A 902,191-nucleotide genomic window follows, 5' to 3' on the forward strand; every position below is an offset into this window, starting at 1 on the left:
AGCTGCTCTCCGGACCCGAAAGCAGGTCCAGGCAGCGGCCATCGATCTTGGTCGCATCGACCGGCAGGCCGATCAGCGACGCCAGCGTCGGCATGATGTCGACCGTCATCACCGCATTGGGCTGTTCGAAACCCGCCAGCCCCTTGCGCCAGAAGAGGATCGGCACGCGCCGGTCATAATCCCACACCGACCCGTGCGTCGCGACATAACCCATGTCGGGTTCGGGGATCGGCGTCACGCGCGGTTTCAGCGCGATGATGAAATCGCCCGATCGCTGCGGATTGTACGACGCGCGAAGCTTGTCCATCAGCGTCCACACGTCGGGCGAGCGCTTCGATACCGGATGCGCCGCCAGCTCCTCGGCGGTGACCACCGCCTCGATCTGCGGATGCGCGCGCAGCCGCGGCAGGATCTCGGCGAGCGCGGCCTTGCGCTGCGCCGGGGTCAGCGCCTTGGACAGATAATAGTCGCCGCCGTCGCCGAGCAGCAGCGGCTGCGGCAGCCCCAGCTTGACCGCGACCTCCTTGCCCAGTTCGGCGGGGTCGAGCTTCGGGTCGACGCGCTGCGCGTCGGGCCAGGCGTTCTGGCGGTTGCGCTCGGGCAGGTCGTGGCCGCCATGGTCGGCGGTCAGCGCGACGGCATAGTCGATCCCCGCCGCGTCGAGCCGCGCGAAGAAATCGCCGAGCTCGCGGTCGAGCCCCATCATCTGCAGGCACATCTCGCTACCCTCGGTGCCGGTGCTGTGGCCGACATAGTCGGTCGCGGCGAGGCCGAGGATGAGCAGGTCGGTGCCGCTGCCCTCGCCCATCTTGCGCACCTGGCGCAGCGCCGCCGCGGTCGCCAGCACCGCGCCATCGGCCTCGGGCGAGGCCATGAAACGGCGGAAGTCGCCGGCATCGCGCGCCATCCGGCCGGTGCCGACGGTCGCGCCCTTGGCGCCGAAGGGGATGGCGATGTCATGCGCGGCGCAATCGGCGGGCAGCGTCAGCGCCGGGCGTGGCTGCGCGATTGCGGCGGCGATGGCGGCGCCAGCCTGCGTTGCGGTCGGCGACAGCGTCGTGCCGCGGTACGAGGTGAGGCCTTTGGGGTCGAGCCACATCAGTTCGTCAGCCTGGTGCCCGCCCATCATGATCGCCGAGCGGTCCTTGCCGGACACCGACACGACCTGCGCCCTGGGATCGCGCGCCTTCATCAGGTCGCCGAGCGTCGGGACGAGCAGATGCTTCACCGACGCCGCATATTTGCCATTGCCCGAGCTGGTGCCCGCGACGCTCTCGTCCTCGGCGCAATAGATGCGCTTGTCCTCGCGGCCGGCCGACAGGTCGAAATAATGATTGGCGACGATGCCCGTGCGCGCGGGGTGGCTGCCGGTCAGGATCGTCGAATGGCCGGGGCAGGTCTCGGTCGCGCCGTGCGACTGATAGCCCGACGGGAAGACCGCGCCCGAGGAAAGCCGCGCGAGCCCGCCGGTAAAATGCTCGCGATATTCGGCGAACAGGTCGGCCGAAAACTGGTCGACCGCGATCATCACGATCAGCTTGGGCGCCGGGGTCTGCGCCGTGACCTTCGGCGCGGGCGCGGCCGCCGGCTGCGCCAGCGCGGCGCCGGTAGCGGTCAGCGACAGGGTGGCGGCGAGGGCAAGAGTGAGGCGTTTGATCGTCACGGGCGTCGTCTCCGATGCAGGGCGCGTCAGCGCGGGCTGTCCTCTCGACGAAAGCCGCCTATATGGCAAGCCTTGAACGATGGATGGACATGGCTCGGGCATGGATCGCGGTAGGGACGCTTTTGTGACAGGCCTTTGGCGCGGCCTGCTGGCGATATTGGCACTGATGGCCTTGTCGTTCGCCCCCGCGCGCGCGCAGTCCGTGAACATCACGCCGCAGCTGGTCGCCGAATCGGCGGCGCCCGCGCCCGGCCAGACCTCCACGCTCGCACTCGCCATGACCCCGGCCAAGGGCTGGCACGGCTATTGGATCAACGGCGGCGACGCCGGGTTCGGGATGAGCGTCGAATGGAACGCGCCCGAGGGCGTCACCGTCGCGCCCTTCCGCTATCCGGTGCCCGAGGCGCTGACGCTCTTCGGCATGATGAACCATGTCTATGAGCATCCCTATGCGCTGCTCGCCGATGTCAGCGTCGACAAGAGCGTAGCGCCGGGGACCGACCTGACGCTCTCGGGGGTCGCCGAGTGGCTCGCCTGTACCGACAAGATCTGCGTGCCCGAAAAGGCGGTGATCTCGGTCAAGCTGACCGCCGGCGACGGCGCGGTCGCCCCGGCGACGCGCGCACAGTTCGACGGCTGGCGCGCACGCCTGCCGCAGCCGCTCGACCGCACAGGCGCGTGGCAGCGGCGCGGCGACACCGTGCGCTTCGAAATCCCGCTGCCCCGCGGCGTCGCGATCGAGGCGCCGCACCTGTTCCTCGAAACCCCCGAGTTGATCGACTATGCCGCGCCGCAGGCGATCAGCCGCAACGGCGACTGGGTGGTCGTCGAGACGCGCGCGAACGGCGAGGCCGCGGGTCCGGTGGCCGCGCTGCTCAAGCTGGCCGACGGCCGCGGTCTCGCGGTCAAGTTCGAGCCCGGCGCGGTGCGCGCAGCAGGCGAACCGCTGACCCCGCCCGCCAAGGGCGTCGACCTCGCGCTCTTCTGGACCGCGCTCGGCGGCGCGATCCTCGGCGGGCTGATCCTCAACCTGATGCCGTGCGTTTTCCCGATCCTGAGCCTCAAGGCGCTCAGCCTCGCGCGTTCGGGCGGCAATGCCCGCGAAGCGAAGGTCGAAGCGCTCGCTTTTACCGCAGGCGCGGTGCTCGTCAGCCTCGCGCTCGGCGGCGGGCTGCTGGCGCTACGCGCGGCGGGCGAGCAGGTCGGCTGGGCGTTTCAGTTGCAGCATCCGCTGAGCGTCCTCATCCTGCTGCTGCTCGCGGTCGCGATCACCCTCAACCTGCTCGGCACTTATGAACTGCCGTCCTTTGGCGGCGGACAGAAGCTCGCCGGTCAGGGCGGCGCGGCAGGCGGCTTCTGGACTGGGGCGCTCGCCGCTTTCGTCGCGACCCCGTGCAGCGGCCCTTTGCTCGGCGCTGCGCTCGGCGCGACGCTGGTGCTGCCGGCCTGGGCCGCACTACCGATCTTCGGCGGCCTGGGGCTGGGGCTCGCCCTGCCCTTCCTCGCCGTCGGCTTCATCCCCGCGCTCCGCAACCGCCTGCCCAAGCCCGGTGCTTGGATGGCGACCTTCCGCAAATGGATGGCACTGCCGATGGGGCTCACGGCGACGGCACTGGTCTGGTTGCTTTGGCGTCAGGCAGGTTTCTGGGGGCTGACCTATGCTTTGATCCTGACGCTATCCATGATTGTCCTCGCCCTGCTCTATGGCCGGTTGCAGGCGGGCAAGGCGCGGTCATGGGGAGTTATCGCGGCGATTATCGTGATCGCACTCGTCGCCGTGCGCGCCAACGCCGACCTGGCTGCAGCGCATCGATACGACACCGGGGCGCCGGACGCGTCGTCGCCGCCCTATTCCGACGCCGCACTGGCGCGTGCGCGCGCCACCGGCAAGCCCGTCTTCGTCTATTTCACCGCCGACTGGTGCCTGTCGTGCAAGGCCAACGAGGCCGGTGCGATCAACCGCGAAGCCGTTCAGCAGGCGTTCGAGAAAAAGGGCGTCGTCACCCTCGTCGGCGACTGGACCAATGGCGATCCGATGATCACCCGCACCCTCGCCGAGCATGGCCGCAACAGCGTGCCGCTCTACCTCTGGTACGCGCCCGGCGCCGCCAGCCCCGAAATCCTGCCGCAGATCCTGACCCCCTCGATGCTCACCGAGCTGGCCGCGCGCTGATGGCGAAGCTCCGCGCCGACCAGCTGCTCGTCGACCGCGGCCTCGCCGAGAGCCGGACGCGCGCGCAGGCGCTGATCCTTGCCGGGCTCGCCTTCACGGGCGACCGCAAGATCGACAAGGCGGGGCAGCAGCTTCCCGAGGACGCCGACATCAGCGTCAAGGGCCGCGACCATCCCTGGGTCTCGCGCGGCGGGATTAAGCTCGACCATGCGCTCATACGTCTCGGCTGGGACGTCACCGGCGCGGTCGCGATCGATGTCGGGTCTTCGACGGGCGGTTTTACCGACGTGCTGCTGAGCCGCGGCGTGCGCTGCGTCTACGCGGTAGATTCGGGCACCAACCAGCTCGCGTGGAAGCTGCGGCAGGATGCGCGCGTGATCGTCCACGAACAGACGAGCGCGCGCATCCTGACGCCCGCGCATATTCCCGAACCGATCGACCTGATCGTCTGCGACGCGAGCTTCATCGCGCTGTCGAAGGTGCTGCCGGTCCCGATGTCCTTCGCGAAACCCGGCGCACGCATGGTCGCGCTGATCAAGCCGCAGTTCGAGGCCGAACGCGGCGAGGTCGGGAAGAAGGGCGTAGTGCGCGACCCCGCAGTGCACGAACGCGTCTGCGGCACGGTGCGCATATGGCTGGAGGGCGAAGGCTGGGCAGTCGCCGACCTGGTCGAAAGTCCGATCACCGGGCCCGAGGGCAATGTCGAATTCCTGATCGCGGCGACCAAAGCAGCCGCTTGACGCTGCGCCGCACAATCGCGACACGAATGCAACGGATTCGCAGGTGGGGAATATTGCGGACATGACCGAGATCGCTACGCCGGGCCAGCTACGCATGTCCTATCTCCGCTGGGCGCTGTTCACCGTCCCCGCGATCGTCCTGCTCGGCAGCCTGTCGGGCTTGCTCTCCAACAGCGGTTACAACAATCGCTGGTTCGCGTCGCTCGACCTGCCCGCGATCACGCCGCCGGGATGGGTGTTCGGCACTGTGTGGCCAATCCTCTACGTTCTGCTCGGCCTGTCGCTTGCGATGGTGCTCCACGCGCGCGGCGCGAAGGGGCGCGGGATGGCCTTGACGCTCTTCTTCGTCCAGCTGATTGCCAATTTCGGCTGGTCCCCGCTCTTCTTTGGTGCGCACCAAGTCACCACCGCCTTCTACCTGATCGTCTTCATCCTGCTGATGACGATCGCCACCGCCTTCGCCTTCGCGCCGATCCGCAGGGCCGCGGCGTGGCTGCTCGTGCCCTATATGGTCTGGCTCAGCTTCGCCGCGATCCTCAATTTCCAGATCGACCAGCGCAATCCCGATGCCGAAACCCTTGCCCCCGCCGCGGCGAGCACCCAGATAAGGTGACGGCAAGGGTTTTTGGGGCTCGCCCCACAAAGGAAGTGACGAACATGCAGAGCGAAAACCGCTTTTTCGACGATCTGGCCAAGATGATCAACGGCGTCGCGGGCACCGTCGCCGGCGCCGGCCGCGAGGCCGAGGCCGCGATGCGCGAGCGCGCGAAGGAATTCGTCGGCCGTATGGATTTCGTCAGCCGCGAGGAATTCGAGGCGGTGAAGCAAATGGCCGCGACCGCGCGTGCCGAGGCCGAAGCGCTCAAGGCCCGCCTCGACAAGCTGGAGGGCGCCGCGGCACCGAAGGCCGCGGCGGTCAAGACTCCCGCCGGCAAGCCCGCGGCGAGGCCTGCATCGCTGCGCAAGCCCAAGGCCTGACGCAGCGACTCGCCACCTTGCGCGTTTCCCGCTAAAGGCGCGCGCATGAGCGACGATATCTACGACGACGAAGACGGCCAGGACGCCGCGCCGATGGAAATGCTGGCGTCCTATTTCGCCGCGCACGACTGGCCGCACGAGATGGTCGGCGAGGACGAGATCGTCGCGACCGCGCAGGGCAGCTGGACGACCTATGAGCTGCGCGCCGTGTGGCGCGCCGACGACGGCGTCATCCAGCTGCTCGCCTTTCCCGACATCCGCGTCGTCGAGGACAAGCGCGCCGTCGCGCACGAGGCGCTGGCGCTGATCAACGAACAGCTCTGGCTCGGCCATTTCGAACTCTGGTCGAACAGCGGCACGATATTGTTCCGCCACGGCATGCTGCTCGGCAGCGACGCCGCGCTGCCGCTCGACCTCACCGAGACGCTGATCGAGAGCGCGATCGACGAATGCGAGCGCTTCTACCCGGTGTTCCAGTTCGTGCTTTGGGGCGGCAAATCGCCCGCCGAAGCGCTGGCTGCCTCGCTTATCGAAACGCGCGGCGAAGCCTAGACCTTCCCCTATTCCGTTCGTGTCGAGCGAAGTCGAGACACGTGAAGGCGCGCACGATGTCAGCGTGGCCCGACTTCGCTCGACACCAAAGGGTGGAGAGGGCGTTTTAGTTGGAGCGCTTCTCGAAGCGCGTCAGCCCCGCGCCCAGCTCGTTCGCGCCGATCGCCAGCGCTTCGCCGCTCCAGTCCGCGACAAACACCGACTTGCGGTCCATGCCCGCAGGCAGGCTCGCGCGATTGCCTTGGATTACCAGTCCGCGCGAAGGATTCTTGCGCTCCTCGGCAGCCACTGCGATCAACGCCGAATAATTTTCCTTGTCGCGGCCCTGCACAAACATATTGCCCGCGATCTGCCCTACCGAGCCCGAGGGCAGATCGATCATATAATTGGTGCCGGTGCCCTGCGTGTCGTCGAAGCTGTTGTCGCGCACATCGACCATAATCCCGCGCGACTTCAGATAATGGCCGCCGCTGCCCTTTTCGAACCGGGTGCGGGTGACGATCACGCGGCCGTAGATTCCGGTGTAGACGCTGTGCGCGCAACTCAGCCCGCGGTCGCAGCGGCCGAGGCGCGAGAAGGTCGAGCGGTCGATCGTCAGCGTCGCCTCGGGATCGTCGGCCGTCAGAATGCCTTCCTCGCTGTTGCGGAACATGCTGTTCGCGACCTCAAGGTCGCTCGTCTCGAGCCGGATGCCCGCGCCATTGCCGTCGGGGACGCGCATATTCTGGAAAACGATGCCGTCGACCTTCGCGCCCGCGCCGCGCAGCACCAGCGCCGCCTTGCCCTCGCAGGTCACGCCGTCGAAGATCGCCTGCCCCGGCGCCGCAGCGACAAAGGCAATGCGCCCCGCGGTCTGCACCGCGCAGTCGCGGTGATAGCCCGGCGCGATGGTGATCGTCCCCTGGCCTTCCCCTATGAAGTCCACTGCATCCTGCAGGCGCGAGAAGCCGCGGCCGTCGATGCTGTAGGGGGCGCCGCCGGTCTGGGCGGGTGCGGGGGCGGCAATGACCGCGGCGGCGATGAGCAGCGCGGCGACGAGGCTGGGGCGGATACGGACCATGCGGGACTTATAGGGCAGCGCGGCGCGCCAGTCGTTTGCAAGGCTGGTTAATTTGCGCCTCGTCCCGAAAGCGGACGGGTGCGGCGGCGCGGGTTAACGCGCGCCTATTCCTCGGTGCGTATGAGGATCATCTCGCCGATCAGCGCGAAGAGGATGAAGGGCCCCCACGCCGCGAGGAAAGGCGAGTAGGCGCCGAGATCGCCCATCGCGAGCGCAAAATTGTCGGCGACGAAATAGGCGAAGCCCAGCGCCATGCCCAGAATGGCGCGCACGAAGAGCTTGCCCGACCGCGCGAGGCCGAACGCCGCGACCGCGCCGAGCAGCGGCATCAGGATCGCCGACAGCGGCCCTGAAATCTTGTGCCAGAGCACGCCCTTGAGCGCGCTGACCGGGCGGCCCGCGGCTTCGAGTTCGTCGATCGCGCTCTTGAGTTGGAGGAAGGGCAGTTGGTCGCCCTTGACCTGCGCCAGGGTGAACTGGTCGGGGGCAACGCCCTTGGCCGCGACGATCGTGCCCAGCGGCTGGGTCGTGCCCGAGCGGCGGATGAAGCGCCGCGCATTGGTGAGTTCCCAGCCGCCGTCGACCGCGCGCGCGCTGTCGGCCGACAGGATCGACGACAGCACTCCGCCGGTGCGTTCGTAGATCTTGACCCCGGTCAGCCGCACCACCGGCCCACCGGTCTCGACCGTCGTCGCGTTGATCAGGTCGTCGCCCGCGCGCACCCAGATGTTGCTGCGCACGCCGTTATCGGGCGGCACCTGCGCATATTGCACCTTCTGCCACGCCGCGAGCGAGGCGGTAGCGCGCGCGACGATGCGTTCGTTGAAGGCAAAGCTGATCCCTGCCACCAGGAACGCCGCCAGGAACAAGGGCGCCAGCACCTGGTGCGCCGACATGCCCGCGCCCTTCATTGCGATGACCTCGCTGTTCTGGTTCAAGGTCGCGAGCGTCAGGATGGTGCCCAGCAGCACCGAAAAGGGCAGGAAGGTCTCGATGATCTGCGGGATGCGGAGCCCCACATAGCGCCACACCTCGGCATCGCCATTGCCCGCCACCGCCAGGATCTTGCCGCTCTCGCCGAGCAGGTCGAGCGTCTGGAGGATCAGCACCAGCGCGAACAGGATCGCGAAGGTGCGGACGAGGAACAGCCGCCCGACATAGAGAGCCATCGTGCGCGAGGGGAAAAAAGCGAGCGCGTGCATCATTCGGCCGCCTGCAGCGCCGCCAACGGCTTGCGCTGGAACATCTTGGCGAATCCGCGGATCTTCTGCCCGGCCTTGGCCGCGACGCGTTCGAGCGCGCCGATCGGCTGCCCGCCCGGCACATGCGCGGTCTGGTAATACATCCACACCGCCAGCGCCGCGAACAGCAGGAAGGGCACCCACAGGGCGATCAGCGGATCGACGGTGCCGCGCGCGCCCATATCCTCGGCATATTCGTTGATCTTGTGCTGGGTCACCAGCAGCACGATCGACAGGAAGATGCCGAGCGACGAGGTGGACCTCTTGGGCGGGATGGCGAGCGCGATCGCGATCAGCGGAATCAGGAACATCGAGGCGACCTCGACGATCCGGAAATGGAAATTCGCCCGCGATTCGAGGCGGGTCTTCAACGGTTCGCTGCTGTCCTTGCCCGCCACGAACAGTTCGGGAATCGTCTTTTCGCGGTCGGCGCCGCCGCGGGTGCGAAAGGCATCGATCTTGGGCAGCGGGATCGGCAGGTCGTGATTGTCGAAGGTCAGGACGCGCGGCACCGCGAATTTGGGCGATTCGTGGATCAGCACGCCCTTGGTCAGTCGCAGGATGATCGTGTCGGGGTCGTCGGTGGCGAGGAACTGGCCCCCGGCCGCGGTCGCCGACACTGCCTGCCCGTCCTTCTGCTCGCCGCGCACGAAGATGCCGCGCAGCGTGCGCCCCTCGTTCGCGCTTTCCTCGATGCGCAGCGTCATCCGCTCGCCGAGGTTGGTGAATTCGCCGACCTTGATCGACGCCCCGAGCGCGCCCGAGCGCAGTTCGAACTGCAGCCCTTCATAGGCGTAGCGCGCATAGGGCTGGATGAAGCCGACGATCGCAAGGTTGAGCAGCGCAAGCGCGATCGCATAGGCATAGGGCACGCGCAGCAGTCGCCCGAAGCTCATGCCGACGCCCTTCAGGACGTCGAGTTCGCTCGACGTCGCGAGGCGGCGAAAGGCCAGCAAGATGCCCAGCATCAGCCCGATCGGGATGCCGAGCGAGAGATATTCGGGGATCAAATTCGCCAGCATGCGCCACACGACGCTGACCGGGCCGCCCTCGGTCGCGACGAAATCGAACAAGCGGAGCATCTTCTCGAGCACGAGCAGCATCGCCGACAAAACCAGCGTGCCGAGCATGGGGAAGAAGATGAGCCGCGATATGTAGCGGTCGATGGCGGGCAATCTATTCAAGCTTTCGTCGCCCTATTACCATGATTTGGCCGCAAATGATTCCGATATGCCGAAGCAAGGGCGACAGGGACCCATGCCGGCTTGGCTGGCATGGCTATAGCCACTGGGAGCTAATGCGTCATGTCGAAATTTGTGTCGACTTCACTCTGTTTCATTCTGCTGGCGGCCTCCGTGCCTGCCAATGCGGAAGGACAGGTCTTGTCGAACGATCTGTCGAAATGCCGGAGCGGCCCGTCGACGCTGGTCCAGATCAACGGCCTGAAGGCCGGGTCGGGCAAGGTGCGCGTGCAGAGTTATCGCGCGAATGCCTCGGATTGGCTGGCGAAGGGCCGCTGGATCAATCGTATCGAAGTGCCGGCGCGCGCCGGGTCGATCACCGTCTGCGTGCCGCTGCCCGCTTCGGGCAGCTATGGCATCGCGGTGCGCCACGACGTCAACGGGAACGGCAAGACCGACCTGTCCTCGGACGGCGGCGGCATGTCGAACAACCCCAGCATCAACATCTTCAACCTCGGCAAGCCGAGCTACAAGAAGACCGCCTTTGCGGTCGGCGATGCGCCGAAAACGATCTCGATCACCATGAAATATATGTAAGGGTATATGGCCAGCGTCGCGCTCCTTTCCAATCCGCGCTCGACGGGCAACCGTGCCCTGTTGCCGCGCGTCCGGGAATATTGCGCCGCGCATCCCGATATCTTTCATTACGAGGTCGAGGACGTCGCCCAGATCGGCGAGGCGATCCGCACCATCGCGATGGTCAGCCCGCGCATCGTCGTGATCAACGGCGGCGACGGCACCGTCCAGGCGGCGCTGACCGAGCTTTATTCGGGCGGCCATTTCGACGGCACGCCGCCGCCGGTCGCGGTGCTGCCCAACGGCAAGACCAATTTGATCGCGCTCGATCTCGGCGCCGAGGGCGACCCGCTGAAGGCGCTCGAACGCGTGATCGAACTGGTCGAAGCCGGCCGGCTCGAGGATCATGTGATCCAGCGCCAGCTGATCTCGCTCGACAGCGGCGGCGAAGCACGGCCGGTGCTCGGCATGTTCCTCGGCGGCGCCTATCTCGCCGACGTGATGCTCTATTGCCGCAACCGCATCTATCCGCTCGGCTTGCCCAACGGCGTATCGCATTTCCTCGCGGCGATGCTCGGCCTCTTCGCGATGGTGCTCGGCCTCGGCGGCGGGCGGCTGCCGCCCAAGCCCGAGGCGATGACCGTGTCGCTGATCCGCCAGGGCGAGTTCAAGGGCAAATTCTCGCTGCTGATCGTCACCACGCTCGAGAAACTGCTGCTCAGCATCCGCACCAGCGAAGCGCATGGCACCAACGGCCATATGAAATTGCTCGCGACCGACACCAGCGTCGGCGCGCTGTTCCGCATGCTCGGCGGCGCGTGGCGCGGTACGCTCGGCCAGCGCCCGCTCGACGGCGTGCATTTCGAGCAGGGCGACGAGATCCGCATCGAGGGCCGGCGCTCGAACGTCATCCTCGACGGCGAGATTTTCGAGTCGATCGGCGGCAAGCCGATCGTGCTCACCTCGACCCAGCCGGTGCCCTTCCTGCGCCTTGCCGCCTGAAGGCACCACCATGTCCGACAGCCTGGCCGATCTGGTCCGCGCCGAACTTTCCACCCCGGTCGATCCGCGCGCCAAGGCGATGGCCGCGGCGATCGCGGCGCAATATCCCGGCTCGGCGCGCGCGGTCCTTTTCTACGGCAGCTGCCTGCGCGAAAGCGAACTCGACGGGCTGATGCTCGATTTCTACCTGATCGTCTCGGACTATGGCGACGCCTATGACCGGCGCTGGATGGCGGCGGCGAACCGGCTGATCCCGCCCAATGTCTTCCCCTTCCAGCACGAGGGGCTTATCGCCAAATATGCCGTGCTGAGCGAGGCCGACTTCGACCGGCTCAACGGCCCCGAGACCCGCAACGTGTCGGTCTGGGCGCGCTTTGCCCAGCCCTCGCGGCTGGTGTGGAGCGTCGACGACACCGCCACCGACCGCGCCATCGCCGCGGTTGCGCGCGCCACGCCAACGCTCCTCGCGGCCGCTGGCCGCGTCGAGGGCGAGGATGTCCTCGACTGGTGGCGCCGCGCCTTTTCGCTGACTTACTCGGCCGAGCTCCGCGCCGAGCGCAGTGGCCGCGCGCAGTCGGTTGTCGACGCCGATCCCGATCGCTACCGCCGCTTCGGCCCGCCCGCGATCGCCGCGATCCCGGCCAATGCCAGCAGCGGCGGCTGGCCGCGCCGCCGCCTCGAGGGCAAGGCGCTCAGCATCGTCCGCCTCGCCAAGGCCAGCCTGACCTATGCCGGCGGGATCGATTATCTCGCGTGGAAGATCAATCGCCACGCGGGCACGAAGATCGAGATCAAGCCCTGGCAGCGAAAATGGCCGCTGGTCGCGGCGCTAACGCTCGTGCCGCGGCTGATGAAGAGCGGGGCTATCAAATAGGGCGGGTATCGGGCGGGAACTGCCGCAGGCTATATAATATTCGCGCAGAGACGCAGAGACCGCGGAGAGGATGGCCTTTCCTCTCTGCGGTCTCTGCGTCTCTGCGCGCATTGATATAGCAGATGCGGTTCGGCCGTTTTCGGGCGTCAATGGACAAGCCGCCCTATAAAACCCGTTCGTGTCGAGCGAAGTCGAGACACGCTTGGAAAGCGCCGGCCTTCACGTGTCTCGACTTCGCTCGACACAAACGGAAATAAGGGGGCAGTCTGGAGCACCCCCAAAACGCCGCCCTAACCGAACGCCGCGATCTTCTCCGCCGTCCGCGGTTCGGTGCTGCGCCTTATCGCCTGCTCGAGCTGGGTCAGCGTGAAGGGCTTCCGCAGCACGTCATGGTCGCCGAAGCTCGCGATCTCGCTCGCGTCGCCCGCGAAGCCGGTGACGAACAGCACTGCAATGTCGGGCCAGCGCGCCTTCAGCCCCGCGACCATCTCGGGCCCGGTGAGCTCGGGCATCAGCACGTCGGAGAGGATCAGGTCGAATTCCTGCGTCTCGACCAGCGCCGCGGCGGCGCGCGGATCGCTGCACGCGATGGTGCGGTGGCCGAGTTCCTCGACCGCATCGACCGTCGCCGCGAGCACGCGCAGATCGTCCTCGACGACCAGGATGTGCAGCGCCTGGCTCGCCGCCTCGGGCTCGGCGACCGGGGCGACGAGTTCGGGCTCTGCCGCCTCGACCGGGCGCGCGACGGGCAGCAGCATCGCGACGCGCGTCCCCTCGCCCTCGGTCGACGCGATCTGTACCTCGCCCCCCGACTGGCGGCAGAAGGCGAAGACCTGGCTCATGCCGAGCCCGGTGCCCTGCCCCGCGGGCTTGGTCGTGTAGAAGGGGTCGAAGACGCGCTCGAGCACCTCGGGCGCCATGCCGCAGCCGGTGTCGATCACCTGCACCGCGAGTGCGCCGGCCTCCGTCTGCTCGTCGCGCAGCGTGCGGATCGTCAGCGCGCCATGGCCGTCCATCGCGTCGCGCGCGTTGACCGCGAGGTTGAGCAGCGCATTTTCGAACTGCTGGCGGTCGAGCCACGCGGCGAGTCCCGCGGCGCGCAGGTCGAGCGTCAGCGCGATGCGGTCGCCAATCGTGCGCTCGATCAGCTCGGCGAAGGAGGCGATGCTCTCGTCGACGACGATCATTTCGGGCCGCGCGGGTTCGGAGCGCGCGAAGGCGAGCAGGCGCCGCGTCAGGTCGGCGGCGCGGTTAGCGCCGTCCATCGCATTGCTCAAATGCCGCTGCGCCTTTTCGGGGGCATCGACTACCAGCCGCTGCGCCAGTTCGAGCCCGCCGACGACGACCGCGAGCATATTGTTGAAGTCGTGTGCGATGCCGCCGGTCAGCTGGCCGACCGCCTCCATCTTCTGTGCCTGGCGCAGCTGCGCCTCGGCGGCCGCGCGGTCGGCCATCTCGCCGCGCAGCGCGACGTTGGCGCGCGCCAGTTCGGCGGTGCGCTCGGCGACCGCCGCTTCGAGCAGCGACGCTCGGTCGCTTTCGGCAAGCTGCTCGCGGCGCGCGAGGCGGCGCTCGCCCTCGGCGCGGACGAGCGAGAAGGTCGCGATAATCGCGATCAGCGCCGCGACCGCGCCGAGCAGCGAGAAGAGCAATATCGCCTGATTGAGGCTGTCGCGGTCCGACGCCGCGATCTGGTTGCGTTGGGTCAGGATCGCGCGTTCGTTGCGGATCAGGTCGCTCAGGATCCGGTCGATGCGGATCAGCGCCTCGTCGTGCCCCGCGGCATTATATTTCGAGATCGCCGCGACGGTCTGTCGGTAATTGGCGCTGAGCGCGGCATCGCCGAGCTGCGCGCCGCGGCGGTCGAATTCGGTGGTCAGTCTAGCAACCAGTTCAGCCTGCTCGGGATTGTCGCGCACTTTGCGTGTCAGCAACGTCAGATATTGGCGCGCGACGCCCCATTGCTGCTGATAGACGCGGCCGTCCTCCTTCTGCAATCCGACGGCGAAACGCCCGAGCGCCGCCTCGGCCCGCGCAAGCGAGGCGTCGAGCGAGCGCGTTTGCGAAATGACGTCCAGGCTGTGCGCCTGCCAGCCCAGAGAGCGGTCGTAATTGTCGTTGGCGCGCATGAGCAGCAGCACCAGCGCCGCGACGACGCCGGTCAGGATCGCGCCGACGCCGACCGTCAGCCAGAAGCGCAGCCGCTCCCGCCGATTGTCGTTTTCGCTATCATAATCCGCCTCGAACACGCGGCCGTTGTACCGGAATCGCGCCGCGCGGGAAAGCGGCGAACGAATCGCGGCGCGTCCGCCAAATCGGCTCGCCCCGAAAAGGAGTCCGTCCGTCGGCGGCTACGCTCGCTTCAGCCGATAATGCCGACGCGCTTGCCCGCGCGCTCGAAGCGGCCCAGGATTTCGCCGACCTGCTCGCTCGAATGCTCGGCGCAGAGCGAGCAGCGCAGCAACGTCATGCCGGCGGGGGTCGCCGGCGGGCGCGCGAGATTGACGTAAAGCCCTTCCTCAAGCAGCGCTTCCCACATCATCGCGCCGCGTTCGAGGTCGGGCATGATGACCGCGATGATCGCCGATTGCGGCTCATCGGTGCCGAGCGTGAAGCCCAGGTCGCGGAGGCCCTTGTGCAGGTCCTTCGAATTTTCCCACAGATGCGCGCGCTTGTTCGAACCGTGCATCAGCTTGCGGATGCTCGTCGCCGCGGTCGCGACGACGCTCGGCGGCAGCGAAGCGGTGAAGACGTACGGACGGCAGACGAGGCGCAAAATCTCGAACTTCGGATGGTTCGAAACGCAGAAGCCGCCGACGGTGCCGACGCTCTTCGAAAAGGTTCCTATGATGAAGTCGACATCGTCGATGACGCCCTGCGCCTCGGCGACGCCGCGGCCGTGCTCGCCGATGAAGCCCATCGAATGCGCCTCGTCGACCAGCACCATCGCGCCATTCTCCTTGGAGACGCGGATCATCTCCTTGAGCGGCGCGATGTCGCCGAGCATCGAATAGACGCCCTCGAGCACAACGAGCTTGCCCGCTTCGGGGGGCAGGCGCTTCAGCCTTTTCTCCAGCGCCTCGACGTCGTTGTGGCGGAAGGCGACGATTTCGGCGTTGCCCATCGCGCAGCCGTCATAGATCGAGGCATGGCTGTCGATGTCGAGGATGACATAGTCGCCCTTGCCCGCGATCGTGCTGATGATGCCGAGGTTCGCCTGATATCCGGTCGAGAACACCATGGCATGGTCCATGGCGTAGAATTCCTTGAGCGCGTCCTCGCACTCCTTGTGCCCCTGATAGGTGCCGTTGAGGACGCGGCTGCCGGTGGTGCCGCTGCCGAATTTGTCGAGCGCATCTTTGCCCGCGGCAATGACATCCGCGTCGAAGGTCATGCCCATATAATTATAGGTGCCGAGCAGGATCGTCTCGCGCCCGTTGCAGATCGCGACGGTCGGCGAGACCACGCGCTCCATCACCAGGCTGAACGGGTCGGTCACCCCGGTCGCGAGCAGATCCTCGCGCTGCTGGATCAGCGGGTCGAACTTGCTGAAAAGATCGGTCATGCGTGGCTCAGCCCTGCAGCTTTTCGACCGCGGCGATCAGCTGGCCGACGGTCTCGATCTCGGCCTGCATGTTCATGCTGATGATGATGTCGAAGGTGTCCTCGACCTCGGCGACGAAATCCATCACCGTCAGGCTGTCCCATTCGAGGTCGCCGGCAAAGGTCGTGGCGTCGGTCAGTTCGACGCCCTTCTTGTTGAACGGCGCAATCAGGCCGTGAATCTGGTCCGTGAGGCTGCTCATTGGCTGCGTCCCTTGAAGATAGAAAGTTGCGCGCGGGAATGCCGCTATGATCTCCGCTTGGCAAGCGAATGCGGCGGGATTCGGGCAGCATCTTGCCGCCCGCGGGACTTCATGTCATTCCCGTTACAGGGTCGCCCGTCGCCGTGTCGGCAGGGAAGGGGTACTATGGACAGCGAAAAACCGGCACCGCCGCCGATCAGCTTCCCGCCGAACGCGGTCCATCTGGTGCGCACCAACCAGCAATTGACGATGAACCTGTCGCAAATGGCCGACCAGAAAGCGTCCATCCTGATGGGCGCGACCTTCGTCGTCTTCACCCTCGCGATCGGCCAGGCGCGCGCCGGGGCGGGCGCGCTAGCGATCCCGCTCGCGATCCTCGCCACCTTTTCCTTCCTGTCGGCGCTGCTCGCGATCTCGGCGGTGCTGCCCCGCGTCGGAAAAGCGCCGCCGATCGTCTACAAGGACGGCAAGGACCACAGCAACATCCTCTTCTTCGGCCGCTTTGCGCAGATGGAGGAGGATGAGTTCATCGATGCGGTCAAGGCGCGGCTGCGCACCGAGGAAGATTTGTACGAAACGATGCTGCGCGACACCTATCAGAACGGGATCGTGCTCGCGCGGCGCAAATATCGCTATCTTGCTTATGCTTATCGCTTGTTCGTCGTCGGCCTGACGCTGACCTTTGTCGCCTTCGCGGTCGAAATGGCGCTATTGTGGAGCAAATGACGCGCTGGGGCGTGGCGCGTCCGCCGACCGTCGGCGTCACGAAACTTCCTTTGCAGGGCGGGAACTACCCGCCTGAGGCCCGACACCACGGCCGCCCTGTTGCCATTATGCCACCCCCTGCGAACGAAACGTTGCGCAACCCAATCCCCCGATTGAACCCATAACCGTACGCGCCTATCCGGGCCGGCTGTGTTGCAGACGACCACCCCCCTGACCGCGGATGTGCCGCAGGGTCTCGGCGCCGAGTTTCGCGCGACGCTGGCGCTCGCCTGGCCGCTGGCGGCGGCGAACCTGCTCCAGATGCTGGTCCATGCGATCGACGTGATTTTCGTGGCGCGGCTCGGCGATGCGGCGCTCGCCGCCTCGTCACTCGGCGTCTCGATCTTCGGGCTGCTGCTGTGGACCGGCACCGGGCTGGTCGGCGCGGTCGCGCCGCTCGTCGCCGCCGAACTGGGGCGCCGCAAGCATGCAGTGCGCGAGGTGCGGCGGTCGGTGCGCATGGCGCTGTGGCTGAGCGCGCTCGTCTCGCTGGTCTTCATGGGCGTCTGCGCGCTGGGCGGGCCGATCATGCTCGCGACCGGTCAGCCGCCCGAAACCTCGGCGCGCGCCGCCGATTTCCTCCTGATCCTCTTGTGGGGCATGTTCCCGATGATCGCCGCCGCGGTGCTGCGCATCTTCGTCTCGGCGCTCGGCCGGCCCAAGATCGCGACCGCGATCACCTTCTGCGCGCTCGGGGTCAACGCGCTCGGCAATTGGGCGCTCGTGTTCGGCAACCTCGGCATGCCTGCATTGGGCCTCGAGGGATCGGCGCTGTCGAGCGTCATGACCAGCACGCTGATGCTGCTCGCCTATGTCGTGATCATCCAGACCGACCGGCGGCTGCGGCGCTACCATCTGTTCGGCAAATGGTGGCGCGCCGAATGGACGCGTTTTTTCGAGATGCTGCGCATCGGCACCCCGATCGCGCTGACCATCCTGGCCGAGGCAGGGCTGTTCACCGGCGCCGCCTTCCTGATGGGGCGCATCGGCGAGGCCGAACTCGCGGGGCACACCATCGCGCTGCAGGTCGCGGCGCTCGCCTTCCAGATTCCTTTCGGGGTCGCGCAGGCGGCGACGATCCGAGTCGGGCTTGCCTATGGCGCGCGCGACCATCGCGGCATCGCGCACGCGGGGACCGCGGCGATGGTGCTCGGCATCGGCTTCATGGCCTTTACCGCGCTCACCATTTGGCTGTTCCCGTCGCTCGTCCTGTCGATCTATGTCGACGTCGACGCCGCGAAGAACGCCGCGCTCGTCGGTTTCGCGATGCAGTTCCTCGTCGTCGCCGCCGCCTTCCAGCTGTTCGACGGTGCACAGGCCGTCGCCGCGGGCGCGCTGCGCGGGCTTCAGGACACGCGCACCCCGATGATCATCGCCATCTGCGGCTACTGGATCGGCGGGTACGGTACCGCCATCTACTTGGGCTTCTGGACGCCTTGGGCCGGGGTCGGGGTGTGGATCGGCCTCGCCGTGGGCCTTGTCCTGGTGGCGGGTCTTCTCATGTTGCGCTGGCGGATGCGCAGCCGTCTCGGGCTCTTACCGGCCTGACGCAAAAAACTTGCAGCGGCGTGCTTGACGGCCTCTGGACTCCCACCCATATGGCCGTCTGTTAGCACTCTCGCTCAGCGAGTGCTAAGAACGACATCATTTGCATCTCTGGAGGGATAACCCATGCAATTTCGTCCGCTGCACGACCGCGTGCTCGTCCGCCGTATCGAAGCCGAAGAAAAGACGGCCGGCGGGATCATCATCCCCGACACCGCCAAGGAAAAGCCGCAGGAAGGCGAAGTCGTCTCCGTCGGCACCGGCACCCGCGCCGACGACGGCAAGGTCACCCCGCTCGACGTCAAGGCCGGCGACCGCATCCTGTTCGGCAAATGGTCGGGCACCGAGGTCAAGGTCGACGGCGAAGAGCTGCTGATCATGAAGGAATCGGACATCCTCGGCGTCATCGCCTGAGCGTTTCCATCGAATTCAGTGTGAAGTTGCGCAGTTTTCTGCGCCTTTAAAAGGAACAAGCACATGGCTGCTAAAGACGTCAAATTCTCGCGCGACGCGCGCGAACGCATTCTTCGCGGTGTCGACACCCTCGCCGACGCGGTGAAGGTCACCCTCGGCCCCAAGGGCCGCAACGTCGTGATCGACAAGAGCTTCGGCGCCCCCCGCATCACCAAGGACGGCGTCACCGTCGCCAAGGAAATCGAACTCAAGGACAAGTTCGAGAATATGGGCGCCCAGATGCTGCGCGAAGTCGCATCGAAGGCGAACGACAAGGCCGGCGACGGCACCACCACCGCGACCGTTCTCGCCCAGGCGATCGTGCGCGAAGGCATGAAGTCGGTTGCTGCCGGCATGAACCCGATGGACTTGAAGCGCGGCATCGACCTCGCGGTCAGCAAGGTCGTCGAAACGATCAAGGCGCAGTCGAAGCCGGTTTCGGGCACGTCTGAAATCGCTCAGGTCGGCATCATCTCGGCCAACGGCGACAAGGAAGTCGGCGAAAAGATCGCCGAAGCCATGGACAAGGTCGGCAAGGAAGGCGTGATCACGGTCGAGGAAGCCAAGGGCCTCGATTTCGAACTCGATGTCGTCGAAGGCATGCAGTTCGACCGCGGTTACCTGAGCCCCTATTTCATCACCAACCCCGAAAAGATGCTCGTAGAGCTGTCGGATCCCTATATCCTGATCTTCGAGAAGAAGCTGTCGAACCTCCAGTCGATGCTGCCGATCCTCGAAGCCGTGGTGCAGTCGGGCCGTCCGCTCCTGATCATCGCCGAGGACATCGAAGGCGAAGCGCTCGCGACGCTGGTGGTCAACCGTCTGCGCGGCGGCCTGAAGGTCGCGGCCGTCAAGGCGCCGGGCTTCGGCGATCGCCGCAAGGCGATGCTGCAGGACATCGCGATCCTCACCGCCGGTGAAATGATCAGCGAAGACCTGGGCATCAAGCTCGAGTCGGTCACGCTGAACATGCTCGGCCAGGCCAAGCGCGTCACGATCGACAAGGACAACACCACCATCGTCGATGGTGCTGGCGACCATGATGCGATCAAGGGCCGCGTCGAACAGATTCGTGCCCAGATCGAAACGACCACGTCGGATTACGACAAGGAAAAGCTGCAGGAACGTCTGGCGAAGCTCGCCGGCGGTGTTGCCGTGATCAAGGTCGGCGGCGCTTCGGAAGTCGAAGTGAAGGAACGCAAGGATCGCGTCGACGACGCCCTCCACGCGACCCGCGCTGCGGTCGAAGAAGGCATCGTCCCCGGCGGCGGTACCGCGCTGCTGTACGCGACGAAGGCGCTCGAAGGCCTGTCGGGCATCAACGAAGACCAGACCCGCGGCATCGACATCATCCGTCGCGCGCTGCAGGCTCCGGTTCGCCAGATCGCGGAGAACGCAGGCTTCGACGGCGGTGTCGTCGCGGGCAAGCTGTTCGACCAGAACGACAGCAACTTCGGCTTCAACGCCTCGACCGACGTCTATGAAGACCTGGTCAAGGCCGGTGTCATCGACCCGACCAAGGTCGTGCGCATCGCGCTGCAGGACGCCGCCTCGGTTGCCGGTCTGCTGATCACCACCGAAGCCGGCATCGCCGAAACGCCCGAAGACAAGCCCGCCATGCCCATGGGCGGCGGCGGCATGGGCGGCATGGGCGGCATGGACTTCTAAAGTCCACGCCGGCTTGCCGAACGGCCAAGTCACAGGAAGGGCCGGGAGAGCGATCTCCCGGCCCTTTTTCTGTTTCCCCGCAGCCGAATGGCGGGCATGAAGCGGCCAATGACGCCCGCTTCGCCGATCGACCGCCTCCGCGCCGCGCTGCTCGCCGACGAGGCGGCGCAGCTTCGCCTCGCCCCGATCGTCGAGGTCGAAACCTTCCTCGACGCGATCACTGCCTATGCCGACGGGCTGGGCCTGGCGATACCGTGCCAGACCTTCGCCGCCGGGCTGGCGCGCGCCGCGACGCCGCAGATGGAGCAGGATTTGCCCGCGCTGCGGCTCGCCGAGGCGCCGCCGCGCCACTGGCTGCCCGTCGAGCTCAAGGGCTATCAGGGCGCGGTCGTCGTCGAATGGCTGCATTTCGCAGGCCTGCCGCTGACCGATCCCTTTTTCGAGGAAACATGGCGCAAGGTGCGCGTGCTGCCGTTCAACCGGCTGATGCGCTGCGCGACGCCGCTCGCCGCGATCGAGGCCTTCGCCGACGCGCCGCCGCCGGACGGCCTCGTCTTCCATATGTCGCGCTGCGGCTCGACGCTCGTCGGGCAGATGCTGGGCACGGTGCCGCAGCATATCGTCGTGTCCGAGCCGCCGGTGCTCGACACCATGATCCAGCTCGCCGGGCACGGGCAGGTGCCGCCCGCGATGATCCGCGCGCTGGCAGGCGCGCTGACCCGCGACCGCGGCGAGGGCGTGCGCCACCGCTTCCTTAAGCTCGACGCGTGGCACAGCTTCGTGCTGCCGCTGCTCCGCACCCTATGGCCCGACGTGCCGTGGGTTTTCCTCTACCGCGACCCGATCGAGGTGCTCGTCTCGCAGCAGCGCCGGCCGGGCATGCACGTCCGCCCCGGGGTGCTGCCGCTCGAAACCTATGGCATCGACCCCGCCGAGGGCGCAGCGGCGGGCGATTATGCCGCCTGGATCCTCGACCGCATCTGCCGCGCCGCCGCCGACGCGGTCGACGCGCAGTGCCTGCTCCTCAATTATCGCGAGCTGCCGGGGGCGCTGGCCGATGCGATCCTGCCGCACTTCGGGGTCGCGCCCGATCCCGCGGCGCTCGACCGGATCGTCGCGGCGGGCGGCCGCTATTCGAAGGCGCCTGGCCAGGCCTTCACCGGCGACAGCGAAGCGAAGCAGCGCGCGGCCTCCGACGCCCTGCGCGGCGCCGCGGCGCCGCTGCTCGCAACCTATGCGCGGCTCGAGGCGATGCGCAGCGCGCTTCCGGCCATGGGCAGTTCATCGGCGCCCATGCAGGGGGAAAAGGTATGAGCTTCGCCCTCGCCTTCGCCGCCCTGCTCGCCGCGCCCGCCGCCGAGCCCGCGCCCCCGGCACCCGTCCCACGCTGCGGTTATCGCGTCGTCCAGAGCTATCCGCACGACACGAACAGCTTCACCCAGGGGCTCTTCTGGCACGGCGGGCATCTCTATGAGACCACGGGCCAATATGGCAGCTCGCGCATTGCACGGCTCGACCTCGCGACGGGAAAGGCGCTCGCCGAGACGAAATTGCCCGCCGACCAGTTCGGCGAGGGCAGCACGCGCTGGAAGGATCAGATCATCGGGGTCACCTGGCAGCGCGGCATCGGCCACCGCTGGCGGATCAAGGACCTGAAGCCGGTCGGCGATTTCCGTTACGCCGGCGAAGGCTGGGGCGTGACGATGGTCGGCGACAGCCTGGTGCTCAGCGACGGCACGCCCGAGCTGCGCTTCTTCGACCCCGCGACGATGACCGAGCAAAAGAAGCTGACGGTCCGCCTGTCGAACACCCCACTGCCGATGCTCAACGAGCTCGAGACGATCGACGGCGAAATCTGGGCCAATGTCTGGATGACTGAGGCGATCGTGCGCATCGATCCCGACAGCGGCGCGGTCAAATATATCGTCGATCTGGACGGCCTGCGCGACCAGGCTGGCGGCAACGACCGCGACGCGGTGCTCAACGGCATCGCCTGGGACGCGAAGGCCAAGCGCCTGTTCGTCACGGGCAAATATTGGTCGAAACTGTTCGAGATCGCGCTGACCGACTGCGGCTAGGGCGCGGTCAGCGCCGCCGCCATCCGCGCCGCCGCCCCGTCATAGACGCGCGCCTTCAGCCCTTCGGTCACCGCCGCAGGGGCATGGTCGGGATGGCCGCCGACGAAAGGCGGCGCGGGGTCATATTCGATCGCGAGCTGAATCGCCTGCGCCGCCGCGTCGCCGCGGATGCTCGCGATCAGCGTCAGCGCGAAATCGAGCCCCGAGGTCACCCCACCGCTGGTCACGATCGTCCCGTCCTCGACGATCCGCGCATGCTCGTAGGTCGCGCCGACCAGCGGCAGCAGATGCGTATAGCCCCAATGCGTCGTCGCGCGCTTGCCCGTCAACAGCCCGGCGCGGCCAAGCAGGAAGGCGCCGGTGCACACGCTCGTCACCCACGTCGCGCCCGCCGCCTGCCGCGCGATAAAATCGATCGTGGCGGCATCGTGCAGCGCTTCGGCGACACCATGGCCGCCGGGGATGCACAATATGTCGGCCTGCGGAGACGACGCAAAATCATGCGTCGGCAGGATCGAAAAGCCGCTGTCGGTGGCGATCGGATCGAGTGACTTCGCGGCGCCCGCGAGCAACGCGCCGGGCATCCGGCACAGCGCCTGCGCGGGCGCGGTGAAGTCGAGCTGGGTGATGCCCGGGAACAGCAGGAAGACGATCTGGGTTGCGGCGGGGTCGGTCATGGCGCACTCCTGTCGGCAGGAAGGGACGTCCAGGCGCGCGGCTCGTTCGCCGGTCGGCGAAATCCCGCTCCCTGATGGGTCTCCATCGTCAGCGCCAGTTGCGGGACGGCAGCGGTCTACGCCTTCGCCTGGCGCAGGGGAAGCGCTATTCGCCGGTGCTTTCCTTTGCCGCCGCTTCGGCCTCGGCGGGCGGCACGGCGTCGCGGCTTTCGAGCATTTCGGCGGCATCGTCGAGCGCCTTGGCCTCGGCGACGGTCACTCCACCGGGGCCCGGCTCGTTGTCGGTGCGGCTGCACGCCCCCAGCATGAGCGCGGCGACGGCGGGGAGGAGCAAAAGGGTCCGGTTCATGCGCGGTCTCCCGACGAAAAAGGGCTCCATTCTTTCGGAATGGAGCCCCTGTTCAGTGCACCCAAGGTGCGCCGACGACTTACTTCTTCTCGTCGTTGGCTTCGGCCTTGGCGGTTTCGGCTTCGATCTTGTCGCCCGCGGCAGCGGCGGCGTCGCCGGCGGCGTTCACGGTGCCTTCGACGGCGTTGCCGGCGTCCTTGGCGGCTTCGGCGGTGGCGTCGGCGGCTTCGGCGGTCGCTTCGGCAGCGGCATCGCCCGCAGCGGCGGCGTCGTCAGCGGCCGAGTCCGCGGTCGCTTCCGCAGCGTCCTGGGTCTTTTCCGAGCAGGCGGTCAGGCTGAAAGCAGCCGCGGCGACCGAAGCGATGATGAATTTGCGCATGAATTATCCTTTCGAATGCCAAAGGTGACCGGCATCCGGCCCCTGCGGCAGAGGACTAACCCCCGTCGGCGCGATTGGCAACCGTCAACGGCCCCGCCCCCGCGCCGAGTTGTTCCAGAACGAAAAAGGGGCCGTCGGCTGAAACCGGCGACCCCCTTTTTCCTCCGGCCGAAAACCGGGAAGAAGCTTACTTCTTGGCTTCTTCGACGGCGGTCTTGGCTTCGCCGGCAGCAGCCTTGGCGGCGTCGGCAGCTTCGGTGGCCTTGTCGGTCGCGGCGGCGGTGTCGCCAGCGGCAGCCGCGTCGGCGGCACCGGCAGCAGCATCGGTCGCGGTCGCAGCAGCGTCGGCGGCGCCGGCAGCGGCGTCCATCGCGCCGTCGGCAGCGGCTTCGGGCTCGGCGGTCGCTTCGGTGGTCGCGGCTTCGTCAGCCTTCTTTTCGCCGCAAGCGGCGAGGCCCAGCGAGGCGGCGAGGACGAGCGACAGAGTGATGGTCTTTTTCATATGGGAATACCCCTCTCGATTGAACTGATCGGTAGCATTCCGGATAATCCGGCGAATTGCCAACCGCCCTCACCGCTACAGTTTCGCAAAAAACCGCGCAACGGGGTTTTTGCGCCGCCCAGCGCAATTGCGACGCTGCGCCCGTTCATCTGGGCGAAAGCTGTGGAAAAGCAGCGTGCGGTCCGGTTGACTGGATATAAAGAAATCTTTATATGTCCCATCATGACCGAGTTGCTCGACATTTTCCGTGCGCTGGCCGACCCGACCCGCTTGCGAGTCGTCGCCCTGCTGCGCGAAATGGAGCTGGCGATCGGCGAGCTCGCGGTCGTGCTCGAGCAAAGCCAGCCGCGCGTGTCGCGCCACGTCCGCATCCTCGCCGACGCCGGGATCATCGAACGCCGCCGCGAGGGCAGCTGGGTGTTCCTGCGCATTGCCGAGGACGGCCCGGTCGGCCAAATCCTGGCCCGCGCCGAATTATGGCCGTTCTCGCCGCGCGAAGCCTTGATCATCGGCTACGACGCCCAGCGGCTCGCCGCGATCCGCACCGAACGCGCGGCGGTCGCTGAACGCTATTTCGCCGACCACGCCGCCGAATGGGACAAGATCCGCTCGCGCCACGTCGCCGAGAGCGAGGTCGAGGCGGCGATGCTGGCGATGGTGGCGGGCCGCCGGCTCGGCCATCTGCTCGACATCGGCACGGGCACCGGCCGCATGGCCGAAATCTTCGCGCCGACGGTGCGCCGCATCACCGCGCTCGACCGCAGCCCCGAAATGCTGCGCATCGCGCGCGCCAAGCTCGCCGACCAGCCGGTGCCGATCGACCTGGTGCAGGGCGATTTCCTCAATCTGCCGCTGGCCGATGCCAGCATCGACAGCATCGTCATCCATCAGGCCTTGCACTTTGCGCACGAACCCGACCGGGTGATTGCCGAGGCGAGCCGCGTGCTGCGCGGCGGCGGGCATCTGCTGATCGTCGATTTTGCGCCGCACGAGGACGAGGAAATGCGCACGGTTGCGGCGCACGCGCGCCTCGGTTTCTCCGACGCGCAGATCCGCGGCTGGTTCGCCTCGGCGGGCATGGTGCTCGAAACGGCGCAAACGCTCGAAGGCGGCGACCTCGCGGTCAAGCTCTGGCTCGGCCGCCGCCGCAGCGACGAAGATCAATCCCCCGTCCGCGAGGACGGGCAACGCAAAAGGCTTGCGGCATGACGACGACTTCCCTTCCCTCGCAGTCGGAGGCGCGCCGCGCCGCCGCCTCGCCGCTGTTCGCGGGGCTCGCCGGTGACATCGGCATCAGCTTCGAATTCTTCCCGCCCAAGACCGAGAAGATGGGCGAGACCTTGTGGGAATCGATCCGCACGCTCGAACCGCTCGGCCCGAACTTCGTGTCGGTGACCTATGGCGCGGGCGGTTCGACGCGCGAGCGCACCCACGCGACGGTCGCGCGCATCGTCCAGGAAACGAGCATCCCCGCCGCCGCGCACCTGACCTGCGTCGATGCGAGCCGCGACGAGATCGCCGAGGTCGCGCAGGCTTATTGGGATGCGGGGGTGCGCCACATCGTCGCGCTGCGCGGCGATCCGCCGGTGCAGGGCGAGAAGTTCCAGGCGCGGCCCGACGGCTATAGCTGCGCCGCCGAACTGGTGTCGGGGCTGCTGGAGATCGCGCCGTTCGAAATCTCGGTCGCCGCCAATCCGGAGACGCATCCCGAGGCGCTGAGCGCAGCGGCGGACATCGACAATCTCAAGCGCAAGCTCGACGCCGGGGCGACGCGCGCGGTGTCGCAATTCTTCTTCGAACCTGACACCTTCTTCCGCTTCCGCGATGCGGCGGCGGCGGCGGGGATCACCGCGCCGATCCTGCCCGGGATCATGCCGGTCAGCAATTTCGGCGCGATCATCCGCATGTCGGCGATGTGCGGCACCGACGTGCCGCGCTGGCTGGCGCAACTCTTCGACGGGCTCGACGACCTGCCCGCCGCGCGCCAGCTCGTCGCCGCGACAACCGCCGCCGAGCTTTGCCGCCGGCTCTATGCCGGCGGTGTCCGCGACTTCCATTTCTACACGCTCAACCGCGCCGAACTCAGCTATGCGATCTGCCATATGCTGGGGGTTCGCCCGGCGGCACCCGCGACGGAGAAAGCCGCGTGACCGCCAGTTCGACGATGAGCGCCCGCGAAGCCCTGCTCGCCGCTGCGAAGGAGCGCATCCTGATCACCGACGGCGCCTTCGGGACCGAGATCCAGAACTGGAAATTGTCGGAAGGCGACTATGCCGGCACGCTGGGGCTGTCGCACGACCAGAAGGGCAACAACGACATCCTCGCGCTGACCCGGCCCGACGTGCCCGAGAGCATCCACCGCGCCTATTTCGCGGCGGGCGCCGACATTGCCGAGACCAACACCTTCAGCGCCAACCGCATCAGCCAGGCCGATTATGGTGCCGAACATCTGGTGCGCGACATCAATGTCGAAAGCGCGAAGCTGGCGCGGCGCATCGCCGACGAGTTCCAGGCCAAGGATGGCCGCCCGCGCTTCGTCGCCGGCGCGATCGGGCCGACCAACAAGACGCTGTCGCTGTCGCCCGACGTCAACGACCCCGGCTTTCGCGAGATCGACTTCGACTATCTGAAAGAGGTGTACCGCGAACAGATCGACGCGCTGGTCGAGGGCGGGGTGGACTTCATCCTGATCGAGACGATCTTCGATACGCTCAACGCCAAGGCGGGGATCATGGCGGCAATCGAGGCGGGCGACGCGCTGGGCCGCGACCTGCCGATCATGTTGTCGATGACGCTGACCGACCTGTCGGGCCGCAACCTGTCGGGGCATACGGTCGAGGCCTTCTGGCACGCGGTGCGCCATGCGCGACCGCTGACGATCGGGCTCAACTGCTCCTTCGGCGCGACGCAGCTGCGCCCGCACGTCAAGACGCTCAGCGAGATCGCCGACACGCTGATCATGGTCTATCCCAATGCGGGGCTGCCCAACGAGCTCGGCGAATATGACGAGCTACCCGATACCACCGCCGGGCTGGTCGGCGAATGGGCGGGTCATGGCCAGGTCAACATCCTCGGTGGCTGCTGCGGCTCGACCCCGGCGCATATCGCCGCGATCGCCAAGGCGGTCGAAGGCCTGCCTGCGCGCGCGCTGCCCGAGGTACCGGTGCGGACGCGGCTCGCGGGGCTGGAACCCTTTACGATGGCGGCATAATCAAATTCGCCCCTCCCCTTCAGGGGAGGGGCAGCGAGACTTGGCAGCTTACTGCCTAGTCTCAGCGGGGTGGGCATCGAAGTCTGCGCAACCTCGCGACCCCCACCCCAACCCCTCCCCTGAAGGGGAGGGGCTTGAAAGAGCCCGATGACCGAGAATAGTTCCGCCTCCTCCACCTTCGTCAACATCGGCGAGCGCACCAACGTCACCGGCTCGGCGGCGTTCAAGAAGCTGATCCTCGCCGACGACTATACCGCGGCGGTCGAGGTCGCGCGGCAGCAGGTCGAGAACGGCGCGCAGATCGTCGACGTCAACATGGACGAGGGCCTGCTCGACGCCGAATATGCGATGACGACCTTCCTGAAGCTGATCGCGGCCGAGCCCGATATCGCGCGCGTGCCCGTGATGATCGACAGCTCGAAATGGAGCGTGATCGAAGCGGGCCTCAAATGCGTCCCCGGCAAGCCGATCGTCAATTCGATCAGCATGAAGGAAGGCGAGGCGCAATTCCTCGCCCATGCGAAGAAATGCATGGATTATGGCGCCGCGGTCGTCGTCATGGCGTTCGACGAGGTCGGGCAGGCCGACACCCGCGATCGGAAAATCGAGATCTGCGAACGCGCCTACAAATTGCTCATGACCATCGGCTTCCCCCCCGAGGACATCATCTTCGACCCCAATATCTTCGCGGTCGCCACCGGCCTCGAAGAGCATGACAATTATGCGGTCGACTTCATCGAGGCGGTGAAGGAAATCCGCCGCCGCTGCCCGCATGTCCATTTCTCGGGCGGCCTGTCGAACCTGTCGTTCGGCTTCCGCGGCAACGAGGTCGTGCGCCGCGCGATGCACAGCGTCTTCCTCTATTATGCGATCCCCGCCGGACTCGACATGGCGATCGTCAACGCGGGGCAGCTCGACGTTTACGACACGATCGACCCTGAGCTCAGGCAGGCGGTCGAGGATGTCGTGCTCAACCGCAAGGTCGAGGGCGAGGCCGAGAGCCCGACCGAACGGCTGATCGCGCTTGCCGAACGCTATAAGGGCAGCAATCCCGCGCAGGAAAAGGCGGCCGAGGAATGGCGCGGCTGGCCGGTCGAAAAGCGGCTGGAACATGCGCTGGTCAAGGGCATCGACGCGTTCGTCGTCGAGGATACCGAGGAAATGCGCCTGCTGCTGCCACGCCCGATCGAGGTCATCGAAGGCCCGCTGATGGACGGGATGAACGTCGTCGGCGACCTGTTCGGGTCGGGCAAGATGTTCCTGCCGCAGGTCGTCAAATCGGCGCGCGTGATGAAGAAGGCGGTCGCGCATCTGCTGCCCTTCATCGAGGCCGCGAAGGAGCCGGGTGCCAAGGGCAAGGGCAAGGTCGTGATGGCGACGGTCAAGGGCGACGTCCACGATATCGGCAAGAATATCGTCGGCGTCGTGCTCCAGTGCAACGGCTTCGAGATCGTCGATCTGGGCGTGATGGTGCCGTGGAGCAAGATCCTCGAGGCCGCGAACGAGAATGACGCCGACATCATCGGCCTCTCGGGCCTGATCACGCCCTCGCTCGACGAGATGGTGACCGTGGCCGAGGAAATGCAGCGCGCGGGGATGACAATGCCGCTGCTCATCGGCGGCGCGACGACGTCGAAGGTCCACACCGCGCTGCGCATCGATCCCGCCTATGCCGGGCCGGTGCTGCATGTGCTCGATGCGAGTCGCGCGGTCGGCGTCGCGACCGCGCTGGTCAGCGACACCGGGCGCGAAGCCTATGTCCAGGGCTACAAGGACGACTATGCCCATGTCCGCGACGTGCGCGCGGGCAAGGGGCAGAGCGTGCTGCACACGCTCGAAGAGGCGCGTGCGAACTATTACGACGCCTATTTGAGCGACAAGCCCGCGCCGCCGCTGCAGCCCGGGCTGCACCGCTTCGACGATTGGAGCCTTGAGGACCTGCGCGAGTGCATCGACTGGACGCCCTTCTTCCGCGCGTGGGAATTGCACGGCACCTGGCCGTCGATCCTCGAGGACGAGGTGGTCGGCGAGACGGCGGTGGCGCTGAAGGCCGACGCCGACGCGATGCTCGACAAGCTGATCGCCGAGAAATGGCTGACCGCGCGCGGCGTCTGCGCGCTCTGGCCCTGCGCGCGCGACGGCGACAGCGTGACGATCCATTTGGCCGAAGAAGAGCGCCATGTGACGCTTCCCTTCCTGCGCCAGCAGATCAAGAAGAGCCGCGACCGCGCGAACATGTGCCTCGCCGACTTCATCGACCCGGCGGGCGACTGGATGGGCGGCTTTGCGGTCGGCATCCACGGCATCGAACCGCACTCCGAGCGCTTCCGCGCCGACAAGGACGATTATTCGGACATTTTGCTGAAAGCGCTCGCCGACCGCTTTGCCGAGGCCTTTGCCGAGCGGCTGCACCAGCATGTCCGCACGACGCTCTGGGGTTATGCCCCCGGCGAACAGCTGACTAACGAGGCGCTGATCAAGGAAGAATATCGCGGTATCCGTCCGGCGCCGGGCTATCCCGCCTGCCCCGACCACAGCCTGAAACCGATCCTGTTCGACCTGCTTCAGGCGGGCGACAATGCCGGGCTGGTGCTCACCGAAAGCTTTGCGATGCTGCCCACCGCAGCGGTCAGCGGTTTCTATTTCGGGCACCCGGAGAGCCAATATTTCGGGGTGGCGCGGATCGGCAGCGACCAGCTTGAGGACTATGCACGACGGCGCGGGGTCGATATCGAGACCGCAACGCGCTGGCTGCGCCCCAATCTCGACTGACGAAGGCCCTTATGTCCGAACCGCTCGAAATCGCCTGTCTCGAGGAATTCTGGGCGTCGCATACGGGGAACGGTCCGCCGCTCGACGAGATGGTCGGCAAGCTGCTGCTCGACACGCTCGGCCTCGGCAACCAGCAGGTCTTCGAACAGCTGTATCTGGTGAAGCCCGACTATGCGGGCTTCGTGCAATGGATAATCGAAACCGCGGGCCAGCCCGACCCGCGCCTCGTCGACCGCTATCACGCCTGGCTCTACGACATGCCGCCGGGCGAGGAGGCAAAGGCGCAGCTCGATGCGGTCGCGGCGATGCCCGATGTGCTCGATGCCGCGGCGCTCGCGTATTGGGACGAGCATGGTTATGTCGTCCTGCCCGACGCGATTTCGGCGGACGAGATAGACGCCGTCAAGGCGCTGCTGTGGCAGACCATCGGGGCCTCGCCCGACGATCCCGAGAGCTGGTATCGCGCCAGGACAAACGGCATCATGGTCCCGCATTTCCAAGGACCCGCGCTCGAAGCCGCGCGCCGCTCGCCCCGGGTGCATAAGGCGTTCGCGCAACTATGGGGCAGCGAGAATCTGTGGGTGCTGATCGATCGCATGGGTTTCAACCCGCCCGAGCGGCTGGGGCATTCGTTCAGCGGATCGGATATCCACTGGGACGCGAGCCTGGTCCAGCCGATCCCGTTCCATACGCAGGCGGTGCTTTATCTCAGCGATACCGCCGAGGATCAGGGCGCGTTCCGCTGCGTGCCCGGATTCCACAAGCGCATCGACGACTGGCTCGCGAGCCTCGATGGCGCGAACCCGCGCGAGGCCGATCTGTCGGCCGGGGTGAAGCATGTCGCGGGCCGCGCGGGCGACCTGATCATCTGGCGGCAGGACCTGCCGCACGCGGCGAGCCCGAACCGCTCGGACAAACCGCGGCTCGCGCAATATCTGACCTATTACTCGCCCGATATGGTTATCCGCCCTTGGCGGTGATTAGTTGATTTCGGGCGGTTGCGGACGTTCTAAATCCTCCCCGCTTGCGGGGAGGGGGACCGCCGCCGCAGGCGGTGGTGGAGGGGGCTCTCGGCCTAAGACGCCGCTTCAGGCCGAGAGCCCCCTCCGTCAGCGCTCCCCGCTGCCACCTCTCCACCAGTGGCGAGGATCGTCTTGTTTCCACCCAAAACGGTCATCCGCAAATACAGCTGAAGTCAGGCCGCGGCCCCGCCGCGCGCCGAGCCCTGGACCAGCCGCACGACCAGCCCCGGCAGCCCATCGTAATTCGCGCCATGATATTGCGAATCGACCGGCAGCGCGTCCTTCAGGCGGCGGTGAGCCTCGGCGAGCGCATGATAGGGCACGCCCGGCAGCAGATGGTGCAGCGCGTGATAGCGCAGCCCGACCGGCGCCCAGATTTCGGGCAGCAGCCCCGGCGGCGGCACGTTGACGCTGTCGAGGAACTGCGCGGTGACGGTCAGCTCGCCGCCGTCATTTTCCCACAGATGCGCGACGAGCGTGCGGATCTGGTTGAACACGAGCGTCGTCGAGGCGATCGCGCCGAAGATCAGCAGCGCGCGCAGCGGCACCCAGCCGAACACGCCCGCGGCGATCAGCAACGTCGACCACGCCCAGGCGCCGCCCTCCTGCCACGCCCATATGCGGCGGAACTCGCCCTCGGGCGGGCGGCGGCGGAACAGCGGGTTGATGATCAGCCCCGAATAGCGCTCCATCACCAGCTTGCGCAGCGGCGGGATCAGGAAAGACAAAGGCGTCAACACCGCGAAACGGAACAGCAAGGCGACCGGCGCGATCGCCGCGACGACCACGAACAGCGGCACCGTCCACGGCTTCATCAGCGCGAGCGGCAGATATTCGGGGTCCTCGACCGTGCCATATTTGGTGCGGTTGTGGTGCAGGCTGTGGATGCCTTCGTAGAGAAAGGACGGGATCAGCATCGGCACGCCGATCAGCACGTTCCACGCGAGGCGGAAGCCCGGCAGCGCATTTTTGCGGATATGCGTGAGTTCGTGGATGAAGCTGCCCGCGCGGTAGAGCGCGAGTACCGCGACCAGCGCCGCAGCGAGCATCAATGGCAGCGTCGGCGCGAGGATCGCACCCGCGACGCCGGCATAGCCGAGGAAAGCCGACGCGAGGAAATCGGTCCAATAGATGCGCGCGCTGGGATTGACGAGGTCGCGCGTCAGCTCCGACGCCGCGCGCAACATCGCCTTGTCGTCCGCAATGGCCGATTTGGGCGCCTTGGCCGCGGCCGGTGCAAAGGGGGTCGCGAGCCGATCGGCGGGGGGATTGATCGTCGTCATATCCATGCCTTCACCATGATTTCATGGCAGCAAAATGGCTAAATGCGGGTCGCCAGCGCCACAGCTATGCCCTAATGCCTCGCCCAATATATAGGCATCATCAACCGGGAAACCAGCCATGGCCGCACATCAACAGGGCCCCGTCACCATTCATCCGGTCAAGACCAAGGCCGACAAGCGCGAATTCGTCGAGCTTTCCTATCGCCTCAACCGCGGCGATCCCGCGTGGGTGCCGCCGCTCCGGAACGAAGTCTATGCCCTGCTGACCCCGGGCAAGAATCCCTGGTACGAGCATGGCAAGGCGCAGTTGTTCACCGCGCGCCGTGACGGCCGGACGGTCGGGCGCATCTCCGCCCATATCGACACGCTCGCGCTCGAACAGCCCGCGCAGCAGGGCATGGGGCCAGGCACCGGCAATTGGGGAATGCTCGAGGCCGAGGATGGCGAAGTCGCGCGGGCTTTGCTCGTCACCGCCGAGGACTGGCTGCGCGGCCAGGGCATGACGCGCGCGCTCGGCCCGCTGTCGATTTCGGTCTGGGACGAACCCGGGCTGCTGATCGAGGGCTTCGACGATGTCCCGACGATCATGATGGGGCATAACAGCCCGCTCTATCGCGGCTGGATCGAGGATGCGGGTTACAACCCGGTCAAGAAATTGCTCAATTATGGCGTGCGCGTCGACGACGGCTTTCCGCCGCTGGTCAACCGCATCGTCGCGGCGGGCGAGAAGAACGAGCGCATCCGCATCCGCAAGGTGAACAAGAAGAGGTTCGACGCCGAAGCAAAGCTGATCATGGGCCTGCTCAACGACGCCTGGTCAGACAATTGGGGCTTCGTCCCGCTCAGCGACACCGAGATCGACTTCATCGGCAAGAAATTGAAGGACATCGTCTTCGAGGATCTGATCCGCGTCGCCGAGCTTGATGGCGAGCCCGTCGCCTTCATGATCGTGCTGCCCAATATCAACGAGTTGCTGATCGACATGGACGGCTCGCTCTGGCCCTTCAACTGGGCGCGGCTGCTCTGGTGGCTGCGCAAGCCCAAGAGCGTCACCCTGCGCGTACCCTTGATGGGCGTCGCCAAGAAGCTGCAGAACAGCCGCATGGCGAGCACCCTCGCCTTCATGATGATCGAGTTCATCCGCCGCGACGCGGTGCGCGATTATGGCACCGTTTACGGTGACATCGGCTGGGTGCTCGACGACAATCAGGGGATGAACGCGGTCGCCGCGGCGATCGAGGCCAAGGTCAACCGCGTCTACCAGATCTACGACCAGGTGCTCGGCTGAGGCGAAGCGTTCGGGCTGGGAAGGTTTTGCGACAAAAGGGGTCGATAATGCGTTTCCGTCAGGAAAGGCAAAATCATGGCGATCCAATATCTTGCCGCCAACCGCTTCGGGCTCGGGCGCCGCTGGGACGATCCCGCGATCGATGACCCCAAGGCATGGCTGCTGCGCCAGCTCGCCGAGTTCGATCCCGCGCCGCCGGCGATCGCGGCGCTCGAAGGGCGCGCGGCGATCGCAAGTGCCTATATCGATTATCGCCAGGACCGGCAGGCGATGCGGCGCGAGGCCGCCGATGCGGCAGAGATGAGCGAGGAGGAGAAGGGCATGGACCCTGAACTCCGCCGCCTGTCCCGCTCGGCGATCCGCCGCCATTATGTCGACGGCGCAGCGGCGCGGCTGACGACCGCGGTCGCCTCGCCCACCCCCTTTGCCGAGCGGCTCACCCATTTCTGGGCCAATCATTTTGCGGTGTCGGCCGACAAGATCGCGGTGATCGGCTTCACCGGCAATTACGAGTTCGAGGCGATCCGCCCCAATATCATGGGCAAGTTTTCGGACCTGCTGATCGCCGCGGTGCGCCACCCGGCGATGCTGCTCTACCTCGACCAGGCGCAGAGCTTCGGCCCCGACAGCCCCGTCGCGGCGCGGCGCCAGCGACGCGGCGCCCAAGGGCCCGGGCTCAACGAGAATCTGGCGCGCGAGATTTTGGAACTGCACACGCTCGGCGTACGCACCGGCTACACCCAGGCCGACGTCACCGACTTCGCCAAGGCGCTCACCGGCCTCACCGTCGCGGGGCTCGGGCGCGGCGCGGGGCAGCGGCTGATGCCCGCGGGCGCACAGCCCGGCGAGACGGTGTTCATCGCGCAGCTCCACCAACCCGGCGAGCAGACCATCCTCGGCAAGCGCTACGCCGACGGCGGCGCGAAACAGGCTGAGGCGGTGCTGCGCGACCTCGCGATCCATCCCGCGACCGCGAAACATGTCGCGACCAAGCTCGCGCGTCACTTCACCGCCGACGATCCCCCGCCCGCGCTGGTCGCGCGGCTGTCGGCCGATTTCCAGAAGACCGGCGGCGACCTCCCGTCGCTCTACCGCACGCTCATTACCTCGCCGGAGCCGTGGCAGGCGGGGCCGGCGATGTTCAAATCGCCGTGGGACTGGACGGTGTCGCTGATGCGCGGGCTCAAGCTCCCCGCGCTCGGCGAGCGGCAGAATATTCCGGCGCTCTTCACCCAATTAGGCCAGCCGGTTTGGCGCCCGGGATCGCCCGCGGGTTACGACGACAAGGTCGCGACCTGGGCAGGATCGGCGGCGCTGATGCAGCGCGTCGAGCTCGCGAGCCGCATCGCGGGGCGGATCGGCGACCGCACCGACGCGCGCCGCCTGGCTCCCCTGCTCCTATCCGACGCGCTCGACCCCGCCACCGGCGAAGCGATTGCGCGCGCCGACAGTCCGGGCCAGGGCCTGGCGATGCTCTTCGCCAGCCCGGCCTTCCTGCGGAGATAGACGATGACCCTCACCCGCCGCACCGCCCTCATCGCCGGACTCGGCACGCTGGCCGTGGGCGCGCTGCCAGGCATGGCCTTTGCCGCCGCACCGACGAACCGCCGCCTGCTCTTCGTGATCCAGCGCGGCGCCGCCGACGGGCTCGCGATCGCCGCGCCGATCGGCGATCCCGCCTTCGCCGCCGCCCGCCGCACGCTTGCTGACGAGGCGGCGACGGGCGCGAAGCTCGACGGCATGTTCACACTGCATCCGGCGCTGAGCGGCGCCGCGGGGCTGTTCGTGGCGCGTGAGGCGCATGTAGCGCATGCGGTCGCGACGGCGTATCGCGACCGCTCGCATTTCGACGGGCAGAATATGCTCGAGGCGGGCGGCACGCGCCCCTATGGCCGCGACGACGGCTGGCTCAACCGGCTGCTCGCCCTGCTTCCCGCGAGCGAGCGCGACGCGCTGGCGATCGCCCCCGCGGTGCCGCTCGCGCTGCGCGGCGCGCTTCCCGTCGGCACCTATGCGCCGAGCCGGCTGCCGCAGGCCGACGCCGACCTGATCGCGCGATTGTCGTCGCTCTATGCCAAGGACGAACTGCTCCATCCCTTGTGGGACAGCGCGATCAAGACGCAGGAACTGGCGGGCGACATCGGCGGCAACAACGGCCGCAACGGCGCCGAGCTCGGCGCGCTCGCCGCCTCGCTGATGGCACCCGCCGACGGCGCGCGCGTGATGATGGTCGAAACCGGCGGCTGGGACACGCACAGCGGCCAGCGCGGCCGCCTCGCGGCACAGCTGCGCGGGCTCGACCAGCTCGTCGGCGCGGTCAAGACGGGGCTGGGCGCAGAGTGGAGCAGCACCCTCGTCATCGTCGCGACCGAATTCGGGCGGACGGTCGCGGTCAACGGCACCGGCGGCACCGACCATGGCACCGGTTCGGCCGCGCTGCTGTTCGGTGGCGCGCTCGCGGCAGGCGGCAAGGTGTCGGCCGACTGGCCCGGGCTGAGCGCGGGTTCTTTGCTCGACGGCCGCGACCTCAAGCCCACGCGCAGCCTCGAGGGCGTAATCGCTGAGGCGGTCGCGCATCATTATGGACTCGACCCGGCGCGCGCGAAGAAGGCGCTCTACCCGGAGGTGCTGGCCTAAGCCCCGCCCCTCGTGTAGCCTCGCGGCGTGGGGCAAGACGGGGACAGCCTATGTGCCGGGCGATGATGTATCTGGGCGAGCGCGTGACGCTCGACGAACTGTTGTTCAAGCCCGATAGCAGCCTGGTCAACCAGGCCTATATGCCCAAGATGCTGCACATGCTGAACCTAGCGGGGTTCGGAATGATGGCGTGGGATTCGGCCTCGCACGAGGCGCACGAGCCGCACCGCTACCGCTCGCCCTCGCTTCCGATCTTCGACGGGAACCTCAAGTCGCTCGCGACCAAGACACGCGCCGAATGCGTGATCGCGCACGTCCGCGGGGTCGCCTATTCGACGACGGTCAAGGTCAGCGAGCAGAACACCCACCCCTTTCATTTCCCCGGCGCCGCGGTCGCGATGGCGCATAATGGCGACATTTATCGCATCGGCGAGATGAAGGGCACGCTGATGCCCGACATGACCCCCGAACTGCTCGCGCAGATATCGGGGTCGACCGATAGCGAATGGGTCTATGCGCTGCTGCTGTCGCAGCTTCCCGACTGGCGCGTCGAGCCCGAAGGTAGCGAACTGATCGCGGCGGTGCAGGCGACGGTCGATATCCTCGAGCGCGCGCGGCGCCACCACGGCATCGCCATCTCGTCGAGCTGCAACCTGTTCCTGACCACCGGCCGGCAGATATTGGGGCTGCGCCACTGCTTCGACTTCGGCCATTACCGCACCGGATCGCCTGACCAGGTGCATGAGGCGAACATGAATTTCCTGTCGATGTGGTTCACCACCGGCCGCGACTACGGCCTGCACGACGGCGAGTGGCAAATGGTCGGCGGCGAAGAGGAACCCCGCGCAATCATCGTGGCGTCCGAGCCGCTGTCGTCGAACAGCGCGACGTGGATGCCGGTCCCCGAATATGCGATGGTGCATGCCGAGATGACGGGCGACCGACCGAAGTTCCGCGTGGTGCCGCTGGCGCGGTAGGCCGCGGGTTGGCGTCGAATGTCCGCATTGGGGTGGAAACAAGACGATCCTCCCCACTTGTGGGGAGGTGGCAGCGCGAAGCGCTGACGGAGGGGGCTTTCGTCCTCAAGCGGCGCGTCAGGCCGGTAGCCCCCTCCCCCACGCCCTTCGGGCGCGGTCCCCCCCCCCACAGGGCGGGGAGGATTACGATGACCGCTACCGCCCAATACCGGACAACCCGCCCGCTCCGCGCCTAAAAATGAAAGTCCGGCAGTTCCGCCAGCGCGATGCCCAGCGCCTCGGCCCAGCCGTCGGCGACGCTCTGGAAATAGGGGTCGCCGCGCTCGAAGCGGCGTTCGCGGACCGTGCTGTAATCGTCGCGCTCGTGAATCTTGAGGTCGATCGGCAGGTCGACACCGGCGTTGGCGCGGATCGTCGAATCGAACGAGACGCAGAGCAATTTCACCGCATCCTCGAACGACATGGCGGGGTCGTAGGAGCGCACGATGATCGGACGGCCGTATTTGGTCTCGCCGATCTGGAAGAAGGGATTGTCCTCGCCTGCCTCGATGAAATTGCCCTCGGGATAGATCATGAACAGCCGGGGTTCGGAGCCCTTGATCTGCCCGCCGACGATCAGCGAGGCGCGAAAGGCCGAGGCCGCTGCGGGCCCCTCGGCATTGAAGCGCATGACGATCTGGCGCAGCGTCTCGCCCACCGTCGTTGCGACCTGGAACATCGACGGTGCGGCCAGGATCGACGGATGGCGGTCTTGCGGCGCCTTGGTGCGTTCGTCGAGCAGGCTGACCACTGCCTGTGTCGTCGCGAGATTGCCCGCCGACATCAGCGTGATCACGCGCTCGCCGGGGACGTGCCAGCTGCGCATCTTGCGCACCTGCGCGATGTCGTCGACCCCAGCATTGGTGCGGGTGTCCGACATGAACACCAGCCCCTTGTTCAAACGCATGCCGACGCAATAGGTCATTAGCTACTTTCGGCCCCCCAGCCGTGCCCCGATTATCTTCCGTCCCGCTTATAGCTTATTGCTGGACCTGCAACTCGACAATCAGATTTTCTTGCGCTGCACCATAGCGCATGCCGCGCACCGGCGCCGCGTCGTGATAGTCGAGCCCGGTCGCGACGCGGATATAGCGCTGGTCGGGCGAATAGCCGTTCGACACGTCGAAGCCGACCCAGCCGATCGCATCGAAATGCGCCTCGGCCCAGCCGTGCGTCGCATCCTGCTGCGTCCGGTCGTTCATCTTGAGATAGCCCGACACATAGCGCGCCGGATGCCCCAAGTGGCGCATCGCCGAGATGAAGATATGCGCATGGTCCTGGCACACCCCGCCGGCGCCGCCGAGCGCCTGTTCGGCGGTCGTCTCGGCGCCAGTGACCCCGATGCTGTACGGCAGCCTCCGGAGGATCAGCGCCGACAGCGCGTGCGCGCGCTCGATATCCGATCCGAAATCGCGGCCCAGTTCGCCGATCAGGGTGCGCACATGGCGCCCCGCGCGGGTCAGCGGGGTCGGACGCAGGAAAGTCCAGAGCGGCATCGCCCCGCGATGCACCCCGATCACCCCGTCCCAGCTGATCAGCTCCACCTCGCCGCTGCAATGGATGACCAGTTCCTGCGCGCCGGGATCGACCGCGATCAGATCGACGCCATTGCCATGATGGTCGGTGTAGTGGAGTTGGTTGGTGCCGCCCGTAATCTCGATGGTCCAGCCGTGAATCAGCTGTTGCCCCGGTCGCTCCTTGGGCGTCAGCTTCACCTGCTGCAGCGCATAGGCGACGGGGGCGTCGTACTGATAGCGGGTGGTATGGTCTACACGAAGGCGCATGGTCATTCCACGAATCGGTAATCGCGCTCGATCTGCCGCGCGAGCGCGGCGTTGGCGCGAAGGAAATCGGTGATATATTCGTGCAGCCCGCCGTCGAAGATCGACTGGATCGGGCGCGACAGCCGGTCGCGACAAATCGCCGCCGCCAACCGCCCCGCCTCGGTCTCCTGTCCGTAGGAGCGTTGGAGCCAGTCGAGATTTTCGAGCATCTTGTCGCAGCAAAAGGCCAGACTGCGCGGCATCTGTTTGTAGAGGATCAGGAATTCGGCAATCTTCAAGGCGCTGATCTCAGTCCCGTAGAGCCAGCGATAGGCGCGGTGCGCCGACACCGAGCGCAGGATCGTCTCCCACTGCACATTGTCGATCGACGTCCCGATATGCGCGACCGAGGGCAGCAGCAGGAAATATTTGACGTCGAGGATGCGCGCGGTGTTGTCGGCGCGTTCGAGGAAGGTGCCGAGCCGCGCGAAATTATAGCCGTCGTTGCGCAGCATCGTGCCCGTCCACGCGCCGCGCACCTGCGCGCTCTGTTGGCGGATCGCGGCGAGCACGTCGGGCAGGTCGTCCTCGCGCACCTGGCGCCGCAGCAGGCCGCCCAGGGTCATCCAGCTGGTGTTGACGGCCTCCCAGACCTCGCGGGTCAGGTAGGTGCGCGCGGTGCGCGCATTGTCGCGCGCCTGCTTGACCACCGAGATGATGCTCGACGGGTTGGCCGGATCGCGCAGCAGGAAATCGACGACGCGCGACGAGTTGTAATCGCCATGCGCTTCCTTGAAGCGCCGGTCGGACCCCGCGGTCACCAGCACCGATCGCCATTCGGCCTGCGCGGTGTTCGACCGCGTCAGCGCAATGCGAAACCCCGCCTCGATCAGCCGCGCATTATTCTCGCTGCGCTCGAGGTAGCGCGCCATCCAGTAAAGCGAGCCTGCGGTCTTGCCGAGCATCAATCCTCCAGCACCCAGGTATCCTTGGTGCCGCCTCCCTGGCTCGAATTGACCACCAGCGACCCCTTGGTCATCGCGACGCGCGTCAGCCCGCCCGGAGTGATCGTAATCCCCGCGGGCGACATCAGCACGAAGGGGCGGAGGTCGACGTGCCGCGGCGCGAGCCCGCTGCGCGTGAAGATCGGCACGGTCGAGAGCGACAGCGTCGGCTGCGCGATATAGCCGCGCGGGTTGGCCTCCAGCTTCTTGCGGAAAGCCGCGATCTCCTTCTTGGTCGCCGCGGGACCCACGAGCATACCGTAACCGCCCGACCCGTGGACCTCCTTGACCACCAGTTCGGGCAGGCGGTCGAGCACCTCCTTCAGATGCTCGGGCTCGCTGCAGCGCCACGTCGGCACATTGGGCAGCAGCGCCTTTTCGCCGGTGTAGAATTCGATGATGTCGGGCATGTACGAGTATAACGCCTTATCATCGGCGATCCCGGTCCCCGGCGCGTTGGCGATGGTGATGCCGCCGGCGCGATAGACGTCCCAGATGCCCGGCACGCCGAGCACCGAGTCGGGCCGGAAATTGAGCGGATCGAGAAAATCATCGTCGACGCGGCGATAGAGCACGTCGATCGGCTTGTAGCCCTGCGTCGTGCGCATCGCGACGCGGCCGTTCACGACGCGCAAATCATGCCCCTCGACCAGTTCGGCGCCCATCTGGTCGGCGAGGAAGCTGTGCTCGAAATAGGCGCTGTTGTGGATGCCGGGGGTCAGCACCGCGACCGTCGGCGTGCCGCCGCACATCGGCGGCGCGCAGGCGGCGAGCGAGCGCAGCAGGTTGATCGGATAGTCGCTGACCTCGCGCACCGGCACCTTCGCGAACAGCTCGGGGAACATCTGGAGCATCGTCTCGCGATTCTCGAGCATGTAGGACACGCCCGACGGCGTCCGCGCATTATCCTCGAGCACGTAGAATTCGTTGGCGCCGGTGCGCACGATGTCGATGCCGCTGATATGCGTATAGACCCCGCCCGGCGGGTCCATGCCCATCATCATCGGCAGGAACGCCTCGTTGCGCGAGATGAGCTCGGTCGGCACACGCCCGGCGCGCAATATTTCCTGGCGATGGTAGATGTCGTGAAGGAAGGCGTTGAGCGCCCGCACGCGCTGCTCGATGCCGCGCGACAGCCGCCGCCACTCGCTCGCCGAAATGATTCGCGGCACGACGTCGAAGGGGATCAACCGCTCGTCGGCCTCGTCCTGGCCATAGACGGCGAAGGTGATGCCGGTGGTGCGAAAGAAAGCCTCGGCCTGCTGCGCCTTGCGGTGGATGCGCGACGGCTCCTCGGCGTCGAACCACTCGCAAAATTCGCGATAGGGCGCCCGCGTTTCGCCCCCCTGGCCCTGCATCTCGTCGAAGAACTGAATAGAGTCGGCCCTTTCCACGCAACATGCCTTACACCGCCGCGGGGGTCGCGGCGTCCACTGGTTCCGGCTGCTGCGCGCCTGCCGGCTACGCGGCCGTCAGACTTGTGGGAGCGATGCTAGCACTCCGGCGCGGGAAGGCAAGATGCGTAAAAAGGCGTCAGAAACCAAAGAGCAGGCGCACCGCCACAAACCCCACCAGCAGCGCGGTCAGCCGCCGGATCAGCACCGCGGGCCCGGTCTTCACCGCGATCTGGGTGCCGATCGCACCGCCGATCAGCACCGCGACCAGCAAGGGCCAGTGATCGATCACGGCATGCGCCATCTCCAGCCCCTTGCCCTTGATCAGCTGGCCCGTGAGTCCGAACAGGCTGTTGACAAGGATGAACAGGCTGGCGGTCGCCGCGACCGCGCGCGCCTCGGCCCAGCGGATGAGGTGGAGGATCGGCGCGAGGAAGATGCCGCCGCCGACGCCGACGACGCCCGCGAGATAGCCGAGCCCCGCGGCGATTGGCAGCAACAGCTTCGGCGACAGCGCGACGGGTTTGGCGGTCTGCGGCTGGACCAGCAGCGCGATCGCCGAAGCGAGCAGCGAGACGCCGAGCAGCACGACGAGCACGCCCTGCTTGACCGGGGTCAGCCCGCCGAGGAAAGCGAGCGGCGCCGCCACGACTATTAGGGGAAGCGCCTTGGCCCAGGGCATCACCCCCGCGCGCGCGAAGCGGATCGTGCCGCCGGTGACGACGATGACATTGCACGCGAGGCTGATCGCCGGGACCAGCCCGACCGCGACCCCGCCGAGGATCAGCAGCGCGGTATAGGTCGACCCGCCGCCGAAGCCGACCGCGGCATAGAGCAAGGCGGTGAACCCGAACCCGATCGCGAGCCCGGCCATGCTTCCCATTTTTCGATCTCCCCTTGCTCCGCCCGCATGGCCATATACAGAAGGATATAGCTTTGCCAGTTCGAAGGACATGCCCGCCATGATCGCCCGCCTTGCCGCCGCTCTGATGCTGTCCATCGCGCTGCCCGCTTTGGCCGCCGAGCCGACAACCTGCGCCGCGCCCGCCGACCTTTCGGCGACGCCCTATGCGGCGTGGACCGCATCCGACGGCGACGCCGCGGCGCCGGGCGTGGGCACGCCCGCGACGCTGGTCATGACCGACGGTACCGCCTCGCTGAGCCTCCGCATCGCGCAGGCGGGGAAATATGGCGTCGCCGCGGACGGCAAGGTGTGGATCGACCTCGTTGCGGACGGCAAGCCGCTGACTTCGGTCGACCATGGTCATGGGCCCGACTGTTCGGGGATCCGCAAGGTGGTGTGGTTCGACCTCGCGGCGGGCGACTATGAGCTGGCGCTGACCAAGGCGGAGACGGTGCGGCTGCTGGTGGTGAAGGCGCCGTAGGGAGCGTCGGCTTTGGGGTGGTGAGCGGACGTTAAGCCTCTCCCCTTGAGGGGAGAGGCTAGCGCAGCTTGCTCCGTCAGGAGCTAGCGAAGCTTGGAGAGGGGTGCTTGGACGCCGGCGTGCGGAAACCCCTCTCAACTCCGGCTAGGCAGCAAGCTGCCGAGCCTGCGTATCTCTCCCCTCAAGGGGAGAGAGCATAACCCTGCCAACGGCAGCTAACGCCCGACCCCACGAGGCTTCAACCCCGCCACCACCGGGCCCAACACCCGCACCGCCGCTTCCTCCGCCGCAACTTCCGCCGCGCGATACGCCGCCAGCACCGTCCGCGCCGCATCGCTCAGCATCGCGCCCGCGCCCGGCCGCGTCTCGACGAGCGATGCAGCGAAGCAGCTATTCATCTCCTCGACCAGCAGCCACGCGCGGCGGTAGCTCATGCCGATCGACCGCGCCGCGGCCGAGATCGAGCCGTGCGCGTCGATCGCTTCGAGCAGCGCCGCCTTGCCCGGCCCCATTGCGATGGCGTCGCCGCGCCGGATTCGCAGCCTGAGCGCGATCCGGCCGGCGTCCGCCATCACAGCGCGCCGTGGCAGTGCTTGTACTTGCGCCCCGACCCGCACGGGCACGGCGCGTTGCGGCTGATCTCCAGCTCGGCATAGGGATTTTCGCCCTGCGGCAGGTCGGGCCGCGGGATCTGCATCGGCGGCAGCGTGTTGGCGATCACCCCCAGCGACCCGCCGTCGATGTCGGCGCTGTTGTCGTCGCCGGTGAACGGGTCGATGTGCGTCGTCAGAAAGTCGGGTAGGTCGGGGAGCGGCATCGGCTCGGGTTCTTCGAAGCGCAGGTCGAGCCGTGCTACGGTGCGCGTCACGTCCTCGCGGATGTTCGACAGCATGCGCTCGAACAGGCCGAACGCCTCCTGCTTATATTCGTTGATCGGCTGCTTTTGCGCATAGGCGCGCAGGAACACGACCTGGCGCAGCGCGTCGAGGGTCGAGAGATGCTCCTTCCAATGATGGTCGAGCGTCTGGAGCAGCACCGATTTCTCGATGCTCTTCCACGTGTCGCCGTCGACCTGCGCCGCCTTTTCGGCAGCGACCGCATCGGCGCGTTCCTGGATGCGCTCCTCGAACACTTCGGGGTCGACCGCGTCCTCCTGCATCCAGTCGTCGATCGGCAGGTCGAGGTCGAGAATGTTCGCGACGCGCGCCTTCATCCCCTCGACGTCCCACTGTTCGGGATAGCTGCCCGGCGGGCAGGCGTCGGCGACGATCGCGTTCACCGTCTCGGCGCGCATCGCATACATCACCTCGTCGACGGTCTCGCTGTCGATGATCTCGCCGCGCTGCTCGTAGATCACCTTGCGCTGGTCGTTCATGACGTTGTCATACTCGACGACCTGCTTGCGGATGTCGTAGTTGCGCGCCTCGACCTTTTTCTGCGCGGTCTCGATCGCCTTCGACAGCCATTTCGACCCGATCGCCTCGCCGTCCTCCAGATTCTTGTTCATCATCTTGGAGAAGAGCGTGTCGGGGCCGAAGATGCGCAGCAGGTCGTCGTCGAGGCAAAGGTAGAATTTCGACAGGCCGGGGTCGCCCTGGCGCCCCGAGCGGCCGCGCAGCTGATTGTCGATGCGGCGGCTTTCGTGGCGCTCGGTCGCGAGAACGAACAGCCCGCCCGCGGCCTTGACCGCCTCGCGCTCGGCGGCGACTTCGGCCTTGATCCGTTCGACCGCGGCTTCGCGCTCGGGCCCTTCGGGAAGATCCTTGAGCTCGTCCTCGATGCGAAACTCCTCGTTGCCGCCGAGTTTGATGTCGGTGCCGCGGCCCGCCATATTGGTTGCGATGGTGACCGCGCCGGTGCGCCCCGCCTGCGCGACGATATGCGCCTCGCTCTCGTGGAAGCGCGCGTTCAGGACGCTGTGCGGCACGCCTTCCTTTTCGAGGAAGGACGACAGCAATTCCGACTTTTCGATCGACACGGTGCCGACCAGCACCGGCTGGCCGCGCTCATTGGCTTCGCGGATCGTCTTGGCGATCGCGCCGAACTTGTCGGTGATATTCTTGTAGAATTCGTCCTCCTCGTCCAGCCTCGCGATCGGGCGGTTGGTCGGGATGGTGACGCAGTTCATCTTGTAGATGTCGAAGAATTCGGCCGCCTCGGTCGACGCGGTGCCGGTCATGCCCGAAAGCTTCGGGTACATGCGGAAATAATTCTGGAAGGTGATCGACGCCAGCGTCTGGTTCTCGGGCTCGATCTGCACGCCTTCCTTGGCCTCGACCGCCTGGTGCAGGCCGTCGGACCAGCGGCGCCCGTCCATCATGCGGCCGGTGAACTCGTCGATGATCACGACCTTGCCGTCCTTGACGATATAGTCGGTGTCGAGCTTGAACATGATGATGGCTTTGAGCGCCTGATTGACGTGATGCACGACCTGCGTGTTCTCGATGTCGTAGAGGTTGCTGCCCTGGAGCAGGCCCGCGGCCTCGAGCAGCCGCTCGACATGCTCGGTGCCGTCCTCGGTCAGGCTGATCGACTTTGACTTCTCGTCCTTCTCATAATCGTCCTCGACCAGCTGGTGCACGACCTCGTTGACGCGGATATACATGTCCGACTTGTCGTCGGTCGGGCCCGAGATGATCAGCGGGGTGCGCGCTTCGTCGATCAGGATCGAATCGACCTCGTCGACGATGCCGAAGTTGAACGCCCGGTGGACCATCTGCTGGCGGTCGAACTTCATATTGTCGCGGAGGTAATCGAAGCCGAGCTCGTTGTTCGTCGCATAGGTGATGTCGGCGTTATAGGCGTCGCGGCGCTGCATCTCGTTGAGGTTCGGGACGATCACCCCGGTGGTCAAACCGAGGTAGTTATAGATGGTGCCCATCCACTCGGCGTCACGCTTGGCGAGATAGTCGTTGACCGTCACGACGTGCACGCCCTTGCCCTCGAGCGCGTTGAGGTAGCAGGGCAGCGTCGCCATCAGCGTCTTGCCCTCGCCCGTCGCCATTTCGGCGATCTCGCCGCGGTGGAGCACGACGCCGCCGATCAGCTGGACGTCGAAATGGCGCATGCCGAGCGTGCGGACCGCCGCCTCGCGCACCGTCGCAAACGCCTCGGGCAGGATATCGTCGAGCGTCTCGCCGGCTTCTAGGCGGGCGCGCAGCTTGGGCGTCTGCGCCTGCAACCCCGCTTTGTCGAGCGCCTGCATCGTGGGTTCGAAGGCGTTGATCTTGTCGACGATCTTGCGGATCGACTGGACGTAACGGTCGTTGGACGAGCCGAACAGGCTCTTGGCAATGCTGCCGAACATAGAGATTTCCTTGGGATATGAAGCGGGAGAGACCCATTTGGGCCAAACGGCGGCGCACGAAGCGTCGCCGCGAATTCAGGGATTCAGGCGCGGGGCGCCCGGAAATCCGGCGCTATTCGAGCGCGCGGTCGCTGCCGATGAGCAGACCGGGCAGGTGCGGCGGCGCGGTCTTGCGCGGCTTGCGGCCCGTCGTGGCCGTGCGGCGCGTCGGCGCGGTGGCGACGGGGCGGCGTTCGGCGTCGGTCGTCTCGGCCTGCCCGCTCGTCTCGGCGAGCAGCATCAGCGACCCCATGGCGGCCGGCGTCGCGGGCGCCGCCATCGCGCGATCCGCGCTGGCGAGTCCGGTGAGCAAAGCCAACAGGGTCAGCAACAAACGCAAAGAAAAAGGCCCCTTTTTCGTTCAACATGCGATCTATAGCACGTTGGATGCTGAACATAGGGTGAAAGCGGCGCCACGTCCAGAGCCGAGGTGCGCGTATTGGCGGGAAGGCAAGAGCGGGCACGGGCGGTTCCGTTCGTTCCTAATCCTCCCTGCGGCGAAGCCGTGGGGAGGGGGACCGCCCGCAGGGTGGTGGAGGGGCGGATGCCTGAAACGTCGGCCTAATTCGCCGCCCCTCCACCATGCTTCGCATGGTCCCACTCCCCATCGCTTCGCGACAGGGAGGATCATTATGGTGCCCCCCAAACCGCCATCGCCGCCTTTCGGCTTGACCTCTCCACCCGCTTCGCATCATCTGTCACTGACACAAATGTAAGGAGAGGGCCGGATGAGCAGGAAGGCGATTTTCATCACCGGCGGCGGATCGGGCATCGGCCGCGCGACCGCGCGCCATTTCGCAGGCCAGGGCTGGTTCGTCGGTATCGCCGACGTCAACGCGCAGGGGATCGACGAAACCTCGGCGCTGCTGCCCGAGGGCGCCTCGTCGCGCCATGTCATGGACGTCCGCGACCGCGACCAATGGCAGGCCGCGCTCGCGGACTTTGCCAAAGCCAGCGGCGGGCGACTCGACGTGCTGTTCAACAACGCCGGCATCGGGTCTGGCGGACAATATATGGACATGGCCCCGGAGGAGGCCGACCGGCTGATCGCGATCAACTTCGGCGGCGTCGTCAACGGCATCTATATGGCGCTGCCCCTGCTCAAGGCCACGCCGGGAGCGACGATACTCAACACCGGATCGGCGTCGGGCTTCTACGGCGTCGCCGGGCTCGCGGTCTATTCGGCGACGAAGTTCGCGGTGCGCGGGCTGACCGAGGCGCTCGAGATCGAATTCGCCAAACATGGCATCAAAGTGCGCTCGCTGATGCCCGGCTTCATCGACACCCCCCTGCTCGACCAAGTCAGCGCCGACAGCAACGAACCCGCGCGCAACCGCCTGTCGGCGAGCGGGTTCGAGATCGTGCCGGTCGAGCGCGTCGGCGAAGCGGCGTGGGACGCGGTGCACGGCGCGAGCGTCCATGTCACCGTCGGCAAAATGGCCAAGCGCCTGTCGCGCCTCGCGCGCTGGTTCCCGGGGCTGATCGTGCGGCAGTCGAAAAAGATCGATGCGCTGGGGGCCGCCGGGGGAATTGATCGGGCTGGCGACGGCGGCGTTGGGGTGGGGGCGGACGTTTAGCCCTCTCCCCTCGATGGGAGAGGATAGCGCAGCTTGCTCCGTCAGGAGCTAGCGAAGCTTGGAGAGGGGTGCTTGGACGCCTCTGGCGGTCGGAAACTCCTCTCAACTCTGGCTAGGCAGCAGGCTGCCAAGCCTGCGTATCTCTCCCCTCAAGGGGAGAGAGCATAACCCTGCAAACGCCAGCTCCCGCCCGAAACCCGTCGCCTGCTACTTCCCCGGCCCGCACTGTACCGAACCGCTGCCGCCATTGCGCACGGTGCACACCGGCTTGCCCAGCACCACCACCTTGCCCAGCCCGCGCGTCGTCACCGCGGCGCTCCTCACCGCGCGGAAGAGATGGTCGCCCGCGCCTTCGCTGTCGCTGACCAGCGCATCGACCGCCAGCGCGCCCGCGTCGACCGCGCCCGCGCCTGACAGCGTCATCTGCGCGTCCTTGGCGGTGCCGCCGAGCGTCATCGTGCCGTTGCCGATCATCACGACCCCCAGCCGGTCGGTCGTCACCGCGCCGACCACCAGTCGGCCCGGCCCACGCAGCCCGATCGACACGCGCGTGCCCTTGAGCTGGTCGATCTGCAGCGACCCGGCCCCGACCAGCGTCGCCGACCGCAAATTCGCGGCGTTGATCCGCACGGTCACGCTGCCCAGCGGGGTGCGGCGCTTGTCGTCGCCCGCGAACTGGCGCTGGCCGATCACCAGTCTGCCGTTCTGCGCCTCGACGGTCAGCCGGTCGAGCGCGTCGGCGGGGCCGGTCGCGACCGCGCTGACCGGGCTTTTGGCGACGATTTCGACGATCACGTCGGCGGTCACCTCGACCGCCTCGAAGCTGGTCAGGCCATAGCGTTTCTCGGCCGCCGCAGCGGGTGCGGCGGCGGCGAGCATCGCGGCGCCCAGCACCGCGCATCGGATAATCGACGTCATGGCGCCACCCTAGCCCGCGCGGTCGGGCGGCGCCAGCGCCGCGTCATTTGCAGGTCGCGGTGCCCGATCCCATCGTCTTGGTCGAGCAGGTACCGCCGCCGCCGATGTCGACGTCGCCCGATCCCAAAATGCCGATATCGGCCTTGCCCGTCGCCTGCGCCGCGACATTGCCCGAGCCGGTCACAGACACGTCGAGCGTCGTCGCGACCAGCCCGCCGGCGTCGATATCGCCCGATCCGGTGACGTTGAGGTCGCCCGAGCCGATCGTGCCGCCGACGACTTCGATATCGCCCGAGCCCGAGACGGTGAGCTTGGCGCTCCTGCCCGTCATCTTCGCGACCTTGAGGTCGCCCGAGCCGGTCAGCACCGCCTCGACCGCGTCGCCGTCGACGGTGTCGGCGTCGACCGAGCCCGATCCGGTCAGGCGCACGCCGGTGAGTTTGGGCATGGTGATCGCGATCTCGACCCCATCATGGTCGCGGCTCGAGAAGCTGAAACCCTCGCGCTTGCGCCCGATCGACAGCGTCGTGCCGTCGAGCTTGATCTCGAGGTCGTCGATCTCGGCCTTCGGGCCCTTGGCGGTGATCGAGAATTTTTCGCCCTGGCGGATGGTGACGTCGTCGGGGCCCGCGACCTCGACCGCGGAGAAGCCGGTGAGCGCGAAATCCTGCGTCGTCGGCGGACCCGCGTCGGCGCGCGTCTCGCCCTTGGCGTCCTTGTCGCCGACGGTGACCTTGCCGTCGCACGCCGTCACCGTCATCGCGAGAGCCAGCGGCAGCGCCGCGATCGTCCATTTCCGCATAATCCATCTCCTTCGTGTATTGCTTGCATAACACACGGCGAGCGCGTCTGTCCACCCCGGCCTGCCATCTTGTCGCCACCTTCGCGCGCCACAGACGCCCTTCCCCCTCACCGAAAGCAGAGACGATGAGCGTAGCCTTTCGCCGCGAAAGCGACGACGAGCATATGGAACCCGCGTTCGAATGGCCGATCCCGATCGGCCCGAACCTGGTCACCCCGCGCGGGCTGCGGCTGCTCGGTGAAGAGGGTGCGCGGATGGCCGAGGCGATCGCGAACGCGACCGACGAGGAGGCGCGCAAGAAGCTCCAACGCCGCCAGCGCTATATCCACACGCGCCAGTCGACCGCCGAGGTGCAGGCCGCGCCCGGCGCCGATACTGTCGGCATCGGCAGCCGCGTGACCTTCACGTTGAACGGCGCCGAACGCGCGCTGACGATCGTCGGCCACGACGAGGCCGACCCGGCGCAGGGGACGATCGCCTTCTCCGCGCCGCTCGCCCGCGCGCTGATGGGCGCCGAGGTGGGCGAAGCAGTGGAATATCAGGGCCGCGAGGATGCGATTACCATCCTCGCCGCCGCGACCGACCCGGAGACGCAGGCATGAAGGACAAGTTCGAGCGCCACAAACAGCCGTGGACCGCGGCAGAGATCGACAAGCTGCACACGCTGGCCAAGAAGGGCATAGCGCTGAAAGCCATCGCCAAGGCGCTGACGCGCAGCGAAGAATCGGTGAAGACCCGCGCCAAGGCCGATGGCCTCTCGATCGCCAAGCTGCACTGACGAAAAGTGCGTTCTCCTCGTTCCCTCATTTCCTCCCCCCTCGATGGGGGAGGCAGCGAGACTTGGCGACATAGTCGTCCAGTCGCAGCGGTGGGGGTGCGCTCGCGGCCTGCTGACATGGCAGCGCAAGGGCGCGCCATCACCCCCATCCAACTTCGCCTAGCCGCTCCGCGGCAAGGCTTCGTATCCTTCCCCCATCAAGGGGGAAGGGGTTCATGAATTACGATGCCATCGTGCTGGGCGCGGGCGCGGCCGGGCTGATGTGCGCCGCGGTCGCGGGGCAGCGCGGCCGGCGCGTGCTGCTGCTCGACCATGCCGATCAGGTGGGCAAGAAGATCCTCATCTCGGGCGGCGGCCGGTGCAATTTCACCAACATCCACACACGCCCCGACGCCTATATCTCTGCGAACCCGCATTTCGCGAAGTCGGCGCTCGCGCGCTATACGCCCGCCGATTTCATCGCGCTCGTCGCCGCTTATGGCATCGCCTATCATGAAAAGACGCTGGGCCAGCTGTTCTGCGACGGTTCGGCAAAGCAGATCGTCGCGCTGCTGCTCGAAGAATGCGCCAAGGGCCAGGTCGATGTCCGCGTCGGCCAGCCGGTCGGCGCGGTGTCGCACGCCGACGGGCGCTTCACCGTCCGCTTCGGCGATCAGGATTTTACCGCTCCCGCCCTTGTCATCGCGACCGGCGGTCCCTCGATCCCCAAGATGGGCGCCACCGGCTTCGCCTACGACCTCGCGCGCCAGTTCGGGCTGAAGGTCGTCGAGCCGCGCCCCGCGCTCGTCCCGCTGACGCTTGGCGGCGACGATGTGCTGTTCCGCGACCTCTCCGGCATCGCTGCCCCGGTCGAGGCGCGCGCGGGCAAGGCCGCTTTCCGCGAGGCCGCGCTTTTCACGCACAAGGGGCTTTCGGGTCCCGCGATCCTGCAGGTCAGCAGTTACTGGCGCCATGGCGAGCCGGTGACGATCGACTTCCTGCCAGATGCCGCGCCAGGCTGGCTGACCGAGGCCAAGCGCAGCCGTCCGCGCGCAACACTCGCCTCGGTGCTGGCCCTCCCCGACCGCCTCGCCCAGACCCTCGCCGATCGGCTCGCGCTGCCGGGCGAACTGGCGGCGCAGACCGACCGCAAACTCGCCGACGCCGAAGCGCGCCTCAAGCGCTGGACCTTCCGCCCCAACGGCACCGAAGGCTTTGCCAAGGCCGAGGTCACCATCGGCGGAATCGCGACCGCAGGACTGTCCTCGCAAACAATGATGGCCAAAAGCGTCGCAAACCTCTATGCGGTCGGCGAGGCCGTAGATGTCACAGGGTGGTTAGGCGGCTATAATTTTCAATGGGCCTGGGCGAGCGGGAACGCTGCCGGACAGGTGATTTAAGCCCATTGAGCCCCTTTCTGTCGGCCCGCCACCGCACCGGTGGCCGCCTATATTATTGAGATCATAATGACTTTCGAAAATCTGTCCCCCGTCCTTTCGGACGCCCTTACCGCGCGCGGCTATGAAGCGTTCACCCCCGTCCAGACGCATGTGACCGAAGATGAGGCCAAGGGCCGCGACCTGCTCGTCTCTGCCCAGACCGGCTCGGGCAAGACCGTCGCCTTCGGCCTCGCCATGGCCGACCAACTGATCGAGGGCGATCGCCTGCCCTTCGCCACCTCACCGCTCGCGCTCATCATCGCGCCGACGCGCGAGCTAGCGCTGCAGGTCAGCCGCGAACTGAGCTGGCTCTATGCCAAGGCCGGCGCACGCATCGCGACCTGCGTCGGCGGCATGGACGCCAGCAAGGAACGCCGCGCGCTGAGCCAAGGCGTGCAGATCGTCGTCGGCACCCCCGGCCGCCTGCGCGATCACCTCGAACGCGGCGCGCTCGACCTTGCCGCTTTGCGCGTCGCGGTGCTGGACGAGGCCGACGAAATGCTCGACATGGGCTTTCGCGAAGACCTCGAGGAAATCCTCGACGCGACCCCCGAGACGCGCCGCACTTTGATGTTTTCGGCGACGATCCCCAAGCCGATCGCCCAGCTCGCCAAGCGTTACCAGCGCGATGCGCTGCGCATCTCGACCGTCGGCGAGGATCGCGGCCATGGCGATATCAGCTATCAGGCGGTGACCGTCGCCCCCGCCGACATCGAGGGCGCGGTGATCAACCTGCTGCGCCTCCACGACGCCGAGACCGCGATGCTATTCTGCGCGACACGCGACAATGTCCGCCGCCTGCACGCCAGCCTGACCGACCGCGGTTTCGCCGCCGTCGCTTTGTCGGGCGAGCATAGCCAGAACGAACGCAATTCGGCGCTGCAGGCGCTGCGCGATCGCCGCGCCAAGGTTTGCGTCGCGACCGACGTCGCCGCGCGCGGCATCGACCTGCCCAGCCTCAGCCTGGTGATCCATGTCGAAATCCCGCGCGACGCCGAAACGCTCCAGCACCGCTCGGGGCGCACCGGCCGCGCGGGCAAGAAGGGCACCGCGGTCCTCATCGTCCCCTATCCGCGCCACCGCCGCGTCGACGGCATGCTGCGCGGCGCGCGGATCAACGCCGAATGGATGGACGCGCCGACCGCCGCCGACGTCCGCCTGAAGGATCAGGAACGGCTGATCGAGAAACTGCTTGCGCCCGTCGAGCATGAGCCCGAGGATATCGAACTCGCGCAGCGGCTGATGGCCGAACGCACGCCCGAAGATATCGCCGCTTCGCTCGTCCGCGCGCACCGCGCATCGATGCCCGTGCCCGAGGATCTGATCGACAACAGCGCGCGCGGCCGCGACAGCGCCGGTCGTCCCGAGCGCGGCGAACGGTTCGAGCGCCCCGAACGCAGCGGCGAACGCCGCGAAGGCTTCGACGACAGCGTCTGGTTCAAGCTCAATATCGGCCGCCGCCAGAACGCCGACCCGCGCTGGATCCTGCCGCTGCTCTGCCGCCGCGGCCATGTGACCAAACAGGAAATCGGCGCGATCCGCATCGGACCGAGCGAGACGATGTTCAACATCCCGCGCGCAATCGCAGACCGCTTCGCCGAAGCCGTGGTGCGCAGCGCCAACGAGGATGGCGAGGACGACGCCGGCGTCGCGATCACGCCGGCGCCCGACGGTCCGACCTATCCGCCGCGCCGCGAAAAGGGATCGGGCGACCGCCCGCCGCGTGCGACGCTGGGCCGCGGTCCGGGCGGCGACCGCGACCGCGCCCCTGGCCCGCGCGGACCGCGGGGCCCGAGCACGCCGGGCGGCCCCACCGAACGCTACAAGCCCAAGCCCTTTGGCCAGCGCGGGCCGCGCAAGACCGGGAAATATTGACGCCATTCCGCCTCTCCCCTGACGGGGAGGGGCTTTTGCCGCATCGACCCTTGCGCACCTCCTGCCGACGCCCCAAATCCGGGCGAACAGCAGGAGCAGGGTCATGCAAGCAGTCCAGGCCTTCATCGAAACCCAGGGCGGGCCCGAGGTCATCGACTGGCGCGAGGTGACGCTCGGCGCACCCGGCCCCGGCGAGGTGCTGCTGCGTCACACCGCGATCGGGCTCAACTATCTCGACACCTATCACCGCGACGGCACCTATCCCGTGCCGCTGCCGAGCGGCCTCGGCGTCGAATCGGCGGGCGAGGTCGTCGCGGTCGGCGAGCATGTCCATGGCCTCCAGCCGGGCGACCGCGTCGCGACCTTCGGCCCCGACCGCAACGCCTATTCGAGCGCCCGCATCCTCCCCGCCGCCTCGCTGTTCAAGCTGCCCGCGGGCATCGATGACGAAACCGCCGCCGCGGCGCTGCTCAAGGCGTGCACCGTCGAGATGCTCGTCGAGCGCTGCGCCAAGGTCGAGGCGGGCTGGCCCGTGCTCGTCCACGCCGCCGCGGGCGGGGTCGGACTGATCCTGGTGCAGTGGCTGAAGGCCGTGGGCGCGACCGTGATCGGCACCGTCAGCACCGAGGCCAAGGCCGAGGCGGCGCGCGAAGCGGGCGCCGACCATGTGCTGCTCTACAAGAGCGACGATGTCGCGGCGCATGTCCGCAGCCTCACCGAGGGCCAGGGCGTGCCGGTGACCTTCGACGGCATCGGCATGGCGACTTGGGAGGTTTCGCTCAAAGCCACGGCGCGGCGCGGGCTGATCGTCAGCTACGGCAATGCCGGCGGGCCGGTGACCGGGGTGAATCTCGGCATCCTCGCGCAGCACGGCTCGCAATTCGTGACGCGCCCGACCTTGTTCGATTATTACCTGCACCCCGGCGAACGCGCCGCGGGCGCGGCGCGGGTGTTCGAGATGATCGAGAGCGGCGCGGTGAAGGTCAGCATCGGGCAGCGTTACGGGTTGCAGGATGCCGCGCGCGCGCATGCGGACCTGCAGGCGGGGCGCACGACCGGATCGACGGTGCTGATTCCCTAGTCCCTCCCCCTCCCGCAGGCGGGAGGGGGAGCGAGACTTACGAGCTTGCTCGTTAGTCGCAGCGGGGTGGGCCACTGCAGCGTCGCTGCCCACCCCCAACCCCTCCCGCCTGCGGGAGGGGTGCAATTACGCCTTCAACCTCTCCGCATGCCACGCGACATGCTCGGCCATGAAGCTCGAAATGAAATAATAGCTGTGGTCGTAACCCGGCTGCATCCGGATTTCGGCTTTCTGCCCATTGCGCTCGCACGCGGCGACCAGCAGGTCGGTCTTCAATTGCTCGGCCAGGAAATTATCGGCTTCGCCCTGGTCGACGAGCAGGTCGGGCACGCGGAGCCCCTGTTCGAGCAGCATGCACGCGTCATAGGCGTACCAGTCCTCGCGGTTGTCGCCGAGATAGCCCCCGAACGCCTTTTCGCCCCATGGGCATTGCGACGGCGCGACAATCGGCGAGAAGGCCGACACCGAGCGGAAGCGGTCCTGATTGCGCAGGCCAATGGTAAGCGCACCATGGCCGCCCATCGAATGGCCGGTGATCGCCTGCCGCGACAGGTCGGCCGCGGGGAAGTTGCGCAGCACCAGCGACGGCAATTCGTCCTCGATGTACGAGCGCATGCGGTAATGTTTCGCCCAGGGTTCCTCGGTCGCATCGACATAGAAGCCGGCGCCGAGCCCGAAGTCCCACGCGCCCTCGGGATCGTCGGGCACGCCTTCGCCGCGCGGCGAGGTGTCGGGCGCGATGAAGATGATGCCGTGTTCGGCGCAGGCGGCGCGATACTCACCTTTTTCCATCACATTGGCGTGGGTGCAGGTCAGCCCCGACAGATACCAGAGCACGGGCAGCCGCGCGCCCTTTTCATGATCGGGCACGAAGACCGCAAAGGTCATGTCGGTGCCGGTCGTGGTGCTGGCGTGCTTGTACACGCCCTGCGTGCCGCCGTGGCTGCGGGCGGTGGAGAGGGTTTCGATGGGCATGGTCTCGTCCTGCTTGTGTTTTCGCAAGCCTAGTCCATGCTCGCACAGAATCCAAAGGGGAGGGCGGCTTGTTCGGCAATAATATCCACGGGACCTGTCAGGACCGCTTCGCCGCCGTCCGCCTCGGCATGGCCGCCAGCCTCGCCAGCGGCGCCGACGTCGGCCTGTCCTTCTGCGCGACGATCGATGGCGAGACGGTGGTGGACCTGTGGGGCGGCCATGCCGACGAAGCGAAGACGCGGCCGTGGCAGGCCGATACGATCGTCAACGTCTATTCGACGACCAAGACGATGACCGCGCTCACCGCGCTGCTGGTGGCCGACCGCGGTGACCTCGATTTCGCGGCGCCCGTCGCGCGATACTGGCCCGAGTTCGCCGCCAACGGCAAAGCCGAGGTCACGGTGGCGCAATTGATGAGCCACAGCGCCGGCCTGTCGGGCTGGGATGCGCCGATCGCGCATGGCGACCTCTACGACTGGGACAAGGTCACCGCGCTGCTCGCGGCGCAGGCGCCCTGGTGGCCGCCGGGCAGCGCGCCGGGCTATCATGCGATCACCCAGGGCTATCTGGTGGGCGAGGTGGTGCGGCGGATTACCGGCAAGTCGCTCGGCACCGTGTTCCGCGAGGAGATCGCCCAGCCGCTCGGCGCCGACTTTCACATCGGCCTGCCTGCGTCGGAGGATCACCGCGTCGCAGACCTGATCCCGCCGCCCGAGACGATCAGCGACTTCGCGACCGACGTCCAGCGAAAGACCTTCACCAACCCCGGCGTCGATGTCGCGGCGACGCGCACCCGCGCCTGGCGCGGCGCCGAAATCCCCGCGGCGGGCGGCACCGGCAACGCGCGCAGCGTCGCCGAAATCCACGCGCTGCTGGCGAACGGCGGCGTCGCCAAGGGCAAGCGGCTGCTCTCGGAAGCCGGGTGCCGCAAGGCGCTCGAGCTGCAGAGCGCGGGCACCGACCTGATCCTCGGCATCCCGATCCGCTACGGCATGGGCTTCGGCCTGCCGGGCGAACTCGTGCCTTTGCCCAACCCCAACACCATCTATTGGGGCGGCTATGGCGGCTCGCTGATCATCATCGACATGGATGCCCGCGCGACCTTCAGCTATGTGATGAACAAGATGAACAGCGGGCTGACCGGCGACCCGCGTTCGTTCACGCTGATCGGCGCGATGTGGATGGCGATGGCGGCGGGCTAGGCTTGCACGGGGATCGCCGCCACCAGCGGCGCATGCCCCCAGTGGCGCAGCAGGTCGAGGATCGCGGCGCCGGCGAGGCCCAGCGTGCCGGTGTTGCGCAGCGGATGAACGTTGACCGTCTCCGTCGCTGCCAACCCCGCGTCGATCACCACCGTGATGCTCCCCGGCGGCGCGTTGATCGCCGCGAGCGGGGTCACCGAGCCCGGCGCGATGCCGAGCAGCCGCTCCAAATCCTCGGCCTTGCCGAAGCTGACGCGCTTGCTGCCGATCGCGGCGGGCAGCGCTTTCAGATCGACGCGCGCCTCGCCCGGGACGGTGACGAGCCAATAGGCGCCGCCATTGTCCTTGAGGAACAAGTTCTTGTTGTGCGCGCCCGGTATCGCGGCGTTCACCTGATCGCTCTCGGCGACGGTGAACACCGCGACATGCTCATAAGAGGCGAAGGGGATGGCGAGCGCGTCCAGATCCGCCAGCAATCCCGCTTCGCCCCGCATCATTTTTCCTCACACAACGCGATGGAGCGCGCAGAGCTTGTTGCCCGACGGATCGCGCAGATAGGCGAGATAGAGCTGGCCAAAACCGCCTTCGCGCACGCCCGGCGGGTCTTCGATCGAGGTGCCGCCATTGGCGACGCCGGCGTCGTGCCACGCCTTCGCCTGCTCGGGCCCCTCCATCGCGAAACCGATGGTGCAGCCGTTGCCGACCGTCGCGGCTTCGCCGTCGATCGGCTTGCCGACGAGGAACAGCCCGCCGTTGTGCATGTAAATCAGCCGGCCCTTATCGTCGACGATCGCGGGCTTGCCGCCGAGCGCCGCGAAGGTCGCGTCGTAGAATTTCTTGGACGCCTCGATGTCGTTCGATCCGACCATATTGTGACTGTACATATCCTCTGCTCCTCCGGTTTTTGGTTGCGATTCGATACCTACCCTGCCCGTCCGCCCGGGACCAGCCACGATGATGGTGGCGGTTCACCGAAAATGACGAATTAGCGGAAGACCACGGTCTTGTGCCCGTCGATGAGCACGCGCTGCTCGGCGACCCAGCGCACCGCGCGCGCGAGCACCTGTGCCTCGACGTCCCGGCCGATGCGGATCAGGTCGTCCACGCCGTCGCGGTGGTCGACGCGCTCGACCGCCTGCTCAATGATCGGCCCCTCGTCGAGGTCGCCGGTGACGAAATGCGCGGTCGCGCCGATCAGCTTGACCCCGCGCTCGTGCGCGCGGTGATAGGGTTTGGCGCCCTTGAAGCCCGGCAGGAAGCTGTGGTGGATGTTGATGCAGCGCCCCGCGAGCTGTCCGGACAGGTCGCTCGACAATATCTGCATATAGCGCGCGAGCACCAGATATTCGGCGCCGCCGCGCGCCATGACGTCGAGGATCGCCTGTTCCTGTTCGGCGCGGTTCGCGTCGCCTACCGGCAGGTAATGGAAAGGCACGCCGTGCCATTCGCTGAGCCGCCGCTGCGCCTCGTGGTTCGACACCACGCCGACGATGTCGATCGCGAGATTGCCGGTCGACCAGCGGTGGAGCAGGTCGTTGAGGCAATGGCTGCCCTGCGACACCGCAATGACGAAGCGCGGCTTCGCGGCGCGGTCGCTGATCCGCGCGTCCATTGCGAAGCGGGTGACGATCGGCGCGAAGGCCGCTTGCACGCCCGCCAGTCCCTCGGGAAAGCGCGGGCCTTCGCCGCGAAACTCGACGCGCATGAAGAACCGCCCGGTGTCGAGGTCGGCATATTGCTGGCTGTCGAGGATGAAGCCGTCGTGGTCGGCGAGCAGCCCCGTCACCGCCGCGACGATGCCCACCGCGTCGCCGCAGCTGAAGGTCAGGACATAGGGGCCGCTCACGTCCGCGTCAGAACACGACCACGCTGCGGATGCTCTCGCCCGCGTGCATCAGGTCGAAGCCCTTGTTGATCTCTTCCAGCCCCATGACGTGGGTGATCATGGGGTCGATCTCGATCTTGCCGGTCATATACATGTCGACGATCTTCGGCACGTCGGTGCGGCCCTTGGCGCCGCCGAAGGCGGTGCCGCGCCAGTTGCGCCCGGTGACCAGCTGGAACGGCCGCGTCGCGATCTCCTTGCCCGCCTCGGCGACGCCGATGATGATCGAAGTGCCCCAGCCGCGATGGCAGGCTTCGAGCGCGGTGCGCATCACTTCGGTATTGCCCGTGGCGTCGAAGGTATAATCGGCGCCGCCGTCGGTCAGCTGCACGATCGCGGCGACCGTGTCTTCGCGGCTCATGCCCCGGGTATTGAGGAAGTCGGTCATGCCGAACTTGCGGCCCCATTCCTCTCGGGTTGGGTTGATGTCGACGCCGATGATCTTGTTGGCGCCTGCGAGCCGCGCGCCCTGGAGCACGTTGAGCCCGATCCCGCCCAAACCGAACACCACCACATTGTCGCCGACCTGGACCTTGGCCGTGTTGGTCACCGCGCCGACGCCGGTGGTCACCCCGCAACCGATATAGCACGCGCTCTGGAACGGCGCGTCCTCGCGGATCTTCGCGACCGCAATCTCCGGCAGCACGGTGAAGTTCGAGAAGGTCGAGCAGCCCATATAGTGGAAGATCGGCTGGCCCTTGTACGAAAAGCGCGTCGTGCCGTCGGGCATCAGCCCCTTGCCTTGGGTGGCGCGGATCGCGGTGCAGAGGTTGGTCTTGCCCGAAAGGCAGCTTTTGCACTGGCGGCATTCGGGGGTGTAGAGCGGGATGACGTGGTCGCCGGGTTTGACGCTCGTGACGCCCGCGCCGACCTCGCGCACCACCCCCGCGCCCTCATGGCCGAGCACGCTCGGAAAGATACCCTCGCTGTCGAAGCCGTCGAGCGTGTACGCATCGGTGTGGCAGATGCCCGTCGCCATGATCTCGACCAGCACCTCGCCCGCTTTCGGGCCCTCGAGGTCGAGTTCGACGAGTTCGAGCGGCTTTTTCGCCTCGAACGCAACGGCGGCACGGGTCTTCATGGGCGGGTCTCCTTTTCGGCGCTCCCAATCAGGCAAAGCGCGCGGCAATGCAAGATGCGAGAGCTTGTTTCAGCATCCATGGCCCAGGCTGTCCGGCCAGGCGGCGCCAGTTGTTTTTCGCGCAAAGACGCAAAGATGTCGCGCCGGCCGCGAAGCGGGTTTTCATTTTAACCGCGCGACCAGCCGCGCCGTTGACGTGGAAACGGATCCGTCGGCCCAGACCTTCCTCTTCGTGTCTTTGCGCCTTTGCGCCTTTGCGCGAAACAAAAAAAGCTGCGCCTAAGGACAGGTCCGGCCATGGACCCTGAAACAAGTTCAGGGTGACGAAGATAAGGGCGCTCCGGCGTGCCGGTTCCGCGTGATGCCGCACCTGCAAAGCGGCGCGCTCGACTCGCTCCTCGACCCGCTCCGCCAGCAGGTGAAAGTGATCCGGAGCGGCCTATCCGCAGCGCCGCCATTTGCTGCCGAAGGTGCGGTGCTGATCGACAAACTGCGCGAGGAATTGCCAAGGGCGTTGCGACGGATTGAGGGGCGTAGCGTACGTCGGCGCCTATTCTGGCAGGGGCATGACCGAGACCATGACCACACGATCTTTCGTCTCACTATACTCAAAATGGATTTTTACGCCATCATGCGCAAACCAATCCCAAGGCAAGATTGGTGGAGGGAAATCAAACCGAGCGTCTTCCAGCCAATACACTGGCACCCCCATCGCGCTTCGAACGTCGGTGCGACTGCTATCGAAAGTGAGGCCGTAGGGAAACGTTCCCGCATATTGTTCGTAATCCGGCTCTTTTCGACCATCGAAAAACTGGACACAACTACAAACGTCAGCGGAATTGACCAAGATCGTGAAGCCTCTGTCAGGATACTCGATATATCGATCCATGCCATATTCGGGATCGCCTTCAGGAAAACGATCCGGCACGACGACGGTAAACCCTAGCACGTCCGCAAACGAAGAAATGTGACGGCCAACGAGGCGTGCTTCGATCATGCTGCTATCCATATCGATGAGCCAAGTTGCTCAACACTCCACCACACTGACCGCCAGCCCGCCTTTCGACGTTTCCTTATATTTGTCGCGCATGTCCCGGCCGGTTTGCAGCATCGTCGCGATCACCGTGTCGAGGCTGACGACATGCGTGCCGTCGCCGATCATCGCGATGCGGCTGGCGTCGATCGCCTTGATCGCGCCCATCGCGTTGCGCTCGATGCACGGGATCTGGACCAAGCCTCCGATGGGATCACAAGTGAGGCCGAGGTTATGCTCCATGCCGATCTCGGCGGCATTCTCGACCTGCGCGTTGGTGCCGCCGAGCGCCGCGGTCAGCCCCGCCGCCGCCATCGAGCAGGCGACGCCGACTTCGCCCTGGCAGCCGACCTCGGCGCCCGAGATGCTGGCGTTGCGTTTATAGAGCGCGCCGACCGCGCCCGCGGCGAGCAGGAAGGTGCGCACCCCGGCATCATCGCCGCGATAACCGCGGCGGTAGAAGCGGATCACTGCGGGGATGATCCCCGCCGCGCCGTTGGTGGGCGCGGTGACGACCTTGCCGCCCGCGGCATTTTCCTCGTTCACCGCCATCGCCCACAGGTTGATCCAATCCATCATCGCGAGCGGATCGGTCAGATTTGCTTCGTGGCGGTTGCGGATGTCGGTCGCGATCTGCGGTGCGCGGCGCTTGACCTTGAGCCCGCCGGGGAGAATGCCGGTGCTGCAGCAGCCCGCATCGATCGAGGCGTCCATCGCCCCGGCGATCGCATCGAGCCCGGCGTTCACTTCGTCGAGGCTGCGGTGGACCAGCTCATTCTCGAGCATCATCTCGGCGAAGGTCTTGCCCGACGCCGCGCCCATGCTCAGCAGGTCGGCCCCCGAGGTGAAGGCGAACGGCAGTTCCACCTCATCCTCCGCCCCGCGGCTGTTGCGCCCCGCCTCGTCCTCGTCGACGACGAAGCCGCCGCCGATCGAGAAATACATGCGTTTCGCCAGAATTTCGCCCGCGGCATCGCGCGCGGTGAAGCTCAGTGCATTGCTGTGAAACGGCTGGCGCTGGCGCATCTGGAAATGCAGGTCGCGTGCGGGCTGGAATCGCACGCGCTGGCGGCCGAGCAGGTAGAGAAATCCCTCGCCCTCCGCCCGGTCCCAATGCGCTTTGATCGCGGCAAGGCTGGTGCTGGCGGGGATTTCCCCCGCGAGCCCCGCGACGATCGCGGTGTCGGCGGCGTGGCCCTTCCCCGTCAGCGCGAGCGAGCCATAAAGGTCGGCCTCGACATGCGCGGTCTTCGCCAGCAGCCCCTGATCGCCCAGCCACACGGTAAAGCGCCGCGCCGCGACCATCGGGCCGACGGTGTGCGAACTCGACGGGCCGACGCCGATCTTGAACAATTCGAACAGGCTGATGGTCATGGTTGGGGCATGCCGGCAAGCGGTGCGCCGATCGCGTCGAGGGGTATCCGGACCGCCAGGTCGCGCGCCGCCCCCAAAGTATAATGGCCATAGTCGAAATGAAAGGGCGAGCCGTCCGACGCGAAGAGCGGGCAGACCCCCTGCGGGCACTCGATATCCTGCATCGAGACATAGGTCGCGCCCGCCGCGGTCACGCCCGTGCGCATCGCGCGATCGGTGACGAGCAGGTCCAGCCGCCGGCTGCCGCGCGCCACATCGGCATCGCCGCGCGCGGTGAGGCGCGCAAGCAGCCGCGGCAGCGGCTCGTCATATTCGACTGCGGGACCGAGGACGGTCACCGCGATGCCCTGGGCCCGGAAATGTTCGATGGCGCGGACCAGCCCCGGAAGCCGGTCGGGGCGCCAGCGCGAGGACAGGATCACGCGCGCGATCGGCCCCTCGCCTAGGGTGCGGCCCTCGAACCCGATCGCCATGACGTCGGTGCAACGCCGATCGCCCGCGACCGGCCACACCGGATCGCATCCCGATGCGGTCAGCCGCAGGACGTTCATGTCGGGCATCCGCTCGGCCAGCGCCTGGACGATGTGACCCGCATGGCTGTCGCCCATGACCATGATGTTCGGCCGGTCGGTCCGCCGCGTCGCACAGACCGCAGGGTCGAAGGTCGGCCGCGCGCTGTCGGCCATGCACACCCCGCGCCGGAACTGGAAATTCGCTTCCTTGCTGTCGTCATAGTCGAGATAGGTGAGCAGCTTCGCCACCCGCGGATCGGCGATCCGCGTCGCGGTTGCCTGCATCGCGAGCAACGCGGCTGCGCCCGCCACGGCCACCATCGCCGTCACCGCCCCGCACAGCACGCGCGGGGTCGCCCACGCCTTGCCGCGCTGGAGGAAGGGCTGCTCGATCAGCCGGTAGCTGAGCACCGCCAGCACGAAGGAGATCGCGATCGTCGCCGCCATCTCGCCGGCATCGAGCGTCAGCCCGCGCTCGAAGCGCCAGAAGGCCATCACCGGCCAGTGCCAGAGGTAGAGCGAATAGCTGATGTCGCCGACGAAGCGCATCGGCGGAAGCGACAGCAGCCGCGCGGTGCCGCCGCTCTCGCCATAAGCGATCAGCAGCGCGGTGCCGATGCACGGCAGCAGCGCCCATGGCGCGGGAAAGGCGCTTTCCTCGGTGATGACGAACAGTCCGGCGATCACCAGCGCGAGGCCGAGCCACGCCGCCACGGGCTTCGTGCGCTCGCCGAGCTTCGGGAAACCGCCGGTCGCGACGAGCGCGCCCAGCCCCAGCTCCCATGCGCGCGCAGGGAGCAGGTAGAAGGCGGCGGCGGCCTTGTTCACCGCGATCAGCGCGAAACCCGCGGCAAGCGATGCGGCGACGATGACCCACAGCACCGGCACGATGCGCCGAGGCAGCCAGCGGTGCAATGCGATCAGCAGCAGCGGATAGAAGATGTAGAATTGCTCCTCGACCCCCAACGACCAGGTGTGGAGCAACGGCGTGAGCTCGGCATCGCCGAAATAATTGACCGTGCGCCAGAACCAGATGTTCGACCCCGACAGCGCCGTCGCCGCGGTGCTCCACGACAGGTCGCGCATGTCCTGCGGGAAGAGGCGCCACCAGCCGACGGCGAGCACCACCACGAGCATCACGAGCAGCGCGGGCAGGATGCGCAGCGCGCGGCGGCGATAGAAACCCGCCAGCGTGAAGCGACCGCCCTCCATCTCCTTCAGGATGATGCGGCTGATCAGATAGCCCGAGATGACGAAGAAGATATCGACGCCGACGAAGCCGCCGGGGATGGCGGTCAGCCCGGCGTGGACGAGCAGAATCGGCAGGACGGCAAGCGCGCGCAGTCCGGCGATGTCGTTGCGATACTGCATGGTCCCCCGAAAAGCTGGCCGGCGGATGCCCTCTAGCCCTTTGGGGTCCTTTGGGAAAGGGGGCGCATAGTCTTCCCCCTCGATGGTGGAAGGATATACGGAGCCTTATCGCGAAGCGATTAGGCGAAGTTGGATGGGGGTGCGGGTGCGTCCTTGTGCCGTCGTTTCAGGCCGAGAGCCCACCCCCACCGCTGCGACTAGGAAGCAAGCTTCCAAGTCTCGCTACCTCCCCCATCGAGGAGGAGGAGCAACCGAAAGATCAGCCCGGATAAGTCCAGGTGCCTTCGCGCGCGAAATTCTCGGCGGCGAAATCCCAGTTCAGCAGGTTGTCGACCGTGGCGTTGACATAGTCGGGGCGCACATTCTTGCGGTCGATATAATAGGCATGTTCCCACACATCGACGACGAGCAAAGGCTTGATCCCCGCGACCAGCTCGGTGCCCGCGTCGTGCGTGTCGGTGACCGACAGCGTGCCGTCGCGCGAGACGAGCCACGCCCAGCCCGACGCGAAATGGTTGATCGCGGTTTCCTTCAATTTCTTCTTTAGTTCGTCGAGCGAGCCGAAGTCGCGGTCGATCGCGGCGGCAAGGTCGCCCTCGGGCGCGGTCTTGTCGGGGCTCAGGCTGTTCCAGTAAAAGCCGTGGTTCCACGCCTGAGCCGCGTTGTTGAACATGCCCTTGTTGCCCGAACCCTCGGCGTGGTGGATGATTTCCTCGAGCGGCTTGTCGGCGAGCTCGGTGCCATCGATCGCGGCGTTGAGCTTGTCGACATAGGTCTTGTGGTGCTTGCCATGGTGCGTCTGCAGCGTTTCGGCCGAGATATGCGGTTCGAGCGCGTCCTCGGCATAGGGCAGGACGGTGAGAGCGATCGTCATGGCAGTCTCCATATTATTTGGGGAGGTTTTGGATTTCCTAACTCGGGATCGAGCCACGCGGTTGCAAGGTTATGGCGGCAAATTATTCCCCTCCCTGGAAGGGAGGGGTTAGGGGTGGGTCGCAAGCGCAGCGAGCACGAGAAGCGTCCCGTAAATCCGAGAGGTTCGACCCACCCCCGACCCCTCCCTTCCAGGGAGGGGAGACATCACGTCGCCATGCCCAGCAGCGTCGCGATGCGGTCGGCTTCCTCGGCGGGCTTGTCGCAGCGGATGCGCGAAATGCGCGGGAAGCGCATCGCGAGGCCCGACTTGTGGCGCTTCGACGCATGGATTGAATCGAAGGCGACCTCGAGCACCAGCGACTTCTCGACCTCGCGCACCGGCCCGAAGCGATTGAGCGTGTTGTCGCGGACGAACTTGTCGAGCCACTTCAGCTCCTCGTCGGTGAAGCCCGAATAGGCCTTGCCCACGGGTAGCAATTCGCCCTGCTCGCTCCAGCAGCCGAAGGTATAGTCCGAATAGAAGCTCGCGCGCCGCCCGTTGCCGCGCTGCGCATACATCATCACGCAATCGGCGATGAGCGGATCGCGCTTCCACTTATACCATAGCCCCGCGCGGCGACCCGCGACATAGGGCGCATCGCGGCGCTTGAGCATCACCCCCTCGATCGCCACATCGCGCGCGCCCGCGCGGCGCTCGGCGAGGTCGTCGAAGTCGTCCGCATCGATGATTTGCGACAGGTCGAAATGGCTGGCAGCGAGGCGGGGCATGAAAGCCTCCAGCTTGGCGCGCCGCTTGCTCCACGGCAGGCCGCGCAGATCCTCGCCATCGACGCCGAGCAGGTCATATACGCGCACGAACGCCGGATAATCCGCGAGCATCTTCTTCGACACGACCTTGCGCCCGAGCCTTTGCTGGAGCGCGTTGAAACTCGCCGCCTCGCCGCCCTGCGCGTCGCCGCGCACAAGCAGTTCGCCGTCGATCACCGCATCCTTGTCGAAGGCGGTCACCAGTTCGGGAAAGGCAGCGCTGATCTCCTCGCCGCCGCGGCTGTAGATGCGCGTCTCGCCGCCGCCATGGACGATCTGGACGCGGATGCCGTCCCATTTCCACTCGGCGGCATAGTCCGCGAGGTCGACGGTGCCATCCTCCAGCGGGTGCGCGAGCATGAAGGGGCGGAAGAAACCGACATCGGCGAGGTCGGGCCGCTCCGCCCGCCCTTCGCCCCAGGCAAAGAGCGGCGCATAGGGCGGGGGGATCGCGTGCCACAGCTCCTCGACATCGTCGACAGGGACATCGAACGCCAAGGCAAAGGCCTGTTTCGCGAGCCGCGCCGACACCCCGACGCGCATGCCGCCGAGCGCGAGCTTGAGCAAGGCGTAGCGCCCGTCGGCGTCGAGCCGGTCGAGCAGCGAGGCGACGATGGCGGGGGCATCACTGCGGGTGGCGGCGGCGAGGGTGTCGACAGCTTGGCTGACGCTGAGGTCGTCCTTCGCCCCGGGCGCGTCGGGCCATAACAGCGCCGCTGTCTCCGCGGTATCGCCGACGAAATGCCGCGACAGCCGGAACAAGTCCTCGTCCACCCGCGTCGCGAGCAGCGCCCGTACCGTCCCCGCCTTCACCGCGGGAAAGTCGAGGCTTTCGGTCAGCGCCGCGATCGCCCAGCCGCGGTCGGGATCGGGCGTGTGCTTGAGATAGTCGACGATCAGCGCGAGCTTCGAGTTGCGCGAGCGCGTGTAGATCAGCCGGTCGATCAGGGCCGCGAACCGCTTCACGCTTCCTCCTCCAGATCGCGGCCGACGAGGTGCAGCGCGCGCGCCTTGCGCTGATGCAATTCGCACCAGCGCAGAAGCCCATCCTCGCTACCATGCGTAATCCACGTCTCCTTCGGGTTTACCTCGGCGATCGTGGTCGTGAGTTCGTCCCAGTCGGCATGGTCCGAAATGACGAGCGGCAGCTCGACCATCCGCTGCCGCGCGCGCTGGCGCACGCGCATCCAGCCCGATGCCATCGCGGTCACCGGATCGGGCAGCCGCCGCGACCAGCGGTCGTTCAGCGCCGAGGGCGGCGCAAGCACGATCTGCCCCGCCATTTCGGCCTTTTCGGTCTCGCTCACCAGCCGCAATTCGCCGAGGTCGACGCCGTGGATCGCATAGAGGTGACACATCTTCTCGAGCGCGCCGTGGATATAGATCGGCGCGTTCCAGCCGGCGCCGCGCAGCTCGGCGATCACGCGCTGCGCCTTACCGAGCGCATAGGCGCCGACTAGCACCGAGCGCTCGGGCTCGGCGCGCACCGCGCCGATCAGCTTGGCGATCTCGTCCGACGTGGGCGGATGGCGGAACACGGGCAGGCCGAAGGTCGCCTCGGTGACGAAGATGTCGCATGGCACCACCTCGAAGCGTGCGCAGGTCGGGTCGGCGCGGCGCTTGTAATCGCCGGTGACGACGATCCGTTCGCCGGCATATTCCATCAGGATTTGCGCGCTGCCCAGCACATGGCCGGCGGGGTGGAAACTGAACTTCACCCCGCCACGTTCGAAGGCTTCGCCATAGGGAAAGGCGGCATTGTGGCTCGCCTCGACGTCGACGCCGTAGCGCAGCGCCATGATCGCCAGCGTCTCGGGGGTCGCATACACCGACCCATGCCCGCTGCGCGCATGGTCGGCATGACCGTGCGTCACCGCCGCGCGTTCGACCGGCCGCGACGGGTCGATCCACACATCGGCGGGCTTCACATGGATGCCGTGCGGATGCGGCTCGATCCAGGTCCTGACCTTGGCCATCAGGCGGCGAGCTTCCGCGCGCAGGCGAGATCGGCCACGAACGCCGCGCGCTCTTCGTCCGCCCGCTCGCGGTCGGGCAGGCGCAGCAGGAAGGAGGGATGGATCGTCGCGACCAGTTTTGTGCCCCCTGCCAGCTCGTGCACCGCGCCGCGCATCGACTTGATGCTCGCGCTCTTGCCCGTCACCCCGCGCAGCGCGCTCGCGCCCAGCGTGACGATCAGGTCGGGCTGCACCAGCGCGCGCTCCTTGTCGAGCCACCAGCGACAGATGTCGATCTCGCCCGCGGTGGGATTCTGGTGCAAACGGCGCTTGCCGCGCGGCTCAAACTTGAAATGCTTGACCGCGTTGGTGAGGAACAGCCGTCGCCGGTCGAGCCTGGCTTCGCCCAGCGCCTCATTCAAGACTTGCCCGGCCGGCCCGACAAAAGGCCGCCCTTGCAGATCCTCCTGATCGCCCGGCTGTTCACCGATGACCATGATCCGCGCCGCAGCGGGCCCTTCGCCCGCCACCGCCTGCGTCGCATTGCAGTGGAGCGGGCAGCGCGTGCACTGGCCAACCGCGCGCGCGACCGCATCGAGCGAGGTCAGATCGTCGTCGAGAAGCAGGTCGTCGGCCACGCGCGTGCGCCATTTCTCCGTTCGGGGGTTCGCAGCCGAAACGGCCATTTCGCGCATCCGTTCCACCCGCGCCCCGGCGCCCGCGAGCAGGGGTGCGATATCCTGCGCCTCGGGCAGATTCTTCCAATATTTCTTCGGCATCTCGGCGCGCATCGCGTCGATCTTGACTCGCGCGGGGTTGAAGATCGCGCCGTAATAAGTGCGCCACTGATCCTCGACGACATCGCTGTCGGGCACCTCGTCGCGCGTGCCACCGGGACCATAGCTCAGTTCCTCGTCTTCCCAGATCGCCCGCGCGTCGGGCGTGACGATCGCCCAGTCCATCCCGTAAAAGCGCCGCTGAAAGAAGGGCGCAGTCAGCCGCAATATGCGATGATCGGGCTCGAACCATGCCGCGAAGCTTTCGCGACCTTCCTCTTCGCCCAGACGGCGAAAACGGACGAAGGCGTGCATCTTGTGGACATCGCGGCGGATCGCCTTGTCGGTCTTGCGCAGCCAGTCGACATCGGCATCGGTCGTCCGCGCCAGCAGCTGCCGCTCGCGCGCGGCGCGCCAGACGAGGCGATAGAGCCGCGCCGGGACTTGCGGGTCGCGGTGGCAGATCACGCGATCGGCCATCGTCAGCAATTCGCGGGGCAGCGATACTGCCGCTCCCGACGACACCGGCGCTTGGTCGCCAAACAGCGATGCACCTTCCTCGGCGCCGCGCCAACTCACATCCTCGGGCGCCACCCCGCCCGCCAGCAACGCACGCGCCACCCCGCGCCACTCGGCGAAATCGCCGGGCGTGGAGAGCACCACCTCTCTCACAGGGCGAGCGCCAGCTGCTCCGCCGGCGGCGCAAAGCGCGCGCGTAGGTCGGCGCTGTCGGTGAGCTTTCCCGGTCGCCAGTCGAGCGTCACGATGAAGGGCAAGACCTTCTTCACCGACGCGGTGAGTTTGGCGAGATCGCCGAGCCGCAGCTTGCCGGTGCGGCGCACAGCGACGATCCGGTCGACCGCGCGCGTGCCCAGCCCCGGCACGCGCAGCAGCAATTCGCGCGGCGCGCGGTTGATATCGACCGGAAAGATGTCCCGCTTCATCAGCGCCCAGGCGAGCTTTGGGTCGATGCTCAGGTCGAGCATGCCGCCGCTCGCCCCTTCCATGATCTCGCTTCTCGCAAAGCCATAGAAGCGGAGCAGCCAGTCGGCCTGGTACAGCCGATGTTCGCGCATCAGCGGCGGGCGCACCGGCGGCAAGGCGCTGCTCGCGTCGGGGATCGGGCTGTACGCCGAATAATAGACGCGGCGCAGGTGATAGCCCGAATAGAGATTGTCCGCGGTCGCGAGGATATCGTCGTCGCGCGCCGCGTCGGCGCCGACGATCATCTGCGTCGACTGCCCCGCGGGCGCGAAGCGCGGCGGCTTCGCCTTGCCGATGAGCCGGCCCTTCGCGGCTTCCATCGCATCCTCGGCGCCGACGCGCACCGATGCCATCGTCTTGCGGATCGTCGCGGGTTTCTTTTCGGGCGCGAAGCTTTCGAGCCCCGCCTCGGTCGGGAGTTCGACATTGGTCGACAGCCGATCGGCATAAAGCCCCGCGAGCGCGACCAACGCGGGGTCGGCGCCTGCGATCGTCTTCAAATGGATATAGCCCTGGAAACGATGCTCCTCGCGCAGGATGCGCGCGACCTCGACCAGCTGCTCCATCGTATAATCCTCGGACCGGATGATGCCCGAGGAAAGGAACAGCCCCTCGATGTAGTTGCGCTTGTAGAAATCGAGCGTGAGCGTGACGACTTCCTGCGGCGAAAAGCGCGCGCGCTCGACATTGCTCGACGCGCGGTTGATGCAGAAACGGCAGTCGTAGACGCAGAAATTGGTGAGCAATATCTTGAGCAGCGAGATGCAGCGGCCGTCGGGGGCATAGCTGTGGCAGATGCCCATGCCCTCGGTCGAGCCGATGCCCTTCGAGCCCACCGAGTCGCGCTTCACTGTCCCCGAAGAGGCGCAGGAGGCATCATATTTGGCGGCATGCGCCAGCACCGCGAGCTTCTGGAGAATCGTCTTGCTGCTCATGCCCATGGGCATAGCAGACGGAACAAAAAAAGAACAAACTTAGGTTAGGCCGTTGACCCTCCCTGTGGCGAAGCCATGGAGAGTTGTCAGCGCGAAGCGCTGACGGAGGGGCGATTGCGCAAACGTCGCCAGGCCCCTCCACCACTTGCTTCGCAAGCGGTCCCCCTCCCCATCGCTGCGCGACAGGGAGTATCTATGAACCCCGCCCCAACCGCATCCGGAACGCGTCGAGGTGAAAATAGGCGGGGTCGAAATCGCACATCGCCGCCAAGGCATCGGCGTCGAGGAAGCGGATCCACTGGCGGTCGGTCTCGATATAGCCCTCGCGCACCAGCCGGCGCAGGACGCGGTTGGTGTGGATCGGCGTCAGCCCCAGCGTGTCGGCGATCTGCGTCTGCGTCATCGGCAGGCGCAGCGTGTCGGCGCCCGCGAGGTTGACGATCTGCGCGCGGCGGTGGAGTTCGAGCAGCAGGTGGCCGATCCGCTCCTGCGCGCTCTGCCGCCCGTTGCGCACGATCTGTTCGCGCAGGAACGCCTCCTCCTGCACCTGCGTCCACCAGAAGGCCATGGTCAGCGCCCCCGACCCCGCGAGCAGGTCGCGAACCGCGGCGGGCGCGATGGCATAGGCCGAGCCCGTCGTCAGCGCGACGACGCCGTGGTCGGCCTCGGCCGCGACGAGCACCTGCAGGTCGAAGATGTCGCCGGGCAGCAGGATGTTGAGGATCTGGCGGCGCCCGTCCTCGAGCTCCTTGAAGCGTGCCGCCCAGCCCTCGCGCATGACGAGGACCGCGTCCATCGGTTCGCCGGCGCTGACGATTTCCTGCCCCGCGGTAAAGTTGCGCGTCTTGCTGCCGAGCGTCAGCAGTTCCGCCCGCTCGGGGTCGCCGATTTCGCTGTAGAAAGACAAGCGCGCGACCAGCGCTTCCAATGCCATGTTCAAGGCCCCCGCCCCTCCGATATGTCGTGAGCTAATGTTTCGCTAGGCTTCGCGCCACTTGGCCGGAAGCGTGATGATGCAGATCAAGCCGCCCGGCTCCCAGCGCCGCTCGATCGTCCCGCCCAGATTATTACGCACGCTGCGCTCCATCAGCAAGGTGCCAAAACTGGTTCGTTCGGGCGCCACGACCAGGGCATCGCCGCCGCTCTCGGTCCAAGTCAGGCGGAAGCGGCGATCGTCGCCCTCGCTGTCTTGCGTCCACTCGATGTCGACGCGGCCATCGCGGCCGCCCAGCGCGCCATGCTTGACCGCATTGGTCGCGAGTTCGTTGAACAGCAGCGCCATCGCAACCAGCGCATTTTCGGGAAGTTCGAGGTCGGGCCCCGACCAGCGGATGCGCGGAAAGGCCGCCTCGACCTCGCGCATCAGCGCGTGCATCGACCCGGTCAGGAAATTGGCGCCGAGCAGCACATTCTGGGCGCGGTTGAGCGCGTCGAGCCGGCTGCTGATCCGCTCGACATAATCGTCGACGTCGGTCGCGGCGTGACGGGTGAGCGAGATGATCGCGCCGACCGTCGCGAACAGGTTGCGCATGCGGTGATGCAGTTCGCGCATCAACACCGCGTCATTTTCCTGCCGGCTCTTCTGCTCGGTGATGTCGACGCTGATCCCGGTGAGCACCGCGTCGTTGCTGCGCACATCCCAGTCGGCGCGCGCCGCCATCCAGCGCACCCCCTTTTCGGGATGCTCGATGCGATATTCGGTCGCATAGGGGCTACCGGTTTCGACCGCCTCGCCCAGCACGGTGCGCACCGCGTCGCGGTCGGCCGGATACAGCCGCTCGAAAAAGCCTTCGCCGGTCGAGAGCGCGGTTTCATAATCCTCGCCCCACAGCTCGGCGACCGCGCCGCGCCAGTTGAGCGCATCGGTCTGGGCATCGAACTGCCAGGTTGCGATTCGCGAAAAATCGAGCGCGCGTTCGAGCATGTGGCGCGCGTCGTCGCGCTCGATCACCGTGCGGCGCAGGTCCGCTTCGGCCATGATGATCGCCGCGAAATCTTCGAGCCGCTCGATTTCGCGCGCACCGAATGACAGCCGCGGCTCGCGGTCGATGATGCACAGGGTGCCGAGCACGGCGCCGTTATAGGCGCGCAGCGGCACCCCGGCATAAAAGCGGATCAGCGGATCGCCGGTGACCAGCGGATTCTCGGCAAAGCGCGCGTCCTCGCGCGCATCGGGCACAACAACGGGCCGCTCGTCGTTCACCGCATATTGGCAGAAGCTGATGTCGCGGTGCGTCTCGGCGACGTCGAGGCCATAGGAGGATTTGAACCATTGGCGGCAATCGTCGACGAGCGAGACCAGGGCGATCGGCGCGTCGAACAAATCGGCGACCAGCTTGGTCACGCGGTCGAACGCCGGTTCGGGCGCGGTGTCCATGATCCGATATTCGCGCAGCGTGCGCAGCCGGCGCGCCTCGTCCTGCGCGCGGTCGCGGTCTCCACCGTCGGCCAATGTCTGCCCCCTGTCCTCCAGCGTCATCCCGCCGCCGTCCTGCTTCCGGGTCGCTCTGCCATGATATGGTCCTCAAAACAAATGGCGAGCCGCCGGCAAGCCGTCCAATCGCGGTAATTTCGTTATAACCCGTTCGCGTCCCGGCATTTTCTACGCACGCCACGCCGACAAGTTGCGCAAAATCGGACTCCCTGCGGGAACCGCATCGCGCGCGGGCGCGTATGACAGCGATCAAGAGGGAGGAATCCGAATGAGTCTGGGTGAAGAAATCCGCGGTCACCTGCCGTTTTTGCGCCGCTATGCCCGCGCGCTGACGGGCAGCCAGCAGCATGGCGATAATTTTGTGCACACGATGCTGGAAGTGATCGTCGCGGCCCCCGACGAGTTTCGCTCGGACGACGGCATCCGCATCGATCTCTACCGCACCTTCCACCGCATCTGGGAAAGCGCCTTCATCGACGACGGCGAAGGCAGCGACGAGGACGCATTCGTCCGCGCCGCGACGCGCCGCCTGTCGCGCCTCACCCCGCTCGGCCGTCAGATATTGCTGCTCACCGCGCTCGAAGGCTTTTCCACCGAGGAAGCCGCGCTGATCACCGGCACCGACACCCCGACGGTCGAGATATTGCTGGCCGAAGCGGTCGACGATTTGGACCGCGAGGCGCGCACGTCGGTGCTGATCATCGAGGACGAGCCGCTGATCGCGATGGAGCTCGAGGCGATCGTGCGCGACCTCGGCCATGAGGTCGCGGGGATCGCGGCGACGCACGAGGATGCGGTCGCCGCATTCGAAAACAGCGACGCGGGGCTCGTCCTTGCCGACATCCAGCTGGCCGACGGATCGTCGGGGATCGACGCGGTGCAGGACATCCTCGCGATCGCCCCGGTGCCCGCGATCTTCATCACCGCCTTCCCCGAAAAGCTCCTCACCGGCCACCGCGTCGAGCCGACCTTCCTGATCTCGAAGCCGTTCCGCGAAAACACCGTGCGCGCGGCGATCAGCCAGAGCCTGCTGTTCACGCCGCAGCTGGCGGCGTAGGCCAAGCTACACCGAGAGGCGCTGACCGCTTTGGATGTTGGATCGGCCCTTCTAATTCTCCCTGTCGCGAAGCGATGGGGAGAGGGACCATGCGAAACATGGTGGAGGGGCGGTGACCTTGAGCAGGCGCTTACGGCATCGACCTCTCCACCACCCTGCGGGTGGTCCCCCTCCCCACGGCTACGCCGCAGAGAGGATTAGAAGGGCCGCCCCCAAACTCACTCATAGCTCTCCTCACCCCGCAAATCCCCTTGCCCGCGGCATGCCGATGCTTACATATCGGCGAAAGAATATTTCCCCCCGCGCATGAGGATCGCCTTGCCATGTCCCGTAAAGCCCTGTCGGCGCCGCTCGCGCTGGTCGCCCTGTTCATGACCCCCGCCGCCGCGCAGGCCGCGGGCGATGCCGCGAGCGCGACCACGCCCGATGCGCTGGCCTATCCCGCGACCGAGCGCGGTACCACGGTCGATCCGCAGTTCGGCGTCGACGTCGCCGACCCCTATCGCTGGCTTGAAGACGATGTCCGCGTCAATCCGAAGGTCGCAGCGTGGGTGGCCGACCAGAACAAGGTTACCGACGCCTATCTCGACACGCTGCCCGGCCGCGACGCGTTCAAGAGCCGCATGACCGAGCTCTACAATTACGAACGGTTCGGCCTCCCCCGCAAGGCGGGCACCCGCTATTTCTACACCCGCAACGACGGGCTCCAGCCGCAGTCGGTGCTCTATGTCCGCGAGGGGCTGAAGGGCGAAGGCCGCGTGCTGATCGACCCGAATGGCTGGGCCAAGGACGGCGCCACCGCGCTCGCGGAATGGACCCCGTCGGAAGACGGCAGGCACCTTCTCTATTCGGTGCAGGACGGCGGCACCGACTGGCGCATCGTGCGCGTCATGGACGTCGCGACGGGCAAGGATTTGTCGGACGAAGTGCGCTGGGTCAAATTCTCGGCGCTCGACTGGGCGAAGGACGGCAGCGGCTTCTATTATTCGCGCTTCCCGCAGCCCGCCGAGGGTGCGGCCTTCCAGTCGCTGAACGAGAATCACACCGTCTATTTCCACAAGCTCGGCACGCCGCAGAGCGACGACGTCCTGATCCACGCCACCCCCGACAAGCCCAAGCTCAACAACAGCGCGGTCGTCAGCGACGATGGCAAATATCTGATCGTCGTCGGCTCCGAAGGCACCGACGAGCGCTATGGCCTCACCCTCTATCCGATCGGCCCCAAGGGCGCGGGCAAGCCGGTGACGCTGGTGGGCGACTTCGCGAACAATTGGGAATATGTGACCAACGCGGGTACCCGCTTCACCTTCCTCACCAACAAGGACGCGCCGCGCCAGCGGCTGGTGTCGATGGACATCAAGAAGCCCGAAGCGCTGACCCAGCTCGTCGGCGAGCAGGAGGCGACGCTGGTCGGCGCGTCGCGCGTCGGCAATCGCATCATCCTGTCCTATTTGGGCGACGCCAAGTCGGAAGCGCGCATGGTCGCGCTCGACGGCAAGCCGGTGGCGAACATCAAGCTTGCCGATATCGGCTCGGCCTCGGGCTTCGGCGGCAAGTCGGCCGATCCCGAAACCTTCTACAGCTTCTCCAGCTACGCCCGCCCGACGACGATCTACCGGCTCGACACCGCGACCGGAAAGAGCGAGATTTTCGCCGAGCCGAAGCTGACCTTCGATCCGCAGGACTTCGCCGTCGAGCAGCGCTTCTACACCTCGAAGGATGGCACCAGAGTGCCGATGTTCCTGGTGATGAAAAAGGGCCTCGACCGCAGCAAGGGCTCGCCGACATTGCTTTACGGCTATGGCGGATTCAACGTCTCGATGACCCCCGGCTTCTCGCCCACCCGCCTCGCCTGGGTCGACAAGGGCGGCGTGCTCGCGATCGCGAACCTGCGCGGCGGCGGCGAATATGGCAAGGCGTGGCACGATGCCGGCCGCCTCGACAAGAAGCAGAATGTCTTCGACGATTTCATCGGCGCGGGCGAATATCTGATCGCGCAAGGGATCACCGGCAAGGGCCAACTCGCGATCGAGGGCGGCTCGAACGGCGGACTGCTCGTCGGCGCGGTGACCAACCAGCGCCCCGACCTGATCGCCGCGGCGCTGCCCGCGGTCGGCGTGATGGACATGCTGCGTTTCGACCGCTTCACCGCCGGCCGCTACTGGGTCGACGATTATGGCTATCCGTCGAAGGAAGGCGATTTCCGCAACCTGCTCGGCTATTCGCCCTATCATAATATCAAGGACGGCGTTTCCTATCCGGCGGTGCTGGTGACGACCGCCGACACCGACGACCGCGTCGTGCCCGGGCACAGCTTCAAATATACCGCCGCGCTCCAGCATGCGCAGGCCGGCGACAAGCCGCACCTGATCCGCATCGAAACGCGCGCCGGGCACGGGTCGGGCAAGCCGACCGACAAGATCATCGCCGAAGCCGCCGACAAATATGCCTTTGCGGCCAAATGGACCGGCCTCAGCGTCGAATAGGCCGCCGGCTCGCGATCGCCGCCGTCGTCCTCTGCGGACTGGCGGCGGCGGTCTGGGCCATCCTGCCCAACGGCAAGCTCGCGCGCATCGAGCGCCATGCCCGATGCTATGACCCGGCGGCGCTGCCGCAGGTCGAGACGCTCGCGGATGGGCGCAAGGCGATGCGGCTGCGCGTCCTGCTGTGGAATGTCGAGGGCCTGCCCTGGCCGATCCGCAGCGGGCGCGCGCCGAAGCTCGCCGCGATCGCCGGCTGGATCGCCAAGCGGCGCAAGGCGGGGCTCGGCCCCGACATATTGATCCTGCACAAGGCGTTCACCCCCGAAGCCTCGCGCATCGCCACCGCAGCCGGCTACGCCAATATCCTTCCCGGCCCCGCCGTCGACCGCCCGCGGCATATGCCCGTGCCGATCCCGCTGGCGGGCCATGCCGAGGCCGGCCGCTGGTGGAAAGGCGAAGGGATCGGCAAATGGCTCGACAGCGGCCTCTATGTCGCGACCGACCTGCCCTTGCCCAAGGCAATCGGCGATCCGCCCCTGCCCGCTTATGCGAGCGACGCCTTCTATGCGGGCAGCTGCGCGGGCTATGACTGCCTGTCGAACAAGGGCGGCATGATCGTCCATGCCGCGCTGCCCGGCGCGCCCGAACCGCTCGCGATCTTCAACACGCACCGCAATTCGCGCGAGCCGTCGGGCGTGAGCATCGCGCGCGCCGAAGCCGCGCATGTCATGCAGACGCTCGAAAACGACGCGCTGCTGCATGGCTTCGGCGGCAATGGCGCGATGATTGCCGCGGGCGATTTCAACAACTACCGCGCCGGCGACAAGACGGGCCGTTTCGCCACCGACCCCGCCTTCCGCCTCGCCGCCAAGGGCGCCGGCTTCGCCGCCCGCGCCGCGCCGATGACCGACGCCAAGGCGTGGACCGACGCCTACGACCTGCTCGGCTTCCGCAGCTCGAGCGCGATGCGGGTCGAGCCCCTCGCGGTCGCGACGCTCTTCGACGGCAAAAATGGCCCTGTTCTTTCGGACCATGCCGCCCAATATGTTATCTTCCGGCTGAGCTGGCGCGCCGACGCCCCCGCCGCGCCGGTCTTGATGCCGACCTGCACGCTCTGATTTCGAAAGAAACCCATGTCCTTTGCCTTTGCCCCGACCGCCACCACGACCGCCGACCTTTGGACCGAGACCGCCGCCGCCGCCGAAGCGCTCGTCGCGGGCGAGCCCGACGGCATCGCCAATATGGCCAATGTCGCGGCGCTGATCTGGCAGGCGATTCCCGATCTCAACTGGGCGGGCTTCTACCGCTTCGACGGCAGCGAACTCGTGCTCGGCCCCTTTCAGGGCAAGGCCGCGTGCATCCGCATCCCGCTGGACAAGGGCGTCTGCGGTGCCGCGGCGCGCACCCGCGAGACCCAGCGCGTCGAGGATGTCCACGCCTTTCCCGGCCATATCGCCTGCGACGCGGACAGCCGTAGCGAGCTGGTCGTGCCGATCGTCGCGGCGGGGCGCCTGATCGGCGTGCTCGACCTCGACAGCCCATTGCCGTCGCGCTTCACGGCCGACGACCAGATCGGCGCCGAGGCGCTGGTCGCGCGGATCGCAGGGGCGCTCGCGGGCTAAACCTCCCCCTTGATGGGGGAGGCAGCGAGACTTGGCAGCTTGCTGCCTAGTCGCAGCGGTGGGGGTGCGGTCTAGGCCCGACACGAACGGCGCCATGACGCACCATCACCCTCATCCAACTCCGCCTAGGCCGCTTCGCGGCCAAGGCTGCATATCCTTCTCCCATCAAGGGAGAAGGATGATCGGCCATTCCCGGCCTCTAAATCTGCCCCAAATCGAGACAATCCAGTCAAGGTAAACGGATTCGCCGTCAAGCTGTGCATTTGCTAAACACTTTGTTAACCAATGGCCCTCGCCGCCCCCGGCGACGCCCACGGAAACAGGGAGTTACGCCATGCGACGCACCGCACTTCTTCTGGGAATCGCCGCCGGATCGCTGCTGCTGGCCGGCCAGGCGCACGGCGGCGACAAGAAAGGCCGCCTCGATTACGGCGCGCCGACCGCGTCGGACACGCGCGTCTATACGGGCTATCCCGACCGCGTGCCGAGCGAGGTCGACTATCGCCAGGTGAACGGCACCTACGACGCCGAGGGGCGCTGGACGGGCACCTGGAACGGCACCTACGAGGCGCCCGACGGCCGGCGCTACGACGGCGAATATGAAGGCACGGTCGAAGGCGCGGGCACCAGCTATGCCCCGCCGCCGCCGGCCTATGATCCCTATTATGACGGCGACGACGGTTATCGCGGCGGATACGACGCGAACTACGACGCCGACATGGAGCGCCGCTGTGGCCGGGGGGGCACAGTTGGCGGGGCGGTTGTCGGCGGACTGGTGGGGGGCATCGCCGGCAACCGCATCGCCGGCAAGGGCAACCGCACCGAAGGCACGATCATCGGCGGCGCGCTGGGCGCGGTCGCGGGCGGCGCGATCGGCAGCGCGGCGGACAAGAAGCGCTGCGACGATTGGTGGGCCAGCCGCGGCGGCCATTACCAGCAGGGCGGCAGCTATTACCGGCAGGAAAGCTATTCGCACGGCGGCGGCTATCCGCCCCCGCCGGCATATTACGGCAATGGTTCGACCACCGTCTATCAGCAGGGCGGTTACGGCCATTACGGCTATGGCGCCCCCTATGGCTATTACACCCCGGGCGTCGTGGTCACGACGGTGATCACCACCGGCGCGCCCGTGGTGACCGAGACGATCGAGACCTCGACCCGCACCTATTATGAAAATGTGCCGGTGAAGAAGAAGCGCTACGTGGCCAAGAAGAAGTGGAAGCCCCGGCCCAAGCCGCGCTGCGTCTGCTGAGCCACGGACCAGCCAGACCAGAGGGCCCGCCTCGCAGCAGCGACGGCGGGCCTTTTGCTGCAGGTCATCGGCTCGCCGCGCGCGCGCAACGGTTCAGCGGCGCGAAAGCATCGCGTCCCTATTGGCAAAGCATGGCGGCCGGGGCGTTCCCGTGCCCGCAGCTTGGGGACCATTCTCTATGCGCCGTTTCACTACTTTTGCCGCTGCCACCGCGGTCCTGATGACCAGCTTCGCCGCGACCCCGGCCGAGGCGCGCAAGCGCTACGGCGGCTGGCACCACCGCGACCGCGACCATATCAGCACCGGCGAAGTGCTCGGCGGGCTGTTCGTGATCGGCGCGATCGCGGCGATCGCCAGCGCGGCGAGCAAGGACAAGCAGGAGCGCCGCGAACAGCGCTACGACCCGCCGTACCAGAACGACGACTATCGCGAAGTCCCGCGCTACGAGCCGCAGGTCGATGACGACGCCGCAGCGCCCGCTGGCGCCTATGGCGGCGGGGAGGCCGAAGCGCGCGCCGCCGATGCGTGCAGCTGGGCGGTCGAGGGCGAGATGGGCGACGACGCGCGCGTCGACAGCGTCACCGGCACCGAGCCCAACAACGGCGGCTGGTACGTCACCGGCACCGCCTCGCGCCTCGGCGGCGAGACGCGGAGCTTCGGCTGCAGCTACCGCGGCGGCCGTGTGGTGGATGTGACGTTCAACAGCTGACAATCCAGATCCTCCCCATCGCGAAGCGTTGGGGAGGGGGACCGCTCGCGAAGCGAGTGGTGGAGGGGTTTCGACCTCAGCGCCATTACCCCTCCGTCAGCGCTTCGCGCTGCCACCTCCCCATCGCTACGCGTGGGGAGGATCTTTTTTTGTCTGAACCCCCGCTAAACCAAGTCTGAACCGCAGATAAGCAGGGGGTTCAGACCTGCGACACCCCCCTCCTTCTATACCCGGATCAACAGGCGGCGAATCGCCCCCTGCGTTGAAGGAGACCGAACCCATGGCTATGACCAAGATGACCAAGGCCGCAGTTGGTGCGGCCACCGCCGGCGCATTGATGCTCGGCAGCACCCCCGCAATGGCCCGCGACCGCGACGGCGACGGGATCAGCGCGGGCGAAGTGATCGCCGGCGCCGTCGTCCTCGGCGGCCTCGCCGCGATCCTGTCGAGCAGCTACAACGACCGTTACGACTCGCGCTACGACGGCCGCTATCGCGACGATTATCGCGGCCGCTACGACAACGACCCGCGCTACGGCTATGGGTACGACTATGGCCGCTACGGCAACAGCCGCAGCGCGGTGAACCAGTGCGTCAATGCCGTCGAACGCGGCAGCCGTCGCTACGGCAACACCGACGTCACCCAGGTGACGAGCATCGACCGCAAGCGCGACGGTTACAAGATCAAGGGCCAGGTCGTCGTGCGCGACGGCTACGGCGGCCGCTGGGGCCGCGGCGGTTATTACGACCGCGGTCGCTTCAGCTGCGACATCCGCTACGGCCGCGTGCAGGACATCAAATTCTCGGGCCTGCGCTAAACACCGGAAAGCCCCTCCCCTCATCGGGAGGGGCTTTTCTTTGTCGGCGGCGCGCCGCATGAAGCGGCATGATCAAACAGAGCCTGCTCGCCGCATTGCTGCTCACCGCAGCCGTCCCCGCCCTCGCCAAGGACGACGCCCCTGCCGCCGACCCCGCGCGGCTGAAGGCCGACGTCGAGAAGCTCGTCTCCTTCGGCACGCGCCATACCTTGTCGTCGGCGACCGACCCGAGGCGCGGCATCGGGGCCGCGCGCAATTGGGGTGCCGCGGAATTCGCGCGCATTTCCAAGGCCTGCGGCGGCTGTCTCACCGTCAGCCGCATCGCCGACCGCTTCGAAGGACCGCGCGCGCCTGCGGGCGTGATCGTCGAAAATGTCCTCGCGATCCAGAAGGGCACGGGCGATCCCGCGCATGTCATCATGATCGCGGGGCATATCGACAGCCGCGTCAGCGACCCGATGAACTTCACCGACGATGCGCCGGGCGCCAACGACGATGCCTCGGGCACCGCGCTGGTGATCGAGGCGGCGCGGCTGCTGTCGAAACAGAAGCATCGCGCGACGATCGTCTATGCCTTGCTCTCGGGCGAGGAACAGGGCCTCTGGGGCGGCAGGCTGCTCGCGCGCCACGCGCAGACCGAGGGCTGGGCGGTCGCGGCGCTGCTCAACAACGACATCGTCGGCGGCACCCACGGCACCGACGGCACGATCGTCGACAACCGGGTGCGCGTGTTCAGCGAGGGCATCCGCGCTTCGGAGGATTTCGCGGCGCAGCTCGCGCGGCGCGGCATCGGCGGCGAGGACGACGGCCCGTCGCGCGCGCTCGCCAAGGCGGCGATCCGTGCGGGCGAGGCCAATCCTGCGATCGGGCTGGAAGTGCTCGCGGTGCGCCGCCCCGACCGTTTCCGCCGCGGCGGCGACCATCTGCCCTCGCTCGAGCTCGGCTATCCCGCGATCCGCTTCACCGTCGGGGTCGAGGATTACGACCACCAGCACCAGGATCTGCGCAGCGAGAACGGCCGCAAATTTGGCGACACCGTCGATGAAATGGATTTTCCCTATCTCGCGCGCGTGACCGCGCTCAACGTCGCGCTCGCGCGCGAACTGGCCGCCGCGCCGCCCGCGCCCGCGAACGTCAGCATCGACGGCGCGGTGAGTTCGGACACCAAGGTGGCCTGGACGCCGGTGAAGGACGCGGCGTCCTATCGCATCCGCTGGCGCCGCGCCGACAAGAGCGACTGGACCGACGGCCGCATCGTTCCGGGCGATGCGACCGAATTTCTGCTGAAGGGCGTGCAGATCGACGACCATTTCTTCGGGGTCTCGGCGGTCGCGGCGGCCGGCGCCGAAAGCATCGTCACCTTCGGCGGTCTGCCGCCCCAAAAATAGGCCGAAAACACCGACAGCCGACACGGGCCGCTAGCCGAATATTTACCATCTGCCGCTATAGCGGGCGATGGGACCAATATCGTCGCCCGGAGTGGGAACCGGGCGGCCTGTATTGAGTCGCGCATGTCATATCCCGCAGACAATTCTGCTTCCGAACAGCGCCAGCCGCGCCAGTCACGGCTCGTCAAGGCGTCGCTCGAAAGCGACCGCCTCGGCCGTTTCGACGTCACGGTGCGCAACGTCTCGCAAACCGGTATCGGTGGCCAGGGGCCGCACCCGCTGCAGAATGGCGAGCGGCTGACCGTCCACCTGCCCGGCCATCCGCCGATGGCGGGCACGGTGCGCTGGGTCTGCGACCAGCGCTTCGGGATCGAGACCGACGGCGAAATCCACCTCGACAAATTGCGCACCGCCCACGGCGGCAGCGTCCCGTCGGCCGACCAGAGCGTCGAATTCCGCATCGTCCCCCCGCCCAAGATCGTCGCGCGCCGCCCCGGCCTGTCGCTCGGCGCGGCGTCGCCGATCGACCCGCGCAAGAGCGACTGGCGGATGCGCTGAGGTGGGGCTGGTTTCAGGCGGTTGCGGTCAAGGCCGCCCTACAAACCCGCTCGTGTCGAGCGAAGTCTAGACACGCGAATGCTGGCGCTTCCCCAGCGTGTCTCGACTTCGCTCGACACGAACGGAAATAGAGGAATGGTCTGGAATCCACCCCACAGCGGACTCCAGGAGATAAAACGGAAAACCGGCGCGGATCGCTCCGCGCCGGGTCCCCCGTGTGTAACTTGATGTGAAAAGCGCGCCGGGCGTCAGGCGACGCGGCGCACTTCATTGCCTTCTTCGTCGATGTCGCGCAGCACATAGCCGCGGCCCCAGACGGTCTCGATGTAATTTTCGCCGCCGCACGCGAGCGCGAGTTTCTTGCGCAGCTTGCAGATGAAGACGTCGATGATCTTGAGTTCGGGTTCGTCCATGCCGCCATAAAGATGGTTCAGGAACATTTCCTTGGTCAGCGTCGTCCCCTTGCGGAGCGAAAGCAGCTCGAGCATCTGATATTCCTTGCCGGTCAGATGCACGCGGGTCGAATCGACCTCGACCGTCTTGGTGTCGAGATTGACCGCCAGCTTGCCCGTCTTGATCACGCTCTGGCTGTGGCCCTTCGAGCGGCGGACGACCGCATGGATGCGGGCGACCAGCTCGTCGCGGTGGAAGGGCTTGGTGACATAGTCGTCGGCGCCGAAGCCGAACGAGCGCACCTTCGAATCCATTTCGGAAATGCCCGACAGGATCAGCACCGGCGTCTGCACCTTGGCCGTGCGCAGCTTCTTCAGCACGTCGTAACCGTGCATGTCGGGCAGGTTCAGGTCGAGCAGGATGATGTCGTAATCATAGAGCTTGCCGAGATCCAAGCCCTCTTCCCCCAGATCGGTGGTGTAGACGTTGAAGCCTTCGGTCGTGAGCATCGTGTCGATCGCCTTGGCGGTCGTCGGCTCGTCCTCGATCAGCAATACGCGCATTGGGCACCCCTTGATTGTTTCCCACGATGACCCCGCGACCCGTCCGCTTGATCACCTGCGTGATGCGCCGACGGGACCCCTGTTGCGGGACTGCCGGAACATTAACCATGAAAGCAATGAAGGGAAAAGGTTAATTTTGATTTAACCCGCAGGAATCCGCGAGTCGCGGGGATTCCATCCCACAGTCTTAACCGTCTAGACGCCCGCCCCAAGCGCCAGATGCTGCGCGTGCGCGCCGTTGCACGAGCGCTTGAGCGTGTCGACCAGATGGTCCGACAGCGCCTTCACCCGCGCCGGGCGCAGCCGCGATGGTGGCGAAAGAAGGTGAAGATAGGGTTGCGGCAGCGACCAGTCGGTGAGGATGCGGACGACCTCGCCCTTCACCAGCGCTTCTTCGGATATGAAGTCGGGCAGCACCGCGATCCCGCCGCCCGCGATCAGCAGCGGGATCATGACGTCGCCATTGTTGGTGAACAAAGGCCCGGTCGGGATCACCGTCGCCTCCTCGCCGTCGCGGTGGAAGCGCAGCGGCATCGCGCGTTCGCGGTGGCCGTAGCCGATCAGCCGATGGCGGCCGAGGTCGAGCGGGTGGCGCGGGGTGCCGTGCTTCTCCAGATAAGCGGGGCTCGCGATCACCGAACCCGCGACCGGCGCGATGGTGCGGGCGAGCAGGCTCGAATCCTCCATGCTCGCGATACGCAGCGCAAGATCGATGCCCTCGGCGATGACGTCGTGGCGCGCGTCGCTCAGCATCACCTCGATCTCGACCGCGGGGTGCATCTCGAGAAAAGAGGCGAGCGGGTGGCCGAGCACCTTGATCCCGAAGCTCATCGGCGCGGCGAGGCGAATCGGGCCGGCGAGATCGACGCGGTCGCCGCGTGCTGCTTCGGTGGCCGCTGTCGCCGCGGCGACCATCGCATGCGCCTCGCCGAGCAGACCGGCCCCCGCAGTCGACACGGTAACCGTGCGCGAGCTGCGGTGGAGCAAAGTGATACCCAGCGACGCCTCGAGCCGCGTCACCGCCTTCGACACGCTCGCCTTCGACAGGCCGAGGCTCGCCGCCGCGGCGGTGAAGCTGCCGCTGTCGGCGACGGCGGCGAAACAGGCCCAGCCTTCATAATCGGGAAGCGCCATATACACTCCAAATGGAAACGATCAATTTCCATCTACGCTATTTTAGAAACGATCTCCATCGCTATCTTGCCTTCAACAGCTTCACTCCCGCCCCGGCGATGTGGTGAAGATCGACAAGACAGAAAGGACGACGCGATGATCGACATCCGCAAATTCGACAGCCTCGGCCACGCCAATCACGGCTGGCTCGACGCCCGCCACCATTTCTCCTTCGCCAGCTACCATGACCCGAAGCGCATGGGCTGGGGCGCGCTGCGCGTGTGGAACGACGATGCCATCGCGGCGCAGGCGGGCTTCCCCCCGCACCCGCACCGCGACATGGAAATCATCACCTATGTCCGCACCGGCGCGATCACCCACCGCGATTCGATGGGCAACAGCGGCCGCACCGCGGCGGGCGACGTCCAAGTGATGAGCGCAGGCACCGGCGTGACGCACAGCGAGTTCAACCTCGAGGACGAGGAAACGACGCTGTTCCAGATCTGGATCATGCCCGACCGCGACGGCGGCAATCCGGGCTGGGGGGCGCGCCAATTTCCCCAGGCCGACCGCTCGGGCCAGTTCGTGACGCTGGCGAGCGGGATCGAAGGCGACGACGCCTTGCCGATCCGCGCCGACGCCCGTGTGGCGGCGGCGACGGTGAACGCCGGCGAAAAGGTCGCCTATGATCTCGGCGCCGGGCGCCACGTCTATCTGGTCGCCGCCAAGGGCCGTATCCGCGTCAATGGCGAGGACGCCGACCCGCGCGACGGCATCGCGATCCGCGATGTCGGCACGATCGAGGTCGAGGCGGTCGACGACGCCGAACTGGTGCTGGTCGATAGCCTGTAACGAAGCCCCCCGGGGCCGCCGCCCCTTCTCCTCCCTGACGGCGGCGGCCCACCCTCGTGCCGCGAGTTCATCCCCCATCCCCCGGTAAGGCGAACTCGCGGCACCCCCTTCCCTTTTTTCATTCCAGTCAAAGGAGCAATCTCATGTCCCATATTCTTCGCATCGACGCCTCGGCCCGCAACGCCGGTTCGACCACCCGCCAGCTGACCGACCAGCTCGTCGCCCGCCTCGTCGAACAGGGCTATGGCGCCGCGGTCACGAGCCGTGACCTCGCGCTCACCCCGCCCGCGCTGCTGACCGAAGCCTGGGTCGGCGCCAATTTCACCGACGATGCCGAGCGCAGCGACGACCAGCGCGCCGCGCTTGCCGCCTCGGACGAGCTGATCGCCGAGCTCGAAGCCGCCGACACGATCGTCATCGGCGTGCCCGTCTATAATTTCGCGATCCCCGCCGCGCTCAAGGCCTGGGTCGACCTGATCGCCCGCGCCCGCCGCACCTCCCGCTACACCGAGACCGGTCCCGAAGGCCTGCTCAAGGGCAAGAAGGCCTATCTGGTCGTCGCCTCGGGCGGCGTGCCGGTGGGCAGCGACTATGATTTCGCCACCGGCTATCTGCGCCACGTCCTCGGCTTCGTCGGCATCACCGACGTCGCGATCATCGCCGCCGACCAGCAGATGATCGACGGCGAAGCGATCGCCAAGGCCACCGCGTCGATCGACGCGCTGCAGCAGGCCGCCTGATCCGATGCGCCGTCTGCCGAGCCTTTTCGTTTCGCACGGCTCGCCGATGATGGCGCTCGAGCCCAGCCCGGCGCGGGACTTCCTCGCTGGGCTGGGTGCCCGTCTCCCGCGCCCGCGCGCAATCCTGATGGTGTCGGCGCATCATGATGCGGCGTATCAGGGTGGCCGCGCGACGGTCACCGCCTCGCCCGCGCCGCCGACGATCCACGACTTCGGCGGCTTTCCCGACGAGCTCTTCGCGATGCGCTATCCCGCTCCCGGCGATCCGGCGTTGGCCGCGCAGATCGTCGCGCTGCTCGGGGTGCACGGCCTGACGGTCACAGCCGACCCCAAACGCGGCCTCGACCATGGCGCATGGGTGCCGCTGTCGCTCATCTACCCGCAGGCCGACATCCCCGTCGTCCAGCTCTCGATCGCGTCGAACGCCGCGCCCGAATGGCATTATGCCCTCGGCCAGGCGCTCGCCCCGCTGCGTGACGAAGGCGTGCTGATCGTGGGATCGGGCAGCATCACGCACAATCTCCGCGCGCTCTTTTCCTCGCGTCTGCCGATCGACGCCCCCGCCCCGGCGTGGGTCACCGACTTCACCGACTGGGTCGCCGGGCGCATGGCGGCGGGCGCCGTCGACGACGTCTTGCACGCGGTCGAACGCGCACCGCACGGCGCGGACAATCATCCGACGCCAGATCATATCCTGCCGCTGTTCGTCGCCATGGGCGCGGGCGGCTCCCCCTTCGCCGCCGAACGCCTCCACGCCAGCACGACCTATGGCCTGCTCGCGATGGACGTTTACGCCTTCGGCGCCGAATGATTTCACGCGAAGACGCGAAGGCGCGAAGATGTTGGCCTTTGCCGCGAAGCGGCGCTCCATCCCGTCGCTTCGGTAACCTGCAACGTCGCTGAATATGGGGCCTTTCGGCCCAAGCCATCTTCTTCGCGTCTTCGCGTCTTCGCGTGAACCAAAATAGAACGGCGCCATTGGCGCAAAGCTCCGCATCGCCTATAGGCCGCCGATGTTGCTCACCGACCATATCCTGTTCCTCGACGGCGAAGCGATCGTCGTCGACAAGCCAGCGGGCCTGCCCGTCGATGCGCCGCGCGACGGCGGCATCAGCCTGATCAACCATCTCGACACGCTGAAATTCGGCTTCAAGCGCTGGCCGCTCGCGGTCCACCGGCTCGACCGCGACACGTCGGGATGCCTGTTGCTCGCGCGCAACCCCAAGGCGCATGGCCGCTTCACCCAGGCGTTCGAGGCGCGCGCGGTCGAGAAGGCCTATCTGGCGATCGTCGATGGCGTGGTCGCGGACGACCGCGGGACGATCGACCTGCCGCTGGCCAAAGTGTCGACCGCCGAGGACGGCTGGCGCATGGTCGGCGATGCGAAAGGTAAGCCGTCGATCTCGCATTGGGAAAAGCTGGCCGAGGCGGGCGGGCGCAGCCTGCTGCGCTTTCGCCCCGAAACGGGGCGCACGCATCAACTGCGCGTCCATGCGCTCGAAGGGCTCGGTTTCCCTATCGTCGGCGATCCCGTTTACGGCACGGGCGGCAAGCGCGACCGCACGATGCTCCACGCCGAACGCCTGGTTGTCCAGCGCGGCGCGAAACCGCCCATCGTCGCCGAAGCCCCCTTCCCCGACCGCTTCGTCGCGCTGAGTTTCGCGGCGCCGGAGGGTGCGGAGCCGACGCGTGGCTGAGATTCCCGAGAGCGCGCTTTCGGAGAAGTTCCTCGCCGGAACCGGGCCCGGCGGGCAGAATGTCAACAAGGTCGCGACCGCGTGCCAGCTGCGCGTCGACGTCTTCGCGCTGGGGCTCGACCCCGAAGCCTATAAGCGGCTCAAGCTCCTCGCGGGCAGCAAGATGACGACCGACGGCGAGCTGATCATCCTCGCGCGCCAGTATCGCACGCAGGAAGCGAACCGCGCCGACGCCCGCGCGCGGCTGAGCGCCCTCATCGACCAGGCGATGATCCGCCCCGAAAAGCGCATCAAGACCAAGCCGAGCAAGGCCGCCAAGGCGCGGCGCGTCGACGGCAAGAAGGCGCGCAGCGCGGTGAAGGCGGGGCGCGGCCGCGTTCGCTCATCAGAGTAAACCCCAAATTTACCTTGGCGCGGTAATCCCGCCCCCACGTTCAGCATGGGGCATCCGCGATGACCGATATCGTCCGTTCGATCCTGATGGGGCTCGGCTGTCTCAGCATTCTCGGCCTCGTCGGCTGCGGCATCATGGGCGCGGGGGTGATCGTCGCGGCCGACCGCGCCGCCGATCGCGCCTATGAACAATCGGAGGGCGGCGGCAGCCGCGACGCCAAAAAATCGCCCTGGGACAAATAAGCGTCCCGCCGCGGGACGAATAACCCCCTCCTTAAAGAAATTTACGACGTCCGTTTACGCTGCGGAAAGCATCGGCGCCTAGGGTGACCGCTCCACTTTCTATGGGACGCAGCGGACCGTGACGTACCAGCCCAATTTCACCATCAAGGATGGCGGCAATGCCCGCCGCGACTCCCGCACCCAGGTCGGCGGGATGGCGCGGATGCGCGAGGCGGGGTGCAACCCCTTCGACGTCGAGCTGTTCGACCTGTCGGCGACGGGCTTTCGCGTCGTCACCTTCGCACGGCTGCGCATCGGCATGCACGTGTGGGTGAACCTGCCCGGCCTGCAGGCGATCGAGGCGGTGGTGCGCCGCAACGAGGGCATCGGTTTCGGCTGCGAATTCGTCTCGCCGCTCCACCCGTCGGTCGCGCAGCATATGCAGGCGACGCTGAGCCGCCTGAAAGGCTGACGCTCAGCCCTCGGGCTTTTCCGACTTCTTCAGGATATGCTTCCACTCGGCGGGCGTGACGCGCCCGACCGACAGCCGCGACTGGCGAATGAGGTCCATGTCGGCGAGCTTGGGGTCGGCCTTGATCGCCGCGAGCGTCACCGGATGTTTCAGCGCGCGCACCGGCGCGACGCGCACGATAACCCACGGCGATCCTTCGTCGGCGGTCGGATCGGGCGAATGTTCCTCGACGATCTCCATGATCCCGACGCATTCCTTGCCGATATTGCTGTGGTAAAACAGCGCCTCGTCACCGACCTTCATCGCCATCATGTTGAGCTTGGCGGTGTGGTTGCGCACCCCGTCCCACATGCCCTTGCCGTCCTTGACCAGCGTTTCCCACGCATAGGCGTCGGGTTCGGATTTCATCAGCCAATATTGTTTTGCCATGGCCGCGGGTCTAGCCGAGCCGCACGCGCGACGGAACCGCCTTTTTCCCTTTAACGCGCGCGCCGCAGCGCCTAAATCGCATCGCATGACGCGCGCCACCGGCGCCGCCCCCAGACAGATGGAAAACAAGATGACCGCCGCCGTACCCGTGATTTCCATGGCGCTTCCCGCCGACCGCTTCGCGCAAGAATTTGGTGCGTCCTTCGAGCGCTTCGGCTTCGCGATGATCACCGATCATGGCATCGACCCCGAGCTGATCGACGAAGCGTGGGACAAGGCCAAGGCCTTCTTCGCGCTCCCCGAGGAAACCAAGCGCGCCTATCATATCCCCGGCGGCGGCGGCGCGCGCGGCTACACGCCTTTCGGGACCGAGATCGCCAAGGGCGCGAAGGAGGTCGACCTCAAGGAATTCTGGCACGTCGGCCGCGACCTGCCCGCGGGTCATCGTCTGGCCGCGCAGCAGCCGAACAATGTCTGGCCCGCCGAGGTCGCGGGCTTCCGCACCGCCTACGACAAGCTCTTCGCCGAATTCGACCGCGTCGGCGGGCGGCTCCTCTCGGGCATCGCGCGCTACCTCAAGCTCGACCCCGATTTCTTCGACGAAACGGTGAAGGACGGCAACAGCGTGATGCGCCTGCTTCACTACCCGCCGGTCGAGGCCCCCGCAAAGGGCATCCGCGCCGAGGCGCATGAGGATATCAACACGATCACCTTGCTGCTGGGCGCCGAGGAAGCCGGGCTCGAAATCCTCGACAAGGACGGCAGCTGGCTCCCCGTGTCGCCGCCGCCTGGCGCGATGGCGGTCAATGTCGGCGACATGCTCCAGCGGCTGACCAACAACCGCCTGCCCTCGACCACCCACCGCGTGCGCAACCCCGACGAAGGCCGCGCCAGCGTCGCGCGCTACTCGATGCCCTTCTTCCTCCACTTCCGCTCGGACTATCCGATCGAGACGCTGGAAAATTGCATCGATGCGGCGCACCCGAACCTCTATCCGACGCCGATCACGGCGGATGAGTATCTGCAGCAACGGCTGCGGGAGATCGGGCTGAAGAAGTAGGGCCTATCGCCGCTTTGGCGTGCGAGCGAACCGGTTTCGTCCGCGCCAGAGTTCGAGCAGCTTCGCGCCATCGCTGCCGCGATAGGGCAGCAAATTCCCGAGCGAAGAGATGAAGGCGACGACCATCAGCATCGGGGCTAGTGCTTCCAGATCCTTGAATGGCGCCCATTTTCTGCGGGCCCGCTCTTCTGCGATGTTGCGCGCATGCTCTTCGTTCGAAGGCAGATTGCTACGCATTGTTGTCGGAATCGACGGTGCATCGTCATAAGCGACGACTGCGATAGGCGCTCGTATCGACGGATCAGGCGCCGCCAGCCACATCGACATCGAGAGCGCCAGAAGCGCAAGCAATGCGTCGGCAAGCGGTCCGGCTGCGGTGACGATGCCATATTGCCGCCTTGTCCAATCCGCCTCGGGCGGCAGGAAATGGACATAGCCGGCGAGGTCGCCTCCCGGTGGAAGCGGTTTCAAGGAAAAACCACGGTCCGCCGGGGCATAGGCCAGGCCGAACACAGAAATTTCGATAACGGTACCGCGCTGCAGCCAGACGGCCAGCGCGTGCCCCAATTCGTGGATCAGCGTAACGACGAGGGAGAGGCCGAAGAAGGCGACGAGTATGCCAGCGCCCCACGACGGCGGCGCATATTCGTGGAGCCCGCCGAGCAACATCAGCGCAAGGATGGTCCGCACGATCGACACACCGAGTTCGCGCACCCTTACTGCTCCGCCCAAAAATCGAACACCGCCTGCTGCTGCTCCCTGATAAACCGCGCCGCCGCCGCGCCTTCCCACGGGCCGTCGTAACCCAGCAGCAGCGCCGTGCCGCCGACCCACCAGCCCTGCCCCGGCAAGCGGTCGCTTTCGCGCACCACCAGCACCGCGAGGTCGGGTTCGCCGTCCAGCGCGGCGAGCCGGTCGACCTCTTCGAGCGTCTTGCACACCGCGCGCATCTTGGGACGGGTGAAGCGGAAGCCGAGATCGCCGAGCAGCTCGGAGTAGCTGACGCTGCGCCCTTCGCGCGCCGCTTCGGTCAGAATCGCGCGGATGCGCGGGGCGTCGCCGAGCGCGCCGGCGTCGGCCGGGACCGGCGCCGCGCCTTCGAGGCCAGGGTCAAGCGCCACGCTTTTTGGGCGGCCACGGAATGAAGCCCGAGGTACGCGCGATATAATCGTCATAGCCCGGGCGCGTGTGCTTCATGCCGCGTTCGAGCAGCGCCTTGCCCGACCATCTGGTGAGCGTGAAGGTCAGGAACAAAGGCCCGATGACGCTTGCCGCCGCAACCCAGAAGGCGGCGTCGGCGGCGACGAGGAAGATGCCCCACCAGGTCAGCGCGTCGCCGAAATAATTGGGATGGCGCGTGTAGCGCCACAGCCCGGTGTCGAGGATCTTGCCATGATTGTCAGGGTTGCCGCGGAAGCGGTGCAGCTGCCAGTCGCCGATCGTCTCGAACGCGATGCCGGTCAGCGCCGCGCCGACGCCGATCCACCCCAGCAGGCCGATCGCCGATGCCGGCGCCGCGGCGCTCGCCCAAATGCCGATCTGCGCGGGCAGGCTGGTGATGAAAAGGAGCGGCGCCTGCGTCAGGAAGACGCTGACCAGTGCGGTCATTTCCCAGCCCCAATGGCGCTTCTTCATGATGCTCGCGATGATCTTCTGATAGCGCGGATCCTCGCCCGTCGCGCGCCAGCGCAGCAGCAGGTGGATCGACAGCCGCAGCCCCCACAGGGTGGTGAGCCCGAGCAGCAGATGCGCGCGGAGCCCTTCGCCGCCGACCTGCACCGCGGTGCCCCACGCCAGCAGCACCATGCCGAAGGCCCAGAAGGCGTCGATGAAGGACACGTCGCGGATCGCGAGCGCGATCAGCCAGAGCAGCCCGATGACCAGGATCAGCCCGAAAAAATTGGTCGCCAGCACGATCGCCACACCCGTCATCGCCACGCTCCTTGACCGATCCCTCTACCACCTTCCCCCTTGATGGGGGAAGGATACGAAGCCTTGCGCCTTCGGCGCTAGGCGAAGTTGGATGGGGGTGATGCTGCGTCCTCGCGACGTCGCTCCCGACCGAAACCGCACCCCCACCGCTGCGACTAGGCAGCAAGCTGCCAAGTCTCGCTGCCTCCCCCATCGAGGGGGAGGAACCTCAACCCCTAATCCACGCCCACAATATCATCGATCGACGTCACCGCCCGCTCGGGAAATTTGGGGATACAGCTTTTGTATATTTCAAGCACCTTCAGCATGTCGGCGCGAAAATCGCCGGTCGGCCAGATGAGGGGGCCGAGGCCGCCGGTCTTTGTCCCATAGTCCATCATTCCGACCACCATCGGCACCTTCGCCGCGAGCGCGATCTGATAGAAGCCGGTGCGCCATTTCTTCGCCTTGCCGCGCGTTCCTTCGGGCGCGACGGTGAGCATGAATTCGGCGCGGCGCGCGAATTGCTCGACCATCTGTTGCACCGCGTTCGAGGCGTTGTGGCGATCGACCGGAATGCCGCCCATCTGTTTCATGAAGCCACCGATCGGCCATTTGAACAGCGACAGCTTGGCCATGAAATGCGGACGCACCTTGAGGTCGGCGGTCAGGCCGAGGAAGTTCACGAAATCCCAATTGCTGGTGTGCGGCGCGGCAATGATGATAAAGCGCCGCGGCTCGGGCACCTCGCCCTCGGCCTTCCAGCCGCGCAGCCGGTACATCGCCAGCAACAGCCGCCGCACGGCGCGCGCCACCAGTCCCGGCGGATGATCGTCATAAGCTGTCACGGTCGGTCCTCTCCCGCGGCCGGGATGCGCGAAAGGCGAGGGGCGCGCAAGAAAAACAAAGCGCCTTGCGGGGGTTGGCGCTTTCTGCTCCCTTCACCTGCAAAGGGGATCTCCATGATCAAGAAAATCTGGTTGTCGATGCTTTCCGCGCTGGCGCTTTCGGCGCCCGCCGCCGCGCAGGAGGCGCCGCGCCCCGACCAGCTCGCCTTTCGCGAGATTTTCAAGGAACTCATCGAAACCAACACGACGCTGTCGTCGGGCAGCTGCACGCTCGCGGCCGAGCGCATGGCGGCGCGGATGAAGGCGGCGGGCTTTCCCGACAGCCAACTCCATCTCTTCGCGACGCCGGAAAACCCCAAGGAGGGCGGTCTTGTCGCCATCTATCCGGGTACCTCGAAAACTGCGAAGCCGATCCTGGTGATGGCGCATATCGACGTCGTCGAGGCGAAGCGCGCCGACTGGGAGCGCGATCCCTTCACTTTGTTCGAGGAAAATGGCTATTTTTATGGCCGCGGCACGCTCGACGTGAAGTCGCAGGCCGCGGTGTGGGTCGACATGCTGATCCGCTTCCGGCAGGCGGGTTACAAGCCGAAGCGCACGATCAAGATGGCGCTGACCTGCGGCGAGGAGACCAACGGCGCGTTCAACGGCGTCGAATGGCTCGCCGCCAACAAGCGCGAGCTGATCGACGCCGAATTCGCGCTCAACGAAGGCGGCGGCGGCGACAGCGACGGCAAGGGCAAGGTCATCGGCCAGTCGGTGCAGGTCGGCGAAAAGACCTTCGCCAATTTCCGCCTCGAAACGCGCAACCCCGGCGGGCACAGCTCGGCGCCGATGCCCGACAATGCGATCTACGAACTCGCGCGCGCGCTGGGCCGGATCGAGGCGCATGAATTTCCGGTCGAGATGACCGACGTGACGCGGCGCTATTTCGCCGAGGCCGGCGCGATCCGCGGCGACGACATCGGCAAGGCGATGGTCGCGCTCGCCAAGAACCCGGCCGACACGGCGGCCGAGGCGATCGTCAACAAGGATCCCTTCCTGCACAGCAATCTGCGCACCACCTGCGTCGCGACCCTGCTCGACGGCGGCCACGCCGCCAACGCGCTGCCCCAGCGCGCGGGCGCGAACATCAATTGCCGCATCTTTCCGGGGCACAGCATCGAATCGATCAAGGACGAGCTGGCGAAGGTCATCGACGATCCCAAAGTGACGATCACCCAGCTGCCGCCAAAGCGCCCCGCCCCGCCCGCGCCGCCGCTCGACCCGAAGATCATCGGGCCGATGGAGAAGCTCGTCGCCAAATATTGGCCTGGGCTGAAGGTCTTCCCGTCGATGGCGAACGGCTATACCGACGCGACCTTCCTCGGCGCGGTGGGCATCCCGACCTATGGTATCCCGGGCATGTGGGGCGATCCCGACGGCAATGGTGTGCACGGCCTCAACGAGCGCATCGCGGTGCAATCGCTCTATGTGGGCCGCGACTATATGGTCGATCTGGTGAAGGCCTATGCCGACAAGCCCTGACACCAGCGCCCTATATTATCCGCAACTTTGCAGTGATCGTCCGCGAAGGCCGCTTTTCACTTTTGGAGCATGTGATACTTCTTGGCCAGTTCGATGACGTGGGGGTGATTCGGATGATCAAGGGAATTTTGTTCGGCGCCGCGGCGCTGGCGGCATTTATGTATAGCGGCGACGCGCAGGCGATGCAGGCCGGGCAGGAGTGCCGCGTGTCGAGCGTCGTCGAGGGCGGAAAGGCCAAAAAGACCACCTTGTGCAAGGATGCGTCGGGCCAATGGGTCGCGCGCGCGCCGGCGAACGGCGGATCGATCGACCCCAATTTCCGCGGCAAGGTCGTCTATGAAGGCCAGCTGGAAGGCGTCGAATATCCGAAAACCGGCGGCAACCGCCGGGGCGACACGCTGGGCGGGTTGATCGGCAGCGCGCTCAAGCTCGACGGCAAGCCGTATCACGGGACGATCCGTTACGAGCTGGAGTTCGACAGCAATCTGGTCAGCGGCACCTGGCAGATGAGCGACGGGCGGCGCTCGGCGAAGGGCACGGTGTCGGGCACGCGCACCGGCGATCGGTGCGAGTTGGTCAACGAGGTCAACGGCACCGTCGTCGGTATCTGCAATGCCGCTTCGCTCGATTTTGTCGGCAAGAGCGCGCCGGGCGCGTCGCCGCGGTGGGAATCGAAGACCGTCGGGAACGCGACCGAGGTCGTCGACTATGTCGTGCGCGACCGCGAACTCGCGGTCCAGCGCGCCGAGCAGGCGGCGCAGGCCGAACAGGCGCGGCTGGCGGCAATCGCCGAATGCAAGGCGCTGAAGGCCGCGCTGCCGAAGGGCGCCGAGGCGCGTTATCGCCCCCTGCTCGAAAGCGCGGTGCTCGAGGATTCGCGCTATTGGGCGGTCAACAAATATCGCGCCGGGTCGGTCGATCTGGTCGATACCGAGCTCGACAAGCCGAGCGGCAAGACCTTCCTCAAGGCCTATTTCACCTATGCCAACGGGCAGGAAAGCATGGTCGGCGCGATCATGAGCGGCAACAAGGTCGAATGCCTGCAATTCGCCGACGAAGGGCGCTGCCGCGGTGTCGGTCAGGGCAGCGGCCCGGCGCTGATGGGCGCGCTGATCCAGGGGCTGATGACCCCGCCGGGCGGCGGCGGCGGCGGCACCGGCTATGGCTCCGACGCCGATTACCAGCGCTACGAGCAGAATTGCCGGTCGGAGGGCAAGACGCCGGGCAATTGCTGACGCCGGGCGCCCCGTCCACGCAAGCGCGTCCGATCGCGAAGATCAATTTCCACTGACCCGTATCGCCCTTTGCCATGCGGCGCGGGGCTTGCTATCCGCGCCGGACAATGGCGACCAACGACGACGACCTTCCTCCTTCCGACCCCGTACCCGGCATGAGCGACACCCCCTTCGACAGCGCGCTGTCGGAGCGCTACCTCGTCTATGCGCTGTCGACGATCACCGCGCGCTCGTTGCCCGATCTGCGCGACGGGTTGAAGCCGGTGCACCGCCGCCTGCTGTGGGCGATGCGCGCGATGCGGCTCGACCCGAGCCAGGGCTACAAGAAGTCGGCGCGCGTCGTCGGCGACGTCATCGGCAAGTTCCACCCGCACGGCGACACCGCGGTCTATGACGCGATGGTCCGCCTCGCGCAGGATTTCTCGCTCCGCTACCCGCTCGTCGACGGCCAGGGCAATTTCGGCAATATCGACGGCGATAATGCCGCGGCCTATCGCTACACCGAGGCGCGGCTAACGCGCGTCGCGGTCGATCTGATGCAGGGGCTCGACGAGGGCACCGTCGATTTCAAGCCGACCTATAATGGCGAGGACGAAGAGCCCGAGATCATGCCGGGCCTCTTCCCGAACCTGCTCGCCAATGGCGCGAGCGGGATCGCGGTCGGCATGGCGACGAACATACCGCCGCACAACGCCGCCGAGGTGATCGATGCGGCGCTGGTGTTGATCGAGAACCCGCGCGCCGAACTTGCCGAATTGCTCGAGCATGTGAAGGGCCCCGATTTCCCGACCGGCGGCATCGTCGTCGACAGCCCCGAGGCGATCGCTCTGGCCTATGAGACCGGGCGCGGCGGCTTCCGCGTCCGCGCGCGCTTTTCGACCGGCAAGGCGGACGGCGCCTGGGAAGAGAGCGGCATCGAGCGGCAGGCGGGCGGCATCTGGCAGCTCGTCATCAGCGAAATTCCTTATGGCGTCGCCAAGGGCAAGCTGATCGAACAGATCGCGCAGCTGATCGCCGACAAGAAGCTGCCGATCCTGGAAGATGTGCGCGACGAGAGCGCCGAGGATCTGCGCATCGTCATCGTACCCAAGAGCCGCAACGTCGATCCCGACATTTTGAAGGAAAGCCTCTATCGGCTGACCGATCTCGAAAGCCGCTTCGCGCTCAATCTGAACGTGCTCGACGCGACGCGCACGCCGAAGGTGATGGGGCTGAAACAGCTGCTCACCGAATGGCTGCAGCACCAGATCGTCGTGCTCGTCCGCCGCGCACAGCACCGCATCGCGAAGATCGACGACCGGCTGGAACTCGTTGCGGGCTATATCATTGCGTTTCTCAACCTCGACCGGATTATCGAGATCATCCGCACCGAGGACGAGCCCAAGCCAGTGATGATCGAAGAATTCGTCCTGACCGACCGCCAGGCCGAGGCGATCCTGAACATGCGGCTGCGGTCGTTGCGCAAGCTCGAGGAAATGGAACTCAAGCGCGAGCAGGCCGACCTGACCGCCGAACGCGAGGAACTGGCGAAGCTGGTCGACAGCCCGGCGCGGCAGAAAACGCGGCTGCGCAAGGACCTCGAGAAACTGCGCGCCGTCTATGGCCTCGACACGCTGCTGGGCGCGCGGCGGACGACGATCGCCGAGGCCGCCCCGGCGCGCGACATCCCGCTCGACGCGATGATCGAGAAGGAGCCGGTGACGGTGATCCTGTCGAAGCGCGGCTGGATTCGCGCGCAGCGCGGCCATGTCGCGCCCGAACAGTGGGGCGAGTTCAAGTTCAAGGAAGGCGACGAGCTGCTGTTCGCGGTGCGCGCGCAGACCACCGACAAATTGCTGATCGCGGCGAGCGACGGGCGTTTCTACACCGTCGGCGCCGACAAATTGCCCGGCGGGCGCGGCTTCGGCGAGCCGCTACGGCTGATGGTCGATATCGATCCCGAGGCGCGCATCGTCGCGCTGCTGCCCGCGAGCGCCGACGGCCGCCTGCTGCTCGCCTCGACCAGCGGGCACGGCTTTATCGCGCAGATGGCCGAGCTGATCGCCGAGACGCGCAAGGGCCGCAACGTCGTCAATCTGAAGCCCAAGGCACAGCTGGCCGTCGTCCGCCCGGTCGGCGCCGGCGACGACAGCGTCGCGGCGATCGGCGAGAACCGCAAGCTGGTGGTCTTTCCCTTGAGCGAAGTGCCGGTGATGGCGCGCGGCCAGGGCGTCGCGCTCCAGCGTTTTCGCGACGGCGGCCTGTCCGACGCGACGACCATCGTGCTGGCCGAAGGGCTCAGCTGGAAAATGGGCGGCGAAAGCGGGCGGATGCGCAGCAATGTCGACGTTTCTCTATGGCGCGTCGCGCGCGGCGCCGCGGGCCGCAATCCCCCCGAGGGCTTTCCGAGGAGCAACCGGTTCGACTGATCGCTTTTCCACGTTGACGTAAATAGCTTTTTTACCCCCCGCCCCTACGCCCAAGAGCCATGGGGAAAGGTCGCACAAAACCCTCTTTTATGCCCATCGATCGCACCGGCGAGGACCGGCCGCTTCTGTTCGTCGGCTGGATCGACGCCCTTCCGGTACCCGCCGCGCTGATCCGGCCGCTGCCGCGCGGCAATTTCCGCCTGCACGCGAGCAACGCCGCCTTCGACCGGCTGAACCTGTCGCCCGCGGGCGCGAACGCCCCGATCGAGCTGCGCCGCGCGATCGAACGCACCGCGCAGAACCCCGACGACAGCCAGGAATTCTCGTGCCAGCTGGGCGACGGTCCCGCCGCGCGCGACCTGCGCGCATCGATCGGCCCGCTGCCCGGCGAATATGGCGATGAAGATCTGTTCCTGCTGACGCTGATCGACCGCACGCAGGAAATGATGACCGAGCGCAATTTGCGCCGCGAGCTGGTGTCGGACAGCCTGACCGGCCTACCCAACCGCGCCGGGTTCGAGGAGCTGGTCGAACAACGCATCGCCGCCGACGCCGAATCGGACCATGCGATCCTGCTGCTCGACCTCGCGCGCTTCAGCCGCATCAACGAACATATCGGGCCGCTCGCGGGTGACGAGCTGATCATCACCGTCGCGCGGCGGCTGAAGTCGAGCCTGCGCAGCGGCGATATATTGGCCCGCACCGGCGGCGACGAATTCGCCATCTCGTCGCGCATCGCCGGCGGGCGCGCCGATGTGCGCGAGATCGCGCGGCGCATCCGCGGCTGTTTCGACCATCCCTTCCGCATCGGCGAGCTCAAGGTCAGCGTCGATTGCGCGCTGGGCTGCACGATCCAGCCCGGCGGCGACACCGATGTCGCGGACCAGATCCGCCACGCGCAGATCGCGCTGAAGCGGGCGAAGCAGACCGACCGCATCGAAATCTACGAACCCGAAGCCGCAATGCTCTCGGACAATCGTTTCGGGCTGGAAACCGCGTTGCGCAACGCGATCGAGGAGGACCGGCTCCACCTCGCCTTCCAGCCCTTGGTCGAGCTGTCGACGGGCAAGGTGGCGGGCTTCGAGGCGCTCGCTCGCTGGGAAGACGACGGCGACCGCTCGATATCGCCGACCGAATTCATCCCCGTCGCCGAGGATTCGGGGCTGATCGTGCCGCTCGGCCAATGGGCGATCGCCAAGGCCGCGAGCACCCTCGCCGCCTGGGATTCGCAGAACGGCGGCACGCCGGTCGATTGCTATTTCTCGGTCAACGTGTCGGCGATCCAGCTGGTGCGCGACGATGTCGCCGCGGTGGTGCGCCAGGCGCTCGCCGCGAACCAGATCGGCGGCGAGCGGCTGATGATCGAGCTCACCGAAAGCGCGATCATCGGCGACCCCGACCTCGCGCTGTCGGTGCTCAACGAGCTGAAGGCGCTGTCTACCCGCGTCGCGATGGACGATTTCGGCACCGGCTATTCGAACCTCGCCTATCTCCAGCGGCTGCCGCTCGACGTGCTCAAGATCGACCGCAGCTTCGTCGAGCATATGGTCGACGACCGCGACAAGGTCGCGATCGTGCGCACGATCCAGAGCCTGGCCGAAGCTCTGGGCATGAAAACCACCGCCGAGGGGGTCGAGACCGCCGACCAGGCGCGGCTGCTGTCGGCGCTCGGTTGCGACTTCGGGCAGGGCTACCTCTTCGCGCGGCCGATGGCCGAGGGCGAAGCCTTCGACTATTGGCGTCAGTCGCTGAGCCGCCCGATTTTCTGATCGAGCAATTCGGCGACGCGCGGCGCGCCAGGAAAATCCTCTGCCACCCACGCGGCTTCGACCGCCTTGAGCAGCCGCGCGACCTCGGGACCCGCGGTCACGCCGCGCGCGATGATGTCGCCGCCCTTGAGCGGCAGGTCGGGAACCGACCATTGCGACAAGGACCGCAGCGCTTCGGATGCGGCCGCGGGGTCGGCGGCGAGCAGATAGACGTCCGCCGCCGCCTCGACGCCGATCGCATGCGCGAGACGGCGCGGCGGCGGCAGCGCCGTAGTGCGATGCCCGGCGATGGCGGCGAGATGCTTGCGCTGGCGGGTCGAGAAACGCAGCCGGCTGGCGACCTGCTCGGCGGTCGGCGCGTCGGGGGGCAGCAGCGCGGCGAGACGGCGCAGCGCTGAGGGTTCGGCTGCGGCGAGCCCCTCATTGGCGAGCAGCCGGTCGAGCGTTTCCGCAAAGTCGGGCGCCAGTTCGGGCAGGATCACCTCGAACATCCCGTCGGTCGCCATCTGCCCGACGATCGCGCGCGGGTCGGGGAGCGCCAATATCTTGGTGAGTTCGTCGGCGACGCGTTCGCGCGACAGGCTTTTCAGCGACTGGCGCGCGGCGATCACCGCGGCGTGGCTGGCGGCATCGAGTTCGCCATGCCCGAAGCGTGCGACGAAGCGATAGAAGCGCAGGATGCGGAGGTGATCCTCGGCGATGCGCGTCGCGGCGTCGCCGATGAAGCGGATGCGCCCGCTTTCAAGGTCGGCAAGCCCGCCGAAATAATCGTCGATCGCACCCGTCTTCGGGTCGGCATAGAGTGCGTTGATCGTGAAATCGCGCCGCGCCGCATCCTCCCGCCAGTCGTCGGCGAAGGCGATGGTCGCGCGGCGACCGTCGGTCTCGACGTCGCGGCGCAAGGTCGTGATCTCGTGCCGGTCGTGGCTGGCGATCGCGGTGACGGTGCCGTGCGCGATGCCGGTGGGCACGACCTTGATCCCGACCGCCTCGAGCTTCTCGGTCACCTTGTCGGGGGTGAGCGGGGTCGCGAGGTCGATGTCGGCGACCGGCAGGCCCAGCAGCGTGTCGCGCACCGCGCCGCCGACCAGTTTCACCGCGCCGCCGCGCGCGGTGAGCGCCGCGACGATGCGCTTCAGCCCGTCGCGATGGCGCCATTCGGCGTCGGGCAGAACGGTCATCGGTGCCAGCCCGCGGGCAGGCGCCGCGCCAGATTGACGATGATGCCCGCCGTCACGCCCCAGATCCGCCGCCCCTGCCACATCATGTCATAATAATGCCGGTCATGGCCCTGCCAATGCGCTTGCTGGCGGTCGTAATTGCCGGGGTCGAACAGCGTATCGAGCGGGACTTCGAACCAGTCCTCGACCTCGTCGGGGTTGGGATCGAGCGGCAGGTCGGGCGGGATCACCCCGAGCACGGGGGTGATGTGATAGCCGCTGCCCGAGCGATAGGCTTCGGTCGTCCCCGCGATCATCACGTCGCGGCGATTGAGCCCGATCTCCTCCTCGGCCTCGCGCAGCGCAGCGTCGACCGCGTCGCGGTCGCCCGGATCGATCTTGCCGCCGGGAAAGGCCACCTGTCCTGCATGGCTGCGCAGCCATTGCGGGCGCTGGGTCAGGATGACGCCGGGGTCGGGACGGTCGGTGAAGGCGATCAGCACCGCGGCGTCGCGCAGCGTCGGGGTGCCGAGATATGTCTCGTCCTCATCCTCGCCGGGAAGCAGGTTTTCGAGCGCGGCGCGCAATTTTTCGGAGAGCATCAGGCGGCGCTCAACAAAGGAAAGCGCGCGCCGTTCGACCATATCGCGGGCGGGTCGCCCCCCTCGGCCAATGCCAACTCGGCAATCTCGTAATAGAGCGCACGGTCGATACGCGCCTCGAGGCCATTGCCGATGGCACCGCGGACGTGGAGGCGCGGGTCGGGATCGTCTGGGTCGTTGCCGAAGCTCAAGGGATGGTCCGCCCCCGCCATCACGAGGTCGTCGGTGTCGAGGCGAAAGACCAGCTTGCGGTTCTCCCTCTCGCCTTCGCTCTTCATCTCTACGGCACGGAAAGGTGTGTCCTCGACCGCGATGGCGAGCTTCTCGGCGGGGGTGACGAGGACGTGGCTGCCGTCGGGTTCGCGGCGCAGGATCGTCGAGAAGAGCTTGACCATCGCGGGGCGGTTGATGCGCCCGCCCTCATGATACCAGCTGCCGTCGGCGCGGATTTCCATGAAGCTGTCGCCGCTGCGTTCAGGGTGCCAGCTTTCGACCGGCGGCAGCTTGCGCGCTGCAAGAAGCTCGGCGGCCTCGGTCAGCGAGAGCTGCGAGAAGTTCTTTGGGAGCGATGGCGCGGGGGTGACCATCCATCCGACATAGGCGGACGGGCGGATGGTGCAAGTCGGCTTCGCGCGACAGCCCTTCTCCCTTGATGGGAGAAGGATACGAAGCCTTGGCCGCGCCGCGGCTTAGGCGAAGTTGGATGAGGGTGATGGTGCCTGCGTGCACCCGGACGTTTCAGACCGGAACCGCACCCCCACCGCTGCGACTACGCAGCAAGCTGCCAAGTCTCGCTGCCTCCCCCATCAAGGGGGAGGGCAAGTGGATCAGCGCGGCCCGATCATCCCCGCGCCCGTCGGCAGGCCATGCCCATTCACCGCGCGCGCGAGCAGGCGGTGCTTCTCATAGGGCCCGGGCAGGTTCCACGCCCCCGTTGCATCGGCGGCGAAACCGAAGAAGCGGCCATAATATTCGGGGTCGCCGATCATCATCAGCGCGCCATCGGCCGCGGTCTCGGCCGCTTCAAGCATATGCGCCATCAGCAAACGGCCGTGCCCGCCGCGCTGGACGTCGGGGCGCACCGCCACCGGGCCGACCATGACCAGCGGGGTCGCGCTGCCGTCTGGCGCATGATGCGCGACCGGCCAGCACTGGATCGTGCCCACCAGCTCGCCATCCTCTACGGCCGCGAAGCTCAGCGCCGGGATCGCGTCCATGCCTTGGCGCAAACGATAGGCGGTTCGTCCAAAGCGGTCCGCCCCGAACGCGGCGTCGAGAATATCCTCGACCGCCAACGGCGTGATATCCGACAATGGAAGTAACTCGACCAACACGTGCCCTTTCGCTAATGCGGCGGCGCTTTAGGGGTGCGGCGCGGCGAAGCAAAGCCGAATGTCGTTCCCGCCGAACAGGAATTTCTTGTGACCGATACATTGTGGCTGGAGGTGAACGGGCTGACCGTCGACGTCCTCACCGGCATCTATTCCGAAGAAACGCATCTGCCGCAGCCGCTGCGCATTTCGGTGCGCGCCAAGCTCGCCATGGCCGATCATTATGAGCCGACCACGCCGCTCAGCCGCTCGAAAAATTACATGCATCTCAAATTCGCGGCGACCGAAGGCCTGCCCAAGGATGTGCATTTCGTGCTGATCGAAAGCGTCGCCGACCATATCATCGACACTTTGTTCCTGCAGGACGACAAGGTCGACGAGGTCGAGGTCAAGATCGTCAAGCTCGCCATCGCCGAGGAGGGCGAAGAGATCGGGATTACGATGCGCCGAAGCCGGCCGGACTCGCGCAAGTGACGGCGAAGCTGGCGCTGGTGACGGGTGGGCTCCACCGTGTCGGCGCCGCGATTTCGGCGCGGCTGGCGCGCGAGGGCTATGCGCTGGCGCTGCACAAAAGGAGCGCCGCCGAGGCCGACCCGGTGCTCGCCGAGGCGCTGGCGGAAACGGGGGCGGTCGGCCATCGTTTTGCCGCCGACCTCAGCGACCCCGCCGCGGTCGATGCGCTGATCCCCGCGGTGATCGAGAAATTCGGGCGCACGCCCGACTTGCTCGTCAACAATGCCGCGCATTTCGCCGAGGGCGAGTGGGGCGACCTGTCGGCGGCGGCGCTCGCGGAGATGATGCAGGTCAATCTGTCGGCGCCGGTGATGCTCGCCAAGGCGCTCGTCGCGGCGAGCGAAGGTAAACGCCCGGCGATCGTCAATATCGTCGACCAGCGTGTTGTGCATCCGGTGCCCGACCAGGTCGCGTACAGCCTATCCAAATCGGCGCTGTGGCAGGCGACGGCGACGCTGGCAGTGGCGTTCGGGGGCCGCGCGCGGGTCAATGCGGTCGCGCCGGGGCTGACGATGGCGACCGGGGACTATACCGCGCCGCAGGTCGAACGCCTGGCGCAGCGCATGCCGCTGGGCGCGCTGCCGACGCCGGGGCAGGTCGCCGATGCCGTCGTCTATCTCGCGCGGGCCGAGGCGGTGACGGGGCAGACGATCTTTGTCGATGGCGGCGCCCATCTGACGCCAATGGCGCGCGATTTTGTGGCGTTGGAGCGCGATTGACCCGGGTTCAGCGCGTCAGCGGAACCTGAAGCGCGGTATAGGGCGGCTGGAAATAATCGAGCACCTCGCCCGCCGCGCGACCGGCGCGCGACGAGGGATCGGGGAACAACAGCTCGCGCAGGTTGATCCCGAAGCCGACGAACACGCGGCGTTGCGGCCGTATGCCCGCGGCGCGGTCCTCGTTCGAAAAATCCTTGCCGAAATAGCCGAGGTGCAGTTCGAGATAGCGTAGCGGACTGTGCTCGAACGCGTCGAAGCCGCTCAGCTTGAGCGCGAAGAAATAGCGCTGCTGTTCAAAATGCGCCTTGCCCTCGATCGAGAAGATATTGTCATTGGGCACCACCATCAGCCGATAGTCGAGTTTCCGGTCGAGACCGGGCACCGAATTGCGCAGGATCGAAAAGCCCGCGCCGGCCGAGTTCATCGCGACATCCTCCCACGACCAGCCGCCGCTGCGTTCGACGCTGTCCCATAATTCGGTGTAGAGCGTCGTCGCGAAGCCCAGCGCCCCGGCGGTATATTCGATGCCCGGCGCTCCATCGGTCTTGTGCTTGAGCCGCGCATGGAAAAGTTCGGACACGACATAGGCGCTATAGGCGTGCGCGAGCTTGTCGACGCCGACGTTGCGCGTCGAGCGGCCGAAGAAACCCTCTTTCTGCGTATGCGGCGCGATCGGGTTCTCGAACAATTTGCGGCTGTTGGCGATGGTATAATAAGCCGCGACCGCGCCGATTTCCCATTTGATCGCGCCCAATTGACGTCCGAACCCGCGATAGGGCCGTGCGGGCGCGGCGTCGTCCGCGCCGATGCTCTCATCCGGGCCATATCCGGGCAGATCGGGCGGGCCGACGAGCAGCGCCGCGATGGCGGGCGCGCTCGCGGGGTCGAAAGGCAAGGTTACGCGCGGCAGAGCGTCAAACGGATCCCCACCGAACGGGTCGTGGCCCAACGGATCGCCGCCGGGGGCATAGCCGCCCAGCGTCCGGTCATCGGCTGCGACATCGACCGCGACATCGGCCAGCGCGAATGAAAAATCATCGGGCGGCAGCGATAAGATCGCCGGCGCGGCAAGCGTCGCCGGTTCGGCCGCGCGCGCCGATTCCACAGCAACTACCATCGATCCCGTGAGGGCCGATAGAGTGAGCGCGGCGATTGCCCCTCGCCTGATGGCCGTCCTCCCCCGTGATTCACCGGCGATTGCCTCGCGAATCAATATGTTGGGAGCATAGGATCAAGCCCGGCGGGGGGCAATCGCCGTGCGGCGGCCGGCATCCGGCGACGATTTCAGTAAATATGCACCGCCTTGGTCACCAGATAGCCGTCGAGCCCCTCGGGCCCGCTCTCGCTGCCGAAGCCCGATTCCTTGATGCCGCCGAAGGGCATGTCGAGCGTCGAGATGACGAAGCTGTTCACCCCGACCATCCCGCTCTCGATCGAATCGACGATGCGGTTGATGCGGCGGCCATTCTCGGTGAAAGCAAAGGCAGCCAGCCCATAGGGTAGCCGGTTCGCCTGTTCGAGCGCTTCTTCCTCGGTCCCGAACGGCCGGATCAGCGCCATCGGTCCGAAGGGTTCGTGGTTCATCGCATCGGCCTCGATCGGCACGTCGGCGATCGCGGTCGGCTGGAAGAAATAGCCATTACCCGTCGCCTCGCCGCCCGCAATGACGCGCGCCCCCTTCGCCTTGGCGTCGGCGACGAGCGCCTCCAGCGCGGGGATGCGGCGCGCGTTGGCGAGCGGCCCCATCTGCGTGTCGGCGTCGAGGCCGCTGCCGATCTTCACTTTTGCCGTGCGTTCGGCAAATCCTTTGACGAACGTGTCATAGATGCCCTGCTGGACATAGAAGCGCGTCGGCGAGATGCACACCTGGCCCGCGTTGCGAAACTTCTGCCACACCACCTTGTCGAGCGTGCTCTCGAGATCGCAGTCGTCGAAGATCAGCACCGGGGCGTGCCCGCCCAGTTCCATGGTGATGCGCTGGGCGCGGTCGGCGGCGAGCCGCATCAGATGCTTGCCGACCGCGGTCGAGCCGGTGAAGCTGACCTTGCGGATCACCGGACTCGCCAGCAGGTGGCGGCTGATCATATCGGGGTCGCCATAGACGAGCTGCGCTGCATCGCCGGGGATGCCGGCGTCGATCAGGCAGCGCATGATCGCGCTGGTACAGCCGGGCGTCTCCTCGGGCGCCTTGGCGATCACGACGCAGCCCGCGGCGAGCGCGGGGGCGATCTTCTTGACCATCAGGTTGACCGGGAAGTTCCAGGGCGAGAAGCCCGCCACCGGGCCGACCGGATGCTTGGTGACCATCGCGCGCTGGCCGAGCGGGCGCTGGAGCACGCGCCCTTCGATGCGCTTGCCCTGTTCGGCGAAATAGGCGAGCAGCCCGGCCGCCGACAGCACTTCGCCGCGCGCCTCGCCGATCGGCTTGCCCTGCTCGAGCGTCATCAGAGTCGCGATATGCTCGACGCGCTCGCGGATCAGCCCTGCGGCCTTGTGCATCAGCGCGGCGCGCTCGTCGGGGGTTTTCGCACGCCAGCTCGGCCAGCCGCGCTCGGCTGCCGCGAGCGCCTCATCGAGGTCCGCGGCGGTCGCCACCGGCAGCTCGGCGATCGTGCGCGCGGTCGCCGGGTTGAAAACCGGCCGCGCGTCGCGGCCCTCGCCGCTCCGCCAGGCGCCGGCGATGAAGAGCTGGAGGTCGGCGTCGTAGGTCGCGGTGTCGGTCATGGGGGGCTTTCTAACTTTTCCGTTCGCATCGAGCGAAGTCGAGAGGCCTCTCGCGCTGCGCTGGCGTGTCTCGACTTCTCGACACGAACGGGATGGGGTTGGTCAGATGCGCCCCATATAGGCCCGCTCAGCGATAGTTAAAGCTGATGCTGATCCGCTCGCCCTTGCCCGAATGCGGCATAACCTCGTGCCGCAGCCAGCTTTCCCACAGGAAGACGCGGCCCGCCGCGGGCTGCGCATAGACGAAGGGCAGAAGATGCTCGGGCGCGTCGTCGGTACGCCCCGGCGCCGCCATCAGCATCGCGAGGCGCGGGTCTTCGAGCTTGAGCGCGCCCGATCCCGGCGGGACCGCGACGTAGAAGGTTCCCGACACGATGCTGTGCGGGTGGATATGGCCGCTGTGGGTGCCGCCGGGCTTGAGGATATTGACCCACAGGCTGTCGAGCTTCAGCGGTTTCGCGAGGTCGAAATGCGCCGCGCTGGCGAAGGCTTTGACCTCCTTGTCGAGCAGGCGCTTGAGGTCATGGAACGCCGGGTCGCGCTCGGGCAGGTCGCCGAGGCTCGCGTAGCTGGTGTAACCCTTATAGCCATGCTCGCGGCTCCAGCGCCGGCCGGCGAGGTCATCCTCGGCAAGTTGGCGGCAGCTATGCTCCAACTCTTCCAACAGGTCCGCCGACCCGGCGTCGGCTTCGTAGAAAAGGCTGGCGAAGAGCGAACGAACGGGCATGATGGCCGCAAAGCACAGCAGCAAAGCACAAGCAAGGGAGACGAGGATGGCCGAGTTTGAACTGATCGCCGACGGACTGCGCTTTCCCGAGGCGCCGGTGGTGATGGACGACGGCAGCGTCATCGTCGTCGAGATCGAGGCGGGGCGGATCACGCGCTGCTGGCCCGGCGGGCGCAAGGAGGTCGTCGCGACCCCCGGCGGCGGTCCCAACGGCCTCGCGATCGGCCCCGACGGCAAGCTTTATTGCTGCAACAACGGCGGCTTCAACTATGTCGAATCGAACGGCTATCTCGCGCCGCACGGCATCGCCGACGATTATTCGGGCGGGCGGATCGAGCGCATCGACATCGACACGGGCGAAGTCGAAATCCTCTACAAGACCGGCGACCAGGGCATCGTGCTGCGCGGACCCAACGACATCATGTTCGACGATCACGGCGGCTTCTGGTTCACCGACCATGGCAAGGTCGATTATGAAAAACGCTGCCACGACATCGTCGGCATCTTCTATGGCAAGGCCGACGGCTGCTTCGTCGAAGAGGTGATCTTCCCGAGCTACAACCCCAATGGCATCGGCCTGTCGCCCGACGGGACCAAGCTCTACGCCGCCGAAACCTACACCTGCCGCCTGACCCAGTTCAACATCATCGCCCCCGGCAAGGTCGCCCCCGACGCGGGGCCCGGCGGCCCGGGCATCCCGCTCTACCGCCCCGCAGGCTATAAATTCTTCGACAGCCTGGCGATGGAGGCGAACGGCAATATCTGCGTCGCGACGATCGGCGAGAGCGGGATCAGCGTCGTGTCGCCCGCGGGCGAGCTGGTCGAATTCGTCACCACCGACGATATCTTCACCACCAACATCGCCTTTGGCGGCGACGATATGCAGGACGCCTATCTGACGCTGTCGGGCACCGGACGGCTGGTGAAGACGCGTTGGGCGCGGCCGGGATTGAAGCTGCCGCATTGACTTAGTCAAGTGACTTAGCTAAGTGGATGGCATGACGATCGTGACCATCCACGAAGCCAAGACACACCTGTCGCGCCTGATCGCCCGCGTGCTCGCGGGCGAAGAGGTGACGATCGCGCGCGGCAAGGAACCGGTGGTCAAGCTGATGCCGGTGAAGGACGTGGTGAAGCCGAAGCGGCAACTCGGCCGACTCGCGCACCTGATCCCGCCGGGCAAGGACCCCTTGGAAGACGGCTTCTGGGATCCTTTGCCTGAAGAAGACCTCGCGTTGTGGAATTGCGACGCCGATGATCCCAACGACAAGCTGTGAGCGAAGGCTATCTGCTCGACACCCACAGCTTGTTGTGGGCCACCTATTCGCCGGACATGCTGCCATCCCGGGTAAGGGACCTGCTGCAACGACGGGACGCACCGATCTATGCGTCGGCGATTTCGGCGTTTGAGATCGCGCAGAAGCACCGCGTCGGAAAGCTCGATTTCGCACGAGCCCATGCGCTCGAATTCTCCGACGAAATCGCCAAAGACAATCTCGAGACATTGGCTCTGACCGCGGACCACGCCCGGCTCGCCGGCGCGCTGCCGATCCCGCACCGCGATCCGTTCGACCGCATGCTGATCGCGCAGGCGCAGATCGAAGAACTGACGCTGATTTCGAAAGAAGCCTTGTTCGACCAGTTCGGCATCATTCGCTTCTGGTAAGTGGAGCCCGCGCATGCACGAGGAAACCCACGCCGTCACGCGCATCGGCTGGCTGCGCGCCGCGATCCTGGGCGCCAATGACGGGATCGTGTCGACCGCCAGCCTGATCGCGGGAGTTGCGGCAGCGGGCGCCGCGCCGCATGCGATAATGCTGACCGGGGTCGCCGGGCTCGTCGCGGGTGCGATGTCGATGGCGGCGGGTGAATATGTGTCGGTAAGCTCGCAGGGCGACGCCGAAAGAGCCGATGTCGAGCTGGAAAAGCGCCACCTCGCCGCCGATCCCGAATTCGAACTCGAGGAGCTGACGCAGATTTACGAGCAGCGCGGGCTGAGCCGCGCGCTCGCCGAACAGGTCGCGGCGGAGCTGACCGCGCATAACGCGCTCGATACGCATCTGCGCGACGAACTCGGCATGACCGAGGCGACGGCGTCGCGGCCGATCCAGGCGGCCGCGGCGTCGGCCGCCAGTTTCACGGTCGGCGCGGCGCTGCCCCTGCTCGTCGTGCTGCTCGACTCAGGGCCTTCGCTGCCATGGACGGTTTCAGGCGCGTCGCTCATCTTCCTCGCGCTGCTCGGCGCGCTCGGGGCGCGGGTGGGCAAGGCGCCGATGCTGCGCCCCGTGGTGCGCGTCACCTTCTGGGGCGCGATGGCGATGGCGGCGACGATCGCGATCGGATCGCTGTTCGGGACCGTCGCGGGTTAGCGGCCCGCCAGCCAGTCGCGCAGCGCGACGGCATTGTTCCGCTCGGGGTCCTTCGCGGCATAAAGCAAGGTTACCGGCCCCGCGCTCAGCGCTGCGTCGAGGGTGAAGAGCGCTGTCTCGACCTCCCCGCCGCCCGCGTCGAGTTCGGCGAAATAATCGGTGCGGAAGGCGTGCCACGCCTCGTCCGAATCGACGGTCGCGCCGTGATAGGTCCTGCGCAGCGCATCGCTCGGCGACAGCGGCTTGAGCCACGCCGCCAGCGCCGCCTTCTCCTTCGATACCCCGCGCGGCCACAGTCGGTCGACGAGGAAGCGCGCGCCGTCGCCGGGATCGGCCGGTTCGTGGATGCGTTTGACCGCGATTGTCAGGGGCGCTGCCATCTGTATGACTATCGCCGAACCCGCGTCCGCGGGCAAGCAGCCGGAGGGGTCCGCAGATGAGTGAAACCGGATGGGCGATCGACATCGATCGCGACGATATTGCGCGCGCCGAACTGGTCGGTGATCCCGCCGCGCCGCTGGTGCCAGGACAGGTCCGCGTAGCCGTCGACAGCTATGCGATGACCGCGAACAACATCACCTATGCGGTGTTCGGCAAGCCCGCGGGGTTGTTCGGCAACGACCAGGGCTATTGGGATTTCTTCGCCGAGCGCGGAACGCCCGGGCGCCTGCCCGTCTGGGGGTTCGCGACGGTGACCGAGAGCGCGGCCGAGGGAATCGCGGTCGGCGATACCTTCTACGGCTATTATCCGATGGCGAGCCATGCGGTGCTGAACACCGGCAATGTCGGCCCCGGCGGCTTTACCGACGTAACGCCGCGCCGCACCACGCTGCCGCCCATATACAACAATTATCAGCGCATCGGCGCGCTCCACGATTATCGCGCGACCGACCATGATTATTGGCCGGTGTTCCGTCCGCTGTTCCTCACGGGCTGGCTGATCGCCGGCCAGTTCGAGGACGAGGGCGATTATGGCGCGGCGCAAATCCTGATCGCCAGCGCGTCGAGCAAGACCGCGATCGGCCTCGGCTTTTCGCTCGCGCAGCGCAGCGGACATCGCCCCGAAACGATCGGCCTGACCAGTGCCGCCAATGTCGAGGCGCTCGCAGCGCAGGGCATTTACGACCGCGTGATCAGCTATGATCAGATCATGACGCTCAATCCCGCTGCCCCCTCGGCGCTGGTCGACATGGCGGGGAATGGCGCGGTGACGCGCGTCGTGCACAGCCATTTCGGCAATCAGCTCAAGGCTTCGATCATCGTCGGCAAGTCGCATTGGGACGCGCAGGCCGATGTCGAGGGCCTGCCCGGCCCCGAGCGCCAGGGCTTCTTCGCCCCCGGCCGCAGCCAGAAGCGGATCGCCGACTGGGGCGGCGCGGCCTTTGGACAGAAGATCGCCGAGGCCTGGCTGGCCTTCATGACCGTCGCGCCGCGGCTCGCGGCGATCGACAAGCGGCATGGCGGCGAGGCGGCGCTGGCCGCTTACCAGGAAATGCTGTCGGGCCGCGCCGACCCCAAGGCGGGGATCGTCGTGTTGCCATGACCATCACCACCGTCATCTTCGACTTCGGCGGCGTCATCACCGCCTCGCCCTTCGAGGCGTTCAACCGGCTGGAGGAGGAACGCGGGCTGCCGCGCGATTTCGTGCGGCGGGTCAATGCTGCCAACCCCGACGACAATGCCTGGGCGAAGTTCGAGCGCGCCGAGATCGACGCCGCGGCGTTCGACAGCCTGTTTGCGAGCGAGGCGCGCGCGCTGGGTCATGAACTGGAAGGCGAAGCGGTCCTCGCCGTCATCGCGGGTGCGGTGCGCCCCGATATGGTAAAAGCGCTCGACACGTTGAAGGCCAAGGGCCTGCGCATCGCCTGCATCACTAACAATGTTCCCGGCGGCAAAGGCGTTAAGGGCGCCGGCATGACGCGCAGCAACGAGGCCGCGACCGTGGTGGCGCGCATCATGGCGCGTTTCGAGCATGTCATCGAATCTAGCAAGGCCGGGGTGCGCAAGCCCGATCCGCGCATCTATCTGATGATGTGCGAAAAGCTCGGCGTCGAACCGAGCGAATGCGTCTATCTCGACGATCTGGGCATAAACTGCAAACCCGCCGCGGCGCTCGGCATGCACGCGATCAAGGTGACGAGCGGCGAACAGGCGCTGGCCGACCTGTCGGCGGCGCTGGGGGTCGGACTGCCCTGACGAGCCGTTTCTGTCAGAAGCGGCTGGCGGCTTCGCGGCGGGAAGCGGCCTTCATCCTATTCCAAAGTTCAGGAAAGTTCAGCCCTGCGCGCTTCCCAAGAGGACCTCGGCAACCGCTTCTGTCGACCGCGTGACAGAGCCAAGATCGACGCTTGCACAGCCGGATTTATTAGGAAAGGCCTTTTTTGAGGGCGGCGGTTTTGGGGTGGGGAACGGACCTAAAGATCCTCCCCACGATTTGGATGGCAGCTCCAGCCCGATACCGGTCGTTCAACCCTGCACATCCGCCAGATCGAGCTCGGCCGCGCGGCCGAATATCTGCGCGAGCAGCGGCTCGCTGTCGGCGACGCGCATCGCGACGTGGAATTCGACCGGCGCCAGCGCGGGCATACCGGCGATCTCGATCAGCGCGCCGCTCGCCAGCGCGCCGCGTACCATCGGTTCGGGGAAGATGCCGATGCCGCCGCCGGTGCGCGCGATGTCGATCATCGTGCGGGCATTGTTGCAGAGGTTGAGCGATTTCTGTGCGATGCGCGACGCGGTGATCGCATCGCGCATCCGGCCGTGAATCGGCGACGGGCTGGCGAGCGACCAGACGGGCACGCTCGCGCCCTCGCCGAAAGCCGCCGCGACCGCGGGGCTCGCGAGCCAGACGAGCGGAACCTGACCGATCGGGCTGGTCTTGAGCGCGGGGTGCGCGACGGGCCCCGCGGCAAAGACCATGTCGGTGCGCCCGGTGAGCAATTGCTGGATCAGGTTGGCGGTGAGGTCGATCTCGATCTCGAGGCCGACGTTGGGCATATCGGCCTTGAGCGCCGCGACGAAACCGGGCAGGCAGCTCGCCGCCGCGATCTCGCCCGCGCCGATGCGCACCACCCCGCTCGCCTCGCCATAACCGCCGCTGCCGAGCAGCGCTAGCTGCATGTCGCGCAGCAACGGATCGCAGTCGCGCACCAGCTTGCGCCCCGCCGCGGTCAGCGACATCGTCCGCCCGTCGCGGCGGAACAGCGTCGAGCCGAGGCGCTGCTCCAATTCGCGCATGCGCGCCGACACCGCGGGCTGTGTCGTGTTCAGCCGCTCGGCCGCGGCCGAAAACGTGCCGAGCCGGTCGATCCACAGCAGGGTTTCGAGATGATAGAGCGAGACGCGACTGATTGACATTGCTTATGCATAATCGAAAAATAGAATAATTAGAATTGATGGATTTTGTCGGCCACAGTCGCCGCGCCGCAACCACGAGGAGTCCGTTCATGGGTAACAAGCGCTATGCCGACGCAGCCGCCGCACTCGAAGGGCTGCTCTTCGACGGCATGCAGATCTGCGCGGGCGGTTTCGGCCTCTGCGGCATTCCCGAGCGGCTGATCGACGCGATCCGCGACGCCGGAACCAAGGATTTGACGATCGCGAGCAACAATGCGGGGATCGACGGCGAAGGTCTCGGCAAGCTGCTCCGCACGCGCCAGATCAGGAAGATGATCTCGTCCTACGTCGGCGAGAACAAGGAGTTCGAGCGGCAATATCTGGCGGGCGAGCTCGAGGTCGAATTCTGCCCGCAGGGCACGCTCGCCGAACGCTGCCGCGCGGGCGGTGCGGGCATCCCCGGCTTCTATACCAAGACCGGCGTCGGCACGCTCGTCGCCGAGGGCAAGGAAGTGAAGAATTTCGACGGGCAGGATTATATCCTCGAGCGCGGCATCTTCGCCGACCTCGCGATCATCAAGGGGTGGAAGGCCGACGAGAGCGGCAACCTCATTTTTCGCAAGACCGCGCGCAACTTCAACCAGCCGATGGCGACCGCGGCGAAGATCTGCGTCGCCGAGGTCGAGGAAATCGTGCCGACCGGCAGCCTCGACCCCGACGCCATCCACCTGCCCGGCATCTATGTGAAGCGCATGATCGTCGGCGCGCCCTATGACAAGAAGATCGAATTCCGCACGACGCGCCCGCGCGAGACCGCGTGATGCGTAGCCTCACCCTTACCGCCGCGCTGCTCCTTGCCGGGTGCGCGAGCGCGCCGGCAGAGGTGGCGACGGCCCCGGCTCCGCCGCCCGACGCCGCCCTGCCGGCACCCACGCCCGCCGAAGCCGCCAAGCCGCCGGTGGCGCTGCAATATCTGTACGGCTCGCCCGAAGCCGCGGTGGCGGTGCGCGCGACCAATAAGCGGATCGCCGATTATGGCGTGTGGCGGATCAAGGAGCGGCCGAAGGACAGCGTCGTGCTCGCCCCCGACGCCACCGTGGAGGCCCCGGCGTTCGAGCCGTGCGGGGACAAGCCGTTCGGCGCGGTGTTCGACGCCGACGAGACGTTGATCTGGAATCTGGGGCCGATGCGCCATTTCGCGCGATCCGCCTATGATCCGAAAATCTGGGACCAGTGGGAAAAGACCGGTGCGGGCAAGGCGGTCGCGATGCCCGGGACGGTTGAGATGGTGACCAGGCTCCGCGCCGCGGGAATCACCGTCATCGCCAACACCAACCGCAGCGCCGCCAATGCCAAGGGCAGCGAGGACACGCTGCGCGCCGCCGGGCTCGGCGAGTTCAAGCATGGCGAGACCTTGTTCCTGATGGGCGACGACGCCGGCGGGTCGAGCAAGGATGGTCGCCGCGCAACCATCGCGTCGCGTTATTGCGTGATCATCCTCGGCGGCGACCAGCTCGGCGACTTCAGCCAGCAGTTCAACGACAAGGACCTGCTCGCCGCGCAGCGCATGGCGCTCGCGACCAGCGCGGGCGCCACCGCCCTCTGGGACAAGGGCTGGTTCCTGTTCCCCAACCCCGTCTATGGCCCGTGGGAAAAACTGGGCTGGGACGACGCCTTTCCCTCCGACAAACATTGGGAGCCGAAATAATGCCCTGGACGCGCGACGATATGGCGGCACGCGCCGCGAAGGAACTGCAGGACGGCTATTACGTCAACCTGGGCATCGGTATCCCGACGCTGGTCGCGAACCATATCCCCGCGGGGATGACGGTGACGCTCCAGTCGGAAAACGGCATGCTCGGCATCGGCCCCTTCCCCTATGAGGGCGAAGAGGATGCCGACCTGATCAACGCCGGCAAGCAGACGATCAGCGAAGTGCCGCAGTCGGCCTATTTCAGCTCTTCGGACAGCTTCGCGATGATCCGCGGCGGGCATATCGACCTGACCGTGCTGGGCGCGATGGAGATCGCCGAAAATGGCGACATCGCCAACTGGATGATCCCGGGCAAGATGATCAAGGGCATGGGCGGCGCGATGGACCTCGTCGCCGGGGTCAAGAAGATCATCGTCGTCATGGAGCACAACGCCAAGGACGGCAGCCCGAAGTTCATCCCCGAATGCACGCTGCCGCTGACCGGCCAGAATGTCGTCGACATGATCATCACCGACCTCGCGGTGTTCAAGCGCGACGATCATAGGAGCCCGTTCCGGTTGATCGAACTCGCGCCCGGCGTCACCGCCGAGGAAGTCGCCGACAAGACCACGGCGCATTATATTGCCTGACGTCGCGGCGAACCCGGGCTCCAGCTGGCTGATCGTCGGGGGATGGCTGTCGGTTCTCGCCGCGCTGCTTCATCTTGCCTGCATCTTCGGCGGGCCCGAATGGTACCGCTTCTTCGGCGCCGGCGAGGGCATCGCACGGGCGGCGGCGCGCGGTGACTTGCAGCCGACGCTGATCACGCTGGGCATTACGGCCGTGCTGCTGATCTGGGCCGCCTATGCCTTTTCGGGCGGGGGGTCGCTTCCGCGCCTGCCCCTGCTTCGCACGGGGCTGGTCGTGATCACCGCCATTTACCTGCTGCGCGCGCTGATGTTCGTGCCGCTCCACCTCTGGAGACCGCAGCATAGCGATGCTTTCGCGATCTGGTCGTCGCTGATCGTGCTCGTCTATGGCGTGGTCTATGCCGTCGGAACCTTCAAGGCGTGGCACTTTCTGGGGCGTTGATCGCAGCGGGGGTGACGGCGGCGTTCGTCGCGGCTAAGACCACGCCAAAATATGAAGTCGCAGCAGTCCAAACACAAATCCACAAAGCGCTTCCTCGCCGCGCTGGTCGCAGTCGCCGTGCTGGGATCGGCGGGCTGGTTCGGCCTGCGCCTGGCGGGGGGCAACGACCATGCGCTCGCCAGCGTCGCGATCCCGATCAAACCGCCCACCGACCTGCCCGACACCCCCGCCGAATGGCGCGGGCGGATCGACTATCGCGCACTCGACGAGCAACTCGGCGCGCTGGCGCAGCGCCCCGAAATGGCGGGGCTGGCGGTCGCGGTCGTCGAAGACGGCAAGCTCAGCTTCGTGCGCGGCTATGGCGTCGCCGACGCCGCGACCGGCGCGCCGGTCACGCCGCACACTTTGTTCCGCTGGGCGTCGGTCTCGAAGACCGCGACCGGCGTGCTCGCCGCGAAGCTGGCGAAGGACGGCACGGTCGACCTCGACCGTCCGGTCGCGGGATGGCGCAGTTCGTCGCTGCGCCTGCCGGGCGGGGCCGAGACGCAGCTCCGCCTCGTCGACCTGCTCGCGCAGCGCACCGGCCTCACCAAAAACGCCTATGACGAGAAACTGGAGGAAGGGCAGAATCCCCAGTTCCTGCGCGCCGGTCTCGCCACCGCGCCGCTGCAGTGCCAGCCCGGGACCTGCTACACCTATCAGAATATCGCCTTCGACACTGCGAGCGAGATATTGGCTGAAGCGGCGAACGAGCCCTTCGCCGACGCGGTCGAGCAGCGTTTCTTCCGCCCGCTCGGCATGGTCAGCGCGGGCTATGGCATGGCGCGGCTGACCGGCGCCAAGGACTGGGCGCGGCCGCATCGCAACGGCCAGCATGTCCGCGAGGTCAAAGAAGCCTATTGGCGCGTCCCCGCCGCCGCGGGGGTCGAGAGCGACATCGTCGATTTCGCGACCTGGATGCAGGCGATGATGGGCGCGCGCCCCGACGTGCTGCCGGGCAAGGTGCTCGAAATCGCGCACAGTCCGCGCGTCGGCACCGGGCGCCTCTATGGCGGCACTTTGCGCCAGGCGACGAGCAATGCGTCCTACGGCCTCGGCTGGCGGCGCTTCGCCTATGGCGATCGCCAGCTCGAGGGGCATTCGGGCGCGGTCGCGGGGTACCGCGCGACGATGATCTTCGAGCCCGCGACGCGGACCGGCGTCGTGGTGCTGTGGAACAGCGACTGGGGCTTTCCCTTCCGCGTGCCCTTTGCGGTGATCGACAGCTATCACCACCGCGAGGGCACCAACTGGCTCGACATGACCGAGCTGCCGCATCGCGGCGCGGCGCCGGTGGCGGCGCCCGCGGCGAGCGAGCACAGCAACGGCTAGCGCCGGTCGGGGCACGGGAAATCGGGGGCTGGCGGCCTCCCCTGCCGCGCGCTAGGACTATGGTCTTGGCCGACGAATCATCCCTGCCCGCGCAACGCCACACCGCTTCCGACGGGGGCGCTTTCCACATCTGGCTGGTCAAGCCGACGCGCTACGACGACGACGGCTATCCGCTGCAATGGTGGCGCTCGATCATTCCGTCGAACTCGCTCGCCTGCCTGACCGGGATCATCGAGGATGCCTTGGCGCGCGGCGTGCTCGCGGGCCGCGAGGTGCGCATCGAGGTGATCGACGAAATCCACAGCAAGGTCGACGCCGCGAAGATCGCGCGCTCGATCCGCCGCGCCGGCGCGGGTTTCGTCGGGCTGGTCGGCGTACAGTCGAACCAGTTCCCGCGCGCTCTCGACCTCGCACGCATATTCCGCGCCGGCGGCGTGCAGGTGGCGATCGGCGGCTTCCACGTCTCGGGCTGCCTGTCGATGCTCAAGACCATGCCCGCCGAACTGGTCGAGGCGCAGGCGATGGGCGTCTCCTTCTTCGCCGGCGAGGCCGAGGAAGGCCGGATCGACGAGGTGCTGGTCGACGCCGCGAACGGCGCGATGAAGCCCGTTTACAACTGGCTGGGCAAGACCCCGCACCTCGAAGGCGCGCCGCTGCCGCTGCTGCCCAAGGCGCAGGTCGATCGCAACATCAACCGCTACGCGAGCTTCGACCTGGGGCGCGGCTGTCCGTTCGAATGCAGCTTCTGCACGATCATCAACGTCCAGGGGCGCAAGAGCCGCTTTCGTACCCCCGACGACCTCGAGGCGATCGTCCGCGCCAATGCGGCGCAGGGCGTGTCGCGCTTTTTCCTGACCGACGATAATTTTGCCCGCAACCGCCATTGGGAGCCGCTGCTCGACCGGCTCATCGCGCTGCAGGCCGAGGGGCTGGGCGTGCGTATGGCGATCCAGGTCGACACGCTCGCGCATCGCATCGACGGCTTCATCGACAAATGCGTCGCGGCGGGCGCCGACCAGATCTTCATCGGGCTGGAAAATATCAATCCCGACAATCTGGAGGCCGCGAAAAAGCGCCAGAACCGCGTCGAGGAGTATCGCGAGATGTTCCTCGCGTGGAAGCGCCATCCGGTGGTGATCACCTGCGGCTATATCATCGGCTTTCCGAACGACAGCTATGCCTCGGTGATGCGCGACATCGCGATGCTGAAGGAAGAGCTGCCGGTCGACACGCTCTATCTCAACTATCTGACCCCGCTGCCCGGCAGCGAGGACCATCGCCGCCTGCTCGACGGCGGGGTGTGGATGGACCCCGACCTCAACAAATATGACCTCAACCACCGCGTCACCCATCACCCGACGATGAGCGACGAGGAATGGGAGCGCGCCTATCGCGACGCGCACCGCAGCTTCTACAGCTGGGATCATATGGAGCGCATCCTGCGCCGCATGGCCGCACTGGGGTCGAACAAGAAGCGCACGACGGTCAACCGCCTGCTCGCCTATCGCGAGGCGGTGCGGCTGGAGGGCGTCGCCAAGCTCGAATCGGGCTATGTCCGCATCAAGCGGCGAACGCAGCGCCGGCCGGGCCTGCCGCGCGAGAACCTCTTCTCCTTCTGGACGGGCTATGCCGCGCATACGTTCCGTGCGCTCGGTGGCAGCCTGGTGACCTATGTGCGGCTCTATAGGATGATGCGGCGGATCGTGACCGACCCGAGCCGCTTCGCCTATCGCGACCGAGCGATCAGTGCCGATGCCGGCGACAGTGCCTCGCCGCTGGTCGCCGAAACGCGCGCCACCGACCATTCGCAGCGCCGCGCGGCGCGCGCCAAGGCCGCCTGACGAGCGATCGGGCGCCGGCCTTGCATCGCCCTCGCTCGCGGCGATAAGAGGCGCTCCACTTTCTGACGGAGAATCATCGATGCGCGTGCTGCTCACCGGGTCGACGGGCTGGCTCGGCCGCTTCCTTGCGCCCATGCTGCGGGGGGCGGGACACCGGGTCACCGGCCTCGACGTCGTGCCGGGTCCTGACACCGACATCGTCGGCACCGTCGCCGACCGCGCGCTGGTCGAGCGCGTGATGGGCAAGCATGGCATCGAAGCGGTCATCCATGGCGGCGCGCTGCACAAGCCCGACATCGTGCGCTATCCGCGCCAGGCCTTTATCGACGTCAATGTCAGCGGCACGCTGAACCTGATCGAGGCCGCGGTCGCGGCGGGCAACGACCGCTTCCTCTTCACCTCGACCACCTCGCTGATGGTGCGCGCCGATGTGCGCGAGGGCGCGGGCGCCGAGGGCGCTTGGTGGATGGACGAGGATTTCGGTCCGATCGAACCGCGCAACATCTATGGCATCACCAAGCTCGCCGCCGAGCAGGCGTGCCGGCTGATCCACCGCGAGCATGGCATCAACGTCGCGATCCTGCGCACCGGGCGCTTCTTTCCCGAGGACGACGACACGCACGCGGTGCCGAGCGGGCCGAACCTGAAAGCGAACGAGCTGCTCAACCGCCGCCTGACGGTCGAAGATGCCGCCGCGGCGCATCTCGCCGCGCTCGAAGCCGCGCCGCAGATCGGCTGCGACACCTTCATCCTCTCGGCTCCGCCGCCCTTCGTCCGCGAGGAAGCCGAGGAGCTCGCCCGCGACGCGCGCGCGGTGATCGCGCGGCACCATCCCGATGCCGCCGAGCTTTACGCCGCGGCGGGCTGGGTGCTGCCCGAGACGATCGACCGCGTCTACGACCCGTCGCGCGCCGAGCGCCGCTTCGGCTGGCGCGCCCAGACCGACTTTGGCAGCGTGCTCGCCGCGCTGCGCGATGGCACCGCGCTGCCCTTCGCGCACGACCCGGCCTACACCTCTCCGATCGTCGCCCAGGAGCGCGAAGCATGTATGTGCTGATCACCGCCAACCGCAATTATTCGAGCTGGTCGCTGCGCCCGTGGATGCTGATGCAGGGGCTCGGCATCGCGTTCGAGGATCGCATCGAGCCTTTTGCACAACCGGTGAATTACGAAGCCTTCCGCAGTTTCTCGCCGACGGGGCAAGTGCCCGCGCTGCTGCACGAGGGGCGCACCATTTACGACTCGCTCGGCATCGCGCTCTATCTTGCCGACCGGCACGACGGGGTGTGGCCGCCCGATCCTGACGCGCGCGCCTGGGCGCAGTGCGCGACCGCCGAGATGCACAGCGGCTTTGCGGCCTTGCGCAACGATTGCACGATGAATGTCGGGGTGCGCGTGACGCCCAAGCCGATGTCCGACGCGCTCACCGCCAATCTGAGGCGAATCCGGGAATTATTCGAGGAAGGGCTGGCGCGCTTCGGCGGGCCATGGCTCGCGGGCCCCGATTTCTCGGCGGTCGATGCCTTCTTCGCGCCGGTGGCTTTCCGCATCCGCACCTATGGCCTCGACGTCGGCGCCGGGCAGGCGTGGGTCGACCATATGCTCGCGCACCCCGCGATGCTGGAATGGGAGCGGCAGGCACTCGCCGAGAGCTGGCGCGAGGAGAGCCACGAGCAAGAGCTTGCCGCGGCGGGCGCGATCACGGCAGACTATCGCCATGGCTGATACCAAGATGGACATCGCCGAAGCGACGCGGCTGGCGCAGCAGGGCGGCGCGGCGCTGCAGAAGGGCGATCTGACCGAAGCGCGCGACACGCTGCAGCGCGTCGTCGATGCGGGGCACGCCAATCCGCAGATCCTGCTGATGCTGGGCGAGGCATACCGGCTGGCGGGCGACCGCGCGGGGCAGGAAAAAATGGCCGAGGCGCTGCTCGAACAGGATGGCGGGGCGATCCGCGCGCTCGTCTGGAAGGGCGACTGCCGCCGCGCCGGGGGCGAACGGCGCGTCGCCGCGAGCTGGTACAAGACCGCGCTGCGCCGCGCCGAGATGGTCGCGCTGCCCGCCTCGCTGGTCCCGCTGGTCGACGAGGCGCGCGCCGCCGCGGCCGAGCTGGAGGTCGAATTCAGCGTCGGCGTCGAGGAAGGGCTCGCCGCGCGCGGCCTGCCGCCCGCGGCGCGCAGCCCCGGCTTCGCGCGCGCACTCGCGGTGATGCGCGGCGAGGAGCATGTCGACTATGTGCTGCAGCGTCCGTCGAGCTTCCTCTTTCCCGGCCTGCCCCAGCGGCGCTTCTACGAGCGCGAGGAGTTCGATTGGGCGCCGGCGTTCGAGGCGGCGACCGATGCGATCCGCGCCGAGCTGCGCACCGCGCTCGCCGATCCCGACCTGTTCAAACCCTATCTGACCCACGCCCCCGACCGGCCGCGCGTCGAGTTCAACGGCATGCACGACAATGCGTCATGGTCGGCGCTGCACCTCGTCCACAATGGCACGGTGATTCCCGAGCTGGTGGCGCGGTTCCCGGCGACCTTCGCGGCGCTCGATGCGGTGCCGCAATGCCGCATCTCGGTGCGCTCGCCGTCGATCCTCTTTTCGCTGCTCCAGGCGGGCGCGCATATCGCGCCGCACTACGGCATGATCAACGCGCGGCTGATCTGCCACCTGCCGCTGATCGTCCCCGGCGACGGCGCGCTCACCGTCGGCGGCGAGGCGCGGCAGTGGGAGGAAGGCAAGCTCATCATCTTCGACGATACGATCGAGCATGAGGCGATCAACCACGCCGACAGCGACCGCGTCGTGCTGATCTTCGACATCTGGCGCCCCGAACTCAGCGAGGCCGACCGCAAGGGCGTCGCGGCGCTGTTCGAAACGGTCGATGCCTACCGCTAGTCGGTCAGCGCCTCGCGCACGACCGCGATCCCCGCTTCGCGCTGCGCTTTCAATTCGGCCTTCAGCTTTGTCGGGTCGCGCGCGAAGACGAAGCCGAAGCTGACCCCGCCCTCCTTGCCGATCGTCGCATGGTGGAGCTTGTGCGCCTGCACCAGCCGCTTCGCATAGCCGCGCCGCGGCACCCAGCGGAAATAGCGCTGGTGGACGAGGCCGTCATGCACGAGCGTGTAGATGATGCCGTAAAAGAGCACGCCGAGCCCGATCCACGTCCCCGGCTCCCACGCCGCCGCGCCCATGATCATCGGGCTGCCGAGGGCGAACATCGAAATGCTGAGCGCCGCGCCGAAGATCGCGAACAGGTCGTTCTTTTCGAGCAATTTATCGTGCGGCTCATGATGATCGCGGTGCCAGGCCCAGCCGAAACCGTGCATGATATATTTGTGGCTGCCCCAGGCGACGAATTCCATGGCCACGACGGTAGCAAGGACGAGCAGGATGATGGCGAGCAGCGACATGCTCCGCTTATACTCCAAGGCGCGCGACCGAAAATTGCGTTTTTGCGTCCCACTCGCTTGCAAAGTTATCCGGCAGGCGTAAGTGAACCCGCATGACTCGGCCCCGCACCCTCTACGAGAAAATCTGGGACGCGCATGTCGTCGAACAGCGCCCCGACGGTACATGCCTGATCTTCATCGACCGTCATCTCGTCCATGAAGTCACCAGCCCGCAGGCCTTTGCCGGGCTTCGCGCCAGCGGGCGCACCGTGCGCCGTCCCGATCTGACACTCGCGGTGCCCGACCATAATCTGCCGACCACCGCGCGGCTCGACGCGAACGGCAACAAGCTGCCGATCGCCGACCCTGAGAGCGCGGCGCAATTGGCGGCGCTTGAGAAGAATGCGCCCGAATATGGCATCCGCTACATCGACGCGGTCGCGCCCGAGCAGGGCATCGTCCATGTCGTCGGCCCCGAACAGGGTTTTTCGCTGCCCGGCACGACGATCGTCTGCGGCGACAGCCACACCGCGTGCCACGGCGGCATCGGCGCGCTTGCCTTCGGCATCGGAACGAGCGAGGTCGAGCATGTGCTCGCGACGCAGACGCTGCTGCTCCAGCCGTCGAAGACGATGGAAGTGCGCGTCGAGGGCGCGGTCGGCCCGGGCGTTTCGGCGAAGGACATCATCCTCCACATCACCGGCACGATCGGCGCCGCGGGCGGCACCGGCCATGTCATCGAATATACCGGCAGCGCGATCCGCGCGCTGAGCATCGAGGGCCGGTTGACGATCAGCAATATGGCGATCGAGGGCGGCGCGCGCGCCGGGCTGATCGCGCCCGACGAGACGACCTTCGAATATCTCAAGGGCCGTCCCTATGCGCCCAAGGGCGCCGACTGGGACGCCGCGGTCGCTTGGTGGAAGAGTCTCGCGACCGATCCAGGTGCGACCTACGACAAGGTCGTGATCATCGACGCCGCCGACATCGCGCCGAGCGTGACTTGGGGCACCAGCCCCGAGGATGTCGTGCCGATTACCGGTGTCGTTCCCGATCCCGCGAGCTTCGCCGATCCCTCGAAGCAGGCCGCGGCCGCGAAATCGCTCGCTTACATGGGCCTCGAACCCGGCACGCGGATGCAGGATGTCCCGGTCGAGAATATCTTCATCGGCAGTTGCACCAACAGCCGGATCGAGGACATGCGCGCCGCCGCCGCGGTCATCAAGGGCCGCAAGAAAGCCGCCAATGTCAAATGGGCGATCGTGGTGCCCGGTTCGGGCCTGGTGAAAGCGCAGGCCGAGGCCGAGGGGCTCGACCGCATCTTCACCGACGCGGGCCTCGAGTGGCGCGAGCCGGGCTGCTCGGCATGCCTCGCGATGAACCCGGACAAAGTCCCCGCCGGCGAACGCTGCGCCTCGACGAGCAACCGCAATTTCGTCGGCCGCCAAGGGCCCGGCAGCCGCACGCATCTGGTCAGCCCCGCGATGGCGGCGGCGGCGGCGGTGACAGGCAGGCTTACCGACGTGCGGGAGTTGATGGCATGACCCCGCTGAGCGAAGTCGATGGCCGCGCAATTCCGTTCGGCCTCAAGAATGTCGACACCGACGTGATCATCCCTGCGCACTGGCTGAAGGGCACGACGCGCGAGGGTATGGGCCGCGGCGCGTTCGAGGCGATCCGCAAGGACCCCGACAATATCTTCGACAGCGCCGAGTTCAAAGGCGCGCCGATCCTGATCGCGGGCGACAATTTCGGCTGCGGGTCGAGCCGCGAACATGCCGCCTGGGCGCTCGGCGACCTCGGCATCCGCGTCGTCATCGCGCCCTCCTACTCCGACATCTTCTCGGGCAATGCGGTCAAGAACGGCATCTTGCCCGTAGTCCTACCGCAGGCGGCAATCGACCGCCTGATGGAGGTGGCACAAACCGACCCGGTGCATGTCGACCTCGAAAACCAGACGGTCACGACGCAGTTCCAGGACCGTTTCACTTTCGAGATCGATCCGTTCCGCAAGATGTGCCTGCTTGAGGGGCTCGACGAGATTTCGATCACAGAAAAAAGCGCCGCCGCGATCGGCGATTATGAAAAGAAGCTCGACGCCGAGCGTCCGTGGATGCGACCCGCGGCATGAAAGCAACAGAGGAGAAGATGATGAAGGCTCTCTTGTCGACCGCCACCGGCGGCCCCGAAACGCTGAAGCTGGGCGAACTGCCGCGCCCGACCGCGGGGGCCGGGCAGATCGTGATCGATGTGAAGGCCTGCGCGGTCAACTTCCCCGACGTGCTGATCATCGAGGATAAATATCAGTTCAAGCCCGAACGCCCCTTCGCCCCCGGCGGCGAGGTCGCCGGGCTGGTCGCCGAAGTCGGCGAGGGCGTGACCGACTTCAAGGTCGGCGACCGCGTGATCGCGGGCTGCGGCAACGGCGGCATGTCGGAAGCCATCGCCGTGTCGGTGCACAATGTCTATCATTTGCCCGAAGCCCATGATTTCGCCGCGGGTGCGTCGCTGCTAATGACCTATGGCACCAGCATCCATGCGCTCGTCGATCGCGGCCACATCAAGGAGGGCGACACTTTGCTGGTCCTCGGCGCGTCGGGCGGGGTCGGCATCGCCGCGGTCGAGCTGGGCAAGGCGTTCGGCGCACGCGTCGTCGCTGGCGTATCGAGCGAAGAGAAGGCCGGGATCGCGCGCGAGGCCGGAGCCGACGCGGTCGTCGTCTATGGCCGCGAGCCGTTCGACAAGGACCAGTCGAAGGAACTGGCGAACAAGTTCAAGGAAGCCGTCGGCCCGGGCGGCGCGAACGTCATCTACGACGCGGTCGGCGGCGATTATGCCGAGCCCGCGCTGCGCTCGATCGCATGGGAAGGCCGCTATCTGGTCGTCGGTTTCCCCGCGGGTATCCCGCGGCTGCCGCTGAACCTGACTTTGCTCAAGAGCTGCGACGTCGCCGGCGTCTTCTGGGGCGCCTTCGTCGCGCGCGAGCCCAAGCGCAACCGCGCCAATATCGCGCGGCTGTTCCAGCTGTGGGAGCAGGGCAAGATCAGCCCGCGTGTTACCGAAAGCTTCGCGCTCGCCGACGGCGGCAAGGCGATCGCCAAGCTGGGCGACCGCAGCGCGGTGGGCAAGCTGGTGGTCACCATCTGACACGGCGTTTTGCGATGAACCGAGTGCGGCCCCGGCACGCGGGTTAACCCTTTGTCAGGGGCTCGTCCCTATCGTGAAAGGCCTGACATTAGCGTTTTGCGCAGGGTAGGGACATGGCAACTCGCCGACCGACGGGTGACGAACAAAGCGCGAGCCTCGCGAATATTTCGCGCACCCGCCGCGCGCAGCTGGTGGCCGAATTCGAAGGCGACCTCGGCATAGACTATAAGGCGCGCGCGCGCGCAGCCTATGAGGCGAAGCGCTGGCAGGTGATCAAGACGATCATCGTCTGGACGATTGCGCTGCTCTTCTTCACCATCGCGTGCCAGAAATTGTGGATCCTCGGCCAAAGTGTCGACGAGCCCTTCTCGGACCTCAATCCGATCAGCGGGTGGTTCGAGTAAGCCCGCTCAGCCGTACATCGGCGGATCGGCGCGCGAGCGCAGATATTTCCCGAACAGATAGCCGGCAAAGAAGGCGGCGGTGTAAACGGCCGCCGTCATCGCCGCGAGCAGCAGGATCTCGGGCCAGCTGGTGGGCAGGAATAAGGGAATCTGCGTCAGCATCGCCCAGCCGACGAGCCAACCTCCGACACGCAGCCCGGTAAGCAGCTGAATCGGCCCGATCTGCACCCCCAGCGCGATCACCGCCATTGCCAAAAACGCGCGGACGTCGATCCGTTCGCTCATTCGGCCCACCGCAAAAAATGCGATGATCGGGGCGACCATCAGGATCGACGCCGTCGCGTCAACCGGCTGCATCAGTAAACGCGCGCCTTCGGCTTGATATATTCGGCGTCGTCCGACAGCGTATATTCGTGGACCGGGCGGTAATCGAGGCGGACGCCGCCGCCCTTGCCGCCCCAGCCGTCGAACCAGCTGATCGAGTGCTTCATCCAGTTCGCGTCGTCGCGATTGGGGAAATCCTCGTGCGCGTGGGCGCCGCGGCTTTCCTTGCGGTTGAAGGCCGAATGCATCGTCACCGTCGCTTGGCTGATCAGATTGTCGAGCTCGAGCGTTTCGATAAGGTCGGTGTTCCAGATCAGGCTGCGGTCGGTGACGCCGATGTCGTTCATCCGCTGATAGGTCTTGGTCAGCTTTTCCTTGCCCTCGGCCATCAGCTCGTCGGTGCGGAACACCGCGGCGTGCGCCGACATGGCGCGCTGCATCTCGAGGCGGATTTCGGCGGTCGGCGACGCGCCATTGGCATGGCGGAAATGGTCGAGACGGCCCAGCGCGAGGTCGGCGCTGTCGGCCGGCAACGCCGCCTGCGCCGCCCCTGGCTTGATGATGTCGCGGAGGCGATGTCCCGTCGCGCGGCCAAAGACCACAAGGTCGATCAGGCTGTTCGAGCCGAGGCGGTTCGCGCCATGGACCGACACGCACGCCGCTTCGCCGACCGCGAACAAGCCGGGGACGACGGTGTCGGGATTGCCGTCCTTCAGCGTCACGACCTCGCCATGATAGTTACAGGGGATGCCGCCCATATTATAATGGACCGTCGGCACGACCGGCAGCGGCTGGCGCGTCAGGTCTACCCCTGCGAACACCTTGCCGCTCTCGGTGATGCCGGGCAGCCGTTCGTGCAGCACCGCGGGATCGATATGGTCGAGGTGCAGGTAGATGTGGTCCTTGTGCGGGCCGACGCCGCGGCCTTCGCGGATTTCGAGCGCCATCGAGCGCGACACGACGTCGCGCGACGCCAGATCCTTTGCCGAGGGGGCATAGCGTTCCATGAAACGCTCGCCTTCGCTGTTGGTGAGGTAGCCGCCCTCGCCGCGCGCACCTTCGGTGATCAGCACGCCCGCACCATAGATGCCGGTCGGGTGGAACTGGACGAATTCCATGTCCTGCAGCGGCAGGCCCGCGCGCAGCACCATGCCACCGCCGTCGCCGGTGCAGGTGTGCGCCGAGGTCGCGGTGAAATAGGCGCGGCCGTAGCCGCCGGTCGCAAGCACGACGGCCTGCGAGCGGAAGCGGTGGATGCTGCCATCCTCCATGCAGAGCGCGATCACGCCGCGGCACGCGCCATTTTCCATGATCAGGTCGAGCGCGAAATATTCGATGAAGAAGTCCGCGTCATATTTCAGCGACTGCTGGTAGAGCGCGTGGAGCATCGCGTGGCCAGTGCGGTCGGCCGCGGCGCAGGTGCGCTGCACCGGCGGGCCCTCGCCCATATTCTGCATATGGCCGCCAAAGGGGCGCTGGTAGATGGTGCCGTCCTGGTTGCGCGAAAAGGGCACGCCGGCGTGCTCGAGCTCGTAGACCGCGGCGGGCGCCTCGCGCACCATATATTCGATCGCGTCCTGGTCGCCGAGCCAGTCGGAGCCCTTGACGGTGTCGTACATGTGCCACTGCCAATGGTCGGGAGAATTGTTGCCGAGGCTGGCGGCGATGCCGCCCTGCGCCGCGACGGTATGGCTGCGCGTCGGGAACACCTTGGTGATGCAGGCGGTCTTGAGCCCCGCCTCGGCGCTGCCCATCGTGGCGCGCAGGCCCGATCCGCCGGCGCCGACGACGACGGTGTCATAGACATGGTCGATGATCTTATACGCGTCGGTCATCTCACATCCCCCCCGGAGCGGCCACCACGGGTGCCAATGCGATGCGGGCGATCGTGAAGATGCCGAAGGCGCCGCCCCCGATCGCGTAGAAATTCAACAAGACGAGCGCGAGCAGGCGCGTCGCCTCGCCATGGACATAGTCCTCGATCAGCACCTGGAGCCCGAGGCGCAGGTGCCAGAAGACGCTGACGACGAGCAGGATCAGCGCGAAGGCGACCATCGGGTTCGCGGCCCAGCGCGACACCGCGCCATGGTCTCCGAGCGGCAGGCGAAGCAGCGAAGCGATAAGGAAGCCGACGAGCAGCAGATTGCCGAGCGCCGAGAGCCGCTGTTGCAGCCAGTGGTGCGAACCATGCTGCGCCGAGCCGAGCCCGCGGACCTTGCCGAGGTGGGTGCCATTACCCATTGAGGTTCCCCCACAGGATGAAGAGCCAGGTCGCGGCGGTCGCGAACAGCCCCGCGGCGATCACCACGGCCGACCAGAGCTTGTTGGCCTTGAGCTCATAGCCCGCGCCGGTGTCGAGCACGAAATGGCGGAGGCCCGAGAAGAGATGCTGGAAAAAGGCCCAGGTCAACCCGACCAGCACGACCTTGCCGAGGATATTGGTGATCTGGTGGAAGAGCGTGATTTCGGGGCTGGGATCCTTCCACACGATCGCCACGAACGCCGCATAGGCCTCGGGGCCCGCGGCGATGGCATAGAGCCACCAGAGGAACAGGCTGGCGCCGACGATCGCAAGACCGTCGCCGCTGACGCGGTGAAGGATCGAGACCGTCATCGCCGGTCCCCATTTATACACCTGTAAATGCGGCGAGCGCGGTCGCCCGCTCGTTTCCTTGCCAGCCATATCAGCCCCGCTTTTCTGACTCTAATGGTCGATGGGGCCGGTTAAGCCTTCCGCGCGGGATATGCAAATGCTTAGGACGGTCAGGGAGTAATTTTGGGGGAGCCGGCAAGCCACCCGGTAAATTCCGTTTGTGTCGAGCGAAGTCGAGACACGCTAGGGGCGCGCTCGCCTTCGGGGTGTCTCGACTTCGCTCGACACGAACGGAAATAGTGGGCGCTCTGCAAATCAGCGCAGGAGCGCCGCCAGAAGCGTCTACTTGATCTTCCCGCGGTTCGCGTAAAGCAGCGCCGCCAGCACCGCGGCCGAGCCGATGCCGATGCCCGCGGCCGCCGCGGCGGTTTTCCAGCCGATCTTCTTGCCGCCCTCCGCGCCCTTGTCGGCGGCTTCGGTCGCTTCGGCAGCTTCCTTCTGCGCTTGGAGTTCGCGCGCGGCGCGCAGCACTTCGTTTTCGGTCTCTTCGCCGGTGCCGGTGTCGGGGAGGTCTTCCTGGGGGGTCATGTCCGTGTCAAATCCTTGTTTTTACAGCAGCGCCTGCTCGACAGGCACATAGTCCGTCCCGACCGCTTCGGCGACGGCCTCGAACGTCACCTTACCATTCCAGACGTTAAGTCCCTGCGCAAGATGCGCATCGCGTTTCAGCGCTTCCTTCCACCCCAGGTCGGCGATGCGCAGCGCGTGCGGTAGCGTGACGTTGTTGAGCGCATAGGTGCTGGTGCGCGCCACGCCGCCGGGCATGTTCGCCACCGCATAATGGACGATGCCGTCGACCACGTAGGTCGGCTCGGCATGGGTGGTCGCGTGGCTGGTCTCGAAGCAGCCGCCCTGATCGATCGCGACATCTACGAGCACCGAGCCCGGCTGCATCGTCTTCAGCATGTCGCGGCTGACGAGCTTCGGCGCCTCGGCGCCGGGGATCAGCACCGCGCCGATGACGAGGTCGGCCTCGGCGACGCATTGGGCGAGGTTGGCGCGGTTCGAGAAGCGCGTCTTGGCGCGCGCTTCGAAGAAGGTGCCGACGCGTTCGAGCACTTCGGGGTCGCGGTCGAGGATGGTGACGTCGGCGCCGAGGCCGGCCGCCATCTGCGCCGCGTTGAATCCGACGACGCCGCCGCCGATCACGCAGACCTTGCCCGGCGCAACGCCGGGGACGCCGCCGAGCAGCACGCCGCGGCCGCCATGCGCCTTTTCGAGCGCGGTCGCGCCGGCCTGGATCGACATGCGGCCCGCGACCTGGCTCATGGGTTTCAGGAGCGGCAGGCCGCCATGGGGGGAGGTCACGGTTTCATAGGCGATGCACACCGCGCCCGACGCCATCAGGTCGCGCGTCTGGTCGGGATCGGGCGCGAGGTGGAGATAGGTGTAGAGGATCTGGCCCTCGCGCAGCATCGCGCGCTCGCCGGGCTGGGGTTCCTTGACCTTCACCACCATCTCGCAGGTTGCGAAGATTTCTTCGGCGGTCGCGACGATCTCGGCGCCGGCTTCCTCGTAGAAGCGGTCGTGCGCGCCGATGCCCGCGCCCGCGCCGGTCTGTACGAGCACGCGGTGGCCGTGCGCATGCAGTTCGCGCGCGCTTTCGGGGGTCAGGCCGACGCGATATTCGTGATTCTTGATTTCCTTGGGGGTGCCGATGATCATGGTCGCTCTCCATCCGCGGGGGCCGCGGACCCGGTCCATCGGCGCCTCTTTGTGATGACGCGCTAATAGCAAAATTGTTGCGCGAGGTGCTTGCATATCATGGGCGGATTTCGGAGAAGGGCGCACAATTTTTGCGTCATTCCCGGGAAACACGCATAATCATGGACCGGATCGACATAAGGCTGCTCGACTTGCTGCAACGCGAGGGGCCGCGCCCCGCGGCCGAGCTGGGCGAAAAGGTCGGGCTGTCGGCCTCGGCATGTCACCGCCGCATCCGCGCGCTCGAGGCGGAGGGAATCATCACCGGCTATGCCGCGCGCCTCGCTCCCGAGCGGATCGGGCTGGGGCTCGATGTCTTCGTCGACATCAGCCTGCATTCGCAAAGCGAGGAGGCGCTCACCGCATTCGAGGCGGCGGTGAAGAGTTTCGACGAAATCCTCGAATGCCAGCTCTTGTCGGGCGCGTCGGATTATCGCCTACGCGTCGCAGCGCGCAACGTCGCCGACTTCGACCGGCTGCACCGCCACTGCCTGTCGCGCCTGCCCGGGGTCGCGGCGATGCACAGCGCCTTTGCGCTGCGCACAATCAAGGCGTTCGAGGGCTATCCGGTGCGCGGCGAGGCTTGAGGCAAAATTCGCAGAGCTAGTTAACGCCGAATTTACCCCTTCCCCACATAGATCGGTCATGATTTTCGCCGGTGACAGCGGACGGCAGCGCCGCGCGCCACGAACATGGTGAGGGAAGCAGGATCATGGTGAAGGAAAATCCGATTCATAAGCAGCAGATCGATCCGATTTCGATGTCGGAGCGCTTTCCCTTCTATGACCTCGACGGCCGGCTCGCCGCCGACGGCGCCGAAATCTATCAGATCATCGCGGGGCGCGAGGAAGCGATCGCGCGCGCCTATTGGGACGTGTTCAACGAATTGCCCTCGGTCGATCGCCGCGTCGAGGGCGACCTCTACGACAGCTATGTCCGCGGCAGCGCGCACCACAGCGCGGTCAAATATCGCGACGCCGCCGGCCAGGAGGTCGCCACCATCGCGTGCCAGAACACACATATGGCGCGGCGCGTGAACCTGCCGCTCGCGTCGGTGCTGTCGTGCATGGCCGAAAGCCAGCGGCTGACCTTCGAATATATCGCCGAGGCGTGCCGCGGCGACGAGGCGCGGCTGGTCCGGCTGCAAAGTGCGCTGAACCGGCTCGGTTTGCTCGAATATGACATCATGCAGCGTTATGCCGAAAAGCTCGACCGTGCAGTCGTCTCTTCCGAGCGCCAGGCGCTCGCGGGCGATTTCGACCAATCGATCGCCTCGCTCGTGCAAGACACCGACGGCGTGCGCCGCGAGCTCGCCAAGCAGGCCGCCTCGGCCGACCAGGCCGCAAAGGGCATGATCGCCAAGACGAGCGAGGTCGCCGCGGCGTCCGAACAGTCGGCGATCGCGATGCGCGAAGCCGCCTCGACCGCCGCCGGGCTGATCCGCGCGATCGAGGATGCGCGGAGCGAAGTCGAGGCCTCGGCCAGCGTCGCGACGCGCGCTTCCGAACAGGCGGGCGAGGCGGTTGCCATGTCCGAAGCGCTGTCGCACCACGCCGAATCGATCGAGTCCATTTTGGGCCTGATCCGCGAGATCGCGGGGCAGACCAACCTGCTCGCGCTCAACGCGACGATCGAGGCCGCCCGCGCGGGCGAATCGGGCCGCGGCTTTGCCGTCGTCGCGCAGGAGGTGAAGAGCCTCGCCAACGAGACCGCGCGCGCGACCGACGACATCGCGGGCAAGATCACCGCGATCCAGCAGGCGACGCGCGGATCGGTCAGCGCCAACCAGTCGATCCAGGCGACGATCGTCGAGGTCCAGCATTCGGCGCAGCGCATCCGCGACGCGATGGACGCGCAGGCGCAGACGGTCACCTCGATCACCGCGGCGGTCGACGAAACCGCGCTCGCCGCCGACTCGATGTCGTCCACGATCGCCAGCATCCGAAACGATTCGGGCATGGTCGCGGGCGAGATCAGCGTGCTGAGCGAAGAATTCTCGCGCATGGGCGAGCGGCTGCAGTCGCTCGAAAAGGCCGCGAGCGAGTTCAGCCGCCGGGTCGCCTGAGCGCGTCGTCCACAGCTTTCCACCGGACCCCGGCCTCTGCCGGGGTTGCGCTCTAGCGCGGCATCGCCGAGGCCTCTAAGGCGAGGCCATGCAGACCCATATCCTGATCAGCGGCGCGAGCCGCGGCATCGGCGCGGCGATCGCCGAGGCGCTGGTTTCCGACACGACCAAGGTCGTCGCGCTGTCGAGCGTCGACGGCGACCTCGCCGATCCCGCGGTCCCCGACCGCATCTGGAACCGCGCGCTCGCGCATCTCGACGGGCGCATCGACGTGCTGGTGAACAACGCCGGGGTGTTCGAGGCGAACCCGGTCGATGCCGACGACGCCGAGTGGCTCGCGAACTGGAACCGCACGCAACAGATCAACCTGACCGCGAGCGCGCTCTTCTGCCGCCGCGCGGTGCTGCACTGGCAGGAGCGCGGCGAGGCAAAAGAAAAAAGGGGCGGCCGGATCGTCAATATCGCGAGCCGCGCCGCGCATCGCGGCGACAGCCCCGCGCACTGGCATTATGCCGCGTCGAAGGCGGGCATGGTGGCGATGACCAAGACGATCGCGCGCGCCTATGCGAAGGAGAATATCCTCGCCTATGCGATCTGCCCCGGCTTCACGATGACGGGCATGGCCGAAGAATATCTCAGCAGCCGAGGAGGTGACAAATTGCTCGCCGACATTCCGCTGGGGCGCGTCGCAATGCCCGAGGAAGTCGCCGAAATGGCGCGCTGGTGCGCACTGGACGCGCCCGCGTCGATGACCGGCGCGGTGCTCGACGTGAACGGGGCGAGCTATGTCCGCTAGGCTGGCGATCCTCGCCGCGCTGGCGCTCACGGGCTGCGCGCCGCAATCGGCGCCCATTGCCGCGGCGCCCGGCCCCACGGGCAAGGCGCTCGCGGCTGCCTGCGAGGGCAGCGACGGGTGGAGCGACCCCGCGCCGCCGGCGAAGATCCACGGCAACACTTATTATGTCGGCACCTGCGGCATCACCGCGCTGCTGATCGCGAGCCCCGACGGGCTGGTGCTGATCGACGGCGCGACCGAAGAGGCCGCGCTGGCCATTCTCGCCAATATCCGCGCGCTCGGTTTCGACCCCGCGAACGTCCGTTACCTGCTCGCCAGCCACGAGCATCTCGACCATGTCGGCGGGCTGAAGGCGCTGCAGGATGCGACCGGCGCTGCGGTGCTCGCCCGGAAGGAAGCCGTCGCGACGCTGACCAGCGGCGAGCCCGAGGCGATCGATCCGCAGCGCGGTGCGATCCCGCCCTTCCGCGGCGTCAAGGTCGCGCGCGAAGTGAAGGACGGCGAGGCCTTGCCGATCCGCGATATCCGCCTGACCCTTCACGCGACCCCCGGCCATACGCCGGGGAGCACGAGCTGGACCTGGCGGTCGTGCGAGGGCGGCGATTGCCGCACCATCGCCTATGTCGACAGCCTATCGGCAGTGTCCGCCGACGATTACCGGTTCAGCGACCATCCCGACTATGTCGCGATGATGCGCGCGACCTTCGCCAAAGTGCCAACGCTGCCCTGCGACTTGCTGATCACCCCGCACCCGTCGGCGAGCAATCTCTTCGCGCGGCTTTCCGGCGACGCCCCGCTTATCGATGCGAACGGCTGCAAGACCTATGCCGCCGCCGCGGCGAAACGCCTCGACGAGCGACTGGCGAAGGAAGCCGCCGCAAAATGAGCTGGATCGTCTCGCTCCCCTGCACGCGCGCCGAGGCCGAGGCGCTATCGGGGGAAATTCCCGCGCTCGACGCCGCGCCCGAGGCGCCCGTCGTGGTGACGCGCGAGATCGACGAGGAGGCCGGGCAATGGCAGCTCGACGCCTATATGGACGACCAGCCCGGCGCCGCGCTGTTGAAGCTGCTCCAGTCGCTTGTCCCGAGCGCGAAGGGCGCCAAACCCGTCGTCGCCGAACTGCCCGAGGAGGATTGGGTCACGCTGTCGCAGCAGGGGCTGGAGCCGGTGCAGGCGGGGCGCTTCTTCGTCCACACCAGCAGTCACGCCGACCGCGTACCCGCGGGCGCGACGCCCTTCCTGATCGACGCGAGCCAGGCCTTCGGCACCGGCGGGCACGACACCACCGCGGGCTGCCTGGCGATGCTCGACCGGCTGGCGCGGCAGGGCGTAAGCCCGCGCAACATCGCCGATATCGGCACCGGCACCGGGCTGCTCGCCTTTGCGGCGATGGCGCTGTGGCCGCGCGCGCGAACGATCGCGTCGGACATCGACCCCGCAAGCATCTTCGTGACCAGGGACAATGCCGCGATCAACGGCGTGCCGCTGGGGCGCGGCGGCGGGCGGCTGGCGGTCGCGGTCGCGCCGGGGACCGACCATGCGTCGATCCGCCACCGCGCGCCCTATGATCTCGTCATCGCGAACATCCTCGCCGGGCCGCTGATCACCCTTGCCCCCGATATCGCGAGCGTCACCGCGCGCGGCGGCCGCGCGATCCTCGCAGGGCTGATCGCGCGCCAGATGGAGCCGGTGCTGGCGGCCTATCGCGCGCAGGGCTTCCGCCTCGTCGCGCGCGGCGGCAGCGCCGACTGGCCGTGCCTGTTGCTGGAGAAGCGGCGGCGCCATGGATACCGCCGCAAGGAACGCGCCTTCCACCGCACCGACCCGGCCGACGCGAGCTTCGGTAGCTGGTGAGGCCAGTTCCCCTCCCGCAGGTGGGAGGGGTTTATTAAGCGGTGAGCTTCGCCAGCGCATAATCCTGCGTGCCGCGCGTAATCACTTCGTCGCCGGGCAATATGTCGGCGATGGCGATCGGCGGCAGTGCGTCATTCGCGGCATAGAGCGGCGCGAAGTCGGTATTCACCGTGGTGCCCAGCAGCTGATCGAGGCTCTCGATCACGAAATAATTCTGCTGGAAATCGTCGATCCGGTAGTCGGTGCGCATCACCCGCGCGAGATCGAAGCCGATGCGGTTCGGGCTGTCGCTGTCGAGCGCGAAAACGCTCTCGGCGTAGCTCGACACGATGCCCGCGCCGTAGATGCGCAGGCCGCCCGCCTCGCGGATCAGCCCGAATTCGACCGTGTACCAGTACAGCCGCGCGAGCTGTTTCAGCGCGTCGAATTTCAGGCTGCGCAGCCCGCCCTCGCCATACGCCACCATATAGTCGGCGAACACCGGGTCGGCGAGCATCGGGACATGGCCGAAGACGTCGTGGAAGACGTCGGGCTCTTTCAGATAGTCCAGCTGTTCGGGGGTGCGGATGAAATTGCCCGCGGGAAAGCGGCGGTTCGCGAGATGGTCGAAAAACACCGCGTCGGGGACGAGCCCCGGCACCGCGACGACCCGCCACCCCGTCGCCGCCGTCAACCGCGCGTTGAGCTCGCGATAGTCCGGAATGCCCGGTTTTTCGAGCCGCAGCACGTCGATGCCGCGGAGGAAGGCTTCGGCAGCGCGGCCCGGCAGCATCGCCGACTGGCGCGCGAACAGCCGGTCCCACATCTTATGCTCGTCGGCGGTGAAGGCGTCCCAATCCTGCGAAATCGTCCAGTCGGCCGCGGCGCCGGGCGGCGGGCTTTCGTGGACGTGGGTAAAGCCGTCTTTCATGGGCGAGGGCCTAGCATGAAATAGTTGCAAATGAAACCTTTACGCGCGCGCGACTCCGAGCCAGCGCCCCGCGCGCGGGAGATGCGGCAGGATGAGCCTTTCGGCGATCCACAGCAAGAGCAGCGATGCCGCGAGCAAGGGCAGCAGGGCGGCGAGGAGCAGCAGGATCGCCGCGGCGCCCTTCAGCCGCGCCGGGTCGCGCAGGGTTGGCGGCGCACCGAGCGCATCCCCAGGCTTGCGGCGGCGCCACATCAGGAAACCCGAGATCGCGAGGGTGAAGAGCGCGAGCGCGGTCGCCACGCCGATGACTTGATTGACCCAGCCGAACAGCTGCCCCTCGTGCCAGGCGATGCCGTAACCGACCGCGCGGTCGATGGCGTGCTTGTCGGCGAAACCGCTGCGCGACACTTCGGCGCCGGTCACGGGGTCGTAGCCGACCTTGCGCACCAGCGGGCGGTTCTGCGTCTGCGTCGTCAGCGTCCAGACATTGCCGTTGGGCGGCCCGAACAGGTTGGGCGCGCCGGGCGGCTGGACGATCGCGGGGGCGGGCATCTGCTCGGCTTTGGCCAGCGCGACGATGCGGGCGAGCGGGACAGCGGGCGCCGCATGCCCGCCATGATCGGCCATCGCCATCGCATCATGGTCGTGCGCGGCGTGGTGGTCGGCGCCGCCGCTCTTCCAGTCCTGCGCGCCCGATACCCAACCCATCTCGGCGCGCAGCGCGCGGAAGCTGCTGGCCCAGACGTCGGTCCAGGGCAGCGCGGTGAGCAGCAGCACGAGCGCGAGGCCCGATACCCAGAAGCCGGTCACCGCGTGCAGGTCGCGCAGCGCCGCCCTGCCGCCGAGCGACAGCCGCGGCCAGACCACCCCCGCCGGCCCGCGCCCGCGCGGCCACCATAGATAGAGGCCGGTCAGGATCATCACGATCGCCCAGCTGGCGGCGAGTTCGACGATCAGGCCGCCCGTACGCCCGATCAACAGGCTGCCGTGGATTTTCGCGAGCCACGCCGAGAGGCGCCGCTCGGAATCGGCCGAGCCGATTACTTGCCCCTGCGGCGACACCGCAACGTCGCGCATCGTGCCGTTGGAGAGACCGAGATGGACGACCGCGGCGTCGCCGGGCGCCTCGGGAATCCGATAATAATGAAAACTGGCGCCCGGAAAATCGCCGAGCGCGGCGGCGACCTGCGCATCGGCATCGACCGCGCTCGCGGTCGGCAGGCCGCGCCAGCCGCGCTCCTCCCACCGGTCGAGCTGCGGCTTGAACAGATAGGCCGCGCCCGTCACCGACAAGATGAGGATGAAGGGGATGACGAACAGCCCGGCATAGAAATGCCAGCGCCAGATCGTGCGATAGAGCGGAATGCGGTTGCTGTCGGTCATCCCCCGTCCCCTTTAGAAGCGCGCGCGGAGGCCGGCGGAGATCGCGCGGCCCTCGACGGGGTAATAGATCGCCGAGGTCGGCGTTACTGTTATAGCCGCGCTGATATCGCCGATCGCTTTCTTGCCGGTGATATTGCGGATATCGACGAAGGCATCGATGCCCTCAGCGATCCGCGCGCCGCCGGTGACACCGATCAGCGCGTAGCCGGGGGTGGAGACGAGATTGCGATAGTCGGCGAAAGGACCGTCGGGCACCCATTCGAGGTTCGGCGCGACGTGAAGCGCGTCGGTGCCGATGCGCAATTCGGCGCGGTAGACATGCCTCGGCACCACCGGCAGGCGATTGTCGCCATAGTCGGCGTCGCCCCGGAAGCGGAAGTTGCTCCAGTTATAGACCTGCCGCAGCCGCAGCCAGTCCGTCAGGTCGAGCTGCACCGCAGCCTCGACGCCTTCATGGCGCGTGCGCCCGGCGTTGAAGGTCGAGGCCGGGATCGCCGGGCCGACATTGAATTGCAGAAGCTCACCCTTGATATCGCTGCGATAATAGGTGAGGTCCCAGCCGAGCGGTCCGGTTTTCCCGCGCGTACCGACCTCGGCGGTCCAGGCCCGCTGCGGGTCGAGCGCGACGAAGCTCGCGATCTGCGCCAGTTCGTTGAAGCCTGGGAATTCGACCGAGCGGCTGTAATTGGCGTAAAGCTGGACGTCCGCGGCGGGTTCGAACAGCAAGCCGAACTTGGGCGAGAAAGCAACGAAGTCGGCGCGCCCGACCGTGCCGTTCTGCGCCGGCGCGGCAGCGTTGAAATTGATCACCTGCTTGCGCTCGCCGTCGGCGTAAATGCCGCCCGCAATCAGCGACAGCCTCTCCACCGGCTTCACGCGCAGTTCGCCATAAAGCGTCGCGGCGCGCGCGTCCTGATCCGCGTTGAAGCGCACCGCGCCGCGCTTGCCCGCGAGATTGACGAAGCGTTTCGACCCGATGTCCCCGACGCGCAGTTCGCCGCCGATGGTCGCCTCGACGATATCGCCCGCATAGTCGAAGCGGAAGTAGCCGCCGCGGTCGAGGCTTTCCTGGTCGATCACTTCGAAGATCGGATGGTAGAGCGACTTGGCGTTGATGAACGCGCCGACGTCGAGCGTCAGCGCACCCCAGTCGAAGCGCGTGCGGTTCTGGAAGCGCAGCGAATCGATGTCGCGAGCCTGATCGAGCGCGACCGCACCGGCGTTCGCCATACGCGGCGTCGTCAACGCCTGCGCGCGCGTCAGTGCGCCCGGAATCTCCTGATCGATGTTGTTGAAACTGACATAGAGCCGGTTCGATACGACATCGCTGAATTGCATCCCGACATTGCCGTGAAAGCGGAAGCTGCGACGCTTCACATGAGCGCGGTCGCCGTCCGAGGTGTCGGCGCTGATCGCGCCCCAGGCATCGACGCGGTCGCCGGCGATGCCCGCCGAGACGAGACCGCGGTAGCTGTCGAAACTGCCGACGTCGCCGCGCAGGTAAAAGCCCTCGGCGGTACGCCCGGTCGGGGTCACGCCGTTGACCGCCCCGCCCAAGGTGCCCGAGCCGAAGCGCAGCGCATTGGCGCCGCGCCAGACCTCAAGATGGTCGAAGAAGATCGGTTCCAGCTCCTGGAAATCGCCATTGTCGTCGGCGAGGTTGATCGGCACCCCGTCCTGCAGCAGCGTCAGCCCGCGCATATGGAAACCGCGCGACAGACCCGACCCGCGGATCGAGATCCGCACCTCCTGCCCGTAGCGCGGCTGGAGATAGACGCCGGGCGAGAAGGCGAGCGTGTCGCGCAGGGACATGATCGACTTGTCGGCATAATCCTCATGACCGACGACGTCGGCGCCGCCGGGGGTCTTCGCGATCTGGGCCTCGGCGGCGTCGGTGAGCTGCGGTGCGGTGACGATGATGGTGGCGTCGGTGGCCTCTTCGGCATGGGCGGCGAACGGAACGAAGGCGAGCGCGAGCAAGGGCGCCGCGCGGGTAGCGTGATTCTTCATAGATAATCTTCCCTGGATACAGGCATGGGGCCGCACCGCGCGAGAGACGCGGACGGCGGTTCAGGCTGGATCAAGCGAAGAGGGGCGGTCCGGTACTCGGCGGCAGCGGCGAGGCAATGCCGGGGGCAAAACCGAGCGAGGGTATCGCGACCGGTGCGGGTTCGACCGCCAGCGGCGCGGCGGGCAGCACGGGTTCGGCGGGCACGATCGGCGCGACCGCGAGCGCGCCCCACGGGCAATGCTGCTGCGCCTCGCCATCGTGGCCCGCGGCCTTTTCGATCGGGATCGTCATCGTGCCGCCAGGATTGCTCGGGTCCGAGCAGATACGCACGGTGATCGACCCCGACGCGTCGGTCTCGATCATCCAGCCCGGCGCGACGAGGATGCGCGCGGCGAGCGCGAGCAGCAACGGCAGCAACAGGAGGATGCCCGGACGGCGAAAGGCGGCGAGGAGGCCCACGCGGGCGCTCCTATGCGCCGTCCCCGTCGCCGGCAAGTGGCTATTCCGCCGGCGTCTCGTCGGTCTTCTTGCCGGTGCGCGTCCAGGGATAGAGGAGTTGCCCCCAATAGCTCCGCGGCACATCCTCGGGGATGCCGTAATTTTCGGGCCAGCGGTCCTTGGGCAAATGGAAGGTGCCGAAGAGCTTGTCGATCCACGGGAAGTGGATCGCAAAATTGACGTCGAACGCCTCGCGCTCGAGCCCGTGGTGCCAGTGGTGGAAGCGCGGCGTCGCGATCCAGTGGCCGAGGCGATTGAAATTGCCCCCGACATTGGCGTGGAGCAGTGACGACCAGACATAGACGAAGCCGATATAGGCCTGCATCACCGAGGGGCTGAAACCGAGCGTGAAGAGCGGCAGCGAGGTGATCGCGCGCAGCAGGATGATCTCGATAAAATGCATCCGCGATCCCGCGAGCCAGTCCATCGACTTGGCGCTGTGGTGCACCGCGTGGAAACCCCACAGGAACGGCCAGCGGTGGAAGCTGCGGTGGAAGAAATATTGCGCCAAGTCCGACGCGACGAGCACGATGACGAACTGGACCACCCACGGCAGCGAGGCGACGGTCGCGCGGAACGCCTCCCAATTGCTCGTATTCTCGTTGATGATCGTCGAGGGCGCGAGCGCGAGGAAGCCCAGCACCTGCACGAACATCGTGCTGACCAGATAATAAAAGAGATCCTCGCGCCATTCGGTGCGGAACAACCGCTGCGTCCGGCGATGCGGGAAAGCGCGCTCGAGCGGCGCGAACATGAAACCGGTGATCAGCAGGTTCACGACGAAGAAGTCGAGCCCGAAGAAAATGCCCCAGTCGCGCGTCTCCGCGGGCTGGACGTTCGCCCCGCCGATCAGGGTCGCGGTGAGCGCTACGATCAGCGCGGTCGCGCCGAGCACCTTGCGCGGGCGCAGCAGCAGGCTGAGCAATGCGAGGCCGTAACTGGCGAGCAGGATCAGATGGACGACGCCGCGGAAGCCGCCCCAGTCCTTGACGATGGCGAGTTCGGGGGTTGCGAACCAGTCGGGGAAGCGCAGCGCGATGACCAGGCCGAAACCGACGACCGCAAAGAGCAGCGCGAAAAAGCCCGACAGCCAGCCGCTGCCGAAGCGCCGCACCTCGGTGTGCGATTCGAGATCGCGCATCAGATTCTGAAGATAATCACGCTGTGCCATGTGTCCCCCTCACGGCATTTCGGCCGCGCCGTCTGTGATGACGCGCACCGGTTGAAATCGCCCTAACCCGCCGCGGCCACGATCGCCGCCCAGTCGGCCTCGTCGATCACGCGGATGCCGAGCGCCGAGGCTTGTTTGAGTTTCGACCCCGCGCCCGGACCCGCGACCACCAGGTCGGTCTTGGCGCTGACGCTGCCCGCGGCCTTGGCGCCGAGCGCCTCGGCCTGCGCCTTGGCCTCGTCGCGGCTCATCGTTTCGAGCTTGCCGGTGAAGACCACGGTCATGCCCGACACTTTGCTCTCGCGCGTCTCGACGACATAGGGCGGCGGCGAGACTTCGCTCAACAGATCGTCCCATAATTCGCGGTTGTGCGGTTCGTGGAAGAAATCGCCGAGCGCCTCGGCGACCGCGGGGCCGATGCCGTCGGCGCGCACCTCGAGGATCGCCTTGATCGCCTCCATCCGGCGCGCGAGATATTTGCCGTCCGATTCGCCCTCGCCCTGCGGATTGGCGGCGAGCCAGCCCTGGATGCCTGCCGCCGCTTCGGGAAGCCGCGCGATGTCGCCGAGGCCCTTGAGCAGGTCGCGCGCGGTCACCGCGCCGATATGGCGGATGCCGAGCCCGAAGAGCAGCCGCGCGGCATCGGGCTGCCGCTTCGCCTCGATCGCGGCGAAGAGATTGTCGACCGACTTCTCCTTCCACCCCTCGCGGGTAAGGAGTTCGTCGCGATGCCCCTTCAGGCGGAAGATGTCGGCAGGCCCCTTGTCGAGCCAGCCCAAGTCGAGGAATTCCTGGATGCTCTTTTCGCCCAGCCCCTCGATATCGAGCGCGCCGCGGCTGACGAAGTGGCGCAGGCGCTCGAACTTCTGCGCGTTGCAGATGAGGCCGCCGGTGCAGCGGACATCGACCTCGCCCTCCTCGGCGACCGCCTCGCTGTTGCAGACGGGGCAATGGTCGGGGAACAGGTAAGCGGCGCGCGCTTCGTCGCGAGTGAGGTTCTCGACGACCTGCGGGATCACGTCGCCCGCGCGCTGGATGACGACGCGGTCGCCGGGGCGGACGCCCAACCTGCCGATCTCGTCGCGGTTGTGGAGGGTGACGTTCGAGACGACGACGCCGCCGACCGTGACGGGGGTGAGGCGCCCGACGGGGGTGAGCTTGCCGGTGCGGCCGACCTGGATGTCGATGGCCTCCAGCGTGGTCTGCGCGCGCTCGGCGGGGAATTTATGCGCGATCGCCCAGCGCGGCGCCTTCGCCACGAAACCCAGCCGCGCCTGCCAGTCGAGCCGGTCGACCTTGTAGACGACGCCGTCGATATCATAGGGCAGTTCGGCGCGCTCGGCTTCGATCATCCGGTAATGTGCGAGGACGTCCCCGACGCTTTCGAAACGCTTCAGCAGCGGCGACACGGGGATGCCCCATGCCGCGATCCGCTTCATCATGTCATACTGCGTGTCGGCGGGCAGGTCGCTGACCTCGCCCCAGCCGTGCGCGAGGAAGCGCAGCGGGCGCGACGCGGTGACGCTCGCATCCTTCTGGCGCAGCGAGCCCGCGGCGGCGTTGCGCGGATTGGCGAACTGGCGGACGGTCGCCGGGTCGAATTCGGCCTCGCGTTGCGCCGCGAGCGCCTGACCCTCCTCCATCAGCCGCGCGTTGAGCGCGGTGAAGTCGGCCTTGGCCATATAGACCTCGCCGCGGATCTCGAAGACGTCGGGGACCTCGCCCTTCAGTTCCTGCGGGATGTCCTTGATCGTCGCGACGTTGGGGGTGACGTCCTCGCCGACGCTGCCGTCGCCGCGCGTCGCGGCCTGGACGAGCCGACCCTTTTCGTAGCGCAGCGAGCAGGAGAGGCCGTCGATCTTGTCCTCGGCGGTCAGCGCGACGATTTCATCCTCGGGCAGGTTGAGGAAGCGCCGGACGCGCGCGATGAACTCGGCGACATCGTCGTCGCCGAACGCATTGTCGAGGCTCATCATCCGCTGGCGGTGCGTAACCTTGGCGAGCGGCGACGCCTCGACCGCGGCGCCGACCGCATTGTTCGGGCTGTCGGCGCGGATCAGCTGCGGGAAAGCGGCTTCGAGTTCGTTGTTGCGGCGGACCAGCGCGTCATAATCGGCGTCCGAAATCTCGGGCGCGTCCTCGGCATGATAGCGCTTGCTGTGATAGGCGATCTGTTTAGCCAGCCGCATCAATTCGTTGGCGGCATCGGCTTCGGACAGCGATTCAATCTCGGTCATGCACCGGTCTTTGCCACCGGCTTGAACTCGGCGCGAGTACCAAATCCTGCGATCAGCGGGCGACCTTTCCGGATCGCCGCCTGCACCGCGGGCAGCGCCAGCGAGGCGGCGTGCGATTCCTTGCTGTCCCACAGCTCGACGATCCAGATCGCGTCGGGGTTCGCGCTGTCCTCGCCGATCAGATAGGCGATGTTGCCGGGCATCGCGCCGGTGCCTTCGGTCAGCGCCGCGACCAGTTCGGCACGCTTGCCGGGCTGTGCGAGCATCTGGCCGATGAGGCCATAGTGCGGGTCGGCTTCTTCCATGATGTCCTCCAGGGCGCGCAGCTTCGTCGCTGGCAGCAGCGCCGCTGCCATCGCGAGCAGGGCGAGATGCTCGCGGCGGTTCATCGCGCGATCGCCAGCACATGCACTTCGCGCCGGATACGGAAGCCGAGCGATTCGTAGAGGCCGATCGCGCCGGCATTGTCGGCATAGCTGTGCAGGAACGGCGTTTCGCCGCGCGCCACCATTTCGCGCATGACATGCCCGATCAGCGCACGCGCGAGCCCGCGCCCGCGGCAATCCTCCCAGGTCGCGACCCCGCTGACCTCGGCCATGCCCGGCATCAGCATGCGTTGTCCCGCCATCGCGAGCAGGCGGCCCTCTTCGCGAATGCCGAAGAAGGGGCCGTAAAGATGCGTCTTTGGACCCCAAGGCCCCGGCTTGGCATGGTCGGCGAGCGCGGCCATTTCGGCGGCGTCGGCGTCGCCGAGCGCGATCATGCCGGGCTCGCCTTCGCGCGGGGCGGGCGGCGGGCCCTCGGCGACCATCTGAGCGAGTATCGCACGTTTTATTTCGCGAGCGCCGGGCGGGATCGGCCAGGGCTCGCCCTCGACGATCCACAGTTCGCCGTCGGCGGGGATCAGCGCGGCAAGCGCCGCCTGTGCCTCGGCGCCGGTGTCGGCCGCGACCCCGAACACGCCATAGCCGCGGTCGACGCGGAACGCCGGTAAGCCGCCCTCGGCGAGATGCGCCTGCCGGCCGGTGAGCATCGACCAGACCGGGCGGTCGAGGGGGTGGTCGGTCATTCAGGCGATTCCATATTCTTCTTTGAAATCAATCAGGAAGTGACCGAAAATGGTGGCTTGGGCGACATCGACCATCAGTACGAGGTGGCGTTCATCCTGACCGGTTTCCAAAAGCACCTGATCAACGCGGCCCAAGGCGTCGCGATAGATTGAGTAAATGTCGCCGACCTGTTGCAGTGATGGCTCGCCAGCAACGACTTCGTCGATGTAGGGCCCGATGTCCGCAAAATGCATCGCGTCATCAAGTCGTTGCATCGGCGCTTTGAAACAGGCGTCGAACTGTTCGCGTGTGAGGAGCCGGACCGTCACCCGACGGTCTCCAGTAACCTTTCGGCCTGCGCCCGTGCTTCGTCGGTCACTTCCGCGCCTGACAGCATCCGCGCGATTTCTTCGCGGCGTTCGGCTTCGTCGAGCGCGCGGACGCCGGTGCGGGTCACCGTGCCCTGGCTCGACTTGGCGATCAGGAAATGCGCGGCGCCTTTCGCCGCGACCTGCGGGCTGTGGGTGACCGCGAGCAATTGCTTGGCGCCGCTCGCCAGCTTGGCCAGCCGCTCGCCGATCGCGCTCGCGACCGCGCCGCCGACGCCGCGATCGATTTCGTCGAAAATGATCGTGTCGGCGCCGCCCTCCTCGGCGAGCGCCACTTTCAATGCGAGGATGAAGCGCGACAATTCGCCGCCCGATGCGATCTTGATCAGCGGCGCGAAGGGCGCCCCCGGATTGGTCGAGATAAGGAATTCGACGCGGTCCATGCCCTCGGCGCCCCAGCGCTCGGCGGGCAGGCGCTCGACGAGCGTCTGGAAGCGCGCGGCGTCGAGCTTGAGCGGGACGAGTTCGCCCGCCACCGCCTTGTCGAGCCGCGCCGCCGCCTTGCGCCGCGCATCGGAGAGCGCGGTCGCGGAGTGGGTATAGGCGGCGGCCTTCGCCGCGACCTCGGCTTCCAGCTTCGCGAGCCCTTCGCTGCCGCCCTCGATCGCGTCGAGCCGCGCCGCGAGGTCGCCCGCGAGCGTCGCGAGTTCGTCGGGCTGGACATGATGTTTGCGCGCCATGGCGCGGAGATCGAACAACCGCGTCTCGGTCTCATCGAGCCGCGCGGGATCATATTCGAGCGCGCGTGCGGCCTCGTTCAGCTTCGTCTCGGCCTCGTCGGCCTCGATGATCGCGCGGTCGAGCCCCGCCAGCGCCTCGGCGAGCAGCGGGTGATCGCCCGCGAGCCGGTCGAGCCGCCGCGCCGCGGCGCGCAGCTGCGCGGGGCCGCTGTCGCTGCCCTCGAACGCCGCCATGATCGCGCCCATGTCGGCGGCGATACGCTCGCCCTTCTGCATCGCGCTGCGCGCTTCGGCGAGCTCGGCTTCCTCGCCCGGCTGGGGGGCGAGCGCGGTGAGTTCGGCGACGCAATGGGTGAGCCATTCGCGGTCGCGTGTCGCCTCGTCGAGCGCCGCGCGCGCCGCCGCGAGCCGCACCTCCGCGCTGCGCCATTCGCCATGCGCCGCGGCGACCGCGGCCGTGTCACAGCGGCCAAAAGTATCGAGCAACGCGCGATGCCCCACGGGCGCGAGCAGGCCGCGGTCGTCGTGCTGGCCATGGATCTCGACCAGATGCCCGCCGACCTCGCGCAGCAGCGCCGCCGAACAGGGCTGGTCGTTCAGAAACGCGCGGCTGCCGCCGTCGGCCTTCAAGGTACGGCGTATCAGCAAGGGCTCGCCCGCCTCGATCTCGATGTCGTTCGCGGCGAGCAGCCGGCCGAGCGGCGTCCCCGCGGCGGGCGGCGCGAAGCTCGCGGTCACCTGCGCCTTGTCGCTGCCCTGGCGCACCAGCGCGCTGTCGGCGCGCGCGCCGAGCGCGAGCCCCAGCGCGTCGAGCAGGATCGACTTGCCCGCCCCCGTCTCGCCGGTGAGCACGCCGAGACCGGCCGCGAAATCGAGGTCGAGCCGTTCGATCAGGACGATATTGGCGATGGACAGCGCCGTCAGCATGGCCTGCCCTTACCCCAGAACAAAATGCGAATCTATGCCCCGCGCGTCACGTCACGCCGTGGGCGCATTCTTCTGCATCAGCTTGTACGCGCGGTCGTACCATTCGCTGCCCGGATAGTTGGCGCCGAGCACCGCCGCCGACTTCTTCGCCTCGGCGGGCACACCCAGCGCCAGATAGCATTCGGTCAGGCGATACAGCGCCTCGGGCGTGTGGCTGGTCGTCTGGAACTTCTCGGTCACTTCGCGGAAGCGGATCGACGCGGCGAGCCAGTTCGAGCTGCGCTGATAGAAACGCCCGATCTCCATCTCCTTGCCCGCGAGATGGTCCTGCACCAGGTCGACCTTGAGGCGAGCGTCGGCGGCATAGCGGCTGTCGGGATAGCGGCGGATCACCTCGCCCAGCGCGGCGAGCGCCTGCTGGGTGATCTTCTGGTCGCGGGTGACGTCGCTGATCTGCTCATAATAGCTGAGCCCGATCAGATAATAGGCATAGGGCGCGTCCTTGTTGCCCGGATGGATCGCCAGGAAGCGCTGCGCCGCCTCGATCGCCGGGGTATATTCGCGGTCCATATAGTAGCTGAAGCTGCTCATCAGCTGCGCGCGGCGCGCCCAGGGCGAATAGGGGTGCTGGCGCTCGACCTCGTCGAACAGCGCAGCGGCTAGGCCATATTGCTGGCGGTCGAGCCGGTCCTGCGCCGCGCGGTACAGCGTGCTCACGTCGCGCGCGACATAACGCGTGTCCTTTTTGACGCCGCTGCCCCCGCCGCAGGCGGCGAGCAGGGGGGTGATCACAAGGGCGGCGGCGAGCAGGCGCATCGAGGCGCGCAGGGTGGGACGCTGAGTCATGCGCGCGGTATAGCCACAGCGCGCATGAACGCAAAATAAATGATCGGGACTTTTCATGGGCGGCACGATCCGCCCCAACCTCGCTAGCTGTGGCGCCCTGTCCCGTTTATGTCAGGGTATACGAACATCTCCTTAGCCATACCGTCCCAAGGCTGCTTAATCCCCCTGGCTTTGCATAGCTCCTCATGCTTTGTGGGATCTTTGACTGGTATGACTTCGATAGAGCCCGCCGTCTCCCACCGATCGCCGAAGATGTCGCGATAGGCGATCCAGACGTTCAGTATCAGCCGCTTTTGCCTGTTTCCTACGAGATCCATTCCCGACCGCGAGAGGAACTGAGGATCGAGAAACGTTTGACTCCCTGGCCCAAGATGACGGTTGAGAATTGTGATTTCGGGCCAATCGGTTCTGATGGGAGGGATGGGATCATCCGGTCCGATCAGATGGGCATCAACCATGGGATACTCGATTATCGCAGGGCTTTGCCCTCTGTTTTGAATCAGAACAGCTAACTTGACGTGTTCTAAGGTGTAATCATCGTGCGTGTAGACTGTAGCCCAAACCTGCTCCTTGCAGATATAAGCTCGCAACTGCCTCTTCGACATTTCTTCGGCAAGCTGGTTTGCTTGTCGCATCGCTACTGTAGCCGCGCCCGTTTCTGCCACCGCCTTGGCAGTCTCGTCCAATGTCCCTTTAATGTAATATAGGCCGATAATCGAAGCGAGGAGTTGTATGCCCGCTACGATTCCTCCCAGCATTACCCAATCAGCCGCCTTCCACTGGGCCGCTAGGTCGCTCTCGCCGCGCTCATTTTCGCGCTGGGCGTCCACAATCTGCGCGACACATTCTCTGGCGGCTTTGCCCGTGAACCCTGCGCATTCCCGTTCAATTCGATTAGGGGCATCGCTTGCATAATGCGTGGCTTCTATTTGAGCCTTTCTATCATTCCACCCCGACTGATAGCCTGCACTGTAGGACATCCCCGAGTAAAGAATGACTGTTATGATCGCGATCGAGATGGCGCCGATTAGTGTCGGATTGAGCCTGTGCTTATCGCTTCCTGACATTGAGTTATAAACACCGCCTCGATTTTAACAGAATTCGGTCTATTCCCTTAAATTGACGTCAAAGTCTACGCTGATTGCGGCATCGGCTCGCGACTACGATCCTTTCTTGACGACGCAGCCTTTCGGCGCATCCGTCGGCGCCGCGACGCGGCGCGCCGACTTGATCGTCACCATCGGGTCGAGGATCTGCCCGACCATCACCCCCTCGCCTTTCGTCGGCGAGATCGGCGCGTTGAAGATCTTCTCGGCCACGTCGGCGCCGCCGACCAGTTCGCCGAATACCGCAAAGCCCGCATTGTCGCCGCTCTGGCTCGGATCGGCGTCGAAACCGGGGATGTCCGATAGGAGCAGGAAGAAATCGGTCGTCGCGTCGCCCGGCGAAAGCCGCGCCATCACCAGCGCGCCCTTGCAGTTGGACAGGCCGGTCACGTTGGTCGGCTCGTGCGCGATCTGCGGATAATTTTTGCGCGCATCGCCGCGGTTGCCCGCCTGGATCAGCTGGCTCGCCGGGCCCCAGCTCTTCGTCGTCCGATAGAAGCTGAACCCGTCCATCCGCTTCGAATCGACATAGCGCAGGAAATTCTTGGTGCTGACCGGCGCGCGCTTGTCCTCCAGCCGCACGGTGATCGTGCCGAGGTCGGTGACCAGCGCCACATAAGGGCGCGTGTCGACCTCGACCACTGGGGTGATCGGCGCCGGGATGGGGGCGGGCGACGGCGGCAGCTGCGTCGCCTGCGGCGGGACGGTCGGGGACTGGGCGGCGGCGGCGAGCGCGAACAGAAGGCTGATCATGCCGCCTTTATGCCGCGGCCGCGGCGCGCCCGAAAGCCCTTTGTCGCGCCCGTCTTTCTGCAGCGCGCCCATATTCAACCCATCGGTTGACAATAGCCGCGAATCGCTCATATTAAACCACATGGTTGAACATGATTCGCACACCCTCGATACGATTTTCCACGCGCTCGGCGACGCGACGCGGCGCGCGATGCTCGGCGAACTCGCCACCGGGCAGCGCAGCGTCGGCGAGCTCGCCGAGCCCTTCGCCATGTCGCTCGCGGCGGCGTCGAAGCATATCAATGTGCTCGAACGCGCGGGGCTGGTGCGCCGCGAGGTGCGCGGGCGCACGCATGTCTGCAGCCTCGACCCCGCGCCCCTGATGAGCGCCGACCAGTGGCTCGGCATCTATCGTCGCTTCTGGACCAGCCAGCTCGATAACCTGGAGGCGCTGCTGCGCGCCGCCGATGCCGCGCCGCCCCCGCCGAAAAAACCCCTCCCCGGGAAAGAAGGAGAATGATGATGACTGCCATGATTGCCGAAGACCATTATGGCCTGCTCACCGAGCCGGCGACCCTGACGATCGTGCGCGTGCTGCCCGGCCCGATCGAGCGCGTCTGGTCCTATCTGACCGACGGCGACCTGCGCCGGAAATGGCTCGCGGCGGGCGCGATGGAGGAAAAGGTCGGCGCGCCGGTTACCCTGACCTGGCGCAACGACGAGCTGACCGACCCGCCCGGCAAGCGCCCCGAGGGCATGGGGGCGGAGCACAGCATGACGTGCGAAATCGTCGAGATCGACGCCCCGCGCAAGCTGGTCATCAGCTGGGGCAGCACCGGCGGCGTGACCTTCACCCTGTCCGAAAAGGGCGAGGAAGTCCTGCTGACCCTCGTCCACAAGCGCGTCGAGGATCCGGCGGTGCTGCTGAACGTCAGCGCGGGCTGGCACGCGCATATCGATGTGCTCGAAGCGAAGCTGCGCGGCATGACCCCGAAGCCGCATTGGGACAATTGGGCGCAGCTCCGCGCCGAATATGCCGAACGCTTCGCGCGTTGATCCAGAGATCGTCGATTGCCGGAAGGGGCCGCCCCGCGCGGCCCCTGAAGGCCAAGCTGGCACCGGCAGCCGAACCTACCGCGCAGCGACAGGTCATTGGATTGGCCGGACTGCGGCGCTAGCATGGCGCGATGACTGAAACGCCCCCGCCCGCTCCGCCGCCATCGCCGGAGTTTCCGCTCCGCCTGCTGCGCTATCTCCCCTTCATCACCGTCGCGCATTTCCTGATCGGCTTGCCCGCGCTGATCGCCTCGCTCGCGCTCGCCTATTTCGCCTTCGTCCAGGCCGATGCGACGCAGAAGATGCAGACTGGCGGGGTAATGCCCTTCGTCACGCTGGGGACCAGCAATGTCGACGACGAGGGCAAGGCCGATATCTCGCTGTCGATGACCAACAACGGCGTCGGCCCGGCGATCATGGGGCCGGTCGAGATCCGCTATCGCGGCAAGGCGATCGCGAGCCCCAGCGAATTGCTGCAGAGCTGCTGCAGCGGCGACGCCAAGCGTCTGTCCTTCGCGACCTCGCCCGCGACCGGCGTCGCGATACGACCGGGCGAGCAATTACGCTTCATCGGCCTGCCGCGCACCACCGAGAATGAGGCGGCCTGGGCCGCGTTCAACCGCGAGCGCTGGAAGCTGAAGATACGCGCCTGTTATTGCTCGATCTACGGCGACTGCTGGGTGACCGAGGGCATGCAGGCGGTGCCCAGGACGGTGAAGGCGTGTCCGACCGACTGGACGCCGTATCGCGAGGATGCGGCGCGGCGGCTGGGTGGGTAGGCGCCGGGCCGGACCTCGTAATCCTCCCTGTCGCGCAGCGATGGGGAGGGGGACCTCCCCACGGCTTCGCCGCAGGAAGGATTAAGAACGGCGGCTCACCAACCCCCATGCCGACGCCAAAAAGGGGCCGCCTCTCGGCAGCCCCTTTCCTGTTCCGATAGCGGAAGCGCTTAGTCCTTCAGGAAGTCGGGCACATGGCCCTGGTCTTCCGGACCGTCGTTGCGTTCGCGGCGCGGGCCGCGGTCGCTACGGCCTTCGCCGCCACCGTCGCGGCGGGGGCCACGATCGCCGCGGCCGCCGTCGCGGCGGGGGCCGCGGTCGCGGTCGCCGTCACGGCGCGGGCCGCGGTCGCCACGATCACCGCGGGGTTCGCGCGGCGGGCGGGTGTCTTCCAGCTCGGCGCCGGTTTCCTGGTCGACGACGCGCATCGACAGGCGAACCTTGCCGCGCTGGTCGATCTCGAGGACCTTGACCTTGACTTCCTGGCCTTCGCTGAGGACGTCCGAGACCTTCTCGACGCGCTCGTTGGCGATTTCGCTGACGTGGACGAGACCGTCCTTGCCGCCCATGAAATTCACGAACGCACCGAAATCGACGAGGTTAACGACCTTGCCGTCATAGATCTTTCCGACTTCGGCTTCCTCGACGATGCCGCTGATCCACTTGCGTGCGGCTTCGATCTGCGACGGATCGCTCGACGAAATCTTGATCAGGCCTTCGTCGTCGATGTCGACCTTGGCGCCGGTGGTCGCGACGATCTCGCGGATCACCTTGCCGCCGGTGCCGATGATGTCGCGGATCTTCGACTTGTCGATCTGCATCGTTTCGATGCGCGGCGCATAATCGGACAGCTCGGTGCGGGCTTCGCCCAGCGCCTTGGCCATTTCGCCCAGGATATGCGCACGGCCTTCCTTGGCCTGGTTCAATGCGGCTTCGAAAATCTCGCGCGTGATGCCCGCGATCTTGATGTCCATCTGCATCGTGGTGATGCCTTCGGACGTGCCCGCGACCTTGAAATCCATGTCGCCGAGGTGATCCTCGTCGCCCAGGATGTCCGACAGGATCGCATAATCCTTGCCTTCGAGGATCAGGCCCATCGCGATGCCCGAGACGGGGCGCTTGATCGGCACGCCGGCGTCCATCATGGCCAGCGAACCGCCGCAGACCGACGCCATCGACGACGAGCCGTTCGACTCGGTGATGTCGCTGGTGATGCGGATCGTATAGGGGAACTCGTCCTTCGTCGGCAGCACCGCGTGCAGCGCACGCCATGCCAGCTTGCCATGGCCGATGTCGCGGCGGCTGGGCGCCCCGAAGCGGCCGACTTCGCCGACCGAATAGGGCGGGAAGTTGTAGTGCAGCATGAAATTCGAGTACGACAGGCCATTCAGGCCGTCGATCATCTGCTCGCTGTCCTTGGTGCCCAGGGTGCAGGTCGCGATCGTCTGCGTCTCGCCGCGGGTGAACAGCGCCGACCCGTGCGCGCGGGGCAGGAAGTGCGTTTCGGCAACGATCGGACGAATCTGGGTCGTCGTGCGGCCGTCGATGCGCTTGCCGTCCTTCAGGATGGCGCCGCGCACGATCTCGGCTTCGAGCTTCTTCATCAGCTTGCCCGCGGCCATCTGGTCCTGCGGCGCAGCGTCGGCGAACGCGGCCTTGGCGGCGGCGCGGGCTTCGTTCAGCGCGTTCGAGCGGGCCGACTTGTCGGTTAACTTGTACGCGGCGGCGATGTCCTTGCCGATCAGCTTCTTGAGCTTGTCCTTGGCGGCGGTCAGGTCGGCCTGTTCGGCCATGTCCCAGGGATCCTTGGCAGCCTGTTCAGCCAGCTTGACGATCGCCTTGACGACTTCCTTGCACGCGTCGTGCGCGAACAGCACGGCGCCGAGCATGATCTCTTCCGACAGCTCATTGGCTTCCGATTCGACCATCATCACCGCGTCGTAAGTCGCGGCGACGACAAGGTCGAGGTCGCCTTCGGCAACCTGCGCGTCGGTCGGGTTCAGGATATATTCGCCGTCGACATAACCGACGCGCGCGGCGCCGATCGGGCCCATGAAGGGCACGCCCGAGATGGTGAGCGCAGCCGAAGCGGCGACCATCGCCAAAATGTCGGGCTCGTTATGGCCGTCATAGCTCAGAACTTGGGCAATGACGTTGATTTCGTTGTAGAAACCCTCGGGGAACAGCGGACGGATCGGGCGATCGGTCAAACGACTGACCAGCGTTTCCTTTTCGGTCGCGCCGCGCTCGCGCTTGAAGAAGCCGCCGGGAATGCGGCCTGCGCCAGAATATTTTTCCTGATAATGGACGGTGAGCGGGAAGAAATCCTGCCCTTCCTTAACCGTCTTGGCGGCGGTGACCGCGGCCAGGACCATCGTTTCGCCGAGCGTCGCGACAACCGCGCCATCGGCCTGGCGGGCAACCTTGCCCGTTTCGAGGGTCAGCGTTTCACCGCCCCACTCGATCGATACTTTTTTCACGTCAAACATGTGGTTTCCTTCGCCCGCCGGGCCCTATGCCGGGCGGGGCCTCTGTGTCCGGGCAATCCGGCCCGGGGCGGTACGGGGCGCTTTGATGCCCCTGTGGCGGTCCCGCCGGATGCGGGAGCGGCCCTGCGGTCGCGCACATATGCGAGCGACCAATATGAAAGCGGCCCCGGTGATCCGGAGCCGCCCTCTCATTCTTATTTGCGAAGACCCAGCTTCGCGATCAGGTCGGCGTAGCGGCCCTCATCCTTCTTCTTCAGATAGGCGAGGAGGGTACGGCGCTTGTTGACCATCATCAGCAGCCCGCGGCGGCTGTGATTGTCCTTGTGGTTCGCCTTGAAGTGGCCGGTCAGGTTGTTGATGCGGTCGGTCAGGATCGCGACCTGGACCTCGGGCGAACCCGTGTCACCGGCTTCGCGGGCATGTTCCTTGATGACTTCGGCCTTGCGTTCGGCGGTAATCGACATTGTATTTTTTCCTTCGAACATCGTGCTTTAGAGGTTGAAGCCGCGCACGACCTTCAGCGTTCCCGCCAAAGCCTCGATCAGGGCAACGGGACGCATTTCGCTGTCCCTTCCCCAATAGAGCCCGTCGTCCGTGCACCCCCCGGTCCAGACGCGACCCTGACGGATCGCCCCTGCCGCTTCCGGGGAAAGGTTCAGAGCCGGGATGTCGACCAGCCCTGCCTCGAGCGGCAGAATGATTTCTGATTGGGCGGCCCCTTGACCGAAAGCATTCAATTTGTCCAGTGAAATCGCCTGATCTGCGGTGAACGGCCCCGCGCGCGTGCGGCGCAGCATGGTGACATGGCCGACGGTGCCGAGCGCCAGCGCGATGTCGCGCGCGAGGCTGCGGATATAGGTGCCTTTGGAGACGTGGGCGGTGAGGGTGATTTCCTGCAAATCCTCCCCGGCACGGGGAGGGGGGCCGCCCGAAGGGTGGTGGAGTGGGCCTTCCATTTCAGCCGAGGTTTCAGGCCGCGAACCTCCTCCGTCAGCGCTCCGCGCTGCCACCTCCCCACAAGTGGGGAGGATCGAGAGAGCATAGACCGTCACCGCGCGCGGCTTCATCTCGAACGCCTCCCCCTTGCGCGCCAAGTCATAGGCGCGTTCGCCGTCGATCTTGATCGCCGAGTAAGCGGGGGGCACCTGCTCGATCGGCCCGGTGAAGCGCGGCAGCACCGCCTCCACCTCGGCCAAGGTCGGCCGCACATCGCTCGTCGCGACCACCGCGCCCTCGGCATCGAGCCCGTCGGTCTGCACCCCGAAGCGGATCGTGAAGTCGTAGACCTTGCTCGCGTCGAGCATCCGGCCGCAGAGCTTGGTCGCTTCGCCGAGTGCGATCGGCAGCACGCCGGTCGCGAGCGGGTCGAGCGTGCCGCCATGGCCGACCTTGACCTTGCCCAGCCCCGCCTCGCGGCACACGCGCTTGACCGCGCCGACCGCCTGCGTCGAGCCGAGCCCCAGGGGCTTGTCGAGGATGATCCAGCCGTTCATCGCCGCGCCCTATGGCGCCGCAGCCGACGCGTCAATTTGACTCCGCGGCTTTCGCGGCGTCCTTGGCCGCCCTCTCTGCCGCCAACCGCTCCTTGCGCGGCAGCGGCTTTTCGGCGGTGACGAAGGAGGTGAAGGCACAGCGCTGGCCGTTCACAATAATGGCGCCGAACTTGTCGAGCCGCGAGGTGCCGCGCGTGTCGATGCCGATCGCCTGGACGAAGTCGAGGTCGGGGCAATAGCCGGTGAGCGTGGCATAATACCAGTCGCGGCGCTGGTCCTCGATCCAGATGCCGTCGTCGCCGTCGGCCTCGAAATTGCGGACGGTGCCGTAAGCGGGAAAGGCAATGCTCGCCTCGACGCCGATCTGACGCGCGGGTTTGTCGGGCTCGTCGGCCGCCGCTGCAGAAAGGGGAAGCAGCAAGGCGGCCAGGGAGAGTGCGAGTTTCTGTTTCATGATGGCGCGCTCCTAGCGGGTCGAGTCTGAACTAGGGCTGACCTTGCTTACGATCCTCCCCATCGACTTGCGATGGGGAGGTGGCAGCCCGAAGGGCTGACGGAGGAGCAGTAGCGCTACGTCGTCGCCCCTCCACCACTCGCTTCGCGAGCGGTCCCCCTCCCCATCGCAAGTCGATGGGGAGGATTCTATTTGCAGTGCTCCGCCCACTCCCCCGCCAGCAGCGACCAGAGCGCGGTGTCGCGAACATGGCCGGTCCAGGTGATGCGTTCGGAGCGCAAGGTCGCTTCCTTTGTACAGCCGAGCTTGGCGACCGCGGCCTGGCTGCGCCTGTTGCGCTCGTCGATGCGGAATTCGATGCGGCGGATGCCGACCGCGAAAGCATGATCGATCATCAGCTTCTTGAGCCGCCCGTTGAAGCCCGTGCCGCGCGCGTCGGGGTGGATATAGCTGTTGCCGATCTCGACCGTCTGCGCCGAGAAGTCGGGACGCAGCCAGGCGGTCATGCCGATCAGCCGCTCGCCGTCGAACACCGCATAGGGCATGCGCCCGGCGCCCGAGACCAAGATATCGAAGCTCTTTTCGAAATGGCCGGGGCCGAAGCTCGACGAATAGATCGGCCAGATATCGGCGTCGGCAGCACAGACGGCGCGGAGCGCCTCGCGGTGTTCATCGGCAAGCTTGACGAGGCGAAGGTCGCCGTCGGCCAGTTCGACATAGAGCGCGTCCTGCATCATTGCACCCCGGCGGTCGCGAGCAGGATGCCGAGGCCGACCTTGGCGCCGCTCAGGCTTTTGGTCTTTTCGACATCGATCCATTCATCGAGCGCGTGCGCGCGCCCACCATCGCCGCCCGATCCGATCGTCACCGCCGGGATACCGAGGCTCATCGGCAGGTTGGAGTCGGTCGAGGAGAAGGAGGATTTCGGATCGAGCCCGTTCGCGCGGATGATCGCCTCGGATATGCGAACGATCGGCTGGGTAGCAGCGGTCTCGCCCGCGGGCCGGTCGCCGATCATCTTGATGTCGGCGGCGATCGGCCCTTCCTTGACCGAGCGCGCGGCATTTTCGCCCTCGACGCTCTTCCGGACCACGCCGAGAAACGCCTGTTCGAGCTTGGCGAGTTCGGCCGGGCTTTCGGAGCGCGTGTCGAATTCGACGAACACCTCGTTCGGGATCGAATTGACCGAGGTGCCGCCGCCGGTGACGCTGGCGGAGTAAGTCGTCTTGGGCCGCGCGGGGACCGCGATCTTGTAGAAATCGACGACCGCCTGGCTCATCGCCGCCATCGGATTGACCAGCCCGAAGGCGCTGAAGCTGTGGCCGCCCGGCCCCTTCCAGGTGATGCGATAGCGTTTCGACCCGACCCCGCCGTTGACGATGCGCGACGCATCGGTCCCGTCCATCGAGAAAAAGGCCTTCACCCGGTCCTTATATTTGCCCTTGGTGAGCAGGTAGCGGACGCCGCGGAGGTCGCCGGGGCCTTCCTCGCCGACATTGCCGACGAAGACGATGTCCTGCTTCACCTTGACGCCGCTTTCCTTCATCGCGCGGGCATAGGCGAGCAGCACCGCGAGCCCGCGCGTGTCGTCGCCGATGCCCGGGGCGTGGAGCCGCGTGCCTTCGCGGCGGACCTTGACCGGCGTGCCTTCGGGAAAGACGGTGTCGAGATGCGCCGCGATCATCACCGCGGGGCCGCCGGCGGGGCCGGTGCCGCGATAGACGCCCATCGCATTGCCCTCTTCGTCGATCTCGACATCCGCGAGCCCCGCGTCTGTCAGCATGTCGCGATAGGCGGCGGCGCGCGCCGCTTCCTTGAACGGCGGCGCGGGGATTTCGGTCAGCTTGACGATTTCCTCGACCATCCGGTCGTGATCGCGGTCGAGGATCTTGACCGCGGCCTGATAACCCTTGCTCTTGAGCACCGCCTCGGGCTTCGGCGCCGGCTTCGCCGCCACGGGCGAGACGGCGAGCAGCGCGGCAACAACGCCAAGCGACACGATTTTACGCATGATCATCCTTTCGCGAAATCAGGATCAGGCCGGCACCGGCGCCGCCGCGGCCTCGCGCCGCTTCTGCATGAAATGGCGGCGGCACATCGCGACATAGCGGTCGTTGCCGCCGATCTCGGTCTGCGCACCCTCGACCACCGCGCGGCCCGCCTCGTCGACGCGCAGGTTCATCGTCGCCTTGCGCCCGCATTCGCATACCGCCTTCAGCTCGACGAGCGCGTCGGCGATGCCGAGCAACGCCGCCGACCCGGGGAACAGCTCGGCCGAAAAATCGGTGCGCAGGCCGTAGCAGAGCACCGGGATATTCGCTTCGTCGGCGAGCGCCGCAAGCTGGAACACTTGGGCCTTCGACAGGAATTGCGCCTCATCGACGAGAACGCAGGCGAGCGGGCGCTGGCGGTTCTCGGCGAGCACCGCGGCGGCGATGTCGCTGTCGGGATCGAACTTGTGCGCCTCGGCCATCAGCCCGATGCGGCTCGTCACCTGCCCCGCGCCGTAACGGTCATCGAGCGCCGCGGTCCACAGCATCGTTTCCATGCCGCGCTCGCGATAGTTGAAATCCGCCTGCAGCAGTGTCGTCGATTTGCCCGCGTTCATGCTGGCATAATAGAAATAGAGCTTGGCCATCCAGTGCTGCTAGCTCCTCCCCATCCGCGACGCAACGATCCCAGATCCGTCATCCCGGCGAAGGCCGGGATCTCGCCGGTGCGTCAGGCTTTCAGGTTGAGATCCCGGCCTTCGCCGGGATGACGATTGGGGGGCGCTTGACTCCCCCCGCCCCCCTGTCATGCTGCGCACAATAAACGCAGCACAATCAGTGGGGGAGAGCTGCCGATGCGCCTGATGCCGATCAGCGATGCGATGTTCCTGGTGGGCGAAAGCCGCGAGATGCCGATGCATATCGGCGGCATCAACCTCTACACGCTGCCCGACGATGTCGACGAGACCGACTGGCTGAACGAACAGCTCGCGCTGCTCCGCCAGTCCGAGGGGCTGCGGCGGCCGTTCAGCGAGGTGCTGAAGCTCACCGCGCTCGGCCAATATGGCCCGATCCGGCTCGAGCCTGACCGCGACATCGACATGCATTACCATGTCCGCGCCTCGGCGCTGCCCAAGCCCGGACGCTACCGCGAGATGTTCGAGCTCGCCTCGCGGCTCCATTCGGGGCTGCTCGACCGCACCCGGCCCTTGTGGGAGATCACGCTGATCTCGGGGCTGCCCAACCGGCAGATCGCGACCTTCAAGAAGATCCACCACGCGCTGATGGACGGCGCGGCGAGCATTCATTTCTACAATTCGATGCTGTCGCCCGACCCCAAGGAGCGGCGCACCGCCTCGCCGCTCTCGGTCGAGGCCTATGAAGCCTATAAGCGCAAATTCCCGCCGCCCAAGAAAGCGCCACGCCCTAGCCTGACCGACATCGCCGCGATCGGCGATTTCCTGAAGGAGCAATGGGGCAACAGCGTCGGGGTGACCAAGGCATTGAACCAATATGTCGCGGCGATGGTCGGGCTCGGCGGCGACGGACTCGTCACGCCCTTTGCCGGGGTGCCGCGCACCAGCTTCAACCGCAACATCACCGGCGCGCGCCGCTTCGTCGCGCAAAGCTGGTCGCTCGAACGCGTCCGCCGCGTCGGCAAGGCCTATGACGGCACGATCAACGACGCGGTGCTCGGCATGTGCGCGGGGGCGATGCGCAAATATCTGCAGTCGCTGAACGAGCTGCCCGACAAGCCGCTGAAAGCGATGGCGCCGGTATCGATCCGGCCCAAGGACGACATCGATTCGGGCAATTCGGTCGCCTCGGTGACCGCGAACCTCGCGACGCATATCGACGATCCCGCGACGCGCATGGCGGCGATCCAGGAATCGATGAATTCGGCGAAGGCGCAGCTCCGCGCGATGACCGCGTCGCAGATCCAGCTCTACACCGCGATCACCAGCTTCCCGATGATGCTCACCGCGCTGACGCGCACCGCCGACAAATTCCCCGCTTACTCGGTGACGATCTCGAACGTCCCCGGGCCGCGCGAGCAGATGTACTGGAACGGCGCGCGCCTCGACGGCATGTACCCCGCGAGCATCCCCGTCGACGGCATGGCGATGAACATCACCCAGGTGTCGAATTTCGAGAATATCGATTTCGGCATTACCGCGTGCAGGCGGAGCGTCCCGCATGCGCAAAGGATGATCGACTATCTGGAGGAAGCGCTGGTCGAGTTGGAAGCGGCGGCAGGGATCAAGACGCCCAAAGCCAAAACCTAGACCGTTCGCATCGAGCGAAGTCGAGATGCCCCTCGGCTTGGCGCCGTCCTTCGGCGTGTCTCGACTTCGCTCGACACGAACGGAGATTAGGCGTCGCTTTGATCCTCGGGCGCGGCCAGATCGCGCGCCACCTTCGGATCGCGCAGCAATTTTTCGATATGGCTCGCCTCGTCGAAGCTTTCGTCGGCGAGGAACTTGAGCTTTGCGGCATATTTCATCCGCACCTTCGACGCGACGGTCTTCTGGAGATAGGCGGTGTTGGTGCGCAGCGCCTTGAGCACCGCTTCCTCGTCCTTGCCGAGCAAGGGCTTCACGAACACCGTCGCGTGGCGCAGGTCGGGGGACATGCGCACTTCGGTGATGCTGACGGGTTGCTTTGCGAGCACATCGTCGTGCACGTCGCCGCGCGCGAGGATTTCGGACAAGAGGTGACGCACCTGCTCGCCGACGCGCAGCACGCGGACCGAGGGTCCCTTGTCCTTTTCGGGCTTCTTCACTTGGCCTTCTTCTCTTCGTCCAGTTTCGCCACGATGCGCGCGACCGACCGCATGTTACGCGCGGTGCCCTTGCAGCCCAAGCGCCTTTCGATGAAGGGACCGGTCAGCTTGCTGTCGGCGACGCCGTCGCCATAGTCGAGGAACAGCATGCGCTTGCCGAGCGCCAGCTTCTCGCCACCGCGCCCCAGATGGTCGCCCACCAATTGATCGAACTGCGCCTTGGTCGGCTGGTCGGTTAGGAACATGGTGTGGACGAACCTGTCCTCGTTCGTCCCCGCGAAGGGGTTGTCCGAGACGCCTGCCGCGAGTTCGTCGCGGTCGCGCACCACCACCGCGCTCGTCATGTCGAAACGTTCGTCGACCATCAACGACAGCTTTTCCTCGAGCCCGCGCGTCGGCCGCGCGTCATGGTCGAACAGCACATTGCCGCTCGCCACGACGGTTTCGACGTTGCTGAACCCCTCCGCCTCGAACGCCGAACGCAGATCGACCATCTTCAGCCGGTTGCCGCCGACGTTGATGCTGCCGAACAGGGCGACGTAGCGCGCCATCTTGCCGCCTCCCCGTTATGCGGAGCGGACGCCCGTCAGAGCGTCCGGTCGCGCAGTTCGACTTCAAAGACTTCGAGGTTGTCGCCCGCCTTGATGTCGTTGGTATCCGACAAAACGACACCACATTCCAGACCGGCGCGCACTTCGGCGACGTCGTCCTTGAAGCGGCGCAGCGACGCGATGGTCGTCGCCGAGACGATGACGTCGTCGCGCGTGAGGCGCGCGTGGAGCCCCTTGCGGATGACGCCCTCGAGCACGAGCAGGCCCGCGGCCTTGTCGCGCTTGCCGGCCGGGAAGACTTCCTTGACCTCGGCGCGTCCGACGACGGTTTCGATCCGCTCGGGACCCAGCTCGCCCGCCATCTCCTTCCGGACCTCGTCGGTCAGGTGATAGATGACGTCGTGATACATGAAGCGCACTTTTTCGCGCTTCGCGATATCGCGCGCCTTGGCGTTCGGGCGGACGTTGAAGCCGATGATCGGTGCACCAGTTGCCGCCGCCAGCGTCACATCGCTCTCGGTGATCGCGCCGGCGCCCGAATGGAGCACGCGGACCTTGATCTCGTCGGTCGATATCTTGTTCAGCGCGTTGACGATCGCCTCGACGCTGCCCTGCACATCGCCTTTGATGACCACGGGGAACTGGATGACATTGGCCTTGTCGGCCAGCGCCTCGAACATGCCCTCCAGGCTGACGGGCGCCTGCACGGTGCGCTTGCGCGTCGCCTGTTCCTGGCGATAGCTGGCGACTTCGCGGGCGCGCGCCTCATTCTCGACGACGGTCAGCGTGTCGCCGGCCATCGGCACGCCGCCGAGACCGAGGACCTCGACCGGCATCGACGGCGTCGCCGCCTTGATCTGCTGGCCCTTGTCGTCGATCAGCGCGCGGACGCGGCCGCTTTCGGCACCGCAGACGAAGATGTCGCCGACCTTCAGCGTGCCGCGGCGGACCAGGATCGTCGCCACGGGGCCGCGGCCCTTGTCGAGCTTCGCCTCGATCACCGTGCCTTCGGCGGCGCGGTCGGGGTTGGCCTTCAGCTCCATGATCTCGGCCTGCACCGCGATCGCGTCGAGCAATGCGTCGAGCCCGGTCTTCTTGAGCGCCGACACTTCGACATTCTGGACGTCGCCGCCCATTTCCTCGACCACCAGCTCGTGTTCGAGCAGGCGTTCGCGGACGCGCTGCGGATTGGCGCCTTCCTTGTCGACCTTGTTGATCGCGACGATGATCGGCACGCCCGCGGCCTTTGCGTGGGCAATGGCCTCGATCGACTGCGGCTTCAGCCCGTCGTCGGCGGCGACCACCAGGATCACGATGTCGGTGACGTTCGCGCCGCGCTGACGCATCTCGGTAAAGGCCTCATGGCCCGGCGTATCGAGGAAGGTGATGACGCTGCCGTCCTTCGCCTTCACCTGATAGGCCCCGATATGCTGGGTGATGCCGCCGGCCTCGCCCGCGACGACATTGGCGCCGCGCAGCGCATCGAGCAGGCTAGTCTTGCCGTGATCGACATGGCCCATGATCGTGACGACCGGCGCGCGCGGCTTCAGATGCTCGGCATCGTCCACATCCTCGTCGTGACGGATGTCGATATCGCCTTCGCTGACGCGCGTGATCTCGTGCCCGAATTCGGTGACGAGCAGTTCGGCGGTATCCTGGTCGATCGTGTCGCCGGCGGCCGACGGGCTGCCCATCTTGAACAGTGCCTTGATCAGGTCGTTGGTCTTTTCGGCCATGCGGTTCGCGAGTTCGGCGACCGTGATGCTTTCGGGCACGACGACTTCGCGGACCTGCTTCTCGCGCGGACCCGAGAAGCTGGTGTGCGAACGCTTTTCCTTTTCGCGGGCGCGCTTCAGCGCGGCGAGGCTGCGCGCACGCGCGCCTTCATCCTCGTTGAGCGCGCGGGTTACGGTCAGCTTGCCCGACTGGCGGCGGTTGTCGGCACCGCGGGTCGCCTTGGGTTCGGGGCGCTTGGGTTCGGGGCGCTTCGGCGCCTCGACCGGGGTGAAGCGGCGCGGCGCGGGGGCTGCGCTGGCCGTGCTGCGCGGTGCAGCGGCTTCGGCTTCGCCGGTCTTGGCAGCCGGTGCCTCGGCGGCGGCGGCGGGCCCCACTTCGGCGGTCGGCGCGGGCGTAGCAGCGGGCGTGGGCTCGGGCGCCGGCGCGGCCGGCTGCTCCTGACGCGCCTCGGCACGGGCCTTTTCTTCCTCGGCGGCGCGGGCGCGCGCGGCTTCCTCGCGGCGGCGCGTTTCCTCCTGCGCGTTCATGCGCGCTTCTTCGGCCTCGCGCAGCAACTGCGCCTGGCGTTCCTGACGCGACATCAGGCTGTCGTTTTCGCTGGCGCGCGGCGCAGGCCTGGGCGCAGGGGCGGGCGCCGGGGCGGGTGCAGGCGCCGGAGCGGCCTCGACCTCTTCGACCACGGGCTCGGGTGCGGCCTCGCCGGGACGGCCGAGCACGCGGCGGCGCTTTACCTCGACCACCACCGTGTTGCGGCGGCCGTGGCTGAATTGCTGCTGCACCTGTCCGGCCTCGACCGTCCGCTTCAGCCCGAGGGGCTTGCGGGTAAGGGTCGGCTTGTCCTGTTCGTCACTCATCGAAAACCATCATTCCTTCAAAACGCGTCCGAAGCGGCGGTGCCATCAGGCTCCGCCCCAATTTCTGCTCCATCGCCAGGCGACGGGTTTTGCGGATCGGAATCGCGATTGGCCGCGTCCCTACTCCATCCTGTGAAAAACTGCCAGCGGCTCAAATGCGCGAGCACCCGGGCGGCAGCGCGGGCGTCGGTCAAGGCCAGATGCACCGCATTCTCGCGACCCAATGCCATAGATAAGGTCGCGCGGTCCACCGGCAAGACCCGGCCTTCGCGGCCCGAGCCTTCGTCGTCCTCGCCGACGCGCCACGCCTGCGCCAGTTTCTTGCGCCCGTCCTCGCCCGCGTCGCTCGCATGCAGCAGCAGGCGGACCTGGCCCTTGCGCGCCGCGGTTTCGATCTTTTCATTGCCGCTGATCAGCGTGCCCGAGCGCGATTCGAGCCCGAGCCGGTCGAGCGTCGCGCGCTGGAGCTGCGCCTCGATCCGCGCGCCGAGGTCGTCGGGAATGACGAACTGGCCCTCGTGCAAGGCACGCGCGAGCCCGCCCTTCAGCTTGCCCTTCGCCTGCGCGGTTTCGAGATCGGCGCGGTTGACACCGATCCACGCGCCGCGCCCCGGCGCCTTGCCGAGCACGTCGGGCGCGATGCCGCCGTCGGGGCCGAGCGCCAGGCGGACGAGCCGCTCCGCCGGCGAAACCTCGCCGGTGATGACGCAGCGCCTTTCGGGCACATGCTGGCCGCGCCGTCCAGCGCGGTCTGGTTCGCTCAGCTGATCATTGTGCGGGGTCCGCATCGGCGGCCTCCCCGTTTTGCGGCTCCGCCGCGGGCCCGCCTTGCGGCGCGTCTGCGGCCGGTTCGTCGTCGAACCAGTGCGCGCGCGCCGCCATGATGATCTCGTTGCCCTGCTCTTCGCTCAGGCCATATTCGCCGAGCACGCCGCCCTTGTCCTCGGTGCGTTCGCGCGACGGACCGCGGCGATTATCCTGGCGCTTCTTGGCGATCAATTCGTCGGTCGCGAGGTCGGCGAGGTCGTCGAGCGTTTTGATCCCGGCCTTGCCGAGCACGACGAGCATCGCCTCGGTCAGGTGCGGCATCGTCGCCAGATCGTCCTCGACGCCCAGCGCACGGCGTTCCTGCCGGGCGGCTTCTTCGCGGCGCTCGAGCGCTTCGGTCGCGCGGCTCTGCAGTTCCTCGGCGAGTTCCTCGTCGAAGCCTTCGATGCCGGCCAGCTCCTCGGCGGGCACATAGGCGACTTCCTCGAGCTCGCTGAAGCCCTCGGCGACGAGCAGCTGCGCGAGCGTTTCGTCCACGTCGAGTTCTTCCTGGAACATCGTCGAGCGTTCGACGAATTCGCGCTGGCGCTTTTCGCTGGCGTCGGCCTCGGTCATGATGTCGATCTGGCTGCCGGTCAGCTGGCTGGCGAGACGGACGTTCTGGCCGCGGCGGCCGATGGCGAGGCTCAGCTGGTCGTCGGGAACGACGACTTCGATGCGGCCGTCATCCTCGTCGATCACGACGCGCTGCACCGTCGCGGGCTGGAGCGCGTTGACGACGAAGGTCGCGGTGTCATCGGACCAGGGGATGATGTCGATCTTTTCGCCCTGCATTTCCTGGACCACCGCCTGGACGCGGCTGCCCTTCATGCCGACGCAGGCGCCGACGGGGTCGATCGAGCCGTCGTAGCTGATCACGCCGATCTTGGCGCGCGAACCCGGGTCGCGCGCGGCGGCCTTGATCTCGATGACGCCGTCGTAGATTTCGGGCACTTCCTGCGCGAACAGCTTCTTCATGAAGTCGGGGTGTGCGCGGCTGAGGAAAATCTGCGGGCCGCGGTTCTCGCGGCGCACCGACAGGATGATCGCGCGGACGCGGTCGCCGACGCGCATCAGTTCGCGCGGTATCTGCTGGTCGCGGCGGATAACACCCTCGGCGCGGCCCAGGTTGACGACGATATGGCCGAATTCGACCGACTTGACGACGCCGGTGATGATCTCGCCGCCGCGGTCCTTGAATTCCTCGAACTGGCGCTCGCGGTCGGCTTCGCGGACCTTCTGGAAGATCACCTGCTTCGCCGACTGCGCGTCGATGCGGCCAAGGTCGACCGCGGGCAGCGGGTCGACGATGAAGTCGCCGATCTTGGCGTCCTTCTGCAGCTTCTGGCCGGCCGCCAGGTCGACCTGCTTGAAATAATCCTCGACCTGTTCGACGACCTCGACGACGCGCCACAGGCGAAGATCGCCAGTCTGGACGTCGAGCTTGGCGCGAATGTCGTTTTCTGCGCCGTAGCGGGCGCGCGCGGCGCGCTGGATCGCTTCCTCGATCGCCTCGATGACGATACCCTTGTCGATCATCTTTTCGCTGGCGACGCTGTTGGCAATCGCCAGCAGCTCGGCACGGTTGGCGGAAATGGCAGTGGCCATCAGTCCTGTCCTTCTTCTTCCATTTCGTCGGCGCCCTCGATCGAGAGCGGGACGGTTGCGGCAATCAATTTGTCGGTGAGAACCAGCTTCGCCGTGTCGATCGCATCGAACGGCAGCTTGTGCTCGACTTCTTCCTTGTCGACGACGGTCACGACACCGTCGGCATCGATGCCGACCAGGGTGCCGTTGAAACGCTGGCGCCCGTTCAATTTCTCTTTCAGCGCGATCTTCGCCTCATGCCCCGCCCAGTCGGCGAAATCGGCGCGGCGCGTCAGCGGCCGGTCGATGCCGGGCGACGAGACTTCGAGACGGTAGGCGGCGTCGATCGGGTCCTTGCCCGCCTCTTCCAAGGCATCGAGCTGGGCCGAGATGCGGCGCGACAGGTCGGCGCAATCCTCGATCGTCAGCTGGCGCGTCTCGGGCCGCTCGGCCATCACCTGCAGCGTCGGGTCGCTGTCGCCGCCGAAAAAGGCGACGCGCACGAGCGCAAGGCCCATCGCCTCGGCTTCGCGCGCGATGATCGCGTTCAGGGTGTCGAAATCGACCAAATCCATATCCCAATCGGATGACCGGAAAGCATGTGGGTATAGCCGCCGCGGCCCGCGGCCCCGACGTCCCAACTGGCTAACCATGTCAAGAAGTAGGGCGCATATAGGCTGGCCGCACCGAGTCGGCAAGGGGAAAGGAAAGCCGCGCGCCGCCCGCAACCTCTGCCGCCGCGGGCTGTTATTCCCTCGATATGCACAGCGATATTCTGACCAAGCCCGAAGCGAGGCCCTTTGCCGACATCGTCGAAGCGCACGATTTCGGCCCCGTTCCGCCGCGGCCCGACCGGATGGCGGGGGTCTATATGGGCGGCGACGTGGTGATGACGCGGCTGTGGTCCGACCACAGCTTCCTCGCCTCGACGCGCGACATGATCGTGACGCCCAATCTGATCAACATCGGCATGGTCGAACCGCACAACAGCCGATTGGTGGCCTCGCTCGTCGCGCCGGGCGATGTCGTCGTCGATGTCGGCGCGAACACCGGCTATTATTCGGTGCTCGGCGCATGGCGCGCCTTTCCGGGGGGGCAGATCTGGTCGTTCGAACCGAACCCCGCTGCCTATGCGCTGATGTCGGACAATCTGCACAACAATGGCTTCGGCGGCATCGCGCGCCGCCACCCGATCGCGCTGTCGGACCGCCGCGGCGAGGCGATGCTGCGCGTGTTCCCCGGCTATGAGGCGACCTCGACGATCCGCGACGTGTCCGACGCCTTCGTGACGCATACCGAGCGCGAGACCGGGCGCGCATCGCACGAGGTGCCGGTGCCCACCGACACACTCGACGCGGTGATGCACGACTGCCCGGCGATCGACTTCATCAAGATCGACGCCGAGGGCCACGAGCCCGAGATTATCGCCGGCGCGCGCGAGATATTGGCCCGCTCGCCGCGGCTGAAGATGCTGATGGAATTCGTGCCGCCTATCCTCGACCCCGGCAAGGCGCGGACGATGCTGGGCGCGCTGCGGTCGATGGGGCTGCTCATCTATCGTTACGATCCCGACGCGCAGGCGACGCGCTACGACGATGACGACGCGTTGATGGGCTTCGATTTTTCGGACCTGCTGATCGTCAGGCCCTGAAGGCTTATTCCTCGATCTCGACCGCGATATGTGGCCATTCCGCTGCGAGCTTGTCGGCCCAGCGGTCGTAGGGCCAGGGGATCACCTCTTCGTTGAACCAGGCGAGGCGCTCGCCGTGAAGGTCATAGAGCGATACGCTGTCGTCGCTCTCGTCCTGCCGGATGATCCGCACCTTGCCGATGCGCGAGGGGTGGATGCGGCCCTCGTCGCCGCCGCCCGCGCCGACGCGCCCCTGCCACCAGATAAGGTCGCCCGTCGCAGGATCGATCAGGCTGCCGCGGTTCGGATTGGCGAACATGTTGAGCGCGGCGCCGAGCCCGACCAGCGCGCCCAGGCCCTGCGCCAGCGGCACGAGCCAGGGCGCGCATCCGCGCCCGTCCTCGCTGCAATTGTCGCGCGGGTCGATTGCCGATCCCGCCCAGAAGAAGAAGATGCCGAAGCCCAGCAACAGCCACATCCGGAAATCGGTGCGCGCGCTGCGGCTATAGGCGGGGATGGCGGGCGCGGTCATGGAACGACCTTAGGCTGCCGCTCCCAATATTTGCCTAACAAGAACGTTCCGGCACAGCCTCCGCCGCGCTATGCTGCGCGGCATGACCCACGCCGTCCTGCCCTGCCGCGACCATCTAGGCGCCTCGCTGCGGCGCTGGCGCGCGCTCAATCGCGTCAAGCAGGCCGCGCTCGCCGAGGAACTCGGCGTGTCGCAGACGACGGTATCGCGCTGGGAGGCGGGGACACTGCCGCTCGGCCCGCGCGAGGAGGACCGGGTGACGCAGCTGCTCGCGGCGCGGCCGGGCTCGGCCGCCGATCGCGCGCTGCTCGACCTCGTCCGCCAGTCGCCGCGCCCGGTGCACCTGATCTGCGACCTGACGCACCGGCTGTTCGCGGCGTCGCCGGCGCGGATCGCCGGGTGGCGGGTCGGGATCGACGACCTCGTCGGCCGCTCGCTATGGCGCTTTGCCTCGCCGGGCATCGCCGCGGGCGAAGCGGCGCTCGATACGCTCGGCTGGTACGCGCCGGTCGCGCCCGCGGTCACGATCGACACCGAGGAGGCCGATTTCGGCGAACTCAGCATCGCCGCGGGCCGCCTGCGATACACGCGCATGCCGCTGTCGGACGGCAGCTTCGCGCGCCTCGTCGAGGATGGCGCGCGCCGGGCCCGCGCATAAAATATTCCCGATGTTGAGCGGGCGCCGCCGCCCGCTACCCTCGCCGCATGACGAACGATCAGCCCATCGACCCGTCGCGGCTCGCCGCGATTCTCGCCTTCGTGCAGGCCGCGGAGAAGCTCAAAGACACGCTGCGCAGCGGCATCACGGCGAGCGGCCGCGCCGAAAGCACCGCCGAGCATAGCTGGCGGCTTTGCCTGATGGCGATGCTCTTCGACCGCGAACTCGCCGGATACGACCGGCTGAAATTGCTCAGGCTGTGCATCGTCCACGATCTGGGCGAAGCGATTTCGGGCGACGTCCCCGCGACGTGCCAGCGGCCGGGCGACGACCGCGCCGCGCGCGAACGCGCCGACCTTCAATCCCTGTGCGCCCCGCTGCCCGGCGATCTCGCACGCGAAATCCTGGATTTGTGGGACGAATATGGCGCCGCCGCGACGCCCGAGGCGCAGATGGTCAAGGGCTTGGACAAGCTTGAGACGATGCTCCAGCACCTGATCGGCCGCAACGCGCCCGGCTTCGATTACCGGTTCAATCTGAGCTACGGCGCTCAGCATACGGGCAGGCATCCGCTGCTCGCGCAGATGCGCGGGCTGGTCGATGCCGCGACGCGCGAGCGCATCGCCGAGCTGGAGTGATCGGCCGCCTGACCGCGGCCGCCACCCTTAACCCCTGCCTTCGGCAACGTCCCTTCGCGGGACACCCCGACCGCGGCGCAACATTTTATTCGCACCTCGCGGCATAAGACAGGCTGCCTGTCCCCGCGCGAATCACTCGCGCGGGCGCCGCACGAGACGCCGAACACCGCATGAAGCCCGAACTCAACCTCAGCGCGCAATCGCCCTGGCTCGACCCGGCGGCCGAATATGCGCCCGTCGGTCCCGACCGGCGCTGGTGGATGGGGCTCGCGCTCGCCAGCCTGTTCGCGTGCCTCGCGCTCGTCGCGACCACCGGGCAGCTCCGCGCCTTCACACCCGGGCCTTATGCCGTCAGCGTGCCCGTCGACTTCAAGCCCTATGACCCGACGCGCTGGGCGATCATGAACGCCGAGGATTATGAGGACGCGCTGAAGCTCGACCCGACGCTGCCCGATCCCGACAGCGTCGGCTTCGGCGATGCCGCGGCGCTGCCGCCGGTCGATCCGTCGAAGCTGCAGCAGGAGGCCTTCGTCGGCCCGCCCGCCAAATCCTATGTGTTTCGCGGCGTCACCGCGCTCGACCGCGAGCGCGCGCATTATTGCCTGACCGCCGCCATCTATTACGAGGCGGCGTCGGAAAGCGACGACGGCATGCGCGGGGTCGCGCAGGTGATCGTCAACCGCGCCCGCCACCCGAGCTTTCCCAACACCATCTGCGGCGTCGTCTTCCAGGGATCGCAGCGCGTCGGCGTGTGCCAGTTCACCTTCAGCTGCGACGGCGCGATGGCGCGGAGCCCAAGCAAGCCGAACTGGCTGCGCGCGAGCCGCGTCGCCTCGGCGGCACTGAACGGCTACGTCTTTCCGGGGGTCGGCCTCGCCACCCATTATCATACGCAGGCGATCTGGCCGCGCTGGGGCAAGAGCCTGGTGATGACCAACATCGTCGGCGCGCATATCTTCCACCGCTGGCGCGGCCGCTGGGGCATGCCCGACGCCTTCCGCGCGCCCTATATGGGCCGCGAGCCGGTGCCGGGGCCTTACACGCCGGTGGCGCAGCAGCTGGCGGTGCTATCGGGCAAGGGCGGCGCGGTGACGGCCGCGACCGGGCTGCTCCCCGAAGGCAGCGGTTCGCTCGCCCCGCTCCCTGCCAGCGCGCCCGCGCCGACGCCGCAGGCGATGGCCCAAGCCGAACGCCCGATCGGGACGCCCGCCCCCGCGGCAGCCGCGCCCGCGCCGACCTACGCCGACCCGCGGCTCAACCGCTCGGGCCAGATCCGCGAGGAGTTCAACAAGAGCGGCGAATGGCGGAAATAGGGACGCGCCCTTAATGGCTCCGGCATTGCGAGCGTAGCGAAGCAATCCAGAGCGGCCCACCCGACCCTGGATTGCTTCGCTACGCTCGCAATGACGAAAGATATGACGAGGCGTTACCGCCCCTGGCTACGCCAGCGCTTGACCACGCGGTCGAGGATCTCGGCCTCGCCGCCGGTTTCGCGCCACAGTTTCGAGAAGAGCGGGTCGCTCGATGCCGGGCGTTTTTCCTCGGCCAGCGTGTCGAGATAGACGCGGATCGGGATCGACACGCCCTCGCCGCAGATGATGCATTCGCGGTTGCGCAGCGCCGGAATCGAATCGATGAAGCCACGGGCGCCTTCGGGCATCGCCGCCTTCACGAACTGCTGGTCGCGCTCGTTGTTGAGGCGCATCGAGATGATCGTGCCGCACTGCGACAGCACCCCTTCGGCGAGGTCCGACGGACGCTGGGTGATCAGGCCCAGCGACACACCATATTTACGGCCTTCCTTGGCGATCCGCTCGAGGATCTTGCGCACCGCCTGGCCCTGCCCCGTGTCCTTCGACGGGATGTAGCGATGCGCTTCCTCGCACACGAGCAGAACCGGGCGCTGCGGTTCGCCGCGCGACCAGATCGCATAGTCGAAGGTCAGGCGGGACAGCACCGCGACGACCACGCCGGTGATGTCCGACGGGACACCCGACACGTCGATGATCGAAATCGGCCGTCCGTCCGACGGCAGGCGGAAGATCTTGCCGAGGAAGCCCGCCATCGTGTCGGCGACGAGCATGCCCGAGAACATAAAATTATAGCGCGGGTCGGCGCGCATTTCCTCGATCTTGCCCTTGATCCGCATGAAGGGCGCGCTTGACGTGGCCTTGTCGAGCTTGCCCATCTCGTTCTGCAGGATGTTGAGCAAGTCGGAGAGCAGATAGGGGATCGGCGAGTCGACAGTGAGCTTGGTCATACCCTCCGCGAGCCGGTTCTTCTGCCGCGCCTGGAGCAGGCATTTGGCAAGCACGTCGCAGTCGCCCTGGCGGTCGCGTCCCTCGCTGGTCACGAAGACCTCGCAATGCTCCTCGAAGTTCATCAGCCAATAGGGCATTGCGAGATTGTCGACGTCGAACAGCGCGCCGGTGCCCTTGAACGCCGCCGAATATTCGCCGTGCGGATCGACCATCACGATATGGCCCTGCGGCGCGAGCTCGCAGATCTTGTGCAGGATCAGCGCGGCGCTGGTCGACTTACCCGTACCGGTCGAGCCGAGCAGCGCAAAATGCTTGCCGAGCATCGCGTCGACGTAGAGCGAGCCGCGGATATCCTTGGTCGGATAGATGGTCCCGATTTCGACATGCGCGCGGTCGTCGGCGGCGTAAATCTGCTTCAAATCGGCGCTGGTCGCGGCATAGGCCGGGCTGCCGGGCACCGGGTAGCGCGTCACGCCGCGGCGGAAATTGTGGATGCGGCCGGTGATCTTTTCCTCGTCGCCTTCGCCGAGGAAGTCGATCGTGGCAACGATCAGCCCCTCGCCGCGCTCGTGCAATTGCTGGTCGCGGATGCTGGCGAGCAGCCAGACATTGCCGACGCGGACCTTGATCTGCGCGCCGACCTGCCCCGCCATCGCGACCGCGGGGTCGCCCGAGTCGGACAGGCGCCGCAGCGCCGCGGCGTCGAGCAGGATGCGCGACGAGGAACCCGAAATGTCGATGACTTCGCCGACGAGCAAATCGTCGCGGTGGTGCACCGCCGCCGGGTTGAGGGGCGCCGCGGTCCCGCCGCCGCCGGCCAGCCGGACGTGCTGCACCGGCGCAGCCTCCCCGGGCTTGTACCCACCGCCTTGCATATCCATTACCGGCCCCGCCTGTTGATTGTCCCGAACGTCCCGGACACCGGTATCGCATGCGATGGTAAAGTTAGCGTTATCGGCGCTTGAACGCCGCCGATGCCGCATAGCCGAGCAGCAGCGACATCGCGACCGCCGCAAGTCCATACAGAAAGCCATGCCGCTGCGCCGCCAGCGCCACAAAACGCTCGAAACCCGCCTTGCGGATCTCGACGTTGCGCGAGGCGACCGCGAGCACGCGGCCCTTGCTGATCAGGAAGGTTTCGGCGCGGTAGGTGCCGACAGGCACGCGCGCGGGCACGGGAATGCGCGCGCGATAGAGCACGCCTTCGGTAATCTCGACCGCTGCGGGATTTTCGTAGAACAGCCCCATGCGGCGATAGAGGTCGACGAGCCCCTTTTCGAAGCGTTCGAGCGTGCTGCTTTCCGAAAACCCCGCCGGCGACATCGAGAGATTGTCGAGCCCGAGCTCGAAGATCGCGGCGGTGCGCTCGTCGACCAGCTTGTCGATCGGCTGCGACGATCCGATCGCATAGAAGCCCGGCGAACTGCGCAGGCGGATGCTGTTCGCATTGACCCAGATGCCCGCGACGCGGCGCTTTTCGCGCAGGATGATGGGGCGCACCGGCCCCTTCAGCACCACGACGATGTCGGCGCGGTCGTCGGGCAGCCGCTGGCCGGGATAGAGGATCGCGCCGAACAGCAGCAATTCCTCGCCGGTGAAACTATACTGGATGTCGATCGCGCGGCTCGACACGTCGGGCACCAGCCGCGGGTCGGCGGCGCGCGCGGGAGAAGCGACGGCGAGCGAGCCGAGCAGCAGCGCGAGCAGCAAGGCGCCGAGCCACCTCATTGCACGGTGTAGATTTCTTCGGGACGGATGAAGAGGTCGACCGCCATGCGCAGCGCGACGAGCAGCACGATCGCGGCGAGCGCCATGCGCAGATATTCGGGCTTCACCTTCTGCGCGAAGCGCGCCCCGATCTGCGCCCCAGTGACGCTCCCCAAGAGCAGCAGTCCCGCGAGCACGATGTCGACCGCCCCGGTGGTCAGCGCATGGACCATCGTCGTCGCGATCGTCACGAAGAGGATCTGGAACAGCGAGGTGCCGACGACGACCTGCGTCCCCATGCCGAGCAGGTAGAGCATCGCGGGGACCATGATGAAGCCGCCGCCGACCCCGAGCAGCATCGTCAGCACGCCGACCGCCATGCCGAGCAGCAGCGGCGCGAGCGGCGAGATATAGAGGCCCGAGCGATAGAAGCGCCAGCGCAGCGGCAGGTTGGCGACCATCGGGTGGTGGCGCCGCTTGCGCGCGGGCGCGGGCAGCCCGGCGCGGGCGGCCTGCAACGTCCCCCATGCCTCGCGCGCCATGAAGCTGCCGACCGTGCCGAGCAGCGCCACATAGAGAATGTTGATCGTCGTATCGATCTGGCCCCAGGCGGTGAGCAGTTCGAACAAACCGGCGCCGATCAGCGAGCCGACGAGCCCGCCCGCGACGAGCACCGCGCCCATGCGCAAATCGACCCCGTCGCGCTCGAGATGCGCGAGCGCGCCCGACACGCTGGCCCCCGTCACCTGCGTCGCCGCCGAAGCGGCCGCGACCGTCGGCGGAATGCCGTAGAAGATCAGCAAGGGCGTGGTCAGGAAGCCGCCGCCGACGCCGAACATGCCCGACAGGAAACCCACCCCGCCACCGAGCAGGATGATCACCAGCGCATTGACCGATAGATTGGCGACGGGAAGGTAAAGATCCATGGGCCCCGGAACGTGATGCTTGCCCCCATATGGAGCGCTGCCGCCGACCCTAGACCAGTTCGCGTCCGCGGGGAATCGCCGAGGAGCCGAAAATCGGCAAAAATCAGAAGTCGGCGGCGAGGGTCAACGCAACGCCGCTGTCGGGCCTGGCATCGCCCGCGACGCGCTGCCGCCAGTCGAGCGCGACGCGGCTCCCCTCGCCCACTTTGGGCAGGCGCAAGGTGACGCGCGGGCCGACGTCGACGCGCGCGGCGCCGGGCTGGACCGACCCCACGGCGAGTCCGCCAAGGTGCAGGCTGCTCCCCGGCGTCCGCGCGACTTCGCGGTCGATCACCACCGCGGCATCGGCAAAGCCGTCGCGGCGCCGCGCACCGACGATGCCCGCCTGCCCATAGGCATCGAGCCGGAAACGCGCGGGCAGCGCGACATCGCCGACCCCGCCAACGACCATCGCCGCGAGCGCGGTGCGCCCCTCGCTGCCCGCCGCCACGCGCTGCTCGACCGCGATATCGACGGGGACGTGCGCGAGCGGGGCGAAGGCGAGCCCCAAGGCCAGTTCGCGCTGCGGAACCTCGGCGAGTGCGAGCGTCACCCGGCCATATGCGCGCAGCCGCCCGCTCTCGCCGAAGCCATAGGCCAGCCGCGCGCTCGCCTGACTGCCGCCGAGCTGGCTTGCGGCCGCGATGCCGCCATCCGGCACGCGGCCCGACCCCGAGCGCAGATAGGCCCAGCTGCCGAGCGACCAGCCCGCGAGCTGGCGCTTCATCCAATAGGGCCGCCCGGCGCCCGGCGGACCGGGATAGGGCAATGTCTCGGTCTTCACCCACGCCGGGCCGGCGACCGCCGCGCGACTTGTGCCGCCCGGCAGCGGCGGCAGCAGCCGCACGAGCATCGCCGAGCGCATGGCGTTGAGGCCGTCGCCCCAAGACGCAGCATCGGCTTGGCTGGGTGCCGCCGGTTGCACGAGCCGCACGATCCCGGCCTGACGCCGCCGACGCTCGGTCGGTCCGGCCGACAAAAACTCGGGCATGGCCCGATCATCGATCCGGGCAATGGGTGCCCAGCGCGGTTCGCCGGGCTCTGACGCAAAGCCCACCGCCGCAGGATGCGGGGGCAGGGGAACTGCGGGGTTCCAGTGCGCCGCCACGCGCGCAATCGTCCAGCAGCCGAACAGCAGCAGCAGGAAGCGCAGCGCGCGCGCGTCATGGCGCGACGCCGGACCGGCCGCCACGCCCGTCATCGCGTGCGCACCGGCGGTGGGGCCGCGATGAGCAACGCGTCGCCTTCGTCGTGGCGCGTCTTGTCCCACACAACGCGGCCCGAACGCAGCATCTTCCAATAATCGGCGACCGCCTTGCGCGCCGCGAACATCGCCACGAGATTGGCGATGAAGGCGCGCGGGATCGAAAGCAGCCCCTGGCGCAGGCCATAGGCGCGCGTCGCAAAATGCCCGCGCATGCCGAGCCGCCACAGTAGCAGCGCTCCCGACAGGCCCATCAGCAGCTGCAGCAGCGGCGAGGGCGGCCGCGCTTGCCAGCCGAGCAGCGCATGACCGGCAAGGCTGAGCGTCCCCGCAACCAGCGCGGCATAGGCGGCGAGGATTACCGCTGCCGCGAGCGGCGCGCGGCGGTCGCGCCACAGCATCCAGCGCGCGACCCAACCGCCTTCCTTTGGCCCGTCCCAGCCGAGATGGTCCCATCCCGCGAGCGCGATCCCCGCGATCCAGCGCGATTTTTGGCGCACCGCCCCCCACAAGGTCGCGGGAAAGGGGCCGCGCGAGACGATCCACTCGCCCTCCTCGTCGATCGCGGCGACGAAGGCCGTGCGCATCCCGTGGGTGCCGATAAGGATCCCCATCTCATAATCCTCGGTCAGGCTGTCGGGACGGAAAGGCGCGCCGCCGCGCCGCAGCGACAGAAAGGTCAGAGCGTTGCGGGTCAGCGCGCAACCGACCCCCGCCGAGGGCAAAGGCGCCCCCAGCCGCCCACGCAGCACCATGTCCTTGCCATGCGCCTCGGCGAATTCGTCGGCATAATGGCCCGCGACCCATTGCCGGTCGATCCCGAGCAGCGGCAGCACCGGGATCTGGACCATCGCGTAATGCACGAGCCCCGCGCGGTAGAGCGCGAGTTCGGCGCGGTGTACGACATCCTCGCAATCGTGGAGCACGACCCCCGCGAAGCGGATGCCCTCGGCGCGTTCGTCTACACCCATCGCGGCCCATAGCCGGTTGAGATTGTCGCCCTTGGTCGTCGGTCCGTCACCGTGACCGATGACCAGGCGCAGCCGCGGGTCGGCGGCGACGAGCGGCGACACCGCGAACAAAGTCAACGCGTCGTTGGGATAACAACCCAGATAGACGCGAAAATCCTCGCCCTGCCACGCCGACAGGGTGCGGGCGATCATCGTCGGCAGGACGTCCGACTCGTCCCAGGCGGGAACGAAGACCGCGAGCGGCCCCTCGACCTGTTCGTCCATGCGCATATCGTGCAGATAGGCCGGCCCGGCGCGGCCCTTGCGCGTCGCGATCCAGAGAATATCGAACAGAAGATCGTCGAAGCCGATCAATAATATGCCGACCGATGCAAAAAGCATCAGCTCGTGACTGGCCAAATCGACCAGAATTTCCAGTCCCGCGCTCGACATTGCCATGTAGCGCTCTGCCCCCGCCGCCGTCATGTCGTCACATGGGTCCAGAATTAGTCCAAAACACTCTGGAAGCAAAGAGAAACTGCACCAATATGGCAGTGACGACGGCCAAAGGGTGACGCACGCGGATTGCCGGGCTAGGAGGCTTAGCTATGGCCCGACGTAACACCGCTCCATCCGCGCTACGCAATTTTCTCGAAAGCGAGAGTGCCGGCGGCATGCTGCTGATCGCAGCGGCCGCGCTCGCAATGATCATCGCCAATTCTGCGCTCGGCGAAAGCTATGCCCACGCCATCCACGCGGTGACCGGGCCGGTGCTCAGCGACAAGCTGGGGCCGATGACCGTGCATCTGTGGATCAACGACGGGCTGATGGCGATTTTCTTCCTGCTCGTGGGGCTCGAGATCAAGCGCGAGTTCGTCGACGGACGGCTCGCGAGCTGGGACCGGCGGCGCCTGCCCTTCATCGCCGCGGCGGCGGGCATGGCGGTGCCGGCAGCGCTTTACATGGTCTTCGCGGGAAGCACGCCTGGGCTTGCCCAAGGCTGGGCGATCCCCGCCGCGACCGACATCGCCTTTGCAATCGGCGTGCTCGCGCTGCTCGGCAAGCGTGCCCCGACCTCGCTGAAGCTCTTCCTCGTCACCGTCGCGATCGTCGACGACATGGGCGCCGTCGCGATCATCGCGCTTTTCTACACCGCCAAGATAAACCTCTTCGCGCTCGCCGCGGCGGGGGCCGTGCTCGGCCTGATGTTCGCCTGCAATCGCTTCGGAGTGAAGCGCCTCGCTGTCTATCTGCTGCTGTTCGCGATCCTCTGGTACGCGATGCTGCTGTCGGGGGTGCACGCGACGATCGCCGGGGTGCTCGCGGCGATGGCGATTCCGTTCGAGGCGACGCCTGGCACGCCCGACAGCGCGACCTCGCCGCTCCATCGGCTCGAACATGGGCTGCATCCCTGGGTCGCCTTCGGCATCGTGCCGCTGTTCGGCTTCGCCAACGCGGGGGTCGATATCTCGGGCCTCACCGCCGAGCAGCTGTTCGCGCCCTTACCGCTCGGCATCGCGGCGGGGCTGTTCCTCGGCAAGCAGATCGGCATTTTCGGCAGCGTGTGGCTGGCCGTGAAGCTGGGCATCGCGGGCCGGCTGCGCGGCGCGACCTGGCTGCAGGTCTATGGCGTGTCCCTGCTCTGCGGCATCGGCTTCACGATGAGCTTGTTCATCGGCGGCCTCGCCTTCCCTGGCGATCCCCTGCTCATCGAAGAAGCGAAGATCGGGATATTGATGGGATCGCTGGTTGCCGCGCTCGCGGGTTATGCGGTACTGCGCCTCGCGCCGCTGCACCCGCAGCATGGCGAGGTCGAAGCCCGGTCCGACGAGGAGATCGTCGGCGACGGCGATGTCCGCGACACTTCGGAGCCGCTTCCCGCATGATGCACCGCCTGCGCTTTTCTCTCATAACCCTGCTCGCCGCGGCGACGCTGTCGGGCTGCTATGCGCTCGATCCCGAAATGAAGCGGCAGGTCGAAGCGCGCAAGGCGCAGACCGGCGGCGCACCCGCACCGGCATCCCCCACCCCGGAGAAAACTGCCGCGGCGGACCCGGCGCTGACCGAAGTCGATGTGCGCCGCATCGAGGTGGTGAAGGGCATGACCGCGCTGCCGCCGCCCTCGGGCGCGCCCGCAACGCCGCCTTCGGCGCCCGGCGCGCCGCGCGCGACGATCGTCCCCGGCCTCACCGCCCTGCCGCCGCCGTCGGGCGCCCCTTCCGACCTGCTGCCGCCGCCCGCGCCCGCCGCGACCGACTGGCCGGTGCGCGCCGCGGCGCCGGCCGATCCCGCCGCCGCGACGCTCGCGGGGCAGACGGTCGATGCCGTCGCGACCGCCTATGTCTCGCTGAGCCTCGAGATCGGCACGCACGAAAAGGGTTATATCGACGCCTATTACGGCCCCCAAGGCCTGCTCGACGCGTCGATCGCCGCGCCGCGCGACCAGAAGGCGCTGCTGGTGTCGGCGCGCCAGCTGATGGCGAAGCTCGACGAGGTCTCCGCCGACCTCACCGACCCGATCGAACGCCAGCGCGGCGCCTTCCTATCGGCGCAGCTCCGCGCCGCTGAGACGCGGCTGATGATGATGGGCGGCGCGCGCTTCTCCTTCGCCGAGGAGGCCGAGCGGTTGTTCGGCGTGCGCCCGGTGCTGCGCCCGCTCAAAAGCTACGACGCCGCGCTCGCCACCATCGACGCGCTGGTCCCCGGCGAAGGCCCGCTCGCGACGCGCGTCGAGGCCTATCTCGACCGCTTCACCATCCCCAAGGACAAGCTCCAGGGCGTGTTCGAGGCCGCGATCTCGCGCTGCCGCGGGCGCACCGTCGCGCATGTCGCGCTCGCGCCCGGCGACAGTTTCGAGCTGCAATTCGTTACCGGCAAGAGCTGGAGCGGCTATAATTATTACCAGGGCGGCTATCACAGCATCATCCAGGTCAACACCGACCTGCCGATCCGCCTGTCGCGCGCGCTCGACCTCGGCTGCCACGAAGGTTATCCCGGCCACCACCTCCTCAACATGAAGCTCGAGGAGCAGATGGTGAAGGGCCGCGGCTGGATCGAGTATAGCGTCTATCCGCTCTACAGCCCGCAGAGCCTGATCGCCGAGGGCACCGCCAATTACGGCATCGACCTCGCATTCCCCGGCCAGACGCGCCCCGACACCGAGCGCGACATATTGATGCCGCTCGCCGGGATCGATCCGCCCGCCGACGACAAATATTGGCAGCTGCTGGATGCAATGAAGGCGCTGACCGGCGCGCGGCTGACGATCGCGCAGCAATATCTCGACGGCGCGATCGACCGCGCCACCGCGGTCGCGCTGACCGAAAAATACCAGCTCGTCTCGCCCGCGCGCGCCGAGCAGTCGGTGAGCTTCACCGACCAGTATCGCAGCTATGTGATCAACTACGGTCTCGGCGAGGAAATCGTGCGCGCCTATATCGAGCGCGGCGACCCCGAGCGCGACGAGATCTGGCGCCGCTTCGCGCTGATCATCGGCGAGCCGACCCTGCCGTCGGACCTGCTCGCGCGGTGAGCCGGGCGGCGCCCCTGCTGTGGCTCGGCCAGTCGGGCTCGCCGCGGCGCCCGCCGGCGGGGGTCGCGCCGCGCGGTTGAACGACCCGGCGTGCCCACGCGCGCCGTCCGTTCCTCCGTGCCATTTTGCAAGGGACTCAGCCCATGCTCGACAAGACCGAAACCCATCGCCGCATCGAAACCCCCGACATGAAGGATTATGGGGTCTATCTCGCGGTCGACCGCCTGCTCCTCTGCCAGAAACCGCTCGCCGAACTCTGCACCCCCGACGAACTCCAGTTCCAGATCGTCCACCAGGTCGAGGAACTGTGGATGAAGCTGATCGCCTTCACCCTTACCGAAATCGACGGCCATATGGCCGCGGGCCAGACGATGCGCGTCATCACCCTGTTCGACCGCGTCAACCGCATCATGCGGCTGATGACCGACCAATTGTCGCTGCTCGAGACGATGAGCCCCTTCGACTATCAGTCGATCCGCCTCCAGCTCGGCAATGGGTCGGGGCAGGAAAGCCCGGGTTTTCAGCTGCTGCTGACGCTGCCGCAGCCGCTCTGGGCGCGCTATAAGGCGTGTTATCTGGAGCCCGCGGGCCGCAGCGTCGCCGACGTCTACGACACCGGCTACAGCCACGACGACGCCTATATGGTCGCCGAGGCGCTGGTCGAGTTCGACGAACTGTTCCAGATTTTCCGCGCGCACCATATCTACCTCATCCACCGCTCGATCGGCATGGGGTCGAAGTCGCTCAAGGGGCGCCCGGTCGAGCTGCTCAACGCGGGCACGCGGCACCGCTTCTTCCCCGAACTCTGGGATATCCGCGCCGAGATGACCGACCGCTGGGGCGCCGAATATGGCGTCAAGCGCGACAGCATCAGCGACGTCCATTCCGCTCCCGGACACGGCAGCGGGCTGTGAGCCGCGCGCTGCTGCCGGAGGCGATCGCCGAGCGTTTCCACCTGCCGCCGGGCGCGACCTATCTCAAGAGCCACAGCGTCGGCTGTCAGCCGCGCGCCGCCGAAACCTTGCTCCGCGACCGGCTGCTGACGCCCTGGCGCGAGACCGGCGAAGCCTGGCCGCACTGGCTGGAGGCCATCGACCAATGGCGCGCCGCACTCGCGGGGCTGATCGGGGCCGAGGCGCAGGACCTCTGCCCGGCGACCAACGTCAGCGCGGGCCTGTCGCGCTATATCTCGGCGCTCGGCACGGCGACGACGCGCCGCACGATCCTGCTCGCGCCGAGCGCCTTTCCGACCATCGGCTATGTCGCGAGCGGGCTCGCGGCGGCAGGATGGAAGACGGGCTACCTGCCCGCCGACGCCGACGTCCGCGACCCCGCCAGCTGGGCCGCGGCGCTCGATGACGATGTCGCGCTGGTCGTCGCGATGCACGTCAGCTCGGTCAGCGGCGCGCTCACCGACGTCGCGGCGGTCGCGGCGGCGGCGAAGACGGCGGGCGCGCGCTGCATCGCCGACTGCGCGCAGTCGGTCGGCGTGGTGCCGGTCACCCCCGCCCTATGGGGCGTCGACGCGGTGCTCGGCACCAGCGTCAAATGGCTCTGCGGCGGCCCCGGCGCGGCGTGGCTCTGGGTCGCGCCGCACGACCGCAGCACCCTCGATCCGATGGAGCGCGGCTGGTGGAGCCACGAAAACCCGTTCGAGATGGACATCGCCGACTTCCGCTACGCCCCCGACGCCCGCCGCTGGTGGGGCGGCACCCCCGACGTCGCACCGTTCATCCTGTCGACCGCGGGGATCGGCGAGATCGCAGCGATCGGCGTGCCCGCGATCCGCGGGCACAATGCGGCGTTACAAGCGATGCTGCGCGATGCTCTGGAGGCAAGGACGCCGCAATGGCGCTGGCCGAGCGGGGCCATCGGCGGGACGCTGTGCATCGACACCGGCACCGACCAGCCGCGGGTCGCGGCTGCCCTCGAACGCCATAATCTCCGCGCCGATTTTCGCGGGTCGATCCTGCGCGTCTCGTTTCATGCCTATAACGATGCGGCGGACGCGCATGCGGCGGCCGAGGCGCTGTCCTGAATGCGCCGGCATTCCAAAGTTCAGTAAAGTTCAGCCCAATGGCGATCCCATGTCGAACCGACTTTCCGGGTAGCACGGCGGGTGCGTCGCGAGTCGAAACGGGAAGGATGTCGCTCATCGACAAGCTTGAAGCATAGCGATGTTTTTGGGGCCTATATACCTGCTTGACCCAACCCGGAATCGAACCATGATGCCCGATCATGAGCGGGGACGAATCGGACAAGGATAATGAGCCAGAAAAGGTGCATCCTATCTTTGCGCCGCGAGCGCCCCTGTCGCCGTTAGAGGAAGCGTTTCTCTCCACTTATCCGTCACCGGGAGTGCCGGAAGAGACGCATCGAGCTATCCCTGAAAACCCGTTCGATGCCACAACGGAAGAGAACTTCCGGGCTTGCATCACGCCTCGCGAAGCGCTCGCTCGATACGGACTGTCACAGACGACCGCGATATTGCAGCTAAACAGGGAGCTTTCGCATGGGCGCGTTGAAGCTGTCGCGGAAGAAGTCCGCTGGGGTCCGATCAATGGGAAGTTGCTGGCGTACCCTCTTATCCCGACGTGGGTGTGGCTGCGTCACGATCTGAAGCCCGAAGATGATTTTTGGGACACGGGGTATCTCTATTCTCACTTTCCGAGCCAAGGTTATTCCGTCGTTCGCGATGGGGGTATCTCATTTTTCTATGTCCGTTTTTGGCCACACGGGCTTCCCAACGCGATTGAACCGCCGTCGGAAGCGGCTCCGGCATCAATGCCCACCGCAGCCGGAAAAGGCGGGCGGCCTCGCAAGGGATGGTGGGACGATCTTTGGATAGAGATGATACGGCGGATCGAAGCGGGCAATCTCCACCCGACCTCAGCCGCGCAACTTCAAAAGAAGATGGAAGACTGGCTTGGGGAAAACCAGATTTACCCCGGCGATTCCACTTTGAAGCCGATGGCAAATAAGTTGTTCAAATACCTGCAAGAAAGGCAGGGGGAAACCTGAGTTTTCCCCCATTTCTCCCCGCTATTTTGAATATGTGTCAGACGGTCGATTACAGCGTCTCCATAATCGCCCTATCAACCCGGAAAGCCGGGCAACCGATGGAGCATGAAGATGGGACCGTGAGATACCAGAAACGAAAAAGGCCACCCTCGCGGGTGACCTTTCGTGCCGGTGCCGAAGCGACCGATCTAAGCAATCAAACAGTCGCACAAATCGGACCCGGATGCAACCCACATCATGCGATGGAGGGACCGATGGTCTATATCCAAGCATATTTCCGTATCAGGTTCGGGCGTGTTGAATACGTCCGCGCCCACTTCCGCACCCAGTAGCTAAGGCTGCTCGGCTTCGGTTTCGTCACCTGGCCCCCGCTTCGGCGGGGGCTTTTTTCGTGTCAGCTTCACCTTGTCGGGCAGTTCCTTAGGGTCAGTCCCAATGAACCGCTCCAGCGCCTCACCAAATGGCATATCCAGCCCGAGGGGCCGCTCGCGCTGCCCGGTCATGCGATCAGCGCTTTGTAGGTCAAGCGGCCATGTGTCTGCGACAGGAGCGCGTTCACACGGTCGCCCTCGTCCATTGAGCGGAGATTGAAGCGCCACGTCATTTCGCCAAGGTACGCGCTAATGTGCTTCGGTGAAAGCCAATGGTGGGTGCCAATGATCTGACGCTTGAACAGCGCCCACACGCTTTCGATACCGTTGGTATGGAGGCAGTAGTTGCGGACATATTCGCCCGCCGAATGATTGACGCGGTGATGGCTGTAGTCGCGACCGAGGCCGACGAACGAACCATGCTCGTCGGTCATCAGTGCCGATCCCGGCTCTACATGATCGCGGATGGCGCTCTGGACGTTGCGGGCCGACAGCGACGGCGTGATGCCGGTGCGAAGTTCGCCTTCGCGCTCTAGGATGCCCAGCACCGCAATCTTGCCCTTGCCGCCCTGCTTGCCCCCGGTGCGCTGCCAAGCGTGCTTGTTCTTTTCCTTGCCGCCGATGAATGTCTCGTCGGCCTCGACCTCGCCAGACAGCGGGCGATTGAACGACTGGGTACGGACGGCATGGCGAAGGCGATGGGTGACGAACCACGCGCTCTTTTGCGTGATGCCCAAATCCTTTGCCAACTGCGTGCTGGCGATGCCCTTCTTGTGCGACGTGATAAGCCAGATCGCCAGCATCCATGTGCGGAGCGGCAATTTGCTGTCTTCAAAGATGGTGCCGACACGGATCGAGAACCGCTTGCGGCAATCGCCGCACTTGTGGGTTTTACCATCCGAGAAGTGATAGACCTTGGTCGACTGGCAATGGGGGCAGAACGCGCCGTTCTTCCACCGGATAGCCCTGAAATGGTCGATTGCGGCTTGCTCGTCGGGGATGGCTTGCATCATCTGGAGCAGGCTATTGAAAGTCGTGGACACCGCGGTTCTCCGTGTTGGTGGAACCGCTTATAGGTGTTTATGTGACCCGCGTCAATGGGTCACACAAGTATATAGGCTCAATGTTTTTTAGGAAAGAAGTTTTTCGGGGACAGCGAAATTAGGGGTGGTTGCACGCGTGACCGTAAGGGCGCGCCGTAACGGCGTCGATCAACATGATATTATTGCTTCAACTTTAGCTCTATCAAGACCTCATTATGCTCGGCATAATACTATATATATCAACAATTTAACTTAAAATTTGATAATTCCTCCGCATGTGATAATCAGAATATCTGCATGGGGGGGCAATCATGCTGTGGGATTTCATTCACTTATCTGCTAACAATGTGCCGGGGCCGTTGGTTACCGCTTCGGGAGTTGCGTCCTCGGCCGGTCGCGTGACCTTAATGAGCGACCGAGAGCTTTGGCTCACAATCGCCGTACTAACTTTCGGAATTTTCGTAGTTCTTACGCAAGCCTATTTGATTAAGGGAGTTATACACCGGCAAACAGACTCTGTTCTCCGAATATCTCTGGTAACTTTGATAATAGTCGGAACCCTGGCTCTAATTACGGCAGGGTTTAGCAATGATCAGATTGCACCGGCTCTTGGATTGTTTGGCACAATCGCTGGATATCTTATTGGCCGGCAAGAGAGAGGGATCTCGACTGACCAGGAAGTCGAAAAATGAGTTACGCAAGATGGCTAGCCTTGCCCCTTTCCGCACTCTCGGCGATCGCCGCAGCGCAAAGCGGCATGTGGGAAGAGCCTTCTGTTGCTCCATCACATGTTGTCATTGCAAATCTCGTGCGACAGGATTTGAATTTTTCGCTTCGTCCAAGAGACGGGGAATGGTCAAACTACACTATTCCAGCACTTGAAACATATAACTACAGCTGCAACAACTGCAGGACAGATGCATTCGAATTCATCATAACTACTAATAATAATACAAAGAGATATTTCTTGCTTGAGAAGCACAGGTACGCAATCGACTTTAATAGGGTAGAAAATGCGTTTGATATCTACAAGGCTAGCTAGAATATATATTCATATCATAGGCGAAAAATTCATAAACACCTAACGCCCGATCTGCAACCTTCGTTAGCCCCAATCGCAACCACCCTCAAATTCTAAATATCCACCACAATTTTCCCGAAATGCGCGTTCGCGATCTGGTGCCGGAAGGCGTCGCCCAGCTTTTCCAGCGGGAAATGATCGCTGATCACCGGCCGGATGCCGTTTGCCTCGACCCCGGCAATCATCGCGAGCTGCTGCGCGCGGCTGCCCACCGTCAGGCCCTGCACGCGCAGATTCTTGCTCATCAGCATCGCGGTCTGGACCGGGCCGGCGATGCCCGTCAGCACGCCGATCAGCGACACATGGCCGCCGACGCGCGTCGCGACCATCGACTGGTCGAGCGTGCCGGCGCCGCCGATCTCGACCACCGTGTCGACCCCGCGCCCGCCCGTCAGTTCGAGCGCCTTGGCGCCCCAATTGGGCTCTTCCTTGTAGTTGATCAGGTCGTCGGCGCCGAGCGCCTTCAGCTTTTCGAGCTTCGCGTCGGACGAGCTGGTCGCGATCACGCGCGCGCCCGCCGCCTTGGCGAATTGCAGCGCGAACACCGACACGCCGCCGCTGCCCTGGATCAGCACGGTCGATCCGGGCTGGGTCGTGCCATCGACGAACAAGGCGCGCCAGGCGGTGAGGCCCGCGCAGGTCAGCGTCGCCGCCTCGGCCACCGACCAGCCCGCGGGCGCGCGGGTGAACCAATGCTGGGGTGCCACCACCGCCTCGCGGGCGTAACCGTCGATGCCGTCGCCCGGCACGCCCTTCGCCGCCGCGGCGCTCGGCGCGGGGCCGTCGTCCCAGTCGGTGAAAAAGGTCGATACCACCAGGTCGCCGACCTTGAACTGGACCACCCCCTCACCCACCGCCTCGACCAGGCCGGCGCCGTCGGACATCGGGATCCGGCCGTCGACAGTCGGGATCATGCCCGCGACGACCGCGAAGTCATGGAAGTTCAGCGACGACGCGCCGAGCCGCACCCGAATCTCGCCCGGCCCCGGATCGCCGGGGTCGGGCAGCTCGGTAAGCGTGAGATTGTCGAGGGAGGCCGGTGCGGCAAGGCGAATGGCTTTCATGGCATTTTCCTTTGAGTGGATGGCGCGCGCCGGATGCCCCGCACAAATCTCGTCACCCTGAACTAGTTTCAGGGTCCATGGCCTGCCCTCGAATCAGGCGCAGCGATGGCTGAGAGCCCCGGCCATGGATGCTGAAACAAGTTCAGCATGACGAAGTGGCAATGTAGGTTCGGGTGCGACCCGCCTATTCCGCCGCCATCGCCATTTCGACGCGCTGCGGCCCGCGGATGACGCCGCCCGGCGTCGGCCCCTGCATTTCGCCGTCGCGGAAGGTGACTTCGCCCGACTTGATCGTCGCGACATAGCCGTCGGCTTTCTGCAACAGTCGCTTGCCGCCCGCGGGCAGGTCGAAGGCGAGCCAGGGTTTGCCGAGCTTGATTTCGTCCATGTCGATGACATTGAGGTCGGCGAGATAGCCGGGCGCGAGCAACCCGCGATCCTCAAGCCCATAGAGCATCGCGGTGTCGCGGCACTGGCGTTTGATCGCATGTTCGAGCCCGATGCGGTTGCCGTTGCGGTCGCGCACCCAATGCTGGAGCATGAAGGTCGGCGATGCCGCGTCGCAGATCGTCCCGCAATGCGCGCCGCCGTCGGACAGGCTGTTCACCGTGTCGTCCGAATGCTGCAGATCCTCGAGGAAATCGAGGTTGCCGTCCTGGTAGTTGAGGATCGGGAAATAGATGAAGCCCTTGCCGTCGTCCTTCATCAGCAGGTCATAGGCATATTCGGACGGCGAGACCCCCGCGGCGGCGGCGCGCGCCATGATGCTCTCGTCCATCCGCGGCTCATAGTTGAAGTCGGGGTCCATCTCGAAATGCACCGGCCAGCCCTCGGCCACGATCTTCAGGAAATCGAGGATGTCGCTTTCGGGCCAGACATTCTCCTCGGCGATCATGCGCGCCTTGAACGCGGGGTCCTTGAGATGCGCGAGCTGCTGCGCCCACGGCAGGTCGATGATCTCGTTCCACGCCGGCTTGAAGCGGAAGGGGTGTACCGTGCCCTGCCACGCCATGATGATGCCGTTCCCGCGCAGCGCGATCTGCGCGACGATGTTGGCGCCGCTGGCATTCTGACGCCGCATCTCCTTGATCTGTTCGTCGAGCGGCAATTCCTTGGCGATCGATTGCAGCGCGGCGAAGGTCACCGGGAGCCCGGTCTCGCGGCTGAGATCGCCCATCCACTCGAACTCGTTCCATTCGCGGCGCAGGTCGCTCGCCATTTCGAACACGCCATAACCGACGCGCCCCATCGCGCGGCCGATCGCGATCAGTTCCTCGGCGGTCGCGGTGGTGCCGGGGACGAGTTCGCCGTCGATCGACTTGTGCAGCACGGTGCGGCTGGTCGAGAAGCCGAGCGCGCCGGCGCGGATGCCCTCCTCGACGATGCGCGACATCTCCGCGATGTCGTCGTCGGTCGGGATCGCGCCGGGCTTTTCGCGGTCGCCGAGCACGTAAGCGCGCACCGCGCCGTGCGGCACGTGGCACGCGACATCGACGGTGCGCGGCAGCTTCTCCAGCGCGTCCATATATTCGGGGAAGGTCTCCCAGTCCCACGACATGCCCTCGGCGAGCGCGGTGCCGGGGATGTCCTCGACGCCCTCCATCAGGCTGATCAGCCATTCGTGGCGGTCGGGCTTGGCGGGGGCGAAGCCGACGCCGCAATTGCCCATCACCACGGTGGTGACGCCGTGCCAGCTCGACGGCGCCATTTCCTGGTCCCAGGTCGCCTGGCCGTCATAATGGGTGTGGACGTCGACGAAGCCCGGGGTGACGATCTTGCCCGCGGCGTCGATCTCCTCGCGCCCCGCGCCCAGGCTCTGCCCGATGGCGGCGATCCGGTCCCCGTCGATCGCGATGTCCGCGACAAAGGCATCGCCGCCCGTTCCATCGACGACGGTGCCGCCGCGAATCACCAGATCGTACATCTCCGCTCTCCCGATTATTTGGTTTCAGGGAGAAACCTATCACGGATATCGGATATGCCAAGACCTATGGGTCGCGCATGAAGGGCGACAGCAGCTGCCGATGCCAGCGGTCGGCGTCGCGGTCGTGGGCGTCGCCCAGCCCGATCCGTTCGACCGGCTCGGTCGCGGGGTCGCGCCAGGTTCCGAACAGCCGGTCCCAGACGCTGAACAGCGATCCGTAATTGCTGTCGGTCTGCGCCTGCCGGCTGCTGTGATGGACCAAGTGCACCGCCGGGGTTGCGAACAGCCAGGTGGCGGCGCGCCAGCCGCGGCCGTCGGCGCGAATATTCGCATGCTCGGCGATCCCGGCGGCGATTAGGACAAGTTCGGCGATCGCGACCGCGGCGGGCGGCAGCGCGAACAGCCAGATCGCGGGCAGCGCGAACAGCAACGACACGAACTGCTCGGCCGGATGGTGGCGAAACCCGGTCGTCGCGTCGATCGCGGTGTCGGCATGGTGAACCCGGTGCAGCCGCCACAGCCAGCCGATCCGATGCGACGCGCGGTGCGCCCAATAGGCGGCAAAGCTGCGCAGCAGCAACGCGGCCAGCGCGGCCAATACCAGCGGCATCGGGGGCAGCGGAAAGGGCGCCCCGCCCTTCGCCGCGCTCCATACGGCAAAGCCGACCAGGCTGGTGGGCACCAGCGCGGCCAGCAGCAGCGCCAGGATGCCCAGCAGTAAATTGGTCGCCGGGCGCCGCAACCCCGGCGCCGTCTCCGCGCGTGCGGCGAACAGGCCTTCGGCGAGTGCGGCAATGACGAAGGTCGCGGCCATCGCCCAAGGCGCCCACGCCATCAGTTCGTCCGCAAAGGCCCGCTCCATGCCGCCAAGGCGTAAAGCGGCTTGCGGTGAAGGCAAGGGCTCTCTACCGTGGCCGCGGGTCATCGGAAAATGCCTTTTCTTTTCGGGAGTTCGATCATGCGCGCATTGGCAGCAACCTTCCTCCTCGCCATGCCCACCGCCGCGCTGGCGGGCGTACCCGCCACGCCCGGCCCCGAGGCCGGGGTCGGCGCCGCGGCCATGGTCGCCGTCGCGGCGGGCTATTTGTTCCTGAAGCGTCGCCGCAGCCGCTGAGTCCGCGATGACCGAAGCGGCGACTGTGGCGCCGCATCGCGTCGATCGTGGAGCCGCTTTTGCCGCCGCCTTGCTGCTCGCGATCGCGGGGGCGTTGACGACGCGCATCGGTGCCGCCGTCGCGCATCGCGGCCTCGCCACCGCTTTCACCGACCTGTTCGGGATCAGCGCGATCGTCTGGTTCGCGGCCTTTGCGATCGGCGCGATCGCGCGCGAAGACGGCGCCCGGTCGCGCTGGCAACGCGGCGACGTCCCGATGCTCGCCGCGATTGTCGGCCCCGCGGTCCTGCCCGTCCCCGCCCTTGGTGCGGCGGCAGTCTTCGGCGCGGGGCTGTGGCTGGCGTTCGGCTCCGAGGCGAAATCGGCCGGCCGACGAATCGGCCTCGTGGCGCTCGCACTCAGCGCGCATCTTTTGTGGGGTCCGCTGATCCTGAAGCTGCTCGGCAGCGAATTGCTCGCGCTCGACGCCTGGATCGCGGCGCTTTTCGCAGGCGGGAGCGCGGAGGGGAATATCTTCGGCCAGGCGGGGTCGCAGGCCTTCACCGTCGGCCAGAATTGCTCGTCGCTGACCAACCTCTCGCTCGCCGGGGTGCTCGCGGTCGCGCTGGCGCAATTGTTCGCGCTGCGCTTCGACCGGCGCCTGATTGCCGCGACCTTGCTCGCGATGCTCGGTACCGTCGTGGTCAACGGCATCCGCCTCGCGATGATCGCGCGGCGTCCCGAACTTTACGACTATCTGCACAGCGGCGCCGGGATGATGCTGTTCGGCTGGGCGTCGTTGCTGGTCACCGCCGCAATCGTCGGCACCGCCGTCGCGCGCCACCCCGATTTTGCGCCGCGCTGACTGGATATTGAGCGGCGCCGTGCTGATCGCGGCAGCGCTTGTCGCGACGAAATTGCTGTGGCTACCGCGCAACGTCTATCCCGATCGCGAACGGCTGGCTGCGGCGATCGAGGCTCGGCTCGCGACGGCGGGCCTGACGAGCAGCCGACCTTGGAAAGCGGCGCCCTTTCGGATCCGCGCCGCCGGTGGCGCCTGCACGATGATCGTCCAGCAACTCGACGTCGAGGCGGCCGAGAAGAGCATCTTCGTCGAACGCGCGCGCGACATCGGCCCGGTGCGCTATCTGTATCACGACGCCATGCGCACCGACTTTCCGCGCGCCGGTACCGTGCTGCGCGACCAGCTGCAGCGACAGGCGGCGCGGGTGGGCCTGATGGTCACGGTCGATCCGATCATCGGCGTTGCGGCGTCACCCGCCTGCCCCGATCCGGCCCCGCTTCTCGCGGGCCTCAAGCTTTTCCCGCGCGCGGGGCCGCCCGCGCTCCGCTGACTGATTTCGCGGGCGAACGGCGCGCCAAGCCGTTATGGTGCGGCGATACACCAAGGGAGTCGCTGCCATGATCCGTTCTTTCACCCTTGCCGCCGCGCTCGCGCTACTGAGCGCCAGCCCGCTCGCTGCCGAGACGCCCGCGCCCATCGACTATAGCGCCGCGCTCGCCGATCCCGCGCGCCCGGCGACCGACCGCGAGCGCGACGCGGCGCGCAAACCCGCCGAACTGCTCGAATTCGCGCAGATCGCGCCGGGCGAAAAGGTCGGCGATTATGTGATGGGCGGCGGTTATGTCACCCGGCTGCTCGCCGCTGCGGTCGGCGACAAGGGCAAGGTCTATGCCTTCCAGCCCGCCGAGTTCATCGCGTTCAAGGCGCAATATGGCACCGATCAGGCGGCGGTCGACGCGGCCTATGCCAATGTCGATGCGGTGAGCGGGCCGTTCGCGGCGCCCGCTTTCCCGGTGCCGCTCGACACGATCATCACGGTGCAGAATTTCCACGACCTGTATCTGAAGCCCTTTTCCGAAGAGACGGGCGCCAGGGGCAGCGCAGCCCTGTTCGCGGCACTGAAGCCCGGCGCCACACTCGTCATCGTGGATCACAGCGCCGCCGACGGGACCGGCACGACGCTGTCCGACAGCCTCCACCGCATCGACAAGGCGGCGGTGATCGACGCGCTGGCCAATGCGGGGTTCGTGCTGGAAGCCGAGAGCGACCTCTACAAACAGGCCGACGACCCGCGCACAGCGAATGTGTTCGACAAGGAAATCCGCGGCAAGACCGACCAGTTCGCGCTGCGCTTCAGGAAGCCGGGCTGACGTCCGGCTTACAATCGTCGTCGAGTTGCCACATCACCCAATATTCCGTCGTCAGCGGGGTAATGTGCATCGAGCTCTTGTGGCGCAGCCTGACCGTCGTTTGCGCCGGGGCTGCGCCCGGAACGGTCAGCGCGAAGCGGCATGTCGCCCGGTTGCGGGCGGTGCCGTCGAAGGCGCAGGCAAGGTCGGTCACCCGGTAATCGGGAAGCGGCGTCGGGTTCCGCACCACGCCCATTTCATCCTCTTCGTCCGGGCGGTAGCCGGGCGCGCGGATCATGTCATGGATGGCGCAGCGCTGCGCGAGGGTCTTCGCATCGGGCAGGGCGCAGGCGGGCGGGCGGGCGGGCTCTCGCGCTCTTCCCTCGACCGCCGCAAGTCCTTGCTCGCATGGAAGCCGCAATCGAGATCGGGCGGCAGCGGGAGGACGGCCAGCGGGCCGTCGGGCTTCGCGGGCGCACACGCCGCCGCCGCCATCCCGAGAAACAGGGCGACGGCGGCGCGGGCGATCATCCCAGCATACCTTTGCGCGGCCCCAGATAGCCGAACAGATAGGCGCCCACCTTGCGCATCTGGATCTCCTCCGCGCCCTCGGTGATCCGGTAGCGGCGGTGGTGGCGATAGATATGCTCGAAGGGCTTGTGGCGCGAATAGCCGATGCCGCCATGCACCTGCATCGCGCGGTCGGCGGCTTCGCAGCAGAGGCGGTTCGCCCAATAATTGCACATGCTGACCTTGTCGCTGAGGCGGTGCTCGACCTCCTTGTGCGGCATATTGTCCATTTCCCACGCGGTCTTGCGGATCAGGAGGCGCAGCATCTCGGCCTGGGTCGCGAGTTCGACGAGCGGGAACTGGATCGCCTGGTTGCGCGCCAGCGCCTCGCCGAAGGGCTTGCGCTCGCGGGCGTAGCGCACGCTTTCCTCGATGCAGAAGACCGCGGCGCCGAGCGAACTCGCCGCTTGCCGGATGCGGTTCTGATGGACGAAGCTCTGTGCGATCGACAGCCCGCCGCCCTCGGGTCCGAGGCGCGCGCTGTCGGGCACCCACACGTCGGTGAAGGTCATGCGCGGGTGGTCGGTCGGCATGTTGAAGGTCCACATATATTCGTCGACCGTCATCCCCGGCGTTCCCGTCGGCACCAGCAGGCAGGTGATCCCCTTCGCATCGCCATCCTTGCCGTCGGTGCGGCAGAAGGTCGCGCAGTGCGTCGCGACATGCATGCCGGTGATCCACATCTTGCGCCCGTTGATCAGCCAGCCCTCGACCCCGTCGCGGGTCTCGCGCACCGCGCGGGTTTCCATATGCGTCGCGTCGCTGCCATGGTCGGGTTCGGTGAGGCCGAAGGCGGTGCGGCGCTTGCCCTCGAAGCCGCCGAGGATAAATTCCGCCTTCTGCTCGTCGCTCGTCGCGAACTGCTCGAACATTTCGACGAACGGGAAATTGCCGACGATGCTGTGCTCGTTCTGCAGGTCGTTGTGGAGCCCCAGCCCCTTGGCGGCGAAATGTTCGCGGATCACCGCCATCCACAGGTTCGACCCGTCCTTGCCACCATATTTTTTGGGTGCCGAAAAGCGCCAATGCCCTGCCGCGTCGGCCTTGCGCGTCGCCTGCTTTAATAGCTGCTCCCACTCATGCCGCGGCAGCCCCTGATTGTCCCAGTCGGTGCGGCTGTGCTCGCGGCGATGGTCGAAGAAACGGATATTGTCGTCGGCAAGCTCGAGCGGCTTGATCTCGGCCTCGATGAAGGCGTCGAGCTCGTCCAGATAGGCCTGCAAATCGGCCGGTACGGCAAAATCCATCGTCTCTCTCCCATGGCTGTCGCACCTGCCTTGCCAGCGTTCGGCGGAGGGCAAAAGAGGAATATACTTCGTAAACTAATCTTTTCCTGCAAGCGGTATCAATCCCCACCGCCCCCGCACCCGCTGCTGCATCCGCTGTCCCCGCCGCAGCTGCTGCCGCAACCGCCGCTCGAATTGGAGCCCTCGGGCGAATTATGCGGGTTGCGGAGCTGATAGAAGGCGGCGAGCGCCGACCCGGCCAAGACGGTCGTACCGAACAGCGCGACGGCGAGGTCGCTTTCGCGGATCGTCGGCGCGCGCCGGATTCGCTGATTTTCGCGCCGCGCCTCCTTGAGCGCGGCACGCGCGGCGCGCGTCTCGTCGCTGACGAAGCGCCAGCGGATCGCCATCGGGATGAGCGTCAATATCATCAACAGCGACAGCATGAAGAGCGGGCCGCCCTGCACGATGTCGGCGAACAGCCGGATCGCGCCGAACAGCAGCAGCGCCGCATAGGGGGCGATCGCCAGCAGCCGCAGACCGCGAAACTCCTCGCCGTCGAGCAGCAGGCCCGCCGATTCGAGCCGACGGCGCAGCGCCGCGGCTTCGGGACGAAGCGCGAAGACCATCGCATCCCAGCGAAACGGCGCGCGAAGTGCCAGCACCGCGCGGTCGGCGCCCGACACAGCGGTGCCGCCTGCCTGGCGAAAAGCCTTACCCTCCACTGCGATCGCGCCCGACGCGAGCAGCCGCGTGGTCACGGTGTCGGCGAAGCGCGTCTCGCGGCCGGCGAGATAGGCAAGGCTGTCGGCGTCGCGCAGCCGCTGCGTCCGGCCCGCGGGACGGAGCAACCGCGGTAGCAGCCAGGCGACCGGCCCGACGATCATCAACAGCATAAAATAGGTGCCGATAAAGGCCAGCGGGTCCCAATCGAGCGGGTTCATCTCCGGCGCATCCTCATCCCCACAGCGCGACCGCCGCCAGCGCTATCACAGCCACGGCGGCGGCGCCAAGCCGAACGATGCGCTTGGGCACGACCCAGGCGTCGGCGAGCGAAACGCGCCGCGCGCGCGGATCGACATGGAAGCGCTGCCAGGCGGAGGGCCAGATGGTCTCGGGCGGAATTTCGCCGAACAGCCGCTCATAGCTCGCGAGCGTTTCGGCGTAGAAGGTGAAATAGCGCTGGTCCTCCTCGGCGCCCCCCGCGGTCGGTCCGTGGTGAAGCGGTGCCTTCAGCACATCGCCGCACAGCCGGTCCCAATAATCGCGTGTATAAGCGAGGTGCAGGTGCCACGCCTGGTCGACCGCTTCGGACGGCACGACCATATGGCCCGCGGTCATCGCGAGGAACAGGAAGCGGCGGTATTCGGCCATCACCGCATCGGCATGGGCGGCCGTCCAACCATTTTCGCGCGCCAGCCGCGCCTCGAAGCTGAGCGCCGCGTCGGGGGGACCGACGCGATAGTCGCGCAGCGCCATCCAGAGCGGGTGCGCTTCGGCGGTCATCCGCCCCAGAGGCTGCGCGCCGCGGCGAGCGCGGCATATTTGGGGCTGTCGACCGCGCATTTGTCGAGCACCGCGCGGCGCAATCGGGCGAGCAGCCCGGGTTCAGCGAGCGTCCTGGTGCCCGCCATCAGCGCGTGCGAAAGCGCCGCATCCTCGGCGCGCGTCCGGGCGTCGAGGTCGCGCATCACGATGCCGAGCGCATTCATCGCGACAACTGCCTCGAACTTCGCATGCCCCTCGGCATGCGGCTTGATTGCGCCTTCGATCCAGTCGCGCACCGCCTGCACGATTTCGCGGTTGATGGGCTCGCCGACGGGCGCCGGCCCGGCCCCCGGCGACGGCGGCAGCGCGCGAGCGCGCTCGGCTTCGGGCGCTTCCGCTTCAAGCAGCGTGATCAGGTCGAGCTCCTGTTCGGCGGTGCGCCGCCCGACGACAACGCGCTCGACCGTGGTGTCGGCGCCGCTGCGCCACGCCTGCCCCATCTGAAGACAGCCGAGCGCCCACCACAGGGTGCGATAGACGAGCCAGAAGCGGAACCGGTCGCGGTCGACCGGCGCCCCGCCCGCGGCCTCATAAGCGGCGAAATAGTCTTCGAGGCCGCCGACCCCGAACGCCGGTTTGTCGAGCTGGCCGAAGCGCCACACGGTCATGCAGCCGAAGGCGAGATCCTCATGCGCGTCGCCGCGATGCGCGAGTTCCCAGTCGAGCACCACGGCCAGGCCGTCGCCATCGACCATGATGTTGCCCATGCGATAATCGCCGTGGACGAGCACCGGCGCCGCCGGGTCGGGCAGATGATCCTCGCACCATTTGATCGCTAGCGCGATCGCCGGCCGGTCGCCGCCATAGGTCAGGAAGCGCGCCTTGAGTTCGGCGAGCGCTGCGGCGGTGTCCATATGCGGGATCGCGTCGGGGATGGTCTCCGCCGGAATCGCATGGATGCGCGCGAGCTCGCGGCCGAGATCGGCGACCAGCGACGGCGGCGGGGCGGGCAGGATCTTCGCTGGACTGACCTCGGCGATCACGCGGCGCATGACATAACCGGTGCCCATGCCGTCGCCGTCGGTCAGCACGCCGACGACTTCGGGCGCCTTCACCCCGGCGGCATGCGCCGCTTGCACCAGCGCCGCCTCGGTCGGATGGCCATAGGGGCGGTCCGCCATATATTCCGCCGACGGGGCGCGGCGCAGCACATACCCCTCACCGCCCCAGTCGAACGCCCAGCTTTCCATATTCGCCCCGCCCGACAGGCGGCCGAGATCCGCGATTGCGCCCGGTCCGAGCGCGCGGGTCATGAAAGCGGACAGCAGCGGGGCAAGGTCGGTCATACGCTTTCCCTGCTAAGGATTGCGTCCCGCCGCAAGGTCCAATCGCTTTCAGCGCCGCAAGCGATCCTTGGCGCGCCGGTCGTGCCATTTGGCGGCGAAGTGCAGCCCCCAGGCGAGCGGCACCGCGGCGAGGAACCAGCCCCACTGGATGCGCTCGATCATCGTTTCGCCGCCGACATGGCCGAAGACCGCGATCAGGATCAGCGACGCGACGACGCCATAGAGCACGATCTGAAACCAATTGTGCCCGCTGCCGATATGGCGCGGGTCGACCGGCAGCGGCGCGCGCGGCGCGACCGTGGACTCGATCGCGTCGCGGCGGTCGCGCCAGCCGCCGACATAATCCCACGCCTCGATCCCGACCGTCCCCGCCTCGACCAGGAAGACCGCGAGCCCGATCGCCGGCGCATGCAGCCGCGGCGCGATCGCCAGCGTATCGAGCAGCCAGCCGCCGAGGAACACCACCGCGAGCAGCCCGCCGATCGCCCACATCGCATGCACCGGCAGGCCCGCGATCATCGCATCGATATGGACCTCCAGGTCGCTGCGCCAGCGCGCGACCTCCTCGGCCTTTACCCCGCGCAGCCGCCCGTCGCGCCCGCGATAGGCGGGGCCCATCGCGGTCTCGACGAACCAACGCTCGAACCGCCGGATCTCGCCGTCGCGGATCTGCCGCTGCTGATAGTCGCTCATGAACGCCATGGATCGCCCCCGCTGCGGTCCGGATAAGCGACGGAGATTAGAATATCGATAATGCAGCGTTCTCACCGGCTTGGCGCTGAGCCTTCGGGCGTCTAGATGGGAAGCTGCCACCGCACGCGGTTAGAATAAAATAGCTTTCCACCGGCTTTCCCGCCGCATCCTCGGCCGGACGGAAGGTTGCGCGTTGCAACAGCAGCTGACAGGTTTGCTTGTCGAGGCTTTCGAAGCCGCTGCTTTTTGTCGTCCGGCAAGCCGTAATTTTGCCCTCGGCCGATATGTTGAGCAGGAAGGTGGTCGTGCCTTCATTCCTCTTCTGCCGGTCATCCGACGGGTAATCATCGTTCGTCGCCCAGCGCCCCGGATTGCCCGTCGCTTCGGGCGGCTTCGCAATCTTCGCCACCAAAGCGGCCGACAGGCCCCAGCTCTCCATCAAATCGGTCTGGCAGGCATCGAGCGCCTTGAGCGCGGCTTTAACGTTGGCCAGATGGAGCGGAAGGTCGAGTTTCCGGGGCCCGCGAATGACGAGCTGCTGGTTGTCGGCAAAATTTCGCGCCATTGCGCCATCACGGTCCAGCCACTGGATCATCGCCTCGGTCGCGCCTGGCTTTACATAAGGCTGCGCGTCGAATTCCCAGACGGGGGCGCCCGAAGCCGGCACGATGGTGATTTTCGCGCGGGAAGAATAAGCGGGAATCTCCGATCCCACCACCGACCAGCTATAGCTGCCCGGGGCTATTTCGCGTTCGATCCGCAGGAAAACAGGCCGAGCCTTGTCGCCAAAGCGGCGGAACAGCCGGCAGCTGGTTTCGGCGAAATCCACCTGCCATTTGTCGAGGGGTTCGAGGAACGCCGGTTCTTCCGGGTCCGCCAATTGCGCACGGGCGGGTGCGGCGATGGCGAGCGCGAGCACAGCAACGACGGACATACCAAGGCTTTTCATGGACACCACCGTATAAACGGGTTTGTACCGTCGCAATCGCTATTGTTCCCGCCCGCGTTCCATCACCCGCGAGGCGCCGCGCCTCGACCTCGTCGGCGCTCACGCTGCGGTTCGCGGCCGAGGAGCGTTCCTGCTCCAGCGCCATCGCCGCGCCGAAGGGTAAGGCATAGCCGTCGTCGATCAGCGCCTTATAGGCACACACCATGGCGGGATCGGCGCTCGCGATATCGCGCGCCAGCGCCTGTGCCGCGGGGAGCAACTCCTCGGGCGCGACGACGCGGCCCACGAGGCCCCAGGCGCAGGCGGTCTCGGCATCGAGGAAATTGCCGGTCAGCGACAATTCCTTGGCGCGGCTGATGCCGATCAGCCGCGACAATTTCTGCGACAGCCCCCAGCCGGGCATCACGCCGACGCGCGCATGGGTGTCGGCGAAGCGCGCATTGGTCGAGGCGATAAGGATGTCGCACGCCAGCGCGACCTCGAACCCGCCGGTGATCGCGACGCCGTTGATCGCGCCGATCACCGGCTGCGGGCAGAGCTCGATCGCGCGCACCGGATTTTCGTCGGCGCTCGTTGCGTTGGCGGCGCCGAGGTTGCTGGTGTCGGCGCCGAGCTCCTTGAGGTCGAGCCCCGCCGTGAACGCCCGCTCCCCCGCCCCGGTCAATATGATCGCGCGAATGCTGGCGTCCGCCGCGACCTCCCGCATCGCGGCGGCGAGGTCGGCGCGCAGCGCTTTCGACAGCGCGTTCATCGCTTCGGGTCGATTGAGGGTGACGGTGGCGACGGCATCGTCGCGGGTGATGAGGACGAGGGACATCAGGCGATTTCTCCATAAGAGGCATAATCCTCTACATGAATGTTGGGCCTGCGAAAGCTGGTGAAGCTCATGCTCGCCGACAGGTCGAGCGCCTCGACCTGGTGCCACCAGCCGACGGGCAGGAAGACGCCCTCGCCGGGGCCGATGACTGTTTCCAGCACCGGTGGCATTTGTGCATCACCCTCGCCCGCGGGCAAAGCTTCATTGCCCCAGTCGGAGAAGCAGTGGCGGCTGTTCTTCATCCGCGCGAGGGCCCAGGGCGGCGCCAAACGCACGCGCTTGCGGCCCATCACCTGCACCAGCAGATTGTTGGTGAGGTCGTGGTGCCAGGGAGTCAGCGTGCCCTTGGGCCCGAGCCAGAAAAAGCCGTCGCGCGGGCGCTGGTCGAGCAAAGTGATCGGCGCCATATCGTCCCACAGGGGCGCCAGCGCCGTAGCGTTTGTGCCGCTGTTGTAAGCCGTGAGATAGATGTCGTTGCTCGCCTCGTCCTTGCGGAGCCAGTCAACCAGCTCGCCGAACCGAACGAGCCGGCGATGGTCGTCCTTGGCGATTTCGTAATCGGCGCTGCGCTCGCGCTCGACCTGCGCCTCGACGACGGCATCGCCCGCGACGCTCGCGAAATGGTCGAGCGACCAGTTGGCGAGCGCGGGCCAATGATCGATCAACCCGGTCAGCTTCGCGGGACGCCCCGCCTCATAATGGTGCCGATAGAAGAAATCGGGGTCGGGCCTGTCCAGCGTATCGAGCGCGAAGCCGCCGTCGGCCTCGAAGGCGAGCCGCCGCTGGTTGGCGAACAGCCAGTTCTGCTTGGCCATAAGCGCCGCCTGCCGCCGCAGCATCGCCGCCATCGGGTCCTTGCCCAAGCGATCGATCTCATATTTCGCCGATGCCGCCGATACGCCTGCGCCGACGAGCCGCTCAAGCAGCGCGGCGGCGTCGTCGCCGGCGGCCAGCCCTTCGGCCAGCAGCGCGCGTTTGTCGGTTTGGGGCATGGCCGAATCTCCTCGTCGCCATCGATGATTAACCGAGGCGTGATGAGCCGCTCAAGCCCAAGTCGATGACAGAAAAATGACGCCGCCCAGATCCTCCCCATCGCGAAGCGTTGGGGAGGGGGACCGCTCGCGAAGCGAGTGGTGGAGGGGTCAGCAACGTTTGCGCCATTACCCCTCCGGCAGCGCTTCGCGCTGCCACCTCCCCATCGCTTCGCGTGGGGAGGAGCCTTATCAGTCGCCCGGCGGCCCCTTATAGCCCGGCCCATATACCGCCGCGCGGAAGTCGCGGTGGAGCGTGCCGTCGTAGGGCAGCGTCTGGACGAAGAGGACCGCGGTCAGCTCGTTCGCGGGATCGACCCAGAACAAGGTCGAGGCCATGCCGTCCCAGAAAAATTCGCCCGTCGCGCCGCGGCTTTCCTCGGCGGTCAGCGGTTGCCCCTTGCGCACTGCAAAGTCGAAACCGAAACCGACATGACCTTTGCTGGGGAGCCACGAACGCTCCTTGACGGCGGGATCGAGCTGGTCGCTCGCCATCAGCTTCACCGTCGAGGATTTGAGGATGCGCGCGCCCTCCAGTTCGCCGCCGTTCAGCAGCATGCGCGCGAAGCGCTGATAATCGTCGAGCGTCGAGGCGAGGCCGAAGCCGCCCGGCGTGAGTTTGTGATCCTGAAAGTTCAGGACGCGCGAGGCGACGGCATCCTGCTGGACCATCCTGCCCTCGCGCTTCTCATACATGGCGGCAAAACGCGGCAGCCGCGTATCGGGCTGGCGCCAAGCGGTTTCGCGCATCTTCAGCGGTTCGAAGATGTGCGCGCGAACATAGTCGGCGAAGGGCTGACCCGAGAGTTTCTCGACCAGCGCCGCCTGAACATCGACCGCGATGCTATATTCCCATTGCTTCCCCGGCTGGTAGAGCAAGGGCACGGTCGCAAGTCGGCGGCTCGCTTCGGCGAGGTCGATGTCGAGCGCGAGCGGCGCCGCGGCGACATAGGCATCGTGCGCCGGGGTCGGCCCGGCGCCATAAGCGAAGCCCGCGGTGTGACGCATGATGTCGCGCACCGTGATCGGGCGTTCGGCGGCGACATAGCGCGGCTGCCCCGCCGCATCCTTGCCCGCATAGACGCGCATGCTCGCATATTCGGGCAGATAGTTCGCCAGCGGATCGTCGAGGCGGACCTTGCCCGCTTCCCACAATTGCATCAGCGCGACCCCGGTCACCGGCTTGGTCATCGAATAGATTTGCGCGATCGTATCGCGCGCCATCGGGCGGTTGGCGGCGCGGTCGGCGAAACCGGCGCTGCCGAAATAGACCTCGCGCCCGTCCTTCCACACCAAGGCCGACACGCCTGCCGCCCGGTCGCTGGCGATCATCTGCTGGAGCGCGGCGTCGATGCGTGCGTTGTCGATGGTGACGGCTTCGGTCTGCGCCGTCTGCGCGGAGACGGGCGCGGCGAAAGCGGCGGGCGTAGCCGCCAGCAGGCAAAGGGCGATCAGCGAAGCGCGCATGGTCAGTCTCCCGTTGGCCGCGTGCCGCGGCTCTTTCGCGAAGAGAGCGCAGCGCAGCGCGCGCGTCAATGCAGGCCGCGGCTGAATAGCTTTGCGAAGCCTAGGGCGCCGCCGTGTCCTCGGCCGCCGCATCGCTCAACGCGCCGTTCTGGATAAGCCACTGCGGATGCGCGGCCTGCGCACTCGCCATCACCCGGTCGACCGCCGCAGCGACCTGTTCGCCCTCGGCCTCGCGGTCGCGCTGGACGACGACGCGACGCGCCTGCGCGTCGATGAGCACCCGGTCGCGCGGCACCAGTCCGCCGACGGTCAGCGCGGTCAGGATCGACGCACTGTCGGCATCGCGCGTCTCGAGCGTCGCGATGCGGCTGCTCAATTGCTCCTCGACCTGCGCGGCGGCGTTGCTCTGCTTGCGCAGTTGCGCCAGGTTGATGCTGACCTCGCGGTCGAGCCGCGCACGCATCCGTGCCGCGAGCGTGTCGTTGAGCCCCGAGGCGAAGCGGTCGACGAGCACGACGCCGTCGACCGTGATCGCGTCGCCCTCCATGCGGACGGTCAGGCTGTCGACGCGGTCGCCGCGCGCGAGCAGCCGGTCGAGTTCGGACTGCACCGCCGTGCGGGCGCGGATTTCGCGGACGATATTGTTGAAGGAGAGAGCGAGCGGGATCGACAATATGCCCAGCGTCGCGACGATCCCGACGACCTGCATCACGGTGTGCTGCGGGGTGAGCGACGGCCCGAATTTGTTGAGCCGCGCGACGATCGTCACCGAAAAGGCGATCGCGAGCGTGTTGGTCAGGAAGAGCAGCCCGCCGCCCATCGCGAAATCGGGGCGCCCGGTGACGATGCCGAAAGCGACGGTCGACAGCGGCGGCAGCAGCGCGGTGGCGATCGCCACGCCGACCATCACGCCCGACAATTTGCGCATGATCGCATAGACGCCCGCGATGCCGCCGACGACCGCGACACCGAGGTCGATGAGCGTCGGCTGGGTCCGCGCGCGGATTTCGGGCGTGACGTCCTGGATCGGCGACAGCCAGATGATCAGCGCCGCAACGACGATAGCGACGAGCGTTCCCGCCGCCAGCGTGACGAGCGAACGCTTGATCAGATTGCTCTCGATCGTCGCGAGGCCGAAGCCGATCCCCATGATCGGCCCGAGCAGCGGCGACACGAGCATCGCGCCGATCACCACCGGTGCCGAACTTTGCAGCAGGCCCAATGTGGCGATCGCCGTGGCCAGGACCACGAGCAGCAGGAATTTGGTGTCGAGCCGCGCGTCGCGCGCGACGCTCGCCAGAATCAACGAGCGGCCGTGGGCGTCGCCCCCGGCCGCTGCGTTATTATCTTCGGGCTCGCCGCGCGTCGCGCGGCGCCCCCCGGCACTGAAGGAGCTACCCTCGATACCGGGCACGCCGGGATGATCGCCGGTCACGATCAGATCTTGCCGGTCAGCTCCGGAACGGCGCTGAACAGATCGGCAACGAGGCCGAAGTCGGCAACCTGGAAGATCGGCGCGTCTTCGTCCTTGTTGATCGCGACGATGGTCTTCGAATCCTTCATGCCGGCGAGATGCTGGATCGCGCCCGAGATGCCGATTGCGAAATAGACCTGCGGCGCGACGATCTTGCCGGTCTGGCCGACCTGATAGTCGTTGGGGACATAGCCCGCATCGACCGCGGCGCGGCTGGCACCGAGCGCGGCGCCGAGCTTGTCGGCGAGCGGGACGATGACTTCTTCGTACTTCTCGCTCGAACCCAGCGCACGGCCGCCCGACACGATGATCTTGGCCGAGGTGAGTTCGGGGCGATCCTGCTTGGCGATTTCGGCGCCGACGAAGCTCGACGTGCCGGCATCGCCGCCCGCTGTGACCGCTTCGATCGTGCCCGAGCCGCCCGAGGTCGCGGCCTTGTCGAACGCGGTGCCGCGCACGGTGAGGACCAGCTTGGCATCGCTCGACTCGACGGTCGCGATCGCGTTGCCGGCATAGATCGGGCGCGTGAAGCTCTTCTCGCCCTCGACCGACAGGATTTCCGAAATCTGCATGACGTCGAGCAGCGCGGCGACGCGCGGCGCGATATTCTTGCCGGTGGTCGTCGCGGGCGCGAGGAACGCGTCGTGGCTGCCCATCAGGTCGGCGATCAGCGGCGCGACATTCTCGGGCAAATTGTGACCGAAAGCGGCGTTGTCCGCGACATGGACCTTGCCGACGCCCGCGATCTGCGCGGCTTCCTTGGCAACCGCATCGACGCCTTCGCCGGCGACGAGCAGATGGACTTCGCCAAGCTTCGACGCGGCGGTGACCACCGCGAGCGTGGCGTCCTTGACGGCGCTGCCGTCATGTTCGACCCAAACCAGAGTTTTCATGAGTGCACTCCCAGCGCTTTCAGCTTGGCAACCAGTTCATCGACATCGGCGACCTTGACGCCGGCCGAGCGGACCGGCGGTTCCGACACCTTGACGACCTTGACGCGCGGCGCGGTGTCGACGCCGTAATCGGCGGGGGTCTTGGTATCGAGCGGCTTCGACTTCGCCTTCATGATGTTCGGCAGCGAGGCATAGCGCGGCTCGTTCAGGCGAAGGTCGGTGGTGACGATCGCGGGAAGCTTGAGCTTCACGGTCTCGAGGCCGCCGTCGACTTCGCGGGTGACGTTGACGCTGTCGCCGTCGACAGCGACCGCGCTGGCGAAGGTGCCCTGCGCCCATCCGGTGAGCGCAGCGAGCATCTGGCCGGTCTGGTTGTTGTCGTCGTCGATCGCCTGCTTGCCGAGGATGACCAGGCCGGGCTGCTCGGCGTCGGCAATCGCTTTCAGGATCTTGGCGATCGCGAGCGGCTCGACCGCATCGTCGGTCTGCACCAGGATCGCACGGTCGGCGCCCATCGCGAGCGCGGTGCGCAGCGTTTCCTGCGCCTTGGCCGGACCGACGCTGACGGCAACGATCTCGGTCGCGACGCCCTTTTCCTTGAGGCGGATCGCTTCTTCGACCCCGATCTCGTCGAACGGGTTCATCGACATCTTCACATTGGCGAGATCGACGCCCGTACCGTCGGACTTGACCCGCGGCTTGACGTTGTAATCGAGCACCCGCTTCACGGGGACGAGGATTTTCATGGCTCTTTCAGCTCCTCTCGAAAAATTGTGCACTGCGCCATAATTGGCGTTTACGTAAACGTCAACCAGCAGTCCCCAAACCCCTTCTCCCTCGAGGGGAGAAGGATAGGGAGCCTTATCGCCGCAGGCGATTAGGCGGACTTGGATGAGGGTGAGCGGAGCTTTGGCTCCGCGCGAGCCTTTGGCTCGCAACCCCTCACCGAGCTTCGACTAAGCGGCAAGCCGCCAAGTCTTCGCAACCCTCTCCCACAAGGGGAGAGGGGTAAACCTATCACGCGACCTTGCGAACCTCGGCGACGATCTTCTGTGCCGCGTCGCCCAGATCGTTGGCCGCGACGATCGGAAGGCCGCTGTTGGCCAGGATATCCTTGCCCTGCTGGACGTTGGTGCCCTCGAGGCGGACGACCAAAGGCACGCCCAGATTCACTTCCTTCGCCGCCGCGACGATGCCCTCGGCGATGATGTCGCACTTCATGATGCCGCCGAAGATGTTGACGAGGATGCCCTTCACCGCGGGGTCCTTCAGGATGATCTTGAACGCCGCGGTGACCTTTTCCTTGCTGGCGCCACCGCCGACGTCGAGGAAGTTGGCCGGGAATTCGCCGTTGAGCTTGATGATGTCCATCGTCGACATCGCAAGCCCGGCACCATTGACCATGCAGCCGATGTTACCGTCGAGCTTGATATAGGCGAGGTCATATTCCGACGCCTCGACCTCGGCCGGGTCTTCCTCGGTCAGGTCGCGCAGGTCGGCGAGGTCCTTGTGGCGGAACATCGCATTGCCGTCGAACGCCACCTTGGCGTCGAGCACCAACAGTTCGTCGCCGTTGGCGCCTTCGCACACCGCGAGCGGGTTGATCTCGATCTGCTCGGCATCGGTCGCGAGGAACGCGTCATAGAGGCCGCCGAGGACCCTGGCCGCCTGCTTGGCGAGATCGCCCGACAGGCCCAGCGCCGCGGCGACGCTGCGGCCATGGTGCGGCTGGATGCCGGTCGCGGGGTCGATGGTGATCGTGTGGATCTTTTCCGGCGTGTCGTGCGCGACGGTTTCGATGTCCATGCCGCCCTCGGTCGATGCGACCACTGCGATGCGGCTGGTGGCGCGGTCGACGAGCAGGGCGAGGTAGAATTCCTGCTTAATGTCGGCGCCGTCGGTGATGTACAGGCGATTGACCTGCTTGCCGGCTTCGCCGGTCTGGATCGTCACCAGCGTGTTGCCCAGCATGTCCTTGGCGTGCGCTTCGACCTCTTCGATCGTCTTGGCGAGGCGGACGCCGCCCTTGGCATCGGGGCCGAGTTCCTTGAACTTGCCCTTGCCGCGGCCACCCGCGTGGATCTGCGACTTCACGACATAGAGCGGCCCGGGGAGCTGCTTCGCGGCGGCGACGGCTTCCTCGACGCTCATCGCAGCGATGCCCTTGGGGATCGCAACGCCAAATTTCGCGAGCAGTTCTTTCGCCTGATATTCGTGGATGTTCATGGGGTCTGCCGGGCCTTTCGACTCTGGAAGGGGAGATGATCGGCGCCGCCTAAGCACAAGTCAGGCGGCGTGGCTACCCCTAGGCGCCCCGAGCGCAGCGACAGATTTTCTACCCTAGCGAAAAGCGCAGACCGCCGCCGAGCTGGTCGTCACCGCCAATATCTCGGCATCTTTCAGCGCGCGGACCTTGTGGAGGAACTGGTCGAGCGACAGGTCGGCGAGGCGCCGTTCCTTGAGGCTGCCGAGCGCCGACAGGCGGCGCAGCTGGAGCAGCGACAGCCGGTCGACCATGCGTTCGGCCATGCACGCCGACATCGGCGCCGACAGGCCGGCGTCGTTGAGGCCGTTGCGCAGCCGCGTCTCGGGCGTCGCGCAGCCCGCGAGCGTCAGCGCGGCAAGCATCGGCATCAGCGCCAGTTTTTTCATCGCATTATCTTCCATGAAATTCGGCGACCGCGCGCGACACCGACTGCATCGTCGCCATGCGCGCGGGCACCGGCGAACTCGCCTCGCCCATCAGCACGACGATCGCATAGCGCGTGCCGTCGGGCGCGGTGGCGATGCCGATGTCGTTGTACCCGACGGTCATGCCCCGATAATCCTGCCCCGTACCCGTCTTGTGCAGGAAGGTCCAGCCGGCGGGCAGCCCGGCCTTCAGCCGCTGCGGCCCGCTCTTGGTGCGCGTCATCACGCCGAGCAGATATTGGGTCGATTCGGGCGACAACAAGTTGCCGCGCGCCAGCTTGGTCAGCGCATTGGCGATCGCCGCGGGGCTCGCGCCGTCGGGCGGGTCGGCGCGATAGGCGTCCATCGCCGCCTTACGCGTCGCCTCGGGCAGCGCGGCGCGCGCCGCCTGGAAACTGCGGCCGACCGAATAGCTCTGCTGCCATTTGAGCCCCGCCGCGCCCGCCTGGAGCAACCGCTCGCCGGGGCCGAAGCGAATGGCGCCCAGATCCTTCTTGTCGATGAAGCGCCGCACCGCGTCGGGGCCGCCGACGGTGCGCAGCAGGCTGTCGTTCGCGGTATTGTCGCTCTGGGTGATCGCGGTCTCGATCAGCTCGCGCACCGTCATCGTCACCGACCCCTGTGACTGAACGCGCGCGGCGATCGGCTGGTGGAACAGGGTCAGATCCTCGGGCCCGATGCGCACATTCTGGTCGAGCCGCAGCCGGCCGTTGTCGACCGCGTCGAGCACCGCGAGCGTGACCCACAGCTTCGACACGCTCTGCTGCGGGAAGAGTTCGTTCCCGCGCTGGGTCAGCGTCCATTCGCCGTCGATGCGCTGCACCGCGATGCCGGTCTTTCCGGGAAAAGCCTTCCATATCTCGAACAGCCGATCGTCGAGCCCGGCGGGAGCACGGCGGAAACCGGGGTCGGCGGGCAGCTGCGGCGCGGGGGTCGAACTGCGCACCGGCGGGCCGATCGGCACGGTGACCGCGCCCGAACCGGTGCGAACCGGCTGTGCCTGCTGCTCGCGCGACGCGGGCACGATCGCCGCGCTGCTGACGCATCCGGCGAGCACGATGGCGCTCGCTCCAATGGCGAGCAGGTGCCTGCCCGAAACCTTCACTCTCATTCCAACCCCGCGACTGCGACTTTCCATTCGTCCCCCGGCCCTTTTGGCCGATGGAGAACGTCCCGCACGCGGGATGCGGCGACCAGTGCTTTGCGACGAACGATTCCATGCGCGCGATGAGCGGCGGAACCGTTGGGGGGATCAGGGCGCCGGCTTGGCCCGGACGAGTTGGGGGAAGAGCCGCTTGAGCGCTGCGAGCTTCGGCGCGTCCCAGGTCAGGATGTAGCCGTTTTTGGGATTCTTGCGCATGAAGTCCTGGTGCAACGGCTCGGCGCGGTAAAAGGCCTTATAGCTTTCGATCGGTACGACGATCGGCTTGGCGAAATATTTGCCCTTGCCGATCTGCGCCAGATAGGCGGTCGCGACCTTGCGCTGCGTGGCGTCGAGCGGGACGATCGCGGCGCGATATTGCGGGCCGCGGTCGGGGCCCTGGCGTTCCTTGAGCGTCGGGTCGGCGACCACCGAGAACAGCACGCGGAGCAAGGTGCCGTAACTGACCTGGCTGGGGTCGTAGACGATGCGCACCGCCTCGGCATGTCCCGACGTGCCGTCGTGGGTGAGCTCATATTTTGCGGTCGCTTTGCTGCCGCCATGATAACCCGATTCGACCGAGATCACGCCCTTCACATTCGCGAAGACGCCCTCGACGCCCCAGAAACAGCCGCCTGCGAGGACGGCGGTCGCCTTCTTGCCGGGGACCGCGGGGTCGACCGCGGCGGCGGGCAGCTTGACGACGCTTTCGGCGCTCGCGGCGGGCGGCGCGCATTGCGCGACCAGTATCGCGGCGAGCGCCGCGCCCAGCGACCGCCGCGCCGGGGTCACAGCGCCATCGCGAGCGCGGGTTGCTGCGTCATGACAAAGACGGCGCCGATCGCGAAGCCGGCGAGCATGGTCGGAAACCAGTCGGAGCGAAGCATGGAGAGCATGGGTTGTTCCTGTCATCTCTAGTCGTTTCGCGGCCAAGGCCGCTTTGGTTACCCCGACTCTATGGCGCGCCCCGAACCATGCGTCAGTGATGGCGATCACTTTTAGGCAGCAGGCCTTACTTTACGGTGAACCGGCCTGTTGTGCGGCGTTCAGCTTTTAAACCCCTCCCGCAAGCGGGAGGGGCAGCGAGACTTACGAGCTTGCTCGTTAGTCGCAGCGGGGTGGGCAGGCCGCAACGTTGCTGGCCCACCCAGCATCAGGTCGGATGTGCCCCCGGCACATCCTTGATCAGTCCGGGGACTGATCAACCTGATACTCCCCTCCCGCCTGCGGGAGGGGAGATGCTTACGTCAGCGCCGCGCAGGCCTGCTGAATCCGCACACACGCTTCCTTGAGCACCGCCTCCGACGTCGCATAGGAGACGCGGAACGCCGGCGACAGGCCGAACGCCCCGCCGTGCACCGCGGCGACGCGCGCCGAGTCGAGGAAATAGTCGATCAGCGCCTCGTCGCTGTCGATCAACTTGCCGTCGGGGGTCGTCTTGCCCATGCAGCCGCTGGCGTCGGGATAGACGTAGAAGGCGCCGTCGGGGACTGGGCAGCTGAGGCCCGGCGCGTCGTTGAGCATCGCGACGACCATGTCGCGGCGCTTCTTGAACGCGGCGTTGCGGTCGTCGAGGAACTGCTGCGGCCCACCGAGCGCCGCCGCGGCGGCCGCCTGCGCGATCGAACAGGGGTTCGAGGTCGACTGCGACTGCAATTTGCCCATCGCCTTGATCAGCCACGCCGGGCCGCCGGCGTAACCGATACGCCAGCCAGTCATCGCATAGGCCTTCGAACAGCCGTTCACCGTCAGGATGCGGTCGATCAGATCGGGGCAGCGCTGCGCAAAGGTCGTGAAGGCGAAATCGGCGTACCAGACATGCTCGTACATATCGTCGGTCATCACCATGACGTGCGGATGGCGCCGGATCACTTCGCCGAGCGCGTCGAGTTCCTCGCCCGAATAGGCGGCGCCCGACGGGTTCGACGGCGAGTTGAACATCACCCAGCGCGTCTTTTTGGTGATCGCCTTGTCGAGCTGTCCGGGAGTGATCTTGTAATTCTGCGCGGCGGTGCCCTCGACGATTACCGGGGTGCCGCCGCAGAAGGCGACGATGTCGGGATAGCTCACCCAATAGGGCGCAGGGATGATCACCTCGTCGCCCGGGTCGACGCTGGCGACCAGGGCGTTGAACAGGGTGTGCTTGCCGCCGACGTTGACCGAAATCTGGTCGAGCCCGAAGTCGAGCCCGTTGTCGCGGCGAAACTTGCCGCGGATCGCTTCCTTCAGCGCGACGGTGCCGTCGACGAGCGTATATTTGGTCTGGCCGTTCCGGATCGCCTCGATCGCGGCTTCCTTGACGAAATCGGGGGTGTCGAAATCGGGCTCGCCCGCCGACAGGCCGATGACGTCGATTCCGTCCGCTTTCAGCTTGGTCACGCGCGCGGTCATCGCGAGCGTCGCCGAGGGCTGGATGCGGCCGAGCGCGGCCGAGACATGGGGCGGGAAGGTCGACATGGCGGAAGTCCCCCTGGACTGTGCAAAGCGGCAGAAAATTGCGCGGGGCCGCGCCTAGAGCCTCTGTCCGCAATGCGCAAGGCGACGTAGGGATAATTTACCTATGCAGGCTGAAACGCGTCCGCCAGTCGCGCCGGCACCAGCCCGCGCAGCGAATTGCCGATGAAGAAACCGCCCGCCAGGTCGGCGAGGCGGAGGTGCGATTCGACCGCGCGGCCCTTTTCGATCAGCTCGGCGCGCAGCACCCCGGGCAGCAGGCCGAGCGACAGCGGCGGGGTGAGCAACACGCCCTCGCGCTCGACGAAGATATTGCTCCAGCTCCCCTCGGTGACGAAGCCCGGTTCGTCGACGAAGACGACCTCGGCGGTGCCGGCCTCGGAGCGCGCCTCGTCATAGAGCGCGCGCAGGCTGGTCTTGTGCGTCAGGCGAAAGTCGTCGGCGCCCATCGGCGCGGGGCGCACCGCGACGGGCACGGGCAGTTCGGCGAGGCGCGGCAGCGGCGACACCTCGACCGCGAGCGCGCCCGAGGGTGCGAGCCGCATCCGCACCCGCGCCGCGCTGCGCAGACGAAAGGTCGCCGACTGCAGGCTGTTGCGCGCGCCGTGCCGGTCGAAGGCGAAGCCCAGCGCCGCCGCGCTCGCCTTCATCCGCGCGAGGTGCCCCTCGAGCCGCTGGACCCCGTCGATGGGGTCGAAATGCATCGTCTCGATCAGATCGAAACTCTCGCGCGCTGCCCCCACAAATTCCCCCTTGGCCAGACATTCCTGCCATTCCTCCGATGGCAGACTGTCGGCGACGATTCCCGATCCCAATCCCAGCCTGGCGCGAATCGGCTTTTCCTGCAAGCCGGTTAGCGGCGGAAAGAGGAGCGTGCGGATCGCGACATTGAACGCCGCGTCGCCATCCGGCTCGATGAAGCCGATCGACCCGGTGTAGAGCCCGCGCGGGCCGACCTCGAGCTCGTCGATGATCTCCATCGCGCGCACCTTGGGCGCCCCGGTGATCGACCCGCAGGGAAAGGCCGCGCGCAGCACGTCGACCGCGCCCCTGTCCGCGGGCAGGGTCGCGGTCACGTCGGACACCAGTTGATGGATCGTCGGAAAGCTCTCCACGCGAAACAGGTCGGGCACCGCCACCGACCCCGGTTCGGCGACGCGCGACAGGTCGTTGCGGATCAGGTCGACGATCATCAGATTTTCGGCGCGCTGCTTGGGATCGGTCGCCAGTTGCCGCGCCGCCGCAACATCGGCTTCGGCATCGGCCAGCCGGGCGGCGGTCCCCTTCATCGGCCGCGCGATCGCCTCTCGCCCGCGCAGCGCGAAGAAGAGCTCGGGCGACAGCGATGCGATCGCTTGGCACCCCGTCCAGATAAAGCCGCCATAACCCGCCCGCGCCGTCCGCCGCAGCCGGGCGTAGACCGCGAGCGGATTGCCGAGCACGGGCACCGCCGCACGAAAGGTCAGGTTCGCCTGATAGATGTCGCCGTCGCGGATATAGCCGAGCACCGCTTCGACCGCGGCCTCGTAATCGCCGCGCGCGATCCCCGGCTCGACCGCGCCGATCCAGGAGCTCGCGGGATCGGGGAGCAGGTCCGGCACCGCATCGGCATCGATCCGCTCGACATCCGCGAACAATCCGAACCAGCCGAGCGGCGCCTCGCCCTCGCCCGCCGGCGACGCCCCGCGCCACGCCGGGGCCAGCCCCTTGCCGCCCTCATAAGCAAGATAGCCCGCCGCATGCAGCCCGCGCCGCCCCGCCGCCTCGAGCGCGTCGAGCAGCGCCGGCACCTCGGCGGCGCTGTCGGCGCGCAGAATCTCGACCGGATCGCGCAGCAGCCGCGCCGGCACCGCGCCCGCGGCACGCGCGTCGTCGAGCAGCACGAAGGGCGGGGCCCCGCTACCCGGCAGGCTGATCCGATGCTCTGTCATCGTCGATTGCTGCGTTCCGCGACCCGGCGGCGGCGTCAGCGCTCGCGGCGGACGCGGATGCGCTTCAGGCTGCCGATCTCGGCGAAATAGCTGCCGACCGCGCCCGGATAGATCACCACCTTCTCGCCCGGCTTGGGGTCGCGCGGCAGGTCGGTCTGGTCGGTCTGAATCCACACGGCGCCATCCTCGATCTCGAAGCGCATCTTGTTATAGCCTTCGCGGCGCGCCCATTTGATCGTCGTTTCGAAGCGGGTGATCTTTTCCTCGTCATCGTCGCCGCCGCCGAAAAAGGGCAGGTCGCGCAGCGTGAAGCCGAACAGTCCGCGCCGCGCCTTTTGCGCCGACGCGCGGTCGAAGATGGTGACGTCGTTCGCCGCCTGCGCCTGCGCGAGCGCCGCGACCTCAGCATCGAAGCAGGCGAGCCGCGCCGCCGCATCGGCGATCGCGCGGCAGTCGTAAACCTTCTGGACCTGCGCCGGGGTTGCGGGCGGTTCCTTGTCCTTCGCCAGCGCCGCCGGGGCCCATGCCGCCGTCACGGCCACCCCCGCTGCCGCGGCCCAAAGTCTCCGCCGTATCGCACCCATGGCCGTTCCTCCCTGCATTCGCCCCTGCCTAGCCGCGACGCCGCATCGCTGCAAGCGCGGCACCCCCCGATTGCGATGCGCGCGCGTCGTGCCTAGGTATGACCGACACCCCCACCCGCTCCTCTCGCAGAAGGATGACGCGCCGCGATGACAAGCCCCTATGACTGGTCGACGAATTACAACCATCCGACCGCTTGGGATCAGGATTTCGCGCCGCTGTCGCTTCCCGCCATGCTCGCCGCCAGCGTCGCGCGAAAAGGCGACGCGCCGATGCTCGACTTCATGGGTCGCCATTTCGGGTACAACGAGGTCGCGCGCGGCGTCGCTCGCGTCGCGAAGGGCCTGCAGCAACGCGGCATCGGCAAGGGCACGCGCGTCGGGCTGTTCCTGCCCAACGTCCCGCATTATGTCGCGGCCTATTATGGCGCGCTCGCCGCGGGGGCGACGGTGGTCAATTTCTCGCCGCTCTATACCGCGGCCGAGCTCGAGGCGCAGGTCGAGGATTCGGGCACCGACATCCTGTTCACGATGAGCGCCACCGCGTTGCTGCCGACCGCGCTCGAGGTCCTCGACGGGTCGAGCCTCAAGCAGCTCGTCGTCGGCTCGGTCGCGGGCGGCCTCCCCGGCGCCAAGTCCCTCCTCTACCGCATGCTCCGCCGCAAGGAGGTGTCGGCGCTGCCCGACGACAGCCGCGTCACGCGCTTCTCTGCGCTCGTCGACAACGACGGCAAATATGAACCCGCCGCCATCGATCCCGAAACCGATATCGCGCTGATCCAGTATACCGGCGGCACCACCGGCACACCCAAGGGCGCGATGCTGACGCACCAGAATCTCACCGCCAACGCGCGGCAGGTCAACAGCATCGACCCCGACCATGACGCCGAGGACCGTATCCTCGGCGTGCTTCCCTTCTTTCACGTCTTCGCCAACACCTGCGTGCTCAACCGCACCGTGCTCAACGGCGGCATGATCGCGATGCTGCCGCGCTTCGACGCCAAGCAGGCGCTGGAGGCGATCTCGCGAACGAAAGCCACCGCGCTCCCCGGCGTGCCCACGATGTATCAGGCGCTGCTCGACCACCCGGAGCTCGGCAAGACCGATTTCTCTTCGCTGCGCGTCTGCATCTCGGGCGGTGCGCCGATGCCCGCCGAGCTGCGCGAGAAATTCACCGCCGCAACCGGCGCCGCGCTGGTCGAGGGCTATGGCCTTACCGAAAGCGCGGGCGTGGTCTCGACCAATCCTTATGACGGCCCCGTCAAGGCGGGCACGATCGGCCAGCCGCTGCCCGCGACGCACATCCGCCTCGTCGATAAGGAAGACCCGATGCGCGACGCCCCCGCGGGCGAACCAGGCGAGCTGGTCGTAAAAGGACCGCAGATCATGCGCGGCTACTGGAACCGGGCGGATGCGGACAAGGACAGCTTTACCGACGACGGCTGGCTGCGCACCGGCGACGTCGCGGTCATCGACGCGGACGGCTACGTCCGCATCGTCGATCGCCTCAAGGACATGATCGCGGTCGGCGGCTTCAAGGTCTATCCGAGCGTGATCGAGGCGCATCTCTACGAACATCCCGCGGTCAAGGAAGCAATCGTCCTCGGCGTCCCCGACGCCTATCGCGGCGAGGTGCCGAAGGCGTTCGCGACGCTGGAGGAGGGGTTCACCATCTCGGGCGAAGCGCTCGCCGCCTGGCTCAACCCCCAGCTCGGCAAGCACGAACGGGTGAGCGCAGTTGAGGTAAGACTGAACCTCCCGAAGACGATGATCGGCAAGCTCGACCGCAAGGCGCTGCGGGCCGAGGAGGGGGCGTAGGCCTGGACGACGCGGTTTTGGGGTGGAAAGCTGCCGTTAGCCCTCTCCCCTTGAGGGGAGAGGATAGCGCAGCTTGCTCCGTCAGGAGCTAGCGAAGCTTGGAGAGGGGTGCTTGGACGCCTCTGGCGGTCGGAAACCCCTCTCAACTCCGGCTAGGCAGCAGGCTGCCAAGCCTGCGTATCTCTCCCCTCAAGGGGAGAGAGCATAACCCTGCGAACGGCAACTAACGCCCGAAACCGGACAGCCCACCCCGAAAGAATCTGCCAATGAGACATTGTAACCTTTGTCATGTTATGCCATATCCGGGATCGCAATTGCACCAACGGAGAATCGGGTGACCCAAGTCGCCAGCCCTGCCCCTGCCCTGACGCGCCTCGGCGCGCTGGTTCGGGCTGCGCGCGATTCGCGGCCGCTGACCTCGCTGTCGGGCGACCAGCTGGCGATGGGGCTGTCGGGGCTGTGCCTCGTCCATTGTCTCGCGACGACGGTGTTCTTCGCTTCGCTCGCCTCGGTAGGCGGGGTGTTCCTCGACAATCACCTGTTCCACGAGATCGGGCTGGTCATCGCAATCGGCTTCGCGCTGGTGACGCTCGTCTCGGGCGTGCTCAGCCACGGCTATATCATGCCTTTCGCGGTCGGCAGCTTCGGGCTGGGCATGATGGCGGGCGCGCTGTCGCGGCCGCACGACGGCAGCGAAGTGCTCGCGACGATGATCGGCGTCGCAGTCGTCGCGCTGGGCCACGACCTCAACCGCCGCGCGCGGAACTGACGGCATCATAGGCGCGGGGCCGGAACGGACCCGCCCGCGGCTTGCGGGCGCCCCCCAAACATCCTACATTGCGCGTTAGTTAGCGCCGGATTATCCGCGCAGAGGAAACGCCAATGGGCAAGCATGATCATCCGCACGTCGAGGCCAGCGGCGCCTCGCTCGCCGACGCGGCGCAGACCGCGCTCGAGAGCGCGGGCGAAGCTTGGACCGACATGCGCGCGCAGATTTTCGACGCGGTCGCCAAGATCGGCAAGCCCGCGAGCGCCTATGAAATCGCCGACATCGTGTCGAAGAACCGCGGCAAGCGCGTCGCGCCGAACAGCGTCTATCGCATCCTCGACTTGTTCGTGGCGAACAACCTCGTCCGCCGCGTCGAAAGCGCCAACGCCTTCGTCGCGAACAGCCACCCGGGCTGCCTGCACGACTGCATCTTCCTGATCTGCGACAATTGCGGCAGCGCCGTGCATATCGACAACGACAAGCTCTCCGACGGCGTGCGCGCCGCCGCCGACGCGACGGGCTTCGCTGCCGAGCGGCCGGTGATCGAAGTGCGCGGCAAATGCGCCGAGTGCCAATAATTTGATCCTTGGCGGGCGCGGCGCATGAGCGGGGGGCTCCAGCGCTGGGTCGAGGCCCAGCGCCTGCGAGCGCCCGCGCCGACCGGCTGGTGGTACGCCACGTTCGCCCTCGGCATCGGCACCCTGCTGTTCAGCCTGTCGCTGGCGCAGGTCTTTCCGCAGGCCGGTTACGCCCACGCCCCGGGCTATGGCGCCCCTGTCATCGCCTTCGAATTCGCGCGGAGCCAGGCCGATCTGCTCGCGGTGTTCGGCCCCGAAAGCGACCCCGGCCAGATCGCGCGGCTCGCGGCGATGCGCGCGGGGAACGAGCAGGATTATCTGTTCATGCTGCTCTATGCGTCCTTCGTGACCAGCGGGCTGATCGCGCTGTGGCGCGAGCTTCGCCTGCGTTGGTTACTCGCGGCGGCGCTGCTGCCGGTCGCGGCGGCGCTGTGCGACGCCTATGAGAATTGGTTGCTCTTCGACATCCAGGCGGCCTACACCGTCGGCGAATATTCGCCGTCGATGGCCAGCTTGCCCTGGCACGTCGCGGCGAAGTTCCTGTTGCTCGCGCTCGCCAATGCCGCGATCGGCGCCGCGCTGACCCAGATGTCGCGGCGCTGGCAGCTCGCGGGCACGCTCGTCCTCGTCCCCCTGCTCACCGTCCCGATGGCGCTCGTCTCGCCGCCCGCTTTCGGCTGGACGCTGACCGCGGCGATCGGCGCGGGATGGATCGGGCTGCTCGGCACCGCGGCGATCGGCAGCGGCTATGCGCTCTTCAAAAAGGCGCCGCTGGTCGATTTCGAACCCGAGGCGCCGCAGCGCCGCGCGACCGATCGCGGCGGACCCGAGGAACCGCCGCCGCCGCCAGGCACCGCGCCGCGCAGCTTCGGGCGTCGCAAGAGCGACCTCTAACCCCTTTCCGTCGGTCGCGTGCGGGTCTAGGGACTCGGGCGAATCCTGAAACAGGGCAAAGGGGGCTGCACCCATGAACACAGTGATCATCCGCGAAGACGACCTGGTCGAAACCATCGCCGACGCACTCCAGTACATCAGCTATTTCCACCCGATGGATTATATCCGCGCGCTCGCCGCGGCCTATGAGCGCGAGGTGTCGCCCGCCGCGAAGGACGCGATGGCGCAGATCCTGTCGAACAGCCGCATGTGCGCCGAGGGGCATCGCCCGATCTGCCAGGACACCGGCATCGTCACCGTGTTCATCAAATGGGGCATGGACTGCCGCCTCGACTCACCCCGCAGCCTGCAGCAGGTCGTCGACGAAGGCGTGCGCCGGGCGTACCTCCACCCCGACAACAAGCTCCGCGCCTCGATCCTCGCCGATCCCGCGTTCAGCCGCGTCAACACCAAGGACAACACGCCCTCGGTGCTCAACGTCGAGATGGTCCCCGGCACCAAGGTCGTGATCGACGTCGCCGCGAAGGGCGGCGGCAGCGAGAACAAGTCGAAGTTCAAGATGATGAACCCGTCGGACTCGATCGTCGACTGGGTGCTCGAAATGGTGCCGCAGATGGGCGCCGGCTGGTGCCCGCCCGGCATGCTCGGGATCGGCATCGGCGGCACCGCGGAGAAGGCGATGCTGCTCGCGAAGCAGTCGCTGATGGACCCGATCGACATGACCGAGCTGCTCGCGCGCGGGCCTTCGTCGCCAACCGAGGAACTGCGCATCGAGCTGTATGAAAAGGTCAATGCGCTCGGCATCGGCGCGCAGGGGCTCGGCGGCCTCGCGACCGTGCTCGACGTCAAGATCGCCGACTGGCCGACCCACGCCGCGTCGAAGCCCGTCGCGATGATCCCGAACTGCGCCGCGACCCGCCACGCCCATGTCACGCTCGACGGCAGCGGCCCCGCCTATCTCGAAAAGCCGGTGCTCGCCGATTATCCGCAGATCGACTGGAAACCCGATCAGGCGGCGATCCGCGTCGATCTCGACAATCTGACCCCCGAAGTCGTCGCGAGCTGGAAACAGGGCGATCGCCTGCTCCTCAACGGCAAGATGCTCACCGGCCGCGACGCCGCGCACAAGCGCATCGCCGACATGCTCGCCAAGGGCGAGAAGCTGCCGGTCGAGTTTAAGGGCCGCGTCATCTATTATGTCGGCCCGGTCGATCCGGTCGGCGAGGAAATCGTCGGCCCCGCGGGCCCCACCACCGCGACGCGCATGGACAAGTTCATGGACATGATGCTCGAGCAGGGCCTGCTCGCCTGTGTCGGCAAGGCCGAACGCGGCCCCGCCGCGACGCAGGCGATCGCGAAACACAAAAGCGCCTACCTCATGGCGGTCGGCGGCGCAGCGTATCTCGTCGCGCGCGCGATCAAGGGCAGCAAGGTCGTCGGCTTCGCCGACCTCGGCATGGAGGCGATCTACGAGTTCGAGGTGCAGGACTTCCCGGTCACCGTCGCGGTCGACAGCGAAGGCCAGAACGTCCACGTCAACGCGCCGATGCTGTGGCAGAAGCGCATCAAGGACGAAGGGTTGCTGGAGAAGGCGTGAGCGCGTCCTTAACCGTCACCCCGGCGAAGGCCGGGGTCTCGCCTCCCGCCCGCAAACACCTCCGATAAGACGAGATCCCGGCCTTCGCCGGGATGACGACATTGGTCGTGTATTGGCTTGCGTTGTAAACCCGCGACTTACAACGCGACCATTTGGAGCAGGAGCCACCTATGTTGCTATTGAGACGATCCCGCAACGAATCAGGGATCGCTCAATGGACACCGATTGGCTGGATTTGGAACCTGCAGAAGGCGACGAGGCCGAATGGCTGAAACGCCGCTCACAACGAAACCGAAAACGACGCTCAAAACAGTCCGTCACCCCGGCGCAGGCCGGGGTCTCACCCTCGCGGCCAATCACATCCGATACGGCGAGATCCCGGCCTTCGCCGGGATGACGATGATGGGAACGATGTGTATCGATCGGCGCATGCGCCAGCCCTGCGTCTACATCCTGACCAACCGCAGTAATCACCTCTTTTACGTCGGCGTCACCAGCGACATTGCGGCGCGTATGATGCAGCATCGCGCGGGCAAGGGCGCCACGCATTGCCGACGCTATAATATCCGCAAGCTCGTTTACGCCGAGTTCCACGCCACGATGCCCGAAGCCATCGCACGCGAAAAGGCGCTGAAGGAATGGCATCGGAACTGGAAGCGGCGACTGATCACCGAAGCCAATCCCGATTGGAACGACCTGTTCGATAGCCTTCTGGCCTAACCCATCCTAAGACTGGAACGGCTAGATCGTGTTCAGAGTCGCGTGCCTCTGGACACTCTTCGCCGGGATAACGGGAGGGGTGCCATGTTGCCGAAACAGCGGATGTTCTTTCTCGCCACCGGCATCGTCACGGCGCTCTGCTTTTTCTTCTTCGTCCCCTTCTCAGCCGACACCGGGACGGGCGCGAAACTCTTCTTCTCGGCGATCATGGGCGCTTTCGCAGCGTATGGGCTGTGGTCGCTGTGGGGCATCCCTGCGCTCGTCGCCGATCTCTGGAACCTCGCACGGCGCCCGAAACGCGGGCCACCCTCAAGCGCCCCCATCCACCATAAAGGCCCGCTCCCCGAACTTTCGCCATCGCGCCAAGCCGATGTGCGCCGCGTCGTCCGCGTCATGGCCGAGCATGGCGTCTTCGCGCCCGAAACCCCCGACCCCGCGCTGCTCTACGCCGGGGTCGCCGACATGGACGAGAGCGTCAAGCCCGACACGATCCTCTCCATCCTCGAAGAGGTTTCCTACTACCACCCCGACGCCGATCCCGCAGCGTGGACGGCCAATCTGGCGATGCACGACAGCAAGGCCGAACAGGATGAGGCGGCGCAGATCGCCGACCTCGTCCGCCTCGCGGGCGGCGGCCTCGCCGTCAGCGACATCCGCATCGAGCATGGCGCCGAGGTCGCGCGCCGGATTCCGGTTACAATCGCGATGACCGTCAACGGCGAGGCGGTGACCCTCGCCTATGCCGGCAACGTCAAATATCTCTCGACGCATATCCACCACGCGCTCGCCACGCGGCTCGACGCCGCGAACTCCGGCCGCCGCTTCGCCTGGCTGTGGACCGATCAGGGCGCATGGATCAGCGCACTACCCGCGGGCTCCGTCGAGGCAATGAACGCGGCGCTCAAGCTCAAACCGCAGAGCCGATGCTGCTGGGAATGGGTGAGCGACGCCGCACCGATGGCGGCGGGCGAGACGATCTGAACCACCGTCATCCCGGCGAAGGCCGGGATCCCAGCCTATGCTGTGGATGCACCGGCGAGATCCCGGCCTTCGCCGGGATGACGGTGGCCTATGCTAATCGCGCCGTTTGATCGCCACCTGCGATTCGATCACCTTCTGCACGTCCCACGCTTCGTCGCCCGGCGTGCGCGGCGCATATTTCGCGTAGGCCGCATAGGCCTCGCCCCAGCGCTCCTCCATGCGCACGACATTATAGGGGTGGCTGACGAGATAGAATTCGCCCGCCTCCATCTGCGGCACGATCCGGTCTGCAAAGGCGTCGGCGTCCATCGCGGGTTCGACGTGGCGCGTCATGTCGGACTTGACCCAGCCGGGGATGATCACGCCGACGTCGATCGCGGGTGCGACCTCGCCCCGCAGCATGTCCATCAGGCCGAGCACCGCATGCTTGCTCGCCACATAGGCGCCGCCATTGACGCGCAGCGCGTTGAAGAAAGCATTCTCCGACGCGGTCGCATAGAGGCCCGCGGGCAAGCCATCGGCCTGGAAGCGGCGGCCGAAGGCGGCGAGCACGGTCCACACACCCCAGAAATTGACCTCGAACAAGGCGCGCGCTTCGGCGGGGTCGCAGTCGATCACCGACGCGCGCGGACCGCCGATGCCGGCATTGGCGATCACCGCGTCGGCGCGGCCGTGCCGCTCCCATGCAAAATCGGCGAGCGCCTCGACCGACGCGGCGTCGGTGACGTCGGCAGCGAAGGCCAGCGCCTCGACGCCGAGTGCCTCCAAAGCCGCCACCGCCTCGGCCAGCTTCTCCGCTCGCGGCTCGCTGAGGATCACCCGCGCGCCCGCGGCACCGAGCCGTTTCGCCAGCGCAAAACCGATCCCCGTCGCGCCGCCGGTGATCGCAACGCTCTTGCCCGTAAAATCCATCGCTCGCCTCCGTCGATGAAGACGTTAGGCGGGGCGCGGCGACGCCGTCAACGCGCGGCTTGCGTTCCGCGCCCGAGGCGCCAAACTGCTTCGCATACGAACAACTCAAGGGGACGCCGAATGGATTTCCGTAACGTCAATGCCTGGAATCGCCGCGACCTGATTCGCGGCGGCGCGATGCTTTCCGCCGGGGCGATGCTGATGCGCCCGCTGCCGGGGCTCGCCGCGAACGGGCCGATGGCGGATATCCGCAAGGCTGCCGAGGCGGGCAAGGACGCCTCGCTCAAACGCATCCGCGACTGGATCGCGCTCCCCTCGATCGCCGCCGAGAACCGCAGCATGGCCGAGGGTGCGGCCTATATGGCCGAGCTCGCGAAGGACGCGGGCTTCACCAATGTCGAGATCGTGCCCACCGACGGTCATCCAGGCGTCTTCGGCACCATCGACGTCGGCGCGCCGCGCACGCTCGGCATCTATTTCATGTACGACGTCAAGCAGTTCGATCCCGCCGAATGGTCGTCGCCGCCGCTCGAGGGCAAGATGGTCGACCGGCCCGGCTTCGGCCTGTCGATCATGGGCCGCGGCGCGGTGAACCAGAAGGGCCCGGAGGCGAGCTTCCTCGCCGCACTCCACGCGATCCGCGCCGCCAAGGCCAAGCTGCCGGTGAACATCGTCCTCGTCTGCGAGGGCGAGGAAGAGATCGGTTCGCCGCATTTCCGCCAGATCGCGACCAAGCCCAATATCCTCGCGGCGCTCAAGAAGTGCGAGGGCATCTTCATCCCCTTCGCCTCGCAGGGCAAGTCGGGCAATGTCACGGTCAACCTGGGATCGAAGGGGATCATCGAACTCGAACTGGTCGCCAGCGGCGAGAAATGGGGCCGCGGCCCCAAGGGTGACGTGCACTCCAGCCTGAAGGCGATGGTCGATTCACCCGCCTGGCGGCTGGTGCAGGCGCTGCAGACGTTGGTCACCGACGGCGGCAACACGCCCGCGATCGAGGGCTGGTTCGACAATGTCCGCCCGCTCACGGCGCGCGAAAAGGAACTCATCCGCGCCGCGGCAAAGGCGGGCGACGAGGAACAGCAAAAGGCGGCGCTCGGCATCACCCACTGGATCGACAACCTCGCCTATGACGACGCGCTGATCCGCCTCGCGCAGCAGCCGACGGTCAATATCGAGGGGCTCGTCGCGGGCTATACCGGGCCCGGCGGCAAGACCGTGCTCCCCGGCCGCGCGGTCGCCAAGCTCGACCTCCGCCTCGTCCCCAACCAGACGCGCGCCGAGGCCGAGAAGAAGCTCCGCGCGCATCTCGACAAGCATGGCTTCACCGACGTCGAGGTCAATGTCTCGGGCGGCTACGACCCGACCGAGGTCGCCGAGGACAGCCGCCTCGTCCGCTCGGAACTCGCGACCTACAAGAAGCTCGGCGTCGCGACGAGCCTCAACCCGCGCATGGCGGGCAGTTGGCCGGGATCGACCTTCACCGCGGCGCCCGTGTCGATCCCCGCGGCGCATTTCGGCATCGGCCACGGCTCGGGCGCGCACGCCCCCGACGAATATTTCCTGATCGATTCGACCAATCCCAAGGTCGCGGGGCTGGTCGACGCGACGATGGGCTTCGCCGAATTCCTCTATGTGCTGGCGGCGATAAAATAGGGGCGGCGGCGGGGCGCTGGACTAGCAGCGCCCGCCGCCCCATATCGCGGATCATGTGGATCGCGATCATCGCCATTTTCGCCGCGGGCATCGGCAATTTCGCGATGCACCGCGCCTTCATGGAAAGCGACGATCCGCTGATCCGGCAGATGGTCAAGCCGCTGGCCGACAAGGTCGGGCCGAATGTCACCTATGTCTTCGAATTTTTGTTGCTGGTCGGCGCGATGGCGATCGCGACGCGCAACTGGTTCACCGGGCTGCTGCTCTACGGGCTCTACACGATCTTTAACGCGATGGCGTTCAGCTGGGTGATGAACCGGCCGAAGTGACTGCTTGGGCAGGAGCCGCGCAAGACAGAGGCGGACCGCCGTGTCGCGGATGTCGGTCCTATTGGTTTCGCGCAAAGACGCAAAGACACGAAGATGTCGCGCCGGCCGCGAAGCAGTTTTTTTCCTCCAATGCTGAGTCATGATGCAACGTTGATGAGGAGGCGACCTAACGGTCGCGCGCCAGCCTCTTCGCGCGTTTGCATTTTTGCGCGAAACAAAAAAGGACGCACCTGTGGGCACTGCTCTGACGGAGAGACAGCAAACGACCGATTGCGGGCATGCAGATTCCGTTACCCTATGCAGATGACCGAATATCCAGATACCGGCGCAATCGCGGAAGCGTGGATAGCCGAGAGACTTGCAAACCTCACTGTCGCCCAAGGAGAGCCCATTGAGGTGGAGTATACGGATTTGCTCGATGGACTAATATTCGCGCAACCCTCTGTGGCATGGGAAGCCCTCAAAAACATCTCACGCGATCAGCGGGTAGACCCGGTCGACGATGTTTTCGGAATGGGGCCGCTCAGCTCGTTCATTTTTCGGTGCGGCGTCGACTTCCGCAAAGAGATTCATGATTTCTGGAAGCTAAATTCCAGATTCCGAGGGCAGTATAAGATGGTGGTGCTTAGGGATATTGCTGAGGCAATCGTTGCGCCCGACAGCATTGTGGATGCTGCCTAAACCGCGCATATATTGACGTCCGCTTCCCACCCCATTTCAGTCGTTCGCCGCCGATGCGGACGCGGTGACCGCTAACGGGCGGTAGCTGCCGTTCGCAGGGTTATGCTCTCTCCCCTTGAGGGGAGAGATACGCAGGCTTGGCAGCCTGCTGCCTAGCCGGAGTTGAGAGGGGTTTCCGACCGCCAGAGGCGTCCAAGCACCCCTCTCCAAGCTTCGCTAGCTCCTGACGGAGCAAGCTGCGCTATCCTCTCCCCTCAAGGGGAGAGGGCTTTACGGCAGCTTCCCACCCCAAAGCGGACAGCGTCTGCAAATAAGGCTTTCCTACATTATTCGGCTGTGCCAGCCTTCATTCGACTCGTTCATTCGGTGGACAAAAGCGGTCGCCCCCGCCGCGCGGATGCGACCCACCGTACCGGGCGCGTCCAGCACGTCGCAAGTGCCGAAAGGGGATGCCCAAAGGGCTGAACTTTACTGAACTTTGAAGACGCCGCGCGGCCGTCACGCGGCCCCGTGGTACCACCACACGCCGTCGCGATCCTCGCGCTTCACCCGCCCCTCGACCTCGAGCCGCCGCAGATGCGCGAGCGCCTCGCCGGTCGCCATGCCAAGCTGCTCGCCGCCGATCGGCCGGTTGAACAGCAAGGGGAAGCTGTCGACCGCACGCATCGGCGCCCTGGCGATCGACTCGGACAGATTATAGAGCCGCATGCGATGCTCGTCGCGGAGCGCCATCAGCCGGACGTGCAGCCCCTTGAACGGCTGGCCGTGCGCGGGGCAGGTGATCACGTCTGCGGGCACCGTCGCGATCAGCTTGTCGATCGACGCCAGCCATTCGCCCAGCGGATCGGCATCGGGCTCGGTGATGTTGACCGACACGTTCGAGCTGATCCGCGGCAGCACCTGGTCGCCCGACACCAGCACGCCCTCGCGCTCGTTCCACAGGCACGCATGTTCGGGGCTGTGTCCCGACCCGACGACGACGCGCCACCGATGCGCGCCCATGTCGAGCACATCGCCGTCCTTGATCCGCGTGTAGCTGCGCGGCAGCGGGTACATCACCATCGCAAAGCGACCCCAGCCGCCATTGCGCTGCGCGTCTATCTGCTCGTCGTCCCAGCCCGCGGCGCGCGATTGCGCCAGCGCCTCTTCGGGCACCGTCTCGCCGGTGTCGCCGACGATCATCCGGGCGGTCAGCATCTCGCCGCGCGTCATCCACAGCTGGACGCCCTTCTTCTTCGCGATCCAGCCCGCGAGCCCGATATGGTCGGGGTGGAGGTGCGTGCCGATGACGCGGGTGACCGGCACATCCTTGAGCGCCCCCGCGTAAAGCGCCTTCCACGCGTCCGAGCAGATGGTGAGGCACACGCCGGTGTCGACGACCGCGACGCCGTCATGGTCGTCGAGCAGCCAGCTGTTGATATGGCCGAGCGACCCCGGCATCGGGATGCGCGCCCAGCTGATCCCCGGCGCGATGCGGATCGTCTCGCCCGCCCCCGGCGCGGCATCGCCCCAGGGATAGGTCAGCCCGGCGTGGCTGGTCGCGGTGAAGCTGTCGTCCTGCGTCAGCGAGGCGTCCGGCGAGCCGCTGGCCGCCGGGATGCCCTCGTCGTCGCCGACCGACGCCACGCCTTATGCGGCCGTTTCGTCGTTCGCCGCTTCGGCGGCTTCCTCCGCGGCGCGCGCTTCGGCGGCGGCGGTGCGTTCGGCGCGCAGTTCCTCGAGCAGCGCCTCGCGGTCGCCCTCGAAACGGCTGTCCTCGGGCGCCTTGATCCCCGCCTTCTTCGCGGCCTTGGCGACGAGCGCGTCGAGTTCGCGCTGCGAGCAGAGGCCGAGCGTCACCGGATCCTTGGGGACGATGTTCGCGCTGTTCCAGTGGCTGCGGTCGCGGATCGCGCCGATGGTGTTGCGCGTGGTGCCGATCAGCTTGCCGATCGCGCCGTCCGACACTTCGGGGTGGTTCTTCAGGATCCAGGCGATGCCGTCGGGCTTGTCCTGGCGCTTGCTCACGGGCGTGTAGCGCGGACCGCGGGTGCGGCGGATCGTGTCCTGCGCCTGCTTGCTCATCTTGAGCTTGTAATTGGGGTCGTTCTGACCCTTTTCGATCTCGTCCATCGACAGCTCGTGCGCGCGCACGGGGTCGCGACCGGTATATTTGGTCGCGGCGGTTTCGTCGGCGATCGCCTGGACCTCGAGGATGTGGATGCCGCAATATTCGGCGATCTGGACGAAGGTGAGGCCGGTGTTGTCGACCAGCCAGGCGGCGGTCGCGTGCGGCATCAACGGGGTGGCATCGGCATTGGCCATGACTGCTCTCCAAAAGCGCAAATGAAAGCCCCGCCCCTCGCGGGGCGGAAATAATAAGGGCCGCCCCTCGCGGGGCGGCCGGACATTGGGTGGGGCTATATGCCGGTTTCGAAAAAGGGGCAAGTGCGGGGATTCAGCGAGGGCTGCGTCGGCTTTTGGGGTGGAGAGCGGCCGTCCGCCCTACCCCGTTCCCCGGCGAAAGCCGGGGCCCAGGATGCGAGGGCTGCGCTTGCCATCTGGACCCCGGCTTTCGCCGGGGAACGGCAAGGTTCGTCCGAAACCGGACTCGCTGTTACGCCCTGATCACAATGGCCTCGGCCACTCTCGCCCCGCAAATGTTCGCGAACGTCAGCCCCGCCCCGATCGAAGCGCCGCGCGAACGATGCTGAGCGTGCCGGTGGCGGATATGACGATCGCAATTCCCATGAACAGCGCGATGGGCCCCCACGGATAATAGCCGAAATCCGGCTGCGGCTGCGCTGGCCGGTTCAGCCATTCGATGGAAACCACGGCCAGCGGAGCGGCGCACAGAAATGTCCACAGCAGAAGCCGCTCCTTGTAGACGGCGACGACGCAGCAGGCGGCCCAGATCAGGAAGAAGATCATTCCGGGATGATAGGCTCGACGAAGCGCGGGAGCAATATCCCGCCGGGCTATGCCCCCATCGCCACGAACCCCGGCTCGGCCTCGACCCGCGCGATCCAGGCCTGCACCGCGGGATAGTCCGCCAGCGCGAACAGCCCGCTGTCCTCGGCGACATGCGTATAGGCATAGAGCGCGATGTCGGCGAGCGACAGATCCGCCCCGACCAGCCACTCGCGCCCCGCGAGATGCGCGTCCATCAGCTTCAGCGCCGCGGCGCCCGCCTGCTGCTTCACCGGCACCTGGGCGCGCTGGATGTCGGTGAAATTGGCCTCGCCGACCCATTTCATCCAGAAGCGCAAGGTCGCCACATTGGGTTCGTGATTATATTGTTCCCAGAACATCCAGTGCAGCATGTCCGCGCGTTCGAACCGGTCATAAGGGACGAGATGCGTGCCGTCGGCGAGCCAGAAGCAAGCGGCATTGCTCTCGGGCAGAAATTGGTCACCGACCTGCAGCACGGGAATACGCCCGTTCGGATTGACCTCGGCGAGGAAGGTCGGCGTCCGCGTCTCGCCCTGCATGATGTCATATTCTCGCCGCTCGATCGGATAGTCGAGCAAAGCCGCGGTCATGCGGATTTTGTAGCAATTTCCGCTTGGCGCATATTCGTGAAGGATCGGCCAGTCGCTCATCGCTTCCCCCCGGAGGCGCTTGCGGCACCCCCCGGCGCCACCCGCGCCTCTATGCGGGGATCGCGTCCGGCCCGCAAGCGGCGCTTACGGACCGCAGCGCCACTCGCCCGCGAACACCCGCACCGCGCCGTCGGCGCGGTCGCCTGTCAGCGTCGCGGGGCTCGGCGGCGATTCGCCGCCGCCCGTCGCGGGGCCGGTGAGCGCGAGGCGCAGTTGCAGCCCCTTGCCCGTGAAGCGCGCGCCCTTGGTCATGCCGTCGAAGCCGCCGGGCGACGCGACGCGCTCGATCGTCGTTCCGACCTTGACGATCCCACGCGCCGGATCGCTCGACGCGACATCGCCCATCGCGACCAGAATCGGCGGCGTGGCAGCGTCGGCGGCAAAGCTGCAGCCAAGTTCGCCGGGCAGTTTGGCCGCCGAAACATCGGCCGGGGTCAGGCCGGCAAGGTCGATCGGCGAGCCGTCGCCGCCCTTGGTCGGGATATCGACGGGCTTGATCGGCGGCGGCAGGCCGTCGCTCGCCGCCGCGCTCTTCTCGGGCTGCGCCGCGGGCTGGTCGGCCGCCGGCTGCGAACAGGCGGCAAGGCCGAGCGCAAGGACCGCGACCGAGGCATAAGAAAAGCGCATGGAAAATCTCCTGGTGGTATTCAGAACGGCCCCCGCCGCCTCTGAACAACCGCCGAAAGGCGATGCGCGTTCCTCCATTCACCCCACGCTGAGCACGATTTTCCCGACATGTTCGCCCGCCTGCATGCGCGCGTGCGCCGCGGCCGCCTCGGCGAGCGGGAAGGCGCGGTCCATCGCGGGCTTCCACGCGCCTTCGCTCAAACGCGGCCAGACGGTGCGCGCGATTTCGTCCGCCAGCGCCGCCTTGAAGTCGGCGCTGCGCGCGCGGAGCGTCGATCCGGTCATCGTCAGCCGGCGGCGCATGACCTGCGAAATGTCGATCTCGACCTTCGCGCCGCGCTGGAAGGCGATGGTGACGTGGCGTCCGTCGTCGGCGAGGCATTCGAGGTTGCGCGGCACATAATCGCCGCCGACCATGTCGAGCACGGCGTTCACGCCCGCGCCGCCGGTGAAGGCCTTCACCGCCTCGACATAGTCTTCGCGCGAATAGTCGATGGCGAGATCGGCGCCGAGCGCGGTCGCGGCGGCGCATTTGCCGGCGCTGCCGCAGGTCACGATGACCCTGATCCCGAAGAGTTTGCACAGCCCGATCGCGGTCGTGCCGATGCCGCTGGTGCCGCCGTGGACGAGCACGGTCTCGCCCTCCATCACCCACGCGCGCTCGAACAGATTGTGCCACACGGTGAAGACCGTTTCGGGCAGCGCTGCGGCTTCGGCCATCGAAAAGCCCCGCGGCACCGGCAGGCAGCTTCCCGCCGGCGCGAGGCAATATTCGGCATAGCCGCCGCCCGCGACGAGCGCGCACACCGCCTGCCCCAGCATCTCGGGATCGCCCCCCGGCCCCACCGCAACGACGGTCCCCGCGATCTCGAGCCCCGGCAGGTCCGACGCGCCCGGCGGCGGCGGATAGAAGCCCATGCGCTGCAGCACGTCGGGGCGGTTGACCCCCGCCGCGGCGACGCGGACGAGCAGTTCGCCCGGTCCCGGTCGCGGCACGGGACGCGTTTCGGGGACAAGAACCTCGGGCCCGCCCGGCGCGCTGATGGCGATGGCGGTCATGCTGTCCGGCACGCTGGTCACGTTCGAAATCCCCCTGCTTCCCACAGGGGCGCCTTATTGACAGCCCGGGGCGGCGGGTCAACAAGTTCGGCCTGCGAAAAGAGGAGGATGCCCGCCATGGACGACGACGACCTTCCCCGCCGCCGCGACGATGTGCTCGCGGCGCTGACCAAACAGCCGCTCGATCCGCTGTCGCTCGACGAACTCGACGAACGCGTCGCGGTGCTCGAGGGCGAGATCGCGCGCGTCAAGGCGCACAAGGCGACCGCCGCGGGGCACAAGGCGATCGCGGAGTCGCTGTTCAAGAAGGGGTGACGGGTATCGGGCGGTTGCGGACGGAAAAATCCTCCCTGTGGCCGAAGGCCATGGGGAGAGGGACCGCCGCCGCAGGCGGTGGTGGAGGGGCTGAAAGGTCGCGCGACGCCTGACGGCGTCGGCCCCTCCGTCAGCGGCTTCGCCGCTGCCACCTCCCCATCGCTTCGCGACAGGGAGGATTATGACGTCCGCTCCCCACCCCACCCGACCCCCCCACCCGAATTCTCAACGCCCCGTTAACCATAACGAAAGCCTGTCATCGTAATTTCACATGGACGTCTCCGCTTTTCCCTTGCGGTGGGGCGGCGGCATCGCCACCTTGTGTTCCTAAGGGGGCCGCCATCTCCCCGGCCTGGTCCCCGCAAGGAGATGAAGACCATGCCGTCCTTTTCGGAGAGCCTCGAAAAGACCCTGCACAACGCTTTGAAGGCCGCTTCGGAGCGTCACCACGAATATGCGACGCTCGAGCATCTGCTCTACGCGCTGATCGACGACGATCATGCCGCCGAAGTGATGCGCGCCTGCGGCGTCGCGCTCGACGACCTGCAATCGGCGGTCGTCCATTATCTCGACACCGAGCTCGACAGCCTGAAGGTCGAAGGGCACAGCGACCCGTCGCCGACGTCGGGCTTCCAGCGCGTCGTCCAGCGCGCTATCCTGCACGTCCAGTCGTCGGGCAAGGACGAGGTGACCGGCGCCAACGTCCTCGTCGCGCTCTTCTCCGAACGCGAAAGCTACGCGGTCTATTTCCTCCAGCAGCAGGACCTGACGCGCCTCGACGCGGTCTCGTACCTCAGCCACGGCGTCGGCAAGGGCGGCAAGCCCTCGCCGCAGGCCGAGCCCGAGGAGAAGGAAGAGGCGAAGGACAAGTCGGACGCGAAGAACAAGAAAGAGACCGCGCTCGACCAGTTCACCGTCAACCTCAACGAGAAGGCCAAGGTCGGCAAGGTCGACCCGCTGATCGGCCGCAGCGCCGAGGTCGACCGTACGATCCAGATCCTCTGCCGCCGCAGCAAGAACAACCCGCTGTACGTGGGCGATCCCGGCGTCGGCAAGACCGCGATCGCCGAGGGCCTCGCGCGCAAGATCATCGAGGGCGACGTGCCCGAGGTGCTGCTGCCCGCGGTCATCTATTCGCTCGATATGGGCGCGCTGCTCGCGGGCACGCGCTACCGCGGCGATTTCGAGGAGCGGCTGAAACAGGTCGTCACCGAACTCGAAGGCCTGCCGCACGCGATCCTGTTCATCGACGAGATCCACACGGTGATCGGCGCCGGCGCGACGAGCGGCGGCGCGATGGACGCGTCGAACCTGCTCAAGCCTGCGCTGTCAGGCGGCGTCATCCGCTGCATCGGCTCGACGACCTACAAGGAGTTCCGCAATCACTTCGAAAAGGACCGCGCGCTGCTCCGCCGCTTCCAGAAGATCGACGTGATCGAGCCCACGCTCGAGGACACCAAGAAGATCCTCGCAGGCCTGCGCAGCGCGTTCGAGAGCCACCATCAGGTGCGCTACACCCCCGACGCGATCAACGCCGCGGTCGAGCTCAGCGCGCGCTACATCAACGACCGCAAATTGCCCGACAAGGCGATCGACGTGATCGACGAGGTCGGCGCGATGCAGATGCTCGTCGCCCCGTCGAAGCGCAAGAAGACGATCACCGCCAAGGAGATCGAGGCGGTCATCGCGACGATGGCGCGCATCCCGCCCAAATCGGTGTCGAGCGACGACAAGAAGGTCCTCGAAACGCTCGAGACCGACCTGAAGCGCGTCGTCTTCGGCCAGAACACCGCAATCGAGGTGCTCTCGTCGGCGATCAAGCTGTCGCGCGCGGGTCTGCGCGATCCCGAGAAGCCGATCGGCAACTATCTCTTCTCGGGCCCCACCGGCGTCGGCAAGACCGAGGTCGCCAAGCAGCTCGCGTCGATCATGGGCATCCCGCTCCAGCGCTTCGACATGAGCGAATATATGGAGCGCCACAGCGTGTCGCGCCTGATCGGTGCGCCTCCGGGCTATGTCGGTTACGACCAAGGCGGGCTGCTCACCGATGCGATCGACCAGAACCCGCATTGCGTGCTGCTGCTCGACGAGATCGAGAAGGCGCACCCCGACCTGTTCAACATCCTCTTGCAGGTGATGGACAATGGCCGGCTGACCGACCACCATGGCAAGACCGTCGACTTCCGCAACGTCGTGCTGATCATGACGACCAATGCGGGCGCCAGCGACATGGCGCGCGAGTCGATCGGCTTCGGCGCATCGACGCGCGAGGATGTCCAGGAAGAGGCGGTGAAGCGCATGTTCACCCCCGAATTCCGCAACCGCCTCGATGCGATCGTGCCCTTCGGCTATCTGCCGCCCGAGGTCGTCGCGCGCGTGGTCGACAAGTTCATCCTCCAGCTCGAACTCCAGCTGGCTGATCGCAACGTCCATATCCAGCTCGACGACGGCGCCCGCGAATGGCTGACCGCCAAGGGCTACGACAAGCTCTATGGCGCGCGTCCGATGGGCCGCCTGATCCAGGAAAAGATCAAGCAGCCGCTGGCCGAGGAACTGCTCTTCGGCAAGCTGGTCCATGGCGGCGAGGTCAAGGTGAAGATGAAGACCGGCGACGACGCCAAGGTCGGGAACCCGCTCACCTTCGAAATCACCCCCGCCCCGCCCAAGGCGAGCAAGGGCAAGGCGAAGACCAAGCTCGACAAGGCGGCGGAATAAAGGCGACGGGGCGGCCATGGTGCCGCCCCTCGCTTTTTGACCCCCCATCGCCTATACCGCCCCCATGTACGACTATGTCACCGTAAGCGCCGCCGACACGGCCGCGCCCGCCCGCGTTCGCGACGGCACGATCAAGCTGCACGACGCGGCGGGCTTTGCCGGGATGCGCAAGGCGGGGCGGCTGTCGGCCGAAATCCTCGACGCGCTCGTCCCCTTCGTCCAGCCGGGCGTCACCACGGCGGAGATCGACGACCTCGTCCGCACGATGATGTTAGAGGGCGGCGGCATTCCTGCGACGCTCGGCTATCGCGGTTTTACGCACAGCTGCTGTACCAGCATCAACCATGTCGTGTGCCACGGCATCCCCGACGACAAACCGGTGCGCGAGGGCGATATCGTCAACATCGACGTGACGACGATCATCGACGGCTGGCACGGCGACACCAGCCGCATGTATCTGGTCGGCGATGTGCCGATCAAGGCGAAGCGGCTGGTCGAGGTGACCTACGAGTGCCTGATGCTCGGCATCGAGCAGGCCAAGCCCGGCAACCGCATGGGCGACGTCGCGCATGCGATCCAGACGCATGCCGAAAAGCACCGCTATTCGGTGGTGCGCGACTTCTGCGGCCACGGGCTCGGCCAGATGTTCCACGACGCGCCCGAGGTGGTCCACGCCGGCCGCCCCGGCACCGGCCCGGAACTGCGCCCCGGCATGTTCTTCACGATCGAGCCGATGATCAACACCGGCAAATATGCGGTGAAGATGCTCGCCGACGGCTGGACCGCGGTGACCCGCGACCGCAGCCTCTCGGCGCAGTTCGAGCACAGCATCGGCATCACCGAAACCGGCTGCGAAATCTTCACCGCCAGCTCCAAAGGCCTGAACGCGCCGCCCTGGGCCTGATTCCTTCTCCCTCGATGGGAGAAGGATATGAAACCTTTCCGCGGAGCGACTAGGCGAAGTTGGATGAGGGTGATGGTGCGTCACCGAACCCCCGCATCAGGCCGGCACCGCACCCCCACCGCTACGACTGGCGAACAAGCTCGCAAGTCCGGCTGCCCCCCCCATCGAGCGGGAGGGTAAGACAAGCCCACCCCCACCACCCCCCATTTTCCCGCTTGCGCCCGCCCCCCTTCGCGCGCAGACTTGACGTTAACGTCAAGCATAGGCGTCGAACGGGAGAGCATGAGATGGCGAAACGGGTCTTTTCGGCCGCGCTGCTGGGCTGCGCGGTTTTGGCACTGGCGGCGTGCAACGCCTCGAAGAACGACAGCATCTCGGGCGGTGCCTCGCTCGACGATGCCGAAAAGGCCAGCGAGACCCTGCTCAAGACCGGCGGCAATGGCGACGACTGGGGCGCGATCGGCTTCAGCTACGACGAACAGCGCTTCAGCCCGCTCAAGGATATTGACGCGTCGAACGTCGGCCAGCTCGGCATCGCCTGGACCGCCGACCTCGACGATGCGCGCGGGCAGGAAGCGACCCCGGTGGTGGTCGACGGCGTGATGTATGTGAGCCACGCCTGGTCGAAGGTCAGCGCCTGGGACGCCGCGACGGGCAAATTGCTGTGGAAATTCGACCCCAAGGTCCCCGGGGAACGCGCGGTCCACGCCTGCTGCGACGTCGTCAACCGCGGCGTCGCGGTTTGGGGCGACAAATTGTTCGTCGGCGCGCTCGACGGCCGGCTGATCGCGCTCGACAGGAAGACCGGTACCGAGGTCTGGTCGACCCAGACCTTCGACGCCGAACGGCCCTACACCATCACCGGCGCCCCGCGCGTCGTGAAGGACATGGTGCTGATCGGCAATGGGGGTGCCGAATTCGGCGTCCGCGGCTATGTCACCGCCTATGATGCCGACACCGGCAAGGAACGCTGGCGCTTCTACACCGCGCCCAACCCCAACAAGGAAAAGGACGGCGCCGCCTCCGACGACATTTTTGCGAGCAAGGCCAATGCGACCTGGTCCGACAAGGGCGAGTGGCAGACCTCGGGCGGCGGCGGCACCGTGTGGGACGCGATCGTCTACGACAAGGATCTCGACCAGGTCTATCTCGGGGTCGGCAACGGCAACCCGTGGAACCACGGGACGCGCTCCAATGGTCAGGGCGACAACTGGTTCCTCTCGTCGGTGGTCGCGCTCGACGCCTCGACCGGCGCCTACAAATGGCATTATCAGGAAACCCCGGCCGAGACTTGGGACTATACCGCGACCCAGCCGATCATCCTCGCCGAGCAGCAGGTCGACGGCAAACCCGTCAAGGTGCTGTACCATGCACCCAAGAACGGCTTTTTCTTCACCATCGACCGCACGACCGGCAAGCTGATCGACGCCAAGCCCTTCGTCGACGGCATCAACTGGGCCACCGGCTACGACCTCAAGACCGGGCGCCCGATCGAAAATCCCGAGGCGCGCTTCTACAAGACCGGCAAGCCCTTCATCGCGATCCCCGGCGCGCTCGGTGCGCACAACTGGCACCCGATGAGCTACAACCCCGCGACGGGCCTCGTCTATATCCCCGCGCAGCAGATCCCGCAGGGCTATCTCGCCGACATGAACGAGCTCGACAAGCGCAAGGTCGTCGGCTTCAACATCGGCACGTCGCTCACCGGCACACTGCTCCCCGACGACAAGGCCGCGTTCCGCGCCGCGGTCGCCGCGACCACCGGGCGGCTCGTCGCCTTCGACCCGCGCAGCGGCAAGGTCGCGTGGAGCGTCGCGCACCCCGCGGCATGGAACGGCGGCACGATGACCACCGCGGGCAATCTCGTCTTCCAGGGCACCAGCACCGGCCGCTTCCGCGCCTATACCGCCGACACCGGCAAGCAACTCCTCGACCTCGACATGCAGTCGGGGATCGTCAGCGCGCCTTCAACCTTCCGCGTCGGCGGCGTGCAATATGTGGCGTTCATGACCAGCAAGGGCGGCGCCTTCCCGCTCGTCGCCGGGGTCGCCGGCGGCGTGACGCGCAAGGTGCCCAACATCCCGCGCCTCGTCGTGCTCAAGGTCGGCGGGACCGCCAAGCTGCCCGCGCCGCCCGCCTCGACGACGCTCGCGTGGAACCCGCCGCCGCAGTTCGGCACCGCCGCACAGGTCGCCGCGGGCAAGGCGCATTTCGGGCGCTATTGCATCGTCTGCCACGGCGACAGCGCGATCGGCAACGGCTTCACCCCCGACCTCCGCGTCTCGGGCACGCTCGCCAACGCCGATGCGTGGAAGGGTGTCGTCGTGGACGGCATGCTCAAGGACCGCGGCATGGTGAGCTTCGCCAACGTGCTCACGCCTGCCGACGCCGAGGCGCTGCGCGCCTATGTCATCGACCGCTCGAACTGGACCAAGGCGAACTTGGCGGACTCGTCCGCCCCGATGGGACGCTGATATGCCGCTTTTTTAGGCAATGCGGTTGCGCCGTTGCCCACGCCTTGGGCAGCGGCGCAATTTGCTTTCAAAATTCTTACCGGAAGCTTGCGATTCGGCAATTGGCACGGCTTTTGATTGGTGCAACATGACGGGGCCTCGCAGCGACTCAAGGTGAGTGCGAACCGGACAGGCAGGCCTGGTCCGGCTCTGGCTGCAGGCATCGATAAAGCCCAAGTGGGGGACATGACGCGTGAAGAAGATTGAGGCGATCATCAAGCCGTTCAAGCTCGACGAAGTGAAGGAAGCGCTGCACGAGGTCGGCGTCAGCGGCATCACCGTGACCGAAGCGAAGGGCTTCGGCCGCCAGAAGGGCCACACCGAACTCTATCGCGGCGCCGAATATGTCGTCGATTTCCTGCCCAAGGTGAAGCTCGAGGTCATCGTCGAAGATTCGATGGCCGAGCGCGTGGTCGAGGCGATCGCCGCCGCCGCGCAGACCGGCCGCATCGGCGACGGCAAGATTTTCGTCATCCCGGTCGAGACCGCGCTGCGCATCCGCACCGGCGAGCGCAACGAGGACGCGCTCTGACCAGCATAAGCTCTCCAATCCTGTTCAACTAAACCGGCCCGGCCGGTCATCATCGCAAGAAGGAAGTTCAGACCATGGCCACCAAGCCCAAGGACATCATCGCCCGCATCAAGGACAACGACATCGAGTGGGTCGATCTGCGTTTCACCGATCCCAAGGGCAAGTGGCAGCACCTCACCATGTGCGCCGGCGTGATCGACGAGGATGCGCTCGAGGACGGCCTGATGTTCGACGGTTCGTCGATCGAGGGCTGGAAGGCGATCAACGAGAGCGACATGATCCTGAAGCCCGACCTCGACGCCGTTTACGACGATCCCTTCTCGGCCACCCCGATGATGGTGATCTTCTGCGACATCGTCGAGCCGTCGACCGGCGAAGGCTACGCCCGCGACCCGCGCACGACGGCGAAGCGCGCCGAGGCCTATGTCGCCTCGACCGGCGTCGGCGACACCGTCTATGTCGGCCCCGAGGCCGAATTCTTCATGTTCGACGACGTGCGTTTCGAAACCGGCTACAACAAGTCGGGCTTCGAGATCGACGATATCGAGCTGCCGACCAACACCGGCCGCAGCTACGAAGGCGGCAACCTCGGCCACCGTCCGCGCGCCAAGGGCGGCTATTTCCCCGTCGCGCCGGTCGATAGCGCCGTCGACATCCGCGCCGAGATGGTCTCGACGATGCTCGAAATGGGCCTGCCTTGCGACAAGCACCACCATGAGGTCGCCGCGGCGCAGCACGAGCTGGGCCTGACCTTCGGCACGCTCACCGAAACCGCCGACCGCATGCAGATCTACAAATATGTCGTGCACCAGGTCGCGCATGCCTATGGCAAGACCGCGACCTTCATGCCCAAGCCGATCAAGGACGACAACGGCAGCGGCATGCACACCCACATCTCGATCTGGGAAAAGGGCAAGCCGCTCTTCGCCGGCAACGGCTATGCGGGCCTCAGCGACATGTGCCTCTATTTCATCGGCGGCGTCGTCAAGCACGCCAAGGCCTTGAACGCCTTCACCAACCCGACGACGAACAGCTACAAGCGCCTCGTTCCCGGCTTCGAAGCGCCGGTGCTGCTCGCCTATTCGAGCCGCAACCGCTCGGCCTCGTGCCGCATCCCCTATGGCGCGGGCGCCAAGGCGAAGCGCGTCGAATTCCGCTTCCCCGATGCAATGGCCAACCCCTATCTCTGCTATTCGGCGCTGCTGATGGCGGGGCTCGACGGCATCGCGAACAAGATCCACCCGGGCGACCCGATGGACAAGAATCTCTATGACCTGCCGCCCGAGGAACTGGCCGAAGTCCCGACCGTCTGCGGCTCGCTGCGCGAAGCGCTCGACAGCCTGCTCGCCGACCACGACTTCCTGCTGAAGGGCGACGTGTTCACCAAGGACCAGATCGAGGCCTATGTCGAACTGAAGTGGGACGAAGTCTATCGTTTCGAACAGACGCCGAGCCCGGTCGAGTTCGACATGTATTACAGCGCCTGATCCTTCGGGTCAGCGACGCGTAAGAAGGGCATCCGGTCTGGGGGGACCGGGCGCCCTTTTTTCTGGAGCGACGCCGGGGGTCGGCTTTGGGGTGGGGAGCGGACGTTCCTAATCCTCCCTGCGGCGTAGCCGTGGGGAGGGGGACCGCCGCGAAGCGGTGGTGGAGGGGCGATGCCATAAGCGTCGGTCTGAGGCCGCCGCCCCTCCACCACCGCCTGCGGCGGCGGTCCCCCTCCCCATCGCTTCGCGACAGGGAGGATTATGATGACCGCTTCCGCCCGAAACCCGCCATCCCGTCCCCAAATCCAATTTCGTCACCCGCCCCAATAAATCGCTTTCCTAAAATATTCCGCTATGGTCCATACTGTCGGATGACCGACCCGACTCGCCCGCCTGGCGCTCCCGCCCGCCTCCTCGAAGGCACCATTCTCGCCTTTACGCCCGTCGCGCAGCAGCGCTGCCGCGCCGACGGCTGGACGCCGCTCACGCAGGAACGTTTCATCCGCGCGCTCGAGGCGATGGGCTCGGTCGGCGCCGCGGCGAAGACGGTCGGCATGAGCCGCCGCTCGGCGTACAAGCTGCGCGACCACGACGATGCCGGCAGCTTCGCCCGCGCCTGGGATCAGGCGCTCGATCTCGGCCGCGGGCGGATGTTCGACTATGCGATGGAGCGCGCGCTGAACGGCGTCACCACCGTGCGCATCTTTCGCGGCGGCGCGGTCGACATCAGTTGCGGCCCCAACATGGACCTCGTCAACGCCGCGATCCGCGAACCGTCGGCGCCCGCTAAGGGCACAAAGGTAACAAAATAGTCGCTACCGACCGGAGAACTTTGTGAACTTAAGCCGCAAAAGGCCGCGATCGCCTCTTATTCTTTTTTTGCCGCAAACCCGGCGCAAAGACATTGGTAACGCGCATGATCCAAGCTAGATCAGTGACATCAGGGGGAGTTTCATTCGTGCGCAAGTTTGCCATTCTTCTGGCCGCCTCGGCCTTGGCGCTCGCCGCGCCCGCCCTTGCCGCCGACACGCCGGCCTATGGCGCGCCGGCGGCATGGGTGGTGCCGCACGCCGGGCCGCTGCCCGTGGGCGATGCCGCGACGCCGTGGCTGCTCAGCGACGAACAGATATTGATCGAGGCCGACAAGCGCTCGACTTTCACCGACCACGCCTTTCGCATCGCCTCGGCCGACGCGCTGCGCAACTGGGACGACCTGCAATTCGTGTGGCAGCCCGACCGCGACGACCTGATCGTCCACAAGCTCGAGATCGTCCGCGGCGGCGCCACCATCGATCTGCTCGCGCAGGGGCTCAAGCTCACCGTGCTCCGCCGCGAAACCGCGTTCGAGCAGAAGATGATCGACGGGCTGCTCACCGCGACCGCGGCGATCGAGGATCTGCGCGTCGGCGACACGGTGCGTTTCTCGGTAACCGTCGTCGAACGCAGCGACGTGCTCGCGGGCAATGGCGAGGCCTTTGCCAATGTCCAGGCGAAACCCGCCGCGATGGCGCAGGGCTCGCTCCGCGTGCTGTGGCCCAGGGCGCTGCCGGTGAAGTGGAAAGCCTTCGGCAAGGGCATCGCGCCGGTCGAGGCCGATCAGGGCGCGTACCACATCCTCACCCAGTCCCAGCCGGTGATCAAGCAGGACGAGATGCCGCAGGACGCGCCGCTGCGCTATCGCCGCCCGCCGGGGCTCGAATTTTCGACCTTCGCCAGCTGGACCGACCTGTCGCGCACCGTCGCGCCGCTTTACGCGACCACCGGCACGGTCAAGGAGAGCGGCACGCTCGCCGCCGCGATCGACAAGATCGCCGCCTCGACCAAGGACCCCAAGGCGCGCGCCGCCGCCGCGCTCGCCTTTGTCCAGAACGAGATCCGCTATCTCTACAACGGCCTCGCCAACGGCAATTATGTGCCGCAAAAGCCCGAGGAAACGTGGACGCTGCGCTATGGCGACTGCAAGGCAAAGACCTTGCTGCTGCTCGCGGTTCTGGACCGCCTCGGCATCGCGGCGCAGCCTACGCTCGTCCATTCGACGCTCGGCGATGCGCTGCCCGACCGGCTGCCGACGCTCGGCGCCTTCGACCATGTCATCGTCCAGGCGGCGATCGACGGCACCGATTACTGGCTCGACGGCACCACCGCGGGCACGCATGTCGCGGATCTCGCCGACGTCCCGCCCTTCCGCCACGCGCTGCCGCTGACCAACGCGGGCCATGACCTCGCGCCGCTGCCCGTGCGGCGCCCGGCGCGGCCCGACATGACCGTCAGCATCGCTTACGACCAGTCGGCGGGCACCGCTTTTCCGCCGCTCTTCGACATGCGCTTCACCATGCGCGGCGAGCTTGCGACGCGCATGAGGGGCATGGCGGCGCAGGCGACCCCCGAACAATTGCGCGACCTCGCGCAGGGCGCGCTCGGCGACTTCGTCAACAACGGCCAGATCCACACGCGCGCGATCGAGATCGACGAGGCGGCGGGCACCGCGACGATCCGCGCCGCGGGTGTCGGCAATCTGCCATGGGTCCGCGACGAGCAGCGCCCCTATGTGAAGCTCGACGGGCTGATCGGCGATTTCGAGGTCAGCGCCGACCGCAGCCGCGCCGCGTGGCGGAGCATTCCGGTCGCGGGCGGCCAGCCCAGCCTGATCGTGCGCGAAATCAGCCTCAAGCTGCCGCGCGCCGATGGTTTTGCGATGGAGGGCGACACCGCCGCCGACCTGATGATCGCGGGCATCGGCATGCAGCGTGAGGCGAAGCTCGCCGGCGACCGCCTCGAACAGCGCGAGACGATCTGGACCACCGGGCGCGAGGTCGCGGTCGATCAGCTGCCCGCCGCGCGCGCGGCGACCGCCGCCGCCAAGCAGCGCGAATTCCGTTTGCGCGCCCCCGCGGGCTTCCCTTCGCGCACCGAGGAGATTGCCGAAGCCAAGAAGGCGAAGCGCCTCGGCCCGCTGCTGGCCGCCTATCAAAAGGCCATCGACGACGATCCCGAAGTCGCAAACGGCTATCTCAACCGCGCCGTCTTCCACGCCGGCATCTTCGAACCCAAGGCTGCGATTGCGGATATGGGCGAGGCGCTGAAGCGCGAGGCCGATGCGGCGACCTATCTGCGCCGCGCGGGCCTTTATTTCGACACCGGCGATTTCAAGGCGGCCCTCGCCGACACCGACGAGGTGCTGGCGCTCGATCCGGGGTCTGAAACCGCGCTCGACTACAAGATCCGCCTGTTCGCCGAACTCAAGCAGTTCGACGATTCGCTCGCGCTCAACGACGAGCAGATCGCCGCAGCGAAGGACAAGCGCGGCTGGGTCGCGCTCAAGGCCGAGACGCTCGGCAAGGCTGGGCGCGCCGAAGAGGGCGCCGCGCTGCTCGCCGAAGCGCTGACTGAGCGGCCGGGCGACCCGGGCCTGCTCAACGGCCTCTGCTGGCTCAAGGGCACACGCTCGTTCGAACTCGAATCGGCGCTCAAGGATTGCACCCGCGCGATCGAGCTCACCGACGATCCGGCGGCGGTGCTCGACAGCCGCGCGATGGTCTTTTTCCGCCTCGGCCGGATGGAGGAGGCGCGCGCCGACCTCGACGCCGCGCTCAAGATCAGCCCGAACATGCCGGGGTCGCTCTACATGCGCGGCATTGTCAAGCTGCGCGGCGACGACCGCGCCGGCGGTCAGGCCGACCTCGCGCTCGCGCGGTTGCAACGGGGCCGCATCGACACCGAATATTCGGGCTTCGGGATCACGCCCTGAGAGGGTGATGAATGGCGGCTTTGGGGTGGAGAGCGGACCTCCTAATCCTCCCTGTCGCGAAGCGATGGGGAGGGGGACAGTTTGGGGTCGTCCGGTCCCCCGGACCGGACTCGGATTGCCGGGGGCAATTCAAGTCCAAACTCGAAGCATGGTGGAGGGGTGCGTGCAGCCGAAGTCGGCCTATGGCCTCCCGCTCCCCTCCACCACCCTGCGGGTGGTCCCCTCCCCACGGCTACGCCGCAGGGAGGATTAAGATGACGGAAAGCGCCCGAAAGCGGGCGTGTTCCACATAGCTAACGCACCATCATCCCACGCTTGGCGACCGCGACGAAGCTGCCCGCGATCAGCGAAATCGCGAGCACCGCGATCACGTCGAGCGGGCCGAGCGGCGCGTTCCAGCCGAGCGCGTCGAGCGCGGCCCAGGGCAACAGCACCGCACCCGCGATCAAAAACGCCCAGGACGCGCCCTCCAGCCCCAGCTGGCGGTCGAACTCGTCATAGGAGCGCATCCAGAAATAGGAAAGCAGGCTGACGGCCATCAGCACCGCGAGCGCCGCCAGCGCCACCCCCGGCGCAACGATCCCGGCGGCAAAGTCGGGCGTTCGCGCCAGCGCGAGCGACACCAAAGTCACCCCGATCCAGCCCATATAGAGCGCCGAGCTCAGCAGCTTCGGCCGGTCCTCGACCAGTTCCTCGGCATCGCCGACGTTGAGTAGCTTCGCCCCGGCGCGCGGCGCCGCGAGCCCGAAACCGACCATCGCGCCGACCAGCAGGAACACCAGCCCGATGCCGCCCAGCGCGATCCGCGACGGCCCCATCGCCGCCAGCAATCCCTCGCCGGCCGCCCAAAGCGCCAGCGATACCGTGCCCGCGCCCACCACGGCACCGATCAGCGAACTGACCCCGGCCTTCTTCCACTTGCGCTTGCGTTCGTCGGTCATGGCGGCACTCATCTTTCGTCCTCCGGCTTCCAGTCGTCGATAAACAGCTCGCGCACCTCGAGCCCGAACAGGCCGGCCATGCGCAGCGCGAGCGGCAGGCTGGGGTCATATTTGTCGGTCTCGACCGCGTTGATCGTCTGCCGCGAGACGCGCAGCCGGCGGGCCAATTCCCCCTGGCTCCACCCCGCCGCTTCGCGATATTCGCGCACCCGGTTCTCCAACCTTCGCTCCCTTGCCTGTCAAGAGCTCTTTACAGGCCGGTGACGGGACTGTCAAACACTCTTTACACCTCGCGCTTACCCTTTCGTAAGCCCCCGCCGCTATGACGACCGCGATCAACTCGGGGGATATGGGCGATGATCGGGAAATTGATGACGATCGCGGCGGCGCTGCTGCTCGCGGGCTGCGGTTCGGGCGTGAGCGAGCTGGTCAGCCAGACCAAGACCGTCGCGGCGCCGCGCGAAGAAGTGTTCGCAAAGATGTTTGGCGACGATCAGCAGACCGACCTGCCGCTCGTCACCAACGGCGGCTCGACGCGGCTCTATGAACTGGTGATCGAAAAGGACGATCCCGAATGGCCAGCCGCGGCGCCCAAGGAGCGCCCCGAGGCCTATAAGGTCAAATTCGCCGTCGCGATGGAAATCCCGCGCGAGACGCACATCATCTATAGCGTCGACGACGGCGCGCTGTCGACCGGGCTCAAATTCACCTTCGAGGAACTCGCGCCGGACAAGACGCGCGTCGCCTTCACCGTCGACGAGACGAGCGGTCACGACACCCAGGGGCTGACCGTCAACGAGCTCAAGATGCACGCGATCGCGCGCCAGGCGCTGGGCAAGCTCGACGATTTCGACGAGGTGAAGGAACCCGCCTGACGCGGGCTTGCGGCGCGCGGCATCGCGCGCCACTATGCGGGCTCCCCCTCAGGAGCCTATTTTCATGAAATCGTTGCCGCTTGCCGCCGCTCTTGCCGCCACGCTGATGCTCGCCCCCGCGGCGGAGGCCAAGCTATCGAAAGCCGAGGCGGCGATGGCGAAGACGGTGACCGCCGAACAGGAGCGCTCGATCGCGCTCCTTGAAAAGCTCGTCAACCAGAACAGCGGCTCGCTCAATCTCGCGGGTGTCGAAAAGGTCGGCGCGATGATGCGCGCCGAACTCGAGCCGCTCGGTTTCGAGGTGACATGGAAGCCGATGCCCGAGACGGGGCGCGCGGGTCACCTGATCGCGGTGCACAAGGGCAAGCCCGATACCAAGCGCCTCCTGCTCATCGCGCATCTCGACACGGTGTTCGAACCCGATTCGCCGTTCCAGACCTTCGTCCGCAAGGGCGATAAAGGCGAAGGCCCGGGCGCGGGCGACGACAAGGGCGGCATGGTCGTCATCGTCGCCGCGCTGCGCGCGATGCAGGCGGCGGGCACGCTGAAGGATGCGAATATCGAAATTCACATGACCGGCGACGAGGAAGATGCCGGCAATCCGATCGAGAAGGCGCGCGCCGACCTGATCGACGCGGGCAAGCGCAGCGACGTCGCGCTCGATTTCGAGGGGCTCGTCCGTGACAATGGCGCCGACATGGGATCGGTCGCGCGCCGCTCGTCGGACAGCTGGACCGTGACCGCGACGGGCAAGTCGGCGCACAGCTCGGGGATTTTCAGCGCCGCGGCGGGCGACGGCGCGATCTATGAATTGACGCGCATCATCCACCGCTTCCGCACCGAGCTGCCCGAACCGAACCTGACCTTCAACGTCGGGCTGATCGCGGGCGGGCAGCAGGCCGAGCTCGATGCGGGCGGCATTCGCGCCACCGCCAGCGGCAAGACCAATATCATCGCCCCCATCGCGATCGCGCGCGGCGACCTGCGCGCGCTGTCCCCCGAGCAGATCGAGCGGGTGAAGGCGAAGATGGCGGCGATCGTCGCCGAGCACGCCCCGCTGACCGACGCCAAACTGAGCTTCGACCCCGGCGGCTATCCCTCGATGGCGCCGACCGACGGCAACCGTGCGCTGCTCGCCAAGCTCAACGGCGTGAACCGCGACCTCGGGCTCGCCGAAATGGCGCCGCTCGATCCGCTGAAACGCGGGGCGGGCGACATCAGCTTCGTCGCCGCCGACGTCGACGGGCTCGCGGGGCTCGGACCCTATTCGACCGGCGATCATGCGCCGGGCGAGGCGGTCGACCTGCCGAGCATCGAACGGCAGGCGACGCGCGCCGCCATATTGATGTCACGTCTCGCGGCTGAAAAGCGCTGAGGCCGGCGAATATAACGCCCGGCCGCGCTTGATTCATTCGCCGCCATGATTAGGTAGCAATACGATACGTATCCGGAACCGCCGATGGGAGAGAGAAAATGAGCAGCTTCGAAACGCACCTGAAACAAAATTACATCGGCGGCCAGTGGGTCGACAGCCAGGGCGGCAAGGAACATCAGGTCATAAGCCCCTCGACCGAGGAAGCCGCGAGCACCATCGTGCTCGGCACCGCCGCCGATGTCGATGCTGCGGTCGCGGCGGCGAAAGAAGCGTTCAAGAGCTTCTCGCAGACCACGCGCGAAGAGCGGCTCGAGCTGCTCGGCCGCATCGTCGAGGAATATAAGAAGCGCATCCCCGACCTCGCCAAGTCGATGGCCGCCGAAATGGGCGCCCCGGTCAGCTTCGCCGCCGCCGCGCAGGCGCCCGCCGGGCTCGGCGGCTTCTTCGGCACGATCGCGGCGCTCAAGGACTTCCAGTTCACCGAACAGCATGGCGCGAACACCATCGTCTACGAACCGATCGGCGTGGTCGGCATGATCACCCCGTGGAACTGGCCGCTCAACCAAATCGCATTGAAGGTCGCCCCCGCGCTCGCCGGCGGCAATACGATGGTGCTGAAGCCCAGCGAAGAATGCCCCGGCAATGCGACGATCTTCGCCGAAATCCTCGACGCCGCGGGCGTGCCGCCGGGCGTGTTCAACCTGGTGCAGGGTGACGGCCCGACCGTCGGCAATGCGATCTCGTCGCACCCCGGCATCGAAATGGTGAGCTTCACCGGCTCGACCCGCGCGGGCATCCTCGTCGCCAAGGCCGCCGCCGATACCGTCAAGCGCGTCCATCAGGAACTCGGCGGCAAGTCGCCGAATATCGTGCTGCCCGGCGCCGACCTCGCGGCGGTGCTGCCCCCGACGGTGTCGGGCGTTCTCGTCAACACCGGCCAGAGCTGCATCGCCCCGACGCGCATCCTGGTCCAGAAGGACGAGGCGCAGGCCGCCGTTGGGGTCATCAAGGCGATGTTCGATGGCACGAGCGTCGGCGACCCGCTGAGCGAAGGCGCGCATATCGGCCCGGTGGTCAACAAGGCGCAGTTCGACAAGATCCAGGGCCTGATCCAGTCGGCGATCGACGAGGGCGCGACGCTGGAGACCGGCGGCACCGGCCTGCCCGCCAACGTCAACCGCGGCTATTATATCAGGCCGACCGTCTTCTCGGGCGTGACCCCCGACATGCGCATCGCCAAGGAAGAGGTGTTCGGCCCCGTCGCGACCGTGATGAGCTACGACACGCTCGACGAGGCGATCACCGTCGCCAACGACACCGAATATGGCCTGTCGGCGGTGATCTCGGGCGATCCCGCCGAGGCGGCGAAAGTGGCGCCGAAACTGCGCGCGGGCATGGTCGCGGTCAACAATTGGGGTCCCGCCCCCGGCGCGCCCTTCGGCGGTTACAAGGCGTCGGGCAATGGCCGCGAAGGCGGGCTGTTCGGGCTCAAGGACTTCATGGAGGTCAAAGCCATCAGCGGCATTCCGGCGTAAGCTGAAGATCCTCCCTGCGGCGAAGCCGTGGGGAGGGGGACCGCTCGCGAAGCGAGTGGTGGAGGGGCTGGCGACGCTGCGCAATAGCCCCTCCGTCAGACGCTACGCGACTGCCACCTCCCCATCGCTTCGCGACAGGGAGGATCGACGACCCCTCCCGTTTACGGGAGGGGTTTTGCTATCGGCCCATTGGGATTATGCGCACCCCCATCATGACCACCCGCTCCCCGCTCGCTCCCGACAGTTTCCCCGCGCTCCCCGCGATTCCCGGCGTCACGCTCCGCGTCGCGCGCGCGCGGTACAAGGAATGGGACCGCTGCGACCTGACCTATGTCGAGCTGACCCCCGGCACCGCGGTCGCGGGGGTGTTCACGCGCAACATCTGTTGCTCCTCGGAGGTCGAGCTCGGCCGCGAGCAGGTCAAGGACGGGTCGGCGCGTGCATTGATCGTCAACGCGGGCAACAGCAACGCCTTCACCGGCTATCGCGGCCGCGAGGCGGTCGAGCAGATCATGGATCAGGTCGCGGGCCACCTCGGCTGCGCCCCGACCGACGTCTTCGTCAGCTCGACCGGGGTCATCGGCGTACCCTTGCCCAAGGACAAGGCGCGCGCCGGGGTCGCGGCCGCGCTCACCGCCGCGCCCTGTTCATGGGAAGCGGCCGCCGAAACCACCGGCACCACCGACACCTTTGCCAAGGGATCGGCCGCGAGCGCGGTGATCGGCGATCGCACGGTGCAGATCGCGGGCATCGTCAAGGGATCGGGCATGATCGCCCCTGACATGGCGACGATGCTCGGCTATATCTTCACCGACGCCGCGGTCGCGCCCGCGCTGCTGCAGGAGATGCTCTCCGAAGCGACGGGCACCAGCTTCAACAGCATCACCGTCGACAGCGACACGTCCACAAGCGACACCGTGCTGCTCTTCGCCACCGGCCAGGCGGGCAATCCCGTGCTCGAATCATGGGACGACGCCGGCGCCGACGCGCTCTATGCGGCGATCCGTCAGGTCGCGCTCGACCTCGCGCAGCAGGTCGTGCGCGATGGCGAGGGCGCGTCGAAATTTATCGAGATTCAGATCAGCGGCGCGGTCGACGACCATAGCGCGAAACGCGTCGCGCTCGCGATCGCCAATTCGCCTTTGGTCAAGACCGCGATCGCGGGCGAGGATGCGAACTGGGGCCGCGTCGTGATGGCGGTGGGCAAGGCGGGCGAACCCGCCGACCGCGACCGCCTCGCGATCCGCTTCGGCGACCATTGGGTCGCCAAGCAGGGCCTGCCCGTCGACGGCTATGACGAAGCGCCCGTCGCGGCGCATCTCAAGGGGATGGAGGTGCGCATCGGCGCCGACCTCGGCCTCGGCGACGGCCGCGCGACCGTGTGGACCTGCGACCTGACGCACGGCTATATCAGCATCAACGCCGATTACCGGAGCTGAGGCGACCCACAACCGTCGCCCCCGCGAAGGCGGAGGCCGCTAGCGATTTACGCCGCAAGGCGGGATAAAGCCGAGAGCGGCCCCCGCCCTCGCGGGGGCGACCATACAGATCAGAGCGCGTTTTCCAGCCAGCCCTTGAGCGCGCTCTTGGGCGCGGCGCCGACCTTGGTCTCGGCGATCTCGCCATTCTTGAACAGGATCATCGTCGGGATGCCGCGCACGCCATATTTGCCCGGCGCGTCGGGGTTTTCGTCGATGTTGATCTTGGCGATCACCACCTTGCCAGCGAGCTCGTCCGAAATCTCCTCGAGCGCGGGGCCGATCATCTTGCACGGACCGCACCATTCGGCCCAGAAATCGACCAACACAGGTGTGTCGCTGTCGAGGACGTCGGCCTGGAAGCTCGCGTCGGTAATCGCTTTGGTACCCATGGAAGGTCTCCTAAAATTCTGCTTGGCTCCAAGCTAGGCAGTCGGCGCGTCCGGCTCAAGTCCTCAACCCGGCAAATTCGCCTTGGTTGCCAGCAAGCCCGGCTTGTGCGGCGCGAGCGCGGAATCGTCCAGCGCGACCCATTTCGGCCCCGCAGTATAGAGCAAAGCCGCATCGATCCGCCGCCCCGGAAAAATTACCGCCAGTGCGTCGCGATAGGCCGCCATCTGCCGCAGATAGGCCGGTGCGACATCGGCTGCGGTGTCGGGGACATGCCGCCCGGTCTTGTAATCGACCACCGTCACGGCATCATCCGTGACCAGCAGCCGATCGACGATCCCCGCCACCACCGCGCCTTCGACCACCGCCGACAACGGCACCTCGGCGAGCGACCCCGGTCCGAAGATCGCGGCATGCGCCGGGTCCTCGATCACCGCGAGCACCTCGTCGACCAGCGCGCCATGCGCCGCCGCGCCCAAGTCGGGCGCCTGCACCCCCAGCCAGTGCAGCGCCGCCGCGCGCCGCCGCGCAGGCGCCACCGGCGGCAGCCGCTCGAACAGCGCATGGAGCAGCAATCCGCGCGATACCGCGTCGGCGCGCGCGGTCCCCTGCGGCGGCACCGCGACATCGTCCGCGCCCAATGCCGACGGCGCGAGCGGGCGCGGCGGGCGCGCCTCCTCGGGAGCGGGCCGATGCGCCCAGTCGGGAACCGCAACCGGCGCCGCAACCGGCCCCTTCGCCTTCGCCGGGCGCGCCCATTTCTTCGGATGCGCCGCGTGGACGCGCTTCTGCCCCCAGCGCGGCCCGGCATCCTCCCAGCCGAGCCCCATATTCTCCATCACCGCATCGACCGCGCTATGCCAATTGTCGGCGGGCAGCTCGTCCGATTTTCGCGTGCCCGTGACGACCAGCAGTTCCTCGGCGCGCGTCATCGCGACATACAGCAGCCGCCAATGCTCCTGCAGTTCGGCGCGTGCCTTGGCATCATGCGCATCGGCGACCTTGCCGTGACGTTCCTCCTTGCCGAGCGCGAAGGCGGGCAATTTGTCCCAGCCGCTGAGCGACAGGTCGAAGCTCAGCCGCTTCGATGCCGGATCGTCGGTCGCATCGGCGAGGATGACGATCGGCGCCTGCAACCCCTTCGATCCGTGCACCGTCATCACGCGCACGACGTCGCTGCGCGCCTCGGTCTGGCGCTTGATGTCGGCGGTGCTCGCGTCGATCCGGGTCAGGAAACCGAGCAAGGACGGCACCTCCAATTGCTCGAAGGCCAGCGCCTGCGCGAGCAGTTCGTCGATCGGATCGCGCGCCTCGCGCCCCAGCCGCGCATAGAGTCTCCGCCGCCCGTCGATCGGCCCCGACAATATCCTGTCCAGAAAGCGGAAGGGCGTCGTGAAATCGGCCATGCCGAGCAGGTCGCGCAGCGCCGCCATGGTCTCAGCCGGCACCTCCTCCTCACGGTCGCGCAGCGCGCCCCACAGCGACGACGTCCGCGCATGGGCAAAGCCGAACAAGGCTTCCTGTGACCAGCCGAACAAGGGCGAGACGAGCAAAGCCGACAGGTTGAGGTCGTCGAGCGGCTGCACCGCAAAGCGCATCGCCGCGAGCAGATCCTGCACCGCGAGCGGCTGGGTCAGCGCGAAGCGGTCGACGCCCGCGACCGGCACATGGCGCGACTGCAATCGCGCAACGATCCGCGCCGCAAGATCGCGGCGCCGCCGCACGAGGATCAGCACGTCGCCCGGCGCGACGGGGCGCCCGTCCTTGCCGTTGGCGATCCAGTCCTGCACCTCGTCGGCGATCGCGCGCGACAGCCGCAGGCTCGCGGGATCGCTCGCGGCGGCGAGGCTGTCGGCGGCCGGCGCACCCTCGCCGTCCTCGCCCTCGGCCTCGACCGCATCCTCTTCCTCGACACCGTCGAGCGCCTTGCCCACCGGCAGCGGCTGCCACAATTCGACCCGCCCCGGATGCGTGCTCTTGAAAGGCAGCGGCTGTTGTTCACCGCTGTCGAGCCCCATCAATTCGGTTGCGCCTCCCGCGATCCATTGGTCCACCACGTCGAGTACGGCCGGGCTCGACCGGTAATTGGTCACCAGATCAACGCCCTTGAAAGGCCGTCCGCCCTCCGCCGCGCGCTCGCCGAAACGGATTCGCGCCGCCTCGAACGCCGCGGGCTCGGTGCCCTGGAAGCCGAAGATCGCCTGCTTGCGGTCGCCGACGGTGAACATCGTGCGGACGCGCTCGTCCTTCGCGCCCTGCCCGGCGAAAAATTCCTCGGCGAGCGAAAGCACGATCGCCCATTGCCGCGCATTGGTGTCCTGCGCCTCGTCGACCAAAATATGGTCGGTGCGCTGGTCGAGCTTGAAACGCACCCAGTCGCCAAAATCGCCGCGCCCAAGCAGGTGCAGCGCGATGCCGATCAGATCGTCGAAATCGGCGAGCCCGGCTGCGCGCTTGGCGAGCGCATAGGCCTCGGCAAAGTGGCTGCCCAGATCCCACGCGGCGGCAAGGTCGTCGGCGACCGCCATCGCCGCCGCGGTCGCGACCAGCGCATCGACCGCGCCGACGATGCGCGTCGCGGCGCCCAGGCAATCGTGCATCTTGCCCGTTTCCTTGACGAAATCGGCGCGCAACTCGCCGGTGCCGGTGACGAAGCAACTGCGCAGCGCCGCCAGCATCGCCCCGCGCCCGGCGGGGTCGGCGTGCAGCCACTCGCCCATCAGTTCGGCACGCGCATCGCCGGTCTTCGTCCCCCAGGCGCGCCCGCTCGAGGCGACCGCAGCGATATCGGTATCGGCGACCAGCCCGCGTTCGAGCGCCGCGATCTGGAAAGTCGCCGGATCGCCCTGCGGCAGACCGAGCGCGTCGCGCACGTCGCCCGCCTTGGGCGCGATGCGCGGCTGGTCGGCGCCGCCGAAACGCGCGGCGCAGCGCACGAGAAAGGCGATCGCCGCATCCTGCCCCATCCGCCGCGACAGCATCGCGGCGACGCTGCGCATGGCCTCGCCGTCGGCATCCTTCTGCCCGAGCAATTTGCCGAGCACCTCGCGCTGCAACGCGCTCGCCTCGCTGTCCTCCAGCGGACGGAAGCCCGGCAGGATTTTCGCTTCCAATGGAAAGCTCGCGAGCAGCGTCTGGCAAAAGCTGTGGATCGTCTGGACGCGGATCGCGCCGCCCGGGCTGTCGATCACGGTCGCGAACAGTGATCGCGCGCGGTCGATGATCCCCGGCAGCTCCCAGTCGGCGCCCAGCGCGCGCAGGTCGAGCCGCAGGTCGCCATCGTCCATCCGCACCCACAGCGCCAGCCGCTCGTGGATGCGGTGCGCCATTTCGGCCGCCCCCGCCTTGGTGAAGGTGATGCACAGGATCGCCTCGGGCGACACGCCGCCGAGCATCAGCCGCAACACGCGCGCCGACAGCACCTGCGTCTTGCCCGTGCCCGCCGACGCGCCGAGCCAGACATGGTCGTCGGGGTTCGCCGCGGCGCTCTGGCCGGGGTCGAGATCGAAGAGCCGCGTCATGCCGCGCCGCCGTCGTCGAGCGTGCCGCCGTCGCCGCGCCCGAACCATTCGTCGCGTCGCATCAGCTGGTCGAAGTCGGTATAACGCCGCCCGGCATCGCCCGGCACGAAGGGTTCCTGCCCGAGCAGGAAGCGCGCGCTGAGATCGGCAAGCGCCTTGGCGGCGCGCTCGACGGCTTCGTCGGCCGTCTTCAGCGCGCGCCGCCCGCCGTGCGTCGGCGACACCTTGCCCTCCTCGCCCTTCGCCCGGTCGCGCTTCAGGCTCCAATATTCGAGGGCTCCGACCGGTGCCGCGTCGAGCCCGTCGGCCTGTCCCGCTTCGGCGATCAGCCCGAGCAGCCCGAGCTGGTTGTCGAGCCCCGCCGCTGCCGCGGTGCCGGACGGCGCCGCGCCGCTCTTGTAATCGACGATCGCGAGGCTGCCGTCGGCGAGTTGGTCGATGCGGTCGGCCTTGCCGTGCAGCCGGATGCCATCGACGACCATCGCGCCCTTGACCTCGCTCGCCACCGGCCAGCGGGTCTTGCGCTCGGCCCAGACGCGCTCCGCCGCCCAGCGCAGCGAGGGAACGATGCGCGGCAGCCAGAAGGCGCGCGCCAGCGCGTCGAGCGCGGGATCCGCGGCGAGCGCCGTCAGCTCCTTCTCAAGCGCCGCCTCGGTCATCCCGGCGCGCTGCCAATCCTCAAGCAGCTTGTGAACGCGCGTGCCGAACCATTTGGCGTCGGGCCCCTGGCTCAGCGGGTCGAGCGCGCTCAGCCGCAGGATCTTCGTCGCGTAAAAGGCAAAGGGATCGCGCGCGAGCTGGTCGACCCCGGTGACGCTGATCGCATCGGGGCGGGCCTCCGGCGGCGGCACGACAGCAGGTCGCGGCGCGGGCGCCGGATCGCCCGGCGCCACATCGAGCAGCGCAGCCAGCGCCGTCACCACTTGCCCGCCGATTTGCGCCGCGGGCAATTCGCCCGCGAGCGCGCTCAGCCGCAACCAGAAGCGCGACGCGACCGCCGGGTCGCCGCCGCTGCGCAAAGCGCGCGTCACCACCACCTTGCTTGCCGCGAGCGCGCCGGCGAAATCATGCGCCGCCATGCCCTGCTGGCGTTCGGGCGCTGCGAGACCGAGCAGGCGGCGGATTCCCGGCGCGAGCCAGGGGTCGGGGCTCAGTGCCTGCGGCCAGCGCCCTTCGTCGAGCCCGCCGAGGATCATCACATCGGCGCGCTGCAACCGCGCCTCGAGCAGCCCCCAGATGAACAGCCGCGGATGCCCGCCATAGGGCGGCCGCACGCTCTCGCCGCCGAGCAGGTCGGCGAGCATCGCGGGGAAATCGTTCGGCGCGACGAGCGCCGGCCCGGCGCCCTTGGCCAGCGCCCAGCGGTCGAACAGGTCCGCGAGCTGCCGCCCCGCCGGCCCCGCCCACACCGCATCGCCGGTGAGCCAGCCGAGCGCCGCCTGCAGTGCTGCTAGCAGGCTCGTCGGCGGCACCGCCGCACCGGCGCTCAGCGGCGCAAGATGCGCGCCCAGACCCGCGACCAGCTCGCCCCACCAGTCGTGCAGCCCCGCCGCCGCGCCATGACCCGGCGCCTTGCTGTCGGTGGCGAATGTCGCGAGACGCACCGACACCCCGTCCCAGCCCGGCGTTAGCCCCGGCTCGCGCAGCAACAGGTCGAGCCGCCGGACCTGATCGAGCCAGGGCAGCCGCGCCTCGCCCTTGCGCACGAGCGGGTGGCTCAGCACGGTCAGCAGCCGCACCGGATCGAAACGCGCCGCCAATTCGGCGAGCCCCAGCAGCAAGGTGCCCGGCGGCAATTTCGCGAGCGGCCGCCCCGCACTGTCATCGACCGTTATGTCCCAGCGCGCCAGCGCGCTCGCGACACGCTCGGCCAGCGCGCGGTCGGGGGTGACCAGCGCTGCGGTACGTCCTGGGGTCTCGATCGCCGCGCGCATCATCAGCGCGATCCCCTGCGCCTCCTGCCCGTCGTCGGCGAAGACGGCGCCCGACAGCCCGGCGATCTCTGCCGAGAGGTCGGTCTTCTCCTGCCAGCGCGCAGTGTACGCAGCCGGCGCGAAGAGCAAGGACACGAAATCGGCGCGCGCGTCGGGGCCGTCGAAATCCGACACGCCCTCCCACATCTGCACCTCGCCGCGCGCAACGCCCATGCGGCCGAGCAGCAGCTTCAGATGATATTGCGGATGCGTTTCGAGTGGCCGCGCCACATTGTCGGGGTCGGCGGCGACCGGCCCCAGCGCCTCCCACTCTTCTTCCGCCATGCCGAGGTCGAGCCCCGGCAGCACGACCATGCCGCGCTCCATGTCGGCGACGGTGCGCAGCAGCCGCGTGATCGCGGGCGCCGCAGTGGTGATCCCCGCCGCGACCACGAAGCGCGCTGGCGGCGCGACACGCCAGCCCTGGCTCACCCGGTCGAGCAGGCGATTGCGCCGCTCGGCGCGGTCGATCATCCCCACGCGTTCGAGCTCGGCTGGCCAATGCTCGACGAGCAAACGCAGCCGCTCCCACGACGCCTGCCAATGCTGCGCGAGGTCGCCCAGCACCGCTTCGATCTCACCGAGCCGCGCGGGCGCGACCTCCTCATAATGGAGCTGGTCGATCACGCGCGCCAGCCCTTCGGCGAGCTGGAAGGCGGCCGCACCGGTGATCGCTTCCTCGCCGACGGGCTTGTGCTGCTCGATCAGCGCCGCGAGCATCAGCCGCCGCCGCAGCGGGTCGATCGCGGGCGGCAGGATTCCGCTCTCGTCGATCGGGTCGAGCGCCAGCGCGACCTCCTCGTCGAGGTCGGCGTCGCCGATCACCGCGAGCCGCGGCATCAGCAGGCCGTTCCCGCCCGCGCGCACGAACGCCGCCTGCACCGCGCTACGCGCCCGGTTGCTCGGCAGCAGGATCAGCCCTTCGGCGAGCCCCAGCCCCCCGTCGGCGAAGCGGGCGATCAGCCCGGCGGCGAGCGCGTCGGCAAAGGCCCGCTGGACCGGGATCGAGAAAATCGTGGGCTTGGCGTCAGCCATCCGTCAGCGCGGCTTCGGTCGGTGCGATGCTCGCCGGGGTGCCGACGTCGAACCACTGCCCCATGTGCGACAGGCCATAGAGCCGCCCCGCGGCGATCGCGCGGTCCCAGAAGATGTTCGTCGAAAAGGGCCCCTCGGGCGCGTCGACGAGCAGCCGCCGCGACACGAGCTGGACCCCGGTGTAGACGAAGGGCGCGATCCGCCCGGGCTTGCGGCGCGACAGGCGGCCGACCGGGTCCATGTGGAAATCGCCGCGCCCGCCGTGCCCCGTCGCGCTCGCCTGGCGGATCACCAGCAGCAGCGCGTCCATCCGCTCGCCGTCCCAGTGGCGCGCAAGCTGCTCGATGCTGTCCTGCGGCCCGTCGGTCCAGATATTGTCGCTGTTGACGATCAGGATCGGGTCGCCGGTGAGCTGCGGCAGTGCCTTCATCATGCCGCCGCCGGTTTCGAGCAGCAGGTCGCGCTCGTCCGAAATCGCGATGGTGAAGCTGCGCTTCTGCGCCGCGAGATGCGCCTCCAACGCGTCGGCGAGATAATGGACGTTGACCACGACATGGCCGACCCCCGCCGCCTCGATCCGGTCGAGGCTATGGTCGATCAGCGCCTTGCCCGCGACGCGCACCAGCGGCTTGGGGCGGGTGGCGGTGAGCGGGCGCATGCGTTTGCCGAGCCCGGCCGCCATGACCATCGCGCTTTCGATCTTCGCGGTCATGCTTTATATTCTTCCCACGCCGCCGCGCGCTTGTCGGCGGGCACATTCTCGTCGAACCACGCCTTCACCGCCGCGAGCGCGGGATGCGCGAGGTCGCGTTCGAGCAGCCCCCACATGCGCGGCTGGAACTGGCGGTATCCGGGCTTGCCGTCGCGCTTCCACAGCCGGACGAACACCCCCAGGATGCGCGTGTTGCGCTGCGCCGCGAGCGCCCAGTATGCGTCCTCGATATTACGGCCGGTCGCCCCCTGGTAGCGCGCAAGCATCGCCGCCTCGACCGCCGGGGTGACGTCGCGCCGCGCATCCTCGAGCACCGAGGCGAGGTCATAGGCGGGATGACCGACCAGCGCGTCCTGGAAATCGAGCAGGCCGTAGTGCTGGGCGCCCTCCTGGCCCTCGACCAGCATGATATTCTCGGCATGGAAATCGCGCAGCACGGTGACGCGCGGCAGCCCGTCGGTCTCGACCGGCAGCAGCGCCGCCTGCCACGCCGCGCGGAAGGCGTCGCGGTCGACCTCCAGTCCCAGCGCCGGGCAATACCAGTCGCTGAACAGCATCAGCTCGTCCAGCCACTGGTCGAGCCCGTGCACCGGCAGCCCGCCCATCGGCGGCCGGGCGTGGAGGTGGACCAGCAGGTCGGTGAGACCCGCGTAATATTCCCCTTCGCGGTGCAGCGCGGCGTCGACCGTCTCGCGCAACCGCACGTCGCCGAAATCCTCGATCAGCAGCATCCCGCGCTTGAGGTCGCGCGCGAAGATCGTCGGCGCGTTGAGCCCCTGGTCGCAGAGGAATTCGGCGACCGCGATGAAGGGCCGCGGATCTTCCTCGGGCGGCGGCGCGTCCATCAGCACCGCACGGCGATCGCCATCAACGACACGGAAATAGCGGCGGAAGGAGGCATCGCCCGCGAGCGGCAATATCTCGGCGCCGCCCCAGCCATGCGCGGCAAGGAAGGCGGGCGCATAAGCGGGCGGAATCATCGGAGCGGCCATCGGCTCCCCCAAGACGTCGGCACCGCGGCTGTCAAGACGCGCGCGTTGCCGCTCCCCGAAATCCGGATCGACAGCGCGCCGGGCCAACCATCGGCGCCCAGCCGCTCGGGCCATTCGATGAGCAACGCGCCGTCATAGAGATAGTCGTCGAGCCCCAGCTCGATCAGCTCCGCCTCGTCCTCGATCCGGTAGAGATCGACATGCGCGATGGGCAGGTCGACCTCGGGCGGCGCATAGGGCTGGACGATCGCAAAGGTCGGGCTCGGCGCCTCGCCGGCCAGCCCGCGCGCCTTCAGCATCGCGCGCGCCAGCGTCGTCTTGCCCGCGCCGAGATCGCCCGACAGCAGCACGACATCACCCGGCGCCAGCGCGGCGCCGATGGCCGCGCCAATGCGCTCGGCCTCGGCCAGCGTATAATCGCAGCGGTATTCGGTCATGCGCCGCGCGGCAGGCTCACGCGCACCAGCGTCCCCTGCCCCTTCTCGCTCATCACCTCCATCGTGCCGCGGTGCGCCGCGACCAGCTGGCGCGTAAGCGCGAGGCCGATGCCGCCGCTCTGCGTGCCCGCCTGCCGCCCCTTGGTCAGCGCGACGACCGCCTCGGGCAGGCCCGGACCGTTGTCCGACACGATGATGTCGATCCCCTTGGCATCGCCCTCCGCGTGGAGCAGCACGCGGCCGCCCTTCTTGCGGTTCGGCGCGGTGTAGCGCACCGCATTGTCGAGCAGCCCCGCGACGAGCCGCGACAGCCGCGCGGCGTCGCCCTGGATCGACCCCAGTCCCGCCGCAATATTGCCGACCAGCTCGACGCCCTGGCTCGCCGCAAAGGGCCCCGCCTCGTCGAGCGCGCGCTGAAGCAGGGTCGCAACGTCGACCGGCGCCAGCTCGACCGCGAGCATGCCCGCCTCGCCCTGTGCGAGGTCGAGGACATTGTCGATCTGGCGCGAGAGCACCGCGACCGAATCCATGATCGCGTCGACATAGACGCGCTGCTGATCGCCGAGCTTGCCGGCATAACCCGCCTGCAGCATCTCGCCGAAGCCGCCGATCGAGGTGAGCGGCGTGCGCAGCTCGTAACTCATCCGCGACAGGAAGGCGGTTTTCACCTTATCGGCCGCCTCCAGCGCTTCGTTGCGGTCGCGGAGCGCCGCCTCCATCTTCCGGTTGTCGCTGACGTCGAGCATGATCAGCAGCGCATTGCCGTCGGGCAGCGGGATCGCCGCGAAATCGAAATGGCGCCCGTCGCGGAAGAGGATTTCGCCCGCGCGCTGGGTGCGCTCCATCGTCGCAGCGCGGATCACCTCCTGCACGATGCTGATCTGGTTGGGCTTGGCGAGCCGGTCGGCGAGCCCGCCCATCAGCGCATCGACGCGCGGATGCGCCGCGAGCGTCGGCTCGTCGACGCCCCACAGGCGGCGGAAGCGCTGGTTCCACAGGTGCAGCTTGCCGTCGGGGGCGAACACCGCGATCGCCTCGAACAGATTGTCGAAGGTCGCGGTGCGTACGCGCAGCAGGGTATCGCGCGCGCCCGCCAGCTGGACCTGCTCGGTGCGGTCCTCGGCGATCAGCAGCAGCCCGCCGTCGGGGGTCGGCTGCGCCACGACGCGCAGATGCGTGCCGTCGCGCAGCAGCCAGTCTTCCTCATTGGCCTCGGCACTGGCGAACCAGTCGACATGCGCCTGCCGCCATTCGGGATAGTCGCGCACCTCGGGGATCCGTCCGGTCTCGCGCCACGCGTCGAGCAGCCGCGCGAGCGGCGGCGCCTCGGCCACCGCGTCATTGTCGAGCTCGAACATCCGGCGGAACGGCTGGTTGGCGAAGACAAGCGCCTGTTCGCCATCGAACTGCGCCACCGCCGCCGACAGCCGGTCGAGCAATTCGCGCTGGGTGTCGGCGAAGCGGCGGTGCGCGCCGCGCTCGCTCTCTAGTTCCTGCACGTCGATCGCATAGCCCGCGATGCCGATCGGCGGCCCGCCCGCGGGCGCCAGCGGGACGTCGACGACCCGCATGATGCGCCGCTCGCCGGCGATGGTGACGGGCACCGTGCGGAGCTGCGCGGCGCCCGCGACACGCGCCGCCTGTGCGGCCTCGGCGGCGCTGACCCCGGCGACGGGTTCGAGCAATTCGATCCCCTGCTCGATCACCGCCGCGGCGTTGGGCGCCTCGACCGCCTTGACATAAGCGAGGTTGACGAGCGCGAGGTCGAGCCGCGGATCGCGGAACCACATCGGGAAGGGCGCGACCTCGATCAGCCCCGACAAAGCGTCGAACGCGGCCATCGCTTCGTCGCGCTCGCGCTTCAGCGCGAATTGCGAGGCGAGGCTGTCGGTCGCATCGTCGAGCCACAGGAGGACGCTGCCCGCGCTGCCGATGGCAGTCGGCGCGGGGCCGCCATGGACGAGGATGGTGCGCGACCCGCCCTGCGGGCGCAGCGTCATGGTGAAGGGCTTGGCGCCGCGCTGCGCGCCGAGGATCGCCTGGCGCAAAGCCTCATGCTCGCTCGCCTCGATCCCTGCGCCGAGCCCGCGCAATTCGTCGAAGTTGCGCGGACCGCGTTCGAGCCCCAGCCAGCGGCCGAGCCGCTCGCTCGCCTCGATGCGCCAGTCGCCGCGCACGACGACGGGCAGATAGGGCGAGGCCTCGACCAGGCTCGCGAGCCGCTCGGTCTGCGCCGCGGCAAAGGCCGAGCGCCGCTGCATCGCCAGCCCGCGCCCCGCGGCCCAGATGCCGAGCATCAGCCACAGCGCCGCAAAGCCGCCGAGCGCGAAGGTCAGGGTCGGGGACAGCGTGCCGCTCATCCTCCGTCACGCTCCCGCATTTCCGCCGCCGACGCCCTTGCCATGCCCGCCAGCCGTAAAGACGATGGAGTCATGTTTCAATCGCATGTCATCGCCAACCGCCGCGTACGGCCTTCTGACTGGCGCGCGGCTGTGGAAAAGGATTCGCGCAGAGACGCGGAGACCGCCGAGAAGCTCATGATTTTGCGGTCAGCCTGCGGCGAAAGAATAAAAGAGGGCGGCAAAAGCCGCCCTCCCTCTTTTCTCTGCGCTCTCGGCGCCTCTGCGCGAATATTTTTTCGCGCCAAGGCCGGACAGATCAATAGCGATAATGGTCGGGCTTGAACGGACCCTCGACCGGCACGCCGATGTAATCGGCCTGCTTCTGGCTCAGCTTCGACAGGTGCACGCCCAGCTTTTCGAGGTGCAGCGCCGCGACCTTTTCGTCGAGATGCTTGGGCAGGACGTAGACGTCGTTCTTATACTGCTCGCTGCGGGTCCAGAGCTCGATCTGCGCGAGCGTCTGGTTGGTGAAGCTCGCCGACATCACGAACGACGGGTGGCCGGTCGCGTTGCCGAGGTTCACCAGACGGCCCTTCGACAGGATGATGATCTGCTTGCCGTCGGGGAATTCGACGAGGTCGACCTGCGGCTTGACCTCGGTCCACTTGTAGTTGGCGAGCGCCGCGATCTGGATCTCGCTGTCGAAGTGGCCGATGTTGCAGACGATCGCCATATTCTTCATCGCCGCCATATGCTCGGCGGTGATGACGTCGGCGTTGCCCGTCGCGGTGACGAAGATGTCCGAGCGCTGGACGGCCTCGTCCATCGACACGACCTCGAACCCTTCCATCGCTGCCTGCAGCGCGCAGATCGGATCGATTTCGGTGACGAGCACGCGCGCGCCGCCGTTGCGAAGCGACTGGGCCGAGCCCTTGCCGACGTCGCCGAAGCCGGCGACGGTCGCGACCTTGCCCGCCAGCATCACGTCGGTGCCGCGGCGGATCGCATCGACGAGCGATTCCTTGCAGCCGTAGAGGTTGTCGAACTTCGACTTGGTGACGCTGTCGTTGACGTTGATCGCGGGGAAGGGCAGCTCGCCCTTCTTCGCGATGTGGTAGAGGCGGTGGACGCCGGTCGTCGTTTCTTCCGACACGCCCTTGATCGCCTTGACGGTCTTGGTGAGGTAGCCCGGATTCGCCGCGACGAACGCCTTCAGCGCGCGCTGCATCTCGATCTCTTCCTCATTCTCGGGCGCCGGCATGGTTTCGCCTGCCTCGAGCTTTGCGCCCCACAGCGCGAACATGGTGGCGTCGCCGCCGTCGTCGAGGATCAGGTTGCAGGTGGTGCCGTCCTCGACGCCCCAGTCGAAGATGCGGCCGACATAGTCCCAATAATCGGCGAGGCTCTCGCCCTTTACCGCGAACACCGGCACGCCCGACGCGGCGATCGCGGCGGCGGCATGGTCTTGCGTCGAGAAGATATTGCACGTCGCCCACCGGACTTCTGCGCCGAGCGCAGTCAGCGTCTCGATCAGCACCGCGGTCTGGATCGTCATGTGCAGCGAGCCGACGATTTTCGCGCCCTTCAGCGGCTGCGCCGCACCGAACTCGCTGCGCAGCGCCATCAGGCCCGGCATTTCGGTTTCGGCGATGTTGATTTCCTTGCGCCCGAAATCGGCAAGACCGATGTCGGCAACGACATAGTCACGGGTGTCGGCGGCGAGAGTGGCCACGGGGATTCTCCATAGTTGGCAAAAACGACCGCAGGCGAGCGGCCACGAAATTATCGTGCGCGCCCTAGCCGAAACCCCGTCGCCGATCAAATATAAACTTTTCTTTATATCGTATGTCCAGCGCGGTTCGCCGAGGCGTCAGGCGTACGACCGGGCCGCCGCGAATCCCGCAGCGCGGGCACGGCTCAGGCGCCGCAAAACCGCGCGGCAGCGAAAATAAACTTTCGGCGGGCGCAATTGTGACAGTTCGCCGATCACGAATGTGACAGCGAGTCGCCGCGGCCAAGATTCTGAAAATCCTGACTTATAATGCGCCTTAGCGAATAGCTTATTCCAGCTTTGTGACAGCAGTGTTACAAATGGCTCGAAATATTGACTTTTCTTCAAGGTAGGCAGAAAATCCACCTAAGTTTTCGGGGAGATACCACAAATGAAAAAAATCCTGCTGCCGCTCGTCGCCCTTGCTCTCGCGACCCCGGCCGGCGCGCAATCGATCATCGTCGTGACGGGTCCGCAGGCCGATTCGGAAGCGCTGCCCGTCGCCTATGCCGAACTCAAGGCCGGCGACAATCGCGCCGCCGTCGCCAAGCTGACAGGCGAAACCAAGCTCGACGCACGCGACCCGTCGCGGCTGATCAACCTCGGCACCGCTTATGCGCGTCTGGGTCGCACCGACGATGCCGCCGCCGCCTATACCGCGGCGCTCGGCAGCCCGATCCGCTACGATCTCGAACTGGCGAACGGCCGCTACGTCGACTCGCGCTGGGCCGCGCGCACCGCACTCGCGAACCTCAACGAGGGCCGCCCGCTGCTCGCGCTGGCGCAATAATCTTCCGGCGATAAAAGAATATCGTCATCCCGGCGAAGGCCGGGATCTCGACCTGTATCTTGGCGCACCGGCGGGATCCCGGCCTTCGCCGGGATGACGAAGTTGATTACGCCTCGCCGCCTTCGGTCGTCAGCAACCGGGCATCGATCCCGGCCTCGGCAAAGGCCGCCTGCCAGCGCTCTTCGGGGGGCGTATCGAACAGCAAGGCATCGCTCCCCGGCGTCACATGCCAGCCGTGGCGCACCATTTCGTCCTCGAGCTGCCCGCCGGCCCATCCGGCATAGCCCAGCGCGACCAGCCAGCGCGACGGGCCGCGCCCTTCGCCGATCGCGCGCAGGATGTCGTGCGAGCTCGACACGGTCCAGCGCCCCGCCACCTCGATCGCGCCCTCGCCGCCCCAGTCGCTGCTGTGCAGCACGAAACCGCGCGACTGTTCGACCGGACCGCCGAGAAACACGGGCATATCGAGCATCACGCCGTCGTGCGCGATTTCCAGCTGGTCGAGCACCGCCCCGACGGTCATCCCATCGATCGGGTCGGAAATGCCGATCCCCATCGCGCCGTCCTCGTCGTGGCTGATCATCGCGATCACCGAATGTTCGAAGCGCGGGTCGCCGATTCCGGGCAATGCCAGCAGCAGCTGGCCGGTGAACCAGGGAGGCGCGTTATCCATGCCCCCGTCTTGCCCCGCGGGGCGTTCGGGGTCCAGTCCTTTGCCTGCTTTCTCCACCGCCCGATTTCCTCCGTGGCGCTTGACTCCGGCCCGCCGCCAACCAATGTCTGCGCCGATCCAAATCCCCTCAAACGAAAAAGGATGCCGACGATGACGATCCAGACCGGAGACAAGCTGCCCGAAACGACGCTGGTCAAGGTGACCGAAAACGGCCCCGAACAGGTCAGCACCGCCGATTATTTCAAGGGCCGCAAGGTCGCGCTCTTCTCGGTCCCCGGCGCCTTCACCCCGACCTGCTCGGCCAAACATCTGCCGGGCTTCGTCGACAAGGCCGACGAGCTCAAGGCCAAGGGCATCGACGAGATCGTCTGCACTGCGGTCAACGACGCCTTCGTGATGGGCGCGTGGGGCAAGAACGGCGATGCCGGCGGCGCGGTGACGATGCTCGCCGACGGCAATGGCGATTTCGCCGAAGCCGTGGGCCTGACCATGGACGGCAAGGCGTTCGGCATGGGCAAGCGCGGCCAGCGCTTCTCGATGATCGTCAACGACGGTGTCGTCGAACAGCTCAACGTCGAGGCGCCGGGTGAATTCAAGGTGTCGAGCGCCGACCATATGCTGGAACAGCTCTGAGCTAATGCCCTCCCCCTCCCTGCAAGGGAGGGGCTAGGGTTGGGTAAAAGGCGGCGAGGCTCGATGCCTCGCCGCCTTTGCTCTTTCTCGGCGGGCCAGAGCCTCGACCGGGCATCGAGCCCGGACGAGCCTACCCACCCCCGCCCCCTCCCTCGCAGGGAGGGGAGACCCACCCCTTCCCTTTTGTCACAATTTCGTGCAACAGCGACGCGATGACATCCTCATCGCAAAACCAGAACATCGCCGATCCCGCCGCCCTCGTCGAAGGGATCATCGCCGAGCTGCAGACCCGCTTCCGCGCGTCGGTCTCCAACCTCAAATCCGCGATCGCCGCCTATGTCCACGACGGCACGCTGCCGCCCGCCGACGCCGCGGCGACGGGCCTTTTCGACTATCCCGCGATCCGTCTCACCACCACCGGCGAGCAGCGCGAGGGGCAGAAGGGGCATAATCTTTCCTTCGGACGCTTCGAGCGCGCGGGGGTGTTCGAAACCACCGTCACCCGCCCCGACCTCTTCGCCGATTATCTGCGCGACCAGCTCACCCTGCTCGCGCGGCATTACGACATCGAGATCGAGGTCACGCGCACCGGGCAGCAGATCCCCTTTCCTTACGTGCTCGACGCCAGCGACGGATCGGACATGGGCCGCGTCACCCCGCTCGAGCTCGCACGCCACTTCCCTACCACGGAATTGGCCGACATCGGCGACGAGCTCGCCGACGGCCTGTTCGGCGCCGATCCCGCCGCGTCGCAGCCGCTCGCCTTGTTCGATGCGCTGCGCACCGACTTCAGCCTCGCACGCCTCCGCCATTACACCGGCACTGCGCCCGAGCATTTCCAGCGCTACATCCTCTTCACCAACTACCACCGCTATGTCGACGAATTCGTCGCCTGGGCGGGCGCGCAGGTCGGGCAAGGCCGCTACACCGCGCTCGCGGGCGCCGCGGGCCTCTATGTCGATCAGCCCGGCACCAACGCCAGCGCGCTCGTCGCCGACAGCGCGTGGCGGCGGCACCAGATGCCCGCCTATCACCTGATCGCCCCCGACGGCGGCGGCATCACGCTCGTCAACATCGGCGTCGGCCCGTCGAACGCCAAGACGATCTGCGACCATCTCGCGGTGCTGCGTCCAGAGGCCTGGCTGATGATCGGTCACTGCGGCGGCCTCCGCCCGAGCCAGCGCATCGGCGACTATGTCCTCGCCCACGCCTATCTTCGCGACGATCACATCCTCGACGCGGTGCTGCCCGTCGAAATCCCGATCCCGCCGATCGCCGAAGTGCAGGTCGCGCTGGCGAGCGCCGCCGAAGCGGTGTCGGGCGCCACCGGCGCCGACCTCAAGAAGCGTATGCGCACCGGCACCGTCGTCACCACCGACGACCGCAACTGGGAGCTGCGCTACACCGACAGCGCGCTGCGTTTCTCGCAGTCGCGCGCGATCGGCATCGACATGGAGTCCGCCACCATCGCCGCGCAGGGTTATCGCTTTCGCGTCCCCTATGGCACTTTGCTCTGCGTCAGCGACAAGCCGCTCCACGGCGAGCTCAAGCTGCCCGGACAGGCGAACCGATTTTACGAGGAAGCGATCGCCGCGCATCTCCAGATCGGCATTCGCGCGTGCGAGACGATGCGCGACGAGGGCGCCAAGCTCCACAGCCGGAAATTGCGCGCCTTCAACGAGCCGCCGTTTCGGTGAGTATGCCGGCACGCCTCTCTATTCTTCGTCACCCTGAACTTGTTTCAGGGTCCATGGCCGGGCATTGCCGCCTGCGCCGCGTCTGAGGCGAGGGCCGGCCATGGATGCTGAAACAAGTTCAGCTTGACGAGAAGGGAGTGAATCGAGCCATGCACAACTTCGCCACTCTCTCCCGCTCCATCGCCGGCCGCGTCGCGATCGTCACCGGCGCCGCGAGCGGCATGGGCCGCGCGACCGCGCTGCTGCTCGCCAGCGAAGGCGCGAAGGTCGCGGTCACAGATCTCGATCTCGCCGCCTGCGAAGCCGTGGCGACCGAGGCCGGGCCGAACGCCAAGGCCTTCGCGCTCGACGTCGCCGACGGCGAGGCGATCAAGCGCACCGTTGCCGAGATCGCCGAAACCTTCGGCGGCATCGACATCCTCATCAACAACGCCGGCGTCTCCAGCTTCGCCCCGCTCGACGCCGAAGATGACTATGAAGCGATCTGGCACCGCGCGCTCGCGGTGATGCTGACCGCGCATCAGCGCATGGTCCGCGCCGCGCTGCCGTGGCTCCGCGAAAGCGACGCCGCGCGCATCGTCAACATCGCCTCGACCGAGGGCCTCGGCGCGACGCCGGGCGACACGCCCTATGTCGCGGCAAAGTCGGGCGTCGTGGGCCTCACCCGCGGCCTTGCGGTCGATCTCGGCAAAGAGGGCATCACGGTCAACTGCATCTGCCCCGGCCCGATCCGCACCGGCATGACCGACAAGGTGCCCGAAGAGGATAAGGCCGTCTTCGCCAAGCGCCGCACCGCGCTTCGCCGCTATGGCGAGCCCGAGGAAGTCGCGCATGTGACGCTCAGCCTCGTGCTGCCGGCCGCCAGCTACATCACCGGCGCGGTCATCCCGGTCGACGGCGGGCTGATGGCACGCAACGCCTGACCACGACAAAAACCGCGCAAAACCGGGTTTTTGCGCGGTATCGACGATATCAACCATAGGAATCCGTGAAACGGCCAGATGTTGCACGGTTCGCCGCGCGGCGGGCTCACGTTACCCCGCTCCTCTACCCCCTCGCTGAACTTTTGCCCCGCCGCAACGGTTGACGCGAGGATCATGGGCAAGGGCCAGTCCGGCCCGTTTTTCGAAGGAGCAATATATGAAGGTCATTTCCCGCAGTCCGAGGCTGATGCTGGCGGTCGCCATGCTGGCCAGCACCGCATCGATCGGCGTCGCAGCCCAGGACAGCTATCCCGATCAGGCGATCACCGTGAACGGCGAACTGCCCTCGCCCGACCAGATGACCAAGGGTCCCAAGGTCGAAGGCCTGATCTCGGCACGCACCGACGGCCGGATGCAGGTCACCACCGCCGACGGCAGCAACCAGACCATCGCGATCGCCGACTATACCAAGATCAAGGGCAGCGGCGGCTTCCTCGGCCTCAGCAGCAACAAGCTTGCCGCCGATGCGCTGCTCAACGGCCTGCCGGTGACGATCGACACCTATCAGTGGGACGGCGGCCTCGTCGCCAACCAGATCGCGCTCAAGACCAAGGATCTCAAGACTGCGTCGATGATCCGCACCGGCACGGCGCAGGGCTTCGCCGAACAGACCGCCGCGACCGAGGCGCTGCGCGGCCGCGTCGGCGACATCGACCAGTATAACGTCAAGGCCACGACCAACGTCAATTTCGACACCGGCAAGGCCGTGCTGACCGAACAGGCGAAGGCCGACCTCTGCGCCGCGGCGAACCAGGCAAACAGCACCGAAAATGCGCTGCTGCTCGTCGTCGGCTACACCGACTCGACCGGCAGCGAGGAGCTGAACCAGGAGCTTAGCGAAAAGCGCGCGAGCCGCGTGGTCAACTACCTACAGCAGGCGTGCGGCTGGAAGCCCTATCGCATGCTGACCCCGACCGGCATGGCCGAAGCCGACCCGGCGGCGGACAATTCCACCCCCGAAGGCAAGGCGCAGAACCGCCGCGTCGCGGTGAACATCCTCGTCAGCAAGGCTGTCGACGGAATCTGACAGATGCGGGGTGGGTGAAAGCCCACCCCGTTTCGATTCAAAGCCGCCTTATTTTTCGTTCGTGTCGAGCGTGATCTATATGACGGCTTGTTCGCCCTCCCCGCACCACCGGCACGGGGAGGATCGCCGGTCAAACCCCTTCGCTGACCCGGTAACGCTCGCCGACCTCGCGCCGCGACAGCCCCGGCCCCATCGCCAGCCGCGCGGCATGATAGGCGTCCCACTGGCTTTCATCGGCGAGCGGCGGGATCGTGACTTCCTCGCCGCGATCGAGGCCCAGCAGCGCCGCGTCGACCAGATCGTCGGCGTCCATCACCATCTCGGCCGGAAAGGCGTCGATATCCTTGCCCGAACGTTCCCAGATTTCGGTGCGCGTCGCGCCGGGCAGCACCGCTTGAACCAGCACGCCCTGTTCGCGCACGCTGTTCGCCAGCGACAGGCTGAGGTTGAGCAGAAAGGCCTTCGATCCGCTGTACACGCCCTCGAAGGTCTCGGGCGCGAGCGCCAGGACCGAGGCGATATTGACGATCGCGCCCGTGCCGCGCGCGGCAAAGCCCTTGCCCGCCGCGATCGCCAGCCGCGCCGCGGCGGTGATGTTCAGCGCGATGATCGTCTGGATCTCGGCCGCGCTATTTTCCAGCGTGCCGCCGTTCAGGGACATGCCGGCATTGTTCACGAACAAAGTGATCGCCGCATCGTCGATCAGCCGTTGCTCGATCCGCGTCACGTCGTCGCTGTTGGTGAGGTCGGCGGCAATTACATCGACCGCGATGTCATGCTCGGCGCGCAGCTTCGTCGCCAGCGCCTCCATCTGCGCAGCATTGCGCGCGACGAGGATCAGGTCTTGCCCGCGCTTGGCGAGGCGGTCGGCATAGACGGCGCCGAGGCCGGTCGAAGCGCCCGTGATCAGGGCGGTTCCGTTGGGGATGGTCATAATTTTGCTCCTTCAAAGACGGCCCCCGGAGTATCCCGGCAAGAGTCGCTTGCAAAATGATAGTGACTGCCCCATATGGCTTCAATGGGTACGCAAGAAAATAATTCGGGCATCTGCCCCGTCGACCGCGGGCTGATGCGCGTCGGCGACCGCTGGAGCATATTGATCCTGCGCGACATCGACCGCGGGCTGACGCGCTACGACCAGATCCGTACCAGCCTCGGCATCGCGCCGAACATATTGGCGCGGCGGCTGGCCGCGCTCACCGAGGCCGGGCTGATCGAAAAGCGCCGCTACAGCGCGCGGCCCCCGCGCGACGAATATCTGCTGACCGAAGCCGGGCGCGACTTCCTGCCGATCCTCGCGGCAATCGGCGCCTGGGGGCGCAAACATAATGGCAGCGGCGCGTTGACGCGCCAGATCGACGCCGAGACGGGAGAGCCGGTCCGGCCGGTCGTTATCGACGCGAACACCGGCGCGCCACTGGGATCGCGCCCGCTCCGCATCGAATATCCGGACTAAATCCCTCTCCGCTTGGGGAGGGCCGCGGGCTAACTATTTGTACATGCCCTCGCGCAGGTTGATGCCGTGCTCGATCCAGACCTTGAGCGCACACAGCATCTGCGACCAGCCCTGGCAATTGCCGTAGGAAGCGCCGAGTGCCCCCTGGTTCTCGCGCCAGCCTTCCTCGGCGATCTCGACGAGCGTGCGACCGTCGTCGAGCGCCTTGAAGCTCATCGTCACCCGCGTGCGGTAATCGGCATCCTTGAGTTCGGCGCCATCCACGTTTGGCGCCTCGCCCTCGTTCGCCTGCCATTCGAGGACGATCTTCTCGTCCTCGACGACTTCGATGACATAAACGGGGAAAGCGCCCGGAAAATCGTGGAAGTCCCACTCCACCGTCGCGCCGGTCTCGAGCCGGCCTTTCGCGCCGCCGGTGGTGAAATAGTTCGACAGTTTCGCGGGGTCCGCGACCGCCTCGAACACCTCGTGCACCGGCTTCGCGATCCGCGCCGCCACCCGGAATTTCAGTTCCATATCCAGTCTCCGCTTGAGTCGCTGCCTTTTATGTTATATTTATATAACATGTCAATTCACGACCAGTTCGACGCGACCTTCAAGGCGCTCGCCTCGCCGATCCGGCGGCAGATACTCGACGACCTGAAGGACCAGCCGCTGACCACCGGGGCCTTGTGCGGCCATTTCGCCGACATCGACCGCTGCACGGTGATGCAGCATCTCAAGGTGCTGGAGGATGCCGGGCTGGTGATCGCCGAGCGCCGCGGCCGCGAGCGCTGGAACCATCTCAACGCGATGCCGATCCAGGACATCCACGACCGCTGGATCGGCCCCCACGCCGCCGCCGCGAGCGCGCGGCTCGCGCGCTTCAAGCAGGCAGTCGAAACGGCAGCGACATGATGCGCTAGGGAGCCGCCTTTTCCGCGAGCTTCTCCGCGCAGTCGTCCACCGCCGCATAGAGCGGGCTCAGCATGTCATACATGCTGCGCTGCTTCCCAATGACCCTGACAAGGCCTTTAGCCGTCCGGATGTGCAGCGAATCCTCGCGCATGATCGAATGGGGCGCGGGCGCCTCCACCGGGCCATCCTCGCCCACCCCGCTCATATCGACCGCATAAGCCATGCCCTTGCCCTCGAGGCGGGACAGTTCGGCACGCATTTGCGGGCATTGGACCGAATCGACCAACTCGGTCCTTATGTTGGCCCGAAGCACGGTCGCTGGCGACGGAAGTTCGGAAAAGATCCGCGCAGCATCGAGCAACCACACATCCGAATCCGGTTCGACACCTTCGCGCTTTAGCGCGGCGACGAGCGTCGCAGGATCGAAGGATTGCCGGAAGAATTCGCCGAGCGGGCTATGCTCGTCGAGTGCCGCTACCGGTATATTGACCTTGCGCAAGACGAACAGGCAGTCGTTGCGATCGACGTCCCATTGCCCCACCGCCCGGCAATAGCCGCGAATCTCGCCCGATTGATAATGGCCATAGTCGCTGAATTTCTTGTAGGTGACGATTTCGGCCTGGGGGCGATATCCCGGTCTGTCGGGGATATCCTTCATCGCATCGTCGATGATCGGCCCCTTGTGCTGCTCCAGCCAGTCGGCGTAGCGCCCATAAAGGCCGACCATATCATATCCGTCGAGCGTCATCGGCAGATCGTCGCGCGGCGGCGGTGGCGGCGGCGGCGCAGCCGCCGCCGCCACCGCCGCGCCGCACGCCAGCATCGCCAGGGCGAGACGCCTCACCACCCGGTCGGCTTGCCCTTGTTCTGCTCGTCGAGCCATGCCTTCAGCGGCGCGAAATATTCGGCCATCGCCTTGCCCGACATCTCGCGGCTGCCGGTGAAGGCCTCCAAAGCGTCGGGCCAGGGCTTCGACGCGCCCATTTCGAGCATCGCGTTCAATTTCGCGCCAACCTCCTTGTTGCCGTAGAAGGAGCAGCGGTGGAGCGGTCCCTTCCACCCCGCCTGGTCGCATGCGGCTTTGTAGAACTGGAACTGCAGGATGCGCGCGAGGAAATAGCGCGTGTAGGGCGTGTTGCCCGGGATATGGAACTTCGCCCCCGCGTCGAAGGCCTCGGCCGGGCGCTGGCCCGGCGGGACGATGCCCTGATATTGGGTGCGCAGCTGGGTCCAGGCCTTGTTGTAATCGGCGGGCTTGATCGTGCCGTCGAACACGCCCCAGCGCCAGCGGTCGACGAGCAGGCCGAAGGGCAGGAAGGCGACCTTGTCCATCGCCTGGCGCAGCAAGAGGCCGGTGTCCTTGTCGGCGCTCGGCACTTTGGCCTCGTCGAGCAGGCCGATGTCCACCAGATATTGCGGCGTGATCGACAGCGCGACGAAATCGCCGATCGCCTCGTGGAAGCCGTCGTTGGCACCGTTGAGGTAGAGGAACGGCTGCTCCTTATAGGCGCGCTGGTAGTAGTTGTGGCCGAGTTCGTGGTGGATGGTGACGAAATCGTCGGCATTCACCTTGATGCACATCTTGATGCGGATATCGTCCTTGTTGTCGATATCCCACGCCGAGGCGTGGCACACGACCTCGCGGTCGGCGGGCTTGGTGAACATGCTGCGCTTCCAGAAAGTCTCGGGCAGCGCTTCCATGCCGAGCGACGAATAGAAATTCTCGCCCGCCTTGACCATGTCGAGCGGGCCCTTGCCCTTTTCGGTCAGGAGGTCGCCGATGTCGTAGCCGAGTTCGCCCGAACCCGCGGGCGCTACCAGCGGGTAGATATTGCCCCATTCCTGCGCCCACATATTGCCGAGCAGGTCGGCACGGATCGGACCGGTCTTGGGCTGCACCGCGTCGCCATATTTCTCGTTGAGCTTCGAGCGGACATAGGTGTGGAGCGCCATGTAGAGCGGCTTCACTTCCTGCCAAAGCCGCTCGGTGGTCTTGGCGAATTCCTCCGGCGGCATGTCGTAACCCGAGCGCCACATCGCGCCGGTGTTCGCGAAGCCCAGCTCCTTCGCGCCCTCATTGGCGATGCCGACCAGCTTGGCGTAATCCTGCTTCATCGGCGCGCCGACATTGTCGTGCCAGCTGGTCCACATTTCGGCGAATTCGGCGGGAGTGTGCTGGAGATTGCCCATCTCGGCCTCGATATCCGAGCCCGAGATTTCCTTGCCCTTCAGCGTGCCGCGCCCCTTGCCGTACTGCGACTGGAGGTCGGTCGCGATGCGGTTGAGCTCGGTCGCGGCGCCCGGCTTGGTCGGCGCGGGGAGGACGAGGCCGTTGCGCAAGATGTCGAGCTTGCGCTTGGTATCGTCGCTGAGCCCCGGCACGCTCGCATATTTCGCGGCCTCGAGCGCATATTTGACCGCCTTTTCGGTGCCGACGGCGTTGATCCGCGAGGCCATCGCGTCGGTGTCCTCGGTGAGGTAGGTCGCGTTGACCCAGTTCACCTGACTCGCCTCGACCGTATAGTCGAACAGATCCTTTTCGGCGGCGGCGATAAAGGCGTCGGCGTCCGCCGCGGTGGGTTGCGCCGACTTGCCGGCCGCGGGCTTGTCCTTCGCCTTTTCGGCCGCCAGCGCGGGGCCGGCGAGCGCGAGCGACAAGGCGAGCGACATCGTCGAGATCATGGCTTTCATGGGGGTGCGATCCTCATCTGGTGGTGCGCTCTGTGGCGCCGTGAAGGCTGTTTGGACCCGCCCGCCGACAGGGTCAAGCCGCGAGGAAGGCCGCCATCGCGTCGCCCATTTCGGGCTGGGTGACGCTCGACATATGCGTGCCGGGGACGGTCACCAGCCGCGCGTCGGCAAGCGCCGCAGCCAGCTCGGGGGCCGAACCATTGTCCTGGTCCGCCTCGCCGCAGACGAGCAGGGTCGGCATGGTGATCGCCGCGAGCATGTCGGGCGAGGTATCGGTGAAGCTGTCGAGCAAATGCCCCGCAGCGATGCGGTCGACCCTCATCGTCTTCATGAACTGGATCGACAGCCACGTGTCGTCGCCGCGCTTCGCGCTTTCATATTCGGCGATGACGCGCTTGAAGAAGGCGCCGCGCCGCTGCCAGCCCGCGAGCCCCGCAAGCCCCATGCCGCCGAGGATCAGGCGGCGCGGCTTCATACCCGCAACGACCGCGCGCACGCTGGTCCGCGCGCCGAGCGAGAAGCCGCCGAGATCGAAATCGCCGAGGCTGAAATGCGCGACCAGATCTTCGAGGTCGTGGACCAGCACATCGGGCGGATAAAGCCCCTCTTCGTGCGGCGCCTCGCTCGACCCGTGGATGCGGAGGTCGGGCATGATCACGCGAAAGCCGGCACCGGCGATCTTCGCCGCGGTGCCGAATTTGATCCAGTTGACCTCGGCGCTCGAAAAGAGCCCGTGGAGGAGCACGACGGGACGGCCTTCACCGATCTCGCGCACGGCGAGGCGCACGCCGTCGCGGGCTTCGAAAAACGCCGGGTCGGTCATCGCGGCAACAGGCCCTTCTGTTCCATGCGCCAGCGCGCCATGTCGATGCGGTCCTGCCCGAAGAAGGGCTCGCCGTCGAAGACCAAGGTCGGTACGCCCCAATGGCCGGCGATCTCGAGCGCGACCTGGTTGGCGGCGATCTCGGTATCGAGCGTATCGGCGTCGCGCTCCGCCTCGGCATCCAGCTCGGCTAGGTCGAGCCCGGCACGCTTGGCGGCGCCCGCGAGATGGTCGCCGAGGTGCCAGTCGACCGCGCCGCCCCAGATGAGCTGCGCCGCCTCATGCGCGAAGGCGAGGCTCTTGCCGCGGCGCGACGCGGCCTGGCCGAGGCGCGTGAGGCGGTAGATGTACGGCTGCTCGGCGGCGATCTCGCGCGTCATGATGTCCTGCACGATCGGGTCGGGGCGCGGCGGGCCGAAGGGGATGCCGTGGAACTGCGCGACGCGGATCATGTCGCGCATCGTGTAGCTCAGCCAGTTGGGGTGGTTGCGCTCGAAGAAATCGGGCTGGCGGATCGCGAGCGGATAGACCGGGCGCAGGTTGATCGCGAGGTCGTGGCTCGCCGCGAGCGCGCGGTAGCGGGCGATGCAGAGGTAGCTGTACGGCGAGCGGAAGGACCAGAAAAGGTCGGCGGTCAGGGTCATGCACGCAGCATAGCGGCGGCGGGCGATTTGTCGATGTTGCGGCGGTAGCGAAACCGCCGCGCAGCACGACTTGCATTTAGTAGCAATTGCTATTATATCGCATGCCATGAGTGAGACCATCGGCTTCCTGCTGAACGACACCGCGCGGATGTTTCGCCGCGATTTCAACGCGCGCACGAAGGAGAGCGGAATCACCGCGCTGCAGTCGCGCGTGCTCACTTATCTGGCGCGCTACCCCGGAATCCGGCAGGGCCCGCTCGCCGAACTGATCGAGGTCGAGCCGATCACGCTGTCGCGGATGATCGACCGGCTGGAGGAAGGCGCGCTGGTCGAGCGCCGCGCCGACCCCACCGACCGCCGCGCGTGGCAGCTTTACCTGACGGCGCAGGCCGAACCCTTGCTCGATCACCTCCGCCAGACCGCGAAGGCGGTGGTCGCCGAAGCCACCGAAGGGATGAGCGAGGCCGAGCGCGAGATGCTCGCGGCGCTGGTCGAGCGCGTCCGCGCCAATCTGTCGCGCCGCATATGCCAAAAAGAAAAAGAGACGATCTGATGGCCCAGCTCTCCACCACCCCGCCGAAGGCCGAAGAAGCCAAGCCCCCCAAGGCAGCACCCAAGGCAGACCCCGTGCCCGTGCCGCAGCCAGCGACCGCGTCCGATACTGCGGCGAAACCGACTTTGCGCACCCGCCTCCTGATGTTCGGCCTGCCCGCCCTGCTGATTGCGGGCGGCGCCGGCTGGTGGCTGACCAGCGGCGGGTCGGTGTCGACCGACAATGCCTATGTCCAGATGGACAAGGTCTCGATCGCCGCCGAGGTCGGCGGGCGGATCACCGAGGTCGCGGTGAAAGACGGGCAGAACGTGACCGCAGGCCAACTCCTCTTCCGCATCGACGGCGAGCCCTATCGGCTGAATGTCGCACAGGCGACCGCGGCGATCGACGCCGCCGAGGTCGAGGTCGGCAATTTGTCGGCGAGCGCGAACACGTCGAGCGTCGACATCGCCGCGGCGCGCGAGGATGTGAAATTCGCCGAAGTGACCTTCGGGCGCCAGGCGGCGCTGATGGAAAAGGGCTTCACCACCAGGGCGGCCTACGACGCCGCGCGCCACGCGGTGAGCCAGGCGCGCGAGCGCGTCCGCCAGGCCGAGGCCGCCGCCGCCGAGGCGCGCGTCAAGCTCGCCGCGGGCCCGTCCAGCGGGATCAACCCGCAGGTCGAGGCGGCGCGCGTCCAGCGCGCGCAGGCGCAGGTCAATCTCGGCCGCACCGAGGTGCGCGCGCCGAGCGCGGGACGCGTCGCGCAGTCGGACCGGCTGCAGATCGGCCCGATGATGGTCGCGGGGCTGCCCGCGGTGACCTTGGTCGACACGGCGCATCCGTGGGTCGAGGCCAATTTCAAGGAAACCGACCTCGCCGACATGCGCGTCGGCCAGCGCGCCGAGATCAGCTTCGACGCCTATCCGGGGCTGAAGATCCGCGGCCATGTGCTGACGATCGGCGCGGGCACGGGCAGCGAATTTTCGGTGCTGCCGGCGCAGAACGCCACCGGCAACTGGGTCAAGGTGACGCAGCGCGTGCCGGTGAAGATCGCCTTCGACGAAAAACCGTCGCGCGAGATGATCGCGGGGCTGTCGGCCGATGTGCGGGTGTTCACCGGCAACGGGGCGGTGGCGGGGAAATAGGGCGTGGGTGGCGTGGCCAATGCCTTCGACATCCGATCCTCCCTGTCGCGAAGCGATGGGGAGGTGGCAGCGCGGAGCGCTGACGGAGGGGCCTTGGCGCGACCGCCCCTCCACCACCCGCATCGCGGGCGGTCCCCCTCCCCACGCCTTCGGCGCAGGGAGGATCTTTTCTAGCCATGGCCAGCCGGTCCCTCCCCCGCCGCTCGCCCGCCGCGGCGCTACCCGCCGACGACCGCATCCCCCTCCACGAGCGCGTCCGTTACCGCGGCCTCCTCATGGTCGCCGTCATGGGCGCGTCGATCATGCAGATCCTCGACACGACCATCGCCAATGTCGCGATCCCGCATATGCAATCGGCGCTGGGCGCGACGAGCGAGACGGTGACCTGGGTGCTCACCAGCTATATCCTGGCCAGCGCCATCGCGATGCCGATCACCGGCTGGCTCGCCGACCGCATCGGGCGGCGCGAATTGTTCCTCGCCGCGATCGTGGGGTTCATCATCACCTCGATGGCGTGCGGCGCGGCGCAGTCGCTCGAACAGATGGTCGCCTTTCGCTTCCTGCAGGGGATCAGCGCCGCCTTCATCGGGCCGCTGTCGCAGTCGGTGATGCTCGACATCAACCCGCCCGACAAACAGGCGCGCGCGATGTCGATCTGGGGCATGGGGATCATGATCGGGCCGATCCTGGGCCCGGTGCTCGGCGGCTGGCTGACCGAGAGCGTCAACTGGCGCTGGGTGTTCTACGTCAACCTGCCCGTCGGGCTGTTGACGCTGGCGATGATGTGGGCGCTGCTGCCCGCGACGCGCACCAGCGACCGCCGGTTCGACCTGTTCGGTTTCTCGATGCTCGCGCTGGGGCTCGCGTCGCTGCAGCTGATGCTCGACCGCGGCGCGCACCAGGACTGGTTCGACAGCGTCGAAATCTGGATCGAATGCGGCGTCGCCATCGCCTGCCTGTGGATGTTCGCGGTGCATCTGTTCACCTCGCGGCGCGATACCTTGTTCAACCGCGCCATGCTCGCCGACCGCAACCTCGTCACCGCGATGGGCTTCATGATCGTGATCGGCGTCGTGATGTTCGCGTCGATGGCGCTGCTGCCGCCGATGCTGCAGAATCTGTTCGGCTGGCCGGTGATCGATACCGGCGTCGTGCTCGCGGTACGCGGCATCGGCATCCTCGCGAGCATGTGGTTCGCGGGCCAGATGCTGGGCAGGATCGACGCGCGCTGGATGGTGGGTTCGGGATTGCTGATCGCGGCGCTGTCCTTGTGGCAGATGAGCCACTGGTCGCTGGAAATGGGGATGCAGCCGGTGATCGTCAGCGGCGTCGTCCAGGGGCTGGGCATGGGGCTGATCTTCATCCCGCTCAACACCATGGCCTTTGCGACGATCGCGCCGCAGTATCGCACCGACGGGTCGAGCCTGCTCAACCTGCTACGCAGTATCGGCGCGTCGGTGGGGATTTCGACCGTCACCACCCTGCTAGGCGCGAATATCCAGACGAGCCACGAGGATCTGGTCGCGCATGTCACCAATAGCTCGACGAGCCTGCTCGACCCGTCGACCGCCGACCGCTTCGGCATCGCCGGCGACGCCGCGATGGCGATGGTCAATGCCGAGATCAACCGCCAGGCGGCGATGGTCGCCTATATCGACGATTTCTGGCTGATGATGTGGGTGACGCTGGCGTCGATCCCGCTGGTGCTGCTGCTGCGCCCGCCCAAGCCGGGGGCCGATAAGGCGTCGGTGGCGGATATGGGGCATTAGCGATGGCGCGCGCGGAGCAGCAGGAGATCGCGATGCGGATCGTCATCGAGCAGCCGGTGGTCGGCGTACCGCACAGCCTGCAGGACAAGGACGGCGGGCCGCTCGATGCCAAAGCGTCGGTGGCGGGTGAGCCGCTGGTCTTCGATTTTGCGATCCGCGCCGGGCCGGGGCCGAAATTCTTCGGCGATCAGGTGCGGCGCGAGGGCCCGGTGCAGCGCTTCGTCTATATCCGCATCGGCGACCTCGCCGGCGATCATGCCTCGCCGTGGAGCCGGCGGATGAAGATCGACATCCACGATATCGGGCGGAATCTGCTTGATGCCGCCGCAAAGGACGGTCGGCAGATTGTGCTATCGGTCAACGGGACGGGCAAGGACGGCAAGCCGGCCTGCGCGACGGTGGCGGTGACGGGGCGGCGGCTGGTTTAGCTCGCTACTGATCCTCCCCATTCCGGAGAGGATCGGCTTTGTCGACCAACGCCCGAAACGGATCGCCGATAAGCCCACCTTTCATCGCCGCGCTAACCAACTATTAACCGGCCGACTCCATCAAACCGGCATGGCCATTTCCGGATATTTTCTGCCCGCGGCGCCCGGCGCCGACCGGCGTCAGGGCGGACGACGCAAGCTCAGCTTGCTCGCGAAAGGCGCGCGGCACGACGGCAAGGGCATCGACGTCCAGATCCACAATATCTCGGGCACCGGCCTGCTTTTCGAAAGCGACATCAAGCTGGCGGCGGGCGACCGGATCGAGATCGAGCTGCCGCACGCCGGGGACATCACCGCGGTGGTGATCTGGGCGAGCGGGCGGCATTTCGGATGCCAGTTCGAGGGCCCGGTGTCGCGCGCGACGCTCAGCGCGGTCGAGCTCAAGAGCGCGACCGAGGCGCTCGCTGCCCCCGAAGCGACCGAAGAAACGGCCACGGGCCCCGCGGCCGACGAGCCCTTCGGTGACCGACTGCTGCGGCTGCGCACCAAGGCCGGGATAGACCGCGCCGACGTCGCGAAGCGCATGAACGTCAGTGCGGCATCGGTGCTCGGCTGGGAAAAGGGCCGCGTCCGCCCCAAACGCAGCCGGATGGCGGCGCTCGCGAAGATTTTGGGCGTGCCCCCCGCCGAACTGCTGGGCGAGGCGGCTTTTGACAAGGTGGCGGAGGCAATCGATCGCAGCCGCAAGGAGATCGCGCGCGCGGTCGGCGTGAGCGCCGACAAGGTGCGGATCATCGTCGAATATTAGGGGTTGGGGGTTAGGGTCCGGTTCCGGACGGCCCTCCATCTCGCTTGGTTTGTTCCCGCCCCCTCAGCGGAAGAAACAATTCACCCCCGCGAACAACGCGTCGATCTTCGCGTCGTCGCCGGGCGCCGCGAACATGCCGCCGATGGCCTTCTCGCCCTCGCCCAAGCTAAACTCCTCGCCCAGCGTGCTGTCCTCGATCGCGATGAGCTTGACCGATGCCGCCGCCTTGGCGCGCGGGGTGCCGACCGCGATGCCGCTCATCGTCGAATAATTCTCCGCGCCGGGCTCGTTGCCGAGGAACCAGCCGGCGAATTTGCCGTCCTGGAAATTGAGCGTCATCGCGTCGTAGCGGGTGAAGTCCATCGGCCCCGCGCCGCATTCCGCGTTGCTGCTGCGGTCGCTCTCCTTGCCCATCACGCGGCCCAGCGCTTCCTCGGCCTGGACCCGCGGGACGCCGAAAGCGAGCAGGCTGGTCTTGCCGTTCGCCTTGTCGACGAAACGCAGGCCCTCGCCGTCGAGGCTGATCGCGGTGGTCGCGGCGGCGGGACCGTCGGCCCTGGCCTCGGGGACCGGGAGCGCGGCGGGCTCCTTCTCCGCGGGCGCGCTATCCGCGGCGGGTTTGCAGGCGGCGAGCAGGCCGATCAGAACGAGGGTGGTGAGATTGCGCATCATCGGCTCCTGCGAAGAACGGGGAGCAGCAATATCGCACCCAGGGCGGCGAGCGCCATATCCTTTTGCGCGTCCCAGATGTCGCCCTGCTGCCCGTTGTAGCGGTCGGCGGTCTCGCCCACCGCGACGATCGTGAGCAGCCATTCGAACATCTCGTAGAGGCACGAGATGGCGAGCACCCAGGCGAGGACGGTCAGCGCGGCGCCGCGCGTCGTCAGCCCGCCCCAGCGGCGGGCGATCTCGGCGACGGGGACGACCGACAGCGCGCCGAAGGCGAAATGGACGAGGCGGTCGTAGTGGTTGCGGGTCCAGCCCGTCGCGTCGGAGAGGCTGATGCCGGTCAGCGCGCGCGCCCAGTCGTCGTAGGGGACATTGCTGTAGGCGTAGCGGCCGCCGAGCGTGTGGAGCGCCAGGAAGAGCGCGATGCAGGCGAGCGACGCGGTCGAGAGCGGCCAGCGCCGCAGCAGCCAGGGCGAGGCGAGCAGGAAGGCGAGTGTCGGGATATGCTGGAGCAGCGCGATCTCGGGATAGGGCTGCGCGATCTGGGCGAGCAGGAGCAGCGCCGCAAGGAGGCCGAGGAGGATTTTCTGCGCGCGCGGAAGGGCGGTGATCACCAGCGCAGCGACATGCAGCTGAGCCCCGCGTCGATGCGCGCGATCTGACGCGTCGCGAGCGGGCGGATCGCGAAGCCGCGCGAGGCGAGCAGCGCGTGGGTTGCGGTCCAGCGGTCGCCGACGAGGATGGTATCGTTGATACGCAGCAGGTTCGCCGCTTCTTCCTCGCCGGGGGGCGTCACGACGACCTCGAGCCCGGCGAATTGCGGGCAGCCGGCGAGCGCGGGGACGGCGAAGATCGTCTCGGCGTCGATCAGGCCGCAGCCGGTCTTGAAATGAAGCACGCCGGGTGGCGTGTCGGCGATCTCGGCTTGGTAGCCGAGGTCGGCGAGCAGGCTGGCGAGCGCTTCGGCGCCGGCGCGGTCGGTGCGCGCCGACAGGCCGATGACGACGCGGTCGGCGAGACGCAGCACGTCGCCGCCGTCGACATGACCTGCGGTGAGTTCGAGCAGTCGGTCGTGGTGCGCGGCGAGCGCTTCGCGGATATGGTCGACCTCGCCCGCGCGGGTGGCGGCCCCGGGGCGGAGCAGGATCGCGCCGTTAGCGAAAGTCAGCGCGACGTCCTCGACGAACAGCGCGTCGGGGAAGGCGTCGAGCGGCGGGAGGATGGTGAGGTCGAGGTCGAGGTCGCGGAGCGCCGAAACATAGGCATCATGCTCGGCGGCGAGGCCGGCGAAATCGGGGTCGGGGCCGCCGTCGGCGCGGATGCCGTGGATGGCGGACGGAGCAGGGGTGCGGAGGAGGGCGTGGGTGAAGAGATGGGGGGCGGTCATATCGTCGGCATAGCCCGAAGACTTCGCCATCGGCAATCCGATCCTCCCCAGGCGAAGCCATGGGGAGGTGGCAGCCCGAAGGGCTGACGGAGGGGTTTGGGCGCTACCGTCGAAACCCCTCCACCACGCCCTACGGGCGCGGTCCCCCTCCCCAACGCTTCGCGATGGGGAGGATCTTGATGCCTCAGCCCTTCTTCAGATGTCGACGCCCCAGCAGCTCCGCAATCTGCACCGCGTTCAAAGCCGCACCCTTGCGAAGGTTGTCGCTGACGCACCACAGGTTCAGGCCGTTATCGACCGTCGGATCATCCCGAACCCGCGACACGAAGGTCGCGAAGTCGCCGACGCATTCGACGGGGGTGATGTAACCACCGTCCTCGCGCTTGTCGTGGAGCACGACGCCCGGGGCCTCGCGCAGGATGCGCTGCGCATCCTCGGCCGACAGCTCCTCCTCCATCTCGATGTTGATCGCTTCCGAATGGCCGACGAAGACGGGGACACGGACGCAGGTCGCGGTGACCTTGATCTTGGGATCGAGGATCTTCTTCGTCTCGACGACCATCTTCCACTCTTCCTTGGTCGAGCCGTCGTCGAGGAACTTGTCGATGTGCGGGATGACGTTGAAGGCGATCTGCTTGGTGAACTTCTGCACGTCCTTTTCGTCGCCGACGAAGATCTGGCGCGTCTGGTTCCACAGCTCGTCCATACCCGCCTTGCCGGCGCCCGACACCGACTGATAGGTCGAGACGACGACGCGCTTGATCGTCGCGGCATCATGCAGCGGCTTCAATGCGACGACCATCTGCGCGGTCGAGCAATTGGGGTTGGCGATGATATTGCGCTTTTTATAGCCGTCGATCGCGTCGGGGTTCACCTCGGGCACAATCAGCGGCACGTCGGGGTCCATCCGGTAGAGCGAGCTGTTGTCGATCACCACGCAGCCGGCCGCGGCGGCCTTGGGCGCATGGATCGCGGTTGCGTCGCTGCCGATCGCGAAGATCGCCATGTCCCAGCCGGTCCAGTCGAAATTGTCGATATTCTGGCATTTGGCGGTGCGGCCGGTGTCGCCGAGTTCGATATCGAGGCCCTGGCTGCGCGACGAGGCGACCAGCGCGAGTTCGTCGATCGGGAATTCGCGTTCGAACAGGATGGCGAGCACTTCGCGCCCGACATTGCCCGTCGCGCCGGCGACAACGATACGATAACCCATGAAAACACTCCTCAGCGTGAAACTTGAAATCTGGTCAGACCTTCCAGCGGAAATGGCCGGTCAGCGGGTGGTCGAACAAGGCGTCCTCTTCGCGGGCGCCGCGGCCGATATTGTGGATGATCAGCGGGCGGCCCGCGGTGGTGGTTCGGTCGGAGACGATGCCGGTGTGCGGAAAGCGCCCGCCGGTCATCGCGGTGAAGATATCGCCCGGTCGCCAGTCGGCGGGATCGCTGGAGACGGGGAGCCGCGCGCGCTGGCGCGTCCAATAGGTGGCAAGGTTGGGCACGCGGCGATGGTCGATGTTGCGGTCGGGCCGGCGCAAGCCCCAGTTTTTCGGATAGGCCCCAAAGTCGCCCTTCATGTCGGCGTTTACAAGGGCCTGGAGATCGACGCCGAACGCGTCGCGATAGGCGCGGATGAGGACGTCGGTGCACACGCCCTTGGCGCGGTCGACGTCGCCGTTCGGGAAGGCGAGCATGGTGTAGGCCGGGTCATAGGCCAAGGTGACACCGACCTGCTTGCGGGCGGCCGCAACCAGCCGCTCGGCGGTGGTCGCCGCCGCCGCCCGGCCCGCCGGCCCCAGCGCCGCAAAGCACAGCCCCGCGCCGAGGACGGCGCGCCGGGAAAGCTGGAAGGACGCGGACTGATGCATGGATTTGCGTTGCCCAAATGAAAAACGACCGGTTTCGCGCTTTGGCGGAACCGGTCGTTTTGGAAAGCTGTTTTCGCTTGGGGTTGGGAAAGTGTCCCTTAGCCCTCGCTGGCTTCCGGCCGGTAATCGCGGCGCTCCGCAATACGCGCCGATTTACCGGTGCGGCCACGAAGATAATAAAGCTTCGCACGACGCACGGCACCCTTGCGGACGACGGTAATGCTGTCGATGTTGGGCGAATAGAGCGGGAAAACGCGCTCGACGCCTTCGCCGAACGACATTTTGCGCACGGTGAAGTTCGAGCCCATGCCCTTGTTCGAGCGCGCGATGCACACGCCTTCGAAATTCTGCACGCGGGTGCGTTCGCCTTCGACGACCTTCACACCGACCTTCAGCGTGTCGCCGGGGCGGAATTCGGGGATCGTCTTGCCGGCCTTGGCAATTTCTTCGGCTTCGATCGTCTGGATGAGGTTCATGTCCTCTAGTCCTTTTCTTTTCGCCGCGCGCCAGAGGCAGGTCGGGCCCGAGCATCGATATGACGCTCCCAAAGGTCCGGCCTGCGTAACCGTGTCTGATCCTCCGCCTGTTGTTTCCGCCAGGCGGCGATCTTCGCATGATCCCCCGATCGCAGCACTTCGGGGATCGTGCGCCCTTCCCATGTCACAGGTCGGGTATAGTGCGGATATTCGAGCAAACCGTTCTCGAACGATTCGTCGTCACCGCTTGAAGTCGCGCCCATTACGCCGGGAATCAGCCGAATGCAAGCGTCGAGCAGCATCAGCGCCCCCATCTCGCCCCCCGACAGGATGATGTCGCCCATCGAGACCTGTTCGATCGGGCGCGCGTCGAAGATACGCTCGTCGAAGCCCTCGAACCGCCCACAGAGGATGATCGCGCCCGGCCCTGCGGCAAGGGTGCGCACCCGCGCCTGCGTAACCGGCGCCCCGCGCGGGGTCATGGCCAGGATCGGGAGGCCGGGATTCGCCGCCACGGCACGGTCGAGCGCCGCGGCGAGAATGTCGGCCTTCAGCACCATGCCCGCACCGCCACCCGCGGGCGTATCATCGACGGTGCGGTGCTTGTCGGTCGCGAAATCGCGGATCTGCACCGGCGCGCACGACCAGACGCCCGCCTCCAGCGCGCGCCCCGCCATGCTGTGTCCCAGCGGGCCGGGGAACATGTCGGGATAGAGGGTCAGCGGGACGGCGGCGAAGCTCATGGCAGCGTCCAATTCTCGACCTTCAAGCCCGGAACGTCGGCGAAGTCGGCTTCGTTTGCTGTGACTAGGGCGATGCCTTGGGATAATGCGTGAGCAGCGATCAATCGGTCGTAGCTTCCCCGCTTGAACGGCAGCGCCGCGTAAGCCTGCGCGGCTTTATAATCGAAATCGAGCACCCGGACCTCTTCGACAAAAGCTTGCAGCTCGTCGAAGGCAGGGGACTTGCCACGTGTCGAACCATGCGCAACCTCGGCATAGGCGATGGCCGAGGTGACCAGGTCGCCCTCGTCGCACTCCCCCGCTCGCGACACCAGTCGGGCGTCGAGATTCATGACAAGCGCGATGATGGCATCGCTATCAAGCAGATATTTCACGCGCCATCATCCCCGTCGGCCTTGCCCACCAGCAGGGTTCGGTCCTCGAACAACCTGTCCTCAGGCGCGATCAGTTGCAGCCCCGTGGCCGATCCCGCGACCTTCGCGATATTGAATTTGCGTTTGGGCCGGTTGGCGGGCTCGTAGGAGAGAAATTGCCCGTCTTCGATAATCAGCTCCATTTCGGTTCCCGCCACCAATTTGGTGCCCGCCGGAATTCGCACCGCCAGCGAATTTCCCGATTTGAAGACTTTGACCTTGTGCCGCTTCTTTTCCGAAGACTTCAGCCATGGAGCGGAACCAAACACTCGATTCAAGGCGAACAGGCGCATGTCTTCATTCACTTCATTGCGCTTCGTCATGACACACTCCCGTATATACGATATGTATATACATGATCGACCCCGGTCAAGCCGGCGGCTGCCATAGCGCCTCGGGCAGGATGTGGCGATCCTTGCCGATCTCGGCGTGCAGCCATTCGCGGAAACGTTCGATCTTGCGCACCCCGACGCGGTTGTCGCGGTGGACGAGCCACATGCCCGACGAGGCCGAGACATAGAGCGTGTCGAAAGGCTGGACCATGCGGCCGCTCGCGAGTTCGGCCTGCCAGTAGAGCGGAGTCATCATCGCGACGCCGAAACCCGCCTGTACCGCGCTCGCCTCTTGCAGCTGGCTGTCGAGCTCGATGCCGCGGCGCGACGGTGCGGGCGGCGTGTCGACGCCCGCGGCGGCGAACCAGTCGGCCCACCAGCTGTCGTTGGGCGCGAGCCGCTGGACGCGCAGCAGGTCAGCGGGCTCGCGGATATCATGTTCGGCGATGAAGGCGGGCGAGGCAATCGGCGCGAGATATTGGCGCATCAGGAAATCGGCGCGCAGACCCGGCCACGTCCCCCTGCCGATGCGGATCGCGACGTCGACGTTCGACGTGTCGAAATCGACGAGCGCGTTGTTCATCGCCATGCGCACCGCGAGATCGGGATAGGCGAGCTGGAACCCGCCGATGCGCGCGCTGAGCCAGGTGCCGCCGAAGCTGGTCGCGGCGTCGATCGTCAGCACCTCGGCCTCGTCGCTGCCCAGCGAGGCGAAGGCATCGCCCATCGCGGCGAAGGCCTGGCTGATCGCGGGGAGCAGCCGCCGCCCCGTTTCGGACAGATGCACCCGCCCCTTTTCGCGCACGAACAGCGCGCGGCCGAGCCGCTCCTCCAATTGGCGTACCTGATAGCTGACCGCGGCCTGCGTCATCCCCAATTCCTCGGCAGCGCGCGAGAAATTCTGCAGACGACCAGCGGCTTCGAAGGTCCGGACGGCGGCGAGGGGCGGAAGCTTGGGCACTCGTCATATAAGGCTGACTTATGGGATCATGCAAAGCTTTTGTTGGCGCCGGCCAGCGCGAACGGGCATTTGTCGAGCATCGAAGAAACGAGGAGACGATCGATGATGGAAGAACATTTCATGCGCAGCTGGAACCAGGGCCACGACCGTTTCAGCGCCGATCTTCATCGCGGGCTGACCCGCCTGCTGGCGCCGCTACGGCGCTTCGGCGAATGGATCGCGCTGCCCAGCGTCCCCGGCGAAGACCGCGTCTTCGTCAAGGCGGCGGGCCGGCTGGCGACGACGCTGCGCCGCAAGCCCCGCGCGGCCGCTCGCAGCCGCCGCGCGCGTGCAGCATCTGCCGCGGCACCGGGCACCGTCGAGGTGGACCGCCGCGCCAAGGCCTGACGGGTAATTCCCGAGCATCACGAAACCGGGCGGCCGAACGCCCCGATCGCCCGGTGGTCCCTCGCCGGGCGATCCCTTTTTCGGGCATTTTGATCAACGGCGCATTAACCAAAAATCAGCGGGTTCACGCCTAATCACCCTCCCCTGGACCAGGGGGCAAGATGACGCGATGGGCGCGAATATCGGGAACAGGAGCGGCGCTGCTGGGCGCTGCGGTCCCCGCGCACGCCCAATCCTCGTTCGCCGACGCGACCAGCATGACCTGGGACGGCGTGCTCACCGGCATCTTCCTGGGGCTGTTGATCTTCTCGCTCGCCTATAATGCCGCTTTCTATGCGCTGCTGCGCGAGCGTTTCCTGATCTGGCAGAGCGTGCGCGCCGCCGCCTATCTGGCGCTGGCCATCGGGCTTTCGCCGCTGGCGATGGGGGGAGCGCTGTCCCCCGACAGTTTTGCGCGGCAGCTGTGGATCACCGTCTTTTTCGACCTGGGGGTCGCCGTGTCGGGGCCGTTCCTGCGCGCCTATCTGGAACCCGGCACGATCCCCAGGCGGCTGTATCCGCTGCTCGGCTGGCCGCCGTTCCTGATCCTGCTGACGACGCCGGTGACGGTGATGGCCGATCCGCCCGCGCTCTATTTCGCCCTGCGCAACCTGCTGCTCGTCGCGATGCTCGCGACCGGCGTGGCGACGGTGGCGATCGCGCTGACGCGCGGCAGCCGCACCGCGCGCTACCAGGCCGCGGCGTGGAGCGGCATCGGCGCGGTCTATGGTCTCAGCCTGTTCCACGATATCGTGCTGCAAGCGCCGTTCGAGGCGTTCCTGTTCCTGCTCTTCCCCGCGCTCGGGCTCGAAGTCATGCTCACCGCGCTCGGCATCCTCGACCGGCTGGTGCGCCTCCGCCGCGAGCGGACCGAGGCGCAAGCGCAAGCGGAAGCGATGCGCGTCATCGCGCACACCGATCCGCTGACCGGCCTGCCCAACCGCCGTGCGATCGAGGAAAGCTACAAGGCCGAAACCCCGGTCGCAATCGCGATCGTCGACCTCGACCATTTCAAGACGATCAACGACCGCCACGGCCACGACGTCGGCGACCGCGTGATCTTCGCCGCGGGGGTGGCGCTGGGATCGGGCAGCGCGATGGCGGCGCGGATCGGCGGCGAGGAATTCGCGCTCCTGTTCCGCTGCGAGGCGAGCGCGGTCGCGAACGAGGCCGAACGGCTGCGCCAGCGCGTCGGCGCCTATATCGCGCAGATGGTGCCGTCGCTGCAGCGCCCGGTGACCGCGAGCATGGGCCTCGTCCACATCGCGCGCGAGACGAGCTTCGGCGCCGCAATGAAATCAGCCGACATCAACCTCTATGCCGCAAAGGAAAGCGTGCGCGACCGGGTGGTGTTCATCGCGGCGGCTTAGTTCGCCGCGGCGCGGAAACGAAGCGCCTGGATCGTCACCGGCGTCGTCGGCGCAAGCAGCAACTGGCCGTCGAGCTTGCCCTTCTCGCAGTTGAGGCGGAAGGCGGTCGACATCGCGCCCATCGGCGCGAGCGGCTCGGCGGTCGGGCACGCGCCGAGCTGGTCCTTGAGCTTCGCAAGCTCCGCCGCCCAGTTTTCGGCCGAGCGGTCGAGGAGGAAGTTCATCGCCAGCTTGCCGTCAAGGGGCCCCAGATTGCCCGCGGCATAAGCAGCCTGCGCCGCGGCGAACATCTCGGCGACCGCGGGCGAGACCGGGGTGTCGCGTCCTTGGAGCAGCCCCGCCTTGTCCATCGCGACCGCGCTGTCCCACGCGGGCCCCGACGGGCCGGCATAGGTGCGGTTGGCGAGCGCGAAGACACCGGTGCCGGTCTCGGGCATCAGCATCACATGGCTGCCGTAGCCGGGGTAGCCGCCGCCATGCGCCATGGTGAGGCCGAGCTCGCAATCCTGCGCGACGCGCCAGCCCATGCCGTAAGCGAGGCTCTGCTTGCACGCGTCGGCGCCGCTGGCACCGATGCGGTTGGCGACCGAAGTGAAGTTCAGCCCCTGCGCCATTTCGCGCACCGTTGCGCGGCGGACCGGCCCCGTGTCGGGGTCGTCGCGCGCGGGCCAGGCCGAGAGCAGGAAGGCGACCCATTTGGCATAGTCGTTCGCACTGACCTGCAGCCCGCCCATGGCGTTGAACGCGCCGTCGGCCATCTCGGGCTCGGGGGCCCAGGCGTCATTCTCCCAGCGATAGCCGCGGGCATAAAGGTCCTTCGGCGTCCTGGTCACGTCGAAGCCGCTCGCGCTCATGCCGAGCGGGGTCAGGATCGTCTGTTGGACATAGTCGGTGTACGCCATGCCCGAGGCGTTCGCCACGATCCGGCCGAGCAAAGCGTAGCCGAAGTTCGAATATTCATGTTGGCTTTGCGGGACGCGGCTGAAGGGCACGCCCGCGGCGATCATCTTCGTGAACTCGGCCTGCGGCAGCACCTGCTGGCGGTCGCCCCACGGGTCGTCGGTGACGAAGCCGCCGACATGCTGGAGCAGGTCGCGGATCCGGATCCGCGGGCTGTCCTTGGTCGGATAGGCCCAGGACTTCATCTCGGGAATATGCTGCTCGGCGAGGTCGTCGAGGCGGAGCTTGCCGTCGTCGCGGAGCTTCAGGATTGCGAGGGCGGTGAAGGCCTTGGTCATCGAGGCGATGCGAAAGCGGCTGTCAGCGGTGACCGGGCGCTTGCTCTCGAGGTCCTGCACCCCGACGCCCTTCACATAGGCGAGCTTGCCGTCCTGCACGATGCCGTAGACGAGACCGGGAACATGCGCGTCGGCCTTATATTTCGCGAAGAGCGCGTCGATCTCGGGCGCGAGCTGGTCCAGGGTTTTCGGGGCGGGGTCTTGCGCGGCGGCGGGGAGTGGCGTCGCGAGCGCCAGAGCCACACCCGAAACCCATGTCCACCGCATCGCGCTCTCCCCTGGCATTGGCCGCGACGCTAGCAGAGCGACGAGCGATGGCAACAGGCGGGCGCAGCACGGGTTCGCGCTTGCTTTTCGGCGCAACTACAGCAGGATGGCAGAGTGGGCGGAGACAGGGGACGATAGATGCGCGCGATGATGGGAATGCTGGCGATCGCCGGCGCGTTCGGAATGGCGGTGCCGGCGATGGCGCAAGACTGGACATTCGTGACCGAAAGCGACGCCGGATCGGTCCATTATTACGACTCCGCCAGCCTGAAGCGCAGCGGTGGCAAGGTCACCTTCTGGTCGCGCGAGGATGCTCGCAACGCCGATGTCGAGGACGATTATCCCCTCGTCAGCGACGCGCTCGAGGAGATCGATTGTGCCGCGGACAAGCTGCGACTGATCGAGATCGTCGATCGCGACGATCAGTATCAGGAAGTCGAGCGCTTCGATTTCCGGAGCGAGGTGGTGTGGAACGCCATCGCGCCCAACACCGTCGCTGCCTCGAAGCGTAGCGCCGTCTGCAAATAGCGCGGGTCAGCCCGCGTCGGCGAAGGCGCGGGTGACGACCAGCCGTTCGCCGTCCCATTCGGGCACCGCCTGGGGCCGCATCGGAACCATGAAGCGCTTGCCGTTCGGGCGCTCGATCTCGACGACATCGCCGGCGCCGAAATTCTCGATAGCCGCGACATGGCCGAGCGCCTCGCCATCGTCGGCGACGCACGGCAGGCCGAGCAGGTCGTGGTGATAATATTCACCCTCGGCGAGCGGCGGCAGCGCCGAGCGCGGGACGGTGAGCAGGGTGCCGCGCAGCGCCTCGGCGGCGCTGCGGTCGGTCACCTCGGCGAAGGTCGCGACCGCGCCCTGATTGGCGGGGCGCACCGATTTGAGCGTCAGCTTACGATCGCCCGCGTTCAAAACGGAAAAGGCGCGGAGAGCCTCCGCGCCTTCGCCGAACAATTTGAGGCGCACCTCGCCCCGCACCCCATGCGCGCCGGCGATGGCGGCGAGGGTGACGGGGCGGTTTGCGTCGGCCAAGGCTTAGGCCTTGGCTTCTTCTTCGCCTTCGGCAGCCGCCGGGGCTTCCTCGGCAGCAGCAGCTTCGGCGACCGGAGCAGCCGGAGCTTCTTCGGCCGGGCCGCCTTCGGCAGCCTGTTCGGCCATCGCGGTCGCGTCGTCGGCGGTCGCATCGGCCGGGGTTTCGTCGGCGACGGCCTCGGCGACGGCTTCGGCAGTCGCTTCGCTCTTCACCGAACCGGTCGCATCCGACTCGGCGGCCTCGGGAGCGGCGGCTTCTTCAGCAGCGGGCGCTTCTTCAGCGGCCACTTCCGGAGCGGCTTCTTCGGCGGCTTCGGGCTCGGGGGCGGGAGCGGCGGCCGCGGCGGCCTTGGCTTCCTCGGCGTCAGCCAGCTTCTGGGCCTTTTCCTCGGCGCGTTCCTTGGCCTTTTCGCCCGGGACCGCCTTGTTCGGGTTGTTGCGCGCGGCGCGTTCCTGGACACCCGCGGCGTCGAGGAAGCGGGCGACGCGGTCGCTCGGTTGGGCGCCGACGCTCAGCCAGTGCTTCGCGCGCTCGGCGTCGAGCTTGACGCGCTCCGGATTGTCCTTGGCGAGCAGCGGGTTGTAGCTGCCGATACGCTCGATGAAGCGGCCGTCGCGCGGGCTGCGCGAATCGGCGACGACGATCTTGTAATAGGGGCGCTTCTTGGAGCCGCCGCGCGACAGGCGAATGGAGGTAGCCATGATGTAAGTCCTTCTTTCTAATTCAAATTCAGGTTGTCGGTTAAATCACTTTTTCTTGTTCATCAGATTGGCGAGTTCGGGCGGGATCGCCCCGCCGCCGAGGCCGGGCAGCCCGCCGAGGCCACCGCCTCCGCCACCGCCCATGCCGCCGCCGCCCCCAAGGCCCGGCATGTCGGGAATGCCGCCGCCCTTGCCGAACAGCGCACCGAGCCCCTTGAGCCCGCCCATCTTGCGGATCTTCTTCATCGCGGTCGACATTTCCTGGTGCATCTTGAGCACCTTGTTGACCATCTGGACGTTGGTGCCCGAGCCGTTGGCGATGCGGATCTTGCGCTTCGCGGTCAGGATTTCGGGCTTGGCGCGTTCCTTGGGGGTCATCGACCCCATGATCGCGTCGAAGTGGAGCAAGGTCTTGTCGTCGGCGCCGGCCTGCGCCGCGGCGACCTGCGCCTTCTTGAGGCCGGGGATCATGCCCGCGAGCGCGCCGAGGCCGCCCATGCGGCGCATCTGGTTCAATTGGGTGCGCAGGTCGTTGAGGTCGAACTGGCCCTTGGCCATCTTCGCCGCCATCGCCTCGGCCTCTTCGGCCTGGATCGTTTCGGCGGCGCGCTCGACGAGGCTGACGACGTCGCCCATGCCGAGGATGCGGCCCGCGATGCGCGACGGCTGGAAGAGTTCGAGCCCGTCGAGCTTTTCGCCCGTGCCCGCGAACTTGATCGGCTTGCCGGTGACGGCGCGCATCGAGAGCGCTGCGCCGCCGCGCGCGTCGCCGTCCATGCGGGTGAGCACGACGCCGGTCAGCGGCACCTGATCGGTGAAGCGCTGCGCGACCTGCACTGCGTCCTGGCCGGTGAGGCTGTCGACGACCAGCAGGGTTTCGGCGGGGTTCGCCGTGCGCGACACCGCCTGCATCTCGTCCATCAACTGCTGGTCGACGTGGAGGCGGCCTGCGGTGTCGAGCATCAGCACGTCATAGCCCTGGAGCTTCGCGGCCTGCAGCGCGCGCTGCGCGATTTCGGTCGGCTGCTGGCCCGCGACGATCGGCAAGGTCGCGACGTCGATCTGGCTGCCGAGCACCGCGAGCTGTTCCTGAGCGGCAGGGCGATTGACGTCGAGCGACGCCATCAGCACCTTCTTGCGCTCTTTTTCCTTGAGCCGCTTCGCGATCTTTGCGGTGGTGGTGGTCTTACCCGAGCCCTGCAGGCCGACCATCATGATAACCGCGGGCGGGGTGACCGCAAGGTTCAGCTCGGCGGTTTCGGACCCGAGCATCTCGGTCAGCGCGTCGCTGACGATCTTGACCACCTGCTGGCCGGGAGTCACGGAGCGCAGGACATTCTGGCCGATCGCGAGTTCGGTGACCTGGTCGACGAAGCTGCGCACGACGGGCAGCGCGACGTCGGCCTCGAGCAGCGCGATTCGCACCTCGCGCATCGCGGCGCGCACGTCGGCCTCGGTCAGCGCGCCGCGGCCGCGGAGCTTTCCGAAAACATCGCCAAGCCGGTTGCTCAGACTATCGAACACAGCCAAAATCCTTGCTTTCGACGCCCGCAACGCAAAACACGCCGGTGAGCGAAACCTCGCCAACCAGCGGTATCCGTGGACAGGTTTTTCCGTCGCGGATGTCGATATGCCCGACCGCGAGATGCCGCCAGACGGGGCGCCATTACGGGAAATGGCGGCGAAAGGCAAGCGAGGGCGCGGTGTTCCCAGATCCTCCCCACGCGAAGCGATGGGGAGGTGACAGCGCGAAGCGCTAACGGAGGGGTTGACGCCGTCAGGCGTCGGTGCAAGGCCAGACCCCTCCACCACTCGCGGCGCGAGCGGTCCCCCTCCCCAACGCTTCGCGACAGGGAGGATCGGGATAGCCCAAACTTAACGCAAATTTCACCGCTTGGGGCGCAAAAGGGCCGCTTCTTGTGGGGGACATGCGAAATATGGCGACCGCCGCTCCGCCGAAAGGACCCGACCGCGCCGAAGGGGCGAAACGCGATATCGTCGCGGGCGGCATCGTCGTCGCCGCAATTATCCTGTTCGTCGGCACCGGCAGCAACGTCATGCAAGCGGTCGTCCGTGCCCTGTCGGGGATCGGCGGCGGCAGCGACCAGGTGCTCGCCGCAACGCTGATCCTGAACATCGCGCTGATCCTGTTCGGTTGGCGCCGATACGAGGATTTGCACCGCGAAATCCGCGCGCGCACCGAGGCCGAGCAACAGGCACGCTACCTGGCCGATCGTGACCCGCTCACCGACTTCCTCAACCGCCGCGCGATGCTCGACCAGGGACAGACGCTGATCGAGAGCGCCGCCGCCGAGCGGCGTCATGTCGCCTTGTTCCTGCTCGACCTCGACCATTTCAAGACGGTCAACGACATCCACGGCCACGCCGCGGGCGACCGCATGCTCAAGGTCGCCGCCGAGCGCATCGCGGGCGTGCTGCCGCCGAGCGCGCTGATGGCGCGGCTGGGCGGCGACGAGTTCGTCGCGATGCTGGTGTTCGAACCGGCGGGCAAGCCGCATATCGAGGCGCTGGCGGCGGAGATCGTCGCGACGCTCGAGGAACCGGTGACGCACGAGGGCCAGCTGATCCGCATCGGCGCGTCGATCGGCCTGTCGCTGGCAACCGCTGCCGACACGACGATGGACACGCTGGTGCGCCAAGCCGACATCGCCATGTATCATTGCAAGGACGAGGGCCGGAACCGCTTCTGCTGGTTCGAGGTCGGCATGGAAATGGCGGTGCAGGTCCGCAACCAGATCGAGACCGGCATCCGCAGCGGCATGCCCAAGGACGAGTTCGTGCCTTTCTTCGAGCCGCAGGTCGACATCGCGACCGGCCGGCTGGTCGGTTTCGAGATGCTGATGCGCTGGAATTCGCCCGAGCATGGCATGGTCGAGCCCGACCGCTTCATTCCGGTGGCCGAGGAAAGCGGGCTGATCGGCGAACTGTCGCTGCGCGTCGTGCGCCACGCGATGGAGATCGCCAAGACCTGGGACCCGTCGATCACGCTGGCGGTCAATATCTCGCCGCAGCAATTGAAGGATCCCTGGTTCAGCCAGAAGCTCACCAAGCTGCTGGTCGAGACGGGTTTCCCGGCGAGCCAGCTCGAGGTCGAGATCACGGAAAGCTCGCTGTTCGAGAATCTGCCGCTGGTGCGCTCGATCGTCACCAGTTTGAAGAACCAGGGCGTGTCGCTGAGCCTCGACGATTTCGGGACCGGCTACAGCTCGCTGTCGCATCTGCGCGCGCTGCCCTTCGACCGGATCAAGATCGACAAGAGCTTCGTCGCGGCGATGCAGGGCAGCCCCGACGCGCAGGCGATCGTCGTCGCGATCGTGCGGCTGGGCGAGAGCCTGGCGATGCCGATCACCGCCGAGGGCGTCGAGGACGAAGCGACCGCGATCGAACTGACCCGCCTCGGCTGCGCCAAGGCGCAAGGCTGGCACTATGGCAAGCCCGCGTCGGCGGCGACGACCGCGAAGCTGCTCGCCGACCGCGGGCTGCTGCGCACGCCGGCGGCGCCCGATGCGGGTGCAGCCGAGGACGAGCGGCGCAAGACGGCGTAAGCCCGCCTCGCTAGACTTCCCCCGTCCCTGCCCTTACATGCGCGGGATATGGCGGATCGCTTCACCAAGATGCATGGCCTCGGCAACGACTTTGTCGTGATCGACGCGCGCACGGCGCCGGTCGAGATGACCCCGGCGCGCGCGCATGCGATCGCCGACCGGCGGCACGGCATCGGCTGCGACCAGCTGATCCTGCTCGAACCCTCGAGCCATGCCGATGTGAGGATGCGCATCTTCAACGCCGACGGCGGCGAGGTCGAGGCGTGCGGCAATGCGACGCGCTGCGTCGCGACGCTGCTGGGCCAGCCGTCGGTGATCGAGACGCTGGGCGGCATGCTGCGCGTCACGCCGGCCGACGGCGGCGCGGAGGTGGTGCTGGGCGAGCCCGTGTTCGACTGGGAGCATATCCCGCTGGCGATGCCGATGGACACGCGCGACATGCCCGTCGCTTGGGACGAGCTCGAGCATGGCGCCGCGGTCAATGTCGGCAATCCGCACATCGTCTTTTTCGTGCCCGAGGCCGATGCGGTGGCCCTCGGCGAGCTCGGCCCGCGGATCGAGACCGACCCGCTGTTCCCCGAACGCGTCAACGTCAATGTCGCGAGCCTCGACGGCCCCGATTGCCTGCAGCTGCGCGTGTGGGAACGCGGCGTCGGGCTGACGCAGGCGTGCGGCACCGGCGCGTGCGCGACTGCGGTCGCGGCGATCCGCGCGGGCAAGGTCAAGTCGCCGGTGACGGTGTCGCTGCCCGGCGGCGACCTGGTGATCCGCTGGGCGCCCGGCGAGCCGATCGTGATGAGCGGCGCGGCGACGCGCGTGTTCGAGGGCGAGACCGACTGGGCGCAGTTCGGATGAGCATCGAGGTTTTGGACGGCGGGCTCGACGTCGTCAATTTCGGATGCCGGCTCAACATCGCCGAGGGCGAAGCGGTGCGCGCCGCGGCGAAGGCGGCGGGCGCACGCGATACGATCATTTTCAACAGCTGCGCGGTGACCGACGAGGCGGTGCGGCAGGCGCGGCAGGCGGTGCGGCGCGCCTTGCGCGAGCAGCCGGAGGCTCAAGTCGTGGTGACCGGCTGCGCGGCGGAGCTGGAGGCCGAACGTTTCGCCGAGATGGGCGCGCGGGTGGTGCGCAACGATGCAAAGGGGCTGCCGGAGAGCTATGGCGCCGGGGCGCCGGCGGTGCGCAGCAAGACCTATTCCCCTGCCCTCTCGGGCGCCGACCATGCACGCGCCTTCCTCGGCGTGCAGACGGGTTGCTCGCACAGCTGCACCTTTTGCGCGACGGTGATCGCGCGTGGGACCGCGCGGTCGGCGACGGTGGCGGACGTCCTGGCATCGGCGCGCGTCGCGCTGAATCGCGGGCAGCGCGAGATCGTGCTGACCGGGGTCGACCTCGCGAGCTACGGCGACGACAGCGGCACCACACTCGCGGCGCTGGTCGAGGCGTTGCTGGCGCTGCCCATCGAAAGGCTTCGGCTGTCCTCGCTCGACCCGAACCGGATCGACACGGCACTGTTCGCACTGCTGACCGAAGAGCCGCGCGTGATGCCGCACGTCCATCTGTCGCTGCAGGCGGGTGACGACATGATATTGACGCGGATGAAGCGCCGCCACCGCCGCGCCCAGGTCGTCGATCTTGTCGCCCGGTTGAAGGCGGCGCGGCCCGAGATCGCGATCGGCGCCGACCTGATTGCGGGCTTTCCGACCGAGGACGACGCCATGTTCGCGAACAGCCTGGCGCTGATCGACGATTGCGACATCGTCTTCGGTCATATCTTTCCCTATAGCGCGCGCGCCGGGACGCCCGCCGCGCGCATGCCGCAGGTCGGGCGGACGGTGGCGCGCGAACGGGCGGCGACGCTGCGCGAGGCCAATGCGCGGCGGCGGCACCTCTGGATGGACGAACAAGTGGGTAAATTGACGAACATGCTGGTCGAACGCGACGGACGCAGCGGTCATGGCGAGAATTTCGCGAGCCTGATGCTGGGCGCGCCCGCCACCCCCGGCAGCATCGTGCCGGTGCGGATCGGCGCGCGCGACGGCGACCGCCTCGCTGCGGAGACGCTTGAGGATTTTGGGGCATGAGCGGCGCGAGCTGGAGCGAGCGGCTGTTCGGCGGGCTCAAGCGCACGTCCGAACGGCTCGGCGAAAATCTGTCGGGGCTGACCGGCAAGGCGCGGCTCGACGAGGACGATCTCGACCGCATCGAGGAGGCGCTGATCACCGCCGACCTCGGCCCCGCGATGGCCGCGCGCATCCGCGACCGGCTCGCCGCGCGGCGCGACGCGGTGGCGAGCGGCGTCGAGGAACTCAGGAAGATCGTCGCCGACGAGATCGGCGCGGTGCTGCGCCCGGTCGCCGAACCGCTCGAGATCGACGCCTTCCCGCGCCCGCAGGTCATCCTGGTGATCGGGGTCAACGGATCGGGGAAGACCACGACCATCGCCAAGCTCGCGCATCTGTTCCAGGAACAGGATTATGGCGTGATGCTGGTCGCGGGCGACACCTTCCGCGCCGCCGCGATCGGCCAGCTCAAGGTCTGGGCCGAACGGCTGGGCGTGCCGATCATGGCAGGACCCGAGGGCGGCGACGCCGCGGGCATCGTCTTCGACGCGGTCAAGCAGGCGACCGCGACGGGCATCGACGTGCTGATCGTCGACACCGCAGGGCGCCTCCAGAACAAGCGTGAGCTGATGGACGAGCTCGAGAAGATCAAGCGCGTGCTCGGCCGGCTGAACCCCGCGGCGCCGCATGACGTCGTGCTCGTGCTCGACGCGACGACGGGGCAGAATGCGCTGTCGCAGATCGACGTGTTCCGCGAGGTCGCCGGGGTCACCGGGCTCGTCATGACCAAGCTCGACGGCACCGCGCGCGGCGGCGTGCTCGTCGCCGCGGCCGAGCGCCACGGCCTCCCCATCCACGCGATCGGTATCGGCGAAACCATCGACGACCTTCGCCCGTTCGATGCCGACGAGATCGCGGGCATCATTGCAGGAAATATCAGATGAGCGACACGCTCGACCAATTGCCGACAGGCCCCGAGGCCGTTCCCGCGCCGCCGCCCGCCAAGCATGGCGCGCTGAACTTTGCGATCGATTTCGGGCCGTTGCTGGTCTTCTTCCTCGCGTACAAGTTCAGCTCGGGCGGCACCGGCGCCTTCGCCGCGACGACCGCGGCGATCAAGGGCACTATCGCTTTCATGGTGGCCATCGTCATCGCGATGATCGTGTCGAAGTGGAAGCTCGGCAAGATTTCGCCGATGCTTTGGCTGTCGAGCATCCTCGTCATCGGTTTCGGCGCGCTCACCGTCTATTTCCACGACGAGAGTTTCATCGTGCTCAAGCCGACGATCATCTATGGCGCGTTCGCCGTGTTGCTGCTCGGCGGCTATTTCGCGGGCAAGCCGATGCTCAAATATCTGCTCCAGTCGGCGCTCGACGGGATCACCGAGCGCGGCTGGATGCTGCTGTCGCGCAACTGGGGACTGTTCTTCGCCGCGCTCGGCATCGCCAACCATGTCATGTACGAGCTCATTCAGGCGAAGCAGATGAGCTTCGATTTGTGGCTGACGATCAAGGTCTGGGGCATCACCGCGCTCTCCTTCCTCTTCACGCTGACCCAATTGCCGGTGATGCTGAAGAACGGGCTGGCACTGCCCGAGGAACCCGCGACCGACAAAAGTTGAACCCTCCCCCCGTCGCTGGCATAGCGTGGCCCGGGGACCGGGTCGCACCGCGCCCCGCACAACAAGCGAGGGGGACTTTCATGGACAAATTTTTCGGTAATCTGCACGCCGTGCTGGGCGCGGGGCTGGTGCTCGCGATCGCTCTGATGCTCGGCCTCAACGGCCAGAATTTCGAGGATGGCGGCGCGGCCGCCATGGCGGTCATGCGCTGGCTGCACACCTTCTTCGGCGTGCTGTGGATCGGGCTGCTCTATTATTTCAACTTCGTCCAGATTCCGACGATGCCCAAGATTCCGGCTGAGCTGAAGCCCGGCGTGTCGAAACATATCGCGCCGGCCGCGCTCTTCTGGTTCCGCTGGGCGGCGCTGGCCACCGTGCTGCTGGGCCTCGGCATCGCCGGCCATGCCAAATATCTGGCGCCCGCGCTGACGCTGCAGGACCCGTACAAGCTGATCGGCGTCGGCATGTGGTTGGGGCTGATCATGGCGTTCAACGTGTGGTTCGTGATCTGGCCGAACCAGAAGAAGGCGCTGGGCCTGGTCGAAGCCGACGATGCGACCAAGGCCAAGGCCGCGAAGACCGCGATGATCTTTTCGCGGACCAACACCCTGCTGTCGATCCCGATGCTCTACGCGATGGTGAGCTTCAGCTGACGTGCGCCTCCTTCCCCCTTGATGGGGGAAGGATACGCAGCCTTATCGCGAAGCGATTAGGCGAAGTTGGATGGGGGTGACGGCGCGTCCTTGCACCGTCGCCGCAGGCCGAGAGCGCACCCCCTCCGCTGCGACTAACGAACAAAGTTCGCCAGTCTCGCTGCCTCCCCCATCGAGGGGGAGGGGGTTGGGCTATTCGCCCTCCACCGCCGCCTTGTGCATGCGCCCGTTGAGCACATAATGCGCGACGCCGGCCTGCATGCCCGCGGCCTGTTCGTCGCCGATCTCACGCACGCGGCGCGCGGGCGATCCCGCCCACAGTTCGCGGTCGGGGATTTCCTTGTTCTCGGTGAGCAGCGCGCCCGCGGCGAGCATCGCATCGCTGCCGATGCGGCAGCCGTTCATCACCACCGCCTTGAGGCCCACGAACGCCCGGTCGGCGAGCGTGCAGCCGTGCACCATCGCGAGGTGGCCGATCAGCACATCCTCGCCGATGATCGTCGGAAAGCCCTCGGGGCGGTGCGGCATCGGGCCATCGCAATGGACGATACTGCCGTCCTGGATGTTCGAGCGCGCGCCGACCTCGATATGGCTGACGTCGGCGCGCAGCACGCAATTATACCAGACGCTGACGTCGGGGCCGATGCGTACGTCGCCGATGATGCGGCATCCGGGCGCGATGAAGGCGCTGGGGTCGATCTGCGGCGTCTTGCCGTTCACGGTGATGATGCTGATGTCGCTCATTCCTCGCGACCTCCGATGATATTTTTCCAGATCAGGATCGGCAGCGTCGAGGCATAGTCGTCGGTCCAGCGCGAAAATCCGTCGCGGCCGGCGAGCGGCACCCAGACGCCGTCGTCATACGCCTTTTCGCGCGGCTGGACGCCCCCGGTCAACCGCTGCATGCGCTGCGGCGTCGCGGTGAGCGCGACCCAGTTCGAGCCGGCGAGCCCGCCCGCGTCGCCGCCGGTCGCGGGGTCCATGCGGATCGCCGACTGCCAGCCGCGCGCTTTCGCCTCGGCCGCGAGCACGGGTTCGAGCGCGAAGAAGCGGTTCGAGATATGGACGAGCAGGATGCCGTCGGGCTTAAGCGCACGGGTATAGACCCCGAACGCCTCGGCGGTGAGCAGGTGCAGCGGGATCGCGTCCGACGAGAAGGCATCGATGACGAGGATGTCGAAACGCGCCGGCGGCTGTTCGGCAAGCTGGAGCCGCGCGTCGCCGATGACGATCGGCACGTCGGGCGCACAGTCGGGGATGAACGAGAATTTTGTGGGATCGCGCGCGATTCCCACCATCGCCGGGTCGATCTCGAAGATCGTCCATGCCTGGCCGGGCTTGCGGTAGCAGGCGAGCGTGCCGGTGCCGAGCCCGACGATGCCGATCGACGCGTTGGGGCCCGCGAGCAGGTCGGCCTTGTCGAGCGTCAGTCCGACCCCCGACTGGAAGCCATAATAGGTCGTCGGGCGCCGCTGATGGCCGGGCGACGTCAGCTGCAGCCCGTGCAGTGTCGTGCCGTGCGCGAGGCGGCGTTCCTGGCGGGCGGCGTCGTCGGTGATCGTGTAGACGCCGAAATAGCTGCGTACGCGCATGCCGTCGGTGCCCTTTTGCAGCGTCTCGATCCCGCCGACGCCGAGCATCAGCAGCGCCAGCGCGGCGATATAGGCCCAGCGCCAGCCGACGACGAGCAGCCCGACGAGCAGGATCAGCCCCGCCCACAGGCCGTTCATGCCCTGAAAGGTGCCGTCCCACCCGCCGACGAGCTTCCAGCAGGCGAAACCCGCCACGGCCAGCATCGCGAGCACATAGGGAATGGGGTTCTTGACCTTCAGCCATATATTCCACGGCAGGAAGGGCGGCAGCGGCAGCAACGCCGCGGCGGCGAGCACGAGGATAGGATGCTCATAGACCCAGTCGAACAGCAGCGGCGCGAACAGCGCCGCGAACAGCCCGCCGACGACGCCGCCCGCCGACATCACGAGATAGAAGAGCGTCAGATGCTGCGGCGCGGGGCGCAGGTGGTGGAGATAGTCGTGCAGCGCGGTGGCGACGATGAACAGCATGACGAGGCTCATCAGCGCGACGAGCATCGAACCGCCGCCGGTGCTGAGCAGCGACTGCCCCCCCGCGATCAGCAGCACCGCGGGGGCGAGCACGCGGAAGGTCTGCTTGATCGCTTCGGCATTCGAAAAGGCGACCACGAAGCTCAGCAGATAGAGGCCGAGCGGCAGCACCCAGAGCAAGGGCATGGCGACGATATCGGTGGTGAGGTGCGTCGTCGTCGACAGCATCAGCCCTGACGGCACCGCGGCGATCAGCAGCCAGTGGAGCTGGCGCCGCCAGGTCGGGCGCGGTTCGTCGGCGACCGGCGCGCTGTCGGCCGGCGCGGCGTGGCTGCGCCAGCGCGCCGCCGCGGCGGCGGCGACCAGCGCGACGAGCACCGCATAACCCGCCGCCCAGCCCCAGCTTTGCGCGGCGAGCGGCAGATTGGGCTCGACCAGCGCGGGATAGCTGATCAGCCCCGCAAAGCTGCCGAGGTTCGAGGCGGCGTAGAGATAATAGGGATCGCCCGCGCGGCTGTCGGCGGCGAACCAGCGCTGCATCAGCGGCGCCTGCGCCGAGACGACGAAGAAGACGGGGCCGATCGACGCGAGCAACAGCAGCGGCACCCACAAAGCCTCCTGCCCCGGTCCCGGCGGCGCGATCTGCGCAATGCCGATCGGCAGCCACAGCGCGGCGACCAGAAAGAGCGCGAGATGGATGACCGCCTGGCGCCGGACCTGGAAGCGGCCGAGCCAATGCGCATAGGCGTAGCCGCCGAGCAGCAGCGCCTGATAGACGAGCATCGCGCTGTTCCACACCGCGGGCGCACCGCCCAATTTGGGCAGCACCATGCGCGCGACCATCGGCTGCACCTGGAAGAGAAGGAAGCTGCCGACCAGGATGGTCAGCACGAAGAGCCAGCGGCGCGGGCTTGCGGTTGCGGTCATAGCTTGTTCCATGCTTCGCGCGGTAGCGCATAAGTGACGTGCGGACGCAGCGGGTTATCCGCGGCCAATTTAGGATGATCGAAATCCAGGTCGGCGCGGTGGGTCATGCCGAGCCGCTCCATCACCGCGCGACTGCGGACATTGCCGCGCCAGGTGATCGACCAGATCGCGTCGTCGGGCAGGTTCGCGAAACCCCAGGCGGTCGCGCCGCGCGCCGCCTCGCTCGCATAACCCGCGCCCCAGCAGTCGCTCGCGAGGCGCCAGCCGATCTCGGCCTTGCCTTCGACGGGTCCGGCGTGGCCGCGGATCAGCCCGCACCAGCCGATCAGCCGCGCGTCCTCCCGGCGTTCGAGCGCCCAGAAACAATGGCCGTGCTCGGCCTGGATTCGGCGCATCCGCTCGACGAGCGCTTCGGTCGCGGCGAGGTCGAGCGGGGGGCCGAGCGTCTCCATCACGCGCGGATCGCTGCATATCGCCTGGAACGGCGCGACGTCGGCGTCGCGCCAGACGCGCATCGTCAAGCGTTCGGTTTCGATCACGCGCCGAGCAGGCGCGCCGCGTGCAGCGCATGATAAGTGAGGATGCCCGAGGCGCCGGCGCGGCGGAAGGCCAACAAAGTTTCGAGGACGAGCGCATCGCGGTCGCCCGCGCCGGCGGCCGCCGCGGCCTCGATCATCGCATATTCGCCCGACACCTGATAGGCGAAGACGGGGACCTCGAATGCCGCCTTCACGCGCGTCACGATGTCCAGATAGGGCAGGCCGGGCTTGACCATCACGCTGTCGGCGCCCTCGGCGAGGTCCTGCGCCACCTCGCGCAGCGCCTCCTCGGCGTTGGCGGGGTCCATCTGATAGCCCTTCTTGTCGCCCTTGAGCAGCCCCCGAGAGCCCACCGCGTCGCGGAAGGGGCCGTAGAAGGCCGAGGCATATTTGGCGGCGTAGCTCATGATCTGGACATGTCCGAAGCCTTCGCCCTCGAGCGCGGCGCGGATCGCCCCGATGCGGCCGTCCATCATGTCGCTGGGCGCGATGATGTCGGCCCCCGCGCGCGCCTGGTTGAGCGCCTGGCCGACAAGCACGTCGACGGTTTCGTCGTTGAGGACGTGGCCGTCCCCATCGACCAGCCCGTCCTGCCCGTGGCTGGTATAGGGGTCGAGCGCGACGTCGGTGAGCACGCCGATCGCATCGCCATGCGCCGCCTTGATCGCGCGCACCGCGCGGCACATGAGGTTATCGGGATTGAGCGCCTCGGCGCCGTCCTCGCTGCGCCGATCGGCCTCGGTATAGGGGAAGAGCGCGACGCAGGGGATGCCCGCGGCGATCGCTTCCTTTGCGCGTTCGACGATCAGGTCGACCGACCAGCGCGACACGCCGGGCAGGCTGGCGATCGGTTCCTCCACCCCCTCGCCCGCGCAGACGAAAAGCGGCCAGATCAGGTTCGCAGGCGTGAGCCGGGTCTCGCGCACCATCGCGCGGCTCCACGCGGTGCGGCGGGTGCGGCGAAGGCGCAGCTCGGGAAAGGCGGCGTGGGTCATGGCGCGTGCATAGCGGGGTCGCGCCGCGGGGCAAATGGATATTGGGCGCATCCGCCCCTTCCCCCTTGATGGGGGAAGGATACGAAGCCTTGGCGGCGAAGCGGCCTAGGCGTAGTTGGATGGGGGTGAGGGCGCGTCCTTGCACCGTTCGCTTCGGGCCGAAACCGCCCCCCCGCCGCTGCGACTAGGCAGCAAGCTGCCCAGTCTCGTTGCCTCCCCCATCGAGGGGGAGGGGGTTATAATGTCAAATCCCGCCGCCCACGCGCTTCGAGGCGACGTCGGCGAGGCTGCCGAGCTTCGGCCCTTCGGCCGCCTTCGCCGCCACCGGGGTCAGCGCCGCGCCCGGCGATACCGTCGTCAGCTGGCGGATCCGCGCACGGAAATCGGCGAGCGCCTTGCCCTCGAGCCGCGCACGGGTGACGAAGCTGACCGAGGCGGGGTTCACCGCCTGGCCGTTGCGATAGACCTCGAAATGCAGATGCGGCCCGGTCGACAGCCCGGTCGAGCCGATATAGCCGATCAGCTGGCCGCGATTGACGCGCTGGCCGGGGCGCACCGCGATGCGGCTCATATGACCATAGCCGGTGCCCATGCCGCCGCCGTGGCTCAATTTGACGAAATTGCCGTAGCCGCCGTGGCGCCCGGCGATCGTCACCGTGCCGTCGGTGACCGCATAGATCGGCGCGCCGTAACCGCCGCCGTAATCGATGCCGCTGTGCATGCGCTTGTAGCCGAGGATCGGGTGGCGGCGCATGCCGAAGCCCGAGGTCTGGCGGCCGTTGGTGGGGCGCACCATGCCGCCGCTGGTTTCGCCCGCGCCCGACGCCTCGAACCACTGCAGCCGCCCGTCGACGGTCCATTCGATCATCGACAGCCTTTGCTTGCCGTTCCGCACGAGCCCCGCGTAGAGCAGCTTCCCGACCTCGGTCTCGCCCGTCTCGGCGCGGCGATAGTCGACGATGATGTCATATTCGTCGCCGGCGCGGATCTCGCTGCCGACCGAAATCTGCTTGCCGATGACCCGCAGATACGCCTGCACCGCCTCGGCGGGGGCGCCCGCGGCGCGCGCCGAGCGGTAGAGGCTGTCGCCGACCCGGCCGCGGATGCGCAGCGGGGTCGCGTCGACCGCGATCGGGATGCGGCGCATGACGAGCTGGCCGTTCATCCGCTCCATCTCGATGCGCAAGTCGAAGCGCGCGCGCATCGCGAGCGCGTCGACCGGGCGCGGCATGGTGCGCGCGGCGCGGCGACCGAGGATCAGGTCGATGCGCGTGCCCGGCGCGATGTCCGCGAGCGGCACGGCGGACGACACCTGCCGCGCGAGCGCCTGCGCATCGGCCCTGCCGACGCCCGAGCGTTCGAGCAGGCGCGCGAAGCTGTCGCCGCTGCCCAAGGTGGCGGTGAGTTCGATCTGCGGGCGTTCGGGGGTCTGCGTCAGCGGGCGCACCGCGTCGGTCGCCGCCATGTGGCGGCCGGTGTCGCCGCCCAAGGCCAGCGGCACGATCATCTGCGCGCGCGCTTCGTTGAAGTCGGCGGTATCGAGCGCCGGGGCGCCGCCCGCGACGAAGGGCTGGACCCCGGGGAAGGTCGCGATCGCGCCGCTGCAGAGCAGGGTCAGCGTAGCGAGCCCGCGCCACCAATGGGCCGAACCGATATTGTCGCCGAGGTCGGGCACGAGGTCGAGCGCCCCGAGCCGGTCGCGCAGCGCCTCATGCCATTTGAGGTCGGGAAGCGGATCGGCGGCGCCATAACGCCCGAAGGAAATCGCCTGCGTCATCGACAGCGCGGCCGCGTTGCCGGTCATGCCCGCAATGGGTTCGTGACGCTGGAACAAAGACTGCAACCCCCGCCCGGTCGCCCGCGCACCTCCCGTGCCCGGCCGCCGAAGATGTTTCCGACCGCCCGTCTGTAAAGAAAGGTCGTTAAAGTCAATTTAATGGCGGGAGCGCCGCCGGGCCTTGCGGCGAGCCGTGGCGGAGGCGGGACATGGCGTGCCCCGCCCTCCTTCTCCCTCGATGGGAGAAGGATAGGCCGCGTCATAGCGTGGCGACTACGCTGAGTTGGATGTGGGTGAAGGCGCAGCTTTTCACCATCGTGTCACGCCGCGAGCGCACCCCCACCGCTGCGACTAGGCAGCAAGCTGCCAAGTCTCGCTGCCTCCCCCATCGAGGGGGAGGGAAAAGTGTCGCCGTCCGTCGATCCCCTGTTGCACCGCAGCGCGGCGCATGCCAGCTTGGACCTCAAGAAAATGTCGTCTCCCGATTCCTGCCCGGTCAAGGCCGTCCTTGGCCCCACCAACACCGGCAAAACCCATTTGGCGGTCGAGCGGCTGACCGCCCGGTCGAGCGGCATGATCGGCTTCCCGCTCCGTCTCTTGGCGCGCGAGGTCTACGACCGCGTCGCCCAAATCAAGGGCGAGAAACAGGTCGCATTGGTCACGGGCGAGGAGCGGATCATGCCGCCCGACGCGCGCTATCTGCTCGGCACCATGGAGGCATTGCCGCTGGAGCGCGACGTCGCCTTCGTCGGCATCGACGAGGCGCAGCTGGGTGCCGATCCCGAGCGCGGCCATGTCTTCACCGACCGCATGCTGCGCGCGCGCGGCCGCGAGGAGACGATGATCCTCGGCTCCGCGAGCATCCACGGCCTGGTCCGCGACCTCGTCCCCGAGGCCGAGATCATCACGCGACCGCGCTTTTCAACGCTGAGCTATGCCGGTTCGTGCAAGCTGTCGCGCCTGCCCAAGCGCTCGGCGGTCGTCGCCTTCTCGGCCGAGGAGGTCTATGCCATCGCCGAGATGCTGCGCCGCTTCGCGGGCGGCGCCGCGGTGGTGATGGGCGCGCTGAGCCCGCGCACGCGCAACGCGCAGGTCGAGATGTTCCAGGCGGGCGAGGTCGATTATCTCGTCGCGACCGACGCGATCGGCATGGGGCTGAACCTCGATGTCCAGCATGTCGCCTTTGCGAGCCTGCAGAAATTCGACGGGCGGCGACTCCGCCGGCTGACCATTTCGGAAATGGCGCAGATCGCGGGGCGCGCCGGGCGGCACCAGCAGGACGGCAGCTTCGGCACCGTCGGCCTGCCGCAGGGCGGCTTCACGCCCGAGGAAATCCACGCGATCGAGGGGCACCATTTCCCGCCGCTGCAAAGCGTCTACTGGCGCAATCCGACCCCCGGCTATGCGACGCTCGATCAATTGCTCTCCGACCTCGCCCAGCCGCCCGCGCATCCGCGGCTGCGCGCCGCGCCCGAGGCGGTCGATCTCGCGGTATTGAAGCATCTCGCGGGCGACATGGAAGTGCGCATGCGCGGCAGCGATTTCGACGCGGTCCAGCGCCTGTGGGACGCCTGCGGCCTGCCCGATTTCGAACAGCTCGGCGCCGAGCACCACAGCCGCACCGTGTTCAAGCTGTGGCAGTGGCGGACGAGCGGCGACGGGATGATCGACCCCGACTGGTTCGCCAAAAGGCTGGCGCGGCTCGACAGCACCGAGGGCGACATCGACCAGCTCGCGAGCCGCATCGCGGCGGTCCGCACGCTCTGCTTCATCGCGCAGCGCGGCGATTGGATCGCCGACGCCGCGGGCTGGACGGCGCAGACGCAGGCGCTCGAGACGCGCCTCTCCGACGCGCTGCACGCCGCGCTCGCGCAGCGCTTCGTCGACCGCCGCCTCGCGCTGCTCATCCGCGACGCGGGACAGCGTCACGCCGCGCTGCCCGTCGCGGTGGGCGCCGACGGCACCGTCGCGGTCGACGGCGAGGCGATCGGGACGCTCAAAGGCTTCCAGTTCAAGGTCGATGCCAAGGCGCGCGCGAGCGATCACCGCCTGCTGCTCGCGGCCGCCGAAAAACATCTGCGCGCCGAACTCGCGCGCCGCGCGGGCGCGCTTGCCGAGGGCGACGACGGCGCGCTGGCGCTGATCAGCACCCCCGGCGAGACCCCGCGCATCGCCTGGCACGGCGACGTGATCGCGACGCTCGCCAAGGGACCGACGCTCGTCCAGCCCGCGATCCTCGTCGAACCCGCGCTGCGCCGGCTGGAGGTGCCGCAGGTGCAGGCGATCGTCGAGCGGCTGCAGCGTTTCGTCGCCGCGCAGCTCGCGCGGCACGCCGGGCCGCTCGCCGCGATGGGCGAGGCCGCGGGCGACCTGTTCACCCCGCCGCGCGTCCGCGCCCTGCTCGCCGCGCTGGTCGACGGCGGCGGGTTCGTCGCGCGCGACCGCGTTGACGATCAGCTCACGGCGATGAGCGCCGAAGAACGGCCTTTGCTGCGCAAGATCGGGCTCACCATCGGCTCGCTCGACCTGTTCCATCCGCAACTCCTGAAGCCCGAGGCGGTGCGCTGGCGCGCGGCGCTGCTCGCGGCGCAGCAGGGCGGGCGCCTCCCCTTGCTGCCGCCGCACGGCGCGGTGTGGCAGAAGGACGGGCCGCCCGTTGGTCTCGGCATCGCGGGTTTCCGCCGCTGCGGCGAGGGCTGGCTGCGCATCGACATGGCCGAGCGCCTCGCGCGCCAGGCGCATGCCGCGCGGATCCAGGCCGACGCCAAGCCCGCCGCGCCGATCGCCGGCGGCGACGAGCATGACGAGGATCACGGCGGCCATGACGCGCAATCGGCGGCGCCGCCGCCGGCGGGTTTCCTGATCGACGCGGCGCTCGCCACTTCACTGGGGCTCGACACTCCGGCGCGGCGCGGGCTGCTCCAGGCCTTCGGTTTCCGCAGCGTCGGCGAGCCCGAACTCGACCGCTGGCGCTGGTCGGGGCACCGCGGCCGCGACAAGAAACCGCGCCACAAACATGGTCAAAAGCCCTCCCACAAGGCGGGTCAGCGCTCGCCGCAGCCGGGCCGCCCCGACGCGGCGCGCGGCGAGCGCCCGGTCGCCGCACCGGGTCAGCCGCGCAAGGATAACAAGGACCGGCGTCGCAAAGCCGGTAAGCCCGGCGCGCCGCCGCCGCGGCAGGATCGCCCCGAGCGGCCCGACCGCGCTCCGCGCCGCGGCCCCTCGCCGCACAGCCCCTTCGCGGGCCTCGCCGCGCTGCTCGCCGACGCGCGGAAAGACTGATGGCGAGCCCGGGCGCCGCGGGGAGCATAAGGCTCGACAAATTATTGTGGTATCTGCGCTTCGCCCGCTCGCGCAGCATCGCGCAGGCGATGGTCGCGGCGGGGCATATCCGGCTCGACGGGCGGCGCATCACCCGCGCCTCCGCCGCGGTGCACGCGGGCGAGACTCTGGTGCTGCCGGTCGGCGAACGGATCGAAGTGATCCGCCTCCTCTCGCTGCCGCTGCGCCGCGGGCCCGCACCCGAAGCGCAGGCCTGCTACGAGCGACTGGGCGGCGAGGCCGCCGCAGTTTCCCTCCCCCTCTGATGGGGGAGGCAGCGAGACTTACGAACTTGTTCGTTAGTCGCAGCGGTGGGGGTGCGGGTTCGGCCTGACACGGCGGTTCATGGGAGCACCCTCACCCCCATCCAACTCCGCCTAACCGCTTCGCGGCAAGCCTCCGTATCCTTCCCCCATCAAAGGCGGAAGGAGCAAAGGCCGCTACCGGCAGTCCATCTATCGGCACACCCAGAAAAGCTGTGCCGCCAACGCGGCGAAAAGCCGCTAGCCGGTGAGAGTGATTCGCAACAGTAGCTTAGCGTTGACGGGCCCGCGCCGCGCGGCTTAGAGGCGCTGGAAACGCATCTGACGGACGGCGATGACGCCGCCTTCAAAGGGAGCCTAACCCATGACCTATGTCGTCACCGACGCCTGCATCCGGTGCAAATATATGGACTGCGTCGAGGTGTGCCCCGTCGACTGTTTCTACGAGGGCGAGAATATGCTCGTCATCAACCCCAACGAGTGCATCGACTGCGGCGTGTGCGAACCCGAATGCCCCGCCGAGGCGATCCTGCCCGATACCGAGAGCGGCCTCGAAAAATGGCTCGAAATCAACACCAAGTTCAGCGCCGAATGGCCGAACATCACGGTGAAGAAAGAAACCCCCGCCGACGCCGACGAATATAAGGGCGTCGAGGGCAAGTATGAGACGCATTTCTCGGCCGAGCCGGGCGAAGGCGACTGAGGCCGGAGCACAGGATTTCGGAGGGGCGGGACTTTCCCGCCCTTCTTTTTGCCCCCTTGAAACCGCGCGGCGACCCGCCGATGTAGGATGGCGAGGGGCAGGCCCACCGGATTCTCCGGCGCGGCACCCCGCACAACGAAGGACGAATTTACAATGATCGACCCGCTCGCCGCCCTTGTTCCCGTCGTCGTCGAACAGACGAGCCGCGGCGAACGCAGCTTCGACATCTTCTCCCGCCTGCTGCGCGAACGGATCATCTTCGTCACCGGCGAGGTCGAGGACCAGATGGCCTCGCTGATTACCGCCCAGCTGTTGTTCCTCGAATCGGAAAATCCGAAGAAGGACATCTTCATGTACATCAATTCGCCGGGCGGCGTCGTCACGGCGGGCATGGCGATCCACGACACGATGCAATATATCCGCCCGCGCGTCGGCACGGTATGCATCGGCCAGGCAGCGTCGATGGGCAGCTTCCTGCTCGCCGCGGGCGAACCCGGCATGCGCGTCGCGCTGACCAATGCGCGCGTCATGGTCCACCAGCCGTCGGGCGGCGCGCGCGGCATGGCGTCGGACATCGAGATCCAGGCGAAGGAAATCCTGCGCATCCGCAAGCGGATGAACGACCTCTATGTCAAATATACCGGCAAGTCGCTGAAAGAGATAGAAAAAGCGATGGACCGCGACACCTTCCTCGAAGCCGACGAAGCCAAGGCCTTCGGCATCGTCGACCATGTCTACGACCGCCGCCCCGGCCTGCCCGGCGACGACGCGCCCAAGGATGTCAGCGAAGGCCCGACGCCTTAATTCTGCTTAGCGGCACCGGCCCGCTCCCCCACCCGGCCTCCCCAACATAGTACCCTATGGGAGGCCGGGTGGGGGAGCGGGCCGGTGCCGGAACCCAGTGAAAGCAACACTTAACCGCGTTTCTTGACGCCCCGTTCGCCCCCCGTTGCTAGCCGGGACATTGTATCCATGTCACCCAATTGCCATATTGTAATCGGGGTGACGGGGGCTAGGATGAACGGCGGCGTCTCCAGCGGGGGCGGCGCCAGCATGGGCCCGGCGGCGATTCGCCCGGCCCCAAAAGGAATTTTATGACCAAGCTCTCTGGCTCCGACAGCAAGAGCACCCTCTATTGCTCCTTCTGCGGCAAGTCGCAGCACGAAGTGCGCAAGCTGATCGCCGGGCCGACCGTCTTCATCTGCGACGAATGCGTCGAACTTTGCAACGACATCATCCGCGAGGAGATCAAGGGCGGGGTCGCCGCGCGCAAGGACGGCGCGGTGCCGACGCCGCTCGAAATCTGCCAGCATCTCGACAATTATGTCATCGGCCAGAACACCGCCAAGCGCGTGCTGTCGGTCGCGGTGCACAATCATTACAAGCGCCTCGCCAACTCGGGCCGCGGCGACGACGTCGAACTGGCGAAGTCGAACATCCTGCTCGTCGGCCCGACCGGCAGCGGCAAGACCCTGCTCGCGCAGACGCTCGCGCGCTTCCTCGACGTGCCCTTCACCATGGCCGATGCGACGACGCTGACCGAGGCCGGCTACGTCGGCGAGGATGTCGAGAACATCATCCTCAAGCTGCTCCAGTCGTCGGACTATAATGTCGAAAAGGCGCAGCGCGGCATCGTCTATATCGACGAGATCGACAAGATCAGCCGCAAGGCCGAAAACCCCTCGATCACGCGCGACGTGTCGGGCGAAGGCGTGCAGCAGGCGCTGCTCAAGCTGATGGAAGGCACGACCGCGAGCGTTCCGCCGCAGGGCGGGCGCAAGCATCCGCAGCAGGAATTCCTGCAGGTCGACACGACCAACATCCTGTTCATCGCCGGCGGCGCGTTCAGCGGCCTCGAAAAGATCATCGGCGACCGCCTGCAGGGCAAGTCGATCGGCTTCGGCGCGCATGTCGCCGGCCCCGACGAACGCCGCCAGGGCGAGGTGCTGAAGAGCATCGAGCCCGAGGATCTGCTGAAATTCGGCCTGATCCCGGAATTCGTCGGCCGCCTGCCCGTCATCGCGACGCTCGAGGACCTCGACATCGAGGCGCTGGTCAAGATCCTGGGCGAGCCCAAGAACGCGCTGATCAAGCAGTATCGCAAGCTGTTCGACCTCGAGGAGGTGACGCTCACCTTCACCGACGATGCGCTGGTCGCGGTCGCCAAGAAGGCGATCGAACGCAAGACCGGTGCGCGCGGGCTGCGCTCTATCGTCGAGGCGATCCTGCTCGACACGATGTTCGACCTGCCCGACCTGACCGACGTGGTCGAGATCGTCGTCGACAAGGATGTCGTCGAGGGGCGCAAGGACCCCGTGCGCGTCTATGCCGACAAGGCAAAGGAAGCGGCGGGCGACGCCGCCTGAGTCGCGGCGCGCGCCGGTGGCGCGCGCCCGCGATGTTGCATTGCAGCAACACCCCTTAAGAAAAGCGCAGCCGCGCCTGTGGATAACTCGCGTGGCGCGACGCAAAACGGGGCTTTTTTCGTTTCGGTAGCAACGATCCGCCGCGCGCGGCTTGCACTGTCACAATTGCTGTCACAATCGTGCCACATGCGGGCTTCAGGGGCGCTCGCAGGTCAGGCGCGCCCCACGACGTGCGCCTGCCAGATGCACCAAAGGGGACATTCATGAAACTTCGTTATTCGATCGCCGCGAGCCTGATGGCTATCAGCGTCGCGACCGTCGTTGCGGCGCCGGCGGCGGCGCAGCAGATCACCACCGGCATCCAGGGCCAGGTCAACGACGACAACGGCGCGCCGATCGGCGGCGCGACGGTCGTGATCACCGACACTCGCACCGGCGCCGAGCGCACGATCACCACGGGCGCCGACGGCCGTTTCGCCGCTTCTGGCCTGGTCACCGGCGGTCCCTACACCGTCTCGGCCAATGCCGGCGCCTATGAAGGCCAGTCGCTGAGCGACGTTTACACCACGCTGCAGGGCAACACGGCCCTGACCTTCTCGCTCTCGTCGGGCGGCGGCGAAATCGTCGTCACCGGCAGCCGCGTCCGCGTGACCCAACTCGCGGTCGGCCCGGGCACCAGCTTCACCGCCGAAGTCCTGGCGAACGCCCCCAGCTTCAACCGCGACGTGCGCGACATCATTCGCCTCGACCCGCGCGTCAGCCTCGACCGCGACGACGGCGGCTCGGGCGTGGACCGCATCTCGTGCCTCGGCGGCAACGACCGCGGCAACGCCTTCACCGTCGACGGCATCAGCCAGGGCGACGTCTATGGCCTCAACGACACCGGCTTCTCGTCGCGCAGCTCGACCCCGCTGCCCTATGACGCGGTTCGCGAAACGCAGGTGCAGTTCGCACCGTTCGACGTCGATTATGGCCAGTTCACCGGCTGCGCCGTCAATGTCGTCACCAAGTCGGGGACCAACGACTATCGCTTCGGCGGATTCTTCGAATATTCGGACAACGGCATGCGCGGCGACAAACTGCCGGGCATCCCCAACGTCCCCCCGATCGAGCCCGACAAGCGCTGGGGCGTGTGGGCCGGCGGTCCGCTGATCAAGGACAAGCTGTTCATCTTCGGTGCCTATGAGCATCAGGAAGCCGGCCAGTCGCAGGACAACAATCCGACGGGTCTTGGCACCGGCCAGACCGGGATCAGCGTCGAGCAGTTCAATGCCATCTCCGACGTGCTGAGCAGCGTCTATGGCGTCGAAACCGGCCCGCTGGTCACCAACCGTCCGTTCAAGAACGACCGCTATTTCGTCCGCGCCGACTGGCAGATCAACGACCAGCACCGCCTGGAAGCGACCTATCAGCGGCTCGAGGAATCGGTGATTCGTCCCGACGACCTGTTCACGGGCAACTCGCCGCAGGCGATCGGTCTCAACACCTATTATCTGAGCGGCACCAAATCGAACTATTATTCGGGTCGTCTCTATTCGCAGTGGAACGACGACTTCTCGACCGAAATCCGCTATTCGCGCTCGGAAGTGCAGGATCTGCAGGATCCGGTCGGCGGCGGCGAAGCGCAGTCGGCGAACCCGATCCCGCGCATCATCGTCGGTATCGACAACCCGACCGGTATCGATGGCACCGTGCTGGCAGGGCCCGGCACATCGCGCTCGGCCAACGACCTGAAAACCAAGATCGACCAGTATCGCGCTGTCGCCAAGCTGGAAGTCGGCGATCACACGCTGAAGGTTGGCGCCGAGCTGAACCGCGCCGACCTGTTCAACCTGTTCGTGCAGAATGCGACCGGTACCCTGGTGTTCCGCAACATCGATGATCTGCGCGCCGGCCTGCTGTCGCCGGGCGTACGGCCCGCCGGTACGAGCCCGCTGTGCACCACCCCGACGACCACGACCACGCCGGTCAATGTCGTCAACGGCTGCACCTTCGGCGCCTTCGGCAACGTCACCGCGACGGGCGACATCAATAGCGCCGCCGCCGCCTTCACGCGCAGCCTTTATTCGATCTTCGCGCAGGACGAATGGCAGGTCACTGACGCGCTCAGCGCCGTCGCCGGTGTCCGCGTCGATTGGTACGACGGCGGGCGTCCGGACTATAATCCGGTGTTCCAGCAGCGGTACGGCATCCCGAACAACACCGGGTTCAGCAATCTCGACCCGATCGTTCTGCCGCGCCTCGCGCTGACCTATGATATGGACGATTTTGCGGTGTTCAGCCGGGCACAGCTGCGCGCCGGTGTCGGCATCTTCTCGGGCGGCGATCCGCTGGTTTGGTTCGGCAATGCCTTCCAGAACGACGGCAGCGCCTTTGCGCAGGGAACGACCGGCGCCGCCGGCTGCCCGACCGGCCAGATCGACGTCGTCGTCAATGGCCAGTTCACCGGCGTTCCGTCCTGCTTCGTGCAGGCGGCATCGACTTCGGCCGCGCGCGGCCAGGGCTTCACCCAGTCGATCGATCCCGACATCAAGCTGCCGTCGGTGCTGCGCGCCAACATCGGCTTCTCGTCGGAACTGAACTTCGCCCCCTCGGGCTTCTTCAGCGGCTGGAACCTGAACGCCGACTATATCTACAGCAAATATCGCGATGCCTACACCATCGTCGACCTCAGCCAGGTCCCCGATCCGCGTACCGGCCGCGCGTCGTTCACTGTCGATGGACGTCCGATCTATGTCACGATCGATCCGCTCAACACCGGTTGTACCGCGCAGCTGGTCGATATCACGCCGACCCCGATCTACACCGGCGTCAACAATGCGTGCTTCACCACGGCCCGCGAGGACGAGCTGATGCTGACCAATGGCGGCAGCTTCCGCAGCCATTCGGCGTCGTTCCTGCTGTCGAAGAATTTCGACGGCGGCCTCTTCACCGACGGCGGTTCCGCCTATTTCAGCTTCGGCTATGCTTTCTCGGACTCGCAGGATCGCCGGAACATGTATAATTCGACCGCGGGGTCGAACTACGACCAGACCGCCGCGTTCGACCGCCAGAACCCCGCGGCTTCGCGTGGTTTCTTCAACAGCCGTCACAACATCACGCTGTCGACGTCGTTCGAGGAAACCTTCTTCGGCGATCTGGGCACCCGCTTCGGCTTTACCGCCGTTGCCCGGTCGGGCCGTCCGTACAGCCTGACCTTCACCGGCGGTTCGGTGTTCAACGATAATGCGTCGGGCACCGACAATGCGTTGGTCTATCTGCCCACCGGGATTAACGACCCCAACATCGCGCCGCAGGTAAGCGACGCGCTGGGCAATTACGTCAGCGGATCGCGCAATGCAGAAGTCCAGAAGCTTGTCGATTTTGCGAGCGGTCTCGGCTGCGCCAAGAAATATCTGGGTCAGACGATCGCGCGCAACACTTGCTCGAACGACTGGTACTTCGACGTCGATCTGTCCTTCTCGCAGGAACTGCCCGGCCCGGGCCACCTGTTCGGCAAGAAGGACAAGATCAAGCTCTATGCCACGATGGACAATTTCCTGAACTTCCTCGACAAGGACTGGAACGTTCAGCGCCGCCGCGATTTTGCGGGTCGTCAGGATATCGCCACCGTCAGCGGCGTCGATGCACAAGGCCGGTACATCATCACCAGCGCCGCTGGCACCGATACGTTCAACGCCGACAATCTGGTCAACATCAGTTCGTCGGTGTGGCGTCTGAAGGTCGGCGTGTCGTACGAATTCTGATCGCAGGACCAACAAAAGAATATGGGCGCGGGAGGCAACTTCCGCGCCCTTTTCTTTGCGGGACGGTCGATGGAGCACGTCCCGCGGCGACCGCGAACGCGGCGTCAGCCGGCGGCGAGACGCCGCGCGGTGTCCTGGACAAGCGCGATCATGTTGGGGACGCCCTGGGTGCGGTTCGACGACAGCTGGCGCGTGAGGTCGAAGGGGGCGAGCGCGGCGGCGACGTCCATCGCCGCGACCTCGGCAGCGGGCCGGTCCTGCACCGCGGCGAGGACGAGCGCGACGATGCCCTTGGTGATCGCGGCATTGCTGTCGGCGAGGAAGTGGAGGCGGCCGTCGGCTTGCGGCACCGGATAGACCCAGACGCTGGCGCTGCAGCCGCGGACCAGCGTGGCGTCGGTCTTCAGCGCGTCGGGCATAGGGTCGAGGCTGCGCCCGAGGTCGATCAGCAGGCGATAGCGATCGTCGCCGTCCAGAAAGTCATATTCTTCGAAGATATCGTCGAGGCTGCGCATGGGCGCGCCAGTGACAGATTTGGGGAGGTCTGGAAAGGGCCCTTACCCTCTGCCTCCCGTCTTCCCCGCAAAAGCGGGGATCCGCCTTTTCCTGTCGGGCGATGTGGCCCCGGAGAAGGAAGGCGGGCCCCGGGTCGAGCCCGGGGTGACGCAGGTTTTAGAGATCCACCCCCGCCGCGATCGCTTCGAGTTTGCGCAGCCGTTCCTTGAGGTCGGCGATCTCGATGCGCGAGCCGGCGTGCGGGACGGTGGCGTCGTGCGCGACGGTGGCGACATGGCCGGCGGCGAGTTCGTCGCGCTTGAGCTGGATCCAGTCGCGCCAGCCGCGGAGCGCGACGAGGCTGACGATCGCCAGCGCGCTGAGCGCGACCGCGGCGGCGGTGAGGTCGGGAGTGATGAAAGCCATGAGCGTTGCTCCTTTGTCGGCGTTCGGGTCTTACGGGCGGTCGCGCAGCCGCTCGATCTGTTCGTCGAGGGTCGCGGCGCGGTTGCCGTCGGTGGCGATGCGTTCGAGCACCTGGATACGCTCCTTGAGCGCGCGGATTTCGGCGAGCAGGGCCTTGGTCTCTTCCTTGTCGGCGGCATTGCCGACGAAATATTCATTGCCCTTGTTGTCGCGGCGGATGCCATGCTTGGCCTTGATGATCCCGCCGATCGTCACGATGAGGACGATACCGATGACCATTTCAAACGGACCCATGGGGGAGGCTCCTTTTCTTCGTTTCAGTTGAGCGGCGCGTCGCGCAGCTTTTCGATCTCGTCGGCGACATCAATTCCCTTGTCGGTAACGATGCGCTCGAGGACACGGACGCGTTGCTCCAGCCGTTCGGTCTGCGCCGCATATTGCGCTGCTTTCTCGGCCGTCTCGCTCGTGATGGCCTTGAACTGCCGCTCCTTGAACTTGAGGTGGCGCTCATAGGCCGCGTAACCGATGCCGAGCGTGACGGGCAGCCCGACGACGATGAAGAGGATGAGAATCGTTTCCATGTCCGGTCCCTCAGTTCGCGGGGCGCCGCAGCGCCTCGATCTCGTGGCTCAGCCGGTTGCCTTCGTCGGTGACAATGCGTTCGATCACCGCGAGCCGGTCCTTGACCGAGCCCAGTTCGGCGCGGAGCTGGGCGTTTTCCTGGCTGATCAGCTTGACGCGTTCCATCGCCTCGTCGCTGGTCTTTGGATAGACCGCCTTGCCCCAGCTGTTCTCGAGCGGGTAGCCGTTCTTAACGCGGAGCCAGGTGGTGAAGACCCAGCCACCGACCCCGGCCAGGCCGACGATCGCGGCGACGGGGGCAAAGGCATTGAAGAAATCGAGATCCATGATGTGTCCCCTCAGCGCAGGCGGTCGATCTGGTCGGCGAGCTGCGCGGCCTGGCCGTTGGTTTCGGTCGCGATGCGTTCGAGCACCGAAATCCGTTCCTCGAGCCGGCCGATCTGGCTGGCGAGCTTGGCATTGTCGTCGGTCAAGAGCTTGATTTTTCGATCAGCGTCGGGGTCGGTTCGATGAACCGTGCCGCCCCATTCATTCTCGACCGGATAGCCATGCTTGGCGCGGATCCAGGTGGTGAACATCCAGCCGCCGATCGACAATGCGATGATGGCGAGGACGAAACCGGTTCCACCGAAATTCATGTGTCTTCTCCCTGTTGCCCGTCAGCCGCGCTCAGCGCAGGCTGTCGATCTCGTCGGCGAGGCGACGGTTGTGGCTGGTGTAGTACATCTCGATGTCGGCGAGCCGGCGGTCGATGTCGCGGAAGCGCGAGCGGATATCGCGGGTCGAAGCGGCGGGGTTCGAGCGCACGCCCTGCCAGAACTTCGCTTCCTCCCTCGAGCCGTAGAGCGCGAAAGGCTTGGGCGTCCCCATCCAGGCGACCATCCAGTAAGCGATCAGCGTCCAGGGGAAGCCGCCCATCAGCGTGAGCAGGACGGCGCCGACGCGGACCCAGAGCACATCGACCCCGCTATAGTCGGCGATCCCCGCGCACACGCCGCTCCATTTGGCGTTCTGCTTGTCGAGGTAGAATTTGGTGCGGCTGGCAGACATCTCAGTTCCTCCTGGTCATTTCGAGCTGCGCCAGATCTTCATCGCTGCGAACCGCGGGGCGGAAATCGGGATGGTCGGCGCTGATGATGCGTTCGACGGTGTGGAGCCGGTTCTCGAGCCGGCGGGCGGTGTCGTAGAGTTCGTCGAGCAGCTGCTCATCTTCTCCGGTCAGCGTCTTGGCCTGCTTCCACTTGGTGACATAGTGGAGGATCAGCCAGGGCAGACCGAGGAAGAGCGTGCCGATAACGATCGGGACAATGATCACTTCTTCCATCGGTCCGACTCCTTAGTTCTTGCCCTGCGCGGCCTTCAGCGCGGCGAGTTCGTCGGCGACCTTGTCGGCGGCCTGCAGCTCGGCGATCTCCTCGTCGAGCGACTTCTTGTAGCCCAGGCCGAGCGCATCGGCACGGCCTTCGGCCTCGTCGACGCGGCGCTCGAGTATCTCGAAACGCGAGAAGGCATCTTCGACGCGGTCGCCGTTGGTCATCTCGCGCAGCTTGTAGCGATTCTCGGCGCTTTCGAGGCGGTTGACGACGCTCGACTGGCGCGCGCGCGCTTCGCTGAGCTTCTTCTGCAGCTTGGCGATATCGGCTTCATAACCCGCGAGCGCCTCGTCGAGGACCGCGATCTCGCTCTTCAGCCGTTCGGCCATGTCGCCGGCCTTCTGCTTTTCGACGAGCGCGGCGGTGGCGAGGTCTTCGCGGTCCTTCGACAGCGCGAGTTCGGCCTTTTCCTTCCAGCTGTCCTGCAGGCTTTCGAGCTTGGCGATGTGGCGGCGCATTTCCTTCTGGTCCGCGATGGTGCGGGCGGCGGAAGCGCGAACTTCGACCAGCGTCTCGTTCATCTCGAAGATGATCTGGCGGATCATCTTTTCGGGATCCTCGGCGCGGTCGAGCAGGTCGGTGACGTTGGCGGCGATGATGTCGCGGGTGCGTGAAAAAATACCCATTTGACTAAACTCCTGTCGAAATATTCGAGACCTTGTTTGTTAAAAAATGCTGGTGCCGGGGCGGGGCAAGGGGGGAGAGTGCCCCGGCACCAGTGCCGGTCAAGCCATCGGGCTGACCGCCGGGGTTGCTGCAGCGGCCGCCAGCGCCATCCCGCCCGGGGAAGCGGCGATGTCGAAGGCGACTTTGGGCTGGTCGATCACGCCGACGAGGATCGCCAGAGCGCCGGTCGCGCTGAGCGCGAAGGTGGTGGCCTGGGCAAATATCGTCTTCATGTCGGTCGTCCCTTTTTCGCTGCACCGGTGCGAGTTGCGCCGGTTCGCAAGACACTATGCAGGGGGCGTGCCAATTGTCCGAACCCACGCGAAACTGCGCAACTTCACGCTGAAATCGCATCGACGGACAATTTCTCTTGCCAATCAGCGGGAAAATTTGCCAATCATTGGGAATGGAGCGCGAAACGCAATTTATCGGCCAGTCGGCGGCCTTCCAGGATGCGGTCGAACGCGCCAGCCTCGCGGCGTCGCTCGACCGGCCGGTCCTGATCATCGGAGAGCGCGGCACGGGCAAGGAGCTGATCGCCGAGCGCCTGCACCGGCTGTCGACGCGCTGGGACCGCCCCTATGTGATCATGAACTGCGCCGCGATGCCCGAGACGCTGATCGAGAGCGAGCTGTTCGGGCACGAGGCGGGCGCCTTCACCGGCGCGACGCGGACGCGTGCGGGACGCTTCGAAGAGGCCGACGGCGGCACGCTCTTCCTCGACGAGCTGGCGACGATGTCGATGGGCGCGCAGGAGCGGCTGCTGCGCGCGGTCGAATATGGCGAGGTCACCCGCGTCGGCTCGTCGCGCCCGATCCGCGTCGACGTGCGCATCGTCGCGGCGACCAACGAACATCTGCCCGCGCTGGTCGACGACAATCGGTTCCGCGCCGACTTGCTCGACCGGCTGTCGTTCGAGGTCATCACCCTGCCCCCGCTGCGCGCGCGCGAGGGCGATATCGAGGTGCTGGCCGAATATTTCGGGACGCGCATGGCGGCGGTGCTCGGCTGGGACGAATGGCCGGGCTTCGGCCCGCGCGCGCTTGCGGCGATGGAGGGGCACGACTGGCCCGGCAATGTCCGCGAGCTCCGCAATGTGATCGAGCGCGGCATCTATCGCTGGGCCGACCCGTCGAAGCCCGTCGATGCGCTGAGCTTCGATCCCTTCGCGAGTCCCTGGCAGCCGGCGGTGCGCAAGCCCACCGCCATGACCGAAGCGGCCAAACTGCCCGCGGGCACGCCTGCCGAAGCGCCCACGCCCGCCGCGCCGCCGTCGGGGGCGGTGACCGACCTCCGCGCGACGGTCGATGCCTATGAAAAGCAGATCTTGGCCGACACCATGGCGCGCTGCCGCTTCAACCAGAAGATCGCCGCCGAAGCGCTGGGACTGAGCTACGACCAGATCCGCCATGCGCTCAAGAAGCATGGGCTGAATTGAACCAGATCCTCCCCACGCGAAGCGATGGGGAGGTGGCAGCGGCGCAGCCGCTGACGGAGGGGTCGACGCCGTCAGGCGTCGGTGCAAGGCCAGACCCCTCCACCACGCCCTACGGGCGCGGTCCCCCTCCCCAACGCTTCGCGATGGGGAGGATCTTTACTCCCCCGGCAGCTGCTTGCTCAGCGCCTCGATCACCGCATCCTGCGCCGCGACCGTTTCGGCCAGGCGCTCGCGCAGTGCGTAGATGTCGGGGAGGCCGTCGATCGCTTCCGCGGTGGTGCGCTCGACATAAAGCCGGTCGATGTCCCCGAGCGCGGCGGTGATCGGCGCGCGCGCGGCGACGAGGCGCGAGATCGCCTGCTGCGCGACGACCCAGGATTCGCTCGCGACGGGCGCGCCCGCAGCAGCGGTGACCAGCGCCACCGTCGAGCCGCGCTCCGCGGCAAAGGCTTGCTGCGCGGCGCTGCCGTCGGCGTCCCAGCGCGCGAGGCGTCCGGCGAGGTCGGCGGGCAGCGGCCCCGGCGGCGGCACCACGACCGCGGGCGGCGCGACGTTGAGCCGCCCCTCGATCGGGCGCTTTGCGAGCGAGGGCGCACCGCTGCTCTGCGCGGCGGCGCACGCCGAAAGCCCCAGCGACGCGACAAGGGCGGGAATGAGAAAGGCGATGCGCTGCATAATATCCCCTGATATGGACCCCGCACCCAAGCGGCAAGCGCCGAATCGGCAACGCGCGAGCGAATCGGGCGCAAGCCGCAAAAAGCCGCAAAAGCACGGGAATATGCGGTTGACAGCGCGGCCCGCGCTCGTTAGTGGGCCTGACTTTCCCGCATGCCGGAAAAATCGCCTGCTTCGGCGGGTGACTGGCAGCGCGGGTGTTTTAGTTTCTGATTGGATGGAAGACCATGTTCGCAATCGTGCGCACGGGCGGCAAGCAGTATCGCGTCGCCGCTGGAGACAAGATCGCCGTCGAGAAGATCGCCGGTGAAGCTGGCGACACCGTGTCGCTGGGCGACATCCTGCTGGCCGGTGACGGCGGCGAAGTGAAGAGCGCCGAAGGCCTCGTCGTTTCGGCCGAGATCATCGCCCAGACGCGCGGCGAAAAGGTCATCGTCTTCAAGAAGCGCCGCCGGCACAACTACCGTCGCCGCAACGGTCACCGCCAGTCGCTGACGCTGCTGCGCATCCTCGCCGTCGGCGAAGCCAAGAAGGCCGCGCCGAAGAAGGAAGCCGCGCCGAAGGAAGAGGCTGCTCCGGCAACCGAAGCCAAGGCCGCTCCCGCCGCGGAAGCTCCCAAGAAGGAAGCCGCGCCCAAGAAGGCTGCTGCTCCCAAGAAGGAAGCCGCTCCCAAGGCCGAAGCCGCCGAAAAGAAGCCCGCTGCCAAGAAGGCAGCCCCCAAGAAGGAAGCCTGAGCGCGAACCCGCGGCTCGGCCCAAGATTTAAGGAGCATCAGTCATGGCACATAAGAAAGCAGGCGGTTCTTCGCGCAACGGTCGCGACTCAGCCGGCCGCCGCCTTGGCGTGAAGAAGTTCGGCGGTCAGGAAGTGATCGGCGGCAACATCATCGTGCGCCAGCGCGGGACCAAGGTGTACCCGGGCGTCAACGTCGGCATCGGCAAGGATCACACCCTGTTCGCCACCGCCGACGGCCGCGTGCGATTCCACGACGGCAAGCTCGGCCGTAAATATGTCTCGGTCGACATGATGGCCGAAGCCGCCGAATAAGGACGATCGCTAAAGGGTCGTCCCCAGGGATGACCCGGAGCTGTCCTTTCCGCCCCAAGCGGAAACCAGGTTCGAAAGAGGGAGACGGGTCACCCCCGGTCTCCCTTTTTTCTTGCCCGTTATCCATCACTTGGCAAACGGGCGCGAAAATCGGGCCGATCATCTCCCTCTCTATCGATTGTCGTCAAAGCGTCACCATCTGGCGCCACGGCGACAGGCAATTGGGAGTGACAAAATATGTTCGCGCGTACCGAAAGACTGTTGCTGCGGCCCGGCTGGATCGAGGACGCCCCCGCGCTGGCGCAGGCGATCGGCGAGGAAAGCGTGGTGCGCAACCTCGCGACCGCGCCCTGGCCCTATCATGAGGCGCAGGCGATGGAGTTTCTCGCCAAGCCGATCAACCCCGCCGAGCCGCGCTTCCTGATCTTCAGCCGCACCGGCGGCGCGCCGCGCCTCGTCGGCGGTTGCGGCATTTCGCCCGCCCCCGAAGGCGGCCTCGAAATGGGTTACTGGATCGCGCGTCCCTATTGGGGGCTGGGCTTCGCGACGGAGGCCGGGCGCCAGCTGGTGCGCATCGCACGCGCGATGCAACTGCCCCGGCTCGCCGCGGGCCATTTCCTCGACAACCCCGCCTCGGGCGCGGTGCTGCGCAAGCTCGGCTTCAAGCCCACCGGGGCGGTCGCAAAGCGCTATAGTCTGGCGCGCGGCGGCGAAGCCGATTGTGCGCTGTTCGAGGAAGGTGACGCCGACGACGGCGCCGTCACCCCGATGCGTGATCGCATCGGGGTGGACGAGGATTTTCGTCAGGAGCTGCGGCTGCTGGCGGCGTAACGCTCCCCTCCCGCTTGCGGGAGGGGATTGCTTCACCCTCGCAATTTCCCAGCCATGCCGATGATGTCGTCGAGCGGGTTGCCGTCGCCGTCGAGGTCGAGGAGGCTGCCGAGCCCGCCCAGCGCCCCGCTGCCGCTGCCCGCCGCCGGCGCCGCGCCGCCGCCCATCGCACCGCCGAGCACATTGCCCAGCATGCCGCCGAAACCGCCGCCGCTATTCGTCCCGTCGCCCTGCTTCGCCATATAGCCCGCGACGAGCATCGCGAGGATCGGCAGCATCTTCTTGAGCGTGCCCGCATCGATCCCGGTCTTCGCCGCGGCATCGCCCGCGACGCTGCGGCTGACCTCCTTGGTCCCGAAGATCTGGCCGAGCACATCGTTGCCCGCCTCGACCGGCGTCGGTTCGGGGCTGAGCACCGCGTCGAGCAGCCCGCCGCCGCCGAGCTGGCCGAGCAGGCCGCCGAGTCCCCCCAGGGCATCGCCGCCGCCGCTGCCGGCACCCTGCGCCTGCTTCTTGAAGCCGCCGAGGATCGCGGGGAGCAGCGCCTCGGCGCCCTGTTTCGCCATCGCGGGCGGGATGCCGAGGTCCTTGGCCATCGATTCGATGCCGCCGGTCTGGCTCAGGATTTCGGTCAGATTCATGATCTTATGCTCCCACTGCGGCGCGCGGATCGAAAGGCGGCACCGGGCGTTATCATAGCAGCGTGCGGGCGGGGGACGAGCCGTTCATTGGGCTGTCATCTCCCCATGCGCAAGCCTAGGCTGCGGCCGCGCGACTCCGCCCCCGGAGCCTGCGCCGCCGCATCAATGTGGGAGCATCACCATGGGTATTTTCAGCAAGATCAAGGACGCGATTTTCGGCAAGAAGGCGGAGGCCGCGACGCCTGCTCCCGCCGCCCCCGCGACGACCGCCGCGCCCGCCGCGCCGCAGCCCGTCCCCGCCGCGCCCGTCGCGATCGGCGAGGTCGATGTGGAGGCGATCCTGTCGGCACAGGCCGCGAACGCCGGGCAGGATCTCAACTGGCGCACCTCGATCGTCGATCTGATGAAATTGCTCGACATCGACCCGAGCCTCGCCAACCGCAAGGAGCTCGCGACCGAGCTCGGCTACACCGGCGCACTCGACGGCAGCGCCGAGATGAACATCTGGCTGCACAAGGCGGTGATGCGCGAGTTGGCGGCGAACGGCGGCACGGTGCCCGCCGACCTCACGGACTGACCAACGCGCGATAATTTTCGACTGGGGCCGGGCAAGCTTGAGCTTCCCCGGCCCCTTTTCGTTGACCGCCGCGCGCGCGCGCCTAGACAGGTTTCAACCGAAACAAGTCGCGCAAGGGAGCCGCCCGTGTCCAATCCGCTTTCCGCCCCGATCAGCCGCCGCCAGACGCTCGCCGCGCTCGGCGCGGGGACCGTGAGCTTCGCCGTCGCCGGCCCGGCCGCTGCCGAGACGATCGTGACCGGTCCGCGCACCAGCCCCGCCGACGCGCTGCTCCAGTCGATCGCCGACAATCTGCTGGCGCAGTCGCCCGAGGGCGCGACCTCGCTCGGCATCGATACCGGCGACCGCGCCGCCGCGCGCGCCAAGCTCGGCGACCGCTCGGCCGCAGGGATGCGGGCGCTCGCCGACACGCTGAAGGCCGATGTCGCGCGCGTGCGCGCCTTCGACAAGAGCGGGCTCGACCACAAGACGCGCACCAGCCTGGCGGTGGTCGACAGCGCGTACAGCGTGGCGCTCGACGGCTTTGCCCTGCCCTATGGCGACGTCGCGGTCGGCGGCTGGCGCAACACGCCCTATGTCGTGATCCAGAATGTCGGGGCCTATCTCGACATCCCGAAATTCCTCGACAGCGATCATCCGGTGAAGAATGCCGCCGACGCCGAGGCCTATCTCTCGCGCCTCAATGCCTTCCCCGGCGTGCTCGACGGCGAGACCGAGCGCCTCAAGGCCGCGGGCGGCATGGGGCTGATCGCCCCTGCCTTCCTGATCGACAAGGCGGTCAAGCAGATGGAGGCGAGCCTGGCCGACGCCAAGGCCGGCGGATCGATGGTCGAAAGCCTCGTCCGCCGCACCGGCGAGGCGAAGATCGCCGGCGACTGGAATGCGCGTTCGGCGAAGATCGTCCAGGGCCCCGTCGCCGCGGCGCTCGAACGCCAGCTCGCCGAACTCAAGGCCCAGCGCCCCAAGGCGACGATGGACGCTGGAATGTGGGCAAGACCGGGCGGCGACGAATGGTACGCCTGGGGCCTCCGCGCGAGCACGACGACGCGCATGACCCCCGACGAGGTCCATGCGATGGGGCGCGAGGAACTCGCCGCGCTGCACGGCCAGATGGACCCGATCCTCCGCAAGATCGGCTATACCGAGGGCTCGGTCGGCGACCGGATGGTCGCGCTCGCCAAGGACCCGAAGTATAAGTTCCCCGACAATGACGCCGGCCGCGCCGAGATCGTCGCCTATATCCAGACCTGGCTCGGCAAGATCCGCGCCGAGCTGCCGCGCGCCTTCCGCACGCTCGTGAAGGGCAATGTCGAGGTAAAGCGGCTGCCGCTGGCCGAGGAACCCGGCGCGCCCGCGGCCTATGGCGGCGCGGGATCGATCGACGGCAGCATCCCGGGACGCTTCTGGATCAATCTCCGCACCACCGAACTGCACAGCAAATATTCGCTGCCCGACCTGACGATGCACGAGGCGATCCCTGGTCACGCCTGGCAGGGCGAATATGCGCATGCGATGCCGCTGATCCGCACGATGCTGGCGTTCAACGCCTATTCGGAAGGATGGGCGCTCTACGCCGAACAGCTTGCGGACGAACTCGGCCTCTACGACGATTTCGAGGTCGGGCGGCTGGGCTATCTGCAATCGCTGGCGTTCCGCGCCTGCCGCCTGGTCGTCGACACCGGCCTCCACGCCAAGCGCTGGACGCGCGAGCAGGGCGTCGAGTTTTTCGTCAAGGAAAATGGCTCGAACCCGCTCGAGGTCGCAAGCGAGGTCGACCGCTATTGCAGCTGGGCCGGGCAGGCCTGCGGCTACAAGGTCGGGCATAGCGAGATCGTGCGGCAGCGCGGCCTTGCGCAAAAGGCGCTGGGCGCGAAATACGACCTCCGCGATTTCGACGATGTCGTGGTCAAGGGCGGCAATGTGCCACTCGACGTGCTGGCGCAGAATGTCGAAGAATATGTGAAGGGCGCGAAGGGCTGATGCGTTTCCTCGCAACCGCGCTGGGCGCGCTCTTGATGGCCGCGCCCGGCACGGCGGAAAATTCCCCGCCGCGCGTCCAAATCGTGACGAGCGACGTCGAGCGATTCTATGCGCTGTACGACGACCCCGCGCTCACCGCCGATCCAGATGCGCTCGCGACGCGCTATCTCGCCGATGCCTCGCCGGGGCTCGAGGAGTTCATGGTCATGCGCCGGATCACGCCCGAACGCGTTGCGAAGGCGCTGCGCGAAAAACCGGAGCTCTTTGCCGACGCGCGCGGCTGTGCCGCCACGCTCGGCAACGTCCGCGGCCGGTTGACCGCGGCCGCCGATCGGTTGGCGGAGCTTTATCCGCCGGCGATCTTCCCGCCGATCACCATCGCGATCAGCCGCGGCACGCCTGTCGCCGCAGCGAACGGCAAGGGGCTGTACGTCTCGCTCGAAGCGCTTTGCGCGGCGAAATTCTTCGAGGCCGACGACGAGGATCGTTTCGTCCATGTGAGCGCACGAATATGTCCATGCCCAGCAACCGCTGGCGCAGGTCGAAAGCGAGAATGACACGGTGCTCCACGCCGCGCTCGTCGAGGGGGCTGCGGAGTTTGTCGCCGAACAGATCAGCGGATCGGTCGCTGCCACCCATTTGCACCGCTGGGCGGCTGGACGCGAAAAGGAAGTGGAGACCGCCTTCCTCGCCGAAAAGGACGGCAAGGCGAATGATTCGCGCTGGGTCTACAACCAGCTCGGCACCGAAGACTGGCCCGGCGACCTCGGTTACTGGGTCGGGTATCGCGTCGCGAAGGCCTATTATCAGCGCAGCCCCGACAAGCAGGCGGCGATAAAGGCCATCATCGAGATGAAGGACCCGGCCGCCTTTCTCGTCGAAAGCGGCTGGACGCCGGGGATGACACTCTAGGCCGGCAGTGGCGCCAGATCGGGCGCGACGAACCCGCGCCGCGCCGGCACCGAGAAGAGCAGCTCGCGGCTGTAGAAGCGCAAGGGCCAGTCGCGGCGGCCGACGTCGGAACGCAGCATCGCGTTGACGCGCGCCGCCAGCCCCGTCTCTTCGGTCTCGGACAGGAACAGCCGCACCCCCGCAACATAAGCTCGCGTAATGCTGTCGTGATAGCCGCCATGGTCGTCGTTCACGCCGCCGACGCTTTCGTTGAAGCGGCTGATGATCGCCGCGATGTCGGCGTCGATGTCGATATCGGGGCGCTCGCTGAGCAGCCACAGGCACGCGCCGAGATGCGCCTCGTGCGTCCAGGCTTCGCGCGGCAGGGTGCGTGCGAGCAGGCCCTCGCCGATCGCGCGGATGTCGGAATCGCGCTCGATCAGGCGCGGCGAAAAATCGGTAGTCATCGGTCCGGTCCTTCCGGGTGAATGCCACCCGGAAGTTTCCGGGTCAATTATGCTGCGACGGCGGCCTGCGGGGCGGCCTGGCGGACGCCTTCGTCGACATGCTCCGCAAATTGCGCGAAGTTGTCGATGAATTGCTCGACCAGCGATTGTGCCGTGCGATCATAGGCCGCCTTGTCGGCCCAGGCTTCGCGCGGGTCGAGCAGCGCCGAATCGACGCCCGGCACCGCGACGGGCACCTGGAAGCCGAAATTCGGATCCTTGCGGAATTCGGCGTCGTTCAGGCTGCCGTCGAGCGCGGCGTTGAGCAGCGCGCGGGTCGCCTTGATCGGCATACGCTTGATGCCGTCCATCGTCGCCATGCCGCCGGTCCAGCCGGTGTTGACCAGCCAGCACTGGACGCCGCCCTTGGCGATGCGCTCCTTGAGGAGGTTGCCATAGACCGACGGGTGGCGCGGCATGAAGGGCGCGCCGAAGCAGGTCGAGAAGGTCGCCTCGGGCTCGGTCACGCCGATTTCGGTGCCGGCGACACGCGCGGTATAGCCCGAAAGGAAATGGTACATCGCCTGGTCGGGGGTCAGCTTCGCGATCGGGGGCAGCACGCCATAGGCGTCGGCGGTGAGCATGATGATGTTGTGCGGCACCGGACCCATATTCTTTTCCGAGGTGTTCGGAATGAAATCGATCGGATAGCTGCCGCGGCTGTTCTCGGCGAGGCTCGCGTCGTCGAAGTCGAGTTCGCGCGTCTCGGCGTCCATCACGACATTTTCGAGCACGGTGCCGAAGCGCTTGGTGGTCGCGTAGATTTCGGGCTCGGCCTCGGGCGAGAGGCGGATCATCTTGGCGTAGCAGCCGCCCTCGAAATTGAAGACCGCGGTGTCCGACCAGCCATGCTCGTCGTCGCCGATCAATGTGCGCGAGGCGTCGGCCGACAGCGTCGTTTTGCCGGTGCCGCTGAGGCCGAAGAAGACCGCGGTGTCGCCGTTCGGACCGATGTTGGCCGAGCAGTGCATCGGCATCACGCCCTTCACGGGGAGCAGATAGTTGAGGATGCCGAACACCGACTTCTTCATCTCGCCGGCGTACTGCGTGCCGCCGATCAGGATCAGTTTCTCGCTGAAATTGACCGCGATCACCGTTTCGGTGCGCGAGCCATGCTTCGCCGGGTCGGCGCGGAAGCTCGGCAGGTCGATGATCGTATATTCGGCCGCGAACGACGCCAGCTCGTCGGCCGTCGGGCGGCAGAGCAGCGTACGAATGAACTGGCTGTGCCAGGCGAATTCAGTGACGACCTGCACCGCGACGCGGTGCTCGGGCTGCGAGCCGCCGAACAGCTGCTGGCGATAGAGGCGCGGGCGCTCGGCGAGGTGCGCGAGGAAATCGGCCTTGAGCGCCGCGAAATGATCCGGCGTCATCGGGACGTTGGTCTTGCCCCACCAGATGGTGTCGCGGGTCTCGTCGTCCTGGACGATGAATTTGTCCTTCGCCGAACGACCGGTGTGCTTGCCCGTCGCGACGACGAGCGGGCCGTCCTTGGCGAGTCGGCCTTCGCCCTGGCGCACGGCCTCCTCGATCAGCTGCGCCGTGCCCCAGTTTTCGGCCACTTCCGCCGCCGTTTTCACGGTCGTCGAACCGATCACCACATCCGTCATGACTCAAGCCTTTCCCAAACTTTCGTCCGCCTTTGCATACCTATGCAGCGCGTGCCAAGCGAAAGCGCTGGGCCCGCATGAACATGGGTGCCGACGGGACGTCGAATTCCGAAATTGCGGCCGCGTTAGCGAGGTTGGAGGATGAGGTCAAAAGATTAAAACCCGGTTCGGCGCCCGCGCCCTAAGGGAACCGGTGGCAAGCACACTCGCCCCTTCCCCCTCGATGGGGAAGGATACGGAGCCTTGGCCGCAGAGCGGCCTAGGCGGAGTTGGATGGGGGTGAAGGTGCGTCCTTCGGCCTTCGTGTCAGGCCGAGAGCGCACCCCCTCCGCTGCGACTAACGAACAAGTTCGTAAGTCTCGCTGCCTCCCCCATCGAGGGGGAGGAACTGTGGGGAACCCCATGGGACCGCGCGATGTTGTGACCGGGCGGCACATCGGCTAGTTGCCTGGACGTCCGCCCAACTGGAAAGAGCATGACGGCAACCATCGCGCTGGTCGACGACGACCGCAACATCCTGCAATCCTTGTCGATCGCGCTCCAGGCCGAGGGCTTCGTCACGCGCGTCTATTCAGACGGCGAGGCAGCGCTGAAGCCGCTGATCGACAATCCGCCCGACCTGGCGGTGTTCGATGTCAAGATGCCGCGCATGGACGGGCTCGAACTGCTGCGCCGTCTGCGCGAAAAGAGCCAGCTGCCGGTGATCTTCCTGACCAGCAAGGACGACGAGATCGACGAGGCGCTGGGGCTCGCGATGGGCGCCGACGATTATATCGCCAAGCCCTTCTCACAGCGACTGGTGATCGCGCGCATTCGCGCGATCCTCCGCCGCGTCGAGCTCAACAAAAATGCGCCGGGCGACGAGGACGAGCCCGTCGCCGACCCGATCACCCGCGGGCGCCTCAGCATGGACCCCGCAAGGCACAAGGTCGAATGGGACGGCAAGGACGTGACGCTGACCGTCACCGAATTCCTGATCCTCGAAACGCTGGCGAGCCGCCCGGGCATCGTGCGCAGCCGCAACCAGCTGATGGACGCGGCCTATCAGGACGACGTCTATATCGACGACCGCACGATCGACAGCCACATCAAGCGCCTGCGCCGCAAGTTCCGCGAGGTCGACCCCGAATTCGACGCGATCGCGACGCTCTATGGGGCGGGCTACCGTTTTGCCGACGAAGGCTGATCTGGCGCGCGACGCCGAGGACCAGCCTTTGGTCTGGTCGGCGCGCTGGTCGCTGACGACGCGCATCCTGGCGGTCAATATCGTCGCGATCGCGCTGCTTGCGGGCGGCTTTTTTTACCTCGACACCTATCGCAGCCGGCTGGTCGATACGCGCGTCGGGGTGATGGAGGATCAGCTCGCGCAGCTCGACGACGCGCTCGAGGCGGCGCGCCCCGACCAGCGCCAGCGACTGATCGACGCTTTCACCCGCGCGACCGCGTCGCGGCTGCGCTTCTACGCCGCCGACGGCACGCGCCGCTACGACAGCTTCGACCATGGGCCGCCGACCTATACTTTGCGCGATCCCAATATCCAGCCGTGGAAGCGCGACGCCGCGCGCGCGATGGACCGCGGCATCGACTGGATCGTCGGCGCCCCCAATTATCCCGATTTCGAGGAGCCCGAAGTCGATCGCGGCGCCGCCTGGCCCGAGGTCGTGCAGACGCTGAAGAGCGGCGCCGGCACGACGCGCTTCCGCTACGCGCCAGAACGCACGCCTTTGCTGACCGCGACGCGGATCGTCGACCTCGACACGCCGCAGGTGATGCTGATGACGCTGAACGCGCGCGACATCACGCGCACCGTGCGCGCCGAGCGCTTCCGCCTCGCGGTGGTCGTCGCGATCGTGCTGCTGACCTCGGTGCTGCTCTCGCTCTTTCTCGCGCGCACGATCGTGCGGCCGCTGCGCAAGCTCGCGCGCGCCGCGGTGCGCGTGCGGCTGGGGCGCGCGCGCGAGGTCGTCGTGCCGCGCCTGCCGAGCCGCCGCGACGAGATCGGGACGCTCGCGCGTGCGCTCAGCGACATGACGCAGGCGCTGCGCGAACGCATCGACGCGGGCGAGCATTTCGCCGCCGACGTGACGCACGAGCTCAAGAACCCGATCGCTTCGGTGCGCTCGGCGATCGAGGGGCTGGGCCGCGTCAAGACCGACGAACAACGCGCGCAATTGCTGGCCATTGCGGACGAGGATGTAAGGCGGCTCGACCGGCTGGTCACCGACATCAGCGACGCGAGCCGCATCGACGCGCAATTGTCGCGCACCAGTTTCGAGCCGATCGACGTCGGGCTGATGATCGAATCGATGCTCGCCTCGCGCGCGGCGCGGGCCGAGAGCAAGGACGTGCCGCAACCGCGCATCGCCTTCGCGCGCCCGCGCAAGGGCACGACGATGGTGATGGGTGATGGCCATCGGCTCGAACGCGTGATCGACAATGTCATCGACAATGCGATCAGCTTCTCGCCCCCCGGCGGGCTGGTCTGCGTGCGCGCGACGCGGCTGGGCAGCGACGTCCATATCGGGGTCGACGACGATGGCCCCGGCATCGAGCCCGCGCAGCGCGACGCCATTTTCCGCCGTTTCCACAGCGAGCGCCCCGACGGCGCCTTCGGCCGCCACAGCGGGCTCGGCCTCGCGATCGCGCGGACGATCGTCGAGGGGCACAGCGGCCATATCGCCGCGCGCGACCGTGACGACGGCCAGCCGGGCGCGAGCCTGCTGATCACCCTGCCCGCGGCGGAAGCGGCGAGTGGAGAGAATTGATCGTCGGCTTGCAGCCGTGCTGACACGCCGGTAAGCCTCTCCGCCATGCTGCCGCGCCGGACCGCACTCGATATCGTCAATATCCACGCCAGCTGCGTCGCAGCGGGCAGCCGCGGCATCTTGATCCTCGGCGCGTCGGGACAGGGCAAGTCCGACCTCGCGCTGCGGCTGATCGACCGCGGCGCGCGGCTGGTCGCCGACGACCGCTGCGACATCTGGTTCGACCGCGGCCGCCTGTGGTGCCGCCCGCCCGCGAAGCTCGCGGGCAAGATGGAGGTGCGCGGGATCGGCATCGTCGACCAGCCCTTCGTCGCGCCGGTCCCGCTCGCGCTCGCGGTGCGCCTCAGCGAGCGCCCCGAGCGCATGCCGCCTGCGAACCAGAGCGAGACGGTCGCGGGGCATGCCCTGCCCGCGCTGCTGCTCGCGGGATTCGAGGCGTCGGCGCCGATCAAGGTGCTGATGGCGCTCGACCGACTGGGTATGGCATCATGAGCGACGACGGCCAGCGCCTGCTGCTCGTCACCGGCCTCTCGGGCGCGGGCAAGTCGACGGTGCTGAAAGTACTCGAGGATCTGGGCTGGGAGGTCGTCGACAATCTGCCGCCCGCGCTGCTCGACGCCTTGCTCGCAGCGCCCGCGGGAAAGGGGCGCGAGGGCCGCCCGCTCGCGATCGGCATCGACAGCCGGAGCCGCGGCTTCAAGCCCGCGCCGCTGGTCAAGCGGATGAAGGAATTGCGCGAGGCGGGCGGGCGCGACATCGACACGCTCTTCCTCGACTGCGCGGGCGCCGAGCTCGAACGCCGCTTCTCCGAGACGCGGCGGCGCCATCCGATGGCCGAGGACCGTCCCGCCGCCGACGGCATCGCGCGCGAGCGCGAGACGATGGAGCCGCTCCGCCGCTGGGCGCAGCACGTCATCGACACCACCAATTACTCGAGCAACGATTTGCAGCAGGAAGTGCGGCAGCGCTTCGGCGAGGCAGGGACCGACGAGCCCGTGCTGAGCGTGCTGAGCTTCGGCTTCGCGCGCGGGTTGCCGCGCAACGCCGACCTGGTGTTCGACATGCGGTACCTGCGCAACCCGCATTGGGACCCGGCGCTCAAACCCGGCACCGGGCTCGACCCTGCGGTCGCCGCCTATGTGATGGCCGACCCCGCCTATGCGGCGACCATCGCGCAGATCGAGTCGCTGCTGCTCGCGCTCCTCCCGCGCTACCGCGCCGAGGGGAAGAGCTATGTCACCATCGCCTTCGGGTGCACCGGCGGGCGCCACCGCTCGGTCCATGTCGCCGAACGTGTGGCCGCTACGCTACGCGCAGCGGGTCATGCGCCGACGGTGACCCACCGCAACCTTGACTCCGCCCCGCAAGATGGGCTTGAGGGCAAGCCCCCGTCCGCGTCTCCCGCATCCGGCGGCAAACAGATATAAGGGTCTCGACTGCATGGGCACCGACAAGGCATTGCCGCTTCTTGGAATGGTATTGGTGACCCATGGCCGCCTCGCCGAGGAAATGGTGACCGCGATGGAGCATGTCGTCGGGCCGCAGCGCGCGATCGCGACGGTGTGCATCGGCCCCAACGACAATATGGAGATGCGGCGCAAGGAAATCGCCGACGCGATCCATAAGGTCGACGAGGGCCGCGGCGTCATCATGCTGACCGACCTGTTCGGCGGCACGCCGTCGAACCTCGCGATCAGCCTGCTCGACGCCGGGCGCACCGAGGTGATCGCGGGCGTGAACCTGCCGATGCTGATCCGCCTCGAAAGCGCGCGCAAGACCATGGAACTCCGCCCGGCGGTGATCGCCGCGAAAGAGGCGGGGCAGAAATATATCTCCGTCGCATCCGAAATGCTGGGGGTGGGCCCATGAATGAAACGAGCGAGACGGTCGAGATCACCAACCAGCGCGGCCTCCACGCGCGCGCGAGCGCCAAGTTCGTGACCTTCGTCAGCCGCCTGCCCGAGACCGTGTCGGTCGAGGTCGAAAAGGGCGGGTCGCGGGTCAACGGCACCTCGATCATGGGGCTGATGATGCTGGGCGCCGCGAAGGGCGATTCGATCACCATCCACACGAAGGGCGACGGCGCCGACGCGGCGCTGCTCAAGCTGGTCGGGCTGGTCAAGGACAGCTTCGGCGAGGATTGACGGCATGACCCAGACGGGCCGCCGCTCCCGCATCGAGAGTTTTTCCAACCCGCTGGTCAAGCGGATGCGGCTGCTGCGCGAAAAGCGGCATCGCCGCGCCGAGGGGCTGTTCCTCGCCGAGGGGCTGCGCATCGCGACCGAGGCGCGCGACGCGGGGGTGCTGCCGAAGTGGCTGTTCCTTGCCGAAGAGGGCGCTGCGCATCCGCTGGCGCAGGCGCTGGTGAGCGCGACGCTGGCGAGCGGCGGCGAGGTGATCGACACCACGCCCGCGATCCTGTCGAAGCTGTCGGGCAAGGAAAACGCGCAGGCGATCGTCGCGATCTACGCCGAGCCGAAGACCTTGCTGACCGACCTCGACCGCAATACCGCGCCGATCTGGCTGGTCGCCGAGCGGCTGCGCGATCCGGGCAATCTCGGCACGATGCTGCGCACCGGCGACGCGGTCGGCGCGGGCGGGCTGATCCTGCTAGGCGAATCTACCGACCCCTATGGCGTCGAGGCGGTGCGCGCCAGCATGGGGGCAATCTTCACTCAGCGGCTGGTGCAGGCCGAGTGGGACGATTTCCTCCCCTGGCTGCGCGGCGGACCGGGACAGCTCGTCGCGACCTGGCTGGGCGAGGATACGGTCGACTATCAGGCGGTGCGCTACGCGGCGCCGACCTTCGTCCTCGTCGGCAACGAATCGCAGGGCATGCCCGAGGCCTATGCCGCGGCCGCCGATATGCGCGTGAAGATGCCGATGATGGGCAAGGCCGACAGCCTAAACGCCGCAGTCGCGGCGGCGGTGATGGCCTATGAGGTGCTGAACCAGCGGCGGAACTGAACGGCAGCCACGGGGCGCATTCAGCATAGCGCCAGCAGCGCGCAACTACACCGTCCCCTCTTCCGTTCGTGGCGAGCGAAGTCGAGACACGCGAGCACCGCGCCAGACGCATCTCGACTGCGCTCGATGCAAAGGGGTTTTGGAGAGACGACCATGTTCAAACCGCTCGCCGCACTGATGCTGAGCCTCGCCCTCGCCGCCTGCGTCCCGACCGCCGACGCGCCGCAGACCCCCGGCACCCCGCCCGCCGCGAGCTATTTCGCGCTCGGCACCGAGCCCGGCTGGACGCTCGAGATCACGCAAGGCCTGCTTAATTACGACGGCGACTATGGCGATACCAAGATTCTGGTCCCAAACCCGGGCGCGCGGCCGAGCTTCAACGGCGAGCGTTACGTCACCCAGCGGCTGACCGTCGACATCACGCACGGCGAATGCAGCGACGGGATGAGCGACCGGCGCTATCGCGACAAGGTGACGCTAACCGCCGACGGCAAGACGGTGACGGGCTGCGGCGGCGGCATATTGCCGCCCACCGAGCTTGCGGGCACCAACTGGAGTTTCGTGTCGATCGGCGGCGTCGCGGTGGCGAAGGACCGGCCGACGTCGTTGGTGTTCGAGGCTGGACGGCTGAGCGGCAGCGCGGGGTGCAACCGCTTTTCGGGCAGCTACGAGCGCGCGGATGGCATGCTGACCGCCGGACCGCTGATGGCGACCAAGATGGCGTGCCCGGGCGCGGGCATGACGCAGGAGAACGCCTTCTTCGAACTGATGCGCGGGCCGGTGAGCCTCGACTTCCCGAGCGACGGCACACTGATCCTGACCGGCGCCGAGGGACGCACGGCGGTGCTGAAGCGAGTGATCTAGAAAGCGGCGATCTAGATCGTCGCATTTATCACAATGCCGTCATTCCCGCGAAGGCGGGAATCCAGCTTTCTCCTTCTTTGTGTTCTTTGCGCCTTTGCGTGAGATTATTTTGAGTCACGCAAAGGCGCAAAGAACGCAAAGGGTGTTGGGGTCAGCCGTCGGTGCCAAGCGGTCGACGAAACGAAGAAAGCTGGATTCCCGCCTTCGCGGGAATGACGAAGCGGGGCTACTCCCCGTCGTTGACCGCCGCCGGGGCGCTGGCCAGCTTGGCAAGCGGACGCGACGTCTGTTCGGCCACCGGCAGCACCGCGATCTCCTTGTCGCCGGTCTCGATATCGAGGGCCTCAAAGCGCCGCGCCTGCGTCAGCACTTGGCTTTCGAAGCTGCCGACGAAGGCGTTATACGCGCCCGTCGCCTGGTCGAGATTTTTGCCGACGCGGGCGATATGCGACCCCATCACCGACATGCGCGCATAAAGCTCTTTCCCAAGCGCGGCGATCTCGCGCGCCTGTCCGGCGAGCTTTTCCTGCCGCCACACCGCGGCGACGGTGCGCGCGATCGCGATGAGGTTGGTCGGGGTCGCGAGCAGTACCTTGCGGTCGAAGGCATAGTCCCAGAGGCCGGCGTCGTGGTCGAGCGCCGCGGCGAGGAAATGTTCGCCGGGCACGAACATCACGACATAATCGGGGGTGTCGTCGAACTGGTTCCAATAGCTTTTGGCGCCGAGCGTGTTGACATGCGCCTTCATCGCCGCGGCGTGCGCGGCGAGATGCGCCGCCTTTTCGCTCTCATCGACCGCGCCGAACGCATCTTGGTACGCGTTGAGCGACACCTTTGCGTCGATCACCAGATTTTGCCCGCCGGGGACGCGCACGACGACGTCGGGGCGGAGACGCCCGCCGTCGCCGTCCACGACGCTGACCTCGGTCTGGAAATCGGCATGTTCGGAAAGCCCGCAGCTTTCGAGCACGTTGCGGAGCTGCTGCTCACCCCAGCGCCCGCGTGCCTTGGGGGCGTTGCGCAGCGCATTGACCAGCTTCGCCGCCTCGCTCGACACGCGTTCGGTGCCCGCGCGCATCGATTCGATCTGGCCATGGAGGAGGCCGAAGGCGTCGCGCCGCTCGGCCTCGACCTTGCCGACCGCTTCCTCATATTTCTGGAGCCGCTCGTGCACGGGGTTCAGCAGCGCCTTCAAATTCTGCCCCGCGCTCTCCTCGCTCTGGCGGAAGCGCGCGTCGGCGCGTTCGAGAAAGGCCTTTTGCGCCTCGCCGAGCATCGTCTGGCCGACCTCGCGGAACTGCGCGGTGAGCGCGGCCTGCGCGTCCTTCAATTGTGCGATCTGCGCCGCATGCGCTTCATCGCGGGCGCGCTGTTCGCTGACCAGCCCCGCGAGCTGGAGATCGGCCGCCTTGCGCGCCTCGGCCTCGGCGGCGAGGTCGGTCACCGCACTCTTGAACCGCTCGGTCAGGCTGTCGCGCTCGGCCTTGAGCGCCCCCGCCTGCCGCCCCGCAAAAAGCCAGCCGATCAGCCCCCCGATTGCGAGGGCGGCAAGGGCGAGCAGAAGCGAGAGCGGGTCCATGCGCGGAACATAGGACGAACGCCGGGCGCTTGACCAGCGGATTATTTCTTGGCGAAGGGGTCGTCGCGGTCGGCCGTGAGAATGCCGTCGATCATCTTCGTCAGCGCGGCGACCTTCTTTTCGGGATGCGCCGGAGTCTCGCATGTGTTCGAAAGCCGCGTCTCGCTGCCGTCGGCGTTCGCCGCCTCGATCACCGTGTGGCAGAGATAGCCCGTGCCGCTGCCGTCATGGATGAACCACTGGACATGGTCGTCGTCCATCTCGCGCGCCTCGACCGTGCGGTCCTCGGCACCCTCGAGGCTGCCCGCCGGATAGCCGCGGTTGACGAGATGGCTGCGCACCTCGCCCGCGGTGAGCTTGTAGGTTGCCGGACTGCTCCCGGCTTCGCTGCTGCATGCGGTTAGCGTGGCAAGCGCAAACATCGCCAGCAAATGCGTTTTCATTTTCCCGTCCCCCATGAAAATGACGGGGACGGCCCTAGCGCATCGCGGTTAGCGCCGCGTTAAGCGTCAGGCGAAGTCGCTCGCGACGTCGAGCTCGCGCACGCGGCGCTTCTGCCGCGCGGCATCGACGAGGCGGCGCAGTTCCTCGCGCCGTTCGACCGCGCGCTCGATATAAGGCATGACGAGCGCGCCCTCGCGCGTCGTTTCGTCGGACGAATCCACGCTGATCGTGCCCATCCCCGCCCATTGATTGACGAGCGTGAAGTCGAGTCGGATGTCCTTGACGCGGTAGAGTTCGATCTCGTCGATGCTCTTAACGAAAATGCCCTTGCGCAGGATCAGCCGGTCCTCGGTCACCTCATAGGTGACCATCAGATTGTGCACCCAGATCGCGGCGATGATGATGAGGCCGACCCCGACGAGGCAGAGCAGCAGGGTCAGCCAGCCGAGCAGGGTGCCGCGCAGCCAGCCCCAGGTCGAGGAACGGAAGCGGTCGAGGATTTCGGGCACGGCACTCTCCTTCGATCGAAAACCTATAGCAGGTAAATCACCACATAGCGCGCGACGAGCGCGGCGAGCAGCAGCGCGCTCCACCGCGGGCTCTTGACCCACATCGCCGCGACCATCAGCGCGACGAGGATCAGCGTCATGATCCACGCGAGCGGACGCGCGAGGTTCGCGGCGAGATCGGGCTGCGCGAGATAATAGCCGAGTTGCGCCGCGAGCAGGATCAGCAGCAGCCCGAGGACGATCCGCCGCACGCGGAAATAATGGACGTCGAGGTCGGCGAACCCCTCGGGGTGCGAGGGGAAGACCAGCCGAGCCGCGAGGAAATAGAGGCTGGCGAAACCCGCGACCGCCATCAGCGTCGTGTTCGACACTGCGATGTCGCCCCGCGCCGCCCACGCCGCGCTCCAGAAGGAGAGAAGGTCGAGCATCACGAACACCGCGAGCAGCGGGGTCAGCCAGCCGATCGCGAACCGTTCGCGCTCGGCCTCGGCGGCGAAGCGCGCCTCGATCGCGCGCCCGAGCCCGCCGAGCAGTTCGACCATCGAAAGGCCGAGCAGCAAGCTGTAGAGCGCAAAGACGAACTCGAAATCGCTCATGCCGACCTCTAACATCCTAATCCTTGACGGGGCGACGGTGGCCCGCCTGCTTCATTATGGGCCGCAGTTCTTCCAGCACCTGCGAAGTATCGAAATTGCGGCACGCATCGAGATCCAAGCCCTCGCAATTCAGCGGCGAATCTTTTTCCATTTTTCCGACGGCCACAAGATAGGCCTTTTGGCCCTTGCTCGTCATATAGCCAACCGATGTTGAGGTTGCGATGGCGTGGGTACTGAAGAAGACGCTACCACTGACGACCTGAAAATAGGGATATCCATCGGCTTTCGCGAGTTCGGCAGCGCGATAGAGCGCCGCCTGTTCCGCAAAACCCACACTCGAAGCTACGTTGGAGATAAATCTGATCTCCCACCGGCCCGGCGCCTTGGTCTTATCCGAGTAGCCGCCGCCTACGCCCAGCTTTTGATATGGCGTGCCGGCGCACCCCGACAAAACGCTCGTGACTGCGACGAGCCCTATCCATATCTTCATAATCCCCCCTGAAAATTAAATAGGAAAACAAGGCGACGCGAACAAACGCGTCGAATCAAGTTTTACGGTGCTGGCGCGATGGCGTCGCCGGTGAATGGCAAAATAGCGCGATAAGCCTCGAGGCCGGGCGCGCCGCCTATCGTCATGCCTTCCTTGAGCATCCAGTAATGGCGCACAATCTCGGCCTGCTGTTCGAGGCCGTAGCGGTGGAGCGGCCAGCCGGGTTTGAGGCTGTAGTCATAGGTCGCGAAGGGGTGGCGCATCAGGACGAGGTACCAGCGGCCGCGCTGCTGCGCCTGCCAGACATGCGTCATCTCGTGGATGAACAGCCCCTTGGCGCCGAGTTCGTCCTTCGCCGGGCAGGAGAAGTCGTCGCAATAGACGTCGCCCCGAGGGTGGAAATGAAGATGCCCCATCGGCGCCATCACGATCTGGCGCGGCTGGAAGAAGATCCATTTGCGGTGGCGGACGCGCACCGCATCATAGTCGATCGCGTCGCCGAAGACGCTGCGCGCCAGCGCGATTTCGCCGTCGGTCAGCCGACGTCCGTCGCGGTCTCCGCCCCCCGTCATGTCCGGCTTATTTCTTCGCCGCGTCCGCCGGTTCGCCATGCCCCATCGCGCTATGGTCCATCGCGGCGGGCGCGGTCGCGGCGCTGCCGTCGGCGCCCGCGGCCGATGCTTGCTTGATCGGCATGTCGAACAGGATGCGCTCGTTGTTGTTGTTGGTGAAGACGAAGGCCATCGGCAGCTTGCCCGCGCGCACCGCGGCGGGGTTGATGTTCCAGATCATCAGATGCTTGCCGCCCTGCTTGAATATCAGTTCGCCCTTGGCGGGCACGTCGGCACGGAACAGCGGCTTCATCGTCACCACGCCGTTTTCCTTGACGCTTTCGTGCATCTCGACGCGCTGCGCGAGGTCGGCGGTCACCGCGACGAGTTCGACCGGCACCGGGCCGCCTTCGACGCGGAAATAGCCGACCGCGGGACGGTCGGGCGTCGCGCCCATCACGATATGCCCGCTGACGACGTTGAGCGGCTGGCCCTTGCCGAGGTTTTCTTCGCATGCGGTCAGTGACAGTGCGGTCGCAGCGAGGGCGGCGATCAGGAACGGCTTCATGGCATCGGTCTCCGTAAACAGGCGTAATTTTCCTGTTCCCGATAAGCCCATTGAGTCCTTGTGCCAAGGATTAGCGCACCTATATCGCGGCCTGAAACCCATAAGCGGCGTGCCTTTTCAGGGCGCCCAACAGGCAACAAGGACGAGTAGAATATGGCCAAAGTGATCGGGATCGACCTCGGCACCACGAACAGCTGCGTCGCGGTGATGGAAGGCGGCAAGCCCAAGGTTATCGAAAATGTCGAAGGCACGCGCACCACGCCCTCGATCGTCGCCTTCGCCAAGGACGGCGAGCGCCTGATCGGCCAGCCGGCGAAGCGCCAGGCGGTCACCAATCCCGAAAACACCATCTTTGCGGTGAAGCGCCTGATCGGTCGCCGCTTCGACGATCCCATGACCAAGAAGGACATGGAACTCGTCCCCTATACCATCGCCAAGGGCGCCAACGGCGACGCGTGGGTCAAGGCGGGCGGCGAGGATTATTCGCCGTCGCAGATCTCGGCCTATATCCTCCAGAAGATGAAGGAAACCGCCGAGGCCTATCTGGGCGAGAAGGTCGAGCAGGCGGTGATCACCGTTCCCGCCTACTTCAACGACGCCCAGCGCCAGGCGACAAAGGATGCCGGCAAGATCGCGGGCCTCGAAGTGCTGCGCATCATCAACGAGCCGACCGCGGCCGCGCTGGCCTATGGCCTCGACAAGACCGAGAACAAGACGATCGCGGTCTATGACCTTGGCGGCGGCACGTTCGACATCTCGATCCTCGAAGTCGGCGATGGCGTGTTCGAAGTGAAGTCGACCAACGGCGACACCTTCCTCGGCGGCGAGGATTTCGACTCGAAGCTCGTCGAATATCTCGCCGACGGCTTCAAGAAGGACGAAGGCATCGACCTGCGCGGCGACAAGCTGGCGCTCCAGCGCCTGAAGGAAGCCGCCGAAAAGGCGAAGATCGAACTGTCGTCGGCCGCGACGACCGAGGTCAACCTGCCCTTCATCACCGCCGACGCCAACGGGCCGAAGCATCTGGTCAAGACGATCACGCGCTCGGACCTCGAGAAGCTGGTCGAGGACCTCGTCAAGCGCACGCTCGAGCCGTGCAAGAAGGCAATCAAGGACGCCGGCGTCAGCGCCAGCGAGATCGACGAAGTCGTGCTGGTCGGCGGCATGACGCGCATGCCGCGCGTGCGCGAAGTCGTGAAGGATTTCTTCGGCAAGGAACCGCACACCGGCGTGAACCCCGACGAAGTCGTCGCGATCGGCGCCGCGATCCAGGCGGGCGTGCTGCAGGGCGACGTCAAGGACGTGCTGCTGCTCGACGTGACCCCGCTGAGCCTCGGCATCGAGACGCTGGGCGGCGTGTTCACGCGCATGATCGACCGTAACACTACCATCCCGACCAAGAAGTCGCAGGTCTACTCGACCGCCGACGACAACCAGTCGGCGGTGACCATCCGCGTGTTCCAGGGCGAGCGCGAAATGGCCGCCGACAACAAGGCGCTCGGCCAGTTCGACTTGGTCGGCATTCCGCCGGCGCCGCGCGGCGTGCCGCAGATCGAGGTGACCTTCGACATCGACGCCAACGGCATCGTGTCGGTCCACGCCAAGGACAAGGGCACCGGCAAGGAACAGCAGATCAAGATCCAGGCCTCGGGCGGCCTCAGCGACGCGGACATCGACCAGATGGTCAAGGACGCCGAGCAGTTCGCCGAAGAGGACAAGAAGCGCCGCGAGGCGGCCGAGGCGAAGAACAACGCCGAAAGCCTGATCCACTCGACCGAAAGCCAGCTCCGCGAGCATGGCGACAAGGTCGACGAGGCGCTGAAGTCCGAGATCGAGGCCGCGGTCGCCGAAGCCAAGACCGCGGTCGAGGGCGGCGATCCCGCCGCCATGACCGAAAAGGCACAGGCGCTCGCGCAGGTCGCGATGAAGCTCGGCCAGGCGATCTACGAGAAGGAACAGCAGGCCGCGGCGTCCCCCAGCGCCGATGAAGCCGGCGAAGCCAAGGCCGACGAAGACGTCGTCGATGCCGAATTCTCGGAAGTCGAAGACGACAAGAAGTAAGACATGCGCGCACCGCCGCGGTCATAAATAGGGAGGCGGTAGCCCCCTATTTATCGGGCGCGGCGGCAGCGGCGAATTTTGGAACAGGGGATAAATAGGGGGCTACCGCCTCCCTATTTATGGATGAAACGCCATGTCGCTCGACATCGATTATTACCAACTGCTCGAAGTCGAGCGCAGCGCCGACGATGCGACGCTGAAGGCGAGCTATCGCAAGCTCGCGATGAAATACCACCCCGACAAGAATCCGGGATGCGGCGACAGCGAGGCGCGCTTCAAGGCGATCAGCGAAGCCTATGACTGCCTGAAGGACCCGCAGAAGCGCGCGGCCTATGACCGCTTCGGCAAGGAAGGCGTGCGCGGCGCGGGCGGCTTCGGCGGCGGCAATGGCGATTTCGGCGACATCGGCGACATCTTCGAGTCGATCTTCGGCTCGGCTTTCGGCGGACGGCAGCAGCAGCGCGGCCCCGCACGCGGCGCCGACCTCCGCTACGACATGGAGATCAGGCTCGAGGACGCCTTCACCGGCATCAGCCGCGAGATCCAGGTCGACGTCGCCGCGCGCTGCGAGACGTGCGACGGATCGGGCGCAAAGCCCGGCACCTCGACCCACCGCTGCACCACCTGCGCCGGCCACGGCAAGGTGCGCGCGCAGCAGGGCTTCTTCATGGTCGAGCGCACCTGCCCGCAGTGCCAGGGTTCGGGCGAGGTCATCGCCGACCCGTGCAATACATGCCATGGCGAGGGCCGCGTCGACCGGCGCAAGACGCTGACCGTCAACATCCCTGCGGGGGTCGACGAAGGTACGCGCATCCGCCTGTCGGGCGAAGGCGAGAGCGGCGCGCGCGGCGCGGCACCGGGCGACCTCTATATCTTCCTGCACATGGCGCGGCACAAATTGTTCGAGCGCGAGGGCACGACGCTGTTCACCCGCGCGCCGATCAGCTTCACCACCGCGGCGCTCGGCGGCTGCATCACCATCCCCGGGCTCGACGGCGAGAAGCACGAGATCAGCATCCCCGCGGGGCTCCAGTCGGGCAAGCAGCTCCGCCAGCGCGGCGCGGGCATGCCGGTGCTCAACGGTCGCGGCCACGGCGACCTCGTGATCCAGGTCGATGTCGAGACGCCGACCAAGCTCAGCGCACGCCAGAAGGAATTGCTCGCCGAGTTCCGCGAGACCGAGACCGGCGACGAATGCCCCGCGAGCCAGGGCTTCTTCTCGAAGATCAAGGATATGTGGGACGATCTGACCGAGTAACCAGCTCCCCTCTCCCCTTGTGGGAGAGGGTTGCGAAGACTTGGCGGCTTTGCCGCCTAGTCGAAGCTGGGTGAGGGGTAGCGGTCCAAAGGACCGCGCGAGCCCGAGACCCGCAGACCCCTCATCCAAGTCCGCCTAGCCAGCAAGCTGGCAAGGCTTCCTATCCTTCTCCCACAGGGGGAGAAGGACATTGCATCCCGCGGCGCCTCCGGTAACCTTCGCGCGATCCTCCGCGAAAGGCCTTTCATGATCCGCGCCGCCCTGTTCGCCTCGGCCCTGCTCGCCGCCCCGCTGCCCGCGCTCGCGCAGACCGACTGGTCGAAGGTCGAGATCAAGACCGAAAGCGTCGCCCCCGGCCTAGCGGTGCTCTTCGGCGCCGGCGGCAACATCGCGGTCAGCCACGGCGCCGACGGGACGATACTGGTCGACGACCAATATGCCCCGCTCACCCCCAAGATCGAGGCGGCGATCAAGGCGCTCGGCGCGCCGCCCGCCAAATGGCTGATCAACACCCACTGGCACGGCGACCATAGCGGCGGGAACGAGAATTTCGGCAAGGCGGGCGCGATGATCATGGCGCACGACCATGTCCGCGAACGCATGGCCAGCGACCAGGTCGTGCGTGGCAAGCCCGTGCCACCGAGCCCGAAGCAGGCGCTCCCCGTCCTCACCTATCATGACGGAATCACGCTTCACCTCAACGGCGACACGATCAAGGTCATGCACGCGCCGCACGCGCACACCGACGGCGATTCGATCCTGCACTGGCAAAAGGCGAATGTCTTTCACATGGGCGACCTCTTCTTCCACAAGGTCAGCCTGCCTTTCATCGATCTCGACAGCGGCGGGTCGGCCTATGGCGTGCTCGCCGCCGCCGACAAAGTGCTCGCGCTCGCCGACGAGAAGAGCGTGATCGTCCCCGGCCACGGCCCGCTCGCGACCAAGGCCGACCTCGCCGCCTATCGCGCGATGCTCGCCGACGTGATCGCCGCGGTCGAAAGCGCCAAGGCCGCGGGCAAGACGCAGGACGAGGTCACCGCGATGAACCTCGCGGCGAAATATGAGATCAAGGGCGGCTTCATGCCGACCGACGGCTTCGTCGCGTCGATCTTCAACAGCGAGAAGGGTCACCCGCGCGGGCACCGGCCGGACCGGTCGCTCGACGTGATGGGCGAGCACGACCATGGCGACGGGCCGCATTCGCACTGACCCCGGTCAAGCCGGACCGATCTCGCCCCGAAGCTCGGCGATCAGCGCCGCGATCTTGGGCAGCCGCCCTTCCTCCTCGTCCAATATCGCATGGAAGGCGCGGCGCTTGATCGCGGCCAGTTCCTCGCCCGCCAGCGCGCCCTCGGCGGTGACGCTCGACGCGACGATGTCGATCAGCCGGTCGGCGCCGTGGAGGCGGCCCCAGAGATAGTCGTTTTCGCGGTAGGCGCGGCTGAAGAAGGCGCCGAAAGCGTTGAACTCGATCCCCTTGAGCATCGCCGCTGCGCCGCCGGTGCGGATCGCGGTCGCGTCGGAGGGTGAGATGCGGTCGATCTTGATCGGGTCGAACTCGTCGAACCCCTCGCCCTGCAGCAGCGGCAGCGTCGCGATATCGTAAAAGGGATAGCCGAGATAGGCGAGCAGCAGCGCGCGCCGGTCGTCCTTGGGCAAGGCGCCCAGTCCCTCGGCGATCAGCGCGTCGGCCGCGGCATCGGCGCCGATCAGGTCGCGCCGCGCACCGATCGCCTCGATCCATTGCCCGGCATCGGCGTCGGCCGGCACGTCGAGATCGGCGAACCAGCGGTCGCCCTCGCGCTCGAGATAGAGGCCGAGCGCGGCGTAGATGGTGTCGCGCATCGCGTCGCAGGCAGGGTCGCGGGCATCGCGCTTGGCCTCGACCACGCGGTCGAGTTCGCGCGCGAGAAAGCGCAGGCGGCGGACGCGAAAGCCAAGGTCGTGGGTGCGGAAGAAGGTAGCCGCGTCGCCGCTCGCCCCCGCGCCGCGCTTGCCCGAGATACGGTCGAGCCCGCGCGCGCGCACTTCGTCCCAGAATTGCTGGCGGCGGATGGTGCGGTGGATGTCGCCCTCGGGCGGCGCGAGCCGATCGACGATGCCGACGAGTTCCTCGACCATCGCCGACAGCTTGAGATGGCCATAAGGCGAGAAGGCGAAACCGGCGCGTTCGGCGGCCTGCTCCTGCGCCCTGGCGCGCCATTTGGCGAGGCGGGCGGTGGTCGGCGTGTCGAGGAAGAAGGTGTTGCCGAACAGTGCCGCCACCTGCTCTTCGACCTCGACCTTCATCGCGTCGACGATATGCTGCATGCGGCGGATGCGCCGCGACATGCCCTCGATCGCCTCGACATTGTCGCGGATCGGCTGTTCGCGCGGGATTTCGGACATCGCGCCGAGGATCGTCGGCAGGAAGCCGGGGAGGCGCGCCGCCTCACTCTCGGCGACCTCGCCCGACTTGCCGATGCTGATCGCGCGGTAATCGGGCTTGGGGTCGATATAGATGAAGCGGCGGTCGATCTCGCGCCGCGCCGGGCGCTGCTTGAGCGCCGAGATCGCCGGGCGGAAGGGCGCGTTGGCGAGCACCGAACCGTCGATCAGCACGCGGTCGGCGGGATCGCCCTCGCCGCCCGCTGGAAGCTGCGTGCGGATGAAGGCATCGCGCCCAGGCCAGGCGACCCCACGCTTTTCGAGCACGGCGTCGAGCTCGCGCAGCGTGAAGGGCGGGAAGGCGCCCGGAAAGCTCGCCGTGGCGCGCGCCGCCGCGGCAAGGCTTGGGACATCGTCGAGCGGCTTGGCCGAGCGGCCGTCGGCGCGGAAATGGAGGACGAGGCGGTGCTCGTCCTCGGTCACCCGCGGCGGGCTGTTGAGCGACAGCGTCACGCGGTGCCCGGCAAAGTCGGTGACCGATACGAACAGGTCGACCGGCTGGCCCGCGGGGACCAGCGGCGGCCCCTGCGGCCCCGCCTCCATCGCGTCGAAGGCATCGAGCAGCAGGTGAGAGAAGGTCGCGCCGCCGAAGGGCGGTTCGAACCAGCGCGCGCGCACGAAGCGCGACAGCTTCGCGCGTACCTCGTCCTGCGCGCCCTCGCCGACGGTGCGGTCGATGACGTTGCCGCGCTTCTTCATCATCCAGCCGGCGATCGGCACCGCCCAGAATTTGGTCGCCGCCGACAAGGGGCGCGCATCGGGGTCGAGCAGGCTGTCGACGTCGGCGTCCTTCAGCCACAGCTCGGTCAACGGGTCGAGCGACTGCCCCGTCGCGAGTGCGCGCGCGAGGAAGACGCCGTTGATCCCGCCCGCGCTCGCCCCCGCGACGATGTCGGGCAAGACGCGCAGCCGCGTGCCGCCGCGCTCGGCGATCGCGATGAGCAAGTCGCGATAGACCGCGCCCGATCCATGCTGCCCGCCGCCGTCGTGGAAGGCGCGCGACGCGGCGGCGAGGCGCCAGATCTCCTTGGTGACGCCGTGCATATAGACCGCCAGGCTGATGCCGCCGTAGCAAATCAGGGCGAAGCGCAGTTCCTTTTCCCGCATGGATGGGGTGATAGCGCGCTTTGCCGGGCGTGGCGACGTCCTTGCCCGCAAGCGCTTTCCTATTTACCCCGCCGCCCTATATCCTGCGCAGTCCCATGACCCGCGCCCGCGTCCTCCTCCTGACCGCCGCCCTCGGCCCGCTCGACTATCGCGTGCCCTATGGCAGCGAGGCGCCGCTCGGCAGCGTCGTCGTCGCGCCCTTGGGGCCGCGCAAGATGGGCGGCGTGGTGTGGGAGGACAGCGCCTTCGGCGCGCCCGAAGCGGTCGGCGACAATCGCCTGCGCAACCTTTACGAGGTCGTGCCGGTGCCGCCGGTCCCCGCGCCGCTCCGCCGCCTCGTCGAATGGACGAGCGATTATTATCTTGCCCCGCCCGGCGCGGTGCTGCGAATGGTGCTGCCCGGCGCCGCCTTTTCCGACGCGCGGCGCCCGATCGTCGAATATCGCGCCACCGGCGAGCTGCCCGCACGCATGACACCCCAGCGCATCGTCGCGCTCGAAAAGATCGGCGAGCGGCAGGGCATGGTGCGCGAACTCGCGGCGCTCGCCGAGGTCAGCGACGCGGTGATCCGCGGGCTGGTCCAGACGGGCGCACTCGAGGCGGTGAGCGTGTCCGCCGACGCGCCTTATCCCGAACCCGACCCGGCCTTCGCGCCGCCCGAGCTTTCCGATGAGCAGACCGCGGCGGCGGCGGAGCTCCGCGACGCCGTCACGGCGGCGAAATTCGAGACGCTGCTGCTCGACGGCGTCACTGGGTCGGGCAAGACCGAAGTCTATATGGAGGCGATCGCCGCCGCGGTCGACGCGGGGCGGCAGACGCTCGTGCTGCTCCCCGAGATCGCGCTCACCGAGCCGATGCTGACGCGCTTTGCGGCGCGCTTCGGATGCGAGCCGGTGCCCTGGCATTCGGGCCTCCGCGCGACCGAGCGGCGCCGCGCCTGGCATGCTATCGCCAATGGGGAAGCAAAGATCGTCGTCGGCGCGCGCTCGGCCTTGTTCCTGCCCTATGCCAATCTCGGCCTGATCGTCGTCGACGAGGCGCATGAGACCAGCTTCAAGCAGGAAGACGGCGTCCATTATCATGCGCGCGACGTCGCGGTGATGCGCGGACATTTCGAGGGGCTGCCGGTAGTGCTCGCAAGTGCGACCCCAGCGCTCGAAAGCCTCGCGATGGTCGAGGCGGGGCGCTATCGCCATATCAAGCTGCCCGCGCGCTTCGGCGGCGCGACCCTGCCCGATCTCGCGGCGATCGACATGCGTCACGACCCGCCCGACCGCGGCACCTGGCTCGCGCCGCCGCTGGTCGATGCACTCGCCGACCGCCTCGCCAAGGGCGAGCAGAGCCTGCTGTTCCTCAACCGCCGCGGTTTTGCGCCGCTGACGCTCTGTCGCACCTGCGGCCATCGCATCCAGTGCCCCAATTGCACCGCATGGATGGTCGAGCACCGGCTGGTCCACCGCCTCGCCTGCCACCATTGCGGGCACGTCATGCCGCCGCCGCGGCTGTGCCCCGAATGCGAGGACGAGGACAGCCTGGTCGCCTGCGGCCCCGGGGTCGAGCGCGTCGCCGACGAGGTGGCGCTGCGTTTTCCCGAGGCGCGCGTCGCGATCGTCACCTCGGACACGCTCTGGTCGCCCGCGAAAGCGGCGGAGTTCGTCGACAATGTCGAGGGCGGGCTGGTCGACATCATCATCGGGACGCAGCTCGTCACCAAGGGCTATCATTTCCCGAACCTCACGCTCGTCGGCGTGGTCGATGCCGACCTCGGCCTCGACGGCGGCGACCTCCGTGCCTCGGAGCGCACCTTCCAGCAGATCGCGCAGGTCGCGGGGCGCGCGGGGCGCGGGGTCAAGCCCGGGGAGGTGCTGATCCAGACGCGTGTTCCCGACGCTCCAGTCATGGCGGCGCTGGTCGCGAACGACCGCGACGGTTTTTACGCCGCCGAGGCCGCGGCGCGGAAGTTCGCCGGCGCCCCGCCCTATGGCCGCTTCGCCGCGCTGGTCATCTCGTCCGAAGATATCGAGGTCGCGCGCGGCGTCGCCAAGAGGCTCGGCGACAAGGCGCCCGTCGCCGAGGGCCTCGCCGTATACGGCCCTGCGCCAGCCCCGCTCGCGATGTTGCGCGGCCGCCATCGCTTCCGGCTCTTGCTCCACGCGCCGCGCAGTTTCGACCTGCAGGGCACGATCCGCGAATGGGTCGGGCGGATCGACTGGCCGAGCAAGGCCCGCCTCGCGATCGACATCGACCCCTATAGCTTCGTCTGATCGCGCGAGCCCAGTCGGCCGCCTTCGACCGCCAAATGACGCTCAATAGTCGGGTTCGGCGCCGCCCAGAACCTGCGCCGCCTGCTGCTGCAGCCACGCCATCGCGGCGGCCCAAGGCTGGTGCCCGTGGCTGATCCGCGCGACGCCGAGTTCGGCGAGTTCCTGGTGCGTCGGGCCGCCCTTGCCGCGCAGGATGTTCACCGGCAGCGGCGAGCCCTCGCAGATCGCGCCGATGCATTTGGGGTCGAGCAGAAAAGGCACGAACAGCGACCCCGCCCCCGCATCGGCATAGGCACGCGCGCGTTCGAGCGTGTCCGCGACGAGCGCGTCGCCGTCCTTCGCGATATCAGCGCCGCGGAAGGTGTCGCAGCGCGCGTTGACGAAGATGCCGGTGTCGGCGGCGGTCCGGTAACGCGCGACCGCCTCTGCGACCGGCAGCAGCGCGCTCTCACCCGGCAGCCGGTCCTCCATGTTGATCCCCGCCGCGCCGGCTTCGCGGGCCCGGCCGATCGACACCGCGACTGCGGCCGGATCGGCGCCATAGCCCGATTCCATGTCGATCGTGACCGGCAGGTCGGTGACCGCCAGGATGCGCGCCAGATTTTCGAACACATCCTCGAGCGGGAAATCCTCGCCGTCATTCCGCCCCTGCGCCCCCGCGACGCCATAGCTGCCGGTCGCGATCGCCCTGGCGCCTGCCGCGGCGACCGCCTTGGCGCTCCCGGCATCCCAGATGTTGACGAGAATCAGCGGGTCGCCGGGGACGTGCAGCGCGCGAAAGGCGGCGATCTTGTCGGTCATGGTCTTGTCTCCTCCTGGGGTACCCCGGCTGGGGCGGTCGATGAATCGGCCGTTGTCAGCCAGTTGATGCATTTGTTTCGGTTGATATAGTCGCCCAGCGAAAATTTACCGGGGAAAACAAATGATCGCATATCTGAGAACCGCGTTGCGCGGCGGCCTTGTCGCTGCGCTCCTTGCCTCGAGCAGCGCCGCCCACGCCGAATGGTGGGAAGCCGAGACAAATCATTTCATCATCATCGCCGAAAGCGACAAGGCCGATGCCGAGCGCTTTGCGTCGCGGCTCGAACGCTTCGACAATGCGCTGCGCTTCCTGCAGCGGCTTCCCATTCCCGGCCCCGACGTCGGCCCGACGAACAAGGTGCGCGTCTACCGGTTCGGTGACCCTTTCGAGATCGGCGAGCTGGCGACCAACGGCGGCGGCCGGGCGGGGATCAACGGCTTTTATGTCGGGCGTGCCGGCGCCTCGGTCGCCTTCGCGCCGACCGAGGCCGACGACAGCATGCGGTTCGACCGCAACCTCGACCGGCGGCAGCTGATCCAGCGCACCGCACTGACGCCCGAAGGCACATTGTTTCACGAATATGTGCATCATTTCATGCTGCAGCGTTTCAACACCACCTATCCGCACTGGTATGTCGAGGGGTTCGCCGAACTTTATGGAACGATCCAGTTGCTCGACGGCGGCGCCTTCAAGGTCGGCGACGTGCCGCAGCATCGCGGCCCCGACTTGGCGCGGTTCGGCGACGTCAAGCTGACCAAATTGTTCGATCACAGCAAGAAGCTGAGCGTTCAGGAAAGATATCAGTCCTATTCCTTCGGCTGGCTGCTCGCGCACTATCTGAATTTCAGGAAGGAACGGCAGGGCCAGCTTCGCGACTATCTGAAGGCGCTCAACACCGGCGAAGACAGTTTGGCTGCGGCGACGCGCGTTTTCGGCGATCTCGACATATTGCAGAAGGAGCTGCAGAAATACAGAAACGGCCCCTTCCCCGGCTATGAGGTGATCCCGGCCGATTATGTCGAGCCGGTCGTCAAAATGCGCCGCCTGACGCCCGGCGAGGAGGCGGTGATCGAGGGGCAAATCCGCAGCGAACGCGGGGTCGATCGAAGCGGCGCGCGCCGCGTGGTCCACAGCATCGGCGGCAAGGAAACCGTCTATCCCGACAATCTCGCCGTGCAATTGGCCGTCGCCGAAGCCTATTCCGACGCGCGCGAATTCGACAAGGGCGAAGCGGTGCTCAAGCGCGCGCTGGCGATCGATCCGGATTCGCAGAAGGCGCATGTCCTGATGGGATCGCTGATTTCCGCGCGCGCCCAGGCGCAAAAGGAGCCCGCGCTCTATGCCAAGGCGCGCACCTGGTTCGCGGATGCCGTCCGGCTCGACCCGAAGGATCCGCGCGCGGCGATGGGTCTCTACATGAGCTATTACGAGGCGCGCGAACCGATCCCCGAATCGGCGCTGCTGACGCTGGAGGCGGTTTTCGATCATTCCTCGCACGACCCGAATTACCGGTTGATCCTGGCGCGGCAATTGCTCGACGAAAACCGCGGCAAGGCCGCGCGCTCGGTGCTCGCTCCGCTAGCATTCTCCGCGCACAAGCAGGAGGAGGCGAACAAGATCGCTACCATCGTCGAAGAGATCGACGCCGGAAAGATCCAGGAAGCGCGCACAACGATGGCGGCGATCTTCGCCGAAGCCAAAAAGGAGGCGGGCGACTGACCGCCTAACCGCGCCGGGCTCCGTCGGGAGTCCGGCGACGGCTGCGGTCAGCATCCCTCGCGCTTCAGCAATTCTTCCTTGATCGGCAGGCCATAGGCATAGCCGCCCAATGACCCGTCGCTGCGCACCACACGGTGGCACGGAATCAGCACCGCCACGTTATTGGCGCCATTGGCGCTGCCCGCGGCGCGCACCGCCGTGGGCTTGCCGACCGCCGCGGCGATGTCGGTGTAGCTGCGCGTCTCGCCCGCGGGAATTTTCCTGAGTTCGCGCCACACCGCTTCCTGGAAGGCGGTGCCCTTCACGTCGATCGGGATATGGTCGAAGCCATGAACCGGTGCCTCGACTGCGGCGACGACTTCTTTCAGCAGCGCTTCGAAATCCTCGCCGCCCTCGACCAGCTCGGCCGCGGGAAAGCGCTCCTCGAGCGCCTCGCGCCCCTCGGCGAAGCTCAGGCGGCACACGCCCTTGGCGGTCGCCGCTACGAGCATGTCGCCGAGGCTGGTCGGCACCACCGCCCAGTGGATCGTCGCACCCTTGCCGCCGCTCACCCATGCCGAAGCCGTCATGCCCATGCGTCCCTCCATATTCTCATAAAAGCGCGACGGCCCCGAAAAGCCCGCATCGTAAATGGCGTCGGTCACCCGGCGGCCGCCGCTCAGCGCAGCCCGTGCGCGCTCCTCGCGCAAGGCGCGGGCATAAGCGGCGGGCGACAGCCCGGTGTGGCGGGTGAAGACGCGCTGGAAATGCGTCGGCGAATAGCCCGTGCGCGCGGCGAGATCGGCGAGCGCGAGCGGCTCTTCGCTCGCCTTGATCGCGGCGATCGCCTTGATCACCGCGCTTTCGTCGCGCGCGACATCGTCGGGCAGGCAGCGCTTGCACGGGCGCAGCCCCGTCGCGCGCGCCGCGGCGCCGTCGGGAAAGAAGCGGACGTTCGACCGCAACGGATGGCGCGCGGCGCAGCTTGGGCGGCAATAGATGCCGGTGGTGAGTACTCCGGTGACGAAGCGGCCGTCCTGCGCCTTGTCGCGCGCCTGCACCGCTTCCCAGCGCTCGTCGTCGGTCATGGTCTCGAACGCCATGGTCAATTCCTCTCGATCCGCGCGGCGAAGCAGCCGTTCGTCGCATATTGCGCATGGATATAGGCAACCGCCGGGTCGGCGAACAGGTCGCGGATCGCGCCGTCGCCGTCCTCGCCCGGCACGAGACGCGCTGCCGCGAGCATGCCCGCGCCGTCGAAGCCGCGAAACGCCATCATCCGTCCGGCAAAGGCCGGCGGCAGGCTGTCGTCGCAGGTCAGCGGGTGGACCCCTTCGCGCACATAGATCGCGTAAGCGCTGCGAAACGGGGTATCGACGTCGTGGCTGACATGGTGGAGCAGGATGAGTTCCTCGCCCTGCCGCGCATCTTCCAGACTGATGCGGCACGGGAAGCCGCGGTCGGCGGTGGCGGTGACGCGGCGCGCGCCATGCGCCGCGAGGCCGGCTTCGTCCATCGCGAAATAGGGGGCGAAGGGGTCGGGATCGAGCCCGGTGATCCGGTAGGTCATAAGGGTCCTTTCATTGCGTTGGAGCCCTTATGGCCGCGTGGGGCGAAGCCTGCGTCCCGATGCTTGCGTTCAAAGTTTGGGGAGTGGCGGATGGGTGATTTGGGGTGGGAAGCTGCCGTAAAGCCCTCTCCCCTTGAGGGGAGAGGATAGCGCAGCTTGCTCCGTCAGGAGCTAGCGAAGCTTGGAGAGGGGTGCTTGGACGCCTCTGGCGGTCGGAAACCCCTCTCAACTCCGGCTAGGCAGCAGGCTGCCAAGCCTGCGTATCTCTCCCCTCAAGGGGAGAGAGCATAACCCTGCGAACGGCAACTAACGCCCGAAAGCCGCCTTTCACGCCCCACAACCGTATCACTGTATTATAACATTGACACACCAATATCGATCCGCCACCCTCCCCACCTAACCAGGGGAGTCGGCAGCATGGCGACCATCGACGCATCTTTCGCGACCACCAGACCCGCGCGCGGTGCCGACTGGCTCGGACGCGCGGCGACCTTCTGCTACCTCGCCATCGCGGCGGGGCAATTGCTGTTCACCGCCTTCATCCTGCTCTTCTATTATCCCTCGTCGCTGTCGGGCGATTTTGCGGCGTGGAACGCCAAGCCGCTGATCAAGGGCTTCGTTCCCGGCGACACCGCAGGCAATCTCTTCTTCGCCGTGCATGTGCTGATGGCGGCGGTGATCACGCTGGGCGGCCTCGTCCAGCTGATCCCAGCGATCCGCGGCCGCTGGCCGGCGGTGCACCGCTGGAACGGGCGACTCTATCTTATAAGCGCGCTGGCGCTCGCGCTTGGCGGGCTGTGGCTCACCTGGGGACGGGGCACCTGGCTCAACCTGACCGGCGCGGTCGGCATCACGCTCGATGCGCTGCTGATCCTGACCTTCGCCGCCCTCGCGTGGCGCGCCGCCCGCGCGCGCCGCTTCGCCGAGCATCGCCGCTGGGCGATCCGGCTGTTCGTTGTCGCGAGCGCGGTATGGTTCATGCGCGTCGGTTATATGGTGTGGGGGCTCGCGACCGGCGGCGCGGGGATCGGCAAGGCGATGGACGGCCCCTTCGACCTGTTCCTTGCCTTCGCCAATTCGCTGCTGCCGCTCGCGGTCGCCGAGCTCTATCTGCGCGCCGGGGCGCATGGCACGCCGCTCGCCAGAAGGAGCACCGCGGCGCTGCTCGGCCTGTCGGGCCTCATCATCCTCGCGGGCAGCGCGGGGGCGTGGATGATGATGTGGAGCCCCTATATTTAGGGCAGACTCCCGCTTGTCTTCGCGTCGCCAGCGGCTAGGTTCGCCGCCATGACCCGCCTCCTCGCGCTGCTGCTCGCCTTCTTCGCCCTCACCATGCCCGCGCGCGCCGACGATATCAGCGCCGCGTCGCGCAGCGTCGTGCGCGTCGTCACCGTCGCGATGGTCGACGGCGAGGTCGTCGGCTTCGGCCATGGCAGCGGCATCGCCATCTCGCCGACGCGCATCGTCACCAACGCGCATGTCGTCGAATCGGCGGCGCGCTATCCCGACAATGTCGCGCTGGGCGTCGTGCCGTCGGAGGGGCAGAAGAGTTATGCCGCCAAGCTGATCGCGATCGACACCAAGCGCGACTTGGCGCTGCTCGAGATCACCGAGGGGCGCGTGCCCGCCGCCGCGATCTATTCGGGGCCGTTCGAATCGGGCGCCGACGTCGTCGCGCTGGGCTATCCGGGCAATGTCGATGCCGCGACCGCGCGCGGCGCCGCCGACTATATCACCCCGCGGACCCCGGTGCGCAGCGAGGGGAACCTCTCGAACACGCAGGGCGTCGACGGCGTCGCGATGCTGGTCCACACCGCGCAGATCGCGCGCGGCAATTCGGGCGGGCCGCTGGTCGACCAGTGCGGGCGCATCGTCGGCATCAACAATGCGATGACGCGCGCCGACGACGGCGATTCGCCCTTTTCCTTCGCGATCGCCAATCGCGAGCTGACGCGCTTCCTGACCGATGCGGGGCAGAGCTTCGGCAGCATCGGCACGCCGTGCCTGACGCTGGCCGAGGCCGACGCGCGCGACCGCGCCGCGCTCGACGCCGACGCGCGCGCCAAGGCCGCGGCGAACGCCGACAAGGACGCCGCCGCCGCGCTCGACCGCGAACTGCGCGAAACGCGCGCCGACGAGGCGGCGCAGGCCGCGCGCGAGAATCGCATGGCGCTGGCGGGGGTGCTCTTCGTGATCGGTGCGCTCGCCGCGGGGGCGGGGCTGATGTTCTATAATCAGAAGAATCTGAAGAACGCCAAGATCGCGGGCGGCGCGGGCGCGGCGCTGATGCTGGTCGCCGCGATCCTGTTCGTCACCCGGCCCAGTGGCCATGGCGATCTGCCCGCCGAGACCAAGGCCGGAACCGGCGGCGCCGACCTGCCCCCCGCGCTGGCCGAGGGCAATCTGCTCTGCACGATCCGCCCCGAGCGCAGCCGCATCACCGTGTCCGAAACCCCCGATGTGCCGGTCGCGATCGGCAAGGACGGCTGCATCAACGGCCGCACCCAATATGCGCAAGGGTCCGACGGCCGCTGGCAGCGCATCCTGGTCCCCAATGAGGAAGCGACGGTGACGATCGCGTCGATCGACGGCGCGGGGACCGACTACCGCGTCGACCGCTATCTGCTTGACGCCGAGACGATGGCGAAGGCGCGCGAGGTGCGCGCCGGCGTCGAGGTCAAGGGCTGCAGCGTCGCGCCCGACCAACTCGCCGCCCTTGCGACACAGCAGGACGCGATCCGCGCGGTGCTGCCGCCCAGCCCCAACGAGCGGCTGGTCTATTCTTGCCAGAAGCTGGCGAAGGGCGCCGCGGTCACCCCTGCGGCGGCGCCTTGAGGCCAGACGGGCGAGCCAAGCTCTCGACCCAGCGCGTCAATACCGCCTGCGCCGGTGCGGTGTAAGCGAGCTCGTGCCCCGTACCCGCGACCAAGGCGACGGTCGCATCGGGCCGCGCCGCCTTGAGCCTGTCGAGATTGTCGGGCTTGACCAGCGTGTCGGCGTCGCCGTGGAGCAGGAAGACCGGCGCCGCGACCCGGCCGAGCTTCGCCGCATTGTCGAAGCGGTCGCGCACCAGCCAGCGCGGGATGAGCGGCACCTGGCTCTGCACCACCGCGGGCAGGTCGGAGAAGCCCGAGACGAGGATCAGCGCGGCGACCTTATGGCGCCGCGCCATCTCGGTCGCGGGCCCCGAGCCGATCGAGTTGCCAACGACGACGATATCGTGCGGCGCCACCCCCGCGTCGGCCAGCCAGCGCATCGCGGCTTCGCCGTCGCGATAGAAGCCCGCCTCGCCCGGCGATCCCGGATTGCCGCCATAGCCGCGATATTCGGCGAGCAGCAGGCCATGGCCAGCTCCCGCGGGTCCGCGGGTCGCTTCGATCGCGCCGAGCATATTGTCGCCATTGCCGTGAAAGAAGAGCAGGGTCTTTTTGCCCGGCGCCGCGGGCCGGTAGAAGGCCGACAGACGCAGCCCGTCGTCGGTCGCCGTATGGACGAGTGCGAAACCCGGCGGCGGTTCGGCTGGATATTGGCCGGGGGCCGGAAAGAGCAGGCGGCGCTGCTGCGTATAGAGGATCGCGGTCGCCGCGAGCGCGAAGACCAGCAGGAACAGCAGCCCATTCGCCGCGATTTTCACCCCCCGCACGCCTTGAACAGCATCAGCGTGCGTTCGCGCGCCAGCTCGCTCGACGGCTCGTGATAATCCTTGCGACGGTCGCTGTTGAAGCCGTGGTTGGCGTCATAGACGAAGATCTGCGCGGTCGGATGGTCCTTCGCGATCAGCGCCTCGACCCCTTCCATTGGGATGCCCGCGTCGAAGCGGCCGAAATGGGCGATGGTCGCGCAAGCGGGCGCCTGGTCGGCGAACTGCGTGGGGACGAGGCTGCCGTAATAAGAGGATGCCGCGGCGAGGTCGGGGCTGATCTGCGCCATCCGCCACGCGACCGATCCGCCATAACAATAGCCGGTGATGAAGACGTGGCCGCGGCCCTTGAGCGCGTCGATGCAGGTTTGCGCATCCTTCAGGCTTTGCTCGAAGGGATGGAGTTCGCGCGCCAGCTGGACCGCGCGTTCGAACTGCGGCCCCGAATAGTCGCTCTCGAACCCCGGATGCTCGCGGTCGAAGATCGCGGGGGCGAGCACCTCATAACCGTCGGCGGCATATTCGTCGCACAGGTCGCGGATATGGTCGGTGACCCCGAAGATTTCCTGGATCAGCACGAGCCCGCCGCGGCGTTCGCCTTCGGGCTCGGCATGATAGACCGCGATCTCGGCGCCGTCGTCCATCGTCATCCGGATCATCTCGCCCATATGCGTACCCCTCATCCGTTTGGACTGAGCTTGTCGAAGTTCCGTCCTTCTGTCTCTCGATCTTTGAAGAAAGAACGGCCCTTCGACAAGCTCAGGGCGAACGGGTTTTGGAGGGCAGTGGGATTCACCCCACCCTCGCCTTGCATTGCAGCACAATCGTTGCTACGCGCGCCGCGACTGTGCAGCGGGGGTGTTTTCGGACGCCATGAAATCCGCGCAGCCATCCCCCAAGGGATCGTAGAAAAGGACTTTCGCGCGTGGAGAATTCCGGCGGCATTCAGGGCAACATCACGGCGGGCCTCGCGGGCCGCTATGCGGTCGCTTTGTTCGATCTGGCCCGCGAATCGAATGCGATCGACGCGGTCGCGGGGAGCCTCGCCGACCTCAGCGCAGGCCTCGCCGAATCGGCCGACCTGTCGGCGCTGATCGCGAGCCCCGTCGTCGGCCGCACCGACGCCGCGAACGCGATCGAGGCGGTCGCCAAGGCGATGAAGCTCGATTCGCTGACGACCAAGTTCCTCGGCGTGCTCGCCGACAACCGCCGCCTGGCCGATCTGCCCAGGATGATCGACGCCTATGGCGCGATCGTCGCCGATCACCGCGGCGAAGTGACCGCCAAGGTCACCAGCGCGCACCCGCTGACCGCCGAACAGCTGAAAGCGCTGACGGCGAACCTCAAAACCCGTGTCGGCCGCGATGTCGCGGTTGCCACCACCGTCGATCCCGCCATCCTCGGCGGCCTCGTCGTCCAGCTGGGCAGCCAGCTGATCGACGGGAGCATCCGTACCCGTCTCAATAGCTTCGCGACTGCGATGAAAGGCTGAATAATGGAAATCCGCGCCGCTGAAATCAGCAAGGTCATCAAGGACCAGATCGCCAATTTCGGGACCGAAGCCACGGTCAGCGAAATCGGTTCGGTGCTCTCGGTCGGCGACGGCATCGCCCGCGTCCACGGCCTCGACAATGTCCAGGCCGGCGAGATGGTCGAATTCGCCAATGGCGTGAAGGGCATGGCGCTCAACCTCGAAGCCGACAATGTCGGCATCGTGATCTTCGGGTCGGACTCGGAGATCAAGGAAGGCGACGTCGTCAAGCGCACCGGCACCATCGTCGACGTCCCCGTCGGCAAGGGCCTGCTCGGCCGCGTGGTCGACGGCCTCGGCAACCCGATCGACGGCAAGGGGCCGATTCTGGCCGACAAGCGCATGCGCGTCGAAGTGAAGGCCCCCGGCATCATCCCGCGCACCTCGGTTCACGAACCCGTCCAGACGGGCCTCAAGGCGCTCGACGCGCTCGTCCCCGTCGGCCGCGGCCAGCGCGAACTGATCATCGGCGATCGCCAGACCGGCAAGACCGCCGTCGCGATCGACACCTTCATCAACCAGAAGCAGGCGAACGCCGGCACCGACGAATCGAAGAAGCTGTACTGCATCTACGTCGCGGTCGGCCAGAAGCGCTCGACCGTCGCGCAGATCGTACGCCAGCTCGAAGAAAATGGCGCGATGGAATATTCGATCGTCGTCGCCGCGACCGCGTCGGAGCCCGCGCCGCTGCAGTATCTCGCGCCCTACACCGGCGTGACGATGGGCGAATTCTTCCGCGACAACGGCATGCACGCCGTGATCGTCTATGACGATCTCTCGAAGCAGGCCGTCGCCTATCGCCAGATGTCGCTGCTGCTCCGCCGCCCGCCGGGCCGCGAAGCCTATCCGGGCGACGTTTTCTATCTGCACTCGCGTTTGCTCGAGCGCGCCGCGAAGATGAACAGCGACAATGGCTCGGGCTCGCTCACCGCGCTGCCGATCATCGAAACGCAGGCGGGCGACGTGTCGGCGTACATCCCGACCAACGTGATTTCGATCACCGACGGCCAGATCTTCCTCGAAACCAACCTGTTCAACGCCGGTATCCGTCCCGCGATCAACGTCGGCCTGTCGGTGTCGCGCGTCGGCTCGGCCGCGCAGACCAAGGCGATGAAGAAGGTGTCGGGCTCGATCAAGCTCGAGCTCGCGCAGTACCGCGAAATGGAAGCCTTCGCGCAGTTCGGTTCGGACCTCGACGCCTCGACGCAGAAGCTGCTCAACCGCGGCGCGCGCCTGACGCAGCTGCTCAAGCAGCCGCAGTTCCAGCCGATGCCGTTCGAAGAGCAGACCGCGTCGATCTTCGCCGGCACCAACGGCTATCTCGACAATGTCGCGACGACCGACGTGTCGCGCTACGAAGCGGCGATGATCGCCTATCTGCGCAGCGACCATGCCGATGTGCTCAAGACGATCCGCGAGACCAAGGATCTGGGCGACGACGCCAAGAAGGGCCTGGTCGCGGCGCTCGACGCGTTCGGCAAGATTTTCGCGTAACCCACCCACCTCGTCACCCCGGCGAAGGCCGGGGTCTCGAAGGTGAGATCCCGGCCTTCGCCGGGATGACGACAAAAAGGTAAAAGACGGGACTTATGGCCAGTCTGAAGGAACTCAAAGGGCGGATCGTCTCGGTCAAATCGACCCAGAAGATCACCAAGGCCAAGAAGATGGTCGCCGCCGCCAAGCTGCGCAAGGCGCAGGCGGCCGCCGAGGCCGCGCGCCCCTATGCCGAGCGTCTCGAGCGCGTCGTCGCCAGCCTCGCGTCGAAGGTCGGCGCGTCGGATTCGGCGCCGAAGCTGCTGTCGGGCACCGGGAAGAGCGACACGCACCTGCTCGTGGTGCTCAACAGCGACCGCGGCCTGGCCGGCGCGTTCAATTCGAACATCGTCAAGGCCGCGCGCGACAAGGCGCTGGAGCTGCAGGCGCAGGGCAAAAAGGTCGTCTTCTTCCTGATCGGCCGTAAGGGCCGCCCGGTGATCAGCCGGCTCTTTCCCGGCCAGATCATCGAGCAGTATGAGACGACCGGCATCCGCGACATCGGCTTCGACCAGGCGAGCGACATCTCGGCAAAGGTCATGGAGCTGTACGAAGCCGGCGCGTTCGACGTCGCGCATCTCTTCTATTCGAAGTTCCGCTCGGCGCTGCTCCAGATCGCGACCGGCCAGCAGATGATCCCGGTTCCGCCGCCCGCCGACGTCCCCGCCTCGAGCGGCGCCGCGGTCGAGTACGAGCCCGACGAGGAAGCGATCCTCGCCGACCTGCTCCCGCGCAACGTCACCATCCAGATCTTCAAGGGCCTCCTTGAAAACGCCGCGTCCGAACAGGGCGCGTCGATGACCGCGATGGACAATGCGACGCGCAACGCGGGCGACCTGATCAACAAGCTGACCATCGTGTACAACCGTACGCGCCAGGCGGCGATCACCACCGAACTTATCGAGATTATCGCCGGCGCCGAAGCGCTGTAAGCTATCCCAGCAAGGAAGAATGTAATGGCAACCGCTCCCGCCCCCGAGAAGAAGGCTCCCGCCAAGAAGGCCGCCGCGCCCAAAGCTGCTGCGCCGAAGAAGGCCGCCGCTCCGAAGGCCGCCGCGACCGCCGGCACCGCCACGGGCCGCATCGCGCAGGTCATCGGCGCCGTCGTCGACGTCCAGTTCACCGGCACCCTGCCCGCGATTCTGAACGCGCTGGAAACCGAGAACAACGGCAATCGCCTCGTCCTCGAAGTTGCGCAGCACCTTGGCGAAAACACCGTCCGCACCATCGCGATGGACGCGACCGACGGCTTGACCCGCGGCCAGCCGGTGCGCGACACCGGCGCGCAGATCACCGTGCCCGTCGGCCCGCAGACGCTCGGCCGCATCCTCAACGTCATCGGCGAGCCGATCGACGAGCGCGGCCCGGTCAACAGCGACCTGTCGGCCCCGATCCACGCCAAGGCTCCCGAATTCGTCGACCAGTCGACCGAAGCCGCGATCCTGGTCACCGGCATCAAGGTCATCGACCTGATCGCGCCCTATGCCAAGGGCGGCAAGATCGGCCTGTTCGGCGGCGCGGGCGTCGGCAAGACCGTGCTCATCCAGGAACTGATCAACAACATCGCCAAGGGTCACGGCGGCGTGTCGGTGTTCGCGGGCGTCGGTGAACGCACCCGCGAAGGCAACGACCTCTATCACGAATTCCTCGACGCCGGCGTCATCGCCAAGGACGCCGACGGCAACCCGACCCCCGAGGGGTCGAAGGTGGCGCTGGTGTTCGGCCAGATGAACGAACCCCCGGGCGCCCGCGCCCGCGTCGCGCTCTCGGGCCTGACCATGGCCGAATATTTCCGCGACCAGGAGGGCCAGGACGTGCTCTTCTTCGTCGACAACATCTTCCGCTTCACCCAGGCGGGTTCGGAAGTGTCGGCGCTGCTCGGCCGTATTCCGTCGGCGGTGGGTTACCAGCCGACGCTGTCGACCGACATGGGCGCGCTGCAGGAACGCATCACCTCGACCACCAAGGGCTCGATCACCTCGGTGCAGGCGATTTACGTCCCCGCGGACGACTTGACCGACCCTGCTCCCGCAACCTCGTTCGCGCACTTGGACGCGACGACGACGCTGAACCGCGCGATTTCGGAGCTGGGCATCTACCCGGCAGTCGATCCGCTCGACTCGACCTCGCGCGTGCTGACCGCCGCGACCGTCGGCCAGGAGCATTACGAGACCGCCCGCCGCGTCCAGGAAACGCTACAGAAGTACAAGTCGCTGCAGGACATCATCGCGATCCTGGGCATGGACGAGTTGTCGGAAGAAGATAAGCTGGTCGTCGCCCGCGCGCGCAAGATCCAGCGCTTCCTGTCGCAGCCCTTCCACGTCGCCGAAGTCTTCACCGGCATCCCCGGCAAGTTCGTCGCGATCGAGGACACGGTGAAGTCGTTCAAGGCCGTCGTCGACGGCGAGTATGACCATCTGCCCGAAGCGGCCTTCTACATGGTCGGCGGCATCGACGAAGCGATCGCCAAGGCCGCGAAGCTCGCCGAAGACGCGTAATGAACCTGTGCACCTCCCCCGCGGGAGGGGCTCCAAGGAAGTGAAATGGCTCTGAAATTCGAACTCGTCACCCCCGCCCGCCTCGAGCGGACCGCGGACGTCTATATGGTCACCGTACCGGGCAGCGAGGGCGACTTCTCGGTGCTCGAGGGCCATGCGCCCTTCATGGCGACGCTGCGAAACGGCCCGCTGACCATCTATGCCAAGCAGGGCGCCGAGCCCGAGACGATCGAGGTCGAAGGCGGCTTCGCCGAGGTCAACGAAGCGGGCCTGACCGTCCTCGCCGAGCATATCGCCGGCTGATGCCTTAACCGCCCGATCCGGCAGAAAAACGCCCGCATCCCCTCGATGCGGGCGTTTTTGCGTCTGCCGCCCGGGCCCGCGCCACCCGGTCATTAGGACAATGTCAAAGTTTCCGCGCTATTCACCCTGTCGATTGGGGGTTCGTCCGCCTTGGCGGCGACACATCCATGGATATGATTCGGAAGCAGGACAGCATCATGAGCGCATTCGGACGCCGCCCCGGTACCGCAGGACGCCCCGCCTTTGGCGTGGCGAAGCCGATGCAGGGCGGCGCGGGTAGTGGCGGCGGCCAGTTTCCGGCGCTGGACATGGCGCCGATGGCCGATCCGGGCGTAACGGCGCCCGTCCCCGAAATGGAGGCGATGGAGCGGCTCAACCAGCGCTCGACGGCCGAGGCGATGGAGCCCGAAAAGGCGCAGGGCTTCGAAGCCAGCGTCCACAAGATCAAGGAACAGGTGTTGCCGCGCCTGCTCGAACGCGTCGACCCCGAGGCGGCGGCGACGCTCAGCAAGGACGAGCTGACCGAAGAATTCCGCCCGATCATCCTCGAAGTGCTCGCCGAGCTGCGCATCACGCTCAACCGCCGCGAGCAGTTCGCGCTCGAAAAAGTGCTGGTCGACGAGCTGCTGGGTTTCGGACCGCTCGAAGAGCTGCTCGCCGATCCCGACATTTCCGACATCATGGTCAACGGGCCGTACCAGACCTATATCGAACGCAAGGGTCAGCTGGTCATCGCGCCGATCCAGTTCCGCGACGAACAGCATCTGTTCCAGATCGCGCAGCGCATCTGCAACCAGGTCGGCCGCCGCGTCGACCAGACCACACCGCTCGCCGACGCCCGCCTCAAGGACGGCAGCCGCGTCAACGTGATCGTCCCGCCGCTGAGCCTGCGCGGGACCGCGATCTCGATCCGTAAATTCTCGGCCAAGCCGATCACGCTCGACATGCTGTGCCAGTGGGGCGCGATGAGCCAGAAGATGTGCACCGCGCTGAAGATCGCGGGCGCCAGCCGCTTCAACATCGTCATCTCGGGCGGTACCGGCTCGGGCAAGACGACGATGCTCAACGCGCTGTCGAAAATGATCGACCCCGGCGAACGCGTGCTGACGATCGAGGACGCCGCCGAACTCCGGCTGCAGCAGCCGCACTGGCTGCCGCTCGAAACGCGCCCCGCGAACCTCGAGGGCAATGGCGCGATCCACATGGGCGACCTCGTCAAGAACGCGCTGCGTATGCGCCCCGACCGCATCATCATGGGCGAGGTTCGCGGCGCCGAATGTTTCGACCTGCTCGCCGCGATGAACACCGGTCACGACGGGTCGATGTGCACGCTGCACAGCAACAGCCCGCGCGAATGCCTCGGCCGTATGGAAAATATGGTGCTGATGGGCGACGTGAAGATTCCGAAGGAAGCGATTTCGAAGCAGATCGCCGACTCGGTCGACCTGGTCATCCAGATCAAGCGCCTGCGCGACGGCTCGCGCCGCGTCACCAACGTCACCGAGGTGATCGGCATGGAAGGCGACGTCATCGTCACCCAGGAATTGTTCAAATTCGAATATATGGACGAGGACAAGGACGGAAAGATCATGGGCGAATATCGCTCAATGGGCCTGCGCCCCTACACGCTGGAAAAGGCGCGCCAGTTCGGCTTCGACCAGCCCTATCTCGAGGCCTGCCTCTAAGGCAGATAGCGGAGCTGTTTCCCGGCGAGTTCGGGAAACACCTTGCCCACCTTGGCGATCAGATAGTCGCCGTAAGTGCCGCCCGCATCATGGACGTCGAGGCCGTCCCAGCGCGGCAGCAGCCGCGCCGTCGCCGGAATCGGCAACGGATCGACCGACGCCGCAAAATCGGGATCGTAGAACAAGGGCCACGACAGCCGCTCCTGCCCCGATTCGTTGATCACGCGGTGCGGCGCCGAACGGAAGCGCCCGCGCGTCAGCCGCTCGAACATGTCGCCGATATTGATCACCAGGCTGCGCCCGCGCGGCGGCACCGCGATCCAGCTGCCGTCGGCCGCGCGCACCTCGAGCCCGCCGTGCCTGTCCTGCCCGAGCAGGGTGAGCAGGCCGTAATCGCTATGCTCGCCGACGCCCAAGTCGTCGGCCGCGCCGCCCGGCGGATAATGGAAGATACGGAACAGCAGGGTCGGACGCCGCGTAATCCCCGTCGCGAAATGATCGGCGGCGAGGCCCAGCGCGAGCGCCATCCCGCGCATCAGCGCCCCGGCCGCCGCGACCGCCGCCGCCAGATAATCCTCGACCGCACCACGCAGTTCGGGAAGCGCCGCGGGCCACAGATTGGCCCCGTGCAGCGGCCAGCCCGCTGCGACGCGCGCATCGCCCGGTCCCAGCTCCTCGCCCAGATACAGCCCCTCCTTGCGGTCGGGCCGCCCCGAGGTCAGTTCGCCGCCCAGCGGAAACCAGCCGCGCCAGGCGGTGCCGCCATAGGCCATCGCGATCGCCGCCTTCTCGGCTTCGGGCAGCGCGAAGAAGGCGTGGCTCGCCGCCTCGAGCCGCTCGGACAGGCCGTCGGCGATGCCGTGACCCTCGGCATAGAAAAATCCGAACTCGGCGCTCGCCGCGCCGATCGCTTCGGTGGTGCGCCGGACCGCGGCGACATCGTCCATCGCCCGCAGCGGCGCGATATCGATGACGGGCAGCGTGGTCATGCGCGCCCCTGATGCACCCAGAAGGCGAGCGCGAAGATCGTCACGCACGCCGACGCCAGCGCGATCCCGCGCCAGGGCATGAAGCCGACCTTGTCGACGTCGCGCCGATTGTTGCGGCGCCAGTTCGCCCATTCGGAGACGGCGCACAATATCGCGGCGCCGATGCTCACCGACAGCATGGACACTTGCATCTACGCCCTTCCCTTCGCACTATGGCCGTCCCCCAACCGGGCCGGCACCGACCGGCCCGTTCCCCAAGAGAGGTGCCCGATATGCGTCATTTCCATGCCGTTGCAAGTGCAGCGCTGATCGCCGTTGCCGCGTGCAGCGCGCCCACATCGAACGCCACCGCCAGCGAAGCCGCCAAGCCCGGCGACGCGATCGCGGCCGCGGTCGCCGCGCCGACGCGCACCCCGGCGAATGTCGCGCGCGACCAATATCGCCACCCCGCCGAAACGCTCGCCTTTTTCGGGGTGAAGCCCGGCGACACCGTGGTCGAGCTGTGGCCCGGCGGCGGCTGGTACACCGAAATCCTCGCGCCTTTGGCCAAGAGCGGCGGCGGCATGCTCTATGTCGCGGCGCCGTGGGAGAAGGGACTCAACCGCTTCAAGGCCAAGCAGACCGCCGATGCCGCGACCTATGGCGCGGCCAAGCTCGCCGAATTCCCGCAGACGGGCGCGAATCCCAAGGTTCCCGACGGCAGCGCCGATGTCGTGCTGACCTTTCGTAACGTCCACAACTGGCGCTTCGACGGCACCGACAACACCGCCAATGCCTTCAGGCAGATCTTCGCAATGCTCAAACCCGGCGGCGTGCTCGGCGTCGTCGACCACCGGCTGAACGAGAGCGACGATGCGGCGAAGGAGGAAAAGTCGGGCTATATGAAGGAAAGCTCGATCATCGCCTTTGCCGAGGCCGCGGGCTTCAAGCTCGCCGCAAAGAGCGAGATCAACGCCAATCCGAAAGACACCAAGGATTATGAGAAGGGTGTCTGGACGCTGCCGCCGGTGCTGACCGAGGGCGAGAAGGACCGCGACAAATATGTCGCGATCGGCGAATCGGACCGCATGACGCTCAAATTCGTGAAGCCCGCGAGCTGAAGCCGTTTGAGACCATAGACCCCGCGCTGCTGCTCAGCGCCTATGCGCAGGGGCTGTTCCCGATGGCCGACGCGGCGGACGACCCGTCGGTCCATTGGGTCGAGCCGCGGCTGCGCGCGATCCTGCCCTTGGACGGCTTCCGCCTGTCGCGCCGGCTGAAAAGGACCATCGTCGGCGAGCATTTCCACGTCACCACCGACCGCGCCTTCGCCGACATGATGGCGCTGTGCGCCGAGCCCGCCGCCGACCGCCCGACGACGTGGATCAACCCGGTGATCAAGGCAAGCTACGAGCGGCTCTTCCGCCTCGGCCACGCGCATAGCGTCGAATGCTGGCAGCAGGGCGCGCTGGTCGGCGGCCTCTATGGCGTGACGCTGGGCCGCGCCTTTTTCGGCGAATCGATGGTCAGCCGGGCGCGCGACGCGTCGAAGGTCGCGCTCGCGCATCTCGTCGCGCGGCTGATCGCGGGCGGCTGGCAATTGCTCGACTGCCAGTTCATCACCCCGCATCTCGAATCGCTCGGCGCGATCGAGATCAGCCAGGCCGATTATCTGGCGCGACTTTATTCGGTGTTGGCGGGGGCCGGCACGGTCGGCGCGGGCGCCGGCGCCGCGGCGGGCGCTGCTGGCGGAGTGCCTTCGCCACCGTTCGCGGCGGGCGACTGGGGGGCGCTGGACGCCTTGGGCGTAGCGGCACCTGACTCGGACTTGGGCACCGCGCGCGCGACGGGTTCGCCGCCCGGATATGTCATCGCGCAGCTTTTGACGAACACGTCGTAGATCGGGTGCTGGATCACGTTGCGCTCGGGGCGCTCGCGAAAGATCCAGCCCGAAAAGACGCGGTACCACTGGTCGTCGCGCTGGTCCTGCACCGTCAGCTGGACGAAGGCGCCGGTCTCGGGCGGATCTTCCCACGGCGCGGTCGTCTCGCAGGCGCGCAGGCGAACGATCGCGCGGCCGACGCGCGCGCTGTCGCCGGGCTTCATCTCGAGATCGCGGACGAGGCCGTTGCGCTTGTTGAGCAGGCCGACCACCGCGACACGCTCGGCCATCGGGGTGGCGCCCTCGATGCCGCCCACTTCGGCAGGCACGCGCTCGGACTTGGCGATCGTCTGGACGGTCGCGCTGCCCTTGCCCTTGGGCGCGCTGCGGTCGCAGCCGGCGAGCGCCGTCGCGGCGAGCAGCGCGACCAGCGCGGTCGGGATCGGGCGCACGCGCATGCGGTTCACTCGGCGCCGGGGCGCCACGCCTCGTAATCGCCGGTCGCGGCGGCGCGGCGGCCGCCGCGTTCGAGCGCGCCCGCGGGGCGATAGGCGCCCGTGCTGCCGGTCAGGTTCGCGGTCGGATCCTTCTCCCACGCGCGCGGCGCGGGCAGGACGTCGGCGGGAAGCTCGTCGAAGGTGCCGTGCAGCCAGCCGTGCCATTCGGGCGGCACGCGGCTCGCGTCATTGGGTCCGTTGTAGATCACCCAGCGGCGATTGCCCTTTTTCGCGCGGTGATAGGTGTTGCCGAGGCTGTCCTCGCCGACCTTCTCGCCGCTCGCCCAGCTGTTCAGCAGCGTGCCGACGGTCGCGCCGTCCCACCAGGTGAAAATCTTGCCTAAAATGCCCATGGCCGCGCGTTTACAGGCAAGCGGAGCGGTCGCGCAAGCGCCAAACCGCCTCGCCGCGCCCGATCATTTGTCTTTCCAGGTCACCGTCGCGCTTTCGTCGATGCCGAGCCGCGCCGCGGTGCCGCCCGCGAGCTCGAGCACCGCGCTCACCTCGCCGCCGCTGACCACGGGTTCCAGATTCTCGGGAATGGTGTTTTCGGCGATGCGGTCGATGCTGCCGTCGCTGCGGACGAAGATCATGTCGAGCGGGATCAGGGTGTTCTTCATCCAGAAACTGGCGAATTTAGGCTTCTCGAACGGAAAGAGCATGCCGCCGTCTTCGGGCAGGCTGGTGCGGAACATCAGCCCCTTTTCCTGTTCTTCGGGCGTCCGCGCGACCTCGACGTTGAAGACATGCGCCTTGTCGGCCATCTTCACCGTCACCGCGGTCGACGAACTTTCGGCCGCCGCCTCGCCGCCGGAACAGCCGGCGAGCGGCGCGGCCATGATCAGCGCTAGGGCGGGAAAAAGCGCACGCATCGGCATTCCTTTCGCCGGTTGGGACGTCCCAGCCCTAATCGCGCGCCGCTTCTTCGTCCAGCGCCGCCAGCGCCTCGTCGTCGCCGGGGCGAATCGCGAGGATGCGCCGCGCGAGGCCGAGCGAATGGCCCGCGCGCGCAAAGGCCGCGACCTGCCGCTCGCGCTTCGCCGGGTCGTCGACCGCCATAGTAGCAAAGGGCCCGAAACGACGCCGCCGCGCAAAGCCCAGCGCCGAAGACAGTGCCGCGCTCTCAGCGCTCTCGACCGCTTCGCCCGCATCATCGGGCGCGATGCCGTCAACGAAAAGCTGGGCCTTCACGCGCCGTACCCCCAGCCCACGCCGGGTCATCGCGGCGCCGCGCATCGCGGCATATTGCCGGTCGTCGACGAAGCCCAGCCGCTCGACCTTCGCAACCAGCGCCTCACACACCGCGACCGGATCGGCGTCGTCGCTCCATTCGGATTCGCGTATCTTTCTCGACAGATAGCGCATCAATTTGGCACGGCTGGTGGCGAATCGCGCCACATAGGCCAGCGCCAGCTCGCCGAGCCGCGCTGCGTCCAGGGGTTTTCTGGCCCGGTCGGATCGCGCGCGGGAGTTGACCATGCCATGTTTATGCCACAGTCGGGCCCGATTGAGAACGACCAGCGCCGCCATATCGGGCACCAATGCCTGAAAATAGGCGATTTGTTCCAACGATAAGGGATCGCGCAGCACGTATGGCCCAGAAAGATGACATGCTTGTTGCCGCGCGCCCCGCATCGCGGGATGCCGGAGCTCCTATGAACGATACAAAGATTGACGCGGCGGACGCGCTCGTGCCGACGCCGACCGAATGCGCACAGCCGCGCCGTTTTTCGGACTTCGCCACCGTCGGCGAAGCGCTCGACTATGCCGCCAGCGGCACCCGCGGGCTCAATTTCCACGATCCGCGTGGGCGTCTGGTGCGGCCCTATCCGTACAGCGAGCTCAAGACCGATTCGCTCGCCACCGCCTGGCGCCTGATCGCGGCGGGGGTGAAGCCCGGCGACCGCATCGCGCTGATCGCCGAGACCGGCGCCGAATTCGCCGCGCTCTTCTTCGGCACGATCTACGCGGGCGCCTGGCCGGTGCCGCTGCCGCTGCCGACCAGCTTCGGCGGGCGCGACAGCTATGTCGGCCAGCTCGTCGTCCAGCTGACCAGCTGCGATCCGACGATGCTGTTCTTCCCGCCCGAAATCGCCGCGATGGCGATCGAGGCGGCCGAGAAGCAGAATGTCGCGCCGATGGACTGGAACGAATTTGCCGCGCGCCCCGCGACCGAGGTGGCGTTGCCCGAACAGAAGTCGGACGAGACCTGCTACCTCCAGTACAGCAGCGGCTCGACGCGCTTCCCGCACGGCGTCGCGGTGACCCATGCCGCACTGCTCAACAATCTCGCCGCGCATTCGCACGGCATGAACGTCCAGGACAGCGACCGCTGCATCAGCTGGCTGCCCTGGTATCATGACATGGGCCTCGTCGGCTGCCTGCTCTCGCCGGTCGCGAACCAGGTGTCGGTCGATTACCTCAAGACCGAGGATTTTGCCCGCCGCCCGCTCGCCTGGCTCGACCTGATCAGCCGCAACGCGGGCACGACGCTCAGCTATTCGCCGACCTTCGGCTACGATATCTGTTCGCGCCGCGTGTCGAGCCAGACGCATGTCGCCGACCGTTTCGACCTGTCGCGCTGGCGCGTCGCGGGCAATGGCGCCGACATGATCCGCCCCGACGTGATGCAGCATTTCGTCGATGCCTTCGCCGACGCGGGTTTCAAGGCGAGCGCCTTCCTGCCGAGCTACGGCCTCGCCGAGGCGACGCTCGCCGTCAGCATCATGCCGCCGGGCGAGGGCATCGTCGTCGAACTGGTCGAGGAAACCGAGCTGTCGGGCGCCGCCAACGACAGCGGCCGCCCCACCCGGTATCGCGCGATCGTCAACTGCGGCAAAGCCGCGCGGGACATGCTGATCGAGGTCCGCGACGAGGCCGGCAACAGCCTGCCCGACCAGACCGTCGGCAAGGTGTGGTGCAGCGGCCCGTCGCTGATGACCGGCTATTACCGCGACCCCGAAGCGACCGCCGCCTGCCTCGTCGACGGCTGGCTCGACACGGGCGATATGGGTTATTTGTCAGATGGTTACATCTATATCGTCGGCCGCGCCAAGGACATGATCATCATCAACGGCAAGAACCACTGGCCGCAGGATATCGAGTGGGCGGTGGAGCAGCTGCCCGGCTTCAAGTCGGGCGACATCGCCGCTTTCGCGATCACCGCGCCGGGCGGCGAGGAGACCCCCGCGGTGCTCGTCCAGTGCCGCACCAGCGACGACGCCGAGCGCGCCGCGCTGCGCGAGACGATCCGCGACCGCGTCCGCGCGATCACCGGTATGAACTGCCTGATCGAGCTGATCCCGCCGCGCACCCTGCCGCGCACCAGTTCGGGCAAGTTGAGCCGGTCGAAGGCGCGCGCACAATATCTCGCCGGGGAAATCCAACCCTTTGCAATTGCAGCCTGATTCCGTTCCCATCGCGGGACGGAAAAAGCGATTTGCGGTGGGTGCATAGTTACTTTCGGGTAACCTCATTTCGCTAAACCGGGTCGGTGACCAGGGTGGCGAACGATCCGATTCCGACCGACGATATTCCCGTGCTTGCGCTACTCGGGCTGAACCCGCGCGACCAGGACATCGGCGACCTCAGGCAACTCCAGCTCGCGCCGCTCAAAGGGCGCGGCAAGCTGCGCCTGCTGATGGGGCTCGGCATGACGATCGTCGCGGTGCTGGCGATGCTCAGTACGGTACCCGGCGCGATCGTCGGCGGCTGGGCCGCCGCCGCTATCCTCTTCACCCTGTGGTCTTGGCATATGGTCTCGCGCCTACCGCTCGGCGAACTTCATCACTCGGCTGCCGCGGAATTCGCGCTCTGCCAACGCCACGCCGCCTATTCGGCGATCGTTTGGGCGGCGCCCTTCTGGCTGCAGGGCCTGTCGCCCTCACCCGACCATATCCTGTCAATGTGGAGCGTCGCGCTGCTGATGATGCTGACACTGGCGATCGTCGCGCACACGCTGCCGATGGCGTGCCTGCTGTTCATCATCCCCGTCAGCCTGTCCGCGGCGGCGGCACTGGTCGTCGCCGGCGCCCCGGCGCAGGCGGGGATCGCGGTGGCCGCGGGCGCCTTGCTCTCGGGCTTCTGCATCCGCTTCGCGCAGAGCCACGTCCGCTTCCGCCGCGCCGAGGAAGTGCTGCACGAAAAGACCGAGACGGTCAGCCTGCTGCTGCGCGAGTTCGAGGAAACCTCGGCCGACTGGCTGTGGCAGACCGACAACGCCCGCCGCCTTATCCATGTGACGCCACGACTCGCCTTCGCGGTCGGCTCGCCTGCGGACCAGCTCGAGGGGACCCCTCTGCTCCAGGCCTTGTCGGGCGATGCGTGGGAGACGGGCAATTTCCCCAAGAGCCTGCACGACATGGCCGAACGGATGAAGCGGCGCGAGAGCTTCTCGAACCTCATCGTTCCGGTGACAATCGACGGCTCCCCGCGCTGGTGGGAACTGTCGGCCTCGCCGCGTCTCGACGAGGCGGGCAAGTTCCTCGGCTTCCGCGGCGTCGGATCCGACGTCACCGAACAGCGCGCCTCGGCCGAGCAGATCGCCAAGATGGCGCGCTTCGACAATCTCACCGGCCTGCCCAACCGCCTCAGCCTGAACGAGGATCTCGAACGCGCGCTGACCCATGCGATCGAGGCCAAGACGCGCTGCGCGCTGCTGATGATCGACCTCGACCGCTTCAAGGCAGTGAACGACACGCTCGGCCACCCGGTCGGCGACAAATTGCTCGCGCAGGTCGCCGCGCGGCTGCGCAGCATGATGGAGCACAGCATGACCTGCGGGCGGCTCGGCGGCGACGAGTTCGGCGTCGTGCTCCACAATTTGCCGTCGGCGCAAGAGGCGGAGGGGCTGGCGCGCCGCATCATCGCGACCCTCAGCCGGCCCTATGTCGTCGATAATCATCAATTGTTCGTAGGCGCCAGCATCGGTTATGCGATGGGCCCGCAGGACGGCGCGACGGTCGAGACGCTGACGCGCAACGCCGACCTCGCGCTCTACAAGTCGAAGGACAAGGGCGGCAACGTCGTCGCCGGCTATGTCGCATCCTTGCATGCCCAGGCCGAAGAACGGCGCGTGATGGAACAGGAGCTGCGCGGCGCGCTCGATCGCCGCGAGTTCGAACTCTATTACCAGCCCGTCGTCACCGCCGCGGACGGCACGCTCAACGGGTTCGAGGCGCTGATCCGCTGGAACAACCAGACGCTCGGCAACGTCTCGCCGGGCCGCTTCATTCCGCTCGCCGAGGACAGCCGCCTCATCTCGCCGATCGGCGAATGGGTGCTGCGCACCGCGTGCCACGAGGCGATGAAATGGCCCTCGAACCTCAAGGTGGCGGTCAATGTCTCGGCCGAACAGCTCACCGATCCGGCCTTTGCCTCGGTCGTCGTCTCGGCGCTCGCGCAGAGCGGGCTGCCGCCGCAGCGGCTGGAGATCGAGGTCACCGAAAGCGTGTTCCTGCGCGACGGCGGCGGCGCGGCGCAACTGCTCGACCAGCTGATCAGCCTCGGCATCCGACTCAGCCTCGACGATTTCGGCACCGGCTATTCTTCGCTCGGCTATCTTAGGAAAACGCAATTCTCGACGATCAAGGTCGACCGCAGCTTCGTCGTCGGCGCCGCGAAGGGGGTCACCGAATCGATCGCGATCATCCGCGCCGTGGTGGCACTCGCCGACAGCCTCGGCATGTCGACGACCGCCGAAGGCGCCGAGAGCGAAGTCGAGGTCGAGACGATTCGCAGCCTCGGCTGCAGCAATATCCAGGGCTATTATTACGGTCGCCCGATGCCCGCGGCCGACGTGCTCACGCTCTTCCGCCCACCCGCGGGACAGGCCGTCGCCGCCGCCTGATCTATTCCTTCTCCCTTCTTGGGAGAAGGATACGCAGCCTTGTCGCGAAGCGATTAGGCGAAGTTGGATGAGGGTGATGGCGCGTCCTTGCACCGCTCGTTTCCGGCCGAGACCACACCCTCCACCGCTGCGACTAGCGAGCAAGCTCGCAAGTCTCGCTGCCTCTCCATCAAGAGGGAGGAATCGCCGGTTCGCGGCGGGTTGAGCCATCCCATCGACGAATCGAGCGGCCTTTCAAAAGGTTCCCCGGCTCACCCCGCCAAAGATGCGCTTCGTCGCGCGGCGGGTGGTTTGTTCCGCCCGCCGTGGCAGAGACACTCCAACGCTTGAAGACAAGCCAAACGGGGGTCGCTTTCCATGTCAGCCAGCCGCTTTTCAGCAGCCATCGTCGCATGCGTCATGCTGCTTGCCACGATGCTGACCGCCACCCCCGCCGCCGCCGCTTCCTACCTCCAGTGCGTTCCCTTCGCGCGCGCCGAATCGGGCGTCGAGATCCGCGGCAACGCCGGGACCTGGTGGGCGCAGGCCGCGGGCCAATATGAGCGCGGCGACGAACCGCGCGAGGGCGCGGTCATGGCCTTCGCCGGCACCCGCGCCATGCCGATCGGCCATGTCGCGGTGGTCAAGAAGATCGTCGGCGACCGTGAAATCCTGATCGACCATGCCAACTGGTCGCCGATCAACGGCCGCCGCGGCCAGATCGAGCGCAACGTCCGCGTCGTCGACGTCAGCGCCGCCGGCGACTGGAGCTCGGTCCGCGTCTGGTACGCCCCGATCGGCGACCTCGGCCTTCGCCCCAATCCGGTGCAGGGCTTCATCTATGCGAGCGGCACGCCGCGCAAGGCGCCGAGCTTCGAAGCGCCGGTGTGGGCCAAGAGCGACTGGCAGCCCGGCAACGGCCTCGAACTGATCGCCGCGTCGCTCGGCCAGTAAATTGCCTGGCGCCGCAGGCGCTATTCCATACGTCCGACAATTCGGCAAAGCCGACGGTCGGCTCTCGGGCGAAATGCGACATCTATAGCATCGTCATCCTGAACTTGTTTCAGGATCCATTGCCTGCCGTTTCCTTTGGCGCTGCGCCGGACGAGAGCTTCGGCCATGGATGCTGAAACGAGTTCAGCATGACGAGATTAGAGGGCAACTATGCACACCGCCATCGCGGCGCAGGCCCGCAGCCTACCCGGCCGCCTCAGTCTTCCGACGCCTCGCCGGCGTCCTCGCCGCCATCACCCTCGGCCACGTCCTCGAACCAGGCCTCGACTTCGCCCGACAGCTTGATCGTCATCGGCTGGCCGAAGCGGTCCTTCGACTTGCCCGCGGCGACGCGGATCCAGCCTTCGGAGATCGAATATTCCTCGACGTCGGTGCGCTCCTTGCCCTTGAAGCGGATGCCGATGCCGCGCTGGAGCACGTCCATGTCGAAATGCGGCGAGCGCGGGTTGGTCGACAGATGGTCGGGGGGCGTGTCGGTCATGATGGCAATTCCCATAAAAAGATGGCGCGGCCCTAGGGAGCCGCGCCATGCTCGTCAATCGCGAAGCGGGTTCGCGCCGCGTCAGAAGTCGCCCTTCAGCGTCACGAAGAACTGCTGCGGCGCCCCGGCGAGCAAGGTCTGGCTGTCGCCGCGGTTGGAGAAGCCGTTGGTGCCGATCGTCGAGATATATTCCTTGTCGAACAGGTTCGTCGCATTCGCCTGGATCGTCAGGCCGTTGAGCGCGCCTTCGGTGAAGCGATAGCCGATGCTGGCGTCGACGATCGCAAAACCGCCGACCTCGGCGTCGTTCTCGAACGAATAATAGCGCTTCGAGGTATAGTTCACGCCGCCGCGCAGGAAGAGATTGCCATTGTCCCAGGTCACCTCGCCCTTGGCGAGATGCTTGGGCGTGTTGACCACCGTCTTGCCCGCGGTCGCCGCGATCACGACATTCGCGGCGTTGACGACATCGTCCTGATATTCGGCGTCGTTATAGGCGTAGGAACCGAACAGCGAGAGTTCGGGGGTGACGCGGAAGGTGCCCGCGGCCTCGATGCCCCACGAGCGCACGTCGCCGACATTCTGCAGGATCGCGGGATTGCCCTGGATGCCCGAACCATTGGCGAAGGCGATGATGCGGTCCTTGAAGTCGACATAATAGCCCGCGACCACGCCCTGGAAGACGGGCGACTTGGTGCGGAAGCCGAGTTCGTAGGTGGTCGAGGTCTCGGGCTTCAGGTCGAGCGCGTCGAAGCCCGCCTGCGTCGTCGCGAAAGGCCCGCCGGTCGCCGAGCTTTCGAACGCGCGCATATTCTGGGTGAAGCTCGCGAAGACCTCATTGTCGTCGTTCAGGCGATAGAGCAGCCCCGCCTGCGGCAGGAACCAGTCCTTCGCCACCGTGCGGCCCGACGCGAGCCCCCCGGCGATCACCGGGGTCGCTTCGTTGGTGACCTTCAGCCCCTTCCAGCCCGCATTGATGCGGAACACACCGAGGTCGAGCGTGTCCTGCACATGATATTGCAGCGTCTCGGTCTTGAAATCGAACTCCCACTGGGTCGCGAGCGGATCCTTGGGGAATTTCAGGCTGCCGCGGCTCGGCGCGCCCGCGGTGTTGGCGAGGCCATAGAAGCGCCGCGCCTGGTTGAAATCATTGTCCTCGTACCACAGGCCGAAATCGACGGTGTTCGCGCCGATCTTCACTTCGCTCGACGCGACGACGCCGAAGCGCTCGATGGCATATTCGGTGGTGCGGATCGTGATCGGCGCGCCGCCCGGGGTGACCACGTAAGGCGTGAACCACAGGCCGCGGCCCTTGTTGTTGTGGTAATAGCCGGTCGCCTTCAGCGTCCAGTTCTCGCTGACCGGCACTTCGCCGCCGACGCCCGCGAGCCAGTCCTTGCGCAGCCCCGACGCGTCATAATAGGCGTCGTCGACCGTCAGGATCGGCGCGGGGAAGGTCTCGCCCACCCCGGCATAGGGCGCGGTGAAGGTCGAGCCCAGCGGCAGGCTGCCGTTGGCGACGCCGGCGTTGAACGCCGCGCGCGCCACCTGGTTCTGGTAGATTTGCGCGACGCGGACCGCGAGGTCCCAGTCCTTGGCGAAATTGTCCCAGTCGTAACCGAGGCGGTTCACCATCTCGGCGCTGAGATCCTGATAGTCGTTCTCGGCGCGGTCCGAATAGTTGACGAAGCCGAAGAGCTTGCCGTCGCCCACCGGCTGGACGATGCGGGCGTTGACCTGATGCTGGCGCTGGACGCCATCGCCCTTCCACTTGTCGGCGTCCTGCCACGCATAGCTGGCGGTCAGCATCGGCCCGCCGGGCGTGATCTCGCCGCTGTCGAGGCGGACATAGGCGCGCTTGGTCTCTTCGCTGCCATAGGTGCCCGAAAATTCGACCCCCATGTCGGGCTTCGGATCTCGCGAGAAAAATTCGATCGTGCCGCCGAGGTTGCTCGACGAGGCGGCGCCGAGCGCGCCCGCGCCCTGCGCGACTTCGACGCGGCCGACATTCTCGCTGATGATCGCGCGGCTGATGTGCAGGCCGTTGTGGTTGCCATAGCTCATGTCGCCCAGGGGGATACCGTCGAGCGTGAAGCCGAGCTGGTTCTGGCTGAAACCGCGGATCGAGATGCGCGACGACCATTCATAGGCGCCGAACGGGTCCGCCGACTGGAAATTGACCCCGGGCAGCTTGTCGATGGCCTTGAGCGGGCTGATCCCCGCGACCTCGAGCGCGATGTCGGCAGCGCCCAGTTCCTGGACCTGGCGCGCCTCGCCGATGCCGAGCACGACGATCTCGTCGCCGGCATCCGCCGCGGCGGCGCTTCCGGCGGCTTCCTCAGCGAAGGCCGGCGTTGCGGCCAGCAATGCGACCAGCGCGGCACCCGCGCGCAGGCGGTGGCTCTTATGTTGTGTCATCTGGAGAGTCCCCTTTGCCCGCGCCGAAATGACGTCGGGACGCGCCGGGGCTTTAGGCAGGCGATATTGCTGCGCCGCGGCACAGGCGTGACCCGATGATGACAGGATGGCGAAAGCGACTGTCACGAACGCCGCGCCCTTGCGGGGCCCGGCAAAGCTTGGCAAAAGCGGCGCAGGGTCGCGTATCGGAAAGTCCAGTCATGACGATACGCCGGGCGAGCCTCGCCCTTTCCGCCGCGCTGCTGGCCTCGGCCGCCCTGCCCGCTTTCGCTGCCGAACCACCGCCGGCCGTCTGCGCCGGGGACAAGAACCCGCTCTGTGACGATGCCGCGAACAAGATCGTCGGCGAGGCCGTCGATCGTTTCCAGGCGCTGGATGGCGCGGAACAGGTCGAGGCCGCCCTCCTCCTCGTCGATCTTGCGGCCAAATATCGCGGCCAGATGTCCAAAGACAATCTGTTCAGCCTCGACACCGGCCTGTGGATCTATTTTCGCAGCGACCGCGAACCCGGCGACGCCGAATATCGTCGGGTCACCGACCGGATGCGCGACTATGCGGCGCGCGCCGCGGCGGCCAAGGACGTCGAGGGCGAACTCTTCTTCCTCGACTGGATGAGCCTGGGCATCCCCTATGAGGATCGCCTGCCGCACGCCCGCCTGATCCACCGCCGCGCCGCCGAACATGGCCTGCTCGCCGCGGGTCCGGCGTTCGGCGCGCGCGTTCACCTCGAAATGTACGGCCGCTCGCTGCTCGAGGAGGGTCGCTATGCCGAGGTCGCGCGCGCGCTCGACGATACGTTCGCCGAACTGGCGGCGGCGGGGATGGCGACCGCCGACAATTGGGAATTGCAGCTGCGCTATGCCGAGGCGCTGACTTTGGTGCGCCGCGACGAGGAATCGGACCGCGCCTTCGACGCGCTGATGACGATGATGCAGGACCCCGCCTACAACGAGCATCAGCGCCAGTTCGCGAACAACCAGATCAGCTATTACCGCAATATTTCGGGCCGCTTTGCGGCGGCCGAGGGACCGGGCCGCATCGCCGCGACCGAGGGCGAGCGGCTCAACGGCCGCGAGGATATCGGCACCCAGAAGTCGCGCTATAATTTTGCGCTCGCGCTGCTCGGCCAGGGCAAGGCCGAAGAGTCGTTGCCCTATTTCGAAGAAGCGCTGCCGCTGCAGCTCGAGGCCGAAAAGGGCGAGTGGCGCGACACCAAGACCGACACGATCATCCTGCTCACCACGCTCGCGCGCGCCCGCGCGCAGGTGAAGGGGCGCGAGGCCGACGGGCTGGCCGCGGCGGTCGATGCCGCCGACCGACTCCGCCAGCGGCGCGATGCCGGGTTCAAGGGCAACGACGCCAATCCCGCTGTCGCGGCGCTCGCCAAGGCGGTCGCGCGCGGCACCCGCCGCAACCCGCAATCGGGCGCGTTCGACATGGTGCTCTTCGCCGGCTGGGCGGCGCGGGGTGGCGAGGCCGACGCGCTGAACCCCGCCTTCCTCGCGGCGCAGGACCTGACGCTGACGGACGCGGGCGATGCGATCAACGAGGCCGCGGCGCGCGACCTCGCCGGCACCGGCCCGCTCGGCGAGCTGGTGCGCCAGCGCCAGGACACCGCGCAGGCGGTGGTGTCGCTGAACCAGCGCTACCGCGAGCAATCGCTCGGCAAAGACGAGGCGAAGGCCGCCGCACTGCGCGCCGAACTCGACGCCGCGGCCGACCGGCTCGCCCCGCTCGACGCGCGCATCGCCGCCGAATTCCCCGACTATGCGACGCTCGTCACCCCCAAGGCGATCGACGTTGCCGCGGTGCAGGCCTTGCTCCAGCCCGACGAGGCGGTGCTGATGCTGCTCCCCTCGGAGGGCCATCATTATGCCTTCGCCATCTCGAAGACCGCCGCGCGCTGGCACCGCATCGACGAGGGCGCGGCGCTTGTCGCCGCCGACGTCGCGCGGCTCAAATGCCGGATCGACGAGAACACCTGTTCGCTTCCCGACTATAATGCACTGCTCGAAGCGCAGGAGCGCGGGGCGCCGAGCCCGGTCGACGAGCGCTATCCGCGCTACGACCGCGCCGCCGCGTACCGCCTTTACCGGCAGCTGGTCGCGCCTATCGCCGACGCGCTGCCCGAGGGCGGGCGCATCTATACCGTCGCGAGCGGACCGATCGCCGGGCTGCCGCTTGCCGCGCTCGTCGCGAGTCCGCCCGCGGGCGACGCCGAAAGCGGCGCGGTCGCCGATCTCGCCGCGACCGACTGGCTCGCGCGCCATTATCGCTTCGTCACCTTGCCCTCGGTCAGCGCGCTCGCGCTCGCGCAGCGCGCCGACCCGCCCGCCGCGGCGTCGCGCCGCCCCGAACTCGTCGCCTATGGTGCGCCGACGCTCGCCGGCAGCGGCAAGGGCGCCGCGCGCGGCGAAGGCGCCCCGCTGCGCAAGCGCGGCGGTGTGGGCGTGCGCGCCGCCGGGCTGACGCTCGCCGACGGCGACAAGACGATGGCGTCGGTCGACCGGCTGCGCCGGCTCGACCCGCTGCCCGGCACCGTCGTCGAGCTCACCAAATTGTCGGCGGCGATCTCGCGCGGCGGCGGCGTCCGCCTCGGTCCGAAAGCCACCGAGAGCGCGGTCAAGGCCGACCGCGAGCTGCCGCGCGCGATTTCGGTGGTGTTCGCCACCCACGGCTTGCTGCCCGGCGAGATGGGCACCGGCTCCGAACCGGGCCTCGTGCTGACCCCGCCGGGCAAGGCGAGCCTGACCGACGACGGGCTGCTCACCGCGAGCGAGGCGGCGGCGCTATCGCTGTCGGCGCGCTGGGTCGTGCTGTCGGCGTGCAACACCGCGACCCCGGGGGTCGAGGCGGGGGCGAGCGGCGAATCGCTGTCGAGCCTCGCGCGCAGTTTCCTCTACGCGGGCGCCGACAATCTTCTCGCGAGCCACTGGCGCGTGGCCGACGATGCGACCGCGGCGCTCACCGTCGAGGCGCTCGCGAACCGCAGCGCCTCGCCCGCCACGGCGCTCGCCGCGGCGATGGAGGCGGTGCGCACCGGCAAGCGCACCGACGGCACCGCGGTCGAGGGCTGGGCGCCGCACTGGGCACATCCCGCAAGCTGGGCGCCCTTCACGCTGGTGACCAACCGCGACCGCTGATCGGTCGATTCCGTGCCGCCTTGGGACAGGCGGCACGGCACACCCCGAGCCTGCACCGGTCCACCAAGAAAAAGAGCGTTAATCGCGGCGATATTTATAGCGTACGCAAAGCCGCGCGGCGCGTGCGAATCGATGGCTATCGTCCGTGGTAAACTACATTTAACCATATGAAAAACAGGAACTAATTCTTCAGGTCAAGCCTTTCGGCGAAAGGGGGGCGAAACGCTCGAAGGAGAAGTTCGATGCCTGCATCTCGCCCTGTTTTCCGTGCGTCCCATCTCATCCTCATCCCCGCGGTCTTCGCGCTCGCGGCCTGCGAGTCCTCGGGTAATTACCGCGTCGGCGGCGTCGGCCCCGGCGGCGCCACCGGCGTCGCCGGGCCAGCGGGCCCTGCCGGCCCGACCGGTGCGACGGGTCCCGCTGGTCCGCAAGGTCCCGCAGGTCCGGCAGGCGCCAATGGCCTCAGCCTCGGCAATGCCGGCGCGCTCGCGGTCGGCGGCCTCGTCGGGCCCGGCGGCCTCGCGGGCACCGGGCTGCTCGCCAACACCGGCGACCCCAAGGCCACCAACCCGGTCATCTCGGGCGTGCTCATCAAGTCGGGCAGTCTGGTCAATGTCGTCGCCGACAAGGGCCTGCTCCTCGCGAGCGCGGTCGACGGCAAGCTGCCCGGCAGCACCCCGCTGGTTGGCACCGTCATCGGCGTCGTCAAGGCGACCGGGGTCAGCCTGGTCCAGACCGGCGAGGGCAAGCAATATCTGGTCGACGGCCTCGCCGCCGCGCCGGGGCAGCTGGTTACCGCGACGATCGGCAAGGCGACCGTCGTCGGTTCGCCCGGCGCGTCGCCACTGATCGGCGCGAGCATCCTCTCGCCCGGCCAGAAGACCGGTTCGCTGCTCACCGTCGGGGTCGGCAGCAACGGTCAGCTTGTCACGCTCGGCCAAGGCAATGGCTCGCTGCTCGGCGGGCTCGGCAGCCACGGCACCGGCAACAGCGCGGGCCAGCCGACCGCGCTCGTCGGCAATCTCGTCACCGGGGTCACCGGCAAACTCGGCGAGATCAAGGGCACGCCCGCGGGCGGCAGCAACGCCGGCGGCGCCAATGTCGTTACCGGACTCACCGGCACGGTCACCGGGGCGCTCGGCGGCCTCGGCAAGCCCAAGGGCAATTGAGCCCGCGCGATGCTGTATTCGCATCGCTTCTGTGCGGCGGTCGCGGGGGCACTGGCCCTCGCCACCGCCACGCAGGCGGCCCAGCCCGCCGCCAACCCGCTCGGCGACCGTGCGCCGCTGTCGCCGACCAGCGACCGCCGCGCCCCGCTCCCCGATCCCAAGGCGCCGCCGCTCGCTACCGGCAAGGTCGAGCTCGGCGCGCGGCCCGACGTGACGATCCGCGAGATCCGCTTCGTCGGCGCGGGCGTGCCCGCCAATGTCGCCAAGGCGGCGCAGAAATTCATCGGCAAGCCGGCGTCGGCCGACAATCTGGCGAAGCTCGCCGCCGCGATGACCAGAGCCTATAACCGCTCGAGCGTCGCGCTCTTCACCCTCGCCATCCCCGAACAGAATCTCGCGGGCGGCATCGTCACCATCGCCTCGGCCGAGGGCTATATCGCCGGCGTAACGCTGAGCGGCGAGAACAAGGGCGGCCCCGCACCGCTGATCGCCAAAATGGCCGCGCCGCTGCCCGGCGCCGGGGCGCTGCCGCGGCGCCGCTTCGAGCGCGCGCTCGGCAATATCGGCGATATCCCCGGGGTCACCGTCACTCCCAGCCTGTCGCTCGGCGCCGATCCCGGCGCGGTAGCGCTCGACCTCAAGGTCGACGCGAAACGCCCGACGATCGGCTTCGGCGTCACCACGCGCACCAGCCCCTTCGTCGACGACGGCATCGTCGAGGCCAATGCCAAGGGGTACAGCCTGCTGCGCAGCGGCGACGAGACGCGCATCAACGGCGCCGCGGCGGTGAACCTCAAATCCTTTCTCTACGCCTCGCTCGCGCATTCGACCCCGCTCGGCGCCGGCGGCACGCGCGCCGAAGTCTCGCTCGCCGCGCTGCGCACGCGGCCCAAGGGGCTCGCGGTCGACGGCGATGCGTGGAGCGCGGGCGCCGCAGTCAGCCACCCGGTGGTGCGCGGCAAGCGGCGCAACCTCACCGCGACGGTGCGGCTCGACTGGCTCGATTCGAAGAATGCGCTCTTCGGCTCGACCCTCGCCGCCGAAAAGACCTGGACCGCGAACGCCGCGCTCGCCTTTCGCCTGACCGAGGAGCGCACCAGCCTCGGCGCGCGGCTCGCGCTCGCCAAGGGGCTCGACTTCGCCGGCGCGCGCGTCGATCCCGCGGTCGGCGAGGAGGGCTTCACCGCGCTCGACGCGGGGGTCGAGGCCAATCAGGCGCTCGGCAAGGCGGCGGTGCTCCGCCTCGCCTCGACCGGGCGCTGGACCGGCGACCGCGTCCCCGCGGCGCAGCGTTTCAGCGTCGGCGGCGCGAGCTTCGGCCGCGCCTTCGACGACGGGCTGGTCAACGGCGACCGCGGCGTCGCGAGCTTCGCCGAACTCGCCTGGCGCCCGCTCAAACAAGGCCGCTTCGCGAAGAGCGAAGTCTATGGCTTCGCCGATTATGCCGACGTCACCCTGCTCGCGCGGCCGCTGCAACCGCGCACCGATTTCAGCCTCGGCAGCTGGGGCGGCGGGGTTCGCCTGTCCTACGCCGAGCGCGCGAGCATCGGGGTCGAGGTCGCCGACGCGTGGGACCAGCCGGTGCCCGGCTTCGACCAGGGCTGGCGCGTCGCCCTCAGCTGGACGCTGTCGCTCCGCCCCTGAGGATCAGTGCCGCGCGGCGCGACGGCGCGCGGGCTCGTCGTAAAGTTCGGCCACCGGATATAGCTCGCGTTCCTCGCGCTCGATGCGCATCGCGATCGCGTCGAGCACCGCTTCGGTCTCGGCGCAGAAGCTCGCCCAGTCGTCCGCGACACGCTCGGCCGGCCAGCGCGCGTCATAGGCAATGAACTCGTCGGCGATATGCCCCATCTCGAAGATGAAATCCTGCGCCAGCCGCGCGAGTTCGGTATCGCCGCTGGCTTTCAGCCTGGGATATAGTGCCCAATCCTCGCATTTCAGGTGCCGCACCAGCGTGTCGCGGAACATGCCGCGCACCGAGGCGAGTTCGGTCGCGCGCGGGGGATCGGGCTCGGCGACGAGCGCCATCAGGAAGCGCGACAGCGTGTCGAGCGCCGCATGTTCGGCGCGCAATCGCTGCATTTCCTGCGCCATATGCATAGAGACCGCCGATCGTCGACTGGTCCCTCCTCTCCCCTCCTAAGCCCGCGTCATGAAAAGAGGGTTAATCGGTCCTTGTGGCGGCCCGTCGCCGCCGTCCATCGCCCGATAACGCGAAAGTCGGGTGCGACACGCGAAAATACTTGCGGATATTCTCATCCGGCCATAGGGCGCGCTATTGATAATCCTTCGCAATAATCGCAGGCGAGCGCTTTCCCATGCAACGATCGACCATCCGAACGTGGTTCCTGATCCACAAATGGACGAGCATCGTCTGCACCGCCTTCCTGCTGATGCTGTGCCTTACCGGCCTGCCTCTGATCTTCCACGACGAGATCGACGCGCTGACCGAGGAGACGCCCGCCTATGGCATGCCCGGCGTCGGATCGTCGGGCGAGGCGCCGGGGCTTCGCCCGCTTGACGAGATGCTCGCGAAGGCACTCGCGGCGCGCCCTGGCGAGGTGCCGGTGTTCATGGCGTTCGACAACGACCAGCCGTCGATGACGATCACCACCGCACCGCGGCCGGATTCGCCCGCCAGCGACATGACGATCCAGCTTCTCGACCGCTCGACCGGCGAAAAGACCGGCGCGGTCGACGAGGATGGCGTGATGCACTTCATCCTCCAGCTCCACACCGACATGTTCCTCGGTCTGCCCGGCATGCTCTTCCTGGGGCTGATGGGGCTGTTCTTCGTGATCGCGATCGTCTCGGGCGTCGTGCTCTACGCGCCCTTTATGCGGAAGCTCGATTTCGGCACGCTGCGCACCTCGCGCAGTACGCGCCTCAAATGGCTCGACTATCACAACCTGCTCGGCATCGTTGCGCTCGCGTGGATGACCGTCGTTGGCGCGACCGGGGTGATCAACGCGCTCGCGACCCCGATCTTCCAATATTGGCAGCGTACCGAGCTCGCTGAAATGACCAAGGCCTATGCCGGCGACGACGCAGTCACCCCCGACCGCTACGGCTCGATCGACGCGGCGATGGCCGCCGCCCGCGAATCGATGACCGGCTATAATCCGCAATTCATCGCTTTCCCTGGCGGCGGTTTCAGCAGCCAGCATCATTATGCCATCTTCTTCCAAGGCGGCACGCCGCTCACCGAACGGCTGCTTACTTCGGCGCTTGTCGACGCCGAAACGGGCACCTTCACCGACGCGCGACCGATGCCCTGGTATACGAAGATGCTCGCGCTGTCGCAGCCGCTGCATTTCGGCGATTACGGCGGCCTGCCACTGAAAATCCTGTGGGCAATCCTCACCCTCTTTACGACGATCATACTCGGCTCCGGGCTCTATCTGTGGCTCGGCAAGCGCCGCAGCGGCACCGACGCGCTCGTCCGCGAGGTCGAGAGCGGCGGCACGATCGTGCCCGCCGAATGAATACGCGACGCGGCCTCCGTTCGATCTTCGCGATGCCCTTGCTGCTCGCGCTCGTCAGCATCGCCGGGCTCGTCGTCGCCTTGACCGGCGACGACTGGCGCGACGGCGCGGCCTGGGCCGCGCTCGCCATTCCCATTCTCGCCGTCGGCTGGGCGATGAAGGCCCGCCGCACCTGATCTGTTGAAAGGACCGTCCATGACCAAGTTCCGAACCCGCACCGCTATCGGCCTCGCCGCCGGCACCGCGATGCTCGCGATCGCCGCCCCCGCCATGGCGCAGGACGATTCCGGCAACAGCGACATCCTCGTCACCGCACAGCGCAACAACCAGACCAAGGTCACCGGCGGCGGTAACGTCGGCATCTTCGGCACCAAGCTCGCCGAGGACATCCCGTTCAACATCCGCAGCTATAATGAGGCGCTGATCCTCAACCAGCAGCCCGACTCGCTCGGCGAGGTGCTCGAGAACGACCCGACGATCCGCACCGCGCTGGGCTTCGGCATCGCGGGCGAGGTCTTCGTCATTCGCGGCTTCGACCTCTCGTCGGACGACGTCGGGTTCGACGGCCTCTACGGCATCACCCCGCGCCAGATCGTCGCGCCCGAACTCGTCTCGTCGGTGCAGGTGATCAACGGCGCCAGCGCCTTCCTCAACGGCGCCGCGCCGGGCGGCAGCGGCATCGGCGGCAGCGTCAACATCCTCCCCAAAAAGGCCGAGCGCAACATGGTCCGCGCGACGCTCGGCTATACCTCGGCGTCGCATTTCTCGGGCGCGGTCGACGTCGCGCGCCGCTTCGGCGCCGACAGGCAGTGGGGCCTCCGCCTCAATGCCTCGGCGCGCCGCGGCGACATCGCGATCGACGACGAATTCCACGCGAGCTACGTGCTCGGCGCGGTGCTCGATTACGACAATGGCCCGCTGCGCGCCGCGCTCAGCCTCAACTACCAGCGCTTCAACCAGCGCTATTGGCGCGGTCAGGTCGGCATCGGCGCGGTCGTCCCGCGCGTGCCCGAAGCCGACACCAATTATTCGCAGCCGTGGAGCCAAATCCTGACCAAGGATTATTTCGGCACCTTCAGCCTCGAATATGACCTCTCCGACGCCGCGATGCTCTATGCGAAGGTCGGCGCGCGCGACGGGCGGGAGGATCAGACCACCGCGAGCATCACGGTCAGCAACGCGGTGACCGGCGCCGCCACCGGCGCGGGCTCCTACGTCCCGCGCGAGGACAACAACGAATCCGCCACCTCGGGCATCCGCATCAAGCTCGAAGGCGGCGGGGTCAGCCACGAGATCAACGCCGGCGTCGCGGTCAACTGGCAGCTCAACCGCAACGCCTTCGACTTCGGGGCCGGCTACGCGACCAACCTCTATGATCCGGTCGTCGTGCCCGCGCCGGCGCCCGGCGGCTTCGTGGGCGGCGACCTCGACGATGTCTTCCCCATTGGTCGCAGCCGCCTGTCGAGCGTCTTCGTCTCGAACACGCTCGGCTTCTGGGACGACCGCATCCTGCTCACCGGCGGCCTCCGCCTGCAGGAGATCAAGACGACCTCGTACAGCTATGCCGATGGCTCGCGCACCGGCGGCTACAAGGAATCGGCAGCCACCCCGGTCTTCGGCCTCGTCGTCAAGCCGGTCGAGGGCGTGTCGCTGTACGCCAACCGCATCGAGGGCCTGGTCGCGGGCGCAACCGCGCCGGCCGGCTACGACCATGACAATGATCCGGACACCCTGCCGCTGCCCGTCGTCAACGCCGGCGCGGCGCTGCCACCGGTCAAGTCGAAGCAGTACGAGGTCGGCGGCAAACTGAACTTCGGCGGTTTCAACGCCGGCATCGCGCTGTTCCGCATCGACAAGCCGAACAGCTTCGTCGACCCGGTCACCATCGTCTTCGGCAATTACGGCACCCAGCGGAACAAGGGCGTCGAGGTCACGCTCGACGGCGAACCCGTCGATGGCCTGCGCATCATCAGCGGCCTCACCATCCTCGACGCCAAGCTGCGCCGTACCGCGGGCGGGGTGGACGAAGGCAATGACGTCGTCGGCGTCCCCGAACTGCTCGCCAACGCCAATGTCGAATGGGACCTTCCCTTCCTGCCCCAACTCACGCTCGTCGGCCGCGTCGTCCACACCGGCAAGCAGGCGGTGAACTCCGCGAACACGCTCGAACTGGACAGCTGGACGCGCTTCGACCTCGGCGCGCGTTACGTCGCGCTCCTCGGCGAGACCCCGCTGACGCTGCGCTTCAACGTCGATAATGTCGCCGACAAGCGTTACTGGGCGAGCGCGTACAACGCGTTCAGCGCGTTCGGCGCACGCCTGCTCCAGGGCGGCCCGCGCACCTTCAAGGCCTCGGCGTCGATCGAATTCTGATCAGCGGCGGCTTTTCATCAGGGGCTGGATGCGCGTGCCGAACGCCTCCACCCCCTCGATGAAATCGTCGAAGGTGAGGAGCACGCCGCCGGTGTTCGGCACCTCGGCCATTTCGTCGAGCATCCGCGCAACGCTTTCGTAGCTGCCGATCAGCGTCCCCATATTGATGTTCACCGCCCCCTCGGGCGCGGCGAGCTGGCGGACGTTGGTCGTCGTGTTGTGCTTGTCGGCGGCGCCCTGGTCGATCAGCCACGAGATCGCGGCGACGTCGACCCCGTCGTTATAGCTCTTCCACTTCGCCATCGCCTCTTCGTCGGTCTCGGCGGCGATGATCATCACCAGCACGAACACCGACACGTCGCGCCCGGTCTTCGCGGTCGCTGCGGCGAGCCGTTCGTTGTTGAAGGCGAAGGCGGTCGGGGTGTTGACCCCCTTGCCGAGGCAGAAGGCATAGTCGGCCCACTGCGCCGAGAAGGCGAGCCCCTCGTCCGACGAACCCGCGCAGATGATCTTCATATCGCCCTCGGGCTTGGGCCGGACGAGGCAGTCATCCATCTGATAGTAGGTGCCCTTGAAATCGCTCCGCCCCGTCTCCCACAATTCGCGCAGGATGCGGGCATATTCACCCAGCATCTGGTAGCGGTCGCGGAAATGCTCGTCGCCCGGCCACAACCCCATCTGGCTGTACTCGGGGCGCTGCCAGCCGGTGATCAGATTGAGCCCGAACCGCCCGTGGCTGATGCTGTCGATCGTGTTGCACATGCGCGCGGCAAAGGCCGGGGGGATCACCAGCGTCGGGCAGGTCGCGTAGATCTTGATCTTCTCGGTCACCGCGGCGAGCCCGGCCATCAAGGTAAAGCTTTCCAGCCCATATTCCCAGAATTCGGTCTTCCCCCCGAACCCGCGCAGCTTGATCATCGACAGCAGGAAATCGAGCCCATGCTTCTCGGCGCTCTGCGCGATCGTTTTGTTGAGATCGAAGCTCGGCATATACTGGGGCGCGTTTTCGCTGATCAGCCAGCCATTGTTGTTGATGGGAACGAATACGCCGACTTGCATGGCTTATCTCCTGAGGAAATCGAGGACGACGCGGTTGAAGGTTTCGGGGTCGGTGACGTTGCAGGCATGGCCGCCCCACGGCATCATGGCGAGCTTGGCATTGGGAAGACGCTCGGCCAGCCGCTGCGAACAGAGCGGCGGCACGAGCATGTCGTCGGCGGCTGCGAGAACCAAGGTCGGCGCCTCGATATGCTGGCAGCGATCATCGATGTCCCATCGGCGAAGCGCGCCAATGCGCCGTTCCATCACGTCGACGGCCGGAAAATGATCGACCATATGGACCGCCTCTTCGTTGAGGCGAGCATTGTGACGCGAGCTCCAGTCGGCTGGATAGAGGAAGATCGGCTGTGCGCTGATATAAGCGCCCGGCCCCTCGCTCCGCAACAGCGCCAGCCGGGCATCGAAGCAGCGCGAAAAATGGGGATCGGGCCTCGCCCATCCGTTGATCGCCACCAGCTTCCGCACGCGTTCGGGCCATTCGAGCGCCAGCGACAGTCCGATCATGGCCCCCGCGGCGTGGCCCATGAAATGGGCGCTGACGATACCCAGGCCGTCCATCAGTTCTTTGACGTCGAAGGTCATCCCCTCGTCGCGAGCATGCGTTTGCTGGAGCGCGCGATCGCTCCGTCCGGTACCGCGATGATCGTACAGCAGGATCCGGAAATGTTCGGCCAGCGCGTCGAGGTTCGGCTGCCAGTAGGAGCCCGATCCACCGAGACCGGCGGACAGGATCAGCGGCGGCGCCTTCGCATCGCCATGCCACTCGTAATAAAGGCCCCCCGCTTCCGGCATCAGCCGATATGCGCGACCGAAGCGATCTCGACCAGGCAGTCCGCCTTCACCAGCTCGGCCTTGATGCAATAGCGCGCCGGCTTCGCGCCCGGGAAATATTCGGCATAGACGGCATTAAACGCCGCATAATCGGCGAAATCCTTGAGAAAGATATGGTTCATCGCAACGTCCTCGAGCGTCGCCCCCGCCGCCTCGAGCGTGATCTTGATGACGTCGAGGATATGCCGCGTCTGCGCCGCCGCGTCGCCGACGTGCAGCACCACCCCGCCCTCCCCGAGCGCCAGCACCCCCGAAACATAGACCATATCTCCGGCCTTCGCCCCCGCCGAATAGGGCGCGATCGGGGTCGGGAATTGGGGCGGATTGATCGGTTCGAAGGCCATAGTCAATCCTCTTGCGGCCGCTGGCCGATGCTGCCGCAGAAATCGGCGACATTGCTCACCCAGCCAAAGAATTTCTCGACGTTGTAGACCGTCGCATCGCGCACATAATCGGGGCCGAGGTGGTGCGTCGCATCCTCGATCATCACCGAAAAATATTCGAGGTGGAAGGCATCGCGCAGCGTCGATTCGACGCAGACATTGCTCGCGATGCCGACGAAGACGATCGTGCGGATGCCGCGCGAACGGAGCGTGCTGTCGAGCTGCGAGTTGAAGAAAGCCGAATAGCGCGTCTTGTGTAGACTTATGTCGCCCGGCTGCGGCGCCAGTTCCTCGACCAGCGCATAATCCCAGCCGCCGCGCGCCAGCAATTGCCCCGAAAGTTCGGGCCGCGCGCGCATCGTCTTGAGCGCGTTCGACTTGTGCCAATTGGGTGAGCCCGGCCCACCCGCCTCGACATAATCGGCGTCCCAGCCGTTCTGCAGATAGATCACCGGCATGCCCGCGCCGCGCGCGACCTCCAGCACCTGCGCGATCCGCCCGATGACGCCCGCGGCGCCCGAAATGTCGAAGCCGGCGAGGTCGACGTAACCGCCCTTCGACGCATAGGCATTCTGCATGTCGATCACCACGACCGCGGTGCTCGCCGGATCGACGATTAGCGGCTCGGGGCGCGCGGGCAAGGTCACACCGGGGCGTCCCTTGGGTGCGGTGTCGACCGCCGTCGTCATGCCTGCCTCCCTCGCATCGAGTCCGGCAGCTTCGTCCAAAGCCCGCCCCGATGCAAGCCGTCGTGCTGCGCCGCAGCACGGGAACCGCAGGCGCGCCCGATCATTTGGACTCGCATAACCGCGAAAGGGAAAGCCATGGCCGCACGAGCCTATTGGAAGGGACAGATCCGCCTCGCGCTCGTGTCGATCCCTGTCGAAATCTATCCGGCGACCAAGTCGGGCGCCGCGATCAGCTTCCGCCAGATCCACGAACCGAGCGGCAAGCCGGTCAAATATGAAAAGACCGTGCCCGGCATCGGTGCGATCGACACCGACGATATCGTGAAAGGCTATGAGACCTCGAAGGGCAATTATGTCCTGCTCGACGAAGAGGAGATCGAAGCGGTCAAATTGGAGAGCAAGCGCACGCTCGAACTCGTCCAGTTCGTCGACGCGGGCGAGATCGACATCCTCTATTATGCCAAGCCCTATTATGTCGTCCCCGCCGACGAGCTTGCCGAAGAGGCCTATATCGTGTTGCGCGAGGCCCTCAGCAAATCGAAGAAGGTCGGGCTCGGCCAGCTGTCGGTGCGCGGGCAGGAGCAGCTCGTCGGACTCCGCCCCTGCGGCCGCGGGCTGGTGCTCGAAGTGCTGCGCTACGCCGACGAAGTGAACAAGGCGGCGAACTATTTCCGCGACGTCGGCAACGCAAAACCCGACGCCGACCTTCTCGACCTCGCCGCGACCTTGATCGACAAGAAGTCGGGCAAGTTCGATGCGTCGGAATATCACAACCACTATGTCGATGCGCTCAAGCGCGTGATCGCCAAGAAGGCGAAAGCCAAGGGCAAGCGCGTGCTCGAGGATGTCGAGGAACCCGCGCCCGTGTCGCGCGGCTCGAACGTCATCGACCTGATGGCGGCGCTCAAGGCCTCGGTCGACGGCAAGAAAAAGGCCCCCGCTGCCGAGGAGAAGAAGCCGCCCGCCAAAAAGGCAGCCCCGGCGAAGAAAGCCCCGGCGCGCAAAAGGGCGTGACATGGCGCGCGCCGATCCCCTCGCCCAATATAATGCCAAGCGCGATTTCAAGCTGACCCCCGAGCCCGCGGGCAAGGTCGCGAAGGGAGTCGGCAACCGCTTCATCGTCCAGAAGCACGACGCGACGCGGCTCCACTATGATTTCCGGCTCGAGGTCGACGGGGTGCTCAAGAGCTGGGCGGTGACCAAGGGTCCGAGCGCCGACCCCGCCGACAAGCGCCTCGCGGTGCGCACCGAAGACCATCCGATGAGCTACGCCGATTTCGAAGGCGTGATCCCCAAGGGCGAATATGGCGGCGGCAGCGTAATGCTGTGGGACTGCGGCACATGGGCCCCGATCGAGGGCAAGAGCGCGAAGGACATCGAAAAGGGCCACCTCCACTTCACCTTGGACGGCGAACGCATGAAGGGCGAATGGCTGCTCGTCCGTATGAAGCCGCGCCCCGGCGAGAAGCGCGAGAACTGGCTGCTGCGCAAGGTGAACGACGCTTATGCGGGCGGCAGCGACGATCTCGTCGGGCGCCAGCTCACCAGCGTCCTCACCGGCCGCACCATGGCCGAGATCGCGGGCGACGAGGGCGGCGAACAGTCGCTGAAGGGTGCCAAGGGCCAAGCCTTCGCCAAAAAGATGCAGGCCGCCGCCGCGCACAACCGCAAGGTCGCGAAGGCCAAACCCAAAGGCAAACCCCCGAAGTTCCGCCCGCTCCAGCTCGCAACGCTCGTTGACGCCGTACCCACCGGCAACGGCTGGTTCCACGAGATCAAGTACGACGGCTATCGCGCCGAAATCGCCGCAGCGGGCGACGAGGTGCGCGTCTACACGAGGAACGGCCTCGACTGGACCGACAAATTCTTGCCCCTCGTCCGCCATATCGCCGCACTGGGCCTGCCGCCCTGCCTGATCGACGGCGAGATCGTCGCCTATGGCAAGGACGGCAATCCCGACTTCTCCTCGCTGCAAGCCGTGCTCAAGCGCGGCCACGGCGCGCAGGACGAGGGCACCGCCCTCCACTTCTTCGCCTTCGACCTCCTCGAAGAAAGCGGCAAGAGCCTTGCCAAACTCGGCAATCTCGAGCGCAAGGAACGCCTCGAAGCGCTGCTCCGCGACGCTCAGCCCCCCGTCGCGGTCGCCGACCATGTCATCGGCGCGGGCGAGAAACTCTACGCCGCGATGTGCGGCGCCGCGCAGGAGGGCATCATCTCGAAACGCGCTGACGCGCCTTACCTTGGCCGCCGCAGCAAGAGCTGGGTCAAGGTCAAATGCACCCGCCGTCAGGAGTTTGTGATCGTCGGCTGGAACCCCTCCGCAGCGAAGGCGCGCCCTTTCGCCTCGCTCCTCCTCGCCCAGCATGAGGGCGGCACCCTCGTCTACAAAGGCAATGTCGGCACCGGCTTCGACGCCGCGACCATGGCCGAGCTCGCGAAAAAATTCGCACGGCTCGAACGCAAGACCGCGCCGTTGGAGGTCGACGCCGCGACCGCGCGCAAGGTCCATTGGCTCAAACCCGATCTCGTCGCCGAAATCGCCTTCGCCGAATTCACCGCGAGCGGATCGGTGCGCCACGCGAGTTTCCTCGGCTTGCGCAGCGACAAGGAGGCCAAGGACGTGACCCCCGAAAAGCGGCAACCCGCCCCCGCACCCGAAAGCGACGTGACGATCAGCAGCCGCGACCGCATCATCTTCCCCGAAGCCAAGGCGACCAAGGGCGACCTCGCCGATTATTATGAAGCCGTCGCCCCGCTGATGCTCCCCCACGCCGCGCGCCGCCCGATCAGCCTCGTCCGCTGCCCGCAGGGCCGCGGCAAGAAATGCTTCTTCCAGAAGCACGACAGCGGCTCGTTCGGCGACCATGTTCACCATGTCCCGATCCGCGAGAAGGACGGCGGGCACGAGGATTATCTCTATGTCGACGACGCCGACGGCCTGCTCGCCTGCGTCCAGATGGGGACGATCGAATTCCACGGCTGGGGCAGCCACGTCGGCGCGCTTGAAAAGCCCGACCGCATGGTCTTCGACCTCGATCCCGACGAGGGCCTCCCCTTTGCCGACGTGAAGAAGGCCGCGACCGACATCCGCCGCCAGCTCGCCGACATCGGCCTCACCAGCTTCGCGATGCTATCGGGCGGCAAGGGCGTGCATGTCGTCGTCCCGCTCGATCCGGGACACAGCTGGGACGCGCACAAGGATTTCTCGAAGCGTTTCGCCGAGGCGCTCAGCATGGCCGAACCCGACCGCTTCATCGCGACGATGAGCAAGGCCAAGCGCAAGGGCAAGATCTTCATCGATTATCTGCGCAACCAGCGCGGCAGCACCGCGATCCTCCCCTATTCGGCCCGCGCCCGCGAAGGCGCGCCCGTCGCGGTCCCGATCGGCTGGGACGCCCTCGCCGAGGTCGACAAGGCGGGGGCGTGGACGATCAGGGACGCGGACGAACTGCTCGAGCGCGCCGCGGGAGCGGACCTAAAAGGCTGGGGCTTCGTCAGCCAGAGACTTCCCGATTTCTGATCCGGGTCGCCGCTTAGGCGTCGCGCCACGCCCCCAGCCCCAAATCGCCGATCTCCCACCGCCCTATGCGCCAGCGCACCAGCCGCAGCGTCGGAAACCCGACCGCGGCGGTCATGCGGCGGACCTGGCGGTTGCGGCCTTCGGTGATGGTGAGTTCGAGCCAGTTGTCGGGGACGCTCTTGCGGGTGCGCACCGGGGGGTCGCGCTCCCAGAGTGTTGGCGGGTCGATACGGCGGACCGCCGCGGGGCGGGTTGGGCCGTCGTTCAGGGTGACGCCGCGGCGCAGCGCTTCGAGCGCGGCTTCATCGGGTTCGCCCTCGACCTGCGCGAGATAGGTCTTGGGCGTCTTGTGCCTGGGCGACGAAATGCGCGCCTGCAACGCGCCGTCGTCGGTCAGGATCAGTAGCCCTTCGCTGTCGCGGTCCAGCCGGCCGGCGGGGTAGACGCCGGGCACGTCGATATAGTCGGATAGCGTCGCGCGCGCGCCGCCGCTACCCGCGGGCGTGCCGCGGTCGGTGAATTGCGACAGCACGCCCCAAGGCTTGTTGAACAGGATCAAGCGGGCCAACGCGTCCTCCTCCGCGACCGAAAACCTACCCTAACCGCTTGCGTCGAGCGAAGTCGAGACACGCACGGGAGCGCACGCCTTCGCGTGTCTCGACTTCGCTCGACACGAACGAAAAAAAGAGGCGCGAACGGGAAGAGGCGTGCCCAAAGCAAAACCGGCGGCCGTTGTCGGGCCGCCGGTTGCGTAGCTTACGCCATTTCCTTCTTGCGCGACGCCTTCTTGCGCTCGTGCGGGTCGAGCAGCGCCTTGCGGATGCGGATGTTCTTCGGGGTCACCTCGACCATCTCGTCATCGTCGATATAGGCGATCGCCTGTTCGAGCGTCATGCGCTTCGGCGGGGTCAGGCGGATCGCGTCGTCCTTGCCGGTCGAACGGAAGTTCGTGAGCTGCTTCGACTTCATCGGGTTGACCTCGAGGTCGTCGGGCTTGGCATTCTCGCCGATGATCATGCCCTCGTAGAGCGCCTCGCCCGGCGAGACGAAGAGGATGCCGCGGTCTTCCAAGGGGCCGAGCGCATAGGCGACGGCTTCGCCATTGCCGTTCGAGATGAGGACGCCGTTCTGGCGGCCCGCGATCACGCCCTTGTACGGGCCGTATTTCTCGAACAACCGGTTCATGATGCCGGTGCCGCGCGTGTCCGACAGGAATTCGCCATGATAGCCGATCAGGCCGCGCGAGGGACCCGAGAAAGTGATGCGCGTCTTGCCGCCGCCCGACGGGCGCATGTCGGTGAGGTCGGCTTTGCGGACCTGCATCTTCTCGACGACCGTGCCGCTATGCTCGTCGTCGACGTCGATGACGACGGTTTCATAAGGTTCGGTGCGCTTGCCGGCCTCGTCCTCACCATAGAGCACGCGCGGGCGGCTGATGCCGAGTTCGAAGCCTTCGCGGCGCATCGTCTCGATCAACACACCGAGCTGGAGCTCGCCGCGGCCGGCGACTTCGAAGCTGTCCTTGTCGGCGCTTTCGGTGATGCGGATCGCGACATTGGTCTCGGCTTCGCGCAGCAGGCGGTCGCGGATCATGCGGCTCGTGACCTTGCTGCCCTCGCGGCCCGCCATCGGGCTGTCGTTCACGGCAAAGCGCATCGACAGCGTCGGCGGATCGATCGGCTGCGCGGCGATCGGCTCGCTCACGCTGGTGTCGGCGATGGTGTTCGCGACGGTCGCGTTGGTCAGGCCCGCGATTGCGACGATGTCGCCCGCCTTGGCCTCTTCGACGGGGACGCGGTCGAGCCCGCGAAAGGCGAGCAGCTTCGACGCGCGGCCGGTCTCGATCACCTTGCCGTCCATGTCGATCGCGTGGATCGGCTGGTTGACCTTGACCGTGCCCGACTGGACGCGGCCGGTCAGGATGCGGCCGATGAAATTGTCGCGGTCGAGCAGCGTGGCCAGGAAGGTAAAGGGCGCGTCCTCGGGCAGGCCCGGCTCGGGGACGTGCGACACGATCGTCTTGAACAGCGGTTCGAGCGTGCCTTCACGCGCGTCGGGGCTTTCCGAGGCGTAGCCGCCGCGGCCCGAGGCGTAGAGGATCGGGAAGTCGAGCTGCTCGTCATTGGCCTCGAGCGTCAGGAAGAGTTCGAATACCTCGTCAAGCACTTCGGCGGCGCGCGCGTCGCTTCGGTCGATCTTGTTGACGACGACGATCGGCTTGAGCCCGAGCGCGAGCGCCTTGCCGGTGACGAACTTGGTCTGCGGCATCGGGCCTTCGGCGGCGTCGACGAGCAGGATGACGCCGTCGACCATGCTGAGGATGCGCTCGACCTCGCCGCCGAAGTCGGCGTGGCCCGGCGTGTCGACGATGTTGATGCGCGTCAGGTCGGCGCCTTCGCCCCATTCAACCGAGGTGCACTTCGCGAGGATGGTGATCCCGCGTTCTTTCTCGAGGTCGTTCGAATCCATCGCGCGTTCTTCGACGCGCTGGTTGTCGCGGAAGGTGCCCGACTGGCGGAAAAGCTGGTCGACGAGGGTGGTCTTGCCATGATCGACGTGCGCGATGATGGCGATGTTGCGCAGAGACATGCGAAAAAGGGCCTTGATGGGAGGGGGCGGCACATTGCGCCGCAATCGGGCGCGCCCGTAGCAGAAGGGGTGTTGCGGCGCAACAAGATAGCCGGGTTGAAGGCGTCGGGCGATTCTCCCCGGCCGCCGCGGGATGGGTCGGAAGCCGGATTTGTTTCGCGCGAAGACGCGAAGGCGCGAAGGTGGAGGCGCGTGATCGCGATGGCGGTTTGGGGTGGATTCGAGACCATCCTCACTTTCTGCTCGTGTCGAGCGAAGTCGAGACACCCTGAGGGAGCGCGTGCCTTCGCATGTCTCGACTTCGCTCGACACGAACGGGATTTATGGAGCGGTTCGCCCATAAATGCCGCCGCTCCGGGAAGGATCGGTGAGGGCCGCTTCCTACCCCAAGGCCGACGGCCACGCGATGAAGTTTCAATAATTATTGAAACTTCAGAAACTCTCCGCTATACGAGTCGGCGTGGAACCATCCCCCACCCCCGACTCTCCATCGCCGCCGTTCCGGCTCTCCCCGCTCGCGCAGGCGTTTGTCCTGCATTTCGGCGAGATGGGGAGTCGCTGGGGGATCAACCGCACCGTCGGGCAGATCTATGCGATGCTGTTCCTCGCCGACGCACCGCGCCACGCCGAACAGATCGCCGAGGCGCTGAGCCTGTCGCGCGGCAGCGTGTCGATGGGGCTGAAGGAACTCGCGAGCTGGAACCTCGTCCAGCTGAAGCATCTGCCCGGCGACCGGCGCGACTATTATGCGACCCCGCGCGACGTGTGGGCGATCTTCCGCACGCTCGTCGAAGAACGCAAGAAGCGCGAGATCGACCCGACGTTGACGACGCTCCGCACTTTGCTGATGGAGCCCGCGACCGACCCCGGCGACCGCTTCGCGCAGGAGCGCATCGCGGCGATGCACGAGCAGATCGAGCTGCTCACCGACTGGTATGCCGAGATGGAGCGGCTCGACACCGAACGGCTGCTCCAGCTTTTGCGGCTGGGCGAACGGGTGGTAAAAGCCCTCGAGTTCAAGGACCGCATGCTCGGCCGCGGGAAAGGCCGGACGGAGGAACCGGACGATGGACAATCTTGATCCGCTGATCCTCGCGCGCATCCAGTTCGCCGCGAACATCAGCTTCCACATCCTCTTTCCGACGGTCACGATCGCCTTGGGCTGGGCGCTGCTCGGCTTCAAGCTCGCGTATAACCGGACGAAAGACGCAGCCTGGATGGACGCCTATCGCCTGTGGGTGAAGGTCTTCGCGCTGAGCTTCGCGATGGGCGTGGTGTCAGGGATCACGATGAGCTTCCAGTTCGGCACCAACTGGCCGGGCTATATGGAAAAGGTCGGCAATGTCGCGGGGCCCTTGCTCGCTTACGAGGTGCTCACCGCCTTCTTCCTCGAGGCGGTGTTCCTGGGGATCATGCTCTTCGGGTTCAGCCGAGTGCCTAACTGGGTGCACACGCTCGCGACCTGCCTGGTCGCGGGGGGGACGACCTTGTCGGCCTTCTGGATCATCGTGCTCAACAGCTGGATGCAGACCCCGACGGGGTACGAGATTCGCGACGGCGTGGTGCATGCGACCGACTGGTGGGCGATCGTCTTCAACCCGTCGATGCCGTATCGCCTCACGCATATGCTGCTCGCTTCGGCGCTGACCGTCGCCTTCCTGATCGCGGGCATGTCGGCTTATCGCTGGCTGAAGGATGGCGGCGGCGAGGGCGTAAGGCGCACGCTGAAAGCCGCGGTGTACGCGGCCGCGCTGCTGATCCCGGTGCAGATTTTCGTCGGCGACCAGCATGGGCTCAACACGCTCGAGCACCAGCCGGCCAAAATCGCGGCGATGGAGGCCAATTGGGAGACGCGCGCGAACGTCCCGCTGGTGCTGTTCGCGATCCCCGACAGCGCGGCGCGGACCAACCATGCCGAAATCGCGATCCCTTCGGGCGCCAGCCTGATCCTGAAACATCGTGCCGACGGCGTGGTGCCGGGGCTCGACGATTATGAGGGCAATCACCCGCCGGTCGGGCCGCTGTTCTGGGGATTCCGGATCATGGTCGGCATCGGGGTGCTGATGCTCGCGGTGTCCTGGTATTCGGCATGGCACATCCGCCGCCGCGGGGTCGATGCGCTGCCGCGCTGGCTGGCGCGGGTGCTCGTCGCGATGACCTTCGCGGGCTGGCTCGCGACGCTCGCGGGCTGGTATGTGACCGAGATCGGGCGCCAGCCTTGGCTCGTCACCGGCGTGCTCAAGACCGCCGACGCGGTCGGGCCGGTCGGATCGACGATGGTCGCGGGGTCGCTGACGCTCTATCTCGCGGTCTATGTCGTACTGCTGACCGCCTATATCGCGGTGCTCTACCGGCTCGCGCGGCTGGGCAAGGCGGCGCCCGACGACAAGGCGATGTTCCCGATCCCCGGCGCCGCGCCCGGCCCCGCCGCGCCGCTCGAAGAGGGGGTGAAGCCGTGACCCCCTTCATCGATCCCTGGTGGCTGCCCGTGATCTTCGCGGGGCTGATGGGGCTGTCGATCCTGCTCTATGTCATCCTCGACGGCTACGACCTCGGCGTCGGCATGCTGACGCGGTTCGAAAAGGACGAGAACCGCGACCTGATGGTCGCTTCGATCGGGCCCTTCTGGGACGCCAACGAGACCTGGCTGGTGCTCGGCATCGGGCTGTTGCTCGTCGCCTTCCCGGTCGCGCACGGGCTGATCCTGACCCAGCTCTATCTGCCCGTCGCGCTGATGCTGGTAGCGCTGATCCTGCGCGGGGTGAGCTTCGAATTCCGCGCCAAGGCGCCGCCCGAGCAGAAGCATCGCTGGGACGCCGCCTTTTTCTATGGTTCGCTGATCACCGCGCTCTGCCAGGGCTATATGCTCGGCGCCTATGTGCTGGGGTTCGACCAGAGCCTTACCTCGGTGCTGTTCTGCCTGCTCGCGGCGCTCGGCCTCGTCGCGGGCTATCTGTTCGTCGGCGCCTGCTGGCTGGTCTACAAGGTCGAGGGCGAATTGCAGAAGCGCGCGGTGCGCTGGGCCGAATGGACCTTGTGGGCGACCGCACTGGCGATGGCGATCATCTCGGTCGCGACGCCCTTGCTGTCGGAGCGCATCTTCGCGCGCTGGTTCCGCCTGCCCGAGATCATCGCGCTGCTGCCGATCCCGATCGCCTCGGCGACGCTCTTCGTCGGGCTCGCCATCTTCCTGCGCCGGCCGCTGCGCGAGAAAGACGCGCTGTCGTGGGTGCCGCTGGCGACCGCGGGCATATTGTTCGCGCTGGGGTTCGTGGGGATCGCGTACAGCTTCTACCCCTATCTGATCGCCGACCGGCTCGACATCTGGCAGGCGGCGGCCAGTCCCGAATCGCTGAGCATCATCCTGATCGGCGCGCTGTTCGTGCTGCCGGTGATCCTGGGCTACTCGGTGTTGGCGCACTGGATTTTCCGCGGGAAAGCGACGCACCTCAGCTACGAGTGAGGCGCATTCGGGCTTCGGCTTTGGCGGCGGTTTCCGGGCCGTCCTCTATTTCCGTTCGTGTCGAGCGAAGTCGAGACACGTGAAGGCGTGCACGAACTCGACGTGTCTCGACTTCGCTCGACACAAGCGGCATTTATAGGTCGGCTTGACCACCACTGCCCGGCACCCGCATCCGCCGCCCGCCGGTCAAGCTTCTTCCGCCAGCAGCGGATCCAGCGCCGCCTTGAACTCGCGCTCGGTATAGGCGCCCTTCTTCGCGTGGCGGACGATGCCCTTGCGGTCGATGATGTAGGTCGAGGGCACCGCATTGTCGATCGAGCCATAGCCGCGGCTCATCCGGTTCGAGAGCGGATAGGAAAGCAGGTCGCTGACCTTCTTGAGCTGCGACTTGGACACGCTGTCCTCGGTCGTCACGCCGAACATTTCGAGCCCGCGCGCCTGATTGACTTTGAAATAGCGGTGCATCATCGGCATTTCGGCCTTGCACGGCGCGCACCAGGTCGCCCAATAGTTGATCACGACGACCTTGCCCTTCATCTGGGCGAGCGTGACCTTGCGCTTGTCGAAGGTGGTGAGGGTGAAGGCGGGCGCCGGATAGCCCGGCGTCGGGGTCTTGCCCGGCGCGGCGGCGAGCAGCAGCAGCGCGGCGACCGGAACGAGCAGCAGGCGGGCGGACGAGGCGATGATCATGCGGCGAATAGACGCAAAAACATGAAGCCAGGCAAGCCGGAAAGCCGCGTGCGGACGATGCTGCGCTGGCTGCTCGCGATCGCTTATGCCTATGCGGGATACCGCCATCTCGCGACCCCCGCACCCTTCCTCGCGATCACGCCGCCGTGGGTTCCCTTTCCCGCCGGGGTCGTCGCCTTCACCGGGGTCGCCGAGCTCGCCGGGGCGGCCGGGCTGCTGATCCCGCAGACGCGCAAGGCCGCCGGCTGGGGCCTCGCGCTCTATGCGCTGTGCGTCTGGCCGGCGAACTTCCACCACGCGCTCGCCGACATCGCGATCGGCGGCGAGAGCTTGAGCTGGTGGTACCATGGCCTGCGGCTTGCGCTGCAGCCGGTCATCATCTGGTGGGCGCTGTGGGTGGGCGGCGTGACCGACTGGCCCTTCCGTCGCCGCTGATCGCTATTTCGCCACCGGCGTCTCGATCGGCGGCTGGCCCTTCTGGCTCGCGGCATAGGCTTCGACCGCCTTCAGCACGCGTAGCATGTTGCCGCTCGAAATCTTCTGGAGCTCGGCCTGCGTATAGCCGCGCCGCGCGAGTTCGGCGAAGAGGCGCGGGTAGCCGGTGACGTCCTCGAGCCCCACCGGGGTCGCGTCCATCCCGTCATAGTCGCCGCCGATGCCGATATGGTCGACGCCGATCGTCTTCTTCAGATGATCGATGTGGTCGGCGGCGATGCCGATCGGGGTCTGCGGTGCGGGATTGGCGGCCTCCCACGCCTTCAGCGCCGCCGCGGCGGCGGCGGGGTCGCCGATATAACGCGCGTCGAGCCGCGCCTTTTCGGCGGTCCTCGCCAGCCCATGCTCGCGCAGCTTGGGGTCGAGGAAGGCAGCGTAGAGCACGACCATCACCACCCCGCCATTGGCCTTGACCGCGGGCAGCACGCTGTCGGGGACGTTGCGCGGATGGTCGTTGACCGCGCGCACGCCCGAGTGGCTGAACATCACCGGCGCGTGCGAGACTTCGAGCGCGTCCTTCATCGTCGCTTCGCTGACGTGGCTCAAATCGACGATCATCCCGAGGCGGTTCATCTCCTGCACCACCTGGCGCCCGAAATCGGTCAGCCCGTCATATTTGGGCGCATCGGTCGCGCTGTCGGCCCAGGGCGTGGTCTTGCTGTGCGTCAGCGTCATATAACGCACGCCCATGCCGTACATTTCGCGCAGCACCGCGAGGCTCGACCCGATCGACTGGCCGCCCTCGATGCCGAGCATGCCGGCGACCTTGCCTGCCTTCATCTGGCTCTCGAGTTCGGCCGCGGTGAGCGCGAAGCCGAGGTCGTTCGGGTAGCGCGCGATCAGCCGTTTCGCGACGTCGATCTGCTCGATCGTCTGCTGCACCGCCTGCTGCTCGTTCGCGTTGCTGGGCACATAGACCGACCAGAATTGCGCCCCGACATGGCCCTTGCGCAGCCGCTGGATATCCGTGTGCATCACCGTCCCGTCGGGCTTGGGCTTGGTGGTGTCGTTGAAGTCGAAATTATTGATGACGTTGCCGACGCTGCCGCGCAGCTCCCACGGCACGTCGTTGTGCCCGTCGAACACCGGCGCCTTCTTGAGCGCCGCCTCGGCGACCGCCTCGGGGGTCTTCTGCGCCATGGCAGGGGTGGAGATAAGGGTGAGAGCGGCGAGGCCGGCGAGCAGGGAGGGCTTTGTCATGGGGCCGACCCTAATAGGTTGATCGGGCGGTGCAAGCCGCGAGGCGGGCGCTTATGAAGGAAAGGCATAGGCTATGCCGTTTCGGGTCAGGGAAACGCTGCTTGACGTTTACGTAAACCCCGCGCAGCATCGCATGCATGACAGCTTTCGACGACTGGCGCGCGCGTTCGCCTCATTATGACGAAACCCATGAGGCGCTGGCGCAGAGCGTCCGGCGCTTCGTCGAGCGCGAAGTCGCGCCGCATATCGACCGCTGGGAGGCCGAGGGCGAATTGCCGCGCGAGCTGCACAAGAGGGCGGCGGAGGCGGGCATATTGGGGCTGCGCTATCCCGAAAAATATGGCGGGCACAGCGAGGGTTTCGACAATTTCCACGGGCTGGTGCTGACCGAAGAGCTTGCCGCGGTCGGCGCGGGCGGTCTCGGCGCGTCGCTGATGACGCACGGCATCGGGCTGCCGCCGATCCTCGCGCTCGGGTCGGAGGAATTGAAGCAGCGCGTCGCGCCGCCGGTGCTCGCGGGCGACAGGATCATCGCGCTCGGCATCACCGAGGCGGGGGGCGGCAGCGATGTCGCGAACCTGAAGACGACGGCCGTGCGCGACGGCGATCATTATGTCGTCAACGGCGGCAAGATGTTCATCACGTCGGGCATGCGCGCCGACTGGCTGACCTGCGCGGTGCGCACCGGTGGGCCGGGCGCGGCGGGCATCTCGCTGCTGCTGATCGAGATGGATGCGCCCGGGGTCGAGCGCGCCAGGCTCGACAAGATGGGCTGGCGCTGCAGCGACACCGCCGCGATCCATTTCGAGGGCGTCCGCGTCCCCGCGGCGAATCTGATCGGGCAGGAGAATGGCGGCTTCATCGGCATCATGCGCAATTTCAACAGCGAGCGGCTCGGCATGGCGATGGGCTGCTGCGCCTACGCCCGCGTCGCGCTCGCCGAGGCGGCCGAGTGGGCGCAAAATCGCGAAACCTTCGGCAAGCCGCTCGTCGGCCACCAGTCGATCCGCATCAAGCTCGCCGACATGGAGCGCCAGATCGAGGCGACGCAGGCGTGGGTCGACCTCGCCGCCTGGCAGGTGAAGGAGGGCAAGGACCGCCCCGCCGACTTCGCGATGCTCAAGGTGCAGGCGACGCGCATGCTGGAAAGCGTCGCGCGCGAGGCAGCGCAGATACTCGGCGGCGCCTCCTATATCACCGGCAGCAAGGTCGAGCGCATCTACCGCGAGGTGCGCGTCAACGCGATCGGCGGCGGTAGCGAGGAAATCATGCTCGATTTGGCCGGGCGGCAGTTGTTCGGGGGTAAGCGCTAGGTTGAATCGACATTCAGCACCAGAAGGGAATGAAGCGAGATAGAGGGAGGCGAGGTAGTTTTGGGGGATACGGTCGTATCGGGTTGCGATGCGGCGTATTTGCTTGAGCCTTCCGATCGTTCGCTCGATGCGGTTGCGCAGTTTGTAGATGGCGGGATCGAAAGCCCTTTTGCGAGGCATGCATGAGCGCTGAGGGATGATGGGTTTTGCGCCACTTTTCTCGATATGATCGAGGATGGCATGGCTGTCATAGGCCTTGTCGGCAAGGACGTGCCGGGCGTCGAGGCCGGTGAGGAGCGGGATGGCGGAGCGGTCGTCGCTGGCGTTGCCGCCGGTCAGGATGAAGCGCACCGGGCGTCCGAAGCTGTCGACCGCGATGTGCCATTTGCTGGTCAGTCCGCCTCGGGAGCGCCCCAGAGCCTGGTCGCAGGCCCCCCTTTTTGCCCCGTCGCGGCTTGGGCGTGGGCTCGAACGATCGAACTGTCGATCATCAGATAGTGGTTGTCGCGGTCGCGCGCGAGCAGATGAAACACTCGCTCCCACACCCCGGCGCGTGCCCAACGGGTGAAGCGCTTGTGCACCGTCTTGTACCGGCCATAGCGCTCCGGCAAATCCGACCAGCGTGCACCGGACCGCAAAACCCACAAAACACCGTTGACGAACAATCGGTTATCAAGCGCCGTTCGTCCCGGATCGCTCACCTTGCCAGGCAACAGCGGCGCAATCCGGTCCCACTGACCCTCGCTCAACTCGTAACGCTTGATCCCCATCCTCGCCTCCGAAAATCACAGAGACAACTCAATCACGCTTCAAACCTCTTGGGAATCCTGAATGTCGATACAGCCTAGCCTGCGAGGATACGGCGTCGAAGGCGGTTTCGGGGTGGGAAGCTGCCGTAAAGCCCTCTCCCCTTGAGGGGAGAGGATAGCGCAGCTTGCTCCGTCAGGAGCTAGCGAAGCTTGGAGAGGGGTGCTTGGACGCTGGCGGTCGGAAACCCCTCTCAACTCCGGCTAGGCAGCAAGCTGCCAAGCCTGCGTATCTCTCCCCTCAAGCGGAGAGAGCATAACCCTGCGAACGGCAACTAACGCCCGAAACCGGACGGCAGTCACCGGTCGCGCCACCTCAATCGGGCGAAGCCGCCTTCGCCTTTTCCGCCAGCACGCGCGATTCGGCTTTGAGCGGGCGCGATACCGGGCACACCTCCTGCACATAGCCGTTGAGCACATTGGTCAGCGCGTCGGGGATCAGGCGGTAGAAGACGAACTGGCCGCGCTTCTCGCTGGTGATCAGCCCGGCATTTTCGAGCACCGACAGATGCTGCGACACCGCGGGCTTGCTCATCTCGAAGCGCGCGGCGATGTCGCCCGCGCTGAGTTCGGCATGCGCGAGATAGGCGAGAATCTTGCGCCGCGGCGTCGACGCCAGTGCCTGAAAAACCCGTTCCATTGCCCCAAAATGGGCATTTCGTCCGGCCTTGACAAGCAATAATTTATTTAAGTAATTACTTATATTCTTTGCGAGTGAGGAGTCGGGCGATGCGGAGCGGTCATGATCCCCATGCGGTGAATTTCCTGATCGATGCGCCCGCGCCCGGCTACCGCCCCGATCCCGTGGCGGGGACCGTCCGCGCCGATATCCCGAGCATCGTCTGGAACGGCGGCATGGCGCTGGTCGCGATCATTGCCGGGCCGTTCTTCGTCACGCCGGGGACGGTCGCGCTCTTCTTCCTCACCACCGGCGCCGCGCTGCTGCTCGGGCACAGCGTCGGTTATCACCGGATGATGATCCACGGCAGCTTCGCCGCGCGGCGCTGGTTGGCGCGCACGCTGATCTGGTTCGGCGCCTTCACCGGCATGGCAGGGCCCTATGGCATCGTCCGCGCGCACGACACGCGCGACTGGGCGCAAAGGCAGGCGGGCTGCCATCCCTTCCTGCGTCACGGCACGCACATCGTCCGCGATGCCTGGTGGCAGATATATTGCCGGCTCGACCTCGACCGGCCGCCGCGCTTCGACTTCGCCGCGCTCGACCGCGATCCGTTCATCGGCTGGCTCGAAAGGACATGGCGCTGGCAGCAGGCGCCCGTCGCCCTGCTCTTCTTCGCGATCGGCGGCTGGGGCTGGGTCGTGTGGGGCGTCGCGGCGCGGGTCGCGGTCGCGAACCACGGCCATTGGCTCGTCGGCCATCTCGCACATAATCGCGGACCGCAGCACTGGACCGTCGATACCCACGGCGTGCAGGCCTATGACGTGCCCTGGGCGGCGATCCCGACGATGGGCGAGGCGTGGCACAACAACCATCATGCCTATCCGGGTTCGGCGCGCATCGGGCTGCACCCGGGGCAGAGCGACTGGGGTTTTGTTTTCATCCGGCTGTGCGAGCGCCTGGGGCTGATGTGGGACGTGCAGACCCCCGAAACGCTCGGCGCGCGGCGCGGGCTGAGCCTTGTGACGCAGGAAGAGACGGCGCCTGGGGCGGTCGCGGGAGCGGCGCGATGAACTATCTGCGCACCGAGCTGCCCGCCGCCTTGCTCTACGCGCTCGGCGCGGCGGCGTTGATCCTGTCGCAGCATGCGATGGTCTTCCTCGCCTTTCATGCGCTCGGCATGCCGCTCGCGCTCGACGACGCTTTCTGGCTCTTCCCGATCCGCCAGCTCGCGATGCTGCCCGATATGTCGCCCTTCGTCGCGATCGGCGCTTTCGCCTTCTGCCTCGGCATCTCGGGCGCGCTTGCGCTGTTGTCGCTGCGCCGGGCGGAGCGGCTCGGGCGCGGGGGCGGGCTGGCGCTGGGCGCGATGATCCCGACGCTGCAGATCTTCGCCGTTCTCTTGCTGGCGCTGCTCTGGCCGCGCCGCGAAGCGACCGAAACCCGGCGCGCCGATGACCCTGCCCCGCCCTACCGGCTTGCGATGGGGATATTTGCAGGCACGACGCTGATCGTCGTTGCGGTCGCAGTGTCGGCGGTGACAACGGGCGCCTATGGCTGGGGCCTGTTCGTCGCGACGCCCTTCCTCGTCGGGCTGATCACCGGCTTTCTCGTCAATCGTGGCCGTGTGCGCAGCGTCAACGAGACGGCCGGCGCGGTCGCGGCGGCGGGCGTGCTCGGCACGTTCGCGCTGCTGATGCTCGCGCTCGAAGGACTGATGTGCATCGTCCTGATCGTGCCGCTCGCTGGCGGGCTGGCGATGATCGGCGGCGTCATCGGCCGCGCCGCGGCGAAGCGGCTCATCGATCCGCGCCAGCCCTTCTACAGCGTGGTGCTGCTGCCTGTGATCTTCCTGCTCGACGCGGCGATGCCGCCCGAGCTGCCCATCGCGACGCGCGCCGCGATCACCATCGACGCGCCGCCCGAGGCCGTCTGGGCCAGCCTGACCGCCGACCGGCCGGTGCGCGATAAGCCCGGGCTCGTCGGCCTTGCGGGGCTCGCCTATCCCGTCGCAGCGCACATCGCGGGTGAGGGTGTGGGCGCGCACCGCCACGGCAAATTTTCTACGGGCACCGCCGACGAGCGTGTGACGGTGTGGCAGCCCGGCCGCGCGCTGGCGTTCCGCGTCGTCCGCCAGCCGCCCGCGATGGAGGAGATGAGCCCCTATCGCAAACTCCAGACGCCCCACCTCGTCGGCTATTTCGACACCGGCGAGACGCGCTTCGACCTTCAGCCTTTGCCCGGCGGACGGACCCGGCTGAGCGTACGCGCGGGCCATGTACTGCGCATCGATCCGGCGCTCTATTGGGGGCCGATCGCGCGCTGGGCGATCGGGAAGAATGTCGGGCGCGTGCTGCGCGACATAAGGCATGACGCCGAGGGTCGACAGCGCGCAGGCTTGGCGGCACATTCGCGGCATGGAAAATCTTACGCACAGCTGGCCGATTGAGGCCGACACCATCCTGCCCGACCTCGTCGATCTGCGCCGCGCGATCCATCGCGAACCCGAGCTCGGGCTGCAGAACCCCAAGACGCTCGCGAAGATCAAGGACGCGCTCGCCGGGCTGCCGCTCGAATTTCGCGAGGGGCCTTCGACGACGGGGCTCGTCGCGACCTTGCGCGGCCCCGCCAACGGGCGCACCGTGCTGCTGCGCGGCGACATGGATGCGCTGCCGCTGGTCGAGGACACCGGCCTCGACTTCACCTCGGAGACCAGCGGCGCGATGCACGCCTGCGGGCATGACACGCATGTCGCGATGCTCGTCGGCGCGGCGAAGCTGCTGTGCGCGGCGCGCGACCGGCTGCCCGGCACGGTGATGTTCATGTTCCAGCCCGGCGAGGAGGGCCATCACGGCGCGCGCTTCATGCTTGAGGACGGACTGATCGATCCGCTGCCCGACGCGGCCTTTGCGCTCCACATCATGCCCAATGCGCCGCACGGGGTGTTCGCGGGCAAGCCCGGGCCGCTGCTCGCCTCGTCCGATGTCCTCTCGATCACCGTCAAGGGCGCGGGCGGGCATGCTTCGATGCCGCACGACGCCATTGATCCCATTCCCGTCGCCTGCGCGATCGTCACCGCGATCCAGACGATGGTGACGCGCCGCGTCTCGGTCTTCGACCCCGCAGTGATCACCATCGCGAAGATCGCGGCGGGCACGACGAACAACATCATCCCCGAGACCGCCGAGCTGCTCGGCACGATCCGCACCCTGTCGCCGCACCGCCGCACCGCGGTCGCCGCCGAGCTGAAGCGCCTCGCCCCCGCGATCGCCGAGGCGCACGGCTGCACCGCCGAAGTGCAGATCGACGAGGGTTTCCCCGTCACAGTCTGCGACAGCCGCGCCGCCGCCTTCGGCCAGCGCGTCGTCGAAGAGACCTTCGGCGAGGCCGCGTGGCTGACGATGGACAACCCCGTGATGGGCGCCGAGGATTTCGCCTATGTGCTGGAGAAGGTCCCCGGCGCGATGTTCTGGCTCGGCGCGAGCCACGAAGGCAGCGACTGGCGCAGCTGCTGCGGCCTGCACTCGAACCGCATGGTGCTCGACGAAAAGGTCATGGCCAGGGGCGCGGCGCTGCACGCGGCGCTGGCGGAACGGTTCTTGAACGAGGGGTTCAACGCATGATCAACATCCTCAGCGCCATCGTCTCGGGCCTCATTATCGGGGCACTCGCGCGCTTCTTTTATCCCGGCGCGGTCGCGATGGGGTGGGTCGCGACGATATTGCTGGGGATCGGCGGGTCGCTGCTCGCGGGGCTCGTGACCTCGCGCGGGCAGCGCGAATTCCACGGCGCGGGTTGCTTCGCCTCGGTCGTCGGGGCGATCGTGCTGATCTTCGTCGGGCGGCTGCTCGGTATCGGCGGCTGATCTTTCGCCGCTTTTGACATCGGTCAAAGCGGAGGCATCGCAGCAGGCGCATAGCGTGGCTCGTCACCAAGGAGCCCCGCCATGAGCCAGCATATTCCCGCCAGCGCCTTCCGCACCCATCGCGCCCCCGCCCCCGTCGCGGCGATCGCCGACCACCAGGTCGCCGTCGTCCGCAGCTTCGACCTGCCGACCGGATTGTTCGCGGCAACCGTCGCGCTCTATTTTGCCTTCCTGGGCGTGATGGCCGCGACCTTTGCCGACAGGGGGCTCGCGATCCCGATGGCGATCTTTGCCATCACCATCGCCATGGCCTTCGGCACCCCCGCGATGTGGGTGCGGATGCGGCCCGGCCATGCGGCGAAGCCGACAAGCTGGAACGCCTTCATGCGCGACGGCATCGAGACGCTGACCGGGCGCCTCGACGGCGCGGGGGCCGCCGCGCAAGTTCTTGTCCTGCCCGTGCTGATTTTGGGGTGGGGCCTCATCGTCGCGACGATCGTCGCGACACTCTAATCGGCCAAGAGCGCGGACAAGGCCGGGGCGTCGCGGACTTCGAGCCCGCGCGCGCCGTGCCGCGTTATGAGGCCGGCATCTTCGAGTGCACCCAATTGCCGGCTCACCGTCTCGATGCTGATGCCGAGCAGCGCCGCCATCTCGCCGCGCGTCAGCGGCAGGTCGAAGGTGGCCGCGGGCGAGCAAGGTGCGGCCCCCGCCGCATCGGCGAGCGCGAGGATCAGCCCCGCGACCTTCGCCTCGGCCTTCCGCCGTCCGACAAGGTCGAGCAAGGCGCGCGTCTCCGACGCCGCCTTCATCGCGCGGCGCGCCACCCCGGCGGCGAGGCGCGGATTCTCCGCCACCATCCGTGCATAATCGCTGCGCGGGAAGATGCAGACGCGCGCAGCCCCCGCCGCGGCGACCTCGCAATCGTCGGGCGCGGCGAAAATCTCGCCCGCGAAGCCCGCCGGGTGGATCAAGGCGACGATACGCTCGACCCCGTCCGTATCGGTGCGCACGACCTTGAGCACACCCGAGAGCAAAGTCGCGCAGGCGCTGTCGTCGCCCGGCGCGAACAGCATCTCGCCGCGCCCGAGATCGCGGTGCCGCCCGAGCCGCGCGAGCTCGGCGCGCTCGCCGTCGGGCAGCGCGGCGCAAGCGGCGCGATCGCGCACCGGGCAGCCGGCGCAGTCGAGGGCGTCGCTGGTCATTCGATCATCGCCTCGACCGTGTCGTGCGGATAGAGGATGAATTCGCGGTAAAGCCGGTAATGCGCGGTGTCCTCGAGCGTCACCGGCTGGATCGCATAGGGATCGATCTGCCACAGATCGGCGTCGGGCAGCGCCATCAGGATGGGCGAGTGCGTCGCCATGATGACCTGGCAATTCTCCGCACGCTGCATACGGCGCAGGATCTTGAGGAAATCGAACTGGCGTTGCGGCGACAGCGCGGCTTCGGGCTCGTCGAGGATATAGAGGCCCTGCTCGCTCAGCCGTTCCTCGAAAAAGTCGATGAACCCCTCGCCATGCGACGCCGACAGATAATTGGCGCGCGGCGACCCCGCTTCATCGAGGTAGCGCGCGACCGAAAAGAAGGTTTCGGCACGGAAGAACCAGCCGCGCTTGACCTGCGGCAACCACGCGCCGCGCAGGACCTGCCCGAGGCCGCCGCCGTCGGCGCCCGATGCATGTCCCTGGCCGACCACGGCCATGCGTTGTCCGCCGCCGCCTTCGTTGAAACCCGCCGTCGTCGCGATCGCTTCGAGCAGGGTCGATTTGCCCGAGCCATTTTCGCCAACGATGATCGTCACCGGGCTTTCGAAGCGGATATCGAGGCCGTCCCGCAGCAGCGGCATGTTAAATGGATAATCGTCGGGTTCGGCCCAGTCGGGCCAAGCGACCGCGCCCGTCTCGTCCTCGGGCAGCCATACGCGTTTGAGGAAAGGGGGCGGCAGGCGGGTATCGCGCGACCGCCGCGCCATCAGGGCACCAGCACCGTGTCGCGCGCCTCGGGCAGCATCGCCGGATAGTCGAGCGTATAATGCAGCCCGCGGCTTTCCTTGCGGTGGAGCGCGCTCTTCACGATCAGTTCGGCGCATTGCAGCAGGTTGCGCAGCTCGATCAGGTCGGTGGTGACGCGGAAATGGCCGTAATAATCCTCGACCTCGTGCGTCATCATGTCGATGCGGTGCCGCGCGCGTTCGAGGCGCTTCGTCGTGCGCACGATGCCGACATAATTCCACATGAAGCGGCGGATCTCGGTCCAGTTCTGCTTGATGATCACCTCTTCGTCCGAATCGGTGACGCGGCTTTCGTCCCACGCGCGGATCGGCGGCGGGACTTCGAGTTGGTCCCAGCGCGCGACGATGTCCTTCGCCGCCGCCTCGCCGAAGACGAAACATTCGAGCAGGCTGTTCGACGCAAGGCGGTTCGCCCCGTGGAGCCCGCTCTCGGTGCATTCGCCCGCCGCATAGAGCCCGGGCAGGTCGGTGCGGCCGTCCAAATCGATGAGGATGCCGCCGCAGGTATAATGCTGCGCGGGCACCACCGGGATCGGCTGCTTCGTCATGTCGATGCCGAGCGTCAGCAGCTTTTCATAGATGTTCGGAAAATGCCCCGCGACGAAATCGGGGTCGAGGTGGCTGATGTCGAGATGGACATAGTCGAGGCCGTAGCGCTTGATCTGGTCGTCGTTGGCGCGCGCGACGATATCGCGCGGCGCGAGTTCGGCGCGCGCGTCGTAATCGGGCATATAGCGGTGCCCGGTGACGGGGTGCTTCAGGATCCCGCCCTCGCCGCGCACCGCCTCGGTGATCAGGAAATTCTTGACGTCGAGATTGTAGAGGCAGGTCGGGTGGAACTGCATCATCTCCATGTTCGAGACGCGGCAGCCCGCGCGCCACGCCATCGCGATGCCGTCGCCAGTCGCGCCGCGTGGCGCCGTCGAGAATTGATACACGCGCCCCGCACCGCCGCTGGCGAGGATCGTCGCGCGGCCGACATGCGAGCGGACCTTGCCGCTCTTCTCGTCGAGCGCATAGACGCCCCACACGCGCCCCGAGCCCGAATAGCGCTCCTCGTGGCGGCCGGTGATCAGGTCGATGCACGCCTGCCCGGGCAGCAGGGTGATGTTCGGATGCGCCTCGGCGGTCTTCAATAATGCCGCCTGCACCGCCCAGCCGGTCGCGTCGTCGACATGGACGATGCGGCGGTGCGAATGCCCGCCCTCGCGCGTCAGGTGCAGCGCGTCGCTGTCCTTATTGAACGGCACCCCCATTTGGGCCAGCCGCTCGATCGACGCGGGGGCGTTCTCGACGACGAACTCGACCGTCTCGCGCCGGTTGAGCCCCGCGCCCGCGACCATAGTGTCCTCGATATGATTCTCGAAGGTGTCGCCCGCATCGAGCACCGCGGCGATCCCGCCCTGCGCCCAGGCGGTCGACCCGCCGGTGAGCTCGCCTTTCGCGAGCACGAGCACGCGGCAATGATCGGCGAGCGCGATCGCGGCGGTTAGCCCGGCGGCGCCGGAGCCGACGATGATGACGTCGTGGGGGGTGGTGTCGTTCATATTGTCAAACCCTAACCCCGTTTGCATCGAGCGAAGTCGAGATGCGTCTGGCGCGGCGTCGACGTGTCTCGACTTCGCTCGACACGAACGGAAAGTGGGCGCCTAGCCATTCGCCGCGCGCGTCAGGTTGAGGAACACATCCTCCAGATCGGCTTCGCGGGTCGAGACGTCGACGATGCCGTGGCCCATCGCATTGACCGCGGCGAGCACTTCGCCGGCGTTCATGCGGTCCTTGTTGTAACTGATCGCCAGCCCGCGCTCGCCTTCGCGCTCGATCTTTTCGAATGCCGGGTGGGTCGGCAGCGTCGTCACATCGGCGTCCAGCGTCACGACGACGATCTTCTCGCGCGCCATGTCGACCAGTTCGCGCGTCGGCTTGTTCGCGATGAGCCTGCCATGGTTGATGATCGCGATGCGGTCGCAGAGCTGTTCGGCTTCCTCGAGATAATGCGTCGTGAGCACCACGGTCACGCCGCGGTCGTTCAAGGATTGCACATATTCCCAGAGCTGCTGGCGCAGCTCGATGTCGACCCCCGCGGTCGGTTCGTCGAGCACGATGATCGGCGGCGAATGGACCATCGCCTTGGCGACGAGCAGGCGGCGCTTCATGCCCCCCGACAGGGTGCGGGCATAGGCGTCGCGCTTGTCGCTCAAATGCACCGCGGCGAGCAGCGCGTCCGAAATGCGCTTCGCCTTGGGCACGCCGTAGAGCCCCGCCTGATTCTCGAGCGTCTCGAACGGCGTGAAAAAGGGATCGAAGACGATTTCCTGCGGCACGATACCGATCGAATATTTGGCGTTGCGCGGATCGGCGTCGATGTCGAAGCCCCAGATGCTCGCCGACCCCGCGGTCTTGTTGACCAGCCCGGCGAGGATGTTGATCAAGGTCGACTTGCCGGCGCCGTTCGGCCCGAGCAGGCCGAAGATCTGGCCGCGGGGTACGTCGAAGCTGACATTGTCGAGCGCCTGCTTGCCGCGGGCATAGGTTTTGGAGACGGCGTCGATGCGGATGGCGGCTTCGGTCATGGCCGCCTCCATAGCCGCGCCGCTGCCCGCGCGAAAGCCCGTGTTCCGGCAAGGAAATCTTTACCATGGCGAGTAAGCATATTTTGTCACCTTGGCGCTATGCGGGGAGATGTGAGAACCAGACACACATTATGCCCGCCGCTTCCGCGGCGCGGCCTCGCCGCCATCGCGCTCGCTTTTGCGCCGTTCGCCGCCCCGTCGGCGCACGCGCAAAATACAGCGCAGGGCGAAGCCGAAGCCATCGTGCTGCGGCCCCTTTCCTTCTTCAAGGTTAACGACCTCGATTTCGGCGACATCATCGCGTCGACGAGCGCGGGCACCGTGCGCCTCTATCCCGACGGATCGCGCACGCGCACCGGCGGGGTGACGCTGGCGGGGTCGGACGGCGAGCCCGCGCGCTTCGCGGGACTCGGCACCTATAACCGCGAGGTGTCGATCTCGCTCGGCGCGAACCAGATCTGGATCACCGGGCCGGGGGCACAGATGCGCGTGCGCAATTTCGAGATCGGATCGACCCCGACCGCGATCCTGTCAACGACACCGACGCGCTTCCGCATCGCTTCGACGCTCGGCAATTATAATTTCCCGGTCGGCGCGACGCTCGAGGTAAATGCCAACCAGACGCCCGGCGACTATGCCGGCAGCTTCACGATCACGCTCAATTATCTCTGACCGCGTGGGGAGACGGCACCGGGGGACCACTTGCGCGTTTCGGGGGAGATGCGCTCGCCGGTGCCGTCATGGCGGCGTTTTGATCCTCCCTGTCGCGAAGCGATGGGGAGGGGGACCGCGCCCGAAGGGCGTGGTGGAGGGGCGAAGGCTCGGCACCAAAGCCCCTCCGTCAGCCCTGCGGGCTGCCACCTCCCCATGGCCTGCGGCCACAGGGAGGATCGTGATGCACCCGATTGCGGCGCCGCCGCGCGCTTGCTATGGGCGCGGTCGATGACCCAGAGCGCCCCCGAAACGATCCGCACGCCCAAGACCCGCATCGCCTGCGACGGCACCGGCGACGGCCTCGCCGACGCCGCGCTCGGCCACCCGCGCGTCTGGCTCGAGATCGACACCGACGAAGGTTTCGTCGATTGCGGCTATTGCGACCGGCGCTTCGTACTGATCGGCGGGATCGCCGACAAAGGTTAAGTGCCGGCGGCGTCGCCGATAATGGCTAAGCCCTGGCCCAAGGCGTAAACGCCGTCTTTACCAAGCCCGCGCATCATCGATTCATGTCCGGCTGGCATAGTCTGTGCCAGACAGGAGCAGAATCGTGGGGATTCGAGGGACCAGCACCAGTCGGGCCGCGGCGCGCGGCCTGACCATCGCCGCAGCGCTGACCGCGCTGGGCGCACCCGCGCAGGCGGCCGATACCAACGGCACCGTCACCGCGACCGTCGTCCGGCCTAACACGCTGGTGAAGACCGACGACCTCGATTTCGGGACGCTCGTCAGCGGCACCACCGGCGGCACCGTGTCGATCAACGCCGTCACCGGCGCGCGCACCACCGGCGGCGGCACCACCCCGGTCGGCGCGGGGTTCCAGCGCGCGCAGTTCCAGGGCACCGGCGGCATATTGCTGATCACCGTGTCGGGCAGCAATTCGGTCACGCTCACCCGCGCCGGCGGCGGCGCGGCGCCGATGACCGCGACGCTCGTCCGCGCCGCGAGCACCAGCGGCGGCGGCATCGCGCTGCTCGGCTCGACCCTGCTGCCGAGCGGGGTGCAGACCTATTATATCGGCGGCACGCTCACCGTTCCCGCGAACCAGCCCGACGGCGACTACAGCGGGACCTTCACGCTGACGGTGAATTATCTCTAGGATAGCGCGGCGCTTCAAGCGCTCGCGAACCTGAAGATCCTCCCCACGCGCAGCGATGGGGAGGTGGCAGCCCGTAGGGCTGACGGAGAGGTCGACGCCGTCAGGCGTCGGTGCAAGGCCAGACCCCTCCACCACGCCCTGCGGGCGCGGTCCCCCTCCCCAACGCTTCGCGATGGGGAGGATCTTCACGCCATCCCCGAAACAACGGCCCTTCCCGCCACCCGCCCCCGCGCCTATATCGGAGGCATGACAAGCCCCACCGATCCCCGCCGCTTCCTCTATCGCGCCGATGCGCTCGACCCCGATCTGGCGCAGGCGCTCGCGCGCGAGGCGCTGGCGCAGGCCGACGACGGCGAGCTCTACCTGCAATATCGCGCGACCGAGAGCTTCGGTTTCGACGACGGGCGATTGAAAACGGCGGACTATTCGACCGACGCGGGTTTCGGCCTGCGCGCGGTGTCGGGCGAGATGACGGGCTTTGCGCATGCCAGCGAGATCAGCGCCGGGGCGATCCGCCGCGCCGCCGGGACGCTCGCGCTGCTCGATCCCGCGGCGCAGGCGCCCGCCGGGCCGCCGACGCGGACCAACCGCCACCTCTACGACGAAGCCAACCCGCTCGACCTCATCCCCTTCGCGAAGAAGGTCGCGCTGTGCCAGGAGGTCGACGCCGCCGCGCGCGCGCGCGATCCGCGCGTCGTCCAGGTGTCGGTCGCACTCGCGGGCAGCTGGTCGGTGGTCGAGATCGTCCGCGCCGACGGCTTCCTCGCGACCGACATCCGCCCGCTCGTTCGCCTCAACGTCTCGATCGTCGTCGAAGAGAATGGGCGCCGCGAGAGCGGCTATTTCGGGCTCGGCGGCCGCTACATGTACGACCATCTGTTCGAGCCCGAGCAGTGGAACCGCGCGATCGACGAGGCGCTGAGCCAGGCGCTGGTCAACCTCCGCGCGGTCGACGCTCCCGCGGGCGAGTTCACCGTATTGCTCGGCCCCGGCTGGCCCGGCGTGCTGCTCCACGAAGCCGTGGGCCACGGGCTCGAGGGGGATTTTAACCGCAAGGGCACCAGCGCCTTTTCGGGCCGCATCGGCCAGCGCGTCGCCGCGCCCGGCGTGACCGTGGTCGACGACGGCAGCATCGCGCAGCGCCGCGGCTCGCTCAGCATCGACGACGAGGGCACCCCGACGCAGGAAAATATCCTGATCGAGGACGGCATTTTGAAGGCCTATATGCAGGACCGGCTCAACGCGCGCCTGATGGGCGTCGCGCCGACCGGCAACGGCCGCCGCGAAAGTTTCGCGCACGCGCCGATGCCGCGGATGACCAATACCTTCATGCGCGGCGGCGATGACGATCCCGCCGAGCTGCTGAGCCGGGTCAAGAACGGCATCTTCGCCAAAAGCTTCGGCGGCGGACAGGTCGACATCGTATCGGGCAAGTTCGTCTTCAGCTGCACCGAGGCGTACAAGATCGAGAACGGCAAGCTCGGCGATTCGATCAAGGGCGCGACCTTGATCGGCGACGGGCCGAGCGTGCTCACCAAGGTGCTCGGCATCGGGGGTGACATGGCGCTCGACGAAGGCATCGGCGTCTGCGGCAAGGGCGGCCAGAGCGTCCCCGCGGGCGTCGGCCAGCCGACCTTGCTGGTCGGCGGGCTGACCGTGGGCGGGACGGCTTAGAACTCCTTCCCCCTCGATGGGGGAAGGATACGGAGCCTTGCGCCTTTGGCGTTAGGCGAAGTTGGATGAGGGTGATGGTGCGTCATGGCACCGTCGCTTCGGGCCGAGAGCGCACCCCCACCGCTGCGACTAACGAACAAGTTCGTAAGTCTCGCTGCCTCCCCCATCGAGGGGGAGGATTGACGCTGTGATCCCGCTCACTTGGCGCGCCGCATCGCTGCGCCTATACCCGCCTCAAACATAAAGCAGAATCGGGTCGAATGAGTTTTTCCGCCGGAGCGTTTCGGCTCCAGTCGCAGGGAGGAATTATGCGTACGACTTTTCGATTCACTTCGGTCGCGGTGATCGCCGCGATGCTGAGCGCGCCGGTGGCGGCGCAAAAGAGCACGGGCCCCAAGGAACGCTACGAGATGGACGCCGCGACGATGTCGGGCTTCGCCGCGATGGGCGGCGGAAAAGGCGGCATGGGCGGCGCGATGAGCATGATGTTCGGCGGCGGGCCCGACAGCGCGCTGGCGCGCCAGCTGCTGCTGCGCCTCGGCTCGAACGAGCTGCCGACCGCGCCGCCGCCCAAGGGCGACCATTTTTTCCTGCCGCAGGCCAAGCTCGGCACATCGGTGCCGCTGATCGGGCGCGAGCGCAAGGAGGGCGATTATCCGACCGAGTTCGAACGCCCCAAGGGCCGGCTTTTGCTCTATTGGGGCTGCGGCGCCAAGGCGGGGCCGGGGCAGCCGGTGGTGATCGATTTCGCCAAGGTCGCCGCGGGGCAGATCCCGCCGAACCTCTTCTCGAGCGCGGTGCCGGTCGTCCGCGAAGTGACGCCCGAGAACAGCAAATCCTATGTCGAATGGCCGAACGCCAAGTCGGCCAAGATGCCCGCGAAGGACAGCTCGCTGCTCGGCGCGCACCGCGTTGCGAGCAATGTCGGCAGCGACATCAACTTCACCCTCGCGCAGGACTATATGCCCGCGCTGCAGGCCTCGACCGGCGACAATGCCGACGGGTCGGTGACGATCCGCTGGAACCCGGTGCAGAACGCGACCGGCTATGCCGCCTGGACGATCGGCGGCATGGGTAGCGGAAGCGGCAAGAACGACGTCGGCGACATCGTCTGGTGGTCGAGCAGCGCGACCAAGGAATTCGGCGGCGGCCTGTGGGACTGGCTGCCGCCCTCGGTCGTCGCGAACCTGATCACAAAAAAGATCGTGATGCCGCCGTCGCAGACGACGTGTCAGATCCCCGCCGAGGTCAAGAAGGCGTCGGGCGAGTTCATGATGGGCAATCTCAACGCCTTCGGTCCCGAGGCCAATTTCTCCTACCCGCCCAAGCCCGCGACCGGCGTGTGGAACATCGATTGGACCGCGAAGGTGCGTTTCCGCTCGTACACGATGCTGATGGTCGGCGCTGATTTCGGCGGCATTAGCGGCGGCGGCGCAAGCAGCGGCAGCGGCGAGACCCCGGCGCCGGCGAAAAAGAAGAAGTGCAAGGGCCCGCTCGGCATCCCGCTGCCCGACGCGGCCTGCTGAGGTGAAGCGAACGGACGCGGGTCCGAGTCAGTTGCCGTTCAGACGAAGCGCCCTATATCGACGATAGAGGGTGTGTGTTGAATGACAGGAGTCGAACCATGCGTCCGTTTATTGCAACCATCATCGCCGCCGCCGCGATCGCCGCAGCGCCCGCCAGCGCCAAAGAAAAGCTGAGCCCCGAGGCCCAGCTCGACAAGATGCTCGACGGCCGCGTCGCGGGCGAACCGCAGAATTGCATCAGCCTTTCGTCGGCGCGCAGTTCGACGATCATCGACGGCACCGCGATCGTCTATCGCTCGGGCAGCACGCTGTGGGTGAACCGGCCGAAGGGCGGCGCCGAGTCGCTCGACGACGACGATATCCTCGTCACCAAGACGATCGGCAGCCAGCTGTGCAGCATCGACAGCGTCGAGCTGCGCGACCGCTCGAGCCATATGTATGCGGGCTTCGTCTCGCTGGGCGAGTTCGTGCCGTACCGCCGCGTGAAGGGCGAGTAAGCCAGACCGTCCTGCTTATGCGTTCTGCGAAGCGATCCGGGGTTGCACGAAGCGCCCCGGATTGCTTCGCTGTGCGCCATGACCGACGAGAACCAAACCCCCGCCCCGCCCGCCGACTGGCCGGCGCAGCTCCTGTCCTTCTGGTTCGATGCCCATGGCATGGACGACTGGTATGGCGGCGGGCCCGAATTCGACACCGCGGTGCAGGATCTCGCGGGCGACTGGCACGACGCGCTGCGCGCGCAGCCGCCCGAAGCCTTCCTCACCGACCCCGACACCGCGCTCGCCGCGGCGATCCTGTTCGACCAGGTGCCGCGCAACATCCACCGCGGCCACGCCGACGCCTTCGCCACCGACAGCCTGGCGCGCGTGATCGCGCGCGGCATTGTCGCCAGGGGCTGGGACCAAGCCTGGCCCGACGAGCGGCGGCAATTTGCCTACCTGCCCTTCGAGCATAGCGAGGATATCGCCGACCAGCGCGAATCGCTGCGCCTGATGGGCCAGCTCGCCGATCCGCTCTTCGCCGATTATGCGCAGAAGCATTTCGACATGATCGACCGCTTCGGGCGCTTTCCGCACCGCAACGCCGCGCTCGGCCGCACGACGCGCCCCGAGGAACAGGCGGCGATAGAAGAGGGCAGCCATTGGTGATAGAGCGGCGCGGACCGACGCGGAGCGCAAGACCATGGCCGATTTCACCGACAGCCTGACCGACAAGCATATCGCCTTCATCGAAAAGCAGCCGATCTTCTTCACCGCGACCGCCGCCGACGAAGGGCGGATCAACCTGTCGCCCAAGGGCTATGCCGACACCTTCCGCGTGCTGTCCGCGGAACAGGTCGCCTATCTCGACTTCGGCGGCTCGGGCAACGAGACGCACGCACATCTGGCGGCGGACGGGCGCATCACGATCATGTTCTGCGCCTTCGACCGCACCGCGCTGATCCTGCGCATCTACGGCCGCGGGCGCGCGGTGCTGCCGCAGGACGCCGAGTGGGACGCGGTCGCGGCGCATTTCACGCTGCTGCCCGGCACGCGCCAGATTTTCGTGATCGACGTCGAGAGCGTGCAGACCAGCTGCGGCTGGGGCGTGCCGATGATGGAGATCAGCCACGAGCGCGACACGCTGCAGAAATATCACCGCCAGGCCGACCCCGTGCTGTGGGTCGAGAAGTTCAAGGAACGCACGAAGAGCATCGACGGCCTGCCGACGCGACCGACCGACCGCTTCATCGCCGGCGAAGCCGCCAAGACATCGTCCTGATGGCGCTGGTCGAACTGGTGCGGCTGCCCAACGGAGCGGAGGCCGAACTGCTGCGCGGTCGGCTCGAAAGCGCGGGCGTGCACGCGGTGTGCTTCGACGCGGGCATGAATATCGCCGAGAGCGTCGGGCTGCTGATCCCGGTGCGCGTGATGGTGCTGGACGAGGATCTCGCCGAAGCGCAGGCCTTGCTGGCGGAGTTCGAAGGCGGTTAGGTGCAACCCTACGCCCTCCCCGTTCGTCCTGATCCCATAGGACAAGACAGAAAGCCCGCCGCTCCCCCGCCATGATCAAGGTCGCCAGTTACAATATGCGCAAGGGCATCGGGCTCGACCGGCGCCGCGACCCCGGGCGGGTGCTGTCGGTGCTGGGCGAGCTCGACGCCGATATCGTCGCGCTGCAGGAGGCCGACCGCCGTTTCGGCGCGCGCGCGAGCGCGATCCCGCCTTATATGTTCGACGAGCATAGCGACTATGTCCCCGTCGCGCTCGACGGCCGCCCGCACAGCATCGGCTGGCACGGCAACGCGCTGCTGGTCCGCAAGGGCGCCGAGGTCGAGGAGAGCCACGCGCTGCACCTGCCGACGCTCGAGCCACGCGGCGCCGTCGCGGCGACGATCCGCATCGGCGACACAAGGCTCCGCGTCGTGGGCATGCATCTCGACATTTCGGGCCTGCGGCGGCGCCAGCAGGCGCGCGCGATCCTGCACCATGTGTCCGAAGGCGAGGAATTGCCGACGATCCTGATGGGCGACTGCAACGAATGGCGGAACCAGGGCGGCTGCCTCCATGATTTCGGCGAGCGTCACCAATTGGTCGATACCGGCCACAGCTTCCATAGCCGCCGCCCGGTCGCCAAGCTCGACCGCATCTTCGCCTCGCCCGACCTGAAAGCGGTCGAGGCCGGGGTGCACCGCAGCGCGCTCGCGGCAAGGGCGTCGGACCATCTGCCGATCTGGGCGCGGTTCGAGCGGGCTTGATACTCCCCTCCCGCAGGCGAGAGGGGTTGGGGGTGGGCAGCGACGTGGCAATGGCCCACCCCGCTGCGACTAGCGAACAAGTTCGCAAGTCTCGCTGCCCCTCCCGCCTGCGGGAGGGGGTCTATCTGCCCAAAAAACAGGCACGTCGCTGCCTCGCCTGCCCATTAGACTGACTCAATCGGTCGTAGGGGCGCTGCATTCCGTCACAAAATGTTAACTTATCCCGTCCCTGCGCAATCTGGCACGGCTGTTGCACTGCAACATCTGCCAATAAGCAAAAGGGGGCGTCATGAAGCTGATCCTGGCTATCATCAAACCGTTCAAGCTCGACGAGGTGCGCGAAGCCCTCACCGGGCTGGGCATCGCCGGAATGACCGTGACCGAAGTCAAAGGCTTCGGCCGGCAGAAGGGCCAAACCGAAATCTACCGCGGCGCGGAATATGCCACCAACATGGTGCCGAAGGTGAAGATCGAGCTCGTCTGCGACGACGCGCTCGCACCGCGGGTCGTCGAAACGCTGCAGCAGAGCGCCGGAACCGGGTCGATCGGCGACGGCAAGATTTTTGTCCTCGACGTCGGTCAGGCCGTGCGCATCCGCACCGGCGAGACCGGCGAAGCGGCGCTGTAATGATGAAGGGGGAAGCAATGAACTTCGCAAACAAGATTGCGGCGGGAGCCGGGGCCGCGGGCCTCGCGCTCTTCGCCGCGTTGCCCGTCTGGGCGCAGGAAGCGGCGACCGCCGCCGCGGCTCCGGCCGCCGAAGCGGCGGCGCCCGCCCCGTTCGTGCCGACCGCCGAAATGGTCAACAAGGGCGACGTGGCGTGGATGCTCGTCGCCTCGGCGCTGGTGCTGATGATGTCGGTGCCCGCGCTGGCGCTCTTCTATGGCGGCCTCGTCCGCGCCAAGAACATGCTGTCGGTGCTGATGCAGGTGCTGACGATCGTCTGCGTCGCGGCGCTGGTCTGGTTCAGCTGGGGCTATTCGATGGCCTTCACCTCGACCGGCAGCTTCGATCCTCGCCTCGTCGGCGGTTTCGACAAGGCGTTCCTCGCGGGCGTCGACGTGACAACCTTCGCCGCGACCTTCTCGAACGGCGTCTATCTCCCCGAATATGTCTTCGTGATCTTCCAGATGACCTTCGCCTGCATCACGCCGGCGCTGATCGTCGGGGCGTTTGCGGAGCGCGTGAAGTTCACCCCGCTGATCATCTTCACGGTGCTGTGGCTGACCTTCGCCTATTTCCCGATCGCGCACATGGTGTGGTACTGGGCCGGCCCGGACTTCCTGCACGCCGCGCCGACCGACATGGGCCTGCTGTGGGGCTGGGGTGCGCTCGACTTCGCCGGCGGCACCGTCGTCCACATCAACGCGGGTATCGCCGGCCTCGTCGGCTGCCTCGTGATTGGCCCGCGCCTCGGCTACAACAGCGAACCGATGCCCCCGCACAACCTGGTCATGACGATGATCGGCGCCTCCTTGCTGTGGATCGGCTGGTTCGGTTTCAACGCCGGCTCGGGCCTCGAAGCCAATGCCTTCGGCGCGCTGGCCTTCATCAACACGCTGGTTGCCACCGCAGCGGCGGGCGCGACCTGGGCGATCATCGAGCAGATCATCCACAAGAAACCCTCGCTGCTGGGTGGCGTCTCGGGTGTCGTCGCCGGTCTGGTCGCGATCACCCCGGCGGCGGGCTTTGCCCACCCCGGCACTGCGATCCTGCTCGGCGCGGTCGCCTCGCTGGTCTGCTTCTTCTTCGTCACCACGGTGAAGAAGAAACTGAAATATGACGACTCGCTCGACGTGTTCGGCATCCACGCGATCGGCGGCATCGTCGGCGCGATCGGCACCGGCTTTGTCGCCAACCCGGAATGGGGCGGCCAGGGCTGGATCGACTACACCGCGCCCGTCGCCAAGGCCGGCGAGTTCGACCTCGCAGGTCAGGTAATGACGCAGATCTGGGCGGTCGGTACCACGGTCGTGTGGACCGGCGTGGTCAGCGCGGTGCTGTTCCTCGGCCTCAAATACACCATCGGCCTGCGCCCGTCGAAGGACGTCGAGCAGGAAGGGCTCGACCTCGCAGAGCATGGCGAGCGCGCCTACAATATGTGAAGAGACTGGACACCCGCCGCCGCTCTCTCCTCTCCAAAATGGCGGCGGGGTCCAAACAGGGTTCCTCCTGCGAACCACTGGCCGGGGCTTGTCCCCGGCCTCTTTTTGCTTGCAGCCCGCACGGCCTCCGCCGATTGGTCTGTGGCCGCAATGCCACAGCGCGCCGACATTTTGTTACGCGCGATTCGGACCCCATTGCGCATTTGTGACAACAGGCGCACTCCTCTCGCCGCAACGACGGGGCAACATAGCCCCGCGTCCCTTGTGAGGAGAACTACCATGCATGCTCGCACGATGCTGCTGGCCGGGCTTTCGACGCTCGCGCTGGCCACTATTGGCACGCCCGCTTTCGCGCAGGACGCCGCCGCCGAAGAAGATGACGGCAACATCATTATCGTCACCGCAACCAAGCGCGACGCCAATCTTCAGGACATCCCCTTTTCGATCAACGCCCAGACCGCCGAGGACATCCAGAAATCGGGGGCGGTGACGCTCGAGGATCTCTCGCGCAACGTCGCCGGCCTGTCGGTCCAGAACCTCGGGCCCGGGCAGAGCCAGGTGTCGGTGCGCGGCGTGTCCGCGGGCCAGGTCGTCCGCGACCAGCCCGGCGTCAAGGAACAGGTCGGCGTCTATCTCGACGAAAGCGTGATCTCACTCTCGCTCTTCACCCCCGACATCGACCTTTACGACCTCAACCGCGTCGAAACGCTGCGCGGCCCGCAGGGCACGCTCTTCGGCTCGGGCTCGGTCGGCGGCACCATCCGCTACATCACCAACCAGCCCAAGCTCGGCACGACCGAAGGCAGCGTCGAGGCGAACGTCAACCTCGTCGACGGCGACGATATCGGCGGCCATATCAAGGGCGCGATCAACCTGCCGCTCGGCGACAAGGCGGCGGTGCGCGCGGTCGGCTATTACACGCGCTACGGCGGCTTCATCAACGCGGTCGGCCCGGCGGGCGGCGACGACGTCAACAGCGGCGAACGCTATGGCGGGCGCATCGCAATCACCTTCGAGCCCGTCGACGACGTCACCATCACCCCGCGCATCGTCTATCAGAAGGTGACCGCCGACGGCTTCAACCGCCAGGACATCTACAATCTCTACGGCAACCGCTTCACCACGACGCGGCCGCAGGTGATCTATGACGAGCGCGAGCAATATCTGCTGCTGCGCGAAGGCTTCGAGGACGAGACGATCATCGCCGACCTGGTGATGAACGCCAAGCTCGACGGCGTGTCGGTGACCTCGGTGACCAGCTACACCAACCGCGACATCCTGGTCAGCCGCGACGCGAGCGCGCTCACCGGATCGGTGTCGGTCGACCTCGGCTTCCCCACCGCGGGCGTGCTGCTGCCGTCGAACCTCGTCGACACCACCGACCTCAAGACCTTCACCCAGGAAATCCGCCTCGCGTCGGATTATGACGGCGCGTTCCAGTGGGTGTTCGGCGGTTTCTATTCGAGCACCGATCGTTTCTATCGCCAGCGCCTGCCCACCCCGGGCTACGACGCGGTGACCGACGCGACCTTGGGCGCGGGCACATCGGCGGCGGTCGCCAACGGTTTCCCCGCCAACTCGCCGTACAACGCCGACCTGCCCTATAATATCAAGCAGCTCGCGATCTTCGGCGAAGGCACCTATTCGATCACCGACGCTTTCGACGTCACCGTGGGCGGCCGCTATTACGACTTCGTCGAGACGCGGCGCTTCGTCACGGGCGGGCTGTTCGCCAATGGCGACAACCGCCGCGACAAGACGCGCTCGAACGGCATCAGCCCGCGCGTGCTGCTCAGTTACGACGTCAGCGAGGACATCAGCATCAACGCGCAGGCGTCGAAGGGCTTCCGTCTTGGCGGGGTCAACGATCCCCTGAACCTGCCGCTCTGCACCCCCGCCGACGCGGCCTTGTTCGGCGGCTTCCAGGACTATGACGACGAGACTTTGTGGAATTACGAGGTCGGGGTGAAATCGCAGGGCCGCGGCTTCACCTTCAACGCCGCGGGTTTCTACAACGACATCCGCAACCTGCAGGTGACGCTCGACGCGGGCAGCTGCTCGTCGCGTATCGTCTTCAACGTCGACAAGGCGCATTCGATGGGCGTCGAATTCGAACTGGGGCTGACCCCGGTCGACGGACTCGACCTCAACCTGTCGGGCAGCCTGATCGAGGCCGAATTCGACACCACCCTGCCCGGCGTGCTCGCCGCGGCGACGGGGATCCGCGAAGGCAATCGCCTGCCGTCGGTGCCGAAGTTCCAGCTGTCGGCCTCGGGCAGCTATGAATTCCCGATCTCGGACGGCGCGTCGGCCTATCTCGGCGCCTCGTTCCAGCACGTCGGCACGCGCTACACGCAGCCGGCAGACCAGGAAAACAACCCGCGCACCTTCGTCCATGGCCTGCCCTTCGGCGGCGCCCCGGCGAATGCCGCGACGACGGTCGACCTCCAGCTGCCCGACTATCAGCTGGTGAATCTCAGTGCCGGTGTCGACTTCGACAGCGGGCTGTCGCTGAGCGTCTATGTCAACAATCTGCTCGACGAAAACGCGCTGCTCTCGTTCGACCGCGAACGCGGCGGGCGCGCGCGCCTCGGCTATACTGTCGGCCAGCCGCGCACCTTCGGCATCACCGCGCGCCAGAGCTTCTGACGCGCACAAAAAAGGGCGGGTTCCGGCCTTCGGAACCCGCCCTTTTTGCTGCCCGAAAAATAGGCAGTGGTGATGCAAATTTAGGCCTTTTCATCATGACATTAATATGGCATTCAACCCTCAAGAGTTTCAGGAGGGGAGAGCCTGAAAGGCTGGGCCGGGACGCAAGTCCCGGCCCTCTTTTTTTGTGCGCAACATGAGCGCGCACAAAAGCCCGCTCAATTTTCCGCGGATTTCCGATGATATTGCAGCGCAGCAAAAACCCGCCAGCCGCCGTCGGGCTGCAGCACCGAATCGCTCACCGCCAGCGTGCCGCCTTCGCCGAGCACATAGGTCGAACGCCCGATCTCGACATCGGCGCTGCCCCAATGCGTCCACCATGTTGCACCTTCCGCGCCGCCCGCGATGGGCCGCTTGCGCCCATAACTGTCGGCCCATGTACCGCGCAGCCGGCCCCTCGCGTCGAAGGCATAGGTCGCGTCGGCCGAATAGATCACCGGCGGCTCACCGGCGATCGTCAGCCGGTAGGTCAGCGTCGTCGCGCCGCCCGCGCCGCCCGCGCCGGGCGCGATGGCGAGCGTCGCGGTCGCGGGCTTGCCGAAGGCCTGCCCCTCGCCGATCCAGTGGCCGTGCCACGCGGCGAGCGACGGCGCCTCGGCAGGAGCGGCGGGCGCGACTAGTGCGGCCGCCGCCCACCACAGCGGCGTCATGCCGCCATCTCGGACTGCGAGAACATGAAGGCGTTGCCGTCGGGATCGTAGAAGGTGATGAGCTTCACCAGCCCCGGGATATGCTGGATGTCGCCGTCCTGCCTTACCCCTTCGGCGTCGAGATGCGCCTTGGCCGCCTCGATATCCGCAACCTCGAACACATTGGTCGCGCCGCCGCCGTGCGTCACGCTCTCGACCTGGCTGAGCCCGATATTGACCCCGGCCATCGGAGTCCGGAGCTCGCACCAGCCGATCTCGTCGGCGCGGTAGAGCAGTTCGCACAGCATCACGCGCTGGTACCAGGCGATCGACGCGGTCATGTCCCTGACCCCCATCGAACAGGTGAGCTCGGATCCGATCTTCAACGCCATGCGATTACTCCCTCTTCGGCCGGAGCCCCGAGCTCCAATCCGCTTGCTTCGACGGTCCGGTTTGTATAGTTACTTGCAAATGCCGTCAAGCACCCCCGATCCGCTGCTCGCGCAGCTGACCAGCCACCGCTGGCTCGTGCCCCTGCTCGCCGACCTCGCGGCACATCGCGGCGCGCGCTTCGTCGAGCTGGTGAACCGCTTGCAGCTGCCCCGCGACAGCCTGGCGCGCACGCTCGACGCGGCGGCGGCGCAGGGCTGGGTTCAGCGCAACCCCGGCCACGGCCATCCGCTGCGCCCCGAATATATCCTCACCGAAGCCGGCAATGCCGCCGCGCTGCGCGCCGCGACGATCGCCGCGGCGCAGGCGGCAGTCGGCTTGCCGCCCGGCGGGGCAACGCGCTGGGGGCTGCCGCTGGTCGCGGGAATCGGCGCGGGGCACGACCGCTTCAACGCGCTGTCGCGGCTGCTCGCCCCCGCGACCCCGCGCGCGCTGTCGTTGGGGCTGGCGGCGCTGGGCCGGCACGGGCTGGTGATGCGCGCGGTGGTCGATACAAGGCCGCCGAGCAGCCTCTATGGGCTGACGGGGAATGGAAGGGTGCTGGCGGAGGCGTGCGCCATTTAACCCTCTCCCCTTCAGGGGAGAGGATAGCCCAGCTTGCTCCGTCAGGAGCTAGCGAAGCTTGGAGAGGGGTAAGAAAGGGCAATCGCGCGCCCTTCCCCTCTCCAACTCCGGCTAGGCGCTACGCGCCAAGCCTACATATCCTCTCCCCTGAAGGGGAGAGGGGAGGTCAGACCAAAGCCGCCTTCACGAAATCCGCAGCGCGCTCACCAATCATGATGCTCGGCGCATTGGTGTTGCCGCTGACCAGCCGCGGCATGATGCTCGCGTCGGCGACCCAGAGCGCGTCGATGCCCTTCGCCTTCAGCGTCGGATCGACCACCGCCGCCGCGTCGCTGCCCATCCGGCACGTGCCCACGGGGTGATAGACGGTATCGGCGCGCGACCGGATCAGTGCGTCGAGCGCGGCGTCGTCGGCAAGGTTCACCGGATGCCGGTCGACCCCGGCATAGTCGCTGAGCGGCGGCGCCGCGGCGATACGGTGCATCATCCGCACGCCTGCGCGCAAGGTCGCCATGTCGCGCTCGTCGGTCAGGAAACCCGGATCGATCGCCGGCGGCGCCGCGGCATCCGAAGACGCCAGCCGCACCGTCCCGCGGCTTTCGGGGCGCAGCACACAGGCGTGGCACGAAAAGCCATGCCCCTTGACTTTCGCTCGCCCATGATCCTCGAGCATCGCGGGCACGAAATGATATTGGATGTCGGGCGCGGGCAGGTCGGGGTGCGATTTCCAGAAGCCCCCCGCCTCGGCGAAGCAGGTGGTCATGATCCCCGTGCGCTGCGTGCGATGCTCGAAGATCGCCTTCACCATCCGCCAGGTGCCGCCGAGGCTGTCGCCGAAGGGTTCGGTCGAGCGCGTCTCCCAGCTCGATACATAGTCGATATGGTCCTGCAGATCGGCGCCCACCGCGGCGCGATCGGCGACCACGTCGATGCCCTGCTCCTTGAGATGCGCGCCGGGGCCGATGCCCGACAGCATCAGGATCTGAGGCGAACCGAACGCCCCCGCCGACAGCACCACCCCGCCGCGCGCGCGCAGCGTCTCGCGCTTGCTCCCGCGGCGGATCACCACCCCGGTCGCACGCCCGTCCTCGATCAGGATCTTCTCGACCAGCGCCTTGGTGCACACGGTGAAATTGCCGTGCGCGCGCAGCGGCTCGACATAGGCGCGTGCCGCCGACCAGCGCTCGCCGGCCTTCTGCGTGACCTGATAGAAGCCGAAACCCTCCTGGTTCGCGCCGTTGAAATCGGCGGTGCGCGGCAGTTGCAGCGCCGCCGCGCTCTCGACGAAGCGCCGGCTCGTCACATTGGGCCAGCGCTGGTCCATGACATGGAGCGGGCCGTCGCTGCCGTGGAAATAGTCGGCGCCGCGCTCGTTGCCCTCGCTGCGCTTGAAATAGGGCAGCACGTCGGCATAGCTCCAGCCGGTCGCGCCGAGCACTTCCCACTGGTCGTAATCGAAGGCGTGGCCGCGGATATAGACCATCGCGTTGATCGCGCTCGACCCGCCGAGCCCGCGCCCGCGCGGCTGGTATCCGATCCGCCCGTTCAGCCCTTTTTGCGGGAGCGTGTCATATTGGTAATTCGACGCCTTGGGGATGAAGGGCATGAAGCCTGGGGTCTTCACCCGGACGATGTCGTTCGTCCCGCCCGCCTCGACCAGGCACACGGTCCTTTTGCCATCCTCGGCGAGCCGCCCCGCCGCCGCGCTCCCCGCGCTGCCGCCGCCGATGACGATGATGTCGAACGCATCCATATACCGCTCCCCTCGCCACCCGCGCGGTGGTCATATGGGTGCTTACATGAATGTCATTAGAGAGCGAAGCAAGGGGGGTCGGTTACTAGAGACAGTCTTTCAGGACGGTGCAGGAATAATAGATTCCGGCGAGAGGGAGCCAGCTCAGGAGAATGCAGAGTAGACCGACCGCGACGATCAATCGCGATCCGGGCTCCCAGCCAGCGATCGCGCTGGGCAGAAAAATCATGCTCGCAATAACCTTGAGCACAATGAAGCTTTCAAACGACAAGACATCGACGGCCACGGCGCCGAGGGCCGTCAGTGCGAACAATCCCGCCGCCAGCGCAATCCAACTCGACACCGATCGAACGGCATCACTCACTGCGCCCGGCTTCCCAGCGTTCCTTGATCATTGCGCTCGTCGCGCGGCTGCCGTCGTGGCTCCAGCCGGGCTCGCGCCAGATATAGGAGAGCTTGTGCCGCCACGGCGCGTGCCAGACATCCTTCGCGATGCCGACCCATTCGTGGACTGCCGCCCACAATATGTTGAAGCTGCCCAGCTGCTTGACGATACCATAGCGCACCGGCTCGTCGTCGCGTTCGGCGACGAAGCTGCCGAACATCTTGTCCCAGATGATGAACACGCCGGCATAGTTGGCGTCGAGATAGCGCGGGTTCACGCCATGGTGGACGCGGTGGTGCGACGGGGTGTTCATCACCGCCTCGAACCAGCGCGGCAGCCTTTTGATCGCCTCGGTATGGATCCAGAACTGGTAGATCAGGTTCAGCCCCGCGCAGAAGAACACCATCGCCGGCGGAAAGCCGATCAGAAACAAAGGCAGGCGGAAGAGGAAGGTCAGGCTGAAGAAGCCCGTCCAGGTCTGCCTGAGGGCGGTCGAGAGATTATAGTGCTGCGAGCTGTGGTGGATGACATGGCTCGCCCAGAACCAGCGCACGCGGTGCGCGCTGCGGTGGAAGACATAATAAGCGAGATCGTCGAGGAAGAAGCAGAGGATCCACGCCCACCACCAGCTCGCAAAATCGAGCCCGATGTCGAACAGCCGGTACTGATAGACCCACACCGACATGCCCACGACCGCCGCGCCGACGAGCGCGCCCGCGACCTGGCTCACCGTGCCGAGCATCAGCGAGGTCAGCGTATCGCGCGCCTCGAAGCGGCTCCTGTCCTTGCGCAGCGAATAGACCATTTCGGCGATCAGCAGCAGGATGAAGGCCGGGACCGCATAGACCACCGGATCGGGCAATTTATCCACCGGGAATCTCCCGCATCCGCGCCGCCCACACCCCGGCCTCCTTGCCGAGCTGCAGCGTCACCGCGCCGAAGGTGCGTTCGGGCGGGGTCAGGGTCAGGAAATCCTTGTCGAGCCGCGCCATCATCTGGCGGTCCACGGGCCGCGCCGCGAAATGATTGCCGTGCGCACGCACCAGCATCATCCGCCCCTCGGCGTTGCGCACGATCGCCGCGAAACCCGCGCGGTCGCGCGCGACGTCGGTGCCGCGAAACCCCGCCTCGGCCTCTTCGGCGAGGCGGATCGCATGATCGGCGTCCTCGATCCGCGGATCGGCACCGAGCCCCAATTTCCCGACCAGCCAGGCGACGAAGAACACCGCTACCAGCGATGCGCCGAGCTGGATGATATCCGCCAGGCTCATTTGTCCCCCGAAAGCGCGTCCATCATCGGGCGCAGGCCGCTGAGGTCGTATCCCGCCTGCGCCGCGGCATCGACGATGCCGTCGATATCGTCGCCCGCCCGCGCGCGCGCCAGCGCCCATAAATGCGTCGAGCGCGTGCCCGAGCGGCAATAGGCGAGCACCGGACCGGTCGCCCCCGCGAGCACCGCGTCGAGCGCGTCGAGCTGCGGATGGCTGAAGCCTGCATGACCCACCGGGATTGCAGCATAGGCCAGCCCCTCGGCCGCGGCGGCGTGGGCGATTTCATCGCCCTGCGGCGCCGAGGGTTCCTCGCCGTCGGGGCGGTTGTTGACGACCATCGCGAAGCCCTGCGCCTTGGCCTCGGCGATATCCTCGATCGAGATTTGCGGGGCGACGCTATAGCCGGCGGACAGGGTTCGAAAATCGCTCATGGCGCCGATCTACTCCCGCCCTGCGCCCACTGACAAGCGGGAAAACCCGGGGATGCACGCACCCCCGGGCCTCCGCTTTGCCCTTCCCGGACCCCTCGCCCGGGAAGACGGAAGAGCGATCATGCCGCGGCGGGTACCGGGCGCGCGGGTTCGGCGGATGTCTCGCGGTCGGCCGCGACGACCTCGGCAAAACGCTCGGCATAGCGGGGATGCTCGGTCCCCATCCATTTGTCCCACCAGGTGAAATAGAGGCCGTAATTCTTGTTGAAGCCGCCGCTGTGGTGGAGGTCGTGGTGCGTCGTGGTGTTGATCCAGCGGGCGAGCGGCGTCGACAGCCACCAGCGCGGGTGGAGCTCGAAGCCCGCATGCCCCATCGCGTTCCGCAATATCTGGAACAGGATCCAAGTCAGCATTACCCAGCCCGGGGTGGCCACGAAGAAGAGCCAGATCGGCACGAAGGCGATCATCACGAACGCCTCGGGGATGGCGAAGCTGTATGCCGCCCACGGCGTCGGGGTGATCGAGCGATGATGCGCGCGGTGGAAGGTCTTGAACAATCTCGGGTGATGCATCGCGCGGTGCACCCAATAGAAGTACGCGTCGTGAGCCAGAATGATCGCGCCGAGCAGCGCAAGGTCGCCCGCCCAGCCATAGCTACCCTCGAAGCGGTGCAGCATTCCGGCATCGACGCCCCAGATGATGAAGGCCGAGACGAAGGTATAGACGCCGACGGTCTGCACCGACTGCGCCACCTCGCGCCGCCGGTCGGCCGAGGTCGCCTCGCGCGGCTGGATCTTGCGGGTCCGAAGCTGCGTCCGACGCAGTACCCAGACGATCGCGGTCACGAGCGCCGCGGCGGCGAGATAGCGCCCGAAATCGAAGGCGAAGACGATGGGGCCCTTGTGGACCAGATTGGCGAGGGGAGGAAAGGCGTCGAGCATCGGGGCGTCCTGTTTCTGGATGCCCGCGCCTCAGCACGCCGCCGCGCCGCGCGCTCCCCGCAGTCCAAATATGGCTAGCCGATTCCGGAATCGGCGAGGCGCCGGTTGCGATATTCGCTCGGCGTCATGCCTTCGGCGTCGCGAAAGGCGCGGTTGAACGGGCCGAGCGAGCCGAAGCCCGCGTCGAGCGCGATCGTCAGGATCGGTACCTCGCGCTGGTCGGGATCGGCGAGCGCGCCGCGTATCTCGTCGAGGCGGAAACCGTTGAGGAAGGCGGTGAAGTTGCGATACCCCATCTCGCCGTTGATCGCGCGCCGCACGCGATATTCGGGCTCGCCGAGCCTTGCCGCGAGCATCGCGATCGAAAAGCCCTCGGCGCGATAGGCGCGCTCCTCGGCCATCAGCGCGGTCAGCCGCTTCGCGAGCGACGAGGGTGCGGCGGGCGGCCGCGCGCGCCCGGGCGGCGCGGGCGCATCGGGCGCGGCGAACAGCTCGGCGGACCGGAAGCGGTACAACCCGATCGACACGATGAAGGTCGCGACGAAGATCGCGGCGAGCGTCACCGCGCGCCAGACCTCATGGCCATCCCGCCGGTTGTGGAACATCTCGACGAAGGTCACGAGCAGGATGAAACCGCCGATCGCACCGATCAGGCCGAGGCGAAAGCCGCGCCGTGCCTCGACCAGATCGGTCGTCCGCCCGCGCCAGGCGATCCACATGCCCGCAAGCGCGAAGCCGAACATGCCGAAACGCACGATGGCCCAGATTTCCCAGCTATAGCGCCCGGTCGCCGCGATCAGCCCCGCCTGCGCGAGCGGCAGCGCGGCGAAGGCGAGTATGGGGCACCAGCTGCGCCAGCCGATCTCGGCGCGGTCGTCGAACCACAGCCGCGCGAACAGCCAGAACAGCGCCGGGACCATCACCGACAGCATGTCGAAGACGATGTACGGATATTGCCCCGTACCGTGCGGCTTGAACAAGCCCGAGAGCAGATAGGCGATGATCGTGACGTTCATCGCGATCGCGACGCGCGCCGCCGCGACCGCACGATGATCGCGCCAGAGCAGCGCGATCCACAGCAGGAACAGCGATATGCCGCCGCCGCGAATCAGCGCATCGAAAAGGTCGAGCATCGCCATCGCCGCCTGCTAACGCAGGTCTCAGCGCGCCGCCAGTTGCTGCGCCCGGCGGCTGTCCAATATCGCCAGCGCGTCGCGCTGGACGCTCTCGCGGCACTCGCGGGCGGCGCGGCGGGCGCCGAAGCTCAGATGCTCGACATCGTTGCGGCAAAAGCGCGCGACCGCGCGGTCGATCCGCCGCTGCGCCGCCTCGGCCCCGCGCGGCGTGGCGAGGTCGATGCCGGTCAGGTCGACGCGCAAGGTCGCGGCGGGTTCGGCCGCCGCCGCCGAGGGCAGCGTTGCGGCGGCGAGGGCGAACAGGCTGGTGAGGATCTTATAGTTCATGGGCTTTGCTCCTTCGATCACCGGCGCCAGACAAGAGGGGAGAGCGCCGATGGGGAGCGGATGCAGCAGCGTGCGCCGCAAATCGCGGCGGGTTTGGAAATCGGCTAGCCCGTTTCGGAATCGGCGGGTGCCGGGGTCCTACCCCTCGGGATATTGGTCGATGCAGCGTTGCATCTCGGCCCACAGCCCGCCCGCGGCGGGAAGCTGGACCACGCCGACCTCCTTGCCCAGCACCTTGGCGCGCAATTCCTTTCCCGCCTTGAGCTTCGGCCAGATCCAGTTTTGCAGATGGCCGATGCGATAGGCGGTCTCGCCCTGCTCGGTCGCGCCATAGACGATGCGCGCCGCGATCCTGCCGTCGACGAACAACGCGGTTCCCGGATAATTGGCGTAGGTGACGCCCGGCGCAAAGCCATAGACGGGGATGCCTCCCTCGCCCGCCGCCGCCTCGTCCTCGACCGCGCCCCGGTCGTGCTTCGCGACCGCAGCGTCGATATCCTCGTCGGGAAAGGGCGGCAGCTTCGGCCCGGTGAGCCACACCGCGCCATCCTCGAAATTGTTGAAGCCGAGCCGCAGTTCGAGGTGCTCGCTGAGCATCTTCACCGCGGTGCAGCTGTTGCCACGCGACTGGAAGGTCCAGCCGTCTCCGAAGGCGAGATCCTTCTCAGGGATCGGCGGCGGTTCCTTGCCCTGGCGCCGCAGCGCCGCGTCGCCGGCGAATTGCGCGGCGTCGGCGGTGGCGAGGAAATCGGCCATCGCGCGAAAGGCGGGCGCATGCGCATATTTGAGGTCGTCGCAGGCATCGAGCCGCTGCAGCAGATGCTCGGCGCGGGCATTTCCTTCGGCCGGGAGCGCGACGACCGCCTTGCCTTCCTCTTCATGGACGCGCGCGAACACCGCCTTGCCCGCGGCCTCGTCGGCGCCCTCGGCATTGCTGCCGAGGCTGAACCAGGTCAGCGCGATGGCGTTGCGGGCTCGGCTCTTCTCGGCGTCGCCCTCTTCGAGCACCCCCATCAGGCTGTTGAGTACCCCGCAGCGCATCGCGGCCTCCTGCGTGAGCGGGGCTTCGTCCTGCGCGGCGGCAGGAAAGGCGAGCAACAAGGCGGGGATCAACGGCAGGGCATAGCGCGGCATGGCAGGCTCCTAAAGCCGCGACCCTGTCCGCTTAGCTATTGTCGATCGCGGTCGTGTCAAGCATCTGTTCCCCGGCGAAAGCCGGGGCCCAGAGGCTGGAGCTTATCGCCTGGGCCCCGGCTTTCGCCTGGGAACGGCTTGAGCAAACCTCAAAACTGCCGGATCACTGCCAGAAATGCGTCGCCCCACGCTTCGAGCTTTTTCGCGCCGACGCCGGGGATCGTGCCCATCGCGTGCAGGCTGTCGGGCTTGTCGGCCGCCATCGCGCGGAGCACCGCGTCGTGGAAGACCACATAAGGCGGCACGCCGGCCTCGGCCGCCAGCTCGCGCCGAACGCTGCGCAGCGCCTCGAACAGCGGATCGCCCACCGGGTTCGCCACTCCGCCCGCGCCGCCGCCGCGTTCGCGCCGCGTCCGCCGCGCGGGCGGCTCGGCGATCGTCACCGACACCTCGCCCTTCATCATCGCGCGCGCGGCAGGGCCGAACATCAGCCCGCCATGCTCGGTCGTCTCCAGCGCCTCGCGCGCGACGAGCGTGCGCACCAGCGGCTTGATCAGCCGCGCCTCGTCGCCCGCGACGATGCCGAAGACCGAGAGCTTGTCGTGGCCTCGGCTCGCGATGCGCTCGTCGCTCCGCCCCGTCAGCACCGCCTCGACATGCCCCGCGCCGAAGCTCTGCCCGGTGCGATAGACCGCGCTGAGCAATTTCTGCGCGAGTATCGTCGCGTCGATCCGCGCCGGGGGTTCGAGGCAATTGTCGCAATTGCCGCACCGTTCGGGCGGGCTCTCGCCGAAATGGCGGAGCAGCAAGGCGCGGCGGCATTCGCTCGTCTCGACCAGCGCCGCCATCGCGTTCAATCGCACGCGTTCGCCCGCGACGCGCGCTTCGGGCAGCTCGCCGAGCCGCATGCGCGCGCGCGCAAAATCCTCGGCGCCCCACAGCATCAGCGTCTCGGCGGGGTCGCCGTCGCGCCCGCCGCGCCCCGTCTCCTGATAATAGGCCTCGATCGATTTCGGCAGCCCGGCATGCGCGACGAAGCGCACGTCGGGCTTGTCGATGCCCATGCCGAAGGCGACCGTCGCGGTGACGATGCCGTCCTCCGACGCGACGAAATCATGCTGCACGCGTGCGCGCCGTTCGGGGTCGAGCCCGGCGTGATAGGCCGACACCGGGCGCCCCGTCGCCGCGGCGAGCTTCTCGGCCATCCGCTCGGTGCCGTCGCGCGTCGGGCAATAGACGATGCCGGGCCCCGGATTGGCGGCGATGAAATCGGCGAGCTGTTTCGCGGCGCCGATCCGCGGGCGGATCGCGTAGCGGATGTTCGGCCGGTCGAAGCCCGCGAGGATCAGCCCGTCCGCCGGGATACCGAGCTGGACGAGAATGTCCTCGCGCGTGTGCTTGTCGGCGGTCGCCGTCAGGGCGAGCCGCGGCACGTCGGGATAGGCGTCGAGCAACGGGCGGAGCAAGCGGTAGTCGGGGCGGAAATCATGCCCCCATTCGGACACGCAATGCGCCTCGTCGATCGCGAAGAGCGCCGGACACCGCGCCTCCATCAGCGATCGGAATCCCTCGCCCGTCGCGCGCTCGGGCGCGATATAGAGGAGGTCGAGTTGGCCGTCGCGATAGGCCTGGCGCGTGTCGGCGAAATCGGCGTCGACGCTGGTCAGCGACGCGGCGCGAATCCCCGCCGCGCGCGCGCCGCGCAGCTGGTCGTGCATCAGCGCGATCAGCGGCGACACGACAACGACACAGCCGTCCAGCGCGACCGCGGGCAGCTGGTAGGTGAGCGACTTGCCCGCGCCGGTTGGCATGACGGCGAGCGTGCGCTGCCCCGCCATCACGCGGTCGACGACATCGCCCTGTTTCCCGCGAAAATGGTCGAAACCGAAGGTCGATTTGAGGAGAGGGAGCAGCGCGTCGGCGGACATAAGGGCGGCGATAGGGAAGTTGAGGGCGGGACGAAACCCCTGTCCTGATTTCCGTTCGTGTCGAGCGAAGTCGAGACACCCCGAAGGCGCGCACGATCGATGGGCATCTCGACTTCGCTCGATGCGAACGGTTTTCCCTTAGGCCAGCGTCAGCATCGCCCGTTCCGCCATCCGCGCCGCGGTCTCGCGTTCGGCCATCACGACATGATCCGCGCCGCGCCGCACCAGGTCGGCGACCTCCTCGTCCGAATGCGCGCGTGCGACGATCACCAGCTTCGGGTTGATCGCGCGCGCCTTGCGCACCACCGCGCCTGCCTCGACCCCCTCGGGGATCGCTATCAGCAAGGTCGCGGCGTCCTCGATCCCCGCCTGGCGCAAGATGCTCTCCTTGGTCGCGTCGCCGACGATCACCGTCGCGCCGGCCGCCCGGGCCGCCGCCGCCATGTCCTTCTGGTCCTCGATCACCGTCAGCCCCTCGCCGCGGCCACAGATCAAGGAGCCGATATGGCTGCCGACGCGGCCATAGCCGATCAGCACCACGCCCGCGTTGCACGCCGCGTCGGCCGCGGCCTGCGCCCTGTCGTCCAACAAAGGTTCCGCGGTGCGGATGCGCTTGACCATCAGGGTGAAGAAGATCGGGTTGAACAGGATCGACAGCAAGGCACCCGCGAGGATCAGGTCGCGCCCGGTTTCGGGCAGCACCTCCAGCCCGACGCCGAGCCCTGCTAGGATGAACGAGAATTCGCCGATCTGCGCCAGGCTGACCGACACGGTCAGCGCGGTCTGGTTGGGATGGCCGAAGGCGCGGACCAGTGCATAGGCGGCGATCGACTTGCCGAAGACGATGATCGCGACCGTCGCGAGCACCGGCCCGGGCTGCTCGACCAGCACCTTGGGATCGAAGAGCATGCCGACCGACACGAAGAAGAGCACCGCAAAGGCATCGCGCAGCGGCAATGTCTCCTCGGCGGCGCGGCGCGACAGCTGCGTCTCGCCGAGGATCATGCCCGCGAAGAAGGCACCCAGCGCAAAACTCACATCGAAGATCACCGCCGCGCCGAACGCCACCCCCAAGGCGATCGCGAGCACCGCGAGGCGGAAGAGCTCGCGCGATCCCGAATGCGCGACCCAGTGGAGCACCCAGGGCAAAACCCGCCGCGCGACCAGGAACATGAAGGCGCCGAACCCCACGACCTTGACCAGCACGATCCCCGCCGACTGCAGCAGCGCCGCGCTTCCGCCTTCGTCGCCGAGGTCGCCGAACATCGCGGGCAGCAGCACCAGCGCGAGCACCATGACCAGATCCTCGACGATCAGCCAGCCGACCGCGATCCGCCCCTTCTCGGTCTCGACCATGTCGCGCGCCTGCAGCGCGCGCAGCAGCACCACGGTCGAGGCGACCGACAGCGCCAGCCCGAAGACCGCGCTCCCTTCGATCGACCAGCCGAGCCACAGCCCGAGCATTATGCCCAGCGCGGTCGCGACCGCGATCTGCAGCACCGCACCGGGCACCGCGATCCGGCGCACCGACAGCAGATCTTTCAGCGAAAAGTGGAGGCCCACCCCGAACATCAGCAGGATCACCCCGATCTCGGCGAGCTGCATCGCAAGCCCGGTGTCGGCGACGAACCCCGGGGTGAAGGGACCCACCATGATCCCCGCGAGCAAATAGCCCGCGATCGGTGAAATCCGCAGCCGGTGCGCAAGCGCGCCCATCAGGAACGCCACCCCTAGTCCGGCGACCACGGTGCCGATCAATGTCGTGTCGTGCGGCATGACCCTTGCCTAGGAGGCAGGGGCGCCGGGGGTCAAGTTGTGCGGCGCAAAAAGATCATCCGAATGGCAGCGGATTGGCCCACAAAAGCTAGGCCACCGCCACCGCAGCCCCGCCCGCGACGTCGCGGCCCGGCCGCCCGATCAGAAAGCCCTGCGCCTCGTCACAGCCTTCGCGGCGCAGCACGTCGAGCTGCTCGGCGGTTTCGATCCCCTCGGCCAGGATCGGAATGGAGAGGCTCTTGCCGAGCGCGAGCACCGCGCGGAGGATCGCGGTGGACTGGATATTGCCTTCCAGCTCGGCGGCGAAGAAGCGGTCGAGTTTGATCTTGTCGAAGGGAAAGGCGCGCAAGGTCTCGAGCGACGAATAGCCGGTCCCGAAATCGTCGAGCGCCACCCCGACGCCGAGCGCCTTGATCTGGCGCAGCACGTGCAGCGCGCGCTCGCGGTCGGCGATGATCGCGGTCTCGGTCAGCTCGATCTCGAGCCGCCGCGGCGGCAGCCCGCTGTCGAGCAGGATCTGGTGGAACAGCCGCGGCAGGTCGGCGTGCGACAGCTGCAGCGGCGAGACATTGACCGCGACCTTGGTCCGGTGCGGCCAGCCCGCGGCGTCGGTGCAGGCGCGGCGCAGCACCCATTCGCCGAGTGTCAGGATGAAGCCGTTCGCCTCGGCGATCGGAATGAAGACCGTCGGCGGGATCGGCCCGCGCAAAGGATGCGTCCAGCGCAGCAGCGCCTCATAACCGGTGACCGCACCGCTCGTGACCGAGGTCTGGACCTGATAATGCACGTCGAGCTGGCCGCGGTCGATCGCGCGGCGGAGGTCCGCGGCGAGCTCGCGCTGGTCGCGGATCGCCTCGTCGAGCGACGAATCATAATGGAGCGGCACGGGCGCCGAATCGGCCTTGGCGCGGTACATCGCGAGGTCGGCGTTGTTCGCCAGCATGTCGGCATTGGCGGCGTCGTCGGGGAAGACCGCGATGCCGATGCTCGCGCCCAGCCGCGCCTCGAATTCCTCGAACGCCAGCGGCGCCTTCAATTCGGCGTCGAGCCTTGCCGCGAAGGCCGCAATCTGTGCGCGGTCGGTAAAGCGCTTCAATGCGACGAACTCGTCGCCGCCCAGCCGCGCGACGAACTCGTCCAGCCCCAGCGAGCCGCGCAGCCGCTGCGCGATGCGCACCAGCACCGCGTCGCCCGCCTTGTGGCCGTGGACGTCGTTGACCTCCTTGAAGCGGTCGAGGTCGATCGCGCACAGCCCGACGCGCTCGCCGCTCTCGCGCGCGATGTCGATCTGGCGCCCCAGTTCCTCGCGGAACGCGACGCGGTTGGGCAGCCCGGTCAGGCTGTCGTTCATCGCCATGCGCGTCATTTCGCGCAGCGCGTCAGAGCGCGTCTGGCGGTCGAGCATCGCGGCGAAGACGCCCGCGGCGATCACGATCCCGCCGACCAGCACCGTCGCCAGCGCCAGCGCGTTGAACCCCTCGGGGCGCAGCGGCGTCTCATCCAGCGCCATTGGGGTGATGCGCATCGCGGTCATCGCGAGGAAGTGGAGCAGCGCGATCGCCGCGACGATCAGCGCGGTCGCGACGGGCACGCGGTGGCGCACCGCGCGGCGCGTGCGTAGCAGCGCGACCGCCGCCGCTGCCAGCCCGACCCCGCTGACGATCGCCGCGATCACATAATTCATGTCCCACTGGACGATGCCGTCGACGCGGTACGCGATCATGCCGGTGAAATGCATCGCCGCGATCGCGCCGCCGAACAAGGCGCCGCCCAGCCAGCCCCATGCGTCGTGCCGCCCCCAGGCGGCGACCGTGAAGCCGGCGAAACAGCCGACCATCGCGACCATCAGCGACGCGATGGTCAGCACCGGGTCGAGCGTCACCGGCGCCTTCGCCTCGAAGGCGAGCATCGCGACGAAATGCGTGCACCAGATCGTCGCGCTCGCCGCGACCGAGATGAGGAAGGCCCAGGCAAAGCCCTGCCCGCGCGGCGCCCCGCGCGCGCGCTCGAACATCTGGACGATGGCAAAGGCCCCGACGCCGCAAATCAGCACCGCCAGCGCGACGAGCCACGGGTCATGCTCGACCGCGATGCACATGGCCAGCCTGATCAAAACCCCACCTTCCGACGCAGAGGCCCTGCCGGAATAGGTCCGGGCCGGAGCGGATGTGGCGGTAATTGCTTACAAATTTGTAAATTTTGTTGACGGTGGGGAGGGCAAATCCTCCAGCGCGCCACTCTTTTTGCAGTCCGGCTGTTAAGCCCGAAGGAAGTTTTCGCGCGCGCCGTGCCGAAACCCGCCGACACAATTGCGGGTGCGCTTATTTGACGTGATTTGGGACTCGCCTGATTGGTGTTTCAAACCAACTATCCCGATAAGCGCAGCATAAGCATGTTTGCGTAGACCTGAAGCACATAGCTACGCCGAGATTGTGCGCCAGTTTTCCCGAAAGAGGTCCGAGCAAGTTCCGTTGTGCAGCACTAAGCCTTCCACGCCCTCCGGCAAATTGAACATTCCTCGTATTTGGCGCTCAATCTGGCGCTGTTCGTTCTCAGGCAAATTATAGACGGTAGCTAGCACTCGCTCAGCTCCAGAATCGGCTGGCCGGATGATATCCATATTTGGCGCGTGGAATGCGAATCCAAGGAATATGACCTGATCTACATCGGTAAGCGTGTTGCGAATTTGAGCAAGCGCCACTGCGTCATCGATTCTCTCACTGAACGTACGAATTTGCTCCACCAATCCCGCATATTGAGCATTTTCAGTGCCGCCAAATGACACCCCGCCATTTGCGACCTCCCATGGAAGAGAGGACACCCGACCATAGGGATGCATGATACGAAGCGACTTGGTCAATTCACGCGCTTCGTCGAGAGTTATGCCCCAGGAGGTAGCTAATGAAAACGGAAGGAAGTGCTGAAGAGCGCGGTCATAATTGAAACAAATAATAGAAAGGTTCTCAAAAACTTCTTTAGCTCGGCGACGTGGTATATTTTCAACCAAGATTTGACCGAAGCGCCCATACCAAGTGTGCGCCAATGCCCCTATGTTGATAGAATCCGGCCTATCTCGCGGAGGCATTAATAGACTATCTCTTTCGGCCTGAAGAATTGACCTAAGAATTGCCAATTTCCCGCATATAGCAACGCGATCGTCGTCGTCATGCTGTTCAATGATGTTATCTATCGACAAACCTAGAATGCTCGCATCCCTGATTCGCCAAGCGGCAGCCAAATATTTGTTGTAATCCGCACCGTACTGACGGTCTGGCATCAAATCACGTAACGCCTCAGAAATTTTATAGTCTCCGCTGTTTAGGCGGTTCCCCATTTCGAAGCGGATATCCAGAATTTTTCGGATTTCCTTAAGCAAGCCTTGTCCGTCCGGAAATTTCGCTTCGCAGCTCGCACCGGCGCCAACCACCAAAGCGGTCTTAGATCGAAACATGCGGATTCCCCTTCATACCGTCCCCTCCTCCTTCTCCGCCTGCTGCCTAGCCCACATGTCGGCATAGAGCCCGCGCATCCGCAGCAGCTCTTCGTGCGTCCCCGTCTCCGCCACACGGCCACGGTCGAGCACGATGATCCGGTCGGCGTTGACCACCGTCGACAGCCTATGCGCGATCACCAGCGTCGTGCGGCGCTCCGCAATTCGCTCCAAAGTCGCCTGGATCGCCGCCTCGGTGCGGCTGTCGAGGGCGCTCGTCGCTTCGTCGAGGATCAGGATCGGCGGGTTCTTGAGCAGAGTGCGCGCGATCGCGACGCGCTGTTTCTCGCCGCCCGACAGCTTCAGCCCGCGCTCGCCGACCTCGGTGTCATAGCCCTGCGGCAGGATCGAAATGAAACCGTCGATCGCCGCGCCCTCGGCCGCCGCCGCGATCGCCTCGGCGCTCGCATCGGCGCGGCCATAGGCGATGTTATAGCCGATGCTGTCGTTGAACAGCACCGTGTCCTGCGGGACGATGCCGATCTCGGCGCGCAGGCTCGCCTGCGTCACCTGCGAAATATCCTGCTCGTCGATCGTGATGCGCCCGCCCTGCGGGTCGTAGAAGCGGAAGAGCAGCCGCGCGATCGTCGACTTGCCCGCGCCCGACGGCCCGACGATGGCCACCGTCTCGCCCGCCCCCGCGGCGAAGCTGACGCCGTTCAGGATCGTCCGGTCGGGCTCGTAACCGAACACCACATTCTCGAACGCCACCGCGCCGCCGTTCACGACGAGCGGCCAGGCGCCGTCGGCGTCGCGCACCTCGGGCGGGGTGTCGATCAGGCGGAACATCGCCTCCATGTCGATCAGCCCCTGGCGGATCACGCGATAGACCATGCCGAGCATGTCGAGCGGGCGGAACAGCTGCGCGAGCAATGTGTTCACCAGCACCACGTCGCCGACCTTATACTCGCCGATCGACCAGCCCCACACGGTATAGGCCATCGCCCCCGCCATCGCGGCGTTGGTGATGAAGCTCTGCCCGATGTTGAGCCACGCCAGGCTGTTCTCGCTCTTCACCGCGGCCTTGGCATATTGGTCGGCGACGTCGCGATAGCGCGCCGCCTCGCGTTCCTCGGCGCCGAAATATTTGACCGTCTCGTAATTGAGCAGGCTGTCGACACTGCGCCCGACGGTCAGCGTGTCGAGGTCGTTCATGCGGACGCGCAGCGCATTGCGCCAGTCGGTCACCTTGCGCGTGAAGATGATGTAGAGCACCACCATCAGCGCGGTCGCGCTGGCGAGCCCGAAGCTGAACTTGGTCCAGAAGATGATCAGCACCGCGGCAAGCTCGATCACCGTCGGCGCGATGTTGAAGAGCAGGAAATAGAGCATCGTGTCGATGCTCTTCGTCCCGCGCTCGATTACCTTGGTCACCTCGCCGGTGCGCCGCGCGAGGTGGAAGCGCAGGCTCAGCGCATGGAGGTGGGTGAAGGTCGCGATCGCCAGCTCGCGCGTCGCATCCTGCCCGACGCGCTCGAACACGACGTTGCGCAGATTGTCGAACAGCACCCCGGCGAAGCGTGCGCCGGCATAAGCGAGCACCAGCCCGATCGCGAGCGCCACCCCCTCCTGCATCCCCCGCGCCATCTTGTCGATCGCCGCGCCGTAGAGGAAACCCATCGACAGCTGCACGCCCTTCGACGCGAGCACGATGAGCGCGGCGGCGACGATGCGGACCTTGTGCCCGCCGTTCCCCGCGGGCCACAGATAGGGAAGGAAGCGCCGCAGCGTCGCGAGGACGGGCGGCTCCTTGGCCGCCTCGGCGGAAGTGGACGTATCGGGCGGCATGCGCGGCCTATGTAGGGTGGCGGGGGTGTCGCGCCAAGCGCGGTTGGCCAAGCCTTCGGGCGCAGTGCCATTTTAGTTTCACGCAAAGGCGCAAAGGCGCGAAGAAAAAAGAAAGAAAAAGGGACTCACACGAAGACACAAAGAGGGCGGCGCACGCAGCGGGCGCGGTACCAGGCTCGCGCCAAGCGCCTTGATAAGGTCGCCTGCGGCGACGGGCCGACGTCCGCGGGCTTGGCGCGCCCTCTTTGTGTCTTTGTGAGAAATTTCTTTTTCGCGCCTTTGCGCCTTTGCGTGCGATTCTTTTCTCTACCGCGAATCGCGATACCCCGCCCGCCGCAGCAGGCGGTCGATCAGCCGCCGTTCGTCGGGGGTCGGCCCCGCCAGTTCCTGATGATCCGGCGCATCGACGCGCCGACCGAACAAGGGACGCCGCGGGGGGACGAGGGGGGAGAAGCGCATGGGGCCTGCCTTTTGCCGGGCGGCGTCGCCCCCGGCGCCGCAGATGGTCTGGTCCCTGCGCTCCTGTCTGTCAGCCCATGGTTGCCGCGGCGTAAAGCGGCGTGGTTACTGCTTTCTTTCGGGTACCGTGAAGGTGCCCGTCACGCGCCCGCCGCTTCCTGGCACGACATTGCCGTCGGGCCCGCGCGCCGCGCCGCGGCCGTCGACCGTCGCGCGCCCCGAATTGAGGTCGATCACCAGCCGCCCGCCGTTCAGGCGATTGCCGCGCTGGGTCAGCTGAACGTTGCCGACCATCGTGATCAGCCGCCGGTCGAGGTCGTAGATCGCGACATTGCCCGAAGCACGCTCGTCACCCTTGGTCACCACGACGCCGCCGGTCGCGTCGAGCCGGTTGACGTCGGTGCCGCCCTGGCGGCTGTAGGCGACGGTCATCCGCTGCGACGTGACGACCATCCCCGCCTGCGTCACGCGCACGCCCCCGGCCAGGATCACGCGGTCGGCGCGGTCCTGCACCTCGATGCTGCCCGCGTCGAAATCGACCGGCGCATTGCTGTTGTGGTTGGCGAGCGCCTGCGCCTGCGCCGCGTCGCCGCCCGCGCCCGCCGACAGGATCGCCAGGCTGGTCAGCGCGAAGCTGGCGCCCGCGATCAGCAGGCTCGACCGCCCGAAAAAGCGCGGCGATGACGTCATTTGAGGGCTCCCTGGTTGATGCGCAGCTTCGCATTGCCCGACAGGCGGACGATCCGCTTGTCGAGGTCGGCGGACAGCTGATTGGCCGAAAAGCGGCCGATGTTCAATGTTCCCGCGACGCCGCCGGTTCCGACCAGGGTTCGCGTCTTCAGATCGACCGCGACATTACTCGCGGCGATATGATAGCCGTCGGCGCTCTTGACCTGCACCGTGCCGGGCACCACGACCTTTTCGGTGTCCATGTCATATTGCCCCTGCGCCGCGGCGATCGTCGCAGGCCCGTCGGCCAGGCGAATCGCCCCCGACAGCTGATCCAGCCGTACGATCGGCTCGGCCGAGCTTTTCTGCACCGCGCTCCCCGCAATCAGCGCGAAGGGCTGGCCCTTCCCGTCCTGCCCGCGATATTCGGCGCGCGTCACCTTCATCCGCTCCTGCGCCACCTCGACCTTGTCCTTCGACAGAAGGAAGCTCACCTCGGCGCGCTGGGTGAAGGGCGAGAAGATCAGCACCGCCGCGACCACGCCGATGACCAGCGGCAGCCCGAAGCGCAGGATACGGATCAGCCGGTCGTGGCTCGACCCGCTGGTCGCCCACAACTGGCGCATCGTGCGGTCATGATCGGCGCGTTCGGACATGCGAATCAGCTATGCGCGAAGATGTCGATTTCGGGCCAGCCCGCGAGGTCGAGCCGCGCGCGGGTCGGCAGGAAATCGAAACAACTCTGCGCCAGCTCCATCCGCCCTTCGCGCACCAGCCGCACGTCGAGGAGCTCCTTCATCGCGTGCAGGAAGCGCACGTCGCTCGCCGCATAGTCGCGCTGCGCGTCGCTGAGTTGCGCCGCACCCCAGTCGCTCGACTGCTGCTGCTTCGACACTTCCTGCCCCAGCAGTTCGCGCACCAGTTCCTTGAGACCATGGCGGTCGGTATAGGTGCGGATCAGCCGCGAGGCGATCTTGGTGCAATAGACCGGCGCCGCCATCACGCCGAGCGCCTGCTCGATCGCAGCGAGGTCGAAGCGCGCAAAATGATATAGTTTCAAACGGTTAGAATCGCCGAGCACCGCTTTCAGCACCGGCGCGTCATAGGCGCTGCCGGGGCCGAAGCGCACGAGATGCTCGTCGCCCGACCCGTCGCTGATCTGCACCAGGCACAGCCGGTCGCGCAGCGGATTGAGCCCCATGGTCTCCGTATCGACCGCGACCGGCCCGGGGCCGAGCGCACCCTCGGGCAGATCTTCTTCGTGGAAATAGACAGTCATGCCTCGCCTTAGGCCAAGCCGCCTTGCGGCTCAATGACTGGTTTCGGCGGCGCTATGGCATAGCGGAGCGATGCGGCGAGCCCTGCTCCGGCCGCGACGGGCCTCGTGAATTTTCTGTTCGCAGGACGTTCGCATTTAGGTTATATATTGCGTCGTTAGCGGCACGGGGCGAGTCTGTGCCCAGGGTGAACTGCGTCTCCGTCCGGCGCAAGGAGCCGGTATGAACGGAGCGTGGACGAACCGAAAGCGACTATCAGACAATGAGTTTCAACAAAGACCGCCGTGGCCATCGGGGGCGCGGTAAGCGCGATGATTTCGGCAATTTCGACAGCTTCGAACCGGCGCCCTATGGCGGCGACAGCTATGGCGGCGGCGGTGGACGCGGCGGCTTCGGCGGCGGGGACCGTGGGGGCGGTTTCGGCGGCGGTGATCGCGGCGGTGGCGGCGGCTTCGGCGGCGGCGACCGTGGCGGCGGCGGTGGTGGCTTCGGCGGCGGACGCGGCGGCGGCATGCCGGCGCAGGTCGTCGGCGAAGGCAATGGCACCGTCAAATTCTTCAACCCGTCGAAGGGCTTCGGCTTCGTCGCGCGCGACGACGGCGGCGAGGATGTGTTCGTGCACATCAGCGCGGTCGAACAGGCGGGGTTGCAGGGCTTGGCCTCGGGCCAGCCGCTCGGCTTCACTCTCGTCGAACGCAATGGCAAGGTCTCGGCGATCGATCTGAAGATCGAGGGCGAGCCGATGCCGATCGAGGACAGCCCGCCGCGCCGCGACGACCGCGGCGGCTTCGGTGGCGACCGCCCCGCACCGGGCGGCGCCCGCGGTCGGCGCCAGCTGACCGGCGAGCGCACCTCGGGCACGGTGAAGTTCTTCAACACCACCAAGGGCTTCGGCTTCATCGCGCGCGACGACGGACAGGCCGACGCCTTCGTCCACATCAGCGCGGTGCAGCGCGCGGGCATGACCGGCCTCGAGGAAGGCGACCGCGTCGCTTTCGACATCGAGGTCGACGATCGCGGCAAGTTCGCCGCGGTGAATATCCAGCCGGCGCAGGACTGACTTCGGTCCAAACGGTTAGGGAAAGGGCGGCCGCGAGGCCGCCCTTTTTCGTTGGGGAGGCGGGATTAACTGATCCTCCCCCTTGATGGGGGAGGCAGCGAGACTTGGCAGCTTGCTGCCTAGTCGCAGCGGAGGGGGTGCGCTCTCGGCCTGAACCGACCACGCAAGGACGCGGCCTCACCCTTATCCAACTCCGCCTAGCGCCAAAGGCGCAAGGCTTCATATCCTTCCCCAACAAGGGGACGGAGTCTGGCTCAATACCCCGCCGTCGCCTCCAGGAACCAAATCCGCTGCTCGGTCTCGTCGGCCCAGGCGTCGACTAGCCCGCTGGTCGCGATGTCGCCGTCGCGTTCGGCGGCGGCCTTCACCTCTTTCAGCTGCGCGAGCAAGGTCCGGTTGTCTGCCGCGAGCGTCGTCACCATGGCCTCGGCGGAGACCCCCGACGCATCGTCGTCCTTGATCGCCTGGCGCCGGCCGACATCGCCGATCGAGCGCAACGTCGCGGCACCATTCTTGCGCACGCGCTCGGCGATCAGATCGGTGGTCGCGAGAACCTGCGTCGCCTGTTCGTCGAACAGCAGGTGCAGCTCGCGGAAACGCGGGCCCTGGACGTGCCAGTGGTAGTTCTTCGTTTTCAGATAAAGGGCGAAGCTGTCGGCGAGCAGCGCGTTGAGCGCGTCGGCGACCTTGGGCTGATTATGTTCGGGCATCGGACCCTCCTTTCGCCGACCCATATAAGAGGCCCGGCGGCGTTTTCCCACGCAGGCTTTCACATTATATGATCGACGCAATCGATCAGCGGACGCATCATTGCCCCAGAAGTCCGAAGGCGGTCATTGCGCTACGCAGTCCCCAGACGATCAGCACCGCCGCCGCGACCCAGCGCAAGACCTTTGCCGCGCGCTTCTCGGCGAGCGCGGGACCGAAGGCGAGGAAGGGCAGCATCGCGAGGATCCAGCCGGCGAGGCCGCCCGCCGCCGCCCAATGCCCTGCGCCGCTGGTCGCGGCGAGCGCGCCGATCAGGAAATGGCTGCGGTCGCCGAACTGCGACAGCAGCATGCGCGTCGCCAGCAATGGCACCGGCGCACGCGCCAGGCTCTCGGCATCGGGGCCCAGCCGCCCCGGCCAGAGCAGCGCGGCCGCGCCCGAAACCAGCGCAAACGCGACGAGCAGCAACACAATGCCCTGCCCGATCATCGCATTGGCGACGCTCCCCGCGATAGCCGCCAAGACGGCGTTGATCACGAAAGCACCGACCGCAAGGCCGAAGGTCATACGCCGGTCGCTGCGCAGCGCCAGCAACGCTGACAGGAACGACCCGGTGCGCCCGTCGGCATTGGCCAGCGCCACCGCGACCAGCGCGATCATGATCGCATCCATGCCTTCGAACTTTCCGGAAAGATCAGTGGCCGAGGCGCATCGCGACCGAGGCGAGCCAGGCTTCCTGCATCGCGGGGGGCATCGGCCCGCGTGGCGCGCTCGCGGCGTCGCTCATCGCGTCGAGATAGGTCAGGATCGCCGCGCGATAGCCGCCCGCGGCGACCGCCGATTCGAGCCGGCTCGCCAGCGTCTCGACCGCGGCAAAGCCGTTGTCGCGCGCGAGGCAGCGGATGTCGTCGATCCCCTGGACGATCTGGGTCAGCGCGCAATGCGGCAGCGCCTCGGCAAGCGCACCGATCTGCCCCGTGATGCGGCTCTGGATATCATGGCTCGGGTCATGGTGATGCAACATCTGGCGTCCCCTGGTCCTTCAGGGCTCCACGATGCGCCATATTGGTTAACAGCGGGTTTAGAAAGACTGTCGCGAGATGCTGCTCAGCGCGCGCCAAAAATGGTCCCGTTCGAGAACCGGCGCGCAGCGTACTTCAGTACGTGAGCACCGGAAGCGCAGAAGGGTGCCATTTGCAGGCCGCGATGGGCGGCATATCGCGGCAGTCTCTAGCGGTGTCCCGCCGGCCCGCCTTGCCCCTGCTTGCAGCGGTACATGTCGCGGTCGGCTGCGGCGAGGATGTCCGATTCGGTCATGTCGGGCTGCAGCATCGCGACCCCGAAGCACGCCGACAGCGCGATCTCGCGCCCGTCGTAGAAGGCCGGCGCCGCCGCCAGTATCTCGCACAATCGCGTCACCTGCGCGCGCGCGCCGGCCTCGGTCGATTGGTCGAGGATCAGCCCGAATTCGTCGCCGCCGATGCGCGCCGCGACGTCGGTCGAACGGATCGCGCCGAGCAGGCGGTCGGCGATCTGGATCAGCGCGAAGTCGCCCGCGGCATGGCCGAAGCTGTCGTTGATGAATTTGAGCTGGTTGACGTCGGCAAAGACCACCGCGGCGGTCTCGGCATGGCGCTCGAAGCGCGCGATGCGCTGGTGGATTGCGGTCAGGAAATAGCGGCGGTTGAACAGCGGCGTCAGCGTGTCGCGCTCGGACACGCGCTCGAGTTCGGCGACCGCGATCTTGAGCACGCGATTCTCGCGGCGCAGCGCATCGCGCTCGCGCCGTACTTCGCGCAGCTGGTCTTCGATGGAGACGACGGGGACGGCCGACAGATGATCGACCGCGATCCGTGCCCCCCCAATGCTGTCCATTCCGAAACGTCCCCGCAGCGAACCCGTGCCGCCGGCCCCGTGCCGACGATCTATCCTTGATCGGCGACCCTAGACGGCACTTGATACCAATCGGTAAACGCTGCCGCGATTTGATGGCGTTGCCCGCATCGGGTCCACCCGCTAGGGGGAGGGGCAGCGGTGACTCGCCGCGGCAGGGAGTGACGGGGATGGGCGATACGGCGCCGCTGGCCAAAGCGGTTGTGGGCGTGGTCATGGGCAGCCAGTCGGACTGGCCCACCATGGCGCATGCCGTCCATATCCTCGAGGAATTCGGCATCGCCCACGAGGTGCAGATCGTCTCGGCGCACCGCACCCCCGACCGCCTCGTCGCCTATGCCAAGAGCGCCGCAGCACGCGGGCTGAAGGCGGTGATCGCAGGCGCCGGCGGTGCCGCGCACCTGCCCGGCATGGTCGCCTCGATGACGCGCGTGCCGGTGCTCGGCGTGCCCGTCCAGTCGGCGGCCTTGAGCGGCGTCGACAGCCTCTATTCGATCGTCCAGATGCCCGGCGGCGTGCCCGTGGCGACCTTCGCGATCGGCAAGGCGGGGGCGACCAACGCCGGCCTCTTCGCCGCGGCGCTGCTCGCCAACGAAGACCCGGACCTCGCCGAAAGGCTCGACGCCTGGCGCGCCGCGCAGACCGAGAGCGTCGCCCCCACCCCCGTGCGCGAGGGCTGATCGCTTTGCTGCAACCGGGTTCGACGATCGGCATCTTGGGCGGCGGCCAGCTCGGCCGCATGCTTGGCCTCGCCGCGGCGCAGCTGGGCTACAAGGTCCATATCTATGCGCCCGAAGCCGAGAGCGTCGCGGCCGAGGTCACCACGCACCACAGCCAGGCGGCATGGGACGACGAGCCCCGCCTTGCCGCCTTCGCCGCTGCCTGCGACATCGTCACCTTCGAGTTCGAGAATGTCCCCGTCGACACGGTGCGTTTCCTGTCGGGCCATGTCGCGGTGCATCCCGGCGCCCGCGGGCTGGAGATCGCGCAGAACCGGCTCGCCGAAAAGAGCTTCGTCGCGGACCTCGGCGGTCGCCCCGCGCCCTTCGCTTCGGTCCCCGACCGCGCCGCGCTCGATGTCGCGCTGGCGGAGATCGGCGCCCCCGCGATCCTCAAGACCGTGCGCATGGGTTATGACGGCAAGGGCCAGGCACGGCTCGCGACCTCCGGCGACGCCGAGACCGCGTGGCAGACGATCGGCCGCCACGCCGCGATCCTCGAGGGCTTCGTCCAGTTCGACCATGAATTTTCGGTGATCCTCGTCCGCGGCATCGACGGCGAGATCCGCTATTGGGATTCGACCGTCAACGTCCACGAAGGCGGCATCCTCGCGACCGCCAGCCTGCCGCCGCCGCCGATCGTCCTCGACCAGCAGGACGCGGCGCGCGCGATGATGGCGACCATCGCCAACGAACTCGACTATGTCGGCGTGCTCACCGGCGAATTTTTCGCGACCGACGCGGGCCCTGTATTCAACGAAATGGCGCCGCGCGTGCACAACAGCGGCCACTGGACGATCGAGGGCGCGGTGACCAGCCAGTTCGAGAACCATATCCGCGCGATCGCCGGCCTGCCGCTCGGCAGCACCGCGACCCGCGCGCTGCCCGTCGTCATGCAAAACCTGATCGGCGCCGATATCGCGCGAATCCCCGATTTGCTCGCCGACGAAAATTGCCACGTCCACCATTACAGCAAGACCGAGGTGCGCGAAGGCCGCAAGCTCGGCCATGCGACCTGGGTCGGGGCGCACCCCGCATGAACCACCCCGAAATCACCCTGATCATCGCGCGCGCCGCGAACGGCGTGATCGGCGCGAACGGCAGGATGCCCTGGCACCTGCCCGCCGACCTCCGCCGGTTCAAGCAGCTCACCATGGGCCGCCCGATGATCATGGGGCGCAAGACCTTCGACAGCCTGCCCGCGATCCTCGAAGGCCGCCGCCATATCGTGCTCACGCGCGAACCCGACTGGCAGGAAGAAGGCGCCGAGCCCGTCGCGACCGTCGAGGAGGCGCTGCGCCTCGCCAATGCGCCGCACGTCATGGTGATCGGCGGCGCCGAAATCTACGCGATGTTCGTGGGGCAAGCCGACCGCATCGAGCTGACCGAGGTCGCGCTCGAACCGGCGGGCGACGCGTCGATCGCCTATCCCGACCCCGCCGACTGGGCCGAGGCTGCGCGCGAAGATCATCCCGCTGCCGAAGGCCGCCCCGCCTACAGCTTCGTCACCTTCGTCAGGAGGCCATGATGCGCCGCTGGATCACCGGCATATTGCTCGTCGTCGCGCTCGCCGCACTCGCTTTCTTCACCCTCGCCCCCGGCATCATCGAGCGCGGGCTCAACAAGATCGACGGCAAGCCGCTCCCCGAAGTCAGCGCGCGCGCGAAGGCGCTGCACAAGACGCTGACCATCGTCGACCTGCACAGCGACAGCCTGCTGTGGAGCCGCGATTTCCTCAAGCGCGCCGAGCGGGGGCATATGGACCTGCCGCGGCTCGAGGAAGGCAATGTCGCGCTGCAAATCCTCGCGAGCACGACCAAGTCGCCCAAGGGCCAGAATTACGACGCGAATAGCGCCGACACCGACAATATCACCGGGCTGGTGATCGCGCAGCTCCAGCCGCTGCGGACGTGGGATTCGTTGCTCGAACGCTCGCTCTGGCACGCCACCAAGCTCCACCGCGACGCCAAGGCGTCGGACGGCCAGCTGCGCGCAGTCGCCAGCGCCGAGGAACTGAATGCGCTCTTCGCCGCGCGCCGCGCGAAGCCGCACACCACCGGCGCGATGCTCAGCATCGAGGGGCTGCACAATCTCGAGGGCGATATCGCCAATTTGGGCAAGCTCTACGCCGCGGGCTTCCGCATGGCGGGGCTCACCCATTTCTTCGACAACGACCTCGCGGGGTCGATGCACGGGCTGAAGAAGGGCGGGCTCACTCCCTTCGGGCGCGAAGTGATCGCGGCAATGGAAGCCAAGGGCATGATCGTCGACGTCGCGCATTGCTCGAAGGCCTGCGTCGCCGACATCCTCAAAATGGCGCGCCGCCCCGTCGTCTCGAGCCACGGCGGGGTGCAGGCAACGTGCCAGGTCAACCGCAACCTCGACGACGACCAGATTCGCGGCGTCGCCGCCACCGGCGGGCTCATCGGCATCGGCTATTGGGACGCCGCGGTGTGCGACACCTCGCCCGCGAGCATCGCCAAGGCGATGAAGCATGTCCGCGACCTCGTCGGCATCGACCATGTCGCGCTCGGCAGCGACTATGACGGCGCCACCACCGTGCGCTTCGACACGTCGAAGCTGGTGCAGGTGACGCAGGCGCTGATCGACGCGGGCTTCACCGACGACGAGATCCGCGCCGCAATGGGCGGCAACGCGATCCGCGTGCTCGGCGCAGGGCTCGTCCCGCTGACCCCGCCGCGATCGATTTCGGCGCCATGATCCGTCTCGACGGCCACCGGCGTATCGAGGGCGACCTGCGCGGCGGCGTCATCGCGCTCGGCAATTTCGACGGTTTCCACGCCGGGCACCAGGCGGTCGTCGGCCGCGCGGTGCGCCATGCGCGCGACGAGGGCCGCCCGGCGATCGTCGCGACGTTCGACCCGCATCCGGTGCGCTTCTTCAAGCCCGACGCCGCGCCCTTCCGCCTTACCACGCTCGACCAACGGCAGGAATTGTTCGCCGCCGCCGGCGCCGATGCGATGCTCGTCCTGCCCTTCGATGCCGCGCTCGCGGGCACGACCGCCGAGGATTTCATCGCGCAGCTGCTGCTCGAACGCTACGGCGCCAAGGGCGTGGTGACCGGCGCCGACTTCGTCTTCGGCAAGGGCCGCGGCGGCGACGTCGTGACGCTCGCCGACCACGCCCGCCGCCTCGGCTTCTTCACCGAGATGGTCGCCCCCGTCGACGATACCAACGAGGTCATCTCGTCGAGCCGCATCCGCGAGGCGCTGCAGGCGGGCGACTGCGCCACCGCCGCGCGGCTACTCACGCGGCCGTTCACCGTGCGCGGCATCGTCCAGCATGGCGACAAGAACGGCCGCCTGCTCGGCTTCCCGACCGCGAACATCGACATGGGCAATTACCTCCGCCCTGCCTACGGCATCTACGCCGTCACCGGGCGCCTGCCCGACGGGCGCGTGCTGAAGGGCGCCGCCAACCTCGGCATCCGCCCCAGCTTCGACCCGCCCAAGGAATTGCTCGAACCGCATTTCTTCGACTTCGCCGAAGATATCTACGGCCAGGAAATCGACATCGCCTTCCACGCCTTCATCCGGCCCGAGGCCAAATACGACACGATGGACGCCTTGATGGCGCAGATCGCGGCGGATTGCGATGACGCGCGCGATTTGCTCGCCCACCTTTAATCCCCTCTCCCATTTAGGGCGAGGGCAGCGAGACTTACGAACTTGTTCGTTAGTCGTAGCGGGTGAGGGGCTGTGCGCCATCGATAAGTCCGAACCCCTCACCCAGCTACAGCTAGGCAGCAAGCTGCCAAGCTTTCGCAGCCCTCTCCCTAAATGGGAGAGGGGATTGGAGCACAAATGACGACGACCGACGATTGGGCCGACGCGCTCGAAGGCCCGAAGAAGAAGCCGATGAAGCGCGGCACCAAGATCGCGCTGTGGCTCTTCGCCGCCTTCGTCGCCTGGGCGACCCTCTCGAACGCGAGCTTCCTCGCGCCCGATCCGGTCGGCAAGCCCAGGCTGATCGCGCACCGCGGCGTCTACCATCTCTACGACAAGCGCGCCGCGGTCGGCCGCGACACCTGCACCGCGCAGCATATCAACCCGCCGACGCACGAAATCTTCGAGAACACCCCCGAATCGATGCGCCTCGCGGTCGGTTACGGCGCCGCGATGGTCGAGGTCGACGTCGCCCCGACCAAGGACGGCCGCATGGTCCTCTTCCACGACTGGACCGTCGACTGCCGCACCGACGGCAAGGGCGCGACGCGCGACCTGACGCTCGCCGAGCTCCAGGCGCTCGACATCGGCTATGGCTACACCGCCGACGGCGGCAAGACCTTCCCGCTGCGCGGCAAGGGCGTCGGCAAGATGCCCACCGTCGAGGCGGGGCTCGCGGCGCTCCCCGTCCACCCGATCCTCTTCAACTTCAAGTCGAAGAACCCCGCCGAGGCCGACCAGCTCTTCGCGATCCTGAAAGCCGCGGGCCGCGACAGTGCCAAGATCGGCGACGCCTTCTATGGCCACGCCGCCCCGGTGAAGCGCATGCGCGAATTACTGCCCACCAACTGGGCGTTCGACCTCAAGACCGAGGCGATGGCGTGCAGCAAGGATTATGTCACCTACGGCTGGAACGGCATCGTCCCCGAAAGTTGCCGAGGCGGCACCCTCGCAATCCCGGTCAATTATCAATGGGCCTTCTGGGGCTGGCCCGACCGCCTGATCCAGCGCATGGACAGCGTCGGCGCCCGCGTCATCGTCTTCGGCCCCTATGAAAAAGGCAAGTCGAACGAAGGCCTCACCGATCCCCGCCAGCTCGCCAATATCCCGTCGAGCTTCAACGGCTATATCTGGGTCGAGGACATCGCGAGCATCGGGCCGGCGCTGAAGCCACGGCAGAAATAAGGAATGCGCGCAGAGGCGCAGAGGCCGCAGAGATTTTGGTTCACGCGGAGGCGCGGAGGCGCGGAGAGAAATGTGAAGGACGGCTTTGCCGCCCTTCTTCTCTCTCCTCCGCGATCTCCGCGCCTCTGCGCGAATCCCCCCTTTCTTTTTCTCCGCGTCTCCGCGCCTCCGCGTGAACCCATAGCCACGCTGCCCCATAAGCTTTGCGCCCACGCAAAACTGCGCTAAGCGCCGCGCACCATGACTGACACGCCCGCACCCGCCGAACAGCGCGATTACCGCGACACCGTCTTCCTGCCCAAGACCGACTTCCCGATGAAGGCCGGCCTGCCGCAGAAGGAGCCGGCGATTCTCGCCAAATGGATCGCGGGCAATCTCGAGGGTCAGATTCGCGACAGCCGCAAGGGCCGCGAGCAGTTCATCCTCCACGACGGCCCGCCCTATGCCAATGGCGACATGCACATCGGCCATGCGCTCAACCATATCCTCAAGGACATGGTCGTCCGCACCCAGACGCTGAAGGGCAAGGACGCGCCTTACGTCCCCGGCTGGGACTGCCACGGCCTGCCGATCGAGTGGAAGGTCGAGGAGCAGTATCGCAAGAAGAAACTCAACAAGGACGAGGTTCCGGTCGAGGAATTCCGCGCCGAATGCCGCGCCTATGCCCAGCATTGGGTCGACACCCAGCGCGAACAGCTCAAACGCCTCGGCATCGGCGGCGATTGGGACCATCCCTACCTCACGATGGATTATGAGGCCGAGGCCACCATCGTCCGCGAACTGCTCAAATTCGCTGCCAACGACATGCTCTATCGCGGCGCCAAGCCGGTGATGTGGTCGCCGGTCGAAAAGACCGCGCTCGCCGAGGCCGAGATCGAATATGAGGATATCGTCTCGACGCAGATCGACGTAGCGTTCGAGATCGTTGAGAGCCCGATCGCCGAGCTGGTCGGCGCGCATGCGGTCATCTGGACGACGACGCCGTGGACGATCCCGGTCAACCAGGCTTTGGCTTATGGGCCGGAGATCGAGTATGTTCTGCTGTCCGTCACGGCGGACACGATCGGTCTTGGGGGGAGTGGCGACAAGCGCGTCAACGAGGTTCTGACGGCGGCGGGATATCCGTTCAATGTCAACCGCATCGCCAAGTTTCTCGTCGCTAAAGACTTGGCAACCTCTTTCGCTGATCGGCTCAACAAGGCAGCAAAGGCGCTCGACTTCGGTGACGTCGACGTCGCCGCAATCGCTGTTCAAGAGTACATCGATCCATACTCGGACTTAGATGCCTCAATCGCAGGCTCCGACCTTGCCGGCACCATCGCCCGCCACCCGATGCACGCGCTCGGCGGCTTCTTCGCGCGCCCGCGCCCCTTCCTCGCGGGCGATTTCGTCACCACCGACAGCGGCACCGGGCTCGTCCATATGTCGCCGGACCATGGCGAGGATGATTTCGACCTTTGCAAGGCGAGCGGCATCGACCCCGTGTTCGCGGTCGAGGGCGACGGCAAGTACCGCGCCGACTGGGGCTGGCTCGGCGGTCAGGGCAGCGTGATCAATCCCAAGTTCAACGCCCCCGACGGCCCGATCTGCTCGGACCTCAAGGAAGCCGGCGCGCTGCTCGCAGCCAGCGCCGACTACAAGCACAGCTACCCGCACAGCTGGCGCTCGAAGGCCAAGGTCATCTACCGCTGCACCCCGCAATGGTTCGTGCCGATGGACAAGGTGATGACCCACATCGAGCCCAAGGCGCCGCGCGAGCAGCGCTGGGAGTCCGAAGGCGGCGCGATCAACCCGCATGAGGAGGATCTCTGCGACGCGCCGACGCTGCGGCAGGCCGCGATGCACGCGATCGAGCGCACGCGCTTCGTCCCCGAAAAGGGCCGCAACCGCATCGGGTCGATGGTCAAGGACCGCCCCGACTGGGTGCTGTCGCGCCAGCGCGCCTGGGGCGTGCCGATCACGCTCTTCGTCGACCGCAAGACCGGGCAATATCTGAACGACCCGATCGTCAACGATCGCATCGTCACGGCGGTGAAGGCGGGCGGCGTCGACGCATGGAACGACGCGCGCGCGCAGGAATATCTGGGCGACGCCTATGACGCCGCGAACTATGAGCGCATCGTCGACATTCTCGACGTCTGGTTCGATTCGGGCTGCACCCACGCCTTCGTCCTCGAAAGCGGCCGCTGGCCCGCGCTCGTCCGCCACGACGGCGGCACGCACAGCGCCGACCTCTATCTCGAAGGCAGCGACCAGCATCGCGGCTGGTTCCAGTCGTCCTTGCTCGAAAGCTGCGGCACGCGCGGCCAGGCACCGTATAAGGCCGTCCTCACTCACGGCTTCACGATGGACAGCAAGGGCCTCAAACAGTCGAAGTCGGTCGGCAACACCACCGACCCGGTCAAGGTGATGGAAACCAACGGCGCCGATATCATCCGCCTGTGGGCGCTGTCGGTCGACTTCACCGAAGACCACCGCATCGGCGACGAGATCCTGAAAGGCGTCGCCGACCAGTATCGCAAGCTGCGCAACACCTTCCGCTACCTGCTCGGCGCGCTCGACGGGTTCGGCGAGGAGGAACGCATCACCGACGTCGCGGCGATGCCCGAGCTCGAACGCTATATGCTCTCGTTGCTCGCCGATCTCGACGCGAAGATGGCGCAGGCGGTCGATGATTTCGACTTCAACAGCTACACGCGCCTGCTGTCGGACTTCTGCAACGAGGACCTCTCGGCCTTCTATTTCGACATCCGCAAGGACGTCCTCTACTGCGACCTCGGCCCCGCCGCACCGCTCGGCACCGCCACGCGCCGCGCGTACCGCAGCGTGCTCGATGTGCTCTTCCACGCGCTGGTGCGTTACGCGGCGCCGGTGCTGGTCTTCACCGCCGAGGAAGTGTGGGGCACGCGCTATCCCGATGCGGGTAGCGTGCATCTGCTGGAATGGCCGGACTCTTCGCTAGTATCTGCGGTCCGCGAACAAGGCTTTGGCAACATCCTAATTCGGTGGCGCGCAATCCGCTCTTTGCGGTCTCAGATCTTCGAGGAAATCGAGCCTCTCCGTCGCGAAAAGACGATCCGGTCAAGCTTGGAAGCTGACGTTTGGGTTCATTCCGCAACGTCCGGCTTGGAGTGGATTTCGAACGCCGCCCTAGAAGAAGTGCTGATCTCGTCGACGGTTACGACAAACGGCGATGCGCGCGGTCATTCGATCGAAATTACCCGCACCGAAAACTACAAATGCGGCCGGTGCTGGCGCCACCTGCCCGAGGTCGCCGAGGACGGCGCCTTGTGCAATCGCTGCGAGACGGTATTGAGCGGATCATGACAAGAAAACGTTCGCCGCACCTCCGGTTCGGCCTGTTCATCGCGCTGATCGCCTTCCTGCTCGACCAGTTCAGCAAATGGGTGGTCATCACCCCGCTGTCGCTCGAGCTGAAGCGCGTGGTCACGATCCTGCCGATCTTCGACCTGCGCTGGGCCGAAAATTGCGGCATTTCGCTGTCGATGTTTGCAAGCTGCACCGAGACGACGCGCTGGACGCTGGTCGCGGTCACCGCGCTCGTCGCGCTCGCGGTCGCCTTCTGGATGACGGTCGAGAAGGCGAAGGGCGACGTGATCGCGCTCGCGATGATCTTCGGCGGCGCGCTCGGCAATATCGTCGACCGCGTGCGCTATGGCTATGTCGTCGACTTCGCCGACCTGCATTTCGGCGAATTCCGCCCCTTCATGATCTTCAACGTCGCCGATGCGTGCATCACCATCGGCGTGCTTTTGCTGGTTGCGCGCGCGCTGCTCTTGCGCGAAAAGGCGCCCGAGGCGGACGCGTCGACCGACAAGCCCGCCGCCGAGTAAACGGGGCGCATCAGGAGTTTTTCAAGTGAACCGGACCACCGCCATCCTTAGCGCCGCCCTGGCCGCCTCGACGCTCGCGGCGTGCGGGTCGAACAATCTGTTCAGCCGCGACCGCCCCGACGAAATGCGCGTCTCGCGCCAGGCGCCGCTGATCGTGCCGCCCGACTATTCGCTCGTCCCGCCGGCCCCCGGCGCCGCGCGTCCGGGCGGCGAGACCACCGCCGAACAGACGCTGCGCGCGCTCTTCGGCGGCGCCGCGCCGCGCAGCACGACCGAAGCCGCGGTGATCGGCAGCGCCGACGGCGCACGCGCCGACCCCGGCATCCGCAGCCAGGTCGGCAGCCCGACCACCGAGGTCGTCGACAAGGGCCTCGTCACCCGCGACATCCTCTTCGCCCCCGAAGGCGACGGCCGCGACGCCAGCGCCTCGATCCCGGGCGCGTAAGGCTGCCGACCCATCCTAGGAATCGGGCGGCCTCGGTCGCCCTTTTTCTTGCTCCGCGAGCCTAGCGGAACAAGCTCGACAGCACGAACATCGCCACCAGGCTCTCGACCATCGCGCGCGAGGCGTGGCCGAAGGCGCGCAGCCGCCCGCATTTCAGATGTTGGTTGAACCAAGCGGTCTGCAGGAAACCGAACCACAGCAATCCGAACAGCGCGAGCGCGCCGCCCGCCAGCACCGACCAGTCGTGCGCCAGCTTGACCAGGATCACCGCGCCGCCCAGCATCATCGCCAGCACCGCGGCGACATAGCATTGGCTGTAGAAGGGCGCGCGCAACGTGTCGCGGTTGACCTGCAATTTCTGCGCGCGGACCATCCGCGTCGCCAGCATCACCGGGAACAGGCTGAAACTGACGATGCGCAGGATGATCAGGTCAGTGTTGTTACTGACGAACGCCGCCAACCCGACCTTACTGGTGATCACCGCATCGTTGCCGACCAGCGCGATCTCGGCGGCGTGGACGAGGATCAGCGACAGGAGCAGGAACAAAGGCGGGCTCAGCGTGTCGGTATATTGCTGGTCGGCCACGTCGCCTTGCTCGACGTCCGAATAATCCATCATCTTCAGCGGATGCACCAACGTGCGCCACAGCGTGATCGGATAGAAGACCAGCCACGACATCACCTCGTACAGAAGCTCGTCGAGCGATTGCAGGAGGTTGAAGAAGTTCATGCGACCGCTCGCACGATCGACCGACGCGCCTCGGACAGCCAACGCGCGAAGTTTCGGACGGTCGTTTTCCAGCCTTCCGGCCAGTGCGGAAAGTCTTTCGGGCGCAAATCCTCCGCAGCACAGAAGTCGCCCAGCCAGTCCTGCTCATTTTCAGGATTGATCGGCATGTCCCCCAGGTAATTGTCATCGGGATGCGGCGTTAGCCCGGCGTCCCAATAGGAATATTCCTCGGTGAAGATCGTCCAGACGAACGCAGCGATATCGGGCTCGCAATCATCGGATAATAGCGCGATGAACTCTTCCCGGCTCGGGCTGATGCGCGTTGCGGCCAAAGCGGCCGCCCGTCGCTTGCCCGAACGGGCAGCAAAAAAAGCGAAAATCAGAAACAGTCCGACGCAGCCGGCGGCGACCCACCAGCCGCTCAAGCCCGCGCGCCCGCTTCCTCGACGCCCGCGCTGTTGTGGCGCAGCGCCTTCAGCACGGTATCGACGATCTGCGGCGCGTTGAGTCCCGCTTCGTCATATTGCAGCTCGGGCTTGTCCTGGTCCTGGAACATGTCGGGCAGGCGCATCGTGCGCAGCTTCAGCCCCGCGTCGATGAGCCCCTCGTCGCTCGCCAGCGTCAGTATATGCGCGCCGAGCCCGCCGACGCTATTCTCCTCGATCGTCACGCAAACCTCGTGGCCGGCGAGCGTCTTGCGGATCAGCTCCTCGTCGAGCGGCTTGGCGAAGCGCAGGTCGATCACGCTGGTGGAAAGCCCGCGCGCTTCCAAGGTGTCCGCCGCCTTCAGCGCCTCGGCGAGGCGCGTGCCGAGCGACAGGATCGCGACCGCCTTGCCCTGACGAACGATCCGCCCCTTGCCGATCTCGAGCTTCACCGGAACCTCGGGCAACGCCACCCCGGTACCGTTGCCGCGCGGATAGCGGAACGCAATCGGCCCATCGTCATATTCGGCGGCGGTATAGGTCATATGGACCAGCTCGGCCTCGTCGGCCGCCGCCATCACCACCATGTTGGGCAAGGTCGCCAGATAGGTGACGTCGAACGAGCCCGCATGCGTCGACCCGTCGGCGCCGACCAGCCCCGCGCGGTCGATCGCGAAGCGCACCGGCAGATTCTGGATCGCGACATCGTGCACGACCTGATCATAAGCGCGCTGCAAAAACGTCGAATAGATCGCCGCGAACGGCCGCATGCCCTGCGCCGCGAGCCCCGCGGCAAAAGTCACCGCATGCTGCTCGGCAATGCCGACGTCGAAGGTCCTTGTCGGATGCGCCTTGGCGAATTTATCGACCCCGGTGCCCGACGGCATCGCCGCGGTGATCGCCACGATCCGCTTGTCGGTCTCGGCGAGCTTCGCCAGCGTCTCGCCGAAGACATTCTGGTACTGCGGCGGCCCCGGCGGCGCCTTCGCCTGCACGCCGGTGACGACGTCGAATTTCTGCACACCATGATATTTGTCGGCGGCGGCCTCGGCGGGGCCATAGCCCTTGCCCTTCACGGTTACCGCATGGATCAGCACCGGCCCATGGTCGCTGTCGCGGACATTTTCGAGCACCGGGATCAGATGGTCGAGATTATGCCCGTCGATCGGCCCGACATAATAGAAGCCGAGTTCTTCGAAGAGCGTCCCGCCCATCGCCATGCCGCGGGCATATTCGTCGGTCTTCTTCGCCGCCTTGTGCAAAGGCTCCGGCAGCTTCCTTGCAAAGCGCCGCGCGATCTCGCGCAGCTCGACGAAGGGCCGCGACGACACCAGTTTGGCGAGATAGGCCGACAGCCCACCCACCGGCGGCGCGATCGACATGTCGTTGTCGTTCAAAATCACGATCAGCCGGTTGCCCGCCGCGGCGGCGTTGTTCATCGCCTCATAGGCCATGCCCGCCGACATCGACCCGTCGCCGATCACCGCGATCGCGCGCCCGGGCTCATCCTTCAGCTTGTTGGCGATCGCAAAGCCCAGCGCCGCGCTGATCGAGGTCGACGAATGCGCCGCGCCGAACGGGTCGTACTCGCTCTCGCTGCGCTTGGTGAAACCGCTGAGGCCCCCACCCGTGCGCAGCGTGCGGATCCGGTCGCGGCGCCCGGTGACGATCTTGTGCGGATAGCATTGGTGCCCCACGTCCCACACGATCTTGTCGCGCGGCGTGTCGAACACATAGTGGAGCGCGGTGGTCAGCTCGACCACCCCCAGCCCCGACCCCAGATGGCCCCCGGTGGTGCCGACCGCGCTGATCATCTCGGCGCGCAATTCGTCGGCGAACTGGCGCAGATCTTCGGGCTTCAGCTTGCGGAGGTCGGCGGGGATATCCACCGTGTCGAGCAGCGGTGTGGACGGACGATCGGTCATGCCCCGGTCATAAAGCTAACCGCCGATAGTGTCGAACGAAAAGGGGTTATAGCCGTGCCTTGGGGGTGAAGGGCGGACCTCACGATCCTCCCCATCGCGCAGCGTTGGGGAGGGGGACCGCCGCCGCAGGCGGTGGTGGAGGGGTCTTACTTCGGCGCCATACCCCTCCGTCAGCGGCTACGCCGCTGCCACCTCCCGATCGCATCGCGTGGGGAGGATCGTTCGCCCACTACCCACCCTCATCATCATCATCGCGCCGCTTCGCCGCGTCGACCTGCGCATAGAGCCCGCGCACCATCAGGTCGGTGAACACCAGCATCACCCCGATCATCCCGACCAGCAAAGCCACCGCCGCGACCGGGAACGGGCCGATTTCGGTCAACATCCCGCGCCGCATCGCCACCGCGAGCAGCGCGGCAACAGCCATCAGCGCATAGCCGGCAAAGCGCGGCTTGCGGCTCACGTCCGCATCGTCCGCAACGCCATGATGCCAGCGCGGTTCAGGCGCCCGCAAGGCGCGTCGAAGCAGAAGATCGGCGACATGGCGCTTAGCATGGGAACTAAATCGCGCCCCGGCAAGTCTCTGTCTTTCCAAGCCCCCTTGCGTCGCTTACACGAATGTCACGAGGGGCAAGACCAACAGGAACCATAGAACCCATGCCGATGCCCGCCTTCTTCTCCCGCCTGGCCGTTCCGGCACTGATGCTCGTTGCCGCCGCGCCCGCGCAGGCGATGGACGGCCCGCTCGGTTACGATCTCGCCGCGCTCGGCGGCAGCGAGGTCGCGCCGGGCCTTCCCGCGCCCGTGCTGCCGACGCCCGCCGCCTATCTCCAGGACCGCGAGATCGACGAGGCGATCCTGCTGCCCACCGCCTCGCCCGAGGGCTACGAAGACGACCGCAAATGGGCGCGCGACTATATCTCGGTCGCCGGCGGGGTGATCACCGCGCCCAGCTACAATGGCTCGGACGACCGCGTCGTCCTGCCCGGCTTCTACCTCCGCGGCCGGCTCGGCGGCTTCGCCTTTTCGACGCGCGGCACCAATTTCCAGGTCGACCTGATCCGCCAGAAGCGCGGGCAGAAGACCGACCTCAAATTCGGCCCGATCATCAACCTGCGCAGCGACCGCACCGGCCGCATCAAGGATGCCCAGGTCGAGGCGCTCGGCGAAAAGAAGATGGCGGTCGAACTCGGCTTTTCGGGCGGCATCACCCACACCGGCATCGTCACCAGCGGGTACGACCAGGTCGGCCTGCGCGTCGTCGGGCTGAAGGACATCAGCGGCAAGCACGGCAGCTGGGTCCTCTCGCCGACGGTCGACTATGGCACCCCGCTGTCGAAGCGCGCCTTCATCGGAGTCTCGGCGTCGGTGAACGTCTATGGCAAGGGTTTCGGCCGCTATTATTTCGACATCGATCCGCTCGGCAGCGCCGCCAGCGGGCTGCCGGTCTACAACCGCGCGGGCGACAAGGTCACCGCGGGCAAATATACGATCGGTCTCGCGGGCGCCTATGGCCTGTCGGGCGATTTGCGCAAAGGCTTCGTGCTGATCGGCGGCGCGCAATATGGCCGCATGCTGGGCCGCTATGCCGATTCGCCGATCGTCGCCGACGCGGGCAGCGCCGACCAGTGGCTCGGCGGCATCGGCCTCGCCTATCAATTCTAAAGGGGGCTGATCCGGCCCATCTTCGTTCCGGGGGGAAGCGGAGTGGAAGAAGAACAGATCCTGCGCCTGATGCCGTGGTTCTTCGCCGGCATCGGCGCGCTGTTCGCGGGCATCGGCCTCGTGATGGCGAAAAAGGAGATGCGCGGCCGCCGCTGGCACGAGGTCGAGGGTCGCATCATCGGCCACGACAGCCACTGGAGCCGCGACAGCGACGGCGACAACACGCTGATGCACACCGCGCTGATCGAATATCGCCTCGCGGGCGTGACGAAACAGATGCGCGACAGCCTGTCGACCAACCATCCCAAGCCCGTCGGCGCCGCGATGCGCGTGCGCTACAATCCCGACGACCCCAGCGACGTCATGATCTGGGCGCCGATGCGCAACGGCTGCTTCATCGGCCTCTTCGTCGGCCTGGGCCTGCTCTTCGTCGCGATCGGCACGATCTGGATTTTGGTGGCGGGAGCGCATTGACGAGAGGCGGGTGCTGCACCGTGGACGTCGGCGAAATTAATTTCACAAAAAAAATCCCGACCTATCGCCATCGAACAAAACGCGCTGAACGAGCCGCCCGCCCCCTATCCCAGCCCCGCCAGCCGCAGCCGTGCCTTCATCGCGTCGACGAACAGCCGCACCGACGGCAACGCCGCGCGCGACGGCTCGAACAGCAAGTGTACCGGCAGCGCCGACGGCTGCTCCGGCCCAAGCAGCGAAATCAGCCGCCCGGCATCGACCGCATCGGCGACCTGGTAGCTCAGCAGGTTCGCGATCCCGACCCCCGCCTCGGCCGCCGCCATCGCGCCGTCGACGGTGTTCACCACCAGCCGCGCGCGTCCCTCGAGTTTCAGCCGCCGGTCCGCAAACTGCCATTCGCTCCCCGCGCGCGGGCCGTCCATCGCGATCAGCGCATGACCGGCAAGGTCGCCGACCGCGCCCGGCGCGCCGTCCCGTGCCAGATAGGCGGGGCTCGCGACCAGCATCTGCCGCACCGCGCCGATGCGCACCGCCTTCAGGCTCGAATCGGCGAGCGGCCCGATGCGCAGCGCGACGTCGATCCCCTCCTCGACGATGCGGACGTTGCGATCGACCAGCATCATCCGCGCACTCAGCGCGCGATGCTCGGCGAGCAACGCGCTCACCACCGGCAAGACATGCAGCCGCCCGAACATCACCGGTGCGGTCAGATAAAGCTGCCCGCGCGGTTCGGCCGCCGCGCCGCGCACGACACGCTCGGCCCCCGCGAGATCGGCAAGGATGCGCCGCGCCTCACCCAGGAACGCCGCGCCCGCATCGGTCAGCACCACCGCACGCGTCGACCGATGGAACAGGCTCGTCCCCAGCCGCGCCTCGAGCGCCGCAATCCCGCGCGTCACCGCGGGCGGCGAGCTGCCGAGCTTGCGCGCCGCCGCGGCAAAGCCGCCCTCGCCCGCCACCGCAACGAACATTTCGAGCGTAAGCAGCCGGTCCATCGATTATTCCACTTTCCGGAATGAAGTCCTGCCATCTTCGCCGATTATCGCGCAGCGGGCAATGACCTACATCGGCCCCAGCGAACGAAGGCATCCGCCCCCTCCCGGCCTTCGTTCGCGCTTTCCTCGACAAGGACCCGCGCCATGGCACGCAATTACCGTACCACGCTCTTCAACGACGACGTCCAGCGCCTGCAGGAAATCCACGGCTCGCGCGCCTCCTATGCCAAGCTCGACGCGGGCGCCGACGGCGCGCCCGACCTGCTCACCGCCAAGGAAATCGATTATATCGCGCTGCGCGACAGCTTCTACATGGCCAGCGTCACCGCCGACGGCTGGCCCTATATGCAGCATCGCGGCGGCCCCGCGGGGTTCCTGCGCCACATCGCGGGCAACCGCATCGGCTTCGCCGACTATCGCGGCAACAAGCAATATATCAGCACCGCAAACCTGATGCGCGACGACCGCGTGTCGCTGTTCCTGATGGATTATCCGAACCGCGAGCGGCTGAAACTGCTCGGCCATGCGCGCAGCATCGAGCGCGAGGACGATCCCGAGCTCGTCGCCTCGCTGATGCCCGATGGCTATCGCGCGGTGCCCGAGCGCGCCTTCCTGATCGATATCATCGGCTGGGAATGGAATTGCTCGCAGCACATCACCCCGCGCTTCACCGAGGCCGAAATCTCGGCCGCGATCAAGCCGATGGCGGCCGAACTGGGCCAGCTGCGCGCCGAAATCGCCGCGCTTCGTGCAGAGAAGGAAGAAAAATGACGACAGCCTGGACCCAGGGCGCGCACCATATCGGCCTCGCCGTCCGCGACGTCGCCGAGGCGCGCGACTTCTTCGTCGACGCCTTGGGCTACAACGTCGTCGCCGAACGCCCCGACTATCCCGCGATCTTCGTGACCGACGGCACGACCCTGCTCACCCTGTGGCAGGTCGCCGATCCCGCCAGCGCCGCCCCCTTCGACCGCCGCGCCAATGTCGGCCTCCATCACCTCGCGCTGCGCGTCGCCGACCTCGATGCGCTGCGCACCGTCTTCGCGCGCGTGCAGGGGCATCCCGGCGCCCGGATCGAATTCGATCCCGAACCGATCCGCGAAGGGTCGACGACACATCATTTCATCTGCGCTATGCCCGGCGGCATCCGCATCGAATTCGCCACGCCCTTCGCCTGAGGAGAAAGCCCATGCCTTATGTGAACATCAGGATCACTCGCGAGGGCGCGACGCCCGAGCAGAAGGCCGAGCTGATCGGCGGGGTCACCGCGCTGCTCCAGCGCGTGCTGGGCAAGAATCCCGCGACCACGGTGGTCACGATCGACGAGGTCGATCTGGACAATTGGGGCATCGGCGGGCTGCCCGTGCTCGACTATCGCGCGCAGCAAGCCGCCGCCGCGAAGGAGGCCGAGCGATGACCGCCCCCGGCAGCGCCCCCGCTTTCGCCCTCATCATGCTGCTCACCGGGATCGGCATCCCGATCCTCGCCGCCTTGAACGGCGGGCTCGGCGCGCGGCTCGGCAGCCCGATGGCAGCGTCGATGATCCTCTTCGGCCTGGCCTTCCTGATCGCCACCGCGGGCGCATTGCTCACCGGCTCGGTCGGCCAGATCCGCTTCACCAGCGACATCGCGCCGCAGTTCTACTTCGGCGGGCTGTTCGTCGCCTTCTACGTCATCGCGGTGACCTTCATCGCCCCGAAGTTCGGGGTCGGCAACGCGATCTTCTTCGTGCTCGTCGGCCAGCTGATCAGCGCCGCGACGATCGACCATTTCGGCCTGTTCGGCGCGCTGCGCTCGGCGATCGACATGAAGCGCATCGCGGGCATCGCACTGATGATCGCGGGCGTGTATCTGGCACGGCGCAGCTGAGCCGCATCACATATGCGCCGTCACCTCCGGCGCATTCCACCAATTATTCCCCGCGCCGTCCATATGCTGCACCGGCAGCGCCGCCATCTCGGCCGGGGTCAGGTCGTCGAGGCACGCGATCGCCACCGACACATAGGCGCCGCCGATCTCCTCGACATAGCCCTGGCCATAGGGCGACACGCCGCAGGTCTTGCAGAAGAGGTGATGCACGCTCGACGAGCCGAACTGATAGTCCGACAGCGCCGCGGGGTCGGTCAGCAGGCGAAAGGCGTCGGGCTTGATCTGCGCGCTCCAGTTCCTTTTCTTGGTGCAGATCGAGCAATTGCACTTGCCCGTCCCCGCCTCGAGGTCGAGCTCGGCTTCGAACTTCACCGCGCCGCAGTGGCACGAACCATGGTGGGTCTTTAGCATTTGTCTTCTCCGGTCTGACGCGCCGTCCGCCGGCGCTCCTCACCCGAAGATCTCTAGCCCACCCCCCTGACAGATCATGTCAGGAGGCGTCGTCATAGCCGTCCCTGCGCCACCAATCGGCCATCAGCACCGCGCGCCGCCGCCCGAAGCGGGTGTCGCCGATCCGCGCCGCGGCGATGCGGTCGATGCGAAAGCTCCTGAAATCCTGCCGCAGCAGGCACCATGCCGCGATCACCTGCCGGTCTTCGAAATAGGCGAGCGCCGCGGGCCAGATCGCCCGCTCGGTCGCCGCCCCCTTTTCGTCCTGATAATCGATGTGCAGCACCTTCTCGGCGCGCATCGCCTCGCGCACCGTCGCGAGCAACGGCGCATTGCTCTCGCGCCAGCGGCTGTTCACCGGCCACAGCCCCGACTCGTCGATCCGCTGCTTCAGATCGTCGGGGCTTGCCGCCGCGATCTTGGCGAGCGCCAGCCCCGCCGCGCGCGACAGCGCCCCGTCCTGCCGCCCCTCGACCCAGCGTGCGCCGAGCACCAGCGCCTCCAGCTCGTCGGCGGTGAACATCAAAGGCGGCAGGAAAAAACCCGGGCGCAGCACATAGCCTACGCCGGCCTCGCCCTCGATCGGCGCGCCGAGCGCGATCAGCGCCTGCACGTCGCGATAGAGCGTGCGCACCGACACCCCCTGCTCTTCGGCGAGCGCTTCGGCGGTCACCGGCCGGCGGCGCCGGCGCAGGCTGTCGATGATTGCAAACAGCCGTCCCGTCTTGTCCACCGCCGCTCCTCTCGCGCCTGCACCGGGCACGACGGTAGCGGGGGTTCAGCGGCGCTGGAAGGTCCAGCCCGTCGCCTGCGACCCGTCGATCGCCGAAATCGTCGCGGTCAGCGTGTCGCCGTCGCGAACATAGACGATGCGCTGCGGATAATCATGCGCGGGGTTTTCGAAGGTCGCGCTCGTCCCGTCGTGCCGCACCAGCCGGAACGGCACCGGCGCCCGCCCGCCGGGCTGCGCATAATAGGTCGGCACGCCATCGGCATCGGCCGCGATGCGCAGATACTCGAACTCGCGCAGCTTCTCCCCAGCGCCCGAGCGGCTGTGCCCCAGCATCGCCCCGCCGCGCGGTCCCGTCCAGCTCTCCTCGGTCCAGCGCCCGCCCTCCTCGCGGCTCCACTGCCCCGCCATCCACGCCAGGTCGTCGACCTTCGCCGCGGGGCTCGCCGCCGCCAGCAGCGCTGCCGCGGCCAGTGCCAAAAATGCCTTCATATGCGCCTCCGCGATCACGAAGGTCCCGCGTCGGCGCGATCCGGGCCGGCCTCCGTCTCGTCCATCCGCGCGCGGTGATGGCGCATGCGCGCGACGATCGACCAGAGCAATATCGCCCAGCCGATAGCGAGGCAGATCCAGCCCCAGCTCTCGGTGGCCAGCGGTCCCAGCACCAGCGGCCCGCCGCTCTGCGGCCAGGCCCACAGCCCGAGCGACGCAAAGACGCAGAGCAGCCCGACGGTCCGCGGCCAGCGCGCGACCCCGCGCAATTCCTTGCGATAGGCGGTGCGTGTGTCGGCGTCGGTGAGGTCGGGTCGGCTCATGGGGGGCTGCCTCGCATATCGGCGCAGCGTCGCCAAGCGGGTTTTGCACACGGCGGCTTCGGGGTGGGAAGCTGCCCTAAAGATCCTCCCCTTGGCGAAGCGATGGGGAGGGGGACCGCCGCGAAGCGGTGGTGGAGGGGTCTGGCCTTGCGCCGACCTTTGACGTCGCTAACCCCTCCGTCAGCGCTTCGCGCTGCCACCTCCCCATCGCTTCGCGTGAGGAGGATCTGAACGGCAACTAACGCCCGCCCCCCCCCCCCACCCCCGCTAACCGCCCGGTAAACTCTCCCCGCTATCCTCGCGCCTTCCACAGGGGAGAACAGCATGTTCCAGCCGGCCTATCAGGCCTTCGACATCGCCGCGCCCGCGCGCGAGGCGCCGCTCGCCGAGATCCTCGGCGCCTTCTCCTATGCGCTCGACCTCACCGAGGGCCAGCCCGCGGGGCACAGCGTGCGCGCCGCTTGGATCGGCACCTATATGGGCCTCGCCGCGGGGCTGCAGGGCGGCGAACTCGCCGACTGCCTCTATGCGGTGCTGCTCAAGGACCTCGGCTGCTCGAGCAACGCCGCGCGCGTCGCCGACCTCTTCCTCGGCGACGACCGCAGCCTCAAACAGGGTTTCAAGCTGATCGGCCCCGACGTCACCGACTTCCTCGCCTTCGTCGAGGCCGAGGTCGGCGCCAAGGAGGAAGAAGCCGCGCGCCGCGAGGCCCGCGACCATCTGCTCGCCAACGCCGCGCCGATCCTCACCGGCTTCATCGAGACGCGCTGCACGCAGGGCGCGACCATCGCGAAGCGGCTGCGTTTCTCCGATCGCGTCGCCGGCGCCATCGCCGCGCTCGACGAACATTGGGACGGCAGCGGCATGCCGCGCGGCCTGGCAGGCGCGCAGATCCCGCTCTTGTCGCGCATCGCGCTGCTCGCGCAGGTCGCCGACGTCTTCTTCATGGCGGGCGGCCCCGCGCGCGCGATCGCCGAGGTGCAGGCGCGCAGCGGCACCTGGCTCGACCCCGAACTTGCCGCGATCTTCGCCGAGCTCGCCGCCGACCCCGGTTTCTGGAGCGAACTCGCGGCGCCCGGCATCGATGAGCGCCTCTTCGCGCTCGCCCCCGCGCAGGCGCGGATCATGGTCGACGAGGATTATCTCGACGACATCGCCATCGCCTTCGGCCAGGTCATCGACGCGAAAAGCCCCTATACCGGCGGCCACAGCGAACGCGTCGCCTGGCTCACCGACCGCGTCGGCGCCAAGCTGCGCATCGCCGCACCCGAGCGCCGCCGCCTCGTCCGCTCGGCGATGCTCCACGACATTGGCAAATTGGGGGTCAGCAACCGCATCCTCGACAAGCCCGGACGGCTGACGCCGGGCGAATGGGCGGCGATGCAGAGCCATGCGCAGATCACCACCGACATCCTCTCGCGCATTTCGGTGATGCGCGACATGGCGGCAATCGCGGGGTCGCACCACGAACGGCTCGACGGCACGGGCTATCCGCTGGGTCTCGACGAGACGAGCATTTCGATGGAGACGCGGATCATCTCGGTCGCCGATTTCTTCGACGCGCTCACCGCCGACCGCCCCTATCGCGCCGCGATGCCGGTCGATCAGGCGCTGTCGATCATGGCGTGCGAGGTCGGCGACGCGATCGACGGCGACTGCTACGACGCGCTCGAGGAAATCGTCGCCGAGGGCCTGCCCGAAGCCCCGCTGCCGGCGATGCCGAGCGCGCTGACGCTCTAGCCCGCCACGATCCGCACCGGCATATGCACGAAACCGTGCAGGAAGGGGCTCGCCAGCCGCTCGGCCTCGCCTTGCGGTTCGATCCTTATCCCGCGCCCGACGATCTCCTCGATCAGCGTGCACAGCTGAATCTCGGCGAGCCGCGCACCGACGCAGCGGTGGATGCCGTGGCCGAAGGCGACATGCCGCCGCGCATTTTCGCGTCCGACGTCGAAGCGTTCGGCGTCGGGAAAGACGCTCTCGTCGCGGTTCGCCGAGATGTACCAGAGGATCACCTTCTCGCCCGCGCGGAGCTGCTGCCCGCCCAGTTCGACGTCGCGCGTGCAGGTGCGCCGCATATGCGTCACCGGCGACTGCCAGCGGATGATCTCCTGCGCCGCATTGGGGATCAGCGAGCGATCGGCGCGCAGCCGGTCCAATTCGCCGGGATAAAGATGCAGCGCCTCGACCAGCCCGCTCATCGAATTGCGCGTCGTGTCGTTGCCCCCGACGATCAGCAAAGCGATATTGGCGAGTCGCTCCATCGGATTGAGATTGCCCATCGCCTCGCTGTGCACCATCCGCGACAGCAAATCGTCGGTCGGCGGCATCGCCTTGCGCTTGGCGAATTCGGCGTCGAAGCGCGCCAGCATCGCCGTCATCTCGGCCATCCACGCCGCGCGATATTCCTCGCTCGCGGTCTCGGGCGAGACATTGCCGCCATAGTCCGACCAGCGCTTGAGGTCATGGCGCTCCTCCCACGGAAAATCGAACAGGATGCACAGCATGCCGATCGTCAGCGGCACCGACACGCTTTCGACCCAGTCGAACGTCTCGCCGACCGGCAGCGCGTCGAACAATTCGCGCGTGCGCCGGCGCACGACCTTCTCGCGCTCGGCCATCTGGCTGGGGTTGAAGGCGGGGGCGATCACCTTGCGCTGTGCGGTGTGCACCGGCGGGTCGGCGGCGATGAAGTTCGGCAGGTTCGACTGCGGCGGCGGGTCGGCGATGACGATATTGCCATTCTCCCACGACGAGGAGAAGGTAGCGGGGTCGAGCTCGACCTGCTGGATCAAGGCATGCGTCGTGACCGACCAGTAACCGCCATAGGGGCTGTCGGGACACCAGCTCACCGGCATCGCCGCGCGCAGCTGCGCAAAGGGTTCGCGCCAGCGATCCTCGGTGTAGAGCGCGATGTCGCTGACATCGACCGGCGCCACCGCACGCGCCTCTTCGAGCACCGAAGCCATATCTCTCTCCCGCCGCCCGCGTCGTTCGCGGATCTTGCGAAGGGGACTATGCCATGCTTGCCGGGCGAGTCCAGCCGCGCCTAGAATGCGCCCATGACCGACCCCCACGCCCTGATCGACCGCCTCGGCCTCGCCCCGCATCCCGAGGGCGGCTGGTACCGCGAAACCTGGCGCGGCCCGCCGGGCGAGGGCGGCCGCGCCGGCGGCACCGCGATCCATTTCCTGCTCGAGGCGGGGCAAAGCTCGCACTGGCACAAGGTGGACGCCGAGGAATTCTGGCTCTGGCACGCCGGCTCGCCGCTCGCGCTGGCGATCACGGCCACCGACGCCGGCACCCCCCCCCACCACCGCCTCGGCCCCGCCATCCTCGCGGGCGAGGCGCCGCAGCTCCGCATCCCTGCGCATCACTGGCAGGCCGCGCACGCCGACCGGGGCTGGGCGCTCGTCAGCTGCCTCGTCGTCCCCGGCTTCGATTTCGCGGGCTTCACGCTGGCGCCGCCCGGCTGGATGCCGGGCTGACACCAAAGCGCGTAGACATTTGCCCCGCCGCGCCCTAACGTCGCGCCATCCCCGGGGAGCCTGTGTGCAGCAACAGGTTGAGAGCGGAACAAGCCGCGACCCGTCGAACCTGATCCCGGTAACTCGGGCGGAGGGAGGGCCGGTTTTCCGCACTCGGAATCCATGCCCCCGCTCCGATAACAAACGGAGCGACTGCACATGGCCGACATCGATTCCCGCCTCGACAAGGCGCAAGCCACCCCCATCGGGGTCACCACCGGTCCGATCCGCGGCAGCCGCAAGGTCCATATTGCCTCGCCCACCGGCAGCGGCATCCGCGTCGCGATGCGCGAGATCGACCTCGACCCGCATTCGGGCGAACCCAGCGTCCGCGTCTACGACACCAGCGGCCCCTACACCGATCCCAATGCGGTCATCGACATCGCCAAGGGCCTCCCCGAACTGCGCGCCAGCTGGATTCGCGCGCGCGGCGACGTCGAGGACGTGACCCAGCGCGAGGTCCGCCCCGAGGACAACGGCCAGCTCGGCCCCGACCGCTCGGGCGGCGTCCCCGCCTTCCCCAATGTCCGCAAGCAGGTCCTGCGCGCCAAGCCCGGCGCGAACGTCAGCCAGATGCACTACGCCCGCCGCGGCATCATCACCCCCGAGATGGAATATGTCGCGACCCGCGAGAATCTCGGCCGCGAACGCCTCGCCGAATATGTCCGCGACGGGCAGGACTGGGGCGCCAGCATCCCCGATTACGTCACCCCCGAATTCGTCCGCGACGAGGTCGCGCGCGGCCGCGCGATCATCCCCAGCAACATCAACCATCCCGAATCCGAGCCGATGGCGATCGGCCGCAACTTCCTCGTCAAGATCAACGCCAATATCGGCAACAGCGCGGTCGCATCCGACGTCGCATCCGAGGTCGACAAGATGGTCTGGTCGATCCGCTGGGGCGCCGACACCGTCATGGACCTGTCGACCGGGCGCAACATCCACGACACGCGCGAATGGATCATCCGCAACTCGCCCGTCCCGATCGGCACCGTCCCCATCTATCAGGCGCTGGAGAAAGTCGGCGGCGTCGCCGAGGATCTGACGTGGGAAATCTTCGCCGACACGCTGATCGAACAGGCCGAACAGGGCGTCGATTATTTCACCATCCACGCCGGGGTCCGGCTTCCTTACGTGCCCCTCGCCGCAAAGCGCATGACCGGCATCGTGTCGCGCGGCGGCAGCATCATGGCGAAATGGTGCCTCGCGCATCACAAGGAAAGCTTCCTCTACGAACGCTTCGACGAGATTACCGAGATCATGAAGGCCTATGACGTCGCCTACAGCCTCGGCGACGGCCTCCGCCCCGGCAGCATCTATGACGCGAACGACGAGGCGCAGTTCGCCGAACTCTACACGCTGGGCGAGCTCACCAAGCGCGCCTGGGCACAGGATGTGCAGGTGATGATCGAGGGTCCGGGCCATGTCCCGATGCACAAGATCAAGGAGAATATGGACAAGCAGCTCGAAGCGTGCGGCGAGGCGCCCTTCTACACGCTCGGGCCGCTCACCACCGACATCGCGCCGGGCTACGACCATATCACCAGCGGCATCGGCGCCGCGCAGATCGGCTGGTACGGCACCGCGATGCTTTGCTACGTCACCCCCAAGGAGCATCTCGGCCTGCCCGACCGCGACGATGTGAAGGTCGGCGTCGTCACCTACAAGCTCGCCGCCCACGCCGCCGACCTCGCCAAGGGCCACCCCGCCGCGCAGGTCCGCGACGACGCGCTATCGAAAGCGCGCTTCGAATTCCGCTGGCGCGACCAGTTCAACCTGTCGCTCGACCCCGACACGGCGGAGCAATATCACGACCAGACCTTGCCGGCCGAAGGCGCCAAGACCGCGCATTTCTGCAGCATGTGCGGTCCGAAGTTTTGCTCGATGAAGATCAGCCAGGAAGTGCGCGAGTTCGCGAAGCTGCAAAATCAGGACAGCGCCGGCTTCATCGCCGCCGAAGAGGCCGAGAAAGGCATGGCGGAAATGAGCCAGGTCTATGAGGACACCGGGCGCGAGCTGTATATGGGCGCGGGCGGGCGGGAGCATGATTGATGTTGCCGCTCTGATCGGTCACAAACGTCTTTGTTCGCGGCACCACCATGGGTCAAACGAGGGCGAAACACACGATGGCAACGCAGTCGGCTAGCATAATGAGGGGCACGCTTGCTTTGGGCGGCGCATTGTTCTTGGTGACGGCGTCGCAGGTTAAATCGGCCGAGCCGGATCCCTTCGACGTTTGCGCGTCCCTCGATGCAACGCCTTCGGTGCAGACCAAAATCGAAGCATGCTCCGAAACAATCAAGCAGACTATAGGGAATCGAGCCGCTCTTAAAGAAAACAAGGACGCTGAATTTCTAGCGTCTACTTATGCCATCCGTGGCTTTCACAAGGCCTCGATAAAAGACTACGAGGGCGCAATTGCGGATTATTTGATTTCGATAGAGAGGGGTTCGAAATCTCCCTCTGTTTTTTATAATCTCGCAAATGCATATCGTAACTTCAACAAATATGAAGAATCGATAGTAAATTACAAAAAATCTATAGAATTGAAGCCGGACTATTTATGGGCTCTTATAAATTTAGGATATTCATACAAAGACTTGGGAGACATAGATTCAGCCAAAGTTGTAATATCTAGAGCGAAAAAAATCGATCCTGATAATCTGGATGTAATACATATCGACGCAATACTTATTGGCTATTCAGGAGACTTGGATCGATCGATATCGGAATTCGGTAAAATAATTGCACAAGATCCCAAGCGCGCAGGTGCTTATGCAGATAGAGGTTGGTCTCTTTACCAATTACGCAGATTTGACGATGCGATACGAGACTTCGACAAGGCGATAAGTTTGGCCCCTGCCAACATGGCGGCGTATCACAATCGTGCCGCCGTGCGGCTCGAGAAAGGCGATCAAGAAGGGGGACTGGCCGATTTGAACGAAGCCCTTCGCCTTGCGCCCTCCAATGCCAAAGCCGTACTCGACCGGGCGCTGTTATTTACGCGGCAGGGTCGCAATGGCGAAGCCGATTCCGAATTCGACAGAGCGCTTCGAATGAATCCGTCTTTAGCGCCCCACGCTTATGCGCGAAGGGGAAAATGGTGGTTCGACAAGCAGAATTATGATCGCGCCGAACAGGATTTCGGCAAGCTCGTCACGCTCGAGCCGGCCGTCGCTGATTGGGTCCATTTGCGCGGATTGGCCAGATACGACGCGGGCCGCGTGAAGGAGGGCATCGGCGATTACGACGCTGCCGCAAGAATGGATCCCGAGAATCCCACCTATCAGAATTCGCGCTGCTGGGGCCGGGCGCTTGCGGGCCTTGAACTGGATGTCGCGCTGAACGCGTGCAACCAGGCGATCGCGCGGTCGCCCGTATCGCAGCAACGCGCTTCGTTCCTCGACAGCCGCGGCCGGGCGCATCTCGCGCGAAAAGAATATGCCGATGCGCTGAGCGACTATGACGCAGCACTGCTGATCGCACCGAAAATGTCGAGCGCGCTTTATGGGCGCGGCCTCGCTCGCAAGCAGTTGAACCAGCCGGACGGCGAGCGGGATATTCGCGAGGCTCTATTATTGGACCCGGCGGCCGCAAAGCATTTTTCCGCGCTCGATTTAGGATGAAGTCTTGGCTGGCATGACGGGTGCCGTGGTCCACAAATGGCCCGTCCTTTTGGGGATTGTTGCGCCTGGCACCGTAATTCAATTTACTAAGGCCCCAAACTCCGGCCCTAACGAAGAGTCAGGCAATCGCCCCCCCACCATGCTACACCCCCGCCCATGCGCGCCCGGAACCCCCTCTACGTCATGGCCAAGCCGCCGCCGGAGGTGCAGGCGGCGATCGCCGCGCTGCCGCGGGGCGATCCCGGGCGCGGCCCCGACCTCCTCCATGTCACGCTTATCTCGCTCTACGACCTCCACTACGCCCCGCCCGAGTGGCTGCCCGCGACCATCACCGCGCTGGACGGCCTCGCCGCGGCGCCCTTCCCGCTCCGCTTCGACCGGATCGAGAACCGCAAGGCGGTGACGCTGCGCACGCGTGAGCCGCTGGCCGAGGCGCGGGCGTTCCAGAAGGCGCTGGTCGACCATCTGCTGCGCGAAAAGGCGCCGATCATGGACGGCACCACCCCCGAACCGCACATCACGATCAACTATCGCGGCGACCGGCTGGGTTCCCAGACATTGAACGCGCTAAAGATGCCCCCGATCGGCTGGACGGTGGGCGAAATCATCCTGATGGAAAGCATCGTCGGCAAGACCACTCATGTCGAACATGGCCGGTGGAAATTGCGCGGCGATGCGGGCTGAGCCGGAACGCGGCGCAGTTCCGCCCGCTTTCGCCGCCACGCCGCCGGGCCATAATTGCCATGACATATCATCGCCTTCCGCCTAGCATCGCCGCGGGTCGCAGATGTCTTTCGCATGTTCCGGGGGGAATCCATGCCATATCGTCACGCCTGGGGCTGGTGCCTCGCCATCATTGTCATGACCATATTCGCCTTCTGGCCGGGCTATTTCTCGCGGCTCGGCAGCGCGAAGATCGCCTGGCACATCCATGCGGTCACCGCGACCGCGTGGGTGCTGCTGCTCGCCGCGCAAAGCTGGTCGATCGATCGGGGGCAGCGCGCGCTGCACCGCGGCCTGGGGCTCGCGATCTTCCTGCTCGTCCCGCTGTTCCTGATCGGCGGCGCAGGGGTCGAACACAGCATGGCGATCGCGACGGCATCGGGACAGGATCCCTTCTACAATCTGTGGGGCCCCTCGCTCGGCATCTACGACCTGGTCGCCTCGATCGCTTTCGTCGCGCTGACCGCGATGGCGCTGAAGGAGCGGCGCAACGTCCAGCGCCACGCCGCCTGGCTGCTCGCGACCCCGCTGCTGCTCGTCGGCCCGGCGCTCGGCCGCATCTACAACAGCCATCTGCCCGGCCTGATCATCGACGGACCGCAGGATTTTCCGTTGTTCCGCTACAGCGTCCATCTGGGCGGGCTGACCGCGATCGCCGCCGCGCTCTGGCTCTGGTCGCGCCACCGCCGCCACGGCCAGCCGTGGCTGATCGTCGCCGGCATCGCCGGGCTGCAATCTTTCCTGTACGAAACCGTCGGTTTCCTGCCGCTGTGGAAAAGCGCCTTCATCGCCTTCGGCACCGTCCCGGCGGCGGTGCACGCGACGGGCGCCGGCGCGCTCGCGGCCGCGGTGCTGTGGTGGGGCTGGCGCAGCGGCGCGCCGCGTCGCGCTCAGCCCGCGGGCTTCAGCCAGCTGTAGGGAGAGTCCTGGATCGCGTCGAAAGGCATCGGGATAGACGACCGCCGCGTCGTCGATCGGACGCGCCCGTCTCGCTGTGCCGCGCAACCCGGGGAAAGGGTCGGCCGTCGGTGCGGACAACCCTATTTTGCACCCATGGGTCAGAAAGTCCTTTCCTAAAATCTGCGCGTCTGCTTCACCGGTATCGACGCTCCGGCGGCCCGCCTGCGGCTTCCGCCGGTCGCCGCCTCCGCATCGCCGATGGGCTGAACTTTGCTGAACTTTGGCCGGCGACCGAATTTCAAAGGCACCCCCATGTCGCACCCCTCGAACATCGTCCATTGCAGTGGGCCCACCGACCCGCACGCGCTCGACGGCATTTCGCGGCGCCACCGCAGCGGCGATCTCGACACGCTGTGCCCGCTGTGCGCCGGCTACGGCCAGTGGAACACGCAGATCGACCTCGTCAGCCACCGCTCGATCCGCCACGCCTGCCCCAAATGCGACGGCCGCGGCTGGATCGAGACCGGCGACGACCCGGTCCCCAGCCACGATATCGCGCGCGAACCGGGCGGGGCGCCGCGCTGGACGGTGCGGCTCGATCCGTCCGACGACCGCGAGTGAACCCCTCATGACCGACACCCCCACCGGACCCGATATGGGCGCGACCTTCTACCACGGCACGCGCGCCGACCTTGGCATCGGCGACCTGCTCGCCGCGGGTTGGGCCAGCAATTACGCCGACCGCACCCCGCTCTCGTGGACCTATTTCTCCGCCGCGCTCGAATCGGCGGTCTGGGGCTGCGAACTTGCCGCCGGCGACGGCCGCGAGCGTATCTATATCGTCGAGCCCACAGGCGACTGGTTCGACGACCCCAATCTCACCGACAAGAAATTCCCCGGCAACCCGACGCGCAGCTATCGCTCGCGCTTCCCGCTGCAGATCGTGGGCGAGGTCGAAAGCTGGACCCCGCACCCGCCCGAGGTGCTCGCCGCGATGAAGGCGAACCTCGAACGGCTGAAGGCCGAGGGGGCCGAGATCATCGATTGAGCGCCGCCCCGGCAGAGGGACAATGATCAGGGAGAACCGCCGATGACGATCCGACTTCTCACCACTGCGGCGCTCGCCGCGCTCCTCCTGCCCCTCGCCCCTGCCGCGGCCGAGCCTGCGGCAGCGGCCGCCGCAGAGGCGCCCGCCGAGCCGCTCTTCGCGCTGATCCTCGCCCCGGGGCCGGCGTGGAAGCCCGGCAAGCCCTTCGCCGAACAGGGGCTGCGGCCGCATTTCGATTACTGGATGGCGCTGTTCCGCGCGGGCCGCATCGCCAGCGCGGGGCCGGTCGGCAGCGATAGCGGGCTCGTCCTGCTGCGCGCCGCCGACCAGGCGGCCGCCGATGCCATGCTCGCCGCCGACCCGGCGATCGCCGCGGGTATCTTCACCGGCACTGTCCGCCGCTATGCGCCGCCGATGGTCAATCCCGCGGTACTGCCCGCCGAGCCTCCGCGATAGGCGCGGAACGATGCCTGCTTTCAAGGGTCTAGAAAGGCAGAGGGGCCATCCGCCTGCCTCGCGCCTCTCGCCCGGCACGCGACCTTTGGAGTGATGCCGATGAACAGACTTATGATCCTTCCGCTTGCCGCCGTGACCGCGCTGGCCGGCTGCGCCTCGACCGGCAGCTACGCCGGTTACGACGACGGCGGCTATGGCTATTACGACCGCGCCACTTACGACCAATATGGCCGCTACGACTGGGATCGCCCCGATCCCGAATATGGCGGCTATTACGCCGACCGCTATTATCGCGACGACCGCCGCTATCGCGAACGCCGCCTGTCGAACAACGACCGCATCTATCGCGGCCGCAACGGCCAATATTATTGCCGCCGCAACGACGGCTCGACCGGGCTGATCGTCGGTGCGATCGCCGGCGGGGTGCTCGGCAACGTCATCGCCGAGGGCCGCTCGGAAACGCTCGGCACGGTGATCGGCGCAGTCGCCGGCGGCGCGGCGGGCGCGGCGATCGATCGCGGCAACGTGCGCTGCCGCTGACGCCGCCAGGAAAGGCCGTGCCGATGCGCCCCGGCGCAAGCGGCACGGCCTTACAACCCTGTTTGAATAGCAATGCAGCGCGGCGATACCGCTTCGTTGGCGAAACGCGAGGCGATAGGCAGGAGGGAAAAGGGAGAGTGAAATGATCGCCAACCTCGCCGCTGCACTGCTGCTCGCCGTGCAGGCCACGCCCGCCGCGCCCGACCCGCGGCGCCCCGCGCCCACGCTCGACGATGTCGCGCCCACCGTCCCCGACCTCGCACGCCCAGCGGTGCTGATCATCAGCAAGACCAACGGCTATCGCCACGACAGCATCGCCGAAGCGGTACCCGCGATCGAACGCCTCGCCAAGGCGCGCGGCTGGAGCAGCTTCGCCACCGAAAACGCCGCGGTGTTCAACCCCGACGCGCTCGCGAAATTCGACGTCATCGTCTTCGCCAACGCCAGTGGCGACATTTATACGCCCGACCAGCGCGCCGCCTTCCAAGCCTATATCGCGCGCGGCGGCGGCTTCGTCGGGCTGCACAGCGCGGGCGACGGCAGCCATCCCGGCTGGTTCGTGCGATTGCGCGGCAACGGCAATTTCACCGGCCATCCGGGCGGCGCCGACCAGTTCCAGAGCAGCGACCTCGCCGTCGCCGATCGCAGCCATCCCGCGACCGCGCATCTGCCCGCGACGTGGCGCTGGACGGACGAATATTACAGCTGGGACGCCCCGCCCGCCCCCGACGCGCATATCCTCGTCCGCCTCGACGAGGCGACGATGCGCCTCGAACCGAAGCTCCGGATGGGCGAGCATGCGCTGATCTGGTGGCGCTGCGAAGGCCGCGCGCGCATCTTCTACTCGGCGCTCGGGCACAAGGCCGAAGCGTGGAGCGATGCCGCGCACCTCAAATTGCTCGACGGGGCGATCGGCTGGGCGGCGGGGGTCGAGGGCGAGGGCTGCGGCGGCTGACGCGAGCAATCGCCGCCGCGCCCCATACGCTACAGTGCCGACTGGATTGCCTGTTGGACGGCGCGGATGGCAAAGACATTGCTCATATGTCCGGCGTCGTCGACCTCGCCCAAGTTCGAAGCCCCACCCCAAGACAGCGTCACATTTTCGAACGGCCGCTGCGTGAGCGTGAAAACATAGGTTCCGCGCACGTCGCGATCCTCGCGCCCGTTCGGCGGCGGTGATTGGACGCATGGCGTGATCCATCCCTGGCGGGTATATTTACCTGCATAATCGACCGTGATCGTGGCGGCGGAACCCGACAGCTGGACTCGCACATTGTCGAGCGTAACGCCCGCACTCAGCGTATCGCCATGGCATCCCGTCTTCGGCCCCGGCCCGAGCTAAGAGCGCAGTGCATGTTCGTCGACACGCTGGTCCTCGCTTGCCGCGCCCGACCGGCCCTTGAATTTTGCGATCAGATAGTCGTTCGGCGCTTGTGCATGGGTCACGCTGGATACTCCCACCATGCCCATCGCCGCAACGATTGCCAAAAATCCTTTGCGCATAACACATCCTCCTTCGTCTGCGACCGATATGGCCGAGTTCCGGCCTTGGGGGCGGCGCAGAGGAGATTGCGCGTGATGGTCGTCACGGGGCGGCGCCGTCTGCTCCCGATGCCGGGCAGCGCAGGTTGCGCGGCGACCTAGGCGGCGACTTCCATCACCGCCGCGCGTTCGATCGCGCGGCGCCAGTGCGGGCTTACCGCCAGGCCGAATGTCGATGCCAGCACCGCCTCGATCTCGTCGGCGCCGAGGTATCGCTGCTCGGCGGGGGCGCCGCGCGAGCGGATCGTCAGCCGGTTGTTGCGCAGCGCCAGGCGCAAGTCGGCGGTGGTCCGCGCCGCGATCAGCTGGTGGCGGAAATGCGACGCAGGGTGCTGCGACGTGTACCAATTGCCGACCTCATAATCGATCGGCGCCGCGGGCGCGGGGTCGACGTCATAAAGCGTCATCCAGCTCCCCTCGATATCGGCCTCGACGCGCCAGCCGCCGCCCGTATCGACGACGCGGCACGGCTCGTGCGCGGTCGGCTGCGCGCCCAGGGCGCCGAGGCGGAGCGGCGCCGCGGGCACCGCCGACCCGAAGCCGACGTCGACCAGCCACGCAGTGCCGCCGATCGTCACGCGCGTCAGCTGGTGCGTGCGGGGCGTCGGCGGCGCATCGTCGGGCAGCATCCAGCGCACCCGCGCAATCAGCCCCGCGACCTCGAAACCGATCGCGTCCAGCACGCGCAGGAACAGCCCGTTCTGCTCGAAGCAATAGCCGCCGCGCCGCGCGCCGATCAGCTTGGCGTCGATCGCCGTGGGGTCGAGATCGACGCCCTCGCCGACGAGCACGTCGATCGCCTCGAACGGGATCGCCGCGATATGCGCCGCCTGCAAGGCGGTCAGCACTTCGAGCGTCGGCGCGAGCGGGCCGTCATAACCGATCCGCGCCAGATAGGCGGAGAGGTCGACGAGAGGGGCTTGAGGGGTCTGGTTCACGGGCAAATCTCCGGTCGGCGAATCGATGGCCCGTCTTATCAAAGTTCAACCTTGGTTGAGATCAAGCTCCGATCGCCGACCCTATTTCTTCACCCGCCACTCGCGCATATAAGCCGATTCCTCGCCATATTTCTTGTCCCGCGCCGCCGCCTGTTCGGCGAGTTCGGCCGCGGTCGAGCCGCGCGCGCGGTCCTGCTTGATCAGCGTGTCGCGGCGGATCGGGATCAGCTGCGCGATCGGCGTCCCCGCGGGCAGCACATGCTCGCCGACCGGCCCGGTCCAGGCGAAGGGGAAATTGACCGTCGTGTCGAAGCGGTCGCAGTCGACGAAACCCGAAAAGCAGGTAAAGGGCAGGTCGGGGCGGCTCAGCGGCTGGACGAACAGCACCGAATAGCCGTCGGGCACCTTGATCCGCCACGGGTTGATGAATTTCAGCGGCATCACCCGCTCGAACGGCGGTTCGGGCGCGCCGATCTGCGCCGGGTGATGCTGTTCGACCGGCTGGAAGGCGACGCCCTCGGCCCAGCCCATGCGGATCGACACCCGGTCCTCGGGCACGTCGATCAGCACGTCGAAGGGCAAGGGAACGACGAAGCCCAGCGAAAAAGCGTCGGTCATCGGCAGGCACGCCTTGGCGGTCATCGCCGGCAGGCCGTTCTCATAGGTCATGCCCATCTCGCGGTTCAGCCGCTTGAACCAGTCGGGCGCGAAGCGGATCGCGCGCTCGGGCGGCGGAATGGTGCCCTCGAGTTCGGGGTCGCAGAGGAACTCGATCAGCGGCGCGTCGGCCGCCGGCGCGGGAACGGGCGCACCCTGCCCGCCCAGATCATACCGTATCCGATATTTGGAATCGCTCATCGTCCGTCCCTTGGCCCCGTCGGTCGGCGCCACCGTGTCGTAAAAGACCCGCGCTGACAACCGCCCCGGTGCTGCGCTTGCCGCGCCGCGGCGCCAAGCCATGACCATCGGCGAGGACATAGAAGGGACGGCCTCTGCACTCACCGCTTAAGCATAATCGCACGACGGCGCCGGGCGAAGGGCCTCGGCCTATGGCGGGATGCTCGGCGGGTCGGCGATCGCCGAATAACCCGGCCCCGGGAGCGCCATCCACGCCGCCGCCGGAGCCGGTCCGCCTTGCGTTCGCGCGCGCCGACCATATGCGCCCGGCGCGGGCTCACGGCAAAGTCTGGCGCCATGTCGCCGCCCGTATAGGATGGTTGCGCCAAATCGCCGTCCCGGGCGGCGGGCTCAATAGGCGTTGCGCGCCTGGCGAAGCGCGGCCTCGCCGCCCTTCCAGTCGATCTCGGCGGCGGGTTCGGCCGGCCGTCCCGGCGTGAACAGCTCGTAGATGGTCGTGCCGTCCTCCTGCACACTTTCGATCACACGCGCGGGTTCGAAAGCGTCGGGCGCCGCCTTCGCGGCCGCCTGTACCGGCGCGGGCGCATCGGCCCAGGCGATGTCGCGCTGCATCTCGACGACGCGATAGGCGCCCTTTTCCTCGATCAGGTCGAGCTCGACCGCGCTGCCGTCGCCGCGTATGCCCTCAACGTTGTAGAAGACCATGCCGCCGCGCGCCTTGCGCTCGGCCGCGGCGATTGTCATGTCGGGCACGCGCGCGAGCACCGTCGCGCGCAGCCCGGCGGGCAGGTCGGCGGCGGCGACCGCGTCGATCTCGGCCTCGGGGCCCTCGGCGAGCACCGCCTTTTCGGCCGGGCTGTCGCCGCCAGCCTTTTCGGCTCCGCCGCATCCCGCCAGCGAAAGCCCTGCCGCCATCCAGATCGCCGACCGCATCGTCCGCCTCCCATCCAAGGTAACCGTTGTCATCTTAGCTCCGTACAGGCCGCAAGTCGATACGCCCTTGCGCGCATCATCGCGATTCGACTCTCGCCGCAAGCTAGAACATAATGGGAACATCGTCCGATTCGGAGAAATATGATGGAGCCGATCTTGCGCTATTTCCTGGGCTTCCAGGTCGCCGCCGACCGCGCCGGCTGGCTCGCGCGCCGCCTGCCGCCGACTGGCGACATGTTCGCGCAGATACAGCCGCACCTCCATCATCTGACGCTCTGCACCATCGCCGAGACGGCGCTACCGCACCCCTTCCTGCGCCAGCGCGTCGCCGCGGCGCTGGGCGGCGACCTGCCCGCCGCGGCGACGATCCCCTTCGGCCGCATCGTCGCGCGCGATATGGGCGTCGAGCTCGTCACCGTCGGCAGCGTGAGCGCGATCCGTACGCTCTGCGAGAGCCTGGTCGCGCGCCTCGCCGCGCAGGGTATCGAGCCGCTGCACCGCAAGCCGGGCCTGCGCCCGCACATCACGCTCGGCTATGGCGCCTGCGTCTTCGACCCGGTGCCGCTCGCGTGGAGCTGGACCCCGCATAATCTGGTGCTCGTCGAAAGCCATGTCGGCCACCGCCGCCACCGCGTGCTGCAAAGCTGGGGGCTGCCGCCGCCGGCGCAGGGATTGTTCGACTTCATGGCCGACGAACTGCCCGCGATCCGGCGCGCGGCCTAGGCCCTAATTTTCGAGGCTGTGCTCGAGCGTGATCTCGCAATCGAGCAGCTTGGACACCGGGCAGTTCATCTCGGCCTCCTTGGCGATCGCCGCGAACTCGTCGGCGCCGATCCCCGGCACCTTGGCGACCAGGGTCAGCGCAGAGCTCGAAATCTCGAACCCGCCCTCGACCTGGTCGAGCGTCACCGCCGCGGTGGTCTCGAGCGTGTCGCCGCTATAGCCCGCGCGCGCGAGCCCGAACGACAGCGCCATGGTGAAGCAGGCGGCATGCGCCGCGGCGATCAGCTCCTCGGGATTGGTCCCCGGCTGCCCCTCGAAGCGCGTGCCGAACCCATAGGGCTGCTTGTCGAGCACGCCCGACTTGGTGGTGATCGATCCCTTGCCCTCCTTTCCGAAGCCTTCGTAGCGGGCGGAAGCGCGATTGACGGTCATGGCATGTCTCCTTGTAACTGGGTGAAAGACTCGGAAAGCTTGATCAGGCCGCAACCAGCTTATGCCGCGCGCCCGCGCGCTTCCACGCCTTTTCGTGGAAGAAAAAGGCGACGGCGTTGATGCACGGCTCGACGACCGCGATCCCGCCCGCCAGCGCGACCGATCCCGTCATGGCATAGGCGACGCTGAACCCGATCGTCAGGTGCAGCGCGAGATAGGTAAAGGTCTTGGCGAGGTCGGTCGGCATGGCGGGTCTCACGGGAAGAGAAAGAGCCACCGATTTAAGAATCGTTCGCAACAAGCGCCAGCCAGAGCTTTGCGTCAGTCTGATCGATTTTCCCGCACGACCCCCGCCTTGTCGAGCTCGGGACCGAGCCGCCCGGTCAGCCAGAGCGCCCACATTTTGAAGTCGGCGGCGAGGCTCCACAGCGGATAAGTGAAGGTCGCGGGGCGGTTCTTCTCGACCCCGAAATGCGCGACCCAGGCGAAGAAATAGCCCGAGAGCGGCAGCGCGACCAACCACGCCCAGCGCCCGGTCAGCACCGCGCCGATCGCGATTCCGACGACGAGGCTGGTCCCGACATAGTGCAGCGCCCGCGTCGAAGCCTTGCTGTGCTCGCGCAGGTAGAAGGGCCAGAAGCCGGCAAAGCTGGTGTAGAGCCGGGCCATGGCGCGGAGGATGCGGCGCTTCGCGGCGCGGGTCAAGGCGGCGGGCTAGGGCAACCGGGGCAACGGCGGCTTTGGGGTGGAACTAAGACGATCCTCCCCACCTGTGGGGAGGTGGCAGCGCGAAGCGCTGACGGAGGGGGCTCTCGTCCTTAAGCAGCGCTTCAGGCCGATAGCCCCCTCCACCACCCGCTTCGCGGGTGGTCCCCCTCCCCGCAAGCGGGGAGGATCTTTATGTCCGCTCCCGCCCGTCCGCACCGCACAAACAAAGGGGGCCGAAACGACCCCCTTTGCCTCCCCGGTCCGGTCGGACCTATTCGGTCGGAAAGCCGCGCTTCCTGAGCAGCGCCTTCACATCGGGATCGCGGCCGCGGAACGCGCGATAGGCCTCGGCGCGGTCGGTTTCGTTGCCCGTCATCAACAGGATCGTACGGAACTTGTCTGCGACGGTGCGGTCCCACGGCCCGCCGGCTTCGGTGAAGGCCGCCCAGGTGTCGGCGTCCATCGTCTCCGACCACAAATAGCTGTAATAGCCCGCCGAATAGGCGTCGCTCGAGAAGAGATGTCCGAACTGCGGCAGGCGGTGCCGCATCACGATTTCCTTCGGCATGCCGATCTCGGCGAGCGTCTCGCGCTCGAACTTGTCTGCATCGGCGGGCGGCGTCTTGCGGTCGTGCAGCTTCATGTCGACGATCGCGCTCGACAGATATTCTACCGTGGTGAAGCCCTGGTTGAACTTGTCCGAAGCCAGAATCTTGTCGACCAGCGCCTGCGGCATCGGCTCGCCCGTCTTGTAGTGCGTCGCATATTTCGACAGCACCTCGGGGGTCATCAGCCAATTCTCGTTCACCTGGCTGGGATATTCGACGAAGTCGCGCGGCACCCCCGCCAAGGCGGGATAATAGACGTGCTGCAGCAGATAGTGGATGCCGTGGCCGAATTCGTGGAACAAAGTCTGAGCATCGTCGAGGCTGATCAGCGTCGGCTCGCCCTTCGCGGCTTCGGTGAAATTATTGTTGTTCGACGCGAGCACATTGCGCTCGCCGCCCAGCGTCTGCTGGCTGCGATAGGTCGTCATCCACGCGCCCGAGCGCTTGCCGTCGCGGGCGAAATTATCGAGGTAGAAGACCCCGACATTTTCGTTGGTCTTGAGATTATAGACCTCGAAGGTGCGCACCTTGGGATCGAACACCGGGATCGTCCCCGTATTCTCGCGGAAGCCCAGATCGTAGAGCTGCCCCGCCGACCAGAACATGCCGTCGACCAGCTTGTCGAGCTGGAGGTAGGGCTTCACCTCGCTCTCATCGAGATCGTATTTCGCCTTCCGGACCTTCTCGGCATAGAAGCGATAGTCCCAAGGTTCGATGGTGATCTTGGGTCCCTTGCCGGCCTTGGCGTCGGCATCGGCGATCGCCTGCATGTCGGCGACCTCTTCCTTCACGCGCGCGACCGCGGCGGGCCAGACCTTCATCATCAGCCCCATCGCGGCCTCGGGGGTCTTCGCCATCGTGTCGGCCATGCGATAATGCGCGTGCGTCGGGAAACCGAGCAGCTCGGCGCGCTGCTGGCGCAGCTTCAGGATTTCGGCGATCGTCGCATTGGTGTCGTTGGCGTCGCCATTGTCGCCGCGATTGACGAAAGCGTTATAGACGCGCTCGCGCAGCTTGCGGTTGGTCGCGCCCTGCAGCACCGGCTGCGCCGACGAGCGGGTGTTCTTGATCGCCCACTGGCCGGGCTTGCCATTGGCCTCGGCCGCCGACGCGAGCGAGGCGACGAAGCCGGGTTCGAGCCCGGCGAGCTCGGCCTTGTCGGTCACGAAGGTATAGAGCTTCTCGTCGCCGAGCAGCTTCGACGAGAAGGTCGAGAAAAGGCCCTCGAGCTTCGAATTCATCTCGACCAGCTTGGTCTTGTCGGCGGGCGACAGGTTCGCACCGTCGCGCACCATCTCTTCGTAGCTGCGCTCGACGATGCGGATCTGCTGCGCGTTGAGCCCGCTGCTGTTGCGGGCGTCATAGACCGCCTTGTAGCGCGCGAAGAGCTTGGGCTCGAGGAACAGCTCGGTGTAGAAGGTCGTGAGCTTGGGGCTCCACTCGGCGTCGATATCCTCGACGCGGTCGTTCGACTTGTTCGAGGTCTGCACGCCCCACAGCGCGAACAGCCGCTCCATCGTGTCGCCCGCGAGCATCATCGGAACATGGGTATTCTCGAAGGTCGGTGCTTCGGGATTGTCGATCACCGACTGCACCTGCGCCTTGGTCTCGGCCATGCCCTTCTGGAAGGCGTCGGGGAACAGCTCGGGGTCCATCTTGTCCCACGGCGGCACCCCCTCGAACGGCCCGGTCCAGGGCGCGAGCATCGGGTTCTCGCCCGCAGGCGCGGTCGCGGCGGTCGGCTTAGCGGTTTCGGCGGCAAGACTCGTCATCTGGCTCATACCCATGAGCATCGCAGTGGATGCTAGCAGAGTCGACAGGCGACGGGCAAAATGAGGCGCGCTGCGCGGCATGTTTCGGATCTCCCGGTGGAAAAGGTTTCGGACGAAACCATGTCGGGGGCCGTCTTAACCATATATGATAGGGGGGTGCAAGCCGCCTAGGCGCCAAAATCCGTCTGAATCAGGCCAGGCACATCGACGCGGAAGGTGAAGACACCTCCCGCATGCGATTGCGCGCGGCGCTGCTCGTCGGTCAGATTCTTGCCTGCGCTGGTGACGAATGCGGTGCGCATGTCGGCGCCGCCGAAGGCGAGCATCGTGGGGCGCTGCACCGGCAGCTCGACCGTCTGGAGCAATTCGCCCGCGGGCGACAGGCGTACGACGCGCCAGCCGTCCCACAGCGCCGACCAGTAGCAGCCTTCGACGTCGACTGCGGCGCCATCGGGGCGGCCATGGCCCTCGGGAAATTCGTGGAACAGCCGCTTGGCGCCCAAGTCGCCGGTCGCGGGATCGACGTCATAGGCGTGGATGCGGTGCGTCGGGGTGTCGGCGTGATAGAAGGTGCGCCCGTCGGGGCTGAACGCCGCGCCGTTGCTCGTCATCAGCCCGCCGAATACCTCGGACAGCGACCCATCGGGATCGAGCCGGTAGAGGGTGGCGTCGCGCTTCGGTTTGTCGCTGGTCAGGCTGCCGACCCACAGCCGCCCGGCGCCATCGACGCAGCCATCGTTGAAGCGCTGGTGCGGCAAATCGGCGAGCGCGGCCGGACCGAAAGGCCGCGGCACCGCGCCCCATTCGTCGATTAGCGCGCAGCCGTCGCCGAGCGCTGCGACCAGCCCGCCGCCGGCGCGCGGCGCGACGCAGCCGACGGGCTCGTCCAGCTGCATCGATTCATGCGTGCCGTCGGCAGGGTCGAGTCGATGGATCTGCTGCGCGTCGATATCGACCCAATAGAGGCGGCCTTCGCGCGCGTGCCAGCGCGGCGATTCGCCGAGCAGCGCGCCGGCATCGAGGAGGAGTTCGACCATGATGGCGAGCGTAGCGCGCGCTGTGGTCGCTGCCCAGCACCTGCAAACCTATTCGTTCCACCGCGCGTCGGGATCGGCACGCGGCGAACTTTCATGCCGTAGCGTCTTTGCACTTGACGTGCACGTAAACGTAAGGTCTCTTGGGCTCGAAAATTGCGGCCGACTCCCCGCTCGCGTTCGGCTGCGCCAAGGGAAAGGAAGATCATGTCGCTCGATAATCTGTCGCGCTCGGCCTATGGCGAGGATCATGAGGCGTTTCGCGCCACCGTCCGCCAGTTCCTGGAAAAGGAAGTCGCCCCGAACGCGGCGCAATGGGCCGAGGACGGCATCGTCCCCAAGTCGATCTGGCCCAAGGCAGGCGAGCTCGGCATGCTGTGCCCGACGGTGCCCGAGGAATATGGCGGGCTGGGCCTCGACTTCGGCTATAATGCGATCGTCGACGAAGAGAGCGCCTATTATGGCCGCGCGACCACCGGCTTCTCGCTGCAGTCGGACATCGTCACCTCCTACATCGTCAAATATGGCAGCGAAGAGCAGAAGAAGCACTGGCTGCCGCGGATGGTGTCGGGCGAGACGATCACCGCGATCGCGATGACCGAGCCGGGCACCGGCTCCGACCTTCAGGGGATGCGCACGACCGCGAAGAAGGATGGCAATCATTATGTCATCAACGGGTCGAAAACCTATATCACCAACGGCCAGAACGCCGACCTGATCCTCGTCTGCGTCAAGACCGACACCGAGGTCCAGCCCGCGTGGAAGGGCGTGTCGATCGTCCTCGTCGAGGCCGACCGCGAGGGTTTCGAGCGCGGCCGCAACCTCGACAAAATCGGGCAGGACGAGGCGGACACCTCGGAACTCTTCTTCAACGACGTCCGCGTGCCGATCACCAACTGCCTGGGCGAAGAGGGGCAGGGCTTCATCTATCTGATGAGCGAATTGCCGCAGGAACGCCTCTCGATTGCCGTTTCCGCCCAGGCCTCGGCGCAGCGCGCCTTCGACGACACCGTCGAATTCACCCGCGACCGCAAGGCGTTCGGCAAGCCGATCCTCGATTTCCAGAACAGCCGCTTCGTGCTCGCCGACCTCAAGGCGAAATTGCAGGTCGGCTGGGCGCATCTCGACTGGGCGCTCGCGCGGCACATGAAGAAGGAGCTGACCCCCGAGGAGGGCGCCGCGGCCAAGCTGTGGCACACCGACCTGCAATGGGAAGTCATGGACAAATGCCTCCAGCTGCATGGCGGTGCCGGTTATATGAACGAATATCCGATCGCCCGCGCCTGGCGCGCCGCACGCGTGACGCGCATCTTCGGCGGCACCAACGAAATCATGAAGGAACTGATCGGGCGGAAGCTCTGACCCGATAACGCAGAAAGGAATTCTCCCATGCCCCATGCCTATATCGTCGACGCCGTCCGCACCGCCGGCGGCAAGCGCGGCGGCCGCCTCGCCGGCGTCCACCCCGTCGACCTCGGCGCCGCAGTGTTCGACGCGATCGCCGACCGCAACGATTTCGACACCTCGAAGATCGACGACGTCATCACCGGCTGCGTGTCGCAGGGCGGCCAGCAGACGATGGACGTCGGGCGCAACGCGGTGCTTGCCTCGAAGCTGCCCGACTCGATCCCCGCGGTCACCATCGACCGTCAGTGCGGCTCGTCGCAGCAGGCGATCCAGTTCGCCGCGCAGGCGGTGATGTCGGGCACGCAGGACATCGTGCTCGCCAGCGGCATCGAGAGCATGACGCGCGTGCCGATGGGCAGCGTCGCGACCCTGTTCATGAAGGAAGGGCTCGGCCATTATAAGTCCGAGCGGCTCGAGGAAAAATATCCCGGCATCATGTTCAGCCAGTTCGCCGGCGCCGAAATGATCGTCAAGAAGCACGGGCTGACCAAGGACGACCTCGACGCCTATGCACTCGAAAGCCACCGTCGCGGCAAGGCGGCGACCGAGGCCGGCCATTTCAAGCGCGAGATCGTCGGCGTCGAGATCGATACGCCGGAAGGCCGCCAGCTCCACCTCGTCGACGAGGGCATCCGCTTCGACGCGACGCTCGACGGCATCGCCGGCGTGAAGATCCTGCAGGAAGGCGGCTCGATCACCGCAGCGACGTCAAGCCAGATCTGCGACGGTGCGTCCGCCGCGCTCGTCGTGTCGGAACAGGCGCTCAAGGATCACAATCTGACCCCGCGCGCGCGCATCCACCATATCTCGGTGACCGCGGGCGACCCGGTGATCATGCTCGAGGAACCACTCTTCGCGACCGAACGCGCGCTCAAGAGGGCGGGCATGAAGATCGAGGATATCGACGCCTATGAGGTCAACGAAGCCTTCGCACCGGTGCCGCTCGCCTGGCTCAAATATCTCGGCGCCGACCATGGCCGCCTCAACCAGCATGGCGGCGCGATCGCGCTCGGCCACCCGCTCGGCGCCAGCGGCACCAAGCTGATGGCGACGCTGCTCGGCGTGCTCGACGCGACCGGCGGCAAATACGGCCTGCAGACGATGTGCGAAGGCGGCGGCCAGGCCAACGTCACGATCGTCGAACGGCTGTAATTTTCTTCAAACCCCTCCCCTTCAGGGGAGGGGCAGCGAGACTTGCGGGCTTGCCCGCTAGTCGCAGCGGGGTGGGCGAGCCGGCCCTGCTTCACGCTGCGACCCCCACCCCAACCCCCCCCCTGAAGGGGAGGGGCTTTCGTTAGGAGAGCCTCTCATGAAACTCGATTCCACCGTATCCGCCGTCGTCACCGGCGGCGCCTCGGGCCTCGGCGCCGCGACCGCACGCGCTCTCGCCGCGAAGGGCGTCAAGGTCGCGATCTTCGACCTGCAGGAAGAAAAAGGCAAAGCGCTGGCCGAAGAGCTCGGCGGCGTCTTCTGCGAATGCAACGTCACCGACGACGCGTCGGTCGACGCGGCTTTCGCCAAGTCGCGCGAAGCGATCGGGCAGGAGCGCATCCTCGTGAACTGCGCCGGCACCGGCAACGCGATCAAGACCGCGAGCCGCTCGAAGGAAGACGGCAGCATCAAGCATTTCCCGCTCGATGCGTTCAACTGGATCATCCAGATCAACCTCGTCGGCACTTTCCGCTGCATCGCCAAGTCGGCCGCGGGCATGATGACGCTCGATCCGACCGAAGACGGCGACCGCGGCGCGATCGTCAACACCGCGTCGGTGGCGGCCGAGGACGGCCAGATCGGTCAGGCCGCTTATTCGGCGTCGAAGGGCGGCGTCGTCGGCATGACCCTCCCCGTGGCGCGCGACCTCGCGTCGGAGAATATCCGCGTCAACACGATCCTGCCCGGCATCTTCGACACGCCGCTGCTCGCGGGCGCGCCGCAGAATGTCCGCGACGCGCTGGGCGCTTCGGTGCTCAACCCGAAGCGCCTCGGCAACCCCGCCGAATATGCCAATCTCGCGCTCTGCATGATCGAGAACGGCTATTTCAACGGCGAGGACGTGCGCCTCGACGGCGGCATCCGCATGGGTCCCCGCTGATATGCCGAAACCGGAGAGCTGGCGGCTGAACGCCGCCAGCTACCCCTTCCACCTCGACCTGCAGACGCGGTTCCAGGACATGGACATCAACGGCCATCTCAACAATGTGGCCTTTGCCGCGCTGTTCGAAAGCGGCCGGGTGCTGCTCAACCGTGAAATCCGCCCCTGGGCTGAGCGCCCAGAAAACGAGCGCACGATGGTCGCCGCGGTCGAGATCAATTACTTGGCCGAGGGCAACTTCCCCGACCCCGTGCAGATCGCGACGGGCATCGGCCGCCTCGGCACGTCGAGCTGGACGATCGTCCAGGCGATGTTCCAGAACGACCGCTGCATCGCGACCTGCGACACGGTGGTGGTGTGCCGCACCGACGGCGAAGCCAAACCGCTGCGGGCGGCAATGGTGAGCGAACTCGAAGCGAAGCTGGCGAAGGCGGTCTGAACTCCTTCTCCCTCGATGGGAGAAGGATTCGGAGCCTTGCGCCGAAGGCGCTAGGCGAAGTTGGATAAGGGTGATGGGGCGTCATGGCGCCTCGGTCGAGGCCGAAACCGCACCCCCACCGCTGTGACTAGGCAGCAAGCTGCCAAGTCTCGCTGCCTCCCCCATCGAGGGGGAGGGCGTAAAAATCAGAGCTTCTTGTCCGCATCGGGCACCGAGCGGATCAGGTCGCGCGCGAAGCCGATGAGCCCGATCTGGCGGCGGCGCTTCAGCCGTTCGGCGCGCAGGATCGCCATCACCTCGCCGTAGCAGCTTTCGACCGCGTCGTTGATCAGCACATAGTCATAGCCATCCCAATGGCTGATCTCGTTCGCGGCGCGCTCCATGCGCGCGGCGATCACATCGTCGCTGTCGGTCTTGCGCGCGCGGAGGCGCCGTTCGAGCTCCTCCATCGTCGGGGGCAGGACGAAGACGCGCACGACGTCGGGTCCCGCCTCCTGATACAGCTGCTGCGCGCCCTGCCAGTCGATGTCGAAGAGCACATCTTTGCCCGCGGCGAGCATCGCCTCGACCGGCGCGCGCGGGGTGCCGTAGCGGTGGCCGAAGACATGCGCCCATTCGAGGAACTCGCCGTCGGCGGCCATTTTCTTGAACGATTCGGTGTCGACGAAATGATAATGGACGCCGTCCTCCTCGCCGGGGCGCGGCGGGCGGGTGGTGGCCGAGATCGACAGCGCGATATCCTTGTCCTCCTCGAGCATCATGCGCGAGATGGTGGTCTTGCCCGCACCCGAGGGCGAGGAGAGGACGAACAACACGCCGCGGCGGTTGAGGTGGACGCTTTCAGCCATGCGGGCTAATTGCGCGAGAGACGGGCGCGGTCAAGGGGAAGGGCGACGATGATCCTGGGGGTTTCGAACAAGGGCTGGCTGGTCGCCGCGGTGTTGATCGCGATCTTCACCGCGATCCTCTTTGCCATGGGGCGCCCGCCGATCTGCCCGTGCGGTACGATCAGCCTGTGGCACGGCACGGTGCAGTCGAACCAGAACAGCCAGCAGATCTCGGACTGGTACAGCTTCAGCCATGTCATCCACGGCTTCATCTTCTTCGGCCTGTCGCGCTGGCTGATCCCCAACCGGCCCCTGTGGGTCGCGCTGGCGCTGGCGATCGGGATCGAGGCGGCGTGGGAAATCCTGGAAAATTCGCCGGTGATCATCGACCGCTACCGCGAGGTCACCATGGCCTTCGGTTATTCGGGCGATTCGATCCTCAATTCGGTAAGCGACACCTTGTTTATGATCGGCGGTTTCCTCGCCGCGAGCCGGATGAGCTGGTGGGTCACCGTCGCACTGGCCGTCGCCTTCGAGCTGTTCACGCTGTGGACGATCCGCGACAATCTGACGCTCAACGTCCTGATGCTGGTGTCGCCGGTCGAGGCGATCAAGGACTGGCAAGCGGGCGGCTAGCCCGCCCGGTCAGTGGAGCGCCGGCCGCTTGCCGTCGGCTTCGAGCGGGATCGCCGGCGGCAGCGCGTCGCCGATCGCTTCGCCATCGGTGGGCGTTTCCGACACGCCGGCATAATTGTCGACGATGCCCGCATCGGCAAGCGCGGTATCGACCGCATGCGCTTCCTCGGCTGCTTGGCGCGCCGCGGCACGGTCGGCCCATTTCTTAGTAAGATAGCCCGCCGCGCCCCAAGCCGCGATCGCGGCATAGCGTTGCGGGAAAAGGCGGCGTGCCGCGAACAACGTCGCCGCGCCGATCACCGCGCCCGCGACGGGATGCCCGCTGCCTTTCTGCCGTCCGATAGCGCTGCCGAGAACGCCGCCAACTATCCTGCCGATCATGCCCATATCTCCTTCTCCCCATCAATTCCCGGGAGGGGCGCTCGGTTCCGGCCCCAGCATTTTACGCGGATCGACGACACGGTCGAAGGTCGCAGCATCGACAGTGCCGAGCTCCAGTGCCGCCTCGCGCAAAGTCGAGCCGGTCTCGTGCGCGTGCTTCGCGATCTTCGCCGCCTTGTCGTAGCCGATCTCGGGTGCAAGCGCGGTGACCAGCATCAGCGAGCGGTTCATCAACTCGTCGATCCGGCCGCGATTGGGTTCGAGCCCGAGCACGCAATGCTCGGTGAAACCCGCCATGCCGATGGCGAGCAGTTCGATCGAGCGCAGCACGTTTGACCCGATCAGCGGCTTGAAGACGTTGAGCTCGAGATGCCCCTGCAGCCCGCCGACGGTGACCGCCTGATGGTTGCCGATGACCTGCGCCGCGACCATCGTCAGCATCTCGCACTGCGTCGGGTTGACCTTGCCCGGCATGATCGAGCTGCCCGGCTCGTTCGCGGGCAGGTCGAGTTCGCCCAGCCCCGCGCGCGGCCCCGAGCCTAAAAGGCGGATGTCGTTGGCGATCTTGGTCAGCGCGACCGCCAACGTGTTCAGCGCGCCCGAGAAGAAGACGAGCCCGTCGTTCGACGCCAGCGCCTCGAACTTGTTGCGTGCGGGTTCGAAGGCGATGCCGGTACCGCGCGACAGCTCGGCCGCCATGGCCACGTCGAAGCCCGCGGGGGCGTTGAGCCCGGTGCCGACCGCGGTGCCCCCCTGCGCCAGCTTGGCGATGTTGTGCGCCAGCGCGCCCTCGATCCGCGCGCGGCAGGCGATGAGCTGCGCGACATAGCCTGAAAATTCCTGCCCCAGGGTCAGCGGGGTCGCGTCCTGCAAATGGGTGCGGCCGATCTTGACGATATCGTCCCACGCCTCGGCCTTGGCGGTCAGCGCATCGGTGAGCACCGCCAGCGCGGGCAGCAGGCGCGCGGTCGTCTCGATCGCGACCGCGACATGCAGCGCGGTCGGGAAGCTGTCGTTCGACGACTGGCCCATGTTGACATGGTCGTTGGGGTGGACCGGCGCCTTGCCGCCGCGCTGGCCGGTCAAGGCCTCATTCGCGATCCCCGCGATCACCTCATTGGCGTTCATGTTCGACTGGGTACCGCTGCCCGTCTGCCAGATGGCAAGCGGGAATTGCGCGTCATATTCGCCCGCGATCACCTTGTCGGCCGCCGCGACGATCGCATCGGCGAAGTCGCCATCGAGCCCGTGCGCGCGATTGACCTCGGCCGCCGCGCGCTTGATCCGCGCCAGCGCATGGACGATCGGCAGCGGCATCTTTTCGTGCGCCGGGAATGCGAAATTGTGCCGGCTGCGCTCGGTCTGCGCCCCCCAATAGGCCTCGGCAGCGACCGCGATCTCGCCGATGCTGTCGCTTTCGATCCGGGTTGCCGTCATCCGATCATCATCCTCGTCGCGAGCACCGCGCTCGCCCAGGTCATCGATACCAGCGCGAGCATCTGCCAATAGCCGGTGTCGCCGATGCGCTTCCGCGCCCAGCCCGCGGCAAGCCAGACGAGCAGCAGCGCGGGGGTGAGCACCAGCAACGAGAAGCGCAGCAGGCCGTCGGCGATCTGGTTGCGGATGCCACCGCTCTGGAACAAGGCATAGCCCTCGACACCCCACCAGAAGGCGGCAGTCAGCACGACCATGCCCGCGAGGGCCCAATATTGCCAGAAGCGCGAGGGAGGCCATGGCGGAGCCACGGCGCTATCTTTTCTTGCCGAAGTCCACGGTCACGACGTTCGAGCCGTCGTCGCTGACGATGTCGGGGCGGTCGTTGTCGGCCTCGTCGTGCGGTTCGGGGGCGTCGCCGTCGTCGCTGACCTGGAATTGCAGCCCGAAATCGACCGAGGGGTCGACGAAGGCGGTGATCGACGCATAGGGTATCGTCAGGATCGACGGGGTCTGGTTGAACGACAGGCCGACGCTGAACATATTCTCCTCGACCTTCAGGTCCCAGAAGCGATTCTGCAGCACGATCGTCATTTCGTCGGGGAATTTGGCGATCAGATGCGCGGGGATATCGACCCCCGGCGCCTGCGTCTTGAAGGTGATGTAGAAATGATGCTCGCCGGGCAAGCTGTCATAGCCCTCGACCTGGCGCAGCACGCGACCGACCACGGCGCGCAGCGCGTCCTGCACGATTTCGTCATAGGGAATCAGGCTGTCGCGGACATCGTCACTCATGGGCGAGGGGGATGAACGGACGGCGCGCACCGGTCAAGGGGGGAGAGTCGCCTTGCAACGCGAAAAATAGCCTCTATGGCGTGCGCCATGCGAACCGCCACCGTCCAGCGCACGACCAAGGAAACGGATATCGCGATCACCGTCAATCTCGACGGGACGGGCGATTATTCGGTGTCCACCGGCATCGGTTTCCTCGACCATATGGTCGAGCAATTGTCGCGCCACTCGCTGATCGACATCTCGATGCAGGTGAAGGGCGACCTCCACATCGACCAGCACCACACGGTCGAGGATAGCGCGCTCGCACTCGGAGAGGCGGTGGCGAAGGCGCTCGGCGACAAGCGCGGCATCGCGCGCTACGGCGAGGCGCACGCGCCGATGGACGAGACGCTGACGCGCTGCGTGCTCGACATTTCGGGGCGCCCGCATTGCGTCTATAAATCCAGCTTCTCGCAGCCGCGCCTCGGCGAGATGGACACCGAGATGTTCCCGCACTGGTTCCACAGCTTTTCGCAGACCGCGGGCATCACGCTGCACATCGAGATGCTCTACGGCGAGAACAACCATCATATCGCCGAGAGCATGTATAAGGCATTGGCAAGGGCGCTGCGCCAGGCGGTCGCGATCGACCCGCGCAAGGGCGACGCGATTCCCAGCACGAAGGGTGTGCTCTAGGAGCCGTCCATGAGCGTCATTGCCCTGATCGACTATGGCGCGGGCAATCTTCGCTCGGTGCATAATGCGCTCGTCGCGGCGGGCGCGCAGGACGTCGCCGTCACCGCCGATCCCGATATCGTCGCCAAGGCCGACCGCATCGTGCTGCCCGGTGTCGGCGCCTTCGCAGCCTGCATGAACGGGTTGTCGGCAATCGACGGGCTGGTCGAAGCGATGGAGCGGCGCGTGCGCGGCGAGGGCGCGCCCTTCCTCGGCATCTGCGTCGGCATGCAATTGCTCGCCGATGCGGGCGAGGAGCATGGAACGCGCCAAGGGCTCGGCTGGATCGGCGGCAAGGTGCGCGCCTTCGACCCGGCGCCGGGCATCCGCATCCCGCACATGGGCTGGAATGACGTCATCCCCGCGGCCGCGCATCCGGTGATCGCCGCAGGCGAGGCCTATTATCTGCACGGCTATCATTTCGCCGATGCCGTCGATGTCGCCGCCACCAGTAGCCATGGCGCGCCCTTCGTCGCCGCGGTCGCGAAGGACAATATCGTCGGCGTCCAGTACCATCCCGAAAAAAGCCAGGCCTATGGCCTCGCAACGCTCGAAAGGTTCCTCAAGTGGCGGCCCTGACCATCTTCCCCGCGATCGACCTCAAGGGCGGGCAGGTGGTGCGGCTCGCCGAGGGCGATATGGCGCGCGCGACTGTGTATGGCGACGACCCTGCGGCGCAGGCGCGTCTCTTCGCTGCGGCGGGTTCGGACCATCTCCACGTCGTCGATCTCGACGGCGCTTTCGCGGGGGCGAGCGTCAACGGCGCCGCGGTCGAGAGCATCGTCGCGGCCTTCCCCGGCAAGGTGCAGGTCGGCGGCGGCATCCGGAATCGCGAAGGCGTCGACCGCTGGCTCGCGCTCGGGGTCGAGCGCGTGATCATCGGTACCGCGGCGCTCAAGGATCCCGAATTCGTGAAGTCCGCCGCGCGCGACCTGCCCGGCCGCATCGTCGTCGGGGTCGACGCGCGTGACGGCATGGTCGCGACCGAGGGCTGGGCCGACGTCTCCGACGTGCGGGTCGAGGATCTCGCGCGCCGCTTCGAGGATGCCGGCGTCGCCGCTTTGCTCTTCACCGACGTCGGCCGCGACGGGCTGCTCAAGGGCTGCAATGTCGAGGCGACGGTGGCGCTCGCCAAAGCCGTGACCATTCCGGTGATCGCCAGCGGCGGGGTCGCCGACATCGGCGACATCCACGCGCTCCGCCCCCATGTCGCCGACGGCATCGAAGGCGTGATCACCGGCCGCGCGCTCTACGACGGGCGGCTCGATCTCGCCGAAGCGATTGCGGTGGGACGCGGATGAGAAACACTCCCACTTCCGTTAGTGTCGAGCGTAGTCGAGACACGTCCTGGCTGGGCGCCTTGCTTCGGCGTGTCTCGACTTCGCTCGACACAAACGGGGTCGAGAGGCTGGGTTCGTGACCGTCCGCGTCCGCGTCATCCCCTGCCTCGACGTCGCCGAAGGGCGCGTCGTCAAAGGCGTCAATTTCGTTGACCTGCGCGACGCCGGCGACCCGGTCGAGGCCGCGCGCGCCTATGACGCCGCGGGCGCCGACGAGCTCTGCTTCCTCGACATCAGCGCGACGCACCAAGGCCGCGGCACCCTGCTCGACATGGTGAGCCGCACCGCCGCGGTCTGCTTCATGCCGCTCACCGTCGGCGGCGGGGTGCGCAGCGCCGAGGATGCCCGCGCGCTGCTGCTCGCGGGTGCCGACAAGGTCGCGGTGAACAGCGCCGCGGTGACGCGGCCCGAACTCGTCGCCGACATCGCCGACCGCTTCGGCAGCCAGTGCGCCGTCGGCAGCATCGACGCGCGGCGGGTTGCGGACGGCCGCTGGGAAATCTTCACCCATGGCGGGCGCAAGCCGACCGGGGTCGATGCGCTGGGGCATGCCGTCCGCTTGGCCGAGCTTGGCGCGGGCGAACTGCTCGTGACCAGCATGGACCGCGACGGCACCAAGGACGGCTACGACCTCGCGCTCACCCGCGCGATTGCCGATGCCGTCAGCGTCCCGGTGATCGCCTCGGGCGGCGTCGGCCATCTCGACCACCTCGTCGCCGGCGTGATCGAGGGCGGCGCGAGCGCGGTGCTCGCCGCGAGCATCTTCCACTTCGGCGAAGCAACGATCGCCGACGCCCACGCACGCCTCGCCGCCGCGGGATTGCCGGTGCGCGCGCATTAATCGACCCGCGGGGGTGGCGCCGCGGGAATCGGCCTGCAATAGAAGGCCGATGACCTCGAAACTCCGCCTCGCCGACCGCACCAACGACATCTTCCCGATCCTCGGCTTCGTCGCCGCGCTGGCGAGCTTCGCGATGCCGCTCAATTCCTGGCTGGTCGCGATCATCCTGATGGGCGCGGTCGTCGCGGCGGTGCATCATGCCGAGGTCATCGCGCACCGCGTCGGCGAGCCCTTCGGCACGCTGATCCTCGCGCTCGCGGTGACGGTGATCGAGGTCGGGCTGATCCTGACACTGATGCAGGCCGAGCCCGAAAAGGCGCAGACGCTGGCGCGCGACACGGTGTTCGCGGCGGTGATGGTGATCGTGAATCTGATTCTCGGCCTTTGCCTGCTCAGCGGTGCGATCCGCCATCACGAACAGCGCTTCCAGCGCACCGGCATGGGTGCCGCGCTGGCGACTCTCACCGTGCTCACCGTGGTGACGCTGGTGCTCCCCAATTTTACCTCCAGCGCGCCGGGCTCCTTTTATTCGCCGGTCCAACTGGGTTTCGTCGCGGCGGTATCGCTGATCCTCTATGCGACCTTCGCGCTGGTGCAGACGGTGCGTCACCGCGATTATTTCCTGCCCGAAGCGGACCTCGATGCCGATGGCGACGGCGAGCCCGACAACCACGCCGCCCCGCCGACCGTTCAACGCACGGCAATCTCCGGCGCGCTGCTGCTGGCCAGCCTGTTCGCGGTCGTCCTGCTCGCCAAGAACCTGTCGCCGGTGATGGGCGCGCTGCTATCGGACTGGGGCGCGCCGCCCGCGGTGCTCGGCGTGCTGATCGCCGCGCTGATCCTCGCGCCCGAGGGGTTGGCGGCGGTGCGCGCGGCGAAGGCGGACCGCCTCCAGACCAGCCTCAACCTCGCTTTGGGTTCGGCGCTCGCGACGATCGGCCTCACCATTCCGGCGGTCGCGATCCTGTCGATCGTCACCGACCTGCCGATCAGCCTCGGCCTCGACGCCAAATCGACCGTGCTGCTGTTCCTGTCGCTGATCGTGGCGTCGCAGACGCTGGCGAACGGACGGACGACGGTGCTCCAGGGGGTGATCCACCTGATGCTGTTCGCGATCTATCTGTTCACGACGTTTGTGCCATGAACGGTGGTTGAGGATCCCAAGTTGGGCCGAAAATATTTCACGCAAAGACGCAAAGGCACAAAGAAGAAGGGCGTCGATAGCGCCCGCCGCGCGATCTCGCGCCGGAGGCGCAATCAAAGGAATACAAGGTTGAACGGCGCTTCGCGCCAATCAACTTCATCCTTCCGACCTTCTTCGTGCCTTTGCGCCTTTGCGTGAAACAAAATAGCGCGCCCTCGCCTCATAACACGACGCCCTTATGGCGCTCAGGTCTTGCGAACGAACACCGTCCCCGCGCTATAGCCCGCACCGAACGAACAGATCAGCCCCGTATCCCCCGCCGCCATATCCTCGTGGTTGAGGTGGAAGGCGATGATCGAGCCCGCGCTCGACGTATTGCCATAGGTGTCGAGCACCGTCGGGCTCTCGTCCTCGCTCGCCTCATGGCCGAGCACGCGCTGCGCGATCAGGCGGTTCATGTTGGTGTTCGCCTGGTGCAGCCACAGCCGCCGCATGTCGGCGCCTTCCAGCCCCAGTAGCTCCATCTGCTCGACGATCAGGTTCGCGACCCACGGCACGACTTCCTTGAACACCTTGCGGCCTTCCTGGACGAACAATTTGTCGCTCTTCGGTCCGTCCTGGTCGATCCCGCCATGGCCGCGGTTGAGGAAACCGAAATTGTTGCGGATGTTGTTCGAGAATTGCGTCTTGAGCTTCGTGCCGAGGATGTCCCAATGCCCCGCCGGCGCGATATCCTTGTCCTCGACCAGGATCGCCGTCGCGACGTCGCCGAAGATGAAATGGCTGTCGCGGTCGCGCCAGTTCAAATGCCCCGAACAGATCTCGGGGTTCACCACCAGCACGCTCTTCGCATGCCCCGCGCGGATATAGTCGGCGGCGGTCTGGATGCCGAAGGTCGCCGACGAGCAGGCGACGTTCATGTCGAACCCGAAGCCGTCGATCCCCAGCGCGTCCTGGATCTCGACCGCCATCGCGGGATAGGGCCGCTGCATGTTCGACGCCGCGCACAGCACCGCATCGACGTCGGCGGCATCGCGCCCGGCGCGCGCCAGCGCATCCTTCGCCGCGGCGACGCCGATCTCGGCGAGCAGGGAAATCTCCTCATTGGGCCGCGCCTCGATGCGCGGCGCCATATGCGCGGGATCGAGGATGCCCGACTTGTCGACGACGAAGCGCGAGCCGATGCCGCTCGCCTTTTCGATGAATTCGACGCTCGACTCGGTCAGCTCGGCGACGTCGCCATTTGCGATAGCCTGCGCATTTTCTCTATTGTGCAGCGCAACATACTGGTTAAAACTGGCGACAAGTTCTTCGTTGGAGATGGCTTCGGCGGGGGTGAAAAGGCCGGTGGACGAAATGACCGGCTGCGGTGCGTGCGACATGGGTGTCCCTGCGTGTTTTGTTCTGCTGCACGTAGATTAGGCCCCCGCGCGGCGCGGCGCAACGCCCCAGCGATTGCTGAACATTCTCCGACACCATGGTTAACCCGCCACTAACCATTTTGGTGGCAGACTGTCAGATGCAGGCCTCCGGGGGGATGGCTCCCCGGGCGCCGTGCGGGAGCATGACCATGGCGACGCGTTCGGGACCGGCAGCGGGCGATCTGTCGATTGCGGAAATCAAGGAATTTGCGGCTTTCCCTGCGGCGACGCAGCGCTACATCCGCCGCTCGCTCGACATCGGGCTCGAGCGCGACGACGCGATCGCGCGCTGGTCGCGCGACATGGTCGAGGAGACCGCGATCCGCGTCCAGGCGCGCGTGTATCAGCGGATCACCGAGATTCGCGCGCATATCCCCGACGACAGCGGGCTCGACGCGCTCGAACATTTCATGGCGCCGCTCGTCGCGGTGTCGGCCTTCGACCTCGGACAGGACCGCCTGCCGGGCTTCGCGTCGTACCGTTTCTTGTACGAGCGGCTGCTCGGCGCGCACGCGCGGCCGTGGCTGCCGGGCGCCTTCTGCGCGGCGGCGTCCTTGCCGCACCTCCACCCCGACAAGCGCAAGATATTGCTCCAGTCGATCAGCGAAGCCGCCGCGACCGCGCCGGGCTGGTCGGCGCGCGAGCCGAGCTTCTACCCCGAGTGGGTCGAAAAGATCGACGAGACCAAGCCGGCGAATTGAACGGGGCGTCCGCCGGGAAGCAAAGACCTTCCCCTATGTCCGTTTGTCGAGCGAAGTCGAGACACGTGAAGACGTGCGCAAACTCGGCGTGTCTCGACTTCGCTCGACACAAGCGGGATTTTATAGGGCGGCTTTTCGGCAATCGCCTTCCAACCCACGAAAAAGCCCTCCCGCCGGGGTCGCATCGGCGGGAGGGCTGTCCCAGGCGGCCGGAGGGCCGGCCCGGGGACCTCGATTTCGGAGGCTCAGCAGCGGCAGCGGCTGGCCGCCTCGCGCACCTTCTGCACCGCGGGCAGCAGCAGGCCGATCAGGACCTGTAATGGCCCGGCGCTGATCGTCATGCCGCTCGACGGCTGCGCCGACTGCGCCATGGCGGGGGTGGCCGAGAGCGCCACGGTCAGCGCGAGCACGGGAGCGAGGATCATCTTCTTGGTCATCTTGGGTCTTCCTTCTGTTCGGTTCAAAGTCTGTGTTCGGTTTTGAAACTGGCTCGGGGCGTTCCCGATGAGCTGCTTATGGCGACGCGCGCGCTGGCCGACCGTGAGCGAAATCACTGGCCCCGAAAAATTTTCACAGGCCTGTGACAGAAAAGGGAAAGAAAATTCGCCTTAGCGAATCGCGGTCGATCGTGCGCCGTGAATCACCCGCGCTTGAGCCGCACCAGCGCCGCGTCGAGCGCTTGCAGGAAGGCCGACCGGTCGGCTTTTGAGAAGGGCGGCGGCCCGCCCATACCGTCGCCCATGCCCGCGCGCAGGTCGGCCATGATCGCGCGCGTCGCGATCGCAGGGCCGATCGACGCGGGTGTGAAGGGCTTGCCCGTCGGCGCGAGCACCGTTGCCCCCGCCTTCAGCGCGCGATCGGCGAGCAGGATGTCGGCGGTCACCACGATGCACCGCGCATGCGCCGCCTCGGCGATCCAGTCGTCGGCGGCGTCGAAGCCGTCGGACACCACCACGCGCTCGATCAGTGGGTGGTCGGGCACGCGCAGCCGGCTGTTGCTGACGATCTTCACCGGCACCTCGTGCCGCCACGCGACCTTGTAGATTTCGTCCTTCACCGGGCAGGCGTCGGCGTCGACGAGGATGACGGGCGGGGCCGTCACACCGCGTCCCCCGGCCGACACCGCCGCCTTATTTCTTCATATTGTCGAGCCCCGCGACCACGCCGGTCTTGGTCGACGGATTGCTGGCGTTGGGCTTTTTGGGCTTTTCGGCCTTGGGTTTGCGGACTTCGCGGTTCGTTTTCTTCTGCCCTTTGGCCATGATCAATACCTTGGAGGCGGCGGACGCCGTTGCCCGTCGCCGGCGACCCTAGGCGCAACGGCGCCGCGCGTCGCCTGTTTCCGGCGCGCCCGCTCATGCCGACACTCCATCCCAGAGCAGTTTCGCGCCGAGTAGCACCATCAGGACATAGACGATCACATAGAAGCGCGCGGGGTTCATGCGTTTGAGCCAGCGCACCGTCAGCAAGGTACTGACGATCGCGAGCGGCATCAGCAGCAGCGCCGCGACCACCACCTCGTGCGGAAAGGCGCCGAGCGCCAGATAGGCGGGCACCTTCATCCAGTTTATAGCCGCGAACAGGATCGAGCTCGTCCCGATGAAGACGAGATGCGGCAGGCGGCGCGGGGTCACCCACATCTGGAACGGCGGCCCGCCGGCGTGCGCGATCTGGCTGGTGAGGCCGGTCGCGATCCCGAACAGGCTGCCGACCCAGCCCGGCGAGGTCGACGGTGCGACGACACGCCCGCCGCGCTCGACCCACAGGCGATAGAGGCCGAAGAGCATGGTGATCCCGCCGAGTGCCGCCATCAGCTGCGCCTCATTGACTTGCTCCGCGAAATAATAGCCGGCGAAGATGCCGACCGCCGCGCCGGGCAGCATCCAGCCGATGATCCACCCGTCCCACGTCTGGCGGAACGACCAGACGCTGACGACGTCCTGCACGATCAGGATCGGCAGCAGCAGCGCCGCCGCGGTCGCGGGCGGCAGCACCAGCGCGGCAAGCGGGGTCGCGAGCGCGCCGACCCCGGCGAGTCCGCCCTTCGCCATGCCGAGCAGCACCACCGCGACGATCAATATCGCCAGCGTCACCGGATCGGCCAAGATGCTCATGCGTCGGGCATCTCGGGCAATTGCCAGTCGATCGTCCCGCGCCCGTTGGCCGACAGGAAGGCGTTGGCTTGGCTGAACGGCTTCGATCCGAAAAAGCCGTTGTGCGCCGACAAGGGCGAGGGATGCGGCGCGCGCAGGATCAGGTGCGGGCTCCCCGCCCCCAGCCCCGGCACGTCGGCGGCCTTGCGCTGCGCGTGGCTGCCCCACAGGATGAAGACCTTGGGCGCCGGATCGGCGGCGACCGCCGCGACCGCGGCGTCGGTGAAACGCTCCCAGCCGCGCTTCTGGTGCGACGCCGCCATGCCCGCCTCGACCGTCAGCACATTGTTGAGCAGCAGCACGCCCTGATCGGCCCAATGTTTCAAATAGCCGTGTCGCGCCGGGGGGATGCCCAGGTCGTCGCGCATTTCCTTGTAGATATTGACCAGGCTCGGCGGCGTCCGCACCCCGGGCTGCACCGAGAAGCAGAGCCCATGCGCCTGATCGGCGCCATGATAGGGGTCCTGCCCCAGGATCACGACGCGGACCTCGCTTGGCGGGGTCGCGTCGAGCGCCGCGAACCAGTCGCGCGGCTTGGGATAGATGGTCTTGCCCTTCGCGCGCTCGCCGGCGAGGAACGCCTTCAACTGTACCATATAAGGCAAATCGAACTCGCCGCCGATGCGCGCGAGCCAGTCGGGATGAAGCTTGACCTCGGCCATGCCGAGCCTTTGACCGGAGCTGGCGCGCCTTGTCCAGCGGCTATTGGCCCGCTAGGCACGGCGCGCACATAGGGGATCATGGCAATGGCAATCGGCGAAGCACTGGACCAGCTCGAAGCGGTGGTGAAGGCGCGCCTTGAAGCTGGCGACGCCGAAGCCTCCTACGTCGCGAGCCTCGCCGCCAGGGGCCGCGGCAAGATCGCGCAGAAGCTCGGCGAGGAAGCCGTCGAGACCGTCATCGCCGCGATCAGCGAGGACGACAAGGCGCTGGTCGGCGAAGCGAGCGACCTGATCTTCCACCTGTCGATCCTGCTCGCCGAGCGTGGCCTTGCATGGACCGACATCGCCGCCGAACTGACCCGCCGCCACGGCACCTCGGGGCACGCCGAAAAGGCCGCGCGCCCGTCCTGACATCCCGCAATAGGAGCGACCATGCCGATCGACGCCACCCTCCCCTATGACGACAGCAACATCTTTGCGCGCATCCTGCGCGGCGAGCTGCCGTGCAAGAAGGTCCATGAGGACGCGTTCAGCCTCGCCTTTCACGACATCAATCCGCAGGCGCCGCTGCACATATTGGTGATCCCCAAGGGCCCCTATGTCAGCTGGGACGATTTTTCCGAACGCGGCAGCGACGCCGAGATCGCGGGTTTCGTCCGCGCGGTGGGGCAGGTCGCGCGCGACCTCGGCCTCGTCGCGCCCGGCTACCGCCTGCTGGCGAACGTCGGGCTCGACAGCCACCAGGAAGTGCCGCACCTCCACGTGCATCTCTTCGCGGGGCAAAAGCTGGGGCCGATGCTGGCGCGCTGAAAATCCTCCCCGGAACGGGGAGGGGGAACATGCGAAGCATGGCGGAGGGGGGCCGGTCCTCACGCAACGCTGGCGGGCCACGATAGCCCCCTCCGTCAGCAGCTTCGCGGCTGCCACCTCCCCGTTCCGGGGAGGAATGACATCGGCCGAATCACCGCGAATTCGATTTGTCAGTGATCCAGATCACAGCGCCGTCACGCATTGCGATTAACCGTGCGCGCCATGCGGCAGCGGGTGGACAGCGCCCCCTGTTTCCAGCAGGATAGCGCATAGGCCACGGGGAGACACGGCAATGGCGGGATGGCGGGCTTGGGGCAGGACCCTCGCGGCGAAAGCGAAGCTGGCGCTGATCGTCCCGCTCGCGGGCCTGCTCGCCGCCACCAGCGCCGACACCATCCCGCAGGTCATCCTCGCCACCCCCGGCAGCGCGGGCAATGGCGACGGCACGATCGCGCGCTTCACCTTGCGCTTCTCCGACGACATCGTGCCGCTCGGCGACCCGCGCGCCAAGGCGCCCGCCAAGCACGACTGCCCCGTCCCCGGCACCGGCCGCTGGGTCGACACGCGCACCTGGGTGCTTGAATTCGACAAGGCGCTGCCCGGCGGGGTTACCTGCAACGTCGAGCTGGTCCCGAACCTGCGCACCGCCGCGGGGACCTGGGTCGGCGGCAACAGCCGCTTCGAGATCGATTCGGGCGGCCCCTCGGCGCGCGCGGTGCTCGTCGGCGGCACTTATGACGGGATCGAGGAGGACCAGATCTTCCTCGTCGCCACCAATGTCGCCGCCGACCGCGCCTCGGTCGGCCGCTACGCCTATTGCGCGGTCGATGGCATTGGCGAGAAGATCCCCGTCGACGTGCTGAAGCCCGAGATCGCGAGCGAGATCCTCGACGGCCTCGGCCAGACCAATTGGGACCGGCAGGAATTCGCCTATAACGGCAACCTTCCGCTCCGCCTCCCCGTCGCGGGCGCCGACCGCAACCAGGTGCTCGAGCGCATCGTCCCGGTCAAATGCCGCCGCCCGCTGCCCCCCGGGCGCGAGATGGCGCTCGTCTGGGACGCGCGCATCCAGCAGGCCGGCGCGCCGTCGCGCACCGCCGGCCGCGACCAGCGCTTCGATTATGACGTCCGCCCCGCCTTCACCGCGAAGATGTCGTGCAGCCGCGTCAACCCGCAGGCGGGCTGCAACCCGCTGAAGGACATCACGCTGAGCTTCGCCTCGCCCGTCGCGCGCGACGTCGCGCTCGCCGCGACGCTGAACACCGCCGACGGCAAGAAGATCGCCGCGAAGCTCGACGACGACGACAAGAACGACGCGCATGTCACCTATGTGCGCTTCACCGGCCCGCTGCCGCAGAATATCGACGCGACGCTGATCCTACCCGCCGACGTCGCCGACCAGAGCGGCCGCAAGCTGCAGAACCAGTCGAACTTCCCGCTGAAATTCCACATCGACCGCGCGCCGCCGCTGGTCAAATTCGCCGCCAGCTTCGGCATCCTCGAGGCGGGCGAGGGGGGCATATTGCCCGTCACCGTGCGCGGGGTCGAAGCCTCGCTCGCGCAGTCGAACCTCAAGATGCCCGCGACGGCGCTGCGCGTCGGCGACGACGATGCCGCGATCGCGCGCTGGCTGAAGCGCGTCGACGACGCCGACGACACCGACTATCGCGAGGAGCGCGACGCGACCGGCAAGGAAGTCACGGTCAACTACACCGGCACCAAGTCGGTGTTCGACGGCGCCCCCGCGGGCGGCGAACGCCGCGAGATGCAGCTCAGCCCCGCCGCGGGCGGCAAGGAGTTCGAGGTCGTCGGCATTCCCTTGACCGAAAAGGGCTTCCACGTCGTCGAGATCGCGAGCCCCGAGCTCGGCGCCGCCTTGCTCGGCCGCAAGGCGACGCGCTATGTCACCACCGCCGCGCTCGTCACCAATATGGCGGTGCATTTCAAATGGGGTCGCGAAAGCTCGCTCGCCTGGGTGACCGCGCTCGACACCGGCCTGCCCGTCCCCGGCGCCGAGGTCCGCGTCACCGACGCCTGCACCGGGCGCCAGCTCGCGCGCGGCACCGCCGACAAGCAGGGCCGCCTCGCCTTCCCGAGCGGCCTGCCGCAACCCGAAACCTATGCGAGCTGCGAGGAGGAGCCCAACCCCGCGGTCAGCGAGGGCCATGCTTTGATGGTCAGCGCCCGCAGCGGCGACGATTTCAGCTTCACCCTCACCGACTGGGGCAACGGCATCCGCCCCTATGACTTCGACCTGCCTTACGGCTGGTCCGAACGCGAGGACATCCTCCACACCGTCTTCGACCGCGCGCTGGTGAAGGCCGGCGAGACGGTCAATATGAAGCATATCCTGCGCCGCCCCGTCGGCACGGGCTTTGCGACGCCCAAGCCGATGGCGGGCAAGCTCCGCCTCGTCCACCGCGGCTCGGACACCGAATTCTCGATGCCCTTCAGCATCGACGCCTCGGGCAGCGGCGAGAGCGTGTGGAACGTCCCCGCCTCGGCGCCGATGGGCGACTACGACCTCGTTTTCGTCACCAAGGACAAGGACGGCGAGGACAAGACGATCTGGTCGTCGCAGTCGGTCAAGGTCGACGAATATCGCCTGCCGACGATGAAGGCGACCGTCACCGGGCCCAAGACGCCCCCAGTGCGCCCGACGCAGGTGCCGCTGTCGCTCTTCGTCGGTTACCTGTCGGGCGGCCCCGCGCCCAATATCCCGGTCGAGATGCGCACCAGCTTCTCGCCGAGCTGGTCGCCCCCCGAGGATTATCGCGACTGGGATTTCGACGGCGCGGCGATCAAGGAAGGCGTCGTCCAGCTCGACGACAGCGGCGAGGAGCCCGCCGCCGAGATGCCGCTCGCGCGTTCGGTGCCGCTGCGCCTCGACGCCAATGGCAGCGCGACGACGACGGTGTCGGTGGACCAGCCGATCACCGAGCCGACCCAGATGGCGGTCGAGATGGATTATGAGGACGCCAATGGCGAGACGCTGACGTCGAGCCGCCGCATCACCCTCTTCCCCTCAGCGGTACGGTTGGGCCTCAAGACCGACGGCTGGCTGATGCGCGACAACGATCTGCGCCTCAATTTCGTCGCCCTCGACCTCGACGGCCGGCCGCTGTCGGGCCAGCGCGTCCAGGTCGCGCTCTACAGCCGCGAGATCATCACTGCACGGCGGCGCCTGATCGGCGGCTTCTACGCTTATGACAACCAGGTGCGCACCACGCGCCTCGCCGCAACGTGCAGCGCCTCGACCGACAAGCTCGGCCGCGCGCGCTGCGCGATGGCGCCGGGCGTCTCGGGCGAAGTCACCGTCGTCGCCACGACCGTCGACGCCGACGGCAACGAGGCGCGCGCCGTCCGCTCGGTCTGGCTCGCGGGCGACGACGACTGGTGGTTCGGCGGCGACAATGGCGACCGCATGGACGTGATCGCCGAAAAGCCGCGCTACGCCGCGGGCGACACCGCCAGCTTCCAGGTCCGCATGCCCTTCCGCGAAGCCACGGCACTCGTCACCGTCGAGCGCGAAGGCGTGCTTTCGAGCTTCGTCGTGCCGCTGAAGGGCACCAACCCCGTCGTAAAGGTCAAGCTGCCCGCGACCTATGCGCCCGACGTCTATGTTTCGGTGATGGCGGTGCGCGGGCGCGTCACGGGCAACGAAAGCTGGTTCCGCAAGCTGAAACGCGCGGCGGGTTTCAAGATCGAGAACAGCGAGGGCGCCCCGGCGACCGCGCTCGTCGACCTCGCCAAGCCGAGCTACCGCATGGGCATCGCGCGCATCAAGGTCGGCTGGGAAGGGCATCAGCTCGGCGTGAAAGTGACCTCGGACAAGGCCAAATATGCCGTCCGCGAAACCGCGAAGGCGAGCATCGAGGTCAAGGGACCGAACGGCAAGGCGCCCGCGAACGCCGACGTCGCCTTCGTCGCGGTCGACGAAGCGCTGTTGCAACTCGCGCCGAACGAAAGCTGGAAGCTGATCGACGCGATGATGGGCGAACGCACGCTCGACGTGCTCACCTCGACCGCGCAAATGCAGGTCGTCGGTAAAAGACATTACGGCCGCAAGGCGCTCGAACCCGGCGGTGGCGGTGGCGGCGACCTCTCGGGCCTGACGCGCGAGGATTTCCGTCCCGTGCTGCTGTGGAAGGGCCGCGTGCCGCTCGACGCCAAGGGGCGCGCCACGGTCGACGTGCCGCTCAGCGACAATCTCTCGGCCTTCCGCCTCGTCGCGATCGCGACCGACGGATCGCAATATTTCGGCACCGGCGAGACGAGCGTCCGCACCGTGCAGGATCTCGGCGTCTTCGCCGGGCTCCCCGACCTGGTCCGCACCGGCGACACCTTCGACGCGCGCTTCACCCTGCGCAACGGCACCGACAAGGCGATGACCGTCACCGCCAATGCGACTCTGTCGCCTGCGGTCGCGACCGCGCCGCCGCTCACCGTCACGATCCCCGCGGGGGGCGCGGTGCCGGTCAGCTGGTCGGTCGTCGCTCCGGAGAATGCCGGGCCGATCGAATGGACCGTCGACGCCGCGTCGAAGGACGGCAAGGCGCGCGACCGGCTGGTCTTCCAGCAGATCGTCGAACCCGCGGTGCCGATCGAGACCTGGGCCGCGTCTTTGTTCCGCGTCGGCCCCGACACCAGCCTGCCCATCGGCGTTCCCGAGGGCGCGCTTCCCGGCGGCTATGTCGATATCGCGCTCGCGGGCACGCTCGCGCCGCCGCTGTCGGGCGTGCGCGACTATATGGGCGTCTATCCCTACAACTGCTTCGAACAGTCGACCTCGCGCGCGGTCGCGCTGAACGATGTCGGCCGCTGGCAGGCGCTGGCGGGGGCGATACCGACCTATCTCGATAAGGACGGGCTGCTCCGCTACTGGCCGAACGAGCGGCTCGAGGGCTCGGCCGAGCTCACCGCCTATGTCCTTGCGATCACCGCGGCAAACGGCTTCGCCATCCCCGACGATTCGAAGGCCAAGATGGTAAGCGCGCTGCAAGCGGTGGTCGAGGGACGCCTCACCCGCAAGGGCTATGGTCCCTATGACATCCGCCCGGTCCGCGTCGCCGCGCTCGCCGCGCTCGCGCGGAACAATGCGTCGAGCGCGAAGCTGGTCGCGGCGATCGACATGGTCCCCGCCGACATGGCTACGGGCACGCTCGCCGACTGGCTCGTCGCGATCGAGCGCACCCCGAACGTTCGCAACGCCCCGGCGCTGCGTGCGGCAGCCGAGGCCGAGCTCAGGAAGCGCCTCGTCTACGAAGGCACGCGCGTCGACCTCGTCGACGATGCGAAAGCGCCGTGGTGGATGATGGTCAGCGGCGACGAGATGGCGATCAAGACGCTCGACGCGGTGCTCGGCCGCAAGGGCTGGGAGAATGATGCGGGCAAGCTGATGGTCGGCGTCGCGCAGCGCCAGCGCAAGGGCCATTGGGACACCACCCCGGCCAATGCGTGGGGCGCGGTGACCGTGCGCCGCTTCGCCGAGCTCTATCCAGCCGCCGCGATCACCGGGATCAGCCGCATCGAGCTGATGGGCGCGAGCGCGAGCCAAAGCTGGCCGCTCGTCGAGCCGGTGACGCCGCTCCGCGTGCCGCTCGTCACGGGCAAGATGAGCCTCCGCCACGAGGGCAGTGGCTCGCCCTGGGCCGTCGTCAGCGTCAGGGCGCCGGTGCCGCTCAAGGAGCCGCTCAACGCCGGCTATCGCATCAAGCGCTCGGTCAGCGTGATCAAGGCGGCGACGCCCGGCACGTTGACGCGCGGCGACGTGATTAAGGTGCGGATCGCGGTGGTCGCCGCGGCCGGCCGCACCTGGGTCGTCGTCAACGACCCCGTGCCCCCCGGCGCGACGATCGTCGGCAACCTCGGCGGCCAATCGCAGATGCTCGGCGAACAGGCGGGCGGCGAGGGCGCGTGGCCGAGCTATGTGGAACGTGGGAAAGACAGCTGGCGCGGCTATTTCGGCTGGATGCCCGCGGGCACCCACGCGGTCGAATATGTCGTGCGCTTGAACGGCTCGGGCAAGTTCAACCTGCCCCCGACGCGCGTCGAGGCGATGTACTCGCCCGCAATCCGCGGCCAGTGGCCCAATGGGTCGCTGACCGTGGTGAGCAACGCGGAGTAATGGTGCAAAGACGTACCTTTCCATCTCCGTCATGTGGTTGAAGCAATGCCCCTCAATCTGGATCGTCATCCCGGCGAAGGCCGGGATCTCGCCCTCGCCTTCTCATGCACCGGCGAGATCCCGGCCTTCGCCGGGATGACGAACAGTGAATAACCGGCTACCGGCGCGCCGCCGCTGGTTTGACGCCCTCGCCTGGGCGGTGCTCGCGCTGCTCATCCTCACCACCGTCGCGCACCTGCTGACCAAGCCCCCCGCGATGCCATCCTACGACGAGGTCCGCAAAAGTTGGCAGCCCAGCGAAGCCTGGCTCTACGACCGCGATGGCCGCCTGCTCGACAGCGAGCGCGTCGATTTCGAACGCCGCCGCATGGCGTGGGTGCCGCTGGCCGACATCGCCAAACCGGTGCGCGACACTGTCGTCGCCAGCGAGGACAAGCGCTATTGGTCGCACGGCGGAGTCGACTGGCTCGCCATCGCGAGTGCGGCCAAAACCCGCCTGAATTTGGGGAGGACCGGCGGCCGCTCGCGCGGTGCCTCGACGCTGCCGATGCAGCTCGCGGGCTTCCTGTCGCCCGAACTCGCGCTTCCCGGCCAGCGCGGCTGGCTCGCCAAGATCCGCCAGATGCGCGCGGGGCAGGCGCTCGCGGCGGACTGGACCCGCGAACAGATGCTCGAGGCCTATTTCAACCTCGTGCCGCTGCGCGGCGAGACGCAGGGCATCGGCGCCGGCGCGCGCGCGCTGTTCGGCAAGAAGCCCGCCGACATGGACCGCACCGACGCCGCGCTCTTCGCCGGCCTGCTCCCCAACCCCGCCGCGGGCGCCGACACCCTCGGCCAGCGCGCCTGCCGCGCCGCGCAAGCGAAGGACTGCACGCCGCTCCGTCTCGCCGCCGCCACACTCGTCTCGGGCGAGCGTATCGCGCAGCTCGACCCCGCGCTCGCGCCGCACCTCGCGGTCCGTCTGCTCGACAAGCCCGGCAAGCGCGTCACCACCACGATCGACCGCCGCATCCAGGAAGCGGCGATCGTCGCGCTCAAGCGCCAGCTGTCGGGGCTCGGCGCCGATCGCGTGCGCGACGGCGCGGTGGTCGTGCTCGACAATGCGACCGGCGACGTGCTCGCTTATGTCGGCGGCGTCGGGCTCAAATCGACCGCGGCGCAGGTCGACGGCGCCAATGCACGGCGCCAGGCGGGCTCGACCTTGAAGCCGCATCTCTATGCGCAGGTGATCGAGCATCGCTGGCTCACCGCCGCCTCGATCCTCGACGACAGCCCGGTCCAGCTCGACACCGCCTCGGGGCTCTACGTCCCCAAGAATTACGACCATAGTTTCAAGGGGCCCGTCAGCGTCCGCCACGCGCTCGCTTCGTCGCTCAACGTCCCCGCGGTGCGCGCACTCGTCATCGACGACGTCCAGCAGTTCCGCGACCGCCTGTGGGCCTTGGGTTATCACGGCCTCGTCGAGGACGGCGAATATTATGGCTTCAGCCTCGCCCTCGGCTCGGCAGAGGTGTCGCTGGTAGAACAAGCCAACGCCTTCAGAACACTGGCAAATTCCGGAAACTGGTCGCCCGTGAACTATGACGCTACGCGGCACCTGCGCCAACATCCGCCGCAGCCGATCGTCGCCCCCGCCGCCGCCTTCATCGTCGGCGACATCCTCGCCGACGCCGCCGCGCGCACCGACGCCTTCGGCGCCGACAGTGCGCTGCGCCTGCCTTTCTGGGCGGCAGCGAAAACCGGCACGTCGAAGGGCATGCGCGACAATTGGTGCATCGGCTGGTCCGACCGCTTCACCGTCGCGGTGTGGGTCGGTAACCTCGAGGGCGATTCGATGCGCGCGGTGTCGGGCACCTCGGGGGCCGCGCCAGTGTGGCGCGACGTGATGCTCGCGCTTCATACAGGCAGCCCCGGCAGGGCGCCCGCCATGCCCGCCGATGTCGAGGCGCGCCAGATCGCGCTCCCCGGCACGCGCGAACCGCCGCGCCGCGAATATTTCATCCGCGGCACGGGCCAGGCCGAAATGGCCGCCGCCCCCGCCGCGTCGCGCCGCCCGCGGATCACCAGCCCGGTCAGCGGCAGCGTCTATGCGCTCGATCCTGACATTCCGCTTGATCGCCAGCGCCTCGCGGTCGCGGTCAGCGGCGAGGTCACCGGCTACCGGCTGATCCTCGACAAGCGCCCGCTCGGCGACGCCGACGCAGGCCAGCAGATATTGCCGCGCCCGGGCAGCCACATGCTCGCGCTCGTCGACCCCGGCGGGCGGATGGTCGACCGCGTGCGCTTCACGGTGCGATAAACCGCCCGTCACACGCCTGAAATTAAGTTGCGCTGACGAAAGGAGCGTTTACTCTATCCCGCCATGAGAGGCCCACACCGGGCCCCAAAGGGGAAATTTGGATGATATTTGGTCGCGTCAAACCGCTCGACGCCATCTTGGCCACCGCCGAGAAAAAGTCGCTGCACCGAACCCTCGGTGCTTTCCAGCTCACCCTGTTCGGCATCGGCTGCGTCATCGGCACCGGCATTTTCGTGCTGACCGCCGCCGGCGCGCAAAAAGCCGGACCGGGCCTGATGCTCGCCTTTGCCATCGCGGGGCTGATCTGCATCGTCGCGGCGCTCTGCTATGCCGAGATCGCGGCGATGATCCCGGTCGCGGGCTCCGCCTATACCTACACCTATGCAACGATGGGCGAGGTACTCGCCTGGACGGTCGGCTGGGCGCTTGTCCTCGAATATGCGGTCGCGGCGTCTGCAGTGTCGGTCGGGTGGTCCGGCTATCTCAACGGCCTGTTGTTGGAGTTTTTCGGCTTTCAATTCCCCGCGGCCTTGGCGGGAGCGCCGTTGGCACTCGGCGGTATTGAAGGGGGCATCATCAACCTGCCTGCGGTCTTCATCGCATTGCTCATCACCTGGCTGCTGATGATCGGCACCACCGAAAGCGCGCGCGTCAATGCCGTGCTGGTCGCTATCAAGGTTACGGCGTTGACCGCGTTCATCGCCCTGACTTTACCGAGCGAGGCCTTCTCGACCGACAAGTTCAACCCCTTCCTCCCCGCCGGGGTCTTTGGCGGCTTCGGTTCGGGCCTTGGCGCGGTCGGCGCGGCGGCTACAATCTTCTTTGCTTATGTCGGGTTCGACGCGGTTTCCACTGCGGCGGAAGAAACCAAGAACCCCCAGCGCAACGTCCCGATCGGCCTGATCGGCTCGCTGCTTTTCTGCACCGTCTTCTATATCCTTGTCGCGGCGGGCGCGGTCGGCACGGTCGGCGGCCAGCCGATCATGGGACCCAACGGCATCCCCTTCCCGGCGGGTTCGGAAGAGCTGGCGCGCCAGTGTGCCACCTTCGCCGCCGACCAGCTGCCGCTGGTCTGCTCGAACGAAGCGCTTGCGCATGTGCTGCGCCAAATCGGCTGGTCGGGCGTCGGCAACATGCTTGGCATCGCTGCCTTCGTAGCGCTGCCGTCGGTCATCCTGATCCTGCTCTTCGGGCAGACCCGCGTCGCCTTCGTGATGAGCCGCGACGGCCTGCTCCCCGAATCGTGGAGCAAGGTGCATCCCAAGTGGAAAACCCCCCATGTCATCACCGCGATCACGGGCATCGTCGTCGCTTTCGCGGCGGCGTTCCTGCCGGTCGGCAAGCTCGCCGACATCGCCAACGCCGGTACGCTCTATGCGTTCATGATGGTCGCCATCGCGGTGATGATCCTGCGCAAGACCGCCGCCAACACGCCGCGCGCCTTCAAGACGCCGGCGCTGTGGCTGATCGGCCCGCTGACCATCGCGGGCACGATCTTCCTCTTCCTCAACCTGCCTTTCGAGGCGATGATCGTCCTCCCCATCTGGGGCGCGATCGGCCTCGTCTTCTATTTCCTCTACAGCCGCAGCCGCAGCCACCTCGGCCGCGGCATCGTCGAGGTGCACGAGGACGACCTCGAGCCCCACGCGCCGATCCACGACTGAGCCGGATCGACACCCAATGCAAAGGGGCCGCCGCAGCGAAGGCTGCGGCGGCCCCTTTCTTTTGCGCGTCAGAAAGGGCTTTTCGGCGCGGTGCCCGGGCGGGTGAACAACCGGCCGCGCTCGGCCCACAGGACCAGCGCCAGTCCGGCGGTCGCACAGCCGAGAAAGGCATAAGCGAGCGGCAGCGTCGAGCCGTCGTACTGCTGGCCGATGAACGCACCCACGCATGCCGCGAGCAGGGTCTTGGCAAAGCTCTGATAGGAGGAGGCGATGCCGGCCATATGCCCGAAATCCTCCATCGCGATCGACCCGAAATTGCTGCCAATGAAGCCGATCAGCCCGACATTGACCATCATCAGCACGGTGAACATCGCCAGCGTCTCGGCGCCGCTGAGCGCCGCGACGATCTGCGCGATCGAGGTCGCAATGAAGGCGAAGACCGCGGTCTGCGACACGCGCCGTGCGCCGAAGCGCTCGACGATCGCGGCGTTGGAGAAATTGGCGATCGCGATGCCCACCGCGACGCAGGCGAAGACGAGCGGGAACAGCGCCTGCGCACCGAACACCTCGGCGATGATCTGTTCGCTGCTGTTGAGATACCCGAACAGTGCGGCCTGCATCACCCCCGCGGCGAACATGTATCCCGCGGCGCGGCGGTGGCGCATCACTGCGCTCCACCCGGCGACCATCGTCCGCCAGTCGAGCCCGCGGACGTCGGCGGGATCGAGCGTTTCGGGCAGACGGCGCAGCCAGATCAGCATCACCACGCCCATCGCCGCGAGCACGAGGAAGATCGCGCGCCACCCGGCGAGCGCCGCGACCCCGGCGCCGATCGACGGCGCGATGATCGGGACGATCATGAAGACGAGGAAGATCAAGGACAGCCGCTTCGCCATCGCATCGCCCGAAAACAGGTCGCGGATCACCGCGACGACGACGACGCCGAGCGCGGCGCTGACGACCCCGTGGCCGAAGCGCAATGCGAGCAGCATCGGGAAACTGGTCGCGAGCCCGCAACCGATCGCGAAGATCGTGTAGGCGATCAACGCGGGCACGAACACGCCCTTGCGCCCGAAGCGGTCGGCGAGCGGGCCATAGACCAGCGCGCCGAGCGCGGTGCCGAGGATGTAGATCGAGATCACATATTGCCGGTCGTTCGCGACCGCGACGCCCAGCCCCTTGCCGATCGCGGGCAGCGCTGGGAGCATGGCGTCGATGGCGAGCGCGTTGAGCGCCATCAGCATCGCCATCATCGCGACCATCTCGCGCGGGCCGGGCAGGCGGCGCGTCGTTTCGGAAGGCGGCGGAGAGGCGGGGATATCGTGCATGGCAGCGGCGCTATGCTCCCCCGCCCCCCTTTTGGCCACCCCCGCAAAGCTATGCAGCGCAAAAGAAAAGGGCCGCCCCGCAGGACGGCCCTCTCCCGTTTCGATGTGTTGGCGATCAGCCCTGGCGCGTGCCGGTCATCGCCATCGAGCCGAACGGACCCGCCTTGATCGTGCCGGTCAGCGCGTCGCCGTCGATCGTCGCTTCGCATTCGAGCGTCATCGGCATCGGCACCTTCATGTTCATGGTCCAGGTCAGCTTGTTGCCGTCGACCTTGCCGTTCTCGACGTCGAGCGACCCCATCGCGCCGGCATTCTGGCCGGTGAAGGTCGCGCCGTCGCTGGTGACCGTGAAAACCGACTTCTGGTCGCCCATCGGCGACTTGGTGACGCAATCATAGCTGCCATCGACTTGAGACATTGCGGCTCTCCTTACTGAAACTGATGTTAGTTATCGAGAGTCACCGTTTCCACCGGCAAACCCAATCCGTCAAGCTGCGGTTTCACCACCGACGCATCGCCGACGACGACATAGACGAGCCCGTCGGTGCTGAGCGCCTTGCGCGCTGCGGCATCGACGTCCGCCGTGGTCATCGCCTCATAGGTCGCGGGCAGTTTTTCGTAATAATCGTCCGGCCGGTCGAACTTGACGATCGTCCGCAGCCCGCCGAGCACGTCGCCCGAGGTTTCGAAGCTGCCCGGCAGTTCGCGCACGCTGCCGTTGATCGTGCGCTGCAATTCCTCTGCCGTGACGCCCTTGTCGCCGAGGAAGGATTTGAGGTCGCTCTGCAGCTCCTTGATCGAATCGCCGGTGCGGTCGGCCTGCACCGGGGCGGCGGCGATCCAGGCGATGCGGTCCTTGTCGCCCGAGATGCGGCTACGCACGCCATAGGACCAGCCCTTGGTCTCGCGCAGATTGGTGTTGAAGCGCGACAGGAAATTGCCGCCGAAGATGTCGTTCGCCGAACGCAGCACCTCGAGGCTGTCGCTACCCTTGGCTTCGAGCACCTTGCCCGCGAGGATCACCGACTGCGGCGATTTGGGCCGGTCGAAGAGCAGGATGCGCGGCTGCGGCGCGGGGATCGCCACCTCGAAATGCTTGGCCGGCTTCGCCGTCGCCGGCGCCTTCCAATTGCCGAAGGCGGCGTCGAGCTGCTTGGTCACTTCCTTCAGCGTCGTGTCGCCGACGACGAAGATGCGCGCCATGTCCGGCCGGATCCAGGTCGAATGGAAGTTCGCGAGCTGGTCGCGCGTCGCCGCGGTCACCGCCTTGGCGTCGCCGAGGCCCGAGGGCGGGATGCCATAGGGATGGTCGGCGCCGTAGAGCACCGGCATCAACACACGCGACGCGATCGCATTGGGGTTGTTGAGCTCGGCCTTCAGCCGGTTGAGCTGCTGTGCACGCACGCGGTCGAGCTCCTTGGCGTCGAAGGCGGGATTACGGATATAGTCGGCAAGCAGCGTCAGCGACGGCGCCAGATTGGGCTTTAGCGCGAACAGGCTGAACACCGTCTCGTCGGCGTTGGCCGACGCGTCGATCTGCGCGCCGAGCCGCTCCTTCGCCTCGGCGAAAGCGATCGAATCGAGACTGGTCGTGCCCTCGTCCATCAGGCTGAGCATCAGCGACTGGGTGCCGAGCGCGCTGTGCGGATCGGCGGCGTAACCCGCATCGAAGCTGACCGCGACATTGACCGTCGGCACCGTCGCGCGGCGCGCGAAGACGACCTCGATCCCGTTCTTGAGCTTGGCGCGCTCGATCGCGGGGAATTCGAGCGCCTTGAGCCCGCTGACCGCGGGCAGCTGCGAGCGGTCGGCGATCGCGGTGCCGAAGCCCGTGTCGGGGCCGACATCGCCGAGCGCGGGGTTCCAGTAGCGATCGGGTTCGACCGCCGCCACGGCCTTGCCCTCGGTCACCGCGCCGCCGCGAGCCTCTCCGCCTTCGGTGCGTTCGCCGGGGGTGTAGGTCAGCGAGAAGGCCGGGCGCGACAGCCATTTATTGGCGACCGCCTTGACCTCTTCGGGGGTCGCTTTCGCCATCCGCTCAAGCTCGACCTTGTAATAGCCCGGGTCGTTCGAATAGAGCGCGCCTTCGGCGAGCGCGACGGCCTTGCCGCCGAAGCCGCCGACCGATTCGAGCCCAGCGATCACGCCGCCCAGATTGCTCGCCGCGGCGCGTTGCAATTCGTCCGCGGTCGGACCGGTCGTAAGGAACGCCGCGATTTCTTCGTCGAGCCGCCGACCGACGAGCGCCGGGTCGACCCCCGGCTTCACATCGGCCTGGACGAGCAGGATGCCAGCGTCCTCGAACGGCTGGGCAAAGGCCGAGACGCTGACCGCGACGGGGTCCTTGCGCACCAGCGCATTGTCGAGCCGCGACGAGGACAGCCCGCCGAGCACACCCATCGCCATCTGCAGCGGCACCGCCTCGGCATCGTTGAGCCCCGGGATCGCCCACATCCGATAGAGGCGCGTCGTCGGGATCAGATCCTTGACCTCCTTCGCGAGCGGCGCGGGCAGCGTCGGCACGCTGGTCGCGGGCGCCATCACGGCCGGGCCCTTGGGGATGTCGCCGAACCACTGCTGCACCTTGGCCTTGGCGGTCGCGACGTCGACGTCGCCCGCGAGCACCAGCACCGCATTGTTCGGGCCGTAATTGTCGGTGAACCATTTTTTCACGTCGTCGAGGCTCGCCGAATTGAGGTCGGCCATCGAACCGATGGTGCTGTGATGATAGGGGTGGCCCTTGGGGAAGAGATTTTCGAAAATCTCGTAGCGCAGCAGGCCATAGGGGTTGTTGTCGCCCTGGCGCTTCTCATTCTGGACCACACCGCGCTGGTTATCGAGCTTTTCCTGCGTCACCGCGCCGAGCAGATGCCCCATGCGGTCGCTTTCGAGGAACAGCGCCATATCGAGCGCGCCGGTCGGCACGGTCTCGAAATAATTGGTGCGGTCGACGTTGGTCGTCCCATTCTCGTCGGTCGCGCCGACCTGTTGCAGCGGTTCGAAGAAATCGCCCGGCGCATTTTCCGAGCCGTTGAACATCAGATGTTCGAAGAGATGCGCAAAGCCCGTCTTGCCCTTGGGCTCGTGCTTCGACCCGACGCGGTACCACACCGACACCGCGACGACCGGCGCCTTGCGATCCTCGTGCACGATGACGCGCAGGCCGTTGTCGAGGGTGAAGGCCTGATACGGAATATCGACCGCTTTCACCAGGTCGGCGATCGGCGCGGGGTCGGCGGCCTTGGCCTTGGCGAGCGCGGGCCCCGCGGCGACGAGCGAGGTCGACAGGGCAAGGGCGACGGCGAAACGATGGAAACGGGGCATGGATATCCTCTTGGCTCGAGATCGGGCGCGATGGCCCGTGCGACCATATGCCGGACGGCACTGTGTCAATGGTTTAGGACGGCAACGCGCCGCGTTCAAGGCCGATAGACGCGCGGCTTGCTAGCCCAGAGCGCGGCGGGATCGAAGAGCACGGGCTTGAGCTGGTGCTTCACGAAGAGCGGCGCCTGGTCGTTGTAATGCGGGCTCTCGGGCCGCGTGGTCGCCGACCCGAAGGGCTGGATCGATTCGGATTTGAGCGTGCCGTCGCGGCCCCAGGTGACGAACATGATGAAGCTGTCGCCGTGGCGCACCTTCAGCCGCCCGTCGGGCTCGGCATCCCACAGGGTCGAGGCGCGGATCGTGTCGTTGCCGCCGTCGAGCGGCAGGTCGATGCGATGCTCACCCTCGCCATGACGCAGCCGCAGCACGGTGCCGAGCCTGGGATCGAGCGTGCCGAAATGCTTTTGCAGATGGTCGGCGGCTTCCTTGAGCACCGTGCGCGGGTCGGGCTGCTCGGCGAGGCGCTGGTAATGGACGCGGTTCGCGGGACGCAGAATCATCAGCACGAGCGCATCGCCCTGCCCCTTGCCGTCGAGGTTCCAGTCCCACGCGCGAACCAAGGCCTGCGCCTTGGCGAGTTCGGGATCGCCCGCCAGCTTGAGCGCGAGAATGCGGTCGATCCATGCCTTGGCATAGCCGGTCTTCGCATAGGCGGTGTCATATTTGATCGCCTTCAGCCGCGCCTCGTCGATTTGCCCCGACGCCTCGAACAGATCGATCAGCCGCGACGCGCGGTTGCTCATATCGTCCTCGATCCCAAGCAGCGGCGAGAAGGCGGCGGCGTCGAGCTCGTCCCCCGGCCCCGCGGCGACCCACGGCGTGTTGTTGGCGTTCATCACATAGCCCGAGCCCGGATTGACCAGCGCGGGCACGCGGTTGAAGGGCAAGGTCTTGGTCCACAGGTCGGCCGAGGTGTCGCCGGGCAGGATGCCGCGCCAGTTGTATCCCGCGGGCCGGTCGGGGAACATCGCATTATAGAAGAGGCCGATATTGCCTTCGCGGTCGGCGTAGATGAAATTGGTCGCGGGCACGCCCTGCCCGGCCATCGCGGCGCGCCACTCGGCGAAATTCTTCGCCTTGTTGAGGCGATAATATTGGGTGACCATATTGGCCTGGTCGATGCCCGCGTAGCGGATCGCGAAGGCGCCCTTGTCGTTTTTGATCACCGGGCCGTGCACCGAGCGATAGACGGTGCGCGGGACAGGCAGAACGAAGGGGCCGAACCTCACCTTCAGCCACACGCGCTTCTTTTCGAGCGGGCGCCATTTCCCGTCGAAACGATAATTCTCGCCGCTGTCGTCGAGCACGAGTTTGTAGATGTCGTTCAGGTCGGGCCGGTTCACCGTATTGGTCCAGCCGAGATATTTGTTATGCCCGAGGAAGGGGTAAGGCGAACCGGGGAAGTTGGCGCCCGCGAAATCCCAGCCTTCCTCGCTGTGCACGACGAGTTCGTACCAGGCGACCCCGCCGGTCCATGGCTGATGCGAATTGGAGACGAGCCGCGTCGCGCCATCGGTCGAGCGGCCGGGCGCCACCGCCATCGCGTTCGAGCCATTCGCCGCGGGATCGCTGCCGAAGGGCGTGTCCTTGCGCGGCACCAGCTTGCCGGTGGCGTCGAGCTCGGGCCCGCCCTCGCGCCCCATGGGCTTGTCCTCGACCAGCGAGCCGAGCGTCGAATCGAGCCCGAAAAAAAAGGGCGAGCGCAGCACGAAGCCCGCGACGACATCTTCGCCGGTCACCGGGAACAGCCCCGACAGGCGGATCTCGTCGGGATGCTTGTCGGCGTAGCGGTTGAGCCCGGCCGCATAGGCGGTGAACAGCGCCCGCACATCGGCGGGCAGCTTGGGCCAGTCGCGCGCGGTCGTCGCGCGAACATCAAGCAGCGCGGCGGCATAGTCGATCGCCGCGCCATCCTGCCCGAGCATCGCCCCCGCGCGCCCGCGCGTCATCGCGAGCACCTCCTGCAGCGTCGAAAAATCATCCTCGGCATGCGCATAGGCGACGCCATAAGCGACGTCGGCGTCGGTCTTGCCGAAGATATGCGGCACGCCGAACGTGTCGCGCGCGATCTTGACGTCGGTGGGCTTGAAGCTCGGCGCCGCGGGCGGTTCGGCGGTGAAGGGTTCCCACACCGCGAGCGACACGCCGGTCAGCAGCAGCAACAGCAGCAGTCCGATTCCCAATTTGCGCAACATGCTGGTTCCTCTTGCGGTATCCGACGAAGGCGACTGTCTGACGGGGCGCGGGTCCGATGGCAAGCCGCTGTCGTTCGTCGAGTGCCGATTGCAGGGCGGAGCGGCCGTGCTAGGTCAGGGCAGGACCAAGATTGCCGGAATAACAGGGAGTTGATTTTCGATGCATACCAAGAGCCTGCTGCTTGCCGCCTGCCTTTCCATCGCGCCGCTGATGGCGCCCGCCGCCCTGGCGCAGGGCATTGCCGGATCGGGCGTCGTCCCCGGCACCGTCGCCAACAGCGCCGAGCGCCCGATCGGCTTCGCCGCAAGCGCACCCGCAAACGGCGTGCTGGTCGTGCTGATGAGCGACGCGGCGCTGCCCGACCTGACGGCCGTGGGCGTCGGCACGGGCGAGCGCGCGGCGATCGAGGCCGCCATTGCCGGCGCGAAATTCGAGGGCAAGGCCAATGCAACGCTGTCGCTGCGCGGGATCGGAGCGCACAGCCGCATCCTGCTCGTCGGCACCGGCGCCGCGCCGACGATGCTCGCGCGCGCCGAGGCCGCTGGCAAGGCGGCGCAGGAGATCAAGGACGCGGCGCCGGTGACGCTGACCGGCGCCTTCACCGGCGCCGAAGCCGCCGAGGCGGGCTATGGCTTCGCGCTCGGCCAGTATCGCTTCGACCGCTACAAGACTGTCGACCGCAAGCCGCCCGCGGCCGACGCGGTGACGATCGTCGGCGGCGACAGCGCTGCGGCGCAATCGAGCTTCGCGGCGCGCTGGCGCCCGCTCGCCGACGGCGTGCGCCTGTCGCGCGACCTCGCCAACGAACCCGCCAATGTCGTCTATCCCGAAAGCTTCGTCGCCGAGGTGCGCCAGGCCTTTGCCGGGGTCGGCGGGGTGACGATCGAGGTGCTCGACGAGGCGGCGATGCGCAAGCTCGGCATGGGCACGCTCGTCGGGGTCGGCCAGGGCAGCCCGCGCGGCTCGCGCCTGCTCGCGGTGCGCTATCGCGGCGCCGGCGCCAACGCCGCGCCGCTCGCCTTCGTCGGCAAGGGCATCACCTTCGATTCGGGTGGCATCTCGCTCAAGCCCGGCGCGGGCATGTGGGACATGAAGGGCGACATGTCGGGCGCCGCCTCGACCGTCGGCGCGGTGCTGTCGCTCGCCAAGTCGAAGGCGCCGGTGCATGTCGTCGCGGTTGCGGCGCTCGCCGAGAATATGCCCGACGGCAACGCCCAGCGCCCCGGCGACGTCGTGCGCACCATGTCGGGCAAGACGATCGAGATGCTCAACAGCGACGCCGAAGGCCGGCTCGTGCTCGCCGACGCCAATGAATATGTCGCCGACAAATATAAGCCGCGCGCGATCGTCAACATCGCGACGCTGACCGGCGCGATCGTCGGCGCGCTCGACAGCCAATATGCCGGACTCTTCGCGCGCGACGAGACGCTCGCGGCGCAATTGCTCGCGGCGGGCACGGTCAGCGGCGAGGAGCTGTGGCGCATGCCGCTCCACAAAAATTACGCGAAGAAGATCGAATCGGACATCGCCGACGTGCGCAACATCGCGCCCAGCGCGGGTCCCGGCGCGAGCATCGGGGCGCATTTCATCGGTTATTTCGTCGCCGAAACCACGCCTTGGGCGCATCTCGACATCGCGGGGATGAACCAGGCCGACAGCGCCTTGCCGCTGGTGCCCAAAGGCATGAGCGGCTTCGGTGTCCGCCTGCTCGATCAGCTGGCGCGCGGGGCGAACTAAGCTTTCGGAACGCCCCTTGTGTTGCCAAAAAGCAACACTATCTCTGTCGGCGAGAAAGGGGCTTTTCGCCATGAACCTCGAAAAATTCACCGACCGCGCCAAGGGCTTTTTGCAGGCGGCGCAGACCATCGCGATCCGTTTGAACCACCAGCGGATCTCGCCCGAGCATATCGCGAAAGCGCTGCTCGAAGACAATCAGGGCATGGCCGCCGGGTTGATCGCCAAGAGCGGCGGCGATGCCGCGCGCGCGGTGCAGGGCGTCGACGCGCTGCTCGCCAAGGTTCCGGCGGTGTCGGGTTCGGGCGCGCAAGCGACGCCCGGGCTCGACAACGACGCGGTGCGCCTGCTCGACCAGGCCGAACAGGTCGCCGCCAAGGCGGGCGACGGCTTCGTCACCGTCGAGCGGCTGCTGCTCGCTATGGTACTCGCCGCCGGCACCCCGGTCGCCAAGGCCCTCGCCGATGCCGGCGTGAAGGCCGACGCGCTCAACGCCGCGATCAACGAACTGCGCGGCGGGCGCTCCGCCGACACCGCCTCGGCCGAAGACCGCTACGAAGCGCTCAAGAAATTTGCGCGCGACCTCACCGAAGTCGCGCGCGAGGGCAAGCTCGACCCGGTGATCGGCCGCGACGAGGAAATCCGTCGCACCGTCCAGATCCTCGCCCGCCGCACCAAGAACAACCCCGTCCTCATCGGCGAACCCGGCGTCGGCAAGACCGCGATCGCCGAAGGGCTGGCGCTGCGCATCGTCAATGGCGACGTGCCCGACAGTTTAAAGGACCGCCGCCTGCTGTCGCTCGACATGGGGTCGCTGATCGCCGGCGCCAAATATCGCGGCGAGTTCGAGGAGCGCCTCAAGGGCGTGCTCGACGACGTCAAGGCCGCCGAGGGCGAGATCATCCTGTTCATCGACGAGATGCACACGCTGGTCGGTGCGGGCAAATCCGAAGGCGCGATGGACGCCTCGAACCTGCTCAAGCCTGCGCTCGCTCGCGGCGAGCTCCACTGCATCGGCGCGACGACGCTCGACGAATATCGCAAGCATGTCGAAAAGGACCCCGCGCTCCAGCGGCGCTTCCAGCCCGTCTTCGTCGGCGAGCCGACGGTCGAGGATTCGATCTCGATCCTGCGCGGCATCAAGGAAAAGTACGAGCTGCACCACGGCGTGCGGATCACCGACGGCGCGATCGTCGCCGCGGCGACGCTGTCGAACCGCTATATCTCCGACCGCTTCCTGCCCGACAAGGCGATCGACCTGATGGACGAGGCCGCGAGCCGCATCCGCATGGAGGTGGAGTCCAAGCCCGAGGAAATCGAGAGCCTCGACCGCCGCATCATCCAGATGAAGATCGAGGAAGCCGCACTGTCGAAGGAAAGCGACGAAGCGTCGAGGGACCGGCTCGCCGCGCTCCGCGCCGAACTCGCAAACCTCGAACAGCAGTCGGCCGAACTGACGCAAAAGTGGCAGGCCGAGAAGGAAAAGATCCACGCCGAGGCGAAGATCAAGGAAGAGCTCGACGCGGCGCGCTCGGCGCTCGAACAGGCGCAGCGCGCGGGCGACCTTGCGAAGGCGGGCGAGCTATCCTACGGCACCATTCCCGCGCTCGAACGGCAGCTCGAAGAGGCGCAGGCCATCTCCAGCAATGCAATGCTGCGCGAAGAGGTCACCGCCGACGATATCGCCGCGGTGGTCAGCAAATGGACCGGCATCCCCGTCGACCGCATGATGGAAGGCGAGCGCGAGAAATTGCTCGGTATGGAAGACACGCTGACCCAGCGCGTGATCGGCCAGGACGAAGCCGTGCGCGCGGTATCGACCGCGGTCCGCCGCGCCCGCGCCGGGCTGCAGGACCCCAACCGCCCGCTCGGCTCCTTCCTCTTCCTCGGCCCCACGGGCGTCGGCAAGACCGAGCTCACCAAGGCGCTCGCGCGATTCCTGTTCGACGACGACAATGCGATGGTCCGCATCGACATGTCCGAGTTCATGGAGAAGCACAGCGTCGCGCGGCTCGTCGGCGCGCCGCCGGGCTATGTCGGCTATGAAGAAGGCGGCACGCTGACCGAAGCGGTGCGCCGCCGCCCATACCAGGTCGTGCTGTTCGACGAGGTGGAGAAGGCGCATCCCGACGTGTTCAACATCCTGCTCCAGGTGCTCGACGACGGGCGCCTCACCGACGGGCAGGGCCGCACGGTCGACTTCACCAACACGCTGATCATCCTGACCTCGAACCTCGGCAGCCAGGCGATCGCCGCGCTGCCCGACGATGCGCCGATCGAACAGGCCGAACCCGCTGTGATGGAAATCGTGCGCGCGCATTTCCGGCCCGAGTTCCTGAACCGGCTCGACGAGATCGTGCTCTTCAACCGCCTCGCGCAGCGGCATATGGCGGGTATCGTCGATATCCAGGTCGCACGCGTCCAGAAATTGCTCACCGACCGCAAGGTGACGCTCGACCTCACCGACGCCGCGCGCGCCTGGCTCGGCCGCGTCGGCTATGACCCGGTCTATGGCGCGCGCCCGCTGAAGCGCGCGGTGCAGAAATATCTGCAGGACCCGCTCGCCGACCTGATCCTGAAGGGCGAGGTCAAGGACGGATCGACGATCCGGGTCGACGAAGGCGACGGGGCGCTGAAACTGACCCCGGCTTGATAGGAAATCCTCCCTGTGGCGAAGCCATGGGGAGGTGGCAGTCCCGCAGGGACTGACGGATGGGCCATGACGCGATGTCGCAGGCCCCTCCACCACCCTTCGGGCGGTCCCCCTCCCCAACGTTTCGCGGCCGGGAGGATTTTTGGCTTAAAGCCCCAGGCTCGCCAAATTCACCTTCACCCCGGCATAGACATAGCGCCCGCGGAAGCTCGACGGATAGTTGAGCTCGCCGACGTCGGGGTCGCGCCCGAAGAGGTTGTTCACGCCGGCATAGAACTGGAAGCGCTCGTCGTCGGTCTTGAAGCCGAGCTGGACGTCATGCTCCCATTTCTCGCGATAGAAGATATACTTCGGATCGACGAGATCAGGGTTCGCCTCGATCTGCTCGGTGGTGAAGCGCCGCGTCTTGCTGAAATAATTGACGCCATAGTTCAGCGACCAATTGTCCTTCACCCAGGTGATGTCGAGCGTGCCGTTCCACTTCGGCGCGAACGCCTCGGTGCGGTCGTCGTCGACCTCGGCCCCCGGGGTCGAGATGAACGTCAGCTTGTCGAGATAACCGCCCGCCAGCCGCACGTTGAACTGGCCCAGGCTGTCGCTCGGTCGGAAGGCGTAGTTGACCGTGAAGTCGGCGCCCGAGGTCGCGAATTCCGAGACGTTGAGCGGCCGCAACAGATAGTCCGAGACGAAGCCCGTCGTTGGATCGCGGGTGATCAGGTCGCAGAACTGGTTGTCGAGCGTCGGCTGGTCGACGCAGGCGTCGGCCAGATCCTGCGCCGTCGCCGTCGTGATCGCATTGGCGATCTTGATGTCGTACCAGTCGAAGGTCGCGACAAGCCCCGGAATGAAGCTCGGCCGCAGCACCACACCCGCGGTCCAGGTCTTGGCCGTTTCCTCATCGAGGAAGGGCGTGCCGATCGTGCGGCCCGGCAGCGACGCGGTCGCCTGCGGGTCGTTCGCCGGATTGAAGGTCGCCGGATCGACGCCGAGCGCGGTCAGCGTCGCGTTGCAGTTCGCCACGCGGAACGACGTGCCTTCGGCGAGATTGCTGGGATCGCACGGATCGTCGATGAACGAGAAGGCGCCGTTCTGCGGGGCGAACAGTTCGGTCAGGTTCGGTGCGCGCACCGCTTCCGAATAGGTACCGCGGAAGCGGATATCGCGGACCGGACCCCAGGTACCATCGACCTTCCACGTCGTCGTGGTCCCGATCGTCGAATAGTCCGAGAAACGGATCGCGGCGCCGAATTGCAATATGTCGGCGAAGGGCATGTCGCGCAGCACCGGAATGTTGATTTCGGCGAAAGCTTCCTTGACGTCGAAGCTGCCGCGTTCGGGGAATTGTGCCGCAAGGTCGGCGAGCGCATCCTGGACGAGGAAGGGGTCGGGGACGAAGTTCGACTTTTCCTTCCGGTATTCGGCGCCGAGCGCGAAACCGATCGGCCCGCCGGGCAGTTCGAACACCGCGCCGGTGTCGCCCGAGATCGAGGCGCTGACGACATGCTGCTGGACCTTGATCCGGTTTTCGAGATCGACGTTGATCCAGTCGAGCGCCGCGGCGCTCGGCGAACCTTCGCCGAAGATGTTGAGCGGCACGCAGCCGCTGTTCGCACCGGGGGTGAAGGTGATCGGCGTGGTGTCGGCCCCGATGATGATCCCATTGGGGTCGTTGCCGGGCGCGGTCGGATCGAGCGACGAGCGGCAGACGATATTGCCATTAGGCGTGCCCGTCAGGAACTGGCCCTGGTCGACGGCGTCGATCGCGGCGAAATAGCGGTCGCGCAAGCGGTAATTGGTGCTCAGGAAGCGCGTCTTGGTCTGGCCATAGACATAGCTGACCTCATATTTGAGATTGTCGGTCAGTTCGCCGTCGACGCCGATCACCCCGCGATAGGTGTCGCGTTCGGCATATTCACCGCGCACGCCGAGGTCGAAATTGTCGCGGCTGACGAGAACGCCGTCGGGAAGGAAGCCGACATCGCCGAAGATTCCGAGCGACAACGCATCGGGCACGATGGCGCCCCGGATCGCGGCGGGAATGAAGGGGTTGTCGGCCTGGATCGTGGTGAAGAAGTCGAACGACGGCTGCGCGAAGGAGAAATTCCTCGTCTTCACATATTTGGCTTCGACGAAGAAACGGAGCGCGTCGCTGAACTCGTAGCTGCCGAGCAGATTGACATTATGCTTCTCGGTCTTGGGCTGGAGGTCGCCCTGATAGCCCGCGATCGGGGTGCTGCTGCCCCCCTGCACGACGCCGCCCGATCCCGGAATCGGCGTGCCGAGGTCGTAGATCGTCCCCTCGCCGGTGAAATCGGGCGAGAAGTCGATGTCGACGTCGACCGCGCCGCCGGGCGAGCTGTCGGCGTAGCGGATGTCGTTGTAGAGGATGCGGTCGACGATGCTCGGATCGTCGGGAAAGTCGGCGAGGTTGCGGCGGAAGCTGAACAGATCGAGGTTGCGCCCGGATTTGCGCGCGCTGGCGGGCACACGCGAATCGCGGTTATATTCGTACGACACCGCGATATTGCCGCGGTCGTCCGAGAAATTGGTCCCCGCGGTCAGCGAGCCGTAGATGTTGTTCGCGTCGCCGCGCGACGAGATGCCCGTCTGAAAGCGCGCGTCGATCCCTTCGAAATCGCGCTTGAGCACGAAATTGACCACGCCCGACACGCCGTCGGCGCCATAGACCGCCGACACGCCGCCGGTGAGCACGTCGATGCGCTCGATCAGCGCATTGGGGATGGTGTTGATGTCGACCGACGCGGTGCCGGTGATGCCCGAGATATGGCGGCGGCCGTTGACCAGCACCAGCGTGCGTTCGGTGCCGAGGTTGCGCAGGTTGAGCAGGTTGATGCCCACCCCGCCGAACAGTGCGGTCGAACCGCCCGCATCGGCGGTGGTGCTCGACCCGAGCAGCGCGGGGTTCTGGACGAGCAGGTCGGTGAGGTTGGTGAGGCCCGACTGCTGGATCGTCTCGCTGTTGATCGAGGTCACGGGGTTGGGCGAATCGGCCTCGGGGCGCGCGATGCGCGATCCGGTGACGACGATGGCTTCGCCGTCGTCGGCGGTTTCGCCGGCTGCGGCCGCGCCAACGGGCGCCTCCTGCGCAACAGCGGGGGCGGCGGAGAGCGCCAGGGCGAGGGCGAGCGGCGCGGCGCCAAGGCGCAGGCTTCGCGAATCGACGAGTGTTTTCACGACAGAATTCCCTTTTTTAATGATGGGTCTGTCGCAAGGGGCAGCGGGCCAATGCGGCGCACGCCGGTTCCCCGACTACAGCCCACCCCATGTGCGCAGTCGGAGAATAGCGTTAATTATCCGTTATTTCGGCAATTCCCCGGTGCGTGAAGAATGATGTCGGGCGGCGATCGAAAAACAAGCCAAGACCGGCGAAGCGCCCTTGGGCTTCGACGAACGCCCGGTCGACACCATCGAAGGAGACTAGGCGGGCTGCCCGGTCAGCGCCGCGAGCCAGTCCGGTGCCGGCTGGTCGGCGTCATAATATTCGAAGATCAGGTGGATGCGCGGCGTATCGCCGCCGTTGGTCACCGCATGAACCCCCATATTATTGACCTCGGCCGCCTCGCCCTCGGCGATATGATAGGTCTGGCCGTCGATGCGGAAGAGCACCCGGTCGTTGGTCTCGATGGGGACATGGATCTTGTGCGGCCATTTCGCCGCGGGATTGGCGTCGCGGTGCGGCTGGATCACCCCGCCGGCCGGCATGCGCGCCAGCATCACGCGGGGGAATATGCCGTTCTGATAGCCATAGTCCGCGGTCGCCGCCGCCATCACCGGCGCGAGCAGCGCCTCCCACTCGTCCCACAGCGGCCGCGCATAGTCGGTGCGCCAGTCGCGCATGTTCGCAACGAAGCGAAAGACGATATGCGCGGTGGCGTCGAGCGCCTCGAACCGGTTCGGCTTGTCGGCATTCTCGGCCTGCCACAATGTTTCCGGAATCGCCGCCACCGCCTGCTTGAGCGCGGCGATGTCGACGCTGCCGAGGCGCCGGATGCTCGTCGTCTTGCGGGGATTGGGGTACATGGCTCAGCCTCTCCGGTCAGTAATCATAGCCGAAAAGCGCCAGATCGCGGGCATAGATTTTCGCGACGCCGTCGATCAGCTCCTGGTCGTAATAGTCGCGATAGTCGCCGCGCCGCGACCGGTTGGCATGGTCGAGCGCGGTCGTCGGAACGCCGATGCGCGCCGCGATCGCGTCGTACGACGCCTGCATCTCCTCGACCTTGCCGAGCATGTCGGCCTGCAGGCTGCCGCCCTGATCGGTGACGAACAGGTGCTGCGGGCGAAAGATGATGTGGTTCATCGGTGGCGCGGTGAACAGGAAATGCCGCATCACGCGCTTCGGATCGCGATCGAAACTGCCCTCGCGGCTGGTGGCGAAGGCGCAGTAGGAGACGAAGCGATCGAACGGATTGCGCACGAAGGCGAATTTGAAATAGCTCTGGAACGCCTCTTCGCCGAGGAAGGGCCGGACCTCGGCGAAGCTGATATGGCCGTGCCCCATGCGCGCAATCTCGGGGATCGGGAAGCTCTTCTCGACGAACAGCCGCGCCTGCTCCATGTCCTCCTCGCCCATATGCCCGCGCAGCGCATGCCGCACCGAATGCGTCCCCGTCTTGGGAATCGCGACGAAGATGAAGCGGTGCTTGTGCGAAACGATCATCGGGCGGGTCAGGCCGCGGCGGCGGCGGGAGCGGCGTTCGGTGCGGCGACCATGAAGACGAGCTCGGCGAGCGCGCGCTCGAGCGGTACCTCGTTGCCGATGAGCAGGATGCGCTGCGCCCCGATCCGCTGCAGGTCGCGCTGGACCGCCTCGATGAGCGCGCGATAGGCGGCGAGCCCCCTGGTGTCGGTGCCATGTTGCGCCCAGAGCGCGCCCCAGGCGTTGGCGAACTGCTCGAGCCGCTCGGTCGCCGCATCGAGCGCGGGCGACGGCGGGCATTGCCGGAGCAGGAAATCGACATGGCAGCGGATCTCCCACACCGACATGATCGCGGGCAGGTTGACCTGCTCATAAGCGAGCGGCGTGGCATAGCCGACCGAGCCCGGCGCCACCGTCTCGATCGGCTGCGCGTCGCGGCCATGGCGCTTCGCCTCGGCGATCATCGCCCATAATTTCTCGCCGCCGACGGTGTCGAGCACCAGATGGACGCGCTTCTGGTCGCCGGCATTCTTCACATTATGGAGGCAGAAGCTGTCGAACAGCCAGCATTCGCCCGGCGCCATATGCACCGTCTCGCTGTCGCAGCTGAAGGCGACCCCCGGATTGGTCACGACGGGAATATGGATGCGGATGTGCGTCCGCCAATAATAACCGACGTCGACATGCTCGGGCACCACCGCGCCCGGCGCGAGCCCCATCAACCGGCTGCGTCCCCATACCGCGCCGAGATCGGCGAGGATTTCCTTGATATAGGGGCAGCGATCGAGCGCATCGGTCGGCGCCATCGGCCCCGCGAAGCCGTTCGACACCTGCCCCGCCGGGGTGATCAGCGGCACCGCATCGTTGCCGGGCAGCCGCCCCGGATGCGGCAGCCACGCCGATTGGGGCAGCGCCGCCACCTCTTTTGCCAGCGTTTCCGCACAATATTGCCGCGGCAATTTGACCAGCGGCGTCCCGAGCTTCATTCGCCGGGCCGCGTCGGCTGGTAATTCTGCTGCGGCCGGTTGACCTGCTCGGCCAGTCCGCGCCTTTGCTCCTCGGCCATCGCCTCCCACTGGCCCCCGGTCTTGCAGATCTTGGTGTAGAAGCGCGTCCCCGTCTTCTGCGTGCGCTTGCACACCATCCGGTCCTTGGGATCGACGTTCGCGCCGTCCTCGGCAAAGGCGGGCACGGCGGGAAGCAGCGAGGCGGTGGCGAGCAGCGCCAGCATTTGAATTCCGCGCATGACAGCATGTCTCCAAAACAATATCGATTGGCGCGGAACATATTCCCCCGGTAGCCGGCCTGTCAAATCGATGTGTGCCGGAAAGCCGCGGGAAACGAAGGAAATGATCGACCATGGCCCTGGACTTTCGGCTGTCCGACGATCTCGACTGGGACGTGCTGCGCCGGCAGTTCGCGGTGCGCGGCCGCGTCGAGATCGCCGGCCTGCTCGCCGAGGGCCAAGCCGAGGCGCTACGCGCGCATCTCGGCGCACGGACCGACTGGAAACTGGTGATGAATGCCGGCGACAAGGTCTATGAGATGACGCGCGATGCCCTGGCCGCGCTCACGCCCGATCAGCGCCGAGCGCTCGAACGCCATATCGTCGATGCCGGCCGCGAAGGCTTTCAATATCGCTACGAGTCGATCCGCGCGCCCGACGGCGGCGACGCGGCCAGCGCCGACCCGGTGGCGCGCTTCGTCGCCTTCCTCTCCGCCCCCGCAGTGATCGAGCGGCTGAACCATGTCCTCGGCGGCGGCAGCGCCACCTTCGCCGACGGCCAGGCGACCAGCTATGACGAGGGGCATTTCCTGACCGCGCACGACGACGATGTCGCGGGCAAGCGGCGGCAGGCGGCCTATGTCTATTCGCTGATGCCGCGCTGGCGGCCCGAATGGGGCGGATTGCTGCTGTTCCACGGCGACGACGGCGGCATCGACGAGGGCTTTGCGCCGCAGATGAACGCGCTGCGGCTCTTCGCGGTGCCGCAGCTGCACAGCGTGAGCTATGTCACGCCCTTCGCGCGCGAACCGCGGCTGTCGATCACCGGCTGGCTGCGCGCGCGCGGCTGACCGCCGCGGCGGCCGCCGATCAGTTGCGGCGGATTTCGATCTGCGGCCGGTCGATCGCTTCGCGCAGGTCGCGCCGATGCTGTTCGGCGAGCGCATCCCACTGCGCCGCGGTCTTGCAAATCTTCTTGAAGAAGCGGGTGCCGGTCGCCTGCTGACGCTTGCACACCAACTTGTCCTTCGGGTCGACCGCGACTGCCTCTTCGTCGTTTGGCGATGCGAGCGCGGGAACCGACAGCAGCGGCGCCGACACCATCACGGCGAGCAGGTGGATGGCACGCATGAACAACCTCCCTTTGAACATCGCAAAGCTATTCGCTTGGCGTCCCGGCGTCAATTCGGTCCGGCGGTCAGTCGAGACGATAGCCATAGCGCTCGACCCACGGCGCGAGGATCGGCAGCACTTCGCGCATCTGCGCCTCGTAGCGCTTCCAGCGCCCGCTCGCCGACGAATAGATGGGCTCGAGCACCTGCGCATAGCTCGGCGTGCGGATATAGCCGCGCGCCGCGGCGGTCTTCTGGTGGTCGAGCGCATCCTCTTCCCAATCGAGACCGAGGAAGTCGAACAGCGGCCGCGTCGCCGCGCCCGCGTCGGCGACCATCGCCTCGTAACGCAGCATATGCATATCGATCGGGAAGACCGCCCGGCACGTCTCCCAATAATGGAAGATGCGGTCGTAGGTGCGGCTGGCGTTGGCGAGGTCGAGGAAGCTCGCCATCGCCTCGGTCGGCTTGAAATTCTGGATATAGCAGCTGAGCACGACGTCGCACGGATGACGCATCGCGAGGATGATCTTCGCGTCGGGAAACAGCCGGTGGATCAGCGGAATGCGGATCATCGACAGCGGATTCTTGTCGATCACCAGCTTGCCGGGCGGCGGGGGCGACAATTTGTCGAGTTCGGCGAAATAGCGGCGGCGCAGATCGGCAACCGCGGCGGCGTCGAGCGCGCGGATCGCGTCGAGATCGCCGAGCGACTTCGACAGGCCCTCGATGATCGGCAGCTCCTCGAGCACATGCGCGCCGCTGTTGCCCATCAGGATCGTGTCGAGCAGCGTCGTCCCCGAGCGCGGAAAACCGACGAGGAAGGCCGGTGCGGGGCGTTCGGCGGGCAGCGGCGGCGCGGCCCAGTCGGCGAACCACGCCGGCGTCGTCTGCTCGTCGAGGCGCGCGATCGCGCGCTGGTACGCGCTGCGGTCGACCCCGACGCCCATCGGGCTGCGCGCCTGCGCCTGGTTCATATCCTCGTAGAAATACATCGCATCGTCGGTGCGGCCGAGGCGATCGGCAAGCTGCCCCGCGAATTGCGCCTTGATCGACGGATTGATCGCGGGCGATTGCAGGTCGCGCACGAGGTCGAGCGCCGCGGCGCGGTCGCCGTCGCGGCTGAGCAGCAGCGCGCGCAGATAATCGATCTCGTCGCCCGCGAGTCCCGCCGCCTCGGCCGCGGCGATCAGCGCGCGCAGTTCGTCGACGCGGTTGGCCTTTTCGAACAGGATGCCGAGGTTGAGGTAGCCGGGGACGAAGCGCGGATCGGCGTTGACCGCGAAGCGCAGCGCGCGTTCGGCCTGGGCATTATTCTCGAGATCGAGGAAGGCGACCGCGATCGCGAGGAAGATCTTGGGATCGGAGGGGGCGAGCCGCGCCGCGTCGCCGAGCGCGCGGAGACCTGCTTCGACATGGTTGATGCTCGTCAGCGTCCGCCCCAGCTCGAGCAGCGGCGCCGGATCCTTGGGTGCGAGCAGCGCCGCCTTTTCGAGCAGCAGGCACGCCTCCTCATAGCGGTCCATCGAGATCAGCACGCGGCCCATATTGGTGTGGAGGAGCGACGATTGCGCGTCGATCTGCCGCGCCTGCTGCAGCGCCTGCAGCGCGCCCTCGAGATCGCCCATCTCGTGCCGCGCATTGCCCAGATTGTTCCAGGCATCGAAGTCCTTCGGATTTTCGGAGACGAGCTTTTCATAGGCCCAGACCGCTTCGGTGGTGCGGCCTTGCGCCTTCATGATCTGAGCCTGCATCGACTGCAAGTCGGCCGATCCGGCAAGGTCGCCCTCGGCGCAGACACGCGCCGCCTCGTCGAACTCGCCAAGGTCGGACAGCGCACGCGCCAGGTTGATCCGGTTGTCGCTCGTGTCGCCGCCATGTGCGATCGCGCGGCGCAGATAGTCGGCGCCCTGCCGCGGCGCGCCGGTCTGGCAGCTCACGACGCCGAGCAGCTGGAGGACGGTGGGATTGGTCGGCTGGGCGGCCAGCGCGGCTTCGCCCTGCGCCTTTGCCGCGGCGAAATCGCCCTTGGCATAGGCGGCATAAGCGGCGCGCAATCTGTCGGTAACGGTCATCGCCGCTCCCTATAAAAAAAGAGGGCGGGACACCAGTCCCGCCCTCTCCTTTGGTTCGTTTGCCGAAGCTTAGAACTTCAGGCGGACCGACGCATAAGCGCGGCGGCCGATGACGTCGTACAGCGACGGATCGGTACCCGACTGCACGTTCGGCGAGTAGGTTTCCGGCTTGCGGTCGAACGCGTTGTTCAGGCCGATGCGGAAGGTGAAGGCGTCGATTTCGGCCTGCATCGCAAAGTCGAAATAGAAGACGCTACCCGGGCCGGTGAACTCTTCGCCGATAAACTGACGCGAGGCCCGGTTTTCCATCGCATCGATGAAGCGGATGCGGCTGTCGAAGCTCAGTTCACGCGTGACGTTGAACTTGGTGTTGAGCGTCGCCTTCCAGCGCGGGAAGCTCGTGCCGAGACCCGCACCGAAGTAGGAGGCCGTACCCGCATAATCGGTCTTCAGACCGCCGAGGCCGACGTTCTTGAAGTCGATGAGGTAGTTGACGAGCAGGTTGAAGCTCAGCGCGCTGTCTTCGTTCACGAACTCGGTCGGCAGGCGATAACCCAGCTGGACGTCGACGCCCGAGGTCTTGACCGACCCGGCGTTGACGAACTGGAAATAGCCGTTCGCATCACCGCCCAGCGAAGCCGGGAGGTAGATACCCGTCATCGCATCGCCCGACCGCCCGATTGCATCGCAATAGGGGCTCGCGCCGCTGAGGTTCGGGTTGATGTCATTGTAGCCATAGCAGGACGCGATGATCTCGTTGACGTCGGGGTTGAGGATCGTGTCCTTGATCTTGATGTTGTAATAATCGATCGAGCCCGTGAAACCGGCGGCCTGGAACACCGCACCGACGGTGAAGGTGTCCGATTTTTCCGGCTTCAGGTTGGGGTTGCCCGTCGTCGTGATGAACGCCTGCGCGCCCGGCGAGGGAACGAAGCTGTTCACAGTACCCGCGCCAACGCCGGTCGCGACGCAAAGGTCGCGGGCCGCGGTGCCGCCCTGCTGGCGGAAGTTCGAGTTGATCGAGCAGGGGTCGAAGATCTGCGGGAAGCTGCCGCCGCCCGAGAACAGCTCGCCGAAGTTCGGCGCACGGACCGAGTGCTGATAGCTCGCACGCAGACGGACTTCGTCGATCGGGCTCCAGGTGATGGTGCTACCATAGGTCCAGTCGTTCGACGGCGCACCGTTCACGCCATTCTGGATATCGTTGAAGTCGCTCTTCGAGTGACGAGCGGTCAGCGACAGTTCCAGCGTGTCCATGATCGGGGCACGAAGTTCGCCGAAGAAGTCGAGGAACTTGTTGGTGCCGAGATCGGGCGTCGCGGTGTTGAAGCCGGCGATCGGACCGAACAGCGAGCCCGGATCGAAGCTGTACTTGAACTTGCGCTGCTCGACACCGAGCACGACGCCGAGCGGGCCGCCCGGCAGGTCGGTGAGTTCGCCCGAGACATAGGCCTGAGCGACCTTCTGCGTGAAGACCGTCTTGGTCACGCCCGTTTCGTCGACATAATCGACGCAGTCGGCCGAGAAGGGCTGGATGCCGAACGGGTTGAAGCCGCCGTCGCAGATGCTGACGCCGCCGTCGGGTGCTTCGAGCAGTTCCTGGACGCGCTGGACGTTGACGTTGCCCGTGGCGCGCTGGTCGATCGTGGTTTCGCCCCAGCTGTAATAGGCTTCGTAGCGCCAGCCGGGTGCGAATTCGCCGCGCAGACCGGCGAGGCCCTGGATCACACGGTTGTCGAGCTGCTGCTCGCGCAGGCCGGTGCCGAGGAAGCGGTAACCGATGCGGACGCCTTCGGCCGCACCGACACCCGCGACGTTCGGATCGTCACCGACGCGCGTGTTGAGCAGCGAACGCAGGTCGTTCGAGATGAACGGGTTGGTGACCGGCACGATGAAGCCGGTGACGCGGCCGCCGACCGAAACGAGCGGCGAGCGCGCGTTGAGGCCCGAAGCGGCGGTGTTCGCCGGGTTGACGATGCCGGTGCTGACCGGGGTCGGCGCCAGCGCCGTTGCCGAACTGTAGTCGGTGTAACCACCCTGGACGAACACGTCGAACGCCGGATTGATCTCGTAATTCGCCGTCAGGAACGCCGATTTGCGCTCGAGCGGGAGAACGAGGATGTTCACGATGTCGAAGTTGTAGCTGTAGAAGTCCGGGAAGAAGTTGAGGTTCGGGTTCGCCGGCGAATCGAGATCGTAGCGGAAGTTCGCCACGTCGAGCGGACTGTTGAACGCACCTCGGCCGAACAGCGAGCCATCCGAGTTGAAACCGAGCTGGCTGACCGTCGGGGTCTGTCCGGGCGTGACGCCATAACCGGCGAACAGGGTGTTCACCGCGGCCTGGCTGATCGGGTTAGTACCGCTGTTGACGAAGGTGCCGGTCGGGAACGAACCCGTGGTCGAGGTCGCCTGCGACGCGAAGTCGCGCTGCGCCTTGATCAGGCCCTGGCGCTTCGAATATTCGGCCGAGAAGGCGATGTTGCCGCGGCCGTCGGCAAAGTTGCCGCCGATGATGCCGCTAATCTGATATTCGCGCGCGTCGGTCTCGGGGATCGAGTTCGAATAGGTGGCGCGAAGGTCGATGCCTTCGAAATTGTCCTTGAGGATCAGGTTGACGACGCCCGCGATCGCGTCGGCGCCGTAAGCCGCGCCGGCGCCGCCGGTCACGATTTCGATGCGCTCGATCAGGCCCTGCGGAATGGTGTTCAAGTCGACCGTCTGGTTCGACGCCGACACCATCGGGCGACGGCCGTTGATCAGGACGAGGTTGCGGTTGGCGCCGAGGCCGCGAAGGTCGATGTTCGACTGGCCGCCGTTACCGGGGTTGTTCGACGTGGTCGTGCCGGCCGGGTTGACCTGCGGCAGCGTGTTCAGGAAGGTGTCGAGCGTGACGTCGGCGTTCTCGACCGTCGCGTCGCCGCTGACGACAGCAACCGGGCTGTTCGAATCGAGATTCGGACGCGCGATACGCGAACCGGTGACGACGATCGTGGCTTCGCCTTCGTCGTCGGCGGCATCCTGCGCATAGGCAGGCGCCGAAGCCAGGGCCACGCTCAGCACCAGCGGCGCGGCGCCCAGTTTCAGCTTGGAATATTGGGTTTTCTTCACAGTGCAGTCCCTTGCTACTGATGGATAAAGATACCCGGGCCCCCGTTTGGACAGGCGAAAAGCCAGCGTCGCAGACACCCCGATAGCGTGCGGGATGACCCTTCATTCATGTAGAGTAAAGGAAATTTCCCGGGCTTCGCGCGGTTTCGCGACGCATTGTGACGTATTTGCAACAAGTCCGGGAAACGGCGACACACAATGATGGGCCGCGGCATATTTCGCGACATAAAGTTTCGCCGGTTACGAATTCGAGCCGGCGTTCAGCCGCCCATCGGGCCCGCCAGCTTGGCCGGATCGATCCGCGCGTCGCCCCATTTCATGCCCCAATGCATGTGCGGCCCCGTGGCCCGGCCCGTGCGGCCGACCGTACCCAGCACCTGCCCTTGGACGACGCGGTCGCCGACCTTCACGTCGAGCCGCTGGCAGTGGAGGAAGGCGCTGTTCAGCCCCATGCCGTGATCGACGATCAGCAGATTGCCCTCGAGCGTGAAGGGCGACGCAGCCGCGAGCACGACCACGCCGTCGGCCGGCGCGACGAAGGGCGTGCCCGCGGGCACCGCGATATCGGCGCCGCTGTGGTAGCTTCCGGGCTTGCCCTGATAGACGCGCTGCGACCCGAAATAGCCCGAGCGGCGCCCGGTCACCGGCCAGATAAAGCGCTGGCGCCAGCCCTCCGATGCCTGGTCGACGGCCCGCGCGGCGGCGATCTGTGCGAGCTCGGCGGGGCGGCGTCGTTCGAAATCGGCGTCGCTCGCCGCACTACCCCGATAGGGCGCGTTGATATGCTCGAGGCGCCAGGCACCGGGCGCGACGGCCAGCGCCCGCTCGATCCGGCGCCCGTCGACGAGCGTCGCGACCAGCTGCGCCGACGGCCCGGCATCGCGGTCGAAGGCGATCAGGAAGGCGCCGTCGGGGGCGAGCGCGACGGGCTTGCCGTCGAGCGCCAGCAACCGGGTGCCGGTCGGCGCCTGCCCGAGCATCGCGGCGCCCTGTTCGGCGAGGCCGCGCAGCGCGAAGTCGCGCGCGACGGGGGCGGGCGGCGCAGGCGGCGGAGGGGCCGGCCGTTCGACGACCACGGGAGGCGGCGGCGGAGCCACGGTGGCCGCGCCGTTCCCGGGCGGGATGCAGCTGGTCGGAATCGTCAGCAGCGCCAGCGCGATCGCGCCGCGCGGCCAATCCGTCGCGAAACTCATGCGCGGTGGTCGAGCGCGGCCTTCACCGAAATCGCGGCGCTCGCATAGGGCTCCTGCCGCGCGACCGACCAGTAGCGTAGCTCGTCGAGCCCGATCGGCGCGCCGCTGACCGCGCACAAAACATGGTCGCCGGGCGACAGGATACGAAAGCCGTTGGGGCCGTAGTGGAGGCGGGCGAGGCGGTTGCGGCTGGCGATCAGCATGAGTCTGGTTCCGGTGCGGGAGAGGCGGTCGCCCCGATCATAGCAGCATCGCGCCTCATCGCCACCCCCGCGGTCAGCCCCGCCCGATCAGAAGAGCTCGCCCTGCCCCCGGCCCGGCGCAGCGGGCGGCTTCTTCGCCGCCGGTTTCGCGGCAGCGGTAGGCGGCGGCGCACCCTCGCCCGCCACGGCGGCGACCTCGCCGTCGGCGAAGGCCAGCCGCAAATGCCCCGCGGCGACGGCCCTCGCGGCGGTCGGGACGATCGCCCCCTCGGCGTCGCGCACCATCGCATAACCGCGCGACAGCAAGGCGCGCGGATCGAGCGACGTCAGCAGCCGCCCCAGTCCTTCGAGCAGAGCGCGGTCGCGGTCCCAGCGCCGCACGAGCAGCGCCGGGCGCAGCGCTCCCGCGCGCGTCGCGAGCCGCTCCGACACCACGGTCAGCCGCTGCCGCTGCGCGCGACCCAGCCGGTCGGCCGCATCGTCGAGCCTTTGCCGCTGCGGCGCATAAAGCGCCTCGCGCTTGGGCAAATGCCGCGCCAGCGCCGTGAGCCGCTCGCCCGCCAGCGCCTGCCGGCGGTTCGCCGCGCCGATCATCCGCCCGCCCCAGCCGGCGAGGATTTCCTGCAGCTCGGCGCGCACCGGCACCGCGATCTCGGCCGCCGCCGTCGGGGTCGGCGCGCGGCGGTCGGCGGCATAGTCGGCGAGCGTCGTATCGGTCTCGTGCCCGACCGCGCTGATCGTCGGGATGCGGCAGTCGGCGATCGCGCGCACGACGACCTCCTCGTTGAAAGCCCACAGATCCTCGATCGACCCGCCGCCGCGCGCGACGATGACGAGGTCGGGGCGCGGCACCGCTCCCCCTGGTTCGATCGCATCGAAACCGCGCACCGCATTCGCCACCTGCGCCGCGGCGCCGTCGCCTTGCACCAGCACCGGCCAGACGATGACGCGCGTCGGGCAGCGGTCGGCGAGGCGGTGGAGGATGTCGCGGATCACCGCACCCGTCGGCGAGGTCACGACGCCGATCACGCGCGGCAGATAGGGCAAGGCCTGCTTGCGCCCCTGGTCGAACAGCCCCTCCGCGCCGAGCCGCGCCTTCAATTTCTCGAAGAGCAGCATCAGCGCGCCCTCGCCCGCGACCTCCAGGCTTTCGACGACGAGCTGATATTTCGAGCGCCCCGGATAGGTGGTGAGCTTGCCGGTTGCGATCACCTCGATCCCGTCCTCGGGGCGGAAGGCGAGGCGCGCCGCCTGCCCCTTCCACATCACCATGTCGATCAGTGCATTATCGTCCTTGAGCGCGGCATAGAAATGCCCCGACGCCGCGCGCTTCGTCCCCGACAGCTCGCCGCGCACGCGCACGCGCGCAAAGCCGTCCTCGACCGTGCGCTTGATCGCCGCCGACAATTGGCTGACGGACAGTTCGGGTGCATTGTCCCCCGGCGCCGCCTCGGCTAACAGCCGCGCCGCGGGGTCGGTTTCGGACACCGGATCGGGAAAAGGAACGGTCATGAATATCCTGCTGGTCGGCTCGGGCGGCCGCGAACATGCGCTGAGCTGGCAACTGGCGCAATCGGCGAGTTGCGGCAAGCTCTATGCCGCACCAGGCAGCCCAGGGATCGAAGCCTTTGCCGAATGCGTCGCGATTTCGGTCGACGACATCGACGGCCTTGTCGCCTTCTGCACCGCGCACAGCATCGATTTCGTTGTCGTCGGCCCCGAGGCGCCGCTCGTCGCGGGGCTCGCCGACCGGCTGCGCGCGCTCGGCATCGCGACCTTCGGCCCCGGCGCCGCGGCGGCGCGGCTCGAGGGCAGCAAGGGCTTCACCAAGGACCTGTGCGCCCGCGCGTCCATCCCCACCGCCGCCTACGCCCGCTGCACCAGCGCCGAAAAAGCGCATGCCGTGCTTGAAGGCTTCGACATCCCCGTCGTGATCAAGGCCGACGGCCTCGCCGCGGGCAAGGGCGTCATCATCGCCGAAACCGCCGAAGCGGCCGCCGCCGCGATCGACGACATGTTCGACGGCGCCTTCGGCGGCGCGGGCGCCGAGGTGGTGATCGAGGAATATATGACCGGCGAGGAGGCGAGCTTCTTCGCGCTCTCCGACGGCAAGAACGTGATGGCCTTCGGCAGCGCGCAGGACCACAAGCGCGTCGGCGACGGCGATACCGGCCCCAACACCGGCGGCATGGGCGCCTACAGCCCCGCCCCCGTGCTCACCCCCGAGCTCGAAGCGGCAGTGATGGACCGCATCATCCGCCCGACCGTGGCGACGCTCGCCGCCGAGGGCACGCCTTACGTTGGCGTCCTCTTCGCGGGACTGATGCTCACCGATCAAGGCCCCAAGCTGATCGAATATAACGCCCGCTTCGGCGACCCCGAATGCCAGGTGCTGATGATGCGCTATGCCGGCGACCTCGCCGCATTGCTCCACGCCGCCGCGACGGGCGGGCTCGCCGAGGCGGCCCCGCCGGCCTTTACCAGCGACTATGCGCTGACCGTGGTGATGGCCGCCAACGGCTATCCCGCGACCCCCAAAAAGGGCGGCGCGATCCGCGGCATCGCCGACGCCGAAAGAGGCGGCGTGCGCGTTTTCCACGCGGGCACCGCGCGCGACGGCGACACGATCGTCGCCGCGGGGGGCCGCGTGCTCAATGTCACCGCGACCGGGCGCAGCGTCACCGAGGCGCAGGCGCGCGCCTATGCCGCGGTCGACCGGCTCGATTTCGCGACCGGCTTCTGCCGCCGCGATATCGGCTGGCGCGAGGTCGCGCGCGAGGCGGAATGAGCGAAGCTGGACGGCGCGGACGCGCGCGCATAGGCTGACCGGAACACGAGGGAGACTATCATGGCGTGGCTTCAGGAAAATTATGTCATCGCGGTCGTCGGGCTCGTCGTCGCGATCGTGCTGCTGTGGTTCCTCTTCGGCCGCAAGAAGGCCGAGGATGTCGCGCCGCCGGTGGCACCGCCCGCCGAACCCAAGAAGCCGCTCGAAGCCGTGAAGCCCGAGATCGTCGCGGCCGAACCCGCGCGCTTCAAGCCCAAGGAACCGGCACCAGCGCCCGCTGCCCCGGTAGCTCCAGCGCCGACCCCGCTAGCTGAAGCACCGCCTCCGGCCGCAGCGCCCGTCGAGCCCGAACCGCAGCCGGCCCCGCCCGAAACGCCGCCCGCCCCGGCCGCACCCGTCGCCGAGGCCGAACCGGCACCCGCAGAAGCCGCGCCCGTCGAACCGGTCGAGGCCATCCCGTCGGCAGCCCTGGCACCGACGCCCGAACCCGAGCCTGCTGCCGCGCCGGAACCGGCTCCAGCTCCGGCTCCAGCCGCCGCCAAGGCCGACAATCTGCAACTGATCAAGGGGCTCGGCCCCAAGCTCGCGGGCCTGCTGAACGGGCTCGGCGTCACCGGCTTCCAGCAGATCGCCGACTGGACCGACGCCGATATTGCCGCGATCGACCCCCAACTCGGCGCCTTCCAGGGGCGCATTGCACGCGACAATTTCGTCGATCAGGCGACCTATCTGGCGCGCGGCGACAAGGCCGGGTTCGAATCGAAATATGGCGCGCTGGGGGGCGAGCTGTAACGACAGGTTTCGACCGATTGCAGACATTGGAAATCGACCTAAATTGAGCAAATGAGATTTCTGACGGTTTTCGCATTCCTTCTTCTGGCTTCCTGCGGCGGTGAGACGCACAGCAGCCTCTGCGATTTGGATCAAAATTTTCAAGGCTCCGAGGGCGACGATGTCACGTTTGATGCGATGCTGGTCAGAGGTAGTCAGCATGTACCCGCGATGGTGGTAGATAAAAAATGCTGGAAAGGAATTGCTGTGAACCCGAGCAACTCCTCACAGGAATTCCAACGAGCCTTCGATGCTCCCGGCACATTCAACAAATCTGCAAAAATATCCGGTCGGATCGTTACTCATCAAGATAGAACTTGGCTGGTAATCTTAGAGACGGACCGAATAGAAATTGGACCCGCAATGACGGCGAGCGAGGAAAGCCGGTTCGTTCAGAAAATGATTCGTGAACGAAACGAATATGTTGCCTCGCGTCATCCATAAGGCAATATCAACGTCCGCTAACCACCCCAAATCCGCCCCCTCCACCGCCCCCGAAATAATCCTTTCCTAAATTATCCCGCTATGTTCCAAACTGGCAGATGGAACGTCCCGACTCGCCCGTCCCGCTGCTCGCCGGCACCTGCCTCACCTTCACCCCCGTGGCCGCACAGCGCCGCCGCGCCGACGGCTGGACGCCCGAAATCCAGTTATGCTTCATCCGCGCCCTCGAGGCGATGGGCTCGGTCGGGCGCGCGGCGAAGGCGGTCGGCATGGGGGGCCGCTCGGCCTATCGCCTGCGCGACCGCCCCGGCGCCGAATGCTTTGCGGTTGCGTGGGACCGCGCCCTCTCGATGGGCCGGATGCGCCAGTTCGATTATGCGATGGGCCGCGCGCTCAACGGGGTCACCACCGTGCGCGTGCTGCGCGGCGGCGCGGTCGATGTCAGCGGCGGCCCCGACATGGACATCGTCCGCGCCGCGCTGCGCGAGGACGCAGCGCCGCTTAAAGCCACAAAGGACACAATTTGAATAAGCGCATGCGGGGCTTTTGTGGCTTTAGGCCGCCGACCGGCCCTATTCGGCCTCGTCGCCCTTCGGCTTGACGATCTCGCTGACCAGCAATTTGTCGATCTTGCGCCCGTCCATGTCGACGATCTCGAAGCGCCAGCCACGATCCTTGAACACCTCGCCCTCCTTGGGCAGATGCTTCAGGATCGCCAGCGCATGGCCCGCGGCGGTCGCATAGTCGCGGTCCTCGCCGAGCTCGATGCCCAGCCGCTCGGCCATCTGGTCGGCGGGCATCGATCCCGCGATCAGCAGGCTGCCGTCCTCGCGCTCGACGACAAAAGGCTCGCTGCCGATATCCTGGTCCGACGCGAATTCGCCGGCGATCGCCGAGAGCAGGTCGGCGGGGGTCACCATGCCTTCGAAATGGCCATATTCGTCGTGGACGAGCAGCACTGGCACCTCGGCGACACGCAGGCTTTCGAGCGCATCCATCGCGTCGATCTGGTCGTGGATCACCACGGCGCGGCGGGTGAGCTGTTCGAGGTCGAGCGTCTCGCCGCGGAACAGCGCCGCCGCGATGTCGCGCGCCTGCACCACGCCGACGATGTCGTCGACCGAACCGCGCGCGACGGGCAGGCGGCTGTGCGGGCTTTCGAGCAGCCGCGCGCGCACCGCGTCGTCGTCCGACGCGATGTCGATCCAGTCGACCTCGGTCCGCGGAGTCATCACCTCGCGCACCGGGCGGTCGGCGAGGCGCACGACGCCCGAGATGATCGCGCGTTCGCTTTCCTCGATCACCCCCGATTTGGACGCTTCGGCGACGATCAGGTGAAGCTCCTCGGCGGTGACCCGATCCTCCGATTCGCGGCTGAGGCCGAGGATGCGAAAGACGAGGCCCGAGCTGGCGTCGAGCAGCCAGACCAGCGGCGCGCCGATCTTCGACAGCCACAGCATCGGTACCGCCATGACGATCGCGATACGCTCGGGGGCGCGCAGCGCAAATTGCTTCGGCACCAGCTCGCCCGCGATCAGCGAAAAATAGGTGGTGATGACGATCACGACCGCAAAACCCGTCGTCAGCGCCGTTTCATCGTCGAGACCGAACCAGGATTGCAGGCGGTCTCCGACCGGCCCGCCGAGGCTGGCACCCGAATAGGCGCCTGCCAAAATGCCGATCAGCGTGATACCGACCTGCACGGTCGAGAGGAAGCGACCCGGATCGGCGGCCAGTTGCCGTGCGACCGCGGCGCCGCGGCTCCCCCGCTTTTCCGCGGCTTGCAACCGCGGCTGGCGGGCGGAGACGATCGCCAGTTCGGACATCGCGAACACGCCGTTGAGGAGGATCAGCACGGCGATGATCGCCACGTCACCCCAGGGAAAAGGGGTCATCTGTTTCGCGTCCGGCGCCTGCGCGCCCGCCCCCTGTCAGCTTCGGTCATGGCCCCGCTATAGGCGAAAGCGGCCCCGCTGCACAATGGGCGCGCTGGTGCCGGCTAAGGCCAGGTTCAGGCGACGAATGGAACCAGAGGCGCGGCCGGATGTTATCGGCAGAGCGACAGCAACGCCCGCAATCAGCGGGCCGCGCAAAAAGGGAGCGCATCAATGAATATCAAGACCATCAAACTCGCCGCGCTGGCGGGCATCGCCGCTGTGGGCTTGTCGGCCTGCGTCACCGATCCGGTGACCGGCGAGAAGAAGATTTCGAACGCTGCCATCGGCGGTGTCGGCGGTGCGCTCGGCGGCTATCTGCTCGGCGACCTGATCGGCGGCAAGAACAGCCGCACCGAGGAAATCGTCGGCGCGGGCATCGGCGCGGTCGCCGGCGCGGGCGTCGGCTACTATATGGACCAGCAGGAAAAGAAATTGCGCGAGCGCACCGCGGGCACCGGCATCGACGTCGAGCGCCAAGGCGACCAGCTGGTGCTCAACATGCCCGGCGACGTGACCTTCGATTACAACAGCGCGCTGGTGAAATCGCAGTTCCGCAGCGCGCTCGACAATGTCGCCGCGACTCTCGCCGAATATCCGTCGACCTATATCGACGTCTATGGCCACACCGATTCGACCGGCAGCGACAGCTATAACCAGGGATTGTCCGAGCGCCGCGCGTCGTCGGTCGCCGACTATCTGGCGGGCCGCGGCATCCAGCGCGCGCGCGTCGCGACGATGGGCTTCGGCGAATCGCAGCTCAAATGCTCGCCCGAGCGCGGCGAGGCCGATTATCAGTGCAACCGCCGCGTCGAAATCCGCATCGCGCCGGTGACGCAGAACGACGTCAACAACGCACGCTGATCATAGTCCAGTGGATGGAAGGGAGGGCGTCGCCTGCGGGCGGCGCCCTCTTTTTACGCCAGGTTGAAGCTGGCCTTGATGCCGTCGATCACGAACTGCGCGGCGAGCGCCGCAAGCAGTACGCCAAGCAGGCGCGTGATCACCGCCTCGCCCTTGTTGCCGATCAGCCGCATCAGCGGCCCCGCGGCGAGCAGCGCGGCGAGCGTCAGCAGCAGCACGAGCAGCAGCGCGCCGAAGATCACGAAGGCGCGGTCGAGCCCGTTGTTCTGCGACACCAGCAGCATAACCGAGGCAATCGAGCCCGGCCCCGCGAGCATCGGCATCGCCATCGGAAAGACCGAGACGTCCTCGACCTCAGGGGTCGCCTTGACCTTTTCGGCGCGCTGTTCGCGGCGCTCGGTGCGCTTTTCGAACACCATGTCGATCGCGATGATGAACAGCATCAGCCCGCCCGCGATGCGGAAGCTGTCGAGGTCGATGTGGAGGAAGCTCAGCAGCGCCTCGCCGAACATCGCGAAGAAAACGAGGATGCCGCCCGCGATGATCGTCGCGCGGATCGCCATCGAGCGCCGCTGCGCCGCGCTCGCCCCCGTCGTCAGGCTGGCATAGATCGGCGCGCAGCCCGGCGGATCGATCACCACGAAGAGCGTGACGAAGGCCGAGATGAAGAGATCGATCACGGCTGTTTGGGCGCCGCGACCTGGTCGTCGATTACCGGCGCCATCGCGCCGCCGTCCCACAGGCGGATGGTGATCCGCCGCGATCCGTCAGGGCGGACGACCGAGGTCCAGCTCAGCGTCTGGTCGGGCGACAGGCCGACCGCGCGGTCCTCGCCCTCGGCGCCCGCGTCGAGCGCGACGCCGGGGCGCGTGCCGCACACCGCCTGCTTCGAATCGATGAAGTCGGGCGCCACGCGCGGCGTCGCCAGCTCGTCGCCATGATCGGCCGTCCAGAGCGTCTTGCCGCTCTTCGGATCGCGCAGCCACACGGTCGTGAAATAGCCGTTCGCCGGCCCCTTCTGCCACGCACCGGTGGTGACGCCGACATTGCCGTCGCAGCTGACATAGACCGCGTGCGGCTGCCATTTGACCGCCTCGGCGGGATCCTTTTGCGTGCGCAGCCAGTCGCGCGCCTTCACCCGCTGCGGCACGAACATCACGGCATCGGGCGCCGACGTCTCGCGGAACGCCGTCCACTGCCCCCTTTCCTGCGCGAGGCGGGCGAAGCCGATCTCGGCGGCGACGAAGCCGCTGGGATTGGGACCGAGCGGGCGGTTGCGGATATCGTCGGGCTGGCCCGCGCAGCCGGCGAGCGCGAGGGCGAGCGAAGCGGAAAGCAGCAAGCGCATCAGAAACCCTCCGGATCGGTCAGCCCGGCGCGGCGATGCGCGGCGACGAGCGTGTTGCGTAGCAGGCAGGCGATGGTCATCGGGCCGACCCCGCCCGGAACCGGCGTGATCGCCGAAGCGAGCGGCAGCACCGACGCATAGTCGACGTCACCGACCAGCCGCCCCTTGGCCTCGCCCTCGGCCGGCGCAAGGCGGTTGATGCCGACGTCGATCACGACCGCGCCCGGCTTGATCCAGTCCCCCTTGACCATTTCGGCGCGGCCCACCGCTGCGACGACGATATCGGCGCGGCGGACGAGGTCCGCAAGATCCTTCGTCCGGCTGTGCGCCATGGTGACGGTCGCGTTCGCACCGAGCAGCAGCGCCGCCATCGGCTTGCCGACGAGGATCGAGCGGCCGATCACCACCGCGTCCTTGCCCGACAGATCGCCGAGCCGGTCCTGGAGCAGCAGTAGGCAGCCATAGGGCGTGCACGGCACCATGCCGGGGATGCCGAGCGCGAGGCGGCCGGCGCTGACCGGGGTCAGCCCATCGACGTCCTTGCCGGGATCGATCGTCGCGACCGCCGCCTGTTCGTCGAGATGGGCGGGGAGCGGGAGCTGGAGGAGGATGCCGTCGACCGCTTCGTCGGCGTTGAGCTGCTCAAGCAGCGCCTCGACCTCGGCCCGCGTCGCGCTGGCGGGCAGGCGATGCTCGAAGCTTGCCATGCCGGCGGCGAGCGTCGCCTTGCCCTTCGAGCCGACATAGACCGCGCTCGCCGGATCGTCGCCGACGAGCACGACCGCGAGCCCGGGGACGCGCCCGGCTGCGGCTTTGAAGGCGGGCACCGCGTCGGCGATGCGCGCGCGCAGTCCCGCGGCGAAGGCCTTGCCGTCGATGACATGCGCGTCACTCATCGGATCAGATCAGCCCCGCATTGGCACCGACCTCGACAAGGTAGCGCAGCACCGGCCCCTGCAGGATCGCGATCAGGATCAGCACGACGATCGGGGTCAGATCGATGCCGCCGAAATCGGGCATGATGCGCCGGATCGGGCGATAGAGCGGTTCGGTGATGCGTTCGAGCACCAGCCACAGCTGGCGCACGAATTCATTGTGGGTGTTGATCACGTTGAACGCGAGCAGCCACGACATCACCGCCTGGACGATGATGATCCACCACAGGATGTTGAGGAGCATCGAGAGGATCTGCAGGATCATCAAATACATTGGGAACTCCGGCCGAAAGGTCGATAGGGGATAGCTTAGCGATGAATGAGCGTGCCCGCACCCCGTGCGGTGAAAATTTCGAGCAGCATGGCGTGGGGGATGCGCCCGTCGAGGATGACCGCGGCCTCGACCCCGGCATCGACCGCGGCGACGCAGGTCTCGACCTTGGGGATCATGCCGCCGGTGATCGTCTCGTCGGCCTTGAGCGCGTCGATCGCGGCGCGGTCGAGGTCGGTCAGGAGATTCTTGTCCTTGTCGAGCACCCCGGCGACGTCGGTGAGCAGGAAGAAGCGCTTTGCCCCCAAAGCCCCGGCAATCGCCCCCGCCATCGTGTCGGCGTTGATATTGTAGGTCGCGCCGTCGGCGCCGAGCGCGACCGGGGCGACGACGGGGATATAATTGTCGTTGGTGAGATTCTTGAGAATCGTCGGGTCGACCGCGACGGGTTCGCCGACGAAGCCGAGGTCGACGTGGCGCTCGATCCCCGAATTGGGGTCGGGTTCGGTCCGGCCGATCTTTTCGGCGAGCACCAGATTGGCGTCCTTGCCCGAAATGCCCACCGCGCGGCCGCCGAGCGCCGCGATCCAGCTGACGATTTCCTTGTTGATCTTGCCCGCGAGGACCATCTCGGCGACCTCGGCGGTCGCGGCGTCGGTAACGCGAAGCCCCCCGACGAAGGTCGATTCGATCCCGAGCTGCTTCAGCATCGCGCCGATCTGCGGCCCGCCGCCATGGACGACCACCGGGTTGATGCCGACGGCTTTGAGCAGCACGACATCCTCGGCGAAATCGCGCTGCGCCTCGGGATCGCCCATCGCATGGCCGCCATATTTGATCACGAAGGTCTGGCCGGCGTAGCGCTGCAGATAGGGCAGGGCCTCGACGAGCGTCTCCGCCTTCGCGAGCAGGTCGGGCATGTGAGGAGTGGCGGGAACATTGGTCATGCGACGGGTCAATAGCTTCCTAAGTCGTTGAATACGATTCAAAACTTTTTCTTGAAATTTCTGCTACTTAATGCTATATAGAACTCGGTCTGAAACAGGGCTCAACCCTGAAGTAGGACTGACCCGGCGGGCGGCGAAAGCCGTCCGCCCTTTTCATAATTGTACAATTCCCAAATCGCTTGATCGACTTGCATGCCTATTCAGGACGGGCTTTAATCTCTCGAAATATCGATGGCCGCCCTTTCGGCGCACGAACGAATTTGGGGCGAAACGCTGCAACAAAAAATAGGCACAAACGTCCGCTATTTGAACAGGCAAGGAATCCTTGGAATCCTTGCCGTGCGGATCTTCGATGATTTTTCGAATGGGCATATTTCGAGATGCGCCGCCATAGGAACTGGGGATCGTATTATAAACGGACATCCGGCGAACTAGCCTGGTCAACTTGGAACCTGCCGTCGCGTCGGTTAAAACGAGACCATAGTCTTCGGAGAACTGCCCCGGAAAATTCGAGAAATGGAGAGTGTTTTCAAAGCGCTGAAACAAGACACCCCACGCTGTGTGGAACACGTCGTATCCGTCGGGTTTCCCTTGCTTGTCCACGATCACATTTGTGATCGAGAGATTCGGCAATTTTGCTATTTCATCGAGTGTATTCCGGAGGACGGCGAGCCGATCAATCTTACTTAAGCCGTCAACGGGGCTACGCATAAACTCCGAAGCATGAAGCTCGGTTCTAACGCCCAACCCATACACGCTCTTCAAAGTACGCCTGAATGCAAGCAACCGCTCAAGAAACTCCCGCCAATCGCGCTCGTGGATAACCAAGCCGGATAACGCAAAATATCGTGTAGGCGAGTTCGCAAGACCGGTATCGCCGCTCTCATCAACATACATAAGATACATGCATTTATCCCTGTCTGTCGAGGCTCCGGCCGAGCGCGACGAGCCCGGTGATCACGAAGGGGATGACGAGGATCGACAGCACGACCTTGGCCAGCATCTGCCCGCCCATCAGATTGGCGATCGGGAAGACGCCGTAGAAGGCGATGGTGACGAAGAGCAATGTATCGACGATCTGGCTGAGCGCGCTGGCGATCGCGCCGCGGATCGCGAGCCAGGTCGAGCCCGTCCCGGCGCCTTCGCGCCCGCGCAGCTTCGAAAAGATCGTGACGTTGAGGAATTGCGAGGTGCCGTAAGCGACGATCCCCGCCGCCATGAGCCGCGGCCCCTGCCCCAGGATCAGGTCGAACGCCGCGAGCCGGTCGGGCTGCATCTCGGGCGAAGCGGGCAGCGCCAGCACCAGCGAGATCAGCAGGATCGAGAGGATCAGCGGCACGAAACCCCACAGCACGAGCCGGTTCGCGGTACCCTGCCCGTGCAGTTCCGATACCGTGCTCGACAAGGCAACGAGCAGCAGGAAAGGAAATATCCCCGCCTCGACCGCCAGCCAGCTGCCGAGCGCGACCTGCTTGTTGCCCAGCACCCCGGCGAGCACGACCATGCCGCCATAGATGATCGTGAATAGGAAGAGCGAGGGCGAGAGCGTGCGCGGCAGCGCCGTCGATGAGGTGTCGGTCATGCCGCCCGATAGTCGGTTTTACGGATGCTGGAAAGTCCGAGAAGCGCGGCTCGCCGCGCGCCCCTTGCCCCGCCGCCAAAGCCCGCTAGACAGACGCAATATATTTGCGGGGGACGCACAGAAATTATGGAAAGCCTGATCGGTCTGCTCGGCATCGTCGCATTGCTTGCGATCGCCGTGCTGTTTTCGTCGAACCGCCGCTGGATTCGCCCGCGCGTCGTCGTGCCCGCCTTCCTGCTGCAAGCGGGGTTCGCGATCCTGGTGCTCGGCACGCCGTGGGGCCGTGTCGTCATCGGGGCAATGTCGACCGGCGTCTCGAACCTTTTGAGCTATGCCGACGAGGGCACGAAATTCCTGTTCGGCGAAGTGCTGACCCAGCCACCCTATGGCAAGGCGGTGTTCGCGATCGGCGCGCTGCCGGTGATCGTCTTCTTCGCGTCGCTGATCTCGGTCCTCTATTATCTGGGCGTGATGCAGCAGATCATCAAATGGGTCGGCGGCGGCATCCAGAAGATCACGGGCGTGACGAAGGTCGAGAGCCTGGGCGCCGCGGCGAACATCTTCGTGGGACAGAGCGAGAGCCCGCTGGTCATCCGGCCCTATCTGGCGGGGCTGACCCCGTCGCAGCTGTTCACGATAATGACCGTCGGCATGGCGGGGGTCGCGGGCACGATCCTCGGCGCCTATGCGGGGATGATCGGCGAGCATCTGCTCCCCTATCTGCTCGCGGCGAGCTTCATGTCGGCGCCGGGCGGTATCCTGATGGCGAAGATCATGATGCCCGACGATCCCAAGGATATCGGGATCGAGCCGATCGTGATGCCCGAGGCGAGCCACGACGAGGAAAAGCCCGCGAACATCATCATGGCCGCGGCGCAGGGTGCACAGACCGGCGTCAAGCTGGCGGTCGCGGTGGGCGCGGTGGTGCTCGCCTTCGTCGCGCTGGTCGCGCTGGCGAATGGCCTGCTCGCCGGGATCGGCGGCTGGTTCGATGTCGAGGGGCTGTCGTTCCAGTCGATCATCGGCCAGATCTTCCGCCCCGTAATGTGGCTGATGGGGGTGCCCTGGGCCGAATCGGACGCGGTCGGCGCACTGTTCGGCAGCAAGATCGTGCTCAACGAATTCGTCGCCTTCATCGACCTCGGCAATATGCAGAAGGCGGGCGGATTGTCGCCGACGTCGATCGCCATCGGCACCTTTGCGCTCTGCGGTTTCGCCAATTTCAGCTCGATCGCGATCCAGATGGCAGTCACCGGCAGCCTCGCGCCGAACCAGCGGCCGATGATCGCCAAGCTGGGGTTGAAGGCGCTGCTCGCGGGAAGCCTGTCGAACCTGATGTCGGCGGCGCTCGCGGGGCTGATCCTGAGCGTGACGCCGCCGTTGACGACGCCGGAGGATAAGGCGCCGGTGGCGGTGCCCGCGGCTGCGCCCGCGAGCGCGCCCGCCACCGCTCCGCCCGCCACCGAGTCAGCGCCGGCTGCGCCTACGGACACGGCGGCGCCCAAGCAGCCCTGAGCGGACGGCGGCCCATACCGATGATATTTGCGCGCTTTCCCCGCATGCGGTAAACTCGGCTCCAGCAACGAGTCTCCGGGTCACAGCAGCAGGGAGAGCGTTATGAAAGCCGTCCATCGTCTGTCCATCGCCGGCGCCTTCGCGGCGTCGCTGACCGGGGGGCTGCTCGCCGTCTCGGCCGCGCAAACCCCCGAAGAGCGCATGTACCGCCCACCCGAGGCCACCATCTATCGCGACGCGGGCTATCGCGGCCCCGCGGTGTTCGTCGGCGAGGCCAAGACCAATTTGGGGCTCGCCTGGCCGGTCAATTCGGTGCGCATCGCGAGCGGCCGCTGGGAGCTATGCGAAAGGACGCGCTATCGCGGGCAGTGCCGCACCGTCGAGCGCGACACGCCAATGCTGGGCAGCGTGCTGCGCGGGATGACCGTCCAGTCGATGCGCCCGGTCCGCGGCGGCGGGGGGGGCGGCGGATGGAACCCCAATCCCCCCGCGAACGATCAGAGCACGCGCGGCCAATTCGCCGAGTTCCACACCCAGCCCGGTACCAACGGCACTCGCGTGCTTGCCTGCACCAGCGGCTCGGCGACCGCGGCCTGCGCCGCGCGCAGCGCCGACACATGGTGCCGCTCGATCGGCTGGAACGGGTCGGCGCGCGAGCATATGGAGACGGTGAACCGCCGCGAATATCTGGCCGACGTGCTGTGCGTCCGCTCGGGTTATTGAGCGGCGGTCAGAGGCTCATTCCGGCGAAAGCGGCGCGAACCTCGCGGGCGAAGAGTTCTGGCTGCTCCCACGCGGCAAAATGGCCTCCTTTGTCGAGTTCGTTCCAGTAAACGATATTCTTGTAGCGACCCTCGGCCCAGCGGCGCGACAGGCGCATGATCTCGTTGGGGAAGAGGCTGCACCCGGTCGGCACATGGATCTCGCCGAAGCCGAACTGAGCGAAACTGTGCCAATAGAGCCGCGCCGACGAGGCCGCGCTGTTGGTGAGCCAGTAGAGGCTGACGGTGTCGAGCATCGCGTCGCGGCTGAGCGCCTTTTCGGGGTGACCCCCGATCGACTGGCCGCCGGGGTGGTGGCCGCAATCGGTCCAGCCGTGGCATTTCTCGACGATCCAGCACATCTGCCCGACGGGCGAGTCGGCGAGCGCGTAACCGATCGTCTGCGGCCGCGTCGCCTGCTGCGTCGAATAGCCATTGTCCTTGGCGCGGTACCAGCCGAAGCGCGCGAGATAGGCCTTCTCGTCGTCGGTGAGGTCGGTCATCGTCGCGGGGTCGGGCTGGCCGACGATCATGTTGACGTGGATGCCCGCGCAGCGGTCGGCATGGTTGCCGCCGATCGCGCAGGTCACCGCGCTGCCCCAGTCGCCGCCCTGCGCGAAATAGCGGTCGTAGCCGAGCGCCGCCATCAGCGCGTCCCATCCAGCGGCGATATGCTCGACGCTCCATTTGGCCTCGGTCGGCTTGCCCGAAAAGCCGTAGCCGGGGAGCGAGGGGATCACGAGATGATAGTCGGCCGACAGGGGCTCGATCACATCGAGGAATTCGAGCACCGACCCCGGCCAGCCGTGGGTCAGGATAAGCGGCCGCGCGGCGACATTATCCGAGCGGATGTGGAGGAAATGGATGTCGAGGCCATCGACGGTCGCGAGAAAATTGGGATGCGCGTTGAGCCGCGCCTCGATCCGGCGCCAGTCGTAATCGTCCTGCCAATAGGCCGCTAGTTCCTGCGCATAGGCGAGTGGCACGCCCTGGTCCCAGTCGTCGACCGTCTCCTTTTCGGGCCAGCGTGCGATCGCGAGGCGCGCCTTCAGATCGTCCAGCGCCGCCTGCGGCACCGCGACCTCGAACGGACGGATATTGTCGACCTGCATGAACCCCTCCCCCTTGTCGTCTACGGCCGCGCGGGCGCCTTGCAGCCGCGTTCGAGCCCGACGCCCTTCAGGAAGCCGCGACGCACCGTGCCAGCATAGACCGCGACCGCATAGCGCCGCCGCTCGGCATTGGCACCGGTGACCTCGCCGATCAGTCCGCCGAAGGGGATGAACGAGCCCGCCACATTGCCCGCTACGCGCCCAACGGTTTTTTCGCGCTTCTTCGCCTCGCTCGCCTCGACGCGCTGGTTGATGTCGGGGCCGAGCACCGCATCGAGCTCGTTGATCTCCTGCTGGATCGCGGCGCATTTGCCGAGACCGGCGAGCGAATAGGGGGCTTCCTGGACCGCGGCCAGCTTAGGAGGAATTTCCTTGCCATCGAACGGCTCGGTCACCGAATTGGCGGTTTCCTTGATCGTCGACTGTTCGGGCGATCCCTGTTGCGCGTGGAGCGGCGTGGCCAGCGCGGCGGTGATGAACAGAAACGAAGCAGCGAAATTGCGTATCATGGTCAGCCTCCTGTTGCGGCGCCCATGGCGCCTTGCCGTGCTAACGCCCGCGGGCCATTTCGGCTCCCGTCAATCGATGGCGCGATGGCGGGAAGCATGGCACCGCAGGATCACCGCGTCGGTACGGGCGTCTCGCCCGTCCAGTCGTAGAAGCCGCGCCCGGCCTTCCTGCCGACCCAGCCGGCCTCGACATATTTGACGAGCAACGGCGCGGGGCGGAATTTGGGATCGCCGGTGCCGCTGTGCAACACGCGGATGATTTCGAGGCAGGTGTCGAGGCCGATGAAGTCGGCGAGGGTGATCGGGCCCATCGGGTGGTTGAGCCCGAGACGGCAGCCGGCATCGATGTCCTGCATCGTCGCGACGCCCTCGCCCAAGGCAAAGATCGCCTCGTTGATCAGCGGCATCAGCACGCGGTTGACGATGAAGCCGGGGGCGTCGTTGGCGTGGACGATCTCCTTGCCGAGCCCGCGGCCATAGGCCTCGACCGTCGCCAAGGTGTCGTCGCTGGTCGCAAGGCCGCGGATCAGTTCGATGAGCCCCATCACCGGCACGGGGTTGAAGAAGTGGACGCCGATGAAGCGCGCCGGGTCGGGCGCGGCCTGCGCCAAGCGGGTGATCGGGATCGAGCTGGTGTTGCTGGCGAGGATCGCGGTGCCTGAGAGATGCTGGCCGACACTGGCGAAGATCGCGCGCTTGATCTCCTCGCGCTCGGTCGCGGCCTCGATGACGAGGTCGGCGGGGGCGAAGGCGCTATGGTCGGCGACGGGGGCGATGCGGCAGAGCAGCGCGTCGGCGTCGCCCTGGCTCATCTTGTCCTTGGCGACGAGGCGGCCGAGCGCCTTGGCGATGCCCGCCTTGCCCGCTTCGGCGCGCGCAAGGTCGATGTCGGAGAGCAGGACATCATGGCCCGCGCCCGCCGAGACCTGCGCGATGCCCGCGCCCATTTGCCCTGCCCCGATGACGCCGACGATCATATGCTGCCCTTTCGATATAGCCTGCCCGTGCCCCTACGGCTTCGGGCCAAAGCGTCAAGGGGCGAGGATCAGGGGGCCGAGCGGAACTCGGTCGCCTGCGCGAGGATCAGCGCGAATTTGGGGTCGGCGTCGTCCCACGTCGCGAGCGGGGTCCAGCCGCCGGCGCGGAGCAGCAGATTCGCGTCGCGCGGGCCATATTTGTGGCTGTTCTCGCTGTGGATCGTCTCGCCCTTCGCCATATGATAGGCGCGGCCATCGACGATGAAATCCATGTCGCAGGCGGCGACGAGATGCATTTCGATGCGCGCATGGACATCGTCCCACACGGCCTTGTGCTCGAAATTCTCCACCGGGATATCGCCGCCGAGCTCGCGGTTGATCCGCGTGAGGAGGTTGAGGTTGAACGCCGCAGTGACCCCCGCCGGATCGTCATAGGCGAGCTCGAGGATGCCGGCGTCCTTGATCCGGTCGATGCCGATCAGCAGCAAAGAGCCATCGCCGAGCGTCTCGCGCCAATTGCGCAGCAGGTCGATCGCGGTGCGCGCGACCATATTGCCGATCGTCGAGCCGGGGAAGAAACCCAGCTTGGGCAAGAGGCAGATCTCGCGCGGCAGCGCGACACGCTGGGTGAAATCGGCCTCGACCGGATAGATGGCGAGCTCGGGGAAGCGCGCCGCGAGTGCGAGCGCGCTGTCGCGGAGGAAATCGCCCGAGATATCGACGGGCACATAGGCGGCGGGCTGCATCGCCCCGAGCAGCAGCGGCGTCTTGGTCGAGCTGCCCGAGCCGAGTTCGACCACCGCGCGGCCGGGGCCGATCGCCGCGGCGATGGCGGCGGCGTGGCGTTTCAAGAGGTCGGTCTCGCTGCGCGTCGGATAATATTCGGGGAGCGCGGTGATGTCCTCGAACAGCGCCGAGCCGGTCGCGTCGTAGAACCAGCGCGCGGGAACCGCCTTTTGCGCCTGGCTGAGGCCCGCATGGACATCGGCGCGGAAGGCGATGTCCACGCCGGCGGCATCGGCATCGACCTGCCGAAGATGGCGAACAACGCCCATATCAAAGATCCTTTGCGAGGCGGACGCCGGTGAATTGCCAGCGCTGGTGGGGGTAGAAGAAATTGCGGTAGGAGGCGCGTATATGGCCGCGCGGGGTCGCGACGCTGCCGCCGCGCAGCACGAACTGGCCGCTCATGAACTTGCCATTATATTCGCCGACCGCGCCGGGCGCGGCGCGGAAGCCGGGATAGGGGCGATAGGCGCTGCCGGTCCATTCCCACACGCTGCCGAACATCTGTTGCGGTTCGGTGTCGCCGGCGAGCGCGGCGGGCTGGACGGGACCCGCGGCGTCGAGCTGGGCGCCGCCGTGCGGGTCGAGCGCCGATGCTGCGGCCTCCCATTCGAACTCGGTCGGCAGGCGCGCGCCGGCCCAGCCGGCGAAGGCGTCGGCCTCAAAGAAGCTGATGTGCGTCACCGGGGCGGCGGGGTCGATCGCCTGCCAGCCCGCGAGGGTGAACTGCCGCCCCTCGTGCCAATAGGCGGGTGCGTGGACATCCTGCTCCTGCACCCAGGCCCAGCCGTCGGCGAGCCAGAGCGACGGCGTGTGATAGCCGCCGTCGGCGATGAACGCCTGCCACTCGCCGTTGGTGACCAGGCGGCTGGCGAGCGCGTGCGGGGTCAGAAGCGCCGAAAACTGCGGAAGTTCACAGTCGAATGCGAAATCCTCGCCGGCGTGGCCGATCCGCACGACGCCCTCGGCGCCCTTGATCCAGCGCATCGGTCCCGCATCGGCCGAAACCGCGGAAATCTGCGCAACTTCATTCGCGATTGCGTCTTTTTCCCACACCGCGGGGCCGAGTGGATTTTGCGCGAAAAGATGCTTCACATCGGTGAGCAGCAGTTCCTGATGCTGCTGTTCGTGATGGATACCGAGCTCGACCAGCTTCAGCGCGGCGCGCGGCAGGTCGGGGATCGCGCTCTGCACCGCGGCGTCGACATGGGCGCGCCAGACGCGCACCTCGTCGAGCGAGGGTCGCGTCAAGAGGCCACGCTGCGGGCGCGCGTGGCGCGGTCCCTCGGCCTCATAATAGCTGTTGAAGAGGAAGGGGTAGCGCGCGTCGAACAATTCATAGCCCGGCACATGGTCGCGCAGCACGAAGGTTTCGAAGAACCAGGTCGTGTGCGCGAGGTGCCATTTGGCGGGCGAGGCGTCGGGCATCGACTGCGCGCTGGCATCGGCGTCCGACAGGGTGGCGACGAGGTCGAGCGACAGACGGCGCGTCGCGGCGAAGCGGCTGGCCAGCGCCATCGCCTCATCGGTGTCGCCGGTCAGGGGCGAAGCATCTTTCTGGCTGGCCATGAGCAGATAATCCCCGGGGTCCGATTCGGTTTCGCGGTGGAGAGGAATATGGTTACGGCGCGGGGGCTTGTCCAGAACATTTAGGGAACGATGTGTTATCGTTCGACGCGATTTTATTCAGCGGCGTTTAAGGGATTCGCGCAGAGGCGCGGAGACGCGGAGAGACGCAAGAAGGCCGTTTGCCCTGAGCTTGTCGAAGGGCCGTTCTTTCTTCGCGACCCCGAAGAGAAGGACGGTGCTTCGACAAGCTCAGCACGAACGGAGTGGGGTATCCCTCCGCGTCTCCGCGTCCCCGCGTGAACATCTTTTCTCTGCGATCTCTGCGCCTCTGCGCGCATCATTCTTTTTCGCCTTGCGGCACAGCCGTCGAAACCCCTCCACCACCGCTTCGCGGCGCGCCCCCCCAAACGCTTCGCGATGGGGAGGATCTATTTCAGCGCGTCGCGCCGGGTTTCCAGAGGATGTCGCCGCCCGCCGCGGCGTTGAGGTGGCGCGTCAGGACGAAGAGATGGTCCGACAGGCGGTTGAGATAGGCGAGCGCGATCGGGTTGAGTTCGCGCTCCGCCGCGGCGGTCACCGCGGCGCGTTCGGCGCGGCGCGTCACCGCGCGCGCGATATGAAGCTGCGCCGCCGCCTCGGTCCCGCCGGGTAGGATAAAGCTCTTCAGCGGGTCGAGCCCGGCGTTCATCGCGTCGATCTCGTCCTCGAGCCGCGCGACCTGGCTGGGCACGATGCGCAGCGCCATGTCGTGCGGGCCGAAGCCGAACTGGATGTCGGGCGGCGTGGCGAGGTCGGCGCCGAGGTCGAACAATTCGTTCTGGATGCGCGCGAGCATCTTTGCAGGATCGCTGTCCACGGCGAGCGACACGACCGCGACGCCGATTGCGCTGTTCGCTTCGTCAACATCACCGATCGCCGCCATCAGCGGCGCGGACTTGGCGACGCGCGAGCCGTCGACGAGCCCGGTGGTGCCGTCGTCGCCCGTGCGCGTGTAAATCTTGTTGAGTTTTACCACGGAAATGCGCGGCCGCTTATTTGCCGGCGGCGAACAAGCCGATCAGCACGAGCAGGATGACGGTGATCGCCTGCCATTTGACGCGCGCCATCATCATCTTGTTCTGCATCACTTGATTCTCGCGGACCGTCCCGTCCATCGCGGCGCGGTGCCCCTGCGAGAAATGGAAGAGTCCGCGCGCGAGCGAGAAGAGGACGAAGCCGGCGGCGACCACGACGCCAAGGACGAGCAGGATTTCCATGCCCCCTATTTAGGGCATCCGCAGCGAATATCCAGTGGGAAGCCGGTCGGCGAGCAGATCGGCGGCGAGCGCGGGCCCGTCGGTTCCCGCCGCGCGCAGCGAGGCGAGCGAGGCGGCGGCGTCGCGCTTCGCGAGGCGCTTGCCGTCCGGGCCGCAGACGAGCGCGTGGTGGCGATAGAGCGGCACGGGCAGACCGAGCAGCGCCTGGAGCAGGCGGTGGACGTCGGTCGAGGCGATGAGGTCGGCGCCGCGGATGACATGCGTCACCCCCATTGCGGCGTCGTCGAGCGTGCTCGCGAGATGATAGGAGGCCGGCGCGTCCTTGCGCGCGAGCACGACGTCGCCATGCGCGGCGGGATCGGCGCAGCGAGGCCCCTGCCCCTGCTCCTCCCAGTCGAGATCGCCCGCAAGTGCGGTCGCCTGCGCCATGTCGAGGCGCCAGCAATGCGGTTCGGCGGCGATGCGGCGCGCGCGTTCTTCGTCCGAGAGATGGCGGCAGGTGCCGGGGTAGATGGCGCCGGATGGTCCGTGCGGCGCGGCGAGGCTCGCGGCGATATCCGCGCGGGTGCAGAAGCAGGGATAGACAAGCCCGCGCGCGTGGAGGTCGTCGAGCGCCGCCTGATAATGCGCCAGCCGCAGCGACTGGCGCACGGGCTCGCCGTCCCAGAAGATGCCGAGCCAGGCGAGGTCGGTCAGCGACGCCGCGAGATAGTCCTCGCGCGAGCGGCTGCCGTCGATATCGTCGATGCGCAGGACGAAGCGCCCGCCCGCGACGCGTGCGGTGTCAAAGGCGAGCAGCCCGCTATAGGCGTGGCCGAGATGGAGCTCGCCGGTCGGGCTGGGGGCGAAACGGGTCAGCATAAGTGCGACTTCGAATCCATATGCTGTGGGACTTGTCCGCAAGCCTTCCCATATCTTGCGGCAGATGCCCCCTTGACGCCAGAATCTGATAAGGCATGTAATGCCAGTGTCACTTCGGGAAGGCAGTGGCGCGCCAACCCGGACAGAAAAGGGGGCAGCGTCCAAAAGCCATGTTTCATCCCGATCTCGCTCGGCATCCCGACAGCTGTCCCGCCCTAGTTTTGAACGCCGACTATACGCCGCTCAGCTATTACCCGCTCAGCCTGTGGCCTTGGCAGACCGCGGTCAAGGCGGTGTTCCTCGACCGGGTGACGATCGTCGAGAATTACGAGCGCGAAATCCATTCGCCGACGCGCACGATGCCGATCCCGAGCGTCATCGCGCTGCGCCAATATGTGAAGCCGTCGCAATATCCGGCCTTCACGCGCTTCAACCTGTTCCTGCGCGACCGGTTTTCGTGCCAATATTGCGGATCGGGCAAGGACCTGACCTTCGATCATGTCGTGCCGCGCCGGCTGGGCGGGCGCACGACGTGGGAGAACGTCACGACTGCGTGTGCACCGTGCAACCTCAAGAAGGGCGGGCGCACGCCGCAGCAGGCGCATATGCCGATCCACCGCCAGCCGTGGCGGCCGACTTCGTGGCAGTTGCAGGACAATGGCCGCTGCTTCCCGCCGGGCTATCTGCACGAAAGCTGGATTGACTGGCTTTACTGGGACGTCGAGCTGGAGGGGTAGGCGTGGGCTTTCCTCCCCTTCGTCATTCCCGCGCATGCGGCAATCCAGCTTTCTTCTTCGTGCCTTTGCGCCTTTTCGCGAAATCCTTCTTTTTTTGTTTCGCGCAAAGACGCAAAGGCGCAAAGAGAAGGGGCAGAAAGAAGCTGGATTGCTTGGAGAGTCGCGCGCCTCTCCGCGCCCTCCACGGGAATGACGAGGGTAGGAGATGGCCATGCTTCGTTTCGCTGCGGCACTTTTGCTCGCCCTGCCCCTGTCGTCCTGCGCCATTACCGGCGAGGACAGCGGCGAGGCGGCGAACCAGTGGGTCACGGTCAGCGGCAGCATCGCCTATCGCGAGCGGATCGCCTTGCCCCCGGATGCGCAGATCGAGGTGCGCGTCGACGACGTCAGCCTGGCCGACGCGCCGTCCAAGACGATCGCGCGCCAGGCCTTTGCCGCCGACGGGCAGCAGGTGCCGATTAGCTTCCTGATCCGCTTCGACCGCGGCGCGATCGAACCCCGGCACAGCTATGCGGTGGCGGCGCGGATCACCGGCGCCGACGGGAAGCTGATGTTCATCACCGACACGCGGCACAGCCTCGACGTCGGCGCCGGGTCGGAGGTCGACATGGGGACCTTGGGGCTGGTGAAGACGCGCTGAGACCCCTTTACGTCATCCCGGCGAAGGCCGGGATCTCGCCGGTGCGTCAGCAAGCTAGGGAGAAATCCCGGCCTTGGCCGGGATGACGGGATTGAGCATAGCTATGCGCCGACATCGCGCCGCTTGACGCTGCGCCTTCGCAGGTGCAGCAATCCGGCGCATGGGCCCTCCGATCCAGATCTCGCAAAATCCCGACATCCGCTATTTGGGGCGGATCTTGGGCGACGTCATTCGTGCCTATGGCGGCGAGAAATTGTTTCGCCAGACCGAATATATCCGCTCGGTCAGCGTCGACCGGCACCGCGGGATCGACGGGGCCGAGGCGATCGACACCGGGCTCGATGCGCTGACGCTCGACGACACCATCGCCTTTGTCCGCGGTTTCATGCTCTTTTCGATGCTCGCCAACCTCGCCGAGGACAGACAAGGCGTGGCGGCCGAGCCCGAGGCGACGGTCGCGGCGGCGCTGGCGCGGCTGAAGAGCGACGGGATCGACGGCGATGCGGTGGCGTCGCTGATGAGCGCGGCGCTGGTCGCGCCGGTGCTGACCGCGCACCCGACCGAGGTCCGGCGCAAGTCGATGCTCGACCACAAGAACCGCATCGCCGAGCTGATGCTGCTGCGCGACGCGGGGGCCGAGGAGACGGCAGAGGGCGATATCGTCGAGGATGCGATACGGCGGCAGATCGTGCTGTTGTGGCAGACGCGGCCGCTGCGCATGGAGAAATTGTTCGTCGCCGACGAGATCGACAATGCTTTGACCTATTTGCGCGACGTGTTCCTGCCGGTGGTGCCCAAGCTTTATGCGCGCTGGGAGAAGGAGCTGGGGCAGCGCCCCGCGAGCTTCCTGCGCGTCGGAAGCTGGATCGGCGGCGACCGCGACGGCAATCCCTTCGTCACCGCCGAGACGCTGACCATGGCCACCAGCCGCAACGCCGCGGCGGTGCTGGGCCATTATATCGACGCGGTGCACGCGCTGGGCGCCGAGCTGTCGGTGTCGGCGGGGCTCGCGCCGGTGCCCGAAGCCGTCGAGGCGCTGGCCGAGGCAAGCGGCGACAATGCGCCGAGCCGCCGCGACGAACCCTATCGCCGCGCCTTGTCGGGCCTCTATGCCCGGCTGACCGCGACTTTTGCGACGATCACCGGCAAGGCGGCGCCGCGGCCGTCGGCGCTGAAGGGCGCGCCCTATGCCACGCCCGCCGAGTTCCGCCGCGACCTTGTGACGCTGGCCGACGGGTTGGCGGCGAGCGGCGAAGGCCAGCTCGCCGGGGTCGGCGCGCTCGGGCGGCTGATCCGCGCGGTGGAAGTATTCGGCTTCCACCTCGCGACATTGGACATGCGCCAGAACAGCGCGGTGCACGAGCGTGTGATCGCCGAAGTGCTGCGCGTCGCCGGGGTGTGCGACGATTATGCGGCGCTTGACGAGGAGGCGCGTATCGCGCTGCTCACCGCCGAACTGGCGAGCGACCGGCCGCTCGCGGTGGCGTGGCACGAATGGAGCGAGGAGACCGCGGGCGAGCTCGCGATCGTCCGCGCCGCCGCCGACGTGCGGGCGCGGCTCGGCCCCGACGCGATCTGCCAGTGGATCATCTCGATGGCGCAGACTTTGTCCGACCTGCTCGAAGTGCATGTGCTCGCGCGCGAGGCGGGGCTGTGGCGGAGCGGCGATGCGGCGGGCAAGGCGAACCTGATGGTCGTGCCCTTGTTCGAGACGATCGCCGACCTCGTGCATGCGCCGGCGATCATGGCGCGTTACTTCGCGATGCCCGAGATCGGTCCCCAGGTGAGCGCACGCGGGCATCAGGAAGTGATGATCGGCTATTCCGATTCGAACAAGGACGGCGGCTATCTCACCTCGACCTGGGGGCTGCACCAGGCGTCGCAGGCTTTGACCCCGGTGTTCGCCGCGGCGGGGCCGTCGATGCAATTGTTCCACGGCCGCGGCGGCGCGGTCGGGCGCGGCGGCGGCAGCGCCTTTGCCGCGATCCGCGCGCAGCCCGCGGGGACGGTGCAGGGGCGCATCCGCATCACCGAACAAGGCGAGGTGATCGGCGCCAAATATGGCACCGCGGGCAGCGCGGCGACCAACCTCGAGGCGATGGTGTCGGCGAGCCTGCTCGCGAGCCTCGAGCCCGAGGCGCTGGGCGCGGCCGACTGCGTGCGCTTTACCGCGGCGATGGATAAGCTGTCGGACGGGGCCTTCGCGGCGTATCGCGGGCTCGTCTACGACACGCCCACCTTCAAGGATTTCTTTCGCGCGATGACGCCGATCGCCGAGATCGCGACGCTGAAGATCGGGTCGCGGCCGTCGAGCCGCACCAAATCGACCGCGATCGAGGACCTGCGCGCGATCCCCTGGGTGTTCAGCTGGGCGCAGTCGCGCACGATGCTGCCCGGCTGGTACGGGACGGGCGAGGCGTTTGCGGACTTCGCCGATAAGGCCTTGTTGGCGGACATGGCGGCGAGCTGGCCCTTCTTTGCGGCGCTGCTCGGCAATATGGAGATGGTGCTCGCCAAGTCCGACATGGGGATCGCTGCGCGCTATGCGGGACTCGCGGGGCAGGTCGAGGGGCATGACGCGATCTTCGGGCGGATCAAGGACGGCTGGAACCGCGCGCACGACGGGCTGCTCGAGATCACGGGGCAGACGCGGCTGCTCGAGAAGAATCCCGCGCTCGAGGCGTCGATCCGGCTGCGGCTGCCCTATATCGAACCGCTCAACCTGCTGCAGATCGAGCTGATGAAACGGCACCGCGCGGGCGAGACCGATGCGCGGATCGCAGAGGGCATCCAGCTGACGATCAACGCGATCGCGACGGCGCTCAGGAACAGCGGGTAGCAGCTTCCTTCCCCCTTGACGGGGGAAGGATATGGAGCCTTGGCCGCGAAGCGGCCTAGGCGGAGTTGGATGGGGGTGAAGGTGCGTCCTTCGGCCTTCGTGTCAGGCCGAGGGCGCACCCCCACCGCTGCGACTAACGAACAAGTTCGTAAGTCTCGCTGCCTCCCCCATCGAGGGGGAGGGTGGGATATGATTCTCAGCTCTTGGTGATCAGCACCTCACCCTTGCTGTTCGCGCCGTCGGGGCCGAATTTGATCGTGAAATCGCTGCCGTCCTTGTCCTTGCCCGCGAGCGTGTCGCCGGTGCGCGAAATCTTGACGCCCTGTTTGGCGAATTCGCCCGCCATCCATTCGGCGGCCTTGGCGGGCGCGGCGGGCGAGGTGAAGCCGAGCTTGACCACCGCCTTGTCGGCGCCGTTCCGGTCGTTCGCGTCGACATTGACCGTCGTCACCTGGCTGCCCGGATAGAGCTTGACCCCGTCGATGTCGAAATCGCCGGTGACGTCGAAATCGACGAAGTCGGGGACGTCGATGTCGATATCGACGCCGTCGCCGCCGATCTTGACCTTGCCGCCGCCGTCCTTGCTCGAACTGATCTGGACGCCGCCATGCTCGTCGCCGGCGTTGATCGAGATTTCGGGTCCGGCCTTTTTCTCTTCCTCCTGTCCGCAGGCAGCGAGGAGGAGGATCGGGGGGAGCAGATAAGCGAAGCGCATGGCACATCTCCTTGGTGAGTTAGTTTAATAATACACCTTGAAGAGGCCGGAGTCAAATAGGACTCACCCTCCCCTTCAGGGGAGGGCAGCGAGACTTGGCAGCTTGCTGCCATAGTCGCAGCGGGTGGGGGCCAGACACCTTGCGCAAGGCGTCTGGCCCCCACCCCAACCCCTCCCCTGAAGGGGAGGGGCTTTTGTTACGCATCGATGCTGGTCTTGAGGTCACCGTGCACCAGCCCGCCGTCGACGGTGATCGTGTCGCCGACAACATAGTCGCCCGCCTTCGACGCGAGGAAGATCGCGGCGCCGGCCATGTCCTCGGGGATGCCGATGCGCTTGACCGGGATGCTCTTCGCCACCGCGTCGCCATGGTCGCGCGCGGCCTTGTTCATGTCCGACTGGAAGGCGCCCGGCGCGATTGCGGTGACGATGATGTTGTCGGTCACCAGCCGCGCCGCCATGCGCTTGGTGAGGTAGAGGATCGCGGCCTTCGACGCGTGGTAGCTGTAGGTTTCCCATGGGTTGAGACGCATGCCGTCGATCGAGCCGATGTTGATGACCTTCGAGGGGCGGTCGGCGGTGCCGCCGGCCTTAAGCAGTCCGTGCAGCGCCTGCGTCAGGAAGAAGGGCGATTTGACGTTGATGTCCATCACCTTGTCCCAGCCCGCCTCGGGGAAACCTTCGAAAGGTTCGCCCCATGCGGCGCCGGCGTTGTTGACGAGGATGTCGAGTTTCTCCTCACGGGCTTCGAGTTCCTTCGCCAGCGCGCGGCAGCCCTCGACGGTCGAGAGATCGACGGGAAGCCCGATGACCTTGCCGGGGTAGCGCGTATTGAAATCGGCGACCGCGGCTTCGATCTGCGCGCTCTTGCGCGCCGAGATGTAGACGCGCGCACAACCCGCGGCGAGATAGCCCTCGACGATCATCTGGCCGATCCCGCGCGAGCCGCCGGTGACGAGCGCGATGCGGCCGTCGAGGCCGAACATGTCGTTTAGGTTCATTTGTCTTCTCCGATCATTCCCCTCCCGCAGGCGGGAGGGGATAAGTTCAGCTCAGTAGCCGTTCATCCGCGCGACCTGGTCGATGTGGTAGTGCACGTCGCCCATAAACTCGGCGAGCGCGCGGTCGCGTTTCATGTAGAGGCCGATGTCATATTCGTCGGTCATGCCGATGCCGCCGTGCATCTGGACGCCTTCGCGCACCGCGAGGTTGGCGGCGCGACCGGCTTTCGCTTTCGCGACCGACACCATCAGCCGCGCGCCTTCGCTGCCCTCGTCGAGCAATTGCTGCGCCTTCATCACCGTGGCGCGCGCGACTTCCATTTCGCCATAGAGATGGGCGGCGCGGTGCTGGAGGCCCTGGAATTCGCCGATCAGCTTGCCGAACTGCTTGCGTTCCTTGAGATAGGTGACCGTCATGTCCATCGCGCCCTGCCCGACGCCGACCATTTCGGCGGCGGCCCCGGTGCGCGTCGCGGCGAGTAAGGCATCGAGGATCTCGCCGCCCGCGTCGACCTCGCCGATCACCGCGTCGGCATCGACCTCGACGCCGTCGAGCGTGACGTGGCTGGCGAGCGAGGAGTCGACGAGGCGGCGCGGGTCGGCGGTCATGCCTTTCGCATTCTTGGGTACCGCGAACAAAGTGATGCCGCCGTCGGTCTTGGCCGCGACGATGCTCATGTCGGCGACATGGCCGTGGAGCACGAAGCTCTTCTTGCCGTCGAGGCGGAAGCCGTTGCCGCTACGCGTCGCGGTCGCCGCGATGCGGTCGGGGCGGTGCTTCGCGCCCTCGTCGATCGCGAGCGCGACGATCGCTTCGCCCGATGCGATCGCGGGGAGCCAGCGGCCCGCCTGCGTGCCGCCCGCCTTCGCGAGCGCGGCGACGGCGCCGACGCTGGTCGCGAGGAAGGGCGACGGGGTCAGGTTGCGGCCGATTTCCTCGAGCACGATGCCCGCCTCCATATGCCCCATGCCGAGCCCGCCATGCGCCTCCGGCACGAGCATGCCGGGCAGGCCCATTTCGGTGAACTGCGCCCAGAGGTCGCGCGAGAAGCCGGTGGCGTCGGCGCTGTCGCGCAGTTTGCGGAGGTGCGAAACCGGCGCCTGTTCGGCCACGAAGGGCGCGACGCTGTCCTTGAGCATCGCCTGGTCGTCATTGTGATAGAGCGGCATATCTTCTCTCTCCAGTTCCCCTCCCGCTTGCGGGAGGGGTTAGGGGTGGGCCAGCAACTTCGCCTTTGCCCACCCCGCTGCGGCTAGCGAACAAGTTCGCAAGCCTCGCTGCCCCTCCCGCTCGCGGAAGGGGAGAAACATCAGGCGCCCGGCAGGTCGAGGATACGCTTGGCGATGACGTTGAGCATGACTTCGCTCGTCCCGCCTTCGATCGAATTGGCCTTGGTGCGCAGCCAGCCCCGCGCGCGGGCGCCGCCCTTGGTCTCTTCGCTGTCCCATTCCAGGGCTTCGCTGCCGCCGCCCGACATCACCAGTTCGTGGCGGCGCTTGTTGAGCTCGGTGCCGACATATTTCATCATGTTCGAGCTGGCCGGATGCGCGCGACCGGTCTTCCACATATCCATGAAGCGCTCGCCCATCGCGCGATAGGCGAAGACGTCGACGTCGAACGCCGCCATTTCGGCGCGCAGGATCGGATCGTCGAGTTCGCCCGCGGCGTTCTTGCCGAAGGCCTTGGCGAAGGCGCCGCCGATGCTGACCATGTCGCCGCCCGCGCCGCCGCCCGAGATCATCTCGCGTTCGTGGCCGAGCAGATATTTGGCGACGTCCCAGCCGCGGTTGATCTCGCCGATATATTGCGTCTTCGGCACCTCGACATCGTCGAAGAAGGTTTCGCAAAAGGGCGAATTGCCGGAGATGAGCAGGATCGGCTTGGTGGTGACGCCGGGGCTCTCCATGTCGAAGAGCATGAAGGTGATGCCCTGATATTTGTTCGTCTTGTCGGTGCGGACGAGGCAGAAGATCCAGTCGGCCTTGTCGGCGTAGCTCGTCCAGATTTTCGAGCCGTTGACGACCCAGTGATCGCCCTTGTCCTCGCCGAAGGTCTGCAAGGACACGAGGTCGCTGCCCGAGCCGGGTTCCGAATAGCCCTGGCACCAGCGGATTTCGCCGCGCGCGATCGGGTTCAGATACTGGACCTTCTGCTCCTCCGTACCGAATTGCAGCAGCGCGGGGCCGAGCATCCAGATGCCGAAGCTGTCGAGCGGCGAGCGCGCGTTGATGCGCTTCATTTCCTGTTTGAGGATCTTGGTTTCTTCGGGCGTGAGGCCGGCGCCGCCATAGGGCTTGGGCCAGTCGGGCACGGTATAGCCCTTCGCCACGCACGCTTCGAGCCAGGCTTTCTGGGCGTCGTTCTTGAACACCCAATTGCGTCCGCCCCAGCAGACATCGCCTTCCTCGCGGATGGGTTCGCGCATTTCGGCGGGGCAGTTCGCCTCCAGCCAGCCGCGCACTTCGGCGCGAAAAGCGTCCAGATCGCTCATGTTTCAGGCTCCTCTTCCTGGCGGCAAATCTAGGAGCAGTGACCTGCTTTACGCAAGCGTCAACTTGGTCGGCTCGGCCTGCCGTTACGGCGCCGTAGCGTCGGATTGCGGCCCGTTGACGCGCTTTCCCACGCGCCTAAGCTAGGTCGCAAAAGAAAACGGGAGCAGAGGATATGCGATTCGCAGGCAAGGTCGCCGTGGTCACCGGCGCGGCATCGGGCATCGGCAAGGCGACGGTGCTGAAACTGGCGGCCGAGGGCGCACATGTCTTCGCCGCCGACATCGACCTTGCGGGCGGGCAGGCGCTCGCCGCGTCGTCGAACGGCAAGATCGACTTCGTCCCATGCGACGTGACGCGCCCCGCCGACATCGAGATCTTGATGGACACCGCCGCGGCGAAGGGCGGCGGGATCGACATCGTGTTCAACAATGCCGCCGCGGGCGGTGACCGCGCGCCGATCGACGAGATCAGCCCCGAGGACTGGGACCGGACGATGGACCTGGTGCTGAAGTCGGTGGCGATGGGCATCCGTTACGCCGCGCCGCATATGAAGCACCGCCCGGGCGCGAGCATCGTCAACACCGCGAGCGTCGCGGCGCTGGGTGCGGGCTATTCGCCGACCGCCTATGCGGTGGCGAAGGCGGGGGTGCTGCACCTCAGCAAGGTCGCGGCCACCGACCTCGCGCAATATGGCATCCGCGTGAACGCGATCTGCCCGGGCTTCATCAACACCAATATCTTCACCGCCTCGCTCGAAGTACCCGACGCCATGAAGGCGCAGGCGAATGACATCATCGCCGGCATGAGCGCGCAGGCGCAGCCCGTCGCGCGCGGTGGCCAGCCGGAGGACATCGCCAACGCCGTCGCCTATCTCGCGAGCGAGGAAAGCTCGTTCATGACCGGCACCCACCTGCTGGTCGACGGCGGGCTGACGATCGGCCAGCGCCATGCCTGGGACAAGGAAAGCCCGGGCATGTTCGACGCGCTCGTCGCGATGGAGGAGGCGGCGAAGGCGGGAGCCGCGGCGTGACCGCCGCCGCCAAGGCCGTGCCCGACGCACGGCGCCTGCCCGTCTGGCTCAAGGCGACGCACGGGCTCGGCAGCATCGCCTATGGCGTCAAGGACAATGGTTTCGCGACCTTCCTGCTGCTCTTCTACAACCAGGTCATCGGGCTCGACGCGGGGGTGGTCGGCGCCGCGATCATGGTCGCGCTGTTCGCCGACGCGCTGGTCGATCCGATCATCGGCGAGCTGACCGACCGCACGCGCAGCCGCTGGGGCCGCCGCCTGCCCTGGCTCTATGGCGCGCCGATCCCGCTCGCGATCATGTGGATGCTGCTGTGGAGCCCGCCCGAGATGAGCGACGCGGCGACGATCGGCTGGCTAATCGCCTTTGCGATCATCGTCCGCGCGCTGGTGTCGATGTGCGAGGTGCCGTCGGTCGCGATCGTGCCCGAGCTGACCGCCGATTATGACGAGCGCACCGTGGTGATGCGTTATCGCTTCCTGTTCGGCTGGGGCGGCGGCCTGCTGATCCTGCTGCTCGCTTATGGCGTATTCTTCGGCGGGCCGAAGGGGCTCGTCGATCCGGCGGGCTATTTCCCCTATGCGCTGACCGGCGCGCTGATGATGGCGGGCGCGGTGATGATCTCGGCCGCGGGACAGCACAAAAGGATCGCGGTATCGAACCTGGCCGATGCCAAGCCCGCGGGGAGCCTTGGCGACATCCTCCGCGAAATGAAGAAGACGCTGTCGAACCGCGCCTTTCTGTGGCTGATCTTCGCGGCGCTGTTCGGCTTCATCAACCAGGGCATCACTTTCTCGATGACCAATTATATGCTCGGCTTTTTCTGGAAGTTCGATCAGGGCGAGATGATCACCTATGTCTTCCTGCTGTTCGGGACGATGATTGCCGCCTTCCTGCTGGTCGCGCCGCTGTCGAAGGCGCTCGGCAAGCGCGAGGGCGCGATCGTCGCGGGTGCCATCTCGCTGACCGTCAACACCGCGATGTATTTCGCCTGGATCCAGGGCGTCTTCCCCGGCCTGCCGGGCAAGCCCTCGGCCGAGGTCATGTTCGCTTTGGTCTTCTTCTCGAACACCTTTGCGATCATCCTGATGATCCTCTCCTCGTCGATGATGGCCGATGTGGTCGAAGCGTCGCAGAGCGAGACAGGGCGGCGGTCCGAGGGGCTGTTCTTCGCGGGCTATTTCTTCATGCAGAAATGCGCGACGGGGATCGGCATCTTCATCGCGGGCCAGATATTGTCCTACGCCGCCTTTCCGTCCGCGGCAAAGCCCGGCGAGGTCGGTGACGCGGTGCTCACCGACCTCGCCTGGGGCTATATGCTCGCGGTGCTGGTGATCGGGCTGATGGGGCTGATCGTGACGCGGCAATTCCCGATCTCGCGCGCCGATCACGAGGCGCGGCTGGCGCTGCTCGACGATGCGGCGCGGGTAGACCCCGATGCGAGCGGAGCGCATCCGTAACGGAAAAATGCGCGGCGCGGCGAAAGGGTGTAATTTTAGGGCCGCAAGGCTTGGCAGCACGGACGAATCGGTCCAAGGGCTTACGTGAACGTAAAGGGAAAGGGACACAGATGGATTTCGACCTCACCGAACGGCAGCAATATTGGCAGGGCCGCGTGCGCGAATTCATCGATCGCAAGGTCCGCCCCGCGGTGCCGACCTATTATGAGCAGGACGCCAAAGGCGACCGCTGGAAGGTGATCCAGATCGTCGAGGATCTGAAGGCCGAGGCGAAGGCCGCGGGCATCTGGAACCTGTTCATGCCGCCGCGGAGCGGCGCGCACCACCATGTCGACGAGACGTTCGAGTTCGAAGGCCCCGGCCTCACCAACCTCGAATATGCGCTGTGCGCCGAGGAAATGGGCCGCGTCGGTTTCGCGAGCGAAGTGTTCAACTGCTCGGCGCCCGACACCGGCAACATGGAAGTGTTCCATCGCTACGGAACGCGCGCGCAGAAGGAAAAATATCTCGGCCGGCTGATGAACGGCGAGATTCGCTCGGCGTTCCTGATGACCGAGCCCGCGGTCGCTTCGTCGGATGCAACGAACATCGAGACGCGGATCGAGCGCGACGGCGACGATTATGTCATCAACGGCACCAAATGGTGGTCGTCGGGCGCGGGCGATCCGCGCTGCGAGATCGCGATCGTGATGGGCAAGACCGACTTCGCCGCCAAGCGCCACGCGCAGCAGTCGATGGTGCTGATGCCGCTGAACGCGCCGGGGGTGACCATCAAGCGCCACCTGCCCGTCTTCGGCTACGACGACGCGCCGCACGGGCATATGGAAATCGAACTGAAGGACGTCCGCGTCAACGCCGAGGAAGCGATGCTGCTGGGCGAGGGTCGCGGCTTCGAGATCGCGCAGGGCCGCCTCGGGCCGGGCCGCATCCATCACTGCATGCGCACGATCGGCGTCGCCGAGGAAGCGATCAGCAAGATGGCGAAGCGGCTGCAGTCGCGCGTCGCGTTCGGCAAGAAGATCGCCGAATACAGCATCTGGGAGCATCGCCTGGCGCGCGCGCGCATCGACATCGAGATGACGCGCCTGCTCTGCCTCAAGGCCGCCGACATGATGGACAAGGTCGGCAATAAGGCGGCCGCGGCCGAGATCGCGATGATCAAGGTGCAGGCGCCGAACATGGCGCTGTCGATCATCGACGACGCGATCCAGGCGCATGGCGCCGGCGGCGTGTCGGAAGATTTCGGGCTGGCCAAGGCCTATGCGCATCAGCGCACGCTGCGCTTGGCCGATGGTCCCGACGAGGTTCACGAACGCGCGATCGCGCGGATCGAATTTGCGAAGCACAGCGAAGCGAGCGAGCCGGGCTTTTCGTCGGGCGACATCGGCGCTTCGCGTTAAGGCACAATCCGCTCGTGCTGAGCTTGTCGAAGCACCGTCCTTCCTTGTCCCGAAGAAAGAACGGCCCTTCGACAGGCTCAGGGCGAACGGTCTGAGAGGACAGTTCATGACCAAAGCCGCCATCCTGATCGAAGCCGGCCAGCCGCTGTCGATCGAGACCGTCCAGATCGCCGATTGCGGCCCGCACGAGGTGCGCATCCGTACCGCCGCGTGCGGCCTCTGCCATTCGGACCTGCATTTCATCGACGGCGCCTATCCGCACCCCCTTCCGGCCATTCCCGGCCATGAGGCGGCGGGCATCGTCGAGGCGGTCGGCAGCGAAGTGCGCATGGTCAAGGTCGGCGACGCGGTCGTCACTTGCCTGTCGGCCTTCTGCGGCCACTGCGAATTCTGCGTCAGCGGCCGCATGTCGCTGTGCATGGGCGGCGACACCCGCCGCGCGCCCGGCCAGCCGCCGCGCATCACGCGCCCCGACGGCTCGCCCGTGAACCAGATGCTGAACCTCAGCGCCTTTGCCGAGACGATGCTGGTGCACGAACATGCCTGCGTGCGCATCGACCCCGACATGCCGCTCGACCGCGCCGCGGTGATCGGCTGCGCGGTGACCACCGGCGCGGGGACGATCTTCAACGCGTGCAAGGTGACCCCGGGCGAGACCGTCGCGGTCGTCGGCTGCGGCGGCGTCGGCCTCGCGACGATCAACGCCGCGAAGATCGCTGGCGCGGGGCGGATCATCGCCGCCGACCCGGTGCCCGAGAAGCGCGCGCTGGCCATGAAGCTCGGCGCGACCGATGTCGTCGACGCGCTGTCGGACGACGCCGCGAAGCAGATCCTCGAGATCAGCAAGGGCGGTGTCGATCATGCGATCGAGGCCGTGGGGCGCCCGGCCTCGGCGAGCCTCGCGGTCGCGTCGCTGCGCCGCGGCGGCACCGCGACGATCCTGGGCATGATGCCCTTGTCGGAGAAGGTCGGGCTCAGCGCGATGGACCTGCTCAGCGGCAAGAAATTGCAGGGCGCGATCATGGGGGGCAACCGCTTCCCCGTCGATATCCCGCGCCTCGTCGATTTTTACCTGCGCGGCCTGCTCGACCTCGACAGCATCGTCGCCGAGACGATCCCGCTCGAAAAGGTCAACGAAGGGTTCGAAGCCATGAAGAAAGGCGATGCCGCGCGGTCGGTGATCGTGTTCGACCAGTGACGCTCGACGCGCAAAAGGCCTTCAGCGGCACCGTCGCGCCTGAGGGCGCCGATGTGCTCGACGAGGCGAAGCTGACGGCGTGGATGGAAGCGCATGTCGAGGGGTTCGAGGGCCCGCTGACGCAAGGCAAGTTCGCCGGCGGCCAGTCGAACCCGACCTACAAGATCTCGGCGCCGTCGGGCAATTATGTCCTGCGCCGCAAGCCCTTCGGCCCGTTGCTGCCTTCGGCGCATGCGGTCGACCGCGAATATAAGGTGCAGGCGGGGCTGTATAAGACGGGCTTCCCCGTCGCGCGCCAGTACGGCCTGTGCACCGACGACGAGGTCGTCGGCAGCTGGTTCTATGTCATGGGGATGGTCGACGGGCAGACGATCTGGGACGGCGCGATGCCGGGGTCGACCCCCGAGAACCGCCGCGCGACGTACGAGGCGATGATCGACACGCTCGCCGCGCTGCATTCGGTCGATGTCGAGGCCGCCGGGCTGTCGGATTTCGGCAAGCCCGGCAATTATTTCGGGCGCCAGGTCGACCGCTGGACCAAGCAGTACCGCCTTTCCGAAACCGAGACGATGGACGAGATGGAGCAGCTGATCGCCTGGCTGCCCGCGACGCTGCCCGAGCAGACGCGCACCAGCGTCGTCCATGGCGATTACCGCATCGACAATATGATCTTTGCGAAAGACCGGCCGCAAGTGCTCGCGGTGCTCGACTGGGAGCTCTCGACGCTGGGCGATCCGCTCGCCGATTTCACCTATGTCGCGATGGCGTGGGTGACCGAGAATGGCGGGCGCTCGGGGGTCGAGGACCTCGACCGCAAGGCGCTGGGCATCCCCGAATTGGACGAGATGGTCGCGCGCTATTGCGCCGCCACCGGCCGCACCGGCGTGCCCGACATGAACTGGTATTTCGCGTACAACTTCTTTCGCCTCGCCGGGATCATCCAGGGGATCAAGAAGCGCGTGATCGACGGCACCGCCTCGTCGCAGCACGCGCGCGACATGTCCGAGCGCGTCCGCCCGCTCGCCGAAAAGGCGTGGGCCTTCGCGAAGAAGGCGGGCGCATGAGCCTGTTCGACCTGAGCGGCAAGGTCGCGATCGTCACCGGATCGTCGCGCGGCATCGGGCGCGCGATCGCCGAGGAATATGCCGATCATGGTGCCAAGGTGGTCATCACCAGCCGCAACCTCGAGCCATGCGAAGAGGTCGCCGCGGCGATCAATGCCAAGCATCCCGGCCATGCGATCGCGATATCGTCGAGCCTGTCGTCGAAGGAATCCTTACAAGCCATGGTCGACTCCGGGCGTGCCGCCTTCGGCCCGATCGACATCCTCGTCTGCAACGCGGCGTCGAACCCGCATTACGGCGCGATGGAGACGATCAGCGACGAGGCGCTGCGCAAGACGCTCGACCATAATATCGTCGCGCAGCATTGGCTGATCACGATGGTGGTGCCCGGCATGCGCGAGCGCAAGTCGGGGTCGATCATCCTGGTTTCGTCGATCGGGGGGCTGCGCGGCACCGCGATCATCGGCACCTATGCGATCACCAAGGCCGCCGACATCCAGATGGTCAAGAATCTGGCGCGCGAGTTCGGGCCGTCGAACATCCGGATCAACGCGATCGCGCCAGGGCTGGTGAAGACCGATTTCGCCAAGGCTTTGTGGGAAAATCCTGACAATCTGAAGGCGTCGGTGTCGAACGCGTGTTTGGGCCGCATCGGCGAGCCGCGCGAGATCGCGGGCGCGGCGGTGTTCCTGGGCTCGGAAGCGGCGAGTTTCATGACCGGGCAGACGGTCGTGCTGGATGGAGGTGTGGTGGTATGAGCGGAGCGTTGGACGGCAAGGTCGCGATCATCACCGGCGCCGGGTCGGGCATCGGCCGCGCGAGCGCGCTGCGCTTTGCCGCCGAAGGCGCGAAGCTGGTGCTCGGCGACAAGACCGCCGCGGTGCACGAGACCGCCAAGGCGGTGCAGGACGCGGGCGGCGAGGCCGTCGCGCTGGAGATCGACGCGGGGGTCGAAAGCGACGTCGCGTCGCTCGTGAGGGCCGCGCAGGAGACATTCGGCGGGCTCGATATCGCCTTCGCCAACGCCGGGATCATCGGCGACATGGGCGGCATTTTCGACTTCGACCCTGGCGCCTGGGCCGAAACCTTGCGCGTCAATTTGATCGGCCCGGCGCTGATGGTGAAGCACGCCGGCAAGGCGATGGTCGACCAGGGTCGCGGCGGCGCGATCGTGCTGACCGCGAGCGTCGCGGGGATCAATTCGGGCGCGGGTCCGGGGGCTTATTCGGCGTCGAAGGCGGGCGTCATAAACCTCGCCAAGACCGCCGCGCAGCAGCTGACCACCAGCGGCGTGCGCGTCAACGCGATCTGTCCGGGCCTGACCGAGACGGGGATGACCAAGCCGACCTTCGATTATGCGAAGGCCAAGGAGGTTACCCACAAGCTGGGCCAGCTCAATCCGCTGAAGCGCGCGGCGCAGCCCGAAGAGCTCGCCAATGTCGCGCTCTTCCTTGCGAGCGACCAGGCGAGCTATGTCAACGGACAGGCGATCGCGGTCGACGGCGGGCTCACCAGCTCGCACCCGGTGACGCGCCAGCTATTGGGCCAGACCTCACACTGAGGAGAGACACGATGCAGTATCGGCAGCTTGGCGACAGCGGGATCGAGGTTTCGGCGATCTGCCTCGGCAGCTGGCTGACCTATGGCGTGGGGGTTGACGACAGCGCGGGGCGTGCCTGCGTCGATGCGGCCTTCGATGTCGGGATCAACTTCATCGACACGTCGAACATCTATGGGCGCGGCGCGGCGGAGAGCTTCCTCGGCGACGTGCTCAAGGACCGGCCGCGCGATTCGTACGTGCTCGCGACCAAGCTCTTCTTCCCGATGACCGACACCGACAAGGGGCTGTCGGCTGTACAAGTGGCCAAGCAGATCGACGCCAGCCTGCAGCGGCTCCGGACCGACTATGTCGATCTCTACCAATGCCATCGCTACGACCCCGACACGCCGCTCGAGGAGACGATGCAAGCCCTGAGCGAAGTCGTGCGCAGCGGCAAGGCGCGCGCGATCGGCTTTTCCGAATGGTCGCCCGAGCAGATCGAGGCCGCGGTCGCGCTCGCCCCGCCCAGCGTCAAATTCGTGTCGAGCCAGCCGCAATATTCTCTGCTCTATCGCCGCGCGGAAAAGAAGGTCATCCCGATCAGCATTGCGAACGGCATCGGCCAGATCGTCTGGTCGCCGCTCGCGATGGGGGTGCTCAGCGGCAAATATGCGCCGGGCGCCACCCCGCCCGCGGGCACGCGCGCGGCGGGCGACGATGCGGCGTTCATGAAGCTCTATATGACCGACCAAGTGCTCGAAGCGGTGCAGGCGCTGCAGCCGGTCGCCGACAAGGCGGGCTGTACGATGGCGCAACTCGCGATCGGCTGGGTGCTCGCGCAGCCGGGCATCACTAGCGCGATCGTCGGCGCGAGCCGCCCCGAACAGTTGCGCGAGACGGCCAAGGCCGCCGATCTGGCGATCGACCCCGCGCTGCTCGCCGAGGCGGCGGCCATCCTCGAAGGAGTGCGTGTTTCGTGAGTCAGGGTTTCGATAGCGCAAGGCTCGACCGCATCCCGGCCTTTCTGCAGGCCAAATATGTCGGCCCCGGCCGCCTGCCGCACGCCGCGACCCTCGTGTCGCGGCACGGCGAGGTGGTGCACCAGTCGTGCGTCGGCGAGGCCCGCCCGGGCGAGGCGCTCAAGGAGGATGCGATCTTCCGCATCGCGAGCATGACCAAGCCGGTCACCAGCATCGCCTTCATGATGCTGGTCGAGGAGGGCAAGGTCGCGCTCGGCGATCCGCTCGTGAAGTTCTGCCCCGAGTTCCGCGACACCGGCGTGTTCGTCGCGGGGGGCGGCAACATCCCCTTCGTCACGCGCCCGCCGGCGACGCCGATCCGCATGGTCGACCTGCTGCGCCATACCTCGGGCCTGACCTATGGTTTCCAGGAGCGCACCCCAGTCGACGCCGCCTATCGCAAGGCGCGGATCGACGATTTCGACGCGGCTTACACGATGGACAGCTTCATCGAGGGGCTCGCCAAGATTCCGCTGCAATTCGACCCCGGCGCGCACTGGAATTATTCGATGGCGACCGACGTGCTCGGCGCGGTGGTCGAGCGGATCGAGGGCAAGCCGTTCGCCGAAGTGCTGCAGGAGCGCATCTTCGGTCCGCTGAACATGGTCGATACGGGCTTCAAGGTGCCCGCCGACCAGCAGCACCGCCTCGCCGACGCCTATGCCTTCGATCCGGCCGAGAAGATGAAGGTCTTCGACAGCGGCGCGACGAGCCGCTGGGCCAAGGACCGCAGCTTTCATTCGGGCGGCGGCGGCCTCGTCTCGACGCTCGCCGACTATCACCGTTTCTGCCTGATGCTTCTCGGCGGCGGACAGCTCGATGGCACCCGCATCGTCAGCCGCAAGACGCTCGCGCTGATGACCGCGAACCATCTCGTCGGCGGCGGCGACCTCGTCCAGCATAGCGTCGGCATCTTTTCGGAGGCCGAAAATGCCGGGGTCGGCTTCGGGCTCGGTTTCGCGGTGACCGAGCATCCGGCGCAGACGCTGACCCCCGGGTCGGTCGGCGACTATTATTGGGGCGGCATGTTCTCGACCGGCTTCTTCGTCGATCCAGTCGAGCAGATCTGCTCGGTCTTCATGACCCAGCTGATGCCCTCCTCCACCTATCCCGTGCGGCGCGAGGTCAAGACGCTTGTCCACGCCGCGCTCAACGATTGAACCCTTCAAGGAGCCAGATATGTCCGAAGAAACCCCGAACAGCGTCACGATGGAAAAGGACGGCGAAGTCGCCGTCGTCATCGTCAACAACCCGCCGGTCAACGCGCTGAGCTGGCACGTCCGCGAGGGGCTCGCCAATCACTTCGCCGCGGCGCTCGCCGACGACAATGTCAAGGCCATTGTGCTGCGCTGCGACGGCGCGACCTTCATCGCCGGCGCCGACATCAGCGAATTCGGCAAGCCGCCGCGCGGCCCCGATTTCAACGCGGTGCTCAACAGCATCGAAGCAGCGACCAAGCCGGTCGTCGCCGCGATCCATGGCACGGCGCTCGGCGGCGGTCTCGAAACCGCGCTCGTCTGCCATTATCGCGTCGCAGTACCCTCGGCGAAGCTCGGGGTGCCCGAGGTGAAGCTCGGCCTGCTCCCCGGTGCGGGCGGCACGCAGCGCCTGCCGCGCGTCGTCGGCGTCGAAGCCGCGGCGACGATGACCTCGACCGGCGATCCGGTCCCCGCGCCCAAGGCGAAGGAACTCGGCTTGGTCGACGAACTGGCGGGCGAGGACAGCCTTGCCGCCGATGCGATCGCCTTTGCACGCGCGAAGATCGCCGACGGCCCGCGCCCGACGCGCGAACGCGAAGTGTTCGGCGATGTCGCGATCATCGAGCAGCTCAAGACCGCCAACGCCAAGAAGTGGCGCGGCTTCGAGGCGCCCTATGCGAACCTCGCCTGCGTCGAGGCGGCGACGCGGCTGCCCTTCGAGGAAGGCCTCGCCTTCGAGCGCCAGGAATTCATGAAGCTTATGTTCGGCAGCCAGTCGGCGGCGCAGCGCCATATCTTCTTCGCCGAGCGTCAGGCCGCGAAGATCGACGGCCTGCCCAAGGACACCGCGCTGCGCGACGTCAAGAAGGTCGGCGTCATCGGTGCCGGCACGATGGGCGGCGGGATCAGCATGAATTTCCTTCAGAAGGGCATCCCCGTCACCATCGTCGAGATGCAGCAGGAAGCGCTCGACCGCGGCACCGGCGTGATCCGCAAGAATTACGAGGCGTCGGCCGCCAAGGGCCGCTTCAAGCCCGAGCAGGTCGAGCAAATGATGGGGCTGCTCACCCCGACGCTCAACATCGAGGATCTCGCCGACTGCGACCTGATCATCGAGGCGGTCTATGAGAATATGGACGTGAAGAAGGAGATCTTCGCGAAGCTCGATGGCATCGCCAAGCCCGGCGCCATCCTCGCGTCGAACACCAGCTATCTCGACATCGACGAGATCGCGACCGCGACGAGCCGCCCCGGCGACGTGCTCGGCATGCATTTCTTCTCGCCCGCCAACGTCATGAAGCTGCTCGAAGTCGTGCGCGGCGACAAGACCGCGCCTGACGCGCTGGCGACGGCGATGGCGATCGGCAAGAAGATCGGCAAGGTCGCGGTGGTCGCGGGCGTGTGCGACGGCTTCATCGGCAACCGGATGCTCAAGCCGCGCCAGGTCGAGGCGATGAACCTGCTGATGGAAGGCGCGACGCCGCAGCAGATCGACAAGGTCCATGTCGATTTCGGCATGCCGATGGGGCCGTTCCAGATGAGCGACCTTGCCGGCGTCGACATCGGCTGGCACCGCGACCCGACGCGCATCGAAAGCATCCGCGACGCGCTCGCCGCCAAGGGCCGCTGGGGGCAGAAGACCGGCAAGGGCTTCTACGACTATGACGAGAAGCGCAATCCGTCGCCGAGCGCCGAGGTCGCCGAGATCATCGAGGACTTCCGCCAGCATTCGAACAAGGCGAAGCGCGAGATCAGCGATCAGGAAATCATCGAACGCACGCTCTATCCGATGGTCAACGAAGGCACGCTGATCCTGGCCGAGGGCAAGGCGCAGCGCGCGTCGGACATCGATGTCGTGTGGATCTATGGCTATGGCTGGCCGGTCTATCGCGGCGGCCCGATGTTTTGGGCGGGGCTCGAAGGCACCGACAAGATCGTCGCGGCGCTGGAGAAGCATGGGTTTGCGGTCGCGCCGCTGCTCAAGGAAAAGGCCGAGGCGAAGAGCGGGTTCTAAGTCGCTCGCCCGAAAGGATGACAAGGCCGCCTGTCCCACCCTGGGGCGGGCGGCCTTTTCTTTGCCCGCAATGCCGGTCGGCGGCGGCGCCCATAGTGCGATTCAAGGTTAAAGCCGTGGCAACCGCTGCCGTTAGGGCTGAGCATGAACGCCATGTCCTTAATCGCCATCCTTCTGCTTACCGGAAGCACCGCCGCCTCGGCGCCGGTCTCGGCACCGCAGGCGAGCGCGGTCGGCATCGCGCGGGCGCGGATCATCGCACCGGCCGAGGTGCGGCGGGTCGACGGGCGGCTGGAGGTTCGTACCGGCGAGCGCAAGGCGCCGACGCAGGTGCACCGGGGCGAGCGGAAAGATGGCGGCGAGACCGCCGACTTCTACTAGCCCACTCCCATCCGTTCGTGTCGAGCGAAGTCGAGACACGCCAGCACATCGCCAGACGCATCTCGACTTCGCTCGATGCAAACGGGGTGGGGTTGTGAGGTCTAGGCCTGCAAGGTCTGGATGATCGCCGAGAAGTCGCGGCCATCCTTGTCGGCCTCAACGAACGCCTCATACAGCTCGCGCGCTTTCGATCCCATCGGCACATCGGCATCGACGCTCGCCGCCGCCTCCATCGCGAGGCGGAGGTCCTTGAGCATCAGCCCCGCGGCGAAACCGCCGGCATAGCCGTTATCGGCGGGGGTCACCGGGCCGACGCCGGGAAGCGGCGCATAGCTGGTCAGCGACCAGCATTGCCCCGACGACACGCTGGCGATGTCGAAGAATTTCTGCGGATCGAGCCCGAGCTTCTGCGCGAGCGCGAGCGTCTCGCACGTCGCGATCATCGACGCGCCCAGCAGCATGTTGTTGCAGATCTTCGCGCCCTGTCCCGCGCCCGCGTCGCCCGCGTGAATCACCGCCTTGCCCATCGCGGCGAGGATCGGCTCGGCGCGTGCGAAACCCTCGTCGGTGCCGCCGACCATGAAGGTCAAAGTGCCGGCGTTGGCGGCAGCGATGCCGCCCGAGACCGGTGCATCGACCGCAACGAGACCCTTGGCGGTTGCGGCCGCGATATTCGATCGCGCGGTCGCGACGTCGATCGTCGAGCAATCGAGGAGCAAGGTGCCCGGCGCGGCGTTGGCGAAGACGTCGCCTTCATAGACGCCCGCGACATGCTTTCCCGCCGGGAGCATCGTCACCACCGCTTCGGCGCCAGTGACGGCTTCGGTGGCCGATGCGGCGCGGGTGCAGCCCGCCTCGACCGCGCGGGCAAGCGCTTCCTCGCTGAGGTCGAAGGCGCGGACCTCATGGCCCGCCTTGGCGAGATTGGCAGCCATGCCGCCGCCCATATTGCCGAGTCCGATAAATGCGATTTTCATGTCACCGCCCCTTCCACACGCCTTCGCGCTTTTCGATGAAGGCGGCCATGCCTTCGGCCTTGTCCTCGGTCGCGGCGAGGATCTGGAACAGCCGGCGTTCGTAGATCAGCCCCTGGTCGAGCGAGGTCTCGAACGCGGCGTTGACCATGTCCTTGTTCACCATCGCGGCCATCGGCGGCATCGACGCGATGAGCGTGGCGGTCTTCACGGCTTCCTCGACCAGCGTCTCATGCGCGACGACGCGCGCGACGAGGCCCGAACGCTCAGCTTCGGCTGCGTCCATCATGCGGCCGGTGAGGCACATTTCCATCGCCTTCGCCTTGCCGACCGCGCGGGTCAGCCGCTGCGACCCGCCCATGCCCGGAGCGACGCCGAGCTTGATTTCGGGCTGGCCGAATTTCGCCTTCTCCGACGCGATGATGAAGTCGGCCATCATCGCGAGTTCGCAGCCGCCGCCGAGCGCGAAACCGTTGACCGCGGCGATCCACGGCTTGCGGACCTTCTTCACGAAGTCGCTCGTCCATTTCGAGAAGAAGTCCTCGAGGTAGAAATCGGCGGCGGGCTTGTCGGCCATTTCCTTGATGTCAGCGCCCGCGGCGAAGGCTTTGTCGCCCGAGCCGGTGAGCACCGCGCAGCGCTGGCTGTCGTCGGCTTCGAAGGCGGCGAAGGCGGCGATCAGGTCGTCGAGCACGCCCGAGTTCAGCGCATTAAGCGCCTGCGGGCGGTTCAAGGTCACCAGCGTGACAGCCCCGCGCGTTTCGACGAGGAGGGTTTCATAAGTCATGGTCTTGTCCTGTTTCAGCGGTTGGCGTCGATGTTGCGCAGCAGCTGTTGCAGCTGCGCCGGCGTGGCATGGTCATACGCCTCGTCGATCGACGTCAGGCGATTGTCATAGGGAATGGGCTCGTCGAACTGATCGGCCGCCAGATCCCAATAGCGTCCGTCGATCCGGTTGTAGAAATGCGTGCCGCCCTTGGTCGCGGTCTTGACGATATCGCCGCCGAAATGATGGTGGACGGCGAGCGCGGTGACGGCGCACTGGTTGCGGCAGGGGTTCGCGGGGTCGAACGGATCGCCGATCGTCTCGGCCGACCAGCTGTGTTTTACCGCATGATAGAGCGCGATCGGGTCGGCGAAGCTCATAGCGGCGTCCATTCTTCCTGCGCGGGCAACGGCTCGAAGATCGCGGCGATCAGCTCGTCGCTCACCCCTTCGGCCGTCGCGGGATTCCATTGCGGCTTATTGTCCTTTTCGACGATCACCGCGCGCACGCCCTCGGCGAAGTCGGGGCGGGTGAGCACACGGCTGCCGATGCGATACTCCATCGCCATGTTCGCGGCGAAATCGGGCAGGCTCAGGCTGTCGGCAAGCTGGCGCAGCGCGACCTTGCAGGTCTGGGGCGATTTGGTGCGCAGCGCGGCGAGTTCCTTCGCCGCCCATTCGCCGGGGTCGGCTTCGAGCGCGGCAAGGATGTCCTCGAGCTTGTCGGAGGCGAAGAGCCGGTTGATGTCGGCGATATGCGTCAGGATCTTCGCCTCGGGCGGGGTGGCCGACAATTCGCCAAGGATGCCGCCGATGCGGTCGGGATGCTCGGCGATGCGCGCCTTGGCCTCGGCGAGCTTGTCCACCGGGAGATAATGGGTCGCGAGGCCGAGCGCCAAACATTCGGCGCCGTCGAGCCGCGCGCCGGTGAGCGCGAGGAAGGGGCCGACGCGCCCTTCGAGCCGCGAGAGATACCAGCCGCCGCCGACGTCGGGGAAGAGGCCGATCCCCGTCTCGGGCATGGCGAGGCGGGTGTTCTCGGTCGCGACGCGATATTTGGCCGGCAGCGCAATGCCGACCCCGCCGCCCATGGTGATCCCGTCCATGAAGGCGACCACCGGCTTGGCGTAGGTGAAGAGCAGATGGTTGAGCTGATATTCGTCGTGAAAGAAGCGGCGGCCGGAGACGCCGTCGTCGGTCAGCGCCGAATTCCGCAGGAAGGCGATGTCGCCGCCGGCGCAGAAGCCGCGACCTTCGCTATGGTCGAGCAGCACCGCCTGCACCGCAGGATCGTCCTTCCACGCGACGAGTGCGTCGGTCATGGCATGGACCATGTCGAGGTTCAGCGCGTGGATCGCCTTGGGGCGGTTGAGCGAGAGGCGGCCGATGGCGCCTTGCTGTGCGACGAGAACGTCTTCGGTCATAAGCCCTCTCAAAACCTTCTCCCGTCGGGAGAAGGATATGGAGCCTTACCGGCTTGCCGGTTAGGCGGAGTTGGATGAGGGGTTGCGTTCTATCGTTGGCAACCATCCCCTCACCCAGCTGCGACTAGCGAGCAAGCTCGCAAGTCTGCGCAACCCTCTCCCGACGGGAGAGGGGAAATCCTATTGCCGCAACAAATCCCGTCCGACGATCATTCGCATGACCTGGTTGGTGCCTTCGAGGATCGAATGGACGCGCAGGTCGCGCCAGAAACGCTCGATCGGATAGTCGCGCAGATAGCCATAGCCACCGAACAATTGCAGCGCGTCGTTGACGATCTTGCTGCCATTGTCGGTCGCGAGGCGCTTCGCCATTGCCGAGAAGCGCGACTTGTCGGGGGCGTTGGCGGTGACTTTCGCCGCGGCGAGATAGAGCAAGGCGCGCGAGGCTTCGAGGTCGGTCGCCATGTCGGCGAGCATGAACTGGGTGTTCTGGAAATCGGCGATCGGTTGGCCAAACTGCTGGCGGTCCTTGGTGTAGGCGATCGCCTCGTCGAGGCAGCGCTGCGCGCCACCCAAGGAGCAGGCGCCGATGTTGAGGCGGCCGCCGTCGAGCCCCGCCATCGCGAAGCGGAAGCCGTCGCCCTCGGCACCGACGAGATTTTCGACCGGCACGCGGCAATCCTCGAAGATCACCTGCGCGGTCGGGGAGGCGTTCCAGCCGAGCTTCTTCTCGGGCGCGCCGAAGCTGAGGCCGGGCGTGTCCTTTTCGATGACGAGGCAGGAGATGCCCTTCGACTTTTCCTCGCCGGTGCGGACCATGCAGACATAGATGTCGTTATAGCCGGCACCCGAGATGAACTGCTTGGTGCCGTTGAGCACATAATGATCGCCGTCGCGCTTCGCCGTGGTCTTGAGCGCGGCGGCGTCCGAGCCCGAACCAGGTTCGGTCAGGCAATAGCTCGCGATCTTTTCCATGCTGACGAGGTCGGGCAGGAAGCGCGCCTTGACCTCGGCGCCGCCGAAGCGGTCGATCATCCAGGTCGCCATATTGTGGATCGAGACATAGGCGGATGTAGCAGGACAGCCATAGGCCATCGCCTCCATGATCAGCGCCGCTTCCAATCGGCCGAGCCCGATGCCGCCCGATTCCTCGGCGACGTAAATCGCGCCGAAGCCGAGCTCGCCCGCGGCCTTCCACACCTCGACGGGATAATGGCTTTTCTCGTCCCATTCGGCCGCGAAGGGCGTGATGCGGTGGGCAGTGAACTTGCGCGCCATGTCCTGGATGGCGAGCTGGTCGTCGGTAAGCTGGAACTGGTCGGTCATGGTCATTTCTCGATGAGGATGGCTTCGGCTTCGATTTCGACTTTCCACTCGGGGCGGATCAGCGCCGGGATGACGAGCATCGTCGAGGCGGGGCGGATATCGCCGAACATCGCGCCATGCGCGCGCCCGACGAGGTCGGCGTCGGCGGGGTCGGTGATATACATGCGGGTGCGCACGACATCGGCGGGCGTGCCGCCGAGCGCTTCCAGGGCCTCACGGATGATCGTCAGGCAGCGCGCCGCCTGGGCGCCCGCATCGCCGGGAGTCGAGCTGCCGTCGGGCTCGATCGGCGCGCAGCCGGCGACGTCGATGCGATTGCCGACGCGTACCGCGCGGCTGTAGCCGTAGACGGGCTCGAACGGCGACGCCGAACTATGGTTGCGACGCCCCCCCGCCGCCGCGCCCGAATCAGCCACAGCTGACCCGTTCGATCTTCATCGCGCCGTCGTAGGAGACGGTGAGCCGGTCGGGGCGATAGTCCATCGTCACCGCCATGCCCGGCGCGACCCAGCGCAGGGTGCGTGCGCCGGTGGCGCGGAGGAGCGCGGCGCCGGTTTCGGCGGTCGCGGTCTGCCCAACGAAGCTCTGTCCGGCGTCGCCGTTGCACGCGGCCTCGGCGGGCGGGGGCAGCGGGGCGGGTTCGGCGCCGCCGTCCATCGCCTGGCAGGCGGCGAGCGGCAGCAGGGCTGCGGCGGCGATCCAGCGAAACTCCATCATCTGTCTCCCTTGTCCAAATCGGGCCCGGTCAGGCCGCACAGCGCGTATAGCGCATCGCATTCGCCGCGGCACCCTCGCCATAGTCGCGGCGGACGAGCGTCTTGCCGCCATCGGCGATGCTGAGCATCATCAGCCGGTCCCAATCCATGCCTTCGCCGCTGAACTTGTAATCGGCGACGATGCGGTTCGCGCTGCGTTCGCGGACGCGCGCGAGTTCGCCGTGCGATTCGTGGAAGCGCAGGTTCGCGGCGTCGATGACGAGCGCGGTGAGGTCGGTGCCGGGGCGCTTCGGGCAGTCGGCGGCATTGAGCGCCCAGCGCCCCTGGATCGCGGCGGGGATCGCCTTTTCGCCGCTGCCGATGCCCGCCTCGACGGCGGCGGGCGGCTTCATCGCGGGATCGGGCTGATACTCCTCGGCGGGGGTCGGTTCGGGCGCGGGAGGCGGCGGCGCGGGTTCGGCGTCGGTCGCGGGCGCGACGCTCGCCTTTTCCTCGGGCGCGGCCTTGTCGGCGCTATCGCCGCAGGCGGCGAGCATCAGCATGCCGCCTGAGAGGAACAGGGGAAGCAGGGTGCGGGTCATTATCTTTCTCCTTTGCCGGGAGAAATGCGCAGGCGTCGGGACGAGTTTCATTTGTCGCCGCCTTCGTGGAGCACCTGCCGCTCAAATTCGGCGGTCGCGAGGCGCGTGTCATTATAACGATACCAGCGCGGCGCGGGCAGGCCTTTTTCCCACGCCAGCGCCTCGGTCAGCGTGCCCTGTGCCGACGGCACGTCGGGCATGAGCGCGCCGATCGGGTCGGCATAGGCGGTGTCCGCGCTGACCACGGTCCAGCCGGCCTTGCGGAGCGCGCGGACGAGGTCGCCGATGTACAGCGCGGCGAGGTCGGTTTCGTGGAGCAGCAGCATCTGCACCGGCTGGCGACCGATGACCTGCTGCATCAGGCCGTCCGAATGATCGGCGGCCTCGACATGCCAGGTGACGTAGAGCCGCCCGAGCGCGTCGCGGTCGATCGTCTTGCCTGCCTTCGCGGCCTGGATCGTCAGCGTTTCGAGGTGCCAGTCCGAGGACTCGGCGGTGACATAACCGTTGCGCAGGCCGCGTGTCGCGAGGCCCGCGCGCAGCGCGTCGCGCTTGACCTTGTCCTGGCCGCCCTCGTCGAGGAAGGGGAAGCGGAACCAGGGGCGATAGCCGGGGCGACCCTTCAGCCAGGCCTCGGCCTTGTCGATATCGGCGAGATAGGCCTCGGCGCTGGTGGCGTTCAGGTGCGGGTGGCTGAAGCTGTGGTTGGCGATGACGTGCCCCGCCGCGACATAGGCGGCGAGCCGTTCCTCGCCGCCGACCCCGTCGCCGCGCCCGAGCGCGCCGGGGTTGACGAAGAACACCGCCTGCGGTGCCTCGGCCGCCTTCAGTTCGGCGATGATCCGTTCGGTCCGCTCGTCGGGGGTGAAGAAAGCCCCGCGCCCGCGCGGCGCGTCGTCGAACGACAGTGCGATCAGCTTCTGCGCCGCCGCCGGAACCGGCAGCAGCAACAAGATCAGGAGGGGAAGGAGCAGCCGGCGCAACAACGCCGGCTTATCCCATCGTCGGGATGACGAAGGCGTTGCCGCCGTCGGGCGAGCCGTCGGGCCAGCGCGCGGTGATCGTCTTGACCTTGGTCCAGAATTTGACGCCTTCCATGCCGTGCTGGTTGGTGTCGCCAAACGCCGACCGCTTCCAGCCGCCGAAGCTGTGATAGGCGACCGGCACAGGGATCGGCACGTTGATGCCGACCATGCCGACATTGACCCGCGCGGCGAATTCGCGCGCGGCATGGCCGTTGCGCGTGAAGATCGCGACGCCATTGCCGTACTGGTGCTTTGAGGGCAGCGACAGCGCGGTCTCGAAATCGGGGGCGCGGACGATCTGCAGCACGGGGCCGAAAATCTCTTCCTTGTACGATTCCATGTCGGTGGTGACATGGTCGAACAGGGTCGGGCCGATGAAGAAGCCCTTCTCGTGCCCCTGCAGGCTGAAGCCGCGGCCGTCGATCACCAGTTCGGCGCCCTCGTCGGCGCATTTCGCGATCCAGCCCTCGACCTTTTCCTTGTGCGCCTGCGTCACCACGGGGCCGTAATGCGCCTCGGCATCGGTCGACACGCCGACGCGCAGCGCCTCGATCGCGGGGATCAGCTTGGCCTTGAGCCGCTCGGCGGTCTCGTCGCCGACGGGGACCACCACCGGGAGCGCCATGCAGCGTTCGCCCGCCGAGCCGAAGGCGGCGCCGGCGAGGTCGTTCACCACCTGATCGAGATCGGCGTCGGGCATGACGATGCCGTGATTCTTTGCGCCGCCCATCGCCTGCACGCGCTTCCCGTTGGCGACGCCGCGGTTGTAGACATAATGCGCGATGTCCGACGAGCCGACGAAGCTGACCGCGCCGATGTCGGGGTGGTCGAGGATCGCGTCGACCATTTCCTTGTCGCCATGGACGACCTGGCAGATGCCCTCGGGCAGCCCGGCTTCGAGGAAGAGTTCGGCGAGGCGCACCGGCACGCTGGGGTCGCGCTCGCTGGGCTTGATCAGGAAGGCGTTGCCCGTCGCGATCGCGACGCCCGACATCCACAGCGGGATCATCGCGGGGAAGTTGAACGGGGTGATGCCGGCGCCGATGCCGATCGGCTGGCGCATCGAATAGACGTCGATGCCCGGGCCCGCGCCCTGCGTATATTCGCCCTTGAGCACATGCGGGATGCCGCAGCAGAATTCGATGACCTCGAGGCCGCGCTGAATGTCGCCCTTCGAATCGGCGATCACCTTGCCATGCTCGGACGAGAGCAGGTGCGCGAGTTCGTCCATATTGGCTTCGACGAGGCGCTTGAATTCGAACATCACGCGCGCGCGGCGCTGCGGGTTGGTCGCGGCCCAGGCGGGCTGCGCCGCCTTCGCCGCGGCGACCGCCTTTTCGAGGAGCGCCGCGTCGCCGAGCGCGACCTCGGCCTGCACGCCGCCGCTGTTGGGGTCGAACACCGGGCTGGAGCGCCCGCCGCCACCGACACCGCCGACGATGAGATGGTCGATCTGTCGCATCATGAGTCTCCCGAAATTGCTGCCGCTGCCACAGCCGAGTTGCGGGCCGATTGCAAGGGATAGACTTGCAGGACGATGCTGCATATTTGCAGGACATGGACTGGGATAAGCTGCAATATTTCCTGACCGTCGCGCAGCAGGGCACGCTCGCGCGCGCCGGGCAAGCCTTGCAGGTCGATGCGACGACGGTCAGCCGGCAGCTGAGCGCGCTCGAGGCGTTGCTGCAACAGACTTTGTTCGAACGCGCGCCGGGCGGTTTCCTTTTGACGGCGACCGGCCGCGCGCTCGTCCCCCATGCCGAGGCGATGGCGGCGGCGGCGGCGCGCATCCGCTCGGTCGGCGAGGACGGCGCGGCGCTGTCGGGGCAACTCCGCGTCAGCGTGTCCGAAGGATTCGGGAACAGCTTCATCGCGCCGCGCCTCGCGGGCTTCGTCGCCGCGCATCCCGAGCTCGAGATCGACCTCGTCGCCTCGTCGGGCTTCCTCAATCCGTCGCGGCGCGAGGCCGATATGGCGGTGCTGCTCGCGCGGCCGCGCAAGGGCCCGCTGATCACGCGCAAATTGTCCGACTACAGCCTCGGCCTTTATGCGCCCGCGAATCGCACCGACTGGCAGGAAGCGGTCGCCGCGACGCCGCTGTCGCGCGCCGGGGTGCCGGTGATCGGCTATGTTCCCGACATTCTTTACGCGCCCGAACTCGACTATCTGGGCGAAATCGAGCCGGGGCTGCGCGCCGGGGTGCGCTCCTCCTCGATCCTCGCGCAAAGGCGGATGATCGCGGGCGGCGCGGGAGTCGGCGTTTTGCCCTGCTTCCTCGCCGCGGGCGATCCCGCGCTGGTGCGCGTGCGCCCCGAGCAGGTCATCGCGCGCGCCTTCTGGCTGGCGCTCCACCGCGACGTCGCCCCGCAACCGCGCATCCGCGCCTTCATCGACTGGCTCGATGGCGAGGTGCGCGAGAGCCGGGGGCTGTTCGTGCCGGGGTAATCCTGACTCGTCTTGACAAGCGCAGCCCCGAAAGCGCTAATAGAACAAATCAGGAACATCATGCCTCACGAGTCGTCCCCTTCTATCGCCGGCCTGCGCCGGCGTCTCGCCCGGATCACCGGCGAGGCCGAACCGCGCGGGCCAAGCGCGGGGCGGCTGGCGAGCGGTCATGCGGACTTCGACGCCGCGCTCGGAGGTGGGCTCGCGACGGGGCGCCTGCACGAATTTTTCGCCGCCGATGCGCTCGATGCGACGAGCGCCGCCGCCTTTGCCGCGCTGCTCGCGCTGCGCGGGTCGGAGGACGCGCCTTTGGTGTGGCTGCGCACCGCCGATGCCGGCCGGCGCGGCGGGCATATCTACGCCCCTGGGATCGCCGAGCTCGGCGGCGATCCCGATCGGCTGCTGTTGATCGAGGCGCCCGATCCCAAATTGCTGCTCGCCTGCGCCAATGACGCGATTCGCGGCGCCGGGTCGGCGGCGGTGATCGTCGAAAGTTGGGGGCGGTGGCCCGCGCTCGACCTCACCGCCGGGCGCCGCCTCGCGCTCGGTGCGCGCGATGCGGGGACGACGCTGCTGATGCTGCGGCTCAATACGACGCCGAGCCCGAGCGTCGCCGAAACGCGCTGGAGCGTCGCGGCAGCGCCGTCGCGCGAACTGGAAGCCAACGCGCCGGGGGCGCCCGCCTTCGACCTCGAACTGCTGCGTCGGCGCGGCGGCGCCGCGGGCGGGCACTGGCAATTGGAATGGTACCATGACGAACAAGTCTTCCGGGACCCGGCGCTATCTGGCGCTGTTCTTCCCGTGGCTGCCCGCCGAGCGGCTCTGCCGCACGGCGCCGCGGCCGCCTGAAGCCCCGCTCGTCTTCGCCGAGAAGGCGCGCGGCGCGCTCCGCCTCGCGGGCGTCGACCGGGCCGCGCAGGCGGTCGGGCTCGCCCCCGGCATGCCGCTCGCCGACGCGCGCGCGCGGGTGCCCGAGTTGCTCGTGGTCCAGCACGATCCGGTCGCCGACGCCGCTTGGCTCGACCGGCTCGCGCTCGGGTGCAACCGCTACACGCCGCTGGTGGCGCTCGACGCCCCCGACGGGCTGATCCTCGACATCGCGGGGACCGACCATCTGCTGGGTGGTGAGGCCGGACTGATCGACGACCTCGAAATGCGCCTGTCGCGGCTCGGGATGAGCGTGCGGACCGCGCTCGGACCGACCGCCGACGCGGCGCGCGCGCTCGCGCGCTACCAGACGCGCCCCGCGCCCGACGAGGACCAGGCGGTGCGCCGCTTGCCCGTCGCGGCGCTCGAACTCGAGGCCGAGGCGACGACCGCGCTGGTGCGCGCGGGGCTGAAGACGATCGGCGACCTCGCGAGCCGGCCGATGGCGAATATCGCCGCGCGTTTCGGCGCCGAGGCCGCGGGCGCGCTGCGCCGCATCCTCGGCGATGCGCCGAGCCCGCTCGACCCGCGCATCGCCCCGCCGCCCGTCGCGACCGAGCGCCGCTTCGCGGAACCGCTCGGCAGCAGCGCGCATGCAACCAGGGTGCTGGCTGAACTGGTGGGCGAGGCAATGGTGGAGCTCGGCGAGCGCGGCAAGGGCGGGCGCCATTTCCGCGCCACCTTCTTTCGCAGCGACGGGCTCGCGCGCGGCATCGAGATCGAGACCGGCCACCCAACACGCGACACCGCGCTCGTCATGCGGCTCTTCGCCGAACGGATGGACGGGCTCGCCGACCCGCTCGACCCCGGCTTCGGCTTCGACATGATCCGCCTCGCGGTGCCGCGGCTCGAGGCGCTCGGCGCGACGCAGCTCAAGCTCGAGGGCGGGGCGGTGCGCAGTGCGGCGATGGATGAACTCGTCGACCGGATGACGACACGGCTCGGGCGCGGGCGGGTGCGCCGCCTGCTCGCCGCCGACACGCATATCCCCGAACAGGCGCAGCTCGCGCTGCCCGCAATCGACGCGCCGCCGCCCGAACCCTGGCAGGCGCCCGAGCCCGGCGAGCCGCCGACGCGCCCCTTCCACCTGTTCGATCCGCCGCAGCCGATCGAGGTGATCGCCGAAGTTCCCGACGGCCCGCCGCACCAGTTCCGCTGGCGGCGGCAGGCGCATGCGGTGCGCCGCTACGAGGGGCCCGAGCGCATCGCCGCCGAATGGTGGCGCCGCCGCGACAATGCCGGGCTGACGCGCGACTATTACCGCGTCGAGGATGCGCAGGGCCGCCGCTTCTGGCTGTTCCGCCACGGGCTCTACGACGAAAAGCCCGACCCGCGCTGGTATATCCACGGGGTGTTCGCATGAGCGCGGAGCCGCCCCCCGCAACGCCGCCCGAACCCGCTTTCGCTGAGCTGGTCGCAGCGACCAACTACAGCTTTCTGCGCGGCGCCTCCCACCCCGCCGACATGGTTGCGCGCGCGCTCGATCTCGGCCTGAAAGGCATCGGTATCGCCGACCGCAACAGCGTCGCCGGGGTGGTGCGCGCTTGGGCGTTTCTGAAGGAGTTGCAGGTCAAGGCGCCTGAGACTGTCGCGCATTTCCGGTTGGCCGTCGGCGCGCGGCTCGTTTTTGCCGACGGCACCCCCGACATCGTCGCTTATCCGGTCAGCCGCCACGGCTGGGGCCGGCTGACACGGCTGCTGTCGACCGGAAACCTGCGCGCGCAAAAGGGCGGCTGTACCCTCTCTCTGGACGACCTGCTGGAGCATTGCGACGACCTGTTGCTGATCGCGATGGAAGGCGACGAGGCAGTGCTTCGCACCCTCAAGCGCAAGCGACCGAAGTCGGTGTGGCTGGCGGCCACCATGCCGCAATCGGGCGCCGATGCCCGCCGTCTGGCCGATCTGCAGCGGCTGTCGGCGGCCACCGGTGTTCCGCTGCTTGCCACGAACGACGCGCTTTACGCGACCCCCGCGCAGCGCCCCCTGCACGATATCATCACCTGCATTCGCGAAGGAAAGACGGTCCGGAAAGCCGGCAAGCTGCTGCGCGCCAATGGCGAACGCCACCTGAAAGCGCCGGCCGAAATGAAGCGGTTGTTCAACGGCTATCCCAAGGCGATCGAGCAAAGCGCCAAGCTGCTCGCCCGCATCGGTTTCGATCTTGAGGACCTGCGCTATGAATATCCGCACGAACCGGTTCCGCAGGGCTGGAAGCCCTTCAATTACCTCCACCATCTGGTCAAAACGGCGGCGGAGAAGCGTTACGGAACCCCTCTCAGCAAAAAGGTCCGGAAACTTGTCGGGAACGAACTTCGGCTGATTCGGAAGCGGGACTACGTCTATTATTTCCTGACGGTCTACGACCTCGTCCGCTTCGCCCGCGCGCAGCAGCCGCCGATATTGTGCCAAGGGCGTGGGTCGGCGGCCAATTCGATCGTCTGCTTCCTGCTCGGCGTCACCTCGGTCGATCCGGTCGAGCATAAGCTGCTCTTCTCGCGCTTCGTGTCGGCCGAGCGCGACGAGCCCCCCGATATCGACGTCGATTTCGAGCATGAGCGGCGCGAGGAGGTGATCCAATATATCTATGATCGCTATGGCCGCGACCGTGCTGCGATCGCCGCGACCATCATCCATTACCGCCCGCGCAGCACGATCCGCGAGGTCGGCAAGGCGCTGGGCCTCAGCGAGGACGTCACCGCACGCCTTGCCGACACGAGCTGGGGAAATTGGGGCAATGAAGTCCCGGTGGAACGACTGGTTCAAGCCGGGCTCGATCCGCATAATGGCGAGATCGAGCGGCTGCACCGCTTCGTCGGCGAGTTGCTGGAGGCACCGCGCCACCTGTCGCAGCATGTCGGTGGTTTTGTGCTGACGCAGGGACGGCTCGACGAACTGGTGCCGATCCACAATGCGGCGATGGAGGACCGCACCTTCATCGAATGGGACAAGGACGATATCGACGCGCTCGGGCTGATGAAGGTCGACATCCTTGCGCTCGGCATGCTGACCTGCATCCGCAAATGCTACGACCTGATGCGCGAGCACGGCCTCGGCGACCATACGCTGGAGCTCGACATCGATTCCAAGGATCCCGCTGTCTACGACATGCTGTGCAAAGGCGACAGCATCGGCGTCTTTCAGGTCGAGAGCCGCGCGCAGATCAACATGCTGCCGCGCCTGCGCCCGCGCAAACTCTACGATCTGGTCGTACAGGTCGCGATCGTCCGCCCGGGACCGATCGAAGGCGACATGGTTCATCCTTATCTGCGCCGCCGGAACAAGGAGGAACCGGTCGAATACCCGTCTCCGGCGCCGCAATATCCGCAGGACGAGCTATATGATGTTCTGGGCCACACCTTCGGCGTGCCGCTGTTCCAAGAACAAGCGATGAATCTCGCGATCACCGCAGCCGGTTTTACCCCGGAAGAAGCGAACGGCCTGCGCCGCGCCATGGCGACTTTCCGCAATGTCGGGACGATCGAGAATTTCCGCGAGAAGATGGTCGGCGGCATGGTCGAGCGGGGTTACGAAAAGGATTTCGCCGAACGCTGTTTCAAGCAGATCGAGGGCTTCGGCAGCTATGGCTTCCCCGAAAGCCACGCCCAATCCTTCGCGCGGCTCGTCTATGTCTCGTCATGGATCAAGCATTATCACCCCGCCGTCTTTTGCTGCGGCCTGCTCAATTCGCAGCCCATGGGCTTCTACGCTCCCGCGCAGCTCGTTCGCGATGCGCGCGAGCATGGGGTCGCGGTGCGCGAGGTCGACGTCAATTTCAGCGGCTGGGACAACAGCCTCGAGCGCCGCGATGACGGGGCGCTCGCGCTGCGGCTGGGCTTTCGGCAGGTCGACGGGTTTCGCGAGGAATGGGCTGGGGAGATCGTCAAGGCCCGCATCTCCCCTTTTGCTTCGGTCGAGGAACTCGCGCGGCGCGCGAACCTGCCGCCCCGCGCGTTGCGACTGCTCGCCGAGGCCGATGCGTGCAATTCGATGGGGCTCGAGCGGCGCCCGGCCTTGTGGGATGCGCGGCGGGTGCGGCAGGGGGTGCTGCCCTTGTTCGGCGCCGCCGAAGCCGATGAGCTCGGCGCCGAGGATGACGCCAAGCTGCCGCCCACCCCACTAGTCGAGCATGTGCTGACCGATTACCAGACGACGCGGCTGTCGCTCAAAGGGCACCCGATGGCATTTCTACGCCCGGCGCTCGACCGCGAAGGCCTGTTGAGCTGCCTCCAGGTCGGCGCCGCCAAGAATGGCGCGCTCGTCCGCACCGCAGGGGTGGTGCTGATCCGCCAGCGGCCGGGCAAGGGCAATGCGGTATTCATCACGATCGAGGACGAGGGCGGGGTCGTCAACATTTTGCTGTGGGCGCGTCTGATGGAACGCTATCGCCGCGCCGTCATGGCGTCGCGGCTGATGGAAGTCGCGGGTGAGGTGCAGCGGAGCAAGGAAGGCGTCGTCCATCTGATGGCGAACCGCATCATCGACCGAACCGCACTGCTCGACACGCTGGGCAGCGACCGGTCCTTCGAACCCGAGCTATGCCGCGCCGACGAGGTCGCGCATCCGCAGCAGCCGCGCGGATACGCCCAGCGCCACGGCCATCCGCGCAACGTGCGCATCCTGCCGAAGTCGCGCGATTTCCATTGATGCCGAAGGTTATGCCTTCAACAGGTCAACGCCGCCGCAAAGAGGCAACGGAAGCGTTCGGTGCAATCGGCGATAGCCTCGTCGCCGCCGGTAAAGCCGTCGACCATCATGATCGTGCGCAGCACCCCGATGCCCATGAGGATCGACAGCAGCATGGTCGCGCGAAATTCGCTCTGGTCGCCACCGATGAGTTCGGTGAGCGGGCCCAGCACGTCGAGGTGGACAAGGTCGCGGATGACCTCGCCCGCCTTGGGCGACGAAGCCGAGCGAAGCATGATGACGAACATCTCCATCCGCTTTTCGAGATCCTCGTCGGCATCCTCGACGACGAGCCTCGCAAAGAAATCCGGCAGTTCGGCGGCGCTTTTGGGCTCGCGGAATATCTTCGGCTTTTCCTTATCGGCGACGACTTCGCGAAACAGCCCTTCCTTGCCGCCGAAATAGCGGCTGATCAGCGCGACATCGACCCCGGCGTCGCCCGCAATGTCGCGCAGCCCGACGCCGTCATAGCTTTCGCGCAGGAAGCGCTGGTGCGCCGCCGCAAGGATCGCGGCGCGTGTCGCGACCGCGTCACGTTTTTTGACGATAATTTCTCTCTCCATCGCTCCCTCTTATCGACGCTGAGAATTAAATCAACACCTGTTGACTTGTCCGCTAACGCAGATTAATCGGCAAAGTCTGACATCGCGCGGCACCTCCCCCCTCCCTGCCGCGCGATGTCGGACCGCCCTGAAAAAAGAAAAGACCAGCCCCATGACCTTGCGCCGCTCCCTTGCGCTTTCGATTTTGTGTTCGCTGACGCTCGCCGCCTGTTCGGGCGGCGAGGAACAGGGCGGCCCGCCGCAGCTGCCGGTGACCGTCGCGCCGCCGCTGGTCCGCGAGATCACCGAATGGGACGATTATGTCGGCCGCTTCGAGGCGGTCGACAGCGTCGAGGTGCGCCCACGCGCCTCGGGCTACCTGCAGCGCGCGCATTTCACCGACGGCCAATATGTCCGCGCGGGGCAACTCCTCTTCACCATCGACGCGCGCCCGGCGCAGGCCGCGCTCGACCAGGCGCGCGCGCAGCGGGCCCGCGCGCTGGCGACGCTCGCCAATGCGAAGACCGAGCTCGCGCGCAGCGAGACGCTTGCCAAGTCGCAGGCCGCGAGCCAGGAAGAGGTCGAACAGCGCCGCGCCGCGGTACGCACGAGCGAGGCCGATGTCGCCGCCGCGAGCGCCGCGATTCGCGCCGCCGAGCTCAACGTCGGTTTCACCCGCGTGACCGCCCCGATCTCGGGCCGCGTGTCTCAGCGGCTGGTCGATCCCGGCAATGCCGTCACCGCCGACCAGTCGATCCTGACCACCGTGGTGTCGACCAGCCCGATCCACTTCAGCTTCCAGGGATCCGAGGCGAGCCTGCTCGAATATGAGCGCCGCGGCGACACGCTGGTCGGTTCGCCGGTGCGCATCAAGCTGCAGGGTGCGGCCGATTACAGCATCGGCGGGCGCATCGATTTCGTCGACAATGCGCTGTCGAACGGGTCGGGCACGATCACCGTGCGCGCGGTGGTGCAGAACCCCGACGGCGCGCTGCGCCCGGGCCTTTTCGGCCAGCTCCAGCTCGCCGCCTCGGCGCCGCGCCCCACCTTCCTGCTGCCCGACACCGCGATCGTCACCGACGGCCCTCGCCGCGTCGTCTATGTCATCGGCCCCAAGGATGTGGTGCAGGCGCGCCCGGTCCAGCTCGGCCCGGTGGTCGGCAATCTGCAGGTGATCCGCTCGGGCGTCACCGCCAAGGACCGCATCATCGTCGGCGGCATCCAGCGCGCGATGCCGGGCAAGCCGGCGAAAGTCCAGGCGGGGCGCATCGGCGCCGACGGCAAGGTGATCATGCCCAAGGGTGCGCCCGCCGCGAAAGGTGACGCGAAGGCGGGAGCGGCGAAGTGAACTTCAGCCGCTTCTTCGTCGACCGCCCGATCTTCGCGGCGGTCATCGCGATCTTCATCACGCTGATCGGCGCCTTCGCCTATCCGCAGCTGCCGCTTGCGCAATATCCCGAGATCGCGCCGCCGACGATCAGCGTCACCGCCGCTTACCCCGGCGCGTCGTCCGAGACGATCGCCGAGACCGTCGCCGCGACGCTGGAACAGGAAATCAACGGCGTCGAGGACATGCTCTACCTCCAGAGCAGCTCGACGCAGGGCGCGGCGCAGATCACCGTCACCTTCCAGCCCGGCACCGACCTCGATGCCGCGCAGGTGCTGGTGCAGAACCGTGTCGCGCTCGCCGAGCCGCGGTTGCCCGAACAGGTGCGCCAGATCGGCGTGCAGGTGAACAAGCAGGAATCGGGCTTCCTGATGATCGTCGCGCTGACGTCGACCGATCCCGCGATCGACGTCGATTATGTCGGCAATTACGCGAACTCGACGCTGCGCGACCGGCTGCTGCGCCTCGACGGCATCGGCGGGGTCCAGATTTTCGGCGGCGGCTTCTATTCGATGCGCATCTGGATCGATCCCGACAAGGCCGCGGCGCGGGGCCTCACCGCGCCCGAAATCGTCGCCGCGCTGCAGAGCCAGAATGTCCAGGTCGCCGGCGGGTCGGTCGGCGCGCCGCCCTATGGCAAGGGCAACCCCGCCTTCGAACTGCCGGTCCAAGTCCCGGGCCGCCTCGTCAGCCCCGAGCAATTCGCCGATGTCGTGATCAAGACCGACACGGCGAACGGCGCGATCACGCGGATCAAGGATATCGGCCGCGTCGAATTGGGCGCGCAGGATTATGGCATCCGCGGCACCTTCGACGGCCAGAAGGGCGTCGGCATGGCGGTGATCCAGCAGCCCGGTGCGAATGCCCTCAACGCCGCGAACCTGGTGCTCAAGGAAGTCGAGGCGGCGTCGAAGGATTTCCCGCCGGGGCTGGAATATTCGATTCCGTACAATCCGACCGAATATGTCGAAGCGTCGGTGACCGCGGTGCAGGAGACGCTCGTCGAGGCGATCGTCCTCGTCGTGCTGGTCGTGCTCGTTTTCCTCCAGACCTGGCGCGCCGCGATCATCCCGATCGTCGCGATTCCGGTGGCGCTGGTCGGTACCTTTGCTGTCCAGCTCGCGCTCGGTTTCTCGATCAACTCGCTGTCGCTGTTCGCGCTGGTGCTCGCGGTCGGCATCGTCGTCGACGATGCGATCGTCGTCGTCGAGGCGGTCGAGAAGCATATCCGCGAGGGCCTGTCCCCGCGCGAAGCCGCGCACCGGACGATGGACGAGGTGTCGGGCGCGCTGATCGCGATCGGGCTGGTGCTCGTCGCAGTGTTCGTGCCGACCGCCTTCGTCCCCGGCATTCCCGGCATCTTCTATCAGCAGTTCGCGGTGACGATCGCCGCGGCGACGGTCTTCTCTTTGCTCACTTCGTTGACGCTGTCGCCCGCGATGGCGGCGCTGCTGCTGAAGCCGCACGAGGAGCATCGCGAACCGCCCAAGAACCGCGTCGCGCGCTTCTTCCGCACCGCCGCCGACAAGTTCAACGGCGGCTTCGACAAATTGTCCGACCGCTATGGCCGCACCACCGCCTCGCTGGTGCGCAAGACGACGGTGATGCTCGCCATCTATGCGGTGCTGCTGGCGGCGACCGGCTGGCGGCTAACCGCCACCCCGACGGGCTTCATCCCCGACCAGGACCAGGGTATTCTGATCGGTGTCGTCCAGCTGCCCCCAGGCGCGTCGCTCGACCGCACGAGCGAAGTGCTCGAACGCGCGCAGAAGGAAGTCACCAAGATCGAGGGCGTAAGAAATATCGCGACCTTCGCGGGGCTCGACGGCGCCAGCTTCTCGAGCGCGTCGAACGCCGGCACGATGTTCGTCAAGCTCACCGACTGGGACGAGCGCGGCAGCAAGCTTTCGGCTGCCGCCCTCTCGCAGCAATTGTCGGGCGTGCTCGCCAATGCGCTGCCCGAGGCGCAGGCCTTCGTCATCGCACCCCCCGCGGTGCAGGGCCTCGGCAACGGCAACGGCTTCGTCATGATGCTCCAGGCGACCGGCGGACAGAGCTACAAAGAGCTCGAGCAGGTCACCGGCGCGATGATGGGCGGCGCGGCGCAGATGAAGGACGTGCAACAGGTCTTCTCGCTGTTCAACACGGGCAGCCCGCGCATCTTTGCAGACGTCGACCGCGACAAGGCGCAGATATTGGGCGTCGACCCGAGCCAGGTCTATGCCGCGCTCGGCACCTATCTGGCGTCGACCTATGTCAACGACTTCAACTTCCTCGGCCGCACCTTCCGCGTCACCGCCCAAGCCGAACCGACCTCGCGCGCGAGCATCGAGGATGTCGGGCGGCTGCAGGTGCGCTCGACCTCGGGCGAGATGGTGCCCTTGTCGTCGGTCGCGACCTTCCGCAACGACAGCGGTCCGACGCGCGTCGTGCGCTACAACCTCTTCCCCGCGGTCGAATTGCAAGGCCAGGCAGCCCAGGGCGTCTCGTCGGGCACCGCGCTGACGGCGATGGAGGGGCTCGCCGACAAGACCTTGTCGAACGGCTTCGCCTATGAATGGACGGGCCTCGCCTATCAGCAGAAGGCGGCGGGGAGCAGCTCGGTCCTGATCTTCCTGCTCGCGGTGGTGTTCGTCTTCCTCGTTCTCGCGGCGCAATATGAATCGCTGCCGCTGCCGCTTGCGGTGATCCTGATCGTGCCGATGTGCATCCTCGCGGCGATGATCGGCGTCAATCTGCGCGGCATGGACAATAATATCCTGACGCAGGTCGGGCTGGTCGTGCTGATCGCGCTCGCCGCGAAGAATGCGATTCTGATCGTCGAATTCGCCAAACAGGCCGAGGAAGAGGACGGGATGAACAAATATGACGCCGCGGTCCACGCCGCGCGCTCGCGCCTGCGGCCGATCCTGATGACCAGCTTCGCCTTCATCTTCGGTGTGATCCCGCTCGCCACCGCGTCGGGGCCGGGGCAGGAGATGCGCCAGTCGCTCGGCACCGCGGTGACCTTCGGCATGATCGGCGTGACCATCTTCGGGCTGATCTTCACCCCGCTCTTCTACGTCCTCTGCCGCCGCATGGGCGACCGCGCGAACCGCTGGTTCCGCCGGAACAGGAAGACCGACGACCGGCCGGTGGAGAGTTTCTGATGACCCGTACGATCCTGATCGCCGCCACGAGCGCGCTCGCGCTGTCGGCGTGCACCGTCGGCCCGCGCTATGTCTCGCCGGTTCCCGCGGCGCCGTCGCAGACGCCCTTCCTCGAGGCTGGCAAGTCGCCCGCGTTCAGCGGCGAGCAGCCGCCGGGACCGTGGTGGAGCCTGTTCGGCGATCCCTTGCTCGACCAGCTGGTGACCGAGGCGCTGGCGGCGAACACCGACCTGCGCGTCGCCGCCGCCAATCTGGCGCAAGCGCGCGCGGTGCTGCGCGAGCAGCGCGCCGGCCGCCTGCCGACGACGACGATCGGCGCCAACGGAACCTATGCGCGCCAGCCGCTCGTCGGCGCGAGCGAAGACATCCCCGGCGCCAGCGCGTTCGAGGGCGAAAATTACGACGTCGGGCTCGACGTCAGTTACCAGATCGACCTGTTCGGCCGCGTCGGCAGCGCGATCCGCGCCGCGCGCGCCGACGCCGATGCGGTGCAGGCGGCGTTCGACCTGACCCGCATCACGGTCGCCGCCGAGACGACGCGGGCCTACACCGACGTCTGTTCGTTCAACCGCCAGATCGCGGTCGCCGAAGACACGCTGCGCATCCAGCAACAGACCTTCGACCTCGCGCGGCGCCTGTTCGAGGGCGGCCGCACGACGCGGCTCGAAACCGGGCAGGCCGGCGCGCTGCTCGAACAGACGCGCGCGACGATCCCGACGCTGACCGCACAGCGCGCGGCGGCGCTCTATCGCCTCGCGGTGCTGACCGGCAAACCGCCCGCGGAGGCGCCGCAGGCGGTGCTGGCATGCACGGCGCCGCCCGAACTGAACCGGCCGGTCCCGGTCGGCGACGGCGCGTCGCTGCTTGCGCGCCGCCCCGACATCCGCCGCGCCGAACGCCAGCTCGCCGCCGCCGCCGCGCGGGTCAATGTCGCGACCGCCGACCTCTATCCTAGCATCAGCCTCGGCGGCTCGATCGGCTCGACCGCGAGCTCGATCTCGGGGCTGGGCACATCGGACAGCTTCCGCTTCTCGCTCGGCCCGCTGATTTCGTGGAGCTTCCCCAATATGGAGGTCGCGCGTTCGCGGCTGAAACAGGCCGAGGCCGGCGCCGACGGCGCGCTCGCAACCTTCGACGGCGCATGGCTCACCGCCTTGCAGGAAAGCGAAAGCGCGCTCGCCAACTATGCGGGCGAGCTCGACCGCTTGGCAGCGCTGCGCCGCGCGGCGGCGGAAGCCGGCGAAGCGGCGCGCATCGCGCGGCTGCGCTATCAGGCGGGGCGCGAGAATTTCCAGGTCGTGCTCGACGCCGAACGCTCGCTCGCCGCCATCAACGCGAGCATCGCGCAGTCCGAACAGCAGCGCGCGACGAACCTCGTCGCGGTATTCCTCGCGTTGGGCGGCGGCTGGCAGGAACCAGCCGCCTGATTCCCTATGCTCGTCATTGCGAGCGAAGCGAAGCAATCCGAGCGAGTTTACGCCCCTCTGGATTGCCGCGTCGCTTCGCTCCTCGCAATGACGAGGTTTAGCAGTTAACCCGCGATCTTTGCGCGCACCGCTTCGGCCTGCGCCATGATGTTCGCGACCAGCTCGGCGCAGGTCGGGATATCGTGGATCAGCGCCTGGCTCTGGCCGCTGGTCCAGATGCCGCCGTCGACATCACCGTCGCGCAGCACATTTTCGCGCCCGCGCACGCCCGCCATCAGGTGGCGGACGTCGTCGAAGGTCTTGGTCGGGTCGCGCTGAATCTCGGCGACTTCCATCGACACGGCGTTCTTCGCGACGCGCGCGGTGTTGCGCAGCGTCCGGCCGACGAGCACCGTGTCGGTCTCGCTGGCATCGACGATGCGCTGCTTCACATTCTGGTGGATCTGCGCCTCGACCGTGGCGCAGAAACGCGTCCCCATGTTGACTGCATCGGCGCCGAGCGCGAGCGCCGCGACCAGGCTGCGCCCGTCGGCCATGCCGCCCGAAGCGACGATCGGCACATCGGGCAAGGCATCGACCGTCGCGGGCAGCAGTACGACGAGCCCGACATCGTCCTCGCCGGGGTGCCCCGCGCATTCGAAGCCGTCGATGCTGATCATGTCGACGCCCTTCTTCACCGCCGACACCGAGTGGCGCACCGAGGTGCATTTGTGGATAACGGTGACACCCTCTTCCTTGAAGCGCGGCAGGTGATCGGTCGGCGCGCGGCCCGCGGTCTCGACGATCTTGATCCCGCTCGCGATGATCGCCTCGCGATATTCGTCATAGGGAATTGGGTTGATCGACGGCAGCAGGGTCAGGTTCACGCCGAAGGGCTTGTCAGTGAGCTTCCGCGTCGCCTCGATCTCGTCGAACAACGCCTGCCCCGTCGGATACATATGCGCGGTGATGAAGCCGAGCGCACCGGCATTGGCGACCGCGGCCACGAGCGGGCCGTAACCCACGCCGGTCATGCCGCCCATCAGGATCGGGGTTTCGATACCGAATTTCTCGGTAATGCGCGTCTTGATCAAGGCTTCCTCCCGTCGTTTCGTTGCAAGGCCCTTGGCGCGGCGGCGGACGGTGATCAAGCCTGATAATCGCGCAGGCGCCTATGGCCAGCCGCGCAGGCTTGGGGCAGGATGATGCCTCGGTCGCAGCAGCAGGGAGAAAAGACATGGCGGGCACAAGGCGGATCGCGGGGTCGTTGGCGCTGGTCGCGAGCCTGCTCGCGCTGACCGCGGCGCAGGCGGCCGAGGACTCCGCCTATGACGTCGTGATCCGCGGCGGCACGATCTACGACGGATCGGGCAAGGCGCCGGTCAAGGGCGACGTGGCGATCAAGGACGACCGCATCGTCGCGGTCGGCACCGTCGCGGGCAAGGGCCGCAGCGAGGTCTCGGCCGCGGGCATGGCGGTCGCGCCGGGTTTCATCAACATGCTGAGCTGGGCGACCGAATCGCTGATCGCCGACCCCAGGAGCCAGAGCGATATCCGCCAGGGCGTCACGCTCGAGGTGATGGGCGAGGGCTGGTCGATGGGGCCGATGAACGCCGCGATGAAGCGGCAGGAAACCGAGCGGCAGGGCGACATCAAATTTGACATCGGCTGGACCAGCCTCGGCGACTATCTCGGCTGGCTGGAGAAGCGCGGGGTCGCGACCAATGTCGCGAGCTTCGTCGGCGCCGCGACGGTGCGGGTGCACGAGCTCGGCGAAGGCGATGTCGACCCGACCCCCGAGCAGCTGGCCAAGATGCGCGCGCTGGTGCGGCAGGCGATGGACGAGGGCGCGCTCGGCGTCGGCAGCTCGCTGATCTACGCCCCCGGCTCCTATGCCGAGACCGACGAGCTCGTCGCGCTGACCAGCGAGGCGGCGAAGTGCGGCGGCATGTATATCAGCCATATGCGCTCCGAGGGCGACCGGCTGGAAGAGGCGGTGGACGAGCTGATCGAGATTTCGCGCCGCTCGGGCGCGCCCGCCGAAATCTATCATCTCAAGATGGCCGGGCGCAGCAACTGGGGCAAACTCGATGCCGTGGTGAAGAAGATCGAGGCCGCGCGCGCCGCGGGGCAGCGTATCACCACCGACATGTATCTCTACACCGCGGGCGCGACCGGGCTCGATGCCGCGATGCCGACTTGGGTGCAGGCGGGTGGGCTCGAGGCGTGGATCGAGCGGCTGAAGGATCCGGCGACGCGCGCGCGTGTAGGCGCCGAGATGCAGAAGCCGGGCAGCGACTGGGAAAATCTCTATATCGGCGCGGGCGCCGACAAGATGATCCTGTCGGGCTTCAAGAATGAAAAGCTCAAGCCGCTCACCGGCAAGACGCTCGCCGAGGTCGCGGCGATGCGCGGCAAGAGCCCCGAGGAGACCGCGATGGACCTGGTCGTCGAGGACGGCTCGCGCGTCGGCACCGTCTATTTCCTGATGTCCGAGGACAATGTCCGCAAACAGGTGCAGCTGCCGTGGATGAGCTTCGGCTCCGACGCCGCGTCGCAGGCCACGGAGGGCGTGTTCCTGAAATCGGGCGCGCACCCGCGCACCTACGGCAATTTTGCCCGATTGCTCGGTCGCTATGTCCGCGACGAGAAGCTGATTTCGCTGGAGGAGGCGGTGCACCGGCTGACCGCGATGCCCGCCGTGAACTTGGGGATCAAGGAACGCGGCGCGCTGAAGCCCGGCTATTATGCCGATGTCGTGGTCTTCGACCCCGCCACGATCGCCGACCGCGCGACCTTCGAGAGCCCGCACCAATATTCGGTCGGGGTGCGCGACGTCTTCGTCAACGGCGTCGCCGCGCTGAAGGACGGCGAACCGACCGGCGCCACCCCCGGCCGCGCGGTGCGCGGCGCGGGTTACGGGAAATGCCAATAGCTCACGCCACTTTCTGAAACTGCTCGAACCGGTCCAGCGCAGCCTCGATCCGCCGTCGCAATCCCGATGTTTCGGGGACGAGCCAGGTCCATTTCTGGATCGCCAACGCGCCGGCCCTGCGATCCATCTTCGTATCGATCGCGGCGACGACGCGGTCGCCGACGAGGATCGGAAGCGCGAAATAGCCGAGGATTCGCTTGGCCGCGGGAACATAGGCCTCGAACCGGTGGTCGTGGCCGAAAAGCGCCGCGAGGCGCTTTCGCTGGATCACCAGCGGGTCGAACGGCGACAGGATATGGGCCCGGAGTGTCCGCTCCAAGGTGGCGACCTCGTCGAGCGCGGCAGGCGTGGTCCAGTGGCTGGTCCGCGCCAGCCCAGCGATCTCGACCGGGACGAGCGCACCGCTCGCGACGCGCCCGGCAACCAGCCGCGCCACTGCCGCCTTGGCGGGCGCGTCGCCATAGGTCATGCTCTCAAGGCTCACGACGCCCTGCGTGCGCAGCCCCCGGTCGAGCAGATAGGAGGCGAATTCATCGGCCGTCGCCGCCGGCATCGGCTCGGTCCAGCCGAAGTGCCGGTGGGTCAGTTCGTAGGTCTTTACCATCCCGGTCCGCGCGCTGATCGTGAGGTCGCCAATCCAGAACCCATGGTCCAGCAGGCGCTTCGACGGCTTCCGGCTTGCCCAAGGATGCCGCTTCTCCTCCAGTGTCTCGTCCTCGATATCGCGCAGCGACAGCGGACCCTGATCGCGGATTCGCGCGAGCATCGCCCCATAGGCATCGGGATCGATGTTGCCGTGAAAGGGATGGGCCTTGCCGCGCCTGGCCTCCATCGCGGGGACAAAATAGCGATAGTCCCTGGTCGGCACATAGGCGAGCGCGTGGGTCCAATATTCGAACGCAGACTTCTCGACCGACTGGACGGCGGCGAGCGCCGCAGTCCGGTATCGGGGGATGCGTGACCAGAGGATGTGATGGTGGCAACGCTCGATGACGTTGATCGTATCGATCTGGACATAGCCGAGATGGCCGATCGCCGCGGCGACCGCTGATGGCCCTGCGCCGAACGGCGCCCTCGCGTCGAGGCGCTGCGCGCGAAGCCACAACCGGCGCGCGTCGGCTTGGCTTATCCCGAAGATTTTTGAGCTCATATATCGTCCCCGAAGCGCCCGGCCAACGACGCTTAGGGCCGAAATACGGCCGGGGCCATGGGCGAGTGACGCCCCGATGCTTCCGACCGTCGGCAGACCGACTCCCTTCGAGAGAGTCAATCGAACCGTTTGGAAATATGGGAAAATGGCGCGCCCGACATGAATATGGTGGGCACTCAAATCATTGGGAAATTTCGGTGTTCCTTAGCTCGTAGGTCCGCAACTTATCGCGAACGCCTTCCGAACGGATATACCTGCCATTTCGTTCGACCGAACTGGAAGCTCCCTCTTCGCGCCGGTGCGGCCTAGAGGCAAGTGCACTGAACGCGCAGCTATGGCCGGTTGCAGCCAGTCGGGTTTGAGGTGCAGGTCTCAAGAAGCGGACATTCTCGCGCTACCTGAAGGGCACGACCAGACGATCACTTGATGCCGAACACAGAGTCTCTGCGTTCGCCGGGTAACTTGTCGCTCACTCGGAGGTCTACGCCGATCCTGCAAGCGAGGAGCAACGCCGCCAGTACGCCGTCTCCTGCTGGCTGAAATTTCGAGCGCGAGGCTCCAGACAGCAAGATTTGCTGGCCGTTCAGCAGGAAGTGGAGCGACCGGATATCTCCGATCTTTTATTCCAAACCCAGCGGGCTGGAGAGGCCAGCGCAAGCTGACGGAAGGAGAATATTGTGACCTTCGGACCAAAGATTCCCGCGGCAAGCTCACGCGAGGCCTCTCATACGCTGCTGGGATGCTCGGGTGATCGCGTTGCCGCATGGCTCGCCTTGCTGGGTTGCGCGGGCGTCTCGGCGACGCTGGCAGCTGCCGGCTTGTATATCGCTCGCGAACTCATTGGCACCGTATCGACCGCATTTGCAGAGACGGGGACACTCGCCCGGCAGACCAGGAATCGATCGGCGCCACATCTTCTCTTCGGGCGAACCATGGCCAGCCGGGCCACCTCAACGAAGACCTCGCCAAGGCGTGGTGGCGCTTAGCGGGAGGAGAGCACGAAGCCCGACTAACCTGTCATTTTCCGGAGTCAGTCATGGACGAGCCGCTGCTTGAGGCCAAGCCGGGCGACGACGCGGGCGACATTGATGCCGCCGCCACCCGGATCATAGCGTTCGTGACGCGACCGTATCTTGTGCGTGTGCATCACGCGATCGGCTTCGTAGGCGACATCGATTGCCGGGTTCATCGTGAGCGTAGCGATTGTTTTCATCGTCCACCCTATCGCCGCATCATGGTGGCCCGGACATACGTAGATGCCCGCTCGCGAGCGGATGACCCTCCATCAAGCGGCTTGGTGCAGACACGGCGGATGCCGCGATGCTATTGAACTGAGCATGATCCGGTACGACAGGAATTTTCGCGCGCTAGCCTGCTCCCTCGCGGCGCTCGCGGGATATGTCGACGCCATCGGATTTATGAAATCGGGCGGCCTGTTCGTGTCTTTCATGAGCGGCAACTCGACCCGAATGGCGATCGGAATAGTGGAAGGCGCCGCTCTAGGGTTCGCCGCCGCGGCGCTGATCGCCCTGTTTGTCTGCGGCGTGGTCCTTAATCTGATACTCTGCGCCAAGGTCACGATCGCCCATCGCAAGGTGACCGCGATGACCGGGGTGGCCGTTCTTCTCACTGGCGCAGCGATTTGCCAGAGCGCGGGCCTCGATATTCCGACGATCGGACTGCTCTGCCTGGCAATGGGCGCCTCGAACACGATCTTCCAGCGCGATGGCGAGGTGAGCATCGGCGTCACCTATATGACCGGCACGCTGGTCAAGCTGGGGCACAAACTGGCCGATGCGGCGCTGGGTGGAAATCGAACCGCTTGGTTTCCCTATCTGCTGCTCTGGCTTGCGCTTGTATTAGGCGGCATCTCCGGGGCAGCAACTTACACTTGGCTTCCGGACGCGAGCATTTGGATCGCTTCGGCCGTTGCCATAGCGCTGTCCGTCGCCACGCTTAGGCTGACCGAGAGTAAGTGACTTGAAATGGCCGAACTGAGACGGTCTGCGCGCGTGGAATTCAGAAAAGCTGCCATTGGGCATGTCGTGGCGGCTAAGCCCGTAAGCGACCGATTCTGGCCAGACCTTCAGTTCGGGAGTATCCCAAGATTGCCGAATTCATACGCGTCTGTCTCCGGCGGCATGCTATGACAGCTTTCCGGGGCAGTCGTTTGCAAGATCGATCGAGGACCCCCGCGCTATGGTTGCCGACAAGGCCGCGTCCTGCGGTCCGGGCGGACCGGGAAGGCGCGCCGCATGGCTGCCGATCAACCTTCGATCAATCTGGGCCGCACGCTGGGGCTCGCGGTGGTGCTCGCCTCCGACGCGCCGCTGTTGCTGCTCGACGAAAATCTGGCGGTCGTCGCGGCGAGCGACAGCTTCTGTGCCGCGTTCGGTATCGATCCCGAAACCGTCACCGGGCAGACAATCTATGACCTCGACGATCATCATTGGGATCTGCCGCGGCTCCACTCGCTGATCGACGCGACGCTGTCGGGCGCGGCGGAGGTCGAGGCGTATGAGATGGAGATCGAGACCAGCGCCGCCGGCGTGCGATGTGTCGTGATCAAGGCGCAGCGGCTCGACTATGGCGACATCCATCACACGCGGATGCTAGTCACTGTGATCGACGTGACCGAAGTGCGAGCGAGCGAGAAGCGGCAGAAATCGTTGGTCCACGACAATGCCGCCCTTCTCCACGAGATGCAGCACCGCGTCGCCAACAGCCTGCAGATCATCGCGAGCATCCTGATGCAGAGCGCGCGCAAAGTACAGTCGACCGAGGCGCGCGGCCATTTGAGCGATGCGCACCAGCGCGTGATGTCGATCGCGACGCTGCAACGTCACCTCGCCGAATCCGACGCCGGTTCGGTTGAACTCGAGCCCTATCTGGCACAGCTATGCGCCAGCATCGGGGCGTCGATGATCTATGACCGCGATCAGCTGACGCTGACAACACGGGTCGATCCGGTGTCGATCGGCGGCGATATTTCGGTCAGCATGGGGCTGGTCGTCACCGAACTGGTAATCAACGCGCTCAAGCATGCCTTTCCGGACGGGCGTCCCGGCCATGTCGTCGTGGGTTATGCCGCGGAGGGCGAGGACTGGACGCTGTCGGTGTCTGACGACGGCGTTGGCATGAACGAAGATGCAGGTCGATCGCAGGCCGGGCTCGGCACGCGCATCGTGCAGGCGCTCGCCAAACAGCTGGGGGCCGAGATATCGATCGCGGACGCCGGGCCTGGAACACGCGTCTCGCTTACCCGCACCGTGCAGATCGCGCGGCAGGTTGCAGCGAATGACGAGGCGGAGATCGCGGCCGTTTGACGCGAAACGCGCAGGCGCCTAGCGTCTCGTTGCAGCCAGGAGGCGCTTGATGTGCGCTGCCACACTTTCCGGATCATAGGGCCTTTGGAGATGTGGACCTTCATCGCATAAATGGCCTGCAGCCTTCGCGGCTGAATCAACGTTGCCTGCGAGGACAATCTTGACGTCGGGATGATGGTCCCTGACCCAGATCCGCAACTCGAACGCATTGTATGTTCCCGACAGCTCTGCGTCGGCCAGCAATGCGTCTATCTGAACTGCGCCTTCTTCGAGCGCGATTATTACCTCGTCGGAGGTCGCGGCCTCGAAAACCTTGTAACCGCAGTGCCGAAGATATTCCGCGAGCGCGTTGCGGATCAGCACGTCAGCGTCGGCGACGATCAGGCACTGTGGGCTTGGGAGCTCTTCTGCCATGGGTCTCCAATCAGCCGTTCGATCGTTTCAGCGAGCGCGGCAATGCTGTAGGGTTTTGCAAGAAATTCGTCTGCGGGAAAGGCTTCGGATTTGTACAGGTGCGCCGAGCAGACGATGACGGGGCGCCCTGGCGCCAGCGATTTCGAACGCTGCGTCAGTTCCATTCCGTCGACGTCACCGGGCATGCGGACATCTGTGACGATGAGGTCGACCACCTGCATGGAATTCAGGATGTGTAGCCCCTCATCGCCGTCCGCTGCTTCCAGAACTTGATATCCAATGTCTCGGAGCGAGTCGGCGAGTATGAACCTGATCAAGATCTCGTCCTCGACGACGAGTACCGTCTGTGCGTCCAATTTCGGTCCTTACCACAACGCGGACTCAGCGACCCCGATTGAACCCGCACCCCGTCACGCCGTGGAGAAAAATAAACGTCTGCCGACGAGTGTAGGTTCCGGCCTGTTCCGCTTCGTGAGACCGACCCATTCCTCCACTGAAACCTGGCCGATTTCAGACGGTCCGCTCCCAGGTACAAATCGTGAGAAGCGGCATTGGGACACGCGTCGCTGCCCGGCGACAGCTCTCGATCGTGGATGACTTTAAACTCGATGCGATGGTCACCCCAAAATCAGTCCTTTCTCAAACGAGCGTGCCGGATGTCTAATTGCAGAGAGAGACGCCCCTCGAAGAGCGGCGGAGTAATTTTCCGCAGCGTGCGACACCCGTCAGGGCCGCGATCCCATTCGAATCGCTCGTCGCGATCGCGATCGGCTCCGCCTGCTCATTGACGCGTGCGTTCGATTTCTTCCGCCAGCCGGTGGATGGCGCCTTTAGCCCAAATCGCGACCCTCGCGTCGCTGTCACTTTCCAGCTGATCTAGGAGAGGCATCTTGCCCGCGAGTATTCGTGCCGGCCCGACTTCGAGCTTTGATCTAGCCAGAGCGCACAAGCGCTCGCAGTTGCCCCGCTTAGTCGGCACTCCAAGGCAAGGACCGGTAAAATCCGTCGACGGTCGCAAAGCATTCGTCGAAATCGGGCAGTTCGCCGATTTCGATTGCGAGGGTATCCCATTCCTTGCGCGCGCGTTCCTTTATTTCGGTCCGCGAAAGCGCCTCCGAATCGGGTTCGATCGCCCGCGCCTTGCTCTTCTCGCAGAGCGTGTCCAGCAAGGTCTGTTTCTCCTCCTCGTCGAACGTGAAACAGGCCAGTAGCGAAGCGATGTCATATATGTCCTGTCGGCGATTACGATTGCGGACCTCCTGCTGGAGGAGCGCACGCAGCTTTTCGGCGATCAGATCGATGAGCGAATAGGCGCGGAAAGTCTCGCCGGTCTCGCCGAGCCAGACGAGCTGGATCGCGTTCACCGGTTCGCGAAAACTGATATCGACGTCGAGGATCGTCGGCGAGCGCCCCACGCGAAACTTCGCCTCTTGCGGAGCGCCGCGCCGCGCGTAACCGATCCGCAAGCTAAGCGCAGGTCCCCGGGCTTTCTCGAACATCTGTTCCGACGGCATGAAGCGCGAGCTTTGCACCGCGCACAGGAGGTCAGGATAGCCGAGGCGCGCGGCGGCGCGGGGGAGAGCTTCGCTGAGCGCGGCCTTCAGCGCGTCGACGGTTTCGCTCGTCGGATCGCTAATCGCGGTGAGATCGACATCGCCCGTCTGGCGCGGGCTCTCATAGACGACCCCCATCAGGATGCCGCCCTTGAGGAAGATTTCGTGCGCGAAGGGCGTCGTCATCCCGAGCGCGGCGAGGAATATCTCGGTGACCTGCCGTTCGAGATAGGCTTCGGGATCGGCTTTCGCCTTGTCGATCCATTGGTCGATGTCGACGGTACAGCTTTCGATTTCGACCGGGTCAGACATTGAGCGACAGCATCCACGTCTCCGAAAACTCGCTGGCGAAGGGTTCGCCGGCGACGAGCACGCGGCTCGACCCGCGCTGCGCAAGCGCCGACCACGCCGCGACCCGGGAATCTGTAACGCCCAAACGTTCGTCGAGGATATAGCCGGCGCGGACCTTGAGGATCGGCTTAGGCGCTCCGTCGATCGTCGTCAGGACATCGTCTAGATAGGTGCGGACATGCTCCGACCAGATGTCCAATATATGGGCCATGCCCCCACAGCGCGCAGGCTCGTCCAGCATATCGAGGAAGGTCTGGCCGATCGTCGCGATCCGCGCGAGGGTGCCCTTGATCGCAACATGCTTCCCCACATGCTTGGTCGAAAGTATCTCGAGGCGACGGCCGCGGACGCTCGCCGGATGGCGCACCGCCGTGGGCCGCTCGGCGGGACCATTGAACCGATCGAGATCATTGTCGAAGCGGATATTGCCGCTTGGCGCCTCGGCCTTGACGAGCTGCCGCTTCAGCGCGGCGGTGGGCTCGGTCAGAAACAGCGCTTCGGGGCGACGATTGGTGAGACCGTAGCGCTGCATCGCCGACATATGCGAAATATAGCAATAGGGATCGACCGAGCAGGCGATATCTTCGGCGGCGGCGTCGGACTTGCTCATCACACGGTAGAGCGGATGATAGTCATTATCGCTACGGATGATCCCCTCGGCCACGAGCAACGCGCGCGTACGGCGGAAAATATCGTGGTTCGGCTTGTCGCCGCGCAGATAACGCGCGTCGCCGTCCCTATAAATGCGTGTCAGGATAGCGAAAATCTCGTAGTTTGAGAGGACCGGCTTTTCCTGAGCGTCCAAACGACGCGCCAGCGATTCGGCAAGATTGGTCATCCGCTTGCGCAGCTGAAAGGGCCGGACCGCTTCCATTTTTACCTCCTACCCCATACCCTATGTCCTAAGGACATAGGGTATGGGGTAGGATATGAAAAGTCAAGTCTCCCGCCGAGCTTGACTTTCACTCAGTAGCGTTTATCCTATGTCCTTAGGACATAGGATAAACGCTACTGCTTCAAACCATGCTCACAGTGACCTGGAAGATCGACAGAAGGCCCTAATAGAAACCCATCGCGCCCACCTCGCCTAGCCAAGTTCGCACCCAGCTTTGGCCGGTTGCGGACTGTCGGCTTTTGGGTAGATCGAGGAAAAGGCGGACGTTGAGACAACAGTCCTATCGCGATGCAAGCGTGGTCCCTGCGAGTTCAGGAAATACCTTGCTGACCTTGCCGAGGAGGTACTCGCCATAGGTGCCGATTTCGGCGTGGAGATCGACATCGTCCCAGCGTGGTCCGTCTCCGCCCGTGACGCGGCCGTCGATCGGCAGCGGCTCGACCGGAGCGGTGAAATCGGGATCGAAGAAGAGCGGAAAAGAATAGCGCGAGACGCCCGAGCGATTGACGACGCGGTGCGGCGCCGAGCGAAAGCGTCCGCTTGTCAGCCGCTCGAACATGTCGCCGACATTGATGACGAGCGCGCCGTCGATCGGCGGGACATCGATCCAGCCATCGCGCGTGCGCACTTCGAGCCCGCCCTTGTCGTCCTGCGCGAGCAATGTGAGCAGGCCATAATCGCTATCCTCGCCGACGCCGAACGCGCCGCCGTCCTGCGAGGCGCCGACAGCCGGATAGTGAAAGACCCGGAACAGCAAAGTCGGATGACGCGTCAGGCCGTCCGCAAAATGATCGGCCTGAAGCCCGAGCGAAAGCGCCATCCCGCGCATCAGCGCTTCGCCCGCGCGCGTCGCGTCCGCGACATAGGCCTCGACCGCAGGGCGCAGGGCAGGCACGGCATCGGGCCAGAGATTGGCGCCGTGAAGCGGAAGACCGTCCCGGACGCGCGGATCATCCGGCCCTAGCTCCTCGCCAAGGTAGAGGCCCTCCTTGAGATCGGGGATGCCCGATGTGAGCTCGCCCGCAACCGGAAACCAGCCGCGCCAGGCGGTGCCGCCCTTGTCCATCGATATCCCCGCCTTTTCGGCCTCGGGGAGCGCGAAGAAGGCGCGGCTCGCATCGAGAAGATCAGGCAGAACCCCGGCGCCGATCCCGTGCCCGGCGGCATAGAAGAATCCGAACTCGCCTGCAGCAGCACCGATCTGCCGCGCGGTTTCGGCGACCGCCGCGGCATCCTTCATGCGAAGCAAAGGCGCGATGTCGATGACCGGGAGGCTAGCGCTGCTCATTCGTGCCAGCCTATCGCAAAAGCCCGGCAGTCGCCATCGCCTCGATGTCAGGCAAACGCCGGCGTCCTATCGTCTTGCTCGCGCTCGGACAGAAGTCCGGCGCGCTTGGCGACGATCGTCGGCACCAGCGCCTGTCCCGCGACATTGACCGCGGTCCGGCCCATGTCGAGGATCGGATCGATCGCCAGCAGCAGCCCGACGCCCTCGAGCGGAAGTCCGAGCGTCGAGAGCGTCAGTGTCAGCATGACGGTCGCGCCCGTGAGGCCGGCGGTCGCGGCCGACCCAAGCACCGATACAAGGACGATCAGCAGATAATCGTCGATGCCGAGAGCAATGCCGTAGAATTGCGCGACGAAGATCGCCGCGATCGCCGGATAAATGGCCGCGCAGCCGTCCATCTTCGTGGTCGCGCCGAGCGGCACCGCGAAGGCGGCATAGGCTGGCGGCACGCCGAGGCGGCGTTCGACCACCTCCTGCGTCACCGGCAAGGTCCCGATCGACGAACGCGACACGAAGCCCAGCTCGATCGCCGGCCAAGCGGCGCGGAAGAAGTGCAGCGGCGACACACCGTTCAATCGAAGAAGGACAGGATAGACGAGAGCGACGAGCAAAAGCAGACCGGCGTAGATCGCGATCGCGAACTGCCCGAGGGAGCCCAGAGCCTCCCACCCATAGCGGGCGATGGCATCGCCGATCAGCGCCGCCGTGCCGATCGGCGTCAGGCGGATCACCCAGAGCAGCAGCCGCTTGAAGATGGCGAGGAGCGACGCGTTGAACGCAAGAAAGCCCTCGCCCGCCGGCCCCACCCGCACTGCGGCGGTTCCGATCGCGATCGCGAGCACGATGATCTGCAGGACATTGAACGAGAGCGAGGTCGCGGGTACGCCATCGGCGATCTTCGTCGATGCCGAAAGTCCGAGGAAATTGCCCGGTACGAGACCTTTCAGGAAATCGAACCAGCTTCCCGTTGTCGTCGGCGCTGCGGCCGCGGTCGCATCGATGCCGGTCCTGAGCCCGGGTTCGAGCAGGATGCCGAGCGCGATGCCGATCAGCACCGCGATGAGCGCGGTGATGGCGAACCAGAGCAGGGTCTTCGCGACGAGGCGCGCGGCATTCTGCAAATCCTTGAGCGCGGCGATCGAGGCGACGATGGCGGCAAACACCAAGGGCGGGACGAGCGCGCGGAGCAATTGCACGAAGATCGAGCCGATCGTCTGCAGCGCTTCAGCCAGCGCGCTCGCCTCGCCCAGGCTTCGAGTCCAGAAGCCGAGGCCCACGCCGACGGCCAGACCGAGAAGGACCTGGACGCCGAACGAAGGCAGGCGAACCCTGGTTGCGCGCGCGGTGCCGTCAACCGATATGGGCTTCGTCACGGTTTGCGCCCCTCCTCAGCGGTACGAAGCACACGGAGGAAATTGCCGCCCCAGATCGCAGCGACCTGCTCCTCGCTATAGCCGCGGTGGAGCAGTTCGCGGGTGACGTTCGGCGCCTCGGCGGCGCTGTCGAAGCCGGTGACCCCGGCACCATGATCGAAGTCGGTGCCGATCCCGACATGCTGCCAGCCGATGCGCTTGGCGATATAGTCGATATGATCGACGAAATCGGAGAGACTCGCCTTCGAGCGCGCCGCCGATATCTCGTCGAGATAGGCCGTCCGCCGCGCTTCGGGCAGCGCCTCGCTGCCATCATAGGTCGAAGCATAGTCCGCCGCGAGACCGTAGCGCGCCCGGATCGCGGCAAAGCGCTCACGGCTCGCCGCATCGGGAAGCGTCAGATAGGAGGTGAAGGGCGTTACCTGCACCACGCCCCCATTGACCTTGATCGCATCGAGCTCGGCGTCGCTGAGGTTTCGGCCATTGTCGACGAGCGCGCGCGCCGCCGAATGGGTCGCCGCGACCGGCGCGCGGCTCAGCGCAATGGTCTGGAGGAGCGCATCGGTCGAAAGCTGCGATACATCGATCAGCACGCCGAGGTCGTTGAGCTTCGTCACCGCCTGCTTGCCGAGCGGCGACAATCCGCGATGCTCCGCAATTGGTTCGCCGGGCTGCGGACGCGAGCTGTCGGCAAAATCATTGTGCCCCGCATGATCGAAGGCGAAGACGCGCACGCCTTCGCCGTACAGGCGGTCGATCTGGCCGATATCTTGCCGATCGAGCGGGCATTCTGGAAGCCGATGACGACAGCCACCTTCCCGTCGCGGCTCAGCCGCTCGACATCCGCCGCGCTTAGCGCCAGCCCGATCCGCGCGGGATCAGATGCGGCAAAGGTCTTGATCCGTGCGAGCTTCTCGTCGGCCTCGCGCCGGGCCGCGGCAACGCCGGCGGCATCGCGCGGACCCGGTCCGACGGCGACGGCGAGGACGATCGCATCGACGCCGCCCTTCTCCAGGCGCGGCAGATCGACCCGCGAGTCCGTCCCGCTGAGATAATAGCGTTTCGGCGTCGAGGGCAGGAGCACGTCGGCATGGCTGTCGAGCACGAGAATACGCTCGTGAATCGCGGCGGCTTTGTCGGCACTCTCTTGACCATGGGCGATAGCAGGCAGCGCGAGAAGCACGCCGGCCAGCAGTGAGATTTTCCAATATCTAGGCATGTTCGGTTCCTTGGGGGAGCCGCTCCGGCCGCGGTCGGCAGGGAGGAGCTAGGATTATCATCCCGGCCGCTTCGCGCCTCCCGGAAGTGCCGGGCCGGACGCCGCGTGGACCGCCTACGCGCCGTTGATGCTGTTCTGCTCGCGCGCCTGGATGACGCGGCTGCCCGGCGGCACATCGTGCGTGAGCCAGACATTGCCGCCGATCTCCGACCCGGCACCGATCGTCACGCGTCCGAGGATCGTTGCGCCGGCGTAGATGACGACGTCGTCCTCGACGATCGGGTGGCGCGGGATGTTGCGGACCATCACCCCCGCCTCGTCGGCGGCAAAGCTCCGCGCACCCAGCGTGACGCCCTGATAGAGACGGACGTTGCGCCCGAGGATCGCGGTCTCGCCCATGACGACACCCGTGCCATGGTCGATGAAGAAGCTGTCCCCGATCTGCGCTCCGGGATGAATATCAATGCCGGTCTTGTCGTGTGCAACCTCGGCGATGATCCGCGCGACGAGCTTGGCGCCATCGATATGGAGCTGATGTGCGAGCCGGTGATGAATGATCGCGAGCATCGAGGGGTAGCAGATGAGCACCTCGTCGACGCTGCGCGCCGCGGGATCGCCGCGCCACGCCGCCTCGACGTCGGTATCGAGCAGGCGCCGCAGGGCCGGCAGACGCGCGGTGAAGCGACGGACGATCTCCTCGGCGCGGGCATCGACGGCATGGACCGTCTCGTCCGACATCGCATAGATGAGTTCGAGCCTGACCTGTCCATAGAGCCGCGCCAAGGTCGTCTGCAGCGTCTGCTCGACGAATATATGCTCGTTATGCGGCCGCACGAAATCCGGGCCAAGCCGCAGCGGATAGAGCGCACCGCAGAGCGCGCCGACGATCTTCGCGAGATCGCCGCGCGACGGAAAACCCTCGCTGCCATATTCGGCATCATGGCCGCGCGCGTCGCGCCATTCGCGGCGGATGTCCGCAAGCTCGGCCGCCACCGCGGCGACGCCATCGGTGAGGTCGCTCTGTCCGGCGTCGGCCGTCCCGATCACAGGCCAAGCCGCTGCCAGAACTCCTGCGCGCTGACGCGGCACTGCTCGCCGAGCGGCGGCGACCAGGATGGATGCGGAAGCGGCTGAGTTCCCGCCAAATGACGTGTGCGGGGCGATATCCGTCGGCGAACTCTCATCATCGTATCTCCTTCTCGGAAGCACGAATCCGTGGGCTCGCCCGGTCTTCGTGCGCTTTAGCCGTTGGTGACGCGGAGCAAGCTGACAGCCATCAAAAGCCGCGAGATCCGAAGATCTGCCAATCGGTTAGCCGAGCCGGGGTTTTCCGACCACATAGAAAAACTATCTTTGTCAATTAAATTGGTTGAGTAACCTTGAAGGCAGGCAACAGGAGAAACCGCCCGCATGATCTTCGATCTCTACTTGATCGGACCGGTCGGCACCCAACCGCTCGGTATCACCAAGATCTCCCAGTGGCTCAATAGCAATGGCTACAAGCTTCGCGGCAAGAAATTCCACGTCTCCAACGTGCAGGCGATCCTTCGCAACACTGCCTACATCGGCGTCGCTTTCTATAACAAACGCGACTCCAAGACCGGCGAGCAGCGACCTGAAGAAGAATGGATACCGATTCCGGTGCCGCCACTAATCGCCACCGAGGATTTCGAGGCGGTACAGGTTCGGCTCGTCGACCGCCGTCCGACCGCGCGCGCCGCGCGCGTCACAACGACAAACAATCTGCTGATCGGCATCACCATCTGCGGTTGCGGAGGCGACGGCTGTGGCGGCGGGATGACGACATCCACCGGGAAGAGTGGCCAGTATAAATATTATGCCTGTTCCAACCGTGCCCGGGCCGGACCCAGCATCTGTAATGGCCGGCGAATGCCTATGCACAAGCTCGACGAGATCGTGCTCAATGCTCTCGAAGAACGACTGCTCACTCCTGAGCGCCTTCACGATCTACTGTCGAGCTGGCTCGATCATGCCCTTCACGCCACAGAATCGCGACGTGAGAAATTGCGGCAACTCCGGACGCGCAAGACGTCTCTCGGCGCAGGACTCGAACGGCTACTCGACCTTGTGGCCGAGGGCCACCTTACCGCTTCCGATCCACGCTTTGCCAGGAAGCATGCCGATCAGAAAGCACAGCTCTCTCAAGTCGAGGCCGACATCGTGCTGCTCGAGCGGCAGTTGGCGAATTCCGAGAAGCGCATCACGCCGGAATTGATCGACCGATTCGCAAAGCTGATGCGCGAACGGCTCCGCGAAAGCGATCCAGCTCTCCGACAATATTATGTCCGCAGCATCGTGGGCCGCGTGGAAGTGGGCGACGCGGAAATACGGATCATGGGAACCACGAAAGCCCTCGAACACGCCATAGGGCGCGTCGGGGCAAAACCACATTTCCCAGTTCCCAACATCGAACGGGAATGGTGCACCCGAAGGGATTCGAACCCCTGGCCTCTGCCTTCGGAGGGGGTACTAGCATGTTTGCGCCAGCCTACGCCAGAGCAAGTTTTTCTAGCCTAAGCCACTATAATAAAACGCTATTCTTGATTTGTCGATCTGCGCTGCCGTAACCTTGAATTCGCCCTGATTTCCTTCCGCGTGCTTACGTGGTGCTTACGCGAAAACCGGGCCAAACGGGAGTAGGCTCGATGGTCAAACTGACCAAGCGCGTTGTCGATGCAGCTGTAGCAGAGACGAAAGATTATGTCCTCTGGGACGATGAACTAATTGGCTTCGGGCTCCGGATATTCCCCACCGGCAAGCGCAGCTACCTCATTCAGTATCGCGCCGGAGGCCGCTCGCGTCGTTACACGATCGGCATCCATGGAGTCTGGACTCCGGAAACTGCCAGGCGGGAGGCCAAGTCCCAGCTCGGTAGGGTTGCTCAAGGCGAGGACCCTGCCGAAGAACGGGCCGAACTCAACAAAGCGATGTCGATGAAGGAGCTATGCGAGCTCTACATGCAGGATCTCAGGGATGGACTCATTCTGGGCAAAGGGGGCCGCCCGAAGAAGCAATCGACCGTCGACATCGATCTGGGCCGGATCGAACGGCACGTCATCCCGCTCCTCGGATCCCGCCGGGTCAAAGACCTCACTAAGGCGATCCTCACGAAAGCCATGCGCGATATCATGGCGGGGAAGACCAAAGCCTTCATCAAGACCAAAAAGCTCCGCGGCCGCGCCAATGTGCGGGGCGGGCCAGGCACGGCGGCTCGGACGCTGGGGTTGATTGGCGGAATACTGACCTATGCCGTCGATCTCGGCATCATCGACAGCAATCCCGCGCATGGCATCAAGCGTCCCAAAGACAATGTCCGTTCGCGGCGTCTCAACGACGGCGAGTATCGAATTCTTGGCCGCATGCTCAAGGCCGCTGCGCAAATCGAGAAGTTCGGCCCGACGATCGATATCATCCGGCAAATCGCACTTACAGGTTGCCGACGCGGTGAGATTATCAATCTCAAATGGTGCGATGTCGATATCGACGGAAGTTGCCTTCGCCTCTCCGAGAGCAAGGAAGGAAAGTCGGTCCGCCCTGTCGGCTTGCCGGTTGTAGAGTTCCTCGAGCAGCATCAAGGCGAAGACAATGGCACATATGTGTTTCCTGGCCCGCGCGGTGAGGACACGGCATTTGGCGGCTTTCCAAACCATTGGGACGAGATATTCCTGGGCTCGCCCCTCGAAGGCGTCACTGCGCATGTTCTGCGCCACAGCTTCGCCAGCATCGGTAATGACCTGGGCTTCACCGAGGTCACCATCGCCGCCCTTATGGGTCATGCGAAGGGGTCGGTAACGAGCAAATATATCCATGTCCTGGACGCGGCGTTGATTATGGCAGCCGACACACTGGCCGGCTACATTGCCGCCCTGCTCGACGGAAGAATCTTCAAGCAGCGTGCGTATTCGCTCGATCGCGCATCGCGGAAGGCGGCTCTCTCCGAGTTTCTCGATCGACAGGAGGCACCAATTCGCAAGGCAGCCTAGCTGGGACAGGGTTACGGATTTTGGAGGGAAGCTTGAATTCAGATCGCAAGCCGCAGCTAGCGGCGCGCCGAAATTCGACCATCTACCTACGCTTGGACTGGCTTTGGAAATACTTCCCCGGGGTGACGCCGGTCGCCTGACGGAACATACGGATGAAATTGCTGGCCGAGCCAAATGACAAATCCAGGGCGATATTGGTTATGGGCTCTCCTTCAGCCAAGCGAACCAGGGCGGCCCGAAGTCGCGCCTGTCTTCTGTAATCTGTAAAAGTCATATTCGCTTCACGCTCGAATGCGCGAGCCAGGGTCCTGCTGCTCGCGCCCAATTCGCTCGCCCACTCCGACAATGGTTTGTCATTCCCCGGCTCCCGCGAGAGAGCGGTCTCGATTTTTCTGAGACGCGAGGACCGCAGTTGAGGGACGAATAGGGATGGCGCGATTTCGACGGACACTTCTTGAGAGAACAAGAGCGTCAAACTGACGCGCCGGGAGCGCGGCGCTGCCTTTTCGAGGGCAAAGATGCACTCGCGCAGGAGGCTACTCACCGCAACGACACCGGGAGCCTCGGGCAGCCGGCGGAGCACGCTGCCGCGACAGTAAACGCTGAGCATTTCGAAGCCAGCTGAAGTTTGCACCCGGTGATTTTCATTGGAAGGGAGCCAGCAGGCTTGCTGGGGCGGCACCACCCAGCATCCAGCCGCCGTTTCGAGGATCATCACACCGCGGCTAGGATAGATGAGCTGTGCGGCAGGGTGAACATGCCACGTGCCCCTGAACCCCGCCGGAAATACCGAACGGTCTACTGAGAGGGCATCGGCCCCGCCTTCGGCAATTGTCACAACATGTCCGATTCAGAATATTACTTGTCATGCTAGCATATATCCGACGTAACGCGGATTGCCTACCAGACGCCATCAGGTGGAGTTGCAGATGTCGTTGAAGATGGTCGAACAGCGAGAGCCGGAAGAAATGCCTCGCCCGCACGGAGAGTATCGCAAAGAATTCCTATCGCGCGTGCTCGCCTTCAAGCCGTCGTCGATACTGGATGTAGGGTGCGGCAATGGTGCTTCGCTGCAGCTATTCAGCGAAGCCGATGTCGCCCACTGCGTCGGCATAGACCCGGAGGAAGAGGCCGTAGAGGAAGGCCGCGCGCTAGGTCTGGAAATACACCTCGGCCGAGCAGAGGCACTTCCATTCCCGGATCAAAGCTTTGATGTGGTGACTTTGGAATACGCCGCGCATCATCTTGAAAACCTTCATAGGGGGCTTCAGGAGGCAATCCGGGTCGCACGTTTGGGTGTCGTGGTGCTGGATTGCTGGTACGATGCGGCCATTCCATCGCAGCTGGCAGCACAGCTATATGACGAATGGATAAAGGTAATAGACCGCCGGGCCGGTCTTGTGCACAATCCCTGCCCCCAGCCAGCTGATCTCGCCGCCACATTTCTGACCGCCGGCTTCAAGATCGACTATTCTTGTAGGCTTTTTCTCGTGCCCCTCTCCGTTTCCCAAATCGAATTATCGGCCAGACAGAGGCTTCACGAGATCCCGGAGCCTTGCGGATTGCGCGACGATCTGGAGAGGCTGCTTGATATAGCCCGATTAAATGGTCTTTCGGATGACGGTGCGATCATCCTCTCGGCAGCTCGTGGCGGTTAGCATGCGGACCGACATAATCGACATAACCTATTCCGGACCTGACGGCTGGCCGCTCTTTGCTGCGCTTGTAGATCCCTATCGCAGGCTGCCGACCGCCAACGTCGTTGTGCTCATGCATGGCGGCGGCCCTGATCACCAAAGTTTGATACCCTTGGCGCGCCAGCTGTGCGACCGGCATGCGGTACTGCTGCCCGATGTCCGTGGCTATGGCCGGTCCCTTTGCAGCGAGGAAGCGAAACACACCTGGGCGTCCTACGCAGCCGACGTGATCGCGCTTCTCGATCACCTGAAGGCAGATTCCGCCATTGTCGGCGGTGCGGGGCTCGGCGCCACGATCACTTTGCGAACCGCACTCGCCCATCGGGAGAGAGTGAGAGCGGCCATTTTGATCAGCGTTGAAGACATCGAAGACGACGAGGCCAAAGTAGCTGAAACGGCATTTATGAGAGAGTTCGCGGCGCGCGTCCGCGAGGAAGGGCTTTATGCGGCCTGGGCGCCAATACTGCCCAATTTGGCGCCAGTCATTCGCGAGATGGTTCACGACGCGATTCCGCGAAGCAATGCGGCCAGCATTGCGGCTGCCGCGGCAATAGGTGATGACCGCGCCTTCCGCGGCGTCAGCGAACTCGCAGCTATAGCAATGCCGACGCTGATCATTCCAGGAATGGACGAGAGGCATCCACAAGCGTTAGCGGAGCAGCTCGTTGACCTGCTGCCGCACGGCAAGCTGGCTGCGGCAGCAATGTCGGATGCGATCGTGACAGCCGAGGATTTCGCTCGATGCCTGGCGCCTGGCATCCGCGAATTCCTGAACGAGCTTCCTCCGCTGCCCACAGCATCAGCAGGCCCTGATTAACCGCCCAGCTTCACTCAAGGTAGCCGAGCTTTTGGCCGGCATGGGCAAGCCCAATAGTCATTTGGCGAGATGACTTGCGTCACAAATCGGTGGCATCAGGCACCAGTCGCCCCGATGCCGTAAATCGTTTCTTGCAGTCATATGACTTTGGAAGGAGCCTAACGGAAATTCACGTTGGAACGCTTGGAATCTGAATGGTTTCACCTGTATAGACGGGTGATGGATCTTATGCCTCGACTGAACTCGAACAGCGCCCAGCGGTCTGCCGACGGCGCTTCCCCGGATGCCCCACCGCGCTACGCAGCGATCAAGCAAAGCATCCATGATGCTATCCGCGAAGGCCGTTTGAAACCGGGAGACCGCGTGCCGTCGGAAGCCGATCTGGTCGGGCAATTCGACGTCTCGCGCATGACGGCGAACCGGGCGCTTCGCGAATTGCAATCGGCAGGTATCATCGTCCGCCGCGCGGGTAGTGGCTCGTTCATCGCCGAGCCAAAGCCGATCGGCCATATGATCGAGATCCGGAATATCGCCGAGGAAATTCGCGGACGCGGTCATGACTACCGGGCGAGAGTCATCCAGAATGTCGAGGAGAAGGCCAGCGCCGAAACCGCCGCGCTGCTGGAGGTGCCGGTGGGCACGAAAATCTTCCATTCGATCATCGTTCACCACGAGGCCGAGTTCCCGATCCAGCTCGAAGAGCGGTTCGTACTTGCGTCCGCCGCGCCGGATTATGGCACGCTAGATTTTACGCAGCTCACGCCCAACGAATATTTGACGCGCACCGCGCCGCTCGAGCGGGTCGAACACCGCGTCCGCGCGGAAATGCCCGACGCGCGCACGCGCGGCATGCTCGGTCTCAACGAGGGGGAACCGGTTCTGCGCATGACGCGGCGGACCTGGAGCAACGGTCGGCTGGTGTCGCACGCCTGGCTCTCCCATCCCGGCACGCGCTTCGAACTTTCCGCCGCCTTTTCGGTCGACGACTGACGCGTCAGGCCGTGCTGCGGGTAACGACGGGCTTGCGGCGACGGCGCAGCCAGCGAAAATCGGCGCGGCTGAAGCTCTTGAAGAGTAGATAGAAACCGGTCCCCGAAAGCCACAGCGCCCCGAAAGCGACGAAGATGATCAACGGGTGGTTGAAGCTCTTCCGGTTCACATAATCCATGTTGTGGAGCATCCAGAAGAAATCCCAGGTCCGCCAGGTATCGCCGCGCATCACGAGGAAGCGCGCCGTGTCGAGCGAGACATAGGCGCTGCTGTTCTCGGCGTCGGAAAAGTCGACGCGCCACATCGCACCTTCATGGTCGCGTGATTCCAGGTTTGGCTTGGCAATCACGCTCACCTTGCGGATTGGTGCCTCGTTCATCATCGTTGCGACTTCGCGGGCCATCCCCTCATCGACGCGGATATCCTCGCCGCTCGTAGCGTCGACCAGCCGCACGCCCTTGGCGGTGCGGAGTTCGTAGATCGGTCGGACGCCAAGATCGCGCAAAACCACCCCGGTGACGGGCTCACCGCGCGGCAAGCTGGCGATGTCGAAATACTCTCCGGCCGGCAAAGGGTGCGCATGCGACATCCCGCCGCCGTGTCCCCCGACCTTGTCCTTGTCGAGCAGCGCCATCACCGAGCCGCTGAGCGCCCAGAGCAGAAACTGGAGACCCAGGATCAGCCCCACCCATTTGTGGATGCGCCGGAAGAAGAGCGGCGTCAGTCGGATGCGTTTCATGCCTGCTTCCTCTTGCGGCGTTTGAAGGACCAGATCAGCAGCCACGCACCGGAAAGCGCCATCGCGAAGACGCTCCAGGTCGCGATGCGCAGCAACGGGTTGTTGACGTCGGTCCGCTCATCATAGTCCATGATGTGGAGCATCCACGCGAAATCGAAGACGCGCCACAATGCGTGGCGGCGCGAAATGAGCTCGCCGGTCGTCGGCGACAGGTAGAGCGTCGGGCGGTTCCAGCCTTCGAACTCGATCTGCCAATAGGGTGGCTTGCGCGCCTGCATTTCCTGAGGCGCCTCGGTCAAAAGTCGCACCGAGACGATCTCGCCGTCACCGGTGTAGATGCGCCGTGCCTGTTCGCGAACCTGGGACTCGGTCAGGGCAGGCAGCGGCGCACCCGAACGCGCGTCGAACAGGCGCGCGCCTTCAGGGGTCTCGGCGCGCCAGACCGGTTGGCCGAAAAAGCGCTGGAGACGGATTTCAGACACCCCCGGCGCGGCCGCGACGACCTTCGACGGCGCTGCGAGTCCGTCGAGGTCGAAGGGCTGGGCCACCGGGGAGCGCACCAGATGATCGCCGTGGATGGTGTCGATGTGAACGACCACCATGTAGAAGCCGGTCAACGTCCAGAGCAAAGCCTGGACGCCCACCACCAGCGCCAGCCATTTATGCGTTCGCCGGACGAGCAGCGGCCAACGGATCGCCATATCGATTACCCTCAGAACGCGGTGCGGAAGCCGACGTAGAAACGCCGTCCGAGCAGATCATAGGTCATCGTGTCGGTGTTCGCATCGGTGAAGCTCTGGATATAGGGGGCCTTGCGATCGAAGAGGTTGTCGACACCAAGCTGGAAGCGCGTCTTCTCGTCAATCTCATAGGCGACCTGAAGGTTGTGATAGAAGACATTCGGCGTGCTGTAGCCGATCTCTCCGGGAGCCGCATTAAAGTCGGTCGCCTTGCCGATCCACTGCGTCGACCAAGTCGCGCTGACACCATCTTTTTCAGCGGTCAGCACGCCATAGCCGCGCCATTTCGGATAGCCGCCATTGCCGCCGCCGATAAAGCCGTCGAAGTCGATCGGCGCGCCGCCGGGGAAAGGCAGGACCACATATTTGTTGAGATAGGTCACGTTGACGTCGAGCGAGACGTTCACGCTGCCGATGTCATTGTTGTAAACGAGACCCAGATCGAGGCCGTTCATTTCTTCGCGGCCCGTGTTGATCGGTTGCGCGGAGAGGAAGGTAACCTCGCCGGTCAACGGGCTGCGGGTAAAATCTTCGCAGAAGGGATGCGAAAGATTCTGGCTCGCATAACAAATGCTGAGCTTTGTCGAGCCCGGAATAGCACGGATCGCATCCTTGATCTTGATGTCGAACCAGTCGGCAGTGAGCGAGAGTCCCGGAACCAGTCCCTTCGGTGAAATCACCGTCCCGACGGTCCAGGTCGTCGAGCTTTCGGGTTTCAGATTCTCGTTGCCGCCGACCGTTGTCAGGATCGTTGTACCGAGCTGAACATAATTGGCCGGCACGCCCGACGCCTGACAATTGGCGATCAGTGTCGCATTGCCGCTGGTCGAATAGCGCGAGCAGGGGTCGGTGGTCGTCAGATTGCCCTCGGAGACGCCGCCGAACAATTCGGGGACGTTCGGAATGCGAAAGCCGGTGCCGTAGGTGCCGCGCAGGCGGAAGCTGTCATTGATGACCCAGTCGACGCTCCCCTTGTAGTTCCAGTCGCTGCCGAACAGGTCGTAGTTCGAGTAGCGAACCGCGCCGTCGAGGGTAAGCGACTGGAAGAAGGGTGTGTCGGCCAGAACGGGCACCGACAGTTCGAGATAGGCTTCCTTCGCCGTGCTCGTTCCGGAGATCGGATCCTGCTGGTTGGTGTTCGCGATACCGAGCACCGTCAGCGGATCGGGATCGCGCCAACCCTTTTCCTTGCGATAGACGACACCCGCCGCGAAGGAGACGGGGCCTGCGGGCAGCTTGAAGAGATCGCCGTTGATATCGGCGGTGACCGTCGCAAGCTCGTTGCCGCCGCGGTCGCGCGACGTGAACAGGATATAGTCGAGAACCTCCGGGGTCAGGTCGCCGAACCCGAGATAGTCGGCGCAGGGGATCGTGGCACCGGCAGCAAGACTGCACTTGGTCGTATCGAGGGAATTCGCCACTCGCTCGAGATTGGCGATGTTGGTCGAACCATCGACCGCGGTGTTGCGGCCGAAGGCGCCCGCGATTTCCCATCCCCAATCGTTCGAGAGCTTGCCGCGGAGGCCAAACGTACCCTGCCAGGTATCGGTTTCCTGGAAGAATTGGCGCGGGCCGGGCTCGGCGAGGCGGCGCTGGATGAGGACGATATTCTGCCCCGTCGGATTGGTGGGATTGCTCGCCGCGATCGAGAGGTTGCGCAGCGTTCCGGGCGTCGCGATCTGATTCGACTTGCGGAAGGTGTAAAGGAATTCGCCGAACGCCTCGATATTGTCAGTGATGTCATAGTCGGCGAAAAACGCCGTGCTCACGCGCTCGACCGGGCTCACCGCGTTGAGGAACGGGTTCGAGTTGAAGTTGTGCTTGGCAGCGCTGTACGGCTCGAAGAAGTTGCCGTTACCGCCCAGCACCTGATTGAAGTTGATCTGCTGGCCGTTCGGCAGCACCGCGCGGCCGCCGATCGTCGAGGCGCTGTTCACGCAGCTCAGCATGCCGGGCGTGGTTTCGGCAAGCGAGCAAGGCGCGCGCGTTGCCATATTGACCGCGCTCGTCTTCTGATAGGTGACCGCCGCCATGAAACCGCCGCGATCGTTGCGGACGCCCCACAGGAGGTCGGCGGTGAAGTCCGAGCCATCGCCCTTTTCGGTGATGCCTTGGCGCACGCTGAGGCCGAGACCTTCATAGTCGGTGCGCGTTACAAGGTTGACGACACCCGCCATCGCGTCGGCGCCATAGATTGCCGAGGCGCCGTCCTTGAGCACATCGGTGCGTGCGAGCGCCGCGACGGGAATCATGTTGAGGTCGGGCGAGGAGTTCGCCCCGGTGCCGCCCGCGACGAGGCGGCGGCCGTTGAGCAGGACGAGGGTGCGCTTGATGCCGAGACCGCGCAGGTTCACCTGCGCCGTGCCATATCCATTGTTCGCCCAATAGGCCGACGTCTGGTTGCCCGCGAAACCGGCGTTGGCCGGCAAGCGCTGCAGCACCGTCTCGATATTGACGACGCCGGTGTTCTCGATCTGCTCGGCCGACACGACGGTCGCCGGGCCGACGCCTGCGAGGTCCTGGCGGCGGATGCGCGAGCCGGTCACGACGATGTCCGATGCGTTCGGAGCATCCTCGGCGGCGGGTGACTGCGTCGCGGCACCGCTCTGCGCGAGCGCGGGTGTTGCAAAAGTGGCGACCGCTGCGGCGCTGGCGAGCAAAATTGTCCTGGTCATCATAGCGAAACCCCCTGATGGTTGGCTGATTCCCCTCAGAGAGCATCAAATGTATATACAGGTCAATAAGAATTTATTGAATCATATCAATTAGTTATGAAGGAAATTCCGGGCGCACGATACCTATTAGATACGCACGCCAAAGCTCTACCCCTCATCAATTTTGAAATTTTTTTTCCGGCCTGAGCCTTTTCGCGCAAGGAGCCGGCTGGCCCCTCCCTCGGCTTACTTATGAAATGACATGATTAAGTGGGTCGGCACAGCTTGGGGGCGACCGACTTGAGCCGCTCAATGCGAAAGTATCTGTTCGAGAAAGGTCCGTGCACGCTCGCTTTTCGGCGCGGCGAAAAAATCGGCCGGCCTTGCGTCTTCGATGATCTGGCCCTGATCCATGAAAAGAATGCGATCGGCCGCCTCGCGCGCGAATCCCATTTCGTGCGTCACGCACACCATCGTCCGTCCTTCGCCGGCAAGGGCCGTCATCACATCGAGTACCTCTTTGATCATCTCGGGATCGAGCGCCGATGTCGGCTCGTCGAAGAGAAGAATCCTGGGTTCCATCGCCAGAGCGCGAGCTATTGCGGCCCGCTGTTGCTGCCCTCCCGAGAGCTGCCCCGGATATTTGCCCGCCTGGTCGCCAATCCTCACCTTGTCCAAATAGGATATGGCGCGCGCCTCCGCCTCCGGAAGAGACAGGCCGCCGAGCAGGACGGGTGCGAGGGTGCAATTCTCGAGCACAGTCTTGTGCGGAAACAGATTGAACTGCTGAAAGACCATGCCGACGGCGCGGAGCGCCGCAACTGCCTCCCGCGACGCGTCGGTAATCTTGGCCCCCTCGATCAGGACGGCGCCGGAGTCGGGCACCTCGAGCCTGTTCATGCAGCGAATGAGCGTCGACTTGCCGGAGCCCGAAGGCCCGCAAATCACGATCCGCTCGCGCGGGGCGATTTCGAGGTCGATCGAGCGGAGCGCATGATAGGCGCCATAATATTTGTCGACCTGCCGCAAGCTGACGGCCGCGTGGCCCGAGGCGTCGGTCATGACGCCTGCCCCCGGCCGCGTAGCGCTCGTACCCGCGCGAAGGCTGCGGCGAGGTCGGCGATCAGATCCTGCGGCGCTTCGAGTCCGGCGTGAATGCGGATCAGCGCCCCATCTGCCTCGCCATTCGGAAAATCGCGGATCGGAGCGGGCCACGCCGGAACCGCGAGACTTTCGAAGCCGCCCCAGCTCGAACCCAGCTGGAATAACGAGAATTCGTTGAAAAAGGCGCTAGTTTCGGGCGGGGTAAGACCGTCGAGCTGAACACCGAACAATCCGGACGCACCGGTGAAATCCCGCTTCCAGATCGCATGGCCGGGGTCGGCGGGATGAGCCGGATAGCGGACCGCAACCACTTCGGGTTGCTGGGCGAACCATTCGATCAGCGTCGTTGCGGTGCGCTGGTGGCGTTCAAGGCGCGCATCGAGCGTCCTGATGCCCCGGTGGACCAGATAGCAATTGTCGGGACTCGCGCAGTTGCCCCAGCGCGCCGCCGCGTCCTTGAGCTGGCGGTAGACGGCATCACTGGCGGCCGTCATCGTGCCGAGCAGACAGTCGGAGTGCCCCGAGAGATATTTGGTTGCCGAAGCAAGCGAGATGTCGACCCCGTGGGCCAAGGGCTTGAAGAAAAGCGGCGTCGCCCAGGTGTTGTCGAGAGCGGTCAATATGCCCCGGCTGCGTGCAACGGCCGTGATCGCGGGGACGTCGATCATATCGAATGTCTGCGAGCCCGGGGTCTCCATATAGATGAGCCGGGTGTTGCTGCGGCACAGCCCGGCAATCTCCGCTCCGATATCGGGCCGGAAATATTCCACCTCGACCCCGAAACGCGCGAGAACGTCGGTCAGAAACTTGCGGGTCGGCCCATAGACGCAATCCGCAACGAGCAGATGATCGCCCCCGGCCACGAAAGCCGTGAGGGCCAGCGCGATCGCGCTGGTTCCGGACGAGGTGATGACGGTGTTGCAGCCGCCTTCAAGTTCGCTGACAGCCTCGGCGAGCGCAAAGGTCGTTCGCGTTCCGTACAGGCCATAGATGACCTCATCGTAGAGACCCTGGTGCCGGTCCATATAGGCCTCGACGCTGTCGTAGATAATGGTCGAGGCTCGATCGACGGGCGGATTGATGAGGCCCCGCTGATCGCGCGGGCGGGGACCGCCGTGCACGGCACGCGTCGGATCCTGCCAAGCGTGCCCTTTCGGGCTCGCCGGCTCCTCGAGCCATTTTCCGTCATGATTATCCTGCATAGTCTAGTTTCCGTTCGATCTTCATGCTGAGCCGGGACAGGGAGAAACAGAGGAGGAAGAAGATTGTCCCGGTGAAAAGATAGGCTTCGGCGAAATAGGGTCGCCATTGCGCCTCGACGTAGGAGAGGCGGGTCGTCTGCAACAAATCGAAGACGCCGACGATGAGGACGAGCGTCGTGTTCTTCACCTCGCTAATCGAAGTGTTGACCAGTCCGGGTACGCTGACTTTCAGCGCCTGCGGCAACAGGATATGGCGCCGCGCCTGCCATTTGGTGAGGCCGAGAGCGTGCGCGGCCTCGGCCTGCCCGACGGGAACCGCCAGCAGGCCGCCCCGGATGACCTCGGCCATATAGGCGGCAGTGAAGAATATGAGCGCGAGCTGGACGCGCGGCAGGCTGTCGATCGAGAGATAAGAGGGCACGAACAGCGGAAACAGGACCGCAGCGAGGAAGAGCACCCCGATCAGCGGCGTTCCGCGAACCAGCTCGATGAAGACGACGCTCGGCCAGCGAATGCCGCGCCGCGTCGACCTGCGGCCGAACGCGAGGAGTATGGCCAGCGGAAACGCGCCGACAACCGCGAGGCTCGCGAGCAGCAATGTGACCGGCAGGCCGCTCCACTTCTCCATCGGGACATAGGAAAGGCCCGCGAATCCTCCTCGTAGCAGAAGTACCGCCACCGCGATCGCGCCGAGCCAGGCTAGGCCGAGGCGGCTACGCCAAAATCGCGGGACGAAGGAGAACGCGAGGCAGGAAAGCAGCGCCGCCGCCGCCGCTGCGGACCGCCACTGCTCGGCTTCGGGATAGGTTCCGAACAATATAAGCCGCGCATTTTCGCGGAGGAATGGCCAGCAGGCACCGCTGGCCAAACGGCAATCGGCCGCGCCCCCGGCGAATGTCGCCTCAAACAGCAGCCACGAGAGTCCCTTGCCGACGAAAGCCGCGGTCATGGCGAGGATCGCGATGGTCAGTATCGACTGGCGTCCTCCTCTGAACAGATTGCGCCGCATCCACGACGGCCAGGCCGCCGCCGAGCGTAGCGGAAAGGGTTCGAGGGGCGCCGACTGGATGCTGCGGCCGGGCTGCCCGGCAACGGTCCAGCCCAACCGGCGGGCATAGCGGCCGGTAACGAACGCCAAGGACAGCGAGAGCAGGAGAAACGTCGCGACGATCAGACCGACGCCTTCGATCGCCTGACCTGTCTGGCTGATGACGGTATCGACCACCGAGACAAATTCGGGATATCCGATCGCGACGCCCAGGGAGCTGTTCTTGATCGTGTTGAGATGCCAGCTCGTCATCGGCGGTATGGCAATGCGCAGCGCTTGCGGGATCACGATCCGTCCCATCGTTTGCGCGGGCGACAGGCCGAGCGCTTTGGCGGCCTCGCTCTGCCCTGCTGGAACGGCGAGGATCGCGCCGCGGAATATCTCGGCCAGATAGGCCGAGGCATAGACCGAAAGGCTGGTGACCAGAGTCAGAAACTCCGTTGAGAAGGACAGTCCGCCGACGGTTCCGAAGCGCCCCGCCCGCGGCAGATCGATCCCGCCCCACAGCAAGAGCGGCACCAGGGAGATGCCGGCGAAGGCCAGCGCAGTGCGCGTGCGAACGGCTCCTCGCCGCACGGCACCCAGCAGGATCGCACAGGCGACGATCGCGATGAGCAAGACCGGCCGTCCCGGATCGGCCAAGGAGAGCGCGGGGAGGTGCAATCCCCGATTATCGAGGTCGAACGGTCCGACGGCGCCCGGGCCGGGTCCGGGCAGACCGAACAGCAGCGCGGCGTACCAGACGAACATCTGGAGCAGCAGGGGAATATTGCGAACCAGCTCGATATAAAGGCCGGAGAGCCTCGCAAGCAGCCAGTTGGACGACAGGCGCGCCATGCAGACCGCGAGGCCGAGCAAGGTCGAGAAGATGATGCCGAGCGCCGATATCAGGAGCGTGTTGAGAAGACCCACCGCCAGCGCCGCGGCATAGGAATCGCCAGGCGCGTAAGCAATCAGCGTTTCGCCAATCGCGAAGCCCGCCCGGTCGAACAGGAAACCGAACCCCGTCCGGATGTTTCGGTCCGCTAGATTGTCCGCCAATGTCGCAAACAGGCCGTAGGCGACCACAAGCCCGCCCGCGATCAGCAGCCAGGGCAACGCAGCGATGGCAAGCCGCCTGTGTTTATGGTTCATCGCATCGGCAACGGGTAGATCAGCCCGCCGTCCCGATAGAGCTTATTCTGTCCGCGTTCGACGCCGAGCGGCGTAATGTGCCGGTCGAAGATTTCGCCATAATTGCCGGTCGCCTCGATTGCCCGGTACGCCCAGTCATCGTCGAGGCCGAGCGACTTGCCGAATCCGGGCAAGCCGCCGAGCATCTTGCGCACTTCAGGGTCGCGCGAGGCCATACGCATGCGCGCGGCATTCGCGCGGGTGACCCCCATTTCCTCGGCAGCGAAGAGCGCGTTCAGCACCCATTTGTTGATCTCATACCATTGCTCGTCGTCGCTGCGCACGACTGGGCCGACCGGTTCTTTGGTGAGCCGCTCGGGCAGCACCACATAATCGTCGGGATGTGCGGTGTCGGCCAGGCGGATCACCGTCAGCGTGAAGGCATCGGTGGTCATTGCGTCGCACCGCCCGGCAAAGAAGGCGAGCTTGGCTTCCTCGGGATTCTCGAACACGACCGACAGGAAACGCAGCCCCTTGCGCTCGAAATATTCGGCGGTGTTGAGTTCGGAGGTCGTCCCCTTGGTGATGCAGATCGATGCGCCATCGAGATCCGTCGGAAGCCGCACGCCCGATCGCCGGGGCACCAAGAAGCTCTGCCCGTCATAATACATGGTGCCGACGAAATTCACCCCGAGGTCGGTGTCGCGCGTCAGCGTCCATGTGGTCGTCCGCGACAGGACGTCGGCCTCGCCCGTCTGCACGATCGTGAAGCGCTTGTTCGAGGCGACCGGCATGAACCGGACCTTGCGGGCATCGCCGAGGACCGCAGCGGCGAGCGCCCGGCAGTAATCGACGAAGAAGCCCTGCCAGCGTCCGCGCTTGTCGAGATAGGACATGCCGAGCTGCCCCGTATGAATTGCGCAATTGAGCGTTCCGCGCGCGCGAATCCGCGCAAGCGTCGACCCCTTCGCCGCGGCGATTTCATGCCCACCGGTGCCGGCGGGCTCGCGGCCGCAGCCGCCGAGTAACAGGGCGCCTGCGGCGAGCAGCGCCGGTAACCAGCGGCGCGATGCGTGCGACCTATTCATAAACGAGGCTTTCAATGCTAGCGCCATAAGAAATAGCTATAGGGAGCGATGTCCGATGAACCTGCGTCACCTCGAAGCCTTCAGGGCCGTGATGCTCTCGGGATCGGTCACCCAGGCCGCGCAGTCGCTCAACCTGTCGCAACCCGCGGTGAGCAAGATGCTTGCCGAGCTCGAGCATCAGCTGGGCTTTCAGCTCTTCCTGCGTTCGCGCGGCAGCGCGCTCACCGTGACGCCCGAAGCCGACGCCTTTTTCTACGAAGTCGAGCGGAGCTTCTCCGGTATTGCGGCCCTGAAGCGGGTAGCGGAAGACATCCGCAACATGGCGACCGGCACGCTCCGGATCGCCGCCCTCCCGGCGCTCGCGGTCAGTTTCCTGCCGCGCGTGATCGCGGCCTTTCGCGAGACGCATCCCGGCGTCACCGTTCAGCTCCAGACCCGCAGTTCCTCGACGGTGCGGCAATGGATGGCGAACCAGCAGTTCGACATCGGGCTCGCGACGCCGGCGCGCGAATTGCCCGGCATAAGGATGGAGCGCTTCCTGCGCTGCCCCGGCGCCTGCGTTCTCCCTGCCGGTCACCGGCTGGCCGTCAAGGACGTCATTCGGCCGGCCGATCTCGAGGGCGAGCCCTTCATTTCGCTCGCGCTCGAGGACGGCGTGCGTCACCGCATCGATCGCATTTTCGAGGACGCGGGCGTCCACCGCGAGATGGTCATCGAAACCCAATATGCGATGACCATCTGCGCGCTTGTCATGCAGGGGGTCGGATGTTCGATCCTCAACCCCGTGACCGCAGCGGATTATGCCGAGCGGGGCCTTACGGTCCGTGATTTCGCGCCGGAGGTCCATTTCGAATATATGCTCTTCACGCCGAAGTTGAGGCCGATGTCCCAAGTCGCTGCGGCCTTTATCGCGGTGCTCGAATCCCACCGCGACGCGATGTTCGGCTCCGACGCCAGCTGAAGACACAAGACGCCGCACGGCCCTCACGGCCACCGATCAGAAGGAGGCGGTCGCGCGAACGTACCAGAAGCCCCCGTTGAACCCCGTCGGCGCGAAGCGGAGATATCGGATCCCGTTGTTGATCTGGGATTGCCGCGCCTCGACGTCGGGGTAATTGTCGAAGATATTCTCGCCGCCGACCGCAAGCTTGAGCATGTCGCTGACCTTGTAGGACAGCTCGAGATCGACCAGCAGTTCGGCGCCGCCCGTCTGGTCGGCAGCCGGTGCGGCGCCATAGTCGGTCCATTTGCCATAATAGTTCGCGCGCGCGACGAAGCCGAAGCGCTCGCCCGCATAAGTGAAGGACGCATTGCCCTTCCACTTCGGAACGAAGCCCTCGAGTTCGAGCAGCCGCTCGCGGTCCGCAGTGATCACCGGCGAAGCCTTGATGACATCGGTTTTGGTATAGTTGCCGTTGAGGCCGAGCGTGGCCTTGCCGCCGCCGAGGTCGAAGCCCACGGTGAGCACCGCATCGACGCCCTGGGTGCGGCTGTCGAAGGAGTTGGTGAAGAAGCTCACCTGCTGGAAGGAATCCCCACCGGGAATGCCAAGCGCCGCGAGCTGCGCGCGCTGCGCCGGGGTGAGATTGAAATTGCCCGATACGGCGATCCGGTCTTCGACCTTGATGTTGAAATAGTCGAGCGTGAAGGTGATGCGATTGGAGGGCTTCACCACGATGCCGCCGGCGACGTTGAACGAATTCTCGGGCCGAAGCGGCGTCGCGCCGAAGAATTGCGCCACCGGATTGTTGGGCGCGATAATGCCTGCGGTCAGCGGCGCCCCGGTTATCGAGTCGATGTTGGTCTGGACTTGCGAGGCGTTCGACTGGCCCGGCGTCGGCGCCCGAAAGCCGGTGTTGACCGATCCGCGCACCGCGAAGACGTCCGAGAAATCATATCGCCCGTTGATCTTCCAGGTGAATTTCGAGCCGAAGTCCGAGTAATTCTCGTAGCGGCCGGCAAGGCCGAACTGGAGCGCGTCGGTGAGATTGCCTTCGAGCGACGTATAGGCGGCCCAGTTGCTGCGCGCGAACTCGCCCGCCTGGATGGGACTGAAGCCCGGGAAGCCGTTCGAGCCGACCGGCAGTCCGACGCGGTTTCCGGTATCGGGATCGATGACCGACGCGAAAGGACCAACCTGCCATGATGCGATGTCGCCGGCCGTGATCTCATATGTCTCGCGCCGATACTCGAGACCGCCGGCAAGCGTCAGTGGATCGGAGGTGCCGATCGCGATGGGGTAAGTGAGATCGAGATTGAAAGCGAGTTCGCGCTGCTCGAGCTGCCCCGGCTTGAAGGATGTTGGCGACGCGAGGCCAAGCGACGGATTGACCGTATTTTCGATCCGGTAGGAAGCATGGTTCTGACCATAGGAAGCGCTGAGGTCATAGGTCAGGCCAGAGGAGAATTCGCCCTTGAGGCCGGCCGCAAGCGCCGCGTCGGTCACCGTGGCGCCGAAATCCGGCGTAAAGCCGCCGGGAAAGAGCTGGCGGAAGCTGAAGCGCTGTCCTCCGGGCGTATTGGTGAGCGGAATCGAGGTGGAAATGAAGCTGGCATTGGGGTTGCGGTAGAAGAAGGCCGTCGTGCCGCGGCTCCAGCTATAGTTGCCGAAGGTGTAGAATTCCATCTCGTCCGACAGTTCGATGCCGGCATTGACGAAGATGCGCGCCGCCTCGGATTCGGGATTTCCCCAGCGCTGCGCCGGGACCGGGACATCCTGAACGCCGGCATCGATGAGCGCCTGCGCGTCGGGACGCTGGATACCGCGCGACGTCGTGCTGGCGTTCACATATTCGCCGCTGATGTTGACGAAACCGGCGTCGGTGAAGGGAAGCCCGACATTGCCCTGGACGAGGAAATCCTCACCGTCGCCCTTGTAGAATTGGCCATAGCGGGCGATCAGCAATCCGCCTTCGCGATCGCGGCGCAGACCGAAATTGAGAACGCCGGCGATCGCATCCGATCCATAGAGCGCCGACGCGCCGTCACGCAGAACCTCCAGCTGGCCGATCGCGATCGACGGAATCGCCGAAAGATCGGGTCCCTGCGATCCCCGGATATAGGGAACATTGGTGAACTGGACCGTCGCGCCGCGATGGCGCCGTTTGCCGTTCACGAGCACCAGCGTCTGGTCCGGCGGCAGGCCGCGCAGCGAGAAAGGCCGGGTGAAAACGGCGCCGTCGTTGCTGACGAGGCGCTGGACGTTGAGCGACGGGACCTCGGTGCGGAGAAGATCGTTCATGTCGGCCGTGCCCTTTTCGAGCAGTTCGGCGCCGGTGATAATGTCGATTGGCTGGGCGGAATCGGCCGCCTTGAGATCGTTCCGCCGCGTGCCCGTCACAACGATTTCGCCCTGCGACGCGCCCGGCTGCGGCGCCTCTTTGGCGTTATCCTGCGCGAAGGCGGCGGCGGCCGAAATGCCTGCCAGGACGGCGATAATCGAGCCACTCGTGCGAAGCAATTTCTTCATGGTCCCCTCCCATTTGCGAAAGCTCTCGGCTTCGCCACCGAGCTATCTTCGCGGCCTTGGCATGACCAGAAATAATCACCACTCATCGCTACAAACGAGATGGTTATTCCATATGGTTATATCTCTCGCTGCGGCATCGAGCAGCGCCCGGTCGCTGTTACTCGATCCCTTCCCGGGGGTCCGTGTGGAACACAACGGCCTTTCTATCGGCGCCGAAGGTCAAGACTTCGAATGCTTCGACATTTCCGTTCGGGGAGCCGCGCGGCATGCCGGGCACGGCGAAGCCGGACATATCGCGCAGTTTGTCCTCGACCGCCCGGTCGACATGCCGCGTCGGCACATGCCCCTTATTTTTTGTCCATATCGTGCCCAGCATGAGGATCGGGTTCGGGTTCGACAGGTTTCGGCGTTTCCGGCGCGGCCTTTGCCCGTGGCGGCACAGCGGCCTTCGCGGCAGGTTCTTGCTTGGGGCGGGATTTCTCCGGAGGCACTGCCTCTTTGGTCGGCGCCGCCGGGGCAGACGCGGCGGGCGTCTCGTCCGCTACGGGCATGGTCTCGACCATTGCGGGCGGCTCACCGGCAGTGACCTCACTCTGTTCCGGTGTGACGTCGCTCTGCTGCGCGGGCTCAGTGCCGCATCCTGCCAGAGCAAATATCAGCGCGGCGGCGCTCGCCAGGGGAATGAATCTCGTCATATCTGTCTCCTCTTGGTGTCGGCAGGTCATGCGCGGAATTCAGAAACCTTGCCGTCGCTGCCGAACGCCATCACTTCGAATGCGTCCACGCTTCCGTCCGGCATTTCCATTCCTGGTGAGCCGCGCGGCATGCCGGGCACGGCGATCCCTCGAATGTCGCGTGGCTTGTCGTGAAGGAGCCTCGCGACATGCTGCATCGGCACATGACCCTCAATGGCATAGCCGCCGATAACTGCCGTGTGGCACGACGCCAGCTGGCCAGGCACACCATATCGCGTCTTTACGGCGGCCATGTCAGAGCGGTTCTCGACAGTCACATCATAACCCGCCTTGCGCGCGATATCCGCCCAAGCTTCGCAGCAGCCGCATTCGGGATCGCGATAAACGAGCATTCGCTTGGGGCTGGACGTCTCGGCGCCCGGCGCGGGCGCCGCGCCATTCTTATCGCTGGTCGCCGCCGGGCCCGAGGCAGAATTGCATGCCGCAAGCGCCATCCCCGATCCGACCGCAATCAGGCCGAAAAGATGACGGCGCGTCATCGGATTTTTCATGTCATTTCCTCGCGAGAATGGATTTCATCTGTTCGATTTCGGCTGCCTGCCCCGCGATGATGCCGCGGCAGAGTTCGCGTATCTCGGCATCTTTGAGAGAAGCCTGTTCACACATGAGGATCGCACCCGAATGATGCGGGATCATCGAACGCAAGAAGGCCGTGTCGCCGATCGTCGTCTGTGTCCGGATGAGCCCGAAGCTCCCGAAGAAGGCAACTGCCGATCCCAGCAGCAGGAACGTATTGAGACGTTTCGACGGGAACATGCCCGGCATTGCGACGATCATCAGCACGACCATCGGCGAGACCATCATCAGCGTCATGTAGAGCATGTTGAGATTATTGTAGAAGCTCGAGAGGCGGTCGATCATGACGAACATCACCAAATACATGATGACGCCGCTGACGATCGTCTGCAGCGCGAGGCTGCGATAGGCTGGTTTCACGGCATTTCTCCTCGACGTGTCGCCACCCCGCGAAACTTCTAGAACCAGGCCCGCACCCCCATCACGAAGCTGACGCCGCTCGCATCCTCGCCCGCGGCGCGGGCAAAACGCGCGGTATCGCCGACCTTGCGCGCCCATTCGACGCCGACATAAGGCGCGAATTCCTTCACGACCTCGTAACGCAGGCGAAGCCCGAGCTCGAAATCCGAAAGCCCCGAACCAACGCCGGTCTCGGGGACATCCTGCAGCGCAAAATTGACTTCCGCCATCGGCTGGAGGATCAGTTTCTGGGTGATGCGCTGGTCGTAATAGCCTTCGAGCCGGGCGAGCAGGTCACCCTTGTTCGAAAGAAACAGCGCGCCCTCGACTTCGAACCAATAGGGGGCGAGCCCCTCGAAGCCGATCGTCGCATAGGTGCGGTCGGGGCCGGGCCCAAGATCCTGCCTGATACCCGCCTGCGCGTTGAAATAGGGTCCGATCGCCCGGCTGTAGAGCGCCTGTACCTCGGCGCTCTCGATGCCTTCGCCGAACACGCCCTCGCCTTCGCTCTTGATCGTCAGCCGGTTAATGTCGCCGCCGTACCAAGCCTCACCGTCCCAGCGGAACCCGTCGCGGCCCTTGCGCGCCTGATATTCGGCAAGGTTGAAGCTGATGAAAGCGATGGTCTGCGCACCATTCTCTTTCATCATGTCGTGGCGCGAATGCTCCATTTCGGCTTGGGGATAAATGCGATCGGCATACCAGTCGCCGGGAGGCGCAGGCGCGGTAGCATCGCCCGGCGGCAAGTCGGTGCCGCTGGCGCCGCTCATCGTCGCCATGCCTTCCATTCCGGCCATGGGGTCCGCAGACCCGCCCTTCGGGGTGCAATGGCCCATTTTGGCATGTTCGGGCGGACAATCGGGATCGGACGGCGCCGCCGTGCCATGATCCATCGCGTCCATGTCAGAAGCGCCCTTGCCCGAAGCCTCCGCCTCGGGCGTACAATGACCCATCGCCGCATGTTTGGGCGGGCAGGTCGAAGTTTTGGGCTCCATGTCCATGCCCTGCATGCTCCCATGGTCCATCTGCTCCATCGACCCTTCGGCGGGCGCTTCGGGCGCGGGCTGCGCTACCGGCGCTGGCGTTGGCGAGGGAGCGGGTGTCGGCGCGGGCGCCGCACCATGCATCGAATGATCCATCGACTGCGCCGCGGCGGGCACAGCAAAGGTCAGCGGGGCGATACCCGCGAGGAGAAGCGCGACCCGGGTCATTCGCCGTCTCCCTTCGGACGGACGCTGACGACGCGCATCATTCCCGCGTGCATGTGATAGAGAAGATGGCAATGGAACGCCCAGTCGCCGAGCGCGTCGGCGGTAAAATCGAAGCTCGCGATGCCGCCCGGCTGGACAAGCACCGTATGCTTGCGCGGCGACCGGTCGCCCTTGCCCGTCACCAGTTCGAAAAAATGACCGTGGAGGTGGATGGGGTGGCTCATCATCGAATCGTTGATGAGGTTGATCCGCACGCGCTCTCCCTCGATGAAGGGGATGGGCTCGTGATAGTCGGACATCTTGATGCCGTCGAACGACCACATGAAGCGTTCCATATTGCCGGTCAGATGGATGTCGAGCGAGCGCGAGGCGGCGCGGGTATCGGGGTTGCGCTCGAGCGCGACAAGGTCATGGTAGGTCAGCACCTTGTGCCCGACATTCTCCAGTCCCTGCCCCGGCTCGTCCATGCGATCCATCGGCATCGGCGAGATCGTCTGGACGCTCGGGTCGCGCTTGACCTGCGGCGCGACACTGAAGTCGCGCATGCTGTGCTGCATGCCTCCGCCCGATCCATGATCCATGCCCGCCATCGCGCCGCTTTCCCCCGCTGGCGTACAATGGCCCATCTTGGCATGTTCAGGGGGACAGGAAGGATCGCTCGCCGGCATGGGCATGGCGCCCATATCGCCGCCCGAATGGTCCATACCCGCCATTGAGCCGCCCGACATGTCGCCCATGCCCATGTCCTTCATGGTCGCGAGCGGCCGTTCGCGGAGCGGCGGCACCTCGGCGACCATGCCGGCGCGCGGTGCGAGCGTCGCGCGTCCCATGCCCGACCGGTCATTGGCCTCGGCAACGAGCGTATAAGCACGGTCCTCGACCGGCGTGACGATGACGTCATAGGTTTCGGCGACCGCGATCTGGAACTCGTCGATCTCGGTCGGCACGACATTGAGGCCGTCGGCCTGCACCACGGTCATCCTGAGGCCCGGGATGCGGACGTTGAAGATCGTCATCGCCGACGCATTGACGATACGCAGGCGCACCCGCTCGCCCGGGCTGAAGAGCGCGGTCCAGTTGTCGCGCGGACCATGGCCGTTGACGAGGAAGGTGTATGTCGAACCATTGACGTCGGCGACGTCGGTCGGGTCCATCCGCATCTTGCCCCAATCGATCCGCTCCTTGAGCGGTTGATCCTTGCCGGCGAGCAGGCCCGCCAGCGTCTGGCGCTGCATGTTGAAATGGCCGGGATTGACCTTGAGCTTGCGGAAGATCGCCTCGGGCGACAATTGACTGTGGTCGGACAGGACGACGACATGCTCGCGATCGTAGCCGATCGGGTCGGCGCCCGCGGGATCGATGACGATCGGGCCATAATGGCCGAGCTGTTCCTGAAGCCCCGAATGGCTGTGATACCAATAAGTCCCCGATTGAACGACCGGGAATTCATAGACAAACTTCGAGCGCGGCTTGATGCCGGGGAAGCTGACGCCGGGCACGCCGTCCATCTGGAACGGCAGGATCAGGCCGTGCCAGTGGATCGAGCTGTCCTCGTCGAGATCGTTGACGACGGTCAGGCGCGCTGTCTGCCCTTCCTTTAGACGGACGAGCGGCGCGGGCACGGTGCCGTTGATCCCGATCGCGCGGCTGACCTTGCCGTCGATCCGCATCGTCTGCCGGGCGATGCGCAGCGTTATGTCATTGCCGGATACGGTCGGAAGCGGCGCGGTGATGCCGGACGACACCGACTGGGCCCAGGCCGGGAACCATGCGGCCATCGCCGCAGCAGCCCCTCCACCCAAAGCTCCACTGACGAACCGACGCCTTTCCATCTGCATATTCTTTCCGACCGTTACTGACTGTTCCTAAAGCTATACGCAGGCGGCACGGCTGCCCCTCAATAAAAATGCCGGACGATGAGGAGATGCCGCCTGAACGAGCGGTCGAACCCTCAACCCTCGGCGCTCGCAGATGTTCCCGCGAGCAATTCCCGGAGCCTGGTCCGCGCTCGATAGAGGCGCGTTTCGACTGTTTTCTCGCTGACGCGCAAAATGACCGCTGTTTCGGCCTGGCTGACCTCGTCGACACCGCGGAGGAGCAACACTTCGCGCAAATTCTGCGGCAGCTGATCGATCGCCCCGCGAACCTTGGCGAGCTCTCGCCTGTCGGTCGCCGCGGAATCGGGCCCAGGACCATCGCTTGCTACGTGATGCGCATTTTCGAGCGGGAGCGCGCGGGAGAAAAAGGCGCGCACCTTTCGCCGTCGTGCCCAGTCGCGACATTTGTTGAGCGCGATACGGGCGATCCATGTGCGGAAGGGGCGTTCGCCATCATAGCGATCGAGCGCCGAAAAGCCGGAGACGAACGTCTCTTGCGTCAGATCCATCGCCTCGTCGGCATCGCCGATCTGCTTTACGATGAGCCGGTAGACGCCCGTTTTGTAACGGCGCAGCAACTCGCGATAGGCGTCTTCGCGGTGCGCGCGCGCAAAGGCCGCCAGATCCTGGTCGCTACATTGCGATAGGTCGGCGCTCACCGCGCATCGGCGGTCAGCGCCTTGACCACGCTTTTGTCGAACATTTCCGCTTGATCGGGGTTGAGAACCCCGCGCATCGCGAAGAGATGCTGGAGCGTTTCCTTCTGCAATGTCCCCATCACCTCATGCGTCTCGTCGATCGCCTCGGTGACGCGCGGTCCATAGCCATGCTCGGCTTCGATCGCCTGCGCGAGCCGGACATTGGCGGCGCGCATCTCGAGTTCGAGCGCCTGGCGGCGACCGGCGAAGTCGGCTTCGATCCGCTCGAGTTTCTTTTCCTGCTCCGGGGTCAGGTCGAGTTGGCCGTGGAGAAGCGCATGAAGTTCGGTTTCGCTGGCTTTGGGCGCATCGGCCACCAGACGGCCGATGAACACGCCGGCAATCGCCGCGGCGAAGGCAATGAGCCCCAAGAGAAGAAGACGGCGCGACGGCATTGCTACTGTACATCCAGCAAGGTGGAAGGCACCAATGCGCTAGGCGGGCCGAATGGGGTCAGGGGGCTTGCCGCGACCGCCGGCTGGGAAATCGCACTCCCCGCAAAAACACCGCCGCCGAGCGAGACAAAGGCCGCGAGCGCCATCAGGCGGCGCATCGCTACCGCTTCGCGCCGGCGGATCGCCAATGCGCCCATGATGCGATCATCGAGCGCATCGAGCGCTGCGGGCAGATCGATCCTGTTCAAAATGCGAAGCTCCTTATCCATCGATCGTCTCTTCAAACCTTTCCATCATTGTACATACGCGCCGAAGCGCCTCACCCCTCACACCAGAATATTATTCCGGAATATTTGAGGGCCATGCCGATATCCTGCGTATTAGCAGGACAGACACGCATTTGGAGGTGTTCATGTTCAAGTCTCTTCTCCCCTCTGCAGCGGCGGCTTTCGCTCTGCTTCTCATGCCGGCCACGGCAAGCGCGCACACCAAGCTCGTCAGCTCGACGCCCGCCGCCAATTCGACCGTTTCGAAGGTCACGTCGGTCAATCTTCAGTTCAACGAAAAGATCGTCGCCTCGACCCTCAAGACCGAGCTGGTCATGACCGGCATGCCCGGCATGGCCAATCATGCCCCGATGAAGGTGCCTTACTCGTCGATGATGGGCAAAGAGGGCAAGTCGGCGATGCTGATGCTCAAGCGGCCGCTGACAGCCGGAACCTACAAGGTCACATGGTCGGCGGCGGGCGCTGATACCCACCGCATGGGCAGCGAATTCAGCTTCACCGTAAAGTAAAAGACGGTGGGGGACCCCGTTCTGATCGGCATCAGGTTCGCACTTTATGCGGACCTGATGCTCATCGCCGGCCTTGCTGCGTTCCCGCTTTTTGCGCTGACGCGGAGCGAACGCCATGAGCCGCAGCCGATGATGGCCGCGATCTGGCGCGCAGAACGATGGCTCTGCGCCATCGGGCTGCTCGTCTCCAGCCTCGGAATGGGCGTGCTCGCGGCCTCGATGCAGGGCGTGGGCATCCTCTCCCTGGAGTTCCAACCCTTTTGGGATCTGGTTCGCGAAACCGAGGTCGGCATGGCCTGGATCTACCGGAGCGCCGCGCTGCTCGTTGCGTTGGCGGCGGCAGTCTGGATGACGCGCCGGCCGACAATCGCAGCCGCCATACTCACTCTTGCCGGCTCGGTCGCCGTCGCGACCTTGGTCTGGTCGGGCCATGCGGGCGCGACCGAGGGCGCGGCGGGCACCCTGCATCGGGCCAGCGACATATTGCACCTGATCGCAGCGGCGGTCTGGATCGGCGCAATCGGCGCCTTTCTTATGCTGATCTCGCCCCAGCGCCTCCGCGAATGGCCGGGGGGACTCCAAATTGCGTCGCGGAGTCTCGATCAATTCTCGCGCGTCGGTACGATCTGCGTCCTCGTCATCGCCGCCACCGGCCTCGTCAACAGCCAGATGATCGTCGGCGCCGAGAATCTCGGCCGCTCCCTCGGCTCGCCCTATGGACAATTGCTCCTCGCCAAGCTTGCGCTGTTCGGACTGATGTTAGCGCTCGCGGCGGCGAACCGCTGGCAGCTGACCCCGGCGCTCGCGGCCGCCGTCCCGGAGACCAATACCGACAATGTCGCCGCCGACCCCGACCTCGCGATCGCAGCCATGCGCAGAAGCCTGGTCATCGAAGCGTCGGCCGCGCTCGCCATACTCGCGCTGGTCGCCTGGTTCGGCACGCTCGAACCCTTCGTCGCCGTCGATCCGGTTTGACCGCCAGCACCGTCTCATGGTCCGGTTCGATCATGCTCGGGGCCGGCTGGGCGTTGATTGACGCACGCATCGGGAGCAGCCGTCCTCATAGCCATGTGGCGCATCAGATCAGCCTCGCCGTCGAACGAGACCTCGAAATTTCCGGTGATGCCGACATGATAGTCCCTGCCGGACACGCCATTGCCATCGCATCGCATGTCCGGCACCGCCTGGGACCGCCGGGCGCCCTCGTGCGATCATTTTATCTCGACCCGCTTTTTCGTGCCGACGCGCGGCTGTCCGCCGGATCGGCGCCCGTCCTGTTGACACCAGTAGAGACGGCCGGACTATGCGATATCGCTAGCGGCGCGGACGCGAAGCGCTGGGCGTCCGACTATCTCGACCGGTCGCAGGTGCGTCCGGTGGATGCACGCCTGTCCGAGGCGCTCGCGGCCCCTAGTGATTTGTCGACCGCGCGCGCGTTGGCCGACGTCGCCTGCCTCTCGCCCTCGCGCCTTCGCGAAATCGTCTGCCGCGACTTCGGCGTGCCTCCGGCCAAATTGCTGCAGTGGCTCCAGCTTCAACGCGCCGTGCGGGCGCTGGTCGGCGGCGGAGGTCTCGCCGACGCAGCGGCGGCGGGAGGCTTCGCCGATCAGTCGCACTTCACGCGCCGCTGCGCTCAATGGCTAGGCGTGACGCCTTCGGCTGGCCTTAGCGCCTTCGCGTTCGAAATCGTGCCCTGAGCCGGATGCGCCTCGCACCGCGTCGCCCCGGCGAAACATTCAAGACCGCCGCGCCTGCTTGCCCCTAAGCGTCTCCTCGAGACCGGCGAGTGCGGCCGCAATCCGGCGGCAAGCCAAAGCGTCGAAAGGAGACGGCCATGCCCGACCCGAAACCCGTAGCAAGATCCTACACGCCAGCGGCAGGATATCACTTCCTGACGCCCTTTTATGATTTCGGCGTCGCGGTGACGACGCGCGAGCGCGTGTGGCGCGACCGTCTCGTTCGCCATATGGCGCTCGGCGAGGGTGACGTCATTCTCGATATCGGCTCGGGTACGGGAAATCTCGCGCTGGCGATCGCTCGCCATAGCCGGGACGTCCGCTATCTTGGTTTCGACCCCGACGAGGCCGCGACGCGAATTGCCCGAACGAAGACCGCGCAGATTGTTCCACCGCCGGAGTTTCGAGTTGGCTTTTTCGCGGCTTCGGCGATCGATGACTGGCCCTCGCCTTCCAAGATTGCGATCTGCCTCGTCCTTCATCAGGTCGGGCTTGAGGAAAAGGCACGTCTGCTACGCGAGGCCCGGCAGGTGCTCGCGCCGGGCGGCAAACTCTATGTCACCGACTATGGAGAACAGCGCAGCCGCCTCATGCGGTTGCTGTTCCGCCTGACGATCCAGCAGCTCGACGGCGTCCAGGACACCCAACCCAACGCCGATGGATTGCTCCCGGTGCTGATGAGAGAGGCAGGCTTTTGCGATGTTCGCGAACTTGAGACGTTCCGCACGCCAACCGGTGCGATCGCGATCATCGAGGCCCGAAAGCCCGGGACCTGACGGCACAGGGCAAAGAAAATCCAAGGGATAATCGCCTTTCTTGCGTATCGATAGAAGCGGCTCCATTCTGGAACCGCCAGGAACGACGCCAGCGGCGAACTCGACCGGTGGCGTTTGGACCGCCCCGCCGCGAGGCGGGCATCCGACACATACGGGAGCGGCGGCGATGCACGATCATCAGGGCGCAGAAAAAGGCAGCGGGAGCACGACCGATCCCGTCTGCGGCATGACGGTCGATCCGGCCACCACACCTCACACCGCGACGCATAGCGGCAAGCATCACTATTTCTGCAGCGCAGGCTGCCTCGCCAAATTCGAGGCCGATCCCGATCTTTATGCCGCAAAAAGCGAGCCGGCCGCAGCCGATGCACCCGAAGGCGCCATCTGGACCTGCCCGATGCATCCCGAAATCCAGCGCGCCGGCCCCGGAAGCTGCCCGATCTGCGGCATGGCACTCGAGCCCGTCATGCCGACAGCATCGGACGGCCCCAGCGAAGAATATCGCGATATGCGGCGGCGCTTCTGGATCGGGCTCCTTCTCGCCCTTCCGGTGGTTGCGCTCGAAATGGGCGGCCATCTGACGGGCCTCCACCAATATGTCGGCCGCCAGACGAACAACTGGATCCAGATGCTGCTCGCGACCCCCGTCGTGCTATGGGCTGGCTGGCCCTTCTTCGAGCGCGCCTGGCTCTCGATCCGCAACAAGAGCCTCAACATGTTCACCCTCATAGCGATGGGGACGGGCGTTGCCTGGGGCTACAGCATGATGGCGGCGATTCTCCCGCAAATCTTCCCGGCAGCCTTCCGCGCCGCCGATGGTTCGGTCGCGGTCTATTTCGAGGCCGCCGCAGTCATCACGGTCCTGGTGCTACTCGGGCAGGTGCTCGAACTCAGGGCCCGCGAAACGACGAGCGGCGCGATCCGCGCGCTCCTTGACCTGACACCGAAGCTCGCCCGGCGCGTCCGCAGCGATGGAAGCGACGAGGAGGTAGCGCTCGAGGAAGTCGCGGTCGGCGACATGCTGCGCATCCGTCCGGGCGAAAAAGTCCCCGTCGATGGCATCGTCGTAGAAGGCCGCGGCACAGTCGACGAATCGATGGTTACGGGCGAATCGATGCCGGTCACCAAGGCGGCCGGCGCGGCGCTGATCGGCGGGACGATCAACCAGACGGGCGGCCTGCTCATGCGCAGCGAGAAGGTCGGGCGCGACACGATGCTCGCGCGGATCGTACAAATGGTCGCCGACGCGCAGCGCAGCCGGGCGCCGATCCAGCGTCTCGCCGATACCGTTTCGGGCTGGTTCGTGCCCGGCGTCATCGTCGTCGCCATCGTCGCTTTCATTGTCTGGTCGCTTCTCGGCCCCGCGCCCGCCATGGCCTACGGCCTTATCGCCGCCGTCTCGGTGCTCATCATCGCCTGCCCCTGCGCGCTCGGCCTCGCGACGCCGATGTCGATCATGGTCGGCGTGGGGCGTGGCGCCGAAGCCGGCGTGCTGATCAAAAATGCCGAGGCGCTTGAACGGATGGAGAAGGTCGACACCCTCGTCGTCGACAAGACCGGGACGCTGACCGAAGGCAGGCCCTCGGTCGTCGCCATCGACGTCGCCGAAGGCTTCGAAGAGCAGGATCTGCTCCGGATTGCCGCGAGCCTCGAGCGCAGCAGCGAACATCCATTGGCGGCCGCGATCGTCAAGGCCGCCGAGGACCGGGGCCTCGCGCTGGTCGAGCCATCGGGGGTCGACCAGCCGGTCGGCAAGGGTATCGTCGGGGTCGTCGTCGACAAGGCGATAGTCCTCGGCAATGCGAGCTTTCTTGAAGAATATGACGTCGATCTGGGCGCGCTCACCGAGGCAGCCGACCGCCTTCGCACAGACGGCGCGACGGCGATCTACATCGCGGTCAATGGCAAGGCGGCCGGGGTCATCGCCATCGCCGATCCCGTCAAGGAAACGACGGGCGACGCGCTCGCGGCGCTGCGCGAGGCCGGAATCAAGGTCATCATGCTCACCGGCGACAATCGCGTCACCGCCGAGGCGATCGCGCGGCGCCTCGGCATCGACGACGTTGAGGCCGACGTCCTCCCCGACCAGAAGAGTGCGGTCGTGCAGCGGCTGCGCGAAGAGGGCCGGATCGTCGCGATGGCCGGCGACGGGGTCAACGACGCCCCCGCGCTCGCCGCCGCTGACGTCGGCATCGCGATGGGCTCGGGAACCGATGTCGCCATCGAAAGCGCGGGAGTGACGCTGCTGCGCGGCGACCTTCTGGGCATCGTGCGGGCGCGGCATCTCAGCCATGCGACGATGGCGAACATCCGCCAGAATCTCTTCTTCGCTTTCGCCTATAATGTCGCCGGGATTCCGGTCGCTGCGGGCGTGCTCTATCCGGTCTTCGGACTATTGCTCTCGCCGGTCATTGCCGCCGCTGCGATGGCACTCTCGTCCGTCAGCGTCATCGCCAATTCGTTGCGGCTGCGCTTTGCCAGAATCTGATCGAAACCACCGGAGAAGTTCGGACGCAATAAGGGGAAATGATATGAGACGACTGACGATTACAGCAATCACATTGGCCATGCTGGTGGCCGTCCCGGCTCAGGCGACCGAGCCTGTGGATTATCAGGGCGCGGCGGCAGCGCTCGCGCAGTATAAATCAGCGATGGAAAAGCGGGACCTGACCGGCGTCGAGGCACTCTTTTCGCCAGACGCCCAGATATTCGAGTCGGGCGGCGTCGAAGGGAATTTCGCCCACTATCGCGACCATCACCTCGGTCCCGAACTCAAGGAGTTCAGATCCTTTGCCTTCCGCAACTACAAGATATCGGTTCGGGGCGAAGGCGATGTAGCGATCGCGACCGAGACCTATAGCTTCTCGATCGTACTCGCGAGCGGCGAAACAATCGAGCGGGACGGCGTCGCAACGAGCGTCCTTAAATGGGAAAACGGAAAGTGGCAGATCGTCAATCTGCACAGTTCCTCACGCAAGCCCAAGGTGCGGCCGGCGGGCGGCGCCTGATCGCGTGAAGAAAGGGCTCGCCCCCGAGGCTCGCGGGCCCGGGCGGGCCCTGAGGCCTCGCCGAGCCCGCGCCTGAACGAAACGCATAAGTCCGATCGAGTAAGGGGCGCCCGGAATTACCTCGACGCGGCAAGTACGCAAACCACCTGTCTCCTTTGCGACAAGGGAAAACCTGTTGCGGTGCGTATCATCTGTTGAACAGCCTTTGCATCGCGTTCGGCTTCACAGCTCGACGCTTGTTTTGAGGGAGATAGACGATGGAGCGTTTTCGAAACTTCGATTTCCGGAAGCACATGCCTAGCTTGGCGTTCACGCTCCTGGCCGTTGCCGTCATAGCTGGCGCTGGAGCAATCACCGTCTATCTCGGCCTGTACAATATAGCGGCCGATGCACCTCATAGCCGACTGACTTACAGCGTCATCGAAACATTCAGGGAGCAATCCATCGCAGCCCGGTCCGGATCGATCGCGGTGCCGGCGGATTTGGCGGCTCCGGCGCGGATCGCATCGGGCGCCGGACTATACACGGAGATGTGCAGCGGCTGCCATCTGGCGCCCGGAATGGAAAAAACCGAAATGAGTCAGGGGCTGTATCCGCAAGCGCCCATCTTGTTCAAAGGTTCGGATCGTTCTGCCTCGGAGCAATTCTGGATCATCAAGCATGGCATCAAGATGACCGCCATGCCGGCCTGGGGGAAAACGCATGATGATCGTCTCATCTGGGATATGGTCGCGTTTGTCCGAAAACTCCCTGGCCTGTCGCCGGCACAATATCAGGCTATTACGCAGAATGCGCCAATGGACCATGACGCGATGATGAAGGGCATGACAGAGGCGGAAGGCGCGAGTCAGAAACCAAGCGGAGCGGGCGAACACGCAGGGCACTGAGGTCGTCGACAATTATGCAGCGCCGGGCGTGAACGGGCTCGTTTCGACCTTCCATTCCCGCCCACCTTGCCGGTGGGACGGAAGGTTTCGCCTTTCGCTAAGGGCCGGATCGAGCGAACTGTCTTGGCCGGCAAGCCGCAGGTGGAAAACAGCAATTCGGAATGGATCAAGCGGGGGCTATAAACATGAAGCGCGATCTTGTTCGCGAACTGATCGAGCGCTGGCGCGGCGATTCCGGCTCGACCTATCAAAGCTGGTTCCTGTGGGAGGAACGACTGAAGAATTTTCGGTCGATCAGAAGAGGAATCTCGCAGGTCGTCGCCGAAATTGAGGCCGGCACCTTCGGAGCGGCATATCGGGGCTCGTCATTGGAGATCATTGTTCATTCAATCGCCGAGCAACGACAGATTTTCAAAGGTGCGGATCATGCTTTCTTGTGGAAGCCCAAACTCCGAATCCCGGACATCTACGAGAACGCCGACAATCAACGAGCTTTTGGCAGACTTCTTCACCATTGCTCCTGTTGCGATACCGCCGAGGAGGTCGTCGCCGGGATCCTCGCAATCGACAGACAGAAGATCAAGGGGTTGGGTCCTGCGGTAGCCAACATTCTCTATTTTCTGCATCCCACCCTTGTGCCTCCGTTCAATACGGCAATCGTAAAGGGCTACAACGCGCTGACGGGTGCGAATGTGAAGCTTGGCAGCTGGGAGCATTTTCTCGCGATGCGCGCGGGCATTCTGGATCTCAACGATTGCTACCGGGATCTTCTCTCCAACGATTTGGGCGCGATAGGAGGGCTGCTGTTCGATATCGGATCGGGACGGTTTCCAGCCCCACCGCTCAGCGGTTCGAGCGAAAATGCTCGCGATTGGATGGCCTTGCTGAATGAAACGCGCTCACAGTCCGACAAGTTCGATAAGGGGCTTGCAAATCAGAAAGAGAGCGACCGGACGCATAGCGAAGTCCAATCCTGGCTTCGGGACCTCGGCCTTGCACTTGGATATGACGTCTGGGTAGCGGCAAATGACCGGGGGCGCCTTCATGAGGGTGTACCGCTCGGGTCTCGATGCCTCGATAGCTTGCCGCATGCCATCGCAACCGCTCAAGGAAGCGATGCCATAAGACTGATCGACATCTTATGGCTCGAGCAATCGACGGCTACGGTCGCGGCGGCATTCGAAGTCGAGCATTCGACATCCATTTATTCCGGAATTGTCCGCATGCTTGATCTCGCGCTGAGCAGCGAGAATCTTCATTTGTCGACGCCACTTTTCCTGGTTGCACCCGATGCGCGAGAAGCCGATGTCCGCGCTCAGCTCCGACGCCCGGCTTTCAGCCGGATCGGTGATCTCGACATTTCCTACCTGCCCTACGCCGAGCTCGAACAGAACAGGGTCGCCATTGCCCGCTTCGGTACGGGCCTGAAGGCGATCAAGGCGATCTCCCATCCATTGCCGTGAGGCAGCCGACGACGCGTAGGCCTCCGAAAGCAGTTGGTCTTCGCATCCTCGCGGCGTCACAGGGAAAGCCGGGCATCGAAATCGCGCGCGCTACCGACGTTCAGGATGGGACTAGCCCGTATCTGTTCGTGCCATCTTACTGTCCGGCTCATCGTGCCATCAGCAGGGCCGTTCAAGTAACGGCGCCGGTGAGAACAGGGACATATCATGTCCTGCGTTCAGAGGAAGTATTCCCCCCGGGCGCAAGCGCCCAGGGGGACCGACGACCGTAGGGGAGTCGCCGGGGGACCTCGCAGGACGAGGAACCTCAGAAAAAGTAGCGCAGCTGCAATCCGTACTGGCGCGGCTCGCCGTAGATGTAGAGCGGAAGAGTAGGGTTCGAGACACCCGTCGCGTCCGTCCCGATCGTACTATAGCTCACATAGCGCTCGTTGGTGAGATTTCGGCCATAAAGCGCAATTTCCCACGCTTCGCTCGCCGGCTGCCATGCGACACGCCCATTTATAAGGGTCGTGGCGTTTCCGGAAAAAAGCGGATTGTTGCTGGGCTTGAAAAAGATGCTGTCGCGCCAGGAGATATCGGTCCGTAATGTCAGCATTCCGCCGCCCAGGGAGGCCTTATATTCTCCGCCGAGAGTGATGTTCCACTTCGGCGCGTTCGGCAGCCGCTTGCCCTTGAGGCTTGCGCCGACGTCGTCAAAATAGACATCGTAGCGCGCATCGAGATAAGCGATCGTGGATGTAAGCGTCAGGCGATCGAACGGCCGTGCCATCAGTTCCGCTTCAACGCCCTTGATCGTCGCCTTGCCGGCGTTGGTGGTACTGGCAACGCCATTATTATACTCGACCACCTGAAGATTGGTGTAATCATAATAGAAGGCCGAAAAATTAGCTCGAAGCCGGCGATCGAGGAGCGTCGACTTCAAGCCGACTTCGTAGCTCCAGACATACTCCGGGAGGAAAGGCCGCCCGTCTCCCAGCTGGAATCCACCCGATTTGAACCCGCGGGTTGCCGACGCATAAGCCATGACGTCATCGGCAAGGTCGTAATCGATCCCAATTTTCGGAGTCCAGGCGGTCCAGGATGATTTGGGCTGACCGGCATCGACCTGATTTCCGTTCAGCAGGACACGATATCCGAAATCCTTTTTTTCGTATGAGTATCGAAGCCCTCCGGTCAATCGCAGGCGGTCGATGAGTTCGTAGCTTGCTTGTCCGAAGAGCGCGAATGCATTCGTCGTATTGTTTTCCGGGATCGCGAGCCGACGACCCGGTTCGATGATCCGTATTTCGTCATTGCCCTTTTCGTTGAGATAGAAGGCCCCGACGATCCAGCGCAGCTTGTCTGCATCATTGTTGAGCAGTTGGAACTCCTGCGTGAAGCTGCGAGAGCGTTCGAAAAACTCGATATCGCGGAGGAAGAGGTCGGTCGAGTCGACATCGAGCGCCTGGACGACCTTGCTCTTGCGCAGCGCAGTGATCGAGCGGATCGTGACCGGACCACCATCCCAGTTCATCGTCGAGGACACGCCCCAAGCATCGACGTCGTAACGCGGCACGCGGTCGAGCGCGGCTTCTTTGTCATTGGCCGGGATCGTCGCCCCCGCATCGATGAAGCCTTGCGGATAAAAGGGCCGGACAGACCGTGCGCCAGTCTCGCGATCGCGGCTGGCATCCGCCCGCAGCACGATCTCAAGACGGTCGCTAGCGTCGATCGCAAGCGTCAGTCGTCCGGCGAGATTGTCTTCATTCTGGTATCGCCGTCCCGAAACGATGTCGCGGTAGATGCCGTCACGCTGGTTGGCAAGCAAGGTGAGACGGCCTCGGACGCCCGCTCCGAGCGGCCCCGAAATCGTGCCACTAAGCGAGCGCTTCTCATAATTTCCGACTGTGAGCCCCAGCGCGCCGGTCAAATCCTCCGTTGGCATCTTGGAGATGATGTTGAGCGTGCCGCCGGCGGAGTTGCGACCGAAGAGAACGCCCTGCGGACCGCGCAGAACCTCGATGCGTTCAACGTCGAACAAATCCTGATAGCTCGTCGTCGGACGCGAGATGTAGACACCGTCGTAATGGACCGTCGTGCTGGGATCGGTCGCAACGCCGAACGCGGAGGTGCCGATTCCACGAATATTGATGATCGCCATGGAATCGTTGGTGATCGACACGCCCGGCACGAAAAATTGCAGGTCTTCGACGTTGGATATGCCCGTTGCCGTAAGCGCCTCGCCGGTCATCGCTGTGACCGAGACGGGAACAGACTGCAAATTTTCCTCGCGCTTCTCGGCCGTTACGATGATCTCCGCGAGGCCTTCCGACTGGGCTTCCTGAGCCTGCACAGGCATTGCGAACGCCATCGCAATCGCCGCGAGCGAAGTTCGCTGCATTGTGCGCTTCTTTAACGAGCAACAGTATAGATTGTTCACTACGCTTCCCCTGTTTCGAAGAACTGCGCCGTCGCGCAGCTCAAATGAGTTTCGGGGAAGTCGAGGACAAAAACATGCATGCCCGGAAACCGCTGTTTACGGCTTCCGGGTTCAAACACCCAACATCCCCTACTGAGATTGATTACGCACCAGAACGCCCCATCCCTCAAAAAATGGTACAGAGGACGTTTGACCGATGGAATTGGGCTCTCCGATTTGTCCGGCTTGCCAGAATGAAGTTGACGCGGAATGCGCCAAGGATCATGCTTTCGTCATGAAGCGCCGCTTCTCGCTCCTGCTCCTTCTCGGAGCCTTGCTGGGTCTCTTGGCCCAGGAAGCGGCGTTCGCTTCAGCGATGCCGATGCCCGACACGGCCATCACCGCGTCCGCAATGAGCGACGAATGCGCGGAGATGATGGGCATCGACAAGTCGCAGGACAAGAGGCCCTGCCAAGGTCTCACGCTCGACTGCATTGCCAAGATGGGCTGCGCGCTTCCGCCCGCCGTCGTATCGCCGGCTATGCCGCTCGAAACGAAAGCGCATGTCCCGGGCTTGCTCGATCCGCTTCCTGTCCGGCGGCTCGCTGGCAGAACATTCGGCCCCGAACCCGATCCACCTCTATCCCTCGGCTGAACTGCAAAAGGCGAACCGCGCTTCCGGCGCGCCTTTCCTAGCTTTTCAACCGAGGAATTCGACATGAAACCTATTTTTGCTCTTGCCGCACTCGCGGCCGCAACGCTTGCCGCTCCCGTTTTCGCACAGGAAGCGCCGGGGGGCCATTATGAATGGCAGACCCGCCAGGTGCCGGGACCGAACAAGTCCAATACCACCTCGCGGGTCCGCGTCTGGGTGAAGGACAAGTCCGCCCAGATGGCCAACTGCGACTGCGACATGATGAAGGCCGATCCGGCCGATTGCATGAAAAAAATGACCGGCGGCCACATGGCGCACCCCGCGGCGTAATATCTCCATCCCCGGCGCCTATGCGCCGGGGATGGCCTCGCCCGATCCAAAAAGGGGGAAATCATGCGCCTTTTCTTTGCGGCAGCCGTGCTTGCGCTGCCCACGGCCCTGCACGCCGAACCGATGTCGCTCGATGATGCGCTTCGGCTGGCGGAAACGCGAGCGCCCGAATTACAAGCCCGAGAAGCCGGGCTCGATGCCGCGCGGTCGGCGGCAATCGCCGCCGACCGGCTTCCCGACCCGAAGCTCAATCTCGCCATCCAGGATTTCCCGGTAACCGGTCCCGATGCGGGCCGGTTCAATCGCGACGATTTCACGATGCAGGTCATCGGCGTCAGCCAGGATTTCCCGAACTCCGCCAAGCGACGCGCACGCGCGACGCGCGCGCAGGCCGATATCGGAATCGCCCGCGCCGACGAGGCAGTTACCGCGCAGGACGTCCGGCTCGCGACTGCGCTTGCCTGGGTCGATCTCTTCTATGCCAAGAAGCGGCTGAAGGAACTCGACCTGCTCGACGCCGGTCTCGGGGATTTGCAAGCAACGGTGACGGCGCGGCTAGCGAGCGGCGCGGCGCGCCCGGCGCAAGCGCTGGAGCCCGATCAGCTTCGCGCCGCGATCAACGACCGCCGCAGCGCGCTCGCCGCCGAGATCGCGCGCGCCCGCGCACAGCTCGCGCGTTTCACCGGCGACCCCGTCGCCGACACGGCGGGCGACCCGCCGCCGCCGACGGTCGACGAGGCGACGCTGCGCGCGGGCATCGACGCCCTGCCAAGGCTGCGGGCGCTCGACGCTCGCGCCATCGCGGCCGATGCCGAAACGGGCCTTGCGCGCGCCGACAAGCGCCCCGACTGGAGCGTCAATGCGGCCTATGGACGTCGCGAGCCCAATTATGGCGACCTCGTCACGCTCGGGGTCACGATCGATCTGCCATTTTTCTCGAAAAAGCGGCAGGATCCCAAAATCGCCGCCCGCGCCAGCGAAGCGACACGCGCGCGCCTCGACCGCGAAGCCGCCAAGCGCGACATCGCGGCGTCGCTCGACGCCGATCTAGCCGATCATCGCATGCACCACGAGCAGTTGACAAATGCACGGTCGCAGCTGGTGCCGCTGGCGAAGAAGCGCGCCGAGCTCGACCTTGTCAGCTACGCCGCCGGAAAGCTCGACCTCGGCACTGCGCTCCTGTCGACACTCGCGCTGGCAGAGGCCGAAGTCGATGCGCTGTCGCGCGAAGCCGAGGTCGCGCGCGACGCGATCCGGATCAACACTATCTATGGGGAGACAGGGCGATGACCGATGCGACGTCAGCGGCGCGGTGGCGCGCCGCTATCCTGGCCGCGGTGCTGATCGCGGGCGGCGGCGGCTATTGGCTGGGACAGCGCGGGGACAGCCATGCGCCGGGGGGAACCCCGGCCGACAGCCGCAAGATCCTCTATTATTACGACCCGATGTTTCCGAACCAGAAGTTCGACAAGCCCGGCAAGTCGCCCTTCATGGATATGCAGCTCGAGCCTAAATATGCCGATGAGGCTGGCGGTTCTGGCACCGGCCCCGGCATCACGGTCGATCCGGCCGCGAGGCAGAGCCTCGGAATACGCGTCGTCGCGGCCGAAATGGGCAGTCTGGCGGCGACCTTCGACGTCAATGGCAGTGTGGATTTCAACCAGCGCGACGTCGCCATCGTCCAGGCGCGCTCGGGCGGCTTCGTCGAGCGCGTCTATCGCCTCGCGCCCGGCGACGTCATCGGCGCCGGCACGCCGATCGCCGACCTGCAATTGCCCGAATGGGGCGGCGCCCAGACCGAATATCTGAGCGTCAAGAAACTCGGACGCCCAGACCTCACTTCAGCGGCACGCCAGCGGCTGCGGCTGATGGGCATGCCCGAAGGGGTGATTGCCGAGGTCGACCGGACCGGACGAACCGGCGGCAGGCTGACGATACGCGCGCCGATCGGCGGCGTCGTCCAGACACTTAATGCGCGCGCGGGCGTCACGCTCGCCACGGGGCAGACGCTCGCCGAAATTTCGGGGCTCGGCACGGTATGGCTCAACGCGGCGCTACCCGAAGCGCAGGCCGGGTTGGTCAACATCGGCCAGCGGGCGACGGCGACCCTTACCGCCTTTCCCGGCGAGAGCTTCGCCGGCAGGGTCGTGGCGATCCTGCCGACGACGACCGCCGACAGTCGGACTCTGACGGTGCGCATTGAACTCGCCAATCGCGGCGGGCGTCTCCGCCCCGGAATGTTCGCGGCGGTAGCGCTCGGCGGCGATGCCAAACCGGCGCTGCTGGTGCCGAGCGAAGCGGTGATCCGCACCGGCACGCGCAGCATCGTGATGCTCGAGAAGGGCGACGGTCGCTATCATCCTGCCGAAGTGGTCGCTGGGCGCGAAGGCGGCGGCAAGACCGAGATATTGCGGGGGCTCGCACCCGGCGAGAAGGTCGTCGCGTCGGGTCAGTTCCTGCTCGATTCCGAAGCGAGCCTGACCGGTCTCACCGTGCGCCCGCTGGAGCCTGCGCAATGATCGCGAAGATCATTCGCGCCTCGGTCGCGGCGCGCGGACTTGTCGTCGCGGCGGCACTGATCCTGACGCTGCTCGGGATCGCCGCGGTCCGCACGACGCCGGTCGATGCCCTGCCTGATCTCTCGGACGTTCAAGTCATCATCCGCACCACTTATGCGGGCCAGGCACCGCGGATCGTCGAGGATCAGGTCACCTATCCGATCACGACGACGATGCTCTCCGTGCCCGGAGCGCGCGTCGTGCGCGGCTATAGCTTCGTCGGCGACAGCTTCGTCTATGTGCTATTCAACGACGGCACCGATCCCTATTGGGCGCGCAGCCGCGTCCTCGAATATCTGAGCCAGGTGCAAAGCCGCCTCCCCGAGGGCGCACGCGCGAGCCTCGGCCCCGACGCAACCGGGGTCGGCTGGATCTATGAATATGCGCTGGTCGACAAGAGCGGCCGCCACGATCTCGCCGAACTGCGCAGCCTGCAGGACTGGTTCCTCCGCTTCGAACTCAAATCGGTCCCTGGCGTCGCCGAGGTCGCGAGCATCGGCGGCATGGTGCGCCAATATCAGATCATCGTCGATCCGCAGAAGCTCGCCGCCTTCGGGGTGACCGCGCCGGAGGTGGCAGACGCCCTCAAGCGCGCCAACCAGGAAAGCGGCGGCGGCAGCCTCGAACTCGCCGAAGCCGAATATATCGTCCGCGCGAGCGGCTATCTGAAGTCGCTCGACGACTTTCGCGCGGTTCCTCTCCGCACTGCAAGCGGCGGAATTCCGGTTACGGTGGGCGACGTCGCAACGGTCCAGATCGGCCCCGACACAAGGCGCGGTATCGCCGAGCTCAACGGCGAGGGTGAGGTCGCGGGCGGCGTGATCGTCATGCGAGAGGGCAAGAATGCCCGCGAGGTTATCGACGGCGTCCGCACCAAGCTCGCCGAGCTCAAGCGCAGCCTGCCGCCCGGGGTCGAGATCGTCACCACTTACGACCGTTCGGGGCTGATCGACCGCGCGGTCGACAATCTGACCTCGAAGCTCGTCGAAGAGTTCATCATCGTCGGGCTCGTCTGCGCGCTCTTCCTCTGGCACGCGCGCTCGGCGCTGGTCGCGATCCTGACCTTGCCGCTCGGCATCCTCATCGCCTTTATCGTCATGCGGCTGCAGGGGCTCAACGCCAATATCCTGTCGCTGGGCGGCATCGCGATCGCGGTCGGCGCGATGGTCGACGCAGCCGTGGTGATGATCGAAAATGCCCACAAGCATCTCGAACATTGGGAGCGCGATCATCCGGGCGAGGACTTGAAGGGCGCCGAACGCTGGCGCGTGATCACCGAGGCCGCCGCCGAAGTTGGGCCGGCGCTCTTCCTCAGCCTCCTCATCATCACCTTCTCGTTCATCCCGATCTTCACGCTCGAGGGCCAGGAAGGGCGACTCTTCGCGCCGCTCGCATTCACCAAAACCTATGCGATGGCCGCGGCCGCGATACTCTCGATCACGCTGGTTCCGGTGCTGATGGGCTGGCTGATCCGCGGCCGGATCCCCGCCGAACAGGCCAATCCGATCAATCGCTGGCTGACCCACGCCTATCGGCCGGCACTCGACTGGGTGCTGGCCCGCCCCAAAAAGGCGCTCGCGATCGCCGGCCTCGTCTTCGCCACCAGCCTGTGGCCGATGACCCAGATCGGCGGCGAGTTCATGCCGCAGATGCGCGAAGGCGACCTGCTCTACATGCCCTCGGCGCTTCCCGGCATTTCAGCGGCGCGCGCGTCGAGCCTGCTCCAGCAAACCGATCGGCTGATCAAGACGGTGCCCGAGGTCGAGAGCGTGTTCGGCAAAGCAGGGCGCGCCGACACCGCGACCGACCCGGCGCCCCTAGAGATGTTCGAAACGACGATCCGCTTCAAACCGAAAGAGCAATGGCGTCCCGGCATGACCGAGGAAAAGCTGGTCGAGGAACTCGATGCGCGCGTCCGCGTTCCGGGGCTCGCCAATTTCTGGATTCCCCCGATCCGCAACCGCATCGATATGCTCGCGACCGGGATCAAGAGCCCGGTAGGTATCAAGGTCGCGGGATCGGATCTGGCGGCGATCGACCAGACCGCCAAACGCATCGAAACGGTCGTGAAGACCGTGCCCGGCGTCGCCTCGGCGCTGGCCGAACGGCTGACCGGCGGGCGCTATATCGATGTCGACATCGATCGCGCCGCGGCGGCGCGCTACGGCCTCAATGTCGCCGACGTGCAGTCCATCGTCTCCGGCGCGATCGGCGGCGAGACGATCGGCCAGACCATCGAGGGGCTCGCGCGCTACCCGATCAGCGTCCGCTATCCGCGCGAGCTGCGCGACAGTATCGGCGAACTCGCTAGCCTGCCGATCCTGACGCCTTCGCGCCAGCAAATCACGCTCGGCACCGTCGCCAGCGTGAAGGTGAGCGACGGCCCGCCGATGCTGCGCAGCGAGAATGGGCGTCCGGTAACCTGGATCTATGTCGACAGCCGCGGCCGCGACCTGCAGGGGCTGGTGCAGGACATGCAGCAGGCTATCGAGCGCGACGTCAAGCTGCCGCCGGGCGTCAGCGTCTCCTACACTGGACAGTTCGAGTTCCTCGTCCGCGCGACCGAACGGATGAAGATCGTGGTGCCGGTCACGCTCGCGATCATCTTAGTCCTGCTCTATCTGACCTTCCGCCGCTGGGACGAGGCTTTACTCATTATGGCAAGCTTGCCCTTCGCGCTCACCGGCGGCCTGTGGCTGCTCTATCTGCTCGGCTATAACCAGTCGGTTGCGAGCGCAGTCGGGTTCATTGCGCTCGCTGGCGTCGCCGCCGAGTTCGGGGTCGTGATGCTTATCTATCTCAAACAGGCGCTCGCCGCCCGCGACGACGGCGACATCAAGGCCGCGGTCCGTGACGGTGCGCTGCTGCGCGTGCGGCCCAAGGCGATGACCGTCGCAGTCATCCTCGCCGGCTTGTTCCCGATCCTCGTCGGGACCGGGACGGGTTCGGAGGTGATGAGCCGGATCGCAGCGCCGATGGTCGGCGGCATGCTCACCGCGCCGCTCTTGTCGATGTTCATCATTCCCGCCGCCTATCTGCTCATGCGGAGACGCGCGGCAAATCCCATTCAACCCGAAGGAGAAGCGACATGAAGAAATCTGTCACATTCGCGCTGGGCCTCGCGCTCACCGCAGGACTTGCCGCTTGCGGCCAGCAAGGCGAAACCTCGAAACCGGCCGAAGACGCGGCCGCGCCCGCGAAGGATGTCGGCGCCATGGCGATGCCGGCCGAAACCAGGCACGGCAAGGGCACGGGAAGCGTGACCGCAATCGACACCGCGGCCGGGGAGGTCACCCTCGATCATGGCGCGATCGCCGAACTCGATTGGCCGGCGATGACGATGGGCTTCGCCGCGCCGCAGAAGCTGCTGGAAGGTCTGGCGGTCGGAGACCGGGTGAGTTTCGAGCTCGACTGGAACGGCAAGGCGGGAACGATCACGCGGATTGAAAAGATGAAATAGACGGTGGCGGCGGGCGGCAGGAACCTCAACCGCCCGCGGTCGCGAAAAGAGCGCTCGCGCTCCTGACGAGCATATAGGCTGCGACCGTGAAGATAAGGCCGGCGAAGATCGCGGTCAGCGCCCCCCGGCTCGATAATTGACGCGCGGCGCGTGTCCCGGCGATACCGCCGGCGAGTCCCCCGGCGATGAAGACTGCGGCCAGCGGCCAGTCGATCAATCCCGACACCGCATAGCTCAGCGCCGTGGTCAGCCCGAAGGCGGTGACCGCGACGAGGCTGGTGCCGACCGCGTTGAGGATCGGCATCTTCGTAGAGGCGATCAGCCCAGGCACGATCAGGAACCCGCCGCCGATACCGAAAAATCCCGAAAAGCCCCCGGTGCCGAGACCATAGCCGAGCACTTTCGGCGCATTATGGCGATTGCAGGCGGCCCCCTCGATGCCGGGATTGTCTCGCCCGCGCAGCATCAGCACGCCTACGACGAGCATCAGCAACGCGAAGAGGAAGAGCAGTTTCTGCCCGTCGATCGCCTTGCCGATGGTCGAGCCTGCGAGCGCGCCGACGATGCCGCTCCCCGCATAGAGAAAGCCGCAGCGCCATTTGACCGTCCCGGCGCGTGCATGCTGCGCGAGCCCCGAGGCCGCGTTGGCGGCAACCGCGAGCGCGCTCGTCCCGATCGCTACATGCGGGCTCGCGACCCCGACGAGATAGACCATCAGCGGCACTGCGAGAATCGAGCCGCCACCGCCGACAAGGCCGAGGGTGAAGCCGACGATGCCGCCCGACAGGCCGCCGAGCAGATATTGAAGCGTGTCGAGCGTCACGCCCCCGAACCGATCGGCGCCGGCGCCGCGAGCCACTCGCGGCCGCGCAGCATGCCGTGCCAGTAGACCGGCGGTAGAATCTTTTCCTTGAGCAGCCAGGAGATGCGCGACGGCCGCGTGCCCTCGATCATCCATTTGGGAAAGGTCGGGAGCAATTTCCCGCCATAGCCGAATTCGGCGAGGACGATCTTCCCCGCTTCGACGGTCAGCGGGCAGCTCCCATAACCGTCATAAGCTGCCACTGGCGGAGCGCCATCGAGCGCGGCGAGCGCGTTGAGCGCCACGACAGGCGCCTGTTTGCGCGCGGCGGCCGCAGTCTTGGCGTTGGTGGTTGCAGCGACATCCCCGAGCGCGAAGACATTGGCGTACACACTATGGCGGAGCGTCGCCTCGTCGACCGCGACGAAGCCGGAGGGCGCCGCGAGCGGGCTCGATGCGATAAATTCGGGGGCGACCTGCGGCGGGACGACATGGATCATGTCGAAGCGTTCCTCGACCCGGCGGACGGCGTCGCCGCGACGCTGCTCGAAGAGCGCGACTTTTGCCGGCCCGTCGATCGACACGAGACGCGATTCTAGCTGCAGATCGACGGCGTAGCGCGCGATATAGGCTTCGAGCGCAGGCACATAGGCGGCGACCCCGAACAGCGACGGCGTCGCCGTATGGAACTGCACCTCGGCCTGCCCGAGCAACCCGGCGCGCTCCCAGCGGTGGCACGAGAGATACATCGCCTTCTGCGGGGCGCCCGCGCATTTGATCGGCATCGGCGGCTGGGTGAACAGTGCACGGCCGCCGCGAAAACGGCGCACCAGACGGTCGGTATAGGGCGCAAGATCGTATCGATAGTTGGACGTTACGCCGTCCGCGCCGAGCGCTCCGGCGAGCCCTGGGATCGCGTCCCAGTCGAGCTTGAGCCCCGGACAGACGATGAGCGCGCGATAGCCGAGCACGCGCCCATCGGCGAGCGTCACCCGGTCGCTCGCGGGATCGAAGGATGCCGCCGCGCCGCGGACCCATTCGGCGCCTGCTGGGATCAGCCCCGCTTCGTCGCGCCGGGTTGCCTCGGCCGCAAAAATGCCGCCGCCGACCATCGTGAACCCGGGCTGGTAATAATGATCCGCGCATGGCTCGACGATCGCGATCGACACCCCGGGACGGCGGCGCAGGATGCTCGCTGCGGTCGCGATCCCCGCGCTGCCGCCACCGATCACGATGATATCATAATGCGCGACACTACCATCGGCGCCGCGCGCCGACGCCATACCGGCAAGCTGCTCGGAGCGCGCGCCTGAGCGGCAATAGGCCAGAACCGGCGCCGGGAGGTCGGCGAGCGCTCGGGCCATTGTGGCGACATCGCCTTCATCGATCCCGCCCGACATGACGGGAATATGCACGAAGCGAAGGCCGTGCGCCTCTGCAGCAGCGGCGATCGCCGCTGCCGTCGGCTGCCCTGCTTCCTCGCCATCGGGGCGATTGCAGACGATCGAGCGGAACCCCGACGCGGCGAGCGCGACGACATCGGCCGGGTCGATCTGCGGCGACACGCTGAGTGCTGGGGTCAGGCTCCTGATGGTCATTGTTTCTCCATTCGGGGAAAGGTGTCGGCGCTCACAGCCGATCGATCGGTATCTTGAGATAGGCGACGCCATTGTCCTCCGCGGGCGGCAAGCGCCCCGCCCGCATATTGACCTGTATCGAAGGCAGCAGCAGCCGAGGCATCGCGAGTTCGGTATCGCGCGCGCGGCGGCGAGCGACGAACTCGTCTTCGGAGATACCATCGCGCGCGTGGACGTTTGCGGCACGCTGCTCGGCGACGGTCGTTTGCCAGCGGTGCTCCTGCCGCTCCGCGGTCAGATAGTCGTGGCACATGAAGAGCGGCGTATCGCCGGGGAGCTCAAGGATGCGGCGGAGCGACCGGAACAGAAAAACAGCATCGCCGCCCGGAAAATCAGCGCGCGCCGAGCCGTAATCGGGCATGAACATCGTGTCGCCGACGAACACCACATCGCCGATCACATAAGCAACACAAGCTGGCGTATGACCGGGAACATGGAGCACGGTAACTGGCAGTTCGCCAATTGCGAAACGGTCGCCATCGGACCAGAGACGATCGAAATCCGAGCCATCACGGCGAAATTCGGGTCCGGCGTTGAAGATGTCGCCGAACACAGCCTGAACGTCCCGGATATGCTCGCCGATCGCGATCGCGCCGCCGAGCCTTTCCTTGATCCAAGCTGCTGCCGAGAGATGATCGGCATGCGCGTGGGTCTCCAAAAGCCAGTCGATCGCGATGCCCTCGGCGCGGACATACTCCATGATCGCTTCGGCCGAGGCGGTCGAGGTACGCCCGGCAGCTGCGTCATAGTCTAGCACACTGTCGATCACCGCGCCGCGCTTCGTGCGCCGATCATGGACCAAATAGCTGATCGTCGAGGTCTCGGGATCGAAGAAGCCGCGCACCGCCGCCGTATCTTTCGCTATCGACATAAGCTGATGCCGTGCAGCCGCGAGCGGGACATCCGCTGCTAAAGTCCATGCAGCCCGGTCCTCCTCCATGATCAGCGAATACTCCTTCCAGGAACAGCGGACGCGCGATTCTGAGCAAATGCATCCGCTCTCAATAGAAAGAGACGCAGCGAAACGAGTTTACCCCACTCCTATATTGCCCAACCGAGTCTGACACGGATGGAGCAAGGATCGCTCGCTTTGCGGCAGACCGCCGTAAGCGGCGCCGCGCGGGAATCAGTAAAAGCGAAGATTGTCGATTTCGCCCCATGAACTTGCGCCCGCCTCGCGCTGGACGACGACACCGACCTGCACGAGATCGTCGCCGCGCCAGGACGGCGCATCGCCGCGGCGGGGGCGCGTCGCCACGAGCGCGGAGAAGGGCACGCGCAGCTCGGACCAGCCTTCCTTCGCTTCGATCGGCGCGGTGAATTCGCCTGCGAGCGTGTTGACCACGAGGAGATAGCGGCCGGCGCCGCGCATATCGAGCCGGACGCCTGCGAACTTGCGCGCATCGACCGGACGGACCGAACCACGGCTCAAGGGCACGAGGATGCCGCCCTCGGGCTTGTCCTTGAGCGACATCTGCACCGCGAAGGCAAGCGCCGAGCCGTCGCCGCCCGCGTGGGTCACGCGGTTGGTGACCACCGAGGAACGCTCGACGCCGCCATCCATGTCGGTGAGGCGGAGCGTGTCGAGCGAGCTCCGTCCATCGGCGCGTTCGAAATCGTCGATCAGCGCCTCAGCGGGCAACGCCGGGAGCGTCGTGGCGAGGTTGCCCGCGGGCAGCTTCACCCCGGCGCCATGGACGAGCTTGCCGTCGACGAAAACACGGTCGATCTTCTCGACATCGCCGATCGCTTCCCACGGCTTGCCGTCGATGAGCACAAGATCGGCGCGCTTGCCCTTCTCGATCGTGCCGCGGTCGGCCGAAAGTCCGAGCGCGAGCGCGCTATTCGACGTGCCCGCGAGCAGCGCCGCCTTCGGCGTGAGGCCAGCCGCAACGAGCAATTCCATTTCCTGGAGCGTCGAGACGCCGTGCTTCGCACCGCCGATCCCCGCGTCGGTCCCGACCGCGATCGTGACGCCGGCCGCGTGGAGATTGCGGACATTCTCTTCGGCGAAGCCATATTTGCGAATGCGCAGGCGCGTCGCGGCATCGTCCTTGCGCCCGGGGCCGATCTCGTCGGGCTTCAGCTGATAGATGGCGAGCGTCGGGGCGTAGAAGGTGCCCGCCTTCTTGATCCGGGCGATCGCGTCGGCATCGAGCACGCCGTCCTGGATGCTGTGCGCGATCACGTCGATGCCGGCGTCGGCGGCGAGCTTGCCGCGTTCGACGGTCACCGTATGAGTGAGCACGCGCTGGCCATGCTTGTGCGCCTCGTCGGCGAGTGCGGCGAGGGTCTCGACGTTCATCGAGGTTTCCTCGGGCAGCTGGCCGTAGCGCCAGCCGTCGGCGAAAGCCTTGATATAGTCGGGGCGATAGGGCTGGAGCGCCTGCACCTCGCGCCGCGCGCTCTCGGCGGTCGCGACCCATTTGGTGGTATTGGTGTCACCCCAGTCGGCGCCGTGGCCGCCCGGCGTGCTCATGCGCGCGACGAAGTTGACGTGCGGCGCGTAGATGTCGGCGAGCCAGGCGCGGCGCGGCGCGAAGGCTTCGGGCTGCTGGTGGAAGTCGTTCACGGTCGTCACGCCGCTCGAGAGGTAAGCGTTGGCGATTTGCGGCAGCGCGGCGGGCGAGCCCGACGGCGACCAGTGCGTATGGACGTCGATGAAGCCCGGGAGCAGCGCCTTGCCGTCGGCACGCACTATCTTCGCGCCCTTGGGAGCCTTGACGTCAGCTCCGACCGCATCGATCCGGCCACCCCGCACGACGACGGTGCCGCGATAGGGATCCTTGCCCGTGGCATCGAAGATCGTCGCGCCGGTGATCGCGACCAGCTCGCCGCCCGGTTCGGCGAGTACCGACTGGCTCGCCCAGCCAAGCCCGGCGGCGAGCGCCGTTCCCGCTACGATCATCTTCCGAAAACTGGCCACGCGCGTCTCCTCGATTGTCTGATTGTCGCCCTGCCCTGCTTTGACGCAGCGGCGGTAGATATCCCCACCAGCCTGTTCGGTCCGCGCCCGCCATGTCGCAACAATATGCGCTTGTCGACCGCATTGCTGCTGCGGAACCGCGCCGCACTTGCGTCTCTGCTTCCTGTACGCCCCGGCCGGGGCGAAGCCGGAACGGGACAGTCATGAACAGAGCTTTCGCCTTCATCCTCATCTTCGCCATGGTCGCCGGGATTGCGGCGGGCTGGTTCGTGAATTCGCATTACCCGGCCGCAAGAGCCGCCGAAATCGCCGACAATCTCTCGATCCTTACCGACCTCTTTCTGCGGCTCATCAAGATGATCATCGCGCCGCTCGTCTTCGCGACCCTCGTTGCTGGGATCGCGCATATGGAAGACGCCGCCGCGATCGGCCGCGTCGGCGCGAAGACGATGGGCTGGTTCATCGGGGCCTCGATCGTGTCGCTCTCGATCGGGCTCGTCATGGTCCACCTGCTCCAGCCGGGCGCGAGCCTCGCGCTCGACCTGCCGACAACCGGCGCTGAAGGCCTCGTCGCGACCGGCGACTTCTCGCTCAAGCAATTCGTCACCCACCTCATCCCGCAATCGATCGTCCAGGCGATGGCCGAGAACGAGATCCTCCAGATCGTCGTCTTCTCGGTCCTCGTCGGCTCGGCGGTGGCCGCCATCGACGACAAGGCTCCCGCCGTGCTCGCCCTCGTCGAGCAGGTCGCCGCGATCATGCTCAAGGTAACCGGCTTCGTGATGAAGACCGCCCCGGTCGCAATCTTCGCCGCGCTCGCCTCGACCGTCGCGACGCAGGGCCCCGGCGTCCTCGTGACCTATGCGGGCTTCGTCTCGGGCTTCTATCTCTCGCTCGGCGCGCTCTGGCTTGTGCTTTTCCTCGCCGCGCTCGCGATCATCGGCACGCGCGCCTTCGGACTGTTCCGCGGCATCCGCACTCCGGTGCTCCTCGCCTTTTCGACCGCCAGCTCGGAAGCCGCCTATCCGAAGACGATGGAGGAGCTCGAGAAGCAGGGCGTCAACCGCCGCATCGTCTCCTTCGTCCTGCCGCTGGGCTACAGCTTCAATCTCGACGGCTCGATGATGTATTGCACTTTCGCGGTGCTCTTCATCGCGCAGGCCTATGGCATTGACATGAGTATCGGCCAGCAGATCACGATGCTGCTCCTGCTCATGGTGACGTCGAAAGGCATGGCGGGCGTCCCGCGTGCCTCGCTCGTCGTGATCTCGGCGACACTCGCCTACTTCAAACTGCCCGAGGCCGGGCTGCTCCTGATCCTCGCGGTCGACCATCTGCTCGACATGGGCCGCTCGGCGACCAACGTCGTCGGCAATTCGGTCGCTGCCGCCGTCATCGACCACTGGGAAGGCCGCAGAATGGCGCGCGAAGCGGCTGCCGGCGAGCCCGTACCCACCGAACAACTACCCTCTCTCGCAACCAAGGAGTGAATATGTCTCGTATCGAAAGCCGTCTCGCCAGTCTCGGGATCGAACTGCCCCAGGTCTGCCCGCCCGTCGCCAACTATGTGTCGTCGACCCGGTCGGGCAACATCGTCCAGATCTCGGGCCAGCTCTCAACCCATGCCAGTGGCGGGATCAAGGGAACGGTCGGCGCCGACTGCAGCCTTGCCGACGGCATCATCGCCGCGCGGCTCTGCGCGATCAACCTCATCGCCCAGTTCAAGGCGGCTGCGGACGGCGACCTCGACCGCGTCGCACGCGTCCTCCGGCTCGGCGGCTATGTCCAGGCCGGCGCGGAATTCTACGAGATTCCGACGGTGATGAACGGCTGCTCGGACCTCATCGTCGATGTCTTCGGCGAAGCCGGAAAACATGCCCGCTCGGCGATCGGCGTTTACCGTCTGCCGTTCAACTTCGCGGTCGAGGTCGATGCGGTGATCGAGCTGGCCTGAACGGTGACAGGCGGCGGAAACTGGAAAATTTCGCTGTAGCGCAAAGGGTTGTAATTTTCTGCGCCAATGCTGATGGGGATATGTCGATAACTTGCGTCAAAGCGAGACGAGATGGAGGAAAAATCCATCCGCCGCACGGAGGACGACGCGCCGATCGGGTCGAAACAAGGGGACATGGCATGACGAACCGCACATATTCGAACTACCGCAAGCATATTCTCGCCGCAGCATCGCTGATCGGAATGATCGCCGCACAAACCGCGGCCGCCCAGGAACAGGCGGCGGAGACCCAGGCCGCGACCGAGCCGCAATCGGCTCCCCGCGGCGAAGAAATCGTCGTGACCGGCAGTCGCATCGCTGGCACCAAGATCACCGAAGCCTTGCCCGTGACCGTGGTCGGCGAGGACGAGATTGCGGCGACCGCTGCGGTGTCGGGCGACGAACTGTTGCGATCGATCCCGCAAATGAGCGACCAGTCGTTCAACAGCAGCAATGGTCAGACGAGCAGCAATTTCGCGCGCGGCGACGTCGGCTCCATCGACCTGCGCGGACTGGGAGTCGGCAACACGCTGGTCCTGCTCAACGGGCGCCGGCTTGTGCAGCACCCAAGCAGCCAGGCGAGCACGTCGCTGGCGCCGGTCATCACCTATAATAGCAACTCAATCCCGGTCTTCGGTATCCAGCGCGTCGAAGTACTCCGCGACGGCGCGGCAGCCCTCTATGGCACCGACGCGGTGGCGGGCGTGGTCAACACCATCCTTCGCGACAATGTGAACGGCGGCGGTTTGTCGGTCCAATATGGCGGAGCAGAGGGAACGGGGCTGCGCGAATTCAACGGCTCAGGTTATCTCGGCACCGACTTCGCCGAGAATCGCGGCAATATTTCGCTGCTGTTCAACTACACCAACCGCACGGCGCTGTCCTCACAGGACCAGGATTATACCGCGACATCCGATCACCGCTTCTTCGACGATTTCGCGGGGACAGTGTTCGCAGGCTCGAACAGCTTGGACGACACCAGCACTTTGTCCCAGTGGGGCAATTTCACCACCGGCGTTCGCGTACGCCGCGGAACGACCAATATCACGACCACGGGCGGGGTGTTTTCGATCCAGCCGACCGCAAATGGCGGCTGCTCGGCCGATCTGGGCGGCGGGATCTGTATCGATGATGCGACGCGTGCAACGACCGGCGCTGATCGCAACACGAGGTGGGACGCCCAAGCCAATTATCCGCTTTCGATTATTCCCCGGCTGGATCGTGTCAACGTGTTCGCGAACGGCCACTATGACCTCAGCGACAATCTGACCGTCTTCGGCGAGGCCGGCTATTATTATGCCAAGACGCGGAGCATCCAGGACAGCGTCTTCTCGATCGGTTCGATCCAGATGACGGTGCCGGCGTCCAACTACTGGAACCCCTTTGGCCCCGTTACCTTCGCCAATGGCACGTTAAACCCGAACCGCCTCGCGGGGATCGACGCGCCCGCCGCCGGCCTGCCGGTGACGATCACAAGCTATCGTTTTGTGGACATGGGACCAACCGTCGTCGATGTCACCAACCGCCAGTTCCGGGCATTGCTCGGGCTTCGCGGCGAGGCGCTCGGTTTCAATTGGGAGACGGCGGCGCTCTATTCGCAAGCAACGGTCCGCGATGTTCAGGATGGGATCAGCGCCACGCTTCTCCAGCAAAGTCTCGCGCTATCGACGCCCGATGCCTATAATCCGTTCAATGGCGGCAGCGCGACCAATCCGACCGGTCCTGACACGACACCTAGCAATCAGACCGCTCTCGACGCTATCGCGATCAAGACGGTTCGCGCGGGCAAATCTACGCTGGCGCAGTGGGATTTTCGGGCGTCGAAGGCCGATCTTCTGACGTTGCCCGCCGGCAACGTCGGCATGGCGCTTGGCTTTGAGCTGCGTCGCGATTCCTATCTCGACGACCGCGACGAGCGCGTCGATGGAACAATCACCTGGACAGACACGGTCACCGGAATTGTCCAACCATCCGATTTGTTCGGTGTCAGTCCAACCCCCGACACCAAGGGCTCGCGCACGGTTTTCGCTGCCTACTCCGAACTGGCCGTGCCACTGATCGCGCCCGAAATGAATGTTCCGCTCATTCGCAGCCTCGAGCTACAGCTGGCGGGCCGCTACGAGCATTATTCGGATTTCGGCAGCATCGCGAAACCCAAGGTGGCCGCCGCTTGGGACCTCTTCGATGGCTGGCGAATCCGCGGCTCGTGGGCGCAAGGCTTCCGCGCGCCGAACCTCGAGCAGACCAAGGCAACGATCATCACACGCGGCAATACGCGGACCGATTATATCCGCTGCGAGGCCGATTTGCGCGCGGGCCGCATCACCAGCTTCGACGCTTGCGCCCAAGGTTTTGTCACCACCGGACGGCGCGCGGGCAACCCCGACCTGAAGCCGGAAACCTCGACCACCTGGACGGTCGGTACTGTGCTCCAGCCGCCAGCCTTCAATACCGGCCGACTCCGCACCACCTTCACGGTGGACTATTGGCAGGTCAAGCAGAAGGGCATCGTCGGCGTATTCGGCGAAGGCAACGCGCTCATCAGCGATTATCTCCTCCGCCTTCAGGGGTCGAGCGATCCCACCGTGGTCCGCCTGGCGCCGACTGCCGACGATATCGCATTGTTCGCCGGGACTGGCATCGCACCGGTCGGTCGGGTGCAATATGTCGACGACCAGTATCGCAACCTGGAACCACAGACGGTGCGCGGGATCGATTTCGGGCTCAACGTCGGGCTTCGCGACACGGGAATCGGCGATTTCACCATGTCCGCCAACGCGGCCTATCTGCTCAAATATTTCCGCGACGTGTCCCCAGACATCCGGGTCCTGCTCGATGCGCGCGCGGCGGGCGACATCAACATCGACACGGTCATTCCGGAAGGCGGTAATCAGGTTCGCCGCGACGCTTTCCCAAAATGGCGCGGCTCGGCCTCGCTTACTTGGAAGCTTGGGCAATTCACGGCTGGCGGCTTTGTAAGCTACACCGGCAGCGTCATCGACAACGACATTTCGATCGGCGGAGAAAACCTGATCGTAAAGGCGTACACCACCGCGAGCCTGTATGTGCAGTATGACCTTAAAGGCGGGTTCACCGATGGAACCCAACTGCGTGTCGGAGTTCGCAACATTACCAATGCGCAACCGCCGATTGATTCGAGCGGCTTCGGCTACATGGGTTCGCTTCATTCGCCGATCCCGCGCTACTGGTACGTCAACGTCCGCAAGACTTTCTGACGCACCTCCCGTCCGGCCGTCGCGCACCCCCGGCGCGGCGGCCGGATTGCTGCCCATTCCATCCCTTCGCACAAGGTGATCCCGGCGTGACACGACATTTCTCCGACACCATCTCTCCGGCCCGCACCCCCCGCGCGGTGCGCGCCGCGCTTCTCGGCACCACGCTCGCCCTTCTCGCGGGCTGCGCCGCCGACGCCTCTTCGGCGCGTCCCGCCAGCACCCCGCCGCCGCCCGCGGAACCGGCGGCAGCGCCGGCGCCCGCACCGTTCGCGAGCACCTACCAACCGCGTCCCGCCGCCGACACGGCGATCGTCGGCGCCTCGATCCTGACCGGCACCGGCACCCGGATCGACAATGGCACCGTGCTGATGGCGGCAGGCAAGATCGTCGCGGTCGGCGCCGATGTCGCTGTTCCCTCAGGCGCGCGCGTCATTGACGGGCGCGGCAAGTGGGTCACTCCCGGCATCATCGACGCCCACTCGCACCTCGGCGTCTTCCCGGCGCCCGGCGTCCAGGGTCACGCCGACGGCAACGAAAATATCGATCCCTACACCGCGCATGTCTGGGCCGAGCATTCGATCTGGCCGCAGGACCCTGTATTCACGAAGGCCCGCGCCGGCGGCGTGACGAGCCTCCTCATTCTGCCGGGTTCGGCCAACCTCTTCGGCGGCCGCGGCGTCAGCGTGAAGAATGTGCCCGCGGTCACCGTCCAGCAGATGAAATTCCCTGGCGCGCCCTACACGCTGAAAATGGCATGCGGCGAGAATCCGAAAGGTCGCTACGGCAGCCGCGGCCGCGCCCCCGCCACGCGCATGGGCGAAGTCGCGGGCTTCCGCCGCGCCTGGATCGATGCCGCCGAATATGGCCGCAAGGTCGATGCCTATGAAAAGAAGCGCGCGCGCGGCGAAGGCGGCGAGGCGCCCAAGCGCGACCTCGGGCTCGAAACGCTCGCAGGCGTGCTGAAGGGCGACATCCTCGTTCAGAACCATTGCTACCGCGCCGACGAAATGGCGGTGATGCTCGATGTTGGCCACGAGTTCGGCTACAAGACGCGCGCCTTTCACCATGCGGTCGAGGCTTACAAGATCGCCGACCTGCTCGTCGCCGACGATGTCTGCGTCGCGACCTGGGCGACGCGCTGGGGCTTCAAGATGGAAGCCTATGACGCGATCGAGGAAAATGCCGCGATCCTGAGCAAGGCGGGCGTCTGCGTTGCGATCCACTCGGACGAGCAAAGGCTGATCCAGCGTCTCAACGTCGAAAGCGCGGTCGCTATAGCCGCCGGGCGCCGCGCGGGGATCGACATTCCGCAGGAGGAGGCGATCAAGTGGATCACCATCAACCCCGCGAAGATCATGGGCATTGCCGACAAGACCGGCTCGCTCGAGCCGGGCAAGATGGCCGACGTCGTACTGTGGAGCAAGAATCCCTTCAGCGTCTACGCCATCGCCGAGAAGGTCTTCATCGACGGCGCGCTCGTCCTCGACACGAGCGATCCCGCCACGCGCTACCGAAGCGATTTTGAAATCGGCCAACCGGTCGGGGAGGAATGAGATGCAACGACGGCTCCCAGTTTTCACAGGCCTCGCCCTGGCCCTCGCTGCGACCGCTTCACCGGTCGCAGCGCAGACCTTCGCGATCACCAACGCGCATCTTCTGACCCCCGGCCCCGTCGGCGAGGTCGAGAATGGCACGGTCCTCGTGCGCGAGGGGCGCATCGCCGCCGCCGGCGCCAATATCGCCGTCCCGTCGGGCGTGTGCACGATCGACGCCAAGGGCGCGACGGTCACTCCGGGGCTCATCGCGGTGAACACCGCGCTCGGCCTCCTCGAGGTCAGCTCGGTCGATGGTTCGGTCGACAACAAGACGCATAATTCGGGGATCAGCGCCTCGTTCGACGTCCAGTACGGGCTTAACCCGGCGTCGACGCTCATACCTATCGCGCGGCTCGGCGGCGTCACCCATGCGGTCGTGATGCCCGACTATGACGACAGCGACAAGGAACGCGAACTGCCATTCGCGGGCAAGGCCGCGCTGATCTCGCTCGGTGAGGGCGCGGCTATCCTCCATCGATCCGGGGTCGGCATGATGCTCGAGCTTGGCGAGGACGGCGCCGCGCGCATCGGCGGCTCGCGCGCTGCCGAATTCGTGCAGCTTCGCCAGATTTTCGATCTCGCGCGTCAGGCGCCGCGCGACGAATATCCGTTCGAGCTCTCGCAGGCCGATGTCGCGGCGCTGAAGCCCGTGCTCGCTGGCACGATGCCGCTGATCGTCGTCGTCCACCGCGCCGCCGACATCCAGCAGGTGCTGAAGCTGGCGCGCGACTACAAGCTCAAGATCATCCTGTCCGGCGCCGAGGAAGCCTGGCGCGTCGCCGACGAAATCGCGGCGGCGAAGGTCCCCGTGCTCATCAATCCGACCTCGAACATCCCCGCGAACTTCGACATGCTCGGTGCCTCGCTCCAGAACGCGTCGATCCTGAAGGCAGCGGGGGTCGAGATTGCGATCGGCGGCAACGACGCCGGCCACCGCGTCCGCGAGATGCGCTATAATGCCGGCCTCGCCGTATCGCGCGGGCTGCCCTATGCCGCAGGCATCGAGGCGCTCACGCTCGCACCCGCCCGCATCTTCGGCGTCGCCGACCAGATGGGTTCGATCGCACCCGGCAAGGCAGCCGACATCGTGATCTGGGACGGCGATCCGCTCGAGCCGCTCACCCAGCCGACCGCGATCTTCATCGCGGGCAAGGAACAGCCGCTGACGTCGCGCGCGACCGAACTCGGCAAGCGCTACGCGCGCTGACGCGCCGCGCCCGTACTGAAGGTCAGGACGGGCGCGCCGTGAGCGGCAGCGCGGTGGTGAACTTGATTTCTTCCATCGAGAAGGCCGAGCTTACATCGGTGAGCCGGATCGAACGGATGATGCGCCGATAGACCGCGTCATAGGCGGCCATGTTCTCGACCCTGAGCTTGAGCAGATAGTCGACGTCGCCGGTCATGCGGTAGAATTCGACGACCTCCGGAATATCGCGGATTGCCGAATTGAGCATCTCGAGCCAGGCTTCACTATGCTCGGAAGCGCGCAGGCTCACGAAGACCGTGAGGTCGAGGCCGAGCGCACTGGCGTCGAGGATCGTGACGCGCCGCGAGATCACCCCGCTTTCCTCGAGCCGCTTGATCCGCCGCCAGCAAGCATTCTGCGACATATTGGCCTTGGCGGCGACGGCCGCGACCGAGAGCGTCGCATCCTCCTGAAGAAATCCCAGAATCCGGACGTCGGCATCGTCGAGTGAAACGCGGGTCATGGTTTTCCTCCTTCAAACGTCTTGCGCGCCAACGAAAGAAGGCGCGGGTCGCGGCGAGGCGTCATCCTCGCCGCCTCCATATCCATCGGCGCCCTCACTGACGGCATCCGACGCCGGCCCCATCCGTGCGATCGCCGTCGTCGCAGCGACATCCATGGTCACATTGCCAACCGTCCGCACGAGATCGGGGATCATCTCGACCGCGATCAGCAGGGCGAGCGGCTCGATCGGAATACCCATCGCGACGCAGATTGGCGCGATCGAGGTCAGAAAGCTCACTTGTCCAGGCAGACTCACCGACCCGATCGTCGTGATCGCTGCCACCGCGGCGCCCGCCGCGATCGTGGACGGCGCGAGCGATATGCCAAGCCAGTGCGCGACATAGATGGCGACCGCGAGGTTCATCGCCGGGCTCGTAACGCGGAAGATCGCGACCGCGACCGGCAGCGACACGCGCGACACCGAGCGGTCGACCCCGAGATCGGTCGATGCCTTCAGCATCGGCGGCAAGGAGGCGAGCGACGACTGGGTGCTGAGCGCGACCGCCTGCGCGGGTGCGACCGCCTTCGCGAAGGCGAGAAGCCGCACGCGGCCACCGAATACCGCGACCGGATAGGCGAGCGCCCAGGCGGCAAGCCCGGCGCTCGACACGATCACGACATAATGGGCGAGCGCGCCGATCGCCGAGGTGCCGGCGCGCGCGCCAACCCCGAAGGCCAGCGCGAGCACGCCGATCGGCGCGAGCGCGAGCACCCAGCCGACGATGAGCAGCACCGCGCTCGCGATCGTGTCGAAGAAGGCGGTCACCGGCTCGCGCTGCACCGCGGGCAGCCGCGCCAGCGCGACCGCAAAGACCGCGGTGAAGAGGATGAGCGGAAGAAGCGCGTCGTTCGCGGCCGCGGCAAACGGATTGGTCGGTACGATCGAGCGGAGGAAGGCGGCAATCCCGACCGTTGGCGCCTCGACATGGGCCGATGTCGTAAGGCTCCCCGTGAGCGAGCGCGCGGCGTCGGCCGGCATCGGGAAGATACCGAGCAGCGCGGGAATGAGGAGCGCCGCCATCGCGGTCGAAATCCATAGCAGCGCAATGAACGTGACGACCGAGCGCATCGCGACGCGATCGCCGCGCGCGCTATCGACCGTCTTTGCGATCCCGGTGATCAGGAGCGAGACGACGAGCGGGATGATCGTCATTCTGAGTCCGTCGAGCCAGATACCGCCGATGCTGTCCGCAATCGTTACTGCATCGATGAGACCGGCGAGCCCGAGCCGCGTCCATCCCACGCCCAGCGCCAGTCCAGCGACCAGCGCCGACAAAATAAGCCAGGTTCTCGCCATGCGATCACTCCTCCTGCCTCCGATGCGGGAGGCCCCTTGGCTTTGACGCGCTACGAACCGAACACCCCATCGCCCAAAGCGCGATTCCGCGAGGAAGTTTTGCGGCCCCTCGCCAAATGTTGCAGTTCCGAGGCGACTCCGGGACAGATGATTCGACCGGACCGACGTTGTTCATGTAGGATTTCGATCATTTGATCGACCAAATACCGAACTATCAGTTCAAACATCCCAACATTCGCCAAATTCCTGCCAAAGTCGGTGATGAATTCACCCTAGCACTCATGTCATAAAATGTCGCCACAAGGGGACGCACGATGACATTCAGTGCCTATGGGGCCGAGTATGAGACTGAAAACGTCACGGCCGGCGATGGCTGGCAGACGTTCGAACTTATCGCTCCACCTCCGGAAAAGCCGCCGGCCACTCCCGCTTTGCCGTCCGACAACGCCGCGCCCGATCTTGTCGAAGCTTTCTGGCCGCACCTCCCGCTACTCAGGAAATATCTCCGCCGCCGCGTCCCGGTCGCCGACCTCGACGACATTCTCCAGGACGTTCTCCTCAGCATCATTCGCCGCGCCGACGCCGCCGCGGTCGCCCATCCCAAATGTTATCTCTTCCAGGCCGCGCAGGCCGCGCTCATCGATCGCCATCGCCGCCAGACGACGCGCCGCAGCGACTGCCATTGCCAGCTCGACGAACCTGACCATCCGGTCGACGAGATGTCGCCGCTGCGCATCCTGCTTGCCAAGGATGAGGTCCGCGCTGTCGAGACCATGCTCAGCCAGCTTCCCGAGCGGACGCAGGAAATCCTCGTCGCGATCCGTGTCGAGGGGTCGAGCCTGAAGAGCCTCGCGAACCGCTACAACATCTCGACGAGCGCCATCGAAAAACATGTGACCAAGGCCGCCAAGGCGCTCTCGGTCGTCCGCCGCAGCGATCTCGTCGCGGCACATCGCAACGGCGTGTCGCCGCAGCGGCAGAAACTCCTCTCCAATTCCATCTGAGAAAGAAAATATAGATGACGCTTTGCAGTATGGTTCACGAGCAGACGCGGCTCATCCACGGCGATACCCCGTGCGACGCGCTCCAGCGGACGCCCGGTCCGCCGATCCAGCGCGGCTCGACCGTTCTCCTGCCCAGCTGTGAGGCGCTCTACGACGGCGGCAAGGTCACCTACGGCCGCGTCGGCCTCTCGACCCAGCGCACGCTGCGCGATGCCCTGCGCGATCTCGAGAATGCCGATGAAGCCTTCATCTATCCCTCGGGCCTCACCGCGATCACCGGCACGCTGCTCGCGCTGCTCTCCGCCGGCGACGAAGTTCTCGCCTGCGACACCGTCTATAATCCGACCCGGCGTTTCCTTGCCGGCACACTCGCGCGCTACGGCGTCACCGCGCGCTACTTCGATCCCGCCGACGATGCCGAAGCCATCCGCGCGATGATAACGCCGAAGACCCGTGTGATCTTTCTCGAATCCCCCGGTTCGCTGAGCTTCGAAATGCAGGACATCCCGGCGATCGCCGCAATGGCGAAGGAAGCCGGGATCATGACCGTGATCGACAATACCTGGTCGGCCGGCGTCCTCTTCAAGCCGCTCGATCACGGCGTCGACGTGAGCATCCAGTCGCTCACCAAATATGTCTGCGGCCATTCGGACGTGTTCATGGGGCTCGCCGCGACGAAGGGCCATGCCGCCGAACTGCTCGCGGCGTCGAGCTACGAGACGGGCTGGGCGGTATCGCCCGACGACGCCTATATGGCGATCCGCGGTCTGCGGACGCTCCATACCCGTCTCGCGCAGCATGGCGCCGCCGCGCTTCAGGTCGCCAAATGGCTCGAGGCGCAGCCCGAAGTCCATTCGGTGATGTGCCCCGCGCTGCCGAGCGATCCGGGTCATGCGATCTGGAAGCGCGATTTCACGGGCACCTGCGGCCTGATCGGCGCGGTACTCCAGCCCGCGCCCGAAACGGCTGTCGCCGCGATGGTCGAGCAGCTCAAGCTTTTCGGTCTCGGTTTCAGCTGGGGCGGCTATGAGAGCCTCGCCATTCCCGTCGACCCGCAGCTCAAGGCCCGGACCCACAAGCTCAGCTATCCCGGCCCCTTGCTAAGATTGCACATCGGGCTCGAAAGGGTGGATGACCTCATCGCGGATTTGCGGCAAGGGCTCGACACCCTTTCGCAGGACACCGCAGCGCCACCGCGCAAGTTGAGGGCCGCAGGATAAGCGCCGAAACAAGCGGAAAACAAAAAAATCGCAGGTTCACCGGGGGAACGATTTTCCGTATTCAGGAGCAAGACCATGCAAAAATATACGAGACTGCTGGTGGGGGCGTCCTGCGTCGCCGCCGCCATCTCCATGCCTGCCTTCGCGCAGGATGCCCCGGCCGACGACGCCGGTGAAACGGCCTCCCAGTCCGAAATCATCGTCACCGGCACCCGCGGCCAAGCTCGTACCGTCATTTCGAGCCCGACCCCGATCGACGTGATCGGCGGCGAAGAGCTTGAAAAGCTCGGCGGCGGCATGCAGCTGCGCGACGCGCTGACGCAGCTCGTGCCGTCCTTCCAGTCGACGACCGTGGGCAGCTCGTCGTTCAACAGCCTGACGCGCCCCGCGGGCCTTCGCGGCCTTTCGGGCGTCCATGTCCTCGTGCTGGTCAACGGCAAGCGCCGTCACAACAGCTCGATCATCGACTTCAACTCGGGCGCGACGTCGCAGGGCGGCAACCCGGTCGATCTCGACCTCATTCCGTCGAGCGCGATCGAGCGCATCGAAGTGCTGCGCGACGGTGCCTCGGCGCAATATGGCTCGGATGCGATCGCGGGTGTGATCAACGTCATCCTGAAGACCAATGACTCGGGCGGCAAGGCAGCCCTCGAGGCGGGCCAGCGCTATGGTCGCGACGGCAGCGGCAGCGATGGCGAAACCATCTCAGGCAGCGTCTCGCACGGCTTCGCGCTCGGCGACGGCGGTTCGTTCACACTGTCGGTCGAAGGCAAGAAGGCCAATGCCGCCGTGCGCAACACCGACGTAACCGGGGCGCTTTATTTCCCGCTCGCCGGCGGTGTACCCGATCCGCGCGAACTCACCGCCAATCGCCGCACCTATCAAGGCGGCCTCCCCGACGTGAAGGACGTCAAGGTCGCGCAAACGCTCGTCCTGCCGCTCGGCAACGTCACCTTCTATTCGGATGGCACCTTCGGCTATCGCGACGCGCGCGTCGGCCAGGCCGGCCGCCGCCCGAACAGCAACCAGAACATCATCCAGATCTATCCCGACGGCTTCACGCCTTACTACACGCTGCAGGAAACCGACTTCCAATTCACCGGCGGCCTTCGCGGCGAGACTGCGGGCTGGAACATCGATCTCAGCAGCACCTATGGCCGCAACTATGCCAAGAATGGCGCCGAAAATACGCTCAACGCGTCGCTCGGCCCGTCGAGCCCGACCGAGTTCAAGACCTTCAGCTCGGCGTTCGACCAGTGGACGAACAATCTCGACCTGACGCGTCGTATCGAGTTCGACGGCGAGACGGCACTCCAGGTCTCGCTCGGCGCCGAGTATCGCTACGAGAATTACGTCACCAAGCCGCTCGACGTCGAAAGCTACCGGGCCGGGGGCTATTTCTATCCGACCGGTCCGCTCGCCGGACGCCCGGCACAGGTCGGTGCACAGGGCGCGATCGTCGTTACCCCCGAGGATGCGGCGAACATCAACCGCAACATCTGGGCGGGTTATGTCGATCTCGCGCTGGACGTCAGCCCCCGCTTCCTCGTCACCGCGGCGGGGCGCTTCGAGCATTTCGACGACAGCTCGGGCAGCGTCTTCAGCGGCAAGGTGAGCGCACGCTATGAGCTGACCGACTGGCTCGCACTGCGAGGTGCGTTCAGCAACGGCTTCCGCGCCCCCTCGCTGGCGCAGCAGGACTTCGCGCAGACCTCGACGTCGATCAATCTTGTCGGCGGCGTCTATATCCCGGTGCTCACCAAGATCGTGAAGACCAACTCGGCGGTCGCGCAGGCGCTCGGTGCGCAGCCACTCAAGCCGGAGAAGTCGAAGAACTACAGCCTCGGCTTCACGCTGACGCCGGCGTCGGGTCTCTCGCTCTCGGTCGATGCCTATCAGATCGATCTCGACGACCGCATCACCCTCACCGGCCTGTTGTCGGGCACGGGGATCCGGAACATCCTGATCGCAAACGGCTTCTCGGGTGACCAGTCGGTGCGCTTCTTCACCAACGCCGTCGACACGCGCACGCGCGGCGTCGATGTCGTGGGCACCTATGCGTTCGACGTCGGCAGTGCCGGACGCCTGCGCACGAGCGTCGGCTTCAACTATAATGACACCGACATCAGGAAGATCGCAGCCAACCCGAGCGAACTCGCGGGCCTCGGCCTGACCCTGTTCGACCGGCGCACCCAGGGCTGGTTCACCTCGACTCCGAAGACCAAGCTGATCCTCGGCGCCAACTTCGAATCCGGTCCCTTCACGATTAACGTCAAGGAAACGCGCTACGACAAATTCAAGTCGCTCGATAATCTCGTCGGCGGCCTTCCCGTCAACGACCAGAGCTTCGGCGCCAAGTGGATCACCGATCTCGAGGTCTCCTACGGCGTGACCGAGAAGTTTCGGGTCGCCGCGGGCGCCTATAATATTTTCGACGTCTATCCCGACCGCACGACCGTCGCCAACACCATCGGGCTCGCCCCCTATGGCGCCGGACCGTTCGGTCAATATGGCGGCTATTATTATGGCCGGATTTCGCTCGATTTCTGATCCCCACCATCCTCAGGAGTCCGCATCATGCGCGATGAACTGATGCGGATCCTGTCCTGGGCCGTCCTGTCGACCGGCATTGCCGGCGGCGGGACGGCCGGGACGGCCGGTCCCGCCTTCACACCCGTCCAGACCGCCGATTTCGCCATTCCCGGCTCGCTCTCCAACAGCTGGGCAGATTTCGACCGCGATGGCGACCTCGACCTCGCCGTGTCGATCAAGACTGGCGAGATTCGCCTCTACCGCAACGATCGCGGAACCCTCACCAACATCGGTGCCGCCATGGGCCTTCCCGTCTCCGGCGCCGAGATGCGCGGTCTGTCATGGGGCGACTATGACGGCGATGGTTGGTTCGATCTCTATGCCGGCGCCACCAAGGCAACCGAAGCCAACCTTCTGTTCCGCAATGAGAGCGGCCGCCGCTTCGTCCGCCAAGACCTCACCCCCGTCGCTCCCGGCCGCTCGGCGCGCCAATCGAGCTGGGTCGATTTCGACAATGACGGCGACCTCGATCTCTTCGCCTCGAACCGCTCGGGTCCGAACGCGCTGTTCCGTCAGGACGCGGGCCGTTTCGTGCGCGTCGACGCCGAACAGGCAGGCGACGACGCGCGGCCGACCGTGGGTGCCTGCTGGTTCGATTACGACCGCGATGGCGATCTCGATCTCTTCCTTGCCAACCAGGCCGGCGCAACCGACGCGTTGTGGCGCAACGACGGCGGGCGCTTCGTCGACGTCGCTCCCGCGCTCGGTATGGACCGCCCCGGACGTCTGGCCGAAGATGGCAGCGTCGGCTGCGCGGTTGGCGACTTTGACAATGACGGCGAACTCGACTTGTTCGTCGCGAGCTACGGCGTCAACAGCCTCTACCGCAACAAGGGCGACGGCAACTTCGAGAATGTCGCGCCGCAGCTCGGTCTCGCGGAGGATAATCATGCCGTCGGCGCCGCTTGGGGCGATTTCGACAATGACGGCTGGCTCGATCTCTTCGTCGCCGCCTACACCGGCAAGTCGGGCGCGCAGCAGCCCGCGAACCGCCTCTACCGCAACCTCGGCGGCAAGGGCTTCGAAAACATCCTGCCCGCCGGCTCCGCGCTCGATGTCGCGGACCACGGCGTCCAGTGGATCGACTATGACCGCGACGGCGCGCTCGATCTCTCGGTGACACGCGGATACACCGCGACCGGCGGCCATTTCCTCTTCCATAACGATCTGGACAAGCAAACCGCCCGCCGCAGCCTTTCCGTGCGCGTACTCGACAAGGCCGGGCGCTTCACCCGCCTGGGCGCCGAGGTGCGGCTCTACGACGCCGTAGGCAAGATCATCGCGACGCGTCAGGTTTCGACCGGCGAGGGCTATAATTCGCAAGGAACGCAGCCGCTTCACTTCGGCCTCGCCTCCATGACACCGGTGACCGTCGAAGTCACTTTCATGGACGAGGCCGGTCGCAAGACACGGCGTCTCGAGCATGTCCGCCCGGAGCGCTATGCCGGGACCGAACTCATGATCCGTGAGCGGTAGCCCCGGCGGGCGATGCGGCTTTAATCCGGTTGCCCGAATGGGCTCCATGAACTGTGACCGCGTATGAACGGCCCTGCGCTGGCAAACGGTTTCGAAGGTCAGCACGGCCTGCTGGTTGGCGCAGCCTTACGCCTGCCTTTGAAGCGGCTCTGCTATCGTCGCCGACGATGCTCTCCTTGGCTTTGCGCACCAAGGCAAGGTTGTTGTCGATCAGAGAGGTCGCTCTACCTGACGCGGAGACGACATTCGCCGCGCCTAGCCTCGCCAGTGACGGCCCCGGTGATGATGATGCTGTCGCCTCTTCTGGTAGCGCCGTTCGTATCGATCGCGCCGCTCGTCCCGATGAGCATTGCCGCGATAACGGGAATCGTAGGAACGATAGCCCCGGTCGTGGTCATAAGTGGGGACGCTGTGCCGAGCGGGCCGGTAATCGCGGTCATGTCCGCGCGGAGCATCATGGCTGCCACTCCAGCCGCCACGATCACCATGATGTTGAGCCATTGCGGTGCCCGGTATCGCAAATGCGAGCAGCGCCGCCGCGAACTGCACGAATTTTCGCATGTCTGTCTCTCCTTTTTATGACCTGCAAACTCCCCCTTCGTCATTGAACGCACTGTGAATATCGCGCCCGAACACGAGCCGGTGGATCACTCGGGCCAGTGCTGCGGCAGGACGAGTTGCTGGCGCGGCTCGCTTACCCCGTCCAAGGGACACCCCGCTCCCGGCAGAAGAGCCAAGCGCGGGGCGCCGGCTCATTGCCCCATCGCCGCGACCACGGACTGAACCTTCGCCTCGACCTGTTCGGGGCTGGGCTGCACAAGCATCTCGCCATTGACGAAGAAGGTTGGGGTGCCGCGGACACCGACTGCTCGCGCGTCGGCGATGTCCTGCTCCATCCAGGCCATCGCATCGGCGGTCGGCATCGCGCGCGCCTTCGCGACGTTGAGGCCGGCCTTCTCGGCGGCAGCCCAGGCGCCGTCCATCTTGCCGTCATGCCAGTCGGGCTGCGCCTCGAGCAGCGCGGCCGTCACCGGCTCGAGCTTGCCCTGCACGCGCGCGGCTTCGAGGATCACGATCGCCTCGGCCGAGCCGGGATGAAGCGGCAGGTAGCGCATCACGAGACGCACATCCTTGGGATATTTGGCAACGATGCCCTTCACCGTCGGATAGAAGGCGCGGCAGGCCTCGCACGAGGGGTCGAAGAATTCGACGATGGTGACGGGCGCATTCTTGGGGCCGATAATTGGCGAGTGCGGACGAATGAGGCTGTCGACGGGCCCTGCCACGACCTTTTTCGTGGGTTCGCCCTCGGCGGTTCCGCTGTAGAGTATCGCGCCGCCGGTGAAGGCGAGGGCCGAGAAGACAAGCGTGGCAACGACACCGATACGTCTGTTCATGATTTCAGTCTCCTTTGGAAAGTCAGCAAGAGGGTGAGGATCGAAGCGAAGGCGGCGAGCGACAGCAGGGGCAGCGGCACCCCTCCGATCGCCATGCTCTCGCCCGAGCAGGACGGGCCGCCGGTGCAGGGGACGATCGGGGCCGGAATGACGCCGACGTAGAGCAGGCTATGATAGAGGGCGATGAGGCCGCCTCCCGCTGCCAGCGCCAGCCCGTAAGGCACAACGGCGCGGTCCGACTTGAAGGCGGCGATGCCGAGAATGATCGCAAGCGGGAACATGAAGGCGCGCTGAAACCAGCAGAGGTCGCACGGCGCCTGGCCCATGACCTCGCCGACAAAGAGAACGGCGAGGCTCGACAGGAGCGCAATCGCCCATGCCGCGCCGAGCGGCCGCCATTTATGAGGCGCGAGAAGCGGAAAGCTCGTTATCGCCGGCCACCTTTGAACTTGGGCTTCGGTCGGCGCGGCAGGGATTGCGGCTTGCTGTATTTGGACTTGAGATAGCTGAGCAGGATGCCGTCGATCGACGCGAGCATCCTTTGAAAGCTCGTCTTAATGCCGGGAAGCCGGAGCCAGGCAAAGGGTCCGCGGCAGCGATAGCGATGGAGGAATTTGGTACCTTCCGGCGTCCGGGTCAGGATATAGCTCTCCTCGAACTGGAGGATGAAGCTCGGCTTGACGTCGAGTATCAGCTCCTCCCCGGGACGCGCGGAAAGGACCGTCGCAGACACTTCGAGAAACTTGGGCTTGTGCGGATCCATGCGCATCGAATAGCGGATCGCGATCGGATCCTCGGCCAATCGCTCGATGCGGACATAGGGATTCCATATCCGGTGGTTCTCGAAGTCGCCGAGGACCGCCCATATCTGTTCCGGACTATAGGGGAGGTCATGCTCCCGCTCGAACTCCATCAGCTTAACTCCTCTATCGATCGGCGACCGGGCCTTGCGCCGCGCCGATGTCGGTGGCCCCCGCGGGCAAGGGATCGGCGTGCGCGCCGCCGGTCGTGAACCAGCGGCGCAGGCGCGGGGCCATCCGGCGTTCGAAGCCCGCCGCGAGACTGAAGGATGCCGGTACGATTAGCAGCGTCAGCATCGTCGACAGGATGAGCCCGCCGATCACGGTGACCGCCATCGGCGCGCGCCATGCGCCGTCGCCGGTGAGCGATAGCGCGGTCGGGATCATGCCCGCGACCATCGCGACCGTGGTCATCAGGATCGGCTGCGCGCGCTTGTGTCCGGCGTCGACGATCGCTTCGTCGCGCGGCACGCCGGACGCCATTTCCTCGATCGCGAAGTCGACGAGCAGGATGCTGTTCTTGCCGACGATACCGAGCAGCATCAGCACGCCGATGAAGACGGGGAGCGACAGCGGATAGCCGGTCAAGAGCAGCGCGATCGCGCCGCCGAGCGGAGCGAGCAGGAGCGAGCCCATGTTGACGAAGGGCGGGATGATCTTGCGATAGAGCAAGATCAGCACAGCGAGCACGAGGAAGATGCCCGACACCACCGCGATCGCGAAGTTGCGCAGCATCTCGGCCTGCCACTTGGCGCTCCCGAGCACCAGCCGGGCGACCCCGGCGGGCAGCGTCTTGAGCGCCGGCAGCGCCTCGACCTTTTCCATCGCCTGACCGGTCACGAGACCTGGAGCAAGGTCGGCCCCGATGGTGAGTTGGCGCACCTGGTTGGTGCGATTGATCTGGGTCGGGCCGGCGCCGAAGCCGATCTCGGCCACGACCGACAGCGGCACCGTTCCCCCGTTCCGGGTCGGAACTGGCATATTGCGGAGCGTATCGAGCCGCTCGCGCGCGCTTTCCGCAAGCGCGACGCGGACGGGGATTTGCCGGTCGGACAGCGAGAATTTCGCGCTATTCTGGTCGATCTCGCCAAGCGTCGCGACGCGGATCGACTGGCTGAGAGCCTGGGTGGTGACGCCAAGCTGCGCGGCGAGCGCGAAGCGCGGGCGAATGACGATCTCGGGACGCTGAAGATTGCCCTCGACGCGCGGCGAGCGGATTTCCTTAACCTTGGCCATTTCGGCAAGCAGCCGGTTGCCGACATCTTCGAGCTTCTTCGGGTCGTCGCTGCCGAGCGTGATCGAGATGTCCCGGCTGCTCCCGCCACCGCCGCCATGCTGCGACTGGAAGTTGATGCGAGCATCGGGAACCGCAGCCAGCCGCGGCGCGCGATCCTTTTCGAACTCGGTGGAGGTGAGCTCGCGGTCCTTGCGCAATTTCAGATACACTGTCGCTGTGCCGACATCGATCCGCGACAAGGCGGACTCGACGAGCGAATCGCGCTTCATGAGATCGGTCACCTCGTCGGCCACCGCCTCGGTCTGTTCGAGCGTTGCCCCCGGTGCGAGCTGGATGGCGACGCGGCTCGTGTCGGAATCGATCGAAGGCTGGAAGGTCATCGGCAGCAACGAGAAGCTGAAGATGGTCGCGAAGAGCGCAAGTACCCCGATACCGACGACCCAGAGCCGGTGATCCTTGAGATAGGCGAGCCATTTCCAGCGACCGCCTCGGGCGCGGGCGGCGTCGGCGGCCCGGGTATCGAGGCTCCAGCGCAGGACGCGCATATAGGTGTCGATAAGTGGGCCTTCGCCATGCTTCTGCGGACCCTGCGCGGCAAGAAAATACGCCGCGAGCATCGGCGTGATCAGGCGCGCGACCGCGAGGCTCATCAGCACCGCCGCGACGACGGTCAGCCCGAAATTCTTGAAATATTGCCCGGCTACCCCCGGCATCAGCCCGACGGGCAAGAAGACCGCGACGATCGTCATGGTGGTCGCGAGCACCGCAAGGCCGATCTCATCGGCGGCGTCAATCGAAGCCTGATAAGCCGATTTGCCCATCCGCATGTGGCGCACGATATTCTCGATCTCGACGATCGCGTCGTCGACCAGCACGCCGGCAACGAGGCTGAGCGCGAGCAGCGTCATCATGTTGAGCGAGAAGCCCATCAGGTCCATGAAGAGGAAGGTCGGGACCGCCGAGAGCGGGATCGCGAGCGCCGAGATCAAGGTGGCGCGCCAGTCGCGCAGGAAGAGGAAGACGACGACGACCGCGAGAATCGCGCCCTCGACCATCGCGTTGATCGCCGAATGATATTGGCCCTTGGTATATTCGATATCGCTGAACAGCTCGGTGAATTTGACCTTGGGGTTTTCCTTCTCGAGCTTGCGCAGCTCCTCGACCGCCGCGTCATAGACGGTGACATCGGAGGCACCCTTCGCGCGCTCGAACCCGAAGGTCAGCACCTGCCGTCCGTCCTGCTTAGAGACTGAGCGCTGCTCGGCATAGAGATCCTTGACCTCAGCGATGTCCGCGAGGCGCACGGTGCGGTTGGTGCCGACCGAAATGAGGGTTTCGCCGAGCGCGTTTGCGCTGCTCGCATTGCCGAGGATGCGCACCGCCTGCTCCGATCCAGCGACCTCCATCCGGCCGCCCGCAGCGTTGACGTTGAGCTGGACGAGCTGGGTGTTCACCGCGGCGGCGGTGAGGCCATAGGCGCGCATGCGTTCGGGGTTGAGGATGACGCGGATTTCGCGGCTCACGCCGCCCCGTCGATACGCGTCGCCCATGCCGGGGACGGCGATCAGCCGCTTGGCGACGACATTATCGACATACCAGCTCAACTCTTCGAGCGTCATATCGGTGGCCGAAGCCGACCAATAGGCAAGCGTGTTGCCCGAGGTCGACAGGCGGATGACCTGCGGTTCGAGGATGCCGTTCGGGAGGTTGCTGCGGATCTGGGTGATCTTGTCGCGGATGTCGGTGACCGCGCGGTCGATCGGCGTCCCGATCGCGAACTGGACGAAGGTCTGCGACTGGCCCTCGGTGACGGTCGAGTTGAGCTCGTCGATCCCTTCGATCGTGCGCACCGCGGCCTCGACGCGCTGGGTGACCTGCGTTTCGAGTTCGGTGGGTGCGGCGCCCGGCTGCGCGATGATGACGATCGCCCCCGGAAAATCGATGTCGGGATCGCTCTGCACCCCCATCATGAGGAAGGAGACGATTCCCGCCACGGTCAGACCGAAGAACATGACGAGCGGCGGGATCGGATTCCGGATGGACCAGGCCGAGATATTCTTGAAGTTCATCCGCTCTCCCCTTTCCGGTCTCGCCTCGCCGCCGCGCCGGCCTCTCAGGCCGCGCTGCGGTCGCGATAGGCGAGCAGCCGCAGCGCGTTGGCGACCACGACCAATGTCGAGCCCTCATGCGCGGCCACCGCGGGGCCGATGCCCAGCCCGAGGATGGTTGCCGGCACGAGCACGACGACGACGCCGAGGCTCACCACGAGATTCTGGCGGATGATCCGCCGCGTCTGCCGGCTGAGCCCGATGGCGAAGGGCAGATGGGCAAGATCGTCGGCCATGAGCGCGACATCGGCGGTTTCTAGGGCGACGTCCGACCCCGCGGCGCCCATGGCTATGCCGACGGTTGCGATCGCCATCGCGGGCGCGTCATTGACCCCGTCGCCCACCATCGCGACCGGCTGCTCGGCCTTGAGATCGCGTATGGCGTCGACCTTCTGATCGGGCATCAGGTCGCCCCACGCCTCGTCGATCCCGACTTCGGCCGCGATCGATTCCGCTACTTTCTGATGATCGCCCGAGATCATGATCATCCGTCCGATACCGAGCTCGCGGAGCTTGGCGATCGCCGTGCGCGCCGCCTCGCGCGGCGTGTCCATCAAGCCGATCGCACCCAGGTCGCGGTCGCCCATACGGACCACCATCGTCGTGCGTCCCTGCTCGCGGAGGCCGGCAATCGCCGTCGCCACTTCGTCGCCGATCGGCGCGATGCCGTCGGCGCCGAACATCTCGGCTTTGCCGATCAGGACGGTTTCGCCCTCGACCTTGGCGGTGACGCCGCGCCCCGTGAGGCTGTTGAGATCGTCCGCAACCGGCACGCGCGCCGAGGTCAGCATGGCCTCGCCATCGCGCACGATCGCGGCGGCAAGCGGATGGTCGCTGAGCCGCTCGACCGCGACCGCGATGCGGAGCAACTCTTCCTTGGGCACAGCAGTGGAGGGCACGACATCGGTGATGCGCGGCTTGCCCTCGGTGAGCGTGCCCGTCTTGTCGAAGGCGAGCGCGGTCAGCGAGCCGAGATTCTCGAGCGGACCGCCCCCCTTGACGAGCACGCCACCCCGCGCGGCGCGCGCGACGCCCGACAGGACGGCGCTCGGCGTCGCAATCGCGAGCGCGCAGGGGCTTGCCGCGACGAGGACCGCCATGGCGCGGTAGAAGCTGTCGCGGAAAGACTCGTCGACGACGACCCAGGCGAAGAGCAGGACGAACACGAGCGCGAGCACGCTCGGCACGAAGATGCGCTCGAACTTGTCGGTGAAGCGCTGGGTCGGCGATTTCTGCGTCTCCGCCTCGCTCACCATTTTTACAACTTTCGCGAGCGTGGTATCGGCGGCGAGGCGCGTGACCGCGATCTCGATCGCGCCATGACCATTGATCGTGCCTGCAAACACGCGGTATTTTGCATCCAAGCCATCGGGTTTGGCCGCCGCCAAGGCCCGGTCCGCGACCGGCTCCTTGTCGACCGGCACGCTTTCGCCTGTGACGGGAGCCTGATTGACCGCGGTGCGGCCAACGGTCACGAAGCCGTCGGCCGGGAGCCGCTCGTTGGGCTTGACCACGACCGTATCGCCGATCTGCAGGAGTTCGACCGACACTTCGCGGGTGCTACCATCGGCGCTCTTCAAGATCGCGGTCTGCGGCGCGAGCTCCGCCAGCGCCTCGATCGCACGTTTTGCCCGGCCCATGGCATAATGCTCGAGTGCATGGCCAAGACTGAAGAGGAAGAGCAGCAACGCGCCTTCCGCCCAAGCACCCAGGGCCGCCGCGCCCGCCGCGGCAACGAGCATCAGCGTGTCGATCTCGAAGCGCTTGAGCTTCAGATTCTCGATCGCTTCGCGGACGGTGAACCAACCGCCGAAGCCATAAGCGGCAAGATAGAAGCTGAAACTTACCCATTCGCGAGCGACGTCGAACTTCTCGATGGTGAAACCGATGCCAAGAACGAGACCGCAGAGCAGAGCGAAAATCAACTCGGTGCGCTCGCCAAATATGCCCCCATGATCGTGACCATGATCATGGTCGTCGGAGCCTTTGTGGCCATGCTTGTGGTCGGACCCGTGGGCATGATCAGGGCCATGATCATGGCCATCATCACCATGCTCGTGGCCGGCTTGTGCCGGGACAGCCGCGGCGACGGCAGCCGATTTCCGGGTAACGCCCATATCCGAAAGCACCATTCTAATCGTTTCGATGGAGGTCTCCGAGCGCTGGAACTCGGCGCGCAGCGTCCCCGCCGCGCCGACTTCGGCCTCGATGACGCCCGGAATTTCGCGAAGCCGAAGCCCGACCGTCCGCGCGCGCCGCGTGTGGCCGACGCCTTCGAGATCGTCCCAGAAGAGATGCTGATATTGGCCGGTGAGCTCGGCGCCGGCGCTACGCGCCAGCTGCCGCACCCGTTCGAGCGGAAGGATATCCGGCCGATAATGAATGCAGAGCTGCGGTGGCGAGCCGTCGCTGGTGCGGATCACATGGACCTTGTCGACCCCCTCGCGTCCTTCGAGCTCACTCGTAAGGCGCGCGACGCAGCGGTCGGCAGTATCGGCGACCTCGGGGAGAAGAAGCGGAATATCGAGCCGCAGCTGATCACTCATGATGCAATCCTTTTTTCCATCTGATCCGGGAGGGTCAGGCAATGTCCGGCCCTCCCGGAAGGATGAGGTGCGGGAGTCTTGGTGGGACGCGACCCACTCCCGCACCTCCTTGACCGCCAGTGACCCTCGACCGGGTGGCGGGGGCAAGGAGCCAAGGGCTCCCGGCGGCCAAGATCTCATTGTCCCTCAAGCGCGCCGCCCGCGAGGCCGGGCGTATCGGGACTGAACCGTCGTGCGACGGAGTTGCTGTTCAAGCGCCGTGTTAGAGCGCTTGAGAAAAACGCTGCAAACCCGTCGAAGAACGGGGTATCCGAGCCACGAAAAGAGACCCGCGCATTCGATACGATGCGTAACCTCCACCCCCTGCCCAAGCTTTTCGAGCCGGTAGCTTTCCTCAATGACGAGCAGCCCGCGCGTACCTGTCCGCCACGAGAAACCGGTCAGCCAGTCGAGAGCGGTGATGCGCCCCTCGGAGGCAAATTCCGGACCCCGCTTGCCGCGCGGTGAATAGACATAGCCCAGTCGCTCGTCGTCGCCCGAGCGGTCGGTGAACCGCAGCGTCGGGTGCCAGTCGCCATATCGGTCGATATCGACGAGAAGACGCCAGACGCGACCGATCGGAACTGGCAAGCGGAGCGAGGTGCCTACCGAGAACATCGGAGACCTCCTCGCTCGCGCAAGCTGGTCCGCGACGCAGGCCGGGGGCCTGCGCCGCGGTGGAAACCGGCAAGTTGCCGGTCAGCTCTGAACATCGGGAGGCTCCGCAGCGGATTTGCCGCCGAGGATATCTACCGCTTCGAGGGTGATGAGCCCGATATCGGGTATCTCCCCCAGTTGCGCCGCGAAATCGCGGAGCCGCTGCTCTTCGTCGATGATCTCGATCACGACCGCCCGGTCATTCTCCAGCGCGTGGCGGCGATGGAGATGCGCCGAGCGACCGAAGCCGAGCACCGCCTCAAGGACAGTTACGCCCGCGAGCTTCTGCTGCCGCGCAAGTTCCGCGATGAATTCGAAGGCTCGCCGGTCGCCGAAGAATGCGGATTCGTCAGTGTAGATGCGCAAGAGCTTGGATGCTTTTGTCATGACATTATCTCCCTATTCCGTAGCCGGCTGGGTGGCCGGCTCCGCTTTCCGCTTGAGGAACTTCGGCTGCCAGTCGGCTCCGAGTACGACCTTGGCGATCGCGGGCAGGACGAGAAGCGTCAGGATGGTCGCCGCGATGAGGCCGCCGATGACGGTAGTCGCGAGCGGCTTCTGCACTTCGGCGCCGGTTCCGGTCGCGATCGCCATCGGCACGAAGCCGATCGCGGGCACGAAACCGGTCATGATCACCGCACGCATCTTCTCGGTCATACCCTCGCGGATTGCCTCCGTGAGCGGGACATCATTCTCGAGCCGCTCGCGGATCGCCGTCATGACGACGAGACCGTTGAGCACCGCGACGCCGGCAAGGCAGATGAAGCCCACCGCCGCAGACACCGAAAAATTGATCCCGGTAAGCGCGAGGGTGAACACCCCGCCCGCGAGGCCCAGCGGCACCGCGAGGAACACGGCGGTCGCGCGTCCGAAGGTGCCGAGCGCCATGTAGAGCAGGATGAAAATGCCCGCGAAGCAGAGCGGAACCACGATGGAAAGCCGCTTCGATGCAGCCTGCAGGCTTTCGAACTGCCCGCCCCATTCGAGATAATAGCCCGCCGGGAGCTTCACATTGGCAATCTTCGCCTGCGCTTCCGTCACGAAGGACCCCGCATCGCGGCCTTCGAGGTTCACCTGCACGACGACGCGCCGCTTGCCATTCTCGCGGCTGATCTGGTTGAGTCCTTCGGTCAGCCGGATCTGCGCCACTTGCGCGAGCGGTATCTGCCCGCGATTGCCGCCTTCCGAAGGAAGGAGGACAGGAAGCGCGCGAATATCGTCGAGATTCACGCGCGTTGCGTCTGGAACGCGCACGGTGATGTCGAAGCGCCGGTCGCCCTCATAGAGCAGGCCCGATTCGCGCCCGCCGAGCGCTGCCGACACGGTGTCGGCGACTTCCTGGACCGACAGGCCGTACCTCGCAATCGCGTTGCGATCGAGCGTTACGTCGAGCATCGGAGCCCCGCCGACCTGGTCGGCCTTGACGCTGCCCGCTCCCGGAATGCCCTGGAGCACCTTCACCATCTCGTTCGCGGCGAGCGACATCTTGTCGAGGTCGTCGCCATAGAGCTTGATCGCGACGTCGCCGCGGACACCCGCAATCAGTTCGTTGAAGCGAAGCTCGATCGGCTGACTGACCTCGTAGAGCTGACCGAGCTGGCCGCCAGCGGCCTTCTCGATGCGCTCGACGACGTCGGCCTTGGAATCGACCCCGACGGGCCATTGGTCTTGCGGTTTCAGAATGATGAAACCGTCCGAGATGTTCGGCGGCATCGGATCAGTCGCGACCTCGGCTGTACCGGTCTTCGAGAACATCAGCTCGACCTCGGGCAATTTAGAGATGGCTGTCTCGACGTTGCGCTGCATCGCAAGCGACTGTTCGAGGCTGACCGACGGCACGCGCGTCGAGGCGAGCGCCATATTCTTCTCATCGAGCTGCGGAATGAATTCCGAGCCAAGCAGGCCGAACGCCGGGATGGCGAGGAGGAAGAAAGCAAAGCCGCCGGCGATGAAAGGCCAGGGCTTGGCAATCGCCTTGTCGAGCAGCGGCAGATAGCGCTCCTTCAAGTTGCGGATTGCCCAGACTTCCTTCTCGGCAACCTTGCCGCGGATCATCAGCGCGACAAGCGCCGGAACCAGCGTGATAGCGAGAATGAAGGCGGCAACGAGCGCGAGCATGATGGTGATGGCCATCGGCGAGAAGGTCTTGCCCTCGACGCCCGTGAACATCAGCAGCGGCGCGAAGGCGAGCAGGATTATCGCCTGCCCAAAGACGGTCGGTTTGATCATCTCCTGGCTGGCGCGCATCGTCTCCTCGAGACGTTCGCGAAGATTGAGCAAACGCCCTTCATGCTCTTGCCGGTGCGCCAATCTGGCGAGGCAGTTTTCGATGATGATAACCGCGCCGTCGACGATCAGACCGAAGTCGAGCGCGCCGAGACTCATCAGGTTACCGGGCACGCGGAACGCGTTCATGCCCATCGCCATCATCAGGAAGGAGAAGGGAATGACCAGCACCGCGATGATCGCCGCGCGCCAGTTGCCGAGCAGGAAGAAGAGCGCGGCCGCCACGAGCACCGCGCCTTCGGTGAGGTTCTTTTCGACCGTGCCGACCGTTGCATTGACCAGCTTAGCGCGGTCGAGCACCACCTTCACTTCGACGCCGGGCGGCAGGGTTTTAGACACCTGCGCAATCTTAGCCGAGACGTCTTCGGCGACAGTCCGGCTGTTCTGGCCGATCAGCATCAGCACGGTGCCGATCACCGCCTCTTTGCCGTTCATGCTGCCCGCACCGGTTCTGAGGTCGCCGCCGATTTTCACATTGGCGAGCTGTCCGACCGTGACGGGCACGCCGCCGCGCGTCGCGACGACGGCGTTGCGGATTTCATCGACCGAACGGACGCGCGCATCGACGCGCACGAGATAGGCCTCGCCCGCCCGGTTATAATAGTTGGCCCCGACCGCGAGATTGGCGCGTTCGAGTGCTTCGCCGAGCTCGCTGTAGGAAATGCCGTAGCTGGTGAGCCGCGTCGGATCGGGCTCGACCACGAAGGTCTTGGCATAGCCGCCGATCGAATCGACGCCGGCGACGCCGCCGACCGACTTGAGCTGCGGGCTCACGATCCAGTCCTGAACCGTGCGAAGATAGCCCGATTTGGCAATCTCGTCGGTGAGGATATCGCCCTCGGGGGTCAGATAGCTGCCGTCGGGTTGCCAGCCGGGTTGGCCGGCGACTTTCTTGGCGCCCTTCCCGTCAGGATATTTGTAGCCGACGGTATACATGACGACCTCGCCCAGCCCCGTTGTCACGGGGCCAATCTGCGGCTGAGCCCCGTCGGGAAGGTTCTCGCCCGCCTGGAGAAGCCGTTCGCCCACCTGCTGGCGCGCGAAATAGAGGTCGGTTTCATCGGTAAAGATCGCCGTCACCTGGCTGAATCCGTTGCGCGAGATCGAACGCGTCGTCTCGAGCCCCGGAATGCCGGCGAGTGAGATTTCGATCGGGTAGGTTACGAGCTTCTCGATTTCGACCGGCGAAAGACGCGGATCGATCGTATTGATCTGCACCTGCTTGTTGGTGATGTCGGGAACCGCGTCGATCGGCAGCTTGGTGAGCTGCCATACGCCGAGTCCCGCGATCACGAGGAAGAGAAAGAGTACCGCCCAGCGCGCGCGGACGGATAGCGCCATCAGTTTCGCGATCATGGTCTATTCCTCCTCGCCCGCGCCCTTGCCGAGTTCGGCCTTGAGCAGGAAGGCGTTCTCGGTCGCGACCATCTGTCCGGGCTTCAGCCCGGAGAGGATTTCGACGCGGCCCGCGCTGCGTTGGCCGACGGTGACCTGCTGCGCACGGAAGCCTTCTTTCGTGCGAATGAACACCACGTCGCGGCCTTCGAGCGTCTGGAGGGCTTCGTCAGTGATCACGATTCGGGCGGGGCCACCGGTTTCGGCGCCGCGGCTCGGAAGCAGACGTACCCGGACCGCAAGGCCCGGCTGCAAGGCGCCGGGCACGTCGAGCACGGCGGTTGCCGAGCGCGTGTCGCCGGACAGGCCAGGAGTCACAGCCCGCACGCGGGCATCGATCGTCCGGCCGTCGGGAAGTTCGATGATCGCACGATCTCCGGGCGAGAGCCGCTGTGCATCGGCCGGACCAACCGCGGCCTCGATCTGCACCTTGCTGGGATCGGCAACGCGGAACAGTTCGGTTTCAGGCTGGACAAAGGCGCCAAGGCTGGCGTTCTCGGCCGTAATCCGCCCCGAGATCGGACTTGCCACTATGACACTGCTGCCATCGCGCGTGACCTGCGCCGCGCTCGCAGCGGCGCGGGCGCGCTGCGCTTCCGCCGCGGCAGCCGCCGCCTCGGCCTGCGCTCGCTCATAATCGACGCGAGCGGACACTTTCTGATCGAGCAGCGTCTTCTCGCGGTGGAGGTTCTTCTGCGCCAGCGTCGAGCGCGCATCGGCTGCGACCCGCTCGGCCGCTATCTGTGCAGCGTCACGGCTCTGGACGATGGCGATCGTCTCTCCGGCGCGGACCGGATCACCGAGCCGCTTGAAAAGCCGGGTGACGGCACCGCCGGCCCGCGCGGTCACGATAGCCTCGCCGCTCGGTGCCGCAGTGACGGTCGCCTGCGAGATGATTTCGGAGCCGAGGCCGCCCGATGCGATCGTTTCGACGCCGATGTCGGCAGACTTGATCGCTTCGGGGCTGATGACGAGGTTGTTGGGAAGAGCTTCGCTCGCCGCTTCCGCACCGCCTTCAGCCGCCGGAGCCGGCGCCGGATCGGCGGTGCAACGTGCGACACCGAAACCGGTGACGGCCGCGAGAGCCATTGCGCCCGCGACGGTGCCGAGGAGGCGCTTGTCCTTGGTGATCATATTCTGTCTCCGCTGTTGATGCGGTTCGCGCGCCGACCGGCGGCGCACCCCTGTTGATTGAGAAGGATGGCGGGGCGGACGGCCCCGCTGATTGCTGGGACCGGCACGCTCATGGCTGGTGATCCGCGTCGCCCTCGGCCGCGGCCTGACGCGAGAGGATCGCACGCGCTTCGGCGCGGGCCTGCCGGGCCGCAATCAGCTCCGCCTGCGTCGCGGCATAGGCTTGCTGCGCGTCGATCAGTTCGACCAGCGTCGATTTGCCGGCGCGGTAGCTGAGCTCGGCGAGCCGGACGCCTTCGCGCGCCTGCTCGATCCCGCTGCCCTCGAGCGCCGCGAGGCGGGCCTCGGCGGCTTCGAGTTCGGCCTGCGCATTGGCAATCTCTGCCTCGGCGTTGACGACCGCATTTTCCCGCCGCGCGATGGCGGCAGCGACGTCGGACTTGGCCGCCGAGATGTTGCCGCGATTGCGATCGAAGATCGGCAGCGGCACCGAGACATTCGCAATGAGGGCACGATCGCCCGTGTCGCGAAGTTGCCGCACTCCGAAGCCAACAGACGGGTCGAGGCGACCGTCGGCGCGCTGCCCTCGGAGGCGAGCTTCGGCGATGAGGCGGTCGGTTTCGGCAAGCCGCACGTCGAGCGTGGCCAGCGAGTCCACCGATGCGGGCATCACCCACAGGTCGCCTTCGACCAGTTCGGCCGGCGCAACCGAGCTGCCGAGGAGCGCTGCCAGCGAACGGCGCGCTGTCCGTTCCTCGGCCTCGGCGGTGCGCAGTTCGGCGGTGGCCTGGACCAGCGCCGCATTGGCACGGAAGGCACGCAGCGGCGGCTCGTTACCCGTATCGACCATCGCCTGTGCGACGCGGACGAGTTCGCGGGCGCGCGCTTCATTCTCGCGCGCGAGCGCCAGACTGTCGCGGGCTGCGAGTGCCGTCGCGAACTGGTTGCGAACCTCGAGCGCGAGATCGGCTCGGACAATCTCGAGCCTATATTGCGCGGCGAGGAACTCGGCATCTGCTAGCGTCATGCGCGCACGGCGCCGGCCGCCGATGTCAAGACGCTGATTGACCGACACCGTCGATTCGAGGCCGTTTAGTCCCGAATAGGGGCCGGTGCCCGCGAAATTCTCGACGTCGACGTTAAGGATGGGGTTGAAGCGATAGCCCGCCTGACGCTGGCGACCGCGAGCAGCCTCCACTTCGGCTTCGGCGGCAACCACGCGCGGCGAGCGCGCGTCGGCCTCCTCCATCGCCTGCGCGAGGGACAATCGAGCGGGAAGCGGGCCGGCACGCACGGCCTGGCCTGCCGAAGAAGGCGGTCCCACCTGCTCCGTCGCTGCCGACTGGGCAGCGGCGGGCGCGGAATTTGCGCCTGCAACGAGCGCCACGAGACTCGCGGCGACAACTATGGATTTCATGAAAAAGAGACTCCTGACGTTTCCAGGGAGAAGCGCACGCGAAGGGCACGCGCAGACCTAGAGCGTCAGGCGATTGGAGGGCGAAAGGTCCCGATATAGGCGACGGGCGGCAAGGCGGCCGTCAGAATGCGCGCATGCGCTTCAGCGGCAGGGGTTTCGGTCGCTGCCGAAAGCGTTTCCGCCGGGACGCCCGAATGGTGGCCATGGCAACCATGAGCGGCGGCAGGCACCTGCTGCTTTTCGCCGGACGAGGAATTTTTCTTGTCGGACTCGGCGCTTTCGGTAGCCGGCGCACTCACGCAGCCGGCTTCGATCGCCGCGACAAAAAGGCTCGCCTCGGCCCGATCCTCGGTCGCATGCGCGAGCGATCCCGCAACCGTTCCGGATGCAAGGAGAAAGGTCAGCAAGAGGAGGATTATCCGTCGCATTGGAACCGGCTCCTAGCATCGAAATAGCGCGGTGAAAAGTAGAAGATTTTCAATCAACTTCGGCGGCACTCTTCTAACCCCCGAACGAGTGCTGTAATGTTATCTCATGATGGCAATCGAGCCATTTATCCGTCCTAGAAATACTTATTAGGACCTCTATAAGAACAGGATATCCGTCGAACAATCGGGCGTTAAGCACAATAGTTCTACGATTGTCTTGCAATCTTATTTCCGGACTTACGCTATTGCTTCTGTCCTCCTTTGTACCGGGCTGTGCCGGGGCGGAGGGATTCGTCTTGGACAGGGCGGTAAATCGGAAATCGCGCATCGAGGCGCCGAGCGGCAACATGAGAGCTTGACCCTGTATCTACTACAGGGTGCAAAAGCCTGCCCTGGACAAAAAGGGGGACCCAGCATGATCACGTCGACTGCCAAGCCGCTGACCCGGACCATCGTCGCGCCGCTCCTGCGCGACCAATATCGCCTTTTCCGCGAATCAAGCCGAACCGGCGATGAAGCCGCCGCGTGGCGGGCGCTGGAATGGGAACATATATTGAGCCAGCCCTATATGGGCGCGCATCTGGCCTCGCACTGGCACATGTTCCGCTATGCGATCGAACTCGGCGATAGCCGCGAAGCCGCCGGTCAGGTAGTGCGGTTCCTGCTCGTGCCGCTAGGCTCGCTGACCGGCCGGCTCCCGGCCGGTAACAACGGCCGCGCGCGAGTGAGCGCCTTCGATCCGATGCCGATGCCGGAGGGCCTGGCGGTACTGATCGAGGCGGCCCGGTCGGCGGCCGAACGCGACGCCTGAAAGGGCTGATCCGGTTTTGGACTTCCGGAACAAGCCATTCGCTGTTAGGGGCGCGACCATGGCCGCCGCTCCCCTTCGCCTGTTGCTTGTGTTCATCCTGCTGCTCAGCGGGCTTCACAATGCTGCGCCGGCGATGGCGGGCATGACGCACCATGCGACGGATTCGCATCTTTCGCACCATGTCGAGCCGGGCCATGCGTCGGACAAGGACACGCAAAAAGGTCAGCAGGACGCCGACCTCCACGGCAGTCACCATAATTGCCCGGTCGCATCCGATCAGGCCCTTTCGGGTCATGACGATCTGCCCTTTTTTTCCGGCGGCCTGCACTTCGCGCTGCCCGCGATGCGCCTCGCTTCGCGCGCCCTCGCGCCTCCCCTGAACCCTCCCCTCGCCTGAACGACGCCTGCCGCGCGGCCCTTCCCGGCCTGCGCTCAGTCGAACCGTTCAGGAGTGATCATTTATGCATATCCATATGCGCGCCGCCCTGTTGGCCGGGGCTGCGCTGCTGGCGGGGTCCGTGTGGGCCCAGCCGCTAACGCTCGACCAGGCGGTCGAGCGGGCCATCGCTGCATCGCCAGAGCTTAGAGCCGGCGAAGCGGGGGTCGACGCCGCGCGCGCCGGCCAACTGCAAGCTCGCGTCCGACCCAATCCGACCGTGTCGGTCGACATGGAAAATGGAGTCGGGACGGGCGGCTACGGCCTGTTCCGGCAATCGGAACTCACCGTCACCTATTCGCAGCCGCTCGAACGCGGCGGAAAGCGGGAGGCGCGGATGGCGCTTGCCGAACGCGGGGTCGTTCTCGCCGAGGCGCAGTGGCGGCTCGTCCGGCTCGATATCGCCCAGGAAGTGCAGCGCGCCTATATCGACGTCCAGATCGCCGAGCAGATGGTCTGGATCGCAGAGGATCGCGTCAAACTCGAAAAGGAGATGCGCACCGAAGCGATCCGGCGCATGCGCGGCTACAAGGATCCGCTCTTCGTCGAGACCCGCGCCGATGCCCGCATTCTCGAAGCCGAGCTGGCACTGAAGGAAGCCCAAGCCAAACGGCAGTCCGCAAGAGCATTGCTCGTATCCTTCTGGGGCGGCGCTCCCGACAGCCTCGTTATCGCCGAGGGTATCGAGAAGCCCGATCCGCGCGATCCGCCGCTGGCCGAAGCCGATGCCGCGGTGTTCGACGCCGCCGTCAATCGCGCCCGGGCACAGGTTGTCGTCGAGCAAAGCCGCGCGCACCAGGACTATACGGTGTCGGGCGGCACTCGCTTCCTTCGCGAGACCAATGATGTCGCCGTTCTCGGCGGAATCTCGATCCCGCTCGGACGCTTCGACCGCAACCAGGGCAATATCGCCCGGGCGCAGGCCGAACGGCGGCAGCTCGAATTCCAGTCCGAGGCGAGCCGCCTCGAACGACTGCGGCGCCTCGCGTCGCTGCGCGCCGATGCCGACGCCGCACGGGTGCGGGCCGAGGGCATCATGAACGACGTCTATCCCAAGGCGGTGAAGACGCTCGGTCAGGTGCGCGAAGGCTATGCCCGCGGCGGCTTCCTGTTCGCCGATGTGCAGGATGCCGCCGACGTCATCATCCAGATCCAGGGTCAGTGGGCCGAGGCCATGACGCGCTACCGCGATTTGCTCGCGGAAATCGATCGCCTGACCGGCCGCTTCGATGCGGCTCCCCTTGCGGAGAATATTCCATGAAGAAGTTTCCATTTCCCGCCGCTGCAGCGGCGCTGTTCCTTGCCGTCCCGCTCGCTGCCTGCGGCGGCGGAGCCGAAGGCGAAGACAAACATGCAGAAGGTGAGAGCCACGCCGAGGGCGAAGGCGAAGAAGACGCCGAGGGCCCGAATGGCGGCAAATTGCTCAAAAATGGCGATTTCGCTGTCGAAATCACGATTTTCGAGAATGGCACCGAGCCGCAGTTCCGAGTTTTTGCGACCCGGGACGGGAAGCCGGTCGATCCCAAGGAAGTCCAGCTCGCGATCACGCTCACGCGGCTTGGCGGCGACGTCGATCGCTTCACCTTCCGCCCGCAGGGCAAGTTCCTGGCAGGGCAAGGCGTCGTTACCGAACCGCACAGCTTCGATGTCGAAGTCGTCGCGGTGACTGGCGGCAAACGCCACGTCTGGAAATATGCCAACCCTGAGGGCCGCACGCGGATCGCGGCCGACGCCGCCAAGGCCGGCGGCATCGAGACCGCCGTCGTCGGACCGGCGACGGTCGGCGAGAGGCGCGAACTCTATGGCACTGTCCAATTGTCGCCAACGGCCCGTTCCGAAATTCGCGGTCAATTCCCCGGCCGCGTCGTCTCGGTCACAAAGGCGGTGGGCGACACGGTTCGCCGCGGCGAACTTCTCGCACGCATTGAATCGAGCGAAAGCCTCCAGGTCTATCCGGTGCATGCGACGGTCGGCGGGGTCGTTGCCGAGCGCAACGCCAACCCCGGCGATGTCACCGACGGGCGGGCGCTCTACGTCATCACCGATCCCGCGCAGACGACGGTCGTCTTCAACATCTTCCCCCGTGACCTCGCGATTATCCGTCCGGGCATGCGGGTGACGGTCGAGACGCAGGACGGCGCCGAGATCGCGACCGCGCCACTCGAGCAGTTCCTGCCCGACGGCAATGTCGAGGCGGGCACTGCGCTCATCCGCGCGACCATCCCCAACCGCTCGGGAACGCTGCGCCCCGGCATGGCCTTGCGCGGCCGCGTGATGGTCAACCCCGTCACCGTGCCGCTGGCCGTGCGTACCGAGGCGATCCAGCCCTTCCGCGACTTCAAGGTGGTCTATGCCAATTTCGGGCAGGACTATGAGGTCCGCATGCTGAAACTCGGCCGTTCGTCGCCCGAATGGACCGAGGTCCTGTCGGGCATCAAGCCCGGCACCGCCTATGTCACCAAGGGCAGTTTCCTCGTTCGCGCCGACATCGAAAAGTCCGGCGCGGGCCACGACCATTGATCGGGGAGCAGGATAATATGCTAGCCAGAACCATAGGCTTTTCGATCCGGCAACGATGGCTCGTCCTCGCGGTCGTCGCGCTCCTGTGCGCGATCGGCGCGTGGAGCGCGACCAAATTGCCCATCGACGCCGTTCCCGACATCACCAACGTCCAGGTCCAGATCAATACCAAGGCTGAAGGCTATTCGCCGCTCGAAGCCGAGCAGCGGATCACCTACCCGATTGAGACCGCGATCGCGGGCATCCCCAACCTCAACTATACCAGGTCGATCTCGCGCTACGGCCTGAGTCAGGTCACGGTCGTTTTCGAGGACGGGACCGACATCTATTTCGCGCGCCAGCAGGTCAACGAGCGGCTCCAGGCCGCAAAGGGGCAGCTGCCGCCCGGTATGGCGCCCGAAATGGGGCCGATTTCCACCGGCCTCGGCGAGATCTTCATGTTCTCGATCGAAGCCGAACCGGGCGCACGAAAGCCGGATGGCACGCCCTACACGGCGGAAGACCTCCGAACGATGTCCGACTGGGTCATCCGGCCGCAGATGCGCACGATCCCGGGGGTCGCCGAGATCAACACGATCGGCGGCTATGCCCGCCAATATCATGTGACCCCCTATCCGGCCTCGCTCGCTTCGCTCAATCTCTCGCTCAACGATGTCGTCACCGCGCTGGAGGCCAATAATGCAAATCGCGGCGCCGGCTATGTCGAGCGCAGCGGCGAACAGATATTGATCCGGGTGCCGGGGCAGGCGAACAATGAGCGCGACCTGTCGCAGATCATCGTCGCCACCCGCGGCGGCGTTCCGATCCGGATCGCCGACGTCGCCGATGTCGCGATCGGTTCGGGCCTTCGCACGGGCGCGGCGACTGAGAATGGCAAGGAGGTCGTCCTCGCAACGGTCTCGATGCTGATCGGACAAAATCCGCGCGTGGTGGCGCAGGCCTCGGCCGAACGCCTCGTCGAAGCGTCGCGTGCTTTGCCGAAGGGTGTTGTCGCGAAGCCGCTCTATGATCGCACCGCGCTCGTCGAACGGACGATTTCGACGGTGCAGAAGAATCTCGCCGAGGGCGCGCTGCTCGTCATCGTGATCCTCTTCCTGCTGCTCGGCAATTTCCGGGCGGCGCTGATCACGGCGGCGGTTATTCCCGTTGCCATGCTGATGACGCTGACGGGCATGCTCCAGACGCGGACATCGGCGAACCTCATGAGCCTCGGCGCGCTCGACTTCGGCCTCATCGTCGACGGGGCCGTCATCATCGTCGAAAATTGTCTTCGCAGGCTTGGCGAGGCACAGCACAGGCTCGGACGGCTGCTCGATCGCGACGAACGCTTCGGCCTCGTTGCCTCGGCGAGCGCCGAAGTGATCAAGCCGAGCATCTTCGGCATCATCATCATCACCGCGGTCTATCTGCCGATCTTCGCGCTCGAAGGCGTCGAAGGAAAGACCTTCCACCCGATGGCGATCACGGTCGTCCTCGCGCTGACCGCTGCTCTTCTCCTGTCGCTCACCCTGGTTCCGGCCGCGGTGGCGCTCTTCGTTACCGGCAAGGTCGAGGAGAAGGAGAATTGGCTGATGCGCGGTCTCGGCAAGGGCTATCGTCCGATGCTCGACCGCGTCCTGAATTGGCCGAAGGCGGCGCTTTCGGGTGCGCTGCTGCTCGTCGCGCTCAGCGGCGTGGCGGCGACGAGTCTCGGGTCCGAGTTCATCCCGGACCTCGACGAAGGCGATATCGCGATGCACGCGATGCGCATTCCGGGAACGAGCCTGACCCAGTCGATCGCGATGCAGGAGGCGCTGGAGAAGAGGATCAGGCAGTTCCCCGAAGTCGAGCGGGTGTTCGCGAAGATCGGCACGCCCGAGGTCGCGACCGATCCGATGCCACCGTCGGTCGCCGACAATTTCATCATGCTCAAGGATCGGAAGGAGTGGCCCGAGCCCAGAAAGCCGCGCGACCAGCTCGTCGCCGAGCTCAACAAGGCGGTAAACGAAGTGCCGGGGAACAATTACGAGTTCACCCAGCCGGTGAAGATGCGGATGAATGAACTGATCGCCGGCGTTCGCGCCGACGTCGCGATCAAGCTGTTCGGCGACGATCTCGATCAACTGCTCGAATCGGGGCGGGCGATCGAGGAGGTGGCCGGCGGGATCGCGGGCGCGCAGGACGTGAAGCTCGAACAGGTCACCGGCCTGCCGATGCTTTCGGTCACGCCCGATCGCGACAAGCTTGCGCGCTATGGCGTGAGCATGGAGACGGTCCAGGATGCGGTTTCGACCGCGACTGGCGGGCGGCAGGCGGGCGAGCTCTTCGAGGGCGACCGGCGTTTCGACGTCGTCGTCCGGCTTCCCGAGGCCATTCGCACCGACCTCGCGTCGCTCGGCAATCTCCCCGTTGCGCTTCCGGCCGGCGGCTTCGTGCCGCTTTCGGAGCTTGCGGAGATATCGCTCGCGGCGGGGCCGAACCAGATCAGCCGCGAGAATGGCAAACGCCGCGCGGTGATCACGGCGAATGTCCGTGGTCGCGATCTCGGCTCGTTCATCGACGAACTGACCCAGAAGGTCGAAGCCGATGTCGTGCTGCCCGACGGTTATTATATAGAATATGGCGGGACGTTCGAGCAGCTCCAGTCGGCGACCGAGCGCCTCCAGATCGTGGTGCCGCTCGTTCTGCTGCTGATCTTCGGCCTCTTGTTCATGCTGTTCGGGTCGGTTCGCGATGCGGCCATCGTCTTCTCGGGCGTGCCGCTGGCGCTGACGGGAGGGGTCGCGGCGCTGGCGCTTCGCGACATTCCGCTCTCCATCTCGGCGGGCGCCGGGTTCATCGCACTCTCCGGGGTCGCGGTGCTCAACGGCGTGGTGATGCTATCCTTCATCAAGGATCTTCGCGAACGCGGAAAGGCGCTCGTCGATGCAATCCGCGAGGGCGCGCTGACCCGCCTCAGGCCGGTGATGATGACCGCGCTGGTTGCGTCGCTCGGCTTCGTACCGATGGCGCTCAATGTCGGGGCAGGATCCGAGGTGCAACGGCCGCTGGCGACCGTGGTCATCGGCGGGATCATCTCATCGACGATCCTGACGCTGCTCGTCCTGCCCGCGCTGTACCTCATGGTCCACAGTCGCAGCGCGAAGATCGAAGAAGAGGAAGTCGCCGGGCCGCGGCGTGAGCCCGGCCTTGCGACCTGAAGCCAGGCCCTCACGGTTTGCTGCAGCGCTTGGGCGCAAGCGGCCGGCCGCGAACAGGGGCGGAACCCTGAGGGGTTCCGCCTCCTTTTAGGGATGCTTGGTATGAGGAGCGTGAAATGATAGACAAGACAGGCAGCACCGACCGCGAAAAGCAGACCCTCCAGATCGTTCTTTTCCTGAACGCGGCGATCGCCATCGCCTTTCTCATAACCGGCGCGCTGGGAGATTCGAGCGCCCTCATCGCGAATGGCCTCGACAATTTATCGGACGCGGCGGTCTATGCCCTGAGCCTTGTCGCACTAAGCCATGGCATCAAATGGAAGACCCGCGCGGCTACAGCGTCGGGCGTTATGCTATTGATCTTCGCGGCCGGCGTCCTGTTCGATGTCGGGCGGCGCTACTTTCAGGGTAGCGAACCGATCGGCGCTACGATGATGATCATGTCGGCGGTCGCGGCGGTGGTGAACTATGCCTGCCTGAAGCTGCTTCAGCGCATTCAGAATCCCGACGTCAACCTTCGTGCGGCAACGACCTTCAGCTTCAACGACTTCGTTTCGAACGGCGGCATCCTGATCGCCGGCGTCCTCGTCTGGTGGCTCGGCACGAACTGGCCCGACTTGCTCGTCGGGTTCGCCACTGCGCTGATTGCCATCAAGGGCGGCATCGAAATTCTGCGCGATGCCCGAAAGGAGACTCGCGGCGCCGCAAGCGACGACCCCTGAATTTGAGAAATAACAAGGTGAAGACCGAATGATGAGTGCGAGGAAACCACCGCTAGACCGCGGACGGCAGCGTCGCCTCGATCGCCTCAATCACCCGGCAATCGGCTATGCGGCCGCCCTCACAGAGCTGGACGATCCGGGCGAGTTCTGCGCGAAGGCGCACCATGCGTTCCAGACGCTCGTCGACGTCGAGCAAATGTCGCGCCGCCAGAGCGCGAACCTCGGCGCAGTCCTGCTCGGGTCCTGCCGCGAGGGCTTTCAGTGAACGAATTTCGTCGATCGAAAATCCCAGCCCCCTCGCACTCCGGATAAACGCCAGGCGCCTGACATCCTCGGGACCATAGCTGCGACGTCCGGAGGCGGTGCGCGCCGCCGGTGGTAGAAGCCCGATGTCCTCGTAGAAGCGGATTGTATTGACCTTCGTACCCGTCCGGCTCGCCAGCGCTCCGATGGGAAGTCCTACCTCACGGCCCATATGCACCTCAGAAATGCCTTGCTTCTACAGCTACTGGAGAATGTAGGACAATGCGATGAGCGAAAGCAACGACAGTAACTGTGGCTGTACGGGCGATACCGTGCGTGCCGAGCGTGATCCCGCCTATCGACGGGCGCTCTGGATCGTGGTGATACTCAACCTCGGTTTCGGTGTGTGCGAAATCATCGGCGGCTTCATCGCCAACAGTCAGGCCCTCAAAGCGGATTCGCTCGACTTCATCGGCGACGGTTCGATCACTTTGGTGGGATTACTGGCGCTGGGATGGTCTGCTGCAAGCCGTGCACGGATCGCGCTAACCCAGGGACTGTTCCTCGGTGCGCTCGGGCTGGGAGTGATTGCCTTTGCCGTGGCGCGGGCCTTAAATGCCGAGCCACCCGAAGCCGAACTCATGGGCGTCATCGGCATAGTCGCCTTGGCCGTGAACGTGACCGCGGCGCTGGTTCTCTCGCGATTTCGGGACGGCGATGCCAATGTGCGGGCCATCTGGCTGTTCAGCCGAAACGATGCGATCGCGAATATCGCCGTCATCGTCGCGGCCATATTGGTCGGCTGGACGGGCAGCGCCTGGCCCGATCTTCTGGTGGCGGGCGTCATCGCCCTTCTCTTCCTGCATTCGGCCACGGAGATCGTGCGCAATGCACGCGCCGAGCTGCGCCCTTCGCAGGCATAGCAAAATGAGGGCATATTCCACGCTTCGGCGCGCTGCGGCAATCTTGCTTGCCATGCTGGTGCTGCTTCCGGCCGTGGCACGCGCCGACACGACGTCGGTGCAGACTACCTGGCGCCTGCTCGATTATGTCGCGGTGGACTATGGCGGTGCGGTACATGACGGCCGGGTCATCAGCCAGGCAGAATATGCCGAAATGCTCGAGTTCACCGATTCGGCCGCCGCGAATATTGCAGCGCTGCCACCCAAAGGCGCACGTGCGCAATTGGTGGCTGACGCGAAGCGGCTGAAGGCAGCCGTTGTCGCCAAGGAAAGCCCACGAGAAGTCGCACGGCAGGCCCGTTCGGTCGCAGCGGCGTTGCTCAACGCCTATCCGGTGCCACTTGCGCCGGCGCGCAGCCCAGATCTTGCGAGGGGCGCTACTCTCTATGGGCAGAATTGCGCATCGTGCCACGGCATGTCGGGCGATGGCCGCGGCCCCGATGCAGCCAGGCTCGATCCACCGCCGATCGCCTTTTCCGATGCTGCGCGCGCTCGCGAACGCAGCGTCTTCGGGCTTTACCAAGTGATCGAGCAAGGCCTCGACGGCACGGCAATGCAAAGTTTCGCCGACCTTCCTGCCGCCGATCGCTGGGCCCTCGCCTTCTACAGCGGCCGCTTCGCTTTCCGTGATACGACGCAGGGCGAGCGGATCTGGCAATCCGACGCTGGTGTGCGCCGCCTGGTGCCTGACATGCCTACGCTGACGGCAATGACGCCGGCGGCGCTCGGTGCGAAGATCGGACAACCGGAGGCCGACGCCGTGATGGCCTATCTCAGGGCTAATCCGCAGGCCGTCACGGGGTCGGGGGCTGGGTCGCTGGCGCTGGCGCGGGAACGGCTCGAGCAGAGCTTCGCTGCATATGCTGCGGGGAAGAGGCAGCAAGCCGGAGAACTTGCGTTGTCCGCTTATCTCGACGGGTTCGAACCCCTGGAACCGCTCCTCGCGTCGCGTGATGGCGCCCTGATGGCGCGGATCGAGACGGCGATGGGGGCAGTGCGCGCGGCCATCCAGAAGGGCGCGCCCGTCGCCGAGGTACGCCACGAGATTTCGGCGCTCGACACGCTCTTCACCGATGCCGAGCAGGTGCTCGCCCCCGAACAGGCGAGCAGCACGTCGGCCTTTGTCGGCGCCCTGACGATCTTGCTGCGTGAGGGCCTGGAGGCACTCCTCGTCGTCATCGCGATCGTCGCCTTCCTGCGAAAGGCCGAGCGCCCGGAGGCGCTGCGTTATGTGCATGCCGGCTGGGTTGCGGCCCTTGCCGCAGGGGGCCTGACTTGGGCGCTCGCGACCTATGCCATCGGAGTCAGCGGGGCGAGCCGCGAATTGACCGAGGGCTTCGGATCCTTGCTCGCGGCTGTCATTCTCCTGTCGGTCGGCATCTGGATGCACGGAAAGTCTCAGGCCGACCAATGGCAGCGCTATATTCACGCAAAGCTGAGCGCGGCGCTCTCGAAACGCTCGTCCTGGTTCCTGTTCGGGCTCGCCTTCCTGGCCGTCTATCGCGAGGTGTTCGAGACCATCCTGTTTTATGCGGCGCTGGCATCGCAGGGCAGTGGCGGGGCTGTCTTCGGCGGCTTCGTGACCGGCCTTGTCCTGCTGGCCGTCATCGCCTGGGCGATGCTCCGCTACAGTCAGCGGCTGCCAATCGGCAAATTCTTTTCGTATAGCTCTGCCCTCATGGCGGTGCTCGCCGCCGTACTGGCGGGCAAGGGAACGGCGGCGCTGCAGGAGGCAGGCATGCTCTCGGTAACGCCCGTGAGCGGCTGGCCTCGAGTAACGCTCCTGGGTATCTATCCGACGCTGCAGGTCATCCTCATGCAAGCCGCCGCGCTGGTCATCATAATCCTTGGCTTCTGGTATAATCGCCGGGCCATCGAAGCCGGGCGGCCTGCCAAAGCCGGCAATCAGTCTGCGTAGAATTGCGACACCCGACCGGTTGCCAACCCGCCCACATCCGCGTCATAGGCCGATTGTGGGCCTCGCCGAACCGACCCATCGCATATTCCCGATACAAATTGACAGACATGAACATATCGGATAATCCCGATGCATGCAAATTGATGCCGCCTTGTCCGCCCTCGCCGCTCTGGCGCATCCCACCCGCCTCGATGCCTTTCGCTTGATCGTCCAGAATGAGCCCGAAGGGCTATCGACGGGACAGCTCGTCGAAGCGTCGGGGCTCAATCAGAGTAGTTTTTCGACGCACCTCGCGGTTCTGGTGAAGGCGGGCTTGGTGATACCGGAAAAGCGCGGCCGGCAGATCATCCAACGAGCGGATATCGACGCACTTCGCGGCCTGATGCTCTTCCTCGCAAAAGACTGCTGCCAAGGACGCGCTGAACTGTGTGAGCCGCTGCTCGCCGAACTTGCCTGCTGCTGATCGGCCCATTCAGCGCTTGAGGGAGAAGTCGATGACCGACAAGATTTATAATGTGCTGTTCCTTTGTACCGGCAACAGCGCCCGCTCGATTCTAGCCGAAGCTCTGCTGAACCGCATGGGCCAGGGGCGGTTCCGTGCCTATAGCGCCGGGAGCTTTCCCAAAGGCAAGGTCCATGCACAGGCGCTCGCGCTTCTCGATGAGCTCGGGTTCGAGACCGAGGGTCTGCGCTCGAAAAGCTGGGACGAATTCTCGGGCCCGGACGCGCCCAAACTCGATTTCATCTTCACCGTCTGCGACAATGCCGCCGGCGAGACCTGTCCGGTCTGGCCCGGCAAGCCGATGACCGCGCACTGGGGGATCGAAGATCCCGCCGCGGTCGAAGGCCCGGGCCAGCGCGAAGCTTTCGAACGTGCGCTGCACTATCTCTCGAACCGGATTTCGCTCTTCCTCGCGCTCCCGCACGAAAGCATCGACGAGATGGCAATGGCGCGCAGGTTGAAGGAAATCGGCGGCATCGAGGGCGCGACTGGCGAGCGGGAGACAGGCGCATGACCGCCGACATCATTATCTATCACAATCCCGAGTGCGGGACGTCGCGCAACACGCTCGCGCTCATTCGCAACGCCGGCATCGAACCGCATGTCGTCGAATATCTGAAGACACCGCCGTCGCGAGCCCTGCTCGAGCGGCTGATCGAGCGCGCCGGTATCACGCCGCGCGAGCTCCTCCGCGAAAAAGGCACGCCCTATGCGGAACTCGGCCTAGGCAACCCCGATCTCACCGATGGCGCACTCATTGATGCAATGATGGCGCATCCGGTCCTCATCAATCGCCCGCTCGTCGTCACATCGCTCGGGGTGAAGCTCTGCCGCCCGTCCGAAGCGGTGCTCGACATCATCCCTGCCCGCCAGCTTGGCGCCTTCGCCAAGGAAGACGGTGAACAGGTGGTCGATGCCGGCGGCAACCGCGTCCATGCCTGAGGGGATCATCATGATTGCCGCAAAGCGTGAACGCCTGTCCTTCCTCGATCGCTATCTGACACTCTGGATCTTCCTTGCAATGGCGCTCGGCGTCCTCTTGGGATCGCTTTTCAAGGACCTCCCCGCTGCGATCGACGCGATGTCGATCGGAACGACGAATATCCCGATCGCCATCGGGCTCATTTTGATGATGTATCCGCCGCTTGCACGCGTGCGCTATGACGAGCTGCCGCGCGTGTTCGAAGACAAGCGCGTCCTAGCCATCTCGCTGATCCAGAACTGGATCATCGGGCCGGTGCTGATGTTCGCGCTCGCGGTCGTCTTCCTCGCGGACAAGCCTGAATATATGACTGGCCTGATCCTGATCGGTCTCGCGCGCTGCATCGCAATGGTGATCGTGTGGAACCAGCTCGCAAAGGGCGACAATCAATATGTCGCTGCGCTCGTCGCGTTCAATTCGATCTTTCAGATCCTCTTCTTCAGCGTCTATGCCTGGTTTTTCCTCACGGTCCTGCCGCCGCTCTTCGGCCTCGAAGGCAGCGTCATCGACGTCAGCTTCTGGACGATCGCCGAGGCGGTGCTCATCTATCTCGGCATCCCGTTTATGGCAGGATATCTCACCCGCAAATGGCTCGCCAGCGCCAAGGGCAACGACTGGTACGAGACGCACTTCCTGCCGAGGATCGCGCCGATCACCCTCGTCGCACTGCTCTTCACCATCGTCGCGATGTTCAGCCTCAAGGGCGGCGAGATCGTCACCATCCCCGGCGACGTCATCCGGATCGCGATCCCGCTGACCATCTATTTCGTCGTGCAGTTCCTCATCAGCTTCTGGATGGGCAAGCTGATCGAGGCTGATTATCCACGCACGACCGCGGTCGCCTTCACCGCCGCGGGCAATAATTTCGAGCTCGCGATCGCGGTCGCGATCGCCGCCTTCGGCCTCGCCTCGCCGGTCGCCTTCGCGGCGGTCATCGGCCCGCTTGTCGAAGTGCCGGTCCTCATCCTCCTCGTCAGCGTCGCATTCCGCCTCGGACGTCGCTGGTTCCCGGCGAGCGTTCCTTCACAAGTCTGAGTATCATGACAGAACAGACCCACAGCCGCCTGCGCGCGCTCTCCGACGCAGACCATTTTCCCGCATTGAGCCCCGAATATCTCCACGCACAGCCGGCGTTTGGTCTGGGGCCGCTCGATCCCGCGCCGCGCATCCTTCTTCTGTACGGATCGCTGCGCGAGCGCTCCTACTCGCGCCTCGTTGTCGAGGAAACGGCGCGTCTGCTCCAGCTTTTCGGCTGCGAGACCCGCATCTTCGATCCTTCCGACCTGCCACTGCCCGACCTCATCGCCGATGACGATCATCCCGCGGTCGAGGAACTACGCCAGCATTCGCTCTGGTCAGATGGCCAGGTCTGGTGCAGCCCCGAGCGCCACGGCCAGATCACCGGCATAATGAAAGCGCAGATCGATCACCTGCCGCTCGCCTATAGAGGTCTGCGTCCCACGCAGGGCCGCACTCTCGCCGTGATGCAGGTCTCGGCGGGATCGCAGTCGTTCAACAGCGTCAACACGCTGCGCATCCTCGGCCGCTGGATGCGGATGATCACCATCCCCAACCAGTCGAGCGTTGCCAAAGCTTATGCGGAGTTCGACGAGGCAGGCCGCATGCTGGCGTCGAGCTATTATGACCGGATTGTCGATGTTGCCGAGGAGCTGGTGCGGTTCACCGTGCTGACGCGCGGCCACGCCGACCAGCTTGTCGATCGCTATTCGGAGCGCAGGGATCGCAACGCCCCTATCCTGACACCCGCACAGCTGGCCAAATTGCCGGGGGCGTGATGTCTTGTGGCCGCGAACTGGTGCCGATCAGGATCGACGCCGCAGCTTGCCGAATTCGCGGTCACCGCTCATGAAGCGCTCGATCATCGGGGCAATCAGCCGCTCCGCCGGCAAAGGCTCGGGGAGCCCATTGGCCCTGGCATGGATGCGGGCATAGTCTGCAAGATCGCGCATAATGCCTCCCGACAGTTCAACCGTGACCTTGACCGGCCGATCCTCGGCGATGGGTCCGAGCCGCAGCTTGCTCATCGGGATTCGCCGCTGAAAAGCGGCTCCAGCACCAGGTCACGGGTTACGATGACCCGAAACGCGAAACCGGGACTGATGGTGATAGTGGGCGGTATGGCGAGTTGCCGGTCGACGATCTGCCGGCCGGTCTGACCGATCGAATCCTGCGATCCCGACCGGATCGCACGAACGAGCCGATCGTCGTCGTCCGCTCCGAGCTCGGCGCCGACACCGAGCAGCGTCGATATGAGCGCGGCCTTGAACATATGGCCCCAATGATAGTCGGTGCGATCCGCCAGCCCCGCCATTCCGCCGGCATCCGCTCCGGGGAGCCGGCCAAGTGCGATCGGGCGACCGCCGGGAAAGGTCAACCGATCCCAAGTCAGTAACACGCGATTCTGTCCCGCCACGATCTCGCTGTCATACTCCCCGATCAGGCGCGAGCCTTGGGGGATCAGGAGAATGCGTCCCGTCGGACTGTCATAAATATTCTGCGTCACCTGCGCTGTGATCTGGCCCGGAAGATCGGAACGGATGCCGGTGATCAGCGCCGCCGGAATGATATTCCCGGCCTGCACGACATAGGGCGAAGCGAGCGGGACGATGCGTTCGCCGCTGTCTGTCCGGCGCGGACCATCTGCCCTCAGAAAGGGACGAGCCGGGGCTTCTGCGCCCGATGGATTGATCGCCTGCGCCGCGGGCGGCGCAGGTTGTTCCGCGGTACTGGCCGAGGCGCTGCCTCCCCCGCTTGCCAGGAAAAGATTGCTGGAACGCGCCGCGTCGCTTTCCTGGATCCGGCGCTCACGCGCCTGATCCACCGCCCGCTGTCGTTGATCGGCCGGCGGTGGAACAGCCACCATGGGCGGCGGCGTTATCATCCCGCCCTCCTTCTGCGCTGAGACGATCGGTCGCCCGAGGTCACCGGGAAGCGGCGGCCCGAGTTTCGGAACCGCGCCATAATCCGCGGGCGCGCCCGTAATGACCTCCGAGCGGTTGGGGCGATCGGTCTCATAGAGATTCTTGTCGGCTTGGGGAGCAGGCGACCGCAGCGCCCAGAGCAGAGCACCGGCGATAGCAAAGCCTGCCGCGCCGCCGATAATCGCGAGCGTCCGGCGCGAGAGGCGCATGACAGGCGGCATCTCGCCCTCAAGCCGGAACCCGTCGGGGCTGGACGGCGCGACGGGGCGTTCCGCCGCCAGGGCTTCAGGAGGCGGTTCTGCCTTCCCTTCCCGTTCCGGCCCGCTCATGACCGCCCCCGACGGCGCTTGTCGTCGCGCTCGATTCGCACCTTCTTCGCGCCGCGCCCGTTGCCAAGCCGCAGTTCGGCGCGTTCGAACAGGCGGTCGACGATGAGGAACCGGCCTTGCACGCGGTAATTGACGAGCTCCGCACCCTCCTTGTCACCGAGCACGAAGAGCGGGGGCATATCGCCCTCGGCAATGCCGTCGCCAAACTCGACGAACAATTGGCGACCGTCGTCGAAGATGCGCAGCGGGCGCCAGGGCACCTTGTCGCCGCTGATCCGATAACCAAAATTGAGCGCCGCAAAGTCGATGCCGCCCGCAACGGGTGCAGCGCGCTCCCGCTCGGTTTCGGCCGCTCGCAATGCGATCAGCTCATCGGCCGGGTAGGACCAGCTGACTGCGGCCATATAGGTCGAAGGCGTCGCGCGCAGTTCGAGATGATAGGTGCGGCGGTTGGTGTTGATGACGAGGTTCGTCATGATGTCGGGGCGGGTCGGCTTGACGAGAATATGAACGCGCCGCGACGTACCGGCGCCGCTCAGCGTGTCGCCGATGACCCAGCGGACCGTATCGCCGGCGGCGACCGGTCCGGGTCCGACGAGCTCTTCACCTTCCTGGAGCGCGATGTCGGTGACCTGCCCCGGCGCCGTATAGATCTGGAACAGCGCGCCATCGGCCCAGGCATATTTCTGGATCGCGCCCTGGAAGCTCGCGCGATCGGGCTGAACGCGCGCCGCGTCATTGGCCCGGCCGACCTGTGTCTTGACATCGGAGGGGGCGGCGACCGCAGGAAATGCCAGCGCGGCTGCGGTCACAAGAAAGATAAAACGCGTCACTGGCTGAGCTCCTTCGACCAATTTACTGCGGTGACAAAAATTCCGAGCGGGTTGCGCCGCAGGGCATCGGGGGTGCGGGGCGGCTGAACCGTCACGGTGACGATCGCCGACCAGCGCGACGTTTCGAGAAGGCTGCCGTCCTGATAGCGGCGCTCGGTCCAGGCGATACGAAAGCTGTCCTTGGAGGCCCGGATCACGCTCGACACATCGACCGCGACCTGTCGTTTGCCGATCTCCGCGAAGGGATCGTTCAGCCTCGCATATTCATTTAGCGCCTGCGCGCCGCTCGCCGTGGTGAAATCATAGGCGCTGAGCCAGTCCTTGCGCAGCACCACCGGGTCGGCCGGAATCGACCGGACATGCTCGATGAAGCGCGCGAGATGGAAGGCGATTTGCGGATCGGTCGGCGACCAGTCGGCGTCTGCGGGCGCGACGGCCCTTGCCTCGCCGAGCTTGTCGACCTCGACCACCCAGGGCGTGATCGTGCCGCGCAGCGACTGCCAGACCAGAGCCGAGGCGAGGCCGCCTGACAGAAGCAGGGTGCCGAAAAAGGCGAGCCGCCAATTCTTCGCCTGGACGCGCGCCGAGCCGATGCGATCGTCCCAGACCTGCCCCGCGCGCTGATGCGGCGTGACCGGGACGGGCGAGATCCCATAATGATTGGAGGGCCTGCGGAAAATCATATCAATCCCTTTCGCTGATGTCAGGTGCGGAGCCAGCGCCGTGGCTATCGCCGCCCTTCAGGGTCTGCGCGCCGACCATCGCGCCCTGCGCGACCGCCTGCCGCTGCCGCATCGCGGTCGCCCACGCGGGCGGCGTGCCGGCAGCAGTTGCCGGCCCGGCCTTCGCCGCCTGACCCGCGCGGCCGGCCGCAAATTGCTCGCGGGTCCCCTCGGCGGCACGCCGAAGCGGGGACGCCGCAGCGCTCGCCGCCGAGCGCGCGACACTGGCGAGACCCGCACCGACCGCCTGCGCCCCGCTCTTCCCGGCCGCGCCTGCGGCGTAGGAGGCCGATGCGCTGCCCGCAGTGCGGGTAGCGCCAGCCGCAGCGCCGCGCGCAAAGGTGGCGGCGGCACCGGTGGCCAGCGTCGCACCCGCCGCGCCCGCGGCGAGCGTGGCGCCGGCGGCGACGGCCGTGCCGGCCGCAGCGCCTGCGCCGAGCTGGGGACCGCCCGCGACGATGCCATTGGCGATCGAAGGACCGAAGATACCGAGACCCAGCAATGTGAGCGCGCCAAGCGCGATCGCCATCACCTGCTCGATGTCGGGCTCGGCGCCAATCTGGGCACCCATGAAGCGATCGAAGAGGGTCGTGCCGATCCCGGTGATGACGGCGAGCACCAGCACCTTGATGCCCGAGGAGACGATATGGCCAAGGACGCGCTCCGCCATGAAGGCGGTGCGGCCGAAAAAGGCGAAGGGGATCAGAACGAAGCCCGCGAGCGTGACGAGCTTGAATTCGAGGATCGTCACGAAGACCTGCACCGCGAGGATGAAGAAGGCGAGGACGACGATCACCCAGGCGATGAGCAGGATCAATATCTGCACGAAGTTCGTGAAGAGCCCGATAGGCCCCAATAGGTCCTTGCTCGCATCAAGAAGCGGCTCCGCGGCATCGAGGCCCGTCGCCGCAACGACGCCCGGGCGCATGAAGTCGCCGATCGCCATGGCGCCGCCGCTTGCCTTCAGCCCGAGACCGGCAAAGCTTTCGAGCATGATTGTCGCCAGGCTCTGGAAATTACCGATGATGAACGCGAAGACGCCAATATAGAGCGTCTTCTTGACGAGGCGCTGAAGGACATCCTCGTCGGCGCCCCACGCCCAGAATAGCGCGGCGATCGTCACGTCGATGACGATGAGAGTCGTCGACAGAAAACCGACTTCGCCGCCGAGCAGTCCGAAGCCGCTGTCGATATAGGTCGAAAAGACCGACAAAAATTGGTCGATCACGCCCGTGTCGTTCATCGCTCGTTCCTCCGCTCACCGAAAAACCGGCGACGCTTCGCTTCCCATGCCGCTTCGCAATCGGGGTCGGCCGTCGTGACGGTCCGGCAGCGGCGAAGCCTATCGTCCGGCGCCGGGTGTGCGTCCGCCCCGGAGACCTGGGGGGCGGACGCACGAGGCGCGGGCGGCAGGGTCGCGGCGACGAGCGCGAGCGTCATGGCGATTCCGCCCAGCACTGCCGCGCCGCCGATCCTGGCCGCCCGGCCCATCTCAATTGCCTTTGAGGAAGCGGCGGAAGCGCTCGCGGCCTTCGGCCTCGGCAGCCGCCGCGCGGGCGGCATCGAGCATCTGTGCCCGCCCCTGCGCGGCGATCGCAGCGGCAAGATCACCGAGTTGCTGCGACTGGAGCGCGAGCAGCTGATTGCCCGCCTGTGCCGCCTGGAGGGCGCCGGCCGCCGACTGGCTCGCGGTCACCAGCGTCGTGATCGAGCGGCGCGCATCGCCCATATTGCCGACAACGCCCGCCTGGACCTTCATCGCATCCTGGAAGGCGCCGACGCTGTCGTTCCAGCGCGCCTCGGCATTGGCGACCATTTCCGCCTGCGTGCCCGTCAGCGCGCCGCCCTTGTAGCGCGCGTCGAACGCCTTCTGGATGTCGCCGACGTCGAAGGCGACCCGCTGCGCTTCGCCGAGCAGGGTGCGGGTCCGGTCGATCTGGCCTTGCAGCTCCTCGAGCGTCGAGACCGGCAAGCCCGACAGGTTGCGTGCCTCGTTCGCGAGCGACGTCGCCTGGTTCTGCAGCTGCTTGATCTGATTGTTGATCTGCTCGAGCGTGCGCGCGGCGGTCAGGATGTTCTGCGCGTAATTGCGGGGATCGTGGACGATCCCGCCCACCTGGGCCGCGGCCGGGGCGGACACGGCCGCAGCCGCGATACCGCACCCGGCGACGAGCAGCGCGGCGGCGCAATGGAAAATCTGGGTCTTCATGGTCATTCACTCCTTCAGGGTGGAAGATTCGAGATTGGCGAGAAGATCGGCCGCCCAGTCGAGGCGGCGCTCGCGCAGCCAGGCGGCGGCAAAGCCATCGCTCCCATGTTCGGCGACGAGTTCGCCGATGCGGATCTGATCGGTCTTGGAAGACGCGGCGGCGAAGGCGAGCGCGATCTCGCCGAGGCCCAGTTCGAACAGCCGGTTTCCGCGGCGCGACTGGCAATAATAGTCGCGTTTCGGGGTCGACCGGCTCAATATCTCGATCTGCCGGTCGTTGAGGCCGAAGCGCTCATAGACCCGCGCGATCTGCGGCTCGGCGGCGCGCTCGTTGGGAAGGAATATCCGCGTCGGGCAGCTTTCGATGATCGCGGGCGCGATGCTCGAACTCTCGATATCGGCCAGACTCTGCGTCGCGAAGATGACGCTCGCATTCTTCTTGCGCAGCGTTTTCAGCCATTCGCGCAGCTGCGCAGCGAAGGCGGGGCTGTCGAGGATAAGCCAGCCCTCATCGATGATGATCAGCGTCGGCGAACCGTCGAGGCGCTGCCCGATGCGGTGAAAGAGATAGGCGAGCACGGCGGGGGCGGAAGCGGCGCCGACGAGCCCCTCGGTTTCGAGCGCCTGCACACGCGCGTCGCCGAGGCGTTCGACCTCCGCGTCGAGGAGGCGTCCCCAGGGTCCGCCGACCAGATAGGGCGCCAGCGCCTGCTTCAATTCCTGCGATTGCAGCAGGACCGCGAGCCCGGTCAGTGTCCGCTCCGCGACCGGCGCGGTGGCCAGCGACGTCAGCGCCGACCAGAGATGTTCCTTCGCGGCCGGATCGACCGCGACGCCTTCGCCCGCGAGGAGCGCGGCCAGCCATTCGGCGGCCCATGCCCGTTCGCCCGCCTCGTCGATGCGCGCGAGCGGCTGGAGCGCGACGCCGCCGCCGTCATCCTGCAAGGCGCCGCCCAGATCCTGCCAGTCGCCGCCCATGGCGAGCGTCGCGGCGCGGATCGAGCCGCCGAAATCGAAGGCGAAGATCTGGCCATGCTCATAGCGCCGGAACTGCAGCGCCATCAGTGCGAGGAGCACCGACTTGCCGGCGCCCGTCGGGCCGACGACAAGGCTATGGCCGACGTCGCCGACATGAAGAGTGAGGCGGAACGGGGTCGAGCCTTCGGTCTTGCCATAGAGCAAGGGGGCATCACCGAAATGCTCGTCCCGTTCCGCCCCCGCCCACACCGCTGACAAGGGTATGAGGTGGGCGAGATTGAGCGTCGAAATGGGGGGCTGGCGGACATTGGCATAGACATGGCCGGGGAGACTCCCGAGCCAGGCGTCGACCCCGTTCATGCCCTCGACCGTGCAGGTGAAATCGCGGCCCTGGATGACCTTCTCGGCGAGCCGCAGCTTTTCGGCCGCGATGGCGGGATCCTTGTCCCAGACGGTGAGCGTCGCGGTCACATAGGCGATGCCTGCATGGTCGGCGCCGAGTTCCTGCAATGCCATATCGGCGTCGGCCGCCTTGTTCGAGGCGTCCGAGTCCATGAGCACCGAGGCCTCGTTGGTCATCACTTCCTTGAGGATCGCGGCGACCGATTTGCGCTTGGCGAACCATTGCCGCCGGATTTTGGTCAGCAGCTTCGTCGCGTCGGTCTTGTCGAGCATGATCGCGCGCGTCGACCAGCGATAGGCGAAAGCGAGCCGGTTGAGCTCGTCGAGCAGGCCCGGCCAGGTCGCGGTCGGAAAGCCGGTGATCGTCAGCGTGCGGAGATGATGCTCGCCGAGCCGCGGCGCGAGCCCACCGACGAGCGGCTGGTCGGTCAGCAGCGCGTCGAGGTAGACGGGTGTTTCGGGGACGCGGACGCGCTGCCGGTTGGTCGAGACGCAGCTGTGGAGATAGGTGAGTGTCTCGCCGTCGCCCAGCCATTCGGCCTCGGGAACGAAGCCTTCGATCAGATGGAGCAGCCGCCCGCTGCGGTCGACAAAGCCCTTCAGATATTCTTTCGGATCGACACCCGCCTCCGAGCGCCCCTCATAAAGCCAGGCTTCCGCACGCGCGGCCTCTTCCGCGGGCGGCATCCAGAGCAGGGTCAGATAATAGAAGCTTTCGAAATGCGCGCCTTCCTCGCGGAACTGCTCGCGGCGCTCGACATCGACCAGCGCCGAGACGGCGTCGGGAAAATCCGAGACCGGATAGGATATCGCGGGAACACGCTGCGCCTCGACGAAGACCGCCCAGCCCGAGCCGAGCCGCCGCAGCGCATTGTTGAGCCGCGCGGTCACCGAGACGAGTTCGGCCGGGGTCGCGCTGTCGAGGTCGGGACCGCGAAAGCGCGCAGTGCGCTGGAAGGAGCCATCCTTGTTGAGGACGACGCCCTCGGCGACGAGCGCCACCCAGGGAAGATAGTCGGCGAGGGAAGCCGATTTGGTGCGATATTCGGCGAGGTTCATCATGGGCGCATCCAGACAGGAAATTTGAGGTGGCGGCGGGCGACGTCGACGAACTGCGGGTCGTGCCGCGCCGCCCAGACCGAAAGGGCATGGCCGATCGCCCAGAGGGCAAGGCCGGCGATCCAGAGCCGAAGGCCAAGCCCGATCGCGCCGGCGAGGGTGCCGTTGACGATCGCCAGGCTGCGCGGCGCGCCGCCGAGCAGGATCGGCTCGGCGAGCGCGCGGTGGACCGGCGCGAACAAGCCCGGAATGTCGGCCTCCTGTGCCATCAGACGAGCGCCCCGCCGCCGAAGGAGAAGAAGGAGAGGAAGAAGCTCGATGCCGCGAAGGCGATCGACAGGCCGAAGACGATCTGGACCAGCCGGCGGAAACCGCCCGAGGTATCGCCGAAGGCAAGGCTGAGGCCGGTGACGATGATGATGATCACCGCGACGATCTTCGCGACCGGACCCTCGATGCTCTCGAGGATCGACTGGAGCGGCGCTTCCCAGGGCATCGACGAGCCGCCGGCATGGGCCGGGACGGCGACGATCATCGCGACGACGATCGCGGTCGAAGTGAGCATGGCGCGGCGGGCGCCTTGCCGGGCGGCACGGATCATGAGCTTTCTCCTTCTTGTGTGTGCGGGACAAGGCGATATTCGCCGGTGGCGGGATCGAGCCCGTCTACCCGCGCCAGTTCGGACAGGCGCCGGCCGGTCCCATCGCGGACGAGGACGGCAACAAGGTCGATGGTTTCGGCAAGCAACGCGCGCGGCACGGTTACGACCGCCTCCTGGATGAGCTGCTCCATGCGGCGGAGCGCCCCGAGCGCGCTTCCGGCGTGGATCGTACCGATCCCGCCCGGATGCCCTGTTCCCCAAGCCTTCAGCAGATCGAGCGCTTCGGGGCCGCGCACCTCGCCGATCGGAATGCGATCGGGCCGGAGGCGGAGCGACGAGCGCACGAGGTCGGTGAGCGATGCGACCCCGTCCTTGGTGCGCATGGCGACGACATTGCGCGCGGCGCACTGCAACTCGCGTATATCCTCGATGAGGATGACCCGGTCATCGGTGCCGGCGATCTCTGCGAGCAGCGCGTTGGCGAGCGTCGTCTTGCCGGTTCCGGTGCCGCCGGCGACGAGAATGTTCATCCGCCCGGCGACCGCATGTCGCAGCGAGGCGGCGGCAGCCGGCGCCATGATGCGCGCGCCCACATAGTCGTCGAGTGTGAAAACGGTGGCCGCCGGCTTGCGGATCGCGAAGGCCGGAGCGATCACTACGGGCGGCAGCAGTCCCTCGAACCGTTCGCCGCCGCCGGGCAGTTCGGCCGATACGCGGGGACTTCCGGCATGAACTTCGGCGCCGACATGATGCGCGACGAGGCGGATGATGCGTTCGCCATCGGCTGCACTCAGCCATGTGCCGCTATCCGAAAGGCCAGCACCCAAGCGGTCGACCCAGAGGCGGCCGTCCGGATTGAGCATGATCTCGACGACTTGCGGGTCGGCAAGCCAGCCGGCGATCGCCGCTCCGAATGCGGTCTGCAACATGCGCGCGCTGCGATTTCGCGCTTCTAGCCGGATCGGTTCTGCAGCCATGAGAGGACCCCGTTTCGCGGCGCCGGACCGGAGTGTCCGTGCGACGGGGCCGAGTAAGAGACGCAGGGATTGCCCCAATTCAACAAGCTTTTGAGCGCGTCGCAGCGTGGCGTTGAAAGACAGGCTATGGCGTAGGCGCCGTCATCGCGAACGAGCGGCCGCGCCCCCGCGAATCACTCCCGGGGCTTGTGCCGGAGGCGATTTTGACAAGAGTGTGAACATGAGTGATTCGAGGTCGCACACATTTGAGGACGCCGAACGCTGGGCGCGCCTCACTGACAAGCAGCGGGCCTGCCTCGATCTCCTGATCGAGCGACAGACCTCGAAGCAGATTGCGCGGCAGCTCGGAATCGCCAAGCCCACCGTCGATCTCCGGCTGACCAAGGCGCGCGACATATTGGGGACGGCGAACCGCGACGAGACCGCGATCGTCTATGCCCGCCTCAAACAGACCTATGATCGGATCACATGCGATCCGATCGACCTTCCGCCGCCGCCTACGCTCGTGCCATCCCACTTCCCGGACGGAGGCCCGGCCGACGCGATGGCGCTGAATGACAGTGTCCTGGCGGCGGACGGGCCGATGGAGGCCAGCCCGCCGTTCAGGGATTTCTGGAGGCATGACCATGCCCGGACAAGGCGAGCGCTGATCATGGCGGCCATGATGGTCGCACTGGTCCTGCTCATCTTATCGGGGCTCGCCATCGCCCAGGCGCTGACGACGCTGATCTCCGGCTGATCCCTTTCCCTTGTGCCCAAGCAATCGCCGGATCGCCCCCGCTTTCCGGAAAAGGAGAAGTCATGTCCAAAGAAATCAACTTCGCAGCAGCTCGTCTCGAGCGCGACGTCCCGGCTGCGGAAGGCAGAGTCGACGATGCCCTCATCGCGGTGTCCTCGCTGATGACAAGTGTCGTGACCGCACGCCGCGATACCATCGGGGTGCCGGCCACCAGCGGCCATGCAACGATCCGGCGGCTCGCGAAGGCACAGATGGCGCTGGTCGATGTGAGCGGTGACATCCTTCGCGTCCATGGCGATCTCGTGCAAATCGGACGCGAGACGGCGGGCTATGACCTTCATGAATGCCCGGCGATCGCCGGTGCGGTTTCCGAGCCTCTTCCGGCGGCCGCCTGACCCCGATTGACCCGGAGCAATCAGCATGAAAGGTTCGGGCGATGCGCATGGCATTTTTCCTCGCTTTCTTGCTGGTTGCTCTTGGCTATGCCGCCTGGCGCGGGGGCGGACCCGAACGCGCGATGGCCGCGATCGCGCTGACCATGGTGGGAGCGGACAAGATGCTCCACGCTTTCGTACCGGTCGAATTCGCATCGCTGGACACGGGCCATCTAGCGATCGACCTGTTCGGCGCGACCGCAACCACCCTGCTCGCGCTTTTTGCGCATCGCTTCTGGCCCATGTGCGTCGCGGTGCTCCATATACTCCCGCTCCTCGCGCACACGAGCCGGTTCCTCGATGTGGAGATTCATCCGGCGGCTTATCTGACGATGCAGGTCGCGACCTCGTGGCTGGTTCCGCCGATCCTCATCCTCGCAACCTGGCGGCACCAGCGACGCCTGGCGCGCGGCGACAGCGAGCCGTCCTGGTACATCTCGTCGCGTCGATCGATCCCGAGAACAGCCAATCGATAGCCGAAACGCTACTTGCCGAGTTTCATAGTCTCGATCGCATCTGGTCGCGGTCACCCGAGGCGCTGGCGCGAATTCTCGGCAAGCAGAGTCCGGTCATAGGCCTTCTGCTTGCCGCGCGCGAGGCCGGCCTCGAAGCCATGCGCGCCGAATTGCTCGGTCGCGTGATCGAACCCTCCAGCCCAAAACTGATCGAATATCTCAAGACCTCGATGGGCGCGCTGCCCGAGGAAATTCTTCGCGTGCTGTTTCTGGACGCGTCGCGCCGGCTCGTCGCCGACGAGCAAATGCAGCATGGCTCGGTTCGGCAGCTGGCACTTTATCCGCGCACGATTTTCCGGCGCGCGCTCGAGCTGGACGCGGCAGCTATCCTGCTGGTCCATAATCATCCAAGCGGTGACCCGACCCCGAGCGACAGCGATATTCGCGTCACCGAACTCCTGCGCGACATCGGCCGGGCGCTCGACGTCGAACTCATCGACCATATTACCGTCACCCAGCGCGAGCACCATAGGCTGGCCGCCGGCAAAGCTCCGCCGAGGGGAAGACCGGGACCGCCGTTGACCCTCGGGGACGGGCACCGCGACCGCATCGAGACAGAGAAGGGAGTTGCCGACCTCGCACTCGCCAATGCGCGCCGGACCTTGCGCCGGCGGTTGCTGCGCAAACAGCTTCTGGGCAATGATGAGCTATTCGGCGAGCCGGCGTGGGACATGCTCATCGACCTCTTCATTCATGAAGGCGAGGCGAAGCCGGTGTCGACGAGCAGCCTCGGCATCGCCTCGGGGCTGGGGATGAGCAGCGCGCTGAGGCTGGTCCAGCGGCTCTGCGACGCCGAGCTCCTGGTCCGCACATCGGATCCCGCCGACGGACGGCGAAACTTCATCCAGCTGGCGCCCGAAGTCGCGCACCGGCTTACCGCCTATTTCGCGGCCGGCGAGGAATGAGTGCCGGACGGCTTATCGCGCGACACTTCCTCCTGGAACTTCGGCCCGAGTTCCATCCGGCGCGCGAGGGTATCGACGAACGCCTCCCACCGCTTCTTGCCGGTGGCCTGCGCCGCCTGCAGCGCCGCATCGGGGAGCGGCGGATTGTTCGTCAGCCAGGATCGGATGAACAGCGCGGCGGTCTCGTTCGACAGCTCGATATGCCATTCGAGCCGCTCGATCTGCCGCGACAGGCGGTCGAGGCGCCGGGCAAGCACCGCCTCGAGCCGCTCCTCCTGATCGGGTGTGAGCAAGGATGCGAGGGCGGCTTCGACGATATCGGTTCGCGTCATGCGCCGGCTGCGCGCCCGCTCGTCGAGTTCGCGGCAAAGCGCGGCATCGAGGCGGAAGGTCCGTTTGACCGCGGGCTTTTTCACAGGTCGATTCCATCGCCCGGATCGAGCGATGCGTTGCGCGCATTGCGCTGCATCGCCCGGTCCATGGCGCGCCGGTCGCGCGCCGCGTCGCTCCCCTCGCCGCCGCGATCGAAATCGAACTCGTTGACCTCGGGCATGGGTTCGGGGACCACATCCTCATGGTCAGCAAGGCCCGGCTCCCGCCGGATTCCCGAATTGGCCCCCTCTTCCGCCGCCGCGCCCCCGGCCGGCGCCGCCGCTTTCGCGTCGCCGTCCTCCGCTGCCGATGCGCGGCGTCCGGCAGGCCCGGGTCCGGGTCCGGGAAGCAGAAGAACGGGCGCCGGCTCCTGCGGCCGCGGCGTCCAGTCATCGTCCGCCCGTCTCGGCGTCCGGGCAGGCGGTGGCGGTGCGAGAATGCGGCTCGTGAACCGGGGGTCGACGTAATAGCGTGCCTTCGCAGCCCGGATCGGAGGCACGCCGGCGGCCATCACGATCTGCTCGCCGGGCGGCAACTGCATCACCTCGCCCGGCGTCAGCAGCGCGCGGGCGGTTTCGGTGCGCGAGACCATGAGATGGCCGAGCCAGGGCGAGAGGCGGTGGCCGGCATAATTTTTCATCGCGCGCATTTCGGTCGCAGTCCCCAGCGCATCGGAAATGCGCTTGGCGGTGCGCTCGTCGTTGGTCGCGAAGCTCACCCGGACATGGCAATTGTCGAGGATCGCATTATTCTGCCCATAGGCCTTCTCGATCTGGTTGAGCGACTGGGCGATCAGGAAGGCCTTGATCCCGTATCCCGCCATGAAGGCGAGCGCGCTTTCGAAGAAATCGAGGCGGCCCAGCGCCGGAAATTCGTCGAGCATCAGGAGCAGGCGCCGCGGCCGCGCGCCGGGATTGAGATCCTCGGTGAGCCGCCGTCCGATCTGGTTGAGGATCAGGCGGATGAGCGGCTTGGTGCGGCTGATGTCGCCGGGCGGCACGACGAGATAGAGCGAGGTCGGACGGTCCCCCGCCATCAGATCGGCAATCCGCCATTCGGACCGGCCCGTCACCGCCGCGATGACGGGGTCGCGATACAGGCCGAGAAAGGACATGGCGGTCGAAAGCACCCCCGAGCGTTCATTGTCCGATTTGTTCAGCAATTCCTGCGCGGCCGCGGCGACGACGGGATGCACGCCCTTGTCCCCCAGATGCCGGGTCGTCTGCATGCGGCGCAGCGTCGAGACGATCGGTCGCCGCGGATCGGAGAGAAAGGCTGCCACGCCCGCCAGAGACTTGTCCTCCTCGGCATAGAGGACATGGAGGATCGTGCCGACGAGCAAGGCATGACTCGTCTTCTCCCAATGGTTGCGTTTCTCGAGGCTGCCTTCGGGGTCGACGAGGACATCGGCGACATTCTGGACATCGCGCACTTCCCATTCGCCGCGGCGCACTTCGAGCAGGGGGTTATAGGCTGAGGATTTGGCGTTGGTGGGATCGAAGAGCAGCACGCGGCCATGCAGCGCGCGAAAGCCCGCTGTCAGCTGCCAATTCTCGCCCTTGATGTCATGGACGATGCAGCTTCCCGGCCAGGTGAGCAAAGTGGGCACGACGAGCCCCACGCCCTTGCCCGACCGTGTCGGTGCGAAGCAGAGAATATGCTCGGCGCCATCGTGGCGCAGATAGGCTTTGCCGAACCGGCCGAGCACGACCCCTTCGCTCCCGAGCATCCCGGCAGCGCGTATCTCGCGCCGGCCCGCCCAGCGCGCCGACCCATAGGTCTCGGCCTTTTGCCGTTCGCGGGCGCGCCATACCGACATGGCGATCGCGACGATGATCGCGGCGAACCCGCCCGACGCCGCAATCAGCGCCCCCTTGTAGAAGATTGGCGGCGCATAGGCGTCGAAGGCGAACCACCACCAGAAGAAGGCCGGCGGCGGATAGACGGGATAATTACCGAGGCGGAACCAGGGTTCGCCGAGTTCGGGCTGGAAGGCGAGCGCCGCCGCCGTCCATTGTGTCGCGCCCCAGACCGCCAGGAGGACGATCAGAAACACGGCCGTTATCTGGCCCCAGAGAATCCTGTCGTTCACGCTCGCCTCCCATGATGGATGCCCGGCCTCACAGCCCGATGCCCCTGCCGCGCCCGAGCGCCCAGTCGACGGTGCCGCCGGGCGTCATCGTTCCGGTGACATGCTGGCCAAGATGCTTGTCGAGCGCCGGGCGCCAGGGAACGAGCTGGAAACCGAGCCCGTCGTCGATCATCGCGAAACGGCCCGAAGACAAAGTGACGCGCTCGCGGTAGATGCCGCTCACATAGTCATTCGACCCCGAAGGTCTGTGCGCGAGGCCGGTGCGCTCGGCGATCGAGCGGGACGCCGCGTCGAGATCGCGCGCGTTCAAGGTATCGATGAGACCCTGCGCGAGAATGACGCGCTGCCCCTGGCGGCTCGCCAGTCCCTGCCCGGCGAGGTGGCGCGACCGCGCATCCATCGCATCACGGATTTCGCGTCCGAAGCCTTGATGGCTCGCAGCCGGCTCGCGGGTGACGAGTTGACGGTCGAGCCAGGTCGCGCCGGGCGCCGTCACCTGCGCGCCGAGCGGCAGGTCCGATCGCGTCACGAGCGATTGCCGCATCTGCCCTTTCGCGTCGGCCCAGGAGCGAAGCTCGACGATGGCCCCGGGCCGCGCGTCGCCGGTCAACTCGATGTCGCCGAACCGCAGATGGTGCGTGCGTCCATCGGCGCCGTCGACAATCGCATAGGCGCTACCGGCGAGTTCGTCGTGAAGCCCGCGATCGACGAGGCGGCCGATGACCGGATCCGTCGGCACATCGTCGTGGAGAGCAAGCACCGACGGGTCGAAGCGGCCGCCATCGCGGGTCAATGCGCGGTGCATGGTCTTGATGATGTCGCCGCGAACCGAGAGGTCGCGCAGCACGGATTCCGCATCGCCGCGCATGACCCAGATGCCGGACTCGATCTGCTCGGCAAGACCGAGCGCCTCGAGCTTCGCTGCCCGGCCAAGCAACTGCCGATGAAGATGCCCATCGGCCCGCCCATCCCGTCGAAGATCGATCTCGCCTGCACCCTCGGTTGCCATCCGCTCGAGCGTCCGGTCGAGGTTCGTCCAGCGCTCGGCGTCGACCTCGCGCGCGAGCGCATCGGCGATGTCGCGCGCGCTGCGCGGCCCGAGCTCGAGCGTGGCGAGATCCTCGGCGCGCCAGCGCAGCCCTTCGCTCATATAGCCGCGATCGACGACAAGATCCTTGCCGTCGTCGGCGACGCCGCGCACAAGGATGTGAATGTGCGGATTGTCGGTGTTCCAATGATCGACCGCGATCCAGTCGAGGCGCGTCTCGAGATCCTTTGCCATGTCGGCCATGAGGTCGCGGGTGAAGCGCCTGAGGTCGCCGATTTCCCCGGCATCTTCCGGACTGACGATGAAACGGAAATGATGACGATCATCCTCGCAGCGCGATGCGAAGCCGGCGCGGTCGGCTGCGTCCCCCTCCGCGTCGAACATCGAGGCGTCGCGGCCGTCGCGGGTGACGCCGTCGCGTTCGAGATATTGGATATGGCGCGCGAGCGGCGCCGAGCGGAAGCGCTGCCCCTTGTGGCGCACGATCCGCGCCTTGACGACGACGCAGCGGCCGTCGGCACGGAAGCGCACTCGCGCGAGCGCGTGGCGGCCGCGGCCATGATGCCCGGTGCCACCGCCGGACCCCGGCGGACGGCGCGCGAAACCCTTGCGCGCCATGGAGCGGCGCACCTGCCCCGCAAGGCTCCGCCCCCGGCGTGACGCCCCGGCCCCGCGGTCCCGCACCCTTCCCGGCCGGATCTTGAACTCACCGTCGTCACCGCTCACGGCAGGCCTGCCATATTCCAAGCCGCTGAATTTTCTTCGTAATGTTCGACATCATATGGCCAGGCAATTGCGAGCCATATGGATTTCCCGCTGATTTGCGCGCCCCTTCGACCAAGCGGCTGGCAGCCCTTTTATCTCGCCATACTTCCCTTCCATCCCAGCCAATCCCGTCCCTCCTTGCCGGCTTTACCCCACAAGGCGCAGACGGAGGCGGCGGAGCGAGGAAGGTCTTCATCGACGGTCCTGACCGGAAAGCGGGACGAAGAGCGGGTGCCGCCCGGCGCCGGTGGCTGGCTCAGCGGCCGTCGGACTATTCGGCAGACTGCTCGAGTCCGAGACGGCCCGCGCGCGATCTTCGACGATGGAGGCGTTGTCGCCCCGCGCGGCAAAGAGTGTCGATCGCTGCCAGCCCGGCGCGGCCGAAGGCGGCGCGGCGGCGCGCGAAGCAATGCCGGAAGCGCCAAGCTCGGGCGCGATCCGCGCGACATAGGCGCGCGTTTCGGCCGGAAGTCCGCGCCGTCCGGACGCAAAAGCGTCGGCGCGGCCCGGTCCCGCATTATAGGCCGCGAGCATCAGCGACACATCGCGGTAGCGATCCCACATCGCGCGCAGATAGGCCGCGCCCGCAAGGATGTTCGAGCGCACATCGAACGGGTCGGCGCCCAGTCCGTGGCGCGCCGACAACATCGCCCAGGTCGCAGGCATGATCTGCATGAGCCCCATCGCACCGGCGTGCGAGACGGCGCGCGCGTTGCCCCGGCTTTCGGCATGCATGACGCGCCAGATCCAGCGTTCGGGGATACCGAAACGCTGCGAAGCTTCGGCGACCGATGCCGCATAGGGATGGACATCGGCGCGCACCGCCGGCGCGGCGACGGCAGCGGATGCGCCGCTGAACGCCGCGCCGAGTGCGCAGCCGATCGCCGCGCGGCGCAGCGCGAGCGCAATGGCGATGCAGGACGATCGCGGCCCGTATGCCATGGTCTAGCTCCGCTCGCGCGCCGACGGGCGCGACCAGAGCAGATGATGTTCGTCATCCTTTTGCGACGCGCGGAGCAAGTTCGCGCGGAGCGGAACCGCGAAGGCGGGGTCGTCGATCTGCACGGCGATGAACGCTCCGGCGCGCTCGCCGGTGCGATTCCAGCCCGCACCGATTTCGATTCCACTTGCGGCGTCGCCGACGAACCGCCGCCATTCGGGGGCATGTTCAGCGGCCGACGGCTGCGCCCGAACGATAACCATGTCGGCATCGCAGGTGAGCGTGCGCAGACGGCCGGCATAGCCGTCGCCGCGCTTTTCGAAAGTTCCGATGAGCATCGATATCACTCCATTTCGCTACGGGGAAAAGCAAGATCGCGGCCCGAAGGGCGCCAGCGCAGGGGCGCGCCCGGGGCGCCGCGGGTCAGGATCGGGTGCGCCGTTCCGAGCAGGCCGGTGGTCGGAAGCGGCCCGAAGTACCGCCCGTCGAGACTGTCCGGCGCCGCATTGATCAGGAAGATTTCGCGGGGCCGGACGATGCGGCAGCCGAGCCAGACCGGCAGCAGCCGATCGGCCCGGTCGCGCGCCAGCGCGCGGGCGACGGCCCGGCCGTCGACGGTCACGAAGACGCCCGAGCGACAGACGCGCGCGCCGGGGAGCGCGGCAACGCGCTTGATAAGCGGCACGCCGCGAGGCTGGTATTTGCGCCGCGCCATGTAGGCGGCGAGATCAGCTGGCGGTTCGATCGCGACCCAATCGCCGACCATGGGCGCGGCGCCGGGATCGATGCGATACAGACCGACCGGCGCGCTTTGGCTCGCATTCCATAGCAGGCGCGGCGCTGGCACGAACCAGGCTGAAAGACCGAGCAATGTCACAGCGGCAACGGCAATAGGGAGGTAGCGGCGGTTCATAATTCGATCGCCCGGCGGCGTAGCCATGCCGCATGGCGCTCGGCGCTATAGGGACGAAAGGGCATCCCGGCTGCGAGACGGTCGGCGACATGACGCCAGTGATCGGGGGATGCATCGCACGGATCGACCCCGGCGGCCTCGACCGCATCGATCGCTTCGAGCACCCGCGAAACCTTCGGCCAGCTCTCGATGTGCAGCAGAATTTCGCCGCCGGGCCGGATGAACGGCAGCGCCGTATAAGAATCGCCGACAGCGACCGCGGTGACGATCTGGATGCTCGAGTGGATGGTGCCGAAGTCGTTCGAGGACCAGCGCAAATAGGCGAAGGTCGCTCCCGGACGAAACATGACGATGCGCTTGCGGCGGCTGACGATCCGCTCGGCGGCCACGCGGCCAAAGCGAATCCATTGCTCGGTGCGGCCTTCGATCCAGGTCAGTTCGACCTCGGTCAGCGGCCGCTGCGCCTCTGCCGTGCTCGCCGCCGCGATGCGATCGCGCGGCATCATCGGCGCACCGGCCGCGCCGGATGGACGGTTCCCTTGCCCGGATCGGAGGTCGAAGAGCGCCGGCCGATCTCGGCCCAGGCGTCGAGATCCTCGATCCCATAGACGACACGTCCGCCAAGCTTGCGATAGGCGGGCCCGGTCCCGTAGCAGCGATGCTTCTCGAGCGTCCGGGCCGACAGCCCGAGATGCAGCGCGGCATCGGGCGTTCTGAGATAGCGCGGGCCAAGGGCGGGCAAGGGGGGATTCATTCGCGTGCTCCTTCCAGCCGCCGGGCCGAAAAAAGCCGGTGCGGCGGGTCGAGGAGCGTGGTGGCGCGAAGAGGAGCGGGAGCCGGAGCGGCTAAAATTCAGGGCAATTTTTGTCGCCCCGCAGGGCCGGCGAGCAGTGCCCGATAACCGCCCTGCATCAGGGCGCGTGCTTCCTCGATCAGGCGCTGCGTTCGCCTTCGTTCGGACGAGGACTTCCATTCGGCGCCGCGGCCGACCGACAGGCGGGGGTAGATGATGAGGCGCGCGACATCGTGAGAGGTGACGCCACCGCCGCCCGGTCCCTGCAGGATATCGAGAATGGCGAGCATCATGCCGAGGCGGCGCGCCTGATAGGCGGTCGGCAAGAAACCGGGCGGCGCCAGACCGGGCGCATCGCCGAGCCATCGATCGAACCGCGCAGCCGCCTCGTGACGCAGGCCGACCAGCGAATCGCGCAGGATCAGGTTCGCAAGCGGGACGCCGGCGCCGTCGGTGCGAAGCCACAGGCGGTGCCAGGCCCGGTCGTCGGCGAAGACGAAGTGCCGGCCATCTTCAAGGCGGCGATCGGCGACGACAAGATGGGGCGGCGGAACCGCGAAGGCGTCAGCCGCCGGGCATCCCGGCGGCGCCACGTCGAGGATGTTCGTGTAACCGCAGATCGCCGCCGACCAGAACGCAGGACTTTCACGCGCCGAGCGGGTCGGCGGGCATGGGAAAGCAAAGACCCCAGCGCCGGGCCATCGCCTCCCGCGCGGCGACATCGCCGCGGCGCCCGCCGGTCATAACGCAGTCATAGTCGCGGACATAAGCAGGGTTGCGGCGCAGAAACTCCTGCGCGAAGCCCGGAAAATCGAGCGGCGCCCGCTGCGTCACCTGTAATCCGATCGTGCCTGCCACCGCCACCTCCATTGGGATGACGGCAGCATCGCGATCGGATGATATCGGCCTATTCCAACATCGCGGAAGGCCGATCCCCAGAAATGGGTATCCCGCCCGGCTGCTGCCGGGCGGGATATGGGGAGCTCAATCGCCGCCGCGGCGGGCCTGGCGGTTCCAGACCAGATCATGTTCCTCGCCTTCGCCGGCGAAAAGCTGGGCGAAGATGGGGGCGGCAAATGTCGGATCGTCGAGCTTGACCGACAGATAGGGGCGCTTGTCCTGCGTCTTCTTTTCCCAGGCGGCGCCGACTTCGGCCTCGCCGATGAAGACGCGGTGGCTGGGGGCGTTGCCGCTCGGATTGTCTTCCGGAACGATGCGAACCGATTCCGCCTCCACCGAGAGAGTGACGATCTGTCCCCGATATTCGCCGGAAACCTTCTTGAATGTGCCGATCCTGGCCATGATGCTTGTCCTTTCCTTGGGCTCGGGCCGCACCAGCGCGGCCTCGATGCGCATCGGTGGTCAGCAAGGGGCCGGTGCCGCAGCCGTCAGGCCCGCAGCGCAGCGGAGGACGGACACGGGCCGTCTTTCTTGTCTCGCGAGGAACGGCGGCACGCCGGGGGAAGAAAGTCGGACATGGCCGTTGCGGTGTTCCGGGCCAGCGCAGCGGCTTTCTGACAGATGGCGCATTCCGAGAGGCCGTGCTGGCGTGGCCAGCGACCGGGAAGCGCAGAATGGCCAGGCCGTCCGCGACGAAGAAACACCGGCGGATCCGGATGCCGCGCTATCGAACGGTCGGCGTATCTCGCATCGTGCCCATCGACGACCGGTCCGCCGCCAACGACCGCCAACTCGCGCAGGCCGCCGCGACCCCGACAAGCATCGCGAGACAAGTTCGCCAACCGCCGTCGATACCGAGAAGGTCCGCCAGCGCCGTTCCCGCTCCTAAGCCCGCAGCGCCCGCCGGAGCCATGAAAAGCAATCCGATCAGGAGCCGGATTCTTGCCGAGGTCGTTCGAGCAAACAGCCACCGCCCCGCCAGATGGAACCCGATGCCGGTAAGCAGTCCCATCGCAAGTGCTGGGCCATATCCTTGATCGCGAAGGAGGAGGAAGGCGCAAAGGCCGAGGCAGACGGGCAAGGCCAAGGACGCCAGACGGAACAGCAGCCCGATCAGATAGAGTGCGGCGATACCGCCGAGGATGATCATCAACGTCATGAGCGTCGCCCCGTCGGGCGCGCCGACCGCGACCTCGACGGCGTGATATGCCCGCCTGTCCCCACAGCAATCGGGCCAGGACAGTGCCGCGAGCGGCGCTGCCCCGGACCGGGGTGGGCGCGATCAGCGGCCGAAGGGGTCATATTCGCACACGATCATGTCGGGATCGCCGTCGAACTCGTCGAGCGGCATCACCGAATAGCCTTTGACGGTTTCGATGAGGACGATGACGGTCATCATCGTGCGGGCAAGGTTCCAGCCGAGCGATTGGGCAGTGGAAAGCGGCATGGGTCAAGCTCCTGTCGTTGGGAGCGGGCCATTCCCGCTCGACAGTCGCCCCGCCGGTCGGGGACAGGCCGCAATCACCGCGAGCGAAGCTGCGGCCGCACGCGGAGCGTAGCGGACCCTTTACGGGTTGATTGAAGGAGGCCTGGCCTCGCACCTAGGGATCAGCGGCATTCGAGCGGGATGGCCCGCTCCCCGTGGGCAGCGCCATGCCGAACCTGACAAGCCATGCGGAATTTCCCACAGTCTGACTTACAGAAACGTCATAATGCCAATTAAGGCTTACGTGTAAGCCATCAACTTGACTTTTGTGCCGATTGCAGCCTAGAAGGTCGAAAGGATGGTCGATGGCCGACGAGACGACAAAAAAGATCCCGCGCAGCTATTCGCGCTACACCCGCGAGGCTGTGCGCCTGCTGGGCGGGCTCATTCGCGCCCGGCGGATCGAGCGGCGGCTGAGCGTTGAAGAGCTCGCGACGCGCAGCGGCGTGTCGCGCGACATGATGCGCCGTATCGAGCAGGGCGACCCGCGCTGCGCCATCGGCCTCGTCTTCGAGGCGGCAGCGATCGTCGGGGTCGCGCTGTTCGACAGCGACCGGGACCGTCTCGCTGGACATCTCGCCGAGCAGGAAACGAAGTTGCGCCTGCTTCCCAAGGCCGTTCACAAGCCGCGATCCGAGGTGAAGGATGACTTCTGACGTCGCACCTGCCGGCGAAGCCTTCGTCTGGATATGGCTGCCCGGGGCAACCGAGCCGGTCGTCGCGGGCAGGCTCGCGCGCGCGCGCGATAGCCGGCTCACCTTCAACTATGGCCAAAGCTATCTGGCCCGCGCGGATGCCATCGCGATCTACGAGCCCGAATTGCCGCTGCGCGCCGGCCTGATCGAGCCGGCGAGCAAGATGCAGTTGCCAGGCGCGATCCGCGACGGGTCGCCCGATGCGTGGGGCCGGCGCGTCATCATCAACCGGATCGGCGGGCGCGACGAGGGTGAGCTGGCTCCAGCCGAACTCGACGAATTGACCTATCTCCTCGAATCCGGCTCCGACCGCATCGGCATGCTCGATTTCCAGGCGTCGGCCACCGACTATGTAGCGCGCCAGCGGCAGAATGCGACGCTCGCCGAACTGATGGAGTCGGCCGAGCGCGTCGAGCGGGGCGTGCCGCTCACGCCCGAGCTCGACCAGGCGCTGCAACATGGCACATCGCTTGGCGGCGCCCGCCCCAAGGCGCTGATCGACGATGGCGCACGAAAATATATCGCCAAATTTTCTGCGGCAGCCGACATCTACAATGTCGTGAAAGCCGAATATGTCGCGATGCGCCTCGCCGCGCGCGCGGGCCTTGATGTCGCGCCGGTCAAGCTTGCGCGCGCGCTCGGCAAGGATGTGTTGCTCGTCGAGCGTTTCGATCGCGCGCCCAAGGAGGACAATTGGGTCCGGCGCGGCGTGGTGTCGGCGCTCACCCTCCTTGCCCTCGACGAGACCGAGGCGCGCTATGCGAGCTATGAGGATCTCGCGACCGTGATCCGTCACCGGTTCGTCGATCCCGCCGCGACGCTCGCCGAACTTTACGCGCGCATCATATTCAACATTCTGTGCGGAAACACCGACGACCATGCGCGCAACCATGCCGCCTTCTGGGACGGCGGGACGCTGGAGCTTACGCCCGCCTATGACATCTGCCCGCAAGGCCGCACCGGCGGCGAGGCGACGCAGGCGATGCTCATCCTCGGCAACCGGCGGTTCAGCCAATTGTCGCTTTGTCTCGAGGCCGCACCCGTCTTTCACCTCGACGATGCGCGCGCGCGCGCCATCATCGCGGGTCAGCAGGCCGCGATCGAAGCCCATTGGGACGCAGTGTGCGACGAAGCGGCACTCGGCGGCGCCGAGCGCGCGTTCCTGTGGCGGCGGCAGTTCCTCAACCCGTTCGCCTTCGAGAATTTTGCAGCCGCCCCGAACTGACCGAGATCCCTGCGCACAAGATGCAGTGGCGCAAAGCCGACCGGCCCCGCTCGAAAGCGGGACCGGTACGGGCTGTCACGACGGCGGGTTCCAGATGATGACCTTCTTCATCGGATCGTCGCCCGGCGCATTGGCGATATTGCCGTAGATGGTGCCGAACTCGGGTGCCGAAAGCGACACCGACACATATTCGGCGCCGGTGTTCTGCGAGAAGCGCTTCCAGCCGGCACCGAGCTCGAAGCCGTTCTTACGGCTGACGATGCGGTAATCGGGCTCGCTGTCCTTGGCTTTGCGACCATTCGGGACGATCGCGATCGGCGCGGTGACGTTGAGGGTGGCGAGCGTGCCTTCGAAGCTGCCGTCCGCCTTGACGGTGAGATTTGCGATGGTGGCCATGATAAAGTCTCCTGGATTGATCGGGACCATCCCGATGGCGCTTGCACGAGGGGCCGGGAGCCGCCGTCACCGGAACATCGTGACGGGGAACCCCGAACGGGGTTGACGGCCGGAGGCGATCCGAGGCCCATAGAAAAGCGCCCTAGAGGGGTGGACGATCGACCGGGGAGGCTTGCTGCCGCCGTCATTCATCGGCTATTGGACAAGGGCACTTGTGGCATCGCGCGCCACCTGTCTTTCCGCCACGACGATCCGCTGCAAGGTCGGTAGCGCCTTGAAAGCGGCAGGCGCGTTTAAGGGGTCAGAGCTTGTCCTGACTCATTGTTGCCGGGATTGGGGATGCCGCCATGGGCAAATATGATGCGCTTGGGACCTTTTTGCGAAGGTGGAAAGTCCGCAACGACGCCCCGGGTGTCGAACTGAGCTTTGCCCAGATCGAGAGCATCGTCCGCGGCTTGTTGCCGCGCGCTGCGGCCGACCCGCAATGGTGGTGCATGAACGAGCAGGCCGAGCCTCCCCACCGACGGGCTTGGCGCGAAGCGGGCTTCGATGCGATCGCCGACATGGCGGCCGAACGTGTCTATTTCCAACGGCGATAAGGCCCAGTCCGGCCTGACCCCGAAAGATACCACAAGCGTCCGTTGAACCGCCAGCTGCCGTCAGGTCGGGCCGCCATAAGCGGGATCGAGCGCGAGATTGAGCAGATGCGCGAGGCGGAAGCCCGCTTTGGCAACCTGCTCGGATGCGGCACCCTGATAGGCTGCGAGATAGGCCTGATCGATCCGTTGGATACGTTTCGGATTGGTCTGCTTCAGCGCAGCGGCCGAATATTGGCAGTTCGCCCCGACGATGGTGCAATAGGCGGTCGCGGGCGCGAGGGTGATCGAATAGGATTCATTGGCCCAGTCCGCCGGGGCCGTCGCGACCCAATTCTTCACCGCGACAAGATTGCGATTGGCCTGGAGCGTATCGACCGCGCGATAGGCGATGGTGAAGCGGCTGATGGATATCGCCGATCCAGTGACCGAGCGCCATCAGTGCGAAGGCCCGCTCCTCGCGCAGCTTCGTCCGGTCCTTGGCCGTTAGTAGTCGGCCGGCTTTCGGTGGGTCAATGCGTATTTCGGTCCATTCAATGGAAATCATGGCTCCGGATGCGAAGCGGCGCGTCGCGCGAGTCCGGCCCCCAACCGTTACGCGCCCCATCCCCACGACCCGACGCTATGGACACATCGCCCTGCGCGATCGAGCGCAACATGGCGTCGTGTTCGACGATACGGTCGCAGATGATGTGGATAACTTCGCCTTCCTTCTGGAGCCGCCCGCGCATCGCGATCATCGAGGCCGACATTATCTGCCGCCGGTAAATGTCGAAGCGGTCGGGCCAAAGGATGCCATTAGCGATGCCGGTCTCATCCTCGATCGTTACGAACAGGACGCCCTTGGCCGAGCCGGGGCGCTGACGAACGAGGATCACCCCGGCGACCTCGATATTGCGGCCATCCCTGATATGGGCGAGATCCGCGCAGCGGACGATGCCCATGCCACCAAGCTCTTTGCGCAAGAAGCTCAGCGGATGCGCGCGCAACGAAAGTTGCAGCGTTCGATAATCCTCGACGACCTCACGCCCTTCCGTCATCGGCCGTAGCGAAGTTTCCGGTTCGAGCCCCTCGGGGCTGAAGCTCGCCTCGCGGGCATCCGCCGCCGCGAACAGCGGGAGCGGCGCTTCGCCGAGACCCCGAACCTTCCAGAGACCTTGGCGCCGATCCTCGGCAAGGCAGGCAAAGCCATCGGCTTCGGCGATCCGCTCGATCGCGGCGCGCGGCACGCCGGCGCGTCGCCAGACATCTTCGACGCAGTCGTAAGGCACATCGCCCCGCGCACCCACGATCGCCGCGCCGTGCACATTGGCAAGCGAGCGTACCTGGCGAAACCCGAGCCGCACCGTGAGATAGCGGTCACCGGTTTCCTCTAGCGTGCAATCCCAGTGGCTGTGGTTGATCGAGACAGGCCGCACTTCGACTCCGTGATTGCGGGCATCGCGCACGATCTGCGCAGGCGCATAAAAGCCCATCGGCTGGGCGTTCAGCAGCGCGGCGCAGAAGACGTCGGGATGATGATACTTCATCCAGCAGGACGCATAAGCGATCTTCGCGAACGACGCCGCGTGGCTTTCGGGGAAGCCATAACTCCCGAAGCCCTCGATCTGCTTGAAGGTTCGCTCGGCGAAGTCCTTCGGATAGCCGCGCTCGACCATGCCGCCGACCAGCTTGTGGTAGAAATGCGACACGCCGCCGGTGAGTTTGAAGGTCGCCATCGCTCGGCGAAGTTGATCGGCCTCGGCGGGCGTGAAACCCGCGCCGACGATCGCAACCTTCATCGCTTGCTCCTGGAAGAGCGGCACACCCAATGTCTTTTCGAGTACGGCGCGGAGTTCAGGCTTGGGATAGTCGGCCTTCTCCTTGCCTTCGCGGCGACGAAGATAGGGATGGACCATGTCGCCCTGGATCGGACCCGGACGCACGATCGCCACCTCGATTACCAGATCGTAGAAGCATTTGGGCTTGATCCGCGGCAGCATCGACATTTGCGCACGGCTCTCGATCTGGAAGACGCCCAATGTATCGGCCTTCTGGATCATGCCGTAGACCGCCGGATCGTCGTCCTGCAGGTCGGCCATACCGACCGAGATACCCTTATGATCGCGAAGCAGGTTGAAGGCCCGGTTCATGCAGCCCAGCATCCCAAGGCCCAGGACGTCGACCTTCATGAATTTGAGAACGTCGATATCGTCCTTGTCCCATTCGATGATCTGCCGGTCTTCCATCCGCGCCGGTTCGATCGGGACGAGGTCGTCCAGACGCTCCTCGGTCAGCACGAAGCCGCCGGGGTGTTGCGACAGGTGGCGCGGGGTTCCGATCAGCTGGCGCGCGAGATCGAGGGTCAGTCTCAGGCGATGATCGTCGGCATTCAGATTGAGGCTGGCGATCTGTTCCTCGGGAATGCCGTCAACCGACCAGCCCCAGACGAGGCCGGTGAGCATTTTCGTCAGGTCGCGCGGCAGTCCGAGCGCCTTGCCGACCTCGGCCACGGCGCCGCGCGTCCGATAGCGTGTGACCACGGCGGTCAGCGCGGAGCGATGCCGCCCGTAGGTGTCGTAAATCCACTGGATGATTTCTTCGCGCCGCTCATGCTCGAAGTCGACGTCGATATCGGGCGGTTCCTTGCGTTCCCCCGAGACGAAACGCTCGAAGAGCAACTCATGCTTGATCGGATCGATCGAGGTCACGCCGAGCAGGAAGCAGACGCAGCTGTTCGCCGCGCTCCCTCGACCCTGGCACAGGATCCCGCGCCGCCGGCTCTCGGCGACGATCGAGTTGACGGTCAGGAAATAGGGTGCGTAGCCAAGCTCGCCGATCAGCCGCAGCTCATGATCGATCTGTCTCCGATAGGCAGGCGGCACGCCGCCCGGAAACATACGAACCGCGCCTTCCTCGGTGAGCGCGGCGAGCGCCTCCTGCGCGCTCCGCCCCGCCATCACTTCCTCATAGGGATATTGGTAGCGGATCTCGGCGAGGTCGAAGCGGCAGGCCGCGGCGATGTCGGCGGTCGCCTGGATCGCGTCAGGAAAGAGCGCGAAGCGCCTTTCCATCTCGGCGGGCGACTTCATAGCGCGATCCATGAAGCGTTCGCGCTTGAAGCCGAGCGCGTCGACGGTCGTCTTTTCGCGGATCGCGGTCAGCACATCCTGCAGCGGCCGGCGCTCGGGGGCATGATAGAGAATGTCTCCGCACGCCACACAGCGTATGCGCGCTTCGCGGGCTAGCGCGTCGAGCGCGCGCAGCCGCGCGAAATCGCCGGGGCGCCGCCGGAGCGCAAGCGCCAGATAGGCATCGCTGCCGAAAACATCCCGCAGTTCGCCAAGGTCGAAGCGCGTCCGCTCGCCGGCGGCATCGGGAAGCAGGATGGCAACCAGCCCTTCGGCCCATGCCGCGACATCGGTCCAGTCGAGCCAGCAATTGCCTTTCCCGCCGCGCGCCTTGCCTAGCGTCAGCAGCCGGGTCAGCCGTGACCAGGCGGCGCGATCCTTGGGATAGAGCAAGAGCGAACGGCCGTCGCGAAGATCGATCCGCGATCCCGGGATGAGCCGGACTCCCGTCGCCTCCTGCCCCGAGAGACCGCGGACCATGCCGGCGACGCTGCCGCGGTCGCAGAGCCCGAGCGCCGAATGACCGAGCAAAGCCGCCGCTGCGAACATCTCCTCGGGCGCCGAAGCCCCCCGCAGGAAGGAGAAATGGCTGGTCGTCTGGAGCTCGACATAGGTCGTCATCCGAACACGCCGTGCATGTACCAGCTCAAATCGCCGGTATTTCCCTCTTGTGCGTCGCCGCGGCGGAACAGCCAGAAGCGCTCGCCGCTCTCCGCCTCCACCCGGAAATAGTCGCGGACCGCCCACATCTCGCCCGCGCGCCGCCACCATTCGCCATGGATGCGTTCGGGTCCGTCGCCCGCGACGACGCGGTAGCTCCGCCCGCGCCACGCGAAGCGGCGCGGCGGATGGTCGGGGAGCAGCGCGACGACGCCCGACAGGGCCTCGGGCCGCGCGAGCATACGGATGGGCCGGACCCAGGCCGGCCAGCCGTCCGGCGTTGCGAGCGGGCCGGCACGGCCGATCGCGCGCTCGGGCACGTCGCTTTCGATAGCCGAGAGGCGAAACAGCGCTGCCTCGCCCGCGCGGCCCGCAAGCTGGTCGACGAGCGGCGCAATATCGGGCGTCCGCGGCTCGTCCGTGAGCCCCGCGCCGATCGCCTCGGGCGTCAGCGCATCGACCTGCGGCGCGGCGAGCGCCATCGCCTCGATCCCTAGCCCGGGCTCGATCCGGTCGATGCGGAGCTTGAAGAGGCGTAGCAGATGCTTAGTGTCGCGCGTCGCCCGCGCCGTCCCGACCGCGACGCGCTGCTCGCGCGCATCGACGCGCTCGCAGCTGAGCACCGCCGTGCGCACGCCAAGGCCGCGTTCGTGCAGATCGGCGACAAGATCGCCGACGAGATCGGCGATCACCTGCTCGATTGCCTCGGCCGTCGCGATCGGCTCGACGAGCCGCCTCGATACGAAAGGCATCTCGAACGGCACGACGGGCACGATTGGCTCGGGCACATGCCCGCGCGCCTGGTCGAGCCGCTCGACCGCGCCGCGCCCGAGCCGGCGCGCGAGCGGCCCGCGCGGCATGGGATAAAGGTCTACGATCCGCTCGATCCCGAAGCGCGCTGCCGCCGCCAGCGCCTCCGGCGCGAGCCGGAGCGCGCGAAGCGGCAACGGCGCAAGCGCCTCCCCTTCCTCCCTTTCCGGCAAAACCAAAGTCGCCGCGCCGCCAAAGCGCGCGAGCGCGTGCGCGGCGCCGGGGGTTCCGGCGATCGCGACGCGCGCGGTGAAACCGAGGCGGCGCAGGAACGACACAAGCCGCGAGGCGAAGCGCGCCTCGCCGCCGAAGAGGTGGGTGGTGCCGGTGAGGTCGAGCCAGAGCCCGTCGCTTCCCGACACCGCCGCAGTCGGCGTCCAGTGCCGAACCGCATGGAGAGCCAGGCGGTCAAGCCACGCCGCATCGGCCTCGGGAGCAGCATCGAGCACGTCCAGATCGGTCACGAGCGCTCGTGCATGCGCTGCCGCCAGGCCGGGCGCGAGGCCGAGATCGAGCGCCAGAGGGCAAGCGGCAGTGACGATATCGCGCTGGCCGGAGCGCGCGACGAGGATCGTCGGGCGGGCGCCCCACGGAATAGCTATCGGAAGCGCGCTGCCTGTCGCCGCGCTCCCGTCGTCGCTGCGTGCCATGCGAAAGACCGGCGCAGCCGCTTCGCTTCGCCGTCCCAGCTCGCGCATCGGCGGCCGCTGGTGTGCTGGCAGCGCATCGATAGCGGCCCGGTCGGGCCGTGCATGCGCCGAGTTTTCCTGGGCCCAGCGCGCGCCCGGTCGCCAGCCGCCGCCGCGCGGCACTGAACAGGCTCCGGGGTTATCGTCGATGGGCTCGGGCAAGCGCGGTTCGAGCCGCGCGAACTCAGGCGGCGTGCCCGAGCGCGAGATCGACGCCGCCCGCCGCAATCGCTCGATCGCGAGTTGCGGCAGGAAGAGCGAGGCGACCCTGGTCATCGCACGCCTCCAGTTCGAGGGAAAAAGGCGGCCCGCCGCGCTGGCGGACAAGCTCGACCGACCAGCGCCCGCGCCCGACGCCGGGCATCGTAAGCGGCGACGAGGCAAGGCTCCCGATCCGCCAGCGCGTGCAGGCCAGCGAGAGATCGGTGAGCGGGCATTGGCCGTAACGCCGGTAGCGGCGATAGAGCAGCATCGGCGTCTTGCCTTCGGAGGCCGCGAGCTGCAGCCGGCGCGTCGCGGTCTGGTCGGCCGCCTTCACTTCGGCCACCACGCAGGCGAGTGCCCCGTCGCGAAGCGCGTCCTCGCACATCGCAAGCAGTTCCTTGTCGGTCTTCCCCTGCGCATAAAGCACCCGCTCAGGCCCGAGCCCGGCCTGTTCAAGCCCGGGGGCATAAAGATCGAAGCGGGTCAGCGCCCAGAGCGCCGACAGGCCCGGCGCCGCGAAGCGCGCGGCGATCCCGGCAGCAAACAAGGTCGCCGCCGCGTCGTCGCTCCAGCTCGCAGAGGCGGCCGCAACCTCATGGAGGCCCGCGCCATCGAGCCCGCCGCCGCTGAGAAGATGGTCGAGCGGGCCAACGCCGAACGGCAGCACCGGCCCGCGTACTGACTGGGCGCGCGCCACCGCCTCGCGAAGCGATTGAAGCTCCTCGGCGCTTGGCCGGGGCTGCGTGAAAGGCGGTGCGGTCATATCCGGTTCGACTCAAATGTTCCCTATATGTTCTACCCTGTCGGAACGGACGTCAAGCGACCTGCGGCGGCCCACTGTGGATCATTCAGTGACGCGACACCTTCGCCGCTATAATCGGGCGGATAAATTCATGCCGATCACCACCGATCTTCCCTGGAACGAACTCGCGATCTACGCCGTCGGCGCCGCGCTGATTCTCGTCATCCTGTTCAAGATTCCCTATGTCGGCCGCGTCCTTCGCGCGCTTTTCTCCTTTGCGCTCCTCGCCTTCGGCATTTTCCTCGTGCTTCAGCAGGCGCCCTTCGATCCCAATCTGTCGCGAATCACCGCTAACCTCGGTCTCGACACGCAGGAGGTCGTCGGCAACGAGGTCCGCATTCCGATGAGCCGCGACGGGCATTTCTGGGCCGAGGTCGAACTCAATGGCACAAAGCGGCGAATGCTGGTCGACAGCGGCGCCACGGTCACCGCGCTGTCCGAGGCGACCGCTGCGGCCGGGGGCGTTAAGGCCGATGCGACGCTCGTGCCTCTGCTCATGAAAACCGCGAACGGCACCGTGCGCGCCGACGCGGGCACCGTCGACCGGCTCCGAATCGGCGGCATCGAGGCGCGAAAGCTGAAAATCGTCATTTCGCCGGGACTCGGCGACACCGACGTCCTCGGCATGAACTTCCTCTCGCAGCTGAAGTCTTGGCGCGTCGAAGGCCGGACATTGATCCTGACCCCCAAAGCTTCGGACCCGGCGGCCTAGCGATCGGCGGCGCGCGCCAATCGCGCCAGCGTCCGCTCGTCGCGGACCCCGCCGAACCAGCGATCGAGCGCCGCCGCGAACAAGGGGCGATCGCTCGCCGCCTCGAACAAGGTGAGCGACGAGCGCAGCTTCACCGCGTCGACCTCGCCGAAGACCGCGACGGGATCGCTCAGCGCGACATCCTGGAGCGCCGCGACGCATTCGGAATAGCGGGCACCGAGGAGCGGGTGCGCGAGATAGGCGCGGGCCTCACCCAGATCGGCGATCGCATAATGCTGCGCCATGGCGCTTCGCCCGAGCCCGGCGAGCTGCGGGAAGATGAACCACATCCAGTGCGAGCGCTTCTGGCCACGGCCGATCTCGCCGAGAGCCCGCGGATAAATCTCCGCCTGCGCCTCGACGAAGCGATCGAGCCCGTCATGGTCGCTCATAAGGCAAGCGCTCCCTGCGCCGGCGGTTTGCCATAGACCTGGCGAACCTCGAGGCTGCCTTCGGGAAGCCATTGCAGAATATCAGCCGCGGGCACGCGCGGATCGAGCCAGTCCGCCCAACGATCGCGCGGCAGCGGAATGATCTGGCGATGATGATAGGGTGCGATATCGGGACCGGCGTCCATCGTGAGCAGGCTGAAGGCTTCGCCGACAAAGGCATCGCGCCAGATCCCCGCCATGCAGAACCAGCGATGATCCTTCATCGTGAAGAGCCACTTATCGAGGCGCTTTTGCGATTTGTCGGTCGGATCGGTGAATTCATAGAAGCCGTCGCAGAGGACGAGGCAGCGCTGCGCGCCAAGATCGCGCCCTTCGGAGCGGATATTGTAGACGGGCTTGCTCCCTTGCCCCGGCCAGCTCCAGCGCCGGTTGACGAGCTCGCCGACCGCATCGCCGTCACTCGCCTTCACGATCGGGGCCATGTCGGTGATTCGCACATCCTCGCGCGCCGGGACGTTCGGCGCGCCCTCGGGCATCTTGATCTTGATCTGGAGGTCGTCGAAATCCTCGGCGATCGAGGCGATGTCGACTTCCAGCCTGTAATCATTGCACATTCGCAGAAGTTCCCTGGCCCTTGCGACTCATCTTCGTTCCCATTATGTTCCACGTATGGGAATAGCGCCAACCCCTTTCGATCCCGATGCCCCGGACGGCGGACGACGTGCGCTCATAAGGCGCAATCCCGAGGATGAAAATGAGGTCGAAATGGTCGAGGCGGTCTGGGGAAGCGATCCGCGTTTCTCGGACGGCGTCAATTTCCGCTTCGTCCGCTCCGAAGGCCGCGTCTTTCCGAAGCGCCGCTGCCTGATCCCGGCGTCTGAGTTCCGCATGGGCACCGGCGACCACAGGTACAGGGTCACGCTCGACAGCGGTAATTTCTTTTATCTTGCCGCCATCTGGGATCCCCCGCTTGCCGACTGGCCGCTCTCCTACCGGATCCTCACCATCCCGGCCGGCGCGGACGTGCTTCCCTACCAGACGCGGCACGGCGTTATCGTCGAGCGGCGCAACGTCATGCACTGGCTCGATGGCACGCAGCCCAACGAGGTGCTGTTCGAAGAGCCGCCGCGCCACACGTTTTTCGTCGAGCCTCTTCGCGCGCAAGCCGATCTGCCACTGTGACAACGCAAAGCTTGGATCGCACCATGCCCGGGTGCCAAGCCGATCTGTTCGGCACGTCGCTTCCTGCCGGTCTTAGCTACTGCAATGACTTCGTCGCTCCCGGTGAGGAGCAAAGTCTGATCGCCCTTGTCGAAGCGGCAAATCTTACCCCGTTCCAGTTCCAACTATGGGAAGGAAAGCGGCTTACCCGCTCGTTCGGCTGGACCTACGATTTCCAGACAGGCCGCTTTGCGCCGGGCGACCCCATTCCCGCGTGGCTCGAACCGCTCCGCGAACGCGCCGCAGACTTTGCCGGTCTCCCAAACACCGCTCTCGAGCAGGCGCTCCTCATCCAATACGGGATCGGTGCCGGGATCGGCTGGCACAAAGATCGCCCGGTCTTCGAGAATGTGATCGGCGTGTCGCTCGGATCGACGGCCACCATGCGCTATCGTCGTAGATGCGCCGACCGGTTCGAGCGCCGCACGGCCGAACTCGCGCCACGCTCGATCTATCATATGCAGGGCGAGATTCGCGACGAGTGGGAACACAGCATTGCGGCGATGCCGACCCCGCGCTGGTCGATCACGTTTCGCAGCCTTCGATGATCCGCACAAGGTAACGGGCTACTCCATCCGACTAACGATCTTTTGGCGCTGCCGTACAATCATCGATCTGTTCGCGAAGCTTTCCGCGCCTTGCGACCCAGGAGAGTTCTTCCTTTCAGGAAAACCGAGATCTTCATCTGACGCCCGCTCGGTAGCAATCGGGTGCGCACCACGACTTCGCCTGCGGCATCAATACCGTGAACCTGAAACACCGACTTCGCGATGTCCAACCCGATCGTCGCAATCTTCTCCATCGTTGCTCTCCTCCAGCTCATCCCGCAGATCATACCGCGGGGAGTTGGAGAGCCGTCCACGTCATCAATTGCGGACCGACGGCTTTCGGGCTGTTGATCCCAAGAAGCCGACACTCGCTCAGTTGCTCAAGCGCCGCGCTGCCTCGGCTCTCCAAACTGTAACGCCCCAAGGGCGGTCTCAACATCTCGATGAAAAGCATTGCTTCCAAATTTCATGAAAATATGATTTTATAGTTTCATGAAATTTGACGAAACGACGGGCGGTGGCGATGACGAGCATCTCCAAATTCAAGTCCCTGCGGCGACCAAACGCGATCTCGGTCAGCGTGCGCTTGATACCCGTGAGCCGCTCCGTATGGTCGTACTGAGGGCGTTGGCAGCCTACGGCGTGACAGTGCCGGAGGGCGCGATCACCGATCGACGGAAACGCAGCTAATGGCCGACGACTTCGAAGCGTTGACCATCGATCAATATGTTCGCGAGGCAGCGCGGACCGATCAACGCAAGGGTCCAGGGACGATCGGCTTTACGATGCTGGGTCTGGTCGGCGAAACCGGCAGCCTACTCGCCGAAGCCAAGAAGAAGCAGCGAGATGCCGCGTCCTATCTGGGCTACGCCGAGGCGGTCGCCGAGGAGATTGGCGATGTGCTCTGGTATCTCGCCGCGGTTGCGCGCCGACATCGGCTAGCGCTGAGCGACATCGCAGCCGCCGCGCTGGTCGCCGACGGCGTCTACCGCGCCGGGGCCAATGCCGCCCTCAGTTTGCACGCGCTGCAACCAGCGCATATGCCGCTCGCCAAGGCACCGATGCCGAAGTTCGAGCATGGGCTGCTGGGACTGGCAGGCGAGGTCGGACTCCTGGCCCGCGACATCGACGGCGCCGGTCAGCCGGGCCACCGCGCAGCCGTGGCCCAGAGTATGGTGGCGATCATGCGCCGTTTGATCCAAGCCGCCACTGATTCCGGCGTTACGCTGGAAGGGGCCGCCATCAAGAATCTCCAGAAGATATTCGACCGCTGGCCCCGCGAACGGCAATATCCTCCAGCGTTCGACGAGAGTAACGATGCCGAGGAACAACTTCCGCGGACGATGGAAGTCGACGTTTATGAGCGCACGGTGCGCGGGCAAGTCTATGTCTACCAGCGCTCGCGCGGCGTATATGTCGGGGATCGGCTGACCGATAACGCCATGGAACCGGACGATTATCGGTTCCACGACGTCTTCCACTATGCCTATGTCGCGGTGCTAGGCTGGTCGCCTGTCATTCGTGCGTTGCTCCGACTCAAGCGAAAGAGCGACCCCAAGCTGGACGACGCCGAGGATGGTGCTCGGGCTATACTGATCGAGGAAGGGGTAACGTCTTGGCTATTCGGACAGGCCCAGCAGCTCAATTTCTTCGAAGGCGTGAAGCCAGGTGGACTTCCGCTGGACATGCTCAAACATGTTCGCCAATTCGTCGCCGGCTACGAGGCTGACCGCTGCCCGCTATGGCTCTGGGAGGAGGCAATTCTCCAAGGCTACGCGGCTTTTCGTTTCCTCCAGAAGAACCGACGGGCGCGAATCGGTATCGATTTCGCCCGCCGCCGCTTGCGTATCAAGGAGTTGCCGTGATGACCCCCAAAAGCTTTGTAACGGCGCTCGCGGCTGCTGACCTGCCCTCGGTCTTCAATCCATGGCGCGATCGATGCTCGATCCATGATCGTCGCGATGCGGCCGCCCGACGCCGGGCCAATCTGGAGGGTGTAATCGCTGCCGCGCTCGACGCGCGCGTGGAGACGATCTGGATCGCCCGCGACCTTGGCTATCGCGGCGGCCGCAGGACCGGCGTGCCGCTCACCGACGAGGTGCATCTGACCCATGCCGCCGCGCTGATGGGCGGCATAGCGCTGGAGCGCGCCACCGAGGGACCGGCGATCGCCGAGCGCACGGCCGCGATCGTCTGGCAGGTGCTGAGCCGGATCGGCCAGCCGGTGATGCTCTGGAACGTGTTTCCCTTCCATCCGCACGAAGCGGACGATCCAATGTCCAATCGCTGCCACACGCGCGCCGAGCGCGAAGCGACTTGGCCCCTGTTGCAGGCGCTGGTGTCGATGCTTCAACCCAAGCGGATCATCGCGATTGGCCGCGACGCCCATCTGGCGCTCGACGGGCTCGACATTCCGACCACCGCTATCCGTCATCCGAGCTATGGCGGTCAGCGCGAGTTTATCGATGGTATGTTCGACCTGTACGGCATCGCCAACACCCCTCGCGCGCCTGAACTTCCGCTCGAACCGCGCTATGCGGCCGCTGCGACCTGCGCATTGGCCTGATCGCAGGCCGCAAGCAGCGCCTTGATGTCGGTCCGGTTCCATTTGTCAGTGTCGATTGTTGCATGAGTGGACAGGATCGTCAGCGGCCCTGGCGCGATCCCCGCTTCGGCGGCGACGAATGCCATCAATCGGCCGAGACCGATCAGATTGCCGAGCAGCTTTTCGATATAATAGTGGTTCCGGTACATCGCGGTCAGCGCCAGCCTCCGGTTGCTGCCGTCGCCGATCGGCTTGAAGCTCGCGAAGCTGAGGCACTGGCCGCCATAGGGTGAATCATCGACGTCGCGCGCGGGATCGAACACGCTAAGTTCGAACTTGTTGAGCGCGCTGATCGATGGATCCTTGAGGCGGCGGATGATGTCCGTCAGCTGGTTGATCGGTTCGCCTTTGAGCTGTGGCAGCTGCATCATCCGCTCGAAATAGTAGCCCGACCACCGATCACCTTTGTTGCGCACCTTCGGCAAGACATTGTCTCGGAAGCGGTCGAAGAAGAGCGGCGATCCGTATCGGTGATAGAGGGCGGCCGGGAAGATCGTGTTGGCAACGGTCTCGATGCGCTTGGCGCCGTGCTTGCTGAAAAATTCGTCGACGGCTGAGACCACCGGATCGGCGAGGCTGGCCCGCGCGAGCGGATTAGCCACGTCGATGACGACATTGAAATCGTGATGGCCTGGCCGGGCATCAACGAGCGCGACGGCTTCACGCCAGGCGGATACGCAATCAGGCTGCGGCGGAATGGGAAGGTACATCGATCTCTTCCGTTAGGATCGCCGTCGCGAACAAGCGCGGCTTCAGGAACTTCTCGGTGAGCCAAGCATGGCCTGCAACGCCCCAGCCGACACCCCAGCTGTTGCGCACCAAAATCGCGCTCTGCCCGTCGGCAAGGCCATGGCCAACCGCGAGGATCGCGTGGCGCAGGCTGGCATCGGGCATCTCGTCATTCGCTGGATCGACCAATCCCTCGCCGGTCGGCTGGAAAAAAGAGGCCGACAAGGTGGACAGCAGAAGCACTGGTCGGTTGGCATCGAGTGAAGCCAGAATCGAAGAGAAATCGAGAGTGGCAGTACCGCCTTTCCGACCGAAGCACGGTCCGGCCATGGCGGGCGGCGCCCACTGATCGCCCGGCACGATGTCGAGATAGGGCCACCCGCTTTCGGCAGGCTGTCCGTCTAGCCGCAGCGCATCAAGCATCGTGGATAGCGTTGCGCCCTGATCGGCTGCGCGGCGGCCGCGGCGCTGGGCATGGAAATAGGCATATTCGCAAGAGAGCGGCGTACCATCGCGCAAAGCGGCGTGTCCATCGCTCGCGGCGAAGGCGAGGCAAGTCGGCCGCGCGCCCTGATCGCGCACCGGCCCGAGCAGGTGCCGAAGATCAGTCTTGATTGCGATCATGCTTGTTAGGCCGCCTCAAGGAGATGACGCCGTTCGGCGCGGGAAAGGCCTTCCTGCTCCGGGCCGGTAAGATCGAAGTCGATCGTAAAGTTGGCATGCGCGGCCGCTGGCTGCCAAGGACGCCGTTCGTTGAGCGACATGCGACCGCGCCCTGCTGCTTCAGCTGCTGCGGTGACACGGCGAACGACCGGCCCACCGATCGCTTCGGCATCGAACGCTTCGCGCTCATCGCGCACCACGGCAAAGCCGCTCGCGATCAGCTGGTCGAGATCCCAAAGATAGCCACCGCCGCTATGCTCCTTGAGACGCAGCACGAACAGATCATTGCGACTGCCGTCGAGGCGCACGCCTTGGTCGTGCTCGGTAAGCAGCCAGACATCGCCTCGATAATTTTCGGGGCGATAATCCTTGAGCAAATCCACCTTAAGGCTCCGGGGCTTGGTGTCGAGAAGCTCGCGCATGATCGTATCTGAGATGAGATCGTAGCGGACCAATGTACGGCAGGTCGCCTCGTAGCTGGCGCCGATGCGCAGCGAGAGCTGATAAGCGACATTTGGTCGGCGGAGGTCGGCGACGGTCCAGCCCTGCCGTGCGCAATGCTGGGCGATGAGCCATTTGGGCATCATGAAGGCGATCGCGAACGCATCCGCCTCGGTTTCCTGGAACTGGTTCCCAGGTTCCGGGCTCATCGGCATTCGGCGCAGAATGCTCTCGTCGTCGAGGCTCGGTTCGTGCCGCATCGAGAAATGTCCCAGCTCATGCGCGGCAGTAAAACGCTGAATACTCATCGGCCGTTCGGTCGTCACCAGCACGCCGGGTGCCGGTTCACTGAGATAGGCTCCGAGCAGGCCCTTGAGCGGGCGCAACAGCAGCGGCAGGTCGAGCGCATGGATCGCGCCAAACACATCCACGTTGCCGCCATGTTGTTCGATCAGAGCTTGGGTGCCTAGCTGGCGATGAAGGCGGCCCGCCGCCATCACGCCTGCCCGGACAGCGCTGGTATAGTCGCGCGCCACGGCTCAGGCCGCCTTGCCCGACGATCGCGCCCTCAGATATTCGGCAAAGCGGCCAAGTTCGGCGCGATCCTCAATCGACAGGTCGACGACGCGCCGCGCTAGATGGGCGACATCGGCCGGTAAGCTCGCCGACGCCTCGTCCTCGCCGGTGAAATAGGCAACGGACTGTCGATAGAGCTTGGCGAGGCGCGTGAGTTCGATCGCCTCCACACGACGTTGACCGCTCTCGATGTCCGTCAAAGCCGTGCGCGGTATCTTGAGATAGCTAGCCACCTCGTCCTGCTTCAGGCCCAGATATTTCCGCGCTTCGCGCAATCGGTCGCCCAGCCGGCGCCGCTCAGCCTCGTCATCGGCCGACTGCCCCAGCGACAATTGTGTCACGGCTTGACTCCCTTCTTCTTGATCCAGACCTTTTCGATACGGGGCACCAGATGCCCGAGCGCGTCCTCGACCGAGACATAGCCGCCGGTCTGAACGATATTGTCGCGCAACTCGAAGCCGATCACCGCCTCGATCGCACACAGCGTGTCGACTATCGAGAGAGAATCGAGGGGCACCGGCGCATTCCTGGCGCCAGCTTCATCCTGCGGAAGCGAGATGCCTCGCAATTGTGCCTCAGTGCGGGCGACCTCAAGCAATTCGTCGACCAATGCCTTGATGACATCGTTCTTCGGAAAGGCGGTAATCGTCGGAACGGGGGGAGCAATAGTCGCCATTCGAACCTCACACGATTTCTCTACATTGCCCTCTTATAATGTCGGAAATTCCGACATGCAAGCGCCAACGAGTGCCCTACAAAATCTACGGTCGGTTCCGCTGGTTTGGAGGGAGGATACGATATGACCTCGGAAAGAGCTCGCGCGTCAGCAATCAAAGCCGAACTAGCACCGAACATTTGATGTCCGCTTTTCCGGACTTAGCGTTGGAGGAGTAACGACCGACATCAGGCGCAAAGCGGTCTGATTTGCGCCCGAGAAGGGCTAACGGAATTCTAAAGCTGCGTCAGCGCGTCAGTTTCAGCCGACTGGTTTTTGCCGCCGCACCTATTGCCCGCCGGACCTACCGAAGCGTCGGGGTTGGCGCGGTTCAAGATGCGGCGTCGCACCGCCCTCTTCCGCCAACCCTTCGATAATCGGGCAATCGGGCCGGTCGTCGCCGTGGCAGTGATCCGCAAGCGTTTCGAGTGTGCGGACCATAGCCTCGATTTCAGCCACTTTCTTTTTGAGCCGATCGATATGCCCGAGCGCAAATGCCTTGACGTCGGCGCTGGCGCGGCTTCGGTCGGACCAGAGGCCCAGCAGCTCGCCGATCTGCTCCACGGTAAAGCCGAGATCGCGCGCGCGCCGAATGAAGCGCAGGCGGTGCACGTCGGCGTCGTCATAGTCGCGGTAACCCGAGTCCTGACGCGCAGCCTTGGGGATGAGACCCGTCTGTTCGTAATAGCGGATCATCTTTGGAGAGACGCCCGATATTTTCGCGGCGCGGCCGATGTTCATGCCGCCTCTCCTTCTTTTCCCTTGTCGGCAGCGATCACCGGCCGGAAGGTCTTCAACCTGAGTGCGTTGCTTAGCACGAAGACGCTCGACAACGCCATCGCGCCGGCGGCGAACACCGGCGACAGCAACGTACCATTCAGCGGATAGAGCGCCCCCGCGGCGACGGGAATCAGCGCCGCATTATAGCCGAATGCCCAGAAGAGGTTCTGCTGGATGTTGCGGATCGTCGCCTTCGACAGCGCAATTGCGTTGACCACTCCTCGCAGGTCACCCGACATCAGCACGACGTCGGCGGACTCGATCGCGACATCGGTGCCGGTGCCGATCGCCAGGCCGACGTCGGCCTCGGCAAGCGCGGGGGCGTCGTTAATGCCGTCGCCGACGAAAGCCACCTTGCGGCCGCCAGCACGCAGCCGGTTCATCGCATCGACCTTGCCGTCTGGCAGCACTTCGCCGACGACTTCGTCGATCCCGAGCGTGCGCGCGACGGCATCGGCCGTCGCCTGATTGTCGCCGGTGATCATCGCGACCTTGAGCCCGAGGGCGTGCAGCGCGCGGATCGCCTCGGGCGTCGTGTCCTTGACCGGATCGGCGACCGCGATCACCGCGGCGAGCTTGCCGTCAATCGCGGCATAGAGCGGAGACTTGCCCTGCGCGCCGAGTTCGCGGACCTTGGCGGCAAAGGCCGACACATCATGGCCCAGCCTGGTCATGAACCGGTCGGCGCCGACCTGAACCTCACGGCCGCCGACCTTTGCCGATACGCCGTAACCGGGGATGGCTTCGAACGCCGCAGGCGATGGAACGTCAAGCCCCCGCGCGCTCGCGGCCGCCACGATGGCTTCGGCGATCGGATGCTCGGACTGGCTTTCGACGCTGGCGACCAGCGCCAGCACTTCATCGCGCCCGAAGCCCGCGGCCGGTTCAAGGTCGGTCAGTTCGGGGTGACCTTTGGTCAGCGTGCCCGTCTTGTCGAGCGCGATGACGGTCACGTCACGCAGCGTCTGGAGCGCCTCGCCCTTGCGGAACAACACCCCCAGCTCGGCGGCGCGGCCGGTGCCGACCATGATCGAGGTCGGGGTCGCGAGCCCCATCGCGCATGGGCAGGCGATAATCAGCACCGCGACCGCATTCACCAAGGCGAAGGTCAGCGCCGGATCGGGGCCGAAGATGAGCCAGACGAGGAAGGTCAGTCCCGCAATCCCCATCACCGCGGGGACGAACCAGGCGGTGACCTTGTCGACTATTGCCTGGATCGGCAGCTTCGATCCCTGCGCCTGCTCGACCATGCGAATGATCTGCGCCAGCACCGTATCCCCGCCGACTTTGGTCGCACGGAAGGTGAAAGCGCCGGTCTTGTTGATCGTGCCGCCGACGACCGCCGCGCCCGCGGCCTTGGCGACCGGAACCGGCTCGCCGGTGATCATCGACTCGTCGACCCAGGAATTGCCGTCGACGACCTCGCCATCGACCGGCACGCGTTCGCCCGGACGGACCTGGACGATATCGCCGGTCCTGACATCGGCGAGCGCGACTTCCAGCGCCGCACCGTTGCGCACGACGCGCGCGGTCTTCGCCTGAAGCCCGACCAGCCGCTTGATCGCCTCCGACGTCCGCCCCTTCGCCCTGGCCTCGAGATAGCGGCCAAGCAGGATCAGCGCGACGATCACCGCCGCCGCTTCATAATAGACGTTGGCGGTGCCGGACGGCAGGACGCCGGGAGCAAAGGTTGCGACGAGCGAATAGCCCCAAGCGGCGCTCGTCCCCAAGGTGACGAGCGAGTTCATGTCGGGGTTGCCGCGCAGGATCGCCGGGATACCCTTCTGGAAAAAGCGCAGCCCGGGCCCGAAGAGCACCAGTGTGATGAGGACGAACTGGATCAGCCAGCTCGTCTGCATCCCGATCGTACCCATGACGAAATCATGGACAGCGGGAATGAGGTGCGAGCCCATCTCGAGGATGAACACCGGCAGTGCCAACACCGCCGCGAGAAACAGCGAACGGCGCAGGCTGCCCAGTTCCTGCTCGCGCGCCGAAGCTTCCTGATCGGGCGATGCGCTGTCGCCCTCGACCCGGCGCGGTTCATAACCGGCGGCGCTGATCGCGGCCTCCAAATCTTCCAGCGACGCGATGCTGGCGCGATAACGAATGCTGGCCTTTTCGGTCGCCAGATTGACGGTGGCGCTGCTGACGCCCGGCACCTTGGACAGTGCCTTTTCGACATGCCCGACGCACGAGGCGCAGGTCATGCCCGCGACGCCGATTTCCACATCGGCCTCGGGCACCTCGTAGCCGGCGCGCTCGACTGCTTGCACGACAGCGCCGGGATCGGACGCTCCAGCGAATGTCACGTCGGCGCGGTTTGTCGCCAGATTGACGGCGACCCCGGTTACGCCCGGCAGCTTGCCGATCGCCTTTTCGACATGGCCGACGCAGGAGGCGCAGGTCATGCCGGCGACGGCGACGCTCAGACGCTCCGGACCGGTGGTGGGAACATCGCTTTTCTGCCTCAACTCGATAACATCGGACATCACATATTTCTCCGGATCTGCTCGTTCGACCGGGATGTGGGGTTTCCAACGATGGGAAGGTCAAGGGGAAGAAAATGCACTTCGGGGCATTGACCTTGCCACGATGGCAAGCCCCATCTTCGAGCTTCAATCGAAGTTTGGAGGTACAATGACGATCCGTTTCAATATCCCCGGGATGACATGCGGCGGCTGCGCGCGCTCGATCACCAAGGCGATCCAGGGCATCGATACGCAAGCCAAGGTGGAAACCGACATTCCCGAAAGGCGGGTCAGCGTCGAGACCGGCGCGGACAGCGCGTCGCTCATCGCGGCGATCCGCGAAGCCGGCTATGAAGCGCAGGCGGCATAGGAAGGGCGGATTAGGAGACTGATCGACCTGGGGAAATAGAACCAGATCTGGTTCCAGTTCGCCTTTCGTCCAAGGTCTCGGCGGCTATATTCTCCTTCCGATTTTCTGGCTGGAGAATGAATTTGCGACATTCCGCTATCCTGTCACTCGGGTTGATCCTGTCCGCCTGCGGTCAAAGCGAGCCGCGCAGCACCCAGTATTTCGAGGCGAATCTCGATGAGGCGCGAAAGGTCGTCGCCGACTGCCGGGCCGGCTCGACGCGCGGCGATGAATGCACGAACGCCGACGTCGCGGTGCAAACGGTCGAAGGCCGTGAGCGTTTCAAGCGGTTCATGGGCAAGGATTAGCCAAACACGATCGCTGCACCTAACAGTTGGCGATTGCTAGTCGCCGCGATGATCGCCGACGCCTTGCGAAAGGCGGAAAGCACCGCCGACTAGCCCGGCGATCATACCGGGCGGCACTGCTCCTCAAGCTCGGCGATGCGCTCCGAGCAAATCGCATGGACCGCACGCCCCAGTTCCTCGACGCAGCCGCCGAGCCAAAGCAGCTCTTCTTCGGTGATGCGGTAATGCTTCGAATAGCGCGCCTTCACATAGGCTTCCTTCAGCTTCTCGAAGCGGGCGCGATCGGCGCGCGTCTCGCGCGGCCAAGCATTGACCAGCCGCATATCGATGCGTTCGGCCTGTGTGCGGAGGAAACCAAGGTTGTGAACATGCGGGGTGTAAAAGGTGCAGACCAGCAGAACGCAGTGATAGAGGAATTCGGAGCTTTGATGGAGGTCGAACGCTGCGGGCTTCAGGAAGCCTTTCTCTCGACCTACTGCCGATAATTCGAACCGCTGCATGGCGAGCGGAAACCACTCGTCGAAATATTCCTGCGCCATCGCGAGCGCCTGCTCGGGCGTCTTCGGCTTGGGCTTGTGCAATTCCTTGTCGTCATATGCGTAGAGCGCGATGCCGTCCTTCGCGACGTCCATGAAGAAATAGCGCCCATGCGCGAGCCCGTCGTTCACCTCCTGGAGCGTGTGGACGATGAAATTGACCGGCGTGTGCAACGTCTTGTCGATCGCTAGCTCGCGAATGAGCCGGTCCTCGAGCTTCAGCCAGAAATCGACGCGTTCGGTCAGGCGCTTGTCGTTGACGATGATGAGGAGGTCGAAATCCGACCGATAGCCCTTGGCGGTATGCGGCTCGTCGACCCAGCCGCCGCGGGCATAGCTGCCGTAGAGGATCAGCTTTTCGATCCGGCCCTTCTTCTTCCAGCCCATCGTCGCCAGCGCGATCGCATCCTCGAACTCTTCGAAGATGATCGCCTTCACGCGCTCGAGTTCGCGCTGCTTGTTCGGCGGTAGATGATCGAGATCGGTTCGCATGACTATTCTCACCCTGTAAGTCCGCTCGCCCGATGGCAAGCTATGTTGCAGTCAAATTTGCCGTCAAGTTTCGGGCGGCACGCGAAAATCCCAGACGGGGATGCCGAAGGCGCGCGCCTTGTCGACGAGATTGTCCTGGATGCCGGTGCCCGAGAAGACGACCAGCCCGGCGGGCATCGCGTCGATCATCCGGTCGTTGCGCTTGAAGGGCGCGGCCTTCTTGTGGCGGTTCCAGTCGGGCCGGAAAGCGACCTGCGGCACGCGGCGGGTATCGGCCCAGCAGGCGGCGGCGCGCTCGGCCCCGGTGGGCGTTGCGCCATGCATCAGCACCATGTCGGGGTGGCGGGCATGGATACGATCGAGCGCGGCCCAGATATGCTGGTGATCGTTGCAGGCGGGACCACCGCTGAAGGCGACGCGGGTGCCTTCGGGGATCAATACAGCGGCCTTTTCGCGCAGCCGTTTGTCGAGAAAATCACGGCTGTCGATCATCGACGCGGTCAGCGTCTTGTGCTGTGCGCGCGATCCGGTGCGCGGCATCCACGCCTTGCGGACATGAAGGCGGAATTGCTCGGCGGCGCATTCGCGGAAAAATTCCATGGTGTCGCGGCGCTCGATCATCGTGATGCCTTCGGCGATCTTGCGCTCCAGTTCGACCGAGCGGATTTCACTGCCGTCCTGCTCGCGCTGCTGCTCGCGCTGGGCCTGTTCGTTGCGATCGAGGTCGCGTTCGATCCGCTCGCCGGCGCGGTGGAAGATATTGACAATGTTCCAGAGCAAATCCTCGAGATCGGGCTCGATGCGTGTGTCGATAAGACAGCTCGTCATCGCGTCGAAGATGTCGGCGACGGCGCCGCCGGCAAGCCGGTCGTCGGGAAGCGGCCTTCCGTCGGGTTCGTCGTCATAGGGACGATGGCCGTAGAGCTGCATTTCCTGAAGAAGATAAGCGCTGGCGCCGGGTTCATGCGGTTCGCCGCGTTCGGGAAGGTCGGACAGGTCGGTCATGGCGTCTCTCGCATCTGGCGGCCGCGCCTCTCGCGGCCTTCGCGGCGACGCCTCCGCGGCGGCGGGTGCGGGTCCGCACCGCACGGACAGAGTCCGGGCGGCCGAAGCGCAGCGAAGGATGGCGGGCGAAGGCTATTTTGCCTCGCGATGCAAAGGGGCAGAGCCCCGGCGGAAAATAGCCGCACGCCAGGCCATTGCGAGGCCCGCGCGCGCTGCCGCAGTCGCCCTCCAGCGAAGGCCGGAGGCGCGGGCTCTGCCGGGATGGGGCGAAGACCAACCTGTTCGCCCGGAGGATGACGGACCGGGTCAGAGACGCGCGTCATTGCTTCTTTTCGGATGAAATATTGACTTTTGTTCAATAAAGGAACATATGGGCCATGAAAGGAGCCCGACATGGCAACGGCAGTAGCCAAGATGATCGACCGGAAGGATCTTACCGGCCCGGCGCTGCGCACCTTTTTCAACATCGCCGAGGCGTGGAAGCTCAGCGAAAGCGAGCAGATGGCGGTCCTCGGGCTCGACAGCCGTTCGACGCTGCATAACTGGAAACGCGGCGAGGTCGCGGCGCTTTCGAAGGATGCGCTCGAGCGGATTTCCTATGTCATGGGCATCTACAAGGGCTTGCAGATTCTCGTGCCGCAGACCGCCGACGAATGGGTCCGCAAGCCGAACAAGGCGAAGAGCTTCGCCGGCAAGTCCGCCCTCGACCGGATGGTGTCGGGCAATGTCTCGGACCTTTATGTCGTGCGGCAATATATCGACGGGCAGCGCGGCTAAGCCCATGCCGCTCGACATTCCGGTGACGGCGACGAGCTGGACGCCCTGCTATCGCATCATCCCCAGCCGCTTCCCGCCGATCGGCCTGTTCGAAAAGGTTGCCGAGCCGGCCGATCTCGAGGCGGTCTTCCAGATCGAGGCGATGACCAACGACCGCCTCCGCGACGAAGTCGGCGTGCTCGCGCTGGTGCCGCCCGAGGACCGTGTTTCGGGTCCCGGCACGACACCGATCATGGCCGCCTTCACCCATCTCAATCCCGAGGGCAGCCGTTTTACCGACGGCAGCTTCGGTGTCTTCTACGCCGGCCTCACGCTGGACACCGCGATCGCGGAAACGCGGCACCACCGCGCCAGATTCCTCGCAGCGACCGACGAGCCCGCGCAGGAGATCGACATGCGCGTCTATGCCGTCGACCTTGAGGCCGGTCTCCACGACATTCGCGGTCTCGCGGACAGCCATGCGTATCTCTACGATCCGGACAGCTATATCCATGCGCAAGGGCTCGGGGCCGAACTGCGCGATGCGGGTGCGGACGGTATCCTCTACCAAAGCGTCCGCGATCCCGGCGGCGAATGCGCCGCCGTCTTCCGGCCGCGCCTCCTGTCCAACAGCCGGCAGGAACGGCATCTCTGCTATATGTGGGACGGCACGGCCATCACGACCATCTATGAAAAGAAGAGCCTCGATAGCTGAAAGAGCGCGATAGCGTCCGGGCTCCAAGCCGAACCGTTTTCGTCAGGGATCATCGTCCAAGAAATCTCTCCGCGTCGACCGGCGTCAACTGCGACCCCAAGTTTTCCGCCAGCCGCGCCGGGCCGAACCGGCGAAGATCGGTATTGAGATCGTCGCGCTGCGGCTCGAGCGCGTGGACCGCGATGCCGAGCGGCAAGGCGCGCTCGTTCAGCGCGGCCCAGGCAGAACGCCCGGCGGGATCATCGTCGCGCGCGACATAGAGGCGCCGCAGGCATGCCGGAAACAGGAGCGCCGCGAGATGCGCTGCGGAGAGGCCGGCGACGATCGGCAGCGATGGCGCAACCTCGCGCAATGACAACATGGTCTCGATGCCCTCGCCGAAGGCCATGACCTCTCCCGCCAGTCCGAAGCGCACGCCATGCCCCAAAAGATGTCCCATCGCGCGCCGCGGATAGGCCACCGGCGCCTTGGCCGGCCGTGCCGGATCGAGCCAGGTCCGATGGACGCCCATGAGCGAGCCGTCCAAATCGGTCACCGCTGCAATCATCGCCGGGAATGCCGGCTTGACCGATGGGGCATCCTCTTCGGACCGGCGATAATAGCAATGCGGATGATATCGCAGCGCCGGCAAATCCCCGCCCCGCCGAAGAGCGCGGTCCGCGAGATAGGTTGGCACCAGCGTCCCGGCGATGGGTTTCGAAGCCGCCCAAAGCCGCGCGGCCGCCTCCCTGCTTCCCGGGCTCGCCCGCCGCGGACGCGGGTTGCGCTTCACCGGGTCAGGCAGAGGCAGGCTCAGGAAGCGCCGCGCCTCGGCAAGCGTTTCGCCGAGGCTCATATGCGCGCAGCTCGCGGCGATGATGTCGAGGAGATCGCCATGATCGCCGGTCGCCGCATCGGTCCATTTTCCGGCGCGCGGTTTGCCCTCGCTGCCGCTGAGCCGGACGTAAAGACTTCGCCCCGGCGCATTATGCACGTCGCCGACCAGCCAATAATGGCCTTCACGGCGACCGTTCGAGAGATAATGACGGCACACCGCCTCGGCATTCTCACCGAGACGGCGCGCGAGTTCACGGGCTGGGCTTTCCATGCGGGGCTCCTTCAGGCGGCCTTGCGGTCGCTGACCCGCTCGATCGGAAACCGATCGACGAGCCGGGCGAACACATCGGCGCCAGCAGCCCCTGCCGGCACGTAGAGCTTCAATTTCCACGAGACGATCTCCGAAATCAAGCCAAATGCCTTCAGCCGCTCGATACCCAGATCGTTGAAACCGGTAAGCTCGATCCGCCAGTCGTTCATGGCCCGGACGCGCGCGACGCGCTGACCCTCAGCGAGGTGGAAAACGGCATCGCCCGCGAGCAACATCGACCAGGCTTGTTCGGCCGACAGCTTCGGCGGCCCGTCATCGACGATCCGAGCGGCCCATGCGGGCGATACGCGGCGGCCGATCACGCGCTCGCCAGCATCGGTCTGCAGGCGGTAGACCCGTGTCGACTCGTTCGGCAGGCTGCGCCAGATCGGCAACAGGAGCCCCGAGACCATATGGAGCGTGCCGGTTTCATATTCAGGAAGCTCTCGAAGTTCGGCTTCCCACGCCGCGGTAAACGCCTCCGCATCGACGATAGTCCAGTGGCTCGCCCCGAATTGCTCGGCGAGGATCAGTACAGTCTCCATCGGGCGGATCAGGCGGAAGCGGCGATGCACCGCACCCTCGTCGTCGACGAGGCTGCGCGCGCGCAGCTTGACCGCTGCCCGGCCCGAACGCCCGTTCACCAGCAACGCCGCTTCTTCAGCCCGAGCGAGATCGAGCACCTTGCCGAGCGAGAGCGGGACGACGCGGTCAATCCGGTCGATCGTCAGAAGCTGAGTCTCGGCGCCGGTGCCGGGATGGGTGTAGATCGTCCGGCGATCGGTGACGATGAAGCTCTCGGCGCGCAGCGTCTCGAGGCCGACCTCATAGCTGCCCGCCGCGATCGCCGCCTCGACCCGGGCGACGAGCAGCCCCTCGAACGCGTCGAACAGGATATTCTGTAGGTCGATGGTGAGCGCGAGCATGCGGTTGAGGAAGGTGGTGATCGGCGGCAGTTCGTCGCGAATCCCGCCTTCGGCATCGAGCAGCGACAGCCCGGTCGCGGCCTCGAAGCAGAGCAGCGAGCAGCCCTCCACCTTGCCGCGCACGATCAGCATGTAGAGCTGGCGGAGCGCGTCGCGGGCATAGAAGGATTCCAGATTGTCGTGCGCGCTGAACATATTCTGGCCGCCCGTCTGCCGCTGCCCCCGCGTGATCGCGCCCATCGTGTCGAGCCGCCGCGCGATCGTCGAGATGAAGCGCTTCTGCGCTTTCACGTCGGTCGATACCGGGCGGAACATCGGCGGCTGCCTCTGGTTCGTGCGGTTCGTGCGCCCGAAGCCCTGGATCGCGGCATCGGCCTTCCAGCCCGCCTCGAGCAGATAGTGGATACGGCGGCGCTGGTTCTTCGCGCCAAGGTCGGCATGATAGGAGCGCCCGGTGCCGCCGGCTTCCGAAAAGACGAGAATTCGCTTCTCATCGTCCATGAAAGCATGGGTCTCGCCGACATTGGCGCTGCCCGGACGGTTCTCGACCGCGAAACGGACGTCGCCACTCTCGCGGGCCCGCGGCACGATCCGCCGCGAGCGCCCCGTCACCTCGGCCACCATAGCGGTCCCGAAATGCTGGACGATCTGGTCGAGCGCGCCCGGCACGGGCGGCAGCGACGCCAGCTTCTCGATCATCGCGTCGCGGCGCCGACAGGCTTCGCGGCTGACGATCATATTGCCGTCGCCGTCATAGGCCGGGCGCGACGACAGATTGCCGTCGCCGTCGGTGCAGGGCTCGAAGAGCTGGACCGGGAAGCTCGACGCAAGATAGTCGAGCACATATTCGCGCGGCGTGATGTCGACCGACACATCGTTCCACTCGTCCGCCTGGATCTCGGCCAGCCGCCGCTCCTGCAGCGCCTCGCCGGTCGAGACAATCTGAACGACCGCCGCATGGCCCGCCTCAAGATCGCGCGCGATGCTCGCGATCGCGCTCGGCGTCTGCATCGCGGTGATGAGATGGTTGAAAAAGCGCTGCTTGGTGCTCTCGAACGCCGATCGCGCCGCCGACTTGGCCTGGGCATTCAATGTGCCATGTTCTGCGCTCGTCACCCCCGCCGCCTCCATCGCGGCATTGAGATTATTGTGGATGACCTGGAAGGCGGCGGCATAGCTGTCGTAGATGCGCCGTTGTTCGCCCGTCAGCGCATGTTCGAGCAGCTCATATTCGACGCCGTCGAAGGAGAGCGAACGCGACGCGTAAAGGCCGAGCGCCTTCAGGTCGCGCGCGAGCACTTCCATCGCCGCAACCCCGCCGTCCTCGATCGCCGCGACGAAATCGGCACGCGATGCGAAGGGGAAATCACTGCCGCCCCAGAGACCCAGACGCTGCGCATAAGCGAGGTTCTGAACCGTCGTGGCACCCGTCGCCGAGACATAGACGATGCGCGCCTCGGGAAGCGCATGTTGGAGGCGAAGCCCGGCACGGCCTTGCTGCGAAGGCTTCTGATCGCCGCGTTCGCCCTTCCCACCCGCGGCATTGGCCATCGCATGGGCTTCATCGAAGATGATGACGCCGTCGAAGTCGCGGCCGAGCCATTCGACGATCTGCTCGATCCGGCTCGCCTTCCCCTCGCGCCCTTGCGAACGCAATGTCGCATAGGTGGTGAAGAGAATGGCCTCGCCGAGCTTCACCGGTGCCCCCTGCCGGAAGCGCGACAGCGGCGTGACGAGCAATTTCTCCTGCCCCAGCGCCGACCAGTCGCGCTGCGCGTCTTCGAGCAGCTTGTCCGACTTCGAGATCCAGAGCGCACGGCGGCGGCCTTTCAGCATATTATCGAGAATGATGCCCGCGACCTGCCGGCCTTTGCCCGCGCCGGTGCCGTCGCCGAGGAACCAGCCGCGCCGGAACTGCACCGCGCCTTCCGCGTCATCGGATGCGGCGCCGACGACGTCCCAGGTGGCATCGACCGTCCACGCACCCGAGAGATGCCCGCCATGGGCTTCGCCCGCATAGATGATCGATTCAAGCTGCGCGTCGGACAGCACGCCTTCGCTGACGAGATGCGCCGGCAGATGCGGTCGATAGACAGGCTTGGGGGGCGCGACCGATGCCATCGAGGCCGACTGGACGAGCGCGGTGGGATGCGGCCTCGCCCCGGGAATGGAGAGCGATTGAAGTGCATAGGGCTCGTAGATCGTGTCGCCGAGCTGGCCCTCGGGCGGCACCCAGTCCAATGTTTCATAGCCAAGCTCGACGCCGGCATCGCCGGGCGGCGCAGCCTTTGCCGAAGCCCGGGCACATGCGTCATCAACATTCGCCGTCGCTCGGGCCTGCACCGCCGTCGCCGGTGCAACGGGCAAAGCGGGCGGTGCCGGGCGCGGCGGCAGATCCTCCTCGACCCATTGGAGCAATGTGGCAAGGTCGGGGGCTTCGCCGCGGCTTTGTGGAAGCTGCGCGGGATCGCCCGCGGGAACCTTGTCGATCACGATGAGGCGGGTGGGTATCGTCGTGCCATGCCTGGCGAAGACCTTGCCGGCGATCGCCGCCGAGAAACGAAGCGTGGCGCTTTCCTGCAAGCGGATGAAGGCGCCGCGCCATGCCGGCGCCTCAGGCGAGCAGCCGGCACCCACGATGGCGACAAGCCGGCCGCCGTCTTTCAGCCGCGCCAGCGCCGAGGCGATGTGACGAAGCGCCGCGCCCTTCATCTTGCGATCGACATTCACGAGTGAGGAGAATGGCGGGTTGATCAGAACGACATCGGGCGCGACCCCAGGATCGAGCCGGTCGTCGATCGCCGCGGCATCGTGACGGCTGACCAGCGTCGGCGCGAAGAGCAGCTCGAGCAAGCCCGCGCGCAGTTCGGCGAATTCGTTGAGCGCGAGCGTCGCGCCGGCAAGACCCGCGTGCACGGCGAGCATTCCCGTCCCCGCCGAGGGCTCGAGCACGCAATCGCCGGGCCGGATCGCGGCAGCGAAAGCGGCGACGAAGGCGAGCGGCAGCGGGGTCGAGAATTGCTGGAAGGACTGCCCCTCCTCGGAGCGCCGCGTCTGGGTCGGGACACGCGCCGCGATGCGCTGCCACATGGCGAGCTGGCGCTGCGGCGCGCGGCCGCGAGCGGCCAGCGCGCGCCCGTAGCGGCGCAGCAGCAGGACCTGCGCCGCCTCGCACGCATCATAAGCCATCTTCCAGTCCCATGCGCCCTCGGCATCGGTCTGGCCGTAGGCCGACGTCATCGCGATCCGGAGCTGCCCGGTGTCGAAGGGCGTTCCGTCCTCGAGCAGCGGAAGAAGGCGCTGGGCCGCATCGAAGAGCCGCGCCGCAGGGGTGGCCGCAGGTGAGGAAAGAGATGAGGCAATGGGGGCGGCGCCGGCTTCGGCGTCGGGCAAAATGGTTCGCATGGCGGAATATCCTGGAGAGGCGTTGAAGGGCAGCCGCCAGGCGCTCTCTCCTGGACCCTGGGGCTATCCCCTTCCGGCCCGCCTCTTCCTCTCAGCCAAAGCGGTCCCCGGCTTCGGTGAAGCCATAACCATTGGCCAGGATCACCTCGTCGACGGCTTCATCGGAGTTCAGATAATCGAACTCGCGCTCGAGCTGCCGGTAGAGCCAGCGCGCCAGATCGCGCAGTGCTTCGCCAATTTCATCCTCCGCATCCGCGGTCATCTCCCGCAACATCGGGTCATCGCGCTCGACAGCGATCGCCATGCTATATTCGTGATGATATCGGCCGCGGTGCGCGACGACCGACGAAAGCTGATAGAAGTTCCGGCGCTGGACCGCCTGCAACGCGCCGGCGATGCGATGAAGCTCGGCGTCTTTTGGCGCATAGCCGCGGATATTCTTCAGCGCGGCCTTGGCGTAGCGATAGACACCCTCGAAGCAGGCACCGTCGCCCTGGCTCGCAAAGCCCGAAAACCAGATACAGCTTCGCGCGCGCGTGCCGCCGCCGAACAGGCGGACCCGCTGCGTCGCCAGTTCGACGCCGACAAGGTCGCAGATGCGCTCGAAGTCGGCGAAGGCAGCATCGTACCAATCATGATCGAAGCCGCCCTCGCGATACCAAGCGCGGGCCCGATCCTTTGCCGCCTCGGAAAGCTCTTCGAGACCATATATGGTCGTTTCGACAATCTCGGGCATCGGCTTGCCTCCTTTGAACGGGTCGAAGAGGTGGGAAAAAGGGAGGCGGACATGCCTGCCTTCCCAAACAAGGACCTACCTCCCCAAAAAGGAAAAGCCCGGCACAGAGCCGGGCCTTTCAGTCGGTTTGTCAGCACTGGATCGATCAGCGCGGAGGATGTTCGCCCTGAAGCCGGCCAAGAGCTTCTTCAAGGAAACCCGTCGTCGACATCGTGTCGATGTCGTCGGCGGTGATGAAGTTGGCCATGCCGCCGAAGCCATCGGGGCGCATCTTCGAGCAGGTCCAGGCCATCATCACCTGCAAATGATCGAGTGTCTCCGATCGCCGCACGATGTCCTGGAGGATGGCCTCATAGCCGAACATCGACACATCGATCTCGAGTTCGGTCGTCCCCGCCTCGCATTCGCCGAGCTCCCTTTCGACCAGTTCGGCGGTGCAGCTTTGAACGCCCTTGCTTTCCGCAAGCAGCGTCTTCGCCTCATCGACCGACAGGAACAGAAAGTCGTTCGGACCCGCGCTCGCGAAGAAATAGACGTCGTCGCCCATATCCTCATGCTCGAAGATTTCGCCAAGGATCCTTCGCTCGAGCACGGTCATGGCCGCGACCGGGACATCGGGCTTGATGACCGTCTGGGAGAAATAGTCAGCCATGACAGGCCTCCTCCACAGCAGCCGCATCCACCGGTGGGGGATCGCCCTCGACCACCAGCGGCGGCACGACAAAGGCCGCGGCGTCGAAATAGGCGAGGACCGCCGCGATGCTTCCGCGCTCGTTCACCAGATAGCGGTCGATCATGACGCGGTCGGATTCATCGACCATGTAGGAATCGATCGTGCCCGCACCGCGGAAGACGATCCGTTCGGCGCTCCATTCGCCGGGATAGCTCCCCGACCAGCGGACAAACGGCAGCCCCTTCTCGGCACAGAAGCTTTCGAGGGCTTCGACCCGGCCCCAGGCGACCTCATGCGCGTGGAGCGACACCGCCTCGCCGATAGTGCGATGGCCGGGCTCGAAGGATGGACCATCCCATTCGGTCGACAGGCCCTCCATGGCGATCAGGGCCGCAAGCTCGGCGAAGGTCGATTGGTCGGCATGGCCGCCGATCGTGATCGAAACAGGGACGCGGTCAGCCATGACGCCCTCCATGGTCTGCGCCCGACATCGTCACCGGCGCCAGTTCATTGACAAGATTGGACATTTCAATTCTCCGGAAGAAGGAAAGCCCGGCACGCGGCCGGGCTTTTTAAGTTTGAGATCGGGCGGGCCTGCCTGGCCCAGCAGCGGCTATTCGGCCGCAACCGCATCGCCGCCCGCGACATCGTCATCGAGCGCGTGGGCGAGACCCGGCGGAAGCGCGTCCAAGGCGTCATCATTCGCCGCAGCCGGAACCGCGGGCTCGAGACCGGGCGTGCGCAGCGGCGCCGGAAGCCAGTCGCTGTCTTCGAGCAGCCGCTCGGCCTCGCGTGCCATGTCGGCCTTTTTGAGATGGTCGATCATCTGGGCAAAATTGTCGCCCCGCGCTTCGGCGATGTCGGCGAGGATCCGCGGCTTGGTCACGCTGCGGAAATAGCCGTCGGCCGTCGGACGCCAGCCCGCGCCGAGTACATCGAGCCCCACCGCCTGCGCCAGCACATGGCTGTGCGCGATCCGGCGCGCGACGCCATGCGCCGAGATGCGGCCATTGTCATATTTGGGGACGATCTCGGCCTGCGCGTTGACGCAGAGCGACGCACAATGCGCGAACAGCTTCGTCTGCTCGTCGCCATCAAGCGTCAGCAGATAGTCCCACACCTCCTTGTCCGACTGCGGGAGCCGCTCCTTCCATTGGGCGGCCCGCGCATCGATCGCCTGTGCCGGACCGCAATCGCGCAAATTGTTGGGCGCGTTCGTGAAATAGACGCGGTTCGGCGACACCTGAACGCAGCTTTCCCTGCTGCTCGAATAGAAGCAGCCGAGCACGAGGGCATGGAGAACCGAAGCGAAGGCGGTCGCCGGATCCTGCGCGAAGGCGTCCTGAAGCGCGAGCGTGCGCCACGCCGTCAGATCCGACACGAGCCGATCGGGAAGGGGCCGGAGTGTCTCCACCTCCTCGTCCTCGCCAGCGTCGGCCAACACCGCGGCTTCGCCGCCCGCGTCTGGACCGGCGGACCGGGCATCGCCGTCCGCGGCCGAATGCGCTTCGTCTTCGGACGCTTCCGTCTCGGGCTCGTCCTCGGGCTTCACGAATCCACGCTCGACCCGCACCGAACCATCGCGGTCGATCGAGACGAAAGCGCCGGCGATCGCCATCTGGGCAGGGTCGAAAAGCTCCGGTCGGTCCGCAAGCGCGCCGAGCTCGGTCTCGACTGCATCGAGCCGCGCGTGGACCTCGGCCGGAACCTCCGGCGCATCGGCCCATTCCGTGTCGAGTTCCTCGGCTTCGACCTCGAGCGCGGCGACGCGCGCCAGCTCATCGTCGCTCATCGGGATCACCTCGCGGTCGATTTCGCGGAGGCCGCGCGTGGCGTCCCACGGCAGGTCGATCGAGGTCGTCACCCATTTCCAGCCTTCGGCCAGGACACGCTCGCCTTCCGCCTTCAGCCGCTCATCGACCAACCGGTCGAGAAGCGCCGGATCGGTGAGCCAGCCGCCGCCATCGGCCTCGAACAGGTCGCGAACGACGCTGCCACCGGCTTCGACATAGGCGCCCAGACCCACGAAGCATGTCCGTTTGTCGGCGGCGCGCACGCTGTTCTCGGTCAGCTTTTGGCGAATATAGGCCGCCGATTTGTTGAAGCTGTGTTCGAGCTGGTCCCACAGCTCTTCCTGGCGCGCATGATCGTCCGACACGGTGAACGCCATGAGCTGGTCGAGCGTCATCGCATCATCGGCATAGAGGGTGTGGAGCTTCGGCGAGACACCTGCAAGCCTGAGCCGCTGGCGCACCGCGGCCGGAGTGGTGTGGAAGTGCGCGGCGATTTCCTCGATCCCGGTGTCCTTCTCGACCATCACCAGCATCGCGCGAAACTCATCGAGCGGATGAAGCTGCTCGCGAAAGCTGTTTTCGGCGAGGCTGTCCTCTTCGGCGAGGATGTCATTGTCGGCGACGCGCACGACGCAGGGGATCGGCGCATCCTTCGCGAGCCTTTTGCGCTTCACCAGCAGTTCCAGCGCGCGGTGGCGGCGCCCGCCGGCCGGTATCTCGTACCGGCCGGTTTCCTGGCCGTCGGCGCCGAGCAGTGGCCGGACGTTGAGGCTCTGGAGCAGCCCGCGCCGGTCGATATCGTCGGCGAGCGCATCGATCGACACACCGGCCTTCACACGCCGGACATTGGACTGCGACAGGACCAGCCGGTCGAGCGGGATATCGCGCGACGGGCTGAGGGTGATTTTGGCGGCAGTTCTGGCCATGGCCATTCTCCATGACGGGCCGCCGCGAGACACTCTCCCGGCTTCCAAGCCCGTCACGAAAAACCGGCCCTCCTCTCCCTTTTTGGGGCCGCCGCAGGCGGACCTATCCGCACCCGGCAATTCGGGAGCCGCGCCCGCTCATCCGCGCCGCCGCTTCGCGCAAACTCCGCTCGCCGAGCAGGATCGAGCCCGCGCTGCGAGCCGCCGCCGCATATACGGAGAGCGGATGATGCGGTGTGAAGCCGAGGTCGCGCTCGATGCCGAGGCCGTAGGGCAACCGGACTGCTTCGAGTTCGGCGAGCGCGAAACTGCCCAGCTCGGGACATCCGAAGCCGAGATCGGCAAGGCCGAACAGGATCCCGTCCTCGTCCATCTCGGTCGCGAGCCAGGTCGCCGAGCCCACCGGGTTGAAGAAGCGCACGACGGGTGCCGGGTCGGGTTCGCGCCCGCCGCGCGCGACGGCGGCGCGATGGGCCGCGTCGTTGGCGCGTAGTCGCGCCGCGAGATCGGGGGTCAGGAGTTTCATGCCGCCGCCCTCCCGGCCAGGGTTGGGGCGTACACGCCGGTCGGGCGGACGGGCCACGCGAGCGCCAAGTGCGGGAAGAAGGAATGATATGTCATGCAAGGTCTCCGCGGCGGACCGGAGGCAGGGCCACTCCCGCCTCCTTCGATCCGCTCGCCAGGACCCGTTCCTTCCTCTCGCTCTCTTTCCGGGCGCCGCGCGGCAGCGCCCGGCGAACCGGAAATAGATGCAGATCTGGGGCCAATTTTCCGGGACCCGCGCCTTTCCCGTTTCCGGCCAATCGATTAGGACCGGGAAGCGATCGCCATCGCGCAGCAGGGGTTAGGGCAAAAGCCCGCCTCGCCGAGGGCCGGGACCAGTCGCATAATGTCCCATCTGTCGTCCGTGCCGGAGAGGAACCGGGACCGGCGACCCAGGGAGCGGCTCGCGGGATCGACGGGTTGGGAACGTGCCGGCGACCGGACGGTCACAGTGAAGCATTTTTGTTTGATGGAGGAACTCGCCCTCGAAATTTCCACGGCGACGAATGAGGACGGGCTCTTCGAAGCCCTCGCGCGCGCATCGATGCGCCTCGGCTTCGACCATTTCGCGCTCGCCTATGACCGGCGCGGCAATGCCGAGCCGGCATCCCTGCTGGTTCACAATTACCCCGACGCCTGGGCCAAGGTCTATGTCGGCTTCGATCTCGGCGGTGCCGATCCGGTGCGCCGCGCCGGCGAACGGTCGATGACCGGTTTCCGCTGGGACGAGATCGAAAGCTATATCCCCCTGACCCGCGGCGACCGGCAAATGCTCCATGTCGGCCGCGAATATGGTCTCGCCGATGGTTATACGGTGCCGCGCCACCTTCCCGGCGAGGCCAGCGGCGCCTGCTCTTTCGTCCTGCGCCCGCAAAGCGAGCTCCAGGACGATATGCTCCGCATTGCCGAAATTATCGGCGCGCTCGCGATCGTCTCGGCACGCCAACTCGTCGGCACCGTACCGCTAAAAAGCCGGGCGACGCTGAGCGAACGGCAGCGCGAATGCGTATTATGGACAGCTCGCGGCAAGACCGCGGCCGAGGTGGCGGTCATTCTCGGGATCGGTGAAGTGACGGTCGTCCAGCATCTCAAGACGGCGCGCGACCGCTACGACGTGCATTGCGGCCAGATGCTGACCCTATGCGCGCTCTTCGACGGCCTCATCGGATTCGGGGACGTTTATGACTGGTGGCACGCGCGCTGACCGCGTCAACGGCGACTTGTCCCCATGTTCAGCATGGAGGCAGGCAGGCCCGGCATGACAGCCGAGGCGAGGGCGTGCCGCTCAGTCGCAGCAAGCGCCCTTGCCCCCGATCTGGATCGGCGGGCAGGGCGTGGTTCCATAGGAGCAGAACACGCAGCAGTCGCCGGGCTCGGGCCTCAGCACCGCGCCGCAGCCCTTGCAGTCATAGAAGAACTGACAGGCGTCGGTCGGCATCGTTTCCGTCTCGCGATGGCCGCACTGCGGACAGGTGATCGTCGAACGAAGTTCGGGGCCAGCATCAGACATAATGATAGCCCGCCCACAGCAGCGCCGCGCCAAGCAGGAGGCCGGCAAGCGTCAGGATGCGCACCCAGCGGAGCGTGCAGGCACCGCTGGGGCCACAGCGCGCGGCCGCCCGCTGCTGGCGGAAGAGCAGGAAGGCGCCGAGAATGAGGCATGCCGCCCCGATCAGGAGAAGCGGCGTGCGATAAGGCATGGCCACCATGGCGATGCCGCCGAGCCATGCGGCTCCGATCCCCGCGGAGGCCAGAAGGAAGGGCAGCGCGCAACAGGACGCAACGCCGAAAGCCGCGGCGATGCCGGCTAAGGTGAACGCGCCGGCGTCGATACCCTTGGGTCGATTCTGCATTGGGATCGGTTCCTTGTGCGGTGTGAGGGAACGCCGTAGCATCTGTAGCAGCTACAGACTCAAGAGGTATTTTTGCGATGGCCGCAACCAGCGCGATGCAGATCGGCGAACTCTCGCGCCGCACAGGCTGCAACATCGAAACGATCCGCTATTATGAGCGGATCGGCGTCCTCGACGTTCCGCTCCGGCGCGGTCGCTACCGCAGCTATGGCGAGGAGGATGTAGGGCGCCTCGGCTTCGTGCGCCGGGCCCGTGAGCTTGGCTTCACCCTCGACGAGGTGCGGGCGCTGCTCCAACTCGCGACTGGAGGCCAGGCTGCCTGCGCCGAGGTGCGCGACGTCGCCTCGTCGCACCTTGCGGATGTGCGCGCGAAGATCGCCGATCTCAAGCGGATGGAGCGTGTCCTCGCCGCTTCGGTACGGGCTTGCGAGGCCGGAGACGATCCCGCCTGTCCGCTGCTCCAGACGCTTCGCGCCGGAACACCGCACGGCTGATCGTCCGGATGACGCCCGTGTGACGACGAACCACAGGCTCCGCTACCAAGGGTTCAAGGAATCGCGCAAATCATCCTCATATCTTGGGATACGCGCAGTCCACCGAAAATGATCTGATTCCCGGCACCAAACAGCCGAGGAATCATCATGATCGACACGACCCCGCGGGCGCCTGCCGCGCCCGGGAATGCGGCGCTGCGCGCCATGTTCGCCGCGCGCAAAAGCGTCTTTATCGACCTGCTCAAATGGGACCTGCCGGTGCTCGCCGGCCAATATGAGCTCGACGAGTTCGACACGCCGGCGGCGCGCTACCTCATTCTTCTCGATGCCGATGGCCGTCACCGCGCATCGGCGCGGCTGCTCCCGACCGAGGGCGCGCATCTTCTCGGTGAGCATTATGCCCATCTGTGCGCGGGCGAGGTGCCGCGCGGTCCAACCGTCTGCGAGATCAGCCGCTTCTGCCTCGACCGCGACCAGGACGCAGCATCGCGCCGCGCCGCGCGCGACCAGCTGGTGACCGCCCTTGCAGAGCATGCGCTGCGCGAAGGCATCACCGATTATACCGGCGTCGCCGACCTGTGCTGGTTCGATCAGGTACGGGAGTTCGGCTGGAGATGCGAGGCGCTCGTGCCGAAGGCCGCGGATCCGGGCGGGAGATTGATGGCATTGCACATCCATATCGACGCGCATGTGCTGGACGACCTCAAGCGCGGCGGCGTCTATGCGCCGCTCTCGCTCCGCCTCGCCGACGACGATGGGGAGGCGGAAGCATGACCGGTCTTGCGTCCGATGATCTTGCCCGCGAACTGCGCCGGACAGGATATTGCATCGTCCCCGACCTGATTCCCCCGGATGCGATTGCGGCGCTCGACGCCGATCTCGATCCGGTCTTCGCCGCGACACCGTTTGGGCGCGGCGACTTCTACGGTCATCGCACCAAAAGATTCGGTGCGCTGATGAAGCGCTCGGCTTGGGCGCAGGCTCTGGCACTCGAGCCGACAATCCTCGCGGCGGTCGAATCCATTCTCGGCGAGGCCTGTGAGAGCATCCAGCTCAATGTCGCGCAGGCGATCGAAATCCATCCTGGTGAAATCCGGCAATTCCCGCACCGCGACCATGATATGTGGGCCGGCGAAAAGGGGGCGCATGAATTTCTGGTCAATGTGATCTGGCCGCTCACTCCCTTCGCTGCGGACAATGGCGCGACGCACATCTATCCGCACAGCCATGGCGCGGAGGGCATGGCGAAGCCGGACCCTGGCGAACCGATTGTCGCAGCGTGCGAGCCGGGCGCCGCGATCTGTTTTCTGGGCTCGACCACGCATGGCGCCGGCGCCAATATCACCAACGAGGTGCGTCGCGGCGTCGTGATCGGCTACAGTCTCGGCTGGCTCAAGCCCTATGAGAATTTGTGGCTCGCCTATCCACCCGAGGTCGCGCGCGGCTTCCCGCCCGAACTCGCCGCGCTCGCAGGCTACCGCCAGCACCGTCCCAATCTTGGCAATTATGAAGGCCAATGCCCCTCGGTTCTGCTCGGAGGCGAAGTCCCGGAGCATATCGGCGCGGTCGATGGGCTGCGTCCCGACCAGATGGAGATGCTGGCAGACTTCGCAGCGGCTGAACGGAACGGCGCATGAGCCCCGCGCATGTCGTCGAGCCGACCTATGAGGCCATCAAGCGCCGGTTGATGGCGGGCGGCTGGGCGCCCGGCAGCCGACTGGAGTCGGCGAAGATCGCCGATCAACTCGGGGTCAGCGTGACACCGGTGCGCGACTGCCTCTACCGTCTGGCGGGCGAGCGCATGGTCGATTTCACCCATGGAGACGGATTTCACGCGCACCGCCTGTCCGAGACCGAATATCGCGACATGCTCGAACTCCACCTCATTCTGCTGCTCGCGGCGCTTGCGACGACCCCGCGCGGGCGCGCGGCGCCAGATCCGCAGGATGGCGACTATCCCGACCGAACCGCCGGGCTGTTCATCGAAATGGCCGCGCGGTCGGGCAATGGCGAACTGGTCGCGAGTATCACTGCGCTCGGCGACCGCCTCCATCTGGCGCGGCACCTCGACGAACAGCTTGTCGGCGAAACAGCCGCGGAACTCGATGCGCTCGCGGCCGCGCTGACAAGCGGCACGCCGCACGGGACGCGCAACCTTCTGCTGCGCTATCACGAACGCCGCGCCGGCGAAGCGGCCAGCTACGCCCGGCTACTCGGAGGCGCGTCATAGAGCCGGACCCGGCGCTCAGCGCCTGATTCCACCCATAATCCTTGTCTTTGCGCGGCCATGCTGACATGATTCGGGGTGCGGGATCGATCTGGCAACGCCCGTGCGATAATATCGCCAGCCATTATGAACGCCCGTCCTTGCCGGACAGGCGGCCGATCCGGACCAGGTCGCCCTCGCGCGGCCCAACGGCGGCACAGCGTTGGGAGATCGATAGCCCGGCAAGCGCCGGACTGCTGTCTCGTGCCGGTCGGCTGTGTCCCTTGTCTTCCTTTTCCTCCAAGAAATTGTCACAGCAGCGCCACCCCTTTTCGGTGTCGTCGGCCTGTCACGCGCATCCCGACGACCGGCCAGTCATGGCACCGGCGGAGGCTTGCGACCTCGATGACGCTTTTCGGGCGCATGGTCCTTGGCTCTTTCATTTTCTTCGCCGAAAGGCGGGGCCTGAAGAAGCGCCGGATCTCGTGCAGGAAGTTTTCGCGCGCGCGGCGGGCAGCGATCATCGCCACAGCCTCGCCAATCCCGGCGGCTTCCTTCGCCGCATAGCGCAGAATCTGCTGATCGACCGTGCCCGGAGACAACGGCGCAACCCCGCGCTTTTCTTTTCCTTTCAGGAGGAAAGCGACGCCGCCAGCCCGCCGCAGCAGGAATGGAATATGGAAGCCGACGACCTTCTCCGGCTCTATGAAGAGGCGGTCGACGCCATGCCGCCAAAGACACGCCGGGTGTTTCTGATGCACCGGGTCGACGAACTCAGCTATCGTGAGATACATGAATGCCTCGGCATCAGCATCGCGACGGTGGAATATCATATGATGAGGGCGCTCGGCTTTATCGCGAAGGTGGTGGACGGCGGCCAATGAGTGAGGCGTCTGACGATTATCCGGTCGACACGGTAGCGCACGCCTGGCTCGTGAAGATGCGCGGCGAGAACCCCGAGGCGCACCGCGGCGAGTTCGACGCCTGGCTTTCGGCCTCGCCAGACCACAAGGCGGCCTATGAACGGATCACGAAGAAGCTCGCCGCCTCGGCGATCCTGAAATCCTCGCCGCGTCACGGCACTGCGCAAACCGAACAGCGCCGCGGCCGACGCCCGGCCGCGCGACGCTGGCTGTCGGCGGGAGCCGTGATCGCCGCCGCTGCGGTGGTATTTCTGGCTTTCGGCGCTGGCGGGGCTCCGCTCTCCGGTCCGCTCGGAGACGGTGCGCTCACGGCGCGCGCGGCCGAGCCGCTGGTAACCCGCCGCGGGGAAATCCGCAGCTTCCGCTTTGCCGATGGTTCAACCGCAGTGCTCGATACCGATAGCCGGCTCGAAGTCTCATTTGCGCAAGCGACGCGCCATCTCCGGCTTGCCAAAGGGCGCGTCCGGCTTTCGGTGACCAACAATGAACAGCCACTGCGCGTCGAGGCGGGCGGCGGCGTGGTCACGGCCGAGGATGCGGCATTCGATATCGGTTTCGAGGAAAATGGCGCGCTCAGCGTGACGGTGCTGCGCGGCGAAGCCGATATTCGCTTTGGCGGCGCCCCTGAAACCGGCAACCGGCGCGCCCAAGTCCTGCCATCGGGACGGTCCGTGACCTACGGTCCCGGCGGCAAGGAGCAGCTACCGGCCGCATCGCCGACACAGCAAGGCAGCCGCGAATGGCCGTCTGGCTGGGCGGACTATCGCTCGGTCCGGCTCGATCAGCTCATTGCGGAAGCCAACCGCTACGCGGTGAAGCCAATCATTGTCGACGACGCAAGAACCGCTGGGCTCGAAGCGTCGGGCCGGTTCAGGATCAGCCAGCCCGAGAGAGTGGCCGAGCGGCTCGGCCAATTGTTCGATCTGGAGACCGTCAAGCGCACCGACGGCATCCACCTTCGCCAACGATAATTATTTCATCATTCCCCTAAGGCGGTCGCCGACCCGGCGTCATCGCTCCCCCAATGGCCGTGTGCCCAAGCATCCGGTCACAACCCAGGGGGAGTATAATGATGTCCGGAAAATCTCGTTTTTGCCTGTCGCTGATGGTGGGTGTAGCCTGTCTGCATCCCGTTGCCGCGGCGGCTCAGCTGCAGGATCGCCAGAGCTTCGATCTGCCAGCGCAGGATCTCGGCGATGCGTTGCGAAAAGTGGCCGAGCAAGCTGGGATCGAACTTTACGCATCAAGTGCCGATCTCGCGGGCCGGACGACCCGACCGCTCAAGGGCGACATCACCCCGCGCGAAGCAATCGAGACCCTGCTGCGCGGAACTGGGCTGACCCCGCGCTTCGAGCGTGGTTCGGTCATCATTTTGGGGCGAGCGCAGTCCGAGAGCAGTCCGGCGCAAGAAGACATCGTCGTGACCGGCAGCCGGATCTCCGGCGCCCCGTCCGCAGCCCCGGTGATCCGCGTCACGAGCGAAGATATCCGCAATGGCGGTCAAGCCGATCTCGGCGAGGTTGCGCGCAGCCTGCCGCAGAATTTCGGCGGCGGCCAGAACCCCGGTATCGGTTCGGGGCAAGGCACACAGAACCAGAACGTCAACGTCAACGGGGCATCGACCTTCAACCTGAGGGGCATCGGGCCCAGCGCCACATTGACGCTGCTCAATGGCAACCGGTTTGCTTACAGCGGTACGCAAAGCGTGATCGATATCAGCGCGATACCTACTGCGGCGGTCGAGCGGATCGAGATCGTCGCCGACGGTGCTTCGGCAATCTATGGCGCCGACGCCGTCGCGGGAGTCGTCAACATCCTCCTCCGCAAGGACTATGAGGGCGTCACCACGAGCGCCCGGCTTGGCGGCTCCACCGATGGGGGCAATTTCCAGCAGCAATATAATCTGCTCGGCGGCGCCAAATGGTCGGGCGGCGGATTCATGGCGACTTACGACTATTTCGACAACAGCGCGATTCTCGCGCGCGACCGCAGCTACACCGCGACCAGCAACCCCGCCTCGACCCTTTATCCCAGTCTGAAGCGGCACAGCCTGCTATTGAGCGGGCACCAGGAATTGACGCCCAGCCTTCGGCTGAAAGCCGATGTCATCTACAAACGCGGCGACATGCAATCGGTGCGCGGGCTGCTCGCCGACCGGCCGATTACGACCCGGGGTCTCGTTGTCGACAATGAATTCGAGACATTCGGCGTGGCGCCGACGCTGGAAGCCGAAATCGGCGGTGCGTGGACTGCTCGGCTCACCGGCTTTTACGGCACCGACAAGACCTATGGCGTCACCCAGAACTTCACCAACGACGTCGAAGCTCGATCGATCCGGATCTTCGACAATCGGAGCGTCAGTGTCGAAGCGGGCATCGAGGGTCCGCTGTTCACCCTTCCCGGGGGTGACGTGAGGCTCGCGGCAGGCGGCGGCTGGCGAAGCAACCGCATCGTGGCACTGGTCGCGGGGCGCAACTTCGCACCAACGCGCGAAAACCGCTTCGCTTACGGCGAACTTTTCGTGCCGCTCGCCGGCCCTGCGCAGGACCTCGCTTTCGCGCATCGCGCGTCGATTACCGCCGCACTCCGCTGGGAGGATTACTCCGACTCGGGCAGCATCGTCACGCCAAAGCTCGGTTTTGTTTATGCGCCGGCGCCGGAGCTCAGCCTCGGCGTTTCATGGGGGCGCTCCTTCAAGATGCCGACGCTCAATCAGCAATATAGCGGCTATACGCCCGTGCTGCTGCCAGTGACGGGATATGGCACGCTTTTCCCGCCCGGCTCGACCTGTCTCTATATCGGCGGGCCGAACCCCGACGTCGGCCCCGAGCGCTCGGAGAATATGACGCTGAGCGCGACCTTCCAGCCTTCGCCGCGGCTGCAGATCGTGACGAGCCTGTTCCGGATCGATTATCGCGACCGTGTCGCCCCGCCCTTCGGTTCACCGCTGGGGATATTGACCAATCCCCTCTTCACGAGCCTGGTGACCTTCAATCCTTCCGCAGCCCAGCTCGACGCGGCGATCGTCGGTGCATCGGACCCGCTCGGGAACGCAACCGGCGGGCCCTATAATCCCGCCAACGTCATCGCGCTCATCGATGGCCGCGACCGCAATATCGCATCGCAACGCTATGAGGGGGCCGACCTCTCGCTTCGCTACCGCGCGCCTGTGGGCGGCGGGCGGGCGCTGACCGTCACGGTCAATGCGACCTGGCTCGACAGCCGGCAGCAATTGCTGCCCGGCCTTCCGGTCACCGACCTCGCGGGCACGATCTTCAATTCGCCGCACTTTCGCGCACGCGGAGGCGCGACCTTCGGCGACGAACGCTTCACGATCGCGTCCTTCGTGAATTTTACCGGCGGGGTAACAGACCGCCGGCGCGCGGTGCCGGCAAAGGTTTCGCCTGTGGCCACCGTCGATCTCGCGGCCCGCATCAAGATCGGCGACCTCGCCGAGCTATCCGTAAACGCGCTCAATATCTTCAACGCAAAGCCTGACAGGACGGCGGTAGCATCGCCCAGCGACACGCCCTTTGATTCCACCAACTATTCGGCGATCGGCCGCTTTTTCGGGCTGACGATCAGCCGTGACTGGTGAGGAGGGCGGCATGATGCATGCCTTCAAAACCGGTTTGTCCGTTGCGGCGACCCTTGCCGCCGCAACGCTCTCCCCTGCTGTAGCGGCAGGGGAGAGCATCGGGCGTCCATGGACACTCGAGGATATTCTCCTAGTTCCGGAAGTGAACGAGATCGCGCTTTCGCGCGACGGGCGCCTCGCGATTTATGCTGCGGAAATTGCCGATGAGAAGGCTGGACGACCGCAGGCCGTGATCCGGCTTGTCGATACTGCCGGCGGAGCGCAGCGCGACCTGCGACACGCAAACATCGCGAAATTATTCCAACGCATTCCGGGAACGGACGATTGGAGCGGTCTTCTCGACATCGGCGAAGGGCTGCAACTGTACCGGATCGATAACGCGGGATCGATCGCACCCCTGATCGTCAATCCGGCGACCGTAGCAGTCGGTCGCGCTGACCTGTCCCTGCCCGTGGGCGGTGGGACCGTTCCACATCATGTGGGCGTATTGGCCTATGCCTGGTCGCCTGATGGGCAATGGCTCTGGTATTCACTCCTCAAGGCGAGACCGACATCGCCGCGCGTCCGGTTCGATGAAGAAGTCAGCGCGATGAGCAATCGGCGGCGATCGACGACCGAGGCCGAAGTCGAATTCTATTTGCGCGGGCCTGACGGGCACAGCATCAAGGTCATGACGCGGCCCTCGAGCGACCGCATGGCAATGTACGCCGGCGCCAATATCCTCTGGCACGGCGACGAGATTCAGTTTCGGGTCGAGAAGCCTGGTGGCACCGGCGGGGGCGAATTCGAAGTTCGCGCCTGGGATCGTCAAACCGGAAAGATGCGCATCCTCGCGAACGAGCAGGATCTCCAAACCCTCTGGCTTCTCAAAGGCCCGCGTGGCGGCGAACTTGCCACATCGGGAAACGGGGACCGGCCCGAATTGATCGAAACGCTCCCCGGCGGACCACGCCATAGCTACGGCCGAGTTGGCTTCACGATTGGCGACCTTCGGTCAGCGGGCATCAAGGTCAGCCGGGATGGGCGACATGTCGTCCTTGGGACGCGAAGCTTCGGAAATCCGCGGTACGGCCTTGCTATGCTCGACAAGCACGGTGTTCGGGAGATCGCGGGTCAAGGGAGCCTGACGCGATGTGGGTTCGACGATGATTTGACTCTGGCGCTTTGCGTCCAGGAAAGCATGACGCGGCCGCCTGCGCTCGTTCGGGTTCATCTCGCCAATGGAAAGATCGCACCCATCGCAGCGATATCGCCGCGGCACGAGGAGATCGCTCCGCTTTCCGTGCAGCCGCGCACCTGGGTCAACCGGCATGGTTACAAGGCGACAGGCTATGTCATTTTTCCGCGCGCCTATCGTAAGGGACAAAGCTACCCCGCGATCATCGTGACGCATGGCAGCGACGCCGATGACCGCTTCTTCGACCAAGGAAACCAGTGGAATTATCCGGTTCAGCTGTTCGCGGAGCGCGGCTATGTCGTCCTGCTCATCAACGACCCCTGGCCGCAGCAGGCCGATGCGTTGCTGGCGGCCTATAAGGCTTGGATTCGCGGGAGCGGGCCGCCCGGGCCCGAAACATTGCAGCGCCTCATCTGGATCAACGGCGTTCACAGTTTCGAGGATGCGGTGAACGAGCTTGCCGCCGCAGGACTTGTCGATCCGAACCGGGTCGGCCTCGCCGGCTACAGCCGCGGATCGCAGGTGGTCAATGTCGCCGTCACCCAGTCGACGATGTTTCGGGCGGCGTCGAGCGGCGACGGCGGCTTCCTGGAGCCCGCGGGCTACGCATCGTCGGGGGATAGCTATAACCCAGTTTATGGCGGCTCGCCGCTCAGCGACCATATCGTTCAATATCGCCGCTTTGCGCCATCATTGAACGCCGCCAAAGTCTGTACGCCCGTGTTGCAGCAAGTAGCCTCGGCATCCCCGTCGCAGGCCCAACTATTCGAAGCGTTGCGCAGCGAGCGTGTGCCGACGCAGCTCAGCTACTATCCCGGATCGAGCTCGGCATCGGATGAAACCCATCTGTTTCATATTCCGTCGAACCGTCTCCTTGCGATGCGCGAGAATATGGCCTGGTTCGATTATTGGCTGCTTGGCATCCGCGACGGCGACGCTCCCTTCCCGGAGCGGCTGGCGGAATGGGACCGAATGGCGAAGGAAGCACCACACACCTGCGGCCCACCGCCTAAATTCTAGGTGCGCTCCACCAACGCGCCCAGCTCTCGGCGGCGCCGAGCGCCAGAATATGTTGAATGCGTTCGGTGCCGCGCCAACTGCGGTCCTCGGGTTCGTCGAGCAGCGTCGTATCGACGATGCCGGCGTCTACCAAGAGACCGCCGCGAAGATGCTCGAGAAGTGCAGCCCGGTTCCGGCGATAAATTGCAAGGTCGAAGCCCCCGGGACCACCCTTGTGGGTCCGCCGCGTTATAATGGCGGGAAGCCGTCCCTCAAACGCTTTGCGCGCGACCGCTCGGTTGAGACCGCCGGATATCCACATCCAGGTCGGAATGGACAGGCAAAGCTCAACGATCGGCTGCGATAGCAGCGGCGCGATATGCGGGGGCGAAACAGCGCGGGGGTAGAGTTCCACGCCTTGCTGCGTGCGCATCAGATAAGCAGCATGAACCGTTTTTCCCGGCAAGACATCGTCCGGCGCCGCGAGCCAGGGATGTGTGGCCCCGCTTGCCTCGATACGCGCTACGAATTCGGCGCAGAGGCCGGAGGCATTATATTGCACGACGTGTCGGCCGCCAGCGCGGCGATACCGGCTCCACGCATGGCGCAGAACGGTCATCTTGTCGGCGCCAGTCAGGACGCAGATATCGCGAAGCGTATCCGACAGCGCCAATCTCGGCCCCTCCGCAAGAAACCGATCGAGAAAAGGCACCGCGCTGCGGATACTGCACAGGATGCCGTCGCCCCCATTTCCGGTAAAATACGCGTCAATCGAAAGCTCCTTTTGCAGCCGACGATGAATCGCCTCGTTCGTTTGCGCGCCCAGCGGGACGACCGGCCAAGGATGATGCGGGCCGGCGGCGCGGGTGATATCAATGTCCCCGATCTTCCGCGACGCTTCGCGAAGATCGAGCCCCAATGAGTCAGCGAGCGCGGCGGCGTAGCGACGTTCGTCGCCGTCGAAATCAGGTCCGAATAGTGTCAGGCAAGTAAGGCGGTCCGCCCTCGGCGCGGCGGCCGCAGCGACGATCGAGGAGTCGAGGCCACCCGATGCTCCGAGCAGGATTGACGAAAAGCAGCTTGCCCAAGTTCCAACGCAGTCCGTTATGGTCTCGCGAAGCCGGACCGCCGCGTCGGCAACCTCCATCTCGAGCGGCGGATCAACATGATCCCATGGCGTCCACCAGGGTTCGATCGACACATGGCTCCGATCAATGACGATGCATTCCCCGGCAATGAGTTCGTCGATGCCCCTGAGGCAAGTTCGTCGCCCCCGCGCATCGCCGCTGGCAATGACGCGTGCGATCTCCTCGAAATCGACCTGACCAGGCGCGGGCGACGCAAGGTCCGCGATGTCACCCGCAAGAGTGATACGATCCGCCTCGCACAGAAAATAGCAGGGGAGTGCTCCGGACGGATCTCGCAGGATCCTCACAGCGCCCGCCTCATCGATGCGAACCATCAAATAACCGCCCCAGTAGCCATCAAGCAGTAACCGGGCCTTGTCGGCCGCTAGCCGCTGGCCTTCGCCGGGACTCAGGCTGACAATCCGCCTGCTTGGCGGGCCTCGCGAAAAAAGATGGCCGATGATGATGGTTTGCGGATCGATCTGGATCATTGGCTCGTCGGACCAAAGGCGGACGCCAGCATATGCAAAGGTTGGAGGTCGCATCGCGCCGCTTCGAGCGGAAAACTCGCTTCCAACCTGGCGCTCTATTTCAATTTGGAAGCCGCCGGCCATTAGACGGCGAATATCGGCTGATAGTGAAGAACGATATCGAGCGGGTCGGTAAGCACTGTTTCGCCAGCCTGCACCCAGCAATGCGCTGCGAACGGCATGGTCACACCAAACACGAGTGAAACCGCACAGCCGCGCCGCATCAGCATTCGCTTCATGGCGATGCCGCGGGCGAGGCACTGGTCGATTGCCGGTGCGTAGCGGCGAACTCGCAGAAAGGCCGCCGCGATCTCACCGCAGACCTTATCATCCCTCGAAGAGAGGTTGAATCGTTTGTCGCCAAATGCGCCTACGATGTCCGCAAGGCTGCGGAGCCTCAGATCTCTGCGGGCCCGCGCCTGTGCCCAGACGCTTGCAACCGCCGTGCCGAGCGGCGCATCGGCGAGCGGTGCGTCGATCAGGCTCGCCGTTACAGTTGCAGGATTGCAGCCATCTCGCATCGCCCTCCCGGAACCTTCGGCAAGAATATCGCTGGCGAGGAGGTGCTCATGATCGGCTGCGCTCGCCCTTCCCGACACAAAGCGGCCAAAGCGGTTGGCGGCGACGCCCGAGAGCAGGAAATAGCGATCCGCGGCGAGGTCGAAGAAGACATACTCCGCGTCAAATCGACGATAATGGAGGCCGGAACGAAGCGCGAGAGCCATTTGAACTGCCAGATCGATAGACGCGCATACGGCGTGCCGCCTGGAAGCGGCACGCCGCTTGCTGTCAGTCGTCGGTCGTGATGCCGCCGACGAACAGATAGTGCTGGTTCGTGTCCTCGTCCCGCGGACCCACGGGTTCGATGCCGCGGGTTTCGACGCTGATCGCGCCGAGATCGATCAGTTCGTCACTGTTCTGCAAGTTTTTCATCGCTTTCTTCCTTCCCAAAATCGCGACCGAAAGAGTCGCAAATGGGAAGTTATGGCTCGATGAAATCAGCTTCCATTTTATAATCCGTTTATAATCGACACGGTTCTCGATCCGAAAAGGAGTGACCGCGCAAAGGAAACGCGCGTCGGGAGCGCATACCGTCACCTTTAGCTTTCGCCTGGACATGCGTGACGGAACCCGGTCACGCGCCTCATTGAGAAGGCGCGAAGATATTCTGGGCGAAACCGGAGTTGTCGCAACGGAAACTGGCCCCAGATTTGGATGTATTTTTCTGAGCGCAACATCGACGCCGAACCGTGGCCGACGAACCGCGAGCGCCCAGCGAGCGGCCGGTTCAATGAATCGCACCCTGCAACAAGGCGGCCATGTCGCCCAATTGAGTGCGGGCGGAAAGCCGGGGCATGTCGGCTTTCAACGCCCGCAATTTCGAAATGCCGCCGGTTCAGAGTGCGGCGGGGCCCGATACATCAGGTGCCGCGCCCTCAGGAGCCGGCCGCCAGGCCGGCGGGAAAGAGCGCGCCTACAGCCCCGCTCCTTTCCGGTAAGCCTAGTCGAAGATGACGACCTTGCGCGCGGCGGGATCAAATGTCTCGATTACGACCGCTTCATCCTCGACGGCCGGCGGCGAGCATTCGAGAATCTTCACCTTGGCCGAAAGCACTTCGGCGTAGGCTGCGGGGCAACAAAGGATGAACTCCGTGCCGTTTCCATAAATGCTGCCCCAGTCGACGTACATGGTGCTCCAACCATGCCGCCGTTCCCATTCGATCTGTCGGGGTTCGCCTCGTTCGGACCGCCCAGGATAGGGTTCGGTTGACAATATATGGACTCGCGCGTCGGGATCGAACCAGCAATGATCGTGATCCGCGACCGGCGGACGACTGTCATACTCGTGCGTCGGATAGCATCTGCGGGCGCTTGAGGGTTTGAGGCCGGTTGCGTCCATGAACTGCAGCGCACGGGCAATCCGGCCGATATACCATTGGGTTTCATTGGCGTGGCGCTGCTGGCCCGTCCGTTCGAGAAAGACCGAGTCTTCGACTTTGCAGGCGCCCAGATAGCCCGTCAGATGGTGACGCCGCACCAACTCGGTCAGTGGCACACGCAATTTGAGATCGATTTGCGCGGTGCCGCTTTCCCTTGTTTCATAGCCCCACCAGTTCTGACGAACCGTGACATTGTGGAGCATGGATCGGCTAGGAAGTTTCCGCTTCGCATCGACATAGCCTTGGAACCCGCCGGCACATGCCGCGAGGTCGAGCGCATCGTGCCGCGGGACCGATTGCTCCGCCTGGATTTGCTTGGCGAGCGATTTCAGCCCGGCGAGGGTGGAATATTGAAACATCATCGCAGGTCTCCGTGGGCTTCGGACCGGCGTCGCCTGCTACCGCCCCCAAAGCCACGAAATGCGATGGGTCAGTGATCAAAACAGTGCCATTGTGGCTTCGCAAATGCAGGCGGCAGGCCCCTGTTGAAGGCCTACGAGAAATCTGGCGTAGCGCTGATGACAAGTCAATCGGCAAGAAGGCGGACTGGGAGCTTGAGCCCTCTTGCATCGAGCGGGCCACCCCTGCACCTCTCGGCAGTAGCAACGCGCCGAGAGACGGAGAATATGGGATGAAGACATTTCTGCGGCGGCTCTTTGGAATGGAAACGCAAAGCGAACTGCCCACGCGCCCAAAGACAACGGGTCTTCGCATGCAGAAGTTTGGGCACGACCTCGTCCGGATCGAGTCGATCGGGTTCTTCGGTCATCATGCCGCATCCCCCAATGGAGATTTTCACCTGATTTGGGCGGACCGAAATCCTGAAGGTACGGTAGGTGGATACCGCCACGAAGGCCATGGTTCCTGGTCCCTGCTTCACGGCGATGAAATTGTCGCAACGGGACGGCTCGAGCGTCCCACGGATGGAAAGACCGCGAACAATGGCAGCTTCATCATCCACGACCGCTTGTTCGGCGATGGCCTCAAGGGTCGGTTCGTAGCCTTCGGGGCCGACGGTGCAAAGCTGGTCGAAAAGGAACTGACCGCCAATCTGATAAGCAACGGCCTGTCGGACGATGGACGCATCGCTATTTGTCAGACCGCAAATGCCCCCGGCAGCACCGACAGTTGCCGCTACATTCTTTTCGATCTCGAACAGGGCGATGAAATCGCCCGCTGGGAGGTCGAGACAGGTTGGGCGGACGGTTATGAATTCGATACGACCAGTCGCCACGTCTACTTGTTACGGACGAACGCCGGCCGTGTCGGCTATGACTTCGACGGGGCTATGCTCGACCGCAAGGGCTGGCAGACCGAGCGCATCGGCGCTGGCGATCTTCATGTCATTCGTATGGTCCTCGCGTCAGAAGAGCCAATGGATCGCGGGATGCGAGAGGCACTTTTGGCCGGCTTGCATGTCGCGGCGCAAGGTTCTGAGCGCACGCTGCAAGCGCATGCTTTGCGGCTCTTGGGCGAATGGCACGAACAGGAAGGCGCGATCCAGGAGGCGGTGGACGCTTATGGGAAGGCGTTGAGCATCGATGCCCGAATCGGCGTTGCTCGAAAGCTCGAAAAGCTTCGAAAATCTCTGCCGTAATCTTGAAAGTGGCGCACCCGACAGGATTCGAACCTGTGACCTTCGCCTTCGGAGGGCGACACTCTATCCAGCTGAGCTACGGGTGCTTCGCGGCGGTGCCTAGCCGGTCGAACGGCCATTGGTCAACGGATTCGATGCAGGATGGTCAGACTGCTCGGTTCGCGACTGCGCCACTCTGCCGTAGCCCTTCGTACTCTATGATACTACGCAGTATGCTTACGTCATGCTTACGTGAAGCGATTTCACCAGACTGGTTCGCTGCAAAGACGCCAAATTTTATAAGAAGATCAATGGTTTATGAAGAACTTGAAGCGCGATTTAGGGGCTTGACCTCTGCCTTCGGAGGGCAGCGCTCTATCCAGCTGAGCTACGGGTGCCGGTAGAGCGCGGCCTCTAGCAAGCGCGCGCGCCGCCAGCAATGGCCTATCGACGCTGCACCGCAGATGTGCGAAGCGAGGCGCGCAGGGGGCAGAGGTGAAGGCATCCGACTATAACTGGCCGATGGCGGCCGACCTCTATGGCGAGATGCAGCTCGAGGCGCATCCGCCCGCGCGGCACAATATGCGCGACTTCCTCCCCGGCATTCTCGTTACCGGAATCGCCGCGCTCGCCGCCGCCTGGCTCGCCGACCATTATGCCGCACCGATCGTCCTGATGGGGTTGCTGATCGGACTCGCCCTCTCCTTCCTGTCGCAGGACAGGCGCACCCACGCCGGGCTCGACCTCATGTCGCAGACCGCGCTGCGCTTCGGCATCGTGCTCGTCGGCGCGCGGATCACCGCCGACCAGCTCGTCGATCTCGGGCCCCTGCCCTTCGCGCTGCTCGTGCTGATCATGATCGCGGTGATCGCTGTGACCGTCGCCACCGCGCGATTGTTCCGGCAGGACCGCCACGCGGCGTTGCTCGCCGGCGGCGCGACCGCGATCTGCGGCGCCTCGGCGGCGCTCGCGCTCTATTCCTTGATCGGCGACAAGCGCGTCGACCAGGCGCGCTTCACGCTGACCCTGGTCGGGATCACCGTCGCGAGCGCGCTCGCGATGACGCTCTACCCCGTACTCGCAGCGCAGCTCGGGCTCAGCGACGCGCAGGCGGGCTTTCTGATCGGCGCGTCGATCCACGACGTTGCGCAGGCGATCGGCGGCGGCTTCTCCTTCTCCGCCCCCGCGGGCGAGGTCGCGACAATCGTCAAGCTGACGCGCGTCGCCTTGCTCGCGCCGATGCTGATGCTCGTCGGGCTGTGGCTCGCGCGAAGCGGCGGCGACACCACAGGCAAGCGTATCCCGCTGCGCCTGCCGTGGTTCATCCTCGGCTTCCTCGCCATCGCGGCGCTCAACTCGCTGATCGCGATCCCCAAGCCCGTCACCGACGGTGCTGCGACGGCCGCGCAGGCGCTGCTGCTGCTCGCCATCGTGGCGACCGCGATGAAGGCGCGGCTGCACCTGCTGCTCGACCAGGGCTGGCGCAGCTTCGCGCCGATCATCGTCGCGACGCTGACGAGTTTCCTGCTGTCGCTGGGCGCCGCGCTGTTGCTGTGACGCCGTGGCGTCAGCCTAAACGTCTGTAATATCAGCCCTTGGGCAGCGCCCAGCTGACCGTCAGCTGCGTCGCACGGCGCGGGATGTCGAGCTTGGCCTCGCTGAAATTGACCTTCTCGTTCGGCGGCAGCATGCGCACCGGCGGCTTGATCGTCCAGCTGTAGACGATCGTGCCCTGCGCATCGCGCAGCTCGGCGAGGATCGGCGGAACGCGCTGTTCGCGGTCGGTCGGGTTGATGATCACCCCCGACGCCGCAAAATAGATGGTGCCGTCGGCAAGTTCGCGATGATCCTGGTTCGGCGGCAGCTCGATGACGAGGTCGGGCTCGTCGCTCATCCCCGGAATGCCCAGCCCCTGCGCCCAGCCCGGCAGCCCGAACCAGTAGAGCCCCGCGGTCGCGGCGATCATCAGCGCCGCGGCACCGCCTGCGATCAGCGTCCAGCGCTTCGCCGGGTTCCGGCGCGGGCGACGGAAGGGCAGCGGCGCCTCGCTGTCGGTGACGGTGACCTTCTTTTCGGCCGGTGGCGTAGCAAAGGCCGCGGCGGGCGGCGCTTCGGTCGGCTCGCGCGGGGTGAGCGCCGGTTCTTCGACCGGCGGCGCGGACACCGGGACTTCGGGCGCAGCCGCCACGGGCTGCTCGACCGGCGCGGGAGCCGGTACTGGCGCAGCGGCGCCGCTCGCGGGCTCCTGGAACCAGCTATGGCGGCAATTGGCGCAGCGCACGGTGCGGCCATTGGCGCCGATCGCCGTATCGGGAACGACGTAGCGCGTGTGGCATGCTGGACAGGCAAGGATCATGGATTCCCTCTAAACACGCCGATTCGCGGCATGCAAGCGCCGCGTCGCCTGGGCGCCCCTACTCGGCGCTTGTCCTTGTGGGAAAGCCATGCAACAGGCGGGCCATGGGCGTCGTCCTATCCCCAAAAAGCGCGGAACGCGGACTCCCCCGCGGCGTGACGCCATGACCGAGGCGGGCTCGGGCCGCGCTGGCGGCGCGATGGTCGAATTCGACCGCGTCGGGCTGCGCTACGGCCCCGATGCCGAGGTGCTCGCCGACATCAGCTTCAACCTGCAACCGGGCAGCTTCTATTTCCTCACCGGCCCCTCGGGCGCGGGCAAGACCTCGCTGCTCAAGATGCTCTATCTCGCGCAGCGACCGAGCCGCGGGCTGGTCCGCCTGTTTGGCGAGGACCTCGTCCATATGCCGCGCCACCGCCTGCCCGGCTTTCGCCGCCGCATCGGCGTGGTGTTCCAGGACTTCCGCCTGATCCCGCACCTCAGCGCGCGCGACAATATCGCGCTGCCCCTGCGCATCGCGGGGGTCAGCGAGGAGGATCTGTCGGGTCCGGTCGGCGAGATGCTGAGCTGGATCGGCCTCGACGAGCGCGCGCACGCCTTTCCCCCGACGCTGTCGGGCGGCGAGCAGCAGCGCGTCGCGATCGCGCGCGCGGTGATCGCGCGCCCGCAACTTCTGGTCGCCGACGAACCGACGGGCAACGTCGATCCCGAAATGGCGATGCGGCTGCTGGGGCTGTTCGAGGCGCTCAACCGCCTCGGCACCACCGTGGTCGTTGCGACGCACGACATCCACCTGATCAGCCGTATCGACAATGCACAGATGATGCGGCTGGAAAAAGGGCGCCTCGCTGACCCCACCGGCGCGCTGCGCTATCCCCCGGCGAACAAGGTGTAGGCGGGGCTTGGCGTCATGATCATCCCGCGCGTTCCCGTCCAGCACCGCCGCCTGCTGCCCGACCGCCGCCTGTCGGGACCGACGCCGTGGGTCGTCGCGATCCTGATGATGCTCACGCTGCTCGCCGCCGCCGCAGGCGTCGGCCTCGCGCGCGCCGCGAACAATATCGGCGATGCCATCGCCGGCCGCGTGACGGTGCAGATCGTCACCGCCAATCCGGTGACGCGCGCCGAGCAGGCCGCCGCGCTCCGCCGTCAGGCGCAGGCGCAGCCCTATGTTCGCGGCGCCCGCCAGGTCCGACAGGAGGAATTGCTGGCGACGCTCGGCCAGTGGCTCGGCAGCGCGGGCGGCGACGATCCGGTGCTGCGCTCGCTTCCCCTTCCGGCTTTGGTCGACGTCGATTTCGTCGGCGGCGACCGCGCCGGCCAGATCGCGCAGCTCCGCGCCCTCGTCGCGCAGACCGCGCCAGGCGCGCGCGTCATCCCGCACGCCGAATGGCTGGGCCCCGTCGCGCGGCTGATTCGCAGCCTCGCCTGGGTCGCCGCGGGGCTTGTCCTGCTGATGACGCTCGCGAGCGGCGCGGTGGTGATCATGACCGCGCGCGCCGCGCTCGGCACCCATTATGCAACGATCGAGATGCTGCATCTGATCGGCGCGACCGACCGCCAGATCACCCGGCTCTTCCAGCGCCGCATCGCGATCGACACGGCGTACGGCATCGCGCTCGGCACCGTCGTCGCCGCGGCGATCATCCTGCTGATCGGATGGCAATGGTCGGGGGTCACCTCCGGCCTCGCCGCCACCGCGTCGCTCGGCCCGATGGGCTGGGTGCTCTTGCTGGCGCTGCCGCTATTGGCTATCGCGCTCGCAGCCCTGACCGCGCGGCTGACGCTGCTCTCCGCGCTCAAGAAGATTTTATGATCAAGCGTATCCTCTCCCTCCTCTTCCTGGCCTGGGTGCTCGGCTTCGCCTGGTTCGCGCTGCTGCCGCCGCTGCCCGCGGGCGCGCAGAAGACCGATGCGATCGTCGTGCTCACCGGCGGCCCCGGCCGCATCGACCGCGCGCTCGAGCGCCTCGAGGCGGGCGACGCCAAGCGCCTGCTGATCAGCGGCGTCGCGCGCGAGGTGAAACCGCGCGAACTCGCCGCCGAGTATAAGCGCCCCGAGGAACTCTTCGACTGCTGCATCGCGCTAGGTTTCGAGGCCGAGGATACGCGCTCGAACGCGACCGAGGTCGCGACCTGGGTTGCGCGGCGCAACTATAAGAGCGTGCGGCTGATCACCACCGACTGGCACATGCGCCGCGCCGAATATGAGCTGGCGCGCGCGGTCGGCGACAAGGTGACGATCGTCCCCGACGCGGTGCACAGCGAACCGAGCCTCGCGACTTTGTTTCGCGAATATCACAAATATCTGGCGGGGCTGGCGGGCGGGCTGCTCGGGCTCTGATGCGCTACATCATCGCCCTGATCCGCTCGATCCTGTTCTGGCTGCTCTTCTTCTTGATGAGCAGTTTCTGCTCGATCGGCGCGGTGATTTCGCTGCCGATCTCGCACAAGGCGACGATCTGGTTCGTACGTCTCTGGTCGCAGTTCCACCGGCTGATCGCCCGCTTCGTGCTGGGGCACCGGATCGTCGTCGAGGGCGCGATGCCCGACATCCCCGTGCTCTATGTCTTCAAGCATGAGGGCGCGTTCGAGACGATCGAGCAGCCGGGCCTGTTCCGGCATCCCGCGGTCTTCGCCAAGGAAGAGCTGTTTTCGATCCCCGTCTGGGGCAAGGCGGCGCAGTTTTACGGCCTGATCCCCGTCGACCGCGACGGCGGCGGCAAGGCGATGCGCGCAATGCTGGGTGCGGCCAAGGCCGCGCTCGCCGCGGGGCGGCCGCTGGTGCTGTTTGCCGAGGGAACGCGGGTGCCGCATGGGCTAGCGCCGCCGCTGCGCCCCGGTTTCGCGGGCATGTACCGCCTGCTCGGCATCGACGTGATCCCCGTCGCGGTGGACAGCGGCCTCGCCTATCCGCCGCGCCGCTGGGTCAAATGGCCGGGCACGATCACCTACCGGATCGGCGAGACCATCCCTGCCGGCCTGCCGCGCGAAGAAGCCGAGGAGCGCGTCTGGCGCGCGATCAACGCGCTGAACCCGCCCGAGGCATTGCTGGAAGGCTATAAAAAACCTTCCCCCTAGATGGGGGAAGGATACGCAGCCTTTTCGCGAAGCGATTAGGCGAAGTTGGATGGGGGTGATGGCGCGTCATTACACCCGCCTTTTCAGGCCGAGAGCGCACCCCACCACTGCGACTAGGCAGTAAACTGCCAAGTCTCGCTGCCTCCCCCATCAAGGGGGAGGGGTTTCAGGTCAGTGCTTGCGCCCGAAATCGGGCGCGGCATCATCCTGACCCTGCTCGATGATCGAGCGCCGAATCGCGCGCGTGCGGGTGAACCAGTCCTCGAGCTTGGCGCCGTCGCCGCGGCGGATCGCCTGTTGCAGCACGGTCAGATCCTCGTTGAAGCGCTGCAAGGTCGCGAGCACCGCATCCTTGTTGGCGAGGAACACATCGCGCCACATCACCGGGTCGCTCGCCGCGATGCGCGTGAAGTCGCGGAAGCCGCCCGCCGAATATTTGATCACCTCGCTCTCGGTGACCTCCTCCAGCTCGCTCGCGGTGCCGACGATCGTATAGGCGATCAGATGCGGCAAATGGCTGGTCACCGCGAGCACCATATCATGGTGCGCGGCGTCCATGACGTCGACCCGCGCGCCGAGCGCTTCCCAGAAGCCCGTCAGCGCCTGGACCGCCTCACCCGGCGACCGCGCATCAGGGGTGACGATGCACCAGCGCCCCTCGAACAGGCTCGCAAAACCCGCCGCCGGCCCGCTATTCTCGGTCCCCGCGACTGGATGTGCCGGAATGACGGCATGGTGGGGCAGCGCTTTCGCAAGCGCCTCGGCAACGCTCGCTTTCGACGAACCCACGTCCGAGATGATCGCATCGGCCTTGAGCCCCGGCGCAATGGCGGCGGCGGCATCGGCCATCCGCCCGACCGGCACCGCCAAAATCACGAGATCGGCATCAGCCATCGCTTCAGCCGCATCGTCGACAATCGTGTCGCACAGGCCAAGCGCGCGGGCTTCGCCACGCACCTCCGCGCTGGCGTCATGCCCCGTAACCGTCACGCCGGGCAGCCGCTCGGCGATCGCGCGCGCCAGCGACGAGCCGATCAGCCCCAGCCCGACGATCGCGACCTTTTCGAATCCCATCAGCCTTCGACCGCAGTACGGATCGCCGCCGCGAGCCCGCGCGTCTCGTCCGCGGTGCCGATCGTCATGCGCAGCGCGTTGGGCAAGCCCTGTCCCGGCAGCCAGCGCACGATATACCCGGCGTCCATCAGCCGGTTGTAGACCGTCTCGGCGCTCACCGCGCCCTCGAACAGCACCAGCAGGAAATTGCACGCCGACGGCACAACGCGCAGGCCGTGATTGCCCAGGCTCTCGATCTCGCCCGCCAGCCAGGCGCGCCATTCGGCATTGTGCGCGCGGCTGTGCGTCACGAACTCGTCGTCGCCGAGCGCCGCGACCGCCGCAGCTTGCCCCGCGCGCGTGACGTTGAACGGCAGGCGGATGCGATGCAGCGCCGCGATCACGTCGGCGCCCGCATAACCCCAGCCGATGCGTTCGGCGGCGAGGCCGTGGATCTTCGAAAAGGTGCGCGTTATGAAGACGTTGGGTTGGGTCTTGGCGAGCTCGAGCCCGCCGTCGTCCTCGGCCTCGGACAGATATTCCGAATAGGCCTGATCGATCACGAACAGCACATCCTTGGGCAGCCCGGCGTAGAGCCGCGCGACCTCTTCGCGTGTCGCGAGCGTGCCCGTGGGGTTGTTCGGATTGGCGAGATAGACGACGCGCGTCTTGTCGGTCACCGCCGCGAGCAGGGCATCGACATCGGTCGCATAATCCTTGTCGTCGGCCTCGACCGGCACCGCCCCGACGCGGCGTGCGGCGATCTCGTAGACCGCGAAGCCGTAACGCACATAGAGAATCTCGTCGCCCGCACCCGCGTAAGTTCCCGCCGCCAGATGCAGCAGCTCGTCCGACCCGTTGCCGCAGATCACGCGCGCCGGGTCGAGCCCGAACTTCGCCGCGATCGTCGCGCGCAGTTCGTTCGACCCCGGATCGGGATAGCGTGAAAGCGCGTCGGCCGCGCCCTGCGCCGCAGCGAACGCCGCGCGCGCCTTCTCGCCCGTACCGAGCGGATTTTCGTTGGCGCTGAGCTTGATCAGCGGACGCCCGTCGGCCCCTGCCGACTTGCCGGGAACATAGGGAGCAATGCCGCTGATCCACGGCTTCGGGGTGAGGGTCGGGGTCGTATCGGTCATGCGGCGGCGTTTAACGTGCGTGTCGCGCGAGTCCAGTTTGTTCGATCAGGGGGCAAGAAGGAGATTCGCGCAGAGGCGCAGAGAACGAAGATAAAAAAGGATTTGTTCATGCGGAGACGCGGAGACGCGGAGAAAAAGAGATTGGCGGCTTCGCCGCCTTTTTCTTTCCTCTTCTCTGCGCCCTCTGCGCCTCTGCGCGAAATCACTCTTTCACAGCGGCGATGCCTTAAACCCTCCGCGTCTCCGCGTCTCCGCGTGAACCTCCAAAATCACCCACGTTGACAGTCCGCACCGCGCCGCTTAGCCCCGCGCCACCATGGCAAGCGCGCTCCACCAGATAGTGCACCAGAGCGTGACGATTCCCGCGGCGCTGCCGCTCGACAGCGGCCAATCGCTGCCGTCGGTGACGATCGCCTGGCAAAGCTATGGCGCCTTGAACGCCGACCGGTCGAACGCAGTGCTGCTCTGCCACGCGCTGACCGGCGACCAATATGTCGCGAGCGACCATCCCGCGACGGGCAAGCCCGGCTGGTGGGCGCGGATGGTCGGCCCCGGCAAACCGATCGACACCGACCGTTTCCACATCATCTGCGCCAATGTGCTCGGCAGCTGCATGGGGTCGAGCGGCCCCGCGACCCCCGATCCGGTGACCGGCGCGCCGCTCGGCATGGCTTTCCCGGTGATCACGATCGGCGACATGGTGCGTGCGCAGGCGGCCCTGCTCGACCATCTCGGCATCGACCGGCTGCATGCGGTGGTCGGCGGCTCGATGGGCGGCATGCAGGCGCTCGCCTGGGCGGCGAACCATCCCGAACGCATCGGCTCGGCGCTCGTCATCGCCAGCGCCGCGCGCCATTCGGCTCAGAATATCGCCTTCCACGAGGTCGGGCGGCAGGCGATCATGGCCGACCCCGACTGGCAGGACGGCCAATATTATGGCAGCGCGCGCGCGCCCACCAAGGGACTCGCGGTCGCGCGCATGGCGGCGCACATCACCTATCTCTCTGAAGCCGGGCTCACCGAGAAATTCGGCCGCCGGCTGCAGGCGCGCGACATCAAGAGCTTCGGTTTCGACGCCGATTTCCAGATCGAATCCTATTTGCGGCATCAGGGGCTGGCCTTCACCGACCGCTTCGACGCCAACGCCTATCTCTACATCACCCGCGCGATGGATTATTTCGACCTCGCCGATCCGCACGATGGCCGCCTCGCGGGCGCCTTTGCCAAGGCCAAGGACGTGCGCTTCACGCTGGTCAGCTTCGACACGGACTGGCTTTACCCGACCGCCGAATCGCGCCGCGTCGTCCAGGCGCTGCAGAGCGTCGGCGCCGCGGCGAGCTTCGTCGAACTGTCGGCGCCCTATGGCCACGACTCGTTCCTGCTCGATGTGCCGGCGCTCGACCGGCTCGTCGCGGGCGCGCTGGGGAGCGGCTTCTGATGGCGCTGCGCCCCGACCTTGCGATCATAGCCGACGCCGTGCCGTCATCGGCGCGCGTGCTCGACGTCGGCTGCGGCGACGGCGAACTGATGGAAGCACTGCGCGCCAAGGGGGTCGACGCGCGCGGGCTGGAGATCGATCCGGCGAACGTCACCGCGGCGATCGCGCGCGGCCAGTCGGTGGTGCAGGGCGACGCCAACCGCGACCTCGCCGACTATCCCGACGACGCCTTCGATTATGCGATCCTGTCGCAGACGCTGCAGACCACCGAGCGGCCCGACCTGGTCGTCGGCGAGTTGCTCCGCATCGCGCCGCGCGCCTTCGTCAGCTTCCCCAATTTTGCGCATTGGCGCATCCGGCTCGCGCTGCTGTGGGGTGGTCGAATGCCGGTGACGCGGCTGCTGCCCGTCGCCTGGTACGAGACTCCAAACATCCACCATGTCACGGTCAGCGACTTCCGTGACCTCGTCCGAGCCAAGGGTATTCAGGTCGAGCGCGTCTGGCACCTGTCGGGCGACAAGCCCGCCAGCGACGCTGCCGCCAGCTGGCGGGCGGAGCATGCGATCTTTTTGATCAGCCGCGCTTCCTGATCCCATCCGCGATCAGCGCATTGGCGCGTGCCGCCACGGCGGCAACATCCTCGCTCGGGTCCCACACGCCGTAGCGTAGTCCGAGAAACACGTTCATTCCCATGATCGCCCAGGCCTCGACCTCGCCGATGCCCGGGCGCAATTCGCCGGCCTGGGCCCCGGCCGCCAGGCGCGCAGCGATGCGCTCCGCCGTCGATGCATAGTGATTGCGGAAACTTTCGGGGTCGACGAATTCGGCCTCGTCGACGATCCGGTAGATTTCCTGATGCTCGCGCGCGAATTCCAGGAAAGCCGCCAGCGCGCGCGCCTCGGCATCGATCGCCCCGGTCGCGGCCTCCATCGCGGGGGCGACATGGTCGCGCACACGCCCCGACATGTCGGCGACCAGCGCGCGGAAGATCGCGTCCTTCGAATCGAAATAGGTGTAAAAGCTGCCGAGCGCGGTCCCCGCGCGGCGCGTGATGCCGCTGATCGACGCCTCGTGGAAGCCCCGCTCGCCGAACTCGACCGCCGCGGCGTCGAGCAATTTGCGCAACGTCCGCCGGCCGCGCTCGGTGCGCGGCACCTTGTCCGAAGAGCCTGCTTCGCCCTCGACCCCGGGCGCGGACATGCGCGGCTGGTCCATCATCTGCCTTTCCGTCCTCCCCCACGGACGGCCGAACCGAAAAGCGGTCCTGCCCAGCGTGGCTTTTTCGCATCACCGCCATCCAAATGACAGCGGATAAATATTCCAAGTTGAAACTTGGTTCACCTTTCATTATTGGGTGCGACGCGGCTTGGCAAGACCGGCCCAAGAAAATCGAAAAAGGGCGGCGCTGCGCCGCCCTGTGTCATGGGAGACTCACATGCGTCCTTTCGCCCGCCGCCTGCGCCGCGCCGTCTGCGCCACTACCGCGCTCAGCCTGATCGCCTTCGCCCCGTCCGCCTTTGCGCAGGACACCGATCCGGCCGCGAGTGCCGATGACGGCAGCGAGGAAATCATCGTCACCGCGCGGCGCCGCGACGAGCGCCTGCTCGACGTGCCGATCGCGGTCAGCGCCATCTCGGGCGAGGCGCTCGAGGCGCGCGGCGCGCTCGACCTCACCGACGTCGGCAACATCACCCCGAACACTACGCTCGAAACCTCACGCGGCACCAATTCGACGCTCAGCGCCTTCATCCGCGGCGTCGGTCAGCAGGATCCGGTCCCGGGCTTCGAAGCCGGCGTCAGCATCTATCTCGACGACGTCTACCTCAACCGCCCGCAGGCGGCGGTCCTCGACATCTACGACGTCGAGCGCATCGAAGTGCTGCGCGGGCCGCAGGGCACGCTCTATGGCCGCAACACCATCGGCGGCGCGGTCAAATATGTCACGAAGATGCTGCCGCAGGACTTCAGCCTGAAGGCGCGCGCGACCTATGGCACCTATGAGCAGGCCGAGGGCGTGCTGACCGTCAGCGCGCCGATCACCGGCATGCTGCGCGTCGGCGGCTCGGTCGCGCGGCTGTCGCGCGGCGGTTTCGGCGACAATCTCACCGTCCCCGGCCTCGAGAACTACAACAAGGATGTGTGGGCGGGCCGCGGCACGCTCGAATTCGGCGGCTATGGCGAACCCGTGCTGATCCGCATCTCGGGCGACTATACGCGCGACAAGTCGGACCCGCGCAACGGCCACCGGCTGATCCCCGGCCTGCTCTCCGGCGCTCCCGTGCTCGACGACGTCTATGACACACGCGCGGGCCTCGTGAATCCGGAGCAGGATATCGAGGCCTGGGGCCTCGCGATGAACGTCTCGGCCGAGCTCAGCGACAATCTGACGCTGCGTTCGATCAGCTCGTGGCGCAAGGATACCAGTTACACCCCGATCGATTTCGACAGCCTGCCGACGGTCGATGTCGACGTCCCCGCGGTCTATCGCAACGAACAGCTGAGCCAGGAATTCCAGCTGCTCTACGACAGCGACCGGCTGCACGGGCTCGTCGGCTTCTATTATCTCGACGCCAAGGCCTACACCAAATTCGACGTGCTGCTCGCCACCACCGGCGCGTTGCTCGGCCTGCCCGGCTTCGCGCAGCAGACGATCGGCGACGTGCGCACCGACACCTGGTCGGTGTTCGGCGATTTCACCTTCGACGTCACCGATCGCCTGCACATCTCGGCCGGCGGGCGCTACACCGTCGACCGGCGCGACAGCTTCGTCTTCAAGCAGAACCGCCTGCTCGGCGCCGACCCCGAATTCGGCGGCGCCAGCGTCCCGCTCGGCGCGCCGATAACCAATTTCGATGGCAAGGCGCGGTTCAAGAAATTCACCCCGCGCGCATCAGTGTCGTTCGACATGAGCGACGATCTGATGATCTATGCATCCTATTCGAAGGGCTTCAAGGGCGGCGGCTTCGACCCGCGCGGCAGCGCCAATGTCCGCGCAATCGACGTCAACAACGACGGCGTGTTCGCCTATCAGGAAATCTACAATTTCTTCCTGTTCGAGCCCGAAACGGTCGACAGCTACGAGGCCGGGATCAAGGGCTCGGCGGTGGACGGCGACCTCAATTTTGCGCTGACCGGCTTCTATGCCGACTACAAGAATGTCCAGATCCCGGGCTCGGTCGGCATCGACGCGAACAACGACGGCATCTTCGAAGGCTTTTCGGGGGTCACAACCAACGCCGCCTCGGCGACCTTCAAGGGGCTCGAGCTCGAAACCTCGGCGCGCTTCGCGCACGACTTCGCCGGCGCCGGCTCGCGGATGAGCTTCCAGGGCACGCTCGGCTATATCGACGCGCAGTACGACGAGTTCATCGGCAACCTCGGCACCGACGTGTCGGACATCACCGATATCCAGAACACGCCGAGCTGGACCGCATCGGGCACGCTCGGCGCGCTTGTTCCGGTCGGCGACGGCGACGTCAATTTCTCGACCACGCTCTCGTACCGCAGCAAGACGCAGCAGTTCGAATATCCCAGCCCCTATCTCGACCAGAAGGGCTATGCGCTGTGGGACGCGAGCCTCGTCTACAGCTTCGGCGGCGACCGTTATTCGATCGGCGTCCACGGCAAGAATATCCTCGACAAGCAGTACAAGACCTCGGGCTACCAGTTCCTCGTCGTCAACCCGGCGACCGGCCTGCCCGTGCTCAACGGCAGCGGCCTGCCGACCCCGTCGCTCGGCCGCGAGGGTGTCGCGACGGTCTTCTACGGCAACCCGCGGCAGGTGTTCGTGACGGGCACGGTCAAATTCTGACCGGCCGCTTCACGCGAAAAGGGTGAGAGGGGTGCTCGGACGCTGGCGGTCGGAAACCCCTCTCAACTCCGGCTAGGCAGCAAGCTGCCAAGCCTGCGTATCTCTCCCCTCAAGGGGAGAGAGCATAACCCTGCGAACGTCTCCTAACGCCCGAAAGCGACCGAACAGCATCCGATCAATTTGATGCGCGCAGAGACGCAGAGACAGCAGAGAGAAAAGGCCGTCCTCCCTGTGGTCTCTGCGCGAATAAAATGATGGCCTTCGGCAAGTTGCCGCCCAGCCTCAGCCCCCCAGCAACGGCGCCCCGCCCGGCGCGACCATCCGTTCGCCATCGATCACGATCGGGCTTGCCACGCCATCGACGAACGCCCCCTCGGGCCGGAAGCGCATCCCGCGGGCGATCACCTGCGGGTCGGCGAAAACGCCCGCGACATCGTTGATCGGCCCGGCGGGTACATCTTCGGCCTCGAGTGCGAGCGACAACGACTGCGCCTCCCACGCCGCGATCTTCGCCGCGAGCAGCGGGATCAGCGCCGCGCGGTTCGCCAGCCGCGCGGCGTTGGTGACAAAGCGGGAATCCCCGGCCCAGCCGGGCTCGCCGAGCACCGAACAGAGCTTACGAAACTGCCCGTCGTTGCCGACCGCGATCACCAGCTGGCCGTCGGCGGTCGCGAAAGCCTGATAGGGCACGACATTGGCGTGGCCGTTGCCCATGCGTTTCGGCGACACCCCGCTTGCCAGATAGTTCGCGGCCTGGTTGGCGAGCACCCCGACCTGGCAGTCGAGCAGTGCCATATCGATATGCGCGCCCGCGCCTGTGACGTCACGACGCCGCATCGCGGCGAGGATCGCGACGGTCGAATACATGCCCGTGAAGACGTCGGCATAGGCAATCCCTGCCTTTTGCGGCGCTCCGTCGGGCTCGCCGGTCAGCGACATCGCGCCGCCCATCGCCTGAATGATGAAATCATAACCCGCGCGGTGCGCATAGGGCCCGGTCTGGCCGAAGCCGGTGATCGAACAGACGATCAGCCGCGGAAAATCGGCGCGGAGTCTCACGGGATCGAGCCCATATTTGGCGAGCCCGCCGAGCTTGTAATTCTCGATCACGACATCGGCGTCGGCGATCAGCGCGCGCACCTCGGCCTGCCCTTCGGCGGTCGCGATGTCGATCGCCACCCCCGCCTTGCCGCGGTTGGTGCTGTGATAATAGGCCGCGCCCAGATTTTCGCCATCGGCGCCCGCGATGAAGGGCGGCCCCCAGCTGCGCGTGTCGTCGCCGGCGCCCGGCCGCTCGACCTTCACGACCTCGGCGCCGAGATCGGCGAGCAATTGCCCGCACCAAGGCCCCGCGAGCACCCGCGCCAGCTCGACGACGCGGATGCCCTCCAAGGGTTTAGGCAAAGGCACTGATGCCCGTGATCGCGCGGCCCAGGATCAGCGCATGGACGTCGTGCGTGCCCTCATAGGTGTTCACCGTCTCGAGGTTCACCGCGTGGCGGATGACATGATAGTCGGCCGAGATCCCGTTGCCGCCGTGCATGTCGCGCGCGACGCGCGCGATATCGAGCGCCTTGCCGCAGTTGTTGCGCTTCAGCAGACTGATCATGTCGGGGGCGACATGCCCCTCGTCGATCAGCCGCCCGACGCGCAGCGCGGTCTGCAGGCCCAAGGCGATTTCGGTGAGCATGTTGGCGAGCTTCAGCTGCACGATCTGGTTCGCCGCGAGCGGACGCCCGAACTGCTTGCGCTCGCCGGTGTAATTCCGCGCCGCTTCGTAGCAGAATTCGGCCGCGCCCATCGCGCCCCAGCCGATGCCATAGCGCGCGCGGTTGAGGCAGCCGAACGGACCTTTGAGCCCCGAGACATGCGGCAGCAGCGCATCCTCGCCAACCTCGACCCCGTCCATCACGATCTCGCCGGTGACCGATGCCCGCAGGCTCACCTTGCCCTCGATCTTCGGCGCCGACAGGCCCTTCATGCCCTTTTCGAGCACGAAACCGCGGATCGCGCCGTCGTGCGCGTCGGACTTGGCCCAGACGACGAAGACGTCGGCGATCGGCGAATTGGTGATCCACATCTTCGCGCCCTTAAGGCGATAGCCGCCTTCGATCTTTTCGGCGCGCGTGCGCATGCCGCCGGGGTCGCTGCCGGCATCGGGCTCGGTCAGCCCGAAACAGCCGACAAGCTCGCCCGAAATCAGCCCGGGCAGATATTTGCGCTTCTGCTCCTCGCTGCCATAGGCGTTGATCGGGTGGATCACGAGGCTGCTCTGCACCGAACAGGCCGACCGGTAACCCGAATCGATACGCTCGACCTCGCGCGCGATCAGCCCGTAGCTGACATAGCTGAGGCCGGCGCCGCCATATTCGGGGTCGACCGTCGCGCCAAGCAGCCCGAGCGCGCCCATCTCCGACATGATCTCGCGGTCGAAGCGCTCCTCGAGAAAGGCCGAAGTCACGCGCGGCAACAACTCGCCCTCGGCATAGGCGCGCGCGGCATCGCGGACCATCCGCTCCTCCTCGCTCAATTGCGCGTCGAGCATCAGGGGGTCGAGCGGGTCGAGCGCGGCGACGCGCTGCGGATCGGCGAGGGCCATGGGCTAGGCTTTCTCTTCGTGCGAGCGCCCGGAGGGAACGCCCGCTAGGGGGTGGTCGCGGCCGGGGCTTTTCCGGCCGCCGCGGCAGGCGGGCCGCCGCGCGGCTCCAATATCGCCGCGGTCTCGATCAGGTCAAGCGCGCGCCGCGCCTCGTGATAGCGGCGCGCGTCGATCAGCCATTCGTTCGCCGCCGCGGCGCCGGGCATCGCCTCGACCTCGGCGATCGCCCGGTCGGCCATGCCGCCCGCGAGATAGCGGCGCGCACGATCGAGCCGTTCGGTCGCGCGCGGCGACTGTGTCCCTGCCGCGCGCACCACGAACAATTCGCTCAATTCGCGCCGGATTCCTGTCCACAGATTCGCGTCATCCCCGCTGCGCCCGACCAGTTCGGGGGCGATAGCGTCGAGCTCGGCGCGCAATTGTTCGAGCGTGATCGGATCGCGCGAGGTTTCGATGATCGTCTTGACCGCATTGGGCTGGTCGTCGCCGAAGCGCAGTCGCAGCTGCGCGTCGAGATAACCGAGCGACAACCCGCGATCGAGGGCACGGCGCACCGCGAAGGCGACCAGCAGCCCCTCGGCGCGCGAGGCATTGCCCGACGCCGAGGCGGCTTCGAGCGTGATGCGCGACAGGCGCTGTTCGAGTTCGGCGACGCGCGCGGGCAAGGTCGAGCCGTCGAGCGGGAGCGCCACCATGGGCTGCGGCGTCGCGCCGACCGCCGCCGGCGCCTCGCCCGCGCCCGCCACCGTCAACGTGCCGCCGGGAGACGCGGTGTCGATAACTCTGGTTTTCGGCGCAGCGCCCTGCGCCATGAAGCGATTCATCGCCCAGCCGCCGGCGGCGACGCCGACCAGCAGCAACAGCAATGCCGCGATTGCCAAGCTACGGAAAGATGGCCTTTTGCCCGAAACCTCCGCGCCCATCTGGACGGGCTTGTCGCTGCTTTCGATTGCCATAAACCTCTTTCGAACGACCCTATTTTTGCACCTTTTGGCACAAATGATGCGCCGCTGTCACCATCGCCGCGTCGTCGGGGCGCTCCGTAACGGTAACAGTGGCCCAGCCCTCGCCCGCCGCGGCGGCGGCCGCACCGCTGATCGCGACGAGCGACAGATGGCCGCGATCGGGCCCGACCAGCTCGGCGATCCGCGCCGCTCCGCGCGCCGAATGCGTGAGCAGGATCGCAGGCGCGGCGGTCAGCGCTTCCCAATCGGACGGCGGATCGACCGGATCGACGGCATAGACGGGCAGCGGCACTAGCGCCACCCCGCGCGCGTCGAACGCCGTCCGCTCGCGCCCGCAAAGCCATAAAATCCTTGGCGTTTTTCCCGATGACGCCATGGCGTCGACCAGCGATTGCGCATCGCCGGAGCCCGTCATCGCGACGGTCAATCCCGCCGCCTCCGCCGCGGCAGCCGTCGCCGAACCGACGGCATAAGCGGGAAGCGCCGCAAGCCTCTCCAGTTCCGGTCCGGAAAGACGGAGCGCCTGCGCGCTGGTCAGCAGCAAGGCGTCGAAATCGCCCGGATCGGGGGCTTGCCAGCCCAGCGCATGCGCCGCGAACAAAGGCACGGCCCTGACATCGAGCCCCAGATTTCGCGCCCGCGCCACCGTCGCCGCATTGCCGGGTTCGGCCCGCGTGACGATGACGGGCAGTGTCATGCGCCGAACAGGATTCGCACGGATTCGGGCGCTTCGCCGAGCAGGCGCGCGGCGAGCCTTTCGGGCGCGTCGCCAGCGTCAACCAGCGTCCACCCCGCGACATGCGCGCGCCCGTCCTCTGAGAAGAGCTCGGCGTCAAGCCGCAGCATCCCGTCCGCCTGCCACGAAGCATGCGCCGCGACCGGCGAGCGGCAATCGCCGCCGAGCGCCGCGAGCAGGGCGCGCTCCGCCGCGACCGCGCGGTGCGTCGGGCCATGGTCGACCGCCGCGAGCAGCCCGCGCGCCGCCGCGTCGTCGCTGCGGCATTCGATCCCGATCGCGCCCTGCGACGCCGCGGGCAGTAGCATCGCGGCTTCCTGCACCGTGCCGATCTCGTGCATCCCCAGCCGGTCGAGCCCCGCCGCCGCCAGCAGTGTTGCATCGACCTCGCCCGCCGCCAGCTTGGCGAGCCGCGTCTGGACATTGCCGCGCAGCAGCATCGTCTCGATATCGCTGCGCAACCGCTGCACTTGCGCCGCGCGCCGCGGGCTGCTGGTGCCGAGCCGCGCCCCCGTCGGCAGCGCATCGATCGTCGCCGCGACGATGCCCTCGCGCACCACCAGCCGGTCGCGCGGATCGGCGCGCTCGAGCATCGCGCCGAGGAAAAAGCGCGCGTCGCGCAAGGTTTCGACGTCCTTCAGGCTGTGCACCGCGATATCGATCGTCCCCGCGTCGAGCGCGGCGTCGAGCTCGCGCGTCCACAGCGCCTTGCCCCCGACCTCGGCGAGCGCGCGGTCCTGGATGCGGTCGCCGGTCGCGGTCATCGGCACGATGTCGAGCGCCGCGGGCTCCAGCCGGTGCGCGCGCACGAGCGCCGCCGCCGCCATATCGGCCTGCGCGCGCGCCAGCGGCGAGGCGCGCGTGCCGATGCGCAGCGGGCGGGCGGGGGTCGGGAGCGGGATCGAAGCCATGCGGTGCTGCTAGCCTCCCTTGCCCTGCCCGCCAAGGGGCGGGTAAAGGGCGCGCAAGATTATGACTCTGATCCTCGGCCTCGAATCGAGCTGCGATGAAACCGCGGCGGCGCTTGTCGATAGCGAAAGGCGCATCCTCGCGCACCGCGTTGCGGGGCAGGAGGCCGATCACGCCCCCTATGGCGGCGTCGTGCCGGAGATCGCGGCGCGCGCGCATGTCGACCGCCTCGCCCCCATTGTCGAGCGCGTGCTCGCCGATGCGGGCAAGAGTCTCGCCGACGTCGACGCGATCGCCGCGACCGCGGGGCCGGGGCTGATCGGCGGGGTGATGGTCGGGCTCGTCACCGGCAAAGCGCTCGCGCACGCCGCGGGCAAGCCGCTGATCGCGGTCAACCATCTCGAAGGCCATGCCCTCTCGCCGCGCCTCGCCGACCGCAGTTTGGAATTCCCCTATCTGCTGCTGCTCGTCTCGGGCGGCCATTGCCAGCTGCTGCTGGTGCAGGGCGTCGGCGCCTACCGCCGCCTTGCCACCACGATCGACGACGCCGCGGGCGAAGCCTTCGACAAGACGGCCAAACTGCTCGGCCTCGGTTATCCCGGCGGTCCGGCCGTCGAGCGCGTCGCCAAGGACGGCGATCCGAAGGCGGTGCCCTTCCCGCGCCCGCTGGTCGGCAGCGCCGAGCCGCATTTTTCCTTCGCGGGGCTCAAGAGCGCGGTGGTGCGCGCGGTGGCGTCGGGGCAGCACCGCACCCCCGATCTTGCCGCCTCGTTCCAGCAGGCAGTGGTGGATTGTCTTATCGATCGCAGCCGCATCGCGCTCGCCGCCTGCCCCGAAGCCAGTGCTTTCGTCGTCGCGGGCGGGGTCGCGGCCAACGGCGCGATCCGCACCGCGCTGACCGACCTCGCCGCGCGTCACGACAAGCCTTTCGTTGCCCCGCCGCTTTGGCTCTGCACCGACAATGGCGCGATGATCGCCTGGGCCGGCGCCGAGCGCTTTGCCGCGGGGCTCACCGATTCGCTCGATATACCCGCGCGCCCGCGTTGGCCGCTCGATCCCGACGCCGAGGCGGTTCGCGGCGCCGGGGTGAAGGCATGACGTCGTATAAGAATTTCGGCGTGGTCGGCGGCGGCGCCTGGGGCACGGCGCTCGCGCAATTGCTTGCCGCCGACGGCGCACCGATCCGGCTTTGGGCCCGCGAAACCGAGGTCGTCGCGGGGATTAATATCGAACATCGCAACATGTTGTTCCTGCCCGGCGCAGCGCTCTCGCCTTCGCTTACCGCCACGACCGATCTCGCCGACCTCTCCGCCTGCGACGCGCTGCTGATCGTCGTCCCCGTGCCCTATATGCGCGCCGTGCTCGCCGACCTGCCGCCCGGCGCCGCGCCCCTGATCCTGTGCAGCAAGGGCATGGAGGCGGGCAGCTTCGCCTTCCCCGTCGACATCGCGCGCGACGTGACACCAAGCCGCCCGGTCGCCGTGCTGTCGGGCCCGACCTTCGCGCATGAAGTCGCCGCGGGCCTGCCGACCGCGATCACCCTCGCCGCCGAGGACCCCGTGCTCGCGGATGCCTTGGCGCAGGCGATCGCGCGCCCGCATTTCCGCCCCTATGTCTCGGGCGACGTGACCGGCGCCGAGATCGGCGGCGCGGTGAAGAATATCCTCGCGATCGCGAGCGGCATCGTCGACGGCGCCGGGCTGGGGCTCAACGCGCGCGCCGCACTGATCAGCCGCGGTTTCGCCGAAATGACGCGCTTCGGCCTCGCGCGCGGCGCCGAAACAGAGACGCTCGCCGGGCTCGCCGGGCTCGGCGACCTCATCCTCACCTGCACCTCCAGCAATTCGCGCAACTTCGCGCTCGGCCAGGGGCTCGGCCGCGGCGAGGACGCCGCCACGCTGATGGCCGACCGCCGCACCGTCGCCGAGGGTGCCTTCAGCGCCCCCGTCGTGGCCGCCGCGGCGCGCGCCGACGGCATCGACATGCCGATCACCGACGCGGTGGCGCGGCTCGTCGCGGGCGAGATCCGCGCCGCCGAGGCCATTCAGGCGCTGCTCAGCCGCCCGCTGCGACGCGAGGGCCGGTGAGGTCATCGCCGCGATTGCCTGCCCCCCGCCGCCGCGCTAGTCTGCGCGCCGGGGAGAAGCAGAAGGGGCGCCAGGCTTGAGCCAGACGGACAGCGCGGCACCGACCGCCCCCGACGTGCCTCCCGCACCGCCGGAGCGCGACGCCGACACCGCCGCGCTCGCCAAGGGCGGGCGCACCAATTTCTTCGGCTTCATCCTGCGCCTCGTCGCGCGCCTGCCCTTCCTCTATGTCGCCGGCCGCTGGTACGGGCCCGAGGCGGTCGGGCGCTTCGCCTTCGCGGTGCTCGTCATCGAACTGATCGCGCAGCTCTCGACGCTCGGGCTCAAGCGGGGGCTCGCCGAGCAACTCAGCAAGCCCGGCGCCGACCCGCGCATCACCGTGTGGGACGGCATGTTCGTCGCCTTCCTCGCCTCGGCGCTCGGCTCGGCGATATTGCTGCTCTTCCCGCAGTTCATGTTCCCCAGCGGCTCGATCAGCCCGACCGACCGTTTCATGGCGCTGCTCGTCTTCGCGATCGCGGGGACCGAGATCGCGCTCGCCGCCTGCGCCTATCGCTTCGACATCGGCGCGACCGTGCGTGCGCGCGCCGTCGTCGAGCCCTGGGTGATCAGCATCGGCGCCGCCGCCTTCTGGTTCGTCTCGCCCCCCGACGGGCTGATGCTCTCCTATGCCGCGGCGATGCTCGGCGCCTTCGCGACCGCGCTCTGGCCGATGATCCGCCATTATGGCGGCCCCGGCGTGTGGCGGCCGCAGCCGACGCATCTGATCTCCCTCGCACGCCGCAACGCACCGCTCGCCGCCGCCGATGCGATCGAATGGGGCACGCGCCGTCTCGACCTGTTCATCCTCGGCCAGTTCACCTCGCCGACGATCTACGGCATCTATTATATGGCGCAGCAGGTCGCCTCGCTGCCGCAGAAACTCAAGACCAGCTTCGAACCGATTCTCGGCCCGGTGATCACGCGCAACCTCGCCGAAAAGAAGCTTGCCGCCGTGGCGGCACAAGTCAGCCAGGTCGGTTTCTGGATCATCGCCGCGCAGGCGGGCGTCGCGCTCGCGCTCGGCATCCCGGGCGAGGCGGTGATGGGGCTCGTCGGCCCCGAATTCGTCGGCGGCACCGGTGCGCTCGCTTTCCTGCTCGCCGCCGAAGTCGTCGCGGCGACCGCGGTCGTCAGCGAAGCCGCGCTCGTCTATGTCGCGCGCCACCGCAACTTGCTGATCAGCCTCGCGACGCTCGCGCTGCAGGCGGCGCTCAGCGTCGGCTTCATCCTCATCGCGCGCGCCATGGGCTGGCCGCCGATCTATTATGCCGGCGCGGTCGCGCTCGCCCTGATGCTCGCGCTCGGTTTCGCCTCTTTGGTCAAGGCGCGGTTGCTCTCGAAGATCCTGAACGCGCCGGTGAACAGCCTACGATGGGCGCTGGTCTGGGCGACCGCGGGCGCCGCGGTGCTCGGCTGGGGCGCGACGCAGCTCCCCGAATGGGCTGAGCTCTTGATCGGCGTACCTGTCATCCTCGGCATTTACGCTTGGCTGATCTGGACGCGCGGCTTCGGCCCTGCCGACCGCGCTCTGTTCCGCAAACATCCCGCGCCGGCGACCGAGACCGCCAGTTCGGGCTGATCGCTTATTTCACCGCTTCCTGCGCCGCGTCGCCGACATCCTGCGCGGCATCGCCGACCTTCTGCGCCGCTTCGGTGATCGCGCCGGTCTCGGCCTTTTCGTTACCGAGGAACTGGAAGGCAAAGAACCCGGCGATCACGACGATGACGAGCAGCACCAGCATGCCGATCCCGCCGCCGCCGCGACGCGGATCGCCGCGTTCGACGATTGTCGTGGTGTGCGTCGTGCCGTCGGGCTCGCGCGTGGTATGAATTTCATCGGCCATAAGAGCCTCCTGTCCGTCTGATGGCGGATAGGACGCCCGGGCGGCGAATAAGTTCCTAGCCGAGGCGCGCGGCGACCTTCGCCGCGAGGTCAATCTGCGCGCGCGGGCCGACCTGCGCGATGATCTCGCGTGCACAAACCGCGCCCATCTTCAGGCAGTCGGCGATCGGGCGCCCTTCGGCCAGACCCGACAGGAAACCCGCGGCGAACAGGTCGCCCGCGCCCGTCGTGTCGACCACCGTTTCGATCGGCTCGGCGCGGACTTCGGTGCGCGTGCCGTCGGTCAGCGCAACCGCGCCATGTTCGCCGCGCGTCGCGACGAGCAAGGGCACTTCCGCGGCGACTTTCGCCAGTGCGGTCTCGAAATCGCCTTCCTGCGCCAGCTCGAGCAGCTCGGCCTCGTTGGCGAAAAGGATGTCGATCTCGCGCGCCGCCATCATGCGGCGGAAATCCTCGCCGTGGCCCATGACCACGAAGGTGTCGGAGAGCGTGAAGGCGACGCGGCGACCCGCAGCGCGCGCGAGACCGATCGCCTCGGCCATCGCCGCGCGCGAGGCGTCGGCGTTCCACAAATAACCCTCGAGATAGAGGATGTCGGCGTCGGCGATGAGCGCCGCGTCGAGCGAGTCATGGCCCAGGCTCTGCGAGGCACCAAGGAAGGTGTTCATCGTCCGCTGACCGTCGGGAGTGACCAGGATCAGGCAGCGCGCGGTCGGCGCGCCGCCCGCCGCCGCCGGCGTGTCGAAGGCGACGCCGAGCGAGGTCAGGTCGTGGGTGAACACCTGGCCCAGCTGGTCGTCGGCGACCTGCCCGATGAAACCGCAGCTCCGCCCGAGCGCGGCCATGCCCGCCAGCGTGTTCGCGGCGCTGCCGCCCGACATCTCGACCGCGGGGCCCATAGCCGCATAGAGCCGCTCGGCCTCGTCGGCGTCGATCAGCCGCATCGATCCCTTGACCAGTTTCTCGGCCTCGATCAGCTCGTCGGACGCGCGGGCAAGGACGTCGACGATCGCATTGCCGATGGCAACGACGTCGAAACGGGCGGTGGAGGCCATGAAAATTCCTGTCGATGATGGGAAAAAGATTGCGCGCGGCTTTAGGGATGGCGGCGCTTCTTGGCAAGTTGGCGACAGGTCTGCGCTAGCGCAAAGATATTTCGCGCAGAGGCGCAGAGGCCGCAGAGGTTTTGGTTCACGCGGAGGCGCGGAGGCGCGAAGAAGAAAAGAGATTGGCGGCTTCGCCGCCCATAATCCTTCTTTCTCTGCGATCTCTGCACCTCTGCGCGAATCCTCTTCTCTTCTTTCCCTCCGCGTCTCCGCGCCTCCGCGTGAACCATTTCAAAGCGCTATCGCTTGACGCCGCCCCCACCGCCGCGCCATCCCCTCGCCATGGCCCGCGCGATCCACGCCCTGATGCTTGCCCTGCAGGACCTGCCGCGCCGCCCGGTGCTCGCCGTGCTCGCGCAGAGCCTCGCGCTCACACTCGTCATCTTCGCCGCCGCGGGCGCCGCGATCTTTTTCGGCGCGCGCTGGGCACTGGGCCATTGGGGCTGGCTCGGCGAGGCGGGGCAAGACCTGGCGGGACTGCTGCTTATCGTCCTCCTGATCGGCGCCAGCTGGCTGCTCTTCCGCGCGGTCGCGATCTTGGTCGTCGGGCTGTTCGGCGATGCGATCGTCGCCGATGTCGAGGAACGCCATTATCCCGCCGCCGCCAAATTCGCGGTCGACGTCAGCTTCGCGAAGAGCCTGCGCCTCGGCCTCGCCTCGGTCGGGCGGCTGGTAGCGGTCAACCTGCTCGCGCTGCCCGTCTATATCCCGCTGCTCTTCACCGCGATCGGCGCGCCGTTGCTGGCCTTTTTCCTCAACGCGCTGCTGCTCGGCCGCGACCTCGAGGCGATGGTGCTCGCGCGCCATCCCGAGCGCCCGCGCCTCGACCGCCGCGCGCGCTGGTCGCTCGGCGCGCTGTCCGCCGCAGCTTTCCTGGTGCCCGTCGTCAACCTGTTGGCGCCCATCATCGGCGCGGCTATGGCCGTCCACCTCATCCACCTGCGCGCCAGGGATATAGACGGGGACACCGAATGAATCGCCTTCTGGCCGCCGTGCCGATCCTCCTGCTCGGCGCCTGCTCCGCCGCCGTCCCGCCGCCGCGCAGCACCCCGCCCCCCGTCGCCGCCGCGCCGCCGCCCACCGTCGTGCGCCCGGTGCAGAACAACAGCCTGATCGGCCAGAGCGCCGACGCGACGCAGCGGATGTTCGGCAAGCCGCGCCTCGACGTCACCGAGGGCGCCGCCCGCAAGCTGCAATATGAGGGCAGCGCCTGCGTCATCGACATCTATTTCTACGCGCCGCGTGCGGGCGCCGACGCGGTCGCGACGCATGTCGACGCACGCACCCCCGACGGGCGCAACGCCGAGCCCGAAAGCTGCGTCGCCGCGCTCCGCCGCTAGATTGGCGTCATGGCGCCAGCTCGCCGAGCGCCCATTCCGCCGCCTCGGCAACCACCGGATTTTCGTCGCTTTTCAGCCGTTCGAGCAGCGGTCGGAAGCGGACATCGCCACTGTTCCCCGCCGCGATCGCCGCGTTGCGCACCATCCGGTCGCGCCCGATGCGCTTGATCGGCGAGCCCGCGAACACCTGCCGGAACCCCGCGTCGTCGAGGTCGAGCAGGTCGCCGAGCGCCGGCGCTGCGAGTTCGGCGCGCGGCAGGAAGGCCTTGTTCCGCGCTGCGGTGTCGGCGAATTTGTTCCACGGACACACCGCGAGGCAATCGTCGCAGCCATAGATGCGGTTACCGAGCGCGCGGCGGAACTCGAACGGGATCGGCCCCCCATGCTCGATCGTGAGATAGGAAATGCAGCGCCGCGCATCGAGCCTATAGGGCGCGGGAAAGGCATCGGTCGGGCACGCCTCCTGGCACGCGGTGCAACTGCCGCACGTGTCGCGCGCTGGCACCGATGGCGCCAAGTCGAGCGTCGTATAGATCGCCCCCAGGAACAGCCAGCTGCCATGGTCGCGGCTGACCATGTTGGTGTGCTTGCCCTGCCAGCCGAGCCCCGCCGCCGCCGACAGCGGCTTTTCCATCACCGGCGCGGTATCGACGAAGACCTTGACCTCGGCTCCCTTCGCTTCGGCCACCAGCCAGCGCGCGACATGCTTCAGCGCCTTCTTGACGACGTCATGATAGTCGCCGCCCTGCGCATAGACCGAAATCCGCCCGCGCTCGGGCACCTCCGCCAGCGCCAGCGGATCGGCGGCGGGCGCATAGCTCATCCCCAGCGCGATCACCGACTGGACCGCGGGCCACAGACCCTGCGGCGAGCCGCGCTCACCGGCGCGGCTTTCCATCCAGATCATCTCGCCATGGCAGCCCTCGGCAAGCCACGCGTTCAGCCGTGCCGCGGTCAAAGGCGCGGCATCGGCGCGCGCGATGCCGAACGCCGCGAACCCATGTTCGCGCGCAACGGCTTCCAGCCGCTGTTCGAGAGAAGGCAAGGCTTCGGCAACCATTGGCGCCCTATACGCGAGGCGTCTCCGCATGTCATAGGGGACCCGAAGACAATCAGCAGGACCAGCTTTTGACCGATCTCGCCGTCGAGGCCACCGGCCTCACCAAATATTTCGAGACCTACAAAGCGGTCGACCAGGTGTCGCTGCAGGTCCCCGCGGGCAGCATCTATGGCGTGCTCGGCCCCAATGGCGCGGGCAAGACCACCAGCCTGCGCATGACGCTCGGCATCATCGATCCCGACGCGGGGTCGAGCCGGTTGCTCGGCGGGCACAAGCCGCAGTCGGTACGCCACCGCATCGGTTACCTGCCCGAGGAACGCGGCCTCTATCCCGGCATGAAGGCGCGCGAGGCGATCGCCTTCATGGGCGCGCTGCGCGGGCTCGACTGGGCGGAAGGGCGCCGCCGCGCCGCGACCTTCATGACCGAGCTCGGGCTCGAACGCGTCATCGATTCGAAGATCCGCAAGATGTCGAAGGGCATGGCGCAGATGATCCAGCTGATCGGCTCGATCGTCCACGCCCCCGACCTCATCGTGCTCGACGAACCCTTCTCGGGGCTCGACCCGGTCAACCAGGAACGGCTCGAAATGCTGGTGAAACGCGAGCGCGACCGCGGCGCGACGATCCTCTTCTCGACCCACGTCATGGCGCATGCCGAACGCCTCTGCGATCGGCTCGCGATCATCGCGCGGTCGCAGCGGCGCTTCGAGGGCACGGTCGACGACGCGCGCGCGCTGCTGCCGATGCAGGTGCGCTACACCCCGCGCGACGCGAGCCGCGACGCCGTCGCCGCGATGCTCCCCGCCGGCGCCGAGCCCAGGGGCGAGGCCTGGCACTTCGCGATCGAGGATGCCGACGTCGAGCCTTTGCTTGCGCGCATCACCGCGAGCGGTCTTGGCGTCACCGGCCTGTCGATCAGCCGCCCCGCGCTCCACGACGCCTTCGTCCATATCGTCCGCCAGGTCGACGCCGGTTTCACCGCCGACGCGTCCGAGGACGCGATCGAGGAGGCCAGCGCATGACCCCCTTCCTCCGCAATATGCTCGTCGTTGCGCGGCGCGACTTTCTCGCGATCGTCGCGACCCCGACCTTCCTGCTCTTCCTGCTCGCGCCGTTGTTCATGGTCGCCATGGCGCTCGCCGGCGGCACCGGCGCCGCGCAGCTCGCCGACAGCGCGCGCGGCGCCGGCCGTATCGTCGCCGTCGCCAATGACATCGCCGACTCCACGGCGCTGCGCGACGCCGACGTCAGGCTGCGCGCGGCTATGCCGCGCGAGCCTGCGACGCTCGCGATCCGCGTCGTCGACCCCGGCAGCGCGGACCCCGTCGCCATCGCGCGCGAAAAGGGCAGCGACACCTATGCTGTGATGAGCGGATCGCTCGCCGCGCCGCGCATCGTCGAGCGCGAAAAGGGCAGCAGCGCGGGACGCTATCTCGCGCTGCTCGCCGCCGAGGTCCAGCGCGCGCGCGCCGCCGGCCCGCTGCCCACGGTCGCGCCGCGCTTCGAAAGCCTGTCGAACGGCGGCACCAGCATCGCGCTCCAGCAATCGCTGGCCTTTGGCGCGGTGTTCACGATCTTCCTCCTGACCCTGCTCCTCGCCGGCCAGACGGTGAGCTCGCTCGCCGAGGAAAAGGGCAACAAGGTGATCGAAATCCTCGCCGCCGCGGTGCCGCTCGAAAGCGTCTTCCTGGGCAAATTATTGGGTTTCCTGGGCGTCGCGATATTGTTCATCGCCTTCTGGGTCGTGATGGCGATCGCGGGCGGCTTCGTCGCCATGACGCAGATGGACCCCGCCGCGCTCGACGCCGCGGGCAAGGCGGGCAAGGCCGCCGCCGCGCTGTCCTCGATGCCCGCGACGGGCTGGGGCTTCTTCTTCGGCATCGGCTTTATTTATTTCATCCTCTCCTTCCTGCTGCTCGGCGCGGTCTTCCTCGGCGTCGGCGCGCAAGCGGCGACGGTGCGCGAAATCCAGATGCTCAGCCTGCCGATCACCATCTTCCAGGTCGGCATGTTCAGCCTGTCGGCCGCCGCGGCGAGCGCGCCGGGCAGCGGGCTCGCGACCTTCGCCCAGATCTTCCCCTTCTCGTCGCCGCTCGCGATGGCCGCGCGCGCCGCGACCGACGACGCGAAGTCGGTCCACCTGCTCGCGCTCGGATGGCAGGCCTTGTGGGTCGCGCTGGTGATCTTCATCTCGGTCCGCCTCTTCCGCGCCGGCGTGCTCAGCGGCAGCGGCAGCTGGCGCTTCTGGCGGCGGAAGGCAAAAAATTAGAGACGCGCAGAGGCGCAGAGATCGCAGAGATTTTCGCTTCACGCAGAGACGCGGAGGCGCGGAGAATCAAGACCGGCGGCTTCGCCGCCCTCTTTCTTTCTCTCTGCGTCCTCTGCGCCTCTGCGCGAATATTTTCTTTCTCCGCGTCTCCGCGCCTCCGCGTGAACCACAAAAAGCCCTGCCCCCGCCTCCGTTGACAAAGCTGTAAATAGTGGCATTCTGCAACTGAATCGACCGCGCCAGACGGTCGTGCAGAGGAGCAGCCCATGGCCACCCAGATCCGCGTAGCGCCCGAAGTCCCCCATCCGCTCGACGTTTCCCGCGCCGAATTGTGGAGCGAGGATCGCTGGCAGGACCCGATGCGCCAGCTGCGCGCCGAATCGCCGATCTTCTATTGCGAGGATTCGAAGTTCGGCCCCTATTGGTCGGTGACCACCTACAAGCCGATCCAGCATATCGAGGCGCTGCCGAAGATTTTCTCCTCGTCGTGGGAATATGGCGGCATCACCGTCGCCGGCGACGGCATCGAACATCTGCAGGAGGGCGAAATCCCGATGCCGATGTTCATCGCGATGGACCCGCCGCAGCACACCGCGCAGCGCCGCACCGTCGCCCCCGCCTTCGGCCCGTCGGAGATCGAGCGCATGCGCGCCGACACCGCCGCGCGCACCGCAGCGATCATCGACACCTTGCCCATCGGCCAGCCCTTCGACTGGGTCGAGAAAGTGTCGATCGAACTCACCACCGACATGCTCGCGATCCTGTTCGATTTCCCTTGGGCGGATCGCCACAATCTCACCCGCTGGTCCGACGCGCTCGGCGACATCGAAAGCTTCGATACGCTCGAAAAACGCCAGGCGCGCCTCGCGCAGGCTTTCGAAATGGGCGCCGCGTTCAAGGAGTTGTGGGATCATAAGGCGCAGAATCCGGGTACCCACGACCTCATCTCGATCATGCTCCAGTCCGACGCGATGAAGCATATGAGCGAGAATGAGTTCATGGGGAACCTCATCCTGCTGATCGTCGGCGGCAACGATACGACGCGCAATTCGATGTCGGCCTATGCCTATGGCTTGCACAGCTTTCCCGAGGAGCGCGCCAAGCTCGAGCGCGACCACAGCCCCGACCTCGCGGTCAACGCGATGCACGAAATTTTGCGCTGGCAGACCCCGCTCGCGCATATGCGCCGCACCGCGAGTGAAGACACCGAGCTGTTCGGCCATCAGATCAAGGCGCGCGACAAAATCGCGCTCTGGTACGCCTCAGCGAACCGCGACGAGAGCGTCTTCCCCGACGGCGACCGCATCATCGTCGACCGCGAAAATGCGCGCCGCCATCTGGCCTTTGGCTACGGCATCCACCGCTGCGTCGGTGCACGCGTCGCCGAACTCCAGCTCACCACGCTGATCAGCGAAATGCAGAAGCGCCGCCTGCGCGTGAACGTCCTCGCCGAGCCCGAGCGCGTCCACGCCAGCTTCGTCCACGGTTATCGCCACATGCAGGTCGAACTCGAAAAATATTGATGCGCGGGTGAAACCGGCCGATCATGCCGGACGAACCGGCACGAGGAGCCCATCATGATCGAACGACGCTATCTCATCGGCGGCCTCGCGCTCGGCGGCGCGCTCATCGGCGCGCCGATGCTCTTCGCGAAGAATTCGCCGCGCCCCAAGGGCCAACCCGGCTGGCAATTGAGCGAGGCCGAATGGAAGAAGCGCCTGACGCCCTTCCAGTACAAGATATTGCGCGAGGCGGGGACCGAGCGCCCCTTCTCGCACCCGCTGGACAAGGAAAAGCGCGCCGGCACCTTCCTCTGCGCGGGCTGCGCGCTGCCGCTCTATTCGAGCAAGACCAAATACGACAGCAAGACGGGCTGGCCCAGCTTCTGGGCGCCGCTCAAGGGCGCGATCAGCACCTCGACCGATTACGACCTCGGCTATGCGCGCACCGAGGTGCATTGCAAACGCTGCGGCGGCCACCTCGGCCATGTCTTCAACGACGGACCCAAACCGACGGGCAAGCGCTATTGCATGAACGGCGCCGCGCTGACCTTCCGGCCCGGCTGACGCGCCTCAGCGCAGGATGCGGTAGACGCGAAGCTCGCCGCGCGACAGCTTGGCGTCATAGGCCAGCCATTCGATTTTCGCGCCCTCTGCAAGCTGCGCCGAAAGTCCGCGCGGATTGGCGCGCGCCATATTCTCCATCTCGGGAATGTCGGCGCAATAGACGAGCCAAGTCGCGCCGCTGGCGCGTACGATCGGCGCCGATTGGGCCGGATCCGACATATAGGCGGTGATCACGCGGTTCATCGCGGCGTGGTTGCGATGATGCCCCGTCGCGATCACGCTGTGCGGGGTGCGCACGAGGATCGCGGGGCCGGTATCGATCGGCGCAAAGACCAGGGCCGCAGGGGCTTGCCCGAGCGGCGCCAGCGCCGCCGGGGTGACGCAGCTTTCCTCGCCCTCGGCCGCCTTCAATTTGCCCGTGGCATTGGCCGGCAGGACGATCTCGAGCCCGCGCGCCGCGATCAAGGCGTCGATCGACGGAATCGCCGTCAGCACCAGCATCGCACCGCCGACGCGGCCGAGCACGGAGCGCTGCGCCCGGCTCCAGTCCCAAAGCGCCGCCGCCATCGTCCCGAAGGCAGGGACCATATAGGCGTGCGTCACCGCGCCGGTGCGGAAGACCATCATCGACAGCGGCACGCTGCACGTCAGCACGAACAGCAGCCGATCCCAGCCCTCCGCGAAGGCGCTGCCGCGCGCGGCGCGCCAAGCCCAGAGCGCCGCGCCATAGCCGACGACCGTCGGGGCGAAGAACAGCGCCGCGACATCGGAATCCTGCGCCCACACCGGCTGCCCTTCCATCACCCGGTCGTACCAGAAACGGCGGACGAGCGGCTCGAGTTCGCCGAAGGGCCCGCCGAGGCACGGCGGGCCGAAGATTAGGAACGCCGCCGCACCCGCCGCGCTGGCGATGGCGAGTACAAGCAACCGCCGCTGCCAGCTCGAAGCCAGCGCGGGAATCTGCAAACAGGCGAACAGCGCCAGCCCGGCCACCGCGACGGCGGTGGCATAGGGCAAGGAAAAGCTGTCGCAATGCACGGCGACGAACGACGCCCAGCCGCGGAACACCAGCAGCCACAGCGCGGGAATGACCACGAGCCCCGCCGCGAAACCCGCGAGCCGCGGCGCCTTGGCCGGGTCGCGCAGCCATTCGAGCGCGAACAGCGCGCCGAAGATCGCCAGATAGGGTAGGCCTTCGAGCGAGATTTCGACATGCGCGGCGATCACCAGCGCTGCCGCGAGGCCGCGCCCGAAGCTCGCTTCGCCGAGCGCGAGCCACAGCATCGCGACCGACAACAGCAGCTGCCAGCCATGATGGTCGATGCGCAGCGGCGCGAAATAATGGAGGAAGGTCACCCCCGACGCGGCGATCAGCAGCCCCGCGATCGTCTGGCGCCGGTCGCCGAGCATCGTCAGGATGCGCCCGATGAGCAACAGCAGCGGCAGCACCAGCAGCAACGGATAGACGGCGATCGCCCAGCGCTCGGCGGCTTCGGGCGTGAGGAAGAGGCGCAGCAAGGCGATCAGCGCCGCGATCTGCATATCGACGAAGCGCGACCAGTGCATCATCCCGCCGCCCTCCGCGGGGTTGATGCGGTACTGGGTAACGTCGAACCAGCTCTGCCCGCCGAGCAGGTCGCGGACCTGCACCAGCCGCAGATAATCGTCGGCGTCGCGCAGGCCCAGCGTCGCGATGCCCTCGCGATAGAGGAACAGTCCGGCAGCGACGACCGCGAACCACAGCAGCAGCGCGATTCGATCGACGCTCAGACGTTCGAGCCAGTCGCGCATCGGTCCGGGTCTTCAGTCGGCCGCGAAAACGAGCGTCTTGCGAAGGACATAGGTCGCGACGAACGACACGCCGATCGCCACGAGCTTCGCCAGATTGGCATCGAGCCCCGCACTGTCGCCTGCCCAGACGATCGCGACGGTCAGCCCCAGCCCAACGAAGGCCGAGCCGAGAAACAGCCCCTTCTGCCGCACCCGGTCCATCCCCGCGGTGCGCGCGCCCTCGACGAAGACGAGCCGCGAGCTGATCAGCCAGTGGATCACGATCCCCGCGCCATAGCTCGCCGCCGCCGCCGCAGCGGGCAGCCAGCCCGCGAGCAGGAACAGGTTGAACAGCCCAACGTCGCCGACGAGCGCGATCGCGCTCGCGGCGACGTAGCGCAGGAAGGTGACCTGCATCAGCTTCTGCGCAAAGGCGGGGAGCGGCAGCGCCATCACGGCTTTACGCGGCCTTCGAGACGCGCGCGGGCACGTCGCGAACCGACGCCAGCGCCGCCTGTTCGCCCTCGGTGCCGCTTTCATGATATTCGGCATCCTCGTTGACGCCCCAGATGTCGTAGACGCGCTCGCCGGCTACGATGTTGCGCGCGGTCAGCATCGCGGTCATCATCGCATGATCCTGGTTGTTGTAGCGGTGCATGCCGTTGCGCCCGACCATGTGCAGCGCCGGGTAACGCGCCTCGAGCTCGCTGCGCATCGTCTCGACATGCGCCGCATAATCGTCGTCATAGACCGGATAGGCCTTTTCCTGCCGGACCACCGCGCCGCCGACGACATCCTTGGGATCGCAGAGCCCCAGGATCGCCATCTCGCGCTTGGCGAGCTCGACCAGATCCTCGTCGCGCGACGCCCACAGTCCATCGCCCTCGAAGCAGAAATATTCGAGCCCGACGCAGGCGAGTTCGGGATCGGGCACCATTTCGGGCGACCAGCTGCGGAAATTCTGCACGCGGCCGACCTGCACCTTGCTGTCGTGAATATAGATCCAGTTGTCGGGGAACAGATCCGCCGAACGTATCTTGAGCGCGACGGTCAGGAAGTCGCGATATTTGAGGCTCGGTGCCGCGCTCAGCGCGCACGCCGGCAGCGGATGGATACGCGCCGCGAGCTCGCGCATCGGTGCCGAGCTGATCACATGCCCCGCGTCGATCACCACATCGCCATCGGGCCCGTTCGCGGTCAGCCGCCAGCGGCCGCTCACCTGATCCTGCGTCAATTGCTTGAAGCTGTGCCCCATCAGCACATGATTGCCGCCCGCCTCGACCTTGTCGCGCGCCGCGTCCCACATCATGCCCGGCCCCAGCCGCGGATAGCGGAAAGTCTCGAGCAAAGTCTTTGTCGCCATGCCGTCATTGGGCCGCTTGTTGAGTCCCACGCTGCGCTTCAGCCCGTCGAGCACCGCGGCGCCGAGGCTCAGCCCCTTGATGCGCTGCGCCGCCCAGTCGGCCGACATCTCGTCGCACGGCATGCCCCACACCTTCTCGGTATAGGTCTTGAAGAAGATCGAATATAGCTTCCGCCCGAACTGGTTGATCGTCCAGTCCTCGAAGCTGCGCACTTTCTTGTTCGGAAACAGCTTCGCCTGCGCATAGCTCGCCATGCACAGGGTCGACCGGAAAACGCCCAGATTCCACAACGCCTCGAACGCGCGCAGCGGATAGCTATAGAATTTGCCCTCATAATAGATGCGGCTCATCCGCGGGCGCTGGATGAAATCGTCGGGCAGGATCTCGTTCCACAGGTCGACGACCTCCTGGCTCTTCGAAAAGAAGCGGTGCCCGCCGATGTCGAAACGAAAGCCCTCATGCTCGACCGTGCGGCTGATCCCGCCGACATAGACGGGATCCTTCTCGATCACGGTGACCTTATAGCCTTCCTTCGTCAGCAGATAGGCGGCGGTCAGCCCCGCAGGTCCTGCCCCGATGATCGCGACATCGGCGCTGGTCGGGCGGTTCTTCGAACCGGACGCATTCGACATTTCGGACTCCCCACAGGCAAAATATTGCTCGTCGTCCGCTGTGGGCAAATATGGATAAGGAAAGGTTAACGCTGCCCGCGTTTCCCTTATGCCACGCGCTTGGGGTCGTGCGCCTTCTATGATAGCCTGCCGCGGTTGTTCCGCGCCTTGGGGAGGGTTTGCGATGCACCGGAGTTTCAAAGCAGCCGTCGTCGCCTTCATGGGCTTCACCCTCGCGAGCCCGCCCGCCGAGACGGGCTTCTCGACCGCCGCGCTCGACGCCCTCGATCCCACGCGCCTCGCCAAGGCCTTTTGCGGCGGTCGCCGCGCGGGCGCCAACCTTGCGAGCGAGTTGCTGATCGCCAGCGCCCATGCCGCCCCGGCGAGCGCCGGCGGCACCATCCCGCTCTATCCCGACCTCACCGCCTCGCCCTTCCCCGTTTCGGCGCAAGACGCGCAGGCGCGCGCCTATTTCAGTCAAGGACTGCTGCTCACCTACGGCTTCAACCACGCCGGCGCGGTGCGCTCGTTCCGCGAGGCGCAGCGGCGCGAGCCCGGCTGCGCGTCCTGCTGGTGGGGCGAAGCGCTCGCGCTCGGCCCCAATATCAACGCGCCGATGGACGACCGCGACCGCGGCACCGCCCTCGCCGCGATGGACCGCGCGATGGCCCTGCGCACGACCGCGACCCCGATCGAGCGCGCGCTGATCGAGGCGGTGGCGCTACGCTATTCGCGCGACCCGGCCGCCGACCGCGCCGTGCTCGACGCCGCTTATGCCGACGCGATGCTCGATGTCGCGCGGCGCTTCCCCGCCGACGACGATGTCGCCGTGCTCGCGGCCGAGGCGGCGATGAACACTAGCCCGTGGAATTATTGGCAGGGCGACAAAAAGACCCCGGTCGGCCGCAGCGGCGAAGCGGTGCGCCTCGTCGAGACCGTGCTCGCGCGCAACCCGGCGCATGTGCAAGCGAACCATCTCTACATCCACCTGATGGAATCGGTCGATCCGGCACGCTCCGAAGCCGCCGCCGACCGCCTCGCCGACCCGCGCGCACCCAGCGCCGCGCATCTCGTCCATATGCCGGGCCATATCTACCAGCTGCGCGGGCGCCACGCCGATTCGATCCGCGTCAACATCGCGGCGGCGCGCGCCGACGAAGCCTATATCCTTGGCGCCGGCGACCAGGGGCTCGTGCGCTACGGCTATTATCCGCACAATATCCATTTCATCGTCACCTCGGCGCAGATGGCGGGCGATATGACAACCGCGGTGCGCGAGGCGAAGCGCCTCGGCGCGGTGCTCGACCCCGCGACCTCGGCGCGTGTCGCGTGGATCCAGTCGATCGACGCCGCGCCTTATTTCGCGATGGCGCAATTCGCCGACCCGAAGGCGATCCTCGCCATGCCCGCCCCCGACGCGCGCCTGCCCTATCCCACCGCGATGCGCCATTACGCCCGCGCCGTCGCGCAGGCGCAGCGCGGCGACCGCTCCGCTTTCGAGCGCGAGCTCGCCGCGATGGAGACGCTGCGCACGTCTGACGCCTTCGCCGACATGGTCGCGCAGGGCGTCCCCGGGCCCGACCTCGTCAAACTCGCCGAGCTCGTCGCCCGCGGCCGATTCGCCGCTAAACAGCGCCGCTACGACGATGCCATCGCCTTCTACCGTCAGGCGATCGCGGTCGAGGCCGCGCTCCCCTATCAGGAGCCGACGTACTGGTATTATCCGGTCCGCCAGTCGCTGGGCGCCGCGCTGTTCCAGGCCGGCCGGCGCGCCGAAGCGAGCGACGCCTTCCGCGCCGCGCTGGCGCAGGCCCCGAACAACGGCTGGGCACTCTACGGCCTCAGCCGCAGCGAAGCCGCCCAAGGCAAGAAACTCGAAGCCGCCGCGGCGCGGCGCGCGCTGGACAAGGCGTGGCTGGGCAAGGAGAGCTGGCTGCGGATGGACCGGCTGTAGGACGGTTTCGATTTCCAGAAGTTCGCGCTTCTACGGCAAACTTGTGAATAGCTCACACAAAGGCACGAAGGCACGAAGGCACGAAGGCACGAAGCGGGTCAGTGCCTCCCCGTTTATTCAAGAGTTTTAGCGATCAAACAAAACCGTAGCCCTGAGCTTGTCGAAGGGCGTTTCTCGGACCGGCGCCCGGCGACAGGCTCAGGGCTACGGTGACGAATGCTTCGCCAAATCACAACAATGCCGCCCTCGAAGTCGCAAACCCTCTTTGTGCCTTCGTGCCTTCGTGCGAGATTTTCAGCACCAAAGGCGAGAGGGACGCTAGACCCGTAATCCGCCGCTACAACCCACCCGGTGGCCCGCGCGTGTCATTCCCCTCGCCCGTCGCCCCCCTGCCGCCCTCCGCCAGCGCCCGCGCCACCGGTTTCAGCGCCAGCGTGCCCAGTCGCACGCGCGGGGTCGCCTTGCCCGGCGAGGCGCTCACCGCAAAGGCAGCATCGAGCCGCAGCAACTGCGCCGACGCCTTCGCCGGGCGCACGGTGTAGCGCCCGTAAGCCACGCTCTCGAAAAGGAAATAGCCGTCGAATTCGCTCAGCGTGGTTGCGCGCACGCGGCCCTCGGCATCGACCAGTTCGAGCCCCAGACCCTCGACCGCGTTGCCGCCGTCGCGCATGACGACGCCCTCGATCTCGCCCGCGGCGGTCATCGGGATCATCACCCGCGTCGCGACGCCCGGACGCGGCGTGACGACGACACCGGGCAGCGCGGGCTGGATATAGGGATCGGGCAGACTGCCCGCGTCGACCCCGATCATCACCGGTCGGAACGGTTCGAGCCCGTCGATCGTCGCGCCGCCGGCCTTGTCGGTCGCCGCCTCGATGAAGGCGTTGCCCGCGGTCAGCGGCACATCGGGCAAGGCCGCCTCGCCGGCCTGGCGGATGCCGTCGCCATTGTCGTCCATCCACACTTCGGCGCTCACCTGCCCGCGCCCGCCGAGCTTCTCGCTCGACAGTCGCCAGCCACCGCCCGCACCCGCGCTCGTTCGCGGCTTCGGCCCGAAGCTGAAGGCGAGCGATAGCGACGCGGCGACCGACCCGTCGCTCGCCACCTCGCCGAAACCCGTCAGCTGCAACGCCTTGAAACGGCGCGTATATCCGATACCCGCGCGTCCGCGGTCGAGCCCCTTGTCGTAACCCAGTTCGGCGCGCCATTCGGCGTCGTGCTTGCCCGCCCATTCGGCGATCAGCGTCGCGCGCGAATCGGCATTGGCGCCCGACAGCGCAAAGCGCGCCTCGCCGCGGAGACGCACGCGCCCTATGCGCGCATTGGCCAGCAGGGTCGCGGTGACATTGTCGGGCGGATCGGGGCCGATCGGCACCTTGGTCCGCATCCAGTCGAGCTGCCCCGTGAAGGTCAGCGCGCGGAAACTCGCCGAGGCGCGCGCCGACGCTTCGAGGCTCTGGATGCCCGAGGTCCGGTCGACATGGCGCAGGTCGAAATGCAGCGGCAGGATCGTGCGCCCCAGCTTGACCGACTGGTCGAGCGATATCTGGTACAGCCCGTTGATATTGCCGACAAAACGGTCCGAGGTGAAACCGCCCCAGCCGCGCATCGCCTCGGCACGGACATAGGTCTCGCCGAACGCCGCAAGCCAGCCCGCGCGGACCGCGCCGCCTCCGTCATCGGCGTACGAACCGGCGACTTCGAGCAAGGTCGGCCCGATCGAGCGCCGCAGCGCGACTTCGCCATAGTTGCGCCGGACATTCTCGATCACCAGGCTATGCGCATAGGCCGCGACCGACGTGCGCGAATCGAGCCCACGCTCGATCCCCAGCGTCCCCCGCCAGCCGCGCCGGAACGGCCCGCGCCGGCGGTTGCCGAACTCGATCAGATCGGCATTTTCCTGCGCGAATCCCGCCCAATACCAGGTCTGCTGCGGCGGGATCGAGTCGATGCCCACCTGCAACTGCTTGATTTCGCGCCTTATCTGTCCTTGCGGGCCATAGAGCACGATCTCGAAGCGATTCGAGCCATATTGCAGCGGAACGTCGAGAAATTCGTAGCGCCCCGACGAATCGGGGCTGGTGAAGGCGAGCAACTGCCCGTTGCGATAAAGCTCGGCGTCCCAGCCCGCGGGCAGGTCGCCGCGAAAGCTCGTCTTGTCGAAAGCGTCGGGACGCTCGACCGGGCGGTTGGTCAGCACCGCGCCGCGCCCCGGCGCCGACTGCGCAACGAGCCCCGTCGACAGCAGGCTGACATCGCCCACCGCATAATGCGTCGCCTTCAACGGCCCAAGCAGATTGCCCTGCGGATCGGTACGATAGAGCCGCATGCGCAGACTGTCGGGCACGCCCTCGTTGTCCGACGACAGCCGTGCGTCGAAGCTGTGCTTGAGCACTTCGCCCGCCGCGAAAACCTCGTAGCGCGCCTGGACATAGTCGCCGCCGCGCTTGTCCGACACCGCGCCGAGCGACGCGACGACATCGACCGAGGGCGTCGCCCACATCTGATAGGGGCGCGACGCCTGCGGCAGGCTCGCGAGGTCGAATTGCGCCGCCGGCTTGATCCCCGCCGCGCGCGCACGGCGTTCGGCGGCGAGCTGGAAGGGCAATTTCTCCTTCGAATCGATGCGCAGCACCGCATTCGACAGGTCGGGCACCAAAGGCAGGTCGAGCCACGCCGACAATTGCTCGACATCGACGCACCAGCCCGCCGCGGTGTCGCGGATCGCGGTGGCGCCGATCGGAAAGCTGCGGCTGCCGCTCCGCACCTCGCCCGCATCGCGGTCGATCGTCAGGCTGCGGCGCTCGTCGAACACCCAGCCGGTTGCGCGGCGCAACTTCTTGTCGACGCGTACCGGCAGATCGAGCGCGAGCACGACGTCGGCGAGGTCGACGCACACCCCCGACGGCGTCTGGTAGCCGCGCACCCCGTCGCCAAGGCGGTACTGCCCCGAGCGGACGTCGAACAGCCAGCTGTCGTCCTCATTGGGTTTCCACCCATCGGAAAGCTCTACTTTTTCAGCAGCATGGGCGCCGGTCGGGACGAGCCCGGCCAGCGCCAGCCCGGCCACCAGGACCGGGAAAAATCGTGCAAGAACCGCGCGAAACATCGCGGCGCTCTTGGGTTTGCCTTACCGCTACCTCATTTCACCACCCGGTCGGCCTCGTCGATCGTGCCCCCGCCGATCTCGCGATCCTCGCTGTAGCGAATCTTGACCGGCCCTTTGAGCTTGGCTGCGAGTTCGGGCGGCACGCGCAGCGACACCTTGCGCTGCCCGACCTCGGGATAGACCGCGATGCCGCGCGCGAGCAGCAAGGGCTCGGCGAGCCCCGGCCGCGTTACCTCGATATCGCCATAGACCGAGCGATTGCCCGTGCGCGCGAGGTCGAAGGCGAAGGCGGGGCCGTCGACGGTCTCCTCGACGCGCGCTTCGCCGATCTCGGCGCTCGCGCCCAGCTCGCCGACGCGCACGATCACCGGGATGGTGATACCATAGATCGGCGTCAGCGCGATCGACACGCCGCTGCTCGCGGGCTTGGCGGGATCGCTCGCGGGCGCGGCGTCAGGCATCGCGCGGAACAGCATATGCGCGCGATATTCGCCCGCCGGCGTGCCCTCGGGCACGCGCACCCCGACGCGGATCACCTGCGGCTGGTTCGGCGGCAGGGTGACGCGGCGCGGGTTGAAGCTGATCATCGCCAGCGCCGCCTTCTCCGCCTCGTTCGCGTCCGCCTCCTCGATCTCGTCGAGCCCGCCGAGCGCGGTCATGCGCTTGATCTCGAGGCTGATGCGATAGGTCGCGGGCGCGCTGCCGATATTGTTGAGCACCACCTCGGTCCCGCGCGATCCGTCGAGGACGATGCGCGTCGGCGCGACGAGCAGGTCGCCCGCGGCACTCGCGGGCACGGCCGCCGCGCAAAGCACGGCCGCCGAAAACAGGCTGAAGCCCTTCAAAAATCGCAACATGAAATGGTCCCCACCATTTAGGAAACCGGTCGGCCCACACCGTCCGGCAGTCCCCTCCCTGTTGCGCCAACATGGTTGATATTTCGCTAACCATAGGGCGGCCACGTGCCGGCAAGCGTGGCTGATGGCCGCCCGATAATCCCGTTCGTGTCGAGAGGGCCGTTTGGAACCCAGCAAAAAGGGCCGCCGGGGGCTGGTACCCCGACGACCCTTTTGCGGCCGGCAGACGCAAGCGCCCGCCGGACCCCCCACCCTGTAGAAATTTACTGGTAGTTGGCGGTGACGTTGAACGTCCCCGAATAGTCGCCCGCCGTCTGGTTGGCGCCGACGCTCAGCGTGCCGCCGACCTGGAAGCTGCCGCCGGTGGCGGTCAGCGTGACGTTGCTCGCCGAATAGGTCAGCGTCGACGACATCGTGCCGCCGAGCGAACCGTTGAGCGTCACCGACGAATCGCCGCCGACCAGCACCACCGCACCCGAGGTGCCGGCGATGTTGAAATTGGCCGCGCTCGTCGTGCCGGTGCAGGTCAGGCCCGCGCCGCAGGTCGCAGCACCCGCGGTCGACACCGCAACGGTCGAGGCGGTCGCGCCGCTGATGACCGTGGCATATTGCAGGTCGCTGGTGTTGGTGAGCGTGATCTGGCGCAGGATCTTCGCCTTCGCCGTACCCGTGGCCGACGCCGCATGCGCCGCCGAGGCGTTCATGGCGAGGGCAGCAATCGCGGCACCCATGAGGGCGCGCTTCAGAGCAATTTTGCGCATAAATTTTGGTCCCTTGGTCAAACTGAAGCGATTGGAAATCCCACCCCATCGCTGCCGCCCTTCTACGGACGAGGCGTTCAGCCTTTGCCCAACAACCATGGTTAATGGCGCATTAGCGATTGGCCCGCATTTCGCATGGAAAGCAAGCAAAATCAGCGCTTTGATGCTGGTTCAGGGTGACAGTGGGGACCGTCTAATTCTTATAACGGCCCGGTTCGGCACAAATTAAGCCGGCCCTAAAGATCGATTCGACCCTAACCGCGGGGTCGGATTCGCGCAGAGGCGCAGAGGACGCAGAAAGGCAAAGCCGCGCTGTTCCTCTGCGCTCTCTGCGCCTCTGCGCGAATCAATTCATGCCTCCGGCAGATCTCTAGATCGATTCGCCGGAGAGCCGCTGGCAGATCATGTCGAGCTGGTCGAGCGAGGCGAATTTGAGCGTCAGCGCGCCCTTGCCGCCGCCGGCATATTGGATCGCGACGCCGATCCCGAGTAGTTCGGACAGGTGCCGCTCGACCGCGACGATGTCGGGGTCGCGCCCGCCGTCGATGCTCTTATATTCGATCGGCGCCTTGCGTCCGCCGCCCTTGCCCGTCCGCACCAGCGCTTCGACCGCGCGCACCGACAGGCCTTCCTTGACGACCTTGCGCGCGATCGCCTCGGCATCGTCGGCGCCGATCAGCGCGCGCGCATGCCCCATCGCCAGCGACCCGTCGCCGACCAGCGCCTGCACGCTTTCGGGCAGGTCGAGCAGCCGCATCAGGTTCGCGACATGGCTGCGCGACTTGCCGACCAGCTTGGCCAGCGCCTCCTGGCCATGGCCGAAATCGTCGATCAGCTTGCGATACGCTCCCGCCTCTTCGATCGCGTTGAGGTCCTGCCGCTGGATATTCTCGACCAGCGCGATCTCGTAGGTCGCTGCATCGTCGAGCGCACGTACCAGCGCCGGGATCGCGTGCAGTCCCGCGCGCTGCGCCGCGCGCCAGCGCCGCTCGCCCGCGACGAGCTGATAGCCATCCCCGTCGGGCGCCGCGCGCACGATGATCGGCTGGAGCAGGCCGCGCGCCGCGATCGAATCGGCGAGCTCGGCGATCGCATCCGCATCGAAATGGCGCCGCGGCTGGCCGGGCAGCGGGCGGATCGCCCCCACCGGTATATGCTGCACGGCATCGCCCGTGGCCGGCGCCGCAGCCCGCGCCGCGCCGCCCGGGCTCGCGAGCACCGGCGCCTCGACCGCGGCATCGCCGAACAGCGCGTTCAGCCCGCGCCCCAGCCCCGACGGCCGCTTTTTCGCGGGAGCCGCCGAAACCGTGCCACTTTCTTTATCATTATCAGACATTTAGGCAGCCTTGCGGACGTTGGGCAGGCGGTCGATCAGCTCGCGCGCCAGGGCGATGTAGGCCATCGATCCGGGGCAGCGATGGTCGTAGATCAGCGCCGGCAGCCCATGGCTGGGCGCTTCGGACAGCCGCACGTTGCGCGGAATCACCGTCTCGAACACCACCGGGCCCAAGACCTCACGGACGTCGTCGGACACCTGGTCGGTCAGCCGGTTGCGCCGGTCGAACATGGTCAGCGCGACCCCCAGGATCGACAATTTCTGGTTGAAGCGCTCGCGCACGCGCTCGACCGTGGTGAGCAGCTGGCTCAAGCCCTCGAGCGCGAAAAATTCGCACTGCAACGGCACGATCAGCGATTCGGCGGCGATCAGCGCGTTGAGCGTCAGCATGCCCAGCGACGGCGGACAATCGATCAGGCAAATGTCCCACTGCCCCGCCTCGGCGCCCGACAGCGCCTGTTGCAGCCGCTGCAGCCGGTCCTGAAACTCGATCAGCTCGATCTCGGCGCCCGACAGGTCGACCGTCGCGGCAACGATGTCGAGCCGCGGCACGGCGGTGGGGATCGCGCATTCGGCGACCGTCGCGTCGCCGCGCAGCAGCTCGTAGCTCGAAAGCTTGCGCTGCGCCTGCTTGATCCCGAGCCCGGTTGAGGCATTACCCTGCGGATCGAGATCGATGATCAGCGTGCGCCAGCCCGTCGCCGCAAGCGCGGTCGCCAGGTTGATCGCGGTCGTCGTCTTGCCGACCCCGCCCTTCTGGTTCGCCACAGCGATGCGGATCATGCTTTCCCTCGCTTTTTCGGCGCGATGCGCCCCTGACCGACCAGGATGTGGCTTTCGCCATCGGTGCGGCTCTGTTCCACGTGAAACATTCTCTGCCATGCCGGCGGCAGCAACGCCAGTTCCTTAACCGCGTTTCGGCCCTTTGGCAGCAGCCAGCGCGTCGATTCGGTGGAAAAACGCGCGGATAAGTCGATCAGCCTGTCGAGCGGCGCAAACGCCCGCGCGCTGATCGTCCCCGCGGTGCGCGTTTCGACGCGCTCGAGCGGCGCCTCGGCCACCTCGACATGCCCCAGCCCGAGCTCGCCCGCCACATCACGCAAGAACTCGCACCGGCGCTTGCGCGATTCGACGAGCAACATCGGCCGCTCCGACAGGATCGCGACGACCAGCCCCGGAAGCCCCGGCCCGCTTCCCAGATCGACCCAAAGCCCGTCCCCGCCCGTATCGAGTGCAAGCAATTGCGCACTATCGGCGACATGCCGCACCCAAAGCGTCGGGATCGTCGAAGCCGCGATCAAATTCTGCCGTTCATTCTCGGCGACAAGCATCGCCGCAAACCGCTCGAGCCGCGCCCATTGCCCCGCGGTGGGCGCAAACGCCTGCTTCAGCCACTCGCGCGCAGCGCCTTCATCTTCCAATAGTTCGGCGTCCGCCACGTCGCTCTTTCACCTTCCCCGCGCAGCGGGCTTATCCTTCTTCGTGCCTTTGCGCCTTTGCGTGAGATTTTGAAAGCCTCACGCAAAGGCGCAAAGGCACGAAGGATTTGCAGGCACTGCCAGCGCGGAATTTCTCACACAAAGACACAAAGAGGGCGCCGAAGACCCGAGATGGTCATTGATGCGAGCGACCTTTTCAAGCGTGATCTAATCTCCGAAGATGCGTCCGTGGATAATTCTTAGCGCTTTCGCCTTTTCGTCCGGTTGCGCGAGCATAAGTCAGCCGCCCCAACCCCCAATCGCCTCAGATTTCAATTCGGAAGATTTCCGGCAACGGCTCGCCGTTAAACAGAATGCCGCGTTAAAGGCCGCAGCCGCATCCGGCAGCGAAGTGAAGCGCTTATTTATCGTTGGCGTCGAGATGCATCACGGCATCTTCCTGACTTCTCTTACACCCTACCCGAGTGACATTGGGCTTCCTTATCACGTCATGCCAGATTTTGTGAACGACGACATGCAAGCCAAGTTCCTGAGCGCCATGTCACAAGAAGCAATGTCGAAGCACGTCGGACAAAGGCTTATGTGTGAGTGTGTCGGTGTCGAATGGTCATTCCACGGTACCAATCGTTTTTTCGTTAGGCAGGCGGAGTTGAGGTGGGAACAATCTGCCCCCGCCGGCGACGTTCCCGATCCCTACAGCTGATGTTGCTGATTTCAGCACAACAGTCCGCGGTCAACTTCAAGCCGCACGCCGCTTGCTGTGCACCAGAATTGCGGTCAGCGCCGCGGGGGTCACCCCGTCGATCCGCCCCGCCTGTCCGAGCGTCTCGGGCCGCGCGCGGGTCAGCCGTTCGACCATCTCGCGCGACAGCCCGCCGATCGCGCCATAATCGAGCGCCGGGTCGAGCAGGATCGCCTCGTTCGCCGCCAGGGAGCGCAGCTCGGCCTCCTGCCGCGCGATATAAGGCGCATAATGCGCGTCCTCGGCCAGCTCGGCGAGGATCGCTTCGTCGATCGCGGCAAGTTCGGGCGCGAGCCGCGCCAGCTTGGCCATCGTCACCCCGGGAAAGCGCAGCAGGTCGATCCGCCGTCGCGCCGCGCCGTCGCCGGGCAGCGCCAGCCCGATCGTCGCATAATCGGCACTCGTCACCGGCGCGTCGAGCAAGGCCGCCGCCCGCGCGCGCGCGGCCATCCGCTCGTCGAACAGCGCCGCGGTCGCCGGCCGCACCAGCCCGAGCGCGATTCCCTTGGGGGTGAGCCGCGTCGCCGCATTGTCGGCGCGCAGCCGCAGCCGATATTCGGCGCGCGCGGTGAGCATGCGATACGGCTCGGTCACCCCCTGCAGCACCAGATCGTCGACCATCACCCCGATATAGCTCTCGGACCGGTCGAGGATCAGCGGCTCGCGCCCCTGCACCGCGAGCGCCGCATTGGCCCCGGCGACCAGCCCCTGCGCCGCCGCTTCCTCATAGCCCGTGGTGCCGTTGATCTGCCCCGCGCAATAAAGCCCGCCGATCGCGCGGACCTGCAATGTCCGGTCGAGCGCGCGCGGGTCGATATGATCATATTCGACCGCATAGCCCGGCACCGTCATCTCGACGCTCTCAAGCCCCTCCATCGTGCGCAGCATCGCGAGTTGCACATCGGCGGGGAGCGAGGTCGAAATGCCGTTCGGATAGACGAGTTCCGAGTCGAGCCCCTCGGGTTCCAGAAACACCTGATGCCCGTCGCGGTCGGCGAAGCGGTGGATCTTGTCCTCGATCGAGGGACAATAGCGCGGCCCTGCCGCACCGATCGCCCCGGTGAACAGGGGCGAGCGGTCGAGATTCGCCGCGACGATCGCATGCGATTCGGCGTTGGTGCGCGTGATCGCGCAGAAGATCTGCGGCACCGACCGCGCATTGTTCCACGTGGAACAGGTCCAGCTCGCGCCCTCGGCGCTGTCCGATGGCTGCTCGGCGAGCCGCGCCCAGTTGATCGTGCGCCCGTCGAGCCGCGGCGGCGTTCCGGTCTTGAGCCGTGCCATCGGCAGGTCGGCGGCGCGCAGCTGCTCGGCGAGCCGATGCGCCCCGCCCTCGCCGATGCGTCCGCCTTCCATGCGTTCCTCTCCGCGGAACAGCCGCCCGCCGAGGAAGGTCCCCGTCGCGAGCACCACCGCGCCTGCCGCCAGCTTGGTCCCATCGCCGAGTTCTAGCCCCGCGACACGCGCACCATCGTCGGACAGGACCAGCGCCGCCGCCTCGCCTTCGACAACGACGATGCCCGCCTCGGCGGCGAGCATATCCTGGATCGCCCTCCGATAAAGCTTGCGGTCGGCCTGGATCCGCGGCCCCTGCACCGCTGCGCCCTTCGACGCGTTGAGCATCCGGTAATGGATCGCCGCCGCGTCGGCCGCGCGCGCCATCCACCCGTCGAGCGCATCGACCTCGCGCATCAGATGCCCCTTGCCGAGCCCCCCGATCGCCGGGTTGCACGACATGGTCCCGATCTGCGTCGGGTCGAAACTAACGAGCGCGACCAATGTCCCGAGCCGCGCCGCGGCCGCAGCGGCTTCCGTCCCGGCGTGCCCACCGCCCACGACGATGACATCATATGTTGCGCTGCTGTGCATGATTGTGGCGGCGCCTACAGGATTTGCGCGCGCAAATCCACCGCGACGCGACCGATCGCCTGTCCCACGTGGAACATCATTTCCCGATGCAGAAGCGTCCGAACAAGGTGTCGAGCATTTCCTCAACCCCGGCACGCCCGGTGATCCGATCAAGCGCCCCTCCAGCAAGCCGAAGCCGTTCGGCGAGCAGGATCAGGTCGCCCGCCTCACGCGAACCCGGCTCGACTTCCAGCCACGCCTTCGCTTCGGCCAGCGCCTTGCGCTGCCGCCGGCGTAGCGCCGCCTCGCCCTCGCGTGGCAACAGCGTGCGCGCCATCTCGACGATCATGCGGTGGAGCTTGTCCATCCCCTCGCCCGTCGCCGCCGACAGGGTCAGGTCGCAGCGCGCCGCCTCGGCCTCCGCGGCGGCATCGCCCTTCCAGCGATCGGTCTGCGCCGCGACCAGAATCGCGCGCCTGTGCTCGGGCACCTCCTTCGGCGGGCCTAGCCACAACAATATATCCGCCACCTCGACCGCCGCTTTCGCGCGGTCGATCCCGATCATCTCGATCGCGTCGCCACTTTCTGCGCGCAGCCCTGCGGTGTCCGAAAAGCGCATCGCGATCCCGTCGAGCGCCAGCGCCGTCTCGATCACATCGCGCGTCGTCCCAGCGACCGACGACACGATCGCCAGCTCGCGTTTAGCTATAGCATTGATAAGAGTAGATTTACCGGCATTGGGTGGCCCGGCGATGACCACGGACAGCCCCTCGGCGATCACCTCCGCCGCCGGTCGCGCCAACCATTCACCCATGTTCGCGGCCAAAGCTGCCATCCCCTCGCGCAGGCGCTGCGCGACAGTTTCGCCAACCTCGACATCATCCTCATCGGCAAAATTGAGCTCGGCCTCGGCCCCCGCCATCAACGCGAGCAGCCGGTCCTGCCAAGCCTCGACCGCGCGCGACACATGCCCGCTCGCCATGGCCATCGCCTGCCTGCGCTGGCTCTCGGTCTCCGCCGCGAGCAGGTCGGCGAGCCCTTCCGCCTCGGCCAGGTCGATTCGGCCATTGTCGAACGCGCGCCGCGTAAACTCGCCCGCCTCGGCGCGCCGCAATCCGGGCATCGCATCCAGCGCCGCCTCGACCGCCGCCACGACGGCACGTCCGCCGTGCAGATGCAGTTCGGCCAGATCCTCGCCGGTCGCGGTCGCCGGCCCCGGAAACCATAGCAGCAGCGCGCGATCGAGCGGTGCGCCATTAGCATCCTTGAGCTCGGCCAACGACGCCCGCCGCGGTGCGGGTAGCCGACCCGCCAACGCCTCGAGCGCCGCACCCGCGCGCGGCCCGCTCACGCGCACGACGCCGATCGCCGCCGGCGGCATCCCGCTCGACAGCGCGAAGATCGTATCGCGGCCTTCGCCTTGGTTCAGCTCTTGCGTCCCTTCGCGGACTTGTCGTCGGCGTCGGCCGCCTTGCCCGCACCGCCCATCAGCCCGCCGCCGAACTGGCTCATCAGCGACTGGATCAGCCCCAGCCCGCTTTCGCCCATCGGCACCCAGCTCTTGACCATCGTCTGGACCATGTCGGGGGTGATCCCCTTCGCCATCAGCTCCTTGACGCGGCTGAGGTAAATTTCGTGCAGCGGCTCGAGGTCGGGCAGGCCGACCAGCCGTCGCGCTTCCTCGGGGGTGCAATCGATCTCGATATTGAATTTCATCGTCGGTCTCCGCCCCGCAAAAAGCCTCAGCGCGCGCTTGAGCCGCGCCGCTGCGCCCGCTAGCTTCGCGCTTTCACCGCCAAGAAGCAAGAGTCAGGAGAGACCCCGCATGTCCGCGACCAACACGACCATCCCCGCGCTCGACGGCGCGGCGGAAATTCCCGCCTATGTCGCGCGCCCCGACGCCGACAGCTCGCGCGCGATCATCGTCATCCCCGAAATCTTCGGCGTGAACGCGGGCATCCGCCAGAAATGCGACGATTGGGCGGCCGAAGGCTATCTCGCAATCGCGCCCGACATCTTCTGGCGCTTTGCCCCGGGGGTCGAGCTCAACCCCGATGTCGAGGCCGAACTGCAGGAGGCCTTCGGCTATTTCGGCCAGTATGACGCCGACGATGGGGTCAAGGATATCGAAGCGGCGATCAAATGGCTCCACGGCCAGGGCGCCGCGAAAGTCGGCTGCGTCGGCTTCTGCCTCGGTGGGCGGCTTGCCTATATGGCCGCGGCGCGCACCGACGTGAACGCCTCGGTCGGCTATTATGGCGTCATGATCGACCAGATGCTGGACGAAAGCCACGCGATCGCGCACCCGCTGATGCTCCATATCCCGACCGAGGATCATCTCGTCGACCATGATGCGCAGAAGCGCATCCACGCCGGACTCGATCCGCATCCGAAGGTCACGCTCCACGACTATGCCGGCCTCGACCATGGCTTCGCCGCGACGATGGGCAATCGCCGCAACGAGGAGGGCGCGCAGCTCGCCGACGGCCGCACCCGCGCCTTCTTCGCCGAGCATCTCGCATGAGCGCCGCGCATCCCGGCCTCGCCGCCTGGCACGCGTATATGGCGGACGGCAGCGACCCGCAGGCGCTGCGCGAGCTGCTCGCCAAGGATGCGGTCTTCCACTCGCCCGTCGTCCACACCCCGCAGGCGGGCCGCGACAAGGTCTTCGCCTATCTCCACGCCGCCAGCCATGTGCTCGGCGGCGAGAATTTCCGCTATCTGCGCGAGATCGTCGACGGCGACCAGGCGATGCTCGAGTTCCAGAGCGAGCTCGACGGCATCCAGATCAACGGCGTCGACATCATCCGCTGGAACGACGACGGAAAGATCGCCGATTTCAAGGTGATGGTCCGCCCGCTGAAAGCGATCAACAAGGTCTGGGAGAAAATGGCCGAGATGCTCGCCGCGCAGGCAAGCTAGATCAGCATCAGCTCGGCCAGCTCGCGATAAAGCTCGGGCGGCAGCGCGCCGATCCCGCTGGCATCGTCGACGCCCTTCGGCGCATCGGCATCGGCGAGGTAGCGCCAGCCCTGGTGCGCGCGCTTGGGCTGCGGATGGATGCGCTCGAGCGCAGCGGCGCAAACGATGTCGATCCGCCCGTCGGCGCGGTCGTCGAAGCGCAATATCTCGACGCGCGCGACGAGGGCGTGTTTGACGATAAAATGCAGCTTGCCGCCGATCAGCTCGTCGGCACGCTTGGGCTTGAAACGCGTCGTGAAACGGACCTCGCCCTGCTCCGCGCGCGACGCGATGCGCGCTTCGAGCACGCTATAATCGGAGCAGCCGACGGCGACGCGGGTCATATGAAGAGCGGGCATGCCTGCCCAGATGGGAAGCCGGTAAGAAAAAAGCCAGCCCCTGCAGGGCCGGCTTTTCCTTTGTGGCGTATGTGGCGTAACGCGATCGCGATCCCGGCGTCGGGGCCGACATCGCGGCTGCCTACTGGTTCATGCTGTCGAAGAAATCCTCGTTGGTCTTCGAATCCTTGATCTTGTCGAGCAGGAATTCCATCGCGTCGATGGTGCCCATCTGCATGAGGATGCGGCGCAGCACCCACATTTTCGACAGCTTGTCCTTCTCGACGAGCAATTCTTCCTTGCGCGTGCCCGACTTGCCGACGTCGAGCGACGGGAAGATGCGCTTGTCGGCGACCTTGCGGTCGAGCACGATTTCGGAGTTACCCGTGCCCTTGAATTCTTCGAAGATCACCTCGTCCATACGGCTGCCGGTATCGATCAGCGCGGTGGCGATGATCGACAGCGAGCCGCCTTCCTCGATGTTGCGCGCGGCGCCGAAGAACCGCTTCGGACGCTGCAGCGCATTGGCGTCGACACCGCCGGTCAGCACCTTGCCCGAGCTCGGCACCACAGTGTTGTAGGCGCGGCCGAGGCGCGTGATCGAATCGAGCAGGATGACGACATCCTTCTTGTGCTCGACCAAGCGCTTAGCCTTTTCGATCACCATTTCGGCGACCTGGACGTGGCGCGTCGCGGGTTCGTCGAAGGTCGAGGAGACGACCTCGCCCTTCACGCTGCGCTGCATGTCGGTGACTTCCTCGGGGCGCTCGTCGACCAGCAGGACGATGAGGTACACCTCGGGATGATTGTCGGTGATCGCCTTGGCGATATTCTGCAGCAGCACGGTCTTGCCGGTGCGCGGCGGCGCGACGATCAGCGCGCGCTGGCCCTTGCCCTGCGGGCTGACGAGGTCGATGACGCGCGCCGACTTGTCCTTGACCGTCGGATCGACGGTGTCGAGCGAGAGCTTCTGGTTCGGATAGAGCGGCGTGAGATTGTCGAAATTGACGCGGTGACGGACGACATCGGGATCGTCGAAATTGACGCTGATCAGCTTGGTCAGCGCAAAATAACGCTCGCCGTCGCGCGGTGCGCGGATCTCACCCTCGACGGTGTCGCCGGTGCGCAGGCCATGTTTGCGGACCTGGTTCGGCGAGACATAGATGTCGTCGGGCCCCGCGAGATAATTGGCATCGGGCGAGCGCAGGAAACCGAACGAATCCGGGAGAACCTCGATCGTGCCCGACCCGATGATTTCTTCGCCCTCTTCGGCGAGTTCCTTCAGGATCGAGAACATCAGGTCCTGCTTGCGCAGCGTCGACGCGCCCTCGACGCCCAGCTCCTCGGCCATTTCGACGAGTTGCGCGGGCGACTTGGTTTTGAGTTCTTTAAGATGCATGGATAGATTCCGGGTATGAAGTCAGGGAGATATGGGGACTAAGTTCGTTGCACCGGCTGGTGCCTATCCGGCCGTGGGACGACCGTTTTTGATAGCTCGGCGCATGAGAGCGCCGCCCGCAGGAAACGGGGTTCATCGGCCCCTATAACCGGCTTTGCGCCAAGTCAATCGCGGCTGCGCCCAGCCGAGGGGTCAGAAGGGGCGGACGACCGCGAGGATCACGATCAGCGCCGCGGCGACGCCCGGAACCTCGTTGAGCATGCGCAGCCGTTTCTCGGTCATCGGGCGCTGGCCCTTGGCGAGCTTCTTGGCATAGCCGGCCATCCAGCCATGATAGCCCGACAGGCCGATCACGAGCAGGAATTTGATCAGGAACCAAGGCTCGCCCCAATATCCGCCGTTGAAGGCGAGCATGAGGCCGAGGATCCAGACGATGGTCAGCGACGGATCGAGAATGATGCGGAGCAATCGGCTTTCGCGATCGATCCATTTTTTATCCTCGTCCGATCCGACCGCGCATTGATGGTGATAGACGAAGAAGCGTGGCAGCATGAACAGGCCGGCCATCAGGAAAATCACGAAGATCACATGGGCCGCCTTGACCCACAGGGTCGCCGAACCCAAAAAACCTGCCAGTTCCATGCCTATCCCCGCACGCGTTTGATCAGATGCTCGACATGCGCGATCGGGGTGTCGGGCACGATGCCATGGCCGAGGTTGAAGATATGGGGACGCGACGGGAAGGCCGCAAGGATGCGGTCGATCGCGGCATCGAGCGCCTCGCCCCCCGCGACGAGCGCGAGCGGGTCGAGATTGCCCTGTACCGGCAGATGCGGCGGCAAGGCGGCATCGGCCCAAGCGGGATCGACCGTCTCGTCGAGCCCGATCGCATCGGCGCCGACCTCATTGGCATAGGCGGGCAGCTTGCCGCCCGCGCCCTTCGGAAAGCCGATCACCGGCGTATCGGGATGCAGCGCCTTCAGCCGGCGGACGATCTCGGCATTGGGCGCGATCACCCAGCGCTCGAATTGCGTGGGGCTCAGGCTCCCGGCCCAGCTATCGAACAATTGCACCGCCTCGACGCCCTGTTCGATCTGGCCCGACAGATAGGTGACGCTGAGGTCGATAATCGCATCGACGATCGCCTGGAAGCCCGCGGGATCGCCGAACGCCATGCGCCGCGCCGCGGCCTGGTCCTTCGATCCCTGCCCCGCGACCATATAGGTCGCGACGGTCCACGGGCTGCCCGCAAAGCCGAGGAAGGTCGTCTCGGGGGGCAATGCCGCCGCGACGCGCGCGACGGTCGCATAGACGGGGTCGAGCCGCTGGTGCGCCGCCTCGAGCGCCGCGAGCGCGCTGTCGACCAGCGGCGGCGCGAGCCGCGGCCCCTCGCCTGCCTCGAACCACAGATTCTGCCCCAAGGCGTGCGGCACGACGAGGATATCGGAGAAAAGGATCGAGCCGTCGAAGCCGAAGCGCCGGATCGGCTGCAGCGTCACCTCGGCCGCGGCCTCGGGATCGTAGCAGAGCTCGAGGAAGCCGCCCTTGGTCTCCCGCAGCGCGCGATATTCGGGCAGGTAACGCCCCGCCTGGCGCATGAGCCACAGCGGCGGACGCTCCTGCCGCACCCCGCGCAGCGTCGCGAGCAAGGCTTTGTGTGACGCCATCGGTCGTCCCTCTTTCTCTTCCAATATAATATATAAGAATATGGTGGTGGTTTGTTGGCGGGCGAAGAAGGCGGCTTTAGGCAGCGCCGCCGCCTTTGCCAACAGCTTGACTCATCGTCGCGCCATCTTCGCCGCGGAGTCGCATGCCGCTGTCCCCGTTCTTCACAGCCTGTGGATAAACATCGCGCGCTGTGGACAAGCCATGGGGCGGAATCGACGCGGCCGGGGATGAATCCACCGTCCCGATTTTGCCCCTGCGCTTGTCCAGAAACTTATCCACAGGCCACGCGAAACGCGTCTCTGCTTGCCTTTTTCCGCCCCTTTGCCCCAAGTGCGACCATGGGCCGGCTCCACTTGCACCTCATATCCGATTCCACGGGCGAAACGCTGGAAAATATCGCCAAGGCCGCGATCGCGCAGTTCGACGATGTCGAAGTCGTGCGCCATTTCTGGCCGATGGTGCGTTCGGAATCGCATCTCGACCGCATCATGGCCGAGGTCGAGGCGAGCCCGGGCATGATCCTCTTCACCCTCGTCAACGGCGACCTGCGCGTCAGCCTCGAACGCCGCGCCCGCGCGCGCGACCTGCCGCTCGTCGCCGCGCTCGACGCGGTCACCGACGCGCTGTCGACGATGCTCGGCCAGGAAGCCAAGGCGCGCCCCGGCCGTCAGCACCAGCTCGACGCCGCCTATTTTGCGCGCGTCGAGGCGATCCAGTTCACCGTCGCGCACGACGACGGCATCGGCTGGGAAAATTGGGAACAGGCTGACATCGTCCTCGCCGGCGTGTCGCGGACCTCCAAGACGCCGACGAGCATCTACCTCGCCAACCGCGGCTTCAAGACCGCGAACATCCCCATCGTCCCCGAATCGCCGCCGCCGAACGCGCTCTACAATCTCAGGAAACCGCTCGTCGTTGGGCTGACCACCGGGCTCGACCGGCTGGTGCAGGTGCGCCGCAACCGGCTGCTCGCGCTCAACCAGGCGCCCGAAACCCCCTATGTCGACGACGAACGCGTCAAGGCCGAGCTCGCTTTCGCGCGGCGGATGTTCGCCGACAATGGCTGGCCGGTGATCGACGTGACGCGCCGCTCGATCGAGGAGACCGCCGCCGCGGTGATCAAGCTGGTCGAGGACCGTAGCGCGGCATGACGCTCTTGCTCGCTTCGCAAAGCAGCGGCCGCGCCGCGATGCTCCGCGCCGCCGGGCTGGTCTTCGAAACCAGCGCCGCGCATGTCGACGAGGAAGGGCTCACCGCCGCGCTCCACGCCGAGGGCCAGAGCGCGCGCAACATCGCCGACGCGCTCGCCGAGGCCAAGGCGGTCAAGATTTCGTCGCGCCTTCCGGGCGTCACGGTGCTCGGCGCCGATTCGACGCTCGCGCTCGACGACGGCGCGATGCTCTCGAAACCTGCCGATCCCGCCGAGGCCGCGAGCCACCTCCGCCGCATGGCGGGGTCGCGCCACCGGCTGTTCAGCGCCGTGGTCGCCGCGCGCGACGGCGCCCCCGTCTGGCGCGCGGTCGGCGAGGCGAAGCTCTGGATGCGCCCCTTGTCGGACGCCTTCATCGCCGACTATGTCGCGCGCGAATGGGACAGCATCCGCTGGACCGTCGGCTGTTACGAAATCGAGGGAGCGGGCGTGCAACTCTTCGAACGGGTCGAGGGCGACCCTTGGACCATCATCGGCATGCCGATGCTGCCTTTGCTCGCTTGGCTGCGCGAGACCGGGCTCGCCGCGTCATGAGCGTCCCTTATGCAGAGGTAATCGGAGACCCGATCGCGCAATCGAAATCGCCGCTGATCCACAATTTCTGGCTGCAGGCGCTCGGCCTCGCCGGCGATTACCGCCGCGCGCATGTGAAGCCCGACGACCTCGCTGCCTATATCGCCGAGCGTCGCGCCGACCCCGACTGGCGCGGCTGCAACGTCACCATCCCGCACAAGCTCGCGGTCATGGAGTTCGTCGACGATCCCGGCGACGTGCGCGGCACGATCGGCGCGATGAACACCGTGGTGCGCCAGAAGGACGGCTCGCTGATCGGCACCAACACCGATGCAGCGGGCTTCTACGCCCCGCTCGCCGAGCTCGACCTTGCGGGCGCGCCGGTCGTCGTCGTCGGCGCCGGCGGCGCGGCGCGCGCGGTGCTGTTCGCGCTTGCGCGCGCCGGGGTCGGCCCGGTCACCATCCTCAACCGCTCGCCGCTCAAAGCCATGGGCCTGCTCGCGACCTTCGGGCTCAAGGGCGAGGTCGTGGCGCTTGACGCCCCCCTGCCCCCCGCCGCGCTGCTGGTGAACAGCAGCAGCCTCGGCATGAAGGGCCAGCCGCCGCTCGACCTCGACTTGTCGCCCTTGCCCGGCGACGCGATCGTCTACGACCTCGTCTATGCGCCGCTGAAGACCGGGCTGCTCGCCGCCGCCGAGTCGCGCGGACTCGACACCGTCGACGGTCTCGACATGCTGATCGGCCAGGCCGCGCTCGCCTTCGAGCTTTTTTTCGGCAAGCCGCCGCCCGAGGGACGCGACGAGGAACTGCGCGATCTGCTGACGGCATGAGCCATTTCAAGCGCCCCGCCTCGCGGCTCCGCCGCCCCTTTCTCCTCGGGCTCACCGGCTCGATCGGCATGGGCAAATCGACCGCGGCGAAGATGTTCGAGGCCGAGGGCATCCCCGTGTTCGACGCCGATGCCGAGGTGCACCGGCTGCAGGGCCCCGGCGGCGCGCTCGTCGCCGCGATCGAGGCGCGTTTTCCCGGGACCACCGGGCCGAAGGGGGTCGACCGGCAGAAGCTGGGTGCCGAAGTGCTTGGCAACACGCACGAACTCGCCGCGTTGGAGGCCATTGTCCATCCCGCGGTCGGCCGCGCGCAGAAACGCTTCCTCGCCCGGCACCGCGCGCGCGACGTCGTGGTGCTCGACATTCCCCTGCTCTTCGAAAAGGGCGGGTGGCGCCGCGTCGGCGCGATCGCCGTGGTGTCGGCGCCGGCGTGGATGCAGCGCAAGCGCGTGATGCGCCGGCCGGGGATGACGCTCGCCAAGCTGCGCGCGATCCGCCGCCTCCAGGTTCCCGACCGCGTCAAGCGCGCGCGCGCCGATTTCATCATCGAAACGGGGCGCCCCAAAAGCGCGACGCATCGCCAGATTCGCGCCATCGCCTCTTGTTTCCGCGCCCGATAGGGTCCAGATTAAAGTTTCGATGCGCGAGATTATATTCGATACGGAAACCACGGGATTCGATCCCAAGACCGGGGACAGGCTGGTCGAAATCGGGTGCATCGAACTGGTCGACCGCCGCGAAACCGGCCAGACCTTCCACGCCTATTTCAACCCCGAGCGCGACATGCCCGCCGCTGCCGAAGCGGTGCACGGCCTGTCGATCGCCTTCCTCTCGGACAAGCCGCTATTCGCGACGCGCGTCGATGAACTGATGGAATTTCTGGGCGACGCGCCGCTGATTGCGCATAACGCCGCCTTCGACTTCGGCTTCGTCAACGCCGAGCTCGCGCGCGCCGGGCGCCCCGCGCTCGACATGGGGCGGATGCTCTGCACCGTGCAGATGGCGCGCAAGCTCCATCCGGGCGCCAAGCACAGCCTCGACGCGCTATGCACGCGCTACGGCATCGACCGCAGCCACCGCGTCAAGCATGGCGCGCTGCTCGACGCCGAACTGCTCGCGCATCTCTACATCGAGATGACCGGCGGCCGCCAGATCGGCCTCGGCCTCGCCGCCGAAACCCGCGCCGCGACCGCCGCGCCCAAGTTCACACCTACCGCGGCGCCGCAGGCGTTCCGCGAACCCCGTCCGCATGCCGCAACTCCCGCCGAACTGGCGCGTCATGCAGAGTTCGTTGCCAAGCTGACCCAACCGCTGTGGCACGATAGCCCGTGTCGGCGGCTCCGGCCGCCGCCACCGAGACCCTGGAAGGAGAAGAAAAATGGAAATCCGCGTCTCTGGCCACCAGATCGAAACCGGCGAAGCGCTGCAGTCGCACGTCTCGGATCGGATGAACGCGATTGCCGACAAATATTTCTCCCGCGCGATCGGCGCGCACGCGACCTTCGGCAAGGGGCCGCACGACAGTTTCCAGTGCGACATCGTCGCGCATGTGATGCAGGGGCTGGTGCTCAAGGGCCACGGCCAGGCGCAGGACGCGCATGTAGCCTTCGAGGGCGCCGCGGAGCGCATCGAAAAGCAGCTGCGCCGCTATATGCGCCGCCTCAAGGACCGCAACAACGGCCCCGGCGCGCCGTCGCCGACGGTCGACGAGATCCAGGACAATGCGAGCTACATCGTCTTCGACGGCGGCAACGAGGAAGAGGATGCCGGCGACGCCCCCGCGATCATCGCCGAAACGCGCGTCGACATTCCGAACAGCAGCGTGTCCGACGCGGTGATGATGCTCGACCTGCGCAACACCAACGCCCTGCTCTTCGTCAACAGCAAGACCGGCGCGCATAATATGGTCTATCGGCGGACCGACGGGACGATCGGCTGGGTCGAACCGCAATAGGACTGGATTTTCTCTGCCATCCGGCCTAAGGGCCGCGCCCAACGATACCAGCATGGTACCCGGGGCCGCGATGGCGGGGGCCGTCACGACGATATGGATCGCACGCCAATTGGGGCGACCTCGGCCTTTGCCGGGTTGATTGAGATTTGACCAGACCGATGAACCTTTCTTCCCTTCTCTATCCCGCGACCGTGCGCGCGCACGTCCAGCTCGATTCGAAAAAGGCGCTTTTCCCGTTCGTCGGCGATCTCGCCGCGCGCTCGCTCGGGCTCGATTCGGGCGAGGTCAGCGAGGCTTTGCTCGAGCGCGAGCGCTTGGGCTCGACCGGTTTCGGCCGCGGCATCGCCTTGCCGCACGCCAAGATGGCCGACCTTACCGGGGTGCGCGGTCTTTTCCTCCAGCTCGCGCGGCCGATCGATTTTCAGGCGGTCGACGGGCTGCCCGTCGACTTGCTCTTCGTCCTGCTCTCGCCGCTCGACGCCGGCGCCGACCATTTGAAGGCGCTCGCGGGCGTTTCGCGCATGCTCCGCAACGAGAGCATCGCCGACCGCCTGCGCGGCGCCAAGAGCGACGAGGCGCTCTATGCGCTGCTCGCCGACGGCGAAACGCGTGACGCGGCCTAAGGCCGGCTTTTTCCAGTGACGCGGCTCACCAGCCGCTTCCTCATAGACCTGCTCTGCCGCCGCACCGAAGCCGCGGGCGGCTTCGCGACCGTGCTCGCCTCGGGCGACGACCAGTCGGGAGTGATCCTGATCCAGTGCAGCGAGCGCGGCGTCCTTGGCCCGCTGCTCGAACGGCGCTTCGCGATGGCGGCCGGCTATGTCTGGGAGGATGTCGGCGCCGCCGCCGGCAGCGACGAAGCGGCGCGCGCGGCCTATTGCGACCGGCGCAAAAAGGCCGATCCCGACCTGTGGATCGTCGAACTGGACATCGCAGATGCGCCACGACTCGTCGCCGAGTGGGGCGCTTTGGCTTGACATTGTTGCGCCGCACAATAAGTGGCGCCCTCAGATTAACGCGTAGGTCGTCCCGCGGGTTGCATCGGCTCTGAGCCGAGACACCCGGTCCAACGGTTCGGACACGCAGTCGGATGACAGCCGCAGGCGGGTACAAGAATAAGTCCCCCGCCTGTTTTTCTTTGGCCGGTCAGCCGCCCTTTTGACGGATTTTATGAGTCGCATTTTGAACGTCGCCAGCGTGGCCGCCGTCGGTATGACCGTCGCCACCATGCTGGTCATGGCGGAACCCGGTTTCGCCAATGATCTGGCCGCCGAGGCCAGCCTGCCCCTCGCAGCCTCGTCGAGCCAAGTGCCCGAGCTGCTCCAGCGGGCGGATCTTTCGACCGATATGACGGTCGAAACCCCCAAGATCGACGACGATCAGCCCACCGAGCCCGTCAAGGCGCCGGTGAGCGCCGAATCGCTCGCCGCGCTCGTCGCCGCGACGCCGGTTCCCGATACGCTCGATCCCGAACTCCGCTGCCTCGCCGGCGCGGTCTATTTCGAAGCGCGCGGCGAATCGCTTTCGGGCCAGCTCGCGGTCGCGCATGTCGTGATCAACCGCGCCGAATCGGGCCGCTTCCCGACCAGCCTCTGCGGCGTAGTCCACCAGCCGAGCCAGTTCAGCTTCGTGCGCGGCGGCAAGATGCCTGCGATCCGCGAATCCTCGACCTTGTGGTCGAACGCGGTCGCGATCGCGCAGATCGCGCGCAGCGGCAGCTGGAAGAACCAGGCGCCCGGCGCGCTCTTCTTCCACGCGCGCCACGTCTCGCCCGGCTGGCGCAAGACGCGCATCGCACAGATCGACAATCACATCTTCTATCGCTGACGCTGGCCGGGATGCGCCCCCGCTCGCCGGGCCACATCCCGTTCATTGCCAAGCCATAATCGCTGGCGCATGATGCGGCCATGAAGCTTCATCACAATGTCGCCCTGCTCGCCGCAGCGGCGCTGGCGCTCGGCGGTTGCGCCACCGCGGTCCCGCCGGTCGAGGTCACGCGTTTCCACAACGCCGTCCCCGCCTGGGCGCCCGGCACCCGCTACGCGATCGCGACCGCACCGCTCGATGCGTCGGGTTCCGGGGGTCCGGCCGCGGGCATGCCGTCGCTCGAATGGAACAGCTACCGCGCCGCGGTCGACCAGCAGTTGCAGCGCCAGGGGCTCGTCGCCGCGGGCTCGGGCGAGCGCGCGCCCTTGCTCGTGCGCATCGATTTCGCGCGCAGCGAACGCGTGAACGGCGGCGGCAATTCGCCGGTGTCGGTTGGGGTCGGCGGTTCGACCGGCGGCTGGCGCTCGGGCGTCGGGCTCGGCATCGGCTTCAACCTCGGCGGCGGTCCGCGCCGCATCACCGATATCGAACTCGCAGTGCGCATCGACGACGCGGCCTCGGGCAACGCGCTCTGGGAAGGCCGCGCGATCGCCGCGATCCCGGCGAAGGCGCCCGCGGCTCAGCCGTCGCTCGCCGCGGCAAAATTGGCCGAAGCCCTATTCAAGGACTTCCCCGGCGAATCGGGACGCACTATCAGCGTCCCATGACCATCAGCATCGACGCCGTTTTCGACAGCGGCAATATCGTCGTGGAGTCGCTCGCCGGCACCACCGCCCGGCTTTCGATCCGCAAGGACCGCGAATCCGACTTCTTCCAATGGTTCCACTTCCGCGTCGGCTGCGCCGTCGGCGACGCGCTGGAACTGGCGATCACCGGCCTCGCGTCCTCGGCCTATCCCGACGGCTGGCCCGACTATGCCGTCTGCGCCAGCACCGACCGCGACCATTGGTTCCGCCTCGACACGCGCTACGATGCGGCGGCCGATGGCGGTTCGCTGATCGTCACCCACACCGCCGAAAGCCCGATCCTGTGGGTCGCCTATTTCGCGCCTTACTCGATGGAGCGGCACCACGACCTCGTCGCCTCGGTGGCCGAATGTGAGGGCGTCACCTATCGCTGCCTCGGCCACAGCCTCGAAGGCCAGCCGATCGACTGCCTCGAAATGGGCAGCGGCGAAACCCAGGTCTGGCTCTATGCGCGCCAGCATCCGGGCGAAAGCATGGCCGAATGGTGGATGGAAGGCGCGCTCGAAAAGCTCACCGACCCCGCCGACCCCCACGCGCGTTCGCTCCTACAGAAGTGCCGTTTCCACATCGTACCCAACATGAACCCCGACGGCTCGCGTCGCGGTCATTTGCGGACCAACTATGCGGGCGTGAACCTCAACCGCGAATGGCACGAGCCGACCCCCGAGCGCAGCCCCGAGGTGCTCTGCGTGCGCAACGCGATGGACGAGACCGGGGTCGACTGGGCCATAGACGTCCATGGCGATGAGGCGATTCCGGCGGTCTTCTTCGCGGGCTTCGAGGGCATTCCCTCGCTCAAGCCCGAGCAGACGGAGAAATATAAGCGGTTTCAGGCCGCGCTCGCCGCGGCGACCCCCGATTTCCAAGTCGATCTTGGCTATGTCGAATCGGCGCCGGGCAAGGCGAACCTGACGATGTCGACGACCCAGCTCGCCGAACGCTATGGCGCGGTGTCGATGACGCTCGAAATGCCGTTCAAGGACAATCGCGACCTGCCCGACCCGGTGCAGGGCTGGTCGCCCGAACGCTCGAAATTGCTCGCCCACGCCTGCCTCTCGACGCTGGACGGCATCTTGTGAGATCTGATGGCGGCGCTTGGCGTATCGTCGAGGACGATCTGTCGGGCGCCGCCATCCGCGCGCTGCTCGAACAGCATTTCGCGGGCATGCTCGCCAATTCGCCGGCGGGCAGCTGCCACTTCCTCGATTTCGACGGCTTGCGCGCGGGCGACGTCACCTTCTGGTCGATCCATCGCGGCGACGACCTCGCGGGCTGCGGCGCGCTCAAGATGCTCGACGCCGCGCACGGCGAGATCAAGTCGATGCGTACCCATGATGCCTTCCTGCGGCAGGGCGTCGCCGCCCGCATGCTCGACCACATCCTCGCCGAAGCGCGCGGGCGCGGTGCCGGGCGGCTCAGCCTCGAAACCGGATCGAGCCCCGCCTTCGAACCCGCGCTCGCGCTCTACCGCCGCTATGGCTTCGAAGATTGCGCGCCCTTCGCCAACTATAAACCCGACCCGTTCAGCCGCTTCATGACGCGCGCGATCTAGAAACGAAAACGGGGTCCGGAAGGGACTCCGGACCCCGCTCTTAGCCCCGCAGGGCGCAGGACAAGGCGCGTTACGCGGCCTTCTTGTCCTCGATCACCGGCTGCGTGCCGCCGATCGCGATCTTGTGCGGCTTCATCGCCTCGGGCACTTCGCGCACCAGGTCGATGGCGAGCAGCCCGTCGGACAGGTCGGCCTTTTCGACCCGCACGAAGTCGGCAAGCTGGAAACGGCGCTCGAAGGCGCGCGTCGCGATGCCGCTATACAGCAGCTGGCGCTCTTCGCCCTCGGGGGCGGGCGCCTTGCGGCCGCTGACGGTCAGCATGTTCTGCTGCGCGGTGATGTCGATTTCCTGCGACTTGAAACCCGCCACCGCGACGGTGATGCGGAAATGGTCGTCGGCGACCTTCTCGATGTCGAAGGGCGGGTAATTTTCGGCGCCCGAGCCGCCGGTCTCGAGGAAATCGAACAACCGGTCGAACCCGACGGTCGAACGGCGATAGGGGGTCCAGTCGAAGCTGTTACGCATGGTCTTTCTTCCTTTGTCCAAAGCGAAGTCAGGGACCGCGGCAGCGCGCCGCGATCGCCACCCGGCCCCGTTGCGGCGGCCGGATGAGGCGAATCTGGTGGCGGCTGAAACCATTTCAAGAGGGGCGTTGGCCTTTGCGCAAAAGCCGCGCTATGGCGCGCGCGATCACCCTCTCCGGAAGGACCGAAAATGCCGCAGCTCATCCTCATCCGTCACGGCCAGTCGCAATGGAATCTCGAAAATCGCTTCACCGGCTGGTGGGATGTTGACGTGACCGAAACGGGCGCGGCGGAGGCGTGGGCCGCGGGCGAGCTGATGAAGGAAAAGGGCATTGCGCCAGACACCGCCTTCACCTCGGTCCAGTCGCGCGCGATCAAGACTCTCAACTTGGCGCTCGAGGCGATGGGACGTTTGTGGCTGCCGGTGACCAAGGACTGGCGCCTCAACGAGCGCCACTATGGCGGGCTCACCGGGCTCGACAAAGCCGAGACCGCGGCGAAACATGGCGACGAGCAGGTCAAGATCTGGCGCCGCAGCTTCGACATCCCGCCGCCGCCGCTCGAAGCTGGCTCGCCCTACGACCTCGCGAGCGATCCGCGCTATGCGGGCATCGCGATCCCGTCGACCGAAAGCCTCAAGGACACGATCGCGCGCGTCCTGCCCTATTATCAGGCGGCAATCGAACCCGAACTCGCGGCGGGCAAGACCGTGCTCATCTCGGCGCACGGCAACAGCCTGCGCGCGCTGGTCAAGCATCTGTCGGGCATTTCGGATGCCGACATCACCGGCCTCGAAATCCCGACCGGCCAGCCGATCGTTTATGAGCTGGGCGACGACCTGACGGCGCGCGATCGCTATTATCTGAACGAGCGGTAAAACAAATCCTCCCCGCTCGCGGGGAGGGGGACCGCCGCGAAGCGGTGGTGGAGGGGGTTTGCGGCCTTGCGCCGACGTCGGTGGACCACGATAGCCCCCTCCGTCAGCCGCTACGCGGCTGCCACCTCCCCACAAATGGGGAGGACTACAACGTCCCCGTCACCGTCAGCTGGAAATATTGCCCGAATTTGCGCTGGCGGCTTTCGCTGAATTCGATCGGCCCGTCGCGCCGGTCGACGAACACGGTGCGGTCGAACCCGTCCTTCATCCCCGCGAGGTTGCGGTACGACAGCTTCACCGTGAAGCCCGCCACATTCTTGTGCTCGACGAACGCGGTGACGAAGGGCCCAACGGTATATTCCTTCTCGATCGCGTCGAGCCGCAGACCCGGCGAAAAGCGCTCGTCGAAATAGCCGCCGCCCCAGGCGAAATTGCTCCCCGGCACATCGTGGCGCAGGCTGAGGTCGGCGATATATTCCTGCCCGAAGCTCTGGTCGCGCCATTGGTCGGTCAGCGGGTCACGCACGCGGTTGCGGCGCCAGGTCGCGTCAACGTTGATCCGCGCCCCCTTCCACCCCAGCGGGTCGAGCAGCAGCGTCCCCTTGGTGGTGATGCGATAGAGATGCGCGGGCGGCAAATTGCCGCGTCCTTCCTCGGTCGGTGACAGCGGGATCTGGTCGACCAGATCCTGCGCATAGCCATAGGCGAAGGCGACGGATGCGTTGCCCCATTTGCCCATGTCCTGCACGAATTCCAGCTCGCTGCGGTTGACGATCGGCGGGACGAGCCGGCCATTGCCGCCATTGCCCTGCCCGTTCGCAACGTCGACCGAGCTCGCGAAGTCGAAGAAGTCGAGTTGGTCGACGCGGCGCTGGACGAACCAGTTGATCGTTGTTTTCGGCCCGACCTTCCACGCCAGCGCGAACTTGCCCTTCGGGCGGATGAAGCTTCGCGTCAGCCCGCCGGGACCCGACGAGGTCAGCTCGCTATATTCGGCGGCGAGGTTCAATTGCGCGGTCAGGTTCGGCGCCAGCGCGCGGCCCCAGGTCAGCGACGCCTCGCCGCGCTTCTCTTCGACCTTGGTCCTTTCGCCGCCGAAGGCGACGGGCAGGAAGCTGCCGTCCGCCTGCAGCACCGCATATTCGGCATCGACGTCGAGTATGTTGTACGCGCCCTCCATCGCGACCTGCCAGTCGGTGCCGCCCGCGGTGCGCCAGCTATATTCGCCGCGCAGGATCGCTTCGCTCTCGTCGGCGGTCTGGCTGAAGCGCTCGCCGCGGCGCCCGCCGATCTCGCGGTCGATGACGAACGTATCGACGAAGGGGCTGTGCTCGAAACGATAGAGCGAGATCAGCTTCAGCCGCCCCTTGCCCAGCCCCATCTCATAATCGCCGCCGATGTCGAAATTATATTCGTCCTCGGTGAAGCGGAATTCCTCGGTGACCCGGCCAAAGACGGGTTGGACCGAGGTGCCGGTCACCCGCTCGCGCAGCTTCTGCAGCTGTCCGCCGAGGTTCAGATTCCATTTGTTGCCGTTGGCCGTGGTGCGCGCGAGCGCCGCCGACAGCCGCGGCCGGTCGCCTTCATAGGCGCCGATCTCGTCGCGGTTGAAGAGCAGCGCGCCATCCTCGTCGAAGCGCCGCTCGGGGCCCCAATGGCCGTTGCGGTTGGCTTCGTTCTTCAGGCTCAGCGTGACCTGCGTGCCGCCCAATTTGCCCGTGGTCGAAATCTCGCCGTTCAGCCAATTGTCGTCGATCCGCGGGCGCCATTCGGGCTGCCAGCGCAGAGTCGTCTTGACCCCGCCGCCGGCGCCCGCGCCCGCCACCAGCACGACATTGGCAACCTGGCCCGTCAGCCCGGGGACGTTCAGGCTCGCGCCGTCGACGATGTCGATATAGGCGACCTGCGTGGCGGTGATCCGCGCCAGCGCGGTGCGCGCATCGGTCGACTTGTTGGCGATCCGCTCGCCGCCTATCAGCACATTTTCGGTCGCCTGCCCCAGCCCGCGCGCGCCGCCGTTAGTGCCGGTGACGATCAGGAAGCCCGGTATCTTCTCCACCATGTCGAGCGCGGTGCGCGGCGCGAAGCGTGCGAAATCGGCGGGGGTATAGCGTTCGGCGCCGTTCACCGGCGCGGGGATCGCGGGGGGCGCATCGCCGCTCGGCGCCTGCGCGTCCGCGGATCCTATCGACAGCGCCGCCATCGCCCCCAGCGACGCAGCCCCGATCATGGCGCGCATAATCCCTCCCCGATGCGGCGACACAACATCCTGTCGCCCGCGCCTCCTTAAAGAAGGAGGTCGTAAAATTATGGCCTCTTCCATGAACCGCCCGCGGCGCTCGACGAGCGGCGGACGCGATCAGTCGCGCAGCAGCTCGTTGATCCCGGTCTTGGCGCGCGTCTTCGCGTCGACGCGCTTGACGATCACCGCGCAATAAAGCGACGGACCCGGCGAGCCATCGGGCAGCGGCTTGCCGGGCAGCGACCCCGGAACGACGACCGAATAGGCCGGAACCTCGCCCATGAAGACCTCGCCCGTCGCGCGGTCGATGATCTTGGTCGAGGCGCCCAGATAGACGCCCATCGACAGCACCGCGCCCTCCCGCACGATCACGCCCTCGGCGACTTCGGCGCGCGCGCCGATGAAGGCGCCGTCCTCGATCACCACCGGCCCCGCCTGCAGCGGCTCGAGGACGCCGCCGATCCCCGCGCCGCCCGAGAGGTGGACGTTGGCGCCGATCTGCGCACAGCTTCCCACGGTGGCCCAGGCATCGACCATCGATCCCTCGCCGACATAGGCGCCGATATTGACGAAGCTCGGCATCAGCACCGCGCCCTTGCTGATAAAGGCGCCGCGGCGGACGATCGATCCGGGGACCGCGCGGAAACCCGCGTCGCGAAAGCGATTCTCGCCCCAACCCGCGAATTTCGATGGCACCTTGTCCCACCAGGCCGCGCCGCCGGCGCCGCCGTCGATGATTTCCATGTCGTTGAGGCGGAACGAAAGCAGCACCGCCTTCTTCAGCCACTGGTTGACCTGCCAGGTGCCGCCGGCGTCGCGCTCGGCGACGCGATAGCTGCCGTCGTCGAGCCCTGCGAGCGCGCTCTCGACCGCTTCGCGCACGGGGCCGGTCGTCGTCAGCCCCAAAGTGTCGCGCGCCTCCCACGCGGCTTCGATCGTCGATTGCAGGTCAGTCGTCATGAAATCCCCCAAGGCGTCGGTAGATTGTCGAGCCAGTCCGAAATGTCGGTCGCATGGAAATCGACCTGGTCCGGCAGGTGGTCGCGATGGCCGCTTTCGCTGCCATTGTCCAGCCACACGGTGGTCATCCCTAGCGCCTTTGCCGGGGTCAGGTTGCGCGCCATATCCTCGACGAACAGGCTGCGTTTGGGGTCAATGCCGAGGTGGTCGACCATCATGGCATAGGCGGCCGGATCGGGCTTCGGCGTATAGCGCGTAACGCGAATGTCGCAGATGCCGTCGAACAGGTCGGCGATCCCGCGCGCTTCCAGAACGCGCGCCGCATAATCGGCGTCGGCATTGGTGAAAACCAGCCGCCGTCCGGGCAGCCGTTCGAGCCCGGCGCGCAGCCGCGCATCGGGCGCGATGCGGTCGAGCGCAATATCGTGGACGTCGACCAGGAAATCCTCGGGCGCGACGTCATGATGGCGCATCAGCCCCGCCATCGTCGTGCCATGGTCGTGGAAATATTGCTTCTGCACCCGCCGCGCCTCGGCGGCATCGACATCGAGCAGCCGCATGATGAAGGCGCCCATGCGCGCGTCGATCAGGTCGAACAATTTTGCCGACGGCGGATAGAGCGTGTTGTCGAGATCGAAGATCCAGGTATCGATATCGGTCAGGCGCTGGGGCATGCGGGCGCGCTTACCGGCGGCGTCGCGGATGGGCAAGTTGCATACATATTGCGCGTCGTCGCCTCGGGCTTGACCCGCGGTCCCACTTGGACTTCAAAACGGCGGGACCCCGGATGGACTCCGGATCAACGATACAGGGGACGCCAGAATGAAACCGACGACCTTCCTCCCGCTCCTTCTCCTCGGCACCGCGCTCGCTACGCCCGCCGCCGCGCAGACCGCCCGCACGGTGATCCACGCCGGCCACTTGATCGCAGAACCCGGCAAGCCCGCGAAGGGCGCTTCGACGATCACCGTCGAAGGCGGCAAGATCGTGTCGATCGCCGACGGCCACCAGCCCGCCGATCCCGGTGCGACCGTGATCGACCTCAAGGACAAATATGTCCTCCCCGGGCTGATCGACAGTCATGTTCACCTCACCAGCGACGCGGGCGGCATCGCCGGCCAGCTCGAGGAAGTCACGCTCAGCCCCGCGGCGCAGGCCTTCAATGCCGAGGTCAACGGCATGAAGACGCTGCGCGCGGGCTTCACCACGGTGCGCAACCTCGGCGACGGCGACGGCGCGACGCTCGCGCTCAGGGACGCGATCCTCGCGGGCAAGGTTCAGGGCCCGCGCATCGTCGACGCAGGCGCCAGCATATCGGGCAGCGCCGGGCATATGGACGGCTCGCTCGGCTATCGCGACGAGCTGCGGCCCTTCTTCGCGGGCGCAGGCAACACCTGCAACGGCGCCGACGATTGCCGCCGCGCGGTGCGGTTGCAGATCGGACGCGGCGCCGACGTGATCAAATTCGCCTCGACGGGCGGGGTCAACAGCCGCATCGGCGCCGGCCTCGGCAAGCAGATGTTCGACGACGAAGCGCAGGCGATCGTCGACACCGCGCATCTGTTCGGAAAGAAGGTCGCGGTCCACGCCCACGGCGCCGACGGCATCCGCCTCGCGCTCGCGGCCGGCGCCGATTCGATCGAGCACGGCACGATCCTCGACGAAGCGACCATCGCCGCCTGGGCGAAAACCAGGACTTACTATGTCCCGACGCTGTCGACCGTGAACGGCTACAAGGAACGCATCGCCGCCAATGCCGCGGCCTATGAGCCCGACGTGCTCGCGAAGATCCAGTGGCGCATCGGCATCACCGGCAGGAGCCTCGAGGCGCTCGTGCCGCGCGGCGTGCGCATCGCCTTCGGCACCGACGCCGGCGTCTCGAAGCACGGCCGCAACGCCGACGAGTTCGAACTGCTCGTCGCGCACGGCATGACCCCGGTCGAAGCGCTCAAGGCCGCGACGGTGAACGCCGCCGACCTCCTCGGCCTGTCCGACCAGATCGGCACCATCACGTCAGGCAAGAGCGCCGACATCATCGCGGTGGCTAGCAACCCGATCGCCGACGTGACCGTGCTGAAAAAGGTCGATTTCGTGATGGCGCGGGGTGAGGTGGTGGACTGACCTTCGAACCTGTCAGGTGGAAGGAGAAAGAACTTGTGGGACCGGACCAATATTAAGAAGTTTGTCCACTAACGCAGTTGTTTCATCGTCTAACTTCGCAAAGTTTTTTATCCGACCCCTTAGGTTCTCTCTCATGGAATGCTTAACAAACTCAATGTATAGCAACATTTCTTCAACGCTGTCGGAAGTTATGTGCTTTTCTCCCACCATATACTTTGTGATATCCGGATCAGTGAACTGTCCCATCATCTGCCCCTGAGGGATAGGATGAACAGGAAAAAATGAAGACAGTATTATAAGCTGAAGCGATGGCATCTCAAATTCCGTGATGTTCATCCCTGCCGGTAGGAAGCTCTCCAAAGGAATCGGCGGATCTGAAGCAATCACAATATATAGGAGAACTACTTCAGCTGCATCATATGGAACAATTATTTCTTGAAGATCCCCATCTCGAGGATTTGATAGATATATTTCATTGTTCAGATCAGTACATAGGCGGCTATATATGATCGCTGAAAAACCTCTTTCGTTTGGTATTCTGTATTGATATGTATTTTTCTCGGAATTGTCGTTAAAAATAATTGTTTGCTTTATGGTTCTTCCTGCATCAGCGCTGTTTTTTGTGGCATGAATCGAGAACTTTTGCGATTTTACAACCTTGTCAGGATTAGATTCTTGCTGATTGGCAAATTTTATAAAGAGTGTGGTTGTTCCGTCTTTTTCAGATTGAACTGAAAATAGCTCGCGCAACCGGCCAGCGGCTTCTATTTGGAATCTTGTTTTGGGTTTCTTGTCGGCCATAATCAAATTATATAGCTAAAGATCGAGTTCCGTAAAATCTCTGATGTGACACGTGATCGTGCATACAACTTTCATCTGCTGAGCGCTAAACACAAAACCAGCCACCGCTCGAGCTTCCCCGCATAGCCCCCGGTATTCGCCGCACTGCTCGACGGCAGGTCGACGATCTCGACCCCCTCCAGCCCCGGCAACTGCCGCCGCCCGACCGCCGCGGCCTTGCCGCCGTTGAAGGCGATCATCCGCAAATCGGGCAGCTCGGCGACCAGCGCCGCCAGATCCTGCGCCTCGACTTCGCGTATCTCGCTATCGCTGCTCGACCGCCGCTCCGCCGAACGAATCACGTCCCACAGGCCAACCTTCGCCTCGCGCAAGGCCGCCAGCCGGTCGTCATAGTCCATCCCAGCCAGCGGCCGGTCGATCACCTCCCCAACCAGCTGCCAGAACTGGTTCGTCGGATGCGCATAATAGCGCTGTTCTGCCAGCGAACGCGCGCCGGGCAGGCTGCCGAGGATCAGCAGCCGCGTGTCGGGATATACATGCGGCGCAAAACTGGCGTGGCGGACGGCGGGCATCGCCGACCGATAGCGCCCCCGAACCGGCGCAACAATCTTGCTCACCCCTTGACCCCCGCGGGAATCGCCGCTAGGGGCCGCGTCGATCGAAAGCGGCGCTTATCCGCCACTTCCGGTTACAACAGCGCTTGAACATTGCTGGCGCGGATGGAGCCTCCGGGGATCGAATGCGATCGACCGGGGTCTTTTGCTGTTACAGGGTCGCCCGTTTTTCGCGGTTTTCCGCGGGGTTCGGACCGATGCTTCGTCCACCGCGGTACAGTAACCGTTCGCTTTGATGGGCGGACATTTAAAGGTGAAGCATTCATGCCCACGATCAACCAGCTGGTCCGCAAGGGCCGGACTCCCCAGAAGGTGAAGTCCAAGGTCCCGGCGATGGACGCAAACCCGCAGAAGCGCGGCGTTTGCACCCGTGTCTACACGACGACCCCGAAAAAGCCGAACTCGGCGCTCCGCAAGGTTGCGAAGGTCCGCCTGACCAACAGCCGCGAAGTCATCACCTACATCCCCGGCGAAGGCCACAACCTCCAGGAACACAGCGTTGTGCTGATCCGCGGCGGTCGTGTCCGCGATCTTCCCGGTGTGCGTTACCACGTCCTGCGCGGCGTGCTTGATACGCAGGGTGTGAAGGACCGCAAGCAGAGCCGTTCGAAGTACGGTGCGAAGCGTCCGAAGTAAGGACTGCTTTTTCGGCTATTTGATCATCCCAGGCCGCCTTGGCGCCGGGATGCTGTTGTAAAAGGAATTACCCATGGCTCGTCGTCGTCGTCCTGAACGCCGCGAAATCTTGCCCGATCCCCGTTTCGGGGATGTCGTGCTGTCGAAATTCATGAACAGCGTCATGCTGGACGGGAAGAAGTCGGTCGCCGAAAGCATCGTTTATGGTGCGCTCGAGTCGGTCGAAGCCCGCGCCAAGAAGGAACCCATCGGCGTGTTCCACGAAGCGCTGGCGAACATCCGCCCGAACATCGAAGTCCGCAGCCGCCGCGTTGGCGGTGCGACCTACCAGGTTCCGGTCGAAGTCCGTCCGGACCGTGCGCAGGCGCTCGCGATCCGCTGGCTGATCACTGCTGCGCGCAACCGCAGCGAGACCACGATGGCCGCGCGCCTGTCGGGCGAACTGCTCGACGCGTCGAACAACCGCGGCAACGCGGTCAAGAAGCGCGAAGACACGCACCGAATGGCCGAAGCCAACCGCGCCTTCTCGCACTACCGCTGGTAATTTGCCGGACGCCCTCCGCGTCAGGGGGGCGTCTCGCAATCGCAACAAAACTTCCTATATCGGGGGCGGCTCCAAAGGCCTCCCCCAAAAACCAAGGAAAAGACCATGGCACGCAGCCATTCGCTCGAACATTATCGCAACTTTGGGATCATGGCGCACATCGACGCCGGCAAGACCACGACGACCGAGCGCATCCTCTATTACACCGGCAAGTCCTACAAGATCGGCGAAGTCCACGACGGCGCCGCCACCATGGACTGGATGGAGCAGGAACAGGAACGCGGCATCACGATCACGTCGGCTGCGACCACCTGTCTTTGGAAGGCCGATGAGGGCAAGGGTCCCGAGCATCGCCTGAACATCATCGACACCCCCGGCCACGTCGACTTCACCATCGAAGTCGAACGTTCGCTGCGCGTGCTCGACGGCGCGATCACCGCGTTCGACGGCGTTGCCGGCGTCGAGCCGCAGTCGGAAACCGTGTGGCGCCAGGCGGACAAGTACAAGGTTCCGCGGATGTGCTTCATCAACAAGCTCGACCGCACCGGCGCCGATTTCTATTATTGCGTCCAGACGATCGTCGATCGCTTGGGTGCGACCCCGGCCGTCCTCTATCTGCCCATCGGCGCTGAAGGCGACTTCAAGGGCCTCGTCGACCTCGTCAACGAGCGTGCGATCATCTGGAAGGACGAAAGCCTCGGCGCCGAATTCTTCTATGAGGAAATTCCCGCCGACCTCGTCGACAAGGCCGCCGAATATCGCGAAAAGCTCGTCGAGCTCGCCGTCGAACAGGACGACGACGCGATGGAAGCCTATCTCGAAGGCACGCTCCCCGACGTACCGGCGCTCAAGGCGCTGATCCGCAAGGGCACGCTGGCGCAGGCGTTCGTCCCGGTCCTCTGCGGCTCGGCGTTCAAGAACAAGGGCGTCCAGACGCTGCTCGACGCGGTCGTCGATTATCTGCCCTCGCCGCTCGACATTCCGCCGGTGCAGGGCATCAACCCCGACACCAACGAGCCTGATTCGCGCGAGACCTCGGACTCGGCGCCGCTGTCGCTGCTCGCCTTCAAGATCATGAACGATCCGTTCGTCGGCTCGCTCACCTTCGCGCGCATCTATTCGGGCACCCTCAACAAGGGCACCTACCTGAATTCGGTGAAGGACAAGAAGGAAAAGGTCGGGCGCATGCTGCTGATGCATGCGAACAGCCGCGAAGACATCGACGAAGCCTATGCGGGCGACATCGTCGCGCTCGCCGGCCTCAAGGAAACCACCACCGGGGACACGCTCTGCGCCACCAACGCGCCGATCATCCTCGAGCGGATGGAATTCCCCGAGCCGGTCATCGAGCTGTCGGTGGAACCGAAGACCAAGGCCGACCAGGAACGTATGGGCATCGCGCTCAACCGCCTGGCCGCCGAGGATCCCTCGTTCCGCGTGTCGACCGACCATGAATCGGGCCAGACGATCATCAAGGGCATGGGCGAGCTTCACCTCGACATCCTCGTCGATCGCATGAAGCGCGAGTTCAAGGTCGAGGCGAACGTCGGCGCGCCGCAGGTGGCGTACCGCGAATCGCTCGCCCGTCCGGTCGACGTCGACTACACCCACAAAAAGCAGTCGGGCGGCTCGGGCCAGTTCGGCCGCGTCAAGGTCAGCGTCGCCCCCGGCGAGCGCGGCTCGGGCATCACCTTCATCGACGAGATCAAGGGCGGCAACATTCCGCGCGAATATATTCCTTCGGTCGAAAAGGGCATGCGCGAGTCGGCCGAAAACGGTCACATGATCGGCTTCCCGATCATCGACTTCGAAATCAAGCTCACCGACGGCGCGTACCACGACGTCGACTCGTCGGCGCTGGCGTTCGAAATCGCGGGCCGTGCGGCGATGCGCGAAGTGGCGGCGAAGGCCGGCATCAAGCTGCTCGAGCCGGTGATGAAGGTCGAGGTCGTGACCCCCGAGGAGTTCATGGGCGACGTGATCGGCGATCTCAACAGCCGCCGCGGCCAGATCCAGGGCACCGACAGCCGGGGCATCGCCCAGGTCGTCGAGGCGATCGTGCCGCTGGCGAACATGTTCGGTTACGTCAACCAGCTGCGCAGCTTCAGCCAGGGGCGCGCCAGCTACTCGATGCAATTCTCGCATTACGAGGAAGTGCCGACCAACGTCGCCGAAGAAGTGAAGGCCAAGATGGCCTGACGCTAAGCCGCGCGGGCTTGCACCGCGCGGCAAAGCCCTCTAAGGGCGGCGCCTGATTCAGCAGGCGCGTCCAGGACTGATCAACGCAAACATCGAACAAGAAGGTTGTTACATCATGGCCAAGGCTAAATTTGAGCGGACGAAGCCGCACTGCAACATCGGCACCATCGGTCACGTCGACCATGGCAAGACCTCGCTGACCGCAGCGATCACCAAGGTGCTTGCCGAAAACGTCGCGGGCAACGCCGCCGTCGACTTCGCGAACATCGACAAGGCGCCCGAAGAGCGCGAGCGCGGCATCACCATTTCGACTGCGCACGTCGAATATGAAACCGAAGGCCGCCACTATGCGCACGTCGATTGCCCGGGCCACGCCGACTATGTGAAGAACATGATCACCGGTGCCGCCCAGATGGACGGCGCGATCCTGGTGGTGTCGGCCGCTGACGGCCCGATGCCGCAGACCAAGGAGCACATCCTGCTCGCCAAGCAGGTCGGCGTTCCCACCATGGTCGTCTTCCTCAACAAGGTCGACCAGCTCGACGATCCCGAGCTGCTCGAGCTCGTCGAACTCGAAATCCGCGAAGAGCTTTCGAAGCGCGACTTCGACGGCGACAATATTCCGATCATCGCCGGTTCGGCGCTCGCCGCGCTGGAAAGCCGCGACGACAACATCGGCAAGGACGCGATCCTGAAGCTGATGGCTGCCGTCGACGCTTGGATCCCGCAGCCCGAGCGTCCGCTCGACAAGCCCTTCCTGATGCCGATCGAAGACGTGTTCTCGATCTCGGGTCGCGGCACCGTCGTCACCGGCCGTATCGAAACCGGCGTCGTCAAGGTTGGTGAAGAAGTCGAGATCGTCGGCATCAAGGACACCAAGAAGACCGTCGTGACCGGCGTCGAAATGTTCCGCAAGCTGCTCGACCAGGGCCAGGCCGGCGACAACGTGGGCGCGCTGATCCGCGGCGTCGGCCGTGAAGAAGTCGAGCGTGGCCAGGTTCTCTGCAAGCCCGGCACGATCAAGCCGCACACCGAGTTCACCTCGGAAGTGTACGTCCTGTCGAAGGACGAAGGCGGCCGTCACACGCCGTTCTTCGCGAACTATCGTCCGCAGTTCTACTTCCGCACCACCGACGTCACCGGCGAGGTCATCCTCCCCGAGGGCACCGAGATGGTCATGCCCGGCGACAACGTCCAGCTGTCGGTCAAGCTGATCGCCCCGATCGCCATGGACCCGGGCCTGCGCTTCGCGATTCGCGAAGGCGGCCGCACGGTCGGCGCAGGGGTTGTCGCGACGATCACAAAGTAATATAGGGCCGCGAGCCGCGCGATTCGGAACCGATTCGCGCGGCTCGTAGCTTAAAGATTTTTGATGGCCGATCCGGCTTCCCTGCGGAAACCGGAGCAGGCCATTTCGGCTCTTTCGCATCGTTAGACGGGATTCGACTGGAACAGTCATGGAAACGCAGAATATTCGCATTCGCCTGAAGGCCTTTGATCACCGCGTGCTCGATCAGGCCACCACCGACATCGCCGATACGGCCCGCCGTACCGGAGCGCTTATTCGCGGCCCGATCCCGCTTCCGACGCGTATTGAAAAATTCACCGTGAACCGCGGCCCGCATGTCGACAAGAAGTCGCGCGAGCAGTTCGAGGTGCGTACCCACAAGCGGCTGCTCGACATCGTGCAGCCCACCCCGCAGACGGTCGACGCGCTGATGAAGCTCGACCTCGCCGCGGGCGTGAACGTCGAAATCAAGCTGGCCTGAGCCAGCACAGCCCCGGTGAAAACCGGGGTCTCTATCGGCGGCTTCCCCGGAAGCCGCATTGTCCGGAGCGATCCGGACCGACGATAGGGTGGATACCGCCGGACCGCTTCCTCGGAAGCATCATGGTCCGGGCTGCGTCCCCCGTCTCGCCGCTCTCCTACGGGAAGGCGGCACCTCAGCCCGGACGGGGCGATGCATCGAAATTTTGGGCTGGGAGGGTTCCTGCGAGGCTTGCCTCAACGGGTCCCGCAAGCCGTGCGGAATAGTCCGCCCGGCCTCTGTTGAGGAGTATGGATCATGCGTACTGGCGTGATCGCGAAGAAAATGGGGATGACCCGCCTGTTTCAGGACGACGGCCGCCACGTGCCCGTCACCGTCCTGAGCCTCGAAGGCTGCCAGGTCATTTCCGTGCGCGAACAAGAACGTGACGGCTATGTCGCCGTCCAGCTCGGTGCCGGCTCGGCGAAGGCGAAGAATGTCGCCAAGCCGCAGCGCGGCGCTTTCGGCAAGGCCGAAGTCGAACCCAAGGCGAAGGTCGTCGAATTCCGCGTCGCCGACGACGCGACGCTCGACGTCGGCGCCGAACTGTCGGCCGACCATTTCGTCGCCGGCCAGATCGTCGACATCCAGGGCGTCACGCAGGGCAAGGGTTTTGCCGGTGCGATGAAGCGCTGGGGTTTCGGCGGCATGCGCGCCACGCACGGCGTGTCGATCAGCCACCGTGCCCATGGTTCGACGGGTAACCGCCAGGATCCGGGCCGCGTCTTCAAGAATAAGAAAATGGCCGGCCACATGGGCGCGCGCAACCGCACCCAGCAGAATCTCGAAATCGTCCGCACCGACGCCGAGCGCGGCCTTCTCTTCGTCAAGGGCTCGGTCCCTGGCTCGAAGGGCGGCTGGCTGATGGTCCGCGATGCGGTCAAGCTGCCGCGCCACCCCGAGGCCCCCTATCCGGCGGGCATCAAGAGCGCGGCCAACAGCAACCAGGAAGCCCCGGCAGACGCGCCGGTCGAAACGCCGGTCGAAGAGACCGTCGTGACCGACACCGCGGCCACCGACGGCGCGCAGGAGTCCTGATCATGAAGGTCAAGGTTCAAACCATCGACGGCAAGGCCGGCACCGACATCGACCTCAGCGACGACGTCTTCGGCGTCGAAGCGCGCGCCGACATCCTGCACCGCGTCGTGTCGTGGCAGCTCGAAAAGCGCCGTGGTCCGGCTCGCGCCGCTCGCGAACGCAGCGACGTCGCCCGCACCGGCAAGAAGTTCGGTCGCCAGAAGGGCGGCGGTACCGCCCGTCACGGCGATCGCAGGGCGCCGATCTTCATCGGCGGCGGCAAGGCGCACGGTCCCCGGGCCCGCACCTTCGGCCACTCGCTGAACAAGAAGATCCGCGCGCTCGGCCTCAAGATGGCGCTCAGCGACAAGGCGAAGGGCGGCAAGATCGTCGTTCTCGACACGCTCGAGCTCAAGGATGCCAAGACCAAGGCGCTCGCCGGCAAGCTCGGCAAGCTCGAACTCGGCAACCGCGCGCTCTTCATCGACGGCGATGCGGTCCATGAAAGCTTCGCCATGGCGTCGGCCAACCTGATCGGTATCGACTCGATGCCGGCGGCGGGTGCCAACGTCTATGACATCATCCGTGCCGACACGCTGGTCCTGACCCGCGCGGCGGTCGAAAAGCTGGAGGCCCGTTTCCATGGCTAAGGCAAAAACTGTCGACGCGCGTCACTATGACGTGATCCTCGCTCCGGTGATCACCGAAAAGTCGACCCTGCTCAGCGAAAACAACGCGGTGGTGTTCAAGGTCGCGAACGACGCGACCAAGCCCGCCATCAAGGCCGCCGTCGAGGCGCTGTTCGATGTCAAGGTGATCGGCGTGAACACGCTCGTCACCAAGGGCAAGACCAAGCGCTGGAAGGGCAAGCCCTACACCCGCAGCGACGTGAAGAAGGCGATCGTTCGCCTGGCCGAAGGCCAGTCGATCGACGTCACCACCGGCGTCTGATTGTAGGAAGAGGCAAGAACAATGGCACTTAAATCCTATAATCCGACCAGCCCCGCGCAGCGCGGCCTGATCCTCGTCGACAAATCGTCGCTGTGGAAGGGCAAGCCCGTCAAGGCGCTGACCGAGGGCAAGAACAAGACCGGTGGCCGCAACAACAAGGGTCATGTGACCTCGCGCGGCATCGCCGGCGGCCACAAGCAGAAGTACCGCTTCATCGACTTCAAGCGTCGCAAGTGGGACATGCCGGCCACCGTCGAGCGTCTGGAATATGACCCCAACCGCACCGCCTTCATCGCGCTGGTGAAGTATGAGGACGGCGAGCAGACCTATATCCTGGCGCCGCAGCGCTTGGCGGTCGGCGACACCGTCGTCGCCGGCAAGAAGACCGACGTGAAGCCGGGCAATGCGATGGAATTGTCGCAGATGCCGGTCGGCACGATCGTCCACAATATCGAGATGAAGCCGGGCAAGGGCGGCCAGATCGCCCGTTCTGCCGGCACTTACGCGCAGGTCGTCGGTCGTGACCGCGGTCTCGTGATCGTGCGTCTCGGTTCGGGCGAACAGCGGTATATCCGCGGCGAGTGCATGGGCACGGTCGGTGCGGTGTCGAACCCCGACAACCAGAACACCAACCTGGGCAAGGCCGGTCGCAACCGCTGGCTCGGCAAGCGTCCGCTGACCCGCGGCGTCGCCAAGAACCCGGTCGATCACCCGCACGGCGGCGGCGAAGGCCGCACCTCGGGCGGCCGCCACCCGGTCACTCCGTGGGGCAAGCCGACCAAGGGCGCCCGTACCCGTCACAATAAGTCGACCGACAAGATGATCATCCGGTCGCGTCACGCGAAGAAGAAGAGGTAAGCCATGGCTCGCTCGGTCTGGAAGGGTCCTTTCGTGGACCTTCATCTCCTCAAGAAAGCCGAAACGGCCCAGGACGGCGGCAGCTCTGCCCCGATCAAGACCTGGTCGCGCCGGTCCACCATCCTGCCGCAGTTCGTCGGGCTGACCTTCAACGTCTACAACGGCCGCAAGTTCGTGCCGGTGTCGGTGAACGAAGACATGGTCGGCATGAAGCTGGGTGAATTTGCGCCGACGCGCTTCTTCCCCGGCCACGCGGCCGACAAGAAGGGCAAACGCTAATGGGCAAGGAAAAGTCCCCCCGCCGCGTTGCGGATAACGAGGCTCTCTCGGTCGGTACGCAGATTCGCGGCTCGGCGCAGAAGCTGAACCTCGTCGCGGCGCTGATCCGCGGCCGCAAGGTCGAAGACGCGATGAACGTCCTCGCTTTCTCGAAGAAGGCGATGGCCGTCGACGTGCGCAAGGTTCTCGCCAGCGCCGTCGCCAATGCGGAAAACAACCACAATCTCGACGTCGATGCCCTGGTCGTCCAGGAAGCCAGCGTCGGCAAGTCGATCTCGATGAAGCGCTGGCACGCACGCGGCCGCGGCAAGTCGACCCGGATCGTCAAGCCGTTCAGCCGCATCCGCATCGTTGTGCGCGAACAGGAAGAAGAGGCGTAAGATGGGCCAGAAGAGCAATCCGATCGGCCTGCGCCTGCAGGTCAACCGCACCTGGGACAGCCGGTGGTTCGCCGAAGGCCAGGACTATGGCCGCATGCTCGTTGAGGATCTGAAGATCCGCAACTTCATCTTCAAGACGCTGCCGCAGGCCGCGATCTCGAAGGTGGTGATCGAGCGTCCGGCGAAGCTTTGCCGCGTGTCGATCTATGCCGCCCGTCCGGGCGTCATCATCGGCAAGAAGGGCGCCGACATCGAAAAGCTGCGCAAGCAGCTCGGCGAATTGACCGGCAGCGACGTGTCGCTGAACATCGTCGAGATCCGCAAGCCCGAAGTCGACGCCAAGCTCGTCGGCCAAGGCATTGCCGACCAGCTCGAGCGCCGCGTGGCCTTCCGCCGTGCGATGAAGCGCGCGGTGCAGTCGGCGATGCGTCTCGGTGCCGAGGGCATCCGCATCAACTGCGCCGGCCGTCTGGGCGGCGCGGAAATCGCGCGCACCGAATGGTATCGCGAAGGCCGCGTGCCGCTGCACACGCTTCGCGCCAACGTCGACTATGCCGAAGCGACCGCGCACACCGCCTATGGCGTGTGCGGGATCAAGGTGTGGATCTTCAAGGGCGAAATCCTGGGTCACGACCCGATGGCGACCGATCGCATCATGCTCGACGCGCAGACGTCGGGCGTGCGCCCGGCGCGCGATGATCGCCGCTAAGGAACGCTGACATGCTGCAACCGAAAAAAACCAAGTTCCGCAAGGCGTTCAAGGGCCGCATCCATGGCAATGCCAAGGGCGGCACCAGCCTGAACTTCGGCTCCTACGGGCTGAAGGCGATGGAACCCGAGCGCATCACCGCGCGCCAGATCGAAGCGGCCCGCCGCGCGATCAGCCGTGCGATCAAGCGCCAGGGCCGTTTGTGGATCCGCATCTTCCCCGACGTCCCCGTGTCGTCGAAGCCGGCCGAAGTCCGTATGGGCAAGGGCAAGGGTTCGCCGGAATTCTGGGCCGCGCGCGTGAAGCCGGGCCGCATCCTGTTCGAACTCGACGGCGTTCCGGGCCCCGTGGCCGCGCTGGCGTTCGAACGCGCCGCGATGAAGCTGCCGATCAAGACGAAGGTTATCGCCCGTCTCGGCGATACTTCGCATCTGGAGGGCTAAGGACATGGCCAAGACCGAAGATTTCAAGGCCAAGACCGACGACCAGCTCGCCGTCGATCTCGGCGAACTGAAGCGCGAGGCGTTCAACCTCCGCTTCCAGGCGGCCACCGGCCAGCTGGAAAAGCCCTCGCGCGTCAAGGAAGTGCGGCGCTCGATCGCCCGCATCAAGACGCAGCAGACCGAGCGTTCGCGCTCGGCTGCGAAGTAAGGAGACTAACGATGCCGAAGCGCATTCTGACCGGCACCGTGGTGTCCGACAAGGGCGACAAAACCGTCGTGGTGAAAGTGGAGCGCAAGGTGAAGCACCCGCTCTACGGTAAGATCATCCGTCGTTCGAAAAAGTATCACGCCCACGATGAGGACAACGCCATCAAGGCCGGCGAAACCGTCCGCATCGAGGAAACGAAGCCGATTTCGAAGCTGAAGACGTGGCGCGTGCTCGACAAGGTCGACACCCACAGCAAGCCGAAGGGTTCGACCCCGGCCGCTGCCGCCCCGGCCGAAGGCTGACACCAGTTCACGGAACCGCCGGGGCATCCCGGTAGGCCAAACAAGAAGGAAATGCATCGATGATCCAGATGCAGTCACAATTGGAAGTCGCCGACAACAGCGGCGCCAAGCGCGTCCAGTGCATCAAGGTGCTGGGCGGGTCGAAGCGTCGTACCGCCGGTGTCGGCGACGTCATCGTCGTGTCGATCAAGGAAGCCCAGCCGCGCGGCAAGGTGAAGAAGGGCGACGTGCATCGCGCCGTCATCGTCCGCACCGCGAAGGATGTGCGCCGCGCCGACGGTTCGGTGATCCGCTTCGACAGCAACGCCGCCGTGCTCGTCAACAAGAACGAGGAGCCGATCGGCACCCGCATCTTCGGCCCCGTCGTCCGCGAACTGCGTGGCCGCGGCTATATGAAGATCATCAGCCTGGCGCCGGAGGTCCTCTAACCATGGCGAACAAGATCAAGAAGGGTGACACCGTCGTCGTCCTGTCCGGCAAGGACAAGGGCAAGACCGGCGAAGTGACGCAGAGCCTGCCCAAGGACGGCAAGCTCGTCGTCGCGGGCGTCAACGTCATCACCCGCCACCGCAAGCCGACCCAGACCAACCCGCAGGGTGGCCTGGAACGCAAGGAAGCGCCGCTCTTCGCGAGCAAGGTCGCGCTCGCCGATCCCAAGGACGGCAAGCCGACGCGCGTCCGCTTTGAAACCAAGGACGGCAAGAAGGTCCGCGTGGCCGTGAAGTCCGGGGAGACGATCAATGGCTGATGCTTACACTCCGCGCATGCGCAAGCGCTATGACGATGTGATCGTCAAGGCGATGACCGAGAAGTTCGGTTACAAGAATGTGATGGAAGTCCCGAAGATCGAGAAGATCGTGCTCAACATGGGCGTGGGCGACGCGGTCCAGGACAAGAAGAAGGTCGAAATCGCGGCCGCCGAAATGGAACTGATCGCGGGGCAGAAGCCCGTCGTGACCAAGGCCAAGAAGTCGATCGCCCAGTTCAAGCTGCGCGAAGGCATGCCGATCGGTTGCAAGGTCACCTTGCGCCGCGAACGCATGTACGAGTTCCTCGACCGCCTGATCACGATCGCGATGCCCCGCATCCGCGACTTCCGCGGCGTGTCGGCGACCAGCTTCGACGGCCGTGGCAATTATGCCATGGGCCTGAAGGAACAGATCATCTTCCCCGAGATCAACTATGACCGCATCGACACGGTGCGCGGCATGGACGTGATCGTCACCACCACCGCCCGGACGGACGACGAAGCCCGCGAACTGCTCAAGCTGTTCGGCTTCCCCTTCCCGATCGAAGCGCAGGAAAAGGAAGCCGCCTGAGTCCCGCACGGGACCAGGCAGGCTCTTTCAAGAGGAAAGAGAACTTAAGTCATGGCGAAACTGAGTTCAGTGAACAAGAATGAGCGTCGCAAGAAGCTGGTGAAGAAATATGCCGGCCGCTATGCGAAGCTGAAGGCGATCGCGGCGGACACGTCGCTCGACGAAGGCGAGCGTCTGATCGCGCGCCTCAAGATGGCGGAAGTTCCGCGCAACGGCAACCCGACCCGCATCCGCAACCGCTGCGAGATGACCGGTCGCCCGCGCGCTTATTATCGCAAGTTCCGGCTCTGCCGTATTCAGCTCCGCGATCTGGCCAACAAGGGCCTGATCCCCGGCGTTGTGAAATCGAGCTGGTAAGGAAGACGCAAGATGGCAATGACCGATCCTCTGGGTGATATGCTCACCCGCATCCGCAACGGCCAGCAGGCGAAGAAGGACAGCGTCCTCACGCCCGCCTCGACCCTGCGCGTCCGCGTTCTCGATGTGCTCCAGCGCGAAGGCTATATCCGCGGCTACAGCGAAGAAGCGCTGGGTGCCAAGGGCCAGCACAAGGGCATCCGCATCGAACTTAAATATTTCGAAGGGCAGCCGGCGATCCGCCACGTGGCGCGCGTTTCGAAGCCGGGCCGCCGCGTCTATTCGGGTTCGAAGGAACTTCCGATCGTGCGCAACGGCCTGGGCATCACCATCGTGTCGACCCCGCGCGGCGTTCTCTCGGACGCCGAAGCCCGCGAGCATAATGTCGGCGGCGAAGTGCTGGCGGAGGTGTTCTGATGTCGCGCATTGGTAAAAAGGCAGTAGCGATCCCCGGCGGTGTCACCGCCGCGATCGACGGCGGCCAGCTGTCGGTGAAGGGTCCGAAGGGCACGCTCGCGATGCCGCTTTCCGACCTCATCAACTATGAAGTCGCCGAAGGCAGCATCTCGGTCCAGCCAGCGAACACGACCCGCGAAGCGCGCGCTTTCTGGGGCATGCAGCGCACGCTTGTGCAGAACCTGATCACGGGCGTGACCGAAGGCTTCACCAAGGTCCTCGAGATCACCGGTGTCGGCTATCGCGCCAACTCGCAGGGCAAGACGCTGAAGCTGCAGCTCGGCTACAGCCACGATGTCGATTTTGCGGTGCCGGAAGGCATCGAGATCAAGACGCCGGACAACACGACGATCGAGATCAGCGGCATCGACAAGCAGCAGGTCGGCCAGGTCGCGGCGGAAATCCGCCGTTGGCGTAAGCCCGAACCCTATAAGGGCAAGGGCATCAAATATCGCGGCGAGTACATCTTCCGCAAAGAAGGCAAGAAGAAGTAAGCCATGGCACATCTCACCTCTTTCCAGAAGCGCCGTCAGCGCGTTCGTACCGCCCTTCGCCAGCGCGCCGCCGGGCGTCCGCGCCTGTCGGTGCACCGTTCGGGCCGTCATATCTACGCGCAGCTCATCGATGACGCCGCCGGCAAGACGCTGGCTTCGGCTTCGACGCTCGAAAAGGATGTGCGCGGCAAGACCGGCGCGACCACGGCGGCTGCCGCCGACGTCGGCAAGCGCCTTGCCGCTGCCGCCAAGAAGGCGGGCGTGACGCAGGTCGTGTTCGATCGCGGCGGTTTCCTGTTCCACGGGCGCATCAAGGCGCTGGCCGACGCGGCTCGCGAAGGCGGATTGGAGTTCTAATCATGGCAGACGAAGTACAGAACGTCGAAGGCGCTCCCGAAGCTGCCCCCACCGAAGGCCAGGCTCCGCGCCGCGGCCGTGGCGGCGGCCGCGATGGCGGCAACCGTGGCGGTCGTGACGGTGGCCGCGGCCGCCGCGACGATCGTCGCCCGCGCGACGACGACGGCGGCGAAGAGCTGATCGAAAAGCTCGTCCACATCAACCGCGTCTCGAAGACCGTGAAGGGCGGCAAGCGCTTCGGTTTCGCCGCGCTCGTCGTCGTCGGCGACGGCAAGGGCCGCGCCGGTTTCGGTCATGGCAAGGCGCGCGAAGTGCCCGAAGCCATTTCGAAGGCGACCGCTGCCGCGAAGAAGGCGATGATCCGCGTTCCGCTGCGCGACGGCCGCACGCTGCACCATGACGGCCTCGGCCATTTCGGTGCCGGCATGGTCACGCTGCGCTCGGCGCCCGCGGGTACCGGCATCATCGCCGGTGGTCCGATGCGCGCCGTGTTCGAATCGCTCGGCGTCGCCGACGTGGTGACCAAGTCGAACGGCACCTCGAACCCCTATAACATGATCCGCGCGACCTTCGAGGCGCTCGGCGAACAGACCAGCCCCAAGTCGGTCGCGCAGCGTCGCGGCAAGAAGGTGTCGGATCTGATCAAGCGCGGCGGCTCGTCCGACCGCGCAGCCGAGGCCGAAGCCGCGGCGGTGACGGAGTAAGACGATGGCCGACAAGAAGATCAAGATCCGCCAGATCGGCTCGCCGATCCGTCGTCCCAAGAGCCAGCGTGCGATCCTGACCGGCCTCGGCCTGGGCAGGATGCACCGCGAGGTCGAACTGGTCGACACCCCGGAAGTGCGCGGCATGATCCGCAAGCTTCCGCACATGGTGGAAGTCGTCGAGGGCTAAGGCTTTGAAGCTCTACCGCCTGTTGACCGGCCCCGACGACAGCGCCTTCTGCGCTCGTGTCGAAGGCCTGCTCAACCGGGGGTGGCAGCTTCACGGCAGCCCCTCGATTACCAGTGTCGATGGCCGCGGCTATGTCGCCCAGGCCATCGTGATGGAGAAGGCCGGACCCTATCCCGGCTTTCAACCGTCGAGTGAAATCGAGCCGGACTAGCCTTCTTCAAAGAAGGGCCCGGTTCCCAGCGCGAACATAGCGAAAGCGAGTGCAACTATGACTATCAAGCTTAACGAACTCAGCGACAATGCCGGTGCCCGCAAGGGCCGGATGCGTGTCGGCCGCGGTATCGGCTCGGGCAAGGGCAAGACCGCCGGTCGCGGCCAGAAGGGCCAGAAGGCCCGCAGCGGCGTCGCGATCAACGGCTTCGAGGGCGGCCAGATGCCGCTCCACATGCGCATCCCGAAGCGCGGCTTCAACAACATCTTCGGCAAGGATTTCGCGATCGTCAATCTGGGCATGATCCAGAAACTGGTCGACGCCAAGACGCTCGACGCCAAGGGCGTGATCGATCACGCCGCGCTCAAGGCCGCCGGCGTTGCCCGCGGCGGCAAGGACGGCGTCCGCCTCCTCGCCAAGGGCGAACTGACCGCGAAGCTCAACTTCAAGGTCGCCGGCGCGTCGAAGGGCGCGATCGAGGCGGTCGAAAAGGCCGGCGGCAAGGTCGAACTGCCCGAGCCCAAGCCCGAGGGCGATGGCAAGAAGGCCAAGCGCAAGGCCGAAGCGGCCGCGAAGAAGGCCTGACGATTTTCGGGGGCGGCGCGGCACCAGGCCGCGCCGCCCCCGACGCATTTGAATCGGGCCTTTCCCCTTGCGCTTCACGACCACCGAACGCACATAGGCGCCGGGTCGCGGGGGGCGCGGTCCGGAAATCCGAGGAAAAATACCCATGGCCTCTCGCGCCGACCAGCTTGCATCCAACCTGAACTTCTCGAAGTTCGGCCAGGCGACCGAACTCAAGAACCGCATCTGGTTCACGATCGGCGCGCTGATCGTCTTCCGCTTCCTGTCCTTCGTGCCGCTGCCGGGCGTCGATCCCGTCGCGCTGGCGCAGGCCTATAAGCAGGCGGCCTCGGGCGGCGTCCTGGACATCTTCAACACCTTCTCGGGCGGCAGCCTCGAGCGCCTCAGCATCATCGCGCTCGGCGTCATGCCCTATATCACCGCGTCGATCGTGGTGCAGCTCGCCGCCGCGCTGGCCCCCAGCCTCGCCGCGCTCAAGAAAGAAGGCGAGAGCGGGCGCAAGAAGCTCAACCAATATACGCGCTACGGCACCGTCGCGCTGACCGCGATCCAGGCCTATTTCCTCGCGCTCACCGCCGAGGCGTCGACCGGCGCGCAGGGCATCACCGTCGTGCTCGATCCGGGCATGATGTTCCGCATCACCACCGTGATCAGCGTCGTCGGCGGCACGCTCTTCCTGATGTGGCTCGGCGAACAGATCACCAGCCGCGGCATCGGCAACGGTGTTTCGCTGATCATCATGGCGGGCATCCTCGCCCAGCTGCCGCGCAGCTTCGGCCAGATGTTCAGCCAGGTCCGCGAAGGCTCGATGGGGGGCGGCACCGTCTTCGCCGTCATCCTCGGCGCGGTCGCGATCATCGCCTTCATCAGCTTCATGGAACGCGCGCAGCGGCGCGTGCTCGTGCAATATCCAAAGCGCGCGACGCAGCGCGGGGTGATGCAGGCCGACCGCAGCCACCTGCCCTTGAAGGTCAACACCGCGGGCGTGATCCCGCCGATCTTCGCTTCGTCGCTGCTGCTGATGCCGCTGACCATCACCCAGTTCATGGGCAACAACGTTACCAGCGACAGCGCATCGGGCGATTTCCTGATCACGATCAACCAGTATCTCGCGCACGGCCAGCCGCTGTACATGCTGCTCTATGCGTTCGGCATCATCTTCTTCTGCTTCTTCTACGTAGCGGTCGTCTTCAACCCCGAGGAAACCGCCGACAATCTGAAGCGCCAGAACGGCTTCATCCCCGGCATCCGCCCGGGCAAGAACACCGCCGCCTATCTCGACCATGTGCTGACGCGCATCACCGTGATCGGCGCGGCCTATCTGGCGCTGATCTGCCTGGTGCCCGAATATTTCATCGCGCGGTCGGGCCTGCCCTTCCAGCTCGGCGGCACCAGCCTGCTCATCATCGTCAACGTGACGATCGACACCATCACCCAGATTCAGAGCCACATGCTCGCGCATCAATATGGCGACCTCATCAAGAAGGCCAAATTGAAAGGCGGCGTTGCGCGCCGCTGATCGGCCCGCTACGCGAATCTCGAACGGGGCAGGGAAACAGGGGCCTTCATGACGCTCAACATCATTTTGCTGGGTCCGCCGGGTGCGGGCAAGGGAACGCAGGCCTCGCGGCTCGAGGACGAGCATGGCATGATCCAGCTCTCGACCGGCGACATGCTGCGCGCCGCGGTCAAGGCGGGCACGCCGATCGGCGTCCAGGCCAAGGCGGTGATGGACGCGGGCGAACTGGTCTCGGACGAAATCGTCTCGGGCCTGATCGGCGAGCGGCTCGACGAACTCGGCGCCAACGTCTCGGTGATCTTCGACGGCTATCCGCGCACCGCCGCGCAGGCCGATTCGCTCGACCAGATCCTGTCGGACCGCGGCCGCAAGCTCGACCATGTGATCGAACTGGTGGTCGAGGAGGATGCGCTCGTCGACCGCATCACCGGCCGCTTCAGCTGCGCCAAATGCGGCGAGGGCTATCACGATCGCTACAAGCTGCCGAAGGTCGCCGATACCTGCGACGTCTGCGGCTCGAACGAGTTCAAGCGCCGCCCCGACGACAATGAAGAAACGGTGCGCACGCGCATGGCCGAATATCGCGCCAAGACCGCGCCGATCCTGCCGATCTACGACGCGCGCGGCATCGTGACGCGCGTCGACGGCATGGCCGAGATCGACGTCGTCAACAACGCGATCGAAACGATCCTCAACACCGCGACGGCCTAGCCAGCGTCCCCGGTGCCGGTTATGAACGGCGCCGAAGGGAACGGGCGATGAGATTTTCGACGACGATCGTGGCGGCGGCCCTGGCAGCCTTCGGCGTACAACCCGCACAGGCCAAGGTCATCGACCAAGGCGACGCCGGCTTCACCGTCGCGCACACCGCGCAGGTCGCCGCGACCCCCGAAGATGTGTGGAAAATGCTCAAAATGCCCCAGAAATGGTGGTCGAAGGAGCATAGCTGGTCGGGCGACGCCGCGAATTTCTGGCTCGATTCGCAGGCCGGCGGCTGTTTCTGCGAAAAGCTTCCCGACACGGGCAAGGGGATGGGCAGCGTTCAGCACGCGCGCATTCTTTTCGCCAAGCCGAACGAGATGCTCCGTCTCTCGGGCGCCTTCGGGCCGCTGCAGGGCGAGGCGCTGACCGGCACGCTGACGATCCAGATCAAGGAAACGCCGACCGGCGCCGCGATCCGCTTCGACTATGTCGTCGGCGGCTATATGCGCTTCAAAATCCCCGAAATCGCCCCCGCGGTCGACGGGGTGATAGGCGAGCAGCTCGTCGGCCTCGCCAAGGCGCTCGGCGGCAGCCTGCCCCCGACGCGCGACGAAAAGGCGGCCGCCGAAGCCGCAGGCGAAAAACCTGCCCCCGCCGAAAAGAAGCCCGCGCCCGCCGCAAAGGAGAAGGAAGCGCCCGCAAAGAAAGAATCGGGCCTCGACGACGCGGTCGCCGACCTGCTTGAGGATCCGCCCAAGGCCGATGCCGAAGCGCCCGATGCGGACGAGCTGCAGGACGAAGACGCGCCCGAATAGTCGCGGTCCGCGGAGCGGGGTGTCGGCGTTGGGGTGGAAGGCTGACGTCTCCAGTTCCTCCCCGGAACGGGGAGGTGGCAGCCCGCAGGGCTGACGGAGGGTCGAAACCTCGCGTTATGACGCACCGTCCCGACCCCCTCCACCACCGCTTCGCGGCGGTCTCCCTCCCCGTTCCGGGGAGGAACTGGAACGTCAGCTAACGCCCGAAACCGGCCATTTGCAGTACGGGATCCGCCGTCGCTACGCTCTCACCGCTTGGCGCTACGCGCCCGTCTTGCCCTTGAGCGCCGCGAGCGCGCCGAAGGGGCCCGCCTGCTCCTCGCTCAGCACGCCTTTGTCGGCGAGGATGCGATCGGCATCGGGATGGCGCGGATAGGGATCGAGCGCGAGCGACAGCGTCTGCACCGCGACCTCGCCCAGGTCGACCCGGTCGTGCTCGAGCGGCAACATGTCGATATCCTCGCTGCCCAGTTCGATCTCGTCGTCCTCGCCGCCGACGGGCAGATCGCGCAGGAACTTGAGGTCGAAGGGCTCGGCGATCGCCGCGGGCACCGGCAGCCCGCTTGCGGCGCAGCTCTGCACCAGCCTGGCCTTCACCTCGCCGCGCACCGTCATTCCGCCCGCGACCGCGCGCACCGCGGCGGTCAGCTCGAAGCGCGAGAGTTCCACCAGATCGAGCCGCTTGGCGATCCGCGCGCGCGCGGCTTCGTCGGCAGTGAGTTCGACGTCGCGGCCCTGCCCGGCCTCGGTCAGCGTGACGACGTACGAAAATTCTGGCGCGGTCATGCGGCGTCCGGCAGGCGGTCGGCGACGATCAGCGCCTCGACCGGCATAGCCGCGAGCGCGGCGCGCAATTTCGCCGCCTCGTCCGCGACATGCGCCAGATGCGCCGCATCGGGTTCCTGCCCGCGCCACAGATTGCGGACCAGCGCCGCGCGCATCGCGTCCGACCCGTCGGGAACGCGATAGGCGCCCAGCCGCCCGCCGAGCGCGCCGACCATCCGCCCGATCTGCTTGCCGACGACCATGTCGCCGAAGCCGATCTGGCGCATCTGCCCGTCCATGTCGGTGACGAACAATTCGGTGAGCTGGACGCCCGCGAGCGCCTGGCCCGGATCCTCGTCGATGCGGTGGAGCACCAGCGCCAGCACCAGGCTGATCATGTCGAACCGCCCGTCGAGCGTGTCGGGCACCCCGCCCTCGACATACCAGTGCGGGGCGCGCGCGGCGGCGACCACGGCGTTCCACAGCGGGCGGCGCGCCTCGCGCGGGTCGGCGGCGGGCTTGAACAGGTTGCGAAGCGAAATCATGCGTAACGCCTAAAGTGATTTCGAGTGAAATGGAACATTTCACGGCTCGGAAATCACGGCAGACAGGAATCCGGAGCGCCGGCTTTGATTTTATCAAAACCGAACGCGCTCTGGCCGCATTTCTGTCCGTGGAAAAGGCCCGCCGGTCAGGCTGCAGCAAGCTTTGCCGCGTCACAAGCGGCGTGCCATAGGCCTTGTGCGCCGCGCCCGCTTGGCGCTAAGAGGCCCCACATAAGCGCAGTCGCGGGGGCGAGCGGCAAGGCATGCGCAACGGAGACCAATTGATGCCGCACTTCACGACCAGTTTTTCGGCCCGCCGGGCGCCCCTGCTGCTGGGCGCCGTCGCGCTCGCGCTCGCCAGCGGCGGCTGCGCGCAGCTCAAGGGCCGTCAGGGCTATGTCGTCGATCCCGTGCTGACCGAGGCGATCGCCCCCGGCGTCGACAACCGCGAATCGGTGGAAAAGACGCTCGGCCGCCCGACCTTCGTCGGCCAGTTCAGCGACAATGAATATTATTACGTCTCGCGCGAGACGCGCCAGCTCGCCTTCGCCAACCCGCGCCCCGTCGCGCAGCAGGTGCTGCGCGTGCGCTTCGATCCCGCGGGCAATGTCGTCGCGGTCGACCGCACCGGGCTCGAACTGGTGAGCAAGATCAGCCCCGAAGGCGACAAAACCCCGACGCTGGGCCGCGAGCGCAGCTTCTTCGAGGATATCTTCGGCAATATCGGCGCGGTCGGCGCCCCCGGCATGGGCGGCAGCGGCGGACCTTCGGGGCCGTAACCTAAATCCTCCCCATCGCGCAGCGTTGGGGAGGGGGACCGCGCCCCGCAGGGCGTGGTGGAGGGGTTTCGACACCAGCGCCATTACCCCTCCGTCAGCGCTTCGCGCTGCCACCTCCCCATGGCTTCGCCAAGGGGAGGATCTTTAGTGGGCTTTCTGGATCTTATTCCGCGATCCCGCCCGCGGCGAGCACCGCCAGCGTCACCAGGTCCGACGCGGTCGATGCCATCGTTGCGACCTGCACCGGCTTTTCCATGCCGACCAGCATCGGGCCGATCACCGCGCTGCCGCCCAGTTCGCGCAGCAGCTTCGCCGACAGATTGCCCGACTGCAGCCCCGGCATCACCAGCACATTCGCCGGCCCCGACAGCCGGCAGAAGGGATAGTTCGCCATCACCTTTGGGTTCAGCGCGACGTCGGGCGACATCTCGCCCTCATATTCGAAGCCGGGTTTGCGTGCGTCGAGGATCGCGACCGCTTCGCGGATATTGTCGAGCCACGATCCCGGCGGGTTGCCGAAGGTCGAGTAAGAGAGGAAGGCGACGCGCGGTTCGTGCCCCATGCGGCGCGCGACCTGTGCGGTTCGCTCGGCGATGTCGGCCAGCTGCGCTGCGCTCGGGCGCTCGTTGACCGTCGTGTCGGACATGAACACCGTGTGGTGCTGGCCGACGAGGACGTGGATGCCGAAATTGGTCTGGCCCTCGGCGGGGTCGATCACGCGGCGCACCTCGCGCATCGTCTGCGCATAGGTGCGTGTCGTGCCGGTGATCATCGCATCGCCCAGCCCGAGCTTCAGCAGCAGCGAGCCGAAGATGTTGCGGTCGCGGTTGACCATCCGTTCGACGTCGCGGCGGAGGTATCCGCGCCGTTGCAGCCGTTCGTAGAGCATGTCGACCATCTGCGGGACGTGCGGCGAATTGACGCTGTTGTGCACTTCGAAGCTTTCGGGATCGGCGACGCCCATGTCCTTGAGCTTGTCGTGCAGCCCCTCGCGCCCGACGAGCACGGGAATGCCATAACCGCCGTCGCGAAACTGGATCGCGGCGCGCAGCACGACTTCCTCTTCGCCCTCGGCGAACACCACGCGCTTCGGATTGGCGCGCGCGGCCTCATAGGCGAGCGTCAGCACCGAGGTCGTCGGGTTGAGCCGCGCCTTCAGCGAGTTGCGATAGGCCGCCATATCCTCGATCGGCCGCTGCGCGACGCCGGTGTCCATCGCCGCCTTCGCCACCGCCGCGGGGACGATCTCCATCAACCGCGGGTCGAAGGGCGACGGGATGATATATTCGGGGCCGAAGCTCGACGCGCGCCCGCCATAGGCTGCCGCCACTTCCTCGGGCACCTGCTGGCGCGCGAGATCGGCGATCGCATAAGCCGCGGCGATCTTCATCTCCTCGTTGATGGCGGTCGCGCGCACGTCGAGCGCGCCGCGGAAGATAAAGGGGAAGCATAGGACATTGTTGACCTGGTTCGGATAATCCGACCGCCCCGTGGCGATGATCGCGTCGGGCCGCGCCGCGCGCGCGTCGGGGGGCGAGATTTCGGGATCGGGGTTCGCCATCGCGAAGATGATCGGCGCGGGCGCCATGTCCTTGACCATCTCGGGCTTGAGCGCGCCCGCGGCCGACAGCCCCAGGAACACGTCGGCGCCGACCAGCGCCTCGGTCAGGTCGCGCGCCTCGGTCGGCACCGCATGCGCCGACTTCCACTGGTCCATGCCCTCGGTGCGGCCCTGCCAGATCGTGCCCTTTCGGTCGCACATGATGACATTCTCGTGCCGCACACCCATCGACTTCATGAGCGCCGTACAAGCAATCGCCGCCGCGCCCGCGCCGTTGACCACGACCTTGACCGTCGCGAGGTCGCGCCCGGTCAGGTGGCAGGCGTTGATCAGGCCGGCCGCGGTGATGATCGCGGTGCCATGCTGGTCGTCGTGGAACACCGGGATGTTCATCTTCTCTTTGAGCGCCGCCTCGATGATGAAGCAGTTGGGCGCCGCGATGTCTTCCAGGTTGATCCCGCCGAAGGTCGGCTCGAGCAGTTCGACCGCCTCGATGAAGCGCTGCGGATCCTCGGTGGCGACCTCGAGGTCGATCGAATCGACGTCGGCGAAGCGCTTGAACAGCACCGCCTTGCCTTCCATCACCGGCTTCGAGGCGAGCGCGCCGAGATTGCCGAGACCGAGGATCGCGGTGCCGTTCGAGATCACCGCGACCAGATTGCCCTTGATCGTATAGTCATAGGCGGTCGCCGGATCCTCGGCGATCGCCTTCACCGGCACTGCGACACCGGGCGAATAGGCGAGGCTCAAATCGCGCTGGGTCGCCATCGGCTTCGACGCGACGATCTCGATTTTCCCCGGGCGCCCATATTCGTGGTATAACAGGGCCTCGCGATCCGAAAATTGCACCTTGCTGCCGCTGTCCATCGGTTCTTCCCCTAATTTTGATTCTCGAGACATGCGCGCCCAGTGCCCATTCCCTAGCGTCGCCCGATTGCAATTGGTACCGCCAATGTTGCGCCTCCGTGCAAGCCGTGCGCCGGACGGAGACGAGCGAGGCGGGCTTTTGCCCTTAAGGCCACAAAAGCCCCGCATGGACGCATCGAAAATGAGGCCTTTGTGGCTTTAAGCCGAGGGCGTGGGCAGCGCGGGCGGGGCCGGTGAAGGGCGATCTGCGGGGCAGAGGACGCGGTCATCCGCAAGGGTAGATCATGGCGGGATTTATTAGGAAAGCCTTTTCTTCCGGGGGTGGGGAAGGCGGTTTCGGGCCGGAGCTGCCGCAGGCTATTATGATATTCGCGCAGAGGCGCAGAGGGCGCAGAGATGCCGCACCATCGCCTCTGCGGTCTCTGCGCCTCTGCGCGCATTGATATGGAAGATGCAGATCGTTCGTTGCGGGCGTCGATGGACAAACCGCCCTATAAAGCCCGCTCGTGTCGAGCGAATTCGAGACACCCATGAGGAGCGCGTGCCTTCACGTGTCTCGACTTCGCTCGACACAAACGGAATTAGAGGACGTTCTGGAAACCACCCCAAAACCGACACCGGCTTGCCATGCCGCCCCCAATCACTAAGCAGGACGCGATGTCCGCCACCGCCGCCCAAGCTGCCGCTTCCGCCTTTCCCGCCGCCACGCCGATGATGGCGCAATATTGGTCGCTCAAGGAGAAAGCGGGCGATTGCCTGCTCTTCTATCGCATGGGCGATTTCTTCGAACTCTTCTTCGACGACGCCAAGGCGGCGGCGTCGACGCTCGACATCGCGCTCACCGCGCGGGGCGAACATGGCGGCGAGCCGGTGCCGATGTGCGGCGTGCCCGTCCACGCCGCCGAATCCTATCTCGCACGCCTCATTAAGGCGGGGCACCGCGTCGCGATCGCCGAACAGGTCGAAAGCCCCGCCGAGGCCAAGGCACGCGGCGGGTCGAAGGCGCTCGTCGCGCGCGCGATCGTGCGCTTCGTCACCGCGGGCACGCTGACCGAGGAAAGCCTGCTCGAAGGGCGGAGCGCCAACCGCCTCGCCGCGCTCGCTGAGGTCGGCAGCGAAGGCGAGGTCGCGATCGCCGCCGCCGATATCTCGACCGGGCGCTTCGAGGTCGTCGCGGTGCCGCGCGCCGCGGTAGACGCCGAACTCGCGCGGCTCGCGCCGTCGGAGCTGCTGGTCAGCGAGAGCGTGGGTGAGCTCCCGGCGTGGAGCGTGCGCCAGGTCGTGCGCCGTCCTACATCCGATTTTTCGAGCAATGCCGGGCAGAAACGGCTCGAAGCGCTGTTCGGTGTGCAGACGCTCGACGGCTTCGGCCAGTTCACCCGCGGTGAGCTCGCGGCGATGGGCGCCATCGCCGCCTATCTCGACCATGTCGGCACCGGCACCGGCGTCTTCCTCCAGCCCCCCGTGCGCCATCTCGCCTCGGGGCGTATGGCGATCGACGCGGCGACGCGCGAAAGCCTCGAACTCGTGCGCACCATGGCGGGTTCGCGTGACGGCAGCCTGCTCGGCACTATCGACCGCACGGTCACCGCTGCGGGCGCGCGCCTGCTCGCCGACGATCTCGCGAGCCCGCTGACGGACCGGGATGCGATCGTCGACCGGCTCGACCTCGTCGATGCGCTCGCGCGCGACGCCTTGTGGCGCGGCGACCTGCGCAGTGCCTTGCGCGCCCTCCCCGACGCCGGGCGCGCGCTCGGGCGGCTCGTGGCCGGACGCGGCGGTCCGCGCGACCTCGCGCAGTTGCGCGACGCACTCGGCGGCGCGCGGATCTTGCGCGAGCGGCTCGGGCGCCGCCCCGACCTGCCGCCATTGCTGGCGCGCCTGCTCCCCGGGCTCGACGGCCATGGCGCGCTCGTCGACGAGCTCAGCCGTGCGCTGATCGAAACCCCGCCGGTCGACGCCGCGCAGGGCGGCTATGTCGCCGAGGGTTACGACCATGCGCTCGACGCGCTGCGCGAAACCGCGCGCGACGGGCGCAAGGCGATCGCCGCCTTGGAAGCGGGCTATCGCGACCGCACCGGCATCGCCTCGCTCAAGATCCGCCACAACGGCGTGCTCGGCTATCATGTCGAGGTGCCCGCGAAGCACGCCGACGCGCTGATGGCGCCCGAATCGGGCTTCACCCACCGCCAGACGCTTGCGGGCGTCGTGCGCTTCAACTCGTCGGACCTCCACGAAGCTGCGAGCCGCGTGACGCAAGCGGGAGTCCACGCCGTTGCCGCCGAGGCCGCGCATTTGGAGTCGCTCACCGAGGCCGCCGTCGCGCGCCGCGAGGCGATCGCCGCGTCGTGCGACGTGCTCGCGCGGCTCGACGTCGCCGCGGCGCTCGCCGATCATGCGATGAGCCATAATTGGTGCCGCCCCGACCTCGCCGACACGCCGTGCCTCGAGGTGACCGGCGGCCGTCACCCCGTGGTCGAGGCCGCGCTCGCGAAATCGGGCGAGCGCTTCGTTCCCAACGACGTTTCGCTGTCGCCAGCCGACCGGCTCTGGCTCGTCACCGGCCCCAATATGGGCGGTAAATCGACTTTCCTGCGCCAGAATGCGCTGATTATCGTGCTCGCGCAGGCCGGCGGCTTCGTTCCCGCCTCGGCGGCGAAGCTCGGGCTCGTCGACCGGCTGTTCAGCCGCGTCGGCGCATCGGACAATCTCGCGCGCGGGCGCTCGACCTTCATGGTCGAGATGGTCGAGACCGCCGCGATCCTCGCGCAGGCGACCGAACAAAGCTTCGTGATCCTCGACGAGGTCGGGCGCGGCACCTCGACCTACGACGGGCTCGCGCTCGCATGGGCGGTGGTCGAGGCGGTGCACGAGGTCAACCAGTGCCGCTGCCTGTTCGCGACGCATTATCACGAACTCACGCGGCTCGCCGAAAGCCTCGATGCGCTCTCGCTGCACCATGTTCGCGCGCGCGAATGGCAGGGCGACCTCGTCCTGCTCCACGAACTCGCCGACGGCCCCGCCGACCGCAGCTACGGCCTCGCGGTCGCGCGCCTCGCCGGGGTTTCGCCCAAGGTGGTGAAGCGCGCGGAGGCGGTGCTCGCGAAGCTCGAAGCGGGGCGCGAAAAGACCGGCGGGCTTGCCGCGGGGCTCGACGACCTGCCGCTCTTCGCCGCGACGCTCGCCGCCGAACCCGCGCCGGTGAAGGACGCGCTGCGCGAAGCGCTGGCCAGCATCGACCCCGACGCGCTGACCCCGCGCGAGGCGCTCAATGCGCTGTATCGCCTGAAAGCGGCCGAGAGCGAAGGATGAGCGAGCTTTTCGCCAATCTCGCCGACCGCCGCGCGATCATCGACCGCCGTGCGCTCGCAGAACGGCTCGACGCGGTCGCTGCGGAAACCAACGACAGCGGCAAGCGCCGCCGCGCGATGGTCGATCTGCTCAAGGCGGCGCTCGACGAGGGCCGGGCGGAGATCGCGCGCCGCCTGCTGATCACCCCCTCGGCCGGCCTCGTCGCGGCGCAGGCGACCGCCTTCCTGATCGACCAGATCGTCCGCCTCTCCTACGACTTCACCACCGGCCATCTCTATCCCGCGGGCAACCGCTCGGCGGGCGAGCGGATCACGATCATCGCGGTCGGCGGTTACGGCCGCGCCGAAATGGCGCCGTTCAGCGACATCGACATCGGCTTTTTGACCCCGTTCAAGCAGACGAGCTGGACCGAGCAGGTGATCGAGGCGCAGCTCTACACCATGTGGGACCTCGGGCTGAAGGTCGGCCATTCGTCGCGCTCGCTCGACGAGATGATCCGCGCCGCGAAGGACGATCTCACCATCCGCACCGCGCTGCTCGAAGGCCGCTTCATTTGGGGCGACCGCACCCTCTACGACCAGGCCTCGGCGCGCTTCGATGCCGAGGTCGTCGCGGGCAATGCGCGCGCGTTCGTCGCCGAAAAGCTCGCCGAACGCGACGAGCGGCACAAGAAAATGGGCGATTCGCGCTACGTCGTCGAACCCAATGTGAAGGAAGGCAAGGGCGGTCTGCGCGATCTCCACACGCTTTTCTGGATCGGCAAGTTCATCCACCGCGTGCGCACCGTGCCCGAGCTCGTCGACGCCGGGCTGCTGAGTCCGCGCGAGCTGCGCCAATTCGCGCGCGCCGAAAATTTCCTGCTCGCGGTGCGCTGTCACCTCCACACGCTCGCCGGACGCGCCGAGGACCGGCTGACCTTCGATTTCCAGCGTGAGATCGCCGAACGCATGCATTTCGCCGAACGTCCGGGCAAAAGTGCGGTCGAGCGCTTCATGCAGCTCTATTTCCTCCACGCGAAGAGCGTCGGCGACGTCACCGGCACCTTCCTCGCGCATCTCGACGACCAGATGGCGGCGCGCGGCCGGCGCTTCCTGCCGACGCTGCGGCGGCGGCCGGGCAGGCTCCACGGCTTCGTGCTCGACCGCGGCCGCCTTGCCTTGCCCTCGGACGACTTCTTCCAGCAGGACCCGGTGCGCCTGATCGAGATCTTTGCGCTTGCCGACAAGCATGGGCTCGAAATCCACCCGCTCGCGATGCGCCAGGCGCGCCACGACGCCAAACTGATCGAAACGCAGGGGATCCGCCGCGTGGCCCGCGCGAACGAGCTGTTCCTCGACGTGCTGACCAGTCCGCGCGATCCCGAGACGGTGCTGCGCTGGATGAACGAGGCCGGCGTGTTCGGCCGCTTCGTGCCCGATTTCGGCCGCGTCGTCGCGCAGATGCAGTTCGACATGTACCATCATTACACCGTCGACGAGCATACGATCCGCGCGATCGGCCTCCTCTCGGACATCGAGCAGGACCGGCTGAAGGACGACCATCCGCTGTCGACCGCGATCATGGGGCAAATCCATTCGCGCCGGGTGGTCTATTGCGCGGTGCTGCTCCACGACATCGCCAAGGGGCGCGGCGGCGACCATAGCGTGCTCGGCGCCGAACTCGCCTTGCGCGTCTGCCCGCGCCTCGGGCTGAGCGAGGCCGAGACCGAGACGGTGTCGTGGCTCGTGCGCTATCACCTCCTCATGTCGGCCACCGCGTTCAAGCGCGACCTCGCCGACTTCAAGACGATCCTCGATTTCGCGCAGGTCGTCCAAAGCCCCGAGCGCCTGCGCCTGCTCCTCGTGCTCACCGTCGTCGATATCCGCGCGGTCGGCCCCGGGGTGTGGAACAGCTGGAAGCGCCAATTGCTCACCGAGCTGTTCGACGCCGCCGAGGAGGTGCTGCGCCTCGGCCACAAGCAAAAGGGCCGCGAGGCGCGCATCGCCGCGAAGAAGGAGGATGCGCAGGCACTGCTCGGCCTCGACGACAAGGGCTTCGCCAGGCTCGCGAAGCGCCTCCCCGAAAGCTACTGGATCGCCGAACCCGTCGAGGTCATCGCCGCCAACCTCACGCATATGCAGGCCGCGGGCGGCGCGCCGCTCCACATCGCCGCGGTGCCCGACCAGGACCGCGGCGCGACTTTGGTGATGGTGCTCGCCGCCGACCATCCCGGGCTCTTCTACCGCATCGCCGGCGGCATCCACCTCGCGGGCGGCAACATCATCGACGCGCGCATCCATACGACGCGCGACGGGCTCGCGCTCGACAATTTCCTCGTCCAGGACCCGCTCGGCCGGCCCTTTGCGGAGGCCGGGCAGATCGGCCGGCTGACGCGGGCGATCGAGGATGCGCTCGCCAACCGCCACAAGCTCTTGCCCAAGCTCGAGGCCCGCGCGCTCCCGCGCACCCGCGCCGAGGCCTTCCGCATCGCTCCCAATGTCTTCATCGACAATAAGGCGTCGAACCGCTTCACGGTGATCGAGGTCAATGCGCAGGACCGCCCCGCGTTGCTCAACCAGCTTGCCTATGCGCTCTTCCAGTCGAAGGTCACGGTGCACAGCGCGCATGTCGCGACCTATGGCGAGCGCGCGGTCGACACCTTCTATGTCACCGACCTGATCGGCGACAAGATCGACAGCGCGGCGCGGGTGAAGGCGCTGGAGAAAAGGTTGCTTGAGGCGGCGACAAGCCAGAGCGAGGAAGCGGTGGCGGCTTAGCGGGTCGATCCCCTCCTATTACCGGCAGGGCGCAAGCTATTTGAACTAAGACGTGACGAAGAATCATTCGGCTTGATTGTCGATGCCCCGGCGGTGGGGCGCCGGGGCATCTTTTGGGTTGCAAAGGACCAACTATACAACCCAAATTTCATCGGGCGGGTCTAGGCGCTATCGCCGTCGAGCATCGTAAGCAGGCGCCGTGCGTCCCATCCCTCGCGCAAGCCCAGCCCGTCGTCGAGCTGCCGCTGGAAAGCCAAATCCTCCATGGGCGCGGCAAAAAGATAGCCTTGGCCTACCGAGCAGCCCAGCGCCCGGACGATGGCGCGCTCGGCTTCGGTCTCGATTCCTTCGGCGACGACGCGAATGTCCAGCGCCGCGCCCAGCTTGACGATGCTCTCGACGATCACCCGTTTGGCCGCGCTATGCGCAAGGTCGTGGACGAAGCTGCGATCGACCTTGATCTCGCTGAGCGGAAAACTTTCCAGATACCGCAGGTTGGAGTAGCCGGTGCCGAAGTCGTCGATCGAGATTCCGACGCCCAGGCGCCGCAACCTCTCGAACGCGCGGCGAATCTGCTGCGGCTCGGGAACCATCAGATTTTCGGTCAGTTCCAGCGTCAGCCAATCGGCGCGGCAGCCGGTCTCGTCCAGCACCTGTTCGACAAAGGCCACCATGTCGCGCCGGGTGAATTCGACGACCGACACGTTGAACGAAAAGCGGATCGGCGCGCGGCGGTGGCGGTTGACCTTGACCATATAGGCCGCGAGCGTGCGCAGACCCCAGGCGCCGATGTCGAGAATTGCGCCGGTCTCTTCGGCAACGGCGATGAATCGGCCGGGCTGTTGCAGCCCGAATGCTCCATGATCCCATCGCAGCAGCGCTTCGGCGCCGACGATGTCGCCCGAGTCGAGATCGATCTGGGGCTGATAGTGAAACAACAGCTCCTGGTTCGGAACGGCAACTTGCAGGTCGCTCGCCAGCCGGATGCGATTGCGCGCATCGCGCTCATCGGCTTCGGCATAGGGATGCGGCGGATGCGCCGGCATCGCCTTGGACCGCTGCAACGCGGCGCCGGCCTGCCGAATGAGCTGCAGCGGGTCCGCGCCCGTGAAGCCGACGGTAAAGCCGACGGCGAACTGGGCGGTCAGCGAGGCGCCGGGCAGCACGAAGCGCGGATGCAACAGCGCCAGGACATCGTCGACGACGCTTGCGGCGCGATCGGCATCGTCGAGTTCGAACGCGAGCGTAAAGCTGTTCGTCCCGACGCGCGCAACAGCCGCCGCCGGTAAGGTCGCGAGACGCGCGGCCACCGAACGGAGCAGGGCGTCACCGGCGTCATAGCCGAACCCGTTGTTGACATCATGGAACCGCAAGATGTCGAGCTTGACCAGCAGCAAGGCGGAAGGCGCGGGGACGTCGATCGACGCTAATCGGTCGAGCAGGCCGTAGCGATCGAGCAGGCCGGTCAGCCGATCGATGCCGGGGGCATGAGTGACGTCGCGGATCAGGCCGATGAAATGCGTCACCTGCCCGTCGCCATCGCGAAACGGCACCAGGCGCAGGGCGTTGCGGAACATCGTTCCATCGCGCCGATAGTTGCGGAGTGTCACCGAGCATTCGCGGCCTTCGGCCAGCGCGGCCCGGACTTCGGCGATTTCGGGCTGCAGCCGGTCATTGCCCTGAAGATAGCGGCAATTCTTGCCGATCGCCTCGGCCGCGGCATAGCCGGTGATTGCTTCGAACGCCGGGTTCACATGGACGATGGGGTGCCCTCGCAGGCGCATGTCGGCAACCAGCACGGCATCGCTGACATGGTCGAGGGCCAGCATGGACGCGGCGATGGACGGCGTGGCGCCCTCCGGCCGTTTGGCCAGGCGCGGCCAGCGTATCGGCGTGAAGGCGGACGCACCCCGCGCCAGGCCACGGCCTTCCGCTGTTTGAACCGTCATGACGCGGCGGAGCCTTTGCTGCTGGCAAAGTCCTCGCATCGTCCGGGTTGACTGGTCGCCGTTCTACGTTCGGCTGGATAAACACGCATATGCTGGCCTCCGGTCCGGAACATGCGGACCCGGCGGCGGTGCTTCAACGTCGGCCGGGCGGCTTATCTGGACAAATCGGCGGCGCTTTCGTCGTCGATCGCCTTTCCGGACCCCGCCGTCTGGAATCGCAAACGATATGGCAGCGGCGCAACGCCGATCCGGCGCAGGAAAGCGCGCCGGAGCGTCGTGGTCGATCCAAAGCCGGCGGCAAAGGCAATCGCCTTGATCGGGGCGGTGCTGTTTTCCAGCAGATGCCGGGCTATGTCGACGCGCGTCAGTTCGACATAGGCGGCCGGGTTGATGCCCAGTTCGGCGCGAAACAGCCGGGAAAGATGGCGCGGGCTCACCCCCGCCGCATCGGCAAGCGCCCGCAGGCTCAGGTCCGCGCGCGGGTTTTCCAGGATGTGCAGCCGGATCCGGTCGATGGGACTGGTAGCTGCAGTCTGCGCGGTCAGGGCGGCACTGAACTGCGACTGGCCACCGGGGCGCTTCAGAAAAACGACAAGGCGGCGTGCCACCCACAGCGCGAGCGCACGGCCATGATCCTCTTCGATCAGCGCAAAGGCCAGGTCGATCGCCGCGGTTACCCCGGCCGAGCAAAACACCGGCCCGTCGCGCACGAAAATGCGGTCGGGTTCCACGCGAATGTCGGGAAAGTCGGCGGCCAGACGGTCGGCATACTCCCAATGGGTCGTGGCGCTGCGCCCCGCCAGCATGCCGGTATGCGCGAGCAGGAAAGCCCCGGTGCAGGTCGAACCGTAGCGCCGTGCCGTCTTGGCTTGTTCGCGCAACCACTGCGTGACCGCCGCGCTTGGGCGCGCCGGGACGCCATAGGGTCCAACGATGATCAACGTGTCGCAGTGTGGGGCGGCATCGCCGATGCTGGCATCGGGCAGATATTTCACGCCCGACGCACTCTCCGCCGCGACTCCCTGTTCGGTCACCAGCTGGACGCGATAGCGATCGCCCGCTGCCATCTTGCAGTTCGCTTCGAAAAACGCGTCGCGAATACCGGCGATTTCAAGCAGATGCACTTTGCCGGGAGCGAAGATGGTGATGAGCATGGCCGGAACTCCGCCCGGCAGCGCCGCCGATCGGATACAGAATAGCCCGCTATGGGTCGATCACCTAGCGTGATCGCTGGAATGCGAAAGGTCAGCTTTCGATCTGCCGCTACGTTGCCTGCTCGGTCGGGCAATCTTACCCTCGCAACACCGCCCCCACCTTCGCCGCAGCCGCCACCACCTTGTCCGCAATCGCCTTCAGCTCGGCCTCGGCAAAGCTCTTTTCCGCCGGTTGCAGCACGACTTCGACCGCCAGGCTCACCTGCCCCTCGGGCACGCCCGCGCCCGCGAAGCGGTCGAACAGGCGGGCGTCGACGATCACCGCCTTGTCGGCGCCCTTGACCGCGCGCACCAGGTCGCCCGCCGCCAGCGTCGCGGGCGCCAGGAAGGCGAAGTCGCGGCGCACGGGTTGCAGTGCGGGCGGGGTGAAGGCGCTGCGGGCGGGGCCGCTCGCGCGCTTCGCGGGGATCGCATCGAGAAAGATCTGCATCGCCATCACCGCGCCATCGACGTCGTAATGACGCGCCAGCGAAGGATGCAGCGCGCCGAATTCGGCGAGCACCGCCTTGGGGCCGAGCCGCAGCGTCGCGGCCTGCCCGGGGTGCCAGATGCCCGCCTCGGCGATGGGCTCCATCACCTGCAGCCGGTCGGCGGGCGCGCCCGCGGCGTCGAGCAGCGCCAGCGCGGCGGCCTTGGCGTCATAGGCGTCGAACGCCGCCGCCTTGCCCGCCTGCCAGCCGCGCTCGGCCTTGTTGCCCGCCATCACGATGCACAGGGTCGGATGCTCGGCATCGGCCAGGTAGCGCCGCCCGATCTCGAACAGGCGGATGCTGTCCTGCCCACGATTCTGGTTGCGCGCCGCCGCGGCGAGCAGCCCGGGCAGCAGCGACGGACGCATGACCTTGAGGTCCTCGCTGATCGGATTGGCGAGGCTCCACGCGCCGCCGCCGAAGGGCGCGGCCTCCCGGTCGGAGACGAAGCTCCACGTCACCGCCTCATGATAGCCCGCCGCCGCCGCGGCGCGGCGCAGCCGGCGTTCGAGCAATTGCTCGGGGGTCGCGGTCGGCTTGGCGACGCCGTCCGAGCGGGGCAGCGCGACCGATTCGACCGCGTCGAACCCGGTGATGCGGGTGACTTCCTCGACGATGTCGGGCGCGGCGTCGACGTCGCGGCGCCAGCTCGGCACCGCGATCCGCCATATGCGTCGATCATCTTGCGAAACGGACGCAATCGAGAATCCGAGCGACGTGAGAATTTCTTGTTGATCTCCCTCGGGGATTGCGATGCCGCCGAGCGTCGCCGACAGCGCCGGGTCGTAATCGACCGTCTTCGTCCCGGTGGGCGGCGTGCCCGCCTTGGTCATGACCGACGGCGTGCCGCCGCAGATGTCGAGGATCAGCCGCGTCACGATCTCGGTCGCGTCGCCCAGGAACGACGGGTCGACCCCGCGCTCGAAGCGGCTGCGCGCGTCGCTGGTCAGCGCGAGCGCCTGCCCCGTCAGCGCGATGCGCTCGGGGTTGAAGTAGGCGACTTCGACGAGCACGTCGGTCGTCGTGTCGCTGCAACCCGAATGCTCGCCGCCCATGATGCCCGCGATGTCGTGCACGCCGCGGTCGTCGGCGATCACGGTCATCGTGTCGGTGAGCGTGTAGTCCTTGCCATTGAGCGCGGTGACGGTCTCGCCTTGCTTGGCGCGCCGCGCGACGAGCGGACCGGTCAGCTTGGCGCGGTCGTAGATATGGCTCGGGCGGCCGAGGTCGAACATCACATAATTGCTGATATCGACGAGCGCCGAGATCGAGCGCTGGCCGATCGCTTCCAATCGGCGGCGCATCCATTCGGGCGTGGCGACCGTGTTGTCGATGCCCGCGATGGTGCGGCCATAGAAGGCGGGGCAGGCCTCGGCATCGTCGGTCCGGATTTCAATCGCCATCGGGCCCCGCCCGTCGATCGTCGGCACCGCCAGCGGCTTGAGCGTGCCGAGCCCCGCAGCGGCGAGGTCGCGCGCCAGCCCACGCACCCCCATGCAATCCTGCCGGTTCGGGGTGATCGAGATATCGACTACCGGGTCGGCCGCGCCGCTGTAATCGGCGAAGGGGGTGCCGATGGGGGCGTCGGCGGGCAATTCGATGATGCCGTCATGATCGTCGCCGAGCTCGAGCTCGCGCGTCGAACACATCATGCCGTTCGATTCGACCCCGCGGACCGCTGCGACCTTCAGCTCCATGCCGTTCGCGGGCACCACCGCGCCGGGCAGGCCGAGCACGCCGACGAGGCCGGCGCGCGCATTGGGGGCGCCGCACACGACGGTCAGCGGCGCACCGCCGTCACCCGTGTCGACGGTCAGCACCTGCAACTTGTCCGCCTGCGGATGTTTCTCGGCGGTCAGCACGCGCGCGACGCGAAAACCGGCGAGTTTCTCGGCCGGATTCTCGACGCCTTCGACCTCGTGGCCGATGCGGTTGAGCGTGGCGACGACATCGGCGACGGTGAAATCACCATCCAGATGTTCGCGCAGCCAGTCGAGGGTGATCTTCATGCCGAAATCCCCCCGCTGAGCGTCGGGACCGACAGCGCGCCGAACCCGTAATGGGCGAGCCAGCGCAGGTCGCCGTCGAAGAAGGCGCGGAGGTCGTCCATGCCATATTTGAGCATCGCGAGCCGGTCGACCCCGACCCCGAAAGCAAAGCCCTGCCACACATCGGGATCGAGCCCGCAGTTCGCGATCACGCGGCGGTTGACCATCCCGCTGCCGAGCAATTCCATCCACGCATGGCCGTCGTCATCGCCGTTGCCGCCGACGATCCGGCGGCCTTTTTCCTGCTTGTAGCCGACATCGACCTCGGCCGAGGGCTCGGTGAAGGGGAAATAACTCGGCCGCAGGCGCAGCACGATGTCGTCGGTCTCGAAATAGGCCTTGAGGAAGGTCTCGAGCGTCCATTTGAGGTGCCCCATATGGATGCCGCGGTCGATGACGAGACCCTCCACCTGGTGGAACATGGGCGTGTGCGTCGCGTCGCTGTCGCTGCGATAGACGCGGCCGGGCGCGATGATCCGGATCGGCGGCTCCTGGCTCATCATCGTGCGGATTTGCACCGGCGAGGTGTGCGTGCGCAGCAGCATCTTCTGGCCCTCGGCGTTGGCGTCGGGGAAGTAGAAGGTGTCGTGCATCGCGCGCGCCGGATGCGTCTCCGGAATGTTGAGCGCGGTGAAATTGTGCCAGTCGTCCTCGATCTCGGGGCCCGTCGCGACCGCGAAACCCATGTCGGCGAAGATTTCGGCGAGCTCGTCCATGACCTGGCTCACCGGATGTACGCTGCCGCGCGGGCTCGCTGCGGCGGGGAGCGTCATGTCGAGCGTCTCGCCCGCGAGCTTGGCTTCGAGCGCCGCGCTTTCGAGCGCCGCCTTGCGCGCGGCGAGCGCCGCGGTGACGGTTTCGCGCAGCGCGTGGATCTGCGGACCGACGCTCTGGCGCTCCTCGGGACTCATGCCGCCCAGCGTCTTCAAAAGGCCGGTAACGCTGCCCGCCTTGCCGAGCACGGCGACGCGCAGCGCCTCGATGGCGTCGAGGTCGCTCGCAGCGGCGATCGCGCCGGTCAACTCGGCCTGCATGGCCTGATAATCGCTCATTGTCGGTCTTCCTGCGGCGGCGGAATAGCCGCGCTTTATTGCGGCGCCGCTTGCACCGAACGGGCCCCAAGGGTCAACCCCGAAGGGCTAGTTGGCGGGCTTGTGGAGCCCCTGCACCGGCGCCCCCGCGGCCGCTGCACGCGCGAGCGCTGCGGCGCCGAGGATCGGTTTGGGCCGCGCGGCATAGGCGCGCGGGCTCATCCCCATGAAACGCTGGAAATCGCGCGTGAACTGCGCCTGATCGTAATAATGATAATCGAGCGTATCAATCCACGCCATCGACGGGTCGAGCATGAAGCGCGCGAGGCTGCGCAGGAAGCGCTGGCGGCGCAGCAGCAATTTGGGCGCAAAGCCGAAGGCGCGGCGCGACAGCCGCTCGACCGAGCGTTCGGAGAGGCCGAGCTTTCCGGCCAGCTCGCCGACGCTGCCGAGGTCGTCGTCGACGAGCGCGCTATGCGCCGCGAAGATCGCGGGATCGTCGCGCGGCGCGCCTGTGAGCTGCGCGACGAAATAATCGTCGATCGTCTTCGCCCCTGCCTCGACGTCGTTCGCGCCGCGCAGCCGTTCGGCGAGCGGAACATAATCGGCGAACGCCGGATGCACCGCGGCGTCGCAGAAGCGGTCGGCGAGGTCCTCGGCCGAGAGCGCGAAGAATTTCGCCCACCCCGCGGGCAATATGCCGATGCCCCAGGTCCGCATGCTGCCGACCGAAAAATAAGTCGCCTTGCTCGTCGGGCCCGACACGTTGAACGCCGGCGCGGGCGCGACCGGGGCGTCGCCGATCGCGCTCTGCGTCGTTTCGCCCTCGATGAAGCGCATATTCGCCCATTCGGGGTGGAGATAATCCTCGATGCGTGTGCCCGGCGGAACCGCGACCTCGGTCAGATAGATGATGCTGGCGTAGGGGCGCAGCGCGTCGGACACAGGAAAGAACCGCGTCTCCACGCGCATCGTGCCGCTGGGGTCCGAGGGATTGGTCCTATCCGTCATGACGCCGCACCCATCGCAGCTATGCGTAAAAAAACAACAGGCTACGCGCTCTGCGTGTCGGGTTTTTACAATTTTTTGGACCCCGACGACCGCATATGTCGCGTCAACGAACACTTCCACCTGCCGGCGGCTTTCTGCGACCCACGGCTATTCGGTACGGAGGGAGGGGGGCGATGAATCGGTCACGATCATCGTCGGAGCGGCGCGAAGGGCAACCTTCGCGCCGTTTCTGATTCCGTGCATCCCAAATGGCAGACACGAAAAAGGGCGGCCCCTCGCGGGACCGCCCTCTATTCGTTCAGCGATGCCGGAAGGTTCAGGCTGCTTTGGGCAGCGCCGCCTTCGCCTGCGCGATGACGGCCGCGAAGATGCCGCCTTCGTTCATCGCGAGATCGGCCATGACCTTGCGGTCGAGGTCGATACCGGCCAGCTTCACGCCGTGCATGAACTGCGAATAGGTCAAGCCTTCGGCGCGGACCGCGGCGTTGATGCGCTGGATCCAGAGCGCCCGGAAGCTCCGCTTCTTAACCTTGCGGTCGCGATAGGCATATTGACCGGCCTTTTCGACCGCCTGCTTGGCGATACGAATGGTGTTCTTGCGACGGCCGTAATAGCCCTTCGCCTGTTCCAATACGCGCTTGTGCTTGGCGCGCGTGGTGACGCCGCGTTTGATGCGTGACATGGTCTAGCGCTCCTTACTTCAGGCCATAGGGCGCCCAGAGGCGCACATGGGCCGCGTCCGAATCGCTGAGCACGCTGGTGCCGCGGTTGGTGCGGATATATTTCGAGTTATGCGAAATCAGGCGGTGGCGCTTGCCGGCGACGCCGTGCTTCACCTTGCCCGAGGCGGTGAATTTGAAGCGTTTCTTCACACCGCTCTTGGTCTTCATCTTGGGCATTTTGGTCTCCTTTTGAAGTCCGTTTGCGTATCGACCTGGCAGCCCTTTCAGCCAGCCGGTACAATCGGAAGCGGGGCGCTTAGCCGCGCGGGCGCGGAAAAGCAAGCGATTCGGCGCAAAGAGGAACGATGTCCGTACCCGCGGATTATCGGCTGATGGATGTGCGCTCCGGCCCATTGGCCCCGGCGGCCGATCCCACTGCGACCGAACGCGGTGCCGGGGACGATTCGCATTGGAGCGCGCGTCCGAAACGCTGGGCGCGTACGGCCTGGACCCCCGCCTGGCTCGCTAAGCGCCCGCGCGCGCTGCGTATCGCGATCCGCAGCGTCGCCATCCTGATGCTCACCCTTTTCGCGATCTGGCTGATCCTCTTTGTCACCAAGGGCCGCTTCCTGAAAGGCCCGTTCGAGCGCTTCGCGACGTCGCAGCTCGAGCGCCAGGTCGACATCGGCGGCGATTTCCAGCTCTATTTCGCGCCGTTCAACGTCAAATTCTACGCTGAGGATATCCGCATCGCCAACCCCGCCTGGGCGCGCGAGAAGCAGTTCTTCACCGCGAAGACGGTCGATACGCGGCTTTCCACCTTTCGGTTGATCTTCGGGGATCGCATCCTGCGCTTCGCCAATCTCGACGGCGCGCGCGTCGCGCTCGAATGGGATGCGGGCAACAAGCGCAACAGCTGGACCTTCGGCGACCCCGACGCGCCGCCAGAGCCGCTCGAGCTGCCGGTCATCCAGCGCGCAGCGATTACCGACAGCGGCGTCACCTACCGCGACCCGCGGCTCCGCCTGTTCGCCGATATCGATATCGACACGGTGAAGGCGAGCGAAAGCCGCCTCGACGAGACGATCGGCTTTTCGGGACGCGGAACGATGCGCGCCCAGCCTTTCACCCTGACCGGCAGCCTCGCCTCGCCGAACGAGACCCTCGCGGGCGGCAAGAACAAGCTGACGCTCCACGCGGTCGGGCTGGGCAACACGCTCGATGTCGCGGGGACGCTTCCGGGACCGACCGAGCTCGAAGGCGCCGATCTGAAGATGCAGGCGCGCGGCGCCAATCTGTCGCGATTGTTCGATTTCCTCGGCGTCGCGATTCCCGATACGCGCCGCTACCGCGTCACCTCGGCGCTGACCTATGAAGATGAAATCTGGAAGCTCAGCGGGATCAAGGGTGTGTTTGGCGACAGCGATCTCGCGGGGTCGCTCGCGGTCAGCCAGCCCGGCGGCCGCGTCCATCTGAAGGCCGACCTCGTCACGCGCTCGCTCAACATCATCGATGCGGGGCCGTTCGTCGGCTATGAAGTGGACCGGCTCGACAAGATGGGCACCGGCGGGGCGATCAAGATCGTCGGGGGCCGTCCGCGTGTCCTGCCCGACTCCCCGCTGCGCGCCGACGCGCTCAAACGCTTCGATGCGGATCTGCGCTACAAGGTCGCGCGGGTTCGGGCCGAAAGTTTCCCGGTCAGCAACGTCGATCTCACGCTGTCGCTCAAGCGCGGGCTCATGGAAATGAAGCCGCTCACGTTCCTGCTCGCCGGCGGCAAGGTGGCGAGTACCATCTCGATCGATTCGCGGCCCGCCGTCGTCCGTACCGCCTATGACATCCGCCTCTCGCCCACCCGGCTGGGAACCTTGCTCGCGCGGTTCGGGGTGGAGGAATCGGGGACGACCGGGACCGTTAGCGGGCGTATTCAGATGGTCGGCCATGGCGACAGCCTGCGCCAGTCGCTTGCCAGTTCGAACGGCCGGATTGCCTTTGTCCTGCCACAGGGCAGCTTCTGGACTCGTAACATCCAGCTTGCCGAACTCGACGTCGGCACGTTCGTGCAGAAACTGTTCGAGGACAAGCTGAAGAAGCCGGTGCAAATCAATTGCGGGGTCATCGCCTTCACGGTGCGGAACGGCGTTGGCGCCGCCGACCCGATCCTCATCGATACCGAGAAGAATGTCGTCCTCGGGCGCGGCGGTTTTTCTTTCCGGAGCGAAGCGATCGACATGGCGGTGCGTGCCGACGGAAAGAAGTTCAGCCTGTTTTCGGGCCAGTCGCCGGTTGCGGTCGGCGGCTATTTCGCTGCGCCCAGGATCGACCCTATCAGCGACCAGCTGCTTGGCCGTGCCGGCGCCGGGCTCGGGCTGGCGATCGTCGCCACGCCGGTGGCTCTTATCATTCCCTTCGTCGATCCGGGCGACGCCAAATCGGCGCAGTGCGGCCCGGTGCTCGCCGGCGCGACCGCCGCGGCGCAGCGCACGACCAAAGGCAAGCCGCGCGACGACGTCGGCAAGGGCACGACGGCGAAGTCCGAGGATGGCAAGCAGAGCGCCGACGGCAAGAAGGAACAGCGCAAGAAGTTCCTTGGGATCTTCTAAGCTCTCTTGCGCTTCGCCTTCAGCATGAAGGCCGGCAGGACGATGGCGGCGGCGATCGCCGCATAAGCGTGCAAACCGTAATTGCTGCCCATTTCTTACGCGATAGTTGGGCCGACGTGCGGATCATGCCATTCCAAAATGGGGCCGACCGCCCCAACAATGCCAAAGAGCCACAGCGCCAGTCCGGCCCAAAGCCGCCATTGTCCGGCCAGGATCGCCAACGCGGCGAAAATGGCCGTGCCGATCCAGATATCGGCAACGCTTGCTTCCTTGTCGCTGACCTCGGCCCAGGACGGCGCGGCCAGCATGGCTGCCAATATAATCGACGTTCCAAAGCGTGTTAATGCGCGCACGCCAGCCCCTCGACCACATCCTCGAGCCGCGCGGGATCGCCGAGCGCGATGACATGGCCGCTGCTGTCGGCGTTGAGCGGGTCGCCGTTCCAGTCGCACATCGTGCCGCCCGCGCCTTCGACGACGGGCACCAGCGCGGCGAAATCGTGGAGCTTCAGCCCCGCCTCGACGACGAGGTCGATATGGCCGCTCGCGAGCAGGCCATAATTATAGCAGTCGCCGCCGAAGACCATGCGCTTGTGCGAAGTCTGCGCGGCGAGCGCCATGAAATGCTCGCCGTCGTGATCGCTGAAATATTGCGGTCCGGGGGTCGCGAGCACGGCGTCGGCCAGTTCGCGGCACGTCCGCGTGCGCGCCGGCTTGCCGTTGAACAAGGTCGGTTGCCCCATCGCGCCGACCCAGCGTTCGCCCGCGATCGGCTGGTCGATGATGCCCAGGATCGGCCAGCCGTCCTGCAGCAGCGCGATCAGCGTGCCGAAGATCGGGCGCCCCGCCATGAAGCTCACCGTGCCGTCGATCGGGTCGAGTACCCATTGGCGCACCGCCTCGGGGCGTTCGCTGCCAAACTCTTCGCCGATGATGCCGTCGCGCGGCGCCTCGGCCGCGAGCAGGCTGCGCATGACCGCCTCGGCGCCGCGGTCGGCCTCGGTCACCGGCGAGGCGTCGGCCTTGGCCTCGGACTGATAGGCCGCGCGGAACAAGGGTCGGATGGCGGCGCCGGCGGCATCGGCGAGGCGATTGGCGAGCGCGAGATCGGAGGAGAGCGACATGTCAGCGGCGATAGTCCCATTGGCCGGCGTTGAGCCCGATGCCCTCGCCGAAGGTGATCAGATTGCCGTCGGGGTCGCGCACCCAGAATTCGCGCTGGCCATAAACATGGTCGCGCGGCGGTCCCCAGCGGTCGTCGGAAAGCGTGGCAAGCGCGGGATGGAGTTCGCCGAAGAGCGCCTGCGCATCGGCGATATCGACATAGGCGTGGCTGCACCCCGGGGGGTTGCGCCCACCGTCGTCGAGCTGGAGCAGGCGAAAGGCGATGCGCTCGCGCTCGATATAGGCATAGCCGCCATCGTGCACATGCACGGTGAAGCCGAGGATATCGCGGTAGAAGGCGAGCGCAGGCTCCATCGCGGCGACGCCGAGGAAGGGCGTCACCTGGATGAAGGGCGGGTTGTCGGTCATCAGTCGAAGAGCGAGGAGACGCTTGTTTCGTCGGCGATGCGCTTGATCGCCTCGCCGAGCAGCGGCGCGACGGTCAGCGCGCGGACCTTTTTGCTGTCGTTCACCGCGTCGGTCGGCTGGATCGAATCGGTGATGACCAGCTCGGTGAGCTCGCTCGCCTCGACGCGCGCGACCGCGCCGCCCGACAGGACGCCGTGGGTGCAATAGGCGACGACGCCCTCGGCGCCCGCGGCCTTCAAAGCGCCCGCGGCGTTGCAGAGGGTGCCCGCCGAATCGACGATATCGTCGATCAGGATGCAGAAGCGGCCCTTCACGTCGCCGATGATGTTCATCACCTCGGATTCGCCGGCGCGCTCGCGGCGCTTGTCGACGATCGCCAGCGGCGCGTTGTCGAGGCGCTTGGCGAGCGCCCGCGCGCGCACCACGCCGCCGACGTCGGGCGACACGACCATCAGATTCTTGCCGCCGAAGCGCGCCTGGATGTCGGCGCTCATCACCGGCGCGGCGTAGAGGTTGTCGGTCGGGATGTCGAAAAAGCCCTGGATCTGCCCGGCGTGCAGGTCGATCGCGAGCACGCGGTCGGCGCCCGAGGTGGTGATCAGGTTCGCGACGAGCTTCGCCGAGATCGGCGTGCGCGGGCCGGGTTTTCGGTCCTGCCGGGCATAGCCGAAATAGGGGACGACCGCGGTGATGCGCTTTGCCGAGGCGCGGCGCAGCGCGTCGTTGATGATCAAGAGCTCCATCAGATTGTCGTTCGCCGGGAAATTGGTCGGCTGGACGACGAAGACGTCTTGGCCGCGGACATTTTCGTGAATCTCGACGAACACTTCCTCGTCGGCGAAGCGGCGCACGCTGGTGTCGGTCAGCGGCAGCTCGAGATAGTCGGCGATGGCGCGGGCCAGCGGCAGGTTGCTGTTGCCGGAGATCAATTTCATGGGGTGCGACGCCCTTTCGCGCGGGATGGATGCGCGCCCCTTAGCCAGCACGGGCGCGAAGGGGAAGGCCTGTTGTCGCGCGAACGCGGCAATCGATGCTTATTCGCCCGGGTCGACGACCCGCCAGCGGCCCTGCTTGCGCTGCAATCGCACCGATGCGGCTTCCCACGCGCCGAAGTCGCTGTCGAAAAAGCCGTTGGTGCGCCGATCGTAACGGCAGGCATAATCCTGCCCGGCGACGGGTTCGCAAACGGTGCTTCGCGTTTCGACCTCGGGGGCGAATTCGGCGTACAGCCTGCCATCGCGCGTCGGGCTGGCATAGGGGCCGATCACGCGTGACCTCGATCGCCTGGATATCGCTCGCGCCGGGCGCGGCGACGGCGAGCAGGGCGATCAGCATCGACATCGGTCGGCCTTAGCATGAGTCGGGGGCGGACGCAGCGGCGATGTTCTGTCCCCTTTGTCGCTTCGTGGCTTCGTGCGAGCCCCCCATCCGGCAACCGCGGTTTTGCGGCCTTTGTCGACGGGACATGCGGCGAGCGCCGGATTTGTTTCGGGCAAAGACGCAAAGACACGAAGATGTCGCGCATCGCCGATCCGGGGTCCCGCTTAGCGGCGTCGAACAGCGGGACCCCGGGTCAAGCCCGGCGTGACGTGGGATGTAGAGGCGGGTTTGGGGCGGGAGCGGACATCTTAATCCTCCCTGCGGCGTAGCCGTGGGGAGGGGGACCACCCGCAGGGTGGTGGAGGGGTGCGGGAGGTCATACGCCGAGTTCGGCTGCACGCACCCCTCCACCATGCTTCGCATGGTCCCCCTCCCCATCGCTTCGCGACAGGGAGGATTAGGAGCGTCCGTTTCCTACCCCAAAGCCGCCCCCTCCTCCGCCGCCGGCCCCGATGGGTTGAAATCCGGGTGGTTGGTCCTAAACCCGCTGGCATGACCTCCCCCGCGCAGCAGCTCACCATCGTGATGGCCCAGATGACCCAAGTGGTCGGCGACCTCGCCGCCAATGCCGACGCGATGCGCGCTGTCCGGGCACGCCACCCGGGCGTCGACCTGATCCTCTATCCCGAGCTCCAGCTGATCGGTTATCCGCCCGAGGATCTGGTGCTCAAGCCCGCGCTCGCCGAGCGCGCGGCGAAGCTGCTCGCCGAACTCGCCGCTGAAACCGTCGACGGTGGCCCCGCGATGCTCGTCGGCTCGGTCGAATGGGAGGCGGGCAGCCTCTACAATATCGTCGCGCTGCTCGATGGCGGCCGGATCGTCGCCAAGCGGCGCAAGCACGAGCTGCCCAATTACGGCACCTTCGACGAGAAGCGCATCTTCGCCCCCGGCCCGCTGCCCGATGTCGTCGCGTGGCGCGGGGTCAAGCTCGGCCTGCCGATCTGCGAGGACGGCTGGCTGCCGACGGTGTGCGGGCATCTGGCGGGGCAGGGCG

The 902,191-nt window shown here is 66.3% G+C and carries 886 protein-coding genes, 1 tRNA gene, 7 pseudogenes and 2 riboswitches (2 of these 896 cut by a window edge); of the genes and pseudogenes, 429 read left to right on the forward strand and 465 right to left on the reverse strand.

What is annotated here, in order from left to right; translation table 11 throughout:
- Positions 1–1,663: the 5' portion of an alkaline phosphatase family protein gene (locus BWQ93_RS11880; protein WP_443029339.1), read on the reverse strand. 8 nt of this gene lie to the left of the window's left edge; 1,663 of the gene's 1,671 nt are visible here — the first part of the coding sequence; the start codon lies at positions 1,661–1,663; the stop codon falls past the left edge of the window.
- 100 nt (positions 1,664–1,763) lie between these two features.
- On the opposite strand from BWQ93_RS11880, the gene BWQ93_RS11885 reads away from it, so the two are divergent.
- The 5 genes from BWQ93_RS11885 to BWQ93_RS11905 all read left to right on the forward strand — a co-directional run bounded on the left by BWQ93_RS11885 (position 1,764) and on the right by BWQ93_RS11905 (position 6,106).
- Entirely contained in the window at positions 1,764–3,836 is a 2,073-nt protein-coding gene (locus BWQ93_RS11885; RefSeq protein ID WP_077030736.1) for a protein-disulfide reductase DsbD family protein, read from the forward strand.
- Positions 3,836–4,576 (forward strand): TlyA family RNA methyltransferase, encoded by a 741-nt coding sequence (locus BWQ93_RS11890; RefSeq protein WP_077030737.1) that lies wholly within the window; start codon positions 3,836–3,838, stop codon positions 4,574–4,576. Before BWQ93_RS11885 ends, BWQ93_RS11890 begins: the two co-directional genes overlap by 1 nt.
- A gap of 61 nt (positions 4,577–4,637) precedes the next feature.
- Positions 4,638–5,189: a TspO/MBR family protein gene (locus BWQ93_RS11895; protein WP_077030738.1), complete on the forward strand. Its 552-nt coding sequence runs from the start codon at positions 4,638–4,640 to the stop codon at positions 5,187–5,189.
- Between the two features lie 44 nt (positions 5,190–5,233).
- Entirely contained in the window at positions 5,234–5,554 is a 321-nt protein-coding gene (locus tag BWQ93_RS11900; protein WP_077030739.1) for an accessory factor UbiK family protein, read from the forward strand.
- Between the two features lie 45 nt (positions 5,555–5,599).
- Positions 5,600–6,106: a YbjN domain-containing protein gene (locus BWQ93_RS11905; RefSeq protein ID WP_058809715.1), complete on the forward strand. Its 507-nt coding sequence runs from the start codon at positions 5,600–5,602 to the stop codon at positions 6,104–6,106.
- A gap of 106 nt (positions 6,107–6,212) precedes the next feature.
- Here the strand turns inward: BWQ93_RS11905 and BWQ93_RS11910 are convergent, their stop codons facing one another.
- From BWQ93_RS11910 to lptF, 3 genes are all read right to left on the reverse strand, one after another.
- The gene (locus tag BWQ93_RS11910; RefSeq protein ID WP_077030740.1) at positions 6,213–7,166 is read right to left on the reverse strand and encodes a right-handed parallel beta-helix repeat-containing protein; all 954 of its coding nucleotides are present in this window, start codon (positions 7,164–7,166) and stop codon (positions 6,213–6,215) included.
- Positions 7,167–7,270: 104 nt separating this feature from the next.
- Positions 7,271–8,368 (reverse strand): LPS export ABC transporter permease LptG, encoded by a 1,098-nt coding sequence (gene lptG / locus BWQ93_RS11915; RefSeq protein WP_077032362.1) that lies wholly within the window; start codon positions 8,366–8,368, stop codon positions 7,271–7,273.
- Positions 8,368–9,591: an LPS export ABC transporter permease LptF gene (lptF, locus tag BWQ93_RS11920; protein ID WP_077030741.1), complete on the reverse strand. Its 1,224-nt coding sequence runs from the start codon at positions 9,589–9,591 to the stop codon at positions 8,368–8,370. The genes lptG and lptF overlap by 1 nt, the downstream gene beginning before the upstream one ends.
- A gap of 198 nt (positions 9,592–9,789) precedes the next feature.
- On the opposite strand from lptF, the gene BWQ93_RS11925 reads away from it, so the two are divergent.
- From BWQ93_RS11925 to BWQ93_RS11935, 3 genes are read left to right on the forward strand one after another with little or no spacing between them, the layout of a single operon-like run.
- Positions 9,790–10,185 carry a DUF2141 domain-containing protein gene (locus BWQ93_RS11925; RefSeq protein ID WP_335693491.1) on the forward strand — a complete coding sequence of 132 codons (396 nt, stop codon included), beginning with the start codon at positions 9,790–9,792 and terminating at the stop codon, positions 10,183–10,185.
- 6 nt (positions 10,186–10,191) lie between these two features.
- Positions 10,192–11,166 (forward strand): diacylglycerol/lipid kinase family protein, encoded by a 975-nt coding sequence (locus BWQ93_RS11930; protein ID WP_077030743.1) that lies wholly within the window; start codon positions 10,192–10,194, stop codon positions 11,164–11,166.
- 10 nt (positions 11,167–11,176) lie between these two features.
- On the forward strand, positions 11,177–12,040 hold the full coding sequence (locus BWQ93_RS11935; RefSeq protein WP_077030744.1) for a hypothetical protein: 864 nt from the start codon (positions 11,177–11,179) through the stop codon (positions 12,038–12,040).
- Positions 12,041–12,330: 290 nt separating this feature from the next.
- Here BWQ93_RS11935 and BWQ93_RS11940 read toward each other — a convergent pair whose 3' ends face one another.
- The 3 genes from BWQ93_RS11940 to BWQ93_RS11950 form a co-directional block, all read right to left on the reverse strand.
- Positions 12,331–14,289: an ATP-binding protein gene (locus BWQ93_RS11940; protein WP_077030745.1), complete on the reverse strand. Its 1,959-nt coding sequence runs from the start codon at positions 14,287–14,289 to the stop codon at positions 12,331–12,333.
- A 113-nt stretch (positions 14,290–14,402) separates the two neighbouring features.
- A complete protein-coding gene (spt, locus tag BWQ93_RS11945; RefSeq protein ID WP_077030746.1) occupies positions 14,403–15,605 on the reverse strand; it encodes a serine palmitoyltransferase in 1,203 nt (400 codons plus the stop codon).
- Between the two features lie 7 nt (positions 15,606–15,612).
- Positions 15,613–15,846, reverse strand: coding sequence for an acyl carrier protein (locus tag BWQ93_RS11950; protein WP_077030747.1), 234 nt, complete (start codon positions 15,844–15,846; stop codon positions 15,613–15,615).
- Between the two features lie 165 nt (positions 15,847–16,011).
- Here BWQ93_RS11950 and BWQ93_RS11955 point away from each other — a divergent pair, with 165 nt between their 5' ends.
- The 6 genes from BWQ93_RS11955 (at position 16,012) to BWQ93_RS11980 (ending at position 22,355) form a co-directional block, all read left to right on the forward strand.
- Positions 16,012–16,572, forward strand: a complete 561-nt coding sequence (locus BWQ93_RS11955) for a Pycsar system effector family protein (RefSeq protein WP_077030748.1) — start codon at positions 16,012–16,014, stop codon at positions 16,570–16,572.
- A gap of 192 nt (positions 16,573–16,764) precedes the next feature.
- The gene (locus tag BWQ93_RS11960) at positions 16,765–18,159 is read left to right on the forward strand and encodes an MATE family efflux transporter (RefSeq protein ID WP_443029340.1); all 1,395 of its coding nucleotides are present in this window, start codon (positions 16,765–16,767) and stop codon (positions 18,157–18,159) included.
- Between the two features lie 123 nt (positions 18,160–18,282).
- A complete protein-coding gene (gene groES / locus BWQ93_RS11965; protein WP_037514464.1) occupies positions 18,283–18,570 on the forward strand; it encodes a co-chaperone GroES in 288 nt (95 codons plus the stop codon).
- Between the two features lie 63 nt (positions 18,571–18,633).
- A complete protein-coding gene (groL, locus tag BWQ93_RS11970) occupies positions 18,634–20,277 on the forward strand; it encodes a chaperonin GroEL (protein WP_077030749.1) in 1,644 nt (547 codons plus the stop codon).
- A 108-nt stretch (positions 20,278–20,385) separates the two neighbouring features.
- On the forward strand, positions 20,386–21,591 hold the full coding sequence (locus BWQ93_RS11975) for an aspartyl beta-hydroxylase (RefSeq protein ID WP_156878216.1): 1,206 nt from the start codon (positions 20,386–20,388) through the stop codon (positions 21,589–21,591).
- Complete coding sequence (locus BWQ93_RS11980; protein WP_077030751.1) at positions 21,588–22,355, forward strand: glutaminyl-peptide cyclotransferase; 768 nt, start codon at positions 21,588–21,590, stop codon at positions 22,353–22,355. The genes BWQ93_RS11975 and BWQ93_RS11980 overlap by 4 nt, the downstream gene beginning before the upstream one ends.
- On the opposite strand, the gene BWQ93_RS11985 is transcribed toward BWQ93_RS11980, so the two are convergent.
- The 4 genes from BWQ93_RS11985 to BWQ93_RS12000 all read right to left on the reverse strand — a co-directional run bounded on the left by BWQ93_RS11985 (position 22,352) and on the right by BWQ93_RS12000 (position 24,262).
- Positions 22,352–23,032, reverse strand: coding sequence for a DJ-1/PfpI family protein (locus BWQ93_RS11985; protein ID WP_077030752.1), 681 nt, complete (start codon positions 23,030–23,032; stop codon positions 22,352–22,354). The genes BWQ93_RS11980 and BWQ93_RS11985 overlap by 4 nt on opposite strands.
- A 20-nt stretch (positions 23,033–23,052) precedes the next feature.
- A riboswitch (ZMP/ZTP riboswitch) is annotated at positions 23,053–23,144 on the reverse strand.
- 33 nt (positions 23,145–23,177) lie between these two features.
- Positions 23,178–23,381 (reverse strand): hypothetical protein, encoded by a 204-nt coding sequence (locus BWQ93_RS11990; RefSeq protein WP_077030753.1) that lies wholly within the window; start codon positions 23,379–23,381, stop codon positions 23,178–23,180.
- 79 nt (positions 23,382–23,460) lie between these two features.
- Entirely contained in the window at positions 23,461–23,760 is a 300-nt protein-coding gene (locus BWQ93_RS11995; protein WP_077030754.1) for an entericidin EcnAB, read from the reverse strand.
- Positions 23,761–23,947: 187 nt separating this feature from the next.
- On the reverse strand, positions 23,948–24,262 hold the full coding sequence (locus BWQ93_RS12000; RefSeq protein ID WP_058809784.1) for a hypothetical protein: 315 nt from the start codon (positions 24,260–24,262) through the stop codon (positions 23,948–23,950).
- A 222-nt stretch (positions 24,263–24,484) separates the two neighbouring features.
- Here BWQ93_RS12000 and BWQ93_RS12005 point away from each other — a divergent pair, with 222 nt between their 5' ends.
- The 5 genes from BWQ93_RS12005 (at position 24,485) to BWQ93_RS12025 (ending at position 31,225) form a co-directional block, all read left to right on the forward strand.
- Positions 24,485–25,471, forward strand: coding sequence for an ArsR/SmtB family transcription factor (locus BWQ93_RS12005; protein ID WP_077030755.1), 987 nt, complete (start codon positions 24,485–24,487; stop codon positions 25,469–25,471).
- The gene (gene metF, locus BWQ93_RS12010; RefSeq protein ID WP_077030756.1) at positions 25,468–26,412 is read left to right on the forward strand and encodes a methylenetetrahydrofolate reductase [NAD(P)H]; all 945 of its coding nucleotides are present in this window, start codon (positions 25,468–25,470) and stop codon (positions 26,410–26,412) included. The genes BWQ93_RS12005 and metF overlap by 4 nt, the downstream gene beginning before the upstream one ends.
- A gap of 14 nt (positions 26,413–26,426) precedes the next feature.
- Positions 26,427–27,473 carry a homocysteine S-methyltransferase family protein gene (locus tag BWQ93_RS12015; protein WP_077032364.1) on the forward strand — a complete coding sequence of 349 codons (1,047 nt, stop codon included), beginning with the start codon at positions 26,427–26,429 and terminating at the stop codon, positions 27,471–27,473.
- A gap of 147 nt (positions 27,474–27,620) precedes the next feature.
- Complete coding sequence (gene metH / locus BWQ93_RS12020) at positions 27,621–30,245, forward strand: methionine synthase (RefSeq protein WP_077030757.1); 2,625 nt, start codon at positions 27,621–27,623, stop codon at positions 30,243–30,245.
- Positions 30,246–30,256: 11 nt separating this feature from the next.
- Entirely contained in the window at positions 30,257–31,225 is a 969-nt protein-coding gene (locus tag BWQ93_RS12025) for a phytanoyl-CoA dioxygenase family protein (RefSeq protein WP_077030758.1), read from the forward strand.
- 215 nt (positions 31,226–31,440) lie between these two features.
- Here BWQ93_RS12025 and BWQ93_RS12030 read toward each other — a convergent pair whose 3' ends face one another.
- Positions 31,441–32,550, reverse strand: a complete 1,110-nt coding sequence (locus BWQ93_RS12030; protein ID WP_077032365.1) for a fatty acid desaturase family protein — start codon at positions 32,548–32,550, stop codon at positions 31,441–31,443.
- A 118-nt stretch (positions 32,551–32,668) separates the two neighbouring features.
- On the opposite strand from BWQ93_RS12030, the gene BWQ93_RS12035 reads away from it, so the two are divergent.
- The 4 genes from BWQ93_RS12035 (at position 32,669) to BWQ93_RS12050 (ending at position 37,452) form a co-directional block, all read left to right on the forward strand.
- A complete protein-coding gene (locus BWQ93_RS12035; RefSeq protein ID WP_077030759.1) occupies positions 32,669–33,838 on the forward strand; it encodes an N-acetyltransferase in 1,170 nt (389 codons plus the stop codon).
- A 75-nt stretch (positions 33,839–33,913) separates the two neighbouring features.
- Positions 33,914–35,344 carry a DUF1800 domain-containing protein gene (locus BWQ93_RS12040; protein ID WP_077030760.1) on the forward strand — a complete coding sequence of 477 codons (1,431 nt, stop codon included), beginning with the start codon at positions 33,914–33,916 and terminating at the stop codon, positions 35,342–35,344.
- A 3-nt stretch (positions 35,345–35,347) separates the two neighbouring features.
- The gene (locus BWQ93_RS12045) at positions 35,348–36,475 is read left to right on the forward strand and encodes a DUF1501 domain-containing protein (RefSeq protein ID WP_077030761.1); all 1,128 of its coding nucleotides are present in this window, start codon (positions 35,348–35,350) and stop codon (positions 36,473–36,475) included.
- Between the two features lie 62 nt (positions 36,476–36,537).
- The gene (locus BWQ93_RS12050) at positions 36,538–37,452 is read left to right on the forward strand and encodes a class II glutamine amidotransferase (protein ID WP_198040372.1); all 915 of its coding nucleotides are present in this window, start codon (positions 36,538–36,540) and stop codon (positions 37,450–37,452) included.
- Positions 37,453–37,684: 232 nt separating this feature from the next.
- On the opposite strand, the gene BWQ93_RS12055 is transcribed toward BWQ93_RS12050, so the two are convergent.
- The 5 genes from BWQ93_RS12055 to BWQ93_RS12075 form a co-directional block, all read right to left on the reverse strand.
- Positions 37,685–38,416 carry a peptidase gene (locus BWQ93_RS12055; protein ID WP_077030763.1) on the reverse strand — a complete coding sequence of 244 codons (732 nt, stop codon included), beginning with the start codon at positions 38,414–38,416 and terminating at the stop codon, positions 37,685–37,687.
- Positions 38,417–38,471: 55 nt separating this feature from the next.
- The gene (locus BWQ93_RS12060) at positions 38,472–39,275 is read right to left on the reverse strand and encodes a transglutaminase family protein (RefSeq protein WP_077030764.1); all 804 of its coding nucleotides are present in this window, start codon (positions 39,273–39,275) and stop codon (positions 38,472–38,474) included.
- A gap of 2 nt (positions 39,276–39,277) precedes the next feature.
- Positions 39,278–40,219 (reverse strand): alpha-E domain-containing protein, encoded by a 942-nt coding sequence (locus BWQ93_RS12065; protein ID WP_077030765.1) that lies wholly within the window; start codon positions 40,217–40,219, stop codon positions 39,278–39,280.
- Positions 40,219–41,616 (reverse strand): circularly permuted type 2 ATP-grasp protein, encoded by a 1,398-nt coding sequence (locus tag BWQ93_RS12070; RefSeq protein WP_077030766.1) that lies wholly within the window; start codon positions 41,614–41,616, stop codon positions 40,219–40,221. Before BWQ93_RS12070 ends, BWQ93_RS12065 begins: the two co-directional genes overlap by 1 nt.
- A 175-nt stretch (positions 41,617–41,791) precedes the next feature.
- Complete coding sequence (locus BWQ93_RS12075) at positions 41,792–42,526, reverse strand: sulfite exporter TauE/SafE family protein (protein WP_077030767.1); 735 nt, start codon at positions 42,524–42,526, stop codon at positions 41,792–41,794.
- A gap of 88 nt (positions 42,527–42,614) precedes the next feature.
- On the opposite strand from BWQ93_RS12075, the gene BWQ93_RS12080 reads away from it, so the two are divergent.
- Positions 42,615–43,037, forward strand: coding sequence for a hypothetical protein (locus BWQ93_RS12080; RefSeq protein WP_156878217.1), 423 nt, complete (start codon positions 42,615–42,617; stop codon positions 43,035–43,037).
- Positions 43,038–43,252: 215 nt separating this feature from the next.
- Here the strand turns inward: BWQ93_RS12080 and BWQ93_RS12085 are convergent, their stop codons facing one another.
- From BWQ93_RS12085 to BWQ93_RS12095, 3 genes are all read right to left on the reverse strand, one after another.
- Entirely contained in the window at positions 43,253–43,609 is a 357-nt protein-coding gene (locus BWQ93_RS12085) for a winged helix-turn-helix domain-containing protein (protein ID WP_077030769.1), read from the reverse strand.
- Positions 43,609–46,344, reverse strand: a complete 2,736-nt coding sequence (gene secA, locus BWQ93_RS12090) for a preprotein translocase subunit SecA (protein WP_077030770.1) — start codon at positions 46,342–46,344, stop codon at positions 43,609–43,611. The genes BWQ93_RS12085 and secA overlap by 1 nt, the downstream gene beginning before the upstream one ends.
- Before the next feature lie 112 nt (positions 46,345–46,456).
- On the reverse strand, positions 46,457–46,723 hold the full coding sequence (locus BWQ93_RS12095; protein ID WP_077030771.1) for a hypothetical protein: 267 nt from the start codon (positions 46,721–46,723) through the stop codon (positions 46,457–46,459).
- A gap of 388 nt (positions 46,724–47,111) precedes the next feature.
- On the opposite strand from BWQ93_RS12095, the gene BWQ93_RS12100 reads away from it, so the two are divergent.
- Positions 47,112–47,960 carry an SDR family oxidoreductase gene (locus BWQ93_RS12100; protein WP_077030772.1) on the forward strand — a complete coding sequence of 283 codons (849 nt, stop codon included), beginning with the start codon at positions 47,112–47,114 and terminating at the stop codon, positions 47,958–47,960.
- A 207-nt stretch (positions 47,961–48,167) separates the two neighbouring features.
- Here BWQ93_RS12100 and BWQ93_RS12105 read toward each other — a convergent pair whose 3' ends face one another.
- On the reverse strand, positions 48,168–48,878 hold the full coding sequence (locus BWQ93_RS12105) for a head GIN domain-containing protein (protein WP_077030773.1): 711 nt from the start codon (positions 48,876–48,878) through the stop codon (positions 48,168–48,170).
- A gap of 43 nt (positions 48,879–48,921) precedes the next feature.
- On the reverse strand, positions 48,922–49,680 hold the full coding sequence (locus BWQ93_RS12110) for a head GIN domain-containing protein (protein ID WP_077030774.1): 759 nt from the start codon (positions 49,678–49,680) through the stop codon (positions 48,922–48,924).
- A 125-nt stretch (positions 49,681–49,805) separates the two neighbouring features.
- On the opposite strand from BWQ93_RS12110, the gene BWQ93_RS12115 reads away from it, so the two are divergent.
- From BWQ93_RS12115 to BWQ93_RS12135, 5 genes are all read left to right on the forward strand, one after another.
- Positions 49,806–50,282, forward strand: a complete 477-nt coding sequence (locus tag BWQ93_RS12115; protein WP_077030775.1) for a GreA/GreB family elongation factor — start codon at positions 49,806–49,808, stop codon at positions 50,280–50,282.
- The gene (locus tag BWQ93_RS12120; RefSeq protein ID WP_077030776.1) at positions 50,279–50,458 is read left to right on the forward strand and encodes a hypothetical protein; all 180 of its coding nucleotides are present in this window, start codon (positions 50,279–50,281) and stop codon (positions 50,456–50,458) included. Before BWQ93_RS12115 ends, BWQ93_RS12120 begins: the two co-directional genes overlap by 4 nt.
- 215 nt (positions 50,459–50,673) lie before the next feature.
- On the forward strand, positions 50,674–51,837 hold the full coding sequence (locus BWQ93_RS12125) for an NAD(P)/FAD-dependent oxidoreductase (RefSeq protein WP_077030777.1): 1,164 nt from the start codon (positions 50,674–50,676) through the stop codon (positions 51,835–51,837).
- A gap of 66 nt (positions 51,838–51,903) precedes the next feature.
- The gene (locus BWQ93_RS12130; protein ID WP_077032366.1) at positions 51,904–53,751 is read left to right on the forward strand and encodes a DEAD/DEAH box helicase; all 1,848 of its coding nucleotides are present in this window, start codon (positions 51,904–51,906) and stop codon (positions 53,749–53,751) included.
- Positions 53,752–53,854: 103 nt separating this feature from the next.
- Complete coding sequence (locus BWQ93_RS12135) at positions 53,855–54,832, forward strand: quinone oxidoreductase family protein (RefSeq protein ID WP_077030778.1); 978 nt, start codon at positions 53,855–53,857, stop codon at positions 54,830–54,832.
- Between the two features lie 126 nt (positions 54,833–54,958).
- On the opposite strand, the gene fghA is transcribed toward BWQ93_RS12135, so the two are convergent.
- Positions 54,959–55,807, reverse strand: a complete 849-nt coding sequence (gene fghA / locus BWQ93_RS12140; RefSeq protein ID WP_077032367.1) for an S-formylglutathione hydrolase — start codon at positions 55,805–55,807, stop codon at positions 54,959–54,961.
- A 68-nt stretch (positions 55,808–55,875) separates the two neighbouring features.
- Between fghA and BWQ93_RS12145 the strand changes: the two genes are divergently transcribed.
- Complete coding sequence (locus BWQ93_RS12145; protein WP_232314601.1) at positions 55,876–57,009, forward strand: serine hydrolase domain-containing protein; 1,134 nt, start codon at positions 55,876–55,878, stop codon at positions 57,007–57,009.
- Here the strand turns inward: BWQ93_RS12145 and BWQ93_RS12150 are convergent.
- From BWQ93_RS12150 to BWQ93_RS12215, 15 genes are all read right to left on the reverse strand, one after another.
- On the reverse strand, positions 57,006–57,506 hold the full coding sequence (locus BWQ93_RS12150; RefSeq protein ID WP_335693510.1) for a prolyl-tRNA synthetase associated domain-containing protein: 501 nt from the start codon (positions 57,504–57,506) through the stop codon (positions 57,006–57,008). The genes BWQ93_RS12145 and BWQ93_RS12150 overlap by 4 nt on opposite strands.
- Positions 57,507–57,512: 6 nt before the next feature.
- Positions 57,513–57,893, reverse strand: coding sequence for a VOC family protein (locus tag BWQ93_RS12155; RefSeq protein WP_077030779.1), 381 nt, complete (start codon positions 57,891–57,893; stop codon positions 57,513–57,515).
- Positions 57,894–57,994: 101 nt separating this feature from the next.
- Complete coding sequence (gene purU / locus BWQ93_RS12160) at positions 57,995–58,855, reverse strand: formyltetrahydrofolate deformylase (protein ID WP_077030780.1); 861 nt, start codon at positions 58,853–58,855, stop codon at positions 57,995–57,997.
- Between the two features lie 7 nt (positions 58,856–58,862).
- Positions 58,863–59,975 carry an S-(hydroxymethyl)glutathione dehydrogenase/class III alcohol dehydrogenase gene (locus BWQ93_RS12165; RefSeq protein WP_077030781.1) on the reverse strand — a complete coding sequence of 371 codons (1,113 nt, stop codon included), beginning with the start codon at positions 59,973–59,975 and terminating at the stop codon, positions 58,863–58,865.
- Between the two features lie 28 nt (positions 59,976–60,003).
- A complete protein-coding gene (locus BWQ93_RS21130; protein WP_198040373.1) occupies positions 60,004–60,351 on the reverse strand; it encodes a hypothetical protein in 348 nt (115 codons plus the stop codon).
- 174 nt (positions 60,352–60,525) lie between these two features.
- Positions 60,526–60,972: a hypothetical protein gene (locus tag BWQ93_RS20820; protein WP_156878218.1), complete on the reverse strand. Its 447-nt coding sequence runs from the start codon at positions 60,970–60,972 to the stop codon at positions 60,526–60,528.
- A gap of 30 nt (positions 60,973–61,002) precedes the next feature.
- Complete coding sequence (locus tag BWQ93_RS12175) at positions 61,003–62,382, reverse strand: L-serine ammonia-lyase (protein WP_077030783.1); 1,380 nt, start codon at positions 62,380–62,382, stop codon at positions 61,003–61,005.
- Positions 62,379–64,265: an acyltransferase family protein gene (locus BWQ93_RS12180; protein WP_077030784.1), complete on the reverse strand. Its 1,887-nt coding sequence runs from the start codon at positions 64,263–64,265 to the stop codon at positions 62,379–62,381. Before BWQ93_RS12180 ends, BWQ93_RS12175 begins: the two co-directional genes overlap by 4 nt.
- A 259-nt stretch (positions 64,266–64,524) precedes the next feature.
- Positions 64,525–65,139, reverse strand: coding sequence for a superoxide dismutase (locus BWQ93_RS12185; RefSeq protein WP_077030785.1), 615 nt, complete (start codon positions 65,137–65,139; stop codon positions 64,525–64,527).
- Between the two features lie 206 nt (positions 65,140–65,345).
- A complete protein-coding gene (locus tag BWQ93_RS12190) occupies positions 65,346–66,914 on the reverse strand; it encodes a cisplatin damage response ATP-dependent DNA ligase (protein ID WP_077030786.1) in 1,569 nt (522 codons plus the stop codon).
- Entirely contained in the window at positions 66,911–67,924 is a 1,014-nt protein-coding gene (locus BWQ93_RS12195) for a ligase-associated DNA damage response exonuclease (protein WP_077030787.1), read from the reverse strand. The genes BWQ93_RS12190 and BWQ93_RS12195 overlap by 4 nt, the downstream gene beginning before the upstream one ends.
- A complete protein-coding gene (locus tag BWQ93_RS12200; protein WP_335693515.1) occupies positions 67,924–69,339 on the reverse strand; it encodes a UdgX family uracil-DNA binding protein in 1,416 nt (471 codons plus the stop codon). The genes BWQ93_RS12195 and BWQ93_RS12200 overlap by 1 nt, the downstream gene beginning before the upstream one ends.
- Before the next feature lie 8 nt (positions 69,340–69,347).
- Positions 69,348–70,598 carry a putative DNA modification/repair radical SAM protein gene (locus BWQ93_RS12205; protein ID WP_077032370.1) on the reverse strand — a complete coding sequence of 417 codons (1,251 nt, stop codon included), beginning with the start codon at positions 70,596–70,598 and terminating at the stop codon, positions 69,348–69,350.
- A gap of 193 nt (positions 70,599–70,791) precedes the next feature.
- Positions 70,792–71,532: a Crp/Fnr family transcriptional regulator gene (locus BWQ93_RS12210; protein WP_077030789.1), complete on the reverse strand. Its 741-nt coding sequence runs from the start codon at positions 71,530–71,532 to the stop codon at positions 70,792–70,794.
- Between the two features lie 45 nt (positions 71,533–71,577).
- The gene (locus tag BWQ93_RS12215; protein ID WP_232314602.1) at positions 71,578–73,050 is read right to left on the reverse strand and encodes a sensor histidine kinase; all 1,473 of its coding nucleotides are present in this window, start codon (positions 73,048–73,050) and stop codon (positions 71,578–71,580) included.
- A 250-nt stretch (positions 73,051–73,300) separates the two neighbouring features.
- Between BWQ93_RS12215 and BWQ93_RS12220 the strand changes: the two genes are divergently transcribed.
- The 9 genes from BWQ93_RS12220 to BWQ93_RS12260 all read left to right on the forward strand — a co-directional run bounded on the left by BWQ93_RS12220 (position 73,301) and on the right by BWQ93_RS12260 (position 82,918).
- A complete protein-coding gene (locus BWQ93_RS12220; RefSeq protein WP_077030791.1) occupies positions 73,301–74,089 on the forward strand; it encodes a response regulator in 789 nt (262 codons plus the stop codon).
- 323 nt (positions 74,090–74,412) lie between these two features.
- Entirely contained in the window at positions 74,413–76,575 is a 2,163-nt protein-coding gene (locus BWQ93_RS12225) for a prolyl oligopeptidase family serine peptidase (RefSeq protein ID WP_077030792.1), read from the forward strand.
- Complete coding sequence (locus BWQ93_RS12230) at positions 76,551–77,690, forward strand: hypothetical protein (protein ID WP_077030793.1); 1,140 nt, start codon at positions 76,551–76,553, stop codon at positions 77,688–77,690. The genes BWQ93_RS12225 and BWQ93_RS12230 overlap by 25 nt, the downstream gene beginning before the upstream one ends.
- A 15-nt stretch (positions 77,691–77,705) precedes the next feature.
- A complete protein-coding gene (locus tag BWQ93_RS12235; protein WP_077030794.1) occupies positions 77,706–78,194 on the forward strand; it encodes a GAF domain-containing protein in 489 nt (162 codons plus the stop codon).
- Between the two features lie 334 nt (positions 78,195–78,528).
- A complete protein-coding gene (locus BWQ93_RS12240; protein WP_077030795.1) occupies positions 78,529–79,446 on the forward strand; it encodes a glycine zipper 2TM domain-containing protein in 918 nt (305 codons plus the stop codon).
- 178 nt (positions 79,447–79,624) lie between these two features.
- Entirely contained in the window at positions 79,625–80,155 is a 531-nt protein-coding gene (locus BWQ93_RS12245; protein WP_077030796.1) for a hypothetical protein, read from the forward strand.
- Positions 80,156–80,435: 280 nt separating this feature from the next.
- Positions 80,436–80,972: a hypothetical protein gene (locus BWQ93_RS12250; protein WP_083720846.1), complete on the forward strand. Its 537-nt coding sequence runs from the start codon at positions 80,436–80,438 to the stop codon at positions 80,970–80,972.
- A gap of 68 nt (positions 80,973–81,040) precedes the next feature.
- On the forward strand, positions 81,041–82,360 hold the full coding sequence (locus BWQ93_RS12255) for a M28 family metallopeptidase (RefSeq protein ID WP_156878220.1): 1,320 nt from the start codon (positions 81,041–81,043) through the stop codon (positions 82,358–82,360).
- A gap of 123 nt (positions 82,361–82,483) precedes the next feature.
- Positions 82,484–82,918, forward strand: a complete 435-nt coding sequence (locus BWQ93_RS12260) for a PilZ domain-containing protein (protein ID WP_077030798.1) — start codon at positions 82,484–82,486, stop codon at positions 82,916–82,918.
- Positions 82,919–83,166: 248 nt separating this feature from the next.
- Here the strand turns inward: BWQ93_RS12260 and ctrA are convergent, their stop codons facing one another.
- Positions 83,167–83,874 (reverse strand): response regulator transcription factor CtrA, encoded by a 708-nt coding sequence (gene ctrA, locus BWQ93_RS12265; protein ID WP_058806510.1) that lies wholly within the window; start codon positions 83,872–83,874, stop codon positions 83,167–83,169.
- A gap of 195 nt (positions 83,875–84,069) precedes the next feature.
- Positions 84,070–85,008 carry a LysR family transcriptional regulator gene (locus BWQ93_RS12270; protein ID WP_077030799.1) on the reverse strand — a complete coding sequence of 313 codons (939 nt, stop codon included), beginning with the start codon at positions 85,006–85,008 and terminating at the stop codon, positions 84,070–84,072.
- Between the two features lie 135 nt (positions 85,009–85,143).
- Here BWQ93_RS12270 and BWQ93_RS12275 point away from each other — a divergent pair, with 135 nt between their 5' ends.
- The 7 genes from BWQ93_RS12275 to BWQ93_RS12305 all read left to right on the forward strand — a co-directional run bounded on the left by BWQ93_RS12275 (position 85,144) and on the right by BWQ93_RS12305 (position 89,363).
- Positions 85,144–85,839: a pirin family protein gene (locus BWQ93_RS12275; RefSeq protein ID WP_077030800.1), complete on the forward strand. Its 696-nt coding sequence runs from the start codon at positions 85,144–85,146 to the stop codon at positions 85,837–85,839.
- 143 nt (positions 85,840–85,982) lie between these two features.
- Positions 85,983–86,579: an FMN-dependent NADH-azoreductase gene (locus BWQ93_RS12280; protein WP_077030801.1), complete on the forward strand. Its 597-nt coding sequence runs from the start codon at positions 85,983–85,985 to the stop codon at positions 86,577–86,579.
- 4 nt (positions 86,580–86,583) lie between these two features.
- Complete coding sequence (locus tag BWQ93_RS12285) at positions 86,584–87,390, forward strand: DODA-type extradiol aromatic ring-opening family dioxygenase (protein WP_077030802.1); 807 nt, start codon at positions 86,584–86,586, stop codon at positions 87,388–87,390.
- 202 nt (positions 87,391–87,592) lie between these two features.
- A complete protein-coding gene (locus tag BWQ93_RS12290; RefSeq protein WP_077030803.1) occupies positions 87,593–88,276 on the forward strand; it encodes an RluA family pseudouridine synthase in 684 nt (227 codons plus the stop codon).
- Positions 88,269–88,670, forward strand: a complete 402-nt coding sequence (gene arfB, locus BWQ93_RS12295) for an alternative ribosome rescue aminoacyl-tRNA hydrolase ArfB (RefSeq protein ID WP_077030804.1) — start codon at positions 88,269–88,271, stop codon at positions 88,668–88,670. The genes BWQ93_RS12290 and arfB overlap by 8 nt, the downstream gene beginning before the upstream one ends.
- A gap of 59 nt (positions 88,671–88,729) precedes the next feature.
- Positions 88,730–88,912 carry a hypothetical protein gene (locus BWQ93_RS12300; protein WP_077030805.1) on the forward strand — a complete coding sequence of 61 codons (183 nt, stop codon included), beginning with the start codon at positions 88,730–88,732 and terminating at the stop codon, positions 88,910–88,912.
- Between the two features lie 118 nt (positions 88,913–89,030).
- On the forward strand, positions 89,031–89,363 hold the full coding sequence (locus BWQ93_RS12305; protein WP_077030806.1) for a PilZ domain-containing protein: 333 nt from the start codon (positions 89,031–89,033) through the stop codon (positions 89,361–89,363).
- Between the two features lie 3 nt (positions 89,364–89,366).
- On the opposite strand, the gene BWQ93_RS12310 is transcribed toward BWQ93_RS12305, so the two are convergent.
- Positions 89,367–89,792 carry an EVE domain-containing protein gene (locus tag BWQ93_RS12310; RefSeq protein WP_077030807.1) on the reverse strand — a complete coding sequence of 142 codons (426 nt, stop codon included), beginning with the start codon at positions 89,790–89,792 and terminating at the stop codon, positions 89,367–89,369.
- A gap of 130 nt (positions 89,793–89,922) precedes the next feature.
- Between BWQ93_RS12310 and BWQ93_RS12315 the strand changes: the two genes are divergently transcribed.
- Complete coding sequence (locus BWQ93_RS12315) at positions 89,923–90,852, forward strand: isopenicillin N synthase family dioxygenase (RefSeq protein WP_077032372.1); 930 nt, start codon at positions 89,923–89,925, stop codon at positions 90,850–90,852.
- A gap of 3 nt (positions 90,853–90,855) precedes the next feature.
- Here the strand turns inward: BWQ93_RS12315 and BWQ93_RS12320 are convergent, their stop codons facing one another.
- From BWQ93_RS12320 to BWQ93_RS12335, 4 genes are all read right to left on the reverse strand, one after another.
- A complete protein-coding gene (locus BWQ93_RS12320; protein WP_077030808.1) occupies positions 90,856–91,566 on the reverse strand; it encodes a site-2 protease family protein in 711 nt (236 codons plus the stop codon).
- Between the two features lie 2 nt (positions 91,567–91,568).
- The gene (locus BWQ93_RS12325; protein WP_156878221.1) at positions 91,569–91,973 is read right to left on the reverse strand and encodes a ribose-phosphate pyrophosphokinase; all 405 of its coding nucleotides are present in this window, start codon (positions 91,971–91,973) and stop codon (positions 91,569–91,571) included.
- A complete protein-coding gene (locus tag BWQ93_RS12330) occupies positions 91,963–92,784 on the reverse strand; it encodes a DUF1295 domain-containing protein (RefSeq protein ID WP_077030810.1) in 822 nt (273 codons plus the stop codon). Before BWQ93_RS12330 ends, BWQ93_RS12325 begins: the two co-directional genes overlap by 11 nt.
- Positions 92,785–92,999: 215 nt before the next feature.
- The gene (locus BWQ93_RS12335) at positions 93,000–93,611 is read right to left on the reverse strand and encodes a lysophospholipid acyltransferase family protein (protein WP_083720848.1); all 612 of its coding nucleotides are present in this window, start codon (positions 93,609–93,611) and stop codon (positions 93,000–93,002) included.
- A gap of 114 nt (positions 93,612–93,725) precedes the next feature.
- Here BWQ93_RS12335 and BWQ93_RS12340 point away from each other — a divergent pair, with 114 nt between their 5' ends.
- The 4 genes from BWQ93_RS12340 (at position 93,726) to BWQ93_RS12355 (ending at position 100,550) form a co-directional block, all read left to right on the forward strand.
- Positions 93,726–95,138 carry a M20/M25/M40 family metallo-hydrolase gene (locus BWQ93_RS12340; RefSeq protein WP_077030811.1) on the forward strand — a complete coding sequence of 471 codons (1,413 nt, stop codon included), beginning with the start codon at positions 93,726–93,728 and terminating at the stop codon, positions 95,136–95,138.
- Positions 95,139–95,251: 113 nt separating this feature from the next.
- On the forward strand, positions 95,252–96,373 hold the full coding sequence (locus tag BWQ93_RS12345) for a hypothetical protein (protein WP_156878222.1): 1,122 nt from the start codon (positions 95,252–95,254) through the stop codon (positions 96,371–96,373).
- A gap of 107 nt (positions 96,374–96,480) precedes the next feature.
- Positions 96,481–98,781: a DNA topoisomerase IV subunit A gene (gene parC, locus BWQ93_RS12350; RefSeq protein WP_077030813.1), complete on the forward strand. Its 2,301-nt coding sequence runs from the start codon at positions 96,481–96,483 to the stop codon at positions 98,779–98,781.
- Positions 98,782–98,870: 89 nt separating this feature from the next.
- Positions 98,871–100,550: a putative bifunctional diguanylate cyclase/phosphodiesterase gene (locus BWQ93_RS12355; protein WP_077030814.1), complete on the forward strand. Its 1,680-nt coding sequence runs from the start codon at positions 98,871–98,873 to the stop codon at positions 100,548–100,550.
- Here BWQ93_RS12355 and BWQ93_RS12360 read toward each other — a convergent pair.
- The 4 genes from BWQ93_RS12360 to BWQ93_RS12375 all read right to left on the reverse strand — a co-directional run bounded on the left by BWQ93_RS12360 (position 100,523) and on the right by BWQ93_RS12375 (position 103,643).
- Positions 100,523–101,731 carry a CCA tRNA nucleotidyltransferase gene (locus BWQ93_RS12360; RefSeq protein WP_077030815.1) on the reverse strand — a complete coding sequence of 403 codons (1,209 nt, stop codon included), beginning with the start codon at positions 101,729–101,731 and terminating at the stop codon, positions 100,523–100,525. The two genes, BWQ93_RS12355 and BWQ93_RS12360, sit on opposite strands and share 28 nt — an antisense overlap.
- The gene (locus BWQ93_RS12365; RefSeq protein WP_156878223.1) at positions 101,728–102,312 is read right to left on the reverse strand and encodes a CoA pyrophosphatase; all 585 of its coding nucleotides are present in this window, start codon (positions 102,310–102,312) and stop codon (positions 101,728–101,730) included. Before BWQ93_RS12365 ends, BWQ93_RS12360 begins: the two co-directional genes overlap by 4 nt.
- Positions 102,312–102,899 carry a DUF1285 domain-containing protein gene (locus BWQ93_RS12370; RefSeq protein ID WP_077030816.1) on the reverse strand — a complete coding sequence of 196 codons (588 nt, stop codon included), beginning with the start codon at positions 102,897–102,899 and terminating at the stop codon, positions 102,312–102,314. The genes BWQ93_RS12365 and BWQ93_RS12370 overlap by 1 nt, the downstream gene beginning before the upstream one ends.
- A 240-nt stretch (positions 102,900–103,139) precedes the next feature.
- Positions 103,140–103,643, reverse strand: coding sequence for a GNAT family N-acetyltransferase (locus BWQ93_RS12375; RefSeq protein ID WP_077030817.1), 504 nt, complete (start codon positions 103,641–103,643; stop codon positions 103,140–103,142).
- A 90-nt stretch (positions 103,644–103,733) separates the two neighbouring features.
- Between BWQ93_RS12375 and BWQ93_RS12380 the strand changes: the two genes are divergently transcribed.
- Together BWQ93_RS12380 and BWQ93_RS12385 are read left to right on the forward strand one after the other, a co-directional pair.
- Positions 103,734–104,117 (forward strand): dihydroneopterin aldolase, encoded by a 384-nt coding sequence (locus BWQ93_RS12380; RefSeq protein WP_077032375.1) that lies wholly within the window; start codon positions 103,734–103,736, stop codon positions 104,115–104,117.
- Positions 104,114–104,875, forward strand: a complete 762-nt coding sequence (locus tag BWQ93_RS12385; RefSeq protein ID WP_077030818.1) for an SDR family oxidoreductase — start codon at positions 104,114–104,116, stop codon at positions 104,873–104,875. Before BWQ93_RS12380 ends, BWQ93_RS12385 begins: the two co-directional genes overlap by 4 nt.
- Positions 104,876–104,882: 7 nt before the next feature.
- Here the strand turns inward: BWQ93_RS12385 and BWQ93_RS12390 are convergent, their stop codons facing one another.
- From BWQ93_RS12390 to BWQ93_RS12400, 3 genes are all read right to left on the reverse strand, one after another.
- On the reverse strand, positions 104,883–105,980 hold the full coding sequence (locus BWQ93_RS12390) for a DUF2279 domain-containing protein (RefSeq protein WP_232314603.1): 1,098 nt from the start codon (positions 105,978–105,980) through the stop codon (positions 104,883–104,885).
- A 179-nt stretch (positions 105,981–106,159) separates the two neighbouring features.
- Complete coding sequence (locus tag BWQ93_RS12395) at positions 106,160–107,599, reverse strand: NAD-dependent succinate-semialdehyde dehydrogenase (protein ID WP_077030819.1); 1,440 nt, start codon at positions 107,597–107,599, stop codon at positions 106,160–106,162.
- 127 nt (positions 107,600–107,726) lie between these two features.
- Positions 107,727–108,326: a TIGR02466 family protein gene (locus BWQ93_RS12400; protein ID WP_077032377.1), complete on the reverse strand. Its 600-nt coding sequence runs from the start codon at positions 108,324–108,326 to the stop codon at positions 107,727–107,729.
- 46 nt (positions 108,327–108,372) lie between these two features.
- Between BWQ93_RS12400 and BWQ93_RS12405 the strand changes: the two genes are divergently transcribed.
- Genes BWQ93_RS12405 through BWQ93_RS12420 form a run of 4 tightly spaced genes read left to right on the forward strand, consistent with a single transcriptional unit; the run spans position 108,373 to position 110,695 of the window.
- Positions 108,373–109,293 carry an SMP-30/gluconolactonase/LRE family protein gene (locus tag BWQ93_RS12405; RefSeq protein WP_077030820.1) on the forward strand — a complete coding sequence of 307 codons (921 nt, stop codon included), beginning with the start codon at positions 108,373–108,375 and terminating at the stop codon, positions 109,291–109,293.
- Between the two features lie 31 nt (positions 109,294–109,324).
- Complete coding sequence (locus BWQ93_RS12410; RefSeq protein ID WP_077030821.1) at positions 109,325–109,603, forward strand: type II toxin-antitoxin system Phd/YefM family antitoxin; 279 nt, start codon at positions 109,325–109,327, stop codon at positions 109,601–109,603.
- Entirely contained in the window at positions 109,600–109,992 is a 393-nt protein-coding gene (locus tag BWQ93_RS12415) for a type II toxin-antitoxin system VapC family toxin (RefSeq protein ID WP_077030822.1), read from the forward strand. Before BWQ93_RS12410 ends, BWQ93_RS12415 begins: the two co-directional genes overlap by 4 nt.
- Positions 109,993–110,005: 13 nt before the next feature.
- Positions 110,006–110,695 (forward strand): VIT1/CCC1 transporter family protein, encoded by a 690-nt coding sequence (locus tag BWQ93_RS12420; protein ID WP_077030823.1) that lies wholly within the window; start codon positions 110,006–110,008, stop codon positions 110,693–110,695.
- On the opposite strand, the gene BWQ93_RS12425 is transcribed toward BWQ93_RS12420, so the two are convergent.
- Positions 110,692–111,075 carry a DUF488 domain-containing protein gene (locus BWQ93_RS12425; protein WP_077030824.1) on the reverse strand — a complete coding sequence of 128 codons (384 nt, stop codon included), beginning with the start codon at positions 111,073–111,075 and terminating at the stop codon, positions 110,692–110,694. The genes BWQ93_RS12420 and BWQ93_RS12425 overlap by 4 nt on opposite strands.
- 56 nt (positions 111,076–111,131) lie before the next feature.
- Between BWQ93_RS12425 and BWQ93_RS12430 the strand changes: the two genes are divergently transcribed.
- Positions 111,132–112,238, forward strand: a complete 1,107-nt coding sequence (locus tag BWQ93_RS12430) for a DUF2855 family protein (RefSeq protein ID WP_077030825.1) — start codon at positions 111,132–111,134, stop codon at positions 112,236–112,238.
- A complete protein-coding gene (locus BWQ93_RS12435; RefSeq protein ID WP_077030826.1) occupies positions 112,235–112,891 on the forward strand; it encodes an HAD-IA family hydrolase in 657 nt (218 codons plus the stop codon). The genes BWQ93_RS12430 and BWQ93_RS12435 overlap by 4 nt, the downstream gene beginning before the upstream one ends.
- A gap of 270 nt (positions 112,892–113,161) precedes the next feature.
- Here the strand turns inward: BWQ93_RS12435 and BWQ93_RS12440 are convergent, their stop codons facing one another.
- Positions 113,162–114,052: a LysR family transcriptional regulator gene (locus BWQ93_RS12440; protein WP_077030827.1), complete on the reverse strand. Its 891-nt coding sequence runs from the start codon at positions 114,050–114,052 to the stop codon at positions 113,162–113,164.
- 89 nt (positions 114,053–114,141) lie between these two features.
- Here BWQ93_RS12440 and BWQ93_RS12445 point away from each other — a divergent pair, with 89 nt between their 5' ends.
- From BWQ93_RS12445 to BWQ93_RS12485, 9 genes are all read left to right on the forward strand, one after another.
- Entirely contained in the window at positions 114,142–114,852 is a 711-nt protein-coding gene (locus tag BWQ93_RS12445) for a CoA transferase subunit A (RefSeq protein WP_077030828.1), read from the forward strand.
- Positions 114,852–115,739 carry an HAD family acid phosphatase gene (locus BWQ93_RS12450; protein WP_077030829.1) on the forward strand — a complete coding sequence of 296 codons (888 nt, stop codon included), beginning with the start codon at positions 114,852–114,854 and terminating at the stop codon, positions 115,737–115,739. The genes BWQ93_RS12445 and BWQ93_RS12450 overlap by 1 nt, the downstream gene beginning before the upstream one ends.
- Positions 115,739–116,374, forward strand: coding sequence for a CoA transferase subunit B (locus BWQ93_RS12455; RefSeq protein WP_077030830.1), 636 nt, complete (start codon positions 115,739–115,741; stop codon positions 116,372–116,374). The genes BWQ93_RS12450 and BWQ93_RS12455 overlap by 1 nt, the downstream gene beginning before the upstream one ends.
- Entirely contained in the window at positions 116,367–116,816 is a 450-nt protein-coding gene (locus BWQ93_RS12460) for a hypothetical protein (protein ID WP_077030831.1), read from the forward strand. Before BWQ93_RS12455 ends, BWQ93_RS12460 begins: the two co-directional genes overlap by 8 nt.
- A 51-nt stretch (positions 116,817–116,867) precedes the next feature.
- Positions 116,868–118,187 carry a serine hydrolase domain-containing protein gene (locus BWQ93_RS12465; RefSeq protein WP_077030832.1) on the forward strand — a complete coding sequence of 440 codons (1,320 nt, stop codon included), beginning with the start codon at positions 116,868–116,870 and terminating at the stop codon, positions 118,185–118,187.
- Positions 118,188–118,252: 65 nt separating this feature from the next.
- Positions 118,253–120,028: a B12-binding domain-containing radical SAM protein gene (locus tag BWQ93_RS12470; protein ID WP_198040375.1), complete on the forward strand. Its 1,776-nt coding sequence runs from the start codon at positions 118,253–118,255 to the stop codon at positions 120,026–120,028.
- Positions 120,029–120,107: 79 nt separating this feature from the next.
- The gene (locus BWQ93_RS12475) at positions 120,108–121,085 is read left to right on the forward strand and encodes an NAD-dependent epimerase/dehydratase family protein (protein ID WP_077030833.1); all 978 of its coding nucleotides are present in this window, start codon (positions 120,108–120,110) and stop codon (positions 121,083–121,085) included.
- Positions 121,073–121,753, forward strand: a complete 681-nt coding sequence (locus tag BWQ93_RS12480) for a glutathione S-transferase family protein (RefSeq protein ID WP_077030834.1) — start codon at positions 121,073–121,075, stop codon at positions 121,751–121,753. The genes BWQ93_RS12475 and BWQ93_RS12480 overlap by 13 nt, the downstream gene beginning before the upstream one ends.
- Positions 121,746–122,915, forward strand: a complete 1,170-nt coding sequence (locus tag BWQ93_RS12485) for an aspartyl/asparaginyl beta-hydroxylase domain-containing protein (protein WP_083720856.1) — start codon at positions 121,746–121,748, stop codon at positions 122,913–122,915. Before BWQ93_RS12480 ends, BWQ93_RS12485 begins: the two co-directional genes overlap by 8 nt.
- Here the strand turns inward: BWQ93_RS12485 and BWQ93_RS12490 are convergent.
- The gene (locus tag BWQ93_RS12490; protein ID WP_077030835.1) at positions 122,912–123,430 is read right to left on the reverse strand and encodes a sterol desaturase family protein; all 519 of its coding nucleotides are present in this window, start codon (positions 123,428–123,430) and stop codon (positions 122,912–122,914) included. The two genes, BWQ93_RS12485 and BWQ93_RS12490, sit on opposite strands and share 4 nt — an antisense overlap.
- Before the next feature lie 92 nt (positions 123,431–123,522).
- On the opposite strand from BWQ93_RS12490, the gene leuC reads away from it, so the two are divergent.
- The 4 genes from leuC to BWQ93_RS12510 all read left to right on the forward strand — a co-directional run bounded on the left by leuC (position 123,523) and on the right by BWQ93_RS12510 (position 126,960).
- Positions 123,523–124,953 carry a 3-isopropylmalate dehydratase large subunit gene (gene leuC / locus BWQ93_RS12495; RefSeq protein ID WP_077030836.1) on the forward strand — a complete coding sequence of 477 codons (1,431 nt, stop codon included), beginning with the start codon at positions 123,523–123,525 and terminating at the stop codon, positions 124,951–124,953.
- Positions 124,950–125,540 carry a 3-isopropylmalate dehydratase small subunit gene (gene leuD / locus BWQ93_RS12500; RefSeq protein ID WP_077030837.1) on the forward strand — a complete coding sequence of 197 codons (591 nt, stop codon included), beginning with the start codon at positions 124,950–124,952 and terminating at the stop codon, positions 125,538–125,540. Before leuC ends, leuD begins: the two co-directional genes overlap by 4 nt.
- Positions 125,541–125,560: 20 nt before the next feature.
- A complete protein-coding gene (locus BWQ93_RS12505; RefSeq protein WP_077032380.1) occupies positions 125,561–126,556 on the forward strand; it encodes an NADPH:quinone oxidoreductase family protein in 996 nt (331 codons plus the stop codon).
- Positions 126,557–126,669: 113 nt separating this feature from the next.
- Positions 126,670–126,960 carry a hypothetical protein gene (locus BWQ93_RS12510; protein WP_077030838.1) on the forward strand — a complete coding sequence of 97 codons (291 nt, stop codon included), beginning with the start codon at positions 126,670–126,672 and terminating at the stop codon, positions 126,958–126,960.
- Positions 126,961–126,966: 6 nt separating this feature from the next.
- Here BWQ93_RS12510 and BWQ93_RS12515 read toward each other — a convergent pair whose 3' ends face one another.
- From BWQ93_RS12515 to ald, 6 genes are all read right to left on the reverse strand, one after another.
- Positions 126,967–127,317: a hypothetical protein gene (locus tag BWQ93_RS12515; protein ID WP_077030839.1), complete on the reverse strand. Its 351-nt coding sequence runs from the start codon at positions 127,315–127,317 to the stop codon at positions 126,967–126,969.
- On the reverse strand, positions 127,317–129,119 hold the full coding sequence (gene sdhA / locus BWQ93_RS12520) for a succinate dehydrogenase flavoprotein subunit (RefSeq protein ID WP_077030840.1): 1,803 nt from the start codon (positions 129,117–129,119) through the stop codon (positions 127,317–127,319). The genes BWQ93_RS12515 and sdhA overlap by 1 nt, the downstream gene beginning before the upstream one ends.
- 1 nt (position 129,120) lies before the next feature.
- The gene (sdhD, locus tag BWQ93_RS12525) at positions 129,121–129,525 is read right to left on the reverse strand and encodes a succinate dehydrogenase, hydrophobic membrane anchor protein (RefSeq protein ID WP_077030841.1); all 405 of its coding nucleotides are present in this window, start codon (positions 129,523–129,525) and stop codon (positions 129,121–129,123) included.
- Positions 129,518–129,967 carry a succinate dehydrogenase, cytochrome b556 subunit gene (gene sdhC / locus BWQ93_RS12530; RefSeq protein ID WP_077030842.1) on the reverse strand — a complete coding sequence of 150 codons (450 nt, stop codon included), beginning with the start codon at positions 129,965–129,967 and terminating at the stop codon, positions 129,518–129,520. The genes sdhD and sdhC overlap by 8 nt, the downstream gene beginning before the upstream one ends.
- A 252-nt stretch (positions 129,968–130,219) precedes the next feature.
- Positions 130,220–130,465, reverse strand: coding sequence for a hypothetical protein (locus tag BWQ93_RS12535; protein WP_077030843.1), 246 nt, complete (start codon positions 130,463–130,465; stop codon positions 130,220–130,222).
- A gap of 21 nt (positions 130,466–130,486) precedes the next feature.
- On the reverse strand, positions 130,487–131,602 hold the full coding sequence (gene ald / locus BWQ93_RS12540; protein ID WP_077032381.1) for an alanine dehydrogenase: 1,116 nt from the start codon (positions 131,600–131,602) through the stop codon (positions 130,487–130,489).
- A 161-nt stretch (positions 131,603–131,763) separates the two neighbouring features.
- Between ald and BWQ93_RS12545 the strand changes: the two genes are divergently transcribed.
- The 5 genes from BWQ93_RS12545 (at position 131,764) to BWQ93_RS12565 (ending at position 136,356) form a co-directional block, all read left to right on the forward strand.
- Entirely contained in the window at positions 131,764–132,228 is a 465-nt protein-coding gene (locus BWQ93_RS12545; RefSeq protein ID WP_077030844.1) for an Lrp/AsnC family transcriptional regulator, read from the forward strand.
- Positions 132,229–132,353: 125 nt separating this feature from the next.
- Entirely contained in the window at positions 132,354–133,706 is a 1,353-nt protein-coding gene (locus BWQ93_RS12550) for a methyl-accepting chemotaxis protein (RefSeq protein WP_077030845.1), read from the forward strand.
- An 88-nt stretch (positions 133,707–133,794) separates the two neighbouring features.
- On the forward strand, positions 133,795–134,502 hold the full coding sequence (locus BWQ93_RS12555; RefSeq protein ID WP_077030846.1) for an SDR family NAD(P)-dependent oxidoreductase: 708 nt from the start codon (positions 133,795–133,797) through the stop codon (positions 134,500–134,502).
- Entirely contained in the window at positions 134,492–135,388 is an 897-nt protein-coding gene (bla, locus tag BWQ93_RS12560; RefSeq protein WP_156878224.1) for a subclass B3 metallo-beta-lactamase, read from the forward strand. The genes BWQ93_RS12555 and bla (BWQ93_RS12560) overlap by 11 nt, the downstream gene beginning before the upstream one ends.
- A complete protein-coding gene (locus tag BWQ93_RS12565; RefSeq protein ID WP_077030847.1) occupies positions 135,385–136,356 on the forward strand; it encodes a 50S ribosomal protein L11 methyltransferase in 972 nt (323 codons plus the stop codon). Before bla (BWQ93_RS12560) ends, BWQ93_RS12565 begins: the two co-directional genes overlap by 4 nt.
- A 34-nt stretch (positions 136,357–136,390) precedes the next feature.
- Here BWQ93_RS12565 and phhA read toward each other — a convergent pair whose 3' ends face one another.
- From phhA to BWQ93_RS12630, 13 genes are all read right to left on the reverse strand, one after another.
- Positions 136,391–137,266, reverse strand: coding sequence for a phenylalanine 4-monooxygenase (gene phhA / locus BWQ93_RS12570; protein ID WP_077030848.1), 876 nt, complete (start codon positions 137,264–137,266; stop codon positions 136,391–136,393).
- A gap of 39 nt (positions 137,267–137,305) precedes the next feature.
- Complete coding sequence (locus tag BWQ93_RS12575) at positions 137,306–138,649, reverse strand: PepSY-associated TM helix domain-containing protein (RefSeq protein WP_077030849.1); 1,344 nt, start codon at positions 138,647–138,649, stop codon at positions 137,306–137,308.
- Between the two features lie 12 nt (positions 138,650–138,661).
- On the reverse strand, positions 138,662–140,659 hold the full coding sequence (locus BWQ93_RS12580) for a TonB-dependent receptor family protein (protein ID WP_077030850.1): 1,998 nt from the start codon (positions 140,657–140,659) through the stop codon (positions 138,662–138,664).
- Between the two features lie 70 nt (positions 140,660–140,729).
- Positions 140,730–141,119, reverse strand: a complete 390-nt coding sequence (locus tag BWQ93_RS12585) for a DUF2946 family protein (RefSeq protein ID WP_077030851.1) — start codon at positions 141,117–141,119, stop codon at positions 140,730–140,732.
- Positions 141,120–141,159: 40 nt separating this feature from the next.
- On the reverse strand, positions 141,160–142,329 hold the full coding sequence (locus BWQ93_RS12590; RefSeq protein ID WP_077030852.1) for a sterol desaturase family protein: 1,170 nt from the start codon (positions 142,327–142,329) through the stop codon (positions 141,160–141,162).
- A gap of 62 nt (positions 142,330–142,391) precedes the next feature.
- The gene (ligA, locus tag BWQ93_RS12595) at positions 142,392–144,566 is read right to left on the reverse strand and encodes an NAD-dependent DNA ligase LigA (RefSeq protein WP_077030853.1); all 2,175 of its coding nucleotides are present in this window, start codon (positions 144,564–144,566) and stop codon (positions 142,392–142,394) included.
- Complete coding sequence (locus BWQ93_RS12600) at positions 144,563–144,955, reverse strand: putative quinol monooxygenase (protein ID WP_077030854.1); 393 nt, start codon at positions 144,953–144,955, stop codon at positions 144,563–144,565. The genes ligA and BWQ93_RS12600 overlap by 4 nt, the downstream gene beginning before the upstream one ends.
- A complete protein-coding gene (locus tag BWQ93_RS12605) occupies positions 144,952–145,635 on the reverse strand; it encodes a GNAT family N-acetyltransferase (protein WP_077030855.1) in 684 nt (227 codons plus the stop codon). Before BWQ93_RS12605 ends, BWQ93_RS12600 begins: the two co-directional genes overlap by 4 nt.
- A complete protein-coding gene (locus tag BWQ93_RS12610; RefSeq protein ID WP_156878225.1) occupies positions 145,636–145,944 on the reverse strand; it encodes a hypothetical protein in 309 nt (102 codons plus the stop codon).
- Positions 145,941–147,611 (reverse strand): DNA repair protein RecN, encoded by a 1,671-nt coding sequence (gene recN, locus BWQ93_RS12615; RefSeq protein WP_077030857.1) that lies wholly within the window; start codon positions 147,609–147,611, stop codon positions 145,941–145,943. The genes BWQ93_RS12610 and recN overlap by 4 nt, the downstream gene beginning before the upstream one ends.
- A gap of 51 nt (positions 147,612–147,662) precedes the next feature.
- A complete protein-coding gene (locus tag BWQ93_RS12620; RefSeq protein ID WP_077030858.1) occupies positions 147,663–148,457 on the reverse strand; it encodes an outer membrane protein assembly factor BamD in 795 nt (264 codons plus the stop codon).
- An 83-nt stretch (positions 148,458–148,540) separates the two neighbouring features.
- Positions 148,541–149,524: a hypothetical protein gene (locus BWQ93_RS12625; RefSeq protein ID WP_077030859.1), complete on the reverse strand. Its 984-nt coding sequence runs from the start codon at positions 149,522–149,524 to the stop codon at positions 148,541–148,543.
- A 93-nt stretch (positions 149,525–149,617) separates the two neighbouring features.
- Positions 149,618–150,316 (reverse strand): peptidylprolyl isomerase, encoded by a 699-nt coding sequence (locus BWQ93_RS12630; protein ID WP_077032383.1) that lies wholly within the window; start codon positions 150,314–150,316, stop codon positions 149,618–149,620.
- Positions 150,317–150,437: 121 nt separating this feature from the next.
- Between BWQ93_RS12630 and BWQ93_RS12635 the strand changes: the two genes are divergently transcribed.
- The 3 genes from BWQ93_RS12635 (at position 150,438) to BWQ93_RS12645 (ending at position 152,130) form a co-directional block, all read left to right on the forward strand.
- Positions 150,438–150,815 (forward strand): ArsR/SmtB family transcription factor, encoded by a 378-nt coding sequence (locus BWQ93_RS12635; protein ID WP_077030860.1) that lies wholly within the window; start codon positions 150,438–150,440, stop codon positions 150,813–150,815.
- The gene (locus BWQ93_RS12640; RefSeq protein ID WP_198040376.1) at positions 150,812–151,351 is read left to right on the forward strand and encodes an SRPBCC family protein; all 540 of its coding nucleotides are present in this window, start codon (positions 150,812–150,814) and stop codon (positions 151,349–151,351) included. Before BWQ93_RS12635 ends, BWQ93_RS12640 begins: the two co-directional genes overlap by 4 nt.
- 131 nt (positions 151,352–151,482) lie before the next feature.
- A complete protein-coding gene (locus tag BWQ93_RS12645; RefSeq protein WP_077030861.1) occupies positions 151,483–152,130 on the forward strand; it encodes a hypothetical protein in 648 nt (215 codons plus the stop codon).
- Positions 152,131–152,300: 170 nt separating this feature from the next.
- Here the strand turns inward: BWQ93_RS12645 and pnp are convergent, their stop codons facing one another.
- The 7 genes from pnp to BWQ93_RS12680 form a co-directional block, all read right to left on the reverse strand.
- On the reverse strand, positions 152,301–154,619 hold the full coding sequence (gene pnp / locus BWQ93_RS12650) for a polyribonucleotide nucleotidyltransferase (protein ID WP_077030862.1): 2,319 nt from the start codon (positions 154,617–154,619) through the stop codon (positions 152,301–152,303).
- 194 nt (positions 154,620–154,813) lie between these two features.
- Positions 154,814–155,083 carry a 30S ribosomal protein S15 gene (rpsO, locus tag BWQ93_RS12655; RefSeq protein WP_077032385.1) on the reverse strand — a complete coding sequence of 90 codons (270 nt, stop codon included), beginning with the start codon at positions 155,081–155,083 and terminating at the stop codon, positions 154,814–154,816.
- Positions 155,084–155,110: 27 nt separating this feature from the next.
- Positions 155,111–156,112 carry a tRNA pseudouridine(55) synthase TruB gene (truB, locus tag BWQ93_RS12660; RefSeq protein ID WP_198040377.1) on the reverse strand — a complete coding sequence of 334 codons (1,002 nt, stop codon included), beginning with the start codon at positions 156,110–156,112 and terminating at the stop codon, positions 155,111–155,113.
- A gap of 31 nt (positions 156,113–156,143) precedes the next feature.
- The gene (locus tag BWQ93_RS12665) at positions 156,144–156,566 is read right to left on the reverse strand and encodes a DUF6491 family protein (RefSeq protein ID WP_077030863.1); all 423 of its coding nucleotides are present in this window, start codon (positions 156,564–156,566) and stop codon (positions 156,144–156,146) included.
- Between the two features lie 188 nt (positions 156,567–156,754).
- Complete coding sequence (locus tag BWQ93_RS12670) at positions 156,755–157,303, reverse strand: GNAT family N-acetyltransferase (protein WP_077030864.1); 549 nt, start codon at positions 157,301–157,303, stop codon at positions 156,755–156,757.
- Entirely contained in the window at positions 157,300–158,583 is a 1,284-nt protein-coding gene (locus BWQ93_RS12675) for a M20/M25/M40 family metallo-hydrolase (protein WP_083720857.1), read from the reverse strand. Before BWQ93_RS12675 ends, BWQ93_RS12670 begins: the two co-directional genes overlap by 4 nt.
- Positions 158,584–158,601: 18 nt before the next feature.
- On the reverse strand, positions 158,602–159,204 hold the full coding sequence (locus tag BWQ93_RS12680) for a thymidine kinase (protein ID WP_077030865.1): 603 nt from the start codon (positions 159,202–159,204) through the stop codon (positions 158,602–158,604).
- A gap of 207 nt (positions 159,205–159,411) precedes the next feature.
- Here BWQ93_RS12680 and BWQ93_RS12685 point away from each other — a divergent pair, with 207 nt between their 5' ends.
- A complete protein-coding gene (locus BWQ93_RS12685; RefSeq protein ID WP_077030866.1) occupies positions 159,412–160,842 on the forward strand; it encodes a WS/DGAT/MGAT family O-acyltransferase in 1,431 nt (476 codons plus the stop codon).
- Between the two features lie 86 nt (positions 160,843–160,928).
- Here BWQ93_RS12685 and rbfA read toward each other — a convergent pair whose 3' ends face one another.
- From rbfA to rimP, 6 genes are read right to left on the reverse strand one after another with little or no spacing between them, the layout of a single operon-like run.
- Complete coding sequence (gene rbfA / locus BWQ93_RS12690) at positions 160,929–161,339, reverse strand: 30S ribosome-binding factor RbfA (RefSeq protein ID WP_077030867.1); 411 nt, start codon at positions 161,337–161,339, stop codon at positions 160,929–160,931.
- Positions 161,336–161,890 carry a DUF1697 domain-containing protein gene (locus tag BWQ93_RS12695; RefSeq protein WP_077030868.1) on the reverse strand — a complete coding sequence of 185 codons (555 nt, stop codon included), beginning with the start codon at positions 161,888–161,890 and terminating at the stop codon, positions 161,336–161,338. The genes rbfA and BWQ93_RS12695 overlap by 4 nt, the downstream gene beginning before the upstream one ends.
- Before the next feature lie 35 nt (positions 161,891–161,925).
- Positions 161,926–164,481 (reverse strand): translation initiation factor IF-2, encoded by a 2,556-nt coding sequence (gene infB, locus BWQ93_RS12700; protein ID WP_077030869.1) that lies wholly within the window; start codon positions 164,479–164,481, stop codon positions 161,926–161,928.
- Between the two features lie 17 nt (positions 164,482–164,498).
- Entirely contained in the window at positions 164,499–165,269 is a 771-nt protein-coding gene (locus BWQ93_RS12705; protein ID WP_083720859.1) for a DUF448 domain-containing protein, read from the reverse strand.
- Complete coding sequence (nusA, locus tag BWQ93_RS12710) at positions 165,250–166,896, reverse strand: transcription termination factor NusA (RefSeq protein ID WP_077030871.1); 1,647 nt, start codon at positions 166,894–166,896, stop codon at positions 165,250–165,252. Before nusA ends, BWQ93_RS12705 begins: the two co-directional genes overlap by 20 nt.
- Positions 166,896–167,444: a ribosome maturation protein RimP gene (gene rimP, locus BWQ93_RS12715; protein ID WP_077032387.1), complete on the reverse strand. Its 549-nt coding sequence runs from the start codon at positions 167,442–167,444 to the stop codon at positions 166,896–166,898. Before rimP ends, nusA begins: the two co-directional genes overlap by 1 nt.
- A 191-nt stretch (positions 167,445–167,635) precedes the next feature.
- Here rimP and BWQ93_RS12720 point away from each other — a divergent pair, with 191 nt between their 5' ends.
- Complete coding sequence (locus BWQ93_RS12720) at positions 167,636–168,526, forward strand: FkbM family methyltransferase (protein WP_077030872.1); 891 nt, start codon at positions 167,636–167,638, stop codon at positions 168,524–168,526.
- Between the two features lie 4 nt (positions 168,527–168,530).
- Here BWQ93_RS12720 and BWQ93_RS12725 read toward each other — a convergent pair whose 3' ends face one another.
- A complete protein-coding gene (locus BWQ93_RS12725) occupies positions 168,531–169,037 on the reverse strand; it encodes a hypothetical protein (protein WP_077030873.1) in 507 nt (168 codons plus the stop codon).
- An 82-nt stretch (positions 169,038–169,119) separates the two neighbouring features.
- Between BWQ93_RS12725 and BWQ93_RS12730 the strand changes: the two genes are divergently transcribed.
- The 3 genes from BWQ93_RS12730 (at position 169,120) to BWQ93_RS12740 (ending at position 171,646) form a co-directional block, all read left to right on the forward strand.
- Positions 169,120–169,695: a helix-turn-helix domain-containing protein gene (locus tag BWQ93_RS12730; protein WP_077032388.1), complete on the forward strand. Its 576-nt coding sequence runs from the start codon at positions 169,120–169,122 to the stop codon at positions 169,693–169,695.
- A 47-nt stretch (positions 169,696–169,742) separates the two neighbouring features.
- A complete protein-coding gene (locus BWQ93_RS12735; protein ID WP_077030874.1) occupies positions 169,743–170,333 on the forward strand; it encodes an HD domain-containing protein in 591 nt (196 codons plus the stop codon).
- A 170-nt stretch (positions 170,334–170,503) separates the two neighbouring features.
- Complete coding sequence (locus BWQ93_RS12740; protein ID WP_077030875.1) at positions 170,504–171,646, forward strand: cell wall hydrolase; 1,143 nt, start codon at positions 170,504–170,506, stop codon at positions 171,644–171,646.
- Between the two features lie 113 nt (positions 171,647–171,759).
- Here BWQ93_RS12740 and BWQ93_RS12745 read toward each other — a convergent pair whose 3' ends face one another.
- From BWQ93_RS12745 to BWQ93_RS12765, 5 genes are all read right to left on the reverse strand, one after another.
- On the reverse strand, positions 171,760–173,475 hold the full coding sequence (locus BWQ93_RS12745; protein WP_198040379.1) for an ATP-binding protein: 1,716 nt from the start codon (positions 173,473–173,475) through the stop codon (positions 171,760–171,762).
- 70 nt (positions 173,476–173,545) lie between these two features.
- Positions 173,546–174,322 carry a TIGR02186 family protein gene (locus tag BWQ93_RS12750; protein ID WP_077030876.1) on the reverse strand — a complete coding sequence of 259 codons (777 nt, stop codon included), beginning with the start codon at positions 174,320–174,322 and terminating at the stop codon, positions 173,546–173,548.
- Entirely contained in the window at positions 174,319–175,227 is a 909-nt protein-coding gene (locus BWQ93_RS12755; RefSeq protein ID WP_077030877.1) for a sulfite exporter TauE/SafE family protein, read from the reverse strand. Before BWQ93_RS12755 ends, BWQ93_RS12750 begins: the two co-directional genes overlap by 4 nt.
- 103 nt (positions 175,228–175,330) lie before the next feature.
- Complete coding sequence (locus BWQ93_RS12760; RefSeq protein ID WP_198040380.1) at positions 175,331–176,458, reverse strand: hypothetical protein; 1,128 nt, start codon at positions 176,456–176,458, stop codon at positions 175,331–175,333.
- 5 nt (positions 176,459–176,463) lie between these two features.
- Positions 176,464–177,879, reverse strand: coding sequence for a glycosyl transferase family protein (locus BWQ93_RS12765; RefSeq protein WP_156878226.1), 1,416 nt, complete (start codon positions 177,877–177,879; stop codon positions 176,464–176,466).
- 149 nt (positions 177,880–178,028) lie between these two features.
- On the opposite strand from BWQ93_RS12765, the gene nhaA reads away from it, so the two are divergent.
- The 5 genes from nhaA to BWQ93_RS20825 all read left to right on the forward strand — a co-directional run bounded on the left by nhaA (position 178,029) and on the right by BWQ93_RS20825 (position 183,973).
- Positions 178,029–179,306, forward strand: a complete 1,278-nt coding sequence (nhaA, locus tag BWQ93_RS12770) for a Na+/H+ antiporter NhaA (protein WP_077030880.1) — start codon at positions 178,029–178,031, stop codon at positions 179,304–179,306.
- Positions 179,303–180,952, forward strand: coding sequence for a hypothetical protein (locus tag BWQ93_RS12775; protein WP_232314604.1), 1,650 nt, complete (start codon positions 179,303–179,305; stop codon positions 180,950–180,952). Before nhaA ends, BWQ93_RS12775 begins: the two co-directional genes overlap by 4 nt.
- Before the next feature lie 143 nt (positions 180,953–181,095).
- On the forward strand, positions 181,096–181,866 hold the full coding sequence (locus BWQ93_RS12780) for a tryptophan 2,3-dioxygenase family protein (protein ID WP_077030881.1): 771 nt from the start codon (positions 181,096–181,098) through the stop codon (positions 181,864–181,866).
- Positions 181,863–182,990 (forward strand): aminotransferase class V-fold PLP-dependent enzyme, encoded by a 1,128-nt coding sequence (locus tag BWQ93_RS12785; RefSeq protein WP_198040381.1) that lies wholly within the window; start codon positions 181,863–181,865, stop codon positions 182,988–182,990. The genes BWQ93_RS12780 and BWQ93_RS12785 overlap by 4 nt, the downstream gene beginning before the upstream one ends.
- Before the next feature lie 200 nt (positions 182,991–183,190).
- Positions 183,191–183,973: a hypothetical protein gene (locus BWQ93_RS20825; protein WP_156878227.1), complete on the forward strand. Its 783-nt coding sequence runs from the start codon at positions 183,191–183,193 to the stop codon at positions 183,971–183,973.
- Between the two features lie 332 nt (positions 183,974–184,305).
- Here BWQ93_RS20825 and BWQ93_RS20830 read toward each other — a convergent pair whose 3' ends face one another.
- Together BWQ93_RS20830 and BWQ93_RS12790 are read right to left on the reverse strand one after the other, a co-directional pair.
- Complete coding sequence (locus BWQ93_RS20830) at positions 184,306–184,476, reverse strand: hypothetical protein (RefSeq protein ID WP_156878228.1); 171 nt, start codon at positions 184,474–184,476, stop codon at positions 184,306–184,308.
- Complete coding sequence (locus tag BWQ93_RS12790) at positions 184,473–185,357, reverse strand: IS1595 family transposase (protein ID WP_077030882.1); 885 nt, start codon at positions 185,355–185,357, stop codon at positions 184,473–184,475. Before BWQ93_RS12790 ends, BWQ93_RS20830 begins: the two co-directional genes overlap by 4 nt.
- 718 nt (positions 185,358–186,075) lie before the next feature.
- On the opposite strand from BWQ93_RS12790, the gene BWQ93_RS21135 reads away from it, so the two are divergent.
- Positions 186,076–186,429 carry a hypothetical protein gene (locus BWQ93_RS21135; protein WP_198040382.1) on the forward strand — a complete coding sequence of 118 codons (354 nt, stop codon included), beginning with the start codon at positions 186,076–186,078 and terminating at the stop codon, positions 186,427–186,429.
- 92 nt (positions 186,430–186,521) lie between these two features.
- Here BWQ93_RS21135 and BWQ93_RS12795 read toward each other — a convergent pair whose 3' ends face one another.
- The 3 genes from BWQ93_RS12795 to BWQ93_RS12805 all read right to left on the reverse strand — a co-directional run bounded on the left by BWQ93_RS12795 (position 186,522) and on the right by BWQ93_RS12805 (position 190,318).
- A complete protein-coding gene (locus tag BWQ93_RS12795) occupies positions 186,522–187,532 on the reverse strand; it encodes a zinc-dependent alcohol dehydrogenase family protein (protein ID WP_077030883.1) in 1,011 nt (336 codons plus the stop codon).
- Between the two features lie 184 nt (positions 187,533–187,716).
- Positions 187,717–189,456: an N-acyl-D-amino-acid deacylase family protein gene (locus BWQ93_RS12800; RefSeq protein WP_077030884.1), complete on the reverse strand. Its 1,740-nt coding sequence runs from the start codon at positions 189,454–189,456 to the stop codon at positions 187,717–187,719.
- Between the two features lie 64 nt (positions 189,457–189,520).
- On the reverse strand, positions 189,521–190,318 hold the full coding sequence (locus BWQ93_RS12805) for a sterol desaturase family protein (RefSeq protein ID WP_198040383.1): 798 nt from the start codon (positions 190,316–190,318) through the stop codon (positions 189,521–189,523).
- A 96-nt stretch (positions 190,319–190,414) separates the two neighbouring features.
- Between BWQ93_RS12805 and BWQ93_RS21140 the strand changes: the two genes are divergently transcribed.
- The 4 genes from BWQ93_RS21140 (at position 190,415) to BWQ93_RS12825 (ending at position 192,724) form a co-directional block, all read left to right on the forward strand.
- Positions 190,415–190,570 carry a hypothetical protein gene (locus BWQ93_RS21140; protein WP_198040384.1) on the forward strand — a complete coding sequence of 52 codons (156 nt, stop codon included), beginning with the start codon at positions 190,415–190,417 and terminating at the stop codon, positions 190,568–190,570.
- A 7-nt stretch (positions 190,571–190,577) separates the two neighbouring features.
- On the forward strand, positions 190,578–191,414 hold the full coding sequence (locus BWQ93_RS12815; RefSeq protein ID WP_077030887.1) for an exosortase/archaeosortase family protein: 837 nt from the start codon (positions 190,578–190,580) through the stop codon (positions 191,412–191,414).
- A gap of 19 nt (positions 191,415–191,433) precedes the next feature.
- Positions 191,434–191,904 carry a hypothetical protein gene (locus BWQ93_RS12820; protein WP_156878229.1) on the forward strand — a complete coding sequence of 157 codons (471 nt, stop codon included), beginning with the start codon at positions 191,434–191,436 and terminating at the stop codon, positions 191,902–191,904.
- 67 nt (positions 191,905–191,971) lie between these two features.
- A complete protein-coding gene (locus BWQ93_RS12825; protein ID WP_077030889.1) occupies positions 191,972–192,724 on the forward strand; it encodes a class I SAM-dependent methyltransferase in 753 nt (250 codons plus the stop codon).
- On the opposite strand, the gene BWQ93_RS12830 is transcribed toward BWQ93_RS12825, so the two are convergent.
- The 20 genes from BWQ93_RS12830 to BWQ93_RS12930 form a co-directional block, all read right to left on the reverse strand.
- Entirely contained in the window at positions 192,708–193,001 is a 294-nt protein-coding gene (locus BWQ93_RS12830) for a hypothetical protein (protein WP_077030890.1), read from the reverse strand. The two genes, BWQ93_RS12825 and BWQ93_RS12830, sit on opposite strands and share 17 nt — an antisense overlap.
- A gap of 229 nt (positions 193,002–193,230) precedes the next feature.
- Positions 193,231–194,520, reverse strand: a complete 1,290-nt coding sequence (locus tag BWQ93_RS12840; RefSeq protein ID WP_077030892.1) for an acyl-CoA dehydrogenase family protein — start codon at positions 194,518–194,520, stop codon at positions 193,231–193,233.
- A 98-nt stretch (positions 194,521–194,618) separates the two neighbouring features.
- On the reverse strand, positions 194,619–195,443 hold the full coding sequence (locus BWQ93_RS12845) for a TIGR04222 domain-containing membrane protein (protein ID WP_077030893.1): 825 nt from the start codon (positions 195,441–195,443) through the stop codon (positions 194,619–194,621).
- A 13-nt stretch (positions 195,444–195,456) separates the two neighbouring features.
- On the reverse strand, positions 195,457–196,005 hold the full coding sequence (locus BWQ93_RS12850; protein WP_077030894.1) for a glycine-rich domain-containing protein: 549 nt from the start codon (positions 196,003–196,005) through the stop codon (positions 195,457–195,459).
- Positions 196,002–197,333 (reverse strand): phosphotransferase family protein, encoded by a 1,332-nt coding sequence (locus BWQ93_RS12855; RefSeq protein WP_077030895.1) that lies wholly within the window; start codon positions 197,331–197,333, stop codon positions 196,002–196,004. Before BWQ93_RS12855 ends, BWQ93_RS12850 begins: the two co-directional genes overlap by 4 nt.
- A 48-nt stretch (positions 197,334–197,381) precedes the next feature.
- Positions 197,382–198,035 (reverse strand): hypothetical protein, encoded by a 654-nt coding sequence (locus BWQ93_RS12860; RefSeq protein WP_077030896.1) that lies wholly within the window; start codon positions 198,033–198,035, stop codon positions 197,382–197,384.
- Positions 198,036–198,072: 37 nt separating this feature from the next.
- Entirely contained in the window at positions 198,073–198,855 is a 783-nt protein-coding gene (locus tag BWQ93_RS12865) for a TonB family protein (RefSeq protein ID WP_232314816.1), read from the reverse strand.
- A complete protein-coding gene (locus tag BWQ93_RS12870) occupies positions 198,752–199,792 on the reverse strand; it encodes an enoyl-CoA hydratase (protein WP_335693573.1) in 1,041 nt (346 codons plus the stop codon). The genes BWQ93_RS12865 and BWQ93_RS12870 overlap by 104 nt, the downstream gene beginning before the upstream one ends.
- The gene (locus BWQ93_RS12875; protein WP_077030898.1) at positions 199,792–200,784 is read right to left on the reverse strand and encodes a cupin-like domain-containing protein; all 993 of its coding nucleotides are present in this window, start codon (positions 200,782–200,784) and stop codon (positions 199,792–199,794) included. Before BWQ93_RS12875 ends, BWQ93_RS12870 begins: the two co-directional genes overlap by 1 nt.
- 231 nt (positions 200,785–201,015) lie before the next feature.
- The gene (locus tag BWQ93_RS12880; RefSeq protein WP_077032392.1) at positions 201,016–202,290 is read right to left on the reverse strand and encodes a serine hydrolase domain-containing protein; all 1,275 of its coding nucleotides are present in this window, start codon (positions 202,288–202,290) and stop codon (positions 201,016–201,018) included.
- A gap of 100 nt (positions 202,291–202,390) precedes the next feature.
- Positions 202,391–203,725 (reverse strand): DUF389 domain-containing protein, encoded by a 1,335-nt coding sequence (locus BWQ93_RS12885; protein WP_077030899.1) that lies wholly within the window; start codon positions 203,723–203,725, stop codon positions 202,391–202,393.
- Between the two features lie 2 nt (positions 203,726–203,727).
- Complete coding sequence (locus BWQ93_RS12890) at positions 203,728–204,657, reverse strand: electron transfer flavoprotein subunit alpha/FixB family protein (protein ID WP_077030900.1); 930 nt, start codon at positions 204,655–204,657, stop codon at positions 203,728–203,730.
- Entirely contained in the window at positions 204,654–205,403 is a 750-nt protein-coding gene (locus BWQ93_RS12895; RefSeq protein WP_077030901.1) for an electron transfer flavoprotein subunit beta/FixA family protein, read from the reverse strand. The genes BWQ93_RS12890 and BWQ93_RS12895 overlap by 4 nt, the downstream gene beginning before the upstream one ends.
- A gap of 271 nt (positions 205,404–205,674) precedes the next feature.
- Positions 205,675–206,883: an ADP-forming succinate--CoA ligase subunit beta gene (sucC, locus tag BWQ93_RS12900; RefSeq protein ID WP_077030902.1), complete on the reverse strand. Its 1,209-nt coding sequence runs from the start codon at positions 206,881–206,883 to the stop codon at positions 205,675–205,677.
- A gap of 114 nt (positions 206,884–206,997) precedes the next feature.
- The gene (locus BWQ93_RS12905) at positions 206,998–207,309 is read right to left on the reverse strand and encodes a hypothetical protein (RefSeq protein ID WP_077032393.1); all 312 of its coding nucleotides are present in this window, start codon (positions 207,307–207,309) and stop codon (positions 206,998–207,000) included.
- Positions 207,310–207,313: 4 nt separating this feature from the next.
- The gene (gene bla / locus BWQ93_RS12910; RefSeq protein WP_077030903.1) at positions 207,314–208,459 is read right to left on the reverse strand and encodes a class A beta-lactamase; all 1,146 of its coding nucleotides are present in this window, start codon (positions 208,457–208,459) and stop codon (positions 207,314–207,316) included.
- Positions 208,460–208,600: 141 nt separating this feature from the next.
- Complete coding sequence (gene msrA, locus BWQ93_RS12915) at positions 208,601–209,281, reverse strand: peptide-methionine (S)-S-oxide reductase MsrA (RefSeq protein ID WP_077030904.1); 681 nt, start codon at positions 209,279–209,281, stop codon at positions 208,601–208,603.
- A 450-nt stretch (positions 209,282–209,731) separates the two neighbouring features.
- A complete protein-coding gene (locus BWQ93_RS12920) occupies positions 209,732–210,946 on the reverse strand; it encodes a pyridoxal phosphate-dependent aminotransferase (protein WP_077030905.1) in 1,215 nt (404 codons plus the stop codon).
- Positions 210,947–211,047: 101 nt separating this feature from the next.
- The gene (gene pabB / locus BWQ93_RS12925; RefSeq protein WP_198040385.1) at positions 211,048–212,874 is read right to left on the reverse strand and encodes an aminodeoxychorismate synthase component I; all 1,827 of its coding nucleotides are present in this window, start codon (positions 212,872–212,874) and stop codon (positions 211,048–211,050) included.
- A 35-nt stretch (positions 212,875–212,909) separates the two neighbouring features.
- Positions 212,910–213,410 (reverse strand): hypothetical protein, encoded by a 501-nt coding sequence (locus BWQ93_RS12930; protein WP_156878230.1) that lies wholly within the window; start codon positions 213,408–213,410, stop codon positions 212,910–212,912.
- A 195-nt stretch (positions 213,411–213,605) separates the two neighbouring features.
- Between BWQ93_RS12930 and BWQ93_RS12935 the strand changes: the two genes are divergently transcribed.
- The 7 genes from BWQ93_RS12935 (at position 213,606) to BWQ93_RS12965 (ending at position 220,812) form a co-directional block, all read left to right on the forward strand.
- Positions 213,606–215,273 (forward strand): AMP-binding protein, encoded by a 1,668-nt coding sequence (locus BWQ93_RS12935; RefSeq protein ID WP_077030907.1) that lies wholly within the window; start codon positions 213,606–213,608, stop codon positions 215,271–215,273.
- A gap of 334 nt (positions 215,274–215,607) precedes the next feature.
- A complete protein-coding gene (locus tag BWQ93_RS12940; RefSeq protein ID WP_198040386.1) occupies positions 215,608–216,042 on the forward strand; it encodes a MerC domain-containing protein in 435 nt (144 codons plus the stop codon).
- Positions 216,043–216,155: 113 nt separating this feature from the next.
- On the forward strand, positions 216,156–216,620 hold the full coding sequence (locus BWQ93_RS12945) for a Fur family transcriptional regulator (RefSeq protein ID WP_077030908.1): 465 nt from the start codon (positions 216,156–216,158) through the stop codon (positions 216,618–216,620).
- 24 nt (positions 216,621–216,644) lie between these two features.
- Complete coding sequence (locus BWQ93_RS12950; protein ID WP_077030909.1) at positions 216,645–217,514, forward strand: hypothetical protein; 870 nt, start codon at positions 216,645–216,647, stop codon at positions 217,512–217,514.
- A 73-nt stretch (positions 217,515–217,587) separates the two neighbouring features.
- Complete coding sequence (locus tag BWQ93_RS12955) at positions 217,588–219,111, forward strand: fumarate hydratase (protein ID WP_077030910.1); 1,524 nt, start codon at positions 217,588–217,590, stop codon at positions 219,109–219,111.
- A gap of 264 nt (positions 219,112–219,375) precedes the next feature.
- Positions 219,376–219,831 (forward strand): GIY-YIG nuclease family protein, encoded by a 456-nt coding sequence (locus BWQ93_RS21465; RefSeq protein ID WP_335693578.1) that lies wholly within the window; start codon positions 219,376–219,378, stop codon positions 219,829–219,831.
- Positions 219,832–219,915: 84 nt separating this feature from the next.
- Positions 219,916–220,812: a hypothetical protein gene (locus BWQ93_RS12965; protein ID WP_156878231.1), complete on the forward strand. Its 897-nt coding sequence runs from the start codon at positions 219,916–219,918 to the stop codon at positions 220,810–220,812.
- A gap of 93 nt (positions 220,813–220,905) precedes the next feature.
- On the opposite strand, the gene BWQ93_RS12970 is transcribed toward BWQ93_RS12965, so the two are convergent.
- On the reverse strand, positions 220,906–221,724 hold the full coding sequence (locus BWQ93_RS12970; RefSeq protein WP_077030912.1) for an SDR family NAD(P)-dependent oxidoreductase: 819 nt from the start codon (positions 221,722–221,724) through the stop codon (positions 220,906–220,908).
- 120 nt (positions 221,725–221,844) lie between these two features.
- Here BWQ93_RS12970 and BWQ93_RS12975 point away from each other — a divergent pair, with 120 nt between their 5' ends.
- The 3 genes from BWQ93_RS12975 to BWQ93_RS12985 all read left to right on the forward strand — a co-directional run bounded on the left by BWQ93_RS12975 (position 221,845) and on the right by BWQ93_RS12985 (position 224,390).
- Positions 221,845–223,380 (forward strand): M20/M25/M40 family metallo-hydrolase, encoded by a 1,536-nt coding sequence (locus BWQ93_RS12975; protein ID WP_077030913.1) that lies wholly within the window; start codon positions 221,845–221,847, stop codon positions 223,378–223,380.
- A 53-nt stretch (positions 223,381–223,433) separates the two neighbouring features.
- A complete protein-coding gene (locus BWQ93_RS12980) occupies positions 223,434–223,709 on the forward strand; it encodes a hypothetical protein (RefSeq protein ID WP_077030914.1) in 276 nt (91 codons plus the stop codon).
- A gap of 297 nt (positions 223,710–224,006) precedes the next feature.
- Positions 224,007–224,390 carry a hypothetical protein gene (locus BWQ93_RS12985; RefSeq protein WP_077030915.1) on the forward strand — a complete coding sequence of 128 codons (384 nt, stop codon included), beginning with the start codon at positions 224,007–224,009 and terminating at the stop codon, positions 224,388–224,390.
- Positions 224,391–224,888: 498 nt separating this feature from the next.
- Here BWQ93_RS12985 and BWQ93_RS12990 read toward each other — a convergent pair whose 3' ends face one another.
- The 6 genes from BWQ93_RS12990 to BWQ93_RS13015 form a co-directional block, all read right to left on the reverse strand.
- The gene (locus BWQ93_RS12990; RefSeq protein ID WP_083720867.1) at positions 224,889–226,016 is read right to left on the reverse strand and encodes an MBL fold metallo-hydrolase; all 1,128 of its coding nucleotides are present in this window, start codon (positions 226,014–226,016) and stop codon (positions 224,889–224,891) included.
- Positions 226,017–226,019: 3 nt separating this feature from the next.
- Entirely contained in the window at positions 226,020–226,667 is a 648-nt protein-coding gene (locus BWQ93_RS12995; protein ID WP_077032397.1) for a DUF1013 domain-containing protein, read from the reverse strand.
- Positions 226,668–227,042: 375 nt separating this feature from the next.
- On the reverse strand, positions 227,043–227,300 hold the full coding sequence (locus BWQ93_RS13000; RefSeq protein ID WP_077030916.1) for a hypothetical protein: 258 nt from the start codon (positions 227,298–227,300) through the stop codon (positions 227,043–227,045).
- Between the two features lie 47 nt (positions 227,301–227,347).
- The gene (locus tag BWQ93_RS13005; protein ID WP_077030917.1) at positions 227,348–227,971 is read right to left on the reverse strand and encodes a glutathione S-transferase family protein; all 624 of its coding nucleotides are present in this window, start codon (positions 227,969–227,971) and stop codon (positions 227,348–227,350) included.
- A gap of 84 nt (positions 227,972–228,055) precedes the next feature.
- Positions 228,056–228,598: a hypothetical protein gene (locus BWQ93_RS13010; protein ID WP_077030918.1), complete on the reverse strand. Its 543-nt coding sequence runs from the start codon at positions 228,596–228,598 to the stop codon at positions 228,056–228,058.
- Between the two features lie 78 nt (positions 228,599–228,676).
- Positions 228,677–229,657 carry an NAD(P)H-quinone oxidoreductase gene (locus BWQ93_RS13015; protein ID WP_077030919.1) on the reverse strand — a complete coding sequence of 327 codons (981 nt, stop codon included), beginning with the start codon at positions 229,655–229,657 and terminating at the stop codon, positions 228,677–228,679.
- 117 nt (positions 229,658–229,774) lie between these two features.
- Between BWQ93_RS13015 and BWQ93_RS13020 the strand changes: the two genes are divergently transcribed.
- The 8 genes from BWQ93_RS13020 to BWQ93_RS13055 all read left to right on the forward strand — a co-directional run bounded on the left by BWQ93_RS13020 (position 229,775) and on the right by BWQ93_RS13055 (position 241,871).
- Positions 229,775–229,972: a DUF1192 domain-containing protein gene (locus BWQ93_RS13020; RefSeq protein ID WP_077030920.1), complete on the forward strand. Its 198-nt coding sequence runs from the start codon at positions 229,775–229,777 to the stop codon at positions 229,970–229,972.
- A 378-nt stretch (positions 229,973–230,350) separates the two neighbouring features.
- Complete coding sequence (gene clpA / locus BWQ93_RS13025) at positions 230,351–232,687, forward strand: ATP-dependent Clp protease ATP-binding subunit ClpA (protein ID WP_077032399.1); 2,337 nt, start codon at positions 230,351–230,353, stop codon at positions 232,685–232,687.
- A 64-nt stretch (positions 232,688–232,751) separates the two neighbouring features.
- Positions 232,752–233,591 carry a type I methionyl aminopeptidase gene (gene map / locus BWQ93_RS13030; protein WP_077030921.1) on the forward strand — a complete coding sequence of 280 codons (840 nt, stop codon included), beginning with the start codon at positions 232,752–232,754 and terminating at the stop codon, positions 233,589–233,591.
- Between the two features lie 287 nt (positions 233,592–233,878).
- The gene (locus tag BWQ93_RS13035; RefSeq protein WP_077030922.1) at positions 233,879–236,065 is read left to right on the forward strand and encodes a PQQ-dependent dehydrogenase, methanol/ethanol family; all 2,187 of its coding nucleotides are present in this window, start codon (positions 233,879–233,881) and stop codon (positions 236,063–236,065) included.
- Between the two features lie 232 nt (positions 236,066–236,297).
- Entirely contained in the window at positions 236,298–236,636 is a 339-nt protein-coding gene (locus BWQ93_RS13040) for a P-II family nitrogen regulator (protein WP_037518110.1), read from the forward strand.
- A gap of 74 nt (positions 236,637–236,710) precedes the next feature.
- On the forward strand, positions 236,711–238,123 hold the full coding sequence (glnA, locus tag BWQ93_RS13045; RefSeq protein ID WP_077030923.1) for a type I glutamate--ammonia ligase: 1,413 nt from the start codon (positions 236,711–236,713) through the stop codon (positions 238,121–238,123).
- 371 nt (positions 238,124–238,494) lie between these two features.
- On the forward strand, positions 238,495–238,935 hold the full coding sequence (locus BWQ93_RS13050; RefSeq protein WP_077030924.1) for a hypothetical protein: 441 nt from the start codon (positions 238,495–238,497) through the stop codon (positions 238,933–238,935).
- A gap of 146 nt (positions 238,936–239,081) precedes the next feature.
- Positions 239,082–241,871: a DUF3857 domain-containing protein gene (locus tag BWQ93_RS13055; protein ID WP_198040387.1), complete on the forward strand. Its 2,790-nt coding sequence runs from the start codon at positions 239,082–239,084 to the stop codon at positions 241,869–241,871.
- A 293-nt stretch (positions 241,872–242,164) separates the two neighbouring features.
- On the opposite strand, the gene BWQ93_RS13060 is transcribed toward BWQ93_RS13055, so the two are convergent.
- Positions 242,165–242,812, reverse strand: a complete 648-nt coding sequence (locus BWQ93_RS13060) for a hypothetical protein (RefSeq protein WP_077030925.1) — start codon at positions 242,810–242,812, stop codon at positions 242,165–242,167.
- A gap of 8 nt (positions 242,813–242,820) precedes the next feature.
- On the reverse strand, positions 242,821–243,033 hold the full coding sequence (locus BWQ93_RS13065) for a helix-turn-helix transcriptional regulator (RefSeq protein ID WP_077030926.1): 213 nt from the start codon (positions 243,031–243,033) through the stop codon (positions 242,821–242,823).
- A gap of 135 nt (positions 243,034–243,168) precedes the next feature.
- Between BWQ93_RS13065 and BWQ93_RS13070 the strand changes: the two genes are divergently transcribed.
- The 4 genes from BWQ93_RS13070 to argJ all read left to right on the forward strand — a co-directional run bounded on the left by BWQ93_RS13070 (position 243,169) and on the right by argJ (position 248,036).
- On the forward strand, positions 243,169–243,687 hold the full coding sequence (locus BWQ93_RS13070) for a hypothetical protein (RefSeq protein ID WP_077030927.1): 519 nt from the start codon (positions 243,169–243,171) through the stop codon (positions 243,685–243,687).
- Between the two features lie 64 nt (positions 243,688–243,751).
- Entirely contained in the window at positions 243,752–245,062 is a 1,311-nt protein-coding gene (locus BWQ93_RS13075) for a M20/M25/M40 family metallo-hydrolase (protein WP_077030928.1), read from the forward strand.
- Between the two features lie 98 nt (positions 245,063–245,160).
- A complete protein-coding gene (locus tag BWQ93_RS13080; RefSeq protein ID WP_077030929.1) occupies positions 245,161–246,597 on the forward strand; it encodes an aldehyde dehydrogenase family protein in 1,437 nt (478 codons plus the stop codon).
- Positions 246,598–246,809: 212 nt separating this feature from the next.
- The gene (gene argJ / locus BWQ93_RS13085; RefSeq protein ID WP_198040388.1) at positions 246,810–248,036 is read left to right on the forward strand and encodes a bifunctional glutamate N-acetyltransferase/amino-acid acetyltransferase ArgJ; all 1,227 of its coding nucleotides are present in this window, start codon (positions 246,810–246,812) and stop codon (positions 248,034–248,036) included.
- Between the two features lie 110 nt (positions 248,037–248,146).
- Here the strand turns inward: argJ and trxA are convergent, their stop codons facing one another.
- From trxA to ahcY, 8 genes are all read right to left on the reverse strand, one after another.
- A complete protein-coding gene (trxA, locus tag BWQ93_RS13090; protein WP_077030931.1) occupies positions 248,147–248,467 on the reverse strand; it encodes a thioredoxin TrxA in 321 nt (106 codons plus the stop codon).
- 63 nt (positions 248,468–248,530) lie between these two features.
- A complete protein-coding gene (gene addA / locus BWQ93_RS13095; RefSeq protein WP_077030932.1) occupies positions 248,531–251,986 on the reverse strand; it encodes a double-strand break repair helicase AddA in 3,456 nt (1,151 codons plus the stop codon).
- A complete protein-coding gene (gene addB / locus BWQ93_RS13100; RefSeq protein ID WP_077030933.1) occupies positions 251,983–254,994 on the reverse strand; it encodes a double-strand break repair protein AddB in 3,012 nt (1,003 codons plus the stop codon). Before addB ends, addA begins: the two co-directional genes overlap by 4 nt.
- Positions 254,987–255,706 (reverse strand): nucleotidyltransferase family protein, encoded by a 720-nt coding sequence (locus BWQ93_RS13105; protein ID WP_077030934.1) that lies wholly within the window; start codon positions 255,704–255,706, stop codon positions 254,987–254,989. The genes addB and BWQ93_RS13105 overlap by 8 nt, the downstream gene beginning before the upstream one ends.
- Positions 255,703–256,698 (reverse strand): aminoglycoside phosphotransferase family protein, encoded by a 996-nt coding sequence (locus tag BWQ93_RS13110; protein WP_232314605.1) that lies wholly within the window; start codon positions 256,696–256,698, stop codon positions 255,703–255,705. The genes BWQ93_RS13105 and BWQ93_RS13110 overlap by 4 nt, the downstream gene beginning before the upstream one ends.
- The gene (tsaE, locus tag BWQ93_RS13115; RefSeq protein ID WP_077030935.1) at positions 256,683–257,135 is read right to left on the reverse strand and encodes a tRNA (adenosine(37)-N6)-threonylcarbamoyltransferase complex ATPase subunit type 1 TsaE; all 453 of its coding nucleotides are present in this window, start codon (positions 257,133–257,135) and stop codon (positions 256,683–256,685) included. Before tsaE ends, BWQ93_RS13110 begins: the two co-directional genes overlap by 16 nt.
- A complete protein-coding gene (locus tag BWQ93_RS13120; RefSeq protein ID WP_077030936.1) occupies positions 257,132–259,495 on the reverse strand; it encodes a sensor histidine kinase in 2,364 nt (787 codons plus the stop codon). The genes tsaE and BWQ93_RS13120 overlap by 4 nt, the downstream gene beginning before the upstream one ends.
- Positions 259,496–259,793: 298 nt before the next feature.
- The gene (gene ahcY, locus BWQ93_RS13125) at positions 259,794–261,209 is read right to left on the reverse strand and encodes an adenosylhomocysteinase (RefSeq protein ID WP_077030937.1); all 1,416 of its coding nucleotides are present in this window, start codon (positions 261,207–261,209) and stop codon (positions 259,794–259,796) included.
- A 430-nt stretch (positions 261,210–261,639) separates the two neighbouring features.
- Here ahcY and BWQ93_RS13130 point away from each other — a divergent pair, with 430 nt between their 5' ends.
- Positions 261,640–262,038, forward strand: coding sequence for a hypothetical protein (locus BWQ93_RS13130; protein ID WP_077030938.1), 399 nt, complete (start codon positions 261,640–261,642; stop codon positions 262,036–262,038).
- Positions 262,039–262,144: 106 nt separating this feature from the next.
- On the opposite strand, the gene BWQ93_RS13135 is transcribed toward BWQ93_RS13130, so the two are convergent.
- The gene (locus BWQ93_RS13135; RefSeq protein ID WP_077030939.1) at positions 262,145–262,711 is read right to left on the reverse strand and encodes a YqgE/AlgH family protein; all 567 of its coding nucleotides are present in this window, start codon (positions 262,709–262,711) and stop codon (positions 262,145–262,147) included.
- A 150-nt stretch (positions 262,712–262,861) separates the two neighbouring features.
- Here BWQ93_RS13135 and BWQ93_RS13140 point away from each other — a divergent pair, with 150 nt between their 5' ends.
- The 4 genes from BWQ93_RS13140 to BWQ93_RS13155 all read left to right on the forward strand — a co-directional run bounded on the left by BWQ93_RS13140 (position 262,862) and on the right by BWQ93_RS13155 (position 267,051).
- Entirely contained in the window at positions 262,862–263,344 is a 483-nt protein-coding gene (locus BWQ93_RS13140; RefSeq protein WP_077032402.1) for a peroxiredoxin, read from the forward strand.
- Between the two features lie 212 nt (positions 263,345–263,556).
- A complete protein-coding gene (locus tag BWQ93_RS13145; RefSeq protein WP_077030940.1) occupies positions 263,557–265,041 on the forward strand; it encodes an AMP nucleosidase in 1,485 nt (494 codons plus the stop codon).
- Between the two features lie 149 nt (positions 265,042–265,190).
- Positions 265,191–265,964, forward strand: a complete 774-nt coding sequence (locus tag BWQ93_RS13150; protein WP_077030941.1) for an SDR family NAD(P)-dependent oxidoreductase — start codon at positions 265,191–265,193, stop codon at positions 265,962–265,964.
- 217 nt (positions 265,965–266,181) lie between these two features.
- Positions 266,182–267,051 carry an OmpA family protein gene (locus BWQ93_RS13155; protein WP_077030942.1) on the forward strand — a complete coding sequence of 290 codons (870 nt, stop codon included), beginning with the start codon at positions 266,182–266,184 and terminating at the stop codon, positions 267,049–267,051.
- 130 nt (positions 267,052–267,181) lie between these two features.
- Here the strand turns inward: BWQ93_RS13155 and BWQ93_RS13160 are convergent, their stop codons facing one another.
- Positions 267,182–267,985 (reverse strand): SDR family NAD(P)-dependent oxidoreductase, encoded by an 804-nt coding sequence (locus tag BWQ93_RS13160; protein ID WP_077030943.1) that lies wholly within the window; start codon positions 267,983–267,985, stop codon positions 267,182–267,184.
- A gap of 84 nt (positions 267,986–268,069) precedes the next feature.
- On the opposite strand from BWQ93_RS13160, the gene BWQ93_RS13165 reads away from it, so the two are divergent.
- Entirely contained in the window at positions 268,070–268,507 is a 438-nt protein-coding gene (locus BWQ93_RS13165; protein WP_156878232.1) for a winged helix-turn-helix transcriptional regulator, read from the forward strand.
- A 33-nt stretch (positions 268,508–268,540) separates the two neighbouring features.
- Here BWQ93_RS13165 and BWQ93_RS13170 read toward each other — a convergent pair whose 3' ends face one another.
- A complete protein-coding gene (locus BWQ93_RS13170) occupies positions 268,541–269,023 on the reverse strand; it encodes an SRPBCC family protein (RefSeq protein ID WP_077030945.1) in 483 nt (160 codons plus the stop codon).
- 48 nt (positions 269,024–269,071) lie between these two features.
- On the opposite strand from BWQ93_RS13170, the gene BWQ93_RS13175 reads away from it, so the two are divergent.
- Positions 269,072–269,404, forward strand: coding sequence for an ArsR/SmtB family transcription factor (locus BWQ93_RS13175; RefSeq protein WP_077032403.1), 333 nt, complete (start codon positions 269,072–269,074; stop codon positions 269,402–269,404).
- A gap of 4 nt (positions 269,405–269,408) precedes the next feature.
- Here BWQ93_RS13175 and BWQ93_RS13180 read toward each other — a convergent pair whose 3' ends face one another.
- From BWQ93_RS13180 to BWQ93_RS13195, 4 genes are all read right to left on the reverse strand, one after another.
- Positions 269,409–270,248 carry a hypothetical protein gene (locus tag BWQ93_RS13180; RefSeq protein ID WP_156878233.1) on the reverse strand — a complete coding sequence of 280 codons (840 nt, stop codon included), beginning with the start codon at positions 270,246–270,248 and terminating at the stop codon, positions 269,409–269,411.
- Positions 270,245–272,095 (reverse strand): M2 family metallopeptidase, encoded by a 1,851-nt coding sequence (locus BWQ93_RS13185; protein ID WP_077030947.1) that lies wholly within the window; start codon positions 272,093–272,095, stop codon positions 270,245–270,247. The genes BWQ93_RS13180 and BWQ93_RS13185 overlap by 4 nt, the downstream gene beginning before the upstream one ends.
- Before the next feature lie 73 nt (positions 272,096–272,168).
- Positions 272,169–272,918: an alpha/beta fold hydrolase gene (locus BWQ93_RS13190; protein WP_077030948.1), complete on the reverse strand. Its 750-nt coding sequence runs from the start codon at positions 272,916–272,918 to the stop codon at positions 272,169–272,171.
- On the reverse strand, positions 272,915–273,562 hold the full coding sequence (locus BWQ93_RS13195) for a 2-hydroxychromene-2-carboxylate isomerase (protein WP_077030949.1): 648 nt from the start codon (positions 273,560–273,562) through the stop codon (positions 272,915–272,917). The genes BWQ93_RS13190 and BWQ93_RS13195 overlap by 4 nt, the downstream gene beginning before the upstream one ends.
- Positions 273,563–273,668: 106 nt before the next feature.
- Between BWQ93_RS13195 and BWQ93_RS13200 the strand changes: the two genes are divergently transcribed.
- The 5 genes from BWQ93_RS13200 to BWQ93_RS13220 all read left to right on the forward strand — a co-directional run bounded on the left by BWQ93_RS13200 (position 273,669) and on the right by BWQ93_RS13220 (position 278,247).
- Positions 273,669–274,115 (forward strand): MarR family winged helix-turn-helix transcriptional regulator, encoded by a 447-nt coding sequence (locus BWQ93_RS13200; RefSeq protein WP_077030950.1) that lies wholly within the window; start codon positions 273,669–273,671, stop codon positions 274,113–274,115.
- Positions 274,115–275,242 (forward strand): HlyD family secretion protein, encoded by a 1,128-nt coding sequence (locus BWQ93_RS13205; RefSeq protein ID WP_083720873.1) that lies wholly within the window; start codon positions 274,115–274,117, stop codon positions 275,240–275,242. The genes BWQ93_RS13200 and BWQ93_RS13205 overlap by 1 nt, the downstream gene beginning before the upstream one ends.
- A gap of 176 nt (positions 275,243–275,418) precedes the next feature.
- Positions 275,419–277,011: a DHA2 family efflux MFS transporter permease subunit gene (locus BWQ93_RS13210; protein ID WP_077030951.1), complete on the forward strand. Its 1,593-nt coding sequence runs from the start codon at positions 275,419–275,421 to the stop codon at positions 277,009–277,011.
- Between the two features lie 2 nt (positions 277,012–277,013).
- Positions 277,014–277,439 (forward strand): DUF5990 family protein, encoded by a 426-nt coding sequence (locus BWQ93_RS13215; protein ID WP_077030952.1) that lies wholly within the window; start codon positions 277,014–277,016, stop codon positions 277,437–277,439.
- 130 nt (positions 277,440–277,569) lie between these two features.
- Positions 277,570–278,247, forward strand: a complete 678-nt coding sequence (locus BWQ93_RS13220) for a helix-turn-helix domain-containing protein (protein WP_077030953.1) — start codon at positions 277,570–277,572, stop codon at positions 278,245–278,247.
- Between the two features lie 63 nt (positions 278,248–278,310).
- Here BWQ93_RS13220 and BWQ93_RS13225 read toward each other — a convergent pair whose 3' ends face one another.
- The 10 genes from BWQ93_RS13225 to BWQ93_RS13270 all read right to left on the reverse strand — a co-directional run bounded on the left by BWQ93_RS13225 (position 278,311) and on the right by BWQ93_RS13270 (position 285,090).
- Positions 278,311–278,919 carry a hypothetical protein gene (locus tag BWQ93_RS13225; RefSeq protein WP_077030954.1) on the reverse strand — a complete coding sequence of 203 codons (609 nt, stop codon included), beginning with the start codon at positions 278,917–278,919 and terminating at the stop codon, positions 278,311–278,313.
- Positions 278,916–279,530, reverse strand: a complete 615-nt coding sequence (locus tag BWQ93_RS13230; RefSeq protein WP_232314606.1) for a DUF2238 domain-containing protein — start codon at positions 279,528–279,530, stop codon at positions 278,916–278,918. Before BWQ93_RS13230 ends, BWQ93_RS13225 begins: the two co-directional genes overlap by 4 nt.
- Entirely contained in the window at positions 279,527–280,303 is a 777-nt protein-coding gene (locus tag BWQ93_RS13235) for an arginine deiminase family protein (RefSeq protein WP_077032405.1), read from the reverse strand. The genes BWQ93_RS13230 and BWQ93_RS13235 overlap by 4 nt, the downstream gene beginning before the upstream one ends.
- A 184-nt stretch (positions 280,304–280,487) precedes the next feature.
- Positions 280,488–281,513 (reverse strand): aspartate-semialdehyde dehydrogenase, encoded by a 1,026-nt coding sequence (locus BWQ93_RS13240; protein WP_077030956.1) that lies wholly within the window; start codon positions 281,511–281,513, stop codon positions 280,488–280,490.
- Between the two features lie 34 nt (positions 281,514–281,547).
- Entirely contained in the window at positions 281,548–282,165 is a 618-nt protein-coding gene (locus tag BWQ93_RS13245) for a DUF1287 domain-containing protein (protein WP_083720875.1), read from the reverse strand.
- A 98-nt stretch (positions 282,166–282,263) separates the two neighbouring features.
- Complete coding sequence (gene rplS / locus BWQ93_RS13250; protein ID WP_077030957.1) at positions 282,264–282,641, reverse strand: 50S ribosomal protein L19; 378 nt, start codon at positions 282,639–282,641, stop codon at positions 282,264–282,266.
- Positions 282,642–282,646: 5 nt separating this feature from the next.
- Positions 282,647–283,384, reverse strand: a complete 738-nt coding sequence (trmD, locus tag BWQ93_RS13255) for a tRNA (guanosine(37)-N1)-methyltransferase TrmD (RefSeq protein ID WP_077030958.1) — start codon at positions 283,382–283,384, stop codon at positions 282,647–282,649.
- Complete coding sequence (locus BWQ93_RS13260) at positions 283,381–283,758, reverse strand: type II toxin-antitoxin system VapC family toxin (RefSeq protein WP_077030959.1); 378 nt, start codon at positions 283,756–283,758, stop codon at positions 283,381–283,383. Before BWQ93_RS13260 ends, trmD begins: the two co-directional genes overlap by 4 nt.
- Entirely contained in the window at positions 283,755–284,120 is a 366-nt protein-coding gene (locus tag BWQ93_RS13265) for an AbrB/MazE/SpoVT family DNA-binding domain-containing protein (protein WP_083720877.1), read from the reverse strand. Before BWQ93_RS13265 ends, BWQ93_RS13260 begins: the two co-directional genes overlap by 4 nt.
- A 46-nt stretch (positions 284,121–284,166) precedes the next feature.
- Positions 284,167–285,090, reverse strand: a complete 924-nt coding sequence (locus tag BWQ93_RS13270) for a LysR substrate-binding domain-containing protein (RefSeq protein ID WP_077030960.1) — start codon at positions 285,088–285,090, stop codon at positions 284,167–284,169.
- A 102-nt stretch (positions 285,091–285,192) separates the two neighbouring features.
- On the opposite strand from BWQ93_RS13270, the gene BWQ93_RS13275 reads away from it, so the two are divergent.
- Both BWQ93_RS13275 and BWQ93_RS13280 read left to right on the forward strand, forming a co-directional pair.
- A complete protein-coding gene (locus BWQ93_RS13275; protein WP_156878235.1) occupies positions 285,193–285,477 on the forward strand; it encodes a hypothetical protein in 285 nt (94 codons plus the stop codon).
- A 161-nt stretch (positions 285,478–285,638) separates the two neighbouring features.
- Positions 285,639–286,886 (forward strand): sensor domain-containing diguanylate cyclase, encoded by a 1,248-nt coding sequence (locus tag BWQ93_RS13280; protein ID WP_083720879.1) that lies wholly within the window; start codon positions 285,639–285,641, stop codon positions 286,884–286,886.
- Here the strand turns inward: BWQ93_RS13280 and BWQ93_RS13285 are convergent.
- On the reverse strand, positions 286,883–288,391 hold the full coding sequence (locus tag BWQ93_RS13285; protein ID WP_077030963.1) for a serine hydrolase domain-containing protein: 1,509 nt from the start codon (positions 288,389–288,391) through the stop codon (positions 286,883–286,885). The two genes, BWQ93_RS13280 and BWQ93_RS13285, sit on opposite strands and share 4 nt — an antisense overlap.
- 147 nt (positions 288,392–288,538) lie before the next feature.
- On the opposite strand from BWQ93_RS13285, the gene BWQ93_RS13290 reads away from it, so the two are divergent.
- The gene (locus BWQ93_RS13290) at positions 288,539–288,919 is read left to right on the forward strand and encodes a surface-adhesin E family protein (protein ID WP_156878236.1); all 381 of its coding nucleotides are present in this window, start codon (positions 288,539–288,541) and stop codon (positions 288,917–288,919) included.
- A 6-nt stretch (positions 288,920–288,925) separates the two neighbouring features.
- Here the strand turns inward: BWQ93_RS13290 and rimM are convergent, their stop codons facing one another.
- The 3 genes and pseudogenes from rimM to ffh all read right to left on the reverse strand — a co-directional run bounded on the left by rimM (position 288,926) and on the right by ffh (position 291,652).
- On the reverse strand, positions 288,926–289,426 hold the full coding sequence (rimM, locus tag BWQ93_RS13295) for a ribosome maturation factor RimM (RefSeq protein WP_077030965.1): 501 nt from the start codon (positions 289,424–289,426) through the stop codon (positions 288,926–288,928).
- Between the two features lie 228 nt (positions 289,427–289,654).
- A pseudogene (gene rpsP, locus BWQ93_RS13300) lies at positions 289,655–290,128 on the reverse strand (30S ribosomal protein S16); the annotation flags it as partial.
- Positions 290,129–290,173: 45 nt separating this feature from the next.
- Positions 290,174–291,652, reverse strand: coding sequence for a signal recognition particle protein (gene ffh, locus BWQ93_RS13305; RefSeq protein ID WP_198040389.1), 1,479 nt, complete (start codon positions 291,650–291,652; stop codon positions 290,174–290,176).
- Positions 291,653–292,065: 413 nt separating this feature from the next.
- Here ffh and BWQ93_RS13310 point away from each other — a divergent pair, with 413 nt between their 5' ends.
- The 6 genes from BWQ93_RS13310 (at position 292,066) to BWQ93_RS13335 (ending at position 298,034) form a co-directional block, all read left to right on the forward strand.
- A complete protein-coding gene (locus BWQ93_RS13310) occupies positions 292,066–293,694 on the forward strand; it encodes a putative bifunctional diguanylate cyclase/phosphodiesterase (protein WP_077030968.1) in 1,629 nt (542 codons plus the stop codon).
- Between the two features lie 48 nt (positions 293,695–293,742).
- The gene (dapF, locus tag BWQ93_RS13315) at positions 293,743–294,549 is read left to right on the forward strand and encodes a diaminopimelate epimerase (RefSeq protein WP_077030969.1); all 807 of its coding nucleotides are present in this window, start codon (positions 293,743–293,745) and stop codon (positions 294,547–294,549) included.
- Positions 294,546–295,781, forward strand: coding sequence for a MiaB/RimO family radical SAM methylthiotransferase (locus tag BWQ93_RS13320; protein ID WP_077030970.1), 1,236 nt, complete (start codon positions 294,546–294,548; stop codon positions 295,779–295,781). The genes dapF and BWQ93_RS13320 overlap by 4 nt, the downstream gene beginning before the upstream one ends.
- Positions 295,778–296,704, forward strand: a complete 927-nt coding sequence (gene ftsY, locus BWQ93_RS13325; RefSeq protein ID WP_077030971.1) for a signal recognition particle-docking protein FtsY — start codon at positions 295,778–295,780, stop codon at positions 296,702–296,704. The genes BWQ93_RS13320 and ftsY overlap by 4 nt, the downstream gene beginning before the upstream one ends.
- Positions 296,701–297,381, forward strand: a complete 681-nt coding sequence (locus tag BWQ93_RS13330) for an inner membrane-spanning protein YciB (protein WP_077030972.1) — start codon at positions 296,701–296,703, stop codon at positions 297,379–297,381. The genes ftsY and BWQ93_RS13330 overlap by 4 nt, the downstream gene beginning before the upstream one ends.
- A gap of 80 nt (positions 297,382–297,461) precedes the next feature.
- A complete protein-coding gene (locus tag BWQ93_RS13335) occupies positions 297,462–298,034 on the forward strand; it encodes a urate hydroxylase PuuD (protein ID WP_077030973.1) in 573 nt (190 codons plus the stop codon).
- A 192-nt stretch (positions 298,035–298,226) separates the two neighbouring features.
- Here BWQ93_RS13335 and BWQ93_RS13340 read toward each other — a convergent pair whose 3' ends face one another.
- The 5 genes from BWQ93_RS13340 to BWQ93_RS13360 form a co-directional block, all read right to left on the reverse strand.
- Complete coding sequence (locus tag BWQ93_RS13340; protein ID WP_077030974.1) at positions 298,227–298,778, reverse strand: gamma carbonic anhydrase family protein; 552 nt, start codon at positions 298,776–298,778, stop codon at positions 298,227–298,229.
- On the reverse strand, positions 298,775–301,024 hold the full coding sequence (locus tag BWQ93_RS13345; protein WP_077030975.1) for a spermidine synthase: 2,250 nt from the start codon (positions 301,022–301,024) through the stop codon (positions 298,775–298,777). Before BWQ93_RS13345 ends, BWQ93_RS13340 begins: the two co-directional genes overlap by 4 nt.
- On the reverse strand, positions 301,021–301,563 hold the full coding sequence (locus BWQ93_RS13350; RefSeq protein WP_077030976.1) for a GNAT family N-acetyltransferase: 543 nt from the start codon (positions 301,561–301,563) through the stop codon (positions 301,021–301,023). Before BWQ93_RS13350 ends, BWQ93_RS13345 begins: the two co-directional genes overlap by 4 nt.
- On the reverse strand, positions 301,560–302,558 hold the full coding sequence (gene hemB / locus BWQ93_RS13355) for a porphobilinogen synthase (protein WP_077030977.1): 999 nt from the start codon (positions 302,556–302,558) through the stop codon (positions 301,560–301,562). Before hemB ends, BWQ93_RS13350 begins: the two co-directional genes overlap by 4 nt.
- Positions 302,559–302,802: 244 nt before the next feature.
- Entirely contained in the window at positions 302,803–304,362 is a 1,560-nt protein-coding gene (locus BWQ93_RS13360) for a M23 family metallopeptidase (RefSeq protein ID WP_083720881.1), read from the reverse strand.
- Positions 304,363–304,806: 444 nt separating this feature from the next.
- Between BWQ93_RS13360 and BWQ93_RS13365 the strand changes: the two genes are divergently transcribed.
- The 6 genes from BWQ93_RS13365 to BWQ93_RS13390 all read left to right on the forward strand — a co-directional run bounded on the left by BWQ93_RS13365 (position 304,807) and on the right by BWQ93_RS13390 (position 314,734).
- Positions 304,807–307,617 carry a helicase-related protein gene (locus tag BWQ93_RS13365; protein ID WP_077032408.1) on the forward strand — a complete coding sequence of 937 codons (2,811 nt, stop codon included), beginning with the start codon at positions 304,807–304,809 and terminating at the stop codon, positions 307,615–307,617.
- Positions 307,617–307,922, forward strand: a complete 306-nt coding sequence (locus BWQ93_RS13370; protein ID WP_077030979.1) for an RNA-binding S4 domain-containing protein — start codon at positions 307,617–307,619, stop codon at positions 307,920–307,922. The genes BWQ93_RS13365 and BWQ93_RS13370 overlap by 1 nt, the downstream gene beginning before the upstream one ends.
- 361 nt (positions 307,923–308,283) lie before the next feature.
- Positions 308,284–308,622 carry a ferredoxin FdxA gene (fdxA, locus tag BWQ93_RS13375; protein WP_077030980.1) on the forward strand — a complete coding sequence of 113 codons (339 nt, stop codon included), beginning with the start codon at positions 308,284–308,286 and terminating at the stop codon, positions 308,620–308,622.
- Positions 308,623–308,775: 153 nt separating this feature from the next.
- Positions 308,776–309,426 carry an ATP-dependent Clp protease proteolytic subunit gene (locus BWQ93_RS13380; protein WP_077030981.1) on the forward strand — a complete coding sequence of 217 codons (651 nt, stop codon included), beginning with the start codon at positions 308,776–308,778 and terminating at the stop codon, positions 309,424–309,426.
- Between the two features lie 290 nt (positions 309,427–309,716).
- Positions 309,717–310,988: an ATP-dependent Clp protease ATP-binding subunit ClpX gene (clpX, locus tag BWQ93_RS13385; RefSeq protein WP_077030982.1), complete on the forward strand. Its 1,272-nt coding sequence runs from the start codon at positions 309,717–309,719 to the stop codon at positions 310,986–310,988.
- 263 nt (positions 310,989–311,251) lie between these two features.
- Positions 311,252–314,734 (forward strand): TonB-dependent receptor, encoded by a 3,483-nt coding sequence (locus tag BWQ93_RS13390; protein ID WP_077030983.1) that lies wholly within the window; start codon positions 311,252–311,254, stop codon positions 314,732–314,734.
- Positions 314,735–314,838: 104 nt separating this feature from the next.
- Here BWQ93_RS13390 and BWQ93_RS13395 read toward each other — a convergent pair whose 3' ends face one another.
- From BWQ93_RS13395 to BWQ93_RS20835, 10 genes are all read right to left on the reverse strand, one after another.
- Positions 314,839–315,249, reverse strand: coding sequence for a SufE family protein (locus tag BWQ93_RS13395; protein WP_077030984.1), 411 nt, complete (start codon positions 315,247–315,249; stop codon positions 314,839–314,841).
- A 157-nt stretch (positions 315,250–315,406) separates the two neighbouring features.
- On the reverse strand, positions 315,407–315,655 hold the full coding sequence (locus tag BWQ93_RS13400; RefSeq protein WP_058807404.1) for a hypothetical protein: 249 nt from the start codon (positions 315,653–315,655) through the stop codon (positions 315,407–315,409).
- 30 nt (positions 315,656–315,685) lie between these two features.
- Positions 315,686–315,949 carry a hypothetical protein gene (locus tag BWQ93_RS13405; protein WP_077030985.1) on the reverse strand — a complete coding sequence of 88 codons (264 nt, stop codon included), beginning with the start codon at positions 315,947–315,949 and terminating at the stop codon, positions 315,686–315,688.
- Between the two features lie 23 nt (positions 315,950–315,972).
- Complete coding sequence (locus tag BWQ93_RS13410; protein WP_077030986.1) at positions 315,973–316,236, reverse strand: hypothetical protein; 264 nt, start codon at positions 316,234–316,236, stop codon at positions 315,973–315,975.
- Between the two features lie 10 nt (positions 316,237–316,246).
- Positions 316,247–316,564 (reverse strand): hypothetical protein, encoded by a 318-nt coding sequence (locus BWQ93_RS13415; protein ID WP_077030987.1) that lies wholly within the window; start codon positions 316,562–316,564, stop codon positions 316,247–316,249.
- A gap of 11 nt (positions 316,565–316,575) precedes the next feature.
- Complete coding sequence (locus BWQ93_RS13420; RefSeq protein ID WP_077030988.1) at positions 316,576–316,875, reverse strand: hypothetical protein; 300 nt, start codon at positions 316,873–316,875, stop codon at positions 316,576–316,578.
- Positions 316,876–316,906: 31 nt separating this feature from the next.
- Complete coding sequence (gene pspC / locus BWQ93_RS13425; RefSeq protein WP_077030989.1) at positions 316,907–317,287, reverse strand: envelope stress response membrane protein PspC; 381 nt, start codon at positions 317,285–317,287, stop codon at positions 316,907–316,909.
- A gap of 1 nt (position 317,288) precedes the next feature.
- Entirely contained in the window at positions 317,289–317,561 is a 273-nt protein-coding gene (gene pspB / locus BWQ93_RS13430) for an envelope stress response membrane protein PspB (protein ID WP_058807398.1), read from the reverse strand.
- A gap of 12 nt (positions 317,562–317,573) precedes the next feature.
- Positions 317,574–318,236: a phage shock protein PspA gene (gene pspA / locus BWQ93_RS13435; RefSeq protein WP_077030990.1), complete on the reverse strand. Its 663-nt coding sequence runs from the start codon at positions 318,234–318,236 to the stop codon at positions 317,574–317,576.
- A gap of 99 nt (positions 318,237–318,335) precedes the next feature.
- On the reverse strand, positions 318,336–318,509 hold the full coding sequence (locus BWQ93_RS20835; protein WP_156878237.1) for a hypothetical protein: 174 nt from the start codon (positions 318,507–318,509) through the stop codon (positions 318,336–318,338).
- A 173-nt stretch (positions 318,510–318,682) separates the two neighbouring features.
- On the opposite strand from BWQ93_RS20835, the gene pspF reads away from it, so the two are divergent.
- The gene (gene pspF / locus BWQ93_RS13440) at positions 318,683–319,714 is read left to right on the forward strand and encodes a phage shock protein operon transcriptional activator (RefSeq protein WP_077030991.1); all 1,032 of its coding nucleotides are present in this window, start codon (positions 318,683–318,685) and stop codon (positions 319,712–319,714) included.
- A gap of 156 nt (positions 319,715–319,870) precedes the next feature.
- Here the strand turns inward: pspF and BWQ93_RS13445 are convergent, their stop codons facing one another.
- A complete protein-coding gene (locus BWQ93_RS13445; RefSeq protein WP_077030992.1) occupies positions 319,871–320,389 on the reverse strand; it encodes a hypothetical protein in 519 nt (172 codons plus the stop codon).
- Between the two features lie 227 nt (positions 320,390–320,616).
- Here BWQ93_RS13445 and rplU point away from each other — a divergent pair, with 227 nt between their 5' ends.
- The 3 genes from rplU to BWQ93_RS13460 all read left to right on the forward strand — a co-directional run bounded on the left by rplU (position 320,617) and on the right by BWQ93_RS13460 (position 322,267).
- Positions 320,617–321,123 carry a 50S ribosomal protein L21 gene (gene rplU / locus BWQ93_RS13450; protein WP_077030993.1) on the forward strand — a complete coding sequence of 169 codons (507 nt, stop codon included), beginning with the start codon at positions 320,617–320,619 and terminating at the stop codon, positions 321,121–321,123.
- Between the two features lie 43 nt (positions 321,124–321,166).
- Entirely contained in the window at positions 321,167–321,436 is a 270-nt protein-coding gene (gene rpmA, locus BWQ93_RS13455) for a 50S ribosomal protein L27 (RefSeq protein ID WP_054589052.1), read from the forward strand.
- A gap of 237 nt (positions 321,437–321,673) precedes the next feature.
- Positions 321,674–322,267: a GNAT family N-acetyltransferase gene (locus BWQ93_RS13460; RefSeq protein WP_077030994.1), complete on the forward strand. Its 594-nt coding sequence runs from the start codon at positions 321,674–321,676 to the stop codon at positions 322,265–322,267.
- Between the two features lie 32 nt (positions 322,268–322,299).
- Here BWQ93_RS13460 and BWQ93_RS13465 read toward each other — a convergent pair whose 3' ends face one another.
- The gene (locus BWQ93_RS13465) at positions 322,300–322,908 is read right to left on the reverse strand and encodes a DUF937 domain-containing protein (protein ID WP_077030995.1); all 609 of its coding nucleotides are present in this window, start codon (positions 322,906–322,908) and stop codon (positions 322,300–322,302) included.
- A gap of 181 nt (positions 322,909–323,089) precedes the next feature.
- Here BWQ93_RS13465 and BWQ93_RS13470 point away from each other — a divergent pair, with 181 nt between their 5' ends.
- The 4 genes from BWQ93_RS13470 (at position 323,090) to BWQ93_RS20540 (ending at position 326,377) form a co-directional block, all read left to right on the forward strand.
- Positions 323,090–323,485 (forward strand): DUF3597 domain-containing protein, encoded by a 396-nt coding sequence (locus BWQ93_RS13470; protein WP_077030996.1) that lies wholly within the window; start codon positions 323,090–323,092, stop codon positions 323,483–323,485.
- A 126-nt stretch (positions 323,486–323,611) separates the two neighbouring features.
- The gene (locus BWQ93_RS13475; protein ID WP_077030997.1) at positions 323,612–325,465 is read left to right on the forward strand and encodes a DUF885 domain-containing protein; all 1,854 of its coding nucleotides are present in this window, start codon (positions 323,612–323,614) and stop codon (positions 325,463–325,465) included.
- Positions 325,465–326,022 carry a hypothetical protein gene (locus BWQ93_RS20535; RefSeq protein WP_083720883.1) on the forward strand — a complete coding sequence of 186 codons (558 nt, stop codon included), beginning with the start codon at positions 325,465–325,467 and terminating at the stop codon, positions 326,020–326,022. The genes BWQ93_RS13475 and BWQ93_RS20535 overlap by 1 nt, the downstream gene beginning before the upstream one ends.
- 4 nt (positions 326,023–326,026) lie before the next feature.
- Entirely contained in the window at positions 326,027–326,377 is a 351-nt protein-coding gene (locus BWQ93_RS20540) for a hypothetical protein (protein WP_232314607.1), read from the forward strand.
- Here the strand turns inward: BWQ93_RS20540 and BWQ93_RS13485 are convergent.
- Both BWQ93_RS13485 and BWQ93_RS13490 read right to left on the reverse strand, forming a co-directional pair.
- Positions 326,374–326,823 (reverse strand): hypothetical protein, encoded by a 450-nt coding sequence (locus BWQ93_RS13485; RefSeq protein ID WP_077030998.1) that lies wholly within the window; start codon positions 326,821–326,823, stop codon positions 326,374–326,376. The two genes, BWQ93_RS20540 and BWQ93_RS13485, sit on opposite strands and share 4 nt — an antisense overlap.
- 47 nt (positions 326,824–326,870) lie before the next feature.
- Positions 326,871–328,472, reverse strand: a complete 1,602-nt coding sequence (locus BWQ93_RS13490; RefSeq protein WP_077030999.1) for a phosphoenolpyruvate carboxykinase — start codon at positions 328,470–328,472, stop codon at positions 326,871–326,873.
- Between the two features lie 475 nt (positions 328,473–328,947).
- On the opposite strand from BWQ93_RS13490, the gene BWQ93_RS13495 reads away from it, so the two are divergent.
- The 8 genes from BWQ93_RS13495 (at position 328,948) to BWQ93_RS13530 (ending at position 335,068) form a co-directional block, all read left to right on the forward strand.
- Complete coding sequence (locus tag BWQ93_RS13495; protein ID WP_077031000.1) at positions 328,948–329,658, forward strand: response regulator transcription factor; 711 nt, start codon at positions 328,948–328,950, stop codon at positions 329,656–329,658.
- Entirely contained in the window at positions 329,624–331,237 is a 1,614-nt protein-coding gene (locus tag BWQ93_RS13500) for a sensor histidine kinase (RefSeq protein WP_077031001.1), read from the forward strand. The genes BWQ93_RS13495 and BWQ93_RS13500 overlap by 35 nt, the downstream gene beginning before the upstream one ends.
- Before the next feature lie 45 nt (positions 331,238–331,282).
- Complete coding sequence (locus BWQ93_RS13505) at positions 331,283–331,729, forward strand: HPr kinase/phosphorylase (protein ID WP_077031002.1); 447 nt, start codon at positions 331,283–331,285, stop codon at positions 331,727–331,729.
- Positions 331,726–332,664 (forward strand): RNase adapter RapZ, encoded by a 939-nt coding sequence (gene rapZ, locus BWQ93_RS13510; RefSeq protein ID WP_077031003.1) that lies wholly within the window; start codon positions 331,726–331,728, stop codon positions 332,662–332,664. The genes BWQ93_RS13505 and rapZ overlap by 4 nt, the downstream gene beginning before the upstream one ends.
- A gap of 46 nt (positions 332,665–332,710) precedes the next feature.
- On the forward strand, positions 332,711–333,106 hold the full coding sequence (locus tag BWQ93_RS13515; RefSeq protein WP_249024813.1) for a PTS sugar transporter subunit IIA: 396 nt from the start codon (positions 332,711–332,713) through the stop codon (positions 333,104–333,106).
- Positions 333,103–333,381, forward strand: a complete 279-nt coding sequence (locus tag BWQ93_RS13520) for an HPr family phosphocarrier protein (RefSeq protein WP_058807382.1) — start codon at positions 333,103–333,105, stop codon at positions 333,379–333,381. Before BWQ93_RS13515 ends, BWQ93_RS13520 begins: the two co-directional genes overlap by 4 nt.
- A gap of 4 nt (positions 333,382–333,385) precedes the next feature.
- Positions 333,386–334,204 carry a TrmH family RNA methyltransferase gene (locus BWQ93_RS13525; RefSeq protein WP_077031005.1) on the forward strand — a complete coding sequence of 273 codons (819 nt, stop codon included), beginning with the start codon at positions 333,386–333,388 and terminating at the stop codon, positions 334,202–334,204.
- A gap of 153 nt (positions 334,205–334,357) precedes the next feature.
- A complete protein-coding gene (locus BWQ93_RS13530) occupies positions 334,358–335,068 on the forward strand; it encodes an META domain-containing protein (protein ID WP_077031006.1) in 711 nt (236 codons plus the stop codon).
- 226 nt (positions 335,069–335,294) lie between these two features.
- Here the strand turns inward: BWQ93_RS13530 and BWQ93_RS13535 are convergent, their stop codons facing one another.
- The 7 genes from BWQ93_RS13535 to BWQ93_RS13565 all read right to left on the reverse strand — a co-directional run bounded on the left by BWQ93_RS13535 (position 335,295) and on the right by BWQ93_RS13565 (position 339,805).
- On the reverse strand, positions 335,295–336,647 hold the full coding sequence (locus tag BWQ93_RS13535) for a DNA recombination protein RmuC (RefSeq protein ID WP_077031007.1): 1,353 nt from the start codon (positions 336,645–336,647) through the stop codon (positions 335,295–335,297).
- A gap of 41 nt (positions 336,648–336,688) precedes the next feature.
- Positions 336,689–337,090, reverse strand: a complete 402-nt coding sequence (locus BWQ93_RS13540) for a hypothetical protein (protein ID WP_077031008.1) — start codon at positions 337,088–337,090, stop codon at positions 336,689–336,691.
- A gap of 66 nt (positions 337,091–337,156) precedes the next feature.
- Entirely contained in the window at positions 337,157–337,600 is a 444-nt protein-coding gene (locus BWQ93_RS13545; RefSeq protein WP_083720886.1) for a PH domain-containing protein, read from the reverse strand.
- 23 nt (positions 337,601–337,623) lie between these two features.
- Entirely contained in the window at positions 337,624–338,196 is a 573-nt protein-coding gene (locus BWQ93_RS13550) for a hypothetical protein (RefSeq protein ID WP_077032410.1), read from the reverse strand.
- 16 nt (positions 338,197–338,212) lie between these two features.
- Positions 338,213–338,686, reverse strand: a complete 474-nt coding sequence (locus tag BWQ93_RS13555) for a CC0125/CC1285 family lipoprotein (RefSeq protein ID WP_156878238.1) — start codon at positions 338,684–338,686, stop codon at positions 338,213–338,215.
- Positions 338,687–338,748: 62 nt separating this feature from the next.
- Positions 338,749–339,258, reverse strand: a complete 510-nt coding sequence (locus tag BWQ93_RS13560) for a vgr related protein (RefSeq protein ID WP_077031010.1) — start codon at positions 339,256–339,258, stop codon at positions 338,749–338,751.
- A gap of 7 nt (positions 339,259–339,265) precedes the next feature.
- Positions 339,266–339,805 carry a copper chaperone PCu(A)C gene (locus tag BWQ93_RS13565; protein ID WP_077031011.1) on the reverse strand — a complete coding sequence of 180 codons (540 nt, stop codon included), beginning with the start codon at positions 339,803–339,805 and terminating at the stop codon, positions 339,266–339,268.
- Positions 339,806–339,958: 153 nt separating this feature from the next.
- Between BWQ93_RS13565 and dnaK the strand changes: the two genes are divergently transcribed.
- The 3 genes from dnaK to BWQ93_RS13580 all read left to right on the forward strand — a co-directional run bounded on the left by dnaK (position 339,959) and on the right by BWQ93_RS13580 (position 344,333).
- Complete coding sequence (gene dnaK, locus BWQ93_RS13570) at positions 339,959–341,866, forward strand: molecular chaperone DnaK (protein ID WP_077031012.1); 1,908 nt, start codon at positions 339,959–339,961, stop codon at positions 341,864–341,866.
- Positions 341,867–341,999: 133 nt separating this feature from the next.
- Entirely contained in the window at positions 342,000–343,124 is a 1,125-nt protein-coding gene (gene dnaJ, locus BWQ93_RS13575; protein ID WP_077031013.1) for a molecular chaperone DnaJ, read from the forward strand.
- 246 nt (positions 343,125–343,370) lie between these two features.
- Positions 343,371–344,333 (forward strand): MBL fold metallo-hydrolase, encoded by a 963-nt coding sequence (locus BWQ93_RS13580; protein WP_077031014.1) that lies wholly within the window; start codon positions 343,371–343,373, stop codon positions 344,331–344,333.
- Positions 344,334–344,339: 6 nt separating this feature from the next.
- Here the strand turns inward: BWQ93_RS13580 and BWQ93_RS13585 are convergent, their stop codons facing one another.
- Positions 344,340–346,658, reverse strand: coding sequence for a patatin-like protein (locus BWQ93_RS13585; protein WP_077031015.1), 2,319 nt, complete (start codon positions 346,656–346,658; stop codon positions 344,340–344,342).
- Positions 346,659–346,753: 95 nt separating this feature from the next.
- Between BWQ93_RS13585 and BWQ93_RS13590 the strand changes: the two genes are divergently transcribed.
- Positions 346,754–348,922: a primosomal protein N' gene (locus BWQ93_RS13590; RefSeq protein ID WP_077031016.1), complete on the forward strand. Its 2,169-nt coding sequence runs from the start codon at positions 346,754–346,756 to the stop codon at positions 348,920–348,922.
- Positions 348,923–348,964: 42 nt separating this feature from the next.
- On the opposite strand, the gene BWQ93_RS13595 is transcribed toward BWQ93_RS13590, so the two are convergent.
- Entirely contained in the window at positions 348,965–349,723 is a 759-nt protein-coding gene (locus tag BWQ93_RS13595; protein ID WP_077031017.1) for an isocitrate lyase/PEP mutase family protein, read from the reverse strand.
- A gap of 121 nt (positions 349,724–349,844) precedes the next feature.
- On the opposite strand from BWQ93_RS13595, the gene BWQ93_RS13600 reads away from it, so the two are divergent.
- A complete protein-coding gene (locus BWQ93_RS13600; RefSeq protein ID WP_077031018.1) occupies positions 349,845–351,443 on the forward strand; it encodes a tetratricopeptide repeat protein in 1,599 nt (532 codons plus the stop codon).
- Positions 351,444–351,490: 47 nt separating this feature from the next.
- Here BWQ93_RS13600 and ada read toward each other — a convergent pair whose 3' ends face one another.
- Together ada and BWQ93_RS13610 are read right to left on the reverse strand one after the other, a co-directional pair.
- Positions 351,491–352,525, reverse strand: coding sequence for a bifunctional DNA-binding transcriptional regulator/O6-methylguanine-DNA methyltransferase Ada (gene ada / locus BWQ93_RS13605; protein WP_156878239.1), 1,035 nt, complete (start codon positions 352,523–352,525; stop codon positions 351,491–351,493).
- A 2-nt stretch (positions 352,526–352,527) separates the two neighbouring features.
- Positions 352,528–352,992, reverse strand: a complete 465-nt coding sequence (locus tag BWQ93_RS13610; RefSeq protein WP_077031020.1) for a DUF1203 domain-containing protein — start codon at positions 352,990–352,992, stop codon at positions 352,528–352,530.
- Between the two features lie 417 nt (positions 352,993–353,409).
- Here BWQ93_RS13610 and BWQ93_RS13615 point away from each other — a divergent pair, with 417 nt between their 5' ends.
- Positions 353,410–354,231 (forward strand): DUF2306 domain-containing protein, encoded by an 822-nt coding sequence (locus BWQ93_RS13615; protein ID WP_077031021.1) that lies wholly within the window; start codon positions 353,410–353,412, stop codon positions 354,229–354,231.
- 48 nt (positions 354,232–354,279) lie between these two features.
- Entirely contained in the window at positions 354,280–355,827 is a 1,548-nt protein-coding gene (locus BWQ93_RS13620) for a S1C family serine protease (RefSeq protein ID WP_077031022.1), read from the forward strand.
- Here BWQ93_RS13620 and BWQ93_RS13625 read toward each other — a convergent pair.
- Positions 355,805–356,626 (reverse strand): alpha/beta hydrolase, encoded by an 822-nt coding sequence (locus BWQ93_RS13625; protein WP_077031023.1) that lies wholly within the window; start codon positions 356,624–356,626, stop codon positions 355,805–355,807. The two genes, BWQ93_RS13620 and BWQ93_RS13625, sit on opposite strands and share 23 nt — an antisense overlap.
- Positions 356,623–357,300 carry a dienelactone hydrolase family protein gene (locus tag BWQ93_RS13630; protein WP_077031024.1) on the reverse strand — a complete coding sequence of 226 codons (678 nt, stop codon included), beginning with the start codon at positions 357,298–357,300 and terminating at the stop codon, positions 356,623–356,625. Before BWQ93_RS13630 ends, BWQ93_RS13625 begins: the two co-directional genes overlap by 4 nt.
- 257 nt (positions 357,301–357,557) lie before the next feature.
- On the opposite strand from BWQ93_RS13630, the gene BWQ93_RS13635 reads away from it, so the two are divergent.
- The 6 genes from BWQ93_RS13635 to BWQ93_RS13660 all read left to right on the forward strand — a co-directional run bounded on the left by BWQ93_RS13635 (position 357,558) and on the right by BWQ93_RS13660 (position 364,182).
- Positions 357,558–358,124, forward strand: coding sequence for a F0F1 ATP synthase subunit delta (locus BWQ93_RS13635; protein WP_077031025.1), 567 nt, complete (start codon positions 357,558–357,560; stop codon positions 358,122–358,124).
- Between the two features lie 3 nt (positions 358,125–358,127).
- The gene (gene atpA / locus BWQ93_RS13640; RefSeq protein ID WP_077031026.1) at positions 358,128–359,657 is read left to right on the forward strand and encodes a F0F1 ATP synthase subunit alpha; all 1,530 of its coding nucleotides are present in this window, start codon (positions 358,128–358,130) and stop codon (positions 359,655–359,657) included.
- A gap of 95 nt (positions 359,658–359,752) precedes the next feature.
- A complete protein-coding gene (locus BWQ93_RS13645) occupies positions 359,753–360,628 on the forward strand; it encodes a F0F1 ATP synthase subunit gamma (RefSeq protein WP_077031027.1) in 876 nt (291 codons plus the stop codon).
- Between the two features lie 24 nt (positions 360,629–360,652).
- Complete coding sequence (gene atpD, locus BWQ93_RS13650; protein ID WP_232314609.1) at positions 360,653–362,194, forward strand: F0F1 ATP synthase subunit beta; 1,542 nt, start codon at positions 360,653–360,655, stop codon at positions 362,192–362,194.
- Between the two features lie 45 nt (positions 362,195–362,239).
- Entirely contained in the window at positions 362,240–362,497 is a 258-nt protein-coding gene (locus tag BWQ93_RS13655) for an ATP synthase F1 subunit epsilon (RefSeq protein ID WP_058809683.1), read from the forward strand.
- Positions 362,498–362,694: 197 nt separating this feature from the next.
- Positions 362,695–364,182: a CpaF family protein gene (locus tag BWQ93_RS13660; RefSeq protein WP_077032412.1), complete on the forward strand. Its 1,488-nt coding sequence runs from the start codon at positions 362,695–362,697 to the stop codon at positions 364,180–364,182.
- On the opposite strand, the gene BWQ93_RS13665 is transcribed toward BWQ93_RS13660, so the two are convergent.
- A complete protein-coding gene (locus BWQ93_RS13665; protein ID WP_077031028.1) occupies positions 364,179–365,171 on the reverse strand; it encodes an isopenicillin N synthase family dioxygenase in 993 nt (330 codons plus the stop codon). The two genes, BWQ93_RS13660 and BWQ93_RS13665, sit on opposite strands and share 4 nt — an antisense overlap.
- Positions 365,168–365,362 carry a hypothetical protein gene (locus BWQ93_RS13670; RefSeq protein WP_156878240.1) on the reverse strand — a complete coding sequence of 65 codons (195 nt, stop codon included), beginning with the start codon at positions 365,360–365,362 and terminating at the stop codon, positions 365,168–365,170. The genes BWQ93_RS13665 and BWQ93_RS13670 overlap by 4 nt, the downstream gene beginning before the upstream one ends.
- A gap of 81 nt (positions 365,363–365,443) precedes the next feature.
- On the opposite strand from BWQ93_RS13670, the gene BWQ93_RS13675 reads away from it, so the two are divergent.
- Entirely contained in the window at positions 365,444–366,271 is an 828-nt protein-coding gene (locus BWQ93_RS13675) for a class I SAM-dependent methyltransferase (RefSeq protein WP_077031030.1), read from the forward strand.
- Positions 366,268–367,050: a leucyl/phenylalanyl-tRNA--protein transferase gene (gene aat, locus BWQ93_RS13680; RefSeq protein ID WP_083720889.1), complete on the forward strand. Its 783-nt coding sequence runs from the start codon at positions 366,268–366,270 to the stop codon at positions 367,048–367,050. The genes BWQ93_RS13675 and aat overlap by 4 nt, the downstream gene beginning before the upstream one ends.
- A gap of 35 nt (positions 367,051–367,085) precedes the next feature.
- Here aat and BWQ93_RS21470 read toward each other — a convergent pair.
- The 4 genes and pseudogenes from BWQ93_RS21470 to BWQ93_RS13700 all read right to left on the reverse strand — a co-directional run.
- Positions 367,086–367,490 (reverse strand): annotated as a pseudogene (locus BWQ93_RS21470) (DUF2155 domain-containing protein); the annotation flags it as partial.
- A gap of 5 nt (positions 367,491–367,495) precedes the next feature.
- Positions 367,496–367,882 carry an NADH:ubiquinone oxidoreductase subunit NDUFA12 gene (locus tag BWQ93_RS13690; protein ID WP_077031033.1) on the reverse strand — a complete coding sequence of 129 codons (387 nt, stop codon included), beginning with the start codon at positions 367,880–367,882 and terminating at the stop codon, positions 367,496–367,498.
- 63 nt (positions 367,883–367,945) lie between these two features.
- Positions 367,946–368,401, reverse strand: coding sequence for a DUF192 domain-containing protein (locus BWQ93_RS13695; protein WP_083721191.1), 456 nt, complete (start codon positions 368,399–368,401; stop codon positions 367,946–367,948).
- Between the two features lie 34 nt (positions 368,402–368,435).
- Entirely contained in the window at positions 368,436–369,164 is a 729-nt protein-coding gene (locus BWQ93_RS13700; protein WP_335693636.1) for a regulatory protein RecX, read from the reverse strand.
- A gap of 20 nt (positions 369,165–369,184) precedes the next feature.
- Here BWQ93_RS13700 and BWQ93_RS13705 point away from each other — a divergent pair, with 20 nt between their 5' ends.
- The 3 genes from BWQ93_RS13705 (at position 369,185) to BWQ93_RS13715 (ending at position 374,310) form a co-directional block, all read left to right on the forward strand.
- Complete coding sequence (locus tag BWQ93_RS13705) at positions 369,185–370,936, forward strand: fatty acyl-AMP ligase (protein ID WP_077031035.1); 1,752 nt, start codon at positions 369,185–369,187, stop codon at positions 370,934–370,936.
- An 86-nt stretch (positions 370,937–371,022) separates the two neighbouring features.
- Positions 371,023–373,377, forward strand: coding sequence for a putative bifunctional diguanylate cyclase/phosphodiesterase (locus BWQ93_RS13710; RefSeq protein ID WP_083720890.1), 2,355 nt, complete (start codon positions 371,023–371,025; stop codon positions 373,375–373,377).
- Between the two features lie 399 nt (positions 373,378–373,776).
- Positions 373,777–374,310 carry a CHAP domain-containing protein gene (locus BWQ93_RS13715; RefSeq protein WP_083720892.1) on the forward strand — a complete coding sequence of 178 codons (534 nt, stop codon included), beginning with the start codon at positions 373,777–373,779 and terminating at the stop codon, positions 374,308–374,310.
- 256 nt (positions 374,311–374,566) lie between these two features.
- Here the strand turns inward: BWQ93_RS13715 and BWQ93_RS13720 are convergent, their stop codons facing one another.
- Positions 374,567–374,851 (reverse strand): DUF3297 family protein, encoded by a 285-nt coding sequence (locus BWQ93_RS13720; protein WP_077032415.1) that lies wholly within the window; start codon positions 374,849–374,851, stop codon positions 374,567–374,569.
- 81 nt (positions 374,852–374,932) lie between these two features.
- Complete coding sequence (locus tag BWQ93_RS13725) at positions 374,933–377,269, reverse strand: TonB-dependent receptor (RefSeq protein ID WP_077031037.1); 2,337 nt, start codon at positions 377,267–377,269, stop codon at positions 374,933–374,935.
- 200 nt (positions 377,270–377,469) lie between these two features.
- On the opposite strand from BWQ93_RS13725, the gene BWQ93_RS13730 reads away from it, so the two are divergent.
- From BWQ93_RS13730 to BWQ93_RS13740, 3 genes are all read left to right on the forward strand, one after another.
- A complete protein-coding gene (locus BWQ93_RS13730; protein ID WP_077031038.1) occupies positions 377,470–380,412 on the forward strand; it encodes a CHAT domain-containing protein in 2,943 nt (980 codons plus the stop codon).
- A 242-nt stretch (positions 380,413–380,654) separates the two neighbouring features.
- Positions 380,655–381,581 (forward strand): collagen-like protein, encoded by a 927-nt coding sequence (locus BWQ93_RS13735; RefSeq protein ID WP_077031039.1) that lies wholly within the window; start codon positions 380,655–380,657, stop codon positions 381,579–381,581.
- Between the two features lie 9 nt (positions 381,582–381,590).
- Complete coding sequence (locus BWQ93_RS13740) at positions 381,591–383,225, forward strand: ShlB/FhaC/HecB family hemolysin secretion/activation protein (RefSeq protein ID WP_077031040.1); 1,635 nt, start codon at positions 381,591–381,593, stop codon at positions 383,223–383,225.
- Between the two features lie 3 nt (positions 383,226–383,228).
- Here the strand turns inward: BWQ93_RS13740 and BWQ93_RS13745 are convergent, their stop codons facing one another.
- On the reverse strand, positions 383,229–383,663 hold the full coding sequence (locus BWQ93_RS13745; protein ID WP_198040390.1) for a hemerythrin domain-containing protein: 435 nt from the start codon (positions 383,661–383,663) through the stop codon (positions 383,229–383,231).
- A gap of 236 nt (positions 383,664–383,899) precedes the next feature.
- Between BWQ93_RS13745 and BWQ93_RS13750 the strand changes: the two genes are divergently transcribed.
- Genes BWQ93_RS13750 through BWQ93_RS13760 form a run of 3 tightly spaced genes read left to right on the forward strand, consistent with a single transcriptional unit; the run spans position 383,900 to position 387,439 of the window.
- The gene (locus tag BWQ93_RS13750; protein ID WP_077031041.1) at positions 383,900–385,066 is read left to right on the forward strand and encodes a PepSY-associated TM helix domain-containing protein; all 1,167 of its coding nucleotides are present in this window, start codon (positions 383,900–383,902) and stop codon (positions 385,064–385,066) included.
- Positions 385,063–385,242 (forward strand): hypothetical protein, encoded by a 180-nt coding sequence (locus BWQ93_RS13755; protein ID WP_077031042.1) that lies wholly within the window; start codon positions 385,063–385,065, stop codon positions 385,240–385,242. The genes BWQ93_RS13750 and BWQ93_RS13755 overlap by 4 nt, the downstream gene beginning before the upstream one ends.
- A gap of 19 nt (positions 385,243–385,261) precedes the next feature.
- Complete coding sequence (locus tag BWQ93_RS13760; RefSeq protein WP_077031043.1) at positions 385,262–387,439, forward strand: TonB-dependent receptor; 2,178 nt, start codon at positions 385,262–385,264, stop codon at positions 387,437–387,439.
- On the opposite strand, the gene rutA is transcribed toward BWQ93_RS13760, so the two are convergent.
- Genes rutA through rutB form a run of 4 tightly spaced genes read right to left on the reverse strand, consistent with a single transcriptional unit; the run spans position 387,440 to position 390,401 of the window.
- Entirely contained in the window at positions 387,440–388,498 is a 1,059-nt protein-coding gene (gene rutA / locus BWQ93_RS13765; RefSeq protein ID WP_077031044.1) for a pyrimidine utilization protein A, read from the reverse strand.
- Between the two features lie 3 nt (positions 388,499–388,501).
- On the reverse strand, positions 388,502–389,290 hold the full coding sequence (gene rutD, locus BWQ93_RS13770; RefSeq protein ID WP_077031045.1) for a pyrimidine utilization protein D: 789 nt from the start codon (positions 389,288–389,290) through the stop codon (positions 388,502–388,504).
- The gene (rutC, locus tag BWQ93_RS13775) at positions 389,290–389,673 is read right to left on the reverse strand and encodes a pyrimidine utilization protein C (protein WP_077031046.1); all 384 of its coding nucleotides are present in this window, start codon (positions 389,671–389,673) and stop codon (positions 389,290–389,292) included. Before rutC ends, rutD begins: the two co-directional genes overlap by 1 nt.
- 2 nt (positions 389,674–389,675) lie before the next feature.
- The gene (rutB, locus tag BWQ93_RS13780; protein ID WP_077031047.1) at positions 389,676–390,401 is read right to left on the reverse strand and encodes a pyrimidine utilization protein B; all 726 of its coding nucleotides are present in this window, start codon (positions 390,399–390,401) and stop codon (positions 389,676–389,678) included.
- A gap of 135 nt (positions 390,402–390,536) precedes the next feature.
- Between rutB and ku the strand changes: the two genes are divergently transcribed.
- The gene (gene ku / locus BWQ93_RS13785; RefSeq protein ID WP_077031048.1) at positions 390,537–391,415 is read left to right on the forward strand and encodes a non-homologous end joining protein Ku; all 879 of its coding nucleotides are present in this window, start codon (positions 390,537–390,539) and stop codon (positions 391,413–391,415) included.
- A gap of 1 nt (position 391,416) precedes the next feature.
- A complete protein-coding gene (ligD, locus tag BWQ93_RS13790) occupies positions 391,417–393,921 on the forward strand; it encodes a DNA ligase D (protein WP_077031049.1) in 2,505 nt (834 codons plus the stop codon).
- Between the two features lie 13 nt (positions 393,922–393,934).
- On the opposite strand, the gene BWQ93_RS13795 is transcribed toward ligD, so the two are convergent.
- On the reverse strand, positions 393,935–394,489 hold the full coding sequence (locus BWQ93_RS13795; RefSeq protein ID WP_077031050.1) for a pseudouridine synthase: 555 nt from the start codon (positions 394,487–394,489) through the stop codon (positions 393,935–393,937).
- 188 nt (positions 394,490–394,677) lie between these two features.
- On the reverse strand, positions 394,678–396,510 hold the full coding sequence (typA, locus tag BWQ93_RS13800) for a translational GTPase TypA (protein ID WP_077031051.1): 1,833 nt from the start codon (positions 396,508–396,510) through the stop codon (positions 394,678–394,680).
- A 460-nt stretch (positions 396,511–396,970) separates the two neighbouring features.
- Between typA and BWQ93_RS13805 the strand changes: the two genes are divergently transcribed.
- From BWQ93_RS13805 to BWQ93_RS13815, 3 genes are read left to right on the forward strand one after another with little or no spacing between them, the layout of a single operon-like run.
- Entirely contained in the window at positions 396,971–397,591 is a 621-nt protein-coding gene (locus tag BWQ93_RS13805; protein ID WP_232314611.1) for a GbsR/MarR family transcriptional regulator, read from the forward strand.
- Positions 397,578–398,969, forward strand: coding sequence for a cytochrome ubiquinol oxidase subunit I (locus tag BWQ93_RS13810; protein ID WP_077031053.1), 1,392 nt, complete (start codon positions 397,578–397,580; stop codon positions 398,967–398,969). The genes BWQ93_RS13805 and BWQ93_RS13810 overlap by 14 nt, the downstream gene beginning before the upstream one ends.
- Complete coding sequence (locus BWQ93_RS13815) at positions 398,966–399,973, forward strand: cytochrome d ubiquinol oxidase subunit II (protein ID WP_077031054.1); 1,008 nt, start codon at positions 398,966–398,968, stop codon at positions 399,971–399,973. Before BWQ93_RS13810 ends, BWQ93_RS13815 begins: the two co-directional genes overlap by 4 nt.
- Before the next feature lie 186 nt (positions 399,974–400,159).
- On the opposite strand, the gene BWQ93_RS13820 is transcribed toward BWQ93_RS13815, so the two are convergent.
- Positions 400,160–400,663, reverse strand: a complete 504-nt coding sequence (locus BWQ93_RS13820; protein ID WP_077031055.1) for a TlpA family protein disulfide reductase — start codon at positions 400,661–400,663, stop codon at positions 400,160–400,162.
- Between the two features lie 21 nt (positions 400,664–400,684).
- On the opposite strand from BWQ93_RS13820, the gene BWQ93_RS13825 reads away from it, so the two are divergent.
- Positions 400,685–401,098, forward strand: coding sequence for a DoxX family protein (locus BWQ93_RS13825; RefSeq protein ID WP_198040391.1), 414 nt, complete (start codon positions 400,685–400,687; stop codon positions 401,096–401,098).
- A 3-nt stretch (positions 401,099–401,101) separates the two neighbouring features.
- Here the strand turns inward: BWQ93_RS13825 and BWQ93_RS13830 are convergent, their stop codons facing one another.
- Positions 401,102–402,358, reverse strand: coding sequence for a dipeptidase (locus tag BWQ93_RS13830; RefSeq protein ID WP_077031056.1), 1,257 nt, complete (start codon positions 402,356–402,358; stop codon positions 401,102–401,104).
- A 137-nt stretch (positions 402,359–402,495) separates the two neighbouring features.
- Here BWQ93_RS13830 and BWQ93_RS13835 point away from each other — a divergent pair, with 137 nt between their 5' ends.
- Positions 402,496–403,671 (forward strand): acyl-CoA dehydrogenase family protein, encoded by a 1,176-nt coding sequence (locus tag BWQ93_RS13835; RefSeq protein ID WP_077031057.1) that lies wholly within the window; start codon positions 402,496–402,498, stop codon positions 403,669–403,671.
- Between the two features lie 30 nt (positions 403,672–403,701).
- Here BWQ93_RS13835 and BWQ93_RS20545 read toward each other — a convergent pair.
- Both BWQ93_RS20545 and BWQ93_RS13850 read right to left on the reverse strand, forming a co-directional pair.
- Positions 403,702–404,435: pseudogene (locus BWQ93_RS20545) on the reverse strand (IS5 family transposase); the annotation flags it as partial.
- Positions 404,436–404,793: 358 nt separating this feature from the next.
- On the reverse strand, positions 404,794–405,117 hold the full coding sequence (locus BWQ93_RS13850; protein WP_077031059.1) for a metalloregulator ArsR/SmtB family transcription factor: 324 nt from the start codon (positions 405,115–405,117) through the stop codon (positions 404,794–404,796).
- Between the two features lie 89 nt (positions 405,118–405,206).
- Between BWQ93_RS13850 and BWQ93_RS13855 the strand changes: the two genes are divergently transcribed.
- The 5 genes from BWQ93_RS13855 (at position 405,207) to BWQ93_RS13875 (ending at position 409,474) form a co-directional block, all read left to right on the forward strand.
- Entirely contained in the window at positions 405,207–406,169 is a 963-nt protein-coding gene (locus BWQ93_RS13855) for an acyl-CoA desaturase (protein WP_077031060.1), read from the forward strand.
- The gene (locus BWQ93_RS13860; RefSeq protein WP_077031061.1) at positions 406,166–407,545 is read left to right on the forward strand and encodes an SRPBCC family protein; all 1,380 of its coding nucleotides are present in this window, start codon (positions 406,166–406,168) and stop codon (positions 407,543–407,545) included. The genes BWQ93_RS13855 and BWQ93_RS13860 overlap by 4 nt, the downstream gene beginning before the upstream one ends.
- Positions 407,514–408,719, forward strand: coding sequence for a M20 metallopeptidase family protein (locus BWQ93_RS13865; RefSeq protein ID WP_077031062.1), 1,206 nt, complete (start codon positions 407,514–407,516; stop codon positions 408,717–408,719). Before BWQ93_RS13860 ends, BWQ93_RS13865 begins: the two co-directional genes overlap by 32 nt.
- Entirely contained in the window at positions 408,716–408,961 is a 246-nt protein-coding gene (locus BWQ93_RS13870; RefSeq protein ID WP_077031063.1) for a GlsB/YeaQ/YmgE family stress response membrane protein, read from the forward strand. The genes BWQ93_RS13865 and BWQ93_RS13870 overlap by 4 nt, the downstream gene beginning before the upstream one ends.
- A gap of 81 nt (positions 408,962–409,042) precedes the next feature.
- Positions 409,043–409,474, forward strand: a complete 432-nt coding sequence (locus BWQ93_RS13875; protein ID WP_077031064.1) for a hypothetical protein — start codon at positions 409,043–409,045, stop codon at positions 409,472–409,474.
- On the opposite strand, the gene BWQ93_RS13880 is transcribed toward BWQ93_RS13875, so the two are convergent.
- The 4 genes from BWQ93_RS13880 to BWQ93_RS13895 form a co-directional block, all read right to left on the reverse strand.
- The gene (locus tag BWQ93_RS13880) at positions 409,471–410,166 is read right to left on the reverse strand and encodes a Crp/Fnr family transcriptional regulator (RefSeq protein ID WP_077031065.1); all 696 of its coding nucleotides are present in this window, start codon (positions 410,164–410,166) and stop codon (positions 409,471–409,473) included. The genes BWQ93_RS13875 and BWQ93_RS13880 overlap by 4 nt on opposite strands.
- Positions 410,163–410,936 carry an AAA family ATPase gene (locus tag BWQ93_RS13885; RefSeq protein WP_077031066.1) on the reverse strand — a complete coding sequence of 258 codons (774 nt, stop codon included), beginning with the start codon at positions 410,934–410,936 and terminating at the stop codon, positions 410,163–410,165. The genes BWQ93_RS13880 and BWQ93_RS13885 overlap by 4 nt, the downstream gene beginning before the upstream one ends.
- Positions 410,936–412,522: an L-aspartate oxidase gene (nadB, locus tag BWQ93_RS13890; protein WP_077031067.1), complete on the reverse strand. Its 1,587-nt coding sequence runs from the start codon at positions 412,520–412,522 to the stop codon at positions 410,936–410,938. Before nadB ends, BWQ93_RS13885 begins: the two co-directional genes overlap by 1 nt.
- A 102-nt stretch (positions 412,523–412,624) precedes the next feature.
- Complete coding sequence (locus BWQ93_RS13895; protein ID WP_077032418.1) at positions 412,625–413,548, reverse strand: ABC transporter ATP-binding protein; 924 nt, start codon at positions 413,546–413,548, stop codon at positions 412,625–412,627.
- A 111-nt stretch (positions 413,549–413,659) separates the two neighbouring features.
- Here BWQ93_RS13895 and BWQ93_RS13900 point away from each other — a divergent pair, with 111 nt between their 5' ends.
- The 13 genes from BWQ93_RS13900 to BWQ93_RS13960 all read left to right on the forward strand — a co-directional run bounded on the left by BWQ93_RS13900 (position 413,660) and on the right by BWQ93_RS13960 (position 426,053).
- Positions 413,660–414,220: a DUF4402 domain-containing protein gene (locus BWQ93_RS13900; RefSeq protein ID WP_232314612.1), complete on the forward strand. Its 561-nt coding sequence runs from the start codon at positions 413,660–413,662 to the stop codon at positions 414,218–414,220.
- A 270-nt stretch (positions 414,221–414,490) separates the two neighbouring features.
- Positions 414,491–414,688 (forward strand): zinc-finger domain-containing protein, encoded by a 198-nt coding sequence (locus BWQ93_RS13905; protein WP_077031069.1) that lies wholly within the window; start codon positions 414,491–414,493, stop codon positions 414,686–414,688.
- 124 nt (positions 414,689–414,812) lie between these two features.
- Positions 414,813–415,361, forward strand: coding sequence for a DUF4402 domain-containing protein (locus tag BWQ93_RS13910; RefSeq protein ID WP_198040392.1), 549 nt, complete (start codon positions 414,813–414,815; stop codon positions 415,359–415,361).
- Between the two features lie 246 nt (positions 415,362–415,607).
- Positions 415,608–417,035 (forward strand): metalloprotease TldD, encoded by a 1,428-nt coding sequence (gene tldD, locus BWQ93_RS13915; protein ID WP_077031070.1) that lies wholly within the window; start codon positions 415,608–415,610, stop codon positions 417,033–417,035.
- Positions 417,036–417,343: 308 nt separating this feature from the next.
- Complete coding sequence (locus BWQ93_RS13920; RefSeq protein WP_077031071.1) at positions 417,344–418,561, forward strand: hypothetical protein; 1,218 nt, start codon at positions 417,344–417,346, stop codon at positions 418,559–418,561.
- A 98-nt stretch (positions 418,562–418,659) separates the two neighbouring features.
- On the forward strand, positions 418,660–419,058 hold the full coding sequence (locus BWQ93_RS13925) for a hypothetical protein (protein ID WP_077031072.1): 399 nt from the start codon (positions 418,660–418,662) through the stop codon (positions 419,056–419,058).
- 78 nt (positions 419,059–419,136) lie between these two features.
- The gene (locus BWQ93_RS13930) at positions 419,137–419,709 is read left to right on the forward strand and encodes a DUF924 family protein (protein ID WP_077031073.1); all 573 of its coding nucleotides are present in this window, start codon (positions 419,137–419,139) and stop codon (positions 419,707–419,709) included.
- A 34-nt stretch (positions 419,710–419,743) separates the two neighbouring features.
- Positions 419,744–420,322, forward strand: a complete 579-nt coding sequence (locus BWQ93_RS13935; RefSeq protein ID WP_077031074.1) for a pyridoxamine 5'-phosphate oxidase family protein — start codon at positions 419,744–419,746, stop codon at positions 420,320–420,322.
- On the forward strand, positions 420,322–420,534 hold the full coding sequence (locus BWQ93_RS13940; protein ID WP_077031075.1) for a putative signal transducing protein: 213 nt from the start codon (positions 420,322–420,324) through the stop codon (positions 420,532–420,534). The genes BWQ93_RS13935 and BWQ93_RS13940 overlap by 1 nt, the downstream gene beginning before the upstream one ends.
- 71 nt (positions 420,535–420,605) lie before the next feature.
- The gene (locus tag BWQ93_RS13945; RefSeq protein WP_077031076.1) at positions 420,606–421,298 is read left to right on the forward strand and encodes an endonuclease/exonuclease/phosphatase family protein; all 693 of its coding nucleotides are present in this window, start codon (positions 420,606–420,608) and stop codon (positions 421,296–421,298) included.
- 289 nt (positions 421,299–421,587) lie between these two features.
- Positions 421,588–421,926 carry a P-II family nitrogen regulator gene (locus tag BWQ93_RS13950; protein WP_003043080.1) on the forward strand — a complete coding sequence of 113 codons (339 nt, stop codon included), beginning with the start codon at positions 421,588–421,590 and terminating at the stop codon, positions 421,924–421,926.
- 17 nt (positions 421,927–421,943) lie between these two features.
- The gene (locus tag BWQ93_RS13955; protein ID WP_077032420.1) at positions 421,944–423,404 is read left to right on the forward strand and encodes an ammonium transporter; all 1,461 of its coding nucleotides are present in this window, start codon (positions 421,944–421,946) and stop codon (positions 423,402–423,404) included.
- A gap of 279 nt (positions 423,405–423,683) precedes the next feature.
- The gene (locus tag BWQ93_RS13960; RefSeq protein WP_077031077.1) at positions 423,684–426,053 is read left to right on the forward strand and encodes a TonB-dependent receptor; all 2,370 of its coding nucleotides are present in this window, start codon (positions 423,684–423,686) and stop codon (positions 426,051–426,053) included.
- A 218-nt stretch (positions 426,054–426,271) separates the two neighbouring features.
- Here BWQ93_RS13960 and BWQ93_RS13965 read toward each other — a convergent pair whose 3' ends face one another.
- Positions 426,272–426,763: a hypothetical protein gene (locus tag BWQ93_RS13965; protein ID WP_077031078.1), complete on the reverse strand. Its 492-nt coding sequence runs from the start codon at positions 426,761–426,763 to the stop codon at positions 426,272–426,274.
- Positions 426,760–427,134: a VOC family protein gene (locus BWQ93_RS13970; RefSeq protein ID WP_077031079.1), complete on the reverse strand. Its 375-nt coding sequence runs from the start codon at positions 427,132–427,134 to the stop codon at positions 426,760–426,762. Before BWQ93_RS13970 ends, BWQ93_RS13965 begins: the two co-directional genes overlap by 4 nt.
- 79 nt (positions 427,135–427,213) lie before the next feature.
- Here BWQ93_RS13970 and BWQ93_RS20840 point away from each other — a divergent pair, with 79 nt between their 5' ends.
- Entirely contained in the window at positions 427,214–427,756 is a 543-nt protein-coding gene (locus BWQ93_RS20840; protein ID WP_077031080.1) for a winged helix-turn-helix transcriptional regulator, read from the forward strand.
- 166 nt (positions 427,757–427,922) lie between these two features.
- Here the strand turns inward: BWQ93_RS20840 and BWQ93_RS13980 are convergent, their stop codons facing one another.
- The 18 genes from BWQ93_RS13980 to BWQ93_RS14055 all read right to left on the reverse strand — a co-directional run bounded on the left by BWQ93_RS13980 (position 427,923) and on the right by BWQ93_RS14055 (position 446,523).
- Positions 427,923–429,509 (reverse strand): GMC family oxidoreductase, encoded by a 1,587-nt coding sequence (locus BWQ93_RS13980; RefSeq protein ID WP_077031081.1) that lies wholly within the window; start codon positions 429,507–429,509, stop codon positions 427,923–427,925.
- An 85-nt stretch (positions 429,510–429,594) separates the two neighbouring features.
- The gene (locus BWQ93_RS13985) at positions 429,595–429,873 is read right to left on the reverse strand and encodes a hypothetical protein (RefSeq protein WP_156878243.1); all 279 of its coding nucleotides are present in this window, start codon (positions 429,871–429,873) and stop codon (positions 429,595–429,597) included.
- A complete protein-coding gene (locus tag BWQ93_RS13990) occupies positions 429,866–430,765 on the reverse strand; it encodes a sterol desaturase family protein (RefSeq protein ID WP_077031083.1) in 900 nt (299 codons plus the stop codon). Before BWQ93_RS13990 ends, BWQ93_RS13985 begins: the two co-directional genes overlap by 8 nt.
- A complete protein-coding gene (locus BWQ93_RS13995; RefSeq protein ID WP_077031084.1) occupies positions 430,758–431,165 on the reverse strand; it encodes a hypothetical protein in 408 nt (135 codons plus the stop codon). The genes BWQ93_RS13990 and BWQ93_RS13995 overlap by 8 nt, the downstream gene beginning before the upstream one ends.
- Positions 431,162–431,596 carry a TIGR01244 family sulfur transferase gene (locus BWQ93_RS14000; protein ID WP_077031085.1) on the reverse strand — a complete coding sequence of 145 codons (435 nt, stop codon included), beginning with the start codon at positions 431,594–431,596 and terminating at the stop codon, positions 431,162–431,164. The genes BWQ93_RS13995 and BWQ93_RS14000 overlap by 4 nt, the downstream gene beginning before the upstream one ends.
- Before the next feature lie 119 nt (positions 431,597–431,715).
- Entirely contained in the window at positions 431,716–432,537 is an 822-nt protein-coding gene (locus tag BWQ93_RS14005) for a sterol desaturase family protein (RefSeq protein WP_077031086.1), read from the reverse strand.
- A gap of 74 nt (positions 432,538–432,611) precedes the next feature.
- Positions 432,612–433,676 (reverse strand): AraC family transcriptional regulator, encoded by a 1,065-nt coding sequence (locus BWQ93_RS14010; protein WP_077031087.1) that lies wholly within the window; start codon positions 433,674–433,676, stop codon positions 432,612–432,614.
- Between the two features lie 21 nt (positions 433,677–433,697).
- Entirely contained in the window at positions 433,698–434,000 is a 303-nt protein-coding gene (locus BWQ93_RS14015; RefSeq protein WP_156878244.1) for a UrcA family protein, read from the reverse strand.
- Between the two features lie 138 nt (positions 434,001–434,138).
- On the reverse strand, positions 434,139–435,134 hold the full coding sequence (locus BWQ93_RS14020; protein ID WP_077031089.1) for a hypothetical protein: 996 nt from the start codon (positions 435,132–435,134) through the stop codon (positions 434,139–434,141).
- A 149-nt stretch (positions 435,135–435,283) separates the two neighbouring features.
- Positions 435,284–437,062, reverse strand: a complete 1,779-nt coding sequence (gene recQ, locus BWQ93_RS14025; protein ID WP_077031090.1) for a DNA helicase RecQ — start codon at positions 437,060–437,062, stop codon at positions 435,284–435,286.
- 138 nt (positions 437,063–437,200) lie between these two features.
- Entirely contained in the window at positions 437,201–438,838 is a 1,638-nt protein-coding gene (gene ybaL, locus BWQ93_RS14030; RefSeq protein ID WP_077031091.1) for a YbaL family putative K(+) efflux transporter, read from the reverse strand.
- A gap of 88 nt (positions 438,839–438,926) precedes the next feature.
- The gene (locus BWQ93_RS14035) at positions 438,927–440,951 is read right to left on the reverse strand and encodes a putative bifunctional diguanylate cyclase/phosphodiesterase (protein WP_232314613.1); all 2,025 of its coding nucleotides are present in this window, start codon (positions 440,949–440,951) and stop codon (positions 438,927–438,929) included.
- A gap of 306 nt (positions 440,952–441,257) precedes the next feature.
- Complete coding sequence (locus BWQ93_RS20845; protein WP_156878245.1) at positions 441,258–442,289, reverse strand: hypothetical protein; 1,032 nt, start codon at positions 442,287–442,289, stop codon at positions 441,258–441,260.
- Between the two features lie 12 nt (positions 442,290–442,301).
- On the reverse strand, positions 442,302–444,116 hold the full coding sequence (locus tag BWQ93_RS14040; protein ID WP_077031092.1) for an ABCB family ABC transporter ATP-binding protein/permease: 1,815 nt from the start codon (positions 444,114–444,116) through the stop codon (positions 442,302–442,304).
- 306 nt (positions 444,117–444,422) lie between these two features.
- Positions 444,423–444,575 (reverse strand): hypothetical protein, encoded by a 153-nt coding sequence (locus BWQ93_RS20850; RefSeq protein WP_156878246.1) that lies wholly within the window; start codon positions 444,573–444,575, stop codon positions 444,423–444,425.
- Between the two features lie 105 nt (positions 444,576–444,680).
- Positions 444,681–445,265, reverse strand: a complete 585-nt coding sequence (locus BWQ93_RS14045; RefSeq protein WP_083720900.1) for an LptA/OstA family protein — start codon at positions 445,263–445,265, stop codon at positions 444,681–444,683.
- Entirely contained in the window at positions 445,262–445,900 is a 639-nt protein-coding gene (gene lptC, locus BWQ93_RS14050; protein WP_077031093.1) for an LPS export ABC transporter periplasmic protein LptC, read from the reverse strand. The genes BWQ93_RS14045 and lptC overlap by 4 nt, the downstream gene beginning before the upstream one ends.
- A gap of 5 nt (positions 445,901–445,905) precedes the next feature.
- Complete coding sequence (locus BWQ93_RS14055; protein WP_077031094.1) at positions 445,906–446,523, reverse strand: ribonuclease D; 618 nt, start codon at positions 446,521–446,523, stop codon at positions 445,906–445,908.
- Positions 446,524–446,783: 260 nt separating this feature from the next.
- Here BWQ93_RS14055 and BWQ93_RS21435 point away from each other — a divergent pair, with 260 nt between their 5' ends.
- Positions 446,784–447,581, forward strand: coding sequence for a cold-shock protein (locus BWQ93_RS21435; protein WP_077031095.1), 798 nt, complete (start codon positions 446,784–446,786; stop codon positions 447,579–447,581).
- A gap of 254 nt (positions 447,582–447,835) precedes the next feature.
- Here the strand turns inward: BWQ93_RS21435 and BWQ93_RS14065 are convergent, their stop codons facing one another.
- The 4 genes from BWQ93_RS14065 to BWQ93_RS14080 all read right to left on the reverse strand — a co-directional run bounded on the left by BWQ93_RS14065 (position 447,836) and on the right by BWQ93_RS14080 (position 450,164).
- Positions 447,836–448,291 (reverse strand): Dps family protein, encoded by a 456-nt coding sequence (locus BWQ93_RS14065; protein ID WP_083720902.1) that lies wholly within the window; start codon positions 448,289–448,291, stop codon positions 447,836–447,838.
- A gap of 97 nt (positions 448,292–448,388) precedes the next feature.
- Positions 448,389–448,961 carry a TMEM165/GDT1 family protein gene (locus BWQ93_RS14070; RefSeq protein WP_077031097.1) on the reverse strand — a complete coding sequence of 191 codons (573 nt, stop codon included), beginning with the start codon at positions 448,959–448,961 and terminating at the stop codon, positions 448,389–448,391.
- A gap of 22 nt (positions 448,962–448,983) precedes the next feature.
- Positions 448,984–449,313, reverse strand: coding sequence for a hypothetical protein (locus tag BWQ93_RS14075; protein ID WP_077031098.1), 330 nt, complete (start codon positions 449,311–449,313; stop codon positions 448,984–448,986).
- 206 nt (positions 449,314–449,519) lie between these two features.
- Entirely contained in the window at positions 449,520–450,164 is a 645-nt protein-coding gene (locus tag BWQ93_RS14080; RefSeq protein ID WP_077031099.1) for a GGDEF domain-containing protein, read from the reverse strand.
- A 188-nt stretch (positions 450,165–450,352) separates the two neighbouring features.
- On the opposite strand from BWQ93_RS14080, the gene purE reads away from it, so the two are divergent.
- The 9 genes from purE to BWQ93_RS14125 all read left to right on the forward strand — a co-directional run bounded on the left by purE (position 450,353) and on the right by BWQ93_RS14125 (position 460,071).
- Positions 450,353–450,862 carry a 5-(carboxyamino)imidazole ribonucleotide mutase gene (purE, locus tag BWQ93_RS14085; RefSeq protein ID WP_077031100.1) on the forward strand — a complete coding sequence of 170 codons (510 nt, stop codon included), beginning with the start codon at positions 450,353–450,355 and terminating at the stop codon, positions 450,860–450,862.
- Positions 450,862–451,941: a 5-(carboxyamino)imidazole ribonucleotide synthase gene (locus BWQ93_RS14090; RefSeq protein ID WP_077031101.1), complete on the forward strand. Its 1,080-nt coding sequence runs from the start codon at positions 450,862–450,864 to the stop codon at positions 451,939–451,941. Before purE ends, BWQ93_RS14090 begins: the two co-directional genes overlap by 1 nt.
- Positions 451,938–452,429, forward strand: coding sequence for a dihydrofolate reductase (locus BWQ93_RS14095; RefSeq protein WP_077031102.1), 492 nt, complete (start codon positions 451,938–451,940; stop codon positions 452,427–452,429). The genes BWQ93_RS14090 and BWQ93_RS14095 overlap by 4 nt, the downstream gene beginning before the upstream one ends.
- Positions 452,429–453,622 carry a dipeptidase gene (locus BWQ93_RS14100; RefSeq protein ID WP_077032423.1) on the forward strand — a complete coding sequence of 398 codons (1,194 nt, stop codon included), beginning with the start codon at positions 452,429–452,431 and terminating at the stop codon, positions 453,620–453,622. The genes BWQ93_RS14095 and BWQ93_RS14100 overlap by 1 nt, the downstream gene beginning before the upstream one ends.
- Complete coding sequence (locus tag BWQ93_RS14105; protein ID WP_077031103.1) at positions 453,619–454,548, forward strand: bifunctional riboflavin kinase/FAD synthetase; 930 nt, start codon at positions 453,619–453,621, stop codon at positions 454,546–454,548. Before BWQ93_RS14100 ends, BWQ93_RS14105 begins: the two co-directional genes overlap by 4 nt.
- Positions 454,549–454,725: 177 nt before the next feature.
- On the forward strand, positions 454,726–455,772 hold the full coding sequence (locus tag BWQ93_RS14110; RefSeq protein WP_198040393.1) for a glycerophosphodiester phosphodiesterase family protein: 1,047 nt from the start codon (positions 454,726–454,728) through the stop codon (positions 455,770–455,772).
- A gap of 240 nt (positions 455,773–456,012) precedes the next feature.
- Complete coding sequence (ileS, locus tag BWQ93_RS14115) at positions 456,013–459,099, forward strand: isoleucine--tRNA ligase (RefSeq protein ID WP_077031104.1); 3,087 nt, start codon at positions 456,013–456,015, stop codon at positions 459,097–459,099.
- Positions 459,096–459,626, forward strand: coding sequence for a signal peptidase II (gene lspA, locus BWQ93_RS14120; RefSeq protein WP_077031105.1), 531 nt, complete (start codon positions 459,096–459,098; stop codon positions 459,624–459,626). The genes ileS and lspA overlap by 4 nt, the downstream gene beginning before the upstream one ends.
- Before the next feature lie 25 nt (positions 459,627–459,651).
- Positions 459,652–460,071 carry a DUF3035 domain-containing protein gene (locus tag BWQ93_RS14125; RefSeq protein ID WP_077031106.1) on the forward strand — a complete coding sequence of 140 codons (420 nt, stop codon included), beginning with the start codon at positions 459,652–459,654 and terminating at the stop codon, positions 460,069–460,071.
- 61 nt (positions 460,072–460,132) lie between these two features.
- Here the strand turns inward: BWQ93_RS14125 and BWQ93_RS14130 are convergent, their stop codons facing one another.
- The 4 genes from BWQ93_RS14130 to BWQ93_RS14145 form a co-directional block, all read right to left on the reverse strand.
- Positions 460,133–460,801, reverse strand: coding sequence for a hypothetical protein (locus tag BWQ93_RS14130; protein WP_077031107.1), 669 nt, complete (start codon positions 460,799–460,801; stop codon positions 460,133–460,135).
- Positions 460,798–461,226, reverse strand: a complete 429-nt coding sequence (locus BWQ93_RS14135; RefSeq protein WP_077031108.1) for a hypothetical protein — start codon at positions 461,224–461,226, stop codon at positions 460,798–460,800. The genes BWQ93_RS14130 and BWQ93_RS14135 overlap by 4 nt, the downstream gene beginning before the upstream one ends.
- The gene (gene dxs, locus BWQ93_RS14140) at positions 461,223–463,151 is read right to left on the reverse strand and encodes a 1-deoxy-D-xylulose-5-phosphate synthase (protein WP_077031109.1); all 1,929 of its coding nucleotides are present in this window, start codon (positions 463,149–463,151) and stop codon (positions 461,223–461,225) included. Before dxs ends, BWQ93_RS14135 begins: the two co-directional genes overlap by 4 nt.
- A 229-nt stretch (positions 463,152–463,380) precedes the next feature.
- A complete protein-coding gene (locus tag BWQ93_RS14145) occupies positions 463,381–463,614 on the reverse strand; it encodes a hypothetical protein (RefSeq protein ID WP_077031110.1) in 234 nt (77 codons plus the stop codon).
- 194 nt (positions 463,615–463,808) lie between these two features.
- On the opposite strand from BWQ93_RS14145, the gene BWQ93_RS14150 reads away from it, so the two are divergent.
- Together BWQ93_RS14150 and BWQ93_RS14155 are read left to right on the forward strand one after the other, a co-directional pair.
- Entirely contained in the window at positions 463,809–464,816 is a 1,008-nt protein-coding gene (locus BWQ93_RS14150; protein ID WP_198040394.1) for a MipA/OmpV family protein, read from the forward strand.
- A 42-nt stretch (positions 464,817–464,858) separates the two neighbouring features.
- Positions 464,859–465,290 (forward strand): DUF3592 domain-containing protein, encoded by a 432-nt coding sequence (locus BWQ93_RS14155; RefSeq protein ID WP_077031111.1) that lies wholly within the window; start codon positions 464,859–464,861, stop codon positions 465,288–465,290.
- A 104-nt stretch (positions 465,291–465,394) separates the two neighbouring features.
- Here BWQ93_RS14155 and BWQ93_RS14160 read toward each other — a convergent pair whose 3' ends face one another.
- Positions 465,395–466,285 (reverse strand): LysR family transcriptional regulator, encoded by an 891-nt coding sequence (locus tag BWQ93_RS14160; protein ID WP_077031112.1) that lies wholly within the window; start codon positions 466,283–466,285, stop codon positions 465,395–465,397.
- Between the two features lie 144 nt (positions 466,286–466,429).
- Between BWQ93_RS14160 and BWQ93_RS14165 the strand changes: the two genes are divergently transcribed.
- From BWQ93_RS14165 to BWQ93_RS14180, 4 genes are read left to right on the forward strand one after another with little or no spacing between them, the layout of a single operon-like run.
- A complete protein-coding gene (locus BWQ93_RS14165) occupies positions 466,430–467,056 on the forward strand; it encodes a pyridoxamine 5'-phosphate oxidase family protein (protein ID WP_077031113.1) in 627 nt (208 codons plus the stop codon).
- Entirely contained in the window at positions 467,053–467,463 is a 411-nt protein-coding gene (locus tag BWQ93_RS14170; RefSeq protein ID WP_077031114.1) for a VOC family protein, read from the forward strand. Before BWQ93_RS14165 ends, BWQ93_RS14170 begins: the two co-directional genes overlap by 4 nt.
- Before the next feature lie 11 nt (positions 467,464–467,474).
- Positions 467,475–467,702, forward strand: coding sequence for a tautomerase family protein (locus BWQ93_RS14175; RefSeq protein WP_077031115.1), 228 nt, complete (start codon positions 467,475–467,477; stop codon positions 467,700–467,702).
- On the forward strand, positions 467,699–468,154 hold the full coding sequence (locus BWQ93_RS14180; RefSeq protein ID WP_077031116.1) for a DMT family transporter: 456 nt from the start codon (positions 467,699–467,701) through the stop codon (positions 468,152–468,154). Before BWQ93_RS14175 ends, BWQ93_RS14180 begins: the two co-directional genes overlap by 4 nt.
- A 6-nt stretch (positions 468,155–468,160) precedes the next feature.
- Here the strand turns inward: BWQ93_RS14180 and BWQ93_RS14185 are convergent, their stop codons facing one another.
- From BWQ93_RS14185 to BWQ93_RS14200, 4 genes are all read right to left on the reverse strand, one after another.
- Positions 468,161–468,565 (reverse strand): GFA family protein, encoded by a 405-nt coding sequence (locus tag BWQ93_RS14185; RefSeq protein ID WP_077031117.1) that lies wholly within the window; start codon positions 468,563–468,565, stop codon positions 468,161–468,163.
- Between the two features lie 79 nt (positions 468,566–468,644).
- Positions 468,645–469,337 carry a helix-turn-helix transcriptional regulator gene (locus BWQ93_RS14190; protein WP_077031118.1) on the reverse strand — a complete coding sequence of 231 codons (693 nt, stop codon included), beginning with the start codon at positions 469,335–469,337 and terminating at the stop codon, positions 468,645–468,647.
- 45 nt (positions 469,338–469,382) lie between these two features.
- Positions 469,383–469,826, reverse strand: coding sequence for a DUF6265 family protein (locus tag BWQ93_RS14195; protein ID WP_077032426.1), 444 nt, complete (start codon positions 469,824–469,826; stop codon positions 469,383–469,385).
- Positions 469,827–469,840: 14 nt separating this feature from the next.
- Entirely contained in the window at positions 469,841–470,149 is a 309-nt protein-coding gene (locus BWQ93_RS14200) for a hypothetical protein (RefSeq protein WP_077031119.1), read from the reverse strand.
- A gap of 324 nt (positions 470,150–470,473) precedes the next feature.
- Here BWQ93_RS14200 and BWQ93_RS14205 point away from each other — a divergent pair, with 324 nt between their 5' ends.
- Positions 470,474–471,889 carry an HD-GYP domain-containing protein gene (locus BWQ93_RS14205; protein ID WP_077031120.1) on the forward strand — a complete coding sequence of 472 codons (1,416 nt, stop codon included), beginning with the start codon at positions 470,474–470,476 and terminating at the stop codon, positions 471,887–471,889.
- On the opposite strand, the gene BWQ93_RS14210 is transcribed toward BWQ93_RS14205, so the two are convergent.
- Positions 471,886–473,118: a cytochrome P450 gene (locus BWQ93_RS14210; RefSeq protein ID WP_077031121.1), complete on the reverse strand. Its 1,233-nt coding sequence runs from the start codon at positions 473,116–473,118 to the stop codon at positions 471,886–471,888. The genes BWQ93_RS14205 and BWQ93_RS14210 overlap by 4 nt on opposite strands.
- 93 nt (positions 473,119–473,211) lie before the next feature.
- Between BWQ93_RS14210 and BWQ93_RS14215 the strand changes: the two genes are divergently transcribed.
- The 10 genes from BWQ93_RS14215 (at position 473,212) to BWQ93_RS14260 (ending at position 481,924) form a co-directional block, all read left to right on the forward strand.
- Positions 473,212–473,637, forward strand: a complete 426-nt coding sequence (locus tag BWQ93_RS14215; protein ID WP_077031122.1) for a cupin domain-containing protein — start codon at positions 473,212–473,214, stop codon at positions 473,635–473,637.
- A 42-nt stretch (positions 473,638–473,679) separates the two neighbouring features.
- A riboswitch (TPP riboswitch) is annotated at positions 473,680–473,790 on the forward strand.
- 45 nt (positions 473,791–473,835) lie between these two features.
- The gene (gene thiC, locus BWQ93_RS14220; protein ID WP_077031123.1) at positions 473,836–475,728 is read left to right on the forward strand and encodes a phosphomethylpyrimidine synthase ThiC; all 1,893 of its coding nucleotides are present in this window, start codon (positions 473,836–473,838) and stop codon (positions 475,726–475,728) included.
- 98 nt (positions 475,729–475,826) lie between these two features.
- Entirely contained in the window at positions 475,827–477,302 is a 1,476-nt protein-coding gene (locus tag BWQ93_RS14225) for a tetratricopeptide repeat protein (RefSeq protein WP_198040395.1), read from the forward strand.
- A 156-nt stretch (positions 477,303–477,458) separates the two neighbouring features.
- The gene (locus tag BWQ93_RS14230) at positions 477,459–477,986 is read left to right on the forward strand and encodes a 2'-5' RNA ligase family protein (protein ID WP_083720907.1); all 528 of its coding nucleotides are present in this window, start codon (positions 477,459–477,461) and stop codon (positions 477,984–477,986) included.
- A 177-nt stretch (positions 477,987–478,163) separates the two neighbouring features.
- On the forward strand, positions 478,164–478,943 hold the full coding sequence (locus tag BWQ93_RS14235) for a hypothetical protein (RefSeq protein ID WP_077031126.1): 780 nt from the start codon (positions 478,164–478,166) through the stop codon (positions 478,941–478,943).
- A gap of 294 nt (positions 478,944–479,237) precedes the next feature.
- Positions 479,238–479,546 (forward strand): hypothetical protein, encoded by a 309-nt coding sequence (locus tag BWQ93_RS14240; RefSeq protein WP_077031127.1) that lies wholly within the window; start codon positions 479,238–479,240, stop codon positions 479,544–479,546.
- Positions 479,547–479,553: 7 nt separating this feature from the next.
- Positions 479,554–479,973: an NAD(+)--rifampin ADP-ribosyltransferase gene (gene arr / locus BWQ93_RS14245; protein ID WP_077031128.1), complete on the forward strand. Its 420-nt coding sequence runs from the start codon at positions 479,554–479,556 to the stop codon at positions 479,971–479,973.
- Positions 479,974–480,015: 42 nt separating this feature from the next.
- Positions 480,016–480,429, forward strand: a complete 414-nt coding sequence (locus BWQ93_RS14250) for a hypothetical protein (protein ID WP_077031129.1) — start codon at positions 480,016–480,018, stop codon at positions 480,427–480,429.
- Between the two features lie 111 nt (positions 480,430–480,540).
- Positions 480,541–480,969: a glycine zipper 2TM domain-containing protein gene (locus tag BWQ93_RS14255; RefSeq protein ID WP_232314614.1), complete on the forward strand. Its 429-nt coding sequence runs from the start codon at positions 480,541–480,543 to the stop codon at positions 480,967–480,969.
- A gap of 142 nt (positions 480,970–481,111) precedes the next feature.
- Positions 481,112–481,924 (forward strand): ThuA domain-containing protein, encoded by an 813-nt coding sequence (locus BWQ93_RS14260; protein ID WP_077031130.1) that lies wholly within the window; start codon positions 481,112–481,114, stop codon positions 481,922–481,924.
- Positions 481,925–481,953: 29 nt separating this feature from the next.
- Here the strand turns inward: BWQ93_RS14260 and BWQ93_RS14265 are convergent, their stop codons facing one another.
- The 5 genes from BWQ93_RS14265 to BWQ93_RS14280 all read right to left on the reverse strand — a co-directional run bounded on the left by BWQ93_RS14265 (position 481,954) and on the right by BWQ93_RS14280 (position 485,240).
- Entirely contained in the window at positions 481,954–482,241 is a 288-nt protein-coding gene (locus BWQ93_RS14265) for a hypothetical protein (RefSeq protein WP_077031131.1), read from the reverse strand.
- Positions 482,242–482,307: 66 nt separating this feature from the next.
- Positions 482,308–482,472, reverse strand: a complete 165-nt coding sequence (locus BWQ93_RS20855; protein ID WP_156878248.1) for a hypothetical protein — start codon at positions 482,470–482,472, stop codon at positions 482,308–482,310.
- 137 nt (positions 482,473–482,609) lie between these two features.
- Positions 482,610–483,449, reverse strand: coding sequence for an arylamine N-acetyltransferase family protein (locus tag BWQ93_RS14270; RefSeq protein ID WP_077032428.1), 840 nt, complete (start codon positions 483,447–483,449; stop codon positions 482,610–482,612).
- An 81-nt stretch (positions 483,450–483,530) separates the two neighbouring features.
- Positions 483,531–484,307 (reverse strand): hypothetical protein, encoded by a 777-nt coding sequence (locus tag BWQ93_RS14275; RefSeq protein ID WP_156878249.1) that lies wholly within the window; start codon positions 484,305–484,307, stop codon positions 483,531–483,533.
- A 390-nt stretch (positions 484,308–484,697) separates the two neighbouring features.
- A complete protein-coding gene (locus BWQ93_RS14280) occupies positions 484,698–485,240 on the reverse strand; it encodes a hypothetical protein (RefSeq protein ID WP_083720909.1) in 543 nt (180 codons plus the stop codon).
- A gap of 141 nt (positions 485,241–485,381) precedes the next feature.
- On the opposite strand from BWQ93_RS14280, the gene BWQ93_RS14285 reads away from it, so the two are divergent.
- Positions 485,382–485,963, forward strand: a complete 582-nt coding sequence (locus BWQ93_RS14285) for a 2'-5' RNA ligase family protein (protein ID WP_156878250.1) — start codon at positions 485,382–485,384, stop codon at positions 485,961–485,963.
- A gap of 3 nt (positions 485,964–485,966) precedes the next feature.
- Here BWQ93_RS14285 and BWQ93_RS14290 read toward each other — a convergent pair whose 3' ends face one another.
- The 5 genes from BWQ93_RS14290 to BWQ93_RS14310 form a co-directional block, all read right to left on the reverse strand.
- Positions 485,967–486,395, reverse strand: coding sequence for an OsmC family protein (locus BWQ93_RS14290; protein ID WP_077031134.1), 429 nt, complete (start codon positions 486,393–486,395; stop codon positions 485,967–485,969).
- Positions 486,396–486,438: 43 nt separating this feature from the next.
- Positions 486,439–486,642, reverse strand: coding sequence for a DUF2061 domain-containing protein (locus tag BWQ93_RS14295; protein WP_077031135.1), 204 nt, complete (start codon positions 486,640–486,642; stop codon positions 486,439–486,441).
- A gap of 74 nt (positions 486,643–486,716) precedes the next feature.
- Positions 486,717–487,064 carry a DUF962 domain-containing protein gene (locus BWQ93_RS14300; protein WP_077032430.1) on the reverse strand — a complete coding sequence of 116 codons (348 nt, stop codon included), beginning with the start codon at positions 487,062–487,064 and terminating at the stop codon, positions 486,717–486,719.
- Between the two features lie 310 nt (positions 487,065–487,374).
- Positions 487,375–489,492 carry a M3 family metallopeptidase gene (locus BWQ93_RS14305; RefSeq protein WP_232314615.1) on the reverse strand — a complete coding sequence of 706 codons (2,118 nt, stop codon included), beginning with the start codon at positions 489,490–489,492 and terminating at the stop codon, positions 487,375–487,377.
- Positions 489,493–489,650: 158 nt separating this feature from the next.
- The gene (locus tag BWQ93_RS14310; protein WP_077031137.1) at positions 489,651–490,520 is read right to left on the reverse strand and encodes an SMP-30/gluconolactonase/LRE family protein; all 870 of its coding nucleotides are present in this window, start codon (positions 490,518–490,520) and stop codon (positions 489,651–489,653) included.
- Positions 490,521–490,724: 204 nt separating this feature from the next.
- Here BWQ93_RS14310 and BWQ93_RS14315 point away from each other — a divergent pair, with 204 nt between their 5' ends.
- The 4 genes from BWQ93_RS14315 to BWQ93_RS14330 all read left to right on the forward strand — a co-directional run bounded on the left by BWQ93_RS14315 (position 490,725) and on the right by BWQ93_RS14330 (position 494,455).
- A complete protein-coding gene (locus tag BWQ93_RS14315) occupies positions 490,725–491,879 on the forward strand; it encodes an acyl-CoA dehydrogenase family protein (RefSeq protein ID WP_077031138.1) in 1,155 nt (384 codons plus the stop codon).
- 27 nt (positions 491,880–491,906) lie between these two features.
- Positions 491,907–493,076 carry an acetyl-CoA C-acetyltransferase gene (locus BWQ93_RS14320; protein ID WP_077031139.1) on the forward strand — a complete coding sequence of 390 codons (1,170 nt, stop codon included), beginning with the start codon at positions 491,907–491,909 and terminating at the stop codon, positions 493,074–493,076.
- Between the two features lie 157 nt (positions 493,077–493,233).
- Positions 493,234–494,016, forward strand: a complete 783-nt coding sequence (locus BWQ93_RS14325) for an SDR family NAD(P)-dependent oxidoreductase (protein WP_077031140.1) — start codon at positions 493,234–493,236, stop codon at positions 494,014–494,016.
- Position 494,017: 1 nt separating this feature from the next.
- Positions 494,018–494,455: an acyl-CoA thioesterase gene (locus BWQ93_RS14330; protein ID WP_077031141.1), complete on the forward strand. Its 438-nt coding sequence runs from the start codon at positions 494,018–494,020 to the stop codon at positions 494,453–494,455.
- A 185-nt stretch (positions 494,456–494,640) separates the two neighbouring features.
- Here BWQ93_RS14330 and gmk read toward each other — a convergent pair whose 3' ends face one another.
- On the reverse strand, positions 494,641–495,303 hold the full coding sequence (gene gmk, locus BWQ93_RS14335; RefSeq protein WP_077031142.1) for a guanylate kinase: 663 nt from the start codon (positions 495,301–495,303) through the stop codon (positions 494,641–494,643).
- 48 nt (positions 495,304–495,351) lie between these two features.
- On the opposite strand from gmk, the gene BWQ93_RS14340 reads away from it, so the two are divergent.
- Positions 495,352–495,918: a DUF2585 domain-containing protein gene (locus tag BWQ93_RS14340; protein ID WP_077031143.1), complete on the forward strand. Its 567-nt coding sequence runs from the start codon at positions 495,352–495,354 to the stop codon at positions 495,916–495,918.
- A gap of 9 nt (positions 495,919–495,927) precedes the next feature.
- Here BWQ93_RS14340 and BWQ93_RS14345 read toward each other — a convergent pair whose 3' ends face one another.
- The 4 genes from BWQ93_RS14345 to BWQ93_RS14360 are packed head-to-tail and all read right to left on the reverse strand — an operon-like array spanning position 495,928 to position 498,528.
- Positions 495,928–496,299, reverse strand: coding sequence for a hypothetical protein (locus BWQ93_RS14345; RefSeq protein WP_232314616.1), 372 nt, complete (start codon positions 496,297–496,299; stop codon positions 495,928–495,930).
- Positions 496,300–496,320: 21 nt separating this feature from the next.
- Positions 496,321–497,736, reverse strand: coding sequence for a class II fumarate hydratase (gene fumC / locus BWQ93_RS14350; protein WP_077031145.1), 1,416 nt, complete (start codon positions 497,734–497,736; stop codon positions 496,321–496,323).
- Positions 497,733–498,044, reverse strand: a complete 312-nt coding sequence (locus BWQ93_RS14355) for a hypothetical protein (RefSeq protein WP_077031146.1) — start codon at positions 498,042–498,044, stop codon at positions 497,733–497,735. Before BWQ93_RS14355 ends, fumC begins: the two co-directional genes overlap by 4 nt.
- A 4-nt stretch (positions 498,045–498,048) precedes the next feature.
- Positions 498,049–498,528 (reverse strand): SspB family protein, encoded by a 480-nt coding sequence (locus BWQ93_RS14360; RefSeq protein WP_077031147.1) that lies wholly within the window; start codon positions 498,526–498,528, stop codon positions 498,049–498,051.
- Positions 498,529–498,615: 87 nt separating this feature from the next.
- On the opposite strand from BWQ93_RS14360, the gene hisB reads away from it, so the two are divergent.
- The 5 genes from hisB (at position 498,616) to BWQ93_RS14385 (ending at position 502,567) form a co-directional block, all read left to right on the forward strand.
- Positions 498,616–499,203 (forward strand): imidazoleglycerol-phosphate dehydratase HisB, encoded by a 588-nt coding sequence (gene hisB / locus BWQ93_RS14365; RefSeq protein WP_077031148.1) that lies wholly within the window; start codon positions 498,616–498,618, stop codon positions 499,201–499,203.
- A gap of 9 nt (positions 499,204–499,212) precedes the next feature.
- Positions 499,213–499,821, forward strand: coding sequence for an imidazole glycerol phosphate synthase subunit HisH (hisH, locus tag BWQ93_RS14370; protein WP_077031149.1), 609 nt, complete (start codon positions 499,213–499,215; stop codon positions 499,819–499,821).
- Complete coding sequence (gene hisA, locus BWQ93_RS14375) at positions 499,809–500,543, forward strand: 1-(5-phosphoribosyl)-5-[(5-phosphoribosylamino)methylideneamino]imidazole-4-carboxamide isomerase (protein WP_077031150.1); 735 nt, start codon at positions 499,809–499,811, stop codon at positions 500,541–500,543. The genes hisH and hisA overlap by 13 nt, the downstream gene beginning before the upstream one ends.
- Positions 500,544–500,658: 115 nt before the next feature.
- A complete protein-coding gene (gene hisF / locus BWQ93_RS14380) occupies positions 500,659–501,423 on the forward strand; it encodes an imidazole glycerol phosphate synthase subunit HisF (protein WP_077031151.1) in 765 nt (254 codons plus the stop codon).
- 49 nt (positions 501,424–501,472) lie between these two features.
- Positions 501,473–502,567, forward strand: coding sequence for a calcium:proton antiporter (locus BWQ93_RS14385; protein ID WP_077031152.1), 1,095 nt, complete (start codon positions 501,473–501,475; stop codon positions 502,565–502,567).
- Between the two features lie 245 nt (positions 502,568–502,812).
- Here BWQ93_RS14385 and BWQ93_RS14390 read toward each other — a convergent pair whose 3' ends face one another.
- Positions 502,813–503,949 carry a beta-ketoacyl-ACP synthase III gene (locus BWQ93_RS14390; RefSeq protein ID WP_077031153.1) on the reverse strand — a complete coding sequence of 379 codons (1,137 nt, stop codon included), beginning with the start codon at positions 503,947–503,949 and terminating at the stop codon, positions 502,813–502,815.
- Between the two features lie 188 nt (positions 503,950–504,137).
- Between BWQ93_RS14390 and BWQ93_RS14395 the strand changes: the two genes are divergently transcribed.
- Positions 504,138–504,689 carry a hypothetical protein gene (locus BWQ93_RS14395; RefSeq protein ID WP_077031154.1) on the forward strand — a complete coding sequence of 184 codons (552 nt, stop codon included), beginning with the start codon at positions 504,138–504,140 and terminating at the stop codon, positions 504,687–504,689.
- A 245-nt stretch (positions 504,690–504,934) separates the two neighbouring features.
- Here BWQ93_RS14395 and BWQ93_RS14400 read toward each other — a convergent pair whose 3' ends face one another.
- The 5 genes from BWQ93_RS14400 to ung all read right to left on the reverse strand — a co-directional run bounded on the left by BWQ93_RS14400 (position 504,935) and on the right by ung (position 507,504).
- Complete coding sequence (locus BWQ93_RS14400) at positions 504,935–505,126, reverse strand: hypothetical protein (protein WP_077031155.1); 192 nt, start codon at positions 505,124–505,126, stop codon at positions 504,935–504,937.
- A gap of 203 nt (positions 505,127–505,329) precedes the next feature.
- The gene (locus BWQ93_RS14405; protein ID WP_077032431.1) at positions 505,330–505,791 is read right to left on the reverse strand and encodes a YaiI/YqxD family protein; all 462 of its coding nucleotides are present in this window, start codon (positions 505,789–505,791) and stop codon (positions 505,330–505,332) included.
- 28 nt (positions 505,792–505,819) lie between these two features.
- Positions 505,820–505,951, reverse strand: a complete 132-nt coding sequence (locus BWQ93_RS21395) for a hypothetical protein (protein ID WP_257787749.1) — start codon at positions 505,949–505,951, stop codon at positions 505,820–505,822.
- A 93-nt stretch (positions 505,952–506,044) separates the two neighbouring features.
- Positions 506,045–506,803, reverse strand: coding sequence for a sulfite exporter TauE/SafE family protein (locus BWQ93_RS14410; RefSeq protein WP_077031156.1), 759 nt, complete (start codon positions 506,801–506,803; stop codon positions 506,045–506,047).
- Entirely contained in the window at positions 506,800–507,504 is a 705-nt protein-coding gene (gene ung, locus BWQ93_RS14415; protein WP_077031157.1) for a uracil-DNA glycosylase, read from the reverse strand. Before ung ends, BWQ93_RS14410 begins: the two co-directional genes overlap by 4 nt.
- 90 nt (positions 507,505–507,594) lie before the next feature.
- On the opposite strand from ung, the gene BWQ93_RS14420 reads away from it, so the two are divergent.
- The 5 genes from BWQ93_RS14420 (at position 507,595) to BWQ93_RS14440 (ending at position 518,404) form a co-directional block, all read left to right on the forward strand.
- The gene (locus BWQ93_RS14420) at positions 507,595–507,915 is read left to right on the forward strand and encodes a phosphoribosyl-ATP diphosphatase (protein WP_198040536.1); all 321 of its coding nucleotides are present in this window, start codon (positions 507,595–507,597) and stop codon (positions 507,913–507,915) included.
- A gap of 21 nt (positions 507,916–507,936) precedes the next feature.
- Positions 507,937–508,314, forward strand: coding sequence for a histidine triad nucleotide-binding protein (locus tag BWQ93_RS14425; RefSeq protein ID WP_077031158.1), 378 nt, complete (start codon positions 507,937–507,939; stop codon positions 508,312–508,314).
- Positions 508,315–508,606: 292 nt separating this feature from the next.
- Positions 508,607–514,441 (forward strand): alpha-2-macroglobulin family protein, encoded by a 5,835-nt coding sequence (locus BWQ93_RS14430; RefSeq protein WP_083720911.1) that lies wholly within the window; start codon positions 508,607–508,609, stop codon positions 514,439–514,441.
- 145 nt (positions 514,442–514,586) lie between these two features.
- Complete coding sequence (locus tag BWQ93_RS14435; protein WP_077031159.1) at positions 514,587–516,740, forward strand: transglycosylase domain-containing protein; 2,154 nt, start codon at positions 514,587–514,589, stop codon at positions 516,738–516,740.
- Positions 516,741–516,841: 101 nt separating this feature from the next.
- Positions 516,842–518,404 (forward strand): amino acid permease, encoded by a 1,563-nt coding sequence (locus tag BWQ93_RS14440; RefSeq protein WP_077031160.1) that lies wholly within the window; start codon positions 516,842–516,844, stop codon positions 518,402–518,404.
- A gap of 68 nt (positions 518,405–518,472) precedes the next feature.
- On the opposite strand, the gene BWQ93_RS14445 is transcribed toward BWQ93_RS14440, so the two are convergent.
- The 4 genes from BWQ93_RS14445 to BWQ93_RS14460 form a co-directional block, all read right to left on the reverse strand.
- A complete protein-coding gene (locus BWQ93_RS14445; protein WP_077031161.1) occupies positions 518,473–519,732 on the reverse strand; it encodes a multidrug effflux MFS transporter in 1,260 nt (419 codons plus the stop codon).
- 115 nt (positions 519,733–519,847) lie between these two features.
- Positions 519,848–520,150, reverse strand: coding sequence for a hypothetical protein (locus BWQ93_RS14450; protein ID WP_058807971.1), 303 nt, complete (start codon positions 520,148–520,150; stop codon positions 519,848–519,850).
- A gap of 26 nt (positions 520,151–520,176) precedes the next feature.
- Complete coding sequence (locus BWQ93_RS14455; protein ID WP_077031162.1) at positions 520,177–523,056, reverse strand: M16 family metallopeptidase; 2,880 nt, start codon at positions 523,054–523,056, stop codon at positions 520,177–520,179.
- A gap of 95 nt (positions 523,057–523,151) precedes the next feature.
- Entirely contained in the window at positions 523,152–525,311 is a 2,160-nt protein-coding gene (locus BWQ93_RS14460) for an acylase (protein WP_198040396.1), read from the reverse strand.
- Positions 525,312–525,471: 160 nt separating this feature from the next.
- Here BWQ93_RS14460 and BWQ93_RS14465 point away from each other — a divergent pair, with 160 nt between their 5' ends.
- Both BWQ93_RS14465 and clpB read left to right on the forward strand, forming a co-directional pair.
- On the forward strand, positions 525,472–527,049 hold the full coding sequence (locus BWQ93_RS14465) for a leucyl aminopeptidase (RefSeq protein ID WP_077031163.1): 1,578 nt from the start codon (positions 525,472–525,474) through the stop codon (positions 527,047–527,049).
- A 70-nt stretch (positions 527,050–527,119) separates the two neighbouring features.
- Positions 527,120–529,699 carry an ATP-dependent chaperone ClpB gene (clpB, locus tag BWQ93_RS14470; protein WP_077031164.1) on the forward strand — a complete coding sequence of 860 codons (2,580 nt, stop codon included), beginning with the start codon at positions 527,120–527,122 and terminating at the stop codon, positions 529,697–529,699.
- A gap of 147 nt (positions 529,700–529,846) precedes the next feature.
- Here the strand turns inward: clpB and BWQ93_RS14475 are convergent, their stop codons facing one another.
- The 5 genes from BWQ93_RS14475 to BWQ93_RS21145 all read right to left on the reverse strand — a co-directional run bounded on the left by BWQ93_RS14475 (position 529,847) and on the right by BWQ93_RS21145 (position 535,605).
- Positions 529,847–532,894 (reverse strand): TonB-dependent receptor plug domain-containing protein, encoded by a 3,048-nt coding sequence (locus BWQ93_RS14475; RefSeq protein WP_077031165.1) that lies wholly within the window; start codon positions 532,892–532,894, stop codon positions 529,847–529,849.
- 243 nt (positions 532,895–533,137) lie between these two features.
- Entirely contained in the window at positions 533,138–533,740 is a 603-nt protein-coding gene (locus tag BWQ93_RS14480; protein WP_077031166.1) for an aspartyl/asparaginyl beta-hydroxylase domain-containing protein, read from the reverse strand.
- A 16-nt stretch (positions 533,741–533,756) separates the two neighbouring features.
- On the reverse strand, positions 533,757–534,380 hold the full coding sequence (locus BWQ93_RS14485; RefSeq protein ID WP_077031167.1) for a sulfotransferase family 2 domain-containing protein: 624 nt from the start codon (positions 534,378–534,380) through the stop codon (positions 533,757–533,759).
- An 8-nt stretch (positions 534,381–534,388) separates the two neighbouring features.
- Complete coding sequence (locus BWQ93_RS14490) at positions 534,389–535,345, reverse strand: aspartyl/asparaginyl beta-hydroxylase domain-containing protein (RefSeq protein WP_077031168.1); 957 nt, start codon at positions 535,343–535,345, stop codon at positions 534,389–534,391.
- Positions 535,342–535,605, reverse strand: a complete 264-nt coding sequence (locus BWQ93_RS21145) for a hypothetical protein (RefSeq protein ID WP_198040397.1) — start codon at positions 535,603–535,605, stop codon at positions 535,342–535,344. The genes BWQ93_RS14490 and BWQ93_RS21145 overlap by 4 nt, the downstream gene beginning before the upstream one ends.
- 113 nt (positions 535,606–535,718) lie before the next feature.
- Here BWQ93_RS21145 and BWQ93_RS14500 point away from each other — a divergent pair, with 113 nt between their 5' ends.
- The gene (locus BWQ93_RS14500) at positions 535,719–536,435 is read left to right on the forward strand and encodes a 2OG-Fe(II) oxygenase (RefSeq protein WP_077031170.1); all 717 of its coding nucleotides are present in this window, start codon (positions 535,719–535,721) and stop codon (positions 536,433–536,435) included.
- Between the two features lie 19 nt (positions 536,436–536,454).
- On the opposite strand, the gene BWQ93_RS14505 is transcribed toward BWQ93_RS14500, so the two are convergent.
- From BWQ93_RS14505 to xseA, 6 genes are all read right to left on the reverse strand, one after another.
- Positions 536,455–536,715 carry a hypothetical protein gene (locus tag BWQ93_RS14505; protein WP_077031171.1) on the reverse strand — a complete coding sequence of 87 codons (261 nt, stop codon included), beginning with the start codon at positions 536,713–536,715 and terminating at the stop codon, positions 536,455–536,457.
- A gap of 67 nt (positions 536,716–536,782) precedes the next feature.
- A complete protein-coding gene (locus tag BWQ93_RS14510) occupies positions 536,783–538,771 on the reverse strand; it encodes a tetratricopeptide repeat-containing sulfotransferase family protein (RefSeq protein ID WP_077031172.1) in 1,989 nt (662 codons plus the stop codon).
- A 69-nt stretch (positions 538,772–538,840) separates the two neighbouring features.
- Positions 538,841–541,879, reverse strand: coding sequence for a TonB-dependent receptor domain-containing protein (locus BWQ93_RS14515; protein WP_077031173.1), 3,039 nt, complete (start codon positions 541,877–541,879; stop codon positions 538,841–538,843).
- 260 nt (positions 541,880–542,139) lie between these two features.
- Positions 542,140–543,072, reverse strand: a complete 933-nt coding sequence (locus tag BWQ93_RS14520) for a M23 family metallopeptidase (protein WP_077031174.1) — start codon at positions 543,070–543,072, stop codon at positions 542,140–542,142.
- Complete coding sequence (locus tag BWQ93_RS14525; RefSeq protein ID WP_077031175.1) at positions 543,069–543,275, reverse strand: DUF2093 domain-containing protein; 207 nt, start codon at positions 543,273–543,275, stop codon at positions 543,069–543,071. The genes BWQ93_RS14520 and BWQ93_RS14525 overlap by 4 nt, the downstream gene beginning before the upstream one ends.
- 87 nt (positions 543,276–543,362) lie before the next feature.
- A complete protein-coding gene (gene xseA / locus BWQ93_RS14530; protein ID WP_077031176.1) occupies positions 543,363–544,787 on the reverse strand; it encodes an exodeoxyribonuclease VII large subunit in 1,425 nt (474 codons plus the stop codon).
- Here xseA and purD point away from each other — a divergent pair.
- The 4 genes from purD (at position 544,786) to BWQ93_RS14545 (ending at position 547,865) form a co-directional block, all read left to right on the forward strand.
- On the forward strand, positions 544,786–546,063 hold the full coding sequence (gene purD, locus BWQ93_RS14535) for a phosphoribosylamine--glycine ligase (protein ID WP_077031177.1): 1,278 nt from the start codon (positions 544,786–544,788) through the stop codon (positions 546,061–546,063). The genes xseA and purD overlap by 2 nt on opposite strands.
- Before the next feature lie 60 nt (positions 546,064–546,123).
- Positions 546,124–546,855 (forward strand): hypothetical protein, encoded by a 732-nt coding sequence (locus BWQ93_RS14540; protein WP_077031178.1) that lies wholly within the window; start codon positions 546,124–546,126, stop codon positions 546,853–546,855.
- 51 nt (positions 546,856–546,906) lie between these two features.
- Positions 546,907–547,338: a hypothetical protein gene (locus BWQ93_RS20860; RefSeq protein ID WP_156878251.1), complete on the forward strand. Its 432-nt coding sequence runs from the start codon at positions 546,907–546,909 to the stop codon at positions 547,336–547,338.
- 98 nt (positions 547,339–547,436) lie between these two features.
- The gene (locus BWQ93_RS14545) at positions 547,437–547,865 is read left to right on the forward strand and encodes a hypothetical protein (protein ID WP_077031179.1); all 429 of its coding nucleotides are present in this window, start codon (positions 547,437–547,439) and stop codon (positions 547,863–547,865) included.
- Between the two features lie 45 nt (positions 547,866–547,910).
- On the opposite strand, the gene BWQ93_RS14550 is transcribed toward BWQ93_RS14545, so the two are convergent.
- Complete coding sequence (locus BWQ93_RS14550) at positions 547,911–549,233, reverse strand: hemolysin family protein (RefSeq protein ID WP_077031180.1); 1,323 nt, start codon at positions 549,231–549,233, stop codon at positions 547,911–547,913.
- A gap of 213 nt (positions 549,234–549,446) precedes the next feature.
- Here BWQ93_RS14550 and BWQ93_RS14555 point away from each other — a divergent pair, with 213 nt between their 5' ends.
- Complete coding sequence (locus BWQ93_RS14555) at positions 549,447–550,136, forward strand: OmpA family protein (RefSeq protein WP_077031181.1); 690 nt, start codon at positions 549,447–549,449, stop codon at positions 550,134–550,136.
- Between the two features lie 53 nt (positions 550,137–550,189).
- On the opposite strand, the gene BWQ93_RS14560 is transcribed toward BWQ93_RS14555, so the two are convergent.
- The 7 genes from BWQ93_RS14560 to BWQ93_RS14590 form a co-directional block, all read right to left on the reverse strand.
- Positions 550,190–550,816, reverse strand: a complete 627-nt coding sequence (locus BWQ93_RS14560) for a MarC family protein (protein ID WP_058806606.1) — start codon at positions 550,814–550,816, stop codon at positions 550,190–550,192.
- Positions 550,813–551,484, reverse strand: a complete 672-nt coding sequence (locus tag BWQ93_RS14565) for a hypothetical protein (RefSeq protein ID WP_077031182.1) — start codon at positions 551,482–551,484, stop codon at positions 550,813–550,815. The genes BWQ93_RS14560 and BWQ93_RS14565 overlap by 4 nt, the downstream gene beginning before the upstream one ends.
- On the reverse strand, positions 551,484–552,380 hold the full coding sequence (folD, locus tag BWQ93_RS14570) for a bifunctional methylenetetrahydrofolate dehydrogenase/methenyltetrahydrofolate cyclohydrolase FolD (protein WP_077031183.1): 897 nt from the start codon (positions 552,378–552,380) through the stop codon (positions 551,484–551,486). The genes BWQ93_RS14565 and folD overlap by 1 nt, the downstream gene beginning before the upstream one ends.
- A gap of 4 nt (positions 552,381–552,384) precedes the next feature.
- Positions 552,385–552,693, reverse strand: a complete 309-nt coding sequence (locus BWQ93_RS14575; RefSeq protein ID WP_077031184.1) for a YggT family protein — start codon at positions 552,691–552,693, stop codon at positions 552,385–552,387.
- Positions 552,694–552,728: 35 nt separating this feature from the next.
- On the reverse strand, positions 552,729–553,637 hold the full coding sequence (gene argB / locus BWQ93_RS14580; protein ID WP_077031185.1) for an acetylglutamate kinase: 909 nt from the start codon (positions 553,635–553,637) through the stop codon (positions 552,729–552,731).
- A 153-nt stretch (positions 553,638–553,790) separates the two neighbouring features.
- Positions 553,791–554,543 carry a DUF3800 domain-containing protein gene (locus tag BWQ93_RS14585; RefSeq protein ID WP_077031186.1) on the reverse strand — a complete coding sequence of 251 codons (753 nt, stop codon included), beginning with the start codon at positions 554,541–554,543 and terminating at the stop codon, positions 553,791–553,793.
- 4 nt (positions 554,544–554,547) lie between these two features.
- Positions 554,548–555,219 (reverse strand): queuosine precursor transporter, encoded by a 672-nt coding sequence (locus BWQ93_RS14590; RefSeq protein ID WP_077031187.1) that lies wholly within the window; start codon positions 555,217–555,219, stop codon positions 554,548–554,550.
- Between the two features lie 126 nt (positions 555,220–555,345).
- Between BWQ93_RS14590 and BWQ93_RS14595 the strand changes: the two genes are divergently transcribed.
- Both BWQ93_RS14595 and BWQ93_RS14600 read left to right on the forward strand, forming a co-directional pair.
- On the forward strand, positions 555,346–556,734 hold the full coding sequence (locus BWQ93_RS14595) for a NupC/NupG family nucleoside CNT transporter (RefSeq protein WP_077031188.1): 1,389 nt from the start codon (positions 555,346–555,348) through the stop codon (positions 556,732–556,734).
- Between the two features lie 102 nt (positions 556,735–556,836).
- Positions 556,837–557,457, forward strand: coding sequence for a beta/gamma crystallin-related protein (locus BWQ93_RS14600; RefSeq protein WP_077031189.1), 621 nt, complete (start codon positions 556,837–556,839; stop codon positions 557,455–557,457).
- A 7-nt stretch (positions 557,458–557,464) separates the two neighbouring features.
- On the opposite strand, the gene BWQ93_RS14605 is transcribed toward BWQ93_RS14600, so the two are convergent.
- The 8 genes from BWQ93_RS14605 to gluQRS all read right to left on the reverse strand — a co-directional run bounded on the left by BWQ93_RS14605 (position 557,465) and on the right by gluQRS (position 564,565).
- The gene (locus BWQ93_RS14605) at positions 557,465–558,607 is read right to left on the reverse strand and encodes an epoxide hydrolase family protein (RefSeq protein ID WP_077031190.1); all 1,143 of its coding nucleotides are present in this window, start codon (positions 558,605–558,607) and stop codon (positions 557,465–557,467) included.
- Positions 558,608–558,627: 20 nt separating this feature from the next.
- A complete protein-coding gene (locus BWQ93_RS14610; RefSeq protein ID WP_077031191.1) occupies positions 558,628–559,116 on the reverse strand; it encodes a hypothetical protein in 489 nt (162 codons plus the stop codon).
- 110 nt (positions 559,117–559,226) lie between these two features.
- On the reverse strand, positions 559,227–560,093 hold the full coding sequence (locus BWQ93_RS14615) for a 3-hydroxyacyl-CoA dehydrogenase NAD-binding domain-containing protein (protein WP_077031192.1): 867 nt from the start codon (positions 560,091–560,093) through the stop codon (positions 559,227–559,229).
- Positions 560,094–560,161: 68 nt separating this feature from the next.
- Entirely contained in the window at positions 560,162–561,148 is a 987-nt protein-coding gene (gene egtD / locus BWQ93_RS14620) for an L-histidine N(alpha)-methyltransferase (protein ID WP_077031193.1), read from the reverse strand.
- Position 561,149: 1 nt separating this feature from the next.
- Positions 561,150–562,448, reverse strand: a complete 1,299-nt coding sequence (gene egtB, locus BWQ93_RS14625) for an ergothioneine biosynthesis protein EgtB (protein WP_077031194.1) — start codon at positions 562,446–562,448, stop codon at positions 561,150–561,152.
- Positions 562,449–562,881: 433 nt separating this feature from the next.
- On the reverse strand, positions 562,882–563,463 hold the full coding sequence (locus BWQ93_RS14630) for a cob(I)yrinic acid a,c-diamide adenosyltransferase (protein ID WP_077031195.1): 582 nt from the start codon (positions 563,461–563,463) through the stop codon (positions 562,882–562,884).
- 16 nt (positions 563,464–563,479) lie between these two features.
- The gene (locus BWQ93_RS14635) at positions 563,480–563,704 is read right to left on the reverse strand and encodes an HIG1 domain-containing protein (protein WP_077031196.1); all 225 of its coding nucleotides are present in this window, start codon (positions 563,702–563,704) and stop codon (positions 563,480–563,482) included.
- Positions 563,705–563,713: 9 nt separating this feature from the next.
- Positions 563,714–564,565 carry a tRNA glutamyl-Q(34) synthetase GluQRS gene (gene gluQRS, locus BWQ93_RS14640; RefSeq protein ID WP_077031197.1) on the reverse strand — a complete coding sequence of 284 codons (852 nt, stop codon included), beginning with the start codon at positions 564,563–564,565 and terminating at the stop codon, positions 563,714–563,716.
- Positions 564,566–564,735: 170 nt separating this feature from the next.
- On the opposite strand from gluQRS, the gene BWQ93_RS14645 reads away from it, so the two are divergent.
- The 3 genes from BWQ93_RS14645 (at position 564,736) to ppc (ending at position 568,781) form a co-directional block, all read left to right on the forward strand.
- Complete coding sequence (locus BWQ93_RS14645) at positions 564,736–565,302, forward strand: HNH endonuclease (RefSeq protein WP_058806588.1); 567 nt, start codon at positions 564,736–564,738, stop codon at positions 565,300–565,302.
- Between the two features lie 211 nt (positions 565,303–565,513).
- A complete protein-coding gene (locus BWQ93_RS14650; protein ID WP_083721198.1) occupies positions 565,514–565,942 on the forward strand; it encodes a YbaY family lipoprotein in 429 nt (142 codons plus the stop codon).
- Between the two features lie 160 nt (positions 565,943–566,102).
- Positions 566,103–568,781 carry a phosphoenolpyruvate carboxylase gene (gene ppc, locus BWQ93_RS14655; protein WP_077031199.1) on the forward strand — a complete coding sequence of 893 codons (2,679 nt, stop codon included), beginning with the start codon at positions 566,103–566,105 and terminating at the stop codon, positions 568,779–568,781.
- 196 nt (positions 568,782–568,977) lie between these two features.
- On the opposite strand, the gene BWQ93_RS14660 is transcribed toward ppc, so the two are convergent.
- The 4 genes from BWQ93_RS14660 to BWQ93_RS14675 form a co-directional block, all read right to left on the reverse strand.
- Positions 568,978–569,496, reverse strand: coding sequence for a hypothetical protein (locus tag BWQ93_RS14660; RefSeq protein WP_077031200.1), 519 nt, complete (start codon positions 569,494–569,496; stop codon positions 568,978–568,980).
- A gap of 197 nt (positions 569,497–569,693) precedes the next feature.
- Positions 569,694–570,497, reverse strand: a complete 804-nt coding sequence (locus BWQ93_RS14665) for an SDR family oxidoreductase (RefSeq protein ID WP_077031201.1) — start codon at positions 570,495–570,497, stop codon at positions 569,694–569,696.
- Positions 570,498–570,548: 51 nt separating this feature from the next.
- On the reverse strand, positions 570,549–571,667 hold the full coding sequence (locus BWQ93_RS14670; RefSeq protein WP_077031202.1) for an acyl-CoA dehydrogenase family protein: 1,119 nt from the start codon (positions 571,665–571,667) through the stop codon (positions 570,549–570,551).
- Between the two features lie 140 nt (positions 571,668–571,807).
- The gene (locus tag BWQ93_RS14675; RefSeq protein ID WP_077031203.1) at positions 571,808–572,989 is read right to left on the reverse strand and encodes an acyl-CoA dehydrogenase family protein; all 1,182 of its coding nucleotides are present in this window, start codon (positions 572,987–572,989) and stop codon (positions 571,808–571,810) included.
- Between the two features lie 173 nt (positions 572,990–573,162).
- Between BWQ93_RS14675 and BWQ93_RS14680 the strand changes: the two genes are divergently transcribed.
- The 11 genes from BWQ93_RS14680 to BWQ93_RS14730 all read left to right on the forward strand — a co-directional run bounded on the left by BWQ93_RS14680 (position 573,163) and on the right by BWQ93_RS14730 (position 585,292).
- Entirely contained in the window at positions 573,163–574,020 is an 858-nt protein-coding gene (locus BWQ93_RS14680; RefSeq protein ID WP_077031204.1) for an SDR family NAD(P)-dependent oxidoreductase, read from the forward strand.
- A complete protein-coding gene (locus BWQ93_RS14685) occupies positions 574,017–575,477 on the forward strand; it encodes an MFS transporter (RefSeq protein ID WP_198040398.1) in 1,461 nt (486 codons plus the stop codon). The genes BWQ93_RS14680 and BWQ93_RS14685 overlap by 4 nt, the downstream gene beginning before the upstream one ends.
- Positions 575,478–575,587: 110 nt before the next feature.
- The gene (locus tag BWQ93_RS14690) at positions 575,588–576,877 is read left to right on the forward strand and encodes an acyl-CoA dehydrogenase family protein (protein ID WP_077031205.1); all 1,290 of its coding nucleotides are present in this window, start codon (positions 575,588–575,590) and stop codon (positions 576,875–576,877) included.
- 106 nt (positions 576,878–576,983) lie between these two features.
- The gene (locus BWQ93_RS14695) at positions 576,984–578,075 is read left to right on the forward strand and encodes a Zn-dependent alcohol dehydrogenase (protein WP_077031206.1); all 1,092 of its coding nucleotides are present in this window, start codon (positions 576,984–576,986) and stop codon (positions 578,073–578,075) included.
- Positions 578,072–579,139, forward strand: a complete 1,068-nt coding sequence (locus BWQ93_RS14700) for a phosphotransferase family protein (protein ID WP_077031207.1) — start codon at positions 578,072–578,074, stop codon at positions 579,137–579,139. Before BWQ93_RS14695 ends, BWQ93_RS14700 begins: the two co-directional genes overlap by 4 nt.
- Positions 579,136–579,897 (forward strand): SDR family oxidoreductase, encoded by a 762-nt coding sequence (locus BWQ93_RS14705; RefSeq protein WP_077032436.1) that lies wholly within the window; start codon positions 579,136–579,138, stop codon positions 579,895–579,897. The genes BWQ93_RS14700 and BWQ93_RS14705 overlap by 4 nt, the downstream gene beginning before the upstream one ends.
- Positions 579,894–580,700, forward strand: a complete 807-nt coding sequence (locus BWQ93_RS14710) for an SDR family NAD(P)-dependent oxidoreductase (RefSeq protein WP_077031208.1) — start codon at positions 579,894–579,896, stop codon at positions 580,698–580,700. The genes BWQ93_RS14705 and BWQ93_RS14710 overlap by 4 nt, the downstream gene beginning before the upstream one ends.
- Positions 580,701–580,711: 11 nt before the next feature.
- Positions 580,712–581,659 (forward strand): aldo/keto reductase family protein, encoded by a 948-nt coding sequence (locus tag BWQ93_RS14715; RefSeq protein WP_077031209.1) that lies wholly within the window; start codon positions 580,712–580,714, stop codon positions 581,657–581,659.
- Positions 581,656–582,858, forward strand: coding sequence for a serine hydrolase domain-containing protein (locus BWQ93_RS14720; RefSeq protein WP_077031210.1), 1,203 nt, complete (start codon positions 581,656–581,658; stop codon positions 582,856–582,858). The genes BWQ93_RS14715 and BWQ93_RS14720 overlap by 4 nt, the downstream gene beginning before the upstream one ends.
- A 19-nt stretch (positions 582,859–582,877) precedes the next feature.
- Positions 582,878–584,911, forward strand: coding sequence for a 3-hydroxyacyl-CoA dehydrogenase NAD-binding domain-containing protein (locus BWQ93_RS14725; protein ID WP_077031211.1), 2,034 nt, complete (start codon positions 582,878–582,880; stop codon positions 584,909–584,911).
- A 144-nt stretch (positions 584,912–585,055) separates the two neighbouring features.
- Positions 585,056–585,292, forward strand: coding sequence for a hypothetical protein (locus BWQ93_RS14730; protein ID WP_077031212.1), 237 nt, complete (start codon positions 585,056–585,058; stop codon positions 585,290–585,292).
- 101 nt (positions 585,293–585,393) lie between these two features.
- Here BWQ93_RS14730 and mmsB read toward each other — a convergent pair whose 3' ends face one another.
- The 10 genes from mmsB to BWQ93_RS14780 all read right to left on the reverse strand — a co-directional run bounded on the left by mmsB (position 585,394) and on the right by BWQ93_RS14780 (position 593,565).
- Complete coding sequence (gene mmsB, locus BWQ93_RS14735) at positions 585,394–586,269, reverse strand: 3-hydroxyisobutyrate dehydrogenase (RefSeq protein WP_083720921.1); 876 nt, start codon at positions 586,267–586,269, stop codon at positions 585,394–585,396.
- Between the two features lies 1 nt (position 586,270).
- A complete protein-coding gene (locus BWQ93_RS14740; protein WP_077031213.1) occupies positions 586,271–587,053 on the reverse strand; it encodes an enoyl-CoA hydratase-related protein in 783 nt (260 codons plus the stop codon).
- Positions 587,054–587,067: 14 nt separating this feature from the next.
- Complete coding sequence (locus BWQ93_RS14745; RefSeq protein ID WP_077032438.1) at positions 587,068–587,412, reverse strand: YunG family protein; 345 nt, start codon at positions 587,410–587,412, stop codon at positions 587,068–587,070.
- Entirely contained in the window at positions 587,409–588,455 is a 1,047-nt protein-coding gene (locus BWQ93_RS14750; RefSeq protein ID WP_077031214.1) for an enoyl-CoA hydratase/isomerase family protein, read from the reverse strand. The genes BWQ93_RS14745 and BWQ93_RS14750 overlap by 4 nt, the downstream gene beginning before the upstream one ends.
- Positions 588,456–588,635: 180 nt before the next feature.
- Positions 588,636–589,781, reverse strand: a complete 1,146-nt coding sequence (locus BWQ93_RS14755) for an acyl-CoA dehydrogenase family protein (protein ID WP_077031215.1) — start codon at positions 589,779–589,781, stop codon at positions 588,636–588,638.
- A gap of 2 nt (positions 589,782–589,783) precedes the next feature.
- Positions 589,784–590,197 carry a RidA family protein gene (locus BWQ93_RS14760; RefSeq protein WP_077031216.1) on the reverse strand — a complete coding sequence of 138 codons (414 nt, stop codon included), beginning with the start codon at positions 590,195–590,197 and terminating at the stop codon, positions 589,784–589,786.
- Positions 590,190–590,498, reverse strand: coding sequence for an I78 family peptidase inhibitor (locus tag BWQ93_RS14765; protein WP_232314617.1), 309 nt, complete (start codon positions 590,496–590,498; stop codon positions 590,190–590,192). Before BWQ93_RS14765 ends, BWQ93_RS14760 begins: the two co-directional genes overlap by 8 nt.
- A 28-nt stretch (positions 590,499–590,526) precedes the next feature.
- The gene (locus BWQ93_RS14770) at positions 590,527–591,078 is read right to left on the reverse strand and encodes a hypothetical protein (protein WP_077031217.1); all 552 of its coding nucleotides are present in this window, start codon (positions 591,076–591,078) and stop codon (positions 590,527–590,529) included.
- Between the two features lie 47 nt (positions 591,079–591,125).
- Entirely contained in the window at positions 591,126–592,061 is a 936-nt protein-coding gene (locus tag BWQ93_RS14775; RefSeq protein ID WP_077031218.1) for a polysaccharide deacetylase family protein, read from the reverse strand.
- Between the two features lie 10 nt (positions 592,062–592,071).
- The gene (locus tag BWQ93_RS14780) at positions 592,072–593,565 is read right to left on the reverse strand and encodes a CoA-acylating methylmalonate-semialdehyde dehydrogenase (protein WP_077032440.1); all 1,494 of its coding nucleotides are present in this window, start codon (positions 593,563–593,565) and stop codon (positions 592,072–592,074) included.
- 95 nt (positions 593,566–593,660) lie between these two features.
- Between BWQ93_RS14780 and BWQ93_RS14785 the strand changes: the two genes are divergently transcribed.
- From BWQ93_RS14785 to BWQ93_RS14800, 4 genes are read left to right on the forward strand one after another with little or no spacing between them, the layout of a single operon-like run.
- Positions 593,661–594,548, forward strand: coding sequence for a LysR family transcriptional regulator (locus tag BWQ93_RS14785; RefSeq protein ID WP_077031219.1), 888 nt, complete (start codon positions 593,661–593,663; stop codon positions 594,546–594,548).
- Positions 594,549–594,608: 60 nt separating this feature from the next.
- Positions 594,609–595,397, forward strand: a complete 789-nt coding sequence (locus BWQ93_RS14790) for an ImuA family protein (protein WP_077031220.1) — start codon at positions 594,609–594,611, stop codon at positions 595,395–595,397.
- The gene (locus BWQ93_RS14795) at positions 595,300–596,838 is read left to right on the forward strand and encodes a Y-family DNA polymerase (protein ID WP_077031221.1); all 1,539 of its coding nucleotides are present in this window, start codon (positions 595,300–595,302) and stop codon (positions 596,836–596,838) included. The genes BWQ93_RS14790 and BWQ93_RS14795 overlap by 98 nt, the downstream gene beginning before the upstream one ends.
- Positions 596,835–600,119 carry an error-prone DNA polymerase gene (locus tag BWQ93_RS14800; RefSeq protein ID WP_156878252.1) on the forward strand — a complete coding sequence of 1,095 codons (3,285 nt, stop codon included), beginning with the start codon at positions 596,835–596,837 and terminating at the stop codon, positions 600,117–600,119. The genes BWQ93_RS14795 and BWQ93_RS14800 overlap by 4 nt, the downstream gene beginning before the upstream one ends.
- Before the next feature lie 17 nt (positions 600,120–600,136).
- Here the strand turns inward: BWQ93_RS14800 and BWQ93_RS14805 are convergent, their stop codons facing one another.
- Entirely contained in the window at positions 600,137–600,721 is a 585-nt protein-coding gene (locus BWQ93_RS14805) for a TetR/AcrR family transcriptional regulator (protein WP_077031222.1), read from the reverse strand.
- A 151-nt stretch (positions 600,722–600,872) separates the two neighbouring features.
- Between BWQ93_RS14805 and BWQ93_RS14810 the strand changes: the two genes are divergently transcribed.
- Genes BWQ93_RS14810 through BWQ93_RS14820 form a run of 3 tightly spaced genes read left to right on the forward strand, consistent with a single transcriptional unit; the run spans position 600,873 to position 606,663 of the window.
- On the forward strand, positions 600,873–602,048 hold the full coding sequence (locus tag BWQ93_RS14810) for an efflux RND transporter periplasmic adaptor subunit (RefSeq protein WP_077031223.1): 1,176 nt from the start codon (positions 600,873–600,875) through the stop codon (positions 602,046–602,048).
- Complete coding sequence (locus tag BWQ93_RS14815; protein ID WP_077031224.1) at positions 602,045–605,236, forward strand: efflux RND transporter permease subunit; 3,192 nt, start codon at positions 602,045–602,047, stop codon at positions 605,234–605,236. The genes BWQ93_RS14810 and BWQ93_RS14815 overlap by 4 nt, the downstream gene beginning before the upstream one ends.
- Positions 605,236–606,663, forward strand: a complete 1,428-nt coding sequence (locus BWQ93_RS14820) for an efflux transporter outer membrane subunit (protein WP_077031225.1) — start codon at positions 605,236–605,238, stop codon at positions 606,661–606,663. Before BWQ93_RS14815 ends, BWQ93_RS14820 begins: the two co-directional genes overlap by 1 nt.
- A 104-nt stretch (positions 606,664–606,767) precedes the next feature.
- Here BWQ93_RS14820 and BWQ93_RS14825 read toward each other — a convergent pair whose 3' ends face one another.
- Positions 606,768–607,736, reverse strand: a complete 969-nt coding sequence (locus tag BWQ93_RS14825; protein ID WP_077032442.1) for an NAD(P)H-dependent flavin oxidoreductase — start codon at positions 607,734–607,736, stop codon at positions 606,768–606,770.
- Between the two features lie 143 nt (positions 607,737–607,879).
- On the opposite strand from BWQ93_RS14825, the gene BWQ93_RS14830 reads away from it, so the two are divergent.
- The gene (locus BWQ93_RS14830; protein WP_077031226.1) at positions 607,880–609,577 is read left to right on the forward strand and encodes an N-acyl-D-amino-acid deacylase family protein; all 1,698 of its coding nucleotides are present in this window, start codon (positions 607,880–607,882) and stop codon (positions 609,575–609,577) included.
- 1 nt (position 609,578) lies between these two features.
- Here BWQ93_RS14830 and BWQ93_RS14835 read toward each other — a convergent pair whose 3' ends face one another.
- Positions 609,579–610,727: a winged helix-turn-helix domain-containing protein gene (locus BWQ93_RS14835; RefSeq protein ID WP_077031227.1), complete on the reverse strand. Its 1,149-nt coding sequence runs from the start codon at positions 610,725–610,727 to the stop codon at positions 609,579–609,581.
- A 1,057-nt stretch (positions 610,728–611,784) separates the two neighbouring features.
- Positions 611,785–611,940 (reverse strand): annotated as a pseudogene (locus tag BWQ93_RS14840) (1-phosphofructokinase family hexose kinase); the annotation flags it as partial.
- A 124-nt stretch (positions 611,941–612,064) separates the two neighbouring features.
- Here BWQ93_RS14840 and BWQ93_RS14845 point away from each other — a divergent pair.
- The gene (locus tag BWQ93_RS14845; RefSeq protein ID WP_077031229.1) at positions 612,065–612,706 is read left to right on the forward strand and encodes a YoaK family protein; all 642 of its coding nucleotides are present in this window, start codon (positions 612,065–612,067) and stop codon (positions 612,704–612,706) included.
- Between the two features lie 276 nt (positions 612,707–612,982).
- Positions 612,983–614,053 carry a sensor histidine kinase gene (locus BWQ93_RS14850; protein ID WP_077031230.1) on the forward strand — a complete coding sequence of 357 codons (1,071 nt, stop codon included), beginning with the start codon at positions 612,983–612,985 and terminating at the stop codon, positions 614,051–614,053.
- An 18-nt stretch (positions 614,054–614,071) separates the two neighbouring features.
- Here the strand turns inward: BWQ93_RS14850 and BWQ93_RS14855 are convergent, their stop codons facing one another.
- The 8 genes and pseudogenes from BWQ93_RS14855 to epsC form a co-directional block, all read right to left on the reverse strand.
- The gene (locus BWQ93_RS14855; protein WP_077031231.1) at positions 614,072–614,467 is read right to left on the reverse strand and encodes a response regulator; all 396 of its coding nucleotides are present in this window, start codon (positions 614,465–614,467) and stop codon (positions 614,072–614,074) included.
- A complete protein-coding gene (locus tag BWQ93_RS14860; protein ID WP_077031232.1) occupies positions 614,434–614,823 on the reverse strand; it encodes a response regulator in 390 nt (129 codons plus the stop codon). Before BWQ93_RS14860 ends, BWQ93_RS14855 begins: the two co-directional genes overlap by 34 nt.
- 612 nt (positions 614,824–615,435) lie before the next feature.
- Positions 615,436–616,332, reverse strand: a complete 897-nt coding sequence (locus tag BWQ93_RS14870) for a nucleotidyl transferase AbiEii/AbiGii toxin family protein (RefSeq protein ID WP_077031234.1) — start codon at positions 616,330–616,332, stop codon at positions 615,436–615,438.
- On the reverse strand, positions 616,325–617,245 hold the full coding sequence (locus BWQ93_RS14875; protein ID WP_077031235.1) for a hypothetical protein: 921 nt from the start codon (positions 617,243–617,245) through the stop codon (positions 616,325–616,327). Before BWQ93_RS14875 ends, BWQ93_RS14870 begins: the two co-directional genes overlap by 8 nt.
- A gap of 301 nt (positions 617,246–617,546) precedes the next feature.
- The gene (locus BWQ93_RS14880; RefSeq protein ID WP_077031236.1) at positions 617,547–618,554 is read right to left on the reverse strand and encodes an isopenicillin N synthase family dioxygenase; all 1,008 of its coding nucleotides are present in this window, start codon (positions 618,552–618,554) and stop codon (positions 617,547–617,549) included.
- A gap of 47 nt (positions 618,555–618,601) precedes the next feature.
- Positions 618,602–619,927, reverse strand: a complete 1,326-nt coding sequence (locus tag BWQ93_RS14885) for a dicarboxylate/amino acid:cation symporter (protein ID WP_232314618.1) — start codon at positions 619,925–619,927, stop codon at positions 618,602–618,604.
- Positions 619,924–621,146: pseudogene (locus BWQ93_RS21510) on the reverse strand (dipeptidase). Before BWQ93_RS21510 ends, BWQ93_RS14885 begins: the two are co-directional and overlap by 4 nt.
- Before the next feature lie 114 nt (positions 621,147–621,260).
- Positions 621,261–622,193 carry a serine O-acetyltransferase EpsC gene (epsC, locus tag BWQ93_RS14895; protein ID WP_083720929.1) on the reverse strand — a complete coding sequence of 311 codons (933 nt, stop codon included), beginning with the start codon at positions 622,191–622,193 and terminating at the stop codon, positions 621,261–621,263.
- A gap of 357 nt (positions 622,194–622,550) precedes the next feature.
- Between epsC and BWQ93_RS21400 the strand changes: the two are divergent.
- From BWQ93_RS21400 to BWQ93_RS14905, 3 genes and pseudogenes are all read left to right on the forward strand, one after another.
- Positions 622,551–622,826 (forward strand): annotated as a pseudogene (locus BWQ93_RS21400) (recombinase family protein); the annotation flags it as partial.
- A gap of 75 nt (positions 622,827–622,901) precedes the next feature.
- Positions 622,902–623,684 carry a zinc ribbon domain-containing protein gene (locus BWQ93_RS14900; protein ID WP_257787766.1) on the forward strand — a complete coding sequence of 261 codons (783 nt, stop codon included), beginning with the start codon at positions 622,902–622,904 and terminating at the stop codon, positions 623,682–623,684.
- Positions 623,685–623,812: 128 nt separating this feature from the next.
- Positions 623,813–625,150, forward strand: coding sequence for a tyrosine-type recombinase/integrase (locus tag BWQ93_RS14905; protein WP_053555637.1), 1,338 nt, complete (start codon positions 623,813–623,815; stop codon positions 625,148–625,150).
- Between the two features lie 82 nt (positions 625,151–625,232).
- Here BWQ93_RS14905 and BWQ93_RS14910 read toward each other — a convergent pair whose 3' ends face one another.
- Positions 625,233–625,988: an AraC family transcriptional regulator gene (locus tag BWQ93_RS14910; protein ID WP_077031238.1), complete on the reverse strand. Its 756-nt coding sequence runs from the start codon at positions 625,986–625,988 to the stop codon at positions 625,233–625,235.
- Between the two features lie 91 nt (positions 625,989–626,079).
- Here BWQ93_RS14910 and BWQ93_RS14915 point away from each other — a divergent pair, with 91 nt between their 5' ends.
- From BWQ93_RS14915 to hutC, 3 genes are all read left to right on the forward strand, one after another.
- Positions 626,080–626,808, forward strand: a complete 729-nt coding sequence (locus BWQ93_RS14915; RefSeq protein WP_156878254.1) for a class I SAM-dependent methyltransferase — start codon at positions 626,080–626,082, stop codon at positions 626,806–626,808.
- 1 nt (position 626,809) lies between these two features.
- The gene (locus tag BWQ93_RS14920) at positions 626,810–627,664 is read left to right on the forward strand and encodes an alpha/beta fold hydrolase (RefSeq protein WP_083720930.1); all 855 of its coding nucleotides are present in this window, start codon (positions 626,810–626,812) and stop codon (positions 627,662–627,664) included.
- Between the two features lie 174 nt (positions 627,665–627,838).
- Complete coding sequence (gene hutC / locus BWQ93_RS14925; RefSeq protein WP_232314619.1) at positions 627,839–628,654, forward strand: histidine utilization repressor; 816 nt, start codon at positions 627,839–627,841, stop codon at positions 628,652–628,654.
- Positions 628,655–628,658: 4 nt separating this feature from the next.
- On the opposite strand, the gene BWQ93_RS14930 is transcribed toward hutC, so the two are convergent.
- From BWQ93_RS14930 to BWQ93_RS14960, 7 genes are all read right to left on the reverse strand, one after another.
- Complete coding sequence (locus BWQ93_RS14930; protein WP_077031240.1) at positions 628,659–629,393, reverse strand: PepSY domain-containing protein; 735 nt, start codon at positions 629,391–629,393, stop codon at positions 628,659–628,661.
- A complete protein-coding gene (locus BWQ93_RS14935) occupies positions 629,390–630,094 on the reverse strand; it encodes a PepSY domain-containing protein (RefSeq protein WP_077031241.1) in 705 nt (234 codons plus the stop codon). Before BWQ93_RS14935 ends, BWQ93_RS14930 begins: the two co-directional genes overlap by 4 nt.
- Before the next feature lie 11 nt (positions 630,095–630,105).
- Positions 630,106–632,811: a TonB-dependent receptor domain-containing protein gene (locus tag BWQ93_RS14940; protein WP_077031242.1), complete on the reverse strand. Its 2,706-nt coding sequence runs from the start codon at positions 632,809–632,811 to the stop codon at positions 630,106–630,108.
- A gap of 285 nt (positions 632,812–633,096) precedes the next feature.
- Complete coding sequence (locus tag BWQ93_RS14945) at positions 633,097–633,849, reverse strand: amino acid ABC transporter ATP-binding protein (protein WP_011542694.1); 753 nt, start codon at positions 633,847–633,849, stop codon at positions 633,097–633,099.
- Positions 633,846–635,093 (reverse strand): cystathionine beta-lyase, encoded by a 1,248-nt coding sequence (gene metC, locus BWQ93_RS14950; protein ID WP_062767673.1) that lies wholly within the window; start codon positions 635,091–635,093, stop codon positions 633,846–633,848. Before metC (BWQ93_RS14950) ends, BWQ93_RS14945 begins: the two co-directional genes overlap by 4 nt.
- Positions 635,083–637,275: an ABC transporter permease subunit gene (locus BWQ93_RS14955; RefSeq protein WP_077031243.1), complete on the reverse strand. Its 2,193-nt coding sequence runs from the start codon at positions 637,273–637,275 to the stop codon at positions 635,083–635,085. The genes metC (BWQ93_RS14950) and BWQ93_RS14955 overlap by 11 nt, the downstream gene beginning before the upstream one ends.
- Positions 637,272–638,342 (reverse strand): amino acid ABC transporter substrate-binding protein, encoded by a 1,071-nt coding sequence (locus tag BWQ93_RS14960; protein WP_120694176.1) that lies wholly within the window; start codon positions 638,340–638,342, stop codon positions 637,272–637,274. Before BWQ93_RS14960 ends, BWQ93_RS14955 begins: the two co-directional genes overlap by 4 nt.
- Positions 638,343–638,397: 55 nt before the next feature.
- On the opposite strand from BWQ93_RS14960, the gene BWQ93_RS14965 reads away from it, so the two are divergent.
- Complete coding sequence (locus BWQ93_RS14965; RefSeq protein ID WP_003046376.1) at positions 638,398–639,303, forward strand: LysR substrate-binding domain-containing protein; 906 nt, start codon at positions 638,398–638,400, stop codon at positions 639,301–639,303.
- Between the two features lie 36 nt (positions 639,304–639,339).
- Here BWQ93_RS14965 and BWQ93_RS14970 read toward each other — a convergent pair whose 3' ends face one another.
- The 10 genes from BWQ93_RS14970 to BWQ93_RS15010 form a co-directional block, all read right to left on the reverse strand.
- Positions 639,340–641,811, reverse strand: coding sequence for a TonB-dependent receptor plug domain-containing protein (locus BWQ93_RS14970; protein WP_039578990.1), 2,472 nt, complete (start codon positions 641,809–641,811; stop codon positions 639,340–639,342).
- A gap of 157 nt (positions 641,812–641,968) precedes the next feature.
- Positions 641,969–642,151, reverse strand: a complete 183-nt coding sequence (locus BWQ93_RS14975; protein WP_039578987.1) for a DUF411 domain-containing protein — start codon at positions 642,149–642,151, stop codon at positions 641,969–641,971.
- Between the two features lie 7 nt (positions 642,152–642,158).
- On the reverse strand, positions 642,159–642,506 hold the full coding sequence (locus BWQ93_RS20870) for a hypothetical protein (RefSeq protein WP_137890128.1): 348 nt from the start codon (positions 642,504–642,506) through the stop codon (positions 642,159–642,161).
- Between the two features lie 26 nt (positions 642,507–642,532).
- Positions 642,533–643,057, reverse strand: coding sequence for a DUF411 domain-containing protein (locus BWQ93_RS14980; RefSeq protein ID WP_039578984.1), 525 nt, complete (start codon positions 643,055–643,057; stop codon positions 642,533–642,535).
- A gap of 1 nt (position 643,058) precedes the next feature.
- The gene (locus tag BWQ93_RS14985) at positions 643,059–643,448 is read right to left on the reverse strand and encodes a DUF305 domain-containing protein (protein WP_223181178.1); all 390 of its coding nucleotides are present in this window, start codon (positions 643,446–643,448) and stop codon (positions 643,059–643,061) included.
- Positions 643,449–643,540: 92 nt separating this feature from the next.
- On the reverse strand, positions 643,541–644,752 hold the full coding sequence (locus BWQ93_RS14990) for a copper resistance protein B (protein WP_077031245.1): 1,212 nt from the start codon (positions 644,750–644,752) through the stop codon (positions 643,541–643,543).
- On the reverse strand, positions 644,749–646,584 hold the full coding sequence (locus tag BWQ93_RS14995) for a copper resistance system multicopper oxidase (RefSeq protein WP_405053472.1): 1,836 nt from the start codon (positions 646,582–646,584) through the stop codon (positions 644,749–644,751). Before BWQ93_RS14995 ends, BWQ93_RS14990 begins: the two co-directional genes overlap by 4 nt.
- Before the next feature lie 119 nt (positions 646,585–646,703).
- Entirely contained in the window at positions 646,704–647,288 is a 585-nt protein-coding gene (locus BWQ93_RS15000) for an RNA polymerase sigma factor (protein WP_067179814.1), read from the reverse strand.
- On the reverse strand, positions 647,285–647,722 hold the full coding sequence (locus tag BWQ93_RS15005; protein ID WP_003046401.1) for a periplasmic heavy metal sensor: 438 nt from the start codon (positions 647,720–647,722) through the stop codon (positions 647,285–647,287). Before BWQ93_RS15005 ends, BWQ93_RS15000 begins: the two co-directional genes overlap by 4 nt.
- 2 nt (positions 647,723–647,724) lie before the next feature.
- Entirely contained in the window at positions 647,725–648,006 is a 282-nt protein-coding gene (locus tag BWQ93_RS15010) for a hypothetical protein (RefSeq protein WP_198040400.1), read from the reverse strand.
- A gap of 179 nt (positions 648,007–648,185) precedes the next feature.
- On the opposite strand from BWQ93_RS15010, the gene copC reads away from it, so the two are divergent.
- The 8 genes from copC to BWQ93_RS15050 all read left to right on the forward strand — a co-directional run bounded on the left by copC (position 648,186) and on the right by BWQ93_RS15050 (position 656,388).
- Positions 648,186–648,518, forward strand: a complete 333-nt coding sequence (gene copC / locus BWQ93_RS15015) for a copper homeostasis periplasmic binding protein CopC (RefSeq protein ID WP_231732871.1) — start codon at positions 648,186–648,188, stop codon at positions 648,516–648,518.
- Positions 648,519–648,524: 6 nt separating this feature from the next.
- A complete protein-coding gene (gene copD / locus BWQ93_RS15020; protein ID WP_077031247.1) occupies positions 648,525–649,493 on the forward strand; it encodes a copper homeostasis membrane protein CopD in 969 nt (322 codons plus the stop codon).
- Entirely contained in the window at positions 649,490–650,215 is a 726-nt protein-coding gene (locus tag BWQ93_RS15025; RefSeq protein ID WP_232314621.1) for a helix-turn-helix domain-containing protein, read from the forward strand. The genes copD and BWQ93_RS15025 overlap by 4 nt, the downstream gene beginning before the upstream one ends.
- A 137-nt stretch (positions 650,216–650,352) precedes the next feature.
- Positions 650,353–651,030: a class I SAM-dependent methyltransferase gene (locus BWQ93_RS15030; RefSeq protein ID WP_011542705.1), complete on the forward strand. Its 678-nt coding sequence runs from the start codon at positions 650,353–650,355 to the stop codon at positions 651,028–651,030.
- A gap of 166 nt (positions 651,031–651,196) precedes the next feature.
- Positions 651,197–653,518 carry a heavy metal translocating P-type ATPase gene (locus tag BWQ93_RS15035; RefSeq protein ID WP_077031248.1) on the forward strand — a complete coding sequence of 774 codons (2,322 nt, stop codon included), beginning with the start codon at positions 651,197–651,199 and terminating at the stop codon, positions 653,516–653,518.
- A 43-nt stretch (positions 653,519–653,561) separates the two neighbouring features.
- Positions 653,562–654,038 (forward strand): YybH family protein, encoded by a 477-nt coding sequence (locus tag BWQ93_RS15040; RefSeq protein ID WP_053555655.1) that lies wholly within the window; start codon positions 653,562–653,564, stop codon positions 654,036–654,038.
- Between the two features lie 257 nt (positions 654,039–654,295).
- Positions 654,296–654,925: a c-type cytochrome gene (locus BWQ93_RS15045; protein WP_077031249.1), complete on the forward strand. Its 630-nt coding sequence runs from the start codon at positions 654,296–654,298 to the stop codon at positions 654,923–654,925.
- 185 nt (positions 654,926–655,110) lie between these two features.
- Positions 655,111–656,388: a hypothetical protein gene (locus BWQ93_RS15050; RefSeq protein ID WP_011542709.1), complete on the forward strand. Its 1,278-nt coding sequence runs from the start codon at positions 655,111–655,113 to the stop codon at positions 656,386–656,388.
- Between the two features lie 307 nt (positions 656,389–656,695).
- Here BWQ93_RS15050 and BWQ93_RS15055 read toward each other — a convergent pair whose 3' ends face one another.
- Positions 656,696–658,771: a TonB-dependent receptor gene (locus BWQ93_RS15055; RefSeq protein WP_077031250.1), complete on the reverse strand. Its 2,076-nt coding sequence runs from the start codon at positions 658,769–658,771 to the stop codon at positions 656,696–656,698.
- Between the two features lie 235 nt (positions 658,772–659,006).
- Between BWQ93_RS15055 and BWQ93_RS15060 the strand changes: the two genes are divergently transcribed.
- The 6 genes from BWQ93_RS15060 (at position 659,007) to BWQ93_RS15085 (ending at position 665,792) form a co-directional block, all read left to right on the forward strand.
- On the forward strand, positions 659,007–659,444 hold the full coding sequence (locus BWQ93_RS15060) for a hypothetical protein (protein ID WP_232314622.1): 438 nt from the start codon (positions 659,007–659,009) through the stop codon (positions 659,442–659,444).
- A gap of 63 nt (positions 659,445–659,507) precedes the next feature.
- Complete coding sequence (locus BWQ93_RS15065) at positions 659,508–659,774, forward strand: hypothetical protein (RefSeq protein ID WP_053555658.1); 267 nt, start codon at positions 659,508–659,510, stop codon at positions 659,772–659,774.
- Between the two features lie 63 nt (positions 659,775–659,837).
- Positions 659,838–661,064: a TolC family protein gene (locus tag BWQ93_RS15070; RefSeq protein ID WP_077031251.1), complete on the forward strand. Its 1,227-nt coding sequence runs from the start codon at positions 659,838–659,840 to the stop codon at positions 661,062–661,064.
- On the forward strand, positions 661,061–662,293 hold the full coding sequence (locus BWQ93_RS15075; protein WP_077031252.1) for an efflux RND transporter periplasmic adaptor subunit: 1,233 nt from the start codon (positions 661,061–661,063) through the stop codon (positions 662,291–662,293). Before BWQ93_RS15070 ends, BWQ93_RS15075 begins: the two co-directional genes overlap by 4 nt.
- Complete coding sequence (locus BWQ93_RS15080) at positions 662,290–665,424, forward strand: efflux RND transporter permease subunit (protein ID WP_077031253.1); 3,135 nt, start codon at positions 662,290–662,292, stop codon at positions 665,422–665,424. The genes BWQ93_RS15075 and BWQ93_RS15080 overlap by 4 nt, the downstream gene beginning before the upstream one ends.
- On the forward strand, positions 665,421–665,792 hold the full coding sequence (locus BWQ93_RS15085) for a copper-binding protein (RefSeq protein ID WP_077031254.1): 372 nt from the start codon (positions 665,421–665,423) through the stop codon (positions 665,790–665,792). Before BWQ93_RS15080 ends, BWQ93_RS15085 begins: the two co-directional genes overlap by 4 nt.
- A 25-nt stretch (positions 665,793–665,817) precedes the next feature.
- Here the strand turns inward: BWQ93_RS15085 and BWQ93_RS15090 are convergent, their stop codons facing one another.
- The 4 genes from BWQ93_RS15090 to BWQ93_RS15105 all read right to left on the reverse strand — a co-directional run bounded on the left by BWQ93_RS15090 (position 665,818) and on the right by BWQ93_RS15105 (position 671,157).
- Positions 665,818–666,615, reverse strand: a complete 798-nt coding sequence (locus BWQ93_RS15090; RefSeq protein ID WP_077032448.1) for a sulfite exporter TauE/SafE family protein — start codon at positions 666,613–666,615, stop codon at positions 665,818–665,820.
- Positions 666,612–668,192 carry a bifunctional protein tyrosine phosphatase family protein/NAD(P)/FAD-dependent oxidoreductase gene (locus BWQ93_RS15095; RefSeq protein WP_067179789.1) on the reverse strand — a complete coding sequence of 527 codons (1,581 nt, stop codon included), beginning with the start codon at positions 668,190–668,192 and terminating at the stop codon, positions 666,612–666,614. The genes BWQ93_RS15090 and BWQ93_RS15095 overlap by 4 nt, the downstream gene beginning before the upstream one ends.
- A 31-nt stretch (positions 668,193–668,223) precedes the next feature.
- Complete coding sequence (locus BWQ93_RS15100) at positions 668,224–669,102, reverse strand: MBL fold metallo-hydrolase (RefSeq protein ID WP_083455621.1); 879 nt, start codon at positions 669,100–669,102, stop codon at positions 668,224–668,226.
- A gap of 255 nt (positions 669,103–669,357) precedes the next feature.
- Positions 669,358–671,157 carry an amidohydrolase family protein gene (locus BWQ93_RS15105; RefSeq protein ID WP_198040401.1) on the reverse strand — a complete coding sequence of 600 codons (1,800 nt, stop codon included), beginning with the start codon at positions 671,155–671,157 and terminating at the stop codon, positions 669,358–669,360.
- Positions 671,158–671,360: 203 nt separating this feature from the next.
- On the opposite strand from BWQ93_RS15105, the gene BWQ93_RS15110 reads away from it, so the two are divergent.
- The 5 genes from BWQ93_RS15110 (at position 671,361) to BWQ93_RS15130 (ending at position 679,188) form a co-directional block, all read left to right on the forward strand.
- Positions 671,361–672,647 carry a dicarboxylate/amino acid:cation symporter gene (locus BWQ93_RS15110; RefSeq protein WP_077031256.1) on the forward strand — a complete coding sequence of 429 codons (1,287 nt, stop codon included), beginning with the start codon at positions 671,361–671,363 and terminating at the stop codon, positions 672,645–672,647.
- A 2-nt stretch (positions 672,648–672,649) separates the two neighbouring features.
- On the forward strand, positions 672,650–673,111 hold the full coding sequence (locus BWQ93_RS15115) for a RidA family protein (protein WP_077031257.1): 462 nt from the start codon (positions 672,650–672,652) through the stop codon (positions 673,109–673,111).
- A gap of 179 nt (positions 673,112–673,290) precedes the next feature.
- Positions 673,291–676,386, forward strand: a complete 3,096-nt coding sequence (locus tag BWQ93_RS15120) for a TonB-dependent receptor plug domain-containing protein (RefSeq protein WP_077031258.1) — start codon at positions 673,291–673,293, stop codon at positions 676,384–676,386.
- Between the two features lie 137 nt (positions 676,387–676,523).
- Positions 676,524–677,939 (forward strand): amidohydrolase, encoded by a 1,416-nt coding sequence (locus tag BWQ93_RS15125; RefSeq protein ID WP_077031259.1) that lies wholly within the window; start codon positions 676,524–676,526, stop codon positions 677,937–677,939.
- Position 677,940: 1 nt separating this feature from the next.
- Entirely contained in the window at positions 677,941–679,188 is a 1,248-nt protein-coding gene (locus tag BWQ93_RS15130; RefSeq protein WP_077031260.1) for an amidohydrolase family protein, read from the forward strand.
- Positions 679,189–679,210: 22 nt separating this feature from the next.
- On the opposite strand, the gene BWQ93_RS15135 is transcribed toward BWQ93_RS15130, so the two are convergent.
- Positions 679,211–679,690, reverse strand: coding sequence for an Lrp/AsnC family transcriptional regulator (locus BWQ93_RS15135; RefSeq protein ID WP_037512420.1), 480 nt, complete (start codon positions 679,688–679,690; stop codon positions 679,211–679,213).
- A 12-nt stretch (positions 679,691–679,702) separates the two neighbouring features.
- Complete coding sequence (locus tag BWQ93_RS15140; RefSeq protein ID WP_077031261.1) at positions 679,703–681,028, reverse strand: dicarboxylate/amino acid:cation symporter; 1,326 nt, start codon at positions 681,026–681,028, stop codon at positions 679,703–679,705.
- A gap of 314 nt (positions 681,029–681,342) precedes the next feature.
- Here BWQ93_RS15140 and BWQ93_RS15145 point away from each other — a divergent pair, with 314 nt between their 5' ends.
- The 5 genes from BWQ93_RS15145 (at position 681,343) to BWQ93_RS20875 (ending at position 687,902) form a co-directional block, all read left to right on the forward strand.
- A complete protein-coding gene (locus BWQ93_RS15145) occupies positions 681,343–682,032 on the forward strand; it encodes an RNA polymerase sigma factor (RefSeq protein ID WP_053555670.1) in 690 nt (229 codons plus the stop codon).
- 14 nt (positions 682,033–682,046) lie between these two features.
- Complete coding sequence (gene metC, locus BWQ93_RS15150) at positions 682,047–683,252, forward strand: cystathionine beta-lyase (RefSeq protein ID WP_083720932.1); 1,206 nt, start codon at positions 682,047–682,049, stop codon at positions 683,250–683,252.
- Positions 683,253–683,327: 75 nt separating this feature from the next.
- On the forward strand, positions 683,328–685,802 hold the full coding sequence (locus BWQ93_RS15155; RefSeq protein WP_077031263.1) for a TonB-dependent receptor plug domain-containing protein: 2,475 nt from the start codon (positions 683,328–683,330) through the stop codon (positions 685,800–685,802).
- Between the two features lie 27 nt (positions 685,803–685,829).
- On the forward strand, positions 685,830–687,320 hold the full coding sequence (locus tag BWQ93_RS15160; RefSeq protein ID WP_067179773.1) for an FG-GAP repeat domain-containing protein: 1,491 nt from the start codon (positions 685,830–685,832) through the stop codon (positions 687,318–687,320).
- A 282-nt stretch (positions 687,321–687,602) separates the two neighbouring features.
- Positions 687,603–687,902: a hypothetical protein gene (locus BWQ93_RS20875; RefSeq protein ID WP_148650766.1), complete on the forward strand. Its 300-nt coding sequence runs from the start codon at positions 687,603–687,605 to the stop codon at positions 687,900–687,902.
- Between the two features lie 170 nt (positions 687,903–688,072).
- On the opposite strand, the gene BWQ93_RS15170 is transcribed toward BWQ93_RS20875, so the two are convergent.
- The 11 genes from BWQ93_RS15170 to BWQ93_RS15220 all read right to left on the reverse strand — a co-directional run bounded on the left by BWQ93_RS15170 (position 688,073) and on the right by BWQ93_RS15220 (position 702,743).
- Complete coding sequence (locus BWQ93_RS15170; protein ID WP_067179768.1) at positions 688,073–688,717, reverse strand: DsbA family protein; 645 nt, start codon at positions 688,715–688,717, stop codon at positions 688,073–688,075.
- A complete protein-coding gene (locus tag BWQ93_RS15175) occupies positions 688,714–689,148 on the reverse strand; it encodes a disulfide bond formation protein B (protein ID WP_067179765.1) in 435 nt (144 codons plus the stop codon). The genes BWQ93_RS15170 and BWQ93_RS15175 overlap by 4 nt, the downstream gene beginning before the upstream one ends.
- Positions 689,145–689,630: an SRPBCC family protein gene (locus BWQ93_RS15180; RefSeq protein ID WP_067179763.1), complete on the reverse strand. Its 486-nt coding sequence runs from the start codon at positions 689,628–689,630 to the stop codon at positions 689,145–689,147. Before BWQ93_RS15180 ends, BWQ93_RS15175 begins: the two co-directional genes overlap by 4 nt.
- Positions 689,631–689,643: 13 nt before the next feature.
- Positions 689,644–692,823 carry an efflux RND transporter permease subunit gene (locus tag BWQ93_RS15185; protein WP_067179761.1) on the reverse strand — a complete coding sequence of 1,060 codons (3,180 nt, stop codon included), beginning with the start codon at positions 692,821–692,823 and terminating at the stop codon, positions 689,644–689,646.
- Between the two features lie 44 nt (positions 692,824–692,867).
- A complete protein-coding gene (locus BWQ93_RS15190) occupies positions 692,868–695,408 on the reverse strand; it encodes a heavy metal translocating P-type ATPase (protein WP_067179758.1) in 2,541 nt (846 codons plus the stop codon).
- A gap of 186 nt (positions 695,409–695,594) precedes the next feature.
- Positions 695,595–696,065, reverse strand: coding sequence for an SRPBCC family protein (locus tag BWQ93_RS15195; protein WP_067179755.1), 471 nt, complete (start codon positions 696,063–696,065; stop codon positions 695,595–695,597).
- 81 nt (positions 696,066–696,146) lie between these two features.
- Positions 696,147–696,491 (reverse strand): DUF190 domain-containing protein, encoded by a 345-nt coding sequence (locus tag BWQ93_RS15200; protein WP_067179753.1) that lies wholly within the window; start codon positions 696,489–696,491, stop codon positions 696,147–696,149.
- A 12-nt stretch (positions 696,492–696,503) separates the two neighbouring features.
- Entirely contained in the window at positions 696,504–699,746 is a 3,243-nt protein-coding gene (locus BWQ93_RS15205) for an efflux RND transporter permease subunit (protein ID WP_148650765.1), read from the reverse strand.
- Positions 699,747–699,749: 3 nt separating this feature from the next.
- On the reverse strand, positions 699,750–700,919 hold the full coding sequence (locus tag BWQ93_RS15210) for an efflux RND transporter periplasmic adaptor subunit (protein ID WP_067179751.1): 1,170 nt from the start codon (positions 700,917–700,919) through the stop codon (positions 699,750–699,752).
- A 109-nt stretch (positions 700,920–701,028) separates the two neighbouring features.
- Positions 701,029–702,186 carry a TolC family protein gene (locus BWQ93_RS15215; protein ID WP_232314624.1) on the reverse strand — a complete coding sequence of 386 codons (1,158 nt, stop codon included), beginning with the start codon at positions 702,184–702,186 and terminating at the stop codon, positions 701,029–701,031.
- A gap of 215 nt (positions 702,187–702,401) precedes the next feature.
- A complete protein-coding gene (locus BWQ93_RS15220) occupies positions 702,402–702,743 on the reverse strand; it encodes a hypothetical protein (protein WP_067179745.1) in 342 nt (113 codons plus the stop codon).
- Between the two features lie 436 nt (positions 702,744–703,179).
- On the opposite strand from BWQ93_RS15220, the gene BWQ93_RS15225 reads away from it, so the two are divergent.
- The 6 genes from BWQ93_RS15225 to BWQ93_RS15250 all read left to right on the forward strand — a co-directional run bounded on the left by BWQ93_RS15225 (position 703,180) and on the right by BWQ93_RS15250 (position 710,432).
- Positions 703,180–703,575, forward strand: a complete 396-nt coding sequence (locus tag BWQ93_RS15225) for a DUF3703 domain-containing protein (RefSeq protein ID WP_067179743.1) — start codon at positions 703,180–703,182, stop codon at positions 703,573–703,575.
- A gap of 58 nt (positions 703,576–703,633) precedes the next feature.
- The gene (locus BWQ93_RS15230) at positions 703,634–703,972 is read left to right on the forward strand and encodes a hypothetical protein (RefSeq protein WP_067179740.1); all 339 of its coding nucleotides are present in this window, start codon (positions 703,634–703,636) and stop codon (positions 703,970–703,972) included.
- A 64-nt stretch (positions 703,973–704,036) separates the two neighbouring features.
- Positions 704,037–705,272, forward strand: a complete 1,236-nt coding sequence (locus BWQ93_RS15235; RefSeq protein WP_067179737.1) for a TolC family protein — start codon at positions 704,037–704,039, stop codon at positions 705,270–705,272.
- On the forward strand, positions 705,269–706,531 hold the full coding sequence (locus tag BWQ93_RS15240; protein WP_067179735.1) for an efflux RND transporter periplasmic adaptor subunit: 1,263 nt from the start codon (positions 705,269–705,271) through the stop codon (positions 706,529–706,531). Before BWQ93_RS15235 ends, BWQ93_RS15240 begins: the two co-directional genes overlap by 4 nt.
- 17 nt (positions 706,532–706,548) lie before the next feature.
- Positions 706,549–709,710, forward strand: coding sequence for an efflux RND transporter permease subunit (locus BWQ93_RS15245; protein ID WP_077032450.1), 3,162 nt, complete (start codon positions 706,549–706,551; stop codon positions 709,708–709,710).
- Positions 709,711–709,826: 116 nt separating this feature from the next.
- Positions 709,827–710,432, forward strand: a complete 606-nt coding sequence (locus BWQ93_RS15250) for a cation transporter (protein WP_058818126.1) — start codon at positions 709,827–709,829, stop codon at positions 710,430–710,432.
- Between the two features lie 52 nt (positions 710,433–710,484).
- Here BWQ93_RS15250 and BWQ93_RS15255 read toward each other — a convergent pair whose 3' ends face one another.
- Positions 710,485–710,907 carry a MerR family transcriptional regulator gene (locus BWQ93_RS15255; RefSeq protein WP_058818127.1) on the reverse strand — a complete coding sequence of 141 codons (423 nt, stop codon included), beginning with the start codon at positions 710,905–710,907 and terminating at the stop codon, positions 710,485–710,487.
- Between the two features lie 55 nt (positions 710,908–710,962).
- Here BWQ93_RS15255 and BWQ93_RS15260 point away from each other — a divergent pair, with 55 nt between their 5' ends.
- The 7 genes from BWQ93_RS15260 (at position 710,963) to arsH (ending at position 716,835) form a co-directional block, all read left to right on the forward strand.
- A complete protein-coding gene (locus BWQ93_RS15260; protein ID WP_058818128.1) occupies positions 710,963–711,598 on the forward strand; it encodes a cation diffusion facilitator family transporter in 636 nt (211 codons plus the stop codon).
- 4 nt (positions 711,599–711,602) lie between these two features.
- Positions 711,603–713,555, forward strand: coding sequence for a cytochrome c/FTR1 family iron permease (locus tag BWQ93_RS15265; RefSeq protein ID WP_058818129.1), 1,953 nt, complete (start codon positions 711,603–711,605; stop codon positions 713,553–713,555).
- Between the two features lie 133 nt (positions 713,556–713,688).
- Complete coding sequence (locus BWQ93_RS15270) at positions 713,689–714,018, forward strand: ArsR/SmtB family transcription factor (protein ID WP_058818130.1); 330 nt, start codon at positions 713,689–713,691, stop codon at positions 714,016–714,018.
- A gap of 31 nt (positions 714,019–714,049) precedes the next feature.
- A complete protein-coding gene (locus BWQ93_RS15275) occupies positions 714,050–714,571 on the forward strand; it encodes an arsenate reductase ArsC (protein WP_058818131.1) in 522 nt (173 codons plus the stop codon).
- Positions 714,568–714,999, forward strand: a complete 432-nt coding sequence (arsC, locus tag BWQ93_RS15280; protein WP_058818132.1) for an arsenate reductase (glutaredoxin) — start codon at positions 714,568–714,570, stop codon at positions 714,997–714,999. The genes BWQ93_RS15275 and arsC overlap by 4 nt, the downstream gene beginning before the upstream one ends.
- Before the next feature lie 10 nt (positions 715,000–715,009).
- A complete protein-coding gene (gene arsB, locus BWQ93_RS15285) occupies positions 715,010–716,074 on the forward strand; it encodes an ACR3 family arsenite efflux transporter (protein WP_058818204.1) in 1,065 nt (354 codons plus the stop codon).
- A gap of 5 nt (positions 716,075–716,079) precedes the next feature.
- Positions 716,080–716,835, forward strand: a complete 756-nt coding sequence (arsH, locus tag BWQ93_RS15290) for an arsenical resistance protein ArsH (protein ID WP_058818133.1) — start codon at positions 716,080–716,082, stop codon at positions 716,833–716,835.
- A 27-nt stretch (positions 716,836–716,862) separates the two neighbouring features.
- On the opposite strand, the gene BWQ93_RS15295 is transcribed toward arsH, so the two are convergent.
- From BWQ93_RS15295 to trbB, 11 genes are read right to left on the reverse strand one after another with little or no spacing between them, the layout of a single operon-like run.
- Positions 716,863–717,084 (reverse strand): DUF2274 domain-containing protein, encoded by a 222-nt coding sequence (locus BWQ93_RS15295; protein ID WP_058818134.1) that lies wholly within the window; start codon positions 717,082–717,084, stop codon positions 716,863–716,865.
- On the reverse strand, positions 717,081–718,310 hold the full coding sequence (locus tag BWQ93_RS15300) for a TrbI/VirB10 family protein (protein WP_077031265.1): 1,230 nt from the start codon (positions 718,308–718,310) through the stop codon (positions 717,081–717,083). The genes BWQ93_RS15295 and BWQ93_RS15300 overlap by 4 nt, the downstream gene beginning before the upstream one ends.
- A complete protein-coding gene (gene trbG / locus BWQ93_RS15305; RefSeq protein WP_232314625.1) occupies positions 718,307–719,143 on the reverse strand; it encodes a P-type conjugative transfer protein TrbG in 837 nt (278 codons plus the stop codon). The genes BWQ93_RS15300 and trbG overlap by 4 nt, the downstream gene beginning before the upstream one ends.
- Positions 719,140–719,823: a conjugal transfer protein TrbF gene (gene trbF, locus BWQ93_RS15310; RefSeq protein WP_077032451.1), complete on the reverse strand. Its 684-nt coding sequence runs from the start codon at positions 719,821–719,823 to the stop codon at positions 719,140–719,142. The genes trbG and trbF overlap by 4 nt, the downstream gene beginning before the upstream one ends.
- Positions 719,824–719,827: 4 nt before the next feature.
- Positions 719,828–721,108 carry a P-type conjugative transfer protein TrbL gene (gene trbL / locus BWQ93_RS15315; protein ID WP_077031267.1) on the reverse strand — a complete coding sequence of 427 codons (1,281 nt, stop codon included), beginning with the start codon at positions 721,106–721,108 and terminating at the stop codon, positions 719,828–719,830.
- Positions 721,105–721,428 (reverse strand): putative entry exclusion protein TrbK-alt, encoded by a 324-nt coding sequence (gene trbK-alt, locus BWQ93_RS21515; RefSeq protein ID WP_083720934.1) that lies wholly within the window; start codon positions 721,426–721,428, stop codon positions 721,105–721,107. The genes trbL and trbK-alt overlap by 4 nt, the downstream gene beginning before the upstream one ends.
- Positions 721,358–722,074: a P-type conjugative transfer protein TrbJ gene (trbJ, locus tag BWQ93_RS15325; protein ID WP_083721202.1), complete on the reverse strand. Its 717-nt coding sequence runs from the start codon at positions 722,072–722,074 to the stop codon at positions 721,358–721,360. The genes trbK-alt and trbJ overlap by 71 nt, the downstream gene beginning before the upstream one ends.
- Positions 722,075–722,080: 6 nt before the next feature.
- Positions 722,081–724,516: a conjugal transfer protein TrbE gene (gene trbE, locus BWQ93_RS15330; RefSeq protein ID WP_077031269.1), complete on the reverse strand. Its 2,436-nt coding sequence runs from the start codon at positions 724,514–724,516 to the stop codon at positions 722,081–722,083.
- A complete protein-coding gene (locus BWQ93_RS15335; protein ID WP_077031270.1) occupies positions 724,513–724,782 on the reverse strand; it encodes a VirB3 family type IV secretion system protein in 270 nt (89 codons plus the stop codon). The genes trbE and BWQ93_RS15335 overlap by 4 nt, the downstream gene beginning before the upstream one ends.
- Positions 724,782–725,114 (reverse strand): TrbC/VirB2 family protein, encoded by a 333-nt coding sequence (locus BWQ93_RS15340; protein WP_077031271.1) that lies wholly within the window; start codon positions 725,112–725,114, stop codon positions 724,782–724,784. The genes BWQ93_RS15335 and BWQ93_RS15340 overlap by 1 nt, the downstream gene beginning before the upstream one ends.
- The gene (gene trbB / locus BWQ93_RS15345; protein WP_077031272.1) at positions 725,111–726,091 is read right to left on the reverse strand and encodes a P-type conjugative transfer ATPase TrbB; all 981 of its coding nucleotides are present in this window, start codon (positions 726,089–726,091) and stop codon (positions 725,111–725,113) included. The genes BWQ93_RS15340 and trbB overlap by 4 nt, the downstream gene beginning before the upstream one ends.
- 220 nt (positions 726,092–726,311) lie before the next feature.
- On the opposite strand from trbB, the gene BWQ93_RS15350 reads away from it, so the two are divergent.
- The 4 genes from BWQ93_RS15350 (at position 726,312) to BWQ93_RS21155 (ending at position 728,684) form a co-directional block, all read left to right on the forward strand.
- The gene (locus tag BWQ93_RS15350) at positions 726,312–726,830 is read left to right on the forward strand and encodes a LuxR C-terminal-related transcriptional regulator (RefSeq protein WP_077031273.1); all 519 of its coding nucleotides are present in this window, start codon (positions 726,312–726,314) and stop codon (positions 726,828–726,830) included.
- Between the two features lie 62 nt (positions 726,831–726,892).
- Entirely contained in the window at positions 726,893–727,225 is a 333-nt protein-coding gene (locus tag BWQ93_RS15355; protein WP_077031274.1) for a hypothetical protein, read from the forward strand.
- 41 nt (positions 727,226–727,266) lie between these two features.
- Positions 727,267–727,740, forward strand: coding sequence for a hypothetical protein (locus tag BWQ93_RS21300; RefSeq protein WP_058818143.1), 474 nt, complete (start codon positions 727,267–727,269; stop codon positions 727,738–727,740).
- 137 nt (positions 727,741–727,877) lie between these two features.
- Positions 727,878–728,684, forward strand: coding sequence for a JAB domain-containing protein (locus BWQ93_RS21155; protein WP_257787767.1), 807 nt, complete (start codon positions 727,878–727,880; stop codon positions 728,682–728,684).
- Here the strand turns inward: BWQ93_RS21155 and BWQ93_RS15375 are convergent.
- From BWQ93_RS15375 to BWQ93_RS21160, 13 genes are all read right to left on the reverse strand, one after another.
- Positions 728,660–729,100, reverse strand: a complete 441-nt coding sequence (locus BWQ93_RS15375; RefSeq protein WP_077031275.1) for a ribbon-helix-helix protein, CopG family — start codon at positions 729,098–729,100, stop codon at positions 728,660–728,662. The genes BWQ93_RS21155 and BWQ93_RS15375 overlap by 25 nt on opposite strands.
- Positions 729,097–731,148 carry a conjugal transfer protein TraG gene (locus tag BWQ93_RS15380; protein ID WP_077031276.1) on the reverse strand — a complete coding sequence of 684 codons (2,052 nt, stop codon included), beginning with the start codon at positions 731,146–731,148 and terminating at the stop codon, positions 729,097–729,099. The genes BWQ93_RS15375 and BWQ93_RS15380 overlap by 4 nt, the downstream gene beginning before the upstream one ends.
- Before the next feature lie 28 nt (positions 731,149–731,176).
- Positions 731,177–732,922 carry a relaxase/mobilization nuclease domain-containing protein gene (locus tag BWQ93_RS15385; RefSeq protein ID WP_077031277.1) on the reverse strand — a complete coding sequence of 582 codons (1,746 nt, stop codon included), beginning with the start codon at positions 732,920–732,922 and terminating at the stop codon, positions 731,177–731,179.
- Positions 732,923–733,153: 231 nt separating this feature from the next.
- Positions 733,154–733,903 carry a lytic transglycosylase domain-containing protein gene (locus BWQ93_RS15390; RefSeq protein WP_083720938.1) on the reverse strand — a complete coding sequence of 250 codons (750 nt, stop codon included), beginning with the start codon at positions 733,901–733,903 and terminating at the stop codon, positions 733,154–733,156.
- Positions 733,904–733,906: 3 nt separating this feature from the next.
- Positions 733,907–734,239, reverse strand: a complete 333-nt coding sequence (locus BWQ93_RS15395) for a DUF736 domain-containing protein (RefSeq protein ID WP_077031278.1) — start codon at positions 734,237–734,239, stop codon at positions 733,907–733,909.
- Positions 734,240–734,244: 5 nt separating this feature from the next.
- Positions 734,245–734,814, reverse strand: a complete 570-nt coding sequence (locus BWQ93_RS15400) for a S26 family signal peptidase (protein ID WP_077031279.1) — start codon at positions 734,812–734,814, stop codon at positions 734,245–734,247.
- The gene (locus BWQ93_RS15405) at positions 734,811–735,320 is read right to left on the reverse strand and encodes a DUF2840 domain-containing protein (RefSeq protein WP_077031280.1); all 510 of its coding nucleotides are present in this window, start codon (positions 735,318–735,320) and stop codon (positions 734,811–734,813) included. Before BWQ93_RS15405 ends, BWQ93_RS15400 begins: the two co-directional genes overlap by 4 nt.
- Complete coding sequence (locus tag BWQ93_RS15410; protein ID WP_053555711.1) at positions 735,317–735,568, reverse strand: helix-turn-helix transcriptional regulator; 252 nt, start codon at positions 735,566–735,568, stop codon at positions 735,317–735,319. Before BWQ93_RS15410 ends, BWQ93_RS15405 begins: the two co-directional genes overlap by 4 nt.
- A gap of 98 nt (positions 735,569–735,666) precedes the next feature.
- Positions 735,667–736,329 carry a DUF2285 domain-containing protein gene (locus tag BWQ93_RS15415; protein WP_443029348.1) on the reverse strand — a complete coding sequence of 221 codons (663 nt, stop codon included), beginning with the start codon at positions 736,327–736,329 and terminating at the stop codon, positions 735,667–735,669.
- Positions 736,253–736,465: a transcriptional regulator domain-containing protein gene (locus tag BWQ93_RS15420; protein ID WP_198040403.1), complete on the reverse strand. Its 213-nt coding sequence runs from the start codon at positions 736,463–736,465 to the stop codon at positions 736,253–736,255. The genes BWQ93_RS15415 and BWQ93_RS15420 overlap by 77 nt, the downstream gene beginning before the upstream one ends.
- 126 nt (positions 736,466–736,591) lie before the next feature.
- On the reverse strand, positions 736,592–736,909 hold the full coding sequence (locus tag BWQ93_RS15425; RefSeq protein WP_077032455.1) for a DUF736 domain-containing protein: 318 nt from the start codon (positions 736,907–736,909) through the stop codon (positions 736,592–736,594).
- Between the two features lie 322 nt (positions 736,910–737,231).
- Positions 737,232–737,666: a hypothetical protein gene (locus BWQ93_RS15430; protein ID WP_077031282.1), complete on the reverse strand. Its 435-nt coding sequence runs from the start codon at positions 737,664–737,666 to the stop codon at positions 737,232–737,234.
- Between the two features lie 123 nt (positions 737,667–737,789).
- Entirely contained in the window at positions 737,790–737,954 is a 165-nt protein-coding gene (locus BWQ93_RS21160) for a hypothetical protein (protein ID WP_198040404.1), read from the reverse strand.
- Positions 737,955–738,298: 344 nt separating this feature from the next.
- Here BWQ93_RS21160 and BWQ93_RS15435 point away from each other — a divergent pair, with 344 nt between their 5' ends.
- Positions 738,299–738,649 (forward strand): helix-turn-helix domain-containing protein, encoded by a 351-nt coding sequence (locus BWQ93_RS15435; protein WP_077031283.1) that lies wholly within the window; start codon positions 738,299–738,301, stop codon positions 738,647–738,649.
- Complete coding sequence (locus BWQ93_RS15440; protein ID WP_077031284.1) at positions 738,639–739,913, forward strand: type II toxin-antitoxin system HipA family toxin; 1,275 nt, start codon at positions 738,639–738,641, stop codon at positions 739,911–739,913. The genes BWQ93_RS15435 and BWQ93_RS15440 overlap by 11 nt, the downstream gene beginning before the upstream one ends.
- A gap of 75 nt (positions 739,914–739,988) precedes the next feature.
- Here the strand turns inward: BWQ93_RS15440 and BWQ93_RS15445 are convergent, their stop codons facing one another.
- Complete coding sequence (locus BWQ93_RS15445; protein ID WP_053555716.1) at positions 739,989–740,309, reverse strand: DUF736 domain-containing protein; 321 nt, start codon at positions 740,307–740,309, stop codon at positions 739,989–739,991.
- Positions 740,310–740,656: 347 nt separating this feature from the next.
- Between BWQ93_RS15445 and BWQ93_RS21520 the strand changes: the two genes are divergently transcribed.
- Positions 740,657–740,908, forward strand: coding sequence for a DUF7662 domain-containing protein (locus BWQ93_RS21520; protein ID WP_077031285.1), 252 nt, complete (start codon positions 740,657–740,659; stop codon positions 740,906–740,908).
- Positions 740,909–740,968: 60 nt separating this feature from the next.
- On the opposite strand, the gene BWQ93_RS15455 is transcribed toward BWQ93_RS21520, so the two are convergent.
- The 5 genes from BWQ93_RS15455 to BWQ93_RS15475 are packed head-to-tail and all read right to left on the reverse strand — an operon-like array spanning position 740,969 to position 747,141.
- Positions 740,969–741,247, reverse strand: coding sequence for a hypothetical protein (locus tag BWQ93_RS15455; protein WP_077031286.1), 279 nt, complete (start codon positions 741,245–741,247; stop codon positions 740,969–740,971).
- A complete protein-coding gene (locus BWQ93_RS21525; RefSeq protein WP_083720943.1) occupies positions 741,204–741,512 on the reverse strand; it encodes a S1/P1 nuclease in 309 nt (102 codons plus the stop codon). Before BWQ93_RS21525 ends, BWQ93_RS15455 begins: the two co-directional genes overlap by 44 nt.
- Positions 741,439–744,636, reverse strand: a complete 3,198-nt coding sequence (locus BWQ93_RS15465) for an error-prone DNA polymerase (protein WP_077031288.1) — start codon at positions 744,634–744,636, stop codon at positions 741,439–741,441. The genes BWQ93_RS21525 and BWQ93_RS15465 overlap by 74 nt, the downstream gene beginning before the upstream one ends.
- The gene (locus tag BWQ93_RS15470; RefSeq protein ID WP_156878258.1) at positions 744,633–746,450 is read right to left on the reverse strand and encodes a DUF6504 family protein; all 1,818 of its coding nucleotides are present in this window, start codon (positions 746,448–746,450) and stop codon (positions 744,633–744,635) included. The genes BWQ93_RS15465 and BWQ93_RS15470 overlap by 4 nt, the downstream gene beginning before the upstream one ends.
- Positions 746,359–747,141 (reverse strand): ImuA family protein, encoded by a 783-nt coding sequence (locus tag BWQ93_RS15475; protein WP_077031289.1) that lies wholly within the window; start codon positions 747,139–747,141, stop codon positions 746,359–746,361. Before BWQ93_RS15475 ends, BWQ93_RS15470 begins: the two co-directional genes overlap by 92 nt.
- A gap of 130 nt (positions 747,142–747,271) precedes the next feature.
- Between BWQ93_RS15475 and BWQ93_RS15480 the strand changes: the two genes are divergently transcribed.
- Complete coding sequence (locus BWQ93_RS15480) at positions 747,272–747,892, forward strand: retropepsin-like aspartic protease family protein (protein ID WP_077031290.1); 621 nt, start codon at positions 747,272–747,274, stop codon at positions 747,890–747,892.
- On the opposite strand, the gene BWQ93_RS15485 is transcribed toward BWQ93_RS15480, so the two are convergent.
- Both BWQ93_RS15485 and BWQ93_RS15490 read right to left on the reverse strand, forming a co-directional pair.
- The gene (locus tag BWQ93_RS15485; RefSeq protein WP_077031291.1) at positions 747,889–748,323 is read right to left on the reverse strand and encodes a DUF1810 domain-containing protein; all 435 of its coding nucleotides are present in this window, start codon (positions 748,321–748,323) and stop codon (positions 747,889–747,891) included. The two genes, BWQ93_RS15480 and BWQ93_RS15485, sit on opposite strands and share 4 nt — an antisense overlap.
- Positions 748,320–748,937: an SOS response-associated peptidase gene (locus BWQ93_RS15490; protein WP_077031292.1), complete on the reverse strand. Its 618-nt coding sequence runs from the start codon at positions 748,935–748,937 to the stop codon at positions 748,320–748,322. The genes BWQ93_RS15485 and BWQ93_RS15490 overlap by 4 nt, the downstream gene beginning before the upstream one ends.
- A 151-nt stretch (positions 748,938–749,088) precedes the next feature.
- On the opposite strand from BWQ93_RS15490, the gene BWQ93_RS15495 reads away from it, so the two are divergent.
- Positions 749,089–749,505 carry an SOS response-associated peptidase family protein gene (locus BWQ93_RS15495; RefSeq protein ID WP_077031293.1) on the forward strand — a complete coding sequence of 139 codons (417 nt, stop codon included), beginning with the start codon at positions 749,089–749,091 and terminating at the stop codon, positions 749,503–749,505.
- Positions 749,506–749,516: 11 nt separating this feature from the next.
- On the forward strand, positions 749,517–750,092 hold the full coding sequence (locus tag BWQ93_RS15500; RefSeq protein ID WP_335693814.1) for an alpha-ketoglutarate-dependent dioxygenase AlkB: 576 nt from the start codon (positions 749,517–749,519) through the stop codon (positions 750,090–750,092).
- A 59-nt stretch (positions 750,093–750,151) separates the two neighbouring features.
- On the opposite strand, the gene BWQ93_RS15505 is transcribed toward BWQ93_RS15500, so the two are convergent.
- Entirely contained in the window at positions 750,152–750,346 is a 195-nt protein-coding gene (locus BWQ93_RS15505; protein ID WP_156878259.1) for a hypothetical protein, read from the reverse strand.
- Between the two features lie 238 nt (positions 750,347–750,584).
- Here BWQ93_RS15505 and BWQ93_RS15510 point away from each other — a divergent pair, with 238 nt between their 5' ends.
- From BWQ93_RS15510 to BWQ93_RS15520, 3 genes are read left to right on the forward strand one after another with little or no spacing between them, the layout of a single operon-like run.
- A complete protein-coding gene (locus BWQ93_RS15510; RefSeq protein ID WP_077031296.1) occupies positions 750,585–750,782 on the forward strand; it encodes a hypothetical protein in 198 nt (65 codons plus the stop codon).
- Positions 750,782–751,957, forward strand: a complete 1,176-nt coding sequence (locus tag BWQ93_RS15515) for a nucleoside triphosphate pyrophosphohydrolase family protein (protein WP_077031297.1) — start codon at positions 750,782–750,784, stop codon at positions 751,955–751,957. The genes BWQ93_RS15510 and BWQ93_RS15515 overlap by 1 nt, the downstream gene beginning before the upstream one ends.
- On the forward strand, positions 751,957–752,658 hold the full coding sequence (locus BWQ93_RS15520; RefSeq protein WP_077032457.1) for a uracil-DNA glycosylase: 702 nt from the start codon (positions 751,957–751,959) through the stop codon (positions 752,656–752,658). Before BWQ93_RS15515 ends, BWQ93_RS15520 begins: the two co-directional genes overlap by 1 nt.
- Here the strand turns inward: BWQ93_RS15520 and BWQ93_RS15525 are convergent.
- The 7 genes from BWQ93_RS15525 to BWQ93_RS15555 form a co-directional block, all read right to left on the reverse strand.
- A complete protein-coding gene (locus BWQ93_RS15525) occupies positions 752,625–753,407 on the reverse strand; it encodes a hypothetical protein (protein ID WP_077031298.1) in 783 nt (260 codons plus the stop codon). The two genes, BWQ93_RS15520 and BWQ93_RS15525, sit on opposite strands and share 34 nt — an antisense overlap.
- On the reverse strand, positions 753,379–754,050 hold the full coding sequence (locus tag BWQ93_RS15530) for a C1 family peptidase (RefSeq protein ID WP_077031299.1): 672 nt from the start codon (positions 754,048–754,050) through the stop codon (positions 753,379–753,381). The genes BWQ93_RS15525 and BWQ93_RS15530 overlap by 29 nt, the downstream gene beginning before the upstream one ends.
- A 5-nt stretch (positions 754,051–754,055) precedes the next feature.
- Positions 754,056–755,066 carry an ImmA/IrrE family metallo-endopeptidase gene (locus BWQ93_RS15535; protein ID WP_077031300.1) on the reverse strand — a complete coding sequence of 337 codons (1,011 nt, stop codon included), beginning with the start codon at positions 755,064–755,066 and terminating at the stop codon, positions 754,056–754,058.
- 3 nt (positions 755,067–755,069) lie between these two features.
- Positions 755,070–755,447 (reverse strand): helix-turn-helix domain-containing protein, encoded by a 378-nt coding sequence (locus BWQ93_RS15540; RefSeq protein ID WP_082660387.1) that lies wholly within the window; start codon positions 755,445–755,447, stop codon positions 755,070–755,072.
- Entirely contained in the window at positions 755,444–755,782 is a 339-nt protein-coding gene (locus BWQ93_RS15545) for a hypothetical protein (protein WP_077031301.1), read from the reverse strand. The genes BWQ93_RS15540 and BWQ93_RS15545 overlap by 4 nt, the downstream gene beginning before the upstream one ends.
- Before the next feature lie 327 nt (positions 755,783–756,109).
- Complete coding sequence (gene cueR / locus BWQ93_RS15550) at positions 756,110–756,562, reverse strand: Cu(I)-responsive transcriptional regulator (RefSeq protein WP_077031302.1); 453 nt, start codon at positions 756,560–756,562, stop codon at positions 756,110–756,112.
- Positions 756,559–759,093 (reverse strand): heavy metal translocating P-type ATPase, encoded by a 2,535-nt coding sequence (locus BWQ93_RS15555; protein ID WP_077031303.1) that lies wholly within the window; start codon positions 759,091–759,093, stop codon positions 756,559–756,561. Before BWQ93_RS15555 ends, cueR begins: the two co-directional genes overlap by 4 nt.
- 148 nt (positions 759,094–759,241) lie before the next feature.
- On the opposite strand from BWQ93_RS15555, the gene BWQ93_RS15560 reads away from it, so the two are divergent.
- Both BWQ93_RS15560 and BWQ93_RS15565 read left to right on the forward strand, forming a co-directional pair.
- On the forward strand, positions 759,242–759,442 hold the full coding sequence (locus BWQ93_RS15560) for a heavy-metal-associated domain-containing protein (RefSeq protein ID WP_077031304.1): 201 nt from the start codon (positions 759,242–759,244) through the stop codon (positions 759,440–759,442).
- A 116-nt stretch (positions 759,443–759,558) separates the two neighbouring features.
- The gene (locus BWQ93_RS15565) at positions 759,559–759,789 is read left to right on the forward strand and encodes an EexN family lipoprotein (protein WP_077031305.1); all 231 of its coding nucleotides are present in this window, start codon (positions 759,559–759,561) and stop codon (positions 759,787–759,789) included.
- Between the two features lie 101 nt (positions 759,790–759,890).
- On the opposite strand, the gene BWQ93_RS15570 is transcribed toward BWQ93_RS15565, so the two are convergent.
- A complete protein-coding gene (locus tag BWQ93_RS15570) occupies positions 759,891–760,817 on the reverse strand; it encodes a HEPN domain-containing protein (RefSeq protein WP_077031306.1) in 927 nt (308 codons plus the stop codon).
- A 63-nt stretch (positions 760,818–760,880) separates the two neighbouring features.
- Positions 760,881–761,822 (reverse strand): DUF2493 domain-containing protein, encoded by a 942-nt coding sequence (locus BWQ93_RS15575; protein ID WP_077031307.1) that lies wholly within the window; start codon positions 761,820–761,822, stop codon positions 760,881–760,883.
- A 393-nt stretch (positions 761,823–762,215) separates the two neighbouring features.
- On the opposite strand from BWQ93_RS15575, the gene BWQ93_RS15580 reads away from it, so the two are divergent.
- Both BWQ93_RS15580 and BWQ93_RS15585 read left to right on the forward strand, forming a co-directional pair.
- Positions 762,216–762,599 (forward strand): antitoxin Xre-like helix-turn-helix domain-containing protein, encoded by a 384-nt coding sequence (locus tag BWQ93_RS15580; protein WP_077031308.1) that lies wholly within the window; start codon positions 762,216–762,218, stop codon positions 762,597–762,599.
- Positions 762,600–762,603: 4 nt separating this feature from the next.
- Positions 762,604–763,293, forward strand: coding sequence for an RES family NAD+ phosphorylase (locus tag BWQ93_RS15585; protein ID WP_077031309.1), 690 nt, complete (start codon positions 762,604–762,606; stop codon positions 763,291–763,293).
- A 49-nt stretch (positions 763,294–763,342) separates the two neighbouring features.
- Here BWQ93_RS15585 and BWQ93_RS15590 read toward each other — a convergent pair whose 3' ends face one another.
- The 7 genes from BWQ93_RS15590 to BWQ93_RS15620 all read right to left on the reverse strand — a co-directional run bounded on the left by BWQ93_RS15590 (position 763,343) and on the right by BWQ93_RS15620 (position 773,404).
- The gene (locus BWQ93_RS15590) at positions 763,343–764,380 is read right to left on the reverse strand and encodes a DUF7146 domain-containing protein (protein ID WP_077031310.1); all 1,038 of its coding nucleotides are present in this window, start codon (positions 764,378–764,380) and stop codon (positions 763,343–763,345) included.
- Between the two features lie 11 nt (positions 764,381–764,391).
- The gene (locus BWQ93_RS15595; protein ID WP_077031311.1) at positions 764,392–768,750 is read right to left on the reverse strand and encodes a strawberry notch family protein; all 4,359 of its coding nucleotides are present in this window, start codon (positions 768,748–768,750) and stop codon (positions 764,392–764,394) included.
- A gap of 91 nt (positions 768,751–768,841) precedes the next feature.
- Positions 768,842–769,486, reverse strand: coding sequence for an antitoxin of toxin-antitoxin stability system (locus BWQ93_RS15600; RefSeq protein ID WP_077031312.1), 645 nt, complete (start codon positions 769,484–769,486; stop codon positions 768,842–768,844).
- A gap of 145 nt (positions 769,487–769,631) precedes the next feature.
- A complete protein-coding gene (locus BWQ93_RS15605) occupies positions 769,632–770,138 on the reverse strand; it encodes a hypothetical protein (protein WP_077031313.1) in 507 nt (168 codons plus the stop codon).
- The gene (locus BWQ93_RS15610) at positions 770,131–770,622 is read right to left on the reverse strand and encodes a hypothetical protein (RefSeq protein ID WP_077032458.1); all 492 of its coding nucleotides are present in this window, start codon (positions 770,620–770,622) and stop codon (positions 770,131–770,133) included. Before BWQ93_RS15610 ends, BWQ93_RS15605 begins: the two co-directional genes overlap by 8 nt.
- Before the next feature lie 150 nt (positions 770,623–770,772).
- Positions 770,773–772,878 (reverse strand): ParB/RepB/Spo0J family partition protein, encoded by a 2,106-nt coding sequence (locus tag BWQ93_RS15615; protein WP_077032459.1) that lies wholly within the window; start codon positions 772,876–772,878, stop codon positions 770,773–770,775.
- A gap of 103 nt (positions 772,879–772,981) precedes the next feature.
- On the reverse strand, positions 772,982–773,404 hold the full coding sequence (locus BWQ93_RS15620; RefSeq protein WP_077031314.1) for a DUF2958 domain-containing protein: 423 nt from the start codon (positions 773,402–773,404) through the stop codon (positions 772,982–772,984).
- A gap of 486 nt (positions 773,405–773,890) precedes the next feature.
- On the opposite strand from BWQ93_RS15620, the gene BWQ93_RS15625 reads away from it, so the two are divergent.
- Positions 773,891–774,625, forward strand: a complete 735-nt coding sequence (locus BWQ93_RS15625) for a LuxR family transcriptional regulator (RefSeq protein ID WP_077031315.1) — start codon at positions 773,891–773,893, stop codon at positions 774,623–774,625.
- An 81-nt stretch (positions 774,626–774,706) separates the two neighbouring features.
- Here the strand turns inward: BWQ93_RS15625 and BWQ93_RS15630 are convergent, their stop codons facing one another.
- Both BWQ93_RS15630 and BWQ93_RS15635 read right to left on the reverse strand, forming a co-directional pair.
- Positions 774,707–774,931, reverse strand: coding sequence for a GDCCVxC domain-containing (seleno)protein (locus tag BWQ93_RS15630; RefSeq protein WP_077031316.1), 225 nt, complete (start codon positions 774,929–774,931; stop codon positions 774,707–774,709).
- The gene (locus BWQ93_RS15635; protein ID WP_077031317.1) at positions 774,924–775,274 is read right to left on the reverse strand and encodes a mercuric transporter MerT family protein; all 351 of its coding nucleotides are present in this window, start codon (positions 775,272–775,274) and stop codon (positions 774,924–774,926) included. The genes BWQ93_RS15630 and BWQ93_RS15635 overlap by 8 nt, the downstream gene beginning before the upstream one ends.
- A gap of 77 nt (positions 775,275–775,351) precedes the next feature.
- Here BWQ93_RS15635 and BWQ93_RS15640 point away from each other — a divergent pair, with 77 nt between their 5' ends.
- The 8 genes from BWQ93_RS15640 to BWQ93_RS15675 all read left to right on the forward strand — a co-directional run bounded on the left by BWQ93_RS15640 (position 775,352) and on the right by BWQ93_RS15675 (position 784,692).
- Positions 775,352–775,768 (forward strand): MerR family transcriptional regulator, encoded by a 417-nt coding sequence (locus tag BWQ93_RS15640; protein WP_077031318.1) that lies wholly within the window; start codon positions 775,352–775,354, stop codon positions 775,766–775,768.
- 147 nt (positions 775,769–775,915) lie between these two features.
- Positions 775,916–776,542: an acyl-homoserine-lactone synthase gene (locus tag BWQ93_RS15645; protein ID WP_067186751.1), complete on the forward strand. Its 627-nt coding sequence runs from the start codon at positions 775,916–775,918 to the stop codon at positions 776,540–776,542.
- The gene (locus BWQ93_RS15650) at positions 776,539–777,405 is read left to right on the forward strand and encodes a phytanoyl-CoA dioxygenase family protein (protein ID WP_077031319.1); all 867 of its coding nucleotides are present in this window, start codon (positions 776,539–776,541) and stop codon (positions 777,403–777,405) included. Before BWQ93_RS15645 ends, BWQ93_RS15650 begins: the two co-directional genes overlap by 4 nt.
- Positions 777,402–777,998 (forward strand): GntR family transcriptional regulator, encoded by a 597-nt coding sequence (locus BWQ93_RS15655; RefSeq protein WP_077031320.1) that lies wholly within the window; start codon positions 777,402–777,404, stop codon positions 777,996–777,998. Before BWQ93_RS15650 ends, BWQ93_RS15655 begins: the two co-directional genes overlap by 4 nt.
- Before the next feature lie 65 nt (positions 777,999–778,063).
- The gene (locus BWQ93_RS21305; RefSeq protein ID WP_083720951.1) at positions 778,064–778,858 is read left to right on the forward strand and encodes an RNA polymerase sigma factor; all 795 of its coding nucleotides are present in this window, start codon (positions 778,064–778,066) and stop codon (positions 778,856–778,858) included.
- Complete coding sequence (locus BWQ93_RS15665) at positions 778,855–779,868, forward strand: FecR family protein (protein ID WP_077031322.1); 1,014 nt, start codon at positions 778,855–778,857, stop codon at positions 779,866–779,868. The genes BWQ93_RS21305 and BWQ93_RS15665 overlap by 4 nt, the downstream gene beginning before the upstream one ends.
- 98 nt (positions 779,869–779,966) lie before the next feature.
- Positions 779,967–782,495: a TonB-dependent receptor gene (locus tag BWQ93_RS15670; RefSeq protein WP_232314628.1), complete on the forward strand. Its 2,529-nt coding sequence runs from the start codon at positions 779,967–779,969 to the stop codon at positions 782,493–782,495.
- A gap of 10 nt (positions 782,496–782,505) precedes the next feature.
- Positions 782,506–784,692, forward strand: a complete 2,187-nt coding sequence (locus BWQ93_RS15675; protein WP_083720954.1) for a prolyl oligopeptidase family serine peptidase — start codon at positions 782,506–782,508, stop codon at positions 784,690–784,692.
- Here BWQ93_RS15675 and BWQ93_RS15680 read toward each other — a convergent pair.
- The 4 genes from BWQ93_RS15680 to BWQ93_RS15690 form a co-directional block, all read right to left on the reverse strand.
- Positions 784,682–786,412: an asparagine synthase-related protein gene (locus tag BWQ93_RS15680; RefSeq protein ID WP_077031324.1), complete on the reverse strand. Its 1,731-nt coding sequence runs from the start codon at positions 786,410–786,412 to the stop codon at positions 784,682–784,684. The two genes, BWQ93_RS15675 and BWQ93_RS15680, sit on opposite strands and share 11 nt — an antisense overlap.
- The gene (locus BWQ93_RS15685; protein ID WP_067179626.1) at positions 786,412–787,053 is read right to left on the reverse strand and encodes a lasso peptide biosynthesis B2 protein; all 642 of its coding nucleotides are present in this window, start codon (positions 787,051–787,053) and stop codon (positions 786,412–786,414) included. The genes BWQ93_RS15680 and BWQ93_RS15685 overlap by 1 nt, the downstream gene beginning before the upstream one ends.
- Positions 787,054–787,117: 64 nt before the next feature.
- Positions 787,118–787,261, reverse strand: a complete 144-nt coding sequence (locus tag BWQ93_RS21165; RefSeq protein ID WP_198040405.1) for a benenodin family lasso peptide — start codon at positions 787,259–787,261, stop codon at positions 787,118–787,120.
- 568 nt (positions 787,262–787,829) lie between these two features.
- Positions 787,830–788,630: a hypothetical protein gene (locus BWQ93_RS15690; protein WP_156878261.1), complete on the reverse strand. Its 801-nt coding sequence runs from the start codon at positions 788,628–788,630 to the stop codon at positions 787,830–787,832.
- 269 nt (positions 788,631–788,899) lie between these two features.
- On the opposite strand from BWQ93_RS15690, the gene BWQ93_RS15695 reads away from it, so the two are divergent.
- Positions 788,900–789,865, forward strand: coding sequence for a hypothetical protein (locus BWQ93_RS15695; protein ID WP_077031326.1), 966 nt, complete (start codon positions 788,900–788,902; stop codon positions 789,863–789,865).
- Between the two features lie 9 nt (positions 789,866–789,874).
- Here BWQ93_RS15695 and BWQ93_RS15700 read toward each other — a convergent pair.
- Positions 789,875–789,951, reverse strand: a tRNA-Arg gene (locus tag BWQ93_RS15700).
- A gap of 415 nt (positions 789,952–790,366) precedes the next feature.
- On the opposite strand from BWQ93_RS15700, the gene BWQ93_RS15710 reads away from it, so the two are divergent.
- Complete coding sequence (locus tag BWQ93_RS15710) at positions 790,367–791,401, forward strand: YeiH family protein (protein ID WP_077031327.1); 1,035 nt, start codon at positions 790,367–790,369, stop codon at positions 791,399–791,401.
- Between the two features lie 31 nt (positions 791,402–791,432).
- On the opposite strand, the gene BWQ93_RS15715 is transcribed toward BWQ93_RS15710, so the two are convergent.
- Positions 791,433–792,200, reverse strand: coding sequence for a zinc-ribbon domain-containing protein (locus BWQ93_RS15715; protein WP_077031328.1), 768 nt, complete (start codon positions 792,198–792,200; stop codon positions 791,433–791,435).
- A gap of 163 nt (positions 792,201–792,363) precedes the next feature.
- On the opposite strand from BWQ93_RS15715, the gene ftsE reads away from it, so the two are divergent.
- From ftsE to BWQ93_RS15735, 4 genes are read left to right on the forward strand one after another with little or no spacing between them, the layout of a single operon-like run.
- Positions 792,364–793,095 (forward strand): cell division ATP-binding protein FtsE, encoded by a 732-nt coding sequence (gene ftsE / locus BWQ93_RS15720; protein ID WP_077031329.1) that lies wholly within the window; start codon positions 792,364–792,366, stop codon positions 793,093–793,095.
- Positions 793,096–793,110: 15 nt separating this feature from the next.
- Entirely contained in the window at positions 793,111–794,016 is a 906-nt protein-coding gene (locus BWQ93_RS15725) for a cell division protein FtsX (protein ID WP_077031330.1), read from the forward strand.
- On the forward strand, positions 794,013–794,543 hold the full coding sequence (locus BWQ93_RS15730) for a YdcF family protein (protein WP_077031331.1): 531 nt from the start codon (positions 794,013–794,015) through the stop codon (positions 794,541–794,543). The genes BWQ93_RS15725 and BWQ93_RS15730 overlap by 4 nt, the downstream gene beginning before the upstream one ends.
- Positions 794,543–795,280 (forward strand): lysophospholipid acyltransferase family protein, encoded by a 738-nt coding sequence (locus BWQ93_RS15735; protein ID WP_077031332.1) that lies wholly within the window; start codon positions 794,543–794,545, stop codon positions 795,278–795,280. The genes BWQ93_RS15730 and BWQ93_RS15735 overlap by 1 nt, the downstream gene beginning before the upstream one ends.
- A 171-nt stretch (positions 795,281–795,451) precedes the next feature.
- Here BWQ93_RS15735 and BWQ93_RS15740 read toward each other — a convergent pair whose 3' ends face one another.
- Both BWQ93_RS15740 and hisC read right to left on the reverse strand, forming a co-directional pair.
- Positions 795,452–796,357 (reverse strand): prephenate/arogenate dehydrogenase family protein, encoded by a 906-nt coding sequence (locus BWQ93_RS15740; protein WP_077032461.1) that lies wholly within the window; start codon positions 796,355–796,357, stop codon positions 795,452–795,454.
- A complete protein-coding gene (gene hisC, locus BWQ93_RS15745; RefSeq protein WP_077031333.1) occupies positions 796,354–797,469 on the reverse strand; it encodes a histidinol-phosphate transaminase in 1,116 nt (371 codons plus the stop codon). Before hisC ends, BWQ93_RS15740 begins: the two co-directional genes overlap by 4 nt.
- A gap of 316 nt (positions 797,470–797,785) precedes the next feature.
- Between hisC and metX the strand changes: the two genes are divergently transcribed.
- Both metX and metW read left to right on the forward strand, forming a co-directional pair.
- Entirely contained in the window at positions 797,786–798,907 is a 1,122-nt protein-coding gene (gene metX / locus BWQ93_RS15750; RefSeq protein ID WP_077031334.1) for a homoserine O-acetyltransferase MetX, read from the forward strand.
- Positions 798,907–799,497 (forward strand): methionine biosynthesis protein MetW, encoded by a 591-nt coding sequence (gene metW / locus BWQ93_RS15755; protein ID WP_077031335.1) that lies wholly within the window; start codon positions 798,907–798,909, stop codon positions 799,495–799,497. The genes metX and metW overlap by 1 nt, the downstream gene beginning before the upstream one ends.
- On the opposite strand, the gene BWQ93_RS15760 is transcribed toward metW, so the two are convergent.
- The gene (locus BWQ93_RS15760) at positions 799,481–800,122 is read right to left on the reverse strand and encodes a TetR/AcrR family transcriptional regulator (protein ID WP_156878367.1); all 642 of its coding nucleotides are present in this window, start codon (positions 800,120–800,122) and stop codon (positions 799,481–799,483) included. The genes metW and BWQ93_RS15760 overlap by 17 nt on opposite strands.
- 220 nt (positions 800,123–800,342) lie before the next feature.
- Between BWQ93_RS15760 and BWQ93_RS15765 the strand changes: the two genes are divergently transcribed.
- Positions 800,343–802,718, forward strand: a complete 2,376-nt coding sequence (locus tag BWQ93_RS15765; protein ID WP_077031337.1) for a TonB-dependent receptor — start codon at positions 800,343–800,345, stop codon at positions 802,716–802,718.
- Between the two features lie 282 nt (positions 802,719–803,000).
- Here BWQ93_RS15765 and BWQ93_RS15770 read toward each other — a convergent pair whose 3' ends face one another.
- Genes BWQ93_RS15770 through hemC form a run of 5 tightly spaced genes read right to left on the reverse strand, consistent with a single transcriptional unit; the run spans position 803,001 to position 807,929 of the window.
- On the reverse strand, positions 803,001–804,110 hold the full coding sequence (locus BWQ93_RS15770; RefSeq protein ID WP_232314629.1) for a CaiB/BaiF CoA transferase family protein: 1,110 nt from the start codon (positions 804,108–804,110) through the stop codon (positions 803,001–803,003).
- A 4-nt stretch (positions 804,111–804,114) separates the two neighbouring features.
- A complete protein-coding gene (locus tag BWQ93_RS15775; RefSeq protein ID WP_077031339.1) occupies positions 804,115–805,317 on the reverse strand; it encodes an acyl-CoA dehydrogenase in 1,203 nt (400 codons plus the stop codon).
- A gap of 44 nt (positions 805,318–805,361) precedes the next feature.
- Positions 805,362–806,273: a mitofilin family membrane protein gene (locus BWQ93_RS15780; RefSeq protein WP_077031340.1), complete on the reverse strand. Its 912-nt coding sequence runs from the start codon at positions 806,271–806,273 to the stop codon at positions 805,362–805,364.
- A 19-nt stretch (positions 806,274–806,292) separates the two neighbouring features.
- Positions 806,293–806,979, reverse strand: coding sequence for a uroporphyrinogen-III synthase (locus BWQ93_RS15785; protein ID WP_077031341.1), 687 nt, complete (start codon positions 806,977–806,979; stop codon positions 806,293–806,295).
- Positions 806,976–807,929 (reverse strand): hydroxymethylbilane synthase, encoded by a 954-nt coding sequence (hemC, locus tag BWQ93_RS15790; protein WP_077031342.1) that lies wholly within the window; start codon positions 807,927–807,929, stop codon positions 806,976–806,978. Before hemC ends, BWQ93_RS15785 begins: the two co-directional genes overlap by 4 nt.
- A gap of 61 nt (positions 807,930–807,990) precedes the next feature.
- Here hemC and tsaD point away from each other — a divergent pair, with 61 nt between their 5' ends.
- From tsaD to BWQ93_RS15805, 3 genes are all read left to right on the forward strand, one after another.
- Complete coding sequence (gene tsaD, locus BWQ93_RS15795; protein WP_077031343.1) at positions 807,991–809,025, forward strand: tRNA (adenosine(37)-N6)-threonylcarbamoyltransferase complex transferase subunit TsaD; 1,035 nt, start codon at positions 807,991–807,993, stop codon at positions 809,023–809,025.
- A complete protein-coding gene (locus tag BWQ93_RS15800) occupies positions 809,022–810,014 on the forward strand; it encodes an NAD(P)H-dependent glycerol-3-phosphate dehydrogenase (protein ID WP_077031344.1) in 993 nt (330 codons plus the stop codon). Before tsaD ends, BWQ93_RS15800 begins: the two co-directional genes overlap by 4 nt.
- 76 nt (positions 810,015–810,090) lie before the next feature.
- Complete coding sequence (locus BWQ93_RS15805; RefSeq protein ID WP_077031345.1) at positions 810,091–811,635, forward strand: lipopolysaccharide biosynthesis protein; 1,545 nt, start codon at positions 810,091–810,093, stop codon at positions 811,633–811,635.
- Positions 811,636–811,639: 4 nt separating this feature from the next.
- On the opposite strand, the gene BWQ93_RS15810 is transcribed toward BWQ93_RS15805, so the two are convergent.
- Positions 811,640–811,900 carry a hypothetical protein gene (locus BWQ93_RS15810; RefSeq protein ID WP_077031346.1) on the reverse strand — a complete coding sequence of 87 codons (261 nt, stop codon included), beginning with the start codon at positions 811,898–811,900 and terminating at the stop codon, positions 811,640–811,642.
- Between the two features lie 55 nt (positions 811,901–811,955).
- Positions 811,956–812,954, reverse strand: coding sequence for an adenosine kinase (locus tag BWQ93_RS15815; RefSeq protein WP_077031347.1), 999 nt, complete (start codon positions 812,952–812,954; stop codon positions 811,956–811,958).
- Positions 812,955–813,287: 333 nt separating this feature from the next.
- Between BWQ93_RS15815 and BWQ93_RS15820 the strand changes: the two genes are divergently transcribed.
- A complete protein-coding gene (locus BWQ93_RS15820) occupies positions 813,288–813,980 on the forward strand; it encodes an EI24 domain-containing protein (RefSeq protein WP_077031348.1) in 693 nt (230 codons plus the stop codon).
- Positions 813,977–814,345, forward strand: coding sequence for a hypothetical protein (locus BWQ93_RS15825; protein ID WP_077031349.1), 369 nt, complete (start codon positions 813,977–813,979; stop codon positions 814,343–814,345). The genes BWQ93_RS15820 and BWQ93_RS15825 overlap by 4 nt, the downstream gene beginning before the upstream one ends.
- Before the next feature lie 7 nt (positions 814,346–814,352).
- On the opposite strand, the gene queG is transcribed toward BWQ93_RS15825, so the two are convergent.
- A complete protein-coding gene (queG, locus tag BWQ93_RS15830) occupies positions 814,353–815,405 on the reverse strand; it encodes a tRNA epoxyqueuosine(34) reductase QueG (protein ID WP_077031350.1) in 1,053 nt (350 codons plus the stop codon).
- A gap of 68 nt (positions 815,406–815,473) precedes the next feature.
- On the opposite strand from queG, the gene BWQ93_RS15835 reads away from it, so the two are divergent.
- The 4 genes from BWQ93_RS15835 (at position 815,474) to msrB (ending at position 819,740) form a co-directional block, all read left to right on the forward strand.
- Entirely contained in the window at positions 815,474–816,427 is a 954-nt protein-coding gene (locus tag BWQ93_RS15835) for an ABC transporter ATP-binding protein (protein ID WP_077031351.1), read from the forward strand.
- Positions 816,424–817,674: an ABC transporter permease gene (locus BWQ93_RS15840; RefSeq protein WP_077031352.1), complete on the forward strand. Its 1,251-nt coding sequence runs from the start codon at positions 816,424–816,426 to the stop codon at positions 817,672–817,674. Before BWQ93_RS15835 ends, BWQ93_RS15840 begins: the two co-directional genes overlap by 4 nt.
- A 266-nt stretch (positions 817,675–817,940) precedes the next feature.
- Positions 817,941–819,197, forward strand: coding sequence for a cytochrome P450 (locus BWQ93_RS15845; protein ID WP_077031353.1), 1,257 nt, complete (start codon positions 817,941–817,943; stop codon positions 819,195–819,197).
- Between the two features lie 54 nt (positions 819,198–819,251).
- On the forward strand, positions 819,252–819,740 hold the full coding sequence (gene msrB, locus BWQ93_RS15850) for a peptide-methionine (R)-S-oxide reductase MsrB (RefSeq protein ID WP_077031354.1): 489 nt from the start codon (positions 819,252–819,254) through the stop codon (positions 819,738–819,740).
- A gap of 6 nt (positions 819,741–819,746) precedes the next feature.
- Here the strand turns inward: msrB and BWQ93_RS15855 are convergent, their stop codons facing one another.
- Genes BWQ93_RS15855 through BWQ93_RS15865 form a run of 3 tightly spaced genes read right to left on the reverse strand, consistent with a single transcriptional unit; the run spans position 819,747 to position 823,506 of the window.
- The gene (locus BWQ93_RS15855) at positions 819,747–821,531 is read right to left on the reverse strand and encodes a hypothetical protein (RefSeq protein ID WP_077031355.1); all 1,785 of its coding nucleotides are present in this window, start codon (positions 821,529–821,531) and stop codon (positions 819,747–819,749) included.
- Positions 821,532–821,543: 12 nt separating this feature from the next.
- Entirely contained in the window at positions 821,544–821,963 is a 420-nt protein-coding gene (locus BWQ93_RS15860) for a GtrA family protein (protein WP_077031356.1), read from the reverse strand.
- 7 nt (positions 821,964–821,970) lie between these two features.
- Positions 821,971–823,506 carry an NAD(P)/FAD-dependent oxidoreductase gene (locus BWQ93_RS15865; protein WP_077031357.1) on the reverse strand — a complete coding sequence of 512 codons (1,536 nt, stop codon included), beginning with the start codon at positions 823,504–823,506 and terminating at the stop codon, positions 821,971–821,973.
- A gap of 163 nt (positions 823,507–823,669) precedes the next feature.
- On the opposite strand from BWQ93_RS15865, the gene BWQ93_RS15870 reads away from it, so the two are divergent.
- On the forward strand, positions 823,670–825,439 hold the full coding sequence (locus tag BWQ93_RS15870; protein ID WP_156878263.1) for a hypothetical protein: 1,770 nt from the start codon (positions 823,670–823,672) through the stop codon (positions 825,437–825,439).
- Between the two features lie 337 nt (positions 825,440–825,776).
- Here BWQ93_RS15870 and BWQ93_RS15875 read toward each other — a convergent pair whose 3' ends face one another.
- The 6 genes from BWQ93_RS15875 to rsmG form a co-directional block, all read right to left on the reverse strand.
- Positions 825,777–828,548 (reverse strand): MSCRAMM family protein, encoded by a 2,772-nt coding sequence (locus tag BWQ93_RS15875; protein ID WP_077031359.1) that lies wholly within the window; start codon positions 828,546–828,548, stop codon positions 825,777–825,779.
- Between the two features lie 32 nt (positions 828,549–828,580).
- Positions 828,581–829,405 (reverse strand): hypothetical protein, encoded by an 825-nt coding sequence (locus BWQ93_RS15880; protein WP_077031360.1) that lies wholly within the window; start codon positions 829,403–829,405, stop codon positions 828,581–828,583.
- Between the two features lie 263 nt (positions 829,406–829,668).
- Complete coding sequence (locus tag BWQ93_RS15885; RefSeq protein WP_077031361.1) at positions 829,669–830,166, reverse strand: DUF4402 domain-containing protein; 498 nt, start codon at positions 830,164–830,166, stop codon at positions 829,669–829,671.
- A 370-nt stretch (positions 830,167–830,536) separates the two neighbouring features.
- Positions 830,537–831,502 (reverse strand): ParB/RepB/Spo0J family partition protein, encoded by a 966-nt coding sequence (locus BWQ93_RS15890; protein ID WP_077031362.1) that lies wholly within the window; start codon positions 831,500–831,502, stop codon positions 830,537–830,539.
- A complete protein-coding gene (locus BWQ93_RS15895) occupies positions 831,503–832,285 on the reverse strand; it encodes a ParA family protein (RefSeq protein ID WP_077031363.1) in 783 nt (260 codons plus the stop codon).
- Positions 832,282–832,941, reverse strand: a complete 660-nt coding sequence (gene rsmG, locus BWQ93_RS15900; RefSeq protein ID WP_077031364.1) for a 16S rRNA (guanine(527)-N(7))-methyltransferase RsmG — start codon at positions 832,939–832,941, stop codon at positions 832,282–832,284. Before rsmG ends, BWQ93_RS15895 begins: the two co-directional genes overlap by 4 nt.
- Positions 832,942–833,161: 220 nt before the next feature.
- Between rsmG and BWQ93_RS21170 the strand changes: the two genes are divergently transcribed.
- On the forward strand, positions 833,162–833,644 hold the full coding sequence (locus tag BWQ93_RS21170) for a hypothetical protein (protein WP_077031365.1): 483 nt from the start codon (positions 833,162–833,164) through the stop codon (positions 833,642–833,644).
- 36 nt (positions 833,645–833,680) lie between these two features.
- Here the strand turns inward: BWQ93_RS21170 and mnmG are convergent, their stop codons facing one another.
- The 3 genes from mnmG to BWQ93_RS15920 all read right to left on the reverse strand — a co-directional run bounded on the left by mnmG (position 833,681) and on the right by BWQ93_RS15920 (position 837,247).
- Positions 833,681–835,552 (reverse strand): tRNA uridine-5-carboxymethylaminomethyl(34) synthesis enzyme MnmG, encoded by a 1,872-nt coding sequence (gene mnmG / locus BWQ93_RS15910; RefSeq protein ID WP_077031366.1) that lies wholly within the window; start codon positions 835,550–835,552, stop codon positions 833,681–833,683.
- Between the two features lie 76 nt (positions 835,553–835,628).
- The gene (gene mnmE, locus BWQ93_RS15915; RefSeq protein ID WP_257787769.1) at positions 835,629–836,933 is read right to left on the reverse strand and encodes a tRNA uridine-5-carboxymethylaminomethyl(34) synthesis GTPase MnmE; all 1,305 of its coding nucleotides are present in this window, start codon (positions 836,931–836,933) and stop codon (positions 835,629–835,631) included.
- Between the two features lie 23 nt (positions 836,934–836,956).
- Complete coding sequence (locus tag BWQ93_RS15920) at positions 836,957–837,247, reverse strand: DUF6489 family protein (protein WP_077032463.1); 291 nt, start codon at positions 837,245–837,247, stop codon at positions 836,957–836,959.
- A gap of 109 nt (positions 837,248–837,356) precedes the next feature.
- On the opposite strand from BWQ93_RS15920, the gene BWQ93_RS15925 reads away from it, so the two are divergent.
- Positions 837,357–838,055 (forward strand): dienelactone hydrolase family protein, encoded by a 699-nt coding sequence (locus BWQ93_RS15925; protein WP_077031367.1) that lies wholly within the window; start codon positions 837,357–837,359, stop codon positions 838,053–838,055.
- Complete coding sequence (locus tag BWQ93_RS15930; RefSeq protein WP_077031368.1) at positions 838,052–838,453, forward strand: nuclear transport factor 2 family protein; 402 nt, start codon at positions 838,052–838,054, stop codon at positions 838,451–838,453. The genes BWQ93_RS15925 and BWQ93_RS15930 overlap by 4 nt, the downstream gene beginning before the upstream one ends.
- Here BWQ93_RS15930 and BWQ93_RS15935 read toward each other — a convergent pair.
- The 4 genes from BWQ93_RS15935 to hemE form a co-directional block, all read right to left on the reverse strand.
- Positions 838,450–838,851 carry a DUF1489 family protein gene (locus BWQ93_RS15935; RefSeq protein WP_077031369.1) on the reverse strand — a complete coding sequence of 134 codons (402 nt, stop codon included), beginning with the start codon at positions 838,849–838,851 and terminating at the stop codon, positions 838,450–838,452. The genes BWQ93_RS15930 and BWQ93_RS15935 overlap by 4 nt on opposite strands.
- 121 nt (positions 838,852–838,972) lie before the next feature.
- The gene (gene rho, locus BWQ93_RS15940; protein ID WP_077031370.1) at positions 838,973–840,229 is read right to left on the reverse strand and encodes a transcription termination factor Rho; all 1,257 of its coding nucleotides are present in this window, start codon (positions 840,227–840,229) and stop codon (positions 838,973–838,975) included.
- A 192-nt stretch (positions 840,230–840,421) separates the two neighbouring features.
- Positions 840,422–840,871: a CopD family protein gene (locus BWQ93_RS15945; protein ID WP_077031371.1), complete on the reverse strand. Its 450-nt coding sequence runs from the start codon at positions 840,869–840,871 to the stop codon at positions 840,422–840,424.
- A 2-nt stretch (positions 840,872–840,873) separates the two neighbouring features.
- Positions 840,874–841,896, reverse strand: a complete 1,023-nt coding sequence (hemE, locus tag BWQ93_RS15950; RefSeq protein WP_077031372.1) for a uroporphyrinogen decarboxylase — start codon at positions 841,894–841,896, stop codon at positions 840,874–840,876.
- A gap of 339 nt (positions 841,897–842,235) precedes the next feature.
- Between hemE and BWQ93_RS15955 the strand changes: the two genes are divergently transcribed.
- The 12 genes and pseudogenes from BWQ93_RS15955 to BWQ93_RS16010 all read left to right on the forward strand — a co-directional run bounded on the left by BWQ93_RS15955 (position 842,236) and on the right by BWQ93_RS16010 (position 850,529).
- The gene (locus BWQ93_RS15955; protein WP_077031373.1) at positions 842,236–843,048 is read left to right on the forward strand and encodes a pyruvate, water dikinase regulatory protein; all 813 of its coding nucleotides are present in this window, start codon (positions 842,236–842,238) and stop codon (positions 843,046–843,048) included.
- Complete coding sequence (locus tag BWQ93_RS15960; RefSeq protein ID WP_077031374.1) at positions 843,045–843,641, forward strand: Maf family protein; 597 nt, start codon at positions 843,045–843,047, stop codon at positions 843,639–843,641. The genes BWQ93_RS15955 and BWQ93_RS15960 overlap by 4 nt, the downstream gene beginning before the upstream one ends.
- Positions 843,638–844,450 carry a shikimate dehydrogenase gene (aroE, locus tag BWQ93_RS15965; protein WP_077031375.1) on the forward strand — a complete coding sequence of 271 codons (813 nt, stop codon included), beginning with the start codon at positions 843,638–843,640 and terminating at the stop codon, positions 844,448–844,450. Before BWQ93_RS15960 ends, aroE begins: the two co-directional genes overlap by 4 nt.
- Positions 844,447–845,070 (forward strand): dephospho-CoA kinase, encoded by a 624-nt coding sequence (gene coaE / locus BWQ93_RS15970; RefSeq protein ID WP_077031376.1) that lies wholly within the window; start codon positions 844,447–844,449, stop codon positions 845,068–845,070. Before aroE ends, coaE begins: the two co-directional genes overlap by 4 nt.
- Positions 845,071–845,089: 19 nt before the next feature.
- Positions 845,090–845,767 (forward strand): annotated as a pseudogene (gene dnaQ / locus BWQ93_RS15975) (DNA polymerase III subunit epsilon); the annotation flags it as partial.
- Positions 845,768–845,828: 61 nt separating this feature from the next.
- A complete protein-coding gene (hpf, locus tag BWQ93_RS15980; protein ID WP_077031377.1) occupies positions 845,829–846,404 on the forward strand; it encodes a ribosome hibernation-promoting factor, HPF/YfiA family in 576 nt (191 codons plus the stop codon).
- 158 nt (positions 846,405–846,562) lie between these two features.
- The gene (locus BWQ93_RS15985; RefSeq protein ID WP_077031378.1) at positions 846,563–847,027 is read left to right on the forward strand and encodes a PTS sugar transporter subunit IIA; all 465 of its coding nucleotides are present in this window, start codon (positions 846,563–846,565) and stop codon (positions 847,025–847,027) included.
- Positions 847,028–847,042: 15 nt separating this feature from the next.
- Positions 847,043–847,381: a DUF1491 family protein gene (locus BWQ93_RS15990; protein WP_077031379.1), complete on the forward strand. Its 339-nt coding sequence runs from the start codon at positions 847,043–847,045 to the stop codon at positions 847,379–847,381.
- A 193-nt stretch (positions 847,382–847,574) separates the two neighbouring features.
- Positions 847,575–848,231, forward strand: coding sequence for a cell wall hydrolase (locus tag BWQ93_RS15995; protein ID WP_077031380.1), 657 nt, complete (start codon positions 847,575–847,577; stop codon positions 848,229–848,231).
- A gap of 80 nt (positions 848,232–848,311) precedes the next feature.
- Positions 848,312–848,938, forward strand: a complete 627-nt coding sequence (locus tag BWQ93_RS16000) for a DUF4136 domain-containing protein (protein WP_077031381.1) — start codon at positions 848,312–848,314, stop codon at positions 848,936–848,938.
- The gene (locus BWQ93_RS16005; protein ID WP_077031382.1) at positions 848,935–850,056 is read left to right on the forward strand and encodes a M14 family metallopeptidase; all 1,122 of its coding nucleotides are present in this window, start codon (positions 848,935–848,937) and stop codon (positions 850,054–850,056) included. Before BWQ93_RS16000 ends, BWQ93_RS16005 begins: the two co-directional genes overlap by 4 nt.
- Positions 850,053–850,529: a GNAT family N-acetyltransferase gene (locus BWQ93_RS16010; RefSeq protein WP_077031383.1), complete on the forward strand. Its 477-nt coding sequence runs from the start codon at positions 850,053–850,055 to the stop codon at positions 850,527–850,529. The genes BWQ93_RS16005 and BWQ93_RS16010 overlap by 4 nt, the downstream gene beginning before the upstream one ends.
- Positions 850,530–850,599: 70 nt before the next feature.
- Here the strand turns inward: BWQ93_RS16010 and BWQ93_RS16015 are convergent, their stop codons facing one another.
- On the reverse strand, positions 850,600–851,055 hold the full coding sequence (locus tag BWQ93_RS16015) for an Hsp20 family protein (RefSeq protein WP_077031384.1): 456 nt from the start codon (positions 851,053–851,055) through the stop codon (positions 850,600–850,602).
- Positions 851,056–851,244: 189 nt separating this feature from the next.
- On the opposite strand from BWQ93_RS16015, the gene gpmA reads away from it, so the two are divergent.
- The gene (gene gpmA / locus BWQ93_RS16020; RefSeq protein ID WP_077031385.1) at positions 851,245–851,931 is read left to right on the forward strand and encodes a 2,3-diphosphoglycerate-dependent phosphoglycerate mutase; all 687 of its coding nucleotides are present in this window, start codon (positions 851,245–851,247) and stop codon (positions 851,929–851,931) included.
- A 145-nt stretch (positions 851,932–852,076) separates the two neighbouring features.
- On the opposite strand, the gene BWQ93_RS16025 is transcribed toward gpmA, so the two are convergent.
- The 3 genes from BWQ93_RS16025 to BWQ93_RS16035 form a co-directional block, all read right to left on the reverse strand.
- Positions 852,077–854,170, reverse strand: coding sequence for a Plug domain-containing protein (locus BWQ93_RS16025; protein ID WP_077031386.1), 2,094 nt, complete (start codon positions 854,168–854,170; stop codon positions 852,077–852,079).
- Between the two features lie 120 nt (positions 854,171–854,290).
- A complete protein-coding gene (dapD, locus tag BWQ93_RS16030) occupies positions 854,291–855,133 on the reverse strand; it encodes a 2,3,4,5-tetrahydropyridine-2,6-dicarboxylate N-succinyltransferase (protein WP_077031387.1) in 843 nt (280 codons plus the stop codon).
- Positions 855,130–855,807, reverse strand: a complete 678-nt coding sequence (locus BWQ93_RS16035) for a pyrimidine 5'-nucleotidase (RefSeq protein ID WP_077032464.1) — start codon at positions 855,805–855,807, stop codon at positions 855,130–855,132. The genes dapD and BWQ93_RS16035 overlap by 4 nt, the downstream gene beginning before the upstream one ends.
- Positions 855,808–855,955: 148 nt before the next feature.
- Between BWQ93_RS16035 and BWQ93_RS16040 the strand changes: the two genes are divergently transcribed.
- Positions 855,956–857,254: a metal-dependent hydrolase family protein gene (locus tag BWQ93_RS16040; RefSeq protein ID WP_077031388.1), complete on the forward strand. Its 1,299-nt coding sequence runs from the start codon at positions 855,956–855,958 to the stop codon at positions 857,252–857,254.
- Positions 857,255–857,266: 12 nt separating this feature from the next.
- On the opposite strand, the gene BWQ93_RS20910 is transcribed toward BWQ93_RS16040, so the two are convergent.
- Both BWQ93_RS20910 and BWQ93_RS16050 read right to left on the reverse strand, forming a co-directional pair.
- Positions 857,267–858,055: a hypothetical protein gene (locus BWQ93_RS20910; protein WP_156878264.1), complete on the reverse strand. Its 789-nt coding sequence runs from the start codon at positions 858,053–858,055 to the stop codon at positions 857,267–857,269.
- 71 nt (positions 858,056–858,126) lie between these two features.
- Complete coding sequence (locus BWQ93_RS16050; RefSeq protein WP_077031390.1) at positions 858,127–858,627, reverse strand: DNA-deoxyinosine glycosylase; 501 nt, start codon at positions 858,625–858,627, stop codon at positions 858,127–858,129.
- Between the two features lie 306 nt (positions 858,628–858,933).
- Here BWQ93_RS16050 and rpsL point away from each other — a divergent pair, with 306 nt between their 5' ends.
- The 29 genes from rpsL to BWQ93_RS16195 all read left to right on the forward strand — a co-directional run bounded on the left by rpsL (position 858,934) and on the right by BWQ93_RS16195 (position 876,712).
- The gene (rpsL, locus tag BWQ93_RS16055) at positions 858,934–859,305 is read left to right on the forward strand and encodes a 30S ribosomal protein S12 (protein WP_058805196.1); all 372 of its coding nucleotides are present in this window, start codon (positions 858,934–858,936) and stop codon (positions 859,303–859,305) included.
- A 73-nt stretch (positions 859,306–859,378) separates the two neighbouring features.
- Positions 859,379–859,849 (forward strand): 30S ribosomal protein S7, encoded by a 471-nt coding sequence (gene rpsG / locus BWQ93_RS16060; RefSeq protein WP_037556359.1) that lies wholly within the window; start codon positions 859,379–859,381, stop codon positions 859,847–859,849.
- A 105-nt stretch (positions 859,850–859,954) separates the two neighbouring features.
- Positions 859,955–862,048, forward strand: coding sequence for an elongation factor G (gene fusA, locus BWQ93_RS16065; RefSeq protein ID WP_077031391.1), 2,094 nt, complete (start codon positions 859,955–859,957; stop codon positions 862,046–862,048).
- Positions 862,049–862,163: 115 nt separating this feature from the next.
- The gene (gene tuf / locus BWQ93_RS16070; RefSeq protein WP_077031392.1) at positions 862,164–863,357 is read left to right on the forward strand and encodes an elongation factor Tu; all 1,194 of its coding nucleotides are present in this window, start codon (positions 862,164–862,166) and stop codon (positions 863,355–863,357) included.
- A gap of 148 nt (positions 863,358–863,505) precedes the next feature.
- Positions 863,506–863,817: a 30S ribosomal protein S10 gene (gene rpsJ, locus BWQ93_RS16075; RefSeq protein WP_003042199.1), complete on the forward strand. Its 312-nt coding sequence runs from the start codon at positions 863,506–863,508 to the stop codon at positions 863,815–863,817.
- A gap of 297 nt (positions 863,818–864,114) precedes the next feature.
- Positions 864,115–864,894: a 50S ribosomal protein L3 gene (gene rplC / locus BWQ93_RS16080; RefSeq protein WP_077031393.1), complete on the forward strand. Its 780-nt coding sequence runs from the start codon at positions 864,115–864,117 to the stop codon at positions 864,892–864,894.
- A 2-nt stretch (positions 864,895–864,896) separates the two neighbouring features.
- Positions 864,897–865,523 (forward strand): 50S ribosomal protein L4, encoded by a 627-nt coding sequence (rplD, locus tag BWQ93_RS16085; protein ID WP_077031394.1) that lies wholly within the window; start codon positions 864,897–864,899, stop codon positions 865,521–865,523.
- Positions 865,516–865,824 (forward strand): 50S ribosomal protein L23, encoded by a 309-nt coding sequence (locus BWQ93_RS16090; protein ID WP_058806667.1) that lies wholly within the window; start codon positions 865,516–865,518, stop codon positions 865,822–865,824. Before rplD ends, BWQ93_RS16090 begins: the two co-directional genes overlap by 8 nt.
- 21 nt (positions 865,825–865,845) lie before the next feature.
- Complete coding sequence (gene rplB, locus BWQ93_RS16095; protein WP_039578277.1) at positions 865,846–866,682, forward strand: 50S ribosomal protein L2; 837 nt, start codon at positions 865,846–865,848, stop codon at positions 866,680–866,682.
- A gap of 3 nt (positions 866,683–866,685) precedes the next feature.
- Positions 866,686–866,961 carry a 30S ribosomal protein S19 gene (gene rpsS / locus BWQ93_RS16100; RefSeq protein WP_037556370.1) on the forward strand — a complete coding sequence of 92 codons (276 nt, stop codon included), beginning with the start codon at positions 866,686–866,688 and terminating at the stop codon, positions 866,959–866,961.
- Entirely contained in the window at positions 866,961–867,341 is a 381-nt protein-coding gene (gene rplV / locus BWQ93_RS16105; protein WP_058806665.1) for a 50S ribosomal protein L22, read from the forward strand. The genes rpsS and rplV overlap by 1 nt, the downstream gene beginning before the upstream one ends.
- 1 nt (position 867,342) lies before the next feature.
- Complete coding sequence (gene rpsC, locus BWQ93_RS16110; protein ID WP_077031395.1) at positions 867,343–868,050, forward strand: 30S ribosomal protein S3; 708 nt, start codon at positions 867,343–867,345, stop codon at positions 868,048–868,050.
- Between the two features lie 11 nt (positions 868,051–868,061).
- Entirely contained in the window at positions 868,062–868,493 is a 432-nt protein-coding gene (gene rplP / locus BWQ93_RS16115; protein WP_037515653.1) for a 50S ribosomal protein L16, read from the forward strand.
- A 4-nt stretch (positions 868,494–868,497) separates the two neighbouring features.
- Positions 868,498–868,701 carry a 50S ribosomal protein L29 gene (gene rpmC, locus BWQ93_RS16120; protein WP_077031396.1) on the forward strand — a complete coding sequence of 68 codons (204 nt, stop codon included), beginning with the start codon at positions 868,498–868,500 and terminating at the stop codon, positions 868,699–868,701.
- Between the two features lie 11 nt (positions 868,702–868,712).
- Positions 868,713–869,003 (forward strand): 30S ribosomal protein S17, encoded by a 291-nt coding sequence (gene rpsQ / locus BWQ93_RS16125; protein WP_077031397.1) that lies wholly within the window; start codon positions 868,713–868,715, stop codon positions 869,001–869,003.
- Positions 869,004–869,062: 59 nt separating this feature from the next.
- Positions 869,063–869,431, forward strand: coding sequence for a 50S ribosomal protein L14 (gene rplN / locus BWQ93_RS16130; RefSeq protein WP_011543078.1), 369 nt, complete (start codon positions 869,063–869,065; stop codon positions 869,429–869,431).
- Between the two features lie 2 nt (positions 869,432–869,433).
- A complete protein-coding gene (gene rplX, locus BWQ93_RS16135) occupies positions 869,434–869,751 on the forward strand; it encodes a 50S ribosomal protein L24 (RefSeq protein ID WP_077031398.1) in 318 nt (105 codons plus the stop codon).
- On the forward strand, positions 869,744–870,322 hold the full coding sequence (gene rplE, locus BWQ93_RS16140; protein WP_077031399.1) for a 50S ribosomal protein L5: 579 nt from the start codon (positions 869,744–869,746) through the stop codon (positions 870,320–870,322). The genes rplX and rplE overlap by 8 nt, the downstream gene beginning before the upstream one ends.
- 51 nt (positions 870,323–870,373) lie before the next feature.
- The gene (gene rpsN / locus BWQ93_RS16145; RefSeq protein WP_058806659.1) at positions 870,374–870,679 is read left to right on the forward strand and encodes a 30S ribosomal protein S14; all 306 of its coding nucleotides are present in this window, start codon (positions 870,374–870,376) and stop codon (positions 870,677–870,679) included.
- A 12-nt stretch (positions 870,680–870,691) separates the two neighbouring features.
- Complete coding sequence (gene rpsH, locus BWQ93_RS16150; protein WP_054589697.1) at positions 870,692–871,096, forward strand: 30S ribosomal protein S8; 405 nt, start codon at positions 870,692–870,694, stop codon at positions 871,094–871,096.
- A complete protein-coding gene (rplF, locus tag BWQ93_RS16155; RefSeq protein ID WP_077031400.1) occupies positions 871,096–871,629 on the forward strand; it encodes a 50S ribosomal protein L6 in 534 nt (177 codons plus the stop codon). The genes rpsH and rplF overlap by 1 nt, the downstream gene beginning before the upstream one ends.
- Before the next feature lie 3 nt (positions 871,630–871,632).
- Entirely contained in the window at positions 871,633–871,986 is a 354-nt protein-coding gene (gene rplR, locus BWQ93_RS16160) for a 50S ribosomal protein L18 (RefSeq protein WP_077031401.1), read from the forward strand.
- Positions 871,987–871,988: 2 nt separating this feature from the next.
- The gene (gene rpsE, locus BWQ93_RS16165; RefSeq protein ID WP_077031402.1) at positions 871,989–872,690 is read left to right on the forward strand and encodes a 30S ribosomal protein S5; all 702 of its coding nucleotides are present in this window, start codon (positions 871,989–871,991) and stop codon (positions 872,688–872,690) included.
- Positions 872,691–872,694: 4 nt separating this feature from the next.
- Positions 872,695–872,880, forward strand: coding sequence for a 50S ribosomal protein L30 (gene rpmD, locus BWQ93_RS16170; protein ID WP_077031403.1), 186 nt, complete (start codon positions 872,695–872,697; stop codon positions 872,878–872,880).
- 4 nt (positions 872,881–872,884) lie between these two features.
- Positions 872,885–873,091: a DUF1737 domain-containing protein gene (locus BWQ93_RS16175; protein WP_037556386.1), complete on the forward strand. Its 207-nt coding sequence runs from the start codon at positions 872,885–872,887 to the stop codon at positions 873,089–873,091.
- Positions 873,092–873,148: 57 nt separating this feature from the next.
- Positions 873,149–873,676 carry a 50S ribosomal protein L15 gene (gene rplO / locus BWQ93_RS16180; RefSeq protein ID WP_077031404.1) on the forward strand — a complete coding sequence of 176 codons (528 nt, stop codon included), beginning with the start codon at positions 873,149–873,151 and terminating at the stop codon, positions 873,674–873,676.
- 145 nt (positions 873,677–873,821) lie between these two features.
- Positions 873,822–875,195, forward strand: a complete 1,374-nt coding sequence (gene secY, locus BWQ93_RS16185) for a preprotein translocase subunit SecY (RefSeq protein ID WP_077031405.1) — start codon at positions 873,822–873,824, stop codon at positions 875,193–875,195.
- 48 nt (positions 875,196–875,243) lie between these two features.
- Positions 875,244–875,906, forward strand: coding sequence for an adenylate kinase (locus tag BWQ93_RS16190; RefSeq protein WP_077031406.1), 663 nt, complete (start codon positions 875,244–875,246; stop codon positions 875,904–875,906).
- A gap of 47 nt (positions 875,907–875,953) precedes the next feature.
- Positions 875,954–876,712, forward strand: a complete 759-nt coding sequence (locus tag BWQ93_RS16195) for a hypothetical protein (RefSeq protein ID WP_077031407.1) — start codon at positions 875,954–875,956, stop codon at positions 876,710–876,712.
- Positions 876,713–876,973: 261 nt separating this feature from the next.
- On the opposite strand, the gene BWQ93_RS16200 is transcribed toward BWQ93_RS16195, so the two are convergent.
- Both BWQ93_RS16200 and BWQ93_RS16205 read right to left on the reverse strand, forming a co-directional pair.
- Positions 876,974–877,498: a YceD family protein gene (locus BWQ93_RS16200; protein WP_077031408.1), complete on the reverse strand. Its 525-nt coding sequence runs from the start codon at positions 877,496–877,498 to the stop codon at positions 876,974–876,976.
- Complete coding sequence (locus BWQ93_RS16205; RefSeq protein WP_077031409.1) at positions 877,495–878,022, reverse strand: ubiquinol-cytochrome C chaperone family protein; 528 nt, start codon at positions 878,020–878,022, stop codon at positions 877,495–877,497. The genes BWQ93_RS16200 and BWQ93_RS16205 overlap by 4 nt, the downstream gene beginning before the upstream one ends.
- A gap of 263 nt (positions 878,023–878,285) precedes the next feature.
- Between BWQ93_RS16205 and BWQ93_RS16210 the strand changes: the two genes are divergently transcribed.
- Complete coding sequence (locus tag BWQ93_RS16210) at positions 878,286–878,801, forward strand: outer membrane protein assembly factor BamE (protein ID WP_077031410.1); 516 nt, start codon at positions 878,286–878,288, stop codon at positions 878,799–878,801.
- Between the two features lie 163 nt (positions 878,802–878,964).
- Here the strand turns inward: BWQ93_RS16210 and BWQ93_RS16215 are convergent, their stop codons facing one another.
- Positions 878,965–881,229 carry an NADP-dependent malic enzyme gene (locus BWQ93_RS16215; protein ID WP_156878265.1) on the reverse strand — a complete coding sequence of 755 codons (2,265 nt, stop codon included), beginning with the start codon at positions 881,227–881,229 and terminating at the stop codon, positions 878,965–878,967.
- 657 nt (positions 881,230–881,886) lie between these two features.
- On the opposite strand from BWQ93_RS16215, the gene mutS reads away from it, so the two are divergent.
- Positions 881,887–884,541, forward strand: a complete 2,655-nt coding sequence (gene mutS, locus BWQ93_RS16220; protein ID WP_077031412.1) for a DNA mismatch repair protein MutS — start codon at positions 881,887–881,889, stop codon at positions 884,539–884,541.
- The gene (locus tag BWQ93_RS16225; RefSeq protein WP_077031413.1) at positions 884,538–887,297 is read left to right on the forward strand and encodes a [protein-PII] uridylyltransferase; all 2,760 of its coding nucleotides are present in this window, start codon (positions 884,538–884,540) and stop codon (positions 887,295–887,297) included. Before mutS ends, BWQ93_RS16225 begins: the two co-directional genes overlap by 4 nt.
- A gap of 161 nt (positions 887,298–887,458) precedes the next feature.
- On the opposite strand, the gene BWQ93_RS16230 is transcribed toward BWQ93_RS16225, so the two are convergent.
- From BWQ93_RS16230 to rpmI, 7 genes are all read right to left on the reverse strand, one after another.
- A complete protein-coding gene (locus tag BWQ93_RS16230) occupies positions 887,459–889,126 on the reverse strand; it encodes a putative bifunctional diguanylate cyclase/phosphodiesterase (protein WP_077031414.1) in 1,668 nt (555 codons plus the stop codon).
- A 272-nt stretch (positions 889,127–889,398) separates the two neighbouring features.
- Positions 889,399–890,400 (reverse strand): GlxA family transcriptional regulator, encoded by a 1,002-nt coding sequence (locus BWQ93_RS16235; RefSeq protein WP_077031415.1) that lies wholly within the window; start codon positions 890,398–890,400, stop codon positions 889,399–889,401.
- Positions 890,401–890,536: 136 nt separating this feature from the next.
- The gene (gene pheT, locus BWQ93_RS16240; RefSeq protein WP_077031416.1) at positions 890,537–892,939 is read right to left on the reverse strand and encodes a phenylalanine--tRNA ligase subunit beta; all 2,403 of its coding nucleotides are present in this window, start codon (positions 892,937–892,939) and stop codon (positions 890,537–890,539) included.
- On the reverse strand, positions 892,936–894,030 hold the full coding sequence (pheS, locus tag BWQ93_RS16245) for a phenylalanine--tRNA ligase subunit alpha (RefSeq protein WP_077031417.1): 1,095 nt from the start codon (positions 894,028–894,030) through the stop codon (positions 892,936–892,938). The genes pheT and pheS overlap by 4 nt, the downstream gene beginning before the upstream one ends.
- Before the next feature lie 87 nt (positions 894,031–894,117).
- Positions 894,118–895,020: a helix-turn-helix domain-containing protein gene (locus tag BWQ93_RS16250; protein WP_232314632.1), complete on the reverse strand. Its 903-nt coding sequence runs from the start codon at positions 895,018–895,020 to the stop codon at positions 894,118–894,120.
- Between the two features lie 316 nt (positions 895,021–895,336).
- The gene (gene rplT, locus BWQ93_RS16255) at positions 895,337–895,702 is read right to left on the reverse strand and encodes a 50S ribosomal protein L20 (protein ID WP_077031418.1); all 366 of its coding nucleotides are present in this window, start codon (positions 895,700–895,702) and stop codon (positions 895,337–895,339) included.
- A gap of 13 nt (positions 895,703–895,715) precedes the next feature.
- Entirely contained in the window at positions 895,716–895,919 is a 204-nt protein-coding gene (gene rpmI / locus BWQ93_RS16260; RefSeq protein WP_037555449.1) for a 50S ribosomal protein L35, read from the reverse strand.
- Positions 895,920–896,047: 128 nt separating this feature from the next.
- On the opposite strand from rpmI, the gene BWQ93_RS16265 reads away from it, so the two are divergent.
- Positions 896,048–898,285 carry an AsmA family protein gene (locus BWQ93_RS16265; protein WP_232314633.1) on the forward strand — a complete coding sequence of 746 codons (2,238 nt, stop codon included), beginning with the start codon at positions 896,048–896,050 and terminating at the stop codon, positions 898,283–898,285.
- Between the two features lie 95 nt (positions 898,286–898,380).
- Here the strand turns inward: BWQ93_RS16265 and BWQ93_RS16270 are convergent, their stop codons facing one another.
- From BWQ93_RS16270 to BWQ93_RS16290, 5 genes are all read right to left on the reverse strand, one after another.
- Positions 898,381–898,593, reverse strand: a complete 213-nt coding sequence (locus BWQ93_RS16270) for a hypothetical protein (RefSeq protein ID WP_077031419.1) — start codon at positions 898,591–898,593, stop codon at positions 898,381–898,383.
- Positions 898,594–898,625: 32 nt separating this feature from the next.
- Positions 898,626–899,408 (reverse strand): histidinol-phosphatase, encoded by a 783-nt coding sequence (gene hisN, locus BWQ93_RS16275; protein ID WP_077031420.1) that lies wholly within the window; start codon positions 899,406–899,408, stop codon positions 898,626–898,628.
- A gap of 1 nt (position 899,409) precedes the next feature.
- Positions 899,410–899,817 carry a bleomycin resistance protein gene (locus tag BWQ93_RS16280; RefSeq protein WP_077031421.1) on the reverse strand — a complete coding sequence of 136 codons (408 nt, stop codon included), beginning with the start codon at positions 899,815–899,817 and terminating at the stop codon, positions 899,410–899,412.
- On the reverse strand, positions 899,817–900,752 hold the full coding sequence (locus BWQ93_RS16285; protein WP_077031422.1) for a ribose-phosphate pyrophosphokinase: 936 nt from the start codon (positions 900,750–900,752) through the stop codon (positions 899,817–899,819). Before BWQ93_RS16285 ends, BWQ93_RS16280 begins: the two co-directional genes overlap by 1 nt.
- Positions 900,753–900,851: 99 nt before the next feature.
- Positions 900,852–901,085 (reverse strand): hypothetical protein, encoded by a 234-nt coding sequence (locus BWQ93_RS16290; RefSeq protein ID WP_077031423.1) that lies wholly within the window; start codon positions 901,083–901,085, stop codon positions 900,852–900,854.
- A gap of 604 nt (positions 901,086–901,689) precedes the next feature.
- On the opposite strand from BWQ93_RS16290, the gene BWQ93_RS16295 reads away from it, so the two are divergent.
- Positions 901,690–902,191, forward strand: partial view of an NAD+ synthase gene (locus BWQ93_RS16295; RefSeq protein ID WP_077031424.1) — the 5' portion only. 1,166 nt of this gene lie beyond the right edge of the window; the window shows 502 of its 1,668 coding nt (coding positions 1–502); its start codon is at positions 901,690–901,692; the stop codon falls past the right edge of the window.

Origin of the sequence: Sphingopyxis sp. QXT-31 (assembly GCF_001984035.1) — a bacterium.
Classification (GTDB): Bacteria; Pseudomonadota; Alphaproteobacteria; order Sphingomonadales; family Sphingomonadaceae; genus Sphingopyxis.

Coding starts and splice junctions, on each gene's coding strand:
- BWQ93_RS15510 (WP_077031296.1), top strand. CDS start 750,585: ATGAAATTTGACGAAACGACGGGCGGTGGCGATGACGAGCATCTCCAA.
- BWQ93_RS12035 (WP_077030759.1), top strand. CDS start 32,669: ATGGCCGCACATCAACAGGGCCCCGTCACCATTCATCCGGTCAAGACC.
- BWQ93_RS14500 (WP_077031170.1), top strand. CDS start 535,719: ATGGCCCTGGACTTTCGGCTGTCCGACGATCTCGACTGGGACGTGCTG.
- BWQ93_RS14645 (WP_058806588.1), top strand. CDS start 564,736: ATGTTTCATCCCGATCTCGCTCGGCATCCCGACAGCTGTCCCGCCCTA.
- BWQ93_RS14995 (WP_405053472.1), bottom strand. CDS start 646,584: ATGGAAAGGCGTCGGTTCGTCAGTGGAGCTTTGGGTGGAGGGGCTGCT.
- BWQ93_RS13465 (WP_077030995.1), bottom strand. CDS start 322,908: ATGAATCTGACCGAAATCCTGAGCCAGACCGGCGGCATCGAATCGATG.
- BWQ93_RS12600 (WP_077030854.1), bottom strand. CDS start 144,955: ATGAACCGCCGCGAGCATCTCGCCCTGCTCGCGATGGCAGCGGCGCTG.
- BWQ93_RS12450 (WP_077030829.1), top strand. CDS start 114,852: ATGCGTAGCCTCACCCTTACCGCCGCGCTGCTCCTTGCCGGGTGCGCG.
- BWQ93_RS14745 (WP_077032438.1), bottom strand. CDS start 587,412: ATGAGCTTCGCCGACCCGATCGCGCTCTATCATGCGGTAAAACACAGC.
- BWQ93_RS21155 (WP_257787767.1), top strand. CDS start 727,878: ATGCGCGCCGAATTGCTCGGTCGCGTGATCGAACCCTCCAGCCCAAAA.
- BWQ93_RS15300 (WP_077031265.1), bottom strand. CDS start 718,310: ATGAGCGGGCCGGAACGGGAAGGGAAGGCAGAACCGCCTCCTGAAGCC.
- BWQ93_RS15600 (WP_077031312.1), bottom strand. CDS start 769,486: ATGCCCGAGATTGTCGAAACGACCATATATGGTCTCGAAGAGCTTTCC.
- tuf (WP_077031392.1), top strand. CDS start 862,164: ATGGCCAAGGCTAAATTTGAGCGGACGAAGCCGCACTGCAACATCGGC.
- BWQ93_RS14985 (WP_223181178.1), bottom strand. CDS start 643,448: ATGTATTTGGTGATGTTCGTCATGATCGACCGCCTCTCGAGCTTCTAC.
- BWQ93_RS13695 (WP_083721191.1), bottom strand. CDS start 368,401: ATGCGTGCGCTTTTTCCCGCCCTAGCGCTGATCATGGCCGCGCCGCTC.
- BWQ93_RS14285 (WP_156878250.1), top strand. CDS start 485,382: ATGATGGAGCCGATCTTGCGCTATTTCCTGGGCTTCCAGGTCGCCGCC.
- BWQ93_RS15620 (WP_077031314.1), bottom strand. CDS start 773,404: ATGAAACTCCTGACCCCCGATCTCGCGGCGCGACTACGCGCCAACGAC.
- BWQ93_RS21165 (WP_198040405.1), bottom strand. CDS start 787,261: ATGAAAAACTTGCAGAACAGTGACGAACTGATCGATCTCGGCGCGATC.
- BWQ93_RS15625 (WP_077031315.1), top strand. CDS start 773,891: ATGGAGGAACTCGCCCTCGAAATTTCCACGGCGACGAATGAGGACGGG.
- BWQ93_RS14020 (WP_077031089.1), bottom strand. CDS start 435,134: ATGCCGCGCTATGCCCTGCCGTTGATCCCCGCCTTGTTGCTCGCCTTT.
- BWQ93_RS13970 (WP_077031079.1), bottom strand. CDS start 427,134: ATGGCGTTGAAGATCGGATCCGAGCTCACCTGTTCGATGGGGGTCAGG.
- BWQ93_RS13005 (WP_077030917.1), bottom strand. CDS start 227,971: ATGAGCGACTGGCCGATCCTTCACGAATATGCGCCAAGCGGAAATTGC.
- BWQ93_RS12875 (WP_077030898.1), bottom strand. CDS start 200,784: ATGCCCCAAACCGACAAACGCGCGCTGCTGGCCGAAGGGCTGGCCGCC.
- BWQ93_RS12630 (WP_077032383.1), bottom strand. CDS start 150,316: ATGATCAGCCTTCTGTTCGCGCTCGCCGCCGCCGCCCAGTCCCCGACC.
- BWQ93_RS13555 (WP_156878238.1), bottom strand. CDS start 338,686: ATGAAGATATGGATAGGGCTCGTCGCAGTCACGAGCGTTTTGTCGGGG.
- clpB (WP_077031164.1), top strand. CDS start 527,120: ATGAACCTCGAAAAATTCACCGACCGCGCCAAGGGCTTTTTGCAGGCG.
- BWQ93_RS14465 (WP_077031163.1), top strand. CDS start 525,472: ATGCATACCAAGAGCCTGCTGCTTGCCGCCTGCCTTTCCATCGCGCCG.
- BWQ93_RS12000 (WP_058809784.1), bottom strand. CDS start 24,262: ATGAAAAAGACCATCACTCTGTCGCTCGTCCTCGCCGCCTCGCTGGGC.
- BWQ93_RS15425 (WP_077032455.1), bottom strand. CDS start 736,909: ATGGCCAGGATCGGCACATTCAAGAAGGTTTCCGGCGAATATCGGGGA.
- BWQ93_RS14305 (WP_232314615.1), bottom strand. CDS start 489,492: ATGAGCCAGATGACGAGTCTTGCCGCCGAAACCGCTAAGCCGACCGCC.
- BWQ93_RS15680 (WP_077031324.1), bottom strand. CDS start 786,412: ATGGCCGGCGGCTTCCAAATTGAAATAGAGCGCCAGGTTGGAAGCGAG.
- BWQ93_RS12055 (WP_077030763.1), bottom strand. CDS start 38,416: ATGACCTATTGCGTCGGCATGCGTTTGAACAAGGGGCTGGTGTTCATG.
- BWQ93_RS13850 (WP_077031059.1), bottom strand. CDS start 405,117: ATGGAACGGGTTTTTCAGGCACTGGCGTCGACGCCGCGGCGCAAGATT.
- pheT (WP_077031416.1), bottom strand. CDS start 892,939: ATGAAGATCACCCTCGACTGGCTGCGCGAACATCTGGATGGTGATTTC.
- BWQ93_RS13185 (WP_077030947.1), bottom strand. CDS start 272,095: ATGAAAGCCATGATCTCGACGATGTCGCTCGCCTTGTCGCTCGCGCTC.
- dnaJ (WP_077031013.1), top strand. CDS start 342,000: ATGTCGCTCGACATCGATTATTACCAACTGCTCGAAGTCGAGCGCAGC.
- BWQ93_RS14880 (WP_077031236.1), bottom strand. CDS start 618,554: ATGAGCAGCGCTAGCCTCCCGGTCATCGACATCGCGCCTTTGCTTCGC.
- BWQ93_RS13965 (WP_077031078.1), bottom strand. CDS start 426,763: ATGACGCCGCTGTGGTGGGCGGCGGCCGCACTAGTCGCGCCCGCCGCT.
- BWQ93_RS15780 (WP_077031340.1), bottom strand. CDS start 806,273: ATGGCAATCGAAAGCAGCGACAAGCCCGTCCAGATGGGCGCGGAGGTT.
- BWQ93_RS20855 (WP_156878248.1), bottom strand. CDS start 482,472: ATGCGCAAAGGATTTTTGGCAATCGTTGCGGCGATGGGCATGGTGGGA.
- BWQ93_RS14935 (WP_077031241.1), bottom strand. CDS start 630,094: ATGGCGATCCGTTGGCCGCTGCTCGTCCGGCGAACGCATAAATGGCTG.
- BWQ93_RS15675 (WP_083720954.1), top strand. CDS start 782,506: ATGATGCATGCCTTCAAAACCGGTTTGTCCGTTGCGGCGACCCTTGCC.
- rpmC (WP_077031396.1), top strand. CDS start 868,498: ATGGCCAAGACCGAAGATTTCAAGGCCAAGACCGACGACCAGCTCGCC.
- BWQ93_RS14810 (WP_077031223.1), top strand. CDS start 600,873: ATGACCTTGCGCCGCTCCCTTGCGCTTTCGATTTTGTGTTCGCTGACG.
- BWQ93_RS13645 (WP_077031027.1), top strand. CDS start 359,753: ATGGCCAGTCTGAAGGAACTCAAAGGGCGGATCGTCTCGGTCAAATCG.
- tldD (WP_077031070.1), top strand. CDS start 415,608: ATGACAAGCCCCACCGATCCCCGCCGCTTCCTCTATCGCGCCGATGCG.
- BWQ93_RS16195 (WP_077031407.1), top strand. CDS start 875,954: ATGAGATTTTCGACGACGATCGTGGCGGCGGCCCTGGCAGCCTTCGGC.
- BWQ93_RS12425 (WP_077030824.1), bottom strand. CDS start 111,075: ATGGCAGCGCCCCTGACAATCGCGGTCAAACGCATCCACGAACCGGCC.
- BWQ93_RS13390 (WP_077030983.1), top strand. CDS start 311,252: ATGAAACTTCGTTATTCGATCGCCGCGAGCCTGATGGCTATCAGCGTC.
- BWQ93_RS13485 (WP_077030998.1), bottom strand. CDS start 326,823: ATGACTACCGATTTTTCGCCGCGCCTGATCGAGCGCGATTCCGACATC.
- BWQ93_RS14705 (WP_077032436.1), top strand. CDS start 579,136: ATGAGCCTGTTCGACCTGAGCGGCAAGGTCGCGATCGTCACCGGATCG.
- ald (WP_077032381.1), bottom strand. CDS start 131,602: ATGATCATCGGCACCCCCAAGGAAATCAAGAATCACGAATATCGCGTC.
- BWQ93_RS13600 (WP_077031018.1), top strand. CDS start 349,845: ATGATCGCATATCTGAGAACCGCGTTGCGCGGCGGCCTTGTCGCTGCG.
- BWQ93_RS14575 (WP_077031184.1), bottom strand. CDS start 552,693: ATGTATTTGATGATCCTGCAGATCCTCTCGATGCTCCTCAACATCCTG.
- BWQ93_RS13490 (WP_077030999.1), bottom strand. CDS start 328,472: ATGACGGATGTGGTGATCGGTTCGACGACCGTGAAAACGGCGGCGGAA.
- BWQ93_RS15260 (WP_058818128.1), top strand. CDS start 710,963: ATGAGCGAAAGCAACGACAGTAACTGTGGCTGTACGGGCGATACCGTG.
- argJ (WP_198040388.1), top strand. CDS start 246,810: ATGACCACCCGCTCCCCGCTCGCTCCCGACAGTTTCCCCGCGCTCCCC.
- BWQ93_RS14565 (WP_077031182.1), bottom strand. CDS start 551,484: ATGCGCTTGCTGCTTTCCGCTTCGCTCGCCCTCGCGCTCGCCGGCTGC.
- BWQ93_RS13220 (WP_077030953.1), top strand. CDS start 277,570: ATGGCCATTTCCGGATATTTTCTGCCCGCGGCGCCCGGCGCCGACCGG.
- BWQ93_RS15185 (WP_067179761.1), bottom strand. CDS start 692,823: ATGAACTTCAAGAATATCTCGGCCTGGTCCATCCGGAATCCGATCCCG.
- BWQ93_RS13935 (WP_077031074.1), top strand. CDS start 419,744: ATGGCCGATTTCACCGACAGCCTGACCGACAAGCATATCGCCTTCATC.
- BWQ93_RS21160 (WP_198040404.1), bottom strand. CDS start 737,954: ATGCCGCTTTCCACTGCCCAATCGCTCGGCTGGAACCTTGCCCGCACG.
- rplX (WP_077031398.1), top strand. CDS start 869,434: ATGGCGAACAAGATCAAGAAGGGTGACACCGTCGTCGTCCTGTCCGGC.
- BWQ93_RS12040 (WP_077030760.1), top strand. CDS start 33,914: ATGGCGATCCAATATCTTGCCGCCAACCGCTTCGGGCTCGGGCGCCGC.
- BWQ93_RS15615 (WP_077032459.1), bottom strand. CDS start 772,878: ATGGCCAGAACTGCCGCCAAAATCACCCTCAGCCCGTCGCGCGATATC.
- BWQ93_RS14160 (WP_077031112.1), bottom strand. CDS start 466,285: ATGGACCGGCTGCTTACGCTCGAAATGTTCGTTGCGGTGGCGGGCGAG.
- BWQ93_RS13120 (WP_077030936.1), bottom strand. CDS start 259,495: ATGAGCGGCACGCTGTCCCCGACCCTGACCTTCGCGCTCGGCGGCTTT.
- BWQ93_RS13495 (WP_077031000.1), top strand. CDS start 328,948: ATGACGGCAACCATCGCGCTGGTCGACGACGACCGCAACATCCTGCAA.
- BWQ93_RS14845 (WP_077031229.1), top strand. CDS start 612,065: ATGATCCGGTACGACAGGAATTTTCGCGCGCTAGCCTGCTCCCTCGCG.
- ybaL (WP_077031091.1), bottom strand. CDS start 438,838: ATGCCGCACGACACGACATTGATCGGCACCGTGGTCGCCGGACTAGGG.
- rpsC (WP_077031395.1), top strand. CDS start 867,343: ATGGGCCAGAAGAGCAATCCGATCGGCCTGCGCCTGCAGGTCAACCGC.
- BWQ93_RS13420 (WP_077030988.1), bottom strand. CDS start 316,875: ATGAATTTCGGTGGAACCGGTTTCGTCCTCGCCATCATCGCATTGTCG.
- BWQ93_RS12360 (WP_077030815.1), bottom strand. CDS start 101,731: ATGACCGTTCTGCCCGACGCCGAATGGCGCCATCGCGACGGGCTGAAG.
- BWQ93_RS14770 (WP_077031217.1), bottom strand. CDS start 591,078: ATGACCCGCACCCTGCTTCCCCTGTTCCTCTCAGGCGGCATGCTGATG.
- BWQ93_RS12895 (WP_077030901.1), bottom strand. CDS start 205,403: ATGAAAATCCTCGTCCCCGTGAAGCGGGTGCTCGATTACAACGTCAAG.
- BWQ93_RS12580 (WP_077030850.1), bottom strand. CDS start 140,659: ATGAAGAATCACGCTACCCGCGCGGCGCCCTTGCTCGCGCTCGCCTTC.
- BWQ93_RS15070 (WP_077031251.1), top strand. CDS start 659,838: ATGCGCCTTTTCTTTGCGGCAGCCGTGCTTGCGCTGCCCACGGCCCTG.
- rplO (WP_077031404.1), top strand. CDS start 873,149: ATGACTATCAAGCTTAACGAACTCAGCGACAATGCCGGTGCCCGCAAG.
- BWQ93_RS15400 (WP_077031279.1), bottom strand. CDS start 734,814: ATGAACCGCCGCTACCTCCCTATTGCCGTTGCCGCTGTGACATTGCTC.
- pspC (WP_077030989.1), bottom strand. CDS start 317,287: ATGTCTGCCAGCCGCACCAAATTCTACCTCGACAAGCAGAACGCCAAA.
- atpA (WP_077031026.1), top strand. CDS start 358,128: ATGGAAATCCGCGCCGCTGAAATCAGCAAGGTCATCAAGGACCAGATC.
- rpsO (WP_077032385.1), bottom strand. CDS start 155,083: ATGTCGATTACCGCCGAACGCAAGGCCGAAGTCATCAAGGAACATGCC.
- BWQ93_RS12635 (WP_077030860.1), top strand. CDS start 150,438: ATGGTTGAACATGATTCGCACACCCTCGATACGATTTTCCACGCGCTC.
- BWQ93_RS12070 (WP_077030766.1), bottom strand. CDS start 41,616: ATGCAGGGCCAGGGGGGCGAAACGCGGGCGCCCTATCGCGAATTTTGC.
- folD (WP_077031183.1), bottom strand. CDS start 552,380: ATGAGTGACGCGCATGTCATCGACGGCAAGGCCTTCGCCGCGGGACTG.
- BWQ93_RS13190 (WP_077030948.1), bottom strand. CDS start 272,918: ATGACCGACCCGGCGTTTTTCGAAGCCCGCGACGGCGTGCGCCTCGCC.
- rho (WP_077031370.1), bottom strand. CDS start 840,229: ATGCATCTTAAAGAACTCAAAACCAAGTCGCCCGCGCAACTCGTCGAA.
- BWQ93_RS21525 (WP_083720943.1), bottom strand. CDS start 741,512: ATGGGGCGCGTAACGGTTGGGGGCCGGACTCGCGCGACGCGCCGCTTC.
- BWQ93_RS14015 (WP_156878244.1), bottom strand. CDS start 434,000: ATGAACTATAAGATCCTCACCAGCCTGTTCGCCCTCGCCGCCGCAACG.
- arsC (WP_058818132.1), top strand. CDS start 714,568: ATGACCGCCGACATCATTATCTATCACAATCCCGAGTGCGGGACGTCG.
- BWQ93_RS20840 (WP_077031080.1), top strand. CDS start 427,214: ATGCCGTCAAGCACCCCCGATCCGCTGCTCGCGCAGCTGACCAGCCAC.
- BWQ93_RS13240 (WP_077030956.1), bottom strand. CDS start 281,513: ATGGGTTATCGTATCGTTGTCGCCGGCGCGACGGGCAATGTCGGGCGC.
- BWQ93_RS12435 (WP_077030826.1), top strand. CDS start 112,235: ATGACCATCACCACCGTCATCTTCGACTTCGGCGGCGTCATCACCGCC.
- BWQ93_RS16280 (WP_077031421.1), bottom strand. CDS start 899,817: ATGACCGACAACCCGCCCTTCATCCAGGTGACGCCCTTCCTCGGCGTC.
- BWQ93_RS12475 (WP_077030833.1), top strand. CDS start 120,108: ATGCGCGTGCTGCTCACCGGGTCGACGGGCTGGCTCGGCCGCTTCCTT.
- dxs (WP_077031109.1), bottom strand. CDS start 463,151: ATGACCGATCGTCCGTCCACACCGCTGCTCGACACGGTGGATATCCCC.
- BWQ93_RS14970 (WP_039578990.1), bottom strand. CDS start 641,811: ATGAAGAAATTGCTTCGCACGAGTGGCTCGATTATCGCCGTCCTGGCA.
- BWQ93_RS15525 (WP_077031298.1), bottom strand. CDS start 753,407: ATGTACCTTCCCATTCCGCCGCAGCCTGATTGCGTATCCGCCTGGCGT.
- metF (WP_077030756.1), top strand. CDS start 25,468: ATGACGACGACTTCCCTTCCCTCGCAGTCGGAGGCGCGCCGCGCCGCC.
- BWQ93_RS11885 (WP_077030736.1), top strand. CDS start 1,764: ATGGATCGCGGTAGGGACGCTTTTGTGACAGGCCTTTGGCGCGGCCTG.
- BWQ93_RS14445 (WP_077031161.1), bottom strand. CDS start 519,732: ATGCACGATATCCCCGCCTCTCCGCCGCCTTCCGAAACGACGCGCCGC.
- BWQ93_RS16090 (WP_058806667.1), top strand. CDS start 865,516: ATGGCTAAGGCAAAAACTGTCGACGCGCGTCACTATGACGTGATCCTC.
- BWQ93_RS14835 (WP_077031227.1), bottom strand. CDS start 610,727: ATGAGCTCAAAAATCTTCGGGATAAGCCAAGCCGACGCGCGCCGGTTG.
- BWQ93_RS13535 (WP_077031007.1), bottom strand. CDS start 336,647: ATGGACCCGCTCTCGCTTCTGCTCGCCCTTGCCGCCCTCGCAATCGGG.
- BWQ93_RS13265 (WP_083720877.1), bottom strand. CDS start 284,120: ATGACGAAGCGCAATGAAGTGAATGAAGACATGCGCCTGTTCGCCTTG.
- BWQ93_RS13875 (WP_077031064.1), top strand. CDS start 409,043: ATGAGCCAGCATATTCCCGCCAGCGCCTTCCGCACCCATCGCGCCCCC.
- hemC (WP_077031342.1), bottom strand. CDS start 807,929: ATGGCTTCGATCCCGCTCCCGACCCCCGCCCGCCCGCTGCGCATCGGC.
- BWQ93_RS14610 (WP_077031191.1), bottom strand. CDS start 559,116: ATGATACGCAATTTCGCTGCTTCGTTTCTGTTCATCACCGCCGCGCTG.
- BWQ93_RS15495 (WP_077031293.1), top strand. CDS start 749,089: ATGGTCGAGGCGGTCTGGGGAAGCGATCCGCGTTTCTCGGACGGCGTC.
- rplU (WP_077030993.1), top strand. CDS start 320,617: ATGTTCGCAATCGTGCGCACGGGCGGCAAGCAGTATCGCGTCGCCGCT.
- BWQ93_RS15605 (WP_077031313.1), bottom strand. CDS start 770,138: ATGGCTGACTATTTCTCCCAGACGGTCATCAAGCCCGATGTCCCGGTC.
- BWQ93_RS14805 (WP_077031222.1), bottom strand. CDS start 600,721: ATGGAGAGAGAAATTATCGTCAAAAAACGTGACGCGGTCGCGACACGC.
- gmk (WP_077031142.1), bottom strand. CDS start 495,303: ATGGCTGAAAGCGTCCACCTCAACCGCCGCGGCGTGTTGTTCGTCCTC.
- hisN (WP_077031420.1), bottom strand. CDS start 899,408: ATGTCGCTCTCCTCCGATCTCGCGCTCGCCAATCGCCTCGCCGATGCC.
- BWQ93_RS15225 (WP_067179743.1), top strand. CDS start 703,180: ATGATCACGTCGACTGCCAAGCCGCTGACCCGGACCATCGTCGCGCCG.
- fdxA (WP_077030980.1), top strand. CDS start 308,284: ATGACCTATGTCGTCACCGACGCCTGCATCCGGTGCAAATATATGGAC.
- BWQ93_RS13560 (WP_077031010.1), bottom strand. CDS start 339,258: ATGACGGGGGGCGGAGACCGCGACGGACGTCGGCTGACCGACGGCGAA.
- BWQ93_RS15095 (WP_067179789.1), bottom strand. CDS start 668,192: ATGACCATCAGGAGCCTGACCCCAGCACTCAGCGTGTCGCCGCAGATC.
- BWQ93_RS12285 (WP_077030802.1), top strand. CDS start 86,584: ATGCGCCGTCTGCCGAGCCTTTTCGTTTCGCACGGCTCGCCGATGATG.
- BWQ93_RS14930 (WP_077031240.1), bottom strand. CDS start 629,393: ATGAAACGCATCCGACTGACGCCGCTCTTCTTCCGGCGCATCCACAAA.
- BWQ93_RS16025 (WP_077031386.1), bottom strand. CDS start 854,170: ATGCGCGCCATGATCGGGGCTGCGTCGCTGGGGGCGATGGCGGCGCTG.
- BWQ93_RS12195 (WP_077030787.1), bottom strand. CDS start 67,924: ATGGCCAAGGTCAGGACCTGGATCGAGCCGCATCCGCACGGCATCCAT.
- BWQ93_RS12780 (WP_077030881.1), top strand. CDS start 181,096: ATGCTCGACAAGACCGAAACCCATCGCCGCATCGAAACCCCCGACATG.
- BWQ93_RS13155 (WP_077030942.1), top strand. CDS start 266,182: ATGAAGGTCATTTCCCGCAGTCCGAGGCTGATGCTGGCGGTCGCCATG.
- BWQ93_RS15785 (WP_077031341.1), bottom strand. CDS start 806,979: ATGACACTGCCCGTCATCGTCACGCGGGCCGAACCCGGCAATGCGGCG.
- BWQ93_RS12345 (WP_156878222.1), top strand. CDS start 95,252: ATGATCAAGGGAATTTTGTTCGGCGCCGCGGCGCTGGCGGCATTTATG.
- BWQ93_RS12465 (WP_077030832.1), top strand. CDS start 116,868: ATGAAGTCGCAGCAGTCCAAACACAAATCCACAAAGCGCTTCCTCGCC.
- BWQ93_RS14725 (WP_077031211.1), top strand. CDS start 582,878: ATGTCCGAAGAAACCCCGAACAGCGTCACGATGGAAAAGGACGGCGAA.
- BWQ93_RS13000 (WP_077030916.1), bottom strand. CDS start 227,300: ATGATCTTCTTCCTGATCTGGGCCGCCTGCTGCGTCGTCGCCGTCTAC.
- BWQ93_RS20845 (WP_156878245.1), bottom strand. CDS start 442,289: ATGTTTCGATCTAAGACCGCTTTGGTGGTTGGCGCCGGTGCGAGCTGC.
- BWQ93_RS14750 (WP_077031214.1), bottom strand. CDS start 588,455: ATGACCGAAGACGTTCTCGTCGCACAGCAAGGCGCCATCGGCCGCCTC.
- BWQ93_RS13530 (WP_077031006.1), top strand. CDS start 334,358: ATGTTCAAACCGCTCGCCGCACTGATGCTGAGCCTCGCCCTCGCCGCC.
- BWQ93_RS14195 (WP_077032426.1), bottom strand. CDS start 469,826: ATGAAGGCATTTTTGGCACTGGCCGCGGCAGCGCTGCTGGCGGCGGCG.
- BWQ93_RS13245 (WP_083720875.1), bottom strand. CDS start 282,165: ATGCATCAGTCCGCGTCCTTCCAGCTTTCCCGGCGCGCCGTCCTCGGC.
- BWQ93_RS14510 (WP_077031172.1), bottom strand. CDS start 538,771: ATGACCGTTACCGACAGATTGCGCGCCGCTTATGCCGCCTATGCCAAG.
- BWQ93_RS15515 (WP_077031297.1), top strand. CDS start 750,782: ATGGCCGACGACTTCGAAGCGTTGACCATCGATCAATATGTTCGCGAG.
- BWQ93_RS14110 (WP_198040393.1), top strand. CDS start 454,726: ATGACGACGACCGACGATTGGGCCGACGCGCTCGAAGGCCCGAAGAAG.
- mmsB (WP_083720921.1), bottom strand. CDS start 586,269: ATGAAAATCGCATTTATCGGACTCGGCAATATGGGCGGCGGCATGGCT.
- BWQ93_RS13580 (WP_077031014.1), top strand. CDS start 343,371: ATGATCCGCGCCGCCCTGTTCGCCTCGGCCCTGCTCGCCGCCCCGCTG.
- BWQ93_RS11910 (WP_077030740.1), bottom strand. CDS start 7,166: ATGGTCCGTATCCGCCCCAGCCTCGTCGCCGCGCTGCTCATCGCCGCC.
- BWQ93_RS11905 (WP_058809715.1), top strand. CDS start 5,600: ATGAGCGACGATATCTACGACGACGAAGACGGCCAGGACGCCGCGCCG.
- BWQ93_RS12980 (WP_077030914.1), top strand. CDS start 223,434: ATGTGGATCGCGATCATCGCCATTTTCGCCGCGGGCATCGGCAATTTC.
- BWQ93_RS16190 (WP_077031406.1), top strand. CDS start 875,244: ATGACGCTCAACATCATTTTGCTGGGTCCGCCGGGTGCGGGCAAGGGA.
- BWQ93_RS15665 (WP_077031322.1), top strand. CDS start 778,855: ATGAGTGAGGCGTCTGACGATTATCCGGTCGACACGGTAGCGCACGCC.
- BWQ93_RS15210 (WP_067179751.1), bottom strand. CDS start 700,919: ATGATCACCAAGGACAAGCGCCTCCTCGGCACCGTCGCGGGCGCAATG.
- purD (WP_077031177.1), top strand. CDS start 544,786: ATGAATATCCTGCTGGTCGGCTCGGGCGGCCGCGAACATGCGCTGAGC.
- queG (WP_077031350.1), bottom strand. CDS start 815,405: ATGGTTGCCGAAGCCTTGCCTTCTCTCGAACAGCGGCTGGAAGCCGTT.
- BWQ93_RS12315 (WP_077032372.1), top strand. CDS start 89,923: ATGACCGCCGCCGTACCCGTGATTTCCATGGCGCTTCCCGCCGACCGC.
- rutC (WP_077031046.1), bottom strand. CDS start 389,673: ATGGCCTTCGAACCGATCAATCCGCCCCAATTCCCGACCCCGATCGCG.
- BWQ93_RS13960 (WP_077031077.1), top strand. CDS start 423,684: ATGCATGCTCGCACGATGCTGCTGGCCGGGCTTTCGACGCTCGCGCTG.
- BWQ93_RS14945 (WP_011542694.1), bottom strand. CDS start 633,849: ATGACCGACGCCTCGGGCCACGCGGCCGTCAGCTTGCGGCAGGTCGAC.
- BWQ93_RS13670 (WP_156878240.1), bottom strand. CDS start 365,362: ATGCAAGTGTCCATGCTGTCGGTGAGCATCGGCGCCGCGATATTGTGC.
- BWQ93_RS11930 (WP_077030743.1), top strand. CDS start 10,192: ATGGCCAGCGTCGCGCTCCTTTCCAATCCGCGCTCGACGGGCAACCGT.
- BWQ93_RS14210 (WP_077031121.1), bottom strand. CDS start 473,118: ATGGCTTCGGTGCTCGAAGAGGCGCGTGCGGTGGCGCCGGTCGATGTC.
- BWQ93_RS12805 (WP_198040383.1), bottom strand. CDS start 190,318: ATGGAGCGGGCCTTTGCGGACGAACTGATGGCGTGGGCGCCTTGGGCG.
- BWQ93_RS15800 (WP_077031344.1), top strand. CDS start 809,022: ATGACGTCGTATAAGAATTTCGGCGTGGTCGGCGGCGGCGCCTGGGGC.
- BWQ93_RS15265 (WP_058818129.1), top strand. CDS start 711,603: ATGAGGGCATATTCCACGCTTCGGCGCGCTGCGGCAATCTTGCTTGCC.
- BWQ93_RS15645 (WP_067186751.1), top strand. CDS start 775,916: ATGATCGACACGACCCCGCGGGCGCCTGCCGCGCCCGGGAATGCGGCG.
- BWQ93_RS12250 (WP_083720846.1), top strand. CDS start 80,436: ATGGCTATGACCAAGATGACCAAGGCCGCAGTTGGTGCGGCCACCGCC.
- BWQ93_RS14680 (WP_077031204.1), top strand. CDS start 573,163: ATGCGATTCGCAGGCAAGGTCGCCGTGGTCACCGGCGCGGCATCGGGC.
- BWQ93_RS21135 (WP_198040382.1), top strand. CDS start 186,076: ATGAGTTACGCAAGATGGCTAGCCTTGCCCCTTTCCGCACTCTCGGCG.
- BWQ93_RS15635 (WP_077031317.1), bottom strand. CDS start 775,274: ATGCAGAATCGACCCAAGGGTATCGACGCCGGCGCGTTCACCTTAGCC.
- BWQ93_RS13995 (WP_077031084.1), bottom strand. CDS start 431,165: ATGAGCCTGGCGGATATCATCCAGCTCGGCGCATCGCTGGTAGCGGTG.
- trbL (WP_077031267.1), bottom strand. CDS start 721,108: ATGAACGACACGGGCGTGATCGACCAATTTTTGTCGGTCTTTTCGACC.
- BWQ93_RS16200 (WP_077031408.1), bottom strand. CDS start 877,498: ATGACCGCGCCAGAATTTTCGTACGTCGTCACGCTGACCGAGGCCGGG.
- BWQ93_RS21395 (WP_257787749.1), bottom strand. CDS start 505,951: ATGGCCAAAGGGCAGAAGAAAACGAACCGCGAAGTCCGCAAACCCAAG.
- BWQ93_RS13980 (WP_077031081.1), bottom strand. CDS start 429,509: ATGGATGCGTTCGACATCATCGTCATCGGCGGCGGCAGCGCGGGGAGC.
- BWQ93_RS12135 (WP_077030778.1), top strand. CDS start 53,855: ATGCAAGCAGTCCAGGCCTTCATCGAAACCCAGGGCGGGCCCGAGGTC.
- BWQ93_RS15840 (WP_077031352.1), top strand. CDS start 816,424: ATGACCCCCTTCCTCCGCAATATGCTCGTCGTTGCGCGGCGCGACTTT.
- BWQ93_RS14875 (WP_077031235.1), bottom strand. CDS start 617,245: ATGGAAGCGGTCCGGCCCTTTCAGCTGCGCAAGCGGATGACCAATCTT.
- rplC (WP_077031393.1), top strand. CDS start 864,115: ATGCGTACTGGCGTGATCGCGAAGAAAATGGGGATGACCCGCCTGTTT.
- BWQ93_RS14635 (WP_077031196.1), bottom strand. CDS start 563,704: ATGGAAATCCTGCTCGTCCTTGGCGTCGTGGTCGCCGCCGGCTTCGTC.
- BWQ93_RS15925 (WP_077031367.1), top strand. CDS start 837,357: ATGTCCGCGACCAACACGACCATCCCCGCGCTCGACGGCGCGGCGGAA.
- lptG (WP_077032362.1), bottom strand. CDS start 8,368: ATGCACGCGCTCGCTTTTTTCCCCTCGCGCACGATGGCTCTCTATGTC.
- BWQ93_RS15005 (WP_003046401.1), bottom strand. CDS start 647,722: ATGCCGTCGCGCCGTCTTCTTCTCTTGGGGCTCATTGCCTTCGCCGCG.
- BWQ93_RS13945 (WP_077031076.1), top strand. CDS start 420,606: ATGATCAAGGTCGCCAGTTACAATATGCGCAAGGGCATCGGGCTCGAC.
- BWQ93_RS13205 (WP_083720873.1), top strand. CDS start 274,115: ATGGCCCAGCTCTCCACCACCCCGCCGAAGGCCGAAGAAGCCAAGCCC.
- BWQ93_RS12255 (WP_156878220.1), top strand. CDS start 81,041: ATGATCAAACAGAGCCTGCTCGCCGCATTGCTGCTCACCGCAGCCGTC.
- BWQ93_RS15870 (WP_156878263.1), top strand. CDS start 823,670: ATGCACCGGAGTTTCAAAGCAGCCGTCGTCGCCTTCATGGGCTTCACC.
- BWQ93_RS14230 (WP_083720907.1), top strand. CDS start 477,459: ATGCGCGCCCGGAACCCCCTCTACGTCATGGCCAAGCCGCCGCCGGAG.
- BWQ93_RS15240 (WP_067179735.1), top strand. CDS start 705,269: ATGAAGAAGTTTCCATTTCCCGCCGCTGCAGCGGCGCTGTTCCTTGCC.
- BWQ93_RS13675 (WP_077031030.1), top strand. CDS start 365,444: ATGCGTCATTTCCATGCCGTTGCAAGTGCAGCGCTGATCGCCGTTGCC.
- BWQ93_RS12410 (WP_077030821.1), top strand. CDS start 109,325: ATGACGATCGTGACCATCCACGAAGCCAAGACACACCTGTCGCGCCTG.
- nhaA (WP_077030880.1), top strand. CDS start 178,029: ATGGCCCGACGTAACACCGCTCCATCCGCGCTACGCAATTTTCTCGAA.
- BWQ93_RS14540 (WP_077031178.1), top strand. CDS start 546,124: ATGGCGTGGCTTCAGGAAAATTATGTCATCGCGGTCGTCGGGCTCGTC.
- BWQ93_RS13380 (WP_077030981.1), top strand. CDS start 308,776: ATGATCGACCCGCTCGCCGCCCTTGTTCCCGTCGTCGTCGAACAGACG.
- rplR (WP_077031401.1), top strand. CDS start 871,633: ATGGCACATCTCACCTCTTTCCAGAAGCGCCGTCAGCGCGTTCGTACC.
- phhA (WP_077030848.1), bottom strand. CDS start 137,266: ATGAAAGACGGCTTTACCCACGTCCACGAAAGCCCGCCGCCCGGCGCC.
- rutA (WP_077031044.1), bottom strand. CDS start 388,498: ATGCAAGTCGGCGTATTCGTTCCCATCAACAACAATGGCTGGCTGATC.
- BWQ93_RS14095 (WP_077031102.1), top strand. CDS start 451,938: ATGAACCACCCCGAAATCACCCTGATCATCGCGCGCGCCGCGAACGGC.
- BWQ93_RS14520 (WP_077031174.1), bottom strand. CDS start 543,072: ATGAGTTTCGCGACGGATTGGCCGCGCGGCGCGATCGCGCTGGCGCTG.
- BWQ93_RS13200 (WP_077030950.1), top strand. CDS start 273,669: ATGAGTGAGACCATCGGCTTCCTGCTGAACGACACCGCGCGGATGTTT.
- nusA (WP_077030871.1), bottom strand. CDS start 166,896: ATGGCCACTGCCATTTCCGCCAACCGTGCCGAGCTGCTGGCGATTGCC.
- BWQ93_RS14830 (WP_077031226.1), top strand. CDS start 607,880: ATGGCGGGCACAAGGCGGATCGCGGGGTCGTTGGCGCTGGTCGCGAGC.
- BWQ93_RS14240 (WP_077031127.1), top strand. CDS start 479,238: ATGTCGCACCCCTCGAACATCGTCCATTGCAGTGGGCCCACCGACCCG.
- BWQ93_RS12220 (WP_077030791.1), top strand. CDS start 73,301: ATGAGTCTGGGTGAAGAAATCCGCGGTCACCTGCCGTTTTTGCGCCGC.
- BWQ93_RS15880 (WP_077031360.1), bottom strand. CDS start 829,405: ATGTTGCGATTTTTGAAGGGCTTCAGCCTGTTTTCGGCGGCCGTGCTT.
- BWQ93_RS15350 (WP_077031273.1), top strand. CDS start 726,312: ATGAGTGATTCGAGGTCGCACACATTTGAGGACGCCGAACGCTGGGCG.
- BWQ93_RS15340 (WP_077031271.1), bottom strand. CDS start 725,114: ATGATCCGTGCCGCCCGGCAAGGCGCCCGCCGCGCCATGCTCACTTCG.
- BWQ93_RS15115 (WP_077031257.1), top strand. CDS start 672,650: ATGTCTCGTATCGAAAGCCGTCTCGCCAGTCTCGGGATCGAACTGCCC.
- BWQ93_RS13590 (WP_077031016.1), top strand. CDS start 346,754: ATGACCCGCGCCCGCGTCCTCCTCCTGACCGCCGCCCTCGGCCCGCTC.
- BWQ93_RS14595 (WP_077031188.1), top strand. CDS start 555,346: ATGGAAAGCCTGATCGGTCTGCTCGGCATCGTCGCATTGCTTGCGATC.
- BWQ93_RS15120 (WP_077031258.1), top strand. CDS start 673,291: ATGACGAACCGCACATATTCGAACTACCGCAAGCATATTCTCGCCGCA.
- BWQ93_RS11995 (WP_077030754.1), bottom strand. CDS start 23,760: ATGCGCAAATTCATCATCGCTTCGGTCGCCGCGGCTGCTTTCAGCCTG.
- ligD (WP_077031049.1), top strand. CDS start 391,417: ATGGCGCGCGCCGATCCCCTCGCCCAATATAATGCCAAGCGCGATTTC.
- BWQ93_RS13550 (WP_077032410.1), bottom strand. CDS start 338,196: ATGAGCGATTTCGAGTTCGTCTTTGCGCTCTACAGCTTGCTGCTCGGC.
- BWQ93_RS14150 (WP_198040394.1), top strand. CDS start 463,809: ATGCCGATGCCCGCCTTCTTCTCCCGCCTGGCCGTTCCGGCACTGATG.
- BWQ93_RS13160 (WP_077030943.1), bottom strand. CDS start 267,985: ATGACCATCCCCAACGGAACCGCCCTGATCACGGGCGCTTCGACCGGC.
- BWQ93_RS13810 (WP_077031053.1), top strand. CDS start 397,578: ATGGACAATCTTGATCCGCTGATCCTCGCGCGCATCCAGTTCGCCGCG.
- BWQ93_RS16040 (WP_077031388.1), top strand. CDS start 855,956: ATGAAACCGACGACCTTCCTCCCGCTCCTTCTCCTCGGCACCGCGCTC.
- BWQ93_RS11975 (WP_156878216.1), top strand. CDS start 20,386: ATGACGCCCGCTTCGCCGATCGACCGCCTCCGCGCCGCGCTGCTCGCC.
- pnp (WP_077030862.1), bottom strand. CDS start 154,619: ATGTTTGACGTGAAAAAAGTATCGATCGAGTGGGGCGGTGAAACGCTG.
- BWQ93_RS20830 (WP_156878228.1), bottom strand. CDS start 184,476: ATGACCGGGCAGCGCGAGCGGCCCCTCGGGCTGGATATGCCATTTGGT.
- BWQ93_RS13060 (WP_077030925.1), bottom strand. CDS start 242,812: ATGACCGACGAACGCAAGCGCAAGTGGAAGAAGGCCGGGGTCAGTTCG.
- BWQ93_RS21305 (WP_083720951.1), top strand. CDS start 778,064: ATGATTCGGGGTGCGGGATCGATCTGGCAACGCCCGTGCGATAATATC.
- BWQ93_RS14730 (WP_077031212.1), top strand. CDS start 585,056: ATGAACGCCATGTCCTTAATCGCCATCCTTCTGCTTACCGGAAGCACC.
- BWQ93_RS11890 (WP_077030737.1), top strand. CDS start 3,836: ATGGCGAAGCTCCGCGCCGACCAGCTGCTCGTCGACCGCGGCCTCGCC.
- BWQ93_RS14005 (WP_077031086.1), bottom strand. CDS start 432,537: ATGCTCGACGCCTTTCCTCCCCTCGCCAATCTGGTCCACAAGGGCCCC.
- BWQ93_RS20910 (WP_156878264.1), bottom strand. CDS start 858,055: ATGGCCGACAAGAAACCCAAAACAAGATTCCAAATAGAAGCCGCTGGC.
- groES (WP_037514464.1), top strand. CDS start 18,283: ATGCAATTTCGTCCGCTGCACGACCGCGTGCTCGTCCGCCGTATCGAA.
- rpsS (WP_037556370.1), top strand. CDS start 866,686: ATGGCTCGCTCGGTCTGGAAGGGTCCTTTCGTGGACCTTCATCTCCTC.
- BWQ93_RS12855 (WP_077030895.1), bottom strand. CDS start 197,333: ATGACCGACCTTGCCCCGCTGCTGTCCGCTTTCATGACCCGCGCGCTC.
- BWQ93_RS15575 (WP_077031307.1), bottom strand. CDS start 761,822: ATGACCGACCTGTCCGACCTTCCCGAACGCGGCGAACCGCATGAACCC.
- infB (WP_077030869.1), bottom strand. CDS start 164,481: ATGAGTGACGAACAGGACAAGCCGACCCTTACCCGCAAGCCCCTCGGG.
- BWQ93_RS16035 (WP_077032464.1), bottom strand. CDS start 855,807: ATGCCCCAGCGCCTGACCGATATCGATACCTGGATCTTCGATCTCGAC.
- BWQ93_RS15430 (WP_077031282.1), bottom strand. CDS start 737,666: ATGACGTTGATGATCATCCTCGGCGGTATCGCCGCACTCTATCTGATC.
- BWQ93_RS12685 (WP_077030866.1), top strand. CDS start 159,412: ATGCGCCTGATGCCGATCAGCGATGCGATGTTCCTGGTGGGCGAAAGC.
- ada (WP_156878239.1), bottom strand. CDS start 352,525: ATGGCGTTCGAGACCATGACCGACGACGAGCGCTGGGAAGCGGTGCAG.
- BWQ93_RS21465 (WP_335693578.1), top strand. CDS start 219,376: ATGGCTGAAACGCCGCTCACAACGAAACCGAAAACGACGCTCAAAACA.
- BWQ93_RS14410 (WP_077031156.1), bottom strand. CDS start 506,803: ATGAGCATCTTGGCCGATCCGGTGACGCTGGCGATATTGATCGTCGCG.
- BWQ93_RS11955 (WP_077030748.1), top strand. CDS start 16,012: ATGGACAGCGAAAAACCGGCACCGCCGCCGATCAGCTTCCCGCCGAAC.
- BWQ93_RS13175 (WP_077032403.1), top strand. CDS start 269,072: ATGTCAATTCACGACCAGTTCGACGCGACCTTCAAGGCGCTCGCCTCG.
- BWQ93_RS21170 (WP_077031365.1), top strand. CDS start 833,162: ATGCGTCCGTGGATAATTCTTAGCGCTTTCGCCTTTTCGTCCGGTTGC.
- BWQ93_RS12515 (WP_077030839.1), bottom strand. CDS start 127,317: ATGCAGCCGGTTGACGCGACGGCGTCGATCCTGATGGTCGCCCCGATC.
- BWQ93_RS14785 (WP_077031219.1), top strand. CDS start 593,661: ATGGACTGGGATAAGCTGCAATATTTCCTGACCGTCGCGCAGCAGGGC.
- BWQ93_RS15140 (WP_077031261.1), bottom strand. CDS start 681,028: ATGGCGAGAACCTGGCTTATTTTGTCGGCGCTGGTCGCTGGACTGGCG.
- BWQ93_RS15180 (WP_067179763.1), bottom strand. CDS start 689,630: ATGGAGTTCGAGCGGGAGCATGACCTCCCCTATAGTCCGGAACAGATA.
- BWQ93_RS14675 (WP_077031203.1), bottom strand. CDS start 572,989: ATGAGCGATCTGGACGCTTTTCGCGCCGAAGTGCGCGGCTGGCTGGAG.
- BWQ93_RS15685 (WP_067179626.1), bottom strand. CDS start 787,053: ATGGCTCTCGCGCTTCGTTCCGGCCTCCATTATCGTCGATTTGACGCG.
- BWQ93_RS12455 (WP_077030830.1), top strand. CDS start 115,739: ATGCCCTGGACGCGCGACGATATGGCGGCACGCGCCGCGAAGGAACTG.
- BWQ93_RS15250 (WP_058818126.1), top strand. CDS start 709,827: ATGATAGACAAGACAGGCAGCACCGACCGCGAAAAGCAGACCCTCCAG.
- BWQ93_RS14000 (WP_077031085.1), bottom strand. CDS start 431,596: ATGAGCGATTTTCGAACCCTGTCCGCCGGCTATAGCGTCGCCCCGCAA.
- BWQ93_RS13460 (WP_077030994.1), top strand. CDS start 321,674: ATGTTCGCGCGTACCGAAAGACTGTTGCTGCGGCCCGGCTGGATCGAG.
- BWQ93_RS14660 (WP_077031200.1), bottom strand. CDS start 569,496: ATGCGCTTCGCTTATCTGCTCCCCCCGATCCTCCTCCTCGCTGCCTGC.
- BWQ93_RS12565 (WP_077030847.1), top strand. CDS start 135,385: ATGAGCTGGATCGTCTCGCTCCCCTGCACGCGCGCCGAGGCCGAGGCG.
- BWQ93_RS12240 (WP_077030795.1), top strand. CDS start 78,529: ATGCGACGCACCGCACTTCTTCTGGGAATCGCCGCCGGATCGCTGCTG.
- purE (WP_077031100.1), top strand. CDS start 450,353: ATGGGCGATACGGCGCCGCTGGCCAAAGCGGTTGTGGGCGTGGTCATG.
- BWQ93_RS12065 (WP_077030765.1), bottom strand. CDS start 40,219: ATGCTCGGCAAGACCGCAGGCTCGCTTTACTGGATGGCGCGCTACCTC.
- rpmA (WP_054589052.1), top strand. CDS start 321,167: ATGGCACATAAGAAAGCAGGCGGTTCTTCGCGCAACGGTCGCGACTCA.
- BWQ93_RS12720 (WP_077030872.1), top strand. CDS start 167,636: ATGCACAGCGATATTCTGACCAAGCCCGAAGCGAGGCCCTTTGCCGAC.
- BWQ93_RS13370 (WP_077030979.1), top strand. CDS start 307,617: ATGGCGAGCCCGGGCGCCGCGGGGAGCATAAGGCTCGACAAATTATTG.
- BWQ93_RS12870 (WP_335693573.1), bottom strand. CDS start 199,792: ATGTCCCTCGTCCTCATCACCCGCGACGATGCCGTCGCCACCGTCACC.
- BWQ93_RS15200 (WP_067179753.1), bottom strand. CDS start 696,491: ATGACAAAAGCATCCAAGCTCTTGCGCATCTACACTGACGAATCCGCA.
- rpsN (WP_058806659.1), top strand. CDS start 870,374: ATGGCGAAACTGAGTTCAGTGAACAAGAATGAGCGTCGCAAGAAGCTG.
- metH (WP_077030757.1), top strand. CDS start 27,621: ATGACCGAGAATAGTTCCGCCTCCTCCACCTTCGTCAACATCGGCGAG.
- BWQ93_RS13235 (WP_077032405.1), bottom strand. CDS start 280,303: ATGACCGCCCCCCATCTCTTCACCCACGCCCTCCTCCGCACCCCTGCT.
- BWQ93_RS14800 (WP_156878252.1), top strand. CDS start 596,835: ATGAGCGCGGAGCCGCCCCCCGCAACGCCGCCCGAACCCGCTTTCGCT.
- BWQ93_RS12675 (WP_083720857.1), bottom strand. CDS start 158,583: ATGATCATGCGTAAAATCGTGTCGCTTGGCGTTGTTGCCGCGCTGCTC.
- BWQ93_RS13225 (WP_077030954.1), bottom strand. CDS start 278,919: ATGATGCGCAATCTCACCACCCTCGTTCTGATCGGCCTGCTCGCCGCC.
- thiC (WP_077031123.1), top strand. CDS start 473,836: ATGGCCGACATCGATTCCCGCCTCGACAAGGCGCAAGCCACCCCCATC.
- ctrA (WP_058806510.1), bottom strand. CDS start 83,874: ATGCGCGTATTGCTGATCGAGGACGAGCCGACGACCGCCAAGGCGATC.
- BWQ93_RS14325 (WP_077031140.1), top strand. CDS start 493,234: ATGAAACTCGATTCCACCGTATCCGCCGTCGTCACCGGCGGCGCCTCG.
- BWQ93_RS14360 (WP_077031147.1), bottom strand. CDS start 498,528: ATGAGTGACGATGTCCGCGACAGCCTGATTCCCTATGACGAAATCGTG.
- BWQ93_RS12030 (WP_077032365.1), bottom strand. CDS start 32,550: ATGACGACGATCAATCCCCCCGCCGATCGGCTCGCGACCCCCTTTGCA.
- BWQ93_RS13500 (WP_077031001.1), top strand. CDS start 329,624: ATGGGGCGGGCTACCGTTTTGCCGACGAAGGCTGATCTGGCGCGCGAC.
- BWQ93_RS12075 (WP_077030767.1), bottom strand. CDS start 42,526: ATGGCCGGGCTCGCGATCGGGTTCGGGTTCACCGCCTTGCTCTATGCC.
- BWQ93_RS20535 (WP_083720883.1), top strand. CDS start 325,465: ATGCGTTTCCTCGCAACCGCGCTGGGCGCGCTCTTGATGGCCGCGCCC.
- BWQ93_RS14345 (WP_232314616.1), bottom strand. CDS start 496,299: ATGATCGGCAGGATAGTTGGCGGCGTTCTCGGCAGCGCTATCGGACGG.
- clpX (WP_077030982.1), top strand. CDS start 309,717: ATGACCAAGCTCTCTGGCTCCGACAGCAAGAGCACCCTCTATTGCTCC.
- xseA (WP_077031176.1), bottom strand. CDS start 544,787: ATGACCGTTCCTTTTCCCGATCCGGTGTCCGAAACCGACCCCGCGGCG.
- BWQ93_RS12175 (WP_077030783.1), bottom strand. CDS start 62,382: ATGACCATCAGCCTGTTCGAATTGTTCAAGATCGGCGTCGGCCCGTCG.
- BWQ93_RS12935 (WP_077030907.1), top strand. CDS start 213,606: ATGACAAGCCCCTATGACTGGTCGACGAATTACAACCATCCGACCGCT.
- BWQ93_RS12795 (WP_077030883.1), bottom strand. CDS start 187,532: ATGAAAGCCATTCGCCTTGCCGCACCGGCCTCCCTCGACAATCTCACG.
- BWQ93_RS12130 (WP_077032366.1), top strand. CDS start 51,904: ATGACTTTCGAAAATCTGTCCCCCGTCCTTTCGGACGCCCTTACCGCG.
- BWQ93_RS13470 (WP_077030996.1), top strand. CDS start 323,090: ATGGGTATTTTCAGCAAGATCAAGGACGCGATTTTCGGCAAGAAGGCG.
- hpf (WP_077031377.1), top strand. CDS start 845,829: ATGGAAATCCGCGTCTCTGGCCACCAGATCGAAACCGGCGAAGCGCTG.
- BWQ93_RS13195 (WP_077030949.1), bottom strand. CDS start 273,562: ATGACCCTGACCGCCGACCTTTTCTGGTCCTTCCGCTCGCCGTACAGC.
- BWQ93_RS13515 (WP_249024813.1), top strand. CDS start 332,711: ATGGTATTGGTGACCCATGGCCGCCTCGCCGAGGAAATGGTGACCGCG.
- BWQ93_RS14505 (WP_077031171.1), bottom strand. CDS start 536,715: ATGCGTGCCATCCACCTGCTCGCCGTGATGGTGTCGGCGCCGCTGCTG.
- BWQ93_RS15055 (WP_077031250.1), bottom strand. CDS start 658,771: ATGCAGCGAACTTCGCTCGCGGCGATTGCGATGGCGTTCGCAATGCCT.
- BWQ93_RS14755 (WP_077031215.1), bottom strand. CDS start 589,781: ATGACCGACCAGTTCCAGCTTACCGACGACCAGCTCGCCATCCAGGAC.
- rplT (WP_077031418.1), bottom strand. CDS start 895,702: ATGTCACGCATCAAACGCGGCGTCACCACGCGCGCCAAGCACAAGCGC.
- BWQ93_RS15395 (WP_077031278.1), bottom strand. CDS start 734,239: ATGCTCATCGGAACTTTCGAAAAGCGCGGCGACGGCTATGCCGGCCGT.
- typA (WP_077031051.1), bottom strand. CDS start 396,510: ATGTCTCTGCGCAACATCGCCATCATCGCGCACGTCGATCATGGCAAG.
- BWQ93_RS12575 (WP_077030849.1), bottom strand. CDS start 138,649: ATGACCGACAGCAACCGCATTCCGCTCTATCGCACGATCTGGCGCTGG.
- BWQ93_RS14205 (WP_077031120.1), top strand. CDS start 470,474: ATGTTCCAGCCGGCCTATCAGGCCTTCGACATCGCCGCGCCCGCGCGC.
- BWQ93_RS14870 (WP_077031234.1), bottom strand. CDS start 616,332: ATGTCTGACCCGGTCGAAATCGAAAGCTGTACCGTCGACATCGACCAA.
- BWQ93_RS14320 (WP_077031139.1), top strand. CDS start 491,907: ATGCCCCATGCCTATATCGTCGACGCCGTCCGCACCGCCGGCGGCAAG.
- BWQ93_RS13755 (WP_077031042.1), top strand. CDS start 385,063: ATGAATACGCGACGCGGCCTCCGTTCGATCTTCGCGATGCCCTTGCTG.
- BWQ93_RS13655 (WP_058809683.1), top strand. CDS start 362,240: ATGGCTCTGAAATTCGAACTCGTCACCCCCGCCCGCCTCGAGCGGACC.
- BWQ93_RS14075 (WP_077031098.1), bottom strand. CDS start 449,313: ATGTTGCATCACCATGACCCGAGCCATGATATCCAGAGCCGCATCACG.
- BWQ93_RS14175 (WP_077031115.1), top strand. CDS start 467,475: ATGCCTTATGTGAACATCAGGATCACTCGCGAGGGCGCGACGCCCGAG.
- BWQ93_RS12115 (WP_077030775.1), top strand. CDS start 49,806: ATGAGCGTAGCCTTTCGCCGCGAAAGCGACGACGAGCATATGGAACCC.
- BWQ93_RS14385 (WP_077031152.1), top strand. CDS start 501,473: ATGACCTCGAAACTCCGCCTCGCCGACCGCACCAACGACATCTTCCCG.
- BWQ93_RS11990 (WP_077030753.1), bottom strand. CDS start 23,381: ATGAACCGGACCCTTTTGCTCCTCCCCGCCGTCGCCGCGCTCATGCTG.
- BWQ93_RS12260 (WP_077030798.1), top strand. CDS start 82,484: ATGTCATATCCCGCAGACAATTCTGCTTCCGAACAGCGCCAGCCGCGC.
- rutD (WP_077031045.1), bottom strand. CDS start 389,290: ATGCCGGAAGCGGGGGGCCTTTATTACGAGTGGCATGGCGATGCGAAG.
- BWQ93_RS15960 (WP_077031374.1), top strand. CDS start 843,045: ATGACGCTCTTGCTCGCTTCGCAAAGCAGCGGCCGCGCCGCGATGCTC.
- BWQ93_RS15860 (WP_077031356.1), bottom strand. CDS start 821,963: ATGGCGCTGCCGCTCCCCGCCTTTGCGCAGAAGCTGATGCAGGTCACC.
- BWQ93_RS16285 (WP_077031422.1), bottom strand. CDS start 900,752: ATGAAATTGATCTCCGGCAACAGCAACCTGCCGCTGGCCCGCGCCATC.
- BWQ93_RS15825 (WP_077031349.1), top strand. CDS start 813,977: ATGAATCGCCTTCTGGCCGCCGTGCCGATCCTCCTGCTCGGCGCCTGC.
- BWQ93_RS15810 (WP_077031346.1), bottom strand. CDS start 811,900: ATGGCCGATGAAATTCATACCACGCGCGAGCCCGACGGCACGACGCAC.
- BWQ93_RS14390 (WP_077031153.1), bottom strand. CDS start 503,949: ATGTCGCACGCACCGCAGCCGGTCATTTCGTCCACCGGCCTTTTCACC.
- BWQ93_RS15890 (WP_077031362.1), bottom strand. CDS start 831,502: ATGTCTGATAATGATAAAGAAAGTGGCACGGTTTCGGCGGCTCCCGCG.
- rpmD (WP_077031403.1), top strand. CDS start 872,695: ATGGCCGACAAGAAGATCAAGATCCGCCAGATCGGCTCGCCGATCCGT.
- BWQ93_RS12550 (WP_077030845.1), top strand. CDS start 132,354: ATGGTGAAGGAAAATCCGATTCATAAGCAGCAGATCGATCCGATTTCG.
- BWQ93_RS12890 (WP_077030900.1), bottom strand. CDS start 204,657: ATGAAAACTCTGGTTTGGGTCGAACATGACGGCAGCGCCGTCAAGGAC.
- rapZ (WP_077031003.1), top strand. CDS start 331,726: ATGAGCGACGACGGCCAGCGCCTGCTGCTCGTCACCGGCCTCTCGGGC.
- rplD (WP_077031394.1), top strand. CDS start 864,897: ATGAAGGTCAAGGTTCAAACCATCGACGGCAAGGCCGGCACCGACATC.
- BWQ93_RS14650 (WP_083721198.1), top strand. CDS start 565,514: ATGCTTCGTTTCGCTGCGGCACTTTTGCTCGCCCTGCCCCTGTCGTCC.
- BWQ93_RS13660 (WP_077032412.1), top strand. CDS start 362,695: ATGAGCGCATTCGGACGCCGCCCCGGTACCGCAGGACGCCCCGCCTTT.
- BWQ93_RS13740 (WP_077031040.1), top strand. CDS start 381,591: ATGCTGTATTCGCATCGCTTCTGTGCGGCGGTCGCGGGGGCACTGGCC.
- BWQ93_RS14235 (WP_077031126.1), top strand. CDS start 478,164: ATGACCATATTCGCCTTCTGGCCGGGCTATTTCTCGCGGCTCGGCAGC.
- BWQ93_RS12300 (WP_077030805.1), top strand. CDS start 88,730: ATGACCGATATCGTCCGTTCGATCCTGATGGGGCTCGGCTGTCTCAGC.
- BWQ93_RS12180 (WP_077030784.1), bottom strand. CDS start 64,265: ATGCAGTATCGCAACGACATCGCCGGACTGCGCGCGCTTGCCGTCCTG.
- BWQ93_RS21300 (WP_058818143.1), top strand. CDS start 727,267: ATGCGCATGGCATTTTTCCTCGCTTTCTTGCTGGTTGCTCTTGGCTAT.
- BWQ93_RS12745 (WP_198040379.1), bottom strand. CDS start 173,475: ATGGATATGCAAGGCGGTGGGTACAAGCCCGGGGAGGCTGCGCCGGTG.
- lspA (WP_077031105.1), top strand. CDS start 459,096: ATGACAAGAAAACGTTCGCCGCACCTCCGGTTCGGCCTGTTCATCGCG.
- BWQ93_RS14905 (WP_053555637.1), top strand. CDS start 623,813: ATGGTCAAACTGACCAAGCGCGTTGTCGATGCAGCTGTAGCAGAGACG.
- BWQ93_RS14915 (WP_156878254.1), top strand. CDS start 626,080: ATGTCGTTGAAGATGGTCGAACAGCGAGAGCCGGAAGAAATGCCTCGC.
- BWQ93_RS15060 (WP_232314622.1), top strand. CDS start 659,007: ATGGAATTGGGCTCTCCGATTTGTCCGGCTTGCCAGAATGAAGTTGAC.
- atpD (WP_232314609.1), top strand. CDS start 360,653: ATGGCAACCGCTCCCGCCCCCGAGAAGAAGGCTCCCGCCAAGAAGGCC.
- BWQ93_RS15035 (WP_077031248.1), top strand. CDS start 651,197: ATGCACGATCATCAGGGCGCAGAAAAAGGCAGCGGGAGCACGACCGAT.
- BWQ93_RS16050 (WP_077031390.1), bottom strand. CDS start 858,627: ATGCCCGCCGTCCGCCACGCCAGTTTTGCGCCGCATGTATATCCCGAC.
- BWQ93_RS16215 (WP_156878265.1), bottom strand. CDS start 881,229: ATGGACAGCGGCAGCAAGGTGCAATTTTCGGATCGCGAGGCCCTGTTA.
- BWQ93_RS13290 (WP_156878236.1), top strand. CDS start 288,539: ATGATGGGAATGCTGGCGATCGCCGGCGCGTTCGGAATGGCGGTGCCG.
- dapF (WP_077030969.1), top strand. CDS start 293,743: ATGGCGGATCGCTTCACCAAGATGCATGGCCTCGGCAACGACTTTGTC.
- BWQ93_RS13280 (WP_083720879.1), top strand. CDS start 285,639: ATGACGCGATGGGCGCGAATATCGGGAACAGGAGCGGCGCTGCTGGGC.
- BWQ93_RS13410 (WP_077030986.1), bottom strand. CDS start 316,236: ATGGAAACGATTCTCATCCTCTTCATCGTCGTCGGGCTGCCCGTCACG.
- BWQ93_RS15590 (WP_077031310.1), bottom strand. CDS start 764,380: ATGGAAAGCCCAGCCCGTGAACTCGCGCGCCGTCTCGGTGAGAATGCC.
- BWQ93_RS12405 (WP_077030820.1), top strand. CDS start 108,373: ATGGCCGAGTTTGAACTGATCGCCGACGGACTGCGCTTTCCCGAGGCG.
- BWQ93_RS14820 (WP_077031225.1), top strand. CDS start 605,236: ATGACCCGTACGATCCTGATCGCCGCCACGAGCGCGCTCGCGCTGTCG.
- BWQ93_RS12790 (WP_077030882.1), bottom strand. CDS start 185,357: ATGATGCAAGCCATCCCCGACGAGCAAGCCGCAATCGACCATTTCAGG.
- BWQ93_RS15935 (WP_077031369.1), bottom strand. CDS start 838,851: ATGCCCGCTCTTCATATGACCCGCGTCGCCGTCGGCTGCTCCGATTAT.
- BWQ93_RS14990 (WP_077031245.1), bottom strand. CDS start 644,752: ATGACCCGGGTCGCGCTTCTCCTCGCGGGTATCGCCCCGCTGACCTTT.
- BWQ93_RS15390 (WP_083720938.1), bottom strand. CDS start 733,903: ATGGCATACGGGCCGCGATCGTCCTGCATCGCCATTGCGCTCGCGCTG.
- BWQ93_RS14525 (WP_077031175.1), bottom strand. CDS start 543,275: ATGCTGATCGCCAGCCGCAACCGCCTCGCCCGCCTCCACTACGGCCCC.
- BWQ93_RS13150 (WP_077030941.1), top strand. CDS start 265,191: ATGCACAACTTCGCCACTCTCTCCCGCTCCATCGCCGGCCGCGTCGCG.
- BWQ93_RS14490 (WP_077031168.1), bottom strand. CDS start 535,345: ATGAAGCTCGGGACGCCGCTGGTCAAATTGCCGCGGCAATATTGTGCG.
- BWQ93_RS13830 (WP_077031056.1), bottom strand. CDS start 402,358: ATGACAAAGCCCTCCCTGCTCGCCGGCCTCGCCGCTCTCACCCTTATC.
- BWQ93_RS14460 (WP_198040396.1), bottom strand. CDS start 525,311: ATGTTGCGCAAATTGGGAATCGGACTGCTGCTGTTGCTGCTGCTGACC.
- BWQ93_RS15695 (WP_077031326.1), top strand. CDS start 788,900: ATGAAGACATTTCTGCGGCGGCTCTTTGGAATGGAAACGCAAAGCGAA.
- BWQ93_RS12290 (WP_077030803.1), top strand. CDS start 87,593: ATGTTGCTCACCGACCATATCCTGTTCCTCGACGGCGAAGCGATCGTC.
- BWQ93_RS15725 (WP_077031330.1), top strand. CDS start 793,111: ATGATCATCCCGCGCGTTCCCGTCCAGCACCGCCGCCTGCTGCCCGAC.
- BWQ93_RS15490 (WP_077031292.1), bottom strand. CDS start 748,937: ATGTGCAATGATTACAGGCTGGAAGTCGACATCGCCTCGATCGCCGAG.
- rpsE (WP_077031402.1), top strand. CDS start 871,989: ATGGCAGACGAAGTACAGAACGTCGAAGGCGCTCCCGAAGCTGCCCCC.
- recQ (WP_077031090.1), bottom strand. CDS start 437,062: ATGTCCGCCGACGCGCTGCTCCCTCTCCTCAAATCGACCTTCGGTTTC.
- BWQ93_RS12245 (WP_077030796.1), top strand. CDS start 79,625: ATGCGCCGTTTCACTACTTTTGCCGCTGCCACCGCGGTCCTGATGACC.
- BWQ93_RS12665 (WP_077030863.1), bottom strand. CDS start 156,566: ATGAAACAGAAACTCGCACTCTCCCTGGCCGCCTTGCTGCTTCCCCTT.
- spt (WP_077030746.1), bottom strand. CDS start 15,605: ATGACCGATCTTTTCAGCAAGTTCGACCCGCTGATCCAGCAGCGCGAG.
- leuD (WP_077030837.1), top strand. CDS start 124,950: ATGACCCCGCTGAGCGAAGTCGATGGCCGCGCAATTCCGTTCGGCCTC.
- BWQ93_RS13760 (WP_077031043.1), top strand. CDS start 385,262: ATGACCAAGTTCCGAACCCGCACCGCTATCGGCCTCGCCGCCGGCACC.
- BWQ93_RS12765 (WP_156878226.1), bottom strand. CDS start 177,879: ATGGCAATGTCGAGCGCGGGACTGGAAATTCTGGTCGATTTGGCCAGT.
- BWQ93_RS12645 (WP_077030861.1), top strand. CDS start 151,483: ATGACTGAAACGCCCCCGCCCGCTCCGCCGCCATCGCCGGAGTTTCCG.
- BWQ93_RS14185 (WP_077031117.1), bottom strand. CDS start 468,565: ATGCTAAAGACCCACCATGGTTCGTGCCACTGCGGCGCGGTGAAGTTC.
- BWQ93_RS12775 (WP_232314604.1), top strand. CDS start 179,303: ATGATGCACCGCCTGCGCTTTTCTCTCATAACCCTGCTCGCCGCGGCG.
- BWQ93_RS15930 (WP_077031368.1), top strand. CDS start 838,052: ATGAGCGCCGCGCATCCCGGCCTCGCCGCCTGGCACGCGTATATGGCG.
- BWQ93_RS15820 (WP_077031348.1), top strand. CDS start 813,288: ATGGCCCGCGCGATCCACGCCCTGATGCTTGCCCTGCAGGACCTGCCG.
- BWQ93_RS14960 (WP_120694176.1), bottom strand. CDS start 638,342: ATGAATAGGTCGCACGCATCGCGCCGCTGGTTACCGGCGCTGCTCGCC.
- rpsG (WP_037556359.1), top strand. CDS start 859,379: ATGGCTCGTCGTCGTCGTCCTGAACGCCGCGAAATCTTGCCCGATCCC.
- BWQ93_RS13365 (WP_077032408.1), top strand. CDS start 304,807: ATGTCGTCTCCCGATTCCTGCCCGGTCAAGGCCGTCCTTGGCCCCACC.
- hisB (WP_077031148.1), top strand. CDS start 498,616: ATGCGAACCGCCACCGTCCAGCGCACGACCAAGGAAACGGATATCGCG.
- BWQ93_RS14105 (WP_077031103.1), top strand. CDS start 453,619: ATGATCCGTCTCGACGGCCACCGGCGTATCGAGGGCGACCTGCGCGGC.
- BWQ93_RS15445 (WP_053555716.1), bottom strand. CDS start 740,309: ATGGCCACCATCGCAAATCTCACCGTCAAGGCGGACGGCAGCTTCGAA.
- leuC (WP_077030836.1), top strand. CDS start 123,523: ATGACTCGGCCCCGCACCCTCTACGAGAAAATCTGGGACGCGCATGTC.
- BWQ93_RS14555 (WP_077031181.1), top strand. CDS start 549,447: ATGAATATCAAGACCATCAAACTCGCCGCGCTGGCGGGCATCGCCGCT.
- BWQ93_RS13310 (WP_077030968.1), top strand. CDS start 292,066: ATGGCGACCGCCGCTCCGCCGAAAGGACCCGACCGCGCCGAAGGGGCG.
- BWQ93_RS12420 (WP_077030823.1), top strand. CDS start 110,006: ATGCACGAGGAAACCCACGCCGTCACGCGCATCGGCTGGCTGCGCGCC.
- BWQ93_RS15885 (WP_077031361.1), bottom strand. CDS start 830,166: ATGCGCAAAATTGCTCTGAAGCGCGCCCTCATGGGTGCCGCGATTGCT.
- BWQ93_RS13835 (WP_077031057.1), top strand. CDS start 402,496: ATGACAGCTTTCGACGACTGGCGCGCGCGTTCGCCTCATTATGACGAA.
- BWQ93_RS13320 (WP_077030970.1), top strand. CDS start 294,546: ATGAGCATCGAGGTTTTGGACGGCGGGCTCGACGTCGTCAATTTCGGA.
- pspB (WP_058807398.1), bottom strand. CDS start 317,561: ATGGAAGAAGTGATCATTGTCCCGATCGTTATCGGCACGCTCTTCCTC.
- BWQ93_RS14765 (WP_232314617.1), bottom strand. CDS start 590,498: ATGATGGAGTTTCGCTGGATCGCCGCCGCAGCCCTGCTGCCGCTCGCC.
- BWQ93_RS14225 (WP_198040395.1), top strand. CDS start 475,827: ATGAGGGGCACGCTTGCTTTGGGCGGCGCATTGTTCTTGGTGACGGCG.
- BWQ93_RS15655 (WP_077031320.1), top strand. CDS start 777,402: ATGAGCCCCGCGCATGTCGTCGAGCCGACCTATGAGGCCATCAAGCGC.
- BWQ93_RS12750 (WP_077030876.1), bottom strand. CDS start 174,322: ATGAGGTGGCTCGGCGCCTTGCTGCTCGCGCTGCTGCTCGGCTCGCTC.
- gluQRS (WP_077031197.1), bottom strand. CDS start 564,565: ATGCTGACCCGTTTCGCCCCCAGCCCGACCGGCGAGCTCCATCTCGGC.
- map (WP_077030921.1), top strand. CDS start 232,752: ATGTACGACTATGTCACCGTAAGCGCCGCCGACACGGCCGCGCCCGCC.
- BWQ93_RS15920 (WP_077032463.1), bottom strand. CDS start 837,247: ATGAAATTCAATATCGAGATCGATTGCACCCCCGAGGAAGCGCGACGG.
- secY (WP_077031405.1), top strand. CDS start 873,822: ATGGCCTCTCGCGCCGACCAGCTTGCATCCAACCTGAACTTCTCGAAG.
- BWQ93_RS12695 (WP_077030868.1), bottom strand. CDS start 161,890: ATGGCGCGCTACGTCGCCCTGTTCGGCAGCATCAACGTCGGCGGCAAC.
- BWQ93_RS12400 (WP_077032377.1), bottom strand. CDS start 108,326: ATGCCCGTTCGTTCGCTCTTCGCCAGCCTTTTCTACGAAGCCGACGCC.
- BWQ93_RS13950 (WP_003043080.1), top strand. CDS start 421,588: ATGAAGCTGATCCTGGCTATCATCAAACCGTTCAAGCTCGACGAGGTG.
- BWQ93_RS15295 (WP_058818134.1), bottom strand. CDS start 717,084: ATGAGCAAGCTGCGGCTCGGACCCATCGCCGAGGATCGGCCGGTCAAG.
- BWQ93_RS14260 (WP_077031130.1), top strand. CDS start 481,112: ATGATCGCCAACCTCGCCGCTGCACTGCTGCTCGCCGTGCAGGCCACG.
- BWQ93_RS11895 (WP_077030738.1), top strand. CDS start 4,638: ATGACCGAGATCGCTACGCCGGGCCAGCTACGCATGTCCTATCTCCGC.
- BWQ93_RS12735 (WP_077030874.1), top strand. CDS start 169,743: ATGACGAACGATCAGCCCATCGACCCGTCGCGGCTCGCCGCGATTCTC.
- BWQ93_RS15235 (WP_067179737.1), top strand. CDS start 704,037: ATGCATATCCATATGCGCGCCGCCCTGTTGGCCGGGGCTGCGCTGCTG.
- BWQ93_RS15085 (WP_077031254.1), top strand. CDS start 665,421: ATGAAGAAATCTGTCACATTCGCGCTGGGCCTCGCGCTCACCGCAGGA.
- BWQ93_RS15255 (WP_058818127.1), bottom strand. CDS start 710,907: ATGGGCCGTGAGGTAGGACTTCCCATCGGAGCGCTGGCGAGCCGGACG.
- BWQ93_RS12110 (WP_077030774.1), bottom strand. CDS start 49,680: ATGCGGAAATGGACGATCGCGGCGCTGCCGCTGGCTCTCGCGATGACG.
- BWQ93_RS12670 (WP_077030864.1), bottom strand. CDS start 157,303: ATGATGCAGGACGCGCTCTATGTCGAACTGGCCGACGGCGACCTTCGC.
- BWQ93_RS12545 (WP_077030844.1), top strand. CDS start 131,764: ATGGACCGGATCGACATAAGGCTGCTCGACTTGCTGCAACGCGAGGGG.
- BWQ93_RS15650 (WP_077031319.1), top strand. CDS start 776,539: ATGACCGGTCTTGCGTCCGATGATCTTGCCCGCGAACTGCGCCGGACA.
- ku (WP_077031048.1), top strand. CDS start 390,537: ATGGCCGCACGAGCCTATTGGAAGGGACAGATCCGCCTCGCGCTCGTG.
- BWQ93_RS15045 (WP_077031249.1), top strand. CDS start 654,296: ATGGAGCGTTTTCGAAACTTCGATTTCCGGAAGCACATGCCTAGCTTG.
- BWQ93_RS13145 (WP_077030940.1), top strand. CDS start 263,557: ATGACATCCTCATCGCAAAACCAGAACATCGCCGATCCCGCCGCCCTC.
- BWQ93_RS12535 (WP_077030843.1), bottom strand. CDS start 130,465: ATGACCCCCCAGGAAGACCTCCCCGACACCGGCACCGGCGAAGAGACC.
- BWQ93_RS15195 (WP_067179755.1), bottom strand. CDS start 696,065: ATGTTCTCGGTAGGCACCTCGCTCCGCTTGCCAGTTCCGATCGGTCGC.
- BWQ93_RS12905 (WP_077032393.1), bottom strand. CDS start 207,309: ATGAAAAAACTGGCGCTGATGCCGATGCTTGCCGCGCTGACGCTCGCG.
- BWQ93_RS15160 (WP_067179773.1), top strand. CDS start 685,830: ATGCGCGATGAACTGATGCGGATCCTGTCCTGGGCCGTCCTGTCGACC.
- BWQ93_RS12620 (WP_077030858.1), bottom strand. CDS start 148,457: ATGACTCAGCGTCCCACCCTGCGCGCCTCGATGCGCCTGCTCGCCGCC.
- BWQ93_RS14255 (WP_232314614.1), top strand. CDS start 480,541: ATGATCCTTCCGCTTGCCGCCGTGACCGCGCTGGCCGGCTGCGCCTCG.
- BWQ93_RS11985 (WP_077030752.1), bottom strand. CDS start 23,032: ATGACCGACCCCGCCGCAACCCAGATCGTCTTCCTGCTGTTCCCGGGC.
- BWQ93_RS14010 (WP_077031087.1), bottom strand. CDS start 433,676: ATGGCGATGCTCGACCTTTTCGATGCGCTGATTCGCGGCGGCGGCATA.
- BWQ93_RS20820 (WP_156878218.1), bottom strand. CDS start 60,972: ATGATCGAAGCACGCCTCGTTGGCCGTCACATTTCTTCGTTTGCGGAC.
- BWQ93_RS14440 (WP_077031160.1), top strand. CDS start 516,842: ATGATATTTGGTCGCGTCAAACCGCTCGACGCCATCTTGGCCACCGCC.
- BWQ93_RS11980 (WP_077030751.1), top strand. CDS start 21,588: ATGAGCTTCGCCCTCGCCTTCGCCGCCCTGCTCGCCGCGCCCGCCGCC.
- BWQ93_RS12625 (WP_077030859.1), bottom strand. CDS start 149,524: ATGTCAGGAAGCGATAAGCACAGGCTCAATCCGACACTAATCGGCGCC.
- BWQ93_RS12235 (WP_077030794.1), top strand. CDS start 77,706: ATGTCCTTTGCCTTTGCCCCGACCGCCACCACGACCGCCGACCTTTGG.
- BWQ93_RS13730 (WP_077031038.1), top strand. CDS start 377,470: ATGACGATACGCCGGGCGAGCCTCGCCCTTTCCGCCGCGCTGCTGGCC.
- BWQ93_RS13745 (WP_198040390.1), bottom strand. CDS start 383,663: ATGCAGCGATTGCGCGCCGAACATGCGGCGCTCGACACGCTGTCGCGC.
- BWQ93_RS12340 (WP_077030811.1), top strand. CDS start 93,726: ATGATCAAGAAAATCTGGTTGTCGATGCTTTCCGCGCTGGCGCTTTCG.
- BWQ93_RS15145 (WP_053555670.1), top strand. CDS start 681,343: ATGACATTCAGTGCCTATGGGGCCGAGTATGAGACTGAAAACGTCACG.
- ftsY (WP_077030971.1), top strand. CDS start 295,778: ATGAGCGGCGCGAGCTGGAGCGAGCGGCTGTTCGGCGGGCTCAAGCGC.
- BWQ93_RS12815 (WP_077030887.1), top strand. CDS start 190,578: ATGACCGAAGCGGCGACTGTGGCGCCGCATCGCGTCGATCGTGGAGCC.
- BWQ93_RS14790 (WP_077031220.1), top strand. CDS start 594,609: ATGCCTCACGAGTCGTCCCCTTCTATCGCCGGCCTGCGCCGGCGTCTC.
- BWQ93_RS14690 (WP_077031205.1), top strand. CDS start 575,588: ATGGATTTCGACCTCACCGAACGGCAGCAATATTGGCAGGGCCGCGTG.
- BWQ93_RS15050 (WP_011542709.1), top strand. CDS start 655,111: ATGAAGCGCGATCTTGTTCGCGAACTGATCGAGCGCTGGCGCGGCGAT.
- BWQ93_RS12150 (WP_335693510.1), bottom strand. CDS start 57,506: ATGATGCGGGGCGAAGCGGGATTGCTGGCGGATCTGGACGCGCTCGCC.
- trbK-alt (WP_083720934.1), bottom strand. CDS start 721,428: ATGCCGCCCGCGCGGCGGCTGCCGAGGCCGAAGGCCGCGAGCGCTTCC.
- rplV (WP_058806665.1), top strand. CDS start 866,961: ATGGGCAAGGAAAAGTCCCCCCGCCGCGTTGCGGATAACGAGGCTCTC.
- arsH (WP_058818133.1), top strand. CDS start 716,080: ATGACAGAACAGACCCACAGCCGCCTGCGCGCGCTCTCCGACGCAGAC.
- BWQ93_RS13520 (WP_058807382.1), top strand. CDS start 333,103: ATGAATGAAACGAGCGAGACGGTCGAGATCACCAACCAGCGCGGCCTC.
- BWQ93_RS13400 (WP_058807404.1), bottom strand. CDS start 315,655: ATGGCTTTCATCACTCCCGACCTCACCGCCGCCGCGGTCGCGCTCAGC.
- BWQ93_RS16015 (WP_077031384.1), bottom strand. CDS start 851,055: ATGCGTAACAGCTTCGACTGGACCCCCTATCGCCGTTCGACCGTCGGG.
- BWQ93_RS14485 (WP_077031167.1), bottom strand. CDS start 534,380: ATGATCGTTTCGCACAAGCACCGCTTCATCTTCGTCGCGATTCCCAAG.
- BWQ93_RS12840 (WP_077030892.1), bottom strand. CDS start 194,520: ATGGATTTTGCCGTACCGGCCGATTTGCAGGCCTATCTGGACGAGCTC.
- BWQ93_RS15955 (WP_077031373.1), top strand. CDS start 842,236: ATGGGCCGGCTCCACTTGCACCTCATATCCGATTCCACGGGCGAAACG.
- BWQ93_RS13920 (WP_077031071.1), top strand. CDS start 417,344: ATGCGTACGACTTTTCGATTCACTTCGGTCGCGGTGATCGCCGCGATG.
- mnmG (WP_077031366.1), bottom strand. CDS start 835,552: ATGCACAGCAGCGCAACATATGATGTCATCGTCGTGGGCGGTGGGCAC.
- pabB (WP_198040385.1), bottom strand. CDS start 212,874: ATGACAGAGCATCGGATCAGCCTGCCGGGTAGCGGGGCCCCGCCCTTC.
- BWQ93_RS16225 (WP_077031413.1), top strand. CDS start 884,538: ATGAGCGAGCTTTTCGCCAATCTCGCCGACCGCCGCGCGATCATCGAC.
- BWQ93_RS15710 (WP_077031327.1), top strand. CDS start 790,367: ATGGCGGCCGACCTCTATGGCGAGATGCAGCTCGAGGCGCATCCGCCC.
- BWQ93_RS15545 (WP_077031301.1), bottom strand. CDS start 755,782: ATGGCGACTATTGCTCCCCCCGTTCCGACGATTACCGCCTTTCCGAAG.
- BWQ93_RS12830 (WP_077030890.1), bottom strand. CDS start 193,001: ATGATCCGCGCGCCCGGCTACCGCCCGGACGAAGAGGATGAAATGGGC.
- BWQ93_RS15100 (WP_083455621.1), bottom strand. CDS start 669,102: ATGTCGATAGCGAAAGATACGGCGGCGGTGCGCGGCTTCTTCGATCCC.
- BWQ93_RS15170 (WP_067179768.1), bottom strand. CDS start 688,717: ATGAACAGACGTATCGGTGTCGTTGCCACGCTTGTCTTCTCGGCCCTC.
- BWQ93_RS13050 (WP_077030924.1), top strand. CDS start 238,495: ATGACCGACCCGACTCGCCCGCCTGGCGCTCCCGCCCGCCTCCTCGAA.
- BWQ93_RS14615 (WP_077031192.1), bottom strand. CDS start 560,093: ATGATCGTCGGCGTCATCGGGGCAGGGCAAATGGGCGCGGGCATCGCG.
- BWQ93_RS16000 (WP_077031381.1), top strand. CDS start 848,312: ATGAAGCTTCATCACAATGTCGCCCTGCTCGCCGCAGCGGCGCTGGCG.
- BWQ93_RS11900 (WP_077030739.1), top strand. CDS start 5,234: ATGCAGAGCGAAAACCGCTTTTTCGACGATCTGGCCAAGATGATCAAC.
- BWQ93_RS12605 (WP_077030855.1), bottom strand. CDS start 145,635: ATGACCGACCACCCCCTCGACCGCCCGGTCTGGTCGATGCTCACCGGC.
- BWQ93_RS15895 (WP_077031363.1), bottom strand. CDS start 832,285: ATGATCCGCATCGCTGTGGCGAACCAGAAGGGCGGGGTCGGCAAGACG.
- BWQ93_RS13015 (WP_077030919.1), bottom strand. CDS start 229,657: ATGACCGCCATCGCCATCAGCGCGCCGGGCGGGCCCGAGGTTCTTGTC.
- pspA (WP_077030990.1), bottom strand. CDS start 318,236: ATGGGTATTTTTTCACGCACCCGCGACATCATCGCCGCCAACGTCACC.
- BWQ93_RS12225 (WP_077030792.1), top strand. CDS start 74,413: ATGTCCCGTAAAGCCCTGTCGGCGCCGCTCGCGCTGGTCGCCCTGTTC.
- glnA (WP_077030923.1), top strand. CDS start 236,711: ATGGCCACCAAGCCCAAGGACATCATCGCCCGCATCAAGGACAACGAC.
- BWQ93_RS14670 (WP_077031202.1), bottom strand. CDS start 571,667: ATGCCGCTCTATCACAATGACGACCAGGCGATGCTCAAGGACAGCGTC.
- metW (WP_077031335.1), top strand. CDS start 798,907: ATGGCGCTGCGCCCCGACCTTGCGATCATAGCCGACGCCGTGCCGTCA.
- BWQ93_RS15730 (WP_077031331.1), top strand. CDS start 794,013: ATGATCAAGCGTATCCTCTCCCTCCTCTTCCTGGCCTGGGTGCTCGGC.
- metC (WP_062767673.1), bottom strand. CDS start 635,093: ATGCAGGATAATCATGACGGAAAATGGCTCGAGGAGCCGGCGAGCCCG.
- BWQ93_RS15355 (WP_077031274.1), top strand. CDS start 726,893: ATGTCCAAAGAAATCAACTTCGCAGCAGCTCGTCTCGAGCGCGACGTC.
- BWQ93_RS14315 (WP_077031138.1), top strand. CDS start 490,725: ATGTCGCTCGATAATCTGTCGCGCTCGGCCTATGGCGAGGATCATGAG.
- groL (WP_077030749.1), top strand. CDS start 18,634: ATGGCTGCTAAAGACGTCAAATTCTCGCGCGACGCGCGCGAACGCATT.
- egtB (WP_077031194.1), bottom strand. CDS start 562,448: ATGGCCAGCCAGAAAGATGCTTCGCCCCTGACCGGCGACACCGATGAG.
- rpsH (WP_054589697.1), top strand. CDS start 870,692: ATGGCAATGACCGATCCTCTGGGTGATATGCTCACCCGCATCCGCAAC.
- rplE (WP_077031399.1), top strand. CDS start 869,744: ATGGCTGATGCTTACACTCCGCGCATGCGCAAGCGCTATGACGATGTG.
- BWQ93_RS15640 (WP_077031318.1), top strand. CDS start 775,352: ATGGCCGCAACCAGCGCGATGCAGATCGGCGAACTCTCGCGCCGCACA.
- BWQ93_RS12310 (WP_077030807.1), bottom strand. CDS start 89,792: ATGGCAAAACAATATTGGCTGATGAAATCCGAACCCGACGCCTATGCG.
- dnaK (WP_077031012.1), top strand. CDS start 339,959: ATGGCCAAAGTGATCGGGATCGACCTCGGCACCACGAACAGCTGCGTC.
- BWQ93_RS14280 (WP_083720909.1), bottom strand. CDS start 485,240: ATGCGGTCGGCGATCTGGATGGCGGCAGGGCTTTCGCTGGCGGGATGC.
- BWQ93_RS15080 (WP_077031253.1), top strand. CDS start 662,290: ATGATCGCGAAGATCATTCGCGCCTCGGTCGCGGCGCGCGGACTTGTC.
- BWQ93_RS13820 (WP_077031055.1), bottom strand. CDS start 400,663: ATGATCATCGCCTCGTCCGCCCGCCTGCTGCTCGTTCCGGTCGCCGCG.
- BWQ93_RS21520 (WP_077031285.1), top strand. CDS start 740,657: ATGGGCAAATATGATGCGCTTGGGACCTTTTTGCGAAGGTGGAAAGTC.
- BWQ93_RS15845 (WP_077031353.1), top strand. CDS start 817,941: ATGGCCACCCAGATCCGCGTAGCGCCCGAAGTCCCCCATCCGCTCGAC.
- lptC (WP_077031093.1), bottom strand. CDS start 445,900: ATGTCCGAACGCGCCGATCATGACCGCACGATGCGCCAGTTGTGGGCG.
- hemB (WP_077030977.1), bottom strand. CDS start 302,558: ATGACCCACGCCGCCTTTCCCGAGCTGCGCCTTCGCCGCACCCGCCGC.
- sdhA (WP_077030840.1), bottom strand. CDS start 129,119: ATGACCGACGCGTATAAGATCATCGACCATGTCTATGACACCGTCGTC.
- BWQ93_RS13345 (WP_077030975.1), bottom strand. CDS start 301,024: ATGACCGCAACCGCAAGCCCGCGCCGCTGGCTCTTCGTGCTGACCATC.
- BWQ93_RS15275 (WP_058818131.1), top strand. CDS start 714,050: ATGACCGACAAGATTTATAATGTGCTGTTCCTTTGTACCGGCAACAGC.
- BWQ93_RS13690 (WP_077031033.1), bottom strand. CDS start 367,882: ATGGGCATTTTAGGCAAGATTTTCACCTGGTGGGACGGCGCGACCGTC.
- BWQ93_RS13665 (WP_077031028.1), bottom strand. CDS start 365,171: ATGACCACGCTGCCCGTCATCGATATCGCGCCGCTGCGGGCGATGGAC.
- BWQ93_RS14330 (WP_077031141.1), top strand. CDS start 494,018: ATGCCGAAACCGGAGAGCTGGCGGCTGAACGCCGCCAGCTACCCCTTC.
- tsaE (WP_077030935.1), bottom strand. CDS start 257,135: ATGACCGAATACCGCTGCGATTATACGCTGGCCGAGGCCGAGCGCATT.
- BWQ93_RS15465 (WP_077031288.1), bottom strand. CDS start 744,636: ATGACGACCTATGTCGAGCTCCAGACGACCAGCCATTTCTCCTTCCTG.
- argB (WP_077031185.1), bottom strand. CDS start 553,637: ATGACCAATGTTCCCGCCACTCCTCACATGCCCGACCTGCTCGCGAAG.
- BWQ93_RS12730 (WP_077032388.1), top strand. CDS start 169,120: ATGACCCACGCCGTCCTGCCCTGCCGCGACCATCTAGGCGCCTCGCTG.
- BWQ93_RS13735 (WP_077031039.1), top strand. CDS start 380,655: ATGCCTGCATCTCGCCCTGTTTTCCGTGCGTCCCATCTCATCCTCATC.
- BWQ93_RS15135 (WP_037512420.1), bottom strand. CDS start 679,690: ATGACCCGCGTTTCACTCGACGATGCCGACGTCCGGATTCTGGGATTT.
- BWQ93_RS14165 (WP_077031113.1), top strand. CDS start 466,430: ATGGCACGCAATTACCGTACCACGCTCTTCAACGACGACGTCCAGCGC.
- BWQ93_RS14780 (WP_077032440.1), bottom strand. CDS start 593,565: ATGCGACAGATCGACCATCTCATCGTCGGCGGTGTCGGTGGCGGCGGG.
- BWQ93_RS15775 (WP_077031339.1), bottom strand. CDS start 805,317: ATGGCCCTCGCCGATCCGCAGCGCGTCGCCGCGCTCGACCCGCTCGAC.
- BWQ93_RS12825 (WP_077030889.1), top strand. CDS start 191,972: ATGATCCGTTCTTTCACCCTTGCCGCCGCGCTCGCGCTACTGAGCGCC.
- BWQ93_RS12355 (WP_077030814.1), top strand. CDS start 98,871: ATGCCCATCGATCGCACCGGCGAGGACCGGCCGCTTCTGTTCGTCGGC.
- mutS (WP_077031412.1), top strand. CDS start 881,887: ATGTCCGCCACCGCCGCCCAAGCTGCCGCTTCCGCCTTTCCCGCCGCC.
- BWQ93_RS12005 (WP_077030755.1), top strand. CDS start 24,485: ATGACCGAGTTGCTCGACATTTTCCGTGCGCTGGCCGACCCGACCCGC.
- BWQ93_RS13075 (WP_077030928.1), top strand. CDS start 243,752: ATGAAATCGTTGCCGCTTGCCGCCGCTCTTGCCGCCACGCTGATGCTC.
- bla (WP_156878224.1), top strand. CDS start 134,492: ATGTCCGCTAGGCTGGCGATCCTCGCCGCGCTGGCGCTCACGGGCTGC.
- BWQ93_RS12920 (WP_077030905.1), bottom strand. CDS start 210,946: ATGTCGACCTTCCCGCCCCATGTCTCGGCCGCGCTCGGCCGCATCCAG.
- BWQ93_RS12965 (WP_156878231.1), top strand. CDS start 219,916: ATGTTGCCGAAACAGCGGATGTTCTTTCTCGCCACCGGCATCGTCACG.
- BWQ93_RS13170 (WP_077030945.1), bottom strand. CDS start 269,023: ATGGAACTGAAATTCCGGGTGGCGGCGCGGATCGCGAAGCCGGTGCAC.
- BWQ93_RS16210 (WP_077031410.1), top strand. CDS start 878,286: ATGCGCAACGGAGACCAATTGATGCCGCACTTCACGACCAGTTTTTCG.
- BWQ93_RS20870 (WP_137890128.1), bottom strand. CDS start 642,506: ATGACGAGATTCATTCCCCTGGCGAGCGCCGCCGCGCTGATATTTGCT.
- ftsE (WP_077031329.1), top strand. CDS start 792,364: ATGACCGAGGCGGGCTCGGGCCGCGCTGGCGGCGCGATGGTCGAATTC.
- BWQ93_RS15155 (WP_077031263.1), top strand. CDS start 683,328: ATGCAAAAATATACGAGACTGCTGGTGGGGGCGTCCTGCGTCGCCGCC.
- BWQ93_RS12370 (WP_077030816.1), bottom strand. CDS start 102,899: ATGGTCACCCCCGCGCCATCGCTCCCAAAGAACTTCTCGCAGCTCTCG.
- BWQ93_RS15075 (WP_077031252.1), top strand. CDS start 661,061: ATGACCGATGCGACGTCAGCGGCGCGGTGGCGCGCCGCTATCCTGGCC.
- BWQ93_RS16270 (WP_077031419.1), bottom strand. CDS start 898,593: ATGCTGGCCGCGCCGTCCTGGGCCGAGGTCAGCGACAAGGAAGCAAGC.
- BWQ93_RS13110 (WP_232314605.1), bottom strand. CDS start 256,698: ATGGCCGCTCCGATGATTCCGCCCGCTTATGCGCCCGCCTTCCTTGCC.
- BWQ93_RS13630 (WP_077031024.1), bottom strand. CDS start 357,300: ATGGGCGAGATGATCCGGATGACGATGGACGACGGCGCCGAGATCGCG.
- BWQ93_RS12480 (WP_077030834.1), top strand. CDS start 121,073: ATGTATGTGCTGATCACCGCCAACCGCAATTATTCGAGCTGGTCGCTG.
- BWQ93_RS14795 (WP_077031221.1), top strand. CDS start 595,300: ATGACGAACAAGTCTTCCGGGACCCGGCGCTATCTGGCGCTGTTCTTC.
- BWQ93_RS14550 (WP_077031180.1), bottom strand. CDS start 549,233: ATGACCCCTTTTCCCTGGGGTGACGTGGCGATCATCGCCGTGCTGATC.
- bla (WP_077030903.1), bottom strand. CDS start 208,459: ATGAGAGTGAAGGTTTCGGGCAGGCACCTGCTCGCCATTGGAGCGAGC.
- copC (WP_231732871.1), top strand. CDS start 648,186: ATGCCGGCCACGGCAAGCGCGCACACCAAGCTCGTCAGCTCGACGCCC.
- BWQ93_RS12860 (WP_077030896.1), bottom strand. CDS start 198,035: ATGGCGTTCATGAGCGACTATCAGCAGCGGCAGATCCGCGACGGCGAG.
- BWQ93_RS21140 (WP_198040384.1), top strand. CDS start 190,415: ATGCGCGCATTGGCAGCAACCTTCCTCCTCGCCATGCCCACCGCCGCG.
- BWQ93_RS12555 (WP_077030846.1), top strand. CDS start 133,795: ATGCAGACCCATATCCTGATCAGCGGCGCGAGCCGCGGCATCGGCGCG.
- BWQ93_RS15855 (WP_077031355.1), bottom strand. CDS start 821,531: ATGCGCGACTGGCTCGAACGTCTGAGCGTCGATCGAATCGCGCTGCTG.
- BWQ93_RS12015 (WP_077032364.1), top strand. CDS start 26,427: ATGAGCGCCCGCGAAGCCCTGCTCGCCGCTGCGAAGGAGCGCATCCTG.
- BWQ93_RS13135 (WP_077030939.1), bottom strand. CDS start 262,711: ATGGATAACGCGCCTCCCTGGTTCACCGGCCAGCTGCTGCTGGCATTG.
- BWQ93_RS14300 (WP_077032430.1), bottom strand. CDS start 487,064: ATGGCCCGGCTCTACACCAGCTTTGCCGGCTTCTGGCCCTTCTACCTG.
- BWQ93_RS14250 (WP_077031129.1), top strand. CDS start 480,016: ATGACGATCCGACTTCTCACCACTGCGGCGCTCGCCGCGCTCCTCCTG.
- BWQ93_RS13865 (WP_077031062.1), top strand. CDS start 407,514: ATGGAAAATCTTACGCACAGCTGGCCGATTGAGGCCGACACCATCCTG.
- BWQ93_RS12740 (WP_077030875.1), top strand. CDS start 170,504: ATGAAGCCCGAACTCAACCTCAGCGCGCAATCGCCCTGGCTCGACCCG.
- BWQ93_RS12850 (WP_077030894.1), bottom strand. CDS start 196,005: ATGACCGCCGAAGCGCACCCGCTCTGGATGGCGCTGCGCGACTATCGC.
- BWQ93_RS12440 (WP_077030827.1), bottom strand. CDS start 114,052: ATGTCAATCAGTCGCGTCTCGCTCTATCATCTCGAAACCCTGCTGTGG.
- trmD (WP_077030958.1), bottom strand. CDS start 283,384: ATGAGCTTCGCCGCCGTCCCGCTGACCCTCTATCCCGACATGTTCCCC.
- BWQ93_RS14340 (WP_077031143.1), top strand. CDS start 495,352: ATGATCCTGGGGGTTTCGAACAAGGGCTGGCTGGTCGCCGCGGTGTTG.
- BWQ93_RS13585 (WP_077031015.1), bottom strand. CDS start 346,658: ATGCGGGAAAAGGAACTGCGCTTCGCCCTGATTTGCTACGGCGGCATC.
- ung (WP_077031157.1), bottom strand. CDS start 507,504: ATGGCCGAGGTCAAGCTTCATCCCGACTGGCTCGCGCGCATCGGCGGC.
- BWQ93_RS14855 (WP_077031231.1), bottom strand. CDS start 614,467: ATGGCAGAAGAGCTCCCAAGCCCACAGTGCCTGATCGTCGCCGACGCT.
- fumC (WP_077031145.1), bottom strand. CDS start 497,736: ATGACGGCAACCCGGATCGAAAGCGACAGCATCGGCGAGATCGCGGTC.
- BWQ93_RS16230 (WP_077031414.1), bottom strand. CDS start 889,126: ATGCTGGCCCTCGACCATGTCAGCGATGCCGTGCTGGTTGCCGACATG.
- BWQ93_RS13750 (WP_077031041.1), top strand. CDS start 383,900: ATGCAACGATCGACCATCCGAACGTGGTTCCTGATCCACAAATGGACG.
- BWQ93_RS14590 (WP_077031187.1), bottom strand. CDS start 555,219: ATGACCGACACCTCATCGACGGCGCTGCCGCGCACGCTCTCGCCCTCG.
- BWQ93_RS16005 (WP_077031382.1), top strand. CDS start 848,935: ATGACCATCAGCATCGACGCCGTTTTCGACAGCGGCAATATCGTCGTG.
- BWQ93_RS12120 (WP_077030776.1), top strand. CDS start 50,279: ATGAAGGACAAGTTCGAGCGCCACAAACAGCCGTGGACCGCGGCAGAG.
- BWQ93_RS20860 (WP_156878251.1), top strand. CDS start 546,907: ATGAGATTTCTGACGGTTTTCGCATTCCTTCTTCTGGCTTCCTGCGGC.
- arr (WP_077031128.1), top strand. CDS start 479,554: ATGACCGACACCCCCACCGGACCCGATATGGGCGCGACCTTCTACCAC.
- BWQ93_RS14290 (WP_077031134.1), bottom strand. CDS start 486,395: ATGACCGTCAATCGCGCTTCCGCCCGCTACGAAGGCTTCGGAAAGGAG.
- BWQ93_RS12155 (WP_077030779.1), bottom strand. CDS start 57,893: ATGTACAGTCACAATATGGTCGGATCGAACGACATCGAGGCGTCCAAG.
- BWQ93_RS14295 (WP_077031135.1), bottom strand. CDS start 486,642: ATGCCGACCGACCTCGCCAAGACCTTTACCTATCTCGCGCTGCACCTG.
- BWQ93_RS13330 (WP_077030972.1), top strand. CDS start 296,701: ATGAGCGACACGCTCGACCAATTGCCGACAGGCCCCGAGGCCGTTCCC.
- sdhC (WP_077030842.1), bottom strand. CDS start 129,967: ATGGCTGGCAAGGAAACGAGCGGGCGACCGCGCTCGCCGCATTTACAG.
- BWQ93_RS13540 (WP_077031008.1), bottom strand. CDS start 337,090: ATGAAAACGCATTTGCTGGCGATGTTTGCGCTTGCCACGCTAACCGCA.
- BWQ93_RS13335 (WP_077030973.1), top strand. CDS start 297,462: ATGGACAAATTTTTCGGTAATCTGCACGCCGTGCTGGGCGCGGGGCTG.
- BWQ93_RS15985 (WP_077031378.1), top strand. CDS start 846,563: ATGAACCTTTCTTCCCTTCTCTATCCCGCGACCGTGCGCGCGCACGTC.
- hemE (WP_077031372.1), bottom strand. CDS start 841,896: ATGGCGTCACACAAAGCCTTGCTCGCGACGCTGCGCGGGGTGCGGCAG.
- BWQ93_RS12800 (WP_077030884.1), bottom strand. CDS start 189,456: ATGTACGATCTGGTGATTCGCGGCGGCACCGTCGTCGATGGAACGGGC.
- coaE (WP_077031376.1), top strand. CDS start 844,447: ATGAGCCATTTCAAGCGCCCCGCCTCGCGGCTCCGCCGCCCCTTTCTC.
- BWQ93_RS14600 (WP_077031189.1), top strand. CDS start 556,837: ATGAAAGCCGTCCATCGTCTGTCCATCGCCGGCGCCTTCGCGGCGTCG.
- BWQ93_RS13105 (WP_077030934.1), bottom strand. CDS start 255,706: ATGACCGCGAAGATCGAAAGCGCGATGGTCATGGCGGCCGGGCTCGGC.
- BWQ93_RS14070 (WP_077031097.1), bottom strand. CDS start 448,961: ATGGATGCGATCATGATCGCGCTGGTCGCGGTGGCGCTGGCCAATGCC.
- BWQ93_RS13700 (WP_335693636.1), bottom strand. CDS start 369,164: ATGCGGGGCGCGCGGCAACAAGCATGTCATCTTTCTGGGCCATACGTG.
- BWQ93_RS14395 (WP_077031154.1), top strand. CDS start 504,138: ATGGCGACGCGTTCGGGACCGGCAGCGGGCGATCTGTCGATTGCGGAA.
- BWQ93_RS14430 (WP_083720911.1), top strand. CDS start 508,607: ATGGCGGGATGGCGGGCTTGGGGCAGGACCCTCGCGGCGAAAGCGAAG.
- BWQ93_RS13070 (WP_077030927.1), top strand. CDS start 243,169: ATGATCGGGAAATTGATGACGATCGCGGCGGCGCTGCTGCTCGCGGGC.
- rutB (WP_077031047.1), bottom strand. CDS start 390,401: ATGACGACGGCGGTCGACACCGCACCCAAGGGACGCCCCGGTGTGACC.
- BWQ93_RS15875 (WP_077031359.1), bottom strand. CDS start 828,548: ATGTTTCGCGCGGTTCTTGCACGATTTTTCCCGGTCCTGGTGGCCGGG.
- rpsQ (WP_077031397.1), top strand. CDS start 868,713: ATGCCGAAGCGCATTCTGACCGGCACCGTGGTGTCCGACAAGGGCGAC.
- BWQ93_RS14310 (WP_077031137.1), bottom strand. CDS start 490,520: ATGGTCGAACTCCTCCTCGATGCCGGCGCGCTGCTCGGCGAATCGCCG.
- gpmA (WP_077031385.1), top strand. CDS start 851,245: ATGCCGCAGCTCATCCTCATCCGTCACGGCCAGTCGCAATGGAATCTC.
- fusA (WP_077031391.1), top strand. CDS start 859,955: ATGGCACGCAGCCATTCGCTCGAACATTATCGCAACTTTGGGATCATG.
- BWQ93_RS13725 (WP_077031037.1), bottom strand. CDS start 377,269: ATGACACAACATAAGAGCCACCGCCTGCGCGCGGGTGCCGCGCTGGTC.
- BWQ93_RS12205 (WP_077032370.1), bottom strand. CDS start 70,598: ATGAGCAGCAAGACGATTCTCCAGAAGCTCGCGGTGCTGGCGCATGCC.
- BWQ93_RS14740 (WP_077031213.1), bottom strand. CDS start 587,053: ATGACTTATGAAACCCTCCTCGTCGAAACGCGCGGGGCTGTCACGCTG.
- BWQ93_RS13140 (WP_077032402.1), top strand. CDS start 262,862: ATGACGATCCAGACCGGAGACAAGCTGCCCGAAACGACGCTGGTCAAG.
- BWQ93_RS12485 (WP_083720856.1), top strand. CDS start 121,746: ATGGCTGATACCAAGATGGACATCGCCGAAGCGACGCGGCTGGCGCAG.
- BWQ93_RS15630 (WP_077031316.1), bottom strand. CDS start 774,931: ATGTCTGATGCTGGCCCCGAACTTCGTTCGACGATCACCTGTCCGCAG.
- BWQ93_RS15610 (WP_077032458.1), bottom strand. CDS start 770,622: ATGGCTGACCGCGTCCCTGTTTCGATCACGATCGGCGGCCATGCCGAC.
- BWQ93_RS16265 (WP_232314633.1), top strand. CDS start 896,048: ATGTCCGTACCCGCGGATTATCGGCTGATGGATGTGCGCTCCGGCCCA.
- BWQ93_RS14425 (WP_077031158.1), top strand. CDS start 507,937: ATGCCGATCGACGCCACCCTCCCCTATGACGACAGCAACATCTTTGCG.
- BWQ93_RS13620 (WP_077031022.1), top strand. CDS start 354,280: ATGACCCGCCTCCTCGCGCTGCTGCTCGCCTTCTTCGCCCTCACCATG.
- BWQ93_RS12185 (WP_077030785.1), bottom strand. CDS start 65,139: ATGACGATCGCTCTCACCGTCCTGCCCTATGCCGAGGACGCGCTCGAA.
- BWQ93_RS15570 (WP_077031306.1), bottom strand. CDS start 760,817: ATGCGAACCGATCTCGATCATCTACCGCCGAACAAGCAGCGCGAACTC.
- BWQ93_RS12365 (WP_156878223.1), bottom strand. CDS start 102,312: ATGCTCTCCGAAAAATTGCGCGCCGCGCTCGAAAACCTGCTTCCCGGC.
- rpmI (WP_037555449.1), bottom strand. CDS start 895,919: ATGCCCAAGATGAAGACCAAGAGCGGTGTGAAGAAACGCTTCAAATTC.
- BWQ93_RS14045 (WP_083720900.1), bottom strand. CDS start 445,265: ATGACGTCATCGCCGCGCTTTTTCGGGCGGTCGAGCCTGCTGATCGCG.
- BWQ93_RS15530 (WP_077031299.1), bottom strand. CDS start 754,050: ATGATCGCAATCAAGACTGATCTTCGGCACCTGCTCGGGCCGGTGCGC.
- BWQ93_RS15410 (WP_053555711.1), bottom strand. CDS start 735,568: ATGAATCCCCCCTTGCCCGCCCTTGGCCCGCGCTATCTCAGAACGCCC.
- BWQ93_RS15765 (WP_077031337.1), top strand. CDS start 800,343: ATGCGTCCTTTCGCCCGCCGCCTGCGCCGCGCCGTCTGCGCCACTACC.
- BWQ93_RS15555 (WP_077031303.1), bottom strand. CDS start 759,093: ATGTCCGATGTTATCGAGTTGAGGCAGAAAAGCGATGTTCCCACCACC.
- BWQ93_RS12125 (WP_077030777.1), top strand. CDS start 50,674: ATGAATTACGATGCCATCGTGCTGGGCGCGGGCGCGGCCGGGCTGATG.
- BWQ93_RS14450 (WP_058807971.1), bottom strand. CDS start 520,150: ATGTCTCAAGTCGATGGCAGCTATGATTGCGTCACCAAGTCGCCGATG.
- BWQ93_RS15245 (WP_077032450.1), top strand. CDS start 706,549: ATGCTAGCCAGAACCATAGGCTTTTCGATCCGGCAACGATGGCTCGTC.
- BWQ93_RS21435 (WP_077031095.1), top strand. CDS start 446,784: ATGAGTTTCAACAAAGACCGCCGTGGCCATCGGGGGCGCGGTAAGCGC.
- rplP (WP_037515653.1), top strand. CDS start 868,062: ATGCTGCAACCGAAAAAAACCAAGTTCCGCAAGGCGTTCAAGGGCCGC.
- BWQ93_RS15190 (WP_067179758.1), bottom strand. CDS start 695,408: ATGAGTGATCAGCTGCGGCTCGATATTCCGCTTCTTCTCCCCGAGGTC.
- BWQ93_RS15715 (WP_077031328.1), bottom strand. CDS start 792,200: ATGATCCTTGCCTGTCCAGCATGCCACACGCGCTACGTCGTTCCCGAT.
- BWQ93_RS13010 (WP_077030918.1), bottom strand. CDS start 228,598: ATGCGCTTTTCTTATGCCTCGGTCGCGGTCCTTGCGCTCGGCCTTGCC.
- BWQ93_RS12165 (WP_077030781.1), bottom strand. CDS start 59,975: ATGAAGACCCGTGCCGCCGTTGCGTTCGAGGCGAAAAAGCCGCTCGAA.
- BWQ93_RS15335 (WP_077031270.1), bottom strand. CDS start 724,782: ATGGCACAGGAGGCCGACATTCCGGGCTTGTTCGCGCCGGTCCACCGC.
- BWQ93_RS15405 (WP_077031280.1), bottom strand. CDS start 735,320: ATGATGCCGCGCGATCGCATCGCGGCGGCGAGCACGGCAGAGGCGCAG.
- msrB (WP_077031354.1), top strand. CDS start 819,252: ATGATCGAACGACGCTATCTCATCGGCGGCCTCGCGCTCGGCGGCGCG.
- BWQ93_RS13880 (WP_077031065.1), bottom strand. CDS start 410,166: ATGACCAGCGACGCCCTCGACTGCGCCGGCTGCCCGGTGCGCGATCGC.
- BWQ93_RS12330 (WP_077030810.1), bottom strand. CDS start 92,784: ATGACGGGTGTGGCGATCGTGCTGGCGACCAATTTTTTCGGGCTGATC.
- trbB (WP_077031272.1), bottom strand. CDS start 726,091: ATGGCTGCAGAACCGATCCGGCTAGAAGCGCGAAATCGCAGCGCGCGC.
- BWQ93_RS13595 (WP_077031017.1), bottom strand. CDS start 349,723: ATGACCGACAAGATCGCCGCCTTTCGCGCGCTGCACGTCCCCGGCGAC.
- BWQ93_RS20875 (WP_148650766.1), top strand. CDS start 687,603: ATGATGATGCTGTCGCCTCTTCTGGTAGCGCCGTTCGTATCGATCGCG.
- BWQ93_RS14665 (WP_077031201.1), bottom strand. CDS start 570,497: ATGAACCTAAACGACATGTTCGGCCTCGACGGCCGCATCGCGCTCGTC.
- BWQ93_RS12505 (WP_077032380.1), top strand. CDS start 125,561: ATGAAGGCTCTCTTGTCGACCGCCACCGGCGGCCCCGAAACGCTGAAG.
- BWQ93_RS15505 (WP_156878259.1), bottom strand. CDS start 750,346: ATGGAGAAGATTGCGACGATCGGGTTGGACATCGCGAAGTCGGTGTTT.
- BWQ93_RS15470 (WP_156878258.1), bottom strand. CDS start 746,450: ATGACCAGGGTCGCCTCGCTCTTCCTGCCGCAACTCGCGATCGAGCGA.
- BWQ93_RS12230 (WP_077030793.1), top strand. CDS start 76,551: ATGGACCGGCCTCAGCGTCGAATAGGCCGCCGGCTCGCGATCGCCGCC.
- BWQ93_RS13080 (WP_077030929.1), top strand. CDS start 245,161: ATGAGCAGCTTCGAAACGCACCTGAAACAAAATTACATCGGCGGCCAG.
- BWQ93_RS13445 (WP_077030992.1), bottom strand. CDS start 320,389: ATGCAGCGCATCGCCTTTCTCATTCCCGCCCTTGTCGCGTCGCTGGGG.
- BWQ93_RS12270 (WP_077030799.1), bottom strand. CDS start 85,008: ATGGCGCTTCCCGATTATGAAGGCTGGGCCTGTTTCGCCGCCGTCGCC.
- ileS (WP_077031104.1), top strand. CDS start 456,013: ATGACTGACACGCCCGCACCCGCCGAACAGCGCGATTACCGCGACACC.
- BWQ93_RS13895 (WP_077032418.1), bottom strand. CDS start 413,548: ATGACCGAAGCCGCCATCCGCATCGACGCCGTCTCCAAAACCTATGCC.
- BWQ93_RS14080 (WP_077031099.1), bottom strand. CDS start 450,164: ATGGACAGCATTGGGGGGGCACGGATCGCGGTCGATCATCTGTCGGCC.
- BWQ93_RS15520 (WP_077032457.1), top strand. CDS start 751,957: ATGACCCCCAAAAGCTTTGTAACGGCGCTCGCGGCTGCTGACCTGCCC.
- BWQ93_RS12995 (WP_077032397.1), bottom strand. CDS start 226,667: ATGCCGCACGCGACCGCCGCCTGGCTGGTCGACAACACCGGCCTCACC.
- addB (WP_077030933.1), bottom strand. CDS start 254,994: ATGGCTGACGCCAAGCCCACGATTTTCTCGATCCCGGTCCAGCGGGCC.
- BWQ93_RS14215 (WP_077031122.1), top strand. CDS start 473,212: ATGACCGACCCCCACGCCCTGATCGACCGCCTCGGCCTCGCCCCGCAT.
- BWQ93_RS12955 (WP_077030910.1), top strand. CDS start 217,588: ATGAACACAGTGATCATCCGCGAAGACGACCTGGTCGAAACCATCGCC.
- BWQ93_RS15030 (WP_011542705.1), top strand. CDS start 650,353: ATGCCCGACCCGAAACCCGTAGCAAGATCCTACACGCCAGCGGCAGGA.
- BWQ93_RS14130 (WP_077031107.1), bottom strand. CDS start 460,801: ATGAACTTCTTCAACCTCCTGCAATCGCTCGACGAGCTTCTGTACGAG.
- BWQ93_RS15415 (WP_443029348.1), bottom strand. CDS start 736,329: ATGTCGCCGCGCGGGAGGCGATGGCCCGGCGCTGGGGTCTTTGCTTTC.
- BWQ93_RS15440 (WP_077031284.1), top strand. CDS start 738,639: ATGACTTCTGACGTCGCACCTGCCGGCGAAGCCTTCGTCTGGATATGG.
- BWQ93_RS14940 (WP_077031242.1), bottom strand. CDS start 632,811: ATGATGACCAGGACAATTTTGCTCGCCAGCGCCGCAGCGGTCGCCACT.
- BWQ93_RS13825 (WP_198040391.1), top strand. CDS start 400,685: ATGAAGCCAGGCAAGCCGGAAAGCCGCGTGCGGACGATGCTGCGCTGG.
- BWQ93_RS12025 (WP_077030758.1), top strand. CDS start 30,257: ATGTCCGAACCGCTCGAAATCGCCTGTCTCGAGGAATTCTGGGCGTCG.
- sdhD (WP_077030841.1), bottom strand. CDS start 129,525: ATGGGTAATGGCACCCACCTCGGCAAGGTCCGCGGGCTCGGCTCGGCG.
- metC (WP_083720932.1), top strand. CDS start 682,047: ATGACGCTTTGCAGTATGGTTCACGAGCAGACGCGGCTCATCCACGGC.
- BWQ93_RS14585 (WP_077031186.1), bottom strand. CDS start 554,543: ATGTATCTTATGTATGTTGATGAGAGCGGCGATACCGGTCTTGCGAAC.
- BWQ93_RS14955 (WP_077031243.1), bottom strand. CDS start 637,275: ATGAACCATAAACACAGGCGGCTTGCCATCGCTGCGTTGCCCTGGCTG.
- BWQ93_RS13165 (WP_156878232.1), top strand. CDS start 268,070: ATGGGTACGCAAGAAAATAATTCGGGCATCTGCCCCGTCGACCGCGGG.
- fghA (WP_077032367.1), bottom strand. CDS start 55,807: ATGCCCATCGAAACCCTCTCCACCGCCCGCAGCCACGGCGGCACGCAG.
- BWQ93_RS14480 (WP_077031166.1), bottom strand. CDS start 533,740: ATGTACCCCAATCCCCGCAAGACGACGAGCATCCGGCGCCTCGGCAGC.
- BWQ93_RS12880 (WP_077032392.1), bottom strand. CDS start 202,290: ATGCGCGCTTCGCTGATCGCCCTTTGCCTGCTGGCGGCTACGCCCGCC.
- BWQ93_RS21145 (WP_198040397.1), bottom strand. CDS start 535,605: ATGCGCGGAATTCAAATGCTGGCGCTGCTCGCCACCGCCTCGCTGCTT.
- BWQ93_RS15690 (WP_156878261.1), bottom strand. CDS start 788,630: ATGATGTTTCAATATTCCACCCTCGCCGGGCTGAAATCGCTCGCCAAG.
- BWQ93_RS12755 (WP_077030877.1), bottom strand. CDS start 175,227: ATGGATCTTTACCTTCCCGTCGCCAATCTATCGGTCAATGCGCTGGTG.
- BWQ93_RS11950 (WP_077030747.1), bottom strand. CDS start 15,846: ATGAGCAGCCTCACGGACCAGATTCACGGCCTGATTGCGCCGTTCAAC.
- BWQ93_RS15110 (WP_077031256.1), top strand. CDS start 671,361: ATGAACAGAGCTTTCGCCTTCATCCTCATCTTCGCCATGGTCGCCGGG.
- BWQ93_RS14605 (WP_077031190.1), bottom strand. CDS start 558,607: ATGCAGGTCGACAATATCCGTCCGTTCGAGGTCGCGGTGCCGCAGGCG.
- BWQ93_RS12395 (WP_077030819.1), bottom strand. CDS start 107,599: ATGACCGACACCGCGACCTACGACGCCGACCTCCAGCTCTTCATCGCC.
- ppc (WP_077031199.1), top strand. CDS start 566,103: ATGGGCCCTCCGATCCAGATCTCGCAAAATCCCGACATCCGCTATTTG.
- BWQ93_RS15270 (WP_058818130.1), top strand. CDS start 713,689: ATGCAAATTGATGCCGCCTTGTCCGCCCTCGCCGCTCTGGCGCATCCC.
- BWQ93_RS14180 (WP_077031116.1), top strand. CDS start 467,699: ATGACCGCCCCCGGCAGCGCCCCCGCTTTCGCCCTCATCATGCTGCTC.
- BWQ93_RS11935 (WP_077030744.1), top strand. CDS start 11,177: ATGTCCGACAGCCTGGCCGATCTGGTCCGCGCCGAACTTTCCACCCCG.
- BWQ93_RS15230 (WP_067179740.1), top strand. CDS start 703,634: ATGGCCGCCGCTCCCCTTCGCCTGTTGCTTGTGTTCATCCTGCTGCTC.
- BWQ93_RS15065 (WP_053555658.1), top strand. CDS start 659,508: ATGAAACCTATTTTTGCTCTTGCCGCACTCGCGGCCGCAACGCTTGCC.
- BWQ93_RS14100 (WP_077032423.1), top strand. CDS start 452,429: ATGCGCCGCTGGATCACCGGCATATTGCTCGTCGTCGCGCTCGCCGCA.
- clpA (WP_077032399.1), top strand. CDS start 230,351: ATGCCGTCCTTTTCGGAGAGCCTCGAAAAGACCCTGCACAACGCTTTG.
- BWQ93_RS15585 (WP_077031309.1), top strand. CDS start 762,604: ATGCCGCTCGACATTCCGGTGACGGCGACGAGCTGGACGCCCTGCTAT.
- egtD (WP_077031193.1), bottom strand. CDS start 561,148: ATGGGCGTTGTTCGCCATCTTCGGCAGGTCGATGCCGATGCCGCCGGC.
- BWQ93_RS13720 (WP_077032415.1), bottom strand. CDS start 374,851: ATGACCGACACGCCCCCCGACCATCTGTCGACCAACCCGCGCTCGCCG.
- BWQ93_RS14980 (WP_039578984.1), bottom strand. CDS start 643,057: ATGAAAAATCCGATGACGCGCCGTCATCTTTTCGGCCTGATTGCGGTC.
- BWQ93_RS13020 (WP_077030920.1), top strand. CDS start 229,775: ATGGACGACGACGACCTTCCCCGCCGCCGCGACGATGTGCTCGCGGCG.
- BWQ93_RS13505 (WP_077031002.1), top strand. CDS start 331,283: ATGCTGCCGCGCCGGACCGCACTCGATATCGTCAATATCCACGCCAGC.
- rplS (WP_077030957.1), bottom strand. CDS start 282,641: ATGAACCTCATCCAGACGATCGAAGCCGAAGAAATTGCCAAGGCCGGC.
- BWQ93_RS13870 (WP_077031063.1), top strand. CDS start 408,716: ATGATCAACATCCTCAGCGCCATCGTCTCGGGCCTCATTATCGGGGCA.
- BWQ93_RS13525 (WP_077031005.1), top strand. CDS start 333,386: ATGACCCAGACGGGCCGCCGCTCCCGCATCGAGAGTTTTTCCAACCCG.
- arsB (WP_058818204.1), top strand. CDS start 715,010: ATGATTGCCGCAAAGCGTGAACGCCTGTCCTTCCTCGATCGCTATCTG.
- BWQ93_RS13035 (WP_077030922.1), top strand. CDS start 233,879: ATGGCGAAACGGGTCTTTTCGGCCGCGCTGCTGGGCTGCGCGGTTTTG.
- BWQ93_RS13885 (WP_077031066.1), bottom strand. CDS start 410,936: ATGGCGCGGCGGTCGCGCGATACCCGCCTGCCGCCCCCTTTCCTCAAA.
- BWQ93_RS12085 (WP_077030769.1), bottom strand. CDS start 43,609: ATGGCGGACGCCGGCCGGATCGCGCTCAGGCTGCGAATCCGGCGCGGC.
- trxA (WP_077030931.1), bottom strand. CDS start 248,467: ATGGGTACCAAAGCGATTACCGACGCGAGCTTCCAGGCCGACGTCCTC.
- BWQ93_RS12045 (WP_077030761.1), top strand. CDS start 35,348: ATGACCCTCACCCGCCGCACCGCCCTCATCGCCGGACTCGGCACGCTG.
- BWQ93_RS15475 (WP_077031289.1), bottom strand. CDS start 747,141: ATGACCGCACCGCCTTTCACGCAGCCCCGGCCAAGCGCCGAGGAGCTT.
- BWQ93_RS13610 (WP_077031020.1), bottom strand. CDS start 352,992: ATGACCTACCGGATCACCGGGCTCGATCCCGACCCCTTCGCCCCCTAT.
- pheS (WP_077031417.1), bottom strand. CDS start 894,030: ATGAGCGATTATCAGGCCATGCAGGCCGAGTTGACCGGCGCGATCGCC.
- secA (WP_077030770.1), bottom strand. CDS start 46,344: ATGTTCGGCAGCATTGCCAAGAGCCTGTTCGGCTCGTCCAACGACCGT.
- recN (WP_077030857.1), bottom strand. CDS start 147,611: ATGCTGACGGCGCTGTCCATCGCCAATATCGTCCTGATCGAACGGCTC.
- BWQ93_RS15205 (WP_148650765.1), bottom strand. CDS start 699,746: ATGATCGCGAAACTGATGGCGCTATCCGTCCGCGCGCGCTGGGCGGTA.
- BWQ93_RS15580 (WP_077031308.1), top strand. CDS start 762,216: ATGGCAACGGCAGTAGCCAAGATGATCGACCGGAAGGATCTTACCGGC.
- BWQ93_RS12050 (WP_198040372.1), top strand. CDS start 36,538: ATGATGTATCTGGGCGAGCGCGTGACGCTCGACGAACTGTTGTTCAAG.
- BWQ93_RS15480 (WP_077031290.1), top strand. CDS start 747,272: ATGCCGATCACCACCGATCTTCCCTGGAACGAACTCGCGATCTACGCC.
- BWQ93_RS13130 (WP_077030938.1), top strand. CDS start 261,640: ATGAAAAAAATCCTGCTGCCGCTCGTCGCCCTTGCTCTCGCGACCCCG.
- BWQ93_RS15485 (WP_077031291.1), bottom strand. CDS start 748,323: ATGAGCGACCATGACGGGCTCGATCGCTTCGTCGAGGCGCAGGCGGAG.
- BWQ93_RS13565 (WP_077031011.1), bottom strand. CDS start 339,805: ATGAAGCCGTTCCTGATCGCCGCCCTCGCTGCGACCGCACTGTCACTG.
- pspF (WP_077030991.1), top strand. CDS start 318,683: ATGGAGCGCGAAACGCAATTTATCGGCCAGTCGGCGGCCTTCCAGGAT.
- BWQ93_RS14400 (WP_077031155.1), bottom strand. CDS start 505,126: ATGACCAAGAAGATGATCCTCGCTCCCGTGCTCGCGCTGACCGTGGCG.
- BWQ93_RS14695 (WP_077031206.1), top strand. CDS start 576,984: ATGACCAAAGCCGCCATCCTGATCGAAGCCGGCCAGCCGCTGTCGATC.
- BWQ93_RS15995 (WP_077031380.1), top strand. CDS start 847,575: ATGAGTCGCATTTTGAACGTCGCCAGCGTGGCCGCCGTCGGTATGACC.
- BWQ93_RS13340 (WP_077030974.1), bottom strand. CDS start 298,778: ATGAGCGACATCAGCATCATCACCGTGAACGGCAAGACGCCGCAGATC.
- BWQ93_RS12275 (WP_077030800.1), top strand. CDS start 85,144: ATGATCGACATCCGCAAATTCGACAGCCTCGGCCACGCCAATCACGGC.
- BWQ93_RS13415 (WP_077030987.1), bottom strand. CDS start 316,564: ATGGATCTCGATTTCTTCAATGCCTTTGCCCCCGTCGCCGCGATCGTC.
- BWQ93_RS13940 (WP_077031075.1), top strand. CDS start 420,322: ATGGCGCTGGTCGAACTGGTGCGGCTGCCCAACGGAGCGGAGGCCGAA.
- BWQ93_RS12975 (WP_077030913.1), top strand. CDS start 221,845: ATGGATTTCCGTAACGTCAATGCCTGGAATCGCCGCGACCTGATTCGC.
- BWQ93_RS15945 (WP_077031371.1), bottom strand. CDS start 840,871: ATGGAACTGGCAGGTTTTTTGGGTTCGGCGACCCTGTGGGTCAAGGCG.
- BWQ93_RS15865 (WP_077031357.1), bottom strand. CDS start 823,506: ATGTCGAATGCGTCCGGTTCGAAGAACCGCCCGACCAGCGCCGATGTC.
- BWQ93_RS12210 (WP_077030789.1), bottom strand. CDS start 71,532: ATGGCATTGGAAGCGCTGGTCGCGCGCTTGTCTTTCTACAGCGAAATC.
- BWQ93_RS20825 (WP_156878227.1), top strand. CDS start 183,191: ATGAGCGGGGACGAATCGGACAAGGATAATGAGCCAGAAAAGGTGCAT.
- BWQ93_RS12640 (WP_198040376.1), top strand. CDS start 150,812: ATGATGATGACTGCCATGATTGCCGAAGACCATTATGGCCTGCTCACC.
- BWQ93_RS12725 (WP_077030873.1), bottom strand. CDS start 169,037: ATGACCGCGCCCGCCATCCCCGCCTATAGCCGCAGCGCGCGCACCGAT.
- BWQ93_RS13705 (WP_077031035.1), top strand. CDS start 369,185: ATGAACGATACAAAGATTGACGCGGCGGACGCGCTCGTGCCGACGCCG.
- BWQ93_RS12280 (WP_077030801.1), top strand. CDS start 85,983: ATGTCCCATATTCTTCGCATCGACGCCTCGGCCCGCAACGCCGGTTCG.
- BWQ93_RS12970 (WP_077030912.1), bottom strand. CDS start 221,724: ATGGATTTTACGGGCAAGAGCGTTGCGATCACCGGCGGCGCGACGGGG.
- BWQ93_RS14710 (WP_077031208.1), top strand. CDS start 579,894: ATGAGCGGAGCGTTGGACGGCAAGGTCGCGATCATCACCGGCGCCGGG.
- BWQ93_RS13275 (WP_156878235.1), top strand. CDS start 285,193: ATGATGGAAGAACATTTCATGCGCAGCTGGAACCAGGGCCACGACCGT.
- BWQ93_RS13715 (WP_083720892.1), top strand. CDS start 373,777: ATGCTGCTTGCCACGATGCTGACCGCCACCCCCGCCGCCGCCGCTTCC.
- BWQ93_RS13860 (WP_077031061.1), top strand. CDS start 406,166: ATGAACTATCTGCGCACCGAGCTGCCCGCCGCCTTGCTCTACGCGCTC.
- BWQ93_RS12105 (WP_077030773.1), bottom strand. CDS start 48,878: ATGACGTCGATTATCCGATGCGCGGTGCTGGGCGCCGCGATGCTCGCC.
- dapD (WP_077031387.1), bottom strand. CDS start 855,133: ATGACGACTGACCTGCAATCGACGATCGAAGCCGCGTGGGAGGCGCGC.
- rpsL (WP_058805196.1), top strand. CDS start 858,934: ATGCCCACGATCAACCAGCTGGTCCGCAAGGGCCGGACTCCCCAGAAG.
- rplB (WP_039578277.1), top strand. CDS start 865,846: ATGGCACTTAAATCCTATAATCCGACCAGCCCCGCGCAGCGCGGCCTG.
- BWQ93_RS14065 (WP_083720902.1), bottom strand. CDS start 448,291: ATGCCCGAACATAATCAGCCCAAGGTCGCCGACGCGCTCAACGCGCTG.
- BWQ93_RS12060 (WP_077030764.1), bottom strand. CDS start 39,275: ATGCGCCTTCGTGTAGACCATACCACCCGCTATCAGTACGACGCCCCC.
- ligA (WP_077030853.1), bottom strand. CDS start 144,566: ATGACCGAGATTGAATCGCTGTCCGAAGCCGATGCCGCCAACGAATTG.
- BWQ93_RS12490 (WP_077030835.1), bottom strand. CDS start 123,430: ATGTCGCTGCTCGCCATCATCCTGCTCGTCCTTGCTACCGTCGTGGCC.
- BWQ93_RS15560 (WP_077031304.1), top strand. CDS start 759,242: ATGACGATCCGTTTCAATATCCCCGGGATGACATGCGGCGGCTGCGCG.
- rpsJ (WP_003042199.1), top strand. CDS start 863,506: ATGGAAACGCAGAATATTCGCATTCGCCTGAAGGCCTTTGATCACCGC.
- BWQ93_RS16205 (WP_077031409.1), bottom strand. CDS start 878,022: ATGATTTCGCTTCGCAACCTGTTCAAGCCCGCCGCCGACCCGCGCGAG.
- BWQ93_RS12100 (WP_077030772.1), top strand. CDS start 47,112: ATGAGCAGGAAGGCGATTTTCATCACCGGCGGCGGATCGGGCATCGGC.
- BWQ93_RS12945 (WP_077030908.1), top strand. CDS start 216,156: ATGGGCAAGCATGATCATCCGCACGTCGAGGCCAGCGGCGCCTCGCTC.
- BWQ93_RS13215 (WP_077030952.1), top strand. CDS start 277,014: ATGGCGCGCGCGGAGCAGCAGGAGATCGCGATGCGGATCGTCATCGAG.
- BWQ93_RS13930 (WP_077031073.1), top strand. CDS start 419,137: ATGACCGACGAGAACCAAACCCCCGCCCCGCCCGCCGACTGGCCGGCG.
- BWQ93_RS13395 (WP_077030984.1), bottom strand. CDS start 315,249: ATGCGCAGCCTCGACGATATCTTCGAAGAATATGACTTTCTGGACGGC.
- BWQ93_RS15735 (WP_077031332.1), top strand. CDS start 794,543: ATGCGCTACATCATCGCCCTGATCCGCTCGATCCTGTTCTGGCTGCTC.
- BWQ93_RS13855 (WP_077031060.1), top strand. CDS start 405,207: ATGCGGAGCGGTCATGATCCCCATGCGGTGAATTTCCTGATCGATGCG.
- BWQ93_RS16235 (WP_077031415.1), bottom strand. CDS start 890,400: ATGCTCATCACCATCTTCGCTCCCGGCAAAGTGCATCTGCTTGAAATC.
- BWQ93_RS12430 (WP_077030825.1), top strand. CDS start 111,132: ATGAGTGAAACCGGATGGGCGATCGACATCGATCGCGACGATATTGCG.
- BWQ93_RS14200 (WP_077031119.1), bottom strand. CDS start 470,149: ATGAGCCGACCCGACCTCACCGACGCCGACACACGCACCGCCTATCGC.
- trbE (WP_077031269.1), bottom strand. CDS start 724,516: ATGATGAACCTCGCCGAATATCGCACCAAATCGGCTTCCCTCGCCGAC.
- BWQ93_RS14545 (WP_077031179.1), top strand. CDS start 547,437: ATGGAACGTCCCGACTCGCCCGTCCCGCTGCTCGCCGGCACCTGCCTC.
- BWQ93_RS14275 (WP_156878249.1), bottom strand. CDS start 484,307: ATGAGCGATTCCAAATATCGGATACGGTATGATCTGGGCGGGCAGGGT.
- BWQ93_RS14920 (WP_083720930.1), top strand. CDS start 626,810: ATGCGGACCGACATAATCGACATAACCTATTCCGGACCTGACGGCTGG.
- BWQ93_RS13615 (WP_077031021.1), top strand. CDS start 353,410: ATGGCGACCATCGACGCATCTTTCGCGACCACCAGACCCGCGCGCGGT.
- BWQ93_RS13405 (WP_077030985.1), bottom strand. CDS start 315,949: ATGGGTCCGTTTGAAATGGTCATCGGTATCGTCCTCATCGTGACGATC.
- hisH (WP_077031149.1), top strand. CDS start 499,213: ATGAGCGTCATTGCCCTGATCGACTATGGCGCGGGCAATCTTCGCTCG.
- BWQ93_RS15565 (WP_077031305.1), top strand. CDS start 759,559: ATGAATTTGCGACATTCCGCTATCCTGTCACTCGGGTTGATCCTGTCC.
- BWQ93_RS12845 (WP_077030893.1), bottom strand. CDS start 195,443: ATGAACCCGCTCGATTGGGACCCGCTGGCCTTTATCGGCACCTATTTT.
- BWQ93_RS14850 (WP_077031230.1), top strand. CDS start 612,983: ATGGCTGCCGATCAACCTTCGATCAATCTGGGCCGCACGCTGGGGCTC.
- BWQ93_RS12705 (WP_083720859.1), bottom strand. CDS start 165,269: ATGCGGACCCCGCACAATGATCAGCTGAGCGAACCAGACCGCGCTGGA.
- sucC (WP_077030902.1), bottom strand. CDS start 206,883: ATGAACATCCACGAATATCAGGCGAAAGAACTGCTCGCGAAATTTGGC.
- BWQ93_RS14455 (WP_077031162.1), bottom strand. CDS start 523,056: ATGCCCCGTTTCCATCGTTTCGCCGTCGCCCTTGCCCTGTCGACCTCG.
- BWQ93_RS15760 (WP_156878367.1), bottom strand. CDS start 800,122: ATGGACCAGCCGCGCATGTCCGCGCCCGGGGTCGAGGGCGAAGCAGGC.
- BWQ93_RS12985 (WP_077030915.1), top strand. CDS start 224,007: ATGCAGATGACCGAATATCCAGATACCGGCGCAATCGCGGAAGCGTGG.
- BWQ93_RS15595 (WP_077031311.1), bottom strand. CDS start 768,750: ATGCGAACCATTTTGCCCGACGCCGAAGCCGGCGCCGCCCCCATTGCC.
- nadB (WP_077031067.1), bottom strand. CDS start 412,522: ATGAACGACACCACCCCCCACGACGTCATCATCGTCGGCTCCGGCGCC.
- BWQ93_RS13285 (WP_077030963.1), bottom strand. CDS start 288,391: ATGCGGTGGACATGGGTTTCGGGTGTGGCTCTGGCGCTCGCGACGCCA.
- BWQ93_RS12080 (WP_156878217.1), top strand. CDS start 42,615: ATGATCGCCCGCCTTGCCGCCGCTCTGATGCTGTCCATCGCGCTGCCC.
- aroE (WP_077031375.1), top strand. CDS start 843,638: ATGAGCGTCCCTTATGCAGAGGTAATCGGAGACCCGATCGCGCAATCG.
- hisC (WP_077031333.1), bottom strand. CDS start 797,469: ATGACCGATACGACCCCGACCCTCACCCCGAAGCCGTGGATCAGCGGC.
- BWQ93_RS15130 (WP_077031260.1), top strand. CDS start 677,941: ATGCAACGACGGCTCCCAGTTTTCACAGGCCTCGCCCTGGCCCTCGCT.
- BWQ93_RS20835 (WP_156878237.1), bottom strand. CDS start 318,509: ATGAAGACGATATTTGCCCAGGCCACCACCTTCGCGCTCAGCGCGACC.
- addA (WP_077030932.1), bottom strand. CDS start 251,986: ATGACGCGGCTCTTCGATCTCGACCCCGGCCAGAGCGCCGCGGCGAAC.
- parC (WP_077030813.1), top strand. CDS start 96,481: ATGGCGACCAACGACGACGACCTTCCTCCTTCCGACCCCGTACCCGGC.
- BWQ93_RS13360 (WP_083720881.1), bottom strand. CDS start 304,362: ATGACCGGCAACGCGGCCGCGCTGTCGATGACGCAGGCGATTTCCTTC.
- BWQ93_RS13905 (WP_077031069.1), top strand. CDS start 414,491: ATGACCCAGAGCGCCCCCGAAACGATCCGCACGCCCAAGACCCGCATC.
- metX (WP_077031334.1), top strand. CDS start 797,786: ATGGCAAGCGCGCTCCACCAGATAGTGCACCAGAGCGTGACGATTCCC.
- BWQ93_RS14055 (WP_077031094.1), bottom strand. CDS start 446,523: ATGACTGTCTATTTCCACGAAGAAGATCTGCCCGAGGGTGCGCTCGGC.
- BWQ93_RS13210 (WP_077030951.1), top strand. CDS start 275,419: ATGGCCAGCCGGTCCCTCCCCCGCCGCTCGCCCGCCGCGGCGCTACCC.
- BWQ93_RS15040 (WP_053555655.1), top strand. CDS start 653,562: ATGAGACGACTGACGATTACAGCAATCACATTGGCCATGCTGGTGGCC.
- BWQ93_RS14715 (WP_077031209.1), top strand. CDS start 580,712: ATGCAGTATCGGCAGCTTGGCGACAGCGGGATCGAGGTTTCGGCGATC.
- BWQ93_RS15670 (WP_232314628.1), top strand. CDS start 779,967: ATGATGTCCGGAAAATCTCGTTTTTGCCTGTCGCTGATGGTGGGTGTA.
- BWQ93_RS12680 (WP_077030865.1), bottom strand. CDS start 159,204: ATGGCCAAGCTCTATTTCTATTATGCCAGCATGAACGCGGGCAAATCG.
- rplN (WP_011543078.1), top strand. CDS start 869,063: ATGATCCAGATGCAGTCACAATTGGAAGTCGCCGACAACAGCGGCGCC.
- BWQ93_RS12445 (WP_077030828.1), top strand. CDS start 114,142: ATGGGTAACAAGCGCTATGCCGACGCAGCCGCCGCACTCGAAGGGCTG.
- BWQ93_RS13925 (WP_077031072.1), top strand. CDS start 418,660: ATGCGTCCGTTTATTGCAACCATCATCGCCGCCGCCGCGATCGCCGCA.
- BWQ93_RS14170 (WP_077031114.1), top strand. CDS start 467,053: ATGACGACAGCCTGGACCCAGGGCGCGCACCATATCGGCCTCGCCGTC.
- trbJ (WP_083721202.1), bottom strand. CDS start 722,074: ATGAAGACCCAGATTTTCCATTGCGCCGCCGCGCTGCTCGTCGCCGGG.
- BWQ93_RS12950 (WP_077030909.1), top strand. CDS start 216,645: ATGAGCGGGGGGCTCCAGCGCTGGGTCGAGGCCCAGCGCCTGCGAGCG.
- BWQ93_RS20850 (WP_156878246.1), bottom strand. CDS start 444,575: ATGCGCTTCTCCCCCCTCGTCCCCCCGCGGCGTCCCTTGTTCGGTCGG.
- BWQ93_RS16250 (WP_232314632.1), bottom strand. CDS start 895,020: ATGACGGATAGGACCAATCCCTCGGACCCCAGCGGCACGATGCGCGTG.
- rplF (WP_077031400.1), top strand. CDS start 871,096: ATGTCGCGCATTGGTAAAAAGGCAGTAGCGATCCCCGGCGGTGTCACC.
- cueR (WP_077031302.1), bottom strand. CDS start 756,562: ATGAACATCGGCCGCGCCGCGAAAATATCGGGCGTCTCTCCAAAGATG.
- BWQ93_RS12510 (WP_077030838.1), top strand. CDS start 126,670: ATGGCAACTCGCCGACCGACGGGTGACGAACAAAGCGCGAGCCTCGCG.
- BWQ93_RS14040 (WP_077031092.1), bottom strand. CDS start 444,116: ATGCCGCCCGATACGTCCACTTCCGCCGAGGCGGCCAAGGAGCCGCCC.
- tsaD (WP_077031343.1), top strand. CDS start 807,991: ATGACTCTGATCCTCGGCCTCGAATCGAGCTGCGATGAAACCGCGGCG.
- truB (WP_198040377.1), bottom strand. CDS start 156,112: ATGAACGGCTGGATCATCCTCGACAAGCCCCTGGGGCTCGGCTCGACG.
- BWQ93_RS14965 (WP_003046376.1), top strand. CDS start 638,398: ATGAACCTGCGTCACCTCGAAGCCTTCAGGGCCGTGATGCTCTCGGGA.
- BWQ93_RS15815 (WP_077031347.1), bottom strand. CDS start 812,954: ATGGCCTCCACCGCCCGTTTCGACGTCGTTGCCATCGGCAATGCGATC.
- BWQ93_RS15435 (WP_077031283.1), top strand. CDS start 738,299: ATGGCCGACGAGACGACAAAAAAGATCCCGCGCAGCTATTCGCGCTAC.
- BWQ93_RS13955 (WP_077032420.1), top strand. CDS start 421,944: ATGAACTTCGCAAACAAGATTGCGGCGGGAGCCGGGGCCGCGGGCCTC.
- BWQ93_RS12590 (WP_077030852.1), bottom strand. CDS start 142,329: ATGGCACAGCGTGATTATCTTCAGAATCTGATGCGCGATCTCGAATCG.